At 71.5% G+C, this 922746-nt stretch carries 829 protein-coding genes, 1 tRNA gene, 13 pseudogenes and 2 riboswitches (2 of these 845 only partly in view); of the genes and pseudogenes, 479 read left to right on the plus strand and 364 right to left on the minus strand.

The annotated features are described in order from the left end of the window. A protein-coding gene (locus OG990_RS06015) for an aldehyde dehydrogenase family protein (protein ID WP_406081667.1) crosses the window boundary here: on the plus strand, positions 1–129 show its final stretch. The gene continues 1362 nt to the left of window position 1, outside the view; the window shows 129 of its 1491 coding nt (coding positions 1363–1491); its start codon lies off the left edge, out of view; its stop codon occupies positions 127–129. Position 130: 1 nt separating this feature from the next. Here OG990_RS06015 and OG990_RS06020 read toward each other — a convergent pair whose 3' ends face one another. Continuing rightward, on the minus strand, positions 131–757 hold the full coding sequence (locus tag OG990_RS06020; RefSeq protein ID WP_406079306.1) for a GntR family transcriptional regulator: 627 nt from the start codon (positions 755–757) through the stop codon (positions 131–133). Between the two features lie 97 nt (positions 758–854). Between OG990_RS06020 and OG990_RS06025 the strand changes: the two genes are divergently transcribed. Genes OG990_RS06025 through OG990_RS06040 form a run of 4 tightly spaced genes read left to right on the plus strand, consistent with a single transcriptional unit; the run spans position 855 to position 5023 of the window. After that, complete coding sequence (locus OG990_RS06025) at positions 855–1676, plus strand: enoyl-CoA hydratase-related protein (RefSeq protein ID WP_406079307.1); 822 nt, start codon at positions 855–857, stop codon at positions 1674–1676. Next, a complete protein-coding gene (locus OG990_RS06030) occupies positions 1673–2830 on the plus strand; it encodes a CaiB/BaiF CoA transferase family protein (RefSeq protein ID WP_406079308.1) in 1158 nt (385 codons plus the stop codon). The genes OG990_RS06025 and OG990_RS06030 overlap by 4 nt, the downstream gene beginning before the upstream one ends. Next, entirely contained in the window at positions 2830–3858 is a 1029-nt protein-coding gene (locus tag OG990_RS06035; RefSeq protein WP_406081669.1) for an LLM class F420-dependent oxidoreductase, read from the plus strand. The genes OG990_RS06030 and OG990_RS06035 overlap by 1 nt, the downstream gene beginning before the upstream one ends. A 31-nt stretch (positions 3859–3889) precedes the next feature. Next, a complete protein-coding gene (locus tag OG990_RS06040) occupies positions 3890–5023 on the plus strand; it encodes an acyl-CoA dehydrogenase family protein (protein WP_406081671.1) in 1134 nt (377 codons plus the stop codon). Here OG990_RS06040 and OG990_RS06045 read toward each other — a convergent pair. Both OG990_RS06045 and OG990_RS06050 read right to left on the minus strand, forming a co-directional pair. Beyond that, positions 5009–5758 carry a TetR/AcrR family transcriptional regulator gene (locus OG990_RS06045; RefSeq protein WP_406079309.1) on the minus strand — a complete coding sequence of 250 codons (750 nt, stop codon included), beginning with the start codon at positions 5756–5758 and terminating at the stop codon, positions 5009–5011. The two genes, OG990_RS06040 and OG990_RS06045, sit on opposite strands and share 15 nt — an antisense overlap. A 39-nt stretch (positions 5759–5797) precedes the next feature. Then, positions 5798–6259, minus strand: a complete 462-nt coding sequence (locus OG990_RS06050) for a MerR family transcriptional regulator (protein ID WP_406079310.1) — start codon at positions 6257–6259, stop codon at positions 5798–5800. Here OG990_RS06050 and OG990_RS06055 point away from each other — a divergent pair. After that, positions 6258–6953, plus strand: coding sequence for a methyltransferase domain-containing protein (locus OG990_RS06055; RefSeq protein ID WP_406079311.1), 696 nt, complete (start codon positions 6258–6260; stop codon positions 6951–6953). The genes OG990_RS06050 and OG990_RS06055 overlap by 2 nt on opposite strands. 150 nt (positions 6954–7103) lie before the next feature. Here the strand turns inward: OG990_RS06055 and OG990_RS06060 are convergent, their stop codons facing one another. After that, positions 7104–7478, minus strand: a complete 375-nt coding sequence (locus OG990_RS06060; protein WP_406079312.1) for a dihydrofolate reductase family protein — start codon at positions 7476–7478, stop codon at positions 7104–7106. A 163-nt stretch (positions 7479–7641) separates the two neighbouring features. Between OG990_RS06060 and OG990_RS06065 the strand changes: the two genes are divergently transcribed. Together OG990_RS06065 and OG990_RS06070 are read left to right on the plus strand one after the other, a co-directional pair. Then, complete coding sequence (locus OG990_RS06065; protein ID WP_406079313.1) at positions 7642–8265, plus strand: HIT family protein; 624 nt, start codon at positions 7642–7644, stop codon at positions 8263–8265. A gap of 233 nt (positions 8266–8498) precedes the next feature. Next, complete coding sequence (locus tag OG990_RS06070) at positions 8499–8942, plus strand: OsmC family protein (protein ID WP_406079314.1); 444 nt, start codon at positions 8499–8501, stop codon at positions 8940–8942. A 39-nt stretch (positions 8943–8981) separates the two neighbouring features. Here OG990_RS06070 and OG990_RS06075 read toward each other — a convergent pair whose 3' ends face one another. Both OG990_RS06075 and OG990_RS06080 read right to left on the minus strand, forming a co-directional pair. Next, positions 8982–11540: an FtsX-like permease family protein gene (locus tag OG990_RS06075; protein WP_406079315.1), complete on the minus strand. Its 2559-nt coding sequence runs from the start codon at positions 11538–11540 to the stop codon at positions 8982–8984. Beyond that, on the minus strand, positions 11537–12322 hold the full coding sequence (locus OG990_RS06080) for an ABC transporter ATP-binding protein (protein ID WP_406079316.1): 786 nt from the start codon (positions 12320–12322) through the stop codon (positions 11537–11539). The genes OG990_RS06075 and OG990_RS06080 overlap by 4 nt, the downstream gene beginning before the upstream one ends. Positions 12323–12524: 202 nt before the next feature. On the opposite strand from OG990_RS06080, the gene OG990_RS06085 reads away from it, so the two are divergent. The 4 genes from OG990_RS06085 to OG990_RS06100 all read left to right on the plus strand — a co-directional run bounded on the left by OG990_RS06085 (position 12525) and on the right by OG990_RS06100 (position 17648). Further along, positions 12525–13709 (plus strand): histidine kinase, encoded by a 1185-nt coding sequence (locus OG990_RS06085; protein WP_406079317.1) that lies wholly within the window; start codon positions 12525–12527, stop codon positions 13707–13709. Continuing rightward, complete coding sequence (locus tag OG990_RS06090; protein ID WP_406079318.1) at positions 13700–14359, plus strand: response regulator; 660 nt, start codon at positions 13700–13702, stop codon at positions 14357–14359. The genes OG990_RS06085 and OG990_RS06090 overlap by 10 nt, the downstream gene beginning before the upstream one ends. A 98-nt stretch (positions 14360–14457) precedes the next feature. Beyond that, positions 14458–16497, plus strand: a complete 2040-nt coding sequence (locus OG990_RS06095) for a hypothetical protein (RefSeq protein WP_406079319.1) — start codon at positions 14458–14460, stop codon at positions 16495–16497. A 191-nt stretch (positions 16498–16688) separates the two neighbouring features. Beyond that, complete coding sequence (locus tag OG990_RS06100) at positions 16689–17648, plus strand: TAXI family TRAP transporter solute-binding subunit (RefSeq protein WP_386983258.1); 960 nt, start codon at positions 16689–16691, stop codon at positions 17646–17648. Positions 17649–17674: 26 nt separating this feature from the next. On the opposite strand, the gene OG990_RS06105 is transcribed toward OG990_RS06100, so the two are convergent. Together OG990_RS06105 and OG990_RS06110 are read right to left on the minus strand one after the other, a co-directional pair. Next, the gene (locus tag OG990_RS06105) at positions 17675–19156 is read right to left on the minus strand and encodes an ATP-binding protein (RefSeq protein WP_406079320.1); all 1482 of its coding nucleotides are present in this window, start codon (positions 19154–19156) and stop codon (positions 17675–17677) included. A 6-nt stretch (positions 19157–19162) separates the two neighbouring features. Then, a complete protein-coding gene (locus tag OG990_RS06110) occupies positions 19163–19846 on the minus strand; it encodes a response regulator transcription factor (protein ID WP_386983254.1) in 684 nt (227 codons plus the stop codon). A gap of 145 nt (positions 19847–19991) precedes the next feature. Here OG990_RS06110 and OG990_RS06115 point away from each other — a divergent pair, with 145 nt between their 5' ends. The 7 genes from OG990_RS06115 (at position 19992) to OG990_RS06145 (ending at position 29769) form a co-directional block, all read left to right on the plus strand. Further along, a complete protein-coding gene (locus OG990_RS06115; RefSeq protein ID WP_406079321.1) occupies positions 19992–21014 on the plus strand; it encodes a tripartite tricarboxylate transporter substrate-binding protein in 1023 nt (340 codons plus the stop codon). A 1-nt stretch (position 21015) separates the two neighbouring features. Continuing rightward, the gene (locus tag OG990_RS06120) at positions 21016–21477 is read left to right on the plus strand and encodes a tripartite tricarboxylate transporter TctB family protein (RefSeq protein ID WP_406079322.1); all 462 of its coding nucleotides are present in this window, start codon (positions 21016–21018) and stop codon (positions 21475–21477) included. A 20-nt stretch (positions 21478–21497) separates the two neighbouring features. Next, positions 21498–23003: a tripartite tricarboxylate transporter permease gene (locus tag OG990_RS06125; RefSeq protein WP_406079323.1), complete on the plus strand. Its 1506-nt coding sequence runs from the start codon at positions 21498–21500 to the stop codon at positions 23001–23003. 137 nt (positions 23004–23140) lie between these two features. Further along, positions 23141–24754 (plus strand): FAD-binding oxidoreductase, encoded by a 1614-nt coding sequence (locus OG990_RS06130; protein WP_406079324.1) that lies wholly within the window; start codon positions 23141–23143, stop codon positions 24752–24754. A gap of 264 nt (positions 24755–25018) precedes the next feature. After that, positions 25019–26542 carry a non-reducing end alpha-L-arabinofuranosidase family hydrolase gene (locus OG990_RS06135; RefSeq protein WP_406079325.1) on the plus strand — a complete coding sequence of 508 codons (1524 nt, stop codon included), beginning with the start codon at positions 25019–25021 and terminating at the stop codon, positions 26540–26542. A gap of 290 nt (positions 26543–26832) precedes the next feature. Then, complete coding sequence (locus tag OG990_RS06140; protein WP_406079326.1) at positions 26833–27261, plus strand: hypothetical protein; 429 nt, start codon at positions 26833–26835, stop codon at positions 27259–27261. A gap of 6 nt (positions 27262–27267) precedes the next feature. Further along, positions 27268–29769, plus strand: a complete 2502-nt coding sequence (locus tag OG990_RS06145) for a DUF4132 domain-containing protein (RefSeq protein ID WP_406079327.1) — start codon at positions 27268–27270, stop codon at positions 29767–29769. A 56-nt stretch (positions 29770–29825) separates the two neighbouring features. Here the strand turns inward: OG990_RS06145 and OG990_RS06150 are convergent, their stop codons facing one another. From OG990_RS06150 to OG990_RS06170, 5 genes are read right to left on the minus strand one after another with little or no spacing between them, the layout of a single operon-like run. After that, complete coding sequence (locus tag OG990_RS06150; RefSeq protein WP_386983241.1) at positions 29826–30716, minus strand: hydroxymethylglutaryl-CoA lyase; 891 nt, start codon at positions 30714–30716, stop codon at positions 29826–29828. 5 nt (positions 30717–30721) lie between these two features. Beyond that, complete coding sequence (locus OG990_RS06155) at positions 30722–31348, minus strand: isochorismatase family protein (RefSeq protein WP_406079328.1); 627 nt, start codon at positions 31346–31348, stop codon at positions 30722–30724. Beyond that, positions 31345–33216 carry a hydantoinase B/oxoprolinase family protein gene (locus OG990_RS06160; RefSeq protein ID WP_406079329.1) on the minus strand — a complete coding sequence of 624 codons (1872 nt, stop codon included), beginning with the start codon at positions 33214–33216 and terminating at the stop codon, positions 31345–31347. The genes OG990_RS06155 and OG990_RS06160 overlap by 4 nt, the downstream gene beginning before the upstream one ends. A gap of 2 nt (positions 33217–33218) precedes the next feature. After that, positions 33219–35294 (minus strand): hydantoinase/oxoprolinase family protein, encoded by a 2076-nt coding sequence (locus tag OG990_RS06165; protein ID WP_406079330.1) that lies wholly within the window; start codon positions 35292–35294, stop codon positions 33219–33221. 9 nt (positions 35295–35303) lie between these two features. Continuing rightward, positions 35304–36503, minus strand: coding sequence for a CaiB/BaiF CoA transferase family protein (locus OG990_RS06170; protein WP_406079331.1), 1200 nt, complete (start codon positions 36501–36503; stop codon positions 35304–35306). Between the two features lie 156 nt (positions 36504–36659). Here OG990_RS06170 and OG990_RS06175 point away from each other — a divergent pair, with 156 nt between their 5' ends. Then, positions 36660–37364, plus strand: coding sequence for a GntR family transcriptional regulator (locus tag OG990_RS06175; RefSeq protein WP_406079332.1), 705 nt, complete (start codon positions 36660–36662; stop codon positions 37362–37364). Positions 37365–37440: 76 nt separating this feature from the next. Here the strand turns inward: OG990_RS06175 and OG990_RS06180 are convergent, their stop codons facing one another. From OG990_RS06180 to OG990_RS06190, 3 genes are all read right to left on the minus strand, one after another. Continuing rightward, entirely contained in the window at positions 37441–39288 is a 1848-nt protein-coding gene (locus OG990_RS06180) for a glycoside hydrolase family 15 protein (RefSeq protein WP_328426709.1), read from the minus strand. 474 nt (positions 39289–39762) lie between these two features. After that, positions 39763–40428, minus strand: coding sequence for a DUF4240 domain-containing protein (locus OG990_RS06185; RefSeq protein WP_406081672.1), 666 nt, complete (start codon positions 40426–40428; stop codon positions 39763–39765). An 87-nt stretch (positions 40429–40515) separates the two neighbouring features. Continuing rightward, a complete protein-coding gene (locus OG990_RS06190; protein WP_406081673.1) occupies positions 40516–41037 on the minus strand; it encodes an HAD domain-containing protein in 522 nt (173 codons plus the stop codon). Between the two features lie 152 nt (positions 41038–41189). Between OG990_RS06190 and OG990_RS06195 the strand changes: the two genes are divergently transcribed. Beyond that, positions 41190–42344, plus strand: a complete 1155-nt coding sequence (locus OG990_RS06195) for an IS30 family transposase (protein WP_406078727.1) — start codon at positions 41190–41192, stop codon at positions 42342–42344. 244 nt (positions 42345–42588) lie between these two features. Next, positions 42589–42981, plus strand: coding sequence for a YybH family protein (locus OG990_RS06200; protein ID WP_406079333.1), 393 nt, complete (start codon positions 42589–42591; stop codon positions 42979–42981). Between the two features lie 217 nt (positions 42982–43198). Here the strand turns inward: OG990_RS06200 and OG990_RS06205 are convergent, their stop codons facing one another. The 5 genes from OG990_RS06205 to OG990_RS06225 all read right to left on the minus strand — a co-directional run bounded on the left by OG990_RS06205 (position 43199) and on the right by OG990_RS06225 (position 46402). After that, positions 43199–44050, minus strand: a complete 852-nt coding sequence (locus tag OG990_RS06205) for an SDR family oxidoreductase (RefSeq protein WP_406081674.1) — start codon at positions 44048–44050, stop codon at positions 43199–43201. A 78-nt stretch (positions 44051–44128) separates the two neighbouring features. Beyond that, a complete protein-coding gene (locus OG990_RS06210) occupies positions 44129–45100 on the minus strand; it encodes an NAD(P)-dependent alcohol dehydrogenase (RefSeq protein ID WP_406079334.1) in 972 nt (323 codons plus the stop codon). After that, positions 45097–45330, minus strand: coding sequence for a helix-turn-helix transcriptional regulator (locus OG990_RS06215; protein ID WP_406079335.1), 234 nt, complete (start codon positions 45328–45330; stop codon positions 45097–45099). The genes OG990_RS06210 and OG990_RS06215 overlap by 4 nt, the downstream gene beginning before the upstream one ends. Beyond that, on the minus strand, positions 45324–45752 hold the full coding sequence (locus OG990_RS06220; RefSeq protein WP_406079336.1) for a hypothetical protein: 429 nt from the start codon (positions 45750–45752) through the stop codon (positions 45324–45326). The genes OG990_RS06215 and OG990_RS06220 overlap by 7 nt, the downstream gene beginning before the upstream one ends. Positions 45753–45931: 179 nt before the next feature. Beyond that, a complete protein-coding gene (locus tag OG990_RS06225) occupies positions 45932–46402 on the minus strand; it encodes a PLAT/LH2 domain-containing protein (RefSeq protein ID WP_355613134.1) in 471 nt (156 codons plus the stop codon). Positions 46403–46594: 192 nt separating this feature from the next. Here OG990_RS06225 and OG990_RS06230 point away from each other — a divergent pair, with 192 nt between their 5' ends. The 9 genes from OG990_RS06230 to OG990_RS06270 all read left to right on the plus strand — a co-directional run bounded on the left by OG990_RS06230 (position 46595) and on the right by OG990_RS06270 (position 60330). Continuing rightward, positions 46595–49429, plus strand: a complete 2835-nt coding sequence (locus tag OG990_RS06230) for a BTAD domain-containing putative transcriptional regulator (protein WP_406079337.1) — start codon at positions 46595–46597, stop codon at positions 49427–49429. Positions 49430–49445: 16 nt separating this feature from the next. Further along, entirely contained in the window at positions 49446–50012 is a 567-nt protein-coding gene (locus OG990_RS06235; RefSeq protein WP_406081675.1) for a GDSL-type esterase/lipase family protein, read from the plus strand. A gap of 266 nt (positions 50013–50278) precedes the next feature. Next, entirely contained in the window at positions 50279–52873 is a 2595-nt protein-coding gene (locus tag OG990_RS06240) for a M4 family metallopeptidase (protein ID WP_406079338.1), read from the plus strand. 101 nt (positions 52874–52974) lie between these two features. Beyond that, the gene (locus tag OG990_RS06245) at positions 52975–56793 is read left to right on the plus strand and encodes a carboxypeptidase regulatory-like domain-containing protein (protein ID WP_406079339.1); all 3819 of its coding nucleotides are present in this window, start codon (positions 52975–52977) and stop codon (positions 56791–56793) included. Positions 56794–57052: 259 nt separating this feature from the next. After that, on the plus strand, positions 57053–57499 hold the full coding sequence (locus OG990_RS06250) for a hypothetical protein (protein WP_386983219.1): 447 nt from the start codon (positions 57053–57055) through the stop codon (positions 57497–57499). Positions 57500–57538: 39 nt separating this feature from the next. Next, on the plus strand, positions 57539–57946 hold the full coding sequence (locus OG990_RS06255; RefSeq protein WP_386983217.1) for a hypothetical protein: 408 nt from the start codon (positions 57539–57541) through the stop codon (positions 57944–57946). 150 nt (positions 57947–58096) lie between these two features. Further along, positions 58097–58693: a hypothetical protein gene (locus tag OG990_RS06260; RefSeq protein ID WP_406079340.1), complete on the plus strand. Its 597-nt coding sequence runs from the start codon at positions 58097–58099 to the stop codon at positions 58691–58693. After that, positions 58677–59303 carry an OmpA family protein gene (locus OG990_RS06265; RefSeq protein WP_406079341.1) on the plus strand — a complete coding sequence of 209 codons (627 nt, stop codon included), beginning with the start codon at positions 58677–58679 and terminating at the stop codon, positions 59301–59303. The genes OG990_RS06260 and OG990_RS06265 overlap by 17 nt, the downstream gene beginning before the upstream one ends. A gap of 88 nt (positions 59304–59391) precedes the next feature. Next, on the plus strand, positions 59392–60330 hold the full coding sequence (locus OG990_RS06270; protein WP_406079342.1) for a phosphotransferase family protein: 939 nt from the start codon (positions 59392–59394) through the stop codon (positions 60328–60330). 20 nt (positions 60331–60350) lie between these two features. On the opposite strand, the gene OG990_RS06275 is transcribed toward OG990_RS06270, so the two are convergent. Together OG990_RS06275 and OG990_RS06280 are read right to left on the minus strand one after the other, a co-directional pair. Beyond that, entirely contained in the window at positions 60351–61010 is a 660-nt protein-coding gene (locus OG990_RS06275; protein ID WP_406081676.1) for a DNA alkylation repair protein, read from the minus strand. A gap of 191 nt (positions 61011–61201) precedes the next feature. After that, the gene (locus OG990_RS06280) at positions 61202–61810 is read right to left on the minus strand and encodes a DJ-1/PfpI family protein (RefSeq protein WP_406079343.1); all 609 of its coding nucleotides are present in this window, start codon (positions 61808–61810) and stop codon (positions 61202–61204) included. Between the two features lie 197 nt (positions 61811–62007). On the opposite strand from OG990_RS06280, the gene OG990_RS06285 reads away from it, so the two are divergent. The 5 genes from OG990_RS06285 to OG990_RS06305 all read left to right on the plus strand — a co-directional run bounded on the left by OG990_RS06285 (position 62008) and on the right by OG990_RS06305 (position 67015). Continuing rightward, on the plus strand, positions 62008–63843 hold the full coding sequence (locus tag OG990_RS06285; protein WP_406079344.1) for a glycoside hydrolase family 15 protein: 1836 nt from the start codon (positions 62008–62010) through the stop codon (positions 63841–63843). A gap of 185 nt (positions 63844–64028) precedes the next feature. Continuing rightward, positions 64029–64871: an enoyl-CoA hydratase/isomerase family protein gene (locus OG990_RS06290; protein WP_328418143.1), complete on the plus strand. Its 843-nt coding sequence runs from the start codon at positions 64029–64031 to the stop codon at positions 64869–64871. Between the two features lie 257 nt (positions 64872–65128). Beyond that, positions 65129–65836 (plus strand): alpha/beta hydrolase, encoded by a 708-nt coding sequence (locus tag OG990_RS06295; RefSeq protein ID WP_328418141.1) that lies wholly within the window; start codon positions 65129–65131, stop codon positions 65834–65836. Positions 65837–65912: 76 nt separating this feature from the next. Further along, complete coding sequence (locus OG990_RS06300) at positions 65913–66287, plus strand: metalloregulator ArsR/SmtB family transcription factor (RefSeq protein WP_328418139.1); 375 nt, start codon at positions 65913–65915, stop codon at positions 66285–66287. Continuing rightward, a complete protein-coding gene (locus OG990_RS06305; protein WP_406079345.1) occupies positions 66284–67015 on the plus strand; it encodes a cation diffusion facilitator family transporter in 732 nt (243 codons plus the stop codon). Before OG990_RS06300 ends, OG990_RS06305 begins: the two co-directional genes overlap by 4 nt. Positions 67016–67102: 87 nt before the next feature. Here the strand turns inward: OG990_RS06305 and OG990_RS06310 are convergent, their stop codons facing one another. Beyond that, the gene (locus OG990_RS06310) at positions 67103–67474 is read right to left on the minus strand and encodes a winged helix-turn-helix transcriptional regulator (protein WP_386983199.1); all 372 of its coding nucleotides are present in this window, start codon (positions 67472–67474) and stop codon (positions 67103–67105) included. Positions 67475–67534: 60 nt separating this feature from the next. Here OG990_RS06310 and OG990_RS06315 point away from each other — a divergent pair, with 60 nt between their 5' ends. Continuing rightward, positions 67535–68224 (plus strand): NAD(P)-dependent oxidoreductase, encoded by a 690-nt coding sequence (locus OG990_RS06315; protein ID WP_406079346.1) that lies wholly within the window; start codon positions 67535–67537, stop codon positions 68222–68224. 336 nt (positions 68225–68560) lie between these two features. On the opposite strand, the gene rph is transcribed toward OG990_RS06315, so the two are convergent. Next, the gene (gene rph, locus OG990_RS06320; RefSeq protein ID WP_406079347.1) at positions 68561–71158 is read right to left on the minus strand and encodes a rifamycin-inactivating phosphotransferase; all 2598 of its coding nucleotides are present in this window, start codon (positions 71156–71158) and stop codon (positions 68561–68563) included. A 337-nt stretch (positions 71159–71495) separates the two neighbouring features. On the opposite strand from rph, the gene OG990_RS06325 reads away from it, so the two are divergent. Then, positions 71496–72074, plus strand: coding sequence for an alpha/beta fold hydrolase (locus tag OG990_RS06325; protein WP_406079348.1), 579 nt, complete (start codon positions 71496–71498; stop codon positions 72072–72074). Positions 72075–72224: 150 nt separating this feature from the next. Beyond that, entirely contained in the window at positions 72225–73667 is a 1443-nt protein-coding gene (locus tag OG990_RS06330; protein ID WP_406079349.1) for a hypothetical protein, read from the plus strand. A 133-nt stretch (positions 73668–73800) separates the two neighbouring features. Here OG990_RS06330 and OG990_RS06335 read toward each other — a convergent pair whose 3' ends face one another. Further along, complete coding sequence (locus OG990_RS06335) at positions 73801–75105, minus strand: IS256 family transposase (protein WP_406078623.1); 1305 nt, start codon at positions 75103–75105, stop codon at positions 73801–73803. 608 nt (positions 75106–75713) lie between these two features. Further along, positions 75714–76655 (minus strand): annotated as a pseudogene (locus OG990_RS06340) (helix-turn-helix transcriptional regulator); the annotation flags it as partial. 75 nt (positions 76656–76730) lie between these two features. Between OG990_RS06340 and OG990_RS06345 the strand changes: the two are divergent. Beyond that, complete coding sequence (locus tag OG990_RS06345; RefSeq protein WP_406081678.1) at positions 76731–77864, plus strand: epoxide hydrolase family protein; 1134 nt, start codon at positions 76731–76733, stop codon at positions 77862–77864. A 115-nt stretch (positions 77865–77979) separates the two neighbouring features. Here OG990_RS06345 and OG990_RS06350 read toward each other — a convergent pair whose 3' ends face one another. After that, positions 77980–79161 (minus strand): MFS transporter, encoded by a 1182-nt coding sequence (locus tag OG990_RS06350; RefSeq protein ID WP_406079350.1) that lies wholly within the window; start codon positions 79159–79161, stop codon positions 77980–77982. A 274-nt stretch (positions 79162–79435) separates the two neighbouring features. Between OG990_RS06350 and OG990_RS06355 the strand changes: the two genes are divergently transcribed. The 3 genes from OG990_RS06355 to OG990_RS06365 all read left to right on the plus strand — a co-directional run bounded on the left by OG990_RS06355 (position 79436) and on the right by OG990_RS06365 (position 83492). Continuing rightward, positions 79436–79651, plus strand: a complete 216-nt coding sequence (locus OG990_RS06355; RefSeq protein WP_406079351.1) for a hypothetical protein — start codon at positions 79436–79438, stop codon at positions 79649–79651. 33 nt (positions 79652–79684) lie between these two features. After that, positions 79685–80191: an ArsR/SmtB family transcription factor gene (locus OG990_RS06360; RefSeq protein ID WP_406079352.1), complete on the plus strand. Its 507-nt coding sequence runs from the start codon at positions 79685–79687 to the stop codon at positions 80189–80191. A gap of 145 nt (positions 80192–80336) precedes the next feature. Continuing rightward, entirely contained in the window at positions 80337–83492 is a 3156-nt protein-coding gene (locus tag OG990_RS06365) for a BTAD domain-containing putative transcriptional regulator (RefSeq protein WP_406079353.1), read from the plus strand. A gap of 19 nt (positions 83493–83511) precedes the next feature. On the opposite strand, the gene OG990_RS06370 is transcribed toward OG990_RS06365, so the two are convergent. From OG990_RS06370 to OG990_RS06380, 3 genes are all read right to left on the minus strand, one after another. Next, the gene (locus tag OG990_RS06370; protein ID WP_406079354.1) at positions 83512–84348 is read right to left on the minus strand and encodes a DUF4097 family beta strand repeat-containing protein; all 837 of its coding nucleotides are present in this window, start codon (positions 84346–84348) and stop codon (positions 83512–83514) included. Positions 84349–84534: 186 nt separating this feature from the next. Continuing rightward, entirely contained in the window at positions 84535–85284 is a 750-nt protein-coding gene (locus OG990_RS06375; RefSeq protein WP_406079355.1) for an ABC transporter permease, read from the minus strand. Beyond that, a complete protein-coding gene (locus tag OG990_RS06380; RefSeq protein ID WP_406081679.1) occupies positions 85281–86222 on the minus strand; it encodes an ATP-binding cassette domain-containing protein in 942 nt (313 codons plus the stop codon). Before OG990_RS06380 ends, OG990_RS06375 begins: the two co-directional genes overlap by 4 nt. Positions 86223–86492: 270 nt before the next feature. On the opposite strand from OG990_RS06380, the gene OG990_RS06385 reads away from it, so the two are divergent. Further along, the gene (locus OG990_RS06385) at positions 86493–86831 is read left to right on the plus strand and encodes a hypothetical protein (RefSeq protein WP_406081681.1); all 339 of its coding nucleotides are present in this window, start codon (positions 86493–86495) and stop codon (positions 86829–86831) included. 97 nt (positions 86832–86928) lie between these two features. Here OG990_RS06385 and OG990_RS06390 read toward each other — a convergent pair whose 3' ends face one another. After that, positions 86929–87417 carry a nitroreductase/quinone reductase family protein gene (locus OG990_RS06390; protein WP_406079356.1) on the minus strand — a complete coding sequence of 163 codons (489 nt, stop codon included), beginning with the start codon at positions 87415–87417 and terminating at the stop codon, positions 86929–86931. Positions 87418–87598: 181 nt separating this feature from the next. Between OG990_RS06390 and OG990_RS06395 the strand changes: the two genes are divergently transcribed. From OG990_RS06395 to OG990_RS06410, 4 genes are all read left to right on the plus strand, one after another. Further along, a complete protein-coding gene (locus tag OG990_RS06395; RefSeq protein ID WP_355603835.1) occupies positions 87599–88096 on the plus strand; it encodes a DinB family protein in 498 nt (165 codons plus the stop codon). A 145-nt stretch (positions 88097–88241) separates the two neighbouring features. Further along, the gene (locus OG990_RS06400; RefSeq protein ID WP_386983175.1) at positions 88242–88856 is read left to right on the plus strand and encodes a dihydrofolate reductase family protein; all 615 of its coding nucleotides are present in this window, start codon (positions 88242–88244) and stop codon (positions 88854–88856) included. 371 nt (positions 88857–89227) lie between these two features. Next, a complete protein-coding gene (locus OG990_RS06405; protein WP_386983173.1) occupies positions 89228–89704 on the plus strand; it encodes a hypothetical protein in 477 nt (158 codons plus the stop codon). Positions 89705–89777: 73 nt separating this feature from the next. Further along, on the plus strand, positions 89778–91607 hold the full coding sequence (locus OG990_RS06410) for a glycoside hydrolase family 15 protein (RefSeq protein ID WP_406079357.1): 1830 nt from the start codon (positions 89778–89780) through the stop codon (positions 91605–91607). Positions 91608–91636: 29 nt separating this feature from the next. On the opposite strand, the gene OG990_RS06415 is transcribed toward OG990_RS06410, so the two are convergent. After that, entirely contained in the window at positions 91637–92110 is a 474-nt protein-coding gene (locus OG990_RS06415) for a DUF2231 domain-containing protein (protein WP_406079358.1), read from the minus strand. Positions 92111–92636: 526 nt separating this feature from the next. On the opposite strand from OG990_RS06415, the gene OG990_RS06420 reads away from it, so the two are divergent. The 3 genes from OG990_RS06420 to OG990_RS06430 are packed head-to-tail and all read left to right on the plus strand — an operon-like array spanning position 92637 to position 93801. After that, positions 92637–92984: an ArsR/SmtB family transcription factor gene (locus OG990_RS06420; RefSeq protein WP_406079359.1), complete on the plus strand. Its 348-nt coding sequence runs from the start codon at positions 92637–92639 to the stop codon at positions 92982–92984. Continuing rightward, positions 92981–93448: an SRPBCC domain-containing protein gene (locus OG990_RS06425; protein ID WP_406079360.1), complete on the plus strand. Its 468-nt coding sequence runs from the start codon at positions 92981–92983 to the stop codon at positions 93446–93448. The genes OG990_RS06420 and OG990_RS06425 overlap by 4 nt, the downstream gene beginning before the upstream one ends. Beyond that, on the plus strand, positions 93445–93801 hold the full coding sequence (locus tag OG990_RS06430; RefSeq protein ID WP_328418084.1) for a nuclear transport factor 2 family protein: 357 nt from the start codon (positions 93445–93447) through the stop codon (positions 93799–93801). Before OG990_RS06425 ends, OG990_RS06430 begins: the two co-directional genes overlap by 4 nt. Positions 93802–93820: 19 nt before the next feature. Here the strand turns inward: OG990_RS06430 and OG990_RS06435 are convergent, their stop codons facing one another. Beyond that, positions 93821–94531 (minus strand): DNA alkylation repair protein, encoded by a 711-nt coding sequence (locus OG990_RS06435; protein ID WP_406079361.1) that lies wholly within the window; start codon positions 94529–94531, stop codon positions 93821–93823. Between the two features lie 227 nt (positions 94532–94758). Between OG990_RS06435 and OG990_RS06440 the strand changes: the two genes are divergently transcribed. Next, positions 94759–95823: an N-acetylmuramoyl-L-alanine amidase gene (locus tag OG990_RS06440; RefSeq protein WP_406079362.1), complete on the plus strand. Its 1065-nt coding sequence runs from the start codon at positions 94759–94761 to the stop codon at positions 95821–95823. Between the two features lie 98 nt (positions 95824–95921). Here the strand turns inward: OG990_RS06440 and OG990_RS06445 are convergent, their stop codons facing one another. Then, complete coding sequence (locus OG990_RS06445; RefSeq protein ID WP_406079363.1) at positions 95922–96242, minus strand: hypothetical protein; 321 nt, start codon at positions 96240–96242, stop codon at positions 95922–95924. 17 nt (positions 96243–96259) lie between these two features. On the opposite strand from OG990_RS06445, the gene OG990_RS06450 reads away from it, so the two are divergent. Beyond that, positions 96260–97153 carry a universal stress protein gene (locus tag OG990_RS06450; protein ID WP_328418076.1) on the plus strand — a complete coding sequence of 298 codons (894 nt, stop codon included), beginning with the start codon at positions 96260–96262 and terminating at the stop codon, positions 97151–97153. Positions 97154–97175: 22 nt separating this feature from the next. On the opposite strand, the gene OG990_RS06455 is transcribed toward OG990_RS06450, so the two are convergent. The 5 genes from OG990_RS06455 to OG990_RS06475 form a co-directional block, all read right to left on the minus strand. Continuing rightward, complete coding sequence (locus OG990_RS06455) at positions 97176–99926, minus strand: cation-translocating P-type ATPase (RefSeq protein ID WP_406079364.1); 2751 nt, start codon at positions 99924–99926, stop codon at positions 97176–97178. A gap of 93 nt (positions 99927–100019) precedes the next feature. After that, entirely contained in the window at positions 100020–101030 is a 1011-nt protein-coding gene (locus OG990_RS06460) for an Acg family FMN-binding oxidoreductase (protein ID WP_406079365.1), read from the minus strand. Between the two features lie 140 nt (positions 101031–101170). Further along, positions 101171–102046, minus strand: coding sequence for an alpha/beta fold hydrolase (locus OG990_RS06465; RefSeq protein WP_406079366.1), 876 nt, complete (start codon positions 102044–102046; stop codon positions 101171–101173). A gap of 82 nt (positions 102047–102128) precedes the next feature. Next, positions 102129–102677: a dihydrofolate reductase family protein gene (locus tag OG990_RS06470; RefSeq protein ID WP_328418068.1), complete on the minus strand. Its 549-nt coding sequence runs from the start codon at positions 102675–102677 to the stop codon at positions 102129–102131. A 71-nt stretch (positions 102678–102748) separates the two neighbouring features. Next, positions 102749–103687, minus strand: coding sequence for a helix-turn-helix domain-containing protein (locus tag OG990_RS06475; RefSeq protein ID WP_406079367.1), 939 nt, complete (start codon positions 103685–103687; stop codon positions 102749–102751). A 104-nt stretch (positions 103688–103791) separates the two neighbouring features. Between OG990_RS06475 and OG990_RS06480 the strand changes: the two genes are divergently transcribed. Next, positions 103792–104853 carry a saccharopine dehydrogenase family protein gene (locus tag OG990_RS06480; RefSeq protein ID WP_406079368.1) on the plus strand — a complete coding sequence of 354 codons (1062 nt, stop codon included), beginning with the start codon at positions 103792–103794 and terminating at the stop codon, positions 104851–104853. A gap of 80 nt (positions 104854–104933) precedes the next feature. On the opposite strand, the gene OG990_RS06485 is transcribed toward OG990_RS06480, so the two are convergent. From OG990_RS06485 to OG990_RS06495, 3 genes are all read right to left on the minus strand, one after another. Further along, on the minus strand, positions 104934–106514 hold the full coding sequence (locus OG990_RS06485) for a carboxylesterase/lipase family protein (RefSeq protein ID WP_406079369.1): 1581 nt from the start codon (positions 106512–106514) through the stop codon (positions 104934–104936). 120 nt (positions 106515–106634) lie between these two features. Next, a complete protein-coding gene (locus tag OG990_RS06490) occupies positions 106635–108233 on the minus strand; it encodes a carboxylesterase/lipase family protein (protein ID WP_406079370.1) in 1599 nt (532 codons plus the stop codon). A gap of 367 nt (positions 108234–108600) precedes the next feature. After that, the gene (locus OG990_RS06495) at positions 108601–109830 is read right to left on the minus strand and encodes an ROK family transcriptional regulator (RefSeq protein WP_406079371.1); all 1230 of its coding nucleotides are present in this window, start codon (positions 109828–109830) and stop codon (positions 108601–108603) included. A 372-nt stretch (positions 109831–110202) separates the two neighbouring features. Here OG990_RS06495 and OG990_RS06500 point away from each other — a divergent pair, with 372 nt between their 5' ends. Then, a complete protein-coding gene (locus tag OG990_RS06500) occupies positions 110203–111183 on the plus strand; it encodes a DUF2804 domain-containing protein (protein WP_406079372.1) in 981 nt (326 codons plus the stop codon). Positions 111184–111189: 6 nt separating this feature from the next. Here the strand turns inward: OG990_RS06500 and OG990_RS06505 are convergent, their stop codons facing one another. Continuing rightward, complete coding sequence (locus OG990_RS06505; protein ID WP_406079373.1) at positions 111190–112941, minus strand: glycoside hydrolase family 2 protein; 1752 nt, start codon at positions 112939–112941, stop codon at positions 111190–111192. Next, positions 112938–114281 (minus strand): MFS transporter, encoded by a 1344-nt coding sequence (locus tag OG990_RS06510; protein ID WP_406079374.1) that lies wholly within the window; start codon positions 114279–114281, stop codon positions 112938–112940. Before OG990_RS06510 ends, OG990_RS06505 begins: the two co-directional genes overlap by 4 nt. Positions 114282–114729: 448 nt before the next feature. Here OG990_RS06510 and OG990_RS06515 point away from each other — a divergent pair, with 448 nt between their 5' ends. Beyond that, a complete protein-coding gene (locus OG990_RS06515) occupies positions 114730–115176 on the plus strand; it encodes a DUF6010 family protein (RefSeq protein ID WP_406079375.1) in 447 nt (148 codons plus the stop codon). A gap of 17 nt (positions 115177–115193) precedes the next feature. Further along, a complete protein-coding gene (locus OG990_RS06520) occupies positions 115194–116135 on the plus strand; it encodes a GlxA family transcriptional regulator (RefSeq protein WP_406079376.1) in 942 nt (313 codons plus the stop codon). A gap of 45 nt (positions 116136–116180) precedes the next feature. Here the strand turns inward: OG990_RS06520 and OG990_RS06525 are convergent, their stop codons facing one another. Next, positions 116181–116441 carry a hypothetical protein gene (locus tag OG990_RS06525; protein WP_406079377.1) on the minus strand — a complete coding sequence of 87 codons (261 nt, stop codon included), beginning with the start codon at positions 116439–116441 and terminating at the stop codon, positions 116181–116183. A gap of 194 nt (positions 116442–116635) precedes the next feature. On the opposite strand from OG990_RS06525, the gene OG990_RS06530 reads away from it, so the two are divergent. From OG990_RS06530 to OG990_RS06550, 5 genes are all read left to right on the plus strand, one after another. Next, positions 116636–116938 carry a hypothetical protein gene (locus OG990_RS06530; RefSeq protein ID WP_074311343.1) on the plus strand — a complete coding sequence of 101 codons (303 nt, stop codon included), beginning with the start codon at positions 116636–116638 and terminating at the stop codon, positions 116936–116938. Next, a complete protein-coding gene (locus tag OG990_RS06535) occupies positions 116935–118572 on the plus strand; it encodes an amidase (protein WP_406079378.1) in 1638 nt (545 codons plus the stop codon). The genes OG990_RS06530 and OG990_RS06535 overlap by 4 nt, the downstream gene beginning before the upstream one ends. A gap of 292 nt (positions 118573–118864) precedes the next feature. Continuing rightward, the gene (locus tag OG990_RS06540; RefSeq protein WP_386983124.1) at positions 118865–121426 is read left to right on the plus strand and encodes a M14 family zinc carboxypeptidase; all 2562 of its coding nucleotides are present in this window, start codon (positions 118865–118867) and stop codon (positions 121424–121426) included. A gap of 65 nt (positions 121427–121491) precedes the next feature. After that, positions 121492–121803, plus strand: coding sequence for an NIPSNAP family protein (locus OG990_RS06545; RefSeq protein WP_406079379.1), 312 nt, complete (start codon positions 121492–121494; stop codon positions 121801–121803). 568 nt (positions 121804–122371) lie between these two features. Continuing rightward, positions 122372–123250: a CHRD domain-containing protein gene (locus tag OG990_RS06550; protein WP_355603919.1), complete on the plus strand. Its 879-nt coding sequence runs from the start codon at positions 122372–122374 to the stop codon at positions 123248–123250. A gap of 266 nt (positions 123251–123516) precedes the next feature. Here OG990_RS06550 and OG990_RS06555 read toward each other — a convergent pair whose 3' ends face one another. Further along, positions 123517–124179 carry a TetR/AcrR family transcriptional regulator gene (locus OG990_RS06555; protein ID WP_355603922.1) on the minus strand — a complete coding sequence of 221 codons (663 nt, stop codon included), beginning with the start codon at positions 124177–124179 and terminating at the stop codon, positions 123517–123519. 170 nt (positions 124180–124349) lie between these two features. Here OG990_RS06555 and OG990_RS06560 point away from each other — a divergent pair, with 170 nt between their 5' ends. Next, entirely contained in the window at positions 124350–126512 is a 2163-nt protein-coding gene (locus OG990_RS06560) for an ABC transporter permease (protein ID WP_406079380.1), read from the plus strand. A 21-nt stretch (positions 126513–126533) separates the two neighbouring features. On the opposite strand, the gene OG990_RS06565 is transcribed toward OG990_RS06560, so the two are convergent. Continuing rightward, entirely contained in the window at positions 126534–128063 is a 1530-nt protein-coding gene (locus tag OG990_RS06565; protein WP_406079381.1) for a pyridoxal phosphate-dependent decarboxylase family protein, read from the minus strand. Between the two features lie 61 nt (positions 128064–128124). Between OG990_RS06565 and OG990_RS06570 the strand changes: the two genes are divergently transcribed. Continuing rightward, on the plus strand, positions 128125–128313 hold the full coding sequence (locus OG990_RS06570) for a ribonuclease (RefSeq protein WP_355603931.1): 189 nt from the start codon (positions 128125–128127) through the stop codon (positions 128311–128313). 81 nt (positions 128314–128394) lie between these two features. Here OG990_RS06570 and OG990_RS06575 read toward each other — a convergent pair whose 3' ends face one another. After that, positions 128395–130638, minus strand: a complete 2244-nt coding sequence (locus OG990_RS06575) for a penicillin acylase family protein (RefSeq protein ID WP_406079382.1) — start codon at positions 130636–130638, stop codon at positions 128395–128397. A 285-nt stretch (positions 130639–130923) separates the two neighbouring features. Between OG990_RS06575 and OG990_RS06580 the strand changes: the two genes are divergently transcribed. Continuing rightward, positions 130924–131712, plus strand: a complete 789-nt coding sequence (locus tag OG990_RS06580; RefSeq protein ID WP_328418037.1) for an SGNH/GDSL hydrolase family protein — start codon at positions 130924–130926, stop codon at positions 131710–131712. Between the two features lie 67 nt (positions 131713–131779). On the opposite strand, the gene OG990_RS06585 is transcribed toward OG990_RS06580, so the two are convergent. Then, positions 131780–132298 carry a TetR/AcrR family transcriptional regulator gene (locus OG990_RS06585; RefSeq protein ID WP_406079383.1) on the minus strand — a complete coding sequence of 173 codons (519 nt, stop codon included), beginning with the start codon at positions 132296–132298 and terminating at the stop codon, positions 131780–131782. 27 nt (positions 132299–132325) lie between these two features. On the opposite strand from OG990_RS06585, the gene OG990_RS06590 reads away from it, so the two are divergent. Then, positions 132326–132877, plus strand: coding sequence for a hypothetical protein (locus OG990_RS06590; protein WP_406079384.1), 552 nt, complete (start codon positions 132326–132328; stop codon positions 132875–132877). Here OG990_RS06590 and tnpA (OG990_RS06595) read toward each other — a convergent pair. Next, positions 132831–133247, minus strand: a complete 417-nt coding sequence (gene tnpA, locus OG990_RS06595) for an IS200/IS605 family transposase (protein ID WP_328418031.1) — start codon at positions 133245–133247, stop codon at positions 132831–132833. The two genes, OG990_RS06590 and tnpA (OG990_RS06595), sit on opposite strands and share 47 nt — an antisense overlap. Positions 133248–133269: 22 nt before the next feature. Between tnpA (OG990_RS06595) and OG990_RS06600 the strand changes: the two genes are divergently transcribed. Next, a complete protein-coding gene (locus OG990_RS06600; RefSeq protein WP_406079385.1) occupies positions 133270–134502 on the plus strand; it encodes an RNA-guided endonuclease InsQ/TnpB family protein in 1233 nt (410 codons plus the stop codon). 38 nt (positions 134503–134540) lie between these two features. Next, positions 134541–135047 carry a hypothetical protein gene (locus OG990_RS06605; protein WP_406079386.1) on the plus strand — a complete coding sequence of 169 codons (507 nt, stop codon included), beginning with the start codon at positions 134541–134543 and terminating at the stop codon, positions 135045–135047. 60 nt (positions 135048–135107) lie between these two features. Here the strand turns inward: OG990_RS06605 and OG990_RS06610 are convergent, their stop codons facing one another. After that, positions 135108–136859: an exo-alpha-sialidase gene (locus OG990_RS06610; RefSeq protein ID WP_406079387.1), complete on the minus strand. Its 1752-nt coding sequence runs from the start codon at positions 136857–136859 to the stop codon at positions 135108–135110. Positions 136860–137343: 484 nt separating this feature from the next. Further along, entirely contained in the window at positions 137344–138009 is a 666-nt protein-coding gene (locus OG990_RS06615; RefSeq protein ID WP_406079388.1) for a FadR/GntR family transcriptional regulator, read from the minus strand. Positions 138010–138215: 206 nt separating this feature from the next. Between OG990_RS06615 and OG990_RS06620 the strand changes: the two genes are divergently transcribed. From OG990_RS06620 to OG990_RS06665, 10 genes are all read left to right on the plus strand, one after another. After that, positions 138216–139841, plus strand: a complete 1626-nt coding sequence (locus OG990_RS06620; RefSeq protein WP_406079389.1) for an ABC transporter substrate-binding protein — start codon at positions 138216–138218, stop codon at positions 139839–139841. A 53-nt stretch (positions 139842–139894) separates the two neighbouring features. After that, complete coding sequence (locus OG990_RS06625) at positions 139895–140851, plus strand: ABC transporter permease (RefSeq protein ID WP_355603951.1); 957 nt, start codon at positions 139895–139897, stop codon at positions 140849–140851. Continuing rightward, on the plus strand, positions 140851–142809 hold the full coding sequence (locus tag OG990_RS06630) for a dipeptide/oligopeptide/nickel ABC transporter permease/ATP-binding protein (RefSeq protein ID WP_406079390.1): 1959 nt from the start codon (positions 140851–140853) through the stop codon (positions 142807–142809). The genes OG990_RS06625 and OG990_RS06630 overlap by 1 nt, the downstream gene beginning before the upstream one ends. Beyond that, a complete protein-coding gene (locus OG990_RS06635; protein WP_406079391.1) occupies positions 142806–143882 on the plus strand; it encodes an oligopeptide/dipeptide ABC transporter ATP-binding protein in 1077 nt (358 codons plus the stop codon). The genes OG990_RS06630 and OG990_RS06635 overlap by 4 nt, the downstream gene beginning before the upstream one ends. Further along, positions 143879–144817, plus strand: coding sequence for a dihydrodipicolinate synthase family protein (locus OG990_RS06640; RefSeq protein WP_406079392.1), 939 nt, complete (start codon positions 143879–143881; stop codon positions 144815–144817). The genes OG990_RS06635 and OG990_RS06640 overlap by 4 nt, the downstream gene beginning before the upstream one ends. Before the next feature lie 2 nt (positions 144818–144819). Beyond that, entirely contained in the window at positions 144820–145770 is a 951-nt protein-coding gene (locus tag OG990_RS06645; protein ID WP_406079393.1) for an ROK family protein, read from the plus strand. Next, complete coding sequence (locus OG990_RS06650) at positions 145767–146447, plus strand: N-acetylmannosamine-6-phosphate 2-epimerase (RefSeq protein WP_406079394.1); 681 nt, start codon at positions 145767–145769, stop codon at positions 146445–146447. Before OG990_RS06645 ends, OG990_RS06650 begins: the two co-directional genes overlap by 4 nt. Before the next feature lie 187 nt (positions 146448–146634). Further along, entirely contained in the window at positions 146635–147225 is a 591-nt protein-coding gene (locus OG990_RS06655) for a dihydrofolate reductase family protein (protein WP_406079395.1), read from the plus strand. A gap of 46 nt (positions 147226–147271) precedes the next feature. After that, entirely contained in the window at positions 147272–147784 is a 513-nt protein-coding gene (gene lspA, locus OG990_RS06660; protein ID WP_328418020.1) for a signal peptidase II, read from the plus strand. Positions 147785–147821: 37 nt separating this feature from the next. Next, a complete protein-coding gene (locus OG990_RS06665; protein WP_406079396.1) occupies positions 147822–148535 on the plus strand; it encodes a hypothetical protein in 714 nt (237 codons plus the stop codon). Positions 148536–148604: 69 nt separating this feature from the next. Here the strand turns inward: OG990_RS06665 and OG990_RS06670 are convergent, their stop codons facing one another. Beyond that, positions 148605–149402: an SAM-dependent methyltransferase gene (locus OG990_RS06670; protein WP_406079397.1), complete on the minus strand. Its 798-nt coding sequence runs from the start codon at positions 149400–149402 to the stop codon at positions 148605–148607. Positions 149403–149725: 323 nt separating this feature from the next. On the opposite strand from OG990_RS06670, the gene OG990_RS06675 reads away from it, so the two are divergent. After that, entirely contained in the window at positions 149726–150634 is a 909-nt protein-coding gene (locus tag OG990_RS06675; protein ID WP_406079398.1) for a hypothetical protein, read from the plus strand. Positions 150635–150690: 56 nt separating this feature from the next. Here OG990_RS06675 and OG990_RS06680 read toward each other — a convergent pair whose 3' ends face one another. Continuing rightward, positions 150691–151149: a PPC domain-containing DNA-binding protein gene (locus tag OG990_RS06680; protein WP_328418012.1), complete on the minus strand. Its 459-nt coding sequence runs from the start codon at positions 151147–151149 to the stop codon at positions 150691–150693. A gap of 110 nt (positions 151150–151259) precedes the next feature. Continuing rightward, on the minus strand, positions 151260–152222 hold the full coding sequence (locus OG990_RS06685; protein WP_406079399.1) for a GNAT family N-acetyltransferase: 963 nt from the start codon (positions 152220–152222) through the stop codon (positions 151260–151262). A gap of 308 nt (positions 152223–152530) precedes the next feature. Between OG990_RS06685 and OG990_RS06690 the strand changes: the two genes are divergently transcribed. From OG990_RS06690 to OG990_RS06700, 3 genes are all read left to right on the plus strand, one after another. Then, positions 152531–153574 carry a fatty acid desaturase family protein gene (locus OG990_RS06690; protein ID WP_406079400.1) on the plus strand — a complete coding sequence of 348 codons (1044 nt, stop codon included), beginning with the start codon at positions 152531–152533 and terminating at the stop codon, positions 153572–153574. 63 nt (positions 153575–153637) lie between these two features. Next, on the plus strand, positions 153638–154189 hold the full coding sequence (locus OG990_RS06695; RefSeq protein ID WP_406079401.1) for a YciI family protein: 552 nt from the start codon (positions 153638–153640) through the stop codon (positions 154187–154189). Between the two features lie 46 nt (positions 154190–154235). Next, positions 154236–154829: a TetR/AcrR family transcriptional regulator gene (locus OG990_RS06700; RefSeq protein WP_406079402.1), complete on the plus strand. Its 594-nt coding sequence runs from the start codon at positions 154236–154238 to the stop codon at positions 154827–154829. Here OG990_RS06700 and OG990_RS06705 read toward each other — a convergent pair. The 3 genes from OG990_RS06705 to OG990_RS06715 form a co-directional block, all read right to left on the minus strand. Continuing rightward, complete coding sequence (locus tag OG990_RS06705) at positions 154826–155326, minus strand: GNAT family N-acetyltransferase (RefSeq protein WP_406079403.1); 501 nt, start codon at positions 155324–155326, stop codon at positions 154826–154828. The two genes, OG990_RS06700 and OG990_RS06705, sit on opposite strands and share 4 nt — an antisense overlap. A gap of 63 nt (positions 155327–155389) precedes the next feature. Next, positions 155390–156253: a diacylglycerol/lipid kinase family protein gene (locus tag OG990_RS06710; protein ID WP_406079404.1), complete on the minus strand. Its 864-nt coding sequence runs from the start codon at positions 156251–156253 to the stop codon at positions 155390–155392. Beyond that, the gene (locus tag OG990_RS06715; RefSeq protein WP_406079405.1) at positions 156254–157819 is read right to left on the minus strand and encodes an FAD-binding oxidoreductase; all 1566 of its coding nucleotides are present in this window, start codon (positions 157817–157819) and stop codon (positions 156254–156256) included. It lies immediately after the preceding gene. A gap of 45 nt (positions 157820–157864) precedes the next feature. On the opposite strand from OG990_RS06715, the gene OG990_RS06720 reads away from it, so the two are divergent. The 6 genes from OG990_RS06720 to OG990_RS06745 all read left to right on the plus strand — a co-directional run bounded on the left by OG990_RS06720 (position 157865) and on the right by OG990_RS06745 (position 163664). After that, the gene (locus OG990_RS06720; protein ID WP_406079406.1) at positions 157865–159391 is read left to right on the plus strand and encodes a glycerol-3-phosphate dehydrogenase/oxidase; all 1527 of its coding nucleotides are present in this window, start codon (positions 157865–157867) and stop codon (positions 159389–159391) included. Positions 159392–159491: 100 nt separating this feature from the next. Next, positions 159492–160085, plus strand: a complete 594-nt coding sequence (locus tag OG990_RS06725; protein WP_406079407.1) for an alpha/beta fold hydrolase — start codon at positions 159492–159494, stop codon at positions 160083–160085. 45 nt (positions 160086–160130) lie between these two features. Continuing rightward, a complete protein-coding gene (locus tag OG990_RS06730) occupies positions 160131–161231 on the plus strand; it encodes an RNA-guided endonuclease InsQ/TnpB family protein (RefSeq protein ID WP_406079408.1) in 1101 nt (366 codons plus the stop codon). A gap of 109 nt (positions 161232–161340) precedes the next feature. Next, a complete protein-coding gene (locus OG990_RS06735) occupies positions 161341–161490 on the plus strand; it encodes a hypothetical protein (protein WP_406079409.1) in 150 nt (49 codons plus the stop codon). Positions 161491–161624: 134 nt separating this feature from the next. Further along, entirely contained in the window at positions 161625–162596 is a 972-nt protein-coding gene (locus OG990_RS06740; protein WP_406079410.1) for a pyridoxal-phosphate dependent enzyme, read from the plus strand. Between the two features lie 81 nt (positions 162597–162677). Next, entirely contained in the window at positions 162678–163664 is a 987-nt protein-coding gene (locus OG990_RS06745) for a hypothetical protein (protein WP_406079411.1), read from the plus strand. Between the two features lie 38 nt (positions 163665–163702). Here the strand turns inward: OG990_RS06745 and OG990_RS06750 are convergent, their stop codons facing one another. The 3 genes from OG990_RS06750 to OG990_RS06760 all read right to left on the minus strand — a co-directional run bounded on the left by OG990_RS06750 (position 163703) and on the right by OG990_RS06760 (position 171295). Continuing rightward, the gene (locus OG990_RS06750) at positions 163703–164515 is read right to left on the minus strand and encodes an endonuclease/exonuclease/phosphatase family protein (protein WP_406079412.1); all 813 of its coding nucleotides are present in this window, start codon (positions 164513–164515) and stop codon (positions 163703–163705) included. Between the two features lie 132 nt (positions 164516–164647). Next, positions 164648–170107, minus strand: a complete 5460-nt coding sequence (locus OG990_RS06755) for a carboxyl transferase domain-containing protein (protein ID WP_406079413.1) — start codon at positions 170105–170107, stop codon at positions 164648–164650. A gap of 207 nt (positions 170108–170314) precedes the next feature. Then, complete coding sequence (locus tag OG990_RS06760; protein ID WP_406079414.1) at positions 170315–171295, minus strand: helix-turn-helix transcriptional regulator; 981 nt, start codon at positions 171293–171295, stop codon at positions 170315–170317. 181 nt (positions 171296–171476) lie between these two features. Here OG990_RS06760 and OG990_RS06765 point away from each other — a divergent pair, with 181 nt between their 5' ends. Together OG990_RS06765 and OG990_RS06770 are read left to right on the plus strand one after the other, a co-directional pair. Continuing rightward, positions 171477–172643 (plus strand): winged helix DNA-binding domain-containing protein, encoded by a 1167-nt coding sequence (locus tag OG990_RS06765; protein WP_406079415.1) that lies wholly within the window; start codon positions 171477–171479, stop codon positions 172641–172643. Then, a complete protein-coding gene (locus OG990_RS06770; RefSeq protein WP_328417984.1) occupies positions 172640–173257 on the plus strand; it encodes a TIGR03086 family metal-binding protein in 618 nt (205 codons plus the stop codon). The genes OG990_RS06765 and OG990_RS06770 overlap by 4 nt, the downstream gene beginning before the upstream one ends. 29 nt (positions 173258–173286) lie before the next feature. On the opposite strand, the gene OG990_RS06775 is transcribed toward OG990_RS06770, so the two are convergent. Then, entirely contained in the window at positions 173287–173841 is a 555-nt protein-coding gene (locus OG990_RS06775) for a hypothetical protein (protein ID WP_406079416.1), read from the minus strand. A gap of 67 nt (positions 173842–173908) precedes the next feature. On the opposite strand from OG990_RS06775, the gene OG990_RS06780 reads away from it, so the two are divergent. After that, entirely contained in the window at positions 173909–174067 is a 159-nt protein-coding gene (locus OG990_RS06780) for a hypothetical protein (RefSeq protein ID WP_406079417.1), read from the plus strand. 42 nt (positions 174068–174109) lie between these two features. Here OG990_RS06780 and OG990_RS06785 read toward each other — a convergent pair whose 3' ends face one another. Together OG990_RS06785 and OG990_RS06790 are read right to left on the minus strand one after the other, a co-directional pair. Next, positions 174110–174310 carry a hypothetical protein gene (locus OG990_RS06785; protein WP_355604030.1) on the minus strand — a complete coding sequence of 67 codons (201 nt, stop codon included), beginning with the start codon at positions 174308–174310 and terminating at the stop codon, positions 174110–174112. Positions 174311–174419: 109 nt separating this feature from the next. Next, a complete protein-coding gene (locus tag OG990_RS06790) occupies positions 174420–175532 on the minus strand; it encodes an RNA-guided endonuclease InsQ/TnpB family protein (protein ID WP_406079418.1) in 1113 nt (370 codons plus the stop codon). A 530-nt stretch (positions 175533–176062) separates the two neighbouring features. On the opposite strand from OG990_RS06790, the gene OG990_RS06795 reads away from it, so the two are divergent. Together OG990_RS06795 and OG990_RS06800 are read left to right on the plus strand one after the other, a co-directional pair. Then, on the plus strand, positions 176063–176863 hold the full coding sequence (locus OG990_RS06795; protein ID WP_406079419.1) for a TIGR02452 family protein: 801 nt from the start codon (positions 176063–176065) through the stop codon (positions 176861–176863). A gap of 89 nt (positions 176864–176952) precedes the next feature. After that, on the plus strand, positions 176953–177360 hold the full coding sequence (locus tag OG990_RS06800) for an MmcQ/YjbR family DNA-binding protein (protein ID WP_406079420.1): 408 nt from the start codon (positions 176953–176955) through the stop codon (positions 177358–177360). Positions 177361–177386: 26 nt separating this feature from the next. Here OG990_RS06800 and OG990_RS06805 read toward each other — a convergent pair whose 3' ends face one another. The 4 genes from OG990_RS06805 to OG990_RS06820 form a co-directional block, all read right to left on the minus strand. Further along, positions 177387–177767 (minus strand): YccF domain-containing protein, encoded by a 381-nt coding sequence (locus tag OG990_RS06805; RefSeq protein ID WP_328426699.1) that lies wholly within the window; start codon positions 177765–177767, stop codon positions 177387–177389. A 95-nt stretch (positions 177768–177862) separates the two neighbouring features. Beyond that, complete coding sequence (locus OG990_RS06810) at positions 177863–178171, minus strand: BON domain-containing protein (RefSeq protein WP_406079421.1); 309 nt, start codon at positions 178169–178171, stop codon at positions 177863–177865. 17 nt (positions 178172–178188) lie between these two features. Beyond that, a complete protein-coding gene (locus tag OG990_RS06815) occupies positions 178189–178812 on the minus strand; it encodes an STAS domain-containing protein (protein ID WP_406079422.1) in 624 nt (207 codons plus the stop codon). Continuing rightward, the gene (locus OG990_RS06820) at positions 178809–179195 is read right to left on the minus strand and encodes an STAS domain-containing protein (protein ID WP_406079423.1); all 387 of its coding nucleotides are present in this window, start codon (positions 179193–179195) and stop codon (positions 178809–178811) included. The genes OG990_RS06815 and OG990_RS06820 overlap by 4 nt, the downstream gene beginning before the upstream one ends. 152 nt (positions 179196–179347) lie before the next feature. Between OG990_RS06820 and OG990_RS06825 the strand changes: the two genes are divergently transcribed. The 8 genes from OG990_RS06825 (at position 179348) to OG990_RS06860 (ending at position 184961) form a co-directional block, all read left to right on the plus strand. After that, positions 179348–180034, plus strand: a complete 687-nt coding sequence (locus OG990_RS06825; protein WP_328417970.1) for a response regulator transcription factor — start codon at positions 179348–179350, stop codon at positions 180032–180034. Then, entirely contained in the window at positions 180031–181386 is a 1356-nt protein-coding gene (locus tag OG990_RS06830; RefSeq protein ID WP_328417969.1) for an ATP-binding protein, read from the plus strand. The genes OG990_RS06825 and OG990_RS06830 overlap by 4 nt, the downstream gene beginning before the upstream one ends. Beyond that, positions 181383–181946 carry a GerMN domain-containing protein gene (locus OG990_RS06835; protein WP_328417967.1) on the plus strand — a complete coding sequence of 188 codons (564 nt, stop codon included), beginning with the start codon at positions 181383–181385 and terminating at the stop codon, positions 181944–181946. Before OG990_RS06830 ends, OG990_RS06835 begins: the two co-directional genes overlap by 4 nt. Before the next feature lie 156 nt (positions 181947–182102). Next, positions 182103–182537, plus strand: coding sequence for a YbaB/EbfC family nucleoid-associated protein (locus OG990_RS06840; protein ID WP_406079424.1), 435 nt, complete (start codon positions 182103–182105; stop codon positions 182535–182537). 5 nt (positions 182538–182542) lie between these two features. Beyond that, on the plus strand, positions 182543–182863 hold the full coding sequence (locus OG990_RS06845; RefSeq protein ID WP_328426698.1) for a type VII secretion target: 321 nt from the start codon (positions 182543–182545) through the stop codon (positions 182861–182863). A gap of 10 nt (positions 182864–182873) precedes the next feature. Continuing rightward, the gene (locus OG990_RS06850; RefSeq protein WP_328417963.1) at positions 182874–183575 is read left to right on the plus strand and encodes a hypothetical protein; all 702 of its coding nucleotides are present in this window, start codon (positions 182874–182876) and stop codon (positions 183573–183575) included. Between the two features lie 7 nt (positions 183576–183582). Continuing rightward, a complete protein-coding gene (locus OG990_RS06855; protein WP_328417961.1) occupies positions 183583–184362 on the plus strand; it encodes an EndoU domain-containing protein in 780 nt (259 codons plus the stop codon). Further along, positions 184359–184961, plus strand: coding sequence for a hypothetical protein (locus tag OG990_RS06860; protein ID WP_406079425.1), 603 nt, complete (start codon positions 184359–184361; stop codon positions 184959–184961). The genes OG990_RS06855 and OG990_RS06860 overlap by 4 nt, the downstream gene beginning before the upstream one ends. A 117-nt stretch (positions 184962–185078) precedes the next feature. Here OG990_RS06860 and OG990_RS06865 read toward each other — a convergent pair whose 3' ends face one another. The 3 genes from OG990_RS06865 to OG990_RS06875 form a co-directional block, all read right to left on the minus strand. Further along, positions 185079–186995, minus strand: coding sequence for a glycerophosphodiester phosphodiesterase family protein (locus tag OG990_RS06865; protein ID WP_406079426.1), 1917 nt, complete (start codon positions 186993–186995; stop codon positions 185079–185081). 193 nt (positions 186996–187188) lie between these two features. Continuing rightward, entirely contained in the window at positions 187189–187737 is a 549-nt protein-coding gene (locus OG990_RS06870) for a DUF1062 domain-containing protein (RefSeq protein WP_355604064.1), read from the minus strand. Positions 187738–188010: 273 nt separating this feature from the next. Continuing rightward, positions 188011–189117, minus strand: a complete 1107-nt coding sequence (locus tag OG990_RS06875) for an ROK family protein (RefSeq protein WP_406079427.1) — start codon at positions 189115–189117, stop codon at positions 188011–188013. A gap of 42 nt (positions 189118–189159) precedes the next feature. Here OG990_RS06875 and OG990_RS06880 point away from each other — a divergent pair, with 42 nt between their 5' ends. Continuing rightward, positions 189160–190392 carry an MFS transporter gene (locus OG990_RS06880; protein WP_406079428.1) on the plus strand — a complete coding sequence of 411 codons (1233 nt, stop codon included), beginning with the start codon at positions 189160–189162 and terminating at the stop codon, positions 190390–190392. Between the two features lie 58 nt (positions 190393–190450). After that, positions 190451–191230, plus strand: a complete 780-nt coding sequence (locus tag OG990_RS06885) for an ABC transporter permease (RefSeq protein ID WP_406079429.1) — start codon at positions 190451–190453, stop codon at positions 191228–191230. An 18-nt stretch (positions 191231–191248) separates the two neighbouring features. Here the strand turns inward: OG990_RS06885 and katG are convergent, their stop codons facing one another. The 3 genes from katG to tnpB all read right to left on the minus strand — a co-directional run bounded on the left by katG (position 191249) and on the right by tnpB (position 195766). Continuing rightward, positions 191249–193489, minus strand: coding sequence for a catalase/peroxidase HPI (gene katG / locus OG990_RS06890; RefSeq protein WP_406079430.1), 2241 nt, complete (start codon positions 193487–193489; stop codon positions 191249–191251). Continuing rightward, a complete protein-coding gene (locus tag OG990_RS06895) occupies positions 193425–193895 on the minus strand; it encodes a Fur family transcriptional regulator (RefSeq protein WP_406079431.1) in 471 nt (156 codons plus the stop codon). Before OG990_RS06895 ends, katG begins: the two co-directional genes overlap by 65 nt. A gap of 485 nt (positions 193896–194380) precedes the next feature. Next, on the minus strand, positions 194381–195766 hold the full coding sequence (gene tnpB, locus OG990_RS06900) for an IS607 family element RNA-guided endonuclease TnpB (RefSeq protein ID WP_406079432.1): 1386 nt from the start codon (positions 195764–195766) through the stop codon (positions 194381–194383). Positions 195767–195984: 218 nt separating this feature from the next. Between tnpB and OG990_RS06905 the strand changes: the two are divergent. Both OG990_RS06905 and OG990_RS06910 read left to right on the plus strand, forming a co-directional pair. Continuing rightward, positions 195985–196524, plus strand: a pseudogene (locus tag OG990_RS06905) (ThuA domain-containing protein); the annotation flags it as partial. A gap of 105 nt (positions 196525–196629) precedes the next feature. Continuing rightward, positions 196630–197703, plus strand: a complete 1074-nt coding sequence (locus tag OG990_RS06910) for a hypothetical protein (protein ID WP_406079433.1) — start codon at positions 196630–196632, stop codon at positions 197701–197703. Between the two features lie 46 nt (positions 197704–197749). On the opposite strand, the gene OG990_RS06915 is transcribed toward OG990_RS06910, so the two are convergent. Then, the gene (locus OG990_RS06915; RefSeq protein WP_406079434.1) at positions 197750–198214 is read right to left on the minus strand and encodes a septum formation initiator; all 465 of its coding nucleotides are present in this window, start codon (positions 198212–198214) and stop codon (positions 197750–197752) included. A gap of 102 nt (positions 198215–198316) precedes the next feature. Between OG990_RS06915 and OG990_RS06920 the strand changes: the two genes are divergently transcribed. From OG990_RS06920 to OG990_RS06930, 3 genes are all read left to right on the plus strand, one after another. Next, positions 198317–199012 carry a response regulator transcription factor gene (locus tag OG990_RS06920; protein ID WP_386983018.1) on the plus strand — a complete coding sequence of 232 codons (696 nt, stop codon included), beginning with the start codon at positions 198317–198319 and terminating at the stop codon, positions 199010–199012. After that, positions 199009–200340 (plus strand): ATP-binding protein, encoded by a 1332-nt coding sequence (locus OG990_RS06925; RefSeq protein WP_406079435.1) that lies wholly within the window; start codon positions 199009–199011, stop codon positions 200338–200340. The genes OG990_RS06920 and OG990_RS06925 overlap by 4 nt, the downstream gene beginning before the upstream one ends. Before the next feature lie 74 nt (positions 200341–200414). Next, positions 200415–200936, plus strand: a complete 522-nt coding sequence (locus tag OG990_RS06930; RefSeq protein WP_406079436.1) for a PepSY domain-containing protein — start codon at positions 200415–200417, stop codon at positions 200934–200936. A 61-nt stretch (positions 200937–200997) separates the two neighbouring features. Here the strand turns inward: OG990_RS06930 and OG990_RS06935 are convergent, their stop codons facing one another. Then, positions 200998–202893, minus strand: coding sequence for an ABC transporter ATP-binding protein (locus OG990_RS06935; RefSeq protein ID WP_406079437.1), 1896 nt, complete (start codon positions 202891–202893; stop codon positions 200998–201000). Positions 202894–202991: 98 nt separating this feature from the next. On the opposite strand from OG990_RS06935, the gene OG990_RS06940 reads away from it, so the two are divergent. Continuing rightward, a complete protein-coding gene (locus OG990_RS06940) occupies positions 202992–203543 on the plus strand; it encodes a DUF5872 domain-containing protein (protein ID WP_406079438.1) in 552 nt (183 codons plus the stop codon). A gap of 121 nt (positions 203544–203664) precedes the next feature. Beyond that, on the plus strand, positions 203665–204261 hold the full coding sequence (locus OG990_RS06945; protein ID WP_406079439.1) for a hypothetical protein: 597 nt from the start codon (positions 203665–203667) through the stop codon (positions 204259–204261). 45 nt (positions 204262–204306) lie between these two features. Here the strand turns inward: OG990_RS06945 and OG990_RS06950 are convergent, their stop codons facing one another. Beyond that, on the minus strand, positions 204307–204645 hold the full coding sequence (locus OG990_RS06950) for a DapH/DapD/GlmU-related protein (protein ID WP_386983006.1): 339 nt from the start codon (positions 204643–204645) through the stop codon (positions 204307–204309). Positions 204646–204748: 103 nt separating this feature from the next. Between OG990_RS06950 and OG990_RS06955 the strand changes: the two genes are divergently transcribed. Then, positions 204749–205528 carry a transposase family protein gene (locus tag OG990_RS06955; RefSeq protein ID WP_406079440.1) on the plus strand — a complete coding sequence of 260 codons (780 nt, stop codon included), beginning with the start codon at positions 204749–204751 and terminating at the stop codon, positions 205526–205528. A gap of 39 nt (positions 205529–205567) precedes the next feature. On the opposite strand, the gene OG990_RS06960 is transcribed toward OG990_RS06955, so the two are convergent. From OG990_RS06960 to OG990_RS06970, 3 genes are all read right to left on the minus strand, one after another. Continuing rightward, on the minus strand, positions 205568–206854 hold the full coding sequence (locus OG990_RS06960) for an IS256 family transposase (RefSeq protein ID WP_406078358.1): 1287 nt from the start codon (positions 206852–206854) through the stop codon (positions 205568–205570). Between the two features lie 164 nt (positions 206855–207018). Next, complete coding sequence (locus tag OG990_RS06965; RefSeq protein ID WP_406079441.1) at positions 207019–208005, minus strand: LysR family transcriptional regulator; 987 nt, start codon at positions 208003–208005, stop codon at positions 207019–207021. Between the two features lie 157 nt (positions 208006–208162). After that, positions 208163–208516 carry a VOC family protein gene (locus tag OG990_RS06970; protein ID WP_386983002.1) on the minus strand — a complete coding sequence of 118 codons (354 nt, stop codon included), beginning with the start codon at positions 208514–208516 and terminating at the stop codon, positions 208163–208165. 126 nt (positions 208517–208642) lie between these two features. Between OG990_RS06970 and OG990_RS06975 the strand changes: the two genes are divergently transcribed. Then, the gene (locus tag OG990_RS06975; RefSeq protein WP_386983000.1) at positions 208643–208894 is read left to right on the plus strand and encodes a hypothetical protein; all 252 of its coding nucleotides are present in this window, start codon (positions 208643–208645) and stop codon (positions 208892–208894) included. Positions 208895–208905: 11 nt separating this feature from the next. Here OG990_RS06975 and OG990_RS06980 read toward each other — a convergent pair whose 3' ends face one another. Then, entirely contained in the window at positions 208906–209736 is an 831-nt protein-coding gene (locus OG990_RS06980; protein WP_328417916.1) for a PIG-L family deacetylase, read from the minus strand. A gap of 245 nt (positions 209737–209981) precedes the next feature. Between OG990_RS06980 and OG990_RS06985 the strand changes: the two genes are divergently transcribed. Further along, a complete protein-coding gene (locus OG990_RS06985; protein ID WP_406079442.1) occupies positions 209982–211004 on the plus strand; it encodes a LacI family DNA-binding transcriptional regulator in 1023 nt (340 codons plus the stop codon). 34 nt (positions 211005–211038) lie between these two features. Here OG990_RS06985 and OG990_RS06990 read toward each other — a convergent pair whose 3' ends face one another. Beyond that, positions 211039–211746, minus strand: coding sequence for a vancomycin high temperature exclusion protein (locus OG990_RS06990; protein WP_406079443.1), 708 nt, complete (start codon positions 211744–211746; stop codon positions 211039–211041). A 163-nt stretch (positions 211747–211909) separates the two neighbouring features. Between OG990_RS06990 and OG990_RS06995 the strand changes: the two genes are divergently transcribed. Both OG990_RS06995 and OG990_RS07000 read left to right on the plus strand, forming a co-directional pair. Continuing rightward, on the plus strand, positions 211910–212095 hold the full coding sequence (locus OG990_RS06995) for a hypothetical protein (RefSeq protein ID WP_406079444.1): 186 nt from the start codon (positions 211910–211912) through the stop codon (positions 212093–212095). 260 nt (positions 212096–212355) lie between these two features. Next, positions 212356–214416, plus strand: a complete 2061-nt coding sequence (locus OG990_RS07000) for a cellulose binding domain-containing protein (protein WP_406079445.1) — start codon at positions 212356–212358, stop codon at positions 214414–214416. A gap of 295 nt (positions 214417–214711) precedes the next feature. On the opposite strand, the gene OG990_RS07005 is transcribed toward OG990_RS07000, so the two are convergent. Further along, complete coding sequence (locus OG990_RS07005; RefSeq protein ID WP_406079446.1) at positions 214712–215683, minus strand: DUF559 domain-containing protein; 972 nt, start codon at positions 215681–215683, stop codon at positions 214712–214714. A gap of 319 nt (positions 215684–216002) precedes the next feature. Then, positions 216003–218816, minus strand: a complete 2814-nt coding sequence (locus OG990_RS07010; protein ID WP_406079447.1) for a M14 family zinc carboxypeptidase — start codon at positions 218814–218816, stop codon at positions 216003–216005. A 175-nt stretch (positions 218817–218991) separates the two neighbouring features. Here OG990_RS07010 and OG990_RS07015 point away from each other — a divergent pair, with 175 nt between their 5' ends. Next, on the plus strand, positions 218992–219387 hold the full coding sequence (locus OG990_RS07015; RefSeq protein ID WP_406079448.1) for a hypothetical protein: 396 nt from the start codon (positions 218992–218994) through the stop codon (positions 219385–219387). 83 nt (positions 219388–219470) lie between these two features. On the opposite strand, the gene OG990_RS07020 is transcribed toward OG990_RS07015, so the two are convergent. Beyond that, positions 219471–220814: a glycoside hydrolase family 18 protein gene (locus OG990_RS07020; RefSeq protein ID WP_406079449.1), complete on the minus strand. Its 1344-nt coding sequence runs from the start codon at positions 220812–220814 to the stop codon at positions 219471–219473. 143 nt (positions 220815–220957) lie between these two features. On the opposite strand from OG990_RS07020, the gene OG990_RS07025 reads away from it, so the two are divergent. Beyond that, positions 220958–221842, plus strand: coding sequence for a bile acid:sodium symporter family protein (locus OG990_RS07025; protein ID WP_406079450.1), 885 nt, complete (start codon positions 220958–220960; stop codon positions 221840–221842). A gap of 52 nt (positions 221843–221894) precedes the next feature. On the opposite strand, the gene OG990_RS07030 is transcribed toward OG990_RS07025, so the two are convergent. Then, the gene (locus OG990_RS07030) at positions 221895–222314 is read right to left on the minus strand and encodes a PPOX class F420-dependent oxidoreductase (protein WP_406079451.1); all 420 of its coding nucleotides are present in this window, start codon (positions 222312–222314) and stop codon (positions 221895–221897) included. 342 nt (positions 222315–222656) lie between these two features. Here OG990_RS07030 and OG990_RS07035 point away from each other — a divergent pair, with 342 nt between their 5' ends. Both OG990_RS07035 and OG990_RS07040 read left to right on the plus strand, forming a co-directional pair. Then, positions 222657–223073, plus strand: a complete 417-nt coding sequence (locus OG990_RS07035) for a DUF2267 domain-containing protein (protein ID WP_406079452.1) — start codon at positions 222657–222659, stop codon at positions 223071–223073. Between the two features lie 143 nt (positions 223074–223216). Then, positions 223217–224128 carry a TIGR03619 family F420-dependent LLM class oxidoreductase gene (locus OG990_RS07040; RefSeq protein WP_406079453.1) on the plus strand — a complete coding sequence of 304 codons (912 nt, stop codon included), beginning with the start codon at positions 223217–223219 and terminating at the stop codon, positions 224126–224128. 16 nt (positions 224129–224144) lie between these two features. Here the strand turns inward: OG990_RS07040 and OG990_RS07045 are convergent, their stop codons facing one another. Then, positions 224145–224579, minus strand: a complete 435-nt coding sequence (locus OG990_RS07045; protein WP_406079454.1) for a TIGR03668 family PPOX class F420-dependent oxidoreductase — start codon at positions 224577–224579, stop codon at positions 224145–224147. Positions 224580–224702: 123 nt separating this feature from the next. Here OG990_RS07045 and OG990_RS07050 point away from each other — a divergent pair, with 123 nt between their 5' ends. Then, positions 224703–225152, plus strand: a complete 450-nt coding sequence (locus OG990_RS07050) for a VOC family protein (protein ID WP_406079455.1) — start codon at positions 224703–224705, stop codon at positions 225150–225152. A 256-nt stretch (positions 225153–225408) separates the two neighbouring features. On the opposite strand, the gene OG990_RS07055 is transcribed toward OG990_RS07050, so the two are convergent. After that, the gene (locus OG990_RS07055; RefSeq protein ID WP_406079456.1) at positions 225409–225783 is read right to left on the minus strand and encodes a hypothetical protein; all 375 of its coding nucleotides are present in this window, start codon (positions 225781–225783) and stop codon (positions 225409–225411) included. An 87-nt stretch (positions 225784–225870) separates the two neighbouring features. Between OG990_RS07055 and OG990_RS07060 the strand changes: the two genes are divergently transcribed. After that, complete coding sequence (locus OG990_RS07060; protein WP_328415533.1) at positions 225871–226266, plus strand: nitroreductase family deazaflavin-dependent oxidoreductase; 396 nt, start codon at positions 225871–225873, stop codon at positions 226264–226266. A gap of 20 nt (positions 226267–226286) precedes the next feature. Here the strand turns inward: OG990_RS07060 and OG990_RS07065 are convergent, their stop codons facing one another. Continuing rightward, entirely contained in the window at positions 226287–226517 is a 231-nt protein-coding gene (locus tag OG990_RS07065) for a DUF4326 domain-containing protein (protein WP_406081683.1), read from the minus strand. Here OG990_RS07065 and mmsA point away from each other — a divergent pair. Beyond that, positions 226455–227706, plus strand: a pseudogene (mmsA, locus tag OG990_RS07070) (CoA-acylating methylmalonate-semialdehyde dehydrogenase); the annotation flags it as partial. The gene OG990_RS07065 and the pseudogene mmsA sit on opposite strands and share 63 nt — an antisense overlap. A 77-nt stretch (positions 227707–227783) precedes the next feature. Here the strand turns inward: mmsA and OG990_RS07075 are convergent. Next, positions 227784–228305: a glycosyl hydrolase family 65 protein gene (locus OG990_RS07075; RefSeq protein WP_406079457.1), complete on the minus strand. Its 522-nt coding sequence runs from the start codon at positions 228303–228305 to the stop codon at positions 227784–227786. Beyond that, a complete protein-coding gene (tnpA, locus tag OG990_RS07080) occupies positions 228302–228733 on the minus strand; it encodes an IS200/IS605 family transposase (protein ID WP_406079458.1) in 432 nt (143 codons plus the stop codon). Before tnpA (OG990_RS07080) ends, OG990_RS07075 begins: the two co-directional genes overlap by 4 nt. A 23-nt stretch (positions 228734–228756) precedes the next feature. Between tnpA (OG990_RS07080) and OG990_RS07085 the strand changes: the two genes are divergently transcribed. Beyond that, positions 228757–228954, plus strand: coding sequence for a hypothetical protein (locus tag OG990_RS07085; RefSeq protein ID WP_406079459.1), 198 nt, complete (start codon positions 228757–228759; stop codon positions 228952–228954). Beyond that, positions 228951–230222: an RNA-guided endonuclease InsQ/TnpB family protein gene (locus OG990_RS07090; RefSeq protein ID WP_406079460.1), complete on the plus strand. Its 1272-nt coding sequence runs from the start codon at positions 228951–228953 to the stop codon at positions 230220–230222. The genes OG990_RS07085 and OG990_RS07090 overlap by 4 nt, the downstream gene beginning before the upstream one ends. On the opposite strand, the gene OG990_RS07095 is transcribed toward OG990_RS07090, so the two are convergent. The 5 genes from OG990_RS07095 to ccsA are packed head-to-tail and all read right to left on the minus strand — an operon-like array spanning position 230194 to position 234718. Further along, a complete protein-coding gene (locus tag OG990_RS07095; RefSeq protein WP_406079461.1) occupies positions 230194–231090 on the minus strand; it encodes a cytochrome c-type biogenesis protein CcmH in 897 nt (298 codons plus the stop codon). The genes OG990_RS07090 and OG990_RS07095 overlap by 29 nt on opposite strands. After that, positions 231087–231638 (minus strand): TlpA family protein disulfide reductase, encoded by a 552-nt coding sequence (locus tag OG990_RS07100; protein WP_406079462.1) that lies wholly within the window; start codon positions 231636–231638, stop codon positions 231087–231089. The genes OG990_RS07095 and OG990_RS07100 overlap by 4 nt, the downstream gene beginning before the upstream one ends. Further along, complete coding sequence (locus tag OG990_RS07105) at positions 231638–233569, minus strand: heme lyase CcmF/NrfE family subunit (RefSeq protein WP_406079463.1); 1932 nt, start codon at positions 233567–233569, stop codon at positions 231638–231640. Before OG990_RS07105 ends, OG990_RS07100 begins: the two co-directional genes overlap by 1 nt. Continuing rightward, complete coding sequence (locus OG990_RS07110) at positions 233559–233969, minus strand: cytochrome c maturation protein CcmE (RefSeq protein WP_406079464.1); 411 nt, start codon at positions 233967–233969, stop codon at positions 233559–233561. Before OG990_RS07110 ends, OG990_RS07105 begins: the two co-directional genes overlap by 11 nt. Next, positions 233966–234718, minus strand: coding sequence for a cytochrome c biogenesis protein CcsA (gene ccsA / locus OG990_RS07115; RefSeq protein ID WP_406079465.1), 753 nt, complete (start codon positions 234716–234718; stop codon positions 233966–233968). The genes OG990_RS07110 and ccsA overlap by 4 nt, the downstream gene beginning before the upstream one ends. A gap of 136 nt (positions 234719–234854) precedes the next feature. On the opposite strand from ccsA, the gene coxB reads away from it, so the two are divergent. The 9 genes from coxB to OG990_RS07160 are packed head-to-tail and all read left to right on the plus strand — an operon-like array spanning position 234855 to position 243580. Then, positions 234855–235898: a cytochrome c oxidase subunit II gene (gene coxB, locus OG990_RS07120; protein ID WP_406079466.1), complete on the plus strand. Its 1044-nt coding sequence runs from the start codon at positions 234855–234857 to the stop codon at positions 235896–235898. Between the two features lie 17 nt (positions 235899–235915). Beyond that, positions 235916–237841 (plus strand): cytochrome c oxidase subunit I, encoded by a 1926-nt coding sequence (gene ctaD / locus OG990_RS07125; protein ID WP_406079467.1) that lies wholly within the window; start codon positions 235916–235918, stop codon positions 237839–237841. After that, positions 237838–238464 (plus strand): heme-copper oxidase subunit III, encoded by a 627-nt coding sequence (locus OG990_RS07130; protein ID WP_328415544.1) that lies wholly within the window; start codon positions 237838–237840, stop codon positions 238462–238464. The genes ctaD and OG990_RS07130 overlap by 4 nt, the downstream gene beginning before the upstream one ends. Beyond that, positions 238461–238865 (plus strand): hypothetical protein, encoded by a 405-nt coding sequence (locus tag OG990_RS07135; RefSeq protein ID WP_328415545.1) that lies wholly within the window; start codon positions 238461–238463, stop codon positions 238863–238865. The genes OG990_RS07130 and OG990_RS07135 overlap by 4 nt, the downstream gene beginning before the upstream one ends. Then, complete coding sequence (locus OG990_RS07140; RefSeq protein ID WP_406079468.1) at positions 238853–239767, plus strand: cytochrome c oxidase assembly protein; 915 nt, start codon at positions 238853–238855, stop codon at positions 239765–239767. The genes OG990_RS07135 and OG990_RS07140 overlap by 13 nt, the downstream gene beginning before the upstream one ends. After that, positions 239764–240156, plus strand: a complete 393-nt coding sequence (locus OG990_RS07145; protein WP_208869579.1) for a cytochrome c family protein — start codon at positions 239764–239766, stop codon at positions 240154–240156. The genes OG990_RS07140 and OG990_RS07145 overlap by 4 nt, the downstream gene beginning before the upstream one ends. Positions 240157–240159: 3 nt before the next feature. Continuing rightward, positions 240160–240960: a c-type cytochrome gene (locus OG990_RS07150; protein WP_406079469.1), complete on the plus strand. Its 801-nt coding sequence runs from the start codon at positions 240160–240162 to the stop codon at positions 240958–240960. Then, positions 240957–241820 carry a Rieske (2Fe-2S) protein gene (locus tag OG990_RS07155; protein ID WP_328415551.1) on the plus strand — a complete coding sequence of 288 codons (864 nt, stop codon included), beginning with the start codon at positions 240957–240959 and terminating at the stop codon, positions 241818–241820. The genes OG990_RS07150 and OG990_RS07155 overlap by 4 nt, the downstream gene beginning before the upstream one ends. Further along, the gene (locus OG990_RS07160; RefSeq protein ID WP_406079470.1) at positions 241817–243580 is read left to right on the plus strand and encodes a cytochrome bc complex cytochrome b subunit; all 1764 of its coding nucleotides are present in this window, start codon (positions 241817–241819) and stop codon (positions 243578–243580) included. The genes OG990_RS07155 and OG990_RS07160 overlap by 4 nt, the downstream gene beginning before the upstream one ends. A 257-nt stretch (positions 243581–243837) precedes the next feature. On the opposite strand, the gene OG990_RS07165 is transcribed toward OG990_RS07160, so the two are convergent. From OG990_RS07165 to OG990_RS07185, 5 genes are all read right to left on the minus strand, one after another. After that, positions 243838–244830, minus strand: coding sequence for a TIGR03842 family LLM class F420-dependent oxidoreductase (locus OG990_RS07165; RefSeq protein WP_328415558.1), 993 nt, complete (start codon positions 244828–244830; stop codon positions 243838–243840). 11 nt (positions 244831–244841) lie between these two features. Further along, entirely contained in the window at positions 244842–246245 is a 1404-nt protein-coding gene (hydA, locus tag OG990_RS07170; RefSeq protein ID WP_406079471.1) for a dihydropyrimidinase, read from the minus strand. After that, positions 246242–247084: a nitrilase-related carbon-nitrogen hydrolase gene (locus OG990_RS07175; RefSeq protein WP_355610603.1), complete on the minus strand. Its 843-nt coding sequence runs from the start codon at positions 247082–247084 to the stop codon at positions 246242–246244. The genes hydA and OG990_RS07175 overlap by 4 nt, the downstream gene beginning before the upstream one ends. Continuing rightward, complete coding sequence (locus OG990_RS07180) at positions 247081–248637, minus strand: NCS1 family nucleobase:cation symporter-1 (RefSeq protein WP_406079472.1); 1557 nt, start codon at positions 248635–248637, stop codon at positions 247081–247083. The genes OG990_RS07175 and OG990_RS07180 overlap by 4 nt, the downstream gene beginning before the upstream one ends. Before the next feature lie 241 nt (positions 248638–248878). Then, the gene (locus OG990_RS07185; RefSeq protein ID WP_406079473.1) at positions 248879–250483 is read right to left on the minus strand and encodes a PucR family transcriptional regulator; all 1605 of its coding nucleotides are present in this window, start codon (positions 250481–250483) and stop codon (positions 248879–248881) included. A gap of 124 nt (positions 250484–250607) precedes the next feature. On the opposite strand from OG990_RS07185, the gene OG990_RS07190 reads away from it, so the two are divergent. Beyond that, complete coding sequence (locus OG990_RS07190) at positions 250608–251897, plus strand: aspartate aminotransferase family protein (RefSeq protein WP_406079474.1); 1290 nt, start codon at positions 250608–250610, stop codon at positions 251895–251897. Beyond that, positions 251894–253384, plus strand: a complete 1491-nt coding sequence (locus OG990_RS07195; RefSeq protein WP_406079475.1) for a CoA-acylating methylmalonate-semialdehyde dehydrogenase — start codon at positions 251894–251896, stop codon at positions 253382–253384. The genes OG990_RS07190 and OG990_RS07195 overlap by 4 nt, the downstream gene beginning before the upstream one ends. 47 nt (positions 253385–253431) lie before the next feature. Here OG990_RS07195 and OG990_RS07200 read toward each other — a convergent pair whose 3' ends face one another. After that, positions 253432–253758 carry a DUF4326 domain-containing protein gene (locus OG990_RS07200; RefSeq protein WP_328415571.1) on the minus strand — a complete coding sequence of 109 codons (327 nt, stop codon included), beginning with the start codon at positions 253756–253758 and terminating at the stop codon, positions 253432–253434. 83 nt (positions 253759–253841) lie between these two features. On the opposite strand from OG990_RS07200, the gene OG990_RS07205 reads away from it, so the two are divergent. After that, positions 253842–255032, plus strand: coding sequence for an MFS transporter (locus tag OG990_RS07205; protein WP_406079476.1), 1191 nt, complete (start codon positions 253842–253844; stop codon positions 255030–255032). Between the two features lie 111 nt (positions 255033–255143). Here OG990_RS07205 and OG990_RS07210 read toward each other — a convergent pair whose 3' ends face one another. Continuing rightward, positions 255144–256772 carry an isovaleryl-CoA dehydrogenase gene (locus OG990_RS07210; RefSeq protein WP_406079477.1) on the minus strand — a complete coding sequence of 543 codons (1629 nt, stop codon included), beginning with the start codon at positions 256770–256772 and terminating at the stop codon, positions 255144–255146. Beyond that, the gene (locus OG990_RS07215) at positions 256769–257368 is read right to left on the minus strand and encodes a TetR/AcrR family transcriptional regulator (RefSeq protein ID WP_354967408.1); all 600 of its coding nucleotides are present in this window, start codon (positions 257366–257368) and stop codon (positions 256769–256771) included. Before OG990_RS07215 ends, OG990_RS07210 begins: the two co-directional genes overlap by 4 nt. Positions 257369–257820: 452 nt before the next feature. Here OG990_RS07215 and OG990_RS07220 point away from each other — a divergent pair, with 452 nt between their 5' ends. Both OG990_RS07220 and OG990_RS07225 read left to right on the plus strand, forming a co-directional pair. Next, positions 257821–259812 carry a beta-propeller domain-containing protein gene (locus tag OG990_RS07220; protein ID WP_406079478.1) on the plus strand — a complete coding sequence of 664 codons (1992 nt, stop codon included), beginning with the start codon at positions 257821–257823 and terminating at the stop codon, positions 259810–259812. A gap of 135 nt (positions 259813–259947) precedes the next feature. Continuing rightward, positions 259948–260298 (plus strand): hypothetical protein, encoded by a 351-nt coding sequence (locus OG990_RS07225; RefSeq protein ID WP_406079479.1) that lies wholly within the window; start codon positions 259948–259950, stop codon positions 260296–260298. 101 nt (positions 260299–260399) lie between these two features. Here the strand turns inward: OG990_RS07225 and OG990_RS07230 are convergent, their stop codons facing one another. After that, a complete protein-coding gene (locus OG990_RS07230; protein WP_406079480.1) occupies positions 260400–261401 on the minus strand; it encodes an NAD(P)-dependent oxidoreductase in 1002 nt (333 codons plus the stop codon). Continuing rightward, positions 261344–262081 (minus strand): VOC family protein, encoded by a 738-nt coding sequence (locus tag OG990_RS07235; RefSeq protein WP_406081684.1) that lies wholly within the window; start codon positions 262079–262081, stop codon positions 261344–261346. Before OG990_RS07235 ends, OG990_RS07230 begins: the two co-directional genes overlap by 58 nt. A gap of 190 nt (positions 262082–262271) precedes the next feature. On the opposite strand from OG990_RS07235, the pseudogene OG990_RS07240 reads away from it, so the two are divergent. Beyond that, positions 262272–262340, plus strand: a pseudogene (locus OG990_RS07240) (hypothetical protein); the annotation flags it as partial. Here OG990_RS07240 and OG990_RS07245 read toward each other — a convergent pair. Further along, positions 262320–262517 carry a hypothetical protein gene (locus tag OG990_RS07245; RefSeq protein ID WP_406081995.1) on the minus strand — a complete coding sequence of 66 codons (198 nt, stop codon included), beginning with the start codon at positions 262515–262517 and terminating at the stop codon, positions 262320–262322. The pseudogene OG990_RS07240 and the gene OG990_RS07245 sit on opposite strands and share 21 nt — an antisense overlap. 210 nt (positions 262518–262727) lie before the next feature. Between OG990_RS07245 and OG990_RS07250 the strand changes: the two genes are divergently transcribed. Next, positions 262728–263951, plus strand: coding sequence for an epoxide hydrolase family protein (locus OG990_RS07250; RefSeq protein ID WP_328415584.1), 1224 nt, complete (start codon positions 262728–262730; stop codon positions 263949–263951). Between the two features lie 246 nt (positions 263952–264197). Here OG990_RS07250 and OG990_RS07255 read toward each other — a convergent pair whose 3' ends face one another. After that, entirely contained in the window at positions 264198–264941 is a 744-nt protein-coding gene (locus OG990_RS07255; protein ID WP_406079481.1) for a hypothetical protein, read from the minus strand. A gap of 74 nt (positions 264942–265015) precedes the next feature. Continuing rightward, entirely contained in the window at positions 265016–265627 is a 612-nt protein-coding gene (locus OG990_RS07260; protein ID WP_406079482.1) for a hypothetical protein, read from the minus strand. A 143-nt stretch (positions 265628–265770) separates the two neighbouring features. On the opposite strand from OG990_RS07260, the gene OG990_RS07265 reads away from it, so the two are divergent. Both OG990_RS07265 and OG990_RS07270 read left to right on the plus strand, forming a co-directional pair. Next, complete coding sequence (locus tag OG990_RS07265; protein ID WP_386982893.1) at positions 265771–265932, plus strand: hypothetical protein; 162 nt, start codon at positions 265771–265773, stop codon at positions 265930–265932. Positions 265933–266243: 311 nt separating this feature from the next. Continuing rightward, positions 266244–267137 carry an NAD-dependent epimerase/dehydratase family protein gene (locus OG990_RS07270; RefSeq protein WP_406079483.1) on the plus strand — a complete coding sequence of 298 codons (894 nt, stop codon included), beginning with the start codon at positions 266244–266246 and terminating at the stop codon, positions 267135–267137. Positions 267138–267143: 6 nt separating this feature from the next. On the opposite strand, the gene OG990_RS07275 is transcribed toward OG990_RS07270, so the two are convergent. Beyond that, positions 267144–268241: a glycoside hydrolase family protein gene (locus OG990_RS07275; RefSeq protein ID WP_406079484.1), complete on the minus strand. Its 1098-nt coding sequence runs from the start codon at positions 268239–268241 to the stop codon at positions 267144–267146. 249 nt (positions 268242–268490) lie between these two features. On the opposite strand from OG990_RS07275, the gene OG990_RS07280 reads away from it, so the two are divergent. After that, positions 268491–271247: a family 78 glycoside hydrolase catalytic domain gene (locus tag OG990_RS07280; protein ID WP_406079485.1), complete on the plus strand. Its 2757-nt coding sequence runs from the start codon at positions 268491–268493 to the stop codon at positions 271245–271247. 60 nt (positions 271248–271307) lie between these two features. Beyond that, on the plus strand, positions 271308–275954 hold the full coding sequence (locus OG990_RS07285) for a family 78 glycoside hydrolase catalytic domain (protein WP_406079486.1): 4647 nt from the start codon (positions 271308–271310) through the stop codon (positions 275952–275954). Between the two features lie 70 nt (positions 275955–276024). Here the strand turns inward: OG990_RS07285 and OG990_RS07290 are convergent, their stop codons facing one another. From OG990_RS07290 to OG990_RS07300, 3 genes are all read right to left on the minus strand, one after another. Further along, positions 276025–277056 (minus strand): LacI family DNA-binding transcriptional regulator, encoded by a 1032-nt coding sequence (locus OG990_RS07290; RefSeq protein WP_386982884.1) that lies wholly within the window; start codon positions 277054–277056, stop codon positions 276025–276027. 203 nt (positions 277057–277259) lie between these two features. Further along, a complete protein-coding gene (locus OG990_RS07295; protein WP_406079487.1) occupies positions 277260–278483 on the minus strand; it encodes an RNA polymerase sigma factor in 1224 nt (407 codons plus the stop codon). Positions 278484–278489: 6 nt separating this feature from the next. Beyond that, on the minus strand, positions 278490–278900 hold the full coding sequence (locus OG990_RS07300) for a YciI family protein (protein WP_406081685.1): 411 nt from the start codon (positions 278898–278900) through the stop codon (positions 278490–278492). Positions 278901–279156: 256 nt separating this feature from the next. Here OG990_RS07300 and OG990_RS07305 point away from each other — a divergent pair, with 256 nt between their 5' ends. The 11 genes from OG990_RS07305 to OG990_RS07355 all read left to right on the plus strand — a co-directional run bounded on the left by OG990_RS07305 (position 279157) and on the right by OG990_RS07355 (position 291925). After that, the gene (locus OG990_RS07305) at positions 279157–280680 is read left to right on the plus strand and encodes a sugar ABC transporter ATP-binding protein (RefSeq protein WP_406079488.1); all 1524 of its coding nucleotides are present in this window, start codon (positions 279157–279159) and stop codon (positions 280678–280680) included. Next, positions 280677–281738, plus strand: a complete 1062-nt coding sequence (locus OG990_RS07310; RefSeq protein ID WP_406079489.1) for an ABC transporter permease — start codon at positions 280677–280679, stop codon at positions 281736–281738. The genes OG990_RS07305 and OG990_RS07310 overlap by 4 nt, the downstream gene beginning before the upstream one ends. Further along, complete coding sequence (locus OG990_RS07315; RefSeq protein ID WP_355610671.1) at positions 281728–282783, plus strand: ABC transporter permease; 1056 nt, start codon at positions 281728–281730, stop codon at positions 282781–282783. The genes OG990_RS07310 and OG990_RS07315 overlap by 11 nt, the downstream gene beginning before the upstream one ends. Before the next feature lie 36 nt (positions 282784–282819). Then, positions 282820–283905 carry a rhamnose ABC transporter substrate-binding protein gene (gene rhaS, locus OG990_RS07320; protein WP_355610674.1) on the plus strand — a complete coding sequence of 362 codons (1086 nt, stop codon included), beginning with the start codon at positions 282820–282822 and terminating at the stop codon, positions 283903–283905. A 65-nt stretch (positions 283906–283970) separates the two neighbouring features. Beyond that, complete coding sequence (locus OG990_RS07325) at positions 283971–284372, plus strand: L-rhamnose mutarotase (RefSeq protein WP_406079490.1); 402 nt, start codon at positions 283971–283973, stop codon at positions 284370–284372. After that, entirely contained in the window at positions 284369–285550 is a 1182-nt protein-coding gene (rhaI, locus tag OG990_RS07330; protein WP_406079491.1) for an L-rhamnose isomerase, read from the plus strand. The genes OG990_RS07325 and rhaI overlap by 4 nt, the downstream gene beginning before the upstream one ends. 36 nt (positions 285551–285586) lie before the next feature. Then, positions 285587–287620 (plus strand): bifunctional aldolase/short-chain dehydrogenase, encoded by a 2034-nt coding sequence (locus OG990_RS07335; RefSeq protein WP_406081686.1) that lies wholly within the window; start codon positions 285587–285589, stop codon positions 287618–287620. Positions 287621–287650: 30 nt separating this feature from the next. Continuing rightward, positions 287651–289090, plus strand: coding sequence for a rhamnulokinase family protein (locus OG990_RS07340; protein WP_406079492.1), 1440 nt, complete (start codon positions 287651–287653; stop codon positions 289088–289090). A 2-nt stretch (positions 289091–289092) separates the two neighbouring features. Then, positions 289093–289875, plus strand: a complete 783-nt coding sequence (locus tag OG990_RS07345) for a (Fe-S)-binding protein (protein WP_406079493.1) — start codon at positions 289093–289095, stop codon at positions 289873–289875. A 17-nt stretch (positions 289876–289892) separates the two neighbouring features. Beyond that, positions 289893–291326, plus strand: a complete 1434-nt coding sequence (locus tag OG990_RS07350) for a LutB/LldF family L-lactate oxidation iron-sulfur protein (protein WP_406081687.1) — start codon at positions 289893–289895, stop codon at positions 291324–291326. Continuing rightward, on the plus strand, positions 291323–291925 hold the full coding sequence (locus tag OG990_RS07355; RefSeq protein WP_386982863.1) for a lactate utilization protein C: 603 nt from the start codon (positions 291323–291325) through the stop codon (positions 291923–291925). Before OG990_RS07350 ends, OG990_RS07355 begins: the two co-directional genes overlap by 4 nt. 23 nt (positions 291926–291948) lie before the next feature. Here the strand turns inward: OG990_RS07355 and trxA are convergent, their stop codons facing one another. From trxA to shbA, 5 genes are all read right to left on the minus strand, one after another. Next, complete coding sequence (gene trxA / locus OG990_RS07360; protein WP_386982862.1) at positions 291949–292293, minus strand: thioredoxin; 345 nt, start codon at positions 292291–292293, stop codon at positions 291949–291951. Beyond that, positions 292266–292655, minus strand: coding sequence for a MerR family transcriptional regulator (locus tag OG990_RS07365; protein WP_406079494.1), 390 nt, complete (start codon positions 292653–292655; stop codon positions 292266–292268). The genes trxA and OG990_RS07365 overlap by 28 nt, the downstream gene beginning before the upstream one ends. Positions 292656–292727: 72 nt before the next feature. After that, positions 292728–293933 (minus strand): D-alanyl-D-alanine carboxypeptidase family protein, encoded by a 1206-nt coding sequence (locus OG990_RS07370; protein WP_406079495.1) that lies wholly within the window; start codon positions 293931–293933, stop codon positions 292728–292730. A 278-nt stretch (positions 293934–294211) separates the two neighbouring features. Continuing rightward, positions 294212–295090: a hypothetical protein gene (locus OG990_RS07375; RefSeq protein WP_406079496.1), complete on the minus strand. Its 879-nt coding sequence runs from the start codon at positions 295088–295090 to the stop codon at positions 294212–294214. After that, positions 295087–295665 (minus strand): RNA polymerase sigma factor ShbA, encoded by a 579-nt coding sequence (shbA, locus tag OG990_RS07380; protein WP_355610704.1) that lies wholly within the window; start codon positions 295663–295665, stop codon positions 295087–295089. The genes OG990_RS07375 and shbA overlap by 4 nt, the downstream gene beginning before the upstream one ends. A 165-nt stretch (positions 295666–295830) precedes the next feature. Between shbA and OG990_RS07385 the strand changes: the two genes are divergently transcribed. The 14 genes from OG990_RS07385 to OG990_RS07450 all read left to right on the plus strand — a co-directional run bounded on the left by OG990_RS07385 (position 295831) and on the right by OG990_RS07450 (position 310079). Continuing rightward, the gene (locus tag OG990_RS07385) at positions 295831–296847 is read left to right on the plus strand and encodes an ABC transporter ATP-binding protein (protein WP_406079497.1); all 1017 of its coding nucleotides are present in this window, start codon (positions 295831–295833) and stop codon (positions 296845–296847) included. Next, on the plus strand, positions 296844–297614 hold the full coding sequence (locus OG990_RS07390) for an ABC transporter permease (RefSeq protein WP_363754157.1): 771 nt from the start codon (positions 296844–296846) through the stop codon (positions 297612–297614). The genes OG990_RS07385 and OG990_RS07390 overlap by 4 nt, the downstream gene beginning before the upstream one ends. 10 nt (positions 297615–297624) lie before the next feature. After that, complete coding sequence (locus OG990_RS07395) at positions 297625–298419, plus strand: MlaE family ABC transporter permease (protein WP_386984607.1); 795 nt, start codon at positions 297625–297627, stop codon at positions 298417–298419. A gap of 2 nt (positions 298420–298421) precedes the next feature. Then, positions 298422–299705, plus strand: coding sequence for an MCE family protein (locus tag OG990_RS07400; protein ID WP_406079498.1), 1284 nt, complete (start codon positions 298422–298424; stop codon positions 299703–299705). Next, positions 299702–300733 (plus strand): MCE family protein, encoded by a 1032-nt coding sequence (locus OG990_RS07405; protein WP_406079499.1) that lies wholly within the window; start codon positions 299702–299704, stop codon positions 300731–300733. The genes OG990_RS07400 and OG990_RS07405 overlap by 4 nt, the downstream gene beginning before the upstream one ends. Continuing rightward, the gene (locus OG990_RS07410; protein ID WP_406079500.1) at positions 300730–301713 is read left to right on the plus strand and encodes an MCE family protein; all 984 of its coding nucleotides are present in this window, start codon (positions 300730–300732) and stop codon (positions 301711–301713) included. Before OG990_RS07405 ends, OG990_RS07410 begins: the two co-directional genes overlap by 4 nt. Then, a complete protein-coding gene (locus OG990_RS07415; RefSeq protein ID WP_406079501.1) occupies positions 301713–302963 on the plus strand; it encodes an MCE family protein in 1251 nt (416 codons plus the stop codon). Before OG990_RS07410 ends, OG990_RS07415 begins: the two co-directional genes overlap by 1 nt. Then, positions 302960–304378: an MCE family protein gene (locus tag OG990_RS07420; RefSeq protein WP_406079502.1), complete on the plus strand. Its 1419-nt coding sequence runs from the start codon at positions 302960–302962 to the stop codon at positions 304376–304378. Before OG990_RS07415 ends, OG990_RS07420 begins: the two co-directional genes overlap by 4 nt. Beyond that, positions 304375–305631: an MCE family protein gene (locus OG990_RS07425; RefSeq protein ID WP_406079503.1), complete on the plus strand. Its 1257-nt coding sequence runs from the start codon at positions 304375–304377 to the stop codon at positions 305629–305631. The genes OG990_RS07420 and OG990_RS07425 overlap by 4 nt, the downstream gene beginning before the upstream one ends. Continuing rightward, positions 305628–306416 carry a hypothetical protein gene (locus OG990_RS07430; protein WP_406079504.1) on the plus strand — a complete coding sequence of 263 codons (789 nt, stop codon included), beginning with the start codon at positions 305628–305630 and terminating at the stop codon, positions 306414–306416. Before OG990_RS07425 ends, OG990_RS07430 begins: the two co-directional genes overlap by 4 nt. A 35-nt stretch (positions 306417–306451) precedes the next feature. After that, entirely contained in the window at positions 306452–306958 is a 507-nt protein-coding gene (locus OG990_RS07435) for a hypothetical protein (protein WP_328415643.1), read from the plus strand. Positions 306959–307240: 282 nt separating this feature from the next. Then, positions 307241–308332 (plus strand): PP2C family protein-serine/threonine phosphatase, encoded by a 1092-nt coding sequence (locus OG990_RS07440; RefSeq protein ID WP_406081688.1) that lies wholly within the window; start codon positions 307241–307243, stop codon positions 308330–308332. Positions 308333–308366: 34 nt separating this feature from the next. Continuing rightward, positions 308367–309308, plus strand: coding sequence for an anti-sigma factor RsbA family regulatory protein (locus OG990_RS07445; protein ID WP_406079505.1), 942 nt, complete (start codon positions 308367–308369; stop codon positions 309306–309308). Between the two features lie 165 nt (positions 309309–309473). Then, positions 309474–310079: a hypothetical protein gene (locus OG990_RS07450; RefSeq protein ID WP_406079506.1), complete on the plus strand. Its 606-nt coding sequence runs from the start codon at positions 309474–309476 to the stop codon at positions 310077–310079. Positions 310080–310120: 41 nt separating this feature from the next. On the opposite strand, the gene OG990_RS07455 is transcribed toward OG990_RS07450, so the two are convergent. Beyond that, complete coding sequence (locus OG990_RS07455; RefSeq protein WP_406079507.1) at positions 310121–311083, minus strand: AraC family transcriptional regulator; 963 nt, start codon at positions 311081–311083, stop codon at positions 310121–310123. A gap of 224 nt (positions 311084–311307) precedes the next feature. On the opposite strand from OG990_RS07455, the gene OG990_RS07460 reads away from it, so the two are divergent. The 5 genes and pseudogenes from OG990_RS07460 to OG990_RS07480 all read left to right on the plus strand — a co-directional run bounded on the left by OG990_RS07460 (position 311308) and on the right by OG990_RS07480 (position 316727). Further along, positions 311308–312327 carry a flavin-containing monooxygenase gene (locus tag OG990_RS07460; protein ID WP_406079508.1) on the plus strand — a complete coding sequence of 340 codons (1020 nt, stop codon included), beginning with the start codon at positions 311308–311310 and terminating at the stop codon, positions 312325–312327. Then, on the plus strand, positions 312306–312845 hold the full coding sequence (locus tag OG990_RS07465) for a hypothetical protein (RefSeq protein WP_406079509.1): 540 nt from the start codon (positions 312306–312308) through the stop codon (positions 312843–312845). Before OG990_RS07460 ends, OG990_RS07465 begins: the two co-directional genes overlap by 22 nt. Before the next feature lie 485 nt (positions 312846–313330). Next, positions 313331–314530, plus strand: a pseudogene (locus OG990_RS07470) (low temperature requirement protein A). 186 nt (positions 314531–314716) lie between these two features. Further along, a complete protein-coding gene (locus OG990_RS07475; RefSeq protein ID WP_406079510.1) occupies positions 314717–315667 on the plus strand; it encodes an acetyltransferase in 951 nt (316 codons plus the stop codon). 196 nt (positions 315668–315863) lie between these two features. Next, the gene (locus OG990_RS07480) at positions 315864–316727 is read left to right on the plus strand and encodes an IS5 family transposase (RefSeq protein WP_406081689.1); all 864 of its coding nucleotides are present in this window, start codon (positions 315864–315866) and stop codon (positions 316725–316727) included. Positions 316728–316742: 15 nt separating this feature from the next. Here OG990_RS07480 and OG990_RS07485 read toward each other — a convergent pair whose 3' ends face one another. Then, the gene (locus OG990_RS07485) at positions 316743–317417 is read right to left on the minus strand and encodes a TetR/AcrR family transcriptional regulator C-terminal domain-containing protein (RefSeq protein WP_406079511.1); all 675 of its coding nucleotides are present in this window, start codon (positions 317415–317417) and stop codon (positions 316743–316745) included. 122 nt (positions 317418–317539) lie between these two features. Here OG990_RS07485 and OG990_RS07490 point away from each other — a divergent pair, with 122 nt between their 5' ends. After that, entirely contained in the window at positions 317540–318058 is a 519-nt protein-coding gene (locus OG990_RS07490) for a hypothetical protein (protein ID WP_328415656.1), read from the plus strand. Between the two features lie 18 nt (positions 318059–318076). Here the strand turns inward: OG990_RS07490 and OG990_RS07495 are convergent, their stop codons facing one another. Further along, on the minus strand, positions 318077–319180 hold the full coding sequence (locus tag OG990_RS07495; RefSeq protein ID WP_406079512.1) for an aldo/keto reductase: 1104 nt from the start codon (positions 319178–319180) through the stop codon (positions 318077–318079). Between the two features lie 156 nt (positions 319181–319336). On the opposite strand from OG990_RS07495, the gene OG990_RS07500 reads away from it, so the two are divergent. The 13 genes from OG990_RS07500 to OG990_RS07560 all read left to right on the plus strand — a co-directional run bounded on the left by OG990_RS07500 (position 319337) and on the right by OG990_RS07560 (position 334253). Beyond that, a complete protein-coding gene (locus OG990_RS07500) occupies positions 319337–319942 on the plus strand; it encodes a TetR/AcrR family transcriptional regulator (RefSeq protein WP_406079513.1) in 606 nt (201 codons plus the stop codon). A gap of 83 nt (positions 319943–320025) precedes the next feature. Further along, a complete protein-coding gene (locus OG990_RS07505; RefSeq protein WP_355612688.1) occupies positions 320026–320181 on the plus strand; it encodes a hypothetical protein in 156 nt (51 codons plus the stop codon). A gap of 199 nt (positions 320182–320380) precedes the next feature. Further along, the gene (locus tag OG990_RS07510) at positions 320381–321487 is read left to right on the plus strand and encodes a LacI family DNA-binding transcriptional regulator (protein WP_406079514.1); all 1107 of its coding nucleotides are present in this window, start codon (positions 320381–320383) and stop codon (positions 321485–321487) included. Next, complete coding sequence (locus OG990_RS07515) at positions 321484–322419, plus strand: carbohydrate ABC transporter permease (RefSeq protein ID WP_406079515.1); 936 nt, start codon at positions 321484–321486, stop codon at positions 322417–322419. The genes OG990_RS07510 and OG990_RS07515 overlap by 4 nt, the downstream gene beginning before the upstream one ends. Beyond that, positions 322419–323258: a carbohydrate ABC transporter permease gene (locus OG990_RS07520; RefSeq protein ID WP_386982808.1), complete on the plus strand. Its 840-nt coding sequence runs from the start codon at positions 322419–322421 to the stop codon at positions 323256–323258. Before OG990_RS07515 ends, OG990_RS07520 begins: the two co-directional genes overlap by 1 nt. Before the next feature lie 35 nt (positions 323259–323293). Then, on the plus strand, positions 323294–324586 hold the full coding sequence (locus tag OG990_RS07525; protein WP_406079516.1) for an ABC transporter substrate-binding protein: 1293 nt from the start codon (positions 323294–323296) through the stop codon (positions 324584–324586). A gap of 3 nt (positions 324587–324589) precedes the next feature. Next, on the plus strand, positions 324590–325774 hold the full coding sequence (locus OG990_RS07530; protein ID WP_386982804.1) for an ADP-ribosylglycohydrolase family protein: 1185 nt from the start codon (positions 324590–324592) through the stop codon (positions 325772–325774). Next, entirely contained in the window at positions 325771–327123 is a 1353-nt protein-coding gene (locus OG990_RS07535) for an ADP-ribosylglycohydrolase family protein (RefSeq protein ID WP_406079517.1), read from the plus strand. The genes OG990_RS07530 and OG990_RS07535 overlap by 4 nt, the downstream gene beginning before the upstream one ends. A gap of 31 nt (positions 327124–327154) precedes the next feature. Beyond that, positions 327155–328093, plus strand: coding sequence for a ribokinase (locus tag OG990_RS07540; RefSeq protein ID WP_406079518.1), 939 nt, complete (start codon positions 327155–327157; stop codon positions 328091–328093). Then, positions 328090–330039, plus strand: coding sequence for an SUMF1/EgtB/PvdO family nonheme iron enzyme (locus OG990_RS07545; RefSeq protein WP_406079519.1), 1950 nt, complete (start codon positions 328090–328092; stop codon positions 330037–330039). Before OG990_RS07540 ends, OG990_RS07545 begins: the two co-directional genes overlap by 4 nt. 4 nt (positions 330040–330043) lie before the next feature. Beyond that, positions 330044–332212, plus strand: coding sequence for an alpha/beta hydrolase-fold protein (locus OG990_RS07550; RefSeq protein ID WP_406079520.1), 2169 nt, complete (start codon positions 330044–330046; stop codon positions 332210–332212). After that, complete coding sequence (locus OG990_RS07555; RefSeq protein ID WP_406079521.1) at positions 332209–333432, plus strand: CaiB/BaiF CoA transferase family protein; 1224 nt, start codon at positions 332209–332211, stop codon at positions 333430–333432. Before OG990_RS07550 ends, OG990_RS07555 begins: the two co-directional genes overlap by 4 nt. Further along, the gene (locus tag OG990_RS07560) at positions 333432–334253 is read left to right on the plus strand and encodes an HpcH/HpaI aldolase/citrate lyase family protein (RefSeq protein WP_406079522.1); all 822 of its coding nucleotides are present in this window, start codon (positions 333432–333434) and stop codon (positions 334251–334253) included. The genes OG990_RS07555 and OG990_RS07560 overlap by 1 nt, the downstream gene beginning before the upstream one ends. A 94-nt stretch (positions 334254–334347) precedes the next feature. Here the strand turns inward: OG990_RS07560 and OG990_RS07565 are convergent, their stop codons facing one another. From OG990_RS07565 to OG990_RS07585, 5 genes are all read right to left on the minus strand, one after another. Then, complete coding sequence (locus tag OG990_RS07565) at positions 334348–334971, minus strand: DUF305 domain-containing protein (protein WP_406079523.1); 624 nt, start codon at positions 334969–334971, stop codon at positions 334348–334350. A 70-nt stretch (positions 334972–335041) separates the two neighbouring features. Further along, positions 335042–335935, minus strand: coding sequence for a DUF1996 domain-containing protein (locus OG990_RS07570; protein WP_406079524.1), 894 nt, complete (start codon positions 335933–335935; stop codon positions 335042–335044). 242 nt (positions 335936–336177) lie between these two features. Then, positions 336178–336837, minus strand: a complete 660-nt coding sequence (locus tag OG990_RS07575) for a C39 family peptidase (protein ID WP_406079525.1) — start codon at positions 336835–336837, stop codon at positions 336178–336180. 762 nt (positions 336838–337599) lie between these two features. Then, entirely contained in the window at positions 337600–338061 is a 462-nt protein-coding gene (locus OG990_RS07580) for a hypothetical protein (protein WP_328415687.1), read from the minus strand. A 222-nt stretch (positions 338062–338283) separates the two neighbouring features. Continuing rightward, complete coding sequence (locus OG990_RS07585) at positions 338284–340164, minus strand: Xaa-Pro dipeptidyl-peptidase (protein ID WP_406079526.1); 1881 nt, start codon at positions 340162–340164, stop codon at positions 338284–338286. Positions 340165–340397: 233 nt separating this feature from the next. Between OG990_RS07585 and OG990_RS07590 the strand changes: the two genes are divergently transcribed. Together OG990_RS07590 and OG990_RS07595 are read left to right on the plus strand one after the other, a co-directional pair. Next, on the plus strand, positions 340398–341066 hold the full coding sequence (locus tag OG990_RS07590) for a DUF998 domain-containing protein (protein WP_406079527.1): 669 nt from the start codon (positions 340398–340400) through the stop codon (positions 341064–341066). Between the two features lie 42 nt (positions 341067–341108). Beyond that, positions 341109–341549 carry a DUF1801 domain-containing protein gene (locus tag OG990_RS07595; protein WP_406079528.1) on the plus strand — a complete coding sequence of 147 codons (441 nt, stop codon included), beginning with the start codon at positions 341109–341111 and terminating at the stop codon, positions 341547–341549. Positions 341550–341595: 46 nt separating this feature from the next. Here OG990_RS07595 and OG990_RS07600 read toward each other — a convergent pair whose 3' ends face one another. The 3 genes from OG990_RS07600 to OG990_RS07610 form a co-directional block, all read right to left on the minus strand. Continuing rightward, positions 341596–342096 carry a DUF2231 domain-containing protein gene (locus OG990_RS07600; protein WP_406079529.1) on the minus strand — a complete coding sequence of 167 codons (501 nt, stop codon included), beginning with the start codon at positions 342094–342096 and terminating at the stop codon, positions 341596–341598. 202 nt (positions 342097–342298) lie between these two features. Further along, on the minus strand, positions 342299–342934 hold the full coding sequence (locus tag OG990_RS07605) for a LysE family translocator (RefSeq protein ID WP_406079530.1): 636 nt from the start codon (positions 342932–342934) through the stop codon (positions 342299–342301). A gap of 2 nt (positions 342935–342936) precedes the next feature. Continuing rightward, complete coding sequence (locus OG990_RS07610; RefSeq protein WP_406079531.1) at positions 342937–343683, minus strand: metallophosphoesterase; 747 nt, start codon at positions 343681–343683, stop codon at positions 342937–342939. A 93-nt stretch (positions 343684–343776) separates the two neighbouring features. On the opposite strand from OG990_RS07610, the gene OG990_RS07615 reads away from it, so the two are divergent. Continuing rightward, positions 343777–344382 (plus strand): CGNR zinc finger domain-containing protein, encoded by a 606-nt coding sequence (locus OG990_RS07615; protein ID WP_406079532.1) that lies wholly within the window; start codon positions 343777–343779, stop codon positions 344380–344382. Positions 344383–344391: 9 nt separating this feature from the next. On the opposite strand, the gene OG990_RS07620 is transcribed toward OG990_RS07615, so the two are convergent. Further along, the gene (locus OG990_RS07620; protein WP_406079533.1) at positions 344392–345438 is read right to left on the minus strand and encodes an SEC-C domain-containing protein; all 1047 of its coding nucleotides are present in this window, start codon (positions 345436–345438) and stop codon (positions 344392–344394) included. Positions 345439–345629: 191 nt separating this feature from the next. Here OG990_RS07620 and OG990_RS07625 point away from each other — a divergent pair, with 191 nt between their 5' ends. Further along, positions 345630–347714: a phosphocholine-specific phospholipase C gene (locus OG990_RS07625; protein WP_406079534.1), complete on the plus strand. Its 2085-nt coding sequence runs from the start codon at positions 345630–345632 to the stop codon at positions 347712–347714. 74 nt (positions 347715–347788) lie between these two features. Here OG990_RS07625 and OG990_RS07630 read toward each other — a convergent pair whose 3' ends face one another. The 9 genes from OG990_RS07630 to OG990_RS07670 all read right to left on the minus strand — a co-directional run bounded on the left by OG990_RS07630 (position 347789) and on the right by OG990_RS07670 (position 355431). Next, positions 347789–348079, minus strand: a complete 291-nt coding sequence (locus OG990_RS07630) for a hypothetical protein (protein WP_406079535.1) — start codon at positions 348077–348079, stop codon at positions 347789–347791. Positions 348080–348346: 267 nt separating this feature from the next. Then, positions 348347–349183: an aldo/keto reductase gene (locus OG990_RS07635; protein WP_406079536.1), complete on the minus strand. Its 837-nt coding sequence runs from the start codon at positions 349181–349183 to the stop codon at positions 348347–348349. A 69-nt stretch (positions 349184–349252) separates the two neighbouring features. Beyond that, entirely contained in the window at positions 349253–350002 is a 750-nt protein-coding gene (locus OG990_RS07640; protein ID WP_406079537.1) for a hypothetical protein, read from the minus strand. A 176-nt stretch (positions 350003–350178) separates the two neighbouring features. Further along, positions 350179–350577, minus strand: a complete 399-nt coding sequence (locus OG990_RS07645; RefSeq protein WP_406079538.1) for a DUF4190 domain-containing protein — start codon at positions 350575–350577, stop codon at positions 350179–350181. Positions 350578–350613: 36 nt separating this feature from the next. Beyond that, positions 350614–351018, minus strand: coding sequence for a hypothetical protein (locus OG990_RS07650; RefSeq protein ID WP_406079539.1), 405 nt, complete (start codon positions 351016–351018; stop codon positions 350614–350616). After that, positions 351015–353468, minus strand: a complete 2454-nt coding sequence (locus OG990_RS07655) for an AAA family ATPase (protein WP_406079540.1) — start codon at positions 353466–353468, stop codon at positions 351015–351017. The genes OG990_RS07650 and OG990_RS07655 overlap by 4 nt, the downstream gene beginning before the upstream one ends. Positions 353469–353550: 82 nt before the next feature. Continuing rightward, positions 353551–354021: a hypothetical protein gene (locus tag OG990_RS07660; protein WP_406079541.1), complete on the minus strand. Its 471-nt coding sequence runs from the start codon at positions 354019–354021 to the stop codon at positions 353551–353553. A gap of 302 nt (positions 354022–354323) precedes the next feature. Further along, positions 354324–354824 carry a hypothetical protein gene (locus OG990_RS07665; protein WP_406079542.1) on the minus strand — a complete coding sequence of 167 codons (501 nt, stop codon included), beginning with the start codon at positions 354822–354824 and terminating at the stop codon, positions 354324–354326. Positions 354825–354906: 82 nt separating this feature from the next. Next, positions 354907–355431: a DUF4352 domain-containing protein gene (locus OG990_RS07670; protein WP_406079543.1), complete on the minus strand. Its 525-nt coding sequence runs from the start codon at positions 355429–355431 to the stop codon at positions 354907–354909. 102 nt (positions 355432–355533) lie between these two features. Between OG990_RS07670 and OG990_RS07675 the strand changes: the two genes are divergently transcribed. After that, entirely contained in the window at positions 355534–357438 is a 1905-nt protein-coding gene (locus tag OG990_RS07675) for an N-6 DNA methylase (protein ID WP_406079544.1), read from the plus strand. A 2-nt stretch (positions 357439–357440) separates the two neighbouring features. Here OG990_RS07675 and OG990_RS07680 read toward each other — a convergent pair whose 3' ends face one another. Further along, positions 357441–357842 (minus strand): hypothetical protein, encoded by a 402-nt coding sequence (locus OG990_RS07680; RefSeq protein ID WP_406079545.1) that lies wholly within the window; start codon positions 357840–357842, stop codon positions 357441–357443. Next, positions 357839–358138: a hypothetical protein gene (locus tag OG990_RS07685; protein WP_406079546.1), complete on the minus strand. Its 300-nt coding sequence runs from the start codon at positions 358136–358138 to the stop codon at positions 357839–357841. The genes OG990_RS07680 and OG990_RS07685 overlap by 4 nt, the downstream gene beginning before the upstream one ends. 152 nt (positions 358139–358290) lie before the next feature. Between OG990_RS07685 and OG990_RS07690 the strand changes: the two genes are divergently transcribed. From OG990_RS07690 to OG990_RS07725, 8 genes and pseudogenes are all read left to right on the plus strand, one after another. Continuing rightward, positions 358291–360252 (plus strand): N-6 DNA methylase, encoded by a 1962-nt coding sequence (locus OG990_RS07690; protein WP_406079547.1) that lies wholly within the window; start codon positions 358291–358293, stop codon positions 360250–360252. Continuing rightward, entirely contained in the window at positions 360249–361439 is a 1191-nt protein-coding gene (locus OG990_RS07695; RefSeq protein ID WP_406079548.1) for a restriction endonuclease subunit S, read from the plus strand. The genes OG990_RS07690 and OG990_RS07695 overlap by 4 nt, the downstream gene beginning before the upstream one ends. A 107-nt stretch (positions 361440–361546) precedes the next feature. Continuing rightward, positions 361547–364105, plus strand: a complete 2559-nt coding sequence (locus OG990_RS07700) for an NB-ARC domain-containing protein (protein ID WP_406079549.1) — start codon at positions 361547–361549, stop codon at positions 364103–364105. Between the two features lie 134 nt (positions 364106–364239). Next, positions 364240–367221: a type I restriction endonuclease subunit R gene (locus OG990_RS07705; protein ID WP_406079550.1), complete on the plus strand. Its 2982-nt coding sequence runs from the start codon at positions 364240–364242 to the stop codon at positions 367219–367221. A gap of 153 nt (positions 367222–367374) precedes the next feature. Continuing rightward, entirely contained in the window at positions 367375–368982 is a 1608-nt protein-coding gene (locus tag OG990_RS07710) for a protein kinase domain-containing protein (protein WP_406079551.1), read from the plus strand. Between the two features lie 2 nt (positions 368983–368984). Further along, on the plus strand, positions 368985–370136 hold the full coding sequence (locus OG990_RS07715) for a hypothetical protein (protein WP_406079552.1): 1152 nt from the start codon (positions 368985–368987) through the stop codon (positions 370134–370136). Beyond that, positions 370133–370465, plus strand: a pseudogene (locus OG990_RS07720) (DUF6308 family protein); the annotation flags it as partial. The gene OG990_RS07715 and the pseudogene OG990_RS07720, both read left to right, overlap by 4 nt. Before the next feature lie 32 nt (positions 370466–370497). Then, positions 370498–370884: pseudogene (locus tag OG990_RS07725) on the plus strand (DUF6308 family protein); the annotation flags it as partial. Positions 370885–371084: 200 nt separating this feature from the next. Here OG990_RS07725 and OG990_RS07730 read toward each other — a convergent pair. Further along, entirely contained in the window at positions 371085–371501 is a 417-nt protein-coding gene (locus tag OG990_RS07730; RefSeq protein WP_406079553.1) for a GntR family transcriptional regulator, read from the minus strand. A gap of 242 nt (positions 371502–371743) precedes the next feature. On the opposite strand from OG990_RS07730, the gene OG990_RS07735 reads away from it, so the two are divergent. The 3 genes from OG990_RS07735 (at position 371744) to OG990_RS07745 (ending at position 373327) form a co-directional block, all read left to right on the plus strand. Continuing rightward, positions 371744–372043, plus strand: coding sequence for a DivIVA domain-containing protein (locus tag OG990_RS07735; RefSeq protein WP_406079554.1), 300 nt, complete (start codon positions 371744–371746; stop codon positions 372041–372043). After that, positions 372040–372291, plus strand: a complete 252-nt coding sequence (locus OG990_RS07740) for a hypothetical protein (protein WP_406079555.1) — start codon at positions 372040–372042, stop codon at positions 372289–372291. Before OG990_RS07735 ends, OG990_RS07740 begins: the two co-directional genes overlap by 4 nt. Before the next feature lie 196 nt (positions 372292–372487). Continuing rightward, positions 372488–373327 (plus strand): hypothetical protein, encoded by an 840-nt coding sequence (locus OG990_RS07745; RefSeq protein WP_406079556.1) that lies wholly within the window; start codon positions 372488–372490, stop codon positions 373325–373327. A 530-nt stretch (positions 373328–373857) separates the two neighbouring features. Here OG990_RS07745 and OG990_RS07750 read toward each other — a convergent pair. From OG990_RS07750 to tnpA (OG990_RS07780), 7 genes and pseudogenes are all read right to left on the minus strand, one after another. Further along, positions 373858–376206, minus strand: coding sequence for a WD40/YVTN/BNR-like repeat-containing protein (locus OG990_RS07750; protein ID WP_406079557.1), 2349 nt, complete (start codon positions 376204–376206; stop codon positions 373858–373860). A gap of 242 nt (positions 376207–376448) precedes the next feature. Further along, positions 376449–376916, minus strand: a complete 468-nt coding sequence (locus OG990_RS07755; RefSeq protein WP_406079558.1) for a hypothetical protein — start codon at positions 376914–376916, stop codon at positions 376449–376451. Between the two features lie 18 nt (positions 376917–376934). After that, complete coding sequence (locus tag OG990_RS07760) at positions 376935–377816, minus strand: carbohydrate ABC transporter permease (RefSeq protein ID WP_406079559.1); 882 nt, start codon at positions 377814–377816, stop codon at positions 376935–376937. Further along, positions 377813–378823: an ABC transporter ATP-binding protein gene (locus tag OG990_RS07765; RefSeq protein ID WP_406079560.1), complete on the minus strand. Its 1011-nt coding sequence runs from the start codon at positions 378821–378823 to the stop codon at positions 377813–377815. The genes OG990_RS07760 and OG990_RS07765 overlap by 4 nt, the downstream gene beginning before the upstream one ends. Beyond that, complete coding sequence (locus OG990_RS07770; protein WP_406079561.1) at positions 378816–380117, minus strand: ABC transporter substrate-binding protein; 1302 nt, start codon at positions 380115–380117, stop codon at positions 378816–378818. Before OG990_RS07770 ends, OG990_RS07765 begins: the two co-directional genes overlap by 8 nt. Next, positions 380114–380947: a carbohydrate ABC transporter permease gene (locus OG990_RS07775; protein WP_406079562.1), complete on the minus strand. Its 834-nt coding sequence runs from the start codon at positions 380945–380947 to the stop codon at positions 380114–380116. The genes OG990_RS07770 and OG990_RS07775 overlap by 4 nt, the downstream gene beginning before the upstream one ends. A 314-nt stretch (positions 380948–381261) precedes the next feature. Further along, positions 381262–381641, minus strand: a pseudogene (gene tnpA / locus OG990_RS07780) (IS200/IS605 family transposase); the annotation flags it as partial. Between tnpA (OG990_RS07780) and OG990_RS07785 the strand changes: the two are divergent. After that, entirely contained in the window at positions 381631–382905 is a 1275-nt protein-coding gene (locus tag OG990_RS07785; RefSeq protein WP_406081691.1) for an RNA-guided endonuclease InsQ/TnpB family protein, read from the plus strand. The pseudogene tnpA (OG990_RS07780) and the gene OG990_RS07785 overlap by 11 nt on opposite strands. A gap of 170 nt (positions 382906–383075) precedes the next feature. Here the strand turns inward: OG990_RS07785 and OG990_RS07790 are convergent, their stop codons facing one another. After that, positions 383076–384305 (minus strand): PucR family transcriptional regulator, encoded by a 1230-nt coding sequence (locus tag OG990_RS07790; protein WP_406079563.1) that lies wholly within the window; start codon positions 384303–384305, stop codon positions 383076–383078. A gap of 354 nt (positions 384306–384659) precedes the next feature. Between OG990_RS07790 and OG990_RS07795 the strand changes: the two genes are divergently transcribed. After that, a complete protein-coding gene (locus OG990_RS07795; RefSeq protein ID WP_406079564.1) occupies positions 384660–390668 on the plus strand; it encodes a DUF4011 domain-containing protein in 6009 nt (2002 codons plus the stop codon). A 66-nt stretch (positions 390669–390734) separates the two neighbouring features. Here OG990_RS07795 and OG990_RS07800 read toward each other — a convergent pair whose 3' ends face one another. The 3 genes from OG990_RS07800 to OG990_RS07810 are packed head-to-tail and all read right to left on the minus strand — an operon-like array spanning position 390735 to position 394081. Beyond that, positions 390735–391505: a hypothetical protein gene (locus tag OG990_RS07800; RefSeq protein WP_406079565.1), complete on the minus strand. Its 771-nt coding sequence runs from the start codon at positions 391503–391505 to the stop codon at positions 390735–390737. A 36-nt stretch (positions 391506–391541) separates the two neighbouring features. Beyond that, positions 391542–392876 carry an HEXXH motif domain-containing protein gene (locus tag OG990_RS07805; RefSeq protein WP_406079566.1) on the minus strand — a complete coding sequence of 445 codons (1335 nt, stop codon included), beginning with the start codon at positions 392874–392876 and terminating at the stop codon, positions 391542–391544. Further along, positions 392873–394081, minus strand: a complete 1209-nt coding sequence (locus OG990_RS07810) for an FxsB family cyclophane-forming radical SAM/SPASM peptide maturase (protein ID WP_406079567.1) — start codon at positions 394079–394081, stop codon at positions 392873–392875. The genes OG990_RS07805 and OG990_RS07810 overlap by 4 nt, the downstream gene beginning before the upstream one ends. A 272-nt stretch (positions 394082–394353) precedes the next feature. On the opposite strand from OG990_RS07810, the gene fxsA reads away from it, so the two are divergent. From fxsA to OG990_RS07830, 4 genes are all read left to right on the plus strand, one after another. Continuing rightward, complete coding sequence (gene fxsA, locus OG990_RS07815; protein ID WP_328415758.1) at positions 394354–394536, plus strand: FxSxx-COOH cyclophane-containing RiPP peptide; 183 nt, start codon at positions 394354–394356, stop codon at positions 394534–394536. A gap of 60 nt (positions 394537–394596) precedes the next feature. Continuing rightward, a complete protein-coding gene (gene fxsT / locus OG990_RS07820; protein ID WP_406079568.1) occupies positions 394597–398430 on the plus strand; it encodes an FxSxx-COOH system tetratricopeptide repeat protein in 3834 nt (1277 codons plus the stop codon). Between the two features lie 12 nt (positions 398431–398442). Beyond that, positions 398443–399441 (plus strand): hypothetical protein, encoded by a 999-nt coding sequence (locus OG990_RS07825; protein WP_406079569.1) that lies wholly within the window; start codon positions 398443–398445, stop codon positions 399439–399441. Between the two features lie 100 nt (positions 399442–399541). Next, positions 399542–400723, plus strand: a complete 1182-nt coding sequence (locus tag OG990_RS07830; protein ID WP_406079570.1) for a hypothetical protein — start codon at positions 399542–399544, stop codon at positions 400721–400723. 16 nt (positions 400724–400739) lie between these two features. On the opposite strand, the gene OG990_RS07835 is transcribed toward OG990_RS07830, so the two are convergent. Continuing rightward, positions 400740–402905 (minus strand): AAA family ATPase, encoded by a 2166-nt coding sequence (locus OG990_RS07835; protein WP_406079571.1) that lies wholly within the window; start codon positions 402903–402905, stop codon positions 400740–400742. Positions 402906–403239: 334 nt separating this feature from the next. Between OG990_RS07835 and OG990_RS07840 the strand changes: the two genes are divergently transcribed. Both OG990_RS07840 and OG990_RS07845 read left to right on the plus strand, forming a co-directional pair. Further along, positions 403240–405105: a RyR domain-containing protein gene (locus OG990_RS07840; RefSeq protein ID WP_406079572.1), complete on the plus strand. Its 1866-nt coding sequence runs from the start codon at positions 403240–403242 to the stop codon at positions 405103–405105. Then, complete coding sequence (locus OG990_RS07845; RefSeq protein WP_328415766.1) at positions 405105–405617, plus strand: hypothetical protein; 513 nt, start codon at positions 405105–405107, stop codon at positions 405615–405617. Before OG990_RS07840 ends, OG990_RS07845 begins: the two co-directional genes overlap by 1 nt. Positions 405618–405751: 134 nt before the next feature. Here the strand turns inward: OG990_RS07845 and OG990_RS07850 are convergent, their stop codons facing one another. Further along, complete coding sequence (locus tag OG990_RS07850) at positions 405752–406447, minus strand: NAD(P)-dependent oxidoreductase (protein ID WP_406079573.1); 696 nt, start codon at positions 406445–406447, stop codon at positions 405752–405754. A 66-nt stretch (positions 406448–406513) separates the two neighbouring features. Here OG990_RS07850 and OG990_RS07855 point away from each other — a divergent pair, with 66 nt between their 5' ends. From OG990_RS07855 to OG990_RS07870, 4 genes are all read left to right on the plus strand, one after another. Continuing rightward, positions 406514–407098, plus strand: a complete 585-nt coding sequence (locus tag OG990_RS07855; protein WP_406079574.1) for a TetR family transcriptional regulator — start codon at positions 406514–406516, stop codon at positions 407096–407098. Positions 407099–407251: 153 nt separating this feature from the next. After that, positions 407252–408484: an MFS transporter gene (locus OG990_RS07860; RefSeq protein WP_406079575.1), complete on the plus strand. Its 1233-nt coding sequence runs from the start codon at positions 407252–407254 to the stop codon at positions 408482–408484. A 115-nt stretch (positions 408485–408599) separates the two neighbouring features. Further along, a complete protein-coding gene (locus OG990_RS07865; protein ID WP_406079576.1) occupies positions 408600–408755 on the plus strand; it encodes a hypothetical protein in 156 nt (51 codons plus the stop codon). Next, entirely contained in the window at positions 408752–410542 is a 1791-nt protein-coding gene (locus OG990_RS07870; RefSeq protein WP_406079577.1) for a gamma-glutamyltransferase family protein, read from the plus strand. Before OG990_RS07865 ends, OG990_RS07870 begins: the two co-directional genes overlap by 4 nt. Here OG990_RS07870 and OG990_RS07875 read toward each other — a convergent pair. Further along, positions 410539–411222, minus strand: coding sequence for a GntR family transcriptional regulator (locus tag OG990_RS07875; RefSeq protein WP_406079579.1), 684 nt, complete (start codon positions 411220–411222; stop codon positions 410539–410541). The genes OG990_RS07870 and OG990_RS07875 overlap by 4 nt on opposite strands. Positions 411223–411291: 69 nt before the next feature. On the opposite strand from OG990_RS07875, the gene OG990_RS07880 reads away from it, so the two are divergent. Then, positions 411292–412008 carry a YoaK family protein gene (locus OG990_RS07880; protein ID WP_406079580.1) on the plus strand — a complete coding sequence of 239 codons (717 nt, stop codon included), beginning with the start codon at positions 411292–411294 and terminating at the stop codon, positions 412006–412008. 24 nt (positions 412009–412032) lie between these two features. Here OG990_RS07880 and OG990_RS07885 read toward each other — a convergent pair whose 3' ends face one another. Genes OG990_RS07885 through OG990_RS07900 form a run of 4 tightly spaced genes read right to left on the minus strand, consistent with a single transcriptional unit; the run spans position 412033 to position 415290 of the window. Beyond that, entirely contained in the window at positions 412033–412659 is a 627-nt protein-coding gene (locus OG990_RS07885; RefSeq protein ID WP_406079581.1) for a response regulator, read from the minus strand. Beyond that, positions 412656–413879 (minus strand): sensor histidine kinase, encoded by a 1224-nt coding sequence (locus tag OG990_RS07890; protein ID WP_406079582.1) that lies wholly within the window; start codon positions 413877–413879, stop codon positions 412656–412658. Before OG990_RS07890 ends, OG990_RS07885 begins: the two co-directional genes overlap by 4 nt. A gap of 32 nt (positions 413880–413911) precedes the next feature. Continuing rightward, positions 413912–414364: an ABA4-like family protein gene (locus OG990_RS07895; RefSeq protein ID WP_406079584.1), complete on the minus strand. Its 453-nt coding sequence runs from the start codon at positions 414362–414364 to the stop codon at positions 413912–413914. After that, positions 414361–415290: a hypothetical protein gene (locus OG990_RS07900; protein WP_406079586.1), complete on the minus strand. Its 930-nt coding sequence runs from the start codon at positions 415288–415290 to the stop codon at positions 414361–414363. The genes OG990_RS07895 and OG990_RS07900 overlap by 4 nt, the downstream gene beginning before the upstream one ends. 168 nt (positions 415291–415458) lie before the next feature. Here OG990_RS07900 and OG990_RS07905 point away from each other — a divergent pair, with 168 nt between their 5' ends. Then, positions 415459–416205: a glyoxalase gene (locus OG990_RS07905; RefSeq protein ID WP_406079587.1), complete on the plus strand. Its 747-nt coding sequence runs from the start codon at positions 415459–415461 to the stop codon at positions 416203–416205. Between the two features lie 189 nt (positions 416206–416394). Here the strand turns inward: OG990_RS07905 and OG990_RS07910 are convergent, their stop codons facing one another. Continuing rightward, positions 416395–417507 (minus strand): RNA-guided endonuclease InsQ/TnpB family protein, encoded by a 1113-nt coding sequence (locus OG990_RS07910; protein WP_406079588.1) that lies wholly within the window; start codon positions 417505–417507, stop codon positions 416395–416397. 142 nt (positions 417508–417649) lie between these two features. Here OG990_RS07910 and OG990_RS07915 point away from each other — a divergent pair, with 142 nt between their 5' ends. Further along, positions 417650–418375: a hypothetical protein gene (locus tag OG990_RS07915; protein WP_406079590.1), complete on the plus strand. Its 726-nt coding sequence runs from the start codon at positions 417650–417652 to the stop codon at positions 418373–418375. Positions 418376–418388: 13 nt separating this feature from the next. On the opposite strand, the gene OG990_RS07920 is transcribed toward OG990_RS07915, so the two are convergent. Continuing rightward, positions 418389–419354, minus strand: coding sequence for a helix-turn-helix transcriptional regulator (locus OG990_RS07920; RefSeq protein ID WP_406081692.1), 966 nt, complete (start codon positions 419352–419354; stop codon positions 418389–418391). 73 nt (positions 419355–419427) lie between these two features. Here OG990_RS07920 and OG990_RS07925 point away from each other — a divergent pair, with 73 nt between their 5' ends. Continuing rightward, positions 419428–420570, plus strand: a complete 1143-nt coding sequence (locus OG990_RS07925) for an epoxide hydrolase family protein (RefSeq protein WP_406081693.1) — start codon at positions 419428–419430, stop codon at positions 420568–420570. 255 nt (positions 420571–420825) lie between these two features. On the opposite strand, the gene OG990_RS07930 is transcribed toward OG990_RS07925, so the two are convergent. The 4 genes from OG990_RS07930 to OG990_RS07945 all read right to left on the minus strand — a co-directional run bounded on the left by OG990_RS07930 (position 420826) and on the right by OG990_RS07945 (position 425234). Continuing rightward, positions 420826–422355 carry a TROVE domain-containing protein gene (locus tag OG990_RS07930; protein ID WP_406079591.1) on the minus strand — a complete coding sequence of 510 codons (1530 nt, stop codon included), beginning with the start codon at positions 422353–422355 and terminating at the stop codon, positions 420826–420828. A gap of 552 nt (positions 422356–422907) precedes the next feature. Beyond that, positions 422908–422970 (minus strand) — tRNA-OTHER (locus tag OG990_RS07935). 67 nt (positions 422971–423037) lie between these two features. Next, the gene (locus OG990_RS07940) at positions 423038–424306 is read right to left on the minus strand and encodes an MFS transporter (protein ID WP_406079592.1); all 1269 of its coding nucleotides are present in this window, start codon (positions 424304–424306) and stop codon (positions 423038–423040) included. 61 nt (positions 424307–424367) lie between these two features. After that, positions 424368–425234, minus strand: coding sequence for an aldo/keto reductase (locus OG990_RS07945; RefSeq protein WP_406079593.1), 867 nt, complete (start codon positions 425232–425234; stop codon positions 424368–424370). Between the two features lie 369 nt (positions 425235–425603). On the opposite strand from OG990_RS07945, the gene OG990_RS07950 reads away from it, so the two are divergent. After that, on the plus strand, positions 425604–426560 hold the full coding sequence (locus tag OG990_RS07950; protein ID WP_406079594.1) for a LysR family transcriptional regulator: 957 nt from the start codon (positions 425604–425606) through the stop codon (positions 426558–426560). Here the strand turns inward: OG990_RS07950 and OG990_RS07955 are convergent. Genes OG990_RS07955 through OG990_RS07990 form a run of 8 tightly spaced genes read right to left on the minus strand, consistent with a single transcriptional unit; the run spans position 426485 to position 434716 of the window. Further along, positions 426485–427723 (minus strand): vWA domain-containing protein, encoded by a 1239-nt coding sequence (locus OG990_RS07955; RefSeq protein ID WP_406079595.1) that lies wholly within the window; start codon positions 427721–427723, stop codon positions 426485–426487. The genes OG990_RS07950 and OG990_RS07955 overlap by 76 nt on opposite strands. Continuing rightward, positions 427720–428586: an SRPBCC domain-containing protein gene (locus OG990_RS07960; protein ID WP_406079596.1), complete on the minus strand. Its 867-nt coding sequence runs from the start codon at positions 428584–428586 to the stop codon at positions 427720–427722. The genes OG990_RS07955 and OG990_RS07960 overlap by 4 nt, the downstream gene beginning before the upstream one ends. After that, the gene (locus tag OG990_RS07965) at positions 428583–429452 is read right to left on the minus strand and encodes an AAA family ATPase (RefSeq protein WP_386982652.1); all 870 of its coding nucleotides are present in this window, start codon (positions 429450–429452) and stop codon (positions 428583–428585) included. The genes OG990_RS07960 and OG990_RS07965 overlap by 4 nt, the downstream gene beginning before the upstream one ends. Next, on the minus strand, positions 429449–430024 hold the full coding sequence (locus tag OG990_RS07970; protein ID WP_406079597.1) for an NTP transferase domain-containing protein: 576 nt from the start codon (positions 430022–430024) through the stop codon (positions 429449–429451). Before OG990_RS07970 ends, OG990_RS07965 begins: the two co-directional genes overlap by 4 nt. Positions 430025–430027: 3 nt before the next feature. Continuing rightward, positions 430028–430894: an XdhC family protein gene (locus OG990_RS07975; RefSeq protein ID WP_406079598.1), complete on the minus strand. Its 867-nt coding sequence runs from the start codon at positions 430892–430894 to the stop codon at positions 430028–430030. 11 nt (positions 430895–430905) lie between these two features. Then, positions 430906–433296 (minus strand): aerobic carbon-monoxide dehydrogenase large subunit, encoded by a 2391-nt coding sequence (locus tag OG990_RS07980; RefSeq protein ID WP_406079600.1) that lies wholly within the window; start codon positions 433294–433296, stop codon positions 430906–430908. Further along, positions 433293–433841, minus strand: a complete 549-nt coding sequence (locus OG990_RS07985) for a (2Fe-2S)-binding protein (protein WP_355610400.1) — start codon at positions 433839–433841, stop codon at positions 433293–433295. Before OG990_RS07985 ends, OG990_RS07980 begins: the two co-directional genes overlap by 4 nt. Before the next feature lie 2 nt (positions 433842–433843). After that, the gene (locus tag OG990_RS07990) at positions 433844–434716 is read right to left on the minus strand and encodes an FAD binding domain-containing protein (RefSeq protein WP_386982644.1); all 873 of its coding nucleotides are present in this window, start codon (positions 434714–434716) and stop codon (positions 433844–433846) included. A gap of 118 nt (positions 434717–434834) precedes the next feature. Here OG990_RS07990 and OG990_RS07995 point away from each other — a divergent pair, with 118 nt between their 5' ends. The 4 genes from OG990_RS07995 (at position 434835) to nrfD (ending at position 441437) form a co-directional block, all read left to right on the plus strand. After that, the gene (locus OG990_RS07995) at positions 434835–435908 is read left to right on the plus strand and encodes an XdhC family protein (protein WP_406079602.1); all 1074 of its coding nucleotides are present in this window, start codon (positions 434835–434837) and stop codon (positions 435906–435908) included. Between the two features lie 139 nt (positions 435909–436047). Further along, positions 436048–439323, plus strand: a complete 3276-nt coding sequence (gene fdh, locus OG990_RS08000) for a formate dehydrogenase (RefSeq protein ID WP_406079603.1) — start codon at positions 436048–436050, stop codon at positions 439321–439323. A gap of 3 nt (positions 439324–439326) precedes the next feature. Further along, positions 439327–440370, plus strand: a complete 1044-nt coding sequence (locus OG990_RS08005) for a 4Fe-4S dicluster domain-containing protein (RefSeq protein ID WP_406079605.1) — start codon at positions 439327–439329, stop codon at positions 440368–440370. Then, the gene (gene nrfD, locus OG990_RS08010; protein WP_406079607.1) at positions 440367–441437 is read left to right on the plus strand and encodes an NrfD/PsrC family molybdoenzyme membrane anchor subunit; all 1071 of its coding nucleotides are present in this window, start codon (positions 440367–440369) and stop codon (positions 441435–441437) included. Before OG990_RS08005 ends, nrfD begins: the two co-directional genes overlap by 4 nt. Before the next feature lie 61 nt (positions 441438–441498). On the opposite strand, the gene OG990_RS08015 is transcribed toward nrfD, so the two are convergent. From OG990_RS08015 to OG990_RS08025, 3 genes are all read right to left on the minus strand, one after another. Continuing rightward, positions 441499–443055, minus strand: a complete 1557-nt coding sequence (locus OG990_RS08015; protein ID WP_355613870.1) for an OFA family MFS transporter — start codon at positions 443053–443055, stop codon at positions 441499–441501. Between the two features lie 339 nt (positions 443056–443394). Beyond that, entirely contained in the window at positions 443395–444975 is a 1581-nt protein-coding gene (locus tag OG990_RS08020; protein WP_406079608.1) for an MDR family MFS transporter, read from the minus strand. Between the two features lie 74 nt (positions 444976–445049). Beyond that, positions 445050–445670 carry a TetR family transcriptional regulator gene (locus tag OG990_RS08025; protein ID WP_355613872.1) on the minus strand — a complete coding sequence of 207 codons (621 nt, stop codon included), beginning with the start codon at positions 445668–445670 and terminating at the stop codon, positions 445050–445052. A 137-nt stretch (positions 445671–445807) separates the two neighbouring features. On the opposite strand from OG990_RS08025, the gene OG990_RS08030 reads away from it, so the two are divergent. Then, positions 445808–446587 carry a transposase family protein gene (locus tag OG990_RS08030; RefSeq protein ID WP_406079610.1) on the plus strand — a complete coding sequence of 260 codons (780 nt, stop codon included), beginning with the start codon at positions 445808–445810 and terminating at the stop codon, positions 446585–446587. A gap of 49 nt (positions 446588–446636) precedes the next feature. Here OG990_RS08030 and OG990_RS08035 read toward each other — a convergent pair whose 3' ends face one another. Genes OG990_RS08035 through OG990_RS08055 form a run of 5 tightly spaced genes read right to left on the minus strand, consistent with a single transcriptional unit; the run spans position 446637 to position 450696 of the window. Further along, positions 446637–447464, minus strand: coding sequence for an alpha/beta fold hydrolase (locus tag OG990_RS08035; protein WP_406079611.1), 828 nt, complete (start codon positions 447462–447464; stop codon positions 446637–446639). Beyond that, on the minus strand, positions 447461–448333 hold the full coding sequence (locus OG990_RS08040) for an SDR family oxidoreductase (protein WP_328415832.1): 873 nt from the start codon (positions 448331–448333) through the stop codon (positions 447461–447463). Before OG990_RS08040 ends, OG990_RS08035 begins: the two co-directional genes overlap by 4 nt. Then, on the minus strand, positions 448323–449816 hold the full coding sequence (locus OG990_RS08045) for an NAD(P)/FAD-dependent oxidoreductase (RefSeq protein WP_328415834.1): 1494 nt from the start codon (positions 449814–449816) through the stop codon (positions 448323–448325). Before OG990_RS08045 ends, OG990_RS08040 begins: the two co-directional genes overlap by 11 nt. Beyond that, positions 449816–450115 carry a DUF4873 domain-containing protein gene (locus tag OG990_RS08050; protein ID WP_328415836.1) on the minus strand — a complete coding sequence of 100 codons (300 nt, stop codon included), beginning with the start codon at positions 450113–450115 and terminating at the stop codon, positions 449816–449818. The genes OG990_RS08045 and OG990_RS08050 overlap by 1 nt, the downstream gene beginning before the upstream one ends. Further along, positions 450112–450696 carry a TetR family transcriptional regulator gene (locus OG990_RS08055; protein WP_406079613.1) on the minus strand — a complete coding sequence of 195 codons (585 nt, stop codon included), beginning with the start codon at positions 450694–450696 and terminating at the stop codon, positions 450112–450114. The genes OG990_RS08050 and OG990_RS08055 overlap by 4 nt, the downstream gene beginning before the upstream one ends. A gap of 192 nt (positions 450697–450888) precedes the next feature. Here OG990_RS08055 and OG990_RS08060 point away from each other — a divergent pair, with 192 nt between their 5' ends. Continuing rightward, on the plus strand, positions 450889–451785 hold the full coding sequence (locus OG990_RS08060; RefSeq protein ID WP_328415840.1) for a diiron oxygenase: 897 nt from the start codon (positions 450889–450891) through the stop codon (positions 451783–451785). A gap of 60 nt (positions 451786–451845) precedes the next feature. On the opposite strand, the gene OG990_RS08065 is transcribed toward OG990_RS08060, so the two are convergent. Then, positions 451846–452364, minus strand: coding sequence for a winged helix-turn-helix domain-containing protein (locus tag OG990_RS08065; protein ID WP_328415841.1), 519 nt, complete (start codon positions 452362–452364; stop codon positions 451846–451848). Between the two features lie 349 nt (positions 452365–452713). Between OG990_RS08065 and OG990_RS08070 the strand changes: the two genes are divergently transcribed. Further along, positions 452714–457087 (plus strand): S8 family serine peptidase, encoded by a 4374-nt coding sequence (locus OG990_RS08070; protein WP_406079615.1) that lies wholly within the window; start codon positions 452714–452716, stop codon positions 457085–457087. A gap of 133 nt (positions 457088–457220) precedes the next feature. On the opposite strand, the gene OG990_RS08075 is transcribed toward OG990_RS08070, so the two are convergent. Next, positions 457221–457736 (minus strand): winged helix-turn-helix domain-containing protein, encoded by a 516-nt coding sequence (locus tag OG990_RS08075; protein WP_355613886.1) that lies wholly within the window; start codon positions 457734–457736, stop codon positions 457221–457223. 272 nt (positions 457737–458008) lie between these two features. Here OG990_RS08075 and OG990_RS08080 point away from each other — a divergent pair, with 272 nt between their 5' ends. The 4 genes from OG990_RS08080 (at position 458009) to OG990_RS08095 (ending at position 461739) form a co-directional block, all read left to right on the plus strand. Continuing rightward, on the plus strand, positions 458009–459022 hold the full coding sequence (locus OG990_RS08080; RefSeq protein WP_406079617.1) for a phosphatase PAP2 family protein: 1014 nt from the start codon (positions 458009–458011) through the stop codon (positions 459020–459022). A 61-nt stretch (positions 459023–459083) separates the two neighbouring features. Further along, entirely contained in the window at positions 459084–459779 is a 696-nt protein-coding gene (locus OG990_RS08085) for a response regulator (RefSeq protein ID WP_386982616.1), read from the plus strand. Positions 459780–459853: 74 nt separating this feature from the next. Continuing rightward, positions 459854–461233, plus strand: coding sequence for an ATP-binding protein (locus OG990_RS08090; RefSeq protein WP_406081695.1), 1380 nt, complete (start codon positions 459854–459856; stop codon positions 461231–461233). Next, complete coding sequence (locus tag OG990_RS08095) at positions 461230–461739, plus strand: hypothetical protein (protein WP_328415850.1); 510 nt, start codon at positions 461230–461232, stop codon at positions 461737–461739. The genes OG990_RS08090 and OG990_RS08095 overlap by 4 nt, the downstream gene beginning before the upstream one ends. A 16-nt stretch (positions 461740–461755) precedes the next feature. Here the strand turns inward: OG990_RS08095 and OG990_RS08100 are convergent, their stop codons facing one another. From OG990_RS08100 to OG990_RS08110, 3 genes are read right to left on the minus strand one after another with little or no spacing between them, the layout of a single operon-like run. Next, positions 461756–462778 (minus strand): D-alanine--D-alanine ligase family protein, encoded by a 1023-nt coding sequence (locus tag OG990_RS08100; RefSeq protein ID WP_386982613.1) that lies wholly within the window; start codon positions 462776–462778, stop codon positions 461756–461758. Next, positions 462775–463917, minus strand: a complete 1143-nt coding sequence (alr, locus tag OG990_RS08105; RefSeq protein WP_406079619.1) for an alanine racemase — start codon at positions 463915–463917, stop codon at positions 462775–462777. The genes OG990_RS08100 and alr overlap by 4 nt, the downstream gene beginning before the upstream one ends. Next, positions 463914–465077 carry an acyltransferase family protein gene (locus OG990_RS08110; protein WP_406079621.1) on the minus strand — a complete coding sequence of 388 codons (1164 nt, stop codon included), beginning with the start codon at positions 465075–465077 and terminating at the stop codon, positions 463914–463916. The genes alr and OG990_RS08110 overlap by 4 nt, the downstream gene beginning before the upstream one ends. Before the next feature lie 154 nt (positions 465078–465231). On the opposite strand from OG990_RS08110, the gene OG990_RS08115 reads away from it, so the two are divergent. Continuing rightward, complete coding sequence (locus tag OG990_RS08115) at positions 465232–466107, plus strand: LLM class F420-dependent oxidoreductase (protein ID WP_386982607.1); 876 nt, start codon at positions 465232–465234, stop codon at positions 466105–466107. A gap of 68 nt (positions 466108–466175) precedes the next feature. Here the strand turns inward: OG990_RS08115 and OG990_RS08120 are convergent. Next, positions 466176–468434 (minus strand): annotated as a pseudogene (locus OG990_RS08120) (catalase). Between the two features lie 241 nt (positions 468435–468675). On the opposite strand from OG990_RS08120, the gene OG990_RS08125 reads away from it, so the two are divergent. From OG990_RS08125 to OG990_RS08180, 12 genes are all read left to right on the plus strand, one after another. After that, positions 468676–469542 (plus strand): alpha/beta hydrolase family protein, encoded by an 867-nt coding sequence (locus OG990_RS08125; RefSeq protein WP_406081696.1) that lies wholly within the window; start codon positions 468676–468678, stop codon positions 469540–469542. A gap of 137 nt (positions 469543–469679) precedes the next feature. Next, positions 469680–470465 carry an ABC transporter ATP-binding protein gene (locus tag OG990_RS08130; protein WP_386982606.1) on the plus strand — a complete coding sequence of 262 codons (786 nt, stop codon included), beginning with the start codon at positions 469680–469682 and terminating at the stop codon, positions 470463–470465. Positions 470466–470614: 149 nt separating this feature from the next. Continuing rightward, positions 470615–471337: an ABC transporter ATP-binding protein gene (locus tag OG990_RS08135; protein ID WP_328415862.1), complete on the plus strand. Its 723-nt coding sequence runs from the start codon at positions 470615–470617 to the stop codon at positions 471335–471337. Positions 471338–471368: 31 nt separating this feature from the next. Next, positions 471369–472247, plus strand: a complete 879-nt coding sequence (locus OG990_RS08140) for a branched-chain amino acid ABC transporter permease (protein ID WP_328415864.1) — start codon at positions 471369–471371, stop codon at positions 472245–472247. After that, positions 472244–473368 carry a branched-chain amino acid ABC transporter permease gene (locus OG990_RS08145; RefSeq protein ID WP_406079624.1) on the plus strand — a complete coding sequence of 375 codons (1125 nt, stop codon included), beginning with the start codon at positions 472244–472246 and terminating at the stop codon, positions 473366–473368. The genes OG990_RS08140 and OG990_RS08145 overlap by 4 nt, the downstream gene beginning before the upstream one ends. 83 nt (positions 473369–473451) lie before the next feature. Then, the gene (locus tag OG990_RS08150) at positions 473452–474738 is read left to right on the plus strand and encodes an ABC transporter substrate-binding protein (protein WP_386982602.1); all 1287 of its coding nucleotides are present in this window, start codon (positions 473452–473454) and stop codon (positions 474736–474738) included. Between the two features lie 167 nt (positions 474739–474905). Next, complete coding sequence (locus OG990_RS08155) at positions 474906–475673, plus strand: SDR family oxidoreductase (RefSeq protein WP_406079626.1); 768 nt, start codon at positions 474906–474908, stop codon at positions 475671–475673. Positions 475674–475764: 91 nt separating this feature from the next. Continuing rightward, on the plus strand, positions 475765–476376 hold the full coding sequence (locus tag OG990_RS08160; protein WP_386982598.1) for a TetR/AcrR family transcriptional regulator: 612 nt from the start codon (positions 475765–475767) through the stop codon (positions 476374–476376). Positions 476377–476440: 64 nt separating this feature from the next. Continuing rightward, a complete protein-coding gene (locus OG990_RS08165) occupies positions 476441–479227 on the plus strand; it encodes an AAA family ATPase (RefSeq protein ID WP_406079627.1) in 2787 nt (928 codons plus the stop codon). Between the two features lie 60 nt (positions 479228–479287). Next, positions 479288–480436 (plus strand): acyl-CoA dehydrogenase family protein, encoded by a 1149-nt coding sequence (locus OG990_RS08170; RefSeq protein WP_406079629.1) that lies wholly within the window; start codon positions 479288–479290, stop codon positions 480434–480436. 480 nt (positions 480437–480916) lie between these two features. Next, positions 480917–482215, plus strand: coding sequence for a PHB depolymerase family esterase (locus OG990_RS08175; RefSeq protein WP_406079631.1), 1299 nt, complete (start codon positions 480917–480919; stop codon positions 482213–482215). Between the two features lie 36 nt (positions 482216–482251). After that, entirely contained in the window at positions 482252–483622 is a 1371-nt protein-coding gene (locus OG990_RS08180; RefSeq protein WP_406079633.1) for an endo-1,4-beta-xylanase, read from the plus strand. 111 nt (positions 483623–483733) lie between these two features. On the opposite strand, the gene OG990_RS08185 is transcribed toward OG990_RS08180, so the two are convergent. The 8 genes from OG990_RS08185 to OG990_RS08220 form a co-directional block, all read right to left on the minus strand. Continuing rightward, positions 483734–485176, minus strand: coding sequence for a hypothetical protein (locus tag OG990_RS08185; RefSeq protein ID WP_406079634.1), 1443 nt, complete (start codon positions 485174–485176; stop codon positions 483734–483736). A 20-nt stretch (positions 485177–485196) separates the two neighbouring features. Beyond that, complete coding sequence (locus OG990_RS08190) at positions 485197–485754, minus strand: DUF3558 family protein (protein WP_406079635.1); 558 nt, start codon at positions 485752–485754, stop codon at positions 485197–485199. A gap of 14 nt (positions 485755–485768) precedes the next feature. Then, positions 485769–486035 carry a hypothetical protein gene (locus OG990_RS08195; RefSeq protein ID WP_355612963.1) on the minus strand — a complete coding sequence of 89 codons (267 nt, stop codon included), beginning with the start codon at positions 486033–486035 and terminating at the stop codon, positions 485769–485771. Between the two features lie 46 nt (positions 486036–486081). Further along, positions 486082–488832 carry an AAA family ATPase gene (locus OG990_RS08200; RefSeq protein ID WP_406079637.1) on the minus strand — a complete coding sequence of 917 codons (2751 nt, stop codon included), beginning with the start codon at positions 488830–488832 and terminating at the stop codon, positions 486082–486084. Between the two features lie 65 nt (positions 488833–488897). Beyond that, entirely contained in the window at positions 488898–489053 is a 156-nt protein-coding gene (locus tag OG990_RS08205) for a hypothetical protein (RefSeq protein WP_406079638.1), read from the minus strand. Positions 489054–489126: 73 nt separating this feature from the next. After that, the gene (gene sthA / locus OG990_RS08210) at positions 489127–490530 is read right to left on the minus strand and encodes a Si-specific NAD(P)(+) transhydrogenase (RefSeq protein ID WP_328415887.1); all 1404 of its coding nucleotides are present in this window, start codon (positions 490528–490530) and stop codon (positions 489127–489129) included. Positions 490531–490587: 57 nt separating this feature from the next. Next, entirely contained in the window at positions 490588–491226 is a 639-nt protein-coding gene (locus tag OG990_RS08215; RefSeq protein WP_328415888.1) for a response regulator transcription factor, read from the minus strand. Continuing rightward, complete coding sequence (locus OG990_RS08220) at positions 491223–492425, minus strand: sensor histidine kinase (RefSeq protein WP_406079639.1); 1203 nt, start codon at positions 492423–492425, stop codon at positions 491223–491225. Before OG990_RS08220 ends, OG990_RS08215 begins: the two co-directional genes overlap by 4 nt. 147 nt (positions 492426–492572) lie before the next feature. Here OG990_RS08220 and OG990_RS08225 point away from each other — a divergent pair, with 147 nt between their 5' ends. Continuing rightward, positions 492573–493331, plus strand: a complete 759-nt coding sequence (locus OG990_RS08225; protein ID WP_386982579.1) for an ABC transporter ATP-binding protein — start codon at positions 492573–492575, stop codon at positions 493329–493331. 11 nt (positions 493332–493342) lie between these two features. Then, positions 493343–495868 carry an ABC transporter permease gene (locus OG990_RS08230; protein WP_406079641.1) on the plus strand — a complete coding sequence of 842 codons (2526 nt, stop codon included), beginning with the start codon at positions 493343–493345 and terminating at the stop codon, positions 495866–495868. A gap of 94 nt (positions 495869–495962) precedes the next feature. Here the strand turns inward: OG990_RS08230 and OG990_RS08235 are convergent, their stop codons facing one another. Then, positions 495963–496385, minus strand: coding sequence for a DUF2000 domain-containing protein (locus tag OG990_RS08235; protein WP_328415895.1), 423 nt, complete (start codon positions 496383–496385; stop codon positions 495963–495965). Positions 496386–496435: 50 nt separating this feature from the next. Here OG990_RS08235 and OG990_RS08240 point away from each other — a divergent pair, with 50 nt between their 5' ends. Both OG990_RS08240 and OG990_RS08245 read left to right on the plus strand, forming a co-directional pair. Next, positions 496436–497293, plus strand: a complete 858-nt coding sequence (locus OG990_RS08240) for an AraC family transcriptional regulator (protein ID WP_406079642.1) — start codon at positions 496436–496438, stop codon at positions 497291–497293. A 114-nt stretch (positions 497294–497407) separates the two neighbouring features. Continuing rightward, on the plus strand, positions 497408–498229 hold the full coding sequence (locus OG990_RS08245; protein WP_328415898.1) for an alpha/beta hydrolase: 822 nt from the start codon (positions 497408–497410) through the stop codon (positions 498227–498229). Between the two features lie 16 nt (positions 498230–498245). Here OG990_RS08245 and OG990_RS08250 read toward each other — a convergent pair whose 3' ends face one another. From OG990_RS08250 to OG990_RS08280, 7 genes are all read right to left on the minus strand, one after another. After that, the gene (locus OG990_RS08250; protein WP_328415900.1) at positions 498246–499079 is read right to left on the minus strand and encodes a helix-turn-helix transcriptional regulator; all 834 of its coding nucleotides are present in this window, start codon (positions 499077–499079) and stop codon (positions 498246–498248) included. A gap of 304 nt (positions 499080–499383) precedes the next feature. Further along, on the minus strand, positions 499384–500808 hold the full coding sequence (locus tag OG990_RS08255; RefSeq protein ID WP_406079644.1) for an aldehyde dehydrogenase family protein: 1425 nt from the start codon (positions 500806–500808) through the stop codon (positions 499384–499386). Positions 500809–500892: 84 nt separating this feature from the next. Beyond that, the gene (locus OG990_RS08260) at positions 500893–501858 is read right to left on the minus strand and encodes a zinc-binding alcohol dehydrogenase family protein (RefSeq protein WP_406079645.1); all 966 of its coding nucleotides are present in this window, start codon (positions 501856–501858) and stop codon (positions 500893–500895) included. Further along, positions 501855–502217, minus strand: a complete 363-nt coding sequence (locus OG990_RS08265; RefSeq protein WP_328415906.1) for a hypothetical protein — start codon at positions 502215–502217, stop codon at positions 501855–501857. The genes OG990_RS08260 and OG990_RS08265 overlap by 4 nt, the downstream gene beginning before the upstream one ends. Further along, entirely contained in the window at positions 502214–503080 is an 867-nt protein-coding gene (locus OG990_RS08270) for an extradiol ring-cleavage dioxygenase (RefSeq protein WP_328415908.1), read from the minus strand. Before OG990_RS08270 ends, OG990_RS08265 begins: the two co-directional genes overlap by 4 nt. Positions 503081–503105: 25 nt before the next feature. Continuing rightward, the gene (locus OG990_RS08275; RefSeq protein WP_406079646.1) at positions 503106–503876 is read right to left on the minus strand and encodes a citryl-CoA lyase; all 771 of its coding nucleotides are present in this window, start codon (positions 503874–503876) and stop codon (positions 503106–503108) included. Then, entirely contained in the window at positions 503861–504997 is a 1137-nt protein-coding gene (locus OG990_RS08280; RefSeq protein ID WP_406079647.1) for a CaiB/BaiF CoA transferase family protein, read from the minus strand. The genes OG990_RS08275 and OG990_RS08280 overlap by 16 nt, the downstream gene beginning before the upstream one ends. A 194-nt stretch (positions 504998–505191) precedes the next feature. Between OG990_RS08280 and OG990_RS08285 the strand changes: the two genes are divergently transcribed. The 3 genes from OG990_RS08285 to OG990_RS08295 all read left to right on the plus strand — a co-directional run bounded on the left by OG990_RS08285 (position 505192) and on the right by OG990_RS08295 (position 509308). Then, entirely contained in the window at positions 505192–506628 is a 1437-nt protein-coding gene (locus OG990_RS08285) for an amidohydrolase family protein (protein ID WP_406079648.1), read from the plus strand. 4 nt (positions 506629–506632) lie between these two features. Next, the gene (locus OG990_RS08290) at positions 506633–507436 is read left to right on the plus strand and encodes an IclR family transcriptional regulator C-terminal domain-containing protein (RefSeq protein WP_355612996.1); all 804 of its coding nucleotides are present in this window, start codon (positions 506633–506635) and stop codon (positions 507434–507436) included. A 291-nt stretch (positions 507437–507727) separates the two neighbouring features. Then, complete coding sequence (locus OG990_RS08295; RefSeq protein WP_328415918.1) at positions 507728–509308, plus strand: DHA2 family efflux MFS transporter permease subunit; 1581 nt, start codon at positions 507728–507730, stop codon at positions 509306–509308. 58 nt (positions 509309–509366) lie between these two features. On the opposite strand, the gene OG990_RS08300 is transcribed toward OG990_RS08295, so the two are convergent. Beyond that, a complete protein-coding gene (locus OG990_RS08300) occupies positions 509367–509828 on the minus strand; it encodes a DUF5709 domain-containing protein (protein WP_355613000.1) in 462 nt (153 codons plus the stop codon). 145 nt (positions 509829–509973) lie between these two features. Beyond that, entirely contained in the window at positions 509974–510942 is a 969-nt protein-coding gene (locus tag OG990_RS08305; protein WP_328415922.1) for a YafY family protein, read from the minus strand. A gap of 62 nt (positions 510943–511004) precedes the next feature. Here OG990_RS08305 and OG990_RS08310 point away from each other — a divergent pair, with 62 nt between their 5' ends. Genes OG990_RS08310 through OG990_RS08320 form a run of 3 tightly spaced genes read left to right on the plus strand, consistent with a single transcriptional unit; the run spans position 511005 to position 514055 of the window. Then, positions 511005–512138: an epoxide hydrolase family protein gene (locus OG990_RS08310; protein ID WP_406079649.1), complete on the plus strand. Its 1134-nt coding sequence runs from the start codon at positions 511005–511007 to the stop codon at positions 512136–512138. Beyond that, a complete protein-coding gene (locus OG990_RS08315; protein WP_406079651.1) occupies positions 512135–513292 on the plus strand; it encodes a winged helix DNA-binding domain-containing protein in 1158 nt (385 codons plus the stop codon). Before OG990_RS08310 ends, OG990_RS08315 begins: the two co-directional genes overlap by 4 nt. A 19-nt stretch (positions 513293–513311) precedes the next feature. After that, positions 513312–514055 carry a YqjF family protein gene (locus tag OG990_RS08320; RefSeq protein WP_406079652.1) on the plus strand — a complete coding sequence of 248 codons (744 nt, stop codon included), beginning with the start codon at positions 513312–513314 and terminating at the stop codon, positions 514053–514055. 63 nt (positions 514056–514118) lie between these two features. Here the strand turns inward: OG990_RS08320 and OG990_RS08325 are convergent, their stop codons facing one another. Next, entirely contained in the window at positions 514119–515096 is a 978-nt protein-coding gene (locus tag OG990_RS08325) for an aldo/keto reductase (RefSeq protein WP_328415930.1), read from the minus strand. A 141-nt stretch (positions 515097–515237) separates the two neighbouring features. Between OG990_RS08325 and OG990_RS08330 the strand changes: the two genes are divergently transcribed. Further along, on the plus strand, positions 515238–515600 hold the full coding sequence (locus OG990_RS08330; protein WP_328415932.1) for a metalloregulator ArsR/SmtB family transcription factor: 363 nt from the start codon (positions 515238–515240) through the stop codon (positions 515598–515600). Next, positions 515597–516079 carry an SRPBCC family protein gene (locus OG990_RS08335; protein WP_328415933.1) on the plus strand — a complete coding sequence of 161 codons (483 nt, stop codon included), beginning with the start codon at positions 515597–515599 and terminating at the stop codon, positions 516077–516079. Before OG990_RS08330 ends, OG990_RS08335 begins: the two co-directional genes overlap by 4 nt. Positions 516080–516102: 23 nt before the next feature. Here the strand turns inward: OG990_RS08335 and OG990_RS08340 are convergent, their stop codons facing one another. Next, complete coding sequence (locus OG990_RS08340) at positions 516103–519396, minus strand: BTAD domain-containing putative transcriptional regulator (protein WP_406079654.1); 3294 nt, start codon at positions 519394–519396, stop codon at positions 516103–516105. Positions 519397–519591: 195 nt separating this feature from the next. Here OG990_RS08340 and OG990_RS08345 point away from each other — a divergent pair, with 195 nt between their 5' ends. From OG990_RS08345 to OG990_RS08360, 4 genes are all read left to right on the plus strand, one after another. Beyond that, on the plus strand, positions 519592–520875 hold the full coding sequence (locus OG990_RS08345) for an SGNH/GDSL hydrolase family protein (protein ID WP_406079655.1): 1284 nt from the start codon (positions 519592–519594) through the stop codon (positions 520873–520875). 160 nt (positions 520876–521035) lie between these two features. After that, positions 521036–521638 carry a dihydrofolate reductase family protein gene (locus tag OG990_RS08350; protein ID WP_355613016.1) on the plus strand — a complete coding sequence of 201 codons (603 nt, stop codon included), beginning with the start codon at positions 521036–521038 and terminating at the stop codon, positions 521636–521638. Between the two features lie 106 nt (positions 521639–521744). Further along, complete coding sequence (locus tag OG990_RS08355) at positions 521745–522506, plus strand: maleylpyruvate isomerase family mycothiol-dependent enzyme (protein ID WP_406079656.1); 762 nt, start codon at positions 521745–521747, stop codon at positions 522504–522506. 113 nt (positions 522507–522619) lie between these two features. Beyond that, positions 522620–523483: a hypothetical protein gene (locus OG990_RS08360; protein WP_406079657.1), complete on the plus strand. Its 864-nt coding sequence runs from the start codon at positions 522620–522622 to the stop codon at positions 523481–523483. A 101-nt stretch (positions 523484–523584) separates the two neighbouring features. On the opposite strand, the gene OG990_RS08365 is transcribed toward OG990_RS08360, so the two are convergent. From OG990_RS08365 to OG990_RS08375, 3 genes are read right to left on the minus strand one after another with little or no spacing between them, the layout of a single operon-like run. Beyond that, the gene (locus OG990_RS08365) at positions 523585–524277 is read right to left on the minus strand and encodes a GNAT family N-acetyltransferase (protein ID WP_406079659.1); all 693 of its coding nucleotides are present in this window, start codon (positions 524275–524277) and stop codon (positions 523585–523587) included. Next, entirely contained in the window at positions 524270–524479 is a 210-nt protein-coding gene (locus OG990_RS08370) for a DUF397 domain-containing protein (RefSeq protein ID WP_406079661.1), read from the minus strand. Before OG990_RS08370 ends, OG990_RS08365 begins: the two co-directional genes overlap by 8 nt. Beyond that, positions 524472–525359, minus strand: a complete 888-nt coding sequence (locus OG990_RS08375) for a helix-turn-helix domain-containing protein (RefSeq protein WP_406079663.1) — start codon at positions 525357–525359, stop codon at positions 524472–524474. The genes OG990_RS08370 and OG990_RS08375 overlap by 8 nt, the downstream gene beginning before the upstream one ends. A gap of 170 nt (positions 525360–525529) precedes the next feature. Here OG990_RS08375 and OG990_RS08380 point away from each other — a divergent pair, with 170 nt between their 5' ends. From OG990_RS08380 to OG990_RS08395, 4 genes are all read left to right on the plus strand, one after another. Beyond that, positions 525530–525760: a DivIVA domain-containing protein gene (locus tag OG990_RS08380; RefSeq protein WP_328415948.1), complete on the plus strand. Its 231-nt coding sequence runs from the start codon at positions 525530–525532 to the stop codon at positions 525758–525760. Continuing rightward, the gene (locus tag OG990_RS08385; protein ID WP_355613030.1) at positions 525757–526011 is read left to right on the plus strand and encodes a hypothetical protein; all 255 of its coding nucleotides are present in this window, start codon (positions 525757–525759) and stop codon (positions 526009–526011) included. The genes OG990_RS08380 and OG990_RS08385 overlap by 4 nt, the downstream gene beginning before the upstream one ends. A 94-nt stretch (positions 526012–526105) precedes the next feature. Next, the gene (locus tag OG990_RS08390) at positions 526106–526660 is read left to right on the plus strand and encodes a hypothetical protein (RefSeq protein ID WP_406079665.1); all 555 of its coding nucleotides are present in this window, start codon (positions 526106–526108) and stop codon (positions 526658–526660) included. A gap of 72 nt (positions 526661–526732) precedes the next feature. Then, positions 526733–527287: a dihydrofolate reductase family protein gene (locus OG990_RS08395; protein ID WP_406079666.1), complete on the plus strand. Its 555-nt coding sequence runs from the start codon at positions 526733–526735 to the stop codon at positions 527285–527287. A 7-nt stretch (positions 527288–527294) separates the two neighbouring features. Here OG990_RS08395 and OG990_RS08400 read toward each other — a convergent pair whose 3' ends face one another. Next, on the minus strand, positions 527295–530324 hold the full coding sequence (locus OG990_RS08400; RefSeq protein ID WP_406079668.1) for a BTAD domain-containing putative transcriptional regulator: 3030 nt from the start codon (positions 530322–530324) through the stop codon (positions 527295–527297). A 104-nt stretch (positions 530325–530428) separates the two neighbouring features. Here OG990_RS08400 and OG990_RS08405 point away from each other — a divergent pair, with 104 nt between their 5' ends. Continuing rightward, positions 530429–531184: an alpha/beta fold hydrolase gene (locus OG990_RS08405; protein WP_406079669.1), complete on the plus strand. Its 756-nt coding sequence runs from the start codon at positions 530429–530431 to the stop codon at positions 531182–531184. Between the two features lie 11 nt (positions 531185–531195). Here OG990_RS08405 and OG990_RS08410 read toward each other — a convergent pair whose 3' ends face one another. The 3 genes from OG990_RS08410 to OG990_RS08420 form a co-directional block, all read right to left on the minus strand. Further along, on the minus strand, positions 531196–532698 hold the full coding sequence (locus tag OG990_RS08410; RefSeq protein ID WP_406079671.1) for an RNA-guided endonuclease InsQ/TnpB family protein: 1503 nt from the start codon (positions 532696–532698) through the stop codon (positions 531196–531198). A 115-nt stretch (positions 532699–532813) separates the two neighbouring features. Further along, on the minus strand, positions 532814–533848 hold the full coding sequence (locus OG990_RS08415; protein WP_406079673.1) for an LPXTG cell wall anchor domain-containing protein: 1035 nt from the start codon (positions 533846–533848) through the stop codon (positions 532814–532816). A 225-nt stretch (positions 533849–534073) separates the two neighbouring features. Beyond that, complete coding sequence (locus tag OG990_RS08420) at positions 534074–534385, minus strand: glycosyltransferase family 2 protein (protein WP_406079675.1); 312 nt, start codon at positions 534383–534385, stop codon at positions 534074–534076. Between the two features lie 196 nt (positions 534386–534581). Between OG990_RS08420 and OG990_RS08425 the strand changes: the two genes are divergently transcribed. The 4 genes from OG990_RS08425 to OG990_RS08440 all read left to right on the plus strand — a co-directional run bounded on the left by OG990_RS08425 (position 534582) and on the right by OG990_RS08440 (position 540810). Continuing rightward, positions 534582–536456, plus strand: coding sequence for an adenylyl cyclase (locus tag OG990_RS08425; protein WP_406079677.1), 1875 nt, complete (start codon positions 534582–534584; stop codon positions 536454–536456). A gap of 401 nt (positions 536457–536857) precedes the next feature. Continuing rightward, the gene (locus OG990_RS08430) at positions 536858–537004 is read left to right on the plus strand and encodes a hypothetical protein (RefSeq protein WP_328415962.1); all 147 of its coding nucleotides are present in this window, start codon (positions 536858–536860) and stop codon (positions 537002–537004) included. Continuing rightward, entirely contained in the window at positions 537004–538266 is a 1263-nt protein-coding gene (locus OG990_RS08435) for a YeiH family protein (protein ID WP_406079679.1), read from the plus strand. Before OG990_RS08430 ends, OG990_RS08435 begins: the two co-directional genes overlap by 1 nt. Positions 538267–538425: 159 nt before the next feature. Then, positions 538426–540810, plus strand: a complete 2385-nt coding sequence (locus OG990_RS08440; protein ID WP_406079681.1) for a discoidin domain-containing protein — start codon at positions 538426–538428, stop codon at positions 540808–540810. A 62-nt stretch (positions 540811–540872) separates the two neighbouring features. On the opposite strand, the gene OG990_RS08445 is transcribed toward OG990_RS08440, so the two are convergent. After that, positions 540873–541739 carry a metallophosphoesterase family protein gene (locus OG990_RS08445; RefSeq protein WP_406079682.1) on the minus strand — a complete coding sequence of 289 codons (867 nt, stop codon included), beginning with the start codon at positions 541737–541739 and terminating at the stop codon, positions 540873–540875. A gap of 154 nt (positions 541740–541893) precedes the next feature. On the opposite strand from OG990_RS08445, the gene OG990_RS08450 reads away from it, so the two are divergent. Next, on the plus strand, positions 541894–542745 hold the full coding sequence (locus OG990_RS08450; RefSeq protein ID WP_328415970.1) for an alpha/beta hydrolase: 852 nt from the start codon (positions 541894–541896) through the stop codon (positions 542743–542745). 81 nt (positions 542746–542826) lie between these two features. On the opposite strand, the gene OG990_RS08455 is transcribed toward OG990_RS08450, so the two are convergent. From OG990_RS08455 to OG990_RS08470, 4 genes are all read right to left on the minus strand, one after another. Next, positions 542827–543843 carry a methyltransferase gene (locus OG990_RS08455; protein ID WP_406079684.1) on the minus strand — a complete coding sequence of 339 codons (1017 nt, stop codon included), beginning with the start codon at positions 543841–543843 and terminating at the stop codon, positions 542827–542829. Positions 543844–543968: 125 nt separating this feature from the next. After that, a complete protein-coding gene (locus OG990_RS08460) occupies positions 543969–544373 on the minus strand; it encodes a hypothetical protein (RefSeq protein WP_406079686.1) in 405 nt (134 codons plus the stop codon). A 90-nt stretch (positions 544374–544463) separates the two neighbouring features. Continuing rightward, a complete protein-coding gene (locus tag OG990_RS08465) occupies positions 544464–544640 on the minus strand; it encodes a hypothetical protein (RefSeq protein WP_328415975.1) in 177 nt (58 codons plus the stop codon). Positions 544641–544801: 161 nt separating this feature from the next. Further along, the gene (locus OG990_RS08470) at positions 544802–545836 is read right to left on the minus strand and encodes a LacI family DNA-binding transcriptional regulator (RefSeq protein WP_406079688.1); all 1035 of its coding nucleotides are present in this window, start codon (positions 545834–545836) and stop codon (positions 544802–544804) included. Positions 545837–545968: 132 nt separating this feature from the next. Here OG990_RS08470 and OG990_RS08475 point away from each other — a divergent pair, with 132 nt between their 5' ends. The 9 genes from OG990_RS08475 (at position 545969) to OG990_RS08515 (ending at position 552637) form a co-directional block, all read left to right on the plus strand. Continuing rightward, on the plus strand, positions 545969–546925 hold the full coding sequence (locus OG990_RS08475; RefSeq protein WP_406079689.1) for a hypothetical protein: 957 nt from the start codon (positions 545969–545971) through the stop codon (positions 546923–546925). A gap of 37 nt (positions 546926–546962) precedes the next feature. After that, positions 546963–549065: a PQQ-dependent sugar dehydrogenase gene (locus OG990_RS08480; RefSeq protein ID WP_406079691.1), complete on the plus strand. Its 2103-nt coding sequence runs from the start codon at positions 546963–546965 to the stop codon at positions 549063–549065. A 129-nt stretch (positions 549066–549194) separates the two neighbouring features. Then, positions 549195–549680, plus strand: a complete 486-nt coding sequence (locus tag OG990_RS08485) for a molybdenum cofactor biosysynthesis protein (protein WP_355606856.1) — start codon at positions 549195–549197, stop codon at positions 549678–549680. Between the two features lie 108 nt (positions 549681–549788). Further along, positions 549789–550202: a YbaB/EbfC family DNA-binding protein gene (locus OG990_RS08490; protein WP_406079693.1), complete on the plus strand. Its 414-nt coding sequence runs from the start codon at positions 549789–549791 to the stop codon at positions 550200–550202. Next, a complete protein-coding gene (locus OG990_RS08495; RefSeq protein WP_386982501.1) occupies positions 550199–550528 on the plus strand; it encodes a hypothetical protein in 330 nt (109 codons plus the stop codon). The genes OG990_RS08490 and OG990_RS08495 overlap by 4 nt, the downstream gene beginning before the upstream one ends. Before the next feature lie 4 nt (positions 550529–550532). Beyond that, positions 550533–551027 carry a hypothetical protein gene (locus OG990_RS08500; RefSeq protein WP_328415987.1) on the plus strand — a complete coding sequence of 165 codons (495 nt, stop codon included), beginning with the start codon at positions 550533–550535 and terminating at the stop codon, positions 551025–551027. Further along, entirely contained in the window at positions 551020–551550 is a 531-nt protein-coding gene (locus tag OG990_RS08505; RefSeq protein ID WP_328415989.1) for an endonuclease, read from the plus strand. Before OG990_RS08500 ends, OG990_RS08505 begins: the two co-directional genes overlap by 8 nt. Further along, positions 551547–552104, plus strand: a complete 558-nt coding sequence (locus tag OG990_RS08510) for a hypothetical protein (RefSeq protein ID WP_406079694.1) — start codon at positions 551547–551549, stop codon at positions 552102–552104. Before OG990_RS08505 ends, OG990_RS08510 begins: the two co-directional genes overlap by 4 nt. Next, complete coding sequence (locus OG990_RS08515) at positions 552101–552637, plus strand: SUKH-4 family immunity protein (protein WP_406079695.1); 537 nt, start codon at positions 552101–552103, stop codon at positions 552635–552637. The genes OG990_RS08510 and OG990_RS08515 overlap by 4 nt, the downstream gene beginning before the upstream one ends. A 9-nt stretch (positions 552638–552646) precedes the next feature. Here OG990_RS08515 and OG990_RS08520 read toward each other — a convergent pair whose 3' ends face one another. From OG990_RS08520 to OG990_RS08535, 4 genes are all read right to left on the minus strand, one after another. Beyond that, positions 552647–553051, minus strand: a complete 405-nt coding sequence (locus OG990_RS08520; protein WP_328415995.1) for a nuclear transport factor 2 family protein — start codon at positions 553049–553051, stop codon at positions 552647–552649. A gap of 111 nt (positions 553052–553162) precedes the next feature. Further along, the gene (locus tag OG990_RS08525) at positions 553163–553588 is read right to left on the minus strand and encodes an ATP-binding protein (RefSeq protein WP_406079696.1); all 426 of its coding nucleotides are present in this window, start codon (positions 553586–553588) and stop codon (positions 553163–553165) included. Further along, positions 553588–553755 (minus strand): hypothetical protein, encoded by a 168-nt coding sequence (locus OG990_RS08530; RefSeq protein WP_406079697.1) that lies wholly within the window; start codon positions 553753–553755, stop codon positions 553588–553590. The genes OG990_RS08525 and OG990_RS08530 overlap by 1 nt, the downstream gene beginning before the upstream one ends. Positions 553756–553884: 129 nt before the next feature. After that, entirely contained in the window at positions 553885–554217 is a 333-nt protein-coding gene (locus OG990_RS08535) for a nuclear transport factor 2 family protein (protein WP_328416000.1), read from the minus strand. A 215-nt stretch (positions 554218–554432) separates the two neighbouring features. Between OG990_RS08535 and OG990_RS08540 the strand changes: the two genes are divergently transcribed. Further along, complete coding sequence (locus OG990_RS08540; RefSeq protein WP_328416002.1) at positions 554433–554819, plus strand: DUF2267 domain-containing protein; 387 nt, start codon at positions 554433–554435, stop codon at positions 554817–554819. A gap of 94 nt (positions 554820–554913) precedes the next feature. Here the strand turns inward: OG990_RS08540 and OG990_RS08545 are convergent, their stop codons facing one another. Both OG990_RS08545 and OG990_RS08550 read right to left on the minus strand, forming a co-directional pair. Further along, positions 554914–557310, minus strand: a complete 2397-nt coding sequence (locus OG990_RS08545; RefSeq protein WP_406079699.1) for a ricin-type beta-trefoil lectin domain protein — start codon at positions 557308–557310, stop codon at positions 554914–554916. Between the two features lie 256 nt (positions 557311–557566). Further along, the gene (locus OG990_RS08550) at positions 557567–558430 is read right to left on the minus strand and encodes a copper resistance protein CopC (RefSeq protein WP_406079700.1); all 864 of its coding nucleotides are present in this window, start codon (positions 558428–558430) and stop codon (positions 557567–557569) included. A gap of 103 nt (positions 558431–558533) precedes the next feature. On the opposite strand from OG990_RS08550, the gene OG990_RS08555 reads away from it, so the two are divergent. From OG990_RS08555 to OG990_RS08565, 3 genes are read left to right on the plus strand one after another with little or no spacing between them, the layout of a single operon-like run. Continuing rightward, on the plus strand, positions 558534–559004 hold the full coding sequence (locus OG990_RS08555; protein WP_406079701.1) for a hypothetical protein: 471 nt from the start codon (positions 558534–558536) through the stop codon (positions 559002–559004). 5 nt (positions 559005–559009) lie between these two features. Next, positions 559010–560386: a hypothetical protein gene (locus OG990_RS08560; RefSeq protein ID WP_406079703.1), complete on the plus strand. Its 1377-nt coding sequence runs from the start codon at positions 559010–559012 to the stop codon at positions 560384–560386. 60 nt (positions 560387–560446) lie between these two features. Beyond that, positions 560447–561223: a nucleotidyltransferase domain-containing protein gene (locus tag OG990_RS08565; RefSeq protein WP_406079704.1), complete on the plus strand. Its 777-nt coding sequence runs from the start codon at positions 560447–560449 to the stop codon at positions 561221–561223. A 26-nt stretch (positions 561224–561249) separates the two neighbouring features. Here OG990_RS08565 and OG990_RS08570 read toward each other — a convergent pair whose 3' ends face one another. The 3 genes from OG990_RS08570 to OG990_RS08580 form a co-directional block, all read right to left on the minus strand. After that, positions 561250–562644, minus strand: coding sequence for a dihydrolipoyl dehydrogenase family protein (locus OG990_RS08570; protein WP_406079705.1), 1395 nt, complete (start codon positions 562642–562644; stop codon positions 561250–561252). A gap of 145 nt (positions 562645–562789) precedes the next feature. Beyond that, positions 562790–564430: a hypothetical protein gene (locus tag OG990_RS08575; RefSeq protein ID WP_406079707.1), complete on the minus strand. Its 1641-nt coding sequence runs from the start codon at positions 564428–564430 to the stop codon at positions 562790–562792. A 229-nt stretch (positions 564431–564659) separates the two neighbouring features. Next, entirely contained in the window at positions 564660–566225 is a 1566-nt protein-coding gene (locus OG990_RS08580; RefSeq protein WP_406079708.1) for an FAD-dependent oxidoreductase, read from the minus strand. An 82-nt stretch (positions 566226–566307) separates the two neighbouring features. Here OG990_RS08580 and OG990_RS08585 point away from each other — a divergent pair, with 82 nt between their 5' ends. Continuing rightward, positions 566308–566901 carry a helix-turn-helix domain-containing protein gene (locus OG990_RS08585; protein WP_386982476.1) on the plus strand — a complete coding sequence of 198 codons (594 nt, stop codon included), beginning with the start codon at positions 566308–566310 and terminating at the stop codon, positions 566899–566901. 82 nt (positions 566902–566983) lie between these two features. Here OG990_RS08585 and OG990_RS08590 read toward each other — a convergent pair whose 3' ends face one another. Then, positions 566984–567394: a hypothetical protein gene (locus OG990_RS08590; protein WP_386982473.1), complete on the minus strand. Its 411-nt coding sequence runs from the start codon at positions 567392–567394 to the stop codon at positions 566984–566986. 115 nt (positions 567395–567509) lie between these two features. Continuing rightward, positions 567510–568376, minus strand: coding sequence for an aldo/keto reductase family oxidoreductase (locus OG990_RS08595; protein WP_386982471.1), 867 nt, complete (start codon positions 568374–568376; stop codon positions 567510–567512). A gap of 141 nt (positions 568377–568517) precedes the next feature. Between OG990_RS08595 and OG990_RS08600 the strand changes: the two genes are divergently transcribed. Then, the gene (locus OG990_RS08600; protein WP_328416024.1) at positions 568518–568961 is read left to right on the plus strand and encodes a helix-turn-helix domain-containing protein; all 444 of its coding nucleotides are present in this window, start codon (positions 568518–568520) and stop codon (positions 568959–568961) included. A gap of 26 nt (positions 568962–568987) precedes the next feature. On the opposite strand, the pseudogene OG990_RS08605 reads toward OG990_RS08600, so the two are convergent. Beyond that, positions 568988–570613: pseudogene (locus tag OG990_RS08605) on the minus strand (sulfatase-like hydrolase/transferase); the annotation flags it as partial. Positions 570614–570729: 116 nt separating this feature from the next. Next, positions 570730–571653 carry a CDP-alcohol phosphatidyltransferase family protein gene (locus OG990_RS08610; protein WP_406079710.1) on the minus strand — a complete coding sequence of 308 codons (924 nt, stop codon included), beginning with the start codon at positions 571651–571653 and terminating at the stop codon, positions 570730–570732. A gap of 93 nt (positions 571654–571746) precedes the next feature. On the opposite strand from OG990_RS08610, the gene OG990_RS08615 reads away from it, so the two are divergent. The 7 genes and pseudogenes from OG990_RS08615 to OG990_RS08645 all read left to right on the plus strand — a co-directional run bounded on the left by OG990_RS08615 (position 571747) and on the right by OG990_RS08645 (position 577558). Further along, positions 571747–572727 (plus strand): dehydrogenase, encoded by a 981-nt coding sequence (locus tag OG990_RS08615; protein WP_355607225.1) that lies wholly within the window; start codon positions 571747–571749, stop codon positions 572725–572727. A 2-nt stretch (positions 572728–572729) separates the two neighbouring features. Beyond that, positions 572730–573128: a 6-carboxytetrahydropterin synthase gene (locus tag OG990_RS08620; RefSeq protein WP_328416026.1), complete on the plus strand. Its 399-nt coding sequence runs from the start codon at positions 572730–572732 to the stop codon at positions 573126–573128. Beyond that, the gene (locus OG990_RS08625; protein ID WP_406081697.1) at positions 573128–574210 is read left to right on the plus strand and encodes a glycosyltransferase family 4 protein; all 1083 of its coding nucleotides are present in this window, start codon (positions 573128–573130) and stop codon (positions 574208–574210) included. The genes OG990_RS08620 and OG990_RS08625 overlap by 1 nt, the downstream gene beginning before the upstream one ends. Further along, the gene (locus OG990_RS08630) at positions 574207–575031 is read left to right on the plus strand and encodes a class I SAM-dependent methyltransferase (RefSeq protein ID WP_406079712.1); all 825 of its coding nucleotides are present in this window, start codon (positions 574207–574209) and stop codon (positions 575029–575031) included. The genes OG990_RS08625 and OG990_RS08630 overlap by 4 nt, the downstream gene beginning before the upstream one ends. A gap of 34 nt (positions 575032–575065) precedes the next feature. Then, the gene (locus tag OG990_RS08635; RefSeq protein ID WP_406079713.1) at positions 575066–576034 is read left to right on the plus strand and encodes a lysylphosphatidylglycerol synthase transmembrane domain-containing protein; all 969 of its coding nucleotides are present in this window, start codon (positions 575066–575068) and stop codon (positions 576032–576034) included. 58 nt (positions 576035–576092) lie between these two features. Then, a pseudogene (gene ribA / locus OG990_RS08640) lies at positions 576093–576710 on the plus strand (GTP cyclohydrolase II); the annotation flags it as partial. Between the two features lie 140 nt (positions 576711–576850). After that, the gene (locus tag OG990_RS08645; RefSeq protein ID WP_406079714.1) at positions 576851–577558 is read left to right on the plus strand and encodes a RibD family protein; all 708 of its coding nucleotides are present in this window, start codon (positions 576851–576853) and stop codon (positions 577556–577558) included. On the opposite strand, the gene OG990_RS08650 is transcribed toward OG990_RS08645, so the two are convergent. Both OG990_RS08650 and OG990_RS08655 read right to left on the minus strand, forming a co-directional pair. Beyond that, positions 577525–578019, minus strand: a complete 495-nt coding sequence (locus OG990_RS08650) for a hypothetical protein (RefSeq protein ID WP_406079715.1) — start codon at positions 578017–578019, stop codon at positions 577525–577527. The genes OG990_RS08645 and OG990_RS08650 overlap by 34 nt on opposite strands. Further along, positions 578012–579376 carry a molybdopterin-dependent oxidoreductase gene (locus OG990_RS08655; RefSeq protein ID WP_406079716.1) on the minus strand — a complete coding sequence of 455 codons (1365 nt, stop codon included), beginning with the start codon at positions 579374–579376 and terminating at the stop codon, positions 578012–578014. The genes OG990_RS08650 and OG990_RS08655 overlap by 8 nt, the downstream gene beginning before the upstream one ends. A gap of 243 nt (positions 579377–579619) precedes the next feature. On the opposite strand from OG990_RS08655, the gene OG990_RS08660 reads away from it, so the two are divergent. Beyond that, positions 579620–580684: an NAD-dependent epimerase/dehydratase family protein gene (locus tag OG990_RS08660; RefSeq protein WP_406079717.1), complete on the plus strand. Its 1065-nt coding sequence runs from the start codon at positions 579620–579622 to the stop codon at positions 580682–580684. Positions 580685–580845: 161 nt separating this feature from the next. Here the strand turns inward: OG990_RS08660 and OG990_RS08665 are convergent, their stop codons facing one another. Next, entirely contained in the window at positions 580846–582381 is a 1536-nt protein-coding gene (locus OG990_RS08665; protein WP_406079719.1) for a hypothetical protein, read from the minus strand. Between the two features lie 145 nt (positions 582382–582526). On the opposite strand from OG990_RS08665, the gene OG990_RS08670 reads away from it, so the two are divergent. The 3 genes from OG990_RS08670 to OG990_RS08680 are packed head-to-tail and all read left to right on the plus strand — an operon-like array spanning position 582527 to position 584630. After that, complete coding sequence (locus tag OG990_RS08670; protein ID WP_328416039.1) at positions 582527–583201, plus strand: glycosyltransferase family 2 protein; 675 nt, start codon at positions 582527–582529, stop codon at positions 583199–583201. Then, positions 583198–583878 carry a DUF2064 domain-containing protein gene (locus OG990_RS08675; RefSeq protein ID WP_406079720.1) on the plus strand — a complete coding sequence of 227 codons (681 nt, stop codon included), beginning with the start codon at positions 583198–583200 and terminating at the stop codon, positions 583876–583878. Before OG990_RS08670 ends, OG990_RS08675 begins: the two co-directional genes overlap by 4 nt. Beyond that, on the plus strand, positions 583875–584630 hold the full coding sequence (locus OG990_RS08680) for a class I SAM-dependent methyltransferase (protein ID WP_406079721.1): 756 nt from the start codon (positions 583875–583877) through the stop codon (positions 584628–584630). The genes OG990_RS08675 and OG990_RS08680 overlap by 4 nt, the downstream gene beginning before the upstream one ends. Positions 584631–584657: 27 nt before the next feature. On the opposite strand, the gene OG990_RS08685 is transcribed toward OG990_RS08680, so the two are convergent. Both OG990_RS08685 and OG990_RS08690 read right to left on the minus strand, forming a co-directional pair. Continuing rightward, positions 584658–585671 carry a sensor histidine kinase gene (locus OG990_RS08685; protein WP_406079722.1) on the minus strand — a complete coding sequence of 338 codons (1014 nt, stop codon included), beginning with the start codon at positions 585669–585671 and terminating at the stop codon, positions 584658–584660. Continuing rightward, the gene (locus OG990_RS08690) at positions 585664–586356 is read right to left on the minus strand and encodes a response regulator transcription factor (protein WP_406079724.1); all 693 of its coding nucleotides are present in this window, start codon (positions 586354–586356) and stop codon (positions 585664–585666) included. Before OG990_RS08690 ends, OG990_RS08685 begins: the two co-directional genes overlap by 8 nt. 164 nt (positions 586357–586520) lie before the next feature. On the opposite strand from OG990_RS08690, the gene OG990_RS08695 reads away from it, so the two are divergent. The 4 genes from OG990_RS08695 (at position 586521) to OG990_RS08710 (ending at position 591588) form a co-directional block, all read left to right on the plus strand. Next, complete coding sequence (locus OG990_RS08695; RefSeq protein WP_406079726.1) at positions 586521–587045, plus strand: DinB family protein; 525 nt, start codon at positions 586521–586523, stop codon at positions 587043–587045. A 455-nt stretch (positions 587046–587500) separates the two neighbouring features. Beyond that, entirely contained in the window at positions 587501–588043 is a 543-nt protein-coding gene (locus tag OG990_RS08700) for a GNAT family N-acetyltransferase (RefSeq protein ID WP_406079727.1), read from the plus strand. Positions 588044–588272: 229 nt separating this feature from the next. Next, positions 588273–588569, plus strand: coding sequence for a hypothetical protein (locus tag OG990_RS08705; RefSeq protein ID WP_406079728.1), 297 nt, complete (start codon positions 588273–588275; stop codon positions 588567–588569). 103 nt (positions 588570–588672) lie between these two features. Further along, positions 588673–591588, plus strand: a complete 2916-nt coding sequence (locus tag OG990_RS08710) for an Hsp70 family protein (protein WP_406079730.1) — start codon at positions 588673–588675, stop codon at positions 591586–591588. A gap of 13 nt (positions 591589–591601) precedes the next feature. On the opposite strand, the gene OG990_RS08715 is transcribed toward OG990_RS08710, so the two are convergent. Further along, on the minus strand, positions 591602–592033 hold the full coding sequence (locus OG990_RS08715; protein WP_406079731.1) for a Rieske (2Fe-2S) protein: 432 nt from the start codon (positions 592031–592033) through the stop codon (positions 591602–591604). 175 nt (positions 592034–592208) lie between these two features. Next, positions 592209–592835 (minus strand): hypothetical protein, encoded by a 627-nt coding sequence (locus OG990_RS08720; RefSeq protein WP_406079733.1) that lies wholly within the window; start codon positions 592833–592835, stop codon positions 592209–592211. 221 nt (positions 592836–593056) lie between these two features. On the opposite strand from OG990_RS08720, the gene OG990_RS08725 reads away from it, so the two are divergent. The 8 genes from OG990_RS08725 to OG990_RS08760 all read left to right on the plus strand — a co-directional run bounded on the left by OG990_RS08725 (position 593057) and on the right by OG990_RS08760 (position 601180). Beyond that, complete coding sequence (locus OG990_RS08725) at positions 593057–594358, plus strand: efflux RND transporter periplasmic adaptor subunit (RefSeq protein ID WP_406079735.1); 1302 nt, start codon at positions 593057–593059, stop codon at positions 594356–594358. Positions 594359–594494: 136 nt separating this feature from the next. Beyond that, the gene (locus OG990_RS08730) at positions 594495–595181 is read left to right on the plus strand and encodes a response regulator transcription factor (protein WP_406081698.1); all 687 of its coding nucleotides are present in this window, start codon (positions 594495–594497) and stop codon (positions 595179–595181) included. 5 nt (positions 595182–595186) lie between these two features. Then, positions 595187–596740 (plus strand): sensor histidine kinase, encoded by a 1554-nt coding sequence (locus OG990_RS08735; protein WP_406081700.1) that lies wholly within the window; start codon positions 595187–595189, stop codon positions 596738–596740. A gap of 46 nt (positions 596741–596786) precedes the next feature. Beyond that, a complete protein-coding gene (locus OG990_RS08740) occupies positions 596787–598028 on the plus strand; it encodes an efflux RND transporter periplasmic adaptor subunit (protein WP_406079736.1) in 1242 nt (413 codons plus the stop codon). Continuing rightward, positions 598028–598765 (plus strand): ABC transporter ATP-binding protein, encoded by a 738-nt coding sequence (locus tag OG990_RS08745; RefSeq protein ID WP_406079738.1) that lies wholly within the window; start codon positions 598028–598030, stop codon positions 598763–598765. The genes OG990_RS08740 and OG990_RS08745 overlap by 1 nt, the downstream gene beginning before the upstream one ends. After that, entirely contained in the window at positions 598762–599955 is a 1194-nt protein-coding gene (locus OG990_RS08750) for an ABC transporter permease (protein ID WP_406079739.1), read from the plus strand. The genes OG990_RS08745 and OG990_RS08750 overlap by 4 nt, the downstream gene beginning before the upstream one ends. A 21-nt stretch (positions 599956–599976) precedes the next feature. Beyond that, positions 599977–600540, plus strand: a complete 564-nt coding sequence (locus OG990_RS08755; RefSeq protein ID WP_406079740.1) for a hypothetical protein — start codon at positions 599977–599979, stop codon at positions 600538–600540. Between the two features lie 67 nt (positions 600541–600607). Beyond that, a complete protein-coding gene (locus tag OG990_RS08760) occupies positions 600608–601180 on the plus strand; it encodes a nucleosidase (protein ID WP_406079742.1) in 573 nt (190 codons plus the stop codon). An 18-nt stretch (positions 601181–601198) separates the two neighbouring features. Here the strand turns inward: OG990_RS08760 and OG990_RS08765 are convergent, their stop codons facing one another. Beyond that, positions 601199–602380, minus strand: coding sequence for a low temperature requirement protein A (locus tag OG990_RS08765; RefSeq protein ID WP_406079743.1), 1182 nt, complete (start codon positions 602378–602380; stop codon positions 601199–601201). A 186-nt stretch (positions 602381–602566) separates the two neighbouring features. On the opposite strand from OG990_RS08765, the gene OG990_RS08770 reads away from it, so the two are divergent. The 4 genes from OG990_RS08770 to OG990_RS08785 all read left to right on the plus strand — a co-directional run bounded on the left by OG990_RS08770 (position 602567) and on the right by OG990_RS08785 (position 605910). Next, the gene (locus tag OG990_RS08770) at positions 602567–603433 is read left to right on the plus strand and encodes a S1 family peptidase (RefSeq protein WP_406079745.1); all 867 of its coding nucleotides are present in this window, start codon (positions 602567–602569) and stop codon (positions 603431–603433) included. 87 nt (positions 603434–603520) lie between these two features. Continuing rightward, positions 603521–604549: a sugar kinase gene (locus OG990_RS08775; protein ID WP_406079747.1), complete on the plus strand. Its 1029-nt coding sequence runs from the start codon at positions 603521–603523 to the stop codon at positions 604547–604549. Positions 604550–604552: 3 nt separating this feature from the next. After that, complete coding sequence (locus OG990_RS08780) at positions 604553–605296, plus strand: IclR family transcriptional regulator (RefSeq protein ID WP_328416081.1); 744 nt, start codon at positions 604553–604555, stop codon at positions 605294–605296. Further along, positions 605293–605910 carry a bifunctional 4-hydroxy-2-oxoglutarate aldolase/2-dehydro-3-deoxy-phosphogluconate aldolase gene (locus tag OG990_RS08785; protein WP_406079750.1) on the plus strand — a complete coding sequence of 206 codons (618 nt, stop codon included), beginning with the start codon at positions 605293–605295 and terminating at the stop codon, positions 605908–605910. The genes OG990_RS08780 and OG990_RS08785 overlap by 4 nt, the downstream gene beginning before the upstream one ends. 54 nt (positions 605911–605964) lie before the next feature. On the opposite strand, the gene OG990_RS08790 is transcribed toward OG990_RS08785, so the two are convergent. The 5 genes from OG990_RS08790 to OG990_RS08810 all read right to left on the minus strand — a co-directional run bounded on the left by OG990_RS08790 (position 605965) and on the right by OG990_RS08810 (position 611645). Continuing rightward, positions 605965–606537, minus strand: a complete 573-nt coding sequence (locus tag OG990_RS08790) for a GNAT family N-acetyltransferase (protein ID WP_406079752.1) — start codon at positions 606535–606537, stop codon at positions 605965–605967. Then, a complete protein-coding gene (locus OG990_RS08795) occupies positions 606527–608590 on the minus strand; it encodes a penicillin acylase family protein (protein ID WP_406079754.1) in 2064 nt (687 codons plus the stop codon). The genes OG990_RS08790 and OG990_RS08795 overlap by 11 nt, the downstream gene beginning before the upstream one ends. Before the next feature lie 55 nt (positions 608591–608645). Continuing rightward, the gene (locus tag OG990_RS08800; protein ID WP_328416091.1) at positions 608646–609470 is read right to left on the minus strand and encodes an ABC transporter ATP-binding protein; all 825 of its coding nucleotides are present in this window, start codon (positions 609468–609470) and stop codon (positions 608646–608648) included. Between the two features lie 29 nt (positions 609471–609499). Then, entirely contained in the window at positions 609500–610528 is a 1029-nt protein-coding gene (locus tag OG990_RS08805; RefSeq protein ID WP_355606994.1) for an iron chelate uptake ABC transporter family permease subunit, read from the minus strand. A gap of 76 nt (positions 610529–610604) precedes the next feature. Next, a complete protein-coding gene (locus tag OG990_RS08810; protein WP_406079756.1) occupies positions 610605–611645 on the minus strand; it encodes a FecCD family ABC transporter permease in 1041 nt (346 codons plus the stop codon). 157 nt (positions 611646–611802) lie between these two features. Between OG990_RS08810 and OG990_RS08815 the strand changes: the two genes are divergently transcribed. The 8 genes from OG990_RS08815 (at position 611803) to OG990_RS08850 (ending at position 621147) form a co-directional block, all read left to right on the plus strand. Beyond that, on the plus strand, positions 611803–612834 hold the full coding sequence (locus OG990_RS08815) for an ABC transporter substrate-binding protein (RefSeq protein ID WP_355607000.1): 1032 nt from the start codon (positions 611803–611805) through the stop codon (positions 612832–612834). A gap of 4 nt (positions 612835–612838) precedes the next feature. Next, positions 612839–613696, plus strand: a complete 858-nt coding sequence (locus tag OG990_RS08820) for a siderophore-interacting protein (RefSeq protein WP_406079759.1) — start codon at positions 612839–612841, stop codon at positions 613694–613696. A gap of 97 nt (positions 613697–613793) precedes the next feature. Then, complete coding sequence (locus tag OG990_RS08825) at positions 613794–615344, plus strand: pyridoxal phosphate-dependent decarboxylase family protein (protein WP_406079761.1); 1551 nt, start codon at positions 613794–613796, stop codon at positions 615342–615344. 35 nt (positions 615345–615379) lie between these two features. Next, a complete protein-coding gene (locus OG990_RS08830; protein WP_406079762.1) occupies positions 615380–616669 on the plus strand; it encodes a lysine N(6)-hydroxylase/L-ornithine N(5)-oxygenase family protein in 1290 nt (429 codons plus the stop codon). Further along, positions 616666–617259 (plus strand): GNAT family N-acetyltransferase, encoded by a 594-nt coding sequence (locus tag OG990_RS08835; protein ID WP_406079764.1) that lies wholly within the window; start codon positions 616666–616668, stop codon positions 617257–617259. The genes OG990_RS08830 and OG990_RS08835 overlap by 4 nt, the downstream gene beginning before the upstream one ends. Beyond that, positions 617256–619103, plus strand: a complete 1848-nt coding sequence (locus tag OG990_RS08840; protein ID WP_406079765.1) for an IucA/IucC family protein — start codon at positions 617256–617258, stop codon at positions 619101–619103. Before OG990_RS08835 ends, OG990_RS08840 begins: the two co-directional genes overlap by 4 nt. 335 nt (positions 619104–619438) lie before the next feature. Further along, complete coding sequence (locus OG990_RS08845; RefSeq protein ID WP_406079767.1) at positions 619439–620536, plus strand: LLM class flavin-dependent oxidoreductase; 1098 nt, start codon at positions 619439–619441, stop codon at positions 620534–620536. Then, positions 620533–621147, plus strand: a complete 615-nt coding sequence (locus OG990_RS08850; RefSeq protein ID WP_355607010.1) for an FMN reductase — start codon at positions 620533–620535, stop codon at positions 621145–621147. Before OG990_RS08845 ends, OG990_RS08850 begins: the two co-directional genes overlap by 4 nt. A 9-nt stretch (positions 621148–621156) precedes the next feature. Here OG990_RS08850 and OG990_RS08855 read toward each other — a convergent pair whose 3' ends face one another. Further along, positions 621157–621621 (minus strand): MarR family winged helix-turn-helix transcriptional regulator, encoded by a 465-nt coding sequence (locus OG990_RS08855; RefSeq protein ID WP_328416108.1) that lies wholly within the window; start codon positions 621619–621621, stop codon positions 621157–621159. 137 nt (positions 621622–621758) lie between these two features. Between OG990_RS08855 and OG990_RS08860 the strand changes: the two genes are divergently transcribed. The 3 genes from OG990_RS08860 to OG990_RS08870 all read left to right on the plus strand — a co-directional run bounded on the left by OG990_RS08860 (position 621759) and on the right by OG990_RS08870 (position 623259). Then, entirely contained in the window at positions 621759–622319 is a 561-nt protein-coding gene (locus tag OG990_RS08860; RefSeq protein WP_328416110.1) for an NAD(P)H-dependent oxidoreductase, read from the plus strand. A gap of 137 nt (positions 622320–622456) precedes the next feature. Further along, positions 622457–622780 (plus strand): ArsR/SmtB family transcription factor, encoded by a 324-nt coding sequence (locus OG990_RS08865; RefSeq protein ID WP_406079769.1) that lies wholly within the window; start codon positions 622457–622459, stop codon positions 622778–622780. Beyond that, positions 622777–623259 carry an SRPBCC family protein gene (locus OG990_RS08870; protein ID WP_406079771.1) on the plus strand — a complete coding sequence of 161 codons (483 nt, stop codon included), beginning with the start codon at positions 622777–622779 and terminating at the stop codon, positions 623257–623259. The genes OG990_RS08865 and OG990_RS08870 overlap by 4 nt, the downstream gene beginning before the upstream one ends. A gap of 3 nt (positions 623260–623262) precedes the next feature. Here the strand turns inward: OG990_RS08870 and OG990_RS08875 are convergent, their stop codons facing one another. From OG990_RS08875 to OG990_RS08895, 5 genes are all read right to left on the minus strand, one after another. Beyond that, entirely contained in the window at positions 623263–624180 is a 918-nt protein-coding gene (locus OG990_RS08875; RefSeq protein ID WP_406079773.1) for an RNA polymerase sigma-70 factor, read from the minus strand. Further along, positions 624177–625382, minus strand: a complete 1206-nt coding sequence (locus OG990_RS08880) for an NAD(P)/FAD-dependent oxidoreductase (RefSeq protein WP_406079774.1) — start codon at positions 625380–625382, stop codon at positions 624177–624179. Before OG990_RS08880 ends, OG990_RS08875 begins: the two co-directional genes overlap by 4 nt. A gap of 99 nt (positions 625383–625481) precedes the next feature. Then, entirely contained in the window at positions 625482–626603 is a 1122-nt protein-coding gene (locus tag OG990_RS08885) for a hypothetical protein (RefSeq protein ID WP_406079776.1), read from the minus strand. Positions 626604–626624: 21 nt separating this feature from the next. Continuing rightward, on the minus strand, positions 626625–628613 hold the full coding sequence (locus tag OG990_RS08890) for a zinc ribbon domain-containing protein (protein ID WP_406079778.1): 1989 nt from the start codon (positions 628611–628613) through the stop codon (positions 626625–626627). Next, complete coding sequence (locus OG990_RS08895) at positions 628613–629221, minus strand: IS607 family transposase (protein ID WP_406079779.1); 609 nt, start codon at positions 629219–629221, stop codon at positions 628613–628615. Before OG990_RS08895 ends, OG990_RS08890 begins: the two co-directional genes overlap by 1 nt. 120 nt (positions 629222–629341) lie before the next feature. Between OG990_RS08895 and OG990_RS08900 the strand changes: the two genes are divergently transcribed. Then, positions 629342–630616 carry an MFS transporter gene (locus OG990_RS08900; protein ID WP_328416124.1) on the plus strand — a complete coding sequence of 425 codons (1275 nt, stop codon included), beginning with the start codon at positions 629342–629344 and terminating at the stop codon, positions 630614–630616. A gap of 467 nt (positions 630617–631083) precedes the next feature. Here the strand turns inward: OG990_RS08900 and OG990_RS08905 are convergent, their stop codons facing one another. Both OG990_RS08905 and OG990_RS08910 read right to left on the minus strand, forming a co-directional pair. Further along, the gene (locus OG990_RS08905; protein ID WP_328416126.1) at positions 631084–631569 is read right to left on the minus strand and encodes a GNAT family N-acetyltransferase; all 486 of its coding nucleotides are present in this window, start codon (positions 631567–631569) and stop codon (positions 631084–631086) included. Positions 631570–631608: 39 nt separating this feature from the next. Continuing rightward, positions 631609–632697: a LacI family DNA-binding transcriptional regulator gene (locus OG990_RS08910; RefSeq protein ID WP_386982337.1), complete on the minus strand. Its 1089-nt coding sequence runs from the start codon at positions 632695–632697 to the stop codon at positions 631609–631611. A gap of 172 nt (positions 632698–632869) precedes the next feature. Here OG990_RS08910 and OG990_RS08915 point away from each other — a divergent pair, with 172 nt between their 5' ends. From OG990_RS08915 to OG990_RS08950, 8 genes are all read left to right on the plus strand, one after another. Continuing rightward, positions 632870–633586 carry a cupin domain-containing protein gene (locus OG990_RS08915; protein ID WP_406079782.1) on the plus strand — a complete coding sequence of 239 codons (717 nt, stop codon included), beginning with the start codon at positions 632870–632872 and terminating at the stop codon, positions 633584–633586. A 180-nt stretch (positions 633587–633766) separates the two neighbouring features. Further along, positions 633767–634726, plus strand: coding sequence for an ABC transporter permease (locus tag OG990_RS08920; protein WP_406079783.1), 960 nt, complete (start codon positions 633767–633769; stop codon positions 634724–634726). Between the two features lie 25 nt (positions 634727–634751). Further along, positions 634752–635756: an ABC transporter substrate-binding protein gene (locus tag OG990_RS08925; protein ID WP_355607039.1), complete on the plus strand. Its 1005-nt coding sequence runs from the start codon at positions 634752–634754 to the stop codon at positions 635754–635756. A gap of 43 nt (positions 635757–635799) precedes the next feature. Further along, a complete protein-coding gene (locus OG990_RS08930) occupies positions 635800–636555 on the plus strand; it encodes an ABC transporter ATP-binding protein (protein ID WP_386984587.1) in 756 nt (251 codons plus the stop codon). Between the two features lie 38 nt (positions 636556–636593). Beyond that, positions 636594–637745: a Gfo/Idh/MocA family protein gene (locus tag OG990_RS08935; protein ID WP_406079786.1), complete on the plus strand. Its 1152-nt coding sequence runs from the start codon at positions 636594–636596 to the stop codon at positions 637743–637745. Next, positions 637742–638893 carry a dihydrodipicolinate synthase family protein gene (locus OG990_RS08940; protein WP_406079787.1) on the plus strand — a complete coding sequence of 384 codons (1152 nt, stop codon included), beginning with the start codon at positions 637742–637744 and terminating at the stop codon, positions 638891–638893. The genes OG990_RS08935 and OG990_RS08940 overlap by 4 nt, the downstream gene beginning before the upstream one ends. Next, positions 638890–639693 carry a sugar phosphate isomerase/epimerase family protein gene (locus OG990_RS08945; RefSeq protein ID WP_406079789.1) on the plus strand — a complete coding sequence of 268 codons (804 nt, stop codon included), beginning with the start codon at positions 638890–638892 and terminating at the stop codon, positions 639691–639693. The genes OG990_RS08940 and OG990_RS08945 overlap by 4 nt, the downstream gene beginning before the upstream one ends. After that, positions 639686–640840, plus strand: coding sequence for a hypothetical protein (locus OG990_RS08950; protein ID WP_406079791.1), 1155 nt, complete (start codon positions 639686–639688; stop codon positions 640838–640840). Before OG990_RS08945 ends, OG990_RS08950 begins: the two co-directional genes overlap by 8 nt. A gap of 58 nt (positions 640841–640898) precedes the next feature. Here OG990_RS08950 and OG990_RS08955 read toward each other — a convergent pair whose 3' ends face one another. Continuing rightward, a complete protein-coding gene (locus tag OG990_RS08955; protein WP_406079793.1) occupies positions 640899–641855 on the minus strand; it encodes a DUF4034 domain-containing protein in 957 nt (318 codons plus the stop codon). Between the two features lie 175 nt (positions 641856–642030). Between OG990_RS08955 and OG990_RS08960 the strand changes: the two genes are divergently transcribed. Beyond that, positions 642031–642840: an ABC transporter ATP-binding protein gene (locus OG990_RS08960; protein ID WP_406079795.1), complete on the plus strand. Its 810-nt coding sequence runs from the start codon at positions 642031–642033 to the stop codon at positions 642838–642840. After that, the gene (locus tag OG990_RS08965; protein ID WP_406079797.1) at positions 642825–644744 is read left to right on the plus strand and encodes a hypothetical protein; all 1920 of its coding nucleotides are present in this window, start codon (positions 642825–642827) and stop codon (positions 644742–644744) included. Before OG990_RS08960 ends, OG990_RS08965 begins: the two co-directional genes overlap by 16 nt. Positions 644745–644844: 100 nt before the next feature. Here OG990_RS08965 and OG990_RS08970 read toward each other — a convergent pair whose 3' ends face one another. Together OG990_RS08970 and OG990_RS08975 are read right to left on the minus strand one after the other, a co-directional pair. Continuing rightward, positions 644845–645165 (minus strand): PKD domain-containing protein, encoded by a 321-nt coding sequence (locus OG990_RS08970; protein ID WP_386982314.1) that lies wholly within the window; start codon positions 645163–645165, stop codon positions 644845–644847. Between the two features lie 56 nt (positions 645166–645221). Next, positions 645222–646781, minus strand: coding sequence for an NAD(P)/FAD-dependent oxidoreductase (locus OG990_RS08975; protein WP_406079798.1), 1560 nt, complete (start codon positions 646779–646781; stop codon positions 645222–645224). Positions 646782–646969: 188 nt separating this feature from the next. Between OG990_RS08975 and OG990_RS08980 the strand changes: the two genes are divergently transcribed. The 3 genes from OG990_RS08980 (at position 646970) to OG990_RS08990 (ending at position 649313) form a co-directional block, all read left to right on the plus strand. Beyond that, a complete protein-coding gene (locus OG990_RS08980; RefSeq protein ID WP_386982310.1) occupies positions 646970–648205 on the plus strand; it encodes a hypothetical protein in 1236 nt (411 codons plus the stop codon). A gap of 79 nt (positions 648206–648284) precedes the next feature. Beyond that, on the plus strand, positions 648285–648842 hold the full coding sequence (locus tag OG990_RS08985) for a GNAT family N-acetyltransferase (RefSeq protein WP_406079800.1): 558 nt from the start codon (positions 648285–648287) through the stop codon (positions 648840–648842). A 57-nt stretch (positions 648843–648899) separates the two neighbouring features. Then, on the plus strand, positions 648900–649313 hold the full coding sequence (locus OG990_RS08990) for a type II toxin-antitoxin system Phd/YefM family antitoxin (protein ID WP_406079802.1): 414 nt from the start codon (positions 648900–648902) through the stop codon (positions 649311–649313). Positions 649314–649365: 52 nt separating this feature from the next. On the opposite strand, the gene OG990_RS08995 is transcribed toward OG990_RS08990, so the two are convergent. The 7 genes from OG990_RS08995 to OG990_RS09025 all read right to left on the minus strand — a co-directional run bounded on the left by OG990_RS08995 (position 649366) and on the right by OG990_RS09025 (position 656000). After that, positions 649366–650433: an ABC transporter ATP-binding protein gene (locus OG990_RS08995; RefSeq protein WP_406079803.1), complete on the minus strand. Its 1068-nt coding sequence runs from the start codon at positions 650431–650433 to the stop codon at positions 649366–649368. Further along, entirely contained in the window at positions 650430–651245 is an 816-nt protein-coding gene (locus OG990_RS09000) for an ABC transporter permease (protein WP_386982303.1), read from the minus strand. The genes OG990_RS08995 and OG990_RS09000 overlap by 4 nt, the downstream gene beginning before the upstream one ends. Then, positions 651242–651994: a molybdate ABC transporter substrate-binding protein gene (gene modA, locus OG990_RS09005; protein ID WP_406081702.1), complete on the minus strand. Its 753-nt coding sequence runs from the start codon at positions 651992–651994 to the stop codon at positions 651242–651244. The genes OG990_RS09000 and modA overlap by 4 nt, the downstream gene beginning before the upstream one ends. A 32-nt stretch (positions 651995–652026) precedes the next feature. Further along, entirely contained in the window at positions 652027–652452 is a 426-nt protein-coding gene (locus tag OG990_RS09010) for a MerR family DNA-binding transcriptional regulator (protein ID WP_328416157.1), read from the minus strand. Between the two features lie 263 nt (positions 652453–652715). Beyond that, a complete protein-coding gene (locus OG990_RS09015; protein WP_328416158.1) occupies positions 652716–653108 on the minus strand; it encodes an SCO5389 family protein in 393 nt (130 codons plus the stop codon). A 137-nt stretch (positions 653109–653245) separates the two neighbouring features. Next, entirely contained in the window at positions 653246–653737 is a 492-nt protein-coding gene (gene smpB / locus OG990_RS09020) for an SsrA-binding protein SmpB (protein WP_328416160.1), read from the minus strand. 25 nt (positions 653738–653762) lie between these two features. Beyond that, the gene (locus tag OG990_RS09025; protein WP_406079804.1) at positions 653763–656000 is read right to left on the minus strand and encodes a hypothetical protein; all 2238 of its coding nucleotides are present in this window, start codon (positions 655998–656000) and stop codon (positions 653763–653765) included. Positions 656001–656152: 152 nt separating this feature from the next. Between OG990_RS09025 and OG990_RS09030 the strand changes: the two genes are divergently transcribed. From OG990_RS09030 to OG990_RS09045, 4 genes are all read left to right on the plus strand, one after another. Then, positions 656153–657820, plus strand: a complete 1668-nt coding sequence (locus OG990_RS09030) for an FAD-dependent oxidoreductase (RefSeq protein ID WP_406079806.1) — start codon at positions 656153–656155, stop codon at positions 657818–657820. A 114-nt stretch (positions 657821–657934) separates the two neighbouring features. Then, positions 657935–659374: an ATP-binding protein gene (locus tag OG990_RS09035; RefSeq protein ID WP_406079808.1), complete on the plus strand. Its 1440-nt coding sequence runs from the start codon at positions 657935–657937 to the stop codon at positions 659372–659374. 102 nt (positions 659375–659476) lie between these two features. Beyond that, positions 659477–660109 carry a flavin reductase family protein gene (locus OG990_RS09040; protein ID WP_406079809.1) on the plus strand — a complete coding sequence of 211 codons (633 nt, stop codon included), beginning with the start codon at positions 659477–659479 and terminating at the stop codon, positions 660107–660109. Positions 660110–660257: 148 nt separating this feature from the next. Further along, positions 660258–662186 (plus strand): ABC transporter ATP-binding protein, encoded by a 1929-nt coding sequence (locus OG990_RS09045; protein WP_406081704.1) that lies wholly within the window; start codon positions 660258–660260, stop codon positions 662184–662186. A 149-nt stretch (positions 662187–662335) separates the two neighbouring features. Here the strand turns inward: OG990_RS09045 and OG990_RS09050 are convergent, their stop codons facing one another. The 7 genes from OG990_RS09050 to OG990_RS09080 form a co-directional block, all read right to left on the minus strand. Further along, positions 662336–662851 carry an NUDIX domain-containing protein gene (locus tag OG990_RS09050; protein WP_355607098.1) on the minus strand — a complete coding sequence of 172 codons (516 nt, stop codon included), beginning with the start codon at positions 662849–662851 and terminating at the stop codon, positions 662336–662338. A gap of 64 nt (positions 662852–662915) precedes the next feature. After that, the gene (locus tag OG990_RS09055; RefSeq protein ID WP_328416172.1) at positions 662916–663557 is read right to left on the minus strand and encodes an SRPBCC family protein; all 642 of its coding nucleotides are present in this window, start codon (positions 663555–663557) and stop codon (positions 662916–662918) included. 5 nt (positions 663558–663562) lie between these two features. Beyond that, on the minus strand, positions 663563–663919 hold the full coding sequence (locus OG990_RS09060; protein WP_406079812.1) for an ArsR/SmtB family transcription factor: 357 nt from the start codon (positions 663917–663919) through the stop codon (positions 663563–663565). 28 nt (positions 663920–663947) lie between these two features. After that, positions 663948–666047 carry a molybdopterin cofactor-binding domain-containing protein gene (locus tag OG990_RS09065; RefSeq protein ID WP_406079813.1) on the minus strand — a complete coding sequence of 700 codons (2100 nt, stop codon included), beginning with the start codon at positions 666045–666047 and terminating at the stop codon, positions 663948–663950. Further along, positions 666044–667036 carry an FAD binding domain-containing protein gene (locus OG990_RS09070; protein ID WP_406079815.1) on the minus strand — a complete coding sequence of 331 codons (993 nt, stop codon included), beginning with the start codon at positions 667034–667036 and terminating at the stop codon, positions 666044–666046. Before OG990_RS09070 ends, OG990_RS09065 begins: the two co-directional genes overlap by 4 nt. Beyond that, complete coding sequence (locus tag OG990_RS09075; protein ID WP_406081705.1) at positions 667033–667497, minus strand: 2Fe-2S iron-sulfur cluster-binding protein; 465 nt, start codon at positions 667495–667497, stop codon at positions 667033–667035. Before OG990_RS09075 ends, OG990_RS09070 begins: the two co-directional genes overlap by 4 nt. Before the next feature lie 175 nt (positions 667498–667672). Next, a complete protein-coding gene (locus tag OG990_RS09080; RefSeq protein ID WP_328416180.1) occupies positions 667673–668347 on the minus strand; it encodes a TMEM175 family protein in 675 nt (224 codons plus the stop codon). Between the two features lie 143 nt (positions 668348–668490). Here OG990_RS09080 and OG990_RS09085 point away from each other — a divergent pair, with 143 nt between their 5' ends. Genes OG990_RS09085 through OG990_RS09095 form a run of 3 tightly spaced genes read left to right on the plus strand, consistent with a single transcriptional unit; the run spans position 668491 to position 672292 of the window. Continuing rightward, a complete protein-coding gene (locus tag OG990_RS09085) occupies positions 668491–669114 on the plus strand; it encodes a PadR family transcriptional regulator (protein ID WP_406079817.1) in 624 nt (207 codons plus the stop codon). Continuing rightward, complete coding sequence (locus OG990_RS09090; RefSeq protein WP_328416184.1) at positions 669111–669836, plus strand: ABC transporter ATP-binding protein; 726 nt, start codon at positions 669111–669113, stop codon at positions 669834–669836. Before OG990_RS09085 ends, OG990_RS09090 begins: the two co-directional genes overlap by 4 nt. Further along, entirely contained in the window at positions 669833–672292 is a 2460-nt protein-coding gene (locus tag OG990_RS09095; protein WP_406079819.1) for an FtsX-like permease family protein, read from the plus strand. The genes OG990_RS09090 and OG990_RS09095 overlap by 4 nt, the downstream gene beginning before the upstream one ends. Positions 672293–672356: 64 nt before the next feature. On the opposite strand, the gene OG990_RS09100 is transcribed toward OG990_RS09095, so the two are convergent. The 4 genes from OG990_RS09100 to OG990_RS09115 all read right to left on the minus strand — a co-directional run bounded on the left by OG990_RS09100 (position 672357) and on the right by OG990_RS09115 (position 676956). Beyond that, positions 672357–673733, minus strand: coding sequence for a GH1 family beta-glucosidase (locus OG990_RS09100; protein ID WP_406079821.1), 1377 nt, complete (start codon positions 673731–673733; stop codon positions 672357–672359). Positions 673734–673762: 29 nt separating this feature from the next. Next, positions 673763–674602 (minus strand): carbohydrate ABC transporter permease, encoded by an 840-nt coding sequence (locus OG990_RS09105; RefSeq protein ID WP_328416190.1) that lies wholly within the window; start codon positions 674600–674602, stop codon positions 673763–673765. After that, positions 674595–675587, minus strand: coding sequence for a carbohydrate ABC transporter permease (locus OG990_RS09110; protein ID WP_406079822.1), 993 nt, complete (start codon positions 675585–675587; stop codon positions 674595–674597). Before OG990_RS09110 ends, OG990_RS09105 begins: the two co-directional genes overlap by 8 nt. 70 nt (positions 675588–675657) lie before the next feature. Next, a complete protein-coding gene (locus tag OG990_RS09115; protein WP_328416193.1) occupies positions 675658–676956 on the minus strand; it encodes a sugar ABC transporter substrate-binding protein in 1299 nt (432 codons plus the stop codon). A gap of 233 nt (positions 676957–677189) precedes the next feature. On the opposite strand from OG990_RS09115, the gene OG990_RS09120 reads away from it, so the two are divergent. From OG990_RS09120 to OG990_RS09140, 5 genes are all read left to right on the plus strand, one after another. Then, positions 677190–678389, plus strand: a complete 1200-nt coding sequence (locus OG990_RS09120; protein ID WP_406079824.1) for an ROK family protein — start codon at positions 677190–677192, stop codon at positions 678387–678389. A gap of 204 nt (positions 678390–678593) precedes the next feature. Then, on the plus strand, positions 678594–681227 hold the full coding sequence (locus OG990_RS09125; RefSeq protein ID WP_406079825.1) for a discoidin domain-containing protein: 2634 nt from the start codon (positions 678594–678596) through the stop codon (positions 681225–681227). A gap of 246 nt (positions 681228–681473) precedes the next feature. Further along, positions 681474–681830, plus strand: coding sequence for a YciI family protein (locus OG990_RS09130; protein WP_328416200.1), 357 nt, complete (start codon positions 681474–681476; stop codon positions 681828–681830). 2 nt (positions 681831–681832) lie between these two features. Then, a complete protein-coding gene (locus tag OG990_RS09135) occupies positions 681833–683041 on the plus strand; it encodes an RNA polymerase sigma factor (RefSeq protein WP_406079828.1) in 1209 nt (402 codons plus the stop codon). A gap of 91 nt (positions 683042–683132) precedes the next feature. Continuing rightward, the gene (locus OG990_RS09140; protein ID WP_406079829.1) at positions 683133–684266 is read left to right on the plus strand and encodes a glutamate--cysteine ligase; all 1134 of its coding nucleotides are present in this window, start codon (positions 683133–683135) and stop codon (positions 684264–684266) included. 13 nt (positions 684267–684279) lie between these two features. Here OG990_RS09140 and OG990_RS09145 read toward each other — a convergent pair whose 3' ends face one another. Continuing rightward, positions 684280–686064: an N-acetylglutaminylglutamine amidotransferase gene (locus OG990_RS09145; protein WP_406079830.1), complete on the minus strand. Its 1785-nt coding sequence runs from the start codon at positions 686062–686064 to the stop codon at positions 684280–684282. A 157-nt stretch (positions 686065–686221) separates the two neighbouring features. Further along, a complete protein-coding gene (locus OG990_RS09150; RefSeq protein ID WP_328416208.1) occupies positions 686222–686650 on the minus strand; it encodes a MarR family winged helix-turn-helix transcriptional regulator in 429 nt (142 codons plus the stop codon). A 56-nt stretch (positions 686651–686706) separates the two neighbouring features. Here OG990_RS09150 and OG990_RS09155 point away from each other — a divergent pair, with 56 nt between their 5' ends. Next, positions 686707–688527 carry an ABC transporter ATP-binding protein gene (locus OG990_RS09155; protein ID WP_406079832.1) on the plus strand — a complete coding sequence of 607 codons (1821 nt, stop codon included), beginning with the start codon at positions 686707–686709 and terminating at the stop codon, positions 688525–688527. Between the two features lie 39 nt (positions 688528–688566). Here the strand turns inward: OG990_RS09155 and OG990_RS09160 are convergent, their stop codons facing one another. Then, positions 688567–689337, minus strand: a complete 771-nt coding sequence (locus OG990_RS09160) for a TetR family transcriptional regulator (protein ID WP_406079834.1) — start codon at positions 689335–689337, stop codon at positions 688567–688569. A 108-nt stretch (positions 689338–689445) separates the two neighbouring features. Between OG990_RS09160 and OG990_RS09165 the strand changes: the two genes are divergently transcribed. The 7 genes from OG990_RS09165 to OG990_RS09195 all read left to right on the plus strand — a co-directional run bounded on the left by OG990_RS09165 (position 689446) and on the right by OG990_RS09195 (position 696068). Continuing rightward, entirely contained in the window at positions 689446–690381 is a 936-nt protein-coding gene (locus tag OG990_RS09165) for an ABC transporter ATP-binding protein (RefSeq protein WP_328416211.1), read from the plus strand. Next, positions 690378–692003 (plus strand): ABC transporter permease, encoded by a 1626-nt coding sequence (locus OG990_RS09170; protein ID WP_406079835.1) that lies wholly within the window; start codon positions 690378–690380, stop codon positions 692001–692003. The genes OG990_RS09165 and OG990_RS09170 overlap by 4 nt, the downstream gene beginning before the upstream one ends. Positions 692004–692191: 188 nt before the next feature. Continuing rightward, complete coding sequence (locus OG990_RS09175) at positions 692192–693145, plus strand: endonuclease domain-containing protein (RefSeq protein WP_406079836.1); 954 nt, start codon at positions 692192–692194, stop codon at positions 693143–693145. Between the two features lie 348 nt (positions 693146–693493). Next, positions 693494–693988, plus strand: a complete 495-nt coding sequence (locus tag OG990_RS09180) for a hypothetical protein (protein ID WP_406079838.1) — start codon at positions 693494–693496, stop codon at positions 693986–693988. Further along, positions 693985–694272, plus strand: a complete 288-nt coding sequence (locus tag OG990_RS09185) for a transcriptional regulator (protein WP_355607168.1) — start codon at positions 693985–693987, stop codon at positions 694270–694272. The genes OG990_RS09180 and OG990_RS09185 overlap by 4 nt, the downstream gene beginning before the upstream one ends. Positions 694273–694340: 68 nt before the next feature. Further along, the gene (locus tag OG990_RS09190; protein WP_406079840.1) at positions 694341–694889 is read left to right on the plus strand and encodes a hypothetical protein; all 549 of its coding nucleotides are present in this window, start codon (positions 694341–694343) and stop codon (positions 694887–694889) included. 246 nt (positions 694890–695135) lie between these two features. Further along, positions 695136–696068: an HNH endonuclease gene (locus OG990_RS09195; RefSeq protein ID WP_355607173.1), complete on the plus strand. Its 933-nt coding sequence runs from the start codon at positions 695136–695138 to the stop codon at positions 696066–696068. Positions 696069–696179: 111 nt separating this feature from the next. Here the strand turns inward: OG990_RS09195 and OG990_RS09200 are convergent, their stop codons facing one another. Continuing rightward, the gene (locus OG990_RS09200) at positions 696180–696947 is read right to left on the minus strand and encodes a hypothetical protein (protein WP_406079842.1); all 768 of its coding nucleotides are present in this window, start codon (positions 696945–696947) and stop codon (positions 696180–696182) included. A gap of 307 nt (positions 696948–697254) precedes the next feature. Between OG990_RS09200 and OG990_RS09205 the strand changes: the two genes are divergently transcribed. The 17 genes from OG990_RS09205 to OG990_RS09285 all read left to right on the plus strand — a co-directional run bounded on the left by OG990_RS09205 (position 697255) and on the right by OG990_RS09285 (position 716369). Next, positions 697255–697722, plus strand: coding sequence for a ribonuclease domain-containing protein (locus OG990_RS09205; RefSeq protein ID WP_406079844.1), 468 nt, complete (start codon positions 697255–697257; stop codon positions 697720–697722). Between the two features lie 72 nt (positions 697723–697794). Then, the gene (locus tag OG990_RS09210) at positions 697795–698160 is read left to right on the plus strand and encodes a barstar family protein (RefSeq protein ID WP_406079846.1); all 366 of its coding nucleotides are present in this window, start codon (positions 697795–697797) and stop codon (positions 698158–698160) included. A 769-nt stretch (positions 698161–698929) separates the two neighbouring features. Beyond that, the gene (locus OG990_RS09215) at positions 698930–699871 is read left to right on the plus strand and encodes a hypothetical protein (RefSeq protein ID WP_406079847.1); all 942 of its coding nucleotides are present in this window, start codon (positions 698930–698932) and stop codon (positions 699869–699871) included. A gap of 46 nt (positions 699872–699917) precedes the next feature. Next, complete coding sequence (locus tag OG990_RS09220; RefSeq protein WP_406079848.1) at positions 699918–701087, plus strand: hypothetical protein; 1170 nt, start codon at positions 699918–699920, stop codon at positions 701085–701087. 17 nt (positions 701088–701104) lie between these two features. After that, positions 701105–701533 carry a hypothetical protein gene (locus OG990_RS09225; RefSeq protein WP_355607187.1) on the plus strand — a complete coding sequence of 143 codons (429 nt, stop codon included), beginning with the start codon at positions 701105–701107 and terminating at the stop codon, positions 701531–701533. 42 nt (positions 701534–701575) lie between these two features. Beyond that, on the plus strand, positions 701576–701830 hold the full coding sequence (locus OG990_RS09230) for a hypothetical protein (protein ID WP_406079850.1): 255 nt from the start codon (positions 701576–701578) through the stop codon (positions 701828–701830). 2 nt (positions 701831–701832) lie between these two features. Further along, positions 701833–705042 (plus strand): hypothetical protein, encoded by a 3210-nt coding sequence (locus OG990_RS09235; protein WP_406079852.1) that lies wholly within the window; start codon positions 701833–701835, stop codon positions 705040–705042. Further along, positions 705039–706517, plus strand: a complete 1479-nt coding sequence (locus OG990_RS09240) for a hypothetical protein (protein WP_406079853.1) — start codon at positions 705039–705041, stop codon at positions 706515–706517. Before OG990_RS09235 ends, OG990_RS09240 begins: the two co-directional genes overlap by 4 nt. Before the next feature lie 2 nt (positions 706518–706519). Then, entirely contained in the window at positions 706520–707020 is a 501-nt protein-coding gene (locus tag OG990_RS09245) for a hypothetical protein (RefSeq protein ID WP_406079854.1), read from the plus strand. After that, a complete protein-coding gene (locus tag OG990_RS09250; protein ID WP_406079856.1) occupies positions 707020–707667 on the plus strand; it encodes a hypothetical protein in 648 nt (215 codons plus the stop codon). Before OG990_RS09245 ends, OG990_RS09250 begins: the two co-directional genes overlap by 1 nt. Continuing rightward, complete coding sequence (locus tag OG990_RS09255) at positions 707664–709688, plus strand: hypothetical protein (RefSeq protein WP_406079857.1); 2025 nt, start codon at positions 707664–707666, stop codon at positions 709686–709688. Before OG990_RS09250 ends, OG990_RS09255 begins: the two co-directional genes overlap by 4 nt. Before the next feature lie 10 nt (positions 709689–709698). After that, positions 709699–710022: a hypothetical protein gene (locus OG990_RS09260; protein WP_355607206.1), complete on the plus strand. Its 324-nt coding sequence runs from the start codon at positions 709699–709701 to the stop codon at positions 710020–710022. A gap of 1 nt (position 710023) precedes the next feature. Then, positions 710024–710539 (plus strand): hypothetical protein, encoded by a 516-nt coding sequence (locus tag OG990_RS09265; RefSeq protein WP_406079859.1) that lies wholly within the window; start codon positions 710024–710026, stop codon positions 710537–710539. Then, the gene (locus OG990_RS09270) at positions 710532–711968 is read left to right on the plus strand and encodes a baseplate J/gp47 family protein (RefSeq protein WP_406079860.1); all 1437 of its coding nucleotides are present in this window, start codon (positions 710532–710534) and stop codon (positions 711966–711968) included. The genes OG990_RS09265 and OG990_RS09270 overlap by 8 nt, the downstream gene beginning before the upstream one ends. Positions 711969–711980: 12 nt before the next feature. Continuing rightward, complete coding sequence (locus tag OG990_RS09275) at positions 711981–714326, plus strand: hypothetical protein (protein WP_406079862.1); 2346 nt, start codon at positions 711981–711983, stop codon at positions 714324–714326. A gap of 13 nt (positions 714327–714339) precedes the next feature. After that, the gene (locus tag OG990_RS09280; RefSeq protein WP_355607216.1) at positions 714340–715467 is read left to right on the plus strand and encodes a hypothetical protein; all 1128 of its coding nucleotides are present in this window, start codon (positions 714340–714342) and stop codon (positions 715465–715467) included. 137 nt (positions 715468–715604) lie between these two features. Further along, entirely contained in the window at positions 715605–716369 is a 765-nt protein-coding gene (locus OG990_RS09285; RefSeq protein WP_406079864.1) for a BTAD domain-containing putative transcriptional regulator, read from the plus strand. A 106-nt stretch (positions 716370–716475) separates the two neighbouring features. Here the strand turns inward: OG990_RS09285 and OG990_RS09290 are convergent, their stop codons facing one another. The 7 genes from OG990_RS09290 to OG990_RS09320 form a co-directional block, all read right to left on the minus strand. After that, on the minus strand, positions 716476–717204 hold the full coding sequence (locus OG990_RS09290) for an HD domain-containing protein (protein WP_386982203.1): 729 nt from the start codon (positions 717202–717204) through the stop codon (positions 716476–716478). A 126-nt stretch (positions 717205–717330) separates the two neighbouring features. Further along, entirely contained in the window at positions 717331–718719 is a 1389-nt protein-coding gene (locus tag OG990_RS09295) for a polysaccharide lyase family 1 protein (protein WP_406079866.1), read from the minus strand. A gap of 213 nt (positions 718720–718932) precedes the next feature. Continuing rightward, positions 718933–720111: a Gfo/Idh/MocA family protein gene (locus tag OG990_RS09300; RefSeq protein WP_406079868.1), complete on the minus strand. Its 1179-nt coding sequence runs from the start codon at positions 720109–720111 to the stop codon at positions 718933–718935. Further along, a complete protein-coding gene (locus OG990_RS09305) occupies positions 720108–721601 on the minus strand; it encodes a mannitol dehydrogenase family protein (protein WP_406079870.1) in 1494 nt (497 codons plus the stop codon). The genes OG990_RS09300 and OG990_RS09305 overlap by 4 nt, the downstream gene beginning before the upstream one ends. Beyond that, a complete protein-coding gene (locus tag OG990_RS09310; RefSeq protein WP_406079871.1) occupies positions 721592–722896 on the minus strand; it encodes an enolase C-terminal domain-like protein in 1305 nt (434 codons plus the stop codon). The genes OG990_RS09305 and OG990_RS09310 overlap by 10 nt, the downstream gene beginning before the upstream one ends. Continuing rightward, positions 722893–724329 carry a glucuronate isomerase gene (gene uxaC, locus OG990_RS09315; RefSeq protein ID WP_406079873.1) on the minus strand — a complete coding sequence of 479 codons (1437 nt, stop codon included), beginning with the start codon at positions 724327–724329 and terminating at the stop codon, positions 722893–722895. The genes OG990_RS09310 and uxaC overlap by 4 nt, the downstream gene beginning before the upstream one ends. 25 nt (positions 724330–724354) lie before the next feature. Further along, the gene (locus tag OG990_RS09320) at positions 724355–725683 is read right to left on the minus strand and encodes a Gfo/Idh/MocA family protein (RefSeq protein ID WP_406079874.1); all 1329 of its coding nucleotides are present in this window, start codon (positions 725681–725683) and stop codon (positions 724355–724357) included. A 239-nt stretch (positions 725684–725922) separates the two neighbouring features. On the opposite strand from OG990_RS09320, the gene OG990_RS09325 reads away from it, so the two are divergent. Genes OG990_RS09325 through OG990_RS09350 form a run of 6 tightly spaced genes read left to right on the plus strand, consistent with a single transcriptional unit; the run spans position 725923 to position 731842 of the window. Continuing rightward, the gene (locus OG990_RS09325) at positions 725923–727053 is read left to right on the plus strand and encodes a LacI family DNA-binding transcriptional regulator (RefSeq protein ID WP_355608756.1); all 1131 of its coding nucleotides are present in this window, start codon (positions 725923–725925) and stop codon (positions 727051–727053) included. A gap of 19 nt (positions 727054–727072) precedes the next feature. Then, on the plus strand, positions 727073–728419 hold the full coding sequence (locus OG990_RS09330) for an ABC transporter substrate-binding protein (RefSeq protein WP_386982181.1): 1347 nt from the start codon (positions 727073–727075) through the stop codon (positions 728417–728419). Between the two features lie 31 nt (positions 728420–728450). Next, a complete protein-coding gene (locus OG990_RS09335) occupies positions 728451–729434 on the plus strand; it encodes a carbohydrate ABC transporter permease (RefSeq protein ID WP_406079875.1) in 984 nt (327 codons plus the stop codon). Beyond that, positions 729434–730333: a carbohydrate ABC transporter permease gene (locus tag OG990_RS09340; RefSeq protein ID WP_406081706.1), complete on the plus strand. Its 900-nt coding sequence runs from the start codon at positions 729434–729436 to the stop codon at positions 730331–730333. The genes OG990_RS09335 and OG990_RS09340 overlap by 1 nt, the downstream gene beginning before the upstream one ends. Next, positions 730317–730946: a hypothetical protein gene (locus OG990_RS09345; protein ID WP_406079877.1), complete on the plus strand. Its 630-nt coding sequence runs from the start codon at positions 730317–730319 to the stop codon at positions 730944–730946. Before OG990_RS09340 ends, OG990_RS09345 begins: the two co-directional genes overlap by 17 nt. Beyond that, complete coding sequence (locus OG990_RS09350) at positions 730943–731842, plus strand: PmoA family protein (RefSeq protein ID WP_406079878.1); 900 nt, start codon at positions 730943–730945, stop codon at positions 731840–731842. The genes OG990_RS09345 and OG990_RS09350 overlap by 4 nt, the downstream gene beginning before the upstream one ends. A 49-nt stretch (positions 731843–731891) precedes the next feature. On the opposite strand, the gene OG990_RS09355 is transcribed toward OG990_RS09350, so the two are convergent. From OG990_RS09355 to OG990_RS09440, 18 genes are all read right to left on the minus strand, one after another. After that, positions 731892–734129, minus strand: a complete 2238-nt coding sequence (locus OG990_RS09355; protein ID WP_406079880.1) for a hypothetical protein — start codon at positions 734127–734129, stop codon at positions 731892–731894. A gap of 50 nt (positions 734130–734179) precedes the next feature. After that, positions 734180–734935 (minus strand): hypothetical protein, encoded by a 756-nt coding sequence (locus tag OG990_RS09360; protein ID WP_406079882.1) that lies wholly within the window; start codon positions 734933–734935, stop codon positions 734180–734182. A gap of 19 nt (positions 734936–734954) precedes the next feature. After that, on the minus strand, positions 734955–735416 hold the full coding sequence (locus OG990_RS09365; protein WP_406079884.1) for a hypothetical protein: 462 nt from the start codon (positions 735414–735416) through the stop codon (positions 734955–734957). Continuing rightward, complete coding sequence (locus OG990_RS09370) at positions 735413–736342, minus strand: hypothetical protein (RefSeq protein ID WP_406079885.1); 930 nt, start codon at positions 736340–736342, stop codon at positions 735413–735415. Before OG990_RS09370 ends, OG990_RS09365 begins: the two co-directional genes overlap by 4 nt. Then, entirely contained in the window at positions 736339–736854 is a 516-nt protein-coding gene (locus OG990_RS09375) for a phage tail protein (RefSeq protein WP_406079886.1), read from the minus strand. Before OG990_RS09375 ends, OG990_RS09370 begins: the two co-directional genes overlap by 4 nt. Continuing rightward, on the minus strand, positions 736835–739528 hold the full coding sequence (locus tag OG990_RS09380) for a putative baseplate assembly protein (protein WP_406079888.1): 2694 nt from the start codon (positions 739526–739528) through the stop codon (positions 736835–736837). The genes OG990_RS09375 and OG990_RS09380 overlap by 20 nt, the downstream gene beginning before the upstream one ends. Continuing rightward, on the minus strand, positions 739525–739959 hold the full coding sequence (locus OG990_RS09385; protein ID WP_406079890.1) for a GPW/gp25 family protein: 435 nt from the start codon (positions 739957–739959) through the stop codon (positions 739525–739527). The genes OG990_RS09380 and OG990_RS09385 overlap by 4 nt, the downstream gene beginning before the upstream one ends. Beyond that, positions 739956–740294, minus strand: a complete 339-nt coding sequence (locus OG990_RS09390) for a hypothetical protein (protein ID WP_328416262.1) — start codon at positions 740292–740294, stop codon at positions 739956–739958. The genes OG990_RS09385 and OG990_RS09390 overlap by 4 nt, the downstream gene beginning before the upstream one ends. After that, positions 740294–741904, minus strand: a complete 1611-nt coding sequence (locus OG990_RS09395; RefSeq protein ID WP_406079892.1) for a phage baseplate assembly protein V — start codon at positions 741902–741904, stop codon at positions 740294–740296. Before OG990_RS09395 ends, OG990_RS09390 begins: the two co-directional genes overlap by 1 nt. Next, positions 741901–742848: a hypothetical protein gene (locus OG990_RS09400; RefSeq protein WP_406079893.1), complete on the minus strand. Its 948-nt coding sequence runs from the start codon at positions 742846–742848 to the stop codon at positions 741901–741903. The genes OG990_RS09395 and OG990_RS09400 overlap by 4 nt, the downstream gene beginning before the upstream one ends. Positions 742849–744687: 1839 nt before the next feature. Further along, positions 744688–745170, minus strand: a complete 483-nt coding sequence (locus OG990_RS09405) for a phage tail protein (RefSeq protein ID WP_386982143.1) — start codon at positions 745168–745170, stop codon at positions 744688–744690. Between the two features lies 1 nt (position 745171). Next, positions 745172–746419 (minus strand): phage tail sheath family protein, encoded by a 1248-nt coding sequence (locus OG990_RS09410; protein ID WP_406079895.1) that lies wholly within the window; start codon positions 746417–746419, stop codon positions 745172–745174. Between the two features lie 23 nt (positions 746420–746442). Further along, entirely contained in the window at positions 746443–747141 is a 699-nt protein-coding gene (locus tag OG990_RS09415) for a carboxypeptidase-like regulatory domain-containing protein (RefSeq protein WP_406079896.1), read from the minus strand. Continuing rightward, the gene (locus tag OG990_RS09420) at positions 747138–747746 is read right to left on the minus strand and encodes a glycine zipper family protein (RefSeq protein ID WP_406079898.1); all 609 of its coding nucleotides are present in this window, start codon (positions 747744–747746) and stop codon (positions 747138–747140) included. The genes OG990_RS09415 and OG990_RS09420 overlap by 4 nt, the downstream gene beginning before the upstream one ends. A gap of 11 nt (positions 747747–747757) precedes the next feature. After that, entirely contained in the window at positions 747758–748102 is a 345-nt protein-coding gene (locus tag OG990_RS09425; protein ID WP_328416277.1) for a hypothetical protein, read from the minus strand. A gap of 149 nt (positions 748103–748251) precedes the next feature. After that, the gene (locus tag OG990_RS09430) at positions 748252–749025 is read right to left on the minus strand and encodes an LppM family (lipo)protein (protein WP_406079900.1); all 774 of its coding nucleotides are present in this window, start codon (positions 749023–749025) and stop codon (positions 748252–748254) included. A 162-nt stretch (positions 749026–749187) separates the two neighbouring features. Continuing rightward, positions 749188–749919 (minus strand): hypothetical protein, encoded by a 732-nt coding sequence (locus OG990_RS09435; RefSeq protein WP_328416281.1) that lies wholly within the window; start codon positions 749917–749919, stop codon positions 749188–749190. Beyond that, a complete protein-coding gene (locus tag OG990_RS09440) occupies positions 749901–750479 on the minus strand; it encodes a hypothetical protein (RefSeq protein ID WP_406079902.1) in 579 nt (192 codons plus the stop codon). Before OG990_RS09440 ends, OG990_RS09435 begins: the two co-directional genes overlap by 19 nt. A gap of 83 nt (positions 750480–750562) precedes the next feature. Here OG990_RS09440 and OG990_RS09445 point away from each other — a divergent pair, with 83 nt between their 5' ends. Further along, on the plus strand, positions 750563–750985 hold the full coding sequence (locus OG990_RS09445) for an NUDIX domain-containing protein (protein WP_406079904.1): 423 nt from the start codon (positions 750563–750565) through the stop codon (positions 750983–750985). Here the strand turns inward: OG990_RS09445 and OG990_RS09450 are convergent. Then, a complete protein-coding gene (locus OG990_RS09450) occupies positions 750909–751865 on the minus strand; it encodes an AraC family transcriptional regulator (RefSeq protein ID WP_406079906.1) in 957 nt (318 codons plus the stop codon). The genes OG990_RS09445 and OG990_RS09450 overlap by 77 nt on opposite strands. A 140-nt stretch (positions 751866–752005) precedes the next feature. Here OG990_RS09450 and OG990_RS09455 point away from each other — a divergent pair, with 140 nt between their 5' ends. Then, positions 752006–753130 carry an FUSC family protein gene (locus OG990_RS09455; RefSeq protein WP_328416287.1) on the plus strand — a complete coding sequence of 375 codons (1125 nt, stop codon included), beginning with the start codon at positions 752006–752008 and terminating at the stop codon, positions 753128–753130. Between the two features lie 62 nt (positions 753131–753192). On the opposite strand, the gene OG990_RS09460 is transcribed toward OG990_RS09455, so the two are convergent. Next, positions 753193–753900, minus strand: coding sequence for an alpha/beta hydrolase (locus OG990_RS09460; protein ID WP_406079908.1), 708 nt, complete (start codon positions 753898–753900; stop codon positions 753193–753195). 122 nt (positions 753901–754022) lie between these two features. Beyond that, positions 754023–755012: a LacI family DNA-binding transcriptional regulator gene (locus OG990_RS09465; RefSeq protein ID WP_406079910.1), complete on the minus strand. Its 990-nt coding sequence runs from the start codon at positions 755010–755012 to the stop codon at positions 754023–754025. Positions 755013–755176: 164 nt separating this feature from the next. Here OG990_RS09465 and OG990_RS09470 point away from each other — a divergent pair, with 164 nt between their 5' ends. Beyond that, positions 755177–756415, plus strand: a complete 1239-nt coding sequence (locus tag OG990_RS09470; protein WP_355608815.1) for an MFS transporter — start codon at positions 755177–755179, stop codon at positions 756413–756415. 61 nt (positions 756416–756476) lie between these two features. Here OG990_RS09470 and OG990_RS09475 read toward each other — a convergent pair whose 3' ends face one another. The 5 genes from OG990_RS09475 to OG990_RS09495 form a co-directional block, all read right to left on the minus strand. Next, positions 756477–757142, minus strand: a complete 666-nt coding sequence (locus OG990_RS09475; protein WP_406079911.1) for a hypothetical protein — start codon at positions 757140–757142, stop codon at positions 756477–756479. Between the two features lie 52 nt (positions 757143–757194). After that, a complete protein-coding gene (gene helR / locus OG990_RS09480) occupies positions 757195–759339 on the minus strand; it encodes an RNA polymerase recycling motor ATPase HelR (RefSeq protein ID WP_406081707.1) in 2145 nt (714 codons plus the stop codon). A gap of 601 nt (positions 759340–759940) precedes the next feature. Beyond that, positions 759941–760423 (minus strand): hypothetical protein, encoded by a 483-nt coding sequence (locus OG990_RS09485; protein ID WP_406079912.1) that lies wholly within the window; start codon positions 760421–760423, stop codon positions 759941–759943. A 122-nt stretch (positions 760424–760545) separates the two neighbouring features. Beyond that, a complete protein-coding gene (locus tag OG990_RS09490) occupies positions 760546–761259 on the minus strand; it encodes a hypothetical protein (RefSeq protein ID WP_406079914.1) in 714 nt (237 codons plus the stop codon). Then, positions 761252–761833 (minus strand): RNA polymerase sigma factor, encoded by a 582-nt coding sequence (locus OG990_RS09495; RefSeq protein WP_406079915.1) that lies wholly within the window; start codon positions 761831–761833, stop codon positions 761252–761254. Before OG990_RS09495 ends, OG990_RS09490 begins: the two co-directional genes overlap by 8 nt. Before the next feature lie 120 nt (positions 761834–761953). Between OG990_RS09495 and OG990_RS09500 the strand changes: the two genes are divergently transcribed. The 14 genes and pseudogenes from OG990_RS09500 (at position 761954) to cobA (ending at position 779460) form a co-directional block, all read left to right on the plus strand. Then, on the plus strand, positions 761954–762289 hold the full coding sequence (locus tag OG990_RS09500) for a hypothetical protein (RefSeq protein ID WP_328416301.1): 336 nt from the start codon (positions 761954–761956) through the stop codon (positions 762287–762289). A gap of 514 nt (positions 762290–762803) precedes the next feature. Then, a riboswitch (cobalamin riboswitch) is annotated at positions 762804–762933 on the plus strand. Positions 762934–763017: 84 nt separating this feature from the next. Continuing rightward, on the plus strand, positions 763018–763149 hold the full coding sequence (locus OG990_RS09505) for a hypothetical protein (RefSeq protein ID WP_328416302.1): 132 nt from the start codon (positions 763018–763020) through the stop codon (positions 763147–763149). Between the two features lie 123 nt (positions 763150–763272). Then, complete coding sequence (gene cobN, locus OG990_RS09510) at positions 763273–766941, plus strand: cobaltochelatase subunit CobN (protein ID WP_406079916.1); 3669 nt, start codon at positions 763273–763275, stop codon at positions 766939–766941. Then, positions 766938–769193: a magnesium chelatase subunit D family protein gene (locus tag OG990_RS09515; protein WP_406079918.1), complete on the plus strand. Its 2256-nt coding sequence runs from the start codon at positions 766938–766940 to the stop codon at positions 769191–769193. Before cobN ends, OG990_RS09515 begins: the two co-directional genes overlap by 4 nt. Further along, positions 769193–769804, plus strand: a complete 612-nt coding sequence (cobO, locus tag OG990_RS09520) for a cob(I)yrinic acid a,c-diamide adenosyltransferase (RefSeq protein ID WP_355608835.1) — start codon at positions 769193–769195, stop codon at positions 769802–769804. Before OG990_RS09515 ends, cobO begins: the two co-directional genes overlap by 1 nt. Next, positions 769801–771168: a cobyrinate a,c-diamide synthase gene (locus OG990_RS09525; RefSeq protein ID WP_406079919.1), complete on the plus strand. Its 1368-nt coding sequence runs from the start codon at positions 769801–769803 to the stop codon at positions 771166–771168. Before cobO ends, OG990_RS09525 begins: the two co-directional genes overlap by 4 nt. Then, complete coding sequence (gene cobI / locus OG990_RS09530; protein ID WP_406079920.1) at positions 771165–771953, plus strand: precorrin-2 C(20)-methyltransferase; 789 nt, start codon at positions 771165–771167, stop codon at positions 771951–771953. The genes OG990_RS09525 and cobI overlap by 4 nt, the downstream gene beginning before the upstream one ends. Continuing rightward, positions 771950–772816 carry a precorrin-4 C(11)-methyltransferase gene (cobM, locus tag OG990_RS09535; protein ID WP_406079922.1) on the plus strand — a complete coding sequence of 289 codons (867 nt, stop codon included), beginning with the start codon at positions 771950–771952 and terminating at the stop codon, positions 772814–772816. The genes cobI and cobM overlap by 4 nt, the downstream gene beginning before the upstream one ends. Beyond that, positions 772813–773883: pseudogene (locus OG990_RS09540) on the plus strand (cobalt-precorrin-5B (C(1))-methyltransferase); the annotation flags it as partial. The gene cobM and the pseudogene OG990_RS09540, both read left to right, overlap by 4 nt. Beyond that, positions 773844–775184 carry a precorrin-6y C5,15-methyltransferase (decarboxylating) subunit CbiE gene (gene cbiE / locus OG990_RS09545; protein WP_406081708.1) on the plus strand — a complete coding sequence of 447 codons (1341 nt, stop codon included), beginning with the start codon at positions 773844–773846 and terminating at the stop codon, positions 775182–775184. The pseudogene OG990_RS09540 and the gene cbiE, both read left to right, overlap by 40 nt. Continuing rightward, complete coding sequence (gene cobJ / locus OG990_RS09550) at positions 775172–776929, plus strand: precorrin-3B C(17)-methyltransferase (protein ID WP_406079923.1); 1758 nt, start codon at positions 775172–775174, stop codon at positions 776927–776929. The genes cbiE and cobJ overlap by 13 nt, the downstream gene beginning before the upstream one ends. After that, a complete protein-coding gene (locus OG990_RS09555; protein ID WP_328416320.1) occupies positions 776917–777114 on the plus strand; it encodes a 4Fe-4S binding protein in 198 nt (65 codons plus the stop codon). The genes cobJ and OG990_RS09555 overlap by 13 nt, the downstream gene beginning before the upstream one ends. A gap of 88 nt (positions 777115–777202) precedes the next feature. Next, complete coding sequence (locus OG990_RS09560) at positions 777203–777799, plus strand: precorrin-8X methylmutase (RefSeq protein ID WP_406079925.1); 597 nt, start codon at positions 777203–777205, stop codon at positions 777797–777799. Then, a complete protein-coding gene (gene cobA / locus OG990_RS09565) occupies positions 777796–779460 on the plus strand; it encodes a uroporphyrinogen-III C-methyltransferase (protein ID WP_406079926.1) in 1665 nt (554 codons plus the stop codon). The genes OG990_RS09560 and cobA overlap by 4 nt, the downstream gene beginning before the upstream one ends. 3 nt (positions 779461–779463) lie before the next feature. Here the strand turns inward: cobA and OG990_RS09570 are convergent, their stop codons facing one another. The 6 genes from OG990_RS09570 to OG990_RS09595 form a co-directional block, all read right to left on the minus strand. Beyond that, the gene (locus tag OG990_RS09570) at positions 779464–781620 is read right to left on the minus strand and encodes an FtsX-like permease family protein (RefSeq protein ID WP_406079927.1); all 2157 of its coding nucleotides are present in this window, start codon (positions 781618–781620) and stop codon (positions 779464–779466) included. Then, positions 781617–782297, minus strand: coding sequence for an ABC transporter ATP-binding protein (locus tag OG990_RS09575; protein ID WP_406079928.1), 681 nt, complete (start codon positions 782295–782297; stop codon positions 781617–781619). Before OG990_RS09575 ends, OG990_RS09570 begins: the two co-directional genes overlap by 4 nt. Beyond that, a complete protein-coding gene (locus OG990_RS09580) occupies positions 782294–782818 on the minus strand; it encodes a PadR family transcriptional regulator (RefSeq protein WP_355608859.1) in 525 nt (174 codons plus the stop codon). Before OG990_RS09580 ends, OG990_RS09575 begins: the two co-directional genes overlap by 4 nt. Before the next feature lie 129 nt (positions 782819–782947). Further along, entirely contained in the window at positions 782948–783310 is a 363-nt protein-coding gene (crcB, locus tag OG990_RS09585; RefSeq protein ID WP_406079930.1) for a fluoride efflux transporter CrcB, read from the minus strand. Beyond that, positions 783307–783804, minus strand: coding sequence for a fluoride efflux transporter FluC (locus OG990_RS09590; protein ID WP_406079932.1), 498 nt, complete (start codon positions 783802–783804; stop codon positions 783307–783309). The genes crcB and OG990_RS09590 overlap by 4 nt, the downstream gene beginning before the upstream one ends. A 153-nt stretch (positions 783805–783957) precedes the next feature. Then, entirely contained in the window at positions 783958–784716 is a 759-nt protein-coding gene (locus OG990_RS09595; RefSeq protein ID WP_406079933.1) for a class I SAM-dependent methyltransferase, read from the minus strand. A 336-nt stretch (positions 784717–785052) separates the two neighbouring features. Between OG990_RS09595 and paaK the strand changes: the two genes are divergently transcribed. The 5 genes from paaK to OG990_RS09620 all read left to right on the plus strand — a co-directional run bounded on the left by paaK (position 785053) and on the right by OG990_RS09620 (position 789055). Then, positions 785053–786360: a phenylacetate--CoA ligase PaaK gene (paaK, locus tag OG990_RS09600; protein ID WP_406079934.1), complete on the plus strand. Its 1308-nt coding sequence runs from the start codon at positions 785053–785055 to the stop codon at positions 786358–786360. A 31-nt stretch (positions 786361–786391) separates the two neighbouring features. Beyond that, the gene (gene paaI, locus OG990_RS09605) at positions 786392–786775 is read left to right on the plus strand and encodes a hydroxyphenylacetyl-CoA thioesterase PaaI (protein WP_406081710.1); all 384 of its coding nucleotides are present in this window, start codon (positions 786392–786394) and stop codon (positions 786773–786775) included. Positions 786776–786785: 10 nt separating this feature from the next. Next, positions 786786–787892: a nucleotide disphospho-sugar-binding domain-containing protein gene (locus OG990_RS09610; protein WP_406079935.1), complete on the plus strand. Its 1107-nt coding sequence runs from the start codon at positions 786786–786788 to the stop codon at positions 787890–787892. 55 nt (positions 787893–787947) lie between these two features. Continuing rightward, complete coding sequence (locus tag OG990_RS09615) at positions 787948–788514, plus strand: dienelactone hydrolase family protein (protein ID WP_406079937.1); 567 nt, start codon at positions 787948–787950, stop codon at positions 788512–788514. 91 nt (positions 788515–788605) lie between these two features. Next, positions 788606–789055: a hypothetical protein gene (locus OG990_RS09620; RefSeq protein WP_406079939.1), complete on the plus strand. Its 450-nt coding sequence runs from the start codon at positions 788606–788608 to the stop codon at positions 789053–789055. A gap of 258 nt (positions 789056–789313) precedes the next feature. Here OG990_RS09620 and OG990_RS09625 read toward each other — a convergent pair whose 3' ends face one another. Then, on the minus strand, positions 789314–791776 hold the full coding sequence (locus OG990_RS09625; RefSeq protein WP_406079941.1) for an AAA family ATPase: 2463 nt from the start codon (positions 791774–791776) through the stop codon (positions 789314–789316). 193 nt (positions 791777–791969) lie between these two features. Here OG990_RS09625 and OG990_RS09630 point away from each other — a divergent pair, with 193 nt between their 5' ends. From OG990_RS09630 to OG990_RS09650, 5 genes are all read left to right on the plus strand, one after another. Next, positions 791970–794867, plus strand: coding sequence for an AAA family ATPase (locus OG990_RS09630; RefSeq protein ID WP_406079943.1), 2898 nt, complete (start codon positions 791970–791972; stop codon positions 794865–794867). A gap of 134 nt (positions 794868–795001) precedes the next feature. Then, a complete protein-coding gene (locus OG990_RS09635) occupies positions 795002–795772 on the plus strand; it encodes a DUF5995 family protein (protein WP_328416349.1) in 771 nt (256 codons plus the stop codon). A 375-nt stretch (positions 795773–796147) separates the two neighbouring features. Further along, a complete protein-coding gene (locus OG990_RS09640; RefSeq protein WP_406079945.1) occupies positions 796148–796549 on the plus strand; it encodes a hypothetical protein in 402 nt (133 codons plus the stop codon). Positions 796550–796636: 87 nt separating this feature from the next. Next, complete coding sequence (locus OG990_RS09645; protein WP_406079947.1) at positions 796637–798733, plus strand: amino acid transporter; 2097 nt, start codon at positions 796637–796639, stop codon at positions 798731–798733. Positions 798734–798918: 185 nt separating this feature from the next. Further along, complete coding sequence (locus tag OG990_RS09650; protein WP_406079949.1) at positions 798919–800433, plus strand: hypothetical protein; 1515 nt, start codon at positions 798919–798921, stop codon at positions 800431–800433. Positions 800434–800550: 117 nt separating this feature from the next. Here OG990_RS09650 and OG990_RS09655 read toward each other — a convergent pair whose 3' ends face one another. Further along, on the minus strand, positions 800551–801510 hold the full coding sequence (locus OG990_RS09655; RefSeq protein WP_406079951.1) for a TIGR03557 family F420-dependent LLM class oxidoreductase: 960 nt from the start codon (positions 801508–801510) through the stop codon (positions 800551–800553). 261 nt (positions 801511–801771) lie between these two features. Continuing rightward, positions 801772–801978 carry a hypothetical protein gene (locus OG990_RS09660; protein ID WP_252415601.1) on the minus strand — a complete coding sequence of 69 codons (207 nt, stop codon included), beginning with the start codon at positions 801976–801978 and terminating at the stop codon, positions 801772–801774. Positions 801979–802223: 245 nt separating this feature from the next. Between OG990_RS09660 and OG990_RS09665 the strand changes: the two genes are divergently transcribed. After that, positions 802224–803051, plus strand: a complete 828-nt coding sequence (locus OG990_RS09665) for a hypothetical protein (RefSeq protein ID WP_406079953.1) — start codon at positions 802224–802226, stop codon at positions 803049–803051. Continuing rightward, positions 803048–803806 (plus strand): Asp/Glu racemase, encoded by a 759-nt coding sequence (locus tag OG990_RS09670; RefSeq protein ID WP_406079954.1) that lies wholly within the window; start codon positions 803048–803050, stop codon positions 803804–803806. Before OG990_RS09665 ends, OG990_RS09670 begins: the two co-directional genes overlap by 4 nt. A 25-nt stretch (positions 803807–803831) precedes the next feature. Here OG990_RS09670 and OG990_RS09675 read toward each other — a convergent pair whose 3' ends face one another. The 5 genes from OG990_RS09675 to OG990_RS09695 all read right to left on the minus strand — a co-directional run bounded on the left by OG990_RS09675 (position 803832) and on the right by OG990_RS09695 (position 809058). Beyond that, positions 803832–805025, minus strand: coding sequence for a low temperature requirement protein A (locus tag OG990_RS09675; RefSeq protein WP_406079956.1), 1194 nt, complete (start codon positions 805023–805025; stop codon positions 803832–803834). A gap of 223 nt (positions 805026–805248) precedes the next feature. Then, complete coding sequence (locus OG990_RS09680) at positions 805249–806214, minus strand: hypothetical protein (protein WP_406079957.1); 966 nt, start codon at positions 806212–806214, stop codon at positions 805249–805251. 243 nt (positions 806215–806457) lie between these two features. Beyond that, positions 806458–807807, minus strand: coding sequence for an FAD-dependent oxidoreductase (locus OG990_RS09685; RefSeq protein WP_406079959.1), 1350 nt, complete (start codon positions 807805–807807; stop codon positions 806458–806460). Positions 807808–807820: 13 nt separating this feature from the next. Then, positions 807821–808168 (minus strand): TcmI family type II polyketide cyclase, encoded by a 348-nt coding sequence (locus OG990_RS09690; RefSeq protein ID WP_406079960.1) that lies wholly within the window; start codon positions 808166–808168, stop codon positions 807821–807823. A gap of 95 nt (positions 808169–808263) precedes the next feature. Then, positions 808264–809058 (minus strand): BTAD domain-containing putative transcriptional regulator, encoded by a 795-nt coding sequence (locus OG990_RS09695; protein WP_406079961.1) that lies wholly within the window; start codon positions 809056–809058, stop codon positions 808264–808266. A gap of 446 nt (positions 809059–809504) precedes the next feature. Between OG990_RS09695 and OG990_RS09700 the strand changes: the two genes are divergently transcribed. From OG990_RS09700 to OG990_RS09740, 9 genes are all read left to right on the plus strand, one after another. Further along, a complete protein-coding gene (locus tag OG990_RS09700; RefSeq protein ID WP_406079962.1) occupies positions 809505–809843 on the plus strand; it encodes a TcmI family type II polyketide cyclase in 339 nt (112 codons plus the stop codon). Beyond that, positions 809840–811624: an acetyl-CoA carboxylase carboxyltransferase subunit alpha gene (locus OG990_RS09705; RefSeq protein WP_406079964.1), complete on the plus strand. Its 1785-nt coding sequence runs from the start codon at positions 809840–809842 to the stop codon at positions 811622–811624. The genes OG990_RS09700 and OG990_RS09705 overlap by 4 nt, the downstream gene beginning before the upstream one ends. 110 nt (positions 811625–811734) lie before the next feature. After that, positions 811735–812310, plus strand: coding sequence for an acetyl-CoA carboxylase biotin carboxyl carrier protein (gene accB, locus OG990_RS09710; RefSeq protein WP_406081711.1), 576 nt, complete (start codon positions 811735–811737; stop codon positions 812308–812310). Between the two features lie 20 nt (positions 812311–812330). Next, positions 812331–813773: an acetyl/propionyl/methylcrotonyl-CoA carboxylase subunit alpha gene (locus OG990_RS09715; protein ID WP_406079966.1), complete on the plus strand. Its 1443-nt coding sequence runs from the start codon at positions 812331–812333 to the stop codon at positions 813771–813773. Beyond that, positions 813770–814522 carry an SRPBCC family protein gene (locus tag OG990_RS09720; RefSeq protein WP_355608927.1) on the plus strand — a complete coding sequence of 251 codons (753 nt, stop codon included), beginning with the start codon at positions 813770–813772 and terminating at the stop codon, positions 814520–814522. The genes OG990_RS09715 and OG990_RS09720 overlap by 4 nt, the downstream gene beginning before the upstream one ends. Continuing rightward, on the plus strand, positions 814515–814919 hold the full coding sequence (locus OG990_RS09725; RefSeq protein WP_328416379.1) for a cupin domain-containing protein: 405 nt from the start codon (positions 814515–814517) through the stop codon (positions 814917–814919). The genes OG990_RS09720 and OG990_RS09725 overlap by 8 nt, the downstream gene beginning before the upstream one ends. Before the next feature lie 55 nt (positions 814920–814974). Beyond that, the gene (locus OG990_RS09730) at positions 814975–816252 is read left to right on the plus strand and encodes a beta-ketoacyl-[acyl-carrier-protein] synthase family protein (protein WP_406079967.1); all 1278 of its coding nucleotides are present in this window, start codon (positions 814975–814977) and stop codon (positions 816250–816252) included. Next, positions 816249–817496: a beta-ketoacyl synthase N-terminal-like domain-containing protein gene (locus OG990_RS09735; protein ID WP_406079969.1), complete on the plus strand. Its 1248-nt coding sequence runs from the start codon at positions 816249–816251 to the stop codon at positions 817494–817496. Before OG990_RS09730 ends, OG990_RS09735 begins: the two co-directional genes overlap by 4 nt. After that, positions 817493–817831 (plus strand): antibiotic biosynthesis monooxygenase family protein, encoded by a 339-nt coding sequence (locus OG990_RS09740; RefSeq protein ID WP_328426608.1) that lies wholly within the window; start codon positions 817493–817495, stop codon positions 817829–817831. Before OG990_RS09735 ends, OG990_RS09740 begins: the two co-directional genes overlap by 4 nt. Positions 817832–818156: 325 nt before the next feature. On the opposite strand, the gene OG990_RS09745 is transcribed toward OG990_RS09740, so the two are convergent. Together OG990_RS09745 and OG990_RS09750 are read right to left on the minus strand one after the other, a co-directional pair. After that, on the minus strand, positions 818157–818912 hold the full coding sequence (locus OG990_RS09745; protein ID WP_406079971.1) for an SGNH/GDSL hydrolase family protein: 756 nt from the start codon (positions 818910–818912) through the stop codon (positions 818157–818159). A 43-nt stretch (positions 818913–818955) separates the two neighbouring features. Then, positions 818956–819894: a sialidase family protein gene (locus OG990_RS09750; RefSeq protein ID WP_406079972.1), complete on the minus strand. Its 939-nt coding sequence runs from the start codon at positions 819892–819894 to the stop codon at positions 818956–818958. Positions 819895–820162: 268 nt separating this feature from the next. On the opposite strand from OG990_RS09750, the gene OG990_RS09755 reads away from it, so the two are divergent. Next, complete coding sequence (locus OG990_RS09755; protein ID WP_406079974.1) at positions 820163–820639, plus strand: hypothetical protein; 477 nt, start codon at positions 820163–820165, stop codon at positions 820637–820639. A gap of 112 nt (positions 820640–820751) precedes the next feature. Here the strand turns inward: OG990_RS09755 and OG990_RS09760 are convergent, their stop codons facing one another. The 4 genes from OG990_RS09760 to OG990_RS09775 form a co-directional block, all read right to left on the minus strand. Then, positions 820752–821381, minus strand: a complete 630-nt coding sequence (locus OG990_RS09760) for an HAD family hydrolase (RefSeq protein WP_328416385.1) — start codon at positions 821379–821381, stop codon at positions 820752–820754. A gap of 9 nt (positions 821382–821390) precedes the next feature. After that, a complete protein-coding gene (locus tag OG990_RS09765) occupies positions 821391–821795 on the minus strand; it encodes an MmcQ/YjbR family DNA-binding protein (protein ID WP_328416386.1) in 405 nt (134 codons plus the stop codon). 19 nt (positions 821796–821814) lie between these two features. Further along, a complete protein-coding gene (locus OG990_RS09770) occupies positions 821815–822738 on the minus strand; it encodes an aminoglycoside phosphotransferase family protein (RefSeq protein WP_328416387.1) in 924 nt (307 codons plus the stop codon). 61 nt (positions 822739–822799) lie between these two features. Continuing rightward, complete coding sequence (locus OG990_RS09775) at positions 822800–824014, minus strand: MFS transporter (RefSeq protein ID WP_406079977.1); 1215 nt, start codon at positions 824012–824014, stop codon at positions 822800–822802. A 138-nt stretch (positions 824015–824152) separates the two neighbouring features. Between OG990_RS09775 and OG990_RS09780 the strand changes: the two are divergent. The 5 genes and pseudogenes from OG990_RS09780 to OG990_RS09800 form a co-directional block, all read left to right on the plus strand. Next, positions 824153–825284, plus strand: a pseudogene (locus OG990_RS09780) (cytochrome P450); the annotation flags it as partial. 9 nt (positions 825285–825293) lie between these two features. After that, positions 825294–826280: an alpha/beta hydrolase gene (locus OG990_RS09785; protein WP_406079979.1), complete on the plus strand. Its 987-nt coding sequence runs from the start codon at positions 825294–825296 to the stop codon at positions 826278–826280. Beyond that, positions 826270–827388 (plus strand): alpha-hydroxy acid oxidase, encoded by a 1119-nt coding sequence (locus OG990_RS09790; protein WP_406079981.1) that lies wholly within the window; start codon positions 826270–826272, stop codon positions 827386–827388. The genes OG990_RS09785 and OG990_RS09790 overlap by 11 nt, the downstream gene beginning before the upstream one ends. 3 nt (positions 827389–827391) lie before the next feature. Continuing rightward, positions 827392–828732 (plus strand): PLP-dependent aminotransferase family protein, encoded by a 1341-nt coding sequence (locus OG990_RS09795; protein ID WP_406079983.1) that lies wholly within the window; start codon positions 827392–827394, stop codon positions 828730–828732. A 67-nt stretch (positions 828733–828799) separates the two neighbouring features. Next, the gene (locus tag OG990_RS09800; RefSeq protein ID WP_328416394.1) at positions 828800–829060 is read left to right on the plus strand and encodes a hypothetical protein; all 261 of its coding nucleotides are present in this window, start codon (positions 828800–828802) and stop codon (positions 829058–829060) included. Between the two features lie 145 nt (positions 829061–829205). Here OG990_RS09800 and OG990_RS09805 read toward each other — a convergent pair whose 3' ends face one another. Together OG990_RS09805 and OG990_RS09810 are read right to left on the minus strand one after the other, a co-directional pair. Further along, the gene (locus OG990_RS09805) at positions 829206–830642 is read right to left on the minus strand and encodes a glycine hydroxymethyltransferase (protein ID WP_406079985.1); all 1437 of its coding nucleotides are present in this window, start codon (positions 830640–830642) and stop codon (positions 829206–829208) included. An 18-nt stretch (positions 830643–830660) separates the two neighbouring features. Next, positions 830661–830751: riboswitch (ZMP/ZTP riboswitch) on the minus strand. 61 nt (positions 830752–830812) lie between these two features. Next, positions 830813–831544 (minus strand): histidine phosphatase family protein, encoded by a 732-nt coding sequence (locus OG990_RS09810; RefSeq protein WP_406079987.1) that lies wholly within the window; start codon positions 831542–831544, stop codon positions 830813–830815. 197 nt (positions 831545–831741) lie between these two features. Here OG990_RS09810 and OG990_RS09815 point away from each other — a divergent pair, with 197 nt between their 5' ends. Both OG990_RS09815 and OG990_RS09820 read left to right on the plus strand, forming a co-directional pair. Then, complete coding sequence (locus OG990_RS09815) at positions 831742–832068, plus strand: hypothetical protein (protein ID WP_355608960.1); 327 nt, start codon at positions 831742–831744, stop codon at positions 832066–832068. Between the two features lie 22 nt (positions 832069–832090). After that, positions 832091–833062, plus strand: coding sequence for a DNA primase small subunit domain-containing protein (locus OG990_RS09820; protein ID WP_328416402.1), 972 nt, complete (start codon positions 832091–832093; stop codon positions 833060–833062). 28 nt (positions 833063–833090) lie between these two features. Here the strand turns inward: OG990_RS09820 and OG990_RS09825 are convergent, their stop codons facing one another. Further along, a complete protein-coding gene (locus OG990_RS09825; RefSeq protein WP_406079988.1) occupies positions 833091–835238 on the minus strand; it encodes an acyltransferase family protein in 2148 nt (715 codons plus the stop codon). A 73-nt stretch (positions 835239–835311) separates the two neighbouring features. Beyond that, positions 835312–835818 carry an Lrp/AsnC family transcriptional regulator gene (locus OG990_RS09830; RefSeq protein WP_386981975.1) on the minus strand — a complete coding sequence of 169 codons (507 nt, stop codon included), beginning with the start codon at positions 835816–835818 and terminating at the stop codon, positions 835312–835314. A 106-nt stretch (positions 835819–835924) separates the two neighbouring features. Here OG990_RS09830 and pdhA point away from each other — a divergent pair, with 106 nt between their 5' ends. The 4 genes from pdhA (at position 835925) to OG990_RS09850 (ending at position 841290) form a co-directional block, all read left to right on the plus strand. Beyond that, complete coding sequence (gene pdhA, locus OG990_RS09835) at positions 835925–837091, plus strand: pyruvate dehydrogenase (acetyl-transferring) E1 component subunit alpha (RefSeq protein ID WP_328416406.1); 1167 nt, start codon at positions 835925–835927, stop codon at positions 837089–837091. Then, on the plus strand, positions 837088–838104 hold the full coding sequence (locus OG990_RS09840) for an alpha-ketoacid dehydrogenase subunit beta (RefSeq protein WP_355609006.1): 1017 nt from the start codon (positions 837088–837090) through the stop codon (positions 838102–838104). The genes pdhA and OG990_RS09840 overlap by 4 nt, the downstream gene beginning before the upstream one ends. Continuing rightward, on the plus strand, positions 838101–839477 hold the full coding sequence (locus OG990_RS09845; RefSeq protein WP_406079990.1) for a dihydrolipoamide acetyltransferase family protein: 1377 nt from the start codon (positions 838101–838103) through the stop codon (positions 839475–839477). The genes OG990_RS09840 and OG990_RS09845 overlap by 4 nt, the downstream gene beginning before the upstream one ends. Before the next feature lie 136 nt (positions 839478–839613). Then, positions 839614–841290, plus strand: coding sequence for a right-handed parallel beta-helix repeat-containing protein (locus tag OG990_RS09850; RefSeq protein ID WP_406079992.1), 1677 nt, complete (start codon positions 839614–839616; stop codon positions 841288–841290). A 54-nt stretch (positions 841291–841344) separates the two neighbouring features. Here OG990_RS09850 and OG990_RS09855 read toward each other — a convergent pair whose 3' ends face one another. Both OG990_RS09855 and OG990_RS09860 read right to left on the minus strand, forming a co-directional pair. Continuing rightward, on the minus strand, positions 841345–843453 hold the full coding sequence (locus OG990_RS09855) for a PQQ-dependent sugar dehydrogenase (protein ID WP_406079994.1): 2109 nt from the start codon (positions 843451–843453) through the stop codon (positions 841345–841347). Between the two features lie 25 nt (positions 843454–843478). Then, positions 843479–844435 carry a sugar phosphate isomerase/epimerase family protein gene (locus tag OG990_RS09860; RefSeq protein ID WP_406079995.1) on the minus strand — a complete coding sequence of 319 codons (957 nt, stop codon included), beginning with the start codon at positions 844433–844435 and terminating at the stop codon, positions 843479–843481. Between the two features lie 669 nt (positions 844436–845104). Between OG990_RS09860 and OG990_RS09865 the strand changes: the two genes are divergently transcribed. Continuing rightward, positions 845105–846364, plus strand: a complete 1260-nt coding sequence (locus OG990_RS09865) for an Ig-like domain-containing protein (protein WP_328416416.1) — start codon at positions 845105–845107, stop codon at positions 846362–846364. Positions 846365–846436: 72 nt separating this feature from the next. Here OG990_RS09865 and OG990_RS09870 read toward each other — a convergent pair whose 3' ends face one another. Then, positions 846437–847453 carry an SMP-30/gluconolactonase/LRE family protein gene (locus tag OG990_RS09870; protein WP_386981957.1) on the minus strand — a complete coding sequence of 339 codons (1017 nt, stop codon included), beginning with the start codon at positions 847451–847453 and terminating at the stop codon, positions 846437–846439. A gap of 284 nt (positions 847454–847737) precedes the next feature. On the opposite strand from OG990_RS09870, the gene OG990_RS09875 reads away from it, so the two are divergent. Next, the gene (locus OG990_RS09875; RefSeq protein ID WP_355608986.1) at positions 847738–848124 is read left to right on the plus strand and encodes an STAS domain-containing protein; all 387 of its coding nucleotides are present in this window, start codon (positions 847738–847740) and stop codon (positions 848122–848124) included. A gap of 177 nt (positions 848125–848301) precedes the next feature. Here the strand turns inward: OG990_RS09875 and OG990_RS09880 are convergent, their stop codons facing one another. Beyond that, complete coding sequence (locus tag OG990_RS09880; RefSeq protein ID WP_328416422.1) at positions 848302–848694, minus strand: FKBP-type peptidyl-prolyl cis-trans isomerase; 393 nt, start codon at positions 848692–848694, stop codon at positions 848302–848304. Positions 848695–848942: 248 nt separating this feature from the next. Further along, the gene (locus OG990_RS09885) at positions 848943–849500 is read right to left on the minus strand and encodes a hypothetical protein (RefSeq protein ID WP_328416424.1); all 558 of its coding nucleotides are present in this window, start codon (positions 849498–849500) and stop codon (positions 848943–848945) included. Positions 849501–849691: 191 nt separating this feature from the next. On the opposite strand from OG990_RS09885, the gene OG990_RS09890 reads away from it, so the two are divergent. Both OG990_RS09890 and OG990_RS09895 read left to right on the plus strand, forming a co-directional pair. Continuing rightward, entirely contained in the window at positions 849692–850381 is a 690-nt protein-coding gene (locus OG990_RS09890; RefSeq protein WP_406079998.1) for a CBS domain-containing protein, read from the plus strand. Between the two features lie 153 nt (positions 850382–850534). Next, entirely contained in the window at positions 850535–851479 is a 945-nt protein-coding gene (locus OG990_RS09895) for a TerC family protein (protein WP_406079999.1), read from the plus strand. Between the two features lie 10 nt (positions 851480–851489). Here the strand turns inward: OG990_RS09895 and OG990_RS09900 are convergent, their stop codons facing one another. From OG990_RS09900 to OG990_RS09910, 3 genes are all read right to left on the minus strand, one after another. Then, complete coding sequence (locus OG990_RS09900) at positions 851490–852215, minus strand: helical backbone metal receptor (protein WP_328416430.1); 726 nt, start codon at positions 852213–852215, stop codon at positions 851490–851492. A 66-nt stretch (positions 852216–852281) separates the two neighbouring features. Continuing rightward, positions 852282–852842 carry a hypothetical protein gene (locus tag OG990_RS09905; protein WP_406080001.1) on the minus strand — a complete coding sequence of 187 codons (561 nt, stop codon included), beginning with the start codon at positions 852840–852842 and terminating at the stop codon, positions 852282–852284. After that, positions 852839–853621, minus strand: a complete 783-nt coding sequence (locus tag OG990_RS09910) for an Asp23/Gls24 family envelope stress response protein (RefSeq protein WP_406080002.1) — start codon at positions 853619–853621, stop codon at positions 852839–852841. Before OG990_RS09910 ends, OG990_RS09905 begins: the two co-directional genes overlap by 4 nt. 705 nt (positions 853622–854326) lie before the next feature. Between OG990_RS09910 and OG990_RS09915 the strand changes: the two genes are divergently transcribed. Both OG990_RS09915 and OG990_RS09920 read left to right on the plus strand, forming a co-directional pair. Continuing rightward, entirely contained in the window at positions 854327–855199 is an 873-nt protein-coding gene (locus tag OG990_RS09915) for a DUF2726 domain-containing protein (protein ID WP_406080004.1), read from the plus strand. A 293-nt stretch (positions 855200–855492) separates the two neighbouring features. After that, positions 855493–856743 carry a hypothetical protein gene (locus OG990_RS09920; protein WP_406080005.1) on the plus strand — a complete coding sequence of 417 codons (1251 nt, stop codon included), beginning with the start codon at positions 855493–855495 and terminating at the stop codon, positions 856741–856743. A gap of 176 nt (positions 856744–856919) precedes the next feature. Here OG990_RS09920 and OG990_RS09925 read toward each other — a convergent pair whose 3' ends face one another. Then, the gene (locus OG990_RS09925) at positions 856920–857267 is read right to left on the minus strand and encodes an Lsr2 family protein (RefSeq protein ID WP_328416437.1); all 348 of its coding nucleotides are present in this window, start codon (positions 857265–857267) and stop codon (positions 856920–856922) included. A 158-nt stretch (positions 857268–857425) separates the two neighbouring features. Next, entirely contained in the window at positions 857426–858031 is a 606-nt protein-coding gene (locus OG990_RS09930) for a response regulator (protein ID WP_406080007.1), read from the minus strand. A 13-nt stretch (positions 858032–858044) separates the two neighbouring features. Here OG990_RS09930 and OG990_RS09935 point away from each other — a divergent pair, with 13 nt between their 5' ends. The 3 genes from OG990_RS09935 (at position 858045) to OG990_RS09945 (ending at position 861171) form a co-directional block, all read left to right on the plus strand. After that, entirely contained in the window at positions 858045–858260 is a 216-nt protein-coding gene (locus OG990_RS09935; protein ID WP_406080008.1) for a hypothetical protein, read from the plus strand. Positions 858261–858298: 38 nt separating this feature from the next. Beyond that, positions 858299–860629, plus strand: a complete 2331-nt coding sequence (gene lon / locus OG990_RS09940; protein WP_406080010.1) for an endopeptidase La — start codon at positions 858299–858301, stop codon at positions 860627–860629. Between the two features lie 137 nt (positions 860630–860766). Continuing rightward, positions 860767–861171, plus strand: coding sequence for a DoxX family protein (locus OG990_RS09945; protein ID WP_328416443.1), 405 nt, complete (start codon positions 860767–860769; stop codon positions 861169–861171). A 46-nt stretch (positions 861172–861217) separates the two neighbouring features. On the opposite strand, the gene OG990_RS09950 is transcribed toward OG990_RS09945, so the two are convergent. Further along, positions 861218–862948, minus strand: coding sequence for a DEAD/DEAH box helicase (locus OG990_RS09950; protein WP_406080013.1), 1731 nt, complete (start codon positions 862946–862948; stop codon positions 861218–861220). An 85-nt stretch (positions 862949–863033) separates the two neighbouring features. After that, positions 863034–863942 (minus strand): hypothetical protein, encoded by a 909-nt coding sequence (locus OG990_RS09955; RefSeq protein WP_406080015.1) that lies wholly within the window; start codon positions 863940–863942, stop codon positions 863034–863036. 131 nt (positions 863943–864073) lie between these two features. Here OG990_RS09955 and OG990_RS09960 point away from each other — a divergent pair, with 131 nt between their 5' ends. Together OG990_RS09960 and OG990_RS09965 are read left to right on the plus strand one after the other, a co-directional pair. Then, a complete protein-coding gene (locus OG990_RS09960) occupies positions 864074–865228 on the plus strand; it encodes a sensor histidine kinase (protein WP_406080016.1) in 1155 nt (384 codons plus the stop codon). Next, the gene (locus OG990_RS09965) at positions 865225–865830 is read left to right on the plus strand and encodes a response regulator transcription factor (RefSeq protein WP_328416449.1); all 606 of its coding nucleotides are present in this window, start codon (positions 865225–865227) and stop codon (positions 865828–865830) included. The genes OG990_RS09960 and OG990_RS09965 overlap by 4 nt, the downstream gene beginning before the upstream one ends. Before the next feature lie 100 nt (positions 865831–865930). Here the strand turns inward: OG990_RS09965 and OG990_RS09970 are convergent, their stop codons facing one another. Further along, positions 865931–866869, minus strand: coding sequence for an SMP-30/gluconolactonase/LRE family protein (locus OG990_RS09970; RefSeq protein ID WP_406080017.1), 939 nt, complete (start codon positions 866867–866869; stop codon positions 865931–865933). Between the two features lie 109 nt (positions 866870–866978). Between OG990_RS09970 and OG990_RS09975 the strand changes: the two genes are divergently transcribed. From OG990_RS09975 to OG990_RS09985, 3 genes are read left to right on the plus strand one after another with little or no spacing between them, the layout of a single operon-like run. Next, positions 866979–867446 carry an Lrp/AsnC family transcriptional regulator gene (locus OG990_RS09975; RefSeq protein WP_355611329.1) on the plus strand — a complete coding sequence of 156 codons (468 nt, stop codon included), beginning with the start codon at positions 866979–866981 and terminating at the stop codon, positions 867444–867446. A 9-nt stretch (positions 867447–867455) separates the two neighbouring features. Beyond that, positions 867456–867977, plus strand: a complete 522-nt coding sequence (locus tag OG990_RS09980; RefSeq protein WP_406080018.1) for a 2'-5' RNA ligase family protein — start codon at positions 867456–867458, stop codon at positions 867975–867977. A 31-nt stretch (positions 867978–868008) separates the two neighbouring features. Beyond that, the gene (locus OG990_RS09985; RefSeq protein ID WP_406080019.1) at positions 868009–868410 is read left to right on the plus strand and encodes a hypothetical protein; all 402 of its coding nucleotides are present in this window, start codon (positions 868009–868011) and stop codon (positions 868408–868410) included. Here OG990_RS09985 and OG990_RS09990 read toward each other — a convergent pair. Beyond that, complete coding sequence (locus tag OG990_RS09990) at positions 868371–869270, minus strand: hypothetical protein (protein ID WP_406080020.1); 900 nt, start codon at positions 869268–869270, stop codon at positions 868371–868373. The genes OG990_RS09985 and OG990_RS09990 overlap by 40 nt on opposite strands. Positions 869271–869371: 101 nt before the next feature. Continuing rightward, positions 869372–870064 carry a hypothetical protein gene (locus OG990_RS09995; protein ID WP_406080021.1) on the minus strand — a complete coding sequence of 231 codons (693 nt, stop codon included), beginning with the start codon at positions 870062–870064 and terminating at the stop codon, positions 869372–869374. Positions 870065–870412: 348 nt separating this feature from the next. On the opposite strand from OG990_RS09995, the gene OG990_RS10000 reads away from it, so the two are divergent. Further along, positions 870413–870616, plus strand: a complete 204-nt coding sequence (locus OG990_RS10000) for a hypothetical protein (RefSeq protein ID WP_406080022.1) — start codon at positions 870413–870415, stop codon at positions 870614–870616. Positions 870617–870700: 84 nt separating this feature from the next. On the opposite strand, the gene OG990_RS10005 is transcribed toward OG990_RS10000, so the two are convergent. Continuing rightward, complete coding sequence (locus OG990_RS10005; RefSeq protein WP_406080024.1) at positions 870701–872926, minus strand: family 43 glycosylhydrolase; 2226 nt, start codon at positions 872924–872926, stop codon at positions 870701–870703. Between the two features lie 129 nt (positions 872927–873055). Between OG990_RS10005 and OG990_RS10010 the strand changes: the two genes are divergently transcribed. From OG990_RS10010 to OG990_RS10050, 9 genes are all read left to right on the plus strand, one after another. Beyond that, complete coding sequence (locus OG990_RS10010) at positions 873056–873799, plus strand: ArsR/SmtB family transcription factor (protein ID WP_406080025.1); 744 nt, start codon at positions 873056–873058, stop codon at positions 873797–873799. 222 nt (positions 873800–874021) lie between these two features. Next, positions 874022–874699 (plus strand): hypothetical protein, encoded by a 678-nt coding sequence (locus OG990_RS10015; RefSeq protein ID WP_406076957.1) that lies wholly within the window; start codon positions 874022–874024, stop codon positions 874697–874699. After that, entirely contained in the window at positions 874696–874857 is a 162-nt protein-coding gene (locus OG990_RS10020; RefSeq protein WP_406076958.1) for a hypothetical protein, read from the plus strand. The genes OG990_RS10015 and OG990_RS10020 overlap by 4 nt, the downstream gene beginning before the upstream one ends. Positions 874858–875260: 403 nt before the next feature. After that, positions 875261–876217 carry a cytochrome P450 gene (locus OG990_RS10025; RefSeq protein ID WP_406080026.1) on the plus strand — a complete coding sequence of 319 codons (957 nt, stop codon included), beginning with the start codon at positions 875261–875263 and terminating at the stop codon, positions 876215–876217. Then, positions 876214–877011, plus strand: coding sequence for an isocitrate lyase/phosphoenolpyruvate mutase family protein (locus OG990_RS10030; protein WP_406080028.1), 798 nt, complete (start codon positions 876214–876216; stop codon positions 877009–877011). The genes OG990_RS10025 and OG990_RS10030 overlap by 4 nt, the downstream gene beginning before the upstream one ends. Positions 877012–877189: 178 nt before the next feature. After that, on the plus strand, positions 877190–878158 hold the full coding sequence (locus tag OG990_RS10035; RefSeq protein WP_406080029.1) for a DUF5715 family protein: 969 nt from the start codon (positions 877190–877192) through the stop codon (positions 878156–878158). A gap of 4 nt (positions 878159–878162) precedes the next feature. Then, complete coding sequence (locus OG990_RS10040; protein ID WP_406080030.1) at positions 878163–879752, plus strand: asparagine synthetase B family protein; 1590 nt, start codon at positions 878163–878165, stop codon at positions 879750–879752. 77 nt (positions 879753–879829) lie between these two features. Continuing rightward, positions 879830–880660, plus strand: a complete 831-nt coding sequence (locus OG990_RS10045) for a MerR family transcriptional regulator (protein ID WP_406080032.1) — start codon at positions 879830–879832, stop codon at positions 880658–880660. 69 nt (positions 880661–880729) lie between these two features. Next, a complete protein-coding gene (locus OG990_RS10050) occupies positions 880730–881206 on the plus strand; it encodes a DUF1203 domain-containing protein (RefSeq protein WP_406080034.1) in 477 nt (158 codons plus the stop codon). Between the two features lie 40 nt (positions 881207–881246). Here OG990_RS10050 and OG990_RS10055 read toward each other — a convergent pair whose 3' ends face one another. Continuing rightward, positions 881247–882476, minus strand: a complete 1230-nt coding sequence (locus OG990_RS10055; protein WP_406080036.1) for an SLC13 family permease — start codon at positions 882474–882476, stop codon at positions 881247–881249. A gap of 181 nt (positions 882477–882657) precedes the next feature. Between OG990_RS10055 and OG990_RS10060 the strand changes: the two genes are divergently transcribed. Then, complete coding sequence (locus OG990_RS10060; RefSeq protein WP_406080037.1) at positions 882658–883656, plus strand: carcinine hydrolase/isopenicillin-N N-acyltransferase family protein; 999 nt, start codon at positions 882658–882660, stop codon at positions 883654–883656. A 97-nt stretch (positions 883657–883753) separates the two neighbouring features. On the opposite strand, the gene OG990_RS10065 is transcribed toward OG990_RS10060, so the two are convergent. Then, on the minus strand, positions 883754–885199 hold the full coding sequence (locus OG990_RS10065) for an LVIVD repeat-containing protein (protein WP_406080039.1): 1446 nt from the start codon (positions 885197–885199) through the stop codon (positions 883754–883756). Between the two features lie 138 nt (positions 885200–885337). Here OG990_RS10065 and OG990_RS10070 point away from each other — a divergent pair, with 138 nt between their 5' ends. From OG990_RS10070 to OG990_RS10085, 4 genes are all read left to right on the plus strand, one after another. Beyond that, on the plus strand, positions 885338–886039 hold the full coding sequence (locus OG990_RS10070; RefSeq protein WP_406080041.1) for a DUF305 domain-containing protein: 702 nt from the start codon (positions 885338–885340) through the stop codon (positions 886037–886039). 34 nt (positions 886040–886073) lie between these two features. Further along, a complete protein-coding gene (locus OG990_RS10075) occupies positions 886074–887285 on the plus strand; it encodes a sensor histidine kinase (RefSeq protein ID WP_406080042.1) in 1212 nt (403 codons plus the stop codon). Beyond that, positions 887282–887947, plus strand: a complete 666-nt coding sequence (locus OG990_RS10080; protein ID WP_386981880.1) for a response regulator — start codon at positions 887282–887284, stop codon at positions 887945–887947. The genes OG990_RS10075 and OG990_RS10080 overlap by 4 nt, the downstream gene beginning before the upstream one ends. A 226-nt stretch (positions 887948–888173) precedes the next feature. Then, positions 888174–890654: an ABC transporter permease gene (locus tag OG990_RS10085; protein WP_406080044.1), complete on the plus strand. Its 2481-nt coding sequence runs from the start codon at positions 888174–888176 to the stop codon at positions 890652–890654. Between the two features lie 83 nt (positions 890655–890737). Here the strand turns inward: OG990_RS10085 and OG990_RS10090 are convergent, their stop codons facing one another. Together OG990_RS10090 and OG990_RS10095 are read right to left on the minus strand one after the other, a co-directional pair. Then, positions 890738–892000 carry a nucleotide sugar dehydrogenase gene (locus OG990_RS10090; RefSeq protein ID WP_386981876.1) on the minus strand — a complete coding sequence of 421 codons (1263 nt, stop codon included), beginning with the start codon at positions 891998–892000 and terminating at the stop codon, positions 890738–890740. 119 nt (positions 892001–892119) lie between these two features. Next, entirely contained in the window at positions 892120–893472 is a 1353-nt protein-coding gene (locus OG990_RS10095) for a protein kinase domain-containing protein (RefSeq protein WP_406080045.1), read from the minus strand. Between the two features lie 528 nt (positions 893473–894000). Here OG990_RS10095 and OG990_RS10100 point away from each other — a divergent pair. The 10 genes from OG990_RS10100 to OG990_RS10145 all read left to right on the plus strand — a co-directional run bounded on the left by OG990_RS10100 (position 894001) and on the right by OG990_RS10145 (position 901795). Next, entirely contained in the window at positions 894001–894714 is a 714-nt protein-coding gene (locus tag OG990_RS10100; RefSeq protein ID WP_406080046.1) for an RNA polymerase sigma factor, read from the plus strand. A 16-nt stretch (positions 894715–894730) separates the two neighbouring features. After that, positions 894731–895474 (plus strand): hypothetical protein, encoded by a 744-nt coding sequence (locus OG990_RS10105; RefSeq protein WP_406080048.1) that lies wholly within the window; start codon positions 894731–894733, stop codon positions 895472–895474. Between the two features lie 158 nt (positions 895475–895632). Then, entirely contained in the window at positions 895633–896868 is a 1236-nt protein-coding gene (egtA, locus tag OG990_RS10110; protein ID WP_406080050.1) for an ergothioneine biosynthesis glutamate--cysteine ligase EgtA, read from the plus strand. Positions 896869–896924: 56 nt separating this feature from the next. Then, a complete protein-coding gene (gene egtB / locus OG990_RS10115) occupies positions 896925–898262 on the plus strand; it encodes an ergothioneine biosynthesis protein EgtB (protein ID WP_406080051.1) in 1338 nt (445 codons plus the stop codon). Between the two features lie 40 nt (positions 898263–898302). Then, on the plus strand, positions 898303–899049 hold the full coding sequence (egtC, locus tag OG990_RS10120; protein ID WP_406080053.1) for an ergothioneine biosynthesis protein EgtC: 747 nt from the start codon (positions 898303–898305) through the stop codon (positions 899047–899049). 49 nt (positions 899050–899098) lie between these two features. After that, entirely contained in the window at positions 899099–900064 is a 966-nt protein-coding gene (gene egtD / locus OG990_RS10125; RefSeq protein WP_406080055.1) for an L-histidine N(alpha)-methyltransferase, read from the plus strand. A gap of 215 nt (positions 900065–900279) precedes the next feature. Next, positions 900280–900867, plus strand: a complete 588-nt coding sequence (locus tag OG990_RS10130; RefSeq protein WP_328426614.1) for a TMEM165/GDT1 family protein — start codon at positions 900280–900282, stop codon at positions 900865–900867. Positions 900868–900909: 42 nt separating this feature from the next. Next, positions 900910–901272 (plus strand): DUF1622 domain-containing protein, encoded by a 363-nt coding sequence (locus OG990_RS10135; protein WP_328416508.1) that lies wholly within the window; start codon positions 900910–900912, stop codon positions 901270–901272. Beyond that, positions 901269–901601 (plus strand): hypothetical protein, encoded by a 333-nt coding sequence (locus OG990_RS10140; protein ID WP_406080057.1) that lies wholly within the window; start codon positions 901269–901271, stop codon positions 901599–901601. Before OG990_RS10135 ends, OG990_RS10140 begins: the two co-directional genes overlap by 4 nt. Further along, complete coding sequence (locus OG990_RS10145) at positions 901598–901795, plus strand: hypothetical protein (protein WP_328416511.1); 198 nt, start codon at positions 901598–901600, stop codon at positions 901793–901795. The genes OG990_RS10140 and OG990_RS10145 overlap by 4 nt, the downstream gene beginning before the upstream one ends. A 23-nt stretch (positions 901796–901818) precedes the next feature. Here the strand turns inward: OG990_RS10145 and nhaA are convergent, their stop codons facing one another. Continuing rightward, positions 901819–903189 (minus strand): Na+/H+ antiporter NhaA, encoded by a 1371-nt coding sequence (nhaA, locus tag OG990_RS10150; protein ID WP_406080058.1) that lies wholly within the window; start codon positions 903187–903189, stop codon positions 901819–901821. A 337-nt stretch (positions 903190–903526) separates the two neighbouring features. Between nhaA and OG990_RS10155 the strand changes: the two genes are divergently transcribed. Continuing rightward, on the plus strand, positions 903527–904987 hold the full coding sequence (locus OG990_RS10155; RefSeq protein ID WP_406080059.1) for a polysaccharide biosynthesis tyrosine autokinase: 1461 nt from the start codon (positions 903527–903529) through the stop codon (positions 904985–904987). On the opposite strand, the gene OG990_RS10160 is transcribed toward OG990_RS10155, so the two are convergent. Further along, positions 904968–905522, minus strand: coding sequence for a low molecular weight phosphatase family protein (locus tag OG990_RS10160; RefSeq protein WP_406080061.1), 555 nt, complete (start codon positions 905520–905522; stop codon positions 904968–904970). The two genes, OG990_RS10155 and OG990_RS10160, sit on opposite strands and share 20 nt — an antisense overlap. A gap of 168 nt (positions 905523–905690) precedes the next feature. Between OG990_RS10160 and OG990_RS10165 the strand changes: the two genes are divergently transcribed. From OG990_RS10165 to OG990_RS10180, 4 genes are all read left to right on the plus strand, one after another. Then, the gene (locus tag OG990_RS10165; protein ID WP_386981841.1) at positions 905691–906938 is read left to right on the plus strand and encodes a glycosyltransferase family 4 protein; all 1248 of its coding nucleotides are present in this window, start codon (positions 905691–905693) and stop codon (positions 906936–906938) included. 102 nt (positions 906939–907040) lie between these two features. Further along, a complete protein-coding gene (locus tag OG990_RS10170) occupies positions 907041–908828 on the plus strand; it encodes a DUF4012 domain-containing protein (RefSeq protein ID WP_406080063.1) in 1788 nt (595 codons plus the stop codon). A 13-nt stretch (positions 908829–908841) separates the two neighbouring features. Beyond that, entirely contained in the window at positions 908842–909474 is a 633-nt protein-coding gene (locus OG990_RS10175) for a hypothetical protein (RefSeq protein ID WP_406080065.1), read from the plus strand. Positions 909475–910127: 653 nt separating this feature from the next. After that, positions 910128–910712, plus strand: coding sequence for a hypothetical protein (locus OG990_RS10180; RefSeq protein ID WP_406080066.1), 585 nt, complete (start codon positions 910128–910130; stop codon positions 910710–910712). A gap of 113 nt (positions 910713–910825) precedes the next feature. Here OG990_RS10180 and OG990_RS10185 read toward each other — a convergent pair whose 3' ends face one another. Next, on the minus strand, positions 910826–912268 hold the full coding sequence (locus OG990_RS10185; RefSeq protein WP_406080068.1) for an MFS transporter: 1443 nt from the start codon (positions 912266–912268) through the stop codon (positions 910826–910828). Between the two features lie 85 nt (positions 912269–912353). Continuing rightward, the gene (locus OG990_RS10190; RefSeq protein WP_355611221.1) at positions 912354–912590 is read right to left on the minus strand and encodes a hypothetical protein; all 237 of its coding nucleotides are present in this window, start codon (positions 912588–912590) and stop codon (positions 912354–912356) included. A 156-nt stretch (positions 912591–912746) separates the two neighbouring features. Here OG990_RS10190 and OG990_RS10195 point away from each other — a divergent pair, with 156 nt between their 5' ends. Both OG990_RS10195 and OG990_RS10200 read left to right on the plus strand, forming a co-directional pair. Then, entirely contained in the window at positions 912747–913901 is a 1155-nt protein-coding gene (locus tag OG990_RS10195; RefSeq protein ID WP_406080070.1) for a geranylgeranyl reductase family protein, read from the plus strand. Between the two features lie 183 nt (positions 913902–914084). Beyond that, on the plus strand, positions 914085–914264 hold the full coding sequence (locus OG990_RS10200; protein ID WP_386981820.1) for a hypothetical protein: 180 nt from the start codon (positions 914085–914087) through the stop codon (positions 914262–914264). Between the two features lie 79 nt (positions 914265–914343). Here the strand turns inward: OG990_RS10200 and OG990_RS10205 are convergent, their stop codons facing one another. From OG990_RS10205 to OG990_RS10215, 3 genes are all read right to left on the minus strand, one after another. Further along, positions 914344–916134 carry a bifunctional metallophosphatase/5'-nucleotidase gene (locus OG990_RS10205; protein WP_406080072.1) on the minus strand — a complete coding sequence of 597 codons (1791 nt, stop codon included), beginning with the start codon at positions 916132–916134 and terminating at the stop codon, positions 914344–914346. Positions 916135–916288: 154 nt separating this feature from the next. Beyond that, a complete protein-coding gene (locus OG990_RS10210) occupies positions 916289–916948 on the minus strand; it encodes a nucleotidyl transferase AbiEii/AbiGii toxin family protein (protein WP_406080074.1) in 660 nt (219 codons plus the stop codon). After that, a complete protein-coding gene (locus tag OG990_RS10215; RefSeq protein WP_328426616.1) occupies positions 916945–917286 on the minus strand; it encodes a hypothetical protein in 342 nt (113 codons plus the stop codon). The genes OG990_RS10210 and OG990_RS10215 overlap by 4 nt, the downstream gene beginning before the upstream one ends. Before the next feature lie 1273 nt (positions 917287–918559). Here OG990_RS10215 and OG990_RS10220 point away from each other — a divergent pair. Next, on the plus strand, positions 918560–919117 hold the full coding sequence (locus tag OG990_RS10220; protein WP_328424600.1) for a hypothetical protein: 558 nt from the start codon (positions 918560–918562) through the stop codon (positions 919115–919117). Positions 919118–919536: 419 nt separating this feature from the next. Further along, positions 919537–922746: the 5' portion of a formate dehydrogenase gene (gene fdh / locus OG990_RS10225; RefSeq protein ID WP_406080075.1), read on the plus strand. It continues 63 nt past the right edge of the window; only the first 3210 of its 3273 coding nucleotides appear in the window; its start codon is at positions 919537–919539; its stop codon lies beyond the right edge, outside the window.

Consider the following 922746-nt stretch of genomic DNA (forward strand, 5'->3'; position numbering starts at 1 on the left):
TTCAGCCGGCCACGGTCGGTTACGTGGCAGCGGTTCCGGCCGCCGATCGATCTGATGACCCTGCAGCCGACCGCTTCCGCCATGCGGGCCTCGCTGGCGATGTTCAAGTGGCGTCATGGTCGCCCGTGACTCATCCGCTCCACACCCCCAGAGCATCGAGATGCTTGACCAACCGCTCGGCACCGTCGGTGAAGTGGCGGGCCATGATCGGCCGGACGGCGACCGGGTCGTGGGCCTCGAGCGCGCTGAGCAGGGCCTCGTGATCGGCGATCATGCCCGCCCGCCACTCCGGGTTGGCCGCGTAGAACCGCGACGGGGTGTAGCGCGTAGCGGTCCGCAGCATCCAGGAGAGTTTGCGCGCGTCGGCCAGCCGGTTGATGCTGCGGTGGAACTCGAACTCGAGCTGCTCGACCCGGCTGGTCTGCCTGGCCTGGGCCGCCCGGCGCAGCCGCTCGTGCTGCTGCCGCAGGTCGTTGAGCTGGTCGGGCGTGATGCTGACGGCGACCCGGGCGGCGAGCTCGCCGGCGATGTGGCCCTGGAGGCCGAACACGTCCATGATGTCCTGCCTGGACAGCGGCGCGACCACGTGGCCGCGGCGCGGCTGCAACTCGACCATGTCCTCCGCACGCAGCATCAGCAGGGCCTCGCGCACCGGCGTGATACTCAGCCCGGTCTCCTGGGCGACCTCCTCGAGCCGGATCCGTTCACCGGGGCGCAGCTGGCCGGACATGATCCGGTCGCGCAGCAGGCTCGCCACCGTCTCTGACAGCTGAGGATGAGAAACGTCTTGTGCCTTGCTCCGCTCCGCCACACAGGCAAGAGTATCAAATGTCAAATGTCACAGGGATGTGCCGATGAGCTTGTCCATGCTTGAGGCCGAACCGGCCGGTTGTGGTTTGCGGGCCGCCACCCGCGACGGAGTCCGCACGATCTGGTTCGACCGGCCCGACCAGCGAAACGCGATGACGCTGGACATGTTCCGCGACTACTACGCCGCGTTGCTTGCCGCCGACGTGGATCCGCAGGTACGGGCGATCGTGGTGACCGGCGCCGGCGACTGGTTCTGCGCGGGTGCCGACCCGGAGGCGCTGCAGGCGCTGCTCGACGAGCGTCACCGCGACCGGCTGGTGGACGAGTTCGGCTTCGAACCACATCTGCCGATGACGCTGGGAACGCCGATCGTCGCGGCGGTCAACGGCGGCGCCGCGGGCCTCGGCCTGGTCCACGCGTTGTATGCCGACGTGCGCTTCCTGGCAGCGGAGGCACGCCTGGCCGCCGCGTTCAGCCGGCTCGGCCTCATCGCCGAGAACGGCAGCGCCTGGCTGCTGCCCCGGCTGGTCGGCGTGGGCAACGCGCTGGATCTGCTGGTGTCCGGCCGCAAGATCGACGCGGCGGAGGCGTTCCGGATCGGGCTGGTGCAACGAGTGCTCCCACGCGACGAGGTGCTGGCCGAGGCGCAAGCCTATGCCGCCGATCTTGCCGCCCATTGCTCGCCGGCGTCCATGGCGGTAATCCGACGGCAGGTGTGGTCGGGCCTGGAGACCGGGGCCGCCCAGGCGGCCGCCGACGCCAACCGGCTCATGGCCGCATCCCTCGGCGGCGCCGACTTCGGTGAGGCCCTCGCCAGCCAGGTCCAGGGGCGTGCTCCCCGCTTTGCGGCGCGGGCCGGCGCATGAGCGGCCCGCTGGCCGGGGTCCGGGTCCTGGAGCTCGCTGGGATCGGCCCAGGCCCGTTCGCGGCGATGCTGCTGGCCGACCTGGGGGCCGACGTCGTCCGGGTCGACCGACCGGAGCCGGGCGCGCTGCCGGCCGGCGACCCGAGGCGGGACCTGCTCAACCGGGGCAAGCGGTCGGTCGTCGTTGACCTCAAGCATCCCGACGGGGCCGAGGTGGTCCTCGGACTGGCCGATCGGGCCGCGATCGTGATCGAGGGCTGGCGTCCCGGGGTGGCCGAACGGCTTGGCATCGGGCCGCAGGCCGCGCTGGAGCGCAACCCGGGCCTCATCTACGGACGGATGACCGGATGGGGACAGCAAGGGCCGCTGGCCCACGCCGCCGGTCACGACATCGGCTACATCGCCGTCGCCGGGGCACTGCACCCGATCGGCCGCCCAGGCGGGCCGCCGCAGATCCCGCTCAACCTCGTCGGTGATTTCGGTGGTGGCGCGCTCTACCTCGTCGTCGGCTGCCTGGCGGCGCTGCACGTGGCCCGGACAACCGGCCGCGGGCAGGTCGTCGACGCCGCCATCGTCGACGGCACGGCGCACCTCACCACGATGTTCGCCGGTCTCCTCGCGGGCGGTGCCTGGCAACCCGAGCGTGGCCGCAACCTACTTGACGGCGGGGCACCGTTCTACGACGTCTACCCGACCGCTGATGGCGGGCACATGGCGGTCGGCGCACTGGAACCCCAGTTCTACGCCGAACTGCTGCGGCTGCTCGGGCTGGCCGACGCGGATCTGCCGGCCCAGCACGACGTCGCCGGATGGCCGGTGCTCCGCGCGCGCTTCGCGGAGGTCTTCGCCGACCGCACCCGCGACGAGTGGACCAAGCTTTTCGAGGGTACCGACGCCTGCGTGGCGCCGGTGCTGTCGCTCGCCGAGGCGCAGCGCCATCCGCACCTGGTGGCGCGCGCGACGTTCGAGGAGCACTTCGGCGTTCGGCAGCCCGCAGTGGCGCCCCGCCTGTCGCAGACACCGGGGGTGATCGGCGGCAGCCCGCCGGTGCCGGGAGCGGACACCGAGACCGTGCTCACCGAGTGGAGTCTCGGCGCACACCTACGGCGGTGGCTGGACAACGGCGCCGTCAGCCAGACACAAGGAGCTCGCTGATGCGTATCGCGACACCGCTCGCCTATGCCACGGACCCCAGGAGCGGCGCGGACGCCGTGGCCGCCTGGGAGCATGACGGCCTCGACGTGGTCTGGGTGTCGGAGGCCTATGGCTTCGACGCGCCGACCGTCATGGGCTACCTCGCCGCAAAGACGACCCGGCTGCAGATCGGCTCCGCCATCCTGCCCATCTACTCCCGAACCCCGGCGCTGCTGGCACAGACCGCGGCCGGCCTGGACGCGATCTCGGGCGGCCGCGCCATCCTCGGCCTGGGCGCGTCAGGACCGCAGGTGATCGAGGGATGGCACGGCCTCGCCTACGACCGGCCGCTCGCACGGACCCGCGAGGTGATCCGGATCTGCCGGCAGGTGTGGCGACGCGAGACGCTGGTCCACGACGGCATCTACCGGCTGCCGCTGCCCGCCGGGGAAGGCACCGGCCTCGGCAAACCGCTGAAGATCCTCACCCACCCGGTCCGCGACCGCATTCCGATCTACGTGGCGAGCCTGGGCGACAAGAACGTGCAGATGACCGCTGAGCTCGCCGACGGGTGGCTGCCGTTCCTCTACGACCCTGAGAGCGCGGCCGATGTCTGGGGCGCTGCGTTGGCATCCGGCCGGGGTAAGCGGTCCGACGATCTCGGACCGCTCGAGGTCGTGGCCGGCGGCCCGCTGGCCATCGGCCCGGACGTGACCGGCCTGCGCGACCTCGCCCGGCCGCTGATCGCCCTGTACGTCGGCGGAATGGGCGCCAAGGGCCGCAACTTCTACCACGACCTGCTGTGCCGCTACGGCTACGCCGCCGAGGCGGACCGTATCCAGGACCTCTACTTGGCCGGCCGCAAAGAGGAGGCCGCCGCCGCCGTACCGGCGGAACTGCTGGAGCGCACCAGCCTGATCGGGCCGGAGAGCTACGTGCGAGACCGCGTCCAGGCCTATCGCGACGCCGGCGTCACGATCCTCAACGTCACGCCGCTGGGTTCCGATCCGCGGCGCCTCATCGCCGCAGTAAAGGACATGGCCCAGTAGGGACCTGCGCAACAAGGAGCTGACGTACATGGTGAATCGCACCATCTTCTCCGCCGACCACCTCGCCTTCGCCGAACTGGTGCGCGCCTTCATCGACAAGGAGATCGCACCGCACCACGACCGCTGGGAAGCCGACGGCATCGTCGACCGCGGCGTGTGGCGGGCCGCTGGCGCTGCCGGCCTGCTGGGCTTCTTCGTCGACGAACGGTACGGCGGTGGCGGGGTGACGGACCAGCGCTTCAACGCCGTCCTCACCGAGGAAATGGCCCGGGCGGGCGCGAGCGGCCCGGCGTTCGGCCTGCACAACGACATCATCGGGCCGTATCTCACCGATCTGACCAACGACGAGCAGAAACAGCGATGGCTGCCGGGCTTCTGTTCCGGCGAAATCATCACCGCGATCGCCATGTCCGAACCCGGCGCCGGCAGCGACCTGCAGGGCATCACGACCACCGCGGTGCGCTCCGAGGACAGCTACGTCCTCAACGGGCAGAAGACCTTCATCAGCAACGGCATCCTGGCCGACCTGGTCATCGTCGTGGCCCGCACCGACCCGGCAGCGGGGCACCGGGGGATCAGCCTGCTGGTGGTCGAGCGAGGCATGGCCGGCTTCGAGCGGGGCCGCAACCTCGACAAGATCGGGCAGAAGGCGCAGGACACCGCCGAACTGTTCTTCGCCGACGTCCGGGTGCCCGCGGCCAATCTCCTCGGCGCGGAGGGCCAGGGCTTCGCCTACCTGATGCGCAACCTGCCCTTCGAGCGGCTGTCGATCGCCGTCGCGGCGCTCGCCGGCGCCGAGACGGTGTTCGAGCAGACCGTCGCCTACTGCAAGCAGCGCCAGGCATTCGGCCGACCCATCGGCAGCTTTCAGCACAACCGGTTCGTGCTGGCCGAACTCGCCACCGAACTGCGCCTCGGCCGCGTCTTCGTCGACCAGTGCCTGGTCGAGCCCGCCCTCACGGCGGAGACGGCGGCGATGGCGAAATGGTGGTGCACCGAGCTGCAGCACCGCACCGTCGATCGCTGCCTGCAGTTGCACGGCGGCTACGGCTACATGCGCGAGTATCCGGTGGCCAAGGCGTATCTGGACGCCCGCGTCCAGACGATCTACGGCGGCACCACGGAGATCATGAAAGAGGTGATCGGCCGGTCACTTGGCCTGTGAACCGTACTCCAGCATTGGCACGAGGAACTGCCGGGCCACGGCGCGCAGCTGTTCAGCGTCATCGAGATCGACGACGTGGCTGGGAGTGATCAGGAAGGAGCAGGACAGCCGCGTCATCAGTTCGGCCACCACCTCAACGTCCACCCTGTCGGAGATGTTGCCGGCGCGTTGCTCGCTGCGGAGTTGGCCGGCGACGAACCGTTGCACCGTGGCCAGCGTCCGCCCGCCGTCGCTGATCATTGAGGGGATGAGCACGTCCGGTTCGGCGGCCATCAGCCCTCCGATCAGCGGGTTGCGGCGGAGAGCCTGCAATGCGCTGACGAAGCCCAGCACCACCCGGTCGCCGACGGTCGCGGCCTGCTGGATGTCGATGAGGAACTGGTCGAAGTAGCGACGGAACTCCCGGCGGACCACCTGCTCGACCAGTCTGTCCTTGGTGGCGAACCGGCGGTATGCCGTGATCCGGGAGACGCGGGCCCGACGGGCCACGTCCTCCATGGTGGACCGCCGGATGCCCATACGACAGAACTGCTCGTAGGCGGCATCGAGAACCCGCGTGGTGACCTCGTCATTGTCGTCGGCGCGTTCCAGCGCCTCGCTGAAGGCGCGTTCCAGCAACGACTTCGAGCCGGACGCGGTCCCCAGCGCGGACAGCAGCGGTTCTGCGGTGTGCCCGTCGCGACCTGCCTCGGACGGGCCGGGGGATGATGCGTTCGCGGAAGCGGTCCGGGGCATGGCTGCCTTCTCGTGAGATACGTTGACGCGAGTCTTGCATCACCGTACCAACCGTGAACCCGGAACTTCGAGTGCTGTAACGTCCACCAGCTCCGTGAGGTGGGCGCGGTAGTTCGGGCAGGTGGCGATGTCCTCGTGCGAGCAGTTCAGTCCGGCCTCAAGCAGATCGAGCGCCGACCGCAGCGCCGCCATCCTGTCCTGCAGCGCGCGGTGGTTGCGGCTCAGCACGTCCTTGTGGGTGGCCGGGTCGCGCGCCGCGAGGAACGCCCGGATGTCCGGCAGCGACAGGCCGGCCTCCTTCGCGCGGACGATCGACGCCACTCGGAACAGGTCGTCGCGGGTGTAGCGGCGGCGGCCGCCCTCGACGCGGGCGGGGGAGAGCAGGCCCACCGATTCCCAGTGCCGCAGTACGTGCGCTGGTAGGCCGAAATGGTCGGCCACTTCGCCGATCGTCATCGGTCTTGACTTCATGTCGACATTAAGTCCGACCATGGCGGGCATGTCCAGTCTTCTTGCTGTCCTCGACGCCGTCGAGGGAGAGTCCGCGGCCGTCGAGCTGCGCGCACGTTCCTATGAGTTGCTCGGCGACCTCACCGGCCGAACCGTGGTTGACGCCGGCTGCGGCAGTGGCCGCGCCGTCGCCGAGCTGGCCGAGCGCGGAGCCCACGCGGTCGGCGTCGACCTCGACCCCGAGGTGATCGCTGTGGCTCGGGAGCGCTGGCCGGCCGGTGAGTTCCATGTCGGCGACGCCTACGAGCTGCCGCTCGAGACCGGCTCGGTTACCTACTATCGCGCGGACAAGGTGTTGCACATGCTCGACGACCCAGCGCGAGCCGTGGCCGAGGCCCGCCGGGTGCTCGCACCGGGCGGCCGGGCCGTGCTGCTCGGCCAGGACTGGGACACGATCGCCATCGACTCGGACGAGCCGGAGACCACACGTCGGCTGGTCCACGCCAAGGCGGACTCGCTTCCGTCGCCGCGCGTTGCCCGTAGGTATCGCAACCTGCTGCTCGACGCCGGGTTCACCGACCCGGTCGCTGAGGTGCACACCGCTGTGTTCACCGACGACACCGCGTACGCCCTGCTGCAACGGATCACCGACGAGGAAAGCTGGCTCGCCGAGCAGGCCGAGCGCGCCCGCGCGAACCGGATCTTCGTCGTCGTGCCGATGTTCCTCGTCGCCGCTCAGGGATAGCGCCCAACTTGGATCGAGGCGCGTCGTGGGGGCGCTCGGGTCGGCCTTCGGCCGCCCACATCACCGGCACCGGGGCGGCCCGCGTTGCCGGGGGAGAGGACAGCGCCGCCGGGGATCAGTCGGTGGCCGGCCATATTGTGAGCGCGGTGACTATACGAAGGCCGTGACGCCCTCGTATTCCGCCACCGGGGCGGCGCCGACACACTCGTACTCGAGCAACAGCAGGCCGTTCGCCGTCACCTCGTGGTGAACGAGCCGGAGGCCGACGGGTGCACTCGGGTGGTCGAGCAGCCGCCGCCCGGAACCGGTCACAGTGGGGGCGACGACGAGCCGGAGTTTGTCGACGAGGCCGGCCGACAACAGGGCCTTGCCGAGTCGCGCACTCCCGTGGATCTGGAGTTCCCGTCCCGGCTGAACCTTGAGCTTGCCGACGGTCTGGATCGGGTCGCCGCGGAGCACGGTCGTCGGGTGCCAACTACCCTCCGTGAGGGTGTTCGTCACGACGTACTTCGGTAGTGAGTTCATCCGCTCTGTGAACGGGTCGTCCGGGTCGGTGCTGCTTCCTGTTTCACGAGCAGTGCGCTGCTCCCAGGATGGTTGGCATCCGGCCTCTTCGGCGGGCCCTGGTGCCTGGCAGCCACAAGGGGCTATTGATCACTTGGAATCTTGTCGTACTAGTCTTCGCCGCATGGCCTTGCGACCGGACGAGTTCTATGACCACGCAGTCGCCGTCGCGGACAGCGAACGCCGACTCCCGTTGGCACGCATGACGGGATGGGAGATCAGCCCGTTCGAGCCGGACGGGCTCCGCGTAGCGCCGTTGCGCCCGCCGGTGCTCCCGGAGCCCGCGCGGCACGGCGAGGATCCGTCGGACTGCAACGCCTGCCGCGAACGGGACGAGGGGATCTGGTTCAACGAACACTGGCGGCTGGTCCGGATTCCGGGAGTGGGCGTCCCGCTGGTGCTCATGTTGTATCCGCGCGATCACTACGACATGGCGGATCTACCTGACGAACTGGCCGCCGAGCTGGGGCTGTTGAGCACTCGCATCGTCCGCCACATGCAGGCGCTGCCGCACGTCTCGCGGGCCCACGTCTACCGCATCGGAGATGGTGGCGCCCACCTGCACATCTGGTTCTTCGCTCGGCCCGAGGGGCAGGCCCAGTTGTTCGGGTCGTGGCTGGTCGTCTGGGACGACCTGCTGCCGGAGTATCCAGCGGACGTCGCAGAAGCTGACGCTGAACTCGTGGCAGACGCGTTGGTCGCGTGCCACGGAGGCCACCGGTCGCCCACCATCGAACCGGCCGCCTGACCGGCCTGATCCATGACCCGAATGTCACCGTGACGGCTGTTGCCACCGCCGCCGTACGGAGTTGCCTTGGTCACGTGTTCGGATCTGCCGCCGGAAAGGCGCGGGCGGGCAAGGCCTTGACCACGCGGCAAGAACTTTGCCCTCGAAGCCGACGTCTGATTCCTGTCGGGGATGACGATCGGCCGGCGGGCCGGTGGCTCGGGGACCAGGAGGCCCGGGGTAGTTTCCCTGTCATGAGTGAGGACACCTTCCGCTCGGTGGAGATCGAGCGCACCAGCGTGGGGAACTACGTCGCGCGGAATGTCCGCGGCGGGTCGATGTCGATGGGCACGGGCGAGGACGCCAGCTTTACGCCGGTGGAACTGCTTCTGGCTGCCATCGGTGGCTGCACTGCGGTGGACGTGGACTACATCACCAGCCGCCGCGCCGAGCCGACCCAGTTCTCCGTCGAGGTCAGTGGCGACAAAATCCGGGACGAGGCCGGAGGAAACCGGATGCAGAACCTCAAGGTCGAGTTCACCGTGACGTTCCCGGTGGGCGGGGACGGCGACCGGGCGCGCGAGGCGCTGCCCCGGTCGCTGCAGCAGTCGCACGAACGACTGTGCACGGTCTCCCGTACCGTCGAACTTGGCACTCCCGTCTCGGTCGTCGAGGCTGCCGGATCCACCGGAGACTGAGGTCTTCGGACGTCATCTGGGCTACCAGTGCCGCCGGCGTCACTCGCGAACGCCAATCGCATCGACCGGCTGCGACCGCATGGCGGTCCGGGTCGAGATCATGATGGCGGCCCAGCCGAGCAGCGCGGCGACCGCGACGATTCCCAGGTAGATGAGCGGTGGGATGGACGGAATCAGTGTCCTGGTCAGCCCGAGGCTCGTGCCGATCAACGACGGGATCGCGGCCAGGGTACCGATGAGAACGGCGGCGACGACGATGATCCTCGTCTCGCTGCGCATCATCGCGAACACCTGGCGACGGGTGGCGCCGACCAGTTGGAGCAGGGCGAACTCGCGGAAGCGTGCGGCGGTCGCCATCACCAGGGTGTTCACCACGGCGATGGCGAGGTAGCCGAGCAGGACCGCGTTGAGGATGAGGCCGACCGCCGACTCTCCGGCGGCGGCATCGCGCTGCGCGGCGACGAACGACTCGCGGTTGTTGACCTGAACGGTCGGGAGGTGTTGGACAGCGGATCGCAACGCGTCGCCGAGTGCCCCGACGTCGGTTCCCGTGGCCGCCGCGATCAGCACCGCGAAGTCCAGGCGGTCGGTGGTGTGCTCCAGGACGAGGTCGTGCGGCAGCGTGACGTCACCGAGGCCGAGTCCTCTCTCGTAGAGCGCCACCACCGTGGGTTTGATCGGCGTGCCGTCACCGAGACGGAGGTCGACGGTGTCGCCGAGAGCGGCGCCGAGGGTGCCCGCCGCGATCCGGCTCAACGCCACCGTGTTGCCCCGCACCTCCGCGACATCGCCCTCGAGAACGGCGAGATCCAAAGTCTCGGCGAGCCGGTCGCCGATGATCCCCTGTGCCGAGTAGGTCCTGATCTGAGGGCTGTCTCCCGAGGCGAAGGTCGCCAGCATCCGCGTACGGACGACCGGGGTCACCGCCGAGACGCCGGGCACGTCCCGGAGCACGTCCGCGACCTCGGGCGACACACCGGCGGACGTGGACGTGACGACGTAGTCCGCACGCAGGCCGTCCTCGGCCTGATCCTGCGCGGACGCGCTCGCGGTCGTCCCGCTGAAGAGCTGCCCGGCGGCCAGGATGATGCCCATGATCAGCGGAGTGGTCGCCGCGGCGAGCCGCCGGGAGTTGGCGTGCGCGTTCGCGGTCGCGAGGAACCCGCTGACGCCCGACCTGCGGTTCAGCCAGGGACCCAGCACGGTGACGGCGCCACTGAGCAGCCGCGGCCCCAGCAGCGCGATGGCGAAGATGAGCAGGAACGCCGAGAAGGCCGCGCTTTCAGCGGCCCCTTCACCGGGCAGCACCAGCGGCAGCACGAACGCCATGGCGAGACCGGCGGGGACCAGCAGCAAGCCGACGGTCAACCGGAGCCATCCGAGTTTGGGCGGCTCCAACGCGGCCTCGCCGAGCGCGTCCACCGGCCTGAGCCTGGCCGCGCGCCGTGCGGCTATCCAACCGCCCAGACGGGCACCGACCAGGCACAGCACCACCGCCACGAGTACCGGCAGCGGACTGATCGACAGCTCGAAGTCGTCCGGTATCGCGCCGACCAGGGTGAAGGTTTCGCGGAGGAGGAAGCTCAGCCCGATGCCTGGAATCACCCCGAGCACCGCCCCGAGCGTGCCCACCACCATGGTCTCGGCGGCGATCATGCCAAGCATCTGCTTCGGGGTCGCGCCGATCGCCCTCAACAGCGCCAGCTCCCGCAGCCGCTGCCGAACGGACAAAGCGAGTGTGCTCGCCACGACGATCATGATCACCACAACCATGGTGCCGCCGAACGCCAGGGACAGCTCGCTGATGAACGAACGCGTGCTGCCGATGTCGAGGAACTCGGCCTCGCTGCGGTCACTGCCGGTGTACACGACCACGTCGGAGACCGCCGCCTCGATGGCGCGTGCCAGCTCGTCGGCACTGACGCCGGGTGCGGCCAGCACACCGATCAGGTCCACCCGGTCCGGTTGGCCGGTCAACTCCCGGGCCCGGTCTTCGGTGAAGAACAGTGTGGGCTGCCGGGCGAGATTGCCTCCAGGCAGACCCGCGATGCCGGTCACCCGGTAGATCGACGTGTTGGAGCCGACCGCGAGCCGAACCGACGCGCCGACGGTGACGTTGGCCCGCTCGGCCAGCGCGGAGTCCAGCACCACGTCGTCCGGCCCGGTCGGGGCCTGGCCGGCGGTCGTGGTGAACGGGCCGAGCGCGGCCGACTGCCAGCCATGCCCCAGCGCGGAGGTGCCGGCGAGCACCTCGGCGTCCGCCGTCACGAGGCTGACCGGGACGTTGACGTCGGCGATCGCCGCCCGGACGCCAGGCACTCGCGCGATGTCGCCGACCCGGTCAGCCGGTAGGGTGGCCCGCTCGCCGAACCTGGGATCCACGTCGTCGGTCACCGGCAGTGCCTGCGGGGCGCCCACCACCAGGTCGGCAGCCTGGTAGCGCTCGGTCGGCACGCCCGAGCGCTCGCTGCTCTCCAGCAGGATCCCGCAGGCCGTGATCACCGCCGAGCCGAACAGCACCGCAACGAACGCCGCGACGAACCCGCCCTTCCGTCCCTTGATCGTGCTCCAGGCCAATGCCAGCATTCGGCGGTTCACGCCTCCCCCAGGTGAGTCATCCGCTCGGCGATCTGCTCGGCGGACGGTCGGGGCATCTCGCCGGCCAACCGGCCGTCCGCGAGGAACACCACGGTGTCGGCCTGTGCGGCCGCGACCGGATCGTGCGTCACCATCAGCACGGTCTGCCCCAGGTCGTCGACGATCTTCCTGAGCAGTGCCAGGACCTGGCGCCCGCTGCGGCTGTCCAGCGCGCCCGTCGGCTCGTCGGCGCACACCAGGTCGGGCCGGTTGATGAGCGCCCTGGCGATCGCCACCCGCTGTTGCTGGCCACCGGAGAGCTGGCTCGGGCGGCGGTCGTGATGCTCGGCGAGCCCGACCGCGGCGAGGACGCTCGCCAGTTGCTCGGGATCGACCGGTTTCTCGGCCAACCGGACGGGCAACGTGACGTTGTCCGCCACGGTCAGTGCACCGAGCAGGTTGTACGCCTGGAAGACGAACCCGATCCGGTCCCTGCGCAGCTCGGTCAGCTCTGTCTCCGACCGGCCGGACAACTCCGTGTCACCCAGCACGACCCGGCCCGACGTCGGCTGGTCCAGACCGGCCGCGCAGTTCAGAAACGTGCTCTTGCCGGAGCCGGACGGGCCCATGACGGCGGTGAACGTACCGCGCCGGAATCCGACCGTCACCCCGTCGAGAGCGCGTACCTCGTTCTTCCCCGACCCGTATGTTTTGGACACCGAATCCAACTGCACCGCGTACGTACACGACGTCCTTGCACCCGGCTGTAGCGAGTCGGTCGCGGTGGCCTCGGCCAGTGCCACGCGTCGCCTCGATGGGTTTCTGCTGTTCAACCTCATGCCGTCCGACGCTACGAGTCATGTCGGCGCGAACCGCTACCCCTTACCACCGGATCTGAGGTACAGCTGGCTGTAGTGCCGCGGGCGGCGGCCACAGGGCAGACTTCACGCCGTGTCGGGAACTCGAAGGGACGCTGCCTCGGCGGGTGCGCAGAAAGGGCATCCTGTGACGTCGGGTCGGCGGTGGGTGCAGGTGTGGCGCGGCGGGGTCTACCTGCTGCGATCGCTGGCCTCCGGGATCGCCACGGTGCTCGTGCTGCCGCTGCTGTGCCATCCGCGGTTCGCCCGGCGTTGGGCGGATCGGCACCGTGACCGCGCCGGCCGGCTGCTCGGTACGCCGTCGGCACCGCGTCCCGCCCTGCGCGCGACGGGACGCCGGGCCTGGGCCGATCCGACCACGCGCCGCGACCTGCTCTGGCTGCCAGTTAACGCCATGACCGGGGTGGCGCTCGGCCTGCCCGCGCTGCTGTGCGCGGGCAACGTCCTGCTCGCCACGATCGCGACACCACTCTGGTGGGCTTTCCGGCTGGAGGACCGGCCACGGCTGTTCATCGATATTCCGGTGACCGGCTGGGCGACGGCGCTCACCCTCGGGCCACTGCAGATCCTGCTGCTCGCCGCGCTGGCGTACCTGGTCTTCCCGCCGATCGCTCGCGCGCACGCCCGGATCTGCCTGGGAGTGCTGTCGCACTCGACGGTCGAACAACTCGCCGACCGGGTCGCCGTGTTGACCCGCACCCGGGCGGACGTGCTCGACGCACACGGTGCGGAGCTGCGCCGGATCGAGCGCGACCTGCACGACGGTACCCAGGCCCGGCTGGTGGCCATCGCGATGCGGCTGGCCGTGGCCCGGCAGGCGCTGTCCGACAATCCGCGGGACGAGCAGTTCGTGGAAGGGCTTCTGCGGGACGCACATGAGGGAACCGAAGAGGCGATGACAGAGCTACGCGAGGTGATCCGTACCGTCTATCCGCCGATTCTCGCCGACCGGGGCCTCGACGGCGCTCTGACCGCCGTGACAGCCCGCTGCGGCGTGCCGACCCGACTGGACATCGGTGACCTCGGACGGGTCCCGGCGGCAGTGGAGGCTGTCGTCTACTTCGCCGTCGCCGAGGCACTGACCAACGTCGTCAGGCACAGCCACGCGACCGCGGCCGGCGTCGGGGTCAGCCGCACGGCAGACCGGTTGTCGGTAATGATCACTGACAACGGCATTGGCGGCGCCGACGATCGGCGGGGCACCGGCCTGGCCGGGATCCGTCGTCGGGTGCTCGCGCTCGACGGCACCGTCGACGTCGACAGCCCGGCCGGCGGGCCGACGACCATCACCATGGAGCTGCTGTGCGGGTAGTGATCGCCGAAGACAACGTGCTGCTGTCCACCGGACTGGAGCTGCTGCTCAACCGCGTGGGCTTCCACATCGCCGCCATCGCTGACAATGCGGCGGGCTTCCTCACCGCCGTGCGGGACCATCAACCCGACGTCACCATCGTCGACGTCCGGCTGCCGCCGTCATTTCGCGACGAGGGCATCCGAGCCGCCCTGCAGGCCCGACGAGAACACCCCGGCCTGCCGGTCCTGGTGCTGTCGCAATACGTCGAGCAGCAGTACGCCGCCGAACTACTCTCCACCACCGGCGGCGGCGTCGGCTACCTCCTCAAGGACCGCGTCAGCCGAGTCGACGAATTCGTCGACGCGCTGCGCCGCGTCGCCGCCGGTGGCACCGCCATGGACCCCGAGGTCATCGCGCAACTCGTCCAACGCGCCGGCGACCCGATCGCCGCGCTCACCCCCCGCGAACGCGAGGTAACCGCGTTGATGGCGCAGGGACACGACAACGACACGATCGCTCAGCAGCTTGTCATCACCGACAACGCCGTACACAAGCACATCGGCAACATCTTCGCCAAGCTCGGCCTCGCCGTGACCGACAGCGGTCACCGCCGCGTCCTCGCCGTCCTCACCTACCTCAACGCGGCGGGTGCTCGGTCCTCTCCGTGACCCTCTTGCCGAGATCGTTTCACGAGCGTAGGAAGTACACGACGATCCAACCACCACCGTCGACCCCTGCGTCGAATCACCGTCCTGTGTCGAGGGAGATGCGCGTGACCACACCCAGACGGTTCCGTCTCGCCGTGTCCGTGCTGGTGACCGCAGGCGCCGTCCTGCTCAGCCCGGCCGCCGCCGCGGCACCGCCCGCGACTCCCGCATCGACCGGGCACCGGAGCTGCGACCCGATCGACCCGACGGCCTGCCTGCTGCCGTTCCCGAACGACTACTTCACCGTGCCGGATCGGACCAGCCCCACCGGCAAGCGGGTGCGGATCGCGGCCTCCGCGATGCCCGCCAACGTGCAGGGGACGCCGATCGACCCGACGGAATGGAACCGGCAGGACGGGTTCAGCCCCGGCTCACCGATCCTGGTGCGCGTGCCCGGCCTCGACGCCGCGGCGACCGGGATCGCGCCGGTCACCGACATCGGCCGCTCGCTGGCGCCGGACGCGCCGATCGTGCTGCTCGACGCCCGGACCGGCAAGCGCACGCCGTACTGGGCCGAGCTGGACGCGCACGCCGCCGGCCAGCCGGATCGGCAGCTGCTGATCATCCGGCCGGCGGTGGCGCTGACCGAGGGCACCCGGTACGTCGTCGGCCTGCGCGGCCTGCGCGACGGCAACGGGGCGCTGATCCCGGCGCCGAAGGCGTTCACGTCGTACGTGACCGGTGCCGGCCTCGGCCATCGGGACAGTCGCGTCCCGCAGATGAAGCGGATCATCGCCGACCTGTCCAGGACCGGTGTCAAGCGGCACAGTCTCTACCTCGCCTGGGACTTCACCGTGGCCAGCCGGCACGGTCTGACCGGGCGGATGCTGGCGGTCCGGGACGGCGCGTTCGCCGCCCTCCGCCGGGCCGCACCGTCGTTCACCGTCACCCAGGTGACCGACTATTCGCCCGAGCAGGATCCGCTGATCGCTCGGCAGGTGACCGGCACCATCGGCGTACCGTCCTATCTGACCGGCGACGGCGGGCCCGGCTCCCGGCTGCACTACGGGCCGGCTGGCGGCGGTGGGACGCCGCTGACGCCGAACGCCCTGCCCACGCCGTCCGGTGCGACGGTGGCGGCGGACTTCGTCTGCAACATCCCGCGCAGTGCCTCGGCCGTGAAGCCGGCGCACCTCTCGCTCTACGGCCACGGCCTGCTCGGCAGGCCGACCGAGATCAACGCCGGCAACGTCAAGACGATGTCGAACACGTACGACTTCACCTTCTGCGCGACCAGTTGGATCGGCATGGCCGCCGCCGACGTCCCCTACGTGGCAGGCGCCTTCACCGACCTCAGTGCCTTCCCCGCAGTGGCGGACCGGTTGCAGCAGAGCTACCTGAACTTCCTCTTCCTGGGCCGCGCGATGATCCACCCGGGCGGGTTCGCCGCCCACCCGGCGTTCCGGGACGCCAGCGCACGGCCGCTGATCAACGTGGCCGGCGGGCTGCACTACGACGGCAACAGCCAGGGCGGCATCAACGGCGGCGCGCTCACCGCCATCGCCCAGGACTGGACCCGGTCGGTGCTCGGCGTACCGGCGATGAACTACTCCACGCTGCTGCAACGCAGCGTGGACTTCGCCCCGTTCCAGACCATCATGGACGGCTACTACCCGGACAAGGCCGACCAGCAGCTGATCCTCGCGCTGCTGCAGATGCTGTGGGACCGGTCCGAGGCCAACGGGTACGCCCAGCACATGACCGACCAGCCGTTGCCGGGCACCCCGGCGCACCAGGTGCTGATGCACGTGGCCTTCGGCGACCAGCAGGTGTCGCCAGCCGCGGCGGAGGTCCAGGCGCGCACCATCGGCGCCCGCCTGCACACCCCCGCGCTCGCCGACGGCTGGTCACTGGACGTGCGCCCGTACTGGGGCATCACGCCGATCCGCAGGTACCCGTACACCGGCTCGGCGATCGTGATCTGGAACAGCGGCGCGGCCTACGCGCCACCGCCGACCAACCTCGCCCCGGCCGGGCCGGAGTACGGCGACGATCCGCACGAGTTCCCGCGCGCCCAGGCCGGAGCCCAGAAACAGAAGGCGATGTTCCTACTCACCGGCAAGGTCATCGACGTCTGCGCACGGACGCCCTGCCCGTGACGCGGTAACCGGTCACGCCGGAAGGGCCCGTCGGGAGGCGAGCTGGGGGAGACCCGGCGGGCTGCACCAGTGCGCCGGATTGACGTCGATGAGACCTTGCCGGAGGGCGGCGCAGGGTGACGTGGTAGCGATGCATTGATGACGCCCTGAGGTCATCGGCGACCGACGGTCACCGTCCGTATCATCTCGGCATGGTGCTGAACCTGGAGCCACGGATCAGCCGACGGGCGGTGCTCCTGGCCGCCGGAGGGTTGCTCGTCGGTTGCTCCCCGCAGCCCGAGGCCGACGAGGTCCACCTGCGACTGGCCACCGGGCCGGCGGGTGCGGTATACCGGCGCATCGGCGGTGCGCTGGCCGAACACATCTCCGAGCAGGTGCCGGGTGCCACGGTGACCACCGTGCCGAGCGGGGCGTCCACCGACAACATCCGGATGCTGCGGGCCGGCGAGGCGCACCTCGGGCTGACGAGCCTGGATGCGCTGATCACGACCGACGGCAGCGCGCCCGAGGGGCTCTCGGCGGTATGCCGGCTCTACGACAGTCATCTGCATCTCGTGGTCATGGCCGGTTCAGCGATCGAAGAGTTCCGGGATCTTGAGGGCAAGCGCATATCCCTCGGTGCCCGCAATTCGGGCACCGAGTTCACGTCTCTGCGGGTTCTGGAGCTGGGCCCGGTGAACGCCGACGGTCGGTACCTCAGCCAGGCGGAATCGGCGGCGGCACTGCGCGACGGCAAGATCGACGCGATGTTCTCCCTGACCGGCGTCCCGACACCCGCCATCACGGAGCTGGCGCAGCGGCACCCGATCCGGCTGATCCCGTTGGACGCACAGGCGGACGCGCTCTTCGGGGCGTACCCGGGTCCCTACGCTCCCGCCATGATCCACGCGACGGCCTACGCCGGCGTCCCGGCCACCCGCACCGTCGCCGTACCGAACGTGCTGCTAGCGCGCAACGACCTGCCCGACGACCTGGTCTATGCCATCACCGACACGATCTTCACGCACACCGGCACGATCACCTCCGCCAGTCGCGGTGACGCCGCGGCCGTTCCCGAAGCGTGGCAGATCAACGTACGTACCGGGATCTCCACCGCATCGGTGCCGCTCCATCCGGGCGCGGCGGCCTGGTTCCGCGACCGCAAGCGCTGACCAGAGACAGCGACGCGACCGGGTCCTCAGACCGGCGACGGAGTCGGGGCGCCGGACGACGACGCCACCTGCGGAACGACCGGCAACGCGACCACCGCGGCGAACCCGTGCCCGGACCCGTCTGGACGCGGCAGGCCCTCCTCCAGCCGCAGCTCGCCCCCGGCCGCCCCGACCAGGTCGGCGCAGATCGCCAGTCCCAGGCCGGTTCCGGACACGTTCTGGTGCCGCGGCGACCGCCAGAACCGTCGTAGTGCCTGGGCCCGCTCGGAAACGTCGATCCCCTGCCCGTCGTCGCGGACAGCGACGGTGACCACGCCTCCGGCCGCGGAGCTGTTGCGGTTTCCTTCGCCCACATCAGCGGGAACAACGCGGGCGGTCACCTCCACCGCCTGCGCGCCCGACAGCCGTAACGCGTTGCTGATCAGCTCGTCCAGGATGCTGCCCAGTCCGCCCGGCGGCTCCAGCAGCCGCAGCCCCGGCGGCACGTCGACCGTCAGTGTCTGCCCCGCCGTCGCCGTCAACGCCCGCCACCGGTCCACCCGGGTCGCCAGCACCTCGTCGAGATCCACCGGCGACGCCGTCCGCAGGCTCTCCATCCGCGCGCTGGCCTGCAGCGAGTTCAGCATCCGCTGCATCGCCTTCAGCTCGTCGACGGCGACGTCGTACACCTGCCGCCCGTTGCCCTCCGGCCGCAGGTGCGGCGCGAGGCTCTCCACCGCGAGCCGGAGGCTGGTCAACGGGTTGCGCAACTGGTGCGACGCGTCGGACACAAACGCCCGCTGCCGCTGCGCGGCGTTCTCGACGGCGTCCATCATGGTGTTGAACGACGCCGCCAGCCGCCGCAGCTCGATCGGGCCGGCCTCGGCGTCGGCGCGGATCGTCAGGTCGCCTTCGGAAATCCGCGAGGTCGCCGCGTCCAGCTTCCGCACCGGCCGCAGCACCCACGCCGATACCGGCCAGGCGACGGCCGCCAATGCGATCAACGGCAGCAGCCCGAGCCCGGCGAGCCGGGCCCAGCGTACGAGGATGGTCTCGCGTGTCTTCGACAGGTCGGAGATCGTCACGACGGCGCCGACGACCTCACTGTCCCGACCCACCGGCTCGGCCACAACGAGTGCGGAGTCGTCCCACGGCGCCCATTCCCAGGACGGTTCGGACCGCGCCCCGGCCAGCGCCGCGGTCACGATCCGGGGCAACGTCGGCTCGGTCCGTGCCGCCTCCCGGTACGCATCGGCCGGTCCGAGCAACACATTGCCCGACGTGTCGACCAGCGCGACCGGGATGCCGTAGAGCTCGTGGTAGCGCGTCAGTTCCTGTTGCAGCGCCTCGGTCCGCCCGGTCGACAGCGCGGTCTCGGCCAGCGAGGCGAACCGCCCGACGTCGTTGAGCCGGTTGACGTACGTCTCCTGCATCTCCCGCTCGGCCACAGTGATGCTGAGCGGCACCCCGAGCGCCGCGACGAGCAGCACCGCGAGGGGAACCAGGACGACGAGCAGGCGGCGGTGCACGGCGCGTCAGCCGATCAGCTCCGGCTGGTCGGCCAGGAGCCGATAGCCGACGCCGTGGATCGTGCGGATGACCACGTCCGTCCCCAGCTTGTGCCGTAACGCCGCGATGTGGGTGTCCAGGGTGCGACTCGACGACTCCCACGTCGCGCCCCAGATCTGGTCGAGGATGATGTCGCGGCTGACCACGTTGGGTGCCCGCCGGGCCAGCAGCAGGAGCAGTTCGAACTCCTTGCGGGTCAACGCCACGGGCGTGCCGTCGACGGTGACCTCGCGGGTGCCGACGCCGATCCGCATCGGGCCGAGCAGGAGCGGCTCGTCCGAGTGGCTCAGGGCACGAGCCGCCCGGGTACGCCGCAGGACGGCGTCGATCCGGGCGAGCAACTCGGCGATGCCGAACGGCTTGACGATGTAGTCGTCGGCGCCGGCGCGCAGGCCACGGACCCGCTCGTGCTCCTCGGACCGTGCGGTCACCGCGATGACGGCGGTCTCCGGGTGGTCACGCAGCTTCCGGATCACGTCGAGCCCGTCGCCGTCGGGCAGACCCAGGTCAACGAGGACCACGTCGGCCGGTGCGGCACGCACGGCCTCCGCGGCGGTGGCGATGCGGTGGACCTCGAAGCCCGCCTGGGTCAGGACGGTCACCAGACCCAGCGCCACGCGGTCGTCATCCTCGATGACGGTTATCCGCATACCAGCGGATTGTACGGCCCGGGCCGGCCCTCGTGTCAGCCCGAGAGTTCTTGGGATTTCTCTGACACCATCCGCGTCCCGACCAGTCGAGACTGGGGGCCACTCACTCACCGAGGTATGTGCATGCGCTGATGAGGAGGCCGCTGTGAGAGAGACCAGCAGGTACCGGGCCGCCGCGCGGATGATCGCCGCGATCGGCGTCGTCACGCTCGTTGCCGCCTGTTCCGGCAACGGAGGCGCCAACGGCGGAGGCGACGCCGCAGGCTACCCGGACCAGAACATCACGATCGTCGTGCCGTTCAGTGCGGGCGGCCCGACGGACACGGTCACCCGAATGATCGCCGAGCCGATGGCCGCCAAACTCGGTGGCAAGGTCGTCGTCCAGAACGTCGAGGGCGCGGGCGGTACGGTCGGCGCCGGCGAGGTCGCGCGGGCCGAACCGGACGGCTACACCGTGCTCATGCACCACATCGGCATGTCAACGGCACCCGCCCTGTACAAGGACCTGGGCTACAAGCCGCTCGAGGACTTCGAGATGGTCGGGCTCGTCACCGAGGTGCCGATGACGGTCGTCGCCCGGAAGGACTTTGCGCCCACGACACTCCAGGACCTCGTGACCCACGTGAAGGCGAACGCCAACAAGGTCACGCTGGCCAACGCCGGCATCGGCGCCGCGTCCCACCTGTGCGGCCTACTGTTCCAGACCGCCACTGGTGTGAAGCTCCAAGAGGTCCCGTACCAGGGCACCGGCCCCGCGCTGACCGACCTCGTCGGTGGCCAGGTCGACTTCATGTGTGACCAGACGACCAACACCAGCGGCCAGATCACCGCGGGAAAGGTGAAGGCGTACGCGGTCACCACGCCCGAGCGGGTGAAGAGCCTTCCCGACCTGCCCACCACGGTCGAGGCCGGGCTGCCCCAGCTTCAGGTCAGCGTGTGGCACGGTCTCTACGTCCCGGCCGACACGCCGCAGGAGATCGTCGAGAAGCTGTCCGAGGCGCTGAAGGTGGCACTGGCCGACCAAGGGGTCATCGACCAGATGGCCAAGCTCGGCACCGCGCCGGTCCCGGCCCAGGACGCGACCCCGCAGGCGCACCGGGCCAAGCTTGAGGAGCAGCTCGGCACCTGGGGGAAGATCATCGCGGACGCCGGGGTCAAGGTCTCCTGAGGTGGAGCGCCGTCGGTCGTTCCCGGACGTCCTCGCCGGGGGAGTCTTCGTCCTGATCGGTGGTGCATTCGTGGTGGGGTCGCTCGGCTATGAGCTGGGCACCCCACTGCGGATGGGCCCCGGCGCCTTCCCGCTGCTGGTCGGCGCGACGGTGGCCGTCCTGGGCCTGGCGATCGTCATCAAGGGACTGATCGCCGGCGAGGTGATCTCGTTCGGACCAATCCCGTGGCGCGCGGTCGCCGCCATCGTGCTCGCGGTCGTGTTCTTCGGATTCACCGTCCGGCGCCTCGGATTCGTACCGACGTCGGCGGTGACCGCCCTGCTCACCACGCTGGCCAGCTCACGCGTACGGCTGGTCACGGCCTTGGCCGTGGCCGCCGGGCTGACCGTGGCCAGCACGCTCATCTTCGTCGTCGGACTTCAGCTGCGGATCCCGCTATGGGGCCCTTGGCTGGGGTTCTGACGCGGCATCCGGATTGAGGCATGGAACTTCTCGACAACCTCGCGCTGGGCTTCTCGACCGCCTTCCTGGTCCAGAACGTCCTCTATTGCTTCGTGGGAGTGCTGCTCGGGACCGCGGTCGGCGTGCTGCCCGGCATCGGGCCAACGGCGACGGTGGCGATGCTGCTGCCGATCACGTTCAGCTTCGAGCCGGTGACGGCGTTGATCATGCTGGCTGGTATCTATTACGGCGCACAGTACGGCGGCTCGACGACCGCCATCCTGATCAATTTGCCCGGTGAGTCGTCGGCGGCGGTCACCGCGCTGGACGGGCACGAGATGGCCCGCCAGGGCAGGGCCGGCCCGGCCCTGGCCACCGCTGCGGTCGGGTCCTTCATCGCGGGTACGGTGGCCACCGTCGCGCTGGCCGTGGCGGCCCCACCGCTGGCCAGCGTCGCGTTGAAGTTCGGCCCGGCCGAATACTTCTCGCTCGTGCTGTTCGGCCTGATCGTGTCGATCGCGCTGGCGCGTGGCACGGCGCTCAAGGCGCTGGCGATGATCGCCCTCGGCGTGCTGCTCGGCACGGTCGGCCAGGACATCTACACCGGCACGCCCCGGTTCGTGTTCGACCAGCGCGAGCTGTACGGCGGCATCGACTTCGTGTCGGTCGCCGTCGGCATGTTCGGGGTGGCCGAGATCCTGCGCAACCTGGAGAACGAGCAGACCCGAACGGCGGTCGTCAGCAAGGTGAAGAACCTCTGGCCGACCCGCGAGGACCGGCGCCGGATCGTCGCCCCGATTCTGCGGGGCACCGGTCTCGGCGCCGCGCTCGGCGTCCTGCCCGGCGGTGGCCACGTGCTGGCCTCGTTCACCTCGTACGCCGTCGAGAAGCGGATCTCGAAGCGGCCGCAGGAGTTCGGGCGTGGTGCGATCGAGGGCGTCGCCGGCCCCGAGTCGGCGAACAACGCCGCTGCACAGACGTCGTTCATCCCGCTGCTCACCCTGGGTCTGCCCGCCCACCCGGTGATGGCACTGATGGTCGGCGCGTTCATCGTCCACGGCATCACCCCCGGCCCGAACGTCATCAATGACGAACCAGCGCTGTTCTGGGGCCTGATCGCGTCGATGTGGATCGGCAACGTGCTGCTCCTGCTGCTGAACCTGCCGCTGATCGGCTTGTGGGTGCGCATGCTGCGCATCCCGTACCAGGTGCTGTTCCCGATGATCATCCTGTTCGCCGCGATCGGCACGTACTCCCTGGCCTTCAACGCGTACGACGTCTACTCCATCGCGTTCTTCGGGATCCTGGGCTACATCCTGATCAAGTGTGGCTGCGAGCCGGCGCCACTGCTGCTCGGCTTCGTCCTCGGTCCCTTGCTTGAGGAGAACCTGCGGCGGGCACTCATCATCTCCCGCGGCGACCCGTCGGTCTTCCTGACCCGACCGATCTCCGCAGTGCTCCTGGCCCTGGCCGTGGCAGCGCTCGTCGTCGCCGTCCTCCCGACGATTCGCAAGCGCCGCGAGGTCGTGTTCGCCGAGGAGGAGTAGGAGCAGCGGCGGTGGCAACCGGGCGATCCGGGGCTGAAAGGCGGCGTTGACCAGCACGACAGCATCGACGCGGTGGTGGCCGTCGATGTACGTTACCGGCGAGTCGATCTGGCGATGGTGGACGGCGGGGAGGCCGCATGGCCGGGAAACACCGTTCGTGGTGGGGTTGGGGGAACGTCGAGGACGCAGTGACCGGCGCGGAGGCGACGGCGTTGGCAACCCGGGTGCGTACCCTGCTGCCCGACGTCGACCTGACCGAGCACGTTGCGCCGCCGGTGGACGAACTCGGCCTGCGCCCGCCGCGGGTCAATCCGCCGACGTCACTCGCCAGGATGTGCTCGACGGATCCGGCCGACCGGGCGGCGCACACCCATGGCAAGGCGTTCCGGGACGTCGTCCGCAACCTGCACGGGGATGTCCACGACCCGCCGGACCTGGTGGTGCGGCCGGTGACCGAGCAGGACGTCGTCGACGTGCTGGATTGGTGCGCGGGCCGGGACATCGCGGTAATCCCCTACGGCGGCGGCTCGTCAGTGGTCGGCGGTGTGGAGCCGCGGCTGGGTGACGCGTATCCCGCGGCGGTCAGCCTCGACCTTGGGCGCCTCGACCGGGTGCTGGAGGTGGACCCGACCAGCCGGGCGGCCCGCATCCAGGCCGGAGTGTTCGGCCCGGCGCTGGAGGACCAACTCCGGCGGTACGACCTCACACTGCGGCACTTCCCGCAGTCGTTCGAGTTCTCCACCCTGGGCGGCTGGCTAGCCACCCGCGCCGGCGGTCACTACGCCACCGTCCTCACCCACATCGACGACCTGGTGGAGTCGATGCGGGTGGTCACCCCAGCGGGCACCAGCCAGTCGCGCCGGCTGCCCGGCTCCGGCGCCGGGCCGTCCCCGGACCGTCTGTTCCTCGGCTCCGAAGGCGCGCTCGGCGTCATCACCGAGGCGTGGATGCGGCTGCAGGACCGGCCCCGCTGGCGGGCGGGCGCCTCGGTGCACTTCACCGACTACGACGGGGCCGTCACCGCCACCCGGGCCATCGCCCAGTCCGGTCTGCACCCGAGCAACTGCCGACTGCTCGACCCGGTGGAGGCGCTCCTCAACGCGGGCGCCGCCACCACCGGCGGCGTGCTCGTTCTGGGATTCGAGTCCGCGGACCATCCGGTCACACCATGGCTGGACCGCGCCGTCGAGCTGTGCCGCGACCACGGCGGAACCCTGCCGGAGCCATCCCGCAGCGACGACTCGTCCGGCCCACGGCAGCGGACCGCCGCCGCCGACGCCTGGCGGTCAGCGTTCCTGCGGATGCCGTACCAGCGCGACGCGCTCGCCGCCCGGTCGATGATCGTGGAGACGTTCGAGACCGCCTGCACCTGGGACCGATTCCCCGCCTTGCGCGCGGCCGTGCTCGCCGCGGCCGGCGAGGCGCTGCGCGCCGTCGCCGCGACCGGTGTGGTCACCTGCCGCTTCACGCATGTATACCCGGACGGCCCCGCCCCCTACTTTGGTGTGTACGCCACCGGCCGCTGGGGCGCCACCCTCGCACAGTGGGACCAGGTCAAGCATGCCGTCTCCGACGCGCTGCTCGCCGCCGGCGGGACCATCACCCACCACCACGCCGTCGGCCGCGACCACCGACCGTGGTACGACCGGCAGCGTCCGGACCCGATCGCGCTCGCACTGCTCGCCGCCAAAAGCGCCCTCGACCCGTCCTGGATCCTCAACCCCGGCGTCCTCGTCGATCCCGCCCGCTGACGTCGGCTGCGGTGCGCCACCGGCTGGTGAACCCCGAACATTACGACTTGACGTACGGGATGTTATCGCTCACAGTCGATGGCTAAGGACGACGGCACCTGTGGCTTACCGGGCAAGCCCGCTTCGTCGGCCTCGAATCAGGCGTGCGCCAAGGCCATGCAGACGCCTTGTTAGCGCTGACAATCTCTGCCTGCGCCCGGCCACGCGGCGCGGTGCGCCCATCTTCGGGTATACCGCTCGGCTCTTCGTTATTAGAGGAGGATCATGTCTGCCTTCGATAGATTTCCATCGATAGCTCTGCCACCGCTGCGGCGGCGAGGGCGGTTGCTACGGGTCGTCGCCGCTGGCGCGGCGGCGTTGGTGGCCGGTGTTGCCGCTGCGGCGGTGGTGTCGACACCCGCCGCCGCGGCGACGGTCGACACGAGCGCGTGGTACGTGTTGATCAACCGCAACAGCGGCAAGGCCCTGGACGTGTACAACCTGGCCACAAACGACGGTGCGCGGATCACGCAGTGGGCACGGAACAACGGCAACCAGCAGCAGTGGCAGTTCGTGGACTCCGGCGGTGGCTACTACCGGTTGCGGTCGCGGCTGTCCGGCAAGGTTCTGGACGTTTACAACTTCTCGACCGCCAACGGTGCCAGCATCGTGCAGTGGACCGACGGCAACGGGACCAACCAGCAGTTCCGATTGGCCGACTCCGATGGTGGCTACGTCCGGTTGATCAACCGAAACAGCAACAAGGTGGTGGAGGTTCAGGGCGCCTCGACCGCCGACGGAGGAAACATCGTGCAGTACGACGACTGGAACGGCAGCAACCAGCAGTGGCAACTCGTCCGCGTCGACGGCGGGGGTAACCCCACCACGCCGCCGCCCGGCACGTGCGCTCTGCCGTCGACGTACCGCTGGACATCGACGGGCTCGCTGGCAAACCCGAAGTCGGGGTGGGTCTCGCTCAAGGACTTCACCTACGCCCCCTACAACGGCAGGCACCTTGTCTATGCGACGACGCACGACACCGGAACGAGGTGGGGTTCGATGAACTTCGGCCTCTTCACGAACTGGTCCGAGATGGCCTCGGCCAGCCAGAACACAATGTCCTTCTCCACGGTCGCGCCTACGCTCTTCTACTTCGCCCCGAGGAACATCTGGGTGCTGGCCTATCAGTGGGGCGGGACCGCCTTTTCCTACCGGACGTCGAGTGACCCCACCAATCCGAATGGATGGTCATCGGAGCAGGTGCTCTTCTCGGGAAGCATCTCCGGCTCTGGTACGGGACCCATCGACCAGGCGCTCATCGGGGACAGCACGAACATGTACCTGTTCTTCGCGGGGGACAACGGCAAGATCTACCGGGCCAGCATGCCGATCGGAAATTTCCCTGGCAGTTTCGGCTCGACGTCGACGGTGATCATGAGTGACACCACGAATAACCTGTTCGAAGCCGTTCAGGTCTACAAGCTCCAGGGCCAGAACAGGTACCTCATGCTCGTCGAGGCGATCGGCTCGCAGGGTCGCTACTTCCGCTCGTTCACGGCCACCAGTCTGGGCGGTTCGTGGACGCCGCAGGCCGCGACCGAGAGCAATCCCTTCGCCGGCAAGGCCAACAGTGGCGCCACCTGGACCAACGACATCAGCCACGGCGAACTGATTCGCGGCAACGCCGACCAGACCATGACCGTTGATCCCTGCAATCTGCAGTTGCTCTACCAGGGACGTGCCCCGAACTCCGGCGGCGACTACGGCCTCCTGCCTTACCGGCCGGGTCTACTGACACTGCAGCGCTAATGGCGTGACACAGTCCGCTCAGGTGTTCTTGATATCCGCCGGCCACGGCGTACGCCGAATCGGGTGAACGTTGTCGTGGCTCGCGATCAGGATCGAGTGGAGCTGGAAGGGCGGGCTCGGTGCAAGGCCGAGCCCGCCCAGGGCCTCGCAGAGGGGTGCGGTGCCAAACCGTTCAACCCCATGTACGGAGATCTCCGGCCCGCTGCGGCAGACCATCGCACCGACCCTGGTAGCAGCAGCAGCGCCAGCACGATGCGCCGGTGCTGAGTTGCGGCTGACAGGATGGACACATGTCGGTGTTGCAGGTGAAGGTGCGTGCAGTGGTGTCCGGCTCGGATCGGTCCGGCATGCCGGACGTTCTGGTCGAGCTCGCGAGCGAGCGTGCGACGGTGCGGGAGCTGATCCGCAGGGCGGTTGAGGAGCAGATCCGGTCGTTGGGCGCCGACGCCACGCGTTGCCAGACCGTGCTCGATCGCCAGTATCTTTCCGCGGCGGAGATCCGGGCACAGGCATCCACCGGCATGGTCCGGATGCCCTCACCGCAGCTCGATCCGCCGGACGTCGCCGAGCATGTGGCTCGGGCGTGCCGGGCGTTCGAGCGGAGCGTGTTCGTGTTGTTCGTGGGAGGACGCCAGGTCGAGCGGCTCGACGAGGAGATCGTGCTTCGCCCCGGCGAGCCCGTCGTGTTCCTTCGGCTGACCGCGCTGGTCGGTGGGTGACCCGTGGTGGACGTACCGGAGATGTACGCCGACGAGGTCCGTCGCCAGCGAGACGCCCTGTGGGGGATGGTCGACGAGGCCTCGGCCTTGGCGAAGGATGATGACCTGCCAGGTCTGCGGGCCCACGCCAAGGAGATCCGGCGTGGGTTGGAAGCCGGCAACAGCATTGACCGTACCGGTGGGCATCTGGACTCGAACGTCGGTGACATCTACGCGGCGCTGGACGACATCTACGATGCGGCGTTTCCGGTGCAGAACCCCGACGATCCGGCAGACGTCCTGGAAACGCCGTGGCCGACCGCCAGCCGTACGGCCCTGCTCGCCTCCATCGTGGACCAGGTGGGCTGGCCGAAACCACCGCTTGAGCCCCTGGTCGACCGCGCAATCGCCGCCAACGACGTTCACCTGCTGCGACTGCTGGTCCGCAGTCCGCTGGGCCGCGCGAGTCGGGAGACCGTGGTGAGGGTCCTGGACGCTCTGCAAGAGGTGGGGGCGCTCGATGTCGAGATCATCGAGCAGGCGTTCACCGACGACGAGTACCTGGGCAACGCCATCGTCGGACGCTCCCCGGCGGACAGCGCCGCACGGCCGATGCCCCACGCCTGCACGCCCGCTGTGCGCGACTACTTCGACGAGGTGGCCTGGCGCCTGACCTCGCCACCCGAGCCCGAGTGGGCCGCGCTACCCGAGGTGCTGGTGCCACGAGGCCTGCGGTTCGTGCTTCGGGCCATGGAGCGACCAACGGATCGCCGGATGGCCGTGCGCCTCGGCGCCGCCGAGCTGACCGATGGCGAGCGGACGGCGCTGGTGGAACACCTGCGCGATCGGCCGGCAGAGGAACGGCGGTACGCCTTCGACCTACGGCTGCCGGCGGGTGACGCCGGGGTGCTGCTGCCACTGCTCGGGCTGCCCGGCGCGGAGCCGCTGCTGCGGCTGGTGCAGGCGACCTCCACAACGGAAGCTGTGCGGCAGGACAGGAGCGCCATCCTCGCTGCCGTGCGGCAGGCCGGCGTCGACGGTGCGCGCCGGCTGCTGCGGATCTGCCCGAGCGAGATCGTCTCCGCCGCGCTGGGCTGGAACCGCGCAGCCGTCTCCAAGCGCGTCAAGCACAACGCGCTGGCGGGCATCGCCGCTTTCGGCCTGCTGCCGCTGGCCGACGGGGAGACGGTGCTCGACCGCTACATGGCGTTGCGGGAGGTGGCGAAGCGGGGTCCGAAACTGGGTCCGAACCGCAGGCACAGCCACGCCGCCGCGGTCGCCGTCGCCCTCGACCATCTCGCCCAGGTGACCGCTTTCCCAAACGCTGAGCGCCTCGAGTGGGACTGCGAGGCCCGCATCGCCACTGAGACGCCCGGCGAGTGGCACATCGGCGACTACGCCGTCGCGCTGCGGCTGTCCGATGCCGAGCCGCTCATCACCATCAGCAAGGCAGGCAAGCAGCTGACGTCGGTGCCGGCTGCCGTACGCACCGACCCGCGGTACCCCGAGGTCCGCGAACACCAGGAACGGCTACGCGATCAGGCCCGCCGCATGCGTACCGGGCTGATCGAGCGACTCGTCGCCACCGGCGGCACCCTCGCGCCTGACGAGCTCGCCCGCCTGCGGAGCCTGCCGGCCGGCGCGGTGATGCTCCCCGCGCTGATCTGGCAGGACCAGGTGGGCACGATCGGCTTGCTCGACCAGGTCGACCTCGACGGTCCGGTCACCGTGGTGCATCCGTCGCTGTTGTACGAGCGGGGCCTGCTCGCCCACTGGCAGGCGGAGGTCGTCCGGCACCGGATCCGACAACCCGTGAAACAGGCCTTCCGGGAGCTGTATCTGTTGACTCCGGCCGAACGCGACGCTGTCGACGTGTCGCGACGGTTCGCCGGACACACGGTCGACGGCAAGGTGTCGGGTCAGCTGCTGTCCGGGCGCGGCTGGTCGACTCATGGCCAGTATCAGGAGCACCAGGCAACCCGGCCGGTCACCACCGAGATCACCGCCGCGCTGGTCTGCGACCTGCCCGGCTATTTCGGTGGGGGAGAGGTGGTCGTCGGCGAGTTGCGTTTCCTGGCCGCAGGCTCGGTAGTCCCCCTGGCCGACGTGCCGCCGGTGGCGTTCTCCGAGGTCATGCGGGATCTGGACCTCGTCGTGTCGGTCGCCGGGACCGACCCGGCGGGGTACGCCTCACCGCTACACGGGGCGAGCCGGGCCCAATTGCTCGCCAGCCTGATCGATGATCTCGGGCTGGCCCGGGTGACCGTCGACGGCACGTCGGCCGTGGTCCGTGGCTCCCGGGCCACCTATCGAGTGCACCTCAACAGCGGCAGCATTCATGTCGAGCCCGGTGGCTACCTGTGCGTGGTACCAGCCTCGTTCGGCGGTACGGCCCATCCCAGCCTGTTCCTGCCGTTCGCCGACGAGGACCGGATCACCAGCATCATTCTCAGCAAGGTGCTTCTGCTCAACGAGGACGAGAAGATCACCGACCCGACGATCCTGGCCCAGCTTGGTCCACGGGCCTGACCGCAGGTGACGCTGGACGGTCAGACCCTCGTCGGGCAGGTGCCCTCGGCGCAGGCTCAGGCGGGAAAACCGCCCGCCCGGAGCAGAGCGCCCGGGAGGTGATTGCCGAGCCTCCGTTCCAGCCAGGAGACGGCCGAGGTGACCTCCTCCAGGTCCAGGCCGGTGGGCTGCCCCATCCGGTCGAAGAGGTAGACGAGGTCCTCGGTGGCGACGTTTCCGGTCGCCGCCGGCGCGAACGGGCAACCGCCTGCTCCGCCGATGCTGGCGTCGAGGGTCGTGACGCCTGCCTGGACCGCCGCGACCGCGTTGGCCACGCCGGTGTGCCGAGTGTCGTGCAGGTGCAACCGCAGCGGTGTCCGGGATTCCGTGACCTCCCGGGCGAGGGCCAGCCGATCGGTGACATCGGAGGGTACGGCCACCCCGATGGTGTCGGCGAGAGCCAGCTCATCCGGACCTGCGTCCCGCACCCGGGTGAGCACCTCCCGCAGCCGGCTCAGCGGGACCTCACCTTCGAACGGACATCCGAACGAGGCGCCGATGGTCACCGTCGCGAACACCCCTGCCGCGCGGGCCGCCTGCACCAGCGCCGCCGCCGTGTCACAGGCCTGGGCCGTGGTCATGCCCTGGTTGCGGCCACAGAAGGTGTCCGTGGCCACGACGACGACGTTGATCTCGTCGACGCCCGCGGCCAGAGCTCGGTCCAGGCCGCGGCGGTTCATCACCAGGCCCGCGTACCGGACGCCGTCGTGGCGGGGGAGCGCGGCCATCAGGTCGTCCGCGTCCGCCATCTGCGGAACGCGGGCGGGGTTGACGAAGCTGGTCACCTCCACTCGCCGGGCGCCCGCTCGCACCGCCCGCTCGATGAGCTCGATCTTGTCGGCGGTGGTGAGTAGCGTCGCCTCGTTCTGCAGGCCGTCGCGGGGCGAGACCTCGATAATGTCGATCATTGCTGTCATCGTTCCTCCGACAGGTACGCGACGGCACTGGCCTCGCTGATCACCTCGGCGTATTTGGCCTGCAGGTCGGACAGGCTCGCCTCGTGCGGGCCGGTTGCGCGGTCCGCCACCGCCTCCCGGACCACCAGCGGGACGAGCCCGTGCTGCATCGCGTCCACCGCGGTGGCGCGGACACAACCGCTCGTGCTCACGCCGACCAGCACGACGGTGTCGATGCGCTCCGCCCGCAGGGTGGAAGCCAGCGACGTGCCGAAGAAGGCGCTGGCGTACTGCTTGACCAGCACCAGTTCATCCTCGGCGGGGGAGACCTGCGGCATCAGCTCTCCCATCGCGCCACCGCCGGAGAAGAGCTGCCGAAGGGCGGTGACCTTCCGGACGAACAGGCCTCCGTCGACACCGCCGGGCCCGTATGCGACGCGGGTGTGCAGCACGGGAATCCGGTGGTCGCGGGCCGCGGCGATGACCCGGCCAGCCGACTGCAGGCAGTCCGCTGACGGCAGGCACAGGGGGCTGGCCGGGTCGAAGTAGGCCCGCATCAGGTCGATGACGAGCACGGCGGGACGGGCACCGGGCAGGAGCGCGCCCCCGAATCCGTCGTCGCTGCTGTCCGGCACGGGGCTCATCGGGCGACCGGCGGCCGAGGAGCAGGAAGACCGGTCTCCTCCAGGCACCGGTCCAGGATGGTTTGCATCGGCGGCCCCATGTCGAAGGTGGGCAGTGGGTCCGGGCGTCCGTGGCGCAGCTCGGCCCGTACCTCCTCGGTGGCCGCGACGTCGACGGTGCCGGCCTCGTCGCAGACCACGCCGAAGCGGCGGGCACCCGCAGGGGTGACCAGGCCACGGCGGACCTCGAGGCCGACGAGTTCCGGGTCGCGGGCGAGTGGGTCACCCCAGCCGCCGCCACCCCAGGTGACGAAGTGCAGCACGTCTCCGGGAGCCACGGGCACGTCGTGCACCTTGCTGCCCAGGATCTCGGTGCCGCCGTCGGCGCGTACGAGCCACTTACGGCCGCGGGCACCGGGCTCGCCACCGTTGACCCCCCACGGATAGGTGAGCCAGCGGTCGTCGTGGATCGCGATCGTGCCGGCCTCCAGGAACCGGTAGGCCACGTCGACGCCGTTCCCGCCGCGATGGAGCCCAGCGCCGCCGGTGTCAGCGATGGTCTCCCAGCGTTCGATTCGCAGGGGGTAGTAGGACTCTAGGTACTCGCACGGGATGTTGACAAACGACGGCCACAGCGAGTGGCCGTCCGGGCCGTCCCCCACCGGCCGGCCGGGAATCCCGCCGAATCCGATCGAGTACAGCTGGAACCACTCGCCCTTGCGCTCACCGGGCCCGTAGGTGCCCGAATACATGAAGTGCGGCGATGACGAGAAGCCGGCCGCGTTGAGCAGCCCCGGGTTCGTCTGACCGAGCAGGCCGCCGAACAGGTCGAAGACGCGACCGATGCCGTGGTTCCGCGCGTTGAGGGCGGCGGGGTACTTGGGCTTCCAGAACGAGTCGTCGGGGATCGTGACGTCGACCAGCGGGTAGAAGCCGTCGTTCCAGAGGATCTGCGGGTCGGCCACGGTGATCATGTAGATCCCGAAGAACATCCGGACGAGGTTCTCGTTGATGTAGTAGTTGATCGGACCCTGCGCCTGTGGGCTGCTGCCGGTGAAGTCCAGCAGCACCTTGTCACCGGTACGGGTCAGGCTGAGCTTGAGCTCGTAGGGGCCGTAGCCGAGGCCGTCGTCGCAGATGTAGTCGGTGAACGACAGCGTCTCGCCCTCCTTGAAGACCGCCCCGAGCAGGGTCTTCATCGCCCGGTAGTTGCGGTCCAGGAGTTGGTCGAGCGCGGAGTTGTAGGTGTCCACCCCGAACCGGGCGCACATCTCCTGGACCCGCCGGGAAGCGGTCCGGCACGCCGCGACGATTCCGTTCAGGTCGGCGCGGTTCCAGTCGGGCTTACGCACCTGGTTGAGGATGATCCGCAGGGCGTCCTCGGCGAGCTCGCCCTTCTTGTACAGCTTGAAGGGCGGGATCACCACGCCCTCCTCGAAGATGGTGCGGGCGTCGGTCGGCATCGATGCCGGCGACTTGCCGCCGACGTCGGACATGTGCCCGAACATCGCCGCCCAGCCCACGATCCGGCCCTCGAAGAAGATGGGCAGCACCACGAGCCAGTCGTTCGCGTGGCTGATCGCCGCGCCGCAGGAGTACGGGTCCGACGTCAGCAGGACGTCGCCCTCCTCGATGTCGCCATCGAAGTTCTCCAGGAAGTCGGGGATGGACAGCCCGAACTGTCCCACCATCATCTTGCCTTCGGGGTTGGCGATCAGCGGGAACTCGTCGTGCTGTTCACGGATCCCCGGCGACAGCGCGGTCCGGAAGAGCACCTCGTCCATCTCGTAGCGGGCGTTGCGCAGCCCATTCTCGATCAGGTCGAGGGTGACGACGTCGACATCCACGGAGCGAAGTGGTCCGGTAGCGGTCTCGATGAGGCGTGCCATGGTCAGTTCTCCCTGTGGCTGTCGACGGGGCGGATGAGGAGGCTGCCGCTCGGGTGCACCACCGCCGTGTGTCCGGGCAGCACGAGGGTGGTGGAGTCCATCTCGGTGATGATCGCCGGACCGGGCACGACGTTGCCCGCTCGCAGCAGAGCCCGGTCGTAGCCGCCGGCCTCCACTTCGGCGCCCTCGACCCAGATGCGGTGGTGGGCCCGCAGCGCGGGGCTCGGGTCCGCGTCACCGTGCTCCAGTTCGGGCGCGGCGACCTCGGGCCGAGGACCGTGAGCGGTGGCCCGGACGGTCACCAGTTCGTGTTCGGCATCGAGAACGAAGGAGAACAGTCGCTGGTGATCGGCGTCGAACGCCGACCGCAGGGCCGCGAGCCCACCGCCGGTCCCGTCGAATGTGTCGATGTCGATGGCCACCGGGATCTCGAAACCCTGTCCGTGGTACCGCAGGTCGGCGGAGTAGACGACGCGCTGCTCATCCTCGGGGACGCCCTGCTCGGTGAGCGTGGAGCACGCCTTGCTCGCGAGTTCGGTGAGTATCGCGCGCAGGCGCTCGTCGGTGAGTTCGTTGAGGCGGCGCACCAACGTCCGCACCGACTCGTCGCGCAGGTTGGTCGTCGCGTCGCCGTAGGCGCACAGCACTCCCGGCGACGGCGGGATGATCACCGGCCAGGCCCCGGTCAGTTTGCCGAGCGCGTTGGCATGGAGCGGGCCGGCCCCACCGAAGGCCACCAGCGCGTAGTCGCGCGGGTCGAAGCCCTGCTGCACCGACACCAGCCGCAACGCCCCGAACATGTTCTCGTTGACGATGTCGATGATGCCCGCGGCGGCGGCCTCGACCGACTCCAGCCCGGTGGCGTCAGCGATCGACTTCACCGCGGCTCGTGCCGCCGCACGGTCCAGCCTGATCTCGCCTCCGGCCAGGTCGGTGGGCAGGTAGCCGAGCACCACGTTCGCGTCGGTCACCGTCGGCTGGTCACCGCCCGCCGCGTACGCGGCCGGACCGGGTGCGGCGCCGGCCGACTGCGGCCCTACCCGCAGCGCCTGGGTCAGCGGTGGTACGTGGGCGATGGATCCGCCCCCGGCGCCCACGGTTCGTACGTCGACGGAGGTGGCGCGGACCTTGAGGCTCCCGACGGTGGTCTCCCGACCCACCCGCGGCGTGAGCCCCTGAACAAGCGCGACGTCGGTGGAGGTGCCGCCCATGTCGAAGGTCAGAAAGTCCGGGTAGCCGGCCTGCTCCGCCACCCAGGTCGCGCCGGTCACCCCGCCGGCGGGACCGGACAGCAGCAGGTTGACCGGGTTGTCCGCGGCGACGGCCGCGGAGACCAGACCACCGTCGCTGCGCAGGATGCACAGCCGGCCGTCCACCCCGGACTCGCGCAGTTGCGCTTCGAGGTTCGCCACGTAGCGCGCCACCTGCGGCTGCACGGCCGCGTTCGCCACGGTGGTGATGGTCCGCTCGTACTCGCGAAGCTCCGGCAACACCGAGGTCGACAGCGACACCGGTACGCCCGGAAGCTCCTCGGCGGACAGCTCGGCCACGCGGCGCTCGTGCTGCGGGTTGGCGTAGGAGTTGATCAGGCTGACGCTCAATGCCTCGATGCCCTGCGCGCGTAGCTTGCGCAACTTCGCACGGACGTCAGCCTCGTCGAGTTCGGTCACCACCGCGCCGTCGGCGCCGATCCTGCCGACGACCTCCACGGTGTCCTCCAGGGCCGCCAGCGGCTCCGGCTTCGGCCAGATGATCCAGCCGGCCAGGCCACCCGGCACGAAGGACCGGGCGATCTGGAGCACCTGCCGGAAGCCGTCGGTGGTGACCAGCCCGACCCGGGCGCCCTTGCCCTCGAGAATCGCGTTCGTGGCGACCGTGGTGCCGTGGAACACCTCAGTGATCTCCGACATGGGCACGCCGGCGGCCTCGCAGGCCCGCTCGATGCCACGCAGCACCCCGATGGACTGGTCCTCGGGCGTGGAGGAGGTCTTGGCGCGGTAGGTCTCTCCGGTCGCCTCGTCGATCAGCAGGATGTCGGTGAACGTTCCCCCCACGTCCACGCCGAGTCGGTAGGTCATGGTTCCTCCTCAGATGACGCCGGCAGAACGCAGCGACGCCATCGCGTCGTCGTCGAGCTCCAGCAGGTCGCGATAGATGTCGTCGTTGTGCTCACCGAGCTCGGGGCCGACGTGCCGGACCCGTCCCGGGCTGTCAGAAAGCTTGGGTACGACGTTGTGCATGGCGAACTCCCCCAGACCGGGGTGGGTCAGCCGGACGATCGCCTCGCGCGAGGCGAAGTGTGGGTCCTCGAGCATGTCCCTGGCCCTGAAGATGCGGCCTGCCGGAACGCCATGGGCGTGCAGCCGCTCGAGCAGCTCGTCGGACGCGCACGTCGAGCTCCATTCGGCGATCAGGCCGTCCAGTTGCTCCATCCACCGCCCTCGGGCGCTGTGGGTGGCGTACTTCTCGTCGGTGGCCAGCTCGGCTCGCCCCATCGCCTCGGCGAGCCGGCGGAACACCGTGTCCTGGTTCGCCGCGATCAGCACCATCTCGCCGTCGGCCGTCGGGTAGACGTTGCTCGGGGACACGTTCGGAAGGGTCGTTCCGGTCCGCTCCCGCTGGTAGCCGGCGATCTGGTATTCGGGGATGAGCGACTCCATCATCGCCAGCACGGCCTCGTAGATGGCCGAGTCCACCACCTGGCCTCGACCGGTACGTCCGCGCTGGTGCAGCGCCACCAGGGTGCCCAGGCAGGCGAACGTCGCCGCCAGCGAGTCGCCCAGGGAGACGCCGGCCCGGGCCGGGGGACGGTCGGGGTCGCCGGTCACGTACCGGATTCCGCCCATCGCCTCACCGATCGATCCGTATCCGGCGCGTGACGAGTACGGGCCCGTCTGCCCGAAGCCGGTCACGCGGGTGACGATCAGGCCGGGGTTGATCTCCCACAGCTGTTCCGGGGCCAACCCCCAGCGCTCCAGCGTGCCGGGCCGGAAGTTCTCGATCAGCACGTCCGCCCGCGCGATGAGCCGGCGTACCAGGTCCTGACCCTGCTCGGTCCGCAGGTTCGCGGTCACGGACTTCTTGTTCCGCGCCACCACCGGCCACCAGAGCGACTTGCCGTACGGCTTCTCGCGCCCCCATTGCCGCATGGGGTCACCCTGACCCGGGTCCTCGACCTTGATCACCTCGGCGCCGAAGTCACCCAGGAGCTGACCGCAGAACGGCCCCGCCAGCAGCTGGCCGAGTTCGATCACCCGGATGTCGTCAAGCGGCAGTGGAGTGCTCATGCATCCCTCAATCAGCGTCTCTTTGCATGCAATCGGCAGGTCTGTGACTGTCGTTACAGCATGTTGTGCTGGGAAAGTAGGCTTCTGGTCCTCCGGTGTCAATGCCTGGCGGGTTGATTGCATACAACCAGCCGTGTTGCTACGGTGCCGAGCATCATGAGTGACCACACGCCGCTGCGGGAGGCCGACAACGGCCACGCCGCCGACGATGCCTATCGGCTGATCCGGGAACAGATCCTGTCCGGGCAGCGGTCGGCCGGTGAGTGGCTCCGTGAGGGCGAGCTGGCCGAGTCGATCGGGGTGAGCCGGACGCCCGTCCGGGAGGCGCTCAGACGCCTGACCGCGGAGGGACTGGTCCGCCACGAACGCAACCGCGGCGTGCAGGTCCAGGCATGGAGCATCCACGATCTCGACGAGATCTTCAGCCTGCGGTCCGTGCTCGAGCCGTGGGGCTGCCGACTGGCGGCCACCAGGGGCACCATCGACGTGGACGCGCTAGACGCGCTGGCCCACCGGATGGACGAGGTCGCGCCGGATGGACGGCCGACCGACGTGGACGAGCTCACCGAGCTGAACAACCGGTTCCACCGGATGATCCTCGAGGCGTCCGACAACAGCCGACTGGCCGGCGTCGTCTCCTCGGTAATCCAGATGCCGCTCGTCTGGCGCACCTTCTCCCGGTACACCCCGGACGCGCTGCGCCGTAGCCTGGCTCACCACCACGAACTGGTGGCGGCCCTGGCCGCGCCCGACCCCGACTGGGCGGAGTCGGTCATGCGCAGCCACGTACGCGCGGCGTGGCATTCCATCCGCCTGCGAGACGGCGGCGACCAGGCACCTGACCCGGAACTGCCGAAGTAGGCCAGCACAACCGCAGGTCACCCGCCACTCTGATCAGCCCTCTTGGGAGGCGAGCGCGTCTGGGGCTGAGAATGCTCTACTGGCGGCGCCGGGCGTCGGCCTTGGCGTCGAGCAGGTCGTTCAGCGCCAGCGCCGAGTTGATCAGGGAGAGATGGCTGAACGCCTGCGGGTAGTTGCCGATCTGCTCACCGGTCGCGGCGATCTCCTCGGCGTACAGGCCGAGGTGGTTGCTGAAGGTGAACATCTTCTCGAAGGTGAGCCGGGCGTCGTCCAGGCGGCCGGAGCGGGCCAGCGCCTCGACGTACCAGAACGTGCACATGTTGAAGGTGCCCTCGTGGCCGGGAAGGCCGTCGGGGGAGTGGACCGGGTCGTACCGGTGGACCAGGCTGTCGGAGACCAGCTCCCGCTCGATCGCGTTCAAGGTGGACTGCCAGAGGGGGTCGCTCGGCGTCACGAAGCCGACCGCCGGCATGGAGAGCAGCGCCGCGTCCAGCACGTTCTCGTCGTACGCCTGCACGAAGCTGCCGCGTTCCCGGTTGTATCCGCGGGCCATGACCTGGTTGTAGATCCGGTTGCGTTGCTCGGCCCAGCCGGTGATGTCGCCGGGGCGGCCGGTGCGGGTGGCGAGGCGGATGGCCCGGTCCAGCGCGACCCAGGACATCACCCGGCCGAAGGTGTAGTTGCGGGGGTGGTGGCGGCTCTCCCAGATGCCGGCGTCGGCCTGGTCCCAGTGTTGGCAGAGCCAGTCGACGAGCCGGACGGTGCTCTTCCACACCTGGTGCGAGACGCGGATGCCTTGCTCGTCGGCGAGGTGCATGGCGTAGAGCGCCTCGCCGTGGATGTCGAGTTGGAGCTGGTCGGCGGCGCCGTTGCCGATCCGCACCGGTCGGGAGCCGCGGTAGCCCTCCAGGTGGTCGAGGATCTCCTCGTGCAGATCGGAGGAGCCGTCCACCCGATACATGATCTTCAGCGGGTCCTGGTGGTCACCGGCCTCGCGGATCCGCTCGTCCAGCCAGTTCATGTACCGGCTGACCTCTTCGGTGAAGCCGAGGCCGAGCAGCGCGTGCACCGAGAACGACGTGTCGCGTACCCAGGTGTAGCGGTAGTCCCAGTTGCGGGTGCCGCCGACCAGCTCGGGCAGCGCGGCGGTGGGCGCGGCGATCATCGCGCCGGTCGGCGCGTACGTCATGAGCTTGAGCGTGATGGCCGAGCGCTCGACCATCTCCCGCCACCGCCCGGTGTAGCGGGAGCGCTCGACCCAGCGCCGCCAGTAGTCCCGGGTCCACTCGAACATCCCCTGGACCTCTGCCGGCGCGATGATCCGTGGCTCCGTGCCGGCCGTCTCCAGGACCACCCCGCCGGTGTCACCCTCGTTCAGGGTGCCGTACACGACCAGGTCGTCGTCCTCCAGGCGGATGTCGCCTCCCTGCGACATCAACTGCCGCACCGGGTCAACTGGGTTGAAGGTGAGCACCGCCGACCGGCTGCGGAAGACGTACCCATTGCGGTGGCGCTCCAGTTGGTGCTTCTCCCGGGCGTAGTCGAACCGGGGCCGGCACTCCACCCGAAACCGCATGCTGCCCCGGACCATGTTGACCATGCGGACCAGGCGGTGCGCGTCAACGGCCTGATCGCCGGTGACCGGCATGAAGTCCATCACCTCGGCGACGCCGTCCGCGCTGATGAACCGGGTGATCAGGATCGGAGTGCCAGGCAGGTAGAGCTGCTTGGTGACGTACCGGACATCGTGCGGGGCGATGCGAAAGTAGCCACCCCGCTCGTGGTCCAGCAGCGCGGCGAAGATGCTCGGCGAGTCGAAGCGTGGCGCGCAGAACCAGTCGATCGTCCCGTCGCACGTCACCAGCGCGGCGGTCTGCAGGTCTCCGATGAGCCCGTGATCCTCGATCGCCGGATAGCTCTCCACATCGCCCCCAGGTCTCGACACACCTCCTGCGCAGTAACCTAAGGGAGGAATTGTCAAGTTTGGGCCGATTCGTGGTCAGCCACCCTCTCGCGCGTTCCGGCGCGCCTCGACTCGTCCAGAGGGTGAAGGCCCGCATCCGCTAAGCCGTCCGCGCCCGCAGGCACTGCTTCAACGGGGTGTGTGGATATAACGGAGACCTTTCCGCTGCCAGTCCCTGAAGCGGAGCTCGGTCTGGGACCCGGCCGGCTGGCCGTCCCCGGAAACGATCCCGTCCTTCGGCGCGATGATCAAAAGTACGGTGGCGGCCCCCCGCCGCGCGGCGCTGGCCTAGTTTGATCTTTTAGCTGTTCGACCTGGGCGACACCAATACCCCACGGGACGCGCTGAGATCCATTGCAGCGCGCAGGTCCTGATACCGATCTGTCGCGCAGGTCCCGGAGACCGGACAGCGCCGTGTGACGGCCCGTGCCCGGGCTACTTCGGCGGGAGCCGGTGGGCGAGGAACAGAGCGGCGAGTCTGGGTAGGCGGCGTTGCCACTCTTCTTCGTCGCGAATACCCCAGCGGTTGTCGGCAGGCTGAGGGCTGCTCGTTGGTCGAGCCGTGTCCACCTCCGCAGCGTTGGCGGCGTCCCAGAACGCGTCGGGGTCGCCTGTCCGCCGCTCATACGCCTTCTGCGCTGCGAACAGCAGCCCTTCGGTACCAATCCAAAGGCTTTGCTCGTTCGAGGCGCTGATCTCTTGTACGGCGGGGTGCCCGGCGAGGGAGTCGGGTTCGGTGGCCACTGCCTCGAACGTGCCTCGGCCCAGGCCGACGAGTCCTGCCCGGAAGTCGGCGAACCCGTCGTCGGACAGGAAGCCATGCTCGACAACCCAGCACGCTGCGCAGGTATCCCAATTGTCGACCTGGTCGAGCATGTGGCCGAGCAGCTGGTCGAAGGCGACTATCTCCGCCAGGGGAAGTTGGTTCAGCTCCGCCACAAGCGCCTCAGCGACCGCGCTCGGCTGACCGTCTCTGCGGGCCGATCCGCCGATGGACCTGCCGCCGTTCGTGCCCGCTCCACAGCCTGCCAGAACCCATCCAAGTTCACGACCATCAGTGTCCGCGCCCGCTGTGACAGCGCGCGGCCGGGTGTCACGCAGGTCTTGAGACCGGACACCCTCACCAGAATTGTCGGGCTCCGGTTGATGAGTGACGGATCGATGTCAGATGTTGGGCGACAGTTCCGGCTAGACGATCTTCTGGTCAGACAGGGCCTGTGGGGCAAGCCATCGCTCGATGGCGGCAAAGTCGGAATCGGAAATTCCAACCCGTGGGTCAACACGGTGGAGAAGTGCGTGTCCGGGATGGTTGGCGGCTACCCAGGCTCGGTCAACGTCGTTGATCTCGTCGTCGACCCACACGAAGGGCCGTCCGGCCGCCCAGGCGACCAGGGCCTTGGTCTTCCAGTGCAGCCTTCGGGTCGGTTGCTCCTCGTCCTCCTCCGGCCAGTCGACGACAGGCAGTTCTGGTAAGCCGATTCGCGGTGCCACTTCCTCGTTCGCATCGGCCATCCACGTGGTGGCCCAGACCAGCTCGCACCCGAGCATGCTGAGCCGCTGACCGTGCATCGGATTGAGCCTCGACAGGAGGGGGTTGGATAGCTCGTCCCATTGGCCGGTGGCTTCGGCCCTGGCTGCACGCCCTTCGGAGTGCTGCGGCGGCTCCCCGCCAATCGGGATGAGTGGTCCATCCACGTCGAGGAAGAGCAAGGGACGGTCAGCACCAGCGGTCACCGTCGCACGATAGCGATCCCGGCCCCGCGGCGTGTCACCCATCAAGTGAAGCCACGGTGGGCGGGTTCAACTGGTCAGCGCAACGCGCTCGACGAGTCGACGAGAATGCATCGATTCGATCGAGGGAGATGTTGGTGACCATCCATCTGACGGTGGAGCAACGACAGTTGGCCCGACGGTTGAGCGCCAGGGGCCTGTCGTTGAGGGAGGTCGGCCGCCAGGTCGGCTGCTCGCATGAGATTGTTCGAACCGTCGTGCGCCGCGAGTCGAAACGCCCTGTTCGATCCGACTCTTGGCAGCCGGGGCCCGGGCGGCTCACCCTTGCCGACCGGGAGGAGATCAGTCTTGGCCTTCGTGGCGGCGAGTCTTTTACGGCGATCGCTGCCCGGCTCGGCAAGGCCACCTCCACGGTGTCACGGGAAGTGGCGGGTAACGGTGGCCGGGATGACTACCGTGCCTGGCGGGCTCACCAGCGAGCGCGAGCGCGGGCCCGACGGCCGAAGACGCCGAAGCTGGCCTGTGTGCGGCTGGCCGGGAGGGTCGGTGAGTGGCTGGAGGACTGGTGGTCCCCGGAGGAGATTTCGCGTCGCTTGCCAATCGAGTTCCCCCGCGATCCTCTGATGCGGGTGAGCCACGAAACCATCTATCGGGCGCTGTTCGTGCAGGGCCGCGGTGAGCTACGCCGAGAGCTGGCCCGCTGCCTGCGCACCGGCCGAATCAAGCGCCGTGCCCGCCAGCGGCCTGAGAACACCGGGCGGATCCCGGACATGGTGATGATCAGCGAACGCCCCGCCGAGGCCGACGATCGTGCAGTGCCCGGCCACTGGGAGGGCGATCTGATCCTCGGCAAAGACAGCAAGTCCGCGGTGGGCACCCTGGTCGAGCGAAGCACCAGGTTCCTGCTGTTGCTGCACCTACCCCACGGCCGTACCGCGCACAGCGTCGAGCAGGCGATGCGGAAGGCCATCGCCACCCTGCCCGACGAACTGGTCCGCACCATCACCTGGGATCAGGGCAAGGAGATGTCCCAGCACGCCCAATTCACCGCCGCCACCGGCATCCAGGTCTACTTCTGCGACCCACACAAGCCATGGCAGCGCGGATCCAACGAAAACACCAACGGCCTGCTCCGCCAGTACATGCCCAAAGGAACCGACCTATCGGCCCACACCGCCGACGACCTCGCCCGCTTCGCCCGCAGCCTCAACACCCGCCCCCGCAAGACCCTCGGCTACATGACACCATCCGAAAAGCTCGCCGAGCTCCTTGCGCACACCGGTTGAACCCGCCGTGTAACCCATCATCCGGAGTCGGACAGCCGGCTGCCGGCGAAGTGGCTCAAAATCTCTGTACGTCTTCAAGACGACCCTGAACGGGCCGCACAGGCCGCCGCCTGCGCGCGCTGGCCGCTGCCGCTGTCGCTCTGCGGCCGTCACGCCTGACATTGGCGGCTGGTTGACGAGTGCATGCCCGCAGCTGGCCGGTTCTCGCCGCCTGCCCGCCCCGCCGATGGCAAGGTGGATGTCCATGGACAGGAAGCACGTCGCCGGTTGGCTCGCCGCCTATGAGCAGATTTGGCGGACGCCGGGCACGGACGCGCTGGCAACGATCTTCACCGAGGACGCGAGCTACCAGCAGGGGCCGTACTGGACGCCCGTCGTCGGCCTGCCGGCCATCGCCCGAATGTGGGAAAAGCAGCGCAGAGGTCCCGACGAGGTGTTCCAGATGACCAGCGAGATCGTTGCGGTTGACGGCGACACCGCGGTGTCACGCCAGGAGGTCCGCTACGGCGACCCGGTCGACCAGGAGTACCGCGACCTGTGGATCATGCGATTCGCCGACGACGGACGTTGCCGGTCGTTCGAGGAGTGGCCGTTCTGGCCGGGACAGCAGCCGGCCAACCCTCCGGACGGATCGTGATCCGAGGAATTTGCTACGCCGAGCGACGGCCGGTGTGCTCCACGGCTCGATCATCGAAGGGCTGGCCAGCCAAGGCGCATCGACCCGGTCGTGCACCGTGTAGTTGTCTGGTACGTCCGCAAGGTATTTCGGCGCTGGATTTCGCGCTCTATCCAGTTCGGTACGGGGAACGACGTCGCGGCCTGTCCCTTGGTCCGGCTTCCGGTCGTCTTGTTGGTTACCGGCCTGGGTCAAGGCCAGCAAGTTCTTCGCTGAGCGCCCACAACCTCGCGGCAGCCCGGGCGTCTCTGGCCAGAGCGCTTGGCTCGGCAGGCTTGCACCTGACGAAGTAGCCGCCGGTCACGTCGGCGATCTCCGGCGAACTGGCAAGGTATACCGAGGTCTCGGCACCAGTTGCGGGGCCGGGCTGAATACGCAGGACGAGCCGCACAACCGCGCCGAGCGCACCGGTGACGTCGCGGCCGAGGGCGGTACGCACGAAGCCGGGATGCAGACAGTTTGCGGTGACTCCGGTGCCGGTCAGACGCTTGGCCAACTCGACGGTGAACAAGATGTTCAGCAGTTTCGAGAGGGGATAGGTCTGCGCCTGCCCGGCCTGCGCTCCGCGGGGCAGGTCATCCCACGGGATTGTCCGGGCCTGCTTGTGGGCGGCGGACGAGACCGTGACCACCCGTGCGGGAGCGCTGCGCTCCAACAGCCCACGCACCAGGTTGGTGAGCAGGAACGGCCCCAGATGGTTGGTCGCGAACGTAGTCTCCAACCCATCGGCGGTCAGCTGCCGGCGCATCGAGATCACGCCAGCGTTGTTGACCAGCACATCGAGCCGGTCGTACCGGGCCATGACGTCGTCGGCCAGTCGGCGTACCTGCGCCAGGCTCGACAGGTCCGCGGTCACGGTCTGGATCTGCGCGAGCGGTACGTGCCGGCGGATCTCGTCGCGGGCCGTCTCACCGCGTGCCGCGTCGCGGGCGACAATGATCACGGTAGCGCCGAGCATGGCCAACCGCAGCGCTGTCTCCTTGCCGATCCCGCTGGTCGCGCCGGTCACCAGGCAGGTCTTGCCCGACATCGTCCTCACACGATCTCCACACAGGACATTCAAGAGCAGGACACCGAAAGCATCCACCATCGGCGGGCGGCCGGCGCGCTACACCGTGACGACGACCTTGCCCGCGGGGTGACCCTGGGCGAGGTAACGGATCGCGTCGGGCGCGTCGGCGAGAGCGTAGGTGCAGTCGATGACCGGGGTGACCGAGCCCGACTCGATGAGCGGGGTCAGTTCCTCGAGGTCCTCGTAGCGCTCCCGAGCGGTCACGCCACATACCCGCTGGCCGCCGAACAGCGAGAGCAACGGCGCAGCCATCTGGCGCTGGAAGCCGCCGAGCAGCCAGCCCTTGGCGTGCCCGCCGCCGACGAGGGCGATCGTCCCACGCGGCGTGAGTGCGCGCCGGAGCAACGACAACGGCCGGCTGCCCGCGGTGTCGATGATGATGTCGTACTGCGCACCGCCGCGGTCGATCTCGTGCTGGGTGTAGTCGATGACGTCCTCGGCACCGATGGAACGCACCAACTCGATCTTCGAGGTGCTGCAGACGCCGGTCACGTGTGCCCCGTACACCTTGACAAGCTGGACGGCGAACGACCCGACCCCTCCGGCCGCTCCGGTGACCAGCACCCGTTGCCCGCGCTGCACCCGGGCGTCGCGGACGCTCTGCAGCGCCGTCACCGCGGAGATGGGCGTCGCTGCCGCCTGCACGAAGGTGAGGTTGGCCGGCTTGGGCGCCAGCCGGTGCTGCCGCGCCGTCGCGTACTCGGCGAACGAGCCGCTCCCGCAGGTGCCGAACACCTCGTCGCCGGGACGCAGGCGGGTCACGCCGGCGCCGACCGCCGCCACCACACCTGCGACGGCCCGACCGAGCACCGCTACCTTGGGCCGGCGCAGCCCGACCGCGAGGCGCGCGGCCATGGGTCGGCCGGTCATGAGGATCCACACGCCCGGGTCCACGCCGGCGGCGCGCACCTCGACGAGCACCTCGTCCTCGCCGATCGGGGGCGTGTCGATGTCGCGGAGTTCGAGCACGTCGGCCGGGCCGTACCTGTCGCGGGCGATCGCTTTCATGAGTTCTCCTCGGGGGAGTCGGGGTACTGGAACACTGTGTCGAGCGGTACGCCGAACACCCGGGCGATCCGGAAGGCCATCTCCAGCGAAGGCGAGTAGCGGCCCTGCTCGATGGCGATGAGGGTCTGCCGGGTGACGCCGATGCGCTCGGCGAGTTCGGCCTGGGTCATCTCGCCGTGCGCGAAGCGCAGCGCACGGATGCAGTTGGTGACCTGCGTCGGCTTCACCACTGCGGGAAGCTCCTGCGGTACACGATGACCTTCGTGATGCCGCCGAGGACCGCCGACAGCACGAAGCAGAGGTAGATCACGTTGGCGATCCAGAACCGGTCCCAGTCCGCCATTGCCATGAGCATCGCCGCGACCGCGCCGACGACGACGAACGACTGGCCGACATGGTCGCCGAGCCGCCCGATCTCGCGGTCCCGCACGTCCCTGGCGCGGGACGCGCCTGGAATCACGATGGCCATGCCGATCTCGGCCACGATCGACGCGACGATGGCCGCGCCGACCGTCCACAACAGCGTACTCGCGTACGGCACGTCAGGCAGCGAGCGTCCGTCCGCGCGGCTCGCGATGACGGCCACGTAGGCGGAGTAGCCGAGCACGGCGACGAATAGCCCGATCCACGCGCGTTTCTCGTCGTGCGTCATGATCAGCCCCTTCGGTGTCTAGAATCTTTGACACCAGCAAGGTAGCGAATCTTTGACCTCGTGTCTAGAGAGCTTTACATCAATCTCGGGCAGGAGCACGGCGGCGTCCCCGGCCGTCAGTCGGCCGGGGACACCTTCGTAGCTGAGGTTGCACCGTGATCACTGGATCGGATTCGACCTCACGGGCAGTCGAACCAGCGGGTCTCCTCGCCATCGCCGTAGTAGGCGTTCATCGGGCAGCGGTACCAGGTCCCGGTGGCGTGCGCGTAGATCTGCGCGTACTCCGGGTACCACTCGGAACCATTGCTGCCCTTGTAGACGCCGATGAAATCAGGGCGTCCGATGTCGAACCACGAGAATGGCCCGAAATAGTCGTTGCTGTTGCGCTCGAAGTTGTCGGCCGAGTTGTCGAGGTTGACGTAGCCGGGAGACTCGGCGAGCGTGCCGTACACCTTCATCCGCACGGTGGCGTCGGTGCCGGCCCCGTCGATGTTCGCGGTGTGTACGAAGATCGTGTACTTCTGAACAGCGTTGATGCCGATGCCGCCGGCCTTGGCGGCCGGGGCCGCGCTGGCGGCGGTACCGCCACCCAGCGCCATCATCATCATGACGAGAGCGCCCCCGACCGCGATTGGGATCCGGAATCTCATGCTGACTTCCTCCTGCTGAAAAGTGTGGATGATTTCTGCTGTTGCAGTTGACGAACTCTGACAGCGGTCGCTGTTGCGCGGCTGACGTGGCGCTGAAATGCCGGCACCGTCCGGTGTCCGACTGAGCCGTCCAGAGCGCCTGTCCCGTCGATAACCTGAGCCGAATACAGTGGTTGAGGCGGGGGCGGACCAATGCGAGTCAGGCTTCTCGGACCGGTCGACGTGGCCGAAGGCACCACGGCCGGTTCGGTCTCCGGAATCCGGCGCAAAGGCGTACTCGCGGTGCTTGCCCTGCACCCGGGCGTGATCGTCAGCACCGACCGCCTGATCGACGTGATCTGGGGCGACCAGGCTCCCGCGACCGCGCCGAACAGCCTGCAGAGCCACGTTTCCTACCTACGGCGCATCATCGGCGCCCGGAGCGCGATCGTGGGTCGCTCTCCGGGGTACGTGCTGGATCTGCCGGGCGAGGCCACCGACGTCGAGGTGGCCGAGCGGCTCATCCGCGAAGGCACCCGGTCGACCGACCACGGGCACGCCCGCACGGTGCTGGCCAGCGCCCTTGAGCTGTGGCGGGGTCGATCGTTGGTCGACGTCGCCAGCTTCGACTGGCTGCACGAGCAGGCCGAACGCCTGGAACACCTGCGGCTGGTCGCGGTCCGGGCACTGGTCGACAGCCGACTGGCGCTCGGTGAGCACGCGCAGCTCGTACCGGAGCTGGAGCTTTTGACCCAGGAACATCCCCTCGACGAGCACATCCACGACCAACTCATGGTGGCGCTCTACCGGGCCGGCCGGCAGTCCGACGCACTCGCGACGTACCGGCGGTTGCGCCGCACGCTCCGCGACGACCTGGGCATCGAGCCGAGCCCGGCGTTGCGCAACCGGGAGAGCGCCATCCTGTCGCAGGACCCGGCGCTCGCCTGGTCCGCGCCGGCCGGCGAGGTGGTCGCGGTCGCGGTCCGGGCGTCCGCGCCAGCCCAACTACCCCCGGCGGTACGCGCCTTCGCCGGTCGTCGCGACGAACTGCGCTGGCTCGACGAACGACTCGGCCGGCCGGGTGAGCCCGATCCGCCGTCGATGGTCATCTCGGCCGTCTCCGGCACGCCGGGGGTGGGCAAGACCACGCTGGCCGTGCACTGGGCTCACCAGGTCGCCGACCGCTTTCCGGACGGCCAGCTCTATGTCAACCTGCGCGGCTTCGACGCCGGTGGGGCGGTGCTGGATCCTGCCGACGCGATCCGCGGATTCCTGGACGCTCTCGGCGTACCGGTGGAGTGCATTCCGGCTGGCCTGTCCGCCCAGGCCGCGCTGTACCGCAGCCTGCTGGCCGGCCGGCGGGTCCTCGTCCTGATCGACAACGCCCGCGACGCTGAGCAGGTCCGCCCACTGCTACCCGGCTCGGCCGGCTGCCTTGCCGTGGTGACCAGCCGCAACCAGCTCACCTCCCTGGTCGCCAGCGAGGGCGCCCAGCCGCTCGCTCTCGACCTGCTGCCCGCGGCCGAGGCCCGGGACCTGCTGGCCAGCCGGCTGGGCAGCGACCGGGTGGCCGGCGAGCCGACCGCCGTCGACCAGATCATCGCGAGCTGCGCCCGGCTGCCCCTCGCGCTGGCCGTCGCCACCTCGCGGGCCGCCACCCGCCCCGGCTTCCCGCTGGCGGCACTGGCCAGCGAGCTGCGCGACGCGGCCGACGCGTTGGACGCCTTCGACGGCGGCGACCCGGCCACCGACGTACGCGCCGTCTTCTCCTGGTCCTACCAGGCGCTGAGCCCGGCGGCCGGCAGGGTGTTCCGGCTGCTGGGGTTGCATCCCGGTCCGGACATCGCGGTACCCGCGGCGGCCAGCCTGGCCGGCATTTCGCTGCGCCAGGCACGGATGCTGCTGGCCGAGCTGGCCCGCGCCCACCTGCTCTACGAGCACGCGCCCGGCCGGTACGCGATCCACGATCTGTTACGCGTCTACGCGACCGAGCTGACCCACGACCTCGACAGCGACAGTGAGCGTCAGGTTGCTGTGCGCCGGGTGCTCGACTCCTACCTGCACGTCGCGTATGCCGGTGCCCGGCTACTCCAACCGTTTCGCGATCCGATCGACCTGGAGCCAGCCCGCCGTGGCGTCGCAGCGGTGGCGCCGGTCGATGCCGAGCAGGCGATGGCCTGGTTCATCGCGGAGCACCCGGTGCTACTCAACGCCGTCACTCGCGCGGCCGACGACGGGCTGTACGCGCACGCCTGGCGGCTGGCCTGGACCATGGCCGACTTCTTCGACCGCAAGGGTCACTGGCAGGACTGGGCGGCGACTCACGAGACCGCGCTCACCGCCGCCGACCTGCTGGTCGACCGTCGGGCTGCCGCGAGCGTACGCCGTGGCCTCGGCCGTGCCCGCGCCCAACTGGGCCAGTTCGCCGAGGCGCACGCCCAGCTCCGGCAGGCGGCCCACCTGTACGCCCTACTGGGCGACGTGACCGGCCAGGCGCACGTTGCCCGGAGCATCGCCTGGGTCTGTTCCCGGCAGGGGCGTCATCGGGAGGCGTTGGCCCACGCCCAGCACGCACTCGAGCTGTTCGAAGCCGTCGGCGACCGCGCCCTGCAGGCCCGCGCCCTCAACTCGGTCGGCTGGCAGTACGCCCAGCTCGGCGACCACGGTGCGGCCCTGCACCACTGTCGGCGGGCGCTGCGCCTGGTGCGCGAGGTGGGCGACCGCTTCGGCGAGGCCAACACCTGGGACAGCCTCGGCTACGCCCACCACCACCTCGGCGACTACCAGCAGGCCACCGCCTGTTACCAGCGGGCGGTGGAGCTGTTCCGCGACCTTGGTGACCGCTACTACGAGGCCGACACGCTCACCCACGCGGGGGAGAGCCACCAGGCGGCGGGCGACCCGGAGGCCGCCCGGCTCGCCTGGATGCGGGCGTTGGACATTCTCGGCGCGCTGGGCCATCCCGACGCCGACCGGCTCCGCGCCATCCTCCGCCGCCACCGCACCCACCCCCTCGTACGCTCCACAACCCCGTCACCCTGCGCCTGACCCGCCGATCGTGCAGATGCGATGCCTAGGGTTTCGACCACGGCCGCCGAGGCTGGCGCGGCCCCTCGTGCGCGGGTGGGTCGTCAACCAAGGCATCGCCGGGAACCGCCTCCTGCGCCACGGCGTCGGCGAACACGCGCTGGCGCGTTTCGACCGCGATGTTCTCTCGATACCGGCCCTGACCCACGTCCTGGTGCATCTCGGCATCAACGACCTCGGTCTGCCCGGCATGCTGGGCGAACCTCCCGCCACCGCCGACGCCCTCATCGAAGGCTTCACCGCTCTGGCCGACCGTGCCCACCGGGCCGGCCTGAAGATCCTCGCCGCCACCATCGGTCCCTTCGCGGGCGCCGACCCTGGGATCAGCACGCCGGAGGGCCTTGCCATCCGACGCGACGTGAACGATTGGATCCGTACGACCGGCGCCTTCGACGCCGTCCTCGATGTGGCCCGAGCCGTCGCGAACCCTCATGCCCCCGACTACATCCACCCCGCGCTGGACAGCGGCGACGGCATGCACCTGAACGACAAGGGTGCCGAGGCCATGGCCGACGCTGTCAACCTGGACGACCTCGCGCTCTAGCCTGCTGCCGGCGTAACGGCACATACGCCCGCGAGCGCCGCCGCTCTCGCCCGGGTGCAGTGCCAGCCGCCAGGACAGCTCCACCTGGACACCCCCCGGCCGTTCGGTATGGCCGTCGCACCGCAAGCCGTCTGCAGGCGTTCTGCAAGCGGATGGCGCGATCCTCCGCACGCCTGAAACTCATGAGGGCCGATACATCGGTGGGAGCGTCAGCCATCTCCCTGACGGGGGTTGACGCGGCACCGTGTCCACTGGGGAGGTTCATCGTGCCTGTGTTCGTACGCCGTCTGCGGCCGTGGCTGGTTGCCGGCGGTGACGCTCTGCTCGCCACGGCGCTGACCGTGATCGTTTGCTGGCTGGTGCTGCGGTCGCTGGCCGGCGGCGCGGCCGGGCCGGTCGGCGCCTACCTGGCCGGTGACCTGGCCGGGCTTGCCGCCGCCGTCGCCGCGAGTACGGGCGCGCCGCTGGACTGGAGCATCGGCGCCACGGGTGGCCGGCTGTACCCGATCTCGATGCTGCTGAGCGGTTCGAAGCTGGCGCTGCTGGTGGCCGGGCCGTTGGCCGCGGCGGTGCTGCTGGCCTGGCGGGCCGGCCGCCGCCGGCGGTCACTCGGTCAGGCCGCGCTGGTCGCGGGCGGCTATGCGGCCCTGATCGGGGGGCTGTCCGCCACGGGCGCCGCCACCGCGACGGATCCGCTGGTGCACCTCGCGTCGCCCGCCTGGCTCGCTGCGCTGGCCGCGCTGGCCTGGGCGTCACTCGCCCAGCTGGCTGCGGCCGCGCTGGCGCCACGCGCGGCGAGGCGGCTGGCCACGCCGGCCCGGGCCGGCGTGCTGGCCCTGGTGGTGGTAGCTGCGGGCATGGTGGTCGGGCAGCCCGCTGCGGCGCAGCCGGCGCGGTCCCCGGCCGAGCGGGTGGTGCCATTCGCGGGCGACCCGACGCCGGCGCCTGGCGGCTACCAGCGGGCCGGGGTCGCGGACGCCCTCGCACGTGTGGGGACCGAGCAGGGACAGGCGCCGGTCGTCGCGTTCGAGCCGTGGCGGGGGACGCCGTCGATGCTGAGCCTGTCCAGCCGCCTCGGCGGGGATGTGCCGGGCTGGCTGCGGCGCAACTCGGGCCTGTTCGGCGTGGCCGACGCGAGTGCCCAGCTACGGCCGCTACGCGAGCAGCGGGAGCGCACCGGCGAGCGGCACGTGTGGTTCGAGCAGCACGTGGGCGGGGTGCCGGTCTACGGCTCCCGGGTCGGTGTGCACCTGGACGCCGCCGGGCGCACGGTGGAGTTCCTGACCAACTCGTTGGAGCCGGACCTGGTCGTGGACGGACGCAGCGCCTCGGTCAGCGCGCAGACCGCGACGGCGAACGCCCGCGTCGCGCTGCCGGATGGCTCGCTGGTGGAGCCGGCGAAGCTGTACCTGCTGCCCGCCGCGGCGGACCCGGGCCGCCGTACGCCGACCGTGCTGGCCTGGCACGTGTGGCTGACCGACGTCGGTGAGGGCGTGTCGACGTCGTACTTCGTCGACGCGGCGACCGGGCGGCTGGTGTATGCGCTGCCGCGCTCCGCGCATGCCAAGGACCGGCGCATCTACGACCTGAACAAGCTCTCCGACGACAAGGTGCCGGCGTTCCCGAAGCGCAAGGAGGGCGACGGAGCGAGCGGCATCCAGGACGTGGACGAGGCGTACGTCAACCTCGGCCACACCTACGACTACTACCAGCAGACGTTCAGCCGGGACAGCTTCGACGATTCCGGCGGGCAGCTACGGGCGCTGGTCCGGGTCCGCCAGGACCCGGATGAGCCGATGCGCAACGCGGCGTTCGTGCCGGATGTCATCGACACGATGCTCTTCGGCGAGGAGATGACCAAGCTGGACGTGGTGGCGCACGAGATGACGCACGGGGTCACCTTCGAGACCGCCGACCTGTGGTACATGTACCAGTCCGGGGCTCTCAACGAGAGCTTCTCCGACATCTTCGCCGAGGCCGTGGAGAAGTTCGCGACCGGTAGCAACGACTGGCTGGTCGGCACCGGCATCCCCGGCGGCGCACTGCGCAGCATGGCCGACCCGTCGTTGTACGGCGATCCCGGCCACTATCGCGACTTCGAGCGCAGCTGCCTGGACATGGGTGGGGTGCACACCAACTCGGGCATCCAGAACAAGGCGTTCTACCTGCTGTCGCAGAAGATCGGCATCGACAAAGCCGCGCGGATCGCCTACCGCACCCTGACCACCTACCTGTCGCCGCGGGCCCGGTTCACCGACTCCCGGGTCGGGTTCATCGAGTCCGCCAACAAGCTCTACGGCAAGGGCTCAACCGAGGCCAAAGAGTCGGCCGCGGCGTGGACCGCGGTCGGCGTCGATGGCGTGTACGAGCAGGCCAGACAGGACTGCCTGTGCATCGCCGACACCTCGCTGTCCGGGGTGGGCCCGGAGGGCCTGGAGCCGCAGGGTCCGGGCGTGGACGCGGTGCTCGGCGCGCTGCTGCACGTACGGGACCTGTTCGCCGACGGGCGCACCCCGGCGCTGCGGCACTACGAGGTCGTCTACGCCGACGGTGGCGACCGGGCGATCGCGCTGATGGCCGCCGACGACGACCTGCGCCGGCGCACCGCCCACGCGATGCAGACGCTGCAACCGGTGCTGCAGACCGTCGGCACACCGGACGGCGACGCCACAGTGGTGAGGGCGGAGATGCTCGCCGAGGTGGAGACGTTGCTACGTGACTACGCGGCCGCCGACCGGGCGGCTGGTGGCGGCGCGCTGGCCTCGGTCATCGAGACCGAACTCGGCAAGGCGAACCTCCCGGCGCTGTCCGGGCTGACCGCCAACCAGGCGTTGTCGTACCTCGACACGCACGTCGGCTGATTCCCTCTCCGGCGGTGGCGGGCGCACGCGCGCCCGCCACCGCCCCACGCCCAGACGAGGACTCCATGCATACCTCCCCTTCCGCGCCACGGTCGCGGCCCGTGCGGTGGCTCGCCGCCGCGGTGGCCGTCGTACTGGCAACGACCCTGTTGACCGCTCCCGCTCCTGCGGCTGGTGCCGCGGCCGACAAGCTCCAACCGGCGGCGCGCCAGGCGCTGACCGGCGGGCGCACCGCCGATCTGATCGTCGAGCTGGCCGAGAGCGCCGACCTGAGCGCGGCCCGCGGGCTGCGGACACATGCCCAGCGCACCGCCTACGGGCAGCGGACCCTGTCCACGCTGGCCGAGCGCAGCCAGCGCGGCATCCGGCAGCTGCTCACCCAACGCAAGGTCGACCACCATCCGTTCTGGATCGTCAACGCGGTCCACGTCGAGCACGCCGACGCGAAGCTCGCCGCCGAGCTGGCCGGCCGGCCCGAGGTACGCACCGTACGCACCATGCGCACCTTCCAGCTGCCGGAACCGACCCCGGCGCAGCGAGCCGCGGCGGCCGCAGCCGTCGAGTGGAACATCGACCGCATCAAAGCCCCGCAGGTGTGGTCGCAGTTCGGCGTGCGCGGCGAGGGCATCGTGGTCGCCAGCATCGACAGCGGCGTGCAGTTCGACCACCCCGCGCTGGTCCGCCAGTATCGCGGCAACGTCGGCAACGGCGTGTTCGACCACCGGTTCAACTGGTACGACCCGTACGGTCAGTGCCTCACCGCGCCCTGCGACACCCACGGCCACGGCACGCACACCATGGGCACCATGGTCGGCGACGACGGCGACGGCACCCAGATCGGCGTCGCGCCGGGCGCGCGCTGGGTGGCCGCCCGCGGCTGCGTCGGCGGCGGCTGCACCGAACTGGCCCTGCTGCTGGCCGGCGAATGGGTCATGGCGCCGTTCGACGACACCTTCACCTTCCGTCCCGACCTCGCCCCGCACATCGTCAACAACTCGTGGGGCTCGCCGGTCAGCGACCCGTTCTACAGCCAGGTGGTCAGCCGGTGGATCGACGTCGGCATCATGCCGGTCTTCTCCGCGGGCAACAGCGGCCCCGCCTGCGACACTGTCGGCTCGCCCGCCGACTACACCCAGGCGTACGCGGTGGCCGCGTTCGACGCCGACAACGCCATCGCCGACTTTTCCAGCCGCGGCGCGGCCGCCACGGAGATCAAGCCGGACATCGCCGCGCCCGGCGTCGCCGTGGTGTCCTCGGTGCCGGGCGGACGCTACGAGGCGTACAACGGGACCTCGATGGCGGCGCCGCATGTCTCCGGGGCGGTGGCGCTGCTGTGGTCGGCGGCACCGGAACTGATCGGCAACATCCCCGCGACCCGGGCCCTGCTCGACGGCGGCGCGGTCGACGTCGCCGACACGCAGTGCGGCGGCACAGTGGCCGACAATCCCGTCTGGGGCAAGGGCCGCCTCGACGTGCACGCCGCGGTCGTCGCCGCGCCGCACGGCCCCCGAGGCACGTTGACCGGCGTTGCCCGAGGGCCCGCCGGACCGGTTGTCGGCGCGTCGGTGCGGCTCAACGGGCCCAACCGCACCGAGCGGGTGGCCACCACCGACACCGCCGGCCGCTACACCGTCACCGTGGCGCCCGGCACCTACACCCTGTCGGTCAGAGCGTTCGGGTTCAGCGACGGCGCCATCTCCGCCACCGTGACCGCCAACAGCACCGCGACGACCGACCTGAACCTCGTCGCGCTGGCGCGGCACGCCATCACCGGCGTGGTCCGCGACCCGGGCGGCTTGGGCACCCCCGGTATCGCGGTGAAGTTGCTGGCCACACCGCTGCCTGCGGTAGTCACCGGGCCCGACGGCGCTTACCGCATCGACGGCGTGCCGGTCGGTGGGTACACCCTCACCTTCGGGGCGGGCCGCTGCCTCAGCGCGGGCAGCCGGCAGGTGACGGTGGACGGGGCGGAGACGGTCGACCTGCGCCCGCCCGCCCAGGTGGACGCCTCCGGCTACCAGTGCAACGGCACGACCGCGCCGTTCCCGGCGGGCACCACCACCCTGGCGCTCACCGGCGACGACGAGTCGACGCAGGTGAGCCTGCCCTTCCCGGTGCCGTTCTACGGCCGCAACCAGACCACCATGTGGGTGGCCACCAACGGATTCCTCACCTTCGACCGGGCCACGGACAACTCCATCAACCGGGAGGTGCCCAACCCGTCCACCCCGAACGCGGCGGTCTTCGGGTTCTGGGACGACCTGATCGTCGACGCCCAGGCCGAGGTGCGCACCGCCAGCTACGGTGCCGCACCCGACCGGAGGTTCGTGGTCGAGTGGCGCAACGTGACGTTCTACGAGGACGGGACGCAGCGGGTCACGTTCGCCATCGAGCTCTCGGAGACCGGCGCGGTCACCGTGCACTACCGCGACCTGACCACAGGTGCCGTGGCCCGGGGCGCGGGGGCGAGCGTGGGCGTGGAGAACCAGGCCGGCACCATCGGGCTCGAATACTCCCGCGATGTGGCGGCGCTTCGCCCGAACAGCGCCATCACGTTCCGGGCGGCCGGATCCCTACACGGCACCGTCACCAAGCCGGACGGGTCACCGGCCGCCAACGCGCTGATCTCGGCCGTCACGGGGGACACCTCCGCGGTGACCACCACCGCGGCGGCCGACGGCACGTACGTGCTGCACCTGCCGCTGGGCACGTACACCGTGGACGTCTCGCTGGTCACCTTCGGGATCCACCGCTCCACCATCGTGCTCGACACCAGCGGGGAGCGGATGCGCCACGACGTGCGGCTGTCACTCAACGAGCGCACGGTCAGCGGCGTCATCCGGGACTCACTCGGACAGCCGGTCCGGGGCGCCGAGGTGTGGCTCGCGCACAGCGATCTGCCGACGGTGCGGATGACCACCGCAGCGGACGGGGCGTACCGGTTCACCAACGTCCCCGAGTCCGACGTGGCCACGTACGTCTACGCGAGCGTCAACAGCTGTCAGCGTGACGGGCGGCTCTACCTGCCGACGATCATCGGTGGCGACGCGGTCAACGACATCACGGTGGTCTCCCCGATGGGCGTGATCGACGGCGCCGACGGGTTCGGCCACCAGTGCCTGCTGGGCGCGGTGGAGCCGAGCTTCGCCACCACGACGGTGACGACCAGCGAGTACGGGGCACCGACCGCGGTCCCGCTGCCGTTCCCGTTCCGGCTGTACGGCCAGCAGTTCAGTACGGCATACGTGTCCCGCTACGGCTACCTGACGTTCGAGCCGGCGAGTTACCAGAGCGGCTCCAACAGCACGCTGCCCAGCAACAGCGCGTCCGCCCCGGACGCGGCGGTATACGCCTTCTGGGACAGCCTGGCCATGGACGGCTCGTCCCGGGTCGCCCACGGCACCGCCGGCACCGCGCCGAACCGGCGCTTCATGGTCTCCTGGCAGGACATGCTGCTCGACGGTGAGCGACTCAGCGTCGACGCGGTGTTGCACGAAAACGGCCGCATCGACGTGCAGCATCGGTCCCTGCCCGACACCGCGGACGGGCGCGGCGACGGCGCCACCGTCGGCATCGAGGACGCCGACTCCTCGTACGCACAGGAGTACAGCTACAACGAGGAGTGGCTGCGCTCCGGACAGTCGGTGCGGTTCCTGCCGCCCGGCACCGTCACCGGCGTCGTCACCGATGCCACGACCGGCGCGCCGCTGGCGGGGGCGACGGTGGAGTTCCTGCGGCTGGAGGAGGTCGAGGAGGAGACCGTCACCGATGCCACCGGCACCTTCACGCTGCGGGTGCCCCTGGGCACGTGGGACCTGGCGGTCGACGCCGCCGGTCACTTCCCCGGCACCGCGCAACAACGGCTCGACGCGCCGTACGGCACGGTACGACGTGATGTGACGCTGACGCCGATCGGCTGACGCCGGTGGGGTGGATGCGGGGCGGTCACCGCCCCGCATCCACCGCCGGTCAGCTCCGGTCCGTCGGCACAGTGGAATTGCGTCCTCAGACGGCCGTACGGGGCATCAACTGACGACTTTGCCGGGGCCCAGGATCAGTACGTCTCGAACCGTCGCACTGCAAGGCGGTTGCAAGCGGACTGCATTCGGTGGAGGAAATCATCCAACCTGCGGCTGCCGTGACGGGACGCCGTGCACACCCTTCAAAAAGGAGTACGCAGTGAATCTACGACGCATTGCGACCGCGTTGGTCGCCTTGGTAGCCACCCTGACGGCATCGGCGGTGATCGCCAGTCCGGCCCAGGCGTACTCGGGACCGCACTACTGGATGTACACCAACGACGGCAATCCCGGTGGCCGCGTGGACTTCTGGCCCGACGGGGACATCGTCCAGGTCTGCGACATCCAGGCCGACGGCGCGCACGTCAACGTCGTGCTCCACGACATTTTCACCGGCGCCGGTTACAGCGTCCAGGCGTCCGGCAACGGCAACTGCACCACCCGGCGGGCCAGCCAGGGCGGCTCCTATGACCTCAACGAACGTTCCAGCAGCCGGGGCTGCTACCTGTTCAACATCCGCCTGTGGGACGACATTCACTACGTCTCCGGCAGCGAGGACAAGGCCGCCTGGTGGAACGACAACGCAGCGAAGCGGTCCGACTGCTGAGGAACGTTGGACGAGCACCCGACGACAAGAAGGAGCACGATGGCCAAGCGACAGTGGTCCGTAATGGCAGTCATCGCAAGCGCAACCCTCATGGTGGGCTTGTCCGCGCAGCCGGCCCAGGCCAGCGGATCCGTGTGCACCGTGTGGTACGGCGGCGAGTTCTGCTCGGGCGAAGTCAACTTCGTATCGAGTGACGAGATCCTCAAGGTTCTCGATGTCGAGGCAGATGGCCACGGCGTCAAGGGTTTTCTCCAGCAGTACTACAACTCGAGCTGGCACTGGGTCACCCCGTCCAGCGGTCTCTACAACGGGTACGGCAACGGCTGGACAGCGGTCCACGACTACGACATTCCCGAAGGCAGAGACGTGCGCTACCGGGTCTGTCTCACCGATGGCGCCAGTGGCTCTCCGTATGCCTGCAGCGCCTGGGCCCTCGACAGCGCCTGACCCGTTGTCCGTCGAGGGGCAGGGTGCGTATCGCCTCGGCGCCCATGCCTCTGACGGGCAGCTACATCGCGCTCCACCCGCGGCAGTGACACTTCGTGACCTTGCCGCGGGTGGGGGAGCGGTCGTCGCTCAATACTCAAGGGGACACGAATGAAAGGGACCACCGTGCGAGTGCCCAAGGCGATGACCGCGATCACGCTGGCATTGGCCGCGACGCTGCTGACCACCGGCTGCATGCCCGGGTCGAAGCCGGAACGGGAGCAGGCCGCCGCAGGCGGTGGGGCGCCGGGAAAGCCTGACGAGCGGGCACCGGTGATCGCGACGGTGGAGGCGCAGGTCAGCCACGCGGGCCATGTCGTGCCACTCAAGGTCGAGCTGTTTGGGCCGCGCCGGGACCAAGGGTTCGTGACGGTCAACGTCCGGGTGACGAACCTGACGCCGGAGGGTCAGGGTTCGTCGTTGGGTTGGCAGATCAACGACGCCTTCGCCGGGTCGACCAGAAGCGTCGGCGGCAAGCAGAGCTTCTCCGGCGTCTACCTGCTCGATCGGAAGAACCACAAGCAGTACCTGGTGGCGCGGAACGCCAACGAGGAGTTTCTCGCCTCGGCCAACTTGAACGCGGTGTTCGTGAAGCCGCAGCAGGCGGCCGAACTCTTCGCCACGTTCGGGGCTCCGCCGGCAGACGTGACCGCCCTCGACCTGGCCATCCCGCAGATTCCGGTGTTCGAGAATGTCCCGCTCGGTTAGCCGCCCGCTCGGGCGGGTCACAGTCACGATCGCCGCCGGCCTGCTGCTCCTCTGCCCCACGGCGGCGTGGGCGGCGCCCGGAGCCGCGTTCGACCCGCCGACGATCGCGGTGGGCGGGCCACGGCTGGAAGCCGACGACGGGCAGGTGACCGCTCCGGTGGTCGACGTGGTGGCGCCGGCGGTGGATGTTTTCGTCGTCACCGGCAGCGTCGAGGGTGACAGCACCGAGGCCGAGAGCACCGATCGGGTCGAACTGACCCTCGGCGCGGACGTGCTGTTCGCGTTCGGCAAGGCCGATCTGTCCCCGGCCGCGCACCAGCGGCTGGCACAGATCGCAGACCGGATCCGTCAGCAGGCCAAGGGCGTGGTCCGGATCGACGGACATACGGACGGCATCGGTGACCCGGCCGACAACCAGGAACTGTCGCGGCGGCGTGCCGAGACCGTTCGGGTCGCGCTCGCGGCGCTGCTGGCCGGCGTTCCGGTGACCATGCAGGCCGCCGGTCACGGCGAGAGCGAGCCGATCGCGGTGGAGACCACCCCGGAAGGTAGGGACATACCGGCCGGCCGGGCGAAGAACCGCCGGGTCGAGATCCGCTTCGACAAATAGCGGTGTACGGCGGCTGAGGCGCGTGCGGGGGCGCGAGTCACCGCCCACGACCGGCCCGCCCACGTGCGGGGGTAGAGAATGCGACCTTATGGATTACCCGACCAATGACGAAGTGGTCCGGCTCCTGCGCCGCTGGACGGGCGAGGCGGACCCCCGACTGCTGGGTCGGGGGATGGAAGGGCTTGTCTACGAGATCGACCAGGAGCGGGTCGCCAAGGTCTGGTTCGGCCAGTCGGAGGTGTCGCTGCAGCGCACCCGGGTGTTCTACGACGCGTTGGCCGGGAAGCCCTTCGAGTTCGCGGTCCCGCGGATCCACGAGGTCCATGTGATCGAGGACCGCTGCGTCACGATCGAGCAGCGGCTGGCCGGCACGACCATGACCGACCAACTGGAGGCCGGTCGCATCAGCGTTGACGAGGCCAGGTCGGCGTTCGTCGACGTGCTGGCTCAGTTGGCGGGAAGTGGGCCCCTGCCCGAGGGGCGGGCGCTGTCGGTCATGGATGAGGACGTGTCGCTCTACGACGCGGAGGACGATTTCCCGGATGCGCTCCACGCATTGGTGAAGCGTCGCGTCGCCCGATTCCGGCCGGTGCTCGACCCGGCTGTCGAGGACCTCGACAAGAAGCTCAACGCGCTGCAGGACCGCCTGCGTGATGTCGACAGCGGACGGCGGTCCGTCGTCCATGGCGACATGATCCCGGGCAACATCCTGGTGAACGACGCCGGTGGTCCTACTGCGGTTCTTGACTGGTGTTTCCTCACGACCGAGGGCGACCCGGTGTTCGACGCCTCCGTGGCAGCCTCGATTTTCGACATGTACGGAAAGCACGCCCTGGACACCGAGCTCGGTCTCTACGCGCACATCGAGCAGCGCCTGGGCTACGAGCGGGAGGCGCTCCTGGTCTACCGTGCGGCGTACTCCCTGATCACGGCGAACGCCTACGACGCCCAGGGCAGGGACGGCCACTTCGCCTGGTGTGTCGCGGCCCTGAACCGGCCCGACGTCGTACGAGCGCTCGTGGGCTGAGCGAAGCCGGTTCGCATCTTCTACCTACCGTGCTGTCGGCGCACCATCTCGCTGATCCAGATGGGCGCGAACGGAGAGGTGCAGCCCGGGGAAGTCGGGTAGTCCTTGAGCACCTCCAAGCGCTCACCGATGTCGATTGCACGGGCGCGGTGCTCGGCGTGCTCGATTCCGATCTGAGCCAGGCAGTGGTTCATCGCCCACTGCAGGCGATCCGGGGCGTCTTTCATCTCCGTCTCGACGACGTCGAGCAGTCCTGGGAGGTCGAGGATCTCGGGCTTCTTCGTGACGCGTTCGGTGGTCAGCGCCCAGCCGGCACTCGCGACCACTGGATCCGGATCGGCGGACCAGGCCAGGCGCAGCTCTTCGGAGTGCGGGTTCTTCTTCACCACGTAGTTCACGAGCCAGTCGTGCACCTTGGGTGTGCGCGCCTCGCGCAACATGACGTCCAACTCGTCACGCCCGAACGCCTTCGGGCGGCAGATCAAGATCGCCAGCAGCCTCGCCGCGGTGTCACCCGTCTGCCAGAGCTGGCACGCGAGTTCCTGCTGCGTCTTCAGCCGCTTTGCGAGCGCGCGCAGCTTGCCGAGGTGCACACCGTGATCGTCACCGTGGTTCTCGTTCACCTCGCGTGTCTTCGGGTCCTCGAGCTCGGCCAGCTCGGTCATCACCTCGGCCACCATCGTCTCGGTCAGCGTCGTGTCGGCCACCTCAGCCTCCTGTCCCATCGCGTGCGAGATGCAGCCTACGACGGAAGTCGGCCACCTGTCGGACTCGCCGACTCGACGGCGCCACCGACACGAAATCCCTCCAATGCGCTCAGGAGTCGCCGCTATGACTGCAGGCAGGCCCGGGAAGGCTCATCGCGAGGGCGTCAGCGCAGTGCAACCTCACCTGCGTGGACGGCGCGTACGGCGCGCTCGACAGTCTCCTGATTTTCGCCGACCGGAGCCACGTAATCGAGGACGTCGCGCGCGGCGTCCTCCCCGAGCATTCGGCTGATCACCCAGGTGGCGAGATACTGGGACGCCAGGCAACCGCCCGCCGTGGCGACGTTTCCCTCGGCGTGGAACGGCGCGTCCAGCACGGTGACGTCGCAGGCTTCGACATAGGGCCGGCTCGTCATGTCTGTGCAAGCCGGCATGCCGGCCAGCAACCCGAGCCGGGCGAGCACAAGCGCGCCGGAGCACTGCGCACCGATCAGCTGTCGCGAGGGATCGAGCAGCAGCCTGGAGAGCAGTTGGTCGTCGGCGACCACGTCTCGCGCCTTCACCCCGCTACCGATCAGCACGACGTCGGCTTCGGTCACGAACTCCATCGGGCGCTGTCCGGTCACCTCGACGCCGTTCATCGACGTGACCACCGGCGTCGGCGTCGTAATGAAGGCCTCCAAGCCGCCCTTACGGCACCGGTTGATCAGCGCGGAAGCGATGAAGCTGTCGAGCTCGTTGAACCCGTCGAAGGTCACCACGGCTACCTGCATCACGACTCCCTCAAGGACGGCACCAGATCTGCAATCTCCCTGGCGGGCCTTTCCAGGTCGAGAGCCAATCAGCGGCTGGCGGCATGCCTACCGCGCCCAGTGGCTGTTTGAAGATCATCGGGTACAGTGGTGCGTTATAGGTGCTTCGTCCGGTAGGGAGTAGTCTGGTAATGCTGAGATAATTTGGGGAGGCATGGGTGGATTCGTACCCTGCGTTGGAAGCCCATGGCTTGATCGGTGATCTGCAGACCGCGGCGCTGGTGGCGAAGGACGGGACGCTGGACTGGTTCTGTGCCCCTCGGTTCGACTCGCCGAGCGTGTTCGGCGGCCTGCTCGATCGGCACAAGGGTGGGTACTTCCAGGTGTCGCCAGAGGGCGTCGACTACGTCAGTAAGCAGTTGTACCTGCCCGGCACACCGATCCTGATCACCCGCTTCCTGAGCGCGGACGGCGTGGGTGAGCTGGTGGATTTCATGCCCGTCGCGGGGGATCAGCCCACCGACCGCCACCGCCTGGTGCGGATGCTGCGGGTTGTTCGAGGTGTCATGCGGTTCCGTGTCGACTGCCAACCCCGCTTCAACTACGGGCGGGATCCGCACGAACTCGACGCGTACCCCGCCGGTCACGTTTTCCGCAGCTCTGCGCTCTCCCTCGCCGTGAGCCTCGTTCGATACCCCGAAACCCAGCCCGCCGAGCAGGGAGTCCAGCGTAAGGACGATGGCATCTGGGCTATCGCCACGCTGCGCGAGGGCGAGGCCGGGGGTGCCGTTCTGGAAACAGGAGTGTCGCCTGACCTGCCACGCTTCTACACGCCCGGCGAGGTGCAGGAGTTGCTGGAGCAAACCCGCGACTTCTGGCGGCGTTGGCTGGGCCGTTCCCGCTACACCGGTCGTTGGCGGGAGATGGTCGAGCGGTCGGCGATGACGCTCAAGCTCATGACGTACGCGCCGACCGGCGCGCTCATCGCCGCCCCCACCGCCGGGCTGCCCGAGCAGGTCGGCGGCCAACGCAACTGGGACTACCGCTACACCTGGATCCGCGACGCGTCAATCTCCGTACACACCCTGCTCAAGCTGGGCTTCACCGAGGAGGCGTGGCAGTACATCCACTGGGTCGACGAACGGGTCCGGGAGGCCAGGGACCGGGAGGTGCCGCTGCAGATCATGTACCGCATCGACGGCTCACCCGATCTCTCCGAGGAGGTGCTCGACCACTTCGAGGGTTACCGCGGATCAGCGCCCGTGCGGATCGGCAATGCCGCCGCGAACCAGCTGCAACTCGACATCTACGGCGAGCTACTCAATGGCCTCCACGAAGCCGCCAGCCTTGGTCTGCAGACCTCTCACCAGTTGTGGCTGAACACCGTGCGACTGGTCGACTGGGTCTGCGAGCACTGGGACGAGCCCGAAGACGGGATCTGGGAAACCCGGGGCGGCCGCCAGGACTTCACCTACGGGCGGCTGATGTCCTGGGTCGCCCTCGACCGGGCTGTCCGCCTCGCGCACCGAAGCGGACGACCGGCCGACACCGCCCGGTGGGTGCAAAACCGAAACCAGATCTACCACCAGATCATGGCCCGCGGCTTCCACCCCGGACGCGGTGCCTTCGTGCAGCACTACGCGACCGACGTCCTGGACGCGTCGCTGCTCGCCATGCCCGGCGTCGGACTGGTCTCATCAATGGATCCGATGTGGCAGTCCACGCTGCGGGCGATGGACGCGGATCTCGTGTCCGACAGCCTGGTTTACCGATACGACCCGACCGCCTCGCCCGACGGCCTTCCCGGCCAGGAGAACACCTTCACCATGTGCACCTTCTGGTACGTCCGGGCCCTCGCCGAGTCCGGACGGCTCGACGACGCCACGCTGACCTTCGAAAAGATGCTCACCTACAGCAGTCCTCTCGGCCTCTACTCTGAGGAGATCGCACCCACCGGTGAGCAGACCGGCAACTTCCCGCAGGCGTTCAGCCACCTCTCGTTGATTGGCACGGCGGTGAGCCTCGACCACCTGCTCGACGCCCGCCGCCCCTGAGGAGTCGCGCGGTGCGCCCTGGGGATCTGGTGAAGCGCCACGGCTGGGCGGAGCCAGTCCGTACCATCGACAGCGACCATCGGGCACCGATCCGTCGCATGACGTGAGGCCCCGGCGCTGGTCGCCCCGCGGATCTCACCGCCGCTGCCCGCGGCTTCGGTCTCGCGACGGAGAGGAGCAGGCGGATGAACACCTCGTTCGAGACCCTGCGTACCGAGCTGACCGGCGGCGTCCTGACGGTGACGCTGGACGCGCCGCCGATCAACATGATCGGCCCGGAGTTCGTGCGGGACCTGGTCACTCTGCTTGACCGCCTGACCAGAGCCACAGAGGTACGGGTAGTCGTCTTCGACACCGCCGACCCGGACTTTTTCATCTCCCACGTCGATCTGACCAAGGTCGCCGAGTACACGGCCGAGGCGGCCAAGGCGGGCGGGGGTCCACAGGACGCCTTTCTCGGGATGGTGCTGCGCAAGCTGAGCGAGGTGCCGGTCGTCACGATCGCGAAACTGCGCGGACGGGCTCGGGGAGCGGGCAGCGAGTTCGTGCTCGCCTGCGACATGTGCTTCGCGGCACGGGAGAACGCGCTGCTCGGCCAGCCCGAGTGCGGTTTCGGCGTGGCACCCGGAGCTGGTGGCGTACAACATCTAGCGCGCCGGCTCGGCCGAGGACGGGCCCTCGAGATGATCCTCGGCGCGCAGGACGCGGACGCCGACCTCGCGGAGCGGTATGGGTGGATCAACCGGGCGCTGCCGGACGCCGAGCTCGATGAGTTCGTGGCCACGCTGGCCCGGCGGATCGCGTCCTTTCCCCCGGCGGCGATTCAGGCCACGAAGCGGGCGATCAACGAGCTGACACTGCCACCGGCCGAGGCCGTACGCGCCGACGGCCGCCGGTTCCAGGAGTTGGTCGCCGCCCCGGAGGTGCAGGACCGGTCGAAGGAGTTGTTCGGCCGGGGCTTTCAGACCCGGGGGTCGCTGGAGCTTGATCTCGGCACACGGGTCGCTGATCTGCCGGCCGCCGGGTAAGCGCCGCCGCTGGATGGTGCGCAGCGGTTGGACGCGACCGTGACGTCATCCAGGCATGGAGGCGGGAAAAGCAGGTAAGTACCCGCTGGGCCGAGTTTGGCCGATGCCACAACGGGCGCCTGCTTGGCCGGGGTCCGCCGTTTCGCCCCTCGCTGGGCCCGCCCAGATGCCAGTCAAAAGACTGAATCGGCGGTCATCGGGTCGCCCTACTGTCAACGTCGCGCCGGACGGCGTCGCTCAGCAACAGGAGGAACACAGTGAGTGCAGACTCGACGACGAAGAACGTCGTCCTCGTACACGGCGGCTTCGTGGATGGGTCCGGCTGGCAGGCCGTTTACGACGAGCTCACCAACGACGGCTACAACGTCAGCATTGTGCAGAACCCGACCACCTCGCTTGCGGGCGACGTGGCTGCCACCAACTGGACCCTCGATGAGCAGGACGGGCCTGTCATCCTCGTCGGCCACTCCTTCGGCGGCGTCGTCATCAGCGAGGCGGGAAACCACCCCAAGGTTGCTGCGTTGGTCTACATCGCGGCATTCGCCCCGGACAAGGGGGAATCCGTCAACACTCTGATCGCCAACCCGCCGCCCGGCGCCCCCGTGCCGCCGATCCTGCCTCCCAGGGACGGTCTCCTGATGCTCGACCGGGAGAAGTTCGCCGACTCGTTCGCTGGCGACCTCCCCGCGCAGCAGGCCGCCTTCATGGCTGCCTCGCAGGTGCCGTGGGGCGCGGACGCGCTGGCCGGTCAGGTGACCGAACCCGCCTGGCGCGGCAAGCCGAGCTGGTACCTGGTCGCCACCGAGGACAGGATGATCCCGCCACCCGCGCAGCGGGCAATGAGCGAGCGTGCCGGCTCCACGGTGGTGGAGGTCGCCGGAAGTCACGCGATCTACGTGTCCCAGCCCGGTGCGGTGGCATCGTTGATCAAGGACGCGGCCAGCGGATTGAACAGCGCTGCATAGTCCGCCACGTGCTTATGGCGGCCCGACCCCGAAGGGTCCACCACCCGGCATCGCCTGACTGGGCTATTATCGCGCTATGGCGATGATGGACGACGGGTGTGTGACTGCGGCAGTTGCGGGCGGGATGAGCCCTGCGGTAGCGCTGTTCCGGTCCCTGGCCGATGAGACGCGGCTGCGGATCGTGGCGCGGCTGGCCGCCGGGGAGGCCCGGGTCGTGGACCTGACCGGCGAGCTGGGCCTCGCCCAGTCCACTGTGTCCAAGCATCTCGCCTGCCTGCGTGACTGCGGCCTGGTCGACTACCGCGCCGAGGGCCGGCAGTCGTTCTACGCCCTCACGAGGCCTGAGCTGATGGACCTCCTGCAAGCCGCCGAAGGCGTGCTCGCCGCGACCGGCTCCGCCGTTGCGCTCTGCCCCACCTACGGCACCGACACCCCTGCGGTGACGAGGTGAGTGTCCCGCTCCGCACGGCACCAAGCCCACCTCGGCGCGCTCAGCTCAATCGGCGCAGCCTGCACCTGGCCTACGTCACAGCCGGCTACAACCTGCTCGAAGGCGTCTTCGCCGTCGCCGCTGGCGCGGCGGCGTCCTCGACGGCGCTGCTCGGCTTCGGCCTCGACTCCTTCGTCGAGGTCTCCAGCGCCTTGGTCGTCATCTGGCAGTTCCGCTCCCGCGTCCCCGAAAACCGCGAGCGCCTGGCGTTGCGACTCATCGCCGTGTCGTTCTTCGCCCTGGCCGCCTGGGTCACCGTCGACGCCGCCCGCAGCCTGCTCGGCAGCGAGCGGGCCGAGACGTCGCCGATCGGGATCGGCATCGCCGCCGTCTCCGTCGTCGTCATGCCGCTGCTGGTCTGGGCCAAGCGGCGCACCGGGCGCGAGCTCGGCTCGGCCACCGTCGTCGCCGACTCCATGCAGACCATGCTCTGCACTTATCTGTCCGCGATCGTGCTCGTTGGTCTGCTGGCCAACGCCACCCTCGGCTGGTGGTGGGCCGATCCCATCGCGGCGCTGGTCATCGCCGCCGTCGCCGTCCGCGAAGGCGTCGAGGCGTGGCGCGGCGAGCAGTGCGACGACTGCGCCCTGCCCGCCGTTGGCGGCGAGACCGACGGCGCGGCGAGCTGCGGCTGCGGCCCTGGCTGCACTGATGCCTGCTGCGCCAACCAAGACCGCAGCCTCCGGTAGCCGCGGCGGTTCCGGACCGGCGAACTACAGCTCTCGACTCATGGGAGTTTGCTCCCAGGACGTTCTAGCGTCCTCGCCTCTGACGAATCACGACAAGCGCGAGTCATACGACTTTCGGGCGGCCACCAGCTCGGACCTGTTTTCTCTGGTCCAGGACCGCGCAGCTTCGATAAGAGTCAGCAGGCTCCGACCAAGCGGCGTCAGTGCGTACTCAACGCGCGGCGGGTTTTCATCGTAAGACGTACGGGTGACGGTGCCGTTCCGTTCCATGGCCCGCAGTGTCTCGGTCAGAACCTTCGGCGTGACCGTCCGCAACGGCACCCGGAGTTCACTGAACCGACGCGGCCCATGCTCCAGGCACAGCACCACCATCGCAGTCCATTTGTCACCGATCTGGAACGGCAGCACACTCGACGGGCACGCTGGATCGAACATGTCCGCGTCAAGCTTCAACGTCACCGCTCGAACCTACCCCAGTACCGTTGCAGTAACCGGCCCCCAGCCGACTAGCGTCGCGCCATGACCAGCATCGCGATCTTCGGAGCCGGCGGCCGGGCGGGTCGCGCCGTAGCCGCCGAGGCACACCGCCGCGGACATCACGTCACCTCGATAGTCCGGAACCCCAACAAATACCCCGACATCACCTCCGCGGTACGCGGTGACGTCACCAACCCGCAATCAGTCTCCGCGATCGTGCACGGCCACGACGCCGTCGTCCACGCGGTCAGCCCCGCATCCGGACCAGAGGCGCTCGCCACCCTCGACCTCGATCCGGGCTTCTTCGCCAAGGCCGCTGACGCTCTTCTCTACGGACTGTCCCAAGCCGGCGTACCCCGACTGATCGTGATCGGCCTGTTCGCCAACCTCAAGGATGCGGAAGGTCGGCTCCTGCTCGACGATCCCGCCGTACTACCCGTCGATTTCCGACCCTTCGCCCTTGCCCACACAGCCGGTCTGGACAGACTCCAGGCAGCAGACACAATGGTCGACTGGCTCATGCTCACCCCACCCGCCGCATTGCACATGGACGCCCCACGCACCGGCCGCTACCAGGTCGGCGGGGAGCACGTCCCGGACCAGGAGGTCGCACATCTCTCGTACGCCGACTTGGCCGTAGCGACAATCGACGAGATCGAGGCGCCCCGCCACCATCGCACTCGCGTGTCCATTTTCAGTGACATCCGGCAGTCAGCCCACCGCGACGAATGACCGTCTTACTCACACCTCGAAATCTCTGGAGAAACGGTGTATTGACTCACCAGGCCATGGTCACAGGCCGAACAGGTGCCGTGGCGCCTGATCGCGACTTGCCCACTGAGGTGCCGGTTACGCCGCCGCTGCCACATCTGGTGAACGAACGACATCGAACGTGACGCCGCCCGCCGCCAGGCTGTTCGCCGGCGCCGCCAGGGACCGCGGCGCCTGCTGAGCCTGCCCGACCACCCGGCGGCGGGCGCGCCTACTGGACGGCGCTGTAGTTCGGTGGACCCTGCTTAGCGTTGCTTTGGGCCGGACGCTATGAACAGCCTTCTCGGTCGGTGGCCGTCAAGGCAGGATCTCGATGTACCCGTCGGTTCCGTGCACGCGAATCCGCTGCCTATCCAGGATCAGCTTCGTCGCATGCTCCACACCGACGACGGCGGGCAAGCCGTACTCCCGGGCGACGACCGCGCCGTGGGTCATGAGGCCGCCCACCTCCGTCACCAACCCCTCAATCCCGACGAACAGGGGTGACCAGCTCGGGTCGGTGTGGGCGGTGACCAGAATGTCGCCTGGTTCGAGATCGGCCTCGGCCATGTCCAGGATGACGCGGGCTCGGCCCTCGGCGATCCCGCCGGAAACCGGGAGGCCGACCAGCGCCCCGGTCGGCACGTCGTCGCGTCGGTACGCCCCGGTGATGCCCTCACCTTCCGACGTGAGCACCCGGGGCGGTGTGAGCGCTTGATACGAACTGAACGCGTCCTTGCGGCGGTGGATGAGCTGATCGTCGGCCTGGTTCGTGCGCACGACGTCGTGAAGCTCCTGGAACGTGAGGTAGAAGATGTCTTCCTTCTCGCGAAGCACGTCGGCCTGTACGAGGCGTTCGGCCTCTTCCAACAGGGCCTGCTTGTAGACGAAGTAGCGGCTGACAATGGCGTACTTCGGGTACTCCCGGTAGCCGATGAAGGTCCGGACTCGGTCGATCATCCGCTTGGTCTCTTCGGCTTTCCGCTCCCCGTCCGGCAGGGCCCGCAAGTGCTCCAGGACGTCCTGTTCCTTCTTCTGCGCCTCCTGTCGCCCTTGCTCGAAGCGTCGCTTGCGAGCGCCCGGCTCGAAGTTCCTGATGTTGTCGAGGATGACGGGCACGAGCGTGGTGGGGCGTTCGCTCCAGCGTGGCCTCGTGATGTCGATCTCGCCGGCGCAGCGCATGCCGTACCGGTCGAGGTAGGCCTCGATGGCGTCGCGCGCTTCCTGGCCGCCAGGGAGCTTGGCCAGCTCGTCCAGGAAGCCCTCGTCCTCGACCTCCTGCAGGAAGGCCACCACCTCCGGGTACGGGCGGATGACGTCAGCGACGTCCAGGAGCTCCAGTCCCATCTCCGACGTGACGTTGCCGGGGGCGGACAGCGTGAGGGTGTCGGCCGCGTTCTTCTCGCCCAGCCACTCCTGCAGCTGGTCGTTGAGCCACCAGGTGGACTCCATCCCCGCCATGATCGCCTGCATGCTCAATGGATCACCGAGGACTCGCTTGTGCTCCTGGAAGGCCTCCAGCAGGAAGTCGAACAGTGCCGGTCCGGTCTTCGTCCGGATGTCGCGCCGCAGGGCGGCGATGGATGCCTGGCTGCGCTCGATCAGCTCGGTGACGATGGCCGGTTCGGTCTCGATGGGGGCGGGCGAGCCGCCAGCGGGCGGCCCTGCTGGACCCTGATCGGGGAGCGTCGGGACGAAGTCGCCGCGGTCGAGGACTGTTTCCAGCGCGTCCCTGATCAGCGGATCGCCCCTCCCCACCGCCTCCAGCAGGCCGGCGCGGCTCGCGGGCGAGGCCAGGGCCCGGGTGGCGTCGACGAACAGCCTCCCGCCGGCGCCGTGCATCGGCGCCATGGCCGTCAGCTGCCACATGGAGAGCCCCAGGGGCTTCATGGGGTCGGTCATCATCTGCTGATGACCGACGGAGACGTAGACGTGGTTCTCACCGTCGCCGGTCTCGGGAACGGGGAACAGCGTGGTGATTGGCCGGCTCTGGACGAGCTGGAAGTCATCGTCGACCAGGCACCATTCGATGTCCTGCGGGTGGTCGAAGTGTGCTTCGATCCGCCGCCCGAGCTGCACGAGCCGTACGACCTGTGCATCCGTCAGCGCCGGCTGCTCCTGCTGTTCCGAGCTGATCGCCTGTTCCTGCGTCCCGCCGGTCGGCAGGGCGTGGATGGCAAGCCGCTTGGTGGCGATCGCCTTGTCGATGATCTCACCGTTGCGGACCTTGTAGGCGTCCGCGTTCACCAGCCCGGAGACCAGGGCCTCGCCGAGGCCGAAGCTGGCCTCCACGGTGGCGACCTTCCGGTTGCCCGTGACGGGGTCGGCCGTGAAGAGGACGCCGGCAACCTGCGGGAAGACCATCTGCTGCACGACAACGGCCATGTGGACCGAGCGGTGGTCGATGCCGTTCCGCTGACGGTAGGTCACCGCCCGCTCGGTGAAGAGCGAGGCCCAGCACCGGCTGACGTGCTGGAGGATCGCCGCCGGCCCCATGACGTTCAGGTACGTGTCCTGCTGGCCGGCGAAGGAGGCCGTCGGCAAGTCCTCCGCCGTCGCGCTGGATCGGACGGCGTAGGCAGTTCGCTCACCGAGCTGGGTGAGGGCCCGGGTGATTGCCGCCGCCACATCGTCGGGGAGGACGATCCCTTCGATGGTCCGACGGATCTCCGCGCTGAGCGTGCGGATCGTCTCCCGGTCGCCCGGGTTCAGGCGCGACAATTGGTCGAGCCGATCGTCGATCGACGGCCGTTCGGCCATGATCCGCCGGAAGGCGTCCGTCGTCACGCAAAAGCCGGCCGGCACGCGGCTGCCCTCGATCCGCGACAACGCCCCCAGGTGCGCGCCCTTGCCGCCAACGACCGCGACCTGCGTCTCGTCGATCTCTTGGAGACCCAACACGTACTGCTCGATCATCGCGATACCTCCGAGGCAGCCGTCGTTCGCTGCACTCGACTGACCCCCAATGCCACCAGTGGCTCGACGTCACCGCGCCCCCCGTAGGTCGACAACAACACACGCACGTCGTGCCCCATTTCTTCGTCCGTTCCTGGCTCCGGCCGACGATTCTGCGGCAAGACCCGGGCCTTGCGGCAAGCCCCCCGGTGCGATATACGTTAAAGTGGGATCGCTTCCCTTTGTTGTTGTCCGCTGCAGACTGAAACCGTTCTCGCGAAGCGTTGGCGTGGCGAGCTAGCCAACTCCGCGAGGCCGTCGCTGCTCTTCCCGCAGGCGGTGCCCAAGGAGGATCGTCATGGCGGTGACCCCGCAGATCTTGTTCATTCAGGGTGGCGGCGCCGACGTGCACGACGAATGGGACAACGAGCTGTTCGACAGCTTGAGGCGGGAGTTCGGGGACGGGTACGAGGTTCGCTACCCGCGCATGCCCGACGAGGGCGACCCGAGCTACGCCAAGTGGAGCGCGGCCATCCGGCGGGAGATCGCGGCCCTGGACGACGGGGCGGTCGTCGCCGGCCATTCAGTGGGCGGGACGATCCTCATCAACGCGCTCGCCGAGCGGCCACCGGAGCGGAAGCTCAAGGCGATCGTGCTGATCGCCGCTCCGTTCGTCGGTGCGGGCGGCTGGCCCGGCGGCGAGTTCGAGCCGCCGCACAACCTCGGCGCGAGGCTGCCGCAAGGCGTGCCGGTGCATGTGTTCCATGGACTCCAGGACGAAACTGCTCCACCGTCGCATGCCGACCTCTACACCCGCGTCATCCCGCAGGCACAGCTGCACCTGCTGCCCGGGCGCGATCACCAGCTGGACAGTGACCTGAGCGAGGTGGCGAGGGTGATCAAGCTTGACGACCTCCGACCCGTGGCCCCGCAATAGCGAAGAGTCCAGAGGCCGATAAGCGGGCTTCGGTGCGACCTGCCCGGGCGTAAGGTGCGGCCGGTGATCGGGGATGCCTGGTTGGATCGGTGTTCGTCGCCTTCGCCGTTGCTGCGTGGTCTGGCGAGGAACCCGGCAGCACCGAGCAGCGTGCTGCTCCGACTGGTGGAGACATGGCCGGAGCAGGTGTGCGAGGGGCTACGCCGTCGCCGCGAGCTGCCACCGCCGGTGCGGGACGCGATGCTGCGCCATCCCTCGCCCAGGATCCGCGGAGCGCTGGCCGCCCACCCGGGAGTCAACCCTCTGGTGCGTGCCAAGCTGCTGGCTGACCCGGCGTGGCGGGTGAGAATACGCGCGTTTGGCCGACCCGGACAGGAGCCGCTGCCCGACGACGTGCTGGTCAGGTTGTTGACCGAGCTCGACGGCCGACCCTCCGACATGCCGTTCACGCGGGAGGAGTTGATCGGCGAGTTGCTCGACGCAATGGGGTATGACCGGCGTCTGTTCCGGCTGGCCGCCGCACACCCCCGGCCGGGTGTGCGCCGGTTCGCGGCCGGTTCCCTGTACTGGCTGGACGAGCGGTCGCGCCAGGCGTTGCTGGACGATGAGGCGCCCGAGGTGCGGGCGGCGGCCGAGGCATCCGTCGCGCACCGGCAGCAGGTGATGGAGCCTGCGGATCTGCCGGATCAGCACTGTCACACGTTCTGGTACGTGCTGCAGCGTCCCCTCTCCCGAGCGCTGGTCGATCACGTGCTCGCCAGCGGCGACACGGCTGCGCTGCGAGTGATGGGTGAGAACCCGACGCTCCCGCCGGACGTGGTCGAGACGCTGCTACGCCACCCTGAGCCGTCGGTGCGGCAGGGAGTCACCGGTCGCGTCGACCTGACCGGCGACCAACTCGTCAGGCTCGCCAATGATCCGGTGGTCGAGGTCCGCACTGCGGTCTCCACCCATCCTGGCCTCACCGAGCTACAGCGGGCCGACATCGACATCGACGTGACCACTGTGCGGGACGACGGACACTTCGGCTCCGCGGACGTCCGCTGCCGTTCGATCCCGTATCCCGACGATGCCTCGCCGCAGCTCACTGAGGCGCTGTGCTGGGCCCGTTCGGTTAATCCGCTGCTGCGCCGCCGAGCGGCCCGCAACGCCGAGTTGCCGGTGGAAACGGTCACCATCCTCGCCGACGACTCTGACCTGGGCGTACGGGTCCTGCTCGCCCAGCACCACCCGGCCGCGCCGCCAGCGCTGCTGCTGCGCTGCTTCCTGGAGTACCACTGCTGCGGCCGCGACCGCCTCAGCGAGCTACCGCAGTTTCCCACCGAAGGACTGGCCCGCTTCGCCGACGACCCCGACCCGGCAGTACGGCGGCTCGTTGCCCTCGACCCGCACGCCAATCCCGAACTCGTCGACCGGCTCAGCACCGACCCGGACGCCACCGTGCGGCAGGCGATGGCAACCAGCCCTCGCCTCTCGGCACCGCGGATCGCCGCACTCCTCAATGATCCTGAACTGGCCGAGGCCGCCGCGGCCAACCCGGCCCTGACAGTCGAACAAATGCTGCACATCCTGGACGGGACCACCGCGAGCTAACACCAGACGACCGAGATGTCGGCTAGCCCGGCGTCGAACACACACGCGCGGCGTCCTTCAGTCGCCGGAAAACCCAGCGAAGTGGATTTGCTCGGGTCTGTCAAGAAAACGGTGTAACACGGGTTGTTGAGGACTACTTGCGGGCTGCGGCGAGTCGGCCTTCGAAGGCCATCTCGAAGGCGTTCAACGCTGGCTTCCAGCGCATCGTCCAGCGTTTGCGGCCCTGCCCGGTCGGGTCCAGGCTCATGACCGCGAGGTAGACACATTTGAGCGCGGCGGCCTCGTTCGGGAAGTGTCCGCGGGCGCGGACGGCCCGCCGGATCCGGGCGTTGACGCTCTCGATCGCGTTCGTGGAGCAGACGACGGTACGGATCTCGGCGTCGAAGGCCAGGAACGGCACGAACTCCGCCCAGGCGTTGGTCCACAGCCTGATGATCGCCGGATATCGGCCGCCCCAGGCCTCTGCGAACTCGTCGAAGCGGGCCTGCGCGGCCGCCTCGGTGGGTGCGGTGTAAACCGGCCGCAACGCCTTGGCGATAGCGTCCCAGTGTTGCCGGCCCGCATACCGGAACGAGGCTCTGAGCAGGTGGATGACACACGTCTGGACCACCGCGAGGGGCCAGGTCGCGGCGATCGCGTCGGGTAGTCCCTTCAACCCGTCGCAGACGACCATGCAGGCGTCGTCGACACCGCGGTTCTTCAATTCGGTCAGCACCTGCAGCCAGAATTTGGCGCCCTCCCCGCCGTCACCCGCCCACAGGCCCAGGATGTCGCGGGTCCCATCAACCGTGACCGCCAAGGCGACATAGATGGGCCGGTTGGCGACCTTGCCGTCTCTGATCTTCACGTGCACGGCATCGAGGAAGATCACCGGGTAGACCGGGTCGAGGGGCCTGTTCTGCCACTCGGTCATGCCGTCGATGACCTTGTCGGTGATCGTGGAGATCGTCTGGCGTGACACGTCAGCGCCATACACCTCGGCCAGGTGCGCGGCGATCTCACCGGTCGTCAATCCCTTAGCGGACAACGAGATCACCATGTCCTCGACCCCGGTCAACCGACGCTGCCGCTTCTTGACGATCTGCGGCTCGAAGCTGCCGTCACGATCACGCGGCACGGTGATCTCGACCGGGCCGACCTCGGTCAGGACCGTCTTACCGCGGGCGCCGTTGCGCGAGTTGCCGCCGTTGTTGCCCGCTGGATCGCCCTTGTCATAACCGAGGTGGTCGGAGATCTCACCGTCCAGGGCGGCCTCGATCACCCGCTTCGTGAGCTGCTGCAGCAGACCGCCGTCGCCGGTCAGCTGCAAGCCCGCTGCGCGGGCCTGCTCGACCAGGCGGCCGACCAACTCCGCGTCCACACCGTCCGCCGGCTTACCCACCGGGTTGTTCTTCTTCGCCACCGCGGAAGTATCCACGGCCATCGTCGTTTCGGTCATCAGGTGCCGCTCCTTGATCAGGAGTTACACCGTTCTTCTTACAGACCCATTTGCTCGGGACGTCCGTCGACGTAACTGACGATGTAGATGCCGTGCCATCGTTCGCGTACCGAGTATGGGGCGTCGCTCTTCATCCACTCCATGACCTGGTCCGGCGCGGGCGTCAGGGTCCCGAAGAACCCTTGCATCTGCTCGTCGGTCAACGGAGAGACGGTGAACAGCGCCGGCTCGGCCGACACGCCGTTGGCCATATCGATGATGGAGTGCGTCCCGGAGTCAGGCTGCGCTGCGAACAACGTGTCCGGGTCAGTCGGCTTGGGTCGCTGCTGGGCGGCGCGCCACTCGTCGAGGAGGAATTCGTTGATCCCGCTCTCGTTGTCCGCGGGATTGAGCGTGGCACGAAACTCGTCTGCGGTCAGGGCAAGGAGTGGGTTCGGCTCCTCGCTGTAGTAGGCACCTCGGGCGTACACGTCCTGGCGCAACTGTTCAAGCGCGGCGGCGACGTCCGGCTGGTAGGTGACGCCGTATGACCATCCTGATGCGCCCACGTTCTCCCCAGTTGACCTTGCCGCACGCTTGGCCTGCACATCGTGCCCTACAGGGATGGTGGCGTCGATGAGTCGGGTGGCGAGGTGTCGGATGTGTGCGATCAGTTCGGGTGGTTCGTGGATCTGGAAGGGAAAGCCGGACAGCGCGACGTAGATGGCGATTTCGTCGAGGGAGTTGGATCCGGTGTGTAGTTGGCAGGTGTGCGGGTCGATGGCTTCGATGACGCCGACAGTGGGTGGGAACCGTTCGGCGGCGGTCTCGGCTGGCGCGTGCAGGGTGATCAGGGCCTGGTAACGGTATGGGGCGGTGGATACGCCGCGGGTGAGGTAGCCGGCGAGGTCGACGTCGGGCGCTTGTCGCGGGGTGAATCGCGGGCCTGTCGGGATGCGGGGACGGATCCGGTCGACGCGGTACGTGCGCCAGTCGCGCCGGTCGGTGTCCCAGCCGATCAGGTACCAGCGTCGGCCGGTGTGGACCAGTCGGTGCGGTTCGATGTCGCGTACCGAGCTCGTGCCGTCGTGGCGTTGGTAGTCGAAGCGGAGCCGGTGGTGCTCGCGGCAGGCGGCGGCGACGGCGGTGAGTACGGCTGGGTCCACGGTCGGTCCGCTGGCCGGGACCGTGACGGTGACCGAGTGCAGCAGGTTGACGCGGTGTCGTACGCGCGAGGGCAGGACCTGTTCGAGTTTGGCGAGTGCGCGCAGTGAGCTGTCCTCGATACCGGTCACCGTGCCGCTTGCGGCGGTGCGCAGCCCGATGGCGACGGCGACGGCCTCGTCGTCGTCGAGCAGCAGCGGCGGAAGCTTCGTCCCGGCGCCGAGCCGGTAGCCGGCCGCGCCAGCGATGGCGTGCACTGGATAGCCCAGATCACGCAGTTTCTGGATGTCACGCCGCACAGTCCGTACGTCGACCTCCAGGCGCTGCGCAAGGTCTGCGCCGGTCCAGTCGCGCGGGGTTTGCAGCAGTCCGAGAAGCCGCAGCAGTCGCGCGGAGGTTTCCAACATGCTCAGAAGTTTGTCATGCGCCTAGGGCGGAACCTGTCCTAGCTGGTCCGTAGCGTGGCAGTCATGAGCGAAGAGATCACCCCATTCAAGATCGAGATTTCTCAGGACCGCCTCGACGACCTGCGCCGGCGGCTCGCCGACGCCCGCTGGCCGAGCCAACTGCCGGGCACGAGCTGGGAGGCCGGGGTGCCGCTGGGCTACCTGAAGGATCTGGCCGACTACTGGGGCACCTCTTATGACTGGCGTGCCCATGAGGCGCAGCTGAACGAGTTTCCGCAGTTCACCACTGCCATCGACGGCCAGACCGTGCACTTCCTGCACGTCCGTTCGCCCGAGCCGGGGGCGCTGCCGCTCATCATCACCCATGGTTGGCCCGGCTCGATCGTGGAGTTCATGAAGATCATCGGCCCGCTGACCGATCCCGCCCGGTACGGCGGCGACCCTGCCGACGCTTTCCACGTGGTAGCCCCGTCGCTGCCTGGCTTCGGCTTTTCCAGCCCGCTGTCCGCTCCGGGCTGGGACACCAGCCGGGTAGCCCGGGCCTGGGCCACCCTGATGGAACGCCTCGGTTACCACCGCTACGGCGCCCAGGGCGGGGACACCGGAGCGATTGTGTCCCCCGAGCTCGGCCGTATCGACCCCGACCGGGTGATCGGCGTGCACGTCAACAACCTGGGGACCTTCCCCTCCGGCGATCCGGCTGAGCTGGCCGACCTCACCGAGGCCGATCAGGCCCGACTCGCGCTCATGTCGACGTGGGGCCAGGACATGAGCGGATACGCGATCGTCCAGTCAACCCGTCCGCAGACCATCTCCTACGCCCTCACCGACTCACCGGTCGGGCAGCTCGCCTGGATCGTCGAGAAGTTCAAGGAATGGACCGACCCGAGCGCGAACCTGCCCGAGGACGCCATCGACCGCGACCTGATCCTCACCGATGTCTCGATGTACTGGCTGACCGGCACCGCCGGATCCGCGGCCCACATCTACTACGAAGGGGCCCGCAGTTGGGGCCAGGCCCAGACCCGGTCGCCAGTGCCGACCGGGGTGGCGGTGTTCCCCAACGACATCACCATCCGACCCCTCGCCGAACGCGACCACAACGTGGTGCACTGGGCCGAGTACAGCCGCGGCGGTCACTTCGCCGCCCTGGAAGCACCCGATCTCCTGGTCGACGACATGCGCGAATTCTTCCGCTCGCTCCGCTGACCACAAACGCGTCAGGCTAGAGGTCTTGCTGGCCCGGACCGCCCCCCGGTCCGGGCCAGCAGGAGTACGCCCGATCATGCTGATGAGGACAGTGTGTCCCGTAGACCGTGCGGGCTCAGCCGACGTGGACCGGAACCGTGATCGGGCGGCGTATCGCTGCGGCGAGGGTGGCGCTGATGCACAGCGATGCCAGCGCCATGACAGCCATCGCGGCGCCGACCGGCAGGATCTGCGCTACGGCCCCGGCCATGGTGGTGCCGACCGCCTGCATCGTGAGCATGCCCGCCGAGTGCAGGCCGAGCGCCTGGCCGCGGATGTCGTCGCCGGTCTGAGCGAGCAGGCGTTCCTGCAGCAGCAGACCGGCGCTGTAGCCAGCCGCTCCGAGTGCCGCGGCGGTCAGGGCGACGCCATACGGTAGAGGCAGTGCGAACAGCAGGAACGGGGCCGCCAGCAGGATCTGTAGCGGCGTGATCAGCCGCCGGCGGTGCCGTTGCGGCAGGACCCGGCCGACGAGAACGTCACCGGTCAACATCCCGAACGCGGTTACGACGAACAGCGCGCTGGCCGAAGCGGGCGCGTACGGGACGAACAGCGCCTCGCAACCCACGATGAAGCCGTTGGGCAACCACATCGCGAGGTACGTGGCGCGGCGTGCTGGCGACGCCCACAGTTGGCCGTTGACCTGCCAGGTCCTGCGGATCGACGGGCGGCCTGCGGCGCGCGGCGGGCGGCCGCTGAGCCCGAGCCGGGCCACGGCTGCGGCGAGGAGATTGAGCCCGGCGGCGGCCAGCAGCGCCTGGCGGGGCGACAGCACCACCAGTAGCAGCCCACCCGCGGCGAAGCCGGCGATCTGCGTCACCCCGACCGCCATGTTGAACACCGACCGCCCCAGGAGGTAACGCTCGGCCGGCAGGATCTCATGGAGCAAACCCCAGCGCACGCCGCCGGCGACCGAGTTGACCAGCCCGATGCCGAGGACGACCAGCACCATGCCCCACGCCGGGAGGCCAGGCACCGCCAGGACCGCCGTACCGGCGGCGAAGAGAACCGCGATGCCGGCCGTCGCGGCCCGCGGCGGCAGTCGGTCGGCGGCCGACAGCACGGTGAAAATGCCGATCATCTGGGCGAACGATGAGCCGAACATGCTCAACGCGGACAGCAGCGGCGAGCCGGTCGCCCCGTACACCAGGGTGCCGAGGGCCAGGCCACTAACCGTGCGGGCGGCGATGGTGGCTGAGGCGCTGGCGAACATCGGCGTGAATTCCGGTGTACGAAACAATTCGCGGTACGTACTCATGGCCGGCAGTCTCAGTGGGCGGCTCGGTGAGGCCCTAAAGTTTCCTGTGGAGACGAAACGTGGGGGTGTGGCTGATCGGCTCCGACACGCTCGCGCGGAGCCGGTTCACCCTGTCGCCGCTGGCCGAGACGGTCGGGCGCCTGGTGGTGCTCATCGGACGGCCGGCACCGGCCGGCGAAGGCAGCCAACTGGACGTGGACCGTCTCGCCTACCGCGAGCGCATCGCGGCGGACTCGTTCGCGGCGACGTTCGTGAAGGTGGCGTTCCGGCGGGCATGGCTTCCCGATTTCCTGACGCGCCGCGGCCGGGCGATCGCTCCATCGATGACGAGCTGGGCAGGCTCGCCGCGACCCCGTCCGGCACCTACCTCGACGACCTCGCCGTCGCCCTGCAGGGTCCGGTGCCCGACGCGCTGCGGGTGCCGGACGGCGCGGCCCGAGTGGCCGACCTGCTGTCGTGGATCTGGACCCGCAGTGTCGAACCGGACTAGCCGTGGCGGGCCCGGGCGTTCGAGGCCGACGTCGTGGCCCGAACGCACCAGCTCAGCTCCGGTGGCTGGGCGACCGCGCTGGACGGCATGCGACCGGGAATGCGATGGCTGGGCGACGGGCGGCTGCAGATCAACACGTACGACTACCCGCCGCGCGACATCTCCGGGGCCGAGCTGGTCTTCATTCCCGCCACGACCCGCCGCGGCTGGGTGGCGTCCGACCCGCGGCAACGCCGTTATGCCGTCATCTACCCGTGCTCAGGGCTCCTCGCCCGGCCGCGGACCGGCGCGACGCCCGAGGCGTTGGCAAGGCTGCTGGGACCGGTACGTGCCCGCATCCTCACCGCACTGGGCACGCCGAAGAGCACCACCCAGCTGGTGGCGCTGACCGGGTACGGACTCGGCTCGGTCGGCGGCCACCTGCGGGTGCTGCTGGACGCGAGACTGGTCAGCCGGCGACGATCAGGCCGTTCAGTGCTGTACTACCGCACCGGCACCGGCGACGATCTCGTCCGCGCGCAGTCCCAGTCCGACACCTAGCGGTCAACGCCGCCACCGGCAGTACCGGCTCCGCCTCGCTGGGTCAGGTCGGCAAATGCGGCAGTACCCCCAATGGCACCGGATTCGACCTCCGCCCAGCTCACCGTCGGCGGGGCTGCCAATCGCCCGTGGCAAGATCTGCCAGGTGCAGATCGGGATGCTTGGACCATTCGAGGTTCGTGCGGACGACGGCGTCTTGGCCGACGTGCCGGGTGCCCGGTTGCGTGGTCTGTTGATTGCCCTCGCGCTCGAACCACGACACGTGGTCCCGAAGGCGACTCTCATCGACTGGATCTGGGGTGAGCGGCCGCCCTCCGACGCGACGAATGCCCTGCAACGCTTGGTTTCCCGGCTGCGCAAGGCGCTGCCGGAAGGCTGGATCGAGGGGCAGCCGGACGGCTACCGGTTGACGGTGGAACCCGACGCTGTCGACGCCGTGAAGTTCGAACGCCTCATTACGGCGGGCCAGGTCCAGAATGACGATGATCCGCGGCGGGTACGGCTGCTGCGCGAGGCCCTCGCACTGTGGCGCGGTGCGGCCATGCAGGGCGTCGATTTGCCGGATAGTGCCGCGTTGGACGCGGCGGTCACCCGGCTCGAAGGGCTACGCCTGACAGCCATGGAGGATCGGTTCGATGCCGAGATCCGCCTCGGCCACGGTGTGGAGCTGGTCACGGAGCTGACCGACCTGGTGGCCGCGCATCCGGTGCGAGAACGGCTTGTCGCCGCGCTGATGCGTGCCCTCGTCGCGGCCGGCCGCGACACCGACGCGCTGCTCGTGTACCAGCGCGCGAGAGAGGCACTGGCGGACGCGCTGGGCGTCGACCCCTCTCCGGAGCTGTCCGCATTGCACGTCGCGCTGCTGCGGGGCGGGTTGGGACGACGGCGGGAGGAGAACCGGAAGACCAACTTGCGTGCCGAGCTGACCAGCTTCATCGGCAAGGACGCCGATATCGCCGCGGTCCGCGAACTCCTCGCCGAGCATCGGCTCACCACTCTCATCGGGCCGGGCGGCTCGGGGAAGACCAGGCTGGCCACGGAAACCGCGCGCACGCTGCTCGGCGACCTGCCGGACGGGGTCTGGCTGGTGGAGCTCGCAGCCATCGGCGCGGATGCTGACCTGGCGCAGTCGGCGCTCGCCGGGCTCGGCCTCCGGGATGCTCTGCTCGGCGGGGCACCGAACGTGGAGCCGACGGACCGGCTCATCGCCGCGATCCGCGATCGGGAGGCGCTGCTGATTCTGGACAACTGTGAGCATGTGATCGAGTCGGCGGCGGCGTTCGCCCATCGAGTGCTCGGGGAGTGTCAGCGACTGCGGATCCTGGCGACGAGCAGGGAACCGCTCGGCATCACCGGGGAGGCGCTGTGGCTGGTCGAGCCACTGACCTTGCCGGAGGGGGACGCCAGCCCCGGCGAGATCGAGTCCTCTCCCGCCGTCCAGATGCTGCGGGACCGGGCGGGCGCGGTGCGCACGGATCTCGCGCTCGACGCCCACACGTTGTCGACGATGGTGCGCGTCTGCCGGGCGCTGGACGGGATGCCGCTGGCGATCGAACTGGCCGCGGCCAGGCTGCGCACCATGTCGATCGATCAGCTCGCCCACCGGCTCGACGACCGGTTCCGCCTGCTGACCAGCGGTAGCCGTACCGCGTTGCCGCACCACAGGACGCTGCGCGCGGTGGTCGACTGGAGCTGGGAGTTGCTCACCGACGCCGAACGGATGGTCCTGCGCAGGCTCTCGGTGTTCTCCGGCGGGGCGAGCTTGGAAGCGGCCGAGCGGGTCTGCGCCGGCGATACGGTCGAGCGGGAGCAGGTGCTCGATCTGCTCACCGCGCTGGCCGAGAAATCGCTCCTGGTCGCCGATCGCGACAGCGCACCGCGCTACCGGATGATCGAGACGATCAAGGAGTACGCCGGGCACCGCCTCGCGGAGGCGGGGGAGTCGGACCTGGCGCGCTCTGCGCATCTCGCCTACTTCACGGAACTCACCGAGACCGCGGAGCCGCATCTTCGCCGCGCCGAGCAGGTGCGATGGCTCGCCACGCTCGAGGTCGAGCACGACAACATCGGTTCTGCGATGCGTGGTGCGATCACGGCCGGCGAGGCGCACGCGACGATGCGGCTCGCGGCGAACGCCGGCTGGTACTGGTGGCTCGGCGGGCACCGGGCCGAAGGCATCGAGCTGCTCACCGCGGCGACCGAAACGCCCGGCGAGGTGACCGACGAGATCCGGGCGACGGTGTACGCCCTTGTCGGGCATTTCCTGAGTTCCGGGCGGGGCGACGAACATCAGACGGAGGAGTGGATCCACAAGGCGTACCGGTTCGGCCAGGGCAGTCAGCGCGGCCAGGGCCGACACCCGGCGCTGGCGTTCGTCGCCGCCATGGAACGCATGTTGCAGGCGCCGGACGAGATCTTGCCCGCGTTCGAAGCACTGTTGGACGACGAAGACCCCTGGGTCCGCGCGATGGCCCGGCTCCACCTCGGCAAGATGCGGATCATCCTCGGCCAGGACGGGCGGGATGCGGACGCGCATCTCGAGATGGCGCTCGCCGAGTTCCGGGCAATCGGCGAACGGTTCGGGATTTCCTTCGCCCAGACCGAGCTGGCGGACCGCATCGCCGCGCGCGGCGAGTTCGCCGCTGCCTGCGAGCACTTCGAACAGGCGATCGCGGTCGTCACCGAAGTCGGTGCCATCGAGGATGTCATCCGCATGCGGTCGCGACAGGCTCAGCTGTACTGGCTGCTGGGCGACAAGGAGTCCAGCGCGGCTGCGATTGCCGAGGCGCAACGGCACGCGGCACGGGTCACCTGGCCGGACGCGCTGGCCGAGCTGGCCCTGGCGAAGGCGGAACTCGCCCGTTGGGGCGGCGACGCGGAGGAGGCACACCAGCAACTCGGCGTCGCGACAACCATGCTGGGCGACACTGCGGAGCGTGCGCACATCCGCGCGGTGACACACGATCTGCTCGGCTACCTCGCCGACGACCTCGGCGAGGCCCGCACATACCGCGCAGCGGCCTGCCAGGCCGCGGCCGAGGCGGGGCACGCACCCGTGATCGCGCAGGTCCTCGTCGGGATCGCGGACCTGGCACTGCGCTGTGAACAACACGAGCAGGCCGCGCGGTTGCTCGCGGCGAGCGCCGCCGTGCGCGGGCTGCCGGATCGTTCCCAGCCGGACGTGGCCCGGATCGAGCAGGCCGCGCGGCTCCGCCTCGGCGACACACGGTTCGCTGAGGCGACTCGGGAGGGTACGCAGACGAGTTGGCATCAACTGGTCACGGTCACACTCGCCGCCTGAACGGGGCAGGCGCCCACGGTCAGTTTGCTACGCGTTGAATGCTGATGTCGCCGTGCCGCGTGCGGGCGTGAACCGTGACCTTGTTGTCCGACGTGTCAGGGTTTTCCGGGGACGGAACGGAGTTGCGCACCGACCCTCGCTCGCTGTTGGCGTCCACCCAGGCGGCGGTGCCCTCGCTGATGCCGACCTCGATGTTTCCCGAGCCGTTCAGCAGCTCCGCCTGACCGCGCGTCAACCGGCCGATCCGAATGGCGCCGTCGCCTGTCTTGGCGGTGACGCTGCCGTCGGCGCGGTCGATGTCGAAACCGCCGCTGCCACTGCTGAGATCAAGGTCGGACGATGCGTGGCCGATCCAGATCTGCCCGCCCGAGCTCGAGAGCTTGACGGTGTCCTTGACCTCGCTGATCCGCATTGCGAACGACGCACCGTCGATGGTGGCGCACTCGGCGATGTGGCCGATCGTGACCTCACCGGCCGTGATGTTCGCCCGCAGCGCGTTGATGCGATCGAGGTGGACCCGACCCGATGCCATGTGCAGCTCGCACTCTCCGAACGAGCCGTCGGCGTGCACATCCGAGTACGTCAGGTACGAAACCAGGCTGGAGCCGGCGGGCAGGTCGATCGTGATGGCGACCGAACCGTTCTTGTCTCCGGACGCGGTCGTCTTGACCGATAGCTGACCGCCGGCGAAGTCGACCTTGGTTTTGTTGGCAACCTTGACATCCGACTGGCTCGCCTTGTTGATGGGTTCGACCAGCACTGAGGTGTCGGTCCGCTCGCTCGCGGTGACCCGCACCTGAGCACCGGCGACAACAACGGTGGCGACGATGGGTTCTGGCGTGGCGAAGGTAGGCATGACAACTCTCCTCTTGTCTCATCCTTGGTCCGTGTGGTGGGGGCTGAGCCGCCCCAGCCGGTGAAGCATCGATCCGCACGGCCACGGCGCGCGCTCGTCGCTGGCGAGCGCGCGCCGTATCAGCTGTCGATCACGGCCTTGGAGGTCGGCCCGATCACAGTCCTCGGAAGGTCATCGCCCGGAAGGTCACGCGCGCTTCTTGAACGTGGAGCCTGCCCAGAGGTATCCGATGAGTGCGATGCCGACGCACCAGGCGATGGCGGTGATCGTGGTGCTGGTGGATGGTGTGCCGTTGAGCAACCCGCGGAGGGTTTCGATGATCGACGTGAACGGCTGGTACTCGGCGAACTGCCGGAGGCCCGGCCCCATCTTCTCCGCCGGGACGATCGCGCTGCTGAAGAACGGCAGCATGACCAGTGGCACGGCGGCCAGGCCAGCGGTTTCTGGGGACTTGGCGAACAGTCCGAGGGCGACGGTGAGCCAGCCGGCCGCGAACCCGAGCAGCACGATGATGCCGAGCACGGCGAGCCAGTCGAGGGAAGTCGCCGACGGGTTGAATCCCAGCAGGAAAGCCACCCCGAGGAGGGATCCGATGGCGATCAGGTTGGTCAGCAGGCTGGCGATGACGTGACCGGTCAACACCGCACCACGGGAGACGTCCATGACCTTGAACCGGTTGATGATGCCCTTGGTCATGTCAGAGTTCACCGCCGTGGCGGTGGCCCCCAGCCCGTAACACACGGCCAGCAGCATCAGCCCCGGCGTGGCGTAGTCGATGTAGTCGACACCGACGTTGAAAGCGTCTCCGAACATGTACACGAACATCAACATGAGCACGATCGGCATCAGGACCGCGTTGAACACCGACGTCGGGTTCCGGGCGATGTGCTTGAAGTTGCGACGCAACATGACCATCGAGTGGGATGGGGTGCTCATTTCGCTGCTACCTCCGTGGTGCGGCCGGTCAGGGCGAGGAAAACGTCATCGAGGTCTGGGGTGTGCACGGAGAACGCTTCGGCGTTGATCGTGTTTTCGTCGAGCCTGTCGAGCAGTGCCCGCAGTGACTTGGTTCCGCCGTCGCTGGGCACTCGCAGGGTCAGTGCTTCGTTGTCGCGGGTGGAGTCGGTGAGGACCCGCGCGGCCGTGTCGAGTTCGCCGGCGGTGGTGAACCGGAGTCGGACGTGGCTGCCGGGGACCTGGGCTTTGAGGTCGTCGGGTGTGCCCTGGGCGACCAGGCGGCCCTGGTCGAGGACCGCGATCCGGTCGGCGAGCTGGTCGGCTTCCTCGAGGTACTGGGTGGTGAGGAAAATGGTCACGCCGTCGGTGACCAGCTCGCGGACGATGTCCCACATCGTTCGGCGGCTGCGCGGGTCCAGTCCCGTCGTCGGCTCGTCCAGGAAGATGATGCGGGGCTTGCCGACCAGGGTCATCGCCAGGTCCAGCTTCCGGCGCATACCCCCGGAATAGGTCGACACCGGCTTCAGCGCCGACTCGGCCAGGTCGAAGCGTTCCAGCAGGTCGGTGACGACCCGCCGGCCGGCGGTAGAGCCCAGACGCTTCAGGTCCGCCATCAGCTGCAGGTTTTCCTGCCCCGTCAACAGCTCATCCACCGCCGCGAACTGACCGGTGACCCCGATCGCCGCCCGCACCGCCTTGGTCTCGGTCGCGACATCATGCCCGGCAACCCGAACCGTCCCGGCGTCGGCCTTCATCAACGTGGTCAACACGTTCACCGTCGTGGTCTTACCCGCCCCATTCGGACCGAGCAGGGAAAACACCGTGCCCGCACGCACATCCAGATCGATGCCATCGAGCACCACCTTGTCCCCGAAGGCTTTCCGTAGCCCTGAAACTGCAATCGCAGAACTTGTCATGTGCCCACTGTCGGCAGCCGGCCTGTCACGGTCCTGACACGCCCCTGACACGGCCACTGACATGGCCTGGTCCGAGGGAACGGTTGGTGTCCGCTGCGGCGGTCGGGAGTCCAGCACCTCTGGTGCCGCCTGTGGCAGCATCGGGACGTGTGACATGGCCGTCCGACGAAGTGTCGGTGTTCCGCGCGCTCGATGCCTGTGGGCACCGAGCGCCAGGGCCAGACCCTTCGATGGCAAGAAGGAGGACGCATGGCACGGGGGCCAGTGTTGGTGATCGGTCTCGATCCCGTCAGGATCCCGGGCTGGGACCCTGAGCCGGTCGTAGCGGCGATCGCACGCGGTCAGGCCCGTTTCGTTGATCTCGATATCGAGGCCGACCTGTGCTTGGTGGTGCCCGACGAGACCGCCGAGGGAGCGATCGTCGAGGCGTTGACCCGGAAGGACTACGCCTGCGTGGTGGTTGGGGGCGGCATCCGCAAGCATGAGCCGTTGCTCGAGTTCTTCGAGACGGTGGTCAACCTCGTTCGGCAGCGTGCTCCCGGGGCGGCCATCGCCTTCAACAGCAGCCCCGAGGACACTGCCGACGCCGCACAACGGTGGCTGCGGTAGGCCAGCAGGGCACAGCGTCGGGCCGGCCATCAAGGCCAGTTGTCACCGGGCGCCGGGGGAGACCCCGTCGGATCCGCGTCGTGAACCCGGGCCGCAACTACTCGGTAACGTGCTCGACGGCAGGCCGGGGCTCCAGGAGCACCACAGCGGTCTCGGACGACCGCAGCGCCGCGAAAGCGTCGAGTTTCGTGTCGATTTCGCGCCACCGGGCCCACAGTCGCACCCGCTCCTCGCCTGTCGCGGCGCGCCCACGTACCAGCCGCTGCCCGTCGACCAGGTCGACGGTCGCATCCGGATGCGACTGCAGGTTGAGCCACCAGGCGGGCTCAGCCTCACCCCATCCATTCATCGCCAGCGTGAACAGATTCTGCCCATCCTCCAGGTACGCGACGATGACGCTGCGCTGCTGGCCGGTGCGGCGCCCGGTGGTGGTCAGCCGCACGGTGCCCCAGCGGTTGGCGCGGGGCCGCCAGAGTCCGACCCGGCCGCGAAAGACCCGATACAGGCCCCGGTGAACGTGCCAGGCCAGCCGGATGAACCAGCGTGGCGGAAGCTTCGGCTTTTCCGCTCGATTCTCTACCGACATCACGACCTCCTATGGCGGGCCAGGCTGGTCAGCCTGGCCCGGCGGGTTTGACCACCGCGCCGACGACTATCCGCCATGAACGTGCTTTCCCTCGCCAGGTGCCTAGCGTGGCACCCGCCAGCTTGAATCACCAGAGCCGTTCTAGTTGCTCTTGGTTGGCGGGTCTTGAGATGCTGCGCAGATGTCTTCCTTCCCGCCGACATTCGCCGAAGACGTGATCAATCAGCCGGCGAAGGCCCAGTTCGAGGCGTTTCTCGATGAGCACCGCCGCGTGCTCAATGACTGCTTGGACGGGCTGACCGAGGAGCAGGCGCGCCGATCGTTGGTGCCGTCCCGGACGACGCTGCTGGGCTTGGTAAAGCATGCGACTTTCGTCGAGAAGGTCTGGTTCGACGAAGCCGTCACGTGCCGATCGCGCGCCGAGATCGGCATCCCCGCGACGCCAGACGAGTCGTTCATCCTCGATGACGACGACACCATCGCTACCCTTCGGCGAGCACATGCCGAGGCATGCGAAGCGTCACGCCGTGCGACGTCACCCCTCGGGCTGGACGACACGGTGCATGGCAACCGGCGCGGCCCGCTCCCGCTGCGCTGGGTGTACCTCCACGTGCTGCGCGAGCTCGCTCAGCACGGCGGGCACGCAGACATCCTGCGCGAGCAGCTTCTGAGCGAGTAGCGCGGGCGTCCGCACATGCCGCCGACAGGCGTTCACGAGCTCGACACGCGAACTCTTCGTAGCGGCGGACCGTGGCTGGCCGATGAGTTTGGGATGATGCGCCGGTGTACCCGCCGATACCACCTGACTCGAAGGGATCACCGCGATGGCAAAGGTCATCTCCACGCTGTTCATCTCGGCCGACGGTGTGGCCGAGATCGACCCCGATTGGCACTTTCCGTACTTCGACGAGAACATGGGGCGCGCCGTCGGCGAGGACTATGACACCTCTGACGTGCTGCTCATCGGCCGCGAGACGTACGACAGCTTCGCCGGAGCCTGGCCCGACCGTGAGGCCGCCGGTGGGGAGGATGCACAGTTCGCCAAGCAACTCGGGGACGTACGCAAGGTGGTCGTCTCGCGTCAGCCGCTGGAGTTCTCCTGGCGCAACTCCGAGCTGATCAAGGGCGAACTCCTCGATGCGGTCGCCTCGCTCAAGGCTGATGCCGGCATCAAGGGCATCCTCATCCCTGGGTCGATCTCCGTGGTGCAGCAACTGCTGGCCGCGGGGCTGGTCGACGAGCTGCGCCTGCTGGTGCATCCGGTAGCGGCGCGTAAGGGCCGCAAGCTGTTCGACGAGGGCGATACGGCGTACCACCTGAAGTTGACGGCGACGGAGGCGTTTCCGACGGGCGTGATCCGGGTGATCTACTCGCCGACCGCGGCACCGACCAAGGCCGGCTACGACGAGGTCAAGGACCAGGTACCCGGAGGGAACTAGTCGCCTCCACGAGGAGGATCGCCGCGTCGGCAAGGAAGCCAGCACCGAGGAACTTTCGGATGTTCACGGTCGCTCTGGTGTTCAACAAGGCCGTCCGGCGAACCGCCGGTCCTGCAGGTGCCGTGCGCCTAGGGTAAGACCCGGGCGACCACCGTGGCTGATAGCTGTGCGAAGACATGCGCTACGGACGGCGCCGAACATGACTCTTCCTGTGCTAGCCGGAAGGCGTGCGATGTCCGGGATCAATTCGCGTTGCCGCGTACGGATGGGCGGGGCGGCGCTTGTTCGACCGGTACCGACACGGTCACCTTCACGCGCGGCCGCGCATGTCTGCCAGGCCGGGCCAGCGTTGGCCGCCTGCTCTCGCTGAGATGGACTGGGCTGGATGGGCACTGTTCGGGTTGGTCGCCACCGTGGCGCTCACCGCGACGTCGATCACTGCGCAGATGGCCGGGCTCACCCGTCTCGACCTTCCTCTGGTGCTCGGGACCATCGTCACCGAGGATCCCGACCGGGCCCGGGTCGTCGGGTTCTTCATCCACCTCGCTGCCGGTCAGGGCTTCGCGCTCGGGTACGCGGCCGTGTTCGCCATGCTGCATCGCGCCACCTGGTGGATCGGAGCGCTGCTCGGTGCACTCCACGTCGCGATTGCGCTGACTGTGCTCCTGCCCCTGCTGCCTGGTGTCCATCCGCGCATGGCGTCACATCGGGCCGGCCCGGCCAGCACCGCCGTGCTGGAGCCGCCCGGCCTGTTCGCCCTCAACTATGGCGTTCAGACTCCGACGGTCACGGCACTCGTCCATGTCGTCTACGGGGTGGTCCTCGGGCTACTCCTTCAGGCTCGTTGACCTGCACCGGCAGCGATGAGCATTCCTGGCTGGCGCGCGGCCGCCGCCGGCAGCTCGTCGCTGGAGGTTCCTCATGACTGCCGTCCCCTCGACCCGTCAGTGGCCTCCGGCGCCGATCGGAGACTATGGGCTGCTCAGTGACACCCGCACCGCTGCCCTCGTCGCCAGTGACGGCGGGATTGACTGGCTCTGCGTGCCCCGCTTCGACGGCGATCCCCTGTTCGGCCGGCTGGTCGGTGGCCCGGCGGCGGGGGCCTTTCGGGTCGGGCCGGCCAGACCCGCCACAGTCGTCGAGCGGCGTTACCGGCAGCACACCGCCACGCTGGAGACGACCTGGATGGTGGACGGCTGCCGGCTCACCCTCACCGAGGCCATGGTGGCCGAGCTCGCCGGACGTCTGCTGCCCACGACGATGCTCGTGCGGCGTCTGTCGGCCGAGGGAGGTCCAGTCGACGCCGTTGTGGAGTTCGATCCCCGGCTCGGTGCCCAGCACCGCCGACCCCGGGTCCACCATCGCGGGCGGGATCTCGTGTGTGAGTGGGGGTCGCTCGCGGTGTCGCTGGGCTGCGCACCCGGAGTCACCGTCGAACCGGGTACGCCCACCGCGGTCACCGTCATGCCGGGTCGTCCGGTCACCCTCGTCCTGGCCATCGCCTATCGCGAACCGTTGATCCACGTCGAGCCGGCCGCGGCCTGGGAAATTGTCGTCGCCGACGAGGGCCGTTGGCGGGACTGGGCCGCAGAAATCGACGCGTCGCTGCCGTTCCGGGAGAGCGTCGTACGCAGTCTGCTGACCCTGCGGTTGTTGACCTACTCTCCGTCGCAGGCGCCGGTGGCCGCACCGACGACATCGTTGCCCGAGGATCCGGGCGGGGTGCGCAACTGGGACTACCGCTATGTCTGGCCACGAGACGCCAGCATCAATGTCAACGCGTTCCTCGGCGTCGGCAAACTCCGGGAGGCCAACGGATTCCTCGCGTGGTTGCTGCACGCCAGCCGGCTGCAGCGACCGCGCCTGCCGGCGCTGCTCACCTTGGACGGCCGCCACGTACCGCGAGAGCGGGAGCTGTCCGGCTGGGGTGGCTACCTCGACAGCACGCCGGTACGGGTTGGCAATGCCGCCGCCGAGCAGCACCAGCTCGACGGCTATGGCTGGGTGGTCGACGCCGCGTGGGTGCTCGTGCAGGCCGGGCACCGCCTGAATTCGGAGACGTGGCGGGCGGTGCGCGGCTTTGCCGATCTGGTCGCCCAGCGCTGGCCGGAGCCCGATGCCGGCATCTGGGAGGTGCGCGAGCCCGTCCAGCATGTGCATTCCAAGCTCATGGGCTGGCTCGCTCTCGACCGGGCCCTGCGCATCGCCGCTACTCACCGGCTCTCCGAGCGGCAGCGCCGCCGGTGGCAGGGCGCCCGGGATGCCATCGCCACCGATGTCCGGGCCCGGGCCTTCGACCCGTCGCAGGAAAGCTACGTCGGCAGCTACGGCTCACCGGCACTGGACGCGGCTCTGCTCGTCCTGCCCTTGCTGGGCATGGACGACATTGCGTCGCCACGCATACGCGGCACCATCGACGCCATTCGTGACCGGCTTTCTGCCGGCGGCCCACTTCTCTACCGCTACCCGTCAGGACGCGACGGCCTCCCCGGCTCCGAAGGCGCGTTCCTGCCCTGCTCATTCTGGCTCGTGCAGGCCCTCGCCCACACCGGACGACGCACCGAGGCGGTCGAATTGTTCCAGGAACTGCTCGGACGCGCTAACGCACTCGGCCTCTACGCCGAAGAGTTGGACCCCGCAACCGGCGCTTTCCTCGGCAACTACCCGCAGACGCTGACCCACGCCGCGCTCATCCAGGCCGCACTCGCGATCCGGGATGCCCCGGTTGTTGATCAGGAGACCGTGCGATGACCACGCCCATCCCGCAATCCCGACAGCTTCTAGCGGGCCAGGGAGCTCGGGGCATTGACGCCGGCATCCGCGCTCACCCCGATGCCCAAACGCTCGACGAGTTCGCCACCGAGCCAGGCCGTGACACCGGACAGAACGATTCCGACAAAGCTCAGGACCAGTGCCGCCGCAGGGGGCTCCCAGTTCTCCGCATTCAGCCGCAACAACCAACTGATGCCGAAGAGCAGCACCACGACGACGTTCCCGAGCCCATGAGCGGCCCCGACCCGTTTGGCGCGAGTCCCGGCCGGGATGGCTTTCCAGTCGATCATGCCGAACAGCGCGGCGAGGAGACCGCCGAGCACACCGGCGGCGATGGTGTACGCGGCGGAGATCTGAAAGCCGGTTCGATCCGTGATGAGATACAGGATGTCGAAGATCACCGAGGTGGCCAGTAGCCCCAACGGGAAAACGATCAACATTGGGTGAATGCCGTGTCCCATGACCTTGGCTCGGCTCTCCATCAAAGTCCCCCTCGCCGCGCGGCGCTGATGCCGAGGCAGCCGTTACCCGCTTATCCGGCGTTTACACGTTTGCTCCGCGCGGTGCCTCGTCGGGGCGGGGAGTGGATCTAGCGGTGTTTCCGGCCTGACCCACCAGGCGTTGCGCCTGGTGAGCAGGGTGCCGTGATGACCTCGACACTGAACACCGCCGGCCGCAACTCCCGCCGGGGTTATGGTCGCCGAGGACATGGCCATGTTCCTGATGGCCAACGCTGGCGTCCTCACCGCCACCGCCGACGCCGCACCCGAAACGTCGCGCCGGCTGGTCGCGTACTTCCTCCAGGCATGCGCCGCCACGGCGGCCGAGCCCCTGCCGGCCCCGCCCGGATGTACCGGGCCATGCTCCGCTTCGCCACAGCCAAGCGCTGACGGCTTCGTAGCGGACCGTAGTCGTGGGGCCAGGCCGCCCTGGATTTGGGTGGAGGTCGGCGGTCCATCTTTGAAAAAGATGGCTTGCGCAAACGATCGTTTGCGCTATGGTGAAGCCATGCCCTCCTCGCTCGCGACACCTGGCCCAGACCTCGATTCGGCCTTCGCCGCTCTCGGTGACCCGGTCCGTCGCGCCCTGGTGACTCGCCTCACGCGGGGTGACGCCACGGTGGGAGAGCTGGCTGAACCCTTCGACCTGACCCCACAGGCGATCTCCCACCACGTCGGTGTCCTGCGGCGGTGCGGCCTGGTCGAGCAGCGACGCGAGGGCACCAGACGCCCCTGCCGACTGAGGGCCGATCAGCTGTCGCTGCTCAGCACGTGGATCGACGACCAGCGCCGCGCCTGGGACGACCGGCTCGACGCCCTCGAACAGCACCTCACCGGCGACGGAGCCGTCCGTTGACCGCCAGCGCAGAGCTCCGCGGCGACGAACTGATCGCCAAACGCCACCTCCCGGCGGACCCTGAACGTGTCTGGACCGCCTTCACCTCGCCGGCAAGCATCGCCGCGTTCTGGGGTGGCTCACACGCCACCGTGCCCCCTGAGTCCGTGACCGTCGACCTGCGTCCCGGGGGAGAGTTCGCACTCGACACCCGCGCGCCGGACGGCGCGACCCGCCGGCTCCGGTTCGTCTACGTGAGCATCACCGCACCGCACGAACTCGTGTTCGATGAGCCCGTCACCGGCCTCCGCACGACCGTGACCGTCCGCCCCGCCAACGGCGGCACGGACCTCATCGTCCACCAGCGCAGGCTTCCCCCCGAGCTCCGGATCGCCCAAGCAGCCGACGGGCTCGCCTCGATCCTCGACGCCCTCGCCACACACCTGCAGCACCACGAGGCCACACCAGAGTGGAGAACGCCATGACACCGACGACCCAACGCGACCTCGTCGCCGAGTACTTCGACGGATTCCGGACGAGCGACCACCCGCGAATCCTCGCGACCCTCACCGACGACGTCGAGTGGGTCATCCACGGCCATCGGACCACCCGGGGCAAGGCCGAGTTCGACGGCGAGATCGAGAATCCGGCGTTCACCGGCAGCCCCGAGCTCGACGTCCACCGCGTCCACGAGGACGGCCCAGTCGTCGTCACCACGGGCGAGGGCCGCGGCGCCAGCGTCGAGCACGGGCCGTTCCGGTTCGCCTTCAACGACCTGTTCACATTCCGCGACGGGCTCATCGCCCGTGTCGACTCCTACCTCGTCCCGCTGCCCTGAATCGGCGGGCATCAATCATCTAGGCCGCGCCGGACAGGTACTCCCTGCGTCGCTGCGGTTCAAACTTTTCGATCGCGTAGCGCAGCATGACCCGCGGCATGACTGGGTAGCGTCGGGCCAGGAACTCCTCCTCCGCCGCTCTGTCACGGTTGCCTACCTCGCGCAGCATCCAGCCCACCGCCTTCTGGACGAGGTCGTGTGGGTCGCGCAGGAGCCGTTCACTGAGGCGGAAGGTCCACTGGAAGTCACCGACCTTGATGAAGGCGAAAGTTGCCATGATGGCGATGCGCCGGTCCCACACCAGGCTCGACTCGGCCAACCGGTCCAGGACGCTCCGGTCCTTGTCGATCAGCCAAGGGCCGACGATGTACGGCGCCGATGAGTCCACCAGGTCCCAGTTGTTGATGCGGCCGGTGTTGGCCAGGATGATGCCGAAGATCCGGCCGCGTTCCTCCTCATCTGCCTTGGTGAACTTGCGCACCAGGATGAACAGCGACGTCAGCCGCTCCTCATGCACGCCGCTGCTCAGCAGCTTCGCCGTTTCGGCCAGCGAGAGCTCGCGCCAGTAGCGGGCGGCCACCTTGCGCTGTTCCGGCACGGAGACACCGATGGTCTTGTCGCCCTCGCCATACCCACCCGGGGCCATCTGCAGAAACTGGCTCGATGCCGCCGCTCGACGTGGGTCGGCGAGGCTGGCGAGTTCGTGGCGGACGTCGGCGGTCGTGGCCATGACTGTGCAACCTACCGCGACCGCCGGTGGCTGCGGTGCTGCATCCGAAGAGGACTGCTCGCCGTGCGCTTGAGTGCCCTGCGTCGTCCCACGGTTGGTTGACCGGCGGCGCAGTGGCGGAAACCTCCGACGGTCAGATCGCTAGGCGAAGACATCTTTCATATCCATCGACGGTCCGCTATATTCCGTCCATCGTTGATCTCTTCGGTTCCCCATGAGAGGTGCATATGTTCGATGACGTGGCGCTACGGCGGCGTACCCTGCTGGCGGCCCTCGCCGGTGCTGCGGCCGCCCCCATCTTCGGGGGAGCCGCGCATGCCGCGTTGCCCAAGATCTACATCGACCCCGGCCACGGCGGCACCGACTCTGGGGCGGTCGGCAACGGGTTGCAGGAGAAGGCCCTGACGCTCGACATCTCCCTGCAACTGCGCAGTATCCTGCTGGCCAGCTGGAACGTCGACGTCCGTATGTCCCGGACGACCGACATCACTCGCAGCCTGGCCTACCGCACCGACGACGCCAACGCCTGGGGTGCCAACCTCTTCGTGAGTGTGCACATCAACTCCGGGGGCGGCACCGGCTTCGAGAGCTACCGGTACCCGACGGCGGACGCCGCCACCGTCAATCTGCACAACGCGTTGCACCCGAAGGTGATCGCCGGCATGCGGTCGGTCAGTTCGGTCACCGACCGGGGGCTGAAGACGGCCAACTTCCACGTGCTGCGCGAGACGAACATGCCCGCGGTGCTCACCGAGAATCTCTTCATCGACACCTTGGCCGACGCGAACCTGCTCAAACGGGCCGACTTCATCACCGCCACCGCCCGCGCGCACGCTCAGGGCATCGCCAGCTATCTGGGGCTGGGCAGCACCCCCCCGCCCACCTTCAGCGTCATCGTGGACAACGCCACCGCAGGGCGGTTCACGGCGAGCACCAACTGGGGGACCTCGAGCTACTCCAGCCAGCGCTACGGCGCTGACTACCGCTTCGCCGACCCCACCCCCGCCAGCGACGCCGCCTGGTTCAAGGTCGACATCCCGGCGGCCGGAAACTACCGGATCGAGGTACGGCACCCGGCCGATCCGGGGTACAACAGCTCAACCCCGCACGTCATCGCCACCGCCTCGGGCACCCAGACGGTCAACGTGGACCAGCGCGCCAACGGTGGCGTCTGGCGTTCGCTCGGCACCTTCTCGCTTGCTGCCGGCGACCGCAACCTGGTCGCGGTGAGTCGGTGGACCAGCGCCGCCGGCTACGTCGTGGCCGACGCCGTCCGGGTCACCCGGGTCTAGCGCACCGCGGAGCCACAGGGGGAGTCGGCTGCACGATTCCTTCCGGCGGCCGTGGAGACAGGTCAGATGCTCTGACCGGTCTCCACGGCTTTTCTCCGTCAGGCCCGGCCGCCCTGCGCGAAGTAGTGCTTGTCGGCGAGGTCGATCACCACCCGACTGCCAACGACGTCGGGCGCTGGTCTTCGTTGATCGGCCCCTTGGGCGGCGCCGTGATCGCCACGTCGGACGCGGCGGTCGGTCAGGCTTCGCGGCAGGGCCGCCGGTTGGTAGCGCCAGGGCGAGAGCCGGTGCTGACCTGCGCCGAAGATATGATCAGGTTGTGCCCTTCTGCCGTACTTATCCAGCCGGCCGGCCACCGCAGGCGTCGGTATCGGCATGCGGCGCGCGCTCTCATCCGGGGCGCGGCTTTGTTCGGGCACGTTAGGGAGGTTGTGCGGTGAGTGGCGCGAACGTCAGACGAGTAGTGGTGGGTTACGACGGGTCTCCGGCCGCGAGCTCTGCGATCGAAGCCGGGGGGCTGTTGTTTCCTGGGGCTCACGCATGGATCGCGCATCTGTGGACGCCTCCGTTCGCCAGCGAGGAGTTGCGGCGGCGGCTGTGGACGGGTACCCGCAACATCAATGTGTATGTGCAGGCGGTCGAGCGTGAGGGCGGCCGCGAGGCCGATCGCTTGACATCGATGGGTGTGATGCTGGCCGGGGCCGCGGGCTGGGACGCTGAGCCTCTCGTGTGCCGCAGCTACGGCGGGGAAGGGCTGCAGCTGGCCGAGGCGGCCGACGAGAAGCAGGCCGATGTGCTGCTGATCGGCTCCCGAGGGCTGGGCGGCGCGCGGGCGGTACTCGGCAGCGTGTCGGACATGGCCGTGCACTACAGCCCGCGTCCTGTGCTGGTGGTGCCACACCCGCTGTTGACCGACGAACATGCCGCGCTCGCCGACGGGCCGATCGTGGTCGGCTGGGACTCCTCGGCAAGCGCCGAGGCTGCGCTCACCACCGCCCGGCGGCTCTTCCCCGAACGTGATGTCGTTCTGGTCTCTGTCGAGAGCGACGGCGACAGCGACAGCGAGAAGAGCCCTGCGGTGGCGGCGCCAGGCGATCAGCACGTGACTACCGTCCGTGTGCGCGCCGGAGCTGGGGCCCCCGGGCGGGCCGTTGCCGACGCGCTGGCCGCGGTCGCAGCGGACCGAAAGGCGAGCCTGCTCGTGGTCGGCTCGCGCGGACGTTCGGCCGTGCGCAAGATTCTGCTGGGCAGCGTCGCCATGGCCACCCTGCACCGCGCCCACCGGCCCGTCCTGGTGGTCCCTGAGGTTCCTGCCAACGAAGCTGACTAGGGCACCTGCCCCTAGGGTGCTGTCACGACACGCCAGCCCCGGCGGCCAGGCTCTGCCGGTGCCGACGGCTGCGCGTCAGTGCCTTGACGACTTCACCGGCGATCAGGATCGTTGACCCGACAGCAGCGCAGGCCAGCCACTGGCCTGCGCTGAGGTCGGTCGTGGTGAACAGTCCGTTCAGCACGTCGAGTTCCACGACCAGCACGAGCAGGGCCACCACCACGCCGGTGGCGACGAAGGCAGACCGGTTGCGCAGCGTTTCCCGTGAGAACACGCTGCGGGTGAAGCTGCGGACGTTGAGCAGGTTGAACACCTGGAAGAAGACGAACGTCACGAACGCCATGGTGCCGGCGATCGTGGCGTGCGCCGCCGCCGGGGCGGGCCCGGGCGCCAACTGCAGCACCGCGACCGTTCCCGCAGCCATCACGGCCGCAGCCAGCACGATCCGACCCATTCGCTGCCGGTTGAGGATGTGTTCCCCCGCAGGCCGTGGTGGTCGGCGCATCGCGTCCGGGCTGACCGGGTCGACACCCAACGACATGGCGGGAGGACCGTCCATGACGAGGTTGACGAACAGGATTTGCAGAGCGGTGAAGGGTGCCCCGCCGGCGATGCCGGTCACCGACGCGACGAGGAAGGTGATCACGAATGCGAACGCGGTGGACACCTGAAAACGGGTGAAGTTGACGATGTTGTCGTAGATGCCCCGCCCTCCGTGAACGGCGCGGACGATCGTGGCGAAGTTGTCGTCGGTGAGGATCATGGTGGAGGCTTCCTTGGCCACCTCCGTGCCGGTGACGCCCATCGCCACGCCGATGTCGGCGGCCCGCAACGCGGGGGCGTCGTTGACGCCGTCGCCGGTCATGGCGACCACGCTGCCGGTGTTCTGCAGTGCCTGCACGATCCGGATCTTGTGGGCCGGCGAAACACGGGCGATGACGCCGATGTCGGCCAGGTAGTCGGCGAGGTCGTCGTCGCCGATGCGGTCCAGGTCCCTGCCGGTGACGGCTCTGCCCTGGATGCCGAGATTCTCGGCGATCGCCGCTGCCGTGACGGCGTGGTCGCCGGTGATCATCCGGACTCGGATGCCGGCGTCGCGGCAGGCGGCGATCGCGTCGCGGGCCTCCGGGCGTGGCGGATCGACGATTCCCACCAGCGCGAGCAACACCACACGATCGAGTAGTTTCCGCAGGTCTGCTGCGGCATCGAAGTCCGCCGCCGGCAGGTCCTGCACACCGATCGCGAGTACTCGCAGTCCGCGCCGTGCAAGGTCCGCGTTGGCCTCGCCGTATCGCACCCGCGCGTCGTCGTCGAAGGCGACGACGTGCTCCCCGTCAAGGTGCCGGTCGGCGCGTTCGGCGAGGACGTCCGGCGCGCCCTTGATGAAGGCCCGGACGATTTCCTCTCCGTTCTCGCCGGTCCAGAGGTGGAAGGTGATCATGTATTTCTGATCGGCGTCGAACGGCACCTCGGCGAGTCGGGGACGTTGCGCGCGCAGGCGCGCGACATCGACGTCACCCTTCTCCGCGAGCACCACCAGGGCGCCCTCCGTGGGGTCACCGACCAGCGCATCGTCCCGCAGCACCGCGTCACTGCACAGCGCCATCGCGGTGAGCGCGTCCTTCAGCCCACCCGGCCCGACGCCGCCGTCGGTGGTCTGGATCTGCCCGTCGGTGCGGTAACCCTCACCAGAGACGGTGAACGGCCGGCCCGCGAAGACCATTTCCCGCGCCGTCATCTCGTTCAACGTCAACGTGCCGGTCTTGTCCGTGCAGATCTCCGACGTGCTGCCCAACGTCTCCACCGACGCCAGCCGCTTGATGATCGCTCCGCGGCGGGCGAGACGGCCGGTTCCCATCGCCAGGGTGAACGCCACGACCGCCGGCAGTCCCTCGGGAATGGTCGCCACTGCGAGCGAGACCGCGGTGACGAAAAGCTCGTGGAACTGCTGCCCTCGCGCCAGTCCGAGGCCGAACACGATGGCGATGACGATGCCGGCGGTCACCGCCAATGTGCGACCGAGGGCGTTGATCTGCCGTTGCAGCGGGGTCAGACCGGCCCGGGCCTCGTGCAACAACCCGGCTACCCGACCGATTTCCGTATCCATCCCCGTGGCAGTGACGACTGCCTCGCCACGACCGCGGGTCGCCATTGTGTTCATGAACAACAACGTGACGCGATCACCCAGCGCGGCGTCCGGCCGCACGTCGGCCTCCGCCCTCTTCGTCACGGGTTGCGCCTCGCCGGTCAGGGACGACTCCTGCACCTCCAGCGAAATCGCCTGCAGCAACCGCGCGTCGGCCGGCATCCGGTCGCCCGCCTCGACCACGACCACGTCACCCGGCACCAGCTCTTCGGCGTTGACCCGAAGCAGCCGACCGTCCCGGCGCACGGTCGCCGCCGTCACGAGCATCCGTCTGAGCGCCTCCAGCGATGCCTCCGCCCGAGACTCCTGCACGAACCCGATCGTCGCGTTGAGCAACACCACGACGGCGATCGCCGCCGGTGTCTCCCACTCCCTGCTGACCAGCAGGCTCACCACGGCCGCCACCAGCAGAATCACGATGAGCAGGTCCTGGAACTGCCGGAGGAGAGCCCTCCACCACGGCTCCCTGGGTGCCTCGGCGAGGCGGTTGAGCCCGTACTGACTCCGCCGCCGCTCGACCTCCAGCGCGGTCAACCCGTACGGTGGCTCGACCGCGAAGGCCGTGGCGACGCCGTCTGCTGCGACGGCGTGCCAGGCGACCGGATCGCCCGAGCCGGTCTTGGTCATGCGGCCATCACTACCACTGATCACCCGACCATCCTTTCCGATCAGGTCTGCGGCTGCCCGCATGACAGGACGAGATCGGCGTCACCGTCGGTGCTATGGCAGCTGGCCGGCCACCGCCGAGGTGTCGACGGTCTGCGCGGTCTCCAGCCGCGGGGCGTGCGGCAGGTCCGCGTGCGTCGGGTCGGCCACGCCGAGCCGCATGGCGAGGTACGGGAAGCCCAGGCCGGACAGCATTCGCCGCAGCGTCTGGCGGGTGCCGTCGACCTCCACCACGCCGGAGAGCGGCACCAGGGACACCCCGAGCCGGGTGGCCGTGAGCCAGGCGGCGGAGAGCCCTTCGCCGGCGCGCAGCCAGCTGTCCGGTTCGTCCTCGCTGCCCCAGAGGATCCCGTAGACGGCGGCCTGGTCGTGGCCGGAGCCGACCGGCAGGGTGCCCGCGCGGCCGAAGTCGCGCACCGGGACGGTGGTCTGTGGCGCCTGCTCGGGCAGCACCTCCGGCGGCAGCCCGGTGCCGGCGCCGGCGCGGCTGGTCCAGTACGCCAGCTCCTCGCGCAGCCCAGGGCTGGCCGCCTCGACAGCGGCGGCCTGCTGGGCAGCGCTGGCCAGCTCGAGCTTCTGGGTGTCGTCGAGGACCTGGAGGTTCGCGCCCTCGCGGGTGGCCGCCCGTTCGATCTCACCGAGCATCGCCGGGGGAATCTGCTCGTCACTGACCGGGCGGCGGTCGGTGTGCCGCACCTCAATGGCCTGGACCAGACGCGTGGCGTCCGGGTCGGCGCCGGTGTGGTGGAAGCTGGTGAGCCGGGCCAGCAGGTCGGACTGGGCGGGGTCGGGCAGCCGCTCCACCACCGGTGTCCAGCCCTTGGCGGCCAGCGCCACCCGGGCGTGGTGCAGCGCGGCGCCGCAGCTGATCGCCTGCAGCCGGCCCTCAGGGTCCGTCGCGCTGAGCTGGCGGTCGTGGACCACCCGCAGCTCCAGCGCGTCGGGGAGGACCGTCCAGCGCCACGGCTGGGTGTTGTGCACCGAGGGTGCGTGGCCGGCCATTCCGGCGGCCTCCGCGAGCGCGGTGGTCAGCGGGTGATCGGTAGCCGGCGTCTCGTGGCTCATCGTCAGACCCCTTCGTCTCTTCGAATGATCACCCTACGCAGGCTAGTCAGGGGTGCTGCGGGCGTGTCCGTGCGGACCGACCAGCGATGCGACAGGCGGTCGCCGGTGGCCGTCCCGTTTGCTGCGCAGGCCCGCGACGGTCAGCCGGCGTCCAGCACGTCGCGCAGCCTTGCCGCGAACTCCTCGGGCTTGCCGGCGTAACCGAACTGACCACCGAGGAAGCCTCCGTGGTGGCTCGGGAACACCGTGGCCTCCTGGCCGAGCAACGCCGCAGTGCACAGGGCCGTACGCGCGGTGTACGTTCCCGCCGACTCTTCGCCGACCGCGATCACGATCCGGGTCGGTACTGCGGTGAGCACGCTCGCGTCGGGGCGGTAGTCGCTGATCGCCCACGAGTTCTTCGACAGCAGCGGGTCGTCGCGGGTGCCGTCGTCGTCGGTCGACATGCCGAACATCGCCGGGTCGGGCGTGGGCTGGGCGAAGTAGGCCTCGGTGAACTCGCCCTGCCAGGAAGTCATCGCGATGAAGGCGGCCATCCCTGCGCTGGTGCCCTTCGCCTGGTACGCCTCGTAGAAGGCGGCCCGGGCGCGCTCGGCGGCCGTGGCGTCGGGGAGCACAACGTTGATCGGCGGCTCGTGCGCCACCAGTGTGACGACGTCGCCGGGGTGCGTCGCGACCAGTTCGAGTGCGGTCACCGCACCGCCGCTGCTGGCGAACACGTCAACCGGGCCGGCGCCGAGCGCCTCGATCAGCAGGTGCAGGTCGGCCGCCTGACGCTGCGGGGTGTGGTCGGACCGGCCGTCCGTGCGGATGCTGCGGCCCAGGCCGCGCGGGTCGTAGGTGACGACTGTGCGGTCCGTGAAGTGTTCGGCGAGCGCCTCGAAGCCCTCGGCCGTCATCGGCTGGCCGATCATGAGCAGCGCGGGGGATCCGCCAGACGGGGATAGCGGGCCGCGGACGTCGTAGACCAGGTCGGCGCCGGGTACCGAGAGGGTGTGCGTCTGCGTTTTCGTCATGCTGGTGAGACTACGGCCGGCGGGAACGGATCGGCGTGCTTGTGTGCGGGTCGCAGCGCGGCATTCAAATGGCGCCGCTCGGTCAGTAGACGATGCGGCTGAGGATGCTCAGGTTGTCTGCTTCCAGGACTTCGAGCCGGACGAGAGAGCCGCCGGGGTGATCGAAGAGCCGGACGCCGTCGCCAAGGAGTACCGGTGTGATGTAGACGAGGATCTCGTCGAGCGCGCCGATCTCGATGCATTGGCGGGCGACGTTGGCGCCGAGTACGCTGACCAGCTTTTCCCCGGCGGCCTCTTTGGCCATGGATATGGCCTTGTCGAGATTGTCGACGAACGTAACGCCGGGTTCGGCGATTTCCGGTATGTGGTGGGTGAGCACAATAGACGGCCCGAAGTACTGCCCGTCATAGCCGCCCTCTTTGTCAGTGCCGGCGTTCGGGTCGTCGCCACGGTAGGTGCGGTTCCCGGTGAGTACCGCGCCGACCTGCGCTACGAGAGGGTTTGTGGTTTCAGTTTCGGTTGTGTCGGTGGGGGTGTCGTCGGATTGGCTGCTGAGCCAGGACATGTCGCCGTTTGGGCCGGCGATAAAGCCGTCGAGAGACATGGCGCACTGATACTGCAGCTTGCTCATCTCGTGGCCCACCCGTTGCTGAGTTGGTCGATTGTTCGATCAATGTACCCGCCGTTCGGTGGGCGTGCGGGTCAGGCGCTGCGGAAGGTGCGACGGTAGGCGTCCGGAGGTACACCGACGGTGCGGTTGAAGTGTCGGCGTAGCGTCGTGGCGGTTCCCATACCGGCCGCCTGAGCGATGGCGTCGATGCTGTTGTCGGTGTTCTCCAGCAGTTCCTGGGCCCGGCGGATCCGCTGCGTTGACAGCCAGTGCAGTGGGGTGGTGCCGGTTACCGATTTGAAGTGGCGGGCCAGGTTTCGCGAACTCATGTTCGCCTGGCGAGCCAGGTCCTCCACGGTCAGCGGACGGTTCAGTCGTTCCATCGCCCAGGGAAGAAGGTTGGCGAGGGGATGGTCGTCGCGGGCGGGCACCGGGGTGGTGACGAACTGGGCCTGGCCGCCGGCGCGGTGCGGCGGGACGACCAGGCGGCGGGCGACGGCGTTGGCGACCGTCGAGCCGTGGTCGCGGCGGATCAGGTGCAGGCACAGGTCGATCGCGGCGGCCTTGCCGGCAGAGGCGAGCACGTTGCCGTTGTCGACGTAGAGCACGTCCGGGTCGACCTTCACCCGGGGATAGCGGGCGGCCAGCGCCTCGGTGTGGGCCCAGTGCGTGGTCGCGTGCAGCCCGTCCAGCACCCCGGCTGCGGCCAGCACGAACGCACCGGTACACAGCGAGACCATCCGAGCGCCCGCCTCGTGGGCCGTGCGGACGGCGTCGAGCAGGTCGGAAGGCACGTCCGCGTCGATGTCTTCCACGGCAGGGATGATCACGGTGTCGGCGCGGGCGAGTCGGTCCAACCCGTCGTCAGGGTCGACAAGGAATGTGCCGATCCGGACCGGGCCGGGGCCGCAGACCACGAGGTCGTACCACGGGTCTGCCAGGCCGGAGGGGTCGCGGACGAAGACCTCGCAGGCCATGGCGAGCTCGAAGTGCAGCATCCCCTCGGTGGCGGCGAGCGCGATAGTGGCCATGTCCGAAATTGTACGGGGCATGGCGTTCCAGACACTCGTCCGAGCCGGGCGCTGCTGACAGGCTCTCTTCAGTCGATCTTTCGAAAAGCATGGAGGAACCGCAGATGGGTTCGGGTCAGACCGTGGCGGTATTCGGTGCGTACGGACACACCGGGCGGTTCGTGGTGACGGAGTTGCGCGATCGCGGGTACGTCCCGCTTCTCCTCGGTCGCGACGCGGGCAAGCTCCAGGCGCTGGCGGCGTCGCATCCGGGGCTCGAGTACCGGGTGGCGTCGGTAGACGATCCGGCCTCGCTCGACCAGGCATTGAGGGGTGCGGCCGCGGTCATCAACTGCGCCGGCCCGTTCGCCTCGACGGCGGCGCCGGTGATCGAGGCCGCCCTGCGGACCGGGGTCCCGTACGTGGACGTGGCGGCCGAGATCGAGGCGAACCTCGACACGTTCACGCACTTCACCGACCGCGCTCAGGCCGCGGGCGTCGCGGTGGTCCCGGCGATGGCCTTCTTCGGCGGACTCGGCGATCTGCTGGTCACGACGGCGATGGGCGATTGGGTGGCGGCCGACGAGGCGCACGTCGCGTACGGCCTGAGCAGTTGGCACCCCACGGCCGGGACCCTCGCCTCCGGCACCGTCTCCCGGCAACGGCGCGATGGCCAACGTGTCCGCTACACCGGTGGCCGGCTGGAGTATTACCTCGACGAGCGCGAGCTGCCGATTCTGGAGTGGGACTTCCCCGCTCCGATGGGCACCCGGACGGTCCTCGGTGAGTTCGCGATGGCCGATGTCGTCACCGTCCCCAGCCACCTGTCCATCCCCGAGGTGCGGACGTACATGGCCACCGACGCGGCCAAGGACCTGGCCGCGCGAGACACACCCGCACCGGCTGCGGTCGACGAGCGCGGCCGGTCCGCGCAGACGTTCACCGTGGACGTCATCGTGCGCTCCGGCGACACGCAGCGACGCGTCGTCGCCAGCGGCCAGGACATCTACGCCATCAGCGCACCGCTGGCGGTGGAAGCGGTCCATCGCATTCTCGGCAGTCAGACGAGGGTGAGCGGCGTCGCTTCCGCTGGCGAGATTTTCGACGCGCCCGACTTCCTCCGCGCGCTGTCCGCGTACATCTCGCTCGAACCGCGCCAGGAGTCTCGCGTGCCACAGTTCGCCTGACCGCCCAGCGGCGTGATGCGGGCCCGCCCCCGTTCGGGGCGGGCCCGCACTGTTCTGCTATGGATGCGCGCCGCGCGAGGTCAGCTGAGCCAGAAGCCGCAGTTGTGGTCCGCCGAGAAGGTGTTGATCACGCGGCTCGCTCCGCCGGTGCGCAGCTGCAGCACGTTCTCGGCACCGTAGGTCGGCCACGCCGGGGCACCCCGGTAGTTCGGGTTCCCGTTGTGGGCGAAGGCGCCCCAGTACCGCATCATCTGGTCCGACAGCCGCTCCTGCTGCGCGGTCAGGGGCCGCTCCCCGAGGGTGAAGTCGAACAGGTAGGCGAGCTCGCCGCTGTGTCCGTTGGAGACGTCCTCACCCGGGACGCGGAACCCGTAGAGGGTCGGCGAGGTCGGGTCGTTGAACTCGTAGCGGTAGAGCGGGGTCTTGGTCGAGATCACCTGAGCGGCCCGCTCGGTGAGGCACGCGCGCCCGGCGTCGGTGTGCACCTGGGTGATGGCGTCCCACGGGCTCTTGAACTTGCTCAGCGGGTACAGCTCGAGGACGCTGTCGGCCTTGTCGCCGTACTCGCGCTTGATCGTGTCGACGTAGCCCTGCGCGGTGATTCCGGCGAGGGCGGTCTCGGTGAGACGGTTCTCGGAGCGCGTGGTGCCGGTCATCACCGGCACCTTGTTCCAGGTGCCGTCGGCGAGCGCGTCGGGGAACGACTTGGGGAGCAGCGAGCCGCCCACCTTCGAGTTGCCGAGGTAGTTTGCCTGGTTGGCGATGAGCTTCGCGGGCCACGCCGCGCGCAGGCAGTTCACGACGGTGGCGGCATCGGTGCAACCCACCGACTCGGCGAATCCGACGCCCCGCTGCTCACCGGCCGCGAGCGTGTTCCGGGTGGCCAGGCACTGCTGGCTCTGCACGATCGCCTTGTGGAACAGCCCCTTGGCCGCCGGCATGGCCAGCATGTCGCAGACGGCCTGTCCGCCGGCGGACTGACCGTAGATCGTCACGTTGTTCCGGTCGCCGCCGAAGTTGGCGATGTTGTCGCGGACCCACTGGGCAGACGCCAGCTGGTCCATCCGGCCATAGTTGCCGGAGCCGCCGTTCGTGACCGCGCTGAGTGCGGGGTGGGCCAGGAAACCGAGCGCCCCGAGGCGGTAGTTGACCGAGACGATGATGGTGTCGGTCTTGTCGGCCATCGTTCCGCCGCCGTAGATGACGCCGGTGCCCTGGGTGTGACCTCCGCCGTGGAACCAGACCATGACCGGCAGCTTGGCGTTCTTCGCGACGTTGCGCGGCCGGTAGACGTCCAGGTAGAGGCAGTCCTCGCTGACCGCCTGCTCCTCGCGGATGCCGGTCGGCTCGAACTGCAGGCACGCCGGGGACTGCCGATCGGCCGACCGGATTCCCCGCCACGACTCCGGCGCGGCCGGAGCGGCGAACCGGAGTTCGCGTACCGGAGGCGCCGCGTACGGCAGCCCGAGGAACTGGTCGAACTGGGGCGTCGCGACGCCACGGACGAGCCCGCTCTGGCTCTGCACGACGGGGTCACCGCCGCGTCCGTCGCCCTTGCCGTCCGCCTGAGCGACGGCGCCGACACCCGCGCCGAGCAGCAGCACGGGAGCGACCACGGCCGCCGCCCAGGTGGCCAGGCGACGCTTGGAGAGAGGTCTCACGTAACACTCCATTTCGGTTGGACTGAGGGGTTCCGCGCAGCAGCGGCTCGCCGGCTGCGCTCCTTCCCGGGATCCGCGATGTGGTGCCGAGACACCACATCGCGGACCTCGCTGACGTCGTCAGACAGCGGGACTGACCGCGTCCCACAGGGAGCAGTTGTGCGAGCTGTCGATCTGGGCGTGGGTGGCCCGCTGGGCGCTGGGGGCCGCGAACTGCAGGAGGTCACCCTGCGGGGCGTACCGGGGCCAGATCGGCGCGAACCGCACGTTCGGGTTGCCGTCGCGGGCGAAGCTGCCCCAGTAGCTGATCATCTGGTTGGACAGGTCGACCTGCTCGGTGCTGAAGGGCAGGGCGGTGCCGAGGTAGTCCCAGAGGTAGCCGAGGTCGTTGACGTGGGTGGCACCGAAGGGATAGTCGGTGTTGAGGCGCCAGATCGAGACGAAGGCCGGGCCGTTCTTCTCGGCGAACTCGTAGGCGTACGTCTTGGTGTTCGTCGCCAGCCGGTCGCGCAGCGTCTGGTCCCGGCACGCGCGCTGGTCGCTCTGGATCGCACCCCAGGTGACGGTGGGCGACTTGTAGTTCGCCACCGGGTAGGCGGCACGGATCTGGTCGGCACCGTTCGGGTACGTGGTGGAGATCAGGGTGTTGAGCTGTTCGTTGGTGAGCGGTTTGTCGAGGTAGTCGTAGGCGGCGAAGACACTCTGCTGCGACTCGTCGGAGGTGCCACCGACCAGGACCGGCAGATCGGTCAGCTTGCCGGTCTTCATCAGGTCGATCGGGTCGGTCGGCACGACGCGAGTGCCGGCGACAGCGCCCGACTGACGGACCTTGGCCTGTGCCGCGAGGATCTCGGTGGGGCTCTTCGAGCGAAGGCAGTCGACCTGGCCCGCGCCCGTCGGGCAGCCGAGTTCGGAGCTGAACTGCTCGCCGCTCTGCCGGGCCGCCGGCAACGTCCGCAGAGGGCTGCCGCCTCCGCTCTGGAGGATGGCGCGGTCGAAGAGACCTCGCGCGGAGGGCGAGGCGAGCTGCACGGCCGTGTTGCCGGCGCCCGCGGACTGCCCTGCGACGGTGACGTTGTTGGGGTTGCCGCCGAAGGCCTTGATGTTCTTCTGCACCCAGCGCAGTGCCGCCTGCTGGTCCAGGATCGCGGAGTTGCCGGCCGAGCCGTCGCGGTTGTCCGCCTCAAGAGCCGGATTCACGAGGTAGCCCATGGCGCCGATCCGGTAGTTGATCGTGACGTAGACGACGTCCTCTCGCGTCACGAACTTGTCCGGGTTGGTGTCGCGCCCGGCGCCGGCGGTGTTGCCGCCGCCATGGATCCAGAAGAAGACCGGGAGGTTCTTCTTCGAGGCGTCGCTGGGGCGGTACACGTTGAGGTAGAGGCAGTCCTCGGTCAGCGTGGGCTTGTCATATCCGGGGTCCCATCCGGTGCCCTGCACGCAGGAGGCGCCGAACTGCGTCGCGTCCCTGGTGCCCTTCCACTTGGCGGCCGGCTGCGGCGCCTTCCAGCGGAGGTCGCCGGTCGGCGGCGCGGCGAAGGGGATGCCCTTGAAGGAGGTCACCATGCTCTTGGCCGCACCCTGGACCGCGCCCTTGTCGGTCTGGACGACGGGGGACTGGCCGGGGTAGCTGCTGGCGCCACGCGACGGGCTGGCGAAGTTCGCCACGGCGGGCAGGCCCGCGGTGGCGGTCAGCGCAACGATCGCTGCGGCTGACATCCCCGCCACCCATCGAGCGGTCGGTCGGATTTTCATCGGTGGTCGTACCTCCCTTTTTTGCGGCAGGGGAGGTCCCCGGCTCGCACCGGGTCCGGTGCCGCAGTTGGTCGTGGACGGGGGAGTCCACGTTGAACGGGAGGTGCATCCGGTTGACGGGTGCACCGGCCCGTGAAGGAGGCCAGGCGACGGTTCAGGCGAGTACCGGGCAAGGAGCCGGAGTGGAACGGTCGCGACGCTGGCGCTTCCCCCGGCCGGCCGAGGACGGAGGAAGACTTTGTTGTGGGGCAGAACATATCCTCTGCCAGGGGACTTCGCAACACGTGGGAAACATGAGTGTCGCGGACAAGCTGCAGCCGTAACCTACCCGCTACCAGCCGGCGGTCGCGGCGGGCAGCTGTCCCGCCCGGGCAAGCGCGACCGCGCCGAGCATCTCGGCCCGCTCCCCGAGCGCACCAGGAAGCAGCTGCACGGCCTGGGCCATGACGCTCGGCATGCGGTGGTCGATCGCATCGCGCATGCCGGTGAGAAACGGCTCTGCGGCCGCACCGAGCATTCCGTCCACGATGATCGCTTCCGGGCTGAGCATCACGCAGACGTCGGCGAGCGCCCGTCCGAAGCCCCGACCGAGGTCGGCCAGGATGCGCCGGGTGCCCACCTCGCCTACGGCGGCAAGCCCGCGGATGTCCGCGGCGCTCAACGGTCGCGGATACGTTGAGCGGCCGATCGATTCCATGAAGCCGCCATAGGTTGCCGCGAGGCAGCCGCGACTCCCGCAAAGGCACCATCGTCCGTTGCGGACCACCTGTACGTGCGCCAGTTCCCCAGCCAGCCCGCGCGCACCCCGATGCAGCCGACCACCGAGGATCAGCCCGGCACCGACTCCCTCGACCAGCTTGATGTAGATGAAGTCGTCCAGGCCGCGCCCCGCGCCAGCGGTCGCCTCGCCCAGCGCTGCGAGGTTGGCGTAGTTCTCCGCCATCGCCGGGATGCCGAGTCGTTCGGTGACGGTGGGTACCGGGTCCGACCGAAACCACCCGAAGAGCTTCTCCAGCTCGGGTACGGCCTTGCGGGTTGCGTCGGGCACCTGGCCGAATACCGCCCCCACCCCTTGCTCGAAGGCTGCCGGAACGCCGATGACGGCAAAGCCTGCCTGCTCTGGCGTCGACCCCGTCTCGGCGAACGCCTCCGCGAGCAGGCTGAGCCCTTGGTCGGTCAGGCGTTGCTGGTCGCGATCCCCGTGGATGTCGATCGCCCGGTAGGCGGCAAGGGTGCCATCCCAGCCGACCGCCGCGGCCCGGATCGTGGTGTGGCTGAAGGAGAGGACGGCAACCAGGCCGCCGGGGTCCGCCAACGCAAGTCCACTCGCGGGCCGGCCGCGACCCTGGTGCCGCCGTCCCGCGTCGGCGGTGTGTTCGACCACCATGCCCCGTTGCAGGAGGCGATTGGCAATGCCGGTCACCGTCGTCTTCGGCAGGCCGGTCGTGGCGCTCAACTCCGCACGGCTGAGAACGACTCCGCCCCGTAGGGCGGCGAGGACCAGCCGCTCGTTGCCAGTGGTGCCGTGGCTCGGAATGGCGGGGACATCAGGCGGCGTCACGACGTGACCATACCGTTTTTAAGACGAAAATGGTTCTAATACTTGCCGTTGACCAAGCAACTTGCCGCAGATAGCCTCGATTACGGCTCACTTAGAACGAGATGAGCCAAAAGGTGCTCCGGTCGGCCGAGCCGGACGCCGATCGGCGAACAGGACTGGGACGTGGCCACGTCGCGGACCTGCCAGCCGACCGGCTGTGGGATCGCGGCCAGCTGTGGTGGAACTCTGGCGAGTGCGCAGCTGGCTGCACCCGCAGTCGGGGTTTCCTGAGTGCCGGCGGTCCTTCCTGGACAGGATCGCGACGGACCGTGGCGCGCAGTCTCGGGCCGTGATCGAGTGCTGGGGATGGCGGCGGGGGCTATCCTGCACGTCGTGACGCACGAACGTGAACTGGACTCACCTGTCGATCTGTGCCAGTCGAACGGGCGGCTCAATCCGGCGGCGGTCGGCTGGACCCGCCGTCCCCTGCACACCGCGAACCTGCGCGGCTGGGGCCGTACCAAGCGGTGGGAGTACTGGGGCATCGTCACGCCCCAGCACATCGTCGGGCTGGTCGCCTCGTCGCTCGACTACGCCGGTGTGCACGGCGTCTACGTGCTCGACCGGGACACCGGCGTCGAGACGAAGGCCGACGTGGTGGTGCCGCTGGCGCGCGGGACGGTGCTACCGCCGCAGAGCGGTGTCGGCGAGGCTCGTGCGCGGGGTAACGGGCTGGCGATCCGGATCGCTCAGCGTCCGGACGGCACCACCATCTCGGCGAGCGCCCCTGGCGTACGGCTGGAGGTGGACGTACCGTTGCCGGCCGGTCACGAGTCACTCGGCGTGGTCGTGCCGTGGAGCCGCACCCAGTTCCAGTACACGGTCAAGGACGTCGGCCGCCCTGTTCTCGGCATCCTGGAGCTGCACGGCCAGGCGTACGAGATCGGTGGGCCGGACGCGTTTGCCGTGCTGGACCACGGTCGCGGCAGGTGGCCGTACTCGATCACGTGGAACTGGGCCGCCGGCGCGGCACCGGGACGTGCGATCCAGCTCGGCGGTCAGTGGACCGACGGCACCGGCGTCACCGAGAACGGCCTGTTCGTCGACGGCCGGCTACACAAGATCGGCGACGAGCTGCGTTGGACCTACGACCGGTCGGACTGGCTACGCCCGTGGCGGATCAGCGGGGAACGGGTCGAGGCCGAGTTCCGGCCGTTCCACGAGAAGGTGGCCCGCACCAACCTCGGTGTCGTCGGGAACGAGACGCACCAGTGCTTCGGGCACTTCTCCGGCTGGGCGAAGACGGACGACGGGACGAAGGTGAGTCTCGACGGGCTCGTCGGCTGGGCCGAGGAGGCGCGCAACCGCTGGTAGCTCCGGTCAGAGACGGAGTTGCCGGTTCACCTCGGCCACCAGTTCGGCCGGCAGTTTGAGCAACCGGCGGTCGTAGGTGAGCAGGCCGTTGACCTCGTCCTCGACATCGGACAGTTGGGTGTAGACGGTGGCGCTCAGGCCATCGGCGATCGCCGGCGCGATCTGCTCGGCGTGCAGGCGGCGGAAAGCCGCACCGAGCGACGCCTCGTCGCGGAAACGGCGGTAGCCGAACTCGCGATCGGTCGTGGTGTGCCCGCTGACGGCGAGGCTGTAGCCGCCGTACTCGGACAACACCAGCACCCGGCGGTCACGCCCGCGCCGCGGCACCCGGAAGCGGCGGAAGTAGACGTGCAGGCTGCGCAGGTCTCCGCCGCCCTGGTCGTGCCAACCGCTGGCGTGGTCGACGCTGCGGGTCGGGTCCAGCGCGGCGAGCTCGGCGGCGATCGCGGCCGCGTCGAACTGGCCCCAGCCCTCGTTGAACGGCACCCACACCGCGATGCTGACGACGTTGCGCAGGTGCTCGACGGTGTCGTGCAGCTCGGCGCGGAACTGGTCGCGCCCGGCGTCGTCGTCGCGGGCGAACAACCGCCGGTGACGGTCGTTCAGCCGGAGCGGGCTGACCGCGGGCGCGGTGACCACCAGTGGCCGATAACGGCCACCGCCGTTGACCATGTCCTGCCAGACCAGCATGCCGAGGCGATCGCAGTGGTGGTACCAGCGCGCTGGCTCGATCTTGATGTGCTTGCGGAGCATGGTGAAGCCGAGCCGCTTCATGGTCGCGATGTCGTGGACCATCGCCTCGTCCGACGGAGCCGTGTACCAGCCGTCGGACCAGTAGCCCTGGTCGAGGATGCCGGCGTGGAAGTACGGCGCGCCGTTGAGCAGCAGCCGTGGTGTGCCGTCCGGGCCGGGGCCGACGCCGAACGAGCGCATGCCGACGTAGCCGCGGACCCGGTCGTCGCCCAGGTCCACGATCACACCGTAGAGGTACGGGTCCTCGGGGCTCCACCGTCGCGCCTGGGGGATGGGAACGCGTACCGGCTGTCCGGCAGGTGCCTGCGCCACGCCCACCACATCGTCGCCGGCCAGGATCGTCACCGTCGCGTCGGGCGCGTCCGGGCCGGCGTGGACCGTCACATCGAGGCAGCCCTCGCCGAGCAGCGGGGTCAGGGTGAGCCGCCGTACGTGCAGCGCGGGCACGCACTCGACCCACACGGTCTGCCAGATCCCGGACTGTGGGCTGTACCAGATCCCGCCGCGGCGGAGCCGCTGCTTGCCGCGCGAGTGGTGGTCGGTGTCGGTGCCGTCCCGTACCGCGACGACCAGAGTGTTGTCACCGTCGCGCAGCGCGTCGGTGATGTCGCAGTGGAACGGCAGGTAGCCGCCGGTGTGCCCGCCCACCAGCGTGCCGTTGACGAACACCTCGCAGGTCTGGTCGACGGCTCCGAAGTGCAACAGCACCCGCGCCGACGGATCGGGTCGGAGCCCGTCGGGCAGCCGTAACATCCGGCGGTACCACAGCGTCTGGCCTGGTTGGAGTTGTCGGCCGACGCCCGACAGCGGTGTCTCCGGCGAGAACGGCACGATGATCTCGCCGTCGTACTCGTCCGGTTGCCGGCCGCTGTCGGTGATCGCGTACTGCCAGCGGCCGTTGAGGTTGAGGTAGCTGTCGCGGACCATCTGCGGGCGTGGATACTCCGGCAACGGCCGGTCGGGGTCGAGCGCCTCGCCCCACGGGGTCAGTAGCGGCCGGGTCATGCTCGCGCCGCCGAGCCGTACCGCCGGCGGCGCAGGGTGAGCACCGGTACGAGGATGAGGGCGAGCACCGCCAGCGCGGCCAGGAAGATGTTCGGCGTCGGCACCTGTTTGACCACGCCCAGGTCGGCGTAGGTCTCACCGGCGCCGGTGATGACCGCCGCACCGAGATAGGGCCCGATGAGCATCGGCACCAGGATCGCGAAGATCATGCGCAGGCCCTGCACGTGACCGGCGCGCTCCGGCGGTGAGAAGTCCCGTACCAGCGCCCCGATCGGGGCCAGCACCAGCATGAACCCGGACATCATGAGCAGCCCGGCGGCGATCGCCTGGCCCGTGCCGCGGGCCAGGTACATCGCGAGCAGGCCGGCCGCGTACACGCCGACGGCGGGCAGGAGGAAGCTGACCCGGCCCACCCGGTCGAGGAACCGGCCCACGATGACGCTCACCAGGGATGCGCCGAGCAGCACGACACCGAGCACGAGGGCGTAGCCGTCGATGTCGAGGTAGCGCTGCACGTAGATGATCAGGTACGGCAGGAAGACCTGGGTCGACACACCCCAGATCGACCACGCGGCCAGCGCCAGGTACAGCCCGGGGTTGGCGCGTACGGTCGCCGGGCGCAGCCCGTGCAGCACAGAGCCGAGTAGGCGCTCGCCACGACGGACGGGCACAGGCTCGTCGCGTACCAGGAACCAGGCCAGCACCCCGACCATCGCGATGATCCCACCGACGATCAGGAAGAACGTCCGCCACTGGCCGGCCCGGGTGAGACCGTCGAACCCGCCGAAGACGGCGAGCATGGCCAGCAGCGGCATCACGGCCAGCACGGACTCCACCCGGCCCCGGTTCGCCGGCCGGGTCACGTCCGTCACCCAGGCCTGGAACCCGGCGTCGTTGGCGCCGGAGCCGAGAAACGACATCAGGCAGTCCAGCGCGATCACGGCGATCACGGCCAGCAGCACCGCGTCGGCTGCCGGCGCCAGTGTGGCCACGCCATCCACGGTGAGCAGGCCGAACGCCGCCGTGGTGGCACCCCACACGACGTAGCCCACGGCGATGAAGACCCGGCGGCGGCCGGACCGGTCGGAGATCGCACCGATCAGCAGCGTGGCCATCGTGGCGGCCAGCGCGCTCGCCGCGACCATGGTGGCGATGGCATTGGGGTCGTCGGTGATGGTGTCGTAGACGAACACGTTGAGGTACATGTTCTCGACCGTCCAGGCCAGTTGGCCGACGAAGCCGAGCAGCACCAGCGAGGTCCAGGCCCGCCTGCCGAGCCGCTCGCCGTCGCGGCCCGCGGCGGAGTGCGTCGCGGGGCCGGTCACGGTGGGTACGGACACAGCGCACCCTCCTGACAGGCCGGACCGGCGCGGCCCGAAGGTGAGACGGATTCTACATATGCTGCCTCAATCCTGACGGGGGCTGATCCCCGCCACGGTCAGGCCCAGCAGTCGAGCCGCTTCGGCGGCGGGTCCGGGTGGTGTTCCGTTGCCAGGGCAATGCCGGTGACCAGCGTGCGGACGCGGTGACGGCGCTCAGCCACTCCAGAAGTGCGGCCCGGGTGTCGGCCCTGCTGGTCAGGTCGCGGGCGAGGGCGCACAGGGCCCCGACCCGTTCCCGGAAGACCGCCTCCAGCAACGCGCAACGCCTTCGGCCCACCGCCTGACTCCCGCCTGGCGTGGCCAGAATCCGTCGGGGTGTGGCATTTTCGCCTCTCGCTACCGGGCTTACGCCTCCGTAGGCTGCCTTTCGATACGGCATTCCGGAAAAGGTGACAGGACTGAGATCGTGCTTCGCTATGTCATGCCAGTCGTCATTGGGCTGGTCTACGTCGGGCTCATTTCCTTCGTACCCGAGCCGCACCGACGTCGTCTGAATGCACTCATCGTTACGGGCGCTGGCGCCGCCTACATCAGCGGCGGCGGATTCGGCCTGTGGGAATTGGCCTTCTGCGCCCTGCTGGTGGCGGTGGGCTACGCCGCGCTCAACTCCTACACCCTCATCGGCATCGGGTGGCTTCTGCACACCGCCTGGGACGTCATGCACCACCGCCGTGGCACCCCGCTCATCCCGTCGTTGCACGACTCGTCGTTCGGCTGCGCCATCTGCGATCCCGTCATCGCCCTGTGGTGCTTCGTGGGCGGCCCGTCGATCAAAGACCTCTACCACCGTTTCAGCCGCCGCCGCCCCGCCGATGCGGGCAGACCCGCGCAACCCGTCACCGTGACGCCCTAGCTGGCTAGATTTCGGCCATGCACACCGTGGCAGTGCTCGCTCTCGACAGCGTCGTCCCGTTCGACCTCGCCACCCCGATGGAGGTGTTCCACCGCACCCGTCTGCACGACGGCCGCGCCGCTTACCAGGTCCGGATCTGCGCCGTGACGCCGAAGGTCACCACCGGCGCGTTCAGCGTCGCGGTGCCGTGGGGACTGGACATCCTCGTCGAGGCCGACACCATCATCGTGCCGGGCGTCGCCGACCCCACCGCCGCAGCACCCGCCGAGGCCCTCGACGCGTTGCGGGCCGCCGCAGCCAACAGCACCCGCATCGCGTCGATCTGCGGCGGCGCGTTCACCCTGGCCGCCACCGGCCTGCTCGACGGACTCCGCGCCACCACGCACTGGATCGCCACCGACCAGCTCGCCGCCCAGTACCCGCAGATCCAGGTCGACCCGAACGTCCTCTACGTCGACAATGGCCAGTTCCTGACCTCCGCCGGCGCCGCCGCCGGACTCGACCTGTGCCTGCACATGATCCGGCGCGACTACGGCGCCACCGTGGCAGCCGACGCCGCCCGCCTGTCCGTCATGCCGCTGGAACGCGCTGGCGGGCAAGCCCAGTTCATCGCGCACGAACCGCCCACCCCTGACGGGGTCACCCTGGAGCCGCTGCTGTCCTGGATGCGGAACAACGCAGGACGCGAACTGACCCTCGCCGACATCGCTCAGCACGCCGGCATGAGCACCCGCACCCTGAACCGCCGCTTCCGAGACCAGATCGGCACCACGCCTCTGCAGTGGCTGCACCGCGTGCGCGTCCACCAGGCGCAGCACCTCCTGGAGGCCACGGCCCATCCCGTCGACCGCGTCGCGGCCCAGGTCGGATTCGGCTCCGCCACCGCTTTTCGGGACCGCTTCAAACTCATCACCGGTACCAGCCCGCAGGCCTACCGCCGCGCGTTCCGCAGTACCTGACCGGCGCCGGGCCGGACGACGGGGCAGGGCAGGCGGTGGGTACGGTCAGACTGCCTCCATCGAGATGTCGAAGGCGGCATCGCGGACGTCGGCGACCGGGTGCTCCCGTAGCGAACGGAGCAGGTCCCGCCACGGCTCCGGCCAGCCGAGTGACGTGCCCTCGCGGACCAGCGCCACCGCGAACAGGCCTGTGGTCGCCTCGCCTCGCGCGGTGAGGTTGCGGGTGGTGTCGAACAGCAGGTCCGAGTCGATGGCTGTCCCGGACCACCGTCGCTCTGTCTGCAGACGCTGCGTTGATCTCTGCACGGCGCTCATTGTGACCGGCACAGGGTCGCCCTGACGACCAGTTCCCGACGGGTGCCGGCTGCCACATGATCGGCAAACTCAAATATTGCTCAACTTGTACGCGCGCCCGGCCGCCGCGAGTTGCTACCGGCCTACGGTCAAGGTCACTTCGACCGGGACCCGCGACACCCCCTGTCGCACGACTTGGGAGCATCATGGCACCTACTCCGCCCACGGATGCTGAGCTGAACGTTCTGATCCGTGCCCGGCTCGCCGCCCTCGGCATCGACCTCGACCAACTTCCGCCGGGGACCAGCCCCGACCCGGAGACCGGCTCGCCCGGCCGGGACTCCGTCCTCGCCTCGCTGCGCTCCTTCATGCGGGGCACCGTGGCGACGCTCGCCGCATACCAGTTGCCCGCTCCCGATGGCACCGATCCCGACACCGCGAAGGCGCTGTCGCAGCAGCACGTGCCGGTCCTCTACCCCTCCAACAGCACTGAATGGCGGAAGGCATGACGTCCGAACCGCTCGACCGTACGGTCGACCGCCGCGCGTTTCTGGCCCGCGCCGCGGCTCTGGCCACCGTCTCAGCCGTGGGCGTCAACGTTGGACTGCCCTCGGTCGCGCTGGCGAGCAGCGGCCTGTCCACCAACGCCAAGCCGGGAGCGGGGGGACGGCCGCTGGACCAGCCGAACGCCTACACCAAACCCCGGCCGGCAGCGCTCGCCGATCCGTCCGAGCTCACCATCGCCGAGGCAGCCTGGCTCATCCGCGCCGGCAAACTCACCCCCGAGCACCTGGTCGAGGCGTACCTGGATCGCATCTCCCGGTACGACGGCAGCTACCAGGCGTTCAACCGGGTGCTCGCCGACGCGGCCATTGCGGCCGCGAGAGATGCCGGACGCAGGCCCCGACGCGGTGCGCTGCACGGCATCCCACTGGCCATCAAGGACAACTACTACACGGAAGGGGTCCCCACCACCGCGAACTCGTTCCTCTTCAAGGACTTCGTGCCTCCGTACGACGCGACTGCGGTGGCCCGGCTGAAGGCAAGCGGCGCGATCGTGCTCGGCAAGACTCAGATGGGCCCGCTGGCGACCACCCGTGCCACCACGCCGGCCGGTGTGATCACCACGGTGAACGCCTGGACGCCGACCGACCGCGGCGTCGACCCGGGCGGGTCTTCCACCGGCACCGCCACCGCGGTTGCCGGCCGGATGGCCACCTCGGGCATCGGCACGCAGACCGGCGGCTCGATCACCGCCCCGTCCAACGCGCAGAACCTCACCGGCCTCAAGCCGACCATGGGTCGGGTCTCGGCGGCCGGCATCATTCCGCTCACGTACAGCCGCGACCATCCGGGCCCGTTGGCGCGCGACGCCAAGGACGCTGCGATCATGCTGACTGCGATGGCAGGCGAGGATCCCATGGACCCGCGCAGCCAGGGCCTGCCCCACGTACCCAACCTGATCGACGCGGCGAGCCCGGTCTATCAGGGACGCCGCGTCAAGCTGCGCTGGAAAACCCGGATCGGCGTGCTGCCGGGCTTCGCCAACGGCACCTCGTCCAGTGCGCTGGCCCGTACGGCGTACCTGGCGCAGCTCGCCGCGATCCCGGGCGTCACCCTGGTGGACGTGCAGTTGCCCGCCGAGTGGAGTCAGCTGACCGGCAGCACCTTCAACAACATCCGGTTGCCCGAGCGAGCCGAGCCGTTCATGCCGTACCTGCGCACCGACCTGCGCGGCTTCGGTGTGTCGGTGACCAGTTGGCTGCAAGGAGCGCTGATGGGTGGCAACGAGTTCATCACCGGTCAGCGGGCCAAGCTGCTGCTGATGGACCGGGTGCTCAACGACCTCTTCGACGACTGCGACGTGGTGGTGCAGACCGACCCGGTGCCCTTCGACATCCTGGGCCTGCCGGAGATCGCCTTCCCGATCGGGTTCACCACCGCGGGGCTACCGGTCGGCACCATCCTGGGTGGCCTCCCGTACGCCGAGGACCGGCTGTTGTCCGTGGTGGCCGCCTACCAGGCGGTGACGGACTGGCATCTGCGGCGGCCGGCCGACCCGCCCACCGCCGCCGCGCGGGGCGCAGCTCCCGCCGAAGCGCTCCGCCTGACGGCCGAGGAGGTCGCCGAGCTCAGCCAGTGACGTGCAAAGGGCGGGCATTCAATGCCCGCCCTTTGTGGCCACGCCAACACCGAGGACTGTCCATTAAGTCCTTGGTGGAATTGTCGTGCCTAAACAAAATTGGTCCTGGTCCGATCCGGCACAGTGGTGAGTCTCAAGATTTCCTCAACTGCCATCCTGAGCATTCCGGACCTCGATCGAAACCTGTTGAATCAAGCTATCCGATTGGCGCGGCCGCCCCTACCGGACCCTTTTCCGTCGTGTACGTACTGCGAAGGGGTATCAGGTGAAACGAAGACTGTCTCGGACAACGGTGTCGGTTGCTTGCGCGCTGGCTCTGGTCGGTACGCCGGTGTTGACGTCGGCGACCACCGCTACCGCCTCGAACCGCGTACCGAAGCCGGAGTCGGTGATCGGCTGGGCGCCGTGTGCCGACTACAAGCTCGCCACCTACGAGCAGATCGCCGAGTACTACCGGGCAATCGACAAGGCCAGCGACCGGATGAAGCTGGTCGAGATCGGCAAGACCAGCGAGGGACGGCCGCAGTTGATGGCGATCGTCTCCTCCGAGAAGAATCTCAAGGACGCGAACCTCAAGCGCTACCGGGAAACCTCGGTGCGGCTCTCCCAGGGCGACTCGCTGTCCGAGTCTCAGGCGCGTGACCTGGCGAAGAACGGCAAGGCCATCGCCTGGGTCGACTTCGGCATCCACTCCACCGAGGTGGCCGGCCACCAGACCGCCCCGCAGTTCGCGTTTGACCTGGTGACCAGCGAGACGCCCGAGGCGCGAGCGATCCGGGACAACGTCATCACCCTGTTGGTGCCGAACGTGAACCCGGACGGCGGCACAAAGGTCGCCGAGTGGTACAAGAAGAACCTGGGTGGGCCCTACCAGGATGCCGGCTATCCCGAGCTGTACCAGAAGTACGCCGGACACGACAACAACCGGGACTGGTACATGTTCAACCTGCAGGAGACGCAGAACGTCGGGCGTCAACTGTTCCACGAGTGGATTCCGCAGGTCATGCACAACGTGCACCAGACCGCGGTCTTCCCCGCCCGGATCAGCATCCCGCCGTACGAGGACCCGCTGAACCCGAACATCAACCCCCAGGTGGTCCGGGGCGTCAACCTCGTCGGTGACGCGATGGGGCAGCGGCTGGATCGTGAGGGCAAGGTCGGCGCACTGGCCCGCCAGTCGTACGACATCTGGTGGAACGGCGGCGCGCGGACCGCGCCGTACTACCACAACCAGATCGGCATCCTGACCGAGACCGCGCACGCCTCGGCGACCCCCAGGGTGTACGACCCGGCGACCTTCCCGAAGACCTTCGCGGACGGCACCTCGACGAGCGAGCCGTCGGTCTTCTACCCCAGCCCCTGGAAGGGCGGCGAGTGGCATCTGTCGCAGAGCTGCGACTACATCAAGACGGCCTCCTGGGCGATGCTGCGGGTGGCCAGCGACGACCGCGAGGGCCTGCTCTACGGCGTGGCACAAATGGCCCGGGACGGTGCCCGCAACGGTGCCGGCACCACCTACGTGATCCCCGCGGATCAGGCGGACTTCCCGACCGCCACCAAACTGGTGGACAAGCTGCGCTGGAACAACATCCAGGTCGAGCGTGCGGTGAACTCCTTCACCGTCGGCAAGCGCACCTACCCGGCCGGGAGCTACCTCGTGCGGGAGGCCCAGCCGTACCGGGCAGCCGTGTTGGACCTGCTGAACCCGCAGGTTTACCCGGACCGGCGGCTCTACCCGGGTGGCCCGCTGGAGCCGCCGTACGACATCACCGGCTACACCCTGTCGTTCCAGATGGGCGTCGCCGTCGACAAGCTCGGCCAGGCGGTGCAGGCCAGCACTGTCCGGGTCGACTCGCCGAAGGTACCGGCGGGTGTGGTGGCCGGCGCGCCGAAGTACGCGTACGCCCTCGACCCCCGGGTCAACGACAGCTCCGCCGCCGTGAATTCCCTGCTGGCGGCGGGGGACAAGGTCTTCCTCAGCAGCGCTGAGGTGACCACCCGCAGTGGCAAGCTGCCGGCTGGCACGTTCCTGGTGACGCCCGGTCCGGGCACCGAGGCTCGGGTGACGGCGCTCGCCACCCGGTACGGGCTCAGCATCGCCGCGGTGGATGCGAAGCCGGCCAAGGTGCGGGAGCTCGTCGCGCCTCGGATCGGACTGTACGACGGCTTCAACAACTACGACGAGGGCTGGACCCGGCTGGCCCTGGACCAGTTCGGCTTCGGTTACCAGAAGCTGACGAACGCGTCGGTCCGGGCCGGCGATCTGCGGGCGAAGTTCGACACGATCGTGCTGCCCGACGCCACGTACAACTCGATGCGCAACGGCCGGGCGGCGGGCTCGCTGCCGCCGGAGTACACCGGCGGGATGACCGACGCCGGCGTGGCCAACCTGAAGGCGTTCGTCGAGGCGGGCGGCACGGTGGTCACCCTCAACAAGGCGGCCGAGTTGCCGATCAAGGCGTTCGACGTGCCGGTCAAGGACGTCACCGAGGGGGTGCCGGACACCAGCTACAACATTCCGGGCTCGGTGCTGAACCTCAACGTCGACGCCAGTGACCCGGTCGCCGCCGGGTTCGGATCGACCGCGTCGGCGTTCGTCGCCGACGGGCCGGCGTTCGAGGTCGAGGACGGCGCGCAGGGTGTCACGGTGGCGGCCACCTGGCCGAAGACCAACCTGCTGAAGAGCGGCTTCCTCCTCGGTGAGGACGTCATCGGTGGCAAGGCGGCCGTGGTGACGGCGAAGGTGGGCGACGGGCAGGTCGTGATGATCGGCTTCAAGCCGCAGCACCGGGCTCAGTCGCACGGTACGTACCGGCTGCTGTTCAACGCGATGTACCTGGGGGGTCAGCGCTGACCTGACGTCAGTCGTGGTGGCCGAGCGCGCTCAGCGCTCGGCCACCGCGCGCGTATGGTGAATGCGTGATCACCTGCGTGGTGCACTACACCATCGATCCCGCACAGATCGAAGCATTTGAGCGCTTCGCCCGGGAGTGGATGCGGTTGGTGGCCAAGCACGGTGGTGTGCACCACGGCTACTTCCTGCCGGCCGAGGGCGCGAGCGACCAGGCCGAAGCGTTGTTCAGCTTCGAGAGTCTGGCGGCCTACGAGCGTTACCGCGCACGGTTCGGCGATGACCCGGAGTTCGTCGCGGCTGATCGGATTCGCGACGAGTCGGGTTGTGTCATGCGCTACGAGCGGACCTTCATGCGTCCGCTCCTGCCGTCTGATTGAACGCGCCTTCGGCCGGAGCCGCGGGTCGGCGTGAGGGTCACCGCGCCGTGTCGGCGGCAGGCGAGGATCCCATGGACCCGCGCAGCCAGGGCCTGCCCCACGTACCCAACCTGATCGCCGCGGCGAGCCCGGGCGGGACGGGCGCCGTACGTCTTCGCGGCCGTCGGGCCGGATGAGCACGCCGGAGGGTACCGCCCGCACGGGTGCAGCCGGTCGGGCCCGCTGGTGATGGTCAACGCCAGATCGCCGACGTGGGGGCATCCTCGCGTCGGGATACGGCGACATCGCCGACACCGAGTCGATCAATCGAACCGCCCGGGCGGGCCGCACAGCACCCAGTCCGATCCACACCTCCCGAAGATCCCTGACGGTCGGATCAGGGAAGCTGGCTCATGTTTGCCGCGAACGTGGAACAATTTCACAAAGGGTGCCAATCGAACCGAGCGTGGGACGGTCTCGACGACAACGACCTCCGGCGCACGGCACCTTTGCCTGCCTGAGTCCGGTCACGAGTGGTTCGTCCGCCGGTGATCCCGCGGCTCAGGACTCCACGGAGAAGGGAGCAGCAATGATGGGACGTACCCGACTCTGGGCGGTCGCGATGGCGGCCAGCGCAGCGGTGGCGGTAACCGCCATCGGTACCGCCGCCTTGGGCGACGGCCGGGACGACTCGGGCGACAAGCGGGATTCACACGACTCCCGCGACTCGCGGGACTGGAGCGACTCGCGGGACCGTAAGGAGGTGAACGTCCGGGCCAAGCTCAGCGGCTTCGAGGAAGATCCAAAGCCGATCTCGACGCCCGGCTCCGGCCAGTTCGAAGCCACGATCGACGAGCGGGACAAGAAGATCGAGTTCAAGCTGAGCTACGAGGACCTGAAGGACGTCCAGCAGGCCCACATCCACTTCGGAGGGAGGCACCAGAGCGGCGGCATCGCCGTCTTCCTGTGCTCCAACCTGAAGGACGCGAAGGGCGGCGCGTCGCACGACGTCCAGTCCTGCCCCCAGGCCCCAGCCACCATCAAGGGGACCATCAAGCCCGATGACGTGGTCGGCCCCGCCGACCAGGGCATCGAGCCGGGCGAGTTCGACGAACTCGTCGACGCGATCGAGGCCGGCGTCACCTACGTGAACGTGCACACCAAGAAGTACCCGAACGGCGAAATCCGCGGCCAGATCAAGAGCGACGACAAGCGGGACCAGAACCGGAGCCGCGACAAGGACGAGGACCGGAACTCGTGGTGGAGCAGCGACGAGGACCGGGACTGGAACGAGTTCAAGAAGAACTGGGACCGGGACCACGAGGACCGGGACAAGGGCCACGACGACAAGGGCGACAAGGACCGGGACAAGGGCCACGACGACAAGGGCGACAAGGACCGGGACAAGGGCCACGACGACAAGGGCGACGAGAACCGGGACAAGGGCCACGACCACGGGGACGCTTGACCCAACGACGAGAAGTGACCTGTCGCCTCGCGACGGGGGGAACGCCCAACCCTTGACGGGTTGGGCGTTCCGCCATGCGTCGGCCCACCCGCCGCCACGTCGACCACTGCCGGCGACCTCAGCGGCAGCAGCTGCGTACAGCGGCACCAAGGCGGTCGGGGCCGGTCGAGCAGATCCGGTTCAGTCTGCACGGCGGCTGGCCCGTCGTCCGCTCCTGCCGTCTGGTTGAACGCGCCCTCGGCCGGAGCCGCGGGTCGACGCGGTGGTCACCCCGCGGTGTCGGCGGATGCGGGGTCCTCGGTGAGCGGGTTACTGCTTGTTGCCTGGGTGACGGGGGCGAGCAGCATGCCGGCGATGGCGTCGCAGAGGAAGTCGCCCACTGACGCCCAGCGGGCATCCTGACCGCTGCGTTCGGTGCGGGCCTCGACCTCGGCGGCGGCCGTGGAGACGATCATGGTGATCAGCCCTGCCCGGGCGGCCACGATGTCCGGATCCAGGTGCTCGAGGCGCGCTGCGAGTGACCGGACGATCATTCTCGCGGTGGGCACGGCGTCCGCGGCTTCGATCAGGAGTGGCCTGGTGGCCGGATCGTGCAGGGCCTGACCGAGGAACCGGGCGCGCCAGGTCGGCTGCGGTAGCCCGGCGAGCACCTTCATGGTCGGCATGACCAGGCTGCGGACGTCGCCGAGAACCGAGTCGGAGTGTTCGAACATCGCCCGGCGCGGTTCTTCCAGCGCGGCCGCATGGCGAAGGATCAGCGCGTGCAACAGCCCGTCCCGGCCCCCGAAGTAGTACCGCACCGCGGAATGGTTGGTGTTTCCGGCCGCCTCGGCCACCTTGCGGTCGGAGATCTGCGCGATGCCGGACCCGGCGAATAGGCGCTCCGCCGCGTCGAGCAGTGCGGTACGAGCCGGTTCTGCCTGGGTCATCGCAGCCCTCTCCTCCAGGTGGCGTGGCGGTGTGATCTACATCAAGGTAGCCGTTCCAAGACATTACAAGCCACGTGACTTACTCTTATAAGTCACGTGGCTTACGCGGGGCAAGCCTTCCGTTCCACGTGTGACGCAGACGCCTCCCGCAACCCGCCTGGAGTATCCCCTTGGACAGCTCGACCATTTCTGCTCCCGCCGCCGAGGCTGGCACCGGCCCGCCTGTCGAGGACCGCAAGACCCGGATCGCCCGGTATGTCGCTCTCTTCGTGATGCCGTTCCTCATGGTCACGATGATGTTCGCCACCTACGTGGCCACCATGCACTCCCCGCAGCCGCGCGACATGCCGGTTGCCGTGGTGGGATCGGGCGCGCAGGCTCAGGCAGTCGTCGACGGGCTGAACTCCGCGTCAGGCCAGGCCGTCGACGCACGCCTGGTCCCCTCCGGCAGTGATGCCGTCGAGCTGCTCGAAGAACGTGAGATCGCCGGGGCGATCGAGATCCCGGCCGCCGGTTCCCGCGAGGCGACCGTCTACACCGCGATGGCGGCTGGCGCCTCCCAGGCCACCACCGCCCAGCAACTACTTGCCCCGATCGCCGTGCAGCAGGACTGGACCACCACCACTCAGGACGTGGCCCCGCTGCCCGAGGGCGACCTGGCCGGCATCTCGGTGCTGTTCGCCGCCATGGGCATGATGCTGGCCGGGTACGTCCCCCTGAGCCTGCTGGTGATCGCCACCCCGCACCTGCTGTCGCTGCGGCGGTTCGTGCCGCTGCTGACCGGCTGGGCGGCGGCCACCAGCACGATCATCTGGCTCATCCTCGGGCCGATCGTCGGCGCAGTCGAAGGCCACTATCTGCAGTTCCTCGGCGTCGGGATGCTCACCGTCGGCGCTGTCGGCGCGGCCCAGCTGCTGTTCACCAAGCTGATGGGTCCGCTCGCCGTCCTGGTCGGCATGCTGCTGTACGTCGTGTTCGGCATGCCGTCGTCGAACCTGGCGCTGTCGATCGACGTGATGCCTGGCTTCTTCCAGTTCCTGCACGGCGTCCTTCCCCTGCCGGCCGCCGGGGAAGCGCTGCGCTCGCTGCTCTACTTCGACGGTCGCGGCGCAGGCGGGCACCTGTTGACGCTCGCCATCTGGCTGGTCGCGGGGCTGCTGCTGTCCCTGCTCAAGGAGCGCGTCAGCGGGAAGGCGATTCCGGGCGTGGCACCGGGCGTCCACCCCGGCACGCCGATGCCGGCGCTGGCCGGTGGTCCGAATCGACCGCTGTGGACGCGGTACCTGGCGGTGGCGGCCTTCCCGCTGTCGATCCTGGTGATGGTGGTCGGCCTGATGGGCTTCTCCATGCACAAGCCGCAGGTGCACAGCCTTCCCGTCATCGTGGTCAGCGCCAACGCGCAGCAGGCCGACCAGGTCGCCGCCGGACTCAGGTCGAACCTGGGCGACATCCTCGACGTCGGCGTGGCCACGTCGGTCGACGACGCCACCGACCGGATCCGCTCCCAGGACGTGGTCGCCGCCTACGTCCTGCCTGCGGCGCCCGACGCCGCGGCGACGCTCTACACCTCCTCAGCTGCCGGGGTCAGCCAGCAGAGCGCGGTGCAGGCGATGTTCCAGCAGATCTCCGCCCAGCAGCAGGCCCCGTTGACGACCACCGACGTGACGCCACTCACGGACACCGACACCATGGGCAGCAACAGCCTGTACGTCGGCATGTCGTGGATCATGGCCGGGTTCCTGATGCTGGCCGTACTGCGCGGCGGTGCGCCGGAGCTCAAGCGCCTGCGCCAGTTCCTGCCGCTGCTCGGCGGCTGGGCGATCGGCATGTCCGTGTGGCTGTGGGTGCTCTTCGACGTCATCATCGGCGCGGTCAACGGGCACGCCTGGGAGATGATCGGATTCGGCGCGGCGACCATCCTTGCCGTGTCCCTCGCCACCGCTGTCTTCACACGTACCCTCGGCCTGGCCGCCATCATCCCGGTGATGGTCGTGCTGATGCTGGCGGGCGTGCCGGCGTCCGGCGGCGGACTCTCGGTGTACATGGTGCCCGAGTTGTTCCGGCATCTGCAGGACATCCTGCCGCTGCCGGCCGCGGTCGACACCGCTCGATCCCTGATCTACTTCGACGGCAACGGGGTCGGCCGGAACCTGCTGGTCATCGCGATCTGGGGTGTGATCGGCCTTGCGCTGAACCTCGTGGTCGACCTCTGGCTGCGGCGCCGGGAAAAGTCGACGAAGGCGGCCCCTCCGGCTCACCTCGCGAAGGCACCCGACGTCGATGCTGACCGCCGCGACGTCCGCGATGAGCTGACGGGCACCGCCGCCATCTGACGGCCGCCACGCTGACGCGCGTTACGCCGCGTCCGTCGAGTCTTCAGGGGTCTTCTCGACCACCTGCTCGGCGGCGCGGCGTACGTCGTCGAGCAGGATCTCCATGTCGCGCCGCGTGGTGCGGTAGTTGAGCACGCAGCCGCGCAGCGCGAAGCGGCCGTTGACGGTGGCGTTCGACAGGTACGAGCTGCCGGCCTGCTGGACTGCCAGCATGATCCGTTCGTTGAGGCGGTCGAGTTGCTCCTCTTCGGTGCGCGACCGTGAACCGGCCCGTGCGTTCGACGGCAGGTAGCGGAAGCAGAAGATGGAGAGTTCGACCGGGGCGAGGAGCTCGAAGTCGGCGCTGCCCTCGACGAGTTCGGCCAGGTGCCGGGCACAGTCGAGGTTGCTCTCGATCGCGTCGCCGACAGCTCGCGAACCGGCGTGCGCCAGCGTCATCCAGACCTTGAGTGCCCGGAATCGTCGGGACAGATCGGGGCCGTAGTCCCAGAAGGCGAAGGCCTCGGCCGGTTCGGTCTGCGTGACCCGGGTGTAGTCGGCGTCCAGGCTGAAGGCGGGCCGCGCCGCCTCGGGGTCGCGGTAGATGAGACAGCCGCAGTCCGCGGGCAGGTAGAGCCACTTGTGCGGGTCGAGGGCGATCGAGTCGGCCTCGGACAGGCCGTCGAAGAGCGGACGGGCCGTGGGGGAGAGCCGCGCGAAGCCGCCATAGCAGGCATCGACGTGCATCCACAGCCCGTACTCCCGCGCGACCGCTGCGATGTCGGCGAGCGGGTCGACCGCGCCGGTGACGACGGTGCCGGCGTTCGCCACCACGCAGAGCGGTTCCGCCCCGGCGGCACGGTCCTCCTCGATGGCGCGGACGAGGGCGTCGACGTCCATCCGGAAACGGGCGTCCACCGGGATGTCGCGGACGTTCGCCCGCCCGATGCCGAGCAGCGCGGCGGCCTTGTGGATCGAGTGGTGGGTCTCGGTGGAGGCGTAGACGCGCAGCGGCGCCGGGTGGGCGGCCGCACCGTGGGTGGCGACCGTGTCACCGCAGTGGCGGTGCCGGGCGGCGGCGAGCGCGGTGAAGTTCGCCATCGAACCGCCGCTCATGAACAGGCCTCCGGCACCGGGGTCGCAGCCGAGTGCCTCCTTGATCCAGTCGATGGCCACATGCTCCAGTTCGGCGGGAGCCGGTGCCGACCGCCACGCGGTGAGGTTGGCATTCAGCGCCGACGCGAGGAAGTCGGCCACCGAGGCGACGGCGGTGCCCGGCGCCGAGACGTACCCGAAGAAGCGGGGATGCCCGTTGTGCCGGGTGCCGGGCACAACCACCTCACGGAAGACCCTGAGCAGGTCGGCGAAGTCACGGCCCTCGACGGGCAGGGGCTCGGCGAGCGTCTCCTTCAGCGCGGCGGCGGAGGTGCGCGGGGCGATGGGCAGGTCACGGATCGAGTCGTGGTGGGCGGTGACCCAGTCGACGGATCGGGCCACCATGTCCCGGATCTGCTCCGTGGAGGGGTCCAGGGCCGAGTCGACGCCGCGCCGATCGGGTGGAATCGAGGTCATGGCCCGGAGGATAGTCTGGATCTTGCCGTTTGCTGCTGTGGGTGCAGGGTAACTGGGCGTTGTGACCACACCTGAGCAGAGCCGGCGGCAGCAGGAGGATGCACTCGAAAGCGGCGAGGTGTATCAGGACGCCGAAGGACGCCGAACCAGAGACCCGGGCGCCGGGGCGGCGCACGCCAACAGCGAAGCCGACCGCAACGCCGAGCACCTGAGGCGTGGCGAGGTCGGGCCGGGCATCCCGGAGGAGTAGGCAGCCGGCGCCGAGGCGTGCCCGACCGGATGGCCGGCCTGGGCACGCGACGGCGTCGACGACCTGACTGTGGGCGAGTGATCACCTACCCGGCCGGTAGCTTCGCTCGACATGGCCCCTGAGGTCCTCCGGATAGAAGTAGACGGGCCGGAGGTTGCCGCTCGCGTAGCGTTCGACCTGGTCGTTGAAGTGCGGCGAGTCCGGGTGGCCGCTCGCGCCCCCCGCCGTCACGGCCCAGGCGCGCAGCCTCGGGCCGAACTCCACGACCGCCACGAAGCTGTTGCCGCTGGTGCCGTAGTAGCGCTTCGTTCCCGGGTAGCGCCTCGCCCCGAAGGAGGCGAGCGAGCCCCACTGCGCGGAGGTGAAGGGCACCGGCCTGCTCGGCTTGGCGTCGTCGAACGTCTGGACGATCGCGCCGTCGTTGCGCTGGAAGCGGTTGATCTCGCCCCAGGGCACCTGCCAGTTGCCGAAATCCTGCGTCAGCCGCTGCGTCGCCGCTTCGAGCGCGGTGAGTCGCTGCGCATCGGTGGCGCGCTCGGCCAGGTAGTCCCACATCGACATGCCCGCGTCTCTCGCCGCCTGGGCCAGCGGCGCCCAGAGCGCCTCGCCCCAGAACACGGCCAGCGACGTCGCGGTCGATTGCGCGCTCCAGCGGTAGTCCCAGCCGCGTAGCAGGTCGATCGGGTCGGCGAGCGCCGCCTTCTGCTGGTTGCCCCCGGGCAGCCTGTCCCATGCCGCGATCAGCCCGGGCACGAGTCGGGCGAAGGCGGTGAGGTAGGTGTCGAAGGCGGCAGCGATGAGCGTCTGCGGGGTGAAGTCGTCGCGCGCGGTGAGCACCCGGATCGCCTGCGGTCCACGGGGGTTCTCGCCGGCCTGGTCGAAGTAGCGCGGATAGTCGGCGGCGTCCGGGCTGTCCGGGCCGGCCGCGGTCCAGGGCCAGTTGTTGGCGTTGAACGCCCAGCCGTTCCTCGGGTTCACCGCCTGCGGGAGGCTTCGGAGGCTGTGCAGTCCGCGCCAGTCCGTCGCCGGGTCGCTGCCGTCGACGGGCTTGCGGTAGTCGAAGCGATCGTCGCGGCGCGGCATGAACTGCGGCACCAGGAAGGCGATCTCACCCTTGGAGTCCGCGAAGAGCGTGTTGTTCGAGCTGTTGGCCTTGAGGCCCGCCACCTGGATGAAGTCCGCGAAGTCCCGCGTCTTGGTGCGCAGGAAGCTCTGCTGCAGCGCCTCGACCGGCTTGTTCATCAGCGCGAACGCGATCCACCTGCCGTCCGCCTCCCGGACGATCGGGCCGTGGTGGGTGGCGAAGGTCGTGAAGCTACGCCGAGCCCGCCCGCCATCCGTCGTGCGATACGACAGCGTGATCGTCTTCGTCGTCACCGGCCGCAGCGCGTTGCCGTAGCGGTAGGAGTGTCGGCCGTCCGCCCGGGTCACGATCGTCTCGGCGAACTCGTCGACGTTGTCGACGCCGCTCGACGTGTGCATCCAGCCGGTGTTCGGGTTGAAGCCCTGGTAGATGAAGAACTGGCCCCAGGTGGCCGCGCCATAGGCGTTGAGCCCCTCCCGGCTCGTCACGTGCTGCTCGGAGCGGAAGAAGAAGCTGGTGTGCGGGTTGATCAGCAGCAGGGCGTGACCGTTGCGCGTGTGGCTCGGAGCGATCGCCATGCCGTTCGAGCCGCTGGGCTCGCGGAACAGCAGACCGCGCTCGTCATCGGTCATCGGCACCGTGCGCTTGCTGTAGAAAGCTTCGAGTTGGGTGAGCGGCACCCGCTCGATGTCACCGCCGATGCTGCCCTCGGAGAAGCTCAGCGGCATCCACGGCTCGAACCGCGTGAGCACACGTGGCTGCACCTCGGGGTGTGTCGCTAGGTAGTAGTTCAGCCCGTCGGCCCAGGCCTGCATCAGCTTGCGCAGCCAGGACGGGCTCTGCGCGTAGTCCCTCTTCAGCGCTCCGGGGTCGACGTACAGCCGCTGGCGCAGGTCCTGCCAGATCGCACCCTCACCCTCGGCCTCGGCGAGGCGGCCAAGGCTCACCAGGTAGTTCCTCTCGATCCGGTTGAAGTCGTCCTCGGCCTGGGCGTACATCATTCCGAAGACCGCGTCGGCGTCGGTCCTGCCGACCACGTGCGGGATACCCCAGTCATCGCGGGTGATGGTCACGTGCGCCGCCTGCCGGTGCCAGCGGGCGACGTCGGGCGCGGTCCGCGGGGGAGCGGCGGCGGCGCCGGACGGCAGCCCCGCCGCGACGACCGCGGCGCCCGCTGCCAGTCCGGCTGCTCCGCCCAGTACGCGGCGTCGGCTCAACCTTTCGTTTTGCGGGTGGTTCATGAGGTGGTCCACCTTCCTCGGGGGTCAACGGATCCTGCCGGAGTGCCGATCGGAGCGGTGGCGGGCGCGCCCGATGGGCGCCTCGCAGGGGTGGCCGAGCCGTTCTGGACGACCGGTTCCGCGGGAGTTGCCCGCGACTGTCCACATTGGACCCCTGCGCCCACCGGCGGAAATTGCCGCTACCACGGAACTTGCCGGAAGGATCTTTCCAGCATCAATATTAGGTGATATCAATCTCCCACCGATCCTCCTACACCACCGGAGTGCAACGTGCGGAGATCCCGTTTGGCAACCCTCGTCCTGAGCCTGGTCACGGCTCTGGGCGCCACCCTCGCCCTGGCAGCGCCCGCCCAGGCCGCTCCCAGCGACCACTACGTCGCCCTCGGCGACTCCTACTCCTCCGGGGTCGGTGCCGGCAGCTACACCGCCGAGAGCGGTTCCTGCCAGCGCAGCACCAAGGCGTATCCGGCGCTGTACGCCACCAATGTGCAGCCTGCGTCGTACCGCTCGGTCGCCTGCTCGGGCGCCACCACCACCAGCGTGATCAACACGCAGCTTGGCGCGCTCAGCGCCGCCACGACCCTGGTCAGCGTCACGGTCGGCGGCAACGACGTCGGCTTCGCCAACATCATGACCACCTGCGTGCTCTACGGCACCACCGACTGCGTGGCCGCCGTGCAGGCTGCCGAAGACAAGGCCCGGGCCGACCTGCCCACCCTGCTGCGCAACGTCTACACCGGAATCCGGAACCGAGCGCCCTCGGCCCGGGTGGTGGTCGTCGGCTACCCGGTCTTCTACCAGCTGGGCACGACGTGTGTCGGGCTCAGTGTCACCTCGCGTACGAAGATCAACGAGGGCATCAACCTGGTGGACGACATCATCCGCACTGCCGCCGCAGCCGCCGGGTTCACCTTCGCCGACGTCCGGTCGCAGTTCGTCGGGCACCAGCTGTGCAGCGGCGGCACGAAGTGGTTGCACGCGCTCAACTTCGCCAGCATCGGGATCTCCTACCACCCGACCGCAGCCGGTCAGTCCGGCGGCTACTACCCGGTCTTCCGCTCCAAGGCCGGCTGAGTCCGGATACGCGGTCGGCCAGCAGCGGTATCACCCCGACCAGCCTCCGCGCGGCCGCCGCGCACGTTCAGTGGCGGCCGCGCACGAGCGGTAGGAACACCTCGTCCACGATCTCGACCAGCACCTCGTCGGGCACGGAGGGGATGCCGCGCATCGCGTACTCGGCGCGCAGCAGCATCATCGGCGTCGTCGCCACCCGGTGGTGCACGGCCGCGGCCGGTGCCTCGCCCCGGGCTGCGGCGCGCTCCAGCATCGCCAGCCAGGCGCGGTCCATGGTGTCCGCGCCGGACCGCTCCCGCATGAGGGTGAGCAGCTCGGGGTCGTCGGCGGCGGCGGCGAGCAACCCGCGCAGGATCGTCCCGTACGGCGACGACCACGTCTCGTTCGCCCGCCGCAGCATCTCCAGCGCGTCGCCCCGCAGAGTGCCTGTGTCCGGGTTCGGTAGCACGGCGTCGGACAGGTGGCGGTACGCCGCGATGCCCAGCGCCGCCCGGTGCGGCCACCGGCGGTAGATGGCGTTCTTGTTGGTCCCGGCCCGGGCGGCGACCCGGTCCATGGTCATCCCCGCGTAGCCGGACTCACTCACGCCCACGAGCCATTCGACCCCGAGATCGTGCGGCGCGACCTGCGCGTCATCCGCGACGAGCTGCACTGCGACGCGGTGCGCATCACCGGCGGGGTCCAGGACCGGCTCGAGCTGACCGCGAGGTTCGCCGTCGAGGCCGGGCTCGAGGTGTGGTACAGCCCGTTCACCGACGGCCTCGACCGCGACGGGCTCATGGCGTTCGTGCTCGACGGCGCGGAGCGGGCCGAGCGGCTGCGGCAGATCGGGGCGTCGGTCGTGTACCTCACCGGCTCCGAGATCGCCATGGTCACCGACGGCTTCCTGCCCGGCCGCGACCTGGCCGAGCGCATGGCGCTGTTCACCGAACTGATGCGGATAAGGGAGGCGGTCCCGGCCGCGCGCGCCGCGGTGCGCGACTTCCTCGCCGAGGCGGTGCCCACGGTGCGGGAGCGGTTCGCAGGGCCCGTCGGCTACCGGGTTGCGGGCCAGTGCTCCGCCCTTCAGGGCGGGGGTGGAGACCCGCGCTGGGAGGGCGCTAAGCCCGAGCAGTGCTCTAAACCGGACGGTTCTGCTGCTCGATGTACTGACGTACGACACTGAGAGGTGCCCCGCCGAGAGAGCCTGCGAAGTACGATCCCGACCAGAGCTTGTTGGCCCGGTAGTAGTGCCGCCGCAGGTCGGGAAACTCCTGCCGCATCCGTCGGCTGGACACGCCCTTGAGGGAGTTGACCAGCTTCGCCAGGGCGACTTTGGGTGGAAAGTTCACGAGCAGGTGGACGTGGTTGTTCTCGCCGTTGAATTCGACCAACTCAGTCTCGAAGTTGGCGCACACCGTCCGCACGATCTCCTCCATCCGGGCGAGGTGCCGGTCCGCGAACACTTCGTGCCGGAACTTAGTCACGAAGACCAAATGAGCGTGCAGAGCGAAAACACAGTGTCTGCCAGTGCGAATGCCTTCGATCTGAGCCATAAACCAATCGTACGTTTTGCCTGTGCTGCTCCGTTACGACTACCGCGTCTACCCGACGCCGAGTCAGCAGCATTCGCTGGCTCGGGCGTTCGGGTGCGCGCGGGTAGTGTTCAACGACGGACTGCGCGCGCGGCAGGAAGCCCGCGACGCCGGACGGCGGTACGCCACCGACGCGGAACTGTCCAGGCAGGTCATCACCCTGGCCAAAGCCACACCCGAACGGGCGTGGCTGGCCGAGGTGTCGTCGGTGGTGCTGCAGCAGGCCCTCGCCGACCTGAACACCGCCTACCGCAACTTCTTCGCCTCGGTCACCGGCAAACGCAAAGGTCGGAAGGTCGCTCCGCCGCGGTTCCGGTCCCGCAAGGACAACCGGCAGGCCATCCGGTTCACCAGGAACAGCCGGTTCAAGGTCTGCGCCAATGGCCGGCTGCGGTTGCCGAAGGTCGGTGACCTAAGCGTGCGCTGGTCGCGGGGTTTGCCGGCCGAGCCTACCTCGGTCACGGTGATCCGGGACGCCGCGGGCCGGTACTTCGCCTCGTTCGTCGTGCAGGCCACCGATGAACCACTGCCGCCCGCGGACTCCGAGGTCGGCATCGACCTCGGGTTGACCCACTTCGCCGTCCTTTCCGACGGCACGAAGGTCGCCGCACCGAAGTTCCTGCGCCGCGCGGCCCGCAAGCTCAAGCGGTCGCAGCAGGACCTGTCCCGCAAGCAGCGAGGCAGTCAGAACCGCAAGAAAGCCGTCGTGACAGTCGCCAGGGCACACGCCCGGGTGGCCGACACCCGGCGGGACTGGCAGCACAAACTGTCCACGACGATCATCCGCGACAACCAAGCGGTATACGTCGAGGACCTGTGCGTGACCGGACTCGGCCGAACCAGACTCGCGAAGTCCGTCCACGATGCCGGCTGGGCATCGTTCACGGGAATGTTGGAGTACAAGGCCGTACGGTACGGGCGGACCTTCGCCCGGGTGGACCGGTTCTTCCCGAGCACGAAGATGTGCGCGAACTGCGCCCGGATCAACAACAAGATGACGCTCAATGTCCGATCGTGGACCTGCCCATGCGGCAGCACCCACGACCGGGACGTCAACGCGGCCATCAACATACTCGCGGCGGGACGCGCCGAGAGCCTAAACGCCTGTGGAGCGCAGGTAAGACCGGCACCCGTGCCGGCACCGCGCCGCGAAGCAGGAATCCACCCGGACGCAGCGTGTTCCACGCGCAGCGTGGAGGGAATCTCCGTCCTTTAGGGCCGAGAGATCGTCAAGCCTCGATCCCGCTGGAGGCCGTGAACTGGGCGCCGTTCGACATCATCGCCAGCGACGCCGGGTACCGCGACGCGACCAACGCCGCGGCGGTCCCGCAGACCCTGGCGGCCGCGGTGGGGCAGGGCAAGCCGTACGCCGCCACCGAGTTCGGCTGCTGCACGTTCCGCGGCGCGGCCGACGTCGCGGGCGGGGCGGAGCCGGTGACGTACGACGAGTACGGCCGCGCCGCGAAGCTCACCACGGGGCTGGAGCGCGACGAGGAGGGCCAGGCCCGCTACGTCGTGGACCTGTTGCGCGACTACGAGGCCGGCGGGGTGGAGGCGGCGTTCGTGTACACGTTCGCGAACCGGCACCTGCCGACCACCGACGACCCGGAGCGCGACTTCGACCTGGCCGCGCGCGGGATCGTGCGGGTGCTGCCGGACGGCTCGTGGACGCCGAAGGCCGCCTTCCACGCCCTTGCCGCGTACGGCCGCTCGCGTCTGCAGAGCCGGTCGGCCGCTCAGGGCCGGTCGGCCACCCGGTGACACCAGGACGTGGTCTTCGCTGACACTGCCGGCGAAGACCACGCCGAGAATTCACAACTCTCAGGCCCCCTTGACCCAGTCGAGGCTGAAGCGGGCGAAGTAGATGCCGCCGGTGTTGCCGACCTCGTACAGGTTGCCGATCTGTCCGTTGGCCAGCACGGCCATCGTGGAGTAGCCCGCGCCGCCCGGTTTGATCAGCGCCCGGGCCGGCCAGCTGACGCCGTCGTCGGTGGACAGCCGGACGGTGAGGTCATTGCGCGCGGTCGGGTGGGCGTTGTTGCTGAACAGAGCGGTGCGGGTGCGGATCGGCGCACCGTTCGTGCCCACCTCCGACGGGCGCAGGTAGGACAGTTCGTCGGCGTTGCACAGCGGATCGGTCAGCACGGCACTGGCCGTGGCCGGGCCGAACGTTGCGCCTCCGTTGGTGGACGTCGCGTAGAACCGGCTGCGGGTGCCGTTGTGGCGCATGTTCTGCACGACGGTCCCGGTGTTGCGCTCGATTGCCTTGCTCTCGTTGATGGTCCCACCGGCGGACCCACCGCGTCGCCACGTCACACCGTGATCGTCGCTGTAGATGTTGGCGGCATGGCTGGTGCCCGCCGCGTCCCGGTACGCGATCGGCTGGACCAGGCGGCCGGTGCTGGTGTGGATGCCGTGGCCGGAGGAGAAGAACACCTGCTGCCACGCCGGGTCCTTGACCGCCGGGTTCAGCTCCACGGCGGCGCTCCAGGTGGCGCCGTTGTCCCTGCTCGTGATGTACCGCAGGTGCATGCTGTTGGGGTCATCCGCCGTGTTGACCCCGGAGGAGCCCGACCAGAAGCTGATGCCGGGCCTGGGGGAGTAGGTGAAGAAGCAGTAGACGGTGCCGGTCGCGCGGTCCACCAGCACGCTGGGATCGCCCACCCCCTCGCGGGTGGTGGCGGGGGCGTGGATGACGCGTGGCTGCTCGAAGGTGCGGCCGCCGTCGGTGCTGCGGATCATGGCGATCTGGATGTTGTTGGTGCCGCCGCCCAGGTCGTACGAGCCGTCGACCCGCGCGTCGGCGACGGCGACGACGGTGCCGTTGTTGGTGACGGCCATGCCCGGGATGCGGACCGAGGCCGCGGTGCCGTCGTAGCGACCGTTGGCACCGTTGAGGTTGCGGATGACGGTCTGCGTGGTCAGCAGCGTGGTCGTGTTCATCTGCGGGGTTCCGGCGGCCATGCCGCACGTGGCGGTGCCTCGCTGTGTGCTGTCGAAGCCCGGAGCGGTGACCCGCAGGCTGTACGGGGTGCCGGCGTCGACCGTCCAGTAGTGCAGGAAGTTGCCGCCGGCGGCGACCGTGCGGGTCCACGGTGAGCCGGTGCGTCCGGGCCAGGTGACGGTGAAGTCCCGGGCGGTCGTGGCGCGGTTTTCCAGCGTGAGCTGAAGGCGACTGGCCGTGCAGTCGAAGCTGGTGAACGCGGACATGCCGGTGCCGCAGTGGAATATGCCGGCGGAGGTGTCGTCCAGCCCGGTCGGGGTGGTCGTTCGCAGCGTGTACGCCGTGCCGGCCGTCAGGGTCCAGTACATCTGCGTGCTGCTGTTGGCGGGGACCGTCCTGGTCCACGGCGAGCCGGAGCGCCCGGCCCAGGTGACGGTGAAGGCCTGTGACGTGGTGCTGCGGTTGTCGAGCAGCAGGTTCAGTCGGCCGGTGGTGCAGTCGGCGCTGACTGTCGCGTTCACTCCGGCGGGAGCGGCCTGCGCTGGCGTGGCGGGCAGAACCGCGGCCAGGCCGAGGACGGCGGCCACGACGGCTACCGCTCGGCGCAGTGTTGCGCGGATAGGAGGCATGGAGTTCCTTCCGGGGGACGGGGTGCGGAACGAGGGGTCGAGTCACTCATATGACATCGGATGTCAGACGACGGTAGGGGCCACCGCGAGGATCGTCAATAGATGAGCATGAACATGCGCGGTCGTGGTCACGCGCACGGTCATCCGCTCGACGAACGCCATGAGGACGGCTCTGCCGCCCCGCCGGTGAGGCCGGCAGCTGGCCGGCCTGCCACTGCTGGCCGCTGTGGACCGACTGGCTCCGCAACGGAGCCGCGCACCGGATTCGGCACGGCCGTCCAGCTCACACCACGCGCAGGCGGAGGCGCCGAATCGGGATGGCCGCCAAGCCGGGAACGCGGTGGAATGGCTCACCCTGAGCTCAGGACCGGCTGCTTCTGGCGGCGTCGGCCACCGCTGGCGATGGGTGCGCAGTCACGCCGTCCGCCGTCCGACGGCTAGGGGCGGCGGACGGCAGGGCGATGCTGCTCGGCGATCGGTTGGCTCAGGACTGGACGGAGCGTGCGAGGCTCGCGCGGACGGGCGCGTAGTGGTCGGCGATGGCGGACCGCAAGACCGCCGGATCGCCTCCGGTGATCGCGTCGACGATCGCCCGGTGCCGCTGTACGGTGATCACCCGGTCTTCCGGCTGGGTGCGCAGGGTAGGGGCGACGATGGCCTGTACCTGCCAGAACGCCTCGGTCAGTTGGAGGATCAGGTCGTTGCCCAGGGGCTCCATCAGCTTCAGGTGGAAGGCCCTGTCGACCTCGAGGAAGTCCTTGTCCTGGGCGGCGAGATCCGCCATCTGGTCGGCGAGCGCGGAGAGGTCTGCGAGGTGTTCCGCGTCGAGGACCTTGATGATGTCCGCGGCGAGGCCCTGCTCAAGGGTCTGCCGGACATCCACGACCTGGCCCAGCACCTGGTGGTCTTCCTCGGCGCTCAGCAGGCCGCGGAAAGCCAGACTTTCGACGAGGGCGTTGAGGGACATGTGGCCGACGAACGTGCCGTGGCCGTGTCGCACTTCGACGATGTCGAGAGTGGAGAGGATCTTGACCGCCTCGCGGACGCTGGACCGGCTGGCTCCGATGGCCTCGCACAGTTCCGTCTCGGTGGGGAGGAGGTCTCCCGGCTTGAGGCGATTGCGCAGGATGTACTCCTTGATCCCTGTCACGACCTCCTGTCGACGGGGACCCGGGCGCTCCTGCCCGCGTAGCGGGCTCGCGTCAATCGTCGTCATCTGCCCCTTGCCCTTCCTTTACGGATCTGTCACGCTCAGCCTAGCGGCATCAGACGTCAGACGTCAGACCCCATACCCTCTACCCCCCGCAGCGCTGAGCTGTCACGCGGAGCGCATGCAGAGCCTATGGAGGCATTTACGTGAGCACCACCGACAAGCCGTTGAGGAGGCAACTCGGGGCCCCGCGCCGAGTTCGCTCGCTAGCCATGGCGGCTGGCGCGGCAACCTTGGCGCTAGGGCTGGCAGCGTGCAGCGGTGGCCCCGCCTCGACGAACGCCGTCGGAGGCGGCAAGGGCGGAAAGACGATCGAGGCGACGCTGGCTTTCACCCTCTCCAGCGGCTTCGACCCCGCGAACGCCTCCTCGGCGGTCGCGACGGCGGTCAACCAGCACATTTTCGAAGGTCTCGTCGACCTCGACCCGATCACCCGCGAACCGTACCTGGCTCTCGCGAAGGCCGATCCCGTGGCCAGCGCCGACGGACTCACGTACACGGTGTCCCTGCGGGACGGCGCGAAGTTCTCCGACGGCACCCCCGTCACGGGCGACGACGTCGCCTGGTCCTTCAGCCGGGTCCTGAAGCCGGCCGACCCCGCAGCGCCGCCCCTGATGCAGGGGTTCATCCCGTTCATCGACTCGGTCACCGCCAAGGACGCGACGACGGCCGAGTTCAAGCTGAAGTACCCGTTCGCGCTGTTCGCCGAGCGCATCGCGGTCATCAAGATCGTCCCGAAGGCGAAGACGGCCGACGCGGCCGCGTCGAAGGCCTTCGACACCGCGCCGATCGGCTCCGGCCCCTTCAAGATGGACAGCGCCTCGAAGGAATCCGGCATCAAGCTGAGCAAGAACCCGAACTACAACGGCTCCCGTGGCGCCACGGTGGACGCGATGACGTGGAACACCACCACGGAGGCCTCGGCCCGGGTGTCGGACCTGCAGGGTGGTCGGGTCCAGACCATCGAGTCGGTGCCGTACCTGAACGTCGACTCGATCAAGGAAAAGTACACCGTCGACGTGAAGCAGGCCTTCAACCAGGTCTTCCTCATGTTCAACACGGCGGCGGCCCCGTTCAACGACAAGCGGGTACGCCAGGCCCTGCACTACGCCATCGACAAGGACGCGGTCATCAAGACGGCGCTCAACGGCTACGGCAGCCCGGCGACGAGCTACCTCGACGAGGGCAACAAGGACTACCAGAAGGCCGCCACGGTCTACGACTACAACCCCGACAAGGCCAAGGCCCTGCTCCAGGAGGCCGGCGTCACGAACCTGACGCTCCAGCTCGACACCACGGACAGCTCCGTCGTGAAGGACGTCGCGCCGCTGGTCATCGAGCAGTGGAAGAAGATCGGCGTCAACGCCAGCCTCAACACGGTGCCCTCCGCGGCCATCTACGGCGATGTGGTTCCGAAGGACACCTTCCGGGTGCTGATGGTAACCGGTGACCCCAGCGTCTTCGGCGTCGACACCGATCTGCTGATGCGCTGGTTCTACTCCGGTGAGACCTGGCCGGGGAAGCGTTACCGCTGGAACGAGGCGGACCGCAAGGCCATGGTCGGGCTGCTCGACAAGGCTGCCCAGACCACCGACGAGGCGGCCCGGAAGACCCTGTGGAAGCAGGCCCTCGACATGGCGGCCGAGGAGGCCCCGCTCTACCCGATCCTGCACACCAAGGTCGTCACCGCGTACGACCCCGCCAAGCTCACCGGCTTCTCGGGCGCCGCGACCACCGGCCTGTACTTCCTCGGCGCCAGCCGAAGCGGCTGACCCTGCGCTCTGGGGCCCGGCCCGACCGCGTCCCGCGACGAGAAAGAGAAACCATGCTGACCGTCCTGAGCCTGGTCGCGCGACGACTCCTGACCCTGATCCCCCTGGTGCTGGGCATCACGCTGTTCGTCTTCGTGATCATGCAGTTCTCGCCGATCGACCCCGCGCTGTCGGTCCTCGGCGACCAGGCGACGCCCGCGCAGGTCGCGGCGTTCAAGGCCGCCAACGGCCTCAACGACCCGCTGCCGCTGCGGTATCTCCACTTCCTGGGCGACCTGATCCGAGGCGACCTGGGCATGACCTTTCCGCCATCGGTTCCGGTCGCCGACAAGATCGCCACCGCCCTGCCCCTGACGATCCAGCTGACGGTCATGGGTGTGCTGGGCGCGCTGGTCATCGCGCTCGCCCTCGGCATCCCCGCCGCGCTGTACCGGGACCGCTGGCCCGACCAGGTCATTCGGTTCGTCTCCATGGCCGGGATCGCCACGCCGTCGTTCTGGCTGGCGCTCCTGCTCATCCAGGAGCTCGCGGTCCGGCGCCCGATCTTCCCGACCGGTGGCTACGTCAACCCCGCGGACTCGGTTTCCCTCTGGCTGCAGTCCGTCGCCCTGCCCGCACTCGCGCTGGCCGTACCTGTCGGGTGCTCGCTCGCCAGAATCGTGCGGACGTCGATGGTCGAAGAACTCGACAAGGACTACGTCCGGACGGCGATGGGTGCCGGACTGCCGCCCCGAGTGGTGATCGGACGCAACGTGCTGCGTAACGCGCTCGTCAATCCGCTCACCGCGCTGGGCCTGCGCATCGGCTACCTCATCGGAGGCACGGTCGTGATCGAGGCCATCTTCTCGCTGCCGGGCATGGGCACCCAGATCATGAGCGCGGTGCAGCAGAACGACACCGCCCTCGCCCAGGGGACCGTCCTCACGATCGCCCTCGGTTTCGTCCTCGTGAATCTGGTTGTCGACATCCTCTACGTCTTCGCCAACCCTCGACTGCGCGGAGGCCACTGATGCGTCAGACACTCGTCGCCCGGCTGTCCCGCCCCGGCGTCGCCTTCAAACGGCTCGGCCTCACTGCCCGGCTCGCGCTCGGTTTCGTCCTGCTCATCGTCCTGGTGGGCATCTTCGCCCCGATCCTCGTCCGGCATGACCCCACCCAGACCGGGCTCGGCCCGGCGCTGACCGGCCCGAATGGCGACTTCTGGTTCGGTCTGGACAAGCTCGGGCGGGATGTCTTCTCGCGGCTGGTGGCGGGCACCCGGCGGTCCCTGATCGTCGGCTTCGGCGCGGCAGGCCTCGCCCTGCTGGCCGGCTCGATCCTCGGCGCCCTGGCCGGAACCGGCCGGGCCGCCGTCGACGAGGTGGTGATGCGCTGCCTCGACGTCGTCATGGCCTTCCCCGCCATCGTGCTCTCCGCCCTGCTGATCATCTCCTTCGGCAAGAACAGCCTGCTGGTCCTCGTGATCGCGATCGGCTTCGTCTTCACCCCGTCGGTCGCGCGCATCGTCCGCGCCAACGTGCTGTCGCAGTATCGCGAGGACTATGTGGCGGCTGAACGGATCATCGGCGCCCGTCGACCGCACATCCTCTGGCGACACGTCCTGCGCAACTGCGCCGCGCCCATTCTGGTCTTCGTCACCGTCATGGTCGCCGACTCCATCGTCTTCGAGGCGTCTCTCTCCTTCATCGGTGGTGGGCTGGCCCCGCAGGAGGCGGCCTCCTCCTGGGGCTCGGTGATCGCCTTCGGTAAGGAGATGGTGCAGATCGGTGGATGGTGGGCGACGTTCTTCCCCGGCCTGCTGATCCTGCTGACCGTGCTGGCCCTGAACGTGCTCTCCGAAGGGGTGTCCGACGCCTGGGCAGCCCCGGCGGCACGGCGCGCCACCAACGTGTCGACCGGCGACGCGCTGGAGCAGGCGCAGCCGGGCGTCGGCGAGGTCGTGAGTCTGCCCGGTCTCACGGTGGCGGCGCAGCGGCTCCGCGAGCGGGCCCGTCCCCTCCCGCAGGGCCAGCCCGTCCTTGAGATCAAGAACCTGTCGATCGGTTTCGAGGGGCGCCATCAGGGCGTCGACATCGTCGACGGACTTTCCTTCGACGTCCGTCCCGGCGAGGTCGTCGGCCTGGTGGGGGAGTCGGGCTCGGGCAAGTCCCTGACGGCCCTCGCCGTCATGGGGCTGCTGCCGCAGGGGGCCAGGGTGCGCGGGGAGGTCGCGTTCCAGGGCACCAACCTGCTGTCCCTGAACGCGAAGCGGCGCCGTGCCCTGATGGGGCGCGAGATCGCGATGGTCTACCAGGACGCCCTCTCGGCTCTGAACCCCGCACTGCGCATCGGGACACAACTGGCGCAGATGATCCGGCGCGGTGGCACCCGGTCGGCCGACGAACTGATGCGGCTGGTGGGTCTGGACCCGCAGCGCACGCTCGCGGCCTACCCCCACGAGCTGTCCGGCGGGCAGCGGCAACGAGTGGTGATCGCGATGGCCCTGTCCCGGGATCCGCGCCTCATCATCGCCGACGAGCCGACCACCGCGCTCGACGTCACGATCCAGGCGCAGGTGATGGAGCTGCTGCTGCGACTGCGGGAGCAGTTGGGCTTCGCCCTGATCCTGGTCAGCCACGATCTCGCTCTGGTCAGTGACGTCTCGGACCGCGTCGTCGTCATGTACGGCGGGCAGATCGTCGAGACCGGCGTCACCGCCGACGTGATCGAGGCGCCGGCGCACCACTACGCCCGTGGGCTCCTCGGATCCGTCCTCTCCCTCGAGACCGGCGCGGAGCGGCTCACCCAGATCCGCGGGGTCGTGCCGTCGCCGGCCGACTTCCCACCGGGATGTCGGTTCGCCGATCGCTGCCCCATGGCCACCCAGGTCTGTCGCGACACGGCACCCCGCCTGGAGGGCACTGCCGCCCATGGGTACGCCTGCCACCACCCGGCCGTACCCGTCAGCGAGAAGGAGCTGGCCCGATGAGCGCGACAGCCCCGCGAGAGCCGATCGCCGAGCTGCGCGACGTGCACGTGGTTCACCGCACCCGTGGGGGTGGCATGTTCAACCGTGAGCGGGTGTACGCGCTCACCGGTGCGGACCTGACCATCAGCGCGGGGGAGACCGTCGGCATCGTCGGTGAGTCCGGCTGCGGTAAGTCCACTCTGGCCAAGGTGCTGGTCGGGCTCCAGCGGCCGACGAGCGGCACGGTCTCCTTCGCCGGCAAGGACGTGTGGTCGATGAGCGCCGCGGAACGGCGCCAGCACATCGGCGCCGGCGTCGGCATGATCTTCCAGGACCCCGCCACGTCGCTGAACCGCCGAATGGCGGTACGCGACATCCTGCGCGACCCGCTCGACGTGCACCGCCGAGGCACCAGGGAACAGCGAGAGGAGCGGGTCGCCGAGCTGATGACCCTGGTGGGCCTGCCCCGCTCGGTCGCCGACGTCCTGCCGAGCCAGCTCTCCGGAGGTCAACGCCAGCGGGTGTCCATCGCCCGCGCGCTGGCGCTGGAACCGGGACTGGTCATCGCTGACGAGCCCACCAGCGCCCTCGACGTCTCGGTGCGGGCCCAGATCCTCAATCTGCTGCTGGACCTCAAGGACCGGCTCGGTCTGGCCATGGTCCTGGTCTCCCACGACATCCAGACCGTCAAGAGGATCAGTGACCGCGTCGTCACGATGTACCTCGGCCGGATCGTGGAGCAGGCGCCGGCCGCCCTGCTGCCCGAGGGGGCTCAGCATCCGTACACCCGTGCGCTCTTCTCCGCCACACCGGGTCTGCTCTCGCCCATCGACCCCATCCCACTGGTCGGCCCTGTCCCATCCGCCACCCGACCGCCCAGCGGATGCCCGTTCCGGACCCGCTGCTGGAACGCCACCGACGTGTGCGCCACCGAGATGCCAACGGTCCAGGGCGCGAACGCCGACGGCGGCGACTTCCACGAGTTCCGGTGCTACCACCCCGTTCCTGCCGGAACCAGCAACGCCGAGCTGGTCGAACTCGCCAGCGCGGTGACGGGTCGCAGCACCCCCCTACATGTCGAGGAGACAGCGTGAGCACCTCAGCCCCGCGGTTCGCCGGAGTCGTTCCGCCGACCGTCACCCCCCTGACCGAGGAGGGCGAGGTCGACGTCAGATCCCTCGAACGGCTCGTCGAGCGGCTGCTCGGCGCCGGCGTCGACGGCATCTTCGCGCTCGGCAGCTCGGGCGAGACCGTCTTCCTCACCGACCGGCAACGGGACCAGGCTCTCGAGACCGTCGTGAAGACCGTCGGAGGTGCCGTACCCGTCATCGCCGGCTGCATCGAGCCGACCACCCGCCGGGTCCTCGACCGGGCTGAGGCGTCGACGCGGCTGGGAGCTGACGCGCTGGTCGCGACCGCCCCGTTCTACGCCATCGTCGGCCCCCACGAGATCGAGCGGCACTTCCGGTCGATCGCCGCGGCGGCGGAGCTGCCCCTGCTCGCGTACGACATTCCGGTCTGCGTGCACACCAAGCTCTCCACCGACCTGCTGACCCGTCTGGCGGCGGAAGGGGTCCTCGCCGGTGTCAAGGACTCCAGCGGAGACGATGTCGCCTTCCGCCAGCTGGTGCTGTCGATCGCGGACCAGGCGCCGGACACCGGCTTCAGTCTGCTGACCGGGCACGAGGTGGTCGTCGACGCGATGATGCTGGCCGGCGCCTCCGGCTCAGTCCCCGGGCTGGGCAACGTGGACCCGGCCGGCTACGTGCGACTCCACCAGGCCAGCATCGGCGGCGACTGGGAGGCCGCCCGCCGTCAGCAGGACCGCCTGACTCGACTGTTCCGCATCGTCGACGCGGCCGACCCCGCCACGTCGGCAGGAGCGACCAGGGGTGTCGGCGCGTTCAAGACCGCGCTGGCACTGCTCGGTGTCATCGCCACCAACGCGGTGTCACTTCCCATGCGACCGCTCGACGCGGACGAGACGGCCCGCGTGCGTACCCAGCTGGAACTGGCGGGGCTCCTCTGACCATGACCGAGGCAAGCAAGCCCAGCGCGGTCTCCGTCGAGGCGGTCGCCGCGCTCGACATCGGGGGCACCAAGACGGCGGCCGCCATCGTGACCAGGCAGGGGAAGGTCGTCGACCTTGTCACTGCCGCGACCCCGGGCAGGGCGGGGGCGTCCGCCGTACTCGACACCGCCGCCGGCCTTGTCGGCCAACTGATGGCGAGGTCGGCGGGCACGGCCGTCCGGGCTCTCGGGGTCGGCAGCGCCGGGGTGATCGACAGCCGGACGGGCCGGGTGCTCTCGGCCACCGATGTCCTGACCGGCTGGGCCGGCACGGATCTGCGGGGCACCCTGCACCAGCGGCTGGGGCTGCCCGTCACGGTCATCAACGACGTGCACGCGCACGCCCTCGGTGAGGCGCGCCACGGCATCGCGGCCGGGTGCGAAACGGTGCTCTTCATCGCCGTCGGCACCGGCATCGGCGCCTCGTTCGTCGTCGGCGGCACCGCGCTCGCCGGCGCGCACTCCGCGGCCGGCCACGCCGGTCACCAGTCCTCGCCGTACGCCGGGTCACTGCGCTGCACCTGCGGTGGACAGGGCCACCTGGAGGCGATCGCGTCCGGGCCCGGCCTCGCCACCGAGTACGCGCGGCGTACCGGTCAGTCGGTCGACGACCTGCGGTCCGTGGCCGCACTCGCCGAAGACGGCGACGAGACGGCCAGAGAGATCATCCTGCTGGGCGGGGCCGCTGTCGGCTCGGCCGTCGGCGGGCTGGTCAACATGCTCGACCCCGACGCGGTCGTGGTCGGCGGCGGTGTCACCGGCCTGGGCGAGCTCTGGTGGCAGGCACTTCGTGACGGGGTGAAGCGGGAGACGTTGCCCAGCTTGGACGACGTGCCTGTCCTGGCCTCGGCCCTCGGTTCGCACGCCCCACTTCTCGGTGCCGCCTCGCTGGCCTGGGAGGCCCTGGCATGAACACACTGATCGCGCAGCTCCGCCACCGGCTGGTCGTCTCGTGCCAGGCGTATCCCGGTGAGCCGATGCGCGACCCGGACACCATGCGCCGGGTCGCCCTCGCCGCCGTCCAGGGCGGAGCCGCGGGCATCCGCGCCCAGGGCCTGGCGGACATCGCGGCCATCCGGGACGCGGTCGACCTCCCGCTGATCGGGCTGTGGAAGGACGGGGACGACGACGTCTTCATCACTCCCACGCTCTACCACGCGCTGGCCGTCGCCCGGGCCGGTGCGCACATCGTCGCGCTCGACGGCACCGCGAGACCACGGCCCGACGGCCGGTCCCTCACCGAGACCGTCGCCGCCGTGCACGAGCAGACCGGAGCCATGGTGATGGCCGACTGCTCCACCCTTGACGAGGGAATCGCCGCCGCCGCGGCGGGCGCCGACCTGGTGGGCACCACCCTGGCCGGCTACACGTCGTACACCAGCAAGCAGCCCGGCCCGGCCCTGGATCTGGTCGCCCAGCTCGTCACCGCGATCGACGTGCCGGTGATCGCGGAGGGCCGGATCCACACACCGGCGCAGGCGGCGCAGGCGTTGCGGGCCGGCGCGTGGGCGGTGGTGGTGGGCACTGCGATCACCCACCCCACCACCATCACCGGCTGGTTCGCGTCAGCGATGGCCGACGCCAGGTAGGGCGCGAGGCACGACCTGCTGCGCTGCCAGGCGCGGGGGGAAGGCTTGCCAGGCGTCGGATCCGTCGAAGCGACGCAACAGTTGCGGGCAAGGTGGCTTTTCCCGGTGTTGTCGATCCGGGGGCGGGTCGTTCGTGTAGCTGGTGAGAGGCCGGCGACGGGCCGGCCGCTTACGCGAGGAGAGCATCATGGGCAAGGTCGTCGTGGTCCAGAACGTGACGCTCGACGGGGTCATGCAGGCGCCGGGCGGGGCCGACGAGGACACGCGGGGAGGCTTCCCGTATGGCGGCTGGGCCCGCCCGTATGCCGACCAGGTCATGGCCGAGACGATGGGTAAGGGCATGAGCGAGGGTGGCGGGATGCTCTTCGGCCGCCGCACCTACGAGCAGTTCTACGGCTTCTGGTCGAAGCAGACCGACGGTAACCCGTACACCGAGGTCCTCAACCGGAGGCGCAAGTACGTCGCCTCGCGCGCTCTGGCCGAGCCGCTGCCCTGGGAGAACTCGTCCCTGCTCGAAGGCGACGCGGCCGACGCCGTGGCCACGCTCAAGCGCGACGTCGAGGGCGACCTGATCGTGCTCGGCAGCGGCGAGTTGGTGCGGTCGCTGGCCCGAGCCGGCCTGGTCGACGTCTACACGCTGTCGATCCACCCACTCACGCTCGGCACCGGGATGAAGCTGTTCGCCGAGGGTGAGGACGCGTACGGCACGTTGGAACTGGTCGAGGCTGTACCGACGACAACCGACGTGATCATCGCTACCTACCGCCCCACCGCCTGACGGTCATCGTTGGTGTGCTCTGGAGGCGACCCGTTACTGTTCCGGTGTGTTCCGCGCCGTTGTGATGATCGCTGCCCTGGTGCTCGTCTCAGACCAGGCCACCAAGTACTGGGTCCAGTCCACGCTGTCCGCCGGCCAGACCATCTCCGTCGTCGGTGACCTGCTGCAACTGCGACTGGTCTACAACCCCGGTGCCGCATTCTCCATCGGCTCCGGGTCCACCTGGATCTTCTCGATCACTGCGGCTGCGGCGGTGGTCGGGGTGACGGTCGTGGCGCGGCGGGTCACCTCGCGGCCCTGGGCGGTGGCGTTGGGGTTGGTGCTCGGCGGTGCGGCGACGCATCTGCTGGACCGCCTCTTCCGCGAGCCGGGTTTCGCCCGGGGACACGTTGTGGACTTCATCGACTACGCCGGATTCTTCGTCGGCAATGTCGCTGATATCGCCCTGGTCGTCGGCGTCGGCCTCGTCATGGTGCTCAACCTGCGAGGCATTCCGCTGCGCGAGCCGACCGCTTCCGCCGGGGCCAGCACCACTGACCAGGTGTTGCCCAGTTCCTGAGTCGGCCCAGCGTCTCGGTCGGCCGGGCGGCGTCGCGGTGGCGACGCTCAATGTCCCGCGCATGACCGTCAGTTTTCCGTCCGGCCGTTCCCGAAGCTCGTATCGTGACGATGACCCCGGTCAGTCACGGACGGTGAGGTGCATGGACGACGGCGAACGCGAACAGGCGTTGCTCAGCGCCCTCACCACCGAGCATTTCGTGCTGCAGACCTCGCGCAGCGCGACCATCACCGAGTCGGTGGGCCGGGCGACGATCTTCCTGTCCATGCTCTCTGCCGCGCTGATCGGGCTCGGCTTCGTTGCCAGTAACGCCGCGCTCGTCCGGCCATACCTCGGGGCGGTGCTGCCGACGCTGGTGATCACCGGAATGCTCACATTCCTGCGGCTCGTGCAGAACATGGTGGAGAACGAGCTGGATCTCGCGCGGATCCAACGCATCCGGGCCTACTACCACCGCCGACTGGCCGGCGATCACAAGTTCTTCGCCGACGCGGTGCAGGGCGAGGTCACCACGCAGGCGACCTGGGCGGCGGTTGGCAGCACGCCCGGGCGAGCGCAGTTGCTGCTGACGACGGCGGCGTTGGTCGGTGCCGTGAACGCACTGCTGGCGGGGCTCGTGGTCACGCTGTTGGTCGGACTTGCCGGGTTGTCGTCCGGGCTCGCGATCGGCGTCGGCAGCGTGTTGGCTCTGCTGGCCTTCGCCGCCCAGGTCGTCTACATCAATCGCAGGTCGATCTCCCTGCCTGGGTAGGGAGATCGACCTGACGAGAACCCCGGCCGGTGCGAGACCGGCCCGGGCTCCCGGACCGAAGGTGAACGGTCAGGGCTTGCGGGCCACCGCGCCGTACGCGTCGATTGCCTGTGCGTCGGGCTCGTCCGGCCGCCACAGCGGGATCGGCACCAGGCCGGGCTCCACCATTGTCAGCCCTTCGAAGCAGCTCGCCAGCTCCTGGGGGCTGCGCAGGATGTACGGGACACCCCCGCTCTCGGCCAGCCGCGCAGCGCCGGAGACCACCGCCGGGCTGGTGTCGGTGCCGTCCCACAGCACCAGGTGGCTGCCGGAGGCGGTGGCGTTCATCGTCTGCTGGACGATCGATCGCACGACGTTGATGTCGGGCTCGTAGCCCATCACGCCCATGTACATCACGGCGATGGGCTGGCCGAAGTCCAGCGTCGCCGCCGCCTCGGTGAGAATCTTCTCGGGGTCGTGGTAGTCGGCGGGCACGTAGTTGGTGACGCCCTCGGAGGTCGTGTTGGCCAGCAGCGCCCGGGCGTGCACGAGCACCATCGGGTCGTTGTCCACGTAGACGATCCGCGACTCGGGCGCGACCTCCTGGGCGACCGCGTGGGTGTTCTGCATGGTGGGCAGGCCGGTGCCGATGTCCAGGAACTGGCGGATACCGGCCTCGGCGGCCAGGAATCGTACGGCTCGCACCAGGAACCGGCGAGACTGCTGCGCCATGAGGACGATCTCCGGGTAGACCTCGGCCACACCGTCACCGGCCGCCCGATCGGACTGGAAGTTGTCCTTGCCGCCCATCCAGTAGTTCCAGATCCGTGCCGCGTGCGGCACGTCGGGCTGAAGCTTCGCGGCGAGTTCGGATTCCAGGCTAGCCATGCGAGGCTCCCCTCGAGAAATGTCATCCTGTGTGGATCACTGGCATCGTACCCACGTCCACTGTCGACGTACTGCCCGGCTGGGCCGGTCGGTCGTCGGCACGCCGGTGTCTCGGCCGCCCGACCCGGCATCACCGCCGGGGACATCGCCGCCTTCGGCAGGATGACCCTCAGCGCCGACAGCGACGTAGCCCGAGCGAAGGCGATCAAGGTCATGCTCGGCGGTCTGACCAGCCCACCACCGGCTGACGCACTCTCTCGGCCAGATCGAGGCGCTGGTCAGGCTCGCGTTGCCCCCGGTCAGCCCGTGACATGATTGGACCCATGGCAAAGCAGCAGGACGTCGGCGGGCCCGACCGTCACAACGGGTCAGGTTCCACCGCCTACCGGGAGATCGGTGGTGGCGCCGACGCGCGGCTCGCCCTCGCACAGGACCCCGCAACGCCACAGATGACCCTTTTCGACCTGGCGTCCGACCCGTCGCCCGTGGTCCGTAAGGCGGTCGCGGTCCGGATTGACGCACCCGCGCAGGCACTGCGCCCGCTGACCCGGGACCCCGATCGTGACGTCCGGGAGGCCGTGGCGAGAAACCCCTCGACCTCGATCGCCAATCTCCTGCGACTGGTCAAGGACGCCGACCGGTGGGTCCGCTGGGCGGTCGCCGGCAACCCGGCTTGCGACGAGTCCGTTCGCCGTGTGATGTCAGAGGCACCCGACAAGGAGCTTCGTGGTCTCCTCGCGGAGACGCGGGAGCTGGAGCCCGAGCTGGCCACCAAGCTGATCGACGACGTCTCACCCGAGGTACGGGAACGACTCGCCACCCACAGCCACGATCCGGATGTGATCACCGCTCTGCTGGCCGATCGCACCGTACGCGTACGCAAGGGGGTCGCCCGCAACCCGCGGACCACGGCCGAGCAGCGCCGCGCGCTCGCCCAGGACCCCGTGGTCGACGTCCGTGCCGCGCTGGTCCGTGCGGTCGAGCTGGACGAGGCGGATCTGGAACTCCTGGTTGACGACCGTTCGGTGCAGGTCCGCCTGGCGATGGCGAAGTCCGAGGTCATCCCGGCGCACATCCGGTACGCACTTGAGCGTGATCCCGACGACACGGTGGCCAGTGCGGCACGGGATTTCCGCCCAGGATCGGGCAACTCTTCGGTGGTACGGGCTCCACGCGTCGGTCACCGGCCCTCCGGGACCGCCCCGGGTCGACCGGGCGGCGCCGCGCGCTGAGGCCGGAGGCATGACGCCCCACCGCTGCAACTGCCGCCGCACCGGGCAGTGCGATTTCACGCAGCGGATGGTGGCCCGTAGGTGGTTGCCGGGAGCAGGGCGAGGCCGGTCTCTGGATCAACCTGTTTGGTGAGGCTGGCGCCGACCTCGGTGAGGATGACCTCCAGCGTCGGCCAGACCTCACCCCGCATGAGGTGCCCGCCGACGGTCGTGCCGTCCCGGCGGCCGAGGACGGTGTGCACGTGCAGGGCGATCTTGCCCCGGTCATCCGCGATGTCGCCCAGCAGAGACAGGACCTCGACCTGTTCGTCCACGGGGATGCGGACGTAGTCACGCCTCTCGCGGTCGAAGTAGCCCACCTCGGCCGAGTGGAACCCGCCGACAGCGGTGACCCGCGCGCCGCGGATATCGCTCTGGGTTGCCGCCTGGTGGATGGCGGCCACCGCGTCCTCACCCTTGTCCACAGCGACCACCACGACCCGCCGGCCACCGTCGGCCAGCTCGGTCTTTCTCATGATCGTTCCTCCCGGTCCGATAGCGGGCGGCACCGGGTGACGCATACGGCGTCGGACGGCGCCCGCGTCCCGGTGTCGCGTCACCTGCGATACCCGTTGCCGGCGCACGTTCACGGATCGTGGCGTGATTCCCGCCTCGAGTTCGTCCGCTGAGGTGGTTGTTCTCCCGGCAGCCCTGGCCCATCAAGCTTCTTTTCGAACCAGTGGTGCGCGAAGTGCTCGTTGTTGTACGGCTCGATCTCCTGGTACCCGGCCGCGTGGTACATCGCGATCGCTTCGGTGAGATTTCGATTCGTGTCCAGCCGGACGGTGGTCCAGCCCCGCTCGCCGGCGTACCGCTCCAGGTCGCGCAGTATCCGCCGGCCGATGCCGAGCCCGCGCACGGTGTCTGCCACCCAGACCCGTTTGATCTCGGCGGGTGCGTCGGGGTGGAGTTTGACCGCGCCGCAGCCGACGGGCTCGGAGTTGAGGGTGGCGAGCAGGAACACGCCGGCGGGCGGGATGAGCTCCTCGTCGTGGACGGGGTTGCTGAGTGCCGGATCGAATCCGCCGTCGAACCGCCGGTTGATGTCCCGGGCGTAGGCGCGCACGCACGCCCGGGCGCGTGGGTCACCCGGCGGGCAGGGCTCGATGACCACCATCGACGCGATGAGCAGCCGCTCGACCTGGGCCATCGCCGCGACGAGCCGTTCGCGGTGTGGCTCGGTGAGCGGTGCGAGGATAGCCGAGGCGAACTCGTCGGAGCGCTCGTCGAGCTTGGCCCACTCCGCCTGCCCGGCTCCGGTGAGCGCGGCGACCCGTACCCGTGCGTCGCCGCCGGGCTGGTCGGCCGGTCCGACGGTGACGAGCCCGTCATTTTCCAGGGCACGCAGCAGCCGGCTGAGGTAACCCGAGTCCAGCCCGAGTCGGGCCCGTAGCGCGGCCACCTCGGCCCCGTCGGGGCTGATCTCCCACAGCAGCCGGGCCTGCGCGAGGGGGCGTCCGGAGGCCATGTACTCGTCGTCGAGTGCCCCCACTCGCTGGGTGACCGTCCGGTTGAAACGCCGCACCGCGGCGACGAACTCCGATCTCATATAGCTGACTTTAGTCAGGCATGTAGGGTCGGCGCTAGACAAATGCTCGGCCGGAAGCGGAGGTTGATCTTCGCCGTCGACGCCCGGCCCGCGGTCCCGCGTAATCCGCGTAATCCCTTCCGGCGCAAGCTGTTCAACGGCCTGCTCAACGATCCACGGAGGCGTAATCTGATCCAGCGGGAGCCGGCCGCCAGGCGGCCAAACCCAGCACGCAGCAGAAGAGTCAACAGCTCATGGCCCGCCTGACCGGCTGGTCGAGCCGACGCCGCTGAGAGATCCGGCGGACAGGGACCAGCGGGAGCTGCAAAGTGAGCGACATCAGTCTCGGCGTCGACCGCCAGCGGGGCAGCGACTACGCAGACCTTTCCCGGCAGGTCCGTGCAGCGGGTCTGCTCGATCGGCGGCCAGGCTACTACGCGCTGCGGATCGGCCTCGTCGTCGGCTCATTCGCCGGCTTGTGGGTCCTGTTCGCTCGACTGGGCGAATCGTGGTGGCAGCTCGCAGTGGCAGTAGCCCTCGCGGTGGTCATCGCGCAGGCCGGGTTCATCGGCCACGATGCCGGACACCGGCAGATAGCCCGCTCGCGCCGGGCGAACGACCTGATCGGCATCGTGCACGGCAACCTCCTGACCGGGATCAGCTACGGCTGGTGGGTGGACAAGCACAACCGGCACCACGCCCACCCGAACACCGAAGGCAAGGACCCGGACATCTCCGTGGCGCCGTTGTCGTTCACCACCGACCAGGCCCGGCGACGGCGTGGCCTGGCCGCACTGTTCGTCCGTCACCAGGCGTTTCTCTTCTTCCCGCTGCTCCTGCTGGAGGGCCTGCACCTGCACGCCATCAGCCTCCGCGCCGTCTTCAGCCCACGTCGCCTCGCGCGTCGACCCGCCGAAGCCGGGCTGCTGGCCCTGCACCTGGGCGGCTACCTCGCCGCCGTGTTCCTGGTCCTGAGCCCCGCGCAGGCGGTCGTGTTCATCGTCGTCAACCAGGGCCTGCTGGGCCTCTACCTCGGCTGCTCCTTCGCCCCCAACCACAAGGGCATGCCGATCCTCGGCGCCGACGACAACCTCGACTACCTGCGGCGGCAGGTGCTCACCTCCCGCAACGTCCGTGGCGGGCGGCTCCTCGACGCCGCTCTGGGTGGCTTGAACTACCAGATCGAACATCACCTGTTCCCGAGCATGCCGTGCCCCAACCTGGGCCGCGCCCGGCCATTGATCCAGCGGTTCTGCGCCGAGCACGACATCAGCTACCACGAAACCAGTCTGGGCCGCTCCTGGGCGGAGGGGCTGCGCCATCTGCAGGACGTCGGAAGCCCCGAACCTCGTACCGATGCCGCGGTGCGCTGAGCTGCCACAGCGCCATGGCGGCCCGACACGCATCGCTGTCGGGCACTGGTCAAGACTTGGGGCATGGAGTTCTTCTGTTACCACCGCGACCGGCACGACTCCCTGGCACTGCGCGACGAGCTGCTGGCGGAGCACTGGTCGTACATGGATCGGTACGCGGAAGAGATGATCGCGCGCGGCCCGACCTTCGCCGAAGACGGTGACACGCCCACCGGCAGCGTGCACATCATCGACCTCCCCGATGCTGCCGCTGCCCGCGCGTTCGCCTTCGACGAGCCCAACTACCAGGCGGGCGTGTACCGGGATGTGCTGCTGCGCCGGTGGCGCAACACGCTGGGCCGCACCATGTGGGACTTCTCCGGAGGCCGGACGGGTGGCAGCCGGTACCTGGTGCTCGGGCTCGGAGCGGGGCAGGCCGCCGATCTCGCCGTGCCGCCCGACCGGGACGAGCTGATCGCGTACGGGCCGCTGCTGTCTGACGACGACACCACCTGGCTGGGTACGGCGGCGCTGGTCCGGGTGCCGGACCCGGACAGGGCGCGTGCCGTCCTGACCCCGGGCCGGTACGCCGAGATCGAGGTGCACAACTGGGCGTTCGGCGGGCGGCCGTCATAACGCAAGGATGGCTCTGGACACATCGCCCCTGTGATAGACAATCCGCGTGGTGGAGGTGAGCCAGTCCGGCGAGCGCAGCGTCGACGACACGGTTCTCGACGCTGCCCGTGACTGCGTGCTGGCCTACGGCGTACGTCGCACGACGATGACGGATGTGGCGCGACGCGCCAGCGTGTCGCGGATGACCGTCTACCGGCGCTGGCCGGACGTGCAGTCCCTGATCGGGGACCTGATGAGCCGGGAGTGGCATCAGGTGCTGATGGCCGCCGCGGCCGCCGAGACAGACGGCTCGGGCCGGTCCCGCCTGGTGTCGCGGGTGGTGGCGGTGGCGCGGGAGCTACGGGAACACCCGCTGCTGTGCAAGATCCGTGACGTCGATCCGGAGGTGCTGCTCCCGTACCTTCTCGACCGGCGGGGCAACGGCCAGGACGAGATGCTGCGGTTCCTCACGGCGGCGCTGGTCGCGGGGCACGAGGACGGCTCCGTCCGGCCCGGCAGGCCCGAGGTCATGGCACGCGCGGTCTTCCTGACCACGCAGTCCTTCGTGCTGTCCGTGCGCACGGTCGCGGACGACGTGCCGGTTGCCGAGTTCGACCGGGAGTTGGCGCTGTTGGTCGACGGCTACCTGGAGCCGGGCTAGGGGTTGTCTCGCGGGTCCTGAGGTCCGGTTGGTGCACTGGTGTGACTGGCCAGCATGAGCAGGACGTGCTCGTCTTCTCCGTGACGCACGGTGTCGATCTGCTCGAAGCCGAGCTTCTCCAGCAGGCGGACCGAGCCGGTGTTCGTGCCGACCGGGTCCGCGTAGAGCGGCCGGGTCTTCTCCCGACTCAGGAACAGCCGCAACGCCCTGGTCCCCACACCCCGACCCCAGTACTGGCGGTCGAGCCAGTAGCCGATGAACCGTTGGTCCTGGATCCACCAGGCCACGATGCTGCCGGCCGTGGCACCGTCGACGGTCACCGTCTGCACGAAGACACCGGGATCGCCGAGGACCTTCGTCGCCCAGTGCTTCATGAAGGTCTCCCGGTCGCGTGGGGTGAACCTCGACCGACGGACCGACTCGGGATCGTTTTCCTGTTGGTGGAACGCCTCCAGATCGGCCTCTTCGACATCCCTCAACTGCACCTGGTCACTCATGCCACCCATTCTGGTGCTCACCACCGACATGATCCGGATGCCGAAGCCGCGACCGGACGGGACCTAGCCGGCGATGACGTGCAGTGCCTGCGGGCGGACCTCGACGGTTACCTCGTCGGCGCGACCGACGGGATCACCGTCGCCGTACACGGTCATCGGACGGTCGGCGCGCACGGTGACCGACGTGCCACGGTAGGAGAAGACGTGCCCGCGCCGTACGTGCCGGCCGGTGCGCATCTGCCGCAGCGCTATCGGGAACAGCACCTTCGGGGCGTGGCCGATCACCACGACGTCCAGGGTCCCGTCGTCGGGCTGCGCCGCCGGGGCGACGTGCAGGCCACCGCCGTAGTACCCGCAGTTGGCGATCACCACCGTGTAGGCGTGCCGGTGCTCGGTCCGGCCGTCGACGCTGATCGTGTACCGGGTGCGCGGCCAGCGCAGCAGTGCCCGCAGCCCGGCGGTGGGATACACCAGCGCTGCGGGCAGACGTGACCGGTTGGCCAGTTCGTTGGCCGCCGCGTCGACGCCGACATAGACGCTGCCGACGATGATCTGCCCCGCGACCTGGAGGACGTCGAGGTGCCGTGGTCGTCCGTGCAGCAGCAGGTCCGCGACCGCCTCGGGGGAGTGCGGCAACCCGAGCTGGCGGGCGAAGTCGTTACCGCGACCGGCGGGGATGACGCCGAGCAGACCGCCGGTGTCGGCGACCGCTCCGGCGAGCAGGCCAATGGTGCCGTCGCCCCCGGCGGCGACGACAACCTCACCGCCGTGCAGCGCCGCCGTGGCGCGCTGGCGGGCCTGCTCGGCCGTCTGCGTGTATTCGACCCGGATCCGGGCGCCGGCGCCGCGGAGCAGATGGGCCACCGGCATCAGGCGGGACAGTCCTCGGCGCGCGGTGGGCCCGAGGATCACTGCGAAGGACCGCACCTACGGCACCAGGATGCCGGGATTGAGGATGCCGGCCGGGTCCAGCTGCTGCTTGACCGCCCGGAGCAGGTCGACGGCGACGTCGCCGATCTCGGCGGCGTACCAGGCCCGATGGTCCGCGCCGACACCGTGATGGTGGCTGATCGTGGCACCCGCGGCCACGATCGCGTCGCTGGCCGCAGCCTTCGCCTTCCGCCAGCGGTCGACCGGATCCGGTCCGGGGGAGCAGATCACCGTGAAGTACAGAGACGCGCCGGTCTCGTAGACGTGGGACACGTGTGCCAGCACCAGCGCCCCGTCCGGCAAGGCCGCGAGGATCGCCTGCCGCACCCGGTCGTGCACCTCCGGCAGCACCGACCAGTACGCCGCGGTCTCCAGAGTCTCCGCGAACGCCCCCGCGTCGAGCAGCGCGTCCCGCAGGTACGGGGCGTCGAAGCGGTGCCGCGCCCACTGTTGGCCCGCCTCCTCGCCGAGTGGAACGCCGCCGTGCGCCGCCAGCACGGCGGCGGTCGCTTCGACGGTGGAACGGACATCCGCGCCCTCGTACCCGGCGATCAGCTGGCAGCCGCCGTCGGAGCGGCCGGCGCCGGTCGCCCCGATCATCGTCTCGACCTCGTCGGACAGCCGCAGCACCGTGGGCCGTGGCCCGTCCTGTGCCAGCCGCCGCACGGCATGCAGGCCCTCGGCGAACGATTCGAACCGCCAGCCCTCGTAGTGCGACTCGGCTGGGAGGGGGCGGATCCGGACGGTCACGTCGGTGATGACGCCGAGCGTCCCCTCGCTGCCCAGGAACAGTTGCCGCAGATCGGGACCGGCGGCCGAGGCGGGGGCGCGGCCGGCCCGTACGGTGCCCCGGGGCGTGGCGACGGTCAGCGCCATGACCATGTCGTCGAAGCGGCCGTAGCCGGCCGACGCCTGGCCGGATGACCGGGTGGCGGCGAACCCACCGATCGTGGCGTACTCGTAGGACTGCGGGACGTGGCCGAGGGTGAACCCGTGCTCGGCGAGCAGCTCGGCGGCCCGAGGGGCGCGTAGCCCTGCCTGCAGCGTGGCGGTCCGCGACGTCGGGTCGACGGCGACGACGTTGCTCAGCCGACTCAGGTCGACGGCGACGTGCCGTTCCGCGGACGGCGTCAGCCCGCCCACGACCGAGGTGCCACCACCGAAGGGGACCACGGTTACCCCGAACCGGGAGCAGATGTCGAGGATGGACACCACCTCGGCGTGGTCGGCCGGGCGCAGCACGGCCTGCGGGGCCGTCCGTACCAGGCCCTGTCGATGGCGGAGCAGGTCCGGCGTCGACATGCCCGACGCGTGACGTGCCCGGGCGTCAGGGGTGGTGACCACGTGCCCGGCGCCCAGCGCCTGCCGCAACGCGCCCAGGACCGCGCCGTCCAGCTCGCAGTCCGGCACCGCCACCTCGGCCAGCGGTACGACCGGCGGCGGGGGTGCCAGCTCGAGGACCTGCGCCAACAGCGTCGAAGCGGATTCCGGCAGCACCTGCGCGTTCTTCGTGGTGCCCCAGCGGGCCCATCCGACGGGCGATGCTTCCCCTTCCATATTCATGTGTGACAGAGTGACATTCAATGTCACTACATCGCAAGGAGGCGTGTGAACACCTCGCTGACCGTCTCCCGCCGGGAACGTGACCTCACCGAACTGGTTGCCGGCACGCCCGTCGACGTCCTGGTCGTCGGGCTGGGCGTCACCGGCGCCGGAGTGGCGCTCGACGCCGCGAGCCGTGGGCTGTCCGTGGTCGCCGTCGACGCCCATGACCTGGCCAACGGCACGTCCCGCTGGAGCTCCAAGCTGGTCCACGGTGGCCTGCGATATCTCGCACACGGCCAGGTGGGCATCGCCTACGAGAGTGCCGCCGAGCGCCACCTGCTGCTGACCCGCACTGCGCCGCACCTGACGCGCCCCTTGCCGATGCTGCTACCGGCGACGGCGTACACCAGCCGCTGGCAGGCGCGCGCCGCGGCGGTCGGCCTTCGCGCCGGAGACGTGCTGCGTACCTGCGCCGGAACCTCCCGACGGACCCTTCCGGGAACGCGCAGGCTCGGCTCGGCCGAGGCGGGTGCGATCGCGCCCGCGCTGCGGCCGGCGGGCCTGCGCGGAGCACACCTGTCCTGGGACGGGCAGCTCTGCGACGACGCGCGACTTGTCGTCGGTCTGGCGCGCGCGGCCGCGGCGCGGTCCGCCCGCATCCTGCCCCGCTGCCGGGCGATCAGCCTGCACCGCGAAGGCGCCACCATCGAGGACACCCGCACCGGGACGCGGATGCACGTCGCCGCCCGCGCGGTCATCAACGCCACAGGTGTCTGGGCCAGCAGCCTGACCCCACACGTACGTCTGCGTCCATCGCGAGGAACCCACATCGTCCTGTCCGCCGCCCGCCTGGGCGGACTCTGGGCCGGCCTGACCATCCCGGTCCCCGGTGAGTTCACCCGCTACGTCTTCGCGCTGCCCCAGACCGACGGCCTGGTGTACGCCGGACTGACCGACGAGCCGGTGACCGGCCCCGTCCCCGACGTGCCGCAACCCACCGACGCCGACATCGCCTTCCTGCTCGACGTCCTCAACAGCGTCCTCGACCAGCCCCTCCAACCCGCCGACGTCCTCGGTGCGTACGCCGGGCTACGGCCGCTGCTCGCCAACGCCGACACCCGAACCGCCGACCTCTCCCGCCGACACGCTGTCATCGACGACCCCGACGGAATCATCAGCGTGATCGGCGGCAAGCTCACCACCTACCGCCGGATGGCCGAGGACGCCGTCGACACCGCCGTCCGTCATCGCCGCCTCCGTGCCGGCCCCTGCCGCACCCGCGACCTCCCCCTACCCGGCGCCGCGAGCAGAGCGCAGCTGGCCCGAGTCCCCGCACCACGCCGGCTCGTCCACCGGTACGGCACCGAGGCGGTCGACGTCCTGGCCGAGGCGCCCGCCGAACTCCGCCAGCCGATCAGCCCCGACATCCCGGTCACCGGCGCAGAGCTCCTCTGGGCCACCCGGCACGAACTCGCCCTCACCGTCGACGACCTGCTCGACCGACGCACCCGGATCGGTCTCGTCCCAGCACACCGCGACGCCGCGCTGCCCACCGCGCGAGACGTCCTCGCGCTGGCCGCCGAGGGGTGACCGAACCCGGCTGGTCGTTCCCGCGATCTGCTCAGGGGGCGGGCCGACTGTCGATAGCGTTGTGGTCAGGCACTGAGGAGTCGCGGAGGGGTCCGGGGTCATGTTTGACGGATTCGAGGAGTTCGACATTCCTACGCCTGGGGCGACGATTCATGGACGCCGCGGCGGAAGTGGACCCCCCGTACTTCTGTTGCACGGCATTCCTGAGACGCACCTCATGTGGCATCGCGTAGCGCCGCAGCTGGCCGAGAACTACACCGTGGTCGTCACTGACATGCGGGGCTGGGGCGCCAGCGGCAAACCGCCGAGCAGTGCCGATCATGAGCCCTACAGCATGCGAGCGATCGCTCGCGACCAGATCGACGCCATGCGGAGTCTGGGCTATGAGCAGTTCAGGCTCGTCGGGCACGATCGCGGGGCCCGGTGCGCCTATCGTCTGGCGCTCGATGAGCCAGACGCTGTCACCCGGCTCGCCGTCATGGACGTCATCCCTGGCGGCGACGCGTACGACCGGGCCGACATGAAGTTCAGCCTCTCCTACTGGGTCTGGTCCTTCCTGGCGGCACCGGAGCCGGTGCCCGAGCAGTTCATCGACGCGGCGCCCGCCATCCTCGTCAATTTCATCGGTGTCGCGGCGTGGATACCCCTGCCTTCAGGCGGGGGAGGAAACGCAGCTCCCTCCCCTCAGGGATAGACTTACATGAACTACTGGTAGGAAGTGAGGCATGGGGGTGAGGTGGTGAAGCGTGCGTACAAGTACCGCTTCTATCCGACCCCGCAGCAGGCTGAGCAGTTGAACCGCACCTTCGGGTGCGTGCGAAAGGTCTACAACCTCGCCCTGGATGCGCGCACCCGTGCATGGGCCGTTGACCGGCGGCGCAGCACCTACGTTCAGTCGTCGGCGTGGCTGACGGAGTGGAAGCGCACTGAGGAGCTTTTGTTCCTCAATGAGGTCAGTTCCGTGCCGTTGCAGCAGGCGCTGCGGCATCTGCAAGCCGGGTTCGCGGCGTTTTGGGGTAAGCGGTCGCGGTATCCGCGTTTCAAGTCCAAGCGTAAGTCCCGGGCGTCGGCGGAGTACACCCGCTCGGCGTTCCGCTGGCGTGACGGGCAGCTCACCCTGGCCAAGATGGACGCGCCGCTGACCATCGTGTGGTCCCGGGCCCTGCCCGACGGCGCCGAGCCGTCCACGGTCACGGTGTCCCGCGACGCGGCCGGTCGGTGGTTCGCGTCCCTGCTGGTCGAGGATCCCACCGTGACGCCGCTCCCGCCGGTCGACACGGCGGTGGGGGTGGACGCGGGCATCACCAGTCTGCTCACCCTGTCCACCGGGGAGAAGATCACCAACCCGCGTCATGAGCGCGCTGACCGGCGCAAGTTGGCCAAGGCGCAACGGAACCTGTCCCGTAAGGGCAAGGACTCCGCCAACCGGGCCAAGGCTCGGCTTGCGGTGGCCCGCATCCATGCCCGCATCGCCGACCGGCGGCGGGATCACCTGCACAAGCTGTCGACTCGACTCGTCCGCGAGAATCAAACGGTCGTGATCGAGGATCTCAGTGTGCGCAACATGCTGCGCAACCACAGTCTGGCCCGCGCCATTTCCGACGCGGCGTGGACGCAACTGCGCGGCATGATCGAGTACAAGGCCGCCTGGTATGGGCGGACTGTGATCGCCGTTGACCGCTGGTATCCGAGCACGAAGACCTGTTCGGCGTGCGGGCGGATCAACACCGCGATGACTCTCGGCGTTCGCGCCTGGACGTGTCCCGGCTGTGATGCCGTGCATGACCGGGACGTCAACGCCGCGAAGAACATTCTCGCCGCCGGGCTGGCGGAGAGGTAAAACGCCTGTGGAGGGCCGATAAGACCCGACCCGCGAAAGCGGTGAAGGCACGGCCCCGTGAAACAGGAACCCCCTCGGGCGACCGAGGGAATCCCCGCCCTTCACGGCGGTGGAGGATGTCAAGCTCGACACGTGGCCTGAGGTGAAGGACGCGTTCCTGGCCGAGGTACGCGCCGAATACGTCAAGCAGTTCAGCGATCCCGCCATCGTCCACGCGATCTGCGAGGAGTTCCGCGCGGCCGCGACGTTGGACTACTAGAAGGACGAGGCGGACCGAGGAGACCACACGGCAGCTGCTGGATTTCCTCAAGTAGCGCCGAGGGCGGCCACGCCGGACGGCCGCCCGGCATCCTTCGGCGGCTGTCGACCGGATGGTCCTGCCAAGATGGCAGCATGTCCGAACCCATCGTTCCGCTCACGCTCGGCACGTGGCCCACACCGGTGGAGCCGATGCCCCGACTGGCCGCCGCTCTCGGGCTCGGTCGCGGTGACCTCCTGATCAAGAGGGACGACCTCACCGGCCTCGGCGGCGGCGGCAACAAGATCCGCAAGCTGGAATGGACGGCCGCCGAAGCACTCGCGAATGACGCCGACACGCTCGTCACCACCGGCGGACCACAGAGCAACCATGCCCGGCTCACCGCCGCGACCGCCGCGCGCCTCGGCCTACGCGCCGTGCTGGTGTTCCCGGGTGAACCCGGGGTGGCGCGATCCGGCAACCTCGTTCTCGATGCGTTCCTCGGTTCCGAAATCGTCTTCACCGGGGTGACGGGTCAGCAGGCACTCGCAGACGCCGCCACGCGGGTGTGCGACCGGCTGCGTGCCGAAGGGGCGCGTCCGGCCCTCATCCCGTTCGGCGGGTCCAGCGCGTTGGCGACCCGCGGCTACGCACGGTGCGGCGAGGAGTTGATGTCCCAGGTGCCCGACCTGCGTACCGCCGTGGTGGCCCTCGGCTCGGGCGCCACGATGGCTGGGCTCGTCGCGAGCCTCGGCCCGGACCGCACGCTCGGCGTCGATGTCGGGGCGGTCGACGACTCCCGACAGCGCGTGGCGGCCTTCGTCGCCGCACTCTCGCCGGATGTTCGTGCCGACGACCTGCGCATCGACCGTGACCACATCGGGAGCGGCTACCCGAGCCTCACCGACACGGTCGAGGAGGCGCTGACCCTTGTCGCCCGGCTGGAGGGGATCATCCTCGATCCCACGTACACCGGGCGCGCGATGGCGGCACTCATCGCGGCAACTCGGCGCGGCGAGATCGAACCGGGCAACACGACCGTCTTCATCCACACCGGCGGGGTTCCCGGGCTGTTCGGCCACGCCGACGTTCCGGCGTTCGCCGAGAGCGTCCAAAAGGTCACCTGACCGGGAGGAAACGCCACGGGGCATCCCATCGCCGGGGCCGGTCCCTGACGGCGGGGGCGGCACCGTGGTTGGATGTGCGCCGTGCGGCTGTCTCCCGGATCGGTGTGTTGGTCGGTGATCGCCGGCGCCGCAGTGGTGCATGTCCTTGGCGTGCTGTCGGACGCGTCGGTCCTCGCGGGGCAGGCGACCGGGGTGGCGCTGACCGCTCTCGCGGCGATCGTGCTGCTCGGCGCCGGGCGCGGCCGCCTCGCCGTCGCTGGTGGTATCGGCCTGCTCGCCGTCGACGCCGTGACGTCGGCGGCGGACTCGGGCGGGCCACGGTACCTGTCACCGTTCTACGCGCCGCTGAGCGCGCCGCGCCCGTATTCAGTCGGCGACGATCTCGCGTGGCTGGGTGAGGCGATGTCGGCGCAGGTCACGCAGCATTGGTCGGCACTGCTGGGCATACCGCTGATCTGCGTGGGAACGGTGGTGACGCTGGCCGACCGGCCGCGGACCGACGCACGATGGCTACGGTGGATCGCCTGGGCCGCCGTCGCGGGGGTGGCCGTCATGCTGGTCGCCGACCTGGGCGGAGGGAGACTGGCCCGGCTGTTGGTCACGCTCGGCGTCCAGTTACCAACGATGGTGGTGGTCGCCGCCGGGCTTGCGGTGCTCGTGGTGGCCGCCGGTCGGCAGTGGCGGTTCGGCGTCCCGGCCATGCTGGGCGCGTTGCTGCTGACCGCTGCCGTACTCGCCGCTGACCTGGCGGCCGCGGGGCCGGTCCGGCCGGTCAACCGGCAGGAGCTGGGCTTGTTCAGCCACCAGGCGGTGTTCCTCCAGGCGGGCTTCCGCTCCGATGTGGAGGGCATGACGGCGCTCGACGACCTCTTCTCGCCAGGCCTGGTCACGGAACCGCTGCTGGCGCTCGTGCCAGTCCTCGCGATCGCACTGCTGGTGCTTGCGGCACCCGCCCGGGATGGTGGGCCTAGCCGTGATGAGCCCGCCGCCGGGATGCGAGGCATGCATCCCGGCGACGGGGATGACCGGCGAGGTCACCACGACGGTCCCGGTCAAGAGGACAACTGACCGCAGTCCGTGGCCACCTCGCCGAACTTACGGGGCCGTCACGGCGGGGGGTCTCCGTCGATCGTGAGTGTGGCCAGCAGCCCCGGATGGTCGGTCGCCCCGTGCATGCCCACCGACCGGCCGCAACAGATCCTGACGTCAGTTGTCGCCATGACGTGTTGCAGCGCGCCGTCGTCGATCCGCAGGTAGTCCGGTGGCACGCAGGACCGCACGTCGGGGGAGCCGCCGCGTCGGAGGTTGAGGTCGCCAAGCAGCACGGTGGGCGCGTATCCGGCACTCCTGCGCATCGTCGGTACCACCGTGTCGAGCAGGTGACCGCACTGGGCGAGCGCGACGGTGAAACTCGTGGCGGCCAGGTGTGTGGTGCAGGCATGCAGCACGCCGGCGACATCGACGCAGAGCCAGGCTCGTTCCTCAGGATCCGTGAAATCCTGCGTCGGGTAGATTCCGCTGTGCACCGTGTGCCGCGTGTCCGGCGCCTCAAGGCGAGTCAGTAGTCCGATGCCGTACGGCTGGCCGTTGCGGCAGCGGGTGACGGCGCCGGAAGGGCGGTCTCCGGCGGCCATGAAGGCGGACACGACCGTGTCACCACTGTGGACCTGCGAGAACGTGCGCTCGAGGGTTGTCACGTCGTCCTGGCAGATCTCGTTGAGGGTGACCAGATCGGGCACCTCTACGCTCATGACCGTGGCGGCTTCGGTCACCGATCGGCCCGTGTAGCAGCCGGCGCGGCCGCTGTTGCAGAGGTTCATCTGGAGTACCCGCAGGACCGTGGGTGCCGGGGTGTCGGCCGCCGACGAGCCGGTCACCGACGAACCGGCCGGCACCGTGGCGGCGGCGATCAGGCACAAGATGGCCAGGACTCGGCGGAGACTTCCGTACGAACGATCCCGCCCGGCAGGTGGGGTCGTCCCCGCGCGGGGACGACCCCACCTGATGCTCCGGTGGGTGATCATTGGCGCTCTGCCCGCACCTCCCGCCACCTAGCCCAGACGGGATTCGATGGCATCGATGATGCGTGGTCGCAGGTCGGCGGCGCGGACGACAGCGTCCACCGAGCCGACCTCGACGGCGCGCTGGATGTTGTGCACGCGGTCGAACTCCGTGGCCACCTCGCCGAGCTTCTCCGCCCGGACCGACGAGCGCAGTTCGTCGAGTTCCGCGGTCAACGCGGCGCGCTCGGTGCCAGCCGCAGCGGCGACGCGGGCCTCCAGGTCGCGCACGCGCGGGTCGGCCGCCGTACGTGCGTTGACGTCGGCGGAGAACACCACCGCGGCGGCGGGGGCGCCACCGAGCACCGAGGCGAACGAGCCCTCCAGCGCCAGCACCGTCATGTTGGGGTTCAGCGCCTTGGAGAACACCACGAACGCTCCGCCGTGGTACCGCGAGATCACGCAGAAGACGATGGGCCCGCGGAAGTTCACGATCGCCCGGCCGATCTCGGCGCCGTACTCCAACTGCAGCTTGCGCATCGACTCGGGTGAGCCGTCGAAGCCCGACAGATTCGCCAGCACCACCAGCGGCCGGTTGCCGCTGGCCGCGTTGATCGCCCGCGCGGCCTTCTTCGACGACCGTGGGAACAGCGTGCCCGCGGTGTAGGTGTCCGGGCCGTCGGTGGGCGGGAAGCCGCGCCGCGGCACCGCCCGCGACTCGATGCCGAGCAGGCACACCGGGATGCCACCCAGGTGTACGTCCTGCACGACCGCGGTCTCCGCGTCGGCCATGCCCGCCCAGCGTTCCAGCACCGGGTGGTCCTGGTCGGAGAGCGCCCGCATCACCGTCCGGATGTCGAAGGGCTTCTTGCGGTCCGGGTTGGCCGCCGTGGAGAAGATCTCCCCGACGGTGCTGAAGGTGCTGCCAGCCAGGGTGTGCGGGAAGGCGGAGATGTCGCGGTCCACGGGGTCCGTGCTGGGTGCCCGCCGTGGCGCGTCCTCGCCGGGCGCGACGTACGAGTGGTCGTAGTGCGACATCACCACGTCCCGCGCGGCGGTCAGGTTCGGCGCCCAGTACTGCGCCTGCCCGTTCGGCCCCATCACCCGGTCGTAGCCGCCGATGCCGAAGTTGTCCTCGGCGGACACACCACCGGAGAAGTCGAGCGACTGCTTGCCGGTGAGGACCATCGCCGAGTCCGGCGTCATCACCAGGATGCCCTTGGTGTGCATGAGCATCGTCGCCTCGGCGTTCCAGTACGGCTGCGCGCCGACGTTGATGCCCGCGACAACAATGTTGATCTCACCGCCGGCCTGGGTGAACTCGACGATCCGCTTGAGCGCCGCGGCCACCCAGTCCATGTTCTCCGTGCCCGAGGTCATGGAGATCCGTGCCCCGGCGGACAGAGCCCACCACTCCAGCGGCACCCGCATCTGCTCCGCCAGGTCCAGCGCGGCGATCACGCGGCGGCACTCCGGCTCGGACAGGGCGCCCAGTGACTTCGTCGGGTCACCGAGCAGCACGACCCGGCTGACACCCTGCGGATGCCGCGTGGTCGGCGTGGTGACCACGCCGGCGACGATCGCGGCGCGGTTGCGCCCCTTCGGCCGCTCCACCGGCACCAGCGCGTGGTCGTCGTCGAGGTCGTGCTCCACGAAGTCGCCGAGCAGCCCGGTCAACTCGTACGGGTACACCGTGTTGCGGCTGCTCGCCCGCAGCACCTTCAGCCGGTACTCGTCGAGCGGCTCGACCGGCTCGACCGGCGGCTCGCCGACGGTCAACTCGGCGCCGCCGGTGGCCCCGAAGGAGATCCGTACGGCGATCTTGGTCAGCTCGCCGGTCCGGCGGTCGCGCTGCCGCGCGATGAAGAGGATCTCCTCCAGCCCGGCGCCCGCGGTCGTCGGGCGCACACGCCCGGCGATCATCTCCATCTCCTCGCGGGTGAGCTCGCTCGGCGGCCAGACGTAGACCACGATCCGGTTGGTGTTGAAGCGCGTCTTCGACGGTCGCCGCGACTGGGCGCGGCGGATCGAGTCGAGGCACGCGGCGATGGCAGCCTCGGTCGTCGGCAGCGCGACCAGCCGGCCGTCCTGCTCGCGCAGCTCGGTCAGGTCACGCACCTGCGCGAACGCGACGAGGCGCTCGTCGGACGGGTTCTCCCGGGCCACGCACTGGAAGAGGTAGACCTCCTCGTCCGACGACGGCAGCCGGGTCAGGTCGAACTTGTGCAGCCGCTCCAACTGCATCCGCTGCGCGATGTACGGGTGCAGGCCGCGGATCAGCCGATCCTCGGTCGTCCCCGAGTCGGACGGGCGGAAGGTGAAGTGGTGGTGCATCACGGCGCCACCGCGACCCGCGACGGTGGTGGTGAGCCGGCGGACCTGGGGCGGCAGCGGGTGCGCGGTGATGACCTCGAGCAGCGCGGCGGCCATCGCGTCGAAGTCCTCCGGCTGGTTCTCCCAGCCGAGGTAGATGTCGGCGTCGACGGCATCCTCGTCGCTCGCCAGCCCGGCGAGCCCGCGCAGCGCGCCACCCAGAGCGTCGAAGCTCACCGCGGCGGACACCACGCTTGAGTCCGCGCGCTCGGCGACCACGAACGTGCAGTCCGCGACCTCGCGGGTGCGCACGCTGGTGAGCGTCTTGTTGCCGTAGTACCGCCGGGTCAGCACCTCCAACATGACCGCGTTGTCGAGGTGGTCGCGGACGAGCCGCTGGCCGAGCAGCCGTACCAGTGGCTCGGTGCTGCGTACCATCTTCGCGACGCGTTCGGTGCGGTCCGCCGCGTCCGGGTGCGCGTCCAGGTGACGCAGGTGCCCGCGGACCTCGGCGTAGACGCGGGCGCGGTTGCGGCGCAGCAGCGGCTGGGCGAACCAGGCGAACACCACACCACGGGCGAGGTCGGCGACCGCGGGGAAGCGGACCTGCGTCGCGGCCACCAGCCGCTCCAGCGCGAGGCCGGCCGGCTCGCGCAGCGTCTCGTCCGGCGGGGACTCCCGCAGCCACGCGCGGAGCAGCGTCGCGACGACCGTGGCGTCGGCGGACGCGCGTTGCTGGGCGAGGAAGATCCGGAACACGGCGGCTTCGAGTGCGGGGGAGCGCTCCAGGTCGATGACGCCGTAGTGTCCGAGCGCCTTGCCGAGCCTGGCCTGGAACGAACTCGGCAGACCGGCCCGCTCGATGTCGAGGCTCTGCAGATAGGTGTGGAAGTACTCGCGGGCGCTGTAGACGTGGCCGTCGCCGTCCTCGCCCGTCGGGCGGTTGCGGCTCAGCTCGGTGAGGTCGGCGAACACGGTGACCAGGTCGAGTTCCGCGGCCAGCGGCCGGTGGCCTTCCTCGGTGGCCGCCCGTCGCGCGGTGAGGTAGTCGTCGAGCACCCGCCGGTCGTCGTGCGGATCGACGTCGAAGCCGAGCAGCAGGCCGCGCAGGTCCTCCTGGCCGCGCCGGCTGCGCTGGTACGCCGGAATCTCCTCGGTGGCGGCGGGCAGGTCCAGCTCCACGGAGGCGGCGGCCGGATCGTCCACGGTCTCGGCGGTCTCGTCGGCGAGCGGCTCCAACCGCAGCAGCGGCGCACCTGCCTCCACCTGGCTGCCCACCGAGACGGCGCACTCCTTCAGCCGGGCCTTGAACGGCGCCCGCAGCACCGTCTCCATCTTCATGGCTTCCAGCACCAGCACCGGCGCGCCCGCCTCGACCTCGGCGCCGACCTCCAGCGGCGTGGCGACGACCAGCGCGGGCATGGGGGAGCGGACGACGCCGCCCTCGTCGCGGCTGACCCGGTGCGTCACGCCGTCGACCTCGACCAGGTGGGTCGGCCCGTACGTGCCGGTGAGCAGGCGGTACCGGATGCCGTTGACGACGATCTGGCCGGTGTGCCGGTCGAAGCGGTCGAGTTCGACGTCAGCGGTGCGCACGGCGCCGGCCGCTTCGATGCCGACGCGGAACCGGTGCGCGCCGACCCGCGCCACGCGCATGCGGTAGCCGACGCCGCGCAGCTTGAGGTCCAGAGGCCGGCCGCTCTTGTGCTGTACCTGCGGGCGCCCGCCGGATGCCGTTGACAGCAGCCGCTGCTGCTCGACGCGCTCCTCCTCCTCGTACGTCTCGATGGCGGCGGCCGCCAGCGCGACCGCGGAGTGCCGGTGCGCCACGAGCCGGCCTTCGCCACGGACGCGGTCGATCCAGCCGGTGTCCGCGCTGGCGTCGATCACCTCGGGCTGGTCGAGCAGGTCGAGCACGAAGCTCTTGTTCGTCGCACCGCCCTCGATGATCACCGTGGTGTTCGCCATCGCGCGGCGCAGCCTGCCGAGCGCCTCGTCGCGATCACGGCCGTACGCGATGATCTTCGCGATCATCGAGTCGAAGTCGGCCGGGATGGTGTCACCCTCGCTGACACCGGTGTCGACCCGGATGCCCGGGCCGGCGGGCAGGTCCAGCCGGGCGATACGGCCCGGTGACGGCGCGAAGTCGCGGTCGGGGTCCTCGGCGTTCAGCCGGGCCTCGATGGCGTGCCCGCGCTCCGCCGGCGGCGCGCCGTCGAGCCGACCGCCCGAGGCGACGTGCAGTTGCGCCTTGACCAGGTCGAACCCGGTGGTCAACTCGGTGATCGGGTGCTCGACCTGCAGGCGGGTGTTGACCTCGAGGAACGCGAACAGCTGGTCGCCGGGGTGGTAGAGGAACTCGACGGTGGCCGCACCGCGGTAACCGACCGCCACGGCCAACCGTTCGGCCGACGTCTTGAGCTCGGCCGCCTGCGCCGGGCTCAGCACCGGCGATGCCGACTCCTCGATGACCTTCTGGTTGCGTCGCTGCACCGAGCAGTCGCGGACACCGAGCGCCCAGGCGGTGCCCTGCCCGTCGGCGATCACCTGGACCTCGACGTGCCGGGCACCGGTGACCAGGCGCTCCAGGAACACGATGCCGCTGCCGAACGCCCGCGCCGCCTCCTGGCTGGTGCGGTCGTACGCGTCGGTGAGCTCGGCCTCGTTCCTGACCACGCGGATGCCGCGCCCGCCGCCGCCCGCGGTCGCCTTCAGCATCAGCGGGTAGCCGATCTCGGCCGCCGCCGTCCGAGCGGCATCCAGGGTCTCGACGGCACCGCGGCTCCACGGCGCGACCGGTACGCCGACCTCCTCGGCGATCAGCTTCGAGCCGATCTTGTCGCCGAGCTGGCGCATGGCCTCCGCGCTCGGGCCGACGAACGTGACGCCGATCTTCTCGCACAGCTCCGCGAACGCCGGGTCCTCGGCGACGAAACCCCAGCCGACCCACGCCGCGTCGGCGCCGGTCTCGGTCAGGGCGCGCTCCAGCGCCACCAGATTGAGGTACGGGCGGGCGGACGCCGGACCGAGGTCGTAGGCGATGTCCGCCTCACGCACGAAGGTGGCGGTGCGGTCGACGTCGGTGTACAGGGCGACGGTCTCGATCGGGATGCCGGTTTCCGCAGCCAACTCTCGGACCGCGTGGATGAGCCGCATCGCGGCCTCACCACGGTTGACGATGGCGACACGGTTGAACACCCGAATGACCCCTTTGGTAGATCCATGATCAGCGCACCGCGAGACGACGGCCCCCGGCAGTAAGCACCCTTCCCCCTCCCGGCGGGCAGCGCCATGGTGCAATCACCGAACCAATCGCTCCTCAGTTGTAGGAAACCACCAAAAGTTTTTGGTCGTCGGGTGCCCGGACCCCAGACCGTGGGGGCGAGGGGTGGGGGCGAAGGTGGGTCAGCCGGCTGCGGCGTCGGCGTACCGGCGGGCCAGGTGCGCGAAGGCGTCCTTGAGCTCGGTCGGCCCGACGACCTCGATGTCGGCGTCGAACCTGCCCATGCTGGCGGCCAGGCCGGGCCACGACCACGAGCCCAGGACGAGCCGGCAACGGTCCGGGCCGAGAGCCTCGACGAGCCCGTCGCTGGTGTAGCGGGACACGTCCTCGGCGGGGAGGTCGAGGATCACCTCCCCGCGGCAGGGCCAGCCGCCAGAGCCCTGGAACCTGCTGACGACGAAGGCGGCCACCTCCCCTCCGGGCAGTTCACGCGGGGTGAAGCGGGGGCCCGTGGGGGTGCGCGGCGTGATCCGGTCAGCGCGGAAGGTGCGCCAGTCGTCGCGGTCGAGATCCCAGGCGATGAGGTACCAGCGCCCGCCCCAGGTGACGACGTGGTGAGGCTGCACCCGGCGCGGGGGAGTGTCGGCGCAGTCGTCGCCGGCTCCAACCGGGGAAGCGGGGGCGTAGTCGAAGCGCAGCACTTCGCGGGCTTGGACGGCGGCGCTGAGCGCCACGAGTACGCCGGTGTCGGCCCGGGGGTTCGACCGGATCCCGGGCCGCTCGACGGCGGTGACCTGGAGCGTGTCGATGCGGCGGCGCAGCCGTGCGGGCATGACCTGCCGGACGGTGTTCAGCGCGCGCACCGCGGCTTCCTCGATGCCGGCGCCGGCGGTGGTGGCGATCTGGAGTGCGACGGCGAGGGCGACGGCCTGCTCGTCGTCGAACAGCAGCGGCGGCAGTGCCGTACCTGCGTCGAGCCGGTACCCCCCGTCGGGGCCCTTGGTGGCGTGGATGGGATAGCCGAGCTCGCGCAGGCGATCGACATCGCGGCGCACGGTGCGCGGGCTGACGGCCAGCCGCTCGGCCAGCAACGCCCCGGGCCAGTCCCGACGGGCCTGGAGCAGCGAGAGCAGTGAGAGCAGTCGCGCTGAGGTCTTCGGCATGAGCCCGATGTTGCCATGAGAAGCGGTCACACCCTGTCCGCTTCACCTGCGAGTGTTACGTCAAGCCGACCGGGAGACGCACGCCCGGCCACGCGATCGATCGCCAACGACCATGCGATGAGGAAACGAGTATGTTCACTACGCCGCCGATCGGCCGGCCAGTTCGCCGCGACCTGACCCGATGACCGTTCTCGGCACCCGGGCGCTCAACCGCGCGACACTCGCCCGGCAGTTCCTGCTCGATCGCGCCGACCTACCGGTCCTCGACGCCGTCGCACACCTCGGCGGCCTGCAGGCGCAGGAACCGCAGGAACCGTTCGTCGGGCTCTGGTCGCGGCTGCGCGCGTTCGACCCGGCGGTGCTCTCGGACCTGCTGACCCAGCGACGCGTGGTGCGGACACACCTCATGCGCCGTACCGTCCACCTCCTCACCGCCGACGACACCGTGGCCTGGCGGGCGCGTCACGACGCCATGCTCCGCCAACGGGTGCTCGGGGTCTACCGCGCCGAGCTCGACGGTGTGGACCTCGACGAGCTTGCCGCGGCAGCCCGGGCGGTGATGGCCGACGACGAGCCACGCTCGATGACCGAGATCGCGCGGGCGCTCGCCGAACGCTGGCCGACGCCGGGACCGCGGGCGCTGGGCGAAATGGTGGTCGCCGCCCTCGTCCCGATGGTGCAACTGCCGCCGCGCGGACTGTGGCGCACCCGGGCAGGAGTACGCAACGTCCCGCTCTCCTCCTGGCTGGGCCGGGAAATCGACCCGCCGGCCGTCGAGGGCTCCGATCCGGTCGGCCAGATGCTGGTACGGCGCTATCTGGCCGCGTTCGGCCCCGCAGCCACGGCCGACCTGCGCGCCTGGTGCGGCCTCGCCGGACTGCCGACCGCGGTGTCCGCGATGCGCGAGGAGTTGGTCACCTTCCGTGACGAGCGTGGCCGTCAGTTGATCGACCTCCCCGACGCGCCGCGTCCCGACCCCGACACACCCGCCCCGGTACGGTTCCTGCCGGCGTTCGACAACGCGATACTCGGCTACCACGACCGCAGCCGGGTCGTCGACGACGCTCACCGCGGCCTGTCGGTCGCCGGGGAACGCGCCGTGCTGGTCGACGGCCGGGTCGCCGCGACCTGGAGCGTCGAGGCCGGCACGGTGATCGTCACTCCGTTGGGCCGCCTCTCCCGCGCCGACCGCACCGAGGTCGCCGAGCAGGGTCGGGCGCTGGCGTCGTTCCTGTCGGACCAGGAGAGCAGCCAGGCACAGGTGGCCCCGCCTCCTGGCGATGCGGCGACTTTGTCGGTCCCCTCGGCTAGCGTGCCGGGCAATCAACCGGACGGAGCAACTGGATGAGCGACCTCAACACCTCCCCGGACCTCGAGCCCGCGTCGCGCGCGTTGACCTCGGTGCTGCTCGGGGTGACCGACCATCAGCTCACCCTCCCTACCCCGTGTGCGGGATGGGTCGTGGGTGATCTGCTCGACCACCTCGTCGGGCTCACCATCGCGTTCCGGATCGCTGCGGAGAAGGCGCCCGACGCCGCGCCGGGCGGTCCGGGCAATCCCACCGTGGCCAACCTCGACCCCGAGTGGCGCACGATTCTGCCCGCACAGCTCGATGACCTGGTCGCCGCGTGGCGCGTACCGAGCGCCTGGACGGGCGACACCGCAGCCGGTGGGGTCGTGCTGCCGGCGCAGATCATGGGCGTCGTCGCGCTGAACGAGGTGGTGATTCACGCCTGGGATCTCGCACGAGCGACCGGTCAGACGTACGACGTCGACCCGCAGACCGTCGAGTGGGTCCACGGTCTGGTGTCGCAGCAAGGGAGCAGTGAGGGCACCCCGGGCCTGTTCGGGCCGTCGATCACCCTGCCGGCCGAGGCCGCGCTGCTCGATCGGGTCATCGGGCTCACCGGCCGCGACCCGGCCTGGACCTCCGCTGTGGCGATCGGAGACGCACGAGGCTGACCAGGTGCCTGAGGGCACCGGGCCGGCGCCTATTCGCGCGTGAGCCCGGGCGGGAGGGCGTCTTCGTCCGGCCCGACCGGGCGGGCGCTGACCAGCGGGTTCCGGTGCAGGGCGGTGATCAAGGCGGTAGTCCCGCCGATGTCGGTCCAGGCGTCGTCCCAGAGGGCGGAGACGAGCCAGGAGTGATCCGCGGGGAAGAACAGATCGGGCAGCGGTCCGTCGCCGCGCATGTGCCCGGTCCGCCAGGTGAGAGCTTGTTCGGGGCCGGCTTCGACGAGCACGTACGGCCAGCCCGCGTAAAGGGACACCGTCGGAGCAAAAGGGAAGACGATGTCGTGGGCGCCGGTGTCGAGGTAGCCCAGCCACCAGGGCTGCGCAGGGGTGTTCCGGGTCAGCTCGTCGACCACGGCCCGTTCATGGGCTTCGACGCTGACGCCGTCGGGCGGGTAGAACGTGGCGTAGGCGCGGAACACCGGCGGGATCGCCGTGGTGATCGAGAGGCCGTGGGTGGTCTGGTCAGCGAGCCAGGCGACGTTGTCGGCCGTGCCGATCCGCCAGCTCCGCCCATCTCTGGTGACGTCCATATGCTCAGTCAAGCGTGTCCAGCAAAGCGGGAGACTCCACGTACGGAACGGCCTGTCCGCCCGCGAATTGTTCAGCAATCTGGTCGCCGACGGGTCGATGACCGCGCTCGGGGTGACGGACCCGCGTCGCTGGGGCACTGAGGGCTGGCCCGAGGATGCCTTACCGTACGTCGCGTATGGCCTGGTCGCTGCCGCGACGCTGGAGCGGCTGGACCGGGGTAGCTGACCCGGCCCGGCGGGCTGTGTGGGCGGCCGATTCGGGCCGTGCTCAGCGGCCGTCGACCGCGGAGGCAATCTTGGCCGGGGCGTTCAGGGGTGGAAGCTGATTCTCGCTCAGTCCGTACCGCTGAGCGAGGTACGCGGGGTCCTGCCAGGTGACCAGCGAGCCCGGCTGGCCGTCGTCCCGCACCATGAGTCGCATTGGCAGGTCGATGGCGATCTCGGGACGGGCCTGCTTGACATCCTCCACCGCCGTGAAGGGCGGGGATTCCCTCGGTCACCCGGGGGGGTTCCTGTTTCACCGGGCCGCGCCTTCGCCGCTTGCGCGGGTCGGGTCTTATCGTCCCTCCACAGGCGTTTTACCTCTCCGCCAGCCCGGCGGCGAGAATGTTCTTCGCGGCGTTGACGTCCCGGTCGTGCACGGCATCACAGCCGGGGCACATCCAGGCGCGAACGCCGAGGGTCATCGCGGTGTTGATCCGCCCGCATGCCGAACAGGTTTTCGTGCTCGGATGCCAGCGGTCGACGGCGATCACCTGCCGCCCGTACCAGGCGGCCTTGTACTCGATCATGCTGCGCAGTTGCGTCCACGCCGCATCGGAAATGGCGCGGGCCAGACTGTGGTTGCGCAGCATGTTACGCACACTGAGATCTTCGATCACGACCGTTTGATTCTCACGGACGAGTCGAGTCGACAACTTGTGCAGGTGATCCCGCCGCCGGTCGGCGATGCGGGCGTGAATGCCGGCCACCGCGAGCCGGGCTTTGGCCCGGTTCTTGGTGTCCTTGCCCTTACGGGACAGGTCGCGCTGCGCCTTGGCCAACTTACGTCGGTCAGCACGCTCATGACGCGGGTTGGTGACCTTCTCCCCGGTGGACAAGGTGAGCAGGCTCGTGATGCCCGCGTCCACCCCGACCACCGTGAACAGCGGGGGCAGTGCCTTGACGGTGGGGTCATCGACCAGCAGGGACACGAACCAGCGGCCAGCGGCGTCTCGCGACACGGTGACCGTCGACGGTTCGGCCCCTTCGGGCAGGGGCCGCGACCACACGATGCCCAGCGGCGCGTCCATCTTGGCCAGGGTGAGCTGCCCGTCGCACCAGCGAAACGCCGAGCGGGTGTACTCCGCCGACGCCCGAGACTTCCGCTTGGACTTGAAACGCGGGTACCGCGACCGCTTGCCCCAAAACGCGGCGAACCCGGCTTGCAGGTGCCGCAGCGCCTGCTGCAACGGCACCGAGCTGACCTCATTGAGGAACAAAAGCTCCTCAGTGCGCTTCCACTCAGTCAGCCACGCCGACGACTGCACATAGGTGCTGCGCTGCCGGTCAACCGCCCACGCACGGGTGCGCGCATCCAAGGCGAGGTTGTAGACCTTTCGCACGCAACCGAAGGTGCGGTTGAGCTGATCGGCCTGCTGCGGGGTCGGATAGAAGCGGTACTTGTACGCCCGCTTCACCACCTCACCCATACCTCACGTCCTACCAGTAGTTCATGTAAGTCTATCCCTGAAGGCAGCGGCGTTTCCTCCCCCGCCTGAAGGCAGGGGTATCCACGCCGCGACACCGATGATTACCTGTGTGTCGGGCATATCCAGCCCGGCCTTGCGAGCGGCCGCCGCATGGTCGACCACCACCGCCGCCACCGCAGCGCCCACGCGTTCCGCCTCAGCCCGTAGCGCAGAGATTGTCTCTCCGACATCATGGGCGCTCCGCCTGGTCACCAACCCGTCGTTCACGGCCGACCCCCGCTCACCGTGTCGCTGGGCGAATCCATCTCATCTTGCCCGCAACCGACGCCGGTTCGGGCAGGTTTTGCAGGTCTGAGCAAGGAAGCCGGCGCTGAGGTCGGGTTCGCGCTGGGTGTGTGCAGGACCAGGCTGCGGTCGCCTCCGGTCGTCGGCGGCAGTAGCGGAAACCAGTTGTTGGTGTGGCGCCCGCTGCTTAACCTGCTGGCTGTGCAGGCCCTCCATTCATATTCTCGTTCTCGCCGGGCGTACCGGTGAGCAGTCGCCTCCGCGATATAGCGCGCCAGACCGTGGCGATCGCCGAGTCCGGCCGGTACCGCAACGGCGCCGGCGATGAGGTCGTCATCGACGAGGCGGTGCGCAGTGCGGTCGCCGGCACACGGCACCACCTGCCGGACGACGTGTTCGAGGTGGGCGGCGTCGATGCCGGGGCCGGCGTCGTCGAGGTGACACACGAGTCGACGTTGCAGGCAGCCCGCCGGCTCGGGCCCGCCGCGGTGTGTCTGGTGTTCGCGTCGGCCAAGAATCCGGGCGGCGGGTTTCTCGGTGGGGCGAAGGCGCAGGAGGAGAGCATCGCGCGCTCGTCGGCGCTGTACCCATGCCTGCTTGCCGCACCTGACTTCTATGCGTTCCAACGTGCGCAGCGGGATCTGCGCTACAGCGACCGGGTCATCTACTCCCCACGCGTGCCGGTCTTCCGGAACGACAAGGGTGACCTGCTCGACCAGCCGCATCTCACCTCGTTTCTGACCGCTGCGGCGCCGAACCTGGGTGCGATCATCCGCAACCAGCCCGAGGACGCCGCCGAGGTGCCGGCGGTGCTGTCCCGGCGCGCACGGCGGGTCCTCGAGGTGGCCGCCGCGCACGGGCATCGAACCATCGTGCTGGGCGCGTGGGGGTGCGGGGTGTTCCGCAACGATCCCGCCACAGTGGCGGGCGCCTTCGCCGACGCGCTGCGAACGGTCGACCGGTTCGACCACGTGGTGTTCGCCATCCACGACAAACTGCCGGGCGCACCCGTGTACGACGCCTTCCTCACTCGTTTCGCCGGTTAGCTGCCGCGACCCTCAGCCGGCCGAGGACCGTGTCCGGCGTAGCGGTTAGCCTGTGCCTATGCAGGACGCGGCGCCCTGGAGCAACCTCGATGGCTGACGCTGGCGATGTCCGTCACCTGGCACTGGCACTGCCTCACGTGGTCGAGATCGACAGTGCCGGCTTCGACTTCCGGGTCGCCGACAAGGGGTTCATCTGGTCCTATCCCGAGCGGAGACCAGGTGTCCCTCGCGTCATCCGGACCGACATCGCGGTGTTGTACGTCGGTGACGAAGCGGAGAAGCAGGCCCTGCTCCTCGGCGAGCCCGAGGTCTTCTTCACCACGCCCGCGTACGACGGGTTGCCCCTGGTGATGCTGCGGTTGGAGCGGGTGGATGTCGATCGTCTGACGGAACTCGTCACCGACGCGTGGCGCATGCGTGTGCCGGATTCGCTCGTCGGCGACCTCGATGACGGCGGCGACTCGTTGAGACCGGATCTGAGCAGCGCCGACCAGTAACCGGGGGACTGTTCGAACAGGACCGTTCAAGGTATGTCGACGACCTCGCGGCCGAGGGGCCAGAACGCGGCCGGAACGAGTTTGAAGTTGGCGATGCCGAACGGAATGCCGATGATCGTGACGCAGAGGGCGATGCCCGCGACGATGTGGGACAGCGCGAGCCACCAGCCCGCCAGCACCACCCACAGGATGTTCGCCAGCCCGGAGGCGGCGCCGGCGCCAGGCTTGGGCACCAGAGTGCGGCCGAAGGGCCACAGCGAGTAGACGGCGAGGCGCAGCGACGCGACGCCGAACGGAATGGTGATGACGAGTACGAAGCAGATCAGCGCGGCGAAGCCGTAGCCGACCGCCAGCACGATGCCACCACCGAAGATGAGCCACAGCACGTTCAGTACGAAGCGAATCACCCCTCCAGCATGAGCGATGCTCGCCAACTGTCAGCGCCCGCACCGGGGTCCGCAGCCGTCCAGGCCCACCATCCGTTCCTGATCGGTACCCCGGGTCAGCGGGCCAGTCGCCGTGGGCGCGCCAGCCGCAGTGCGTTGCAGACGTCGAAGACGTCGGCGACCTCCCAGGCGATGTCCCCGGCCACCTGCCGGGTAGCTGGGTCGGTGACGATGCCGGTGAGGATCACCACTCGGTTCTGCACGCTCACGGCGATCTGCTGGCGTCGGGTGGTGCCGTCGCTGCTGATTCGTTGGGCGACCGCCGCGGCGATGCGGGTGTCCTCGTCGGCTGGCCCGCCCTGCCCGGGTGGCGGCGGCTGGACCGGCCGGGCGTGTTCGTCGGGGTACGGCCAGGGCGTGACCATGAGGGAGTGTCCTTTCGTTAACGGGCGGATGACCCGGCTGTCTCAGCAGTCGAGGCCGTGGCGGCGGACACCCCGCGACGGGAGAAGTGAGTGAGGGCTTCGTCGCGGCTCTCGAAGATCAGGAAGGCCCCGTCCAGGCGCATGGTGTGCAGGACGGTGCGGATGAACCGCGACGGTGCGGCGAGGCAGAGCGTGACGCCCCGGTCCCGGGCGTCGCAGTGGGCGCGGACGAGCAGACCGAGACCGGTGGAGTCGATGACGTGCACCCGGGCGAGGTCGACCACGATGTTTCCGCCCACGTCGGCCGCGTGGCGCAGGGCGGTGCGCAGGGTGTCGCCGCTTTCGAGGTCGATGTCGCCGGTGGCGGCGATGACGGTCACATCATCAAGATGGTCGATTCCGAGGATGCCGCCGGGACCGTGGTCGGCGCACGACGCGTGCCCACCGCCGGAGGTTGGCAGGAGGCTGCAGTGCGGGCATTGGTGTGGCCCGGTGGCGAACGGGGAGCCGCTCCAGCCGTGTTCGGCCACCAGGGTCCAGACGACCTCGGCGTCGGGAAGCACGCAGGCGGTGCCCCGGATGGTGTCGCCGCAGGTGTCGCAGATCAGGGTCATCAGGTGGTCGTCCGGGACGACGGTCATTCTGGTGGTCCTTCCTCGGCGTCCGGTTGGTGCCGGGTGGCTCCCGGGACGCCGGGCGGCACCGGTGCGGAATCGGTGACGATCGACAGAACATGGTCCAGGCGGGCGATCCGCAGGATGCGTCCGACCCGTGGGCTCGGGTTGCGGACGGTGAGGACCGCGTCGGCGCGGGCCAGCCGCCGGTGTACGTCGAGTAGCAGGCCGATGGCGGCGGCGTCGATGTGCCAGCAGCCGGACAGATCGACCACGACCTGCGCGGGGTGCAGGGCCAGGAGTCGGTCGAACACGGCGCCCGCCTCCGGCAGGCAGGCCAGGTCGAGTTCGGTGACGCGGACCTCGACCAGCGGCAGCGTGCACGGCGCGGGCGCCAGCGGCGTCGTCATGGCCGTACCCCTTCCCTCATGGTCCTGGTCCGCTACCACCGTGCTTGGCAGCTTTGGCGGTCACTGCGCGGATCTATGACAGTTGCGTGACAAAACCGCCAGCCGACGAGCGCGGTTGGCAGCCTGGTGGGCTGCCCGGGGATGATGCCGGCATGACGGCCGTACTGGTGATCGAGGACGACGACCGCATCCGCCTGGCGCTGCTGCTCGCACTCGAGGACGAGGGCTACGACGCTCTCGGCGCGGCCACGGCCGAGGAAGGCCTGCGTGCCCAGCGCCGCCACCCGGCTGACTACGTCCTGGTCGACCTGATGCTGCCCGGCCTCGACGGCTTCGAGTGCATCCGGCAACTGCGCCGTGACGACGATGTGCCGATCGTGGTGGTCAGCGCCCGCGACGACACCCACGACATCGTCGCCGCCCTCGAGGCCGGAGCCGACGACTACGTCGTCAAGCCCGTAGCGATCAAGGAACTGACCGCTCGACTTCGGGCACTGCGCCGCCGAGCCCGCCCGGTGGTGGCGCCGGCGCCGAATCCCGTGCCGGTGGTCGCCTTCGGAGAGTTGGAGATCAGCCCGGAGGCGGGGGAGGTGCGCTGCGCCGGCCAGCCCGTCACGGTCACCCGCACGGAGTTCCGGCTGCTGTGTGAGCTGGCCGAACACGCCGGCCGGGTGCTGTCCCGCCAGCAATTGCTGCAACGGGTCTGGGGGTACGACAGCGGTGACGAGCGATTGGTCGACGTGCATGTCGGCCGGCTGCGGCAGAAGATCGAGCCCGACCCGGCAAACCCCCGGCACCTGGTGACCCTGCGGGGTCTGGGCTACAAGTTGCAGCGATGAGGCGCCTCGGACTGCGTACCCGGGTCACCGCCGCGTTCGCCGTCGGCGCGCTCCTGCTCGCCGCGTCGATGGCCCTGGTCTCCTACGAGTTGACCCGCCGTTCTCTGATCGACGAGCGGGAACGCACCGCCCTGCGGGCCGCCTACTTCGATGCTGCCGTCGTGCGTGCCGGCCTCGACACCGAGACCCCCGACGTGGTGGCGGTGCTCCGATCGCTGGACACGGGCGGCGCTCGGCGGCCCGTGCTGCACCTCAACGGCGAGTGGTATGCCCGGACCGCCGATCCGGGCACCACCGCCGCCATACCCGGCGACCTGCGACGGGTCGTCACCGCCGGGGAGCCGGCGGTGCAGCGGGTACGCATCGACGGTCAACCCGCCCTGGTGGTCGGGGTGCCCTTGTCCATGTCGGCGGCGTACTTCGAGGTCAACTCCCTGCGCGAGCTGGAGCACACGTTCCAGGTTCTGGCGCTCGCACTGACCACCGTCGCGGTCGTGATCGCCGGATCCGGCGCCGCCCTCGGCTGGTATGCCACTCGGCACGGGTTACGCCCGTTGACGGCGGTCGCCGACGCCGCCGAGAAGATCGCGGCCGGTGACTTCACCGCCCGCCTCGACCCGGCCACCGACCCCGACCTGACCCGTCTCTCCTCGTCGTTCAACCAGATGGTCGACCAACTCGCCCGTCGTATCGAGCGGGATCGCCGCTTCGCCGCCGACGTCAGCCACGAACTGCGCTCACCGTTGCAGACCCTTGCCGCGGCGGCCAGCGTCCTGGCCCGTCGCCGGGAGCACCAGGATGAACGAACGGTCACCGCCGCCGGGCTCGTCGCTGACGAGATCGACCGTTTTCAACGGTTGGTCAACGACCTGATCGACCTGGCCCGCAGCGACCAGCCCGCCCACCGAGCCCCCGTGGACGTGGTGGCGCTCGCCCGAGAAGCCTGCTCCGCGTACGACCTGCACCCCACCCTTGTCCACCTCGCGCCGGATGCGCCCCCGACGTGGCGGGTCGAGCGGCGGCGCATCGCACAGGTGCTGGCGAACCTGCTCGAGAACGCCGTCACCTACGGCGGCGGCCTCGTGGCAGTGCGCCTTGGCCGCGATGGCAGCACCGGCGTCATCGAGGTCGACGACGCTGGCCCGGGCGTGCCCGTCGAGGATCGTGAGGCGATCTTCGACCGTTTCGTTCGAGGGCGGGCCGCCCACACTCGTGGCACCGGCGACGGCACCGGCCTCGGCCTCGCCCTGGTCGCCCAACACGCTGCCGCCCACGCCGGGCACGCCACCGTTGCCGACCGCCCGGGCGGAGGCGCCCGTTTCCGCGTGGACCTGCCGGGAAGCCTGCCATGAAACGTCGTCACCTCGCCCCGTTGGTGCTCGCCACCTTGCTGGCTGGCTGCGGTGTGCCCGCCGAAGACACCCCCCGGAGGGTCCATCCCCCGCCAGGCCCGTTCCCCGCGCCGGTCCCGGCCGCGACCACCGCACCGGCCGGGCGCTTCGACGAGACGCTCTGCCTCGTCCGTGACAATCACATCGTCCCGGTGGTCCGTCGTGTCGACCGCCCATTCACGCCCGAGGAGCAGTTGCGGCACCTACTCGCCGGGCCAACGGCGGGCGAACGCAACGACGACCTCGCCAGCGCGCTGCCGGGAGCAGTCAACGCCGCGGGTGCGACGGTGACCGGCACGCAAGCCCGCATCGTCGTGGTGGGGCCCGGCGCCGACACCGGCCGCAGCGACGAGGTTCTCGCCTTCGGCCAGATCGTCTGCACTCTCACCAGTCGCGACGACGTCAACACCGTTGCCTTCCTGCGCGACGGCAGGCCTCTGGGAGTACCCCGGGCCGATGGCTCCCTGTCCACCGAACCGCTCACCCGCGCCGACTACACCCCACTGATCAACGTACGTTGACCTCGCTGACCGGTACGCCGCAGGCGGACCCCGGCCCGCGGCACCGGCGCGAGTTGAGGAGGGGCGAAAGGCGGGGAGCAGGCCCGGAGCCGGGGTCCCCGCGACGGCGGATGCTTGTTAAACTCCGCCATCGATGATCATGACAGGGGGGCAGCCATGAGGGCCGGCGATCCAGGCGGTGGTGGTGTGCTGGACCCGGACGGCGCGATGGAGCGGATCGCGGCGTGGAAGGGGCGGATCGGCGAGTTGGCGGCCGACACCAAAGCCATGAGCGACCGCTTCCAGCAACTGCGGATCACTGAGGCCGACAGCAACAGGATGGTCGAGGTCACCATCGATTCCGCCGGTGCGTTGGTGGATCTGCACCTGAGCCGACAGATTCAGCGGGTCGAGCCCGACGTCGTCGCCAGGACGATCATGAACACGATTCGTGCGGCCCGGGAGAAGCTGGCCGACCGTTCGCAGGAGATCATCGCGGAGACCGTGGGGACCGAGTCGGCGGCGGCGCGCGAGATCGCCGAGCGGGTCGGGCAACAGTTGCGCCCGGGCCCGGTCGCCGAGAGCGGCGACGACGACCGTAGTTGGCGGTGAGTCTGATGGACGACGGGTTCGCAGTCGAGGCGGAGGAGATCCGCACGCACGCGCACAACATCGAGGCACTGGCGGAGCGCTTCGCGGCGGTGAAGGCCGCCAGCGCGCACATCACCCAGGACGATTCGGCGTACGGGCTGCTGTGCGGCTGGATCTCCGGGGTCCTGGAGGGCAAGCACACTCGGCAGGACGAGCTGTTCGCCGACGTCGAGGAGAATCTGAGGCTGGCCGCTGCGGGCCTGCGCCAGACCGCCGACGGCTACGACGCGGTCGACGACGACAACGCTACCCTGATCAACGGGGTGGGAAGCCAGTTGACCCCGTGAGGACGGCGCGATGACCGACCTGTCGCTGGTCGCTGACGTCACGTCGACTCGGGAGGTCTGGACCGGCGCCTCCCTCGCCGACAGCGTCGAGGGTCTGGTCGACGCGATCAGAAGTGAGGGCTGGGTCGACGACCTGCTGGCGGGTGCCGCGTTCGGGCTCGATGTCGCCGCGAGCGTGATGGATCCGTTCAGTGCGCTGCTGGCCAACGGCCTGGGTTGGGCGATGGAGTACTTCGAGCCGCTGCGGGAGATGCTCGACGAGCTCACCGGAATGCCCGACGTGGTCGCCTCGCACGCCGCCACCTGGAACAACATGGCCGTCGAGCTGCACAGCATGGCCGCCGACCTGCGGTCGCGTCTCGATGCCGACCTGCCCGAGTGGTATGGGCAGGCCGCAATGGCGTACCACGGGTTGATGGACCACAACGTCGAGGCCCTCGGCGGTCTCGGTGCGGTCTCCGCCGCGATGGCGGCGGCGACCGAGGGTGCCGGCAACCTGGTGGCCTTCACCCGCGACATCGTGCGCGACCTCATCGCCGACCTCGTGGCACGCGTGATCGTCTGGGCGGTCGAGGCCATCTTCGTCGTCACGATCCCCGTGGTCGCCGCGCAGATCGTGACGGCCGTCGTGAAGTGGGCCGGCCGCATCCTCATGTACATCGGCGCACTGATCACCAGCCTGACCAACCTCACCCGCCTCCTGAACGGATAAGGCGTCCATGTCGAAGCCCGGAAATCCCGGCAGTGGCGGTCCGGGTGGTGGTGGCCCCGGAGGTGGCGGTGGTGGCTCCGGAAAGCCCCCGAAGAACTACGGCGGCATCAACGCGGGCAAGGGCATCACCAGCGCGCAGCAGGCCACCGCCCATGCGGCGACTCAGGGACACGCGCCCGGCGTCGCCGGCCAGGGTTCCACCAACTCCAATCCGGCGAGGCCCACCCGGCCTCCCGCGCCGACGACGCCGCCGACGGCTGGCGACATCCACCACAGCGACGCCTCGAAGAAACACATCATCGAGGGCGACGGCGGGCGGCAGGGCGGCCATCTCGCGGGCACCGGCTTCTCCAACAAGACGGAGTTCCCGAAGAGCTGGGATGAGGCGAAGATCCTCGACGCCGCGCACAGGGTGACGCAGCAGGGTCCGCCGGCGAAGGGGCCCTACCCGACCAAGGACGCGGACGGCAATCCGGTGTGGGCCTACGACTACGTCGGCGTGGTCGACGGCGTCGAGGTCAAGACGACCGTGCTCGCCGACGGCGAGATCCGCACCGCCTACCCCCCGGACAAGACCAATCCGGGCGTCATCAGCAATCCGGCGGCGCCGAACCCCGCTCCGCAGGGAATCCCGAATGCCGTCCCGCCTCGTTACAGTAATCCCGATGTCGGCGGCAACGGCAGTTGGACGTGGGAGGGCCCGAAGGGGAACAGGATCATCAGGGTGGTCCAGGATGCCCAGGGCAACGTCACGACGACCGATCTCGGCGAGTACAAGAAGAGATGAACACGATGGATGCGAAGACCTACGCGACGGTCACCGAGGTGTGCCGGCGGCTCGCGGGCCGGCTGTCCGACGACATCCTCGGCACCGTGCGCGAGAACTATGCCGCGGGTGAGTTCGACCTGGCCGACAACACGCTCCTGCTCAGCCTCGCCTACTACGGGGTCGGCATCACCCTCGAGGAACAGACGCTGATGCGTTCCTTCGTCGGCGACCCCGACGGCTCCGACCTGGCCGACGTGCCGCTCATCGCCGAGGTGCCTGCACCGCCGTACCGGTTCAGCCCGATCGGCCCCGCGGACGCCCCCGACCCGACTCCGGCCGACACCCTCCTGTCCGCCGATGCCCCGCGCCGACACGGCCGCAGCCTGCACCGCGCCTGGCGGGCCCCGCTCGACGGCGCACCCGACGCGGCGGCGTGGTTGTACGTGTTGCAGGTGGCCGAGGGCACGGATGAGCTTGCGACGTACTCGGGCGTGATGACGCAGCTGTGGATCTCGCTGAAGCAGAAGTGGCCGGTGGAGGTCCTCGTCGGCAACTCGCCGCGGACGCCCTACCAGGAGGCCGCCCTGGCCAGCGCGCCCGCAGTCTGGCGCGCCTGAGGCGCGACACGGTTCACCATCCGCTCGTGACGAGGCCGAGGCGGGGGAGTAGCAGCGGCCCGACGAAAATCCCCGCCGTCGACATCGACGGCGGGGACTCCACAGTGTGGCGACGGGCTACTTCAGGGCGAGGGTCCGAGCGTCGGCGGCGATGACACTGGCCACCTCGGCCGGTACCAGCTTGCCGGCCTGCCGGTCGACGTAGGTGGCCAACTGGGCGTACTGGGCGTGGGCCAGCTTGGTCGTCATCGCGGTGATGGCAGCCGGCTCCGCGCCGGAGGTGAGGATCAGGTAGCCGAGCCCGGCCTGGCTCACCGTCACGGTGAACGTGCTGGTCGCGGTCGCGGTGCCCTCGGGCCCGGTCACCTCGGTGCGGACGGTGTGCCTACCCGCGGTCAGCTTGACCAGGTCGAGCGTGCGCCCGGCGGCCGACTTCCCGCCGTCGACCGTGACGGTGACGGTGTCCGCGTTGGTCGCGGCGACCGCGATCACGGGGGACTGGGCCCGGTCGAGCCGTGCCCCGTCGGCCGGCGACGTGATCTCCACGGTCGGGTCGGCGGAAGGCCGCTGCATGAACGCCGAGTTCCAGCCGACCAGTTCGGATGCGCGGTTGGTGATGACCGCATCGGTGCCGATCCGCTCCAACCGTTGCCACAGGCCGGCGGAGTCCATCGTCCAGGCCATCACTGCCACCCCGGCGGCGTGCAACGGCGCGACGATCTCCGGCTTGGCCAGCAGCGCGTTGCCGTCCGGGTTGTACGCGGTCAGGTGCAGCTCCTTCGAGATCGCCACCGGGTCGGCGTCGAGGCTGCTGCGCAGCAGGCCGAGCGGCAGTTCGGGGGCGAGTTCGTAGGTGTACCGGAGCGCGTCGACCTCGAAGCTCTGGATGAAGACCCGGCCCATCATCTGCTCGTCCCGGATCACCTGGATGATCGTCGCGACCTCGTCCTTCGTGTGCTTGCCCTTGATCTCCACGAGCAGGTTGCCGCCCCGGGTACGCAGGTCGGCGAGCTGCTCGGCCAGGGTGGGCACCCGCTCACCAAGGTAATGCGGGCCGAACCACGAACCGGCGTCGAGCGCCTTGATCTGCGCGGCGGTCAGGTCGCGGATGGCGCCGGTCCCGTCGGTGGTCCGGTCGACCGTGCCGTCGTGCAGGATGAACGGGACGCCGTCCTTGCTCGGCTGGACGTCGTTCTCGATCCAGTCGGCGCCGCCCCTGCGCGCGATCTCCTGCGCGACCAGGGTGTTCTCCGGTGCGGCGGCGGACGCGCCGCGGTGCGCGATCACGGTGAACGGGCTGCCCTCGGGGCGGATGTAGCCGTTCGGGGGCAGTTCGGTGACGATGACGTCGTCGTACGAGACGGTGGCGCCGTTGACGAAGAGCGCCTGAACGCCGTCGGTGGAGCGCTGGAGGCTGTTCGTACGCATCGCCTCTCGCCCGTCGAAGATCCAGCGGGCCTGGTTGCCGTGTACCTCGACGGCGACGCGGACCTCCCGACCGGTGCCGGCGGCGTACGGGGCGGAGGCGGTGTTCGTCACCACCCAGGCGTTGGCCGTGGTCCGCTGGGCGAACTCGAGACCGTTGGCGGCGGTCGTGCCACTGCGCATGGTGGCGATCCACCACGGGGTGGCGCCGTCGGCCGGGATGTCGATGCCGAGCGAGGCCCAGCGGGTGGCGGCGGAGACCGACTCGAAACGCATGGTCGCCTCGAGCCGGAAGTCGTTCAGGTGCCGACCAAAAGTGATCTTGTTGTTCGCGCCCGAGCTGGCGGAGGTTCCGTACAGGCGGCCGTTCTCGACCTTCCAGGCGCCGTCGATCGCCTTCCAACCGGCGGGAAGTGACCCGGAGTTGAAGTTCTCCGAGACGACGACGCTGCCCGGCTCGGCGGTGGCGGGCGAGGAGGTGGCGACGGCCACCGCGACGGCCGCGCCGGTGACGGCGAGCGCGGCGATGACGGCGGCGGCCCGGGTACGTGTCGCGACGAACCTCGTCGCGGCACGGCCGAGCGGCGATGATGCGGGAAGGACAGTCATGCTCGGAACGGTAGGAAGCACACCCGAACTCATGATCGATTGAGCGTGGCCACCGCCGGAACGCTGGGTGTACGGCCCTCCGGCGCGTCCACGAGGGACGGAGCTGCCAGCCACGTGTCGACGCGCGAAGGCCCGCTGCCGCACGGGCCTGTCCGGCGGATATGCCGGACAGGCCCGTGGTCCCGAGGAGGGGTCAGCGCTTGAGCGTGAAGGTGAAGTCGCCGGAGAGCTTGCCGCTCAGCCGGACTGCCGAGACGAGTCTTTCCTCCTTGATCAGTCTCTCGACCTCGGCCCTCGAAAGACCGCACCCTTCAGCGATCAGTCGCACCGGCCGGACAGGGATCCGCGCCGCAAAGCGGACCGAGACGTCGATCACCTCGCGGTCCAGGTGATCCGATCCGCCGGTGTCGAGGCGCCAGGCATTGTCCCAGTCGAGGGCGATGCGATTACGGCGCTGCACGACCGGATCCTGGAGCAGCTCAGCTGCCAGGCCAGGGTCGTTGTCATGCAGCCGGTCCAGCAGCTCAGGTCGTATGGAGCGCACAGTCGACCGCTCCAGGACCGTGAGCTTTGCCGTTGCCCCGCAACCGGTACAGAGCGCGAGGAGCCAGACGTCGATGAGTTTGTGGTTGGCGTTGACGCGAAATTTACCGCTCGCCCGGAAGAGCTCGGACGCGCACGCGTGGCAACGGCGGCGAACGAGCGGCAGGCAGGTGGGCACGACCACCCAGTTTTTGAGCACAGAAGTACACCGGTTTCAGTGAGAAGTCCGCAGCAAAAAGGAGCGCGGCGCACATGCGCGACGCGCGACAAATCAGCGCTCGGGAGGTCTCACAGGGTGTACAACGGCACGTCCTTGCCTAGACGGCTTGGTTGCGCAGCACGGTAATGGCGCACAGCGGCGTTGCACCACTGGTATTTCGAGCGCCTCACCGCCGGCTTGCATCCGGCGGAACATGGACGAAGCCAGAGCCAGATCGCGGCGACGGTGACGGTGCCGTGGAAGACGTGGGCCCTAGGCGTGCGGCTGGAGTTGGGCGAGACCCGGAATGCCGTAGTGCTCGTCGAGGACCTGCATGGCAGCGCCCGCGGCCATCACGTCCGCGCCCAGGCTCGACAGCGTGACGTCCGTGGTGAGCCAGTCCGCGCGTCGCACGTCCGCATGGACGGCCTTCTCGACCGCGGCGAGGTAGACCTCCGCGTGCCGCAGCAGGTCTGCGCCCGCCAGCACCACGTGGGCGAGGTCGAGTGTCTGGAGCAGGTTGACGACGCCGACGGCCAGGACGCGGGCCGCGCGTGGGATGTCGCCAGCCTCGGCGGCGTGGCTGTGGACGATCTCCAGGCATCCGTGCCGCCCGCAGACGCAGAGCGGCCCGTCCAGATCGACGACGGTGTGGCCGAACTCTCCGGCGTTGGTGTGTGCGCCGCGGTGGGCGGCGCCGCCCAGCCAGAAGCCTCCGCCGATGCCTGACTCGATCATGATGAGGGCCGCGTCGCCGAACTTTCCGCCGTGCCGCCATGCCTCCGCCGTGATCCCCGCGGTGACCTCCTTGTCGAGATGCACCGGTAGGCCGAGGTGCGCCTCCGCGATCTCGCGCAGCGGTACGTCGTGCCAGTGCCGCAGGCCGTGCGCGTCCCGGACCAGGCCATTCTCGTGGTCCAGTGGGCCGATCATGCCGATGCCCACGCCGGTCAGCCGGTCACGGAGACTGTCGATGCCGGTGATCGCGTCGATGCCGGACTTCAACGCGTCCAGAAGCTGCGCCGGGGTGAAGTCGCTGGGCAGCGGTCTGACCGCCGAGTGGTGCACGGTGCCGGCAAGGTCGACCAGGACCAGCCGAAGGGTCCGCCGGGCGACGTGGGCGCCGATCGCGTACCGGCTGTCGGGGACCAACTCGTAGACGACCGCGGGCTTGCCGATGCCCGGGCGGCGGACGCCGGCGGAACGGATCAGGCCGTCGGCGACCAGGCGGGCGATGACCTTGGAGACTGCCTGCGGTGTCAGGCCGGTGGCGTTGACGATGGTCGACCGTTCGAACGTGCGCACGGTGCGCCCCACGGCCATGACGAGCGCCTGGTTGTAGCCGCGAAGGAACGTCACGTCGGCAGTGGTGCGAATCATCTCACCACCATATTACGCAACGCTGTTGCTAAATTCTCTCCCATGAACGGATTGAGCAGAGGTCGGCGCCTGGCGGCGGTGGCGGCCCTGGCGCTGGGTGGCGTCGCGGTCGGCTTGACGGAGTTCGTGGCGATGGGCCTGCTGCCCGAGATCGCGCGCGGCCTGCTCCCCGAGCAGTACGCCCAGTCGTCGTCGGGCGCGGTGGCCCGGGGTGGCTGGATGATCACCGCGTACGCGCTCGGCGTGGTCGTGGGCGCTCCCCTGATCGCCGTGCTGAGCGCGCGCGTACCCCGCAAGAAGCTCGTGCTCGGTCTGCTCGTCCTCTTCACCGTCGGCACGATCGCGTCCGCGATCGCCCCGACGTTCGGCCTGGTGCTGGTGGCGCGGTTCGTCGCGGCGCTGCCGCACGGCGCGTACTTCGGAGCGGCCGGCCTGCTCGCGGCGGCCCTGATGGGCCCCGGCAGAGAGGCCCGTGGCTTCGCCACGGTGCTCAGCGGCTTGACCGCGGCCAACGTGGTCGGCGTACCGCTGATCACCCGGCTCGGGCAGGCGGCCGGGTGGCGCACGGCCTATCTGGTGATCGCCGGAGTCTTCCTGCTCACCCTGCTGGCGGTGGTGGCGGTCGTCCCAGAGATCGCCGCCGCGGTGGACGGCTCGCCGGCCGCCGAACTCGGGGCGCTGCGGACCTCGCAGGTCTGGCTGGTCGCGGCAACGGGGGCGGTCGGCTTCGCCGGATTCTTCGCGGTCAACACCTACATCGCCCCGGTCACCACCGACGTTGCCGGCCTCTCGACCACGACGGTGCCGTGGGCGCTGGTGGCGGTGGGTCTCGGCATGACCGTCGGCAATGCCCTGGGCGGCTGGCTCGCCGACCGGGACCTGCGCCGGAGCATGATGGTCGGCTTCATCGCGATGATCGTGAGCATTGCCGCGTTCAGCCTCATGGCGTCGACGCAGGTCGGCCTGTTCGTGGGTGCGTTCCTGGTCGGCGCGACCAGTCTCTTCCTCGGCCCGGTCCTGCAGGCGCGCCTGATCACGGTCGCCCCCGGAGCCCAGCTGATGGGTGCGGCGATGAACCAGTCGGCCATGAACATCGCGAACAGCCTGGGCGCTGCCCTGGGCAGCGTCGCCATCGCCGCCGGGCTCGGCTACCTCGCGCCGGCCCGGGTGGGCGTGGTCCTGGCGGTCCTCGGGCTGGGCCTGGCTGCCGCCAGCTTCGCGGCAGAGCGACGTTCACGGGACCCGAAGCCGGAGCCGGTCGCCGTCGCGAGCTGAACCATGCAACGGACAGCGCGGCATGGTGATCGCCGATCAACGGCGGAAGACTGAACCCATGTCCTCGACGATGCTGGTGGTCGGCCCGAAGCTTGGCGTGGCGCTGGTGGTGTTGACCCTCGTGGCGGCGGTCGTCGTGACGGTGGGGGAGTTGGGTCACGGCCGGCAGGTCATGGTCGCCGCCGTCCGTGCCGCGATCCAGCTGGGCGCCGTGTCGCTGCTGATCGCGGCCATCGTGGCGTCACTGTGGGCCACGGCCGCGTTCGTGGCCCTGATGTGCGCGGTGGCCACGGCCACCTCCGGCCGACGTGTCACGGGCGGCCGGCGGGGTTGGTGGGCCGGTGCGCCGATCGTCGTGGGCAGCATGCTGGTGGTGGTGGGGCTGCTGTTGGCGGGTCTGGTGCCGCTGCGCGGTATCGCGATCATTCCGATCGCGGGAATCCTGATTGGCGGGGCGATGACGGCGACCTCGCTGGCCGGCCGCCGGGCGCTGGACGAGCTGACCAGTCGGCGCGGTGAGGTGGAGGCCGGCCTGGCTCTGGGTCTGCTGCCCCGGGACGCGGTGTTGCTGGTGTGCCGTCCGGCGGCCGGCCAGGCACTGGTGCCGGCACTGGACCAGACCCGGACGGTGGGCCTGGTGACCCTGCCCGGCGCGTTCGTCGGGATGCTGCTCGGCGGGGCGAGCCCGCTCGCCGCCGGGGTGACGCAGCTGGTCGTGCTCGTCGGACTGCTCGCCGTGGAGGCCGTCGCCGTCGTCCTCACCGTCGAACTGGTCGCCCGCGCCCTGCTCCGACCCACCGCGCCAGGGCAGGGGCGAGGGCCCCGGTCTCGCTCGTAGGAGCCGGGGCCCATTCCGTCAGGCGATGTCGTACCGGTCCAGGTTCATGACCTTGGCCCACGCCGCGACGAAGTCCCGGACGAACTTGTCCTGCCCGTCGCCACTGCCGTAGACCTCCGCGATGGCGCGGAGCTGGGAGTTCGCCCCGAAGACGAGGTCGACGGCGGTGGCCGTCCACCTGACCTCGCCCGTGGTGCGATCCCGACCCTCGTAGACGTTCTCGGTCGAGGTGGCTGCCTGCCACTCCGTGCCAATGTCGAGCAGGTTCACGAAGAAGTCGTTCGTCAACGTCTGGGGCCGGTGGGTGAGGACGCCGTGGCCTGTCTGTCCCACGTTGGCGTTCAGGGCCCGCATGCCGCCGATCAGGACCGTCATCTCCGGAGCCGTCAGCGCCAGCAGGTTGGCCCGGTCCAGCAGCAGGGTCTCCGGCGACAGTTTCTGTCCGGCTCGCAGGTAGTTGCGGAAGCCGTCCGCCGTCGGCTCGAGCACGGTGAACGACTCCACGTCGGTCTGCTCCTGGGAGGCGTCCGTGCGCCCCGGTGCGAACGGGACCGTGACGTCGTGCCCGGCGGTCCTGGCGGCCTGCTCGACGGCCGCGCACCCGCCGAGGACGATCAGGTCGGCAAGCGAGACCTTCTTCCCACCGGACTGCGACTTGTTGAATTCCTGCTGGATCCGCTCCAGCGTCTGCAGCACCGTGGCGAGCTGGGCCGGTTCGTTGACCTCCCAGTTCTTCTGCGGCTCCAGGCGGATCCGCGCCCCGTTGGCCCCGCCACGCAGGTCGGTGCCCCGGAAGCTCGCGGCCGACGCCCACGCCGTCTGGGCGAGCTGGGAGATGGTCAGTCCCGATGCGAGGAGCGTGTCCTTGAGGGCCGCGATGTCCCCGTCCCCGATCAGCTCGTGATCGACCGGCGGGACGGGGTCCTGCCACAGTTGCGGCTCCGGGACCCACGGGCCCAGGTAGCGCGAAACCGGTCCCATGTCGCGATGCAACAGCTTGTACCAGGCCCTGGCGAACGCGTCCGCTAGCTGATCCGGGTTCTCCAGGAAGCGCCGGGAGATCTGCTCGTACGTGGGATCGGCGCGCAGCGCGAGGTCCGTCGTCGCCATCATCGGCGCGTACCTGACCGAGGGGTCGTGGGCGGCGGGCACGGCCTGCGCACCGGCGCCGTCCTTCGGACGCCACTGCTTCGCGCCGGCGGGGCTCTCGGTGACCTCCCACTCGAAGCCGAACAGGGTCTCGAAGAAGCTGTTGTCCCAGGTGATCGGGGTGGGTGTCCACGCACCCTCGAGCCCGCTGGTGATCGTGTCCTTGCCCTTGCCGCTGCCGAAGGTGTTCCGCCAGCCGAGGCCGTTGGCCTCGACCGGGCAGCCCTCTGGCTCGGGACCGAGGTACTCGGCGGGGGCGGCGCCGTGGGTCTTGCCGAAGGTGTGCCCCCCGGCGATGAGGGCGACGGTCTCCTCGTCGTTCATCGCCATCCGGCGGAAGGTCTCGCGGATGTCCCGTGCCGAGGCCCGTGGGTCCGGAGTGCCGTTGGGCCCCTCCGGGTTCACGTAGATCAGCCCCATCTGTACGGCGCCGAGACGGCCGGCGAGCTCCCGGTCGCCGCTGTAGCGCTCGTCGCCGAGCCAGGTGTCCTCGGGCCCCCAGAAGATCTCCTCGGGCTCCCAGATGTCGTGGCGCCCGAAGCCGAAGCCGAACGTCTTGAACCCCATCGACTCCAGCGCACAGTTGCCGGTGAAGACCAGGAGGTCGGCCCAGGAGATCTTCCGGCCGTACTTCTGCTTGACCGGCCAGAGCAGTCTGCGCGCCTTGTCGAGGTTCACGTTGTCGGGCCAACTGTTCAGCGGGGCGAAGCGTTGGGCGCCATCGCCACCACCGCCGCGACCGTCCTCGATGCGGTAGGTGCCGGCGGAGTGCCAGCTCATCCGGATGAAGAGCGGCCCGTAGTGGCCGTAGTCGGCCGGCCACCAGTCCTGCGACGTCGTCATCACCTCGATGATGTCCCGCTTCAGTGCGTCGACGTCGAGGGTCTTGAACTCTTCGGCGTAGCTGAAGGACTCGCCCATGGGGTCGGCCCGGGGTGAGTGCTGATGGAGAACCTGCAGGTTCAGCTGATTCGGCCACCAGTCCTGGTTGCTCCTCGGCCGACTCGGCTTCGGAGTCGGGGCGGGGATTGCGGGGTTCTCGCTCTCAGACACGTCGGTCCTTCTCCTGTCGATCTCTCGTTCTGTCACTGGTGGCTGGTGCCGCGACACACGCTGGACAAGCTCCCCGGTAGGTGACCTCGGCCTCGTCGATCGAGAAGCCCTGGTTGTCGGACGCGGTCAGGCAGGGAGTCCCGCCGACCGCGCAGTCGACGTCGGCGATGGCGCCGCACGACCGGCATACGACGTGATGGTGGTTGTCCCCGACCCGCGACTCGTAGCGGGCCACAGAGCCGGAAGGCTGGATGCGCCGCACCAGGCCAGCGGCCGTCAGCGCACGCAGCACGTCGTACACGGCCTGATGGGACACCTCGGGAAGCTCTCTGCGTACGGCACTGAAGATCGAGACCGTGTCGGCGTGCGGACGTGCGTGCACCGCGGTCAGCACCGCCATTCGCGGACGAGTCACGCGGAGCGCGGCCCCGCGCAGCATGAGATCGAAGTCCGAGATGGCCATGGTGCGTATTATGACCCATTATGTTCTTGAATGCATCAAGAATCCGATGCCGCGCGGCGGCCTGCGCGTGGCGGACGGTGGGCCGGAAAACCGTAATCTGATCTCGCCTGCTGGAGTCTGTCCTGAGGTGCGGAGATAGCGCTCTCACGATGGTGGGAGAGTGCTTGACGCGCCCGTGATCCAGCCGCAACGATGCATTTGTATGTCTTGTGCTCGCGGCGGCGAACGGCACGCCGGGCGACCGCAACCATGCTCGGCACCACCACCTGCCCACCACCAGGCGTGATCGGCGCACGCCGTTCCCCGCACCGCGAAAGACCTAGCGTGCGCAGATCCCTGAGATCGTGGCTCGGCGCCGTGCTGAGCGCGATCCTCGTGGTGGGCGGCATAGTCGCCGTGCCACCGACGGCCAGCGCCGCACCGTTCACCGTGCTGGTGTTCAGCAAGACCGCCGGATTCCGACACGGATCCATCACCGTTACCTCTCAGTGCGCTCTGGCGAGCGGTCGAGGGGTAGTCCCGCCTTGCGGTGGGACGGTCCCGGTGTTACCCGCCGTGGCGGTGCCGGGTAGACGTTTCACGGCCACCGGCCCCGCGGGCGGGGTCTTACGGTCGGCTCGGCGTCCGTTTAGCGACTCCCGGCCACTCCGGTCGTCGATGGCCTCGCGCGCGAGGGCGGCGAGGTTGATCGCGGCGTTCAGGTCCCGGTCGAGGGTCAGGCCGCAGGTGGTGCAGGTGTAGGTCCGCTCGGACAGGGCCAGCTTGGTTGTCACCGTGCCGCAGCCGGAGCAGGTCTTGCTGGACGGGAACCAGCGGTCGGCCACGATCAGCCGCCCACCGTTCCATTCGGTCTTGTGGGCCAGGTGTCGACGGAGTTCGGCGAAGCCGGCGTCGGCGATGTGCCGGGCCAGCCGCCGGTTACGCAGCATCCCCGCCACGTGCAGGTCCTCGACCACGATCGTGGCGTGCTCGCGGGCGAGGCGGGTGGTGAGGTGGTGCAGGCCGTCGCGGCGCAGGTTCACGACCCGGGCGTGCGCCCGGGCCAGCCGATGGCTGGCCCGCTCCCACCGGTTCGACGCGTCGCGCCCGACACGCCAGTCCGGGCCGATCCGGCGCGACACCGTACGGGCCAGCCGGCGCATCCGCCGGGTAACCGCGACGAGGTGACGGGGGTTGGGTATCTGCTCGCCGGTGGACAGCACCGCCAGGTGCGTCACCCCGAGATCCACCCCGACGACAGAGTTCGGTCGGGTCGGGGTGCGCGCAGCCCGAACGACCTCGCAGGTGAACGACACATACCAGCGGCCGCCCTCGCGGCGCACCGTCGCCGAGAGGATCCGCGCAGTGCCGGCCTCCAACCGACGCGCCAGCTTGCGGGCCGACTCGTGCACCTTCAACCGACCCAGGCGCGGCAACACGACATGTTTGCGGTCCGGCTCGACGCGGATGCTGCCGGTGGTAAACCGCACCGACGGTGTCGTTCGCCGGCGGGTCTTACGCCGAGGAAACCCCACCTTGTGGCCCTTGCGTATGCCGCAGCGGGAATCCGACCAATTCTTCAAACCACGCGCCAGCGCATCGAGACCGGTGTTGAACGCCTCCTTCGAGTACTCCCGCCACCACGGCGCCACCTCATCCTTCACGGCATTCCACGCCTTACGCAACGCCGGCAACGACCAGCCGATCGACGGGGTCAGATACTCCTCAGCGACACCGTACGACCGCTCCGCCGCCCGCTGACCCATCACCGCCCTGACATGGTCCAGGGCCCAGTTGTGCGCCGTGCGCGCCGCCCCCGCATGCCCCAACACCGCCCGCTCCTGACCAGGAGTCAAGTCCAGCGCAAAGCGGTACGCCTGCAACGTCTTCACACCCCACCACCGGGGTCAGTGACGGCGTCGAAAGCCCGGCGGGCACCGTTCGCGCCAGCGCCACACCAAACCCGCCGCGCGCCGACCGCGTACCGCCGCCGCGCGGGTCACACACGCAACGCCCTGCGACGCCGCCCACTCCTCCACGTTCACCCCAGCAATCTAGAGGCCCGAAAGAGCGCTAGAGGTGACCGACACGGCACCTGCTGGTAACCCCCGGCATCACCGCCATCCAGCAACTCGGCGCCGCCAACGGGTTCACCGTCGAGACCACCGAGGACTCGGCCCAGTTCACCGACGCCAACCTGGACCGGTTCGGCGCGGTGATCTGGCTGTCCACCACCGGCGACGTGCTCAACGCCGCCCAGCAGGCCGCGTTCGAGCGCTACATCCAGGGCGGTGGCGGGTACGTGGGCGTGCACGCCGCCTCCGACACCGAGTACGACTGGCCCTGGTACGGCGGGCTGATCGGGGCGTACTTCGCCTCGCACCCGGCCGACCAGACCGCCACCATCAAGGTCGCCGACCAGGTGCACCCCTCCACCGTGACGCTGTCGCAGCGGTGGAGCAAGCTGGACGAGTGGTACAACTACCGCGCCAACCCGCGGGGCAACGTGCACGTGCTGGCCACCCTGGACGAGAGCACCTACACCGGCGGGAGCATGGGGTCCGACCACCCGATCTCCTGGTGTCAGAACTACTCCGGCGGCCGGTCCTGGTACACCGGCCTCGGCCACACCGACTCGTCGTACACCGATGGGGGCGCGTCGGCTCGCGGATGAGGTCGCCCGCCTGCGACACAACGCTGACGCCGCCAGCGTGCGGCTGCGCCGTGGCGGCCTGCGGATCGAGGGGGGCACGGCGTGAGCAGCGACGACCTGGAGCGTCGATACCGGCGGCTGCTGGCCGTCTATCCGTGGGAGCACCGTCGAGCGTACGAGGACGAGATGCTGGCTGTGCTCGTCGCCGGCGCTCGACCGGGCCAGCGGCGGCCCTCCGCCGGTGACGTGCTGAATCTGGTCGGCGCCGGGCTTCGGGCTCGGCTGCGGGTGGGCGCACGGGGGTTCACCGAGTCGGCTTGGGCGGACGCGGCGGCGGTAACGGGCCTGCTGATCGGGCTTGTCCTGCTCGCTCTTGCCGGGAGATCGCTGCTCGACCAGAGCACCCGGGATCCGAATCTGCCGCCGGGGTTCCGGCCCGGCAGCCCCGACCTGGTCGACTGGCTGCAGGTGGCCGGCTGGGCGGGTGTCTGCGTGGCCGCGCTGGTCGGGTTGCGCTGGATTGCCGCCGCGCTGGCCTGGGCTGGCGTGATCGGCTGGGGCGTGCTGGTCGCCCCGCAGGCCGACGGCAATCCGACGTACGTGGTGGACACCCTGCCGCAGTTCGCGCTCGCCGTGGTGGCGGCCGCCGCGCTGACCGTGCCAGTGCCGCGTTACCGGTTGTTCGCGCTCCTGGGCGTACGCCGGTTGGTGGCACTGCTGCTCGCGCCGGCCGCAATGGTCGCGCTGTTGGAGATCAACCGGGTGACCAGTCCCACGTTCGACCCGGTCGACGGGGCGTCCTACCAGGTCTTCTACGGCATCGAGGCCAGCAGTGAACTGGTCCTCTGGCTCTACGTCGCTGGTCTGGGGGTCGCCGCGCTGACCATGCTTGTCGCGCTGGCCACGCTCGCCCCCGGGGTACGCCGACGGATCGTCGTCATGCTCCTGCCGGTGGCGGCACTCGCCCTGGTGATCGACGGCGCTCTCGCCGGCTGGGCCACCTCCACGATGCACATGGGACACGTCATCCCCCTGGTGCCAGCGCAGTGGGCGATGCTGGTTCTCGTCCCACCGGCGACCTTCCTGGCCGGGGCACTGCTCGTCCGCCGTCGAGAGGAGACGCTGCGCATGGTCGCCCTGGGCAGGGCCGCAGATCGTGAGTGGCCAGCAGGTTAGTAGGCGCGGTGGCCCCAACCTTTCAGGGCGCCGACCTGCGGCGACGTCAGTCGTCGGCGACGGCCACCGGCTCCGAGCCGATGCAGCGCACCTTCAGCTCGTACTCGCCGGCCGACCCCTCGAACTTGACCTCGACATCGTCGTCCGGGCCCCGATCCACGTCGCGGACCCGGTAGCCCTGCGCGGGAGCCCAGGAGACGAGGCGTACCCCGCCGGCGCCGCACTCGGCCACGGCCGTGCCGCCCGCGGTGGCGAACCCCCGGCGGACCCCGGAGCTGGCGGTCGGCGCGGCGCTCGCCGCGCCCGGCGTGGACGGTGAGGCGTCTGTCGTGCTGGCGGGCGCCGGCTCCGGCGAGGCGAGTGCCCGTTCGATCTCCGCCTCGCTGCGCACCCCGCCCGGGGTTCCGGTGATGCTCTCACCCACCAGACGGATCGCGCCCAACCCGATCAGGGTGGCCACGGCGGCGGTGGCCACCCACCCGGTGGCGACGAGGATCGAACGACGGCCCATCCCCTGACTATCCCCGATCCATGGTTGTGGCCGGCACATCCGGACGCTAAGGCAGGGTTAACGCGCGCCCCGGCCCCGGCCGCAGCGGCTAGCCTGCCACCTGTGGCCCGCCTGCTGCTCATCGAGGACGACCTGACGATCCGTACGCCGCTGATCCGGGCATTACGGGAACGCGGGCACGCGGTGGCCGCCGCCTCGACCGCGATGGCCGGGCTCCGCGACGCGCTGGACGACCGGCCCGACCTCGTCGTGCTCGACCTGGGCCTGCCCGATCTGGACGGGCGGGAGCTGCTGCGGATGCTGCGCGCGGTCAGCTCGGTGCCGGTCATCGTGGCCACGGCCCGCGACGACGAGGCCGAGATCGTTCGGGTCCTCGACGCGGGCGCCGATGACTACGTGGTCAAGCCGTTCACCGCGGCACAGCTCGACGCCCGCGTCCGGGCGGTGCTCCGGCGGGGCCCTTCCGGAGCCGATGCGGCGGACCCGTCGCTCGTCGTGGGTGGGCTGCGGATCGACCCGCGCGCCCGGCAGGTCACCCTGGAGGGGGCGGCGGTGGAGTTGACGCCGCGCGAATTCGACCTGCTGCACCATCTCGCCGGTCGGCCGGGTCAGGTGGTCACCAAGCGGGAACTGCTCACCGAGGTGTGGCAGATACCGTACGGCGGCGCCGACAAGACCGTCGACGTGCATCTGTCCTGGCTGCGTCGCAAGCTGGGCGAGAGCGCCGTGCAGCCTCGCTACCTGCACACCGTACGCGGCGTCGGGGTGCGGCTGGAGGCACCGGGGGAGCAGCGGTGAGGGCGCGCCTCGCGCTGCTGGTCGCCGCGGTCAGCGTGCTCACCCTGATCGCGTTCCTGGTGCCGCTGGCACTGCTGGTCCGCACCGTCGCGGAGGACCGCGCCACGGTCCGGGCCACCGCCGACGCGCAGAGCCTGGTGCCGGTGGTCGGCACCGCCGACGCGGCGACCATCCGGCTCACCGTCGAGCAGCTCGCCGCGGAGTCCGGCCGGCCGGTGAGCGTCTTTCTGCCGGACGGCACGGTGCTCGGCGCCCAGATACCCCGTACGCCCGCCGTGGCGCTGGCCGAGCGAGGGCAGAGCCTCACCGGCGAGTCGGCGGCCGGACGGGAGGTGGTCATCGCGGTGCAGGGCAGGGCCGACGGCACCGGGGTGATCCGGACCGTGGTTCCGCGGGACGAGCTGACCAGCGGGGTGACCCGGTCCTGGCTGGTGCTGGCCCTGCTCGGAGTGGTACTGGTGCTGATCGGGCTGGCCGTCGCCGACCGGCTGGCGCGCACCCTGGTCCGGCCGATCAGCGAACTCTCCGCGGTGTCGAACCGTCTGGCGAACGCCGAGCTGGACGCCCGGGTCGTGCCGGCCGGCCCGGCGGAGCTGCGCGAGGTGGCCGGTGCGCTCAACCACCTGGCCGGTCGGATCCAGGTGCTCCTGCTGCAGGAACGTGAGCAGGTTGCCGACCTGTCGCACCGCCTGCGTACACCGTTGACGGCGCTGCGGCTGGAGGCGGAGTCGCTGCGCGACCCGGACGACGTGGCCCGGATCACCGCTGCCGCCGACGGGCTCGAACGGGCGGTCACCGGACTGATCCGGCAGGCCCGGTGGCGCCGCCCACCGGCGGGAGCGGTCACCGCGGACGCCGCGACGATCGTGGGTGACCGGGTGGCGTTCTGGTCGGTGCTGGCCGAGGACACCGGCCGTGCCGTCACCCTCGACCTGGCGCCCGGCCCGCTTCCCGTCGGTGTGCCCCCCGACGACCTGGCAGCGGCCGTGGACGCCCTGCTCGGCAACGTCTTCGCGCACACCCCCGACGGCACGCCCTTCGCCGTCCGGCTGGCCCCGGAGGCCGGGCAGGTGCTGCTCACCATCACCGACGAAGGCCCGGGGATGCCGGCCGGAGCGGTCCGGCGGGGCGCCAGCGCTGCCGGGTCGACCGGCCTCGGCCTGGACATCGCCCGACGCGCCGCGCAGGCCGGCGGCGGACGGCTGGAGCTGCGTACCGGTCCGGGAGGCGGGGCTCAGGTACTGCTCCGGCTCGGACCGCCGCTGCCGCAGCAGCGGCCGACAGACGGCGGGTCCGGGCCGGACGAGAACGGCTTAACCCGGCCTTAGCCTCCGGACAGCGCGGCACTATCCCGATCCAGCCGATCCTCAATGTCGACAACCGAGGAAAGGTGGACACCACGATGAAGCGCAACTCTCTGCTCCTGGCGTCGGTCGGCGGGGCGGCGGTGCTCGCTGTGGCCGGGGTCGCGCTCGGCGTCAGCGCCGCAGACGAATCCCGGCCGGTCGGTGGCACGGCACTCGCCGCCGCCACCGCCGACCCGACGGCCACCGACGCACCGGACGACAGCGCCACCAGCGGTACGCCCGCCGCACCGGGGGCCAGCGGTACGCCGTCGAGCGGCACCCCGTCGGGCGGCAGTTCGCCGGCGGGCGGGGCAGTCAACGAGCAGCGCGCCGGCGAGATCGCGCTCGCCAGGGCCGGCGGCGGCCGAATCGTCGAGATCGAGGCAGAGCAGGAGCACGGCCGCCCGGTCTGGAGCGTCGAGATCGTCGCCGGTGACACCGAGCACGAGGTGGACGTCGACCGGGACAACGGCACGGTGGTCAAGGCCGAGCAGGAGCCGGTCGACGACGACCACGACGACGACGATGACGACAGGTCCGGCGACGACGATGACGACAGGTCCGGCGACGACGACTGACGCCGTGTTGCCGCCGCCCACCACGGGCTCACCGTGGTGGGCGGCGGTACGAAGGCGTTTCTCAGACGGCCGCGACGGGCTCCTCCTGGGCCGCCGGCTCGTCCTGGTCGAACTGGGTGCGGTACAACTCCTGGTACCGGCCACCGGCGGCGAGTAGCTCGCTGTGTCGCCCGCGTTCGACGATGCGTCCGTCCTCGACGACGAGGATCTGGTCGGCCGCGCGGATGGTGGACAGCCGGTGCGCGATGACCACACTGGTCCGGCCGGTCAGGGCCTCGGCGAGGGCTTCCTGTACGGCGGCTTCCGACGTGGAGTCCAGGTGCGCCGTGGCCTCGTCGAGGATGACCACCCGGGGGCGGGCCAGCAGTAGCCGCGCGATGGTGAGCCGTTGCCGTTCGCCGCCCGACAGGCGGTACCCGCGCTCACCGACGACGGTGTCGAGCCCATCCGGAAGTGAGCGGATCAGGGCGTCGAGCCGGGCCCGCCGCAGTACCTCCCACATCTCCTCCTCGGTCGCGTCCGGCCGGGCGAACACCAGGTTGGCGCGGATGCTCTCGTGAAACAGGTGCCCGTCCTGGGTCACCACGCCGAGTGCCGTTCGGACCGACTCGGCCGACAGGTCGCGTACGTCGACGTCGGCGAGCTTCACCGCGCCATCCTCGACGTCGTACAGGCGCGGCACGAGTTGGGCGATCGTCGACTTGCCCGCTCCGGAGGAGCCGACGAGGGCGACCATCTGCCCCGCTTCGGCGCGGAACGACACGCCGTGCAGCACCTCCTCGCCGCCGCGCGTATCGAGCTTCGTCACATCCTCAAGGGACGCCAGCGACACCTTGTCGGCCGACGGGTACCCGAACCGTACCGCGTCGAACTCCACCGCGACCGGTCCGTCAGGGAGCGGCCGGGCGTCGGGCCTGTCGAGGATCAGCGGCTTGAGGTCGAGGATCTCGAACACCCGCTCGAAGCTCACCAGCGCGCTCATCACCTCGACCCGGGCGCTGGCCAGCGACGTCAACGGCGCGTAGAGGCGCGACAGCAGCAGCGCGAGCGCGACCACGGTGCCGGCGTCGAGGCTGCCCCGGAGGGCGTAGAGACCGCCCAGCCCGTAGACCAGGGCCAGCGCCAGCGAGCCGACGACGGTGAGCGCGGTGATGAAGACCCACTGGAGCATGGCGGCGCGGATGCCGATGTCGCGCACCCGTCGCGCCCGCGCCGCGAACTCGGCCGACTCCTCGGCCGGACGCCCGTACAGCTTGACCAGTGTCGCGCCGGGTGCCGAGAAGCGTTCGGTCATCCGGGTGCTCATGGCCGCGTTGTGCTCGGCGGCCTCGCGCTGCAACTGGGCGAGCCGCGAACCCATCCGGCGGGCCGGAAGGACGAAGATGGGCAGCAGTACGAGCGCCAGCAGTGTGATCTGCCAGGAGAAGCTGAGCATCACCGCCAGCGTCAGGAGCAGTGTGACGGCGTTGCCGACCACACCCGACAGGGTGTCGCTGAAGGCCCGCTGCGCGCCGATCACATCGTTGTTCAAACGGCTGACCAGCGCACCGGTACGGGTCCGGGTGAAGAACGCCACCGGCATGCGCTGGACGTGGTCGAAGACGGCTGTCCGCAGCTGGACGATCAGCCCCTCACCGATGCTGGCGGACAGGAACCGCGTCACCAGACCCAGGCCGGCTTCGGCCAGGGCGATCACGGCGATCAGCACCGCCAACCGGATCACGATGCTGCTGTCGGCGCCGTCGACGATCGCGTCCACCACCCGACCGGCGAGGACCGGTGCCGCCACCGTGAGGACCGCCGTCACCACGCTCAACAGCAGGAACCTGATGATCAGGGAACGGTGCGGTCGCGCGAACCGCGCGATGCGCTTCAGGGTGGCCCGGGACAGTGGTCGTTCGTCCTGCGCGTTCATCGCGTGGTGCAGGGACGTCCACGCGGTAACTTCCATGCTCATGCCGTACCTCCGCGAGCAGGTTAGAACCTCGTGTGAGGTTGAGGTCAAGCCCGGCGCGCGGGAGGCATAGGCGGTGCGGTCCCGGGTAGCTGCCGTTCATGGCGCGCTACACGAAGCCCGAACTCAGAGAGCAGATCAAGGAAGAGATCAAGGCTTCCGACAAGGGCGGCAGGCAGGGGCAGTGGTCGGCACGTAAGTCGCAGCTGCTCACGCAGGAGTACAAGAGGCGTGGCGGGGGATTCGAGGGCCCCAAGGACGAGCGGCAGAAGTCTCTGCAGCGGTGGGGAAACGAGAACTGGCAGACCAGACAGGGCGACACCCGAGCACGTCGTGGCGGTACGACGAGTCGGTACCTGCCCAAGCGTGCCTGGGAGCAGCTGTCGGATGACCAGAAGCGCGCGACCGACACCAAGAAGCGCGAGGCGTCGCGATCCGGCAAGCAGTACGTGGCGAACACCGGGCCGGCCAAGCGGGCGCGCAGGGATGCCGCGTCGACCGGACGGCTGTCGGAGCTACCGGTCGTCGAGGCGGCCAAACTCGTCCACGGCCTCGACACTCGACAGCTCAAGGCTGCCCTGCGCAACGAGCACGCCGGCAAGGCTCGCAAGACGCTCATCCAGCGGCTTCAGGCGGAACTCAACCGGCGCTGACCGCCGCTTGTCCGGGTCCCTGTTCAGGGTCGCTCGGTGGAAGACCTGAGACAGAATCAAGGGCCGTACCGGGGCTCTGCCCGGAGGCTGGAGCGGTGTCGGCGGGCAGATGATTCCCGGCATGAGACGCGCTGCATTCTTTGTGATCGCTGGCCCCGTGTGTATCGCCGCCTACGGACTGGTACGACTGTGGGGAAAGTCCGACGAGGTGTACGGCCCGGGGTTCGACTGGCAGGCCGCACATCTGCTCGGCCTCGCGGGCATGGTGTTCTTCGTACCGGCTGTCCTCGCACTCTCCCGCCTGCTGCCGCGCAGCCCTTGGCGAGTCGGGGTGGTCGTCCTGACGCTGGTCGGGCTCGCCGCCACGATGGTGCAGTTCGGCGCCGACATCGTGGAAGGGCTGATGGCCGCGGACCGGGCGGAGATGTCCGCGCTCGCCGCGGACTTCAAGGACATTCCCGGGGTCGAGGTTGCCTTCTACGACGTCGTACCCCAGTTCTTCTTCCTCGGCCTGGTCATCCTCGCGGGCATGCTGGCCGCCAAGCGGCAGCTGCGGTGGTGGAGTGCGCCACTGCTGTTCGTCGGGATCGTCCTGCCGGTAGCCACCCTTGACCTGCTCCCGCTCAGTGGTCTGTGCATGCTCGTGGCGTTGGCGCCGGCGCTACCGACCCTGCGGCAGCAGGTCGAGCAGGCCACGGCGCCCGCCGTCGTCCACTGAGCAGCCCTGGCGGACCCTAGCCGTTGTGTGGCCCCGGAGAGGTCGTCACCACCGTCGGTGCACGGTTGCCTTGTTGCCGGTCACCAGGCTTGCCGGCGGAACGTCATCGGTCACGACCGCGCCAGCGGCGACCACGGCATCACGGCCAATGCTGACGCCAGGAAGGATCGTGGCCCCGGCGCCGATCCACACGTTCTCTGCCACATCGATGGGCGCGCCGCTCAGCCACCCCCGTCGCTCCTCAGGATCGACCGGGTGACCGACAGTGATGAATGTGGCCTTCGGCCCGTTCAGGCGGGAGGTGAGCTCGGTGACCCGCAGGACCCTCTCGGCCATGGCCTGGAACCCGGCGCTGTGGATGCGCATGAGACGGTCGCTGGACACGCCACGATCCTTTCTGGTGTATCGGTGACTGGATAAAACTCACTAAGGGACGTCTCGTAACCCCGACGTTTGTCTGCTGAGGACGGTCATCGAGGATGTCTGGGTGCAGGTGATCACCGCGAGGCACCCGGAGTGGATCTTTCCGTTCACTGGCCTGCAGCCCGCCCAGTTCCGCCGGCTGGTCCGCCTGGTCGCCGAGCGTGGCGGTGACGCGATCGCTGACGGCCGGCCGGGCCGGCAGTGGTCTCTCGACCTGGCGGATCGGGTGTTGCTGGTCGCCGTGTACTGGCGCACGAATCTGACGATGCGGCAGATCGGTCCGTTGTTCGGGGTGTCGCACTCCGCCGCTCACCGGGTCATCGACACCCTCGGCCCGCTGCTGGCCCTGGCCCCGGTTCGCCGGCGCCGGGTCGACCAGATCGCGATCGTCGACGGCACCCTCATCCCGACCCGGGACCACCGCCTGGCCGCCCCGAGCAAGAACTACCGCTACTCGACGAACCTGCAGGTCGCCATCGACGCCCACACCCGCCTCGTGGTGGCCCTCGGCGACCCGCAACCCGGCAACCGCAACGACACCATCGTCTACCGGACCAGCGGCATCGACCAGAAGTTGGCCGGACGGCCGGTCATGGCCGACGGCGCCTACCGCGGCAACCCAGAGGTGATCATCCCGTACCGCAAGCCAACCGACGGCAGCGAGCTGCCCGAGTGGAAGGCCGACCTGAACAAGCAACACCGCACCGTCCGAGCGCAGGTGGAACACGCCCTGGCCAGGATGAAGTGCTTCAAGATCCTCCGCGACTACCGCCGCGCCGCCCACACATTGACCGACGCTGCTTCCGGCATCGCCCATCTCCACAACATCATCCTCGCCGGCTGAACGGGGCTGTCTCGCTAACGGTGTTTCCGGCGATCTTGGTTAGTAGGTTTCAGCGGCTGGGAAGCGGTCGCTGAAGGTGATGGCGAAGGCGTTCAACGCGGGTTTCCAGCGCATCGTCCATCGGGTTCTGCCTGCTCCGGTGGGGTCCAGGGACCGGGTCACCAGGTACAGACACTTCAACGCGGCCAGCTCGTTCGGGAAATGCCCACGGGCTTTGACCGCTCGGCGGTAGCGGGCGTTGAGGGACTCGATCGCGTTGGTCGAGCAGATGACCGTGCGGATTTCGAGGTCGTAGTCGAGGAACGGGATGAACTCGGCCCAGGCGTTGTCCCACAACCGGATCACCGCGGGATACCGCCCGCCCCACTTGTCGGCCAGGTCGTCGAACGCGGCCCGGGCCGCGGTGGCGTTGACCGCGGTGTAGATCGGCTTGATGTCCCGCTTCAACTCGTCCCAGTACCTGCGTGAGGTCAGCCGGAACGTGTTGCGGATCAGATGGATGATGCAGGTCTGCACCACCGTGCGGGGCCACACGTTCGTGACGACCTCCGGCAGGCCTTTCAGGCCGTCGCAGACGAGGAAGAACACGTCCTTCACGCCCCGGTTGCGCAGGTCGGTCAACACGCTCATCCAGAACTTCGCACCCTCACCACCCGTGCCGGCCCACAGCCCGAGGATGTCCTTCTCCCCGTCGAGGGTGACCCCGATCGCGGCGTAGAACGGCCGGTTCGCGACCTGCCCATCGCGGACCTTGACCACGATGGCGTCGATGAACACGGCCGCGTAGATCTCATCCAGGGGCCGGTGCGACCAGTCGGTCATCTCCTCGATCACCTTGTCAGTGATCCGGGAGATGGTCTCCTTGCTGACCGAGGCGCCATAGATCTCGGCGAAGTGCGCGCTGATCTCCCCAGTCGTCAAACCTTTGGCATACAACGACAACACCACCTCGTCGACCCCCGACAGGCGGCGCTGCCGCTTACGGACAATCTGGGGCTCGAACGTGCCAGCCCGATCCCGCGGCACATCGATTGGCACCGGCCCCGATGCGTCGGTCAGCACCGTCTTCGGCCTGGTGCCGTTGCGGATGTTGCCCGCGCCGACGCCGGCCGGATCATGTTTCTCGTAGCCGAGGTGCTCGGTCATCTCCTCGTTCAACGCGGTCTCCAGGACCGTCTTGGTCAACTGCTTCAGCAGCCCATCCGGGCCGGTCAGCGACAGGCCCTGCTCCTTCGCGGCCCGCACCAACTCGGCCGCGGCTTTCGCCTCCGCCGACGGCTCGGGCCGCTTCTTACGTCCAGTCTGGTCGTTCAGTGTCGCGGTCATCACGGCACCCTCCTCACCAGGCACAACGCCCGGCAGGTCAGGCCGGAAACACCTTTAGATCCACAGACCCGGCTGAACCGCCAGCCCGGACGGGGCAACACCTTCAGCGAGTTACGAGACGTCCTTTAGGCGCTGGTGGAGGCTGCTGTCGGCAGCCGGTCGGGTCACCCTTGTCGGGTCTGGGACCTGCGAGCATTTGCGATGTCGCGGTCGCCGCGCCGTGGCGTCGTTGCCCAGGACGGGAGCCAGACCGTCTCAGGGAGCCTTGGCAGGCTTCCGAGGTGGGCGATGATTGCCCGGAGTCCTGGATGTGGGTTCGTTCTGGGCAGGACGAGAGAGAGTGGGTATGCGAGGGTCGGATTCACGATAGGGATGCGGCGTAGGTCGTAGTTCGTCGGCCAGATGTACCGGTCGCGTGCCCCAACGAGGGTGGCCACGTCCGCGGAATCCGCGAGGGTGTCCAGGAGTACTTCGTCTCCAAAGTGCGGGCCTGCCGCATCGATGCGTAGGTCGAATTCGGTGGCGAGCTGATCGTAGAAATCTGCCCATTCGCTTCGGGGCGCGATACCCGGCACCCATATCCGGTGCTTACGCAACTGCAGTGGCGTCAGTCTGCGCGCGGAGGCGAGCGGATGTCTCGGGCCGACGAGAAGCTCCAGCGGAGAGTCGAACGCGTGAATCATTTGCACGTCGGGCGGCAGTGTGTCCGGGGCGGTGACGGTACGGAACGAGGCGTCGATATCGCCCGCTTCGACGGCGGCGACGGCCACGCGTGGGTCGTTGACCCGGAGGGTCACCACGTCGAGGTTGGTTTCGGGATGCGACCGCCAATAGTCGTGCAGAACAACGGCCTGCGCGCTTCGCAGGCCGAGAACGTCGATCCGAAGGGCCCGGAAGCCCGGCCTGACCGCGGTGATGGCGCGCTCGACACCCGCGACGATGCTCCGCGCGTGGGGGAGAAATGCCTGACCATCAAGCGTCAGCTCAACTCCTCGGGCCGTACGTTTGAACAGACGGACTTCCAGCTCGCGTTCCAGGGCGGCGATCCGCTTGGAGACTCCCTGCTGCGTCACGCCCAGCTCATCGGCCGCATGTTGCAACTGTCCGAGCTCGGCCGCCCGGACGAACGATCGCAATGCCTCGGTGTCCACTGGTTCACCTTAGGCGCGCACAACTGATCGTTGTGGCTCGCCGTGGATCGGTTGTTTGATCCCACTCCGGCGTGGCTGATGTGATGCACACATCCAACCGTCGGTTGTCGCGAGGAGCCACGTGCGCGCTACCAGACAGCAGCACGTCTATTCGGTGTCAAACGGTGGCGGCGGTCGGCGCGCCGCCGAAGCCGATCTCATTGCCGTCCGGGTCGCGGAAGGTGGCCTTGCGAACACCGTTGCCGTAGGTCTCGCGCTCGGCCGGCTCCAGGCCGCGTTCGGCGATCTGGGCGAGGCGGGCGTCGAAGTCACTGACGAAGACGGTGTGCATGGCGTGCCCGGCATGCTCGGGCCGTACCTCGATGAACACGTACCGATGGTCGGCCAGTTCCCATACCGCCTCGGTGTCGTTCGGCAGGAACGACGGCGGGGCGCCGAGGAGTTGCTCGTACCAGGCCGCTGCCGTCGTGTAGTCGCGGACGGGTATGCCCGCGAAGAGATCTATCGTCATGCGGTCATGCTAAAAGTCAGGGTCTTCTCGTTCGTGCCGTCGCTGAGGCACGCAGCTCCGGGCCGGGTCGGTCGTGGTGACGGCCGGCCGCTTCCTTGACAGGCTGGCTCGAGATGTGGAGGTGGCATGGTGAGGTCTGGCGGTTCATGGGGCAAGCTGTTCGTCGCGGGTCTGATGGTCCTCTGTTCCGGCATCCGTACCCCCGACATCCTGGCCGAGGGTAGCTGGCGCTCATGGACGGTCGTTCCGGTCCTCGTCGGCGTGCTGTGGTTCTTCCTTCGAGCGTTGCGTGACGTACTCCGTAGGCGTGACCTACGCGGCGAGACGGCAAACGGCGTGGTTGCCACCGAGGTGGGTCATCGAGCGGGCGACGAGTAGCACCTGCCCGGTCAGCGCAGTCCGGCGAAGAGGTCGTCCTCGGGTAGCGGCGCGCCAGTGGTGTCCTGGACGCGGACGAAGGTCTCGACGCCCATCAGTTCGGTGAACCGCTCCCGGCCCAGTTGCAGGAAGAAGATGTTCTCGGTCTGGCTGGCGTGCGCGGCCAACGCGTCGAACTTCTGCGAGCCGTAGCTGCTCGTGTCCACCCAGGTGTCGATCTCGTCGTCAGGCAGGCCGAGCTGCGGCCCCGGCTCGTCCGCTGCGTCCGGATCGGCCCACTCGACGCCGAGTTCCTGCATGATCCGGCCGAACTCCGCGAACATCGTGCGCGGCACGGTGGTCCAGTACACCTTCGCGGGGATGTCCGTCTTCGCGACAGCGGCCATGGTGATCCGGTGGGCCTGGATGTGGTCCGGGTGGCCGTAGAAGCCGTTCTCGTCATAGGTGACGACGACGTCCGGTCGGTACTGCCGGATCAGGTCCGCCAGCCGGTCCGCCGCCTCGTCCACGGGCGTCGTCCAGAATGAGCCCGGCTGGTCGTTGTTCGACCAGCCCATCATCCCCGAATCGGCATAGCCGAGCGTTTCCAGGTGGGTGACCTTCAACGCCGCGCAGCTCACCTCCAGCTCGGCCGAGCGCATCGCCACGACGGCGGCCGGATCGTGCCCCGGGTCGCCGGGCTTGACCCCACCGGGGCCGTCACCGCATCGCCCGTCGGTGCAGGTCACGAGCACTGTCGTGATCCCCTCCGCCGCGTAGCGGGCAAGGATGCCACCGGTGCTCGTCGCCTCGTCGTCGGGGTGGGCGTGTACCGCCATCAGGGTCAGAGATCGCTCAGCCATGCCCTCACCCTACGAGGGCCGTCGCAGTCGCCGTCCGGCGGCTGGAACTTCCGGAAACCTGGGTACCCGCACCGTCGCCAACCCTGCGTACGTCGGCCGGACTTTCGCAATAGGACCCGAGACCTTGACCAGCGTGCAAACGGCTCGTAGCGTCCGGCCATCGATCGGTAATTCCGGCAGGAAGCCGAAAGTTCCGGGAACGACCGAGCCGACCACAGGCTGCCAACCAGACGAAGGGACGGACCGTGGCCTCCGACAACGCCCGAAACGTCACCATCACGATGATCGCGCGGCTGGCCGGCGTCTCCGTGCCCACGGTCTCCCGGGTCGTCAACGGCCGTTCCGACGTCAGCCCGCAGACCCGGGAACGGGTCGAAGAACTGCTCAACCGGTACGGCTACCGCCGCCGTTCGGCGGGCCGCCGGACTGCCGCCGCCCTGATCGATCTGGTCTTCAACGACCTGGACAGCCCTTGGGCTGTGGAGATCATCCGTGGGGTGGAGGACGTCGCGCTGAGCAGCGGCGTCGGCACCGTCGTCTCGGCCATCCACTGGCGCATCTCCTCGGCCAAACAGTGGCTCGACAACATGCGTACCCGCACCTCCTCGGGTGTCATCTTCGTGACCTCGATGGTGAACCCGCCCCTCCAGGCAGAGCTGCGCCGGCTCCGCCTCCCGGTGGTCATCATCGACCCCGCCGGGGTCGATCCGCAGGAGTCACCCACGATCGGCGCCACCAACTGGGCGGGCAGCCTGAGCGCCAACCAGTACCTGCTCGGCCTCGGCCACCGCCGCATCGGTTTCATCGCCGGGCCACCGCACCTGACGTGCAGCCGGGCGCGGCTGGACGGCTACCGGGCCGCCCTCGGCGCAGCCGGAATCCCGGTGGACGACTCCCTCATCCGCGCTGGCAACTTCTACCACGAGGCCGGCTACACGGCCGGTGCGCAGTTGCTGGCCCTGCCCGAGCCGCCCACCGCCATCTTCGCCTCCAGCGACCAGATGGCACTCGGCGTCTACGAGGCCGTCCGCAAACGCGGCCTCCGGGTGCCCGACGACATCAGCGTGGTCGGCTTCGACGACCTGCCGGAGGTCCGGTGGTGCTCCCCACCGCTGACCACCGTCCGTCAACCGCTGGCCGAGATGGGCATGCTGGCCGCACGCACCGTGCTGCGGCTCGCCGGCGGCGAGAAGACCGAGATCCAGCGCCTCGAACTCGCCACCGAACTCGTCCTCCGCGATAGCGCCGCACGACCCCGGCACCCCTGACGGAAGGACTCTCCGCGCAGGTCGGCGTTCGTTCTCAGCCGCTCCGGAGGGCGTCGTCGATGCCGGTCTCTCGGCGGCCGAGGTGGGCCGGGTCCCGACCCGAGACCAGGTCCAGCGCGGCCTTGAGGCAGGCGCCGTGCTCGCGGGAGGAGCTGACCCGCCACGTCTGGGCGTACCGCTTCGCGGTCTCGTCGCCCACGCCGTTGGCGTCGATGCCGAGACGCCTGCACAGCGCCACGGCGCGGGGGAGGTGGAAGGACTGGGTCACGACCGTCGCGCGCGTCACCCCGAAGATCTGCTCCGCCCGGGCGCAGGAGTCGTACGTGTCGAAGCCGGCGTGGTCGAGCACCACCTTCCGCGCCGGCACGCCCCGGTCGACCAGCCAGCGCCGCATCGCGGCGGGTTCGTTGTAGTCGGGGTTCATGTTGTCGCCGGACACCAGGATCGCCCGGACCTTGCCGCCATCGAACAGCCGCCGCGCGATCTCCAAGCGGGCCGCGAGGAACGGAGACGGCGTGCCATCCGCGTCCACCTTGGTGCCCAATACCAGGGCGACCGGCGCGTCCGGTACGTCGGCCTCGCTGTAGAGGTGGCCCTCGGCGTCACCGCGGATCCACGCCACGCTGGCCACCGTGCCGCCGGTCAGCAGCACCGCACCAACCACCAGCGCGAGGAGCGTGTAGCGGACGAACCGCCGACGCTTTCCGTACCACCGCTTGACCGCACCGAATCGTCCCCGCATGCCGCCGGATTATTCCGGTTCCGGTCGCGACGACCGGGACCGGGCGGTCTGGCCGCCCGCAGTCCACGCCTTCCGCCTGGATGCGGGAGGGTGCCACAATGACGGCGGCGCTCAAGCGGTTGTCCGCTGGGCCCGGGGGAGGGCCTTCCGCAGGAAGCGGACGGTGGGCGCGAACCCGGAGGCCGCCATGGACTTTGTTTCCGACGCTACCGCCATCTCCGGCCTGGTCGATCTGCTCGGTGGCGTGCTGCAGTTGACGGCAGCGGTCGTCACTCTGCTGGCCGCCGTCAGTGTCCGGGGGCGCCGCTCAGGTCATGGTGGGCGAGACGATGACGACGCTCGTCCTTGAGACGCAGCGGCGCCGGTGTACGAGGCCGGCGCGTACTCCCTTGAGGTCGTCGAACCGAGCATGAGATTCTTGTGCGTCGATGACATGCCGCGCGCGCGGGGCTGACGTCCGTCCAATGGGCAGCCGGGATCCAGCACGGATTCCGGGGGACGGGTGAAACGAGCGATGGACCAAAGAGCGCCATCCGTCCACGAGTCTGCCCACCGCCGCGCCGCACCCTGACCGGCTGGGCGACCCACCTCCGCGAAGGAACCCAGCCCATGCAGAACCCGAAAGCCCGCGCGTCCCTCCTGGCGAGCCTGCTGCTCGCAGTGGGCGCGCTCTCCGGCATCAACCCACCGACCGCCAGCGCGGCACCCGACCCGGTCGCCGTGACCGTGAACGCCCGCGCGGGGCTGGCGACAGTGCCCGACACCGCACTGGGCGTCAACCACGCCATCTGGGACCAGCACCTCGGCAGCGCCGAGACGTCGGACCTGCTGCGCGGCGCCGGCGTGCAGATGATGCGCTACCCCGGCGGCTCGTACGCCGACATCTACCACTGGAAGGACCACACCGCGCCCGGCGGGTACGTCGCACCGGGGACCGACTTCGACACCTTCATGGCGGCGGTCCGGCGGGCCGGCGCGCAACCGATGATCATCGCGAACTACGGCACCGGCTCGCCGGCAGAGGCCGCCGACTGGGTGCGGTACGCCAACGTGACCAAGGGCTACGGCGCGAAATACTGGACGGTCGGCAACGAGAACTACGGCAACGGCCACTATGGAGCAGCCTGGGAGGCGGACGACCACCCGGACAAGAGCGCGACCCAGTACGCGAGGCTGGTCGTCGAGTACGCCGACGCGATGAAGGCCGTCGACCCGAGCATCAAGGTCGGCGCGGTGCTGACGATGCCGGGCAACTGGCCGGACGGGATCACCGCCGGCAGCGACCCCGGCCCCTGGAACCAGACCGTGCTCTCCCTCGCCGGTCCAAAGATCGACTTCGTGGACGTGCACTGGTACCCGGGTGGCACCGCCGCGGAGTCGCTGGCCCGGACCAGCCACATCCCCGACGCAACCCACCTGCTCCGGGAGCAGCTCACCCGGTACGCCGGCCCGAACGCCGCACGCATCGGCATCAGCTTCACCGAGCTGAACGTCGACGCCGGCCGGACCACCCAGCCGGCGGCGCTCTTCCTGGCCGACGCCTACAGCGCGCTGTTGGAGAACGGGGTCTTCACCGCCCACTGGTGGAACGTGCACAACGGCATCGGCACCGTGTCGGAGGTGGCGGGCCAGACCGACTACGGCGACTTCGGCATGCTCTCCAGCGGCGCCTGCACCGAGGACGGCTCGGTCTGCGAGCCGCCGCTGAACACGGCGTTCGCGCCGTACCACGGGCTGACCATGATGAAGCGCTTCGCCCAGCCCGGCGACCAGTTCGTCCGCGCCGGCACCGACCAGCCGCTGGTCACCGCGCACGCCGTCCGCCGGGGCGACGGTGACCTCGCGGTGCTGCTGGTCAACAAGGACCCGGACACGGCGCATCCGGTCACCATCGGCTACGCGGGGTTCATCCCGTCCGCCGGCGCGCCAACGGTGTCCACCCTCGCCAACGGCGCCACCGGCATCGCCACCGGCCAGTCCGGCTCCGCGACCAGCCGGAAGCTGCCGCCGTACTCACTGACCACACTGGTGCTCCGCCCAGCCGGCTCGACCGCCGGGCGGCCCTCGGCACCGGGTCAGCCCACCGCCAGCGGCGTCACCGACCGGACCGCGACGATCTCCTGGCCGGCGGCCGCACCGGGCGCCAGTCCGATCGCGAAGTACGAGGTGTACCGGCAGAATGGTGCGATCAGCGAGCAACTCGGCGAGACGGCGGCCACCTCGTTCACGGTCGGCAACCTGGTGCCGGGCACCAGGTACACGGTCAACGTGCTGGCCCGCGACACCGCCGGCAGGGTGTCCTGGTCCTCGCCGCCGCTTACCTTCACCACCGGCAGCCCGTCCGCGAGCGCGTGCACCGTCCGCTTCACCACCAACAGCGACTGGGGCAACGGCTACATCGGCGGTGTGGAGATCATCAACAACGGGACGAGCCCGATCAACGGCTGGACGCTCACCTGGACCTGGCCCACCGGCTGGCAGCAGGTGAGCAGCGGCTGGAGCGCCACCTGGGAACAGGTCGGTGCGGCCGTGCGGGTCACCCCGACTGACGACAACCGGCAGATCGCCGCCGGTGGCAGCGTGAGCGCCGGTTTCGTCGGCGCGTACAGCGGCCCGAACGTGTTGCCGACGGCGTTCACCCTCAACGGCACCGTCTGCACCACCGCCTGACGCCGCCAGCGTGGTCCGGCCGGCCCATTCGTAGGGCCGGCCGGACCGTCGTGTTGTGTCGCGGCGTCCACGATGCAGGTACGTCGGCTCGGCGAGCGTCGCCCGGACCGCAGCCCCGACGAGACGCCCGAACCGCCGGCCACCGAGGGCTCCGGACGTCGGCTCTCGTGGCGTTTCGCACTCCTGGCGGGCCAGGCCCCTCCTATCGCACGGTGGACTGCTGGACCAGGTACTCCGCCTCCGCCCGTAGATCTTGGACAGTTTCCGTTACCTGCGAACGGAAACTGTCCAAGATTCACCTTGGTCTTACCCGGCGGGGCGGGGTTGGGGTCCAGCCGGCCGCGACGAGGGCGCGCTGGACCGTCTCGGCGACCTCGTCGGGACGGGCGCGGACCAGCCAGGCCGGGAAGCGCAGGATTCGGTCGCCGCTGGTCCAGACGTCGTTCTGCCGGCGCATGTCGTCTGCCCACTGCCGGGCGTCCATGTGGTGCGCACCGTCGATCTCCACCTGTACCCGCCACTCCTGCCAGTACGCGTCTAGCCAGCGATTCCGTCCTGCCGCGTCGACCCGATGTTCCTGAAGATCCGGAGCGGGCAGCCGATGCCGGCGGCACAGACGCAGGAAGTCGATTTCGGAGAGCGCCTGCGCGCCGCCCACGATGTCGCCAGCCGTCTCTCGGATCAGCCGCCGACGGGGTGCTCGGGGCAGGACGTCGAGCACCGCGTTCAACTCCTCGGGCAGTACCCGGCGCTGCTGGCAGCCTGCGGCCAGCAACCCCTGCGCCTCGTCTACGCCGGCTGCCCAACCCGCCGCGTCGACCAGGGCTCGGGCCGTCGTGGTGCGCGGCGGACGCGCGAGTTGGAGATGGGCTTCCGGCAGCACCGACGTGCGGTGCACCAGGACCGCAGGCATGTCGATCGGGAGTCGACGCAGGGTGGTCCGCGCGGCGCGACGGGCAGCCGGCACCAGCACGTGCAGCGGCTCGCGGCGCAGCCCCCGTACGCCGGCCTCGGCGGCGGCGGTCACACCGGCCAGCACCGCCCCCGTACCGGCGGCCAGGACCGCTACCCACAGCTGCTGGTCACGGCTGAGCCGGCCATTGCCGGTCAACAGAATCCCTCGGCAGATCGACCGCCACCGACCGGAGCGGACACGGCCCCGCACCGTCCCCTCGCTGAGCAGGCGGGTGACCTGCGCGGTAGTCAGCACGCCCGCCTGCTCGAAGGCGAGCCAGTCGAGTACGTCAGCGTCATCGGCGGGCAGCATTCCGGGAACTCTTGCCGCCGGATCGACACCGCGCCACCAGATCTTGGACAGTTTCCGTCACGTGCGAACGGAAACTGTCCAAGATCCGCGCGGAATCGACGGCGCAGCTACGTCGAGGTGGTGTTTGCGTGGAGTGGTCGACTATCGGCCGGTCGCCCAGTGCCGCGCGTCCCGCAGCGCCACGTCGGGCTGGTCTTTGGGCCGGTGTCGTGGCGGGCGTTCGTCGCCCAGGTCGCCGGGCGGCCGTAGCCGATCTCGGAACGCACGAAAGCGCCCGTCCCCAACGCGGGGACGGGCGCTTCGCTGTACAGGTACCGCGTCAGCCCACCACGGACCGCAGCGGCACCTGGGCGTCGTGCAGGGCGCGTACCAGATCACCCAGGAACGGGTGTTCGTCGGCCTGGCGTCCCTCCGGGTTCGGAATCACCAGGTAGGCCGAGCCGTCCGCCTCGGACGCCTGCGCGTCCGTGGTGAAACGCTCGACGATCGCCCGGGTACGCGGCAGGTCCGTGGCCGCTACCTCGATGGTGGTTGGCCGCCACCCGCCGCCCAGCTCCGGCGTCACCGGCGCGGCTGCGGCGCTCGCGCGTGCCGCGTCGACCCCGGGCGAGCGTCGGGCGTCCGGCGCGGTGGTCGCGCCCGCGCCCGCCGGGTAGAGCAGCGCGTTGGCCACCAGGTGCAGACCATTCTCGTTGTACGCCCGGAAGAGCGGGTTGAACGCGAACAGCACCGCCCGACCCGCTCCGGTGGGCTCGTCGACCAGTGCCGCCGTCCCCTTCAGGGTGTCGCCGCCGACGGTGTAGCCGTTGGCCCAGAAGGTGTCACCCGTCGGGTAGCGGAGCACGTTGGTCCCGGTCGTGCTCGGGTTGAGGATCGGGTCGCTGTTGTTGAACTCGAAGTCCTCCGCCGGGCGGCCCAGCGCCACCGGGCTGTCGTGGTCGACGTCGACTCGCAGGTGTGAGCCGAGCACCTGGTAGCCGGCCGGTTTGGGCTTCTCGGTGGTGGAGGTGAGCCCGGCGGCCCGGGCCACCCGGGTGCCCTCGTTGCGCAGCCCGATGTAGGTGTGGCCCTGGGCGATCCAGTCGCGCAGGTTGGCCTGCCCGGTGGCGGTCAGACCGCCGGTGGGGCTGCTGCCGTCCGGCACCAGCAGCACGGTACGTCCGGTGAAGGCCTCGGTGTTGTCGTTGATGTCGGCCGTGGTCACCGGCTTCAGGTCGAGCCCCCACCGCTTGCCGAGCATGTACCGGGCCTCGCCGTGCGAGCCCGACGTGGTGGAGATGCCGGTGCCCTGGAACAGCCCCACGTCCGGCAGGGCGAGCCGTGTCCCGGTGGCCCGCCCACCCGGGGTGAGGGTCACCCCGAGTGATTCGGCCAGCTCGTCGACCTCGCGGCTCAGCTTGCTCGCCGGTAGGGCGACCGCGCTGGTGTTCAGGTCACGCACGAGCGGCACACCACGGCCGAGCAGGGTGAAGGTGAGCTCCGCGGCAGCCGCCGAGTCCAGCGGGTACGTGTACGAGCCCCACGGCCACGCCGGCGCGGTCCGGCCGCCGGAGATTTTCCGGACCAGTTGGGCCTTTGGCTTGACGTTGTCGCCGGTGTAGATCGTGGACACGCCCATCAGCAGCGGGTTGCTCCAGGATGAGACGTCGTAGAAGTAGGGGAAGGGGGTGTACGGGTCCTCGCCCATGATCGCCTGGATCCAGTGCTTCTGCGGCTGGTCCATCGGGATCCAGTACGCGCCCTTGGGCACGGTCACGTTGCTGGCCGACCGGCCGCCGAAGATCCGGGCGGTCGGCACCCGGGTCGGCTTCTGCACCTCGTAGACCTCGACGTCCATCCGGCGCAGCCGCTCGACGAGCTGGCGAACGTCGGCGAGCTGCCGGTCGGGCAGCAGGAAGTACGAACGGATCTTGATGTCGGGTACCGGGAACTGGACCTCGTTGGTGGGCTCGACCACCTCGTTCGGCTCCAGCGTGCCCGCCCTGCCCTGGGCGAGCGCGTCGGTCCAGATGTCGAAGTAGTCGGTCAGCACCTCGTGCTTGTTCGCGGCGGCCCAACCAAGCGTCGCCCACTGGGTGTTGAACTGCTGCTGGACCCGGTCGGCCACCGCCGACGCGCTGCCCTTCTCGTACGTCATGCCGGCCGCACCGAACCCGGTGGTCGGCACGGTGTCGCCGTAGCCCATGAAGAACATGTCGTAGGTCGAGTAGTTGAAGTAACACTCGGTGGCGTCGTCGTCGGCGCAGGCGCCGTTGTAGCCGAAGCCGGCCTTGTTGGCCTCGCCGATCCGGTTGATCCAATCCACCGCCTCGCCAGCGATCTCGTGGTGGATCGGGTCGGCGTTGGGCGGGAAGAAGTACTGGCGGCCACCCATCTCGTGGGCGTCGATGAAGACCTGCGGCGGGTACCGGCGCAGGAGTTCGAGCTTGCCGTCGGTCTCCTGCTGGGTGCGGGCGAACCAGTCCCGGTTCATGTCGAAGCCGAACTCGTTCTGCCGCCGGGTGGCGTCGCGGCCGTCCGGGTTCTGAGTCGGCACGATGATGGTGACCAGGTTGTCGTTGCGCTGGGCGACCGCGCAGGACAGTCCGGCGGCCAGCTCGTACAGCGTCTTGAGCGCGGCGTCGGTGCCGCTCTTCTCGCCGCCGTGCACGTTCGCGGTGACCCAGACGATGGCCGGGCTGTCCTTCGCCGTCCGGGCGGCCGTCCTCGCGCTGGTCCGGCGCGGGTCCCGCAGGTCGCGGACGTCGTCGGCGATCCTTCGCAGCTCCGACGGCCGCACGTTGCGCTCGTTGGACACCACCGCGTACGGCAGCGGCTGGCCGAGCACGCTGGTGGCCATCACGCCGGTGACGACCCGGTCGGAGGCTCCGTCCACGGCCCCCAGGTATCCGCGCACCTCGTCGTTGGTGACGACCCGCTCCTGGCCGACCCCGAGCGGGAAACCGAGCACGGCCTCCGGAGTGGGCACGGTGCTTAGCCGGGCGGTCGGGTCGTTGCTGCAGGGGGAGGGCCGCGCGGCGCTCGCGGCCGTGCCGCTGAGCAGGGGAGTCATGCCGAGTAGGAGCGTGATCGCGGCGGCACTCGCCAGCCGCTTCGGGGGAACCGTCCAGAACGGACTTCTCGATCGGGCCATGTCTCGTGCTTCCCTTCTCGGGAAATGCCTCACAGTGGCCGGAGCCTATGAACCGTCGATAGCCCGGTCAAGGTCTGATCGACTTCGGTGACTGCATGGGATGCCGACACCGGAGCCGGCTGGCAGGATGACGGGGGAACCCGTATTCGTTGTCCTCGCCCGGAAGGAGGAGACAATGCCGGCGTTTCTGGAGACGATCACGCTCTCGGTCCATCCGGATCTTCCGTCCGCCGACTCTCGGCGTTCTCTCGCGTCCTGGTTGCGGTCCGAGGACCGGCTGCGCGAAAAGGTAACGGCGCCGCGCGCCGCAGGTGCCACGACGCCGTCCGACGAGAGGTCGGCGGATGGCACGGACGCGCTGCTGGTGGCCGTCGACAGCGGCGGCGTCGTCATGGTGCTGGTCCAGGCCGTCGCCGGCTGGTTGACCCACCGCCGCGACGACGTGACGGTGAAGCTCACCGGCCCGGACGGATGGTCGGCCGAGCTGGATGTGCGCCGGGCTCGTGACATGGACGAGGTGACCGCGCTGATCGAGGCCGCGGTACACGCGGTGGCACCCGCCCAGCGGTAGGCCGTCGCATGGACCACCGGCCCGCCGCCGGCCGAGGAATCGGTCAGCGACGGGCCGGGGGGACTGCCGCAAGCGGGGTACGGCTACCAGGTCGTCAGCCCGAGGCCGATCGTCTTGGTCAACGTGGCGTTGTCGTCGTCGCCGTCCAAGGACCAGATCATGGCGCCACCCAGTCCGGCCCGCCGGATGTACAGCGTCTTCTGCAGCACGACCGCCGGGTCGTCGTACGTCCAGAGCGTCGTACCGTCGAACAACCAGGCGTGCCCGGCGCGGAGGTCGCGGTGCACGGTGAAGCCGTTGCCGGCCAGGGTCTTGAGCTGCTTGTAGTCCTCGTACCCGGCCTCGAAGGTGGCCGGCGCGGGGCCCGTGGCGGGCTTGAACAGACCGTTGCCGCCCCCGGTGATGCCGGTCCAGCCCCGACCGTAGTACGGGATGCCCAGGACCAGCTTGTCGCGCGGCGCGCCACGGGCGATCCAGCCGTCGATCGCCACCTCGACGGAGAAGTCCGGGTTGTCCGGCGCGCCCGCCGGCACGCGCAGCGCCGACTGCTGGTTGGCCACCGCGTCCCAGCCGCCGTGGAAGTCGTACCCCTGCACCGTGGCGAAGTCCAGGTACTTGAAGATCTTGCGACCCTCGTACCCGGCGTCCATGGTCGCCGGGTTGGCCGGCAGGAACGCGGTCAGCGGGTGGTGCGCGCGGGTCTTGCGGCCGTACGCGTCGAGTTGCCGGCGGAACTCGGCGAGCAGCTTGGTGAAGTTCTCCCGGTCCTCCGGGCGGATGACGTTGCCTGGCTCACCGGCCCAGTTCGGCCACTCCCAGTCGAGGTCGATGCCGTCGAAGACGCCGGCGGCGGCACCCGGGCCACCCGCGCTCCCGTCCCCACCCGGCAGGTTGCCCTTCAGGTAGAGATCGATGCAGGAGGCGACGAACGCCTTGCGGGAGGCGTCGGTACGGGCGGCGTTCGAGAAGTACGTCGACCAGCTCCAACCACCCAGCGAGATCAGCACCTTCAGGCCGGGGTGCTTGGCCTTCAGCTTGGCCAACTGGCCGAAGTTGCCGTTGAGCGCCTGACCCGGGCCGTCGGCGACGCCGTCGACGCTCTCCTCCGCCGGAACGGGACGCTGGTAGTCGGCCCAGGCGTCGCCCTCGCCCGGCCCGCCATCCACAAAGCAGCGTCCGTCTTCGCTGACGTTGCCGAAGGCGTAGTTGACGTGGGTGAGGCGGCTGGCCGCCCCGGAGGTGTCGAGCTTCTTGACCGGGAAGGCCCGGCCGTAGATGCCCCACTGGGTGAAGTAGCCGACCCGGTGGTAACCGGCCCGGTGGTCGGGCTTGTCGCCCGCGCTCGCGGCGGTCGGCGGGGCGGCGGTGACCAGCATGGTCGCCAGGGCAAGGATGGCGGTGAGGCGGCGGTGACGGAATTGTCGCATCGGCACTCCCACGAGGAATGGAGCGGAATTAGTAAAGAGACTTATCTGATCGATGAAGTTAAGCCGATCACGGTCTGAGGTCAAGAGCCACCAGCCGCACGGGGGATTGTGGGGGCGTTACCGGGTGGTAACGATGTCGTGTCATGGACTCAGCCTTGACCCTGATCGGACTGCCCATCGCCCTCGGCATCATCATGCTCGGCCTGGGTCTCGGGCTGACCACTGAGGACTTCCGTCGGGTGGCTCAGCATCCCAGGGCCGCCGTCATCGCGTTGGTGTGCCAGGTGCTGGTGCTACCGGCGCTCTGCTTCGGGCTGGTCGTCGCCTTCGACCTGGCGCCGGAGCTGGCCGTCGGGATGATGCTGCTGGCCGCTTCCCCCGGTGGCACGACGGCCAATCTCTACAGCCACCTCTTTGGCGGGCACGTGGCCCTGAACATCACCCTCACCGCCATCAACTCGATAATCGCGGTGTTCACCCTGCCGATCCTGGTCAACCTGTCGGCGGCGTACTTCCTGCCCGACGGCAGGAGCATCGGCCTGCAGTTCGACAAGGTGCTGCAGGTGTTCGCCATCGTGCTCGTCCCGGTGGCGATCGGCATGCTGATCCGGGCCCGGGTACCCCGCGTGGCCGAGCGCCTGAACCGCCCGGTCCGGATTCTGTCCGTCGTCGTGCTCGTCGCGGTGATCGCCGGTGCTGTGCTCGGCGAGCGCGAGAACATCGCCGACTACTTCGTCTCGGTCGGCCTGGCCGTGCTCGCGTTCAACCTGCTGAGCCTCGCCATCGGGTACGGGGTGCCGCGGCTTGCCGGGGTCGATCGAAGCGCCGCGACGGCGGCCGGGTTCGAGATCGGCATCCACAACAGCACCCTGGCCATCACGATCGCGCTCAGCCCGGCGCTGCTCGACAGCACGCAGATGGCGATCCCGGGGGCCGTCTACGGCATCGTCATGTTCTTCACCGCGGCGGCCTTCGGCTACCTGGTGACCCGAGTCGGCGCCCCGTCCGCCGCCGCCACCACCACCTGATACCGAGGCGTCGCCAGCCCGGCCGGCGGTGCCGCCGGCCGGGCTGTGTTGGTCAGCCGATCTGGTTGTTGTCCTTGAGCGCGCCCCAGCCGTGCCAGCGGTCGATCTCGATCAGGGCGCTGACCCGAGCGCGCTCCCGCCGTGGATACGCGTTCCCCGTGTAGTGCAGGGACAGTCGGTCAATGTCGGCGAGGCCCTCGTCGGGCCGCAGTTCGGCGACGTGCCCGATGATGCTGACGTGGGTGTACCAGCCGGCCTCATCGAGCACGGTGAGCGAGACCCGGGGGTCGTTTCGGACGTGGTCCAGCCGGCGACGGCCCTCGTCCATGTTCACCAGGATCCGGCCGTCCTCCCACAGGTACCAGGTGGCGGCGGACACCGGCTGACCCTCCGCCTGAAGCGTGGTCATGACGGCCGGGTTCGGCTTCCGCAGCATGGCGATCGCGGGCTCGGGCAGCGGTGGCTTGGACATCAAGTCTCCTCGTCGCGTCGGCGTTTACCCCTGCACGTTACGCACCCGCCGATCGCGATCACGCTCGGATGGTTAGGCACATCGCACGGAGTACCTCGTCGAGCGGATGTGCACCCCGCCCGGTAATTCGTACGGTCCCTGCCATGACCGGAAACCAGTCCGGCGTCGCCGTAGCGGGCCTTGGTGATTCGCCCGATGGGGATGAGGCAGGGTCACCCCCTGTCCCAGGAGGCTGTCGAGGTACCAGTTCACTCGGCACCCGAGAGGTGCGAGCGCGGCGCACTGAGGTCAGGGGCTCGTAACTGGCGGTTTGTCGGCGATTGGGTCGGAGAGGAGAATCAGGTGGAATACGAGGATTTCATCAACGCAGTGGCCACGCGGGCGAAGGTGTCGACCGATCAGGCGGTGACACTCACCAGCGCCACGTTGCAGACGTTGGCAGATCGGATCAGCGCCGGCCAGGCTGAGAACCTTGCCTATCAGCTTCCCGATGGGCTTGACGATCAACTGCGCAAACCGCCACCGCACAGAAGGCAGGAACATGCCCAGTCGTTCGGGCTCGAAGAGTTCGTGCGGCGGGTGGCGGACCGTCCGGCCGTCGACCGTGCGCTCGCCGCTGCCGGGGTCGGCGCGGTGCTCACCACGCTCCGTGAGGCTGTTTCCCGTGACCAGTTCGAGGACGCGGTGGCCCAGCTTCCGAAGGAGTTCCAGCAGGTGATCGAACCGGTGGGTGCCGGCGGCGGGCAGCGCCACGGGTAGCAGCACGGACGCCGTGACGGACGACCTTGGCAGTCTGGAATCCGAGCTGCCGAAGGACATCCGGCAGCTGCTCCATCCGGTGGGGCGCAGCGTCGGGGCTTGAACCGAGCCACTTCCTCGCCTGATCTGGGTACGGTGCGCGGGTGGAGGTTGGATTCGCCCCGCCCGTCTCCGGCTCGTGGGCCACACCGGAGCGCATGATCCATGTCGCCCGCCGCGCCGAGCAGCTCGGCTACCACTCGCTCTGGACGTTCCAGCGCCTCCTGGTCCCCGCCGACCTCGGCTGGAGCGAGACCTATCACAGCGTCCAGGACCCGCTGACCACGCTGGCGTTCCTGGCGGCCCACACCACGCGGGTCCGGCTCGGCGTCGCGGTGCTCAACATGCCGTTCATCTCTCCGGTGCTGCTGGCCAAGCAGACCGCGACCCTCGACATCCTCGCCGGCGGACGGCTCGACGTGGGACTCGGCCTCGGTTGGGCGGACGAGGAGTATCAGGCGACGGGGGTGAGCAAGCATCGGCGGGGCCGTCGGGCCGAGGAGTTCCTCGCTGTTCTCCGCGCTCTCTGGCAGAACGACGTCGCCGAGCATCGCGGCGAGTTCTACCAGGTCCCGCCGACGCGCCTGGAGCCGAAGCCCGTGCAGCGGCCACACCCTCCGATTCTGCTCGGCGGCCAGGCGCCAGCCGCGCTGCGCCGGGCCGGCCGGCTCGCCGACGGCTGGGTCAGTGGCAGCCAGGCGGACCTGACGGGCATCGGCGAGGCGGTCGCGACCGTCAAGGCCGCCGCTGTGGAGGCGGGCCGAGATCCGCGCTCGCTGCGATTCGTCTGCCGCGGCGCGGTCCGCGTACGCCCGATGGGCCCGCCCGGGCGCGAGCCGCTCACCGGCACGCTCGGGCAGATCCGGTCGGATCTCGGCAGACTTGCCGAAGCCGGCATCACCGAAGTGTTCGTCGATCTCAACTTCGATCCGGAGATCGGCTCACCCCGCGCCGACGCGCAGGCGTCGCTGCGCCGGGCCGACGAGGTGCTCGACGCCCTCGCTCCGACCCGCTGACACCCCCGGCCGGCGCTCACCCGGCCGGGTCGGCTGCCGCGTCCGCCGCGGACCACGCCGACCAGGCGGTCACCGCTATCGCGATCACCGGCCCGGCTGGGGGCCGCTGGACGTACTGCGGGTACTTGTCGGCCAGCGCGGCGCGGGCCGTGGCCTCCTCCGCGCGGTCCTCCACCAGCCGGCCGAGCCCGTCCAGGCGGACCCACCACAGCCGCGACCAGTCCTCGTCGTACTCGTCGACCAGCAGGCAGGCATGCCCCGTCGCCTGGATGTTCTCCAGCCGGCGTAGCCGCCGGTGGCGCTTGGGCTTCTCGTCCACCGCGTGGTAGACGACGTCGTCGAGCAGGACGAAGCACACGGGCACCAGGTGTGGACGCCCATCCGGTCGGACGGTGGTCAGCCGGGCCACCCTGGCTGACCGGACCCGATGCCGGATTTCGTCGGCGGGCACAGGCCCGACCGTAACAGCCGACACGCGACACGGTGACTCGTTGTGGCTGGGCGTCGTCGAGCCGATGGGTGTGCCGGCGCCGCACGCGGGTACGCCCAGCCGATCGGACCCGGGGGAGGCGTGATGGCGAGCGAGGCGCCCGACTACTTCCAGCCCGAGGCTGGGCTGGTGCTCACGCACCTGCTGATCGTGCGGGATGTGGACCGCTCACGGGAGTTCTACCAGCGTGTGCTGGGAGCGACGGTGGTGCGGGAACGCCAGCCGGCGATCCTGCGGTTCCACAACAGCTACATCGTGATCAACGACGAGGGTGGCCCGACCGACGACAAGCCGGATGTGCAGGCACAGGCGCCGCCGGATTCGCGGACGCTCAGCAGCGCCATGAACATCCGGGTCACCGACGTCCGGGCGGTCTACGAGCAGTGGCGGTCACGGGGTGGGGAGTTCCTGACCGAGCCGAAGGACCATGGCGTCGAGATCCGGTGCTACCTACGTGATCCGGACGGCTACCTGATCGAGCTCGGTCAGGGCACCGGGATCCTCGCCGAGATGGGTCGCGCCGCCTCCGCCTGAGCCTGACGATAGGCGCCGCCGGCACCCCTGGTCACGGCCAGACCAACCATCGTGATCGGGCCCCTGGTGATCAGGGCGGTACCCGGTGCCGAGATGCACGAGCCAGGCGAGGACCCGCTGGCTATGTTTGCAACGCCACATGTGCCGCCAAATGGTATTAATCGGGCTATTGCTGCCGCCGCACTCGGCGAGCCGGTCGGCAGACGACCGACCCGGCCGCTTCAGGAGCGTTCGTAGACGACGGTGCCGTCGGCGATCATGTGGGTGAGGCGGGCGTCGGCGGGTAGTCCCGCGCCGGTAGCGAACAGGTTGCGGTGGAGCCCGGCAGGTCCGCGCGCTTGCCGACCGCGATCGTGTCGGCGTCATGGTTGACGTACGCCGAGTCTGCGGTGAACGCGATGGGTAGCGGCAGCGCCTGTTCCGGCAGGAACGGGGCGTCGAGCTCGGTCACCGCGGCGGCGAGCAGCTCGGCATCGACGTACGTCAGGCCGCAGTTGTCGGTGTGGCCGCCGCGCCCAATCCGGTCTAGGTACGCCTGCCGGGCCGCGAGGTCGTTGAGCCAGACCCGTAGCCGGTTGCGCCCGGCCAAGGGCGCGTGAATGTGGGCGTCCTGGAATCCTGGCAGCACCATGCCGCCCCGGTCGGCGGGTAGCAAAACCAGTGCAGCGATCGAAGTGTCGGCCGACGCTTCGGTCGCGCTCGGGGGAACATGGTGGCCATGGTGTTACCCAGACGGTTGGCGCGGTTCAACCGGGTCGTCACCAACCGCGTGACCGGTCCGCTGGCCGGGCGGCTGCCCGGTTTCGGCGTCATCATCCATCGGGGCCGCCGCTCTGGTCGCGAGTACCGGACTCCGATCAATATCTTCCGGACGTCCGACGGTTACGTCGCCGCGCTGACCTACGGGGTAACCGACTGGGCGAGAAACGTACTGGCGGCCGGCGGCTGTGAGCTGGAGATCCGCGGCCGGCGAGTGCCCCTCACCCGTCCCCGCCTCGTGCACGACCCCACCCGCCGGGACATGCCGCCGGTCGTCCGCCAGCTCGTCGGGGTGATCGGCGTGACCGACTTCCTCTATCTCGACACCGTGCCCGATGCAGACCACGTCCACTAGGCAGATCTCCGCCGGGCTTCCTACCGAAGGCTCGACGTTGGCAGCGAGTCGGCGAGTTCGGCGATAACCTCGGCGTGGCAGCGCTCCGGCACGCACCAGCAGCCGAGCCGGCGTCCGCGCAGGTCGGGGCGTAGGGCGAGGAGGTCGGGTCGGCCGAGCAGGTACGCCCGGTACTTGTCGAGGATCTCGTTTCGGGTGCCGTCAGGGCCGGGGCGGACTACGACCCCGCCACCGGCCAGGTCTCCGGACAGGTCGACTTCGCAACCGCCTCGGTCGTCGGTGAGGCGGTCGCCGCCGCCGACGAGGCGTTCACCCGATGGCGTAGCGCATCCCTCGCTCGGCGGATGAGCGTCATGTTCTCCTTCCGGGAACTGCTCAACGCCCGAAAGTCCGACCTCGCCCAGATCATCACCGCCGAGCATGGCAAGGTGCTCTCCGACGCCGCGGGGGAGATCCAGCGTGCGCTGGAGGCGGTCGAGTTCGCCTGCGGGATCCCGCAACTGCTGAAGGGCGGGTTCAGCGAGAACGCCTCGGCCCAGGTGGACGTGTACTCCATCCGGCAGCCGCTCGGCGTGGTCGGGGTGATCACCCCCTTCGACTTCCCGGCCATGGTCCCGCTGTGGTTCGTGCCGAACGCCATCGAGTGCGGCAACACGGTGGTGCTCAAGCCGAGCGAGAAGGACCCGTCCGCGTCGAACTTCCTGGCGGAGTTGTTCGCGGAGGCCGGGCTGCCGGACGGCGTTCTCAACGTCGTGCACGGCGACAAGGAGGCGGTCGACCGGATTCTCGAACACCCGACGGTCAAGGCCATCTCGTTTGTCGGCTCCACTCCGATCGCCCGCTACGCCTATGAAACGGGCACCCGTAACGGCAAGCGGGTGCAGGCGCTCGGCGGCGCGAAGAGCCAAATGGTCGTGCTGCCCGACGCCGACCTCGACCTCGGCCGCCGACGCCGCCGTCTCGGCCGGCTTCGGCTCGGCCGGCGAGCGCTGCATGGCCATCTCCGTCGTCGTGGCCGTCGACCCGGTCGGTGACGAGCTCGTCGGCAAGATCAGCGAACGGATCGCGGCACTCCACGTCGGCGACGGCCGTCGCCCGGGCTGCGAGATGGGGCCGCTGGTCACCGGCGCTCACCGCGACCGGGTGATGTCATACCTGGACGCTGGTCGGTCCGCGGGGGCGCAGCTGGTGGTCGACGGGCGGAACCACCCGATCGACGGTGAGCAAGCCGGCTTCTGGCTCGGACCGACTCTCTTCGACCATGTCGACAGCGACATGTCTATATACACCGACGAGATCTTCGGACCGGTCCTCTCGGTGCTCCGGCTGCCCAGCTACGGCGCCGCCGTCGAACTCGTCAACGCCAACCGGTACGGCAACGGTACGGCGATCTTCACCAACGACGGTGGCGCAGCTCGCCGGTTCCAGAATGAGGTCGAGCACCGGCCTGAATCAACTGCGCCCGGGGACGGCCATCTCGCCGGCATCGGGCGGCCCGCTGCCCGTGCCAGGTCTCGTCACGATTCCGCCGCATCGGGCGGTGCACTGCCCTGATCCGGTCGACTCGCGGGCTCGGCGCGGCCGTGCAGCGCGACGGCGACGGTCGTACCGGGGCAGAGCATGAAGGACCTGCCCCGGACGGCCACCGGGACGGGCTGCCCCGACCCGGGGGCGGCCGAGATCCGCAACCGCTCGTGGTAGACATGCAGGGAGATCAGCTGGTTTCGGTACCGGATCACGCAGTCGAGCCGGTCGAGCCCTTCGGGCAGCAGCAGGTTGAGCCAAAGCACGTCGCCGCGGGCCTCCAGGCCGGTGTAGCAGCGTTGCAGGATGTCCAGCGTTCCGGCAGTGGCGCCGAGGTGTATGCCGTTCCGCGTCGAGCTGTGCTCCGGATCCGCGAGGTCGGTGCCGAGTGCGGTCAGCAGCATCTCGAAGGATCGGCCGCGATCGGTGCGGGCCAGCACCCATGCGTGCGCGACCCGGCTCAACTGGATTAGCGGGGAATCCTGGCCCTTCAGGGCCGGGAGGAGTCGCGTCATGGACCGGGATGTTTCTGTTCTTTGAGGTAGTCCTTGATCACTTCTAGTGGGGTGCCGCCGCAGGACGCGGCGAAGTACGAAGGGGACCACAGGTGCCCGTGCATGATGTGCCGGTTGATCCGGTCGGTGAACTCCTTGCGTAGGTAGTGCGCCGAGACGGCCTTGAGTCGGTTGACCAGCGTGGAGATCGGCAGCTTGGGCGGGTAGTGCACGAGCAGGTGGACGTGGTCGTCCTCGCCGTTGAACTCGCGCAGCTCGGCGCCCAGGTCGGCGCAGACCTGCCGCATGATCTGTTCGCAGTGGGTGAGCATCGCGTCGTTGAGGACGTCCCGCCGATACTTGGTGACGAAGACAAGATGTACGTGCAGGTTGTAGACAACGCTTCTGCCTCTGCGAATATTCGGGTCCGGGGTCCATCGTGGTGACATAGATAAGATGATATGGTGTGGGCGTGCCGGCGGAACTGGACAAGGTCGTGAAGCCGAGATGGGCGGCCAAGGTCCTCGGCATCGACTACGCGGACCTGCCGAAACTCGACCGCCCTTGGACGAAGAGGGACGTGCGGTCGCTGCGTGACAACAGGCCCGGCTGGCTGACCGAAGCGCGACGCCGCCACGCGGCCAGCGCGGACGACGAAGACGCCTGGTGAAGATTGTCGTGCAGGTCCGGCTGTTCCCGGACGCCGCTCAGCAGGCGGCGTTGCGGGCCACTCTGGACCTGTGCAACGACGCCGCGAACGTCGCCTCCGGGCTGGCGTACCAGCGGCGGGTGTTCGCCAAGCAGTCGTTGCAGCGGCTCACCTACGGCCAACTGAAGGATATGGGCCTGTCGGCCCAGCCCGCCATCCACGTCGCCCGTAAGGTCGCCGGGGCGTACGCCACCCTGAAGGCCAACATCCGGGCGGGGAACCTCGGCCCGGCCGGCTCGAAACGCCGGCAGGCAGCAGAGGGCAAGCCGATCCGGTTCCGCCGGGACGCGGCGCAGCCGTTCGACGACCGTTGCCTGTCCTGGCAACTGGCTGCCCGCACCGTGTCGATCTGGACGGTCGCTGGCCGATCCGGGCCGATCCGCCTCGGCTGCTCCGATGAGCAGCACGCCACCCTGGTCGCGCACCGCCGCGGCGAGTCGGACCTGATCTGCCGCGACGGCAAGTGGTTCCTGTACGCCACCTGCGACATCCCCGACGTACCCATTAAGGAGCCGGACGGGTTCCTCGGCGTCGACCTCGGCATCGCCAACCTCGCCACCGACTCCGACGGCCGCCACCACAGCGGCAAAGCCACAAACCGGGTCCGGCACCGCAACCAGCGCCTGCGCGCGAAACTCCAGGCCATCGGCACCAAGTCCGCCAAGCGGCTGCTGAAGAAACGCCGCCGCAAGGAATCCCGGTTTGCCGCCGACACCAACCACCGCATCGCCAAGAGCATCGTGACCGAGGCCGAACGCACCGGCCGCGGAATCGCTCTGGAAGACCTGGGCGGCATCCGCGACCGGGTACGGCTCCGACGGCCCCAGCGGGTCACGCTGCACTCGTGGGCGTTCCACCAACTCGGCCAGTACATCGCCTACAAGGCGAAGCGGTCCGCAGTGGCGGTCGTGCACGTCGACCCGGCGTACACCTCGCAGGGATGCTCCGCCTGCGGACACGTCGCCAAGGCCAACCGGCCCAACCAATCCACCTTCCACTGCCAGTCGTGCGGCTTCGCTGAGCACGCCGACCGAAACGCAGCCCGCAACATCGCCGCACGCGGTGTTACGCGCTGGGCAGCCGTCAGCCTGCCGAACGCGGCGCGACCTCGTGCCCATCACCACGAGCCGTCACGATCCGCAAGCTCGGCCCTTCAGGGTCGAGAAGCTGACCGTGGATCCATGGGGTTCGGGTGGGGTGTTACGGGCCGGCGGCCAACAGCCGGCTGATCTCTCCGGCGGCCGGATGCTCCGGAGCGATGGTCAGGAAGCGTCGCAGGGTGCGCGCCGCCTCGGCGGACCGGCTGCCGCGCTGCGCAAGCCCGAGCACGAGCAGGCCGTCCGGGGAGTCTGGGGAGCGGGTCAGCACCTCCCGCGCCGACTGCTCCGCGCCGGCGTTGTCGCCGGCCCGCAGCAGCGCGAAGGCGAGCCGCAGCTGGATCGTATCGTCGGGGCGGTCGCGCAGGGCCTCCCGGTACATCCGCGCTGCGGCGTCGTAGCGGGCCTGCCCCTCGAGGTCGCGGGCCAGCTGCACGGCGACCGTCACGGGATCGGCCGGTTCCGGATCCTGGCCCGGCCGGTCCAGGCGGCTGGCGGCCACCGTGACCGACGCGACGAGGCTCACCATTCCCACCGACACCGCGCGCCACGCCCGGCGCGCGGCCCGACGGGTGGGCGCTGCGTGTACCGCCGTGGCCCGAGCGGACGGGGTCGGGCGGGGACGCAGCGTGCGCAGGGCCGCGTAGCCGCCGGCCAGCAAGGTCAGCGCGGGTACGGCCCAGAGCAGCAGCTCCGCCCGGCGGGTCGGCGGGTCGGTCAGCACCTCCGGGCCGTAGCGCTGGACGAACCAGCGGCGGATCTCGTGGCGGTCCCGCCCCTGGGCCAGTTGGTCCGCCACCACCTGCCGCATGGCCGCGGCGATCGGCGACCGGGAGTCCGCCACCGACTCACCCTGGCAGGCCGGGCAGCGTAGACCCACTGCCACGGCGCGTACGGGGTCCTCCCGATCGTTGCCGCCGGTCGACCGGACCAGCCCCGCGCCCGCTGCGGCGATCAGCGCCGTGAGGACGAGTGCCCCGACGGCCGCGCGCCACCTCATCGGGCCAGCAACGGCGCGACCCGCTGCTCAAGCCACTGCCGGGTGACCACACCCTGCTGCCGGTCGACGATTCGGCCGTCCCGGTCCACCACGAACGTTTCCGGCACTGCCCGGACGCCCCAGTCGACCGCCCGGGTGCCCTCCGGGTCTGGCAGCACGGTCAACTCCCGTGCGCCGGTCTCGTCAAGTAGCGCCCGGACCGCCTTGGCGCCGTCCCGGACGTTCAGCCCCACCAGCCGCAGCCCACGGGGCGACCACTGCCGTTCCGTCTCGACCAGTAGCGGCAGCTCGTCGCGGCACGGGCCGCACCAGGAGGCGAACACGTTGACCAGCAGCACGTGGCCACGGGCTTCGGTCAGGTCGAACCGGCCACCATCCAGGGTGGCGCCCGTGAGCGCCGGGGCCGGCGCGGGGGTGACGCCGTTGGCGGCGCCGGCGTCGAGCGGCGTCGACGGTGACCGCAGGCCGAGGGCGACCACGGTGCCAACGGCGACGGTGAGCACCAGCACCAGCGCCGGGCCAGGTCGCAGCAGGCGGCGGGCGGTCATCACCGGGCCCCGGCGGCGACCGGGTCAGGCGATGCCGCGACGACGTCCGGGCGTCGCGGACGGGTGGTGCGGATCGCCGCCAGGAGTCCCCCCGCGGCCGTCAGCGTGCCGCCGGCCCAGAGCAGCCCGACGAGCGGGTTCACCGCGAGCCGTACGGTCGCGCTGCCGCTGTCCGGGGCGACCGCGATCAGGGTGACGTACGTGTCTCGCAGCAGTCCGGTCTGGATCGCCGGCACCGTGACGGCGGTGTCCCGGGTGGGGTTGTAGCGTAGGGCGGGTCGGACCGTTCGTTCCCCGCCGCCTGCCTCGGTGAGCTGGAGCCGCGCCCGTACGGTCATACCCCCGCTGGCGCCGCTGCGGTCCACGCCGACCAGGCGCACGGACACGTCGCCCACTCGCAGCGCCTCCCCAGTGTGGATGGTTCGCTCTGTGTCGCGGCCGTACGCGGAGGATCCCGCGACACCCACCGCGACCAGGGCGATCCCGGCGTGCGCGACCAGTCCGGCAGCCCTGCCCGGTCTCCGGTTCCGGCCGGAGCGCGGCCGCCGGTCGGCCAGCTCTGCGGCCAGGCCGGTGAGCACGAACGCCGCCGCTCCGAACGCGGTGAGCGCGGGCAGGCCGGGCCGGCTGAGCAGCCCCACCACGGCGACGGTGGCGAGCGCCACGGCGCCGGGTAGGGCGAGTCGCCGCAGCGCCTGCGTCCGGTCGCGGACCCGCAGGGCCGGCGTCACGCCCATCATCAGCAGCACCGCGATCGCCAGTGGTACCGCCGTCCGCTGGTAGTAGCCGGGTCCGACCGAGGTGCGCACGCCGCCGAGCGGTTCGGAGAGCAGCGGGAAGATCGTGCCGATCAGCACCACCGCCGCGATCGTCACCAGAAGCACGCCGTTGACCAGGACGGCCGTCGTTCGGGACAGCAGCGGTGTGCTCCTGCGGTGGGCGGGTTCGGGATCGCGCCATCCGGTCAGGACCGTCGACACGACGACCGTCAGCAGCACGAAGCCGAGCAGCATCGGCCCCAACGGTGAGTCGGTGAAGGCGTGCACGCTGGCTACCGCGCCGGACCGGGTAAGGAACGTGCCGAGCAGCACCAGCACGAAGCTCGCGGATGCCAGGGCCAGGTTCCAGCCGGCCCGGCCGGCGGCGCGGCCCAGGGTGGCGTGCAGGAAGGCGGTGGCGGTCAGCCAGGGCAGCAGCGACGCGTTCTCCACCGGGTCCCACGCCCAGTAGCCGCCCCAGCCCAGCACCGCGTACGACCACCAGGCCCCGAGCCCGATGCCGGCGGTCAGCGCCGCCCACGCCGCCAGGGCCCAGGGTCGGGCGGCCCGTACCCAGCCCCGCCCCTGCTGGCCGGCCAGTGGTGCGGCGATCGCGAAGGCGAACGGCACGACCAGGCCGATGTAGCCGGCGTAGAGCAGGGGAGGGTGCACGCCCATCGCCGGGTGCTGCTGCAGCAGCGGGTTCGGCCCCGGGCCGTCGGCGGGTACCGGGTTCACCTCGCGGAACGGGTTCGCGGCGAAGGTGGACAGCGCGAAGAAGAACATGGTCACCGTGCTGACGACCACCATCGCGTAGGCGTGCAGCCGGGGCGGGTGCCGGCGGTGGGCCAGCAGTGCCGCGTACCCGGCGAGGATCAGCAGCCAGAGCAGCAGCGACCCGTCCAGGGCGGACCAGAGGCTCGTCAGCGTGTAGTACAACGGCACCTGGCGTCCGCCGTTCTCCGCCACGAAGCGGACGCTGAAGTCGTGCCGGAGCAGGGCCGCCTCCAGCAGCGCGCAGGCGACGGCGGCGGTTGCCAGGGTCGCGGCGGTCCCGAGGCGGGCCGCTCGGGTGGGCGTGGCGAACAGGGCCACCCGCAGCCAGAGCAGGGCGGTCAGGGTGGCGCAGAGCAGACCGACCGTGAGGCTGGCGGTGCCGAGGTCAGCGAGCATCGACCGACCCAGGCGGGGCGGTGGACGGGCGGTATTCGTTGCCGTGCCGGACCACGACGTGGTCGGAGCGGAACACCCTGTCCGGCGACAGGGTGCCCTCCACGACCGCCCCCTCGCCCTCCCGGAACGTCTCCGGTGGGACGCCGCGCTGCTCGACGGTGATCTCGTGACCGTCCTCGGCGAGGCGGAACACCACGAGGTCGCCGGTGCGCCGCAGCGACCCGGGCACCACGTCGCCGCCGAGGCGTACCCGTTCCGAGGTCGCGTCCGGATCGCCGAGCACCTCGCCCGGAGTGCGGTAATAGGTCAGGGTCTCCCGGAGCGCGCTGGTGACCAGCAGCGCGCCGGCGGCGAGGAGCACGGTGACGACGGCGGTCCGGCCCCCGCGGCGACGGATCATCCGACACGGACCGGGACGCGGTCGGGGGCCGTGTCGGGGGTCAGCCGGCGTTCCAGCTGGACCACCCGGTACAGCAGGACGCAGAGCGCGGCGAGCGTCGCGGCGGCGACGGCGAGCAGCAGGGCGACGCCCATCCTGGGGTCGATGGGCGGGCGCTGCGGGGCGAGCACGGTCGCCTGCTGGTGCAGCGACCGCCACCAGACGACGGAGAAGTGCACCACCGGGACGAGCAGGAAGCTGGCCATCCCGACGACCGCGGCGGGCCGCGCCACCCGGTGGTCGCCTCCGTCTCGCGCGCCGGTCCGCTCTGCCAGCGAGCGGCGCAGGGCCAGGTAGCCGGCGTACGCGAGCAGCAGCAGGACGGTGCTGACCAGCCGGGGGTCCCACGCCCACCAGGCACCCCAGACCAGCTTCCCCCACAGTGACCCGGTGGCGATCGCGACGGCGGTCAGGGCCGCGCCGATCTCGGCGCCCGCCCGCGCGAACCGGTCCCAGCGAAGGTCGCCCCCGATCAGGTACGCGCCGCTGGCGGTCAGCACGACGGCGAACGCGGCGAAGGCAACCCAGGCCGCGGGGACGTGGAGGTACATCAGTCGCTGCGCCTGGCCCTGCACCTCGTCGGGGGGTGCCAGCCATCCGCCGGCCACCGTCGCCGCCGCGGTGAGCCCGCCGGCGAGCCAGGCCATGGTCCGGCGGCCGGCGGCCGCTCTGCCGGTGTCCGCGACAAGGTCCACGGTGGAGGCTCGCATGATCTCCCTGTCCGCGCCCCCGGGGCGCTTGCGGATCGAATTGCGGTATCACCATAAATCGGTCCAGTCGCACTCGTCTGGTTATCAGCCGCAAACAGGGATGAACGGGGTTCGAAAGGGCCTAGTGTCGCTCTCGGTGGACACGACAGCAGGGATGACCATGAGCGCCGCCCGACCCGCCGGGCGGCGCCGGCAACCGCGCCCGCTCCCGGTGCTGACGGCCCTGTGCGGCCTGGCCCTGCTCGCCGGATGCGGTGGTGACCCGCCGTCCGCCCTTAACCCCGCCGGCACGGGCGCCGCCCGGGTCGCCAACCTGTGGTGGCTGCTCTTCTGGATCTCGCTGGCGGTGGTCGCCGAGGTCATGGCGCTGCTGATCTGGGCGCTGGTGTTCCGGCGGGGCAACGTCCGGGTGCGCCACGGGCAGCCGCTCCGCTTCGTCGCGATCGCCGGAGCCGGGCTGCCGTTCGTCATTCTCGTCGCCGTCTACGGGGTGGGGCTGCGGGACCTCGCCGCGCTCGCCGCCGATCCCGACCCCGACGCCCCGACGGTGGAGGTGACCGGCCACAAGTGGTGGTGGGAGGTGCGCTATCCGGGGGCGTCCGGGGCGACCGCGAACGAGATCCACATTCCGGTGGGGGAGCGGGTGAAGGTCCGGCTGCGCACGGACGACGTGCTGCACAGCTTCTGGGTGCCGCAGCTCATGCCGAAGACGGACCTGATCGCCGGTGAGACCCGCGAGACCTGGTTGCGGGCGGAGCGGGCCGGCCGCTACCGCGGCCAGTGCGCCGAGTACTGCGGCACCCAGCACGCCCACATGGCCTTCCTGGTCGTGGCGGAACCCCGCACCGACTTCGACGCGTGGCTGACCCGCCTGAACGCCCCGGCCCGTCAGCCGCGCACGGAGGCCGAGCGCCGCGGCCAGCAGGCGTTCGTGCAGGGCACCTGCGCGGCCTGCCACGCGGTACGGGGCACCGGCGCCCAGGGCCAGGTGGGGCCCGACCTGTCGAACGTGGGCTCCCGATGGAGCCTCGGCGCCGGGGCGGTACCGAATGACGCCGGACACCTCGGCGGCTGGATCGTCAACTCCCAGACGGTCAAGCCCGGCAACGCGATGCCCCCACAGCCGGTCGGCGCGGCCGTGCTGCCCGACCTGATCACGTACCTGCGGTCGCTGGATTAGGTCGGGCAGGGGGAACTATGGCCACGACCAGCACGTCGCCCGGCGTCAGCCGGGTGGACCTGGCCCGGCTGACGGAACACTGGGCGGAGTCGCGCTCGCTACGCGGCTGGTTCAGCACGGTCGACCACAAGAGGATCGGCCGGCGCTACCTGGTCACCGCCGGGGTCTTCTTCGTCCTCGCCGGACTCAGCGCCCTGGCCATGCGCACCCAGCTCGCCCGACCCGAGGCGGGACTGCTGTCGCCCGAGGAGTACAACCAGCTCTTCACCATGCACGGCACGGCGATGATCTTCCTGTTCGCCACACCGATGCTCTTCGGCTTCGGGAACTACCTCGTACCCCTGATGATCGGCGCCCGGGACATGGCGTTCCCGAGACTGAACGCCTTCGGCTACTGGGTCTTCCTGTTCGCCGGCCTGTTCATGTGGGCGAGCCTGCCCTTCGGCGCCGCCCCCAACAGCGGCTGGTTCGCGTACGCGCCGCTGAACTCCGAGCAGCACAACCCCGGCCTGCACATGGACGTCTACGCCCTCGGTCTGCTCTTCCTCGGCATATCCACGACCGCCGCCTCGATCAACTTCATCGTCACCGCGCTCAAGCTGCGCGCACCGGGAATGTCGCTCAACCGGGTACCGCTGTTCGTCTGGGCGATCGTCGCTACCGCGTTCATGGTGATCTTCGCGCTGCCGGCGCTGAACCTCGACAACGCGATGCTGTTCCTCGACCGCCGGTTCGACACCCACTTCTTCGACCCGTCGGCCGGCGGAAACGTCCTGCTCTGGCAGCACCTGTTCTGGATCTTCGGACACCCCGACGTGTACATCATCGTCATGCCGGGGCTGGGCATCGTTTCGGCGGTGCTACCCGCATTCACCCGGCGGGGCGTGGTCGGCTACCCGCTGATCGTGCTGTCCATCGTGGCGATCGCGATCATCTCGTTCGGGGTCTGGGTGCACCACATGTTCGCCACCGGGCTGCCGCAACTGTCGTACAGCTTCTTCAGCGCGGCCAGCACGATCATCACCATTCCGTCCGGGCTGCAGATCTTCGCCTGGCTGGCCACCATGCTGCTCGGCCGGCTGGTCATCCGGGTGCCGCTACTGTTCGTCGTCGGCTTCATCGTGACCTTCGTGCTCGGCGGCGTCACTGGCACGATGTTCGCCCTGACCGCGTTCGACCAGCAGGTCACCGACACCTACTTCGTGGTGGCGCACTTCCACTACGTGCTGATCGGCGGCGCGGTCTTCCCGATGCTCGCCGGCATCTACTACTGGCTGCCCAAGATCACCGGGCGGATGTACCACGAAGGGCTGGGGCGCTGGGCGTTCTGGCTGGTCTTCGCGGGCATGCACGTCACCTTCTTCCCCATGCACCTCTACGGTCTGTTCGGGATGCCCCGCCGGGTCTACACCTACGCCAGCGAGCCGGGCTGGGGCGGATGGAACCTGGTCAGCACCATCGGCTCCTACGTGCTCGCTCTCGGACTGCTGCTCGTGCTCGTCGGCGTGGTGCACGCCGTCCGCCGGGGTCGGCCCGCCCCGCCGGACCCCTGGCGCGCCGACACCCTGGAATGGGCCACCACGTCGCCGCCCGAGCCGTACAACTTCCCCGTCCTGCCTCGGGTGCACAGCCTGCACCCGGTGTGGGACGAACGGACCGCCGAGTCGACCGGCGAGGGGGCGACCGCGGACCGCATCCTCAGCGAGGGACGCAACACACTGCTCACCAGCGAACTGGACGCCCGCGTCGAACGCCCGGTGCCGATGCCGGAGTCAACGCTCAAGCCCCTCGTGCTCGCCGCCGCGTTGCTGGTCCTCTTCGCCGCTCTGCTCGTCGCCTGGTACCCGGTGGCGGCCGTCGCCGCGGTGGTGGTGGCCGCGACGATCGCGGTCTGGCTCTGGCCAGCTGGACCGAGCCGGACGAGCGGGGTGGCGACACCATGACGGATCGGGGCGGGATCATGGCGGCCACCGGCGCCGAGGCGCTGAGCACCGAGCTGCCAGCCGGTCGATCGACCGGCTGGTGGGGCATGGTGATGTTCGTGGCCACCGAGGCCACCCTCTTCGCCTGCCTGCTCGGCAGCTACTTCTACCTCCGCTTCCAGTACGGCCCCCAGTGGCCGCCGGGCGCCATCGGGGCCCCGGAACTGCTCAAGCCGTTGATCATGACCGCCGTGCTGCTGCCCAGCAGTCTGCCCATGGTGTGGGCCGAACGCGGCAGCCGGCACGGCCGGCGGTGGCAGCTGCGGTGCGGCCTGGGCGCCACCATGGTGCTCGGGCTGACCTTCCTGACCCTGCAGGCCATCGAGTACGCCGAGAAGCTCCGGCACTTCACCCTGACCACCGACGTGTACGGGTCGCTGTTCTACCTGATCACCGGTTTCCACGGGCTGCACGTCCTGGTCGGCCTGACCATGATCGGCTGGCTGCTCGCCGCCGCCCTGAGCGGCGCCACCATCGACGCCCACCGGCGCGAGCGGGTCCGCAACACCGCCATCTACTGGCACTTCGTCGACGCGGTGTGGGCCGCCATCCTGTTCACCATCTACCTCTCCCCACGACTATGACCACCACACCACCCGGGCCACGGGCCCGTCTGACCGGCGGGGTGCTGCTCTGGTACGGCGTCCTCGGCGGCGCCGTCGCTTGGGCCGTACACGTGCTCGCCGCCTGGGGCCTCGACGAACTCGCCTGCGCCGCCGGCTCCGACCGCGTCCTCGCCATGCCGCTCGGGCGGGTCGTCGGGCTCGCGGTGATCGTCCCGGCCCTGGTCACCGCGGGCTCACTGGCGGTCGCCGCCCTGGCGTGGCGACGCACCGCCCGCGCGCAGGCCACGGGCACCCAGGACCGGGCATACGGCCGGTCCCGGATGCTCGCCGTGGTGGGCGTCTGGGTCAACCTGCTGTTCCTGACGATCATCGTGCTCGGCGGGGTCGCCGTGCTGGTGCTGCCGCCATGTCAGCTCTGAACGTCCACCAGGCACACGGGCCCGGCCAGAGCCCGCTGGCCGAGAGCCTGCTGGCGATGCTCGTCGTCGTCACGGTCTGCCTGCTGGCAGCCGGCTACGGGCGGGGCGTCCAGGAGCTGTGGTCGCGCCGCGGCGCGGGGCACGTGGTCCCCCGCCGGCGGGTGGCCGCGTTCGGCGCCGGACTGCTGGTGGTGCTCGGCACTGAGCACGGGCCGGCGCACGAGATGGCGGAGTCCTCCTTGGCCGGGCACATGGCTCAGCACATGCTGCTCCTGCTGGTGGCCGGGCCGTTGCTCGCGGCCGGCGCGGCGGGGCTGCCGCTGAGCATGGCCGTGCCGCTCCCGCTGCGCCGGCTGCTCGCCCGCTGCCGGGTGGCGCCGCCGATGCGCCGGCTGCGCCACCCGGGCACGTACGCCCTGCTGGCCGGTGGCGGGCAGACCGTCGTGCTCTGGTTCTGGCACCTGCCCGGGCCGTACGCGGCCGCGGTCGACCGTCCCGCCGTGCACGCCACCGAGCATCTGTGCTTCCTGGCCACGGCCTGGCTGTTCTGGGCGCCGGTGCTCGGCTCGCCACGGCACCGCGCCCCCGCCCCGGTGACGGTGCTGCTGCTGGCCGGCACCATGCTGCCCGCCTCGGCCCTCGGCGCCGTGCTCACCTTCGCCCCGCAACCGATCTATCCGCGGCGGGTGTTCGGCGCCGACCCGCTGGCCGACCAGCAACTCGCCGGCCTGTTGATGTGGGCGCCGATGGACCTGGCCGTGCTGGTCGTGGCGCTGACCGTGTTCCTGGGCTGGCTGCTGCGGATGGACCGCGACCGGCCCGACGGCCTGCGCGGGGGGCCGCCACCCGGAGGGACCCGCCCGATGGCGACCACAGCTGAAGCGGAAGGGATGGTGCCATGATGCTGCCCCGCCGGCTCTGGGCACTCGGTGCGGCCCTCATGATCCTGCCGATGGTCGCGGTTACCGCCTGCGCCTCGACGGCCCCACCGCCACCACCGGAGTCGCGCAACGGACGGCCCGACCGCGGCGCAGAGCTGATCGCCCAGTACGGCTGCGGGTCGTGCCACACCATCCCCGGCATCAACCGCGCCGACGGCCTGGTCGGCCCGCCCCTGACTCGGTTCGGCGCCCGCTCATACATCGCCGGTCAACTGCCCAACAACGCCGACAACCTCCGGCGCTGGATCGCCGATCCCCAGGCCGTGGAGCCCGGGACCGCCATGCCGAACCTCGGTATCAGTGCCATCGACGCCCAGGACATCGCCGCCTACCTCTACACGCTGGACTGACCGATGCGGCACTCACGAGCCGCGGCCCGGCGGCTCACCCTGCATCCCCGCCGGATGCTCGCGGTCGGAGCCGTGCTGGTGCTCGCCGCCGGTCCGGTGGCGCTCGCCCCCGAGCCGACCCCCGGGGCGGCGACCCCGGCCGCGTCCACGCCGTCGTCCAACCCAGCGGACCGGGGCACCGAGCTCTACCTGCAGCAGTGCGCGAGTTGCCACGGTGAGCAGGGGCGGGGCACGCAGCGGGGCCCGTCGCTGATCGGCGTCGGCCCCGCCTCGGTCGACTTCCAGGTCTCCACCGGACGGATGCCCCTGTCGCGGGAGGAGCAGCAGGCCCGGCGCGCGGAACCGGTGTTCTCGGCCGACGACATCCGCGCACTGGTGGGCCACGTCGGCAGCTTCGGCGGGGGTGGTCCGCAGATACCCCGGGTCGCCCCGGGCAACCTGGCCTCCGGTCAGGAGATCTTCGCCGCCAACTGCGCACCCTGCCATGGGGCCACCGGCGCGGGCACCGCGCTGACCGACGGCTGGACCGCCCCGCCGCTGTACGACGCCACAGCGACGCAGGTCGCCGAGGCGGTCCGGGTCGGCCCCGGGCTGATGCCGGTCTTTCCCAGCCAGGTGCTCGACGACCAGCAGGTCAACGACCTCACCGCGTACGTGCAGCGGCTCCGCGGCGAGCGGCTGGACCGGGGCGGCAACCCCCTCGGTCGGCTCGGCCCGCTGGCCGAGGGACTGGTCGCCTGGGTGGCCGTCCTGGGTCTGCTGGTGGCAGCCGCGCGGTGGCTGGGCAGGAGGGCGGGGGAGTGAGCGCGCGGCGTCCCTCGGCGAGCGAGCGGGCGGCCAGTCGCCGGACCGTCGTCGCGTTTCTGGTCAGCGCCGCCGGGGCGGTGGGCTTCGCGGTGACGTACGCGGTGGGCGGCGACACCCGCTGGGAGGGGGTCTGTCTCGCGGTGGCCTTCGCCGGGCTGGCCGTGGGCCTCGCCATCTGGGGCCGGCGGCTCGTGCCGGTCGACGGGTACGTCGAGGAGCACGAGGGCTTCGCGCCGCCTCCGACCGAGCAGGCGATGACCGCCGCAGTGCTCGCCGCGCCGGACAGCCCGGTGCGGCGGCGGGGCCTGCTCGCCGCGCTCGGGCTCGCGCTGAGCGCGCTCGGCGCCGCCGCGCTGTTCCCGCTGCGCTCCCTGCTGCCCTCCGGACGGGCCCACCCGCTCCAGGCACGCAGAGACACCCCATGGGGACCCGGCGTGCGGCTGGTCACCGCGGACGGACGGCCACTGCGGCTGCAGGACGTGCCCGCCGGCACCGCGGTCGGGATCTTTCCCGAGGGCCACCTCGACACCGGGGACGGCCCCGCTTTCGCGGTCCGCCTTGATCCGGAACGCTTCTCCCGCCCGCCCTCCGCCGGTCACGTGAACGGGCTGGTCGTCTACTCGCTGCTCTGCACGCACGCAGGCTGCCCGGTCCGGATCTACCTCAAGGGCACCGGGCAGGTGCTCTGTCCCTGCCATCAGTCCTCCTTCGACCTGCTGGCAGATGCCCGGCCGGTGGCCGGTCCGGCGGCCCGGGCGCTGCCAGGGCTGCCGATCGAGGTCGGACCGGACGGCTTCCTCCGCGCGACCGGTGACTTCACCGTGCCGCCCGGCGCGGGCTTCTGGAGCTCACCATGATCACCGACCGGCTGGCCCGGGCCCTGGACGACCGGCTACGGCTCTCGCCGATCACCCGCCGGGCGCTGGTGAAGGTCTTTCCCGACCACTGGTCGTTCATGCTCGGCGAGATCGCGCTCTACTCGTTCATCGCGCTGATCCTCACCGGCGTCTACCTGACCTTCTTCTTCGACGCCAGCTCCGCCGACCGGGTCTACCGCGGTGCGTACGCCCCGCTGGACGGCGCCACCACCTCCGCGGCGTACGCCTCGACGGTGCGGCTCAGCTGGGACGTCCGGGCCGGCCTGCTGATCCGGCAGACCCACCACTGGGCCGCGCTGGTCTTCGTCGCGGCCATCGTGCTGCACCTGGCGCGGATCTTCTTCACCGGGGCGTTCCGCAAACCCCGTGAGCTCAACTGGCTGATCGGCGTGACCATGCTGACCCTCGCCCTGGCCAACGGCTTCACCGGCTACTCCCTGCCCGACGACCTGCTCTCCGGGCTGGGCCTGCGGATCATCACCTCGGTGGTGGAGTCGATCCCCCTGGTCGGGGCGTGGCTGGTTTCCCTGGCCCTGGGCGGGGAGTTCCCCTCCGACGAGATGATCCCCCGGATGTTCGTCGCCCACGTGCTGCTGGTGCCGGCCGTCCTCGTCGCCCTCGTGTCGCTGCACATGGGCATCCTGGTGCGGCAGAAGCACAGCCAGTTCCCCGGTCCGGGGCGGACCGAGCACAACGTCGTCGGCTCCCGGCTGTGGCCGAGCTACACCCTGCGCACGCTCGCCCTGTTCGCCTGGGTGCTGGCGGTACTGTTCGCCCTCGGCGGCCTGATCCAGATCAACCCGGTCTGGCTCTACGGGCCCTTCGAACCGGCCCAGTCCACCGCGCCGGCCCAGCCCGACTGGTACGTCGCCTGGGGTGATGGGGCCCTGCGGCTGTTCCCGCCGCTGGAGTTCCGCGTCGCCGGGCATCTGGTGCCCGCGCCGTTCTTCCCCGGCGTGGTGCTCGGCGGGTTGACCTTCCTCGTCCTCTACGCGTGGCCGTTCGTCGAACGGCTGCGTACCGGCGATCGCCGGCAGCACCACCTGCTCGACCGGCCCCGCGACCATCCCGTCCGGATGGGCATCGGTGTGGCCGCGCTGACCTTCTACGCGGTACTCACGGTGGCGGCCGGCGACGACATCATCGCCCGCCTGCTGCGGGTACCGATCTACGACCTGCTGTCGGTGTTCCAGGTGCTGGTGCTCGTCCTGCCGATCCTGGCCGGGGCGCTCGCCTTCCTGACCGCGCGGGCGCTGCACCGCGGCGGCGCAGCAGGCGTCGGCGAACTCACCCGCGCGGACCTGCGGCGGGCCGCCCACCGCTCGCCTCACCCGCCCGAGGGCGAGGGTGAACCGGAAACACCCGCCCTGGACAGGCCGGGGGAGCGAATCGAGCTGTGGCCGGAGGGCGACCTGTGGCGTTGGCGTTACCGCGACGAGGCCCGGCACCTCGTCATCGGCGGGAACCGGGCCCTGCGCTCGGAGGAGGAAGCGATCTCGGCCTCCCGGCTCGCGTACCCGGGGGTCGACCGGGTGGTGGTGCCCGGACCGCCGCCGGCGCCACCGCCCGGGCCGATCCGCGCCGCCCTGCGCCGTTGGGGCCGGGCGGCGGCCGTCGGGTCGCTGCTGCTCGCAGCCCTCGTCGAGAAACGGCGGGACCGCCGGGAGCGGGAACGGGTGGACGGCCCGACGCCGCCGGAGCCGGCGGAAGAGGCGCCGACCGGGGATGGGCGGACATGACACACCTGGTGGGGCGCGTGGAGGGAAAGGGCCGATGAAGGCTCCGCCGTCGCCGAGGGTGGCGCGACCGGTGATGTATCACCAACGAGGATCAGGGTCGGGATCATGGCACGGCCCCCTCCATGTCCCCGCACCGCCGTCCCTTCAAGAACGTCCCCAGACCGCTCCGGCGGCCACGTGGACCGCCTCAGCCGGCTTGTTTGAGCTCCACCGATCACGCTCAGGGAACGTGCGAGGCGTACGTCGAGTGGCCCGGATCAGACCTGCGTGATGACGTTCTTGCCGTACGAGGACAGGGTCTTCTCCTTGTCGTCATGCATGAGGTAGAGGGCGAAGTTGTGCACCCCGATCTCCTTGAGCTCCTGCAGCCGGTCGACATGGGCTGACTCGGGGCCGACGAGGCAGAACCGGTCGACGATCTCATCGGGCACGAAGTCGGTGGACGGATTGCCGGCGCGGCCGTGGTGTGCATAGTCGTAGCCCTCGCGCCCCCTGATGTAGTCGGTGAGCGCCTTCGGCACGACCCCGGAATCACCGTAGCGGGCGACCAGGTCGGCCACATGGTTGCCGACCATGCCGCCGAACCAGCGCAGCTGATCCCGTTGGTGCGCGACGTTGGTGCCCACGTAGGCCGGCGCGGCCACGCACATCGTGATCGAGTCGGGATCTCGACCTGCTGCGGTGGCCGCATCGCGTACCGAGCCGATCGTCCAGCGGGCGATGTCGGGATCGGCCGTCTGCAGGATGAAGCCGTCGGCCTGCTCGCCGACCAGCCGCAGCGCTTTCGGGCCGTAGGCGGCCATCCAGATCTCCAGCCTGCCGTCACGCACCCACGGGATGCGCACCGGCGTGCCGTGGTGTTCGACCTCGTTGCCTTCGGCCAGCTCCTTGATCACGTGCATCGCTTCTTTCAGCGTGGCCAGGCTCGCCGGCGGCTGGCCGATGACCCGCCGGGCCGAGTCGCCGCGGCCGATCCCGCACACCGTGCGGTTGCCGAACATGTCGTTGAGCGTGGCGAAGAGCGACGCGGTGACCGACCAGTCGCGGGTGCTCGGGTTGGTCACCATCGGCCCGACGATCAGGTGCTTTGTTGCGGCGAGGACCTGCGAGTAGATGACGAACGGCTCCTGCCACAGCACGCAGGAGTCGAACGTCCACCCGTAGCGAAACCCGTTGTCCTCGGCGGCGGTGAGGCCGGCCACGACGTCGCGCGCCGGCGGGTCGGTCTGGAGTACGACACCGAAGTCCACGGCTCCTCCTTTTAGACCAGGTACTGACTGAGATCGCGCTTCAGGAACCTGCCGTGCCCGGCCGCGCCGTGAAAGGCGTTGTCGTCGACCACGACTCGACCACGGGACAGCACGGTGGAGACCTTTCCGGTCAGCTCCATGCCCTCGTACGCGGAATAGTCCACGTTCATGTGGTGCGTGCTGGCCGAGATGGTCTGCTGGGCCGTCGGGTCGTACACCGTGATGTCCGCGTCGGCGCCCGGCGCGATGACGCCCTTACGCGGGTAGAGCCCGAACATCCTGGCGGGCGTGGTCGAGCTGATCTCCACCCAGCGCGGCAGGGTGATCTCGCCTTTCACGACGCCCTGATAGAGCAGGTCCATCCGGTGCTCGACGCCGGGCATCCCGTTCGGGATCTTGGAGAAGTCTCCCCGGCCCAGCTCCTTCTGGTCCTTGAAGCAGAAGGGGCAGTGGTCGGTGGACACCAGCGACAGGTCGTTGGTGCGCAGGCCCCGCCACAGTTCCGCCTGGTGCTCCTTGGGGCGCAGCGGGGGAGAGGCGACGTATTTCGCGCCCTCGAAGTCGGGCCTGGCCAGATCCTCCAGCGACAGGAACAGGTACTGCGGGCAGGTCTCGGCGAACACGTTCTGCCCGGTGTCACGCGCCTGGGTGACCGCGTCCAGGGCGTGCGCGGCGGAGAGGTGCACGATGTACAGCGGCGCGCCGGTGACCTTGGCCAGCGCGATCGCCCGCGAGGTCGCCTCGCCTTCCAGCTCGGGCGGCCGGGTCAGGCCGTGCTGCACCGGGTCGGTCTGACCGTTGGCCAGCGCCTGCGCGACGAGCTGGTCGATGGCGATGCCGTTCTCCGCGTGCATCATGATCATCGACCCGGTGTCCCGGGCCTTCTGCATCGCCCGCAGAATCTCCCCGTCGGTGGCGTAGAAGACCCCCGGATAGGCCATGAACATCTTGAACGTGTTGACGCCCGCGTCGATGCAGGCCTCCATCTCCTTCAGAGACGTGTCGTTGACGTCTGAGATGATCATGTGGAACCCGTAGTCGATCGCGCAGTTGCCGTCGGCCTTGCTGTGCCACTTGTCCAGCGCGGACAGCACGGATGTGCCCTTGCCCTGTACGGCGAAGTCGACGATGGTCGTCGTGCCGCCCCAGGCTGCGGCGATCGTCCCGGTCTCGAAATTGTCCGCCGAGAACGTGCCGCCGAACGGCATCTCCATGTGGGTGTGGCCGTCGATGCCGCCCGGCACGACGTACTTCCCGGCGGCGTCGATCACGCGCTCGGCACCGGACGCCCACTGCTCGGCCAGACCGGAGTCGGGCGCGGCGAGCGCCGCTATCCGCTCGCCCTCGACCAGCACGTCCGCCGGGTACGCCCCGGTGGCGTTGACGATGGTTCCGTTGCGGATGACGATGCTCACGGCTTCACCAGCGATTCGTACGTGTCGGGACGGCGGTCGCGGTAGAAGGCCCACAGGTCACGGACCTCGGCCAGCTTGTCCATGTCCAGGTCGCGGACGACGACCTCCTCCTCGGTGTCCGATGCCGCGTCGCCGACCAGTTGCCCGCGCGGGTCCACGAAGTACGACTGGCCGTAGAAGTCGTTGTCGCCCAACGGTTCCACGCCGACCCGGTTGATCGCGCCGACGTAGTACTCGTTGGCGACCGCGGCCGCGGGCTGCTCCAGCCGCCACAGGTACTCCGACAGGCCGCGGCTGGTCGCCGACGGGTTGAAAACGATCTTCGCGCCGGCCAGGCCGAGCGCCCGCCAGCCCTCGGGGAAGTGCCGCTCGTAGCAGATGTAGACGCCGATGCGCCCCACGGCGGTGTCGAACACCGGATAGCCGAGGTTCCCCGGCCGGAAGTAGAACTTCTCCCAGAACCCCTTCACTTGCGGAATGTGGTTCTTCCGGTGCTTGCCGAGGTAGGTGCCGTCGGCGTCGATCACGGCGGCGGTGTTGTAGTAGACACCGGGCTGCTCCTGCTCGTACATCGGCACGATCAGCACCACGCCGTGCTGCTCGGCGACCTCGCGCATCAGCGCGGTCGTCGGCCCGTCCGGGATGGCCTCCGTGTACGAGTAGTAGTCCGCGTCCTGGATCTGGCAGAAGTACGGGCCGTAGAACAACTCCTGCAGGCAGACCACCTGTGCGCCCTGCGAGGCGGCGCTGCGGATGGCCTCGACCGCGTTGGCGATCATCGACTCCTTGTCGCCGGTCCACTTCTGCTGCACGAGCCCGGCTCGGATGATGTTGCTCATTTTTCCCCCTTCGCGTGCGCGGTGCGCGGCATCGACAGCGCCAGGTAGACGAGGAACCCGCCGATCAGGCCGACCACCCAGCTGTAGTCGTAGAGCGGCTTGAGGAACGGGATGAGCCCGTCGGACGGGAACGGCCCCTTGCCGGGCGCGGAGTAGGCGCCGCCCACCGCGAGGACCGCGCCGACGACGGTGGCGACGATGGCGGCCCAGTTCCACCCGCCGGCGAACCAGTACCTGCCCTCGGGGCGGTAGAGGGCCGGCAGTTGGAGGCTGGTGCGGTGGCGGATCCAGTACCCGGCGATGAGTACGCCGGCGACTGCGCCGAGCAGGCCGCCGTAGAACCCGAGCCAGACGAAGATGTAGATGTTGGGGTCCTGCACCAGGCGCCACGGCTGGATCAGGATGCCGAGCACGCCGGTGATCAGGCCCCCGGTCCGGAAGCTCACCAGTCGGGGCGCGGCGTTGGAGAAGTCGTACGCCGGGCTGACCGTGTTCGCCGCGACGTTCACCGACAGCGTGGCGACCACGACGGTGAACAGGCCGAGCGCGACGACCAGCGGGTTCTCGAACTTGGCGGCGAGCTGGATGGGGTCCCAGATCGCCTCACCGTAGATCACGGCCGTGCCCGAGGTGATCATGATCGACAGGATGGCGAAGAACGACATCGTGGTCGGCAGGCCGAGGACCTGGCCGTACGCCTGCTGCCGCTGACTGCCGCCGAACCGGGTGAAGTCGGGGATGTTCAGCGACAGCGTCGCCCAGAAGGCGATCATCCCCATCAGTGACGGCGCGAACAGCTTCCAGAAGTCGGCTCCCCAGCCCAGCTTCGACGGCTCGGACAGGATCGGGCCGAGCCCGCCCGCCTCGACCATCACCCAGATCAGCAGGGCGACGGCGACCACGATGACGAACGGTGCGGCCCAGTTCTCGAAGCGCCGCAGGGTGTCCATGCCCCGCCAGATGATCGCCATCTCGATCGCCCAGAACAGGAAGAACGAGGCCCACAGCGTCCACGGGTAGTCCATCACCGTCGCCGCGTCGACCCACCAGGAGCCGAGCAGTTTGCCGGCGATCGCGTAGATCGCCTCGCCGCCGATCCAGGTCTGGATGCCGAACCAGCCGCACGCGATGAAGGCGCGGAGCAGGGCCGGGAGGTTCGCGCCGCGGACTCCGTAGAACGCGCGGGCGAAGACCGGGAACGGGATCCCGTACTTCGTGCCCGCGTGGCTGTTCAACAGCATCGGGATCAGGACGAGCAGATTGCCCAGCGTGATCGTGAGGAACGCCTGCACCCAGTTCATGCCAAGCTGGATGAGCCCGGCGGCGAGCAGGTAGGTGGGGATGTTGTGCGCCATGCCGATCCACAGCGCCGCGAAGTTGTACGTGGTCCAGGTGCGCTTCTCGATGGGCACCGGGGCGAGCTCTTCGTTGAAGTACGGGCTGTCGGCGATCGTGGAGAAATCACGCAGCTCGACTCGGCCATCCGGATGGGTGATCTGTGTGCCCGGCTCGACCGCGGTGGTCTCGGCGGGGGGCAGGGGTTCAACGGCCATCGGTCACCTCCCTGTCACGCTGCCGCAACAGCGGCCGTCCAACCGGCGCGTGCTGCGGGTGGGGGCGGATCAGCACGATCTTTATCTCGGAATGGTGGGCGTCCCGGACCCGCCACGGGCAGCGGCAAAGTGTCCACGCTTGCCATGATCGGGGCACACTCTGTCCACGGGCATGCCCGCACGGAGCTGTCAATCGCCACGGTGTGGATGGATTCGGGCCTTCTGCCGGACCCTTGACCCGTCACGCGTCGTCGAGTTCGTGCACCAGCAGCGCCACGTACAACGACAACATCGACTCCGGGTCCTCCAGCGACACCCCGAGCACCTGCGCGATCCGCGACAGCTGCTGGTAGTAGGCCGTACGTGACAGGTGCGCGGCGCCGGCCGCCGCCGACTTGTTCCCGCCCTGCTCGCAGAAGCAGCGCAGCAGCTCCACGAGCCGGCTGCCCTGGCTGTCATCGCGCGCCAACAGGGGCCCGAGCTCCCGGTGAGCGAAGGCCCGGACACGCTCGTCCTCGCGCAGCAGGTGCAGCAGGCCACGCAGTCGCACGTCGTCCAGCCGGTGGTAGACCTGGGCGCCGGGGGAGCGTAGCGCGGCACCGGCGACGTGTGCGGCCTCGCCAAGACTGCGCCGCACATCGGACACCTGCGACACCGTCGTGCCGACGGCCACCACCACGGCACTGGCCGCCGAGCGGTGAACTTCTCTGGCCAACCGCCGCAGGATCGCATCGACCTCCGCCTGCGCTGGCAACGACAACAACGCGCGCACGCTGGTGTCGTCCACGACGCCCACCAACGCCGGCACACTCACCCGTCGCGCGGCCAACGCGGTGGCCTCCGCGAGGTCCCGCAACACCTCCTGCGTGGCCAGTGCGGGGGCGCGCGGCGTGATGCTCCCCGGTCGGATCGCCACCCCGACCAGTTTCCGCCGCTCCAGCGCAACGCCCAACGCGGCCGCCCGGGTGGTCAGATCAGGAGGAGGCAGGGCCTGGCCGAGCAGTTGCGCGAGCAACATCCGGTGCGTCTGCCGCTCCAGGCTCTCCCGATCCCGCGCCACGAGCCGGTGCACCGCCAGTGCCGACGCGGCCCGCTCCGCGACCACCACGTGACGGTGCGGGGGAGGGGCTGGCGAGAGCAGAACCAGCCGTCCCCAGTCGGCGCCCTGCGCGCCGACCGCGGTGATCAGCCAGCCGGCTTCCTCGTCGTAGGCGGTCCGTTGGGACACCGCCACGGACCGGGATCGCTGCCCCCAGTCGGTCAGCAGCTCGATCGGGTCCTGCCCGGCCGCGTCGTACGCGAGCACGTCGTGCCCCAGCGTCTCCAGGACGACCGGCAGCCCGGAGATCCTCGCGACCTCGCGCAACACCTCGGCTGGCTCCGCGCCGGCGACCGTGAGCGCGGTGAACGTCTCGTGCACCTGCTCAGCCGCCCGCAGCTCGGCGAGCTGCGCGTCCACGATCAACGCGACGACCGCCTCCGTGACGGACACGAACTGGGTCTCCCGCGCCAGCGTGATCAATGGAAGCCTGTGTCGTTCCGCAGCCGCCACCAGCGCGTCCGGCACGTGGTCGCTCCAGCGCCGGACCAACTCCACCACGAGCCCCGCCGCGCCGACCGCGGCCAGGTCGTCCACGTACGCCGTCAGTGCCGTTTCCTCGTCCGGCAGCGCGATGCCGGTGGTCAGCACGAGCTCGCCGCCGCGCAGCAGATGAGCGATGTCGGCGACCTCCGCCGCATGAACCCATCGGACGGGCCGCTGCATGCCGGCGGACCCCGCGACGACGCGTGGCCGACCGCGCCGGATCACGGGCAGCGCCACCGCTTCTGCGACCGTCGGGTACATGCCGCCTCCCCTGCGCGGTTGCACACAACGTAGCGCCATCGATGCCGACCCGTACAGGTTGTCGGTGGCGGCGACCACCGAAGTCTCGGGACACTCGGCTGAGCTACGAGATACGGAGGACGCGATGGCGCATCGGGAGTTGCTGCATCGACACCGGTCCGTGCTGCCGAAGTGGCTTGCCCTCTATTACGAGGAGCCAATTGAGATCGCCAGCGCGCACGGTCGCCGGGTGACCGATCGCGAGGGCCGCACGTACCTCGACTTCTTCGGCGGCATTCTCACCAACTCGGTCGGCTACGACGTGGCCGAGATCAGCGACGCGGTCCGCTCGCAGCTCGACACCGGCGTGCTGCACTCCTCGACGCTGTACCTGATCGAGTCGCAGGTCGAGCTCGCCGAGAAGATCGCGCACCTGTCCGGGATCCCGGACGCGAAGGTGTTCTTCACGAACTCGGGTACGGAGGCCAACGAGACCGCGTTGATGCTCGCCACGCAGTACCGCCGCAGCGGGCAGGTGCTCGCGCTGCGCAACTCGTACCACGGGCGCGCCTTCGCCACCGTCGCGATCACCGGCATCCGCGGCTGGTCGGCCAGTGAGCTCAGCCCGATCAAGGTGAGCTGGGTGCACGGTGGCTACCGGTACCGCAGCCCCTTCAAGGACCTGTCGGACGCCGATTACGTCAAGGCGTGCGTCGCCGACCTGCGCGAGGTGATCGAGACCGCGACCGCCGGCGACGTGGCGTGCATGATCGTCGAGCCGATCCAGGGCGTGGGCGGTTTCGCCTCCCCGCCCGACGGCCTGTTCCGCGAGTTCAAGAAGGTGCTCGACGAGTACGGCATCCTGCTCGTCTCCGACGAGGTCCAGACCGGTTGGGGCCGTACCGGCGAGCACTTCTGGGGCATCCGGGCGCACGACGTCGTGCCGGACGCGATGACCTTCGCCAAAGGACTCGGCAATGGTCTGGCGATCGGCGGTGTCGTCGCGCGCGCGGAACTCATGGACTGCCTGCAGGCCAACTCGATCTCCACCTTCGGTGGCAACCCGATCTCCACCGCGGGGGCCCTTGCCACCCTCAACTACCTCCTCGACCACGACCTGCAGGCGAACGCCGCAAAGCTGGGAAACCGCCTGATCCATGGCCTTCGCTCGGTCGCCGCGACGCATCCGGTGGTCGGCGACGTACGCGGCAAGGGTCTGATGCTCGCCCTCGAGTTCGTCGGCCCGGCCGGCGAACCCAATCCCGCGGCGGCAGCCGCCCTGCTGGAGGAAGCGCGCAGTCGCGGACTGCTGGTCGGCAAGGGCGGCCTGTACGGCAACGTGATCCGGCTGGCGCCGCCGATGACGCTCACCGAGGACGAGGCCGACGAGGCGCTGGGCATCCTCGCTGAGGCAATTGAGGCGGTGTCGGCATGAGGATCACGCACTGGATCGGCGGCAAGGCATGGACCGGCATCGCCCAGCGCACGGGTGACGTGTACGACCCCGCGACGGGTCAGGTCGGCGGGCAGGTCGATTTCGCCAGCGCCTCGGACGTCGACGAGGCGGTCACCGCCGCCCGCGAAGCCTTCTCCCGGTGGCGCAACGCCTCCCTCGCCCAACGCGCGAACGTGATGTTCGCGTTCCGCGAACTGCTCAACGCCCAGAAGTCCGACCTCGCCGAGATCATCACCGCCGAGCACGGCAAGGTGCTCTCCGACGCGGCGGGCGAGATACAGCGTGCGCTGGAGGCGGTGGAGTTCGCCTGCGGCATCCCGCAGTTGCTCAAGGGCGGGTTCAGCGAGAACGCCTCGACCAAGGTGGACGTGTACTCGATCCAGCAGCCGCTCGGCGTGGTCGGGGTGATCTCCCCGTTCAACTTCCCGGCGATGGTGCCGCTGTGGTTCGTGCCCAACGCCATCGCCTGCGGCAACACCGTGGTGCTGAAGCCGAGCGAGAAGGACCCCTCCGCGGCGAACTTCCTGGCGGAGCTCTTCGCCGAGGCCGGGCTACCGGATGGCGTGTTCAACGTCGTGCACGGCGACAAGGAGGCGGTCGACCGGATCCTCGAGCATCCGGAGGTCAAGGCGGTCTCGTTCGTCGGGTCGACGCCGATCGCCCGGTACGTCTACGAAACCGGAACGCGCAACGGCAAGCGGGTGCAGGCGCTCGGCGGCGCGAAGAACCACATGGTCGTGCTGCCCGACGCCGACCTCGACCTCGCCGCGGACGCCGCCGTCTCGGCCGGTTTCGGCTCGGCCGGTGAGCGCTGCATGGCGATCTCCGTCGTCGTGGCGGTGGATCCGGTCGGCGATGAGCTGGTCGGCAAGATCAACGAGCGGATCGCCGGAGTGCATGTCGGCGACGGTCGCCGCCCAGGCTGCGAGATGGGACCTTTGGTCACCGGGGCGCACCGCGACAGGGTGCGGTCATATCTGGACGCCGGCCGGTCCGCGGGCGCGAAGCTGGTGGTCGACGGACGCGGTCAATCGATCGACGGTGACGACGCCGGCTTCTGGCTGGGGCCGACACTCTTCGACCACGTCGACGTGGACATGTCCATCTACACGGACGAGATCTTCGGTCCGGTGCTCTCGGTGGTGCGGGTCCCCAGCTACGACGCGGCGGTCGAAATGGTGAACGCCAACCCGTACGGCAACGGCACCGCCATCTTCACCAACGACGGCGGCGCCGCGCGGCGGTACCAGAATGAAATCGAGGTCGGCATGGTCGGCGTCAACGTGGCGATCCCGGTTCCGGTCTCGTACTACTCGTTCGGAGGTTGGAAGGACTCACTGTTCGGTGACTCGCACGCGTACGGGCCGCACGGCGTGCACTTTTTCACCAGGTCCAAGGTGGTCACCAGCAGGTGGCTCGATCCGTCCCACGGCGGCGTGAACCTCGGCTTCCCACAGAACAGCTGAGCAGCTCGTCGGCAGACCACGTCGATCAGACAGCTCCGCCGGGCCTCCTACCGGAGGCTCGACGCCGGCGGCGAGTCGGCGAGTTCCGCGATCACCTCGGCGTGACAGCGCTCCGGCGCACACCAGCAGCCGAGCCTGCGCCCGCGCACTTCCGCCAGGAGTGCGAGGAGTTCGGGGCTGTCGAGCAGGTACGCGCGGTACTTCTCGACGACCTCGTCCCGGGTGCCGTCCGGGCCGGGGCGGTACGGGCTGGACAACGGGGAGCGGGGGAGCTGCCAGCCGCCGCGATACATGGCGCGCCCGACGTAGACCACGTCGGCGTACGCCGGGTCGTCGCGGTGGCCCTTCAGGTTCACGACTGTGGTTGCCTGCATGGCTCGGCTCCTCGGTTTTCCCCGGCAAACGGTAGTCGGGCGATCCACGCCCGGCCAGCTTGCCGGTAGGCCAGACTGCACGGGTGAGAGTCACCGCGCTCACCATCAGGTGGACGCCGTGGCGGTTCGTGTCCGCCTTCGGTGTTGTCAGCCTGCTGTCGGACGTGGTGTACGAGGGCGCCCGGTCGGTCATCGGCCCCTATCTGGCCACCTTCGGCGCATCCGCGACCGTCGTCGGGCTGGTCACCGGCGCTGGCGAGGCGACCGCCCTGGCCGGGCGGCTGGCCACCGGACCCCTGGCGGACCGGACCCGCGCCTACTGGCCGCTCGTCCTGGTCGGCTATGCCGTGACCATGGTCGCCGTGCCCGCTCTCGGGCTGACCACCGCACTGTGGCTGGCTGCGGCGCTGTTCGTCGCGGAGCGCGCCGGCAAGGCCATCCGCGGCCCGGCGAGGGATGTCATGCTCTCGCACGCCGCTGCGGCAGTCGGCCGCGGCAAGGGCTTCGCCGTCCATGAGGCGCTCGACCAGGCCGGCGGCGTGGCGGGGCCGCTGCTGGTCGCCGCCGTACTGGCCGCGACCGCCCACAACTACCGGCCTGCGTTCCTCGCCTTGGCCGTACCCGCCGTGGCGGCGATGCTCGTGCTGCTGTGGCTACGCGCCGGCGTGCCCGACCCGCGTCGCTTCGAACCGGGCCCTCGACCCGGCGCGCCGCCCGCCCCGCCGGGCGGCCGGCTACCCCGCGTGTTCTGGACCTATCTGGCGTTCACGGCGGTGACCACGGCCGGCTACGCCACCTTCGGGGTGCTCAGCTTCCACCTCGCCACCCGGCACGTCGTACCCGTGGCGGTGGTCCCGGTCGTGTACGCCGCCGCGATGGGCGTCGACGCGCTCGCCGCGCTGGCCTCCGGGTGGCTGTACGACCGGGCCGGCGTCCGGGTACTGGCCGCCGTACCCGTGCTGACCGCCCTGATCCCGCTGGCGGCCTTCACCACCACCCCGGCGACCGCGGTCGCCGGGGTCCTGGCCTGGGGTGCCGTGCTCGGCATTCAGGAATCCACCATGCGTGCGACCATCGCCGACATTGTCCCCGCCGCTCGGCGGGGCACCGCCTACGGCATCTTCGCCGCCGGGTTGGGCGGGGCGACCCTGGTCGGTGGGCTGCTCACCGGTGCCCTCTACGACTACTCGATCACCGCGTTGATCATCACCGTGGCCGGCATCCAGGCCGTCGCCCTGGCCCTGTTCCTTGCCATCGTTCGACCGGCGACCTGACGCTGGGTCCCGAGAGCCGGCGCCGGACGTCCGGCTGACCAGCCGGCACTCCGCCGCGTCTGGTATGGCCGACACCGGTCCGGACGGTGATGGCCACCGGGGAGGTTTCTGTCAGCTCACCTTTGGGGTGGCGCGGGAGATGATCGCGGCGAAGTCGACGCCGCTTGGCAGGGTGCCGTACGCCTGGCCGTGGTCGCCGCCGAGCCGGGACGCGCAGAAGGCGTCGGCGACGGCGGGGTGGCCGTGCCGCACCAGCAGCGAGCCCTGCAGCACCAGGGCGAGCCGCTCGACGACGCGACGCGCCCGCAGTTCGAGGTCGTCGAGGTCGGACAGGTCGGCCTGCACCTGGCGGACCGCGGCGTCGAGCCGTGCGTCGGCGCCGGCAGCGGCGCTCAGCTCGGCCTGGAACGCCTCCGTGACCTGGGGTTCCTTGACGAGAGCACGCAGGACGTCCAGGGCGGCGACGTTGCCGGAGCCCTCCCAGATCGAGTTCAGCGGCGACTCGCGGAACAGCCGCGGCATGCCCGACTCCTCGACGTAGCCGTTGCCGCCCAGGCATTCGAGGGCCTCCGCGGCGTGTGCCGGCCAGCGCTTGCAGACCCAGTACTTGCCGACGGCGAGGGCGAGCCGTTTGAACGCGGTCTCGCTGGCGTCGCCGCGCGCGGATCGGTCGGTCGCTCCGGCGAGGCGCATCATGAGAATGGTGGCGGCCTCGGACTCGACCGCGAGGTCGGCGAGCACGTTGCGCATCAGTGGCTGGTCGATGAGGTACCGGCCGAAGGTCTGCCGGTGGGTGGCGTGGTGGGCGGCGGTGATCAAGCCTTGGCGCATCCCGGCCGCCGCGCCGATGACGCAGTCGAGGCGGGTCAGGTTGACCATGTCGATGATCGTGGGCACGCCACGGCCCTCGTCTCCGACGCGCCAGGCGACCGCCTGCTCGTATTCGACCTCCGCCGAGGCGTTGGACCGGTTGCCGAGCTTGTCCTTCAGGCGCATCAGCCGCATCGGGTTGCGGGTGCCGTCGGGAAGGACACGCGGGACGAGGAAGCAGGTGATTCCGCCCGGTGCCTGGGCGAGGGTGAGGAAGATGTCGCACATCGGCGCCGACGTGAACCACTTGTGCCCGACGAGCCGGTAGGTGCCGTCCGGCTCAGGGCGGGCGGTGGTGGTGTTGGCGCGCACGTCCGAGCCGCCCTGCTTCTCCGTCATCGACATGCCCGCCAGCAGCCCCTGCTTGGCCAGCGGCGGACGCAGCCCGAAGTCGTACGTCGTGGCGGTGAGCAGCGGCTCGTACCGCGCGGCCAGCTCCGGGTTGTGCCGCAGCGCCGGCACTGCTGCGTAGGTCATCGAGATCGGGCAGCCGTGGCCGGAGTCGGGGCGCCACGTGTAGAACTTGGCGGCCCGGGCCACGTGTGCGCCCGGTCGGTCGTCCGCCCACGGTGCGGCGTGCAGGCGGTGCGTGACCGCGGTGCGCATCAGCTCGTGCCAGGCGGGGTGGAACTCGACCTCGTCGATCCGATGGCCGGAGCGGTCGTGGGTGCGTAGGACCGGCGGATGCTCGTTGGCCAGCCGCCCGTACTCGATGGCCTGCTCGGCGCCGCCCAGGCGGCCGAGCTCGTGCAGCTCGGCGGCGGCCCAGCCGGCGCCCTCCCGCTCGAGCCCGTCGAGCAGTGCCGGGTCGTCCGCCGCGTCGTAGCCGGCGAGCGGGGGAACTTGGTTGAAGACCTCGTGTGTCGTCACGGCGATACTCCCAGCGCGCGGTGGATGAAGGCGATCAGGGCGGGGATGGTCTCCGGGCCGGCGACCCCGGCGGCCAGCGGACCGACCATGGCCTCGGCCAGGGCGCCGACCAGCGCGGTCGCGGTCAGCTCCGGATCTTGCGGGGGCAGTTCACCGCTCGCCACACCGGCCGCGACGTACCCGGCGATCAGTTCGGCGTACGCGCGGCGGAAGACGAGCCGCTCGGCGTCGACCGCCGGGTCGACCGGCTCGGCGAGCAGGGCGTACGCCAACCGTGGGGACTGCAGGGCGCGGCCGGAGAACGTCTCGACGACGGCGGCCATCTGCTCGGCGGCGGAGGTCTCCAGCGCTGCGGCGCGCGCGACCGCGTCCACCTCGCGCTGGGAGGCCGTGCGGAACACCTCGGCGAACAGGTCGGCCTTGGTCGGGAAGTGGCGGTAGACGCTGCCGGTCGCCACGCCGGCCCGCTCGGCGACGGCGGCGACCGAGCAGCCGGCGTACCCGTGCTCGGCCATGATTCCCAGTGCCGCGGCGATGATCCGTTCCCGGGAGGCGCTCAGCCGAGCCTTCACCCGCTCGGTGCTTCGGTACGCCACGCAAGGATTGAACCATCATTCAATCCTTGGCGACAAGGTGTCGTGTCGGCCCGGCCGGCCTCGCCGGGCCGTCGCGGTGGTGCGACCGGAAGCGGTAGCCGGGGTGATCCAGGCCCGGCCACCTTGCCGGTGGACCAGACTGCATGGGTGAAAATCACCGCGCTCACAATCAGGTGGACGCCGTGGCCGTTCATGACCGCGTTCAGTGTGGCCGGACGGCTATCTGATCGAGCTCGGTCAGGGCACCGGGATCCTCGCCGAGATGGGTCGCGCCGCCTCCGCCTGAGCGATCGACACCCGCACCCCCGGTCGATTACTCGGCGCGGGGTCTGCATGCTGGGAACCCAGCCCGGGGCAGCCACGTCGTAGGGGGCATGACGGGTAGCAGCGCCCACGTGTCCCATCCAACGGCCGCCATCGGCGCCCCCCGAGTCATGACTCCAGCTCGCGTCATGGGACTGGCCCTGGTCGCCGGCCTGGCGCTGGTCACCGGTTGTACGGCGGAGCCAGTCCCCGCGCCACCACGTGACCAGGGAGTGCCAGCTGGCGGGTTCCGGCTCGTCGCGTTCGACTCCTGCGCGGAGGCGCTGCAGCAGCTCAGGACGGCTGCCAAGGCGTACGTCGGGCCCTGGGGGTTCGGGCCGAACGGGGACATCCGCACCTTCGGCGGCGCGGAGCAGGCCGGGGCGCCCGCCGGAGCGAAGCGGGCGGATGCGGCGTCCGGGGCCAACGCGGCGGCCCCGGGCGACACGGCGGCCGGGGCCGCCGGCCCCGGCTACTCGGGCACCAACACCCACGAGGCCGGGGTCGACGAACCGGACCTGGTCAAGACCGACGGCAAGCGGATCGTCACCGTCAACCAAGGCAAGCTGTACGTGATCGACCCGGTCACCCGCCAGCTGACCGGGGAACTGAAACTGGCACCCGGCGGGTTCGGCGGGGCCGAAGACAGCCTGCTGCTGCAGGGTGACCGGGCGCTGGTGCTGCTCCGTGAGGGGTGGGTTGGAACACCGAAAGACGCCGTCCCCGAGGGAGGCGGGCGCCCCGCCCCGGCAGACGGCGGCGCTGCCCTGATGCCGGACGGCATCGTCGGCCCCTGGCTGATCATGGTCGACCTGTCCGGCGAGCCGAAGGTCATCGGCGAATACCGGATCGACGGCAATCTGGTGGACGCCCGCCAGGTCGGCACGACGGTCCGGGTCGTGGTCCGCTCCGCGCCCCGGCTGAACTTCCCGCGCCGGGAAGGGGCCACCGACGGGCAGCGCGCAGTCGCCAACCGCGAGATCATCGACAACGCCACCGCCGACGACTGGCTGCCCCGGTACGAGGTCACCTCCGGCGGGCGAACCAGCGCCGGACGGGTCGGCTGTGAACGGGTGAGTCGGCCGGCCGCCTACTCCGGCACGTCGCTGGTGACCGTGCTCAGCTTCGACCTCGGTGTGGCCACGCTCGGCGCTGGCGACCCGGTCACCGTGATCGCCGACGGCGACACCGTCTACAGCAACGGACCCCGGCTATACGTCGCCAACGACCAGCGCTGGCGGGTGCTGCCGAGGCTGACCGCGCGGAACGTCGCACCCGATCCCAGGGACGAGACCACCGAGATCTATCAGTTCGACATCTCGGGCGCCGGTGCCCCGCGGTACGTCGCCGCCGCCTCCGTACCGGGCTGGCTCATCAACCAGTACGCCATGTCCGAGTGGGACGGTCACCTGAGAGTGGCCACCACCAGTGGCCGTACCTGGGGCGACAAGCCGAACTCGACGTCCAGCGTGTACGTCCTGCGCGCCGACGGCACGGCGCTGACCCACGTCGGCAAGGTCACCGGACTGGGCAAGGGGGAACGGATATACGCGGTACGGTTCGTCGGCGGCACCGGGTACGTCGTCACCTTCCGGCAGACCGACCCGCTCTACACCGTCGACCTGCGTGACCCGACGGCGCCGAAGGTGAGCGGCGAACTGAAGATCAACGGGTATTCGGCGTACCTGCACCCGGCCGGCGAAGGACGGCTGCTCGGCGTCGGGCAGGAGGCGTCCGACCAGGGCCGTGTCCAGGGCACCCAGCTCTCACTCTTCGACGTCTCCGATCCGGCCAAGCCGACCCGGATCGCCCAGCATCACGTCAAGCAGGGGCACTCCGAGGCGGAGTTCGACCCGCATGCGTTCCTCTACTGGCCGGCCGAACGCCTGATCGTGGTCCCACTGACCGTCCACGGCACAGGCATGCCGAGCAACGTGGCGCTGGCCCTGCGAGCCGGCGACGGCGGGTTCACCGAGGTCGGCGCGGTCGACCACACGCTGGGCACGGGGCGTCTCGAGGGTATGACGACGATCCGCCGGTCACTGGTGGTCGACGGAGTGCTCTGGACCGTCTCCGCCGCTGGCCTCAAGGCGACCAGCCTCTCCACCATGAAGACCCTCGACTGGCTGCGTACGGCGTGAACGGCATGGTGGTGGTGTCCGGGGTGACCCGCCGTGGGTCGGCGTGGCGGTTGCCCGCCGCGCACCGCCCTGGCGTCCGCACCGACCACGAGTGATCGGGCCCGTGGTGATCAGGCGGCGGGTAACGTGAACGCCGTGGAGGATCTCGGCGCGAAGGTCTCGTACCTTGCGCTCGCCGTCGGCACCCGGGTCTACGACGTCGAATCGGCACCCGTCGGCGTGGTCGAGCACGTGCTCGCCGACGAACGGGACGACATCTTCCACGGCGTCATCGTGGCCCCGCCGAAGCCGTACCGGTCCCACCGCTTCGCCCACCGGGAGCAGATCGCCGACCTGTACGAGCGGGGGGTCGTGCTGTCGGTGCCCGGTGCCGAAATGCACGAGCCGGGCGAGGACACGCCGGCCAGAGAGGTCGAGGCCGCGGGTGACGACCCAGTGCAGGTGGGCCTCCGCCGCGCCTGGGAGTGGCTGAGTCGACCACGCTGAACCTGGCGGCCAGTTCACACCAGGTGAACGATGATCGGCCCGTCGAGGCAGGCGAGGAAGAGTTCAACGGTCACCTGACGGGCCTGCCGCACGGCCAGGTCTCAGGCTGATCGGGCAGTGTCGGTGATGTGCGCGATCACGGCCGAGTAGTCCCGGTCGCCAAGGCCGGCCTCCTGGGCTGACGCGACCCACTGCCGCGCGGCCACCGCGACCGGCAGTTCGACGCCTGCCGACTCGGCGGCCGACACGACCAGATCGGCGTCCTTACGGGCGAGTGACAGCGCGAACCGGAGCGGGAATTGACCGGACTCGACTGCTGGTCGTCGCCGATCCGCCTGCGCGCCAACGGGAGTCGCGGACAAGACCTCAAACGCTGTGTCACGCGGCAGTCCAAGGCCATCCGCGAGGGCGAGCGCCTCACCGAGAACAGCGAGCACTCCGAAGAGGGTCGAATTGGCGACCAGCTTGGCCGCAGCGCCGGCACCGAGCGGTCCGACATGCATCGGCGAGCCAAGCGCGCCCAACACCGGCATCCACCGTTGGGCGAGCGGCTCCGGCCCACCGACGAATATCCGCAGCGAACCCGACTCGGCCTCCGAGACGCTGCCCAGCACCGGCGCATCGAGCAGGCCAACACCATCCGGCAGTTGCGCGGCCAACCATCGCACCGCGGACGGCCCGACGGTGGACATCTCAGCGAGCGTCGTCGACGCGGTAGCACCGGCGAGGATGCCCTTCGGGCCCTCGACCACCTCTTGCAGCGCGGCCGGGTCGGACAGCATGGTGATGACCAAATCCGCCCGGCGGGCAGCCTCTGCCGGACTGTCGGCAGCGACCGCGCCACGCGCCACCAGATCGCTGGCCCTCTGCGGCGTGCGGTTCCAGACAACGAGGTCATGGCCGGCATCGAGCAACCGGTGGGCCATCCGGCTACCCATTCCACCCAGACCGATCACAGCGACCGTGGCCATGGCGCCATCCTGCCATTTCGCCCGGGTAATGCCGCACCAAGCGCCGGCTCGTCCACATCCATCATCAGCTCCGGTCAGCTTGGGGTGAGGAGGCAGAACTCGTTGCCTTCCGGGTCGGCGAGGACCTTCCACGGGACATCGTTTTGGCCTAGGTCGATGGCGGTGGCGCCGAGAGTCCGCAGTCTGGTCGCCTCGGCCTCTAGGTCGTCACCTGGATATGGGCGGACGTCGAGATGGACGCGGTTCCACACGGTCTTCACGTCGGGTGTGCGGATGAACTCCAGATATGGGCCAACGCTCTTTGCGGAACGCAGTACCGCGTTGTGGTCGGTCACCTCGTGCAGGGTCCAGTCCATGGCCTTGCCCCAGAAGCGGGCCATGGCTCGCGGATCCGCGCAATCGACCACTACCGCGGCGATCGGTCCGGTGTCTTGGTAGAGCGGTCGGGGGTCCAGCACGCAGAACTCGTTGCCCTCTGGGTCGGCCATGACCGTCCATGGCACGTCGCCCTGGCCTATGTCAGCGGGTGTTGCGCCGAGATCCTTCAGGCGCGTGACCACCTCCGCCTGATGGGCCGCCGAGGTGGTGGCGAGGTCGACGTGCACGCGGTTCTTCACCGTCTTGGGTTCCGGGGAGACGACGAGGTCAAGGCAGACAGCGACGGGGTCGGGGTAGACGAAGCCCTCGGGTTCGAGGTTGGTCACGCCGGGTCCCTCGCTGGAGACTCCCCAGCCGAGCGCCTTCGCCCAGAAACCGCCCAGCGCGGAGTCGTCGCGAGCCTTCATGTTGATCTGAACAAGTCGCGTTGCCATGCCGACGATGCTAGGGCCCGTCGAGTCGGCGGTGGTGCCCGAACTGGAGTGATCGTTCGGCGTGTCGAAGATCGGCATATGGCGAGGTCTCCGAAAGATGGTTCAGCGACCAAGTAAACCTCAAACCGGAGACCTCGTGGACACCCTAGCGGTGACGAGGCGGTTCGACCTGACCGACGTGCAGTGGGCGATGCTGGAGCCGTTGCTGCCGGCGCCGAAACGCCCGGGTCGACCGTCGTCATGGAGTAGGCGGCAGTTGATCAACGGGATCCGGTGGCGGATCCGGGTGGGTGCCCCATGGCGCGACGTGCAGGCCGAACCACCCGGCGGTGTCAGCGTCGAGCCGGCCGACCACGCGCTCGGCCGCTCCCGCGGTGGGTTGACCACGAAGCTGCACCTGGGCTGCGAGCAAGGCCAGAAACGCCTCGCCATCCATGATTGCTCGTATGGCCCCGACACGGGGAGAGGCTCTCTACGCTTGGACGGAGATGTGCCGGCGCGCCTCTGCCGACCTGGCACAGGTCCGGGCTGCGCCTTCACTGAAGATGCCCCTTCCGCAGCAGGAGCCGAGGCATGCCGTTTGTCGCGGCAGGAGGGCAGAAGCCCTGCTCGACCTCCAATGAGCTCGAAACGGAAAGGGGCCCACATGGCTGTCAAGACGGAAGCGCGACCGGACGTAGGGGTCCGGCCGTTCAGGGTGGAGGTCCCCGAGGCGGACCTCAAGGCGCTGCGTGCGCGCATCGCGGCCACGCGGTGGCCCGAAAAGCAGACCGTCGACGATCAATCGCAGGGCGTGCCGCTCGAAACGAGCCAGGCGCTCGCGCGCTACTGGGAGAAGGAGTACGACTGGCGCAAGGTCGAGGCGCGGCTGAACGCCCTGCCGAACTTCATCACCGAGATCGACGGGCTCGACATCCACTTCATCCACGTCCGATCCAAGCACGAGGACGCGCTGCCGCTCATCGTCACGCACGGCTGGCCGGGCTCGGTCATCGAGCAGCTGAAGATCGTCGGTCCGCTCACCGACCCGACGGCGCATGGCGCGGACGCGTCGGACGCCTTCCATCTGGTGATTCCATCGCTGCCCGGCTTCGGTTTCTCGGGCAAGCCGAGCACGCCCGGCTGGGGCCCCGAGCGCATCGCAGGCGCCTGGATCGAGCTGATGAAGCGCCTCGACTACACGCGATTCGTGGCCCAGGGCGGCGACTGGGGTGCGCTCATCACGGATGTCATGGGTCTGCAGGCGCCACCGGAACTGCTCGGCATTCACACCAACATGCCGGGTATCATTCCGCCCGACATCGATACGCTGCTCCAGTCCGACATCACCGGAGCGGGCAACGCGCTGGCCTCGCTGCCGTCGAACCTCTCCGACGAGGAAAAGCGGGCGTGCGAGCAGCTGAACTTCTTCTGGAAGCACTCCGCCTACGCTGCCATGATGGGGACGCGCCCGGAGACACTGACCGGATTCGCGGACTCGCCCATCGCTCTGGCGAGCTACATGATCGACCATGACGCCGCCAGCCTGGAGCTGATCTGCCAGGCCTTCGCCGGACAACCCGTCGGCCTTACGCGGGACGACGTCCTCGACAACATCACGCTCTTCTGGCTGACGAACACGGGAGCTTCCGCGGCTCGGATCTACTGGGAGAACAAGCTCTCCTTCTTCTCCGCCAAGGGCGTCTCCGTCCCGGCTGCCGTGAGCGTCTTCCCCGACGAGATGTATCAGACCCCGAGGAGTTGGGCGGAGCAGGCGTATCCCAATCTCATCCACTTCAACAAGCTCGACAAGGGCGGGCACTTCGCCGCCTGGGAACAGCCGCAACTTCTTTCCGAAGAGCTTCGCGCCGCCTTCCGGTCGCTTCGCTAGCTGACCCTGCACGAACGTCTGCACATGTCCGCACTGGGCGGGGCTCGGCGAGGGACGACTCCCACTCGTCGAGCCGACGGCCCGCCGCGTCCAACGCAGCTTCGTCCGCCCACATGTCGGCCCTCCCCAGGGACATCGGCGCGGCCATCATCGCCGGGAGCGTCGCCACGTTACCAATCGGTGGCGCTCCGTGTCGTTCCCGACCTCACCGGGGCCGAGCTACACGCCGACAACGTCGTGACCCTTCTAGCGGAGGTCCGCGCAGGTCCGCTCGTGCGGCAGCAGCGGCCGGACCACCAGGCGTACCCGGTGTCCCTCGGCCTGCCATCGGGTCTCGCCGCGCGCCGCGCCGGCCTCGGCCAGCAGCGGCGCCAGCGGCGCGCCGTCGACCACGTGGCAGGGCCGCTGGGGTGCGCCGTCCATCGCGGACAGGGGCACGTCCAGCGGCCAGGGCCGTACGTCGGAGTCGTCCTCGGAATCGGCTACCACCAGCACCGCCGCCCGCTGCGGCAGGTACTCGCCGGCGTCGACGCCGGAGGCCGCAGCGGCCTTGGCGAACGCGATCACCTCGCCACGGTCACCGCCCTCGTCGGGCGACGGCTGTGTCACCGTCGTCTCGTACGTACCGCCGGTCGTGGTCAAGCGCACGGTGAGCAGGGCCGCGTCGGTGACGTCCTGCGGATAGTCGCGCTCCGTGAAGAGGCCCGCGTCGTCCGCCCGCCGGAACAGCGCGTCGATCTGTGCCGCCGAGAGCGTCCGGCGATGGCCCGTCAGGAGCGCACCCCGGTCGTCACCTCGGGTCACGGCGGTGCCGTCGCCGTAGAGCGTGAGCGCCGGCAGCGCCCACTGCTCGGCGGCGGGGGCGAAACCGCCGTGCCGGTCGACCTCGGCGATCACGGTGTCCGCGCCGGTCGGTGGCCGGGCTGCCGGTCGGTCACCGCAGGCAGTGAGGAGGAGGACCGCGCAGAGCAGCAGACGTCGGGTCATCACCGTTGGACGCTCCATCTGCCGGTACGGGTTCCGGCGGGCACCCGAGATTGGGTACCCGCCGGAACCTCACCTGATCAGGAACGGGTCAGCGTGTAGGTGCCGTTGCCCGCTCGGTTGACGATGATCACGCCGACGCAGCCGTCGGCTGGTGCCGTGTATGCGAGCGACTCCGGTTGGCCCGTCCCGGCCCCGGTCGCGGCCGCCGCGCTGGCCCGGTCCCGTACGTACGTGGCCGGCGCACCGGCCGTCGAGGACACCACGAACAGTTCGGCGTCCTGGCTCGGGTCGCCCGGCGTGACGGTGAATGTCACCTGCTGGCCGGCGGTGAGGCAGGAGTTCCAGATCGCGGCCACGTCACCCGTGCCCATCTGCCGCTTCGCGGTGTCGACCAGTGTCTGGCCGCTGTCGGCCAGCTCGATTGTGTACGCCCCCGTGCCGGTGACCCGGTGCACCCGCGGGTAGTAGTCGCCGAGCGGGCGCCGCCCGGCCGTGGAGTCGACCGCGACGAAGTCCGTCACGTCGACGCCGAGCAGGCTCTCCTCCAGCCGCTGGGTCTGCGCCCGGTCGTCGAAGAGCGTCACGTCGTCGTCGCCGCCCGTTGGCGGGCGGACCGCGACGACCGACCATGCCTCGTGCCGCGTGTCGTACCGGAAGTTCTGGTCGTTCGGCGGCGTCGTGGCGGTCACCTCGGAACCGTCGGTCAACGCTCGGCGGAACCCGTAGTCGATCGTGTTCTGGAACAGCGATCCGAGCGCCAGGTCGCCGACCTCGTGGCCGTCCTGGCCGCGCGGCGGTCTGCCCGGTGGCCGGTGCCCGGTCGAGTGCCGCGGTGACCGTCACGCAGCGCAGCCACTCTGAGGATGTCGGCGCGCACTGCGCGCCGGTCTTCCCCGAGGCCGGTGACGCCGGTGCGGCGGTGGCTGGTGTTCCGGCAACGGCGACGATGACCAGTGCCGCGGCGGCGTTGGAAAACCAGGCCCTCGTACGATGACGCGGTGACGTGCGGTGGTGCATGTGCCCTCCCCGTGGTGCGGCGTTGCTCCGATGGACGGGTCGCCGACGGGGTGGACATGGTGCCGTTGGACGCCACCGAGCCCGGTTGCCGCACGGCACACAGGTGCCCTGAGCAGTTCGGTCCCGCATCGACGAACTTCGCTAAGCTACCAATGGGTAAAGATCGATGCCATTCGATGTCGGGCAGCTGACAGCCGGATAGTCGGTGTCTGCCGAGCGGTGCCTGTCGTCACCAGGCGGGCTGCACCCGCGTGCGAGGCGTCGCACCACGCCGGAGAAGATGTGGTCATGACCGTTTCCGCACTGCCCAACCGCGTCGTCGTCACCGGTGCCACCGGCAAGCTCGGGCGCGCCGTCGTCGCGCACCTGCGCGCCGTGGGCGTCGACGTGCTGGCGGTCGACCGCGCGGGCGGACGCGACCCCCGTGACGTCGACGGCGAGTTCCTCCTGGTCGACCTCACCGACTACGGGCAGGTGGTGGAGGCGTTCACCGGCGGCGCCGACGAGCACGCCGGCGGCGTCGACGCGATCGTGCACCTGGCGGCGGTCCCGGCGCCCGGGCTCCAGTCCAACGCGACCACCTTCGCGAACAACTCTGCCGCGACGTACAACGTCTTCGCGGCGGCCCGGGCGGCGGGCATCAAGCGGGTGGTGTGGGCGTCGAGTGAGACCGTGCTGGGGCTGCCGTTCGACACCCCGCCGCCGTACGCGCCGGTCGACGAGGAGTACGCGCCGCGACCGGAGTCGACGTACTCGCTGAACAAGGCGCTGGAGGAGGAGATGGCGCGGCACTTCTGCCGCTGGGACCCGGAGCTGGTCATGGTGGGCCTGCGGTTCTCCAACGTGATGGACGTCGAGGACTACGCACCGTTCCCCTCGTTCGACGCGGACCCGCAGCTGCGCCGATGGAACCTGTGGGGCTACATCGACGCCCGCGACGGGGCCCAGGCGGTCGAGCGGGCACTCGCTTACGACCAGCCCGGCGCTGACGTCTTCATCATCGCCAACGCCGACACGGTCATGAGCCGGTCCAGTGCCAGCCTGATGGCCGAGGTCTACCCGGCCGTCGAGGTCCGGAAGGAGTTGGGCGAGCACGAGACCCTGCTCAGCATCGACAAGGCGCGACGGGTGCTGGGTTACGAGCCGCGCCACTCGTGGCGGAACCACGTCAACCCGACGTAGCCCGAGTCAGCGCGCGGACTGGTAGGCGCGGCCGACGGCGGTCGCTGCGCTGCCGGTACGGAAGAGCCCGGTCTGGTCCTTGTCGGTGGCGGGCAGGCCGAACCAGGCGTACCGGTGCAGCCAGGTCAGCCCGCTCAGCATCCGGGTCGCCGCGGTGAGGAACGCGGCCTGCTGTGCCTGGCTCGGGAAGCGGACGCCGTTGGAGAAGTCGATCAGGGCGAACTCGGTGAGCCAGATCGGCAGCCGGTAGCGGTCGTGGACCGCCTGGAGGTACGACTTGAGCTGGTTGACGGCGTTGGCGGTGGTGAAGTCGCCGCCGTACCAGTGCAGCGCGATGAAGTCGACCCGGTAGCCGCGTTCCTTCGCGTCGGACATGAATCGATCCAGCCATTCGCCGGGCCGGTCCCCGCCCCAGGCCACCGCCGGGCTGCCCAGCGGGAGGCCGGTCGCCTCCAGTTGCGGCCACAGCTCCAGCGCCTGTTCGACGCTCATGTTCGCCTGGCCGCCCATGTCCGGCTCGTTGAACCCGAGCAGCTGTCGACCGTTCCGCTTGGCCTGTTGCAGGTTGCTGGCAGTGACGCTCTTCGCCCCCCAGATCATCGGGACGAACTCGCTGCCCTTCGGGGTGGTGACGCCCTGGTGGCCCACGTTCCACGTGTAGTACCAACTGGCCGTCGAGTTGGCCAGTGCCTGGCTGACGCCGTCGAACGTCCAGACGCCGACGCCCTTCTTCTTCGAGGTCACCCCGGGCGCCGCCGGGACGGCCGGGCGCGCGGTCGTCGGCTTCGGCGTCGGGGTGGTCGGGGCCGCCGTCGGGGTCGCAGGGGCGGCGGGGGAGGTGGCGGTGGGTGAGCTGGCCGGCGGGGTCGTCGATGCCCTGGCATCGACCGCCTGCGTCGCGGCCGGGGCGGGTGCGGATCCGGTCGGTTGGACCACGACGAGCACCCCGATCACCAGTACGGCGACCACGGCGGCCACGGAGATCGGCCACAGCACACGCGTCGCGCCGAGCGGGAGGCGGCCGCGCAGCCCGCGTCGACGTTTCGCGTGGGTGCCCCTGGTCACCGCTCCGGTGTCGGCTCCACCCTGACCGGGTCCGTGCATCGTCTCGTCTCCTTCACGTGGTCGTGTCTGGGAGGCGGTGACGGGGAAGCCCGCCAACGCCTCCTTTCAGGAGACCGGCCGGCCGGACCGGGATAACAGTTTCCGGCGCGGCCGGAACCGACCGCAGTGAACATCTTCACTTGGCCACAACGAGCGCGTAGCCTGCCTGAAACGATTCATTGAGCGGAGGCCCGCGTGACTCGTCATATTCTCGGATTTCAGCCAGCGGCTCGACGGCGCCGAACAGCGGTGCTCCTGGCAGCGACGACGGTCGTGGCGGTCGTCCTCACCGGAGCCCCACCTGCGCTGGCATCCCGCGGCCACGCGCCGGGCGCACCGGTCTCGCTGACGGTCGGCGACCGAAGTCGCCCGCTCAACGTCGAGGGCGTCCCGAGGTTCGGCTGGCTGCCCCGGGACGCCGATCCCGGTGAGACGCAGACCGCGTACCGGATCACCGTTACCGCAACCGGCGGCGACCGGGTCTGGGACTCCGGCAAGGTCGCGTCCGACCAGCAGTCCTACGTGGCGTACGCGGGGCCTGCCCTGCGCCCGGGCGCGGCGTACGAGTGGACGGTCCGCACCTGGGACCGCACGGACCGGCAGTCCCCGCCCGCGACCGGCGCCTTCGAGACCGGCATCGCCGACACCCAGTGGGAGGGCGCGAGCTGGATCCGGCGCGTCAGCACCGAGGCCGACGACTACACGCTGGCCCGCACCGAGGTACGCCCCAACGCCAGCCGCGTGGTCCGGGCCCGCGCCTACACGGCCGCCGACCACACCTACGAGCTCTACCTCAACGGCACCCGCGCCGACCGGGGCACCTCCTTCGCCTACCCGGGGGAGGACTACTACCAGGCCGCCGACGTCACCAGGCTGGTGAAAGCCGGCAAGCCGCTCGTGATCGGGGTGCGCTACCACTGGTACGGCAGCGGCCAGGGCCGCCCGACCGGTGCCCGTGGCCTGCTGGTGAAGCTGGTCGTCGAGCACGCCGACGGCACCCGGGAGGTGTACGCCACCGACGGCTCCTGGCGGGTCGCCCGGGACACGCAGTTCGTGGCGAACGCGGAGCGCCGCAACGGCGAGGGTGACCGGGTCGAGCGGCAGGACGCCCGCGCCGAGGTCGCCGGCTGGATGCGGCCCGGCTACGACGACAATGCCGCTGGCTTCACCGCCGCCGAGGTGCTCGGTGCACATCCGACCGCGTCGTCTCCGCACCTGATCGGGCAGGAGACCCGGCTGGTCGAGACCAGCGTCGCGCCGGTCGCGCTGCGCACCGCCGTCGACGGCACGGTGGTCGCCGACTTCGGCGTGGTCATCCCCGCCCGTCCGGTCGTCCGGTTCGACGCCGGCGTGGCCGGGCGCACCGTCGACCTACGGGCCGGCTACACCCTCACCGACACTGGCCGGGTCGCCACGTCCACCCTGGAGTCTCAGGGCACGAACATGAGCTTCCCCTACCTCCAGAAGGACGGGTCGCAGGAGTTCCGGGCCTTCACCCACCTCGGCTTCCGCTACCTGGAGATCCCCGGCGCCGGTGAGGAAATCTCGGCGCGCGACGTCTCCGCCGTCGTGGTGCACACCGACGTCCCCGCCGGTCGGGAGGCGAGCTTCACCAGCTCGAACGCGACCCTCGACGCGGTGTGGACGATGATGAAGCGGTCCGCGATCTACTCCGTGCAGGAGGCGTTCGTCGACACTCCCACCCGGGAGAAGGGCCAGTTCCTCGGCGACGCCGCGAACATCTCGTACGCCACGATGGCCGCCTTCGGCGAGCGCGACGCCACCCAGCAGGCCATCCGCGAGTTCCTCCGCTCGGCCGCCCGCTACTGGACCGCCGAGGCCGACCGTGGCCGCTACAACGCCGTCTACCCCAACGGCGACGGCAAGCGGGACATCCCCGACTACTCGCTGATGTTCGTCGACTGGGTGTGGCGGTACTGGACCGAGACCGGCGACCGGGAGTTGCTGGCCGAGGCGTACCCGGCCATCCGCGACACCGCCGAGTACGTGCTGCGCCACATCCCGGCCACCGGCCCCACCGCCGGCCTGGTCACCGACCTGTCCGGCGGGAGCGGCGCCTACCGCTACGGCATCATCGACTGGCCCGAACCCGGCCGCTTCGGCTACGACATGACGACCGCCGCCCGGACCACCATCAACGCTCAAGGCGTCGACGTGCTGCGGACCACCGCCCGGATGGCCGAGGCCCTCGGTCGGCCCGCCGAGGAGGTGACCGCGTACGACGGGCGGGCCGCCGACCTCACCGACGCGGTCAACACCGCGCTGCGCGCCGCCGACGGCAGTTATGTCGACGGGCTGTCCGCCACCGGCGAGCGCAGCGGCCACGCCGGGCAGCACGCCACGTCGTACGCCATCGCCCATGGGCTGGCCCCTCGGGTCGACCTGCCGGCGCTGGCCGACCACGTCGCGTCGATGGGCATGAAGCAGGGGCCGATGACCGCCCACTGGCTGCTGCGGGCGTTCGCCGACGCCGACCGGCCCGACGCGGTGCTGCGGCTGCTGACCAACCCGGACGACCTGGGCTGGGCGAACATCCTCGCCCAGGGCGGCACCTTCACCTGGGAGGCCTGGACCCTCGATCCCGGCAGCAACTTCAGCCAGTCGCACGGCTGGGGCGCGCAGGCGGTGGTCGACGTGCAGGAGACCCTGCTCGGCGTTCGCACCGCCAGCCCGGGAGCCGCGGTGGTCGACGTCGTCCCGCCCGCCGTCGGGCTCGACCGGGCGAGCGGCACGGTGCCGACCCAGCGCGGCCCGGTCCGTCTCGACTGGCGACGTACCGGCGTGGGCCTCCGCGTCGACCTCGACGTGCCGGTCAACGCCACCGCCCGGGTCGCGCTGCCCGTCACCCCCGGAAAGTCCTACCGGGCCGCTGGTCCGAGCAAGGCCACCTTCGTCGGGATCGAGGACGGTCGCGCCGTCTTCCAGGTGGGCTCCGGCCGGTCCAGCTTCCACCCGGTCGCCGGTCCGGCGGCCCAGCCCCGCTGACTCCCCGTTCGGGGCCGTCCATCGGCCCAGCCACCACACCACAAAAGGATGAGGACTGGAATGATGCGCACGACGCGGCGCCGCGCCGCACTCTCCTCGCTTCTCGTGCTACTGCTCGGCCTGACGCCGATGGTGGTGCCGGGCCCAGCCGCCGCCAAGCCAGCGGCCCCAACGCTGACGGCGACCGGCCTGACCACGGAACGGGCCACCGATCCGATCGGGCTGGACGTGGCGAAGCCCCGCCTCGGCTGGCGGATCGAAGCCACCGCCCGGGGCATGCTCCAGGAGTCGTACCAGGTGCGGGTCGCCACCAGCCCGGGCCGGCTGGGTGACGCCGACGTCTGGGACAGTGGCCGGGTTCGGTCGCGGGAGAGCACCCTCGTCCCGTACGCCGGCCCGCAGCTACGACCACGGACCCGGTACGCCTGGCAGGTCCGGGTCTGGGACGCCGCCGGCCGCGCCTCCGGGTGGAGCGCGCCAGCGTCCTGGGAGACCGGCGTACGGGGTGGCGACGGCTGGCAGGCCGACTGGATCGGAATGCCGTCGCCCACCGAGTCGTGGACCGACTACACGGTGCAGACGACGGTACGGCTGGAACGCGACGCGGCCGGGATCTACCTGCGCGCCAGCGGCCCGGCGAACGCGTACATGTGGCAGTTCTCCAGCACCGGCGGCAGTGCCAAACTGCGCCCGCACGTACGGGTCAACGGCGCCTGGACCCTGCTCAAGGAGGTGCCGCTCGGCGGGGTCGTACCGGCCGACAAGCTCACCGCACCGCACACCCTGCGCATCACCGCATCCGGTGACACCATCACCACCTGGGTCGACGGCACCCAGGTCGACGTCACCCAGAGCACCGCGCACCGGGCGGGTTCGGTCGGCCTGCGTACCAACGGGTTGGAGACCGGCGTGTTCTCCGACTTCTCGGTGACCAGCGGCAGCGAGACCCTCTTCGCGGCGCCGCTCACCGACGGCGCGAACCCGTTCGGCGCGGGCACGGCCACCGAGGGCGGCCTGCGGGTCAGCGGCGACACCGAGGCCATGCTCACCGCGCTGGACGCGAATCCGCTGCTGCGTCGGGGCTTCCGGGTCGACGGCAAGGTCGCCCGAGCCCGGATCTACGCCACCGCGCTCGGTGTCTACCAGTTGTCGCTCAACGGTCAGCGGGTCGGCGACCACGAACTGGCACCCGGCTGGACCGACTACGCCAAGCGGGTGCAGTACCAGACGTACGACGTGACCGGTCAGCTCCGCTCGGGCGACAACGCTCTCGGCGCGCTGCTCGGCGACGGCTGGTACGCCGGCAGCATCGCCTGGTTCGGCAGCGGCATCTACGGCTCCCGGCCGCACCTGAGCGCGCAACTGCTGATCGACTACACCGACGGGCGCAGCGCGACGATCGGCACCGACGGTTCGTGGCGTGCCACGGCCGGGCCGTTCGTGCAGAGCGACCTGATCCACGGTGAGACCTACGACGCGCGGCTGCTGCCGGCCGGCTGGGACCGTCCCGGGTTCGACGACTCCGCCTGGTCGCCCGCCACCGTCGACGACGTCGACGCCACCGACCGGATCGTCGCCCAGGTCGACCCGCCGGTGCGGGTCACCCAGGAGCTGCCGGCCCGGGCGCTGACCCAGCCCACCCCCGGCACCTGGATCTTCGACCTCGGCCAGAACATGGTGGGCAAGGTCCGGCTGAAGGTCGACGGCGCCGCCGGCGCCACGGTCCGCATCCGGCACGCCGAGGTGCTCAACCCGGACGGCACCGCCTACACGGCCAACCTGCGTTCGGCCCGGGCCACCGACCACTACACGCTGCGCGGCGGCGGGGCGGAGGTCTACGAGCCCACGTTCACCTTCCACGGCTTCCGCTACGTCGAGCTGACCGGCTATCCGGGCACCCCCGACCTGTCGTCGGTGACCGGCCTGGTCATGCACACCGACGGGGAGCTCACCAGCGAGTTCGAGACCTCCAACGCCATGGTGAACAAGCTGCACAGCAACATCACCTGGGGACAGCGCGGCAACTTCCTGTCCATCCCCACCGACACTCCGGCCCGGGATGAGCGGCTCGGCTGGACCGGAGACATCAACGTCTTCGCCAACACCGCGACGTTCAACATGGACAGCCTGACGTTCCTCACCAAGTGGTTGCAGGACCTGCGGGACGCACAGTCGGCCAACGGCGCCTACCCCGACGTCGCCCCCCGCGCCTGCTGCGGGGACGGCGCGACCGGATGGGCCGACGCCGGGATCACCGTGCCGTACGCGCTCTGGCAGCGCTACGGCGACACCCGGGTGGTCGAGGACCACTACCCGTCGATGGTGCGGTACGCGTCCTGGCTGGAGAGCACCAGCTCGGGCAACCTACGCACCAACGCCGGCCCGTACCTCGACTGGCTCAACCTCGACGACCCGACGCCCGCCGGTGTCGTCGGCACCGCCTACTACGCCTACAGCATCCGGCTGTTGGCCCAGATGGCCGGCGCCCTCGGCAAGGACGCCGACGCCGCCCGGTACACGGCGTTGTCCAAGGACATCGCGCAGGCGTTCGTCGATGAGTACGTCTCGGCCGACGGCACGGTGCAGGGCGACAGCCAGACCGGGTACGTGCTGGCCATCGGCATGGGCCTCCTGCCGGACCCGGTGCGGGCCAAGGCCGCCGACCGGCTGGTCGCCAACGTGCAACGGCACGACTGGCACCTCTCCACCGGCTTCCTCGGCACTCCAGACCTGCTGCCGGCGCTCAGCGACACCGGGCACCTGGACGTCGCGTACCGGCTGCTGCTCAACGACACCTACCCGTCGTGGGGTTACGAGATCGCCAAGGGCGCGACCACGATCTGGGAGCGCTGGGACTCGATCAAACCCGACGGCAGCTTCGGCGACGTGGGGATGAACTCCTTCAACCACTACGCGTACGGCGCGGTGGGCGACTGGATGTACCGGACCGTGGCCGGCATCGCCCCCGACGCCGGCAACCCCGGGTACTCGCACCTCACCTTCGCCCCCCAGCCGGGTGGCGACCTCACCTCGGCCAAGGCGAGGTACCGCTCGGCGTACGGGTCGATCGGCAGCGACTGGGCCCTCGACGAGCACGGGGACATGCGGCTGCGCCTCACCCTGCCGGCGAACACCACGGCGACGGTACGCCTGCCGGCACCCGGGCGGAACGCCGTCACCGAGGGCGGCCGACCGGCTGAGCGGGCCGACGGTGTGCGGTTCGTCCGGATGGACGGCACGGTCGCCGTCTACGAGATCGGGTCCGGCAGCTACTCCTTCGCCATCGACCGGGTGCTCGGCGACCTGGGCGACGCCAACGACACGGCACGGGAGCTGGTGACACTCACCGACCAGCTCGCCGGTGAGCTGGGTCGACCGGCGGCCGAGTACCTGCGGGGCCGGTTCGGCCGACTGTCCGCCGAGACGACGGCGGCGCGGACGGCGTACCTGGCGGGCAACACCCGTTCCGCCGCCGGGGACGTGCACCGGGCACTGGCGACCGCCGCCGACACAGCCCGGTGGCTGCGGACCCAGGTCGCGGCGGGTCGCCTCGACCAGGCCCACGCCGACCGGTTCACCGGGCTGCTCACCCGGGTCGACCAGCGTCTCTCCGCAGCGTCGTCGAGCCTGATCGGCGCCGTGGTCAAGCTCGACCTGCCGGTGGGGGAGCGGCTGCCCGGCGAGGTCGTACGCGCCACCGTCGCGGTGGCCAACGGCGGGCGGGACCCGCTGACCGGGGTGACCTCCGACCTGCGGGTGCCCGACGGCTGGACGGTGACCCCGGTCGGCAAGCGGGCCACCACGGTCGCGCCGGGCGGCACCGTCAGCCACCGCTACGACCTGCGGATCCCCGCCGGTCAGGCACCGGCGACCTGGTCCGTCGACGGCTCGGCCAGCTACCGCCACCGGGGCGGCACGGCCACCCTGCCCGTCGCGGGAACGATCGTTGTCGCGCCAGCGGTGCAGATCGTGTCGGCGGCCCCGGTCCCGGCCGACGTCACGCCGGGCGCGGCGACGACGGTCGGCACGGTGCTGCGCAACCGGGCCGGCGTGCGGGTGACGGGGCAGCTCGCCGTCACCGCGCCGGACGGCTGGCGGGTGGCCCCGGCCAGCGCCGGGTACGACCTCGCCCCGGGCGCGGAGACCACCGTGTCGACCGTCCTCACCGCGCCGGTGTCGGTGACGCAGGGGCCGGTGGAGGTCACGGTGGCCACCGGCGCCACGGCGGCCGAACGGCGTGCCCTCACGGTTCCGGTCCGGTTCGACAACCCGCCGCCGGGTGCGTACGACCACGTCGACCTCGGCGCCGCGGCGTCCGAGCAGGCGCACCGTCTCGCGGCCTCGACCTACTCGGCCACCAGCAGCGAGGCCGGGCTGACCCGCCGGTACACCGACACGACCCGTCCCGGCGGCTGGTTCGAGTTCGACCTCGCCGTCCGGCCCGGCGAGCCGTTCGTGCTGCGGGCGATCGAGACGTACGACGGGCCGCAGTTGAAGGACTACGAGGTGGTGGTGGACGGGGTGGTGGCGCACACCCGCTCGTGGCAGCGCACGGCGGGCGGGGCTGGCACGGTCAGCTACCAGTTCGTCGTCGACCTGCCGGAGGCCACCGGCGACGGGGCCGTGCGGGTGCGGTTCCGGGACACCGGCGTCGGCTACGACCCGTCGATCGCCGACGTCTGGGCCACGGCCGTCCCGGCGGGCTGACCCAAGCGCGCGTTGACAAGGAGCCGGGCGGGCAACCGCCCGGCTCCTCGTCGTCGAGGAGCGGCCGTCGTCAGCGCCGGGTGCGCCGGGGTTGGTCGCTGGAGCGGCGGACGACCAGCTCCGGCTGGAACACCACGTGCCGGTGCTGGTGCCTGTCGCCGGCCTCGGCCTCCTCCAGCAGCAGCTGCGCGGCGGTACGGCCGAGCTGGTCACGGGGCTGGCGCACCGACGACAGCGGCACCGCGGCCGCGTCGGCGAACTCGATGTCGTCGTACCCGACGATGGCCACGTCGGCCGGCACCCGCAGGCCGCGCGCGGTCAGCTCCTGGAGTACGCCGAGGGCGATCAGGTCGTTGGCGCAGAAGACGGCGGTGGGGCGCTGCCGGGCCGGCAGCGTCAGCAGCTCCTCGGCGGCGCGCCGGCCGGCGGCGACGGTCAGGCTGGTGGTCACCGCCACCCGGAGTTCGGCGTCGCTGCCCCGTTCCTCCAGGGCTGCGGCGGCGCCGGCGTGCCGGTCGGCGACCTGGGCGATGGAGAGCGGGCCGCCGAGGTAGGCGATGCGGTGGTGGCCCTGGTCCAGCAGGTGGTCCATGGCGAGCCGGCCGCCGAGGACGTCGTCGACCGCCACCGAGCACCGGTTCACCCGGCCGGTGCCCCGGTCCACCAGCACCACCGGGATGCCCCGGTCGATGAGCCTGTCCAGGTTGGGTTGGGGGCCGTGGTCGACGGGGGTGATGAGCACACCACGGACCCGCTGCTCCTCCAGCAGCTCCAGGTGGCGGCGCTCGCGGGCGCCGTCCTCGCCGCTGTTGCAGACGACGAGCATGGCGCCGGCTTCCTCGATCACCTGTTCGGCGCCCCGGACCACGTCGGTGAAGAACGGGTTGGCCACGTCCAGCACGACGATGGCGACGGTGCGGCTGTGCCCGGCGCGCAGTTGACGCGCGGAGTCGTTGCGGACGTAGCCGAGGGTGGTGATGGCGTCGAGCACCCGCTGGCGGGTGGCCGGGGCGACCATGTCGGGCCGGTTGAGCACGTTGCTCACCGTGCCGAGAGAGACGCCGGCGTGCCGGGCGACCTCCTTGATGTTCGCCGTTGCCATGGCTCCCTCGACGCTCCGTACGGTGGTCGCGGCCCCACGCCCGGCGCGGGCTTCGCGGTCGCGGCGACCCCCGAACACGTCGCGCGGGACGGCTCGACCGGGTCGCCCCGGCAGTGTATAGCTGCTAAAACGTTTCATCCAGCCGAGCCGCGCCGCCGCGCAGCGGATCGCACGCCTTCATCTCGGCCGCCGATCGTCCGACATCACGTTCCGCGAGCCGATCCGCTGGCAGGACAAGCTCGCGCGCGGGCGGCCTGGCGGACCAGGTGGTCGCGCTCGGCGACGTTCGTGGCCCGGCGGGCCGCCTCTGCGTACGCCGAGGCGGCGGCGGGCAGGTCGCCGTCGAGCTCGTGCAGGTGCCCGCGCACGGCGTGCCACCGGTGCCGCTCGCCGATCACCTCGCGCAGCCGGTCCGTCTCGCGCAGCCCGGCGGCGGCACCGAGGACGTGGCCGACCGCGACCGCGCGGCCGAGTACCGCGGCGGGGTCCTGGCGCACGGGGTCGTCGGTCAGCGCGACGAGGTCGTCGTACCAGGCGAGGATCTGCGGCCAGTCGGTCTCCTCGGCGCTCGCCGCGTCGTCGTGCAGGGCGGCGATCGCGGCCTCGACCTGGTAGCGGCCCGGGCGCCGCTCTTCGGTCTGCATGGCGAGCGCCGACTGCAGGACGCGCACGCCCTCGGCGATCTCGCGCGTGTCCCACCGACCGCGGTCCTGCCGGTCGAGCGTGACGATCCGGCCCTCGGGGTCGAGCCGCGCCGGGAGCCGGGCGTGGTTCAGCAGCATCAGCGCGAGCAGCCCACGCGCCTCGGGCTCCTCCGTGGCCAGGGTGAGCTGACGGGCGAGCCGGATCGCCTCGCCGGCCAGGTCCACCCGGCCCGCGTGGCCGGCGGTGTAGACGAGGTAGAGCACGCGCAGCACGACGGCGAGGTCGCCGGGCTGGTCCAGGCGGCGCCCGCGCAGGGTGCGCTTGGCGCGGCTGATCCGCTGCGCCATCGTCGCCTCGGGGACGTAGAAGGCGTCGGCGATCTCCCGGGTGGTGAGGCCGCCGACGGCGCGCAGGGTCAGCGCCACCTGGGACGTGGGCGCGAGGTCCGGGTGACAGCAGCAGAAGAGCAGGAAGAGGGTGTCGTCGCCCTCCTCCGTGGCGGCCGGCCGCGGCTGCGCGTACGTCGCCTCCTCGCGGCGGTGTCGCGCGGCTGCGCTGCGGTGGGCGTCGACAAGCCGCCGCGTCGCGACCGTGGTAAGCCACGCGCGCGGGTCGCGAGGCGGATGCTCGGGCCAGACCCGGAGCGCCTCCAGCAGCGCCTCCTGGAGCGCGTCCTCGGCGGCGTCGAAGCCCTCGCCCCGGCGGACCAGGCCCGCGAGTACCCGCGGGACGAGGGCACGCAACGCGCCCTCGTCCCGTCGTTGCACCGGTTCGTCGGTCACGCCGGGTCAGTCCTCCGACGGCGTTCCGGACATGACCTCCCGGACGTCGATCCACTCGTACAGCGGCGTGCCGCCGGGACCGGGCTCGGAGGACACGTACGCCGCGAGCTCGACCGCGCGCTCGTGGGACTCGACATCGATCATGTACCAGCCCGCAGCCAGGTCGCTGGTCTCGGGGTGCGGGCCGTCGGTGGTGACGGGCGCCGCGCCCGGACCGCCGTAGCGCACCCAGGTGCGTGCCGGCGTGAGCGCCTGCGCGTCGACGTACTCGCCGTTCTTCTCGAGCAGCTCGCTGACGTGCCGGAGGAAGGCCATGTGCGCCTCCACGTCCTCGGGCGCCCACTGGTCCATCGGGGGCACGGGACGGTGCGGCTCCGGGCCGCCGCGGTAGTGCTTGAGGAGCAGGTACTTCGGCATCGTGGTCTCCTGGTGTCGTGGGCCGCGCCCGTCGAGGCCCTTCATCTGGTGAGCGGAGCCGGCCGGCGCTTCTCGACATCATGCCGCTCGTAAAAAGCGAAGAGCCGACGAACAGTCCCGGTCGGCCGCCGCCGTTGCCGGCGGAGGCACGGCGCATCAGCAACAGGGAAGAAATCACGGCGAAACTCTTGACGCTCTCGAAGGCCGGCCCCTACGGTCCATGCACGACTCATGAAACGATTCAGGAGGGGATCGGATGACCGCCGACGCACCAGGCACGGACAGCGCTCCGCTGCTGGTCCTCGACGGCGTGACGAAGTCCTTCGGGGCCGTCGCCGCGCTGCGCGGAGTGCACCTGGCGCTGCACTCCGGCGAGGCCCACGCCCTGGTCGGCGAGAACGGGGCGGGCAAGTCCACCCTGGTCAAGATTCTGGCCGGCGCGCACGCACCGGACTCCGGCGGGATGACCCTGGACGGGCAACCGCTGCGACTGCGCGGTCCCGCCGACGCCCGGGCCGCCGGCATCGCGGTCATCTACCAGGAGCCGACGCTCTTCCCGGACCTGTCCGTGGCGGAGAACATCTTCATGGGCCGGCAACCGCTGCGCGGCCTACGTCGCATCGACACAGCGGCGATGAACCGCGACGCCGAGCGACTGTTTCAGCGGCTGGGGGTCCGGATCGACCCGACCCGCCCCGCGCGTGGGCTCTCCATCGCCGACCAGCAGCTCGTCGAGATCGCCAAGGCGATCTCGTTCGACGCCCGCGTCCTGGTCATGGACGAGCCCACCGCCGCGCTCTCCGGTGTGGAGGTCGAGCGGCTCTTCGCGGTCGCCCGGTCGCTCTGCGAGGGTGGGGCGGCGGTGCTGTTCATCTCGCACCGGTTCAACGAGGTGTTCGACCTGTGCCACCGCATCACCGTGCTGCGCGACGGCGCCTGGGTCTCCAGCGACCACGCCGCCGACCTGAGCGTCGACGAGGTGGTGCGGCGGATGGTCGGCCGGGACGTCTCCTCGCTCTATCCGAAGCAGGACGCTGAGCTGCGGGACACCCTGCTCGAGGTCAGCGGGCTGACCCGCGCCGGTGTCTTCACCGACGTGTCGTTCTCTGTCCGCGGCGGGGAGATCGTCGCACTCGCCGGGCTGGTCGGCGCGGGGCGCAGCGAGGTCGCCCGCGCCGTCTTCGGCGTCGACCGCTACGACACCGGCGAGGTGCTGGTCGCCGGCCGGGCCGTCCCGGCGGGGAACCCGGGCCGGGCGATTGCCGCCGGCATGGCGCTGGTCCCCGAGGACCGACGGCAGCAGGGCCTGGTCATGGAGCTGTCGGTGGAGCGCAATGCCACCCTGGCCCGCCGCCGGGCACTGAGCCGGCTGGGCCTGCTGCTCGGCGGTGCGGAGCGTGCCGAGGCCCGCCAGTGGACGCGGCGGCTACAGGTGAAGGCCTCCCGGCTCGGCGCGCCCGTGGCGACCCTCTCCGGAGGCAACCAGCAGAAGGTCGTGCTCGCCAAGTGGCTGGCCACCGAACCACGGGTCCTGATCATCGACGAACCCACCCGTGGCATCGACGTCGGCACCAAGTCCGAGGTGCACCGGCTGCTCTCGGAGCTGGCCGGCGAGGGCCTGGCGATCCTCATGATCAGCAGCGAACTGCCCGAGGTGCTCGGCATGGCCGACCGGGTCCTGGTCATGCACGAGGGACGACTGGTCCGCGAGCTGCCCCGGGCCGAGGCGGACGAGACCTCCATCATGTTCGCCGCCACCGGTCAAGGAGCGACCGCATGAGCCTCACCGACGCCGGCGCTCCCGAACGGGCCGCCGGGAGCGCCCCGACCGACCCCGGTCGGCAGCGCCGTGGCCTCACCGAGCGGCTGCTCGCCGTACGCGAGCTGAGCCTGCTGATCGCGCTCGGCGTGCTGGTCCTGGTGACCACCCTGCGCAATGATCGGTTCCTGAGCGGCCAGAGCATCAAGGACCTGCTGCTGGGCTGCGCGATCCTGGTGATCCTGGCGGTCGGCCAGACCCTGGTCATCGTCACCCGCAACGTCGACCTCTCGGTCGGCTCGATCCTGGGTCTGGTCGCCTTCGCCACCGGCTCGCTGTTCCTCTCCGCACCCGGTACGCCGTGGCCCGTGGCGCTCGTCGTGGGTGTCGCGCTGGGCGCGATGTGCGGCGCGGTCAACGGCGGCCTGATCGCGGTGGCCCGGGTGCCCGCCCTGGTGATCACGCTCGGCACCCTCTACGCCTTCCGCGGCGTCGACTACTACTGGGCGTCCGGCCGGCAGATCAACGCCGCCGACATGCCCCCGTCGTTCCTGCGGCTGGGCAACCAGACGGTGCTCGGCGTACCGGTGCTGTTCCTCGTCGCGCTGGTCGTCGTCGTAGCCGTCGGCTTCTACCTGCGCTCCTACCGCAGCGGCCGGGAGCTGTACGCGATCGGCTCCGAACCGGCCGCCGCCCGGCTCTCCGGCATCCCGGTGGGTCGACGGGTGTTCGCCGTGTTCGTCGCCAACGGCGCGCTCGCCGGGCTCGCCGGCGTGCTGTACGCGGCCCGGTTCGGCACCCTCGACGCGGCCGCCGGCACCGGCCTGGAACTCCAGGTCGTCGCCGCCGCCGTGGTCGGCGGGGTGGCGATCTTCGGGGGCAGCGGCAGCGCCTACGGCGCGGCGCTCGGCGCCGTGCTGCTGACCACGATCGGCAGCTCGCTCGCCGTCCTGCGCATCGACCCGTTCTGGCAGCAGGCCGTGGTCGGCGCACTCATCCTCGCCGCCATCGGGCTGGACCGGCTCCTGGCCCTGCGGGTGGCGGCCCGGCTCCGAGGGAGAAGCGCGCATGGCGCATGACAGCCTGTACGCCGCACCGCCCACCGCCGAGGCCGAGCCCGGCGCGGGCCGCCTCGCCAGCCTGCGCGGGCTGCTCGGCTCCTGGGACGCGGTGATCGTCGCCGCCGTCGTGGTGGCCGTGCTGGTCGCCAGCCTGACCGTGGAGAACTTCGCCACCGGCCGCAACGCCCAGTTCCTGCTGCTCGACCTGATGCCGCTGGCGCTCATCGCGCTGCCGATGACCCTGATCGTGATCACCGGCGAGATCGACCTCTCGGTGGCCAGCATGGTCGGCCTGTGCAGCACCCTGATGGGGCAGCTCTGGCTCTCCAGTGGACTGTCCCTGGAGCTGATCTGCGTCCTCGTGGTGCTGCTGGGCGCCGTGCTCGGCGCGGTGAACGGCCTCTTCGTCACCGGCTTCGGCCTGCCGTCGCTGGCGGTGACCATCGGCACGCTCGCCCTCTACCGGGGGCTGTCCTTCGTCGTGCTCGGCGACCAGGCGGTCGCGGACTTCCCGGCCGACTGGACCGCCGCCGTGGTGCGCAACATCCCCGGCACGTCGATCCCGGTCGTGGTGGTGCCGCTGCTGGTGCTCGCCGTGATCTTCGGGGTCGTGCTGCACGCCACCGCGGCCGGTCGCGCGCTCTACGCCATGGGCAACAACGACCAGGCCGCCACCTTCACCGGCGTCTCGGTGGCCCGGACGAAGTTCTGGCTCTTCGTGGTCTCCGGTGCGGTGTGCGGGCTGGTCGGCATCCTCTGGACCCTGCGGTACGCCAGCGCCCGTGGCGACAACGCCACCGGCCTGGAGTTGACCGTGGTGACCGCCGTGCTGCTCGGCGGTGTCTCGATCTTCGGCGGTCGGGGCGCGCTGCTCGGTGTGCTGGCCGGCGTGCTGCTCCTCGGCGTCCTGCGCAACGCGCTGCAACTCGCCGACGTCGACGCCAACGCGCTGACGATCGTCACCGGCAGCCTGCTCATCGCATCCGTCGTGCTGCCCAACGCCGTCGCGGACATCCGCGCCCGGCTGCACCGTCGACGACAGCGGCACCCCGTCGCTTCGTGACGTCCCCCGCGTACCAACCACCCCGGAAGGATGACGATGTCCGCGTACCGCAGAGGCCTCCGTGTCGGGGCCACCAGCCTCACCCTCGCCGCACTGCTGCTCAGCGCCGCAGCCTGTGGCGGCACAACCCGGGACAACTCCAACAACGATGCCGGCGCTGGCAACCAGGCGAGCGGCGCCGCCAATCCCGACGCCGCCATCAAGGAAGGGCTGAAGATCGCCTTCCTGCCGAAGGCGCTGAACAACCCCTACTTCACCGTCTCGGACAACGGCGGCAAGGACGCGGTCACCGAGATCAAGGGCGAGTTCAAGGAGGTCGGCCCCTCCGAGGCCAGCGCCTCGTCCCAGGTCAGCTACATCAACACCCTGTCCCAGCAGGGCATGGACGTGATCGTCACCTCGGCCAACGACCCGAACGCGATCTGCGGGGCGCTCAACCAGGCCAAGGCGGCCGGCGCGAAGATCGTCACCTTCGACTCCGACACCAAGCCGGAGTGCCGCCAGATCTTCGTCAACCAGGTGACCGCCGAGGGCATCGCCGAGAACCAGGTCAAGCTCATCTCGCAGCAGATCGGCGGCGAAGGCGAGATCGCCATCCTCTCCGCCACCGCCAACGCGACCAACCAGAACGCCTGGATCGCGCTCATGAAGGAAGAGCTGAAGAAGCCCGAGTACAGCAAGATCAAGCTGGTCACCGTGGCGTACGGCAACGACGACGACCAGAAGTCCTTCCAGGAGACCCAGGGTCTGCTGCAGTCGTACCCCAACCTCAAGGGCATCATCTCCCCGACCACGGTCGGTGTCGCGGCGGCCGGCCGCTACCTCAGCGGGTCGCAGTACAAGGGCAAGGTCAAGCTGACCGGGCTGGGCACCCCGAACCAGATGCGCCAGTACGTCAAGGACGGCACCGTCGACGCGTTCGCCCTGTGGAGCCCGGCCGACCTCGGTTACCTCGCGGCGTACGCCGGAGCGGCACTGGCCTCCGGCCAGATCACCGGCGCCGAGGGCGACAAGTTCAAGGCCGGCAAGCTCGGCGAGTTCACCGTCGGCAAGGACGGTGTGGTCATCCTCGGCCCGCCCACCGTCTTCGACAAGAGCAACATCGACCAGTTCCAGTTCTGACCGCCCTCCCGGTCGGTGCCGGCGCACGCCGCGCCGCACCGACCGGGGGAGCCGACGGGAGAACCATGCCCCGCGTCTGCTTCACCCTCCAGGTCGACCCGGACCGACTGGACGAATACCGCGCCCGCCACTCGCGGGTCTGGCCGGAGATGCTCACCGCCCTGGCCGAGAGCGGCTGGCACGACTACTCGCTCTTCCTCCGCGAGGACGGCCTGCTCGTGGGCTACCTGGTAACCGACGACTTCGCGGCGGCCCAGGCCGCCATGCAGGAAAGCGACGTCAACGCCCGCTGGCAGGCGGAGATGGCGCCGTACTTCGTCGACCTCGACAACGGCGCCCCCGACCGCGCCATGCGGCCGTTGGACGAGGTCTTCAACCTTGAGGCGCAGCTCGCCGCGAAACCTGACACGCGGCTCGCCACCGAGCCTGAGACGCGGCTCGCCGCGGAGACGGGAGAAACACCATGACGCAGCCCGACGCGCAGACCCTCGACCGGGTCAAGCAAGCCCTGCGCGGCCAGCGCATCGAGACCCCGTCCTGGGCGTACGCCAACTCCGGAACCCGGTTCAAGGTGTTCCCGCAGGAGGGCGTGCCGCGCAATCCGTACGAGAAGATCGCCGACGCTGCGGTCGTGCACCAGCTCACCGGCGTCGCGCCGACGGTGGCCCTGCACATCCCGTGGGACCGCGTCGACGACTACGCCGACCTGGCCGCGTACGCGGGGGACCACGGAGTCAGCCTGGGCGCGATCAACGCCAACGTCTTCCAGGACAACGACTACAAGCTGGGCAGTGTCACCAACCCGGATCCGGGTGTGCGCCGCAAGGCGATCGACCATCTGCTCGAGTGCGTGGACATCATGGACCGCACCGGCTCCCGCGACCTGAAGCTCTGGTTCTCCGACGGCACCAACTACCCGGGCCAGGACGACATTCGGGCCCGGCAGGACCGGCTCGCGACGGCGCTGCGCGAGACCTACGACCGGCTCGGCGACAACCAACGGCTGCTGCTGGAGTACAAGCTGTTCGAGCCGGCCTTCTACGCCACCGACGTGCCGGACTGGGGCACCGCGTACGCGCACTGCCTGGAGCTGGGCCCGAAGGCGCAGGTGGTCATCGACACCGGGCACCACGCGCCGGGCACCAACATCGAGTTCATCGTGGCGATCCTGCTGCGCGCCGGGAAGCTCGGCGCCTTCGACTTCAACTCCCGCTTCTACGCCGACGACGACCTGATGGTCGGTTCCGCGGACCCGTTCCAGCTGTTCCGGATCATGCACGAGATCGTCCGCGGCGACGCGCTGGCGCCGGAGGCCGGCATCGCCTTCATGCTCGACCAGTGCCACAACATCGAGCCGAAGATCCCGGCCATCATCCGCTCGGTGCTCAACGTGCAGGAGGCGACGGCCAAGGCGCTGCTCGTCGACCCGGACGCGCTCGCCGCCGCCCAGCGGACCGGCGACGTGCTCGGCGCCAACGCCGCGCTGATGGACGCGTACAACACCGACGTCCGGCCGCTGCTCGCCGAGCTTCGGACGGACCTGGGCCTGGACCCGGACCCGATGGCCGCGTACGCCCGCTCCGGATACTTCGACAGGATCCGCGCCGAACGCGCCGACGGCCAGCAGGCTGGCTGGGGCGCCTGACCACACCGAAGAACGCAGACTGGGGACGTGAGAACGATGCAATCCGAGGTTCAGGCGCTGATCGCGCGCAGCAACCGGCTCGGTGCCGACCCGACGACGACGAACTACGCCGGGGGCAACACCTCCGCGAAGGGCGAGGACACCGATCCGGTTACCGGCGGCCCCGTCGAGCTGCTCTGGGTCAAGGGCTCCGGCGGTGACCTCGGCACCCTCACCCAGGCCGGTCTGGCCGCGCTGCGGCTGGACCGGCTCCGCGCCCTCGTCGACGTCTATCCCGGCATCGAGCGGGAGGACGAGATGGTCGCCGCCTTCGACTACTGCCTGCACGGTCGGGGCGGGGCGGCGCCGTCCATCGACACCGCGATGCACGGACTGGTCGACGCGGCGCACGTCGATCACCTGCACCCCGACGCCGGCATCGCGATCGCCGCGGCCGCCGACGGGCCGGAGCTGACCAAGGAGATCTTCGGCGACCGGGTGTTGTGGGTCCCGTGGCGGCGGCCCGGCTTCCAACTCGGCCTGGACATCGCCGCCGTGGCGCGGGCCAACCCGCAGGCGATCGGCGTGATCCTCGGCGGGCACGGCATCACCGCGTGGGGCACGACCAGCGACGAGTGCGAGCGCAACTCGCTGGAGATCATCCGGTCCGCGCAGGCGTTCCTCGACCAGCGAGGAAAGGCCGAGCCGCTCGGCCCGGTCATCAGCGGCTACGAACCGCCGCCAACCGACGAACGACGGCGGCGGGCCGCGGCGCTGTTCCCGGTGCTGCGTGGCCTCGCGTCCACCGATCGACCGCAGGTGGGTCACTTCACCGACAGTGACGTGGTGCTCGACTTCGTGGCGCGGGAGAGGCACCCCGCGCTCGCTGCCCTCGGCACCTCCTGCCCGGACCACTTCCTGCGCACCAAGGTCCGCCCGATGGTGCTCGACCTGCCACCCGCCGCGCCGCTCGACGACGTGATCGCCCGTCTCAAGGAGCTGCACGCCTCCTACCGCGACGACTACCGCGCCTACTACGAGCGGCACGCCACCCCGGACAGCCCTCCGATGCGCGGCGCCGACCCGGCCGTCGTCCTGGTGCCGGGTGTGGGCATGTTCAGCTTCGGTGCCAACAAGCAGACCGCCCGGGTCGCCGGGGAGTTCTACGTCAACGCCATCAACGTCATGCGTGGCGCCGAGTCGGTGTCGAGGTACGCGCCGATCGACGAGGCCGAGAAGTTCCGGATCGAGTACTGGGCACTGGAGGAGGCGAAGCTCCAGCGCATGCCGAAGCCGAAGGCCCTCGCCACGCGGATCGCGTTCGTCACCGGCGGCGGCTCCGGCATCGGCCGGGCGATCGCCCACCGGCTCGCCGCCGAGGGCGCCTGCGTCGTGGTCGCCGACCGGGACGCGGGGGCGGCCGCCGCCGTCGCCGCGGAGATCGGCAGCACCGACGTGGCCGTCGCCGTCGCCGCCGACGTCAGCGACGGTGACGCCGTGGCCGCCGCCCTGCGCGAGGCGGTGCTGGCCTTCGGCGGGGTGGACCTGGTCGTGAACAATGCCGGGCTGTCGCTGTCCAAGTCGCTGCTGGAGACGACCGAGGCCGACTGGGACGTCCAGCACGACGTGATGGCAAAGGGCTCCTTCCTCGTCTCCCGGGAGGCCACGCGGGTGCTGCTGGCGCAGGGGATGGGCGGAGACCTCGTCTACATCTCCAGCAAGAACTCCCTGTTCGCCGGGCCGAACAACGTGGCCTACGGTGCGGCCAAGGCCGATCAGGCCCACCAGGTCCGGCTGCTCGCCGCCGAACTCGGCGGCCACGGCATCCGGGTCAACGGCGTCAACCCGGACGGGGTGGTCCGCGGCTCCGGCATCTTCGCCGGTGGTTGGGGTGCCAAGCGGGCCGCCGTCTACGGCGTGCCGGAGGAGAAGCTCGGTGAGTTCTACGCCCAGCGCACGCTGCTCAAGCGGGAGGTGCTGCCCGAGCACGTCGCCAACGCGGTCTTCGTGCTCACCGGCGGGGAGCTGTCGCACACGACGGGGATGCACATCCCGGTGGACGCCGGGGTCGCCGCGGCCTTCCTCCGCTGAGTACGGTTCAGCGGAGATGAGGACGATGTGGTGAGTGCGGCCGCGCACCTCGCCGCCGTGGACGTCGGTGCGTCCAGCGGCCGGGTGATGGTCGCGCGCGTCAGCCCCGGGAAGCTGGAGCTGACCGAGGCGCACCGGTTCCGCAACGAGCCGGTGCGGGTGGCGGGCACCCTGCACTGGGACATCCTGGCGCTCTACCGCGGCGTCCTCGACGGCCTGCACGCCGCCGGTCCGGTCGCCAGCATCGGCATCGACACCTGGGCGGTGGACTACGGGCTGCTCGACGCCACCGGTGCGCTGCTCGGCAATCCGGTGCACTACCGCGACGGGCGTACCGACGGCGTCGGCGACCGGGTGGCGAAGCAGTTGGGGCAGGAACGGCTCTACACCACGACCGGGCTGCAGCACCTGCCGTTCAACACCCTCTACCAACTCGTCGCCGCCGCCAACACGCCGCAACTGGACATGGCGCACCGGCTGCTGCTGGTCCCGGACCTCATCGCGTACTGGCTCACCGGCGAGGTTGGCGCCGAGGTCACCAACGCCTCCACCACCCAGCTGTACGACCTGCGTCGCCGCGCCTGGGCGACCGACCTGATGGCCGACGCGGGGATCCGCAGCGAGCTGTTCCCGCCGCTGCGGGAGCCGGGCACGCGGATCGGCCCGGCCCTGCCCGCACTGGGCCTGCCCGGAGACCCCGCCGTGGTGGCGGTGGGATCACACGACACCGCGTCCGCCGTGGTGGGCGTGCCGGCAGCCGGTGAACACTTCGCCTACATCTCCTGCGGCACCTGGTCGCTGGTCGGGGTCGAGCTCGACGCCCCGGTGCTCAGCGAGCCGAGCCGGCGGGCGAACTTCACCAACGAGTCCGGCGTCGACGGCACGATCCGCTACCTGCGCAACGTGATGGGCCTGTGGCCACTACAGGAGTCGCTGCGCACCTGGGGCACCACCGACCTGGCCGCCCTGCTCCGGCAGGCAGCCCGGGAGCCGGCCTTCCGCTCCGTCGTGGATCCGGACGACCCCACGTTCCTGCCGCCCGGCGACATGCCCACCCGCATCGCCGACGCCTGCCGCCGTACCGGCGAGCCGGTGCCGGTGACCCGGGCGGCCACGGTCCGGTGCATCCTCGACAGCCTCGCGCTGGCGCACCGGCGCGCCGTCCGTCAGGCGCAACTGCTCGCCGGTCGCCACGTCGACGCCGTGCACGTCGTCGGCGGCGGGGCTCGCAACGAACTCCTGTGCCAGCTCACCGCCGACGCCTGCGGCCTGCCGGTGCTCGCCGGGCCGGTCGAGGCCACCGCGCTGGGCAACGTACTCGTGCAGGCCCGCGCTCTCGGCATCGTCGGCGGCGACCTGTCGGCGCTGCGGGCCGTGCTGCGCGAGACCCAGCAGATCGTGCGCTACGAGCCACGAGGCGCCGAGACGACGTGGCGGGCGGCAGCCCAGCGTCTCGGATGGGAGGACTGAGGATGCGAATAGCGCTGTTCGTCACCTGCCTGGCCGACACTATGTTCCCCGAGGCGGCCAAGGCGACGGTGCGGCTCCTGGAACGGCTCGGTCACGAGGTCGTCTTTCCGCAGGACCAGACCTGCTGCGGGCAGATGCACATCAACACCGGCTACCCGGACGACGCGCTGCGGCTGGTACGCCGGCACGTGCGGACCTTCGCCCCGTACGACGTGGTGGTCGCCCCCTCCGGCTCGTGCGTCGGTTCGGTGCGGCACCAGCACGCGATGGTGGCCCGCAGGGCCGGCGACGAGCGGTTGGCCAGTCGAGCCGAGGAGGTCGCCAGCCGCACGTACGAGCTGTCGGAGCTGCTCGTCGACGTGCTCGGGGTGACCGACGTCGGCGCCTTCTATCCGCACCGGGTGACGTACCACCCGACCTGCCACTCGCTGCGGATGATCCGGGTGGGAGAAAAGCCGCTGCGGCTGCTGCGTCAGGTCCGCGGCCTGGACCTGGTGGAGCTGCCGCAGGCCGAGGAGTGCTGCGGCTTCGGCGGCACGTTCGCCGTGAAGAACGCGGACACCTCGACGGCGATGCTGGCCGACAAGATGCGCCACGTGCTGGCCACCCGAGCTGACGTCTGCACCGCCGGGGACGCGTCCTGCCTGATGCACATCGGCGGTGGACTGTCCCGCCTCCGGGCCGGAGTGCGGACCGTGCACCTCGCGGAGATCCTGGCCAGCACCGAGCCCACCGGCAACCCAGTCGAGCAGGCGCAGCGGCAGACCGGCGGGGTGCGGGCGTGACCCGAACCTTCCTCGGTATGCCCGCCACCGCGCCGCGCGGCGTCGGACACCTGCGCGGCGAGGAGCCCTTCCCGGTCGCGGCCCGGCGGAGCCTCACCGACGCCCAACTGCGCCGCAACCTCGGCCACGCCACCGCCACCATCCGCGCCAAGTCGGCAGCGGTCATCGACGAGGTCCCCGACTGGCAGGAACTGCGGGAGGCCGGGCGGGCCATCAAGACCGACACGATGGCCCGGCTGCCCGAGCTGCTCCAACAGTTGGAGGCGGCGGTCACCGCCGCCGGCGGCACCGTGCACTGGGCCGCCGACGCCGTCGAGGCCAACCGGATCGTCACCGACCTGGTCAGGGCCACCGGCAGCGACCGGGTCATGAAGGTCAAGTCGATGGCCACCCAGGAGATCGGCCTCAACGAGGCACTGGAGGCGGCCGGCATCGAACCGGTGGAAACCGACCTCGCCGAGCTGATCGTCCAACTCGGGCGGGACAAGCCCAGCCACATCCTGGTACCCGCGATCCACCGCAACCGCGCGGAGATCCGTGAGATCTTCCTGCGCGAGATGCCCGGCGTCGACCCGGCGCTGACCGACGACCCGGCGATCCTGGCGGCCGCGGCCCGCCGTCACCTGCGTCGTACGTTCCTCAGCACCCGCGTCGCGGTCTCCGGGGCGAACTTCGCGGTGGCCGAGACCGGCACCCTCGCGGTGGTCGAGTCCGAGGGCAACGGCCGCATGTGCCTCACCCTGCCGGACACCCTGATCACCGTGATGGGCATCGAGAAGGTCATCCCGACCTGGGCAGACCTTGAGGTGTTCCTGCAACTGCTGCCCCGGGCCTCCACCGGCGAGCGGATGAACCCGTACACCTCCATGTGGACCGGCGTCATGCCGGACGACGGGCCACAGGACTTTCACCTCGTGCTGCTGGACAACGGCCGCAGCGCGGTTCTCGCCGACGAGGTCGGCCGCCAGGCGCTGCACTGCATCCGATGCTCCGCCTGCCTCAACGTCTGTCCCGTCTACGAGCGCACCGGCGGGCACGCGTACGGCTCCGTCTACCCCGGGCCCATCGGTGCGGTGCTGTCACCGCAGCTGACCGGCGTGGAGGACAACGCCTCCCTGCCCTACGCCTCCTCGCTCTGCGGCGCGTGTTTCGACGCCTGCCCGGTGAAGATCGACATACCGTCGATCCTGGTGCACCTCCGCGCCCAGCACGTGGCGGCCTACCGCAGTGAGCACCGCCTGCCGAGCGCCGAGGCGATCACCATGGCCGCCGCCGCGTACACCATGGACCACCCGGCGATGTACGAGGCCGCGCAGCGCGCCTCGCGGGCCGCCCGTCTCGCCGGCCGGCGAGGCCGCGGCCTGCCCCCGCCGCTGTCCGGCTGGACCATCGGCCGCGACCTGCCGCAGCCGCCGCCGCAGACGTTCCGCGAATGGTGGGCGCAGCGATGACCTCCCGTGAGTTGATCCTCGGCCGCCTCCGTGCGGCTCTCGGCGCGACGCCGACCACCTCCGGCGACGTGCCGCGGGGCTACCGGCCAGCCGGCGGTGCCGTGGACCTCGACGTGCTGGTGCACCGGCTCACCGACTACCGGGCCACCGTGCACCGGTGTGCCGACGGCGAGGTGGCGCAGGCCGTCGACACGATCCTTGGTGGCCGACGCGTCGTCGTCCCGCCCGGGCTGCCCCGGCACTGGTTGCCCGACACCGTCGACGTGCTGACCGACGACAACCTCCCGAGGGAACAGGTCGCGGCGGCCGACGGGGTGGTCACCGCGGCGGCGGTCGCCGTCGCCGAGACCGGGACGGTCATCCTCGACGCGGCCCCCGACCAGGGGCGGCGGGTCATCACACTGCTGCCCGACGTGCACATCTGCGTCCTGCGTACCGATCAGGTCGTCGCGGGTGTCCCGGACGCCCTCGCGCGCCTCGACCCGCACCGCCCGCTCACCTGGATCAGCGGGCCGTCCGCCACCAGCGACATCGAACTCAACCGGGTCGAGGGCGTGCACGGCCCCCGGCACCTGCACGTGGTGCTCGTACCCCGCTGAACCGCACCGGCGGTAGGCCCGCGTTACAACTCGGCCTGTGCGGTCAGGGTCTGTCGCAGGTAGCTCTTCGGCCTCGACCCCACGGTCGATCCGACGACCTCGCCCCGGCGAAACACCAGCAGCGTCGGCAGGGACATGACGCCGTAGTTGCGCGTGGCCGTCGGGTTCTCGTCGGAGTTGAGCTTGGCCACGACCATCCGGTCGCCGAACTCCTGGGCCAGCTCGGCAAGGCTCTTCTCGATCGCCTTGCAGGGCGGGCACCACTCCGCCCAGAAGTCGACCACCACCGGCCGGTCGCTGGCCAGCACCAGTTCGGTGAACGTGTCGTCGGTGACGGTGACTAGCGAGCCAATTTCCGTTTGGGGCATGTTTCCTCCCGGTGCGCGATGGCATGGGTGAGCTGGGTGTGTAGCTGTTGGCGTACGGCGCCGAGCCGGTCGATGACGGCGTCGACCTCGACGAGCTTGCGTCGCAGCACCAGCACCGAGTCCGGGCAGACGTCGCCGGACGTGTTGCCGGCCCGAAGACAGGCGACGAACGGACGGACGTCGTCGAGGCCGAAGCCGACAGCGAGCAGCCCTCGGATCTCACGGACGACCCGTAGCTCCGCCTCGTCGTACACCCGGTAGCCGTTGGCGGAGCGCTGTGCCCGTACCAACCCGTGTGCCTCGTAGTAGCGCAGGGTGCGCGTACTCGTGCCGGCACGCTCAGCCAGTTCGCCGATCAGCATCCGACCTCCTCCACCAGCCCGTCGCAAGCACGCTAAACCTTGTCGCCAGCGTCAAGGCAAGGCGGCGGCTCGCTACCGTCGGGCGGCTTGCTGCCGCGCAGCTCTGCGCCGCCACGGGGCCGCCAGGATCAGGACGGCCAGCAGGACGGCAGTGCCGAGGCTCACCCCGGTGAGCAGCGGGATCGAGGATTCCTCGGCCTGAGCATGGCGCTCGCCCTTGACCGGGACCACTGGGCTGTCGTACTTCTCCTCCTCGGGCGTGACCAGTTGTCCGACGGACGCGTGGGGAGGCAGGGCGAAGCCCCAGTTGAGCAGGGCCGCCGCCTCTCCGAGACTCCCCAGCGGAGCGGTCTCCGCTCCGAGCAGGGTCACCGCCAGCCGTCGACCGTTGCGTTCGGCCACACCGACGTACGTCTGACGAGCCAGGTCGGTGAAGCCCGTTTTCCCCCCGAGCGTCCCGGGATAGCTGCCCAACAGCGTGTTGTCGTGAGTGATGGCGAATGCCGGGTTTCCCGGCTGTGCCGGTATCTGCGCCACCCTCGTTGCGATGTATCGCCGGAAGTCCTCCCTGGCGAAGGTGGCCCGCGCGATCAGCGCGAGGTCGTATGCGCTGGTGTACTGGCCGGGGCCGTCCAGGCCGGAAGGCGTCGCGGCGTGGGTCTGGTTCGCGCGCAGTCGACGTGCTTCGTCGTTCATCGCCTCGACCCCGCCGGGCCTACCCGCGGCACCTCCGCCGACCCGAGCCAGCACGTTGGCCGCGTCGTTTCCCGATTTGAGCAGGAGCCCCAGCCACAGGCTCTCGACGGAGTACCGGCCACCCTCGACGACCCCCATCAGCGAGCTGGCTGGGTCGAGATCGCGCAGATCCGCCCTGGTCACCTCCACCATCTGGGCCGGATCGAGGCGGGGCATCAGGGACGCCGCCAGCAGCAGCTTCTGCACGCTGGCCGGCGTTCGGAGCTCGTGGGGGCCGCACCCACCCAGGACCTCACCACTGTTGAGGTCGGCCACGAGCCATGAGGTGGCGGTCAGTGCCGGCGTCATCGGCGCACCCGCGGGAATGGCCAGCCCTGCCGTCGCCAGCGCCTGCCCGCCGACCGCCCGGTCGGTGGGGTCGACCGGTGGTGGGGACGGTATCGCGGGCGGCGGCGCCGGTGGCTTCACGGCCGGGCATGGCACGGACGGCGCGGCCACCGCCGGTGTTGGTGGCAGTACCGCCACCGCGGGCAGGACCAGGATGGCGCTGAGCGTCACTGCGGTAAACCGATAGCCGGTCACGTTAACGAACGGTAATCGTCAACGAGGCTGGCGCGGTCCGATTGGCGAAAGCGCGTGGGGTGACCTGGGCAAAGACGCCGGCGAAGGCATCGGCCGCAGCGACGGGGCATTGCGTTCGGGCAGGCCGTCTGGGTCGTTACCGTCCGAGATGACGTCGTCTATACGTCTTTTCTGCGAGACGGTATTGGTTGTTCACAAAAGTGCCATCGCTGCTTGTAATGGGCAGCGCTTCGCGCCGTGGGTCTACCGGAGCACGGTGGCCGTCTACGGCGGGGAGGTCAGCCGAGCAGATCGCCGGTCGGCAGTGGCAGCGGCAGTCCGGGTAGCGACGGCAACACCGACGGGAGCGGCACCGACGGCAGCGGCAGTCGTGGCAGCGTCGGGTTGGCGCCGGATGTCGGCGAGTCCGTCGGCGCGGGACGCGGTGGCGCTGGTGCCGTCCCGCCCGGTGTCGCGGCGCCGGAGGGCTCGGGGGCGACGGCCGTCGACGCCGCGGGTGACGGCGTCGGTGCCAGCGGGGACGTCGCGCAGCGGGGCCAGCCGGGGCATCCGTGCGCGGCCAGGTCCCGTAGGACGGCATCGATGTCGGCGCGCAGGCGGGTGGCGTCGGCCGGTTCGGTGATCCTGCCCAGGTCCCGCTGGGCCTGGTCGATCAGCTGTCGGGCCTCGTCGTACCGTCCCGCTGCGACGGCCTCGCGGGCGAGGCCGGTGGTGTGTTCGACGCCGAGCACCTCCGCCCGTTCGGGATGGAGAACCTTGGTCAGCGACCACAGCGGACTGGTCGGCCCGGCGTCGCGGCTGGCGACCCCGAGCCCCGTCGCCAGCATGAGGGCGGTGACCACGGCGGCGGCCAACCCCAGGGCTCGCCGTCCGAGCGGTTGCCACCGGGGCGGGCCGGGGACGGGGCCGGTGGGGGCGCCGGCCCGGAGCTTCCGGACCCGACGGTCGGGAGGTGGCGGGTCGGCGCGGACTGCGCCGTCGACCACGGTGTCCGGCAGGTCGGCGGTGACGTCGGCGCGCCAGGCGGCCAGCATTGCCGTGAGGCCGTCGGTGTCGGCCACCTGCTCGCCGCGGCCGAGCGCGGCGAGGAGCAGGTCGTCATGGTCGATCGCGGCGAGGTCCAACTCCTCGCCACCGTCCGGCCGGGGCTCGCTCATGCCGCCACCTCGTCAAGTCCGTCGCCGGCAAGCGTACGGAGCCGGGCCAGGGCACGGGACTGGGCCACCCGTACGGCCGGCGCCGACATGCCGAGGATCGAGCCGACTTCCTCGGCGGTGAGACCGACCGCCACCCGGAGGGTGATGATCTCCCGTTGGACGTCGGGGAGGCGGTGCAGCAGCACCGAGAGTCGGCGGGCCAGATCGGTGGCGACAGCCTGCTGCTCCGGACCCGGTGTGGTGTCCGCCTGCTCAAGGTGGGTGTCGGGGACGGCGATGGCGGCGCCGCGGACCGCCGCGCGCAGGGCGTCGGCGACCTTGTTCGCGGCGATGGCAAAGACGAACGCGGAGAACGGCCTGCCCTGGTCGCGATAGCGGGGAAGGGCCTTCAACACCGCCAGGCAGACCTCCTGGGCGACGTCGTCGGCGGTGGTGTACGCCCCACCGACGCGGCCCAGCCGGGCCCGGCAGTAGCGGACCAGCCCCGGCCGCACGGTGGTGAGCAGGGCAGCGAGCGCCGCCCGGTCACCGTGGGCGGCCAGGTGGACGAGCTCTGGCTCGATCGCTGTGGTCATGGGGACGCGAGACACCTTCGTTACCGGCCGGTTAACCGCACGCTATCGAGACGTACGCCACTTTGCCTAGTTCACCTTCGGTGTTGGTGGCGTAGCGCAAAGAAGTTGTTGCGCCCGGCCGGATCGCCGCGATGTCTCAGGTAGCGACCCGGGAAGGGAGGGCGGATGGGCGTCGAGGTGGCGGTGCAGGGGCTGACCAAGTCCTTCGGTGGCCAGCCGGTCTGGTCGGACGTCAGCCTGGCCCTGCCGGCCGGCGAGATATCCGTGCTGCTAGGCCCGTCCGGCACCGGCAAGTCGGTGTTCCTCAAGACCCTGGTGGGGCTGCTACGCCCCGACGCCGGGTCGATCTGGATCGAGGGCAAGGACCTGCCCCGGCTCTCGGAGCGGGCGTTGTACGAGGTGCGCAAGCTGTTCGGGGTGCTGTTCCAGGATGGCGCGCTGTTCGGCTCGATGACGATCTACGACAACGTGGCCTTCCCGCTGCGGGAGCACACCCGCAAGTCCGAGTCCCAGATCCGCGAGGTGGTCACCGAGAAGCTCGACATGGTCGGCCTGGTCGGCGCCGAGAAGAAACTGCCGGGGGAGATCTCCGGTGGGATGCGCAAGCGGGCCGGCCTGGCCCGCGCGCTCGTGCTTGACCCCCGCATCGTCCTGTTCGACGAGCCCGACTCCGGATTGGACCCGGTTCGCACCGCGTACCTGAACCAGCTGATCATCGATCTGAACCAGCGGACCGGGGCGACCTTTCTGATCGTCACGCACGACATCAACACCGCGCGCACGGTGCCCGACAACATCGGCCTGATCTACCACGGGCACCTGGCCATGTTCGGGTCGCGGGAGATGCTGCTGTCCAGCACCGAGCCGGTGGTGCGGCAGTTCCTCAACGCCCAGCGGATCGGACCGATCGGCATGGCCGAGGAGAAGGACGCCGAGGAGCTGCGAGCCGAGGCGGACGCCGGCGTGGAACTGCCGCCGCTGCCGCCCATCCCGCTGCAGCTGCCGCCGTCGGACGGACTGCCCCGCGCCGCCGAGCGGCCACCGGGGCAGTGGTGCCGGGAGCACGGCGTCACCCCGCCACCCGGCTCCTTCGCCGGGCTACGCGACGCCGAAGAGCCCACCGTCGCGCTGAACGGACCGCCGGCCGGGGACGGGCGGCAGGGAGCGGGGGTCCCCGGATGAGCGGCCCCGTCACCGCCGTACGGCACACCGGGGAGTTCTTCGCGTTCTGCCTGGACACACTGCGCGGCCTCGGCCGGCGACCGGTGCAGGTCCGCGAGTTCGTCCAGCAGGCCTGGTTCATCAGCTCGGTGTCGATCCTGCCCGCCGCGCTCGTCTCCATCCCCTTTGGCGCGGTCATCGCGTTGCAGCTCGGCTCGCTGGTCCGTCAGCTCGGGGCGCAGTCGTTCACCGGCGCGGCGTCGGTGCTCGCGGTGGTCCGTGAGGCGGGGCCGATCGTCACCGCGCTGATCATCGCCGGCGCGGGTGGCTCGGCGATCTGCGCCGATCTCGGCTCTCGGAAGATCCGCGAGGAGCTCGACGCGATGCAGGTGCTGGGCATCGATCCCATCCACCGCCTCGTGGTGCCCCGGGTGCTCGCCTCGATGCTGGTCGCCGTGCTGCTCAACGGCCTGGTCAGCGTGGTCGGGGTGACGGGTGGCTACCTGTTCAACGTGGTCCTGCAGGGCGGCACACCTGGCGCGTACCTGGCCAGCTTCCAGGCCCTGGGGCAACTGCCCGACCTGCTGGTGGGTGAGGTCAAGGCGCTGCTGTTCGGCGCTGCCGCCGCGCTGGTCGCCTCGTACAAGGGGATGACCGCCAAGGGCGGCCCGAAGGGGGTCGGCGACGCGGTCAACCAGAGCGTGGTGATCACCTTCATGCTGCTGTTCGCGCTGAACTTCATCGTCACGGCCGTGTACTTCCAGGTCGTACCGCAGAAGGGAAGCTGACGTGCTGGTGCTGCGGTACCTCGACAACCTGGGCGGACAGCTCGCCTTCTACCTGCGGGCGTTCGCCTGGGCGCCGCGAACGGTGCGCCGCTACAAGCGTGAGGTGATACGGCTGCTGGCGGAGGTGAGCTTCGGCTCCGGCGCGCTCGCCGTGCTCGGCGGCACCGTCGGTGTCATCTGCTTCCTGACGTTCTTCACCGGCACCGAGGTCGGACTGCAGGGCTACCAGGCGCTCAACCAGCTCGGCAGCAGCGCCTTCACCGGTTTCGTCTCGGCGTACTTCAACACTCGGGAGATCTCCCCGCTGGTCGCGGCGCTGGCCCTGTCGGCCACCGTGGGCTGCGGGTTCACCGCCCAGCTCGGGGCGATGCGGATCTCCGAGGAGGTGGACGCACTCGAGGTGATGGGGGTGCCCTCGCTGCCGTTCCTGGTCACCACCCGCATGATCGCCGGATTCCTCGCGGTCATCCCGCTGTACGTGGTGGGGCTGCTCGCCAGCTACCTGGCCACCCGCACCATCGCCGTGCACTACTACGGCCAGTCGGCCGGCACCTACGACTACTACTTCCACCTGTTCCTGCCACCCGAGGACGTGCTCTGGTCCTTCGGCAAGGTGCTCGTGTTCAGCGTGATCGTGGTGCTGGTGCACTGCTACTACGGCTACACCGCCAGCGGCGGGCCCGCCGGCGTCGGCGTCGCGGTCGGACGGGCCGTCCGGCTCGCCATCGTCGCGGTCAACATCGTCGATTTCTTCCTGTCGCTGGCCATCTGGGGCGCGACCACCACCGTCCGGATCGCGGGGTGAGCATGAGACATCGCATTCTCGGCATCGTCTTCATCGCCGTACTGACCGCGGCGTTGACCGCCTCCGTGCTGCAGTACCGCAAGGCGTTCACCCCCGTCGACTGGGTCACCCTGCAGGCCGGTCGATCCGGACTGCAGCTGAGCCCGGGCGCCGACGTCAAGGTCCGCGGGGTCGTCGTCGGCGAGGTGCGCTCGGTCGGCAGCGAGGGCGTCGGCGCGACCATCCGGCTGGCCCTGGACCCGACCTCGACGCCGCGGATCCCCGCCGACGTCAGCGCGCGGTTGCTGCCCAAGACGCTCTTCGGCGAGCGGTACGTCGAGCTGGTCCCGCCGGTCGGCGGCAACGCCGTACCGATCCGCGACGGCGCCGTCATCACCCAGGACCGCAGCAGCACCGCCGTCGAGCTGGAACGGGTTCTCGACGAGGCGCTGCCGCTGCTGCAGGCGGTGCGGCCCGACCAGCTCGCCGCGACGCTGGGCGCGATCGCCGCCGCACTCGAAGGTCGCGGCGAGCAACTCGGCGCCAACGTCGAGCGGCTCGATGCGTACCTGCGGCAGCTCAACCCGGCGATGCCGACCATCGCCGAGGACGTCCGGAAGCTCGCCGTCGTGCTGGACAGCTACGACGCCGCCCTACCCGATCTGCTGGCCCTGCTGCGGGACGTCACCGTCACCGCCCGTACGGTCACCGACCAGCGCGCACAGCTGGCGGCGTTCCTCGCCGACACCACCGACACCGCCGACGCCACCCGCAGCTTCCTCGACCGGCACGGTGACCAGCTCATCGAGCTCGGCCAGGTGAGTCGCCCGGTGCTGCAACTGCTCGCCACGTACGCCCCCGAGTATCCGTGCCTGATGAGCGGCCTGGTCGCCCTGCAACCCCGCGTCGAGGAGGTCTTCTCCGGCGGGCGGATGCACATCACCCTCGAGGTCACCCGCGACGGCGGCAAGTACGAGAAGGGACGCGACGAGCCCGTCTACGGCGCGCACGGCGGGCCGCAGTGCCGCGGCCTGCCCCAACCAGGGCAGCCGGCGCCCGACGTGCCCGTCAACGACGGTTACGACCGCGGGGGTGCTCGCCCGCGTACCCCGTTGCCCGTCGGCCTGCCGGCGACCGCGCCCGCCGGCGCTTCCCCGGCGATGGGCCGGGCCGCCACCGGCGAGGAGCGCGCATTGGTCAAGCCCCTGGTCGGCGCCGTCACCGGCATCCTGCCCGCGGAGGTTCCCGACATCGCGGTCCTGCTGTGGGGGCCGTTGCTGAGGGGAGGGGTGGTGCACGCGCGATGAGCAACCGGATGATGGTGCCCCTGCTGAAGCTGGTGGTCTTCGCCGCCGTGACCCTGCTGCTGACGGCGCTGCTCGCGCAGACCCTCGGCGCCTTCCCGCCGGGTGGCGTCACCTACCGCGCCCGGTTCACCGACGTCACCGGACTGCTTACCGGAGACGACGTCCGCGTCGCCGGCGTGAAGGTCGGCCGCGTCCGCGGCATCAAGGTGGTCGACGACACCGCCGCCGAGGTGGCCTTCACCGTCACCACCGACGTCCCGGTGGCCACCAGCGTCCGCGCCAAGATTCGCTACCGCAACCTGGTGGGCCAGCGGTACGTGGCGCTGAGCGAGGGCCCGGGGGAGGGGCGACCACTGCGGCCCGACGGCCTGATCCCGCTCGGCCAGACCACCCCGGCGCTGGACCTAACGGTGTTGTTCAGCGGGTTCCGGCCCCTGTTCACGGCGCTCGACCCGGACGACGTCAACAAGCTCGCCTACGAGATCATCCAGGTGCTGCAGGGCGAGGGCGGCACGGTCAGCAGCCTGCTGCAACGCACCGCGTCGCTCACCAACACCCTCGCCGACCGGGACGCCGTCATCGGGCGGGTCATCACCAACCTCAACGGCGTCCTGGGCGCCCTGGCCGAACGGGACCAGAACCTCGACCAGAGCATCAGCCAGCTGCAGCAGTTCGTCTCCGGGCTGTCCGCCGACCGCACGGCCATCGGCGAGTCGCTGGTCAGCATCGGCGAGCTCACGACCGCCACGTCGTCGCTGCTGCGCGATGTCCGACCACCGCTCGCCGCGGACGTGCGCGCCCTGGGCGAACTCTCCGGCACCCTCAACCGCAACGCGGCCGTTATCGACAGCACCCTCGGGCGGATGCCCGAGCGGTACCAGTCCCTGACCCGCGTCGCGTCCTACGGCTCGTGGTTCAACTTCTACCTCTGCGACTTCGACGGCAAGGTGGCGGTGTCGGGCCGGGCACCGCTCGACCTGCCCACCTTCAGCGCCCCGGCCGCCCGATGCGCCGGCGGCAGCCAGTGACACCGTTTCGGGAACGCAACCCCGTGGTCGTCGGCACGCTCGGGCTGGCGCTGATCGTCGCCGTGCTGCTGGGTGCCTTCCAGCTCGACCGGCTGGCCGACCTCACCGGACGCAGGTACCAGGCGGCCTTCCACGACGCCAGCGGCCTCGTCACCGGCAACGAGGTGCGGGTCGCCGGGGTGCGGGTGGGCAAGGTGACCGCCGTGGAACTCGCCCGCGACGGCGCGCCCTACGTGCGGGTCCGGTTCCGGGTGGACGACGACAGCGTCCGGCTCGGCACCGACACCGGCGCCACGATCAGGATCAAGACGGTGCTCGGCCAGAAGTACCTGGCCCTCTCGCCGGCCGGGCCGGGTCGACTGCGCGAGGGCGGGCAGATCCCCCTCGCCCGCACCGCGGCGCCGTTCGACGTGGTGCAGGCGGTCACCGGACTCGCCGACACCCTCGACAAGGTCGACACCGACCAGCTCGCCGCCGCCTTCACCACCCTGTCCGAGACCTTCGCCGACACGCCCGAGAGCGTCAACGCCTCCCTGGTCGGACTCTCCCGGCTCTCCCGGACCGTCGCCGGACGCGACGCCGAACTGCGGGCGCTGCTCGACCGCGCCCGTCAGGTGACCGCCGTGCTCGCCGCTCGGGACGAGGAGTTCCGCAAACTGGTCACCGACGGCGAGGCGCTGCTGAGCGAGGTGAGCCGGCGTCGGGACGCCATCCACAAGCTGCTCGTCGGCACCGACGAGCTCGCCACCCAGTTGTCCGGACTGGTCACCGACAACCGCGCCCAGCTCGCTCCCGCGCTGCGCGAGCTGCGTGAGGTGGTCGCCATCCTGCAGCGCAACCGGGACGACCTGGAGAAGACCATCCAGCGGATGGGGCCGTTCGTCACCGCGTTCGCCAACGTGGTGGGCAACGGCCGCTGGTTCGACTCGTACGTCTCCGGTCTGCTCCAGCCGTACCAGCCCACGACGGGAGGCCGCTGATGCCCGGTCCCATCCAGCGGTGGCGACGACCGATCGCCGTCACCACCGTCCTCCTGGTAGCCGTCGCCGCCGGCGTGGTCGTTCTCCGCGGCGGCACACCCCCGCAGCGGGTGGTCGCCCACTTCACCCGCGCCGTCGGGGTGTACCCCGGATCGGACGTGCGGGTGCTGGGCGTCCGCGTCGGCGAGGTGGTCGCCGTGACCCCGCAGGGCCGCACCGTCCAGGTGACCATGTCCTACGACCCCGGGATCGCCGTTCCCGCCGACGCGCAGGCGCTCATCGTGCCGCCCAGCGTGGTCAGCGACCGCTACGTCCAGCTCACCCCCGCCTACGCTGGCGGAGCCGCGCTCGCCGACGGGGCCGAGATACCGCTGGAGCGGACCGCTGCTCCGATGGAGATCGACGACATCTACCAGGCGCTCGACGACTTCAACCGCACCCTCGGCCCGGAGGGCGCCAACCGCGATGGTGCCCTGTCCGACCTGGTCGCCACCGGACGCGCCAACCTGGAGGGCAACGGCCAGAACCTGCACGAGACCCTCGACGGCCTGTCCCAGGCACTGGCCACCCTCTCCGCCGGGCGGCAGGACCTCTTCGGGTCGGTGGTCAACCTGCAACGCTTCACCACCGCGCTGGCCCGCAGCGACCAGGAGGTGCGCGCCTTCAACCAGCAGTTGGCCGACGTCGCCGAACAACTCGCCGGGGAACGCGACGAACTGGCCGCCGCGCTGCGCAACCTCTCCACCGCGCTGGCCGACGTGACCACGTTCGTGCGGCAGAACCGGGACGCGTTGACCTCCAACGTCGCCGCGCTGGCGGACATCACCGGCATCCTGGTCCGCCAGCAGCAGGCCGTCATCGACATCCTCGACGTCGCCCCGCTCGCCCTTGGCAACCTCAGCCTCGCCTACAACCCGCGATCCGGCACCCTGGACACCCGCGACAACGTAATGGGTCCCTACGACCCTGCTGGCTTCGCCTGCTCACTGATGATGGACCAGCTGCCCGCGGCCCAGGTGCCCGCCAAGTGCATGGCACTCGCGCAGACCCTGCACTCCCGCGGGCTGCCCATGACCGACCAGCTGCGCAAGCTCCTCAAGCTGCCGCCCGGCGCCCCGGCCACCGGCGGGTCCTCACCGGGAAATCCTCCCCTCGATTCCCCCGGTGCGCCGATCCCCGACCAGGCGCCGGGCGGCCCCGGCATCACCAGCGACCCCACCCTCGGCGGCATCCTGCGGGGTTTGTCATGACCGCCCGCACACTGCGGACCCTGGCGTGCGCGATCGTAGTGGCGATGCTGCCGGCCGGATGCGGCCTGCCCGACCTCACCGACCTGCCGCTGCCCGGCGGCGCCCCGAAGGGCGACGGGTACGCCGTCACCGCCGAGTTCAGCGACGTGCTCGACCTTGTGCCGCACGCCGCTGTGAAGGTCGACGACGTGACGGTCGGCAGCGTGGAGAAGATCTCCCTGGCCGGCTGGACCGCCCAGGTAACCCTGCGCATCGGCGCAGAGGTACGGCTGCCGTCCAACGCAACGGCCGCCGTCCGGCAGAGCAGCCTGCTGGGCGAGAAGTACGTTACCGTCGCGCCGCCGCCCACCGGCGCCGCCAGCGGTCGACTCGCCGACGGCGACATCATCCCGCTGTCCCGGACCGCTCGCGGCGCCGAGGTGGAAGAGGTCCTCGCCGCCCTCGGGCTGCTGCTCAACGGGGGCGGTCTGGCGCAACTGAGGACCATCAACCAGGAGCTCGGCACCGCACTCGACGGACGGGAACCCGCGGTCCGGGACGCGCTGCGCCAGCTCGACACGTTCATCGGCGGGCTGGACAAGCAGAAGGCCGATCTGGTCCGCGCCCTCGACGCCCTGGACCGGCTCAGCGGCCGGCTTGACCGGCAGAAGCAGGTGCTCGGCGAGGCCGTGGACTCCCTCGCCCCCGGCCTGACCGTGCTGGCCGGCCAGCGCGCCCAACTGACCCGGGCGCTGACCGCTCTGGACCAGCTGGGCGACGTCGGCACCCAGGTCGTCAACCGGAGCCGCGACGACACCCTGGCCGACGTCCGGGCGCTGCAACCGATCCTGGAGCAGTTGGCACGGGCCGGGGACGACCTGCCGAAGTCGCTGGACTTCATGCTGTCCTACCCGTTCCCACCGAACGTCACCGGCGCGATCGTCGGCGACTTCGTCAACCTCTCCGTCACCGCCGACCTCGACTCGGCGTCGATCCTGGCGAACCTGGTCGCCGCGGCCCCCGCCGCCCCGGCCCGTCCGGCCACGCCGTCACCGGGGGCTAGCCGCGGCGGGGCGCCAGCGGCGGGTGGCCCCGCACCTGCCACCCCGCGACCTCGCGGCGGGTCCCGTCCGCTGCCCGACCTGCCGATCCTGAAGTGCCTGCCCGACCCGCGCAACTTCCCCGCGACCTGGACGCCGCCGAAGGACTGTCTGCTGCCGGAGGGCTGCGTCCTGCTCAAGCCCGGCTCGACGGTGCCCATCGGCGGACTGATCCTGCCGAAGGGCCTCGTACCACCGGGCACGGTCTTTCCCGTCGAGACCGAACTGCCCGCGGGCACGGTCATGTCGGCGCAGTGCGTCCTGCCGTTGACCGGCGCGGTGATCGGACAGATCGGCAGCCTGCCGGACGTCCTGGGAGGGGGGCTGAAGCCATGATCGGACGTACCGCGAAGGTGCAGGTTCTGGCGTTCCTGCTGGTGAGCGTCCTCGGCGTCAGCTACGTCGGCATCCGCTACGTCGGGCTGGGCGACCGGCTGCTCGGCGGAAGCTACGTCGTCCACATGGACCTGGCCCGGGCCGGCGGCATCTTCCCCAACGCCCCGGTCACCTACCGCGGGGTGCCCGTCGGCCGGGTCGCCGCAGTCGCCCTGCGCGGTGACGGGGTCCGCGCCGACCTGCGGTTGCAGCGCGACGTCCGGGTACCGGACGACCTGCGGGCCGTGGTGGCGCAACGCTCCGCCGTCGGCGAGCAGTACGTGGACCTGCGTCCGGAGCGCGACAGCGGGCCGTACCTCGCTGACGGCGCGGTGATCCCGGCCGACCGGACCGGTGTCCCGCTGGCGCCGGAGGTGCTGCTGAGCAACCTCGACGCCCTGGTCCGCTCCGTCGACCCGGAGGATCTCACCGTCCTGATCACCGAACTCGGCACCGCGTTCGAGGGCAACGAGCTGGCCCTGGCCCGGATCCTCGACCACGGGGACGCGCTGCTGACCGAGGCGACCACCCGCCTGCCGGAGACACTCGCGCTGATCAACGACGGACGAACCGTGCTCACCACCCAGGCCGAGTCGGCCGAGGCGCTGCGCCGGTGGGCGGCAGGACTGGCCCAGCTGGCGGCCACCGTCCGCGACGCCGACCCGGACCTGCGGCGGCTGCTCGCCGCCGGGCCTCCCGCCGGGCGGGAACTGGTCGCGTTGCTGCGCGGGCTGGAACCGACGGTCGGCACCCTGCTCGGCAACCTGGTGACCGTCAACGGCATCGCCGCCCGGCGGCTGCCCGGCATCGAGCACCTGCTGGTGGTGTACCCGATCGCCGTCGCCGGTGGTTTCACCGTCACGCCGGGCGACGGCACCGCCCACCTCGGCCTGGTCCTCAACGTCAACGATCCGCCGTCCTGCGTGTACCGCGGCGGCGGAACTACGTGCGGAGCAGGGGATCGCGCGGGCGGCGCCAGCGTGCGCGGCGCCGCCAACGCCCCCCGACCGGGCGGCCGGGAACCAGCCCCCGACCCGGGGCCGTCAGCCGCCGCCCCGCCCGCCGGGACCGGGACCGGCGGGTACGACCCCGCGACCGGCCTGGTGCTCGGCTCGGACGGCCGGCCATTGCAGTTCGGCGGAACCGGGGGTCAGTCCCGGATGGCCGGGGACCAGTCGTGGAAGCAGTTGCTGCTCGCCGGGGTGACCCGGTGACCGGCGCGAAGAAGGAGGTGGCGATGCGGGCCCGCAGGGACCACACGCTGAAAGTCATCAAGGGGGCGAAGGCTGGGGCTCCGGGCCGGGCGTCGCAGCGCCGGATCGTCCCCCGCCAGCTTCCCCGACCGACGGAGCCGATCGAGGACCTGTTGCGGCGGCTCGACCAGGAACCGGTCGAGGACCCGACGGAGTTCGAGGATCCGGTGGGCGGGGACGACCCGGCGAGCGCGGACGGTCCGCTGGAGAAGCCCTCCGGTGAGCGTTCCGAGGGCGAGCCGGCCAGGGCCGTGCCGGCGGGACGGCGACGGATGTCCATCGTCGTGCTCGTGGTACTCCTCGCTGCGGCGCTCACCGCCGCCGGCGTGACCGGGCGCCGGTGGTACGTCGACCGGGCGACGGAGCAGGCCCGGCAGGCGGCCGTCGCGGCAGCCAGACAGGCCAGCGTCAACTTTGTCTCGGTCAGCGCGGCCAGCGTCGACCGGGACATCCAGCGGATCACGACCGGGGCCACCGGCGACTTCCGGGATGAGTTCACCCGGGGGCAGTCGCAGGTGCGCGCTGCGGTCGTGGAGAACAAGGTCGACTCGCGCGGGTCGGTGCTGCGGGCCGGGCTGGTCTCCGGCGACCGCCGCCGGGCGGTCGTGCTGGTGGCCGTCGACGCCACCGTCAAGAACGTCAAGGCACCCGAGGGGCGGCCGTCGCACTACCGGATCCAGCTGGACCTGGTCCGCGACAACGAATCGGGCCGGTGGCTCGTGTCCCGCCTGCAGTTCGTCGGCTGAGAGAGGGAGGACCTGTGGGTACTTTGGTCGAATTCGTGCGACGGCCGCGCGTCCTCTGGCGGCGCCCGGCCCGGATCCGGCTCGTCCCGGCCCTGGCCGTCGCGATCGTGCTCGCGGCCGCCGTCGCCGGTCTCGGCTGGTGGGGCGACCACCGCGCCGGGCAGCGGGATGCGGCCGTACGACAGGCCTTGGCCACCGCGCCCGCCGCCGCCAAGGCGATCTTCTCCTACGACTACCGCACCTTTGACGACAGCGTCGCCAACGGCCGCACCTTCGCGACCGGCCCGTTCGGCAAGGAGTACGAGCAGACCACAGCGGCGTTGAAGCAGACCGCGGCCACGCAGCAGGCGGTCGTTGCGGCGGAGGTGTCCGCGACGGGCGTGGTGACCGCGACCGCCCAACGGGTCGAGCTGCTCGTGTACCTCAACCAGTACCGGCGCAACGTGAACACGGCGGGGGAGAAGGTCGACCAGAACCGGGTGGTGCTCACACTGGTCCCGGTCGACGGGGAATGGAAGGTGGCCAAGGCGGAGGCCATCTGACGCTCACCGCGTGGGCCGACAGCCTCGCGCAGGTCGGGACGGAAACACCAAACAGGCGAAATGCACCTTATAGGTGGTGTCATCGGCGACGGTCTGGACCGATAGAGGAAGTGCTCCTGGCCTGCCCTGGGCTCGGGAAGAGTTAGGCTCCTGCACGTGATTGACGTGCAGGGTAGCGGGAGCGACGAGCGGCTGCGTCGCATCGAGGCGGTAACGGACGCCGCGCTGTCCCAGCTCGACGTCAAGGACCTTCTGGCCGAGCTCCTCGATCGTGTCCGAGAGGTGCTGGGGGTTGAAACCGCGTCCATCCTGCTGCTGGACGTACACGCCCAGCAGTTCGTCTCCACTGCGACGCAGGGGTTGAGGGGAGAGGTCCGGCACGGTGCTCGGGTCCCCGTCGGCCATGGCTTCGCGGGCCGGATCGCTCAGGAGAAGCAGCCCGTCAGACTGGACAACCTCGCCGCGGACGACGACGCGGCCCTGTTCGACCAGGGAGTCCGCTCGCTGTTGGGCGTGCCCATGCTCGCCGGCGGCGACGTGATCGGCGTCATACATGTCGGCTGCCTGCGACCGCACCGATTCACCGACGCCGACGTGCAGTTGCTGCAACTCGCCGCCGACCGGGCAAGCCTTGCCACCCGCGCGCAGGCCAGCGGCCTCGACCGCACCGCGGCCCTCGCGCTGCAACGCAGCCTGTTGCCCACCCACCTACCTGACGCGCCCGGTGTGGATATGGCCGCGCGCTACGTACCCGGTCACGACGTCGGCGTCGGCGGCGACTGGTACGACGTGTTCACCCTGCCCTCCGGCTGGCTGGGCGTCGTCATCGGTGACGTTTCCGGACATGGACTGCGGTCGGCGGTCGTGATGGGGCGCCTCCGCAGCGCGCTGCGCGCCTACGCGCTGGTCTGCGATGACCCCGCGGAGGCGCTGACGCTCCTCGATCGCAAGGTCCACCATTTCGAGACCGGAAACCTCGCCACGGTCCTGTACGCCATGATCTCCCCGGACCGGACCACCATCCAGGTGTCCCTTGCCGGGCACCTGCAACCCATCCTGGCCACGCCAGGGCACCTGGCCGACACGCTGACCATTCCAGTTGATCTTCCGCTGGGTATCGGCCCTCGTCAGCCGGCCCGCCGGTACACCGAGGTCGAGTTCCCTTCCAATGCGGTACTGATCTGCTACACCGACGGGCTCGTCGAACGCCGCGGCGAGGTCATCGACGTGGGCATCGAACGGCTCCGCGCGGCCATCGAACCGGGCACCGCCGAAATGGTCTGCGCCCGCATCATGACCAAACTCGCCGGCGAACAGGCAACCGACGACATCGCCCTGCTCGCCATCCACGCGGCCGACAGAAGTCTCCCTTGAGCGACTCCGGATCACCCACCCCGCAGGCCGCAGCATGAGTCCGTCCGTCGCCACCAGGGCTGGCGGTTTCGCGCACCCCGCCCTCTTCTACGGCGATCACGAGGAGTACCTGGCCGGCACGGTGCCGTTCATCCACGCCGGGCTCGCCGCCGGTGAGCCGGTCATGGTCGCCGTACCGGGGGACAACCTCGACCACATCCGCACCACGCTCGGCAGCGACGCAGACCGGGTCCAGTTGCACGACATGAGCGTGGCCGGGCGCAACCCCGGGCGAATCCTTCCGGGCGTCCTGCTGGCCTTCGCCGCCGCCCACCCCGGCAAGCGGGTACGCATCATCGGTGAGCCCATCTGGGCCGGCCGTACCGCGACGGAATACCCCGCCTGCGCCCAGCACGAGGCCCTCATCAACGCGGCGTTCGCCGGCCGACCGGCCACCATCCTCTGCCCCTACGACACCAGCAGCCTGGCCCGCAGTTGGCTTGACGACGCCTACCGCACCCATCCGACGGTGCAGATGGGCGGTGCGGTGTGGGAGAGCCCGCACTACGCCGACCCAGTCGTGGTGGCCGCTGGGTTCAACCTGCCGCTGCGGGACCCGCCCGCCCACGCGGCCACCATCATCGTCGACCTACCTGCCCTTCCGGCCATCCGCCGGTTGGTGACCGCCGAGGCCATCGCGGCCGGACTGGCCCCGGACCGGGTCTCCGACCTGACCCTGGCGGTCAACGAACTGGCCACGAACACGGTCAGACACACCGCCGCCGGCGGCACCCTCGCGGTGTGGACCGACCGCACGCGACTGATCTGTCAGTTCAGCGACACCGGGCACATCACGAATCCGCTCGCCGGCCGGATTCCGGTGCCGCCGCGGCAGCCCGGCAGCCGAGGGCTCATCCTGGTCAACCAACTCTGCGATCTCGTACGCGTCCACACCAGGCCCGGTGCCACCACGATCCGCCTGCACATGCACCGCTGACGCCCACCGGACGGCAGGGCAGCCCGCGGTTGAGCGCGGCAACCAGAATGGTTGGGTGAGCCTCGACATCGATCACATCTACGTGCCCCCACGGGCTGGTCCACGGTGGCCGTACTGCACGATGGGGTCGAGGGCGGCCCGGAGGCCGTCCGAATGGTTCAGGACATGTACGGGCAGATCCATGCTGAGTGGTTCTTCTGCCAGCTCTGGATGGGGGTGGATCCGAATGACCGCGACGAACTCGTCGGGCCGGGGCACTCACTCGGCGCCCGCATCACCCAGTTGGCACGGGTGCAACTGCAGCTGAGCCGAGGGCTGGCCGAGGTTGGCAACGTGGATCTGATGTACCGGGATCCGATGCGGATCACGGTGGCCACGTTCCTGATCGAGGGCTTGCGGGTGCCCCGGCACCTTCAGGCCGCCCGGCAGCGCCTGGAACTGCTCCGCAGCAACCTGAGCCAGCTCTTCGGGTTGCAGACGGCGCTGTTCCAGCAGCGGCTCCAGTGGCTGTTCTCGATCACCGCGGTTGCCGGCGTCGCCGCGCTGGTGCCGGAGGTGTTGCAGGTCGAGAGCATGCGCTGGCGGATCGTGACGGGTGTCCTGTTCGGCATGCTGGCGGTGTTCTGCTGGCTGCTGATTCGGCTGCTTGGACGCGCCGGCCTGAAAGCGGGCCGTGCGGTCCGCCCGGTCCGGAGGGCCGGCCGGCGTCCGGGCAGGACGCCGCGAGGCCGGCTCGGCTGGGTCCGGCGGCTCCGCCGGCGGACCGGGTGACCCTGGCGCGAGCCGCCGGAGCCCGGGCAGGGCCGCAGTCGTCAGCGACGCAGGGTCGTGGACGGCGCCTCGCCGAAGCGGGCCCGGTAGTCGCTGGCGAAGCGGCCGAGGTGGACGAACCCGTGTTGCAGGGCAGCGGTCGTCACGGACATGCCGCGGTCGCTCGTGCGCAGTGTGCGGTGCACCGCGTCGAGCCGGCAGGCGCGCAGGTAAGCGGTGGGCGTGGTCTGCAACTCGCGTCGGAAGCAGTCCTGCAGCGTTCGTACGCTCACCCGCAGCGCCTCCGCGACATCCCCAACCGTCAGTGCCTCGCCGTGGTGGTCGCTGATCAGGGCGCAGGCCTGGCGGACGAGGCGCCCGGGGGCCGGGTGGCGCGCCGGCTCGGCGAGCAGGTCGGAATAGGTGTGCCGGTGGGCCAGTAGCAGCTTGCCGATGAGCCCCTGCTCGAACCGAGCGGCGACCTGTGGGTGGTCGAGGAGGGACGCGTCCGTCGGCTGCGACAGTTCCGCGGCGAGGAAGTCCACCCCGCGCGCCCACGCCCTCGCGGTCGGCGTGGTCATGGCCATGCCGATGTCGAAGCGGATCGGGCCGTCCACCGGGCGGCCCAGCAGGCGGGCGAGCTCCCGGTCGATGGCGCGCCGGTCGGCGTAGAAGATCCGGTGCGGCGACCCCTCGGACCAGTGCATGTCCGAGGCGTCGTACGGCGACAGGACGGAGGCGACGTCGGGCGTCGAGGTCACCGCATGGCCGGCGTGCCGGACCACCGTGCCACCGCTGTGCGGAATCTGCACGAGGTAGAAGGTCTCCAGCGGGGTGGGCTGGATCCGCACCGCCTGGCCGTAGTCGAGGTCGATGATGCCCACGCCGCCCACCCGGCGGGCCGCCATCCGTAGCCGCACGCTGTGGACGCCCGGCTCGGGAGTGAGCCGGTGTGGACAGAACACGCGACCCACCTCGGCACGCGCGTGCTCGACGTCGCGCGTCCGGACCGTCACGGCATCCATCCGACACCTCCCACGGCGTCCTGATGCGCTGACCCTAGGACGCGACCGGGGTGCGGGGGCGGGAAAGGCGGCGACCCGACAGGGAGCGGTTCGACTGCGCACCGCGGACACACTCCGCGTGCAGCGGATAGCGGCCCGTGCACCGCGCTCGTTAGCGTACGGACACCGCCGGCGCCCCTGCCGCCGCCGTTCCCGCCAGCGGGTCACACCTTCCGGAGGCCGCCATGAGGATTGCCGTCGTCGGCGCTGGATTCGCCGGCCTGAGCGCAGCGAAGGTGCTGCGGCAGAGTGGCTTCGACGTCACCGTGTTCGAGAAGGCGCCCGACGTCGGTGGGGTGTGGAGTCGTACCCGGCGCTACCCCGGCCTCCGCACCCAGAACGACAAGGGCACCTACCACCTCTCCGACCTGCCCATGCCGGCCCACTACCCGCAGTGGCCGACGGGCGAGCAGGTCCAGCAGTACCTCGAAAGCTACGTGGACATGTTCGGGCTCGGCGTCGCCCTGCGGCTCGCCACGGAGGTCGTCTCCGCCGAACTCGTGGACGACGAGACCGGGTGGCTGCTCACGTCGCGACCGGCCGGCGCCCAGGCCCCGATGACCCTGGAGAGGTACGACCACCTCGTCGTCGCCAACGGCATCTTCTCCGAGCCCCTCGTCCCGTCCTTCGAAGGCCGCGCGGACTTCACCGCCGCCGGCGGACGCGTCCTGGCCGCGGGGGAGTTGCACGACCTCGCGGCGGCCCGCGGAAAGAACGTCCTCGTCGTCGGGTACGGCAAGTCGTCCTGCGACGTGGCGGTCCCGCTGAGCGACGTCGCCACCCAGACCCACGTCGTCGCTCGCGAACTGCTCTGGAAGATGCCCAGGAAGCTCGGCGGTGCGCTCAACTACAAGTACCTCCTGCTCACCCGGATGGGCGAGGCGCTGTTCCGGTACCTCAACCTGAAGGGCTTCGAGCGGTTCCTGCACGGTCCGGGAGACGGCCTGCGCCGCACCCTGCTCGACAGCGTCGGGTCGGTCGCGACGAGGCAGCTCAAGCTGCGCGAGCTGGGTCTCGTGCCGAACGGAACCTTTCAGGACATCGCCCGCAGCACCGTCAGCCTCGCCACGGAGGGCGCTTCGAGCGCGTCGCCGACGGCCGGATCACCGTCCATCGGGACCAGACGATCACCGAACTCCTGGTCGACGATGGTCGACCGGCCGCCCGCCTCGGCGACGGCACGATGCTCGCCGCGGACCTGGTGATCTGTGGCACCGGCTTCCGGCAGCACGTCCCGTTCTTCGACGACGCGCTGCACGCCCGGCTGCAGGACGACGCGGGCAACTTCATGCTGTACCGCCAGATCCTGCCGATCGACGTGCCACGCCTGACCTTCGCCGGCTACAACTCCTCGTTCTTCAGCCCGCTCAGCGCGGAGATGGCAGCGGTGTGGACCGCCGCCCACCTGCGGGGAGGGATCACGCTGCCATCCCGGGACCGGATGCGCGCGGAGGTGCACGCGCGCCTGGCGTGGATGGCGGCGCGGACCAGCGGGCGGCACGCCCGGGGCACGAACGTCATTCCGTTCTCGATGCACAACGTCGACGAGGTGCTCGACGAACTCGGGCTCAACCTCGGCCGGCTGACCCGGGCACGTCAGTGGTTGCTGCCCGTCGACCCGCGCTCCTACCGGAGGGTGACGGCACGCATGATCCGGCGTACCGCCGAGGTGGGCGCGACGGGCCGGGTCGAACCGACCCAGGCCCGTCGCGCGGCGCGGTGAGAGCGACAGGGCTACGGACGTACGCAGCCCGGAAGCGGGGGACGCTCGGGCGCTGTCTGGGCCGCACCGACCGTCCATACGCCACGGCCGGGCTCGTACACGCCCGCCGGGATGCGCCGCTTGGACCTAACCACCGTCGTCCTTCTCACCTCGCTCGGGGTGGTCCTTCACCCCGACGTCGTCCAGCACATCCCATCCGCTCGACCCGGACAAGGATCTTCACGCGTTCTGGACAGCCGACGCACCTGTTTTCACACCGCCGATACGCCGCGAACCCAAACAGTCGTGGTATCCGGGCATAACCTCCAGGAGTACGAAAGGTCGGGATAAAATTCGCCGACAGCAATGACGTGGCCGGTCGGCGAGGAGACCCAGGGCGATGGCAGCGGGGCAGGTCACCGGACACCGCTACCAGGCCCGGCGGCTCCTGGCCCACCTCGGCGTGCCGGTGCCGGCAGCCCTGGCCGGCTGAGCGGACGCCCCTCGTGCTGACACGCGCCGGGTTGCGTGGGCTGGGGGACAGCAGCAGCCCGCGCGGGTCGACCGTCCTGGAACTGCTGTTCGACATCGTCTACGTCTTCGCGCTCGCCCGCCTCGCCGGGCGGGTCGCGGACGACCTGACCATCGTCCGGCACTCGCTGCTGTCGGAGGCGGGTCAGACGCTGCTGTTCTTCGCGGCGATGTGGATGATCTGGTCGCTCAACGCCCTGATGTCGAGCACCTATGACCCCCGGCGCGCGGATATCCAGATCCTGCTGCTGGCGACGATGTTCGGCACGCTGGTGCTGGCGGTCTCGTTGCCACAGGCGTTCGGCGAGCGGGGTGCGATCTTCGCCTGCACGTACGTCCTCATCCAGGTCGGCCGCCCGCTCTACCTGGTGCTGGCCTTGCGGGGCCACCCGATGCAGGGCGTCTCGTCCCGGGTGCTGAGCTGGCACGCGGTGTCCGGTGTGCTCTGGATCGCCGGTGGCATCAGCGGAGGGCTCGGCCGCGGCGTCTTCTGGACCCTCGCCCTCGCCATCGAGGTCGGCGGAGCGGCCGCCAACTGGCCCGTCCCCGGGGTGGGCGGGGACCGGCGCAGCACCTAAGCCAAGGTCTCCTACGTTCACCTCGCCGAGCGGTACAACCAGTTCTTCATGATCGCGCTCGCCGAGGTGGTGCTCGAAGCCGGTGCCGCGATCAGCTTCCCGGGCTTCTCGACCGAACGGACGATTACCCTCGTCGCCGCGTTCGTGGCGGTGGTGTCGTTCTGGCGAATCTACTTCTACCACGTGGGGCCGGGCCGGCCCTCGACCGGCAGTCTGGGCGGGGAAGGGCTGCAACTGTCCTGGTGGGCGAGCTTCAGCCTGTTGCTCATCGTCGGTGGCATCATCTGCACCGCGGTTGGCTTCGGGCAGGTCATCGAGGACCCGGACCCGCCGATCGACTGGGCGCTGGTGGTCATCATCTTCGGGGGTCCAGTGCTGTTCCTGATCGGGAGGACCTACCTGGAACGGCCGTCCGAGACCAAGTCGCGTTGCCGGGTGCTGATGGTCGGTGCGCTGGTACTGGCCGTGGCGGCGCCGCCCATGGTGTTCCTTCCGCCAGTCGCGGCGACTGTCAGCGCCGGGCTGATCCTGGCCGGGATCGCCATCTACGACGGGCTGTCCCACAGGAGTGGACCGGAGACCAATCCGGCGTTGTAGCCGTCGCTCGGCCCGACTCCGCCGCCGTGTGCCGGTCTTGCGTGCCGGCGAGCGCGTCGAGTAGGTTTTCGGCACGCCATCGAGCCGGGAGGAGGTCAGAACAATGTCCGATGTTCTGCGCCCCCTCCGCGCCCCGGCGTCCACGCGGATCTGACCCGGGGCGCTCGCTCTCCGGAGGATCAACCCATGACCGATCTGGTCATCCGCCCGCTCGTCGCGGGCGAGGAAAACCTGTTCGACTCCATGCCCGATCCGCTGCCCCAACTGCGCCAGGTCGGCTACGCCGACGGGATCGCCGGCGGCGGTTACCGGCCCGAGAACACCTGGGTCGCCCTTCGCGCCGGCCGGGTGGTCGGCCGGGCGGCCTGGCTCCTCCCGCCGGGTGCCGTCGGTGCGCCCTGGCTGGACCGGTTCGACCTGGACGCCGAGCCGGAGGTGGGTGCCGCGTTGCTGCGCGCCGCCCACGAGGCGCTGGGCGGTCCCGGTTTGTACTACGCCGCCATGCCGGCGCACTGGCGGCGCCGGCCGGAGGTGCTGGCCGTGATGAAGGCGCCGATGGCGGCGGCCCGGCTCGCCGGGCTGGTCGAGCGCGGGGAGCGGCTCAGATGCTCCTGGACGGGCACGCCGCTGCCGGCCACCTCCGGGCGGTACGCCTTCCGCCCGGCCGCCGACCCGACGGAGATCAACGAACTGGTCGCACGAGTCACCGAGCCGGACGTGCTGACCGGCGTGGAGATAGCGCGGGCGGTCGGCGGCGTCGACCTGGCCACCGACCCACTGGCCTGGCTGGGCGGCCCGGCCGGCGACTGGCGGGTCGCGTTGGCCGACGGCGAGCCGGTCGGACTGGTCGGGACGGCCGGGGACGCCTGCTTCCCGCTCATCGCCTACCTCGGTCTGCTCGACGACGCCGTCCGGGCTGAGCTGCTGGCCGAAGCGGTCCGGGTGCTGGCCGCCGGCGGCGCCCGGGAGGTGATCGCCGACGTGGACGCCCACCGGGTGGCGGTGCTGGCGGAGCTGGAACGAACCGGGTTTCGGCAGCTGCGCTCCCGGGTCGCCTTCGCACCGGCAGCCGCCACGCCGTCCGGCTCCGTCGGCACGCCCGGTTCGCTGGTCGCCGCCGACGATCGTCAGGACTGACTGATCGGGGTACGCCCTGGTGCTACCAGGGCGTACCCGCCGACACCAGGGGCCATCACCGGCAACGCGCGTGAACAACCGGCCGGCGAAGTCGGCCCGGCTGCGCCTCGGGTGGCGTGGCCGAACCTGCTCGGCGGCCGGGCTAGGGCGTGTCCTGCCGATCTTGTAGTGGTTGATCGTTGACGATGTGCCGGTGGTGCGTCGTGGTGAGTTGACCGATGAAGCGTGGGCGGTGATCGCGCCGCTGCTGCCGGAGCCGGGCGGTGCGCGGGGGCGGTGGCGCGATCACCGTCAGGTCGTTAACGGGATCTTGTGGAAGCTGCGGACCGGTGCGCCGTGGCGTGACCTGCCCGAACGGTATGGGCCGTGGAAGACCTGCCATGAGCGGCTGCGGCGCTGGACGGCCGACGGGACGTGGGATCGGATCCTCGCGGCGGCACAGGTGCATGACGACGGGACACCGGTGCAGTGGACGATCAGCGTGGACTCGTCGATCGTGCGGGCGCACCAGCATGCCGCTGGCGCCCGCAAAAGGGGCTCCGCAACACGTGCGGCGACGCCTGGTACGCAAGATGGCGAGGCCATCGGCCGATCCCGCGGAGGACTGAGCACGAAGATTCACCTCGCCGTCGACGGACGCGGCAGGCCGCTGTCGATCCTGCTCACTCCCGGCCAGGCCGGCGACAACCCTCAACTGTTGGCGTTGCTGGACGCGATCTGCGTCAACGAGCCCGGACCGGGTCGACCCCGCAAACGTCCCGAGGTGCTGATCGCGGACAAGGGCTACGCGCACGACTCGACCCGCCGAGCGTTGCGTCACCGCGGGATCCGGCACGTCATCCCCGAACGATCCGACCAGGTCGCCCGCCGCGCCGCCAAGGGCAGCAACGGCGGGCGGCCACCAGCCTTCGACAAGGCGATCTACCGCAAGCGCAACGTCGTGGAACGCTGCTTCAACCGGTTCAAGCAATGGCGTGACCTGGCCACCCGCTACGCCAAACGCGCATCTCTCTACCGCGCCAGCCTCGTCCTCATCGCCGCCATCATCTGGCTTCCATGATCGGCAGGACACGCCCTAGGCGGTGAGCTGCCGCTCCAGGCCGTCGAGGAGAGCCTGGAGCCCGAACTCGAAGGCGTCGTCGGGCGCGGCGGCATAGTCGGTCGCCGCTGGGGTCTCCAGGCGGGTACGCAGGCGCGGGTAGCGTATGGCGATCTCCTTGGCCTTGCCCATGGCGTCCTGGAACTGTTCCTCGGCGGTGGTGTCGTCCCGCGTGAGTTTCCGGGTGAGTGAGGCGGTCGCGGCGGCGCCTGCCGCGTTGCCGAGAACGTAGGTGAAAACGGCGGAGGCGGCCTGGTCGGCCTGGGCGCCGGTGAAGCCGGCGGCCTCGTGGACGGCGAGGCTGTGGTCGTCGTGGCGGGCCTTGCCCTCGCCGTAGAGGACATGCGCGGCGAACGCCTGCACCAGCCAGGGGTGTCGGGTGAACATCTCGTACAGGTCGACGGCCATGGCGGTGGTCGCGGCACGCCAGTCGACGGCGTCCAGGTCGGGCAGCTTGAGCTCGCCCCACACCTGGTCGGTGGCGAGCAGGACGAGGTTGTCCTTGTTCTTGACGTGCCAGTACATGGCGGTGGCGGCGGAGTCGAGTCGTTTGCCCAGGGCGCGCATGTTCAGGCCTTCGAGGCCCTCGGCGTCGAGGAGTTCGACGGCGGTGCGGACGATCTGCTCTCGGGTGAGGGTGTCGCGTGCCATGCCCCTCACGGTACGCAGTCGCTTGCACATAGTTCAACCCAGGGCTTGCACAACGTTCAAGTAGCCGGCTACCGTCATCTCCGCCAGTCAGTTGAACTAAGTGCAACTCCAAGGAGAGTCCCATGAACACCCTCGCCGCCGTCATGCAGTTGCTCGTCGCCGCCGCCTTCGTCAGCATCCCGGTGGTCCGTCACCGCTTCGGCCCTGTCGCGAAGGCCGCCGCCGAGGCCGAGCTTCGCCGCCAGAACGTCCGCCCCGAGGTGTTGGCGGAGAACAAGCTCCGGTTCGATGCCAGCGGCCACGAGACGGCGGCCCCGGTGGCCGTTGCCGCGGTGATGACCACCATTGCCGCCCTGCACCTCGCCGGCTCCGACCTGGCCCAGCCGCTGACCTGGATCTTCTCCTCGCTGGTCGTGCTGATGAACGTGGTGATCGTCTACAGCAACCTCACCGCCGTGAAGTCCGTCGAGGCTGCCTTCCGCCGCAACGGCGACCCGGAGTTGACCCGCGTCGAGGTCAAGCCCTTCCTCCAGGCCGCCGAGAACGCCTTCCCTCGCTGGGTGCGCGCCCAGACCTACCTCCGCAACACGGTGGTCTTCGCCGGTTCCGCCGTCGCCCTGGTCGCCGTGTCCCTCGCCTGACAGGCAGGTCGGGTTCCGTCAGGCGGAGGGCTGGGTGGCGCCGTTGAACACCGGCGGCGCGTACCCCGCCGGCTTGTCGCCGATGCCGAGGCCGGGGCTCACCACCCACGACTGGTACTCCGGGGTGAACATCACGTGGGGCATTCCGACGTGCGGCGCGCTGGCCTCCTCGAGCCGACGACGGGCGTCCACCGGGATCTCGAAGTCGAGCGCCGCGAGGTTGCTGTCCAGTTGCTCGGGGCTGCTCGCCCCGATGATCACCGACGCGACGGCGGGCTGGGTGACCGCCCAGTTGATGGCGACCTGGGCCATGCTCCGATCCAGGTCGGCGGCCACGCTCTCCAGTGCCTCGATCACCTGCCAGTCCCGAGGGCTGATCTCCCGACCCGGGGCAGCCGGATTGGTCAACCGACCGGTCCCGCTCAGGCCGTCGCCGGTCCGTCGGTACTTGCCGCTGAGCAGGCCGCCGCCGATCGGGCTCCACGCGGTGAGGCCCATGCCGAGGGACTGGCCCATCGGCACGTACTCCGCCTCGATGTCGCGCGCGACCAGGGAGTACGGGAGTTGCAGCGTCACCATCGGGGTCAGCGCGTGCGCTTCGGCGTAGCTCTGCGCCCGAGCCGCGTACCAGGCCGGTACGTCGGAGAGGCCGGCGTACCGGATCTTGCCGACGCGCACCAGGTCGTCGAAGGTCTGCACGACCTCCTCGACCGGGGTGATCCGGTCCCAGGTGTGCAGCAGGTACAGGTCGATGTAGTCGGTGCCGAGCCGGCGCAGCGAGGCGTCCAGGGCCCGCACGATGTGTTTGCGACCGTTGCCGCTGGCGTTCGGGTCGCTCCGGTCGACGGTGTTGGTGAACTTGCTGGTGAGCACGAGCCGATCCCGGACACCGGCCCGGTCGATCAGGCGGCCGAGGATCCGTTCGCTCTCCCCGGCGGTGTAGAAGTCCGCCGTGTCGATGAAGTTGCCACCCGCCTCCAGGTACCGCCGGAAGATCGGCTCGGCCTCCTCCTCGGTCTTGCCGTACGCGGCGTGGAACCCGTCGACGCCGAAGTTCATCGTGCCCAGAGCCAGACGGCTCACCCGCAGACCGGACCGCCCGAGCAGGTAGTAGTGGTTCATGGTCGCGTCCTTCCGATCGCTTGTCCGGCCCGGAGCGGGCCGCGTGGTCCAGACTCTTGCTCGGCAAAAATGGACCTGCAAGTCCAGAAACCGAGCTACGGTTGGACCGGCAGGTCCAGACGAGAATCGGCGCCGCAGGCGCCATCGGGAGGTCGCATGACTCGCGCGTTGACCCGCAAGGGCGAGGCTACCCGGGCGCGGATCGTCGCCGGGGCGGCCGCCGAGATCCGCGACCGCGGTGTCGACGAGGTACGTCTCGAGGACGTCATGGCCCGTACCGGCACCAGCAAGGGCCAGCTCTTCCACTACTTCCCCGACGGCAAGGATGAGCTGCTGCTCGCGGTGGCCGAGCACGAGGCCGATCAGGTGCTCATCGACCAGGAGCCGATGCTCAGCAACCTGACGTCCTGGCCAGCCTGGCTGGCGTGGCGCGATCGGCTGATCGAGCGCTACCTCGCGCAGGGCGTGAAGTGCCCGCTCAACGGTCTGCTCGGTCAGGCCGGCCGGCGCGCGCCGGGCGCGCAGGCGGTGGTGACCGGGCTCATGTCGCGCTGGCAGAAGGCGATCACCGAGGGCATCCGGCACATGCAGTCGACCGGGGACATCGCCCCTGAGGTGGACGCCGATCGCGCCGCCGCGGCCCTGCTGGCCGGCATCCAGGGCGGCGTACTCCTGTTGCTCTCCACCGGAAGGATCGACCACCTTGAGGCTGCCCTCGACCTGACCATCGACTCCCTCCGGGCAGGTGCCCGCGCCGCCTGATCGTGTCAGGATCTGCTCACCCGGCCGGAAGGGTCGGGGCCGGAGAGGGGCGGTCGCGCATGTCGGTTGGAACGATCGTTGCGATGCTGGGCGGTTCGATCCTGCTCTTCGCCCTGGTGCTGCTGCTGATCATCAGCATGCTGGGGCGTCGTGCGCGGGCTGGGCGACGGGCGGGCCGATACACCTCGCGGCCGGGGAACTCGTCGGACAACAGCTCGTCGAGCATGGGCGGAAGCTGAGGCCGGAGGCGGCCACACCCTGAGCTGATCGCCGGCGGCGAGTTGTCGTGCCGCCGTCGCCGCGGCCCGCTGTCGTCTGGCCGGGCCGGGAGATCACTCCCGCCATCGGGCCGTCGGCCGTTGGAAACGTTTTCGTAACGAGCCCTTGACCTCTCCGCCGCAGGCGGCGCAGACTCCCGGAAACGTTTACAGCTATCGGGTGGAGGTGCCAGACGTGGGTCGTAAACGTTTACAGGAACCGGCTGACGGCCGGCCCACGGTGCACACGGTCGCCGCCCGGGCCGGTGTCTCCATCGCGTCCGCCTCGCGGGTGCTCAACGGGATCGGCGGCAGCCCGGAGACGATCCGCAAGGTACGCGCTGCGGCCGCCGAGGTGGGCTACGTGCCGAACGCGATCGCACGGTCGCTGCAGTCCCAGCGCACCGGCCTGGTCGCGCTCGCCGTCGAGGACATCGGCAACCCGGTCTACGTCGAGATGATGCGCGCCATCGAGGCCGTGGTCGCCTCCTCCGGGCGGCAGCTGCTGGTGCACGCCACCGGCGGGCGGATCGACAACGAGACCGCCCTGCTGCGACGGCTGGCCAACCGCTACGTGGACGGAATGATCGTCTCGCCGATCCGGGTCACCGACGACCACCTGACCGCGCTGGTGGACAGCCCGGTGCCGGTGGTCGTGGTCGGCCAGCTCGGCGCGGACGCCCCGGTGGACAACGTGCGTACCGACTCCCGACACGGTGTGGCGCTGGCCGTGGACCACCTCGTCGCCACCGGCCGGCGCCGGATCGGTTTCGTCAACGGCCCGCTCGACACCGTCCCGGGCATCGCGCGTGACGCCGGCTTCCGGACCGCCCTGCTCCGGCACGGCATCCCGCTCGACGAGGACCTGATCGAGGTCGGCGACTTCCAGTACGCCGCCGGCCGGACCGCCACCGAGCGGCTGCTCGCCCGCACCGACCCGGACGCCCTGTTCTGTGCCAACGACCTGATCGCGGTCGGCGCGTTGCACGCCTTGCTGGCTGCCGGACGCCGGGTGCCGCAGGACGTCGCCCTGGTCGGCATGGACGACACCGAGCTGGCCCGGATGATGTTTCCCCAGCTCTCCAGCGTCTCGCTCGGCTCGGCCGAGCGCGGTCGCCGAGCCGCCGAACTGCTCCTGCAACGCATTGCCGACCCGACCCTGCCGCCGCGGCGCGACCAGGTGCCACCGAGCCTCGCCGTCCGCGCGTCCAGTGGCACGACGCTGCCGACCCCTCGGCCGGCCGGCCCACCGACCACCCACCCGTCCAGCGAAGGGGTGACCTCATGACCACGCTGGCCGAGCAGCCGGACGTCGAGCGGGCCGAGCCGGCCCGTCGGCCGAATCGGTTCCGCTCCGACCGCACCACCATCTACCTGCTGCTGCTGCCGTCGCTGCTGCCGATTCTGGTGCTGTCGGTGTTCCCACTGCTGCGCGGCATCTACCTCGGCTTCACCGACGCCCGGGCCGGGCGCAACGTCGAGGTGAGCTTCACCGGCCTGGCCAACTACCGGGAACTCCTCGGCGACGAGCTGTTCTGGAACTCGTTCAAGATCGGGCTGCTCTGGGCGGTCGGGGTGACCGTGCTCCAGTTCCTGCTCGCCCTCGGGCTGGCCCTGCTGCTCAACCAGCAGCTGCGGTTCCGGGGCGTGGCCCGGGTGCTGGCCGTGGTGCCGTGGGCGATGCCGCCGGTCGTGGTCGGCATCCTCTGGAAGCTCGTCTACCACCCGGACGCCGGACTGATCAACGAGTTCTTCCACCAGATCGGCGCCGACGGGCTGCGGACCAACTGGCTCGGCGACTTCAGTACCGCGCTGCCCGCCGTGATCCTCGTCGGGGTGTGGGCCGGCATGCCGCAGACCACCGTCGTTCTGCTCGCCGGTCTGCAGGGGGTGGGCCGCGAGCTGCACGAGGCGGCGGCAGTGGACGGCGCGAGCACCTGGCATCGGTTCCGGCACGTCACGCTGCCCGCCCTGGCCCCGGTGATCGTGGCGATCACTTCGCTGGACTTCATCTGGAACTTCAACTCGTTCGGCCTGGTCTACGTGCTGACCGCAGGCGGGCCGGGCGGCAAGACGATGCTGCCGATGCTCTTCGCCTACGAGGAGGCGTTCCGCTACGGCAACTACGGCTACGCGGCGGCGCTCGGCAACGTGATGGTCGTGCTCATCATCGCGCTGCTCGCCGTCTATCTCCGCCGCCGGCTGAGGGAGGCGAACTGATGTTCGGAAAACCGAGCCGCACCGGGCGTGTGTTGCAGTACCTGGCGCTCACCGGCTACCTGATCTTCCTCGGCTTCCCGCTGGTCTGGCTGCTCTCGACTGCGTTCAAGCCGCCGCGGGAGCTGGTGCGACTGCACCCGACGTTGATCCCGGACAACCCGACGGTGCAGAACTTCGTCCAGGCCTTCACCGAGCAGGAGCTGGGCCGGGCGGCGCTGAACAGCCTCCAGGTCTCGCTCGCCTCGGCGGTGCTGACCGTGCTGGTCGCCATGCCGGCGTCGTACGCGCTGGCCCGGTTCCGCTCCAAGCTCGGCACCGCGGCGCTGGGCTGGGTGCTGCTGTCCCAGCTCTTCCCGTTCGTGCTGCTGATCATCCCGATCTTCCTGGTGCTGCGGCAGGTCGGCCTGGCCAACACGCACGCCGGGCTGGTGCTGATCTACGTGGTGTGGGCGCTGCCGTTCGCGCTCTGGATGCTGCAGGGCTTCGTCCGCAACATCCCTCGGGAGCTGGAGGAGGCCGCCTCGGTGGACGGTGCGAGCCGGGTGCAGGTCCTGCGCCGGGTGGTCTTCCCGCTGCTCGCCCCGGGCCTGGTCGCGACCGCGCTGTTCTCCTTCATCTCGGCCTGGAACGAGTTCTTCTTCGCGCTGGTGCTGATCAAGACCCCGGAGCTGGCCACCCTGCCGGTCGCGTTGGCCCGGTTCGTCGGCATCGAGGGCACCGCCCGACTCGGGCCGCTGGCCGCCGGCTCACTGCTGGCCACGCTGCCCAGCCTGATCTTCTTCGCGTTCATGCAACGCCGGCTCTCGTCCGGGTCGCTCGCCGGCGCGGTCAAGGGCTGAACCGTCCCCCACCCACCACCAAGGAGGTAACCCCCATGCTCCCTACCCGATTTCGTCGACTCGCCGCGGCCACCGCGGTCGCGGTCGTCGGCCTCGGCGCGCTCACCGCGTGCGGTGACAGCGGCGGCGACGAGGCCACGTCCGGCCCGGCCAAGCTGCGCTTCCTCAGCCTCGCCTGGCAGAAGGAGTCGCTGCAGGTCAACAAGGACCTCGTCGCCAAATGGAACGCCGAGCACCCGGACATCCAGGTCGAGTACGTCCAGGGTGACTGGAACTCGGTGCACGACCAGCTGCTGACCTCCTTCGAGGGCGGCGACGCACCCGACATCGTGCACTACGAGGCGTCCGCGATCGGCGAGTTCAGCAAGCAGGGCTACCTGGCCGACCTCTCCGGGCTGGTCTCCGACGACCTGAAGGGCCAGATCGACCAGGGCGTCTGGGACACGGCCACCGTCGACGGCAAGGTCACCGGCATTCCGTTCCTGCTGGAGTCCCAGGTCGTCATCGCCAACAAGAAGCTGCTCGACGCCGCCGGTGTCGCGGTGCCGCCGGCAGATGGCGGCTGGACCTGGGACGAGTTCCAGGGCAACGCGCAGAAGCTCACCAAGCCCGGCCAGTACGGCGTGGCCTGGGCGCTGAAGTCGCCGACCAACCGGGTGCTGAACCTGGCGCTCAACTACGACGGAAAGTTCTTCTACACCGACGGCGGGCGCACCGAGGTGCGGGTCGGTGACGCGGAGAAGGAGATCCCGAAGCGGATCCACGACATGATCTACACCGCGAAGTCCGCCTCCCCGGAGGCGCTCGGCATGAGCGGCGCGGACACCCTGCCCGGCTTCTTCGGCGGCAAGTACGCCATGCTGCCCGGCTCGGTGTCGCTGCGTCAGCAGATGGTCGAGCAGGCGCCGGCCGGCTTCGAATGGGTCACCCTTCCGCCGGTGAAGGGGCTCTCCGCCAAGCAGGCGGCCAACCCGCAGACGCTGTCCGTCTCCGCGGATTCCAAGCACAAGAAGCAGGCCGCGCAGTTCCTCGAGTACTTCCTGAACCCGACCAACATGGCCGCGCTGGCCAAGGGTGACTGGCTGGTACCGACCGGCAAGCAGGCCAACGAGGAACTGGTCAAGCTCACCGCCGGCAAGCAAGGCTGGGACGTCGCCGCGGACAGCGCCGCGGACCTGACCGTCGCCCCGTTCCAGCAGGCCGACGGCTACCCGGAGTGGAAGACCAAGTACGCCACCCCGGCTCTCCAGCAGTACTTCGCCAACAAGATCACCCTTGATCAGCTCGGTACGCAGCTGGTCGATGGTGGCAAGCAGGTTCTGAGGTAGGACATGTCACTCTTGCTCGACACATCGGTCGGCTGCCTGGTCGGCGCCGCGGTCGGAGACGCCCTTGGCGGCGCCACCGAGACGGCACTGCCGGAGCAGATCCGCGCGCGGTTCGGCGGCTGGGTCGAGGGCATCGTGCCCCCGTACCACGCCGACTGGTCCACCGCGCGACCGCTCGCGCCGTACCACAAGGGCGACGGGCACATCACCGACGACACGTTGATGACCCACGCCCTGGTCCGCGCCTATGCGGCCAAACGGGACCACCTCGATGCGTACGACGTGGTGGAGCTGCTGGTCCCCGATCTGATCGAGCGGGTGGTCTACATCCCCGACCTGGAGCGGGAGGGGGTGACCTTCCACCGGCTCGCGGCCGCCGAGCGGTGGTTGGTCACCCGCCTGCACCACGCTCACGCGGACCCGCGCGAGGCCGGGGTCGGCAACATCGTCAACTGTGGTGCGGCCATGTACATGGCCCCGGTCGGCATCGTCAACGCGGGCGACCCGGCCGGGGCGTACGCCGAGGCGGTGGAGATCGCCGGAGCGCACCAGCACAGCTACGGGCGGGAGGCCGCCGCCGTCTTCGCGGCGGCGGTCGCCGCGGCGGCGACCCCCGGCGCGGGCGTCGAGGACGTCGTCACGGCGGCGCTGGACCTGGCCCGAGACGGCACCCGGGCGGCCATCGACGCGGTCGTCAAGGAGGCCCGCAGCCACCACGACTGGAAGCAGGCGATTCCGGCGTTGCGCGCCGCAGTCGCCCCCTACGACACGGTGGGGGAGGAGTACCGGAGCCCCGGGCTCGGCGCGCGACGGCCCAGTCGGCTGCACGCCATTGAGGAGCTGCCGGTGGCCATCGGCATGCTCGTGGTGGCCGGCGGCGAGTTCCGCCCGGCGGTGCTCGGTGCGGTCAACTACGGCCGGGACGCCGACTCCACCGCCACGATGGCCGCTGCCATCGCCGGGGCGCTCGGCGGCGCCGCGGCGGTGCCGGCGGAGTGGTCCGAGGTGGTCGCCACCGCCTCCCGGACCGACCTGGTGGAGCCGGCCCGGGTTCTCGCGGCGGTGGCCGGCGAGGTCTTCGAGCGGGACCAGGCCCGGTTCACCCGGCGGGCGGAGCGCTTCGCCGGGCTGGCCGGCGGCGCCGGTCGGGCCGTGGCGGACGCATCCGACGGCGAGTCGACCCGGTGAGGATCACCTGGGTTCAGCCGGAGGACCTGCTGCCGCACGAGTTGGCGGCCAGCCGGGACGAGGGGCGCGACGTCGCGGCGCTCGCCCAGCGGTGGGCCGTGGCCGGCGGGGACCTGACCCCGCCGGTCAGCGGGGCGTCGCCGACCCCGGCGTCCCCGGCGCTGCGGGCGCTCGCGGCGGAGCTGCTGGACGCCGCCGACGCGCTGCCCGCCGTCGCCGCCGACGATGAGCCGGATGAGCTGGCCGCACTCCGGGCCGAATGGCCGACGAGTTGGTCGCTGCCGACCGACGTGACGCACGACCGGCTGCACGGCGCGTGGCTCGGCCGGGCGGCCGGCTGCCTGCTCGGCAAGCCGGTGGAGAAGATCCCCCGGGAGGGAATCCGGGAGATCCTCACGGCGACCGACCGGTGGCCGCTGCGCGACTGGTTCACCGCGAAGGGGCTGCCGGCCGAGGTCGCCGCCCGCTGGCCGTGGAACCGGCGCAGCGCACCGACCAGCCTCGCCGAGAACATCGACGGCATGCCCGAGGACGACGACCTGAACTACGCGCTGCTGGCGCTGCGGGTGCTGGAGACGCACGGGCGGGACTTCACCAGCGCCGACGTGGCGCAGGCGTGGCTGGACTGGCTGCCCGCCGGGCGGGTCTTCACCGCCGAGCGGGTGGCGTACCGGAACCTGCTGCTCGGGCTCGCTCCACCAGAGAGCGCCCGTCGGCACAACCCGTTCCGGGAGTGGATCGGTGCGCAGATCCGCACCGACGTGTACGGCTGGGTCAACCCCGGCCGGCCCGACCGGGCCGCGGAGCTGGCCTGGCGGGACGCGACCGTCAGCCACGTCCGGGGCGGGGTGCACGGCGCGATCTGGGCCGCCGCCCTGGCCGCCGCCGCGCCGGTCGCCGCGAGCATGGACGAGGTGCTGGACGCCGCCGAGGCGGTGCTGCCGCCGCGCAGTCGGTTCGCGGCCACGGTCCGCGAGGCGCGCGCTCTCGGCGAGGGGGCCGACGACTGGGAACGCGTGGTCGACGAGCTGTATGTCCGGCACGGCCACCTGCACTGGGTGCACGTACGCAACAATGCCGCGCTGGTGGCCGCCGCGCTGGCGTACGGCCGAGGCGACCTGGAGCGATCCATCACCGCGGTGGTCAGCGGCGGCTGGGACACCGACTCGACCGGCGCGACGGTCGGTGCGGTCACCGGGGCGCTCACCGGGGCGTCCGGGCTGCCGGCGCGGTGGGTCGCCCCGCTGCGCAACCGGCTGACCAGCAGCATCGCCGACTTCGACGGGATCGGCTTCGACGAGCTGGCCGAGCGTACCCAGGCACTGGCCCAGTCGGGGAGCGGGTCGTGAACCAGCACCGGTGGACGGAAAGGAGCCCGGCATGAGCGCTCGCGTGGCGGTGGTGGGCAGCAGCAACCTGGACCTGGTGGTGACCGCGTCGCGGCTGCCCCGCCCCGGTGAGACGGTGCTCGGCGAGAACTTTCGGACCGTGCCCGGCGGCAAGGGCGCCAACCAGGCGGTCGCCGCCGCACGGGCCGGTGCCGCCTGCGACTTCGTGGGCGCGGTCGGCGACGACGAGTTCGGTACGCAGATGCGGGCGAGCCTGGTCGGCGCGGGGGTCGACGTTCGCGGCCTGCGGACCGTCGCCGGTCCCTCCGGCATCGCGCTGATCGCCGTCGACCGGGACGCGGAGAACTTCATCGTGGTCGCGCCCGGCGCCAACGGCACGTTGACCGAGCTGGACGCCGACGACCGGGCGACGGTCGCCGCGGCGGACGTGCTGCTGCTCCAACTGGAGGTGCCGCTGGCCGCCGTGGTCCGTGCGGCCGACTGGGCCCGGGCGGAGGGCACCACCGTGGTGTTGAACGCCGCGCCGGCCGCCGTGCTGCCGACGGAGCTGCTCGACCTGGTCGACGTGCTGGTGGTCAACGAACACGAGGCGGCGGTCGTGGCCGGGGTCTTCTCCGACGACCCGCCGGTGCTGCTCGACGCCCTGCTGGAGCTGGTGCCCCGGGTGGTGCTGACCCTCGGCGCGCGCGGTGCCGCGTACGCCGACCGGCGAGGTCTGCGCCTGACCGTCCCGGCCCCGCGCATCGACGCGGTGGACACCACCGCCGCGGGCGACGCCTTCACCGGCGCGCTCGCCGTGGGCTGGGCCGAGCGCGGCGGCGCCAGCACCGAAGACACCGTCACGGCGAGCCTGCGCTGGGCGTGCGCTGCCGGCGCGGCCTGCGCTCAGCGGCCCGGCGCGTCCACCGCCCTGCCTGAGCGGTCCGCCATCGACGCCCTCTACGACGCGACCTACCGAGGTACCCCGTGAGCTTCAACCCGTATGTCCCGCGCCCGATCGACCGGCCGACCGAGGTGCCGCTCGGCGGGCACGCCGACCTGACCACCCTGGACGAAGCGAAGATCTTCGCCGCGCCGGCCGACCCGGCCGTCTGGCCGGCCTGGCGGGAGCAACTCACCCGCTGGCGGGCCGACGCCCGGGCCCGGATCGGCTACACCGGCACGCACTACGACGAGATCGCCGGCGACTGCTTCAGCGTCTGCCTGACCTGGCTCTGGGACGAGGCGCTCTACGACCACGAGCGCGGCGTCTTCACCGTCGACGACTTCCTCGACGCGGCCGGGCAGGATTTCGGCGGCTTCGACGGGGTGGTGCTCTGGCACGCGTACCCGGTGATCGGCCTGGACGAGCGTAACCAGTTCGACTGGTACCGGGACGTGCCGGAGCTGCCCGAGGTGGTGCGCGCGTTCCAGGAGCGCGGGGTGCGGGTCTTCATCGACTACAACCCGTGGGACACCGGCACCCGCCGCGAGCCGGGCAGCGACGCCGAGGAGGTCGCGGCGCTGGCCGGCAAGCTCGGCGTCGACGGCGTCTTCCTGGACACCCTCAAGGAAGGTGCCGGAGAGCTGCGCGCCGCGCTGGACGCGGTCCGCCCCGGCATGGTCCTCGAAGGCGAGAGTCGGGTCCCGCTGGCCCGGATCGCCGACCACTCGATGTCGTGGGCGCAGTGGTTCGCCGACTCCGAGGTGCCCGGCGTGCTGCGGGCGAAGTGGTTCGAGCGGCGGCACGTGCTGCACTACACCCGCCGTTGGCACCGCGACCACCTCGACGAGTTGCACTCGGCCTGGCTCAACGGCGTCGGGGTGCTGGTGTGGGAGAGCGTCTTCGGCGTCTGGGTCGGCTGGAACGACCGGGACCGGGCCGTGCTGCGGGCGATGCGCCGGGTGCAGGCCAGCCACGCGGCGTGGTTGCGCGCCGAGGACTGGGTCCCGCTCGCCGACCACGCCGGCCAGGGCCAGGTGTACGCGTCCCGCTGGACGCACGAAGACGAGCCCCTGTGGACGGTGGTGAACCGGGGCGCGGACCACGACGGGCCGTGGCTGGTCACCGAGGCCCGGGCCGACCGACGATTCGTCGACCTGGTCACCGGCGCCGAGCTGACCGTCACCGAGACCGCTGACGGCCGGCTGGCGGTGGGCGGTCCGCTGCCGGCCGGCGCGATCGCCGCCGTGGTCGTCACCGACTCCGCCGTGCACCGGCACGAGCCACCCACCGGCGATCCGTCCTTCCCGGCCCGCTCCGCGGTACGCGTCCGGACTCCATGGGCACTCCGGCCACAGTTGCCGCGAGGCATGGCCGCTGTCGAGGCCGGCCGGCGGGAGCTGGTGGTCCGGCACCGGGTGCGGGAGACCGGGCTGTACGGCGAGGCGCCCTACGTCGACGAGTGGAAGCCGCTGCCGCCCCGCCTGCACCACACCGGCACGCTGCGCCGCAGCGTCCGGCTCGGCCGGTTCGCCATCGCCACCCACGAGGTCACCCACGGCGAGTACGCCGAGTTCCTGCGGGCCACCGACTACCGGCCGGTGCGCCCCGAGCGGTTCACCGCGGGGCACGGACCGGCCGACGCCCCGGTGACCGGGGTGGACCTGGCCGACGCCCGGGCGTACGCGGCGTGGGCCGGGCTGCGGCTGCCCACCGAGGACGAGTGGCAGGTGGCCGCCGAGGCAGGGCTGCTCGTCCGCCGGGAGCCGCTGGTGTGGAACCTGACCGAGAGCGAGCACTCCGACGGGCGTACCCGATTCGTCATCCTCAAGGGCGGCGCCGGGTACCGGGCGGACGGCTCCGACTGGTACCTCGACGGCGGCCCGCAGCCGGCGGACGCCTCGGTGAAGCTGCTACTGACCGGCGCCGGGCTCACCCGCTCAGACCAGGTGGGCTTCCGCTGCGCCGCAAACCTTCCGACCCCCAAGGAGTGACCTGATGGGCAGACGCTGGCGGATCGGCGGCGGCGTGGCCGCCGTGCTCCTCGCGCTGGGACTGACCGGCGCGGTACCGGTTGGGGCGAGTGCGGAGCGCCTCCGCGCGGGCACGCTGACCACCGCGTCCGCGCCGTCCCCGGCGTTGGACGGGACCATCGACTACACCGTCTACCTGCCGTACGGGTACGCCAATGCGACCGCCGCCCGCTACCCAGTGCTGTACCTGTTGCACGGGCGGGGCGACACCATGCAGGCGTGGACCCAGGTGAAGGCCGACCTGGACCGGATGATCGCCGACGGCGAGGTGTCGCCGGTGATCGCGGTGCTGCCCGACGCGCCGTGGAGCAGCCGGGGTAACTGGTACGTCGACTCCTCCTACACTGGCGCGGACGACCCGGGCCGGCCGGTGGAGACCGCGCTCACCCGCGACCTGGTGGCGCATGTCGACGCCACCTACCGCACCGCCGCGCACCGCGGCGCCCGCCTGGTCGGCGGCTACTCGATGGGCGGCGCCGGGGCGCTGCGCTACGCCCTCGCCCACCAGGACCTCTTCGCCAACGCGCTGGTGCTCAGCCCGGCGGTCTACCGGCCGCTGCCGCCGGCCGACTCGTCGGCGCGCGAGTTCGGTGCCTTCGGCTCGGGCGCGCAGCGCTTCTCCGACGAGGTCTACCAGCAGCTGAACTACCCCGCCCTGCTGCCCGGCCTGGACCCGGAGTCCCCGGTCCGGATGTACGTCGCGGTCGGCGATGACGAGTGGGCCAACCCCGACCCGGCCGACGCCGCGCACGACCTCGACTACGAGGCGGCCACCCTCTACAACACGGTGCGCCGCGCCGACGGGGTCGCCGCCGAGCTGCGGGTGCTCGACGGGGGGCACGACTGGGATGTCTGGCGACCCGCCTTCGTGGACGGTCTGAAGCACCTCGCCGGCACGCTGAGCGTCACTCCGCCGGCCGGGCTGCCCGGGCCGGTGCACGGCAGCGCGGGCACGGACTGGGCCGGCGGCGTCGCCGCCCACCAGGATGGCACGACCACCATCGGCTACGCCGCCTCCGGCCCGGTCGACGGCCAGCCGTACGCCGGCGGGCTGGACGCGGTGGTGAGCCGGCTCGCCGCCGACGGCACGACCGCGCGGTGGACGACCCAGTTCGGCACCGCCGCGAACGACCGCCTCTACGGGCTGATGCCGCTCGCCGACGGCGGGGTCATCGCCGCCGGCTACACCCGCGGCGACCTGGACGGAAAGCACCCCGGCAACCCGGCCGACGACGCCTTGGTGACCCGGCTGACCGGGTCCGGGCAGCGGGCCTGGCTGACCCAGGCCGGTGACCCGACGAAGGCGGACCGGTTCTACGCCGTCGCGCCAGCGCCGGACGGCGGTGCGTACGTCGCCGGCTACACCAGTGGCTCGTTCGCCGGCGAGACCGGTGCCGGCGACAAGGACGCCGTGCTGGCCCGGATCGGCCCGGACGGGCGCGTCGCCTGGAGCCGGCAGTTCGGTGGGCCAGGCGAGGACAAGGCGTACGCGGTGATGGCCGACGCGCAGGGCGTGTACGTTGCCGGCGGCACCTCGGCCGGCCTGCCGGGCACGACGGCGCTTGGCGGCGCAGACGGCTGGCTGGCCCGGTACGACCCGGCCGGCACCAGCAGCTGGGTGACCTCGGTGGGCGGCGCCGGAGACGACCTGCTCGGCGGCGTCGCGATCAGCTCCACCGGCACGGTGCTGGCCACCGGCTCCACCGGCGGCGAGGCGACCAACGGTGGCAGCGACGTGCTGACCGTCGCGTACACCTCGACCGGTCGGCAAGGCTGGCGGACCGTGACCGGCGGCCACGGGGCCGATGCCGGCGCGGAGGTGGTGCCGCTGCCCGACGGCGCGGTCGCCGTGGTCGGGTTCACCAACAGCACGCTCGGGCTGCCGGTCGGCGGCGCGGACGTGCTGACCGTGCGGCTCGACGCCCGGGGACGCCAACTCGGCGTCGCCCAGTACGGCACGGTCCGGGACGACGCAGCCGACCCGTTCGGCGAGGAGAACGTCTACGCGACCCTCGGCGCCGACGGCCGGCTGCTGGTCAGCGGGCTCACCGCCGGAGCGCCGGTGGGCGGCGGCGCCCTCGGCAACGGCGACGTCTTCCTCGCCGCCCTCGACCCGACGAAGGGAACGCCGTGACCGCCGCGACTGATCCGGGGGCCGGGCGTGCCACCCGTGGCCCGCTCGACGGGGTGAAGGTGGTCGACCTGGCCACCCTCTTCGCCGGGCCGCTCGCGGCCGCGTTCCTCGGCGACTTCGGCGCCGACGTGATCAAGGTGGAGCACCCGGCCAAGCCGGACCCGTCGCGGGGTCACGGCCCGGCCCGGGACGGCGTCGGGCTCTGGTGGAAGGTGCTCGGCCGCAACAAGCGGACCGTCACCCTCAACCTGTCCGACCCGGGCGGCGCCGCGCTGCTGCGCCGGCTGCTCGCCGACGCCGACGTGCTGGTGGAGAACTTCCGTCCGGGCACGCTGGAGCGGTGGGGGCTCGGCCCGGCCGAGCTGCACGCGGTCAATCCCCGGTTGGTGATCACCCGGATCAGTGGTTTCGGGCAGGTCGGCCCGTACGCCCGCCGGCCCGGCTTCGGCACCCTCGCCGAGGCGATGAGCGGCTTCGCCGCGGCCACCGGGGAACCGGACGGCCCACCCACCCTGCCCCCGTTCGGGCTGGCGGACTCGGTGAGCGCGCTGGCCGCCGCGTACGCGGTGATGCTGGCCCTCCGGGCTCGGGACGCCACCGGCGCCGGGCAGGTGGTGGACCTCGCCATCATCGAGCCGATCATGGCGATGCTCGGCCCGCAGATCACCTGGTACGACCAGCTCGGCTACATCCAGCCCCGGCTGGGCAACCGGTCCAACAACAACGCCCCGCGCAACACCTACCGATGCTCGGACGGGCGCTGGGTGGCGGTCTCCACCAGCGCGCAGAGCATCGCCGAGCGGGTGCTGCGGCTGGTCGGCCGACCCGAGCTGATCGACGAGCCGTGGTTCGCCACCGGCAGCGGCCGAGCCGAGCACGCCGACGAGTTGGACGCCGCCGTGAGCGCCTGGGTGGCGAAGCGGGACCGGGACGAGGTGGTGGCCGCGTTCGAGGCGGCGCAGGCGGCGGTCGCGCCGGTCTACGACGTGCGGGACATCCTCGCCGACCCGCAGTACGCGGCGCTGGGCACCGTGCGCAGCGTCCCGGACGAGGAGCTGGGCGAGGTGCGGATGCAGAACGTGCCGTTCCGACTCACCGACACGCCGGGGGAGATCCGGCACGCCGGTCGGCGGCACGGCCAGGACACCGACGAGGTGTTCGGCGCGCTCGGCCTGAGCGCCGACGAATTGGCCGCGCTGCGCGAGCGGGGCGTGCTCTGATGCTGCTCAGCTGGCTCTACGTGCCCGGCGACCGCCCGGACCGGTTCGCCAAGGCGGTCGCCTCGGGTGCCGACGCGGTCATCCTCGACCTTGAGGACGCCGTTGTCGTCGGGCGTAAGGCGTACGCCCGGGACGCGGTCGCCGAGTTCCTCGCCGAGGTGCAGCCGGTTCCGGTGCAGGTCCGGGTCAACGAGCTGACCGGGCCGGACGTCGACGCCGACCTGGCCGCGGTGTCCGGTCGGCCCGGGCTGGCCGGGCTGCGGCTGCCGAAGGTGGAGTCGGCCGCGACGGTGGCGGCGCTCGCCGACCGGGTCGACGTGCCGCTGCACCCGCTGGTCGAGTCGGCGCTCGGGCTGGAGGCGGCGTACCCGATCGCCTCGGCCCACCCCGCGGTGGCCTCGATCGGGCTCGGCGAGGCCGACCTCCGCTCAGACCTCGGGGTGAGCGACGACGACGGGTTGCTCTGGGCGCGCGGTCGGGTGGTGGTCGCGGCCCGCGCCGCCGGACTGGTCCCGCCGGCGATGTCGGTGTACGCGGACGTCGCCGACGTCGCCGGTCTGGCCGCCTCCTGCGCGGTGGGTCGGCGGCTCGGCTTCCTCGGCCGCGCGGCGATCCACCCGCGCCAACTGCCGGTGATCGTCGAGGCGTTCCGGCCGGCCGATCGGGAGGTGGCCCGCGCCGCGGAGCTGCTGGCCGCGGTGGCCGAGGCGCACCGGCGGGACTCGGGGACGGTGGTGCTGCCGGACGGCCGGTTCGCCGACCGGGCGATGGTCGCCGCAGCCCGACGCACCGTGGACCTGGCCGCCCGCTACACCGCCTGAGCGTCGCCGTCGGCGGGCTCGGCGGGCTCGGCGGGCTCGGTTGGCGAGTGTCCGGCGCTGCTCGACGAGATCGTCACCAACCGGGGCTGAGGGGTCAGCGGCTCGGCGCACCGTCCAGCCCGTCGAGCCGCGCGAGTTCGGCGTTGCCGCCCCGGACCACGGCCGCGGCCAGCGCGGTGGTCGCCGGGTGGACTCCACCCTGCTGCTCGGCGGCGGCGATCCGGACCGACTGCGCCAGGTGCGCGCGCAGGTGCTGAGCGAGCAGCCGGTCGAACGGCTTCCCGGCGGCCGACCGCAGCGCGGTCAGCTCCTCAGCGGTGATCATGCCGGGCATGTCGTGCCCGTCGTGCGGGTTGGTCTCCGGCGCACCCGAGTCGGCCAGCAGCCGGCGGGACCGGTCCAGGTCGGCGCGGTGGGACGCCCCGACCTGGGCGGCCAGCCGCCGCCACGCCGGGTCGGTGGTCCGGGCCGGCACCAGGTCGAGTACCGGCTGCAGTCGTTCGGCCATCGCCACCGTCAGCTGGAGCCAGGCGATGTCGGTGCCGCTGAACGGTCCTGCCGTACCCGTGGCTGGCACCGCGCTCGGCGCTGCGACTGCCGGGGGCACGATCGCGGACGGTGCGGTGCTGCCGGCCGGGGCCGGTGACCCGGCAGCGCAGCCGGCGACGAGCAGAACTGCGATGAGCAGAGTGGGCGGTGCGGCGACGAGGGCTCGCATCCGACCTCCTTTCCGCCCGGGTGGGCGGGCCCGGCGTGACCGGGCCCGCCCTCGGGTCGAACGTGTCGGCTCAGATCGGTCGGCCGTCGTGCCCGCACTTGATCACCGGACGGATGCAGTCCTGGACGCGGCGTGCCATCTCCGCCACCGGCCAGGCGTTGAAGAAGTCGCCGTGCATCGTGTAGCCCGCACCGGAGGCCAGCCGGAACCGCGCTGGGTTGCCGTTGACCGGGTACCGCAGCACCTGCCGCAGCTTCGGCACGTGCATCGGGTGCGTAGCCGGGCAGGCCTGATTCACCGGGTACGCCATGTGGCTCTTGTGGTCGGCCGAATCCAGGTCGCGGCCGTTCCAACACTGCGGGAAGTCCAGGTACGACTCCAGCATGGTGCCGGACGGGCAGTTGACGAAGTCCTTCGACGGGGGCACGTGCCCGGCGTGCAGGCACGACCAGCGGGCGATGCTCTCGTTCGGCCCGGTCGCCCGAGCGTTGCCCGCAACGATCCGCAGCCCCTGCGGGATGGGCTGGGTGGCCGCGACGACGTCGGCGCGTACGCCCTCACCCAGGTAGTAGAAAGTGGAGATGGCCGGCTCGACCGGCACGTTGTTGTTGTAGAGCGTCGGCACCCAGTACGACGAGACGTCCGTCCGCGGGTTGCAGGTGGTCGGAGAGTTCACCAGGTCGGGGAGCGTGGTGTGGGCGTTCGTCACCGTGCTGCCGAAGAAGCTGTGCATGTGCGAGGCACCGGGCAGGCCGGGGAAGATGATCGGGTCGTCCGGCAGCCGGTGGCTGTACGTGCAGTCGGCGGGGAACTCGGCTACCCGGATGACGTTGACGCCCGGGGCGGCGTCGGCCCGGTCGGTGGTCGACACGATGTACGTGCCGAGTAGCGCCAGCAGTGCGCCGATCGCCGTGGCGAGGCGCAGCCGGCGGTGGATGCCGGAGAGGGGTGCGGCCCTGTCCATCTCGTGACTCCTGTCGGGGGGACGGGTCAGGGACAGCTCCGGCGCCGCCGCCGAAGACATCGGAGTTTGCCCTTGGCCAGACTTTGGTGGTGGTCTGTTGTGCCCGGGTGCGAGAGAGCGCTCTCCCGTCCCAGCCTCACCCCGACGTCGACACTTGTCAATACATGCCGCAGTTGGTGGGAATGACGACGAAGGGCCGGACCCCTGGTGGGGATCCGGCCCTTCGCGTTGGTTGCTGGGTGTCAGCTGGTGGCGTAGCCGCGGGTGGCGATCCAGTCGGCGAGGTGCTCGACGGTGACCTCGTAGGAGGCCTGGTTCGGATCGGCCGAGTCGGCGATCTTGACGATGTTGCCGTTGTCGCGGTAGCCGACGACGCTGATGTAGTGCCCACCCTCGAAGGAGTGGCTCACGCCGTCGGTGTCGACGCTGGTGCCGGCGATGTTCGCGACCACTGCCCGACCGTCATCGACGGTCTTCACGACGTCGGCGCGCAGCTTGTCGGTCTGCTTGCTGTCAGCGGCGGGGGTGCTGATCTCGACGCTGCGGTAGGCGTCGTTCTTACCGGTTTCCTTGTTCAGCACCGGGGTGATGTCGTTGATGGAGTTGGTGCCGGCCTCGGTGGTGCCCATTTCCTTGGCCATGGCGTCCACGCTGATGTCCTTGCCCTGCACGGACAGGGCGTTGCGGGCGGCGGCGGGACCGCAGTAGTAGAAGTTCGGCTGCGCCTCGTAGCGCACACCCAGCTGACGCTCACCCGACGACTTCCGGTCCGACTGGGTCTGCGTAGCGGGCTTGGCATCCGACGCGGCGTAAGCGGCGGTCACGGGGCCGGCGATGGCGCCGCCGGTGAAGGCGAGTCCAGCAGCGGTCAGAGCGGTCTTACGAATCAGATCGGTACGCATGATGGCGTGCTCCTCTGCATCGGGGGTGCGCGCGGCAGGGGGGTGCCGCGTCAAGGAAGTTCAAGAAGGGGGGAACGGTTCGGCGATCTGGGGGGACCTGCTCGGGGTTCCGGGGATGTAACCGTGCCGGCCGGTCGGGTGTTCCCGGCGGCTGCCGCGCACCGGGCCAGGGGGCCACGGTCGCATCCCCCGGTATAACGACCCGGGCCGGCCCCCGATTCCACGCTGAGGGTGGCCCCGACCACGGGACGGCCCACCCCAAACGGGACGACACCCCCAGCCCGCGGGAAAACGCTGCCTCCCGACGCGCCGAGGCCACACCTTCCCGGAAATGCGCAGACCTAGGAGGCCGCCGCCGTGCGTCGGCCGGGTGCGTGCTTTTGAGCGTGATGACTCTGAGGTATCAAAATGACTCTCAGGTATCACGCTCAACAGTGCGGGTGTCCCCCCGCCGTCGACCCGCCCGACTGTCGGTCTCCCAGCAGGGCTCACCGCCCGCGAGGGACTGGGTGACGGAGGTGAGGTCGCGGGCGTGGCGCGGGCCCGCCGGGCGTGACGCAGGCTGCGGGTGTGGCGGGGGCCGCCGACGTGGTGTGGGGTGCCCGTGTGACGGCGGCCCGTGCGCATGACGCGTTCAGCGGGCGTGAGTGGGGCGCGCGTGTGTGACGGCGGCCTGCGCTTATGACCCGTTCAGCGCGCGTGAGTGGGGCGCGCATAGGACGTGGGCGCGCATGTGACGTGGGGCGGGGTAGGCGTCGAAGCTCAGGTCTTCCGCGCCGTACGCCGGTTGCCGAACGACTCCATGGTGGTCGCCTTCTTGGCCGGAGCCCTGGTGGCGGACGTGGTGCGGGCCCGGGTCGGCGCGGCCTTCTTCGTGGGCGCCTTCTTCGCTGCGGCCCTCGCCGTGGGCGCCTTCTTCGCGGCGGCCCTCGCTGCAGGCGCCTTCTTCGGTGGTGCCTTCTTTGCGGCGGCAGCCTTCGCCGTCGGCCTGCGGCTGGGCGAGGCCGTGGTGGCGGAAACGTCCTTCTTCCGGGCGACGCGGGGCGTGGTCGGCGTGGGCTTCTCGCCAGGCGTCTTGGCCGCGCTCGCGCCGGTGGCCCGCTTCGTGGCAGCGGCGACCTTCTTGGCCGCCACCTTCCGGCTCGGTGGCATCTTCGTCGCTCCGGTGGCCTTGGTGGGCCCGGGTGACCTGCGCGCCGGGACGGTTGTCCTGCGTGGGCTCATCCTCGCTCCTCCTCGGGTCTCGCCGGCATCGCCAGCGCTGCCGGACGACGGACGTGGCGGGTCGCCTGGGCCCGATCGGCGAGGTCTTCCCGCGCCTCCGGCCGCCAAACGCGGGACGGAAGGGCCGCGTTTGGCGGCCCGGACGGGTCAGGGGCGGTCGGAACGCGCAGGTGGGGCAGTCCGACGCGTCGGACTGCCCCACCTGTTCGGGAGAAACTTGTGTCAGAACCCGAGCGCGGACCGGCCCCCGACCACCGGCAGCCGCAGCTCACTGTCGTTCGGCGCGACCCGTAGTTCGGTGCCACCCAGCGGCAGCAGGGTGTACTCCTGATCGCTGGAGAAGACAACCACACCGATGCGGTGGCCCGCCGGGAAGATGTAGTCCTTCGGCTCCAGGGTCCACCGGTAGTCGTACAGCTTGCCCTGTTTCACCGGCTCGGTGCGGGCCGGGCCCTTGCGGTTCTGCGGGTCCATCCAGCCCCGGGTCACCACGGTCGGCGCGGCGGTCGAGCCGGCCGGGCCGTAGTCGACCAGGTACGCGGTGAGGTTCGCGTCCGGCTTGTTGTCGATCGCCATCCGCAGCCGCATTTCCGGGCGCCCGGAGATGCGGACGTTCTGGGTCAGGGTGGGGGAGCGGTAGGCGAGTCGGTTCGGGCTCGCCGTATCGGGATTGGCCACCAGGGTGTCCGGGTGGATGGTCCGGCCCTCGTCGACGAAGCCCTGCTCGATCCTGGCCTTCGGCGCCTTACCCGAGGTGAGCGTGCCCGGGGCGGTGGCGTCGGTGGTGGCGAACGTCAACCCGACCGTACGGGCGGCAGGGTCGGGCCAGTTGGCGTACGTGGTGTAGGCCCGGTCCTCCCGCTGCAGCACGGCGGTCGGTTCGTCCATGATTCCGTTGCGCACGTTCCACAGCCAGAAGTCGAACCAGCGGTTCTCGGTCTGCTTGTAGGTCCACGTCCGACCGTTGGGCAGGGTCACCGACGCGCTGCTGCCCGGGCCGCCGTGCCCGCCCTGGTGCAGCCAGATCTTGCGCGGTACATCGCGCTTGGCCAGTTCGTCCCACCAGCCGGCGAAGTGCTCGGTCTTCACGTTCCAGTCGTTGAGGCCGTGCACGACGAAGACACTCGCCCGCACGTCCCGGGCGTCGAGGTAGTCGCGATCCTGCCAGAACTTCGAGTAGTCGCCGGTGACCCGGTCCTGCTCCTCGGTGATGTCGGCGATCTCGTCGGCGCACTGCCCCTCGGCACGAGCCTGCCCGGCGGTGTACTGGGCCAGGATGTCGGTGTCCTCGCCCTGGAACGTCCCGGGCGCGACGACCAGACCGTTGGCCCGGTAGTAGTCGTACCAGCTGCTGATCGCGGAGACCGGCACGATGGTCTTGAGTCCCTTGACGCCGGTGGTGGCCACCTGGTTGGGCAGCGTGCCGTTGTAGGAGACGCCGGTCATGCCGACCGCGCCGGTGGTCCAGCCGGCGGTGACCGGGGCGCCGTTCGCGTCGTACCCCTTCGCCCGGCCGTTCAGCCAGTCGATGACCGCCTTGGTGCCGAGCGTCTCGGCCTGGTCGCCGCTGGTCGGGCAGCCGTCCGAGTCGCCGGTGCCGACGCTCTGCCCGAGCACCACCGCGTACCCCCGCGGCACGTAGTAGTCGTCCAGCGAGCCGGGCAGGTTGGCCTTCGCCTGCGCCCGCTGCGCCTCCACGTCGGCCGCCCGCAGCCCGGAACGGTTCGTCGAGCCGTTCTGCGGCAGGTCGTCGACCAGCACGCTCGGGTACGGCACGTCGCCCCAGGTGCCCTTGCGGTACGGGCTGTGCTCGAAGATGACCGGCACCTTGAAGCCCTGGGTGGCGGTCTCCCTGGGGCGGGAGATGTCGATCGCCACCCGGTCGGGGCGACCGTCGTGGTCGGTGTCCAGCGGCGTCTGGACGAACACCCGCTCCTCGATCGCGTCGGCGAAGGAGAACACCGGTTGGGTCATGCCGTCGCTGACCACGATGCCGGTCGGCGGGGTCGCCGCAGGCGGGGCGGCCGATGCCGCCGGAGCTGCGGTAATCAGTAGGGCGCCGGACACACCGACGCCGAGTAGTGCCAAGGGGGTTCGACGCACGCGCGTTTCCCTTCGGTGGAGGATCCCGAAGATCCATTCGTGCTCATGCTAAGTCCGGCTGACCTTCCCGTCGATCCCTTCGAGTAGGGATGCGCCCTTTGTTCACAATGGATTACCAGGCTCGCGCCCGTCGTAGATCCGGTGCCCGGTACTTCTTTCGCCGGAGGTGTCGATCCGGCGGGGTCTCGTTCGTCGTGACGGCAGTACGTGACGACGAGACGAGAGGTCCGCACATGACGTCCTTGACCGCTGCCCCCGACGGGTCGGTGTCGGCCCGGCGCCGCCGGACCCGGTACCTCCTCGGGTGCGGCACAGTCGCCGGCATCCTCTTCCCGGCTCTGTCATTCGGGCAGGCCTTCACCCGACCCGGGTTCGACCTGCGTCGGCACGCGCTGAGCTCGCTCACCCTCGGTGACCTCGGTTGGCTGCAGTTCATCGCGTTCGTGGGCACCGGCCTGCTGGCCGTCGCGTTCGCGGTGGGCCTGCGGCGGGCGTTGCGCCCGGGCCGGGCGGCCACGCTGGGGCCGCTGCTGGTCGGTGTGTACGGGGTGGCGATGGTCGGCGGCGGGGTGTTCGTCCCCGATCCCGCGCTCGGCTGGCCGCCGGGCGCCCCGGCGGGGCTTCCCGAGCACGCCAGTACGGGCAGCATCCTGCACACGGTCTGCGGCGCGGCGGCGTTCCTGTCGCTGATCGCGGCCGGTCTGCTGCTCGCCCGGCGGTTCGCGGGGCAGGGGCGACAGGGCTGGGCGGTCTACAGCGCCGCCAGCGGTGTCGTCGCGTTCGTGCTCACCGCCCTGCCGTGGAGCGAGGAGAGCGCGAGCATCCGCTTCGCCGTCGGAGCGGTGATCATCTCGGCTTGGCTCGTGGCCCTCTCCTGGCGAGCGCGCGAGGAGGTGTCCTGACCACGGCGGCGCTTCGTCGTACTCGCGTGGCAGCATCAGCTCATGGCCATATCGAAGCAGCCAGTGACGGTCCCGACCGAGGTCAGCGTCGACGACTTCGTGGCCGCCATCCCCGACGAACGTCAGCGGGCCGACGCGGGGCGGCTCCGCGCGATCATGGGCGAGGTGACCGGCGAGCCGGCGGTGATGTGGGGCCCGAGCATCGTGGGCTTCGGCAGGTACCGCTACACCTACGCCAGCGGGCATTCGGGCGAGGCGCCGCTGGCCGGCTTCTCGCCGCGCAAACAGAATCTTGTCGTCTACCTGGTGGGTGGTTTCGAGGATCGGTACGGCCCGATCCTCGCCCGCCTCGGTCCACACCGCGCCGGAAAGGGATGCCTCTACCTGAAGCGGCTCGACGACGTCGACGGGAGCGCGTTGCGCGAGCTGATCGACCGCACGGCGCGGGTGCACAAGGGCGTCGACCGGGCCAGCCAACGCTGACGCTCCGTGGCTGCGGCCGGCCCGGTCGGCCCTGACCCACGGGGGGTCACTGACCCGTCCAGACCGCCTTCGCGCCGGAGTCGCCGGTGCGGATCACGTAGTACAGCGCGATGCCCGCGGCCACCAGTGACAACACCTGCAACGACAGGGTCAGCGCGCGACCGTGCCGGGCGCCTCCGGTGGCGCTCGCCTCGGCAGTCCGCGGCGGGACGAACCACACCAGTGCCAGCGCCACGACCGCCAGCCCGATGGTGGCGTAGAGCGTGATGTCGCCAAACTGCTGGTGCGCCTCGATCGTCGGGACGAACTCGGGGGTGACCCGGTTGGCGGCCCGCATGCGGTCGAAGAATGCGTCACCGGTGAGCTTCGCCAGGAGCGCGGAGACCGGTGCGGCCAGGGCGAGCAGCCCCAGCACCCAGCGGGTGTGCGGACGGATCGGCGCGACGAGCGCGTAACCGATCGTCAGTAGGGCCAGCAGCGGCACGAACACGACCGCGGCGTGCAGCACGAGAGGGTGGGCGGGAATGCCCATGAACTCCTCGAACATCGGCGTCTCCTCTGACGGTGACGAGCGGGCCTCGATCGTCCAAGCATGGACGCTATCGGTACCGGAAGGGCGTGTCAGCCCCCAAGATTGCCGGCAGCGCCCGTCCGGCCGGCCACCGTGCTGACCGCCGGATGGGTACCGGTCGCTCAGCGGTCACAGCCTAATGCGGCCGCGCCGGCGGCGGCCGGGAACGACGTCGGACTCAGGTCACCGCTGTACGCACACCGAGGCCGAGCAGGATCACACCGGTCAGCCGATCGAGCATGCGTCGCACAGTTGCTGTACGGAGCAGCTGGGCGGCGGCGCCAGAGACGGCGGTCCAGCCGGCGAGCCAGCAGGTGTGCAGCGCGGCGTGTGCCGTGGCGAGGAGCAACATCGGCACCAGCACCGGTCGGCCCGGTTCGAGGAACTGCGGTGCGAGGGTGAGGTAGATGGCGGCGGCCTTGGGGTTCAGGACGTTGCCGAGCAGCCCCTGCAGGTATGGATGGTGGACGTGCCACGGCAGCCTCCGGGCACGAACCGTCGGTGGCCGTCCCGCGCCCGTGGGGCGGCGGGACGCGGACCAGAGCAGCCAGAGCCCGAGCCCGACCAGATAACCGGCGCCGACCAGCTTGACGACCCAGAACGCCTGCGACGAGCGAAGCACCAGCGCGGCCAGGCCGACGGCAGCCAGGGTGGCATGCAGGTAGATCCCGGTGACCGTACCCAGGATCACCCACCACCCCTGCCGGCGCCCGCCGGCGGCGACCCGCGAGACGACCAGGGTCAGGCTCGCTCCCGGCGTGGTGGTGATCGGCGCGACGGCGAGAAGGAAGCCGAGCACCGCGACTTCCTGCATGCTCAGACCACTACCCGGTAGTGGGTGGTGAGCAGGCCGCTGTTGTCGTACACGTGGAATGCGACGCCGGGCGGCTGGGTCTGGGTGGTCAGCGGCCCATCGCCCTCCCAGGGCATCCGGAGGGTGGAGACCACGCCCGGTGCGATCCGCAGCGGGCGGCCGGCGAAGGTGCTCGCGGCGGCGGTGTGGAAGTGCCCGGTCAGCACGGCGACGACCTGCGGGTGGGCGGTGACCAGTTCGGCCAGAGGATCGGCGGGCAGCAGCCGGGTCGGGTCGATGACCGGGTGGTGCAGCACGACCGGCGGGTGATGGAAGGCGATGAACGTCGGCGTTTCGGCCGGCACCGAGCCCAGTTCGTCGGCGAGCCACGCCGTGGTCTCCTCGTCCAGGTGGCCGTCGTCCTCGCCGGGCACGGAGGAGTCGGCGAGGAGGAAAACCGCTCCGGCCACGTCGTAGCGGGCGTTGATCGGGCCGGTGCCGCCGCGGTCGTCACCGAGCAGACCCTTGCGGTACGCGTCGCGCACATCGTGGTTGCCGGGGCAGACCATGACCGGCAGCGGGGATTCGAAGAGCTTCGCGGCAGTCTGGTATTCGGCCACCTCGCCGTGGTCGGCGATGTCCCCGGTGATCAGGATCGCGTCGACCGGTCGCGGCAGGGTGTGCAGGTAGTCCATCACCCGGGCGGTTCGCTCGGCCGATCGGGGATGGCTGTCGAGGTGGGTGTCACTGAGGTGCGCGATCACCAGCACGAGGGCTCTCCTAATGGTTACTACCGTTAAGGGCGTTAGGGAAGCTACTCTGGGCCGCGCCGGCCGCACAAGCCGGATCGGGGAGGAGAGTCCATGTCACCGCACCTCGCGCTCGCCCTGGCCAGCACGATCCGGCACGACGGCAACGGCGGGGTCGCCGACGACCTCGGCGATGTCGCGGGCTTGACCGCCTGGCTCCGTGAGCAGGCCGAGCCACTGCGGGAGTACGTCGGCGGGCTCGACGCCCTCGCCAGCGTGGTCGACGAGCGGATCCGGCTCGACGTGGTGGCGGTGCGGCGCGCCGCACGTACCCTCTTCGCGGTGGCGGTCCGCCCGGGGCCGCCGAGCCGGGCCGACTCCTCCTCGCTGCTCTCCCCGCCGGAGGCGGTCGACCGGCTCAACCAGGCCGCCGCGGCGCTGCCGGTCCGGCCGGTGCTGAGCTGGGCGCAGGAGGGCGCACCGACGCTCACCTGGCAAGGCGAGACGGCTGACGCGGGACTGAGGCTCTCCGCGGGGCTGGCACGCGCCGCCATCGAGTTCCTCGCCAGTCCGGCCCGCGACCTGTTGCGCGCCTGCCCCGCGCCACGCTGCGTCCGCTATTTCGTCAAGGACCACCCGCGCCAGGAGTGGTGCAAGCCCTCCTGCGGTAACCGCGCCCGCGTCGCGCGGCACTACCAGCGCCACACGGCAGCTCGATAGCTGACTCCCTCAGCTACGGGAGCGCGGCAGGCAGTCCTTCTTGTACTTGAGGCCCGAACCGCACCAGCAGGCGTCGTTGCGCTCCGGCGGCCAGGGGATCCGCGCGCTGGGCCGAGCCGACACCTCGGCCGCGTAGCCCGCCCGGATCGCCGCATCGGCCGGGTCGCCGTTGCGTCGAACAGCGAAGGCGTTCAACCCGGCCACGGTCGCGCTGAACACACCCAGCCCGGTCTGACCGGCACTCGTCTGACGCACCAGCTCCTTCTCCAGCCGGGCCCGGTGCGCGTCCCAATCCGGGCCGTACACCTCGGTGAGCGCGGCGTGCTCGGAGAGCAGACGATCGAACTCGGCCCGCGGCCAGAAGAGCAGATCAGACTCGGCGCCCCTGCGCTCCCCGGCCCGGCGGACGAGCTGATTCTCCAGCCGGTCCGCCAGATCGTCCTGCCGGTCGTGCGGCAGGTTGAGGTCCCGGCGTACCCGGTGCCGCTGTTGCAGCAGGAAGAAGAGGACACCCGGTGCTTCCGGCGGGCCGAGATCCACCACCGGGTCGGTTGCGGTGATGGCCTGCGCGGCCGCCCCGGCGGCGGCACGCTCGCCGAGCAGGGTGTCGACCGCCTCGCTCAGCCACGTCTCGGCGGTCGCCGAACGACCACCGGCGTCCAGCGCCGCGCTCAGGTAGGCGGGGGCGTCGGGCTGCACGAGCAGGAGCGGGCGCAGCGCGGTCAGCTCCGCCATCGCCTCGTCGTCCCGACCACCGGTCCGGAACAGGACCCGGGCCCGCAGCGCGCGGGCCAACCCGGCCCGGGGGTCGTCGCCCGACGGGTACGCCGCCAGGGCCTGGTCCGCGTACCGCAGGGCGGCATCCGGTCTGGCCCGGATCTCGGCGATCTCGGCGGCCAGGGTCAGCGCGTCCCCGGCGTCGTCCGGATCCTCCAGCCGGCCCTGCTCCGCCGCCTCGGCGACATCGGCGGCGACACCGAGCGGGTCGGCCGCCCCCAGCGCAGAGCGGCGGAGTTCAGCTAGGTCAGCCTTGGTGAGTACGTCTTTCGTCGGCACGATCTCACCGTACGTCGGAGGGCTTCCGGGATGCCGGCAGATCACCTGTAACGCTGCTCGCACACCGCCACGGCACCCGCCGCCGGTCGTCGAGTGGTCGCAAAACCAACCAACTGCAGCCATCTCCCGTCAACCCGCCGTCGGTAGCGTCCGGTCGCCAGTTTCCCGACCAGACGTACAGAGGGTGAGCTATGGCCACGGTGGATCGGCGCACATTCCTCAAGGCGATGGGAGTCCCCGCGATCGGCGCGGCGCTCCCGTTGGACCTCAGCAAGGCGCTCGCCATCCCGGCGAACAACCGGACCGGCTCGATCGACGACGTCGAGCACGTCATCATCCTGATGCAGGAGAACCGCTCCTTCGACCACTACTTCGGCACCATGCGCGGGGTGCGCGGTTTCGGTGACCCGCATCCGGCGACACTGCCGTCCGGCAGAGACGTGTGGCACCAGCCCGACGGCGCCGACGAGCTGCTGCCGTTCCGGCCCGAGGTGAAGGACCTCGGCCAGACCTTCCTGCCGGACCCTCCGCACGGCTGGAACGACGGGCACGCCGCCTGGAACGACGGCCGGTTCGACCAGTGGGTGCCGAACAAGGGCGTCACGGCGATGACCTACCACACCCGCCAGGACCTGCCCTACCACTACGCGCTCGCCGACGCCTTCACGGTCTGCGACAGCTACCACTGCTCGCTGATGGGGCCGACCGACCCGAACCGCTACCACATGTGGAGCGGCTGGGTCGGCAACGACGGCAAGGGCGGCGGCCCGGTCATCACCAACGCGGAGGCCGGCTACGACTGGTCGACGTACCCGGAGCGGCTGGAGCGCAACGGCATCTCGTGGAAGATCTACCAGGACGTCGGCATCGGCCTCAACGCCGCCGGCTCCTGGGGCTGGACGAACGACCCGTACATCGGCAACTACGGCGACAACTCGCTGCTCTACTTCCACCAGTACCAGAACGCGCAGCCCGGCACGCCGCTGGCGGACCGGGCCAAGACCGGCACCGAGATCAGGACCCAGGGCCGCGACCCGGAGGCGTTGCTGGCCGACTTCCGGGCCGACGTCGAGGCCGGACGACTGCCGCAGGTCTCCTGGATCACCGCACCCGAGGCGTACACCGAGCACCCGAACTGGGAGCCGGCCTACGGCTCGTGGTACATCTCGCAGGTCATCGACATCCTCGCGTCGAACCCTGAGGTGTGGAGCAAGATGGCGCTCTTCATCACGTACGACGAGGAGGGCGGCTTCTTCGACCACGTGGTCCCGCCGACGCCGCCGCAGACCCGCGAGCACGGGCTGTCGACCGTACCGACCACCAACGAGATCTTCCCGGGCGACGCCGACCACCCGGCCGGCCCGTACGGCCTCGGCATCCGGGTGCCGATGATCATCGTTTCGCCGTGGACGCGGGGCGGCTACGTCAACTCGCAGGTGTTCGACCACACCTCACTGATCAAGTTCCTGGAGGCGCGGTTCGGGCACGGCCGCCCGGACCTCATCGAGCAGAACATCACCCCGTGGCGGCGCGCTGTCGTCGGTGACCTGACCACGGCCTTCGACTTCCGGCACCCGAACCGGTCGCAGCACCCCACCCTCCCGGACACCGACGACTTCAAGCCCGACGAGCTGGTCCGGCACCCCGACGAGATGCCGGTCCCGCCAGCGGACCAGCGGCTGCCGAAGCAGGAGCGCGGCGTACGCCCGGCGCGGGCGATCCCGTACACCCTGCACGCCGACGGGCGCGTCAGCGACGGCGCGATCCGCGTCGACTTCCGCAACTCCGGCCGTGCCGCGGCGGTCTTCCAGGTACGCCAGGCCGGCAGCGCGGACGCCCCCCGCAGCTACACCGTCGAGTCGGGCAAGCACCTGACGGACACCTGGGCGGCCACGGCCGGGTACGACCTGTCGGTGCACGGGCCGAACGGGTTCTTCCGGCGGTTCACCGATGGCCCGTCGAGCCGGCACGCCACGAACCTCGACATCGCCCCCTCGTACGACGAGCGGAACGACAAGGTCACCCTCACGCTCAAGAACCGTGGCGCCAAGCGGGTGGAAGTGACGGTCCGGGACGGCTACCGCACCCGTCCGGTCAAGCTGTCGCTGCGGCCCGGCGAGACGGAGCGCGCGACGTGGACGCTCTCGCGCACCCACGGCTGGTACGACCTGACCGTCACCGTCGCAGGTGATGCCGAATTCGCCTACCGCTACGCGGGCCACGTCGAGAACGGCAAGGACAGCATCAGCGACCCCTCCCTCGGCGGGCTCGTCTGAGCGACGTCGCGTGACCCGGGCCGCTGCTGGCCCGGGTCGCGCGACGCCCAGGGGGTCGCGGACGCACCAGCGCGCTACAACTGCAGGAAGCTCTGCACCCCGGCCAGCTTGAGGGCCTCGGTACGTACGTCGGCGCACTGCTCCCTGGTGAGGGTGTCGATCTGGGAACCGTCGGGCACCCCGCCGCGCTGGTCGTACCACCCGCTGAGCCCGGTGGCGAGCCGCGCCATCACCTCGATCTCTCCGGGGGCCTTGCGCAGCGCCGGCAACTCACCGCGCAGGTAGTCACAGAGGGCCGTCGCCGTGACCCCACCCGATTCGGTTCCCGCTCCGGTGGTCACCGACGGTGCCGGCGCGGCGCTCACCTCGGCGCTCGCCTCGGGGGACGACGAGGCGGTGGTGTCGTCGTCGCTGCTGCCCCCGCCCTGCGGTGAGCGTCACGCTCGACAGGACGACCAACGCGAAGAGCCTCACCTTGATCATTCTGGTTCTCCGATCGGTGCCGAGTCGGGCCGGTGGCGATGCATGCGTCGACGCTAAGCCGGATCCGCCAGCGGGGAATCGGGTGATTCCCTATCCACCGGATCGGCCGGCGACACGATCGTGCCCGCCCGTACCCGAGATCGGGCCGCTCAGAACTCCTCGTACACCGCCGGGTCCTGGTCGGCGAGGCGCCCGTCGGGGCGGCCCAGCGCGGAGATGGCCTCGACCTCGTCATCGGTGAGCTTGATGCCGAAGATGTCCAGGTTTTCCAGCTGCCGCTGCGCGGACGCGGCCTTGGGCAGCGGGATCACCTGACGCGCCACGTGCCAGGCGAGGATGATCTGCGCCGGGCTGACGCCGTGGGCGGTCGCCATCTCCGAGATGACGGGGTGCTGCTGCAGGTCGTTGCCACGACCGAGCGGGCTCCAGCCTTGCACGAGGATGCCGTGCTCCCGGTGGTAGTCGATCGCCTCCTGCTGCGGGAAGTACGGATGCACCTCGATCTGGTTGACCACCGGGGCGACACCGGTCTCGGCCACCAGCCGGTCGATGTGCTCGGGCAGGAAGTTGGAGAGGCCGATGTGCCGGACCAGACCACGCTCGCGGGCCTCGATCAGCGCCCGCCATGCCTGCACGTACAGGTCGACCTTGGGGTTGGGCCAGTGGATCAGGTACAGGTCGATCCGGTCGAGGCCGGTGCGGAACACACTCTCCTCGATGGTGGTCAGCGCCTCGTCGAAGTGGTGGTGCCGGCCCGGCAGCTTCGAGGTGACGACCAACTCGTCGCGTACGTCGCCGGCCGACCGGACGGCCCGGCCCACCGCGCCCTCGTTCTCGTAGTTCACCGCGGAGTCGATCAACCGGTAGCCCGCCCGGATCGCCTGAGCCATGGCGTCGACGCCCGCCGAGCCGCTCAGCCGGTACGTGCCGAGCCCGATCGCCGGCAACGTCGTGCCGTCGGCGGCCGTCAGGTGGGGGATTGTCATGGTTGATCTGCCTTTCGTCGACCGTGACTGGACCCTACCGCGCGACGTTTGCGGGGTGCTGCGTGTCAGCTATGGCCACGTCGTCGGGGGTGGACCAAATGCGCGACGACCCGCCCGCACAGCCAGAGTGGCGAGGGCAGCGTTGGCGCCACCACCAATCACAGCGCCGATACCGAACGGTGCCGCTCGGCCGAGAACGATGATTCCCTGCTTGGTCCCGTACTTCGTGATGAAGTGTTTCCCCAAGATCTTGTTGATCTGACGCAGCGTCTCGGCGGGCACCTTGGCGACAACCTGACGTCCCCAGTGTTGCCCCGTACGCTCGGCGACCTTGGTGATGGTGGCGGAGCCGGACCCGCCGAGCATGATTCCCATCACGATCGTTCGTCGGCGCTCGACCTCGTCGATGGGGACTCCGTGGACTTCGGCGATCGAGAGCGCGAAGAGAGCGCTCAGTTCCAGAGATGAGAGGAATTCGCCGGCCGACAGCGCCAGTGCGATGCCCGTGCCGACGCCGGGCGCCGCTGCAGCCCCTCCAACCGCAGCACCCGTCCCGGCCAGGGCGCTGACGTACATCCGCTCCAGATTGCGGATCACCTCTGCTGGTGTCGCCTCTGGATTCCGCTGGCGGGCCCGGGCAATGTTCTTGCGCACCAGTGCGCCCTGGACGTCGATTGCCTTGTCCAGGAGGTCGAGGACTCGCTGCCCACGTTCGGCTGCTTCCGGAACCGGTACGTCGAGGGCGTGACCACGCGCGTCGGGCACGTCGTCGACGGGTATGGGAAGTTCGTTCTCGGATCCCTCGGCTTCAGGCGCCATCCCACATCCTTCATGATCGACAGCGAGAGCATCACAGTAGGTGTCAACGTGGTCACCCCGGCTCATCCGGACTGGTACCTCATCGCGCGTAGTGTCCAGACGCGAGTGGCTGAACAGACCGAGCGCGTGGTGCGAGCGGGTCGGGTCGCCACAGTGACCGGCGGCGGCCGTTGTACTCACGGGGCTGACGTCGGCGTCGGCGTAGCCGCGCCGATCACACCACCGAAGAAGACCATGACCGTGAGCGCGATCATCGGGCCCACGAAGACGTAGCCGAGGATCAGGCCCGTCACGGCCATACCCCGTCCGGACTTCGTCCCGTTCCGAGTCTCGTACAGCCCGACGTGGCCGAGGATGACCGCGAGGACGCAGGGCAGCCCGAAGAGGCACCAGCCACCGAGGACGCCGAGGATGCCGAGGACCATCGACGCGGTAGCGGTGCTGGACGAGGGCGGGGCCTGCACGACCACCTGGGGCAGCAGCGGTTGGTAGTGGATCGGCGGGTAGGGACTGGCGGGAACGGCCGAGATCGGCGGCTGCGGGCGGGTCGGGTCGTATCCAGGCTGGTAGGACAAGGCGGTATCCCTCGTGGTTGGTTGAGTCATCAGGGGTCAGCTCGTGGTGCTGGCGGTCGGCTGGAGTCGCGCGAGCAGGGTGCTCACCTCGGTGTGCAGGCGACGCAGCTCCGCCGCCGTAGGAGCCAGCTCGTAGCAGTGGTGGTGCGTGGCGACGGAGAGCGTCGCCCAGGCGAACGCCACCCGGCGGGCGGTTTCGGTGCCCGGACCGAGCCGGCCACGCAGCATCAACTGCTTCGCGCGGCCCTGCCGGCACGCCGCCACGGTCGGCTTCACCCGCCGCCAGTAGGCGTCGATGCCACCTTCGAGAGCGAGCCGGATCAGGCAGGCGCAGGCCCGCGGCCACCAGCCCGCGGTGACCGCCGTGGCACCGAGCAGACCGGACCCGCGCAGGAGCTGATCGGCCGCCGCCAGGCAGCGCTGTGGCGTCGGCCCGGTCACGACAGCGCCGCCGCGAGGAGGCGGACGTCCGTGACCAGTCCGGGCAGGTCCGCCAGGTACGCCCCGTGCACGCCCTCGCGACATGCCTGGTACGCGTTGACAGCCCGCCGCCCGTGCCGGCGGCCGAGCCAGCCGAGCACGTCGCCGCCCTTCTCGGCGTCATCGAACGCCGCCAGAGCGACGGTGGTGGCGAGCCGTCGGGACGCGTCCTCGATCGCGTTCTCAATGTCGGCGTGCGGAACGCCCCGCGCCACCCGGATCCGCCAGACTGCCCGGTGGCAGGCCGCCTCCACTGCAGAGCGGCACAACTCAGCGACCACGGGCCCGCGTACCTCGGCGGTGATCTCGTCGTTGCGCGCCAGCGCGGACGCGTCGTCCAGGTAGCGCGTCACCGGATCGGAGCCGGGCCGCAGCGTCACCACCGACCGCTCCGCGCGGGTCACCTCCACGATGCGGGCATCACCGAGGCCGAGTCGGGTGACCGCGTCGGGCAGGCGCGTGTCGTGGGTGAAGACCACCACCTGCCGTTGCTCAGCCAACTCGGCGAGCACCCGTGCGAGACCGTCCACCTTCGACGGGTCCATGCTCTGCACGGGGTCGTCCACGACGATGAACCGGAACGGGCTCTCCGGAGCGCAGCTGCGCGGCAGGAAGGTGGCCAGCCCGAGTGCCTGCATCTCACCCTGACTCATCACACCCAGCGCGGTGCCGTTGTCGGCGCCGTCCACACTGACCGGGAACACCACCCGCCGCCGGGTGTTCGCCCCTTCGAGCGTCATCGCACCCAACTCGACGTTGCTCTCCTGCCGCAGCTGAGCCCAGATCCGCTGCGAGTGCCCGGCGAACGGCGCAACCCGCTCGTTGCGGACCTCCGTACCGGTGTCCTTCAGCCAGCCGCGCGCGGCCTTCAACCGGGCCAGAGTGGCCTCCCGCGCCGGCAACCCGCCGGCGGCAGCCACCCACTCGCGTACCTCGGCCGCCGCCGCCCGCCAGCCGGTGTCGCGCTGCCGCAGAAACCCCTCGGCGTACGCGCGGGCCGCGTCCGCCGCCTCCACCACCGCCGGGTACCGCGCGGCCAGGTGGTCGGCCAGGTCGGCCGGCTCCCCGGGTACGCGCCGCAGCGCGGCCACGGCATCGCGCAGCACCCCGACCGATGCCTCCGACCCGGGACCCTCGGGCACCGCGAGGTCGTCGATCAGGTGATGCGTCTGCCGCAGCAGAGCCGTGAGCCGGGTCGCCGCCGTCTGAGCGGCGACGCTGCGCTGCCGGAGGTCGGTCAGCGCCTCCGCGGCGGCGGTACGCCACCCACCGTCGAGGGTGCCGGTGGAGCAGACCGGACACGGCCCGTCGCCCTCGTCCTCGTGGTATTCGAGGGCGAGGCGGAGCAGTTCGGCGCTGCGCAGCGCGGCCCGGGACCGGCCGCCGTCGTAGCGCAGGGCCTCGGCCGCCGCCTCTCGCAGCTGACTGGCCAGCCGGTTCACCTCGTCGAGCAGCGGCGGGGCGAGGGCGGCGAGTTCGCGGCAGAGCAGCACTTCCCGGTCGGCGGTCGCCTCGTCCGGCTCGTCGAGGATCGCCGTCACCGCGGAGAGGTCGACCTGTCCCCGGCCGCGCAGCAGTGCGGCGGTCCGCCGGGCCCGGTCGTCGGCGATCCCGGACAGCGCGTCGACCAGGGCGGTGCGCTGTGCGCGTACCTCCTTGATGGTCGTGTCGTGCGGCCGGGCGGCGCGCAGCAGACGCTGGTCGGCGTCGGTGAGCGCGTCCAGGCCGAGGATCGCGAAGAGCGCGTCGAAGAGCTGGCTCTGCGTGCCGGCGGCGAGTTTGCCCAGCTCGGCGGCGGTGAGGAACGGCCGGTACAGCTCCAGCGGGCGGGCCAGACCCAGCTCGGAGAGGCCGTTGTGTCGACCCCGGGCGCTGGTGACGGTCACCTCGGCGTCGGCCAACTCGGCGCCGATGGGCCAGGCGCGGTTCACCCGGGTTGGCGTGGCCACCCCGTCGACGCGCAGCTCCACGTCAACCCAGCACGGGTCCTGGCTGTGCAGGTTGCGCCACCCCGTACGCCAGACGCTGGTCTTGTCGGCCCACCGGGCGCTGTCACCGGTGAGGGCGAGCTCGACGGCTTCGGCGAAGCTGGACTTGCCGGAGCCGTTGCGCCCCACGACTAGGGTGAGGCCCGGACCGGGGTCGACCTGGAGAGTTCGCTCCCGGCCGACGCCACGGAACCCGGCGACGGTCACCGACTTCAGCCAGATCTGTTCCGCCGACCCGTCTCCGGTGGGGGAGCGCGGGTCGAGTCGGGTGGGGGTGCCGGCGAGCGCGGCGCTCAGGTCGTCCTCGCTGGTCAGCGCGGCGAGGATCAGCTCGGCGGTCTCGGTCGGTACGTCGTCAGCGGCGGCCAGCCGGTCGAAGATCAGCTCGATCAGGGGCGCGGTGGGCTGCGGAGGCTGGGTCATGGTCGTCTCCAGGCGTGTGGTGTCCGCGGGCCGACGACTCGTCGGCCCGCCCGGCGTGAGCGGTGGAATGAGGTGCGCGGTCTCAGCGGGCGGGGCGCCACTCGCCGCAGTTTTCGGAGCTGAAGGCGTAGTCGGAGGAGCGGATGGTCACCTGCACCCGGCGGGCGCTGTTGGTGAAGTAGTTGTCGATGGTGCCGCCGGAGCTGTTCTGCCGCTCCCAGTAGCAGCCGTCGACGTCGGTGGTGACGTACGTGCCGGGCTTGATCTCCTTACCGACGCGGAACGTGCCGGAGCCGAAGAGTCGGCCCTGGGCCGCCAGGTCCACGTCGACCTGCCCGCGTTTCACCGTCTCGCGCCACTTCTTCGCGTACGGGTAGGTGGGGCAGAGCAGGAGGGCTGCGTTGATCTCCGGGATCTGCTCGCTGCTGGCGGCGAAGTCCGCCTCCAGGTACGTGTCCTCAGGGTCGACGGCGGCGCACATCTCGTACAGGGTCGTGATGTTCCCGTCGTCGTACTTGGACGTCTTCAGCGCGGCCTTCTCGGTGTCGGTCACGGGATAGATCTCCGCTTGGGCGTCGCAGGACGTCGGCTTCGCCGCCCACACCTCGCTGAAGTCCGGCCGTGTTCGTCCCCGCAGCCGGTGAGCATCGTGGCCAGCAGCGCGGTGGTGAGCAGGGCGCCGGCGGTGCGGACGGCTCGACGCAGGTGGACGGTCCCCGCCGAGCAGCGGAGGGTGCCGTACGGGTGGGGGATGGCCATGGTCGTCTCCAGGGCGCGGGAGGGCAGCGGTGCGGCGGAGTGCCGGACCGGCGAAGGGCAAGGAGATGCCGGCGGATCTGCGGATTGAGGGAGGTGTCAGTCCGAGAGAGTGATGATCATTTGGAGGCCGTCATCCGGGTGATAGATCCAGGAGGCCTTCATGTCCTCCCACTCGCCGGACTGCCGCCCGTCCAGTGCACGCGTCACTTTGACCTCCGCAACGACGGCATCGGGCACGTGCAGCTCGGTCCAGTAGCAGTGCAACTGCTCCAGCTTGAGGCCGGTTCGCTCCTCACCGACGCTCCGCAGCGTCAGCGACCTACCGTCGTCGCCCAGCATCGCCCAGTCGTCCCGCCCGGCACCGCAGGCTTCTCGGGCGGCTTCCAACGGTGAATCGCGCTGCACCAGGAAGAGAATGCTCGTGGCCGCAGCCAGCAGAATCACCATTGCCGACGCGGCGATCAGATAGCGACGCCTCCGGTGCGGCGCGTTGTTCGCGCTGGAGCCGTCATCCTCAGGGCCGTTGGCCGAGGTGCCAGCGGTCGGGTCTGGAGCCAGGGGGCTCTCGTTCGGATCTGGAGTGGTCGGGTCGGTCATCACCAGGCTCCTCGTGTGAACATGTGGGCTGTGAACAGCCGGGGCGGATCGTTCAGACCCGCCCCGGGGTTGCGGGATGAGGTCAGCCGAGGGAGACGTCGACGCCGCCGGAGAACGGCGAGTCGTGCAGCTCGAGCTTGGTGAGCTTGACGTTCTTCGGGATGTCGAAGACGACGACGCCGCTGACCTGGTTGCCGGGGTTGACGTCGTTGAGGAACGTCTCGGCGTTCTTGTTGGCGTAGATGGCGGCGGCGCCGTCGGCGGAGTACTCGGTGCCGTCGGCCGCGTACGCCTTCTGGCTGCTGCCGTCGAACATCTGCGCTTCCTTGCCGATGTTCTTCACGTTGACCGTGACCAGGCAGAACTGGCCCTGCGCCTTCGCGCCGATCAGGTCAGTGCCGATCTTGGCGACGCCGCACTTGGCGGACTTCACCGTGAACTCGAACTTGCCGTCGCGGGCCGCCTCGCCCACCTTCGCGGTCTTCGCCGGGGCGTCCTCGCCCTTGCCGCCGTCGCTGGAGCTCGTGGACTTGTCGGTGGCACCGGAGCCGCAGCCCAAGGCGATGAGGCCGGTGGCGATCAGAGCGAGAGTGGTGGTCTTGCGCATCGTTGTCCTCCTGATGTGAACGTTGCGGCGTCAATAAGAGCATCGTCCGAGAACGGTGTCAACAGACAATTTCGTGCTTGACAGATGTGCGAGACTTTCGGCGTGCAGGAGAACCCGACCATCACGGCAGCGGAGATCGCCCGGCTCGCCGGGGTCGGCCGCGCTGCGGTCAGCAACTGGCGCAAACGGCACGCCGACTTCCCCGCCCCGGTGGGCGGGACGACGGCGAGCCCCGAGTTCGACCTGATCCAGGTCGAGCAGTGGCTACGCACCCAGGGCAAGCTCCCCGAGCTCGCCACCGCCGACCGGCTCTGGCGGCACCTCGCCGCAGCCAGCGACTCCCCGGCCGCCGGTCTCGCCGCCGTCGGCGCTCTCCTGCTGGCCCGTCAGCGCGGATCCCGAAGCGGCCACTCCGACGCACAGCTCGCACCGCTGCTGCCCGACGTCGACGCCCTCGCCGACGAGCTCGGTCCGCAGGGTGCGTTCGACGAGTTGTGGCAGCGGTTCTCGGCACCGGGGCCCGGCCGCCCCTTCGCCACCCCCGACGACCTCGCCGACCTGATGATCGGGCTCGCCAGCGTCGGCGGCGGCTCAGTCCTCGACCCGGCCGCCGGCTCCGGCGCCATCCTCCGGGCCGCCGTCCGCGCCGGCGGCACCTCGGTGTACGGGCAGGAACTCGACGAGGACCTCGCCAGGCTTGCCGGCCTGTGGCTGGCACTGCACGACGTACCAGGGGAGGTGAGCACCGGTGACTCACTGCGCGCCGACGCCTTCGCCGGCCGCGCCATCGACGCCGTCGTCTGCCACCCACCGTTCGGCGCCACCAACTGGGGCGACGAGGAACTCGGCCACGACCCCCGCTGGATCGTCGGCACCACACCCCGTACCGAACCGGAGCTGGCCTGGGCGCAACACGCCCTGGCCCATTTGCGGGTCGGCGGGCACGCCGTACTGCTGATGCCGCCCACGGTCGCCAGCCGGCGCGCCGGCAAGCGGATCCGCAGCGAGCTACTACGCCGAGGTCACCTGCGCGCCGTCATCGCGCTCCCGCCGGGGGTGGCGGCGCCGCACGGCGTACCGCTGCACCTGTGGGTGCTGCGGCGGGCCGCGGCCGACGCACCGCCACCGGCGCGGACGCTGCTGATCGACGCCGCCGGCGGCGACCTGGCCGACACCGCGCCGCGTGTGCTGGCCGCGTGGCGGGCCTTCGCCGGCGCCCCGGACGGCGACGTCGAGGAAGCCGGCTTCGCCCGCGCGGTCCCGGTCATCGAGCTGCTCGACGAGGATGTCGACCTCACCCCCGCGCGCCGGCAACCGGCCGTCGCGGGCGAGGCTTCGGGAGAGCATCTGGTACGCACCAGAGAACGCCTGGCCGCCATCGTCGGCCATCTACCGGCGCTGATCCCGCAGGTCACACCCGCGCCCGACGGGCCGGACGGCCTCTTCCTCACGGTGGGGGAGCTGGCGAAGACCGGGGCGCTCCAACTGATCGGCCCGGTCCGTGCCGGCACGTCCACACCCGCACCCGACGGGCCGCCGGTGCTCACCGTGCCGGACGTGCTCGCTGGGGTGGAGGCGTCCGGGCGGGTCGACGACCGGTTCGGTCAGGAGATCCCCCTCGCTGTGGGGGACGTGGTGGTGCCGATGATCGCGCGGCAGCTCACCGCGCGGGTGGTCACCGCCGAGGGGGCGCTGTTGGGGCGCAACCTCTACCTGCTGCGACCCAACCCGGCGGCGCTGGATCCGTGGTTCCTGGCCGGGCAGCTGCGGACGTCGACGAACGAGAAGCAGTCGTCGAGTCTGTCGGGGACAATGCGTTTCGACATCCGACGGGCGCAGGTGCGGCGGCTGTCGCTCGACGAACAGCGAGCGCACGGGGACGCGTTCCGGCGCCTCGACGCCTTTGAGTCAGCGATCCGGCAGGCCGCCTCGCTGGGAGCGGAGCTGGCCCAACTCACCGCCGACGGCCTGGCGCGCGGCTCAATCCGGCCGGACGACCCGCGGTGAGGTCAGACCTCGACGATGGGCCAGTCGTCGCCGAGCACCTTTCGCACCTGATCGGCCCGGGACGTGATGAGGCCGGCAGCGCTGCTGATCGCAACGAAGGCCGCGTGGCCGGCTCCGAGGCGGCCGGCCTGCCGGGCCATCCCCCCGACGACCGGACAGTCGTCGGCTCGGTCGACGTGCAGGGCCGGTGTGATGACCCGTACGGCCGGGTTGCGACGCAGCATCGACAGGTACTCGTGCTCGGTGTGGTCGAGCAGGCTGTATGCCTCGACCAGGCAGACCAGGGGCACGGCAACCGTCGCATTGGCATCGGCCGCCTCCACCATCGCTTCACCGACGGCGTCGACACCCTGGGCGTAGGCCATCAGGGCGCCGGTGTCGAGCACGTAGACCGGTGCGCTCACGCCGCACTCGGCCGGTCGAAGTCGGCGCGGACCTCGTCGACCGGACGCTCCAACAGCTCCGCCACACGGGTTATCGCCGCTTCGCGCATCTCTGGTGTTACCTGGCGGGCCGCCAGCCGGCGCGCCGCGCCCTCCGGGTCGTACGGGAACTCGCCGTGCCCGGCCGCCCGCAGAGCGGCGCGCATGTCGTCGGATACCCGACGGCGGCGCAGCGCTTCGGTGACGTACGCGGAAACCTGGCGGGCCGGGAGTGCATCCAGCTGCTCGGCCACGTCATCAGGGACAGAGATCGTCACACGCCGACTCATACTCTCGAGCCTAGCGAAGTATGAATCGCCCGTCAGCGACGACCCGCTGACACTCGGTTGATCATCTCCACCGAGTGGGGGACCCCGACGACGCGGACCAGCAGCAATACTCCTGACTTAAGGCAATCGAAAGGAACCTGGTGAGTACCAAGCACCAAGAGCTCGCGAACTTCATCTGGTCGGTCGCCGACCTGCTCCGCGGCGACTACAAGCAGTCCGAGTACGGCCGGGTGATCCTGCCGCTGACCGTGCTGCGTCGGCTCGATTGCGTGTTGGAGCCGACGAAGGACGCGGTGCTCGCCCGGCACAGGCAGCTCAAGGACATGGGCGTACAGAACATGGACCCGGTGTTGCGTAAGACCGCCGGGCTGTCGTTCTACAACACCAGCGAGATGTCATTCCGCAAGCTGCTCGGCGACCAGGACCACGTCGCGCTCAACCTGCGCGCCTACATCGGCGGCTTCTCGCCGGGTGCGGTCGACGTGTTGGAGAAGTACGGCTTCGACACCCAGATCAGCCGGCTCTCCGAGGCCGGCCTGCTCTACCAGGTGGTCGCCAAGTTCGCCGACATCGACCTGCACCCGGACGTGGTCTCCAACCACCAGATGGGCTACGTCTTCGAGGAGCTGATCCGCCGCTTCTCCGAAATCAGCAACGAGACCGCCGGTGAGCACTTCACCCCGCGCGAGGTCATCAAGCTGATGGTCAACCTGTTGCTCGCCCCCGACGAGGACGACCTGATCACCCCGGGCATCGTCCGCAAGGTCTACGACCCGGCCTGCGGCACCGGCGGCATGCTCAGCGAGGCGCAGGACCACATCCAGGAGCACAACCCGCACGCCACCGTCGAGGTGTACGGGCAGGAGCTCAATGGCGAGACCTACGCGATCTGCCGCTCCGACATGATGCTCAAGGGCGGCGACCCGACAAAGATCGCCTACGGTAACTCCTTCAACCAGGACGGCCACGAAGACGAGCGCTTCGACTACATGCTCGCCAACCCGCCGTTCGGGGTGGAGTGGAAGAAGGTCGAGCCGTTCATCAAGGCCGAGCACGCCCGCGGCCACGCCGGCCGGTTCGGTGCTGGCCTGCCGCGGATCAACGACGGCTCGCTGCTCTTCCTTCAGCACATGATCTCAAAGATGAAGCGCCCCGATGACGGCGGCAGTCGCCTCGCGATCGTCTTCAACGGCTCGCCGCTCTTCACCGGCGCTGCCGGATCGGGGGAGTCGGAGATCCGCCGCTGGGTCCTGGAGAACGACCTCCTGGAAGGCATCGTCGCGCTGCCTGAACAGCTCTTCTACAACACCGGCATTTCCACGTACTTCTGGATCATCACCAACCGCAAGGACCCGGCCCGCCAGCGCAAGGTGGTGCTGCTCGACGGTCGCGACTACTGGACCAAGATGCGCAAGAGCCTCGGCGACAAGCGCAAGATGCTCACCGACGAGCACATCGCCGAGTTGACGCGCGCATACGTGGACGCGCTGTCCATCGCGGATGACCCGGAGCACCCGCAGCACGCCCAGGTGAAGGTTTTCAAGACCACCGACTTCGGCTACCAGCGCATCACCGTCGAGCGCCCGCTACGGCTGCGCTTCGAGGTCACAGAAGAGACAATCGCGTTGCTCGCGGAGGCGCGGGCGGTGCTCAAGTATGCCCATCGTGAGGCGCTCCTGGCGGCGGCGAACTCGCTTCTGAGCACGGCATCGAAGACACGTGCTGAGTTTGCGATGAAGCTGAGCGGGTTGGGGAACCTGCCGACGGCGGTTGAGAAAGCGGTGTGGGAGGCATTCTCGGTCAGCGACCCGGAGGGGGAGGTGCAGAGGGATCGTAAGGGCAGGCCGCTGGCGGACGCCGACCTCCGGGACAACGAGAACGTGCCAATGGGCGAGGAGATCCACGACTACTTCAAGCGCGAGGTGCTGCCGCACGCGCCTGACGCATGGGTCGATGAGATCAAGACCAAGATCGGCTACGAGATCCCTTTCAACCGGCACTTCTACGTCTACCAAGTCCCGAGGCCGCTCGGACAGATCGACGCCGAAATAAAAATGCTGGAGGAGGAAATTCAGGCGCTTCTGGGTCGGGTTACGAGATGAGAATCAAAGACGTAGCCCAGATTAACCAATCAACTCTCCCTGAGACAACGGACCCAGGCTACGAATTCAAGTACGTTGACATTGCTGCTGTCGACGCACTCGGCGGCGTGACGGTCCCAGTAGCTGCGACTACCTTCGGTGAAGCCCCATCGCGAGCGCGGCGCCTTGCGTCACCGGGCGCAACAATCGTGTCGACCGTCCGCACGTACTTGCGAGCTATCGGCCGCGTTCCAAACTTGGAAGACACTCTTGTCTTCTCTACGGGGTTTGCCGTCTTAGAGGCTGGATCGCAAGTCGATCCAGGTTACCTGTCATATCTCTGCCGTTCCGAACCATTTGTTCAATATGTCGTGTCGCGGTCAGTCGGGGTCAGCTATCCCGCGATTAACGCAAGCGATCTAGGTAACTTCAAGATCGAACTTCCGCCCATCGGGCAGCAGCGGCGCATCGCCGACTTCCTCGACGTAGAAACAGAACGGCTCGACCGAGTGCGCGCAGCCAGGGCTCGGATGAAGGAACTCCTCCAACTCAAGCGCGCGCGGGTAATCGAGCACCTCATCGGCCATGATAACGGCGAGCCTGAGCTAGTCCCTCTTAAGTACCTTGTCGAGCGTGTCACGGTGGGGATCGTCATCACTCCGGCCGCTTGGTATGTGGAGGGCGGCGGAGTGCCGGCGCTGCGCGGGATCAACGTCAAGTCGGGAAGAATCGACGCGAAGGATCTTGTACAAATCAGCCCTCAGGGACACCTCCTTCACAGCAAATCTCGACTAAGGACTGGGGATCTAGTCGTAGTACGTACCGGTCAGGCCGGTACAGCTGCCATCGTGACTCCAGAATTCGACGGCGCCAACTGTATTGACCTGGTGATTGTTCGACCTGGACCCCTGATCGTTCCGAGGTTCGCGGAGTATCTACTGAACTCGAGCTATGCCAAGCGGCGGGTGGCGGAGTTTGCAGTGGGCAGCATCCAGTCCCACTTCAATGTGGCTGCTATGAAAGCGATGCCGGTACCTCGGCGGTCGCTGCCGGACCAGCAACGACTCGTCTCCGAGATAGAAGAGGCCATCGAGCCCATCGACAAGTCAATCAGTCGAATAGAGGAACAGGATCGCCTCCTAGGTGAGCGGCGTCAGGCTTTAATTACGGCGGCCGTCGCCGGTCGGATCGACCTAACGACGGCATAGGGACTTTCGGGTGAGTGTCGGTTAGCATCAGCAGAAGGTCGTGTAGCGGGAGGAGGTCTCCCGAGAGCAAATCACCTTCTTTCAGGAGTTTGGTTCGGGAGGTTATCGTGAGTTTCAGTGCCGCTCGACTTACCTGCTTCGCGTTGATCTCGGCTCTCGAGGAGGATCTGCGCCTTGAGATCGAGGGCCTCCACGGAGGGCAAGGAGTTAATGCGATCCTGCCGCCTGCAATTGCTGCCAAGGCCCAAGATAGGCGAGCCAGAGACCACGGGAAGGCTGCGGCCCGATCGGACGTTGCGCTTCTTCCGTACCTTGACTTTGCTGATAGCTACGAGGTGCTCCTTGCGCGAAAAGCTGACTTGGATCCGGCGATTTCGGAGCAGCTAGCGAATTTAGCGCCCGCGCTTGGTCGTATCGCGGCGATCCGAAACAGGGTTGCGCATACACGGCCAATGGAGATAGATGACCTTCCCTCACTGCTTGATGTTGTGGGAAAATTGGTTGACCGGAACGGAAACCACTGGACGGGCTTGGCTGAGACCCGTACACGACTTGGGCGGGATCCTGCTTATGTCCTCGGACTGAGGATTGATCTGCCTATTGATCCAACACGGAGTCCTCAACACAATTTGCCCGTTCCGGATTTCGACGAGACCGGCTTCTTTGGTCGTCAACAGCAACTGACGCGGATTAAGAGAGCCATCAAAGGTGCCTACCCGGTTGTTTCCGTTCTCGGCGAAGGCGGGATTGGGAAGACATCGATCGCGCTAAAGGCTGCCTATGACCTCCTTGATGACGAAGCCGTACAGTTCGACGCTTTCGTTTGGGTCAGTGCTAAGGCGACCGTCCTTACACCTAATGAGATTCGCCGTATCAGCGGCGCTATTAAAGATTCGCTAGGGCTGTTCACCCGGGCAGCGGAGGAACTCGGCGTTCTCGCCCCCGACACTGATCCCGTTGAGGAAGTACTCAGCTATTTGGAGAACTTCCGCATCCTATTAATCCTTGATAACCTTGAGACGGTACTGGATCAACGACTTCGCAACTTTCTGCTAGAGCTCCCGGTCGGGAGCAAAGTGATCATCACAAGTAGAATCGGATTAGGAATCGAGAATCCGGTCAGCTTGGGGGCGTTATCTGAGGACGAGGGCGGCCGCCTTCTTCGGGCTGTTGCGGGGATCCGCGGAGCACGGGTGCTAACGGAGTTGTCCAATGAAAATATTCAGGCTTATGTTAGGAAGATGGGTGGGCATCCGGCCTATCTGAAGTGGTTCGTTGCTGGCGTCCAAGCGGGCAAGAGGCCGGAAGATCTTGTTTCCGATAACGCGCTGCTCCTCGATTTTTGCATGTCAAACGTATACGGCTATCTGAAGGTAGACGCCCAAAGCGTGCTTCGTTGTATGCAGGTGCTGCCAGGAGCCCGCAACCAAGGCGAACTTGCATTCCTGACTGACTTCTCAGCTACTCGGATGCAGGCGGCATTGCTAGATCTCATCACGACCAACTTTGTCCAGATGCGAAGCCAGAGCACGAACGCTTCTGAGGTAGTCGATACAACATATCAGCTGACCGATTTCGGCAAGCAATATCTGGATAGCCGGCACCCTGTTTCCGCGGGGGACAGGGCGAATCTAATTCGGCGGCATCAACAACTCCATAGTGTTGGCGCCGACTTGCGCGCGGAGGGCTCGGCCAGCCCTTATTCGCCAGAAACAGTTGATGTTCGAGGAACTGGCGATTTCAACGTCGCCCGACTGCTCCGTGATGCTCTCCTAGCGGCAGGCCGCGGAAACACGGACGAGGGCTTGTTGAACTGCCGTGAAGCGCAACTTCTTGCTCCTACCTACCATGAGGCGTGGCGGGTGGAGGCCCACATCCAAGTGCTCCGCAGTGATTTCGGCGCGGCGCGGGCCGCTTATGAACGAGCGCATGAGCTAGCTCCCCTGTCGCCCACACTTAACTACTTCTTCGGCAGCTTCCTCCTAGACCAGGGTGACAACCCTGCTCGAGGACTCGATCTGCTGCAAGCTGCAGCGCGTGTAGACACGGCTCACACTGCGATCATTAGTCAGATAGCGTGGGCGCATCTGCGGCTAGAAGACTATGCTTCTGCAATTCAAGTTACTGAGCACGCTCTCTCGACCGGCTCTCCGTACCAACCCGAGTTAGTGCCGGCCGTTATAACCGCTTTCCGGTCCGCAGTTTATTGGGCGAGCGCTGACCGTGATAAGAGGGACCTTGACGGCGCGTTGCATGCGTTGGAGGTTGGAGCGGAACTGGCAAAGACTGCGCCCGTAGGCCTGCTTATAGACGAATCGCGCGATCGTATGGTCCAGCTGGGGATGATAGCCGCAGAAATTGCGAAACTGTCCGATGAAAACTTCGTTGTACGGAAAGCTAAGGAGTTTCAAAGCCAGCTGTACGATAGGCTGAGTGCAGTCGATCAAGGTTGGCTTGACCGGCGGATTGGCGTGGTCAAGTTCGTTATATTGGACAAATACTTTGGCTTTGTCGCCTATGCGGGTCACGACTATTTCTACCACCTTCGAGATCTAGCAGACCCCGCCGAGTGGGAGTATATAGGTGAGGCCACTGCGGTGGCCTTCAAGCCGAATAGAGGTCATCCGAGAGGTTACAGGGCCGAGTGCGTTCGTTGGCTCGGCTAGCTATTTCATGCGGAGCGGGAAGACCGACCGTTGGTTCGAGACTAGCGTGGTGAGGTCCTGTGGCAGTGCAAGATGAGCGATCGTTCGAGGCGGCTGTAGAGGGTGCGTTGTTAGGCGCTGGATGGCTTCGCGGCGTGGTCGATCACTATAGCCGCCCACTCGCCATCGATACCGCCGAGCTCTTCGGCTTCATCTCGGCAAGTCAGCCAGACGAGTGGGCGAAGCTGGTGTCCTATCACGGAAACAATCCGCATGATGCGCAGCGGCACTTCGCCCAGTATCTCGCCAAGCAAATTGACGAGCGCGGCCCGCTCGACGTCCTGCGACGAGGCGTCAAGGACAAGGGCGTCCTGATCCGGCTTGCGTACTTCAAGCCGGCCCACGCCATCACCGATGACGCGCTCAAGGTCTACCGCGCCAACCGTCTCACAGTCACCCGTCAGCTCGCCTACTCGACCAGCAACAGCAACACCCTCGACCTGGTCCTCTTCGTCAACGGCATTCCCCTCGCCACCGCCGAGTTGAAGAACCCGCTCACCGGCCAGACCGTCGAGGACGCCAAGACGCAGTACCGCGAGACCCGCGACCCGAAGGAACTGCTCTTCGCAAGGCGTACCCTCGTGCACTTTGCCGTGGACCCCGACCTGGTCTTCGTCACGACGAAGCTCGCTGGCGACAAAACCCGGTTCCTGCCCTTCAACACCGGCTCCGACGGGCCGGGCGTGTCCGGCGGCGCCGGCAACCCACCCGCCAGCGAAAGCGGTTACCGCAGCTCCTACCTGTGGGAGCAGATCTGGCACCCGGACACCTGGATGGATCTGATCCGCCGGTTCCTGCACACCGACAAGGAGTCCAAGGCGCTGATCTTCCCGCGCTACCACCAGTGGCACGCGGTGACCAACCTGGCAGACCACGCCGCCCGCAACGGATCCGGCCACAACTACCTGGTCATGCACTCGGCCGGGTCGGGCAAGTCCAACACCATCGCCTGGCTGGCGCACCGACTCTCCAGCCTGCACACCGCACCCACCCTCGATGAGGACGCCCGTGCCAAGGGGCTGCGCCCCAACGAGCCGGTCTTCGACAAGGTCATCATCATCACCGACCGGGTGGTGCTGGACCGGCAGTTGCAGGACACCGTCTTCCAGTTCGAGCATGTGCCGGGCGTGGTGCAGCGGATCGACAAGGACTCCGCCCAGCTCGCCGCCGCCCTCCAGGGCGAGACGGCCAAGGTAGTCATCACGACCATGCAGAAGTTCCCCTACATCCTCAATCAGGTGCAGGGGCTCCGCGGTAAGCGGTTCGCGGTCATCGTCGACGAGGCGCATTCGTCGCAGTCCGGTGACTCTGCCGCCGCTCTGAAGAAGGTGCTGCTCAAGCTGGGCAGCGACGACGTGGACGAGTCGGGTGACCTGCTCACCGCGTCGGCGCTGGCCCGGGGCCGGCACGAGACGCTGTCGTATTTCGCGTTCACCGCCACGCCGAAGCCGAAGACCCTCGAGCTGTTCGGCACGCCGCACCCGGTCACGGGCAACCCGCAGCCGTTCCACACGTACTCGATGCGGCAGGCCATCGACGAGGGCTTCATCCTCGATGTGCTGCGCAATTACCTGACCTACAAGTCTTACTGGAAGCTGGCCAACGCCAACCCCGACGACCCTGAGGTCGATCCGAAGAAGGCCGGCGCCCAGCTCGCCCGCTTCGCCAGCCTGCACCCCACGATGCAGGCCCAGAAGGCCGAGATCATCGTCGAGCACTTCCGCAAGCACACCGCGCCGCGCCTGGGTAACCGCGCCAAGGCCATGGTGGTCACCGGATCCCGCGAGGCCGCCGTACGCCTGCACACCGCCATCAAGAAGTACGTCGAGATGCAGGGCTACGTCGGATGCGACTCCCTGGTCGCCTTTTCCGGCGATCTGGAGGTGGACGGCGTTGAGCACACCGAGGCGCGGAGCAACGGCTTCAGCGAGGGCGAGCTGCCTGAGCGGTTCGCCTACACCGCCGCCGACGACAAGCACGCTGGCACGCCCAAGGCGAAGCAGCCGACCGAATATCGGATCCTGGTCGTCGCCGAGAAGTACCAGACCGGCTTCGACCAGCCGCTGCTCACCACGATGTACGTCGACAAGCTGCTCAAGAACGTTGCCGCCGTGCAGACGCTGTCCCGGCTCAACCGCACCCATCCGCTCAAGGCTCAGGGTGACGTCTTCGTCCTCGACTTCGTCAACGAGGCCGGTGACATTGCCGAGCACTTCAAGCCGTACTTCGAGACCGCCGCCACCACGCCTACCGACCCCAACCTGCTCTACACGGCGCAGAACGCGGTGACGGGCTACCCGGTCTTGGTCAACTCAGAGATGCAGGCGTACGCCGACGCCTTGCTCGCCGCCGAGCAGAAGGCAACCAGCGACACCGCGCTTCAGCGGGCTCACGGCGCCCTCTACCGCTTCACTGAGCCGGCCGTCCAGCGCTTCAACGCCCTGGCCGCCGACGACCCGGAGGCCGCGGACACCTTCCGGTCCGCGCTGCGCGACTACACCCGGATGTACGCCTTCCTTAGCCAGGTCGTGCCCTACCACGACGAGGATCTGGAACGGCTTTACCTGTACGGACGGGCGTTGCTCAACCGGTTGCCCCGGCGGCAGGACCCGTCCGTCGACATTGGTGAGGTGGAGCTGACCCACCTGCGGGTCAGCAAGACCGGCGAGCATGACGCGTCGCTGTCGCCCGAAGGCGAGCAGATGCTGCCCGGCTTCCTCGGCGGGGCAGCGGGCCAGCAGCGTGACCTGGAGAAGGTCGTGTTGTCCGAGCTGATCGACGCGTTCAACGACCGATTCGGCATCGGGCTGGGCGAGTCGGACAAGGTCTGGGTCGAGCAGCAAATCGTTGCCCTCGCCGAGGACGGCACCCTTGAGGCCGCCGCGATGGTCAACGACGAGAGCAACTTCGGCGTGGTCTGTGACAAACGGATCGAGGACGTGATCCTGTCCCGCCACGACGACAACGGCAAGCTGATGCAGCGCTACCTGGATGACGAGAGCCTGCGGTCGCAGCTCAACCAGTTCGCACGTCGACAGGCTTACCAGATGATCCGCAGTCGCAAGGGCATCGCCTAACCGGCACACCTGCCAGCGAGGAGGACGCTTGTCGCCGTCCGATCACCGCTTCCACCTCAGGACCAGTTCCAGGGGTAGGGCGACCTGTACGGTGACAAATCCTAGCTACATCGATGACTGCTGTAATCGAACGCGACGCGCAATGGGGGCTTGATGCGGGCGCAGGAGCGTGTCGCTGAACGGTACGAACTGACGTACCCGGTCGGCCACGGCGGTATGGGCGAGGTATGGGCCGGCTTCGACGAGAAGCTCGACCGGCCGGTCGCCATCAAGTTCCTCCGCAAGCTCTCCATTCCGGAGAGCGAGCGGGAGAACGCAGTCGAACGCTTCATCCGGGAAGCGCGAGTCACCGCCCGCCTCGACCATCCGGGCGTGCCCAGCGTCCACGACGTCGGGGTTCAGGGCGACGACATCTACATCGTCATGCAGCTGGTGCCGGGCATGCTCGTCGCTGATCTCATTGCCGAGCGGGGATGGCTCTCCGTGCCGTGGGCGGCGGCGATCGGTGCGCAGATCTGCTCCGTGCTGGCGGCGGCCCACGCCGCCTCGCTGGTGCATCGCGACCTCAAGCCGCAGAACCTCATGCTCACGCCGACCGGCGCGGTCAAGGTCCTCGACTTCGGCGTGGCCGCGCTCCTCGGGCCGGCTGACGTCCCTCGACTGACCGCCACCGGGCACACCCTCGGCACGCCTACGTACATGGCACCCGAACAGGCGTTGAGCAGCACGGTAGGTCCGAGAGCAGACCTGTACGCGCTCGGCTGTGTGCTGTTCGAGCTGCTGACCGGCAATCCGCCTTACCGGTCCGACAATCCGCTCGGCATGCTGCACCGGCACATGAATGACCCGGTGCCCTCCGTTGCAGACCACCGCGGGGGCGTGCCCGAAGAGCTGGTGCGGCTCGTCGCGCAACTACTCGCCAAGGACCCGCAGCACCGTCCGGGATCAGCCACGGAGGTGTATGAGCTACTGGCTCCCCTCGGGGCAGTCGAGCGTGAGCTGGCCGCCGACCTGGCGCTGACGGTCGCGGGCGGTGAACCAGTCGACCCCACGATGCCGTACCGGTACCCGTTCGGGCCACTGCCGCCTCGGGCACCACTGGCACCCACGAGGGTGGACGTTGTGCGGCCCCGCAACGCTCCGGAGGTCGTCGAGGCGCTCTCTATCGATAAGCTGAGTGAGGTCGAGGAGCGGGCCTGGGAGCTGGCCGAGGAGGAGCGGTTCACCCAGGCCGCCGAGCTGCTGGAGACGGCCCTGCGGCCGGTCCGGAAGGGGCACGGCGCCAGGCAGCCGAGGATCCTGGAGCTGCGGCTCTACCTGGCCAACCTGTACGTCCTCGCCGGCGCGTTCCGGCAGGCGCTGCCCGAGTTCCAGCGACTCATTCCGGACCTGGCGACCCGCCCGGCGCCCGACCAGGAGCTGATCTGGCAATGCCGGCAACAGGCGGCGGTGTGTCAGGCGGAGTTGGGCGAGGCGACCACGGCGTTGGACGAGCTGCGTTCGCTGCTCGCCGAGGAGCAGCGGGCGCTGTCACCGGAGTCGCCTGAGCTGTTCCCGCTGCGGCAGCAGGTCGCCATGCTCGCCGCCGGGGTCGGTGACGTGACCGGGGCTCGGCGCCACCTCACGGATCTGCTTCGAGACGTCAGCGCCCTGTATGGGCCGCAGTCGCCAGCGGCGGTGGAAATCGGGACCTTGCTGATGCACCTCGGTCGACTGGGCGAGAACGCGACCGGTGAGACGAACGGGCGGCGTGAGGGATGAGCATGTTCGGTCTGGAAGACGCACTGAAGCAGTGTGTCGAGCGGGTGGCGCGATTCCGCCGTCAACACCAGCGCATCGGTGAGCAGAACACCAAGGCCGGGCTGATTGAACCGGTCATCGGGGCGCTGGGCTGGGACCTGTTCGACCCGGACGAGGTGCACCGGGAGTACCGTCGACGTGGCACCGACAACCCCGTCGACTACGCCCTCCTCCTGCTACGCACGCCGCGGCTGTTCATCGAAGCGAAGGGTCTCGGGGAGAATCTCGATGATCCGCGGTGGGCCAACCAGACCATCAGCTATGCCACGGTTGCCGGCGTCGAATGGGTGGCGTTGACCGACGGCGCGGAGTGGCGGATCTACAACGCCCATGCGCCCGTGCCCATTGAGCACAAGCTGTTCCGTGCGGTCCGCCTCGAGGAGGGCCTCGACGAAGCGGTGGAGCTGTTGTCGCTGCTCAGCAAGGACAACATGCGTGACAACCGTATCGAGGAGCTGTGGAAGGGCTACTTCGTGGATCGCCAGGTCCACGGGGAGTTGCTCGAACTCTTCGGTGACGGTGAGCCGGAGGCGGAGTTGGTGGCGATGCTCGATCGTCGCCTGTCCAGACTTACCCGAGACGAGGTCCGGTCCAGTCTCATCAGGGTCCGTGCCACCTTCGACTTTCCGTCGTCCGCCGCCCCCGCCACCGTCACCCCTGTCGGTCCCGTTCGCGTCGTCGGGCACGCCGAGACGGTGCACATCGTGCGTCCACCGGCCACCCCTACGGTGCCTCAGCAGCTGACGCCGGTCGGCTCCGGCAAGGGGCGTGCGCCCAAGCGGCCGGTGTCCGACGCCGAACGTGCGCTAAAGGTTATTGACCTGATCAGGGCAGGCCGGTTGCGCCCGGGCAGCAAGCTGTACGGGAAGTACCTCGGCAAGCACTACGTCGCCGAGGTACTCGCCGACGGCAGCATCCGCTACGGCGGCCGGACTCTCGGATCCCCGAGCGCGGCTGGGGAGGCGGTGAAGATCGACGTGTACGGGCCGTCGATCACCGCGACCCGGCGGGCCACTGACGGGCTCGACTTCTGGTCGGCAGAGGATGCCCGAGCCGGTGACGTGGTCTCACTCAAGGAGATCCGGCGGCGGGTCGCAACCGAGGTAGAGGCGTGAGACAGCCACTGACCCTCGCCGAGATCCTCGCGGTCCTGGACGAACCGCAGTCTGTCGCCGATCTGCAGCGGTACTTCGGGGTCGCCGGCCAATCGGCGTTCACTGGAGGGCAGTTCGAACGGTTGGGACGCGGCGGAGATCGGGCAGAGACCTGCAACGTCATCACGGCGGAGGACTTGGTCGCGGTCGAGCTACTCAGCGTCAGGGTACCGCCGCGTACCAGCCTCGATCTCTTGCAGGACTCGCTGGGAAGGGCCGTAGCGGCCGAGCTGCGTGAGATACCAACGAATGTTCCGCTAGGACACCCTGACGCGGCTCCTCTCATCGAAAAGAGACGGGGCGTTGACGAGCTGACCGAGCCTGGCGGTTGCTGCGGAACGCGGACGGGATCGGCTGGGTCGTGGCAGGGAAACTGCTCGCCCGCAAGCGGCCTTTGCTCGTACCGGTCTACGACGAGGTCGTCGCATGCGCCTTTCGGACACGTAAGGATTTCTGGCCCTGGCTGCACGGCCGCCTGTCGGAGCAGCAAGTGATGCTCGCCAGCCGCCTTGCCGAACTCCGGACGCAAGCCGGACTGCCGGAAGAGACCATCACCCTGCTCAGGGTCCTCGACGTGGTGATGTGGATGCGTCACCGCGACGAGCACACCGGCTACCGGTGCTTAGGCATTCGAGCTCCTACAAGCGGCCGCGAGCGTTGCGCCCCTGCGGCTGCCGGGGATCGTAACGGCCCTCCAACAACGCGATGAAGCGCTCGGGGTGCTGGATGTAGGTTCCGATGGTGTTCGGACGGTGGTTGCCGGCGGCAAGGAGCGCCTCGTGATATCTGGCGAGTTCCTGCCGAAGCTCGTCAGTCGTCCAGCTTCCGTTCAGAGTGGCCGATAGCAAGGTTGCATGCACTCTCTGATTCGCCGCTCACTCCGGCTGTCTGTGTGATTCTTCCGAGGGCCTAGCCCTCGGTGGGGCGGGTTAGCTCGACCTGGTCGCCGGGCTTGACCTCTACCTCGCCCTTGCCGTGGCGGATCTCCAGTACCGGGACGCCCTCGTCCAGGTGCAGCTCGTTCCGTTCTCGGCCGGTCGGCATCCGAGCGATGACCGACGCGCCAGCCGGCAGTTCTACCCGTTGCCGCTCGGGCGTGCTTCGCACCCGTGTTCCGTGACCGCGAACGGTGCTGACCAGCCCCTCGGACCGCAGGATCGACATCGCCATCCGGACGGCCTCACGGCCGATGCCGTACTCCTGGGTCAGCCGGGCTTCGCTCGGCAGCGATACCCCGGGCGCCAGCTCGCCGGACTCGATCCGCCTCCGCAATAGGTCAGCGACCTGCACGTAGACGGGCGTGTGTGAGCGCGGATCGACGGTCATGCCTGGTAAGCCTTGTCCCCCCGTGGGCCGTACTGGTTGTGCCCCTGTGCCCCTGTCCGTATATTTGTCGAGGCGGCAGAGCCTCAAGGCGGGAGGCGGATCTATAGCCCGGTCGAGTGACGCCGTACAGCAAACCTGCTGCCGTGCCGCTAGTCGAAGCCGCGGTGGCAGGCGGGGTGGGCCCGCGTGAGCGGTGTGAACAAGGCCCACCCCTTCCATCAAGGGAAAGGCAGGTCGAGTAGATGATTGCCCGCAACGAACGACCGGCACGGGAGGTCGGAGCGACGTATCGCTCCTCGACGTACACCAGCCTGCTGCCGTGGCAGGTGCGTGAGCGCCGCTTCGCGCCGACCGGGCTCGGCCGTCGCGGTCTGAACCCCGACGACGTGTATGCCTTCCTCGACCGGGTCGCCGTCGACATGGCCGCCGTCTACGCCGCTCTCGCCGAGAGCCGCCTCGAGACTGTCCGGATCAAAAACGCGCTGCGCCGCTGGCAGACCGACCAGGCCCGTGCCCGCAACGAGCGGGACAACACGAGATGAGCCAGCGGTACGTCATCCACCTGCCCGTGGTTGCCAGCGACCTGTCTGCCGCACAACGCCTGGCCCGGGTCATCGGGCGGTGGATGCTGGTGCTCCCGATGGCTGACCCGGGGGAGACCACCGTCTCCGAAGAGGACCAGCAGTTCCTCCGGCACCGGGTCTTCTGCGACCTGCGGCTACCTGGCGGCCGGCGCTGCCTCCTCCGCGACAGCCACGACGGCCCCTGCGCCCGCCGGCTGCGTAGATGACCGTGCCCGAGAGGGCCGGCAGTTCCTCCGCCACCAGTAGTCGGTGCCCGGTGCTCCGCGGCCGTCACGATGACGACTGCTCGCGCCGCCTGCACCGCTGACACAACCAGATGATCCGTCATCTCAACTGCCCGATGAGCCGAGTGCAGTCGTGATCATCAGGCCGCTAACGTGCGCAGCACGGGAGGTGACGGGGATGGTCGCTCAGCGTTGGGACGCCTGGTTCGAGGAGGAACACCTTGCCCTCCGGCGTTGGCGGTTGCTGCCGTGGCCGAAGGCCTACGTCAGGCGGATACCGCTGGCCGCGATCCTCGATATCGGGTCACTCACCGCAGCCGACCATGCGAAGCGACGCGCGCAACTCACTGTTCAGGACCCGTCGGCACCACACCTGACCGAGGTCATCCCGGTCAGGTTCACGCCGGAGCAGTGGGAATTCGCCGGCTGGTTCGTGGGGGAACGGCAAGCGGTCCCGACCGAGCCGCCGCAACCCGGCGCGGGGACGTCGTCGGGCGCGGCCTCGCCCCGCCCGACTGTCGACGTCCCTGCACAGTGGCGGCGACGAGTGCAGCCGCCGGCCGCACTGAAAGCCCATCTCTCGGCCAAGCCGGCCTCGTCCACGCCGTCGCCCAGACCGGCCACCCCGTCGACAACTCCGGTGATGCGGGCCGGCGATGGCAAGCGGCCGGTGTGGCTGTGGCTTGAGAATGGGGAAATCCACGGGTCCCTCGTTCCGGCGGGCAACGCCTCACCGCGCAATCTGAGCCCAGCCGACGTCGCTCATCTCCTGCTCGCGGACGCGACCAGGGCCATGCCGGCGATTCGTGCGCTGACCGGCATCGCCGACAGCCAGCTAGCTCTGGCTCACCTACAGAGCTGGCGGCGGTCAGACCGGGTCACCGTCAACCTGAGTGCCTCCGACCTGGCCGGGCGGCGGGTGACAGAGGCCCAACAAAAGCCCGGCCGGAGCAACCCGGACGGCAGCGTGCGGACCGTGTCCGGCGGCCTGCCGAGTCTGAACAAGCGCCGGCGCTGAGCACTAGCCACGGAGAAGCCGGCTCGCAACGGGCCGGCTGACCACCGTCAACCCTCGGTCGGAAGGGGTCGCCTGGTGGCGGCCGTACTGACCGCCGCCTCGACCGTGCTGATGATGGGCGCCTGCGGCGGGTCGGACGCCACGGCTACCGGAGGCGGTGACGGCCAGGGCCAGAATGGCTTCGCGGCGTACCAGGAATGTCTGAGCCAGCCCGACCGCGCGGCCGTTTGGAGCCCGAACATGTCCGGCGATCCCGGCCGTGGGGTGGGACCGCCCGAAGGGGTCGTCGACGCTACCTGGCAGAAGGCGCAACAGGCGTGCGAGTCAGTCCGGCCGGGCGGACGCCCGGACGGCTCTGTCGGCCTGGTGGCAGGCAGGGCGGCGCTGGCCGTGACACGGCGTACCGAACCGGTCTGGCCGACCAGCCGAAGGGCTTCGGTGTCGAATGCGTTGCGCCTCAACGGGCAGGCCACCTCCCTTTCCGGGAGGTGGCCTGCGAGCCGCGTCAGACGCGACGATTCACCGGTTGATCAGCCCGCTCGGCAGGAGGCGAGCACGCCGATCACGCCGACACCGGTCTGCTTGAGCGGCAGCTTGGTCGACGCTGCCGGGCAGCGGGGCACGGCGAGGTCGTAGACGCCCCGCCCGAAGGTCGCCGCGGTGAGCTGCCGGCTCCCCTCGTGGTAGCGCAGGTACATCACGGCCGCCTGCGGCAGGTTGGTGCCCAGCGCCGCCCACTCGCCGCCGTTCCACGCCGACATGAACACCCCGACGTCGGTGCCGACCAGCAGCAGGCCGTCGGCGGTCGGGACGACGGAGTTCACTGGCGCGTCCGGCAGACCCCGGCCGATGTTGCTCCAGGTACGGCCGCCGTCGCGGGTCATCATCACGTGCGACCGGTCGCTACCGGACCGGAAGGCGGAGAAGGTGGCGTAGGCGATGTTCTTGTCGGCGGGGTTCACCACCACCCGGGTGACCCAGGTTCCGGGCAGTTGCCCCGGGTCGACCTGCTGCCAGTTCTGCCCGAGGTCGTCGGTCCACCACAGCCTCCCGTCGTCGGTGCCGACGTAGAGCTTGTTGCCGTCGGTGGGCGCGGCGGCGACGGTGGTGATCGTGCCCCACGGGTAGCCGTTCGGGTCGTTGGGGCCGCCGCCGGTGAGGTCCGGGCTGATCGGCGTCCAGGTGCGGCCGTTGTCCGTCGAGCGGTTGAGGATGTTCCCGGCGTAGTACATGACGTTCGGGTCGCTCGGGTCGAACTGCAGGGGCGTCAGCCAGTTGCGCCGCTGCGAGGTCGTCTGGCCGGTGCCGATGTTCTGGCGGGGGGTGCCGCCGGAGTTCTCCGACCGGTAGCAGGAGCCGTACTGGCTGCACCCGAAGACGATGTTCGGGGAATCCGGGTGGATGACCACCTGGAGGCCGTCACCGCAGCCGATGGCGTTCCATGGGCCACCGACGCCGTTGTAGCCGCGGTTGCAGCCGTTGTCCTGCGCGCCACCGACCTTCAGCACCGGATCGGTCTGCGCCACGTCCACCGTGTAGAACTGGGTGTAGGGCTCGTACGTCGCCTTGACCCAGCCGCTCGCGCCGTTCGCCTCGGATCGGTAGAGGCCGCCGTCGTTGCCCAGGTAGACCCGCCCGGGCACCTTCGGGTCCCAGCGCATCGCGTGCTGGTCGGCGTGCACGCCGCTTACCGACGAGAAGCTCTGCGCGCCGTTGGTCGAGCGCATCAGGTTGACCCCGGTGAGGAAGACGTGATCGGAGTTGCCGGGGTCGACGAAGAGCTTGCCGAACCACCAGCTGAACGTGGACTGGGATGCCTGGCCGGCGGTGACCGGGGTCTGCGTCCAGCTGTCGCCGCCGTCGTCGGAGCGGTAGAAGGCGCGGAACGGGCCGAGTGCGGTGCCGACGTACGCGTACAGCCGCTGGGGGTTGTCCGGGGCGACCGCGATGCCCCAGCGGCCCTGGTCGGCGTCGGTGGGCAGGCCGTTGGTCATCCGCGACCAGGTGCGGCCGGCGTCGTCGGAGCGCCAGAGGCTGGAGCCGAGCCCGCCGTAGGTGCGCTGATGTGGTTCGCGCAGGTGGTCCCACATCGCCGCGTACATCCGGCGCGGGTTGCTCGGGTCGATGACGACCTCGGTGGCGCCGGTGGTGGCGTTCGGCGGCGCGAGCACCTGCGTCCAGCTGTTCCCGCCGTTCTCCGAGAGGTAGACGCCGCGCTGACCACCCGGTACGAAGAGGTTGCCGCTGGCGGCGGCGAAGATCCGGTCCTCGTTGCTCGGGTCGATGGCGAAGCGGCCGATGGCGTGGCTGTCCTTCAGGCCGACGTGCCGCCACGTCCTGCCTCGGTCCTTCGAGCGGTAGATGCCGTCGCCGCCGAAGGTGATCGAGCCGCCACCCGGCTGGGCCTCGCCGGTGCCGGCGAAGAGGACGCCGTCGCTGGTCATCGCGACCGCGCCCATGCTCTGCGTCCCGTCGTCCGGCCAGGCCGTCTCGAACGTGGCGCCGGCGTCGTCGGACTTCCAGACGCCGCCGGAGGCGGCGGCGATGAAGATCTGGTCGGGGACCTGCGGGTCGACGGCGATGTCCACGACCCGGCCGCCGATGTTGCTGGGACCGAAGAAGTTCCATTCCCGTTGCGCCAGGTGGCGGTAGAGAAGGCGGGTGCGCAGGTTGAGATCGTGGGCCTCGCCACGAGCCTTCGCGTACTTGGCCACCGAGAGGTCCCGGCTGCCGTCGCTCATCCGCTGGGCGGTCATCCACTCGTCGGGGATTTCCATCGGACCGGTGGGCGAGTTGGTGGCCAGCGACTCCTGGACCGGCCGGGGTGCGGACGAGGCGGTCAGCGCGAGCGCGATGACCAGCCCCAGGCTCGTTGTCATCGCGAGGCCGCGGTACCTTCGGACGAGCGTGAGTCTCATGCAGTCTCCCTGTCCACGCGCCATGGCGACCGGAAAGTGGTCTACAGTGCGCACGCTAGACAGTGGAGTGGGCTACGTCACCCAGCACGTGTTGCGATTCGACCGGTCTGATTAGGACACCTGTCGAGAGCGAGCGGGCCCGATCGCGCCGACGTGCACGGGACGCCCAGTTCGGGTGGGCGTGCACCAGCTCGGTTCGATGGTCAGTTGCTCTGGAACTCGGGTAGGCCGGCCTCTTCCGAGTCCGGCCCGACCACCGCGGTCAGCGTCGTTCCGTCCGCGCAGAGCGCGGTGGCCCGCAGATACGTCCGTCGTTCCTGCGCCCGCATCAGCACCTCGGCCTCGAACACCTCATCCTCGGCGCGCAGCAGGTCGATGTCGCCACGGCTCTCGTAGTGGGCGCGGACGTCCAGCGGGGTCATCCGGATGGTGGCCGCGACTGTGGTCAGGGCGCCCTGCTCGACCACCGAGGTGACCCGCGCGCCTTCCGGCAGGAGCAGGCCGGTGACCTGGCTGTCAACCTCGGCGTCGGCGTCCAGCGGCACCCGGTCGCAGCTGGGCAGGTTCGCGAGCATTCCCGGCCCCCGGTCGGTGGGCTGCCCGGCGTCCGTGCCGCCGCAGGCGACGAGCAGCGGAACCGTGACGACGACGGCGAACATCCGGAGTCTCACCGCAGCAGGATGTCACGCTCAGCGCAGCACCCGCCAGCGTCGCACCATCAGCAGCAGCGCGGTGATGATGACCCCGGTGACCACCATGAGGACGCTCGTGATCATCGCCCCGTAGGCGAAGCCGGAGAACTCGAAGACCTGGTCGAAGATGTAGACCGGCAGGTAGAGGGTGGCGTTGGCGGGCCGGCCGTCGGTGAGGACGTACGCCGGCACGAAGTTGACCTGCAGGGTGAGGATCGTGTCGCGGACGGCGAGCAGCACCAGCACCGGCGCGAGCAGCGGCAGCGTGAGCCGGCGCAGCTGGCCGAACGGGCCGCAGCCCTCCAGCGCTGCCGCCTCGTACAGCCGTCCGTCGAGCATCCGTCGGGCGGCGAGCACGACGATGAATCCCTCACCGATCGGGAACGCGAGCATCAGCGCCACCGCCACCCGTGCGGAGCCGGGCTCGGCGAGCCAGTTCATGCCCGGGTGGCCGAAGAGCCCGAGCAGTTGGTTGAGCGGGCCGTAGAGCGGGTTGAGCACCCACAGGAAGAGCACCGCCAGGGCCACGTCGGGTACGACGGTCGGCAGGTAGATCGCGACCCGGAACCAGCGGCCGCCAGGGCGGGGCGCGGCCAACAGCAGCCCGAGCCCGATGGCGGCCAGCAGCCGCAGCGGTACGGCAAGCGCCAGGTGGATCGCGGAGGCCCGGATGCTGTCGGCGAGGAAGCCGTCGGCGAGCAGGCGGCGCGCGTTGTCCAAGCCGACGAACTGCGGGTCCCGGGTCAGTCCGGTGTGGTCGGTGAACGCGTAGCCGAGGTTGAGCAGTGCGGGCAGCGCGATCAGCAGCGCGACCGCCACCGCGTACGGCGCGAGGAACGCCCACGCGGTCAGCGGCCGGCTGACCCGGCCGGTGCTCACCGGCGTCGCCCGGTGTCGGCGTCGAAGCGGTGGATCCGGCCCGGGTCGGCGCGCAGTCGTACCTGGTCGCCCGGCCATACGCCGGGCCGGGGGCCGGTGCGGACGGTCAGCCGCGTGCCGTCGTCGCAGCGGGTCAGCACGATGGCCTCGCTGCCGAGCGCCTCCACCGCCTCGACGGTCGCCGCCACCGGTCCGTCGGGGTCGAGGCTCAGATCCTCCGGGCGTACGCCGAGGGTCAGGTCGGTGCCGCCGCCCAGCACCCCGCCGCCGCGTACCAGGTTCATCGGCGGGCTGCCCAGGAAGCCGGCCACGAAGGTGTCCGCAGGTTCGTCGTAGACCTGCTGCGGCGGGCCAATCTGGCGGACCCGACCGTGGTCGAGGACGACGACCCGGTCGCCGAGCGTCATCGCCTCGGCCTGGTCGTGGGTGACGTGGATGGTGGTGGTGCCCAGTTCGCGGTGCAGGGTGAGCAGGTCGGCGCGGGTGGCGAAGCGCAGCGGCGCGTCCAGGCTGGCCAGCGGCTCGTCGAGCAGGTAGACGGTCGGCTCGCGCAGCAGCGCGCGGGCGAGGGCGATGCGCTGGCGCTGCCCGCCGGAGGTCTCGTCGGGGTAGCGGTCGAGCAGATCGGCGATGCCGAGCCGGTCGGCCGCCGCCCGGGCGCGCTCGTCGGCCTCCGCGCGCCGGACGCGGCGGACCCGCAGCCCGAACAGCAGGTTGCCGCGGACGGTGAGGTGGGGGTAGAGCGCGTAGTCCTGGAAGACCATTGCCACCGCGCGGCGGTGCGGTGGCACCTGGGCCACGTCCTGCCCGTCGACGACGACCCGGCCATGGTCCGGCCGGTCCAGGCCGGCGATCAGCCGCAGGATCGTCGACTTGCCGGAGCCGGACGGGCCGACCAGGGTGACCATCTCGCCGGCGCGCACCGCCAGGTCGACGCCGTCGAGGGCGACGACCTTCCCGTACGACTTGGTCAGCGATTCGAGTCGGATCACGCCCTGCTCAGCCACCGGCGCCTACCGTGAGCGTAAAGAGCGGCCGGAGCTTCTCCTCCAGTTGTCGCAGCCCCTCCTCGCGTCCGATCCGGCCGTAGAAGACCTCCGCGAGCAGGCCGCCGGCCTCGCGCTCCACTCGCGACCAGGTGCCGGTGCGCGGGGTGGCGCGCAGGTGCGGCTCGGCGTCGAGGTAGACCCGCGACGACCGAGGGGGCTGCTGCGGGTCGAGGAAGTCGGGGGAGTTGGCCACGTCGAGCCGGGACGGCACCGTGCGGCCCGACCCGGCGAGGATCCGCTGGCCCTGCCCGCCCATCGCGAACTCGATGAACCGCCAGGCCTGGTCGTGGTCGGGTAGGCCGGCGCTCATGCAGTAGGCGTCGCTGTGCAGGATCGACGCGGGTACGCCGCCCGGCGCGATCGGCAGCGGCGCCGCGTCCCAGGTGAAGCCGTCGATGGTGCGCAGCGTCGGCACGGCGACCCGGCTGTTGAGGTACATGCCGAGCGTGCCGCGCAGGAACCGGGCCTCACTCGACTCGCTCTGCTCCTCGGCGTCCGGCGGCACGACGTGGTGCTTCAGTTGCAGGTCGAGGAACCAGTCGACGGCGGCGCGGCTGGCCGGGTCGCCGGTGAGGGTCAGGGTGGTCGGCTTGTCCGGGTGGTCGACCAGCTCACCCCGGTTGGACCAGACGAACGGGGCGAGCCGCGGCAGGGACGGCTCCACGCCCACGCCGTACTTCCCGTCGCCGGTCAGGGCCCGCCCGGCGGCCAGGAAGTCGTCCCAGGTCCAGCCGGCCTTCGGCAGTGGCACACCGGCCGCCGCGAACAGGTCGGCGTTGTAGTAGACGACCAGGGAGGACATGTTCTGCGGCAGGCAGGTCAGCGTCTTGCCGTCGAACCGGAAGGCGTCCAGTGCCCGCGGGGAGAAGTCGCTCTCGTTCAGCGCCGCGCTGCGGTCGAGGTACGCCTGCGCTGGTTCGATCGCCTGCTGGGCGGCGAACTGGCCGTAGCGGCGGTAGTTGAGCAGGAACACGTCGGGTGGCTGCCCGCCAGCGAACGAGGTGGTCAGGCGGGCCATCAGATCGTCCTGGGTGGCGACGGGGGAGAGGTTGACGGGCACGTCGGGGTGGGCCTGCTCGAAGGCGGCGACCAGGCTGCGGTAGCCGGCGATCTCCTCAGCGTCGCCGAAGAGCACGACCGTGATCCCTGGCCGGTCGGCCGCGCGGTCGCCGGCGCCGCAGCCGGCCGCGTAGCCGAGCAGCAGCGCGGCGGTGATCAGGGCAACCCATCGTCGAGCGCGGACCGTGCTCATCTACGACCTCCAGATCTCAGTGCCGCCAGCGGATCGTCGTTGAGCAGGATTCGCTGAGCGAGCAGGAACACCACCACGCACGGCGCTGTCGCGACAACGCAGGCGGCCATCAGCAGCGGCCAGTCCGTCGGGTTCAGCAGCCGCAGGAACTGCAGGCCGAGCGGGTATGTGTAGCGGTCACCGCTCTGCAGGTAGAGCAGCGGGTCGATCAGGTTGGACCAGTGCAGCGTGAAGGCGAGCACGCCGACGGCCAGCGTCGCCGGGCGCACCTGCGGCAGCGCCACCCGGCGCCAGATCGTCAACCAACCGGCGCCCTCCAGCCGGGCCGCCCCGAGCTGGGTGTCCGGCACGCCGCCGAAGCTCCACGCGTAGAGCAGCACCAGGAAGGGGCTGCCGGCGAGCAGCGCCGGGGCCAGCAACGGGACGTACGTGTCGACCACGCCGGCCAGCCGGAACAGCTCGAACCGGGTGGCCCACACCGCGGTGACCGGCACCAGGAGCACCGCCAGCAGGCCCAGGACCGCCCGGCGGCGGGCCACCGGCGTCAACAGCCGCAGCCCGAAGCCGGTCAGTGAGGCGACGATGACGGTCAGCGGCACGGCGACCGCGACGACCAGCGCCGAGTTGGCCAGATACCGGAACAGCGGGATCAGCTCCGGCAGCCGGGCGTACGCGGCCACGGTCGGTTCGGGTGGGAGTACCTCGAAGGTGCGGGGCGGGGGCAGGCCGGCGGGTCGTAGTGAGCCGACCACCATGAACCACAGTGGTGCGGCGAAGAGCGCCGCGAACGCCGCCGGCACCAGGAACCGCCCAATGAACCGCGGGATCACGGCTGGGCCCGAGAACTGCACATCCCGCCCTTCCCGTCGCCCGGCAACCGGTGGCGCGCTCGTCTCCGATGCCGCCGATGGGCTCCGCCGGTGACCCTGGGTGACGGTCGGGTCGACCGGCGGAGGTGGTGCGGCGAACCTATGGCCGGGCGGCCGGCGCGTCATCGGGCACCTGTTGGAATCACCCGCAGTCCAGTCCTACGCCTGTCGAGATGCGACAGACGTAGGACCGGACGACGATCACCTCCCGCATCTGTCCGATGACCATCCGTGAATCGGTTTCTAGGGTGCGAGGCAACTGCCGCACCGCCGGCCCGTCGCACGACAGTGAGCGGTGCTCCGCCGACGGAGCCTGCGAAGTACGAACCCGACCAGAGCTTGTTGGCCCGGTAGTAGTGCCGCTGTAGGTCGGGGAACTCTTGGCGCATCCGTCGGCTGGACACGCCCTTGAGGGAGTTGACCAGCTTCGCCAGGGCCGACTGTGGTTGGAACGTTCACGAGCAGGTGGACGTGGTTGTTCTCGCCGTTGAATTCGACCAATTCGGTCTCGAAGTCGACGCACACCGTCCGCACGATCTCCTCCATCCGGGCGAGGTGCGCGTCGGCGAACACTTCGTGCCGGAACTTAGTCACGAAGACCAAATGAGCGGTGCAGAGCGAAAGCACAGTGTCGGCCGGTGCGGATGCCTTCGATCTGTGTCGTAAACCATTGGTACGTTGTGTTTGTGCAGCTCCGTTACAACTACCGCGTCTACCCGACGGCTGCTCAGCAGCATTCGTTGGCGCGGGCGTTCGGGTGCGCGCGGGTGGTGTTCAACGACGGGCTCCGCGCGCGGCAGGAAGCCCGCGACGCCGGACGGCGGTACGTCACCGACGCGGAACTGTCCAGGCAGGTCATCACTGCGGCTAAGGCCACACCTGAACGGGCGTGGCTGGGCGAGGTGTCGTCGGTGGTGCTGCAGCAGGCCCTCGCGGACCTGAACACCGCGTACCGCAACTTTTTCGCCTCGGTCACCGGCAAACGTGAAGGTCGGAAGGTGGCCCCACCCCGGTTCCGGTCGCGTAAGGACAACCGGCAGGCCATCCGGTTCACCAGGAACAGCCGGTTCAAGGTCTGCGCCAATGGTCGACTGCGGTTGCCGAAGGTCGGCGACGTTGAGGTGCGCTGGTCGCGGGATCTGCCGGCCGAGCCCACCTCGGTCACGGTGATCCGGGACGCCGCGGGCCGGTACTTCGCCTCGTTCGTTGTGCAGGCCACCGACGAACCATTGCCGCCCGTGGACTCCGAGGTCGGCATCGACCTGGGGTTGACCCACTTCGCAGTCCTGTCCGATGGCACGAAGGTGGCTGCGCCGACGTTCCTGCGCCGCGCGGCCCGCAAGCTCAAGCGGTTGCAGCAGGACCTGTCGCGCAAGCAGCGGGGCAGTCAGAACCGTAAGAAAGCCGTCGTGACGGTCGCCAGGGCGCACGCCCGGGTGGCCGACACGCGGCGGGACTGGCAGCACAAACTGTCCACGGCGATCATCCGCGATAACCAAGCGGTGTTCGTCGAGGACCTGTGCGTGACCGGTCTCGGCCGAACCAGACTCGCGAAGTCCGTGCACGATGCCGGCTGGGCATCGTTCACGGGAATGTTGGAGTACAAGGCTGTACGGTACGGGCGGACCTTCGCCCGGGTGGACCGGTTCTTTCCATCTACCCGGATGTGCTCCGACTGTGGACGGATCAACGACAAGATGACGCTCAACGTCCGAGCGTGGGACTGCCCGTGCGGCAGCACCCACGACCGGGACGTCAACGCGGCCATCAACATACTCGCGGCGGGACGCGCCGAGAGCCTAAACGCCTGTGGAGCGCAGGTAAGACCGGCACCCGTGCCGGCACCGCGCCGCGAAGCAGGAATCCGCCCGCACGCCGCGTGTTCCACACGCAGCGTGGAGGGAAACTCCGCCCTTTAGGGCGGAGAGATCGTCAAAGCAGCCGGGCGAAGCAGAACCGGGCCGACATCACCGTCCACTTCGACCGCAGCCGGATCGAGCTACCGATCGTCGGTGGCCGGTTGGCGGCCGTGGCCGCAGGCCTGTAACCGGGGACCCGGTGGGCGGGGCGGCGGCCCTGCCCACCGGTGTCACTCCTGCGGCCGGTAGGCGCCGGTCAACCGGCCCAGCTTCAGCGCCAGGTGCAGACAGAGCCGCTCGTTTCCGTTCTTCAGGTCGGTGTCGGCCAGCTCCTCGATACGCTGTAGCCGGTAGTAGAGCGTGGTGCGGTGCAGGCGTAGCTGCTCGGCCGTGGCGTGCGCGTTCCCGGCCAGATCCAGATAGCGCTCCAGGGTCTGCAGCAACACCGGGTTCGGCTGCTCCTGCAGCAACCGTTCAAGCCCGGGGTGCACATCGGCGATGTCCAGGTGCCGACCCTCCATCCGCGACAGCACCCGGTAGATGCCCAGCCCCGCCCACGACACCACCGGGCCGAGCGCCGGCAACCGCACGCCCACCCGGGCCGACTGCAGCGCCTCCCCGTACGACGCGATCGCCTCGGTCAGCCGGGGCCGCGGCTGCCCGACCCCGACCACGACGCGCTCCACCGAGCCGAGCCCGCGGGTCGCCTGCCGCAGGTTGTCGTCGAGCAGCTTCGCGACGACCTCGGGAGAGGGGCGCCCGGCACCCCGCTCGCCGCAGAGCAGCAGCACCCCGTGGTCGTCGCGGACCAGGTGCAGCGCCTCCCGGGTGCCGATCCACCGCCGGGTGGTGACCAGCGCCTGCTCCAGCGCCAGCCGGGCCACCTCGTCGGGCAGCTCGCCGTGCAACGGCACCAGCTGCGCGACAAGCGCGGTGGCCGGCCCGTCCCCGGCGATCAGGCCGGCCTCGCGCAGGGTCCGCACCGACTGGTCCCGGCTGGCCTCGCTGTCGGAGAGCAGGGTCCGCGCCGCCTCGCTCTCCCGTTGGGAGGCCAGCTCACCGAGGAGGTTCTCCCGGTACAGCGCCAGCGACAGCTCGCTCATCAGACCGGTGGCGGTGATGTCCGCGTCGGCCATCGTGCCGTCCGGGTCGATGAACCAGACAAACCCCAGCAGCAGGTCCTGGTGACGGATCGGCACGCAGACCCGCGGCAGCAGGTCGAGCTCTCGCGACGCCTGCGTGCGCACCGCGGTACGGGCGTCCATGATGCCGACGTCCCGGAACCACGCCATCACCTCCGGGGTGGTCTGCCGGCGCAGGATGGACGCCTTGCGCACGTCGTCCATCAACCCGGTGTGCTCGCTGTAGACCACCACCCGCTGACGGCGGTCCTCGATCAGCGCCGGGCGGCCCGCGTACACGGCGAGAGCGTCGACAAGGCGTTGCAGCTCCCCTTGCATGAGATCCTCCCGTCGCCTCTTCACTGCGTCACCGCAGCGGTACCCCGAAGGGGCTGCCCGAGTCTCCCGGCGACACGGTGCCCACCGCGCCACAGAACGATCATGCTGGGCGACGCGGACCTTTACAACCGTCTATCGGGCCGTAGCCGGCGATTCCGGCCGTGGACATACCTGTACGAGCTGCGCATGGGGCCAGCTGCGCCGCGCGTCATCGGTTTGGAGCGGACCTCGGCTGGCTGCCGCCGGCGGCCCGCCGACTGGTCGGTCCGACGCCGCGCACGGCCGGGGCCCTCTCCACCGGTCGGGTGACCGCTAGGCTGACCATTCCTGGCCTCGCCACCTGGAGAAACGCCCATGTCCGACAGCGTCTTCGCGCAGTTCAGCGCCGACGACGACCAGCTCGCCGTCGGGCTGCTCGTGCAGCCGGCGATCAACGCCGCCCTGGTGCACAACCGGGTGCCGTTGGTCCGTCACCTCACGCTCGTCAACCGTGGCGCGGTGCCGCTGAACGACGTGACGCTGACGCTGGAGTTGCTCGGCCCGGACGGTGCGCTGACCGAGCCGTGGACGCGTACGCTGACCGCCCCGTTGCGTCCGGGGGCGAGCACGAGCTGGGACGACTTCCGGGACTTCACGCCCGACCGCGTGCTGCTGTACCGCACCGACGAGGCGTTCCCGGTCGACTACCGCCTCATCGTCGAGGCAGTCGAGGCAGATGACAAGGCGTTGACGCTGGTTGCCCCGTCAAGAGTGTTGGCCCACAACGAGTGGTTCAACAGCCCCGCCCTGTACGACAGCCTCGCGGCCTTCGTGCAGCCGAACACCCGGGCGGTGGAGGCGGTCCTGCGGGCTGCCGCCCAGATCCTGCTCGCGCGGACCCGCTCCGGCTCGCTGCAGGGCTACCAGGAGGGTTCGGAGCGGGCGGCGCTGATCGCCGGTGCCGTGTACGAGGCGCTGCGCCAACTCGAGATCACCTACCAGACCCTGCCGGCGTCCTTCGAGAACACCGGCCAGAAGGTACGGACGACAGCCGCGGTGCTCGACGGCCGGCTCGGCAACTGCCTCGACTTGTCGGTTACCTACGCCGCGTGCCTGGAGGCGGCAGGGCTGCACCCGCTCATCTTCATCAGCGAGGGGCACGCCTTCGGCGGCTTCCTGCTGGAGGAGGAGCGGCTGGGCTCGGCTGCGGTGACCGAGAGCAACCTGCTGATCTCGATGGTGGACTCCGGTCGGGCGGTGCCGGTCGAGCTGACCCGCATCGGGCCGGGCGCGCAGTCGGCGACCTTCACCGAGGCGGTACGGGTCGGGCTCGGCCACTTCCGCGGCGACGGTGATCGCATGCAGGGCGTCGTCGACGTACACCTGGCCCATCGCTCGGGGATCCGCCCGCTGCCGTCAGCCGACGAATTGGTCACCCCGGCGCTGGTCAAGGAATCGACCGCCGACGCAGGGGCATCCCTCGACCTTCCGCCCGGCGTCGCCGCCGCGAAGCTGCGACAGCTCGCCGACGACGGTGACGAGGTGCCGCAGCAGTCCGACGGTTCGCCGGCGCGCGTCCAGCAGTGGAAGAAGTCGCTGCTCGACCTGAGCCTGCGCAACCCGCTGCTCAACCTGCCCAAGCGTGGCCGCGGCCTGGACCTGCACGTGCCGGCGGGTGCCCTGGCCCTGCTCGACGACCTCATCCACGACGGCCGCCAGGTGCAGGTCATCCCGCAGGACGACATCAGCCACGTCCACGAGCTGGCCGGGGCACGCCGGGCACAGGACCTCGACGCCGAAATCCTCACCCGGGAACTGCGCACCGACCGCCGGGTCTACGGCGCGGTCACCGACGCCCGCTACAAGACGGCGATGCGGGCGCTGCAGCGCGAGGCGCGCACGATGGAGCAGGAGACCGGCAGCAACTACCTCTACCTGACCATCGGCACCCTGGTGCACACCAAGACGACCGGGGGAGAGGCGTACGCGCCGCTGTTCCTCCTACCGGTGCGCATCGAGGGCGGCAGCGGCCGTCGCCCCTACGCGATGGTCATCGACGGCACCGAGGTCGCCAGCCCGAACTACTGCCTGATCGAGTGGCTGCGGGTCAAGCACAGCGTCCGGATCCCGGCGTTGGAACAGCCGGTCCTCGACGAGCACGGCATCGACATCGCCAAGACCCTGGCCGCGATCAACACCGGCCTGCTCGACAACCGGCTCAACTACCGCATCGACGAGACCGCCAGCCTCCGGCTGCTGCAGTTCTCCACCTTTCAGATGTGGCGGGACCTCACCGACCACTGGCCCCGGTTCATGGAGAACCCGGTCGTCCGGCACCTGGTCGAGTCGTCCGGCGCCACGTTCGACGACCCGGCTCGCCCCGAGCACGACGTCGATGTCGCTGTCGACGAGGCGGACCTGCACCTGCCCATCCCCGCCGACGGGTCGCAGATGCAGGCCATCGTGCGCGCCGAGCGCGGCCACTCCTTCGTCCTGGAGGGCCCGCCCGGCACCGGCAAGTCTCAGACGATCACCAACATGATCGCCCGGGCGGTCAGCGCCGGCCGGTCGGTGCTGTTCGTCGCCGAGAAGCAGGCCGCGCTGGAGGTGGTGAAGCGCCGCCTCAAGCAGATCGGCCTCGGGCCGTTCGCCCTCGACCTGCACGGGCGCAAGCAGTCCCTCAACGCCATCCGCCAACAGCTGCGCGACGCCCTCGACCAGTACGACCAGGGCGGCGACGGCACCTGGACGGCCGTCGAGACCGCCTACCGGACCCGGCTCGCCCCACTGACCGAGTACCCGGCTCAGGTGCACACCACCAACCCCGTCGGGATGTCGCTCTGGTCGGCCTACGAGCAGGTCCTGGCGTACGGAGACGGCCCGGTCGCCCCCATTCCGGTGGCCTACCTGCACGCACCCGCCGAGGCACGCGCTCGGGTCGAGACAACCCTGCGGGAATTCCCAGCGGCCGCACGCTCGGCGCGGATCCGGGCCGCGCACCCCTGGGCGCTCAGCGGATGCCGCAACCTCGACGGGCTGCACGGCGCCGCCGTCACCGAGATCGCCGCCGAGCTCGAACGTCTCCGTGCCGACCTCGCCACCCACCCGCACCTGGTCGAACTGCTGCGGACGCTGCCCGCCCCGGAGACCGTGAGCGAGCTGCAGGCGGGCGCCTGGCTCGCCGTACGCGGAATGTTGCCGGACCGGCAGACCACCCTGCACGCCAGCGACCGACGGTGGGACGAGGCGATGGCCCGGCTCCAGGCGGACCTGGCGGCCTTCCGGCAGGGCTTCGCCGGCGAGCTCGCCACCTTCCGGCCGGACGTGTTCGCCCGCCCGGAGTTGACCGCCTGGCACGGTGAGGCCCAGGAGGCGGCGAAGAAGCTGCTCGGCAAGCGCAAGCGCCGGCAGGCCATCGTGGATCGGCTGGCGGTGCACCTGGTTGCCGGTGCGACGCTCGACGTCGATCGGGTGGAGGTTGCCACCGGTCGGCTGGTGGCCGCCCAGGCGCAGGCGGTCGCGCTCCACCAGCATGTTGTCGCAGTGGGCGGGCTGCGGCTGCCGCAGTGGCAGCCCACGGACCCCAACGCGCAGGAGCGGCTGACCGAGGCGGTCGAGGCGACCCGGGCCGGCCGGACGCTCCTGGCCCGGCACCCGCAGGCCTGGGAGCTGTTCCACAGCGGGTTCACCGATGTCGGCGCGACCCTTCTCGACCGGTTCGCCTCGCGGTGGCGGGCCTGGCGTGGGGTGTTGCGCTCCAGCGAGCCGGAGCTGAGCCTGTGGGCTGCCGGTTCGCACTGGGTCGACGCCTGGCAGCGCGACGGTGTGGCCTGGCTGCACGAGTTGCAGAGCGAGGAGCTGTTCCCGCTGCGCCGCTGGGCGACCGTCCTGGCCCACGCCGACGTGCTCGCCTCGGCCGGCCTCACCGACTATCGGGACCAGTTGCTGCGTGCCGAGGTGCCCGGGCAGCTCGCTGAGGAGGTCTACCGGCGGGGAGTCGCAACGGCGTCCCTGGCCGAGCGGGTACGAGCCGGCGGCCTGCAGTACTTCGACCCGGAGCTGCACGACGACGAGATCAGCCAGTTCGAGGCGGCCGCCGGTGAGCTGCGGTCCGCGCTGCCGACACAGCTGCCGTCGGTGCTGGTCCGTCGCCGCCCCTTCAGCCCGACCGACCGGCGTGGCCGCTTCGCAGACTTCGCGGCGGAGCTTCGCCGCAAGCGGGGCGGCAGGTCCTTCCGTGAACTGTTCGAGCAGTACCCGGACGCCGTGCTGGCACTGACCCCGTGCGTGCTGGTCAGCCCCGCGTCCGCAGCGAACTTCCTGGCACCGGGGAGCCAACGCTTCGACCTTGTCATCTTCGACGAGGCCTCGCAGATCCGCGTGGCGGAGGCGATCGGCGCGATGGGCCGGGGCAGCGCCGTGGTGGTGGTCGGCGACTCCCGGCAGATGCCGCCGAGCAGCATCATGCAAGCCAGCCACACCGTGGACGAGGTCGACGAGGGCAACGGCCCGGTGCCGGAGGACCTGGAGAGCATCCTCAGCGAGGCCGTCGAGTCAGGACTGCCGCAACGATGGCTGTCCTGGCACTACCGGAGCCACGACGAGTCCCTCATCGCCTTCTCGAACCGCTACTACTACGACAACAAACTCTCCAGCCTCCCGTCGCCCGGTGCCACGAGCACCGCGGGCGTCACCTGGCGGCGCGTCGACGGCCAGTACGACCGGGGCGGATCACGGACCAACGAGGTCGAGGCGAGGGCGATCCTCGCGGACATCACCCGGCGGTTGCACGACCCGACGACCGCCACCCAGTCCGTCGGCGTGGTCACCTTCAACATCCAGCAGCGAGACCTCATCCTCAACCTGCTGGAGGAGAGCGTCGACCCGATCATCCGCGAGCACCTTTCCGGTGCGGTCGCGGAGCCGATCTTCGTCAAGAACCTGGAGAACGTGCAGGGCGACGAGCGGGACGTCGTCCTGTTCTCCCTGGCCTTCTCCACCAACCCGGAGACCGGCCAGCTCCCACTGAACTTCGGCCCGCTCAGCCAAGCAGGGGGCGAGCGGCGGCTCAACGTGGCCATCACCCGCGCCCGCCGCCAGGTCGTCCTGTATTCGTCCTTCGACCCGTCGGACATCGACCTGTCCCGTACGTCCGCTCTGGGCACGCAGCACCTGCGCGCGTACTGCGAGATGGCCGCCGCCGGTGCGGACCGTCTGGGTGACCTGGCCACCGACCGCACCGAGCGGCGCAGTCGGATTCGCGAGGAGGTGGCCGCCGCGCTGCGCGACCGCGGCCACAAGGTCCGCACCTCACACGGCCTCTCCGACTTCACCGTGGACCTCGCCGTCCGCATGCCAGGGGCGCCGCGGTGGCAGGTGGCCATCATGCTCGACGGCCCCGACTGGAGCGCCCGCCCGACGGTGGCGGACCGGGACTCGGCGCCCGCGCTGCTTCGTACGATCATGGGCTGGCCGGAGGTGGTGCGGTTCTGGCTGCCGGCGTGGATCCACGACCGGTCGGCGCTGCTCGACCAGGTCGACGAGGCGGTCACCCGAGCCGAGGCCCCCGCGACAGCCGAACCGGAGCCCGAGCCGGAAGAGGCGCAACACGGCGAGATCGAGCTGCCGCAGCCGCGCGCCGCAACGGACATCGAGCCGTCGCCGCCGCGCCCGGCGCCGGACGCCGAGTTGCCACAGTCGCGCCTCGCCGCGGACGAGGAGCCCCTCCGGGGCGCGTCGTTGGCGCCCGTCACCGGACTCGCCGCCGTGTCCGCACCGCCTTCGGTGACGGTCGCGCCCGCGAGAGCGTCAGGCACCATCACGGCGAGCCCGTTCGTTCCCTACGTCCCGACGCCGCTCGGCGACCAGGCGGACCTCGACCTGCTCGCCACCGATCAGCGGGTACGCAGTCTGATGCGGACCGCGCTCCGCGAGATCATCGAGGCGGAGGGACCTGTCGAGCAGCACCGGCTCGCGCGCCTGGCCCTCGCCCGGTTCGGCTTCCTCCGAACCCGTGAGGACCGCCGCACCGCCGTGCTCGCCCTCGTCGACTCCCGCCGGCTGTACGCGCACCCGACCGTAAGCCGGTACGCCTGGCCCGACGGGGCTGACCCGCAGACGTACCGCGCGTACCGGGTCACCCAGGCCAGCAACGACCGGGCGTTCGAGGAGGTGCCGCCCGAGGAGGTGGCCAACGCCTTCGTGCACGTGCTGCAGCACGCGCCGAGCATGGACGAGGAGCGGCTGCTGCGCGCCGGCCTGGAGCGGCTCGGCTACCGCCGCCGTACCGACAAAATCGACAAGCTGCTCCGGTACGGGCTCCACGTCGCCCTGACCAGTGGCCGCCTCCGCTTCGACCAGGAGGGCCGCCTCACCCTGGCCTGACCGGTGCACAGAGGTTCGTCAGCCCGCTGACGCCCCGACGTCGGCGCGCCCGTGGTGTCAGAACGGTCAGCCGGCACCGTTCGAGCGCTGGATGAGGTGCTGGACCCACTTGTCGAACTTGCCGCTGGCCCCGCCGAGCAGGCCGGTCAGATCCTGCTCGGTGACCATTCCACGGTCGGTCAACGACACGATGAGGCCGCGCAGCCGCCGGTGGTCGTCCGCCTCCGAGGGCTCGACCGGGCCGCCGGTGCCCATGTGCCGCTGCAGGTCCTGGAGGATGTCCATCATCTGCGGCAGCGTCTCGATGATCTGCGACAGGCCGGTTTCGTGCGGGCTCGACGAGCCGCGCAGGTCCTGCAGGGTCAGGGCGACCGACATCGGGGTGACGATGTCGGCGTCCGTGGTTATCGAGTCGATGGCACGGCCGAGCTGTTCCATGGCGGAGTGGACGCTGTCCAGGTCGGTGTGGTCGACCAGGATCGTGCGCATGCCCTGCACGTCGAAGGGGAGTTGCTGGTCCTTCGCCATCAGCTGCACGAACGGCTTACGCAGCGCGTGCCGCACGGCCAACTCGTAGAAGACGTTGGCGTTCTGGTCGGTGAGGTCGGCGATGACCAGGTCGTTCTGGATGATCCGGTCGAGCACCTGCGAGGTGATCAGGCCGGCGCGTTCGATCTCGTCACCCCGGATCGCCTGGAACCCCCGCGCTTCGACCACCGGGCGGATGACGTGCTTGAGGATCTGGTCGCTACGCCGGCGGATCTCGGAGCCCTCCGGGCCGATCGGAGCGATCACGAAACACTCACGGCGGGTGGGTTGCTCGTTACCGTCCCCCATGCGCGACAGCGTAGAGGAGCTCGGCGAGTCTCGCTGTCACGCTGGTCGCGCCCCGGCCCGCTCCCGGTCCCAGCGGGCCCGGTGCGCGGCGAGCAGCTGCCCGGCCTCGGCCGCCGCGTCCGGGGTCACCGGTTCCCGGGCCCAGCGGTCGAGGACCGGTGCCATGCCGTCGACCAGGCATCGGCCGACCGTGGTCAGTCGCGGCTGCGCGGTCAGCACCTGGACGGTCTCCCCGGCGGCCCGGGTCCACCGGGCGAACTCGACCTCGGCGTGGTGCCGGGCGGCCCGGTCATGCTCCACCAGCCGCTGCCGGCGCCAGAAGCCGGCCACCCCCAGGTGGGCGTACGCGCCGTGCAGAAGGCCGTCCAGCGGTCGGGGGTCGGGTCGCCACGGCGCGTAGAACGACTCCTCCGGCCCTGGCTCCACCAGCGGGAACAGGTCCGTCAGCGCGGCCAGCTTCAGGTGCTGGATCTCGTGGGCCAGGGTGACCGCCGTGGAACGGGCATCCGGCGGCAGGGACATCGCCACCGACCCGAAGCCGTGGTGGAACGTGCCGCTGCGGACTCCGGCCCGTGGCGCGGCGAGCGGCACCAGTGCGCAGAGCGCCGCCGCCAGCTCCTCGGCGACCGCCCGATGCTCGTCGGTGAGCAGGCGCCACGCCCCGCGCAACCGGTGCAGCCACCGTCCCGGGTCGGAGACGGGACCGGCGATCGGGTGGGCGCCGACCTCGACCGTCATCGGCACGTGTCGCCACGTCCCGGTGTCCAGCAGCAGTCGCAGCGAAAGCCCGCCGTGGGTGGCGCGCAGCTCGGGGAAGGGCCGCCACCGGTGGTCGGGCACGTGGTCGTACCCGATCTCGATCCGCTCGCCGGCGCAGCGCACCTCCGCGCGCCCGCCGGCGCACCGCACCCGGGCGCGGGTCGCCGTGGGGTCGACCCGCAGGGTGCCGAGGCCGGGCAGGTCCAGCCGGCCCGGCGTGGCCGGGTCGAGCGGCACGTCCAGGTCGGCGTCCGCGCGGGCCCGCACCGCCGCGGCCGCGGCCACCGCCGCGAGCAGACCGGGGTACGCCGCCGCGCGTCCGCCCCGGCGCAGCAGCGACGCGGTGCCGAAGGCCCAGGCGGCCACCGGCGGATGGCCCCACGCCGCCCGGCGCTGGTCCCGGGTCAGCCCACCCACCATCCGGTACGCCGCCTCGACCGCTGCCCGGTCCGGATGGTCCACCCGGTGGGTGAGGACGACCAGAGCCCGGATCAGCATCAGGTTCTTGCTGTGCTGTGCGGCCCTCAGCAGCTCGATGGCGGCCGAGCCGCCCTGCCCCTTGGCGAGGTCGTCGAGGATGGATCGCGGCAGCCGGTGCCCGGCCGGCGTCACCGCGCCGCCCTCCGCAGCGCCGTCACGTCCCGGCGCAGGGTGCGGCGGATGTGGCCGATGAGCCGGTACAGGTCGGCGCAGTACACCGACGGGTTGTCGAAGCCGCTACCGGCGCGCCAGCGGTGCGTGTAGAGGCCGCCGCCGCAGACCCGGTGCAGGTCGCAGGCGCGGCACTCGGCGGAGAGCCCGGCCACCCCGGCCTGCTGCGCCCGGACGCCGGGCTGGTCCAGGGCGGCGTCGAAGGTGTCCCGGTCCACGTGCAGGCCGGTGTGCCCGGCACCGGCGTGGGCGGCGCCGAGGGTGTCGTCCATCTCGATCGCCCCGTCGGTCTCCACCACGGCGACAGCGACCGGGCTGACCCCCACCCCCGCCAGGCGGGAGGAACCACCGAGCAGGAGTTGGATGATCTCGTCGAAGAGGCGGACCCGGGTCTGCTGCCCGCCGTCGGCGTGCCACTCGTCGAAGACGGCGATGAGCCAGTCCGCGTACGGGGCGTGCAGTGGGTCGGGTGGGCGGCCGGCGGGCGGCGCCGACCAGGTGCCGTGGGGCAGCAGGAAGTCCACCACCGGGGGCTGGTGGGCCAGCAGACTGCGATAGGTGGTGAGCGGATCGTTGCGCAGGTCGACGGTGCAGAGCAGCCCGTTGAAAAGCCTCCGATACGACCCGGTGAGCCGGTGCAGCGCGGCCTCGACCCGGTCGTGGCTGCCCTGCCCGTCCGGCCCCCGTCGGTGCCGGTCGTGCGCGGTGCGGTCCCCGTCGAGGCTGACGCTGACCCCGACGTCGAGCCGGTCGAACAGGCGCAGGAAGGAGTCGTCCAACCGGACGCCGTTGGTCTGCACGCTCACCCGAGCCGGCACCGGCGCGGCCCCGCGCCGCAGCAGCTCGACGGCCCGTGCGACGCCGCCCACCCCGGACAGCAGCGGCTCGCCGCCGTGCAGGACGATGCTCACCCCCTCCAGCCCGTGCCGGTGGGCGTGCTCGCCGATCCGCTCCCCGGTGCGCGCCAGCGTCGCCGCCGACATCACCCGGGGTCGGGACCGCCAGCGTTGGTCGGCCATCGTGTAGACGTAGCAGTAGTCGCAGGCCAGATCGCAGCGGCTGTGCAGCTTCACCACGAACTGTCGAAAGGGGACCGGTCGCCTCGGCGGCGCGGAGCGGACCGTCGCGCCGAGCGACGGCTGGTGGCCGCCAACGGGTCCGGGCATCAGACGCTCCGCCGTCCTGTCGGTCGCCGATCCGGCCACCTGACCAGAGTGGAGCATACATCGACATGCGACGTTCCGCGTGCCGCCGCCGACCGGCGGGTGCCGGTGCGGACCCGTCGTACCTGGTCTGACCGCCGTCCGGCTGTCCGCCCGAAGTGCGGCGCACGGTTATCATGAGCACACTCAGCGGATCTGGCCACCGGTCAATGTCTGGCCCGGCGGTGGGGAGCGGACCGGGCGCGACGCGACACGGAGACAGGCGGTGGTCGGGGATGGACACCGGAGAGGACGACTTCCGTTCGGAGCTGATCGACCTCACCGACCTGGACCTCACCGAGTTGGACGCTCTGCCGGTCGGCGTCCTCGTAGCCGCGCTGCGACGGCTCGACCGCCGCGCCGCCGCCCCCGGTGACCAGTACGCAGGCTTCGAGAGCGCCCTCGATGGCGACGACTGACCCCACGGGCGCCGCGGCCGACGCTGGCGACCCGCACCACCGCCCGGGCCGGGGAGAGCCATGAACATCAGCAGGGATGCGACACCGGGTATCGCCACGATCGTCTCGTTCGTGTCGCCCGCCGACGACACCGGCCGCAGCAGCGCGGTGGCCAACGTCGCCTGGATCCTCGCCGGCAACGGCAAGAAGGTGCTCGCCGTCGACTGGTGCCCGAAGACCCCTCGGGTCTACGACTTCCTGCGCCCAGTCCAGGTGGACGCCGTCCCGGCTGCCCGGGAGCTGGGCGACGACCTCGCCGCCGTGCTCACCCCCGCACCGGACGCGCCGCCGGTGCCACCCGCGACGATGATCGCACCGACCGCGCCCGAGCAGGGCACCCTCTACCGGTACGCGGTGTCCGGCTCGACCGCCACGTTCGCCATGGTCGGTCTCGGCGCCACCGCCGCCGGCCCGCCCACCGGCGATGCCGCCCGGCTCCGGCAGCTGCTCCAGCAGGCCGAGTACGACTACGTCCTGATCGACGCCCCGGTCGACCTGACCGAGCCGGGGATCACCCACGGCGCGATGCTCAGCGACGTCGCGGTGGTGTGCATGCCACCTCGCCGGCCGGCGGTGCAGCAGGCCGCCGGGCTCGCCGCGGAGCTGCGGCAGCGGGCCACCGGCGGGATCCGGGTGCTGGCCGCGCCAACCCTGCACGAGGTCCCCGAGCCTTGGCGCGGGGAGTCCCGCGACTTCGTCCGCCAGGCCTTCGCCCGGCTGCTCGAAAAGCCGTCCGACGCCCCCGACCCCGCGGCGGTGGGGATCGTCGAGGTGCCGGGGCGCAACTACGACACCTTCGAGGACGTGTTGTCGGTGCTCGCCGACGAGCCCGACGACGCGGGCAGCCCGCTGGCGGCGTACGAGCGGATCACAGAGTGGATCACCGGGGGTGAGGTCACCCGGGCGGCCCCGGTGCCGGAGCGGATCCGCAAGCGCTACCGGCATGCGGTGCTCCTGGAGCCGGCGGAGAGTCTCGGCGACATCGCCGTGGCGTACGACCCGGTCGACCGGCCGTGGGCGGACTGGATCAGCGGGCAACTGCGCCGCACCGGGGTCCGGCCCCACCTGTGGGCGGTACGCCCCGGCGTGGAGCCCGACTTCGGGCCGAACGCCACCGTGCTGGCGGTCCTCTCGCCGGATCTCGCCGACCGGGCCGGTGCGGAGCTGTCCGGGCTGCGTCCGGAGTCCGCCGACCAGTCGGCGGAGGTGCTCGGCGTGCTGGTGGCCGGCGACGCGTGGCGGGAGCGGTTCGACCCCGAGCGGGTCATCGATCTGCGCGCGGCTGACGCCATCCGGGCGCAGTCGCTGCTGCTGAGCCAGCTCGGCCTGATCGCCTCCGCCCAACCCGCCGGCGACCTGCGCAACGTCGCGCGCTTCCCGGCGGACGCCGACCGGCGACTGCGGTTCAACGTGCCGCCCCGCAACCCGTCCTTCGTCGGCCGGGACGACTACCTGGAACGGGTGCGCGACCACCTCGCCAGCGAGGACCGCCCGTTGACCCTGACCGGCGGCGCGGGGGTCGGCAAGAGCGAGCTGGCCCGGGAGTTCGCGCATCGCTTCGCCTACGACTACGACGTGGTCTGGTGGATCCCCGCCCAGGACCGGGAGACCGTCCAGAACGGGCTCGGCGCGCTCGCCGACGAGATCAACGCGGTGGACAGCACCGGGGCTGCGGAGGCCGCCCTGGAGGCGCTCTCCGCACCTGACGGTGCCTTCCCGCGCTGGCTGCTGATCTACGACAACGCCGACGACGCCGATGTGCTGACCGGCCTGCTGCCGCACGACGGCGCCGGGCACGTCCTGATCACTTCCCGGGACGACGGTTCCTCCGGGCTGCCCTCACCGCTGGAGGTTGCCGCCTTCACCGGCGACGAGAGCGTCGCGATGCTGCGCCGGGTGCTCGGCATCGGCACCGAGGACGCCCGGTCGATCGCGGTGGCGCTGGAGCACCTGCCGCTGGCGCTGCGCCTGGCCACGGCCTGGATGCGGCAGCGCGTCGTACGGTTGGAGCACGGCGGGGTGCCCAGCCTGGAGGCCGTGGGCCAGGGTGTTCGGGAGTTGCTGGCCGCGCTGGAGGGACAGTCCGACGAGGACCTCGGCGAGCAGATCCCCGGGTCGCACACCGCCAGCGTGGCCCGGGTCCTCAGGATCACGCTGGAGGCGCTGCGCGCCACGCCCTTCGGTGAGTTGGCCATCCGGCTGGCCGAGCTCAGCGCCTTCCTCTCGCCGGAGGGCATCGGGCTGCCGCTGCTGCGTTCCACTCCGATGTTGACCCAGCTCGCCGCCGCGTCCGGCACCGACGCCGACGAGTTGCTGATCAACGCCGTCGAGGTGGACCTGGTCCTCACCGTCGGCGCCCGCTTCGCGCTCTATGACGTCGACTGGGGGCACGGTGCGGCACTGCGGATGCACCGCGCCATCCAGGTCCTGCTCCGGGAGGCCATCCCTGAGCCGGAGCGGCGGGAGCGGCACCGGCAGCTCCTGCACGGCCTCGCCGGCTACGCTCCGACCGATCCGGAGGCCGACGACAACCGCTACGCGGCGGTCTTCGACGAGCTGCAACGGCATCTCGTACCGGCCGGGGCGCTGGAGTCCGACGACCGGCGGGTCCGGCACTGGGTCGTCAAGCAGGTGCGCCACCTGTTCCTGTCCAACGACAGCGATGCCTGGCGCTCGGCGCTGCTGTTGGCCTCGGCGGCGTGCGAACGGTGGGACCGCGGTGACGAGACCGACCAGTTGACCATGCGGCTCTTCGTCCAGACCGCGAACCTGTACCGGGCGCTGGGCAACCACCAGGAGGCGCTACGGCTGGACGAGCGGGTGCTCAGCGAGCAGCGCCGCCGCTACGGCCTGCGCCACTTCCATACCCTCATCGCCGGTCGCGGCCGGGGCGGTGACCTGCGCGGCCTGGGCCGCTTCGAGGATGCCCTGGTCGAGGACCAGGCCACCTTCAATGGCTTCCGCCAGACGGTCGGCGACGACCACCCGAACACCCGGATGGCCATGAACAACCTCGGGATCTCCTTCCTGCTCACCGGCGACGCCCCGGAGGCCCTGCGGCTCGCCCGCCTGGAACGGGACCGCCGGATGCTGCTGTTCGGCCCGGAGGACCCGCGGACCTGGCGGGCGTCGTGCCAGGTCGGCACCTGCGAGCGGGAGATCGGCGAGTACGAGCTGTCGCTGGCCACCCTGCGGGAGGCGCTCGCCCGCATCCACGAGCTGCCCACCGGCCGCCTCCTCGACGAACTGCGGGTCAATCGCAGCCTCGCCGTCACCGAGCGCCGACTCGGCCTGACCATCCCGGCCAAGAAACGCAGCACCGAGACGTTCCGCGGCTACGTCGAGCACCTCGGCGAGGACCACCCGCACACCCGGGGCAGCCTGCTCAGCCTGGCGGCCGACTACTACCACGCCGGCGACGCCGGGATCGCCGTCAAGCACGCCATGCGGTGCCTGCGCGGTTACGAGCGGAAGCTGGCGTCGGGGCACCCGTTCACCGCGATCTGCTCAGTCAACCTGGGCCTGTTCCAGCGCGGCTCGAAGGAGTTCGACCAGGCCGTCTGGTACGGCGAGCGCGGCCTGCGCTCGCTGCGGGCGAAGCTCGGTGACGCGCACCCGTGGACGCTGGCGGCGACGACCGGCCAGGCCGGCAACCTGGCCGCCCGTGGGGACCTCGACAGCGCGCTGCCGGTCCAGGAGGAAACATGCGTGACCTCCCTGCAGTATCTCGGCCGTGGCCACCCGGTCACGCGGGACGCCCTCGCCAACCTCGCCGCGATCCAGGCGCTGCGCGACGACGCCCCGAACGCCGCCGCTGCGCTGACCGACACCGACATCGATGTGCCGCAGAGCTGAGGGAGTGACCTGGTGACGGATCCGGAGCTGCACGACGCCCTGGTCGAGGAGACGGCCGAGCAGGACGTCCCGGGTTTCCTCAAGAAGCGGGACCTCTGCCGAGGACTGCTGCTCAGCGGCTGCGGCGTCTACCACGTCGCCTACTACACCACCGGGGTGCTCGACTTCGCGCTGGACCTGTTCGCCCATCCGTCCGCCCCGCCGCCAAGCGACGAGGCCGACCCGTCGCAACGCCGCGAGGTGCACCGCCGGGTCGGCGCCCAACTGGTGTACCGGGTCAGCGAGCTGCACCGCCGGCTGGGGGAGTTGCACACCGGGGCACTGATCCGGACGGTCGTGCAGACCCGGTCCGGTCTCGTCTTCTGCAACTCTGTGGTGGGCAACGAACACGTGGTCGGCTTCGCCGCCGTACCCGGGGCGGACGCCGAGCCGGTGGCCGACCCGAGCCGGGTCGGCGTGGTCGACCGGGCAGCCTCGCAGCTCGCCACCGACCTGCGCCGGCTGCTGCGGCAGCGGTCGCAGAACCCCGGCGGCTGGAACGCGGACACGGACGGGGAACCGACACCTGACCCGGCGCCGGGGGAGGACTTCCCGACCCACGTGACCGGGTCGTCCACGCCCGACGGGGCCCTCACGGCCGCACTGCGCCCCGCGGGCCTGCACTACCTGAGCCACCACCGGATGGGTGAGCACGCGGCGGTCGACATCCTTGAGCACCCCGATCTGGAACCGTTCTTCAACCGGGGCATCACCGTGGCCGATCGGCGGGACCGCTACCAGCGCCTCGCCGGTGACCTGTCGCTGCTGGCCCTGCAGGTGGGTCGGGACCTGCGCCGGGCCGTCGCCGGAGACGTCACCCGGCTGGTCCTCGACGTGGAGATGGGCGCGATCTACTACTACCGGCTCTCCTCGGACGACTACCTGTTCGGCGTCACCCTCGACCAGGACCTGGTCGCCCGCGCGGACGAGGAGATGGCGACGGTGGCCCGACGACTCGCGGTGCCGGCCTGAATTGTCCGGGGGGATCGACGTGGTTCGTGATTGAGGTGGTTCTCCGCCGTCGGTATCGTCACCTCGGATCAATCAGGAGCGACGCGTCGGTTGGATGGCCGTGACCGTACTGGCGAGATCAGCGGCCGTGGTCGCCGCCGCCCTGGCCGGGTTGCTGGTGGCCTGGGCCGGCGACATCGACGGGCTCGAACGCGCCCCCGAGTACCTCCTGCTCGCGTCGGTCCTGCTGGCGGTGGGCCTGGTCGGGAGCACCCGGGACATCAGCCTCGCCGAGGTCCGTGCCCACCTGGGCACCGTGCTGCTGGCCGTCACGGTGGGCGTGGTCGCCAAGGCCGCGCTCATCGCCGGGGTGATGGTGCTGGCCTTCCGCGACCCCGCATTCCTGGTCCTCGGTGTGGCCGTCGCCCAGATCGACCCGCTCGCGGTGGCCGCCATGAGCCGTCCCGACCGCACCTCGGCCCGCGCCCGCTCCATCCTGTCGATCTGGGCGTCCTTCGACGACCCGATCACCGTGCTGCTCACCGTCTACGTCTCCGCGTTCGCCCTGGACCTCAGCGGAGGTGACGGGGGCGCGCTCGCCGGCGCGATCAGCGATCGGCCGCTGGAGCTCCTGGTTGACCTGTTCGCCAACATCGCCTTCGCGGCGGGCGCCTGGCTGCTGTGGCTGCTGCTGCGCGCCGCCGGCCTGCGGGAGGACGGGCCCCGCCCGGTGCGACCTCGGGTCCGGTCGGCGCTCAACTGGCTGGCCGTGGCGCTGCTGGTCGCGCTGGTCCTCTTCGCCGCCTGGCAGTTCCTCATGCTCGGCGTGGCGATCGCCGGGCTCTTCTTCCGACCCCGCCTCGGCCCGGTCGTCGGCCGGTCCACCCAGGCGGCGTACCTGGTCGCCACCTTCCTGCTCGGGCTGTTGCTCGTGCAGGGGGTCGACGTCGTCCCCGGCGTGGTGCTCGGCCTGGCGGCCGTGGCGGCCCAACTGGTGGTGTCGGTGCCGATCACCCGTGGCCTACCCACGTCCGACCGGCGCTACCTCGCCTGGGGGCAGCAGAACGGCATCACCGCGGTGATCCTCGCCCTCGTCCTCGAACGGGACTTCCCCGGCACGGTGGGCATCGTGGCGACGGCCATCGTGGTCATCAACGTCATCCACGCCCTGGCCACCGCGCTGCTCGACCGGCGTCGCCCCGGCGGTCCCGGAATGGTCGCGCCCCGGCCGGACGCCGACCCGACCGGGCCGCCCCGGATGCGTGAGGTCCCACCGGCCCGCACCCTGGAAGCGGACCGTTGAGCCCGACCGGCGACGCTCAGCCGGCCAGCAGCAACTGACGGACCCGACCACCCAGCCCGTCGAAGACCGACCGCGCCTGCGACCAGGTACGCGACCGATCGGCCGGGTCTGCCCCGTCCTCGCCACCCGCGCCGGGCTTGGCCAGCCCGCTCAGGGTGTCCAACTGGAACAGCGGCAGGTACTCGGCGATCCCGTCGTAGGTCTCGCAGAGCAGGTCCAACCGCTCCAGATCCGTCGGCTGAGGATTCGCGCGGTGGCCGGCGTACCACTGCTCGGCCCCTTCCCGGAACGCCTCTATCAACCGGCGGAGGACCACCGACGTACCGACCGCGCGCTGCACGTCCCGGGACCGCAGCAGCGACCGCAGGGCCTGCCCGCCGTCGGCGCCAGCGACGGTCGCCACGCGGTGCGGGGCGAACGCGTCCCGCAGCCGCCGCTCGAAACCGGTGAGCTGGTCCAGTGCCGTGATGGCCTCGACGAAGACCCGGGCAACCCGCCCCGGCAGCGGGTACGTCACCCCCGTCGCCGCGTCGTGCCGCTCCGGTACGACACTCAGCCGTCCCGCCGGGCCGGCCAGGTCCTGGCGCAGCTCGCCCCGGATCTCGTCGAGCTGGTACGACAGCTGCTCGATGGAGCGCTGGGTGTTGCTCTGCTGCCGGTGGATCCGTTCGACCCGCTGCCGTACCGAGGTCAGGGCGTCCGCGCCGATCGCCTGCTCCAGCCGGCGCATCAGGGCCTTGACGCTGCCGGAGAGATCCTCGGCGAACGACTGCGGATCGTGGACGATCGGTTCGACGCTGAACGTGCCGGCGAGGTCCGCGGCGAACTCCGCGGGCAGGTGGCCGACGACGACGAGGACGACCTCGCTGTCCGGGACCGCCGCCCGGATCGCGACGACCCGCCGGTTGAGCTCGTCGACCTCCTCGGACTTGAGGACCGACTCGGTGAGCAGCACGCAACAGCCGGCGTTGCGTTCCTCCAGGGGTATCCAGAAGTCCACCGGGAGGTCGCGCATCGACCCGACCAGATGGTCCCGCTGGTACGACCAGCCGTCCTGAGTGAGCACCCGCCGTACGTCGGCGGCGACGTCCTGCCGGTTGGCCAGGTCAAACTGGACCCGGACCACCTCACGGACCATGACGTGGGTGACCGGCGTACCGGCCTGGGCGGCGCGCTGGAAGAGGTGGTAGCAGAGCCGGATCACCCGCCGGGGCACCCCGTCAGCGAGGTTGGCCAGGTATTCGGTGGTCTCCACGGTGAAGGGTGCGAGCCGCGCCTCACCGAGCGCCCGTAGTTGGGTCTGCCGGATGAAGGTGCGGACGTCCGCACCGCTCAGCGCCGACATCCGCACGATCGGCCCGATCCGCTGCCGCACGTCGGTGCTGAGCAGATGGAGCATGTCGGGCAGCCCGGCGATCACCAGGAAGGCCCCGGCGGAGGTGAACACGCCGAGCAGCCGCTGTAGGCGGGCCATCGTCTCCTGCCCGGGCCGGCCGCCCGCGGTGAGGATCTTGTCCAGCTCGTCGAGGACCAGGACGAAACGTTCGTGCCGCCGGCCGTGCAGCAGGGCCAGCACCCCCATCGCCTCGACGGCGGTGGCCTCCACGTCCGCGCTGGGGGTCACGCCGGCGGCGACCAGCGCCGGCCCCGGCGGGTGACCCGACAACCAGTCCCAGGCGGCCGCCTCGGTGGCCGGGTCGAGCAGCATCGCCAGCGCGGTGCCGAAGGCCGGGTCGGTGGTGACCTCCGCGAGCTCCTCGCGCAGCCGCAGGACGAGCAGATCCGTCGAGGTGGTGCGGCCCGCCGGGTCCGTCCGGTACCGGGTCAGCAGGTCGCGCACCACGTCGCGGGACAGCAGGGTGAGGAACCGCCGGTGCAGTGACAGGAACGTGTCGCCCGGCGCGTCCAGGTAGATCGCCCGCCCGGCGGCTCCGGTGACCCGCCGGGTATGGGCGAGCAACTCGACAGCGAGGTGGGTCTTGCCGGTGCCGTAGTCACCGACGACGGCGACGACGGCACCGTCGCCGGTGCGCAGGTAGTCGTCGAGTTGGGCGGTCGCGTCGCGGATGGCAGCGGTGATCACCGTGCTGCCGCCCGTGCCGTCCTCCGTAACCCGGGCCACGGCGGTCGGTGAGAAGGGATTGACCGGGCCTACCGCCGGTGGACCTCCGAGTGCGTCCATCTCCCTGATCCTCCGGTAGCTCCGGCCTGGGCGCCAGGTGTCGGGGGACCCGAGGCCGACCCGCTCGTGCGCCCCCTCCGGCCCGTCTTGCAATCGTAGCCCTCGGTAGCCACCGGAGGGGACCGGTACGCAGCCGCAGACTGCGGCGCTCACCTGCAAAAAGGGCCGATCAGCCGGGGTGCCGCTGGTCCGGTCGGATCGACTGCGTCGAATACGATTCGGGATGGACCGATCCCGCGTGATCACCGGGAACGGTCCGGGCGGTCGGTGGGCACCCGGCCGCCGGCCGGCGACACTGGTGCGAAGACGGTCCCGCGGACGAGGGAGTTGGTCGATGACGGGTCCGGTCCCCGGTGCGTACCGCCCGGCCGGACGGTCACTGCGGGCGGTCTTCGCGGTGATCGGACTGCTCGCGCTGGTGCTCGGCTTCATCGGCTTCGAGCGGCTGCTGCGGGCCGAGCCGGACACCGGCCACGACCTGTACGACGTGATCTACTACGACCTCCAGCTCTTCGTGCTCGGCGCGGAGCCGCTGCAGGAGCCCGGCCCGTACCCGTGGCAGTTGCAGGTCGCCCGGTTCGCCGCCCCGCTGTTCACCCTCCTCGCGGTCGTGGAGGCCAGCCGGCTGCTGCTGGCGGCCGAGATCCGGCGACTGCGCGCCCGCCGGGCCAGGGGGCACGCCGTTGTCTGCGGCGACTCGCAGTTCGCCCACATGCTCGCCGACCGGCTCTTCAGCGAGGGCGAGCGGGTGGTCGTGGTGCGCGCCGAGCCGTTCGGGCCACTGGAGTACCGCCGGCACCGCTACCTCGGGGTCACCGGCGACCCGACCAGCCCTGAGGTGCTGCGCGGCGCCGGCCTGCCGCACGCCCGCACGGTCTACGCCTGCACGGACGACGACGACCGCAACCATGCCATCGCCAACGCCGCGAGCCGGCTGATCCAGGACCGACGGCAGCCGGCCCGGGTCTACGTGCAGGTCCATGACCCCGAGATGTGCCTGTCGTTGCAGGCCCGACGACTGGGCGCCGCCGGCTCCAGTCGGCTGCGGCTGGACTACTTCCACGTCGACGACGTGGCCGCCCGGGCCCTGTACCGGCACCATCCCCTGCCCACGACGACGGGACGCCCGGTCCGGATCCTCATCGCTGGTCGGGGCAGCTTCCGTCGGGCCGCGCTCGTGGCCACCGCACGGCACTGGCAACTGCGCCAGGCCGAAGCGCCGGCCGGTCGGCCCGTGCCACCCCTGCACGTCGACCTGGTGGCCCCGGACGCGACCGCTGAGCTCGCGCTGGCGACCACCCGCCACCCCTTCCTGCCCACCGCCTGCGAGGTGCGGGCGTACGACCTGGACCTCGACGGTCTGGTCGACTCGGGAATGCTGCGCCGCGGCTACGACCGGCTCTACGTCTGCGCCGTGGACGAGCGCAACGGGCTCCAGTTGGCGCTGGACAACCCCGAACTCTGGCAGCGGGCGGAGAGCACGGTGTTCGTACCCGTGTACCGGCAGGCGGCGCTCGCCGCCGCGTTCCACGGCGACCGCCGGCACGACCTGCTCGACGAGGTGCACGGCCGGCTCCAGCTCTATCCGGTGCTGACCCGGGCCTGTGACGCCGAGTTGATCGCCGAGGACCTCACCGAACGGCTGGCCCGGCAGATCCACGACAAGTACCTCCAGTCGCAGGAGCGCGCCGGGGTGCGCCGGGGCGACACACCCGCCATGGTGGACTGGGCACGGCTTCCCGAGTCGCTACGCCGGGCCAACCGTGCCCACGTGCAGGACATCGCCGCCAAGCTGTTGAGCCTCGGCTGCGTGGTGGCGCCCCGGCACGGCCCCACCGCCGGGGCGGCGGACCCGGACGCCGTCCGGGCCATCGACGACCGGATCGACGAACTGGCCCAACTGGAACACGAACGGTGGTGCCGGGAACGGCGGGGGGAGGGCTGGGTGTACGGCGAGCCGCGGGACGACACCCGCCGCCGGCACCCCGCGCTACGACCGTGGGACGAGCTGCCGTGGGACGTCCAGGAGACGAACCGGGACGAGATCCGGGCGCTGCCGGAGGTGTTGTCCGACGCCGGGTTCGAGATGATCCGGCTGACCCCCGACCCGACCGGCCCGCCGGGGCCGCCCCGCCAGGCCGGTGGCCCGGAAGGCTCCCCGCGCGCGTCGGGCGACGCCTCGGGGGAGAGGATTGTCTGATGACCTTGGACCCTGCGCCGGTCCGGGTGGGGATCACCGGGCACACCAACCTGACCCCCGCCACCGAGCGGCTCGTCTACGACGCACTCCGTACCGAGCTGCGACGGATCAGCGAGCGGCCGGTGCGGGGCGTCACCTGCCTGGCCACCGGCGCCGACCAGATCTTCGCGCGGGCGGTGCTCGCCACCGGAGGCACGTACGAAGTGGTCCTGCCGGCTCCCGACTACCGTGACCGGGCGATTCCCGCAGCCGGCCGCGCCGCCTTCGACGAGCTGCTCGACCAGGCGGCCGAGGTCGTCCACACCGGATGCCGGCACTCCGGCACGGCGGCCTACGTGGCGGCGAACCGGGAGCTGCTCCGCCGGGTGCACCGGGTGGTGGCTGTCTGGGACGGGGAGACCGGCTGCCACGAAGCGGCGACCGACCGGACCGTGGGCTGGGCGCGGCAGCGCCACATCCCGACGACCGTGCTGTGGCCTCCCGGCGCACGGCGGACGTCGACCGCCGGTTGAGGCGGCACGACGGTCCGCAACCAGGACCGCACGGTCGGCGCGCTGGTCCGGCTGGCCGTGCGCGACCAGCACGGCAAGCGGGACGACGGGCCCTCGCAACCGTCGGGCGGCGGGCCAGGACGCGGGCTGGTGCGTCACTTCTTCCTCATGACGGCCTCGCGCCAGATCAGACCCGCGATACTCGGCCGCACCTCGGTGGTGATCACCGCCATCGCCCGCCGGACGAAACGGTCGTCGGTCAACTGCGCCACCATGCTCGCCGCCAGATCCGCACGTGCCGTGAACAGGCCGTCCGCGACGTTCTCGGCCACGTGGTAGCGCGTGGCGGCCGGGTGGTCGAACAGCCCGGACGGCCGGACGATGGTCCAGTCCAGGTCGCTGTCGCGTACGAGCGACTCCATGCGACGCATGTCCTCGTGCGCGGTGCGGCCCACCCTGCGGTTGAACAGCGGATCCAGCACGTTGTTGAAGAAGAACTCGCCGGTCGGTCGCCACGTTGGATCCATGACGCTGGAGCTGACTGTGACAAGGCGCTTCACCCCGTGTCGGTGCATCGCGGCCACGATGTTCGCGTTGCCCCGTGAGTACACGGTGATCGGCCTCGGGGTGAGCGGGACACCCAGGCTGGACAGGACGGCATCGCTGCCGGCGACGGCCCGGTGGACGGCGTCCAGGTCCGCGACGTCGGCGCTGACGACGGCGAGGCCGGCGCGGGGCTGGACGTTGTGCGGGCGGCGGGTGACCGCGACGACCTCGTGGCCGGCGGCCAGGGCCTGCTCGATGATCTGGCGGCCGGTGGGGCCGGTGGCGCCAAAGACGACAGTGCGCATGTGCTCACTCCTCGTTGCGGGGTTGACGACGTTGACCGTGCCACCGGAGAGGCGCATTATTCAATCGTGTTGAATAAAACCCGGGGTCGACCTCGAGGCAACCCCGATACCAAGGCCCGCATCGCCGAGGCCGCGCGCGAGCTGTTCCTGAAGCACGGTTATCCGGGCACGACGGTCCGGGCGATCGCCGCGGCCGCTGACGTCGACTCGGCGCTCATCAGCTACCACTTCGGCTCCAAGCAGGGCCTCTTCAGCCAGTCGCTGAACCTGCTGTGCGTCGAGCCCGCCGCTCTCGACCAGGCCCTGCGGGGTGACCAGGCCGGCCTGGCCGACCGCCTGCTCGACTCGGTCACCGGCCTGTGGGACGCCACCGTGCCAGCCGAGAACCGGATGGCGGTGCAGGACGACGACACAATGCGCGCCCTGCGTGACTACCTGGACGGTGAGCTGCGCCTCCGCATCGCTGAATTTCTCGGCGGGCCCGACGCGACGCAACGCGCCACCGCCGCGGTCGGCGTGCTGGGTGGGCTGATCTTCACGCGGTACCTGAACCCGATCCGTTCGATCGGTGGGCTGTCCCCGGCCGACGTCCGGCGCGTCTTCGGGCCGGCGCTGCGGGCCGCCCTGCACGACCGACCCCGTCGGTCGTGAGCCCGAGCGCACCACCTGATGAGGGCGTTTAGGGCTGTTACCGCACCTCGGCCGAGGGCCGCGGCCATGCTGCACACAGGGACAGCAGCCGCGACGGGAGGGTGCGGGCGGCGCCGGCCCGCAGCAGGGGTTTGAGCCCGGGGGGGACTGGTCATGTCCAACGCCAGCCAGGCCGATGGCGGAACGGCGCGGTCCGGTTCCACGTCAGGCGCCGTACGGGTCGCCTTCGCGTTCTGGATCACGCTCGTGGGAACCACCGTGCCGACCCCGCTCTACCCGCTCTACGAGATGGAGTTCGGTTTCTCGTCGTTGACCGTGACCGTGATCTACGCGGTGTACGCGCTTGGCGTGGTCGTCGGTCTGCTGATCTTCGGCCGCCTCTCGGACCAGATCGGCCGTCGGCCGGTCATCCTCACCGCACTGGTTCTCTCCGTCGCCGCCGACGCCGTGTTCCTGGCCGCCGTGGACCTGGCGATGCTCGTCGTGGGCCGCGTGCTCGCCGGTCTCTCCGCCGCACTGGTCATCGGGGCGGCGACCGCGGCGCTGGCAGAGCTGATCAAGGATCCGCGGCATCCCAGGCGGGCCGCCACCGTGGCGATCTTCGCCAACCTGGGTGGTCTCGCCACCGGCACCCTGCTGGCCGGAATCGTGTCGGACGTGGCGCCCGAGCCGCTCCGGCTGCCCTGGGTCATCGTGCTGGTCCTGGCGGTGGTCGGGATCATCGCGATGATCGGGGTGCCGGAGACGGTGGCGCAGCGTTCCCCGCTGACCCTGCGACCTCAGCGGTTACGCGTACCGCCGAACATCCGCGGCGACTTCGTCCGTTCCGCGACCACCGCCGGCGCGGGCTTCGCCGCACTCGGAGTGCTCACGGCGGTGAGCGGATTGTTTCTCGGCATGGTCCTGCACGAGGAGTCGCACACCCTGGCCGCGCTGGTGGTCTTCCTGGCCTTCGCCGGTGCCGCGTTCGGTCAGCTACTGACCCGTGTTCTGTCCTCACGTACCGCGCTGGCCTGCGCCTGCGCTGGCCTGATCGTGGCGGCCGGCCTGCTCGCGTTCAGCATGTGGATGGCGGTGCTGGTGACCCTGCTGATCGGCTCGACGATCACCGGTGTCGCGGCCGGGGTCGCGGTCGGCGACGGCATCACCACGATCACGATGAAGACCGCGCCGGAAGGCCAGGCCGAAGTGGTGTCGACCTTCTTCGCCATCCTGTTCGCCATGCTCGGCGTGCCGGCGGTCGGTGTCGGCCTGCTGATCCAGGTGACCGGTCTGCGTGCCGCTGCCGAGCTCTTCAGTGCGGTGGTGGCGGTGCTCGCGTTGGTCGTCCTGGTCAGCCTGGTGCGGGATGGCCCGGCCCGCGCCGGGGCGCGTCCCGCCGGCTGAGGCGGGCCCGGGTTTTGTCCACGATGACCGGGCGTTCGAGAGCCCTCCAAGGGTCTTGCGGCGGTCATCGTATACAACATACGCTCCCCGGGATCGCCCACTCGAGGAGCTCCCGATGACGAACCTCACCTTCAGGGAAACGAGCCTGCCCCGCCGCCGTCCGCTCCGGGCCGCCGTGGCCGCGGTCGCTGTCTTCTGCACGGTCATGGTCCAGCCGGACGGCACCGGGCCTGACGTCCGGGCCGCAGATACGAGTGAGGTGTTGTCATGACGTTCACCACCAGACCGACGCTCCAGGGCACCTTCGGCATGGTGTCCTCGACGCACTGGCTCGCCAGCCAGTCCGCCATGGGCATCCTCGAACGCGGCGGGAACGCCTTCGACGCCGCGGTCACCGCCGGGTTCGTGTTGCACGTCGTCGAACCACACCTCAACGGCCCCGGCGGCGAGGTGCCGGCCATCGTGGCGACCGCCCAGGACCCGAACCCGAAGGTGCTGTGCGGGCAGGGGCCGGCGCCGGCCGGTGCCACCATCGCGCACTTCCGGTCCCTCGGGATGGACCTCATCCCCGGATCCGGCCCGCTCGCGGCGGCCGTACCCGGCGCAGTGGACGCCTGGCTCCTCCTGCTGCGCGAGCACGGCACGCTCTCCCTTGAGGAGGTGCTGGAGCCGGCGATCGGCTACGCCGGTGCCGGCCACCCGCTGGTGGGCAGGGTCGGTGACACCGTGGCGGCCGTGCGGTCCCTGTTCGAGGAGCACTGGCCCACCTCCGCGCAGCTCTGGCTGCGCGACGGCAGGCCACCGGCGGCGGGGGAGATGTTTGCCAACCCGGCGTACGCGCGGACCCTGCGACGACTGGTCGAGGCCGGGCAGGCCGCCGGCACCGACCGGGAGGCACAGATCGAGGCCGCTCGTCGGGCCTGGAGTACGGGGTTCGTCGCCGAGGCGATCGAGCAGTTCAGCCGGCAGCCGTTCCAGGACTCCAGCGGAAGTCCCCACGCCGGTCTCGTCACCGGCGCCGACCTGGCCGGCTACTCGGCGACCTGGGAGGAACCGGCCACCCTGGACTGGCACGGCTACTCGGTGGCGAAGACCGGTTTCTGGGGCCAGGGGCCGGTGCTGCTGGAGACGCTGTCCGTCCTCGACGCGCTCGACGACCCCGGCGCGTACGACCCGGCGACCGCGACCGGCATCCACGCCCAGGTCGAGGCGCTCAAGCTCGCCTTTGCCGACCGCGAGGCCTGGTTCGGCGACGGCGGCGACGTGCCCGCCAAGGCGCTGCTCTCCCGGGAGTACGCGCGGGAGCGGGCCGCCCTGATCGGCTCCCGAGCGTCAGCGGAGCTGCGGCCGGGGCGTCCCGACGGGGCGGAACCCCGCCTGCCGGCGCACGTCCGACCGGGTGCCGGGCGTCCGACCGCCCCGACGGATCCCACGACGGGGGAGCCGACGGTGCAGTCGGACGGGGTGACCCGCGGTGACACCTGCCATGTGGACGTGGTCGACCGCTGGGGCAACATGATCTCCGCTACCCCGAGTGGCGGCTGGTTGCAGAGTTCGCCCACCATTCCGGAGCTCGGCTTCCCGCTGGGCAGTCGGCTGCAGATGTTCTGGCTGGAGGAGGGCCTCGCCTCGTCGCTCGCCCCGGGTCGGCGACCGCGTACGACGTTGAGCCCGACCATGGTGCACCGCGACGGGGAGCCGGTACTGGCGTGCGGCACACCCGGCGGGGACCAGCAGGACCAGTGGCAGCTGCCGTTCCTGCTTCGGCATCTCGTCGGCGGCCAGTCCCTGCAGGAGGCCATCGACGCGCCCGCGTGGCACACCGTCAGCCTGCCGGGGTCGTTCTACCCGCGCGACATGGAGCCCGGCGTCCTGGTGGTGGAGGACCGGCTCGACGAGGACACGCTGGCGGCGCTGCGGGCGTACGGGCACGAGGTGCGACTGTCCGACGCGTGGAGCCTCGGCCGGCTCTGCGCCGTGACCCGCGATCCGGACACGGGCGTGCTCGCCGCCGGAGCGAACCCCCGGGGCATGCAGGGCTACGCGTGCGGCCGTTAGTGGGCCGATCCGTATCCGCCTTCGGCGTTCTCGTAGGCGGCCGCGGATGCGGCGTCGAGATGGTCGAGTGCGGCCCGCTCGGCGCGGTCGCCGTCACCTGACTCGATGGCGTCGACCAGCTGGATGTGCTCGGCCCACGAGTGTGGAGCGCGTTCCGCCGCACCCAGCCGGAAGACCCACTGGACATGGAGGTACAGCGACTTGGCGATCGACGACAGCCAGGGGTTTCCGCTGATCTGGAGGATACGCAGGTGCAGAGCGCTGTTCAGCTCGGCGACCCGGGGCAGGTCATGCCGCTCGGTCGCCTCGCGGCCCTGGTCGAGCAGCGCGCGCAGGGCCGCCACGTCGGCCGCGCTCGCCCGCTCGGCCGCCAGCCGGGCGGCCAGTGTCTCCAGGCGCTCGCGGACGGCGAACATGTCCCCGATGGTCCCGCTGCTGGGCGAGGCGACGACTGCCCCACGGCGGGGGAGGATCACCACGAAGCCCTCCGCCTCCGCGACGCGCAACGCCTCGCGGACGGGGTTGCGGGAGACGCCGAAGTCCTCGGCCAACCGGTCCTCGGTCAGCCGCTCTCCGGGGAGGTAGTCGCCGTCGATGATGGCGGTCCGCAGTGCGGCGAGGACCTGGTCGCGTAGCGGTAGGTGTTGAGCGCCGAGCTTGTCCCGCAGGTCTTCAGCCAACCTGATCGCCTTTCCGTGATCTGTCGGGACAAAGTGTATACGAAGAACAATCTATGGAGGTGGCCGACAGTGTCGAGCACAGCGCCCCGCGTCATTCACCCCCGCGCCGCGGCGCAGGACAGCCAGCACCTCCTGCGGCGGCGGCAGGCCCTCGTCGTCGTGCTCACCTTCCTGACCGGAAGTGCCGACGCCATCGGCTTCCTCGCCCTCGGCGGAGCCTTCGCCAGCGTCATGACCGGCAACATGGTCCTCCTCGGACTCTCGGCGGGCCGGGGCGAGGCCGAACTCGCCCTGACCTCCGGCTGCGCCATCGTCAGCTTCATCGTCGGCGTCCTCGCGGGCGCCCGCGTCGTCGGCTCGGCCCGGCCGGACGATCCCGTCTGGCCGCGACGGGTCACCTGGGCGCTCGTCCTGGAGCTCGTGGTGTTCGTCGTGTTCCTCGTCGTCTGGGAGATCAGCCTTCCCACCCACGACGAGCACGTCCATCTCGCGCTCCTGATGCTGTCGGCGGCGGCGCTGGGCGTGCAGAGCAGTGCGATCCAACGGTTCGGCGTACCGGGCCTGTCCTCCACGTATCTGACCGGGACCCTCACGAGTCTGATCGCCGGCGTCGCCGCGCGCAGCCCGTGGCGCAGCCTGCGGCCCAAGGCCCAGGTCCTGCTGGCCCTGATGACCGGTGCCGCGGTCGGTGCCCTGGTCGCCCTGCACCTACCGGTACTGGCGCCGGCGCTGCTGATCGTGCCGCTGGTGCTCGTCATCGCCGTGTCCTCGCGAATGAGGTCATAGCCGTCCACCGAGCGCGAACACGGGTCAGGCCCCGCGGGCGAACAGGGCCAGGCGGACCCGATTGGGACTGTCGGTCTTCGTCATCAGGTTGGTGATGTGCGTCTTGACCGTGGTGACACCGATGTGGAGCCGGTCGGCGATCTCGGTGTTGGACAGGCCCTCGGCGACGAGGTTCAACACGTCCTGTTCGCGGGCGGTCAGTCCCTGCACCGGCCGCGGCGTCTCGGCACGGGCGTGCACCGCGCGCTGGACCAGGCGTTGCAGCACCTCCGGGCTGAACGGGCTGTCACCCACGGCGGCCCGGCGGATGCCGTCCAGCAGCTCGGCGGGGGGTGCGTCCTTGAGCAGAAACCCGCAGGCGCCAGCGGTCAGGGCGGCGTAGAGGTGGTCGTCGTCACCGAACGTGGTCAGCACCAGGACGCGGGTGGCGGGGCGGTCGGCGAGGATGCGGCTGGTCGCGGTGATCCCGTCGACACCGGGCATGCGCAGGTCCATCACGACGACGTCGGGGACGAGTCGCGCGGCGAGCGGGATCGCGTCGCGGCCACTGTCGGCCTCCCCGACCACCTCGATGTCGGGTTGGGCATCGCAGAGCATCCGCAGGCCCGCGCGGATGAGGTGCTGGTCGTCGACCAGCAGGACGCGGATCACGCCGCCTCCGGCGCGGGCGACCCGGCAGGTGCCTCGCGGTCCCGGGGCACCGACACGGCCGACGGTCCGGCGGCGGACGCGGCCGGCACGGCCGGGAGGACGGTACGCACCCGCCACCCCGTGTCGGTCGGGCCCGCCTCCAACTGGCCGCCGAGGACCTCGACGCGTTCGCGCATGCCGGTGATGCCGTGACCGCCACCGGGCGGCACCGCCGGCACCCCGCCGCGCCCATTGTCCGATACCTCCCAGTGCACGGCCCCGTCCCGGACCGCAACCACCAGGCGTGCCAGCGCGGACGTCCCGGCGTGCTTGGCCACGTTGGTCAGCGCCTCCTGGGTCAGGCGTAGCACGGCCAGGCCGCGCACCGCGTCGAGCGAACCGATCGCCGGGTCGAACTCGGCCTCCACGGTGACTCCGGCCTGGCGGGCCCGGTCGACGGTCGCACCGAGCGCCGCTGGCAGCGCCGACGGCTCGATCGCGGTCAGCGCGGCGTCACCGCGTACCCCACCGGGGTTGCGCAGGACCGCGACCAGCCGGCGCAGCTCCGCCAGGGCGGCGGTCCCCGTGCCGTGTACGTCGTCGAACACCTGGCCCACCCGGGGGTCCAGGTCGGTGAGGACGTGCCGGGCCACGCCGACCCGCAGCACCATCGACGCCACGTGGTGCGCGACGACGTCGTGCAGCTCGCGGGCGATGGCGCTCCGCTCGTCGGCACGCGCGGCGCGGCTCTCCGACTCGTGCCGGCGCTGCTCGGCCGCAGCCCGCTCCACGGCCTGCCGGCTGAGCTCCCGGTTGGTCCGGATGACCAGACCGAGCAACAGCGGTACGCCGACCTCCGGGGTCAGCCCGACGAGGCCGGAGGCGACCCGGCCGAGCGGGTCACCGATCGAGTCGGTCAGATCGACCACGGCCAGCAGCGTGGCGGCGAGCCAGATGGTGCGTCCTCGACGCACCCGCATGGTCACTTCCAGCAACGCCCAACTGGCGCCCACCTGGTTGATCGTGAAGTCGTCGATCAACGGGATCGCGATCGCCAGCAGCCCGGCCTGCACCACCAGATTGGCCAGCGGTCGACGGTGCAATACCAGCGCCACGGCGAACGCGACCACCGCGAGGACCCACTGCGTGACCGTCGGCGTCGGCCCGGCCCGGGTGCCGAAGGCCAGGTAGCACACCCCGCTGAGGTCGAGCAGCACCATCCGCACGAGTGTGTTCCGCATGTCGAACAGCCGTCCCGCCCACCCCACGGGGGTCAGCCTAGGGGCTGCGGCGCTGGGGCGACGACCGCCGACCGTGGCCACCTGGCCCGGACCCCGAGGTAGGCGGCCAAGCCGAGCGGCCCGAGCAGGATCGTCAGCACCAGCACCGGAGCCATGACCAGCGCCGGTACCCCCCGTTCCCGGCTGTCCAGCCAGGCCCACCGCCCGACGAACAGATCGAACGCGATCATGTGCGCCCAGCCCACCGCCGCGCCGTCCGAGGTGCCGAGCAGATCCCGCACGCCGTCCAGGGTCGGCGACGTCACGGCCGGCAGCACCTCGCCGAAGGCCGGGATCACCAGCAGGCCGTAGATCACCACGACCGGCAGCACGATCAGCGGCGAGGAGATGATCCGGGCGGTCCACGACCAGCGCGGCAGCAGGATCATCAGCGCCCAGAACGGCGCGGCCACCGCGAACGTCAGGGTGAACAGCGTCGCGGTCATGCGGCCAGCGCCAGTTCCGGGCCGCGCCGACGAGCCACCACCAGGCCGGTGGCGGTCGCGGTCACGACCACCAGGGCCGCGACGGCCGCCAGCGTGAGCGCGTCCGGACGCAGCAGCGGCTGACCGCGCAGGGCCTGCCAAGTCAACAACACCGTGAGCACGCCGTACACCGCGCCCGCCACGACCACCAGCCGTGCCCGGGTGCGCTCGTCCAGCCGCGTGCCAAGGAACCGGCTCAGCAGGATCGCCAGGATCGGCAGCGCCTGGAGGGCGTGCAGCCCCACGAAGTGACCGATCCGCAGATCGCCACCGGTGGTGCTCCAGCCGACCAGTGGCAGCCCCGCCCCGCCGTCCGTGACCCCGACGCTGTGCGCCCCGCTGATCCCCTCGATCCCCGGATCCTGGGCGGGCAGCACCATCGGTACCGCCGCCAGCATGCCCAGCAGGGACAGGCCGAGCCCCCACCCGACCGCGCGGGCGGCGATCCGATCGGGGATCCGCCGTTGCAACACCACGATCCCGATGACGAAGTGTGCGAAGAACAGCACCATGATCGACGCACCCATCACGCCGAACAGGGCGGCGTTCAGCGGGGTCGTGTCGTTGAAGTGGCTGGTCGTACCGCGGATGACCTGCCCGACGATCACCACCATCTCGATCACCGATGTCGCGACGATGACCGTGGCCGCCCACTCGGCGATCCGGCTGCGGCGCGGCAGCAGCGACAGCATCCAGGCGAGGGTCGTGCCGTACACCACGAAGGACACGGCGAACTTGAACGGCTTGAGCCAGATCGGCACTCCGGTGAGGACGCGCGAGTCGACGAGCATCCCGACCGCGGAGACGACGGCGAGCACCGCCATGGCGTAGACGAAAACCATAAGTGGGCGGTGCCAGTGTGCCGCCCGGCGCAGAGCGATAGTCATGCCTGTAGATGCTCCCGACCGAGCCCCGTGGCCGCGTCCGACCGCGAGCCCCGGTTGCGGCCGGAGGTCGGAGCGCCGTCTCCTCCCTGGGTAGGAGACGAAACGAGGTCATGGCCCCTCGTCTCTGCTGGCACAATGGCCGGCCTGTCTACGGGATCGGAAGTGGCCATGACGATCAACGAGGACCGGATCCAGCCCAACGAGACCATCGTGCCACTGCTGCACTGCGTGTCGCCGGAGGCGACCCTGGCGTTCTGGCGTGCGCTCGGGTTCGACGTGCACTACGAACAGACCAAGCCGTACGTCTACCTGGCCTTCGGGTGGAGCGGTATCCACCTGCACTACGATCGCGCGCCGAGCGACCTGGACCCGACGGCGGAGACCAGCGGCGGCTGCCTGGTGATGGTCGACGAGGTCGCGGCGTACCACGCGGCGTTCACCGAGGCGATGCGCCGCACCTACGGCAAGGTGCTCGCCAAGGGACTGCCCAGGATCACCCGTTACCGCGCCGGCGCGTCCCGCTTCGGCATCGTCGACCCGTCGGGCAACACCATCACCTTTATCCAACGGGACGAGCCGGCGGTGGAGTACGGCGGTTCGAAGGAGTTGCAGGGGCTGGCCCGAGTGCTCGACAACGCCCGGATCCTACGGGAGTTCAAGATGGACGACCGGGCGGCGTTCCGGGCACTCAACCCGGGCCTGCGCCGGCACGGCGACGACGCACCGGCGGTCGAACAGGCGTTGGCGCTCGCCGGGCTGATCGAGCTGTCGGTCGCGCTGGATGAGCTGGAGCGTGTGCCCGACTGGGGGAGCCGCCTCCAGGCGCTGACGTTGACCGCGCAAGAGCGTACGGAGGTGGAGAAGGCCGTCGCCGATCCCACCATGCTCGGGCCGTGGTTGCCCGACGCGAGCTGACGTCCGTCGGCGATAGTCGTTTCGGTCGGGCCGTTGCAGGGAACTCTCGGGCCAGACGAGGAGGTGTTGACATACTCCACCGCCCTGAAGGGCGGGGATTCCCTCGGTCGCCCGAGGGGGTTCCTGTTTCACCGGGCCGTGCCTTCACCGCTTTCGCGGGTCGGGTCTTATCGGCCCTCCACAGGCGTTTTACCTCTCCGCCAGCCCGGCGGCGAGAATGTTCCTCGCGGCGTTGACGTCTCGGTCATGCACGACATCACAGCCGGGACACGTCCAGACACGAACGCCGAGAGTCATCGCTGTGTTGATCCGCCCGCATGCCGAGCAGGTCTTCGTGCTCGGATACCAGCGGTCGATGGCGATAACGGTCCGCCCATACCAGGCGGCCTTGTACTCGATCATGCTGCGCAGTTGCGTCCACGCCGCGTCGGAAATGGCGCGGGCCAGACTGTGGTTGCGCAGCATGGTGCGCACACTGAGATCCTCGATCACGACCGTTTGGTTCTCGCGGACGAGTCGAGTCGACAGCTTGTGCAGGTGATCCCGCCGCCGATCGGCGATGCGGGCATGGATGCGGGCCACCGCAAGCCGAGCCTTGGCCCGGTTGGCGGAGTCCTTGCCCTTACGGGACAGGTTCCGTTGCGCCTTGGCCAACTTGCGCCGGTCAGCGCGCTCATGACGCGGGTTGGTGATCTTCTCCCCGGTGGACAGGGTGAGCAGACTGGTGATGCCCGCGTCCACCCCTACCGCCGTGTCGACCGGCGGGAGCGGTGTCACGGTGGGATCCTCGACCAGCAGGGACACGAACCACCGACCGGCCGCGTCACGGGACACCGTGACCGTGGACGGCTCGGCGCCGTCGGGCAGTGCCCGGGACCACACGATGGTCAGCGGCGCGTCCATCTTGGCCAGGGTGAGCTGCCCGTCACGCCAGCGGAACGCCGAGCGGGTGTACTCCGCCGACGCCCGGGACTTACGCTTGGACTTGAAACGCGGATACCGCGACCGCTTGCCCCAAAACGCCGCGAACCCGGCTTGCAGGTGCCGCAGCGCCTGCTGCAACGGCACGGAACTGACCTCATTGAGAAACGTCAGCTCCTCGGTGCGCTTCCACTCCGTCAGCCACGCCGACGACTGCACATAGGTGCTGCGCTGCCGGTCAACGGCCCACGCACGGGTCCGCGCATCCAAGGCCAGGTTGTACACCTTTCGCACACACCCGAAAGTGCGGTTCAACTGCTCAACCTGCTGCGGGGTCGGATAGAAGCGGTACTTGTACGCACGCTTCACCACCTCACCCATGCCTCACATCCTACCAGTAGTTCATGTAAGTCTATCCCTGAGGGGAGCGGCGTTTCCTCCCCCGCCTGAAGGCAGGGGTATCCACGCCGCGACACCGATGATGAGCCACTAAACGTCGATACCGGCCGCCCGAGCGCGAAGGGTGGTTGCGCTGATCCTGCCGTTGCTCGGCACCGTCGCGCTGACCACCGCCTGCACCGTTGGTGAGGACCGGACCGATCCGGCCCCGTCGACCGCGCCACCGTCGACCGCGCCCGCAGCGACAGGCCAGGTGGGCCAACCGTCTCCGAGCGCGAGCACCCGGGCGACCATCCCGATGTCGGCCTTCGGTGAACTGCCACCCGAGCTGCGGAAGTCCCCGCGGCGGGCGACGCCCGTCGCGGACGCCCTGCCGACGCTGTGCGGCAATGAGTTCGGCACCGGAGGCCGACAGGTCACCGCGAGCGCCTCGATGACGCTCACCTACAGAAGGGCCGGGGAACCAGCCAGCAACGTGCCGCAAGGCATGATCCATCAGACCATCTTCACCTTTGACGGCGACGGCGCTTCGGCCTACATGCGACGACTCCTCGGTGCTGTTTCAGCGTGTCCCTCCTACGACCGGGGTGGAAACCCCGTCAAGGTCGAGAGCCGGGCCTTGCCCGGCGTCGGGGACGAGGCGTTGCTGCTGACCCGGAGGTGGGCCGAGGAGAGCCTGAACGGCGAACGCACCGGCCGCGACGCGTCCAGCCAGATCGCCGTGGCACGTGTCGACGGAGCAGTGACCGTGTTTCACGACCAGGGCTGGGAGGGCACCAGCGGCAACGCCGCCATCCTGGACCGGGTCGTGCGCGACGGCGTGCAGACCATCGACGTCTGGCAGCGGTAGCCCGGTCTTTGCGCTACGAGAGAGCCGGGGACTGGATGGCGCGGTGGTACCGGTCGGCAGTCTGCCGGAGATGTTCGGCAAGCTCCGGTGCATCCTCGATACGGAAGTCGACGTCGAGAGCACCGAGGAGAAAGACCATTCCGCGGACGTTCTCGGCGCCGAAATAGAAGCGACACCTGTGCTCATCGATGGGTTCGATTCGTCCGTAGGTTGCGGCGTCCCGAGCTGCGTCCGATGTGGCCGGGGTGTGTAGCTCGACGATGGCCTGGTATGGCCAGATCTGAGCAACTCCGCGCGCGACGTACGCCGCTGCGTCGCCGCCCGGAATTTCGCGGGGCGTGAAGCGTGGCCCGGTGGAGGCCGCAGGTCGCATCCGATCCACCCGGAAGGTGCGCCAGTCGTGGCGCTGGAGATCCCAGGCGACCAGGTACCAGCGCGGGCCCCAGGTGACGAGTTGGTGTGGCTCGGTGATCCGGGCGCTGGCGGTGCCGCCGTGGCCGGAGTAGTCGAACCGCAGAACCTGCCGGTCACGGCACGCCGTGCCGATGGCGGTGAGGACCTCGGTGTCCACCGTTGGCCGCGAGCCGGGAGGGCGGACCATGGACAGTTGCAGGGCGTTGACCTGGTGCTGTAGCCGCGAGGGTAGGACTTGTTCGAGTTTCACGAGGGCACGTAGTGCCGTCTCGCCGATGTCAGACACGCTGCTGGACGCCGCGGTGCGCAGCGCGATGGCGATGGCGACCGCCTCACCGTCATCGAGGAGAAGCGGGGGAAGTTGGGCGCCGGCACCGAGCCGGTAACCGCCAGCGATGCCCTTGCTCGCGTGCACCGGGTAGTCGAGATCGCGCAGCTTGTCGACGTCGCGGCGGACGGTGCGGGTAGTCACTCCGAGCCGGTCGGCGAGGTCCTGGCCGGACCAGTCACGGCGGGTCTGCAGCAGTGTCAGCAGTCGGAGCAGTCGGGCGGAGGTCTCCTTCACCATTTCAGTCTGCCACGACTATAGGACCGAAGCTGTCCGCTAGTGTTGTTAGCGTTTCCGCATGAGCAGAACGATCACTCCATACCGGATCAACGTCCCCCAGTCCGACCTTGATGACCTGCGTGCCCGGCTGTCGGCCGTGCGCTGGCCGAGCGAACTGCCCGGCGTCGGCTGGAGCCGTGGCGTTCCGCTGGACTACCTGAAGGAGTTGGCCGCCTACTGGCGTACCTCCTATGACTGGCGCAAGCACGAGGCCAAGCTGAACGAGATCCCGCAGTTCACCACCGAGATCGACGGGGAAAACGTCCACTTCCTGCATGTTCGCTCGCCCGAACCGGACGCGATGCCGCTGATCCTCACCCATGGCTGGCCGGGCTCGGTCGTGGAGTTCCTGAAAGTCGTCGGTCCGCTGACCGACCCGGCCGCGCACGGCGGCGACCCCGCAGACGCCTTCCACCTCGTCATTCCCTCGATGCCCGGGTTCGGGTTCTCCGGGCCGACCCGGCAGACCGGCTGGAACACCGGGCGAGTAGCTGGGGCCTGGGCCGAGTTGATGAGCACGCTGGGCTACGAGCGCTACGGCGCCCAAGGCGGCGACCTGGGCGCGCTGGTCGCCCCGGAACTGGGCCGGGCCACCGATCGGGTCGTCGGCGTGCACGTCAACGCGGCCACGTTCGGGTTCATCCCGTTCGGGACGGTGTCCGACGAGGAACGGGCCACCCTCACCGACGCGGAGCAGGCCCGGCTGGGACGACTCAAGAACTTCACCGACGACGAGAGCGGCTACTTCAAGATCCAGGCCACTCGGCCGCAGACCCTGGCGTACGGCCTGCACGACTCGCCGGTCGGGCAGCTCGCCTGGATTGTCGAGAAGTTCAAGGAGTGGACCTACCCCGCGACCGACCTGCCCGAGACGGCCGTCGACCGGGACCTGATGCTCACCAACGTGATGCTCTACTGGCTAACGGGCACCGCAGGTTCAGCCGCCCACCTGTACTACGAGAACATGCACTCCAGCACCTGGCACACCAGACCCGCCACCACGCCGACCGGTGTGGCCGTGTTCGCCCAGGACATCGCGATCCGCCGGTACGCCGAGCCCGGCAACAACATCACCCACTGGTCGGAGTTCGACCGTGGTGGCCACTTCGCCGCCATGGAAGCCCCCGACCTCCTGACCGCGGACGTGCGCACGTTCTTCCGCTCGTTCCGTTAGCCGGTGGGCCCGCCACTGACAGCTTGCTCGGCCGTGCTGGCAGCGTTGGTCACCGGTGCCTACTCTCGCAGCCATGGGAGCAATCAAGCCGTGGCACCTGTTCCTCCTCACCCTCTGCTGTCTCCTTCCAACCGCGGCGGCAATCGTCGGTGGAGTCTGGGCAGCGCGTCGACGCGGCACCCGTCGCTGAACGCTCGATGAGGTGAGCGAGAGGCTGATCCGTGCGGCGGGGCACGTCCAGCCCCGCCGCGCGGATCAGAAGGGCCACAGGTCGCGGGATCCGGCCTCGATGAGTGGGATCATCGCGAACGCGGCGTCGGACAGGCCGCCGAAGGTGTGCCGGTTGCCAACGGTTGGCGTGTGCCCGACCCGGTACCCGGCCAGATTCCAGGTGTACACCGGCACCTCAGCGGGCACCGCTGCGGCGACGTCGGTGGCCCCGTGCCAGTGGGCCTGCTCATCGGTGAGGATGACCACCCGGTCGTGCCGGTCGTAGTGCTGCCGTACCGCCTTCTCGGTGTCGGTTCCCATGCCGTAGAAGTAGCCGCCGTCCTTGAACCGGCGCACCGCCGCCAGTACCGACTCACCCACCACCGCCGGGAACACCCGGCTGGCATGGGAGAACGACACCACCGTTGCCGCCTGTGCCCGGGCGGCCAGCGCGAGGCCGAACACCGTGGCGGCGTCCCAGCAGCGCAGTGTGCCGTCCTTGCTGAACGAGCTCTGCATCGAACCGGAGGTGTCGATGAGGACCAGGGTCCGTCCGTCCAGGGCGGGCACGTTCACCAGGGCGTGCTGCAACGCCTTCTCCAGCGGGTACGCCCACCGCAGGCTCGGTGTCGCGTTGTACGCCGACAGGAAGCGCATCGGCAGCACGCGCGAGGCGGAGACCTCCCCCGGGTCGGAGAGCTTGGCCGCCACCGTGTCCGCGACGGCGTCGCTGACTCCGGCCTGGTCGAAGTTGCGCAGGTTACGCAGCAGCGCCAGATAGCCCATGTTCGGGATGATCGACTCCCACGCCGCGGCGTCCATCGCGCTCTGTCGCCAGCCGGCCAGAGCCTCCCACGTCATACCGGCCGCGCCCAGCTCGGCCGGATCGGTGACCTCCCTGCGCTGCGCGACCGGCAACGCCATGAGCGCGTCCCGCGCCGCCAGCATCCGAAGTGACGCCGGCAGCGGGTTGTCCCGCTGGTGCCGCCGATCCAGCGCGTGCCGGAACAGGTCACCCTGCCGCTCGTCCTTCGCGGTGGGGTGGGTCAGGTCGATGACGTCACCGAACCGCACCGGGCTGCCGACGGAGTCGTACTTGAGCAGGCTCCGCTCGGTGTACAGCCGGACCGCCGCGTCGGCGATGCCCCGCTTCACCGGCTTGGGCAACGCCCGGCCGTGGCGACCCAGCCAGTACGCCAGAGCCTCGCCCGGCTCGTCCGCACGCTGCAACGCGGCGTCCACGACCGCCCGCGACCCCGGCATCTCCGCGGCGACCTGGGCGCGGGCACCTTCCAGTGCCGCCACCACGGACGCCGAGCGCATCATCGCGCCGGAGCGCAGCCACGGCACGAAACGGGCGAACCAGCCGGGATCGGTGACGGCGACGGCGGCGACCAGGTCCCGGAAGCGGGCATCCCGGTCGGTGGCGCCCTCGTAGAAGGTGTCCTCTCCGACCATGTTCGACACACCGAGCAGGAACAGCTCGATGCGCGGCTCACGGGTGAAGCCTGGCGCGCCCTCGGCGGTCACCGGCCGGTGTCGGCTCTTGCGCAGCTTGATGTTGAACTTGGCCATGACGTCCCCCACGTCAGTCGGCCGGGAAGGCGCCACCGCACCACACACCCGAGATCAGAATCGGCCACGGACTAGTCCGCCGTTCTGTCCGTTGAACCATCCACCCGAAGGTGTCGGGGGACTCGAACCCCCATCTGCGGAACCCTGAAGTAACCGTTGCCTGCGCACCGGGTGTGTGGTCTGGTCGCGCTTCCCGAGATCGAGGTCGGCGACGGATGGTCCTTCACCGGGTCCGAACCCCTCCAGATGTAACCGTCACCTGCGCACCGGGAAGTGCGGTCACGACCGTAGCGGTGGCGCCGACGCCCGGGCAACGGAGTTTGCGATCTTGTGAGCGGTAGCGAGTGGTCACGCCGCACACCCGAGATCAAAAGTGGACACGGTTTTCGCGGGTTCGAACCGCGGGGCCCTTGCAGGGCCTGCACCATAGAAGTAGCCGTGTCCGTCGCACCGGGCGTGCGGCGTGAGCGCGCCTCCCGAGATCGAAGCGGCGACGGCGACCGGCCCTTGCGGGCCAAGGTGACCTGGGCCGCTGGTCGACGCCACCCGAAGTGGCGGTGGGATTCGAACCCACGTCTCCCCGTTGAGAGCGGAAGTAGCCGTTACCTGCGCACCGGGAGGTGCCCCACGACGGTAGGCCCGCACCCCCGAGCCAGCAAGCCGATTCCGTAGGTCCACGACCCTAGACGGCCGCCGCCGGGTCCGGACGTGTTCGCTCGCCCCACCGGACGACCGTCGGGGCGGCCAGCCCGACCGCGACGAAGATTCCGCCCATCAGCAACCAGCCGGGGGCGCCCCAGGCGACGCAGAGCAGGCCCAGGATGGAGGGGGCGGCGACGTTCGCCAGGCCCGTGCCGAGCACGGAGACTCCGGTGTACTGCCCCTGGGCGTGCGGAGGCGCGAGTCGGAACTGCAACTCGAGCGAGCCCGCCGCGTGCCACAGCTCGCCGACGGTGTGCACGGCGACTCCGAGCGTCATCACCGTGACCGCGAGCCATCCGGGCATCGTCGACGTGGCGGCGATCAGGGCCATCCCGACCAGGAACGCCAACCCGGAACGGCGCATGGCTCGACCTGCCGCTGGACTGGTGTCGATTCCCCGGCTCGCTATGACCTGGAGCGCCGCCACGAGGGCGGTATTTACCAGCACGGCCACCCCGATGAACCAGCGTGGCGCGTCGGTCTGCAAGATGATCCACAACGGCAGCGCGAAGACCAGTACCTGGCCCTGAATTCCCATGATGGCGTCGAGCACGGTGACTGCCATGTAGGGCTTGTCCTTCAGTGCGATCCAGCGCCCGGTCAGGTGGGGCACCGGGATCGGTGGCAGTGAGGGCAGCCGGGTGATGATGGCGGCGCATGCCACGAAACTGATGGCGTTGCCGACGACCAGGGCCAGGTAAGCCGCACGGGTGTCCAGTTGCACCGCGGCGCCGGCGGCGAGAGCACCGCAGCATCCGGCGAGGTTGGCGACCGAACGAAGATAAGCCCGGTACTGGGCCAGGTTTGCGCCGCCGAAGCCACGCACGAGCGGGCCGCGGGACGCCCCGCCGGCTGAGTGGGCGAGCTGGGTCAGACAGATCACGACGACGAACAGCCAGAACGTGTGGACGAAGGCGAGTGCGGCCATGGTGACGGCTCGGATGATCAGAGTCAGCAGATAGATCTCGCGCGGGCCCCGCCGATCGGCCAGGTGCCCGATCGGGATCCCGGCGAGCAGCCCGACGAGGGCCGCGATGCCCATGCCCAGGGCGACCTGCGCGAGGGGGAGCCCGACCGAGCGGGTGAAGAAGAGCACGGCGCTGGCCATGAAGATGCCACTTCCGAGCATGTTGACGAAGGTCGCGAAGGCCAGGACGCGGCGAGGGCCGTGAGCGGGGATGAGTCCTCGGGCAACGAGCCATGATCTGTTCGGCGGCGGGATGGGAATGGACGTCGTCTCTGTCGGCAAATGACGGGCCTCTCGTCGACCATCGTGGGCTCGTTGCAGGGCTGCACCCTCCCGGGCGCCGTTACTCGAGGGTGGCCAACTCGTCCGGCGACAGGCTCAGCGCACCGGCGGCCAGGTTCTCGACCAGGTGATCGGGGTTGCCGGTGCCGGGGATGGCCAGCAGGTGCGGCCCGCGGCTGAGGGTCCACGCGATCCGCACCTGTGCCGGCGTCGCGCCGTGCGTGCGTGCGATGGCCTCCACCGCCGCATTGGCGGCCACGCCGCCGGCCTCACGTTTGTCGCCGGCGATGGCGAAGAACGGCACGAACGCGACACCCTGTTCGCCGCAGGCGCGCACGAACTGGTCGTGGATGCGGCGGGTGTCGACGCCGTACGGGTTTTGCACGCAGACCACCGGGGCGATCGCCTGCGCCTGCGCGAGGTGCTGCGGGCGAATGTTCGCCAGGCCGAGATGCCGGATGAGTCCGGCGTCACGCAGGTCGGCCAGCGCGCCGAAGTGCTCCGCGACGGAGTCCAGCCCGTGCTGGCGCAGGTTCACGACATCGAGATGGTCGCGGCCGAGCTGGCGCAGGTTCTCCTCGACCTGCCCGCGCAGCTGGTCCGGCCGGGCCAGCGGCAGCCATTCCCCCGAGGGGTCGCGGCCCGGCCCGACCTTCGTGGTGATGACCAGGTCATCGGCGTACGGCGACAGTGCCGTGTTGATCAACTCGTTCGCCGACCGGAGCGGAGTGAAGTAGAACGCCGCTGTGTCGATGTGGTTCACGCCGAGCTCGATCGCCCGGCGCAGCACGCCGATGACCCGAGCGCGGTCGCTCGCCGCGCCGCCGTTGCCCGTCAGGCGCATCGCGCCGAATCCGATCCGGTTGACGGTCAGGTCTCCGAGGGAATAGGTGCCGGCGGATCTCGCAGTGATCATGTTGGTGGGCATTGGACGAACCTAGCCACCATTGCTGACCTGGGCAGTCGGTCGTCTGCCCGATACCGGTCGCGCAAGATCACTGTTAGCTTATTCATGGTGGGAAGCAGTCCGACCGGCCAGTGAGGCGACCGCCCGCAGCGACCGGCCATCCACCTTCGACCCCACGATTTACCAGCGTCGGCACACCGTCGAATGCGGTGTCAACAGGCTCAAAAAGCGCGTTCCCGTCGCCGTGGACCAGGCCTGAGACGCTGTGAAGCGCCGCCACTGGTTCGGGTGAACCGATGCTGGCGGAGGGGCAGCTCAGCGGGAGATGATCGTGGTTCGTCTCGATGGAGAGCCGAACCACGCGATCGGGCGGGGAGGTGGGTGACGCCGATGACCCCGACGCAGCTGCGCGCGTATGTCGCCGTGGTCCGGCTGGGGTCCGTCAAGCAGGCCGCCGCGGAGCTTCAGGTCTCCGAGTCGGCCGTGTCACTTCACGTCGCACAGCTACGCAAGGAGTTCGGGGACAAGCTGTTCACCAAGACGGCGGCGGGGCTCGCGTTCACCCCCGGCGGGCTCCGGCTGGCCAGCCGCGCGGCGGAGCTGCTGGGCCTACAGGACCGCACGATGCTTGAGGTGAGCGGCGCGAAGCGCGGCCGGCGGCTGCTGCGGGTGGCCGCGTCCAGCCTGTTCGCCGAGTTCGCCGCGCCGGGGCTGATCGAGCTGTTCGCGAAGCGGGCCGCCGACCTCGATGTCGAGTTGAGCGTGGGCGACCCGGGCGCGTTCAAGTCGCTGCTGCTGACCCGCGCCGCGGACATCGCGATCGGGCCGCAGCCGCCGGTCGTCGATCAGGCGATCGCCTGCCGGCCGATGATGAACTACCGGCTCGTGCTCGTCGCCGGCCCGGACCATCCGCTCGCCGGCGTGCCCGCGTCCCCTGGGCAGTTGCGGGAGCAGACCTGGCTGCTCGGGCCGTCGGCGGCCACCGACCTGGGTGCGGTCCCGGCGATGCTGCGTCGGCTGGCGGTGCCCGACGACCGGCAGCAGATCTTCCAGAGCCACGCGGCGGCGCTGGGCGAGGCAAAGCGGGGCCGGGGCGTCTCACCGGCGCTCGCGTTCACCGTCGCGCCGGACCTCCGCGAGGGTCAACTCAAGCAGGTGGTGGGGCCGCACGCGACTGTTGAGGCGGTGTGGCACTCGCAGGTGCTCGCCAACCCAGGGCCGCTGTCGGCTGCCAACGAGCTGTGGCGGTTCTCGTCGACCCCGCGGGCGATTCAGGCGATGATGCGCGGCGCGGGCGTCAACGTCGGCCACTTCAAGCCGTCGGTGCACGTGACGCTCTGGAGCTGACGGGCGGCGACCAGCAGGTCCTGGAACGTGCCGGCCGGCAGCAGCCGGTCGCAGTAGGGGAGCGCGGCGGCCATGCCCGCCGCCCGAGGAGCGAAGCCGGGGGCGCCGGCACGTGGATTCAACCAGACGATCCGGTACGCGCGGCGGCGCAGCCGGGCCATCACGGCGGCCAACTCGTCGGGCGGGTCGCTGTCCCAGCCATCCGAGCCGATCACCACCACGGCCCCGCGTAAGACGTCGGCGTGATGGGAGGTGAGCAGGGCGCGCAGGTTCGTGGCGATCCGGGTACCGCCGTACCGGTCGGTCACGGCGGCGCTGGCCTGCGCGACGGCCTCGGCGGCCGAGGTGTGTCGCAGCACCACCGTGAGCCGGGTCAGTCTCGTGGCGAACGCGAACACCTCCGCGTCGGCGACCACCGCGAACGCCCGCATCAGGTGCAGATACGCGGTCGCCTGCGCCCGCATCGACTCGCTGACGTCGCAGAGCAGCACGACCCGGCGGGGGCGCCGCACCGGCCGCTCGCGGACGATCTCGACGGGTTCCCATCCGGTGCGCCGAGCACGGGCGATGGTCGGCCGCAGTGCGATTCGCGGTCCGGCCGAGCCGACGGAGTGCCGCCTGGTGCGCCGGGTCGGCCAGTCGGCGACGGCCGCGCGCAGAGCGTCGCCGAGCATCGTGACCTGCGCGGCGTCGAGTTCGTCGAACGGCCGGTCGGCGAGCCCGGCGAGGGCGCTGGGACGCCGCTCGGGCAGCCGCAGCGCGCTGTCGGCTTCCGTCGCCTCGGCGACGGCCGGCGGCAGAGTGGCCCACGGCAGTCCGCCGCCGGGCCCGGTGTCGTCCGTGTCGGCGGGCACCGGCACGTACACGTCGTCGTGACCCTCCGCCGGGGGCGCGGACCGCGAGGGTGGCAGCAGGGGTGGCGGGTCCGCGAAGACCGCCGCGAAGACCCGGTCGAATGCGGCGAGATCGGAGTGCCGCCGGACCAGGCTGATCCGGGCGGTCCAGTACAGCGTGGACATCGAGTCGGGCGGGCTGGCGGCGAGCGCCCGGACGAAGTCGTCGACGTCGGTGAGCCCGGCCGGGACGCCGGCGTGCCGCAGTCGGCCGGCGAGGGCCACGGCGAACGCGGCCCGGTCGATCCCGCGCAGCAGGACCGCGCTCACCGACGCGCGACCAGCCAGGCGATCACCGCGCCGACCGCGACGAGACCCACGATCACCGGTACGAGCCGCTTGGTGATCGAACCCCCGGCGATGCTGAGCAGGTCGAGCGCCTCCGGCTCGGAGGCCGGCGTGGTCCGCGTGCCGGCGGTCGCCGACTCGACGGCCGGCGCGGCCCGGCTGGTGGCGGCCGACCGGTCGGCGGCTGAGGGCTCGGCGACCGACGGCCGGGCGGGGGAAGGCGCTGCGGGGGAGGAGTTGGCGGCCGACGGCGCTACCGGCGACGGCTCGACTGGTGCGGGCGTTACGGCAGCGGTGCCGGGCGTGGTCGCGACCGCCGCGGCGGACGCCGACGCGACGGGCTCGGAGTCGGACCGGGCGGCGGGCACCGGCGCGGTGCCCCCGGCGACCGGCGTCGCCTGCTCCGCCGCCAGCTTGGCCTCCAGGTTGGCGACGAACTGGGCCAGCAGCTTGCCCGACACCTCCTTGATCATGCCGCTGCCGAACTGGGCCAGCTTTCCCGAGATCTTCAGGTCGGCGTCCACGCTGACCAGCGTCCGGTCGCCGTCCGGCCGCAACCGGGCGGTGACCAGCGCCGAGGCGTTCCCGGTCGACCGGGCGTCGCGGCCCTTCGCGTCGATCACCCCGTGGTACGCCGCGTCGTCCTTCTCGACGAACTGTGCCGTGCCCGCGAACTCCGAGATGACCGGCCCGACCTTGACCTTCACCCTGCCCCGGTAGACGTCGCCGTCGACGCCGGTCAGTTGGGCACCCGGCAGGCACGGCGCGATCCCCTCAAGGTCGGTGAGCACCGCCCAGGCCCGCTCGATCGGGACGGTGACCGCGAACTCGTTGGTGATCTTCATGGCTGACTCTCCTGGTAGGCGCCGAGCGCGGCGGCGACCACGGCGCGGTCGTCGGGGGTCTTGGCGATGGTGCCGAGGGTCCGGGGGACGTCGTCGGCGGCCAGGTCTGCGGCGCCCAGCACGGAGAGCGCGGCCACCCAGTCGATGGTCTCCGCCATCCCGGGTGACTTCTCCAACTCCAGGCCGCGTACGCCGCCGATGAACTGGACCGCCGTCTGGACCAGCGGCTCGGTCGCGCCCGGCACGGCCCGGCGGACGATCTCCACGGCCCGGGCCGGCTCGGGAAAGTCGATCCAGTGGTACAGGCAGCGGCGACGCAGCGCGTCATGCAGCTCCCGGCTGCGGTTGGAGGTGAGCACCACGATGGGCGGTGTGCGTGCGGCGAACGTGCCGAGCTCGGGGATCGTGATGCCGGCCTCGCCGAGGAACTCGAACAGCAGCGCCTCGAACTCGTCGTCGGCGCGGTCGATCTCGTCGATCAGCAGGACCGGCGGTACCGGCCCCTGATGGCGTACGGCCCGCAGGATCGGCCGTTCCTGGAGGAACTCGGCGCTGAACAGGTCCGCGTCGGTGAGCCTGGCGTGCTGCGCCTCGGCGAGCCGGATCGCCAGCAGTTGCCGCTGGTAGTTCCACTCGTAGAGCGCCTCACCGGCGGTCAGCCCCTCGTAGCACTGCAGCCGGATCAGCGGCGTCTCCAACGCTCGGGCCAGTGCCTTGGCGGCGGCGGTCTTGCCGACACCCGGCTCGCCCTCCAGCAGCAGTGGCCGGCCGAGCCGCAGCGCCAGGAACAGGGCCATCGCCATGCCGTCGTCGACCAGGTAGTCGACGGCGTCGAGGCGGTGCCGGACGCTCAGCGCGTCCTTCATGCCTCGCCCGCCAGCAGTCGCTCGTAGTCCGCGCAGGTGTCCACGTCGATCGGCACCGGCCCGTCGGCGGGCACCTCGGTCACCGGGTAGCGGCCGGAATGCAGCAGCTTCCAGACGGCCTTGTCGCCGTGCAGGTCGTACAGCTCGGGAAGGACCTCGCGGCCGAAGCGGAACGGATGGCCCAGCCCGTCGGCGTACCGGCACACGGCCAGCGGAGTGGCCGCCGTGGCGACCCGCCGGACGTCGGCGGCGCGTACCCCGGGCTGGTCACCGAGCAGCAGCACGAGCGCGTCGGCGCGCGGGTCCACCGCCCGCGCCGCGCTGCTGACCGATGAGCCGCAGCCGGTGCTGAACGCCGAGTTCTCGACGACCTGACACCCGGTCAGGTCCACCTGGGCGCGGATCCCGCCCGCCGCGCCGCCCAGGGTCACGAGCAGTTGGTCGAAGCCGCACGAGCGGGCCAGCTCCAGGGTCGCGTCGAGCAGCGTGCGCCCCCGGTACGGGAGCAGTTGCTTCGCCTCGCCGAGACGCACCGACGCCCCTGCGGCGAGCACCAGGCCGGTCAGGAACACGGGCTACGCCGCTGTGTAACTCGCGAGGCAGCCGGCGCAGCAGAACCAGAAGTCCTGCCCGTCGACCCGCGCGTGCGGTGTCTCCGACCCGACCAGCACAGTCATCCCGCACACCGGGTCGACGGCCTGCTGCGGCCGGGCCGCCGGCGCACCCGAGGACGGAGCCAGCCCGTCCACCCGGATCGCCCGGACCACCTCACTCATGATGGACAGGGCGATCTCCTGCGGCGTACACGCCCCGATGTCCAGTCCGGCCGGTGAGTGGACGCGGGCCCGTTCGGCGTCGGTCAACTCCAACTCGTCGAGCACGACCGCGCCGCGTCTGCCGCTGGCGACCAGCGCGACGAACCCCACGCCGGCGTCCAGTGCGGCCCGGATCGCCTCCTGCTCGCCCCGGCCGAGCCCAGCCACCACGACCGCCGTGCAGCCGGCGTCCTCATCGGAGGTGACGACGTCGAAGTCGAGGAACGCGGCGAGGGTCGCCACCGCGGCGCTGATCGGAGTGTCGCCGACCACCCGCAGTGCCGGCGGCGGCAGCATCGGCCGGAGGAAGACCTCGATCGCGCCGCCGGAGTGGCACGGGTTGACCACCACCCGCGCCCCCGGCGCCTCGGGGAACGGGGGAGTGCCGTCCGGCATCACCCGCAGCAGCAGCGCGGTGCCGTCGCGCAGGGTGTCGAGCGCAGCCGCCCGCACCGAACTTTCGGCGCACACCCCGCCGACGAAGCCCTCGATCGAGCCGTCCGACCGGATCACGGCGGCGTCGCCCGGCCGCGCCGACGTGGGGTCCTGGGTGCGGACCACGGTGGCGTGCACGAACGGCTCCCGGGAGACGGTCAGCTCCCGGGCGCGCTCCGCGATGGTGGTCATGGTCGCCTCCCTCAGATCGGCGGACGGGCCTGGCCGCGCATCGCGTCCCAGACCCGCGACGGCGTCAGCGGCATGTCGGCGTGCCGTACGCCGAAGGGCTTCAGGGCGTCCACGACGGCGTTGACGATGGCCGGCGGCGAACCCACCGTGGCGGACTCGCCCACACCCTTCGCGCCGATCGGGTGGTGCGGCGACGGGGTGACGGTGAAGCCGGTCTCCCAGTCGGGCACCTCCAGCGACGTCGGGATCAGGTAGTCCATCAGCGACGCGCCGAGGCAGTTGCCGTCCTCGTCGAACGCGATCATCTCCATCAGCGCCATGCCGACCCCGTCGGTCAACCCGCCGTGCACCTGCCCCTCGATGATCATCGGGTTGATCCGGGTGCCGCAGTCGTCGACCGCGATGAACCGCCGCACCGTCACCTGCGCGGTGCCCGGGTCGATGTCCACCACGCAGATGTACGCGCCGTGCGGGTACGTCAGGTTGGACGGGTTGTAGCAGATCTGCGCCTCGAGCCCACCCTCGATGCCCTCGGGCAGGTCACCCGCGCCGTGCGCGCGCAGGGCGATGTCCTGGATCGTGACGGACGTGCCCGGGTCGCCCTTGACGTGGAACGCGCCCTTGTCCCACTCCAGGTCGGCCACCGAGACCTCGAGCATGCCCGAGGCGATGATCCGGGCCTTGTCCCGGACCTTGCGGGCCACCAGGGCCGCCGCCGCACCCGACACGGGCGTCGAACGGCTGCCGTACGTGCCGAGGCCGAACGGGGTGTTGTCCGTGTCGCCGTGCAGCACCTCGATGTCGGCCGGCGGGATCCCGATCTCCTCGGCGACGATCTGCGCGAACGTCGTCTCGTGCCCCTGGCCCTGGGACTGCACGCTGAGCCGTACCACGGCCTTGCCGGTCGGGTGGACGCGCAGCTCGCAGCCGTCCGCCATGCCCAGCCCGAGAATGTCCATGTCCTTGCGAGGGCCGGCGCCGACCGCCTCGGTGAAGAACGCGATGCCGATGCCCATCAGCTCGCCCCGGGCCCGCTTCTCCGCCTGCTCGCGGCGCAACTCGTCGTAGCCGGCCATCTCCATCGCCAGCCGCATCGTCGGCTCGTAGTTGCCCGAGTCGTACACCCAGCCGGTCTTCGTCGTGTACGGGAACTGCTCCGGCTGGATGAAGTTCTTCAGCCGCAGCTCGGCCGGGTCCATGCCCAGCTCGTCGGCGAGGCAGTCGACGATCCGCTCGACCAGGTAGACGGCCTCGGTGATCCGGAACGAGCAGGCGTACGCCACGCCGCCGGGCGCCTTGTTGGTGTAGACCGCCGTCATCTTGCAGTAGGCGGCTTCGATGTCGTAGCTGCCGGTGAAGACCCCGAAGAAGCCGGCCGGGTACTTCACCGGCGCGGCGGTGCCGTTGAAGGCGCCGTGGTCGGCCAGCACGTTGGTGCGGATGCCGAGGATCCGGCCGTCGCGGGTCGCCGCGATCTCACCGCGCATGATGTAGTCGCGGGCGAAGCCGGTGCTGATCAGGTTCTCCGACCGGTCCTCCATCCACTTCACCGGCTTGCCGGTGACGATCGAGGCGACGATCGCGCAGACGTACCCGGGGTAGATCGGCACCTTGTTGCCGAACCCGCCGCCGATGTCCGGCGAGATCACCTGGATCTTGTGCTCGGGGATGCCCGCCACGATGGCGTAGAGGGTGCGGTGCGCGTGCGGCGCCTGGGTGGTCGACCAGAGCCGCAGCTTGCCGTCGACGGCATCGAAGTCGGCGACCGCCCCACACGTCTCCATCGGCGCCGGATGCACCCGGGGATAGACGAGATCCTGCGTCACCACGACGTCCGCGCGCGCGAACACCGCCTCCGTGGCCGCCTCGTCGCCGGTCTCCCAGTCGAAGCAGTGGTTGTTCGTTTTGTCCGCGAGGTCGTCGCGGATCAGCGGGGCACCCGGCTCCAGCGCGCGACGGGCGTCGATCACCGGGTCGAGGATGTCGTACTCGACGTCGATCAGCTCCAGCGCGTCGCGCGCCGCGTACCGGTCCTCGGCGACGACGAACGCGACCTCCTGGCCCTGGAAGCGCACCTTGTCGGTGGCGAGCACGGCCTGTACGTCGTTGGACAGGGTCGGCATCCAGGCTAGGCCCTGCTGCGCCAGCATCGCCCCGATCACCACCGCCTTGACCCCGGGTGACGCCTCGGCGGCGCTCGTGTCGATGCTGATGATCCGGGCGTGCGCCACCGGCGACCGGAGGATCGCGAGGTGCAGCATGCCGGGCAGTTGAACGTCGTCGACGTACCGGCCGCGACCGCGGATGAACCGCGGATCCTCCTTGCGCAGCATCCGGCCGTACCCGACGGGCTTCTGGTCGTTGTCGTGGAAGGTGTCCACGCGCTCGTGCACGGTGGTCATGCGACGGCCTCCGCGGGCTGGCCGGCGTCGGCGATCTCGCCGGCTTCGGTCGATTCGGTGGTCTCGGTGACCCGGGCCGCGGCCTCCGCCTCGGCCACGGCGGCCCACCGGACCGAGCGGACGATCGTGGCGTAACCCGTGCACCGGCAGATCTGACCCGAGATCGCCTCGCGGATCTCCGTCTCGCTCGGGTCCGGGTTCCGGTCGAGCAGCGCCCGCGCGGTCATCATCATCCCCGGCGTGCAGAAGCCGCACTGCAGGCCGTGGCACTGCATGAAGCCCTGCTGGATCGGGTCGAGCTCGGCGCCCTTGGCGAGACCTTCGACGGTGCGCACCTGGTGGCCGCCGGCCATCGCGGCGAGCACCGTGCACGACTTCACCGGCTCGCCGTCCAGCCAGACCACGCAGGTGCCGCAGTTGCTGGTGTCGCAGCCCCAGTGCGTGCCGGTCAGGCCCAGCACGTCCCGCAGGAAGTGCACCAGCAGCAGCCGGGCCTCGATCTCGCGGGTGACCTCGACGTCGTTGACGGTCATCGTGACCTGCATGCTCAGCTCCTCGCCCGTTCGACGGCCCGGCGCAGGGTCCGCCTGGTCAGCTCGGCGGCCAGATGCCGCTTGTAGTCGGCGCTGCCGCGCTGGTCAGTCGCCGGGTCGCAGCTACCCGCAGCGATCGCCCCGGCCTGCTCGAACAGACTCTCCGAGGGCTCCTGGCCGCGCAGCGTCGCGGAGATCTCCGGGATGCCCGTCGTGTTCGGGCCGACTGCCGCGAGCCCGACCCGGGCGTCCACGATCGCGCCGTCGTCGAGCCACACCGCCGCGCCGGCCGACACCACGGCCCAGTCGCCGGCCCGGCGCTCGACCTTCTCGTATGCGCTGCCGCAGCCCGGCCGCACCGGCAGCCGGATCTCGACCAGGATTTCGCCGTCGGCGACGGCCGTCTCGTACGGCCCGACGTGGAACTCCTCCATGGACACGACGCGCTCCGCACCGCCCGGACCACGGATCACGCACCGCGCGTCCAGCGTCGTGCAGACCGCCGAGAGGTCCTCGGACGGGTCGGCCTGGCAGAGCGAGCCGCCCAGCGTGCCCCGGTTGCGTACCACCGGGTCGGCGATCACCCGCTCGGCGTCGGCGAAGATGGGGAACGCCGCGGCCAGTTCGGTGGAGTCGAGCAGCTCCCGATGCCGGGTGAGCGCGCCGATCCGTACCTCGTCCGGGCCTGTCTCGATGTAGCCGAGTTCGGCGTGCAGATCGTTGATGTCGATCAGGTAGTCGAAGTTGGCCAGCCGCAGCTTCATCATCGGCAGCAGGCTGTGCCCGCCGGCGATCAGGCGTGCTGTGCCGCCCAGCCGCTCCAACAGGCTGATTGCATGGTCCACACTGGTGGCTCGCTCGTACTCGAACGGTGCCGGCACCTGCATGTCGCACCTCCGCAGTCCGGGAAAATCTCATCCCGGCGCGGGCCAAAGTCAACGGCGACCTAAGCAACTGCTTAGGTCGCCGTTGACGGTGCCGCCGAGGCTCACGGATCGTGCGGCCATGCGGGACATCGTCGACGGGTTGACGGGCTGGCGCACGGCCGGCGTCGCGTTCGCCGTCGCGACCGTCGTCCGCACCTGGCAGTCGGCGCCCCGGCAGGCCGGCGCGGCGATGGCCGTCTCCGCCCACGGCGAGGTCCTGGGCAGCATCTCCGGAGGCTGCGTCGAGGGGGCCGTCTACGACCTCTGCCTGACCTCCGTCGAGACCGGCGAGGCCCGCACCCAGACCTTCGGTGTCAGCGACGACGACGCGTTCGACGTGGGCCTGACCTGCGGCGGCACCATCCAGATCCTGGTCCAGCCGGACGTCGCCCTGACCGAGCCCGACGAGGTGCTCGCCGCGATCCGCGACGGCCGGCCGGTCGCCACGGCTTCGGTGGAGAACGCGCAACTGGTGATCTGGCCCGACCGGGTCGCGGGCAACCTCGGCGCGGGCGACCTGGACGACGCGGTGGCCCAGCAGGCGGCCGGCATGCTCGCCCTCGGCGCCACCGGCACGGTGCACCTGGGTCGGCAGGGGGAGGAGCGACTCGACGACGTGTCCGTGTTCGTGCAGTCGTACGTGCCCCCACCCCGCATGATCATCTTTGGGGCGATCGACTTCGCCGCCGCGATGGCCCGGATCGGCCGGTTCCTCGGCTACCACGTCACGGTCTGCGACGCCCGCCCGGTGTTCACCACCCGTACGCGCTTCCCGGACGCCGACGACCTCGTCGTCCAATGGCCGCACAGGTACCTGGAGTCGACGTCCGTCGACGACCGTACGGTGCTCTGCGTCCTGACCCACGACCCGAAGTTCGACGTACCGCTGCTTGAGGTCGCCCTGCACACCCCGGCTCGCTACATCGGCGCGATGGGCAGCCGGCGTACGCACGTGGACCGGCTGCGACGGCTGCGCGAGGCCGGGGTGAGCGAGGCCGCGCTGGCCCGGCTCTCCTCGCCCATCGGGCTGGACCTGGGCGCGCGAACGCCGGAGGAGACGGCCGTGGCGATCGCCGCCGAGATCGTCGCCCAGGCCTGGGGCGGCTCGGGTCGCCCCCTGACCGATCTGGAAACCCCGATCCACCATTCCTGATCGACCGCGCGCGATCGGCACGGTGGTCGCCGCACCCTGGCTTACGAGCGGTTGCTGCGGGATCCGCTGCGGGCCGGACGGCTACTCATCTATTGTCAGTCTGTTCATGTTTTATCGCTTTCGTCGGAAAGGTGCAGCGATGGGGGTGCGCCGCTGGGTCGAAAGCTGGCCGCTCTACCGTCAGCTCACCGGCACGGACCCGCTCGGTCGAGGTGCCGCGGCCAAGTCCGCCGGCTCCCTGTCGCTCACCGCCCGCACCGACACGGCCGACTCGGTGGCCAAGTCCGTCTGCCCCTACTGTGCCGTCGGTTGCGGCCAGCGGGTGTTCGTCAAGGACGGGCAGGTCAGTCAGATCGAGGGCGATCCGGACAGTCCGATCTCGCGGGGTCGGCTCTGTCCGAAGGGCGCGGCCAGCAAGAGCCTGGTGACCAGCCCGTTGCGGCAGACGACGGTCCGCTACCGCCGGCCGTACGGCACGGAGTGGGAGGACCTCGATCTCGACACTGCGATGAACATGATCGCCGACCGGGTGTTGGCGGCCCGAGAGGAGACCTGGGAGGACGTCGACGCGCAGGGTCGGCAGCTGAACCGGACGTTGGGTATTTCCAGTCTGGGCGGGGCGACGCTGGACAACGAGGAGAACTACCTCATCAAGAAGTTGTTCACCGCGATGGGTGCGCTCCAGATCGAGAACCAGGCCCGTATTTGACACTCCTCCACCGTTCCCGGTCTGGGGACCAGCTTCGGTCGTGGCGGTGCGACGGATTTCCAGCAGGACATCGCCAACGCTGACGTGATCGTCATCCAGGGTTCGAACATGGCTGAGGCGCACCCGGTGGGCTTTCAGTGGGTGATGGAGGCCAAGCGGCGCGGCGCGAAGGTGTTCCATGTCGATCCGCGGTTCACCCGGACCAGCGCGGTCGCCGACAGCTACCTGCCGATCCGGGCGGGCACCGACATCGCCCTGCTGGGTGGGGTGGTGCGCTACATCCTGGACAACGAACTCGACTTCCGCGAGTACGTGGTCGCCTACACCAACGCCGCGACGATCGTGACCGACGAGTTCCGCGACACCGAGGATCTGCACGGGCTCTTCTCCGGTTTCAAGGAGGAGAACGCCAGCTACGACCAGTCCAGCTGGCGGTACGAGGGGCAGAGGCAGAACGTCCCGACCCGCGACACCGAGACACAGCGGGAGACCGCGGCCGGGCTGGAGCACGAGTCGCACGGCGCACCGGTCAACGGCCAGACCCTGCGGGACGAGACGTTGCAGCATCCGCGGTGCGTCTACCAGATCCTCAAGCGGCACTATGCCCGGTACACCCCGGAGATGGTGGAACGGGTCTGCGGCATTCCGCAGGAGAAGTTCCTGGAACTGGCGCAGGCCTGGACGGCGAATTCCGGCCGGGAACGTACCGGGATGCTGATCTACTCGGTGGGTTGGACGCAGCACAGCGTGGGCGTGCAGTACATCCGCACCGGCGCGATCATCCAACTGTTGCTCGGCAATATCGGCCGCCCGGGCGGTGGGGTCATGGCCCTGCGCGGGCACGCCAGCATCCAGGGCTCCACCGACATCCCGACGCTTTTCAACCTGCTGCCCGGCTACCTTCCGATGCCGCACCACGCCGACCACCCGAGCCTTGACGAGTGGGTCGACAGCATCCGCCACCCCGGCCAGAAAGGCTTCTGGGGTGACGCCCGTGCCTACGGGGTGAACCTGCTCAAGGCGTACTGGGGCGACGCGGCGACGGCCGAGAACGACTACTGCTACGGCTACATGCCCCGGATGACCGGCGACCATGGCACCTACCAACAGGTGCTCAACATGATCGACGGCAAGATCAAGGGGTACTTCCTGCTCGGGCAGAACCCGGCCGTCGGCTCGGCGCACGGCCGCGCCCAGCGCCTCGGCATGGCCAACCTCGACTGGTTGGTGGTCCGTGACCTGTTCATGATCGAAAGTGCCACGTTCTGGCAGCATGCGCCGGAGATCGAGACCGGTGAGATCGTGCCCGAGGAGTGCCGTACCGAGGTGTTCTTCCTGCCCGCCGCCTCGCACGTGGAGAAGGAGGGCACCTTCACCCAGACCCAACGGCTGCTGCAGTGGCGCGAGAAGGCCGTCGAACCCCCGGGCGACGCCCGCTCCGAGCTGTGGTTCTTCTACCACCTCGGCCGCATCATCCGGGAACGACTGGCACAGTCGACGCAGCCCCGCGACCGGGCGCTGCTCGACCTGAACTGGCACTACCCGACGCACGGGCCGAATGCCGAACCGAGCGCCGAATCGGTGCTGTACGAGATCAACGGCTACGAGGTGGCCAGTGGTCGACCGCTGTCGACGTTCACCGAGATGAAGGACGATGGTTCCACCGCCGGTGGCTGCTGGATCTACACCGGCGTCTACGCCGACGGCGTCAACCAGGCCGCCCGCCGCAAGCCCGGCGCGGAGCAGGACTGGGTCGCCGCGGAGTGGGGTTGGGCCTGGCCGGCGAACCGGCGGATCCTCTACAACCGCGCCTCCGCCGACCCGGACGGCAAACCCTGGAGTGAGCGCAAGAAGTACGTCTGGTGGGACCCGCAGAAGGCCGAGTGGACCGGCTACGACGTGCCGGACTTCGAGAAGACCAAACCACCGTCCTACCGGCCGCCCCCGGACTCCTCAGGCGTGGCCGGGATCGCCGGTGACGACCCGTTCGTCCTCCAGGGCGACGGCAAGGGCTGGCTGTACGCGCCCACCGGCGTGCTCGACGGGCCGATGCCCACCCATTACGAGCCGGTCGAGTCACCGGTGCGCAACCCGCTCTACCGCCAGCAGGCCAACCCGACCCGCAAGGTCTACACGCACCCGATCAACACGCTCAACCCGAGCCCCCCGGAGCCGTACAGCGAGGTGTTCCCGTACATCTTCACGGTCAGCCGGCTCACCGAACACCACACCGCCGGCGCGATGAGCCGCACGGTCGGCCCGCTGGCCGAGCTGCAACCGGAGATGTTCGTCGAGGTGTCGCCGGAACTGGCGGTCGAACGAGGGCTCAACCACCTGGGCTGGGCCCACCTGGTCAGCGCCCGCGCGGCCATCGAGGCACGGGTGCTGGTGACCGATCGGCTCACCCCGCTGCGGGTGGACGGCCGGATCATCCATCAGGTCTGGTTGCCGTACCACTTCGGCTTCGAGGGCCTGGTGACCGGCGACTCGGCCAACGACCTGTTCGGCATCAGCCTCGACCCGAACGTCCTGATCCAGGAGAGCAAGGTCGGGACCTGTGACGTTCGGCCCGGTCGACGCCCGAGAGGCCAGGGCCTGCTGGACTTTCTCGTCGACTACCGGCGGCGGTCGGGGGATCTCAGCCCGCACTATCCACCGCAGGTCACGACCGACGCCGCCGACAGCGGCCGCGACCCGGAGGTCTGACCGATGCCCCACGCCAACAGCCTGTACGGACCGCTCGACCCAGCGCCCGACGCCGGCTACGAGGACGCCCCGCCGCGGATGGGGTTCTTCACCGACACCAGCGTCTGCATCGGCTGCAAGGCCTGCGAGGTCGCCTGCAAGGAGTGGAACAACGTCCCCGGCTCCGGCCTGGACCTGCTCGGCATGTCCTACGACAACACCGGGGCGCTGACCGCGAACGCGTGGCGGCACGTCGCGTTCGTCGAACAGTCCCGCCCGCTCGGTTGGGCGACCCCGGCGTTCGAAGACAACCCGGACGGACCGCCGGTCAGCCCGGAAACGGCGGCGGTCGCCGCGCACACCAGCACCGACACCGGGACGGATCCGGGCCTGCCGTCCGGCTCGCCGCCGGCGGCGGCCCGGATGGCCGCCGGGCCGGAGTTCCTCGGGATGCCGGGTACGCAGCCGCCGGGTCGGGGCACCGGCGCGGAGGGGCGCAGCGATTTCCGCTGGTTGATGATGTCGGACGTGTGTAAGCACTGCACGCACGCGGCCTGCCTGGATGTCTGTCCAACGGGTTCGTTGTTCCGGACGGAGTTCGGGACGGTGGTGGTGCAGGAGGACATCTGTAACGGCTGTGGTTACTGCATCTCGGCGTGCCCCTACGGTGTGATTGATCAGCGTAAGGATGATGGTCGGGCGTGGAAGTGCACGTTGTGCTACGACCGGCTGGGTGCGGGGATGACTCCGGCGTGTGCGCAGGCGTGTCCGACGGAGTCGATCCAGTACGGGGCGTTGGATGAGTTGCGGGAGCGGGCTGCCGCGCGGGTCGAGACGTTGCACGAGCGGGGGGTGTCCGAGGCGCGGTTGTACGGGCATGATCCGAACGATGGTGTTGGTGGTGACGGGGCGTTTTTCCTGTTGCTGGATGAGCCCGAGGTGTATGGGCTGCCGCCGGATCCGGTGGTGACCACCCGGGACCTGCCGGCCATGTGGAAGCGCGCCGGCCTGGCGGCGATGACGATGGCGGTCGCCATGGCGGTCGCGTTCCTGGGCAGGCGGCCATGACCGACGCGACACCATCGAACGAGCCGGTCGGCGCCCGGTTCCGCGAGTTCCAGGCCGGCCTCGACCGGCCCGACGGGAAGCGCCAGCCCGGCAGGCGGCGCGGCGACGGCGAGCAGCTCACGGTGCCGCCGGCCGACTTCACCTCCTACTACGGCCGGCCGGTCCTCAAACCGCCGGTGTGGAAGCACGACATCGCCGGCTACCTGTTCACCGGCGGCCTCGCCGCCGGGAGTGCGCTGATCGGAGCGGGCGCCCAACTGACCGGGCGGCCCGGGCTGCGCAAGGTGGGCCGGTGGACTGCCCTCGGCGGCGTCGCCGCCAGCACGTACCTGCTGGTCCACGACCTTGGGCGCCCGGACCGGTTCCACCACATGCTCCGGGTGGCCAAGCTGACCTCACCGATGTCGGTCGGCACCTGGATCCTCGCCGCGTTCGGGCCGTTGGCCGGTGTGGCCGCAGTCGCCGAACTCGCGCCGCTGCTCCCGCAGCACGGTGTGTTCGGCCTCGCCCGCCGGATCGCACCGCCCGTCGGCAACGTCGCCGGTCTGGCCGCCGCGGCCACCGCGCCGGCGCTGGCCACGTACACCGGGGTGCTGCTCGCCGACACCGCCGTACCGTCCTGGCACGACGCCTACCCGTCGCTGCCGTTCGTCTTCGCCGGCAGCGCGCTCGCCGCCGCGTCCGGGGTCGCACTGATCGCGGCACCGGCCGGGGAGACCGCCCCCGTGCGACGACTCGCCCTGGCCGCCGCAGCCATCGAGCTGGGCGGCGGGCGTCAGCTGGAGCGGCAGGGACTGACCGGCGAGCCCTACGCGCACGGACGCAGCGGCCGGACGGTCAAGGCGGGACGCGCTCTGCTCGCCGTGGGCACCGCGGCTGCGCTGCTCAGCCGACGCAACCGGCTCCTGTCGGCGATCTCCGGCGCGGCCCTCGTGGCATCGTCCGTCGCCACCCGGTTCGGCGTCTTCGAGGCGGGACGGGCGTCGGCACGCGATCCGAAGTACACGGTCGTGCCACAACGGGAGCGGCTCGATCAGAACGGCTCGGCTGCGCTCCACCAGCCCTGAGCGCCTTGGCCCGCCGGCGGGCCGCAGCTCGACAACCCTCCCCGCCCGGGTGCGGACGACATCAGCCGGTGAACAGCTTCGCGGCGGTGATGGCGGTCTGGACGATGCCGTATCCGAGTAGCGCCGCGACCAGCAGCCACGACAACCAGAGCCGCCCGGTCTGGGTACCGACGTGCTCGGGCACCGGGGGCCTGCTCTCCGGGCCGAGGGCGACCGGCTCGGTGACGCTGGCGCGCGCCACGGGGGACGTTGGTCCCCGGTCGGGTTCATGGAACCGCGCTGGCACGGAACGGACCAGCAGGTTCGCGATGAACCCGACGGCGAGGATGCCGACCATGGTGAACAGCGCGGGCCGGTACGCCGACGCGGTGAGCGTGCCGGGCTTGCCCTGCGTGTCGAGGATCCCGTTGACGATCAACGGGCCGGCGACGCCCGCGGCCGACCAGGCGGTCAGCAGCCGGCCGTGGATGGCGCCGACCTGGAAGGTGCCGAACAGGTCGCGCAGGTAGGCGGGCATGGTGGCGAAGCCACCGCCGTAGAAGGAGATGATCGCGGCGGCGATCAGCACGAAGACCGCGGTCGCGGAGTGGCCGGCCACGGCGAGCAGTGCGTACAGCACCATGCCGACGCCGAGGTAGACCATGTAGATGGGCTTGCGGCCGATGAGGTCCGACGTCGTCGACCAGACGAATCGCCCGGCCATGTTGAACAGCGACAGCACCCCCACGAAACCGGCCGCCGCGGACACCGAGATGGCGGTGGTCCCGTTGTCCCGGAAGAAGTCCTGGATCATCGGGCTGGCCTGCTCCAGGATGCCGATGCCCGCCGTGACGTTGCAGAACAGCACGATCCACAGCAGCCAGAACGACCGGGTACGTACGGCGTTCGTCGCGGACACGCTCGCCCTCGTCACCAGAGGCCGGGTGGCGACGGTCGCGGGGTCGAACCCGGCGGGCCGCCAGTCCGGCGGAGGAACCCGGACGTTGAACGGGCCGAACATCATGATCACGAAGTAGCCGATGCCGAACGTGACGAAGAGTGCCACGAGGGCATGCCCCGACGCCACAGCAGCAGGGTTGTTCGGGTTGTAGCCGGAGTCGTAGAGGGAGAGCAGTTGGCGCGCGAGCGGGCCGGCGACCAGGGCGCCACCGCCGAACCCCATGATGGCAAGCCCGGTGGCGAGGCCGGGCCGGTCCGGGAACCACTTGATCAGTGTGGAGACGGGCGAGATGTAGCCGATGCCGAGCCCGATGCCGCCGATGACGCCGTATCCGAGGTAGAGCAGCCAGAGCTGATGGGTCGCGATGCCGAGCGCGCCGACCAGGAACCCCACGGCCCAGAAACAGGCGGAGACGAACATCGCCCGGCGCGGTCCGTTCCGCTCCACCCACCTGCCACCCACGGCCGCGGACGAACCCAGCATGACGATGGCGATACTGAAGATCGCCCCGATCGCCGTCTGACTGGTGTCGAAGTGCGCGATGAGGGAGTTCTTGTAGACGCTCGTCGCGTAGACCTGGCCAATGCACACGTGCACGGCCAGTGCCGCGGTCGGGATGAGCCAGCGGCTGTATCCCGGGGGAGCGACAGTGTGCCGAGGATCGAATACCGACAGCATGGTCCGCACCTCCTGCGGCTGAGTAGGCCGGCGGCGGTGCAGAGCTGTCCGAAGCCTCGCAACGTCGTCCTGCCTACTGGGCAGAATCCGCGCATACCCGGATCAGGCCGGGTCGGGAATCTCGCCGGACTCCCGGCAGTTGGCCGAGCGGTGCCGCCACAGTGGCGGCCCGGCGCACGTCCGGCGTCAGCCGTTGGCCGGCTGTACTTCACGTTACGTGGCAACCGGTTCACAGCTTGTCGATACCGAAAAACGCGGCCACGTCACGGGGCGGCCAGCGGTGTGGGCGCAGAACGGGGGCGGGCCAACCGGCCCGCCCCCGTTGTGCTGTCGTACGGCTCAGTGAATCGCGGCCTTTGCGGCCGCCTCCTCCTGGGCGCGTCGTTCGTCCCCGCTGAGGGTGTGCAGCGGCTTCTCCTTGATGAACAGCACGACGACCAGCGCGAGCAGCGCGAACGGCGCGCCGACCAGGAAGAGGTCGGCGGTGGCGATGCCGTACACGTCCTGCACGATGCGCAGCACCGGCTCAGGCAGGGTGGACAGGTCGGGCACCTCAGCGGAGCCGCCGCCGGCCGTCGCCGCCGGGCCGAGCCGCTCGGCCGTCAGCGAGGTCACCCGGCTCGCCAGCACCGCGCCGAGGGCGCTGACCCCGATGGCGCCGCCCATGCTGCGGAAGAACGTCAGCGCCGAGGTGGTGGCGCCGAGTTCGTTGGCCGGCACGTCGTTCTGCGCGGCGAGCACGAGGTTCTGCATGAGCATGCCGACGCCGATGCCCAGCACGGCCATGTAGATCGACAGGACGACGACGCTGGTGTCGGCGTCGATGGTGCCCAGGAGCAGCATCCCGACGGTCATCACCGCGGCGCCGGCCACCAGATAGGCCTTCCACCGGCCGTACTTCGTGATGAGCTGGCCGGCCACCGTCGACGAGACGAGCAGACCGAAGATCATCGGAAGGCTCATCAGGCCCGCGACGGTCGGCGACTTGCCCAGCGAGATCTGGAAGTACTGGGACAGGAAGACGGTGCCGCCGAACATCGCCACACCGACCAGCACGCTGGCGATCGTGGCCAGCGAGACCGTGCGGTTGCGGAAGATGTCCAGCGGGACGATCGGCTCCGCCGCCCGCGACTCGACGGCCACGGCCAGCGCCAGCAGGACCAGACCGCCGATGACCATCAGGGCCGTCCAGCCGGAGACCCAGTCGAACTTGTTCCCGGCCAGGGACGACCAGATCAGCAGTGTGGAGACGCCCGAGGTGATGAGCAGGGCGCCCAGCCAGTCGATCTTGGCCTTGTGGCGGACGACCGGCAGGTGCAGGGTGCGCTGCAGCAGGGCGATGGAGATGATGCTGAACGGGACCCCGATCAGGAAGCACCACCGCCAGCCCAGCCAAGACGTGTCGACGAGCAGGCCACCGATCAGCGGACCGGCGATGGTGCCGACACCGAAGACCGCGCCGAAGATGCCGGCGTAGCGGCCCAGCTCACGCGGCGGGATCATCGCCGCCATGACGATCGTGGCCAGCGCCGTCATGCCGCCGGCGCCAACGCCCTGGACGACACGGCTGAGCAGCAGCACCTCGACGTTCGGCGTGAAGCCCGCGATGAGTGAACCCACCACGAACAGTCCCAGGGAGAGCTGGATCAGCAGCTTCTTGCTGTACAGGTCGGCCATCTTGCCCCACAGCGGCACCGTGGCCGTCATGGCGAGCAGTTCGCTGGTGACGATCCACGTGTAGACCGTCTGACTGCCGTTCAGATCGGCGATGATCCGCGGCAGCGCGTTCGCCACCACCGTGGAGGCGAGGATGGACACGAACATGCCGACCATCAGGCCGGAAAGGGCCTGGAGAACCTCCCGACGCGACATGCGCGTGCCGACATCGGCGGTGTCGGCGGGCGGGGCGGTTGTGGTCATTGACGCTCCCTTGTCGGGTTTGTAGCGGAGTGACTGGCCCCGGAGCTGATGCGGCGGGGCGGGGACTGGTGGGGTCAGGAGGGGTGTGGCGGATCCGGAAGGCCGGCGGCGACGGCGGCGAACGCCTCGTCCACGAAGTCGCGCAGGGGGCGGGTGTCGTCGCTGGCGGCCCAGCGCAGCATCGCGGTGTGGAAGGAGGCACTGGTGACAGCGATGATCAGCGGCGGGAGGCCGTGGTCGGGACCTACGCCGAGGCGGGTGGCGATGACCGTGACCATGGCCCGCTCGGTCGCGATGTTGCCGGCTATCAGCCGCGGCAGCAGCGCGGGGTTCTGGGCGATGACCGCCAGCCGCAGCCTCCACAACTCCCGGTCGGCCTGCATCGTGTCGATCGCCTCGTCGAGGGCGAGCCGGACCGCCTGCAACGCCGGCACCTGCGCGGGGACGGCGGCCAGACGCGCCACAACCGGGGTGCCGTCGAGCGCCGGGTCGTCGGTGAGCGCCTCGTCCTTGCAGGTGAAGTAGTTGAAGAAGGTACGCGAGGAGACGTCGGCGGCCTCGCTGATCTCCTCCACCGTCACGTGCTCCAAGCCGCGTTCGGCGACCAGCCGCAGCGCGGCGGCGGTCAGCGCGGCCCGCGTCAGCCGCTTCTTGCGGTCCCGACGCCCGGTGGCAGCGTGGTCGGTGTCGGTCACGCGAGCGAGGCTAGGAGCCAACTTGCGGAGGCTGCAAGTTTTTAGTCTGTGAAGTGATTTTCCTGACCCGCGCTGCCTAAGGGACGTCTCGTAATCCCGGCGTCTGTCTGCTGAGGACGGTCATCGAGGATGTCTGGGTGCAGGTGATCACCGCGAGGCACCCGGAGTGGATCTTTCCGTTCACTGGACTGCAGCCCGCCCAGTTCCGCCGGCTGGTCCACCTGGTCGCCGAGCGTGGCGGTGACGCGATCGCTGACGGCCGGCCAGGCCGGCAGTGGGCTCTCGACCTGGCCGACCGGGTGCTGCTGGTCGCCGCGTACTGGCGGACGAACCTGACGATGCGCCAGATCGGCCCGTTGTTCGGGGTGTCGCACTCCGCCGCTCACCGGGTCATCGACACCCTCGGCCCGCTGCTGGCCCTGGCCCCGATTCGCCGGCGCCGGGTCGACCAGATCGCGATCGTCGACGGCACCCTCATCCCGACCCGGGACCACCGCCTGGCCGCCCCGAGCAAGAACTACCGCTACTCGACGAACCTGCAGGTCGCCATCGACGCCCACACCCGCCTCGTGGTGGCCCTCGGCGACCCACAACCCGGCAACCGCAACGACACCATCGTCTACCGGACCAGCGGCATCGACCAGAAGCTGGCCGGACGGCCGGTCATGGCCGACGGCGCCTACCGCGGCAACCCAGAGGTGATCATCCCGTACCGCAAGCCAGCCGACGACAGCGAGCTACCCGAGTGGAAGGCAGACCTGAACAGACAGCACCGCACCGTCCGAGCACAGGTGGAACACGCCCTGGCCAGGATGAAGTGCTTCAAGATCCTCCGCGACTACCGCCGCGCCGCCCACACATTGACCGACGCTGCTTCCGGCATCGCCCATCTCCACAACATCATCCTCGCCGGCTGAACCACCAGCCCGGGCGGGGCAACACCTTCGGTGAGTTACGAGACGTCCTTTAGGCGACCACCGACGGGTCCGGTCGCTCGGTGCGGGGCACGGCGCCGGTGGTCTCCAGGATGAGTGCGGCGACCAGGTCCGGGTCGTCGCTCATCGGCACGTGCCCGCAGCGGGGCAGCGTCACCACCCGGGCTGCCGGCAGGCCGGCCCGGGCGCGCTCGGCCTGGTGGACGCCGAAGATGCGGTCGCAGTCGCCCCAGCCGATGGTCACCGGCACCGTCACGTCGGACAGCCGGGGGCAGTCGAAGCGGTAGTGGCGGGCGGCTCGGGCCACGGCGTTGAAGCCGAGCCCTCGCCGCAGGGCGAGCGCGTCGCCCAGCGCGCGGTCGACGTCCAGCAGCGCCGGGCGGGCCATCAGCGGCGCGAAGCACAACGCCCGCAGGTACGCCGAGCGCAGCGCGAGCCGCATGATCGGGGTGGGCAGGTACGAGTTGGCCCGCAAGATCTTGAGGATGGCCAGCGCCCGTCGGCGCTCCGCCGGCGTGAAGAAGCCGGCGGGGGAGAAGGCGGTGGCCGAGGCGACCGCCCCGGTGGCGGCAAGCTCCAGGCCGATCGCCCCACCGAGGCTGTAGCCGGCCACATGCGGACGCTCCAGCCCCCACCCGGTCAGGACCGGCAGGACCGAGGCCACGGTGGCGGCCATGTCGGCGGGCATGCCGGCGCCGGGCACCGGGGAGTTCCCGAAGCCGGGCAGGTCGAGCGCGATCACCTCGTGGTGGGCGGTGAGCCGGTCGAACACCGGCTCCCAGGCCTGGTGGCGGTGACCGATGCCGTGGATGAGCACGAGTGGCTCACCGCTACCCGCGCGACGGAAGTGAACGGTCATGGCTGCCCTCCCACCGACGTCCTGCCGAAGGAACGCCCGAGCTGGCGTACCTCGTCCTCCAACTGGCCGACCATCGTCTGGCCACCGAACCGGGTGATCAACGCGTCCGAGAGGCCGCTCAGCACCATCGGTCGCAGCGCCTGCACCATGGCGAGCGACCGTGGCACGTACACCTTGCGTTTGCGGCGCTCGATGCCGCGCAGCAGGGCGTCGACGCACTGCTCGACGGGTACGACGGTGGACAGCGGCCACGGCAGCCGGCGCAGCGCGGTGCGGAACGATGCCAGGTCGTCACGGATGTCGCGGACCAGGTCGGTGTCGATCCAGATCGGATGTGCGGTGCCGACGGTGACGCCGCGTGGGCGGGTCTCCAGGCGCAGCACGTTGGCGAACTGCTCCACGCCCGCCTTGGACGCGCAGTAGGCGGCCATGCCGGGCATCGCCGTGAAGGCGGCGGCTGACGAGACGATCAGGACGTGGCCACGGGCGGCGGTGACGTGGGGAAGCGCCGCGCTGACCGTGCGGATCGCGCCGCAGAGGTTCACCTCGACGGTACGGACCAACGCGTCGACCGGCCCCACGGCGACGGTACCGAGGTTCGCGATGCCCGCATTCGCCACGACCACGTCGATGCCGCCGAAGCGGTCCACCGTGGAGGCCACCGCGGCGTCCAGCGCCGCCTGGTCGGTGACGTCGCACTCGTACCAGTGCGCATCGAGGTCGGCGCCGAGCTGCTTGAGCAGCTCGCCTTCCAGACCCACGACGGCGACCTGGGCGCCGCGGGCGACGGCCTCGCGGGCCATCTGCGCCCCGATGCCGCGTGCCGCGCCGGTGATGAGCATGGTCTTGCCCGCCAGGTCATACCGCATCGGCGTGCTCCCGTTCCGGATCGTTGGGGGTGTTGCCGGGCGTGGCGATCCGGTAGTCGGCCGGGCGGAACCGGCGCAGCCGCATCCGGAAGCTGGTGGCGAAGCCCGGCCAGATGGTGGTGTTGCGGCCGGTGGCGTCGAGGTACCAGCTCGAACAACCGGTCTGCCAGACGGTGCCGGTCATCTTCCGGTCGATCCGTTCGGTCCAGCGTCGTTGCGCCTCCGCGGTGGGCTCGATGGCCTGGATGCCCTTGGCCCACATGTGCCGCAGGGCCGCGAGCACCAGGTGCAGCTGCGCCTCGATCATCAACACCACGGAGGTGTGCCCGAGCCCGGTGTTCGGGCCGAGCAGGAAGAACAGGTTGGGGAAGCCGGCGATGGTGGTGCCCCGGTACGCGTGCATGCTGGGGGTCCAGGCCTCGCCCAGACTGCGTCCGCCACGGCCGTGGATGCGCCGCACCACAGGGGAGTCGGTGACGTGGAAGCCGGTGCCGAGGATGATGGTGTCCGCCCGGTGGTGTCCGCCGTCGGCGGTAACCAGGCCATCCGGCACGATCCGAGCGATGCCGGCGGTGACCACGTCGACGTTCGGCCGGGTGAGCGACGGCCAGTAGTCGTTGGAGATCAGGACCCGCTTGCAGCCCATCGCGTACCGAGGGGTGAGCTTGTCCCGCAGGTGCGGGTCGGTGACCTGACGCCGCAGCGTACGCAGGGACAGCCGCGAGGCGAGCCGGTTGACCGCCGGGTGCAGGAAGCCCAGGCCCATGGTTTCGCGTACCAGATAGAGCCCTGCCCGGACGGCCCGCTGCGCGCCGGGCACGGTGCGGAACACGGCCTGCTCGACCCGGCTGATCCGGCGCGACAGCCTCGGCATGATCCACGCGGGGGTGCGCTGGAACAGCGTCAGCTTCTCGACCGTCGGCTGGATCTGTGGCACGAGCTGGACCGCCGAGGCGCCGGTGCCGATGACCGCGACGCGGCGGCCGGTCAGGTCGTGGTCGTGTGGCCAACGGGCGGAGTGGAACACCGTACCGGCGAACTCGTCGATCCCGGGCAGGTCGGGGATGGCGGGGTCGCTGAGCGGGCCGGCCGCACAGATCAGGACCCGGGCGGTGTGGTCGCCGCCGGAGGTGCGCAGCAGCCAGCGTTGGCGCTGGTCGTCCCAGCTCGCAACCCGCACCTCGTGGCGCAGCCGCAACTTCGGGCGTATGCCGAAGCGGTCGACGCAGCCGCGCAGGTAGTCCCAGATCTCCGGCTGGCTGGAGAAGGTGTTCGACCAGCGGGGGTTGGGGGCGAAGGAGAAGGAGTAGAGGTGCGACGGGACGTCGCAGGCGCAGCCGGGGTAGCTGTTGTCACGCCAGGTGCCCCCGACGTCGTCACCCCGGTCGAAGACGAGGTAGTCGGTGAAGCCGGCCCGCTGGAGCCGGATGGCGGCGCCCAGACCGCCGAAACCGGCGCCGATAATGGCAACGTCTGATTCCATCACTCCTCCAGAGGCTCGGACACGGCACCCGGTTCGGCCAACGGCGGCCAGGGCGGATCGCCCACGCCGGTGATCCGTACGCCGCCCCACGGGTCGACCTCGGCCAGTCGGGCGGGCCGGACGCGGTCGGCGATGCGTAACTCGACGTCGCGCCGGCCGGAGCGCAGCAGGCGGGCCACCCGTGGCTCGGGCTCGATCCGCCCACCCCAGTGGTAGCGGCCGTCGACCGGCTCCCACCGTCCACTGAGGTGCACCCGGACCGAGGTGCCCTCGACGCCCGCAGGGCCGTGGTAGCTCACGGCACGATCCGCTCGTGGGCGCGGGTGAGCTCGCGCGGCAGGTCGGCGCTGGCCCGTACCCCCTCGATTCCGCTCCACAGCAGAGCGGTCAGGTAATCGGTGAGGGCCGCGCGGCTGATCGGCTGGCCGTGCGTGGTCCACCAGTCGCCGACCGCCTGCACGAAGCCCACCAGGCCGTACGCCCACGGCTCCGCCGGACCGGCGTCCAGGCCCAGCGAACGCAACCGGTCGCCGATCACCCGGGCCAGCCCGGCGGCCACCTGCCGGCTGGTGCCGGCGACCACCTGGTGGATGCCGGGGTCGCCAGACTGGTGCATCAGGAACCGGTAGAGCCTCGGCTCCGACTCGATCACCCCGAGGTACGCGTCGATCGTCGCCTCGACCAGGTCACGTTCCTCGCGGACCTGCGCTACCGCCGGCGCGATGGTGTCGACCACGCGCGCCGCCACCACCTCGCTGACCGCGACCCAGAGCTGCGACTTGTCGGCGAAGTAGCGGTAGAGGACCGGTTTGCTGACGCCTGCGGCGGCGGCCACCTGGTCCATGTCGACCCCCGGCCCGTGCCGCAGCAACGCCTGCACGGCGGCCCCGACCAGCTCCCGCCTTCGTTGCTCACGATGGTCGGCCCAGCGGTCCCGGCGGCCGTTCCCCTTTGCCTTCGGATCGCCGTCAGATGGCGGGGGCGGCGGGTCGGTTGCATTGACATCGGTGAGCGGCGATTGCATGCTACTACTCGTAACAGTTACCGGTCGTCACGTCAATATGGAGGAGCCATGGAGGCCGCACCGACGGAGACCGAGCGCGCGGCGGTCGCCGAACGACTACTCACGTCCTCACTGCGGACCAGCTACGACCCCACTGTCGAGATCGACTGGGATGCCCCGCACACTCCGGGCGCCTACTGGCTCCCGCCGCACCGCAGCAGCCTCTACGGCACGCCGCTGTGGGAGCAGCTCAGCGAGGAGCAGCGCGTCGAGCTCACCAAGCACGAGGTGGCCAGCGCGGCCAGCGCCGGGCTGTGGTTCGAGACGATCCTCATGCAGATGCTGATCCGGGAGTACTACGGCGCCGACCCGACCAGTCCGCAGGCCCAGTACGCGCTGACCGAGGTGGCTGACGAGTGCCGGCACTCCATCATGTTCGGCCGGCTGATCGAGGCGATGGACTGCCCCGTCTACCGGGCGAGCACGGTGGATCACCACCTCGGGCGCTTCCTGAAGGCCACCGCCAGCGGTCCCCGGATGTACGCCGCGATCCTCATCGCGGAGGAGATCCTCGACGCGTTCCAGCGCGAGATCATGGCAGACGAGTCGCTCCAGCCGCTCATCCGGATGGTCTCCCGCATCCACGTGGTCGAGGAGGCGCGACACGTCCGGTTCGCCCGCGAGGAGCTGGCCGGCGCGGTCGCGGCCACCGGCCCGGTGGGCATGGCGTACGCCCGACTGTTGGTCGGTCGGGCCGCCTACACGATCGCCAACCGCCTGGTCCATCCCGACGCGTACGCGGCGGTGGGTATCCCACCGGCGGTCGGCCGGGCCGCTGCCCGCGCCAACCCGCACTGGCGTGCCACCCTGCGCTGGTCGGCGGCGCGGGTGCACGCCAACCTGGCGGGCGTTGGACTGGTGGCCGGGCCAGGGCGTCTGCTGTGGACCCGGGCCGGGCTGATCTGACCCGTCGTCGCCAGGGTGACTCCGGTGAGGCAGCGCGGAACTGCCCACATCAGGCAGCGGTCAGGCCCGGCCGATCCGCGGCTCCTGACGGTCGGTCAGCCGCAACCCGACACCCCGCACCGCCTCGATCGTGGCACCGGTGCCGAGGTCCTGTAGCTTGCGCCGCAGCCGCTTCACCAGGGACTGGACGTCCGCCTTGCGCTCCAGCCCCTCGTCGCGCCAGACCGACCGGTGCAGCTCTTCGTAGCTCCAGACCCGGACCGGCGCGGTCGTCAGGCAGGTCAGCAGGTCGTGCTCCAACCGGGTCAGGTCGATCTCGCGGCCCTCGCAGCGGGCGGTGGATCGGGCCGAGTCGATGACCAGGGCGTCGCTCGCGGCGGCCGGTGCTGGCTCGGGTGGCGTCCCGGCCAGCTGTTGCGGAGCAGCGATCAGCCGGCGCAGCTCGTCGAGGTCGGCCACCAGCAGCAGCGGTGCGATGCCGTCGAGGCGCTCCGCGAGCCGGATGCGCTCGGTCGGCGATGGGGTCACCGCGATCAGCAGCGGGAACGGCTCGTCGGCCGGATCAGCCCCATCCAACATCGCTTCGTCGTCCTCGGCCACAGCACCGCCCGGGATCGATGGGCATACCTGCCCAGTTCTTGTCACGCCCCTGACAATGATTGGCAGGCACGCTGCCCAGCCTGGCAACGGTTAGCGACAAGTTGCTCACGGCAAGTTCTTGATCGTCCTTTCTTCTCGATCATAGTGTCCACTCGGGCAACCGGCGTGACCCGCGCGGTGCATGGGGGGGCATGGAAGGGTTCGTTCACTCGGTCCATCGAGACGAACCTTCTGCACCTTCACATGGCCCATTTCACCCTGGGTCGTTCTGAGGGAGGCAGCACCGATGTTCAGACGTCCACAATGGCGGCGCACAGCCAGATCACTGGTGAGCGCTGGTGCGGCGATGATCCTCGCCGCAACATGCATGGTCAGCATCGGCTCGCCCGCGCAGGCCGCGCCCGGCGGCGGGATGGGCACGGGTACCCCGGTCGGAGACAAGATCCGACCGGAGCTGGCAAAGCAGCTCCAGGCCAAGAGCGAAGGGGACTTCTGGATCCGGTTCAAGGACCGGGCGGACCTGAGCAAGGCCAGCGCCATCAAGGACTGGGCGAAGCGTGGCACGGCGGTTGCGGACGCACTGCGCAAGACCGCCGCCGAGAGCCAGGGCAAGATCCGGGCCGAGCTTGACGGCTCGGGCGCGAAGTACCAGACCTTCTGGGCGACCAACGCCATCAAGGTGAGCAGCGGCTCCCTGGCGATGGTGCAGAAGTTCGCCTCCCACGCAGAGGTCGAGGGCCTGTACGCCCCGGTCGCCTACAAGGTGCCCGAGACCACCAAGGGCACCGACGAGAAGACCGTGAACGCCCTCGAGTGGGGCATCGCGAACATCAACGCCGACGACGTCTGGTCCCAGTACGGCGTCACCGGCGAGGGCATCACCATCGCGAACATCGACACCGGCGTGCAGTTCGACCACCCGGCGTTGGTCAACTCCTATCGCGGCAACAACGGCGACGGCACGTTCGACCACAACTACAACTGGTTCAACGCCGCCGGGACCTGCGCCACCGCACCCTGTGACGGCGATGGCCACGGCACGCACACGATGGGCACCATGGCCGGCTCCGACGGCGCGAACCAGATCGGTGTCGCCCCGGGGGTCAAGTGGATCGCGGCGAACGGTTGCTGCCCCAGCGACGCCGCCCTGATCACGTCCGGTCAGTGGATGCTGGAGCCGGTCGACCTCAACGGCCAGAACCCGGACGCCAGCAAGCGACCGAACGTCATCAACAACTCGTGGGGCAGCCAGAACCCCTCCACCGAGCCCTTCATGGAGGACGTGACGCTGGCCTGGGCCGCGTCGGGGATCTTCGGAGTCTGGTCCAACGGCAACAGCGGGCCGGCATGCCAGACCAGTGGTTCGCCGGGCAGTTCCGTCAGCAACTACTCGACCGGCGCGTACGACATCAACAACAACATCGCCGGTTTCTCCGGCCGGGGTCCCGGGCAGAACGGCGACATCAAGCCCAACATCTCGGCGCCCGGCGTGAACGTCCGGTCGAGCCTTCCGGGCAACGCCTACGGCAGCGCCAGCGGCACCTCCATGGCCGCCCCGCACCTCGCGGGTACGATCGCGCTGCTGTACTCGGCGGCGCCGTCGCTGGTCGGTGACATCGACGCGACTCGTGCGCTGCTCAACGGCGCCGCGATCGACAAGGCCGACGCCCAGTGCGGTGGCACCCCTGCGGACAACAACGTCTACGGCGAGGGCCTGCTGGACGCGCTCGCGCTGCTCAACGCCGCCCCGACCGGCGACACCGGCACCCTGGCCGGCACGGTCACCGACGCGGCCACCGGCGCCCCGATCGCCGGTGCGACCCTGACGCTCACCGGCCCGACCGCGCGCGAGGTGACCACCGGTACCGACGGGAAGTACTCGACCCAACTCCCGGTCGGCGACTACCAGGTCGCCGTGGCGGCGTTCGGGTACGGCAGCACCACGAAGCCGGCGACGGTCACCGATGGCGCCACCACGACGCTCGACGTCGCGCTGACGGCGGTGGCGAGCGTCAACGTCACCGGAGCTGTCACCGACGGCTCCGGACACGGCTGGCCGCTCTACGCGAAGGTCACCGTGCAGGGTGTGTCCGGCGTGTACGACTACACCACGCCGGTGAACGGCCGCTACAGCATCAAGCTGCCGGCCGGGCAGACCTACACGCTGAAGTACGAGTCGCAGTACCCGGGCTACCAGACGGTCACCAAGGAGGTGGTCGTCGCGTCGGGTAACGTCACGGCCAACGTCGCGGTACCGGTGAACACCACCACCTGTACGACGGCGCCCGGATACACCTTCGGCTCCGACGGTGAGTACGAGACCTTCGACGGCACCACGGTGCCGGCCGGCTGGTCCGTTGTGGACAACAAGGGCAACGGCCAGGTCTGGAAGTTCACCGACGACGGCAGCCGCGGCAACCTGACCGGCGGCACCGGCAACTTCGCGATGATCGACAGTGACGCGTACGGCGCGGGCGGGAGCCAGGACACCTCGCTGGTCAGCCCGGTGGTCAACCTGACCGGGGTCACCGCCCCGGTCATCCGGTTCAACCAGGACTTCAACCAACTGGCCAGCGACCGCGGCGATGTCGATCTGAGCATCGACGGCGGGGCCACCTGGACGAACGTGCTCCGGCAGGCGACGGACGTCCGGGGGCCGAAGGTCACCGAGATCCCGATCCCGCAGGCGGCCGGCCAGGCGCAGGTCCAGGTCCGGTTCCACTACTACGACGCCTCGTACGAGTGGTGGTGGGAGGTCGACAACGTACTGATCGGCAGCCAGGTCACCTGCGTGCCGGTCGACGGTGGTCTTGTCGTCGGCAACGTCCGTGACAAGAACGACAACAGCTACATCAACGGTGCCACCGTCACCAGCGACGACCGGCCCGCCGAGAAGGGCGTCACCGTGGCGACCCCGGACGACCCGGGACTGGCCGACGGCTTCTACTGGATCTTCTCGACGCTGACCGACACGCACAAGTTCACCGCTAAGGCCGGCAACTACGTCAGCCAGAGCAAGCAGGTCGACGTCCAGGCAGACTGGGCGACCGCCGCGAACTTCGTGCTGGCGGCCGGCCGGCTGTCGGTGGCACCGACCCAGCTGAGCGCGACGGTCCAGATGCCCAGCGGCAAGGCCAGCAAGACGTTCACGGTGACCAACACCGGCGGCGCGCCGGTCGACGTCGAGTTCAGTGAGCGCGACAACGGGTTCGAACTCCTTCGGGCGGACGGGTCCCGGGTGACCAGGCAGCAGGTGCTCGGTTCCGGCGGCGCGCCGGAGCAGCGGCTCACCGTGCCGACGTCGTTCGCCGCCAAGGCGTCCGGCAAGGCGGCGACGGCGACCTCCGCCGCGGTCAGCCCACAGGCTGCGCCGTGGACGGACATCACCGACTACCCGTCCAACATCATGGACAACCGTGTGGTGAACCTGGACGGCAAGGTCTATTCGATCGGCGGTGGCGACGGCAGCGCCTCCACCACGAAGAACGTCGTCTACGACCCGGTCGCGCAGACCTGGACGCCGGTCGCTGACCTTCCCGGCGCCCGCAACGCCCTGACGGTGGGCGTCGTGGGCGGGAAGATCATCGCCACCGGTGGCTGGGGTGCCTCCGGGCCGGACTCGGCTACCTGGTCGTACGACCCGGCGGCCAACACCTGGACCGAGTTGGCCGACAACCCGGCGCCGCGAGCCGCTGCCGGCCAGGCGGTCGTCGACGGCAAGCTGTACGCGATCGGTGGCTGCACCACGGCCGCCTGTACGCCGATGTCGAACAGTGTCGTCCGGTACGACCCGGCCAGCGACACCTGGGAGACGCTGGCCAACTACCCGAAGTCGGTGGCCTTCGCCTCCTGCGGAGGGATCGACGGCACGGTCTACTGCACCGGTGGCAATGACGGCGCTGCCGCGCAGAAGTCCAGCTACGCCTTCGACCCGGGTGCCAACACCTGGACCGCCATCGCCGATGCGCCGGTCGACAACTGGGCCAGCTCGTTCGCTGTTGCGAGCGGCAAGCTCCTCGTCGTCGGTGGTTCGCAGGGTGGAGCCATCAGCAACGCCGGCTTCGCCTACGACCCGGCCACCAGCTCGTGGTCCAACCTGCCGAACGCCAACACCGCGCGCTACCGCGGTGGCGCGGCGTGCGGCTTCTACAAGATCGGCGGCTCGTCCGGCAACTTCAACGCGGCGCCGGACAGCGAGGTGCTGCCCGGGTTCGAGGGTTGTGCCGAGGCGGCGGCCGATGTCAGCTGGATGACGATCGACAAGTCGGCCGTCACCCTCGCGCCGGGTCAGAAGGTCACGGTCACCGTCGGGATGACGGCGAACGTCGATCAGCCGGGCACCTACTCCGGCTCGGTGGGGATCAAGGAGAACACGCCGTACACGGTGGCACCCGTCGCGGTGACCATGAACGTGACGCCTCCGAAGACCTGGGGCAAGCTGCTGGGCACGGTGACCGGGACCAGCTGCCAGGGTGCGACCTCGCCGATTGCCGGTGCGGTGGTCCAGGTCGACTCGTGGGCGATGTCGTGGACCTTCGCCACCGACGCCCAGGGCAAGTACGCCTACTGGGTGGACCGTCGGAACAACCCGCTCACGATGATCGTCGCCAAGGACGGCTGGAAGCCCCAGACCCGTCAGACGAAGGTCAACACCACCACGCCCACCGTGGAGGACTTCGGGTTGTCTCCCGTTCGGTGCTGACGTCTGAGCGGTAGCACGATCCGGCCCGCCTGGTCACTGACCAGGCGGGCCGGACCAGCTTCGCCGGCGGTGAGCCGGAGCGACACAATCCGGGGGCGCCGCAGCCGCGGCGCCCCCGGATTGCCGGTCGCGATCAGACCGGGGCGAGCCGGAAGCCGACCCCACGCACCGCGTGGATCGTCGCGGCGGCGTTCAGCCGGGCGAGTTTGCGGCGTACCCGTCGGATGACCGAGTGCATGTCGGACCCGCGGCCGAGGTGCCTGTTGCCCCAGACCTCAAGGTGCAGGCGCTCGTACGTCCAGACCTGTCCGGGTGCGTCGACCAGGCAGAGCAGCACGTCGTGCTCCAGCCGGGTCAGGTCGATCTCCTGGTCGCGCCACCGCAGCACCCGGCGGTCGGAATCGACGGCCAGCTCGGGTGGTGGCGGCGAGTGCGTGCTCTGCGCCGCCTCGGCGACCACCGCCTGAGCGGGGGGAGTCGCCGTGGCGACGGGAGGCACCTCGACCACCCCGAGGAACTCCCGTGCCTGCTCGACGCTTGAAACAATCAGGAATGCGTCGCTCCCGCCGAGCAGCCGCGCCAACTGTCGGCGTTCGGCCGGCGAGGACGCGATGCCGATCACCAAGGAGGCGGCCGGAATCCCCTGCATTTCCCCAACCCCTTCCGGTTCCCCAACTCGCTCCGGATGGTTTTTCGCACCGCCGACCGAAAATATCGATCAATCGATGTCCTGACCTTAGTGGTGGCTCGTCTCGGTCGGGTAAAACATAGTTGCATGTAAGCATATGAATGAGCGTTTAGGTGCGGGCAAGCCGTTCGGGGGCGGCTTCGTCGGTTTTGCCGGGAACCCACCGGAAGTTGTGACAGAACGAAGACAATCCGCGGACGGTGCCCGGACCTGGCGAGCGGAGCATGGCCGACATGTCCCTCGGATCGTCGTACCACGTCGGGCGGTCGGCACCGGGCCCGCAGCCGGCGGGACCGCTGCCACCGGTCCGCGCAGCCACGCCCCTCGGCCTGCCTCTGCTCGGTGCGGCCCTGGGTCACCTGGTCGTCCTGGGCCTGATCTGCGTCGTGTTCGTACGGACCTACCCCGGCCAATGGCTGGACGGACTGCTCCTGCCGCGTGCCGAGCGGGGCGGAGGGTACGAGCAGCAGACCGTCCTGGTCGGTCCGTCCAAGACCGTGCTGGCGGCCTTCGGCAGCCCTGTGCTCCTGGCCGTCCTGCTCGGCGCGGTGTTGCTGGTGGGTCTGCTCGGTCGGCGGTTGCTGGCGGGAGTCGTGGGTATCGGCATGGTGCTCACCGCGGTGGTGGTGGCCGGAGCGGTCAAGTCGATGCTTCCCCGTTCGGACTTTCAGATCGAGAGTTCAACCACCCACAACAGCTTTCCCAGCGGTCATGTCGCCGCCGCGACGGCCCTGCTGCTTGCGTTCATGCTGGTCCTGCCCGGGTGGGCCCGACGATGGCTGGCGGTACCGGGCGCGGTGGGCGTCTCGGTGATCGCCTCGGCCACCATGATCGCGGGCTGGCACCGGTTCAGCGACGCGCTCGGCGGTGTTCTGCTGGGCGTGGCGCTGTTCTGCCTGGCCGCGGCGGCGCTGGCGGGCTGGCGCCGGGACGCTGATCCGGGCGGCGTCACCGGCCCGCGCGGTGGGCAGGACAGCGGCACCCTGTGGCGCGGGCTGATCGAGGGGGCGGTGGGGCTGGTCGTGCTGGTCTGGGCGCTTCTGGTGGTCGGACCGGGTCTGGACGCATCGGTGCAGCGGGGGACGCTCGTCGCCATCATCGCGGCGACCGGATTGACGCTGTTGTCGGTGGTGTCGGTGGTGTTCCTGGTGCGGTCGGCGGATTTTGTCGGCCCGATGCATTCGCGGCATCGTGCCCAGCCGGAGCCGGCAGTGAACATTCGGGACGGCGGGACAGCGCAGGGTTGATACCCAACCTCCAGGACATCGACAAAAGGCTAAACCAAATCATGATGCGATACTTGGCGACATGTCCCAGGTCCTGCTGATCGAAGATCACCAGACGGTGCGCGACGGACTGCAGTTGGCGCTCACCCGACAGGGCCACACGGTGGATGCCGTGGCGACCGGTGAGCAGGGGCTGGAACGGTTGCGCGCGGCCTCGTCCGACGTCGTGATCCTCGATCTCATGCTGCCCGGGATGGACGGGTTTGAGGTCTGTCGCCGGATCCGGCAGCTCGGCGACCTGCCGATCATCATGCTGACCGCCCGCAACGACGACATGGATGTGGTGGCGGGCCTGGAGGCCGGCGCCGACGACTACGTGGTCAAGCCGGTGCAGCCCCGGGTGCTTGAGGCGCGCATCCGCGCGGTGCTGCGACGGACCGCTGGCGAGTCGCGACGTAGCGGCGGCGAGCGGTCCGGCCTGGAACAGCACGGTGCCCTGACCATCGACCGGGCGGCGCTGGTGGTCAGCAAGGGCGGGCAGCCGGTCAGCCTCGCCCCGACGGAGCTGCGCCTGCTGCTCGAACTCTCGTACACGCCGGGACAGGTGCTGAGCCGGCAGCAGCTGCTGTCGGCCGTGTGGGAGCACGGATACCTCGGCGACTCGCGGCTGGTGGACGCCTGTGTACAGCGGCTGCGCGCCAAGATCGAGGACGACTCGTCGGTGCCGGTCTTCATCCAGACGGTGCGCGGTTTCGGATACCGGTTCGGGCCGCTGTGAGGCTGTGGCGCTGGGCCGGTGGCCAGGCGTCGGGCCTGCGGGTTCGGCTGCTGCTGGCCTTCGCGTTGCTGGGCATGACCACCACCGCGGTGGTGGCCAGCGGAAGCTACTTCCAGGCCCGGAGGGTGATCCTCCAGCAGGCGCAGGACGCCGCGGTGGTGTCGCTGACCGAACAGCTCACGGAGGTCTACCCGGTACGCCAGCTCCCGCCGTCCCAGGAGGTGCTCGACGCGTTGTCCCAGCGCCTCTCCGACCGGGACGGAGACGTGGTAATCCTCTACCGTGACATGCGGGCGCAGGGCGTGCAGTTCCCCGAGCCGGTCAGCCCGGAGCTGCGGCAGGCGGTCGAGAGTGGCCTCGTCGCCTGGCAACGCGTTTCGCGCGACGGTCAACCCATGCTGCTCATCGGGACCCAGCTGAGGCTCGAGCGACCCGATGGCACTGCCCAGCCGTCCGGGCTGGAGGTCTATGCGCTGCGCAGCCTCGCCCCCGAACAACAGAGCATCGACCGGCTCGCCACCCTGGCGTGGCTGACCGGTGGGCTCTCCCTGGTCCTCGCCGTCCTGCTGGCCCTGCTGGCCGCCCAAGGGGTGCTCCGGCCGGTACGCGAGCTGGGACGGGCGGCGCGCCGGCTCGGCGAGGGCGACCTGACAACCCGGCTGGTGGTTCGGGGCGCCGACGAGCTGGCCGACGTGGCGCGGACCTTCAACGACACGGCGGGGACGCTGGAGCGGCAGGTCGGCGAGCTGCGGCGGATGGAGTCCGACGCCCGGCGCTTCGTGGCCGACGTGTCGCACGAACTCCGTACGCCCCTGGCCGCGATGACGGCGGTCACCGACGTGCTGGACGAGGAGGCCGACCGGCTGCCGGGGGATGCCGGCAAGGCCGCCCGGCTCGTCAGTCAGGAGACGCAGAACCTCACTCGGCTGGTCAACGACCTCATCGAGATCAGCAGGTTCGACTCCGGCACGGCGCGGCTCGCCCTCGACGGCGTCGACGTGGCCGCGGCGGTGAGCGCCACCCTGCGGATCCGGGGCTGGGCCGATCGGGTGCGGGTGGAACTGCCGCCCGGAATCGTCGCCCGGCTGGATCCCCGCCGGTTGGACGTCATCGTCGCCAACCTGGTCGGCAACGCCTTCCGGCACGGGGCCGAGCCGGTCTCCGTGGACCTGCGCGCCGAACCGGACTGGATCACGATCGAGGTCCGCGATCAGGGGCCCGGGCTGGACCAGGAGGTGCTGCCGCACGTCTTCGACCGCTTCTACAAGGCGGACACTGCGCGGACCCGCACCGAGGGCAGCGGTCTGGGCCTCGCCATCGCGTGGGAGAACGCCCGCCTGCACCGGCACGCCGGGCAGCAGGGAAGTCTCGTCGCCGGCAACGGTCCGACCGGTGGCGCGGTGTTCACGCTCCGCCTGCCCCGGGTGGCGGCGGACGCCGGAGGCGTACGGTGACCGGCCGCCGGGCGGCTCGGGCGCTGCTCGCCGGCGGGCTTCTGCTCACGCTGCTCGTGGCGGGCTGCGGGGTCCGGCCCAGCGGCGTCATCACCGGCAGCGCCGCGACGACCGGTCCGTCCGCGGGAGTCAGGCTCTACCTGCTCGCGCACGGGCAACTCGTGTTGGTCATCCGCCCGACCAAGATGGACGCCTCGCCGGAGGAGACGCTCCGGATGTTGGCAGCGGGTCCGGACGACTCCGAGTGGAGACAGGGGCTCACCAGCGAGGTGCCGGTCGGCCTCGTCCCGGCCTCCCTGGTGACGGTGACGGTGACGGGCGACCAACCCGGCCTCACGGTGACGATGGTGGGTGCCGTCATGTCCTTGTCGGGGACCGCGGCCGACCAGATCGTCTGCACCGTGATCGGCACCACGGCGGTCGCCGGTCTGGCCGACAGTTTCGTCCCGGTCACCGTCGCCGGCCCGGATGGCGCCCGCCCGCCCCGGTTCTGTCCGATCAGGTGACCGGGGCGAGGGGCGCTCACACCAGATCGACCGCCCGTGCCGGCCGGGGCAACCCGCCGGAGCCGGACCGGCCCTGGTCGGCCAGCGCGCCGGAGATCAGGATGTCGAGCAGGTCGGCGAACCCGATCCCGGCCTGCTGCCAGATCTGCGGGAACTGCGATGCGGTGGTGAACCCGGGGAAGGTGTTGACCTCGTTCACGATGGGCTCCGCGGACCCCTCGGCGGGCAGGAAGAAGTCGACCCGGAGCAGCCCGCGGCAGTCGAGGGCGTGGAAGGCGCGGATCGCGCGGTCCTGAAGCACCTCGGTGGTGGCCGGGTCGAGCGGTGCGGGGATCTGGAAAACCGCCCCGCCGTCGTACTTGGCGTCGTAGTCGAAGAAGCCCGTGCCGCTCACCCGGATCTCCAGGGGCGGACCGGCCTGCACCCGGCCGTCGGGATGCTGGAGGACGGCCACGTCGATCTCACGTCCGCGCGCCCCCTGCTCGACCAGGACCTTTGGGTCCACCTCCCGGGCCTGCTCCAGCGCAGCGGGAAGTTCCGCCCAGTCGGTCACCCTGACGACGCCCAGGCTGGAGCCGGCCCGCGCGGGCTTCACGAAGACCGGCAAGCCCAGCCGTCGCCGGTCGGCCGGGGACAGTTCCTCGCCGGGACGCAGGGTCACCCCGGGGCTGACCCGCAGGCCCTCCGCGTTGAGGAGCCTCTTGGTGACTCCCTTGTCCATGCCGGCGGCGCTGGCGAAGACGCCGTTGCCGACGTACGGCACGCCGAGCCAGCCCAGCAGCGACGCCACGGTGCCATCCTCGCCGTACGGGCCGTGCAGGGCCGGGAACACCACGTCCTGGGCGCGTAGCACGCGCAGCGCCTGGGGGAGTGGTGTCGGACGGCCGTCGACGTGCCACCCGCCGTCCCGGTCGATGAGCACCTCGGTGACCTGGTACCGGTCGCGGTCCAGCCCGGCGAGGATGCTCGCCGCCGAGCGACGGGACACCTCGTGCTCGCCGCTCTGCCCGCCGTACAGCACTGCCAGTCGGGTTGTCATGAAACGTCCGCCCTTTCGTGGAGGTGGTCGCGGGCCACCCGGGCCCCGATGCCGGTCAAGATCTCGTTTGGGTTGGTGCCGGCCCACCGCGCCCACTCGGCGACCGTCGGTTGGGCGAGGTCGTCCCCTTCGGGGCCGAATACCACGACCGGGTCGCCGATCGCCACGGGAAGGTCGCCCGCGTCGACCACGCACTGGTCCATGGCGATGCGCCCGACGATCGGGCAGCGCCGGCCGCCGAGCCACACCGCGGCGCGGCCCTCGGCGGCCCGGGTGAGGCCGTCGGCGTAGCCGAGCGGCAGCAGGGCCAGCGTGGTCGGCGCCGAGGTCACGTACTCGGGTCCGTAGGAGACACCCGTGCCCGCGGGCACCCGCTTCACGTTGACGACGGTCGTGCGCAGCGTCATCGCGGCGCGGAGCCCGAACTCACCGGGCCCGGTACCGCCGAACGGGTCCACGCCGTACAGGGCGAGCCCGATCCGGCAGAGGTCGAAGCGGGTCCGGGGTGCCGACAGCGCGGCAGCCGAGTTGGCCAGGTGGACCAGGTCGGGGTCGAGGCCGGCGGACCGGGCGACCCGCAACGCCTCCTCGAAGGTCGCCACCTGCCGGGCCAGCCCGGGGCTGCCCGGTACGTCCGCATCGGTCAGATGGGACCACACGCCGCGCACCCGGACTCCGCCCTCCCGCTCGTACTTGCGGGCCCAGGCGACCAGTTCGTGCCAGTCGTCCCCGCGGGCTCCGTTGCGGGACATGCCGGTGTCGGCCTTGAGCTGCACCAGCGCGGGTACGCCGAGCCGGTGGGCCGCGTCGACGACGGCGTGCAGGTGGGTCGTCGTCGACACGCCGACGTCGACGCCGGCGCTGATCAGGCTGGCGAAGTCGTCGTCCGGGCGGTGCAACCAGCTCAGCGTGGGCGCGGTGATGCCGGCGCTGCGCAGGGCCAGCGCCTCGGATGCCGAGGTCACCCCCAGCCAACCCGCGCCGGCGCGCAGCGCGGCACGGGCGACCATCACCGCGCCGTGGCCGAACCCGTCCGCCTTCACCACCGCCATCAACTCGGTGCCGGTGAGCGACGCGATCGTCCGGACATTGCTGGCGATCGCCCCGAGGTCGACCACCGCCTCGGCCAACGCGCTCATCCGGCCGCCTCCAGCCGGCGGAGTACGGTCCGGCGGTCGCCGGGGAGGGCGAACAGCCAGCGCGCGTGCACCGCCAGCAGCCCGCGGTGGATGGCCAGGCTCACGCCGATCACGAGCCCGGTCAGCAGGATCGGGTAGCCGAGCACGATCAGGTCCTGCCCGACGCGGTCCAGCCGGGAGGCCGGTGCGAGCAGCAGCCGGTGCAGCAGGGCCAGGACCGGCATGTGGATGACGTAGATCGGCAACGTGTTGCGGCCGAGCGTGCTGAGTCGGCGGCTGAGGGCGGGCCACCGGCCCAGTTGGGCGGCCGCGGTGACGCCGAAGGCGACCGCCACGACGGAGACCTCCGGCCACACGCCGAACCATCGCTGGGCGCCGGCCGTCGCCATCGCGGCGAGCGCGAGGACGTAGGCACCCGAGGTCAGCGCGAGGCGGCGCCGGGTGGCGGTTGCCGCCCACCACTCGATCTGCGGTCGCAGGTACAGGCCGGCGAGGAAGAAGATCAGGTTCTGGTACAGGCCGACGCGGTTGCCCGGTGTGTCGAGCAGGCCGGCGGCGGCGACGGCGGACAGCGCCGCGGCGGGTACGAGGACCAGCACCCGGGGCGCCCGGCGGGCCACCTTGGCGACCGTGAAGTAGAGCGCCAGGGCGTACAGGTACCAGAGGTTCGAGGGCGTGATCGTGAGCTGTTCCAGCAGACCGAGGGCGGACGTGGCGCGGTCGGTCGGGAAGTCCGGGGCCGCGGCGAAGATCACGGTGTGGATCAGCAGCCAGACGGCGTACAGGTAGAGGAACCCGGCGATCCGGCTGCTGGCGACGACCCGCCAGGGGCGCTGGACGGCGGTCGCCGCGAAGACGCCGGAGATGGTGAAGAACAGCGGCATCCGCAGCGGCAGTAACTGCTCGCCCAGCGTCCCCCACAGGCCCGGCACCGGTACGCCGACGTGCCAGTCGATCTGCAGGTAGTCCTTGACGACGACGTGCCATAGGACGACGAGGATGATGCAGGCGCCCTTCGCGGCGTCGGCCCACTCCGCTCGGCGTGGCCCCGGGGCGGGGCTGGACATGGTCCAGGGCCTCCGGTGGCGGAACCGGGCGCGCGCCACCTCGGGCGCGTACCCGGTGGGCCGGGAGTCGGTGGATGTCGGCTGGGGGATCACTCAGCAGAAGGTGTCAGCCGGATATCCGCGCGTGATCCACGAATTGTCATGAACCGGTAATGGAAATCCCTGGACCTCACCCGCCGTCGGGCCTGCTCGACCCGCGGGTCTGTGGCGTCGACGACCACTAGGCTCGGTTCGGAGGTGTCGAGAAATGAAGCTCGGACTGCACTACTGGACGTACTCGACCCCGGCCGAGCCGGCGGCGATCGCACCGACCCTGGCCGAGGCGGCCACCACCGCCGAACAGGCCGGCGTCGCGTCGTTCACGGTGATGGACCACTTCTTCCAGATGGACGCGGTGGCCCCGGCCGAGGAGCCGATGTTGGAGGCGTACACGACGCTGGGCTTCGTCGCCGCGAAGACCCAGCGGATGACGCTGGGCGTGCTGGTCACCGGCGTGATGTACCGGTATCCGGGGCTGCTCGCCAAGATCGTCAGCACTCTCGACGTGCTCTCCGGCGGTCGGGCCCGGCTCGGCATCGGCGCATCCTGGTACGAGCGGGAGCAGCGCGGCCTCGGCGTGCCCGTGGTGCCGGTCGCCGAGCGCTTCGAGCGGCTGGAGGAGACGCTGCGGATCTGCCTGCAGATGTGGGGTGACGACAACGGGCCGTTCAACGGACAGCACTACCAGCTCGCCGAGACGATCAACTCGCCCCAGCCGTTGAGCCGTCCGCACCCGCCGATCATGATCGGCGGCGGCGGCGAGAAGAAGACGCTGCTCCTGGTGGCCCGGTACGCCGACGCCTGCAACCTGTTCGGCACGGCCGCCGGCGCCGACGAGGTGGCGCGCAAGCTGGAGGTGCTGCGGGGGCACTGCGTCGTCGAGGGCCGTGACTATGACACCGTCGAGAAGACCGTGGTCGCCCACCGGCCACCGTTGGCCGACGTCGACGCGTTCCTCGCCGAGGTTGCCGACTACGCCGCGCTCGGGGTCACCGAGGTGCAGGTCACCCCGGATCGCCACCCGGTGGAGTTCGCCCAGCGGCTCGGCGACGAGGTGCTGCCCCGGCTGGCCGACATCGGCTGATTCCGGCGCGACACCAGGGGCTGTCCTCCACCGAGCGGAGGACAGCCCCTGGTGCGTAGCTGGCCGCGTCAGGCGACCGAGGTGGGGAACCGTTCCCACACCCGGTGCCCGGCCATCAGCCGCTGCACCGCGGTCAGGGCTTCGACGCCGGAGCCCGCCGTGACGACGCCGGGAGTGCCGCTCACCCCCGCCTGCTCCAGCACGGTGACGCCGGCGCCCCAGGCGCCGATCGTCTTGGCGTGCCGCCAGCACTCCTCGACGAGGAGCAGCACGCGGGGATCCACGGCCACCGCCGGCGCCCTACCCGCCTTGTCGCGGGCCGGGATGGCATCCGGTGCGGGTGCCGGCGCTCCGGCCAGCAGGACCGCGTCGAACTCGACCGACCGGCCGGTGGCGAAGGTCCGCTGCATCGGCATGCCGCCCACCATGCCGCCGTGTGGGGCGATCAGCAGCGGCACCATTCCGGCCTCGAACACGGCTGCGCGTACCTGGTCGACGCCGTCGAGGTCGCTGTCGGGGTCGACGACGATCCCGATCGTGCGACCGTCGGTCGGCCACTCCCTGCCGACCTGCGACAGCGCGGGACTGGGCGTGACGTCGGCCAGCGGCACGGTCGGCTCCGGGGCGGGTAGGCCCAGCCCGGTGGCGACCTGCGCGCACAGCACCGGGTCGATGTTCGCGAGGCACTGGAGCTGGCGCTCCTTGATCGCCTGGTGGTAGCACTTGCCGAGCTCGAAGGTGTAGGCCCGGATGATGTGCTCCTTCTCGACCGGCGACATGCTCAGCCAGAACAGGCGTGCCTGGCTGAAGTGGTCGTCGAACGAGGCCGGGTTCGCCCGTACCTTGGGCGCCTCGGCAACCGTCACCGGTACGTCGAGGAAGGCGTGCTCATCGTCGCCGGCGGGGAAGGGATTGCCGCCGTCGAGCGAGTTCGGCCGGTACGGCGCCACCCCCGCGTGCACGGCGTGCTGGTGGAAGCCGTCGCGCAGCATGTCGTTGACCGGGGCGTGTGGCCGGTTGATCGGGATCTGGGAGAAGTTCTGCCCGCCCAACCGGGTGAGCTGTGTGTCGACGTACGAGAAGAGCCGGCCCTGCAGCAGCGGGTCGTTGGTGACGTCGATGCCCGGCGGGAGGTGGCCGAGGTGGAAGGCGACCTGCTCGGTCTCGGCGAAGAAGTTCGTCGGCGTCCGGTTGAGGGTGAGCTTTCCGATGGGCTGCACCGGTGCCAGCTCCTCCGGCACGATCTTCGTCGGGTCCAGCAGGTCGATCTCGGCGAAGGTCTCCTCAGGGGTGTCGGGGAAGACCTGGATGCCCAGCTCCCACTCGGGGAACGCGCCGGCCTCGATCGCGTCGTACAGGTCCCGGCGGTGGAAGTCCGGGTCGATGCCGCTGAGCATCTGCGCCTCCTCCCAGGTCAGGGAGTGCACGCCCAGCTTGGGCTTCCAGTGGAACTTGACCAGCGCCTTCTCGCCGGCCTCGTTGACGAGGCGGAAGGTGTGTACGCCGAAGCCCTCCATGGTCCGGTACGACCGGGGGATGCCGCGGTCGGACATGTTCCAGAGCGTGTGGTGCTGCGCCTCGGTGTGCAGCGAGACGAAGTCCCAGAAGGTGTCATGCGCGCTCTGCGCCTGCGGGATCTCGCGGTCCGGATGCGGCTTCGCGGCGTGGATGATGTCCGGGAACTTGATGGCGTCCTGGATGAAGAAGACCGGCATGTTGTTGGCGACCAGGTCGAAGGTGCCCTCGTCGGTGTAGAACTTCGTGGCGAAGCCACGGGTGTCGCGGACCGTGTCGGCCGAACCACGCGAGCCGAGCACGGTGGAGAACCGCACGAAGACCTCTGTCTCCCGCCCCTTTCTTGAGGAAGCCGGCCCGGGTCACCCGCTCCGCGGTGCCGTAGGCGGTGAAGACGCCGTGCGCTCCCGCGCCGCGCGCGTGCACCACGCGCTCGGGAATGCGCTCGTGGTCGAAATGCGTGATCTTTCACGCAGGTGGTGGTCCTGGAGCAGCGTCGGACCGCGTGATCCGGCCTTGAGTGAGTGGTCGGTGTCGCGGAGCCGAGCCCCCTGCGAGGTGGTGAGGAAGGCACCCTGCTGACCCTTGGCGGTCGTCGGCGCGCCGGTCTCCGCGCCGGTCGGGGTGCGGGTCTGCGGGGCACCCTGCTCCGTCTTCGGCGGCAACGGGTCGCGCGGCGTCGTCGGCTCCTCGACGGGTGGCGGGGCGCTGCCCGGCGCGCCGGGGACATCTGGCGTCAGGGCGTCGGCGATCTTGTCTGAGGCGGTCTTCACGGCGTTCTTGACCGCCTCGGCGGGCTTGCTGGAATCCACTGAACGAACCCCTCCATGGAGCGTCTACGAGCAGGCGATGGCATCCCTACCCCTGGTCAGAGGGCCAAAACACAGCCGATGTCCCCGTCCCGACCCCGGATAGGGCGGACGCCGACCGGCGGGACTGGTGATTTCACCGATGCGTGGGCCGACGCAGCGGCCAAAACTGACGCACGTCGATATCCCTCGACTCTAGGGAGTGCCCGACGTGTCGTCACCAACCACCACCCGTCCCCGTTCCATGGCAGCCCGAGCCGCCCGGCTCGTGCTGGCCGCCACCCTGGTCGCCGGAGGCGTCCTGGCCGGTAGCTCCGGCGCCGCGCAGGCGGCGAGCCCGTACGAGAGGGGCCCCAACCCGACCACCGCGATCCTGGAGGCCAGTCGCGGCCCGTTCGCCACCGCCTCGCAGAACGTGTCCTCGCTGAGCGTCACCGGCTTCGGCGGTGGCGTCATCTACTACCCGACCAGCACCAGCGAGGGCACCTTCGGCGCCATCGCCATCTCGCCCGGCTACACCGCGGCCTGGTCCAGCATCAGCTGGCTCGGCCCCCGGATCGCCTCGCACGGCTTCGTGGTGATCGGCATCGAGACCAACAGCCGGCTGGACCAGCCGGACAGTCGTGGCCGTCAGCTCCTCGCCGCGCTCGACTACCTGGTCGAGCGCAGTTCGGTGCGTACCCGGATCGACGGCAGTCGGCTCGCGGTGGCTGGTCACTCGATGGGCGGCGGCGGCAGCCTGGAGGCCGCGTCGGCGCGGCCGTCGCTGCAGGCCGCGGTGCCGCTCGCACCGTGGAATTTGGACAAGAGCTGGTCCGAGCTTCGGGTGCCCACGCTGATCATCGGTGGGGAGAGCGACAGTGTCGCGCCGGTCTCGTCGCACTCGGAGCCGTTCTACAACAGCATCCCCGCCTCGGCGGAGAAGGCGTACCTGGAGCTGAACGGAGCGAGCCACTTCTTCCCGCAGTCGGTGAACACGCCGACGGCCCGGCAGATGGTGGCCTGGCTCAAGCGGTTCGTCGACGACGACACCCGCTACGAGCAGTTCCTCTGCCCGGGCCCGAGCGGCTCGCAGATCCAGGAGTACCGCAACACCTGCCCCAGTTCCTGATCGCGATCCCGGGGCGGTCGCCGCTGGCGGCCGCCCCGTCCGCCTGCCGATGGCGAGGTATTGAAGGTCTTGACGCGGTACCCGAGAAACGTACACTGCGAGTGTAAATAACACCCGCCACAACAGAGGGATGGGTGATGGAGCGCGGGCTCGCATTGCACCACATCGGCGTACGTTTCGGCGGCCTCACCGCCCTCGACGACGTCTCACTGCGGGTGTCACCCAACCGGGTGGTGGGCGTGATCGGGCCGAACGGCGCCGGCAAGACCACGTTGTTCAACGTGATCTGCGGCTTCGTCACGCCGGAGACGGGTTCGCTCACCCTCGACGACAGACCGTTGCGGCCCCGGCCGCACCGGCTGACCCGGCTCGGCATCGCCCGGACCCTGCAGGGGACCGGCCTCTTCGCCGGGCTCACGGTGCTGGAGAACGTGATGACCGGCGCCTCACACACCGCGCGGGCCGGCTTCGTGTCGGCGCTGCTCGGTCTGCCCAGCAGCGACCGCGACGAGCGGCGGCTGCGCCAGCACGCACTGGACATCCTGGACGATCTGGGGATCGCCAGGCACGCCGACGCCGCGCCGACCACGCTGCCCTTCGCCGTACGCCAGCGGGTCGCTCTGGCTCGCGCGCTCGCCGCCCGGCCCCGGCTGCTCCTGCTCGACGAGCCCGCTGGTGGCCTCGGCGCCGACGACATCACCGAGCTGGCGGAGCTGATCCGGCAGCTTCCCCAGCGGGACGCCGACCCCTGCGCGGTGCTGCTCGTGGAGCACCACATGGACCTGGTGATGGCGGTCTGCGACGAGATCGTGGTGCTCGACTTCGGCCGGGTGATCGCCGCCGGCACGCCGGACGAGATCCGCGACGACCCGGCCGTCACCGACGCCTATCTCGGGGCCGCCATCGACGAGGCCGCGGCATGAGCGCGACGACGAAGGGTGGTGCGGCGTGAGCGCGAGGAGTGAGCCGGGTTTGCGAGCCCCGCAGTCGCAAACGAAGGGCGGTGCGGCGTGAGCGCGAGGAGTGAGCCGGGTTTGCGAGCCCCGCAGTCGCAAACGAAGGGTGGTGCGGCATGAGTGAGCCGGACCTGCTGGTGGTGCGCGGGCTGGTGGCCGGTTACGGTGCCGCGCCCGTGCTGCAGGCCATCGACCTCACCGTCCCGGCCGGCACCATCGCCGCCGTAGTCGGCGCCAACGGCGCCGGCAAGACCACCCTGCTGCGCGCGCTCTCCGGCATGATCCGTCCGGCCGCCGGGCAGGTCCTCCTCGCCGGGGAGGACCTGCGCGGCACACCGGTGGAGCAGCTCGTCCGGCGTGGCATGGCGCATGTGCCGGAGGGGCGGGGCGTGATCAACGAGCTCACCGTCGACGAGAACCTGCGGCTCGGCGGGCTGTGGCGGCGCGACCGGGCCGACGCCGGCCGTGCCCTCGACGAGGTCTACGAGCTCTTCGAGCCGCTGGCCCGACGGCGTCGGCACCTCGGCCACCAGCTCTCCGGTGGCGAGCGGCAGATGCTCGCGCTCGGCCGGGCGCTGGTCGGTCGACCCCGTCTGCTGCTGCTCGACGAGCCGTCGCTCGGGCTGGCGCCGCGAGTGGTCGCCCGGACCATGGCCCTGCTCCGCCAGTTGCGTGACCGCACCGGCCTGACCGTGCTGCTGGTCGAGCAGAACGTCCGCAGCGCACTCGCCGTCGCCGACCAGGGCGTGGTGATGGCCCTCGGCCGGGTGGTGATCGCCGCCCCGGCCGCCAAGCTGCGCGACGACGTCGACCTGCGACACGCCTACCTCGGTTTCTGACCACCACCTCGTCCCCCAGGAGGGAGGACTGTTGGACCGCTTCGTCTTCCTCACCATCGACGGCCTGTCCCGGGGCGCGGTGTACGCCGCGTTCGCGCTCGCCCTGGTGCTCATCTGGCGGGCGGCGCGGGTCGTCAACTTCGCCCAGGGGGCGATGGCCGTCGCGGCCGCGTACGTCGCCTACTCCGTGTCCGCGTCGACCGGCTCCTACTGGCTGGGTTTCCTGGTCGCGATCCTCGCCGGACTGGTGCTCGGCGCACTGGTGGACCGCGCCGTGATGCGCTTCGTCGACCACGCGTCGCCGCTCAACCCGGTGATCGTCGCGCTCGGGCTGGTCCTGCTGATCCAGGCCGTCCTGGGCATGGTGTACGGCAGCGAGTTCCGACCCGCCGACGCGCCGTTCAGCCGCTCCGCCCTCACCGTGGGTGGGGTCGCCGTGCTCTCGCCGTACGACCTGTTCGTCTTCGCGGCGATCGGGGCGGTGGTCGTTGGTCTGGCCTGGCTCTTCGCCCGGACCGCGGTCGGGTTGCGGATGCGCGCGGCGGCCTTCGCCCCCGAGATCTCCCGCCTGCTCGGGGTCAACGTCGGCGGCATGCTGACCCTCGGCTGGGCGCTCGCCTCCGGCGTGGGCGCGTTGGCCGCCATGCTGGTCATCCCCACCGAGCTCGGTCTGCATCCGCACGCGATGGACCTGGTCTTCGTCTCGGCGTTCACCGCGGCGGTGGTCGGCGGGCTGGACAGTCCACCGGGGGCGGTGGTCGGTGGTCTGGTGGTGGGGCTGCTGCTCTCCTATGTCAGCGGTTACGCCGGCAGTGACCTCACGCCGTTGGCGGTGCTGGTCCTGCTGCTGGCGGTGCTGCTGGTCCGCCCCGGCGGGCTGTTCGCCCCGGTCACGGCGAGGCGGGTGTGAGCGCCACCCAGGCGGCCCTGCCGCCACAGCAGAACCTGGCCGGCGCAGGCACTGGCTGCGGCGACCGTCCGGTCGACCGGCGGCGCGGCTCCACCCTTCTGCGCCACCTTGCCTTCGCGCTCGCCGCCGCGCTGCTGCTGCTCGGGGTCAGCTACGCCGTCGAGCCGTTCCGCAACTTCCAGCTCGCCACCGTGGCCGCCTACCTCTGCGCCACCGCCGGGTTGACGGTCCTCACCGGGCTCAACGGCCAGCTCTCGCTCGGGCACGGCGCGTTGATGGCCACCGGCGCGTACACCGTGGCTCTCTGCCAGAACGCGTTCGCCGACCGGGGGATGACCGGTGGCTGGCTGCTGCCGCTCTCGCTCGGCGCGGCGGTGCTTAGCACGGTCGCGGTCGGTGCGGTGGTCGGCGTCGCCGCGGCCCGGCTGCGTGGCCCCTACCTGGCCGGGGTGACCCTCGCCGTGGCTGTCGTCGTGCCGGCCCTGGCCGTCACCTTCGACGGCGTCTTCAACGGCGAGCAGGGGCTGTCGGTGCCGGTGGAGCCGCCGCCGATGTCGCTCGGCCCGTACTTTCCCTACGAGCGGTGGCAGCTCTGGCTCGCCGGTGCGGCCACCCTGCTCGCCCTGCTGCTGCTGGCCAACCTGATCCGCAGCCGGTACGGGCGTACCTTCCGGGCGGTCCGCGACGACGAGGTGGCCGCGCGCCTCGCCGGTATCCACGTGGCCCGTACCCAGGTGCTCGCGTTCGTGGTCAGCGCCGCCACCGCCGGTCTCGGCGGCGCCCTGCTCGCGGTGCTCGCGCAGAGCGTGTCTCCGGGCGCGTTCTCGCTGACCCTGTCGCTCTTCCTCCTGATGGCCGTGGTGATCGGCGGTCTCGGTCGCCTCGCCGGCGCGCTGTGGGGGGCCGTCCTGCTGGTTGCCCTGCCCGATCTCACTCACTCCGCGACCGAGCTGCTCACCCTCTCGCCCGCGGTGGCGCAGCGGCTGGAGGGCAACCTCCCGCTGGCGATCTTCGGAGTCACCCTGATCGTCGTCATGATCGCCGCACCCGGCGGCGTGCAGGGTCTGCTGTCGCGTCTCGGCCGGGCGCTGTTGGCCCGGTGGTCGGCCCGGCGGTCCTGAGCTGTCCCTGTCCGGCCTCGGCCGGGCGCCCCACCACCACACCGTTCGATTGAGAACCGGACCGAGAAAGGTCGGTGTTTCCAATGCGCCGTACGGCACGACGCGGTCTCGCGATCGCCAGCACCATAGCCCTGTTGATCAGCGCCGCCGGTTGCAGCGGCGACGACGGTTCCGGTCCCGGCGGGGGATCGGTGCCGGGCGTCACCGACAGCGAGATCGTCGTCGGCACCCACATGCCGCTCACCGGGCCGGCCTCGGCCGGCTACTCCAAGATCGCCCCGGCGACGAAGGCGTACTTCGACTACGTCAACGCCAACGGCGGCGTGCACGGGCGGAAGATCACCTACAAGGTCATGGACGACGGCTACAACCCGGCGAACACGCAGCAGGTGGTCCGCCAGCTCGTCCTGCAGGACAAGGTCTTCGCCATCCTCAACGGCCTCGGTACGCCGACGCACACCGGCGTGCTCGACTTCCTCAAGAGCAACCGGGTGCCCGACCTCTTCGTCGCCTCCGGTAGCCGCAGCTGGGACCAGCCGGACAAGTATCCCGGCACGTTCGGGTTCAACCCGGACTACACGGTCGAGGGCAAGATCCTCGCCACGTACGCGAAGGCGAACCTGGCCGGCCAGAAGGTCTGCTTCCTGGGTCAGGACGACGACTTCGGCCGGGACAGCCTGGTCGGCGTGGAGAAGGTGCTCGGCGCCACGGCCGTGGCGGTCAAGCAGACGTACGTCACCAGCAACACCAACGTGGCGCCGCAGATCGGCGCGTTCAAGGCGGCCGGTTGCCAGGTCGTCGTGCTCGCCACCGTGCCCGGCTTCACCGCGCTCTCCATCGGTACCGCCGCGCGGCTGGGCTTCAAGCCGCAGTGGCTGGTGTCCAACGTCGGCTCCGATTACCCGACCCTGGCCAAGCAGCTCGGCGCCGCCGCTCCGCTGCTGGAGGGCGTGGTCGGCACCAACTACCTGCCGATGCAGAACGACACCGCGAATCCGTGGATCCAGCTCTTCACGAGGATCAACAAGGAGCACAACGGGGATGCGCCGTTCGACGGCAACACCGTCTACGGCATGTCGGTCGGCTACCTCTTCGTGCAGGTGCTGCTCGCCGCGGGCAAGGACCTCACCCGGGAGAAGGTGCTGGAGGCGGTGCAGAAGGGTGGCTTCCAGGGCCCCGGGCTGGCACCGCTGCGCTTCTCCGCCGACGACCACTCCGGCTACGGCGGGCAGCGGCTGGCCCGGGTGAGCGGGGGAGTGCAGAGCTACTTCGGGCCGACGTACGAGACCGACGAGGAGGACGGACCGGTCAGCGAGTACAGCGCGGCGCCGGTGGCACCACCGGCCAACGGGATACCGACCGTCTCCTGACGACACCCGGCCCCGGCAGTCGACCGGGCGTGGTCGCGCGGCATATCGCCGTGCCCACGCCCGGTCGTACGGCTGCGCCCAGCCAGCCAACCCAGCGTAGTGACCGGCGACACGATCGACCCTCCGGACGTTGACCGACACCGATCGCCGCTTCTACTATCTGCACTGTGAATGCAGATTCAGGCCGGCTTGTCGATCGGGTCGCCATCGTCACCGGTGCCAGTAGGGGAATCGGCCTGGCCATCGCCCAGCGGTTGGTGGCCGAGGGGGCGCGGGTGGGTCTGACCGCCCGCCGTCCGGAGGCGCTGGCCGAGGCGGTCACCGCCCTGGGCGGGCCCGCGTACGCCGTGGCCGTACCCGGGAGGGCTGACGACGCCGAGCACCGGGCCGCCGCGGTTCGGGAGGTCACGGCGGCGTTCGGGCCGGTGGACCTCCTGGTCAATAACACCGGCATCAACCCGGTGCACGGCCCGCTGGTCGGGCTCGACCTGGGGGCGGCGCGCAAGATCCTCGACGTCAACCTGGTCGCCGCGCTCGGCTGGGTGCAGGAGGTCTGCGCCGCCGGCATGACCGACCGGGGTGGCTGCGTGGTCAACGTATCGTCGGTGGCCGGGATCGGCCCGTCGCCCGGCATCGCCTTCTACGGGGTGAGCAAGGCCGCGCTCAACCACCTCACCGCCAGCCTCGCCGTGGAGCTGGGGCCGGCGGTCCGGGTCAACGCCGTCGCTCCCGGCGTGGTGAAGACCCGCTTCGCGGCCGCCCTCTACGAGGGCCGGGAGGACGAGGTCGCCGAGCGGTACCCGCTCGGGCGGCTCGGCCTGCCGCAGGACGTGGCGGGCACGGTCGCCTTCCTGGCCTCTGCCGACGCCGCCTGGATCACCGGACAGACCATCACCTGCGACGGTGGCGTCACGTTGACCGGTCGAGCCGGATGACGGCGCCGGCGGTCGCCCGGGTGCCGCTGATCATCACCTGTCTAGACTCGGCGGTGCGTCGGGGGACGACATGGTGAAGGGGCGGGGGCGAATGGACGCGGTCGAGGTCCCGGTCCGGGTCGACGGGCGGACCGCCCGGGCCGAGCGCACTCGCGCGGCGATCGTCGAGGCGCACCTCGCGCTCATCTCCGAGGGTGACCTCCGGCCGACCGGCGAACGCATCGCCGAGCGAGCCGGCATCTCGTTGCGGACGCTCTGGACCAACTTCAAGGACATGGAGACGCTCTTCGAGGCGAGCGGGGCCGAGGTGCTCCGCCAGCAGGACGCCGCCTACCGGCCGATCTCGTCCGGGCTGCCGCTGGCGAAGCGGGTCGACGCGTACTGCCGGCAACGCGCCCGGCTGCTCCAGCTCATCGCGCCGTCGGCGCGGGCGGCCCAGATGCGCGAGCCGGTCTCCGACCAGTTGCACCGCAACCGGCTCAAGCACATCGACCGGGTCCGGGACGAGGTCGAGGAGCTTTTCGCCACCGAGTTGGCGCAGGCCGGGCGGGGGCGGGGGCAGCTGCTCAACGCGCTGGTGGCGGCGAGCATGTGGCCGGCCTGGTCGATGCTGTGCGACGGCCTGGGGCTGGGCGTGGATCAGGCCCGCGCGGTGATGGCCCGGACGGTGGGCGCCCTGCTGGCCGAGGCGCCGGCCGGCTGATACCGGCTCGGCACGGTATCGCCCACCTCTTTCCATTCGGTTACCGATAGGTGACACTGAATGCATGGTTACTGCATCAAGAGTGCAAATAACCGTGCTGCGCGGCCGGGACGACGAGTGCCGGGCTGTCCGGAACCTGCTCGACGGCGTGACCGACGGCGGTGGTGCTCTGCTGCTGCACGGCGAGCCGGGTTCGGGCCGGACCGCGCTGGTCGGCTACGCCCACCGGTACGCCGAGCGGTGCACCGTGCTCGCCGGGACCGGCCTGGCCGAGGAGGCCGCACTCCCGTACGCGGGCTTGCAGCGCCTGCTCGATCCGGTGCTCGATCGGGCCGCCGCCCTGCCGGAGCAGCAGCGGCACCTGCTGCGGCGGGCGCTGGCCGGAGAGGGCTGTCCGGCTGACCGCCAACTGGCGCTGTCGATGGCCGTGCTCGGGCTGCTCGCCGCTGCCGCCCGGGACCGCCCCCTGCTCGGCACCATGGACGACGTCGACCGGGGCGACCGGCAGACCACCCAGGTGCTGGCCGTCGTGGCCCGCCGGCTGCGGCACCTGCCGGTCGCCGTCCTGCTCACCGCGGACGTCACCGCGACGGTCGACGGGATCCCGGCGCACCTGCTCCGACCGCTGGACGAGCGCGAGAGCGTCGCCGTCCTCACCGACCGGCTGCCCGAGCGGCCCGCCGCGCCGGTCGCGGCCACGCTCGCCGCGGTCGGCGGCGGTAACCCGCAGGCCCTGGTGGACCTCGCCGGCGTGCTCAGTCCCGGGCAGTGGCGGGGGGAGGAGTCGCTGCCCACCGCACCGCCGGCCGAGGGTGCGTTGGGCCGCGCCTATCGGGCCAGGCTGGACCAGTTGCCGGCGGACAGCCGGCGGATGCTGCTACTCGCCGCGCTCAACGAGGACGGCCGGCCGGCCACCCTGATCCGGGCGGCGGAGGCCGCCGGGACCACCGTCGAGGCGCTCGCCCCGGCGGAGGTCGTCGGCCTGGTCCGTGTCGAGCCGACCGGCGTCAACTTCCCCCAGCCGCTGGCTCGCGCGATGGTCGCGGCCAGCGCGCCGCTCGCGGAGCGCCGCGCGGCGCACCGGCTGCTCGCCGACGTGTTCGACGCAGAGGGGCAGCGGCTGCGCTCGGCGATGCACCTCGCCGCCGCGACGGCGGGCACCGACCCGGCCCTGGCCACCGAGCTGGAACAGGCTGCAGCCGGTGGGGAGGGCGGCTGGGCCACCGCCTCGGCGGCGCTGTGCCGGGCCGCCGAGCTCAGCGACGAACCGGCCCGCGCCGCCACCCGCCTGCTGGCCGCGGCCCGGTACGCCTGGGCGGCCGGCCAACCCGGTCAGGCCCGACTGCTGCTCGACCGCCTCCGCGCCGTTTGCGTGGACCCGGTCGTCAGCGGGCACGCCGACCTGCTCCGTGGCGAGCTGGAACTGCGGTGCGACGACGCCTCGGGTGCGTCGGTCACGTTGCTGGCCGCCGCCGGGGCGGTGGCCGGCACCGACCGCGCCCTGGCCCTGGCCGCGCTGGTGCGGGCCGGCGAGGCCGTCTGCTTCGCCGGTGACCAGTACCGGTACGCCGAGGTCGGGCGCCGGGCGCTGGCGTTGCGGCGCCCGAACGAGCCGCCGGGCATCGAGCTGAGGGCATCCCTGGTCGCCGGGGTGGCCGCGACCCTGCGGGGCGACCACGAGCGGGCCGGCCCGGCGCTGCGTCGGGCCGTCGTGCTCGGTGGCCGGTTGACCGGGCCGGCACTGACCCCGACCGCGCTCACCTGCGCGGCAGCCGCCGGCCTGGTGGTGGCCGTGGACGGCGCGGCGCACCGGCTCGCCGAGCGCGCCGTCGGGTTGGCCCGGGACCGGGGCGAGTTGTCCATGCTGCCCCGGGCGCTGGAGCTGCGGGCCATCGCCGAGTACTGGTTGGGTCGGCACGAGGCGGCGGCCGAGACCTCCCGTGCCGGGCTGCGGGTCGCCCGCGCCACCGGGCAGGTCAACTGCGCCAACGTCCACCTGGGCATGCTCGCCGTGCTGGCCGCCATCCGCGCCGACCGGGCCGCCAGCCTGCAACGGATCCGCGAGATCGGCGAGACGCCGACACCGGGCAGCCGGCCGCACGCGCTCGCCGGGTGGGCGCTGGCGGTTCTCGACCTGGTCGACGGCCGGCACGTCGAGGCTGCGGACCGACTGGCGTCGCTGGCCCGGCTCGGCACCGGTCGGGGGCAGGTCCTCGTCCAGGTGATGGCCACCCCGTACCTGGTGGAGGCGGCCGCCCATCTGGCGCACCGACCGGCGGCGACCGCCGCGCTCGCCGTCTTCGACCGTTGGGCCAGCAGCACCGCGAGCCCGTTGCGCCGGGCCCTCTCCGCCCGGTGTCACGCCCTGCTCGCGCCACGGGGCAGCGCCGAGGCCGAGCGGGAGTTCCGGACCGCGTTGCGGTTGCACCCGATGGAGGCCGGCACGTTCGAGCGCGCCCGCACCGAGCTGCTCTTCGGTCAGGAGCTGCGCCGCAGCCGGCGCCCGCGCGACGCCCGCGGGCACCTGCACCAGGCCCGCGAGACGTTCATCCTGCTCGGGGCGAGTTGCTGGGCCGAGCAGGCCACCGCGGAGCTGCGCGCCGCCGGGGAGTCGGTCGGCCCGCCGGACCTACCCGCGGCACGGCTGCTGACCGGTCAGCAACTGCGGATCGCGCAACTGGTCGCCGAGGGGGCCACCAACCGGGAGATCGCCGCCCGGATGTTCCTCTCCACCCGCACGGTCGACCACCACCTGCGCAACGTGTTCCACCGGCTCGGCATCCGTTCCCGCACCGAGCTTGCCCGCGCGTTCGCTGCCGAGCGGCACGCCGGGCTGACCTCGGACCGGTGACCGGCGGTCGGTCGCTGTCCACGCTGGACGCGGAAAACTATCACCGCTAGTTTATCCGTCATGGAGCTCACCCTTTCCGCCGAGCAGGCGGCAGTCCGTCAGCTCGCCGCCGAGTTCGCCGACCGGGAGCTGATGCCGCACGCGGCGGCCTGGGATCGCCGCGAGTCGGTCGATCCGACCGTCGTTGGCATGCTCGGCGACCTGGGCTTTCTGGGGCTGACCATCGCCGAGTCCGACGGCGGTTCCGGGGGCGACCACCTCGCGTACTGCCTCATCCTGGAAGAGCTCGGCCGGGGAGACTCGGCCGTGCGCGGCATCGTGTCGGTCTCACTCGGCCTGGTCGCGAAGTCGATCGCCGCGCACGGGTCGGTCGAGCAGCGGGCCGAGTGGCTGCCCCGGCTCTGCTCCGGCGCCGTTCTCGGTTGCTTCGCGCTGACCGAACCGGACAGCGGCTCGGACGCGGCCGCCCTGCGGACCCGCGCGGTACGCGACGGCACCGACTGGCTGCTCACCGGCACGAAGACGTTCATCACCAATGGCACCACCGCCGACGTGGCGCTGGTCTTCGCCCGCACCGGTGGCCCAGGGCACCGGGGCATCACGGCGTTCCTGGTGCCGACCGGCAGCCCCGGGCTGACCCGGCGGGAGATCCACGGCAAGCTCGGCCTGCGCGGGCAGGCCACCGGGGAGCTGCGCTTCGACGAGGTACGGGTGCCCGACGCGGCCCGCCTCGGCGCGGAGGGCGCCGGGTTCCGCCTGGCGCTGGCCACCCTGGCCAAGGGCCGGATGTCGGTCGCCGCCGGTTGCGTCGGCATCGCCCAGGGTTGCCTCGACGCGGCGGTCGGCTACGCCGGGCAGCGGACCCAGTTCGGCAAGCCGATCGCCGGTCACCAGCTCGTCCAGCAACTGCTCGCCGGCATCGCGGTGGACACCAACGCGGCCCGGCTGCTGGTGTGGCAGGTGGCCGACCTGATCGACCGCGGCCAGCCGTTCGCCACCGAGGCGTCGATGGCCAAGCTCTTCGCGAGCGAGGCCGCCGTCCGGTCGGCCAACAACGCGGTCCAGGTCTTCGGGGGGTACGGCTACATCGACGAGTATCCGGTCGGCAAGTACCTGCGCGACGCCCGGGTCGCCACCCTCTACGAGGGCACCAGCCAGATCCAGCAGCTCCTCATCGGACGCGCGCTCACCGGCGTCAACGCCTTCTAGCCGCCCCCGGCGTGTCGCGTCGGGGTGGCCCGGACACGAAAGAGCGTGATGACTCTGCGGTATTTTAATGCCTCAGAGTCATCACGCTCTGAGCGGTGACATCGACCCGGTGGGTCAGGCGACGATGGTGCCGAGGGCGGGCATGCCGCTGTCCGGATCAGCCCACGCCGGAGCACTGAGCCGAGCCACCGGTTGGGCCATGGAGATCGTCGAACTCGTGGAAGCGGACGATCCGACCGGGAGCGGAGCAACCATCGACTATCGGGAATGTTTCGGTAACACGTCCCCGCCGGTGTCCGGTGAACACGGTCGATGCGCAGGCTGCCGCCCGGTCCGGGCGGCGAAAGGTTTCCGGAAGTCTTGACAATCGAGCATCCTCGATTGAAGCTGACACAGTCACGCGAGCCGCGGTCAGGGTCGGGCGAAGGGCAGTCCTCGATCTACTCCCCTTCCATGCGCCACTCTCCCCAGGAATCGCGAATGAGACTGAAGAGAAGAATGCTTGGCGCCCTCATGGCGACCGTGACGCTGGCCGCTGCCGCGTTGGCGTTCGCCGCGCCAGCCTCGGCGGCCACGTTGACCGAGGTGACAGGCTTCGGCAGCAACCCCACCAACCTGCGGATGCACCTGTACGTCCCGGACCGGGTGGCGTCCCGGCCGGCGATCCTGCTCGCCCTGCACTACTGCACCGGCTCGGGTCCGGCGTACCACTCCGGCACGCAGTACGCGTCCCTCGCGGACCGGTACGGGTTCATCGTGATCTACCCGTCGGTGACCCGCAGCAGCCTCTGCTGGGACGTGTCCTCGCCGCAGGCACTGCGCCGGGGCGGTGGCAGCGACCCGGTCGGGCTCATGTCGATGGTCGACCACGTGCGACAGCGGTACGCCGCCGACCCGGACCGGATCTTCGCCACCGGCACCTCGTCCGGGGCGATGATGACGAACGTCATGCTGGGCGTCTACCCGGACGTGTTCACGGCGGGCGCGTCCTTCGCCGGGGTGCCGTTCGGCTGCTTCGCCACCGGCGGCAGCTCGGAGTGGAACAGCGAGTGCGCGAACGGGCAGCTCATCAGGACCCCGCAGCAGTGGGGGGACCTGGTGCGCGAGGCGTACCCGGGCTACACCGGCCGGCGACCACGGATGCAGATCTGGCACGGCACCAACGATGAGACGCTGCGCTACCCGAACTTCGGCGAGCAGGTCAAGCAGTGGACCAACGTGCACGGGCTGAGCCAGACCCCGACGTACACCGACTCACCGCAGGCCGGCTACAACCGGACCCGGTACGGGAGCAGCGGCGGCACGGCTCCGGTCGAGGCGATCAGCATGCAGGGCGTCTCGCACAACCTGCCGGTCGACGCCGCGCAGGTGCTCCGCTTCTTCGGGCTGGACGGCGCCACCCCGCCGCCGACGACCCCGCCGCCCACGACCCCGCCGCCCACCACTCCGCCCCCGACCGGGGGTGCCTGCCGGATCGGGTACGCGGTCAACGCCTGGAACACCGGACTCACCGCGAGCGTCACCATCACCAACACCGGTGCGGCGCCGGTGAACGGATGGGCGCTGACCTTCACGCTGCCCACCGGTCAGCGGATCACCAACGGCTGGAACGCGCAGTACTCCCCGGCGAGCGGCGCGGTGACCGCCCGCAACGTCTCCTACAACGCCGCCATCGCGCCGAACGCGTCGGTCGACATCGGCTTCCAGGCCACCCACGAGGGCGGCACCGGAAAACCGTCGTCCTTCGCCCTGAACGGCGTCGCCTGTTCGACCTCCTGACCCCCCGACACCACCACCCAGAACTGGAGTTGCACGATGCGAAACCCGCAATGGAAGGCGGCATCACGAGCCGCCATCGCGCTGACCGGGGTGGCTGCCCTCGCCGCCGGCATGGCGATGCTCCTGGCGGCTCCCGCCGCCGCCGGCACCACGCTCGGTGCGTCCGCCGCCGAGCAGGGTCGGTACTTCGGCACGGCGGTGGCCGCGAACAAGCTGAGCGACAGCGCCTACACCACGATCCTGAACCGTGAGTTCAACTCGGTGACGCCCGAGAACGAGATGAAGATCGATGCGACCGAGCCGCAGCAGGGTCAGTTCAGCTACGGCGCTGCCGACCAGATCGTCAACCACGCGCGCAGCCGAGGGATGAGCGTGCGCGGTCACACCCTGGCCTGGCACTCGCAGCAGCCGGGCTGGATGCAGAACATGAGTGGCAGCGCGCTGCGGCAGGCGATGCTCAACCACGTCACCCAGGTGGCGACCCACTTCCGGGGTCAGGTCGTGGCGTGGGACGTGGTGAACGAGGCGTTCGCCGACGGCAGCTCGGGTGCCCGGCGTGACTCCAACCTTCAGCGGACCGGCAACGACTGGATCGAGGCGGCGTTCCGGGCCGCCCGGGCCGCCGATCCCGCCGCGAAGCTCTGCTACAACGACTACAACACCGACGACTGGTCGCATGCCAAGACCCAGGCCGTGTACACGATGGTGCGGGACTTCAAGCAGCGCGGCGTGCCCATCGACTGCGTTGGCCTCCAGTCGCACTTCAACAGCGGCTCGCCGTACCCGAGCAACTACCGCACCACGTTGTCCAGCTTCGCGGCGCTCGGCGTCGACGTGCAGATCACCGAGCTGGACATCGAGGGGGCCTCCGCGGCCACGTACCGCAGTGTCGTTCAGGACTGTCTCGCCGTGCCCCGCTGCAACGGCATCACCGTCTGGGGCATCCGGGACAGCGATTCGTGGCGGGCTTCGCAGAACCCGTTGCTGTTCACCAGCGGCGGCGCCAAGAAGCCGGCGTACGACGCGGTGCTCGCCGGGCTCAACAACGGGACGACCCCGCCGCCGACCACTCCGCCCCCGACCACTCCGCCGCCCACGACCCCGCCCCCGGGGCCTGGTGGCTGCACCGCGACGGTGTCGGTGAACCAGTGGACGGGTGGCTTCGTGGGGACGGTGCGGGTGACCGCCGGATCGTCGGCCCTCAACTCCTGGGCGGTGACGATCACGTTGCCGACGGGCGCGACGGTCACCAACGCCTGGAACGCCAACCGCAGCGGTGACACCGGCACCACGCGCTGGACGAACGTGGCCTACAACGGCCGGGTCGGCGCCGGTCAGTCCACCGAGTTCGGCTTCCAGGCCAATGGCACCGCCGGCAGCCTGACCCCGACCTGCACGGCAGGCTGACGCCACACCGGACGGTGTGGAGGGTGCCCCGAACCCTCCACACCGTCCGACCCGGAACCGGGCACGCCCGGCCCTGGCCGCGGCGCCCCCCACTGCGCTCAGCCAGGGCCGTCAGGCCCGGCAGATCTTGACGTCCGGCTGGATGTCCAGCTTGTTGAACACGTTGTCCACCCGACCGATGCCCGACTTCGCCTCGATCGACCCGGCGTTGATCAGTTCGAGGAAGGCGTTGACCGCCTTCACCAGACCGGCGGGGATGCTGTAGCCGACGCCGTAGTCCAGGAACAGGCCGAGCTGGGTGCTGCGGCACAGCTCGATCGGCGCGCCCAGGGCGGAGCCGACGGTCAGCCCCACCGTGGCGGTCACCGTGGCATACAGGCCGGCGGTGAAGCCGAAGGCGCCCAGACCGGCTCGGAAGGCTGCCTGGTAATGGACGATGATGCCGCTGACTCCGACCGACGGGCCGTAGATGGAGTCGGTGATGCTGTTGCGGACGGTCAGGTTCCAGGGTTTCGTGACGCCGAAGGCGCCGTCGGCGTAGCCGAACCCGAGGGAGCCGCCCAGCGACCATTCGCCAGCCGCCTTGATGTTGCCGTCCTTGGCGCTGAACGCCGTCTGCACCCCGACAAGCTGGTTGGCGGTGATGGAGAACGGGACGCCGAGGATCTCGCCGACCGGCACGCTGAAGTCCAGCGGGATCGGAATGCGTTTGTTGACGTTCCGCCCCGCGTCGGTGGCACCCGCGATCTCGATCCGCAGCCCGGCCATACCGCCGATCTGCAGTTCCGCCCGACGGATCGCGCCACCCCGGATCTCCAGGTGGAACCGGGCCGTCGGGTCCTTCATCAGCAGCGTCACCGTGCCGACGATGCGGATACCGCCGCCGTCGTAGCTGAACCGCGCGCCGACTCCGCTCGCGCAGCAGATCGGGGTGACCGCGAACCCGTCGATCCGCTGCTCACCCGCGCCGGCCGCCGGCCGAATCGCGCTCTGCCGCCCAGTGCCGGCCGCCATCCCGACCACCGGCGTCACCGAGCCGCCGCCCCCGCCGGCCTCGCCGTCGTACTCGGCCCAGAACGGCGTGCCCGCGTCGTACCGGGTCGGATTGTCCAGGGAGACCGGCCGGTCACCGGCGAAGGTGCCGTCGCGGATCACCTGCGTGATGTCCACCGGTCCCAGGGTCACCGCCAGGTCCTCCCCGTCGCGGCGTACATCGAGCACCCGCCCGACCGCCCGACCGGTGAGGAACATGACCCTGCCCCGGGCGAGCCGGTCGGCACCGCTGGCGGCGGGATCGATGCGCCAGGTGAGCGCATCCTCGGAGAGCCCGCGCACCGATCCACCGCCGCCGCCCACGAACACCACGTCGGGTTGATAGGTCACGTCCGGATTGGGCGCGGGCGCCGCACCGTACCGCTGGTCACCGCCGGTGCCACCGGCCGGCGGACCGGGCGGCGTCGGGTCCGCTGCACCCCGATCGCAGGCCGCCGGGAGCAACAGGGTCACCGCGAGCAGCGCCACCATCGCGCGGTGCCGCCGGGATCCGGGTGCCATCACGTCCCCTCCGCCGCGGGTCACAGCCGGCCGGCGGTCGTACGGGCCAGGGTCTCCAGGGCCGCGCGGTACCTGGCTGGGTCATCGGTGCGGACGAGTCGGATGGAGACCCACACCCCGCCCTTGCTGACGAAGACGGTGCCGTCCTCGGCGTACGCCTCGTCGCCCGCACCGCTGATCGGGGTCAGCTCGTGCCCGAGTTCGCGTTCGATGTCGAGGAACTTCTTCGCGCCGGGGCCGACGAACACCTCGACCTGGGCGGTCGGACCGCTGACCGGGCCGGTGTAGGTGCAGGTGTCCCGGTCCGGCGCCGGCTTCTCCAGTGGTTCCTCCAGCGGGGTGCCGGCCAGCTTCTCAGCCTCCTGCTTGGACACCAGGGCGCAGGCGTCGACGGCCGGCGCGGCAGGCGACTCCTCCGCCGGGGCAGCGTCCGACGGGTCGCCGCCGGACGTGGCCGTGACGCTCTGCCCGGCGTCGGCCACCGGGGCGGCCGGACCATCGTCCGCTCCGCCGCAGGCGACCAGCGGGATGAGCAGCAGTGAGCACCACACGGGTGCGATCAGACGGCGCACAGTCATGCTTCCCTCGCTGGTCAGGGGAGTTCCGGATTGGTGGGGGCGGTCCCGGGTGGATGGATCCACCGAGCCGGGATCAGGCGGTCGACCCGCCATGCGGCGGCTGCGGCGGCCGCGGCCACCACCTCCGCGTTGGGGCCTTCGACCAGCGCGATCACGACGTCGTCGGTCGGTAGCCGGACGGCGGCGACCAGCCGACAGTCTGGGGTGCCGAACGCTGGCGCCGCCCCGTCCGTGTCGGGGGAGCGGTCGTACTGCTCCAGTGCGAACAGGTAGCCGGCCATGACCTGAGGCTAGGTCGCAGCCGGTGGCGAGGAATCGGGCGTTTCCCTACGCTTGCGCGTCGGCCCTGCTCATCGCGGCACCCAGCTCGGCGCGGGTGGAGATGCTGAGCTTGCGGTAGATCCGAGCCAGGTTCGCCTCGACGGTCTTCGGGCTGATGAACAGCTCGTCGGCGATGGCCCGGTTGGTCCGCCCGCGCGCCGCGAGCTGGGCCACCCGCTCCTCGGTGGCGGTGAGGTGCCGGGGTGTCGGTGGGCGGCCACCGACGCGAGCCAACTCCGCCCGGGCCCGGTCCGCGAACGCCGCCGCGCCGATCGCGGTGAACTCCGCGAGCGCTCCCTCCAACGCCTGCCGGGCCGGCAGCTTGCGGCGGGACCTGCGGTGCACGATCCCGGCCACGAGCAGGCAGCGGGCGCGGTCCAACGGCAGCACATCCGGTGGTACGGCGTCCCGCGCCACCGTCAGCGCGTCGAGCGCCTCGCCGGGGTCGACGCCGGTGGCGCTGTCCAACAGCGCGCGGGCCCGGGCGGAGCCGAGCGTCGTCCAGGGACGCGGCAGCCGGCGGTGTCGGGCTGTCAGACGCTCCAGCACGGCCGCCGCCCGGTCGAGATCGCCCACCGCGACGCACGCCTCGATCCAGTCCGGCTCGAACCGCATGGCGAGTGGCTCCACCAGACCGTTGGCGTCGATGGTCGCGGCCAGGCTGGTGTACGCGGACGCGGCCTCCTCCATCCGGCCGGCGGAGAGGGCCACGAACCCGGCCAACTGCTGGTGGATCCGTCGGCACCAGTCGTCGTCCAACTCGTCGGCGAGCCGCAGGCCGGACTCGGCCACCCGGGTCGCCTCGGCCAGTCGTCCCCGGTGCGCGTCGAGCAGCCCGGCCAGCCAGGTCTCACCGACGAGGCCGGTGCCGAGCTGGTCACCGAGTTCCCGAGCCGCGGTGATGTGCCGTTCGGCCTCGTCCCACCGCCCGGCCAGCAATTCGGCCTCCCCGAGGTGGGAGAGCAGCTCGTGTTGCAGCGGCTCGTCGCCCCGGGCCTCGGCGCGGCCGAGCATCCGGTGCAGCCGCCGCCGGGCCCGCTCCGCGTCGTCGATCGACTTCCACCAGATCGCGGGCACCGTGCTCGCCAGCCAGGCCGGTTCGTCACCCTCCAAGGTGAGGGCCCGGTCCAACAGGTCGGTACGCGGCGCCTGGCCGAGCCGTACCTCCTGGAAGAAGAGCAGAACCAGGGCGGCGGCGAGCAGGTCGTGGTCGTCGTGGCGTCCGTCCAGCAGCGTGGCGGCGGCCTCGGCGTGCTCCCGGGCCGCTTCCGTCCGGTCGTCGAAGACGGCGAGGTGGGCGTGGATGCGCCCGGCCAGCGCCGAGTCGGGTCGGGCCGCCGCCAGCGCCCGGGTGCCGTTGTCCACCGCCACCCGGGCTGCCTCACCGCCAGACCAGGCGACGACGGCGCGCAGCAGCAGCGACTCCGCCTGGACGTCGCCGTCGAACTCCGACGCGACCGCCTCGGCCGCCTGGCGGGCCGCCGGGAAGTCGCCACTGTCGAATCGGCAGCGGGCCGCCGCGAGTCGCCGGTGGCCCAGGCGTACCCGGTCGTCGGCCGGGGTGAGCTGGCCGGCGCGGTCGTGCAGCTCCGCGGCGAGGTCGGGTGCGCCCCGGCTGTGCCACCGCGCGGCTGCGGCGGCGAGGGTATCCGCGACCACCGGGTCCGGGTCCGTCGCGCAGAGCGCGAGGTGTCGGGCCCGCTCGTCCGGATCGGTGAGCAGGTCGGCGAGCTGCCGGTGCAGCCGGCGGCGGACTCCCGGCGGGATGCCGGCCCGGACGGCGGCCGCGTACACCGGATGGGTGAAGCGCACGCCGGTCGGCGTCACGACGATCAGCCCGGCCTCCTCGGGCGCGTCCAGCGCGGCGGCGGACACCTCCGCCGCCGCCAGGTCGGCCAGGGTGGGTACGGTCAGCAGCGCGGCCAGTCGCACCGCGGCGCGGCTGGCCAGGGGCAGCCCGGCGAGGACGTCCGCGAGCAGGTGGTGCATGGACGCGGCCACCGGCAGGTCGTCACCGGGTGCGGGTTGGCGCGGCAGGCGTTGTACCGCCCGGACCACCTCGATGGCCAGCAGCGGGTTGCCGTCGGCCTCCCGGGCCACTCGGACGAGCATCGGCCGGCTGAGCGTGGCGCCGAGCTGATCGCGCAGGACGTGGTGCAGCGCGCCGACGTCGAGCGGGGGCACCTCGACACGGCCGACCGGGTCGCCGTGGCGGCCCTCGTCGAGCCCGAGGGGTACGTCCTCGGGCGCACCCGGGCCGCGTCGGCGGCTCACCAGGGTGGCCAGGCCGGTCACGCGGCGCAGCGCGTACCGCAACGCGCGTTCGCTGGGCCGGTCCAGCCAGGGCGCGTCGTCCACCGCGACGAGCACCGCCGGGTGGGTCTTCGCCGCCGTCGCGGCTTCCAGCAGCGACCGGGTGGCCGCTCCGACCACCCGCACGTCGACCGCCTCGTGGGCGTCGCCGGAGAGGAGCACCACCTCGGCCGCGACCCGCTGTGGCCGGGGCAGCGCGGCGACCCGGTCGGCGAGCGGGCGGAGCAGGTCGGCCAGGGCCGCGTACGGAAGCTCGGATTCGGCCTCGGTGGGCGCGCAACTCAGCACCAGCCAACCCGCCTGCGCGGCCTGCGCGACCAGCGCCCGCCACAACTCGGTCTTGCCGATGCCGACGGGCCCCTCCAACAGCACCGGCCCGGGTTGGCTCAGCAGCTGCCAGGCACGGTCGAACACCTCGTCCCGCCCGACGATGGCGCGTCGCATGGACGAATTCTGGCAGCCGACCAGGACGGCCGGACATCCCGCCAACGGGTGACCGGGTGCGGCCGTCAGTCGCCGGAGTATCCCCAGAAGTAGATCTCCTCGGGTCGGCCCTGCACGTCGTGCAGGACCGCACAGCGGCCGAACCAGCTCCGCTCGGCCAGATCCTTGATGATTCCCAGATGCTCGCGTGCGACGACGTAGCTCCACCCGGATGCGCCCACGACTGCCTCTTTCTCCCACGCTGCAACAGTGTCGGCACCCTAGCGAAAACCACCGACACGCGTTGGCGATGTGTCAGCCGTCGATGCGGGTGATGTTGCGGATCTTGTTGGACGCGTCCAGGGCGGCCACCTTGTACGCCTCGGCGAGCGTCGGGTAGTTGAACACCGCGTCGACCAGGTAGTCGATCGTGCCGCCGCAGCCGATCACCGCCTGCCCGATATGGACGATCTCGGTGGCGGCGGTACCGAACACGTGCACGCCGAGCAGCCGACCGTCGTCGGGGGAGACGAGCAGTTTCAGCATGCCGTACGAGTCACCCACGATCTGACCACGGGCCAGCTCGCGATAGCGCGCGATACCCACCTCGAACGGCGTCGAGGCGTCGGTGAGCTGTGCCTCGGTCTGCCCGACGAAGCTGATCTCCGGGATCGTGTAGATGCCGATCGGCTGCAGGCCGTGCATCTCCCGGACCGGCTCGCCGCAGGCGTGCTGGGCGGCCAGCCGGCCCTGCTCCATCGAGGTGGACGCGAGCGCCGGGAAGCCGATCACGTCACCGACCGCGTAGATGTTGTCCACCGAGGTGCGGTAGTTGGCGTCGACCGTGATCCGGCCGCGTCTGTCCGCCTGCAGCCCGGCCAACTCCAGCGCCAGGTCGTCGGTCTGGCCCTGCCGGCCGGCCGAGTACATGACGGTGTCCGCGACGATCTTCTTGCCGCTCTTCAGGATGCACAGCGCTGCCGTCTGGTGCTTCTCCACTGCGGCGACCTCCTCGCCGAAGCGGAACGCCACGGACAGGTCGCGCAGGTGGTACTTGAGCGACTCGACGACCTCCTCGTCGCAGAAGTCGAGCATCCGGTCGCGGCGTTCCACCACGGTCACCTTGGTGCCGAGCGCGGCGAACATGGACGCGTACTCCATGCCGATCACGCCGGCACCGACCACGACCATGCTGCGGGGTACGGCCTGGAGGTTGATGACGCCGTCGGAGTCCACAATGGTCCGGTCGTCGAAGTCGACGCTGTCCGGGCGGGCCGGGCGGGTGCCCGCGGCGATGATGATTTTGTCGAAGGTCACCTTGGACTCGCGCCCGGAGCCGCCGTCGACCCAGATCGCGTGGGCGTCGGCGAACCGGCCAGTCCCGGTGATCATCGCGACCCGGTTGCGGGCGAGCTGGTTGCGGATGACGTCGGTCTGCCGGGTGATCACGTGCTGGGTGCGGGCGGCCAGGTCGCTGACCGTGATCTCTTCCTTGACCCGGTAGCTGCTGCCGTAGAGGTCCCGCTGGCTCAGCCCGGTCAGATAGAGCACCGCCTCGCGCAGCGTCTTGGAGGGGACGGTGCCGGTGTTGATGCACACCCCACCGATCATGTCGCGGCGGTCCACGATGCCGACCCGCCTGCCGAGCTTGGCGGCCGCGATCGCAGCCTTCTGACCACTGGGTCCGGAGCCCAGCACCAACAGGTCGTAGTCATACACGAGCGTTAGCGTCGCAAGATGTCGCGGCCCGCGCCAGACCCGGCTTCGGCGGGCCCGCTAGCCGACGAGGCGGCGTTCCCAGGCCCAGGCGGCGATCTCGACGCGGTTGCGGGCCGGGAGCTTCGTCTGCACGCTGGCCAGGTGGGTCTTGACCGTGCCGACGGCGATGAAGAGCTGGGTGGCGATCTCGGCGTTGGTCAGGCCCCGGGCGACGAGTTTCACGACGTCGAGTTCCCGGGGGGACAGGCCGGCGTGGTCCCGCGCCGGAGCGGGCGGGCTGAGGTGTTCCAGCAGCCGTACGGTGATGGACGGGCTGATCAACGCGTCGCCGGACACGGCCGCGCGGACCGCCTCCACGAGCAGCGCCGGGCCGGAGTCCTTGAGCAGGAAGCCGCAGGCGCCGTTGGACAGCGCGGTGTGCACGTACTCGTCGAGGTCGAAGGTCGTGACCACCACGACCCTGACCGGGTCGGTGACGCCGGGCCCGGCGAGCAGCCGCAGCGCTTCGAGGCCGTCGAGGCGGGGCATCCGGATGTCCAGCAGCACCACGTCCGGTCGCAGGCGCCGGGCCAGCTCGACCGCGACGACCCCGTCGGCGGCCTCGCCGACCACCTCCATGTCCGATTGCGCCCCGATGATCATGCCGAAGCCGGTCCGGACCATCGCCTGGTCGTCGGCGATCAGTACCCGGATCACCGGACCACCGCCGGGCGCAGCGGCAGCGCCGCGTCGAGCACCCAACCGCCGGCGACGCCGGGCCCGGCGGTGATCGTGCCGCCTAGGGCACGTACCCGCTCACTGAGGCCGATCAGGCCGAAGCCGTGCCCCCGGGCCGGCGCGGTGCGCGGGGTCGCGCCGTCGTCGGCGACCCGGACCAGCAGCCAGTCCGGGGTACGGCGCACGGACACGTCCACCGACCGGGCGTCCGGGGCGTGCTGGCGAGTGTTGGTCAGCCCCTCCATCACCACCCGGTACGCCGAGGTCGAGACCTCCACCGGCAGCCCGTCCAGCGGCCCGTCGACGTGCAGCCGGGCCGGCGCGTTCGTCGTGCCGTTGTGGCCCTCCAGCAACGGTGCCAGGTCGGCCACGCCGGCCAGTGGGGCCAGCGGCGCGTCCGGCGGGGCGTCCGGATTGCGCAGGACGCCGACCATCCGCCGCATCGAGGCCATCGTCTCGGCGCCGGCGCGCTCGATCTGCTCCAGAGCGACGATCACCCGCTGCGGGTCCTGCTCGGCAATGAACCGGGCTCCCTGCGCCTGCACCACGATGCCGGTCACGTGGTGGGCGATGAAATCGTGCAGGTCGCGGGCGAACTCGGCGCGCTGTTCGGCCCGGACCAGCGCGATCGTCCGTTCCCGTCCGGCGGCGACCACGCGCAGGTAGATCCCGACCGCGGCGGCGCCGACCGCGGCGAGTGCCTGGAGCAGCCCGAAGATCACGTAGACGCTCTCGGCGCCGGCGCGCAGCGGCAGCGCGGCGGCGGCGAGCGCGGCGACCACCGCCGCCCACGGCGCGAGCCGGCGTGAGCCTCGCCGGGCCACCACGAAGACCACCGCCAACAGGCCGGCGGACTCCGCGAGACCCCAGGTGCCGCCGATGGGGCGGGTACCGGCCCCGGTGAGCACGACGACACCGGCGGTGACGGCGAGTGAGGTGGCGCCCAGCAGGAGCGCCGCCAGTGGCAACAGCCGGGAGCCCTGCCGGTGCACGGGCAGCCAGACCAGCGTGGCCGCCATCGCCAGCCCCACCCGCACCAGGAGGAGCAGGGCAAAGGCTGTGCCCATCCCCCGAAGCAGGCCGAACCGCAGGTCGAAGAGGCCGAGCAGGGCCATGGCTGCCAGGCCGGCGAGCTGGCCCAGGCGTATCCACCAATTCGAGAATCCCGGCGCGTTCATCGTGACCCAGCGTAGCCAGGTCGGCGGGTCGGCCGGATCGGCCGAAAGGCAGACCCGGCGCCCGTGATCCCGGACCGCGGGCCGATGCGGCCACCCACCCTCGCGGGCGAGGCTTCCCCGGTCACTGTCGCAGCCACTGGAGGAACCATGACAACGCACGCCCCGCCGGAGACCAGCCACGCCGCCGTCGCCGCGGTCGACCTGGTGAAGGTGTACGGCAGCGGCGACACCGCGGTCCGTGCCCTGGACGGGGTCTCGGTCGGCTTCGGCCGGGCCGAGTTCACCGCGATCATGGGGTCCTCCGGGTCCGGCAAGTCGACGCTGATGCACTGCCTCGCCGGTCTGGACACGGCCACCGCCGGCCGGGTCCTGCTCGGTGGCACGGAGCTCACGGGCCGGTCCGACCGGACGCTGACCCGGGTGCGCCGGGACCGGATCGGGTTCGTCTTCCAGTCGTTCAACCTGCTGCCGCAGCTCACCGCCGCGCAGAACATCACGCTGCCGCTGGATCTCGCCGGCCGGCAGCCCGACGGTGAACTCCTCGCGCACCTGGTCGACGTGCTGGGGCTCGGCCAGCGGCTGGGTCACCGGCCCAGCGAGCTCTCCGGCGGTCAGCAGCAGCGGGTGGCGCTGGCCCGGGCGCTGGTGTCGCGTCCGGAGGTGGTCTTCGCCGACGAGCCGACCGGCAACCTCGACTCCCGCTCCGGCGCGGAGGTGCTCACCATCCTGCGCGACTCGGTACGCGACCTCGGCCAGACGGTCGTCATGGTCACCCACGACCCGATCGCCGCCGCGTACGCCGACCGGGTGGTGCTGCTCGCCGACGGCCGGGTCGCCGGGGAGATCGACAAGCCGGACCAGGGCTCGGTCACCGACGCGCTGCGCGATCTGGCGGCCGGCGCATGAGGGCGACGGCGTTGCGGACCCAGGTGAGCGCGGCGGCACGTCGCCCCGGACGGCTGATCCTGACCGGTCTGGCCATCCTGGTCGCGTCGTTCGTCGTCTTCGGCACCGTGCTGGCCCAGCAGATCACCGAACGGACCACGCTGGACAACCTCAGCGGCACCCCCGCCGCCACCGACCTGGTGGTCGGCGATCCGGAGCAGCCGCCGCCGCCCAGCGTGGCGGCGTTGCAGCGCGTCCGCGCCGTGCCGGGCGTCGCCGAGGCGGTCGGCCGGCTGACCATCGGTGTCTCCCTCGGCGAGGGGTACCTCAACCTGCAGGCCGACCCCGGCACCGGCCCGCTGGCCAGGGTCCGGCTGGTCCAGGGCAGCTACCCGGACAGCCCCGGCGAGATCGCCGTCAGCCCGCGTACCGTCGAGCGGCTGGGGCTCTCGGTCGGCACCGTGACCAGCGGGACGGGCGGTGAGCTGACCACCCCCACCCGGCTCACCGTCACCGGCCTGGTCGAGACCCCCGACGACGGTGGCTTCAACGCGTACGCCCCGGACAGCGTGGTGACCGCGTGGGCCGGTCTGATCCCGCTGGAGCGGATCGATGTGCGGGTGGCCCCCGGCGCGTCGGCGGAGACGGTGCGGGGCCGGATGACCGCGACGCTGCCGGCCGACCTGCCGATCCGCACCGGTGACGAGGTCCGCCAGGCGGAGGCCGATGCGGAGGCCGAGCAGGTCGGGCGACTGTTCGCCCTGGTCGGCATGTTCGTCGCGGTGGCGGTCGTCGCCGCGGCGCTGGTGGTCACCTCGACCTTCCGCATCGTCTTCGCCCAGCGGATGCGGCAACTCGCGCTGTTGCGCGCGGTCGGCGCGAGCCGGGGCGCCCTGGTCGGGGCGCTGATCGCCGAGGGCGCCCTGACCGGGCTGGTCGCCGGAGGCGTCGGGGTCACCGCCGCTCTCGCGGCCGGGCACGCCCTCCCGGCGGTCCTGCGCGCCTCCGGAAAGGCGGTCTCGGCGCCGGGCCTGCCACTGGCCGCCGCGGTCTCGGTGGTGGTCGGCGCCGTCGTCCTCACCGTGCTGGCGGTCCTGGCGCCGGCGTTCTCCGCCGCCCGGGTCTCTCCGCTGGAGGCGCTGCGGGCGGCGAGCATCACCGCCGGCCGCCGCGGCGTCGGGGTGCTGCGCCTGGTGTCCGGGGGGCTACTGGCCACCGGCGCGGCACTGGCGTGCGCCGCGACGGTCAGCCGGTTGCCCGCGCCGGACCAGGAGTCCTACGACCCGATGCCGGGGCTGCTCCTGCTCGTCGGCTCCGGCACGCTGGCGTTCTTCGCGCTGGTGGCCCTCGGGCCGCTGTTGGTGCGCCCGGTGCTGGCCGTGGTGGGTTGGCCGCTGCGCCAGTTCGGGCCGCTCGGGCGGCTGGCGGTCGGCGGAATCGGAGGGACGCCGCGCCGCGCCGCCGCGGTCTCCGTGGTGGTCGCGCTCGGCGTGACCCTGATCTCCGGTGTCGTCATCGGCGGTGCGTCGATGCGGATCCTCGCCGACCGCGAGATGGCGCTCTCCGCTCCGACCGATTTCGAGGTCACCGCCAGCAACGGTGAAGCGCTACCGGCAGCCGTCGTGACGCGGGCCGAGGCGGCACGCGGCGCGTTGGCCCGGGTGGTGCCGTACCGGCGGATCGACGACGTCACGCTGATGAGCGGCGCCGACCGGCTCGGCAGTGCCGAGTCCGGCTACCCGACCATCGACCTCGACCTGCCGGCCCTGCCGAGCACCGAAGACCTGGACGCGGCGCAGGGCACGCTGGCCGACCGTGGCCCCGGCCGGATCGTGCTGGGCAGCTGGGTCGCCCGGGACGCCGGGCTGCGGGCCGGCGACAGCACCACGCTCGCCCTCGCCGGGAAGACGGTCGACGTACGCGTGGCCGCGGTCCTGCCCGACCACGGCCCCCTGCACGCGGGCATCGTCACCGACCGTGCCGACCTCGACCGGCTCGGCGTGCCGCCGGCGTTCAGCGGTCTGCTGGCCGACGCGGCCCGCCCCGGCGAGGACGGCCGTACCGCTGGTGTGCAGGCGCTGCGGCAGGCGATCGGCGGCAGTGACGGGGTTGGCCTCGCGGTGCTCGCCGACGAGCGGGACCGCCACGACGAGGTGCTGACCACCCTGCTCTGGATCGCCGTCGGCCTGGTCAGCCTGACCGTACTGATTGCGGTGGTCGGTGTGGGGTCCACGACCGCGCTCTCGGTGGTGGAGCGGGTACGCGAGTCCGGGCTGCTCCGCGCGGTCGGCCTGTCCCGGCCCGGCCTGCGCGGCATGCTGACCGTCGAGTCCGGTCTCTACGGGGTGATCGGTGCGACGATCGGCCTGCTGCTCGGCATTCCGTACGCCTGGTTGGCGGTGCAGGTCCTCGGGATCAACGCACCGCTGGCCTTGCCGGTGCTGCCGCTGGTCGGGCTCTTCGCGGCGCTGGTCGTGCTGACCGCGCTGGCCGGGGTGCTGCCGGCCCGGCGGGCCTCCCGGGTCAGCCCCGTGGAGGCGTTGGGGATGGACGGCTGAGCACCAGTGGCCCGGTGTCCGCGCTGGACACCGGGCCACTTTCGCGACTCGTCGCTGGCCCGGACCTGTGGCAGGAGGATGCCCGGCGGCCACGTCAGGGGTGCATGCTGGCGCCCTTGAACACCTTGTCCACCACGTTGCGCGGGGCGTGCAGCGCCAACCCGACCAGGTCGAGCTTCTCCCGGCCGACCGCCCGCACGGCGGCGCGGTTGTCCCGGTCGTTGCCGGTGGCGAACAGTTCCTGCGTGAAGATGGCCAGGCGTAGCCCACGGCCGAGCGCGCGCGAGTGCGCGGCGGTCAGCATGGCCCGCTCGCCGGCGAAGACCAGCACCGGCTGGCGGAACATCGGCAGGTAGCTGGTGTCGTCCGCGTCGCGGTACTCCTCGCCGAGCAACTCCGGCTCGGCGTTCGCGATGCCGCTGACCAGGAAGGCGGTGACGTTCAGCCGCTGCCAGCCCGCCAGGTCGTTGCGGAGCAGTACGGCGATCTTGGTGTTGAAGCGGATCGGTTCGGTCATGGACTCGAACCTGCCAGCCTCGGCACCGACTGGTCTTGTACGTTCTTAGCGTGGCCACCCGCCCGGCGGGCTCGCACGTCAGCGCGTGGCGACCCACGGTAGCCGGGGTCGCCGAGGTCTTCCACGCCCACTTCGTGGATCATGCGTACCCGCCGCACACCCACGACGTGTGGACTCTGTTGATCGTCGACGACGGTGCGGTCCGCTTCGACCTCGACCGGCACCGGCACGGCGCGCTGCGGACGTCGGTCACCCTGCTGCCGCCGCACGTGCCGCACGACGGCCGCTCCGCGACGCCGCACGGCTTCCGCAAGCGGGTCCTGTACCTCGACACCTCGGCGCTCGGTGTGGAGTTGGCCGGCCGGGCGGTCGACCGGCCGAACCTGGCCGATCCGCACCTGCGGCACCGGATCCACCACCTGCACCAGGTGCTCGCCGAACGGGGGGACGAGTTCGAGGCCGACAGTCGGCTCGCGCTCATCCTGGAACGGCTCCGCCGGCAGCTCCGCCAGCAGGCTCCGGCCAGCGGCCTGCCCGGCACACGCGGCCTCGCCGACCGACTGCGTGAGCTGCTGGACGCCCGGACCGTCGAGGGCGTCACGCTGCGCGAGGCCGCCGAGCTGCTGCACGCCCACCCAACCCACCTGGTCCGGACGTTCACCCACGTACACGGGCTGCCGCCGCACTCGTACCTGACCGGTCGCCGGGTCGAGCTCGCGCGCCGCCTGCTCCTCGCGGGGCAGCGTCCCGCCGAGGCCGCCGTCGGGGCGGGGTTCTTCGACCAGGCACATCTGACCCGCCACTTCCGGCGTCATCTGGGCGTCAGCCCGGCCCGCTACCCGGCCCCTCCGCGCCGACGTGAACAGCATTCGGGCGATGTGGCCCAGCCCTCCGGCGGCCGCACCTAGCATCGGGGAAGGACGCCCCGGACCGGTAGACGGTGTCCGCAGGCGCGGTGTCGGCACGGGGTGCCGGCCCCAGCCGTCCGTCCGATTCCCGCCCAATGACCAGGAGGCATCGGCATGAGCTATGTCAAGACGAAGGACGGCACCGACATCTACTACAAGGACTGGGGCGAGGGGCCGGTCGTCACCTTCTCCCACGGTTGGCCGCTGAGCGCCGACGCCTGGGACGGGCAGATGCTCTTCCTCGTCCAGAACGGGTTCCGGGTTGTCGCGCACGACCGTCGCGGGCACGGCCGGTCCAGCCAGGCCAGCGCCGGCAACGACATGAACGGGTACGCCGACGACCTGGCCGCGGTCATCGAGGCGCTGGACCTGCGGGACGTCAACCTGGTCGGTCACTCCACCGGCGGTGGTGAGGTGGCTCGCTACATCGGCCGGCACGGGACGGGACGGGTCGCGAAGGCCGTGCTCATCTCGGCCGTACCGCCGATCATGGTGCAGAGTGCGGACAACCCGGAAGGGCTGCCGATCAGCGTCTTCGACGACCTGCGGAGCCAGCTCTTCGCCGACCGGTCGCAGTTCTACCAGGACCTCGCCCAGATGTTCTACGGCGCCAACCGGCCCGGCGCGAAGGTGTCGAAGGGGATCCTCGACCAGTTCTGGCTGTGGAGCATGCAGTCCGGTCTGTGGAACGCGTACCAGAGCATCAAGGCGTTCTCCGAGACCGACTTCCGCGACGACCTGGCGAAGTTCGACATCCCGACGCTGGTGATGCACGGCGAGGACGACCAGATCGTGCCGGTCAAGGACTCGGCGCACAAGACCGCGAAGCTTGTCGCGAACGCCAAGGAGATCTACTACCCGGGCGCCCCGCACGGCATGACGTCCACCCTGCAGGACCAGGTCAACAAGGATCTGCTGGCGTTCCTTCGCGGCTGACCGGGCGGCCGGGGGATCAGGCGTACTGGGAGCCGATGACCGAGAGCAGCCGCAGCTTCTCGTCGCTCTCCGACCCGGGTACGGCGGTGAAGACCAGCAGCGTCTGGGACTGGTCGGGGTCCACCAGGGTCTGGCAGTGCAGCTCCAGCGGCCCCACCTCGGGGTGGACGAAGTGCTTCGGCGGGCAGTAGCCGGCCGGCACCGGGTGCTCCCGCCACAGGTCCGCGAACTCCGGGCTTGCGGCCAGCAGCGCGTCGACGATCGCCGCCGCTCGCGAGCCCCGGCCGTCGCGGGTGTACGCCGCGTGCAGGTGCGCCACGAGGAGTCGGCTCTGCGCCGCGTGGTCCTGCGCCGGGTGCAGCTGTCGGGTCTGTGGATCGGTGAACCAGCGGTGGTGCAGGCTGCGATCCAGCCCGGAGTGCCGGGTCTCGTCGCCGAGCAGGGCGATCGCCGGTGCGGTCTGCGCCAGCGTCTCGCCGAGGTGGTTGACCACCTGGGCGGGAGTGTCGTGGAGCCGGTCGAGGATCCGCATCATCCCTGGGTTGACGTGGTCGGCCCGGACCGTTCGGTGCGGGACGGCGTGCCCGGCGAGCTGGAACAGGTGGTCCCGCTCGGTCAGGGAGAGCCGCAGGCCCCGGGCCAGGGCGGCGAGCATCTGCTCGGAGGGATGTGGGCCCCGCTGCTGCTCCAGCCGGCTGTAGTAGTCGGTGGACATCCCGCTCAACGCGGCCACTTCCTCGCGTCGCAACCCTCCGGTACGTCGGCGCTGGCCCCGGGGCAGTCCCACGTCCTCGGGCTGCAGCGCCTCGCGTCGGGTACGCAGGAAGCTGGCGAGTTGGGCGCGGTCCACGGTGTCTCCGATCGGTGGGTGCCGGCGGGTGGACCGGCACGTTGAGTGCAACAGGCGAGCCCAGGCACGGTGTTCCGCCTCGCCGGGCACGGACACAAGGCCACAAACCGGATTCGCGACCCCTCGCGTCCCATATCCACCCACCGGATCCTTCGCAAGATCGCGCTCGATCCTGGATCCAGGGGTGTGACGGGGCGTACGAGGCCACTACATCCACGATCCAGCACGATCTTCACCGAAGCCCAGGATGCGCGGCGGCGGACGGCCCCGGCCCGACGGCGCGGGCCGGGGACGTCCGGCGCGGTCAACGCTGGATGGACTTGGTCTCCAGGAACTCCTCCAGGCCGAAGCGGCCGAACTCGCGGCCGTTGCCGGACTGCTTGTAGCCGCCGAACGGCGCGAGCGGGTTCCAGTGACCGGCGTTCACGTCGACCTGGCCCACCCGCAGCCGCCGGGCGACCGCCGTCGCGTGCTCGGGCTCGCCGAAGACGCCACTGGTCAGGCCGTACAGCGTGCCGTTGGCGATGGCCACGGCCTCCTCCTCGTCCGCGTACGGGATGATCGTCAGCACCGGGCCGAAGATCTCCTCCTGGGCGATGGCGGAGCGCGGGTCGACGTCGGCGAAGATCGTCGGCTGGACGTAGGCGCCCTTCGCCAGGCCCTCGGGCCGATCCGGGCCACCGAACACCAGCCGGGCGCCATCGGCGATGCCCCGCTCGATGTATCCGACGACCTTCTGCCGGTGGGCCTCGGAGGCCATCGGGCCGATCCGGGTGGCCTCGTCGGTCGGGTCGCCGACGGTGTACTGCTTCGCCGCCGCCACGGCCAGCGCCACGACCTCGTCCTGACGGGAGGCGGGCACCAGCATCCGCGGCCATGCGCCGCAGACCTGGCCACCATTGGTGAACGACATCATCAGGCCCCGGCTGACCGCCTCGGGCAGGTCGGCGTCGTCGAGGATGATGTTCGCGCCCTTGCCGCCCAACTCCAGCGCGACCCGCTTGACGGTCTCCGCGGCCACCGCGGCGATCCGCTTCCCGGCCCGGGTGGAGCCGGTGAAGGAGATCATGTCGATGTCCGGGTGGGCGGAGATGGCCTCGCCGACGATCGGGCCGGTGCCGTACACGACGTTGAACACGCCCGCCGGCACACCCGCCTCGGTCGCCACCTCGGCGAGGATCCGTGCGGTCAGCGGAGCGTTCTCGGACGGCTTGAGGACCACCGTGTTGCCCGCGAGCAGCGCCGGTGCCAGCTTGGAGACGACCTGCTGGAGCGGGAAGTTCCACGGCGTGATCGCACCGACCACGCCGATTGGCTCACGGACGATCAGCGAGGTGCCGATCTCCTCGGTCCAGGCGAAGTCCTCGGCCAGGCCGGCGACGGATTCGATGACCGCGGCCGGGAAGGCGACCTGGGCGGTCCGGGACATGGTGATCGGTGAGCCCATCTCGGTGGTGATCGCCCCGGCGATCTCCTCCTGGCGGGCGGTGAGGCCGGCGCCGAGGCGGCGCAGCACGTCCGCCCGCTGCTGCGGCGTGGTCGCCGCCCAGGCGGGGAAGGCGGCCCGAGCGGCGGCGACGGCGCGGTCGACGTCCGTGGCGGTGCCGGCCGGGGTCTCGGCGACCACGTCGCCGGTCGCCGGGTTCACGACGGGAAGGGTGCCGGCCGAGCCGGCGACGATCTCGCCACCGATCCAGTGACCGGTGACGGTGTAGGTGGCAGGTGTCATGGACCGACCGTGGCACCGGCGCCGAGCCCCAACCAGGTGCGGTTCATCCAGGGATTCACGATCCCTGGCTGGGGCCGGGCCTGGTCAGAGCGCGAGGACGAGGCGGCCGGCCGCCGTGCCGTTGTCCTGCCGGGACCAGGCGTCCGCGACCGAGGCGAACGGCACGGTCTCGTGGTCGACGGTAAGTCGACCGGCGGCCGCGTGCCCGGCCACCACGGCCAGCGACGCCGCCCGCTGCTCGGTCGACAGCGCGTTGTTGGTGTAGCCGATCATCCGCAACGATCCGCTGCGGAGAACGGCGGACTCGATTGGCGCGGTCGCGCCCGCGGCGCTGCCCAGGTTGACCAGGCGGCCAGCCGGGCGCAGCACCCGCAGCGCCGCCGCGGCCGGGACGCCGAAGACCGGATCGAGGACGAGGTCGACCGGACCGTCGGCGGCGTCGCGCAGCCGGTCGGCCAGGGACGCGACGTCGTCGTCCGGGAGCAGCGGGACGGAGACCGCGGCGCCGAGCTCCTCGGCCCGGGACCGCGCCGCGGCGGAACGGGTCACGGCGATCACCCGGCGCGCCCCGGAGAGCAGGGCCAGTTGGACGGCCGCCTGACCGACCACACCGCCGGCGCCGAGCACGATGACCTGTTCGCCGGCCGCGAGGCCGCCGGCGTGGGTCAGGGCTGCGTGTGCGGCGACGGCGGAGAGGCCGAGGGCGGCGAGCAGGGTCAGCGGTACGTCGGGCGGCAGCGCCACCACGTCGGCGGTGGGCACCGCGACCGTGGTCGCCATGCTGCCGTCGACCCCGGGCTTCATCCCGGCCGAGGTGCCGAACCAGACTCCGGTGCCGTCGGCGAGCCGGCCGACACCCTGCACGCCCGGCACGTACGGGGTGGCCGGCGTGCCGAAGTAGCTGGTCCCGCTGGCGCAGAGTACGTCGAGCGGGGTGATCGGCACCGCCTCGACCGTGATCGCCACCTCGCCGTCGGCCGGCACGGGGGCCGGTCGCTCGGCGATCGTCGGTGGCGTGCCGCAGGCGCTGAGCAGGGCCGCGCGGATCACGTCGCGATGTCCGGGTAGGGCAGCGCGAAGTGGGCCAGCCGCGCGCCGTAGGACTTCTGGTACTCCAGCGGCTCGGTGTTGTCCCGCTCGAAGACGGCGATGAAGAGGGTCAGGGTGAGGAACGGATGCGCCCCCAACTCGAACAGCTTCACATGGTCGTGGGTGGCCAGCGCCTCACGCTCGACGTCGTCGAGGCGCAGCCAGGTGCTCGCCTCGCCGCTGTGGGAGTTGAGCACGGTGTTGGCGCACTCGGCCTCCCACCAGGCCACCAGTTCGCGCGGCTCGCTCCGGTAGCGCTCGACCAGCTCTGGATCCCGGTCGACCATGTAGAGGAACTTGTTCAGCAGGTACTTGCTCATGCCGCCGGCGCTCCGTTCGGGTACCAGGTGAAGTACGCCTCCATGGTGTGGAACAGATCGAGGGTGTCGACGTGGTCGGCCTTCGCGCCGGCCCCGGCCACGCCCATCATGAGCATGAAGTCCATGAAGCCGTGGGTGGCGTTGCCGGGTGAGTGCAGGCTGTCCAGGGTGACCTCACGCAGGCACCCGTCGAGGTCGCCATTGGCGATCCACTCGACCGCCCGCTGGTCGAACTCCGGGTCCGGGCCGTGCGGGCCGAACTGCCGGGGCCCACCCAGTTCGAGCGAGAGGTGGCCGGTGCCGATGATGGCCACCCGCAGGTGCGACGGCCACGACTCGACGATCTCCCGGATCGCCGCGCCCAACTGGACGAAGCGCTTCGGCTGCGGCAGGGGCGGCGCGAAGATGTTCGTGTAGATCGGCACGATCGGCAGGTCGGCCTCGGGCCGCAACGTGATGATCGGGCAGGTGATGCTGTGGTCGATCCGCAGCTCGTTGCTGAACGCGAGGTCGAAGCCGGCGTCGAGACCCGCCCGCAGGATGTGCCCGGAGAGGTCCTCCTGGCCCTTGAGCAGCATCCGGGGCAGACCGAACTCGCGCTCCTCGTTGTACCAGTTGGCGTCGTAGCTGGGCGCCTTGCCGACCAGGAACTGCGGCATGTTGTCCAGCCAGAGCTGGTGGAAGTGGTCTGAGCCGACCATCACCAGCACGTCGGGCCTGGCCCGCGTCAACGTCTCACGGAAGGCCAGGATCTTGCTGGTCCACTCGTCGGCGAACGGGGGCCGGTCCTCGCCCGTGGCCGTGCTGGCCCGGTAGTAGAAGGGGTGGTGGGTGGAGGCGATGACCGCGACGACGGTTGCCATGCCACTCCTTTCGCTGGAGCAGGGATCAGGGTTCGTAGACGGCGTTGCGGTCCACGGTGCGGTAGATGTCCATGCCGAGCGGCCGGCGTCGCTCCTCGGCGAGGTGCCCGAGCAGCCCGGCCGCGCGGGCCAGCAGGGCGAAACCGCGCAGCATCTCGACGGGGAGACCGAGGTCGGCGAGCGCCGCGCCGCAGACGCCGGCGCCGTTGAGCGGCAGGGTACGGCCGAGCACCTGCGGGTGCACCCGTCCGATCGCTTCGAACAGCCGGAGGTGAGGGCCGTGCAGGCCCTCCTCGGTGGCGATCCGGATCAGTACGGGGGTGCGCGGGTCCTGCTCCTTGTGCACGGGGTGCCCGAGCCCGGGGACCAGCCGGCGCTCCTGCTTGGCCCGGGTGACGGCGTCGAGTGCCACCGCGTCGTAGTCGGTGACCTCGCCAGCATGCGCGAGCGTGTCGGCGAGGAAGCGTCCACAGTCCTCGGTGACGCCGAGGAAGCGGGAGCCACCGCCGAGCAGGCCCGCGGCGAGTGCGCCCTGCAGCGACTCGGGCGCGGACAGGTAGGTCAGCCGGGCCGCGATCGCCGTCGGGGTGAAGCCGTGGTCGGCGAGCGCCACCAGCACCGCCTCGAACACCCGTACCTCGCCCGGGGTGGGACGGCGGCCGGCGACCAGCCAGTACGCCAGCTCGCCGAAGCCGACCTTGCCCATCAGGTCGCTGGCCAGGTCCTGTCCGAGCAGCGAGATGGTGGTCGGGTCGGACGTGCCGATCCCGGTCGGGAAGCTCAGTTCTTCAGCCACGCGCGGATCTCCTCGCCGTGTTCGTCGAGCCCGGGCGGCGGCAGCTCGTACCGGGCCGGGGTGTCGGAGAAGGTGATGGGGTTGCGGACCCCCGGCACGTCACCGACGGCGACCACCGGGTCCAGCCCCAACTCCTGGGCGAGCGCCACGCCGCCGTCGATGGTGTTGATCGGCGCGCAGGGGACACCCGCGGCGAGCAGGTCCCGGAACCACTCGTCCTTGGTGCGCTTGGCGAGCCGTTCGACGAGCAGGGGCCGCAACTGCTCGCGATTGGCCGTGCGGTCCTGGTTGCGCCCGAAGCGCGGGTCGTCGGGGAGGGTGGGCAGGTCGAGCACCTGGCAGAGCTTGCGGAACTGCCCGTCGTTGCCGGCGATGACGATCAGTTCGCCGTCCGCGGTGGGCAGCGGCTCGTACGGGAAGAGGCTGGGGTGCGCGTTGCCCATCCGGAACGGGACGGTGCCGCCGGCGACGTAGCCGCTGGAGTGGTTGACCAGGCCGGACAGCGCGGAGCTGAGCAGGTTGACCTCGACGTGCTGACCCTGCCCGGTCGCGTCGCGGTGGTGCAGCGCGGCGAGGATGCCGATGCTCGCGTGCAGGCCGGCCATCACGTCGAAGACGGAGATGCCGGCCCGGTACGGCGAGCCGTCCGGGTCACCGGTGAGGCTCATCAGCCCGGAGATCGCCTGCACCATCAGGTCGTAGCCGGGGAAGTCCCTGCCGGCGCCGGTGCCGAACCCGCTGATGCTCGCGTACACGATCTTCTCGTTGCCGGCGGTGACGCTGTCGTAGTCGAGGCCGAACCGGGCGAGGCCGCCGGGCCGGAAGTTCTCGATCATCACGTCGGCGCGGCGGGCCAGTTCCTGTGCGGCCGCCAGGTCGTCCGGGTCCTTGAGGTCGAGGGCGATCGACCGCTTGTTGCGGTTGATGCCGAGGTAGTACGTCGAGACGCCGTCGCGGGTGGGCGGCATCCAGGTGCGGGTGTCGTCGCCACCGGGGCTCTCCACCTTGATCACCTGCGCGCCCAGGTCTGCGAGGAGCATCGTCGCGTACGGCCCGGCGAGGATCCGGGAGAAGTCCGCGACGAGCAGGCCGGCCAGCGGCCCCGTCGAATGCTGCACCATGTTTCCGCCCGTTCTGCGGACACCTGTCCGCCGAAACAGCTTGCGTCACCGCACGGGGCCTGTCAACGGCCGGTTCACCGCGCCGAAACATGCCCTTGACACGAATCGTGACCGGTACCACACTTGCGCCACTCGGGCTGGCCGCACAGCGGACAACGGTCCGGATCCCTCGTACCCGAAAGGAATGGGTGGCGATGAGCGCAACCGACCGGCCGGTGGTCTTCCGCAACGGCCTGGTTCTCACCATGGACGACGCACACACGGTGCTGCCCGGCGCCGACGTGCTGGTCATCGGCGACCGGATCGCGGAGGTCGGCGTCGGCCTCACCGCTCCCGACGACGCCCTGGAGATCGACGCCACCGACGGCATCCTCATGCCCGGAATGGTGGACACCCACCGGCACATGTGGCAGACCGCCATGCGCGGGTATGGCGCCGACTGGACCCTGACGCAGTACTTCGTCTGGTACTACCTGGAGTCCGGCAAGCTGTTCCGGCCCGAGGACGTGTACGCCGGCAACCTGCTCGGCGCCATCGAGGCGATCGACGCGGGCGTCACGACCACCGTCGACTGGTCGCACGGCCTGCAGACACCCGACCATGCCGACGCGGCCGTCGACGCCCTCGAGGCGGTGCCCGGACGGTTCGTGCTCGCCTACGGCAACATCCAGCAGGGCCCGTGGGAGTGGGCCGCCTCGCCGGAGTTCCGCGACTTCCACCGTCGCCGGATCGACGGCGGCAAGCTGGCCGGCTTCCAGATGGCGTTCGACGTCACCGGCGATCCCGCCTTCCCGGAGCGGGCCGCCTTCGAGGCGGCTCGGGAACTGGGCGCCGCGGTGACCACGCACGCCGGTGTGTGGGGCGCCACCAACGACGACGGCATCCGACTGATGCACGAGCACGGCTTCATGAACCCCTCGACCGTCTACGTGCACGCCGCGACGCTCACCCACGACTCGTACAACCGGATCGCCGCCACCGGCGGCTCCGTCTCCGTCTCGACCGAGAGTGAGCAGAGCGCCGGGCAGGGCTACCCGCCCACCTGGCAGCTGCGCCACCACGACATCCCGGTGTCGCTCTCCATGGACACCAGCGTGTGGTGGAGCGGTGATCTCTTCTCGGCGATGCGGAGCACGCTCGGCGCCGACCGGTCCCGGGAGCACCTGGAGGCGCACGCCAAGCAGGACACCATCACCCACTGCCACCTGCGGGCCGAGCAGGTCGTCGAGTGGGCCACCCGGGGCGGTGCCCGCGCCCTCGGCATGGACTCCACGATCGGCGCCCTCACCCCGGGCCGGCAGGCCGACGTCGTCCTGATCAAGAACGACGCCTCGCCGGTGATGTTCCCGATCCTGAACCCGCACGGTCACGTCGTCTTCCAGGCCCAACGCGGCGACGTGCACACCGTGCTGGTGGGCGGTCGGGTGGTCAAGCGCGACGGCCGCCTGGTCGACGTCGACCTCGCCGCCGCGCGGGCCAAGGTGGCCGCGACCATCGATCACCTCCGCGAGACCATGGGGGAGGAGGCGTGGCAGCGGGGCATGAACCCGGACATCCCCGAGACCGCGATCCTGGAGAACCCGTACCAGTACACCGAGTGGGACGCCGGCTCGGCGCAGTGGAAGCATTGAGCGCATGAGTGACAACGGAAGGGGCGCTGGACCCGACTTCATCGAGGCTCTCGCCCGTGGTCTCGACGTCCTGCGCTCCTTCCGTCCCGGTTGCCCGTCGACGACGCTCAGCGAGATCGCCGCCGCCACCGGCCTGGCCCGGCCCACGGTCCGGCGCATCCTCATCACCCTCGAGTCGCTGGGCTACGTCCGCGCGGTCGGCCGTGGCCACGCCCTCACCCCGCGTGTCCTGGAACTGGGGATGGCGTACGTCAACGCGCTGAGCATGTGGGACGTTGCCCGCCCGCACATGGAGAAGCTGGTCGCCCAGACCAACGAGTCGACCTCGATGGCCCAGCTCGACGGCAGCGACATCGTCTACGTCGCACGCGTGGCCGTACCGAAGATCGTCACGCTCGCCGTCACCATCGGCACCCGCTTCCCGGCCCCCGCGACGTCGATGGGCAAGGTGCTGCTCGCGGGCCTGCCGCCGGAGACGCTGGCCGCCGTGCTCGCCGAGCCGACCCGCTCCGGCATCACGCCCCGCTGGCAGCCCTCGCCAAGTGAACTGGACGCCGTGTTGCGCGAGGTCCGGGCGAAGGGCTGGGCCCTTGCCGACCAGGATCTGGCGCCGGGCATCCGGTCCGTCGCCACCGGCGTGCGCGACGGCGACGGCCGGGTCGTCGCCGCGATCAACGTGACCGTGCACGCCGCCGAGACGTCGCTGGAGACGCTGCTCGACGACCACCTGCCGAAGTTGCTGCGCGCGGCGGCCGACATCGGGCACGACTGGGCGCTGACCGCCGCCGTGCCGATGATCACCGCCTGACCGGTCGCCGTCCGGCGCCGCGCCTCCATATCGGGGCCACCCTGGCCCGGCTGCCCTCGCCGGTGGCCGGGCGGTCCGCTCGGTGAGCGACACCCCGACGTCCGGTTCCAGTCGGGGGGCTGATCGGACGCGCCGCCGCTGTGGTCGTAAAACCGGCGGCGAACCGTCGGTGCTGCCGGTTAGTCTGCCTGCGCGCGTCGTCGCCTCGGTGCGTCGCGTCCCGCGCCTGGTCGGCGCGGCACCGCCGCCACCACCCACCATTCGGCGGCTCAACCGACTTCAGGAGAGTTTGTGACACAGCAATCCGTCGCGACATCGGACAAGCTCGACGCCGCGGTGCTCAAGGTGGCCGGCGTCGTGGTCCTCGGCGCGATCATGTCGATCCTCGACGTGACGGTGGTCAGCGTGGCGCTGCCCACCTTCCAGAGCGAGTTCGACGCGTCCTACGCCCGCGTCGCGTGGACGATGACCGCTTACACCCTCGCGTTGGCCACAGTGATCCCGCTCAGCGGGTGGGCGGCCGACCGGTTCGGCACCAAACGCCTCTACATGGTGGCGCTGGCCCTGTTCACGATCGGGTCCGGGCTCTGCGCCACCGCCGACACGATCGGCGAGCTGATCGGCTACCGCGTCCTGCAGGGCCTCGGCGGCGGCATGCTCATGCCGCTGGGCATGACCATCATGACCCGGGCGGCCGGGCCGCACCGGATCGGCCGGTTGATGGCGGTTCTCGGCATCCCGATGCTGCTCGGGCCGATCGGCGGCCCGATCCTCGGTGGCTGGCTGATCGACGCCGCGAGCTGGCACTGGATCTTCCTGATCAACCTGCCGATCGGCGTCGTCGCGCTGATCTACGCGCAGATGGCGCTGCCGAAGGACGCCCCCGAGCCGTCGGAGTCGTTCGACTTCGTCGGCATGCTGATGCTCTCGCCGGGGCTCGCCCTCTTCCTCTACGGCATCTCGTCACTGCCGGAGACGGGCACCTTCGCCGAGACCAAGGTGTGGGCTCCCATGCTGGTCGGCGCCGCGCTGGTGGTGGCGTTCGTGCTCTACTCCTTCAAGCCCCGGCACCCGCTGCTCGACCTGCGGCTGTTCACCAACCGCAACCTGACCATCGCCTCGCTGACGCTGTTCGTCTTCATCATCGCGTTCATGGGCGCCGGCCTGCTGTTCCCGAGCTACTTCCTGCAGGTGCGCGGCGAGACGACGCTGGCGGCCGGTCTGCTGATGGCGCCGCAGGGCATCGGCGCGATGATCACCATGCCGATCGCCGGCACGCTGGCCGACCGGGTGCCCATCGGTCGCACGGTTCCGTTCGCGCTGGCGCTCATCGTCGCCGGGTTCTTCACCTTCACCCAGGTCGACCCGCAGACCTCGTACTGGCTGCTCGGCGGCTCGTTGTTCGTGATGGGCCTGGGCATGGGCGGCACGATGATGCCGATCATGACGTCGGCGCTGCGGACGTTGCAGGCCCACGACGTGGCTCGCGGCTCGACGCTGGTCAACATCCTCCAGCAGATCGGCGGGTCGATCGGCGCCGCGGTGATGTCGGTGATCCTCACCAACGAGCTGAACGGCTCCCGGCCGATCCCCGGGCTGGTGGACCCGAGCGGTGAACCGGTCACCGAGGCCGGGCTGGCCATCGCCTCCCAGCAGCGGCCGGAGCTGCTCCAGCAGATGCCGGTGGACCCGTCGCTCATCGAGCGCGGGCTCGATTTCGCCGCCAAGTCGTTCGCCACCACGTTCTGGGTCGCGTTCGCGCTGGTGCTGCTCACCTTCATCCCGGCTGCCCTGCTGCCGCGCCGGCGCCAGCCCGCGCAGCCGCTCGACGACCAGGGCGAGCTGGCCAAGGCACCCGTCGTCATCCACTGATCGACCCCGCCCGCCGCGCTCAGCGCCCCTCGTGGTGCTGAGCGCGGCGGCGCGGCGCTCAGCGAAGCGGGCCGTCCCCGGGCCCGTCAGGGTCCTCGACCAGGTGGATCGCGGCTTCCTCCGCGCTGGCGGCGCCCGCGTCGATGCCGGCATCCCACGCCACCGACTCGGCCTCCTCGTCCTCGCCAAGGCCCTCGTCGTAGGCGACGAGACGGCCCGCGCGCGCCTCGCGCTCGTACCCCCGGCGGGTCAGCTCGTCCTCGTCGTCGCCGCCCTCGGCGTACGGGTCGAGGTCCGGTTCCTCCTGGGCGAGGTGCTGCTCCAAGGACTCGCCCGCCCGCTCCTCGGCGGGCGTGGTGCCGAACCGGTTCGCGGCCGTCCAGTGGTCCTCGGCGATGATGCCGGTGTCGAGTGGGTCGCTGACGCGGTCGTCGTCCAGGGTGTCGGAGGCGTCCAGGACTCCGTCGTCCTCGGCCACGTTCCACTCCTCGACGGAATCCATCCGCTCGGTCTGGCTCACGGTGGTCTCCTCTTCGTCACGGTGCAGCGATGGGACCAGCCTATGACCGTCCGCCGGCACCGCATCCCGAGGGCCGGCCGGGGACGGCGGGCGGACTCGGGGACGACGCGCGGAACGGATCAGCGTTCCAGCAGCTCCACCACGCCTACCCGGGCTGCGGGCGGGCCGCGCGGGTCGCCCGGCCGCCGATCTCGCGGAGGTACGCGATCAGCTCCGGTGGCTCGTGCACCTCGAACTCGCAGCCCAGGGTCAGCAGGCGCCACGCCAGCCAGTCCAGGGTGTCGGCGTGGCTGCGCAGCCGGCAACTGGCGGCGTCGATCGGCTCCAGGTCGACCGGGGAGCCGCCGAGCGGGCCGGCCATCCGCTCGACCGGTGCGTGCAGGATCACCACCGCCCGGTAGACGGGCGTGAGCTCCAGCAGCTTCTCCGTCACGAACGCCGCGGCGTCGGTGGCCGGCAGCGGGCGGGGCGGGACACGCGTCCGGGTGGTCCGCTGCGCGCTGATCCGGTCGACCCGGAACATCCGCCAGTCGCCCCGGTCGTTGTCGTAGCCCACCAGGTACCAGCGGCGGCCCGCCGACACCAGCTTGTACGGCTCGACCAGCCGCTCGCCGCCGACGCCGTCGCGCCGGCGGTAGGTGAACCGCAGTTGTTCGCGGTTGGTGACGGCGGCGGCCAGCGCGCTCAGGTGCTCGGGGTCGACCGTCGGCCGGCCCCAGGTGAGCAGCGGTTCGGTGGCCGCCCCCAGCGCGCTGACGCGGTGGCGCAGCCGGGACGGCAGCACCTGTTCGAGCTTTGCCAGCGCCCGTACCGAGGCCTCCTCGATGCCGACCACCGCGTGACCGGCGGCGGTACGCAGGCCAACCGCGATCGCCACCGCCTCCTCGTCGTCGAGCAGCAGCGGCGGCATCGCCGTGCCGGCGACCAGGCGGTACCCGCCGATCGCGCCCATCGTGGCCTGCACCGGGTAGCCGAGGTCGCGCAGCCGCTCCACGTCGCGGCGGATGGTGCGCAGGCTGACGCCGAGCCGGGTGGCCAGTTCGCTGCCGGGCCACTCGCGCGGGGTCTGCAACAGCGACAGCAGGCCCAGCAGCCGGGCGGGGGTGTCGGACATGGCTCCAGAATGCCAGCCATGTGTGTCAGAACCTGACCTACATGGGTCGTAGCGTGGCCGGCATGACGCCATTTCGCATCGACATCCCGCAATCGGACCTCGACGACCTGCGCGACCGGCTCTCCCGCACCCGGTGGCCGCGCTCGTTGCCCGGCACCGGTTGGAGCCGGGGGGTGCCGGTGGACTACCTCCGCGAGCTGGCCGAGTACTGGGCGAACGGTTACGACTGGCGGGTGCACGAGGCGCGACTGAACGAGTTCCCGCAACTCGTCACCGAGATCGACGGGCTGGACGTGCACCTGCTGCACGTCCGCTCGCCGGAGCCAGACGCGCTGCCGTTGCTGCTGACGCACGGCTGGCCGAACTCCGTGGTCGAGTTCACCGAGCTGATCGGCCCGCTGACCGACCCGCGTGCCCATGGCGCGGACCCGGCGCAGGCGTTTCACGTGGTCGTGCCGTCGGTGCCCGGCTACGGTTTCTCGCAGGCGCCACCGGACGGGTTCACGGTCGACCGGGTCGCCCGGATGTGGGCCGAGCTGATGACCCGCCTCGGCTACCACCGCTACGGCACCCAGGGCGGCGACCTCGGTGCGTACATCGCGCCGGAGGTGGCGACGGTGGCGCCGGAGCAGGTGGTGGGCGTGCACATCAACGGCGGGTTCGGCTTCCCGACCGCCGCCGACGTACCAGGCATGACCGAGGCGGAACGCGCCGAGTGGGAGCAGATGCAGCAGTGGATGAGCGGCGGCGTGGACCATCACGCGCTGCTGCGGGCCGCGCCACAGACCTTCTCGTACGCCTGGACCGACTCGCCGGTCGGGCTGCTGGCCTGGATGATGCAGAAGTTCAAGGAGTTCACCATGACGGTTCCGACCCCCGAGCAGGCCATCGACCGGGACCACCTGCTCACCAACGTGAGCCTCTACTGGTTCACCGGCACGTCGGGGTCGTCCTCGTGGCCCATGTACGAGCGTCTCACGCTGGCTGACGACGGCGGGTTCGCCTGGCCCAGGGGACAGCAGCGGGTGCCGTCCGGCGTGTACGGCGGCGGGTCCGCGCTGATGCGGCGCCTCGCCGAGCAGGACAACACCATCGTCCACTGGCCGGAGGGCAACCCGGGCAGCCACTTCGTGGCCATGGATGAGCCGTTGGCGCACGCGGCGGACATCCGTGCCTTCTTCGCGGGCCTGCGATGACCGACGTGAGCTGGGCGCAGGTGTGCGCCCGGCGCCTGGAGCGGCACGCGCTCACGGCGGGGTCGACCGAGGCGGGATCCGAGCCGGCCGCGGACGCGGTCGCCGCCGTGGTGTCCGTGATGTGCGGGGCGCATGCCCAGGTCGCCGCCGCCGCCGAGTTGTCCGTCGGGCTACGGGTGCCGGGTGCCACCCGTACCCTGGTGCGCCAGGCAGTGTGGACGGACCGCACCGTGGTCAAGAGCCGCGGGCCGCGCGGGACCGTGCACCTGCTCGCCGCCGCCGACCTGCCGATGTGGACCGGCGCGCTGTCGGCGCTGCCGATCCCAGCGCACGAGAAGAACCTGCTGACCACCGAGCAGACCGCGCAGGTGATCGGGGCCATCGCCGACGCCCTGGCCGAGGCCGAGCTGACCACCGCCGAGTTGACCGAGCAGGTGGTCGCTCGCACCGGTCCCTGGGCCGGCGAGCGGGTGATCGACGCTTTCCAGGACAAGTGGCCCCGGTGGATCGCCGCCATGGGGGCCGCAACCCGGAGCGGGGCTATCTGCTTCGGCCCCAACCGCGCCCGCGCCACCACGTACACCAGCCCGGCCCGCTGGTTGCCCGGGTTCGCCCCGATGGACGGCCCGGCCGCGCTGGCCGACCTCGTCCGGCGCTACCTGTACTCGTACGGGCCGGCCACCCCGGCGCAGTTCGCCCGGTGGCTGGCGGTACCCGCGCCGTGGGCGGTGAAGCTGTTCGAGTCACTGGACCTGGCGGCCGTGACGGTGGCGGGCACGCGGGCGTGGGTGGCGGCCGGTGACACCGACTTCCCGGACGACCGGCCGACCGGGTTGCGGTTGCTGCCCTACTTCGACGCGTACACCGTGGGTTGCCACCCGCGCGAACTGCTCTTCCCAGGGGCGGCCGCCGAGCGGGCACTGGCCCGTGGGCAGGCCGGCAACTTCCCGGTGCTGCTGGTCGACGGCACGGTCGCCGGGGTGTGGCACCACCGTCGTTCCGGCCGCACCATCCAGGTCACGGTCGAGCCGTTGCGGGCGCTCGGCGCCGGCCAACGGGAGGCGTTGGAGGAGCAGGTCGAGCGGGTCGGCCAGATCCTGGAAGGCACTCCGTCGCTGACCATCGGGACGGTGGCTGTCGGTCCGCACGCGTGAGCCAGGGCAGGATGACGGGGTGGACATCGAGCCGGTCGACTGCGAGCCCCAGCAGACGTTCCCCCGGGCCATCCTGCGGCAGCGCTGGGAGGATCTCACCTTCCTGCACTGGCCCGTCGCGCCGGAGCTCGTCGCGCCGCTGCTGCCGGCCGGCACCCGACCGGACACCCTGGACGGTGTCAGCTACGTCGGCCTGATCGGCTTCCGGATGGTCGGGCTGGGCCTCGGCCGGGGCCTGGGGGTGCCGTACTTCGGCACCTTCTGGGAGACCAACGTCCGGCTCTACTCGGTCGACGACACCGGCCGGCGTGCGGTGGTGTTCCGGTCGCTCGACGCGTCCCGGCTGGTCCCGGTGCTGGTCGCCCGGGCGACGCTGCGGCTGCCGTACCTGTGGTCGTCGATGCGCCTGGACCGCGACGGTGACCGGCTCACCTATCGGTGCCGCCGTCGCTGGCCCGGCCCGGCCGGGACGACGAGCCGGATGGCGGTCCGGGTGGGGGAGCGGATCGCCGACCCGACGCCGCTGGAGCACTTCGTCACTGCCCGCTGGGGGCTGCACACCCGGGCGTACGGGCGCACGCTGCACCTGCCGAACTGGCACCCGCGCTGGCCGTTGCACCGGGCCGAGCTGCTGCACCTGGACGACGAACTGGTCACCGCGGCCGGGCTGCCGGCGCCGGCCGGGCCGCCGGTCAGCGTGCTGTATTCCCCCGGCGTCGGGGTGCAGTTCGGCCCGCCGGTCACCGCGCGCCGGCCCGGCTGACCGGGGGCGGGCCGTTGCCCGCTCCCCGGTCCCGCCGGCCGGTCCGTGACGAGGCGTCGAGCCTCAGTAACGGCTGCCTTCGGGCGAGGGCAGGGCGTCGAGGTCGGCCAGGTCCTCGGCGCTGAGCCGCACGTCGCCGGCCGCGCTGTTGTCCACCAGGTACTTCGGGGTCTTGGTGCCGGGGATCGGGATGATGTAGCGGTCCTGGGCGACCACCCACGCGAGGGCGACCTGCGCGGGGCTGACCCCGGCCCGATCGGCGATCTCGCGGACCCGGCCGACGATGGCGAGATTGACGCGCAGCGCGTCCTGCTGGAATCGCGGCAGGCCACGCCGGAAGTCGTCGGTGGGCAGATCGTCGAACGAGGTGAACCGGCCGGCGAGGAAGCCTCGGCCCAGCGGGGAGAACGGCAGGAAGGCGATGCCCTGCTGGGCGCAGTACGGCAGCACCTCGGTCAACGGATCGCGCGTCCACAGCGACAGCTCCGACTGCACCGACGCCACCGGGTGCACCGCCTGGGCCCGCACGATCTGGGCCACCGTCACCTCGGACAGGCCGAGCTGTCGGGCCTTGCCCGCCGCCACGACCTCCGCCATCGCACCCCAGGACTCCTCGATGGGCACGTCGGGGTCGACCCGGTGCAGCTGGTAGAGGTCGACGTGGTCGGTGCCGAGCCGGCGCAGGCTGTCGTCGATCGCCGCGCGGATGTGCTCCGGGCGGCCGTTGTTGCCGATGGTCGGCGAGTTGCCGGGGCCACCGGTGGGGGAGGTGACCACCAGCCCGACCTTGGTGGCCAGGACGGCCCGCTCCCGGTGGCCGCCGGCCAACGCCCGGCCGACCAGCTCTTCGTTGGTGTACGGCCCATATACGTCCGACGTGTCGATCAGGGTGGCGCCCAGGTCCAGCGCCTGTCGGATGACGGAGATCGACGTGTCGTCGTCCCGGGGGCCGGTGATGTCGTACCCGTGGCTCATGCCCATGCACCCGAGACCGATGACGCCGACCTCGGGGCCCGCACTGCCCAGCGTGGTGGTTCGCATGCGCCCTACGCTACGACCGGTTCCGATCTCCTGCGAACTGCCGAGCGGCGGGCCTTGATGGATCTTCGGTGGCCGGCGGCTGGCTGCGGCGTCATCACTTAGGGCTTGACCTAAGTGATGTGCGACGGCATAGTTAGGCACATGGCTAAGCATGTGCGGGAGGGGAGCGGCCCGATCGACGCCGCTCTGGACGGCGTGTTCCACGCGCTGTCCGACCCCACCCGCCGCCAGGTCGTCGAGCGCCTCGGCCAGGGGCCGGCCACGACCAGCGACCTGGCTCGCCCGTTTGACATGGCACTGCCGTCGTTCACCCAGCACCTGAACGTTCTTGAGCGCTCCGGCCTGGTGACGTCGGAAAAGAAGGGCCGGGTGCGCACCTACCGGCTCGCGCCCCAGCCGCTCGAACGCCTCGACACCTGGCTCGCCGTGCAGCGCGCGCGGTGGACCCGGCGGCTCGACCAACTCGATTCGCTTCTCTACGACCTGAAGGAGCAGCAGCAATGACCGTCTACACCGTGAACCCGGAGCTCGACCTCGTCCTGGAGCGGACCGTCGACGTGGCGCCCGAGCTGGTCTGGCGGGCCTGGACCACCCCCGAGCTGCTCATGCAGTGGTTCACGCCGAAGCCCTGGTCGACCATCGCCTGCGAGATCGACCTGCAGCCCGGTGGCAGGTTCGACACCACGATGCGCTCGCCGGAGGGCGAGGAGTACCCGAGCAGCGGCTGCATCCTGGTGGCGGAGGAGGGCAGGACGCTGGTCTTCACCTCCGGCCTCGGCCCCGGTTTCCGCCCGCAGATCTCCGCGGACGGCTTCCCGTTCACCGCGGTCGTCCGGATGGAGCCGGCGGGCGCCGGCACGAGGTACACCGCCATCGCGATCCACGCCGACGCGTCGGCGAAGAAGTCGCACGAGGAGATGGGCTTCCACGAGGGCTGGGGCGCTGCGCTGGACCAGCTGGTCGACCTCATGAAGTCCCACTGATTGGCGCACGCCGCCGCGAAGGCCTAGCGGCGTAGGGCTGCCGGCCCCGACCGGTGCACGAGGTGGCGGATCTCCTCGGGCGACAGCCGCCGCCCCTGCTCGTGGGCGGCGGCGAAGTCGTCGTCACCCAGCCTCGCGCTGGCCGTCGCGGTTGCCCGCTCGACGTCGGCCCGGTCGGCCGGCGTCAACGCCAGTGCCGTCGCCTCACGCGCTGCCGCAGCCGCACCGAGCAGCCGGGCAGCGTCCTGTGGGCGGTCGCCACCGGCACCGGCAGCGGCCAGGCCGACCAGGACCTGCGCCAGGTCCTGGTCGGCACCGAGTTCCCGGGCGACATCGGCGGCACGCAGGTGCCAGGCCGTTGCCGTCGTCAGGTCGCCACGCAGCTCGGCCACGTACCCCAGCTCGACCAGGACCCCGGTCAGGTACAGGGGCCGCCCTGGCCCGTCCTGCTGCCGCTCGGCGGCTTCCAACAGATTCCGCAGGTGGGCCTCCGCGGTGTCGAGGCTGCCCTCCCGCCGCGCCGCGGCGGCGAGACACAGCTCCGCGAACACGATGCCGAGCGGTGAACCCTGCTCGGTGGCCAGCCGCAGCCCACGCCCGCAGAGCTGCCGCGCCACCGGGTAGTCCCCCCGCTGCAGCGCCACCCAGCCGAGCCAACAGAGCTGGCCGGACATCTCGAACCAGAGCCCAAGGTCCTCCGCGACGCGCAGCCCCTCCCGGTACAGCTGGCTCGCCCGCTCGTAGTCGCCGGACATGGCCGCCTGGGCGCCGAGCCACTCCGTGACCTGCAACAGCCCCCACCGATCGCCGAGCCGACGGAACTGCGCCGCGCTCTCCGCCCCGTCCTGCGCCACCGCCGCCCCGTCTCCCCGGATGTGCGCGTGCTTGGTCCGCAGGCTCAGCGTGGCGGCCACCCCCCACTCGTCTCCCAGCAGTCGCACGTCGGCCAGGACGCGGTCGAGCAGGGCACCGGTGTCCGCCACCGCACCGAGGTCGATCTCCGAGTAGGCGAGGAACCACTCGGCCCGGGCTCGGCCGTGCGGGTCGTCGACCTCCTCGTACCGCTGGATGGCCGCGCGGTGGCGCGCCGGCCAGTCCGCCACGTCGCCCGACAGGAGCGAGAAGCCCAGGTGCCAGGCGGTGGCCCGGGCGGCCTGGGCGGCGGTGGCGCCGGCCGGCGGGCAGCCCAGCGCTGCCCCGAGCCAGCGTCTGGCCTCGGCGAACCGGCCCCGCAGGAACCAGTACCAGCTCAGCGCATTGGCCAGTCGCAGCGCGAGGTCGCCGTCATGCTGGCGCACCGCCGCGTCCAGCGCCCCGCGCAGATTGGCGGATTCGGCGTCGAGGCGCCGCAGCCACCGTCGTTGGCCATGGCCGTGCAGCTCGTCGTGCGCCTGCTCGGCCAGGTCGGCGTGGTAGCGGTGGGCCCGTTCGCGGATGTGGCGCAGCTCGCCGGCGGCGTCCATCTGGCCCAGGCCGTAGGCGGCGACGGATTCCAGCAGCCGATAGTGCGGGACGCCGTCGCGTGGCGCGACGACGACCAGCGACTGGTCGACGAGGCGGGCCAGCAGATCCGCGACGCTCGCTGCGGGCACGCCGTCGGGCGCGCAGACAGCTTGCACCGCGTCGATCCGACCGCCATCGGCGTACGCGGCCAGCCGCCGCAACACCATTCGTTCCGGCTCGCTGAGCAGTTGCCAGCTCCAGTCCAGCATCGCCAGCAGCGTCCGTTGCCGAGGCGGTACGCCCCGGTGCCGGGCGCTCAGCAGCCGGAACCTGTCGTCGAGCCCGCCGACCAGGCCGGTTACGCCCAGCCCGCGGACCTGGGTGGCGGCCAGTTCGAGTGCCAGCGGGATCCCGTCCAGCCGACGACACAGCGTGGCGACAGCCACCGCGTTCTGCGCACCGAGCACGAAGCCACGATCCGCCGCAGATGCCCGGGCGACGAAGAGCCGGACCGCACCGGACCGCTCCAGGGCGGCCAGGTCCGTTCCGACGGCGGGATCGGGCACCGGCAGCGGCGGGACGGCCCAGACCACCTCCCCGGCCAGGCCGAGGGGCTCCCGGCTGGTCGCCAGCACGTGCAGCCCCGGTGCCGCCCGCAGCAGCAGGGCGGTCAGCTCCGCGGCCGGGTCCACCAGGTGCTCGCAGTTGTCCAGGACCAGCAGCAGCCGTCGGTCGCTCAGGACACGGGTGAGGCGGTCGACCGACGTGACCGGTGCGCCCGGCTCGGCGGCGTCCCGCACGTCGAGCACGGCCAGCACCAGGTCGGCCAGCGTGTCCAGCGTCTCCGGCGCCTCGGACCGGTCCAGGCCAGCCAGCTCGACGAACGACGCGCCGTCCGGGTATGTCGGCGTCCGGGCGCGGGCGACCTCCACGGCGAGCCGGGTCTTGCCGACCCCGCCAATGCCGGTGAGGGTGACCAGACGGTTGTGCTCCAGCGCCAGCCCCAGCTCGTCGACCGCGTCCTCGCGGCCGATCAGCTCGGTCAGCGCGGCCGGCAGGTTCGTTCGCACCGTGGCGGGCGGCGCCGCCACCGGGATGACCGAGCTGGCCGGTACGGGCGGTGCGGACAGCTCCGGATCGTGGGTGAGGATGGCCCGGTGCAGCGCCCCGACCTCCGGGCCCGGATCCAACCCCAGGTCGTCACGGAGCTGGACGCGCAGCTCCTCGTAGCTGCTCAGCGCCTCGAACTGCCGCCCGGCCCGGTACAGGGCGAGCATGTGGAGCGCGCGTGCGCGTTCCCGCAGTGGCTGCCGGGCCAGCAGGTCGCCGAGTTCACCGGCGGCCACGGCGTGCTCGCCCAGCGCCAGTCGGGCTTCGAGGCAGTCCTCCGTGGCGACGAGCCGTTGCTCCTCCAGGGCGGCGGCCGCGGCCCGGGTGAACGGCTCGTCGTGGAAGTCGGCGAAGGCCGGCCCCCGCCACAGCGCCAGTGCCGTCGAGAACAGCGCGACCCTGGACCGGACATCCTGCTCGCTGCGAGCCTGCGACACGAGCTGGTGGAAGCGGCCAGCGTCCACCTCGTCGCGATCGACCATGATCCGGTAGCCGGGCGGCGGTGATCGCACCAGCTCTCGACCTCCGGACTCGGCGTCCGCCAGCACCCGGCGCAACTGGGAGACCTTGGCGGACAGGGCGCCGGCGGCGTTTGCTGGCGGAGCGTCGCCCCACAGGTAGTCGACGAGCCGATCCGCTGGCACCGGTTGCCCCTCGTGCAGCAGCAACGCGGCGAGCAGGGCCCGGACCTTCAGCCCCGGGACGGCGACCACGGCGCCGCCTGCGGTCCACACCGTCAACGGGCCCAGCACCCCGAACCGCATGGCGGCCAGGATACGGCCTCTGAGCTGCGCCGCGGGTACCGGCGCGCGGCCCATGATCCCCGGCCCCGCTCGCCCTGCGGCAGGTCACCGTAAAGAAACCGTAAAGCCCACCGCGCAGGGTGGACGCACACCGGCCGAGCGCCCCGATCCGGGCACCCGGCCGGATCATCCGCCCACTCCCGAAGGGACATTCCTGTGTCGTCGTCGCCACGCCGCCTCCTCACCGCACTCCTTGCCCTGTTCCTGCTGGTACCCGCCATCCCTGCCGGCGTCGCGACCGCCTCGGAGCCCGCCCAGCGCCACCCCACCGCCGGCTGGTCGGCGGCCTGGTCGGCGGCCCACCACCATCCGGTGCCGGGCAACGACTGGGACGGTCCGAACTGGTCCGTCCCGGGCTTCACCAACCAGTCGGTACGACAGGTGGTCCGGGTCAGCGCCGCCGGTTCCCTGCTACGGATCCGGCTGTCCAACCGGTACGGGAGCCAGCCACTGCGGCTGACCGGTGCCACCGTCGGCCGGCCCACGTCCGGGGCGGCGGTGCAGCTCGGCACGCTGCGTCCGGTCACCTTCGACCGCCGGTTGTCGACCACCCTGGCGGCCGGTACGGAGAAGACGTCCGACCCGGTGCTCCTGCCGGTACGGGCGCTGGAAGCACTGACCGTGACGCTGTACTTCGCCGGACCGACCGGGCCGGCGACCTTCCACCAGAGCGGGCTCACCACCACCTACCGCGCCCCGGGCGACCACCGTTTCGATCCCCACTCCGCTGCCTTCGCCGGTGAGACCAGCCAGTCCTGGTACCACCTTGCCGGAGTCGACGTGGCCGGCTCGCCGCGTACCCGGGGCACGGTGGTGACGTTCGGCGACTCGCAGACCGACGGCTACGGCTCCACTCCCGGCGCGGACAACCGCTACCCGGACCAGTTGGCCGAACGACTGGTCGCCACCGGTCGCCCGCTCGCCGTGGTGAACGCCGGGATCAGCGGGAACAAACTGCTCGCCGACTCGCCCTGTTACGGCGAGCGGGGCGTCAGCCGGTTCCGGCACGACGTGCTCGGGCAGCCCGGCGTACGGACGGCGGTCGTCCTGATCGGCATCAACGACATCGGTGCCGGCGGCTACCCTGACTTCGGCTGCGGCGCCTCGCCGGTGGTGACCGCCGGCCAGCTCGTCGACGGCCATCGGGCACTGATCCAGGCCGCCCGGGCACGCGGGGTCACCGTCATCGGCGTCACGATGCCGCCGCTCAAGAACGCGACGGGCTACGACACCCCGGACAAGGAAGCGCTCCGAGACGAGCTGAACCACTGGATCCGGACCAGTGGCGAGTACGACGCGGTCGTCGACCTCGACCGGATCCTCGCCGACCCGGCCGACCCGGACGCCCTGCGCCCGGCGTACGACCACGGCGACCACCTGCACCTCAACGACACCGGGGCGACCGCTGCCGCCGTCGCCGTCGCCGCGCAGATCCGCTGAGCGCGTGTCACCGGACCGAGGGGACCTGGACGCGCGCTGATCGTCGGTTGGACCTGGGCGGAAAAGAATGTCGGGCGGTGTGTCGAGCACCGGGGTGCCGGCTTCGACCACAGGATGAGGGCCGGGTGCGCCGGGCCGACCGAGACCAAGGAGTGGACCGATGACGAAGGTGACGACCGGGGCGACGATGTCGTTGGACGGCTACATCGCGGACCCGTCCCATGGGGGCTTCGAGTACCTGTTCCAGTGGTACGAGAACGGCGACGTCGAGACGCCGACGGCCACCCCCGAACTGACGTTCCGGACCTCCGCCGTGAGCGCGCGACACATCCGCGATCTCACCGAGCGGACCGGGGCGCTGGTCGTCGGTCGACGGCTCTTCGACATGACCAACGGGTGGGGCGGCCGGCATCCGTTGGACGTGCCCGTCGTGGTCGTCACGCACAGCGTGCCGGACGGTTGGGAACCGGAGAACGACTCGTTCGTCTTCGTCACCGACGGCATCGAGAGCGCCATCGAGCGGGCGAAGACGATCGCCGGCGACAAGGAGGTCGGGGTCAACGGCGGCACGATCGCGACCCAGGTCATCCAAGCCGGCCTGCTCGACGAGGTGCACGTCGACCTCGTCCCGGTCCTGCTCGGTGACGGTATCCCGCTCTTCGCCGACCTGAAGATCGCGCCGCTCCAGCTGGACGGGCCGATCAGCGTCGTCGAAGGCACCGGGGTCACCCACCTGGCGTACCGGGTACGCCCGACGGCCTGACCAACTCGGACGGGCGGCCCGGACCGGGCCGCCCGTCCGCCTGTCCCGCCTGGTCCGGGCGGGTGGTGCCCCCTACGAATCCGTACCGTGTGCTGAACTGTCCGGCATGGAGCCTTCCCGATTCCTCGGCTGCCTCACGGACGACTTCGCCCGGCTGCGCGCCGTCGCCTCCATCGACCCCACCGCGGCGGTGCCCAGTTGCCCCGGTTGGAGTGTCGCCGACCTGACCCACCATGTCGGCGAGGTCTACCTCCACAAGACCCTGGCCATTCGCGAGGGTGCCGAGCCCGAGCCGTGGCCGCCCGCGGACCTTGCGGCCGAGGAGCCGCTGGCGCTGCTCGACCGGGCGTACGCCGGGCTGCTGGCCGAGTTCGCGGCCCACGAGCCGCAGGACCGGGCTGGCTCCTGGTACGCGCCGGGCCAGACCGTCGGGTTCTGGATCCGACGGATGGCGCAGGAGACGGTCATCCACCGCATCGACGCCGAGTTGGGCGTCGGTGCGCCGGTCGCGCCCGTTCCGGACGACCTCGCCGTTGACGGCATCGACGAGCTGCTCAAAGTGTTCGTGGAGTATTCGGTGGCCGAGTGGGCCAGCGCCTTCAGCGAGATCCTGGCCGACTCGCCGGGCTGGACGTACACGGTGCGCACCGACGGTGGGGCGTGGTCGGTGCGCACCGGGCCGGGGCTGCTCCGCGTGACCGACGGCGCGGCCGACGCCGCCGACGTGACCGTGAGCGGCCCGCCCACGGCGCTGCTGCGCTGGCTGTGGGGCCGGGAGTTGGCCGGCGAGCCGAGCGGCGTCACCGTCGATGGCCCACCCGAGGCGATGGCCCCGTTGCGCCGCTGCATCGTGACCGCAACCCAGTGAAGACTCGCTGCCCGGAGTGAAGCCGGGTGTGCCGCCGTCGCCATAGAATCGATGATGTTCACTGTTAGCGGCGAGGGCGTCACGGGTGGCTACCCCGGAGGGCGGTGCGGGAGATGGGACCGGACGAGCGGGAAAGGCTGTTCGAGCGGGCGCGGGAGCACTCGACGCGGCAGGACACCTGGGCGGAAGCGGACCGGCTGTGGATTCAGGTCATCGACGCCTACCGGCAGGCCGTGCAGGGTCCGGGTCGGGTGGACCGGCGCGATCAGCAGCAGTTGGCCCGGGCACTGTGGCGGCGCGGGATGCTGCTGTCCGCGCGTGGTCGGGCCGCCGACGGGATGGCCCCCGGCGGTGAGGCGGTCACGCTCTTCGAGCGGGTGAACGACGTGGTGGCAGCCGAGGGTGGGAACGTGGCCGACCCGCCACGGGACGAGGCGCTCGCGGAGCTGATCACCGCGCTGGTGGACCTGGCGGAGGTCGCGTTCGCCGCCGGGCAGCCCACCACCCGGCTGGAGCTGGTGGAGCGGGCCGTGGCGGTGGGGCTGCTCACCGGCTCCCCGCCGTCCGCAGGGCCGCGCACCAGGGAGGCGATGGGCACGGCCTACCACAACCAGGCGACCTCGTTGCTGCACCGGGCCGTCACGCGGCCTGCCTCGGGCGACAGCATCCGGGAGGCGGCGCTCGCCGCGTCGCGGGCCTGCGAGCTGCGCCAGGGGCTGCTCGACCCGCTGCGCCCGCTCAGTCTCTGGGAGATGGCCAACACCTACGGTGTGTACGCGCAGTGCCTGGCGCTGATCCGCGACTTCGACCGCGCCGAGATGGTGCTGGGGCTCGGCATTCGACTGGTGGAGCTGCTGGGGCCGGCCGGCGAGCAGCCCGCCCTGAAGCTGCGCGTGGCGGCCGAGATGGTGGTCCGGGAAAAGGCGACGTCACAAGGCTCGGCCGGCCCGCGTCGCTGGGGGTGGCGGCGGCGTTGACCCCGGTCCCGCTGGTCGACGGGGAGCGGACCGGCGGGGGTGGTCGTGGTCCGGTGAGCGTGATACCTCAGAGTCATATTCATACCTGTGAGGTATCGCGCTCAATCCCGCACGGCGTCCATGCCGGTCCGTGCGCCGGAAGGGGCGACCGCCGCCGCTGGCCCCGTGTCGTCGGCGAAGTCGATCCGCATCACGACCCGCCGCAGGGTGGGGTGGCTGACCTCCTTGAACCCGGCGTCCTCGAAGATCTGCCGCACCCCCACGTGCGCCTCACCCCAGGTGATCTGCTTGCCCGCCTCGGCGAGCATCGGGTACGCCTCCAGTGACCGGGCACCGCGCTCCCGCGCGAAGTCGACCGCGGCGCGGGCCAGGGGATAGGTGAGGCCGCGACCCCGGAAGCCCTTGCGGACCACCAGGCAGGTCACCGCCCAGACCCCGTCGTCGTCCCTGTCCTCGTCGCGGCCGAGCCAGGGAACCCGCTGGTTGCGCAGCTTCGGGTACGCCGTCCGCGGCTCCACCGCCACCCAGCCCGCCGGGTGGTCATCGAGGTACGCGACCAGTCCACTGGTGGTCGGGGCATCCGGCTCGCCACAGCTCGTCTGCTCCCGGAACGACGCGACGCGCTCCTCCGGGGTGGAGGCCCGCCACAACCAGCCCGGGACCTTGAACCACTGGCACTGGCACCGGCCCGCGTCGGCGCTGCCGAGAATCTCCTGGAGGTCGTCCCACGACGCCTCGTTGGCGGGCACGATTCGGACGTCCCGGTCGGCGATCGGAGCCTGGCGGTCAGCCAATCGAATGCCGTCCCGAGGCGCTGACAGCCACGACGAATGCCACCCACGCGTCCGGGGTGAAGGCGAGCGACGGACCGGCAACGTGCTTGCTGTCGCGCACGGCGACGACGCCGGGGAGGTTGGTGGCGACCTCGACGCAGTTGCCGCCGTTGTCACCGCTGCGAGTGCTCTTGTGCCAGAGGGCGTGAGTCAGGTCAGTCATGCCGCATCTCCCCGATGATCGCCTTGATCATGTCTCTCGATTCTGCCTCGGGGAGTGCCAGCGCCACCAGCCCCTGCCAGGCGTCCTCGTAAGCCCGCAGTTCGTCGGGCTTGTCAAGGTACAGCGCGCCGGTCAGCGACTCGCTGTAGACCACCGACGGCTCGGGCACCGCTCGACCGCCGTTGCCCGCCGGAAAGTCGAGGATCACGAACGACCCAGCGACCGCCCCCGGGTGCGGGCCGGCGGCGAGTGGTACCACCCGCAGCGAGACGTTCGGCAACTCAGATACCTCGATCAGGTGGCCGAGCTGAGCGGTCATCACGCTGTGGCTGGAGACCACGCGGCGGAGGACCGCCTCCGAGAGCACGGCCTCCAGGCGCGGCGGCTGTGGTAGCCGACGTCTGAGCAGCGCCTGTCGTTGCAGCCTGACCGCGACGGCTCGCTCTCGATCCTCGGCGCTGATCCGGCTGCCGGCCTGGTACAGCGCGAGGGCGTAGTTGCGTGCCTGAAGCAACCCGGGGATCAGAGTCTCCCCGTACTCGCGGAGGCGGGACGCGGCGGATTCCAGGCCCACGTACAGCTCGAACCAGCTCGGCACCGCGTCGCCGTAGGCGTGCCACCAACCCTTGGACTTCGTCTCGACGGCGAGCCCGCGCATCGCCTCGGTCATGTCCGGCGAGACCCCGTACAGGTCGCACATCGCCTTGACGTCGAGCACCCGGACCGAGCCGGTGCCGCACTCGATGCGCCAGATCTTCTGTCGGCTGTACTCCAACGCCTCCGCGGCGGCGTCGAGCGTCACCCCGGCCTCGTTGCGGTACTGCCGCAGCAGCCGCCCGAGCTGCCGACGCGGCACGGTCGATCCGATGTCCTCGGCCATCCGCACACTCCCTGATTCCATGTCGCAACGCTGCGTTACGCGTTCTCGCAACACGTACGCGGTGCAGGAAAGAAAGTCAATGCACAACGGGGAAATTGCGGTGTAGGAAGTTGCGTCTTCGCTGCGCACGGTCACAGGATGACCACAGGCGACCAGGAAGGCGGCCCGACGTGAGTATCCGTCACCAACGACCACACTCGACGTACCCCGGCCTGCTGCCGTGGCAGGTGGGCGAGCGCCGCTTCCCGGCCGCCCGGCTCGGACGCCGCGGCCTCGACCCCGCCGAGGTGTACGCCTGGCTCGACCGCGTCGCCGTCGACATGGCCGCGCTGCACGCGGCCCTCGCCGAGAGTCGCCGGGAGGTCGCGCGGCTGCGGCTCGCGCAGGGTCGGCGGCGATGAGCCGGCGGTACGTCGTCCATCTGCCGGTCGTCGCCTCCGACCTGGCCGCCGCGCAGCGCCTGGCCCGGGTCATCGGCCGCTGGCTGACCCCGCTGCCGATGACGGACCCGGGGGAGACCACGGTGTCCGAGGAGGATCAGCAGTTCCTCCGCCACCGCGTCTTCTGCGACCTCCTGCTGCCCGGCGGCCGCCGCCGCTGCCTGCTCCGTGCCGACCATGACGGCCCCTGCTCGCGTCGCTTGCGTCGCTGAGCGCGGTCGCTGACGGGCCGGCCACCGCCGCCTTGGTCAGCCGGCACCCCGCCGTGACCGCGACCACCTCCGGCTCAGGCGTTATCCTGCGCCGGTGGAGGTCATGGCGGAGGGCGAGCGGTTGGCCGCCGACCTGGGCCGCTGGCTGGACGACCTGACCTTCGTCGACCTGGACACCGACGAGGTCACCGCGAGGGTGATCGAGTCGGTGGTGCGGTGGGCCGAGGCCCAGGGCTGGCGGGTCTACCGGCGCGCCCCCAGCGTCCTGCCGTTGCCACCGCCGCTGGAGCAGCGGCACTCCGTCCTCGACGTGGCGTGCGCCCGCCCCGACGGCCCGCCGGTGGTGGTCGAGGTCGACCACACCGACCGGGCCCGTACCTTGCAGAAGCTGCGGGCGGAGGCGGATGCCGGCCGCATCCCGATCTGGGTGCGGTGGGGAGTGGGCCGTTTCACCGTGCCGCCACCGCCGGTGCGGATGGTGACCTGCGAGGTGACCCGGCGCGCCGGGCCGGCCGGACGCGGGCGACTGCACAGCCGCACCGGCGACCGCCCCGCGCCGGCGCACTCGGTCGGTGGCGGCACGGCGGCCGCGCAGGCGTTGCCCATCCCGCTGACCGACCCGGTTACGGACGCGGGTAAGGGCACCTGAAGCGAATCGTAAGCGGGACCCGACAGAGTTCTGGGTGTCACCGAGAGCACCACCGACAACCAGGAGATCCCGATGCGCAAGCTCATCAACTCGACCTACATCACCCTCGACGGCGTCATCGAGAACCCCATGTGGACCTCGCCGTACTTCGAAGAGGAGGCCGCCAGCCTCGCCGGCGAACAGACCAACGCAGCGGACGCGATGCTGATGGGCCGGGCCACCTACGACGGCATGTCCGTCGCCTGGCCGAGCATGGACGAGAACGACCCGACCACCGGCGCCGCGTACTTCAACAACGTCAAGAAGTACGTCGCCTCGACCACCCTGACCAACCCCACCTGGAACAACACGGAGGTGCTCCAGGGCGACCTGGTCGAGGCGGTCACCAAGCTCAAGGCCCAGGAGGGCAAGGACATCATCCAGTACGGCTACGGCTCGGTCACCGCGCAGTTGGTCCGGGCGGGCCTGGTGGACGAGGTCCGGTTCTGGATCCACCCCGTGCTGGAGGGCGGCCCCAGCCTGACGACGCCGCTGACGGACATCAAGGCGTCGTTCGAGCTGGTCGACACCCGGGTGCACAAGAACGGCGTGATCATCGCCTCGTACCGGCCGAAGACGGCCGGCTGACCACCGATCAGAGCTGAGCCCGGGCCTCGCCCGGGCTCAGCTTCGCGCCCTCGGCGACCAGCGCGTCGAAGCGTTCCCGCCCCAGGGCAGCCAGCACGCGGGCTGCCACCCGGTCGGTGTCGTCGCGTTCCGCCGGGGCGGCCGGGGCCTGCGCGGCGAGCCGAGCGGCGGCCGCGGCGCCCAGCAGTCGGGCGGCGACCTCCGGGGAACGCACCGCCGACGCCATCCCCTCCAGGGTGTTGACGGCGTCCCGTGGGGTTGCGATCGCCACGGCGGCCTCGAACGCCTCGATGTGCAGGGCCAGCGCCGCATCCGGGTCGCCGCCCTGCTCGACCGCGTAGCCCAGCTCGACCAGGATCATCGGCAGGTAGAGCGCGGGCTGTGTCTCCGCGCGGCCCTGTTCGACGAGGTGGGTGAGGTGGGCGACGGCCACGTCGAGCTTGCCGTCGCGGCGGGCGGCCATCCCGAGGCTCATCTCCGCGAAGACCAGCGCACTGGGTGAGGCCTGCTCCACCGCGAGCTGGTACGCGCGCTCGGCCAGCTCCCGGCCCTGCGCGTAGTCGCGGGTCTGCACCGCCAGCCAGGCCAACCAGGACAGCTCGCTGCACACCTGCGGCCACAGCGCCAGCTCCTCCGCCCAGCGCAGCCCCTCCCGGTGCAGGGCGGCGGCGCGCTCATGCTCGCCGCGCATGTCGGCCAGCCCACCCACCCACTCGGTCGCCTGGAGCCGGCCCCACCGGTCGCCGATGCTGGCGAACAGCGCGGCGCTGCGGGTCGCGGCGTGCTCCAGTGCTGCCTGGTCACCGTTGGCGTGCGCGATCTTGGCCCGGGAGCTGAGCACCGCGGCCTCGGTCCACGGGTCGGCGACGGCGGTGGGCAGCAGCTCCGATGCCAGGGCCAAATCGCTGTGGTCGATCACCGCGGTGGCCGCAAACCAGGCACCGCGGCCGTCCGGGTCGCCAGCCAGCGCGGCCCGGAGCTCGGCCGGCACGATCGGGTCGCCCTGCAACAGCGCGAAACCGACCCGCCAGGCCGCGGCGCGGGACTCGTGCTCGGGGTCGGGCATCGCCAGCGCCTGCCGCGCCTCGGTGAGCCGGCCACGCAGATACCAGTACCAGCTCAGCGCGATGGCCAGCCGCAGCCCGCCGCCGTGGACCAGCGCCGACCGCAGGTTCGCCGTCTCCGCGTCCAGCAGCGCCAGCCACCGCTGCTGGTCGCCGCCGCGCAGCAGCGGATCGGCGCGTTCGGCCAGCTCCGTGTAGTACGCGGCGTGCCGCGCGCGTACCTCTTCGGCGTCGGTCAGCCGGTCCAGGCAGAAGGCGGCAACCGATTCGAGTAGCCGGTAGCGAGGGCCCACGCCGGAGTCGTCCAGCACCACCAGCGACCGGTCGACCAGCCGGGCCAGCGTGTCCAGATCGGTCCGGCAAACCTGCTCAGCGGCCTCCGGGGTGCAGCCGTCACTGAACACCGCGAGCCGGGCCAGCACCAGCCGGTCGGTCTCGTCCAGCAGGTCCCAGCTCCAGCCGATCACCGCGGTCAACGTCCGTTGCCGCGGCGGCACGTCCCGCTGCTGGGTGGTGAGCAACCGGAACCGGTCGTCGAGCCGCTCCACCACGCCCAACACGCCCAGGGAGCGCACCCGGGTCGCGGCCAACTCCAGCGCCAGCGGCAGCCCGTCGAGGCGGCGGCAGAGCTGGGCCACCGCGGGCGCCGTCCGCCCGTCGAGGCGGAAACCGCGCTGCTGCGCGGCGGCGCGGGCGGCGAACAACCGGGCCGCCGCCGAGCGCCGGACCGCGTCCAGGTCGCCGTCCTCCGGCACGGACAGCGGGGGTACCTCCCAGAGCAGCTCCCCGGTGAGACCGAGCGGCTCCCGGCTGGTGGCCAGCACGCTCACCCCGGGCGCGTCCCGCAGCAGCCGGGCCACCAGCTCGGCGACCGGCTCGATCACGTGCTCGCAGTTGTCCAGCACGAGCAGCAGTTGTCTGTGGCGCAGCGCGGCGGCGAGCCGATCGGCGGCCGACAGGCTCGTGCCGGCGCTCTCGCGGGTGTCCAGCGCGCCGAGCACCTGCTCGGCGACGCGCGGGTCGCCGGCCGGCAGCGGGGCCAACTCGACCAGTTGGACGCCGTCCGGCAGGGACTGCGTGCGGGCCGCCTCGGTGGCCAGCCGCGTCTTGCCGACGCCACCCGGCCCGACCAGCGTGACCAGCCGCTGCCGCGGCAGCAGGGTACGCAGCTCGGCCAGCGCCTCGGCCCGGCCGACCAACTCGTCGAGCTGGGCCGGCAGGCTGTTGCGGATGATCGCGGCCTTCGGCGGCGCGCTCAGACCGGCGTCCTGTTCGAGGATCTTGCGGTGCAGGGCGACCAGCTCCGGCCCTGGGTCGAGGCCCAGCTCGTCGGCGAGCCGGTCGCGCAGGTCGGCGTAGCTGTCCAGCGCCTCGGACTGGCGGCCGGCCGCGTACAGCGCGCGGAGCTGCACCGCCCGCAGGCCCTCTCGCAGCGGGTGCCGGGCGACCAGCTCCGCGAGGTCGGCGGCGGCCAGGTCGTGCTCGCCCCGGGCCAGCCGGGCCTCGGCCAGCCGCTCGTGCACGGCGAGACGCTGCTCGGCCAGCCGGGTGACCTCCGCGCGGACGAACTCCGCGTCGGCCACGTCGGCGTACGCGTCGCCGCGCCACAGCGCGAGGGCCTCGGTCAGCCGGTCGACGTCGGTGCACCGGGTCAGCTCGGCGAACCGGTCGGCGTCCACCCCGCCGGCCCGCAGCAGGTACCCGGGTGACCGGGACTCGACCAGCTCGCGGGCGCCCGGCTCGGCGTCGTTGAGCGCCTTGCGTAGTTGGGACACCCGCACCTGAAGGGCGCCGGTGGGGTTCGCGGGGGCGTCCGCGCCCCACAGGTCGTCGATGAGGCGGTCCGCCGAGACCACCTGGTTGCGGTTGGTCAGCAGGTCGGCCAGCAGCGCCCGTACCTTGGTGCCGGGCACCACCACCGGCTCGCCGGCGTCGGTGGTGACGGCGAGCGGTCCGAGCACCCCGAACTGCACGGCGATCATCCTAGGGCTTGGCTCGACCCACACGCCCGAACCAAGCCCTTGCGCGGTAAGGCGACCTGAAGTTGACCGTAAGCGCTCCGGCGCACCGTGTGGGCATGGACATCCACCACGAAGAGCACGGCAACGGCGAGGGTCGCCCCCTGGTGCTGATCCACGGGGCGCTCTCCGGCATCGGCACCTCGTTCGGCGCGATCCTGCCGATCCTGGCGAAGACCCGGCGGGTGATCGCCGTCGAGTTGCAGGCGCACGGTCGCACACCGGACCTCGATCGTCCGCTGACCGTGGAGCACTTCGCCACCGACGTGGTCGAGCTGCTGGACCGCCTCGGCGTCGGGCGGGCGGACGTGTTCGGCTGGAGCATGGGCGCCGCGGTGGGGCTGCGCCTCGGCACCGATCACGCCGACCGGGTCGGGCGGCTGGTGCTCGCCTCGGTGAGCTTCGACGACGCCGGCCTGCACCCGGGGCTGCTCGACGGAATCCAGGACCTGCAACCGGAGCACCTGCACGGCTCGGAGTTCCACGAGGAGTACCTGCGGAGCGCGCCGGACCCGGCGGGCTGGGCCAACCTGGTCACCAAGATGAAGGTGCTGGACGCGAACCTGCCGCGATGGACCACCGAGCAGATCCGCGCGCTGGCCGCGCCCACGATGATCGTGCTGGCCGACGCGGACATCGTTCAGCCCGAGCATGCGGTGCGGATGTTCCGGCTGCTCGGCGGCGCGGTGCCCGGCGATTTGACCGGCCTGCCGGGGTGCCGGCTGGCCATCCTGCCCGGCACCACCCACACGACGATCCCGCAGCGCGCCGACTGGCTGGCCCCGATGATCGACGAGTTTCTGGACGAGGTCTAGTGCGGTGTCCACTAACGTTCACCGGGTGTTCCGGTGGGATGTTGTGGATCCTCGCCTTGGAGGGCGAGCGACTCCCCACTGGGTGGTGGGGCGGGCCTCCGCAGGCCAACTGATCCTCTCGCCGCCCGGGCTGGGCGGCGGGGGTCACGCCGGGACCGGCCGGCGCCGGGGAGGTTCCGGCCGGCTCGACGGTGCGTGACCACCCCAGGCAGCACAGGAACGGCTGTCGTGGGGGTGGTGGGTCCGCCGCCCGGGGTGCGGGTGGCGATGCTGGCCGCCGCGACGAGATCGCGGTGCCCGGAGAATCGGCAGTGGGGGCAGGACAAGGTGCGCCCACGGGGTTTCGGTATCCGGCGGTGGCAGGTGGGGCAGGTGGAGGAGGTGCCGCGTTCGTCGACGAGCCGCACAGTGATCCCGGCGAGGGTGGCCTTGTCGGTGAGGACCTGAATCAACCGGCCGATCTGCCACTGCCGCAGCCGCAGGTTGTGCCGCCGCCCCGCCGCGATGTCGAGCACCCCGCGGGGGTCGCCGACGTGCAGCACCCCAACCCGCTGACCCACCGCCCAGGACACGACAGTGCGGGCGGCCTCATGCTGGGCTTGGCGGACCCGCCGCCGGTGCCGTCCCTGCACCAGACGGGCCCGGCGGCGATACTGACGCCACCGCCGTGACCCCTTCTGGCCCGGTTTCGGTGCCCGCCGCGCCACCGCCCGGCGGCGGGCTTTGGTGTCGGCGAGGTGCATCCGGTGCTCCGCGCGGACCGCCCGCCCCGACACCAACAACCCGGCACCATCCGGCCCGGCCACCGCGTAGGGGTGGATGATTCCCAGGTCCACCCCGGCCACGCGCCCGGGGTTCGGCTCCTCGCCGGGCGAGTAGACAATCACCGGGACTTCGGCGGTCAGGTCGAGGAACAGCCGACCACCCTCACACAGCACAGTGACCGACCGGACCTGCTCCACCGGGTATGGCAGATCACGGGCCAGCCGCACCCACACCGGCTGCGCGCCTCTCGCGGTCGGGATCCGTACCCTGTGCCCGTCGATGGTGAAGGTGCCGTGATACCAGCGGACCGGCACCAACCCCCGCCGGCGGCGCGGAAACCGGGCCGACTCGTCACCAGCGCTACGGCGTTTCGCTGCCGCGAACCAGGCGTCGGAGAACCGGCGCAACACCGACCGGGCGCCCGTCGTGTCCAGCTCGCCGAACGTGCCCGGCCCCGACGTCGCCAACTCGCGGCACAACTCCTGGTAGCCGGCCAGTGGGGCGTCATGGCGGCGCCGCCGCCACGCGTTGACCTCCAACACGCACGCCCAGACGTCACCAGCCGAACGCAGCAGGCCGAAACACCGCCGTCGCTGCCCCGGCGTCACCCGCAACGCAATACGTGCCGTGCGATGCACCACCGGAGGGGCGGCAGGATCCCGACGGCGAGGCACGAACCGAACCCAACACCACCCGTACGACAATTCCCCGACCGACGCCAACCCGGCGAACGTTAATGGCCACCGCACTAGCTAGGACCAGCACAGTCGGGAAGTCGACTGGTACCGCGAGCTCCTGATTAGCACGTCAGAATGACAAACTCCGGGCACCGCATGCGGTGCCCGGAGTTTGTCGCCCTTCCGATCAGGCCTGGATGCGCACCATGCGGCGCAGCCGGCTGGCCCCGAGCAGGAGACCACCGGCGGCCAGCAGGCCGCCACCCAGGGACAGGATGTTGGTGGTGTTATCGCCGGTGACCGGCAGCTCCTGGTCGTGCTTGCCGTCCTTGCCGTCGTGCCGGTGGTCGAACTTGCCGTCCCGAATGCAGACGGTGACGGTGGCGGGGTCGGAGACGATCTTCTTGTCGTAGAAGGTGCCGGTCGCTCTGGCGGTGTTGACCACCTTGCCGGCCTTGACGTCCGCCCACGTCACCACGTGGGGGTGGACGGCGTGGCAGTCGGTGCTCGTGCCCGGGGCCAGCCAAGTGTTCTTGCAGGCCACCGGACCGGCGGTCTTGTCGTCGACGGCGACGTTCTTGATGGTCTCTGTGCCGGTGTTGGTCACCCGGTAGGTGTAGAAGATCTTGTCACCCTTGGAGGCGAAGCCGTCGTTCTCGCACTTTTTGCGGCAGTCCGACTCGATGCGGGCCTTCTTGTCGATCGACAGGCTGGCCTGCACCCGCTTGGCCTTGGTGGTGACGGTGAATTCGGCCTTGTTGGACGTTACCTTCTCCTTGCGGAACAGCCCGGTCGCTGTGGCGGTGTTGACCACCTTGCCGGCCTTGACGTCCGCCCTGGTGACCGTGTATTTGCCGGTGCAGGTGGCGCTTTCTCCCGGCGCGAGCTCAAGACCATGCTCGATCTCGGTGGCCGACTGTTTGGTGTCCTTGCAGGTGATGCCAGTGACCGTGTCGTCGGTGACGGTGATGTTGGTGATCGGGTAGTGCGTGCCGGTGCTCTGGTTCTTCACCGTGTAGGTGTAGGTGACCTTGTCGCCGGCCTGCAGACCGGTGGCCGGGGTTCCGGTCTTGATCAGCTCCAGCTTCGGATACACCTGCGGTTCCGGCGCGGCAACAGCCGGCGAGCCTGCCGTGAGCAGCAGGGCGCCGGCCAGCAACGCGAAGGCGCCCAGCCGCGTACGAATACCAACCCGTCTGCGCGACGCAGAGGTCTCGCTCATGTAAATCCCCCGTGTTGTGGATCAGTGACAATGGGGGCAACGAGCGCTATTGGAACATGTCACGCCAAGCGGGCGTGAATCCCCCACATGGTGGACGTCGTGGTGAGCTCACTACTTGGTCGCCGTAGCCGTGCAGGGCGGACGCGGATGGCCAGCAGTGGGTCGGTGCGCCGTGGCGAGACGCGCCTGCCTGTTACGGGCCCTGGTCAGCGGTGTACGCGTTGTTCAGCCGGTGGCAGCGCGACCGGACCCGATGTGCTGCCACTGGCCGAGTAGCCGTCGCCGGTTGGCGACCTTGACGTTGCCGGCCACCGCTCCTATCCGCGGGTCGTTGAACGGCTCGATCAGCCGCCGGATCGCATTCGGTTCGAAGACGGTGTCCGCGTCGAGGGTCACGATGATGTCGTGCGAGGCGTACAGGAGCCCGGTGTTGAGGGCGCTGGCCTTGCCGCCGTTGGGCTTGCGGATCACCCGGACGCCGTCGATGCCGGCCCGTTCGCTGTGCACGAGTCGATCCGCGTCAGCGCCTCCCCGCATCGCCACCATCATCGTCCATTCTCACCCGCCCGGGCCGAAGTTCGCGGGCCGGGGTCATAGCGTGCGGCCGATTTACCAGGTAGAAACATGCCAACCCCTTCGTCCCGGTCCAACCTCCGGCCGGAGGGATCAGAGAGCGCTCTCACGCCCCAGCTGTGCCGGGAGCACGCTCCGGCCAGCGGAGAGGACGAACCGCATGACAACCCAGCCCCGACGGGTGCGCCGGCGATCCGGACGCACCCTCATTCTCGCTCTGGTGCTGACCACCGCCGTCACGATGAGCAGCACCGCCGCCAGCGCCGGCCGGCCGACGCAGGGCGCCCCGGATTTCGGACCCAACGTCACGATCTTCGACCCCGGTATGCCGATCAGCGAGATCCAGCAGACCCTCGACGCGGCGCACGCCCGGCAGGTCGACAACGAGATGGGCACCGCGCGGCACGCCTACCTGTTCAAGCCGGGCACGTACGGCACGGCGGAGCAGCCGTTGCAGGCCAAGGTCGGCTACTACACCGAGGTCTCCGGTCTGGGTGCCTCGCCCACCGACGTCAGCGTCAACGGCAAGCTGGAGGTCTACAACCGCTGCCTGGCGGACGGCGGCACCGGCAACTGCCTCGCGCTGGTCAACTTCTGGCGCACCCTGTCCAATCTCTCGCTCACCATCAACGCGGCGGGCCAGGACGGCTGCCGGTCGTCGGCGAACTTCTGGGCGGTGTCCCAGGCGGTGTCGATGCGTCGGCTGAACATCAACGGCGGCGGGCTGTCGCTGATGGACTACTGCACCGCCGGCCCCCAGTTCGCCAGCGGCGGCTTCATCGCCGACTCGCGACTGCCGGCTACCACCAACGGATCCCAGCAGCAGTGGCTGACCCGCAACAGTGAGGTAGCCGGCTGGTCCAACGCGGTGTGGAACCAGGTCTTCGCCGGGGTCGAGGGCGCTCCGGACGACGCCACCTTCCCCGACCCGCCGTACACCACGCTGGAGACCACCCCGCTGAGCCGGGAGAAGCCGTACCTCTTCGTCGACGCCAAGGGCGGCTACAACGTCCGGGTGCCCGCTGCGCAGCGGGACAGCCGGGGCGTCTCCTGGGCCGACGGCCTGACGGCGGGGCGGACCATCGGAATCCGCGACTTCTTCATCGCGAAGCCGTCGGACTCGGTGCGCGTCATCAACAGCCAACTCGCGCGCGGCAAGCACCTGCTGCTCACCCCCGGCACGTACGACATCGCGCGCAGCATCGAGGTCCGACGCCCCAACACGGTGGTGCTCGGCATCGGGCATGCCACGCTCACCGCGGTGAACGGCGCCATTCCGCTGGACGTTGCCGGTGTGCCCGGCGTGGTCGTCGCCGGCGTCACGATCGACGCCGGCAGCGTCGAGTCGCCGGTCCTGCTGCGGGTGGGCCGGCAGCACGGGCACAACGCCAGCAGCGCGGCCAACCCGACCACGCTGTCCGACGTGTACTTCCGGGTCGGCGGCCCGCACATCGGCCGGACGAACACGGCGCTGGAGGTCAACAGCGACAACGTGCTCATCGACCACACGTGGGTGTGGCGCGGTGACCACGGCGTCGAGGGCTTCACCGAGGGCGTCAACGGCGACACGGAGCGCTGGCGCACCAACACCGGCCGCTACGGCGCCGTCATCAACGGCGACCATGTGACCGCCACCGGCCTTTTCGTCGAGCACTTCCAGCGGTACAACACGGTCTGGAACGGCGAGCACGGCACCACGATCCTCTACCAGAACGAGTTGCCGTACGACCCGCCGACGCAGGCCGACTGGATGAACGGCGCAGTCGAGGGCTGGGCCGGCTACAAGGTCGGCGACCGGGTACGCCACCACACCCTGTACGGCGGCGGGGTCTACGTCTTCAACCAGAACAACCCGTCGATCCACACCGAGAACGGCTTCGAGGTCCCGGTCCGGCCGGGCGTGCGGCTGCACCACATCATGACCGTCAACCTCAGCGCCGGAACGATCGACCACGTGGTGAACGGCGTGGGCGACGCGGCCGACATGACCAAGGTCGGCGTGCCGGTCTACCTCGCGCAGTACCCGCTGCCGTAGGGCAGGTCGGGCGTACCGACGGAGGGCCGGAGCCGGTGTGGCTCCGGCCCTCCGCCTGTCCGGCGGGGGTGGGGTCGACGGGTGGATGGAGAAACCACTCCCGTGGGCTTGAATTCCTATCGTCCCGATAGGAAAATGGGTGAATGCCGGTCGGTCCGTTCCTCACCTCCCGTCGGGTCGTGGACCTGATGCGGGTCGCCTCCGAGCTCTGTCCCAGCTCGACGACGACCGACTGAGCGCCGTCGCTGCCCGCACCCTCCGCCCGGCCCCGCTGCCACGTTCGGCGCGCCGACCCGTGTCCGGCGCCACCCGCCCGCTCGTCGAGGCCCTCGCGCGTCCGCGTTCCGCCCCCATCCCGATCCCGTCACGGCCGGATCGGTCCTTCCCCTCGGAGGTATGTCATGAGCACCGATCCGTCACCGTCCACCCCACCAACCGCGGGGGAGTCCCGGCTCGCGTTCAACGAGGACTGGGTGGCGACCATTCTCGGTCTGGTCCTGCTCGGTCTCGTCCTGCTCGGTGCGATCCCCGCCGGGCTGGTGCCCTAATGACCACCGAGGCGACCCGCACGGGCGATGAGCCCCGCACAACCGACGCCACCCACGCGACCGACGCCACCCACACGACCGACGCCACCCGCGCGGCCGAAGTGCCCGCTGACGCGGTCGAGCCCGCCTCGGACAGCGGGCCGCCGTCGACCGTTGACCCCGCCGGCCCCGCCGGTGTGGCGCGCGGCGGCACGTTCTGGGCCTGGACGGCGCTCGGCCTGGTGGTCGTGGTGGGGCTCGCCGCGCTCACCCGCTACCTTGAGCAGAACGTCCCCTCGTGGGCCGAGGGCACCGCCGTCGAGGACATCGGGGCGGCGATCGAGTACCCGGTCTACGCGATCCTGCTCGGCCTGCTCGGCAACGCCGCCGTCACCCTGCTCGGGTGGCGCGACCGGATCGCCGCCGCGTTCCGGACCGAGTTCTTCATCAAGACCGGTCTGGTGCTGCTCGGGGCGTCGATCAACCTGGCCGTCATCGCCAGTGCCGCCGGCCCGGCGATCGCCCAGGCGATCCTGCTGATCAGCGGGGTCTTCCTGTTCACCTGGTGGCTGGCCGGCCGGTTCGGGCTCGACGACAAGCTACGCGCGTTGCTCGCCTCGGCGGTGTCGATCTGCGGGGTCAGCGCGGCGATCGCCGCCGCCGGAGCCGTCCGGGCGCGACGCGAGCAGTTGGCCTACACAGCGAGTCTGGTGATCGTCTTCGCGCTGCCGTCCATCTTCATCCTGCCCTGGCTGGCCGACGTGTTCGGGCTCTCCGACGCGGTGGCCGGCGCCTGGATCGGCGGCAACATCGACACCACCGCAGCGGTCACCGCCGCCGGAGCGCTCGCCGGCGAGGAGGCGCTCCAGATCGCCAGCATCGTCAAGGTCACCCAGAACGCGCTCATGGGCGTGGTCGCCGTCGCCCTCACCGCGTACTTCACGTTGCGGGTGGAGCGTCAGCCCGGCGCGGCCCGACCGGGGCTGGGGGAGTTGTGGCGGCGCTTCCCGAAGTTCGTCCTGGGATTCGTTGCCGCATCGGTCATCGCCACCTGGTACCTCGACGCGGCGGGCGCGGACGGCAAGGCCACCATCGCCATCGTCAACGACCTGCGCGTCTGGTTCCTCATCCTGGCCTTCGTCAGCATCGGCCTGGAGGTCCGGGTCGCGTCGCTGCGGGAGGCCGGCTGGCGGCCTGTCGCGGTGTTCGCCAGTGCCACCGTGTTCAACCTGGCGTTGGCGCTCGGCCTGGCGTCCCTGCTGTTCCGCAACTTCGCGGCCTGAGTCGGCCTCGCCCCGCCGGGATCGCCCGGCGGGGCGAGGTGCCCGTTTCCTTCCGACCCGTTGACCAATATTTTCATCGATCAGTCGAACTCTTGCGAGTCCACTTTCACTACTGCCACGATGACCGTCAATGCCTTCCGTCCCGAAGGAGTGGTCGTCATGGCGGTCTCCCGCCGCAGGTTCGTCACATCGGTGGTGGCGGGGTCCGCCCTCGCCGCCGCCTCCACCACCGAGTTGCTCACCACCCTCGCCAGCCCGGCCCACGCCGCCAGTCCCCCCGGGGACGTGGTCGGCAAGGTGACGGTCGGCTACCAGGGCTGGTTCAGCTGCCCCGGCGACTCGGCGCCCATCGGCGGCTGGTGGCACTGGAGCCGTGACCGGTTCCAGCCGCCCTCGCCTGCCAACACCACGATCGTGTCGTGGCCGGACATGCGCGAGTACACCCGCAGCTACCCGACCGCCTACCCCAACCTCGGCAACGGCTCGCCGGCCACCCTCTTCTCCTCCTACGACCAGCAGACGGTGGACACCCACTTCCGGTGGATGCAGGAGTACGGCTGCGACACCGCCGCCCTGCAGCGGTTCAACCCGATGGGCGACGAGGGGCCGACCCGCGACGCCATGACGCAGAAGGTCCGCTCGGCCGCCGAGCGCTACGGCCGCAAGTTCTACATCATGTACGACGTCACCGACTGGTTGACCATGCAGTCGGAGATCAAGACCGACTGGACGACCAAGATGTCCGCGCACACCGCGTCCAGCGCGTACGCCCGGCAGAACGGCAAGCCGGTCGTCTGCATCTGGGGCTTCGGCTTCAGCGAACCCAGCCGGCCCTTCACCCCGGGGCCCTGCCTGGAGGTCGTCAACTGGTTCAAGGCGCAGGGCTGCTACGTCATCGGTGGCGTGCCCACCTGGTGGCGCCAGGGGATCGAGGACTCCCGCCCCGGCTTCCTCGACGTCTACCACGCGTTCAACATGATCTCGCCTTGGATGGTCTACCGGACCACCACCCTGGAAGGGCTCGACTCGTACTACAACAACGTCAACATCCCCGACATGGCCGACTGCGTGGCGCGCGGCATTGACTACCAGCCCTGCGTGATGCCCGGTGACCTCGCCGGAGGGCATCGCCGCCACGGCGACTTCTACTGGCGGCACATCTACAACATGGTCCGGCTCGGCTCCCAGGGCCTGTACGTGTCCATGTTCGACGAGTACAACGAGGGCAACCAGATCGCCAAGACCTCCGAGACCCAGGCCACCACCCCGGCCGGCGCGAACATCCGGGCCCTGGACGAGGACGGCGTGGCCTGCTCCTCCGACTACTACCTCCGCATCACCGCCGACGGCGGACGGATGCTCAAGGGACAGCTCGCTCTCACCCCCGTACGCCCCACCCAGCCGATGCTCGGTGGCCCGCCGACCGGCGGGAACCTGGCCGCCGGCCGGCCCGCCTCCGCGAGCAGCCAGAACGGTCCGTTCCCGGCGTCGAACGCGGTGGACTCCAATGCCGCCAGCTACTGGGAGAGCGGCAACGGCGGCTTCCCGCACTGGTGGCAGGTCGACCTGGGCGCCAGCCACCAGGTCGGTCGGCTCGTACTGCGGCTGCCCGCCGGCTGGGAGACGCGTACCCAGACCATCACCGTGCTGGGCAGCACCGACGGCGGCTCCTTCGCCACCATCACCCCGGCCGCCGGGTTCATCTTCGACCCGGCGACCGGCAACACCGTCACCCGCACGCTGCCGACCACCACCGCCCGCTATGTCCGGCTCAGCATCGGCGGCAACACCGGCTGGCCGGCCGGGCAACTCGCCCAGGTCGAGGTGTACGCCGCGACCGGCGGGCCGGACACCCCACCGACCGCGCCGAGCGGCCTCACGGTCACCGGGCGGACGGCGACCAGCGTGTCACTGGCCTGGACGGCGTCGACCGACGACACCGGGGTGAGCGGCTACCAGGTACGCCAGGGCGGCACAGTGGTCGCCACCGTCACCGGCACCACGGCGACGGTGAGCGGGCTCAGCCCGTCCACCGGATACAGCTTCACGGTTACCGCGCGGGACACCGCGGGCAACACCTCCGCCCCGTCGAACGCGGTCACGGTCACCACGGACGCCCCGGCCAACGCGGACCTCGCCCGGGGTCGGCCCACCGCGGAGAGCGGCCACACCCAGAGCTACGGATCGGGCAACGTGGTCGACGGCGACCCGAACAGCTACTGGGAGAGCGTCAACAACGCCTTCCCGCAGTGGGTCCAGGTCGACCTGGGCGCGGCGCGCACGGTCGGGCGGGTGGTGCTCAAGCTGCCACCGGCGGCGGCCTGGGCCACCCGGACGCAGACCCTCGCGGTGCAGGGCAGCACCGACGGGGCGAGCTTCGGCACGCTGGTCGCGGCGGCCGGGCGCACCTTCAACCCGGCCACCGGGAACCAGGTGACGCTCACGTTCACCGCCGCGCAGACCCGCTACCTGCGGATCACCGTCACCGGCAACACGGGCTGGCCGGCCGGGCAACTGGCGGCACTGGAGGTCTACACGAGCTGACCGCGAGCGGGGGCGGCCACCGGCGAGGACCGGCGGCCGCCCCCCGGTCGCGATGGTGTGTGTCAGCCCGCCGGTAGCTGCATCCGGCGCAGGTCGTCCGCCGGGTGGATGGTGCGCACCGGGTTCGGCACCGGCCCGCGCCGCCGCCACTCGCGCGGGTAGCCGAGGGAGACCTCCTCGAAACGTACGCCGTCGTGGAACGTCGTCCGGGGAATGTGCAGGTGCCCGTAGACCACGGTGGCCGCGCCGAAGCGCAGGTGCCAGTCTCCGGTACGGACGGTGCCGCACCACTGGGCGAACTGCGGGAACCACAGGACGTCGGTGGGTTCGCGTACCAGCGGATAGTGGTTGACCAGCACGGTCGGCAGGGCCGGGTCGCGCTCGGCCAGCCGGCGCTCGGTCTCGACGACCCGGGCGTCGCACCACGCCTCCCGGCTCGGGTAGGGATCGGGGTGCAGCAGCGCCTCGTCCGTGCACACCACCCCGGCCTCGTACGCCAACGCCAGCGACTGCTCCTTGGTGCTCGCCTCGGGCACCCGGAACGTGTAGTCGTAGAGCACGAAGAGCGGGGCGATCGTGGCCGGGCCGCCGTCGCCGTCCCACACCGGGTACGGGTCCTCCGGGGTGACGACACCCAACCGCCGGCACAGCCGTACCAGCTCGCGGTAGCGCTCCTCGCCGCGCAGCCGCACCGGATCGTCGGGCGGTGTCCACAGCTCGTGGTTGCCCGGCGCCCAGACCACTCTCGCGAACCGACTGCTGAGCAGCCCGAGCGCCCACTCGATGTCGGCGAACCGCTCAGCCACGTCGCCGGCGACGAGCAGCCAGTCGCCGTCGTTGTCCGGGTGCAGCTCCCGTACGAACGAGCGGTTCTCCGGATAGCCGACGTGCAGGTCGCTGACGGCCCGCAGCCGGGGCGGATGACTCACGCCCCGAGGCTAGGCCGGCGCGGCCCGGTCGGGACACCCCTGTCCGGTCCGTGTCGCGCCACACCTGGCGGCGGGCACTCCGGTGGTCGGCATATCCGTCGACCGCCCGGGAAAGCGCTGGTGTCCGACAGCCGAACCGGAGCAGGAGTGAAACATGCCTTTCATCACCGTGGGAACGGAAAATTCCGCACCCATCGACCTGTACTACGAGGATCACGGGTCCGGTAAGCCAGTGGTGCTGATCCACGGCTTCCCGTTCAACGGGGCGACCTGGGAGAAGTCGACCACCGCGCTGCTGAACGCCGGATACCGGACGATCACCTACGATCGGCGCGGTTTCGGCAACTCCGCCCAGCCGGCATTCGGGTACGACTACAACACCTTCGCCGCGGACCTCGACGTGCTGATGACCGAACTGGATCTGCGCGACGCGACCCTGATCGGTCACTCGATGGGCACCGGCGAGGTGATCCGCTACCTGGGCAACTACGGCTCGCAGCGGGTGAGCCGGGCCGTGGTGGTCAGCCCGCTGCAACCAATGCTGGCCAAAGCCAAGGACAATCCGGAAGGCGTTGACCCGAGCCTCTTCAAGGGTTTCCAGCAGGCCATCATCAAGGACCGCTTCGCCTACCTGACCCAGTTCTGCGACGCGTTCTTCAACTACAGCGAGAACAAGGGCAAGCTGGTCAGCGAGGAGGCGTACCGGGCGCACTGGCAGATCGGTGCGATGGCCTCCGCCAAGGGCACCCATGACAGCGTGGACGCCTGGCAGGAGGACTTCCGTCCCGATCTGCCGAAGATCGACGTGCCGCTACTGATCGTGCAGGGCGACAAGGACAACGTGTTGCCCTACCCGGTGACCGGCCAGCGGCTCGCGCCGATGACGCCGACGTCCCAACTCATCACGCTCAAGGGCGCGCCGCACGGTCTCCCGTGGACCAACGCCGACGACGTCAACAAGGCGATCATGGACTTCATGAAGCAGCCGGCGAAGGCTCGCGCCTGACCCGTACCGGTAGCCGATCGGACACCAGTGCCGCGAGGACGCCGCGACACCCGGCCCCGCTGGGCCGGGTGTCGTCGGCGGTCAGCCCCGGCGGGCCACCACGGCGCCGTTGGCGCCGGGGGCGTCGAACGGCACGGTGCGGGCGTCGACGAAGCCGGCGTCAGAGAGCCAGGCGGCGTACTCGGCGCCCGAGTAGTTCCGGCCGCCCTCGGTTTCGACCAGCATGTTCATGCCCATCAGGGCAGCCTCCGGCGGCCCGGTGCGCTCGTCGTTGAGCAGCAGCTCGCAGACGACGATCGCCCCGCCGGGCGGCAGCGCCGCGTGGCACCGGGCCAGCAGCGCCCGGTTCGTCGGCTCGTCCCAGTCGTGCAGGATCATGCTGAGCAGGATGACGTCGTGTCCGCCCGGTAGCGCCGGGTCGGCCAGAAAATCGCCGGCAACCGCGCCGATCCGAGCGGTCAGACCGGCACCCGCGATCCGCTCCTCGGCCCGTACGCAGACGTGTGGCAGGTCCAGCACGGTCGCCCGCAGCTCGGGCAGCCGGCGGCAGAGCTCGATCGGGAACGCGCCGGCGCCGCCGCCCACGTCGAGCAGCCGGCGGTACGGCGAGAAGTCGTACGCCTCGGCCAGGGCACCGGCGGTGGAGCTGGACGTGGAGTACATGGCGTCCCAGAACTGCGCCAGCATCTCCGGGTCGGCGGTGTCGAACATCGACTCCTGGACCTGCGGGTCCCAGGTCAGCGGCCGGTCGGTGCGCAGCGCCTCGCCGATGCGGTGCCAGGGCAGGTAGGTACGCAGGTCCGAGTAGCGGACCTGGGCTCCGAAGTAGTACGGGCGGCCCTCCACCAGGAACTGCTCGGCCAGCTCGGAGTTGCGGTATCCGTCACCGGCCTTCTCCAGCAGCCCGAGTGAGGCGCTCGCGGCCAACAGGAGGTCGGCCGGGCGATCGGCCAACCCGAACTCGGCGGCGGCCTGCTCGACGGTCATCGTCCGGCCGTCGGCGAGTCGGGTGAACAGGCCGAGCTCAACGCCGGCCGCGAGGGTCTTGAAACCCCAGACGCCGGCCACCAGGCTCATGAGGGGAGTCGGAGTGATCATGGTGAATATGAGATCACAGATATCGTCCGTCCACGATGGGCGGACGGCGGTCGATCAGGCCCGGATCAGCGTGACCGGGCGGCGTGTGGACGAGCACCACCACAGCGGGCTGCCGGATGCCTCGGCTAGCGGGTTCGGCCGGCCAGGCGACGGCCGACGCGGCGTGCGCCGAGGCTCACCAGCGTGCTGCCGATCGCCATCCCGACCAGCACCAGGATCGCCCCGACGGCCCACAGTCCGCTGTCGTCGGTCGACGCGGCCTGCCACGACCAGGGCACCGTGAAGGCCACCGTCATCACCGGCGCCACCAGCCACGGACTGAGCCGCCGGACGGCGAGGGCGGCGAGCAGCACGAGGGTCAGCACGCAGCCGATCACCTGCCACGGCGCGTACGGGCCGCTGGACGACCCGGTCTCCGGGTCGACGGTGTACTCGGTGTCCCAGCCCAGCCAGAGCAACCACACCCCGACCGTGGCCGCCGCCAGGAACAGGGCCCCGAGCAGTGCGCGCACACCCCTCATCGCTGTCATCCGGAGATCATCCCCCGCGCGGGCGGTTCGGGAATGAGCACCCGTACCCATCCTGCCAGCGCCGAGCGGGTCACCGGCCGAGGTCGACGCTCAGGGGGTCTTCGGTCCGGTGAGCCGGTAGCCGTCCTCGGTCAGGGTGCGGGTCATGTGCTGTGCGTACCACTGCGGCCAGTCCGGGTCGGTCCGACCCAGCTCCTTCTCGTACTCGCCGTGCGCCTCGGCGGCTCGCTTGAGCGCGTCCAACAGGACCTCCGTCGTCGGGTCCATCGCCGTTTCCTCCCTGCTCGCGAGCTGCTGAAGCCTCACCCTAGGCGGGCGGGGCGGCGGGCGAGCCGGGAACAGCCGGTTCGGGACCGACCGGACCGACGACGGCGGTTGCTCCCGGCCTGGGTCGCGTGCCGCCGAACCTGGCGGACGGTCTGCGCCGGTCAGGTGCCCGGCGCGGGACCGGTGGAGTCGCGGACGACCAGCAGGTGCCCGGTGGCGCGACGCCGGGGACGCGTCGAGCGGGGCTTGAGCGCGAGGGTGAGTGCCGTGCGACCCATCTCGGTCATCGGCAGCCGGATGGTGGTGAGGCTGGGCGCGAGATCGGCCGCCACGGAGACGTCGTCGAAACCGACGACGGACATCCGCTCGGGCACCGGGACGCGGCGCGACCGCAGCGTCGACAGCACCCCGATCGCCATCGCATCGTTGAGCGCGATGATCGCGGTCGTCTCGGGATGCTCGTTCAGGATCTGCTCGGTGGCCGCCCGGCCGCCGCCGCGGGTGAAGTCGCCGTGCACGACGGCGAGGTCGGCCGGGGGCAACCCGCGCTGCCGCAGCGCCGAGGAGACACCGGCGAGCCGGTCGGCGACCGTGGTGAGACCGGCACTGCCCGCGGCGACCGCGATCCGCCGGTGGCCGAGATCCACCAGGTGCTGGGCGAGCGCCCGGCCGCCGGCCTCGTTGTCCGGCAGGACGGCGTCGACGCCGAGCGCGTGCCGCCCGATGGCGGCGACCCGGCCGCCGTGGTCCTGGAACGCCGCCAACTCGGCGCGGGCCTCGGCCTCCACCCGCGGGTCGTCGTACCCTGAGCCGCTGATCAGGATGATGCCGACCCGCTGGGCGATGAGATGGCGGAGCTGTTGCAGCTCGTAGTCGGGGTCCCGACCGGACTGACAGATCTGCACCAACAGCCCCTGCTCGGCGGCGACCTGGATGACCCCGCTGGCGATCTCGGAGAAGTACGGGTCGTCGACCTGGTGGACGATCAACCCCACCGTGGAGCTGGCGCCGCCGGCGAGGGTGCGGGCGTACGGGTTGGCGACGTACCCCAGCTCGCGGGCGACCTGCCGGACCCGGTCGGCCACCTCCGCGCTGACCCCCTCGCGGCCGGCGAGAGCCCGGGAGGCGGTCGCCAGCGAGACGTCGGCGCGGTCCGCCACGTCCACGAGCCGAGGTCGCTGGCCTGCCCTGGGCATTCGCAACTCCCTGGAACATCCATGTCACCTGATCTCTTGCCAGTGACGATTGTCGAAGCCTAGGGTACGTAAGCGCTTACGTAAGCGTTTACGTTAGTCGGCACCGGCGTGCCGCGAAATGAGGTGAACGCGATGTCCAGGGCCAGAAGAGCCGCCGTCGCCACCGTCTCCCTTCTGGCGGTCGGCGTGCTGACCGGCACGGGGGCGCCACCGGCACAGGCGGACCGGAACCATCCGTCCGATGTCCACCCGGCCCTGCGAGCGCACCTGGTCGCCGCGTACGACTTCGACCACCCGGTGCCGGGCGACCCCGCGCTGGAACGCGACCAGGGTCGCTCCGGGACCGAGATCGAGCTGATCAACGGCGGTCCCGCCATGCGGGTGGCCGACCACGCCTACCGGGGCAGCGGCAGGGCGCTGCAGACCCGGCAGGTCGACCCGGCGGTGGCCGGCAACGACGACTGGAAGGCCGGCACCTGGTCGGCCAGCGGGGTGCGGACGCTCCGCGCCTTCAACGCCACCGCCGGCACCACCGTGATGGGCTGGTTCAAGCTGCAGATGGACAGCCCGCTGCCCAACTCCACCACCGCCGACCCGAACGATCGCTTCAACGCCATCGGGCTGGCCGGAGTGTTGACCGGCGACTCCGACGGCCACGGCGTCCGGGCCCTGCTGGAGCTGATCGACGTCAACGGGGAGCTGCGGCTGGTCGCGCTCGGCCGGCGGCTCGACGGCGGCAACTCGCAGACGTTCGCCGCCAGCCAGGACTGGCGGGACCTGCTGCCGGAAGGGGAGTGGGTGCACCTCGCCGCCACCTTCGACTTCGCCCCCGTCGCCCTCGCCCTCTACCGCAACGGCGAACCGGTGGACGGCTTCTACACCCGCACCGACGACCCGTGGCTCGTGTCGGGGCCCGGCCCGCACGTGACCACCGCCTCCGACCCCCGGGGCATCAAGATCGGCGGAAGCTTCCCCCAGGACACGCTGGAGCGCAATCCGTGCGACTGCCGCATGGACGGCCTGATGTTCCTCGACAGCGTGGTCTCCGCGAGCGACGTGCGGAGGCAGTACCGCCACCTGGCCCGCTGACCACCCTCGGCACCGTCCCACCGAGAAGGAGACACGCGTGCTCACCCTCCACGACAGCGCCCGCAGGATCCGCAGACCTGTACTGACGGCCGGCCTCACCGCCCTCGTGCTGGTCCTGTCCACCCTGCTCGCGACGCCCGCCCAGGCCGCCGGGGCGGTCTACGACCCGGTCCCCGAGATGCCGATCCAGTCGCGGCTCGGGCTGGTCCTCAGCGAGTACGCCAGCTTCCCGCAGTCGTACCCCAACCCGGCCCCGACCGATCAGCGGCTCATGCGCACCGCCCGGATCAACACCATCATGGAGGTGCCCGACGGCTCCGGCCGGCGTGCCGTGCCCGACCTGAACGGCAGCCTCTACCTGGTCGAGGGTGGCGTGCCGCACGTCTACCTCGACGTGGCGGCGACGTTCGCGCCGCAGTTCTTCTCCGGCCGTGGCCTGGGCCAGGGCTTCGGGTACGTCGCCTTCCACCCGGAGTTCGGCGCCAACGGCCGGTTCTACACCATCCACACCGAGTCGGCCTCGGCGGCGACCACGCCGCCGGACTACGCCCAGCCCGGCACGATCTACCACGGTGTCATCACCGAGTGGACGGCGACCGACCCGGCCGCCGACACGTTCGCCGGTACCCGGCGGGAGGTGCTGCGCATCGGCTTCGGCGGCCAGGTGCACGGCATCCAGGAGATCAACTTCAATCCCACCGCGAAGCGCCACGACGCCGACTACGGCCTGCTGTACCTCGCGGTCGGCGACGGTGGCCTGGGTGTGCGCAACACCGACCCGCAGAACCTGGGCCTGCCGCACGGCAAGCTGCTGCGGATCGATCCGCGCGGCACCACCTCCGCCAACGGGCGGTACGGCATCCCCGCCACGAACCCGTTCGTCGGCCGGGCCGGCGCGCTCGGTGAGATCTACGCCCTGGGCTTCCGCGACCCGCACCGCTTCAGCTGGGACCGGGCGACCGGCCGGATGTACCTCGGGCACATCGGTGAGCACGCCATCGAGGCGATCTACGAGGTACGCGCCGGCGACAACTTCGGCTGGAGCGAGCGCGAGGGATCCTTCGTCTTCGACAAGACGGCCACGAACCCCTGCGACCGGCTGTTCCCGCTGCCCGCCGACGACGACCAGTACGGGTACACGTACCCGGTCGGCGCGTATGACCACGACCCCGCTGCGGGCTGGAACTGCACCGCCGACGTTGGCGTCGCGGTGGCCGGCGGATTCGTCTACCGGGGTCGCGCCCTGCCCGCGCTGCGCGGGAAGTACGTCTTCGGTGACCTGGTCGACGGCCGGGTGCTCTACACCGAGGCGAACGAGATGCGTCGCGGCCGGGGCCTGGCCCCGATCCACCAGCTTGCCCTGTTCGACACCGCCGGCAGCCCGGTCCGGATGCGGGACCTGTCCGGGCCCGGCGCCCCCGGTGACCCCAACCGCGTCGACCTGCGCTTCGGCACCGACGCCGCCGGTGAGCTCTATGTGGTCGCCAAGGCCAACGGAAAGATCTGGAAGGTCACCGGCACCCGGGTCTTCGCCAGCGGCGACGTCGGGAACACCACCCTGCGCCGCACCGCGGGGGCCTCGAACTGGGCGCCGGTAACCCCGGCGAAGTGGCAGTTCACCCGCGACCAGGTCATCCTCGCCGAGGCCGGAGTCAGCCGGCCCGGGCCGCGCCGGCCGTTCGAGTACGCCGTACTGACCGGCGGTCCGGAGTGGTCGGCGGTCGAGGTCGAGGCGCGGGTACGGCTCGACACGCCGGTGGAGGTCAGCAACCGGGACGTGATCATCGTCTTCGGCTGGCGCTCGGACACCGAGTTCTACTACGCCCACCTCTCCACCGACAACACGATCTATCCGCACAACGGGATCTTCAAGGTCGACAATGCCGACCGGGAGCGCATCGACCACCAGTGGAACGGCCGGTCCCGTGGCGCCAACCCGGCGATCACCGATGCCGACTGGCACCGCGTACGGGTCGTCCACCTGCCGGCCACCGGCGAGATCGCGGTCTACGTCGACGGGCACCGGGACCCGCTGATGACCGCGAAGGACACCACGTTCGGCTCCGGGCGGGTGGGCTTCGGCTCGTTCGACAACGTGGGCCGACTGCGGAACCTGACCGTCACCGGCACTCCGGCCTGACCTCGTCGCGTGGGGACGGCGGCGCCCGTGCCGCCGTCCCCACCGTCACGACCACCGGCCGCGGAGCCGCCGACCGCCGGGTCCGCCGAGCCGGCCCGGAGGGTGCCGTCCGGTTCGTAGAATCCGTCCATGCCGCAGATCGTCGAGTTGCTGGCCTCGCCCGTGCACCGCTTCCTGGGACGGCCCACCGACGGCCCGGCGCCGGCCCCGCCCGGTGAGCTGGTCGACGTGGTCCGGATCCGGGCCGGCCTCGGCATCGTCGGCGACCGGTACTTCGGCCAGCCCGCGCACCGCGACGCCAGCGTGACGGTGATCGCCCGGGAGTCGTTGCCACCCGGCGTCGGCCTGGCGGAGGTCCGGCGCAACGTCCTCACCACCGGCATCGCGGTGGACGAGCTGATCGGCAAGGTGCTGGTCCTGGACTCCGGTGACGGCCCGGTCAGCCTGCGGGTCAACCGGGCAGCCCGGCCGTGCGCGTGGATGGACGTCACGGTCGGCCCGGGGGCGTGGAAAGCGCTGCGCACCACCGGCGGCATCCGCTGCACACCACTCACCGACGGCACCCTGCGCATCGGGCCGGTCGACGTCACCATCGAGCGGGCCCCCGCGTCCTAGTGCCGGCGAGCGTCATCCGTCCATGATGGTGTCCAGGGTCGGCCGGGTCGGGTGAAGCCGTGGTACCCGTCGGTTAGGCTCGGCCCGTTCGGCCTTTGGGGAGGGCACATGGCGGCGGATCCGGTCAGCGGCGACTTCAGCCGCATGTTGGACGCGACGATGCAGGCGCTGGCGGCGGTCAGCGCTCCGGCCGACGGCGTACCGGCCGACCCGCCGGCCGGCGAGGCAGCGGACGGTCAGGTCCGCGCCGAGCTGGGCCCGGACGGTCGGCTGCACTCGCTCTGGGTGGAGCCCCGACTGATGCGGCTCGGTTCGGTGGAGCTGACCGAGCACATCACCACCGCTGTCAACGCGGCGATCGACGCGATGCGGGGTGCCACGGTGCCCCCGCGGGTCGGTGACCTGACGCAGTTGCGGGAGCAGTTGGCGGAGGTCCGGGACACGGCGGTGCCGCGCCTGGGGTCGTTCCTCCAGGCGCTGACCGATGCGCAGGAGCGGATGGTCCGGGGCGGCCCGAAATGAGCGGCGACGGCTTCGAGGTGGAGCCGCAGTCGATGCGCGACGCCGGCGGGACCGTCTCCGATGTCGCCAGCCGGTTCCTCGACGAGTTGGACGGCTTCGAGGCGCGGATGGCCGGTTACGGCGAGCCGTGGGGGGCCGACGACATCGGTTCGCTGATCGGGGTCGCCTACACCGGTGTCGCCGCGTACGTCTTCGACTGCATCGGGATCGCGGCGGAGGAGATCGGCTCGGCCGGCGGCGATCTGACCACCATGGCCGACGCGTACGACCGGGTCGACGAGGACGGCGCGGGCACGATGCGCTCGCTGGCCGGCGGATTGGGGTAGCGGAGTGGGCTTGCAGCTGCCGGGTGAGTTGGTCACCGCGCTGAGCTGGATCGGCTACTCCTGGCCGGAGGGCGACGAGGAGAAGCTCTTCGAGATGGGCCAGGCGTGGATCGACTTCGCCGGCCGGATCGGCGCCACGGCCGGCGAGGCGGACGCGGGCGCGACCCAGGTGTGGTCGCAGAACCTCGGCCCGGCGGTGCAGGCGTTCCAGGGCTGGTGGACCGGTGAGCAGAGTGGGCCGTCGGTGCTTCGGGACGCTGCTCAGGCGGCCGTCATTCTCGGCGCCGGCTTGATCATCTGCGCGGCGATCGTCCTGGCGTTGAAGATCCAGGTGATCGTGCAGCTGGCGATCCTCGCGTTTCAGGTGGCGCAGGCGATCGCGACCGCGGTGGCGACCTTCGGGGCCACGCTGGCCGAGATCCCGATCTTTCAGATGATCACTCGCGAGATCGTCGGTCTGCTGATCGACCAGGTCATCGGGCAGCTTCTCGATGCCTAGCAAGCCGAGGAGTGGTCGCGGCGCGGCCCCGAAGCCGGCCGCCGGCAAGATCGTCAGCGCGGCCGTCAAGAAGCTCGAGAAGCCGAAGGTCCGGGTGACCGGGCCGGATCACAGCCTGCCGACGAAGGTGATCCAGGTCACGCGCAAGGACTTCCACGCCACCTCGCAGTTCCGGCGCAAGATGGCGGCGCTGCAGAAGCTCAGCGACGAGGGCAAGCTCTACAAGGCCACCAACCCGGTCGAGCGGGACAAGAGCATCACCGACGGCTACAAGGAGCGGATCCGGCAGAAGATCTGGGACAAGTACTGGCCACACGACAAGGATCTGGCCAACCGGCTGAGTGAACGGCTCAGCAGCTACCACCCGGACCACGTGTGGGAGCTCCAACTCGGTGGGCCGGACACCGTTGAGAATCTCAAGTTGCTGCATGGTAGAACCAACACGGACATCGGCTCGCAGATCTGGGGGCAGATCCAGAACTTGCCGGACGGCACCCCGATCCGAATAGAGGTGGTGGATTGACCCCCGAGCTGCACCAGCTCATCGAGGAGCTGCGGGCCGACCTGGTTGAGGACCAGCCGGCAAATCTGGGATACGCCCAGTTCGGCGACGGCGCGGCCACCGACGCCCTGCCGGCGGACCTTCCGGCGGGCCTGCGGGACCTCCTGCTGGTGGCCGACGGGCTGCGCGCCGGTCGGATCGAGTTGGCGTCCACATCGACCCTCGCCGGCATCCAGTACCACCTCGACTACGCGCCGGCCTTCTCCTCCATTCCCGAGGACCGGGCGGGGTGGCTGGTGATCGGCACCCACAGCGACGAGCCGATCTTCATGGATCGCGGCACCGGCGCCATCTGGTACTTCACGCCGACCGGCACCGAGTGGTTCATGTCGGACGCCTTCGAGGAGCTCGCCCCCGACCTGGACTCCTTCGTGCACTACTACCTGCTCGGCCCGGGCTACGCCGAGCTGACCCCCGCCGACGACCGATGGTGGGCCTTCCTCGGCCAGCAGGGCCTGCTCGACGAGGACGACGAAGAAGCGGCGGACGACCCCGACGCGGAGCGCGGGCGGTGACGGTCACCCGCGAGGAGTTGGTCGCGCTGTGGGGCGAGCGGGGCGTCATCTACTTCCCGGACCAGCGCTTCGACGCGATCCTGGGCCCGTTGGGGCCGGAGACGTTCCCGCCGTACGGCGCCCTGCCGGTCGAGGTGCCGATCCTGTTCACGGTCGACGTCTCCGCCCCCGACGTGGAGCTCTTCTCCACCCTGCGGATCGAGGTGGGCGACGAGGCGCCGCGCGCGTACGTCGTGCTGGGCAGCTCGCCCGAGGACCCGATGCTGCTGTTCTGCCTGGAGGCGGCGACCGGCGCGGTGGTGCTGCTCGACCTGCAGACGCCGAATCTGGAGACGGTCAACAGCAGCTTCGCCGCGTTCGTGGAGTTCCTGTACCGGCTGGGCCAGCTCATCGTCACCGACCCGGGCGGCCGGGAGCGGGCGGCCCGTGCCGCGCGGATTCGCATCGACCTGCGGGAGGTCGACCCGACGGCGTTCGCCGAGCCGGAATCCTGGTGGAGCCTGGCGTTCGACGAGCTGGAGTCCACGACCTGAGCCGGCGGGTCAGACCGGGCTGATGTGTGCGGCCAGCACCCGCCAGCCGTGTCTGTCGTCGTGGACCCAGGTCCGGGTGTACCGCAGGCGCGCCGCGAACGGCACGCCGTCGTACACCCCGGCCACCCGGCCCAGGAAGAACGTCACCCCGGTCGACCCGACGACGAGCAGGTCCAGTTCCTCCTCGACCAGCTCCTGGACGACCGAGGTCCGGTCCCGGTGCGCGGTCAGGTCGTCCCGCTTGGTGAGCTTGCCGCCGTCCGGGCCGATGGCGATCAGCTGGTCGACGAGCAACTGGTCGAGGGCCGCGACGTCGCCGGCCCGCTGCGCGGCCTGCAGGGTGCGCTCAGCGTCGAACAGTTCCGCCTCGCGTTCGCTGTCCGGCATGGTGCCGTCCTCCTGATCGGGGTCCACCCGGCGCCACCGTCCGGCCGGGCTGTCCGCATTGTGGCAGCCGGTGTGGCCCCAACGGGTGCGGATCGACCCGGCACGCTGGCCGTGCGCGTACTGCCCCGAGCCGCCGGGTCACAGGCCGAGCCGGATGCGGACGACCGTCCCCTCCGGCTCGGCCAGCACGGCGACCTCGTCGCAGACCTGCTCGACGATCGCCAGCCCTCGACCCCGTACCGCGTCGGCCGGCGGCATGTCGCGGCCGAACGCCCGCATCGGCCCCTGGTCGACGACATCGCAGATCAGCTGATCGGCCTCGGCCCAGAGCCGGACCCGGCCGCCGCCGGTCGTGTGCTGCAAGGTGTTGGTGGCCAGCTCACTGACCGCCAACGTCAGCAACTCCACCCGGTGCGGCGGCAGGCCCCGGGCGAGTGCCCCGGTGCAGACGAACGCGCGCAGCGCGTGCAGGTCGGTCGCCGCCTGGTACGCCATGGTGTCCGGGATCCGAGCGGACGCGTACTGCTCGGCGACGTTGCGGGCCTCCCGCCGGTCGGACGGCATCAGCCCACCAGACGCGGGTCGTCGACGGTCGGACGCAGCGGGTTGCCAACGCTGGTGATGTCCAGCGCGCTGGTCAGCTCGTCCCGGACGGCCAGGTCGCACTCACCGTTCAGCGCCACCACGATCCGGCCGGGTGCCGCGGGCGTGCGGGCCTCGAAGTGCGCCATCGGTCAGCAGCACCCTTCCTCGTTGCAACAGCCGTTGTCGGCACATCATGTCATCCGCTGGCCGGCCGGCCGTGTCCTCCGTTTCAGCGGCGATGGAGGGCGGCCGTGCCGAACCGGATCGGGCGGTCACTACGGGCGGATGTTCAGGGCGCCGATCAGACCGTCGCGCAGCGTGAACCGGTATCGCAGCTCGATCGGGCTGCCGGGAAAGCTGCCCGACACCCGGGTGAGCACCAGGTACGAGTCGCCCGCCTGCGGCGTGACCTTCACCGGCTCGGCGGTGTACGAGTACGCGGCCGTCGTCCGCTCCCGCCAGGCGCGGATCGCGGCCCGTCCCTCGTGCAGCCGATCCTCGTCGGCCACGCTCGCGGTGTCCGTGAAGCAGGCGACGAAGGCGTCCAGGTTGCCGTCGTCGACGGCCCGGAAGTACCGGTCGATCACGTCGGGCAGGTCGACCGCCATCTGCTCCTCCTGCGACGCAGGCCGCCGTCGCGCAGCCGCCGAGTTCCCCGTTCGACCTCACCGTACGAGACGCGGCCGGCGCCGCGCGGACCAACCAGGAGAACGCAGGTGGTACGGCAGCGCGCTGCTCTCGCGCAGAGGGACGACGCCTGGCCCGGGTTTGCCGCCGCTGGGCCCGGGTAGCCACCCGTCTCCGGAACGGGAAGGGCGGGGGCATGGCCGAGCTGACGTTCGTCGACAAGGTTGCGGCACGGGCGGGTGTTCCGCCGGAGCAGGCACGCCCGCTGACCGAGGCCGTTCTGCGTACCCTCACCGAGCGGCTCAGCGGTGGGGAGGCGGCCGAGTTGGCCCCCCACCTGGCCCCTGAGCTGAGCCCGCTGCTGGTCAAGGCCGTCGAGCCGCCGGAAGCATTCGGCTACGACGAGTTCATGCGGCGGGTGGCTGACCGTGCCGGGACGGATCGATCCGCCGCCGAGCGGGGCGTCCGGGCCGTACTCCAGACGATGCACCGGGTGGTCGGGCACCGGGAGTTCGAGGACGTGCTGGCCCAACTGCCGGCCGACCTGGGGGCGCTGGCCCAGCCGTTGCCGCAGGGCCCCTGACCGACCGCCGCCACCAACGACCTGCGTCGGCCGTCCGGGGCGCGGCCCGACCGGTTGTCGGTCAGACCACGCCCCCACGACCGGCGGCAGGTGATCAGCCGACGCTGACCACCCACTTCTGGTGGGCGCCGTTCGCCCAGGTGCCGATCTGGATCTGGGTGCCGTTGGCGGTGCCCGCGCCAGCGACCTCCAGCACCTTGCCCGACTGCGGGTTGCGGATCGAGCCGTCGGACTGCCTCTGCCAAACCTGCGCGCCGGTGCCGTTGCAGGTCCAGAGCTGGACCTTCGTGCCGTTGGCGGTGCCGCCGTTGTCCACGTCCAGGCACTTGCCCAGCGCCCGGTAGGTGTCGCCGACCCGGCTCCACGACTGCGCGCCAGTGCCGTTGCAGGTGTAGAGCTGAATCTTCGTGCCGTCCGAGGTGCCGGAGTTGCTGATGTCCAGGCACTTGCCGCCGATACCGGTGATGGGCCCGCTGGTCGGTGGCGGGGTGCTGCCCGGGATGGCGTTGAGCGTGTACCACGCCTCGGTGCTCCAGAGCGACTGGCCGCTGGTGGAGGTGAAGGGGCGCGGCGAGCGCAGATGGACCACCCGGCCGGCCTTGCGACCGTTGACGGCCAGGGTGACCTTCTTCCCGTCCGCCGAGAGGGTGGCCGAGGTGACGGTCAGCGTCTCCTCGTCGATCTTCGGGCCGCCGTAGCTGGCCGTCGGCTGGTACCGCCACTGCTTGACCTTGTAGCGCGCGGCCAGGTCGGCGGCGGTCTCCGCCGAGACCGGCTGGGTGTACTCCAGTTCGAAGCCGGCCTCGGTGGCCCGCATGGCCAGCATCTCGAAGGCGTTGGTGCTGTTCGGGGTGAGCTTCTGCAGGCCGTACGACAGCTTGCCGGTCTGACCCCAGTTGCCGCCCGCGCCGAGCCCGCCGACGTAGATCGCGCCGTCCGGGCCGAGGTTCACCTCGGAGACGCCCGCCTCCAAGCCCTGGGTGAGCCGGAACAGGGCGCCCTGGTACTCGCCGTTGACCTTCTCCACGTAGGCCCTCTGGAGGCCGCCGTAGGTCACGTCGCCGATGACGAACTGGCCGGCGTACCGGCCGCTGGTCAGGTACAGCGGGGTGCTGGGTGAGTTGGCGATCTCGTTCTGCGGCATCCAGAGCACCGGTGCGGTGACCGGGTTGGTGTCGAACGGGCCGGCCGGGTTCATGTAGTGGTTGAAGAACCGACCCTGCTTGATGTGCACCAACTTCGACGAGGGCAGCCAGCCGCCCTGGTTGTCGGTGACGAAGATGCCGCCCTCCGGGCCCCAGCCGATGCCGTGCGGGGTCCGCAACCCTCCGGCGACGTAGCTGACCGCGCCGGTGTCCTTGTTGACCTTGAGGGTGGTGCCGCGGTTCACGGCCGGCTGCGGGTTGGTGGTGGCGCCACCGGAGTTGATCGACACCGAGAGGTTCAGGTAGAAGAACCCGTCCTGGTAGAGCAGGCCGAACGCGAACTCGTGGAAGTTCCCGCCGTACGGCCAGGTGGCGACGGTGTCGAGGCGGTCGGCCACCTCGTCGCCTGTGGTGTCCACCAGCCGGGTCAGCCGCTGCTTCTCCGAGACGTAGACCACCCCGTCGACAACCTTGAGCCCCATCGGTTCCCTGAGGCCCCCGGCGATCTTCTTGGTGGTCACGTTGCCCGGCCCGGTCGCGCCGCCGGTGTTGCCCATGATCCACACCTCGCCGTCCTGGGAGGTGCCGGACTGGTCGCTGCCGCCCCAGGTGGAGATGACCAGTCGACCGTCGGCGAGCCAGTCCATCCCGGTGACCTTCGGCTGGAAGCCGGTGGGCCGCAGGTTGGTCAGCGTGTAGCCGGGGTGCACAGCGGTCAGCGGCAGGCCGTCACCGGGGGAGTCGGTGACCCCCTCGCACTCCTTGCGGCCCGGCGCGGTCACCCGGACCACACCGGCGTCGGTGCTCAGCGCCGAGTTCGGCACGACCACGAAGGACGACGAGCCGGGCGTCTTCCACTCCAGGGTGATCTGCTGCCCGCCGTCGCGCTCGAAATGATCGATGCGCAGCGGGTGCAGCCCGGCGGTGAGGGTGACGGTGCCCTCCTTGGGCGGCGTCGCGCCGTGCAGGCCGTCGTGGTTGATCACCACGGCGTTGTCGATCGACAGCTTGGATCCGTCGTCGCTGCTCAGCCGGAACGTGTAGCTGCCGGCCTGGGTGGTGGTGATGTTGCCGAGCACCTGCGAGGCGAAGTAGTTGTCGAAGCCGAAGTCGGCGGTCGACGTCCAGTTGATCGTGGACATCAGCTTGTCCACGTTCGGGGTCTGCGCGGGCTTGAGCGTGCAGAGTTCGGAGAGCGGAACCTGCACGTCGAAGACGCGCAGCGTGACGCCCGGTTCCTGCTCGGGGGCGGCGTCTGCCGGGTCGGCCCAGAAGCCGGCGGCGAGGACGAGTGCCAGTGCGCCCAGGACAGGACTGCGGAATCGGCGCAGCAGCCGTGTGCCCATCGTTCCTCCAGGAGGGATAGGAGTATCCGACGGCCGGCGCTGATCAGTGGTGGAGGCGGTGGCCGCCGGCCCGGATCCGAAACGTCCTCGACGCCGACGAGTGACGATTCGGAAACACCGGGCTGATGGGTCGAGACATTAAAGGGCTTCGATTGATCTGTCCATGCCTTTGCATCGATACACCAAAAGTTCCCGATGCCTGTGCGAAAGTTCGCGGTGGTAGGCCGGAAATGCCCGGTGCGGCGGGTGCCGAGACCTACCGCCGCCCACGCCGGGCCGGACCACCAGCCCGGTTGCCGGGTCTGCGGGCGGGGGTGCCAGGCTTGCGGGCAACGGTGGCGGGCCGGCGGCTCGGAGTGGCACCGGCGCGGGCGGCGGGTCGGCGACGGGCCGCCACCAGCACGACAACGGCCACCACCACGACGATCAGGGCCGGCACCAGCCACGGCGGCAACCCACCGCCCGACTCTTTCCCCGTGGCGCCGGCCGGCTCGCTCGCCGGGCCGCCGGTCACGCCCGTGTCCGGGCTCGCGCCGACGGCGCCGGGGCTCGCCGACGGGGTGCCGTCGACCAGGGCGAGCAGCGTGGGTGCGGGCCCGTCGGTGGGCGCCGTCCAACCGGCTGGCGCCGCCGTGCCGGAGCCCTGGTAGTCGAACGTGACGCTGCCACGCACCGCTTCACCGTCGGAGGCGACCGACACGTAGCTGGCGGTGTACCGACCCTTCGCCGGCCAGTGCGCCACGGACACCATGGCAGGGAAGCCGGTGTGGTACAGCCGCGGCTCGAAGACCCCGTTGACCATGAAGTACTCCTGGACCGGCTTGTCCAACCGCTTCGGCTCGCCGTACGACCAGCCGTTGTCCACTCGGGACCCGTTCGGCCCGGTGACGGTGAAGTGGGCGTTGGACGCCGGCTTCTCGGTGAAGTACAACGCCACCTGTGCCAACGGCTCGCGGACCACCGTGCCGGTCAGCGGGGTCGAGGTCGCCAACTGGCCGTGCGCGGACGCCGGAGCGGCCGGCAGCAGAAGCGTCACCACCAGGGTCACCACCAGCGTCGCGGCCAGCGCCGCCACGGCGCGGCTCAGGAGGTGACGGGCAGTGACCAGCCTCGATCGCATCCGTTCATCATGGTCATTTCCTCGCCGCCGAACAAGACGTAGAGTTCTCCTCCCCGACGATCAAATCGACAGCCGTCCCCCTCGCGTCGTTCGGAGTCCGCCCGTGTTCGTCCGTGCCCCCGGTTCCCGCATTCCCGCCGTCCTCGCCACCGGTGTCCTCACCGCCCTGCTCGCCACGGGCTGCGGGCAGAGCGACGACCCGTCCGTGGCCGACCCGTCGACGCTGCCGACGGCCGCCGCGCCGACGACCACCACCGCGCCGGCCTTGTCCGACAGCCCGACGCCCAGCGCCACCGCCAGCACGCCGGCGGTGGACCGGCAGATCACCGTGACGATCGCCAAGCGGCGGGTCAACCCGCCGACCGGGCGGATCACCGTGGACAAGGGCCAACTGGTACGGATCACGGTCACCTCGGACGTTGCCGACGAGCTGCACGTGCACGGCTACGAGCTGGGCGCCCGACTGCCGGCCGGCACGCCCGCCTCGGTGGAGTTCCGCGCCGAGAAGACCGGGCTGTTCGAGGTGGAGACGCACGAGACCGAGCTGGTGCTGTTCCAGCTCGTCGTCCGCTGAGCACCATGACCGGCGCCCCAGCGGTGCTGGCGCATGGAGTCGGTGGTCGCCAGGACCTGCCGATCACGCTGCCGCAGCTCGTCATCGCCGCCGCCCTGACCCTGGTCGTCACGTTCCTCGCGCTGGGCCTGCTCTGGCGCGAACCACGGCTCGACCGGGACGCGACCGGCGGCCGACCGGTGCCGCAGCGCCTGGCCCGGCTCGTCGACGCGCCCGCGTTCCGGTGGGCACTGCGCGGTGTGGGCCTGCTCGCCGCCGGCTGGTTCTGCCTGGGCCTGCTGGCCGGGCCGGACACCCCGGACAACCCGACGGCCGGCGCGCTCTACGTGCTGCTCTGGGTCGGGCTGGTGCCCGTGTCGCTGGCGCTCGGCCCGGTGTGGCGGACGGTCAACCCGCTGCGTACCGTGCACCTGCTCGCCGCGCTGGCGGCGCGGCGTGATCCGGCGCGCGGCGTCCGTGAGCTGCCAGCCGGCCTGGGGCTCTGGCCGGCCGCCGTCACCCTGTTCGGGTTCGTCTGGCTGGAGCTGGTCGCACCCGAGAGAGCCACCCTGCCGGTCATCACCGCCTGGCTCGCCGGGTACGCCGTGGTCATGCTGGCCGGGGCGGCGTTGTTCGGTGCGGGCTGGTTCGACCGGGCCGACCCGTTCGAGGTGTACAGCGGGCTGGTCGGCCAACTCGCGCCGGTCGGCCGGGCCGCGGACGGCGTGCTGGTGTGGCGCAACCCGCTCGACGGGATCGCCGGGCTGCGGCCCCGACCCGGGCTGGTCGCCGTGGTGGTCGTACTGCTCGGCTCGACCATGTTCGACAGCCTCTCCAACGCGCCGGCCTGGCTGCGCTTCAGCCAGGAGAACGGCCGGCCGGCGGCGGTCACCGGCAGCGTCGGGCTGATCCTGGTCATCGCCGCCGTCGCCGCCGCGTACCTCGCCGCCACCGTCGCCGCGGCCCGGATCGGCCATGCCGGCGCGGCCCCGGTCGACGGTGCCGGCCCGGTCGACGGTGCCGGCTCGGCTCGTGGCGTGCCGGGCGAGCTTGCCCACTCGATCGTGCCGATCGCGGCGGGCTACCTGGTGGCGCACTACTACTCGCTGCTGATCCTGGAAGGTCAGCGCACCGTCGCGCTGCTCTCCGACCCCCTCGACACCGGCGCCAACTGGCTCGGCACCGCCGACTGGCAGCCGTACACCGCTCTGGTCACCCCCTCCGGCGTGGCCAGCCTCCAGATCACCGTCATCATCCTCGGGCACCTGCTCGGCACGCTGCTCGCCCACGACCGGGCCCTGTACCTCTTCCCCCGTGCCCGAGCGGTGGCCGGTCAGCTCCCGCTGCTGGCGCTGATGGTCGCCTACACCGTCGCCGGGCTGCTGCTGCTCTACGCCGGGTAGGGCCGCCGCCGCCGGGCGACCCGGGTTCGGGGCGGTGCTGGCCACGGGTGAGGATGGGGCGTGGACACGGATCTTCGCCGCTACCTCGACGAGCTGGTCGACGCCGCCCGGGGTGTGCTCGGCGACGACCTGGTGGGCGCCTACGGCGCCGGCTCGGTGGGGCTCGGCGCGTACCAGGCCGGACGCAGCGATGTGGACGTGGCGCTGGTCTGCGCCGGGCCGCTGACCGAGGCCGACAAGCGGGCGCTGGTGGCGCGGCTGCGACACGAGGCGCTGCCCTGCCCGGCACGCGGGCTGGAGTTGGTCGCGTACCAACGGGCGGTGGCCGCCGCCGGCAGCCCGGAGCCCGGCTTCGAGGTCGAGCTGAACACCGGCTCCGGGATGACGTTCCGGTGCACCCTCGACCCGGCGGACCGGCCGGCGACCGATGGCCGGTTCTGGTACGGGCTGGACCGCAGCATCCTGCACCAGAGCGGGCTGCCGCTACTCGGGCCGCCGGCGGGCGAGGTCTTCGCGGACCTCGCCCCGGCCGACCTGCGTCGCCTGCTGATCGAGGCGCTGACCTGGTGGCTGGCCCTGCCGACGCCGCCGAACGACCAGCCGGCGCCCGGCGCGGAGGACGCGGTGCTCGGTGCCTGCCGGTCGTTGGTACGCCACCGCGACGGCGTCTGGCTGTCAAAGGCGGCGGCCGGGCAGCGGCTGATCGACGCCGGAGAGCCGGCCGAGGTGATCCGTCGGGCGGTCGGCGCGCGGCACGGTGGGCCGCCACCCAGCGGCGCCCAGGCGCGCGCCTTCCAGCACCGGGTCCGCGCCGAGATCGCCGGCCAGCCCGACTAGCACCTGGCTGGAGCAGCGCGACTCGCTCAGCGGACCGGGCGGGACTGGAACGACGCGAAGAGCAGGTTGAGGCCCTCAGCCATGGTCGGGTGGGTGATGATCGCATCCCGCAGCGCGGTCCACGGCATCCCGGCGAGCATGGCCAACTGCACCGACGTGATGACCTCACCGGCCTCTGCGCCGAGCAGCGCCGCACCCAGGATCTGGTCGGTGCGGGCGTCGACCACTGCCTTCCACATGCCCTCGGTCTGACGCAACGTACGCGCCCGGGGGATCGCGGCCACCGGCAGATGGGCCACCTGGACCTCGTACCCGGCGCGGCGCGCCTCGCTCTCGGTGAGCCCGACCCGGGCAAGCTCCGGGGTGGTGAAGACGGTGTACGGGATCAACCGACCCGCGGTGCTGCGCTGCTCACCCGCCAGGTTCGCCCGGATGATCCGGTAGTCGTCGAGCGAGGCGTGGGTGAACTGCGGAGTGCCGGCGACGTCCCCGGCCGCCCAGGTCCGCTCGGCGCTGGTGCGCAGGTACTCGTCGACCACCACGAAGCCCCGATCGTTGAGTCGGACGCCGGCGGCATCCAGCCCGAGCTCGTCGGTGACCGGCGCCCGGCCGGCCGCCACGAGCACATCATCCCCGGTGACCAGGCTCCCGTCGTCGAGAGTGACCCGGACCGTGCCGTCGGCGTTGCGGTCGACCCGGGCAACCGTCACGCCGACGCGCACGTCGATGCCGTCGTCGAGGAACACCTGCAGCACCGCGTTGCTGACGTCGGGGTCCTCGCGGCTGAGTAGACGGGGACCACCCTCGATCACCGTCACGGTGCTGCCGAACGACGCGAACATCTGCGCGAACTCCACCCCGACGGTGCCACCGCCGAGCACCACCAGTCGTGGCGGCAGCCGGTCCAGGTGAAGCAAACTGTCGCTGGTCAGCACCCTCGCCTCGGCCATCCCGGGTACGGACGGCAGGTGCGGGCGGGTGCCCGTGTTGACCACCACGTCGGCGCCGCGCAGCAGCCGTTCGCCGCCGTCGGCCAGCGACACCCGCACGGTCCGTTGGCCGACGAACCGGGCCTGACCGATCACCAGGTGCAGACCGGAGTCGAGGAACTGCTGCCGGTTGGCGGCGACCATCCCCTCGACGACGTCCTGCTTGTGCGCCCGCAGGAGGTCCACGTCGACCCGTCCGCCCTCCACCACCAGGCCGAGCGCGGCGGCGCCACGCAGCTGTCGGGCCGCGCGGGCGCTGGTTACCAGCGCCTTGGTCGGGATGCACGCGACGTTGATGCAGCTGCCGCCGATCATGCCGCGTTCGACCAGGGCCACCCGGCGTCCGGACCGAGCGACGTCCATGCTCAGCGTCTTGCCGGCCTTGCCGCCGCCGACGACCAGCAGGTCGAACTCCTCCGGTCGGTCGGTCACGGGGCGCTCCTCTCGCTCGCCGGCCGGGCCGGCGGCCGCCCGTGCGCGACGGCCAACCCAGCCTGCCAGCTCCGCCGAGACCGTCGACCCGGTTCTCGGCAGAATCGCCCCACTCCACCTGCGGCCCGGTCGACCGCCGCCGAGGTCAGTGCCGGGCGGCGCCGTTCTCGCTGATCGGCTGCCCGAAGGGCAGGAACGGCACGGGCGTGGGGTCGCCGTTGCCGCCGGGTCGGCCGAAAGCCGGCTCGGCATCGCCGGTGGACCCTTGCGGGGCGGTCGTCCGGTCGGCGGTCACGGCCGGCTCGTCCATGCTGACCGGTCCGCCGGCCCGCTCGTCGTCGGACTGGTCGGCTTCGGGCTGATCGCCACCGAGCTGCTCAGCACCGGGCTGGTTGTCAGCGAGCCGCTCGTCGATGGGCTGCTCGTCAGCCGGCTGGTCGTCCGCGAGTCGGTCGGCACCGAGTCGGTGGGTGGCGGGTCGGTCGACACCGGGCCGGTCGACGCCGGATCGGGTGCCCACCATCGGGTACTCGGCGGTCTCCGTACCGCCAGCGGCGGCGGCCATCACGGCGGCCGCGGCCAGGTCGGCCACCCGCTTCGCCTCCCGCTGCACCCGGGCGCGGACCTCCTTGGCGTGCCGCTCGGCGGAGTCCCCGGCCCGGCGGGCCTCATCCAGGCGGGTGCTCTCGGCGGTGAGGTCCCGGCGGACCTCGCCCAACCGCTGCTGCATTCGGGACAGCTCGTTCTCCAGCGTCTCGCCCTCCTGGCGGATCTCGGCGAGCTGCTGGCGGGCGGTCTCCAGCTCGTCGTTCAGCTGGGCTGACTCCTCCCGGCGCTCCGCAAGCTCCTGCAGCACGGTGGCGAGCTGCTCCTGGTGGGCGGCGGCCTGCTCGTTGGCGCGATTGCGCAGCTCGGTCACGTGCTGCTGTGCCTCGGCCAGCAGTTCGGCAATCTGCTGCTCGGTCGCGCTGCGCTGCTCGGCCAACTCTCGTTCCGCGGCTGCCTGCTGCTCGGCGACCTCCTGCTCGGCCGCGGTCCGCCGGTCATAGATCTCGCGTTCCACCCCGGACTGCCACTGGGCCAGCTCCTGCTGACTCTTGGACCGGGCCGACTGGATTTCCTGCTGGATCTGGGTACGGGCCGACTTCATCAGCGCGTCGGCGGCGACCCGCGTCTGGTTGAGCTGCTGCGCGCTCTGCTCGGTGATCCGCTTCGCCTCGTGCTGTGCGCGCTCGTGCGCCTCCTCACCGTCGGCGCGTAGCTGCTCCGCACGTTCCCGGATCGCGGTCAGCTCGGCCTCGGCCAGGGTTCGCCGCTCCTCGTGTGCCTGCTCGTGCTCGGCGCGCCGGGCCGCCAGTTCCTCCGACAGGTCCTGACGGGCCTGTGCGGCCCGCTCGCGGGTGTCCATGAGGATCCGCTCCGCCTCGGACCGTAGCTCGTTCGCCCGGTCGGTAGCCGACTCGGTGATTATTCCGGCCTGCTTCTCGGCGAGCGCCATGATCTCCCCGATCATCGGGCCCAGATCCTGGAACGAGGCGCGGTCCACCTGCGCCGGTTGCTCGTGTGCCTCGGCCAGCTCGGCACGCAGCCGCTGCACCTCGGCGGTCAGCTCACGGACCCGGACGGCGGATCGCCCGTGCTCACCGCTCAGCATCTTCAGCTGACCGTCGAGCTGCTCCAGGTGCTTGTCGACCTGCCGTTTGTCGTAGCCGCGCAGGGCGAGCTCGAAGCTCGGCCGAGAGGCCGCGTCGTCGCGTACCGCGAACGGCTCAGCGCCGATGGACATGCACCATCCTCCAGACGATCAGGGCGCCAGGGCCGGCGGTCGAGCACCCCGCGGGCCGTGAGTGTGGCGCAACGCTACCGCCGAGGCCGCGCCGTGAGTAGGCCCGCCCCACCGCCGGCGCCCGAGCCCGCCCTTCCTTGGTCGATCATGGAGTCGTGGTGCCCGGAAGGCCCTGATCCGCCGCTCTTGTCGCCCACCACGACTCCATGATCAACGTGGCTGGGTGGGTTCAGCGCCGCCGGGCGACCAGCACCGCGTCGTGCAGGCTGATCTCCCTGCCGTCCGGGTCGGTGCCGGCGCGGGACCGGGCCTCGGCGGTGAGCACCTCCCACCGGGCCGGATCCAGTGAGACGGCCACGTCCTCGGCGGTGTACATCATGTCCGGCATGTGCATCCGGTGCGCCGACGTCCACAGGTCGGACGGGTGGTGCCCGACGATCAGCAGGATGCCGCCCGGCGCCACGGCCGCGGCCAGCCGGGCGAACAGCTCCCGCCGCTGCGGCGGTGGCAGGTGCATGAACTGCGCGGACACCAGGTCGTACGCCTCCTCGGCGGGCGGCTTGTCGCGCAGGTCGACGTGCGTGAACTCGATGCGGTCGCCGACGCCGGCGGCGTCGGCGTGCTCCGTGGCCCTGCCCAGCGCGGTGGTGGAGATGTCCGCCGCCGTCACCCGCCAGCCGCGCTCGGCCAGCCACACCGCGTCGGCGCCCTCGCCGCTGCCCACGTCCAGCGCCCGTCCCGGGGCCAGGTCGGCGGCCTCGGTGACCAGTTGCGGGTTCGGCCGGCCGCTCCACACCGCCGGCTTGGAGTTGTAACGCTCCTCCCACGCCGGCTCCTCGAAGGTCGTGGCCACCATCTGCCGGTACGCGGTCACCGCGTCGTGGGTCTCCTCGGCGATCAGGTCGGCGTTGATAGCCGCTCCGGCGCCCAGGCCGGCCGCGGCGGCTGCGATCACCTGGCCGCGTACGTCGGCGACGTTGCCGGCCACCCAGACGCCCGGGACGGTCGTCGCCCCGGTGGCGTCGGCGGGGATCTGGCTGCCGATCACGTACCCACCCATCGTCACCTCCTCCGGGGCCAGGCCCAGCCCGACCAGCAACCCGGCGCGGGGGGCGGTCCGGGTCGAGACCACCAGCGCGTCGAGCGGCAGCACCCGGCAGGAGGCGAGCCGGACGCCGGTCAGCGCGTCCCCGGTCACCTCCAGTGCGGCGACCGGGCCCGGCACCACGGCGATGCCTCGGGCGGCCAGCCGCTCGGCCGCCTCCTCGTCCGGCGCCGGGGTGTCGTGCAGCAGGAGCAGTACGTCCGAGCTCCACTGCCGCCACATCTCGGCCTGGTGCACGGCCATCGGACCGGTGGCCAGCACGCCGATCCGCCGGTCCTGAACCTCCCAGCCGTGGCAGTACGGGCAGTGCAGCACGTCGCGACCCCAGCGCTGCGCCAGACCGGGGACGTCGGGCAGCTCGTCGGTCAGCCCGGTGGCCACCAACAGCCGTCGGGCCCGCACCGCGTGCCCGTTGTCGAGGCTGAGGCGGAACCCGTCGTCGTCCCGGACCGCCGTCTCCACCCGCCCGGCCAGGAACTGCCCGCCGTATCCGGCCACCTCGGCGCGCCCGGCCGCGACCAGCTCGGCCGGCGGCGTCCCCTCCCGTGCCAGGTAGTTGTGCACATGGCCGGCCGGCGCGTTGCGCGGCTCGCCGGAGTCGATCACCAGCACCGACCGTCGGGCTCGGCTCAACGCCAGGGCTCCGCTGAGCCCGGCCGCGCCGCCGCCCACCACTACTACGTCGTACATCTCGTCCACCGGTGTTCCCCTTACTTGTCGGCTGCGCCCACCATCCGTCGCCGCCGGCCAGGTGGCAACTATCCTTGCCGTTATGGCAAACGACGACAGCGCGGCGCTGGCCGCCGTCGGCCCACGGCTGCGCGCCCTGCGCAACCAACGGGGTACGACGCTGGCCCAGCTCGCCGAACTGACCGGCATCTCGGTGAGTACCCTGTCCCGGCTGGAATCCGGCAGCCGCCGGCCCACCCTGGAGCTGCTGCTCCCGCTGGCTCGGGCGTACCAGGTGCCCCTGGACGAGCTGGTGGACGCCCCGGCCACTGGCGACCCGCGGGTACGCCCCAAGCCGATCGTCCACCACGGCGTGACGTTCCTGCCGCTGACCCGCCGACCGGGCGGTTTGCAGGCGTTCAAGCAGATCCTCCCGCCGAACACGCCCACCGGGGAGCACACCCAGCAGACCCACGAGGGGTACGAGTGGATCTACGTGCTCTCGGGCCAGCTGCGCCTGCTGCTCGGCGAGCACGATCTGACGTTGACCCCGGGCGAGGTGGCCGAGTTCGACACCCGCATTCCGCACCGGGTGATCAACCCCGGCCCGGGTACCACGGAGGCTCTCAGCCTCTTCGGGCCGCAGGGGGAGCGGCTGCACGTCCGCGCCCGGCCCACCACCTCCGACAAGGGGTAGTCCGGCGCGTCTGTCCGGCTAGCCGTCCGCGTAGTGAGTCAGCGCGTCGTCATCGGCAGAAGCGGACGTTCGGTCAACGACCTCAACGGCGTGCTGTGAGGGGCACGAGGATGAGGACGGCAACGCCGAGTGCGGTGGCGCCGACAGCCCACCACCAGAAGAATCCCGAAAAGGCCGAGGCGATCAGGAGCCCTATGCCGAGGCCAGCCAGCAGGCCGAGTGCGAACAAGGCCCGAGGGGGCAGGGCGAGATGCGGTAGGCGCCGCACCACGAGCACTTCCAGCCAGGTGCCGCCGAACGCCAGTAGTGCTGCGCCGACCACGTCCACGGCGGACAGTCCGTGACCTTCGCTGAGGGGCACGAGGACTCTGCCCTCGTTACTGGCGGGGACGAAGAGAATGAGCACGCCAGCGACGATGAGCAGAGCGGTGATTGCTACCTGCGTGCGCGGCGCACCCCCGACATCTTGCGACATCGCTACAGTCTCGGCCATCCGCCGTGATCTTCGCAGGGGCCGTATCGGTGAACATCGAATGCCGGCGGTACTCGCCGCGCCTTGATCCCGCCCTCCTGGCCCAACCTTGCGCGATCCGCCGGCGGATGTTCCGTTAGCGGCCGATCTTGTCCAGCTCGGCGAGGTCGTCGTCGGAGAGGGAGAGTCCCGCGCCCGCGATGTTCTCGCGCAGGTGTGTCGTGGACGAGGTGCCCGGGATCAGCAGGATGTTCGGCGAGCGCCGCAGCAGCCAGGCCAGGGCGACAGACATCGGTGTTGCCTCCAGCCGGGCGGCCACGGTCGAGAGCGCCGAGGACTGCAGCGGGCTGAAGCCGCCGAGTGGGAAGAACGGCACGTAGGCGATGCCCTGGTCGGCGAGTGCGTCGATCAGCTCGTCGTCCTGGCGGTGCGCGAGGTTGTACATGTTCTGCACGCACACGATCGGCGCGATCGTCTGCGCCTCGGCGACCTGTTCCGGCGTCGCGTTGCTCACTCCGAGGTGCCGGATCAGGCCCTGCCGCTGGAGTTCGACGAGCGTCTCGAACGCTTCGGCGACCGAACCGGGCTGAGGTCCCTCGGCATTGCCGAGTCGGAGGTTGACCAGGTCGAGCACGTCGAGACCGAGGTTCTCCAGATTCTCGAGCACAGACCGGCGCAGGCTCTCCGGGTCACGGGCCGCGGGCCAGCCGCCCTGCTGGTCGCGGTTCGCGCCGACCTTGGTCACGATGTGCAGCGAGTCGGGGTACGGGTGCAGCGCCTCCCGGATCAGCTGGTTGGTGACATGCGGCCCGTAGGCGTCGGCGGTGTCGATGTGGGTGATGCCGAGCTCGACGGCCTCGCGGAGGACGGCGAGTGCGCCGTCGTGGTCGGCCGGCGGTCCCATGACCCAGGGGCCGGCGAGCTGCATGGCGCCGTAGCCGAACCGGGTGACGGTCAGGTCTCCCAGCGTCCAGGTGCCGCCGGGAAGGGAAGTGGAGGCCATGCTCATACCTCTGGCTTTCGCGTCGCGCTGAGCGGTGCTGGTGCATCGCGGATACCTGTTCCACTATCAGGGGGTAACTTCCTGACGGGAAGTAGGCACCTAGAGGTTCGTAACGCACCCAGCAGTGGGAGGAATGGTTCGATGGCGACGACGACAGCGGCCCAGCAGAGGGCACAGGCCAAGGTGGAATATGACGCTTTCGTGGCGCAGTGTCCCAGCCGCAAGCTGCTCGACCGAATCGCGGACAAGTGGGTCACGTTGGTTCTGGCCGCGCTACGCAGCGACGGCTCGCAGCAGTTCGGCGCCGACTGCGCCGGCGAACCCCGCTCGATGCGGTACTCGGAGCTGTCGCGCATGCTGGCCGGCGTCAGCCAGAAGATGCTGACTCAGACGCTGCGCTCCCTTGAACGCGACGGTCTGGTCACCCGCACTGTGGTGCCGACCGTGCCCGTCACGGTCACCTACGAGCTGACCGACCTCGGCCTCTCCCTGCACCAGGTGATGCGCGGCTTGAAGGGCTGGGCCGAAACGCACATGGACGACGTGCTCGCCAACCGCGCGACATACGACAACCAGGTCGCCTGAGCCCAGCAAACACGACGTTTGCGTGGTCAGCGGGGGGCGGCGATCGGCGGCGTCGACGGCCCGAACGTGGTCAGGAACCGGTCCCGGAAAGCGTCCATCGGCCACACCGGAGCCTGCGGGCCGGGTCGCAGGCCGTCCTGCCAGCCCCAGCCCGCCACCCGGTCCAGCACTGCCGGGTCACGGGCGACGATGGTGATCGGGACGTCCCGGCTGGCGCCCTCGCCGGTGACCACCGGGGCGGGCTGGTGGTCGCCGAGGAAGACCAGCACCAGATCGTCGTCCCCGTAGGTCTGCACGTAGGAGATCAACGTCTCCAGCGAGTACCCGATGGACTGCCGGTACCCGGCACGGATCCGGCCGGTGTCCCCATCGGTGTCGCCGCTGTCGTCACCGGCGGCGGCGCCGTGGTAGATCGAGCCGTCGCCCACCTCGTCCCAGCCGATCATCCGGGGCACTGCCGTCCACGGGGAGTGGCTGGAGATCAGCGGGATCTCCGCCATGATCGGTCGGTCGGCGCTGGCGCGGACCTGCCGCTGGAAGAACGACATCGTGTACTGGTCGGGCATCGGGGCGTAGCTGAACTTCGGCCCCCGGTAGCCGAGCGCTTCGGCGTCGTAGTAGCGGTCGTACGCGAAGAAGCTTTTCTCCGGCCACGGCTGGGTGGCCGCCGGCAGCACTCCGACGGTCTGCCAGCCGGCTCGCTGGAATGCGCCGTTGAGCGTGAGCCGATCGCTGGCCAGCAGGCTGCGGTGCCGCTGCTCGTTGTCCGTCCACAGGCCCGACAGCAGCGTGTCGTGCGCCAACCAGCTGCCGCCGCCAAAGGTGGGGGAGGTGAGGAAGCCGCTGCGGGCCTGGTACCCGGCCGCGCGCAGCCGCTCGGTCCCGGCGTCCAGCACAGCGTTGACCTGCGGCGCCAGCTCCGGGTCCTCGACCGCGTCGCGGCCGTAGCTCTCCACGAAGGCGAGGAGGACGTCCTTGCCGCGCAGCCCGGTCAGCAACTGGTCGCCCGGGACGTCGCGGAACGGGTCGGCGGCGATCTGGGCGGTGAAGGCCCCCCGGTCGCGCAGCCGCTCGTCCACCTGCCCGGCGTGCGCGCCGACCAGCGCGGTGCTCCCCGCGTCGGCCACCGGCACGCCCGGGACGACCCGCACCCCGACGACGGCGCAGACCACCCAGGCGACGGTCAGCGCGGCCACCGCCCGGGTCGCCACCCGCTCGTGGCGGGCCAGCAGCGACGCGATCCGGCGCAGCGCCAGCGTCAGCACCAGCAGCAGCGCGCCGACCAGCAGCACGATGCCCACCGCCGCGCCGACCGCGCCGGCCCGGCCGGCCGAGTCCCGGACGAAGCCGAACGCGTCGTCCAGCAGCAGCCAGTCCAGCACCAGGTCGAACGGCCGGTCGAGGGCCGTGCGGAAGCCCAGGTCGGCGAGCTTCACGATGGCCAGCAGGCCGAGCAGCGGCCCGACCACGACCACCACCACCCGCCGGGGCCGCGCCGGCAGCGCCAGCAGCAGCGCGGCGACGAGCAGCCCCTCCAGCGGGATGCGCAGGAAGGCGCCGGGCGTGAGCAGACCCAGCCGGTCCGGGCCGACGAGCACGGCGAACACCAGCAGCACCGCCAGCAGGCTGCCCGCCGCGCCCGCCGTCCGCCGCGCACGGCCGCCTCTCGCGGCCAACACCCCGGGGGTACGCGCCGACGCCTCATCCGCCGTCCGGCGGCGCGGGCGGAACCGGTCAGCCAGCCGGCTCAGCCGGGCGGGAAGGGTCATCACAGCCTCCAGTCGGAGTGGACCGTACCGCCCGAGCCGCCCGCCATCGCGGAAGCGTGCACCGGCAGCAGGGGCGGTACGGCGACCGGGGATGGCACCGCGACCGGCAGCATTGGCGGCAGGACCACGAGGGCGGGCACGGCCCGCGGCGCGCGCACCGGCGGCGCGGTCGGCGCCGGTGCGGCAACCGCCGCCAGTGCGGCAGCCGGTGCCTGCGGGGCCACCGAGCGGGGCGCCGGCCGGCGCCGCCACAGCCAGGCGACGTCCCGGCCGAACGACTCGACCAGCAGCGCCAGCGCCACCACCAGCACCAGCGTGGTCCACGGCTCCGGCAGCACCCCTGCCGCGGCCACCGCCAGCAGCACCCCCTGCGCGGCGGCCACCACCTTGCGCCAGTAGCGCGGCGGCAGCGACCCGCTCAGCCAGGGCAGCACGGCGCTCGCCGCGACGAACGCGTACCGCATCGCGCCGATGGCCAGCACCCAGGCACCGGCGGTCGGCGCGACGTACACGCTGAGCACCAGGATGAGGAACGCGTCGACCTCCATGTCGAAGCGTGCGCCGAGCGCGCTGACCGTGCCGGTGCGCCGCGCCACCAGGCCGTCCACCGCGTCCAGCAGCAGCGCCACCGCGCTCACCGCGACCAGCAACCCCACCGGCGCGGGCCGGCCGAACGAGTCCACCACCAGCGCGGTGACCGCGCCGACCAGGACACCCCGGGTCAGCGTCACCCGGTCGGCCGGGCCCAGCCGCGACGCGCCGGCCCGGTGCAGGCCCCGGCTCAACGCGAGGCAGGTCACCACCGCGTAGCCGGTCCCGACCAGCCAACCCGCGCCGCTCAGACCCACCGTGGCGGCCAGCGCAGCCAGCACGACCAGTTGCGCGCCCAGCCCGATCATCGGACCGCTTCGAACTGTGGGCACCGTACCTCCGTGTTTATGATCGACGACCCCAACAGGGAACACGGAAAACGTGGCCGTTCGGTTCGGCCGGGAGCAAAGGTGAGGTGCGCGACGGTGATCCGCGAGGCGTACGCCTGCTGGGTGCGCGAGCCCGGCGCGGCGGAGATCCGGCCGGTGTCGCTGCCCGCCCCGGGCCCCGACGAGGTGCTGGTCCGGGCGCGCTACTCCGGGGTCAGCCGGGGCACCGAGACGCTGGTCTTCGCCGGTCGAGTGCCCGCCGACCAGTACGCCGCGATGCGCGCACCGTTCCAGGAGGGTGACTTCCCGGGCCCGGTGAAGTACGGCTACCTCAGCGTCGGCGTGGTCGAGCAGGGCCCGCCGGAACTGCTCGGGCGCACGGTCTTCTGCCTGCACCCGCACCAGAGCGCGTACGTCGTGCCGGCCACCGCCGTGGTGCCGGTGCCGGACGGGGTGCCGCCCGCGCGGGCGGTGCTCGCGGGCACGGTGGAGACCGCAGTGAACGCGCTGTGGGACGCCGCGCCGCTGGTCGGCGACCGGGTCACCGTGGTCGGTGCGGGCATGGTGGGCTGCTGCGTCGCCGCGCTGCTCGCCCGGTTCCCCGGCGTGCACGTCGAACTGGTCGACACCGACGCCCGCCGGGCCGGCGTGGCCGGCGCGCTCGGCGTCGAGTTCGCCAGCCCGGCCGACGCCTCCGGTGACCGGGACCTGGTCGTGCACGCCAGCGCCACCGCCGCCGGGCTGCAACGCTCGCTGGACCTGCTCGCACCGGAGGGCACCGTCGTCGAGCTGAGCTGGTACGGCGACCGCCCGGTGCAGGTGTCGCTGGGTGGTGCGTTCCACTCCGGCCGGCTGACCGTGCGCAGCAGCCAGGTCGGCATGGTCGCGCCCGCTCGACGGGGACGGCGCAGCTACACCGACCGGCTGGCGCTCGCCCTGGACCTGCTCGACGACCCCGCCTTCGACGCGCTGATCACCGGCGCGTCCCGGTTCGCGGAGCTGCCCGACGTGCTCGCCCGACTGAGCACGGGCGACCTGCCCGCGCTCTGCCACCTCATCACCTACGACGGGGAGTGACCATGTTCAGCGTGACCGTTCGGGATCACATGATGATCGCCCACAGCTTCCGGGGCGACGTGTTCGGCCCCGCCCAGCGTCTGCACGGGGCGACGTTCGTGGTGGACGCGACGTTCCGCCGGCCCGACCTGGACGCCGACGGCATCGTGGTCGACATCGGCCTGGCCACCGAGCAGTTGCGGGCCGTGCTCGGCGAGCTGACCTACCGCAACCTCGACGACGAGGCCGCGTTCGCCGGGGTGAACACCACCACCGAGGTGTTGGCCCGCACCGTCGCCGACCGGCTGGCCGAGCGGGTGCACGCCGGCGACCTGGGCGCCGGTGCGCGCGAGCTGGCCGGCATCACCGTCACCCTGCACGAGTCGCACGTCGCCTGGGCCAGCTACGAGCGGTCGCTGTGATCGGTGCCGGCCGACCGGCACCGGTCGACCGACCGGACGCGCCCGGCCGCGCGGTGCACGTCGTCCTGCCCGGCGACATCGACGACCCGGCCACGCCCAGCGGCGGCAACGTCTACGACCGGCGGATCTGCGCCGGGCTCGGCGAGCACGGCTGGTCGGTGCACGAGCACCCGGTGCCCGGCGCGTGGCCGCACCCCGACCCGGCCGCCCGGGCGGAGCTGGCCCGGCTGCTCGCCGCCGCGCCGGACGACGCCGTGGTGCTGCTCGACGGCCTGATCGCCTCGACCGTGCCGGACCTGCTCGCCCCGCATGCCCGCCGGCTGCGCCTGGTCGTCCTGGTGCACATGCCGCTGGACGACGAGGCCGAGGCCCGTGCGCTGGCCAGCGCACGGGCCGTCGTCACCACCAGCGAGTGGACCCGCCGCCGCCTGCTGGCCCGCCATCCGCTGCCCGCCGACCGGGTCCGGGCCGCGCCGCCAGGGGTGACGCCGACGTCGCCGGTGCCCCCCGGCTCGGCCACCGGCGACCGGCTGCTCTGCGTGGCCGCGGTCACCCGCCACAAGGGCCACGACGTGCTGGTCGACGCCCTGTCCGTCCTGGCCGCGGTGCCCTGGACGCTGGTCTGCGTCGGCACGCTGACCCGGGAGCCCGAGCTGGTGCACCGGCTGCGCGACCGGCTCGCCGGCGCGGGCCTCACCGACCGGGTCCGGCTGGCCGGCCCGCTGACCGGTGCGGCGCTCGACGACGCGTACGCCGGCGCTGACCTGCTTGTGCTGCCGTCGCGGGGCGAGACGTACGGCATGGTCGTCACCGAGGCGCTGGCGCGCGGCCTGCCGGTGCTGGGCACAGAGGTGGGCGGCCTACCGGAGGCGCTCGGGCGGACCCCCGATGGTGACCTGCCGGGGCTGCTGGTCCCACCGCACGATCCGGCCGCGCTGGCCGGCGCGCTGAGCTGGTGGTTGGGCGACGACGAGTTGCGCGCCCGGCTGCGGCGTGCCGCGCTCGCCCGACGCGACACCCTGACCGACTGGCCGGTGACCACCGCGCGCCTAGCCGCGGTGCTGGAGGAGGTGGCGGAATGACCGTCGAGGAGACCCTGCCGTTCGCCGACTGGCTGCGGCTGCGCGAGCCCCCCGACGCGGCGGCCCGTGCCGAGGACCTGGTGGACGCCCTCCGCCCCCGGCTGACCAGCGACGCCCCGACCCTGATCCACGACCTGGGCAGCGGCACCGGCTCGATGAGCCGCTGGCTGGCGGCCCGCCTGCCAGGGCCGCAGCACTGGGTGCTGCACGACCGGGACGCCGACCTGCTGTCCCGTACCGCCGAAGGCATGGCCGGGGTCACCGCCGCCGATGGAGCACCCGTCACGGTCAGCACCCGGCACGGCGACCTCACCCGGCTGACCGCCACCGACCTGACCGACAGCGCGCTGGTCACCGCGTCCGCGCTGCTGGACATGCTGACCGCCGAGGAGGTCGAGCGGGTGGTGGCCGCCTGCGTCGACGCCGGCTGCCCCACCCTGTTCGCGCTCTCGGTGACCGGGCAGGTCCGGCTCACCCCGGCGGACCCGCTGGACCCGGTGATCGAGGCCGCGTTCAACGACCACCAGCGGCGTACCGTCGACGGCCGGCGGCTGCTCGGTCCGGATGCCGTCGCCGCCACCGCCGCCGCGTTCGCCCGCCGAGGCGTCAACGTCTGGGAGCGGCCCAGCCCGTGGCGGCTCGGCCCGGAGCAGGCCGACCTGGCCGCCGAGTGGTTCCGGGGCTGGCTGGGCGCGGCCTGCGAGCAGCGACCCGAGTTGGCCGGCCCTGCCCAGGCGTACGCCGAACGCCGGCTGGCCGACGCGGCGGCCGGCCGGCTCGGAGTGCTCGTCGAGCACCGGGACCTACTCGCCCAGGGATGAACCACTGACGCCCCGGGTACGTGCACTAGAGCAAATGGACGATCTTCAGGGAGGACCGGCGCCGATGTTCTGGGCCTGGGCACGAGTGGTCGGCGGGGTGGGTCTGCTCGCCGTCCTGCTGTGGCAGGTGGGCAGCGGCCCGTTCCTGGCCGGCGTGCGGCTGATCGACGCGCCAGCGCTGGCCGCGGCACTGCTCATCGGCGTACTCACCACGGTCTGCGCGGCCTGGCGGTGGAGCCTGGTCGCCGGTGGCCTGGGCGTACGGCTCCCGCTGGCCACCGCGGTGGCGCACTGCTACCGGGCGGTGTTCCTCAACGCCACCCTGCCCGGCGGGGTGCTCGGCGACGTACACCGGGCGGTCCGGCACGGCCGGGATGCCGGCGACGTGAGCCGGGGCATCCGCGCGGTGGTCTGGGAACGTGCCGCCGGTCAGGTGGTCCTGGTGGTTGTCGCGCTGGTGGTGCTGGCCGCCTTCCCGTCCCCGGTGCGGCCGTACCTGCCGGCCGCCGCCGCGCTGCTGGCCGTCGTCGGACTGGCCGCCGTGCTGCTGGCACGGGTCCTGCCGCACGCCGGCCGGTCGCGGTGGGCGCGCGGGCTGCGCACCGCCGTGGCGGACGTCCGGGCCGGGCTGCTGGCCCGACGGACCTGGTTCGGCGTGCTGCTCGCCTCCGCCGTGATGGTCGCCGGTCACCTGGCCACCTTCCTGGTGGCGGCGCGCACCGCAGGCTCGGACGCCCCGCTGTCCCGGCTGCTGCCGTTGACCCTGCTCGCCCTGCTCGCCATGGGGCTGCCGCTGAACATCGCCGGCTTCGGCCCGCGCGAGGGGGTGGCCGCGTGGGCGTTCGGCGCGGCCGGGCTCAGCGCGGCCGAGGGAGTCGCCACCGCCACCGTCTACGGTGCACTTGTGCTGGTGGCCAGCCTGCCCGGGGCCGCGGTGCTGCTCGCCCGGCGGGCTCGGGTTCCGGCCGCCGGTCGGGAAGGTCCCTCCGGCGGCGGCTGTTGAGCCGGTTGTGAGACGGTACGCGTCGCCGCGCGACGGTGACGCTGGACAAAGGAGTCCCATGCGCGAAGCACTGCCGGTCGCCACGGTCCGTACGCAGGTCACGGTGCCGCTGGCGTTTCCCGATGGCTACGCCACGACCGCCCGGGTGTTCTCGTTCAAGGGCCTGGTGGACGGCCGGGAACACCTCGCTTTCGGCCTCGGCGACTGGGCCGGCGCGCTGGACCGGCTCGCCACCGACGGTGAGCCGCCACTGGTCCGGCCGCACAGCGAGTGCCTGACCGGCGACGTGTTCGGCAGTCAACGCTGCGACTGCGGGCCGCAGTTGCGCGAGGCGGCACAGCGGATCGCCGAGGCCGGTGGTTTCCTGCTCTACCTGCGGCAGGAGGGCCGCGGCATCGGCCTGTACGCCAAGCTCGACGCGTACGCCCTGCAGGACGCGGGGCTGGACACCTACCAGGCGAACCTCGCGCTCGGTCGGGGCGAGGACGAGCGGGACTACAGCGTGGCCGCGCAGATGCTGGCGACGCTGGGCGTGCCGCGGATCCGGCTGCTCAGCAACAACCCCGACAAGGCCGAGCAGTTGACCCGGCTGGGCGTGGCGGTCGCCGAGCGGGTGCCCACCAGCGTCTTCCTGTCCCCGGCCAACGCCGGCTACCTGGCGGCGAAGGCGGCCAAGGCGGCGGAGACCGAGGCAGCCGAGACCACGGCGGCAGCCGAAACGGGGGCGGCAGCGGAGGCCGGGGCGGCTGAGGCGCTGGTGGCGGAGGGTGCGCCGCCGGCGCCGACGGGCCGTACCCCCGACCGGCCCGTCTCCCGGTGAGCTGCTGGCCGGCGACGGCGCGGCCGTACGTGCTGCTGAGCTGCGCCACCTCGATCGACGGGTACATCGACGACACCTCCGACCAGCGGCTGCTGCTGTCCAACGAGGACGACCTGGACCGGGTCGACGCGGTCCGGGCCAGCTGCGACGCGATCCTGGTCGGCGCCGGCACCGTCCGCCGCGACGATCCCCGGCTGCTGGTCCGCTCGGCCCACCGTCGGGCCGAGCGGGTGGCATGCGGCCGACCCGCCTCACCCACCAAGGTCACCCTGACCGCCCGAGGCGACCTCGACCCGACCGCCAGGTTCTTCACCGCCGGCGACCCGGCCCGGCTCGTCTACTGCGCCACCGGCGTGCTGGAGAAGACCCAGGAGCGGCTCGGCCGGCTGGCCACCGTGGTGGACGCTGGTGAGCCGGTCGACCCCGGATGGCTGCTGACCGACCTGGCTGCCCGGGGCGTGCGGCGGCTGATGGTGGAGGGCGGCGGGACGGTGCACGCGCAGTTCCTCACCGCCGGCCTCGCCGACGAACTGCACCTGGTGGTCGCCCCGTTCTTCGTCGGTGACGACCGGGCGCCCCGGTTTGTCGGCGAGGGCAGTTTCCCCTGGCACGCCGGGCGCCGGGCGCGGCTGGCCGAGGCACGGCAGATCGGCGACGTGGTGCTGCTCCGCTACGCCCTCTCCGACCGCTTCGGCGAAACCTGACGTCGGCCGGCGAGGGCGCGGATGGCGTACGTCAGGGCGCTGAGCAGGAACAGGGCGGCGCTGAGCAGCAGCCAGCGGGCCAGGTAGGGCCGCTGGTCCTGCCCGGTGGCCGCGAGGTGGGTGGACTCGCCGAGCCGCAGGATGCCGGGGGCGAAAACCAGGAACAGCAGGGCGCTCGCGAGCACCGGTGCCCGGACATGGTTGAGCAGCGCCACCCGGCGGTCCGTCCCGGGGCGGACGACGGCCCGCAGCAACCGGTCGGCGGTCGCGTACACCGGAAAGAGCACCAGGTCATGGGCGATGACCGCGCCGAGGAACCAGAGCAGCATCCGGCCGGCCGTCGCCTCCCCGGCCAGCCGCAGCGCCACCCAGCCGGCGAGCACGATGGCGGCCGTCACCACGATCAGATGCCGGGGGCCGGCACCGTAGCCGGTGCGCAGCCGGGCGGCCAGCTCAGTCATCGGCCCGGCTCCGGAAGTCGATCTCGGCGACCCACTTGGTGCAGTGCACCCCAGGCAGGGCCGGGACGATGACCCGGGCCGGGTAGCCGTGGTCGGGGGAGAGGTCGACGCCGTTGACCCGCAGGGCGAGCAGCGAATCCGGATCGAGAACCTGATTGGGCGCGAGGACCGCCTGACGGAACAGTCCTGCCTTCTCCAGTGACGACACCCGCGCGGCGGACGGGTCGGCGTCCCCGACCAGGGCGGCCAGGTCGCGCAGCCGTACGCCGGTCCAGGTCTGCCGGGTCGACCAGCCCTCCACGCAGGCGATCGGCAGCACGGCGGTGTGCTGCGCCATGGCCAGCAGCCCGGGGCGGTCCAGGGTCACCGTCCGGCCGCCGCCGCGCAGGGTCAGTCGCCAGCCGGTGCCGGTCTGTTCGGGGCGTACGCCGGCGGCGGCGACGGTGCGGTTGACCGGAAAGCCGTTCGGTCCGGGGCCGGGCTGTCGGCCCCGGGGGAGCAGCAGCGCGGTGCGGCGCAGCGGGCCGTCCAGGCTCTGCCCGACGGTCAGCGCGGCCAGCAGCAGCGCCCCGCCGCCGACCAGGCCGACCGCGCCGCGCCGACTGACCGTGGCCGCACCGGGCGCTGCGGCGACCAGACCGTCCGGGTCGGGTGGCTCGGGCCGGGTCGCGGTGCGCGGGGTCCGCAGCTCGGCGCCCAGGGGCCGGGACCGCAGCGCGGCCACCAGCCGGGGGAACTTGAGCACCACGTGCGCCACGAACGCGCCCGTGAAGATCCAGCCGCCGAAGTAGTGGGCGGTGTAGAAGTCGAAGCCGAACAGGTACGAGTACTGGATGTTGAGCAGGCCGGTGGCGATCTGGAACAGGATCCCGCCGACCAGCAGCAGCAGGGTGAGCCGTTCCAGCACCTGGGCCAGCGAACGGGCCGGCGGCCAGTCGAACAGCTTCGGAAGCACCGACCAGAGCTTGCCCAGCACCACCGGGATGAGCACGATCCCGAGCGTCACGTGCAGACCCTGGGTGACCCGGAACAGCCAGGACGGCCGGGTCGGCCAGTCGAAGTCGGGCAGCCGCAGCCAGCCCACGTTGCTCGGCAACGCCTGGTCGAAGCGGGGGCCGTAGGCGACGTAGTCGAGCAGCCCCGTGATGATCACCAAGGGCAGCGCTACCAGCAGCACCGACCCGTAGACAGCGGTGAGCCACGGACCGCGCAGCGGACTGCGCCAACTCCGTTCGACCGCGTCCACCCCGGGTGGCCGGTGCCGGTCCAACGACCGCCAGAACCGGCGCGGCGCGCCGTAGCCACCCGCGGCCGGCGCGGGGGTCCGGCCGCTCGGGCCGGATCTGCTGTTGGGCACCGTTGCTCCTTCCTCGCCGAGCCGACACCGACGCCGGCGCGGGCCGTCGGCCGGCGCGTGCCGGACCGCCGGGGGCGGTGGCGGGTGCGCTGCGGGCAGGCTAGACCGCGCCGGTACGGTTCGGGCCGGTTTGCTGTATTACCGAACACTTACCGGTCGCCCGCGCCGCCGAGCTGTTGCGAACTCCTTACGGGTCACCCGAACCGGCCCGCCGGGTACCTCGTCCGTCCTACCGTGACCGGAATGCGGGTACTGGTCACCGGCGCGGCCGGGTTCATCGGGTCGCAGGTCGTCGACCTGCTGGTCGAGCAGGGGCACGAGGTGGTGGCGTTGGACGCGCTGCTGCCCCAGGCGCACGGCGGCGAGCTGCCCGCCTGGTCCCGCCGCCACGAGGTGGTACGCGGCGACGTCCGCGACGGCCCGCTGCTGGACCGACTGCTGTCCGGGGTGGACGCGGTCTGCCACCAGGCGGCGATGGTCGGGCACGGCCTCGACCCGTCGGACGCCCCCGACTACGTTACGCACAACGACTACGGCACGGCGGTGCTGCTCGCGGCGCTGCACCGGGCGGGGATCGGCCGGTTGGTGCTGGCCAGCTCGATGGTGGTCTACGGCGAGGGGCGCTACACCTGTCCCGGCCACGGCACGGTGCGTCCCACGCCCCGGCGGGCCGAGGACGTCGCGGCCGGCCGGTACGACCCGACCTGCCCGCGCTGCGGCCTCGGCCTCGACCCGGTGCTGGTGCCCGAGGACGCACCGCTGGAGCCGCGCAGCACGTACGCGGCGAGCAAGCTCGCCCAGGAGCACCTGGCCGCAGCGTGGGCCCGGCAGACCGGCGGCGTGGTCTGGGCGCTGCGCTACCACAACGTCTACGGTCCCCGGATGCCCCGCGACACCCCGTACGCCGGAGTGGCGTCGATCTTCCGGTCCGCGCTGGCAGCCGGCGAGGCTCCCCGGGTGCTGGAGGACGGCCGGCAGCAGCGCGACTTCGTGCACGTCACCGACGTGGCGAAGGCGAACCTGCTGGCCCTGACCAGTACCGCGCCGCCGGCCACGCTGGTGCCGGTGAACATCTGCTCGGGTGAGCCGCACACCGTGGGGGAGTTGGCGGTCACCCTGGCCGAGGCGATGGGCGGACCTGCCCCGCAGGTGGTCGGTGGCGCCCGGGCGGCCGATGTGCGGCACGTGGTGGCCGACCCGCGCCGGGCCGCCGAACTGCTCGGCTACACCGCCCGGGTCGGCTTCGCCGAGGGGGTTGCCGGCTTCGCCACCGACCCGCTGCGCGAACCGGCCGCCATCGCCGGCTGACCGCGCATCCCCCGCGCACGGCCAGCTTCGCCGAGGCGGTGTGGGCATTAGGCGTGATGACTCTGAGGCATATTGATGCCTCAGAGTCATCACGCTTCAGCGAGGTAGAGCCCCCACGCCAGGGCGCGCGCGTCCCGTCCGGGGTGCCGCCGCGCCCGTGGTCAGGACACCGTCCAGAGCAGGTGGTTGACGGCCAGGGCGGTGGCCGCCTGCCCGGCCAGCCACCAGCGCCGTGAGCCGGCCGGCAGACGGGCGGTGGCCACCAGCAGCCAGACGACGAACGGCAGCCAGATCCGCTCCACCTCGGCCTTGCTCAGCCCGGACAGGTCCGCGCCGAGCACCGCTACCGCGGCGGCCAGCGGCAGGAGCACGGTCGGCCCGACCTCGCGTACCGCCGCTGCCGCCGGCGTGGTCACGCGGCCGGCGGCCCGCCACCCGCTCGCCGCCGCGCCCGGACCGAAGCGCGGGCCGCCCGGTGCCGGCCCGGCCGGCGGCGTGGGGGCGCGGGCCGACAGCGCCCCGCGCTGCGCAGCTCGCCCGGCGAGGCGGCCACGAGCCGGTCGCCCGCGCCGCCACCACTCCGATCGGACGGCCAGCAGCACCCGCCGCAGCGCCGGCCCGAGCACCGGCCCGGCGCTGAGCAGCAGGGCGGCCAGGTTGGCCCACACCCAGTAGCCGTACGGGCGGTCGGCGGCCCAGCCCTGGTAATACCGCTCGACCACCAACCGGTACCCGTCCCACCAGTAGAAATTCGCCGCCATGAAGACCGCCGTCACGGCCACCACCCCGGCGCAGGCGGCGAGCAGCGCACCCATCCGGTGCGTCCGCCGCAGCGCCAGCACGGCCAGGGCGAGCACCCCGACCAGCAGAAACCCGTACGACAGGTGCAGTGCGAAGCCGAGCACCGCGCCGCCGGCCGCTGCGGCGGCCCGGCCACGCACCGCCAGCAGGGCCAGGCCGGCCGCGACCACGGCGGCGAAGATGCCGTCGGCGGAGGCGCCCACCCAGACCGCGCCCGGCATCAGCACCAGGAACGGGAGCACCGCGCGGGCCGCGTCGGCCGCGCCGAGCGCCCGCAGCGTCACCGGCACCGACACCGCCACCGTGGCCCCGACCAGCACGCAGGCCAGCGCGGCGGCGGTACCCCCGCCCAGGCCGACCCGGTCCAGCCAGACGAAGATCAGCAGTGCGCCCGGGGGATGCCCGGCGGTGTGGGTGGACCAGGCGTCCGGCTGGAAGTCCAGGATGCGGCCGGTGAAGCCGGCCAACATCGCCGGGATGTCGGTGACCCGGGGAACCTCGTGCAGGTACTCGGCCTGTGGGGTGAGCCGCCCGGCCAGCCCCGCCGACCAGCCGTCCACCAGGGCCAACGACAGTGTCCAGGCCACCGCCGCCAACCACGCGGCGACCAGCAGGACACCCCACCGGGCGGTGCGGGCCCACCGTGCGCCCCAGCCCACCACCGCGACCGCGACCAGCAGCGCGGCCGGGCTGCCCCAGCCCACATGCGGCCGCCAGGTCGCGTACAGCGGGGCGGCGTCGGCGTACAGCCCGGCGCCGCGCGCGTTGAGCAGCGCCCCCACCAGCACTGCCACCGCGAGCAGCGCCGCCTCCACGCCCAGCACCAGCAGGTCCCCCCGAGAGCGGCGGGTCGTGGCCCGTCCGGGGGCGGTGGCGGGAGCGGCGGTCGAGGTCATGACCACCGGACGGTACGGCGACAGCCCGCCCTCCCGGGGCGGAACCGCCGGCCCGTCACCGGACGGTAAGAATTGCCCTGGTGGTAAGGGTTCGGTAAGCACATTCCGGCCTCCGCCGGCCGGGTGCCGTCCTAGCGTCGGCGGTATGCCGACTCAGATCGACGTGGTGCTGCCCTGCCTGGACGAGGCGGCCGCCCTGCCCGGCGTGCTCACCGCCCTGCCACCCGGCTACCGGGCCATCGTGGTGGACAACGGCTCCCGGGACGGCTCGCCCGAGGTAGCCGCTCGGCACGGCGCCCGGGTGGTCCACGAGCCCCGCCGTGGGTACGGCGCGGCGGTGCACGCCGGCCTGGAAGCCGCCGACGGTGAGCTGATCTGCGTCCTCGACGCCGACGGCTCCTTCGACCCGGCCGAGCTGCCGGCCCTGGTCGCCCCGGTGGCGGCCGGCACGGCGGATCTCAGCGTGGGCCGGCGTCGACCGGTCGGGGCCGGGGTCTGGCCGTGGCACGCCCGGGCCGGTACGGCTCTGGTCGCCGCGCTGCTGCGGCGTCGGGGCGTACCCCTGCGGGACCTCAGCCCGATCCGGGTGGCCCGCCGCGACGAGCTGTTGGCCCTCGGCGTCGCCGACCGGGCCTTCGGCTACCCCCTCGAACTGCTGATCCGGGCCGCCGCCGCCGGCTGGCGGATCCACGAGCTGGACGTGACGTACGCGCCGCGAGCCGCCGGCACCCGATCCAAGGTGTCCGGCTCGGTCCGGGGCACCCTGCGCGCCACCCGCGACTTCGCCGGCGTGCTGCGCACCGTGGACGGCCCCCGGTGACCGTTCTGTTGGTCGTCGCCAAGGCGCCGGTGCCCGGGGCGGTGAAGACCAGGCTCTGCCCGCCGGCCACCGCGCAACAGGCGGCCCAGATCGCCGCCGCCGCGCTGCGCGACACCCTCGACGCCGTTCGGGACACGCCGGGGGTGATCCCGGTGCTGGCCTCTACGGGCAGGCTGACGGACGCGGAGGACGCCGCCGAGCTGACCGCCGCACTGGCCGGCTGGCCGGTGCTGGAGCAGCGGGGCGCCGGGCTCGGCGACCGGCTCAGCAACGCGTACGCCGAGGTGGCGGCGGCCTACCCGGGTCGGCCCGTGCTCCAGATCGGGATGGACACCCCGCAGCTGACCCCGGTCCGGCTGGCCGCCGCGGTACGCCGGCTGCGGGCCGCCGACGCGGTTCTCGGCCGGGCACGCGACGGCGGCTGGTGGTCGCTGGGGTTGCGCGACCCCCGGCACGCGGACGTGTTGCGCGGGGTGCCGATGTCGACGCCCGACACCGGCCACGACACCTGGGCGGCGCTGACCGGGCGAGGGCTGCGGACCGTGCCGCTGCCGGTCCTGCGTGACGTCGACGAGTGGGCCGACGCGCTGGCGGTGGCGGCAGAGGTGCCGGACGGCCGGTTCGCCCGGGAGGTCGCCGCGGTCCAGCTCGCGTTGGTGCCGGGGGACCGTCGATGAACCCGGTCGACACGGCAGTTGACGTCCCGCCCGAGGCGGCACCGTCCCGCCTCGCCGGGTGCGACGGCTCGCCGGGCTGTGACGCCGGGCCCGACGGCTTCGCCGCCGCGTTGGGCGACCGAGCGGCGGGCGGTCGGTGGTTGGTGCACGGCGACGGGGTGCGCAGCCGGCTTCCGGTGCGACGCTGGCACGGCCCGGCCGAGCCGGCCGTGACCGCGGTAGTGGCTCGGTGCGTCGGGCCGACGCTGGATCTCGGCTGTGGGCCGGGCCGGCTCACCGTGGCGCTGGCCCGGGCCGGGCTGGCGGCCGTCGGCGTGGACGTCTCGGCGCACGCGGTGCGGTTGACCCGAGCCCGGGGCGCCGTCGCCCTGCACCGCAACCTGTTCGACCCGCTACCTAGCGAGGGCCGGTGGGCACACGCGGTGCTGATCGATGGCAACATCGGCATCGGTGGAGATCCGGTCGCGCTGCTGCACCGGTGCCGGACGCTGCTCGGGCCCGGCGGCACCGTGCTGGTGGAGCTGGAGCCCCCCGGCGCTGGGTTCTGGCAGGGACACGCCCGGGTGGCCGCCACCTATCCGGCCGGCCGGCTCCGGCTCGGCCCACCGTTCCGCTGGGCCCGGCTCGACGCGCACGTCGTCCACCAGGTCGCCGGGGCCGCCGGGCTGGCCGTGCGGGAGCTTTTCCCCCGGGGCCGGCGCTGGTTCGGTGAGCTGACCGCCGTCCACCCGCGCGTCTCCGACCGCACCTGACCGTACGGGCCGGCCGCTCGACGCAGGTCACGCCGCCGGTAGGCGGACCACGAAGCGGCAGCCGCCGACGACGTTCTGCACGTCCACCCGACCGCCGTGCGCCTCGACCAACCCTCGGACGATCGCCAACCCCAGCCCGCCCGAGCCCTCCCCGCCCGAGCGGGGAGTGCGGGCTGGCTCACCCCGGAACGCCACGTCGAACAGTCGGGGCAGGTCGTCCTCCGGGATGCCGCCGCAGGTGTCGGCGACCGCCAGCCAGGCGGCGTCGCGTTCGCACCCGGCGGCCACCCGGACGGTGCCGTCGCTGGGGGTGTAGTGCACCGCATTAAGCAGCAGGTTGCCCACCACCCGGGCCAACTCGGGCTCGCTCGCCAGTACGGTGGGCCAGCCCGACTCGGCGGCCACCAGTCTGATCCGGCGGGCCTCGGCCAGCGGTGCGGCGCTGGCCAGCGCATCGGAGACCACCTCGCCGAGCGGCACCGCCGACAGCGTCAGCCGCAGCGCCCCGGCGTTGATCCTGGACAGCTCGAACAGGTCGTCCACCAGGCGAGTCATCCGATCGGTCTGCGCGCGGATCCGCCGGTGGTACTCGGCAACCGTCGCCGGGTCGTCGACCACCCGGTCCTCCAACGCCTCCGCCATCGCCCGCAGCCCGGCCAGCGGCGTCCGCAGGTCGTGCGACACCCAGGCGACGAGGTCCCGGCGACCCTTCTCGACCCGACGCTCCCGCTCCCGGGCCTGGTCCGCCCAGACCGCGGCCACGGCCAACCGACGCCCGAAATGCCAGCCGACGGCGAGGCTCACCACCGCCGCAGCGGCAACGGTGAGCAGCACGACCTGGAGGTCGTGCGGGGACAGGAACATCGCCTGGGCGACCACCACCACTCCGGCCACCACGGCGGCCACGGTGACGGTGAGCAGGACGCACACGTGCACGGTGATCGACCGGTCGCGCAGCAGCCGCAGGGTCAGCGCGCCGACCAGGCCGACCCCGAGTGCTGCGGCGAGCGCTGCGCCGAAGATCAGCGCCAGGTCACGCATCGGTCGGCTCGTACCGGTAGCCGACGCCCCAGACCGTGACGATCCGCCGGGGCTCGGCCGGGTCGTCCTCGATCTTCTCCCGCAACCGCCGCACGTGGACGGTCACGGTGGACTGGTCGCCGAAGTTCCAGCCCCACACCCGCTCCAGCAGCTCCGTGCGGCGGAACGCCCGTGCCGGGTGCCGCATCAGGTGTGCCAGCAGGTCGAACTCGCGCAGCGTCAGAGCCAGCTCGCGGCCGTGCAGGCGGGCGACCCGAGGCCCCGTGGCCACCTCCAGGCCCGCGTCGACCAGCGGCTCGGCCGCCGGCCCGGCCGGCTCCCCGGCCCGGCGCAGCACCGAACTGACGCGCAGCACCAACTCGCGTGGGGAGAACGGTTTGCCCAGGTAGTCGTCGGCGCCCAGTTGCAGGCCGAGCACCCGGTCCGCCTCGTCGCCGCGCGCGGTCAGCATGATGATCGGTACGCCGTCCGGCCGCTCCCGCAGCCGCCGGCACACCTGCAACCCGTCCAGCCCGGGCAGCATCAGATCGAGCACCACCAGGTGTGGCGCCCGGTCCTGCACGGCGTCCAGGGCGGCCAGCCCGTCCCCGACGTGGCTGACGTCGTAGCCGGCGTGCTCCAGGTAGCGGCAGACCACGTCGCTGACGGTCCGGTCGTCGTCGACCACGAGCACCCGCTGCGCCACCGGCCACCTCCCCGGCCAGCCTAGCCAGCACCGCTGCGGTCGACGATTCCGCAGATCTTGCGATCCCCTTACGTCCGGCCGACCTTCCCGTCCGGAGCGGGCCCCAGCGGCAAGCTGCTGATTATCCTGTCGACGGGGGTGCTGAGCCGCGACAGGATCGCCAGATGCCCGTACCTCCCCTGACCCTCCTGCGCTGGCAGTTCGACCTGACGTGGTCGCTGTTCGAATACCACTTGGAGCGACTCGAACCCGCGGACTTCCTCTGGGAGCCGGCCACGCTCTGCTGGTCCGTACGGCGTAGTTCTGACGGCAGCTGGACTCCCGACTGGGCCGACACCGAACCCGACCCGATCCCGGTACCGACGATCGGCTGGCTGACGTGGCACATCGGCTGGTGGTGGACCGTAGCCATGGATCACCTTCAGGGGCAACCACCACGGCAGCGTACGGACGTTGAGTGGCCAGGCGCGGGAGAGCCGACTGTCGCCTGGCTGCGGGACCTGCGCACCGAGTGGCTGGGTCTCCTCGACCGCCTCACCGACGCCGACCTCGAAGGCACTGCGCCGTTCCCCTGGCAGGACGACCCCGATCACACGGTCACGCACATGATCGGCTGGGTCAACTCCGAGCTGATGAAGAACGTCGCGGAGATCGGTCAGCTTCGGCTACTGCGTGTGCAGCCCGCTTGACCGTCTGAGCGCCATCGCTGGGCAGTCACCCTGGCCGAGACCTGTGGGCCGTCTTTACGGTGCCGACGGTCGGGCTGCCCCGGGAGATTGCCGTGCGACAGGCGCGATGGCGTCCAAGTGGTACACGTCGTGGGCGATCAGCTCGGCCAGAGCCGATGCCCGGGGCCAACACCGGGCACGAGTTCCGCAGCGCGGGCATCGACCGTAACGCTGCTGGTGCTCGGCGAGGGTTTGCCACCATCCGGCGACCTGCCTCGGGGTGGGCACGCTCACCGGGCGCCGTCCAGGTTCGCGCGGATCGCCGTGCGGACCTGCTGGACGACCTGCCGGTGGACCAGCACAACGCGCTGCTGCGGTCCGTCGCCCTGCAGGTGGCGGACGTGGTGCCCACAGCGGAACGGCGCCGTCCCGTCTACGCGGAGCTCGTGGAGCGGGTCACCGCCTAGCATCCGGGGATGCCCGTCACCTACACCGTCCGCGCCGGGACCGCAGCCGCACCCCTGTTCTCTCCGCTGGTCGAGCTGTACGCGCTCGTCTACGCCGAACCTCCGTACGAAGAGGGGCCGGAGCAGGTGAGCCGGTTCGCGGATGGTCTGCCTGCTGAAGCGACCCGGCCCGGGTTCACCCTCGTTGCGGCAGAGGACGACGGCAGGCTCATCGGGGCGGCGTACGGGTGGACGATGCCCGCCGGTAGGTGGTGGTTGCGCAGCGACCAGGATCCGCCTGCCGACGTGCTGGTCGCGGACAAGCTCGCGGTGATGGAGTGGATCCTCACCCCTGACCGCCGCGGCGATGGTGTCGGTTCCGGGCTGATGGTCCGGCTGCTCGGCGGGCGACCCGAGCGGTACGCCACCCTGGCATCCGATCCGCGAGCTGCCGCGCGCCGCATCTACGAGCGGGCCGGATGGCGGCAGGTCGCCCGGTCGCCGCTGCCGGATGGGACCCCCATGGATCTACTGCTACTCGACCTGCCGGCGGTGCCAGTTCAGGACGACTGACGGCCGTGCCGCCCTGCCGCACAGGGCTGATCGACGAGACCTGATTGATCGCTCGACGATGAGTTGGTTGCCCGTACGCATGCTTCCACCGATCGACGGAACGCCGGCTGGTAATCACACTGGAGGGGTGCGAAGGTCTCTGGGTGATGGCTGGTCAATCGAGCTGATCGGTCCTTGGACGCAGCAGGGTGCCACACAGAGTGCCGCGACCTGGCGCGAGTCGGGTCGGATGGTGCGTGTCTCGCCAGGCGTCCAGTGGCGGTGTGCCGACGGCGCCGACATCATCGCCTCGCTCGACGCCGAGTTGCCACCGGACCCAGTAGGCAAGGTAGGTGAGGGTGGCTGCGACGGGATCGGTCACAGGGCTGCCTGGCTCTACCGCCACAGCGGCGACCCGGCGTTCACCCTCTATGGCTACAACTTCCGCGACGGAACGTACGTGGAGACGGTCTTCGCCAGCGCGGACGCCGCGGACCTCGAGTGGGCGTTCGGTGCTTGGCGTTCGGTGGCCTACTCCACCGATTAGTGGGCTCCGACGTCATCCGCGTGACCGAGTGATCAGGGCGGCCGTGCCGGCTGCGTACGATGCGGGGCTGAGTTCCCCTCGTCGCGGCGGAGGTATCGGGCAGATGGCAGGACAGCACGAGGGCTTCGCTCTCGGCGTCGACCTCGGTACGTCCAACACGGTGGCGGTGCTGCGGTGGCCGGATGGGCGGACGCGTCCGCTGCTGATGGACGGTCAGCCGGTCAGTCCGTCCGGTGTGTACGCCGACCCGGACGGCACGCTGCACGCCGGTTGGGACGCTCGGCGGCTGGCGCAGGCTGACCCGGCCCGGTTCGAGGCGAACCCGAAGCGCCGGGTGGACGCGCCGGGCGTGCTGCTGGGCGACCGCTCGTACCCGCCGGCCGAACTGCTCGCCGCGGTGCTGGCGGCCGTCGCGCGGGCCGCGGTGAACACGGTCGGCTTCCTGCCCCCGGCGGTGGTCACCTGCCCGGCGGCCTGGGATGATACGCGGCGGCAGGTGCTCGGCGACGCGCTGATGCAGGCGGGCTGGCCGCAGGCGGCTGAGCACACCCTCGCCGGGCCGACGCCGCCGGGCACCCGGCTGCTGCGTGAGCCGGTGGCCGCCGCCCGCTACTACACCCAGGTGTTGCACCGGCCGGTGCCGGTCGGCGGCGCGATCGCGGTGTTCGACTTCGGCGGTGGGACGCTCGACGTCGCGGTGCTGCGCAACGAGGGCGCCGACCCGTGGGGTGACTCCGGCTTCAGCGTGGTCGCCGATGGTGGCCTGCCCGACCTCGGCGGCCTGGATCTTGACGCGGCGTTGATGCAGCGGGTCGGCGAGCTGGTCGGCGACCGGCACGCCGCGCAGTGGGCCCGGTTGATCCGGCCGACGGATGTGGCGCAGCGTCGCGACCAGATCCGGCTGTGGGACGAGGTCCGGGGCGCCAAGGAGACGCTGTCCCGGTCCACCGTGGCGCCGGTCGCGGTGCCCGGGGTGGCCGAGGCGGTGCGGCTGACCCGGGCGGACGTCGAGCGCGTGGCCACGCCGCTGCTGCGCCGCGCGGTGGACCGGGCCCGGGAGGTGATCGCCGCCGCCGGGCTCCGCCCCGATCAGCTCTCCGGGCTGTTCCTGGTCGGCGGATCGTCGCGGATCCCGCTGGTGGCCCGGATGCTGCACGCCGAGCTGGGGGTGGCGCCGACGGTGCTGGACCAGCCGGAGTTGCCGGTGGCCGAGGGCGCGCTGACCGATCTGCCGCTGCGCCGAGGGGTGCCCGCGCCGGCGTACGCCGGACCGCCCGTCGCCTCGCCCGCCCCGGTCGGCGTACCCGCTCAGGCTCCGGCGGGCCCGTCGCCGTCGCCGGTGCCGACCTCACCGGCCGGACCGCCGTACGCGCCGACGTCACCCGCCGCCCCACCCGCCCCGACCGTGTCGAACGGGGCAGGTTCCACCGCACCTACCGTGCCAGCCGGGGCAGGTTCCGCCGCGCCGACCGTGCCGGCCGGTGCCGGACCGATCGCACCGACCCTGCCGTCGCAGCCCGGGCCGGGTTCGACCCTGCCGGCCGGGCCGGGCTGGCCCGGGGCGTCGGCCCCGACCGTGCACGGGCCGGCGGGCGTACCGTCCACCCTGGTCGGCGGGTCCGGGGCGCCCCCACCGTCGGCGCTCACCCCGGCCACCGGGACGCGCTGGCGGCGGGCCCGCTGGGTGGTGCTCGGCGCGGGGCTCGCCCTGGCCGGGGTGGCCACCGCGGCGACGCTCTACCTCACCCGCGACCGCTACCCGGACCTGGAGTTCCGGGCGCTAAGCGAGCTGTCCCGGCCGGCGGCCGGCGCCGAGCGGCCGGCCGGCATGTGGACGGCGGTGCTCGGCGACCGGGCCTACCTCGGGTACCCGCTGCCGGACGACCGGCTGGAGGTGGTGGCTGTCGACACGGCCACCGGCGACGAGCTGTGGCGCGAGCCGACCGACGTCACCGCCGACGACTGGGAAGGGCTGGTCGCCGTCCCGGGGGCGGTCGCGGTCCTCGCCGACGCCCCGGGCGACAGCACCCCTCGCGCGCTGGCCATTCTCGACGGTCGCTCAGGCGAACGGCGCTGGTCGCGGATGGTCCGTGGCGACGACGACGTGTACTTCGCCGACGACGTGGCGGTGCTGGTGGACCGGGCCGGCGGCCGGCTGGTCGGCCTGCGGCTGACCAACGGCAACGAGAAGTGGATCCAGGCCAACCCCGGTGACCGGTACGGCGGCAGTCGCACCGTCGTCCGGCCGGTGGGCACCGATCAGGCGGCCGGCGGGCCGGCCTTCCTCGATGGCACGCCCCGCAACCCGTGGACGGGCAAGGGGCGTCGACTGGTGCAGGTCGGGGCGGACCGGTCGGTGCGGCTGCTCGACATGTCCTCCGGCAGTGTGCTGCGCCAGTGGGGCAGCGTGGCCGACCTCGACGACCTGGTCGTGGCGCACGAGGACCGGCTCTACGTGGCCGCCAACGAGGGCGGGTACCAACTGCTGGCGTACGACCTGGGCTCCGACGCGGAGCCGGTGGTGCTCTACCGGGCCGGGAACGACCAGAACCGGCCGAAGGAGCTGGTGGCCTGCGGCGAGCGGCGGGCGTGCCTGCTGGAGGTGCCGAACAGCGACGCCGAGCGCACCGAGGTGGTGGCGGCGACCGAGGGCGAGCAGGCGATCCACTGGTCGGCGCCGGGCGTGACCGACCTGGTCCCACTCGGCACCCGACTGCTCGCCCAGCGGGACAGCCCGGAGTCGACGGTCACCCTCTTCGACGCCGCCGGAAAGCCGGTGCTGCGCGACCGCCGCGGCGTGGCGGCCCGGCTGGACGAGGGCAACCTGCTGGTCTTCGCCAAGGCGCCCAGCACGGTGGCGGACAACCGCGTCCTGGCAGGTGTGTGGGCGAAGTCAGGCGAGGTCGACGAGCTGGGCGAGCTCCAGGAGGTCCGCAGCGCGTCGTGTTCTTGGAACACCCGTGTGATCGCCTGCGGTGCGGACAAGGACTTCGTGCTGTACGGCTTCGCCGACGAGTGACCGCCCGCGATCTTCAGGCGCGGAGGATGTCGGTGCCGTCCACCCGGACGGGGATCTCGGTGAGCCCGCGGGTGGCGGGGCCGCCCAGGCGGGCGCCGTCGGTGGCCGAGAAGGTGGAGTTGTGGGCAGGGCAGGTGATCACCCCGTCGCGGGGAGCGCCGACCCGTACGCCCTGGTGCGGGCAGGTCGTGTCGTACGCCGTGAAGGTGCCGGCCTCGGGCTGGACGACCAGCACGCCGCCGACGATCGTGCCGCCGCCAACCGGCACGTCGCTGGTACGGGTCAGCACGGTGCCGGGCTCGGCGGCCGTCTGACCGGCCGGAGGGTCGCCGGCACCGCAGGCGCTGAGCAGCCCGGCCGCGCCGACCGCACCGGCCCCGGTCAGCAGTGTGCGCCGGCTCAGGCACCAGCGATTGTCGCGGAGGAAATCCTGCCCGTCGTACACCGTCGTCACCTCTCGGTCGGCGGACCGGACCGCCGACGTCGGGGTGCGCCGCCGCGTGGTCGGGATGGCGCATCCGGACGGGTCCGGTGGCTCGCCGGACCAGCCTGCCCCACCTCGCTGGACGCGCGATGCGACCGAGCTGAATGTTGGCTGGGCGCGATCGGCGCGGTGGTGGTCAGGTCCTCGGGGACGGGCTGAGTACCGCGCAGGCGGTCAACGCCTCGCGGGTCTTCGGGTCGCTGTCGTCGAGCTGGTCCGGATCCAGGCCGCGGTCGCTCAGGCACGTGCGGTAGGCGGTGGACCGCCCGTCGCCCGATCCGCCCGGTCGTGCGCCCGGCGCGCCGGACGCGTCCGGGCCGCCGAAGCCGCCCGGCGGGCCGCTGGGCCGCACCGACGCACACGCCTGCTGCGCCTTCTGCCAGGTCTGTTCGTCGACCCCCTCCGGCCGAGCGCCGCCCGGGAAGCCGCGCCCCGCGCCCCGCGACGGGTCGGCGCTGCCCGACGGCCGGGCGGTCGGGAAGCCCGACGGGCGGTCGGTCGGCATGCCTGACGGGCGGGCGGTCGGCATGCCTGACGGGCGGGCGGTGCCGCGCGCGCCGGGAACGCGGGACGGATCCATCGTCGGCAACGCCACGCCGTTGTCCCGCAGGCAGTCCTGGTACGCCGTGAAGGAGCTTCCCACCCCGTTCGCGTCGGTCGACTCGTCGTCCGACCCGCCGCCGCAGGCCGCCAGCAGCAGGACTGCCGAGGCGGTGGCGGTCAGTACGGCCGCCAGCCGACGGCGCCTCTTAGTCAACGGCACGGGTGCTCCTCACGCCTCATCCGGTGGTTGCTCAGCGAACCGGCCGTACCTCGTCGGCGGCTCGGACCTGGCTCGGAGTTCCCTCGGAGCGACCCAGGGGCACCGGCTCCACCGGTTGCCCGCTCTGCGCGGGGCGAGCACCCGAGCCGGTGTCCGGTTCCGAGCCAACTCTGAGGTGGGGTCGAGCCGACCGCGAGGCGCGCTGCGCAAACTGCCCGACCATGGGGATCGGCCTGAAGCGACGCTGGCGTACCCGGCGGACCCGGTGGTGGGCGGCCGGCGCTGCCGGCCTGCTGCTGCTTGGCGCGGCCGGCGTGCGTGCCTGGACCGCGGACGCCGCGGACGCGCCGGCCCGACCGGTGACCGTGGCCGTCGACCGGGGGCCGGTCGCGGTCGAGGTGGCCACCTCGGGCACCGTCCAGCCAGCCACCACCCGCAGCCTCGGCTTCACCATCGCCGGCACGGTGCAGACGGTCAGCGTCCGGCCGGGCAGCGTGGTCAAGGTCGGCCAGCGGCTCGCGGCGGTCGCCGACGCCGACGCTGCCGACGCGGCGGACACCGTCCAGGATGCCGAGACCGACCTGGCCGAGGCGCGGGACGCGCTGACCAAGGCCTGGGACGCGGCCGACGACCCGGCGGCGAGCTGCCAGACCGGCACCGGTTCCGGGGTACGACCGGTGGCCTGGCGCTCGCCGCAGCCCACCGGCACGCCCGAGGCGACGCCGGCCACCGGCACGCCCACCCCCGGCAGCAGCCCAACGCCCCGACCCACCGCGAACTCCGCCGCACCGAGCCGTACGCCCGGGGGTCCCGTGCCGACCGCCGCCGGCGGATCGGGCGCGTCCCGGACGCCGGCCGCCCCTGGGCAGAGCGGCGCGGACTGCGGCGGGGACGCCGGAACCACCGCCCGGGGCACCGACCCGATCCTGACCGCCCAGCGCCGGGTCAACCAGGCCGAGGCCGCCCTCACCGAGGCGCAGGACGCCCTCGACGGCGCCACCATCACCGCGCCGATGGCTGGCACCGTGCTCTCCGTTGCCGGGCCGGTGGGCAGCCAGGTAGGCCGCGGTGCCACCTTCATCACCCTGGCCGACACGTACGCCATGCAGGTGGTGGCGAAGTTCCCGGAGGCCGACGCCGGCGCGCTCGCGGTCGGGCAGAGCGCGACACTGGCCCTGGCCGACCGGCCGGAGCAGACGTTCGCGGCGACCGTGGTGCAGGTCGACCCGGTCGGCACCGCCGACGGCACGATGGTCCGCTACGGCGTGGTGCTGTCCTTCACCACCGCCCCGGAGAACCTGCTGGTCGGGCAGAGCGCCGCCGTGACGGTGCAGACCGGTGCCGTGCCGGACGCGCTGCGCGTGCCATCCACCGCCGTGCACGACGGCGCCGACCGCACCGGCAGCGTGCTGCCAGCCGACGGCGGGCCGGCCCGCACCGTCACCGTCGGGCTGCGCGGCGGCCAGTACACCGAGATAACCTCCGGGATCGCCGCCGGTGAGCTGGTGCTGCGCTCCTGGTGACAGCCGGTGCACAGGTTCAGCACAGCGAACGTCGAGCCCGGTCCGGTACCCAGTCCCAGTGCATACCAACGTCCTCCGGCCGCCCACGGCCAGCCCCGCCCCGACCGCCGAGGGTGAGTCCACAAGCGCCCGCCTCCTGGTGGTCGACGACGAGCCGAACATCTCCACCCTGCTGGCCGCCACACTGCGGCTCGTCGCGTACGACGTGCGGGTGGCGGGATCCGGGCGGGCCGCGCTGGCCGCCGTGGAGGAGTTCGCTCCGGACCTGGTCATCCTCGACGTGATGCTGCCCGACCTGGACGGCTTCGAGGTGGCCCGGCGTCTGCGCGCCGCCGGCCGGCCGGTGCCGGTGCTCTTCCTCACCGCCCGGGACACCGTCGAGGATCGGGTCGCCGGGTTGGTGGCCGGTGCGGACGACTACGTGGCCAAGCCGTTCAGCCTGGAAGAGGTGGTGCTGCGGATCCGGGCGATCCTGCGGCGTACCCGGTCGGAGCTGCCGCCGACCCCGGACACCCGGTTGCTGCGCTACGCCGACCTGGAGTTGGACGACGACGCCCACGAGGTACGCCGGGGCGGGCGGCCGGTCGACCTGTCGCCCACCGAGTTCCGGCTGCTGCGCTACCTGCTGCTCAACGCCGGTCGGGTGGTCAGCAAGGCGCAGATCCTGGACCGGGTCTGGAACTACGACTTCGGCGGCGACGGGCGGATCGTCGAGTCGTACGTCTACTACCTGCGGCGCAAGGTCGACCGGTCCGGTCCACCGCTGATCCACACGGTGCGCGGGGTGGGCTACACGCTGCGGGCGCCGCGCGGCAACGAGTGAGCCGCCTGCCCCGGGTGCGCCCGTGGCCGCACTGGACGCTGCGGTCCCGACTGGTCCTGGTCGTCGGGGCGCTCGCCACGCTGGCCCTGCTCGGGGCGAACGCCGCCGGCCTGCTGCTGCTGCGCAGCTACCTGGTGGACCGGGTCGACGAGCAACTCGCCGTACAGGTCCGCCCGTTCACCGGCGAGCCCCGCCCGGGCACCGGTCCACCCGGTGCCCTGGTCGGACGGATCGCCCGGCTCGGTCCGGACCAGCTCGTCCTGTTCTACCGCGCCGACGGCACCCGCGACGCCGAGCACAGCAGCGCCCCCAGTGCGGCGGCACCGGACCCGGGATCGCTGTCCGAGGTGACCGCCCGCGCCCGCGCCGGCCGGCCGTACACCGTCTCCGGCGACCACGGCGGCGCGGACTGGCGGCTGCTCGCCGTGCCGGCGGGCGGGACCGGCGGGGTCGTGGTGGTCGGCGCCTCCCTGGCCGAGGTGACCCAGACCGCCGACCGGTTGCTGCTCATCGACGTCACGGTCACCGGCGGAGTGCTGCTCGGCCTCGGGCTGCTGGCCGCTTCGGTGGTGCGGCTCGGGCTGCGCCCGCTGACCCGGATGGAGCAGGTCGTCGCCGGCATCACCGGCGGCGACCTGACCCGTCGAGTGGACGACACCGATCCGCACACCGAGCCGGGTCGGCTGGGTGCCGCGGTGAACCTGATGCTGGAACGGATCGGCACCGAGATGAGCGCCCGCGCGGCCTCCGAGCGCCGGCTGCGGCAGTTCGTCGCTGACGCGTCGCACGAGCTGCGGACACCGCTGACCTCGATCCGCGGCTTCGCCGAGCTGTACCGGCGCGGCGGCACCCCACCCGGTCCCGCGCTGGACGAGACGATGGGCCGGATCGAGAGCGAGGCAGCCCGGATGGGCGTGCTGGTGGAGGACCTGCTCCTGCTCGCCCGACTGGACCGGCAGCGCACGCCGACGCTGCGTCCGGTGGATCTGCTGGAGATCGCCGCCGACACCATCCGGGATGCGCACGCCCGTACGCCGGGCCGGCCGGTGCGGCTGAGCACGCTCGCCGAGCACGACCCGACCTTCGAGACGCCGACCGTGCTCGGCGACGAGCACCGGCTGCGCCAGGTCGCCGCGAACCTGGTCGGCAACGCGGTGCAGCACACCGGGCCCGCAGCCCGGGTGACCGTCCGGGTCGGCCGTCTGGTCGCCCCGACGGCCGGGCCGGTGGTCCGCTCGGGGCCGGTGCCCGCGCCGACCGCCGACGGGTTCGCCGTGCTGGAGGTGCACGACGACGGGCCGGGTATCCCCACCGAGCACGCCGGTCGGGTCTTCGAGCGGCTGTACCGGGCCGACCCGAGCCGGGGCCGGGGCAGCGGGGGCGGCTCCGGTCTGGGGTTGTCCATCGCCGCGTCGGTCGTGCACGCGCACGGCGGGTGGATCGAGCTGGACACCGGGACGGGCTCGGGGACGACCTTCCGGGTGCTGTTGCCCGCCGTACCCCGGCAGCCGGCCCCGCCGGGCGACGATCCGGCGGCACCTATTCCGAGCCAGCTCTGAGCTTGCGCCGAAGATCCTCCCAGCCGTGCCGACGAGGCTGACCGGCATGCGAGTGCGCCTGCCGGCCGTCCTGCGCCGGCCCCCCGTCGCGGTCAACGCCGCCCTGGTCCTGCTGCTGGCCGGCGGCGGCTGCTGGGCCTGGCTGTCGGTGCGCGGCGATTCGACGGCGGATGCCAGGCCCACCGGCACCCGGACCGTCAGTGTGTCCAGGGGCACCGTGACCGCCACCGTCACCGCCGACGGCTCGGTGCGCAGCGCCTCGACGGCCAGCGCCAGCTTCGCCACCGCCGGCACCGTCACCGCGATCCCGGTGCGGGTCGGCGACCGGGTGAAGAAGGGCCAACTGCTGGCCACCGTCGACCCGGCAGCCGCGCAACGCGACCTCGACGTGGCGAAGGCGGACCTGACCGCCGCGCGGGACGCCCTGGACCGCGCCGAGGAGGCCGGTTCGGACACCTCGTCGGCGGAGAACTCGGTCACCCAGGCTGAGCTGGCGGTGGACGAGGCGCAGGCCGCCGTGAGCGGCACCCGGCTGACCGCGCCGATGGCCGGCACGGTGGTCGCGGTCAACGGCACCGTGGGCAGCTCCTCCGGAGGGTCAGCAACCGGCGGCGGCTCGACCGGGGGCACCTCCGCCGGGCAGCAGGGCGGCAGCGGGTCGACCGGCGCCACCAGCTCCGGGTCCACCACCTCCAGCGGGTTCGTCGAGCTGGCCGACCTGACGAAGCTGCAGGTCACCGCCGGCTTCGCCGAGGCGGACGCGACCCGGCTCAAGTACGGCCAAGCGGCCACCATCACGTGGAACGCGTTGCAGGGGGCCGAGGCCGGTGGCAAGGTCGTCGCGGTCGATCCGCAGGCCACCACCGCCAACAACGTGGTCACCTACGGGGTCACGGTCAGCGTCGACAAGCTGCCGGCCGGCGCGAAGCCGGGGCAGACCGTGCGGGTCGCCGTGGTCACCGGCACCGCTGCGGACGTCCTGTTGGTCACCTCGGCAGCGGTCAGCGGCACCGGCGACCGGCGCACCGTCACGGTGGTCACTGACACGGGGTCGGAGAGCCGGCGGGTCACCGTGGGGCTCGCCGGCGACCAGGCGTACGAGGTCACCTCGGGGCTGACCGAGGGGGAGCGGGTGGTGCTGCCGGAGGGCAGCAGCACGGGCAGCGCCGCCGGTGGCCTCCCCGGCGGGGGCGGCCTGCCGGGTGGCGGTGGCTTCCCGGGCGGTGGGCTCCCCGGCGGGGGCGGCGTCACCGGCGGCGGTGCTCGGGGCGGGAACGGAACCCGCTGATGACGTCGGGAAACGTGTCACGCCGACCGGTCCTGGACGTCCGGATGCTGACCAAGGTGTACGGCGAGGGCCCGGCCGCGGTGCACGCCCTGCGCGGGGTCTCGCTGGCCGTCACCGCTGGCGACTATGTGGCCATCATGGGCTCCTCCGGCTCCGGCAAGTCGACCCTGATGAACATCCTCGGCTGCCTCGACGTGCCCTCCGGCGGGCAGTACCTGCTGGACGGGGTGGACGTCGGCCGCCTCGCCGACCGTCAGCTCGCCCTGGTCCGCAACCGGCTCATCGGCTTTGTCTTCCAGGCGTTCAACCTGATCCCGCGGACCAGCGCCCTGGCCAACGTCGAGTTGCCACTGGCGTACGCCGGGGTGCGGGCCGGCCAGCGGCGGCAGCGGGCGCTCGCCGCGCTGGACGCCGTGGGACTGGCCGATCGCGCGAACCACCAACCCAACCAGCTCTCCGGTGGCCAGCAGCAGCGGGTCGCGGTGGCCCGGGCGCTGGTCACCGAACCGGCACTGGTGCTGGCCGACGAACCGACCGGCAACCTGGACAGCCAGTCCACCGAGGACATCCTGGCCGTCCTCGACCAACTCAACGCGGCCGGCCGGACCATCGTGCTGATCACCCACGAGCCGGAGGTGGGTGCCCGGGCCGGGCGTCTGATCCGGCTGCTCGACGGGCAGGTCCGCTCGGACGTCCGGCAGGGCGGGCGGCATACGGCGGCGGGGTTTGGCCGATGAACCTCGCCGAGACCGTCCGGTTCGCGCTGCGCGGCGTGGCCGCCAACAAGCTGCGTTCGGCGCTGACCATGTTGGGCATCCTGATCGGCGTCGCCGCGGTGATCCTGCTGGTCGCGGTCGGCAACGGCTCTGCCCAGGCGATCACCGACCGGATCGAGGCGCTGGGCACCAACACGCTGACCGTGACCGGCACCAACCGTGGCGGCAGCGCCGGCGGGCTGACCCTCCAGGTCGCCGACGCGCTCGCCGACCCGGTGCTCGCGCCCGATGTACGGTCGGTCTCCCCGCTGGCCACCACCAGCGCCACCCTGACCTTCGAGGGGGCCGACCACGAGGTGCCGCAGTTCGTCGGCACCCGGCCGAGCTGGTTCACCGCGGCCAACTCGCCGGTGGCCAGCGGCACCGCGTTCAGCGCCGACGACGAAGCGCAGGGCCGCCGGGTGGTGGTGCTCGGTCGGACCGTGGCCGACGAGTTGTTCGCCGGGGTGGACCCGGTGGGCCGGCAGGTGACCGTGGGCGGCGCCCTGTTCACCGTGGTCGGGGTGTTGGCGGAGAAGTCCTCGACCGGCTTCCAGGACGCCAACGACACCGCGATCGCTCCGCTGCGGGCGGTACGCGAGGTGCTCACCGGGTACGGGCCGCTCAGCTCGATGCTGGTGGAGGCGAGCGATCCGGACCGGGTGTCGGCCGCCCAGGGGCAGATCTCCACCGTGCTCGCCCAGCGCCTGCCGGCGTCCACCTCGGGCAGCACCCCGTACCGGATCCAGAATGCCGCGCAGCTGTTGCAGACCCAGTCCGAGACGGCCGAGACGTTCACCGTGCTGCTGGGCGCGGTGGCCGCGATCAGCCTGCTGGTCGGTGGCATCGGCATCACCAACATCATGTTGGTGACGGTGACCGAGCGGACCCGGGAGATCGGCATCCGCAAGGCGCTCGGGGCACGCCGGCGCACCGTGCTCACCCAGTTCCTGGTGGAGGCGACCCTGCTGAGCCTGCTCGGTGGGGCGCTCGGGGTGGCGGCGGCACTGATCGGTGCCCGGTTCACCATCGTCGGCGTCCACCCGGTGGTCGTGCCCAGCTCGGTAGGGCTGGCCCTCGGGGTCTCGGTCGCGATCGGCCTGTTCTTCGGCGGCCTTCCGGCGGCCCGGGCGGCCCGGCTGCGCCCCATCGACGCCCTGCGCTACGAGTAGGCCGACATGCGAGGAACCGACATGGACAGCAGCGACACCGTCATCTTCGACCGGGTGGACGACCACCCGGCGGCCTCGGCGGGCCCCCCGGATCGCGACCTGACCGCCGCGCTCGCCGCAGCGGCGCCGCGCCGCTGGTGGAACCGGGCAACCCCGGCGCTCGGCGCGCTCGTGCTGGTGCTGGCCGGTTTCCTGGGCGGGGTTCACGTGCAGCAACGCTGGGGTGAGTCGTCGAGCACCGCCGGCTCGGGGCGGGCCGGCTTCCCGGGTGGTGTTCCCACCGCCTTCCCGGGCGCCAGCGGGCGTGGCCAGAGCGGCGCCGGGCCGAGCGGCACGGGTGAGACCGGTGGCGCGACCGCACCGGTGACCACCAACGGGAAGGTGAAGCTGGTCGACGGCGGAACGCTCTACCTGGAGACCGCCGACGGCACCGTGGTCACCGTGCGCACCACCGACGACACCGAGGTCCGCACCACCAAGGCCAGCAAGCTGAGCGGCCTCAAGGCCGGGCAGAGCGTCACCGTGCAGGGTGGCCCGGCGACCGACGGCACGGTCACCGCCACCGCGGTCACCGCCGGGGGCTGACCGGCGCTCGCGCCGAGCCCGCCGAACCGGCCGGGTATCCCGCCGGGGCGGCCCGTACGATGCTCCGGTGATTCTTCGGGGTACGGTCCGCGCCGATCGTCCGCTGGTGGTCCTCGCCGTCGAGGAGGAGGCCCGGTACCTGCCGCCGGAGCTGCCGCTGCTGCTCACCGGGATGGGCAAGGTGAACGCCGCCAGCGCGGTGGCGGCGGTACTGGCCGCCGGGCCGCGCCCCGCCCTGCTGCTCAACCTGGGCACGGCGGGCGCGTTGCGCCCCGGCTGGACCGGCATCCACGAGGTCGCCACCGTACTTCAGCACGACCTGGACACCGCCCTGCTGCGCACGCTCACCGGCCAGACCTACGGCGCGCCGCTGCCGCTGGCCACCGAGGGCGCGGTGCTGGCGACCGGCGACACCTTCGTGGCCGACGACGCCGCGCGGGACCGGTTGGCGCAGCGCGCCGACCTGGTCGACATGGAGGGGTACGCGGTCGCCTGGGCCGCCAACCAGGCTGGCGTGCCGTGCCGGCTGGTCAAGCAGGTCAGCGACGAGGCGGGGGAGGGTGCGGCCCGGACGTGGCGGGAGTCGGTGGACGCCTGCGCCCGGGACCTCGCCGACTGGACCGGTCGGCACCTCGACTGATCCGGCCGCCCCGGCGGCTCAGGGTTGCGGTCGCCGCATCCGCAGCCCCGGTCTGGTCACCCGGACGTTGCTTGCCGGGACCAGGGCGGCGCCGGCCAGCCCGAGCGCAACGACCACGGTGACCAGCAGCGGCGGCCAGCCACCGGCCCACGGGAGTGCCAGCAGCGGCAGCAGCAGCCAGACCAGCCGCCGCCAAGGCACGATGGCGGTCACCAGATAGGTGAACAGGATGCGCCCGATCACGAACAGCGCCGGGCCACCGAGGATCAGCACGAGCCACGACGTCAGCGTCGTTCCGGTCGGCCGGTCGGCGACCAGGTCGAAGGAGGCCGCCGTGCAGACCACGCCGCCCAGCATCACCAGATGGGTGTACGGGGCCAGCCGGGCCGCCCGCCTCGCGTCGGCACCGGCCTTCAGCAACTCGCCGGCCCGGAAGACGTAGATCTGCCAGAGCATCAGCATGGTGGCGAAGGCGCAGAGCAGGGCGGCGAGCCGGAAGCGGTCGAGATGCGTCCGGCTGACCTCCAGGATGGGCACCAGGATGATGTCGCCGAGGGCCAGGATGATGAACTGCTGGTACCGCTCGCCCAGGTGCCCGGTGGTCCGCTCGTACTGGTCGAGGGGCACCCGGCCCAGCCCGGGCATCGGGTACCGGACCGCCGCGGAGAGCAGGTCGATCGCTATCGCGACGGTCCAGAGCCTCCAGTTCGGCGATCCGGCCACCGCTCCGGCGATCCAGAAGACGCCGGATACCACGAACCAGAACATGAACCGCGAGGCCCGCTCCATGGCCGCCCGGTGCCGCTGTCGGTGCAACGTGGTGACCAGGACGACGCCGCGCACCACGTGCGTGGTGACGTAGGCGATCGCGAAGACCATCGCGTGCCCGGCGGACAGCATCGGCAGCGCCGCCGCCATCCCCACCGACCCCACCATGGCGACCATCAGGATGGCCTGGATCGGGCGCTGATCCGGGTCGTAGAACTCGGTCGTGGTCGAGGTGACCGACCAGGTCCACCAGATCGCCGCCAGCGTCAGCAGCACCGGCCCGGAGCCGCTCCAGGAGTCGCGTTCGGCGATCAGCTTCGAGACCATGGCGAGGGCGGCCACGAAGACCACGTCGAAGAGGAGTTCCAGCAGCGTGGCCCGGGCCGACCCGTCCGGGCGGCGTACCAGCGCCGCAGTGCCTCCGGTGGTCATGCCCGGCCTCCCGCCGCGTCTCCGAGGATTATCGGCGGCACCGGCGTGGCCCGTCCCCGGATCGGCGATTCCCGCCGACCCGCCCACAGGCTGGTCACCCGCGCGTCCGGCCCGAGGTTGCCATGGCGTCAGCCGCCGGGTGATGCTTGACGGCATCCATATATCTCGATCTCTTCGGAGGTTCGGATGCGCCGCTCCCCGCTCGTCGCCCTCGTCCTGACCGCACTCCTGCTCGTCGCGCCCGGCGCGGCGCAGGCCGCCGTCCCCGACCGGGCCGCCCCCGCCGCGCCCGTCGCCGACCCGGCCGCGCTGGCCGGGGTACGCACGCCCGGCACCGCCTGGGGCTTCGACCCGGCCACCGGCCGGCTGACCATCACCGTCGACGACACCGTGGCGCCCGCCGAGGTGGTGGCACTGCGCACGGTGGCCGACCGGGCCGGCGCGCTGCTGCGCCGGGAGCCCGGAACGCTGCGCACCCTGATCGCCGCCGGACAGGGCATCTACGGCGGTGGCGGCCGCTGCTCGCTCGGCGCGAACGTGCGCAGCGGCAGCACCTACTACGTGATCACCGCCGGCCACTGCACCACTGTCGCCAGTGCCTGGTACGCCGACAGCGCGCAGACCACCGTGCTCGGCACCCGTACCGCCACCAGCTTTCCCAGCAACGACTACGGCCTGATCCGCTACACCGGCCGGATCGCCCATCCCAGCGCGGTCTACACCTACCCCGGCCTGCTGACCATCTACGGCGCCGGCAACGCGTACGTCGGTCAGGCGGTGTGCCGCAGCGGCTCCACCACCGGGCTGCGTTGCGGCACCGTCACCGGCCTCAACCAGACCGTCAACTACGCCAGCGGCGATGTGGTCTACGGCCTGATCCGTACCAACATCTGCGCCGAGCCGGGCGACAGTGGCGGGCCGCTCTACGTGGCGGCCACCGGCACCATCCTCGGCATCCTCTCCGGCGGCAGCGGCAACTGCACCTCCGGCGGCACCACCTACTACCAGCCGATCAATGAGGTGCTCGCCGCGTACGGGCTGACGCTGCCCTGACTCCCGTTGCGCAGAGCGCAACGGGTTGCTCGTCCTGCGCAACGCACATAGGCTCGGCGGCACCCCGAACCCCCGCCGGGAGGACGTGTGCCGACCCCTGACTCCCGACCCGACCACGCGACCGACCCGGCCGGCCTCCCACCGGTCGAGGTGGCCACGGTGGGGGAGACCATGGTGGTGCTCTGCCCCACGCCGGGCGAGCAACTGGAGCACGCCGAGCGGGTCGCCGTGTCGGTCGGCGGCGCGGAGTCCAACGTGGCCGGCTACCTGGCCCGGCTCGGACACCGGGCGACCTGGGTGAGCCGGGTCGGCGACGACCCCTTCGGCCGGGCCGTCGTCCGGCACGTCGCCGCCGCCGGCGTCCGGGTCGACCTGGTGACCGTCGACCCGGCCGCTCCCACCGGGCTGTACGTCAAGGACCCGGGCCCGGCGTCGACCGCCGTGCACTACTACCGGGCCGGCTCGGCCGCGTCCCGGCTGGACCTGGCGGTACTGGCCGACCCTCGGCTGGCCGGCGTCCGGGTGCTGCACCTGTCCGGGATCACCCCGGCGCTCTCCGCCTCCTGCCGAGCCCTGGTCGAGCACGCGGTGACCGACCGGCCGCTGCCGGGCGCGTTGGTCAGCTTCGACGTCAACCACCGGGCCCGGCTCTGGCCGGCCGACCGGGCCGCCCCGGTGCTGCGCGACCTCGCCGACCGCAGCGACCTGGTCTTCGTCGGCCAGGACGAGGCGGACGCCCTGTGGGGCACCGCCGACCCGGCCGCGGTGCGTCGGCTGCTGCCCGGGCCGGAGACGGTCGTGGTCAAGGACGGCGCGGTGGGCGCCACCGCCCTGCCCCGTGACGCCGAGCCGGTCTTCGTCCCGGCTCCCCGGGTGACGGTGGTGGAGCCGGTCGGCGCCGGGGACGCGTTCGCCGCCGGCTACCTGGCCGGGCTGCTGCGCGGCCTCGACCCGGTACGCCGGCTGCGCCTCGGTCACCTGGTCGCGGCTCAGGCGCTGGGCAGCAGCGGCGACAACGCCCCGGTGCCGCCGTGGGCCTGGTTCGACCGGCTGCTCGACGCCCCCGTCGAAGCATGGTCGCCGCTGGACCTGACCGGCGTGCGAGCGGAGGTCTGAGGCGTGTCGCAGAGCGTCGACCGGGCGATGCGGGTGCTGGAGCTGCTGGCCCGTGAGCCCGCCCAGCTCGGTGACGTCGCCGCCCATCTGGGGGTGCACAAGTCCACCGCGCTGCGCCTGCTGCAGACCATGGAGACCGGTGGTTTCGCCCGACGCCGCGACGGCGGCTGGGCTGTCGGGCTGCGGCTGATCGGCCTCGCCCAGCAGGCCCTGGACTCCCTGGACGTGCGCACGGTGGCCCACCCGCACCTGGCGGCGCTCGGCCGAGACTGCGGGCACACCATCCACCTGGCCCAACTGGTCGACGACGAGCTGGTCTACGTGGACAAGATCGAGGCCCGTGGCCAGGTGCGGATGTACTCCCGGATTGGGCGCACCGCGCCGTTGCACGCCAGCGGAGTGGGCAAGGTGGTGCTGGCGTTCTGCCCGGAGCCCCGGCTGACCGGGCTGCTCGACCGCACCGAGCTGCGCGCGTACACCCCGGGCACCATCTGCGACCCGGCGGCGTTGCGCGCGGAGCTGGCGGCCGTCGCCGACCGGGGCTGGGCCGCCGACGACGGCGAGTTCGAGCCACTGATCACCTGCGTGGCGGCCCCGGTGCGGCAGGCCGACGGCGCGGTCACCGCGGCCGTGTCGGTGACCGCGCCGACGGTGGTCGCCACCCTGGCCGACCTGCGACGCCTGCTACCTCGGCTGCTGGCCACCACGCAACAGATCTCCCGCGACCTCGGATGGAGTGGACCATGACCACAGAGGACTTCGAGCACATCTTCGGCGCCGCCCGCGTGATGGCGATCCTGCGCGGCCTGCCGGTGGCGGAGACCGTCCGGCTCGCCGGCCGGGCCTGGGACCTCGGTATCGACGTGGTGGAGGTGCCGGTGGCCACCGCCGACGCGGTGCCGGCGCTGCGCGCCGCCGTCGAGGCGGGCGCTGAGCGCGGCCGGATCGTCGGCGCCGGCACCGTGCTCGGCGTGGAGCAGGTCGCCGCGGCGGCCGACGCCGGGGCGGCGTTCACCGTCGCGCCCGGCCTGGACCTGGCGGTCGCCGACGCCGCCGCCGGACGCGGCCTGCCCCACCTGCCCGGCGTGGCCACCCCGACCGAGGCACAGCAGGCGATGCGACACGGCCTCACCTGGCTCAAGGCGTTCCCCGCGATCTCCCTCGGGCCGGCCTGGTTCCGGGCCGTTGCCGGCCCACTGCCGCACCTACGCTTCGTCGCCACCGGCGGCCTCGACGCCGACAACGCCGGGGCGTTCCTCGCCGCCGGAGTGCGGGTGGTGGCGGTCGGCTCCGCGCTGTCCGACCCGAACCAACTCGACCGCCTGGCCGACCTGGTCGCCCTCGGAGCGCCCACCCGCTGACCCCTCGGTCGGGGTGCCCCGCGCACCCCGGCCGGCGTCTCGATGAGGACGGCGTCAGCCGGTGACCGCCGCCCGGTCCAGGAAGAACAGTCGCGCGCGCTTCTCCGGCAGGTCGATCAGCGGGCCGGGCTGGAACCCGGTGCGCAGCAGCCGGTCGAGGATCTTGTCGTTGCGGGCGTCCGGCTCCATCACGATTCGCAGTCGGGTCGGATCGGCAAGGACGAAGTCCAGGATCGCGCCGAGCAGCGCGCCGGTGAAGCCGCGCTCGACCGTCACCGGTGGCCCGATCAGCAGGTGCATGCCGACGTCGCCGGGGCGCACGTCGTAGCACTCGCCGACCGGGTCGGCCTCGGGCTGGTAGGTCTGCACCAGCGCCGCCGGCACGCCGTCGCGGTGCACGAGGTACGCGTGGTGGGTGGCCAGCGAGTCCAGGTACGCGTAGATCTCGTGCACCCGGTCGCGGCTCGCCTCGCGCATGCCCCAGAACCGGGCCCGTTCCTCGGTGACCCAGCCGTGCAGCAGGTCGACGTCCTCGTCCGGCCGCACCGGCCGGATGGTCACCACCCCGAACCCGGTGACGTCCTGCCGGTAGTGGTGCTGGTCGGCCCTGGTCGCGTCAGTACTCATCTCGCTCCTCGGTGAGCTGGTCCCAGTCGGTGGTCACCGGCAGCAGGTCGCCGGCCAACCACGCGGCGTTCTGGTCGTCGTGGTGCGGGTCGCCGGGCACCCCGCAGGCGCCCAGCGGGACCACCCAGCGACTGTCCTCCCGCCGCGCCAGGTCCCAGACGAAGCGCGCCGCTGGCCCGCGTGCGCACCAGTGGGTGACCCCGGGCACGCTGGAGGTGGCCAGCACGCAGTCGTGGTCGCCGTCCAGCCGGGGACCGGGCCCGGCGTCCGGATCGGGCAGCGCCCGCCACGGCGCCAGCCGGTGCAGGTCTCCCCAGCGCGTCTGTCCGTTCGCCGCACCGGTCGGGCCGGCGACCTCCTCGGCCGCCGCGCCCACCAGCGCCGCCACGTCCAGGCCGGGTAGCCGGGCGGTGCCCAGCAGGTGCTCCAGCGCGTAGCCGACCCGCGGCGTCAGCGCCAACCAGGGTGCGAACACCTCCGGGTACGCCGGCGGCTCGGCCAGCGCGGCCACCGCCGGGTGGGCGGCCAGCCGGCGGACCACGGCCGCCCGCAGGGTGGCGAAGTCCGCGGCGTCGGTGCTGTCGGCGGCCATCCGTCGGTCCCAGTGCAGCAGCCGGTCCCGCAGCGCGGCGGCGGCCGGGCCGAGCGCGGTCACCTCGGCCAGTACGGCCAGCAGCGGGCCGGCCGAGCCGAGGTACGTGTCGGTGTGCACGGCGGCCAGCCGCTCGGGCGTCCAGCCGTCAGCGGCGTCGAGCAACTCGGCGATCCGGCGCGCCCGGTGTGGCGGGGCGAACTCGACCCCGAGCGGCGCCGCCAGCCCTCGCTCGTTGGCCATCACCGCGCGGTCGACCACCTCGGCGCGCGGCAGTGGCGCGTACCAGCCGCGCCAGGCGTGCTCGGCCCGCCAGGCCGGAACCACCCGCCGGCCGTTCTCCGGATGCCGCACCGGCACCGCGCCGGCGACCCGGTGCAGCAGCCCGCCGGCGGTGTCCGCCGCCTGCACCACGTTGACCGGCTCCACCCAGTGCCGCAGCGCCCGGTCCACATCGGCCACAGTCCGGGCGCGCAGCAGCTCCGGCAGCGCCGCGAAGCCGAGCTCGGCGCGGACCCGGGGCGGGTAGCGAAGGCTGATCGCGGTCGGCTCGTCCGGCCCGCCGGCGATCACCGGCCCCCGATCGGTCTCCACCACCTCGACCTCGACCGGGTCCGCCCCGGCCACCTCGATCATCTCGACGTGGACGTGCGCGGGTCGCCAACCGTCCGGGCCGAGCGCCCGCACCTCGTTGCCGTGCCGGCGCAGCTGCTCGGCGTACAGGTCCTGGTAGTCGGCCATGGCGTTGGTGATGGCCCAGGCCACCGCGCCGGTGTGCGCGAAGTGCGCGATGCCCGGCACGCCCGGCATCGCCAGCCCGACCACGTCGTACTCCGGGCAGGCCAGCCGGATCTGCTGGTAGACGCCGGGATCCTCGATGAACCGGTGCGGGTCGCCGGCGAGCAGTGCGGCGCCGGTGCCGGTCCGCCCGGCGGCGAGCAGCCACCCGTTGCTGCCGGCGACGGCCGGGCCGTCGGTGGCGAACAGGTCGACCGCGGCCGGGCCGAGCCGGTGCGCCACGTGCTCGCGCCAGAGCTTGGAGGGGAACCCGGCGAACAGGATGTGGTGGCCCAGCCAGACCGCCAGCGGGGTCCACGGCTGCCACCGGCCGGGAGTCAGCCCGGCGGCGGCGAACTCGAGCGCTCGGGCCGCCCCGGCGGCAAGACCGGCGTTCACCCCGGCCACGTACGCGGCCACCCAGGCGGCGGTGGCCGGGTCGAGCGCGGCGTGGCAGCGGCGGGCGGTGTCGTCGAGCCGGACCTGCCGGGCGAAGCGGTCCCAGCCGAGCGCGTCGACGCCGAGGAAGGCGGCGCTGGTGCCCTGGGCCCGGTGTCGCTCCACCTCGATCTGCCAGGCCCGGTCGTACGCGGTCACCCGGCCCTGCGCCGTCGCCAGGGCGAGCGGGTCGTCGGCCCGCAGGTGCGGCACGCCCCACCGGTCGCGGAAGCGTCCGGCGGTCACGCCGCCGCCATCCGGTACGGGCGGGTGGTCACGCCGGTCACCCGGCGCGCGCGGGTCACGCCGGCTCCGGGGCGGGCGCGGTGGCCCGGCGCCGGGCGGCGGGGATGACCAGCGGGGTGCCCGTCTCGGGGTCGTCGATCACCCGGCAGGGCAGCCCGAAAACCTCGGCCACCAGGTCGGCGGTGACCACCGACGCCGGCTCCCCGGCGGCCACCACCCGCCCGTCGCGCATGGCGATCAGGTGGGTGGCGTAGCGGGCCGCGTGGTTGAGGTCGTGCAGCACCGCGACCAGCGTGCGTCCCTGCTCCTCGTGCAGCCGGGCGCAGAGGTCCAGGATCTCGATCTGGTGGGCGATGTCGAGGTACGTGGTCGGCTCGTCGAGCAGCAGCAGCGGGGTCTGCTGGGCCAGCGCCATGGCGATCCAGACGCGCTGCCGCTGGCCGCCGGAGAGCTCGTCCACCGGCCGGTCGGCGAGGTCGTCGACCCCGGTGGCGGCCATCGACTCCTCGACCACCCGCTCGTCCTCGCGCGACCACTGCCGCAGCAACCCCTGGTGGGGGTAGCGGCCCCGGGCGACCAGCTCGGCGACGCTGATCCCGTCGGGCGCGATCGACGACTGCGGCAGCAGGCCGAGGGTGCGGGCCACCTTCCGGGCGGGCAGGTCGTGGATGTCCCGGCCGTCCAGCAGGACCGTTCCGACGGTCGGGCGCAGCATCCGGGACAGCGCCCGCAGCAGGGTCGACTTGCCGCAGGCGTTCGGGCCGATGATCACGGTGAACGACTGGTCGGGCACCGCCACGGTCAGGTCTTCGGCGATCGTGCGCCGGTCGTAGGCGAGGGTCAGCGCGGTGCCGCCGAGCCGGGAACTGCCGGGGTGCATGGGTGCTCCTTCGAGGGCGTCGCGGGTGTTCACAGCCGACCCGCCCGGCGTTCCATGGCCAGCAGCCAGACCAGGTAGCCGCCGCCGATCACTCCGGTCACCACACCGACCGGAAGCTGGTGCCCGGCGAACGCGCGCTGAGCCAGCAGGTCGGCGCCGACCAACAGCGCCGCGCCGACCGCCATCGACGGCAGCAGGTTCGGGCCGGGCGCCCGCGTCAGCCGCTTCGTCACGTGCGGCGCGACGAGCGCCACGAAGGACACCGGTCCCGCGGCGGCCGCCGCGAACGAGACGAGGAGCACCGCCGCGGCCAGCAGGATCAGGCGTAGCTGGCGTACCGGCACACCGAGGGCGCTGGAAGTGTCGTCGCCCAGCTCCATCATCCGTAGCGCCGGGCCGCAGCCGACGAGCACCAGCGGCCCCAGCACGGCGGTGACGACGAGCAGTGGCCCGGCGTTGGCCCAGCCCCGCCCGTCCAGGCTGCCGGTCAGCCAGAGCACCGCGCGGGCGGCGTCCATCAGCGGCGCCCGGGTCAGCAGGTAGCCGTTGACGCCGGTGAGAATCGCGGCGACGCCGATGCCGACCAGGATCAGCCGGTAGCCGTGCACCCCGCGCCGCCAGGCGAGGGCGTAGATCAACAGGCCGGTGGCGAGCCCGCCGGCCACCGCCGCGCCGGCCAGCGCCAGGCTGCCGCCGCCGAGGACGACCACCACCAGCGCGCCGGTCGACGCGCCCTGGGTGAAGCCGAGCACGTCCGGGCTGCCGAGCGGGTTGCGCACCAGCGACTGGAACACGGTGCCGGCCAGCGCCAGCGCCGCGCCGACCAGCAGCGCGGTGACCAGCCGGGGCAGCCGCAGCTCGTTCACGATGAAGTGCTCCGCCGGGGTGCCGCCGCCGGTGAGCGTACGCAGCACGTCGGCCGGGCCCATCGGGTAGTCGCCGCTGCCCATGGCCACCAGGCCCAGCCCGGCGGCGAGTAGCGCGGCGCCGGCGCCAACGGCCAGCGCGCGGGGGCGGAACCGCAGCGAAAGCCCGCCAGGGGTACGGATGACGGTCACGCCACAGCTCCGCTTCGCTCCGCGGTGGCGCGACGCGCCACGGTGCTGAGCCTGCTGGTTCGCTCGCTGCGCTCGCTCACGGGTGGGCCACCCGCCCGCGCGCGACCAGCCAGAGGAAGAGCGGGCCGCCCAGCACGGCGGTCACCATGCCGACCTGGAGTTCACCCGGTCGGCCCAGCACCCGGCCCAGCACGTCGGCGCCGAGCAGCAGCACCGGGGAGAGCACCGCGCAGTACGGCAGCAGCCAGCGCAGGTCGGGGCCGGTCAGGGCCCGGACCAGGTGCGGCACCAGCAGCCCGACGAAGACGATCGGGCCGCAGGCGGCGGTCGCCGCTCCGCAGAGCAGGGTGACCGCGACGATCACGGCGGCCCGGATCAGCGCGGGTCGGGCACCCAGGGCCCGTGCCGCGTCGTCGCCGAGCGCGAGGGCGTTCAGCGGGCGGGCGGCGCCGAGCGCGACCAGCAGGCCGACCAGGATGAACGGCAGCACCCGGGTCACGGTCGCGGAGTCCGCGCTGGCCAGTGAGCCGACCGTCCAGAACCGCAGCCGCTCCAGCGAGGCGGTGTCCAGCAGCATCACCGCGCTCACGTACGAGTAGAGGGTGGCGTTCAGCGCCGCGCCGGCCAGTGCGAGGCGGGCCGGGGTGGCGCCGCGTCCGCCACCCACGGCGTAGACCAGCGCGGTGACCACGGCCGCGCCGAGCAGCGCGAACCAGACGTACCCGCCGATGGCGGTGACGCCCAGGAAGGCGGCGGCGGTGGCGACGGCGGCGGACGCGCCGGCGTTGATGCCGAGCAGCCCGGGGTCGGCCAGCGGGTTGCGGGTGAGGGCCTGCATCACCGCGCCGGCGACTCCGAGCGCCGCGCCGGCGAGCAGCCCGAGCAGGGTGCGCGGCAGGCGCATCCGGTGCACCACGGCGTACTCGGCGGCGTCGTGGTGCAGCAACCCGGACCAGACGTCGCCGAGCGGCATGGCCTTCGCGCCGACGGCGATGCTGAGCACGAGGACCACGCCGAGCAGCGCCACGGCGCCGACCAGGCCGGCGGCGCGGGCCGCCTGGCGACCGCGCCGCGCCGGCGGTGGTGCGGGGGGTGGGGCCGCCGACCCATCCGGCACGGATCGTGCCGAGCGGATGACGGAGGGTGTGGCGTCCAGTGTGGGCTCCGGGGGTGTGGCGACACGGCGTACCGCTGTTGACAAAGGCCGAGGTTAGGCTAACCTAACCCCGCTGTCCTGGTCGACCCCGGCCATCCCCTGATCGAAAGACGACACCATGCCCGATGCTCTGTCCGCCCGTCGCCTCTCTCGCCGTGGGCTGCTGGCCGCCGGTGGCGCCGCCACGCTGGCCGCCCTGCTCGCCGGCTGCGGCAAGGACGACGACGCAAAGCCCGCTGCCAGCAACGGAAGTGGTCCCTGGTCGTTCACCGACGACCGCAACCAGAAGATCGACGCGGCGGCCCGCCCGGCCCGCGTGGTCGCCTTCACCGGAGTGGCGGCGGCCCTGGTCGACTTCGGTCTCGACAAGCAGATTGTCGGCGTGTTCGGCGAGACCAAGCGCGCCGACGGCACGGCCGACCCGCAGGCCGGTGACCTGAACGTCGAGTCGGTGGAGATCCTCGGCAACGTGTGGGGCGAGTTCAGCCTGGAGAAGTACGCGGCGCTGCGCCCCGAACTGCTGGTCACCCACATGTACGACCCGGACGCCCTCTGGTACGTGCCGGACGAGAGCAAGGCCAAGATCCTGCCGCTGGCACCCAGCGTGGCGATCACCACCGCCCGGGTGCCGATGACCAAGCCGATCGAGCGGTACGCCGCCCTGGCCGAGTCGCTCGGCGCCGACCTGTCGGCCAAGAAGGTCACCGACGCGAAGGCCCGCTTCGACGCCGCCTCCGAGGCGGTTCGCCAGGCGGTCAAGGCCAACCCGGGTATCAAGGTGATGGCATGCTCCGGCAGCCCCGACCTGTTCTACGTCTCCAACCCCAAGGTGAGCACGGACCTGATGTACTTCGCCGAGCTGGGCGTGGACATCGTGATCCCCACCAAGCTCGAAGCCGGCGACTACTTCGAGGCGCTCAGCTGGGAGAACACCGCCAAGTTCCCGGCCGACCTGATCCTGCTGGACAACCGCAGCACCGCCCTGCAGCCCAAGGACCTCGCCGCCAAGCCCACCTGGCAGCAGCTGCCGGCGGTCAAGACCAACCAGGTGACCCCGTGGGACGCGGTGCCCCGCTTCTCGTACGCCGGGTCCGCGCCACTGCTGGAAAACCTCGCCACCGCCATCCGGAACGCGAAGAAGGTCAGCTGACGCCATGAGTACGAGCACCGTCGAGCCTGTCGCCCTCCAGTACCGCTTCTTCGCCGCGCACGTCGTCCGGTCCCGCCGGGTCGGGGCTTCACTGGTACGGGTCACACTCGGCGGTGCGGAGCTGGCCGGGTTCGCCGGCGGCGGCCGGGACCAGAGCGTCTCGCTGTTCCTGCCGCACCCCGGACAGGACGCCCCGGTGGTGCCGATCGAGCTGGGCGACGACTGGTTCGGCGCCTGGCGGGCACTTCCGCCGGACATCCGCGCGGTGATGCGCTCGTACACCATCCGGGAGCACCGCCCGGCCGCCGCCGAGGTGGACATCGATTTCGTCAGCCACGGTGACACCGGCCCCGCCTCGCGCTGGGCCGGTCAGGCCGGGCCCGGTGACCGGTTGCTGATGCTCGGCCCGGCCGTGCGGGACAACCGCAGCGTCTGCTTCCGCCCGCCGGACGACACCGACGTCGTCCTGCTGGCCGCCGACGAGACCGCGCTGCCGGCCGCCGCCGGCATCCTGGCCTGGCTGCCTGCCGGCACCCGGGTCCGCGCCTGGATCGAGGTGCCGGCCGCCGCCGACATCGGTGAGCTGCCCACCGCGGCGGACGCGGAGATCAGGTGGATCGTGCGGGGCAGCACCCCACCCGGCAGCGACCTGCTGGTCACCGCGATCCGCGGCGCCCGGTTGCCCACCGGCACCCCGTACGCCTGGATCGCCGGTGAATCCGGCGCGGTGCGGGCACTGCGCCGGCACCTGGTCGGCGAGCGGGGCATCGACCGCCGACGGGTGACCTTCGCCGGCTACTGGCGACACGGGGCATCCGAGGAAGACCTGCGCGCCGAGGCGCTCGTCGGCGCCACCGCCTGAGCGGCGACCCATCTGAAGGCAGCACGGCCCCCGGCGCGCACGAACGCGCCGGGGGAGGGTTCCGGCTGCCCATCGTCGAGAACGTGGAGGACATCCCGTGACCGTGCCGACGTACCCCGTCAAGACCACCGCACCGCCACCGGCGCCGGCTGCCGCTCCGGCCGCCGCGCGAGCCCAGCTGCTCCACGACGGATCGGTCGAGCAGTACCGGCGGACACTCGCCGCCGGCGTCGACCGGGTCGCCCGCCGGGTGGCCACCGTGGACCAGCCCGGCACCGGGATCACCCCAGCCGAGCTGGCCCCCCTGGTCGACCGCGTCGACCTGGACCGGCCGCTCGGCGACGCCACCGCCGCGCTGGACGAGCTGGAGGACGTCTACCTGCACGACGCCGTCTGGTTCCACCACCCCCGCTACCTCGCCCACCTCAACTGCCCGGTGGCCATCCCGGCGCTGCTCGGCGAGGCGGTGCTCACCGCGGTCAACTCCTCGCTGGACACCTGGGACCAGAGCGCCGGGGCCACCCTCATCGAGCGGCGGTTGATCGACTGGACCGCCAACCGGATCGGCCTCGGCCCGAACGCCGACGGCGTGTTCACCAGCGGGGGCAGCCAGTCCAACCTGCACGCGCTGCTGCTGGCCCGCGAGGAGGCGTGCGCCGCCGCGACCAGCCCGGCGGACCGCGCCGAACTGCTGCCCCGGCTGCGCGTCATCACCTCCGCGGCCGGCCACTTCAGCGTGCAGAAGTCGGCCAAGCTGCTCGGCCTCGCCCCGGACGCGGTGATCGCGGTGTCCACCGACCCGCAGCGGCGGATCCGGCCCGCCGCCGTCCGCGACGAGATCGCCCGGTGCCGGCAGGCCGGGCTGGTGGTGATGGCCGTCGTCGGCACCGCCGGCACCACCGACTTCGGCTCCATCGACCCGCTCGCCGAGCTGGCCGGGATCTGCGCGGCGGCCGGCGTCTGGCTGCACGTGGACGCCGCGTACGGCTGCGGGCTGCTGGTCTCGCCGACCCGCCGGCACCTGCTCGACGGCATCGAGCGGGCCGACTCGGTGACCGTCGACTACCACAAGTCGTTCTTCCAGCCGGTCAGCTCCAGCGCGCTGCTGGTCCGCGACCGGCAGGTGCTGCGGCACGCCACCTACCACGCCGACTACCTCAACCCGGCGCGAATGGTGGAGCAGCGGATCCCCAACCAGGTCGACAAGAGCCTGCAGACCACCCGCCGCTTCGACGCGCTGAAGCTCTGGCTGACCCTGCGGGTGATGGGCCCGGACGCGCTCGGCGCGCTCTTCGACGAGGTGGTCGACCGGGCCGCCGACGCCTGGGAACTGGTCAGCGAGGATCCTCGCTTCGAGGTGGTCACCCGCTCGGCGCTCAGCACGGTGGTCTTCCGCTACCTGCCCACCGGCCAGGGCCGGGAGCTGGCCGACGCGGCCAACCTGCACGCCCGGGAGGCGCTGGCCGCCTCCGGTGCCGCGTTGGTCGCCAGCACCCGGGTGGACGGGCGGCACTTCCTGAAGTTCACCCTGCTCAACCCGGCCACCACGGTCGAGGACGTCGGGCCCGTGCTCGAACTGATCGCGACCCACGCCGGCCGGTACGTGCACGACCGCGCCGCCGCTGACCTGACCTGCCACGTCGGCTGATGCCGGTGTCCCCGAACCCGCGGTTGGAGGGCCGGATGTCCACCCACGACTTCATCGCCATCGGGCTGGGCCCGTACAACCTGGGCCTGGCCTGCCTCACCGCGCCGATCGACGAACTGGACGGCGTGTTCCTGGAGGCCCGGCCGACCCTGGCCTGGCACCCCGGCATGCTGCTGGAATCGGCCCGGTTGCAGACGCCGTTCATCGCCGACCTGGTCAGCCTCGCCGACCCGACCTCGCCGTACTCCTTCCTCAACTACCTCAAGGAGATCGGCCGGCTCTACCCGTTCTACATCCGGGAGAGCTTCTACCCCCTGCGCAGCGAGTACGACGCCTACTGCCGCTGGGCGGCGGCGAAGCTGCCGAACCTGCGTTTCGGCCAGTCGGTGACCACCGTGGAGTACGACGTGGCCGACGAGCGCTACGTGGTGCGGGCCAGCACCGGCGCGGGGGAGACGCTCGAATACCGCGCCCCGCACCTGGTGCTCGGCACCGGCACACCGCCGTACCTGCCCGCAGCCGTCGCCGGGCTGCCCGGCGACGCGGTGCACAACTCGCGCTACCTGGAGCACCGGGACGACCTGCGGGCCAAGCGCAGCATCACCGTGGTGGGCAGCGGGCAGAGCGCCGCGGAGATCTACCACGACCTGCTCGGCGACATCGGCCGGTACGGCTACCAGCTCAACTGGGTCACCCGCTCGCCGCGCTTCTTCCCTCTCGAGTACACCAAGCTCACCCTGGAGATGACCTCACCGGACTACGTGGACTACTTCCACGCGCTGCCCGAGGACACCCGCTACCGGTTGGAGTCGGCGCAGAAGGGCCTGTTCAAGGGGATCAACGCCGACCTGATCAACGGAATCTTCGACCAGCTCTACGCGCTGAGCATCGACGGGCCGGTGAACACCCGGCTGCTCACCAACACCGAGCTGACCAGCGCCGGCTACCACGACGGGGCGTACGCGCTGGGGTTGCGCCAGGTGGAGCAGGAGCGGGACTTCACCCTGCGGACCGAGGGCCTGGTGCTGGCCACCGGCTACCACTACCAGGTGCCGGAGTTCCTGACGCCGGTGCGCGACCGCATCCGCTGGGATTCCCACGGCCGGTTCGACGTGGCCCGCAACTACAGCATCGACCACACCGGTCGGGGCATCTTCCTGCAGAACGCGGGCACCCACACGCACAGCATCACCTCGCCCGACCTGGGCATGGGCCCGTACCGCAACTCCTGGATCATCCGGGAAATGCTCGGCCGGGAGCACTACCCGGTCGAGAAGAGCATCACGTTCCAGGAGTTCGGCGCGCCCGCCGGGATGTCGTCGTGAGCGTCGTCTTCACCCGCGTTGACGATCAGCTCGGCGAGTTCGCGCTGCGGACCCTCGACCTTGACGCCGACGCCGCGCTGCTGCACGCCTGGGTGACCCACCCGAAGGCCGCGTTCTGGCTGATGCAGGACGCGGACCCGGCGCGGGTGGCCGAGGAGTACCGGCGGATCGCCGACCACCCGCACCACGACGCGTACCTCGGCCTGTGGCGCGGGCAACCCGCCTTCCTCGCCGAACGCTACGACCCTGCCCACGTCGAGCTGGTCGGCCTGTACGACGCCCAGCCCGGCGACGTGGGAATGCACTTCCTCTGCGCGCCCACCGGTAGCCCGGCGCACGGCTTCACCCGGGCGGTGATCAGCACCGTGATGGCCTGGCTCTTCGCCGACCCGTCGACCCGACGGGTGCTGGTCGAGCCGGACGTGCGCAACACCGCCGTGCACGCGCTGAACGCCGCCGTCGGCTTCGAGGTCGTCGGCACCATCGCCAAGCCCGAGAAGGACGCGCTGCTCAGCGTCTGCACCCGGGCGCAGTTCCACGCCGCCATGCAGCGCGCCGCCGCCACCCGAGCCGAAGGAGCCCCGGCGTGACCGCTACCGCCGTCCCCACCCAGTCGTCCGCCACCGTCCCGGCCGCCGCCGTTGACCCGGTTGGCCATCTCACCCCGCAGCGCTGGGCCCGGGCCAACCGGCTGCTGGTCCGCAAGGCTCTCTCCGAGTTCACCCACGAACGGCTGCTCACCCCGGAACCCGTGTCGGCCGCCGACGACGACCGGCAGTGGTACGAGATCCGCAGCGACGACGGCACGGTCACCTACCGGTTCGCTGCCCGCGTGCTCGCCCTGGCGCACTGGCAGATAGACCCGGACAGCATCACCCGGCACCGCGACGGCACGTCTCTGCCGCCCGACGCGGTGGACCTGATCGTCGAGCTGCGTGACACCCTCGGGCTCTCCGCACGGGTGCTCCCGGTCTACCTGGAGGAGATCACCTCCACGCTGGCCGGCACCGCGTACAAACTGGCCCAGCCCGCGCCGAGCGCCGCCGAGCTTGCCGGGGCGGACTTCCAGACCATCGAGACGTCGATGACCGAGGGCCACCCCTGCTTCGTGGCCAACAACGGCCGGCTCGGCTTCGGCGTCGACGAGTACCACCGGTACGCCCCGGAGGCCGCCGCGCCGGTCCGGCTCGAGTGGCTGGCCGCGCACCGGGACCACTCGACGTTCAGCAGCGCCGCCGATCTCGACTACGACGCGCTGATCGACGGTGAGCTGGACCCGGAGACCCGGGCACGGTTCGCGGCCACGATGGCCGACCTCGGCCTGGATCTCGCCGACTACCACCTGATCCCGGCGCACCCCTGGCAGTGGTGGAACAAGCTGGCGGTCACCTTCGCCGGTGAGCTGGCCGAGCGCCGGCTGGTGCACCTCGGCCCCGGGCCGGACAGCTACCTGGCCCAGCAGTCCATCCGCACCTTCTTCAACGTCACCGAGCCGAGCCGGCACTATGTCAAGACCGCGCTGTCGGTGCTGAACATGGGCTTCATGCGCGGGCTGTCGGCCGCGTACATGGCGGCCACCCCGGCGATCAACGACTGGCTGGCCGAGCTGATCGCCGGTGACGAGGTGCTGGCCGGCACCGGGCTGACCGTCATCCGGGAGCGGGCCGCGGTGGGCTACCGGCACCGCCAGTACGAGTCGGCCACCGACCGCACCTCCCCGTACCGCAAGATGTTGGCCGCCCTGTGGCGGGAGAGCCCGGTGCCCGGCCTGGCGCCGGGGCGGCGACTGTCCACGATGGCCGCGCTGCTGCACGTGGACACCGACGGCGGCTCGCTGGCGGCGGCGCTGATCGCCCGGTCCGGCCTGGCGCCCGAGGTGTGGCTGCGCCGCTACCTGGACGCCTACCTGACCCCGCTGCTGCACAGCTTCTACGCCCACGACCTGGCCTTCATGCCGCACGGCGAGAACGTCATCCTGGTCCTCGACGAGCAGGACACCGTCGAGCGGGTGATCTTCAAGGACATCGCCGAGGAGATCGCGGTGATGAGCACCGAGGTCGAGCTGCCGGCGGCGGTGGAGCGGATCAGGGTCGAGGTGCCCGATGACACCAAGCTGCTGACCATCTTCACCGACGTGGTGGACTGCTTCCTGCGCCACCTCAACGCGGTGCTGGCCGAGGCCGGCGTACTGGCCGAGGAGGACTTCTGGCGGACCGTCGCCGCCTGCGCCACCGACTATCTGGACCGGGTGCCGCACCTGGCCGAGCGCGCCCGCCGCTACGACCTGTTCGCTCCGGAGTTCACGTTGTCCTGCCTCAACCGGCTCCAACTTCGCGACAACCAGCAGATGATCGACCTGACCGACCCGTCGGCCGCCCTCCAGTTCGTCGGCACCCTGACCAACCCGCTGGCCCCCTACGGCCCGTCCCACTGACCACGCGCTCCGGCCCGGTCGGCGACGCCGACCGGGCCGGAGCGAGACGGACGCGTATCCCCGCGACGCTGTCGCACATGGCCAGGGCGCTCGCCAACGGGTGCAATGGACGCATGACTGATACCGAGGTGACCTCGCGGTCGGCCGCCGCCACCGGCGTCTGGGCGGTGTGAGATGGGCTTCCTGCGTACCGCGAGCCTGTCGGGCTCGGCCGGCAGGCAGGTACGTGACCGCCGCCACAAAACTCCTTGACCAGTCAAGGAATCTGTGCCGCCCGCCCGAGGTTGCTGATGAGCGTCAGGCACGACCGGTGCGAGCGAGGCAGGCGAGTTCGGATGCAGTTCGGAATCTTCGGCGTGGGAGACGTGGCACGCGACCCCGTGAGCGGGCGGATGCCGTCCGAGCACGAACGGATCAAGGCTGTGGTGGAGTACGCGAAGCTGGCCGAAGAGGTCGGGCTGGACGTCTTCGCTATCGGCGAGCACCACAACCCGCCATTCTTCCCGTCCTCGCCCACCACCCTGCTGGGTCACGTCGCGGCCCGGACCGAGAAGATCATTCTGTCCACCTCGACCACGCTGATCACCACCAACGACCCGGTGAAGATCGCCGAGGACTACGCGATGCTCCAGCACCTGGCCGACGGCCGGGTCGACCTGATGATGGGGCGCGGCAACACCGGCCCGGTCTACCCCTGGTTCGGGCAGGACATCCGTAACGGCATCCCGCTCGCGGTCGAGAACTACGGCCTGCTGCGCCGGCTCTGGCGCGAGGAGGTGGTCGACTGGGAGGGGCGGTTCCGCACGCCCCTGCAGTCGTTCACCTCGACCCCGCGCCCGCTGGACGGCGTGCCGCCGTTCGTCTGGCACGGTTCGATCCGCAGCCCGGAGATCGCCGAGCAGGCCGCCTACTACGGCGACGGGTTCCTGCACAACAACCTGCTCTGGCCCAAGGCCCACGTCCAGCGGATGGTCGGGCTCTACCGCCGGCGGTTCGAGCACTACGGGCATGGCCCCGCGGACCAGGCGATCGTCGGCCTGGGCGCGCAGGTGTTCATGCGGAAGAACTCGCAGGACGCGAAGCGGGAGTTCCGTCCGTACTTCGACAACTCCGCGGCGTACGGGCACGGGCCGTCCCTGGAGGAGACAATGAAGCAGACGGCGCTCCTGGTCGGCAGCCCGCAGGAGGTGATCGACCGGACCCTGGCCTTCCGGGAGTACGCCGGCGGCGACTACCAGCGGCAGGTCTTCAACGTCGACGGGATCGGGGTCCCTCGCAGGACCGTGCTGGAGCAGATCGAGATGCTGGGCGAGGTCGTTCAGGTGCTGCGTAAGGAGTTCGCGGTGGGCCGTCCCGCCCACGTCCCGGACGCACCCACCCACGCCTCGCTGAAGGCCGCGGCGCTGGCCGGTGCCGTGGAGGAGGTGCGATGAAGCGCACCATCGCCGTCGTGTCGGCCGGCCTGCGACAGCCGTCGTCGACCCGGATGCTCGCCGACCGGTTGGCCGACGCGGTCCGCCGTGAGCTGGAGCGGCTCGGCGCCGAGGTCGACGTCGAGCTGATCGAGGTACGCGACCACGCGCACGACCTGGTCAACAACCTGCTGGCGGGGTACCCGTCGGAGGACCTTGAGCGGGTGCAGGACACCGTCCGGCGTGCCGACGCGCTGGTCGCGGTGACGCCGACGTTCTCCGCCTCGTACAACGGGATCTTCAAGATGTTCGTCGAGGTCCTCGACGACGCGGCCCTGGTCGACAAGCCGGTGCTGGTCGCCGCCACCGGCGGGACGGGGCGTCATTCGCTGGTGCTGGAGCACGCGTTGCGGCCGCTCTTCAGCTACCTGCACGCGGTCGTGGTGCCCACCGCGGTGTTCGCGGCACCGGAGGACTGGGGGGCCGGCGACGCGGCGCAGGGCTCGCTGGTCCAGCGGATCGACCGGGCGGCCGGCGAGCTGGCCCGCGAGGTGGACCGGCGTGACCCACCAGCTCCCGTCGACCCGTACGCCGACCCGGCGCCGTTCGAGCGGTTGCTCGGCGGCGGGTGAGCGCCTGGCTCAGTCGGCCGTCCCGACCCGTCGGAAGGCGCGGGCCAACTGGGCGAGGTCGAGGCCCTCGAAGTGGTCCAGGAACCGCCGCCGCACGGCGGCCAGGTGGCTCGGCCAGGACTCTTCCAACCGGGCGAAGCCGGCGTCGGTGAGGACGGCGTTCCAGCCGCGGGCATCCTGCTCGCTGCGGACCCGCTCGACCAGGCCGTGCGTCTCCAGCCGAATGATGGTGCGGGTCATCCCGCTGAGCGAGAGCTGACACTCCGCGGCGAGTTCGTTCATCCGCATCTGCCGGCCCGGCGCCTCGGAGAGGACCCGCAGGGCGGTGTACTCGGTCAGCGGCAGCTGACGGTCGCCGGTCATGTCCGCGTCGATCGCCCGGGGCAGGACGAACATCAGCTGGCCCAGGGAACGGACCAGCGCCTCCTCGTCGGGGTTGAGGGGGAGCAGGGGTTCTGCCGAGCTGCCGGACATGCCCCAATCCTAGTTGCTTGACCGAGCAATTGCTCACCCTCGCTGTGACGGTAAGCATAGGACAAGTATTTGCTTGATCAAGCAAGAAGTAGCTAGCTTTCATCCGCCAGGCAAGGACCTTCTGGAAAGGCGCAACCATGACCAGGATCGGGATCATCCTCGGGAGCACCCGCCCGGGGCGTAACGGCGAAGCCGTCGCCCGCTGGGTGCTTGAGGTCGCCAAGCAGCGCTCCGACGCGGAGTTCGAGCTGATCGACCTGCTCGACTACAAGCTGCCGCACCTCGACGAGGCGTACCCGCCGTCGATGGGTCAGTACACCCAGCCGCACACGCTGCGGTGGGCCGAGACCATCGCGTCGTTTGACGGGTTCGTCATGGTCACCCCGGAGTACAACCACTCCACCTCGGGCGCCCTGAAGAACGCCATCGACTTCCTCTACGCCGAGTGGAACAACAAGGCCGTCGGCTTCGTCAGCTACGGCTCGGTCGGCGGCGCGCGGGCCGTCGAGCACCTGCGTCTGATCGCCGGTGAGCTCCAGATGGCCGACGTGCGCTCGCAGGTCGCGCTGTCGCTCTTCACCGACTTCGAGAACTTCAGCGTCTTCAAGCCCAACGAGCACCAGCGGGACGCGCTCGGCGTGACCCTCGACCAGGTCGTGGCCTGGAGCACCGCGCTCGCACCGCTGCGCCAGCGCTGACCACGTTTCGCACCGATCCGGAGCCGGCCGCGGGGATCCTTCCCGCGGCCGGCTCCGTGCGTTCATCCCGTGGTGGGACAGGTCTGCTCGGTCGGTGCTGGTTGACTCGGTGGCCCGTAAGCCGTAGCTTACCGTTCGTGGATACTTACCAAGCTGGCGATGGTTGGGACGCCCTGGGCGACCCCACCAGGCGCGCCATCGTCGCGTGCTTGGCTGAGCGGCCGCAGGCCGTCGGCGAACTCGCCGAAGCGCTGCCGATCAGCCGGCCCGCGGTCTCCCAGCACCTGAAGGTGCTCAAGGACGCCGGGCTGGTCACCGACCGCGCAGCCGGCACCCGCCGGGTCTATCGACTCAACCCGGCGGGCGTCGCCGCCCTGCGCGACCAGCTCGACACGTTCTGGAACCGTGCCCTGGCCAGCTACCAGGAAGTGGTCGAACAACCCACCGAGGAGAAGTCATGACCCCAGCAACAGACACCGTGGTCCGCCGGCAGATCATTGTCGAGGCGCCGATCGAGCGAGCCTTCACCGTGTTCACCCAGCGGTTCGGCGACGTCAAACCGCCGGAGCACAACCTCCTCGGCGCGGCCATCGCCGAGACCGTGTTCGAACCGAAGGTCGGCGGTCACATCTACGACCGGGGCGTCGACGGCACCGAGTGCCGCTGGGCCCGTGTCCTCGCCTACGACCCACCGGACCGGGTCGTGTTCAGCTGGGACATCAGCCCCCAGTGGCAGGTCGAGACCGAGCCGGACAACACCAGCGAGGTCGAGGTCACGTTCGTCGCCGAGTCGCCGCAGCGCACCCGGGTGGAGCTGGAGCACCGTCACCTCGACCGGCACGGACCCGGCTGGCAGTCCGTCAGCGACGGCGTCGCCCACGACGAAGGATGGCCGCTGTACCTGACCCGGTACGCCGCCCTGTTCACCGAGAGCGACTGACGGTCAGGTCGTGATGTCGTGAGCGGTGCCCCCGGCGACGGCGTGGAGCTTGTCGGGGTTGGCGACGTTGTGGATGGCGGCGATGCGGCCGTCAGCGTCGATGTCGAAGGTGACGGTCGCGATCACCCGGCCCGCACCCCGGAACACCATGCCCGGGCCGCCGTTGATCTCGACCACCTCGGCCGTCATGTCGGCAGGCTCGATGCCCTGGTAGCTGACGGTGCCGATGGCCGCGAACCAGGCGGCGACCGTCCGCGCACCCACGATGGGACGCAGGGCCTGGCGGACCTTGCCACCGCCGTCGGTCCACAGCGTGACGTCCGGGGACAGCAACTCCATCAGGGTGTTGATGTCACCACCGGTCGCGGCGGCGATGAACCGCTCGGTGACCCCACGCTGCTGCGACCGGTCCGCCGTGAAGCGTGGCCGCCGGGCACGCACGTGCTCGCGAGCACGATGCGCGGCCTGGCGCACCGCGGCCTCCGAGCGTTCCACCGCCACCGCGATCTCGGCATGGCTGAAGTCGAAGACCTCCTTCAGCACGAACACGGCCCGCTCCAGCGGGCTGAGCGTCTCCAACACCACCAGCATCGCCATCGACACCGACTCGGCATCCGTGACGGTGTCGGCGGTGTCGCCCTCGGTCAGGATCGGCTCGGGCAGCCACGGCCCCACGTAGGTCTCGCGCTGGTGCCGGCTGGAACGCAACCGCTGTAGCGCGAGGTTCGACACGATCCGCGCCAGGTACGCCTTGGGGTCGGCCACCTGGGAGCGATCGGCCGCCGACCACTTGATCCAGGCGTCCTGGACCGCATCCTCAGCGTCCGCCGCGCTGCCGAGGATGCGGTACGCCACCGAGAACAGCAGGTTGCGGTGGTTGTGGAAGACCTGCTGGTCGGGATCCGGGTGCGGAGGGATCACCGCGCGCCCCGCAACCGGGTGAAGCGGCCACCGTGCGGCCAGAACGCGCCCGAGGAGGGCATCTTCTTCATTCGCCGATAGGTCGGCCAGGGTGAGGCGCTCACGGTCTCCTTGTACCAGGTCGCCGTACGGCCGGTCAGGAAGCCCCGACGAGGGCTGTCGTCGGGGTGGGTGAACTGCACCACCGCGTCGTGCCGTCCGAGGCTCACCGGCGTGTGGTAGTAGCCGAAGCGGAACGGCTTCGGCTGCCTGCCGTTGAGCGCACGGACGATCGACACCGCGGCGTGCACACCGGTCGGCATCCCGCTCTGGCAGGTGCCGTGCATGACGCCGTAGCCCTGCCGGATCGCGGCCGCATCGCCGACCGCGTACACGTCGAGGTGCGACACCGACCGCAGCGCGGCGTCGGTCACGACGCGGCCGCGACCGTCGACGGTCAGACCCGCGGCGGCCGCCACCGGCGACACCCGCGTACCGCCCGTCCACAGCACGACGTCGGCGGCAATGGACTCCCCGCCCGCCAGCTCGACCGAGTCGGGCAGCACCTTCGTCACCGCCGTTCCGCTGCGCACCTGGACACCGAGGCGATCGAGCGCGGCCCGCAGGTACGCCTGGGCCTTCACGGTCATGCTGGCGCCGGGTTCCTGCCGGCCCGCCAGTACCACGTTCACCTTCGGGTACCGTTCGGCGATCTCCGCGGCCGACTCGACGCCGGTCAGCCCGCTGCCGGCGACCACCACCGTGCCGCTGGCGAGCCGCGCCAGCCGGTCGGCCAGCAACGCGGCGTCCTGGGCGCCGTTGAGGGTGTACGCGTGGTCGTCGACACCCGGCACCAGCGCCGTGTCGGCCACGCTGCCCAACCCGTACACCAGGGTGTCGTAGTGCAGCACCCGGCTGTCGTCGATCCGCACGGTCTTCGTGTGCACGTCCACCGCCGTCACCCAGCCGCGTACGAACCGCGCGCCCGTGCCCGCCAGGAGCGCCGGGATGTCCATCTCGCCGAGCTGCTGCCCGGTCGCCGTCATGTGCAGCCGCAACCGCTCGGTGAACCGCTCCTGCGCGTTCACCAGGGTCACCTGCACATCGGCGCGCCGCTTGGTGCGGGCCGCGAGCTGGATCGCCGCGGCCATGCCCGCGTAGCCCGCGCCCAGGATCAGGACGCGGTGCGTGCTCGCCGTGCCGGCTCCGTGTGGTGTGTTCATCGTCGTGCCCCTCCGCCGCTCGTGTTGACGACCACGAGATGCGGAGCGCCCGTCCGTCCGTGACATGGGAGCGGTGTGACGCCCGACACATGTCGATCGTCACCTGCGGAGGCGCTTCGAATGGTTCCTTGCCAGCCGCTCAACTCGCCATCGTCCATATTCGTGGACCAGAGCGAGATAGAGGGCAACGGGGGCGACCGGAGTCCAGGCCCGCGTCGGCCACCCGCCATGCAGCCGCTGCAGGACGGACCGGACAGTGAAGGGGACGAACTCCCAGGACTCGATCTCCAACCCACGGTCCTTGCCGCTTCGCTGCAGCCGGCGATCGAGTTGCTCTGAGCTGAGGTCGTGCGCGTACGCCACGAACACCGAATCCCATTGGTGACGCTCGGTGTCGATGGTGAAGCCGAGCAGAGCCAGGCGATACTCATGATCTTCGAGGGACAGTTCCTCACACAGCCCGCGCCGGGCGGCAGCGTGTATCCGAGGCGGAAGACCGCTCGGCGAGTCGAGCCTCGCGCTGAGCCCTTCGTCGGCCGAGACCCCCCAGTGCAGAGGGCGGGACCCGACATCCGGGCCCCTCTGGCAGATCAGAACATGGTTGTCGGTCGTGATGACCAGAACGCTGGTGCCGAGGCTCAGCGACATGAACACGGGCGCCCTGCGGTGCCCGACCGGGTCGATGTACCTGCTCCGCGGCGTCGTGCCGTCCCTGAATCGCCTGTCGAGGTGCTGACTGGCCAGAAAGCTGTAGTAATCCGTCCGTCGCAGGTGGAGGAAGATCTCCACCTCCTCGTCGCGAGCCGTCCGCTCCTCGACCAGTTTCTCGACCGCGAAACAATCACCGTTCCAGTGATGCGGTGACCCAGATGTCTTCCTGGCCTGCTCCTCAGCGGCGATCTCCGACCGCCACGCTGCCAACTCCGCAGGTAGTTCGATGGGCTCGTCACTGACGACGAGATGCACCAGCTCCTCTTTGATGGCCTCGGTGCCATCGCCCGCCACGATCATGCACGGCGACGTGGCGCCGCCAAACTCGAAGCCCGACGCGTTCGGCGTGCGCCGTCTCGACCGTAGAACTCTGCTCCTTCGGCGCACTCCCTGCAGGAGTTTCTTGAGCGGGTCCTCGAAGGCCACTGTCATCAGGAGGCCCAGCGCGGCCCCGATGAGAAGACCGCCGCCGCCCGTGGAGATCCAGGTCAGTGCTCCCTTGAGCGTCACGGTGCGAGCGTCTCTGGTTTCCTATGTGATCCTCAGCGAGGCGGACATCGTGCCGGTGCCGCCGTCCCGGTTGGTGATGGGGGTGGCGTGTACGTGGCGGTGGAAGCCGCGGCCGAGGGTTGCCCTGCGGACCCGGTGTGGGTGTCGCGGGGCGGTGGTGGTGGAAGCCGTGTGCGGCACCTGGCGGACCGGCCCTGGCGGGTTGGTCTCCTGGGGTGTCCGTCCCGCCGGACGCTTGCCGCCAGTCCCCGGTGGGGGTTCTGTCGGGGCGGGAACCTGCCGTCGCGAGGGCAGCAGGCGTGAGGTTTTGGCAGTTGCAGGTCGGGTCTGCTTCGGGGTGGGTGCTGTTTTGCGTCGGTTCCGCACCGGCCTGGTTGTCACGGCTGGGGTTGGTCGACGCGCCCGGCGCCGCACGGGTGTGTCGGTGGCTGTGCGGATCGCGGCCTGGCCGCTACGGTCGCGGCGGGTTTTGCTCTGGTTGGCCAGGCCTCGGGCGGCGATGCGTTGCGCGGCGGCGTGGTCGCGGTCCAGTGACAGGCCACACGAGCAGGTGGCCCACCGGTACCCGGCCACGCACTGGTCCGGTGCCTTGACATGCGTGACCGCAGCACCGCAGCGGGGACAGCCCGACGACGTACCACGCGCCGGCACAGTCACGACTGCGATACCGGCTTTCGCGGCGAGGTGGGCGACGGCGGTGAACACGGCGCCGCGTACCGCACCGGACAGTCGCCGGTTGAGGCTGCGCGACCGGCCACCCGCCTCGAGGGTGGCAAGGTTCTCGACGTAGACGACGGTGGCGCCGGCCGCGGTCGCATGGTCGACGAGCCACCGCGCCGCCGACCAGGCTACCGCGTGGTTGAGGTGCCGGATCCGGGCGCACACCGCCGCATGTTCAGCCTCCAAGCAGGCAAGCTTGCCAGCCAGGGCCGAGTCGGCGGGGGCGTCGGCGGGCCGGCCGTCCCGCAGCCGAGTCAGGTGGTCGGCTTTGGTGCGCAGGCGTTCGCGGTGGCGGCGTAGTCGCACCAGTTTCGCCGACACGCCGGTCGCGTCGAACCGCAACGGACGCCCGTCCACGACGACGGAGCCGCCCTCGAGGTCGGCCACGGTGGCGGTCAGCAGGGTGTTCACCCCCCAGTCGACACCCAGCCCCCGCGTGTGCCCGTCTACCGGCGGCGGCGTGTGCGGGGCCCGCCACGGCAGGTCGACACGAACTCTGCCATCGCGGGGCCGCACCGTCGGAGTACACACCTTCACCCCGGCGGGCACGATCACCGGCAGCACCACGTCGAAGGCATGCCACACCCAGTCACGGTACGAGACCGGACCCGCACATGTCGGAAGCTGCGAGCACACCCGCACCATGCGGTCGTCGACCCGGTCGACGACGACCTGTTGCCGGTCGGCCGCGGCCAGGCTCACCTGCCGCGCCACAACCGGCGGACCCTCCAACTCACACACGTCCGCGGGCAGCCGCCCATGCACGCCAAGGTATCCGGCGATCTGCCGGGTGCGGTTGCGGATCGTCGCGGTATCGCATCCTTCGGGTAGCGCCGCCCGCAACGCCGACCATTCGCCATCGGTCCGGGCGAATGGATCGGCCGGCCACGTCGCCAGCAGCGCGGCAACGACCGCGCGACGGTGACATCCCAGACGCAGAGCCCGGGCGGCTTCCTCCTCGGCGATGCGACGAACCCGGTCCGACACCACCACACCCGCCGCCGCCACCGCACCCCAGCCGAGCCGGCGCAACGCCATCCACCCACTCGCCGGCAGACGCCGCCCATCAACGCCGACCCCACCCGCAAGCACCGCAAGATCCGCATCCGACCAATGCACGGCGATCACCTGATCGGCCATGCCCCGCACCAGGTCCGCCAGCCACCCCACCCGCTCGGCAAACACCCGCCCCGCCACCGGCACCCGCACACCCGGCGCGTCGGGCGTACCGCCGCACACCGCCCGGTACGCCGTGCACGTCGCGGTCGACGTCAGCCAGGAGCCAGCCACTACCCCACGCCCTCACCCGCGGCTGCCAGCAGCCGGCGCTTGGCCTCACGCGACCGAATCCCGTACATCCGGCCAGCGAACGTTGCCACCAGGGACATAAAGTCGTCTAACAGTTCCTCGATCCCACCGGCCGAACCCTTCGAATACAGCACCTCGACGCTCACCCCGTCACGGGCAAGCAGTGCGCTCAACCAGGCGGTGCCGAACCGGGCCAGCCGGTCGCTGTGGGTCACTCTCACCACCGTGAACTCGCCCGCCGCCGCTGCCTTCAACAACCGCATCAGACCCGGCCGGTTCTCCCGCAGCCCAGACGCCCTGTCCCTGAACATCGCCACCACCTCGCCGGCAGCCGTAGCCCTCAGCTCCGCCTCCTGGGCCACCAGCGACGACTCCTGACCCGTCGCACCCGACACCCGCACATACAACGCCTCACGCCGCGGCCGTTCCGCCTCACCACGACCCACGAACACGTCCAGCAACGCAGAGTCGAACCGACGTTCCCGACCCACCCACGTCACCGCCACACGACCCTCATCCGCCCACCGACGCAAAGTCACAGGATGCACACCGATGTACTCCGCAGCCGAACCCAGACGCAGCAACGACATGACCGAGAAAGTAGTACATAGGATCGCTTAGCCAATCAACCAGCAGCGGCACACCCTATCGATGGCACGCGATCGCCTGGCGGTCCGAACGGGGCGACCGCGCGCACTACCCTCGGCGAGATGAGTCGACCTGCCGGCGGTGGCCGGACCCCACTGTGGCGGGATCGCACCTTTGGCACGTACTGGGTCGCGCAGTCGCTCTCCGCGGCCGGCGACTCGTTCGCCTACCTCGCGGTGCCGTTGCTGGTGCTCCAGGCGACCGGGTCGATCACCCAGATGGGCCTGCTCACGGCCGTGGCCGGCGCAGCGTCCGTCGCCGCCGGGATCTTCGGTGGGGTGCTGGTCGACCGGTACGATCGGCGCACCCTGATGATCGTGGCGGATGTGGCCCGGCTGGTGCTCTATGGCCTGGTGCCGCTGGCTTGGCTCGCCGGTCCGCAGGTCTGGTTGCTCTTCGTGGTGCTGCCGATCTGCGAGGCCGCCGGGATGGTGTTCCAGGTCGCCGCGGTGACCGCGGTCCGCAACCTGGTCGACCGGGACCGGATCACCGAGGCCAACGGGCGGTTGCAGGCGACCTACGCGGCGGCGGCCGTGCTCGGGCCGCTGCTCGCCGGCGTGGTGTCGGCCCGGTTCGGCCCGGCGACGGCGATCGCCGTCAACGCGGCGAGCTTCGCTCTCTCCGCTGCCGGCCTCCGGATGATCCGGCTGCGGCCCGCCCAGCCCGACGGCTTCGCTCCGGTAGGCCGGGAGCGGCCGCTGGCCGAGTTCCTGGCCGGGGCGCGGTTCCTGTGGCGCCAGCCGGTGCTGCGGTCGCTGACCGTGCTGCTGTCGGTGTTCATCTTCCTCACCTACGGCTTCACCGACGTGCTCGTCTACCACGTCAAGCACGACCTCGGCGGTTCCGACCGGACCGTCGGCACGGTGCTCGGCCTGGCGGCGCTCGGCACGGTCGTCGGGGCGCTACTGGTGGCGCCGTTGCGCCGCCGACGCGGCTTCGGCGTGACCTGGATCAGCGCGCACTGCGTCTGCGGTCTGGCCCTCGCGGGCGTCGGCCTCGCGACCACCGTGCCGACGGTCACCGTGCTGACCGCGGTCTACCTGTGCTGCCTCAGCGTGGGCGGGATCTGTTCGATGTCGCTTCGTCAGGAGATCACCCCCGACCACCTACTCGGCCGGGTCACCTCGGCCTTCTGGAGCACGCACTACGCCCTCGGGCCGGCCGGCGCAGTCGCGCTGACCTGGGCCGCCGCCCGGTACGGCGTCCCGACGGTCGCCCTCGTCGCGGGGACGGGCTGCCTGCTGGTCGCGGTCGGCGGCCTGTTCAGCCCGATCCGCCGGGCCGGCGCGGAGCCACGTCGGTCGCCCGTCGCCATCCCGGTGGGGGAGGCCGGTTAGCCGCGGCTCCACCCCGGTCGTCCTTCGAGCCGATCGGTCCCGCGCTGCGGCACGAGCCGGATCCCGTCCCGCTGCCCCTGTCCGCCCCGCGCTGCGGCACGAGCCGGATCCCGTCCCGCTGCCCCCGTCCGCCCCGCGCCAACCGCCGGCCGAGCACGTACCCGTCGCGGTCCCAGCTGCGCCCGCTCGTCTACTCCACCCTGGTTGCCTGTCGAGCTGCCCCAGAAATGGGGCAGCAATGCCGTCGCGCGCTGCCTCTGACGGGACCGGCGAGTTCGAGTGACCGCGGGCCGGGTTGGAAGCGACCGCAGGCCGGGGTGGAAGTGACCGCAGGCCGGGGGTGGACCAGCCCGCACCGCCGGCACCGTTGGCCGGGAACCGCCTGCCCCACATCTGGGGCAGCTCGACAGGCACGCAGCAGTGCCACGCACCCGGCGGCGGTTGTTCCGCCGCACCCGCCGGTCCGGTCAGAACTCCTGGTACATGACGTGGAGGCCGACCCGGCCGAGGGCGGGGTGGCGGAACGCGCCCGGCACCGTGCCGACCACGTCGAACCCCTCCCGCCGGTACAGCTCCACCGCCGACCGGTTGCTCTCCACCACGGCGTTGAACTGCATGCCGGCGTACCCCTGCTGGCGGGCCCAGGCCAGCGCGTCGCGGCACAGCGCGGTGCCCACGCCCCGGCCCCGGGCATCGGCGGCGACCATGAAGCTCGCGGTGGACACGTGCGCGCCCGGCCCGGGCCGGTTGGTGCCCATCTTCGCGGTGCCGAGCACCCGCTCGCCGTCCACCGCCACGACGGTCCGCCCCGGCGCCGCCTCGGCCCACATACCGTACGACTGCTCGGCGGTCATCGCGGGATCGTAGGGAAAGGTCTCCTGTGCCCGGATCACCTCCTCGATGATCGGCCACACCTGCGACCAGTCCTGGTCGACGAACTCCCGAATCAGCACCGGGGGAGGTTAAGCCCCGGACGAGCCCCGGACAATTCGTTATTCCGAGGTGCGTCCGGGCGTCCGACCACCCCGCCGAGTGCGTGGCGCCAAGCCTGCGGCGTCCCGCTTGGGCTGTGGGGCCGGGCCCGCGGTGTCCCGCCGGACCAGCTCGGCGGGGAGCACCTCGACGCGGGGCTCCGGCGCCTCGGCGCCGAGCACCAGGGACATCGCGCGGACTCCCATGTCGACCAGCGGCAGCCGTACGGTGGTCAACGCCGGGGTCACGTCCCGGGCGATCGGCATGTCGTCGAAGCCCACCACCGAGACCCGCTGCGGCACCGCCATCGAGCGGGCCCGCAGCGTGGCGAGCGCGCCGATGGCCATCGAGTCGTTGAGCGCCACGATCGCGGTCAGCTCCGGATCGGCGTCGAGCAGCCGGGCGGTGGCCTCGGCGCCACCGTCGCGGTCGAACTCGGCGTACCGGATCCGCCGCTCGGGCAGCTCGCGGCCCTGCTCGGCCAGGGCCTGCCGGAACCCGGCCAGTCGGTCGGTGGTGGTGGTGAGGATGCGCGGGCCGGCCACCACGCCGATGGCCCGGTGCCCAAGGTCGCACAGCTCCCGCCCGGCCAGGTAGCCACCGGCCCGGTTGTCGGGCATCACCGCGTCGCCGGAGTGCTCGTGCCGGCCGATCACCGCGACCCGTCCGCCGGTCGCCTCGTATGCGGCGAGCTTCTCGTTGAGCTGCCGCGTGAACGCGTCGTCGTGGTAGCCGGAGCCGGCCAGGATCAGCGCCGCCACCTGGTGGCCCCGCAGCAGCTCCACGTACTCCAACTCGCGGTCCGGGTCCCGGTAGCTGTTGCAGATCATCAGCAGCCGGCCCCGGTCTGTGGCCACCCGTTGCAGCCCGCGGGTGATCTCGGCGAAGTACGGGTCGGAGACGTCGTGCACGATCACGCCGACCGCGCTGCGGTGCGAGCGGGCCAGCAGTTGGGCGTGTGCGTTCGGGACGTACTGCAACTCGGCGACGGCGGCCAGCACCCGCTCGCGCAACTCGTCGGTGACCGGCTTGCTGCTGCCGTTGATCACGCGGGAGGCGGTGGCGGGCGAGACGCCCGCGCGACGCGCCACGTCAGACAGGGTCGCCATGGCCCGTCCCCTCGATCTGTTGACGGCGTTTCGTCGTGCCGGCTAGCGTCACGGTACCGCAGAGAAAGCCCTTTCCCGCAGGGAGGTCCGGCCGTGTCCGATCGCTTCGCGGTGCTTCCACTCGACGACCTCACCGTGCTGCCGGGGGCGCATGACACCGGCGGGTGCGCCGGTGTCTGACCGGTCGGCGCCGCTGCCCGGCGGGATCGGGGTCTCCCGGCTGCGCGTCTACGACACCGTCGCGCCGGACGGCGTGGTCGGCGGCACCCCGCACGTGCACCTCTGCTGCACCGAGGGGTACGTGGTGACCGGCGGCGAGGGCGCGGTCCAGACCCTCACCGCCGCCGGCTACCAGGAGACCCCGCTGCGGCCGGGGGCGGTGGTCTGGTTCGAGCCGGGCACCGTGCACCGCCTGGTCAACGGCGGTGGGCTGACCATTGTGGTGCTGATGCAGAACAGCGGCCTGCCCGAGGCCGGCGACGCGGTGCTCACATTCCCGCCCGAGGTGGTGGCCGACCCGGCCGCGTACGCCGCCGCAGCGGAGCTGCCGGGCGGGGGAGCGCCGGGTGCCGACGTGAGCGCGGCGTATCGCCGGCGGGATCTGGCGGTGACCGGCTTCCAGGCGCTGCGGAGCGGCGGGCCGCCGGCGCTGACGGCGTTCCATTCCGCTGCTCTGGCGCTGCGCCGGCCGCTGCTGGCGCGGTGGCGAGAGCGGTGGGCGGCCGGCGCGGGCCGGGCCGCCGCCGGCACCGGCGAGCAGCTCGACGCCCTCGATCGGGGAGATCCCGGGCACCTGGGCCAGGCCGGGGTGTACGCGGTGAACGAGCCGATCGAGCAGGGCCGGCTGGGCATGTGCGGATTGCTCGACACCTATCCGGCCACGGCTTGACCGTCCACTAGGGATGGTTGTTGGGCCGGGTGCGTGGCCTCGGCGCAGGTGCGGTGGAAACAGATCGAGGAAAGGCCTTGCCTGCCGTCGAGGGGCCGCCTACGCTCCAGGAAAGCGTTTGCCTGATCTGCCGACCGGCCCGTTCCGCGGCTGTTGTGCCGGGCCCCGAGGAGGTTCCGCGTGACCGAGAACGCTCTGGACACGGCGGGCCGGAAGGCCGCCGCCGCCGCGACGGCGGCCGGTGAATCCGCCACACCGGCGGCCGCCCAGCCGGCCGGCGGCTCCGGATCGTCCATGGTGGCCGGTCCACCACCCGGTGTCGGTGGCCGACCGCCACGACCGACGATCGGCCGGCGGGCGCTGGTCCTCGCCGACTCGCTCTGGCGTCCGGCGCTGGTGCTGGCGGCGTTCTTCGCCGTCTGGTGGTTCGTCGCCGCCCGGGAGTACGTGCCCAACTACCTGGTGCCCACTCCCGTCCAGGTCTGGACCACGATGACCGAGCAGTGGTCCGAGCTGGCCCGGCACACCATGGTCACGCTCTACGAGACGGTGGTCGGGTTCGTGCTGGCCGCAGCGCTGGGGCTGGCCACCGCGGTCGCCATCGCCTACTCGCGCACCCTGGACAAGGCGCTCTACCCGATCGTCCTGTTCGCACAGGTCATTCCGAAGATCGCCATCGCGCCGCTGCTGGTGGTCTGGTTCGGCCTCGGCTTCACCCCGAAGATCATCCTGGCCGTGCTCATCGCGTTCTTCCCGGTGGTCATCTCCGGAGTGGCCGGGCTGCGCTCCACCGACCCGGAGCTGCTCGACCTCGCCGCCACGATGGGTGCCGGGCCGTGGCGCACCTTCCGCAAGATCCGTTTCCCGAACGCGCTGCCACACCTGATGGCCGGCCTCAAGGTGGCGGTCACCCTCGCGGTGGTCGGCGCCGTGGTCGGCGAGTTCGTCGGCGCCAGCGAAGGGCTCGGCTACGTCCTGTTGCTGGCCAACGGCAACCTCGACGCCCCGCTGCTGTTCGCCGACCTGATCCTGATGTCCGCCATCGGCATCGTCCTGTTCGTCCTGGTCGAGATCGCCGAGGCGCTGCTCATTCCCTGGCATGCCAGCCGTCGGGCCGGCGTGCCGCTCACCACCTCCTGACCGACCCCATCACGGAGGAAAACCGATGAAGCGCACCGCCACCACCATCCTGGCCACCGCCGCCCTGCTGCTCGCCGCCACCGGCTGCGGAGGGGACGACTCCTCCGGCACCACCGGCGCCGGCGGCAACAAGGAGGTCACGCTCACCCTCAACTGGGTGCCCTACGGCGAGCACGCCCCGTTCTACTACGGGCTCCAGAAGGGCTACTACGCCGCCGAGGGCATCGAGCTGAAGATCCTCCCGGGCAACGGCTCGGGCAACACCATCAAGCAGGTCGCCCAGAAGCAGACCGACTTCGGCTGGGCGGACAGCCCGGTGCTGCTCAAGTCGGTGGCCACCGGCATGCCGGTCCGTAGCCTCGGCGCGTACCTGGAGAAGGGCCCCTCCTCGGTGGAGTTCTTCGCGGAGGAGAACATCAAGTCCCCGGCCGACCTCAAGGGCAAGACCGTCGGCGGCACCCCCGGCGACGCCCTCTACGCGACCTTCCCGGCCTGGCTGGAGAAGAACGGCCTCAAGCAGAGCGACGTCAAGGTGGTCAACGTGGACGCCGCCGGCAAGATCGCCGCCCTGGCCGAGGGCAAGGTCGACGCCATCATGGGCTTCTTCCACGACCAGGCCCCCACCATCGAGAACCGGACGAGCAAGAAGGTCGACGTGCTGCTCTTCGCCGACTACGGGATGAACCTGCTCGGCACCGGCCTGATCGCCAACACCCAGACCCTGCAGAAGGACCCGGAGTTGGCCCGCAAGTTCGTCCGGGCCACCCAGAAGTCCTGGGCTGACGCTGCTCGGGACCCCGCTGGCGCGGTGAGCGCGATGACCGCCCTGGCCGAGAACGAGCCCCCGGCCGAGGTGCTCACCAAGCAACTCGCCCTCAACCTGCCGCTGATCGGCGCCGACGGCCCGCCCGGGGTGAACACCGAGGCCCAGTGGACCGAGACCATCGACCTGATGGCCCGCTACGCGGAGCTGAAGGACCCGGGCGCGCCCAACGCATACTGGGACGCCTCGTACGCGGCCCAGGGGTGACCCGGTGACCGCCGCGCCGGCACGCACCGGCACCGCCATCGGGATGGCCGGGTTGACCGTCCGGTTCAGCTCCCGGCGGTCGCAGACCACCGCCCTGGACGACGTGTCGCTGGACATCGAACCGGGAGAGTTCGTCACCATCGTCGGTCCGTCCGGCTGCGGCAAGTCCACCCTGCTGAAGATCGTCGCCGGGCTGGTCCGGCCGACCAGCGGCGAGGTGTCGCTGCTGGACCGCCCGGTACGCGGCCCGCAGAAGGAGATCGGCTTCGTCTTCCAGAAGGCCGCGCTGCTGGAGTGGCGCGGCGCGCGGGCCAACATCCTGCTCCAAGCCGAGATGCGCGGCATGGACCGGGCGCAGGCGGCCCGCCGGGCGGACGAGTTGATCGAGATGACCGGCCTGACCGGCTTCGAGAAGGCGCTGCCGCACGAGCTGTCCGGCGGCATGCAGCAGCGGGTGGCGCTCTGCCGAGCGCTGCTGCACTCGCCGCCGGTGCTGCTCATGGACGAGCCGTTCGGTGCCCTGGACGCCCTGACCCGGGAACAGATGAACGCCGAGTTGCACCGGATCTGGCGGGAGACCGGCACGACCGTGGTGCTGGTCACCCACTCCATCGCCGAGGCGGTGTTCCTCGGCACCCGGGTCGTGGTGATGAGCGCCCGCCCCGGCCGGATCATCCGCACCTTCCCGGTCGAGCTGCCGGCGCACCGCGACTACGCGCAGGTGATGTCGGATCCGCGCTTCGACCGGCTCGCCACCGACCTGCGCGGGTTGCTCGGCAGCGCGGCCGCCAACCACTGAACGTGGATCGGCACGACCAGTACGACGGAAGGAACACCATGACCCGCAGGTCGATCGGCATCATCGTCAACGGCGTGACCGGAAGGATGGGCTACCGGCAGCACCTCGTCCGCTCGCTGCTGGCCATCCGCGAGTCCGGCGGCCTGACGTTGGCCGACGGCACGACCATCTGGCCGGAACCGGTCCTGGTCGGGCGCAACGAGACGAAGCTCCGGGAGCTCGCCGAGCGGCACGGGCTGACCGACTGGACCACCGACCTGACCTCGGCGCTGGCCCGCGACGACGTCGAGATCTACTTCGACGCCCAGGTCACCCAGCAGCGGGAGAAGGCGATCCGGCAGGCGATCGAGGCCGGCAAGCACATCTACACGGAGAAGCCCCTCGCTGAGGACACCGCCGTCGCGCTCGACCTGGCCCGGGCCGCGGACGCTGCCGGGGTACGGACCGGGGTGGTGCAGGACAAGCTCTTCCTGCCCGGGCTGCGCAAGCTCAAGCGGCTCATCGACGGCGGCTTCTTCGGCCGGATCCTCTCGGTGCGCGGCGAGTTCGGCTACTGGGTATTCGAGGGCGACTGGCAGCCGGCCCAGCGTCCGTCCTGGAACTACCGGGCCGAGGACGGCGGCGGCATCACGGTGGACATGTTCCCGCACTGGCACTACGTGCTGGAGGAGCTGTTCGGCCGGGTCAATGCCGTCTCCTGCGTGACCGCCACCCACGTGCCCGAGCGCGTCGACGAGGACGGCCGCAGTTACCCGGCCACCGCCGACGACGCCGCGTACGGCATCTTCGAGCTGGACGGCGGGATCATCGCGCAGCTCAACTCGTCCTGGTGCGTGCGGGTGTTCCGCGACGAGCTGGTGGAGTTCCAGGTCGACGGGACCGAGGGCAGCGCGGTGGCCGGGCTGCGCCGCTGCCGGGTGCAGCACCGGGCGGTCACCCCGAAGCCGGTGTGGAACCCGGATCTGCCGGTCACCGAGGACTTCCGGGCCCAGTGGACCGAGGTGCCCGACAACGAGGAGTTCGACAACGGCTTCAAGGTGCAGTGGGAGGGGTTCCTGCGGCACGTCGTGACCGGTGAGCCGTTCCGCTGGGACTTCCTGGCCGGGGCGCGCGGCGTGCAGCTCGCCGAGCTGGGGTTGCGCTCGGCCCGCGACGGTGTCCGCGTCGAGGTGCCGGAGCTCAACCCGTGACGGCCCAGGTGGTGCTGCCCGGGGGACGGCGGTACCGGCTGGCCGGGGGGAGCGGCTTCACCCGCCCGGCGGCAGCGGCGACCAGCCGGATCGCGTACGCCGCCGCGCACGTGGTGGCCGATCCCGGCGCGGAGAACGTGCCAGGCGCGCCGGCGGCGGTGGACTGGGACACCACTCTCGCCTTCCGGCGGCATCTCTGGTCGTACGGGCTGGGGGTCGCCGAGGCGATGGACACCGCCCAGCGGGGGATGGGATTGGACTACCCGGCCACCCGGGAGCTGATCCGCCGCAGCGCCGCCGAGGCCCGCGCGGTGGGCGGGCGGATCGTCGCAGGAGTCGGCACCGACCAGCTGCCGGTCGGCCCGGCCACCCTGGCCGAGGTCACCGCGGCGTACCGGGAGCAGCTCGACGACGTACGCGCGGCCGGCGCCCGGCCGGTGCTGATGTGCAGCCGGCACCTGGCCGCCGCGGCGCGCGGCCCGGAGGACTACCTCCAGGTGTACGACGAGCTGTTGTCCGCCGCCGAGGAGCCGGTGGTGCTGCACTGGCTGGGTCCGATGTTCGACCCGGCGCTGACCGGCTACTGGGGTGCGGTCGATCTGGACCTGGCCGCCGACACGGTCGTTGAGCTGATCAAGGCGCATCAGTCCAAAGTGGACGGCATCAAGGTGTCGCTGCTGGACGCCGGGCGGGAGGTGGCGCTGCGTCGCCGTCTGCCGGCCGGGGTGCGGCTCTACACCGGCGACGACTTCCACTACCCGGAGCTGATCCGGGGCGACGAGGTGGGCCACTCCGACGCGCTGCTCGGGGTGTTCGCGGCCATCGCGCCGGCCGCCGCCGCCGCGCTGGGCGCGCTGGACCGGGGGGACCTGGCGGCGTACGACGAGATCTTCAGGCCGACCGTGCCGCTGGCCCGGCACCTGTTCGCGGCACCGACCTGGCACTACAAGACGGGGATCGTGTTCCTGGCCTGGCTGGCCGGGCACCAGGAGCACTTCACCATGGTCGGCGGCGCGCAGTCCGGCCGGTCCCCGGCGCACCTGGCCACCCTGCTCACCCTGGCCGACGCCGCCGGGTTGCTGCCCGACGCCGAGCTGGCCGCCGCTCGAGCCCGGGCGCTGTTCACCGTCGCCGGAGTGGCGCAATGAGCCTTGCGCGGTTCTCGTTCAATCAGGCCACCGCGCAGCACTGGCCGCTGCCCGAGGTGGTGGCCGGCTGCGTGGCGGCCGGTGTGCCGGGCGTCGGGCTGTGGCGGGAGCCGGTGGCCGAGCACGGGCTGGCCCGCTCGGCGAAGCTGGTCCGCGACGCCGGCCTCACCGTGACCTCGCTGTGCCGGGGTGGTTTCTTCCAGGCCGACGACTGGCGGGCGGAGAACCTGCGGGCCATCGAGGAGGCGGCCACCCTGGGCGCCCCGGAGCTGGTCCTGGTCTCCGGCGGCCTGCCGGCGGGCAGCCGGGACATCGACGGCGCCCGCCGCCGGGTCGCCGAAGCGATCGGGGAGTTGGCCCCGCACGCGGCGGCAGCCGGCGTCCGGCTGGCGATCGAGCCGCTGCACCCGATGTTCGCTGCCGACCGGTGTGTGATCGCCACCCTCGGCCAGGCGCTGGACATCGCCGAGCGGTTCGACCCGGCGGTGGTCGGTGTGGTCGTGGACGCGTACCACGTCTGGTGGGACGACACGGTGTACGCCCAGATCGACCGGGCCGGCGCGCGGATCGCCGCGTTCCAGGTCTGTGACTGGGTGACGCCGCTGCCGGAGGGGGTGCTGCTCGGTCGGGCGCTGCCCGGCGAGGGGTGCATCGAGTTGCGCCGACTGCGCGAGGCGGTGGACGCGGCCGGCTACCTCGGCCCGATCGAGGTGGAGGTCTTCTCCGCGCAGGTGTGGGCGCGGCCGGGCGCGGAGGTGCTGGACGCGGCCATTGCCGGCTACCTGCACCACGTTGTCTGAGGCTCCTGAACGGCGGTGGCCGGCGGCCGTCGGTGGCTGGCTGGGCATCGGCACCGCGCCGGCCACCCTGGTGCTCGGTGCGGCGATGGCCGCCCGGCACGGCGGCACCGTGCCGGTGGCCGGGCTGCTGGTCGGCGGGGTGCTGATGGCGGCCCTGCTCTGGGGGCAGGGCCGGATCGGTCTGCGCCGGCCGCTGGGCGACGGCGGGACGCTGACCGCGGTGCTGCCGGCGTACCTGGGCACCACGTCGCGGCTGCTGTTGGCGGCGGTGCTGGCCGTGTCGATGGTCGGTTGGAACGGGTTCAACGTCGGGCTCGGAGGCGCTTCGCTGGCCGCGTTGACGCACCTGCCTGGCTGGGCCGGACCGGTGCTGCTGGAGGTGGCGGTCCTCGCCGTCTCCTGGGCGCCGGCCCGGCTCGGCAATCGGATCGCAGTGCTCACCACCCTCAGCGCGGTGGTGCTGGTCGTCTGGTGCCTGACCGCGCTGCCACCACCGGGCGCACCGGTCCGCCTCGCCGCCGGCGGGCTCTCCGACGCCGCCGCGCTGATCGGCTACGCGGCGGTCTTCGCGCTGCGCGCGCCGGACTTCAGCGTCGGCCTGGCCCGGCGGCGGGACCTGGCCTGGTGCGTGGGGCTACTGGTCGGGCCGGCGCTGCTCGGGGTGCTCGCCGGCGCCGGCCTGTGGCTGCGGACCGGCTCGGCGGACGTGGTCGCGCTGCTCGCCGCCGGGTCGGGGCTGGCCGCGTACGCCAATCTGTTCGTCGCGGTGGCGGTCTTCGCGGCGGCGCTGACCACGACGTACTCCGGGGCGCTGGCGGTGCGCGGCCTGGCGCCGCGAGTGCCGGCCCGCACGGCGATGCTCGCCATCGCGGTGCTCGGCGGGGTGCTGGCGGTGGCGCGCTTCGACCGCCTCGTGCTGCCCTGGCTGACCCTGCTGGCCGCCGCGCTGCCGGTGCTGGTGGTGCCGATGGCCGTGGAGGCGGCGGCCCGTCGGCGGGGGTGCACCCCACGGACCGTGCCCGGCTGGTGCTGGGTGCCCCCGGCGCTGCTGGCGGTCGCCTGCACGCTCGTCGGGGTGGGCGTCGCCCCGCTGCTCGGGCTGGCTGTCGCCGCGTTGCTCACCCTGGCGTGGCGGCGACGCCGCTGACTCCGGACTGATCTAACCAACGGACGGTTGCGGTAGGCCTCGGCCGCCGCCTGGAACGTCAGCTACGGTTCGCGGTCACATAGTCGCGGGAGGCGGTGAACTTCTCGACGGGGTCGCCGAGGATCTGCCACGGCCACTCGGTGACCAACCCGTCCAGCAGCGCGAATGCATGCCACGCCGCGTCGAACTCGTCGGCCAGTTCGAAGGCCATCGCGAACACCGCCACCCGGGGTGCCCAGCCGGGGCCGGCGGGGATGTAATCCGGGTGGAAGATCGAATTGTCCGCCGCGGCGAGAAGTTCGGCACGGACCTCGTCGGAGACGATGTACTCGTTGCCCTCCTCTCGTTCAGAGGCGTCCCACTTCTCGACGTGGGCGACGGCCACCAGTTCGTGCAGGAGGCTGTTCGGTCCGGCCGCCGTTGCGGCGCCCCGCGCGAAGTCGAACATCTCCTCGTGACTGCCGGACCATTTCGCACACAGGTACTGCAACCGCTGCTCGTGCGCGACCACGTGCCCCGGGTGCAGTCGAGTCACCGCCTCGAAGCGCTGCCGGGCCTCCACCGCCCCAATGCCCAGGCCTCGGGCACTGGTGACCAGCCATGCCCGCGCGGTCACGTTGTCGGGTTCGCGGGTGAGGACCCTCTGCAACAACGTCTCGGCGTAGTGCAACCGCTCATGGAAACCCTTGAACTGGTCAGCAGTGGTGTATTTCGCCCGCTTGCCGCCGCGTGCGTCCCACGCCCAGTACACGGCGTGACAGCCTGCCACCAGCACGGGCAGAGTTGACTCAGGCTCGGCGTCGATCCAGTCGCCGATCCAGTCCTGGATCCCATCGACCCTGCCGACGGCTTCCATGAGGAAGGCCATCTCGTCCGGATCGGCCGCCATGGTGAGCAGTTCCCGGGCGAACTTCCAGTTGCGCTTCTCCAGCGCCCGGATCAGGGCCTTCCGGTGCGGGTCACCAAAGGTCGGGTCCAGGACCGGATCCTTTGACCGCTTCGTGAACGGCCACATGCAACCCAACCCCCATGTCGTACGCCGTACCGGCCGCTGATACTAGATGATCAGATTCGGCCGCGGCGGCCGACCACCGCCCACCGTCCACCGTCAGGGTGCGTCCATTCCGCTGGTACGCCGTCTCGGGCAGACTGATGCCGGTCGTATCAAACAGACATCCACGGGGGCTTCCATGGCAGCAGAGGCCACGCAGGACCCTGTAACGGATCGATCCGACGTGGATGGCAGGCCACCGGCGTTGCGCCTGACCGGTCTGCACAAGGCGTTCGGCGCGAACATCGCGGTCAACCACGTCGATCTGACCGTGCCGCAGGGATCGTTCTTCGGCCTCGTCGGCCCGAACGGCGCCGGCAAGACCACCGCGCTGTCCATGGCGGTCGGCCTGCTGCGCCCCGATGAGGGCAGCTCCGAGGTGTTCGGCGTAGAAGTCTGGAAAGACCCGGTGCAGGCGCGGACGATGATGGGCGTCCTGCCCGACGGGCTGGCGATGCCCGAACGGCTCACCGGCCGGGAGCTGCTCACGTTCATCGGGCAGCTACGCGGGATCGAACCGGCCGTGCTCGCCGAGCGCATTGATGAGCTGCTCGACGTGATGGAGCTCCACGAGGCCGAGACCACCCTCGTGGTGGACTACTCGACCGGCATGCGTAAGAAGATCGGCCTGGCCACCGCGCTGCTGCACGGGCCGCGACTGCTGGTGCTGGACGAGCCGTTCGAGGCGGTCGACCCGGTGTCCGCGGCCGCGCTAAAGGCAATCCTCGTACGGTTCGTCGAGTCGGGCGGCTCGGTGGTGTTGTCCAGCCACGTCATGGCGCTGGTCGAGCAGCTGTGCGACACGGTCGCCGTCATGGCCAAGGGTCGGGTCGTCGCGGACGGGCCGCTGGCCGAGGTCCGCGGTGAGCAGACGCTGGAGCAGACCTTCGTCCGGCTGGTCGGTGGCGACGAGCACGCCGGGAGGGGCCTGTCTTGGCTGGCGTCCTGATCCGGATGAAGCTGGCGATCATCCGGAACTCCATGAGCGGCGGCAAGGCCGCCTGGATGGTCACCGGCGGCATCTTCGGGCTGCTGTTCGCCGCGGCCACGATCTGGCTGACGTTCGTCGACATCGCCGAGCCGGGCGTGCTGGGCGATCTGCTCGCCTGCGTCTGGGTGACGTGGATGCTGGGCTGGGTGGTCGGCCCGTTGTGGGGCGGTTCGGCCGTGCTGCGCGCCGACCATTTCGCGCTGCTTCCGGTGCCGCGCCGCAAACTCGCCGTCGGCCTGCTCGGCGCCGCCTTCGTCGGTATCACCACGGCGGTCACGGCTCTGGCCTTCCTCAGCCTGATCACGTACGCGGCACACCGGGGAGTGGTGCCGGCCCTGATCGCCGTGCCGGCCGCTGCCGGGGAACTCGTGTTCGTGGTGCTGCTGTCGCGCGTCGCGTACGCCCTCTTCGGTTTTGTCGCCACCTCCCGGGTCGGCGCCGCGATCACCGGCGTGCTGTTCGCCGCCATGATCGTCCTGTCTCAGTCCGGCTGGATGGTCATCGTCGCGGTCATCTACTCGGACGTGCTCTCCACCGGCTTCTCGTCCACGTTCTCCACCACGCTGCGCTGGATTCCGTCGAGCTGGGGCGTGGTCGCCGTCGACGCCGCCGACCACGGTGACTGGCTGCTGGTCCTCGGCGCGCTCGCCGGCCTGGCCGTACTCATCGGGCTGCTCCTGCTGATCTGGGCGGCCACCCTCGGCACACCACGCCGCTCCCGGGTCACCATCCGCGGCACCAGCCACGTTCCCGTGCCGACCGGCGGCCCGTTCGCCGGCCCGACCGGCGCGGCCTTCCGCAAGGAGCTGCGCACCTGGTGGCGTGACCCACAGCGGACCACCACGGCCACCGTGCCGATCGTCTGGGCGCTGCTCACCGCGCTGCTGCCCCTCACCTTCGATGCGAAGGCGCTGCTGCCGTGGGCCGGCCCGGCGGTCGCGCTGTTCGCCATCACCTCGGCCTGCAACCTGTACAGCCAGGACGGCACGGCACTCTGGCAGACCATCACGACCGGCACCCAACGTGCGGACGTACGTGGCCGGCAGTGGGCCTACCTGGCTCTGTTCGGCCCGATCTCGATCGCCCTCAGCATCGGCTTCACCATCTGGAGCGGCTACACCTGGGCCTGGCCGTGGGTCGCCGCCACCGTGCCGGCGCTGCTCGGCGGCGGTGCCGGCCTGATCGTCTACGCCTCGGTGGCCGCGATGGTGCCCGGTCCCGACGCCCACAAGCGCCCGGACAACCCGCTCGAACACGCCGACACCACCGGCCAGTCCAATGTGCTGTTCTGGATCGGCCTGATCCCGGTCGCCCCGGCGCTCACCGCCGTGATCCTCGGCGATCGGTTCGACCTGCCCGTGCTGCTGTGGGCCGGCGGACCGATCAGCCTGGCGACCGGCATCGCGCTCGCCTGGTGGCTGGGCTCGGTGGCGGCCCGCCAGCTCAACGCTAAGGGCGCGGACATGCTGCACATCATGCGTACCGGCCGGAACACGGCAGCGGGCCGGGCGGCGGCGTCGGACGGCACCAAGATCGAGATGCCCAGGCGCGACGCGGCGATCTTCGGCCTCTGCTTGGCCGGCGGATCGATCCTGCTGTTCCCTCAGGGCCTGGTGCCGCTCATGTTCATCCTCACCGGCACCGACGTGCAGTCCTGGTTCCTGGCGATGTACCTGCCACGCGGCTGGGGGCTTACGATCGCCGCCGCCAGCATCCTGATCGGCATCTTCCTGTACGCCCAGGCCATCCTGCTCACCTTCCGCAACAAGAACATCCGTGCCCAGCGCGAGGCCGTCGCGGCCCGCGAGCGCGACGAGGCCGCGGGCGGCGACCCGGAACACCACGAACTCGAATCCGTCTGACGGGCGAACCACCCCGGGTGGCTGACCGACGCAAGCCGGTCTGCGCGTACCGACGGTGACCGGCGGGCGGGATGGTTCCCCCGCCCGCCGGTCACCATGGTCAGTTGACCGTGATGGTCAGGTTGGCCGAGCGGGTCTCCCCACTGGTGTAGGTGACCGTCACCCGGGCGGTGAAGGTCCCCTTGCGCGGATAGCCGTGGCCGGTCGACCGCAGCGTCGCACCGTGCGTGACGGCGCTGTTGTCGCCGAAGTCCCACGCGTAGTCGGTGATGCTCTGCCCGGACGGCGCCGTCGCGGTCGCGGTCAGGGTGGTGGTCAGCGGCGCCGTGCCGCTGCCCGGGCTGGCCGCGAGGGCGAGCGTCCCGCCGGGCTCTTTCTTGCTGCCCGAATCACGGTACTGACAGCCAGTGATAACCGTCAATAGTCCTTAAGGTAAGCGTTTTCCTGACCTGATCTCCCCAGGCACCGCCACCGCTGTCAGCCCAGCGGCACCTGCCCCTGCCGCTCGCCGTCCCCGGTGGCGCCGATGCCCCCAGGAACCGTGACCGGGGCAGTGATGATCCGGCTCGGCAGCACCGGCGCGTCCCGGCCCGTGCCCCGCCGCCGGTCGCCGCCGGTGGACTGCTCGTGGTAGTCCTGCTCCACGTTCACCGACCAGACGTCATGCGCGCTGCCGGTGGCGATGTTCTCCGCGGTGAGCATGGCGGTCAGCATCGAGTGGTCCTGGTTGTTGTAGCGGTGCATGCCGTTGCGCCCCACCGGGTGAACGTTCGGCACCGCCTCGGCCAGCCAGGCCCGGATCACGTCCACGTTGTGCTGGTAGCGCTCGTCGTACACCGGGTACGCCTTCGGCATCCGCACCACGTAGCCGGCCTCCACCACGCCGGGCCGGGCCAACCCCAGCCGCTCCAGCTCCGCGGTGGCCAGCGCCACCAGGTCGGCGTCCGGGGTACGCCACATCTCGTCGTCCTCGAAGACGAAGTACTCCAGGCCCAGGCAGGTGCGGCCGTCCTTGACCAGGTACGGCGACCAGGAGCCGAAGTTCTGGATCCGGCCCACCCGCACGCCCTGGTCGTGCACGTAGATCCAGTTGTCCGGGAACGAGAACTCGGCCGGCACCACCAGCGCGACCGTCAGGAAGTCGCGGTAGCGCAGGTCGGCGGCGCAGGCCAGCACCTCCGGCGGCGGCTCCGGGCGCAGCGCCGCCACCAACTCCGAGATCGGCATCGACGAGACCACGTGGTCGGCCGGTGTGGTGCGTTGCCCGCCCGGGCCGTTGACCGTCACGCTGATCGCCCGCCGTCGCCGCGGGTCGCGGTGCACCGCGGTGACCCAGGTGCCGGTCGACACCTCCCCGCCACGGTCGCGCACCTGCTCGGCGCAGCGTTCCCACATCATCCCCGGTCCGTACTTCGGGTACTGGAACTGCTCGATCAGACTGGTCACGTCCGTGCGGTACCGCCGGGGCAGCACCGCGTTGCGGATCGCCTTGGCCAGCGACAAGTTCTTGATCCGCTGCGCGGCCCAGTCCGCCTGCAGCCGGTCCGCCGGCATCCCCCAGACCTTCTCGGTGTACGTCTTGAAGAAGATTGAGTACAGCCGCCAGCCGAACCGGGCCGACACCCAGCCCTCGAAGTGCGACTGGTCCCGCGGCGGGCGCAGCCGGGCACGGGCGTACGAGCCCAGGCAGCGGGCGGCCTCCGGCAGCCCGAGGTTGCGCAGCGCGTTCGCCGCGCTCAGCGGGTAGTTGAACAGCGCGCCCCGGTAGTAGATCCGGCTCATCCGGGGCCGGGTGAGGAAGTCCTCGTCCGGCAGGATCTCGTGCCAGAACGCCTCCACCCGGGGCACCTTGGTGAAGAACCGGTGCCCGCCGATGTCGAAGCGCCACCCGTCGCGCTCCACGGTCCGGCTGATCCCGCCGACCACCTCGTCCGCCTCGAACACCTGTACCGGCAGCCCGTGCCGGAGCAGCTCGTACGCAGCCGTGAGTCCAGCCGGCCCCGCACCGATGACCACCGTGCCGTGCTGCTCGCCCATGCCCCCGCGCTCCCTGCTCACCCGCTGTGGTTGAGGCGCGGCGCGTACCCGTTCTGCGCCGGACTTCACTCTCGCGGCGGCGCGGGTCACGGCGGTTTCCGCTCCGGCGGGGCGCGCGGCGGCGTACAACGGGAGGGGCGACACCCCCGCGGCGGGTGAGTCTGGGGCGGACCGGGGGAGCGGGGCGGATGCGCCGGTGGCGGAGCGGCCGGGGGCGCGCGACGGCGCTGGCCGCCGGCCTGGCCGGGGCGGCCCGGGCCGGGACGCGGCTGGCCCGCCGGGTGCCGTCGCCCTGGCCCTACCTGCTCGGCCTCTTCCTCGGCGCGAAGCTGCTGCTCACCCTGGTCGGATTGCTGGTCCTGCACGCCTGGGACGGCATCCCCGGCGCACCGCCGCCGGACGAGGCGTTGATGTGGGCGGAGCAGCGGGACGTTTCCGGGCACCGGTGGATCTCCTTCTGGTTCGCCTGGGACGCGCTGCTCTACCTGCGGCTGAGCCAGCTGCCGCTGACCGGGCCGTGGGCGGACTTCGGCTTCCCGTTGCTCTACCCGTTCCTGGCCCGGCCGGTCGGCGCGCTGCTCGGCGGCGACAACGCGCTGGCCCTGCTGCTGATCAGCAACGTCGCGTTCCTGCTGGCCCTCTGGTACGGCTACCGGCTGGCCGAGCTGCTGCTCGGCGATCCGGACGCGGCTCGCCGGTTCACCCGGTACCTGGTGCTGCTGCCAACCGCGTTCCTGTTCCAGGCCGCGCTGACCGAGTCGCTCTTCGTCTGCCTCGCGCTGGCCTCGTTCTACTACGCGGAGCGGCGCCGCTGGCTGCTGGTCGGCGTGCTCGGCTACTTCCTGGCGATGAGCCGGTCGGTCGGCCTGCTCGTCGCGCTGCCGCTGGCCCTGGTGCTGCTCCGCCAGCACGACTGGCGGCTCGGCCCGCGCGCCCTGCTCGGATACCTGCGGATCGGCTGGCCGCTGTTGCTGCTGCCCGCCGGCTGGTTCACCTTCATGGCGTTCTGTCGGTGGCGTGGTGGGGACTGGTTCGCCTACCAGCACGCCCAGCAGGAAGGGTGGGGGATCGAGGTGCAGAACCCGGTGCCGGTGCTGTTGGGTGGGTTGGCCGGGGAGACGCGCGACGCCGCCCGGGTCTGGTTCGCCGTGGCCGTGCTGGCCGTGCTGGTCGCGGGGTTCCGCCGCCGGGAGCTGGCCTACCTGGTCTACGGCGTACTCATGGTGCTGGTGCCGCTGTCGATGGGCCCGCCGGTCTACAAGAGCCTGCTGCGCTACCTGCTCGCCGCGTTCCCGGTGGCCCTGGTGCTGACCCGCTGGGCGCGCCGCGCCACCGTCGACGTGTGGCTGACCGCGGCCCTCGCCCTGGTGCAGGGCGCGCTGTTCGTACTCTGGCTCAGCTACTGGACACACATGATCATCTGAGCGGGCCTCCGGCCTGCCGGGCCCACCGGGCCTGTGGGAGCCTGCTACCCGACGTCGGCCCGTACCCCGTGGAGGTTCCATGTTCGCCCTGCCGCTGACCGAGGAGGTCGAGCTGCGCCCGCTCGACCCGTGGCGGGCCGAGGAGTTCCTCGCCCACCTGGACCGGGCCCGGGAACACATCCAGCCCTGGGTGTCGCCGTCGTTCGTCGCCACCGACCTGCCCTCGGCCCGGGCGGTGCTCCAGCGGTACGCCGACCGCTGGGCCACCGACTCCGGTGGCATCTGGGGGCTGTGGTGGCGCGGCACGCTGGTCGGCGGGGTGATGTTCGTGTCGTTCGACGTGGCGCTGGGCGTCTGCGAGGTGGGCTGTTGGGTGGAGCCGGCGGTGCAGGGGCGCGGCATGGTCGCACCGGCGATCCGCCGAATCGTCGACTGGGCCGTACGCGAGCGCGGCATCCAGCGGGTGGAGTGGCGCACCAACGCCGAGAACGCCCGCAGCATCGCGCTCGCCCGCCGGCTCGGCCTGCGCCACGACGGCACTCTCCGCCAGGTGTACCCGCGCCCGAACGGGCGGATCGACCTTGAGGTCTGGTCGGTGCTGGCCGACGAGTGGCTGGCCGGGCCGGCCGCCCGGTAGCCCACCGTCCACTGACGACGGCAGGGTTCTGTCGTACCCGGGCGGCACCATGCATCCATGGCCGTCCCCGCGCTCACCCCGCACCCCGACCCGCCGCGCTCCGTGCCGCTGCGCGAGGCGCGCACCCGGTTCAGTCAGCTTGTCGCGCTGGCCGAGCTGACCGACGCGGTCACCGTCGTCACCCGCGACGGCGATCCCCGTCCGATCGCCGCCATCGTCCCGGCCGCCGCTGCCCGCAGCGGTGCGCAGGCCCGCGCCGACGCCGACCGGCTCGCCACGGTCACCGCCGGCTGGGCCCGTCGGCTCGACGAGCAGCACCGGCGCAGCAGTCAGCGGCACGCAGCCGAGCTGGGTGCCGTCCGCGCGGCGCTGGCCGAGGCGTGGGCTGAGCTGGACCGGCGCGTCATCCCCGGCAGCGACCCGACGCTGGCCCGGCTGCGCGCCGCGCACAACGACCTGCTTGCCGGCTGAGCCGCTGTAGGCCGGCCGCCCGCACGCCGACCCTGCTCGCCGGGGGCCGGGGTCAGCCGTTGGCCGGGTAGGCGTGCGTCTCGGTCGCCTTGACCGCCACCCAGACGCGCTGCCCGGGGATCAGCCGCAGCTGGGCGGCGGCGGCCGGGGTGACGTCCGCGGCCACTCCGATCGGTCCGTCCAGCTGCACCCGCACGTTGTCGCCGTGCCGTTGGACGCCGGCGACGGTGCCCGCCCAGGTGTTGCGCGGGCTGCCCTCCGGCCGGGACGGGTGCAGGGCCACCGCCGCCGGGCGGAACGCGACGAACGCCTCGCCGTCCAGCCGATCGGCGACGGTGAGGGACAGGTCCGGCGCGACCCGTACCCCGTGCCCCTCGGCTCGGCCCCGGTAGAGGTTCAGCCCGACCAGCCGGGCCACGTAGTCCGTGCGGGGGCGGGCGGTCACGCTCGGGCCGTCGCCCTCCTGCACCACCCGCCCACCCTCCACGATGACGAGTCGGTCGGCCAGCGCCAACGCGTCCAGCGGGTCGTGGGTGACCAGCACCGTCGCCCCGGGGTGCGCGGACAGGTGGCGGTGCAGCTCCGCGCGGGTGTCCAACCGGGTGCGGGCGTCCAGCGCGGCGAGTGGCTCGTCCAGGAGCAGCAATGACGGTTCGACGGCCAGTGCCCGGGCCAGCGCCACCCGCTGCGCCTGCCCGCCGGAGAGCTGTCGGGGCCGGCGGTGCGCCTGGCCGGCCAGCCCCACCCGGCCGAGCCAGTCCCGGGCCGTGGCCCGCGCCGCCCGCCGGTCGACGCCGTGCCGGCGCGGGCCGAATGCCACGTTGTCCAGGGCACTCAGGTGCGGAAAGAGCAGGTAGTCCTGGAAGACCACGCCGATCGGCCGACGTTCGGTGGGCACCCAGCCCCGGCTTGCCGGCCGGTCCACGTCGACGCCGTCGAGGGTGACGTGCCCGGCGCTGAGCGGCTGCAGCCCGGCCAGCGCGCGCAGCGCGGTGGTCTTGCCGGCGCCGTTCGGCCCGAGCAACGCGACCACCTCGCCGGGTGCGACCCGCAACGGCACGTCAAGTCGGAAGGCGTCCCGGTCGACGACGAGCCGGGCGTCGAGCAGCGGTGCGGTCATGGGCCGGTGATCCAGCGGTCCCGTAGCGCGGCCAGGATGCCCACCGAGACGATGAGCAGCACCAGGCTGAGCACCATCGCGGATTCCAGGTCGGTCTCCAGGGCCAGGTAGACGGCGAGCGGCATGGTCTGCGTCCGGCCCGGATAGTTGCCGGCGAAGGTGATGGTGGCGCCGAACTCGCCGAGCGCCCGGGCCCAGCAGAGCACCGCGCCGGCGGCCAGCCCCGGTGCCACCAGGGGCAGCGTGACGTGGGTGAAGGTGGTCCACCGGCCGGCGCCCAGCGTCGCGGCGGCCTCCTCGTACCGGTTGTCGGTGGCCCGCAGCGCACCCTCCACGGCGATCACCAGGAACGGCATGGCGACGAACGCCTCGGCCAGCACCACGCCCGCGGTGGTGAAGGGCAGGGTGATGCCGAATGTGGCGTCGAGCCAGCCGCCGAGCAGCCCTCGACGGCCGAAGACCAGCAGCAGCGCCACCCCGCCGACCACCGGTGGCAGCACCAGCGGCACGGTGACCAGGGCGCGGACCAGCCGGCGGCCGGGGAACTCGACCCGGGCCAGCAGCCAGGCCAGCGGCACGCCGAGCAGCAGGCAGAGCACGGTGGCGAGGGTGGCGGTCTGCACCGACAGTCGCAGCGCGGTCAGCGCTCCCGGCTCGGTGAGCCGCTGCGGCAGCGTCGTCCACGGCGCCCGGACGACCAGCCCGGCCAGCGGCAGGACGAGGAAGAGCAGCCCCAACCCGGCGGGGATCAGCAGCGCCGCCGGCACCCGACCCCGCCGACGGGGCGCGGCGGCGTCGAGGACCCGGCTCACGGAGCCTGGAACCCGGCCTCGGCGAGAACCGCCTGCGCTGGTGCCGAGCGGACGTACGCGACGAAGGCCCGCGCGCCGGCCGGGTTCGGTGCCTCCTTCAGCGCCACGATCGGGTAGTCGTTGACCGCCCGCGCCGACTCGGGAAACTCCACGCCGGTCACGTCGGCGGCCGCCGCCCGCGCGTCGCTGCGGTAGACCAGGGCCGCGTCGACCTCGCCGAGCTTCACCTTGGCCAGCGCGCCCTTGACGTCCTGCTCCAGGGTGACCGGCGTCAGCGCGACGCCGGCCGCGTCCAGCGCGGTCCGGGCCGCCGCGCCGCAGGGCACCTGTTCGGCGCAGAGTGCCACCTTCACCCCTGGCCGGATCAGGTCGGCGAGCCCGGTCACCCCCTTCGGGTTGCCCCGGGGCACCGCGATCACCAGTTGATTGCGGGCGAAGGTGCTCGGTGTGCCGTCGGCGTTGCCGGCCTTGGTCACCGTGGTCATGTTCGTCGGCGCGGCCGAGGCGAACACGTCCGCTGGCGCACCCTGGTTGATCTGGTTGGCCAGGGCCGAGCTGCCCGCGAAGTTGAAGGTGACCGAGCTGCCCGGGTTGGCTGTCTCGAAGTCACTGCCGATGCGGGTGAACGACTCGGTCAGCGAGGCGGCGGCGAACACCGTCACCGTGCCGGTGACCCGGCCGTCCGCGGCGCCACCCGGGGCCTCGTCCCCGGCGCAGCCGGAAACCGCCAGCCCGGCCACCGCCACCATGGCCACCAGCGCGGCGCGCACTCCCTGCCTGCTCATCCGCCGGTCCTTCCCCTGGTTGGGGCGGCGGGTGCGGCCCGTTCCACCACCACCGTGGTCGACTTGATCACTGCGACGGCCACCGACCCGACCCGCAGGTCGAGCTCGTCGACCGCTTCCCGGCTCATCAGCGACACGATCCGGAACGGGCCGGCCTGGATGTCGACCTGGGCCATCACGGTGTCCTTGCGGACGTCGACGACGATGCCGCGCAGCCGGTTGCGGGCCGAGGACAGCTCCGCGCCCGCGTCCGGGTCGGCCGCCTGGGCGCGGGCGAAACCGGCCAGGTCGACGCCGTCGATGACCCGGTGGCCGTGCGCGTCCCGCCCGGCGGGCAGTCGCCCGGCGTCCACCCAGCGGCGGATCGTGTCGGCGCTGACGCCGAGCAGGTCGGCCGCCTCGCCGATCCGAAACATCGTCACGGCCACACCCTAGCGCCCGCATCTGCGAGTACGAAAGGGCCTGGAAGGCAGCTTTCACGTACCCCGAGGCCTCTTTCAGGCCGCAGGTGCGGCCGTCGGTGACCGCCCCGGAAGTCGTTCTTCCTGGTGTCCGGATCAGCCCAGTTGCAGGGAGGGTGCTGCCTGCGGCCGCCTCGTCGCGGCACTTTCCCTGTCGTTGCGGATCTCGGGCACGGCCCCACCCGCGCACGGTCGCGGGTGGGGCCGGCTCATCCCGGGGAGGTTCAGCAGTTGCGCAGCTCGGGCGACTGGTTGAGCAGTTGACCGCGCGGTGAGACGAAGCGGCGGTAGGCCGGCCCGTCCACCGTGTCGGGGCGGAAGGCCGCCACGCGGTGGCAGTTCTGGAAGGCGAGGCGAACCCCGAAGTGCCGCTCCAGGCCGGCCCGGATCGCGTCGCTCGCCAACGCCCGGAGCAGTTGCCCCCGGTCGGCGTCGGTCGGGGGCGGGATGGCGTTGTCGGCGCGGTCGGACCCGCTGGACTCCAGTTCGGCGACCACCCGGCTGACGGTGGCCCAGGCGTACGGCAGTGAGTCGCGGACGCAGGCGATGAAGGCGTCGTCATCGACAGGGCCACGTTCGGCGGCGTCGAGCAGGGCGGGCGGGACGGTCAGCGACATGGTTCTCCTCCAAGTCGATAACGAAAGCCGTTGTCGTTAACGGCACGAACTGAGCACACCACGTCCTGCGGACGACGTCAATGATGTCCGCGCGCGGCGTACCGCCGTTTTGCGGTCTCCGGGCGGTCAGGCGGCGGTCAGGCCCGGCGGGGGTGGCCCTTAAGGTGCCGGCCCAGTTCGCGGGCGATCTCCCGGTTGGCGTCCCGCTCGGCCAGCGTCTGCCGCTTGTCGTAGGTGCGCTTGCCCTTGGCCAGGGCCAGCTCGACCTTGGCCCAGCCGTTGTCGAAGTACATCGACAGCGGGACCAGGGTCACCCCGCCCTCGCGGACCTTCTCCAGGATCCGGTCGATCTCGGACCGGCGCAGCAGCAGCTTGCGGTTGCGCCGGGGGGCGTGGTTGGTCCACGTGCCGTAGGCGTACTCGGCGATGTGCAGGCCGTACAGCATGAGCTCGCCGTCGCGCTCGTGGGCGAACGCGTCCACCAGTGACGCCCGCCCCTCGCGCAGCGACTTCACCTCGGTGCCGACCAGCACGATGCCCGCCTCGTACGTCCGGAGCACGGTGTAGTCGTGTCGGGCCTTCTTGTTCGAGGCGATCAGCCGGCGTTCGGGCTGCTGGGACGGAGTCACCCGGCGACGATATCCGGCCGGCGGCTCAGGGGCTCAGCCGCCGGTCCGCGCGCAGCCGCTCAATCAGGTCCCGCTCCGCAGCCACGAACGACTCCTCCGACTCGCACGGCCAGTGGCCCAGGATCGGCGGTGGCACGCTGTCGTACGGCGGCGGCACCACGCCGTGTGGGTCGGCCCGCCGGGTGTCCACCGCCGCCATCGGCCCGGTCAGCGTCTCGTGGTCTCCGGGTCGGTGCCGGGCGAAGATCCAGCCACCGAGCGGGTCGGTGTCCCGCCACAGGTTCCTCCATCGCCAGCCGACGCGCTCGCCGATCTCCCGCAGCACCTGGTCGTTGACGTACGCGGGGAACAGCCGCGCGTACACCCGTTGCAGCGGCGACCCGTAGGTCAGCAGGGCGACCCGGTCGGTGACCCGGGGTGGCAGTTGCAGCACCGTGGCGGCGAGCAGCACCGACCCGTGGCTGTGCCCGGCCAGCAACACCCTCTCGCCCTGCTCGACCAGGTAGGTGATCCGCCGGGTCAGCTCCGGCACGGCCCGCTCGGCGTAGCAGGGCGGAGCGAAGGGGTGCGCGGCCCGGGGCCAGAAGGTGCCGAGATCCCACAGCACGCCCACGTACCGGCGGAACTGCGCCGTCCGGTACGCGAAGATGCCGCCGATCACCAACCCGAGCACGATCGCGGCGATCGCGTAGCTGCCCATCCCGATCAGGAAGTTGACCAGGTCGGCGGGCACCCCGACGTAGCGCTGGATCACGTCGCCGGGATAGAGCTGGAACAGGCCGAGCACGCTGGTGGCCAGGCCGAGCGCGGCCAGCCCCGCGTAGACCATGGAGAGCGGTTCCAGTCGTTCGGTGAACCGGGCCCGGGCCACCGTCCGCTCGACCTGACGCAGCCGCTCCGCCGCCTCCGGCGGCGCGTGCGGGAAGTCGGCGGCCACGATCGCTGTCGCGGCCCGCCACCGCTCGCGCCGGGTCAGCACCGTGACTACGCCGCCGACCAGCAGCGCGGTCAGCACCGCGATGAAAAACCCGAAGATCGCCCACTTGTACGCCAGTGGCGGGCTGGTGGCCAGCCCGTCAGCGGTATCCCCGTCGCGGTCCAGCACGTCCGACACCCGGTAGACCAGCTCGGCGGAGAACGCCACGGCGAGGCCCGCGGCCACCGTGACGAAGACCGGCGCGCCCAGCGCGCGCAGCGGTGAGCTGCCCGGCCGCCCGCCCCGTCGCCACATCACCAGCGCGGCGAGTACGACCAGCAGCGCGGTCTGGCTGGCGAACAGCCAGGCCACGGTGGCGCCGTACCCGGGCAGCTCGTGGCTCTGCGGCCATGGCTTTGGACTTCTGATGGTGTGCACGATCACCAGGATGGTCAGCCCGCAGGCGATCGTGCGCAGCCCGCGGGTGAGCCCGTCGATCCGGGCGGCCGGGCCGGGCCGGTCGATGCTCTGCACCACGGTGAGCAGGACCAGGCAGGCGAGCAGCACCGCCCCGGTGGCGACCAGCAGCAGCACCGTCTCCCACGAGGCACCCTGGCTGGCCCGGGCGGCCAGCAGGCTGCCGTCCAGGGTGGCGAACGCGGCGGCGACGTGCACCGAGCGCAGCCGGCTCACCAGCGGTGCGCCGTCCCACTGGCCGACCGCACTCAACCGGTGCTCGGAGGCCGCGGGCTCCCGGGTCCGAAACGCGTCGAACGAGTGGCCGGGGCGCGCGCCCAGCCACCAGACGAGCCCGACGGCGCCGACCGGCACCAGCGCCAGCACACCCAGGCGTATCCCGGGCGAGCGCCCGCCGAGCCAGGACAGCCAGCTCCGCCCGGTCATGCAGGACGGGGTGCCCATGCAGCGCCAGGCGACCAGGTCCAGCGCCACCCCGACGATGGACAGCACGTAGAGCATGGTGAGGGTGAGCGCGAGCACCCGACACAGCGCGACGATGCCGTGCTTCGAGGCGCGGCCCGCCGGGCGCATCCAGAGCGCCACGTTGCAGAGCATGAACGGCAGCAGGAACACCAGCGACAGCGTCCGCACGGCCGTGCCGGACGGCAGGTCGCTCCACCGGTACGCCTCCAGCGTCACCCCGTCGGTACCGGTGGCGCCCGGATAGCCGGGACGCGTGCGGTAGAACCCGCCGCTGCGGTCCCCGGCGACCTGATGGACGTGCGGCCGGTCCAGCACCTGGTCCGCCCCCGCGCCGGAGACGCCGTGCACCCGCAGCTCCACGATGCGGCCCGACGTCGTCGGTCCGGTCGGCGACGCGTCCGCCATGGGCCCCCCGAGGTGTGCGCGGCAGCTGGGCGGGTGGGTGGTGTGCGGCCACCCGCGCGGCGACCCGGCTTACCCGTCCCGGCCCCGACCAAGCGTGCATCGGTGCCCGGACCGACCCCGGCCGGTGCGGCGTACTCCGGTCAGGTGGTTTCATGGGCGCCATGGCGAACCCGGTGATCCTGACCGTCGACGACGACCCGGTGGTCTCCCGGGCGGTGGCCCGGGACATCCGCCGCCACTACGGCGACCGCTACCGGGTGCTGCGGGCCGCCTCCGGCCCGGAGGCGCTGGACGCGTTGCGGGAGGTCAAACTGCGCGGCGAGCAGGTGGCGCTGCTGCTGGCCGACCACCGGATGCCGGAGATGACCGGCGTCGAGTTCCTGGAGGCCGCGATGGACATCTTCCCGGCCGCCCGCCGGGTGCTGCTCACCGCGTACGCGGACACCGACGCCGCCATCGAGGCGATCAACGTGGTCGACCTGGACCATTACCTGCTCAAGCCCTGGCACCCGCCGGAGGAGAAGCTGTACCCGGTGGTGGACGGCCTGCTGGAGGCGTGGGCGGTCACCCCGGACGCGGCGACCACCGAGATCCGGGTGGTCGGTCACCGCTGGTCGGCGCCGTCGTTCAAGGTCCGCGACTTCCTGGCCCGCAATCTGGTGCCGTACCGCTGGCTGCTGGCCGACGATCCGGAGGGCGCCCGACTGCTCGACGCGGCGGGGGCCACCGAGGCGGACGTGCCGCTGGTGGTGACCGCCGAGGGTAAGGCGCTGGTCGCGCCGAGCGAGGCCGAGTTGGCCGGGCTGGCCGGGCTGACCGTGGTGCCGGCGTCCGACTTCTACGACCTCGTGGTGATCGGCGGCGGCCCGGCCGGTCTGGGCTCGGCCGTGTACGGCGCGTCGGAGGGCCTGCGCACCGTGCTGGTCGAGCGGCGGGCGACCGGCGGGCAGGCTGGCCAGAGCAGCCGGATCGAGAACTACCTGGGCTTCCCGGACGGCGTTTCCGGCGCGCAGCTGACCGACCGGGCCCGGCGACAGGCGGTGAAGTTCGGCGCCGAGCTGCTCAGTGCCCGGGAGGTGGTCGGCCTGACCGAGGCCGGCTCCGCCCGGCTGCTGCGCTTCGGCGACGGCACCGAGATCGCCGCGCACACCGTGGTGCTGGCCACCGGGGTCTCCTACCGGGTGCTCGACGCCCCCGGGCTGGCCGACTTCACCGGCCGGGGGGTCTTCTACGGCTCCACCGCCACCGAGGCGCCGAACTGCGTCGAGCAGGACGTCTACATCGTCGGCGGGGCCAACTCGGCCGGCCAGGCCGCAGTGCACTTCTCCCGGTACGCGGCCAGGGTGCACCTGCTGATCCGGGGCGCTGACCTGACCACCTCGATGTCGCGGTACCTGATCGACCAGTTGGAGCGGATCGACCGGATCACGGTGCACCCGCACACGGCCGTGGTCGGCGGCGCCGGGCAGGACCACCTGCAACGGCTCACCCTCTGCGACACCCGCACCGGGGAGGCCCGCTCGGTCGACACGTCCTGGCTGTTCATCTTCATCGGCGCCGAGCCCCGGACCGACTGGCTGGACGGGGTGCTGGTCCGCGACGGGCGTGGCTTCATCGTCACCGGTCCCGACCTGGTGACCGGTGGTCGGCGGCCGGCCGGCTGGTCGCTGTCGCGCGACCCGTACCACCTGGAGACCAGCCTGCCGGGGGTGTTCGCCGCCGGGGACGTGCGGGCCGAGTCGGTCAAGCGGGTCGCCTCGGCCGTCGGCGAGGGCGCCATGGCCGTGTCGCTCGTGCACCGCTACCTGGAGGCCCAGTGAGCGCGAGGAGTGAGCCGGGCCTGCGAGCCCCGCAGTCGCGAACCAAGGAGGCCCAGTGAGCGCGAGGAGTGAGCCGGGCCTGCGAGCCCCGCAGTCGCGAACCAAGGAGGCCCAGTGAGCACCGAGACCGATCGCCTGACGCCGGCGCAGCTGCGCACCCTGTTCCTGTTCGAGGCACTCGACGATGCGCAGCTCGACTGGCTGGCCGAACACGGCCGGGTCGAGCAGCGTGCCGGCGGCACCCTGGTGTACGGCGAAGGCGAGGCGGCCACCTGCTTCTTCGTGCTGCTGCGCGGCGCGGTGGCGTTGAGCCGGCAGGTGCGCGGCGACGACGTCGAGACCAGCCGGACCGACCAGCGCGGGGTGTACGGCGGGGCCACCCAGGCGTACCTGGGCGACCAGGTCGAGCAGATCTACCGCAACAGCCTGCGGGCGGTGACCGACGCGGAGTTCTTCGTGCTGCCGGCGGAGGACTTCGCGCACGCCCTGCGGTCCTGGTTCCCGATGCCCATGCACCTGCTGGAGGGGCTGTTCTTCGGGATGCGGAACAGCCAGACGATCGTCGGCGAACGGGAGCGGCTGCTGGCGCTCGGCTCACTCTCGGCGGGGCTGACCCATGAGCTGAACAATCCGGCCGCGGCGGCGGTGCGGGCCACCTCGGTGCTGCGCGACCGGGTCGCCGGGATGCGGCACAAGCTCGCGATGATCGCCGACGGCCGGCTGGACGGCCGGGCATTGCACGGGCTGGTCGCGTTGCAGGAGGAGGCGGTGGCCCGGGTGGCCACCGCGCCGAAGCTGACCCCGATGGCCACCGCCGACGCGGAGGACACCCTCACCGAGTGGCTGGAGGAGCGCGGGGTGAGCGGCGCCTGGGACCTGGCGCCGATCCTGGTCGGCGGCGGGCTCGACGCGGCCTGGCTGGGTCGGGTGAAGGAGGCGGTCGGCCCGGCGGACCTGGAGGCGGCGGTGCGCTGGCTCACCTACACCGTCGACACCGAGCTGCTGATGCGCGAGATCGGCGACGCGGTGACCCGGATCTCCGGCCTGGTCGGCGCCGCCAAGCAGTACTCCCAGCTGGACCGCGCGCCGTACCAGGTGGTGGACGTGCACGACCTGCTCGACGCCACGCTGGTGATGTTCAAGGCGAAGATCCCCGCCCAGGTCAAGCTGGTCCGCGAGTACGACCACGGCCTCCCGCCGGTCCCCGCGTACGCCGCCGAGCTGAACCAGGTGTGGACCAACCTGATCGACAACGCGCTGGGCGCGATGGGGGAGAAGGGCGTGCTGACCGTCCGCACCGGACGTGTCGGCGACCTCCTGGCCGTGGAGATCACCGACACCGGCCCCGGCATCCCGCCCGAGGTACGCCCCCGCATCTTCGAGCCCTTCTTCACCACCAAGCCGGTGGGCGCGGGCACCGGCCTGGGGCTGGACATCTCGTACCGGATCGTGGTGCACAAGCACCACGGCGACATCCGGGTGGAGACCGAGCCGGGGCGGACCACCTTCCGGGTGCTGCTACCGGTCACCGAGGCCACGCCGCCGACCCCCTGATCCGCGGAGTTGGCGGGCGTCCATCGCCTTCGCCCGGCGTGGCCGACCTTGAGTGGTCGCTTCGGCGCGGGCCGAACGATGACGGCCGTACGGTCGGCGACCATGACGATCAGCCACACCCCAACCGCCGCCGAGCACCTGACGATCAACCCGAGGATCCTGTACTTCGGCACCCCGGTGGCGCTGCTCAGCACCGAGAACGACGACGGCAGCGCCAACCTGGCACCGATCTCGTCGGCGTGGGCCCTCGGCCAGGTCGTCGTGCTGGGCCTCGGCCGCGAGGGGCAGACCGCGCACAATCTCGCCGCTCGCCCCGACCTGGTGATCAATCTTCCCGCTGCTGACCAGTGGGAGGCTGTCGAGCGGCTGGCGCCGTTGACCGGACGGCACCCGGTGCCGGTGGCCAAGCGGGACCGGTTCCGACACGAGCCGGCGAAGTTCGAGGCCGCCGGCCTGCGGCCGCAGCCGTCGCGCTGCGTCCGGCCGCCCCGGGTGGCCGAGTGCCCGCTGCACCTGGAGGCCCGCGCCACCCGGATCCACGCCGACGCCACTGACACGTTCCTCATCGTCGAGGCCCACGTCCTGGCGGTGCACGCCGACGCCCGCGTCGTCGTGCCGGGCACCGACCATGTCGACCCGGCGGCCTGGCATCCGTTGATCTACAACTTCCGCCACTACTTCGGGCTCGGCGCCGAGCTGGGTCACAGCTTCCGCTCGGAGACGCCGGCCGGCTGACCTGGGTGACTCGGGATCTTCCGGTTGGTGACGACACGCCATTGGCACACCCGTGCGACGCGCCGATTACCTGAAGACATCGAACGGTTGCGGGCAGTAGTGTCGGGCGGCATCCGTGATCCCGCCCGGAGGAGGGTCCGTGGAGTCGATGGCCCGGCAGCGCACCGCTCCCCAGGATGACGATCCGCCCGACACCATGCTGCCGGAGCTGGAGGATCGCGACTGGATGCACCACGCGCAGGAGTTCGCGCACACCAGTTTCTGGGCGGTGGCCCGCCGGCTGCCCCGGCTGGTCCGGGAGGCGGTCGGGCTGGCCTGGGCCACCAACCGCAGGGACACCGTCGCGTCCATCGGGCTCAACGTCGCCGCCGGGGTGATGACCACGTTCGGCCTGCTCGCCACGACCAGTGTGCTGCGCGAGTTGTTCGCCGCGGGTCCCACCCCGGACCGGGTCCGCTCGGCCCTGCCGGCGCTGATCGTGGCCGCTGCGGCGGTGTCGGCGCGCGGCGGTCTCACGATCGCGGCCGGCTGGGCCCAGGCCCGACTGACCCCGCAGATCAACTATCAGGTCGAGCTTCGGCTGTTCGAGGCCACCACGGCGGTGGACCTGGCCGCGTTCGACGACGCCGGCTTCGCCGAGGAGATGGATCGGGCGCGGGACCGGGGGATGGCGGAGGCGGCGTACATCGTCGACCACACCGTCAACCTGGTCACCGGTGTGGTCGGCATGCTCGCCACCGCGGTGGCGGTGACCGTCATCCAGCCGCTGCTGCTGCCCTGCCTGCTGCTCGCGGCGATACCCCAGGCGATCACTGCGGTGCGGATGGCCCGCCGGGAGTACCTGGCGATGCTGGCCCGGATCACCCGACGGCGTCGGATGTGGATGCTGGCCCACCTGATGGCCAACCGGCACACCGCCGCCGAGGTGCGCGCCTACCAGATGCGCGACTTCCTGCTGGCCGAGTATCGCGGGGTGATGGCCGTCGAGACCCGGGCCCAACTGCGCCTGGTCCGCTCACAGACCGGCACCCGGGTGGTCGGCGCCACGGTGGCGGGCCTGGCCACCTTCGGGGTGTACGCGGTCCTCGGCGGCCTGTTGCTGAACGGGATGGTCGCCCTCGCGGCCGCGGCCACCGCACTGCTCGCCCTGCAGTCCGCGCGGACCAGCCTGGGCGTCGCGGTCATCGCCACCAACTCGCTGTACGAGGACGCCCTCTACTACCAGGACTACCGCGACTTCCTCGACCGCGCCCAGACCCGCGTGCCGATCGGCGGCGACCAGGTGGCCGAGGGTGTCGACGCGATCGAGGTGGACGAGGTGAGCCTGCGCTATCCGGACACCGACGCGCCGGCGGTGGACCGGGTCAGCCTGACCGTCCGGCGGGGCGAGGTTATCGCGCTGGTCGGCGAGAACGGCTCCGGCAAGACCACCCTGGCCAAACTGATCGCGGGGCTCTACCGGCCGACCGGCGGGGTGATCCGCTGGGACGGCGTCGACGCCGCTGAGCTCGACCCACGCGCCCTCGGCGCGCAGGTGGCCGTGATGACCCAGGAATGGTGGAAGTTCCCGTTCACCGCCGGGCAGAACATCCGCGTCGGCCGGCACGACCGCCCGCCGGAGCGACCCGGCCCCAGCGTGCAGGAGGCAGCCGGAGCGGCCGCCGCGCACGACATGATCGTCGGCCTGCCGCACGGCTATGACACCCTGCTCGACCGGGAGTTCAAGGATGGGCACGAGCTGTCCGGCGGGCAGTGGCAGCGGCTGGTCGCCGCTCGCGGCCTCTACCGCGACGCCGCCCTGCTGATCTGCGACGAACCGTCGGCTGCGCTGGACGCCCGCGCCGAACACGCCCTGTTCCAGCACCTGCGCCGCCGACCCGACCGAGCGGTCGTCCTGATCACCCACCGGCTGGCCAACGTCCGGCACGCCGACCGGATCTTCGTCATGGACCGGGGTCGACTCGTCCAGCACGGCAACCACGACGAGCTGATGGCGGCCGGCGGTCTATACCGGGAGCTGTTCGAGCTCCAGGCCGCCGGCTACCTCGCCGGCACCGACGACGCACTATCCCGCTGACACCCGCGCCGATCGCGCGGCTGTCGCGCCGACCGAACCGACTCAAGATCGCGCTAGATCCTGGTCGTAGTGGCCTCCAACCGCGCCGATACCACTACAACCAGGATGCAGCGCGATCTTGACCCGGGAGAGGCCGGGGGAGTGGGAGGTCAGGCGCGGCGGTTGGGGGTGAGGAAGTCGGCGAGCACCCGGGTGTGGGTGGAGAACGCCAGCTCGACCGGGTCGGTGAGCACCAGCCACTCGGTGGCCTCCTCGGTCGGCGCCGACGGCGGCAGTTCCTCGATCGGCCGCTCGGGCAGCACTCCGAAGATCATCATGGTGCCGCCGGCCGGTGCCCCGTGCACCGCGAAGAGGCGGGCGTCCTCGGCCGCCGCGACCAGCCCGGTCTCCTCCCGCAGCTCACGGACCAGCGCGTCGGACCACTCCTCGCCGTACTCGATGAAGCCGCCGGGCAGCGCGAGCAGCCCGCGGGCCGGCGCGATGTCCCGGCGGACCACCACCACGCCCAGGCCCTCGGCGGTGCGGACCGGCAGCACCGCCACCGCGACGGGCAGCGGGTTGCGCCAGACGGTCTCGCCGCAGCCCGCGCAGACCCGCGGCCACCCGGCCGTCGCCGGGTAGGCGGCGCCGCAGTAGGAGCAGTGCGAGTACGGCGAACCGATCATGCGGCTGCACGTTACCCGCACCGCCGCAGTCGATCGGAGGACGGCGGCGGCGCGGGGGATGTGCTCAGGCGGTCGGGGCGCCGGTGTAGAAGGCGGTGGTGCGCTCGGCGGCGGCCTTTGCCTCGTCGGCGTCGGTGCCGGCGGCGGTGCTCGCCTCCCCCCACAGTTGGCTGCTCAGCTCCATGAACCGGCGCCCCTCGTCGGAGGCGCTCCACTCGACGCTCTGCTCCGGCGAGACCCCGCTGCCGTCGCCGGCCAAATAGGAGGCGAGGCCGAGCAGGCCCAGGTCCCACCCGACGCCGACGGCACCCGGGCCGAACTGGGCCCACCGGTCCTGGTCGACATGCGCGATGTGGTCCAGCTCGAAGCGGGTCCGCTCGGCGTCCACCGGGGTGAGCCGCACCTCGATCCAGCTCACCTCGTTGCCGTACTCCCAGGTGGCGGTGAAGCGGTGCGGCGGGTCGCAGGTCTCGATGGTGCCGCCCGCGTTGCCCTCGAGCTGGTAGCGCCCGTGCAGCCGCAGGTCGCCGGAGATCGGCAGGAACCAACGCGGAATACGTTCGGCGTTGGTGCAGGCATCCCAGAGATCTTCGAGCGTCGCGTGGTACGTCTGGCTGACCGTGCTCACCCGGGCCTCGCCGGCCTCCAGGGTGCGGCTGCCGACCGTGCGCTGGACGGCGTTGATCTGCTCGGTCGCGTCGATCATCGTGTCTACCTCTCTTCGGGGTCTCCTGGCCCGCGCCGCCGACGCTCGCGTCGGCCCCGGGCCAGCTCGGTGGCGAGTGCCGCCAGGGGCGGGGTCCAGAACCGGCGGAAGTGCTCCAGCCAGCCGTCGACCTCGCGCAGCGGGCGCGGGTCGACCGCGTACAGCCGCCGGGTACCCTCCGGCCGCACGGTGGCGAAGCCGTTGTCCCGCAACACCTTGAGGTGCTGGGACACGGCGGGCTGTGAGATGCCGAACTCGTCACGGATCACCGCGCTGACCGCGCCGGCGGTCTGCTCGCCGGCGGCGAGCAGCTCCAGGATGCGGCGCCGGACCGGATCGCCCAGCACGTCGAAGGCGTGCACGACGACCTTTATATCATTGCCGGCTTATTTAAGCCAAGGGTGATAGACCGATCAGCTTGTCCAGCCGGATCGGCAGGTCGCGTATCCGCACCCCGGTGGCGTGGTGCACGGCGTTGGCGATCGCCGCCGCGGCGCCGACGATGCCGATCTCGCCGATGCCCTTCACCCCGGCCGGGTTCAGCTCGGCATCCTGCTCGTCGATCCAGTGCGCCTCGATCCGCTCCACGTCCGCGCAGCCGGTGATGTGGTAGGTGGCCAGGTCGTGGTTGACCCAGTCGCCGTACCGCTCGTCGAGCAGGCCCTCCTCGTGCAGGGCCATCGAGATCCCCATCGTCATGCCGCCGATGAGCTGGCTGCGCGCGGTCGTCGGGTTGACCACCCGCCCGGGGGCGAACACCCCGAGCAGCCGGTTCACCCGCACCTCGCCGGTGTCCGCGTCCACCCGGACCTCGACGAAGTGCGCCCCGTACGCGTACCGGGGCAGCGCGGGCTGCGCGCCCACCTCGTCGGCGGTGTTCACCTCGGCGGTCACCTCGCCGTCGGCCTGCACCCCCTCGGGGGCGTCCCGCAGCTTCTCGCGTAGCGCGTCACACGCCCGGATCACCGCCCAGCTCCACGAGGCGGTGCCCATCGACCCGCCGGCCACCCCGGCCGCCGGCAGGTCGCTGTCGCCGATCCGGATCTCCACCCGCTCCGGCGGCACCCCCAGCGCGTCCGCCGCCACCTGCCAGAGCGCGGTCCGGGCGCCGGTGCCGATGTCGGTGGCGTCGATCCGCACCAGGAATCCGCCGTCGGAGCGCGCGGTGGCCGCCGCGGCGGCGGCGTGCGACCGGGCCGGATAGCTCGCGCCGGCCACCCCGGTGCCGAGCAGCCAGCGCCCGTCGCGCCGGGCTCGCGGTGTCGGATCCCGGTCGGCCCAGCCGAACCGCTGGGCGCCCTCGCGCAGGCAGGCGACCAGGTTGCGGCCCGTGAACGGCCGTCCCAGCTCGGGATCGACCGCCGGGTCGTTGCGGATCCGCAGCTCCACCGGGTCGATGCCGACGGCAATGGCCAGCTCGTCCATCGCCGATTCCAGCGCGTACGCGCCGGGGCACTCTCCCGGGGCGCGCATCCAGAACGGCGTGGGCACGTCGAGGCGCACCAGCCGGTGCGTGGTGCGTCGGTGCGGTGCGGCGTACATGCTGCGGGTGTAGACGGCGGTCTGTTCGGCGAACTCGCGGAGGGTCGAGGTCTGGCTGATCGCGTCGTGGCAGATCGCGGTGAGCCGTCCGTCGGTGTCGGCGGCGAGCCGGACCCGCTGGATGGTGGGGGTGCGGTAGCCGATCGGGCCGAACAGCTGCTGCCGGGTCAGCGCCAGCCGGACCGGCCGGTCCACGTGCCGGGCCGCCAGCGCGGCCAGCACCACCGCGGCCTTGGCGTACCCCTTGCTGCCGAAGCCGCCGCCGACGTGCTCGGTGATCACCCGGACCGCCTCCCGGGGCATCTCGAACAGCTCGGCCAGGGCGGCCTGTACCGGCGCGGCGCCCTGGTTGGAGTCGTGTACGAGCAACCGTTCGCCATGCCACTGCGCGGTGGTGGCGTGCGGCTCCATCGGGTTGTTGTGGTAGGCCGGCGTCCGGTACGTGGCGTCCACCCGGACCGGAGCGGCCGCGTACCCGGCGTCGAAGTCACCCTCGGCGGTGTCCGTCGGGTAGCTGGGGTTGACGTGGTCCGGCCGGTACAGGCCGGGATGGTCGGCGGTGAGCACGGTGCTGTGTGGCCCGGCGTCGTAGTCGATCCGGACCAGCCGGGCGCCTTCCCGGGCCGCCTCCAGGCTGGTGGCCACCACCACCGCGATCAGTTGCCCCCGGTAGCTCACCACGGGCTCCTGCAACAGCCAGAGGTCCGGCTCGGGCCCGGGCGCGAGCCGTGGCGCGTTGCCGTGATGCAGCACGGCCAGCACGCCGGGCAGCGCGAGCGCCGGCTCGGCGTCGACCCGGGTGATCCGACCCCGGACCACCGCCGCCGGTACCGCCCAGCCGTAGGTGACTCCGTCCACCGGGTACTCCACCGCGTACCGCGCCGTGCCGGTGACCTTCTCCGGACCCTCCATCCGGGGGTACGCCCGACCGACCGCGCCGGCGCTCACGGCGGCGTCCCCTCGGCCAGTTCAGTGAGCGCCCGTACCGTGATGGCCCGGGTCAACGGCAGCTTGAAGCCGTTGTGCCGCAACGGGCGCGCCTCGGCCAGCTCCGCGTCGGCGGCCCGCGCGGCCAGCTCCGGGCTGAACGGCTGACCCCGCAGCTCCTCCTCGGCCCGGTAGGCCCGCCACGGCCGGTGCGCCACCGCCCCGTACGCCAGTCGGACGTCGCGGACCACGTCGCCGTCGAGGTCCAGCGCCGCGGCCACCGAGCCAGCGGCGAAGGCGAACGAGGCTCGGTCCCGCACCTTGAGGTACGTCGAGCGGCGGGCCATCGGCAGCGCCGGCAGCCGGACGGCGGTGATCAACGCACCCCGGGCCAGCGTGGTCTCCCGCTCCGGATGCTCCCCGGGCAGGCGGTGCAGCGCGGCGAGCGGGATGTCGCGGGCGCCGCCGGCGTCGTGCACCTCCACCACCGCGTCCAGCGCGGCCAGCGCGACCGCCAGGTCGGACGGGTGGGTGGCCACGCACTCATCGGACCAGCCCAGCACGGCCAGGTCGCGGTTCTGGCCGTGCCGGGCGGCGCAACCGCTTCCCGGTTCGCGCTTGTTGCACGCCTTGCCGGTGTCCTGGAAGTAGACGCAGCGGGTGTGCTGCAACAGGTTGCCGCCGGTGGTGGCGAGGTTGCGCAACTGCCCGGAGGCTGCGGCGAGCAGGGCGCGGGCCAGCACCGGGTAGTCCCGGCGGACCACCGGGTGGGCGGCGAGGTCGCTGTTGCGTACCGTCGCGCCGATCCGGAGCCCGCCGTCGGGCAGCTCCTCGACCGCGTCCAGCGGCAGCCGGTTCACGTCCACCAGCAGGTCGGGCCGCTGCACACCGAGCTTCATCAGGTCCACCAGGTTGGTCCCGCCGGCCAGGTACGCCGCCTGCGGCTCGGCGGTCAGCACGGCGACCGCCTCGGCCACGTCGGCCGGCCGGTGGTAGCGGAACGGCCTCACGTCGTCACCGCCGTCTCACGGATGGCCGCGACGATGTGCGGGTACGCGGCGCAGCGGCACAGGTTGCCGGCCATCCGCTCGCGGATCTCCGGGTCGGTCAGCTCGGCCGGTGCGGTGAGGTCGTCGGTGACCGCACTGGGCCAGCCCTGGGCGACCTCGTCGAGCATGCCGCGGGCGGAGCAGAGTTGGCCGGGGGTGCAGTAGCCGCACTGGAACGCGTCGTGCGCGACGAAGGCAGCCTGGAGTGGAGACAGCTCGTCCGGCCCGGCCAGTCCCTCCACGGTGACCACGGACCGGCCGTCCAGGGTGACCGCGAGGACCAGGCAGCTCTTCACCCGGCGGCCGTCCAGCAGCACGGTGCAGGAGCCGCACTGGCCGTGGTCGCAGCCCTTCTTCGCCCCGGTCAGGCCGAGCCGCTCGCGCAGGGTGTCCAGCAGCGTGGTGCGGTTGTCCAGGGTCAGCTTCCGTGGCGCGTCGTTGACCTCGAACGTGACCCGGGACGAGTGCCGCTCGTCGGTGGTCGTCTCGCTGTCCGGTCTGCCCTGCACCGGCCCAGACTAGCTTTACTGGTACATATGCGGGCGAATAACCCATGTAGCTGCGTGCGGGAGGTGCTCCGAGTGCCGGACCCGCCGATCACCGCCGTGCTGTTGCCGGCCGCCGGTGCAGCCCCTCGCTGGTGAACGCGTGATACATGACCATGACGATGACGCCGATCAGGCCCAGCAGGGGGTTGACGAACCAGCCGAGCAGGCCGCTGAGCCCATAGAGGACCAGGCCGGTGACCGGTCGCAGCCGCTGCGTCCGCACGTACTCCGGACTGACCTCGCGCTGGAGCAGCGCCGGGTGGCGGCGCAGGTAGCCGAAGAACACCAGCCAGGGGGCCGACATCAGGGCAGCGGCCAGCGCGTACAGGGCGACGGCGGCGCGGCGGTCGGCGGTGTCACCGTGGGTGAACGCGGACGCCAGCACGGCGGTGGGAAACGGGATGATCACCGCGCCGAAGAGAATGCCGAGGTTGATCCAGCTCAGCGCGAGGGTGGTGCCGCGGATCAGCCGGACCAGCGCGTGGTGGTTGAGCCAGAGCACCCCGATATAGATGAAGGACACCACGAAGGCCAGGTAGGACGCTCCCTCGTCGAGCAGCCCCGTCAGCAACTCACCCTCGTGGTATTCCGGCACCCGCAACTCGATGACCAGCAGCGTGATGACGATGGCGAAGACGCCGTCGCTGAACGCGGTCAGCCGGTCCGTCTCGGACATCCGTAGCCCGGCGTCGGGTTGCCCGACCTCGTCGGCTGCTGCGGCCATTCGGGAAGGCTAACCGTCGGCGCGATCCGCCGACGGCGGTTTGTCCGAACGGGAGGACGACTGTGGACGGTGGTCGGACGGGGGAGTGCCGACTCGATAATACTGTGTATTATACCGAGTATGCTAACTGTAGGTGATGGTTCGTGAGCATCCGTCATGCCATGCTGGCGCTGCTCACCGAGGCGCCGAAGTACGGTCTCCAGCTCCGTCAGGAGTTCGAGGCGCGCACCGGCGAGGTCTGGCCACTCAACGTCGGGCAGGTCTACACCACGCTGCAACGCCTGGAGCGCGAGGGCCACGTCGAGACCGACGACGCCGGCCGCGACGGCGCACAGAAGCGCTACCGGCTCACCGCCGACGGCGAACGGGAGCTGCACAGCTGGCTGCGGACGCCACCCCAGGCCGGGCCGCCACCCCGCGACGAGCTCGTGATGAAGGTGCAGGTGGCGATGCGCCTGACCCAGGTGGACGTCGCCGAGATCCTGCAGACCCACCGGCGGCGGATCGTCGAGGAGATGCAGCGCTACACCCACCTCAAGGCCGACGCGGCACCGGAGGACATCGGCCTCGGCCTCGTCGTCGACGCCGAGCTGTTCCGACTGGAAGCGGTCGTCCGCTGGCTGGACGCGGCGGACGCCCGCCTGCGCAGCCACCCGACGCAGCCCGCCGCCAGCGCACCTCCCACGGACCCGTCGCTGGCCGCGGACGACCAGGAGAGTCGCCTGACGCGGCCAGCCCGGGACGACGCGGCAGGAGCCCGGCGATGAGCGTCGTGCTGAGCCTGCGACAGGTGTCCAAGGTGTACGGGGCCGGCGCCGCCGCCGTACACGCCCTGCGTGCGGTCGACCTGGACGTGGTCGCCGGTGAACTGGTCGCGGTCATGGGTCCCAGTGGCTCGGGCAAGAGCACCCTGCTGACCATCGCGGGCACCCTGGAGGAGCCGACGGCCGGTCAGGTGACGGTGTGCGGGTCCGACCTCTCCGCGCTGTCCGCCGACGCCACCGCCCGGCTGCGTCGCCGGTCGCTCGGCTTCGTCTTCCAGGACCTGAACCTGCTCGCCGGCCTCTCCGCCGTCGAGAACGTGGCCCTGCCCCTGGAGCTGGACGGCATGGCCGTACGTCCGGCGCGCGCCGCCGCCCTGCACGTGCTCGACGAGCTGGGGCTGACCGACCGCGCCGGCCACTTTCCCGACGACCTCTCCGGCGGTGAGCGCCAACGGGTCGCCATCGCCCGGGCCGTGGTGGGGGACCGGCGGCTGCTGCTGGCCGACGAGCCGACCGGCGCCCTCGACGCCGCCAACGGCGAAGCCGTCCTGCGGATGCTCCGCTCGGCCTGCAAGCGCGGCATCGCCGGAGTGATGGTCACCCACGACGCCCAGCTCGCGTCCTGGGCCGATCGAGTGATCTTCATTCGGGACGGGCGGGTGGTCGACCAGACCGCACCGTCGGCCGGCCCGGATGCCCTGCTCACCCCGGACCCGACGTCGTGACCGCCGACCCGGGCCGCAGCCGGAGGACCGCCCGGCCCGCTGGCGGCGGACTTCCGGCTCGCCGCGCGGTGATTCGCTGGGCGGTACGGTTGTTCCGCCGCGAGTGGCGGCAGCAACTGCTGGCCATCGCGCTGCTCACCGTCGCGGTCACCGGCACCACCTTCGGCCTGGCGGCGACCTGGAACCTGGCCGCGTCGAGCGACGCCACGTTCGGTCGCGCCGACCAGCTCATCCGGATCCCCGGCGACGATCCGGCCGCGCTGGATGCCCGGGTCACCGCCGCTCGGGCGTGGTTCGGCACGATCGACGTCATCGGGCACCGGCACGTGCCGGTGCCGGGGCTGTTCGACCCGGTCGACGTCCGGGCCCAGGACCCCGCCGGCGCGTACGGCGAGCCGATGCTCGCCCTGCGGCAGGGCCGCTACCCGACCGGGCCCGCCGAGGTGGCAGTGACCGAAGGGGTGGCGCGAGCCCTGCGCGCCGGGCTCGGCACCCGGGTCCAGCTCGGTGAGTCCGACCGCCTGATCGTCGGAGTGGTGGAGAACCCGGCGGACCTGCACGACGAGTTCGCCCTCACCGACTCGGCGCACGCCGACCGACCGCAGTCGGTGACCGTCCTGGTGGCCGGCGACCACGACCGCATGGAGGAGTTCCGGCAGACCATCGACGGTCCGCTGGTGCGCGAGTCCCGGCCGGTGGCCGAGCGCACCGCGCTCACCATCGCCGCGCTGGCGCTGGCCACCGTCGGCCTGCTGCTGGTGTCTCTCGTGGCCGCCGCCGGGTTCGTGGTGCTGGCACAACGCCGGCTGCGTCAGCTCGGCATGCTGGCGGCGATGGGCGCCACCCGCCGACACCTGCGGCTGGTGCTGCTGGTCAACGGCGCGGCGGTTGGGTCAGTCGCCGCGGTCTGCGGCACCGCCGTCGGGGTGGCCGCCTGGCTGGTCACCGCAGGGTTCGTCGAGACCGCCGCCGGGCACCGCATCGGCCGGTTCGACCTGCCCTGGCTCACCATCGGCGCGGGCATGCTGCTGGCCGTCGCGACGGCGACCGCCGCCGCCTGGTGGCCGGCCCGCGCGGTCGCCCGTACCCCGATCATGAGCGCGCTGTCGGCCCGGCCGCCGGTCCCACCGCCAGCGCGGCGGACCGCCGTGGCCGCGGCCGTGCTGCTCGCTGCCGGTCTCACGGCGCTGGTGCTCTCCGACGGGTCGAACCCGCTGCTCATCGGGGTGGGCGCCGTCGGCGTCGCGCTCGGCGTGCTGTTCGTCGGTCCGCTGGCCATCCCGGTTCTGGCGGCGGCCCGGGGAGGTCTGCCGGTGGCGGTCCGGCTGGCCCTGGCGGATCTGGCCCGGTACCGCGTCCGGGCCGGGGCCGCACTCGCCGCGATCAGCCTCGCGGTGGGGCTGTCGGCGGCGATCGTCGTGGGCTCCGCCGCGGCGGAGTACCGCAGCCAGGAGGCGGCCGGGCTGGGCAACCTCGCGGCCAGCCAACTGCTGATCCGGATCGGCCAACCGGATCCGGTCATCCCGGAGCGCACGGCGGCCGAGATCGCCGCTCTCCAGGCCCGGACGGACACCATCGCGACCACCGTGGGTGCGGCCACCGTCATTCCGCTGGACATGGCGGTGGTGGCCGCACACCTCGACCCGGGTCGGGAGGGCGGACCGACCGGCCACCCGGCCGTCGAGATCGGCCCCCCGGCGGCGGCCGGCGAGTCCACGACCTCCCATCCGCTCTACGTCGTCAACCCCGGGCTGCTCCGGCTGAACGGCGTGGCCGGGATGACGGTCGAGCCCGACACCGATGTGCTCAGCACTCGCACCGGCGCGCTGGAGCTGATGAACATTCCCGCCCGCGGCGTGCGTCCGATCGTGCGCACCCTTCCCCGGTCCGGCTACACGGGGCTGCCCGACTCGCTGATCACCTCCTCCGCGCTCGGCCGACACGGCTGGCAACCGGCCCGCGTCGGCTGGTTCCTCGCGGCCGACCGGGCCCTCACCGACGCGCAGTTGGCGACGGCCCAGGACCTGGCCGCCGCTGCCGGGCTCACCATCGAGTCCCGTCGGGAGCAGAGCTCGCTGACCGCGCTGCGGACCGGCGCGACCGGCGCTGGCGTGCTGCTCGCGCTCGGCGTGCTGGCGACGACCGTCGGGCTCATCCGGGGTGAGGCCGCAGCGGACCTGCGGACGCTGACCGCGACCGGGGCACCGAGGCGGGTCCGGCGGACGCTCACCGCCACCACCGCCGGAGCGCTCGCCCTGCTCGGTGCCGTACTGGGCGTGGCCGGTGCCTACCTGGCCCTGGCCGGTGCCCTGCACCGCGACCTCGACCCGCTCGGCGCCGTGCCGGTCGTTCACCTCGTCGCGACCGCCGGTGGGCTGCCGTTGCTCGCCGCGGTCGCCGGCTGGCTGCTCGCCGGCCGGCTGCCGCCGTCGCTGTCCCGCCGGCTCCTGGACTGAGCGCGGAACGCCCTGGGCGCCGCTCGACGCGGCGCCCAGGGTGCCCAGCCTCGCCGACCCCCGTTCAGGCCGCCGGTGTGGCGGTCCCGGTCGCACCGGCGACGCGCTGGTGGGCGCGGATCAGCTCGGCGTAGCGCAGGCCGCTCGCCTTCACCGTCCGGCGCTGGGTGGCGTAGTCCACGTGCACCAACCCGAAGCGCTTGTCATAGCCGTACGCCCACTCGAAGTTGTCCAGCAGCGACCAGACGAAGTAGCCGTCCAGCGGCACGCCCTGGGCCACCGCCGACGCGCACGCCGCCAGGTGCTGCTCCAGGTGGTCGGTGCGCTCCTTGTCCTCCACCGCGCCTTCGGCCGTGACCTCATCCGGCCATGCCGAGCCGCTCTCGGTGACGATGATCCGGCCCGGCCGGTACTCCTCGTTCACCTCGACCAGCAGTCGCTCCAGCCCCGTTGGGTACATCTCCCAGCCCATCGCGGTCTCCACCGAGCCGGGCACCGGCAGTTGCCGGGCGTACGGCGGCGGCCCGGTCGGGTCGTCGGCCACCACCTGGCGGAAGTAGTAGTTCACCCCGAGGAAGTCGGTGGGTGTGGCGATCACCGCCAGATCGTCGCCGCGCACCGGCGGCTCGACTCCGTACGTGGCGATCATGTCGGCGGGGTAGCCCCGCCCGTGGATCGGGTCCAGCCACCAGCGGTTGACGTGCCCGTCGGCGCGCCGGGCCGCCGCGACGTCCTCGGGCCGGTCGGTCGCCGGCTCGATCGGGCTGAGGTTGAGCACCAGCCCCACCGAGGCCGGCCGGGCGGCGTTGGCGCGTACCGCCTGGGTGGCCAGGCCGTGCCCGAGCAGCACGTGGTGTGACGCGTGCACCGCGCGGGTCAGGTCCCGCTCGCCCGGGGCCATCCGCCCCTCCAGGTGCCCGATCCAGGACACGCAGAGCGGCTCGTTGACGGTGTTCCAGTCGGTCACCCGGTCGCCGAGGCGGGCGGCGACCACCGCTGAGTAGTCGGCGAACGCCTCGGCGGTGGAGCGCTGCGGCCAGCCGCCCCGGTCCTGCAGCGCCTGCGGCAGGTCCCAGTGGTAGAGCGTGACGAACGGCCGGATCCCGTCGGCGAGCAGCGTGTCGACCAGCCGGTCGTAGAAGTCCAACCCGGCGGGGTTGACCGCGCCGACGCCGTCGGGCATCACCCGGGGCCAGGCCACCGAGAACCGGTACGCGTCGACGCCGAGTCGGCGCAGCAGCGCCAGGTCCTCCGGCCACCGGTGGTAGTGGTCGCAGGCCACCGCGCCGGTGTCGCCGTTGTCGACGTTGCCGGGGGTCGCCGAGAAGGTGTCCCAGATGGACGGCGCCCGGCCGTCGACGTCGACGGCCCCCTCGATCTGGTACGCCGCCGTGGCGACACCCCAGAGAAAGTCGGGCGGCAGCTTGGACAAATCCGGCACGGGTACGTTCTCCTCTGGGGTTGGATGACTCACTTGACCGCGCCGGCGGTGAGGCCGGCGACGAAGTAGCGCTGGAGGGCGAGGAAGCCGGCGACGACCGGAATGCTGACCACCAGCGAGGCGGCCATCACCTGGTTCCAGTAGACGTTGAACTGGGTGGAGTAGCCCTGCAGGCCGACGGCCAGCGTGCGGCTGCCCTCATCGGTCATCACCGAGGCGAAGAGCACCTCACCCCAGGCGGTCATGAACGCGTACACGGTGACCGCGACCACGCCCGGCACGGCGGCCGGGAGGATGACCTGGAACAGGATGCGCAGCGGCCCGGCCCCGTCGACCTGCGCCGCCTCGTCCAGCCCGCGGGGGATCGAGTCGAAGTAGCCGACCAGCATCCAGATCGAGAACGGCAGCGAGAAGGTCAGGTAGGTGATGATCAGGCCAGTGCGGCTGGCGTACAGCTCGATGCCGGTGGCGTTGCCCAGGTTGACGTAGATGAGGAAGAGCGGCAGCAGGAACAGGATGCCGGGGAACATCTGGGTGGACAGCACCGTCACCGAGAAGACTCCCCGGCCGCGGAACCGGTACCGGCTGACCGCGAACGCGGCGAAGATCGCCACCGCCACCGAGCAGATCGCCGCGATGCTCGACACCACCAGGCTGTTCACCAGGTAGCGGGCCAGCGGCACGGTGCTCCACATGTCGATGAACGGTTGCAGGGTGGGCCGGCTGGGCCACCAGGTGAAGCCGTTCTGCACGTCCTGCAGCGGCTTCGCCGCGGAGGTGACCATCACATAGAGCGGGATGACGACGAAGAGGGTGAGCAGGGTCAGCACGATGCGCCGACCCCAGCGCTCACCGGCGGTCTCACGCATGGTCGTCCCTCCGGCGGTTGGTGATCAGCAGGTACGCGGCCGAGACGACCAGCAGGAACAGCAGCAGCGCCACCGACATCGCCGAGCCGGACCCGAAGTCCCAGGTCTTGAAGGAGCTGCGGTAGATGTGGATGGAGATCAGGTCGGCCTGTTCCGGCGCGGAGCCGCCGAACAGCACGTACGGGGTGTTGAAGTCGTTGAAGGTCCAGAGGAACAGCACCAGCAGCAGCACCAGGTTCACCGGCCGCAGCATGGGCAGGGTGACCGAGCGCAGCCGGCGCCAGAACCCGGCGCCGTCGATGGCGGCGGCCTCGTACAGCTCGCCGGGGACGTTCTGCAGGCCGGCCATCAGGCAGAGGAACGCGAACGGCCAGTTGCGCCAGACCGACACCACGAGCAGCGACCAGAAGCTGTTGTCGCCGATCAACCAGAACGGCCGGTCGTCGAGGAGCCCGAGCTGGTCGACCAGTACGTGGTTGACCAGGCCGGTGTCGCGCTGCAGCAGGAAGCTCCAGGTGATCACGGCGGTGTAGACCGGCAGCGCGTACGGGGTGAGGAACAGCGCCCGCAGGATGGCCCGTCCCCGGAACGGCCGTTGCAGCACCACCGCCGCCGAGATGCCGAGCAGCCAGGCGAACCCGACCGAGAGCAGGCTGTAGACCAGCGTGACCCAGAACGAGTGCAGCAGTTCCTTGCCGGCGGCGCTGTTCACATCGAGCGTCGCCCGGTAGTTCTCCAGCCCGATGAAGGGCGCGGTGGACCAGTTGCGGATGTGGAACTGGGTCAGCTCCAGCAGGCTCATCCAGACCCCGACCACCATCGGGATCACGTGGATGGCGAGTTCCAGCACGACGGCCGGGGCGAGCAGCAGGTACGGCAGGAGCGAGCGGCGGGGGCCGCGGGGCCGGCGGGCCGGCCCCCGGGCGGGCGACCCGGCCCGGGGTTCGCGCTGGTCGGCGTCCGGCGCGGTGGTGCTGGTTGCCATCGGGGTCCTCTCGGAGGCGGTGGCCGTGGCCGGGCTCAGCACCCGACCACGGCCACCGGCGACGCCTCGGTCAGCGCATCTTCTGCTGCGCGTCGGTCAGCTTGGCCTTCACCGATTCCTCGGTGACCGGCTTGCCGCTGGCCGCGTCGGCGAACAGCTCCTTCATCGCGGTGCCGACCAGGGTCTCGAAGGTGCTCTCCTCGGGCACCTGCGGCAGCGGGGCCGCGGTGGTGACCAGGGTCTCCTGGATCGTCTTCTGCTCCACGGCGGTGAACGCCGGGTCGGAGCCCGCGGTCTTCACCGCCGGCAGCGACCCGTACGTGCGGTTGAGGATCGTCTGCTCCTCGTCGCTGGTCATGAACTTCACGAAGCTCAGCGCGCCGTCACGGTTCTTGGTGTGCTTGAAGACCGCCATGTTGATACCGGCGACCATGCTGTTGACCTTCTTGCCGCCGGCCGGCGGGCTGGCCAGGAACGGCACCGGGGCCACCCCGTACGCGTCGGCGGGCATGTTCTGCGTCTTCAGGTTCGAGCCGGCGGACTGCCAGAGCAGCATGGCGGCCTTGCCGTTGGCGAAGTCGGAGACCGACTGGTTCTGCGCGTACTCGGCGTTGCTCGGGTTGGTGATCTTGTCGGCGGCCATGAAGTCGATGTAGCGCTTGATCGCCGAGACGTTCTGCGGGGTGTCGAAGGTCGGCTTGCCGGCCGAGTCGAACCACTCGCCGCCGTACTGCTGGCTGAAGGTGAAGGCGTGGTGGGCGTTCTCCGACGGGTTGGCCCCCTCGATCGCCAGGCCCCACTTGCCACCAGTGCTGAGCTTCTTGCCGTACTCGGCAAGCTGCTCCCAGGTGGTCGGCGGTGCGGTGATGCCGGCGTCGGCGAACGACTTCTTGTTGTAGTACAGGCTGTAGGCCATGCTGTAGAGCGGCACGGCGGCTGGCGGCTTGCCGGGGGCGCCGGCGGCGGCGAGCGCGGCGGGCACGATGCGGTCCTTGCCGCCGACGGCCTGCAGGGTGGCGTCGTCGAACTCGACCAGGGCGCCGGTGGCCTGCAACGAGGCCGACCAGGTGTTGCCGATGTTCACCACGTCCGGGCCCTTGCCGGAGGCGGCGGCGGCGAGCAGCCGGTTGAGCAGGTCCGACCAGGGGACCACCTCGACGTTGACCTTGATGCCGCTCTGCTTCTCGAACTTGTCCAGCTCCGGCTGGAGGATCGTCTTGTCGGCCTCCAGGCTGGCGCCCTGGTTGCTGGCCCAGTAGGTGAGGGTCTTGCCCGATCCGGCGGAGTCGTCGCCGGAGCCGCCGCAGGCGGTCAGCGAGGCCGCGGCCAGTACGGCGGCGGTGAATATCCCGAGGTGTCGTCTCGACACGGTCAGCCCTTCCGGTACGTGGTGGGGGTCCGCCGACCTCCGTCGTCGATAGGGGTGGGCGACGGACGGCCGGCTGCGGACGGGATTTCGGGGTGCGCCGCCGGGGTCCGGTGGCGTTTCCCGGGAGTTACATCACGGCTTAATGAATGTCGTCATTAAAGTTGCTGTCCAGTGGGTCGTCAAGCACGGGCCGGTTACAGTCGCTCGAACGACCGACGGGATCGAGGTGCCGAGTGGAGCTGGCGCGAGCCACCAACCGGAGCGTCCGGCTGCGCAACAGGTCTGCCCTGCTGACGAAGCTCTTCCTCGACGCCCCGCTCACCCGGCAGGACCTGGTGCGCAGCACCGGGCTGAGCCAGCCGGCGGTGAGCAACGTGGTGGCCGACCTGATCGACGAGGGGCTGGTCGCCGAGGCCGGCGCCGCCGAGTCCGACGGGGGCCGACCCAGCATGCTGCTGCGGGTCGCACCCCGGTTCGCCTTCGTCGTCGGGGTGGACGTGGGCGAGACCCGGGTCCGGGTCGAGCTGTTCGACTTCGCGATGACCCTGCTGGCCAGCGTCGAGTACCCGCTCGACCCGGCGCGCACCGAGCCCGACGTGGTGGCCGGGCACGTGCTGGCCGGCATCGACGCGGTGACCGGCCAGGCCCAGGTCGCCACCAGCGACGTGCTCGGCGTCGGGATCGGCGTCTCCGGGGTGGTCGAGCAGGGCACCCAGGCCGTGGTGCACGCCCAGGCCCTGGGCTGGGACCGGGTGCCGCTGGAGCGCCTGATCGGCGCCGGCACCGACCTGCCGCTGCACATCGACAACGGCGCGAAGACCCTCGGCCAGGCGGAGATGTGGTTCGGCGCCGGCCGGGGTGCGCGGCACGCGGTCTTCGCGCTGGTCGGCTCCGGTGTCGGCGCGGCGGTGGTGACCAACGGCGCCACCTACCGGGGCGCGTCCAGCAGCGCGGGGGAGTGGGGGCACACCACCCTGGTGTACGGCGGCCGGGCCTGCCGGTGCGGCGCGCGCGGCTGCCTGGAGGCGTACGTGGGCGCGGAGGCGATCATCGACCGCTACCGGGAGGCACGCCGGGGCCGGCCAGTGCCGGGCGAGGATGAGGAGTCCCAGCTCGCCGCCCTGGTCGACGCCGCCGCGACCTCGGCCACCGCCCGACGGGTGCTGGATGAAACCGCTGGCTACCTCGGCGCCGGGGTGGCCAACCTGATCAACCTGTTCAACCCGGAGCGGGTGGTGCTCGGCGGTTGGGCGGCGATGGCGCTGGGCGACCTGCTGCCGGCCGTCCGGGAGGCCGCCGGCCGGCAGGCGCTGCGCCAGCCGTACGAGCAGGCGTCGATCGAGCTGTGCCGGCTCGGGGTGGACGCCGTGGCGTTGGGTGCCGCCACGCTGCCGATTGCCCGGTTCCTCACCGAGGGTGGCGTACGCCGCTGAGGGGCAATTCGCCCACAACAAACCTTCGGGATAAATAACAGTGTTATAGATCGATGTCTTGACGCCGTCGCAATCGCGCCGCAACACTCCTACGAGAGCGCTCTCCGCCCCGCGGCGTCGCATCGGCGGCACCACCCACGGCACCACGGGCGAGCCCGATCCCACCCGCGCGTCGTCCGTAACCCCCTATCGACAGGCGATGTCATGACATCTCGCGCTACATCCGCACGCCCGCGTCCCCGGCGTGCCGTCCGACACCTGCTCCTCGGGCTCACCGTGGCCCTGGTCGCGGCGCTCACCCCGGCCGGCGTCCCGACACCGGCGCAGGCCGCCCCCACCCTGCTGTCGCAGGGCCGCCCGGCCACCGCCTCGTCCACCGAGAACGCCGGCACCCCGGCCGCCGCCGCCGTCGACGGCAACACCGGCACCCGCTGGGCCAGCGCGTTCAGCGACCCCCAGTGGCTCCAGGTCGACCTGGGTGCCCGGGCCACCCTCAGCCAGGTGACCCTGCAGTGGGAGGGTGCCTACGCCCGCGCCTTCCAGCTCCAGACCTCCGACGACGGGGCCACCTGGACCACCATCTACTCGACCACCACCGGCGCCGGCGGCACGCAGACCCTCGCCGTCACCGGCGCCGGCCGGTACGTGCGGATGTACGGCACCGCCCGGGGTACCGGCTACGGCTACTCGCTCTGGGAGTTCCAGGTCTACGGCGAGACCGGCGGCAGCACGCCCACCTGCGGCAGCACCAACGCCGCGCAGGGTCGCCCGGTTACCGCCTCGTCCACCGAGAACGCCGGCACCCCCGCGTCCGGCGCGGTCGACGGCAACGCCGGCACCCGCTGGGCCAGCGCCGCCAGCGATCCCCAGTGGCTGCGCGTCGACCTCGGCAGCACGCAGTCGATCTGCCGGGTGGTGCTCACCTGGGAGGCCGCGTACGCCCGGGCCTTCCAGCTCCAGACCTCGGCTGACGGCAACACCTGGACCACCATCTACTCGACCACCACCGGCGCCGGCGGCACGCAGACCCTCGCCGTCACCGGCAGCGGTCGCTACCTGCGGATGTACGGCACCGCCCGGGGCACCACCTACGGCTACTCGCTGTGGGAGCTGGCCGTGAACACGACCGGTGGGACCAGCGAGCCGCCGGTCGACCCGACCGACCCGCGCAACCCGAACCTCGGTCCGAACACCTTCGTCTTCGACCCGAGCACCCCGACCGCCACCATCCAGAGTCGACTGAACACGCTCTTCACCCAGCAGGAGACCAACCAGTTCGGCCCGCAGCGCTACGCGGTGCTCTTCAAGCCCGGCACCTACACCGCCGACGTCAACCTCGGTTTCTTCACCCAGGTCGCCGGCCTCGGCATGAGCCCCGACGACGTCAACCTCAACGGGCACGTCCGGGTGGAGGCGGCCTGGTTCGGCGGCAACGCCACCCAGAACTTCTGGCGCGCGGCGGAGAACCTCTCGGTCACCCTGCCGGCCGGGGTGAGCGTCGAGCGTTGGGCGGTGTCCCAGGCCGCGCCGTACCGGCGGATGCACCTGCGCGGCGCGCAGAACCAGATCCAGCTCTGGAACGGCGGCGACGGCTGGTCCAGTGGCGGCCTGATGGCCGACACCCGCGTCGACGGCCTGGTCGTCTCCGGCTCGCAGCAGCAGTGGTACTCGCGCAACAGCGAGTTCGGCAACGGCTGGACCGGCTCGGTGTGGAACATGGTCTTCCAGGGCGTCACCGGCGCACCACCGCCGAGCTTCCCCAACCCGTCGCACACCGTCATCCCGCAGACCCCGCAGGTACGGGAGAAGCCGTTCCTGTACGTCGACGGCACCGGCGAGTACCGGGTCTTCGTGCCGGCACTGCGGAACAACTCCACCGGCACCAGCTGGTACGGCAAGACCCCGGCCGGCTCGTCCATCTCACTGTCGCAGTTCTTCATCGTCCAGCCCGGCACCAGCGCGGCCACCATCAACGCGGCCCTGGCCCAGGGCAAGCACCTGCTCTTCACGCCGGGTGTGCACCACGTCACCGAGCCGATCCAGGTCAACCGGGCCGACACGGTGATCCTCGGCCTCGGCCTGGCCACCATCCAGGCCGACAACGGCAGCGTCGGGATGCGGGTGGCCGACGTGGACGGTGTGAAGGTGGCCGGCATCATGTTCGAGGCCGGCACGACGAACTCGCCGGTGCTGATGGAGGTCGGGCCGACGGGCTCGGCGGCGAGCCACGCCGCGAACCCGACCTCGTTGCACGACGTGTTCTTCCGGATCGGTGGACCGCACGTCGGCAGGGCCACCAACACGCTGACCGTCAACAGTGACAACGTGATCGGTGACCACATGTGGCTGTGGCGGGCCGACCACGCGGCCAGCGGCGTACCCACCGGGTGGACGTTGAACACCGCCGACACCGGGCTCACCGTCAACGGCGACAACGTCACCATGTACGGCCTCTTCGTCGAGCACTACCAGAAGTACCAGACGGTCTGGAACGGCAACGGCGGGCGGACGTACTTCTACCAGAACGAGATGCCGTACGACCCGCCCAACCAGGGCGCCTGGATGAACGGCGCGACCCGGGGGTACGCCGCGTACAAGGTGGCCGACTCCGTCACCAGCCACCAGGCGTGGGGGATGGGCAGCTACTGCTACTTCAACGTGAACCCGGCGGTCATCGCCGACCGGGCCATCGAGGCGCCCACCAACCCGAACGTGCGGTTCACCAACATGGTCACCGTCTCGCTCGGTGGCGTCGGCACCATCAACCGGGTGATCAACAACACCGGCGGCACCGCCAACGCGGCCAACCAGCAGGTGTACCTGACCACCTACCCCTGACCGGGGCACCCGACCGGCCCGGTCGCGCCGTCGACCGGGCCGTGCGGGTCGCACCGTGGGCCGAGCCGGCCCGGTCCCGCCGAGACCGGGCCGGCCCGGTCGCGCCGCACCCCCGCCGACACCGCGCCGTCGCGCCGGCGGGAATCCGGCCGAATCTTTTCCAGCGGTATGTCGATCCGGGCGAGGGGCGTTCGTGTGGAGGATGAGGGGTCGGCGACGGGCCGGCCGCCCCCGCAAGGAGGAACGATGACGCTGTACCTGCTCAGCATCCACCAGCCCCAGGGTGAGCTGCCGCCGGACCCGGAGTTCCTGGCCGGGGTGATGCGTCAGCTCGGCGAGCTGCACGACGAGTTGGTGGGGGCCGGGTCGTGGGTCTTCGGGCAGGGCCTGCACGGCCCGGAGACCGCCACCGTGCTGCGCCCCCGCGACGGCGAGGTGCTGGTCACCGACGGGCCGTTCGTCGAGGGCAAGGAGCACCTGGGCGGCATCACCATCATCGACGTGCCCGACCTGGACGCCGCCCTGGACTGGGGCCGCCGCTACGCGCTGGCCACCACGCTGCCGATCGAGGTACGCCCGTTCCAGGGTGGAGCCGGGGACTGACCGTGCAGAACGTGGAGGCGGTGTTCCGCGCGGAGTACGGCCGCGCGGTCGCCGTCCTGGTCCGCCTCCTCGGCGACATCGACCTCGCCGAGGAGGCCGTCCAGGAGGCCTTCACCATCGCGGTACGGCGGTGGTCGCAGACCGGTCCGCCGCCCAGCCCCGCCGGCTGGATCATCACCACCGCTCGGAACCAGGCCATCGACCGGCTGCGCCGGGAGGCGTCCCGGGCCGACCGGCACGCCCAGGCGGCCCTGTTGTACGCGGCCGACGTACCCGCCGAGGAGGGACCGGTGCGCGATGACCGGCTACGTCTGATCTTCACCTGCTGCCACCCGGCACTCGCACCGGCCTCCCGGGTCGCGCTCACCCTGCGCCTGCTCGGCGGCCTGAGCACCGCCGAGATCGCCCGCGCATTCCTGGTGCCCGAGCCGACCATGGCGCAGCGGCTGGTCCGGGCCAAGTCGAAGATCCGCAACGCCCGGATCCCGTACCGGGTGCCACGCGACGCCGACCTGCCCGACCGGCTGCACGCCGTGCTCGCGGTGCTGTACCTGATCTTCAACGAGGGGTACACGGCCAGCGCCGGGCGGCGACTGGTCCGCGCGGAGCTGTGCGCCGAGGCGATCCGGTTGGCCCGGCTGCTGGCCGAGCTGATGTCGGACGAGCCGGAGGCACTCGGCCTGCTCGCGCTGATGCTGCTCACCGAATCCCGCCGGGACGCGCGGACCACCGCCGCCGGCGAGCTGGTGCCACTGCCCCGACAGGATCGGGGCCGCTGGGACGCCGCGCTGGTCGCCGAGGGGCAGGCGCTGGTCCGCCGCTGTCTGCGCCGCGACCGGCCGGGGCCGTACCAGATCCAGGCCGCGATCGCCGCCGTGCACAGTGCCGCTTCGCGCGCCGCCGACACCGACTGGGGCCAGATCCTCCAGTTGTACGACCAGTTGTCGGCGGTCGCTCCCGGCCCGGTGGTGGCGCTGAACCGGGCGGTCGCGCTCGCCGAGGTGGCCGGACCGGCGGTGGCGCTGGCCGAGGTGGACCGCCTCGACCTGGACGGCTACCACGTGCGGTACGCGGTCCGTGCGGACCTGCTCGCCCGGCTCGACCGGGGCGGGGAGGCCGCCGCCGAGTACCGGACGGCCGCCGCGCTGACGGACAACGCGGCCGAGCGGGCCTTCCTCGCCGGGCGTGCGGCGGCCGTGTCACCGGGCTGACCGTGCGTTTGCCGGCGGGGCGGGCCGGGAAACCGAGGCACCCGCCGGCCGGGGCGTCGAGCCCCGGCCGCAGGAGCAGATGGAGGGCGCCATGACGTACCGTCCGGCGGCCGCCGCAACCGTGCCCGACCTGAGCGCCCTCACGCTCGGCGTGGAGGAGGAGTTCCTGCTGCTCGACCCGGACAGCGGGCGGAACCTGCCGGTGGCCGACCAGGTGCTGGCCGCGCTGCGCGGCTCGGCCCGGGAGCAGAGCCGGCAGGAGTTCCGGCACAGCATGGTCGAGATGGTCACCCCGGTCTGTGCCGACCTCACCGATCTGCGCGCGCACCTGGTGGCACTGCGCCGATCCGCCGTCGAGGCGGCCGCGGCGGCGGGTGCCCGGCTGGTGGCGGTCGGGGCCACCCCGGTGGCCGAGCCGCACCGGACGGTGCCCGACAAAGCGCGCTACCACGCGATGTCGCGCCGGTACGGGCCGGTGGCGCACGACCCGGCCGTCTGCGGCTGCCACGTGCACGTCGGGCTGTCCGATCGCGAACTGGCCGTGCAGGTCTGCAACCACCTGCGGGTGTGGCTGCCGGTGGTGCAGGCGATCACCACCAACTCGCCGCTGCACGACGGGCACGACACCGGCCACGCCAGCTGGCGGTCGATGCAACTGGAGCGCTGGCCCAGCATCGGCCCGACGCCGTACTTCGACTCGCTCGCCGACTACGACCGGACCGTCGACGAGTTGATCGCCGCCGGCATCATGCTCGACGCCGCGATGGTCTACTGGTACGCCCGGCCGTCGTCGGCGTACCCGACAGTGGAGGTGCGGGTGGGCGACGTCTGCCCGGAAGTGGACGACGCCGTGCTGGTCGCCGCGCTGGTCCGGGCACTGGTCGCCGCCCTCGCCGACGACGTACGCGGCGGTGTGCCCGCCCCCCGTACCCGCGACTGCCTGGTCGCCGCGGCGCACTGGCGGGCCGCCCACGACGGCCTCGACGGTGAGCTGATCGACCTGCGCGCCGGTGGGACCAGGCCGGCCTGGGTGCTGGTCGACGAGCTGATGACGATGATTGCCCCGGCCCTGCTGCGGCACGGGGATCTGGGCTATGTGCTGGGGCAGCTGGCCCGGCTGCGCCGCGAGGGCACCGGCGCGACCCGGCAGCGGCGGGTGCTGGAGCGCACCGGAGACCTGCGGGCGGTCATCGATGACCTGGCCGCCCGCACCTCCGCCGGCTGACCCGACCCCCGGCTCAGCGGATGTCGTGCGACTGGAGCCAGAGTTCCAGGAGGCCGAGCTGCCACAGCTTGTTGCTGCCGGCCGCCGCCTCGGCCCGGTCCGGCTCGGCGAGCAGACGCGCCACGTACTCCGACCGGAACAGGCCCCGCTCGCGCGCGGCCGGCGCCTGCAACGCCTCGGCCACCAGCTCGCGCACCGGCCCGTCCACGTTGCGCAGCGCCGGCACCGGAAAGTAGCCCTTGGGCCGGTCGATCACCTCGGCCGGCAGGACCTCCCGGGCGACCTCCTTCAGCACGCCCTTGCCGCCCTGGGCCACCTTGTGCTCGGGCGGGCAGTGCGCGGCCAGGGTGACCAGGTCCTGGTCGAGGAACGGCGTCCGCACCTCAAGGCCCCACGCCATGCTCATGTTGTCCACCCGCTTGACCGGGTCGTCGGGCAGCATCAGGTGGGTGTCCAGGCGCAGCACCGCGTCCAGCGCGCTCTGTGCCCCGGGCGCGGCGAGGTACCCGGCGAGCAGGTCGCGGCTGGCGTCGTGGTCCAGCACGTACGCCGGGCCGACGATCTGGCGCAGCTCGTCGTGGTCGCGGTCGAAGAACGCGGCGGCGAACGTCTCGGCCGCGCCGTGCCGGGGCGCCTCGACGAGCGGCTGGTGGTAGCCGTAGCCGGCGAACACCTCGTCGGCGCCCTGCCCGGACTGTGCCACCTTCACGTGCCGGGCCACCTGCTCGGACAGCAGGTGGAAGGCGACCACGTCGTGGCTGCCCATCGGCTCGGCCATCGCCAGGACGGCGCGTCGCAGGGCGGGCACCAGGTCGTCGTCGGCCAGCCGGATCCGGTGGTGGTCGGTGTCGTACGCGCGGGCCACCAGGTCGGAGTAGTGGAACTCGTCGCCGGACTCGTCGCCGCGGCTGTCGAAGCCGATGCTGAACGTCCGCAGGTGCTGCTGGCCGGCCTCGGCGAGCAGCGCCACGATGAGGCTGGAGTCCAGCCCTCCGGAGAGCAGCACCCCGACCGGCACGTCGGCGACCAGCCGCCGGCGTACCGCCGTGCGCAGCGCGTCTCCGATGGCGGCCCGCCAGTCGGCGGTGTCCATCCCGGCGTCGGCCGGTTCCCGGACGTAGTCCGGACGCCAGTACACCTCCTCCCGGCCGCGCCCGTCCGCCTCGATGACCCGCAGGGTGGCCGGTGGCAGCTTGCGGACGCCGCGCAGCACGGTCCGCGGCCCGGGCACGATGGAGTGCCACGACAGGTAGTGGTGCAGCGCCACCGGGTCGACGCTGGTGTCCACGTCGCCGGCGCGCAGCAGCGCGGGCAGGGTGGAGGCGAACCGGAGCCGGCCGGGGGTCTCGGCGAGGTACAGCGGTTTGATGCCGAGCCGGTCGCGGGCCAGCACCAGCCGCCGCCGGGCACGGTCGACCAGCCCGATCGCGAACATGCCCACCAGGTGGTCGACGAAGCGTTCACCCCAGTGCGCGTACGCCACCAGGATCACCTCGGTGTCGCTGGTGGAGTGGAACGCGTACCCGGCGTTCCGCAGCTCCTCGCGCAGCTCCGGGTAGTTGTAGATGCAGCCGTTGAAGACCAGCGCCAAGCCCAGGTCGTCGCGGACCATCGGCTGTCCGCCCGCGTCGGACAGGTCGATGATGGTCAGCCGGCGATGCCCCAGGGTCACCCAGCCGTCGGTGAACAGCCCCTCGCCGTCCGGGCCGCGCGAACGCATCGCCTCGGTCATCCGGGTGACCGCCGCGGCGTCGGGCTGCCGACCGTCGAACCGTGCCTCCCCGCTGATCCCGCACATCAGGCGGGGCGATGGGTCAGGTGGGACACCAGCGGCACGGCCATCCTCCTGTCGCGTCGCCCGGCCGGTCGGGGCCGGTCCCGTCGACCGGACGGGGCCGCTGGCTACCCGGGCGCGGGGTGGGCAAACCCCGTCACCGCCGAGGCGCCTGCCGTGCTCAGCCGAGCAGGGTACGCAGGATGCGGGCGAACTGGGCGCGGTCGGCGTCGTCCAGGTGGCCGAAGAAGCGATCCGCCTCGGCCCGGCGCGCGGCCCGGATGGCTGCGCTGACCCGGTTGCCCTCGTCGGTGAGCGCGACCAGGGTCGCCCGCCGGTCGGCCGGGTCGGGTCGGCGTTCGACGAGCCCACGGGCCTGGAGGTCGTCGATGACCTCGGTGGCCGAGCGGGGCGCGATGCGCAGGTGCTCGGCGATGCCGCCGGGGCGCAGCTCACCGTGCCGGGCCAGCACCCCGAGCGCCCGGGACTGGCTGGGTGTGACGTCCCACGGCGCCAACGACTCCCGCGCCTGTCGGCGCAGCCGCCCGGCCACCGCCCAGAAGGTCTCCGCCAGGCTCTCGTCGTCGCCGTCCGCCGTGCGCTCCGTCACGGGGAATACGGTAGCAGGGGATGCCGTTGTTCCCTCATGATGAGGTAACCTCAGCAATGTACCCGACGAGAGGCAGTTCCCCCTTGGAACCCACCCCCACCGGCCGCGACCGCGGCCACCGCACCGTCAGCGCCGACGAGAAGGCGCAGGCCCGCCAGGTGTCGTTGCGCCGCATCGGCCGGCTGTTCACCGCCCACCGGCCCGCGCTGGCCACCGTCACCGCGATCATCGTGGCCTCCTCGATCATCGCGATGGCCACCCCGTTCCTGCTGCGTGCCGTCATCGACCGGGCACTGCCGCAGGGCGACGTGACCCTGCTGGTCTGGCTGGTCCTCGGCATGGTCGCGGTGGCCGCCGTGACCGCCGCCCTCGGCGTCGTCCAGACCTGGATCTCCACCCAGGTCGGGCAACAGGTCATGCACCGGCTGCGCACCGACGTCTTCAGCCACCTCCAGCGGCAGTCGCTGGGCTTCTTCACCCGGACCCGCACCGGCGAGGTGCAGTCCCGGATCACCAACGACATCGGTGGCATGCAGTCGGTGGTCACCTCCACCGCCACCGCCGTCGCGTCCAACCTCACCACCGTGATCGCCACCGCGGTCGCGATGGTCGCACTCTCCTGGCAGCTCTCCCTGGTCTCGCTGGTGGTGCTGCCGCCGGCGATCTGGCTGACCCGCCGGGTCGCCCGGATGCGCCGGGAGATCACCGCCCAGCGCCAGCGCGAACTCGCCGACCTCAACGTCACCGTCGAGGAGGGGCTGTCGATCAGCGGCGTGCAACTGGCCAAGACCCTCGGCACCGGGCCCGCGCTGATCGACCGCTTCACCGCCTCGTCGGCCCGCCTGGTCGACCTGGAGCTGCGCAGCGAGCTGGCCGGCCGCTGGCGGATGGCCTCGATGAGCATCATCTTCGCCGCCGTACCGGCGGTCATCTACCTCGCCGCCGGCCTGCCCGGCACCGCCGGCACGCTGAGCATCGGCACCCTGGTCGCCTTCACCGCCCTGCAGGGCGGCCTGTTCCGGCCGCTGATGGGGCTCCTCAACGTGGGCGTCTCACTGACCGCCTCGCTGGCGCTGTTCGCCCGGATCTTCGAATACCTGGACCTGCCGGTCGACGTGGCCGACCCCACCGAACCGGTCCGCCTCGACCCCACCCGGGTACGCGGGCACCTGCGCCTGGAGGACGTCACCTTCGGCTACCCGGGCAGCGACACCGCCGCGCTCGCCGGGATCACCCTGGACGTGCCCGCCGGCACCAGCCTCGCCCTGGTCGGCGAGACCGGTTCCGGCAAGAGCACCCTCGCCGGGCTGGTCAGCCGCCTGCACGACCCGACCGCCGGCCGGGTCACCGTCGACGGCGTCGACCTGCGGGACCTGCGACTGGCCGACCTGGCCGCGATCGTCGGCGTGGTCAGCCAGGAGACCTACCTGCTGCACACCACCGTTCGGGAGAACCTGCGCTACGCCCGGCCGGACGCCACCGACGTGGAGATCGAGGACGCCGCCCGCGCCGCACAGATCCACGACCTGATCGCCGGCCTCCCCGACGCGTACGACACCGTGGTCGGCTCGCGCGGTCACCGGTTCTCCGGTGGCGAGAAGCAGCGGCTGGCCATCGCCCGCACGCTGCTGCGCGACCCGCGCATCCTGGTCCTCGACGAGGCCACCAGCGCGCTGGACACCGAGACCGAACGGGCCGTGCAGCGGGCGTTCGACGTGCTCGCCGAGGGGCGTACCACGATCACCATCGCGCACCGGCTCTCCACCGTCCGCGACGCCGACCAGATCGCGGTGCTCGACCACGGCCGGATCGTCGAGGCCGGCACCCACGACAGCCTGCTGCACCACAACGGCCGCTACGCCACCCTGGCGGCCTGACCGATCGGGAGGCGGTTCACAACCGTCTCGGAACAGTCGCTAAACCGTCTCATTACTGTCGTCCAGGTGTCGGTAGACGGTGGCCCGCGAGACACCCAGAGTGGTGGCGATGGCGTTCACCGAATGCGTTCCCGCCGCGTGCATCCGCCGAGCCGCCTCGACCTGCTCCCGGCCCAGTGCCCGCGGCCGCCCCGGTTGCCGTCGGCGGGGAGTCGCCCCGGCGCCCGGTGCTGCCGCTACCAGGGGTGCGGCGTCCGGGGGTGCGGGCGGCATGGCCAGCAGGCGGCGTACGCCGTCGAGCATGTCGGCGCGCAGCACCTCGTCCGGCACGTCGGTGAAGAAGACGATCGGGTCACTGCACGCGGCGACCGCCTGGACCGCCCGGACCCGTTCGCGGCGTCCAGCGTCCGGCCCGGCGATGAGGTCGTTGGCCCGCATCGCGATCCCCATCAGGCGGTGGTACGTGTCGCCCCGGCCGACCAGCGCGATGTCGTGGAAGAGCATGCCGAGCGGCCGGCGGTGGGCGAGCATGGTGTCCACCCAGCCCTCCAGAACCGTCCACCGGGCCTGCTCGGTCGGCTGCCCCTGCGCGGCGTCGAGCAGCGCCTCCAGGTCGGCCACCAGCGGCTCGACCAGTGCTGCGAGCAGGTGCTCCTTGGCCGGGAAGTGGTACAGGATCGCAGCCTTGGTCAGCCGCAGCCGCTCGCCGATCTGGCGCAGCGAGGTGCGCTGGTAGCCGTGCTCCGCGAAGAGGTCGAGCGCGGCGCGCAGGATCCGGGTGCGGGTGTCGTCCGCGGGATCGGCGGTCATGCCGGCCAGCCTAGCCGGCCCTGACCGGTGGCAGACCTCACCGTTGATTCGACTGACCGACGGTCAGTACAGTGAGGACGGTCGACGCATCCAATGGCAGGAGGGGCGATGCCCGTCATTTCGATCGGCAACCTGGTCAAGACGTTCGGCGGCATCCGGGCACTCGACGGGCTCGACCTGCGGGTCGAGCCGGGGGAGGTGCACGGCTTCCTCGGGCCCAACGGAGCCGGGAAGTCCACCACCATCCGGATCCTGCTCGGGCTGCTCCGCCGCGACTCCGGCGACGCGCGGGTGCTCGGCGCCGACCCGTGGCGCGACGCGGTGCGCCTGCATCGCCGCCTGGCGTACGTGCCGGGCGACGTCAGCCTCTGGCCGAACCTCTCCGGCGGGGAGGCGATCGATCTCCTGGGTGACCTGCGCGGCGGCCTCGACCGGCGTCGCCGTGACGAGTTGCTGCAGCGCTTCGACCTGGACCCGACCCGCGCGTGCCGCACGTACTCCAAGGGCAACCGGCAGAAGGTCGCCATCGTCGCCGCCTTCTCCTCCAACGTGGAGTTGTACGTGCTCGACGAGCCGACCTCCGGCCTCGACCCCCTGATGGAGGCGGTGTTCCAGGACGAGATCCGGCGGATCAAGCAGGCCGGTGCCACCGTGCTGCTCTCCAGCCACGTGCTCGCCGAGGTCGAGGCGCTCTGCGACCGGGTCAGCATCATCCGCGAGGGTCGTACCGTCGAGTCCGGCAGCCTTGCCGAGCTGCGCCACCTCACCCGCACGACGGTGATCGTCGAGACGGCCCGGCCGGTGACCGGCCTGGACGCGCTGCCCGGCGTGCACGGCGTGCACGAGGTCGACGGGCGTACCCACCTGGAGGTCGACCCGGCGCACTTCGACGAGTTGCTCGGCCAGCTCATCCGCTTCGGCGTCCGCGCGCTGACCAGCACCCCACCCACCCTGGAGCAGCTGTTCCTGCGCCACTACGGCGAGGAGCAACCCGCCGCCGACGATCACCAACCGGCCGAAGCCCCGCAGGCCGGTGCCCGATGACCGCCCTCACCGGCACCCGCCAGCTGGCCCGTCTCGTGCTGCGCCGCGACCGGGTCCGCCTCGCGATCTGGGTCCTCGGCACGCCCCTGCTGGGCTACGCCCTCGCCGGCAGCGTCGCCGGTGTCTACCCGGACGAGGCGGCCCGCCACGGCTACGCCGCCACCTCGGCGTCCAGCCTGGTCGCCCGAGCCTTCAACGGCCCCATCGCCGGCGCCGACCTCGGCGCCGTGGTGGTCGCGGAGACGTACGTGACGTTGGCCCTGATCGTCGCCCTGCTGAGCACCTTCACGGTGGCCCGGCACACCCGGCAGAACGAGGAGACCGGCCGGGCGGAGCTGCTCGGCGCTTCCGTGGTCGGCCGGTACGCGCCGCTCACCGCCGCGCTGCTGGTCGTCGTCTCGGCGAACGTGCTGGCCGCGGCCCTGCTCACGCTCGCTCTGGCCGGCGCCGGCCTGCCGCTGGCCGGCTCCGTCGCGGCGGCCGGCGCGGTCGGCGGGGTCGGGGTGGCCTTCACCGGCGTCGCCGCGGTCACCGCGCAACTCTCGGTCACCTCCCGGGGCGCCAACGCGCTCGCCGCTGCCGTCGTCGGGCTCTCCTTCGTGCTGCGTGCCGCCGGCGACGTGCTCGGCGACTCCGGCGCCGACGGCACCCGGGTGGAGAGTGCCTGGCCGTCCTGGCTCTCGCCGCTCGGCTGGGGCAACCAGGTGCGGGCCTTCGCCGGAGAACGTTGGTGGGTGCTCGCCCTGCCCGTCGTACTGCTGCTCGCCGGGGTGGCGCTGGCGTACGCCCTCGCGGAGCGACGGGACCAGGGCGCCGGGCTGGTCGCCCCTCGGCGCGGGCCGGCGACCGCTGCGGCGCGGCTGCTCAGCCCTGCCGGGCTGGCCTGGCGGATGCAGCGCGGCACGCTGCTCGGCTGGGCGGTCGGGGTGGCCGTGCTCGGCCTCTCGATGGGCGTCGCCGCCGACGAGTTCAACGCGATGATCGACCAGAATCCGGCCGCCGCCGAGGCGATCAACGCGATGGGCGGTGGCACCGACCTGGTCGACGCGTATCTGGCCGCGATGCTCGGGCTGTTCGCGTTGACGATCGGGGCGTACGTGGTGCAGGCCATGCTGCGGGTACGCGGCGACGAAGCCGACGGGGTGCTGGAGGCCGCCCTCGCCACCGCGGTGAGCCGTACCCGATGGCTCGGCACCCAGGTGCTCGCCGCGGCGCTCGGCGCGGTCGCCCTGCTGTTGCTCGCCGGCCTGACCACCGGGATCGGCTACGGCCTGGTCACCGGCGACCCGCTCGGCGCGGCCATCGAGTTGGGAGGGGCCGCACTACTGCGGCTGCCGGCTCTGCTCGTGGTGGCCGGAGTGGTGACCGCGCTCTTCGGCCTGCTGCCCCGCCGGTCGGTGGTGCTCTCCTGGACGGCGCTGCTGGTCTTCCTGCTCCTCGGGCAACTCGGCGCGGTGCTGGAGCTGCCGCAGGCCGCGCTCAACCTCTCGCCGTACACCCATGTGCCGTCCGTGCCCGCGGTCGACCTGGCGGTGCTGCCGCTGGTGGTGCTCGCCGGCGTGGCGGCGGCGCTGCTAGCCGTCGGCGTCGCAGCCTTCCGCCACCGCGACGTCCCAAGCTGAGCTGCTTTCGTGATCGTTGGCAGCTGAGCAACTCGACACGCCGACGCCTGCCCTGCTGACCTGCCACCGATCGGTCCGGCTAGCAGAAATCGAGCGGCGGTGGGCGCTGTCCACAGGTTGGTGGGTGTGCACAGGGGCGAGGTGGAGGGGGTTGCGGGGGAGTGGGGTGGGGCGACACGGTCGGTGGCGTGAATCCGGTGCTGCGGGAGTTGGTAGCGCTTGGCGCGGGGCTGGTGACCCGTGAGGCTGCCAGGCAGGTGTTGCCGCGGTGGGCGTTGCAGCAGGCTTGCCGTAGCGGCGATCTGGTGCGGGTGCTGCCCGAGGTGTTCGTAGCGGCGCACCTGGTTGCTGCTCGGCCCGGCACCCCTGCCCTGAGTCGACTCGACCCTGCTCTGGGTGAGCGCGCGGCTCTCGCCTGGGCCGAGGGTTGCGGCGCACTCAGTCACCTCAGCACGCTCAGCGCATGGGGGCTGCGCCAGCAGGCGGTCGGCGAGCTGGTGCATCTGAGCGCACCGGCGGGCTCCGGCCTGCGCACCCGACCCGGTGTGGTGGTGCACCGACGCCAGGGCCTCATCCTCGAACCGCCACAAGTGGTGGCCCGGCGAGGGCTGATGGTGACCCGCGTTGAGCAGGCCCTCGTCGACTCATGGCCGACGTTGCCGCCAACCGAGCGGCGGGCACCGGTGATCCGAGCGGTCAACGATCGGCTGACCAAGCCCGAGCGGCTAGCCATCGCCCTGGGAAATGTGCCGAAGTTGATCGGCCGGGCGGCGCTCCGAACGCTGCTGACCAGGCTCGCCGGCGGCTGCCGCAGCCCGCTGGAGATCTGGGGGCACGAGCACGTCTTCACCGGCCCGGGGATGCCGGCGTTCCGCCGGCAGGTCCCGATACGCGTTGGGCGGCGCACCATGTACCTCGATATGCTCGCCGAGTGTGAGCAGGTCAACATCGAGCTCGACGGCGCCACCACGCACGGCGACCCACGCCAGCGGGAGATTGACCTGCGGCGCGACGCGCTGTTGGCGACCATCGGGATCCTGGTGGTCCGCTTCGCCCACCGCCGGCTGGTTCACGAGGCCGACGCGGTACGCCGCGAAACCTTGGCCATCCTCGCGACCCGTCGGGCGGGCGCGATCGCCTGAGCTGGTGCGACGAGCGCGTGCCGGAAGCGGCACGAGACCAGGTGCGGGTGGAATGCGAGGGCGGTCCCCGGCATCTCACGATCGTCGAGCGGCGGCGGCCGTGGGGTGCGAACACTGGCCCGGAGTGGACGAGTTTCCCCATCGCACGGCTGCGATACACGAAGACCACCGGCGCCTAGGCCCTGGACTACCGGGACCGGGATGTGCGGTTTCACCGCTAAGCCCCTGCCCGGCCGTCCGTCGACGTCAGCATCCTGTTCGACGAGATCGGCCGTGACCCCACCGGCATCTTCTGGGGCTGATGGCTCGGGCGTCCGCACCGGCCAGCGTTGGGCCTATCACTTGCACGTGTGGAAAGTGGTCATTAAGCTTTCCGACGTGGAAAGTATTGATCTGGAGGAACAGCTCAAGGCGGCCGAGCGCGGTGCCGCCGCGCCCTACGTCAGCTATCCGCCCACCCCGTGGTGGTACGCGCCTTCCGTCGGCGCCTGGGCCGCTGCCATGATCGGCACGTTCACCTGGTGGCGCGAGAACGCGGCCCTGTTCCTGGCGTCGCTCGCCGCCCTGATCGCCGTCGAGGCCCTGTTCGTTGTCTGGATGCAGCGTCGGCACGGCGCGCTCCCGATGCCGGGCAAGGGAACGCCGCCCGTCGAGATCGCCGGAGTGTGGCGTGGATACCTGGCTGGCCTGGCGGGGGTCATTCTCCTCGTCGGGCTCGTCTGGTGGCTGGTCGGCGTCCCGGCTGCCGCCGGGGCGGCGTTCGTCCTCGTGACGGTTGGCCTGGCGGTCTACGAGCGCCGTTACGCCGTAGCTGCCGCCACGACCCGGGCACGCCTTCGATGATCGATGGACTGGACCCGATCATCCACGTGCCCAAGCGTCTGGCGGCCATGGCCGTCCTGGCCAACGCCTCCTCGGTCTCGTTTCGGTTTCTGAAGGACCACCTGCAGATCAGCGAGTCGGATCTGTCAAAGCAGATGTCCACACTGGAAGCGGCTGGCTATGTCAGCTCGACAAAAACCGGTCGTGGCCGTGGGGGTAGTACCACCTATCGGATAGCTCCGGCCGGGCAGCGAGCGTACGAGCAGCACTGCGCGGCGTTGAGGGCACTGATCGGCGGCGCGTAGCGCTGGTGTGCACCGGCATGGCACGCCGCGGCTGGTGGGGCTTGCCCGGTGCTGGCAGCCTCTGCGTCGTGGGCACCCTTCTGACGCAGCTTCCGGCACTCCTCGGCGTCCTGGTCGGCGCCCTGGGCACGATCCTCGCCACCTCGCTGGCCGACCGGGCAAGGTGGCGGCGCAGCCAGAGCATCCGGTGGGACGAGCGGCGGCTCGACGCGTACGTCGAGTACGCGCATGCCATCAAGGAGAGTCACGCGGTGGCGCTGCGGATGACGGCCGATCACCGGCCGGGATCGCACAGCCACCCCATCGACCGGGAGGACGGGCTGACCCGGTTGGCCGAGGCGGACGCCAGGCGCACCATCGTCTGGGAGAACCTGCTGCTGCTCGGCGACGAGCCGACGGTCGCCGCCGCCGCTGTCTGGCGGGACGCGGTCTGGCAGGTCGAACGGCTCGCTCGCGGGATCGTCGACCCGCCGCCGGACATCGCCGTCATGCTCACCCGGGTCAACGAAGCCCGTGACGCCTACTACCGGATGGCCCGGCGCAGCCTCGGCGTCCGGGGTGGATCGGTGGAACAGTCGTCGGCCTTGCAGCAGCGCTTCTCGACCGATCGACCGTGACATCCGACGTGACAGCAGGCTGACGTCCTCCGCTCGCCCCTGATCGTCGCCGACCAGCGAACGTGGAGTGGTGCTGGTCCGGATGATCCTGCTCGATCCTCGATGTAGTGGTATCGGGTCGCTGCGAAGGCCACTCGTTCCAGGATCGAGCACGATCTTGCTCCGGCGCCTGTGGCGTCTCGACGCAAGCGCACGTGACCGTTCAGATGGTGGCGTTCAGATCAACTTTCACGCACCCTGTTCGATGTGAAGGCCTTCGTAGGTGTGACGGACGAGAGGTGGTACCGCTTCCTCGCGGAGCGTCCCGAGCTGAATGAGGTCAACTTCTGGCGGCCCTCTGGCGGTGCCTTCCGCGCGCTCACCCCAGGCGAGCCCTTCCTCTTCAAGGCGCACTTTCCACTGAACCGGGTGGTTGGTGGAGGCTTCTTCAGCGGCTTCACCCAGCTTCGAATATCGGAGGCCTGGGAGCTCTTCGGCGAGGCCAATGGTGCTGCGAGCATCGATGAGATGCGTTACAGCGTCGGGCGTTACCGCAAGCAGGCGATTGGTTCCGGAGAGGATCCGACCATCGGCTGCATATTCGTTCGTGACGTCACCTTCTTTCACGATGCGTCGACCGTCGACCCACCGCCAGCATTCGCGTCGAACGTCGTGCAGGGCAAGACTTACAACCTGGCTGATGCCGAGGTGGCGGGATACTTCGATCTGCTGATGCACCGGTTGATCGGGACGTCGGCCGAGGTGGATCTGAACGGGCCCTGGCATCGTCCTGGTCCCGTCTATGGGGATCCCCGATTGGTGCCCCAGCGGCTCGGGCAGCAGTCATTCAAGGCGGTGGTTCTGGGGGCCTACGGCCGGCGCTGCGCCATCACTGGCAACAAAGTTCAGCCTGTGTTACAGGCCGCGCACATCCGTCCGCTTCCGATGGGTGGCGAGCATCGGCTGGACAACGGTCTGCTACTCAAGTCGGACGTGCACATCCTCTTCGATCGAGGTTATCTGGGCGTCGATCCGAAACATCGGCTCATGGTCAGTCCTCGGCTTCGGAGCGAGTTCGGCAATGGCGAGCAGTTCTATGCGAAGGCGGGCGAGCAGATCGCCCTTCCGGAGCGGCGCAGCGATCGGCCGCGTGCCGAATTCCTGGAATGGCACCTCGACACTGTGTACAAAGCGGCTTGATCGCAGTGCCCCTGTTCGCAAATCCTGACCATCCTCGCCGTCCGTCACCCCCGCCCATGGTCATTTTCTGGCGAGTGGTCGTCAGGGTGCCGAACTGCTGAACGCGAGTGATCATGGACTGGGATGGGAGGGCGGCGGGGCGGGGCTGGGGCGGCTTTGCTGGGGTGGGATCGGGGGCGGGGCCGGCGGGTCGGTGGGGTGTTGAGAGTGGTGGTGGAGGAGTTCGCTGATCCAGCGGGCTGCCTCCCTCTGTGCGGTGAGCATGTGTTGGCGGGCGTCGGCGACGTCCTCGTCTTCGGCGTCGACGTGTTCGCCGAGGATCGCGGCCCAGCGCCGGCTCAGCTCCTGGGCGTAGGTAGCTTTTCGCAGCTGCTCGTCGAACTGGTACTCCAGCTTCATCAGCCGGTCGACGTGCGGCTGGAACGTCGGCATGATCCGCTCGTCGAGCCGTACGGTGGCATCGGGTTGGCAGGTGATGACGATGTCGCCCCGCTGGTAGTCCCACGTGGGGTTGTCGGCGAGCGCCCGCTGCAAGGCCAACTCCAGGTCCGCTGCCCGGTGCGGAGGTAGGTCTCGGGCGGCGTCTGCGGCGAGCCGGGTCAGCCGCTGGACCGCGTTCGGCTGGAAGTACTGCACGTACCAGCTCAACACCTCGGACCGGAGGCTCGACGGCGACGACCAGGCGAACGTGGCGCGGATGTAGAACGAGTACACGTAGCCGCGGGCAGGGACCACGATCAGCCGGGGCGCGTCACGCTGTTCGACGAGCGGACCGGACGGAGACGGGTCGGCGCCCAGCCCCACGGGTGCCTCATCCTGGAGCGCCGCGACCAGTCGATCCCAGGTCCGTGCCCACCAACGCCAACTGCGGACACTCACGTCCCGGGTGATGGTCAGCCCGCGGATGCCCCGATGCCTCCACCGATCCGCCGGCCTCGGCCGCCCATCGGGGGTGTCTGTCATGGCACCCCTCCATGGTCACGGATCCGCGTTTCACGCTAACAACCCGTGACCGATATGCCCGCCGCCACGCCGTTGAGAGCCCGCGCCGCCGCGCCGGCGGAGGAGTGGATCGTCCGTGGTTCACCGAACATTGTGGAGTAGTTGGCGCGGCGATCGCTGTTGCGATCAGGGGGCAACGGTGAGACTGGTTCCGATCTGATAGTGATGCGGATCGATGGCTCGGATGGTCTGGAGGCAGCCTGTGTCCACCCTCGTGTCCCCGCTGGCCACGCTCGGCGCGATCCGCCGGCGTAGCACCGCCCTCGCCCTGCTCCTCGCCCTGGTCGCCGCCGCGCTGGTCGGCCCGTCCGTGGTGGCCCCCCAACTGACCGACTCCGCGTCGGCGGCGGTCTACAACTCCTGCACCATCAGCCGCTGCGCGGACGCCCGTACCGCCCGCTCGGGCTGGTCCGCCAAGGGCTTCCCGACCAGCCGCGGCTGGTATTCCTGGAGCGGCGGCAAATCCAACTTCGCCGGCGGCCGGTTCTACAACTACGAGGGTCAACTGCCCACCAACGGCACCTACCACGAGTACGACGTGTACCCGCGCACCCAGGGCGCCTCCCGGGACGCGTACCGGATCGTGGTGAACCGCAGCACCGGGGTCACCTGGTTCTCGCCCAACCACTACACCGACTTCTACCGGCTCTGACCGACCCGGGGCCGGCCGGTCGACCCGGCCGGCCCCGCAGCACCGTCGCCCGGCCACACCAGGAGGCACGTGATGTTCGATCAGGACCGTGGTCGGTTGCCCGATTGGCTGACCGTGTGCCGGGACGGCGCCCCGCAGGTGCCCGGCGCGTCGGTGCTGGCCGGCGCGGCGACTCGGACCAGGCCCGCGCTCTTCGCCGCGTTGGCCGACGCGCTGGCCCTACCGACCTACCTGGGGAGCACCTGGGACGCCCTCGCCGACGTGCTTCGGGACCGGTTGGACGCCGGCCCGCTCACTCTGCTGATCAACGACGCCGGCCAGCTGCTCGCCGACGAGCCGGCCGGTCAGTACGCCCGGCTGCTCGCAGTGCTCGGCAACCTCGCCACCACCGCTCCGCACCCCCTACGCGTCGTCCTGCACGAAGCCTCGCCCTCCTGACAGTTACCCGGACCAGCGCGTGGTCGCCGCTTATTCGGGATTTCCCCCTTCCGGGGCGTCTCCGGTGGAGCCGAACACCGCGGTCACCGCGGGCGTCGAACACCACCGCCGTCACCATGGGCGTCCAACACCGCAGCCGTCACTCTTGGCGCCGGACACCGCCGTCACCGCGCCGAAAACCGCCGCCGTCACCGCTGGCCCCCGGGCACGCCTTCCGGTCGGTCGGGGCTGGGCCCTGCGGGCCGTTTGTCACCCGGGTTTCGACGGTGTCTCACGGAGGGTGACGGCACCCGGGGGGCACATGTCCCGACGAGCGTGATGACTCTGAGGTATCAAAATGACTCTGAGGTATCGCGCTCATCAGCGACATTGCCACCGGCCCGCGCCGCGCCGGTCGCGCCCCGCTGGCCCATGCGGTGCCGGTCCACGCTGCGCTGTCCCCTGCGGTGCTGGCCCATGCCGTGCCTGTCCGCGCCGTGCCGTGCCGGGCCGCGCCGCGCCGTGCCGTGCCGGGCCGCGCCGCGCGCCTTATGACGGAGCCCGGGTGGCTGAAGTCGGGGGCCAGCGACGGGTGGCCACGCCTGAGGGCAGGAGGCCGGGGTCGTCGGCTGAGGGCATCGGATCGCTGTGCGGGTGCTCAGTTCCCGACAGTCGGGGCCGTGTCCGGTCGCGGTGACGGTTGCGGTGACGGTCGGGTGACGGGCCCTTCGCGATCCTCGTGCCGAGCCGGGCAGGGTGCACCGGCGCGAGTAGCGGGGAGGTCGGTGCGGTGGACTTCGTCGACGGAGTGCTGGTGCGGTTGGCCGATCCGGGCACCCGCGCCGCCGTCTTCGACGACGCGTCGCTGGCCCACCTGGTGGAGGCCGCGTACGACACCGAGGCGATGCCGGTCGCGCCCCCGTACTCCGCGGTGTTCGACGAGCTGACCCTCGGCTTCGCCGCCGCTCCGGTCACCCTGGCCGAGGGGGAGTGGCTCGGCTCCGGCGGCACCAGCCGCACCGAACTGCACGTACGGCTGCACGGCCTCGGCGGCTCGGCGCTGCGCATCGACGCGCTCTGGCGGGGCAGCCTGGTGGTGCGCACCAGCGCGGCCCGGGACCGGGTCGAGGACCTCGACGTGGCGGTGCCCGCCTTCGACGTCGACCCGCAGATCATCGCGGACCTGGGTGCGCTGCCGACCGACCCGGCGCAGCTGGAGACCGAGCGCCGTACCCGGCTGGTGACCCGGCTGCGGGCCGGGCTGCACCAGCCTGCCGCGTTCACCGACGCGCACCTGGACCGGCTGCTGGCTGGCGTGGGGGCCGCCAACGCCGGTGACCTGGTGGCGCGGATGCGCGGGCAGGCCGCTGGGGCCACCGTGCAACTGCGCTACGCCGCCCCGTCGGCCGCCCCACCCACCCCGCGTCCGCTGCCGTTCGCCGCCGCCGTGCTGATCCGCGACCAGGGCTTCTCCCTGGCCGACCTGCTCGTCGAGACCCGCCTGGTGCGGGCTCGCGCCGAGGAGTTGGGGCTGGACGTGCCCGCACCGGACGACATTCGGCGGCGGCATCGGGTCGTCGCCGTCTGGGTGGTGCCCATCGAGACGTTCGACGACGACGGCTGGCCCGGTGGCGACACCGGCACCGACGTGCAACGACGGGCCGCCCGGTTCGCCCGGGCCGGCCAGTGGCTCGCCCGCAGTGGCATCGGACTGGCCGCCCTGACGACCTGAGACTCCCGCCCATCGACCGCAGCAGCAACTCCGTCCGGGAGGACCCGTGGCACCGACAGCAGCATTCCCGTTCATCGAGGTCCGGATCGTGCCGCCACCGGCGCCCCTGGCCCAGCGCTCGCCCGGCGTCATCGCCGTGGTCGGCAAGGCCCCGACCACCGCTGACGGTGGCTCGGCCCCGGCGAACACCCCGGTCCGGATCGAGACCCTCGACGACGCGGTCACCAACTTCGCCCGCCGGCAGACCGGCAGCGTGGTCCGCAACGCCCTCTACAACTCGCTGGAGCTGGCCTTTCTGCAGGATCCGCGCCCGGCCAAGGTGTACGGGGTCAAGGTCGCCGGCGACGACTACGCCGCCGCGCTCAGCGGTCTGGAGGCCGCCGACGACGTGACCATGGTGTCGTTGGCCAACGAGTCGAGCGTCGGCAACCCCGCCGGGGCGGGCGCGCCGACGGGGCTGCACGCGCTCAAGGCGCACGTGGAGACGATGTCGGCGGCGGGCCAGCGGCGGCTCGGTTTCGCCATGGTCAACCCGGCCACCGAGAAGGGCCCCACCTACGTCGCCGACATCACCGCTGCGGCGAACCCGCTCAAGAGCAGCACCAGCCGGATGGTGATGATCGCTGCCCGGGGTGCGGACGGCGACGCCGCCACCGCCGCGATGGCGGCCGTGGCCGGGCTGCCGGTACACCACAGCATCGTGCTGAAGAAGATCCGTGGGGTGGCCATGCCGGTGGCCAAGCAGTACAGCCCGGCCGAGATCAAGGGCCTGTCCGAGGCCAACCTCACGCCGATCATCGACCCGACACTGATCACCGGGGAGAGCCTGCACTTTGCCGACGGGCGGCTGTTCACCTCGGACGCGAGCCTGCTGCACGTCGACCTGGTGCGCACGCTCGACCAGATCGAGTTCATGCTCCGCGCCGGCCTGATCGGCCTGGTCGGCGACGCGCGGATCACCAAGCCGGGGATGACCCTGCTGAAGACCCAGGTGGACGGCATCCTCGGCCCGCTCAAGCGGCAGGCGGTGATCGACGACTACCGGATCGAGATCCCGGTGCTGGACATCCTCACCATCCCGGAGGTCGCCCGCACCGCCACCGACACCTCGATCGTCACCGCCGCCCGGGCCGACCGCACCGTCGACCTGGTCGTCACCGTCACGTACGGCCCGGCCGTGAGCCGCCTGCTGGTCACGCTCGTGGCCAAGTTCTGACCCGGAGGAACCAGACCATGGAGTGGAAGACCCGCCTCGCGGTGCAGTACACCAAGGGCACCGAGACGGTGCTGATCAGCCCGATCGACTCGTTCAGCCCGTCGTTCTCGCTCAACGTCGAGCCGCTGCACTCGTGCGAGGTGACCCACATGGGGGCGATCCACGCGCCGGTGTCGATGAACTTCACGATGACCGTCAAGGCCATCGGGGACGTTGCCGGCCGGCTCACCAAGCTGGCGCTCGACGGTGAGCTGTTCGACATCGCGTTGCTGGAGCACACCGGCGACGACTGGGCATTCTCCTCGTTCGTGCTGCAGGACTGCCTGATCACCAGCGCGACGCCGACCACCGCCACCATCTCTGGCGCCCCGGCGGCGACCTTCAGCGGGTTCAGCCTGGCCGCCACGGTCGACCCGAAGGTCGGCGACCCGTCCGTGCTGCCCTAACCCGCCAACGACAGCCCGCCGACGACGAACCGGAGGTAGCAGATGGCGACCGGAGCTGGCCGTGCCGCCCGGGTCACCCGTACCGGGCTGGCCCTGGTGCACGCGGGTGAGCTGGTGCTGCCGGCGGCCGGCAGCGAGGCGGAGGCCGAGCAGGTTGCCGAGGACGATCGCGCGGTCATCGCGTACCACTTCCCGGTGGAGATCGAGGTCGTCGCCGGCGGCGGCGTGGTCGACGCCGACGCGCTCGCCGACCTCGCGCTGGCCCGGCTCGCCGAGCACCTGGACGGGCGGTTCTGACGGTGGCCATCTCGGTGCACGTGCCGGTGCGGATCCGGCTGGACGCCCGGTCGGTGACCGAGCGGCCGGAGGAGGTGACCGCGGCGCTCGCCGCGGCCCTGGCCCGCGCACTGGAACGCTCCCGGCGCGAGGTGGTCGCGCCGCGTGGCGGTTACCTGGAGGTACGCCCCGGAGCGCCGGAGTTCCGCTGGACCGGCGCGGCCGGCGAGCGGGTGTCCCCGGACGACCGGCGGGCCTTCGAGGCCCGGCTGCGCCGGCGCATCGACGAGGTGGTGACCGCCGCGCGGCTCGACCCGGGGTTGCCGGTCGGCGTGGCCGCGCCGCTGAGCCGGCCGCCGACCGAGCTGTTCGATCCGCAGCGGATGCGCCACCTGCTGGCCGTCTACCGGGTGCCGTCCTACGACGACGGTGGCGATGCCGCCGAGGTGCCGGTGGACGGCGACGCGGCGCCGCCGGTGCGCTACGACTGGCACCTACGCCCGGTCACCTACCTCGTCGGCCACTTCGCCGAGCTGGCCCGGGAGGCGGTCCGGCAGCACGGTGGCCTGCCCTCCGGCGCCGCACAGGGCGTCATCGCCCGGGTCACCGACCCGGAAGGGCGGCAGGTGTGGCTGGTCATGGTGACCACCACCCCGCTGTCGTACTTCACCTTCGACCGGTTCGGTGAGACGGTCTTCCGGGCCACCCCGCAGCCGCACTTCGAGATCGAGGCGCGGACGCCCAGCCCGCAGCCGGGCACGGTCGACCGCCGACCGGTCGCCGACCGGGCCGCGCTGGTGGCCATGGTGGACGAGGAGATCGGCGCCGACATCCGGTCCCGGCTGCAGACCGCGCAGCCGCGCGGCGAAACCACCACCGTCGAGGAGTACCGGGCGCAGGTCGAGCGGGCCGTCGAGGTGGAGGTGAACCGGCGGGTCGACGGGATCCTCGGCTCGCTGGGCGGCGCGACACCGACCTGCCTGATCGTCGTCCAGGTGGGCGGCACGTCCCTGCTGCTGGTCGGCACCGAGGCCACCGACACGACGCTGCACTGGACCGGGCGGGCCAACCTGCTGCCGATCAGCGTCGAGCAGCAACCGACAACGCCGGTCGACCCGAACGCGCCGCCCGGCGGCGGCGTCGGCGGCGGTACCGGCCCGGGCGGCGGCACCGGCTCCGGCGCTGGCGGCGGCACGGGCACCGGCGGTGGCACGGGAACCGGGGCGGGCGACGGCACAGGGACCGGCACGGGCGCCGGTGGCGGCACCGGCGACGGAGCCGGCGGTACGCCGCGAGGCGGGTTCGTCTTCGACCCGAGCGCCCCGAGCGCGCCGCCCGGCGCCGGTGCGAGCCGGTTCCCGTTGGTGACCGGCGGACGTGCGGAGATTCCGGCGTGCGGATCGCTCAATGGCGAACCCGAGTTTGACGCGCTCGGCGCGGACGCCGACGAACTGCGCCGGCTGATGGACGACATCGCGTTCCGGCTGCAGATGAACCAACCCTGCCGCTATCCGGCGACCTTCTGCCTGCAGGCCGCCGCGGTGCTGCGCGCGCGAGCCGCCGCGATCGGCGTCATGGTCGGCGCGGCGGAACGGGAGGGGTTCAGCCGCCCGGTCCCGGAGGGCACCGGCCGGCTCGGACCGCTGGACTTCCAGCCGGTCGCCTCGCCCGCCATCCAGTTCCTGCGCCACCTCGCCGGGGTGGTTCCCCGGCTGGACCACCTGGCCCAGCGGATCATGGCCGTCTATCGGAAGCCCGAGCACTGGGCCCGGATCCGCAGCGGCCTGCAGGAGCACCCGGCCGCCTGGAACCTGCACTTCCTGCACGAGTTCACACCGGCGATGAAGGACGCTGTCGGGACGATCTTCGTGATCGGCAACAAAGCCATGCTGGTGCAGTTGCTGCTCACCTCCCGACAGGGCATCCAGGCCCGGATCACCAACTTCGCCCGGTACGCGCCGATCTTCGAGCGGCTGATCGTCTCCCAACTCACCGACTACGTCGAGTTGCAGGGCCTCCGCGACCGGCTGCGTCGACACGAGACGGCCCGGACGCTCCTGACCTACACCAGCACCGGTGGAGAGGCGCTCGCCACCGCCAGCCTGGTCAACCCCTCCACCGCCTGGTACGGCGCGGCGCACTCGCTCTCCGGCGCGTTCCTCGCCGCCGAGGCCGCCCTCACCAGCCCCGGGGCGGCCGGCGAGATCGTCGAGCGGGACGGGGTGGCCCGGATCCGAGACTCGCACGGAGTGCTCTGGACCGTCGCCGACATCGAGCAGGCGCTGGTCATCCAGCGCGGCGAGGCCGAGGGCATCGACCCGCTGGTCAAGCAGATCGCCGATCTGCCCGACGTGCTGGCCCGCTTCGCCGGTGGCCGGTCGGCGATCCGCGACGAGCTGTGGCGGGTGCTGCAGGACATGCGGCGCAACAACGCCGAGATGCTCGGCCGTGCCCGCGAGGACGCCGGGTTCGCGTTCCGCTCCAGCCGGATCAGTGAACACATCCCGTCCGCCACCATCCCCGGTGGCCGGTACGCCCTGCAGGGCATCCACCTCGTCACCCACCAGCAGCTCGGCGAGTTCTTCGGCGGCAACGGGTTCTACGCGCTCGGCGTCGACGACCTGTTCAGCAGCGAACTGGGCCGGCAGGCGCTGTCGGCGTTCGCGCTGACCGTCGGCATCATCGCCCTGTCGGTGCTCTGCCCACCGCTGGGCTTCGCCATCGGCGTGGCTGTCGCCGTGGGCGACGTGGTCCACGCCCACCGGCGGGAACGGCTCTACGGGGCGCTGATCGACCCGGAGCTGGTGCTCACCCGCGCCGAGGTGGAGGTGGAACTCTTCGCCGCGTACCTCGGGCTGGCGCTGTCACTGATCCCGGAGATCGGCACCATCGGCGGCGCGGCCATGCGCGGCAGCCGGGTCGCCCTGCGGTACGGGCTGCGCGCCGGGCTACGGGCCGGCGGCCGGTACGTGGCGCGCCGGGTCGCCCGGCAGGTCATCGAGGCGGCCTCCCGGGACCTGCTGCAGGCGTTCATCACCGAGATCCTCCTCAACGAGGTGTTGGAACGCGTCGTGCAGAAGCTGATGGAGCCGGTGCTGGCGTACGTGGAGCGGGAGGCGATGCTGCGCAGCGCGGTCGGCGGCCCGGAGGGCGCCCGGTTCCTCCTCATGGTGCTCGACTCCCAACCCGGTGGCGCCGCCGCCGGGCCACGCGTCCCGGCGGTGCGGCCGTGACCCCGCCCCGTCGGTTCCGCGCCGGCCGCTTCCTGGACGCCGCCGCGGTGCACGCCGCCGCCGACGCCAACCCACGGCTGCGCCGCTTCATGCGGACCGTGGCCGGGCACGGCGACGCCGGCGAGGTACGCGCCCGGCGGTTACTGGAGCACATCATCCGACACGTCATCGACGACGTGGGTGACCTGCATCTGGGCAACGCGGTGGCCCGACTGGAGCGGATCGCCGTGCTGCGGGAGCGGATCGCCGGCATCCTCGACCACGTGCTCGAGGGCGGGACTCTGCCCGAAGGGGTGCGGGTGGAAGCGCTCGGCGAATCCTTCGACCAGCTCCGCACCGAGATGCGCGAGCTGAGCCGACCCCGCGACGGCATCGTCGGCGACGCGCCGCTGCGGCTGGCCGAGGACGCGGCCGCGTACGCCGACTCGATGCTGCGGGAGTTCGAGGCCGGCGGCGGCGCAGCCGGCCTGCACTCCGAGCCGGCCGCGGCGGTCAACGACGCGTTCCGGGCCATGCCCGCCGACCGGCAGGCCGCCGTGCGCCGCGCCGCCGCACTGGAGCCGCAGGCATTGTGGCGGGCGGTGGCCAGCGAGACCGAGGGTGGCAAGCGCGCCGCCGTCGCCGACCTGGAGACCCGGCTCGGCGGCCGGCTCACCCCCGACGAGCTGAGCCGGCTACGCACTGCCGTGGACGACCTCGGTGTGGCCCGCAACCGAGGCCTGCAGGTCAGCCAGGCTCGGCTCGCCGAGGCCCTCGCGCGGATCGTCGACCCGGAGTTGCGGGCCGTGGTGGCCGGCGGCGACGTCTGGCTCACCCAGCAGCTCGCCCTGCACAACCCGGAGGCCCTGGCCACCCTGTGGCGGCGTTTCCGCGACCGGGGTGGACGCGCCGACGACGGCCCCGGCTTCCGCGCCTACCTGCGACACGACATGGTCACCTACGGCCGGGGCGTGCTCGGCGAGTACACCGCCGCGTTCTCGCTGAGCAGCATCGAGCTGTTCCTCAAGGGGCCGGACGCCAACGTCAAGGTCGCCGGCACCGACCTCGTCGGCATCGGCCACGACGGCTGGGTGTGGCTGGTCGACGACAAGTCACACCGGGCCACCAGCGTCGGCGGGGTCAGCGCGCTCACCGACAACCTGGTCGCCAACCTGCGCCGCGACGCCGCCGACTTCCGCGACGCCATCACCCGGCTGCAACGCGACGACCCGGGCTTCACCCCCGACCCGCGGATCCTCGACGCGATATCCCGGATGGAGGACGCCGCCGCCGAGATCGAGCGGATCAACCGACGCGGCTCGGCGGCCACCCGGCCGGCGCGGATCAGCCGGGCACTGGAGGAGCGTCGGCTGCGGCTGCGGGTGACCAGCGCCGCCGGCGAGGTCCGCGAGATCACCCAGGCGCTGCGCGACCTGGGCCTGGCCGTCGAACCCACCGGCGCACCGGTGCCGCTGCCACCCACCGGAGGTCGTTGAGCATGGCATTCACCAGCAGCTTCATGCGGTACGACACGGTGCCGTCGGCGATCATCAGCGACGGGGTGCTGCCGATCCCGCTCTGGGCGGTCACCGCCATCTCCCTGGCCCAGACCTACCACCTGCCGCCGATCGGCTCCACCGCGCACAAGGCCATCGTGGCCACCCACGACGACACCATCACGCTGACCGGGGTGCTGGTCGGCGCGGAACGCTACGCCTGGAAGTTCGCCCTGGAGACGATGGCCGAGGCGAGCAAGCGCGGCACGGCGCTGGCCGCGTACTCCGGCGGGAAGTTCGGGGGGTTGATCCTGGTCACCTCGATGACCATCCGCACCGACATGCAGGTGCAGTCGCTGACCTTCAACGCCTCGGCCGCCCGCCGCGACGTCCTGGACACCACCATCACCCTCGTCCACGTGCCCCGTCCCAGCCTGCTCGGCAAGCTGCTCGACGTGGCCAGCATCGGAGTCGGCGCGCTCGCCGACGGGTTGGGCAACTGATGCCACCGTTCCCGATCGACCGCTACCTGCTGCCGGAGACGCCGATCGAGGTGCCGGACGGGTTCACCGAGGTCCGGCAGAACCTCACCGCCGGCCTGCCGCACCGCATCGAGCTGGGCGCCGGCGTACACGCGGTGCTGATCCTGCCCACCGGGCTGGCCCGACAGTGGCTGGACACCGAACCCCTCGCGGTGGTCAGCAGCTCCGCCGACGACCTGGCACCCCGGCCCGCGCCGCCGGCCGCGCCCCGGTCGCCGGTGCTGGTCGGACGGGTGCCGCTGCGACTGGTCGTCCGCCAGGGCACTCGGATCCTCGGCTCGGTGCCGCTCGCCGCCGGCCTGCGCCGGGTCTGCCCCGACGCCGGCCCGTCGGCCGCCACCGGGTCCGCCCCGGTCGCCGTGGAACTGGTGGTGCTGTCCTGGCTGCTGCACGCCGGGACGGTACGCGGCTCCGGCGACTACGGCTCGTCGGTGACGCTGGCCTGGCGGCCCGCTGACCGCGCGGTGGACCGGTTCGGGCCGCCGCCGATCAACGAGTTCGTCTGGCGCCGCCGCCCACCGGCGCAGCGGGTCGAATCCGAGCTGGGCCCCGGCAAGCTGCGCTACCGCTACCTGCTCGACAAGAAGCTGCGGAGAGTGCTGCGATGACGCTCACGCCGTTCCAGACCGGCCAGGTGCGCCAGGGCGCGGTCGGCAACGACGCCGGCTGGACCCTGACCTTCCACCGGGAGACCCCGACCGGGCTCAGCCAGGACGCGGCACTGACCCTGTCCAGCGCCGACTACTACGCGGCCATCGACGCCGCGCTGCCCGACGGGTTGGGTCCCGGCGCGTACACGATCACTGTGCAGGGGCTGATCGACGAGCACTTCGCCGCGCTGCGCACCGCCGATGGGCAACCGCCGCTGGTGGCGAAGCTGTACCTGTACTGGCGTGACGCGAACACGTCCGTGGGCGCGTTCTTCACCAATCTGGTCGGCGTCAACGCCGGCCCGTCACCGGCCGAGCTGACCCAGGCGCTGGTCGCCGTGCTGCGGGTGACCAAGGTGCGCCGGCTCACCGGCGAGCGGACGTACGACACCGAGCTGACCCTCGTCGAGCAGGCGTACGCCCGGCTCGGCCAGCGGGTCGCCGAGCGGTTCGAGGCGGCGAACTTCACCGCCGCGATCCGGGCCGTCGCCGAGCGCACCCGGGTCGACGTCACCGGCTGGGCTGCCAACCCGGACGGCACGATGACCCGGGGCGCCACCGAGGCGGCCGGAGACGAGCGGGTCACCTTCGGCGCCGGGCTGCTCTACCGTGCTGCCCTGGACCGGATCGGTGGGGCGTTGCAGCAGTCGCTCAACGCGTACGGGCGGGGAATGCTGCTGATCCGCGACGGCACGGTGCACGTCGGCAAGCGCCCGATCCCGTACCCGGAGGGGGAGCCGAAGCCGCTCACCCTCGCCACGGGCCTGCTGGAGTGCACCGAGAACGGCAGCCAGGACACCGACCCGTACGCGGCCACCGAGGCCGGCGGCACCGCGCCACCGCGCCGGCGGGCGTGGACCCTGACGTGCAAGGGCCGCCCCGACCTGAAGCCGGGTGACCTGGTCCGCTTCGACCCGCCCGCGGTGGACGAGGCGACCACGCTGGGCAGCGTCGGGGCGGCGCTGCTCGGCTCGTTCGCGGCTCCGTTCGCCCCGTCGACCGGCGAGCTGGGCGCCGGGGCGAAGCTGCTTTACCTCAGCGCTGCCCGGCACACCCTGTCGCGTACCGCCGGCTTCGTGACGGTGGTGCAGGGCGTGGAGATCGCGCCCGCGCAGGCCTGGGACACCTGGAGCGACACTTCCGGCGTGGGCACCGCCGACCCGGCCGCGCCGGCCTCCTCGCCCGGGGTGGCCGCCGCCGAGGCGGTACGCCGCGCGGCCCGGGCGGCCCGCGGCGAGTCGCGCGGGCTGGAGATCGGCGAGGTGCGGGCGGCGGCCACCAACGCCAGCGGCGCGGTCGAGCCGCCGGCGCAGACCGAGACGGTCTGGGAGGGGCTCGCCCGCCCCGACGGCCGACCCAACGGCGCCCGCCGGCTGCCGGTACGCCGGGAGCAGCCCGCGCCGCTGCCCGGGGTGACCTACCTGACCCCGTTCGCCTGGGGTGGCTGCGGGCTCATCCTGCCCCGCTACCCGGGCACCCGGGTGGCGCTGGCCTACCGCAACGGCGCCCCCGACGACCCGGTGGAGGTGGGCGCGCTCTGGCCCACCGGGCACGCCCCGGTCTCCCAGCCCGGGGACTGGTGGCTCTCGCTGCCGGTCGGGGTGGCCACCAACAGCCGGTCATCCATCGGCGACACGGTGGTGCCCGCCGACCACGACGGCAAGGTGGCGCACGACCTGACCGACGGCGACGGCAACCGGGTCATCGAGTTGGGTGAGCTGACCGTGCGGGTGGGCCGGGCCCAGTTGCGGGGCCGGGGTCAGCGTCCGGAACGCGCCGACGAGGCGGACAGCATCACCATCGAGCACGCCGCCGGCGGGTCGTCGATCGTGATGAAACAGGACGGCTCGATCACCATCACCGCCACCCAGATCGACCTGGACGCCGGCAACGGCGCGGTGAACATCAGCGGCGGCTCGGTCAGCATCGCCGCCGACGACGTCGACGTCCACGTCAGCAACGCCATGAACGTCCACTGAGGAGAGCGAGATGGCATTCGTGCTCACCACGTCAAGTGACGTGCACTGCCCCAACCAGGGGGCGGTGACCCCGACCGGGCAGACCAAGTTGACCGTCGGTGGTGCCGAAGTGGTGCGGCTGGACGGCATCAGCGGCAAGTCGGTCGCCGGCTGCACCATCGCCACCAGCAACTCCACCAAGCAGTGCAACACGGTGACCTCGGCCACCGGCGCCGCCGGCAAGCTCAAGGTCGGCAACGTCGCCGTGGCGCTGGACTCGCTCAGCGGCGCCACCGACGGCTCCAGCCCGGGCCTGGCCGCCACCGCCGGCCACAGCAAGCTGCGGGCGGTCTGAGATGGACCGGACCGAGCGGGAACGGCAGGCCGCGCAGCGCCGCTACCTCGGCTGGGGCCTCGCCTTCGAACCCACCATGCCCGGGCTGGACCTGGCCCGCGACGTCGTCTTCGACGACGGCCCGAACGGCCGGGTGCTGGCCCTCGTCGCCGGCACCGAGAACGTGGCGCAGAGCCTCGCGGTGGCGTTGACCACGCTGCGCGGCTCGAACGTCTTCGACGCCACCTTCGGCTTCGACGGGCTCAACGCCCTGGCCGAACCGGTCGAGCCGACCCTGATCCGTGAGCAGGTGCGGATCGGCATCATCACCCTGCTCGACCGCGATCCCCGGGTCCGCCGGATCGTCGACGTCAACCTCGACGACGGCCGGCTCGGTGCCGGCGGCACCGGCGATGGCCAGGACGACACCGCCCGGGCCGCGCTGCGCGCCTCCCGCACCCTGCAGGTGCAGGTCCAGTTCGAAACCATCACCGACGACCGGCTCTCGGTGCACCTCGGGGAGCTGCCCAGTGTCTGATCCGACCATCCCGGCCGAGCTGGCCGACGTGCTGGCCGTCGACGCGGCCGCGCTACGAGCCACCGGCTCGGCCGGCTTCGGCATCGTCGAGACCGGCTTCGTACCGAAGTCCTTCGCCCGGCTGCTCGCCGAGAAGCTGGCCACCGCCCGACTGCTCTTCGGCGAGGACGTCGACCTGACCAGCGGTGCGGTGCTGCGCAAGGTCCTCGAACTGGCCGCGCTGGAGGACGCCCGGTTGTGGTCGGCGCTCGGCGCGGTCTACGACAACTCGTACGTGGTGTCGGCGACCGCCGACGCGCTGACCCGCCTCGGCGAGGAGCTCGGCATCCCCCGGCCGTACCTGCAGGCCCGGGGCACGGTGAAGGTGAAGCTGAAGGACGCGCTGCCGACCGGCCGCACCCAGCTGACGCTGCCCCGTGGCGCGCGACTGTCCACCCCCGGTGGGCACCACGTCGCGCTGGACGAGACGGTGGTGCTCTCCGCCGCCGTCGGCGAGCGGGAACCGGCCGTCGCGGCCTTCTACCCCGGTCCCGCGCACAACCTCGACCCCACCCAGGCCAGCCAGAAGATCGACCGGTGGAACCGGGCCGACACGCTGCTGGCCGACCTGGACGACGCCGAGCAGGCCGCCGGCAAGGAGCTGGTGGAGATCACGCACACCGTCGCGCTGACCGGCGGCGAACAGCAGGTCTCCGACGCCCGCTACCGACAGCTGCTGCTGGCCGCACCCCGGTCCATCTGGACGGCCGAGGCGATCGGCCTGGCCGTGGCCACCGTGCCCGGGGTACGCCAGGTGCAGGTCTTCGACGGTCGGGGCGGCCTGGACCTCAACCAGTCCATCTTCGGCAACTTCAACTTCATCGAGCGGGTCTTCAGCACCGAACGCGACCTCGGCAACCCGTACTACGTGACGGTGCTGGTCGCGCCGACCGCCGCGGCCATCTGGGACGGTCCGGACGGGCTGCACGCCGCCGTCGAGTCGGTGATCGAGGACCTGCGCCCGGTGGGCATCTTCGCCTCGGTGGACCGGGCCGACGAGGTGGGCATCGGCGTCGAGGCCGACCTGGTGATCCGCGGCCTGCCGTTGCCCACCGGCTCCCGGGAGACGGTGAACGCCTCCACCGCCGCCACCGAGCTGCGCGCCCGGCTGCACGCCCGGCTGCGTCGCTACGTCGACGAGCTGCCCTTCGGCGAGCCGGTCCGGGCGGCCGAGGTGATCTGGACGCTGATGAACGAGCCGGGCGTGGCGGACGTCCGCGAGCTGCGGCTGGTCCGCTTCCCGGCCGACTCGGCGGTGGTGGTGACCGGCAGCGCGCCCACCGGCGACGGCGTGCAGCGGTTGCCGGTCGGCGACAACGCGGTGCTCGCCGCCAACCAGGTGCCCGTCTACGTCGACCGGGACGACCCCCGGCCGTTCCGGATCGTCTGAGCGGGGGGCGCGATGACCGACATCCGGGTGCCGGTGGACGGGGCCGACCCGTCCGTCGAACGTAACCTCGTCGACCAGTTGGAGGGCCCATACCCGGGCACCGTGCGGCGGGTGGTGGTGCCGATCGCCGCCGCCGGCACCGCCGCGGTGGACTGGACCAGCCGCCACCCGTTGCTCACCTTGGTGCTGCGCCGGGACCTGGTCGAGGAGACCGTCCGGGTGACGGTCACCGTGAACCCGGGAGGCACCGGCGAGCGGGTGCTCCCGCCGGTGGTCTTCGCGCCCTGGTCGGCCGCCGGCGCGTCGGTGCCGGCGTACGCGCCGGACACCGCCGACGAGCCGCTGGTCGCGTCGTTCACCGTCGCCGTGGCGGTCGAGCGGGCCGTCGAGGGCGCCGCCGCCACGGCGGTCACCGGGGCGGCGCGGGCCGCGCTGGTCGAGCTGGCCGTGCTGGAGGGCAACCTGGGCCGGCTGCTCTACCTGATGTCGTACGAGAAGCACCGGCTGCGCCGTGCCGCCCGGGAGGTGCACGCGTACCGGACCCTGGCGCACGCCCGGCGTGACGCGCTGGACCGGATCGGCGCGGACGTCGGGGTGGCCCGCTTCGTCGACGAGCTGGTGCACGAGCCGACCAGCGGCGAGGTGTACGCGCGCCGGCTGGCCCCGCCGGCCCGCGAGCCGGACCCCGCGTACGCCCACCGGCTCGGGCTCTACCGGCGGTTCCTGCTGCCCACCCCGGGTGCGGTGCGTCGACTGCTCAACGGCCCCGGCGCGGACACCGACCCGAACGCCGGGCTCTTCGCCGACCTGCCCGGCGGCGCACGGTTCACCCTGCGCGAGGACGACGACCGGTTCGCGGTGGCGATCCGGTTGGTCGCCGTCGGCGATCCGCAGCACCGGACGAACTTCCTCGCCCAGTTGCGCCGGGACCGGCTGGTGCTGCCCGCGAACACCCCGCCGAACAACACCACGCACGCCGGCCGGGCGCTACCGGCCAGCCGGCTGACCGAGGTCACCGCGCTGCGGGCCAGCCTGCGCCAGTCGTACGCCTTCGACAGCGGGCACGGCATCGCGCCGCCGCTGGCCGCTGCCCTGGACCGGGCGGGGCGGGTCTGTCGGGCGCTCGGCTCGGCGATCGTGTGGCAGGTGACCCGGGCCCAGGACGACGCTGGTGGCAGCCGCTACGAGCTGGGTCTCGGTGTGGACGTGAGCTGGCCGACCCCCGCGCAGGCCACCGATCTGCGCAACCGGGTGCTGGACACCGGCCGGACGCCCACTGCCGACCGGACCGCCGAGGCGCTGATCGCGGCTGCCCGCGCGTACGGCGTGCCCACCGTGGCGGCCGACGGCGAGCTGGCGTGGCTGTGGCGGGTGTGCGGGTTGCCGACCACGCACCGGATCAGCACCACCCGGATGTACCTGTCGCACCTGCCGACCCGAGGGCTGGCGGTGACCGCGCCGCTGAGCGCGACGGTCGGTGTCGACGCGGCGGTCGAGGCGCAGTTCCACGCGCCCGGTGACCCGGGCGGAAACGCACTGCTGCTGGCTGGGCTCGCGAGTGCCGCGTCGGCCTGGACCGGCGCGGGGGAGCCGGCCTGGACGCCGTTGACCGACGCGGTGGCCCGGACCCGGTGGGCGGCCGTGCCGACCCGGCCGGCGGGGCAGCCGATCGACCAGGTGCTGGCCGCCGCCGGTCTGCCGGCGGTGCGGGACCCGGCGCCCGTGGTGGCCGCGCTGAACCGGCTCCCCGACGAGCTGGTGGAGACCATCGAGCTGCCGGCGGCGCTGGCCACCGCGTTGATCGCCGGCCAGCCAGCCGCCGCCGACCGGCTGGCCCGGCTGGTCGGGCTGCTGCGCGATCGGCACCTCGCCGCCGCGCTGCCGCTGGTCGAGACCGGCAACCGGGTGCTGCTGGTGTGCAGTGTGATCGGGCTGCCGCAGGCCGGTCTGAACCTGGCCGAGAGGCGGGCGACCGGCTTCCGCTGGTACACCGTGGGGCTCGGCGGCGGTACGGCGGAGATCAAGGCGGTCGGCGCGCGGACCACGCTGCGGCCCACCCACGCCGGGCTGGTCGCGGTGGTGGCGCTCTCCTATGTGCGCACCGGGCTGACCGACCCGTACGAGTTCCGGGTGGAGCTGCCCGACCGGGTGGCGTTGACCCTGGCGCAGTACGAGCGGCTGATGAACGCACTGACCCGGATCTGCCCACTCGGCGTGGAGATCAACACTTTCGGCATCCGGCGCGACCACGTCGACCTCGACGCCGACGGCGCCGCCGAGCCGCTGCGCCCAGCGGTGGCCCGGACCTTCCGCACCTTCCAGCAGCGCCGGCACCGCGGCGTGTACGACCAGCTCTGAGAGGGACACCACCATGGCGAGCGAGATCAACTACGACGGGGTGACCGTCACCGAGCTGTACGAGGCGTTCACCAAGCACGGCATCCCGGCCTCGGACGCCAGCGTGCTGGTCTCCTCCTGGATCTACGAGAACGTGGGCACCGCGAAGCGGGTGTTCAGCTACGCCGAGTCGTTCCCGGCGGTGGAGCCGGGCTGCGCGCCGCCGCCGTTCGCCCGCACCTTCGCGCACAGCGACTGGGTCGACGGCGAGGACGTCGTGCAGGCCGGGCAGACCCCCGGCGAGCAGGGCTTCAACGAGCGGTTCCACCGCATCGAGCACGACCTGGACCACCTCGGCACCGATCTGGCCAAGGCGTTCTCCTGCATGGCTGCGATGCGGGTGAGCCTGCGCCGGCTGCTCGACGAGATCCGTGCCGAGATCAACCGGCTGCACTCGACGGTGCACGAGAACAAGGTCACCCTCGGCCCGCACGCGATCGAACAGATCCCCAACTACATCAGCACGCTCGACTTCGGCAAGTACATGGGCACCACGATGTTCATGGACAAGAAGGTCAGCATCTGGCAGACCAAGGCCGGCACCATCGTGCTGCCCGCCGTGGAGACCCTCGGCGTGGACGTGGTCGCCGGACCAAAGCTCCGGGGCGCCGCCCATCTCGAGCGGTACGCCGCCGAGCATTCCGACGTTCGGCAGCGCTTCCCGCGCGAGGTGAAGCTCACCGAGTTCATTCGCATCTTCGGCGAGGACGAGGTGGCCGACGGCCGGCTGATCCGCGACGTGCTCAAGGTGCTTCCGGCCGACACCAGCTACCCGAGCGTCGACGCGATGTTCGCCGAGGTGAGCGAGCGGGAGGCGGTGATCGTCCGGACCACGGTCGGCGCCCAGTCGGCGGTGGCCGCGGCGCTCGGCATCGAGACCGAGCTGGAGAACGTCGGGGACGCCGACATCGCGATGCTCACCGGGGTGCCGACCAAGGCCCGGGCGGCGCTGGCCCGCGCCGGGATCAGCACCCTCGGCAAGCTGGCCGACGCGCCGGCCGAGCAGGTGCTCGCCATCATGAAGGAGGCCCAGATCCGGGCCGACGTCGGCGACGCCGCCGAGTGGACCGGGTACGCCCGGACGCTGAACAAGCTGCGCTGAACGGGCGGCACCAACTCCGGCGAACGGCTGATCCGCGCCGCTCGGCGGGTCGGTGTGACGACACAGCGCTGGCGCGTCGACCGTCCACACCCGACCGTGAAACTCCCACGGGGCGATCGGGTGTGAAAGGCGCACGGATGGCTGTCAACGAGGTGACGCACGATTTCCGCTCCGGAGCGCACGACGCCGGAGCGGGGCAGCGGCCCCGGTATGCGCTGCGGCTGCTGGGCGGGTTCGGGCTGGAACGCGACGGGCGCGCGGTGGCCGTGCCGCAGGGCGCCCGCCGGCTGCTGGCCTACCTCGGGGTACGCCAGCGGTGCGCCCGATCCGAGGCCGCCGGTACGCTCTGGCCCGGCTCGCACGAGGAACGTGCCCGGGCCAACCTGCGCACCATGCTCTGGCGGCTGCACCGGATCACCACCGAGCCGCTCGTGGAGGAACAGGATCGGCTGGCCCTGGCCTCCGGGGTGACCAGCGACGTGGCCACCCTGGGCGCGGCGGCCGCCACATTGCTGGCCGGCGGGTCACCGGTGGGTACGGGTCCCGGCGTGCCAGCGTTGGCGACCGGCGAGCTGCTGCCCGGCTGGTACGACGACTGGGTGCTGACCGAACGGGAGCGGCTGCGCCAGACGCAGCTGTACGCGCTGGAGGCCCTCGCCGAGCGGCTCACCGCCCAGGGCCGGTTCAGTGAGGCCGTGCAGGTCGCGTTGACCGCCGTGCAGTTGGAGCCGCTACGGGAGAGCGCCACTCGGACGCTGATCGCCGTGCACCTGGCGGAGCGCAACATCAACGAGGCGATGCGCCGGTTCGAGCTGTTCCGCGCCGACCTGAGCCGGGAGCTGGGGGTGGCGCCGACGCCGTGGCTGGAGCACATGGTGCGGGCCGGCATGGCCGGCGGTTAGCGGGCTCTGTCCTCCCACTTGGCGGAAACCCACCGTAATACGAGAGGCTTCTACGACGATCTGAGATCTTGTCGCGGAACCCGGTCGGGTGATGCCCCCGGCCTGGTCAGTTCGGGTGGACGGGCTGGTCCAGGATCGCGCTGAACCGCTCCTCGGCCAGGTCGAGCTGGCCGAAGATGTGCCGCTTCACCGCCGGCGACAGCGGCGTGTCCGGTCGGGCGATCAGCTCCCGGAAGAGCGGCACCAGCGGCCGGTACTTGCGGGCCGATGAGACGACCTTCGGCCCGACCGTGTGGATCACCCCGACGCCGTTGTCGGTGAAGTCGGAAACCTTGATCACCCGAGCCCACGGCTCCCGGTCCAGGCTGACCGCCAGGTGCTCGCGGTACTGCGCGTTCCGGTCGCGCTGCGGGTCGTACGCCGGGTTGGTGACGGCGGCGACCAGGGTGGCCACCCGCGGCCCGAACCGGCTGGCCAAAGCGGCCAGCGCGGCGCTGGTCGGGTCGGTGCCCACGTCACCGCCGGCCAGGTCGGCCGGGTGGTCCTCGACGGCGTCGTGCAGCAGGCCGGCGACGATCACGTCCACATCGCGTACCTGGTAGTGGTGCATCAACCGGATGGCCACCCGCAGCAGGTGGTTGAGGTACGGCTCGCGGACCCGCCGGTCGTCACGGTGCAGGTCGGCGGCCAGGTCGAGCGCGGCGGTCAGCCGGGCCCGGGCGTGGTCGTCGAACTGCAGGACCTCCAACCGGAAGCGCTCCAGCAGGCCTGGTTCGCCGTGGATCTCGGTGATCGCGTGCATCGGCATGCTGCCCAGGTGCGGCGGGAAGTCCATGCGTCACTTATAGCCGATCTTCACCATGTCGATGGCCCCGTGCGTCGCCGACCCGACCGCACGGGACCGGGCCGAACGCCGTCACGGCGTTCGGCCCGGTCGTGGGAACGATGGTGGGCCGGTTGCTCAGATCGGCAGCCGATCGGCGCCGGCGAGCGGCCCGACCAGGAGCGGAACCAGCGGCGCCGGCAGGACCGGGTCGCGGCGCAGGGTCGGCGTCCAGCCCGCGTCGGCCCCCAGGTCGGGGTCGTGCACCGCGTTGTACGCCGCCAGCAGGTCGACCGGTCGCGCCGGAGCGCCGCCCCGGCGGACCCAGGTGCCCCGCTCGGTGAGCGCGGTGCCGCCCCAGTCGTAGAGCAGGTCGGCCGGGTCGACCGCCGCGTCCAGGGTGAAGAAGTTGTTCTGCGCGTACAGCGCGGACTGCACGCCGACGCCGAGCGCGTACTGGAAGTCGGCGCCGCCGAGCCGGTAGTGGTTGTTGTAGACGTCGACCTGGCCGAAGCGCACCCGGGGCAGCCGTTGCAGGACACCGTCGAAGAGGTTGTGGTGCAGGGTGACCTTCAGCCGTCCCACGTCCGGGCCGACGGTGTTGGACGAGCCGATCAGCATCAGCTTGTCGCGTCCGGTGAAGCGGTTCCAGGACGCGGTGACCAGGCTGGCGGTGTGCGTGACGTCCAGCGACCCGTCGTGCACCTGGTACGGCCGTCCGAAGTAGGTCGGTTGGGCGCTGTCCGGGTTGTCGCCGTCGGTGAAGGTGTTGTGGTCGACCCAGACGTGCTCGCTGCGGCGTACCGAGATCTGGTCGTACTGGCTGTTCCAGTTGCCGGCCTCGCCGTCGGTCGGGGACCAGGCGGGGAAGCAGTCCCGGGCGTCGACGAAGGTCACATTGCGGACGATGACGTTCGGCGCTCGGTCGATCATGAGGGTGAGCCCGGTCAGCCGGGCGCCGGGTAGCCCGATGATGGTGGTGTTGGGGCCGACGTTGATCTGGGTCTGCCGGGTCTGGTTGGCCACCGAGCGCACCCGGGCCTCCTCCAGCGGCCCGGCCGGCGCCACCCGACCCCACACCGCCGGGTCGTACGCGGCCAGGTAGGCGTCCAGCCGGTACGCCGGGTCGGCCAGGTCGCCGCAGCTCAGCGGCGTGCCGTCCGGTCCCTCGAAGCCGTCGACGGCACCGTCCACGTAGATCAGCTTCGGGGTGGCGTCGGTCGCGTTGCTGGCGTTGTCGCCGCCCAGCGCCTCGACCAGGTCGGCCCGGCTGCGGACCACCCGGGTCCGCTCGGGGGTCGCCGCCGATCCGCCGCTGGTCCCGGCGCCCTCGGCCGCCCAGCCGTCCCGCTCGGGCAGCGCCTGCCGACCGAGGTGGCGGGCCGACCAGGAGAGCCGGTCGGCGGCGGCCGGTGAGTCCGGGCCGGTGACAGCGGCGGCCGGTGAGCCCGGGCGGGGCGCGGCGCCGGCCGGTGCGGCGACAAGCAGGAGGGCGATCGCCGTAGCGCCGGTGAGGATTCTGCGCATCGATTCTTCCCGTTCGCTGGTGGTGATTCGGCAGTCACCAGGAACGGTAGGTTCGGTGTTTTATGAGAGTCAATATGGCGTGTGTGCAGGAATGTTGCAGTTGTTCGGCTCGATCGGCATTGCCCCGACCTCACCGGTCGAGGAATCGGGGGATCTGTCCGATGTGGCCCGTAGGAGTCCGGGCGGTGTTTGCACTCCGGTTGCCGTCGCCCCCTAACCCGCCAGCTCCGCGCGGTACACCGGGGTCGCCCACGGCACCGCCAGCTCGCTCGGCAGCGCCCCCCGTTCGGCCGTCCGGCGCAGTACATCGACGATGCCCCGCAGGTGGCGTACCCGATCTCCGCCCTCGCCCACGTCCGCGACCAGGTCGCCGTCGAGCAGCCGGGGCTCCGGCGCGGCCCGCAACGCGTCCAGCAGCGCGGTGAACGGCGCGGTACGGGCCAGCGGGGCGATCAGCGGCACCCCGTCCGGGTCGGCCCGGTGCGCGAGCAGGTTCTCCAGCAGGCCCCGCCGCCCCGGGACCCGGCGGGTCACCACGTCCCCGGGCAGCCGTAGCCGGTCCGTCGGATACTCCAGCACTGCCCGCCCCGTTGTGCCGGTCACCACCACCTCGCCCGCCACGAACTCCTCGGCGGCCAGGGTCACCGCCGCCAGCACCGGCGGACCGGCGCGGAACCGGACCCGCAGCACCGCGGTGTCCTCCACCTCGATCGGCCGGACCCGGTAGCGCTCCACCTCGATCGCCGTCGGCCACGGCGGCGCACCGCCCAGCACCTCGGCGACCGCCAGGCACTGCATCACCGCGTGCGCGAGCGGGTTGGCCAGCGCGCCGTCCAGTACCGGTCGGCCGTCCAGGGTCCGTTTACCGGCCCACGGGGACCGGACGTAGTAGGCGTCCGGCCGTTGCCAGGCGGCGACCGTCGCGATGCCGGTGACCGTGCCCACCCGGCCGGCGGCCAGCGCGTCGGTCAGCGCGGTCAGCGCCGCCGAGCCGAGCGCCTGGAAGCCGACCTGGGCCACCCGGCCGGTGGCCGCCAACGCCCGGGTCAGCTCCTCGTGCTCGGCCAGCGACAGCACCGGCGGCTTCTCCAGCAGCAGGTCCGCGCCAGCGGCCAGGGCGTCCCGGGCGATCGGCAGGTGGGTGTGCGGCGGGGTGCAGATCACCACCACCTCCGGCCGCGCGGCGGCGAGCATCGCCCGGTGGTCGGTGAACACCCCGACTCCGGGCGGCACCGGCGCCGCGGGCTCGTCCTCCACCGGCCGGACGTCGACCAGGGCGACCAGCTTCAGCCGTCCGGCGGCGTGCAGTGGCGCGATCACCCGCCGGTGCCACCGGCCGTGCCCGTTCGCCCCGATCACCGCCACCCGGGTCGGCGGCGTGTGTCCGTTCACCAGGCACCAACCAGCGTCGCCTCGACGCCGTGTCGCTCCAGCGCGGTCAGCCAGGCGGTCACCTCGGCCCGAACCTCGTCGTCCCCGGCCACCTCGGCAGGGATGACCTCGCGCAGCGCGAAGACCGCGTCGACCACGCCGGCCGGGCTCTGCGTGCCGGCGTCCAGCGCGGCCCGGATCGCCCCAGCGAGGGGATCCTGCAACGGCAGCGGCCGGCCGTCGTCGGCCTGGCCCAGCACGAAGCGCAACCAGGCGGCCACCACCAGCGCGCCCCAGCGGGCGGACCTGCCGGACGCACGCAGGTCGGCGATGGTGTGCAGGATCCGTTGCGGCAGCTTCTGTGAGCCGTCCATCGCCACCTGCAGGGTGCGGTGCCGGATCGCCGGGTTGCCGAACCGAGCGAGGACCTGCTCGCCGTAGTCGACCACCCGTACCCCGTCCGGCGGGGTGAAGCTTGCCGCCACATCCTCGGCGATCAGCCGGCGCAGCACATCGGTCAGGTGCGGGATCTCCAGCGCGTCGGCGATCGTCTCCCGCCCGGCCAGCGCGCCCAGGTACGCCGCGGCCGAGTGCACGCCGTTGAGGGTGCGCAGCTTCAACCGCTCCCAGGGACCGGCGTCGTCTGTGAGCACCGCCCCGGCGTGCTCCCAGCCCGGCCGGCCGCCGGGGAAGTCGTCCTCGATCACCCACTGCGCGTACGGCTCGGCGGCCACCGCGGCCAGGTCGGTCACGCCGAGCGCCCGGCGGGCCGCCTCGATCGTCTCCGGGGTGCTGGCCGGCACGATCCGGTCCACCATGGTGCCGGGGCAGGTGACGTTGCCGGTCACCCAGTCGAGCAGCCCGGCGGGTACCCCGGCGGCCCGGCCGACGGCCTGGTCGACCAGGCCGCGTAGCCGCCGGCCGTTGGCCGGCAGGTTGTCGCAGCTGACCAGCGCCACCGGCCCGGCGTCCGCCGCGGCCCGGGCGGCCAGCCCGCGCAGCAGCAGCCCCGGCACGGTGGTCGGGGGCCGGCCGCCGGCCAGGTCCGCGGCGAGCGCCGAATCGGGGCACAACTGGCCGGTCACCGGGTCGAGCTGGTACGCCTTCTCGGTGACGGTCAGCGTCACCACCCGCACCGCCGGATCGGCGAGCAGCGCCACCACGGCGTCCGGGTCGCTGGCCGCGTGCCGTACCCCGCTCAGCGCGCCCACCACCCGGGTGGCGCTACCGGCGGCGGAGAGGGTGCTGACGCTGAACAGGTTGTCCTGCGCGGCGAGCGCCTCGACGAGGGCGGTGCTGCGCGGGGCGACCGCCACGATGCCCCAGTCGCCGCCGGCCGCACCGACCGCGGCCTCGGTGTAGACGGCCTGGTGCGCCCGGTGGAACGCACCGAGCCCGAGGTGGACGATGCCGGCCGGCACGGTGCCCGGCCGGACCAGCGGTTGGGCCTCGGCGGGCAGTCGACGCAGCATGCCCAGGCCGAGTCGGGAGGCGCCGACGGTCACCGCCATGCCGGGCCGTCCGGGAAGCGGAACTCGGCGATCGACGCGGGCTTCATGGTGGCGCTGTAGCCGGGCCGCTCGGGCAGCAGGTAACGGCCGCCCCGGGTACGTACCGGGTCGACGAAGTGCTCGTGCAGGTGGTCGACGTACTCGACCATCCGCCCGTCCAGGCCGGTGCCGACCCGCAGGTAGTCGAAGATCGCCAGATGCTGGACGTACTCGCAGAGGCCGACGCCGCCGGCGTGCGGGCAGACCGGCACCCCGAACTTGGCCGCCAGCAGCAGCTCCGCGAGGACCTCGTTGACGCCGCCGACCCGGCACGCGTCGATCTGCATCACGCCGATCGCCTCGGCTTGGAGCAGTTGCTTGAAGATCACCCGGTTGGCGGCCACCTCACCGGTGGCCACCCGGCACCGCCCGTCGGTCAGCTCGGTGACCGCGCGGGCGATCCGGGCGTGCCCGAGGATGTCGTCGGCGTGCGTCGGCTCCTCGATCCAGTACGGGTCCACCTCGGCCAGCACGGTCATCGCGGTGATCGCTTCGTCGACGTCCCAGACCTGGTTGGCGTCCATCATGAGCAGCGCGTCCGGGCCGATCTCGGCCCGGATGATCCGGGCCCGGCGCAGGTCGTCGGCGAGCGGGCCGCCGACCTTCATCTTCATCGCCCGCCAGCCGTCGTCGTACGCCTGCCGGGTCAGCGCCCGCACCTTGTCATCGGGGTAGCCGAGCCATCCGACCGAGGTGGTGTACGAAGGGAAACCACTTTCCGTGAGCTCCGCGAGCCTGCCATCCCCTCCGATCAATCCCTTGTCCAGGATGGCGGCGGCCTCGTCCGGGGTGAGCGCGTCGGTGATGTGCCGAAAGTCGATGCTGGCGACCAGCTCGTCGGTGGGCAGTTCGGCGAGGAACCGCCACATCGGCTTGCCGGCCAGGGTGGCCCGCAGGTCCCAGACCGCGTTGACCAGTGCGCCGGTCGCCATGTGGATGACGCCCTTCTCGGGGCCCAGCCAGCGCAGCTGCACGTCGGCGCTGAGCGATCGCCAGAACGCCACCGGCTCGGCGGCGATCTCCTCGACCGTGCGTCCCTGCACGTGGTGGGCCAGCGCGCGGACCGCCGCGCAGGTGATCTCGTTGCCCCGGCCGTTGGTGAAGGTGAACCCGGCGCCGGTCGGCCCGGCGTCGGTGCCCAGCTCCACGTATGTCGCCGAGTAGTCGCCCCGGTTGATCGCGTCGGAGCCGTCGCCCCGGGCGGCGGTCGGGAACCGCACGTCGTGCACCTCGACGGAGGTGATGGTGACCGTCACCGCTGTTGTTCCTTCCCAAAGTTGAAGACCCGCTTCGGCAGCCGGTACGCCAGGTCGACGATGGTCTCGGCCGCCTCGTCCATGGGCAGCCGGTGCTCGGCGACCAGCCGGGCCAGGAAGCCGGCGTCCACCCGACGGGCCACGTCGTGGCGGACCGGGATGGAGCAGAACGCCCGGGTGTCGTCGACGAACCCGGTGGTGTTGTAGAAGCCGGCGCTCTCGGTGACCGTCTCCCGGAACCGGCGCAGCACCTCGGGGGAGTCCAGGAACCACCAGGGCGCGCCGAGCAGCAGCGCGGCGTAACCGCCGGCGAGCGGCGCCAGCTCGCGGGTGAAGGTGTCCTCGTCGAGGGTGTAGAGCACCACCCGCAGCCGGGGGTCGTTGCCGTAACGGTCGAGCAGCGGGGCGAGCGCGTGCACGTACTCGGTGGCCTGCGGGATGTCGCCGCCGACGTCGCGGCCGTGCCGGGCGTGCAGCCAGCGGTTGTGGTTGCGCACCGCGCCGGGGTGCAACTGCATGACCAGGCCGTCGTCGAGTGACATCCGGGCGAACTCCACCAGCATGTGCGCCCGGAACGTCTCCGCGTCGGCCGGGCCTGCCTCGCCGCGCCGGCCCCGGTCGTACAGCCGCGCGGCCTCCTCCGGAGCCAGGTCCAGGGTGCGCGCGGTGGGGTGACCGTGGTCGGAGGAGGTCGCCCCGGCGGCGATGAACGCGGCCCGGCGGGCCCGCAGCGCGGCCAGGTAGCCGGTGTACGTGCCGGTGTCCTCGCCGGCCAGCTCGCCCAGTCGCTCCACATTGGTCGACCAGCCCTCGAACTCCATGTCCACCACGTCGTCCGGACGGAAGGTGGTGACCACCCGGCCGCCCGGCCCGCCCCAGCCGTCGGCGGCGAGCTTGGCGTGCTGACCGAGGTCGTCCAGCGGCGACTCGGTGGTGGCCAGCACCTCGATGCCGAACCGTTCGAACAGCGCCCGGGGCCGGAAGTCCGGCTCGGCGAGCCGGGCAGACAGTTCGTCGTAGAGGGTGTCGGCGGTGGCCGGGCTCAGCGGGGTGTGCACCCCGAACACGGTGCGGAACGTCTGCTCCAGCCAGAGCCGCGACGGGGTGCCCCGGAACAGGTGCCAGTGCGCGGCGAAGCGCCGCCAGATGACCCGGCCGTCGGTCTCCACCGGGCTGCCGTCGCGGGTGGGAACGCCCAGCTCCGCTGGGGGTACGCCCTGGCTGAGCAGCATCCGGGTCAGGTAGTGGTCGGGCACGATGAGCAGTTGCGCCGGGTCCGGAAAGGGCTGGTCCTCGGCGAGCAGGGCCGGGTCGACGTGCCCGTGCGGCGAGATGATGGGTTGCTCGGCGGCCAGCGCGTACAGCTCCCGGGCCAGCGCGCGCTGGCCGGGCTCGGGTGGCAGGAGCAGGTCGGTGTGGTCGAACGTCGACACGGGGCTGGGCTCCTCGTCGGGTGGGTCAGCGGGGGGTGAGCAGGTCGGCGACCCGGACCGGCTGGCCGGTCTCGAAGGACCGGTTGGCGGCCAGGCCGGTGAGCAGGGCCAGGGCGCCGTCGTCGGCGGTGGCTGCGCGGTCCAGCGGGTCGGGGTGGCCACCGAAGAGCACGCCGGTCATCCGGGCGTCCGCGCCGCCGTGCCCGTGCCGGGTGCGACCCTCGACCGGGATCTGCCGGGGCGGGGCCCAGAACGGGCGCAGGGTGAGCGTCGCGCCGCCGCCCTCGGCGGGCGCCTCGGTGCCGTGCAGCGCGGCGCCCTTGACCGCACCGGCGGTGCCTCGGTCGACGAAGTCGTTCTCGGTGACCTCCAGCTCCAGCCGGCCCCGGCTGCCGTTGACCATCACCCGGTAGCCCTCCCAGGGGGCGTACGCGGTGAGGTGGTAGGTCATCGTGGCGCCGGTGGAGTAGCGGGCGAGCACCGCCATGTCGTCCTCGATGCTCACTCCCGGGGCGAAGACGTTGCGGTCGCGCTGGTAGCCGTCCTCGGCCTCGCCGTCGAGGTACAGCTCGCGCAGCCGGGGGTGCGCGTCGAGTCGCAGCGCGAACGGGTCGTCGACGGCGGCGGGGGAGCCGTGCGCCCGTTCGTAGTCGCGGGCGTAGCCGTGCCGGCGGCCGGTGTCGCCGTAGAAGAACAGCCGCCCGGCCGCGTACACCTCGACCGGGGTGGCGGCCAGCCACCAGTTGACCAGGTCGAAGTGGTGGCTGGCCTTGTGCACCATCAGCCCGCCGGAGGTGGCCTTGTCCCGGTGCCAGCGGCGGAAGTAGTCGGCGCCGTGCCGCACGTCGAGCAGCCACTCGAAGTGCACCGAGCCGATCTCGCCGACCGCGCCGTCGGCGAGCAGCCGGCGGACCTGCTCGTGCAGGGGGTTGTAGCGGTAGTTGAAGGCTACCGTCACCCGGCCGCCGGTCTCCGTCACGGCGTCCAGGATCCGCCGGCAGCGCGGCGCGTCCACGGTCATCGGCTTCTCGGTGACGACCTCCCGGCCGGCGCGCAGCGCGGCCACCACGTACTCGTCGTGGGTGACGTCGACGCTGGTCACCAGGACGACGTCGATGCGCTCCTTGTCCAGCATCGCCAGGAAGTCGCCGGCCGGGTAGGTGGCCACCGGCCGGTGCCCCAGCTCGGTCAGCCAGCGGTTGTGCGCGTCCATCCTGGCCTGGTTGACGTCGGCGAAGGCGACCAGCTCGGTGGAGTCGGCGTGGTCGAGCACCAGTGCCCGGACGAACATCTCCGCCCGCGCGCCGGCGCCCACGACGGCGTACTGGACCCTGCCGTCGGCACTCGGTGACATTCGGTCGCCTCCCCGGATGATCCTGCAAAGGTTTGCAGTGAAGTAATCATGCGCGATCCGATCGCGTCAACGAGGGCGGCACAATCGGCGGTAAATGTCAGTGTTTGCGGGGCTGTGAGTCGCCAGTGGGAGCGCTGACGCAACAGAACCGTAATCGTCCACCGTTGACACTGGCGCAACCGTTTGCATTAATTGGCCCCACCCACGTGACCGCCGCCACATCGGACGAAGGGGCCGCCGTGCCAGTCACCATCCGGGACGTCGCCCGTGCCTCCGGGGTGCACATCTCCACCGTGTCCCGCACCTTCTCCGCTCCGCACCTGGTCAACCCGGAGACCCGGGTCCGGGTGCTGGCCTGCGCGGAGGACCTGGGCTACCGGCCGAACCGGGCCGCCCGGGCCCTGATCACCGGGCGGACGCACAACATCGGGCTGATCATCGCGGACATCGCGAACCCGTTCTTCCCGCCGCTGATCAAGGCGGCGGAGAGCCAGGCCCGGCACCGCGACTACCACGTCTTCGTGGCCGACACCAACGAGGACCCGACCACCGAGGAGGAGTTGGTCCACGCGCTGGCCAAGCAGGTGGACGGGGTGCTGCTGTGCAGCCCGCGGATGAGCAACAGCCTGATCGAGCAGCTCAGCCGCGAGGTCCCCCTGGTGGTGGTGAACCGCCAGGTGACCGGCCTGCCCTGCGTGCTGATGGACGTCGGGCAGGGCGCCCGGGCGGCGATCGAGCACCTGATCGGCCTGGGCCACACCCGCATCGCGCTCCTCGGCGGGCCACGCAGTTCGTGGACCAACCGGGAGATGCGCCGGGCCGCCGCCACGGCCGCCCGGGCCGGCGGCGCGGAGTTGACCCTGCTCGGCCCGAACGCGCCCACCGAGACCGGCGGGTCCGCCGTCGCCGAGCAGGTGCGCCGCAGCGGGGTGTCGGCCGTGCTCGCCTACAACGACCTGATGGCGATCGGCCTCATCGAGGGGCTGGACGCGCTCGGGGTCCGGGTGCCGCAGGAGGTGAGTGTCGTCGGGGTCGACGACATCGCCCTGAGCCGGCTCACCCGCCCCAAACTGACGACGGTGGCCACACCCACCGCGGCCGCCGGCCGGACGGCCGTCGACATGCTGCTGCAACAGGACACCGAATCACCGCGCGGCGCGCGAGGGCTCGGTGCCGGCACGGCGCTCGGCGTCCGTCGTACCACCGCACAGGTAATGCTCCAGACCGACCTGGTCATCCGCGACTCGACCGGCCCGGGCCCGCAGGCCCGACCGGTACGTCCCCTGGCCGCGCCGCAGAGCCCGGACCCGCATTGCCCTGCGGGCCCGGGCACCCCGACCGCGGCCACCGGTGACGCCGTCGCCTCCTAATGCCGAGGAGTGAGCGCACATGCACCCCGCAACGCCCCCCACCGCCAGCGCGTCCGTCGGGCGCACCCACCGTACCCCGCTGCCCCGGCGGCGGCTGCTGCGCGGCCTGCTCGCCGCGACGGTCGCCGCACCGCTGCTGTTCGGCGCCGCCGCCTGCGGCGGAGACGACGAATCCGCCGATCCCAACGCCCCGGTCAAGCTGTCCATCTTCTGGTGGGGCGGCGACGCCCGGGCCAAGCTGACCGAGGACGCCCTGGCCCTCTACACCAAGAAGCACCCGAACGTGACCTTCGAGAAGACCTGGCAGGCCAACCAGGGCTACTTCGACAAGCTGGCCACGCTCACCGCCGGCGGCAACCCGCCGGACCTGTTCCAGATCGACGACAACTACCTGGCCGAGTACGCGGCCCGCAACACCACGCTCGACCTGACCTCCTACCAGGAGTCCGGCAAGCTGGACACCTCCAAGTTCCCCGAGAGCCTCTGGCAGTACGGCGTGGTCGACGGCAAGCTCGCCGGTCTGGCCGCCGGGGAGAACACCCAGGGTCTGGTCTACAACAAGACGCTGCTGACCAAGAACGGCCTGCCCGAGCCCACCACCGGGATGAGCTGGGAGGCGCACATCGCCTGGGCCGAGGAGGTGTCGAAGAAGACCGGGGTGCCCGGCACGCAGGACCCGAGCGCCGACTACAAGGCGTTCTGGGTGTGGCTGCGCCAGCAGGGCAAGGACCTCTACAAGGGCAAGGAGTTGGGCTTCACCGCCGAGGACGTGACCGGGTGGTTCGACCTGTGGAAGGGCGCCCGCGACCGTAAGGCCACCCCGACCGCCGACGTCATCCACGAGGGCAACTCCAGTGACGTCACCAAGCAGTTGGTGGTCACCGGCAAGTCGGCGACCTCCTGGGTCTGGGCCAATCAGATGCCCGACCTGAAGAAGAACACCAAGGACGAGCTGGGCGTGATCGCCTACCCCGGTGACCCGAGCGCGCAGTGGGCCCGGGCCTCGATGTACTGGTCGGTGTTCAAGGGCAGCAAGAACAAGGACGTCGCGGTCGACGTGATCAACTTCCTGAACAACGACCAGGAGGCGGTCAAGCTGCTCGGCACCGACCGGGGCCTGCCGTCCAATCTGGACCTGCGTCGTGTGGTCAGCGACGACACCACCGACCCGGCGATGAAGCAGTCCATCGCCGTCGAGGCGGAGCTGACCCAGAAGTTCGGCAAGTCTCCGCAGGTGCCGATCAAGGGGCACAGCAAGGTCAAGTCAGAGCTGATCAAGGCCGCCGAGAACGCCCAGTACGGCCGGGCCACCCCCGCCGCGGCAGCCGCCCAGTTCATCGAGGCGTGCAAGTCCGCCATCGCCTGACCGCCCCACCAGGCGAGGAGAGGAGCTGTTCGTGGCGTTGACCACGGCACCCGACCCGACCCGACCTGGCCCCGGATCCGTCCGGGCCCACGCCGAGAGGCGCGGGCCCGGACGCCTCCGGCACAGCGAAGGTCTGGCGGGGTACGTCTTCCTGTCGCCGTGGCTCATCGGCCTGATGGGTGTCACGGCGGTCCCCATGCTGTTGTCGCTCTACCTGAGCTTCACCAACTACGACATCCTCACCCCCTTCTCCGAGGTGGAGTGGGTGGGGTTGGCCAACTACGAACGGATGTTCACCGCCGACCCGTCGTACTGGCACGCGGTGCGGGTGACCTTGACCTTCGCGCTGATCGCCGTGCCGCTGAAGCTGGCCGCGGCGCTCGGCGTGGCGCTGCTGCTCAACCGTGCCTGGCGTGGGGTCGGGTTGTTCCGCGGGCTGTTCTACCTGCCGTCGCTGCTCGGCGGCAGCGTCGCGCTGGCCATCGTCTGGGTCAACATGTTCAACCGTGACGGCGCGTTCAACTCGCTGCTGAGCCTCTTCGGCATCCAGGGCAAGCCGTGGGTCAACGACCCCGACTGGGCCCTGGAGACGCTGATGGTGCTGGCCATCTGGCAGTTCGGCGCGCCGATGGTGATCTTCCTGGCCGGCCTGAAGCAGGTGCCCACCGAGCTGTACGAGGCCGCGTCGGTCGACGGTGCCGGGCGCTTCCGCCAGTTCCGCAACGTCACCCTGCCGATGCTCTCCCCGGTGATCTTCTTCAACCTGGTGCTGGAGACGATCAACGGCTTCCAGGGGTTCACCGCCGCGTTCGTGCTGAGCAACGGCACCGGCGGCCCGGTCGACTCCACCCTGATGTACACGCTGAACCTCTACATCACCGGCTTCACCGACCTCGAGATGGGCTATGCGTCGGCCATGGCCTGGGTGTTCCTGCTCGCCATCGCGGTGATCACCGCGATCTTCTTCAGCACCGGGCGGTTCTGGGTGCACTACTCCGACGGGGAGGACCGGTGATGGTGGCGGTGACCCCGACGGCCGGCGTACCGACCGGGCCGGCGCCGACAGCGCGTCGGCGCACCGGCGGACGGTCTGCACTGCGACTGCTGATCCTGGTGGCGATCGTCGCCGTGGTGCTCTACCCGCTGATCTGGATGCTGGGCACCTCGGTGAAGTCCCAGGAGGAGATTGTCAACAACGTCGGGCTGCTGCCGGAGCGGTTCACCCCGGGCAACTACACCGCCGGGTGGTCCAACTTCGACGTCAGTTTCGGCCGGTTCTTCCTCAACAGCGCGATGGTCAGCCTCCTCACCGTCGTCGGCAACGGGCTCTCCTGCCTGCTGGCCGCGTACGCCTTCGCCCGGCTGCGGTTCCGCCTGCGGGGCATGTGGTTCGCCGTCATGATCGGCACGCTGCTGCTGCCCCAACACGTGCTGATCGTGCCGCAGTACATCCTGTTCCGGACGCTCGGGCTGGTCGGCGGCGAGTGGCCCTACCTGCCGCTGCTCATCCCGCAGTTCCTGGCCACCGAGGCGTTCTTCGTCTTCCTCATGGTGCAGTTCATGCGGGGCGTCCCACGCGAGCTGGACGAGGCGGCCCGGATCGACGGCGCCGGCCCGTTCGGCATCTTCCGGCACATCATCCTGCCGCTGAGCCGTCCCGCGCTGGTCACCACGGCGATCTTCTCGTTCATCTGGACCTGGAACGACTTCTTCCGGCAGTTGGTCTTCCTGTCCCAACTGGAGGACTACACCGTGCCGGTCGCGTTGACCCTGTTCATCGACTCGACCAGCCAGAGCGCGGTCGGGCCGATGTTCGCCATGTCGGTGCTGTCGCTGCTGCCGGTCTTCCTGTTCTTCGTCGCGTTCCAGCGGATGCTCGTCGAGGGGATCAACACCAGTGGTATCAAGGGCTGAGCCGGAGGACACCGGCGTTCGGCGGGACTGGCGCGACGTCGCCCGGGACGCGGCCGACCTGGCGCTGCTCGGCATCCTGCTGGTGCTGGCGGCGGCACCGCTGGTCACCGCCGCCGCAGCGGTCGGCACGGCCAGCGCGGCGGTGCACGACTGGACCCGTACCGGCAGTTGGCCGCCGGCGCGGGCCACCGTGGGCCGGTTCGGTCGCTCGGTGCTGCCCGGCGTGCCGGTCAGCCTGCTGGCGGTCGCCGTGGCCGGGCTGCTCGCCGCCGACCTGACGGCCCTGGCCACCGGCCGGGTGCCGGGCGGCCCGCCCGCGCTGCTGCTGACCGCGCTGGTCACGGCCGGCCTGGCCGGGTGGGCCGGGCTGGTCGGCGTCGAGGTGGGCGGGAACGGGGGCGGGCGGTGGCGGGCGGCGGCCCGGTCCGCCGCCCGCGCCTGCCTCGACCAGCCCGTCCGCTGGGCAGCCCTCAGCGGGGTGACCGCGCTGGCCGGGCTGCTCGGCGTCCTGGTCACGCCGGTGGCGGTGCCGATCCTCGCCGGCTACACGGTGGCAGCCCTGTACGCCGTCGCCGGTCGCCGGTCGCTCCCCGCCCACCCGGAGCTGCCATGACCACCGAGCGCCCGTCCGCCCACAGCGCCACCGACCCCAGCCCGGCCACCATGACCGAGGAGCCGGCGCGGCTGCTGGTCGATGGGACGGAGGTGGCCCGGTACGTGCTCGACCCGGAGCTGGACGTGCGGCACGGTCCCCGGCCGTACCTGCACCCGGTACGCACCCTGGGCGGCACGGTCGTCACCGACGCCCTGCCCGCCGACCACGTGTGGCACCTCGGCGCCTCCCTCGCCGTGCAGGACGTGAACGGCGCCAACCTCTGGGGCGGACGCACCTACGTCCGCGACGTCGGCTACACCTGGCGCGACGACCACGGGGTCATCGCGCACGCCGGTCACGTCGAGCGGGCCTCGGACCGGTACGCGCACGACCTCCAGTGGCGTGACCGTGCCGGCCGGACGCTGCTGACCGAGCGCCGTCGGCTGGCCGCGTCAGCGGTGGCGCCGGACGCCTGGCGGTTCGACCTGGATTCCGCCCTCACCGCCCCGGGCGACCGGGAGGTGCGCCTGGGCAGCCCGGCCACCAACGGTCGGCCTGGTGGGGCCGGCTACGGCGGGTTCTTCTGGCGGGCCGCCGCCGACGGGGACCCGGCCGTGTTCACCGCCGACGCCGAAGGGGAGGAGGCGGTCAACGGCAGTGCGGCGCCGTGGCTCGCGCTGACCGGCGTCGGGCCGGGTGGCGGGGCGTACACCCTGGTCTTCGCCGGTCTCGGGCGCGGCGACCGGTGGTTCGTGCGGACCGCGATGTACCCGGGGGTCTGCGTGGCGTTCGCGTTCGACCGGCCGGCCGTGGTCGTGGCCGGCGAGACCCGGCACGGCCGGTACCGGGTGTGGGTGGCCGACGGGACGCTCGACCGGAACCGGGCTGCGACCTTGGTCGGGGCGGTGCCCTGAGGCCGATGTGCACGCCCGGGGCGCCGACGCCGACCGACCGTGGGCGTGGTCAGCGGGAGCGATCGGTCAGCTCGCGGACCGCCGCCTGATACGCGGCCTGGGTGTGGTACGGCCAGTGCCGCTCGACCGGGGGCGGCACGGTATCCGCCGGGTCGATGGTCAGGCTGCGGGGATCGCGGAGCCGGATGTCGACGTCGTCTGCTGCCGGGTCGGCGCAGGACCGCGGTGCGTCCGAGGCCCCGGGGAAGATCGGCCCGCTGATCGGATCGGTGTCCCGCCACAGGTTCCGCCACCGCCACCCGATCCGCTCGCCCAGGTCGCAGAGCGTCTGCGGCCCCAGGTACGCCGGATAGAGCCGGGCGTAGGTGCGGCGTAGCGGCGAGCCGTAGGTCAGCAGCGAGACCCGGGACAGCACGGACGGCGGTAGTTGCAGGATGGTGGCGGCGGCGAGGACCGAGCCGTGACTGTGCCCGGAGAGGATCACCGGCCCGTGTGCGGCGAGCCCGGTGACCCGTTTCGCCAACTCCGGAACGGTGCGGGCGGCGTAGCTGGGCGGCGCGAACGGGTGGACCGTGCGGGGCCAGAAGGTGCCGAGGTCCCACAGCACCGCCACCACCCGGCGGGTCTGGGAAGACCGGTACGCGCGGAAGCCGAGGACCATGAGGCAGATCACCAGCAGGCTGATCACCCACACACCCGCGTCGGTGACGTAGGCGGCGACCACCGCCGGCGCGCCACCGCGTCCGCCGAGCCGGGCCGCGAGCTGGGTGGGACCGATCCCGATCAGGTCCAGGGCGACGGTGACCAGCCCGAGCGACGCGATCACCAGGAACGCGATGAGCACCGGGCCCAGCTCCTCGGTGAACCGGGACCGGGCGATGGTCTCCCGGACCAGGCGTAGCCGGTTCTGCTCCTGCGCCGGCACGTTCGGGTAGTCCCGCTCCACGACGCGTGCCGCCAGCCGGCGTCGTCGCTGCCGGCTCAGCAGGAGCGTGGCCGAGGCAGCCGCCGCGCCCACCAGCAGCGCGGCGAGCCCGGCGAGTGCGGCCCACCAGTAGGCGACCGGCGGCTCCAGCGGGCCGAGGCTCGACGCGTTGGGCCGGATCGGATCGGGAATGTCGCCGTGGTCGAGGGCGTCGGCGGTCCGGTAGACCAGGGTGGCGGTGAAGGCCGCGCCGACGCTCACCGCCGACGCCGCCATGATCGGGGTGCCGAGCCCGCGCAGGAAGTGGCGGGCGTGGGCGCCGGCAGTGCGCTGGCGGGCGTACGTCACGACGGTGAGCACGACGAGCAGGACGCCCTGGGCCGCGACCACGCCAGCTGCCGCGCCCTCGTACCCGGGCAGCTTGCCGGACCCGGACGGTGCCGCGCCCGCGAGGGCGGCAGAGCCGAGGCACAGCACACTCACCCCCGCGGTGGCGGCCCACACCGATCGCAGTAACCGCCGGGTCCACGCGGTGGTGGCGGGCACGGGCAGGCAGAGCAGGACCACGCAGAACACGAGCAGCCCGACGGCCGCCACGAACTGCACGATGTGCCCGGATACGCCGACGCCGCCCGGCGAGATGCCCGCCAGCAGGCTGACGTTCAGTGTGCCCACGCCGAGCGCCACGTGGACCTGGCGCAGCCAACCGATCGTCCGCTCGTCGTGCCAGAAACCGGCGTCTTCGAGGCCCTCGGTCTGACCGGGGGCGGGCGGTTGCGCGGACGACGGGCCGAAGCCCTCGAACGCCCGCGCGGACCGGACGCCGATCGCCCAGACGACCCGCAGCGCGAGCAGTGGGACGAGCGCGAGCAGAGCCAGCCGGGGTCCGGGCGGCAGCGTGTAGAGCCAGGCCAGATAGGGGCGGCTGGCCCGGCACCCGGGGTAGGGCACGCACTGCCAGCCGATCAGATCCAGCGTGACGCCCACGATCGCCAGCACGAAGGTGGCGGTGAGGGTGCCGGCGAGCAGCCGGCAGAGCACGCCGAGCAACCCCCACCGGTCCTGCCCCGGCGGCCGCAGCCAGATGGCCAGGTTGCCCAGCATGAAGGGCAGCAGCAACAACATCGAGGCCGACCGGACCGCGGCGCCGGCGGTCAGGGATCCCCAGTGGTACGCCTCGACGGTGACTCCGGGGGTGGCCCCACCGGCGACGCCGCTCCCCGGACGGGGTCGGAAGAAGCCCGCGTGGGTGTCCCCGGCGACCCGGACCACGATCGGGTGATCGAGGATCCGTTCCGCGGTCACCCCGGAAACGCCGTGCACGCGCAGCTCCACTGCGTCGCACGCCGGCGTCCCGTCCACGCCGCCAGGATCACAGACGATCCACCGGGGCGGTGCCGATCGCCGAAACGTCAACGGGTGGGCAGCGTGGCGGTCACCCGGACGGCCTTGACGATCGCCGGGATCGAACCGATCAGCAGCACCAGCCCCCAGATGATGGCGATCACCGCGAAGACCAGCGCCGCCACGTCGTCGACGATGCTGACCAGGATCACCGGCACCAGGTTGTGCAGGAACTCCAGCACGACCGTGCACAGCAGGGTGGTGAGGATCAGCAGCACGAGGCCCTTGTTCTGCAGGAAGCGCGGTTGGGCCAGCACCAGCAGCCCGGCCCAGACCAGCTTGAGCAGCAGCACCAGCCCGAGCAGCACCGCCGCCTCGCCGACCGGGAAGAACCCCCACAGGGCCAGATAGGCCAGCGTGCCGAACGGAACGGCCAGGAACAACGACACCATGATCATCAGTTCCACGAACGCCACGATCAGCGCGATCAGCCCGACGATGATCAGGATGATCGAGAAGATCAGGGTGGCGACGCCCTGCACCCGGCCCTGGATCCGTTCGGGCAGCAGCAGGCCCAGGCAGAACAGCCCGGTGCTCCAGACCGCCACCGCGTCGATCAACGCCAGGTAACCGGTGCCCCGGCCGGACGGCTCGCTGACCCCGGACACGTCGTCGAGCTCCACGTCGAGGTCGCCGGCACTGTCGACCAGTGCCGTGCCGGCGTCAGCGCCGCCGAGCAGCAGCCCGGCGCCCAACTCCACCCCGATCGCCAGGACGACGGCGAGCATCGCCAGCAGCAGGAACGGCTTGCGCAGGTCACCCACGGCGGCACCGCCTTCTCGGTCAGGACGTGGCCACGGTGACCGTGCAGCCACCGAGACCGGGACAGGTCACCGCCACCTCGGTCGCTTGGTCGACGGCGACCTTCGCCACCGCGCCCGTGCCGTCCGCCGCCGGCTCGACCTCGTCGCGGATGGTGAGCTCGGCGTCGCCGGGCGCCGGCGCGACGACCGTGAACCGTGCCCCGCTGCGCAGCACCAGGGTGCGCAGCCCGCCCGGGTCGGCGACCCGCAGCACGCAGCTACCGGAGAAGACCAGCAGGCCGGTCTCGTCGGCGCAGTCGGCGCTGACCGTGGCCGGGTCGACGGTGGAGCGCTCGCCGCCCAGCGCGCCCAACCGCTCGACCAGCCCGTGCCGGGCCCCCGGATCACCCTGATCGTCGCGGCCTGCGCCGACCGCGACCACGAACAGCGCCACCAGCAGGACGGCGAGCAGCCCCAGCAGCGCTTTCTGCCGGCCACTCATCGCGCGACGGCCTGCGCCACGAGCTCGGTGAACCGGATCTCGTCGACGCCCGCGAAGTAGCGGTTGGTGCCCTGCGTCTTGCCCACCACCAGCAGGGTGACCCGGTGCGGACCCTTGGTCAGCCGAACCGTGCCGACGTCCAGGAACTCGGTCTTCTGCACTGTCGGGGTGAAGCCGAGGAACGCCCCGCCGATCTGGTTGCCGTCGATGGCGAACACGGTGTTGGCGTAGTCGAGCGAGGTGGTGCGTACCGCAGCGAAGCGCCACGTGCCGTCGGCCGGGATCTGCACCGTCACGGTGACCTGGTCGCCGATGGCCAGCCCCTGGAAGAACAGCTGCTTGTCCCCGGACCAGGTCACCCCGCAGCAGTTGGGTTGCGCCACCACGACCGCCCCGCTGGTCCGCGGTGACTCCACCACCGCGGCGTCCACCAGGCTCTCCGCCTCAAGGGTGACCACCCGTGGCTCGCCGGGGTCCGGCTCGCCGCCGCGGGTCAGCAGCACCACCCCCACGGTCACCACCACCAGCACCAGCGCCGCCGCGGCGGCGATCCACGGCCACGGGGTACGCCGTGGCGGGGCGACCGCCCGTACCTCGTAGGTGACCCGGCCGCTGGAGCGGGAGCTCTCCTCCGGCGCGGTGTTCGCCGAGTACGCGAACCCGGTCATGTCGTAGCGCCGGGGCGGGGTGCCGGCCGGCACGGCGAGCTTGACCAGGAACGAGACCGAGCCCTGCCCGGGCACGACCCGCTGCGGCTCGGTGACGGTGAACCAGGCCCGCTGGGAGCCGTCGCCGGGCGCCACGTCGAACACCACCGTGTCCGGCGCGTTGCCCGGGTTGGAGACGGTGAAGGTCAACTCGCCGCTGTTGCGCGGGTCGAGGGTGAACTGTTCGGCGGCGGCGACGACCGCCCACTCGGTGGTCATGACGACTCCTCTGCGACGACGATCTCGACGGTGGTCGAGGCGGGCTTCTCCGCCTCGACGATTCGGGTGATCACGGCGAGCAGGCCGGCGGCGGCCGCCGGTACCCGCACCACGACGTGAAACGGCTGCTCGGCCGGTTCGTCCAAGGCGAAACCACTCAACCCGGTAGCCACCTCGAGAGCTCTTCGCATCCCGTACGGGGTGCCGCGCCAACGAGCCAGCAGCGCCCCGTTGGCCACCAGGTCGCGCAGCCGGCCCACCGGCAACGGCAGCGGCGCGTCCGGGCGGGGCGAGGCCACGACGTGGTCCATCGCCACCCAGCGGGTCAGCTGGGCGACCAGCCCGTCCGGCGCCCGGTACGGGTCGAACAGGGCGTCCACCTCGGCGAGGATGGCCTCGTCCGGGGCGTGCAGCTCCTCCATGACCTCCAGCAGTGCCCAGAGCACGCTGCCCGGCACGCAGGCCCGCTGGTAGGCGGCGGGCAGCAGCCGTTCAATCGCCGAGCGTCGCATCCTGCCGCACCACCTCGATGTTGTGCTCGCCGGAGCAGAGCAGCCAGGTGTCCGGGACGGTCACCACGTCGGCGGTGGCCTGGTTGGCGCTGGCGGTCCAGTCCACCGCGCTGGCGCTGCGGTACACCCCGCGCTCGCCGCCGGCCAGGATCAGCCGCTCCACCGCCTGGCCACCGGCGCCGGTGGTGGCGCTGCCGCTCACGGCGATCGCGTCCACTGGTACGAACCGGGTCCGGTCGCGCAGCGGCAGCCCGCAGTTGACCATCACCGGTTGCCACTGCGGCTGCGCGGCCAGGGTGTCCAGCCGCAGCACCCCGCCGCTCTGCGTGGCCGCCACAGCGAGGGGGCCGGCGAACGCGAGGTCCCGGCAGGTGCCGCCGATCCAGCCGCCCTGCACGGTCTGCCACTGCACGTCGGACTCGAACAACCGGGTGCGGTGGCAGCCCTGGCCGGGCTTCTTCGGATCCGGCTCACCGGCACCGCTCCACAGCAGCGTGGCCGGGCCGTCGTACTGCACCGCCAGCACCCGGTTGTCCACGTTGGAGAGACCGACGTGGGCGAAGCTGTCCGGCCGGCCGCCGGCGGTCGACAGGTACACCCCGAAGCCCGCCTGCGCGGCCACCGCGACGCCGGGCGCACCCCGCTCCGAGACGAACGCGCGCACCGCGTAGAACCCCCGGTCGGCGTCGGACGGGTCGACCAGGATCTGCAACGGCACCGCGCCGGGCAGCAGCGACACCTCGTACAGGCCGGTGTCGGTGGCCACCAGCAGCGCACCCGCGCCGTCCCGGTCCAGCCAGGCCACGTCGGAGATCCGCGAATCCAGGTCGGTCAGCAGCGACCAGGTCTCGCCCAGGTCGGTGCTCAGGTGCACCCGGGACCCGCCGGAGGCGCGCAGCGTCACCACGGCCACCGAGCCGGGACGTGGCACGATGCCCGGCCGGACCGGCGCAGGCGCGGGCGCCACCCGCAGCACCGTCTCGCCGTCGAACCGGCCCGCCGGCTCCCAGCCCGCGCCGGCGTTGCTGGAGCGGAACAGCACCGCGCCCCGCCCGGCGTACCAGGTGCGAGGTTGGTACTGGTCGACGGCGAGGGCGCGCACCTCCGCGTCGGGCGCCTCGTCGACCACGAACCGGACCGACTCGACGTAGCGCACGCCCGGCTCGGCGTGCTCCAGCAGCCGGTACACGTTGGACGCACGCAGCGGCTCGCCGAACGGCCAGCCGGTCGGGTTGAGCGCGGTGGGCAGCGGGCTGAGCGTCTGGTGCAGCCGGTCGTGGATCCGCCGGCGGACCGCGTCCACGTCCTCCTCCCGCCGGACCACCACCCGAGCCTGCACTGAGACCGCCTTGAACCGGGCCCAGGTCGCCCGGGACCGGATGCCGACCATCCGGCGCTGTTCCAGGTCCGCCTCCACCCGGCGCCGCGCCTCGGGCACCTCGTGCTCGCGCAGCACCGCCACCGGCAACCGGCCACCCGGGCGGGCCGTCGACGGCACGTACGGCACCAGCACCACCTCGACCTCGCCCGGCCGGGCGAAGCTGTACACCGCGGCGCGGGTGAACGCGCGGGCCCGCGCCACCGCGCCGGAGCTGGTGGCCAGCACCTCGAAGTCCCGGGCGGTGACCGCGCGCTGCTGGGCGAAGAACTCGTACGGGCCGCGCAGCAGCACCGACTCCAGCGCCTCCATCTCGCGCCCGCCGGCCGCTGGCGCGGGGTTGTCCACCCGTACGCCGGGTAGCGGGTCGCGCAGGCTGGTCAGGGTGCCCGCGGCCACGTTGCCGGTCGGCCCGCCGCCGGCTCGGTACCAGAGCCGCACCTGCCGCCCGGCCGGCGGTACCGCCGCCACGGTCACCGGCGACCGCGCCGGATCACCCGCCGCGAGATCCGCGGGCGGGGCCGGATCGGTCGGCGTGGGCTCGCCGGGGGTGTCGGGGTGGGCCGGCCCGGCGGGCGGCCGCAGGTCGAGGGCGGGAGCGAAGGTGACCGTGCCGGAGCAGCGGTCCACCAGGTACACCTTGGCCTGCGGGCCGAGCCCGGCGAAGCTGTCCACCGGCCGCCAGATCTCGAAGGTGCGGCCGTCGTGCTCGCGGGCCGCCGCGCCCAGCTCCACCGTGCCGCCCGGCACCTCGACCCCGAGCAGCAGGTCCAGCGCCTCGGCGGTGTGCGCCAGCGGGGCGTGGGCCGCCCGCAGCACCTGGCCCGGCTGGCCGGTGCCGGTGCCGAGCAGCTCCGCCTCGACCGGCTCGCAGTGGTGCATCCGCACGGTCACCGACGCCTCGCCGGCGGGCAGCAGCGCCGGCTCGGTGGTGACGAACACGACCGGCCGGGGATCGGCGCCGCGGGCCGCCGCGACCCGCAGGCCGGCCGGGATCCGCACGGCGCCCCGGTCGGTGCCGCTGCGGGTGAACCGGACGTCGGCCCACGCCGCGGTGGGCGCGTGCCGGGCCACCCCGAGCAGGTTCAGGAACGAGACGTACGCCTTCTCCGGCAGCTGGTTCAGCCGGTAGATCATCACCTCGGTGAGGTGTGCGAACGCCTCCACCAGTGCCATGCCCGGGTCGTGCGCCGACAGGTCGGTCCAGGCCGGGCAGGACTGCCGGATCCGTTCCCGGGCCTCGGTGACCAGGTCGAGGAACGCGCGGTCGTCCAGGTGCGGCACGGGCAGCGTCATGACGGTTCCTCCTGCGCCGGTTCGTCGATCGGGAGCAGGTCCACAGAGAAGACCAACTGTCCGGGCGTCAGGCTGGCCCGGACCCGGTAGTCCAGCCGGATCACCAGCCGCCACGCGTCGTCCGGATCCGGTCCGGCGTCCACGTCGATCACCTCGACCCGGGGCTCCCAGCGGGCGATGGCCTGCCGGACGTAGTGGATGGCCAGCCCGGCGGTGGTGTCGTCGTTGGGCGCGAAGATCAGCCGGTGCAGCCGGGAGCCGTACCCGGGCCGCATCAGTCGCTCGCCCGGCGTGGTCGACAACAGCAGGAACAGCGCCTGGCGTACGCTCTCGTCGTCCTCGGTCATGGCCAGGCCGCCGGCTGCGGTGAGCGCCAACCCACCGGACCGGCCGGCGTCGAAGCCGGCGCCGACGAAGCGGAACGCCCTCACCGGTCCGCCCCCAGGAATCGCTGGCGCGGGTCGCGCACCGTGTGGTGGACCGCGTTGGGCGGCGTGCCGTTGGTGAACCCCTCCAGGTTGTCCAGCACCACCCGGTGCCCGTCGACCCGCAGCCATTCGCTGTAGCCGACGCGCAACGTCTCCGTCGTGGTGCACGGCTTGATGGTCGGTCCGTAGTTCGGGCAGGCGATGATCTTCCGTCCCTCCGGGTCGTCGTCCACCAGCACCGGCACGCCGGTGACGGTCACCCACCGCTGCGACGGCCGGTTCTCGACCCGGCCGTCGTGGTCGCAGGTGATCACCGAGTCGCGGTGGATCCAGCGCATCAGCCGCCTCCTTCGTGGTGTGCGCGGGCGAGCGCACGCGCTTGCTCGGCCGCGGTGGTCGGGTCCTCGGTCGACTCGGCATGCAGGAAGTCCACGCTGCGGGCACGGACCACCATGGCCCGGCCGGGCGCGGAGATCACCAGGTCGGTCGCCGCGTGCAGGGTGGCCAGATCGGGGGTGAGTTCCAGCCAACTACCACCCTCGGTGGCCAGCCGCAGGCTGCGCTGGACGTCGTCGACCACGATCGACTGCCCGCCGGCCGTGCGCAGTGTCCAGCGGCGGGCCCGGCCGTCGTCGATGCCCGCGTCGTACGGCTCGACGGCGCCGAAGAGCGAGCCGAGCACGATGCCCGAGGCCGGTTCGCCGCCGGGCAGCACCACCAGCACGGTGTCGTCCGGATCGGGGAGAGCCACCAGCCCCTTGCCGCGCCCCGCGCCCGGGCAGAGCACGGCGAGCCAACCGACGTCCAGGTCCCCGTACGCCGGCAGGGTCAACCGGACCCGGCCCAGCCCGTCCGGGTCGGTGACGTCGGTGACGGTGCCGAGCGTGACCACCGCGCCGGCCGCTCCAGCCGTTGCGCCGGCTGGGGTTGGCGGGGCTGCCGGTGGCACGGTGGAGAACCGGGTCAGGTGGCCACTGCCGTCCACGGTGTGCACCACCTCGGTCAGCACGTACGCCCCGGCGACCTGGTCCGGTACGCCGCTCAGGTCGATCCGCCGGCCGGGTCGCAGCGCCGGATCGCCCTCGGCCACCCCCTCGGCGGTCACCAGCGCGGCGGCCCGGGTGTCCAGCCGGGCCTGGGCCAGCGCCGCCAACTCGTCGTCGCTGCGGCCGGGCTGGTCGACCGCTGTGCGTACCCCGTCGGCGCCCACGTCGGCCGGGTCCGGCCGGTCGCCCGCCGGCCGACCGCAGCGCGCCTCGTCGGCCTGCTGGCTGATCGGTTCGGCCCGCTGCGGGTGCCAGCCCAACGCGGCGGTCGCGCCGCTGGCCTGGTCCAGGTTGGTGGCGAGCCGCAGGGTGTGCACGTTCGCGCCGAGGGCCAGCTTCACCGGTTCGCCGTACCCGGCGAGGGTGATCAGACGTACCCCGTCGCCGTCGGCGGCCAGGTGCAGCCCGGCCCGGCCGGTCACCTCGCGCAGCAGCTCCAGATCACTGTGCCGGTGCTGGAGCAGCCGCTCCAGCCGCGGCCCGTCGGTCTCCGCCGTCACCGTCAGCCCGACCTCGCCACACAGCTCCCGGGCCAGCTCGGCGGCGGTCACCGAGGTGAAGACCCGCAGCCCCTGTCGCTTGCGCAGCCGGTGCAACGCGTCGTACGCCCGCAGCCGCAGCACCGCGGCGCCGTCCGCGGCGTACTCGACCTCCACGCAGGTCACCTCACCGGTGAACAGCGCGTCGGGATGATCGGCGAGCCGCAGGTCGAGCACCGTGCCGGGGCGTACCGGGGGGTCGAACGCGCCGCCCCCGGCGGTCGTGGCGAGCACCAGCTCTGCCTGGGTGGGTTGGTCGAGCCGGGCGGCCACCCGCAGCGAGCGGACCCGCTGCCGGGCCGCGCCGGCCAGTTCGACGCCGTCGAGGAGGACGGTCAGCGCCCGGGGCGCGACGCTGGTCACGGCGCACCGCCCGGGGTGGTGCCGCCGGGGTTGGTGCTGCCTGGGTTGCCGCCGGTCGGTGTTGGGGTGGTCCTCGTTCCGGTCGCCGCACCCCAGGCCGCCGGGGCGGTGGCAATCGAGGCGCCCACGAACGACGCGCCAGCACCGACCGCGCCGGCCACCGCCCGGGCGACCCCGGCCACCGCACCAACCAGCGTCGCCCCGCTGCCCGCCATCCCGCCGGCCGGGGTGGCACCGGCCGGCGGAACGGCCAGCGTGGTGCCGGCCGGCACCGCCAGCGGATCGGTGATCCGGTTGTGCTCGGCCAGCAACCGCCAGCGCAGCGGCGAGCCGAGCGCGTCGTTGGCCAGCAGATCGAAGCGCACCCCGGAGCGCCCCGGCTCGGCGGCGCCGTCACCGGCGGCGACCACCGCACTGCCCGGGGCGGCGGTCGGGGTGTTCGCCGCAGCCAGCTCCTCGGCGAAGCCGGCCTCCGCCTGGTCGGCCGTCTCGGCCGCCCGGACCAGCTTCAGTCGCAGCCAGGAGCGCCGTGGCGAGCCGGTGCCGGTGAACGCGTCGAACCGCTCCGCCACCGCGATGATCACGCCGGGCACGTTCCAGGTCTTGCCCCAGACCAGCCGGACCAGCGGCGGCCGCAGCCACCCGTGCTCGGCGGTGGAGTTCTCCGCCAACATCCACAGCGGCCGGGTGAGCACCCGTACGTCGCTCGGGCGGACCTGCGCCTCCACGAAGTCGACGTCGAAGAGCAGGTCGAGCACCAGCTCGGTCCGGCCGCCACCGGTGAAGACCAGCGGGTCGTCCGCCAGCCCGGCCCCGGTGAGCTGCCCACCGGCGGCACCCCGATGGCGTACCCCGGCGAGCCGGGTCACCTGCACGGTCTCCGGGTTGAGCAGGCAGTCCACCCGCTCCCCGGAGGAGTCGATGAGGAAGGCGACGCGTTCCATCAGTCGCCCGCCTGTTCCCGATCCAAGCGGCTCAGCTGTGCCGCGTCCAGCGCCTCACCGGGCACTGTCCACAGCGGCCGGTCGTCCGGCAGCGCCGGCCACAGGCCGCTGGCCACCGCCGACCACCCACCGCCGATCAGGCCCGGCCCGGATCCACCCGGCTCCGCCTCGCCGGCCCGTTGTCCGGGCGACGCCGGCTCGTCCGGCAGGGCCGGCCAGGGACCGCGGCCAGCGGCGCGGGCCACGCCGATCGGGCCGGCGCCCGTCTCTGGCCCCGTACCCGCCGGACCCGTCCACCCGGCTGGCCCGTCGCCCTCGCCCAGGTCCCGCCCGCCTGGCACACCACCCGCCGCCGAAACCCCGCCCAGCCGCCCGCCGCCAACCCCGAAGCCGCTCGGGTCACCGCCAGCCCCGAACCCGCTGCGGCCGATCCCGAACCCGTCCTCGTTCGCTTCGAACCCACCCGGTCTCGCCGAGAACCCGCGTCCGCCCGCCGAGGAGCGCCCTCTGTCCCACTCATCCGAGGCGCTCTCAAACGCAGCTGTAGATCTTGGAGGGAAAGTGCCCCCGGGGGGCCCGGAATCTTCCAAGAACCGGCGCGACTCCCGCGAACCGTGCGCGGGGGTGGGTTGGGGGGTGGTCGAGGCCATTCCGGGGTGCTTGGTCCGGCGGTCGACGGGGCTGGTGCCTCGAGGCGAGCCGAGCGGGCCGGGGACCGCCGGGCGGATCATCGGCCGGGATGGCCCAACGGCTTCCCTCTCCCGTCCAGACGCCGCTGACCTGTCGTCGGCCATCCCGCCAACCGCGCCGGACGCGCCAAGCTGCGCCGATCCACCCCGTCCCGACGATGCGCCCCATCCCGCCGACGCACCCGATCCCGCCGACGTAGTCGACCCCGCCGGTGCACCAGGCCCAGCCACCGAGTCGAACCCGCGCCGGACGCGCAGTCGGGCCGGCAACGTCCCATCGAGCGCCGCTCCACCCGCCACGCCGAACGCCATCCCCGTGCCAAACACTCCGGCGGTGCCAGAAGTACCCGCCGCATCGGAGGCGCCGAACGAGCTGCCCCTGCCGAACGTGCCGGCGGCACCGAACGAACCGGCGGTGCCATGCCCAGATCCGCCGAGTCCACCACCTCTGCCGGAGTGCCCGGACCCGCCACCCGCCCGCCACCCGCCCGATCCTCCGAACCGGTTGGCAGCACCTGGCACTCCGAACCGCCCGGCCAGACCGGGTCCGTCCGCCGCGCCGTGCCCTCCGGATCCGTCCGCCGAGCCGGGCTCTCCGAAGCCGCCAGCGTCACGCCTGCCGAATTCACCAGCGGCGGCAGGGCCGTCGGTACCGGCAGGCTCGCCGAAGGTACCGCCAGGGACACCGAGCCCGCCGGCAGCGTCGTACCCCTCGAACCCACCCATACCTGGGATCCCGGTCGGCCCTCCGAACCCACCCTGCGGGTCGGCAGTGGACCGGTGACCAGGCTCGCCCGGTCCCTGGCCGACTGCGGTCGTCCGACCACCGAGGCCCCGGTCCGCTGGTCCGGCACCGTCCTCGCGGCCGGGCCGGCCGTAGCGTCTGTCGCCGGTGTCCGTGTCGGCAGCGTCGGTCGAGGCCCGACCGTCCGGAGGTACGTCGAGGTCCAGGTCCTGCAGCAGACCGGGGGCGTGCGCGGCGACCAGGTCCAGCCAGTGCTGCGGTGGCTCCCCGAAGCGGCGCGGCGCTGCCGTGCGCAGGTCCGACGGCCTGCGCACCGAGTGCTGCCCGGTCGCGACGCTGGGCTCGACCCGTCCGGCGAGGCGTTGCACGGCCCCGGCGGCCGAGCGCAGCCGGCCGGCCAGCCAGCTACGCGGGAGTCGGCGCGGTGGCACCGCCGGTCTCCAACTCCAGGCCCTCGTAGCGCAGCGTCAGCGACGCGATGGCGATCTCGTGACTGAGCGTGTTGAGGTGTGCCCCGCGCCAGCGGGTGGGCCAGGCGCCGATCAGGTTCCAGCGCAGCACCTCGGCGGTGCCCACGGAGTCCAGCAGCACCACGGAGACGTTGCGGCGGTTGAGTGTGCCCTGGGCGGTGGCGTTCACCCAGTCCCACAGCTCCCGGGACGCGGTGAGCCCGAAGTGCAGCGTCACCGGCTCGTACTCCGCCTGGCCGGGCACCATCCGCATCCGGCCCAGGCCGTGCTCCCGGTACGGCTGCCCGGGGATGTTCACCTCCAGCCCACTCATCTCGGTGAAGTGGCCGTTGGTGACGCCGTTGATGAGCAGCCTGAAGTTGTACGCCCGGTACGGGTCGACCGGGGCACCCGGTTGCGGGGTGGCTGTGGTGGGCATGTCAGCCTCCGATCGTCTCGGTCTCGGTGCCGCCGGCCCACTGGCTCAGCTTGAACACCACGAACTCGGCGGGCTTGACGACGGCGATGCCGATGTGGGCGATCACCATGCCGGCGTCACGGACGTCCGACGGGTTGGTCTCCTCGTCGCACTTGACGAAGAAGGCCTCCTCCGGGCTTCGCCCGAGCAGCGCGCCGTCGCGCCACACCCGGGTGAGGAACGCCCCGATGTCACGCCGGATCGAGCGCCAGAGGGTGAAGTCGTTGGGTTCGAAGACCATCCACCGGGTGCCGTTGGCGATGGCCTGCTCGATGGCGATGCTGAGCCGGCGCACGTTGAGGTAGCGCCACTCGCTGGCCTCGGCGGCGAGCGTACGGGCGCCCCAGACGCGGATGCCCTCGCCGGCGAAGTAGCGGATCACGTTGACGCCCTTGGGGTTGAGCACGTCGTGTTCCGGTCGGGTGACCAGGTAGCCCAGGTCGACGGCGCCGCGTACCGGCTCGTTGGCCGGTGCCTTGTGCACGCCGCGCAGGGCGTCGGTGCGGGCCCAGATGCCGGCCAGGTGCCCGCTCGGCGGGGTGAGTTCCAGCTCCCCGCTGATCGGGTCGCGTACGCGTAGCCATGGGTAGTAGAAGGCGCCGAACTCGGACTGCCGGGGCCGGTACGCCGCCCCGTCGTGACCGCCCGAGCCACCGGGACCGCCCGAGCCGCCGGAACCGCTGGCCGCGCCCTCGGCGGGCTTGGGGGGCTTGCCGGAGGACGGCGTGGCGACCCGGGTCAACGCCGAGATGTCGTCGATGTCCGGCGCTGGGTCGCAGATCGCCACCATGGTGCGGGTCCGCTCGGCCATGCTCAGCAGCGCCTCGTGGGCCACCACGTCGTGGAAGCCGGGCGCGGCGATGATGGAGATCTCATCGACCGCTTCCAGTAGTTGCAGGCCACCGCGCCGCTGCCCGGTGCCGGTGATCGCGCCGCCTTCGCCGACGTTGACCACCCAGCAGCGCGCGCCGCCGTTGTCCAGGAAGCCGAAGACCGCCCGCGCCAGCGCGGTGCTCTCCGCCTGCTCGCCGCCGGCGAAGAGCCGGAGGAATTCGGTCCAGTTGTTGACCGGCACCGCCTTGCCCAGTTGGGCGGAGCGGTCCGGGGCGACGCCGACGAACGCGGCGATGCTGGTGCTCTGCGGCCCGATCGGTCGGGCGCCATCGGGGACCTCCTCGACGTAGATGCCGGGGGAGAAGTAGCTGGGCATCGGTCCTCCTGTGCGGGTGGGCGTCAGTGGGTCGGTGGCGCGCAGACGATGACGATCTCGGGTTCGGCGGGGTCGACCTCGGCGGTGAGCACGAGCCCTCGTCCGGTCAGCCGGAGTCGGACCGGGCCCGGTTGCTCGGGGTCGTGCGGGACTCCGACGATCAGGAACCGGCCGTCGGGGTCGGTGCGGGTGGCGGACGCCGTGCCGGGCAGTTCGACCCGCATGGCGGCCAGTGGTTGGTCCTCGGGGCCGACCACCCGGCCGGCGAGCGTGCGCAGCTCCAACTGCCGCAGCCGCAGCGGTTGCAGGACCGGCGGCGCGGCCGGGGTCGGGTGGTCCACCTGCGCCGGCACGTCGATCAGCAGCGCCGGGCGGGGTGCGCTGCCGAACGCCGTCCACAGCTTGGCGTCGCCGGCCTCCAGCACCACCGGATAGCTGCCGTCGCTGGTGGCGGCGGTGAGCACCCGGTCCAGGCCGGGCAGCCCGGCCGGCCCGGCCGCGCAGAGCAGGTAGCGGATCGTGAACCGGTACGGCTCGCGGACCGCGCCGCTGGAGCGGGTCTGCCGGGCCGGGCGCAGCTCCAGCGGCCAGAGGGTGAGCCCGGCGGCATCGCCGTCGGTGCGGGGCGGGCCGATCGGGACGGGTCCCCCCGCCGCGCTGGCCAGCCAGGCGGTCAGCTCGGCGGTGGCCGTCTCGATCGGTCCGCGCCCGTGGTTGGTCATCGCGGCGGCGTCCCCTGGATCCGGTAGGCGATGGCCTCGTTCCAGACGTGGGGGTAGACGCCGATTTCGAAGTAGCGGGTGAACCGGTTGATCGGCGCGTTGGTGTGGTCGTGGTAGAGCAGCCACACCGGCGCGATGGTGAACAGCACGTAGTTCGCCAGCACCAGTGGGATGTAGAGCGGGCCGAGCAGGCGGCCCTGGAAGATGTGCACGTCCTCGTGCCGCTGGATGCCGGAGCTGGAGCCGGCGCAGACGGTGCCGATGGTGGTGGCGTAGCGGGGCGAGACCCCCTCCACCACGCTGACCCGGCCGCTGCCCTGCGAGGTGGGCCGGTCCAGCGAGTGCCCGAAGAGCAGGTGCATGGCCAGGTAGATGGCCCCGACGAACGTGTTCAGCAGACTCCACGTGTGGTCGACGACGAAGAGGAGGATGCCGCGGGCGTCCGATCCGTACACCCCGGCGGAGGCCACCGCCCAGCCGAAGACCGCGCCGACCAGCAGGCCCACGACGGCGCCGATCAGCAGCCCGATCGGGCCGCCGGCCAGGAGGCCGAACAGGGCGCCGAAGCCGACCTGGACTGCCGCGCTGATGATTCCGAAGATCATGATGTCACTCCTCAGACCCAGGAGCGGAGGATGCGGGGCTCGCGGCCTTGCGCGAGCTGGGTCGGCGACGCCTGGGTCGCCTGCCGGTTGCCGGGCGGAATCTGGTTGACGCCGAGCGCGGCGGAGAAGATGACCAGGGCGTTGAAGAACGCGATGATCCACTTCTCACCGCCGGCGTTGTCGGCGAACGCCGCGGTCACGTAGGACAGCAGCAGTGCGATGCCGATGGCGATCCACTTGCGGGCCTTGTCGCCGCTGGGGCCGATCAGCCCGCCGATGACGTTGGTGGCCAGTAGGGTGGCGGCGCTCGCGCCGGCGAGGCTGCCCAGGGCGGCCCAGGTGAAGAGATCGTTCACGGCGATCCCCCTTTTCTGCGATGGTGCGACCGGGATGAGGTGGTGGTGAGGTGAGGTCCGGTGCTCCGGGTGGGAGCACCGGAGCCGGTCGCCGTCGTCGCGGGGCGGCCGGAGCCGGGCGTGGCCGGCGGGGCCGGCCACCGGATGGATCAGCCGGGCCCGGGCGCGCCGGCGGGCGGGCCCGGCGAGGTCGGGCCGGGGGCCGCCGGCGCCGTCGGGCGACGGCGACGCAGCAGGAGTACGCCCACCGCGGCGAGCAGCAGCAGGAGGAGCAGCCCGCCGACGATCAGCAGCCAGGGGAACCCGCCTCCGTCGGCGGCGTCGACCGGCGAGGCCGACGGTCGCGGCGGTGCCTCGGCGACGGCCCGCAGTTCGGTCGGCTTGTCCTGGTTGGAGTCCACCTTCCAGCTGACCGACCGGCCGTTGACGGTGCCATTGGTGTCGATCACCCGGCCGGGAAATGTCACCGAGATCTCGAATGACATCAACTTGAGAAATGCCTGCTGCTGCTGCGGATTCTGTTGGGCTATTGTTCCGCCGTATTTGGCCGGGTCGAGCGGCAACGTGAAGCGGTAGAAATCGCCGTCCCGCACCAGTTTGACGCTCTCGGTGTCGAAGCCCGCGAGCGGCGCCTTGCGGTAATTGATCTGGGTGCCGAAGAGTTTTTCGTCCTGGTAGCCGGTCTCCTCGCCGGGCGGCAGCGCGGGAATGTTCTGTCGCAGCTCCGCGAACGCCGCCGGGATGTTCTTGTTCCGGGAGCTGAGCAGGGATTTCTGGGCGGTCAGCAGGAGCTGCCCGTCGACCGTGTCGTCGGCGTTGACGGTGAGCCCCATGTTGAGCTGCATGCAGCCGCTCAAAACGGCGAGAAGGAGGAGACACACCGCGACGCGGAGTGCCTTACCGCGGTTGACTCTCCTGTTCATGGGCTCAGTGTGTGTGATCGCTATCACCACGAGCAGTCAGCGATCAGTCAGAACGCAGTCGCCGATCTTACCGGTGTGCTGTCGCGTTCGGATGAGGCCGCCGGCAACACAAATGGCTACTCTGGAGTTTTGGGCCCAGTGCAGTTCTTCTGCGCCTCGGCGTCACATCTGGCCGCGGAGGCTGTTGATGATTTTTTCCCCCGTCGCCCGGTCGTCGGGCCGGTTGGTCAGCCACGCCGCCACGTAGAGGGTCTGTGCCGGGGAACCCGGTCCCAGCACGCCGGCCGGGGCCGTCCAGACGTGCTCCATCAGCAGGTGCAGAGTCCGGCGACCCATCCAATCGGGCTTCGTCAGGACGTCGGCGAGCCAGGTGCTGTCGTCAACTGCCCGTACAGGTCGGTCCACGAACGGCGGCCTCAGCCGGGTCCTGGCATCGGGGCCGCACGGCGGCGGGCACGGTGCCAGCAACACGCGCAGGAAGCTCTCCTGGCCGGTGGTGTCGTCGGACCCCGCGGAGCATTCCCACTCGGCTGTCGACGCGGTGCCGACGCCCGGAAGACTGAACGCCAGGCATCGCCACTCGGTGTCCCGGGGCACCAGCACCGTCATCGGTAGCCCCGGCTCGCCGAAGGGAGTCGCCTCGCCCGCGGCGAACTGCGCGCCAGCGACCGAACCGGCGGGAGACGGCAGCGGCCGCGGCGTCGACGGTGGATAGTGGGGTGCCGCCGGCAACGGGGGCATCGAGACCGGCGCGACCGCCCGGTCCACGGAGGCGGCCTGGGCGCGCCCCAGGGGCGCAGCGACGACATTTCCCAGCGCGTAGCCTCCCAGGGATAGGGCGACGACGACGAGCACCAGCACGACGTCCGACTCGGTCAGCACCTTGCGTGGCATCGCGCGGCCACCTCCTGCACCAGACTCCGTACCGCCTCGAACATGGCGTCCCGCGACGCGTACGCCGTGTCCAGCTCTGCGTTGATCGTCACCGTGCCGATCCGAGCGCGGACGATCGTCGACTGCCGCCCGTCGTCGTGCGTGTCGCCGTACTCGTAGGACTCGTCGCCGATTCGGACTGGCGTCGGATGTGTCCGGCAGCGGGTGCAACTCCACAGGTGCACCTCGTCGCGGGCCCGTTGCACCGCGGATTCGCCCTCCCGGCGGGTCGATCGGAGATAACCGAACCAGAGCACCACATCGGCCCGGTCCTCGCCCACACCTACCCGGCCGGACACGACGCACAAGACGTACCCGCGGTTGCCGTGCTCGACCGTCGGCTGCGACGCCGCAGGCACCATCCGGGCGATCGTCTCGGAGCGGGCGAGACCGCAGACGTCGACGGAAGGGGGTCGGCTCGGCACATCGGCGGTCAACGCCTGCCAGCCGAAGAGGCCCAGCCCGACGGTGCCGCCGACGATCAGCGCGTTCCGCAGCCGGTGACCGATCCGCCACTGCATACCTTCGGAGGGTAGAACGCCTCCGGCCTCAGGCCACCGCTCCCGCGCCTACCCGACAGGGCGGTCCGGCTTAGGCTGGTCGGGTGATAGTGGTCGCGTGCGTGCTGCTGGTGGATCCCGACGGGCAGGTGCTGCTGCAACTGCGCGACGGCAACGCGACCTTCCACCCGAACGTGTGGGGGTTGCCCGGCGGCCACGCCGAGGCGGGGGAGATTCCGGAGCAGACCGCCGAGCGGGAGCTGTGGGAGGAGACCGGCCTGCGCGCCGACGGCCCGCTGCGCCCATTCACCGTGCAGTCGCTGCCCGAGCTGGGCCGGGCGAAGCACTACTTCACCGGCAGCACCCGGGCCCGGCAGGAGGACGTGGTGCTCGGTGAGGGCGCCGCGATGCTCTTCGTGCCTGGCGACCGGGTGCTCGACGGCCGCCCCTTCACACCCGGCACCGTCGAGGTGCTGACCCGGTTCCTCGCCTCACCCGAGTACGCCGACGCCAGCACCACCGGCTGAACGGGTCAGTCGGCCGAGGCGCCGATCCGGTGCTGGCTCGGGGTGATGCCGCGAACCCGGCGGACGCGGTGCTCAGCGCGTACGGGCTGGCGTAGCCGACCCGGCGGGCCACCGCGCCCAGTGTGGCGTCCGGCTCGCGCAGCAGGTCAGCCGCGAGTGCCAGCCGCCACCCGGTCAGGTACGCCATCGGCGGCTCGCCGACCAGTTCGGTGAAGCGGCGGGCCAGCACCGCCCGCGAGACGCCCACCTCGGCGGCGAGCGCGGCGACCGTCCACGGTCGAGCCGGGTCGTTCTCCACCAGCCGCAGCGCCGGGCCGACCACTGGATCGCCGGCCGCCCGATACCAGCCGGGCGCCGCGTCCGGGCGGCCGAACCAGGTGCGCAGCGCGCCGATGAGCAGCAGGTCCAGCAGCCGGTCCAGCACGGCCGCCTGGCCGGGCGCGTCCCGGGTCACCTCCTGGGCGAGCAGCGGGACCAGCGGGCTGCGCCACTCCTCGGCGGGCACCACCAGCAGCGGCGGCAGCGCCGTGAGCAGCCGTCGGCTGACCTCGCCGGGCAGGTTGTACGTGCCGGTCAGCAGCACCGTCGACCCGTGCAGGCCGGTGCCCCAGGTGCGTACCCCCAGCGCCATGGACTCGGCCAGCGGCTCTCCGCGCAGGGTGGTGCAGCGCTGACCCGGGTGGATGACCACCTGCGGCGGGCTGGCCGGGTCGTCCGCGACGAGGTGGCCGTCCGGCCCGCGCAGCACCGCCACGTCGCCGGGGCGCAGCGGCGCCGCGGGGGCGTCGTCCGGCACCAGCCAGGCGGCGCCGCGAACCAGGGCCACCACGGTCAGCGGCGCCCGGTCCTCGATCCGCAGCGCGTACGGCGGGTCCAGCACCGAGCGGAGCAGGAAGGCACCCCGGCGCGGGGACCGTCGAGCAGCCCGGTGAGCGGGTCCATCGCGCGATGGTAGACGATCGCGAGGGTCGCTCCGGGTGTGGAGTGGTGCGGCCTGATGACCGGTGGGGGAGGTGGGGGATGGCGCGGTTCAGCGGCCTGCGGGTGGCCGGCGAACGGCTGCGGCACGGGTGGCGGCCGGTGCTGGAGGCGACCCTCGCGGCGACCGTGGCCTGGCTGCTGGCCACTCGGCTGCTCGGGCACCCGCAGCCCTTCTTCGCCCCGGCCGCGGCGCTGATCGTCCTCGGTCAGGCCCGGGGGCAGCGAATCCGGCGTGCCGTCGAGGTCGTCCTCGGGGTGGCTGCCGGGGTGCTGGTCGCGGACCTGGTGGTGCAGGCGCTGGGTCCGGGCAGCACCTGGACCGTGTTCACCGTCATCCTGCTCACGGTCCTGCTCGCGGTGGCCTTCGGCGCCAGCGGCGTGACCCTGGTGCAGGCCGCGGTCTCCGCGCTCTACCTGGTGGTGGTCGCGCCGCCGGACGGGTCGCTGGTGCCGTTCCGCTTCGTCGACGCGTTGATCGGCGGCGTGGTCGCGCTCGCGGTCAGCCTGCTGGTCGACGCCCGGCGTCCGCTGGCCCCGCTGGTCGCCGAGGTGCGGCGCACGTTCGACGAGTTGGCCGGGCTGCTGGGCGGGATTGCCGACGCGCTGGACCGCCGGGACGAGGCCGGCGCGGTCGCCGCGTTGGCCCAGGCCCGTGGCATGGACGTCCGGGTCGACGGGCTGCGCGACGGGGTGCTGGCGGCCGGCGAGGCGCTGCGGCTCAACGTGCGTCGGCACCGGCACATCGGCCGTCTGCGGTCGGTGGACGAGTCGATCCGGCAGATCGACTACGTGGTACGCAACGTACGGGTGCTCGCCCGTGCCGGGGTGACGCTCAGCCGGCTGCCGTCCCCCGCGCCGCCCGAACTGGGTGCCGCGCTGCGGTCGCTGGCCGAGGCGGTCGGGGAGGCCGGCTCGGCGCTCGCCGCCGACCTGGACGGGCAGGACGAGGCCGCCGACCGGCACGCCATCCGGGCGGACGAGTTGGCGCTGGCCGCCGTACACACAGCCGGGCAGCTCTTCGGGTCGGCCCAGACCCTCCCGCTTGCCATGATCATCGGCCAGGTCCGGGCCACGGCCATCGACCTGCTGCGCGGCCTCGGCCCCGACGACGACGCCACCGTCCTCACCCGTGTCGACGAAGCCCTCGGCCTCCCCGCGATCTGACCACCACCTCCTCACCCCGACCACGCCCTCGGCCCGCGCGGTGACGTGTGTCCCGGGGGCGGTCAGGGTGGGGTGGTCAGCCAGTCGGTGGCGGACTGGCGCACGGGGGTGGAGACCTCGTGGCCGCCGGGGAACTCCTCGTAGGTGACGTCGTAGCCGAGGCTGCGCAGGTGCGGGACGAGCCGCCGGCTGCACAGGTCGATCGGCAGGACCCGGTCGTCCACCCCGTGTGAAACGAAGATCCGCGGCCGGCCGTGCGTCACCGGCGGCGCGGCGAAGCCGGGGGAGAAGGCCAGCACCGCGTCGACGAGGTCGCCGTTGGCCAGGCCCAGCGAGAGCGCGTACGAGGCGCCGTCGGAGAAGCCGCCGAGCGTCACCTCACGCACCGGATAGCCGTCGAAGACGGTGGCCAGCAGCCCGTCGATGCGCCGCACGTCCACCCCGAAGCCGCCGGCGATCAGGTCCCAACTGCTCGCCGACGCCTGCGGGGCCACCAGCAGCAGGTGATGCGCGTCCGCGACCGGCAGCAGCAGGTCCAGGCCCTGCCGCGCGGAGCCGCCCGCCCCGTGCAGCAGCACCACCAACCGGTACGCGGTCCCGTCGGTGGCCGGCTCCGGGGCGTACGCCATCGCCAGCGGCCCACCGTGGGCGTCGGTCATCGGCATCAGCCCGGTGGGCGCCGACGCCACCGGCGGGTGGGCACGGGCGGTCAACCGGCCGTGCCGTGGATCGTCCGCCGGCACGCGGTCCGGCGGCGCGGGTTCGGACACGGATCACCGCTCCTCGCTGTCGGCAGGGTGTGCGCCGCGGTTACCCGACCCGCCACGGGTTAACCGCCGGCCATCACCGGCAGCCCGGTCAGGAGCTGCCGCGGGCCGCCAGGTTGACCGGGTCAGGCGCTGTCGCGGGCCACCAGGGCGGACGGGAAGAGGGTCTCCGGCACGGTCCGGCGGCCGTCCAGCACGGCGGTGGCCGCGGCGGCCGCGATCCGGCCCACCGGGTGGCTCGCGGTGGTCAGCGCGGGGGTGGTCATACCGGCCAGCGGGATGTCGTCGAAGCCGGCCACGGCGACGTCGCCGGGCACCCGCACCCCGCTGTCGCGCAGCGCCGCGATAACCCCGAGCGCGGTCTCGTCGCTGATCGCGTAGATCGCGTCGAGGTCCGGCCAGCGCCGCAACGCCTCGTCGGCCGCCGCCCGGCCGCGTGCCGCGGTGAAGTCCCCGGGCAGCACCCGCTCCGGCAGGCCGGCCTCGCGCATCAGCCGGCGGTACGCCACCACCGGGCGCTGTGAGCACGGCAGCCAGCGGGGGCCGGTCACCATGGCGATCCGGCGGCGACCCGTGCCGTACAGGTGACGCAGCACCTCGCTGGCGCCAGCGTCGTTGTCGACGTCGAACGACGGGACGGTGGCTGAGCCGACGCCGATCGAGACCACCCGGCCGTGCAGCGACCGCGGCACGGCGGCCAGCAGCTCCGCGGTGGTGTTGACCAGCACCACGCCGCACACGCTGCGGTCCCCGGCGAGCTGGTCGAGAGGGCTCGGATCGCTCAACGGCAGCCAGTGCAGCGCCACGCCGATACCGGCCGGCGCGCAGACCTGGGCCGCCGAGCCGACCACCCGGTGGACGTACGGGTCGTCCAGCACCGCGGCGCTGGTCCCCGCGACCGCCACCACCAGCCGTACGCCGCCGCCCCGGACCAGCGCCCGGGCGGCCGGGTTGGGCACGTAGCCGAGCCGGTCGACGGCCGCCGCCACCCGGTCCCGGGCTGCCGGCGAGGCGAACCCGGTCCCGGCGATCACCCGCGAGGCTGTGGACCGGGACACCCCGGCGATCCGCGCGACGTCCTCCAGGGTGGCCGGTCGGTGTGCCGCTGCCGTCATCGTCCCCTCCTCCGGTTACCCGTCCGGGCGGACGAACACCTGCCTCGAATCATCCCCCGACCGGAGGCGGAGCCGGTAAGGGGCGGTAGCCGGTTTGTGGTGGTAGCGCTCTCAGGTGTGCGATCGTGCCAGGAGATCACCCCGAGAAAGAGGACCCGCCGCCCGTGACCGCCCCCACCAGCTCATCGGTTTCGCCCGACACCGCCCCGGCACCGTCACGTGCCGTGCGGCTCGCCCGTAACGGCGTCGCCGTCGTCTTCACCCTCAACGGGCTGGCCGTCGGCAGCTGGTTCTCCCGGGTTCCGGCGGTCCGCGAGGCGTTGGACCTCTCCGCCGGCAGGCTCGGGTTGCTCCTGCTGGCGATGAGCGTCGGCGCACTGCTGGCCATGCCCACCTCCGGCCTGCTCGCCCAGCGCTTCGGCGCGGCCCGCACCGTGCGACTGGGCACGGTGCTGGTCGCGGTGGGCGTGACCGTGGCCGGGCTGGGCGCCACGGTGGCCGGTTCGGCCGTCGTCGTCGCGGTGGGGCTGGTCGCCTTCGGCTACGGCTCGGGTGCCTGCGACGTCGCGATGAACGTCGAGGGCGCGGTGGTGGAGCGGCGGTTGGGGCGTACCGTCATGCCCCGCTTCCACGCGGCCTGGAGCCTCGGGTCGGTGGCCGGCGCGGGGCTCGGCGCCGGGGCCGCCCGCTTCGACGTGTCGGTCGGCGCGCACCTCGCCGCCGTGGCGGTGGTGGTGCTGACCGGCACCGTGCTCGGCTCGCGGGCGTTCCTGCCCCGGCCGGTCGTCGACCCGGCCGCCCCGGCGGCGGCCGCCAGCCCGGCCGCCGGCCGCCGCGCACAGCTCGCCGCCTGGCGCGAGCCCCGCACCCTGCTGATCGGGCTGTTCGTGCTGGTGATGGCGTTCACCGAGGGCAGCGCCAACGACTGGCTGGCGGTCGCCTTCGTGGACGGCCGGGACCTGAGCGAGGCGGCCGGCGCGGCGGTCTTCGGCGTCTTCGTCGTCGGCATGACCCTCGGGCGCACCGCGGGCACGATCGCGCTGGACCGGTGGGGTCGGGTGCCGGTGCTCAGCGGCACCATCCTGCTCGCCGTGGTGGGCGCGAGCCTGGCCGTGCTGGCGGGCTCGGGGCCGGTGGCCATCGTCGGCGTCGCGCTCTGGGGACTCGGCGCGTCGCTGGGCTTCCCGGTCGGGATGAGCGCGGCGGCCGACGAGGAGGCGCACGCCGCCGTCCGGGTCAGCGTGGTCGCGGTGATCGGTTACACCGCCTTCCTGGGCGGGCCGCCGTTGCTGGGGTTGCTCGGCGACCGGGTCGGCACCCTGGACGCGCTGCTGGTGGTGCCGCTGCTGCTGGTGCCGACGCTGGCGCTGGTGTCGGTGCTGCGTCCGCCCCGGCGATCATGAAGTTATCGCCCTCGATGCCGGCGTTTCGCGCCGCCAACTTCATGATCACCGGGGTCGAGGGTCAGTCGCGGAGCCAGACTCGGAGGGGTCCTACCGGGACGAAGCCGGCCTTGCGGGCGGCGGCGAGGTCCGGGCCGGATTCGTAGCCGACCAGCGGCAGCCGGGGCAGGGTGGTGAGCACCCCGTGCCAGATCTCGCCGGGGTCGCCGGTACGGGCGAACAGGTTGGAGACGCCGTACACGCCGTCGCCGCTGACCACCGCGCCGCCGACGACCGCACCCCGGTCGTCGTACCGGGCCAGCACCCGTACCCGGGGGTCGGCCAGCAGTGCCGGGCGGAACAGCTCCCCGCCGCCGTGCGCCGCCGCCCAGGCGACCAGCCCCGCGGGCGTCGTGACCCGGGTGAGCGGCGGGCCGGCCGGTGGGTCCGCCGGCGGCCGGTGGATCCACTGCGCGTCGAAGAGCACCCGGAAGCCGTGTCCGGTGAGGTCGAGGTCGGCGAAGCTGTCCTTCACCGACGCCCCGGACCCGGCGTCGATCCGGGCCAGCAGGGCGTCGGCGTCGACGCCCGGGCGCAGGGTGACCGCGTCCGGGTACCAGGGTGGGGAGCGGCGGGGGACCGACCAGGCGTCGGCGTCGATCCGGCCGGTCAACCCGTGAGTGCCGCAGACGACGTCGCACCATTCGGCGTTGTCGCGGGCCGCCGCCTCCCGCACATCCTGGGGCACGCCCCGCAGCCTAAGACCTCCTGACCGGGGCGCCGCCCCCCACTCCCGGACCTCAGGAGTTCGTGAGGATGACCAGTTGCTGGGTCGCGCGGGTCATCGCGACATAGCGGTCAACCGCTCCCTCGACGCCCGCGCCGAACGCCTCCGGGTCGACGAGCACGACCAGGTCGAACTCGAGCCCCTTCGACAGCTCCGGGGTCAGTGACCGGACCCGGGACGTCGGCTCGAAGGTGGGATCGCCGATGACGCAGGCGATGCCCTCGGCGTGCGCGGCGAGCCAGGTGTCGAGGATCGAATCCCGATCAGAGGCAGGTCCGTGTACGACGGGGACGCCGCTGCCGCGGATCGACGTCGGCACGTTGGCGTCCGGGAGCACGGCCCGGATGACCGGCTCGGCTTCCGCCATGACCTCTTCCGGCGTCCGGTAGTTGATGCTCAGCGAGGCCAGGTCTATCCGGTCGAGCCCGACCCGTTCGAGCCGTTCCTGCCAGGACTCCGTGAACCCGTGCCGGGCCTGGGCACGGTCCCCGATGATGGTGAAGCTCCGGGACGGGCAGCGGAGCACCAACATCTGCCACTCCGCGTCGGTCAGCTCCTGGGCCTCGTCCACGACGATGTGCGCGAACGGGCCGGCGAGCAGGTCCGGGTCGGCGCTGGGCAGCGCGGTCTCGTCGACCAGGGCATCCTGGAGATCCAGTTGGCGCAGGCTCGACAGCACACCCTCGCCGTCGTCATAGGCATGGGCCTCGATCAGTTCACCGACGACCGTGGCCATCCGCTCGCGCTCGACGGCGACGATGGCCCCCTGCCGACGCTTACGCACTGACGCCTCCGGGTCGCCGAGCCGCTGCCGTGCCGCGTCCAGGAGCGGCAGGTCGGACACCGTCCAGGCCTGGGCGTCGCCGCGCTGCAGCTTGCGGACCTCGTCGGGGCTGAGCCGGGGAGCGCACTTGCGCAGGTAGGCCGGCACCGACCACAGGTCTCCGACGAGGTCGGCCGCGTCGAGCAGCGGCCAGGCGCGGTTGAAGGCCGTGCGCAACTCCCTGCTCCGCAGCAGCGACCTGCGGACCACGTCATCCGGCTCATCGCCGTCGTACCTGTCCGTCAGGATCGTGAGCAGTTCCTCCCAGACCTCGTCACGCGCCTCGTTGTGCGGGGTGCCGGGCCCCGGCGCCTCGAACGCCTCGGCCCAGTCGTCGGCGCTCAGCCGGATGTCGGCCTCGTCCGTCGTGACCGTCATCGGTGCGGTCGGCGGCTCCTCGTAGAACCTGACGGCCGCGTCGATCGCCTTCACCAGGTCCGCGGACGACTTCAGGCGGGCCACGTCCGGGTCGGTCTCGATGGTTGCCGCGGCACCCTCGGGGACGAGGTCCCGCAGGGTGCAGATCTGCACCTCCTCCTCGCCGAGGCTGGGGAGGACGTCGGCGACGTAGGCCAGATAGGGCTGGTGCGGACCGACGAACAGCACACCGCCTCGGCCGTGACCGAGGCGAGGGTCGGCATAGCGCAGGTAGGCGGTGCGGTGCAGGGCGACGACGGTCTTCCCGGTACCCGGGCCGCCGTCCACGACGAGAGCGCCGCTCGATCCCGCGCGGATGATGGCGTCCTGGTCGGCCTGGATGGTGCTCAGCACATCCCGCATCTGGGTCGACCGGCTGCTGCCCAAGCTGGCGATGAACGCGGACTGGTCGTCGAGCGCGGCGTGCCCCTCAAGCCCGTCGGCGGTGAACACCTCGTCCCAGTAGTCGCTGATCCGGCCGAGGGTCCAGCGAAACCTGCGGCGGCTCGCCAGACCCATCGGGTTGGCGTGGGTGGCTCCGAAGAACGGCTCAGCCGCGGGGGAGCGCCAGTCGAGCAACAGCCGACGACCCTCGTCGTCCGTGAGGCCACGTCGGCCGATGTACACGGGCTCGGTGCTGTCCGCGCTGACCATGCGGCCGATGCACAGGTCCAGACCGAAGCGACCCAGTGCGTGCAGACGCGCCGTCAGCCGGCGCACCTCCATGTCCCGGTCCACCGCCTGCCGGCCTTTGCCGCCGGGCGCCTTGCGCGCCGCGTCGAGGCGGTCGGACAGGTCGGCGAGCAACTGCTCCAGGCGTTCCGCGATGGCCGCGAAGTGCCGCTCGTCGCCCGCGATCAGCGCCGGCTCGGCCTTGGGGGAGAGGTGGTCGGGAAGATCAAACACGCTGGTGGTCAGCGAGGTCACGTCATCAGCTCCGATCTGAGGTCCTGCAGTCGAACGAGTGCGCGGCGGCTCTGCGCACGGATCGCCTCGATGGCCACTCGCGCGAGCACCGTCGAGGCCCGCGGGACGGCCTGCGCGTACGCGTATCGCGCGGCCCGAGGCATGGCCGCGTACGTTGTCCACCGGTGACAGGCCGGTCTGGAGGTTGAGCGCCGCGCCGAACAGCGCGTCACCGGCGGCGGTGTTCTACGCCGCCATCTCCCACCCGCTCAGGCTCGGGTAGCCCTGTCCTGGCGCGTTACGACACCGTGCGGGAAGGCCATGCGCATCTGCCTGAGACCCCGTCCCCGCGCGACCCGCTCGTCGACAACAACACCCGCATTTCGCGACTCCCATTTCCGCAGGTTATGGCCTTGGTCCGGGCAATTCTGTGGCATCACCCGGGTCTTGCCACAAGGCCCCCGGTGCGGTATATGTTGAGAGTGGAAGGGAGTGGGTAGGTACTTCCCTTTCCCTTGATCGTCCGCCAGACGGACACCCCCCGCACACCATCAGGCGATCAGCCAACGGCCTGCCGCCGGGAAACCGATGCGGCGGCAACATCCCACGACGGTCAGGGCAGTCGGTCGGCGTACACCAGGTCCATCGTGTCGGTGTGTCCCGCCCAGCGGAGTTCGAGGTGCCAGCAGCCAGCCCGCGGCATGTCGATGATCGATGGGCCAGGACCGCCGGCGACCTCCCGGGTCACCCTGGTGTCGGTGCCGTCCAGCGTCGCGGTGATCGCCAGCGTGTCGGGCGACGTCGTGTCGGGCGACGTTGTGGCAGCGCGGGAGACCCACAGGATCTTGTTGCTCGACCCGTCCTGCCTGACCTCTGCCAGTGGGTGAGCGAACAGCACCGCCACGATGTCGCCCCTCGCGCCGAAGACGTGCGGGGCCCGGGCGTCCCCGCTGAACCCGGCGTCCGCCCAGTCCGGCAGGGACCCCGTCTCGACCCGCGAGCTGCAGCCTGTGGCCGCGCTCGCCGGGGCCGTGGTGGCCGGAGCGCCGGCCGGCGTGGCTGACTGGCCGGTCGTACACCCCGCAAGCAGGACCACCGACCCCAGCATGAACCTGGCCCAGGAACCCATCTCGCCCCTCCCGGATAAGCGTTGGCGACTCGAATCGCAGCGTCGCACCCTCTAGACACCGGACCGGCCTGCCAGGTTCCCGAACGTCCCTACCTCAACGATCCGGCGATCTCGATCGCCTCGGTCTTGCTGAGGTCGCCCTCAAGCCGATAGCTCACGCCACCGGCCTGCCAGATCAGGGTCGAGGCGGCGAGCCGGGCGGTCTCCACCCGAACCTCTCCCGCCCGGTCCACATAGGCCAGCGTGTGTGGGCCACCGACCCAGACGGCGAAGTCGCGGTTGACCTGGACCCAGTCCGCCGGCCTGCTGGTCTCCTTGTGGAAGGCCAGGTCGAGTCGACCGTCGAAGGCATCGATGCGCAACGTGCCCCCGCCGTAGAGCAGCGTCGCCACCCGGTAGCGGCCTGCGCCGTCGGGATCGGCGACCAGCACCTGCTCGGGCGTGCCCAGCTTCGCCGGCAGGCGAATCGGGAAGCGCACCGCCCGTTGTGCCTCGTCGAGAGTGGTGGTCCGCTGCGCGGGCAACGGCGACGGAGTGCCGGTGGGCAGCTCCGCGGGCGAGGTAGCAACGCTGACTCCGGCGAAGCGCAGCAGCCCCGCGACGGCGTCGGCGAGGGCGCCCCGTCCCGGCGGCAGCACCGCCACCAGCAGGGCGACGAGCGCCGCAACGGCATACGAGCGCCACCGGCGTCGCCGGCGGGCGGGCGCGGTGAGCTGTGCGCGTACGCGCGCGGTCACCTCGGGCGGATCGGGTGTCTCCAGCCAGGCCGACAGGTCGCGCAGCTCCCTTTCGAGGTCACCCATGCCGGACCTCCTCGCGATCGAGCAGGCCGCGGAGCTTCGCCAGAGCCCGGAACGTCCGCGACTTCACCGTGCCCCGGGGCCAGCCCAACGTCGCCACCGTCTCCTCCTCGCTGAGATCGAGGAGGAATCGGCAGACGATCACCTCGCGGTCCCGCACCGGCAGTTGGCGCAGCGCCTGCACCAGCGCGGTGCGGCGCTCCCCGGCCAGGACCGCGTCGACCGCGCCATCTTCGGCGATCTCGGACGCCGGGTTCGCCGCCGCAGCCCGCAGGACGAGCCCGTCCCGCCGGTTGCGCGACCGATGCAGGTTGCGGGTCTCGTTGGCGACGATCGCCAGCAGCCATGATCGGAAGGACGACTCGCCCCGATAACGGGACAGCTTGCGGTATCCCTTCACAAACGCCTCCTGGATGACGTCCTCGGAATCCGAGCCCGCGCCGAGCAGCACCGCCGTCCGGTACGCGGACGCGGTGTGCCGGGCGACCAGGAGGTCGTACGCCTCCAGGTCACCTGCCCGTGCGCGGGTGACGAGCACGTCGTCGTCCAGGGGGACCTCCGGTTGGATCACACTCATGACACCGCCCGCGCGCTCTGGGTTCCACCCGCGGTTCGGCCAGCTCACTCCCACCCGACGTGCAGCGTATTGCCAGGAATCGGTGGTGCACTGGGAGGGCATCGAGGAGAGGGGTGGGTCATGGGCTGGTTCAGTCGACGGGCACGGGGCACCGAAGCGACCCCGACGAAGCTGGACCGGGAGGCGACCCGGGACGACCTCGCGGCGCTGGAGGCGTTCATCGCCAGCCGGCAGGGGGTGGAGTTCTACCTGGAGCCGGAGACGACCGCGACCGACACCACCGTGATGGCGATCGCACACGACGGCGAGTGGATCCGCCGCCGGACGGGCACGCCACGTGCGGCGGGCGCCATCGCCCGCAAGCACGCGGTGCCGTTGTACGAGGCGGCCCGCACCGGCTACCCGGAGCGGATGCGGGTGTGGAGCCGGGCCCACCCGGAGCGCCACGCCCGCTGAGGCCCGCCGCCAGCGGATCATGACCGACGGCGGTCCCGCCGTCCGCTGCTTCGCTGACCTGGGCTGACCGCGTCGACGATCACATTTCCGCCCCCGGCGGGGTCCTGGCAACCTCGGTCCGGACGTTGTTCCGGGCCGGAGTCACTGGTGGGGAGCCGGTGGTCGGCGTTCGGATCCCGGGGTCGGGCCGGATTGATCGTGGCCGTTGACCCACGTCCGCTCTGTTCGAGGCGGGCGGGTGGCGATTCAACGCTCCCGTCAGGGACCCGGGCTGGCCGGATGGTCCGCCCGCCATTGTTCCGTTGCCGGGAACGCAACGATGAACGCGCTGCCGCTATCGCGCCGGGTGCGGCAGGGCAAAGAGCGCGCGGCATTGAAGCGGGGCATTGTGAGGGCGGCGAATCGAGGCGTACCGATCGGCGTATCTCGATCGGTTGGGCCCGGCCGTCGGCGGTGGGGGCAGCGTTGACCGGCGGCGGACGGGTGTGGCAGCATTCGCGCCCTGACGGCAGTGAAGGAAGTCGGTGCGATTCCGACGCGGTCCCGCCACTGTCACCGGGGAGTGATCCCCCCTCGTGCGCCACGACCGTGTGTCTGCGGTTGGAAGGCCGGGGGAGAGCGTCGATCCGGAAGCCAGGATACTTCGGCCGTCGGGACGTACCCCAGGGCGTGGACACCCGAGGAGGACCCGATGACGCATGGCGTCTCTTTCGTTGACGAGCACCGTCATGACCCGCACGGTGGACGCTCCGCCGTACCCGCAGCCGCACCCGGATCCGGCCCCGCCGGCATGCGCCGCGCCGGTCGGGTGGACGGCCGCGCCGGCCACCGGCACCGCTGAGTCGCGCACCCGGCGCTGACCGGCCCCGACGCCCGCGTCGGTGACCCGTCCGCTCGGCCGTCGTACCGGCTGACGCCGCACCCACCCGCTTCGTCCAGGTCGCCCTCATGGGCGACGGGGACGTCACTCTCCGGAGCCTTCCGTGCGCATCCTGCTGCTCTCCACCGCCGACACCGACCTGCTGGCCGCCCGTTCCAGCGATGCCGACTACCGGCTGGCCAACCCCGCGCGGGTCGCCGCCGACGAGGTGCCCGCCCTGCTCGACGGTGCCGACCTCGCCGTCGTACGCCTGCTCGGGGGCCGGCAGGCGTGGCCGGACGGCCTCGCCGCGGTGCTCGCCACCGGCCTGCCGACGGTCGTGCTCGGCGGCGAGGCAGTGCCCGACGCGGAGCTGATGGCCGTCTCCACCGTGCCGTCCGGGGTGGCCACCCAGGCGCTGACGTACCTGGTCGAGGGCGGCCCGGAGAACCTGGGCCAGCTGGCCCGGTTCCTCTCCGACACGGTGCTGCTCACCGGCGAGGGCTTCGCCCCGCCCGCGCCCACCCCGGCGTACGGCGTGCACGGCGAGTACTCAGTCGACCCGGACCGGCCCACCGTGGGGATCGTCTTCTACCGGGCGCACACGCTGGCCGGCAACACCGGCTTCGTCGACGTGCTGGCCGACGCGGTACGGGCGGCCGGCGGCAACCCGCTACCCATCTTCTGCGGCTCACTGCGCGGCCTGACCGCCGGCGCCGGCCCGCTCGGGCTCTTCGCCCGCTGCGACGCGCTGCTCGTCACGATGCTCGCGGCCGGCGGCGCGGTCGCCGCGGACGCCTCCGGTGGCGGCGATGAGGACGCCTGGGACGTCCGCGCGCTGGCCGCCCTGGACGTGCCGGTCATCCAGGCGCTCTGCCTGACCAGCACCCGCGAGCAGTGGGCCGGCAGCGACGCCGGACTGTCCCCGTTGGACGCCGCGATGCAGGTGGCCATCCCCGAGTTCGACGGCCGGATCGTCACCGTGCCGTTCTCGTTCAAGCGGATCGACGCCGACGGGATCTCGGTCTACGCCGCCGACGAGGAGCGGGCCGCGCGAGTGGCCGACATCGCGGTGCGGCACGCCCGGCTGCGGTACGTGCCCAACGCCGACAAGCGGGTCGCCGTGGTGCTCAGCTCGTACCCCACCAAGCACTCCCGGGTCGGTAACGCCGTCGGGCTGGACACCCCGGTCTCGGCGGTCCGGCTGCTCGCCGCGTTCGCCGACGCCGGCTACCACCTCGGCGACGGCCCGGTGCCCGACGACGGAGACGCGCTGATCCACGCCCTGATCGCCGCCGGGGGTCACGACGTGGAGTGGCTCACCCCGGAGCAGTTGGCCGCCGCCGAGGCCCGGGTGCCCGGGCAGACGTACCGGCGCTGGTTCGAAGGGATTCCGGCCGGGCTGCGCGAGCGGATGCGGGAGCACTGGGGCGAGCCACCCGGCGAGCTGTACACCGACGGCGGGGACATCGTGCTCGCCGGGCTGCGCTTCGGCAACGTGGTGCTGCTGATCCAGCCACCGCGCGGCTTCGGGGAGAACCCGATCGCCATCTACCACGACCCGGACCTGCCGCCCAGCCACCACTACCTGGCCGCGTACCGCTGGCTGGCCGCGCCGGTCGCCGACGGCGGCTTCGGCGCGGACGCCGTGGTGCACCTGGGCAAGCACGGCACCCTGGAATGGCTGCCCGGCAAGGGCCTCGGTCTCGCCGCCGACTGCGCGCCCGACGCGGTCCTCGGCGACCTGCCGCTGGTGTACCCGTTCATCGTCAACGACCCCGGCGAGGGCACCCAGGCCAAGCGGCGGGCGCACGCCGTCGTGATCGACCACCTGGTGCCACCGATGGCCCGCGCCGAGACCTACGGCGACCTGGCCAAGTTGGAGCAACTGCTCGACGAGTACGCCACCGTGCAGGCGCTCGACCCGGCCAAGGTGCCCACCGTGCGGGCGCAGATCTGGGACCTGGTGCGCGCCGCCGAGTTGCACCACGACCTGCACGCCGAGGCGATGCCGGCCGCCGACGACTTCGACGACTTCGTGCTGCACCTCGACGGCTACCTCTGCGAGGTCAAGGACGTGCAGATCCGCGACGGGCTGCACATCCTCGCCGCCGCGCCGACCGGCGAACCCCGGGTCAACCTGGTCCTCGCGGTGCTGCGCGCCCCGCAGATCTGGGGCGGCACCCGTGCCCTGCCCGGCCTGCGGCAGGCCCTCGCCAGCGCGTACGGGCTCGACGAGCAGGAACTGCTCGCGACGCCGGGACAGCGGCTGGCCCTGCCCACCGAGCTGACCGACGTGGTGGACGGACCGGCCGGCACTGCCGCCGACGCCGTCGACCTGATCGAGGCGCTGGCCCGACGGCTGGTCGTCGCGATGGAGACCCTCGACTGGCCCACCGGGGCCGTCGACACGGTGGTCGAGGAGGTGACCGGCCGACCGATCCCGGACGTCGCCGCCGTGCTGCACTTCGCCGCAACCGAATTGGTGCCCCGGCTGGACCGGACCACCGACGAGCTGACCAACACCCTCGGCGCGCTCGACGGCCGGTTCGTGCTGCCCGGCCCGTCCGGTTCACCGACCCGGGGTCTGGTCAACGTGCTGCCCACCGGCCGCAACTTCTACTCCGTCGACCCCAAGGCCATTCCCAGCCGCAACGCCTGGGATGTCGGGGTGGCCCTAGCGGACTCGTTGCTGGCCCGGCACCTCGCCGACACCGGGGCGTACCCCCGCTCGGTGGGGTTGACCGTGTGGGGCACCAGCGCCATGCGGACCCAGGGCGACGACATCGCCGAGGTGCTCGCGTTGCTGGGCTGCCGGCCGGTCTGGGACGACCGGTCGCGGCGGGTCACCGGCGTCGAGGTGGTGCCGACCGCCGAGCTGGGCCGGCCCCGAGTCGACGTCACCGTGCGCATCTCCGGCTTCTTCCGCGACGCGTTCCCGCACGTGGTGGCGCTGCTCGACGACGCCGTCCGGCGGGTCGCCGCCCTGGAGGAGCCCGAGGCCGAGAACTACGTCCGGGCGCACGTCGCCGCCGACCTCGCCGAACACGGCGACGAGCGGCGGGCCACCGCGCGCATCTTCGGCTCCAAGCCCGGGGCGTACGGCGCCGGGCTGCTGCCGCTGATCGACGCCCGGACCTGGCGCAGCGACGCCGACCTGGCCGAGGTGTACGCGGTCTGGGGCGGCTACGCCTACGGCCGTGGCCTGGACGGCCGGGAGGCGCGCGCCGACATGGAACGCTCGTTCGCCCGGATCGCGGTGGCGGTGAAGAACCAGGACACCCGCGAGCACGACATCGTCGACTCCGACGACTACTTCCAGTACCACGGCGGGATGGTGGCGATGGTCCGCCACCTCACCGGCGTCTCCCCGCAGGCGTACGTGGGCGACTCGGCGATGCCGCACAACGTGCGCACCCGCACCCTGGGCGAGGAGACCCGGCGGGTGTTCCGAGCCCGGGTGGTCAATCCGAAGTGGATCGCCGCCATGCGCCGGCACGGCTACAAGGGCGCCTTCGAGCTGGCCGCCACCGTGGACTACCTGTTCGGCTACGACGCCACCGCCGGCGTGGTCGACGACTGGATGTACGAGCACCTGGCCGCCGCCTACCTCTTCGACGAGACCACCCGGGAGTTCCTGGAGCGGTCCAACCCGTGGGCGCTGCGCGGCATCACCGAGCGGCTGCTGGAGGCCGCCGACCGGGGGCTGTGGGCCAAACCCGAGCCGGCCACCCTCGACCGGCTCCGCGACACGTACCTGGCCAGCGAGGGTGACCTGGAGGACCGCGCATGACCACCTACCCGTTCAGCGCCGTGCTCGGCATGGCCGACATGCGGCTGGCGCTGCTGCTCAACGCGGTGTCCCCGGCGATCGGCGGGGTGCTGGTCCGCGGCGAGAAGGGCACCGCCAAGTCGACCGCCGTACGCGCCCTCGCCGCGCTGCTGCCCCCCGTACCCCGGGTCGAGGGTTGCCGGTTCGGCTGTGATCCGGCCGAGCCCGACCCGGCCTGCCCGGACGGCCCGCACCCGGCCGGCGCTCCTGCCGAGACCCGTCCGGCCCGCCTGGTGGAGCTGCCGGTCGGCGCCGCCGAGGACCGGGTGGTCGGCTCGCTGGATCTGGAGAAGGCCCTCGGCGAGGGGGTACGCGCCTTCGAACCGGGCCTGCTCGCCGCCGCGCACCGGGGCGTGCTCTACGTCGACGAGGTCAACCTGCTGCACGACCATCTGGTCGACCTGCTGCTGGACGCTGCGGCGATGGGCCGCAGTCACGTCGAGCGGGAAGGTGTCTCGGTCAGCCACGCCGCCCGGTTCCTGCTGGTCGGCACCATGAACCCGGAGGAGGGGGAGCTGCGCCCGCAGCTGCTCGACCGGTTCGGGCTCACCGTCGAGGTCGGCGCCAGCCGGGACCCGGCGATCCGGGTCGAGGTGGTCCGCCGCCGGCTCGCCGCCGACGCCGACCCGACCGGCTTCGCCGCCCGCTGGGCCGACGCCGACACCGAGATCGCCAGCCAGGTGGCCGCCGCCCGCCGTCGGCTTCCCGGGGTACGGCTGCCCGACGCCGCGCTGCGCCAGATCGCCGAGGTGTGCGCCGCGTTCGATGTGGACGGGATGCGTGCCGACATCGTCACGGCCCGTACCGCGCTGGCGCACGCCGCCTGGCACGGCCGGGACCGGGTCACCATCGACGACGTTCGGGTGGCCGCCCGGCTGGCCCTGCCGCACCGGCGCCGCCGCGACCCGTTCGACACCCCCGGGCTGGACGAGAAGCTCCTGGACGAGGCGTTGCAGCGAGCCCAGGACGCGCACCCCGACGACGAACCGGACGATGACGGCCCCGACGACCGGGGGCCGGACGGCGGTGGTGGTCCGCAGGGTGGCGGCGGCCCGGATGGGAGCGGGGGCCCGGACGGCGATGGCGGCCCGAACGGACGTGGCCCCGATGGACGTGGCCCCGACGGAGCAGACCCTGGTCCGGGCCGGGCCGGGCAGACGGCCGCCGGCGACACCGGCCTCGATGGACGGGCCGATCAGGGTTCCGACGGCGGGCGGCCGCAGCGCGCGTCGGACGACGACGGCTGGAGCGGCCCCGACCAGGACAACGGGCCGCGCGGCGACCGGACCGAGGGAGGCGACGGCGTGGCCAGCGGGGCGGCCGACGGCGACCCGGGCCGGGGCGGAGCGCACGCCCCTGCGGGCGGTCAGCCGATGGCCGTACCCCGGGGTGGGTTGAAGGCGCGGCTGCTCACCGCGCCCGGTGTGGGTCACGGGGTGCCCGGCCGACGTTCGCGCGCCCGCACCGGCCGGGGCCGCACCACCGGTGCCCGGGTGCCGGCGGGCCGGGTCGGGGCGCTGCACCTGCCGGCCACGGTCCGCGCCGCCGCGCCGCACCAGGCCGCGCGGGGACGGCTGACCGGCCCGCTGCGGCTGCGCCCGGACGACGTACGCGAGGCGGTCCGGGAGGGACGCGAGGGCAACCTGGTGCTGTTCGTGGTGGACGCCAGCGGCTCGATGGGCGCCCGGCAGCGGATGACCGCCGTCAAGGACGCGGTGCTGGCCCTGCTCACCGACGCGTACCAGCGGCGGGACAAGGTCGCGGTGATCGCCTTCCGGGACGCGGGCGCGCGGACGCTGCTGCCGGCCACCTCGTCGGTGCTGGCCGCGTCGACCCGGCTGGCCGAGCTGCCCACCGGCGGGCGTACGCCGCTGGCCGAGGGGCTGCTTGCCGCCGCCGACCTGCTACGGGTGGAGCGCCTGCGGGACCCGAAGCGGCGTCCCCTGGTCCTGGTCGTCACCGACGGCCGAGCCACCGCCGGCCGCCGCCCGCTGGACCGCGCGGCGGGAGCGGCGGCAGTGCTGGCCGCAACCGGCGCCGCCTGCGTCGTCGTCGACTGCGAATCCGGCCCCGTCCGCCTGAACCTGGCCAACCGCCTGGCACTCCAACTGCACGCCCCCCACCGCCGGCTCGACGACGTCGCCGCCAACCCCCTGCGGCATCCCCAAGCCGCAGTCCGCACCACCAGCACGCCAGACAGGAGTGTCGCCTGATGCCGCAGGGAAAGCCGAGCACGGTGCCCGCCGACGGGTTGACCACCCGGCAGCGACGCCACCGGCCGCTGCTGATGGTCCACACCGGACAGATGAAGGGGAAGTCCACCGCCGCCTTCGGGCTGGCCCTGCGGGCGTGGACCGCCGGCCTGCCGGTCGGGGTGTTCCAGTTCGTCAAGAGCGCCAAGTGGCGGGTGGGGGAGGAGAACGCCTTCCGGGCGCTCGGCGAGGTGCACGACCGTACCGGCCAGGGCGCACCGGTGGCCTGGCACAAGATGGGCGAGGGCTGGTCCTGGATCCAGCGAGGCGCCGACGCCGACCATGCCGCCGACGCCCTGGAGGGCTGGCGGCAGATCCAGCGCGACCTGGCCGCCGAGCGCTACGGGCTGTACGTGCTGGACGAGTTCACCTACCCGATGAAGTGGGGCTGGGTGGACGTCGACGAGGTGGTGGCCACCCTGGCCGACCGGCCCGGCTTCCAGCATGTGGTGATCACCGGCCGGGACGCCGACCCGCGGCTGGTGGCCGCCGCCGACCTGGTGGCCGAGCTGACCAAGGTCAAGCACCCGATGGACGCCGGCCAGAAGGGCCAGAAGGGCATCGAGTGGTGAGCGTCGGAGTCGCCGCCGAGCCGTGGCCGCTGCCCCGGGTGGTGGTCGCCGCGCCGGCCAGCGGTCACGGCAAGACCACCGTGGCCACCGGGCTGCTCGCCGCGCTGCGCCGCCGTGGCCTGACGGTCAGCCCGCACAAGGTCGGCCCGGACTACATCGACCCCGGCTACCACGCGCTCGCCGCCGGGCGGCCCGGCCGCAACCTCGACCCGTTCCTGGTCGGCCCGGAGCTGATCGCCCCGCTGCTGCGCCACGGCGCCACCGTCCCGAGGCCCGCCGACGTGGCCGTGGTGGAGGGCGTGATGGGTCTGCACGACGGCGCTGTCGGTCGCCGCGACTACGCCTCCACCGCGCACGTGGCCCGGCTGATCGAGGCACCCGTCCTGCTGGTGCTGGACACCACCGCGCAGGGCCGCTCCGCCGCCGCGTTGACGCTGGGCATGGCCGCCTTCGACCCGGCCGTACGGATCGGTGGAGTGATCCTCAACCGGGTCGGCCCGCTCCGACACGAGACGCTGCTGCGCGACGCGCTGGCCGAGGTGGGCGTACCGGTGCTCGGGGCGGTCACCCGGGCCGCCGAGGTGGCCGCCCCGGCCCGGCACCTGGGGCTGGTCCCGGTCGCCGAGCGGGCACCCGAGTCCCTCGCGATCGTCACCGCCCTCGCCGAGCTGGTCGAGTCCACCGTGGACCTCGACGCGGTGCTCGCCCTGGCCCGGACCGCCCCGGCACTGACCGCCCCGGCCTGGGACCCGGTCGCCGCCGTCGGCGGGCCGGCCGGCTCGGAGCGACCGCGCGTCGCGCTCGCCGGTGGTCCAGCCTTCACCTTCTCGTACGCGGAGACCGCCGAACTGCTCGCCGCGTCCGGCGCGGACGTCGTCACCGTCGACCCGCTGCGCGATCCGGCGCTGCCCGCCGGCACCCGTGCGGTGGTGGTCGGCGGCGGCTTCCCCGAGGCGTACGCGGAGGCGCTGGCCGGCAACGCCGCGCTCCGCACCGAGCTGGCCGCCTTCGACGGGCCGATCGTGGCCGAGTGCGCCGGGCTGCTCTACCTCGGGCGGTACCTGGACGGCGTACCCATGTGCGGCCGGCTGGACCTGACCGCCCGGATGACCGGCCGGCTCACCCTCGGCTACCGGGAGGCGGTGGCCGCCACCGACTCCCCGGTGGCCCGGGCCGGCGAGCCGGTACGCGGTCACGAGTTCCACCGCACCACCACCGACCCGGTGCACGGCGACCGGCCGGCGTGGCGCTGGGACGGCGCGCAGCATGGCTTCGTCGCCGGCCGGGTGCACGCCTCCTACCTGCACACCCACTGGGCCGGTCACCCCGGCGCCGCCCGCCGCCTGGTCGAGGCGTGCCGGTGACCGCCGCCGTCCGTCCCGCCGCCGCCCACGCAGGCTCGGCCGACGCCACGTTGACCGGGGTCGGTGTCGGACCCGGCGACCCGGAACTGCTCACCGTCAAGGCGGTGCGGGTGCTGCGCGAGGCCGACCGGGTCTTCGTACCCGTGATGGCGGACCGACCCGACCCGGACGCCGCAGCCGGGCGGGCCGAGCGGACCGTGCGGGAGTACGTGGCGGCGGACCGGCTGCGCCGGCTGCCGTTCGCCCTGGACGACCGGGGCGGGGTGACCGCCCGCCGGACGGCGGCCTGGGACGACGCCGCGCACGCCGTGGTCGACGCCATCGACATGGGCGCGCGGTCGCTGGCCTTCGCCACCATCGGCGACCCGAACGTCTACTCCACCTTCGGCTACCTGGCGCAGAGCGTCCGGGCGCTGCGCCCGGCGGTACGGGTGGCGACCGTGCCCGGTGTCACCGCCATGCAGGAGCTGGCCGCGCGCAGTGGCACCCCGCTCTGCGAGGGACGCGAGCCGCTGACCCTGCTGCCGGCAACCGCCGGGCTGGCGCTCTTCGCCGACGCGCTGGCCGGGCCGGGCACCGTGGTCGCCTACAAGGGCTGGCGGCGGCACCCGGAACTGCTCGCCGAGCTGCGCCGACAGGGCCGGCTCGCCGACGCCGTGCTCGGGCGCAGCCTGGGGCTGCCCGATGAACGCATCGGCCCGGTCGACGACCCCGAGCACGACCTGCCGTACCTGTCGACGCTGCTGGTCCCGGCCCGCCGCGAGCACCGAGGAGGAAAGCTGTGACCACCGACGGCAAGGTCTGGTTCGTCGGGGCCGGCCCTGGGGCGGCGGACCTGCTGACCCTGCGGGCCGCCCGGGTGATCGCCGAGGCGGACATCGTGATCTGGGCGGCCAGCCTGGTACACGCCGACGTGCTCGGTCACGCCCGGTCCGGGGCCGAGATCGTCGACTCCTCACAGCTGCCCATCGAGGGGGTGCTCCCGCTCTACCAGCGGGCCGCCGAGGACGGGCTGACCGTGGCCCGGATCCACTCCGGCGACCCGGCGCTGTGGGGCGCGGTGCAGGAGCAGCTGGACGTGTGCAGGGCGCTCGGCCTGGCCGTCGAGATCGTGCCCGGGGTCTCCTCGTTCACCGCCGTCGCGGCGATCGTCGGGCGGGAGCTGACCGTCCCCGAGGTGGCCCAGTCGGTGATCCTCACCCGGCTGGAGGGTGGCAAGACCCCGATGCCGCCCGGCGAGCGGGTCCGCGACTTCGCCCGGCACGGCACCACCATGGCGCTGTTCCTCTCCGCCGCCCGCTCCGGGCAGGTGCAGACCGAGCTGCTGGCCGGCGGCTACCCGGCGGACACCCCGGCTGTGGTGGCGTACCAGGCAACCTGGCCGGACGAGCTGGTGGTGCGCTGCACGGTCGGCACCCTGGAGGCCACGGTCAAGCAGCACCGGCTCTGGAAACACACGCTCTTTCTGGTCGGCCCGGCGTTGGCCGCCGAGGGCACCCGGTCGCACCTGTACCACCCCGGGCACTTCCACACCTTCCGTCGGGCCGAACCGGCCGCCCGCGCCGAACTCCGCCGCCAGGCGGGCGCCCGTACCGGCGGGGCGGTCCAGGATGGCGGCGAGCCGGCCACACCGGGCCACCCACTGTGACGTACGCCGAGCCGCCGCTGCGCGAGCCGGACCTGCCGCGGACCGCGAAGGTCCGGCCCACCGCGCTGCGCACCGGCTGGACCACCGGCGCCTGCGCGACGGCGGCGGCCAAGGCCGCGGTCACCGCGCTGGTCACCGGCGCGGCCCAGCCAGAGGTGGAGATCGGCCTGCCCGCCGGGCGGCGGGTGCGCTTCCCGGTGGCCCGCTGCGAGGTGACCGGCACCCCGCCGGCCCGGGCCGAGGCGGTGGTGGTCAAGGACGCCGGCGACGACCCGGACGTCACCCACGGCGCCGAGCTGACCGCCACTGTGGACTGGGCTGACGCCCCCGGGCTGCTACTGGCCGGCGGCTCCGGCGTCGGCACGGTCACCAAGCCGGGCCTCGGCCTCGCGGTCGGCGGCCCGGCGATCAACGACACCCCACGCCGGATGATCAGCGAGGCGGTGGCCGAGGTGGTCGACCTCACCGAGGTCGGCGTCCGCGTGGTGATCAGCGTGCCGCGCGGCGAGATCATGGCCCGCAAGACCACCAACCGGCGGCTCGGCATCCTCGGCGGCATCTCGATTCTCGGCACCACCGGGATCGTCCGACCCTTCTCCACCGCCTCCTGGCGGGCCAGCGTCGTGCAGGCCGTGCACGTGATGGCCGCGCAGGGCGAGCGGACCGTGGTGCTCTGCACCGGCGGGCGTACCGAGCGGGCCGCCCGCGCGCTGCTGCCCGAGCTGCCCGAGGTGTGCTTCGTCGAGGTCGGCGACTTCACCGGCGCCGCGGTCACCGCCGCCGTGGGCGACGCGATGACCGGGGTGGTCTTCGTCGGCATGGCCGGCAAGCTGGCCAAACTCGCCGCCGGCATCCTGATGACCCACTACACCCGCTCCAAAGTGGACCTCTCGCTGCTCGGCGCGGTGACCGCCGAGGCCGGCGGTGACCCGGCACTGGTCGACGAGGTGACCCAGGCGAACACCGGCCGGCACGCGTACGAGCTGTGGGAGGCCGCCGGGCTGCTCGCCCCGGCCGGCGACCTGCTCTGCCAGCGGGTCGGACAGGTGCTGCGGCGCTTCGCCGGGCCGACGGTCAACGTGGACGTGGCGATGGTCGACTTCGCCGGCGCGCGGGTGGTCGCCTCGTCGGGCCGGTGGGACCGGTGACCCCGGTGACCGTGATCGGTCTGGACGCCGCCGGCGCCCCGCCGCACCCGGCGCTCGCGCCGGCGCTGGCCGCCGCCGCTCTGGTGGTCGGTGCCGCCCGGCACCTGGCGGCGGTGCCCGTACCGCCCGGCGCGGCCACCGTCGCCCTCGGCCCGCTCGCCCCGGCCGTACGGCGGCTGGCCGACGCCGTCGCCGCCGGGGTGCCGGCCGTGGTGCTGGCCAGCGGGGATCCCGGCCTGTTCGGCATCGTCCGGCGGCTGCGCGCGGCCGGGGTGCCGCTGTGGGTGGTGCCGGCGGTGTCCAGTGTGGCCGCCGCGTTCGCCCGCGCCGGACTGCCCTGGGACGGCGCCGCCGTGGTCACCGCGCACGGCCGTGACCCGCGACCGGCGCTGAACGCCTGCCGGGCGCTGCCGCTGGTCGCCGTGCTCACCGCGCCGGGTGCCGGCGCCGCCGAGCTGGGCGCCGGGCTGGCCGGCTGGTCGCGCCGCCTGGTGGTCGCCGAACACCTGGGCACCGACGCCGAACGAATCCGCGAGGTGACCCCCGAGCAGGCCGCTGCCGAGACGTGGTCCGACCCGCACGTGCTGCTCAGCCTCGTCACCACCGCCCCGGCCGACCTCGGCGGGATGCGGTGGGACAACCAGCCCGCCGCCACGCCGGCGGGCGGCTGGGCGCTGCCGGAGACCCGGTACGCCCACCGCGACTCGATGATCACCAAGTCGGAGGTACGCGCCCTCGTCATCGCCCGGCTGCGCCCCCGGTTGGGCCGGCTGGTCTGGGACATCGGCGCGGGCAGCGGTTCGGTGGGCATCGAGTGCGCGCTCCTGGGCGCGGCCGTGCTCGCCGTCGAGCAGGACACCCGGGCCGGCGAGACGATCCGGGCCAACGCGGCCGCGCACGCCGTCGACGTCCGGCTGGTCGTCGGGCGTGCCCCGACGGTGCTGGCCGGCCTGCCCGAGCCCGACGCGGTCTTCGTCGGTGGCGGCGGTGCCGACGTCCTCGCCGCCGTGGCGGCCCGCCGACCCGATCGGGTGGTGCTCACCCTGGCCGCCCTGGACCGGGTCGCGCCGGCCGTCGGCCTGCTGCGCACCGCCGGCTACACGGTCGAGGGCAGTCAGCTCTCCGCCGCCCGCCTCGCCGACCTGCCCGGCGGGTCGATCCGCCTCGCGGCCACCAACCCGGTGGTCGTCCTCACCGGGGAGCGCCCGTGCACAACCTGACCTCGCACACCCGGATCGGGCTGGTCGCGGCCACCGCCGCCGGCCGACGGCACGCCCAGACCGTCGCCGCCGCCTGGCCGCACGCTCGGCTGGTCGAGGGGGAGAGCGTCGCCGACGCGCTGCGGTCCGCGTGGGGGCTGTGCGACGCCGTGGTCGCCTTCCTGGCCACCGGCGCGGTGGTGCGGATCCTCGCCCCGCTGCTCGGCGACAAGCGCACCGACCCGGCCGTGGTGGTCGTCGACGAGGCGGCCCGGCACGCGGTGGCGCTGCTGGGCGGGCACGCCGGTGGCGGCAACGACCTCGCCGAGCAGGTCGGCGCGCTGCTGGACGCCCGGCCGGTGGTCACCACCGCCACCGACGCGGTCGGACTGCCGGGGCTGGACACCCTCGGCTGGCCGGTGCAGGGTGCCGTCGCCGCCGTGTCCCGGGCCATCCTGGACGGCGAGCCGGTCCGGCTGATCGCCGACGCCGCCTGGCCGCTGCCCGCCCTGCCACCGAACGTCCAACCACAGCCCGCCACCGCCGAGAGCGGCGAGGGCGGCACCGCCGACGCGGCGGACGGCGGGTACCGGCTGCTGGTCACCGACCGGGTGGTGCCGCTGGACGAGCGGACCGCGGTGCTGCGCCCCCCGTCACTGGTCGCCGGGGTCGGCGCCAGCCGGGGCGTACCCGCCGCCGAGGTGGCGGAGCTGCTGCACCGGGTGCTGGCCGAGGCCGGCCTCAGCCCGGCCAGCCTGCGCTGCCTGGCCAGCGCCGACGTCAAGGCCGACGAGGCGGGCATCCAGAGCACCGCCGACGCGCTCGGCGTACCCCTGGTGACCTGGCCGGCGGCGCGGCTGGCGGCGGTCGACGTGCCGGACCCCAGCGAGGTGGTCCGCGCCGCCGTCGGCACGCCGAGCGTAGCGGAGGCCGCCGCGCTGCTCGGCACGTCCGGCCGCCCGGGAGACGCCGCGCTGCTGGTGCCGAAGACCGCGACGGCGATGGCCACCGCGGCGGTGGCCCGGCACGCGCCGCGCGGCCGGCTGGCCGTCGTCGGGCTCGGCCCCGGCGCCGCCGACCTGCGCACCCCGCGTGCGGTGGCCGAGCTGCGCCGGGCCGCCGTGGTGGTCGGCCTCGACCAGTACCTCGACCAGGTCCGCGACCTGCTCCGCCCGGGCACCCGCGTTCTGTCCAGCGGGCTCGGCGCGGAGGAGGCACGGGCCCGCGCCGCCGTCGCCGAGGCCGCCGCCGGCCACGCGGTCGCGCTGGTCGGGTCCGGCGACGCCGGGGTGTACGCGATGGCCAGCCCTGCCCAGGAGTACGCCGACGAGCGGATCGACGTGGTCGGCGTCCCCGGGGTGACCGCCGCACTGGCCGCCGGCGCGCTGCTCGGCGCCCCGCTCGGCCACGATCACGCCTACCTGAGCCTGTCGGACCTGCACACCCCATGGGAGGTCATCGAGCGGCGGGTGACCGCGGCGGCCGAGGGTGACTTCGTGACGCTGTTCTACAACCCGCGCAGCCGCCACCGGGACTGGCAGCTCGGTGCGGCGCTCACGATCCTCGGCAAACACCGGCCCCCGGACACGCCGGTCGGGGTGGTGCGCAACGCCAGCCGCCCCGGCGAACGCGTGCACCTGGCCACCCTGGCCACCCTCGACCCGGCCGTGGTCGACATGTACAGCGTCGTGGTCGTCGGCAGCAGCGACACCCGGCTGGTCGCCGGCCGCATGGTCACGCCCCGGGGGTACCGGTGGCGATCGTGACCATCGGCGCGTGCCAGGGCTGCGGCGCCTGCCTGCTCACCTGCCCCACGCACGCGATCCGGCCGGTCGCCGGCGGTCTGACGGTCCGCGCCGACCGCTGCACCGGCTGCCTGGAGTGCCTGGAGATCTGCCCGGTGGACGCGATCCGCGTCGCCGATCCCGACGAACGTGGAGGAGTCCGATGAGTTCGACCGTGGTCAGCACCGCGCCCCCGGTTGGCTGGGGGAACCGGTTCGGTGTCGCCCGGTCGGCTGCCGGTGTGGGGGAGCGGCGGTGAGCCGGGTGGTGCACCCCATCGAGGCGGAGTCGTACCGCATCCTGCGCGACCGGGTCGACCTGTCCCACCTGCCGCCGCTGAGTCGGGCGGTGACCGAGCGGGTGGTGCACGCCAGCGCCGACCTGGCGTACGTCGACGAGCTGGTCTGCGACGAGCCGGCCCTGGAGTCGGGGCTGGCCGCGCTGCGCGCCGGCGTGCCGGTGGTCACCGACGTGGCGATGGTCGCCGCCGGCATCACCCGAGCCGGCCTGGAGCTGGTCTGTCCGGTCGCCGAACCGGCCGCCGCCGAGCTGGGCCGGACGGCCGGGATCACCCGCTCGGCGGCGGCCGTGCGGATCGCACTCGACCGGGTCGGGCCCGGCGCGGTCTGGGTGATCGGCTGCGCGCCCACCGCACTGGTCGAACTGCTCACCCTGGACGCCGCGCCGGCGTTGGTCGTCGGCCTGCCGGTCGGCTTCGTGGGCGCCGCCGAGTCCAAGGCGGCGCTGCGGGCCAGTGGCCTGCCCGGGGTGTCCAACGTGGGGGAGACGGGCGGTTCGGCGGTCGCCGCCGCCGCCCTCAACGCCCTGCTCTACGTCGAGGAGATGCCATGACCGGGTTGGTCATCGTCGGGCACGGCACGCGCAGCGTGGCCGGGGTCGACCAGTTCGCCGCGCTGGTCGAGCGGGTCCGCCGCCGCGGCGTCGTCGGTGACGTGGAGGGCGGCTTCATCGAGCTGTCCCGCCCGCCGCTGACCGACGCGGTCGGCGCGCTCGTCGCGCGCGGGCACCGGGCGTTGGTGGCGCTGCCGCTGGTGCTCACCGCCGCCGGGCACGGCAAGGGTGACATCCCCGCCGCGATGGGACGCGAGCAGGAGCGCCATCCCGGGCTGAGCTACCGCTACGGCCGTCCGCTCGGGCCGCACCCGCTGCTGCACGACGCCCTCGAACAGCGGATCGACGCGGTGCTGGCCGGAGCGGATCGGGCCGGCACGGCGCTGACTGGTGCGGACCGGGCCGACACGTGGGTCGCGCTGATCGGCCGGGGTTCCACCGATCCGGACGCCAACGCCGAGGTGGCCAAGGTGGCCCGGCTGCTCTGGGAGGGGCGCGGCTACGCCGGCGTGGAGCCGGGGTTCATCTCGCTGGCCGAGCCGTCTGTGCCGGGGGTGCTGGACCGGCTGCGTCGGCTCGGCGCGCGGCGGATCGTGGTCGCGCCGTACTTCCTGTTCGCCGGGGTGCTGCCGGACCGGATCGTCGCCCAGTCCGCGGAGTTCGCCGCCGCCCACCCCGAGCTGGACGTGCGGGTCGCCGACCTGATCGGCGACTGCGACGCGCTGGCCGACCTGGTGCTGGAGCGGTACGCCGAGGCGCTGGGCGGGGACATCCGGATGAACTGCGACACCTGCGCGTACCGGGTGCTGATGCCCGGCTTCGCCGACAAGGTGGGCCGCCCGCAGCGACCGCACGACCACCCCGACGACCCGGTCGGCGGCCACCACCACCACGGGCACGGGCACGGTCACGACCAGCACGACCACGGATCGGTCGCGGTGGTCGGCGGCGGGCCGGGACCCGACGACCTGATTACGGTACGCGGCAAGGCTCTCCTCGACGCCGCGGACGTGGTGGTGGTCGACCGCCTGGCCCCGCAGGGGCTGCTCGCCGGGCTGCGTTCCGACGTGCTGGTCGTCGACGCCGCCAAGGTGCCCCGTGGCCCGTCGATGGACCAGGAGGCGATCAACGCGGCCCTGGTGACGCACGCCCGCGCCGGCCGGCGGGTGGTCCGGCTCAAGGGCGGCGACCCGTACGTGTTCGGTCGCGGCCACGAGGAGGTGCAGGCCTGCGCGGCGGCCGGCGTGCCCGTGACCGTCGTCCCCGGGGTGAGCAGCGCGTTCGCCGCGGCGGCGCTGGCCGGTGTGCCGGTGACCCACCGCGGGGTCGCGCACGACGTCACCGTGGTCTCCGGGCACCTGCCGCCCGGGCACCCCGATTCGCTGGTCGACTGGGCGGCGCTGGGCCGGGCCCGCGGCACGCTGGTGCTGCTGATGGCGGTGGACACCATCGCCAAGATCGCCGCCGCGCTGGTCGAGCACGGCCGTGCCCCGGACACGCCGGTGCTCGCCGTGCAGGACGCCGGCCAGCCTGACCAGCGTGCGGTGCCGGCCCGACTCGACGAGATCGGCGCTGTCGCCGCCCGGGAGGGCATCGGCCCGCCCGCCGTCTTCGTCCTCGGCCCGGTGGTCGACGTCGCGACCACCGGGCCGACGGCCTGACGACTACTCGCTGCGGGCGGTCTCCGGTCCGGTGATGCGTTCCAGCAGCGGCAGGGTGGAGGCGATGACGCCGAGGCAGGTGGCCAACCCGACGACGACGATCACGTAGAAGCGCGGCTCGGGCACGATGAGCGTGTAGTCCATCTGGGCCCGAAGGAACAGGTGGGCAGCGAGGAGGCCCATCCCGATGGCCACTGCGGCGACGGCGAGCATCGGTACGGCGCTTTCCAGCGCGACCACCCTGCGCAGGACCTGTACCGGTGCGCCGCTGAGGCGCAGCAGGCTGAACGGGCGCCTGCGCTCGGTGAGACCGCCGATCACACTGACCGCGAGGCTGCAACCGGCGAGCGCGAGGCTGGCGATGATAATGACGTTGGCCAGTTGTTCCCAGCCGCGCAGCGTGTTGGCAAAGCTCGACTCGAAGTCGCCGGGCACGTTCGGTGCCACCCGGAAGGTCGGGAAGGCGGCCTCGAGGACGGTGCGCGAGCGCTCGACGGCGGCGGCGGAACCGTCCGTGCCGACGACGATCGACAGCACCGGCAGCCGCTGGAGATCGCCGAGCGGGACCGACGCGGTCTGCCAGACCCTCGTGGGCGACGCCGATTCCCGGAAGGGGATGAAGCCCATCGCGACCTCGGCGACGCCTGCGCCGTCGGCGCACCGGCCGTACGCGCTCGGGAGGTCGGTGCACGCGATCAGCCCGGGCTCGCTGGCGCTCAGCCTGTCCGGGTTCTCGCGTACCGTGGCCGCGAACCGTACGCCGCTGGTCGAACGCAGTTCGGAAAACAGCGCGTCGGGCACCGATGGTGCCTCCCTGCCGAAGTCCATGGACACGGTGCCCGCCTCGGTCGAGCCGATCGGCGCCGGCCCGCGGTTGGCGACGATCGTGGTGATCACGCCGACGGCCACGCTCGTGACGAAGAGCGCGACCATGATGCCGCTGATCGCCCGGAAGCCGGCCTTCGGGTTGTCGGCGAGGCGTCGCGCGGCGATGAGAGTGGCGGGGCGGCCGGCGTACCGGGCCATGACCCGGGCGCCGACCATCGTCAACCACGGGCCGGCGAGGACCAGGCCGGCCATGATGAGCAGCAGGCCGGGCAGGAACACCGCGGTCTGGCCGTCGGAGGACTCGGGCCGGTAGCCGATGGCGAAGAACAGCACAGCGACGCCGAAGAGGATCGGGATCAGCCGGTACGCACGCGGCGCGCGTGGGGTGACCCGACGGGTGACGCCGAGCGGCGAGATTCGCACGCGGCGCAGCGAGACCTGGGCTGCCACCGCCGCGCCGGCCGGGACGCCGAGCGCCACGAGCAGCACGTCCATCACGCCCAGCGACATGTCGCTGGGAAAGAACGGCATGCCGGTGAACGGGATGTCCGCCATCGGGCCGCGCAACGCGTAGAACAGCACGAAGCCGAGGGCGGTGCCGGCGACAGCCGCGGCGGTCGCCTCCACCGCGGCGACCATCGAGATCTGCTTCGGTGTCGCGCCGACCAGGCGCATCGCGGCGAAGCGCTGCTCCCGACGGGCTGCGCTGAGCCGGGTGGCGGTGCCGATGAAGATCAGCACCGGAAACAGCAGCCCACCGGCGATCACGCCCAGGATGAGGTTCACCGTCGTCTCGGGGATTGCGGGAGTGTCGCCGACGCTGGTGACCTGCCTGGCGAGGGGCAGCCCGGCGACCTCGTCCTGGGTGCCACCCATGATGACGAGCAGGGTGTCCGGCGAGGTCAGTGCGGCCGGGCCGACGGTGCCGAGGTCACGTCCCGGGTAGCGGTCGCCCAGTTGGTCGGCCGGCTGAGCGGCCAGCAGTTCGCGCAACGCGGGCGAGGCGTAGTACTCCCCGGGGCCAGGGGTGGCAGGGATGCCGACCGGAGTGGGCGCACTTTGTCCGCTGGCTGCCACGTCGATCCGGATGATCTGCTTGCCGTGGAAGTAGTCCTCCCGGGTCGACCACCACAGGGGATCGACGTCGCCGCCCGTCGAGGCGCTGGGATACACCGATGCAGACCGGGTGAGCTGCGCGTTGACGGCGTTGACCCCGGCCAGGGTGGTCAGCAGCAGTCCGCTGCCGACCGCGACGGCGGCGGCGATGACGGCCAGGCGGGTGAGCGCCTCGCGGCCGCCGGCCACGGCGAGGCGGAGCCCGAAGCCGATCATGAGGCGATCCGGTCCGGCGCGTTCACGCGCCCGTCGCGGACCATGACCTCACGGTCGGCGTACGCGGCGATCCTGGGCTCGTGGGTGACCAGGATGACCGTGGTGCCCTGCTCGCGGGCGGCGCTGACGAGCAGGTCCATGACCTGCTCGCCGGTGAGCGAGTCGAGCGCGCCGGTCGGCTCGTCGGCGAAGAGCACCTGTGGCTCGGCGACCAGGCCGCGGGCGAGGGCGACGCGTTGCGCCTGCCCACCGGACAGCTCACCCGACCGCCGCTGCTCCAGGCCGTCCAGGCCGAGGCGCTCGAACCAGGTGTGCGCCCTGCGCAGCGCCTGCGTCCGGCGCACGCCGCTGAGCAGCAGCGGCAGGGCGACGTTCTCCACGGCGGTCAGCTCGGGGACGAGCTGGCCGAACTGGAACACGAAGCCGAAGCGGTCCCGGCGCAGGCTGCTGCGCTCGGTCTCGGCCATGGCGTCGACCCGGGCACCGTCGAAGAGGATCTCGCCGGAGTCGGGCACGAGGATGCCGGCCAGGCAGTGCAACAGGGTGGACTTGCCCGAGCCGCTGGGCCCCATGACGGCGAGGATCTCGCCCGCGTCCACGGCGACGCTGGCGCCGCGCAGTGCGGGGGTCTGACCGAAGGAGAACTCCAGGTTGCGTGCTTCGATCACGACGCTCACGGCCGCACCTCCTTCTTCAGGGCGTCCAGTCGGGCGCCGGTCATCTCGATCCACCGGAGGTCCGCCTCCAAGTGGTACAGGCCGTGGTCGGCGAGCAGCGCGTCGACCAGGTTGCCGGTGCGCTTGACCTCGGTGAGCTCGCGCATCCGCCGCAGGTGCGCGCTGCGCTGCGTGTCGAGGTATTCGTCGGCCGGACGATCCAGCATCAGCGCGAGCACGACCTTCGCGAAGAGCACGGTCTGCAGGTGTGGCTCCGGCTCGACCGGCTGGGTCAGCCACTGCTCGACCTCGGTCGCGCCGACGTCGGTGATGATGTAGCGCTTGCGGTCGGGGCCCGAGCCGGGGGCGACGTCGCTGATCACCACCTTCCCGTCCCGGGCCAGGCGGCTGAGGGTGGAGTAGACCTGGCCGAACGGCAGCGGTTTGCCCCGCCCGAAGAAGGCGTCGTAGTCGCGCTTCAGGTCGTAGCCGTGGCTGGGCTCCCGTTCGAGGAGGCCGAGAAGTGTCAGTGGCACGCTCATGCCAGGACAATACACCGGGGGTATACCTCGCGTATATATCCTCGGTATCTTGTGGGCGGCCAGCCGATCAGGGCGTGGGCGCTGACGGGTGTAGGGGTGGGGCGGGGTTTCCCGCGCGTCTCCGCGCGGTCAGCCGGTCAGGGCGCGGGCCAGGGCGTAGCCGGCGGTGACCGCGGCGAGCCCGGCGGCGACGCTGGTCAGCACGTTGGCCAGCGCGAGGAGCCGGTTGCCGGTATGGGCCAGGCGCAGCGTCTCGTAGCTGAAGGTGGAGTAGGTGGTCAGCGCGCCGCAGAACCCGGTGCCGAGCAGCGCGCTGACCGCCGGGCCGGCCGGCAGCCCGACGAGCACGCCGAGCAGCAGCGACCCGACCACATTGACGGTCAGCGTGCCCCAGGGGAACGCCGAGTCGTGCCGGGACTGCACGGCCCGGTCGGTGAGGTAGCGCAGCGGTGCGCCGACGGCCGCGCCCAGGGCGATGAGCAGCACCGTCATCGGCTGACCCGCCGTGCTCGGCGACGCAGCAACCCGGCGGTGGCGGCGTCGCCCAGCCCGACCGCGACCAGTGCCCCGACCACGGTCGCGGCCAGGTAGGCCAGCGCGGTGCCCGGAGAACCCGCGACCAGCGCCTGCTGGATGTCCACCGCGTACGTGGAGAACGTGGTGAACCCGCCGAGCACCCCGACCCCGAGGAACGGGCGGACCAGCGGACGCCCACCGCTGAGGTGCGTGAGTGCCGCCATCAGCACGCCGATCAGCAGGCAGCCGGACAGGTTGACGCCGAACGTCGCCCACGGGAAGTCGGTGGGCGCGTGGGGGGCGGCGTGTTGCAGGCCGGCCCGGGCCAGCGCGCCGAGCACGCCGCCGGCCGCGACCGCAGCGAGAACCGTGGCTGGACGGGTGCTCAGCTCGTCGCGGTCGGCGGGGACGCGAAGGTCGACGTCCGGGTCGGTACGCGGCTCGAATGATCCGGACACGGGCCCTCCCACCAGCACGGGTGTCACTGGCAGGGACCGTTGGCGAGTGGTGTCGCGGTTTCCCCGGCGCGCGCCGGGACGGCGGGCCCCACCGCCGGGGAGCCCGTTGGCTCCGGCGCCAGCATATCGCCGGACGAGCCGCGCGTTCGCGCTCCCGGCCGGCTGTCAGCGAACCGCCCCCACGGCGGCGTCGGGGCCGCCCCGCCACACCGTGCCGACCTCGGTGAACCCGGCCGTGGTGAGCGCGGCCAGGTGCCAGGAGACCGGCGGGTTCCACTCCGGGCTGTGCCCGGTCGGGTAGATGGCGTGCCGCTGGGTGACCAGTGGACCGAGCACCGGGTCGGCTCCGGCCCGCTCCCACCACTCCGACCAGGAGGGGACCGCACCGGCGGCGTACCGGGCGGCGCGCCGGTCCCGCGCCCGGTCGAGCAGCGGCTTGGTCAACTCCGGCAGGGAGTCGTCGGGCATGTGGTCGGCGTTGACGAAGATCCCGCCCGGTCGCAGCATGTCCCGGATCTCGCCGTAGAGCGCACCGAGCCGGTCGGCCGGCAGCCAGTGCAGCGCGGTGGCGGTGAGCACGCCGTCGTACTCCTGATGGGGGAGCGCGGAGCGCCACTCGGGGGCGCCGAGGTCGGCGGTGACGATGGTGGCCCGATCCGTCAGTGAGGCACCGGCGATGGCCAGCAGCGCCGGGTCGAGGTCCACCAGGGTCACCTCGGCGGTGGGGAAGCGCGCCAGCACTCGGAGCGAGATGGTGCCGGTGCCGCCGGCCAGGTCAAGCAGGCGCGGCGGTCGGCCGTCGAGGACCGCGTCGACAGCGTCGAGCATGGCGGTGAACCGGTGTTCCCGGTCCGGCAGGTACGCCTCCTGCTGGCGGTCCCAGCTCTCCTGCCACGCCGACGCATTCGTGATGTAAGGAGTCATGGCGATCAGGCTAGTTACGACTCAAGGTGTCTGTCCAGACCTTGTTGCCAATCACTTGCAATTGCTAGATGATTGCAATGCGATGATCGCAGTGGCGCCGGGTCGGGTCATCCGCCCGCCCCGGCGCCACCTTCGCGAGCGGCGCGGCAGGGGTCGCGCTCGCTGGCGGACGCGTCGGCCCAGGCGGAGGCCACCCCGAGCTGGCGCCCCCGGTCGACGCGCTGCAGCGACTACCAAGCGCCCAGCCCTGCTCCGGGGGCGGCGGTGGTGAGCCCTCCGGGCCGGGCGTACGGTACCGGCAGCCGTGCCGGGACCGTCGCGCGAAGGAGGCAGGCGATGCAGGACCGCACCCCTCGCCCCGAGGAGCTCGAACCGATCGAGCGGGCCGGCGTCGACGAGCTGCGCGCCCTGCAACACGAGCGGCTGCGCTGGTCGTTGCGGCACGCGTACGACAACGTGCCGCACTACCGCCGGGCATTCGACGAGGCCGGCGTGCACCCCGACGACTGCCGGGACCTCGAGGACCTGGCCCGCTTCCCGTTCACCGGCAAGGCGGAGCTGCGGGAGAACTACCCGTTCGGCATGTTCGCCGTACCCCGGGAGCGGGTCGCCCGGCTGCACGCCTCCTCCGGCACCACCGGCCGGCCGACGGTGGTCGGCTACACCCGAGACGACCTGCGGACCTGGGCCCGGCTGATGGCCCGGTCGATCCGCGCCTCCGGCGGCCGCCCCGGCGATCGGGTGCACGTGGCGTACGGCTACGGGCTGTTCACCGGCGGACTCGGCGCGCACTACGGCGCCGAGGAACTGGGCTGCACGGTCATCCCGGTCTCCGGCGGTATGACCGAACGACAGGTCATGCTGATCCGCGACTTCGAACCCGAGGTCATCATGGTCACGCCCAGCTACATGCTGGCCATCGTGGACGAGATGCAGCGCCAGGGCGTCGACCCGCGGGCCACCTCGCTGCGCGTGGGCATCTTCGGCGCGGAACCGTGGACCGAGGACATGCGCCGCGAGATGGAGGACCGGCTGGACATCCACGCGGTCGACATCTACGGGCTCTCCGAGGTGATGGGGCCGGGCGTGGCCACCGAGTGCGTCGAGACCAAGGACGGTCTGCACCTCTGGGAGGACCACTTCTACCCGGAGATCATCGACCCGCTGACCGGCGCGGTGCTGCCCGACGGCGAGCAGGGCGAGCTGGTGCTCACCTCGCTGACCAAGGAGGCGATGCCGGTCGTCCGCTACCGCACCCGGGATCTGACCCGGCTGCTTCCCGGCACCGCCCGCCCGATGCGCCGGATCGAGAAGATCACCGGCCGGACGGACGACATGATGATCGTGCGCGGGGTGAACGTCTTCCCCACCCAGATCGAGGAGCTGATCCTGCGCACCCCGCAGCTGTCGCCGCACTTCCAGTGCGTGCTCGACCGGCAGGGCCGGCTGGACACCCTGACGGTGCGGGTGGAGCGGCGGGCCGGAGTCGGCGTGGACGTCGCCGAGCGGGCCGGCGCGACCCTGGTCGAGCTGGTGAAGAACACCATCGGGGTGAGCGTGGCGGTCGACGTGCTCGCCCCGGACGGCGTGGAGCGCTCGGTGGGCAAGATGCGGCGCATCGTCGACCAGCGGCGGGCAAGCTGAGGTGACCGAACAGCGCAATCCGGCGTACGACATGTTCGACGCCGACGCGGCCTCGCGTGGCCTCGGCATCGAGCTGGTCGAGGCTGGCGACGGTGCGGCGGTGGCCCGGATGCGGGTGACCGAGCAGATGCTCAATGGCCACGCGATCGCCCACGGTGGCTTCGTCTTCCTGCTCGCCGATACCGCCTTCGCGCTGGCCTGCAACAGCCGGGGCCCGGTCACCGTCGCCGCCGGCGGCGAGATCACCTTCGTCCGGCCGGCCGGTGCCGGTGACCTGCTCACCGCCCGTGCCACCGAGCGCACCCGGTACGGCCGCAGCGGCATCTACGACGTCACCGTCACCCGGGACGACGGCGCGGTGGTCGCGGAGTTCCGGGGGCGCAGCCGGACCCCGGCGTCGCTTCCGTCGACATAGGATCCCGGCCATGCGCGTGTTGGTGGTGTCCGCGCCGCTGGTCGGCCACGTCTTCCCGCTGGTGCCGCTCGCCGTGGCGTTGCGTGACGCCGGCCACGACGTGCTGCTGGCCACCGGTGGCGGTGGGCTTGCCGCCGCCGGGGCTGGCCTGTCGGTGCACGACGTCGCGCCGGGCTTCGACTTCGGTCGGATCGCGCTGCGGGTCTTTCCCCGCCATCCGCTGATCGCCCGGGCCGAGCTGGCCGGCACCGCCGGCACCCGGGGCGCCGGCCTGCTCTTCGGCGCGCTCAACGACCAGCTCACCGACCCGGTCGTCGAGCTGGCCACAGAGTGGCGGCCGGACCTGGTGGTGTACGAGCCGTTCGCGGTGGCCGGCGCGGTGGCCGCCGCCCGGCTGGGTGTGCCGGCGGTCCGGCAGGAGAACGCCCTCTTCGACGGACGCGACCTGGTCCAGGCCACCTCAGCCCGGCTCGGCGCCGCGCTGCGCCGGCACGGCCTTAGCGAGCTGCCGCCACCGGCCGCCGCCCTCGCCGTGGCACCGCCGAGCGTGGCGACGCAGGAGGGGTGGCCGATGCGGTACACCTCCTACGTGGGCGGCGGTGAGCTGCCGCCCTGGCTGCGGGAACCTGGTGAACGCCCCCGGATCCTGGTCACCCGCAGCACCCTGACCGGCCCCGGCGACAAGGGGCCGATGCCCGCTGTGGTGGCGGCTGCCGCCCAGGTGGATGCCGAGTTCGTGCTGGTCCGGCCGGACCAGCGGTCGGCCCGTACGCTGCCCGACAACGTCCGGATGGTGGACTGGATCCCGCTCGACGAGGCGTTGCCGGCGAGCGCGGCGCTGGTCCACCACGGCGGGGCGGGCAGCTGCTTCGGCGCCCTCGCCGCCGGCCTGCCGCAGATGGCCACGGTCGGCCCGGGAGACCGCCGGCACAACGCCGAGCTGGTGGCTCGCCGCGGCGCCGGCCTGGCGCTGCGTCCTCGCGACATCACCCCGGAGACGCTGACCCGGCTGTTCACCGACGACCGCCTGCGGACCGCCGCCGGGCAGGTCAGCCGGGAGATCGCCGCCATGCCGCCGACGTCCGACCTGGTGGCCCGGCTGGCCGCGCTGGTCTGACGGCCGGCCCGCGTGGCCGCACCGGATCGACGCCCAGCTGGGGCAGGATGGCCGGATGCGACACGTCGTGCTGTTCCACTCCGTGTACGGGCTGCGGCCCGCCGTGCGCGCCGCCGCGGACCGGCTGCGCGCCGCCGGACACCGGGTCGTCACCCCCGACCTGTACGGCGTTCCGGCCACCGACACCGTCGAGGAGGGCTTCGCGCTGCTCGACAAGATCGGCCAGGACGTGGTGCTCGACCGGGCTCGGGCGGCGCTGCGGGAACTGCCGGCGGAGGCGGTGCTCGCCGGCTTCTCGATGGGTGCCGGCGTGGCCGGGGCGCTGCTGGCCGAGCGTCCGGACAGCGCCGGTCTGCTCCTGCTGCACGGCACCGGCGGGGCGCCGGAGTCGGTCCGGCCCGGCCTGCCGGTGCAACTGCACCTCGCCGACCCGGACCCGTACGACGCGCCGGACGAGGTCGACGAGTGGCAGCGGGCGATGACCGACGCCGGCACCGACCTGACGGTCTTCCGCTATCCAGGCGTGGGGCACCTGTTCACCGACCCGGACGTCGCCGAGTACGCCCCGGACGCCGACGCGGCGACCTGGCCACGGGTGCTGGCTTTCCTCGCCGCCCCCTGAGGGCCGGGCCTGTCCGGGCCCAACGAGGGTCGATGGTTGCGGCACTTTTCTAGCGTGAGGACAGACTCCCGTCCTCGAAGGGCACGTAGCCGTGAATGAGACAGTCCTCAGTGTCGTCGGTCTGGCGCTGGTCGCGGTATCGCTCGGCTTCTCCGCACTGCAGACCCGGGAGGTCGCGAGACAGAGCCGCATCAACAACGGGATCGGGTCGGCCGCCGCCCTCGTGGAGGTCAACAACCTCGTTCGCGCCTGGCACGAACGGCTGCTCCACGACCCGTCGGCACGCCCGTACTTCTTCGACGGTAAGCCCGCCACGGCGGACGACGTGGAGCGGCCGAAGGTGTTGACCCTCGCGGAACTGCTCGGCGACGTACTTGAGTGCAACCTGCAGATGGCCTCGCTCCTGCCCGCCTTCAACTTCGCTCATTCGTGGCACCACTGGCCCGCAGATGTTGCGGCAGAGCCCGGTTCTCGTCGAGGTGGTGGAGCGCTACCCCGACTGGTGGCCGACGCTCCACCTCCTGCTACAGAAGATCCGTGAGTCCAACGGCGAACCACTGACCCACCCGCTCGTCCCCGGGCGCACATCCCGTTGGTCGGTCGCCTCGCTCCGACGTCCACAGAGACGTCTGCCTCAGGCACGCGGAAGCCAAGCGGACGCTCCGACGGTGACCCCCACTGCACCCTCGGCCCCGCAGCAATAGCCTTGCCGCCTGGACCGGCGCCTACCCTGCAACTGCCGTAGGGGTTCGGTAGATCTCCGTACCTCGCCCACCAGCCCACATCCGCCGACGGACCGTCAGGCGGACGCGGCCAGGCCGTCCGGCCAGCGGATCAACGGCGGGCGGGGTACGGCGTGCGCCGCGCCGGGCGGAGCGCCGACGACGGCCAGCGCGCCGTGGCCGGGCAGGGGGCGTCGCCCGGCTGACCCCGGTTCGGTGGGTGCCGCGCGGACCGATGCCGGCGAGGGGTCGGCGCATGCACCGGTCGGCGACGCCGGTGCGGCTACGGGCGGATGACCCCCGGAGAGGGTCGCCACGGGCGCGCCGAGCCGGGAGGCCGCGCGGTTGACGGCGAGCGCAGAGGAACGCGTCGACGGCATGTCGCCCGCCGACGCGACGGCGCGGAGCCGGCGGACGGCCGCCGGACGGCCGATCCCGGAACTCGGCACGGGCGGCGGGGCCGCCGCCGTCGAGGTGGGGAGGTGTCGGCGCAGCGCCGCAGGCTGGACGGACCCGCGCGGCCGCGCCGCGGGCTGGATGGACCCACTCGGCCGCGCCGCGGCCAGCTCAGCGAAGACGGCGTCAAGGCGGCGGGCCTGGGAGCGGACGGCGTCGAGGCGCACGACCTCGGCGCGCGCGGTGGCAGCGCCGACACGCTCGGAACGAACGGCGGCAGACCTGGCGCCGACGACGGGGTCGCCGGCAGGCCGGTCGGCGGCGGGGCTCGCCTCCCGTCGAAGCACGTCCGGGTCGACGGCGTCGAGGTGGCTGGTGTCGAGGTGACTGGCGTCGAGTTGGACAGCGTCGAGGCGGGCGGCGTCGGCGGCCCGGTGGGCGAAGACGGCGCGCAACGCGCGGGGCAGTCGCTCGGCGGCGACCCGGCGCAGCGCGGGCGCCGCGAACGCGTACCCGCTGCTGCGGCGGGGGAACAGCAGCCCGGCGGCGACGAGCGCGCGCAGAACGGGAGCGGACCGTCCGGGAGCCCAGCCGAGCACTTGGTCCAGCGCCGCGCCGGAGACCACGCCGTCGAGCGTGCCGGCGGCCATCAGCACCGCCCGGCGCTCGCCGTCGAGCCGGTCCAGTTCCGCGCCGACGGCCCGGCGCACCGCCTCCGGCAGCGGGAGCGCCGCCGGGTCCGCACCATCCCCGATGGATGCGACGTACGCGGCCGCGTGCCCGGGTCGGCCGCCCACCAGCGGCAGCAGCCGGTCGACCAGGGCCACCGGCTGCCCGGCGCGGGTCAGCAGTTGACGCAGCAGTCGCCCGGACTGCACTGCGGCCAGCGGCCGGATCGCCATCCGCCGGGCGGGGCCGGGCCGGGTGTCGGCCCACTGGGGCTGGTGCAGGGTGACCACGGCCAGCGGCACCCGTCGCGCGGTGGCCGCGGTGAACAGCGCGTGCAGGAAGCGGCTCACCGCGGGCGCGGCCCGGTCCAGGTCGTCCACGGCGACGAACAGCGGCCGGTGGGCGGCCAGGCGCAGCAGGGCGTCCCGGCAGATCGCCGCGCCGGCCAGCGCCGCGGCCGAGCCGTCCGGTGCGGTCAGCAGCCGCTCCAGCGCCGGCACCGCCGCCGCGACCCGGGCCGGCGGGAGCAGCGGCGTCAGGGCGTTGGCCAGCCGGTCGCGGACCATCGCCGGGCCGTCACCGTGGCGGATCCCGGCGAAGTCGCGGAGCAGCTCCGCGACCGGCGCCAGCACCTGGTCGGGGTACGGCTGGCAGGTCGCCACGCACCAGCGCACCGCCACTCCGTCCACCGTGGTCAGCGAACGGGTCAGTTCGTGCAGCAGTCGGCTGCGGCCGCTGCCGGTCGGGCCGACCAGGGACACCCAGCGCGGGTTCTGCTCGCGGACTGCCCGGCTCAGCTGGTCCCGGAGGGTGGCCAGCTCGCGGCGGCGGCCGATCAGCGGGCCGTCGTGCCGGTCGGCGCTGGGTCGTACGGGGCCGACGGCGTGCCAGACCGGCATCGGCGGCACCCGACCGGAGACCGGCACCGGCGCCAGTTGGCGCTGGGCGATCAGGCCGGCGGTGGCCCGGGCGGTGGTCGCGCAGAGCGCGACGGCGCCGGGTGGCGCGTACTCCTGCAGGCGGGCAGCCGTGGTGATCACCGCGCCGCTGGCCACGCCGTGGCCGCCGCTGACGGCGCCGCCCAGGTCGACCACCACCTCGCCGGTGGCCACACCGACCCGCACCCGCAGCTTGATGTCCCCGACCATCTGCCGACGGTCCAGCGCGGCCTGGATCTCCAGTCCGGCGCGGACCGCGCGGTACGCGTCGAAGCCGTCGGAGTGCCGCGCGCCGAAGAGCGCCATCACCGCGTCGCCGACGTACTTCTCGACCACCCCGTGCCAGCGGTGCAGCACACCGCCGACGGTGTCGAAGTAGGCCCGTTGCAGCGCCCGGACGTCCTCCGGGTCCAGCCGGTCGACCAGCGCGGTGGAGCCGACGATGTCGGCGAAGAGCACGGTTACCGTGCGTCTCTCCTCCGGCACCGGCCAGTGTGGGTGGGCGGTCCGCTGCATGTCGACGACGGTCGTGATCATGGGTGTCGCACCGGCCTTTCCCCAGCTGATGGTTGACGACCTTCGGAGATTGGCACTCCTGGGCCGACAGGGGATCGGCAGAACGACGTATGTCGGCCCACCGCAACCTTTAGTCGCAATGTCGACGCGAGGAGTACCACAAGCGGGAGATGGCCGTAGAACGGTTCGGGGGCGTGTGATTAGGCTGCGTGCCATGGCCAGCGATGTGGACACCGCACCGCTCGTGGGCCGAGCCGAGCTGGTGCAGACGGTTCGGACCGCGCTGCTCGGTGACGTCTCGCACGGGCAGACCGCCGCCGTCTTCCTGACCGGTGAGAGTGGCGTGGGTAAGACCCGGCTGCTCGGCGAGATCGGCGCCCGGCTGCGCGACCAGGGCGCACTGGTGCTCACCGGCAGTTGTCTGGACATCGGCGACGCCTCCCCGCTGCACCCGCTGTTGCAGGCATTGCGGCGCTTCGACGCTGATTTGTCCGCCTCGCAGGCCCGCACCTCCTCGGCGGTCCGTGGGCTGTTGCAGATGTTCGCCGACGAGACCGCCGGCCCGGACGGCGCGGGCGCGCTGCTGGAGCGGGTCTCCCGCGGGCTGCACCTGATCGCCGAGGGACGGCCGCTGGTGCTGATCCTGGACGACCTGCAGTGGGTCGACCGGAGCACCCGGCAGCTGCTGCTGTACCTGCTGGCCGGGCTCGGCGACCTCCAGCTCTCGGTACTGGCCGCGGTGCGTGCCGAGTCGTTGCAGGGCGCCCACCCGCTGCGCCGCGTGCTCACCGAGCTACGCCGGTTGCGGACGGTGCGGGTGCTCGACCTGGCCCCACTGGACCGGGCGGGCACCGAACGGCTCGCCGCCGCGGTGATCGGCCGGACCCTGTCCGCCGACGCGTCCGAGCAGGTGTGGCAGCGCAGCGGCGGCAACCCGTTCGTCATCGAGGAGTTGGCCCGCGACCTGCGCGACGGCCGGGACGGGCTGTCCGAGACGCTGCGCGAGATCTTCCTCGCCCGGGTCGACGCGCTGCCCCAGCACGCACACGCGGTGGTGCACGCGGTGGCCACCGGCGTCGAGCCGGTGCAGCACTGGATGCTGGCCCAGGTGCTCCGGCTGCCAGAGGAGGAGCTGATCGAGGCCGCCCGCGCCGCGGTGGCGCACCGGCTGCTGGTCGGCGCCGACGACGGCTACCGGCTGCGGCACCGGCTCGTCGCCGAGGTGCTGGCACACGAGCTGCTACCGGCCGAGCGCTCCGGGCTGCACCGCCGCTACGCCGAGGCGTTGACCGCGGCACCGGGCGAGCTGCACCAGGCCCGGTTGGCGCACCACTGGCGGCTGGCCGGTGAGCCGGCCCGGGCGTTGCTGGCGGCGGTGGCCGCCGCGCAGGAGGCCGAGCGGCTGCACGGCTACGCCGAGGCGCACCGGCACTGGTCGGTCGCGTTGCAGCTGGCCGGTGACCCGGGCTCGCTGGCGGTGGACCGGGTCGAGCTGCTCGGGCACGCCGCCGAGTCGGCCCACCACTGTGGGGAGCACGCTCGGGCGCTGGCCCTGCTGGAGGAGCTGGCCACGGTGCAGGGTGGCGAGCCGACCTGCGCGCTGCACATTCGCCGGGCCCGCTACCTGGCTGCCGCGGGGCGCTCTGCGCTGGCCGAGGAGGAGTACCAGCGGGCGTTGGTGGCGGCGGACTGCTCGCCACGTGACCGGGCCACCGCCGCCGCGCACCTGGCCGAGCTGCTGCTGCACCTGGGCCGGTACGCCGATGCAGGCCAGCGGGCCCGGGAGGCGCTGGAGTTGGCCGCCACGGTGGAGGGTTCCGCCACCGAGGTGGTGCTGGCCAGTGCGGCGCTCGGCTTCAGCGACGCCTATCTGGAGGACCCGGACGCCGGGCTCGCGGTGATGCGCCAGGCCCTCGACACCGCCGAGCGTGCCGGTAAGCCGGAGGATGTGGCCTGCGCGTACCTGCACCTGGCGGAGCTGCTGACCGGGCCGCTGAACATCCTCGAAGAGGGGGTGGTGGTGGCCCGGCGGGGCGCCGAGCGGGTGGCCGAGCTGGGGCTGGGCCGCACCTGGGAGACCCGGCTGCTGGCCATCGCCACCAACGGCCTGTTCCGCGTGGGCCAGTGGGCCGAGGCGGAGAAGGTGGTCGCCGCCGCGCTGCGGCACCGCCCGTCCGGCGCGGACGCCGTGGAGCTGCTGCTGGCCCGGTGCCGGCTCTCGGTGGGCTACGGCGACATCGAGGCGGCCGGCCGGGACCTCGACGCGGTGGCCACCGTGCTTGCCGGCGGAGGTGCGCGGCACGTCATCCCGCTGCTCACCCTGCGCGCCGGGCTGGCCATGTGGGAGGGCCGGCACGACGTGGCGCGGCAGGCGGTGCAGCGCGGCCTGACCGAGAGTCGCTCCGACGACGTGACGATCCTCTCCGCGCTGGTCTGGCACGGCCTGCGCGCGGAGGCGGAGGCGCACGCCAGCCGCACCGTCGCGGTGGACCCGACGGCGGTGCGCCGGCTGCGGGAGACCGCCGAACGGGTGGCCCGCAAGAGCGCGTCCGCGGCCCGACCGGTGCGCTCGGTGGTGGACGGCTTCCTGGCGCTCTGCGCCGCCGAGGTGAGTCGCCTCGACGGCAGCGATCCGGAGCTGTGGGCCAACTCGGTCGCCGAGTGGGACCGTCGCAACCACCCCTACCCGGCGGCGTACTCGCGGCTGCGGCAGGCCGAGGCGCTGCTGGCCCGGCGCAGCCGGGTGGCCACCGCCGGCAAGCTGCTGCGCGAGGCGTACGGGGTGGCGCAGGGGTTGGGTGCGGTGCCGTTGACCTCGGAGATCCGGGAGCTGGCCGGGCGAGCCCGGGTGCCGCTGGAGGAGCGCGAGGCCACCAACGGCACGCCGGGTACGGCGGCCGGGCCGGTCGACGACGAGCTGGCGGCGCTCACCGTGCGGGAGCGCGAGGTGCTCTCCCTGGTCGCCGAGGGGCTGACCAACAAGGAGATCGGGCAGCGGCTGTTCATCAGCGAGCGGACCATCGGCGTGCACGTGTCGCACATCTTCGACAAGCTCCAGGTCCGCACCCGGGTCCAGGCCAGCGCGATCCAGTTGCGCAACCGGCGCGGCTGACCGACCGGTCCGTCAGCCGGCGCCTGTGCGCGCCGGGATACGTCGTTCTACTGATCCGACGGGCGGGTGTCGGCTGAAAGGCTGAGCACCGTCGACGGCGGCACGGGGGTGCTGCGGACCACCATGGAGGAGAGATGACCGAACCGGTCTGGGGGCCCGTGCACCGGGACATCGTCGACCTGCTCGCCGACCACCCCGCGGATGTGCCGGCCGTGGTCGATCACCTCACCAAGCTCCAGGACATGCTGGTGCGGCTGCCTCCGCTGGAGGAGAGTTGCCCGCTGGCCGACTTCAACAAGCTGTACCTGACCATCACCAGCAGCGTGCTGGACGGGCTGTACGACGACCGCTTCGTCGACCCGGCGTTCCTCTCCCGGCTGGACGTCGAGTTCGCGGCGCGGTATTTCGACGCGATGCGACTGTGGACCGACTCCAGCCCGGGCACCCCGAAGGCCTGGTCGTGCCTGTTCGAGCGGATGCGGGGGCCGGATGCGCGCCCGCTGCCCTCGGCGGCCGCCGGGGTCAACGCGCACATCAACTTCGACCTGCCGTTCGCGCTGGTGACCACGTTCGACCACCTGGAGTCGGAGCCGGTCGACGGCAGCGACCAGCACCACGACTACCTCGAGATCAACAACATCTTCGCGGACAAGATCCCCGGCCTGCGCCGGGGTTACCTGGAGCGGTGGCAGCTGCTCATCGACATGCTCAACGGTGACATCGACGACTGGTACCAGGGGGAGCTGGTCGAGTACACCCGCGATGTCGCCTGGCGCAACGCGCAGAAGATCTGGCGGTGCCGGCACGATCCGGAAGCCCGCGAGTGTGAGCGCACGCGGTTGGACGACAACGCCGCGGCGCTCGGTCGGCTGCTGCTCTCGCCCCTGGGGGCGTTCCTGCAGTAGCCGCGACGGGGGGTTCCCGCGCTCCGCCCCAGGGGGTGGGCGGAGCGCGGGGACGCATCCCTCCCGCCAGCTCCACGTGGCCGGTCCGAGAATTCGGTCGGCCCCGAGGGGACAGCCGGTCGACCCGGGGGGTGCCGAACGGCTGACACCGGCGGCCGGCCCGGGGCGGGCCGGCCGCCGGTGGGGGAGAGGCGGCGGGGAGGGACGGCGGGAGATCCGGCGGGACGAGGGGTGTCGCCGGGCAAGTTCCGGGTACGCCCGCGCCATGACCGTCCTGGCCCGGCGCCGGCCCGCCGCCCGACCCCGGCCCGCGCGGCCCGGCCCACTGCGGCCGGGCGGCCCGGTGCCTCGACCCACCATCCGGCCAGGTGCGGGATGACCGGCCCCGTGACGCGGTTCCCGTTCCGCTTCGACCCGGTGTTCCGCCCCGCCCTGGCGCTGCTGGGCGTCCGGCCGGCAACCGCCTGGGTCACCGTCAGCGACCGGGAACTGCTGATCCGGTACGGGCCGTGGCAATTGCGGACCGCTCGGGACAACGTGACCGGCGTCGAGGTGAGCGGCCCGTACCGGTGGTGGCGGGCGATCGGCCCGCACGTGTCGCTGGCCGACCGCGGTGTGAGCTTCGGCAGCACCGCGGCAGGCGGGATCTGCCTGCGCTTCGGCGTACCGGTGCCGGCCCTGGCGCCCGGGGGGTGGCTCCGGCACCCGGCGGCCACGGTGACCGTCACCGACCCGCCCGCCCTGGCGCGGCTGTTCGCCGGCCCGGACCTGCCCTGAGCAGGCCGTCTGCCTGCCCGGTTCCACCGGCCGGGCCACCACGTACCGCCTACGGTCGGATCAGGACCTGCGAGGGTGGGACGGGCGATGGCTGACGAGCACCGGGCGAAACCACGACGCGGCAGCGGACGTCGCCACCCGCCCACCGGGCCGGACCCGGCGCTGCGCGCCGCCCGCGACCCGGCCCGCGCGCACCCGGGCGGCCGGCAGGGCGTCGTGATGCCCGAACGGGTGGCCAGCCCGGTCCGGCCGGCGCCGCCGGCGAGCCCGCTGCACCGGTGGTTCTTTCAGCACCAGGTGCAGCCGCCCGGCCCGGAGGCGACCGAGGCGCAGAGTCGGGCGCACTCCTGGTGGCAGGTGATGTGCCTGACCGGCGTGGACTACTTCTCCACCCTGTCGTACCTGCCGGGCATCGCGGCGGTGGCGGCCGGCGCGCTCTCCCCGCTCGCGACCCTGCTGATCGTCGCCCTCACCCTGTTCGGAATGCTGCCGATGTACCGGCGGGTGGCCCAGGAGAGCCCGCACGGGCAGGGCTCGGTGGCGATGCTGGAGCGGCTGCTGCCGTTCTGGCGGGGCAAGATCTTCGTGCTCGTGCTGCTGGGCTTCGTGGCCACCTCCTGGATCATCACGATCACCCTCTCCTCGGCCGACGCGACCGTGCACCTGCTGGAAAATCCGTTGCTGCCGGACACCCTGCACAGCCCCGTCGTTCCGGTCGTGGTCACGGTGGTGCTGCTGCTCATCCTCGGCGGGGTGTTCCTGCTCGGCTTCCGCGAGGCCGTGGTGGTGGCCATCCCGCTGGTCGCGGTCTTCCTGCTGCTCAACGCGGTGATCGTGGTGGTCGCGGTGTCCCGGATCGTCGCCGACCCGGGCATCGTGTCGGACTGGACCGCCGCGCTGACCGCGGAGGGCGGCGGGTTGGGCAACGTGCTGCTCACCGCCGTGATGGCCTTCCCTTTGCTGGTGCTGGGGCTGTCCGGGTTCGAGACCGGCGTCAGCATGATGCCGCTCGTGGCAGCCGACGGGCCGGACCCGCAGGCCCGGCTGGCTGCCCGGATCCGCAACACCCGCCGGCTGCTCACCACCGCCGCGTTGATCATGTCGGTCTACCTGATCTCGACCACCTTCGTGACCACGGCGCTCATCCCGGCCGAGGAGTTCCGGCCGGGCGGCGCCGCGAACGGCCGGGCGCTGGCCTTCCTGGCGCACCGCTACCTGGGCGAGGTCTTCGGCACCGTCTACGACGTGAGCAGCGTGTTCATCCTCTGGTTCGCCGGCGCCTCGGCGATGGCCGGCCTGATCAACATCGTGCCCCGCTACCTGCCCTCCTACGGCATGGCCCCGGAGTGGGCGCGGGCGGTGCGCCCGGTGGTCATCGTCTACACCCTGGTCAGCGTCGCCATCACGATCGCGTTCCGGGCCGACGTCAACGCCCAGGCCGGGGCGTACGCCACCGGGATCCTGGCGATGATGGTCTCCGGCGCGGTGGCGGTGACCATCTCCGCGGCCCGCCGTCGCCAGCGCTCGGCCGCCGTCGGCTTCACCGTGCTGACCCTGGTGCTGCTGTACGCGCTGCTGGAGAACGTCATCGAGCAGCCGGACGGAATCACCATCTCCGCGCTGTTCATTCTCGGCATCGTCGTGGTCTCGCTGATCTCCCGGGTCACCCGGACCACCGAGCTGCGCGCCGAGCGGATCGAGTTCGACGAGCCGGCCCGCCGGTTCCTCGCCGAGTCGCTGGCCCACGACGGGCAGCTGCACCTGATCGCGAACAAGCGGCAGAGCGGGTCGGTGAAGGAGTACACGATCAAGGAGCGTGCGCAGCGCGGGATGAACCCGGTGCCCGGGGCCGCCGACGTGCTGTTCCTGGAGATCGACGTGGTCGACCCGTCGGAGTTCAGGCACGTGCTGCGGGTGCACGGGGTCGAGGTGGGCGGGTTCCGGGTGCTGCGGGCCAGCAGCCCTGCCGTGCCCAACGCGATCGCCGCGATCCTGCTGGCCCTGCGCGACGCCACCGGGGTCCGGCCGCACGGGCACTTCGAGTGGTCGGAGGGAAGCCCGATCGCGCACCTGCTGCGTTACCTCATCCTTGGCCGGGGAGACACTCCGCCCGTGGTGCGGGAGATCATTCGCCGCACCGAGCCGGACCCGCTGCGCCGGCCCGGTATCCACGTCGGCGGCTGACCGTGGTGACCGTCCCGTACACCGTTTGACGACTTTGAACGTGAATGGCAACACTATTCACGTTCACACCTTCTTGTCCGTATTGCGGACTTATCGTGACCTTTGGTGGCCGGCGGCACGTCGAGCCCCCCGCGCCCGGATCGGCGCGCGGTCACGTTCACCCAGGCAGGAAGGTAGGCACCTTGATGTCCACTTATCGTGGAGGAGATCGCCCGGCCCGACCCAGGCGGCGGTCCCGATGGTTCTTAGCCGGCGGGCTCCTGGCCGGGAGCCTGGTGGTGGGAGCGGCCGACGTCGCCGCCGCCGCCGACCGCGACCTCTCCCTCTCGGGCCTGGGCAGGTTGACCGCTGCCGAGGCGCGGGGTGAAGACGACCGGGAGGCCGCCGACCCGACTGCCCCGGAGCGCGACGGGGGCCGCGGCGGCGAGCTGGGCCAACCGAACACGCCGGGCACCGGCAAGCGCGGCGTCGTGTCGGTGCCGTGCGACGCGGCGAAGCTGGTGGCGGCGCTGGTGGCAGCCAACGCCGAGGGTGGCGCGGAGCTGCGGCTCGCGCCCAAGTGCCGGTACATCCTCACCGACGCGTTCCAGGAGAAGGACCAGTACGACGGTGGGATCCGCGACGCGCGGGAGGCGGCCGACGCCGCGGAGACCCCCGGTGACGCGGACGCGCCGCCGCACAACCCGGCCGACGACACCGCTGGTCTGCCGGTGGTCTACCAGCCCATCACCATTGACGGCGCCGGCGCCACCATCGCCCGCGACGCCCAGGCCCCGGCGTTCCGCTTCTTCACCGTCCGCGACGGTGGCGAGCTGACCCTGCGCGACTTGGAGCTGCACAACGGCCGCTCGGCCATCGAGGGCGGCAGCGTGCACGTGGTGCACGGCGCCACGGCCGTGGTGGAGCGGGTCACCGTCACCCAGAGCACCTCGCTGTCCCCGGAGGGCGGCGGCGGTGGGATCTTCAACGACGGCAACATGGTGGTCACCGACTCCACCTTCATCGGCAACAGCGCCGCCGGCGCCGCGGGCAAGGGCGGGGGCCTGCTCAACGGCGGCGTACTGACGCTGAAGCGCTCCGAGTTCCACCGCAACAGCGCCAACGCCTACGGCGGAGGGCTTGGCAACTACCGGGGCGCGGCCGACGTGGAGAGCACCACCTTCGCGGAGAACAGCGCCGGCCAGGGTGGCGGGCTGGCCAGCTTCTCGGCCCGGACCACGGTCTACGAGACCGAGCTGCTGAACAACACCGCCCAGGTCGGCGGCGGCGCCGCGAACTCCGACGCGGTGCTGGTGATGCGCAAGATGACCATCCGCGGCAACACCTCCACCGTCAACGGCGGTGGCATCTCCACCGTGCAGGGCCTGCTGCCGCTCGACGACAGCGTGGTCGACGGCAACACCACCCACGGCATCGGCGCCGGCATCTACGCCGCCAAGTCGAACCTGCTGGTTCGCGGCAGCGACGTCACCGGTAACGAGGCGGTCGGCGCGACGTCCAAGGGCGGCGGCATCTTTGCCACCGCGGGCTCGGTGGCGATCTACACCAGCAAGGTCACCGGGAACGCGGCCACGGTGAAGCCGAGCGGCATCTTCGCCGAGCACGCCGGGGCCAGGATCGACGACGAGAGCGTGGTCGTCGAGAACGAGCCGACCAACTGCGAGGGCAGCGCGGTACCGATCGCGCACTGCTTCCGCTGAGCGGCGACCCGCGCAGCCATCCGGAGCGCGGCCGGCCGCCCGGACGATCACGGCGATCGTCCGGGCGGCCGGTGTCGTCACGGCTCGCGGCGGCTGTCGTTAACGGCTGGCGGCGACTCAACCCAGCGCGCGCAGCCGACCGGACAGCTCTCCGGCGAAGAAGTCGAGGAAACCATCTGGGTCGGGCCCGGCGTTCTGCAGCACGATGTGGTCGAAGCCCGCCTCGACGTACGACCGGACCTTGTCCACGTGCGGCTCCGGGTCGGGTCCGACGGCGAAGAGCTCGCGGATGTGCTTCTCCTCGACGTACGAGCTGGCCGCGTCGAAGTTGACCGGGTTGGGCAGCTCGCTCATCACCTTCCAGCCGGTGACCATCCACCGGCTGGTCTGCAACACCGCCTGCACCGCCTGCTGCTCGTCGCTGGCCCAGGCCAACGGCGCCTCGGCGTAGCGCGGGCCCGCTCCGCCGGCGCGCCGGTAGTGCTCGACGATCGACGTCTCCGGTTCGGTGGCGAACAGCCCGTCACCAAGCTCGGCGGCGAGCCGGGCCGACGCTTCGCCGCTGGCCGCCACCGCGATCACCGGCGGTGTGTCCGGCAGGTCGAAGAGCCGAGCGTCCTCCAGGTGCAGATGCCGGCCCTCGTACGACTGGTAGCCGCCCTGCCAGAGCAGCCGGATGATCTCCAGCGCCTCGCGCAGCCGTTCGTGCCGGCCCTGCACGCTGGGGAAGCCCTGCCCGACCACATGCTCGTTGAGCCGCTCGCCGGCGCCCACGCCGAGGGTGAACCGCCCGTCGGAGATCAGCGCCATGGTCGCCGCGGCCTGCGCGATGATCGCCGGGTGGTAGCGCACGGTCGGGCAGGTGACGCCGGTGGCCAGGCGCAAGTTGCTGGTCTTCGCCGCGATCGCGCCGAGCACGCTCCAGGTGAACGACGAGTGGCCCTGGACGTCCAGCCAGGGGTGGAAGTGGTCGCTCATCTCCACGAAGTCGAAACCGACCTGCTCCGCCCGGACGGCCTGGCGGATGATCTCCTGCGGCCCGTAGCCCTCCGAGGCCAGCTTGTAGCCGATCTGCATGCCATGCTCCCGATTCGGTCCGGTTCCGCCCGGCGACTGACGCCGGAGCGGTTCCCGGCCTCGGGACCGACAAACGCGGGACGGCCAGCTAGCCAGCCTCCTAGGACGCCTTAGGCGATGTGCGGTGCCTCCGACGGCCACGTGGACCCCGGCTAGGGACGGACGGTCGGCGGAGCCTCCGACGCGCCCGCGTTCCGCTGGAGCATGGTCCGGACAGCGAACGGCCCGCGCCCCGGACGGGCGCGGGCCGGCGTCGGCGTCCTACTTGGACGGCTCGGGCAGCTTGCAGTCGACCTTGGGGTTGGCGCCGATGTAGTTCAGTGGCCCGGCCACGATGGTGACCAGGATGGTGCCGGCCTCGGCGCAGTTGGTGTCGTCACCGCTGTAGTAGCCCCGCTGGCCGCCGGCGATCGCGCCGATGATCAGCCAGATCACGACGATGACTCCGAGTATCGAGGTGCCGCGCATCGCTGCCTCCTGAAGGAATGTGGTGGGTCGAGGTGCAGGCGTTGTACCCAATCCGGTCTCGCGGCTAACGGCCCGCGACACCACCGGGATCGTCCGTCCGGCCGATGGCGTCCGCCGTCGGTACGGCCCGGGCATCGGCCGCCCGCATCGGGTAGTGAGGGCCGGCTATCGGATCGACGACCAACCCGGCCGCCGTACGCGTCGCCGGACGTAGAACTGCCTCACGGCCCCGCCGAGGAGGACTCATGGACGCGCCGACACCGCCCCTGTACATCGACCGCCCCGAGGACGTCGCGGCTGCGGCCCGCGCGTTGGCCGGCGGCGCGGTTGTCGCGGCGGCGTTCGCCAACTTCTACGTCATCGTCACCCGCCCGGACCCGGCCACCGTGCGCCGGGTCAACCTGGCCAAGGGCCGCCCGATCCACCAGGTCGGCAGCATCACCACAGCGGTCGGCCGGATCCCGGCGATGTTCGACTGGTCCCGGATCTCGCCCCGGCTGCCGGTCGGCCGGGTGCGGGCGCTGATGGACGCCCTCTACGGCGCCGGCCCGTTCGGCTTCCGTGGCCCCGCGGCGGACCGGCTGTCCGAGCATCTCACCCAGGTCGACCGAGGGCTGCGCACCACCCAGGTGATCGCGCCCGGGCTGACGTGCCCGTCCAACACCTTCTTCGAGCGGGCGCTCGCCGAGACCGGGTCGGACCACCTCTACATCACCTCGGCGAACCGGTCCCGGCACCTCACCGGCGCGGCGGAGGAACCGGCGCACTGGAAGGCCGGCGGTCTCGCCGCCGACTTCGCCCACCTCGACGACCTGGTGGTACTCGCCCATCGGGACGAGGCGGCGGCCCGCGCCGCCTACCCGGGCTACCTCACCACCTCGGTGACCCTGCTCTCCTTCCACGCACCGGAAGGAGAGCTGGAGGAACCGCCGGTGCTCACCGTGGACCGGCACGGCTCCCTGCACCTGGACGACGTGCGCCGCGCCGCCGCGCCGCTCGGGCTCCAGGTGCGCCTCGGCGGCGCCGCCGGGCAGCGCCTGCAGGTCCGGGGGTACGCCGGGGCGCTGGTGTGAGCGGCTACCGGATCGGCCTGGTGGTGCCCAGCTCGAACACCACCATGGAGACCGAGATCCCGGCGATGCTGCGCCGGCGCGAGACCGTCGACCCGACGGTCCACTTCACCACCCATGCCAGCCGGGTCCGGCTGCAGCAGGTGACGCCCGACGAACTGGCCCGGATGAACCGTTCGGCCCTCCGGTGCGCCGCCGAGCTGGCCGACGCCCGTTGCGACGTGCTCGCGTACGCCTGCCTGGTGGCGGTGATGTGCGAGGGCAGCGGCGCGCACGAGCGTGCCCAGCGGCGGTTGGGCCGCGCGGCAGGCCGGGCCGGTCATGAGATGCCGGTGGTGACCAGCGCGGGCGCGCTGGTCGCCGGGCTGCGTGCGTTGGGCGCCCGCCGGGTGGCGCTGATCGCGCCGTACCTGCCGCCGCTGACCGCGACCGTCGCCGGCTACCTCGCCGCGCACGGTGTGCGGGTGACGGAGGCGGTGAGTCTCAGCGAGCCGGACAACGTCGCGGTGGGTCGGATCCCGGCGCAGCGCCTAATGGAGCTGGCCGACCGCCTGGACGTGACCGACGTGGACGCGGTGGTCCTCTCCGCCTGCGTCCAGCTGCCGTCGCTGGCAGCGATACCGCCGGTGGAGGCCCGCCTCGGCCGCCCGGTGCTCACCGCGGCCACCGCCACCGTGCACCAACTGCTCACCGGCCTGGGCGTCGAGCCGTACGTGCCGGACGCGGGTCGGCTGCTGGCTGGGGCGGCGGCGCGCTGACCGGACTGCCTGGCGACCGGGTGGTTCAGTGCGGTGGGGCGGGGGCCTCCGGCGGCTTGCCGCGGCTGCGCCGAAAGTCCGCGTACGCCACGCCCGCCAGCACCAGCAGGGCACCGAGGGAGGCGAAGACCGGTGGCAGGAAGAGCGCCGCGGGCGCGATGGTCAGCAGCGCCAGCAGGCCGCCGGGGCGGGACAGCGACACCCGGCTGAACACCTCGTACTCGAACGCGGCCCGGCCAGCCAGGAACAGCGCCGGGCCGCCCAGGATCACCGCCAGCCAGGCCGGCGGCGTCCGCTGGGTCGGCTCGTGCAGCACCAGGTGGAATCCGGTGGCCGTGGTCGCCACCCCGGCGACCATCAGCAGGTGGGTGTACGGGGCGGTGAACAGGAACTTGCTCGGCTCCTTGGACGCCTGGATGGCCACCGGCAGCAGCTCGCCGGACTTGTGCACGTAGATCCGCCAGAGCACCAGGGTGGTCAGGAACGCCACCGCGAACGCCCCGATGTTCTCCAACTCGGAGTGTGCCAGGCTGAACATGGTGCCGATGGTCAGGATGGCGTCGCCGAGGGCGATGATGAAGAACTGCTGATAGCGCTCGGAGAGGTGCTCCGCGGTGACGTTGCGCTGCTTCTCCGGCACGACCCCGAGGCCGGGCACCGGGTACGCGAGCCGGAAACCGCCGTAGTCGATGGCGAGCGCGAGGGCCCAGCAGGCGATCCTGGCGTCGTCGCTGACGTACCCGCCGATGATCCAGGGGATCGCCGACACGGCGAACCAGACGAAGATCCGCGCCGCCCGGCGCTGGGTCTGCGGTTCCCTGCGCACGAGGGGCATCAGGAACAGCCCGCGGCCGAGGTGGATCGCCACGTAGGTGGCGGCGAAGACCAGCCCCCGGGCGCCGAACGCCTCCGGGATCGCGGTGGTCATCAGCAGCGCGCCGAACATCACCGCGGTGATCAGCAGCTTGATCTCGTTGCGTTGCGGGTCGTACATGTCGGTGACCAGGGTGGTGATGGCCCAGGTCCACCAGACGGCGGCCAGCAGGATCAGCGCTTCTGCGGCCCGGTGCCAGTCGAGGTCCTCGACCATGCCCCGGGAGATCAGTGCGAGCGCGACCACGTAGACCAGGTCGAAGAAGAGTTCCAGCAGCGTCACCCGGCGTGGGCCCTCCGGGTCGCGCAGCGGAGGGCCGGCCCCGGAGTCCGGCGCGAAGTGCACGGGCTGCTCCTGCGGTGCCGGTCGAATCGGCGGGGCCATCCGCCTGCCTCGACCGACGGTAGCGAGCAGCCGACGACGCTACCTCCCGGTTGTCCGGTCTTCCCTCGACCGAGGGTGATCGACTCGGGCCTCGGCGGTCGACGCGCGGTCGTTCCGCCCGAACGGCCGAGCCCCCGGCCCGCCGCCCCGCAGGACGGCCTCGCCGGGGGCCCGGTTCTCGTCGTCAGCCGCGGGCGTCGCCCGGCAGGACGGCGGCCATCTCGTCACCGGCGCCGGCCAGCACCCGGGCCTGCTGCGGCCAGCTGGCCAGCCCGGGGGCGGCACGCAGGCCGGCAGCCCGGATCAGGTCGCGCAGCGCCGGCTCGTCCAGCTCGCCGAGCTGGCCGTAGGTGCGTACGCCGGCGGCCTGCAACGCGGCCGCCATCTTCGGCCCGACCCCCTGGATCCGGCGGAAGTCGTCCGCCGGGCCCTCCGAGCCGGTGTCCGCACCGTTCGGCGCGGTGGCGGCGATCGGCCGGACCGGCGGCGTGGCCCGCACCGGCTCCGCGTCGACGTCCGCCGGCTCACTGGCCAGCGCCGCCTCCACCGGGGTCGTCTCCACCGGGGTCGTGTCGGCCGGCGTCGTGTCGGCCGGCGTGGCCTCGACCTCGGTCGTGGTGGCCTCGGTCGTGGTGGCCTCGATCGGCGTGGCCTCGGCCTGCGGCGCGTCCGTGGGCATGACGTCATCCGCCGGCTGGCGGGGGGCGATCACGGCCGCCGGGGCGGGCTGCTCCTCGACCGCGACCGGCGCGGGTTCCGGGTCCGCGGCGGGCTCGGGCCGGAGGTCCTCCGCATCGGACCGCTCGGTGGCGGAGAAGGCCGGCGGGGCGTCGGTCAACGCCATGTCGGCCGGGTCGACGGTGCTCGGGGCGCCTGCCGGGGCGGGATCGTCCGGCGTGGTCACCGCGGCCGGTGCGCTGACCGTGTCCACCGGGACCGGTTCGTCGGCGACCGCGGCCGGCGCCGGGTCGACGGTCGCTGCCGGCCGGGCCTCGTCGGTGGTGGCCGCCGGTGCCGGCGTGGCGACCATGGCCAGGCCAGCGACAGGATCTCCGTCCACGATCGACGGACCCTGCCCGCTGACCCGTACGCCCTGCCGACCGCGCAGCAACCATCCAGCGGCCAGGCCCAGCAGCAGTGCCAGTATCACTATCAGCGAGTGTCCGATAGACCACGCCACGGCGAATCTCCCTATCACGTCGTCAGAAAAGTCACGAGAAAAACTCGCCGCAGCTTTGCACATGCGCGTTTACGCCGACAGGGAGGATCGGTCGGGTGCGGTACGGGTGGGACGGTCGCCGCACCGGGTGCCGGATGGGTGACGCAGCGTTGCGCCGGGCACGACGGAATCCGGGCCCGGCGTGGGGACGCCGGACCCGGATCGGCAGGGGGATCAGTCCTGGTCGCCCTCGTAGGTGTGGAAGTCGTCGACGAACCGGCGGCGCAGTCGGGGTACCCGGCTGGTCACCCCGAAGTAGCCACGTGCGCCGAGCAGCGCGAGCCGACCCACCACCGGCCGGTACATCCGGTCGTCGCCGCTGGTGCCGCTGCGGTTCAGCGATTCGGTGACCCGGGCGAAGCCGTACGGGACCATCGCGGCCTCGTAGTCGGCGACCGCCTGCAGCAGCGTCTTGTCGCCGGCGACGGTGCGGGCGAGCTGCTGACAGAGCAGGCGGGCGTCGCGCAGCGCGGTGTTGGCGCCCACCCCACGACCGGGTGTCATGGTGTGGATGGCGTCGCCGAGCAGGGTGACCGTGCTGCTCTTCCAGGGCGGCACCGGCTCGGACGTGGTCACCTTGATCGGTAGGGCGCTGTCCGGCTCACCGCGGGTCAACAGCTCCCGCAGGTGTGGATGCCAGTTCGGGGTGAGGTCCAGGGCGACCCGTACGAGGTCCTCGCCGAGGCGCTGCATGACGTCGGCCGGGAACCGGCGGGCCGCGCTCCAGATGATCAGGTTGATGTTGTCGGTGGTGGTGTCGTGGGTCAGGCCCGGCCATTGGCGCAGCAGGGCGGCGTCGGCGTCGCCGACGCCGGGTTTGATCGCTCGCTCGGCGTCCCACTTGAACTCCATCATGTGCAGGACGCCCATCGTCCCGCCGGCGCCGAAGATCAGTGAGATGCCCTGGCGGACCCGCTCCGGGACGAGGTCGCGGGTGCGCGCGGTCAGCGGGATCCGGGTGGCGATGTTGATGGTGCCGGCGTCGCGGGTGACCGCGTGTGGCAGGTACTGGCGGCGTACCGCCGAGTGCGTGCCGTCCGCGGCCACCAGCAGGTCGCCGGTGGCGCTGGTGCCGTCGGCGAAGTACGCGGTGACCGTGCCGTCGTCGCGCTGCTCGTACCGGACGAAGGTCCGGTCGAAGTGCACGACGTCGTCCAGGCCGGTGAGCAGCACCTGGCGCAGCACCATCCGGGCCACCGAGTGCTCGGTGTGCACCGGGTCGGCGTCCGGCCGCAGCTCGAACGAGGCGGTCTGGCGCAGCCCCTGGGTGACCACGTTGAAGTAGCGCGGTGGCCGGGCGCAGGTGGCCAGGAACGTGGCGAACAGCTCCGGCGGCAGGCATTCCCGCAGCGCCCGGCTACCGGTCGGGCCGATGCCCACCCGGTAGCCGAGCAACCCCTCGGCGCGGTGGCGGTGCCGCTCGTAGACGGCGACGCTGATCCCGGCGCGGCGCAGCCCGTGTGCCAGGCACAGCCCGCCGGTGCCGGCGCCGATGATCAGGACGTGCGGTGCCGGGGTGGACACTTCGCCCGTCCGCTCAGCCGGCCGGGTGCGCCGCGGGCGCCTCGGCCGCGTCCCACCGGTAGAAGCAGCCGGCGATCGCGTCCCGGGGGGAGCGCCAGGTCGGCAGGTACGGCGAGGTGTGCGCGGAGAGCCGCTCGTTGACCTGCTGGAAGAGCGGGTGGTTGCGGGCGGCGGCCAGCGCGTCCGGGTCGACGTCCGAGGTCTCCATCAGGTGTACGTACACGTCGTGCAGGCAGTACAGGGACCGGTGTGTGACACCGGTCAGACCGGGCAGTTCGCTGGCGTCGGACTCGGCGAAGATCTGCGCCACCCGCCCCTCCGCGCCCGGGATGATTCGGCTGACGACCAGTAGACGACTCATGGGACCCCCTTTCCGCCGGTGGCCTCCCCGACCCTCGGGTCGACGGCCACGTGCTCCAAGGTGCCCACCGTGCCGCAGCGACTGTCACGTCACCGTCACGTACGCCGGCCGACCGGTGACGGCCGGCCGGCGGCCTCCCGGCTGGCCTCGCGGATCGGGGCGAGCGTGTCGTCGAGCAGGGCGCTCATCGCGGGGCTCGGCTCCAGGCGCAGCTCCCGGCGCAGCAGGTCGCGGTAGACGTAGAAGGCGTGTACGGCCTCGAAGGCGTTGCCCTCGGCGAGGTGGATGCGGACCACCAGCCGGTGCGGCGTCTCGCGCAGCGGCTCGGCGGCCATCGCCTCCAGCGCGGCCTCCAGCGCGTCACCGTGCCGCCCCGCGACCAGGTGCTGCCCGGCCAACTGCTCCAGCATGTGCAGGCGCAGTTGGCGCAGCCGCTCCCGGTCCAGCAGTACCCAGTCGTCGTACCAGCCGGGCAGCAGATCGTGCCGGCCGGCGGCGAGAGCTCCGGCGGCGGTGCGCGGCTCGTCGCCGTCCCGGACCCGGGCCGCCGTGCCGACCAGTTCGTCCACGTCGAGTCGGACCGCCGGGCCCAGCCGCACGGTGTCACCGGCCACGGTCAGCGGGCAGCAGGGGTCCTGCCGCAGCCGCCAGAGCGCCGTGCGCAGCGACGACAACGCCCGTTCCTCCGACGCGTCGGGCCAGAGCAGCCCGGCGAGCTGGCTGCGGGTGGCGCCGGGGCGCAGCCCGATCAGCGCGATGACCCGTTGCAGCCCGCGCGGCACCACGATCGGCGCCGCGCCAGGCAGCAGCCGGAAACCGCCGAGCAGATGCAGCGAGACGCCGGCCTCGGGAGGGTGTCCGGCGGTCGGCACGGATGGATCAGCGGCCACGGCGGCACCCCCTGCGGAACGCTCGTCCCGACTGTCTCCTGTGTCCCGGATCGGCTGCCCGTGACGCCACTGTCGACCCCAACGGTGGGGCACGACCATGGCTGTCGGGGCGCGGCCCCGCCCGCTCGAGCCGCCGGGCTGACCACGGTGAAGATTATCAATAGGGTCACGGTGAGTCAACGGAAGTGTGGACCTTCTGTCGGTGATCGGCCAACCGTGAGATCGGTTCTGAACTGCTAAAACATCCGCGCGAGTCCTTCGTCGCAGAGCTTCCCGGCGCATAGCTGATACACAGGTTGCGTCAACGCAGCGTCACCAGCCAGCGTCGCAGAACGGCCCGCCACGGTGACGCCGCCGTGACGTGGACTGCCGCATCGTGTCGGGAGTCGTCCAGCGGTCCGGGGCCACCCGCCGCCGGCCCGGACGCCGTGGGGGGAGGCCCAGCCATGGACCGATCGCTGATCGTCGCGAAGGTGGTCCCGACCGCCGAGGAGCGGGTCGCCGAGATCTTCGCCGAGTCGGACGCGACGGAGCTGCCGCGTCTGGTCGGCGTCCGGCACCGATCGCTGTACCGCCTGCACGACCTCTACGTGCACCTGCTCGAGACCGAGCAGCCGGCGCAGGGCGCGGTGGAGGCCGCCCGTGGCCATCCCGAGTTCGTCCGGGTCAGCGACCGGCTGCGGCCGTACGTCTCGCCGTACCTGCCGACCTGGCGGTCGCCGCGCGACGCGATGGCGCGCTGCTTCTACCGGTTCGACGCCGTGGGCGCCGGGCGGCGGTCGTGACCGCCACCGCGCCCCGCGAGGAGCAGCTCTGGTCCCGCTGCACGGGCTGCGCGAGCCTGCTGTACCGCAAACGCCTGCGGCGCAACCTGGACGTCTGCCCGGAGTGCGGCGCGCACGCCCGGCTCGGCGCCCCGGAACGCCTACGCCAGCTCGTGGACCCGGGCTCGCTGCGCCTGCTGCCCGACCGACTGCCGGAAGCGGATCCGATCGACTTCGTCGACGTGCTGCCGTACCCGCACCGGCTCACCGCAGCCCGGGCCAGTACCGGGCTGGCCGAGGCGGTCGTGTGCGCCACCGCCACCATCGGCGGGCACCCGGCCGTGCTGGCGGTGATGGACTTCCGATTTCTCGGTGGGAGCCTGGGATGCGCGGTGGGGGAACTGATAACCCGGGCCGCCGAACGGGCGCTGGACGACCGCAGCCCGCTCATCCTGGTCACCGCCTCCGGCGGGGCACGGATGCAGGAGGGCGCACTGTCGCTGATGCAGATGGCCACGGTCAGCCAGGCCATCGCCGCGCTGCGCGAGGCGGGTCTGCTCACCGTCAGCGTGCTCACCGACCCGACCTACGGCGGGGTGGCGGCGTCGTTCGCCACCAACACCGACCTGGTGCTCGCCGAGAGCGGCGCCCGGATGGGCTTCGCCGGGCCCCGGGTGATCCGCGAGGTCACCGGGCGGGCGTTGCCGGAGGGTTTCCAGACCGCCGACTTCCTGCTGCGGCACGGTCAGATCGACATGGTGGTGCAGCGCCGGTCGCTGCGCGGGCGGTTGACGGCGCTGCTCGCCGCGACCCGTACCGGCCGCCCGGCGCGCCCGCCCGTACCCCGGCAGGAGCCGGCGCCGGGCCATGAGCGCCTGGCCGACGACGGCTCGACGGTGGCGCCCGCGACGATCCCGCCGGTCGGCGAGGGTCGAGGCGCGTCCGCCGGCACACCTACGGCCAGCGCCGACCCGGCGCCGGCGGCACGCGACCCCTGGGACACCGTGCGGGTGGCCCGCAACCCCGGTCGACCCACCACTCTGGACTACCTCGACTCCGTCTTCGACGGGTTCGTGGAGTTGCACGGCGACCGGCTCGGCGGGGACTGCCCGGCGGTCGTCGGCGGCGTGGCCCGGCTGGATGGCCGGCACGTGATGGTGATCGGCCACCAGAAAGGGCACACGACGGCCGAGCTGGTGGCCCGCAACTTCGGCATGGCCAGCCCGGCCGGGCACCGCAAGGCGCTGCGGCTGATGCGCCTCGCCGCCCGGCTCGGCCTACCGGTGGTGACCCTCGTCGACACCCCCGGCGCGGACCCGGGGGTGGGCGCCGAGGAGCAGGGCCAGGCGGCGGCCATCGCGGAGAACATCCTCACCCTGACCGTGCTGCCCACCCCGGTGCTGGCCGTGATCACCGGCGAGGGCGGTAGTGGTGGTGCGCTGGCGCTCGCGGTCGCCGACCGGGTGCTGATGCTCCAGCACGCCGTCTACTCGGTGATCAGCCCGGAGGGCTGCGCCGCCATCCTCTGGCCCGACCGGTCCGCGGCGCCGCAGGCGGCCCGCGCGCTGCGGTTGACCGCGCCCGACCTGCACCGGCTCGGGGTGGTCGACGAGATCGTGCCGGAGCCGGCGGCGGCCGCGCACGACGACCCCGCGGAGACCGCCCGGCGGTTGCGCGCCGCGTTGCTGGCCAATCTGCTGCCACTGCTGGACGTACCGCCCGCGATGCTGGTCCGTCTCCGCCGACAGCGGTTCCGGCGGTTCGGCGCGGCGCGTACCGGTGCCCGGGCGGGTGCCCGGTGACCGCCGGGGACCGGGCGGTGTCGACTGTCCAGGCGCCCGGCGATGACGCGCTGTCCGCCGCCGGGACGCCCGGCGTCGACCGTCGGTCCGCCGGGCACAACGGCGCGTCCCTGCACCCCGAACCGGGCAACGGGCACGGCGGGGTCCGGCTCGACGCCGACCGTCCACCGGACGGCAGCCGGCCCGACGACGCCGGGGCGGGCGGCGAGGAGGTGCTGGCCGGGCTGCGCCGGCAGGCGCGCCAACTGGTCGCCGAGCTGAGCGGGCCGGTGCGCCGGATCCGGCTGCGCAGCGGGCCGGCGGTGCTGGAGGTCGAGTGGCACCCTGGCGATCCGGCGCGGCCGGACGTACCCCCGGCTCCGCCGCCGGTCGAGGCGGCGACCGTGCCGCCGGCCGCGACGGTGCCCGGCCCGCCGGCGGCGGTGATCCGGCCGCCGGTGCCCGGGCGCGCCGCGGTCCGGGCACCCATCGTCGGCACCTTCTACCGGGCGCCGGAGCCCGGCGCGGCGCCGTTCGTCGCCGTGGGTGACCTGGTCCGCCCGGGTCAGCCGATCGCCATCGTCGAGGCGATGAAGCTGATGAACGAGGTGGCCGCCGACCGTGCCGGTCGGGTGGTCGCGATCCTCGTCGAGGACGGCCAGCCGGTGGAGTACGACCAGCCGCTGGTCGAGCTGGATTCGGCCTGATGGCGCGGGTGGGGTGACCGATGTTCGAGACCGTGCTGATCGCCAACCGCGGCGAGATCGCGCTGCGGGTGCTGCGGGCCTGCCGGGAGCTCGGCGTCCGGACGGCGGTGGTCTACTCCGCCGCGGACGCCGACTCGGCGGCGGTCCGCCTCGCCGACCAGGCCGTCCGGATCGGGCCTGCGTCGAGCCGCCGCAGCTATCTCAACGCCGCCGCCATCGTGGAGGCGGCGCGGCAGGTGGGCGCGCAGGCCGTGCACCCCGGCTACGGATTCCTCTCCGAGGACGCCGATTTCGCCGAGATCTGCGCCGACAACGGGCTGATCTTCATCGGCCCGCCGCCAGCGGTGATGGCCGCGCTGGCCGACAAGTCCTCGGCCCGGGCCCTGATGAGCCGGGCAGGCCTGCCGCTGCCGCCGGGCAGTGTCCAGCCGGTGCCGACCGCCGCCGCCGCGGCCGAGCTGGCCGACGCCATCGGCTACCCGGTGATCGTGAAGGCCGCCGCCGGTGGCGGCGGCCGGGGGATGACCGTGGTGCGCACGCCGGGCGAACTGCCCCGGGCGTACACCCGCACCCGGGCCGCCGCGCAGGCCGCCTTCGGCGACGACCGGGTGTACGTCGAGCGGTACCTCACCGAGGCGCGGCACGTGGAGGTGCAGGTGCTCTGCGACGGGCACGGCAACGGGGTGCACCTGGGCACCCGGGACTGCTCGGTGCAGCGCCGGCACCAGAAGCTGGTCGAGGAGGCGCCCGCGCCGGCGCTACCCGCCGGCACCCTCGACACCATCGCGGAGACCGCGTTGCGCGGCGCGCTGGAGGTCGGCTTCGTCGGCGCCGGCACGCTGGAGTTCCTGGTCGACGCGGAGGAACGGTTCCACTTCCTGGAGATCAACTGCCGGATCCAGGTGGAGCACCCGGTCACCGAGATGGTCACCGGGATCGACCTGGTGCACGAGCAGCTGCACATCGCCGCCGGGGTGCCGCTGCGCTGGCGCCAGGAGGAGATCCGGCTGCACGGCGTCGCGGTGGAGTGCCGGGTCAACACCGAGGACCCCGAGCGCGGCTTCGCCCCGACCCCCGGCCGGCTGGAACGGTTCGTGCCGCCCGGCGGCCCGTTCACCCGGGTGGACACCCACGCCAGCGCCGGCTACGTGGTCGGCCCCTGGTACGACTCGCTGCTGGCCAAGGTGGTGGTGTGGGCGCCCGACCGGGAGTTGGCACTCAACCGGCTGGAGCGCGCCCTGGAGGAGTTCGACATCGCCGGGCCGGGCGTGCGAACCACCATCCCGTTCGTCCGGCGGGTGCTCGACGACGCCGCATTCCGCAAGGGCCGGTACACCACCGGCCTGGTCGACCGCCTGCTCGCCGCGTCCGGCCCGGCGCCCGCGCAGCGGCCGGCGGCCACCCCCGCACCGCGCACCGCGCCCGCCGCGGAGCCCGACGTATCCCACAGGAGGACCCGATGACCGTCACCCATGGTCGCCCGTTGACCGCCGAGATCACCGACATCCTGGTGGCGCACTGCGGGCTGGACGCCGACGCCGCGGCCCGGGCGCCCGCCGCGTCGCTGGAGGAGCTGGGCATGGACTCGCTCGCCCTGCTGGAACTCTCCGCCGTCGTCGCCGACCGATGGCAGGTGAGCATCCCCGAGCAGGCCGGCCAGCTGAGCATCCCTGCGGTGGCCGACCTGGTCGCCCGCCGCGCCGACCCGCCCGGGCACACCGAGAACGGCACGCTCATCGACGCGCCGCTGGCACTGGTCTGGGAGATCACCAACGACGTGTCGAACTGGACCGAGCTGTTCACCGAGTACGCCGTGGTGGAGATCCTGCACCGCGACGGGCACACCGTCCGGTTCCGGCTCACCATGCACCCCGACGAGAACGGGGTGGCCTGGAGCTGGGTCAGTGAACGCACGGCCGACCCGGTGAGCCGGCAGGTCCGGGCGCACCGGGTGGAGACCGGGCCGTTCGAGTACATGCGCATCCACTGGCGCTACACCGAGGAGGCCGGCGGCACGCGGATGACCTGGGTGCAGGACTTCGCCATGAAGCCGACCGCGCCGGTCGACAACGCCGCCATGACCGAGCGGATCAACACCAACAGCGTCATCCAACTCACGGTGATCAAGGACCGGGTGGAGCGGATCGCCCGGGAACGCGCCGACCAGGGCCGCCCGGCCGGCAACGAGCCGACGGAGGCCGACGATGAGTGACCTGAGCACCCGGCCGATCGCCGCCCGGGACGTACCCGCCGACCGGCGGCGCGGCGGTGAGCTGCGGGTGCTGCTCGGCCCCCGCACCGTCGGCAGCACCTCCGGCTTCCTCGGGGTGGCCGCGCTCGCGCCGGGGGAGCAGATCGCCGAGCACTACCACCCGTACAGCGAGGAGTTCCTGTATGTGGCGCGCGGTGCGATCACCGTCGACCTGGACGACCAGCCGATGCTGTTGGCCGCCGGCGAGGCGCTGTTCGTGCCGATCAACGTGCGGCACCGGCTGCGCAACACCGGCGTCGAACCGGCCGAGGTGGTCTTCCACCTGGGTCCGCTGGCACCCCGGCCCGAGTTGGGGCACGTCGACACCGAGCTCGTCGAGCAGCGAGGCGGGTCGTGAGCGCGAGGAGTGAGCCGGGGTTGCGAGCCCCGCAGTCGCGAACCGAGGTGGCGTCGTGAGCGGGCGCCGCACGGTGGTGACCGGAATCGGGGTGGTCGCCCCCGGCGGCGCCAGCCGGGACCGCTTCTGGAAGACCATCACCGAGGGGCGGACCGCCACCCGGCGAATCAGCTTCTTCGACCCGTCGGCGTTCCGCTCGCAGATCGCCGCCGAGTGCGACTTCGACCCGATGGCCGCCGGGCTCACCGAGGCCGAGCGGCGCCGGGCCGACCGGTACGTGCAGTTCGCGCTGGCCTGCTCCGCCGAGGCGATCGCCGACGCCGGGCTGGTGCTCACCGACGCCGAGCGGGACCGGGCCGGGGTGGTGCTCGGCACCGCCGTGGGCGGCACGATGGCCCTGGAGCAGGAGTACGTGACGGTCAGCGAGCACGGCCGGCGCTGGCTGGTCGACGCGGCGCGCGGCGGCCCGTACCTCTACCAGGCCCTGGTGCCCAGCAGCCTGGCTGCCGACGTGGCGTGCCGGCACGGGCTGCACGGCCCGGCGCAGGTGGTCTCCACCGGCTGCACCTCCGGCATCGACGCCATCGGCTACGCCCACCAGATGATCGTGGACGGTGAGGCAGACGTGGTGCTGGCCGGCGCGGCCGACTCGCCGATCTCGCCGGTCACCGTCGCCTCGTTCGACGCGATCAAGGCGACCAGCCCGGACAATGACGACCCGGCGCACGCCTCCCGCCCGTTCGACGCCGACCGGCACGGGTTCGTGCTGGCCGAGGGCGCGGCGGTGCTGGTGCTGGAGGAGGCCGGGCACGCCCGGCGGCGGGGCGCGCACGTCTACTGCGAGGTGGCCGGCTACGCCAGCCGCAGCAACGGCTACCACATGACCGGGCTGCGGCCGGACGGGCTGGAGATGGGGCTGGCCGTCACCGACGCGCTCAAGCAGGGACGGATCGCCCCCGACCAGGTCTCCTACATCAGCGCGCACGGCTCGGGCACCCGACAGAACGACCGGCACGAGACGGCCGCGTTCAAGCGGGCGCTGGGCCAGGCCGCGTACCGGGTGCCGATCAGCTCGATCAAGTCGATGGTCGGGCACTCGCTCGGCGCGATCGGGTCGATCGAGATGGCCGCGTGCGCGCTGGCCATCGAGTTCGGCGTGGTGCCGCCGACGGCCAACTGGACCACCCGGGACCCGGAGTGCGACCTGGACTACGTGCCGAACGAGGCGCGGGAGGTCCCGGTGGACGTGGCCCTGTCAGTGGGCAGCGGCTTCGGCGGCTTCCAGTCGGCGATGGTGTTCCGCCGACTGCCCGAGGCGGTGGCGGCCCGGTGACGGCCCGGGCGGTGGTGACCGGCATCGGCGTCGTCGCGCCCAGCGGCGTCGGCGTGGACGCGCACTGGCGGACCGTGCTCGCCGGCACCCGGCGGACCGGGCCGATCACCCTGTTCGACCCGGCCGGCTACCCGACCCGCTTCGGCGGGGAAGTACCCGGTTTCACCGCCGACGGGTACGCCGACAGCCGGCAGTTGGTGCAGACCGACCGGTGGACGCATCTCGGCTTCGCCGCCACCCGGCTGGCGCTGGCCGACGCCGGCCTGCCCGAACGGGCCCCCGACCCGTACGGCTACGCGGTGACCCTGGCCAGTTCGTCCGGCGGAAACCTGTTCGGCCAACGGGAGCTGCAACGGCTCTGGGGCGGTTCGTCGCGCACCGTCGGGGCGTACCAGTCGATCGCCTGGTTCTACGCGGCCAGCGTCGGGCAGCTCTCCATCCACCACCAGTTCAAGGGCCCGAGCGGGGTGCTCGTCGCGGAGGCGGCCGGCGGGCTGGACAGTCTGGCGCACGCCGCCCGCGCGGTACGGCGGGGCACCCCGGTGGTGATCGCCGGGGCCACCGAGTGCCCGCTGAGCCCATACGCGCTGGCCTGTCAACTGCGCTCCGGGCTGCTCAGCGACGTGGCAGACCCGGAGCGGGCGTACCGGCCGTTCGACGCCGAGGCCAGCGGCTACCTGCCGGCCGAGGGTGGTGCGGTGTTCGTGGTGGAGGAGTTGGGGCACGCGCTGTCGCGGGGCGCCCGGATCTACGGCGAGGTCAGCGGCTGGGGCGCCACCCACGACGCCGCGCACACCACGGCGGACAGCGCCGGCGACCCGGCCCAGTACGCCCGGGCGATGCGGCTGGCCCTGGACCGGGCCGGCGTCGCGGCGGCCGGGATCGACGTGGTGCTGCCCGACGCCCTCGGCGTGCCCCGCTACGACCGCAGCGAGGCCGAGGCGCTGCGGGCCGTCTTCGCCGACCGGCCGCCTCCGGTGACCACGCAGAAGTCGTTGACCGGGCGGGCGTACCAGGGCGGCTCGGCGTTGGACGTGGCCACCGCGCTGCTCGCCTTCGCGCACGACACGCTGCCCGCGTCCGCCGGCCCGGACGAGGCGGCCGATGGATGCGAGCTGGACTTCCTGCGCGAGCACCGCCGGCCGCGCAGCCGGCTCGCGCTGGTCTGCGCACGGGGCTTCGACGGGTTCAACAGCGCGCTGGTCCTGCGCGGGGCCGCGCCGGCGAGGCGAGAGACATCATGAGCGAGCAGAGGGCCCGGGTGGTCTTCCTGGTGCGGGTGCCCCAGGCGCGCACCGAGCGGTTCCTCGCCGCGTACGAGGCGGTCCGGCATCTGGTCGCCGGCGGGGTGCCGGGGCATCTCGTCGACCAGGTCTGCCGCTCGTCGACGGACCCGGAGCAGTGGCTGATCACCAGCGAGTGGGCGAGCCTGGCCGACTTCGAGAGTTGGGAACGCAGCCCCGAGCACCGGGACCTGGTGCGCCCGATGCGGGAGTGCTTCACCGACGCCCGCTCGCTGCGCTTCCACATCCACGCCCAGACCCCCACCCCCGTCCTCGCCGAGGCGCCGCCGACCTGATCGCGCCCAATCCCGCACGCGGTGGCCTCGCCCTCGGGCGAGGCCACTGTCACGTGGACGAGCACGATGCGGGTCGCCATCGGCCGTTCGGCGCCGGCCGCGCATCGAATGCACGACGCGTCATCCGTCGGTGACGCTCCGCCGGCATACCCGCCCGATCCTGCCCGCCGAACGGGCTGGGGGCAATCCTGCCAGCCCCCCTTTCTGATCCAGCCATTTGCATCTAGCAATGCCCCGCCGGGGCGTCGTAAGGTTCCCGCAGCACCCCGACAGGCGTACGTGATGGGCATATTTGCCCTCTTTGATGCTGGGCGCCTGGACCACCTCATCGCCGCCTGACGATTGCACTCACCCCTTGACCCCAAGCCGCGGTCGGTGCCAATACCTCATGATCACCCCCGTGTGGGGCGAGGAGGTGGGTGGATAGGCGGCGGAGGGTTTCCGCCGTCGCAATGGCGTCGCTGCGGGCGCTGCCGTGTCGGCCGTCGGTGCTGCAGAGGCTTGGATCGGCGGTTAGCGGGTGGTCGGTCAGGTGTACGTGCAGGGTGCCCAGCCGCTCGGCCAGCCTCGCCGTGTGCGCGGACAGGAGGCGCATCCGTTCCCGGAGGCCGGCACGCAACGGCTCGGGTACCGCCGGGCTGTGCGACACGTCGAACATGCCCACCGTGATGACGTCCGCGCCGACGTCCCGCAGTGCGCTGATCATGGCGGTCAGCTCGGCGTCCACCGCGTCCGCGTCGCACGCCGGGTGGAAGGCGTCGTTGCCGCCGCAGACCACCAGCGCGAGGTCCGGGTCGAAGGCCAGCGCCGCGGCGAGCTGACCGGCCCGGACCTGGTGCGCCCGTAGCCCGCGCCGGCCCAGGTTCCGGTACGCCAGCCCGGGGCGGACGGCGGTCAGCTCGGCGGCGATCCGGTCGGCCCACTGCACGTCCGGGTAGCCCGGCGTCGGCTCGCACATCCCCTCCACGACGCTGTCGCCGAGCGCCACGGACCGCCGCCACGGATGCCCGCGCAGCCGCTCGGCGGCCTCGCCAGGACGAAGGCAGTACGGGTCCGTCGATTCGGTGAGCGTCGATGGCATGCCGGCACGTTAACCGAAGCGGGGCGCCCCGGCCATGGCCCGCTCAGCCGGTCAATCTGATCTCCGCGAGATAGACGCTGGCCTGTCCCTCATGGGAGGAGTAGTAGCTGACCCAGAGCAGGTCGTCGTGCCAGACCAGGCCGGGGTAGCTGGTGTCGCCGCCGGAGGGCAGCGCGACCAGCTCGGTCAGCTCGCCCCGGTCGGGGTCGACGGCGCAGACCGCGGTGCGTACCTCGCCGTCGAGCAGGCGTACCCCGGCCAGCAGCCGCCCGTCGGGCAGTCGGAGCAGCGTCGGCCCGCCCACCTGGACGCCCAGGTCGGTCCAGCGCCAGTCCCGGTACGGCGGCTGGGCCTGGCCGAGCTGCGCGGTGGGGTTGGCCCCGTCACGGCGCAGCAGGCAGAGCGCCGTGCCGTCCGGGTCGACGACCAGCCCCGACTCGTTGGGGTACCCGTCCGCGAACAGCGTCGGCACCCACGGCTGGAGGTCGACGCCGTCCGTGCTGCGGTAGAGCCGGGCGAACCTCGGTTCACGGGTGGCGTAGCCGACGCCGTACATCGTGCCGTCGTGCCAGGCCGCCCGCCACACCCAGACGCCCGGTTCGCCGACCGGGATCGGGTCGCCCCAGGCGTGCCCGTCGACGGAGAGCCAGGTCACCGTCTGGAACGTCTTGGTGGCCTCTCCGGCGGCGGCCGCCGCCAGCAGTTGCAGCCGCCCGTCGGGTCGCGGGACGAAGCGCGGGTCGCGCAGGTCGGTGCCGGCCTGACGGACGACCGCCGCGGAGGTCCACGACCGCCCGTCGGTCGACGTCAGCACCCGGATCACGCCGTCGTCGGAGAGGTGGGTCCGCGCCTCGCGGAAGGCGCAGAACCAGCTCCCGGCGTACCGGACGAGGTCGGTGAACGCGCTGTGCGGCGCGCTGTCGCCGATCCGGTGGACGGCGGTGACCTCGGCAGTGGTGCGGCGGGTGGGTGACGACGTCATGCGCGGCGGCCTCCTGGCGCTGGGGAGCGGGATGTCCCGGGTGCCGGCCAGCGCCCGGTTCCGCTTGGTGGGTGCCGGCCCGTGCGCCCGACCTGTCGCCGGCCGCCCGGGCCCGGGCGCGGTGACGACGGCCGACGCTAGCCGCCCTTGCCGAAGCCCGCGCGGCCACGAGACGAACGCACGACGAACTCCCCGGACGGGCGTGGCCGGGCTGTCGGATTGGTGTCGTCCACGCGGCGGCGTCGGCGCGCTGGGGTGGGGTGGAGGCATGCTCAGTTCGTTTCTCCAGTCCCTGGCGACCATCCTGGTCGAGGAGATCGTCAAGCGGCTCGTTGAGTGGCTCGCGCCGAAGGCGCTGCGGGCCGTGCCGCATCCCGCCTCACCGAACTGCCCGCGCTGCGGCGGGTACGGCGTGGCCCGCTGGGCGCCCGGTGGGGTGCGGGTGGTCTTCCTGCTGTCCCTGCTGGTCTTCACGTGGGGCTTCGCGGGCCTGCTGCTCGGCGTGCCGGTGGTGGTGTTGACAGTGGTCGGTGTGGTGTTGTCGGACGGCTTCGGCGCGCTGCTGCCCGCCCTCCTCGCGCTGCTGGGCCTGCCGTTCTCCGCCACCGTGATGATCGCGGGCGCGTTCGGGCTGGCCTACTACCAGAGCTACCCGCCGAAGTGCAACCGTTGCCATGGCAGCTGGCCGCAGCGCGAGCGCGACGAATACCTGCGGGCGACCCGGCCAGTGTTCACCTGCGCTTGAGGTCAGCGGCTACGGGTGCCCCGGGCCGCCGGGGCGCGGCTGCGCTGCCCACGCTGCGGCACCGAACACGCCACCCCGACCCCGGCCGGCCGCTGACGCGACCGCCGGTCGGTCAGGCGAAGAGCGCGCGGAGGTCGCGGGGGTGGGCCACGGTCAGGTCGGCGGGCGTGTGCGGGTCGTACTGGTGGCCCCAGCGCGCCGCCACCGCCAGCGCACCGGCGTCCCGGGCGGCCCGCAGGTCGAGGGGTGAGTCGCCGACGTAGGCACTCCGCTGCGGCGCGACTCCGAGGCGGCGGCAGGCCAGGACGACCCCGTCGGGGGCCGGCTTCGGCCGGGTCACCTCGTCGCCGCCGATGATGACCCGGAAGTGGCCGGCCAACCCCACCCGCTCCAGCAGGATGCGGGCGGCCCGGTGACTGGCACCGGTGAACAGCCCGAGTGGCGCCCGACCGGCCAGGCCCGCCAGCAGCTCGGGCACACCGTCGTAGCTGGCGACCTGCTCGGCGACAGCGGCCAGCTCCGCGTGGTACCGCTCGACGTCCGTCTCGGTGGCGGGCCGGCCGAGCAGTGCGGTGAGCAGGGCCGACGGCGCGCCGAGCGGGTAACCGGCGATGATCTCCTCGTCGGTGTGCTGCCGCCCGCCGCCAGCGAGGATGGCGGCCCGGTACGCGGCCGGCACCGCGGCGTGTGAGGCGATCAGCGTGCCGTCCATGTCGAAGACGATCGCGTCCACCTGCTCCACCCGCCGAGCCTAGCCGTCGGTTGGCTCCTGCTGGGCTCGGTGGGCGGCGGCGAGGCGTTTCGGGGCGCGGGCGTACCACCCCTCGATGATCACCTCGGTCAGCTCGGGCAGGCCGATCCGGTCGAGCCGGACCAGCACGGCCGGGTAGCCGTCGAAGTGCGGGGTGGTGAGGTAGACCGACGGGTCGTCGGCGAGCAGGGCCTCCTTGACGCCGAGGTCGGGCACCCGTACGCCGAGGACCGGACCGTCGGGCGCGGCCGTGCCGAGGGCGGCGAGGTCTGCCCCGCGCAGTGGTCGTTCCCAGACGAACTGCTTGTCCCGCACCCGCCAGGCGGGCAGCCCGTCGTACGAGGCCCGTTCGGTGGTCTCGGGCAGTGCGAGTGCGATCCGGCGGACGTCCTCCCAGCTGGCCATGTCCACACGGTACGGGGATTCAGGGGGCCACGGCGTGCTCGGCGAGCAGTTGACCGAGCACGTGGCGGGCCTCGGCGGCCTTGGCCGGCTCCGGGTTGTCCAGGGTGATCAGCGCCTTCCACAGCGCCCAACCGCGCCCGCGAGCCCAGGTGGCCTCGTCAACGCCGAGCGCGTCGCGGAAGGCGGCCCGGCTGGCGCCGTACAGCAGTGTCCAGGCGATCACGGTGTCGCAGGCGGGATCGCCGACGCCGCAGCAGCCGAAGTCGATGACGGCGGCGAGCCGGCCGTCGCGGACCAGCAGGTTGCCGGACGCGACGTCGCCGTGGAACCAGACCGGCGGCCCGGCCCAGGTGGCGTCGAGGGCGGCCTGCCAGATGCCGGTGACCGCGTCGACGGGCAACCGGTCGCGGTGCGCCTCGATCGCCGCCCGGGTCTCCGCGTCGTAGGTGGACAGCGGACCGCCCCGCCAGGCGCTGTGCCGGCCGGCCGCCGGCCCGCCGGTGGCGTCGATGCCCCTCAGCGCGCGCAGGAAGCCGGCGAGATCGGTGGCGAACCGGGTCAGGTCGCCGATCCGCTCGACCTGGGCGGTCCGCCCGTCGATCCACCGGTAGACCGACCACGGGTACGCGTAGCCGGCGCCGGCACGGCCGTGGGCCAGCGGGGCGGGCACCTCCAGCGGCAGCAGTGGGCCGAGCACCGGCAGCCAGCGCTGTTCCTTGGCGACCTGGAGGGCGTACCCCTCGCCGCTGGGCAGCCGCACGGTCATCGCGTCGCCCAGGTGGAAGGTGCGGTTGTCCCAGCCGCCGACCTCGACCGAATGGACCGGCAGTTCCGCCCAGTGCGGGAACTGCTCGGCCACCAGGCGGCGGACCAGTGCCACGTCGATCCGGGCCGCCACCGGGTGGTTGGTGTCCGGTACGTCGGGGAGGGGCTGTGTTCTCATCCGTCCGAGCCTGCGGGGGTGGGCCTGGGCCCGCAACCGATTTGCCCGGGGAGTCAGGGGGTCATGGCGGGGTGGGGTGTGCCGGCGTGACCGGGCGGTCCGTGCAGGTCAGCAGCGGGTACGCGGTGACCAGCAGGCACGCCGCCGCCATGACCAGCAGCGCCGGGGTGAGCCCGAGCGCGTCCACCGACCAGCCGCCGAGCAGCGCGCCGACCGGCAGCCCGATGAAGGCCAGCGAACCGGAGATGCCGATCACCCGGGTCTGCAACTCCGGCGGCACCCGCTCGTAGAGCGCCACCCCGAGCAGCGGGTTGACCGCCGCGATGCCGATCCCGGACAGGAAGGTCACCACGAGCACCACCGGTAGCTCGTCGCTGATCGCCAGCGCGACCAGACGGGGTGTGCCGGCGACCAACGCCCCGATCAGGAAGGTCAACCGGCGGGGCAGCCGCGGCCCGAGCGCGGTGAACAGCACGTTGCCCAGCAGCGCCCCCGCCGAGAACGCCGCCAGCACCAGGCCGAGCCCGGTGGGGCCGTGCAGCTCCCGGGCGACCCAGACCGGGATGTAGACCGCCACGCTGGCGTTGGCCACCATGTTCAGCGCCGAGATGACCACGAGCATGCCCAGCAGCGGCCGGTCCCGGCCCAGGTAGCTGAACCCGCCGCGCAGCGCGCGCAGATAGCTCTCCGGCTGGGCGGGTTGCGCCGGGGCGGCCGGTGGACGGACCACGACGCCGATCAGCAGCGCGCAGATCCCGAAGCTGGCCGCGTCGATGAGGATCGCCCCGGTCACCCCGAACCCGGCGATCAGCAGGCCGCTCACGGCGGCGCCGAACAGGGTCACCACCCGGCTCAGCCCGTCATACGCGGAGGTCAGCTGGATCAGCTGCACCCCGGCGGCCTCGGCGGCCGGCCGGAACATCACGTGCTTGACCCGGTCCCCGATGCCGCGCATCGCGCCGGCCACCGCCACCAGCGCCACCAGCGGGGCGAAGCCCAGCCACGGGGTCAGTGCCACGATCAGCATGGCCGCCGCGCTGCCCACGTCGCACATGATCGAGGTGCGGCGCAGGCCGATCCGATCCGCCCACGGCGTGCCCAACGCGTTGGACAGCAGGTACGGCAGCGTCTCGGCGAACGCGACCAGGCCCATCTTGGTCGGGCTGCCGGTGGTGACCAGCACCAGCCACGGGATGGTCACCATCGAGATGCGGGTGCCCAGGTTCGAGATCAGGTCCGCGCCGACCAGGACGACCAGTTGCCGGCGGGGGGTCACGCCCCGACCGCCGCCGCCCGCCGCGCCGCCCCAGGCTGGCCGGGTCCCGGGCGTCGTAGACCAGGGCGTCGGGGCGGGCCAGCCGGATGAACTCGTCGACCTCCCGGCGCGCGGTGACCGGGGCGACCCGCATCGGGCCTGCACCGGCTCGGGCCGATCAGCGCGGTGCCGGCTCGCGCCGAGCACCGCACGGTGGCCGCCGTGGCGGTCGGGTACGACCTGGTCGACGGGCTGCTGCGCGATCCGGAGTGGACCAAGCAGCCGCCGCCGGGCTGGCAGGAGCAGGAGATCCTGCGTACCTTCCAGACCTCGATGATGTTCGTCAACCCGCCCGATCACACCCGGCTGCGGCACGTCTTCTCCCGCACCTTCACGCCGCGCCGGCTGGGCGCGCTGGAACCGGTGATCCTGCGGGTGGTCGACGAGCTGCTGGACCGGATGGCCGACGCCGGGGGTGGCGTCCTCGACTTCGTGGCCGACTTCGCGTACCCCATCCCGGCCCTGGTGATGGCCGAGTTCATCGGCATCCCAACGGCGGACCTGGCCCGGTACCGCGAGTGCGTGGAGCGGATCGACGATTTCCTCGACGTGGCCGGGAAGACCCCGCAGCGGCTGGCCGCGGCGAACACCGCGGCGGAGGAACTGCGGGTCTTCTACCGGGGGCTGCTGGCACACCTCCGTCGGGCGCCCGGGGAGGACCTGATCAGCGGCCTGGTCGAGGCGGTCGACTCCGGTGAGGTGGAGCTGACCGAGGACGAGCTGATCAGCAACCTGATCGTGCTGTTCAACGCCAGCTTCGTCACCACTGTCTACATGTTCAGCAACGGCCTGCCGCTGCTGCTGGCCCACCCGCAGACGGTCGCCGCCCTGCCCGGCGACGAGGAGCTGACCCGGGGCTGCGTCGACGAGGTGCTGCGGCTGGAGAGCCCGGTGCACTTCCTGGCCCGGGCCGCGCCCGCGGACACCGTGCTGGACGGCGTGCCGGTCGCCCGCGACGACAACGTGCTGATCATCATCGGGGCGTCCAACCGGGACCCGGCGCGGTTCCCGGACCCGCACGCCTTCGACCCGACCCGGGCCGCCGTCGCTGGCCTTCGGGGTGGGCCTGCACTTCTGCCTCGGCGCGGCGGTGTCCCGGCTGGAGTGGCGCCTCGCGCTGCCCCGGCTGTTCGCCCGGTTCCCCCGGCTGGCGGTCACCGAGACGCCCACGTACAGCGGTAGCCTCTTCCTGCGCGGCATCGACAAGCTGCTGGTCAGCACCGGCGGATAGGAGACCGGCATGGCCCTGCACCCGGAGGTGGCGGCGTACCGGGCCGCCCGCGCCGCGGCCGGCACCCCACCGTTGTACGCGCAGACCCTGCCCGAGGCGCGTGCCGCGGACCTGGCCGCGATCCGTGCCGGCGGCGGCGTGGTCGAGCCGGTGGCCGAGGTACGCGACGAGCGGATTCCCGGCCCCGCCGGTGAGCTGCCGGTCCGGGTGTACCGGCCGGCCGGGCGAGGACCGCTGCCAACCCTGCTGTACTTCTTTGGCGGCGGGTGGACGCTCGGCAGCATCGACACCGCCGATGGCATCTGCCGGCGGCTGGCCAACGCGGTGCCCTGCCAGGTGGTCACCGTCGGCTACCGGCTGGCCCCGGAGCACCCCTTCCCGGCCGCGGTGCACGACTGTCACGCCGCCACCCGGTGGATCGCCGGGCACGCCGACCGGCTCGGCGTGGACCCGGACCGGCTGGCCGTGGGCGGGGACAGCGCCGGCGGGAACCTGGCCGCCGCGGTCACCCTGCTCTGCCGTGCGGGTGGGCCTCGGCTCGCCGCGCAGCTGCTGGTCTACCCGAACACCGACCAGAGCGGCGATCCGGCCGGCCCGGTCGACGACGATCCGGCGCTGTTCAACCGCCGCTCGGTGGCCTGGTACCGGACGCACTACCTGGCCGACCCGGCGCACGCCCGGGACCCGCTGGCCTCGCCGCTGCTCGCCGACGACCTGTCCGGCCTGCCGCCGGCGCTGGTGGTCACCGCCGAGCTGGACCCGCTCCGCGCCGAGGGGCAGCGCTACGCCGAGCGGCTGAGCGCCGCCGGCGTGCCCGTCGAGCTGGAGCACTACCCGGGCATGATCCACGGTTTCTTCGCCATGCCCGGCGCGTTCGCCGACGGCCGGCGGGCGCAGGAGAGCGCGGCGGCGTTCCTGCGGGAGCGGTTCGGGCTGCCACCCGAGCAGGACGGGCCGGTCACCGCGCCGGCCGGTACGGGGGTGCATGGTGGCTGAGCAGGTGCTGACCGACCTGTCGACCGAGTCGCCGGCGGTGTCGCTCGCCGACTACGCCGAACGGGCCCGCGCGGTGCTGCCGGCGGACGTCTGGGACTACATCGCCGGCGGCAGCGCGGCCGAGGTGACCCTGGCCGCCAACCGGTCCGCGCTGGACCGGGTCGCGGTGCTGCCCCGGATGCTGCGCGGGGTGGGCACGGTCGACCTCGGCGCCCGGCTGCTCGGCCGTCCGTACGCGATGCCGGTCGGGGTGGCGCCGATGGCGTACCAGCGGCTGGTGCACCCGGGCGGAGAGCTGGCCCTCGCCGCGGCGGCCGGGGCGGCGGGGGTGCCCTACCTGGCGAGCACGCTGGGCAGCACGCCGATCGAGCAGGTCGCCGGCGCGGGCGCGGAGGTCTGGTTCCAGCTCTACTGGCTGCGCGAGCGGGCTCTGGTCCGCGACCTGCTGGACCGGGTCGTCGCGGCGGGCTGCCGGGCGCTGGTGGTCACCGTCGACGTGCCGGTGCTCGGCCGGCGTCCGCGGGACCTGCGCAACGCGTTCCGGCTACCGGATGACGTGGTCGCCGCGAACCTGCCCGACGGCCGGGACGCCCTGGCGCACGCCGGTGCCCCGGGGGTGTCCGCGATCGCCGCGCACACCGAGGCGTCGTTCGCGCCGGCGCTGAGCTGGGCGGACCTGGCCTGGCTACGCGAGCAGATCGACCTGCCGCTGGTGGTCAAGGGAGTCCTGGATCCCCGGGACGCGGCCGAGGCGGTGCGGATCGGAGCGGACGCGGTGGTCGTCTCCAACCACGGCGGCCGGCAGTTGGACGGGGCGCCGGCCAGCGTCATCATGCTGCCGGAGGTCGTCGACGCGGTCGGCGACCGGTGCCAGGTGCTGCTGGACAGCGGGATCCGCGGCGGCACCGACGTGCTGCGGGCGCTCGCGTTGGGCGCCGCGGGGGTGCTGGTCGGCCGACCGTTGCTCTGGGCGCTGGCCGCCGGTGGCCAACCCGCCGCGCGGGACGCGTTGGCTCTGCTCGCCGCCGAGCTGCGCGATGCCCTCACCCTGGCCGGTTGCCCTGACCCGGCGGCGGCGGCCGAGCTCCGTACGCTCGCGGTGGGCTGAGCGGTGGCCGTCACCGCACCGGTCGACCTGAGCGTCGCCGACCTGCACCCCGCGCTGGGCGATCCGGCGCTGACCTCGATGAACTTCCTCAACGAGGTGTCCGAGCGCTATCCGGCGGCGGTGTCGCTGGCCGCCGGCCGGCCGTACGAGGAGTTCTTCGACCTGGCGGCGGTGCACCGGCACCTGGACACGTTCCACCGGCACCTCATCGACGAACTGGGCCACCGGCCCGAGCAGGCCCGGCGGCTGCTGCTGCAGTACGGCCGGACCAAGGGCATCGTGCACCACCTGATCGCCCGCAACCTGGCGGTCGACGAGGGGATCGTCATCGACCCGGAGTCGGTCGTGGTGACCGTCGGCTGCCAGGAGGCGATGTTCCTGGTGCTGCGGGCGCTGCGGGCCGGGCCGGCGGACGTGCTGCTCGCGGTCGCCCCGACCTACGTCGGGTTGACCGGCGCCGCCCGGCTGGTGGACCTGCCGGTGTGGCCGGTCGCCGCCGGGCCGGCCGGGGTGGACCTGGCCGACCTGCGGGTCCAGGTGCGCCGGGCGCGGGCGGCGGGGTGCCGGCCGCGCGCCTGCTACCTGATGCCGGACTTCGCCAACCCGTCCGGGGTGAGTATCGACCCGGACGACCGGCGGCGGCTGCTGGCGCTGGCCGCCGAGGAGGACCTGCTGCTGCTGGAGGACAACCCGTACGGGCTGTTCCACCTCGACGACGGCCCGCGTCCACCGACCCTGAAGGCGTTGGACACCGACCGGCGGGTGGTCTACCTCGGCTCGTTCGCCAAGACCGTGCTGCCTGGTGCGCGGGTCGGCTACGTGGTCGCCGACCAGCGGGTGGCCGGAGCGGACGGCCGGGTCGGCCCGCTCGCCGACCAGCTCGCCATGATCAAGAGCATGGTCACGGTGAACACCGCACCGATCGCGCAGGCGGTGATCGGCGGCCGGCTGTTGGAGCACGGGTGCAGCCTGGTGCCCGCCAACACCCGGGAGCGGGCCGCGTACGCCCGCAATCTGCGGCACCTGGTGGCCGGGCTGGCCCGGCGGTTCCCGGACCGGCCGAGCCGGCCGGCGGCGGTGCGGTGGACCGTACCCGCCGGGGGGTTCTTCGTGGTGGTGACCGTGCCGTTCGCGGTCGACGACGCGCTGCTGGACCGGTCGGCGCGCGACTACGGAGTGCTCTGGACGCCGATGGCGCACTTCTACGACAACACCGCCCCGGTGTGCGCGCTGCGGCTGTCGGTCAGTGCGGTGACACCGGAGCAGATCGACCTGGGGCTGGACCGGCTGGCCGCCCTGATCACCGACGAGTTGGCCCGCCGGGCGCCCAGCTCGGTGTGTTGACACACCGCGTTCACCGGATGGCAATGAGCGACGACCCGCCTGCCGCCGTCCTGGGTGGACGGTCATAATGGGCCGCATGGTTGCCTGGGAGTACGCCTTGCTTGTCCGCCGCTATCAGGGACAGGGCCGCAATTTTCACGTCTCGTTCATCTGGTACGGCCCGGACGGGTCACGCAAGGACATCACCGCCTACGGCGACACCGCCATCGCGCACCTCAACCGGGCCGGCCGGGAAGGCTGGGAGCTGGTCTCCGCCGCCGAGGACGTGAACAACGTCCAGGGCAGCACCGAGGTGCACCGCTACCACCTCAAGCGCCCCCTGGCCTGAGGCGCGTCCGCCCGCCGTGCACCCCCAAGCGCGATACCTCTGAGTCATCGATATGACTCAGAGGTATCGCGCTCGGCCGAGCGAGCGCCACCGACGGCGTTACCCACGGTGATCCCGGCGCGCCCGGTGCCGGCCAGTCTGAGCGTCAGGCCAGGTCGATGGCGGGGTAGAGCGGGAACGGGGTCAGCAGGTCGGTGGCCTGGCGGGCGATCTTGTCGGCCAGGGCGGGGTCGAGGGCGTACTTGGCCTTCGAGGGGGTGCCGTCGGCGTTGGCGCCGGCCGTGGTCGCGGTGAGCACGGTGTGCATCAGCTCCGCGGTCTGGTCCATCTCGGCGGTGCCCAACCCCCGGGTGGTCAGCGCCGGGGTGCCGATCCGGATGCCCGAGGTGTACCAGGCCCCGTTCGGGTCCTGCGGGACCGAGTTGCGGTTGGTGACGATGCCCGAATCCAGCAGAGCCTGCTCGGCCTGCCGGCCGGTGAGCCCGTAGCCGGACACGTCGATCAGCACCAGGTGGTTGTCGGTGCCGCCGGTGACGAGCTTCGCGCCCCGGCGCAGCAGCCCTTCCGCGAGGGCCTGCGAGTTGTCCACGATCCGCTGGGCGTAGTCGGCGAAGTCGGGGCGGCGGGCCTCGGCCAGCGCGACCGCCTTGGCGGCCATCACGTGCGGCAGCGGCCCACCGAGCACCATCGGGCAGCCCCGGTCCACCTGGTCGGCCAGCTCCGGCTGGCAGAGCACCATGCCGCCGCGCGGGCCGCGCAGCGACTTGTGGGTGGTGGTGGTGACGATGTGCGCGTGTGGCACCGGGTCGAAGTCGCCGGTGAAGACCTTGCCCGCCACCAGGCCGGCGAAGTGCGCCATGTCGACCATGAACGTGGCGCCGACCGAGTCGGCGATCTCCCGCAGGATCCGGAAGTTCACCTTCCGGGGGTACGCCGAGTAGCCGCCGACCAGGATCAGCGGCTTGAACTCGCGGGCCGCCTCGGCCACCCGGTCGTAGTCGATCAGACCGGTCGCCGGGTCGGTGCCGTAGCTGCGCTGGTCGAACATCTTGCCGGAGATGTTCGGCCGGAAGCCGTGGGTGAGGTGGCCGCCGGCGTCCAGCGACATGCCGAGCATCCGCTGGTTGCCCAACTCGCGGCGCAGCGCGAACCAGTCGGCCTCGGTGAGGTCGTTGACCTGCCGTACCTGCGCCTTCTTCAGCGCGGGGGACTCCACCCGGTCGGCCAGCACCGCCCAGAACGCCACCAGGTTGGCGTCGATGCCCGAGTGCGGCTGCACGTACGCGTGCGCGGCGCCGAACAGCTCACGGGCGTGCTCGGCGGCGAGCGCCTCGACGGTGTCGACGTTCTGGCAGCCGGCGTAGAAGCGACGCCCGACCGTGCCCTCGGCGTACTTGTCGCTGAACCAGTTGCCCATCGCCAGCAGGGTCGCCGGGGAGGCGTAGTTCTCGCTGGCGATGAGCTTGAGAGACTCCCGCTGATCGGTCAGCTCGGCGCCGATGGCGTCAGCCACCCGCGGCTCGACGGCCCGGATCACCTCAAGGGCACTCCGGAATGCGGTGGACTCGGCGTTGCGCGACATGCGACCTCCTACAGGCGTGCGGAAGGCCCAGGCGCTCGGCAAAACGTCCTCGTGACGGGGCCGCTCCCCGATGGTTCTCCATCCCCACGCGCCAGTAACGGCCCGGGCAGATCCTACCGGGTCGGCCCGGAGCAACCCGGCCGACCTCCGCGGTCGGAATCACCTTCACCTCAGACCGGCTCGGCATGGACCTCGTCCTCCCTGGTCGACTCGGCGCCCTGCTGACGCAGGTGGCCGACCTCGTTGAACCCGCCCAGGATCAGCCGGCCCTGCCCGTCGTCGAACCAGTCGGTGATCGAACAGTTGGCGATCACGCACTCCCGGGTCAGCGCCATCAGCTCCGGCTCGGTCAGCCCCTCCACCAGGTAGCGCAGCAGGAAGACCAGCGCGTCGTGGCCGAACAGCAGCACCCGCTTGCCCGCGTGGTCCCGGCGCAGGTCGCCGAGGAGCGTCCGCAGCCGCAGCGCCACATCGGTCCACGACTCTCCGCCGGGCGGCCGGTAGTAGAACTTGCCGACCCGGACCCGCCGCTCGGCCTCGTCCGGAAACCGCCGCTGCATCCCGTGAACGGTCAGGCCGTCGAGGATGCCCAGCTCACGGTCGCGCAGCCGTTCGTCGCGGCTCACCGGCACCTCCGTGCCGTGCAGCGCCAGCTCGGCGGTGGAGACCGCCCGCAGGTACGGCGAGACCACCGCCACGTCCGGGCGCCGGTCCGGGGGCAGCCCGGCGAGCCAGCGGCCGGTGGCCCGGGCCTGCTCCTCGCCAATGAGGGAGAGCGGCACGTCCGCGTCCCGATGGGTGAGCCCGATCAATTCTTCGCCCGACGCCTCGGCCCGGGTCGCCGCCACGTTCGCGGTGCTCTCCCCGTGCCGGATGATCCAGAGCGTCGCCAGTTCCGCCATGTCGGCCCCCTACCCGAGCACCGCCGGGGTAACCGTGCCGGATCGTCGCTGTGCCGGTCCGCCCGCCGGATCCGATCGGCGCTGATGGCTGTTCAGGTGTTGCGTCCGGTTCGGGACAGCGGCCCGACGGTTCGATGGGGAACAATGTCCGACCGGGGGCGGTCGGGCCGCCCCGGGACGAAGGGGTGGGGTCGGCGATGACGGTCGTCCGGGGTCTGCGGGAAGCGCTGCTGCTGTTCGTCATCGCCGCGGTTCTGGTCGCGGTCGCGACGGCGGTCTGGGTCGCGGTCGACGGCGGCGACTTCACCGGCCGACTGGGGATCGCGTTGATGGTGGTGGGCGCGCTGTTCGGGGTTACCGGCGACCTGACGCTGAGCCGCATCGGCATGCTGGGCCCCCGTGCCACGTTCGGGATCGCACCGGAGCGCGAGGAGGCCGGCGGCGGACGGGTGCTCACCGGCGTCGGCATCTTCCTCTTCGTCGGGCTGCCGCTGATCCTGGTCGGCGTCCTGCTGATCACGTGACCGCCGTCGTACCCTCAGGGGCGTGGCCACGGTGGCGGAGGAGATCCAGGTGGGAGAGCGGCTGGTCCGCGTCTCCAGCCCTGACAAGCCGTACTTCCCGGAACGCGGGCTGACCAAGCTGGACGTGGTCCGCTACTTCCTGGCGGTGGGTGACGGCATCCTGCGCGCACTGCGGGACCGGCCCACCATGCTGGAACGCTGGCCGCGCGGCGTCTTCGAGGGCGCGACCATCGCCACCCGGCAGACCAACCGGGGCGACGCGTTCTACCAGAAGCGGCTGCCGGCGGGCGCACCCGAGTGGGTGCGGACCGCGCACATCACCTTCCCCAGCGGCCGCACCGCCGACGAGGTCGCCCCGAGCGAGCTGGCCGTGGTGATCTGGGCGGCCAACCTGGGCACCCTGCGTTTCCACCCGTGGCCGGTCAGCGCCGGCGACGTGGAGCGTCCCGACCAACTGCGCATCGACCTCGACCCGATGCCCGGCGTCGGCTTCGAGCAGGTGGTGCCGGTCGCCCGGGAGGTGCGGGCGTTCCTCGCCGAGCTGGGCCTGACCGGCTACCCGAAGACCACCGGCGGGCGGGGCCTGCACGTCTACCTGTCGATCGAGCCGCGGTGGAGCTTCGGCGACTGCCGCCGGGCGGTGCTCGCGCTGGGCCGGGAGATGCAGCGCCGGCTGCCCGAGCTGGTCACCACGACCTGGTGGCGCGAGCAGCGGGACCGGCCGGTCTTCGTCGACTACAACCAGATGTCGCGGGACCACACGATGGCCTCGGCGTACTCGATCCGGCCGACGCCCAGGGCGCTGGTGTCGGCGCCGCTGGACTGGGCGGAGCTGGAGGACGCCAGGCCGGAGGACTTCGACGTGCTGTCCGTGCCGGCCCGGTTCGCCGAGCGGGGCGACCCGCACGCCGGCCTGGACGGCGACCGGCACTCGCTGGAGCCGCTGCTGGAGCTGGCCGACCGGGAAGGGCTGGAGGCCCCGCCCGAGCGGTGACCGCCCGCCCTCGGGCCTGTCGAACGGCTCAGAGTTCGGCGATCGCGGGCTTGAGCGCGGTGCCCAGTCGCGGTGCGAGGGTGGCCGAGTACGTGGCGGTCAGGTGGTGCGCGTCGCGCCAGACGAGGACGCCTCCGATGACCGGCGCGCAGCGGTTCGCGGGGCAGATCCAGTCGTTCAGGTCGATCAGGTGAACGCCGGTGAGCCCTTTCGCTGCCTCTTCCTGGGCGGGACCACCCCCGAGGCGGAGCGCAGCGGCCCGGGGTGCGGCGCACCTCGTCAGGCGTTTCAGGTTCTCGGACACGCATTCGGCGATGTCCTTCAGGTGGAGCGGGGTGTCCCGCAGCACCACCACCGGAAGCTTTTCCGCGATCAGGCTGCTCCACGTCTTCCGCAGCTCGCGGGCCATCGCGGACTGGCTCCTCGACTCCGGCTCGCCCCGGACCGGGTACACGGAGTGAGTGGTGATCAGGATGTCGGGGCGGTCCGCGCCGAGTAGTTCCGCCCGTACCCTCCTGTTCCACTCGGTGCACGACGCGTAGGGCCGGTCGTCCAGGGAGATCTCGGCCGTCAGGAAGGGGCAGCCGGACTTGGTGTAGGTGGCGAGGCGCCAGTCGTTCGTCTCCGCCGCTCCCCGCAGGGCAGGAATCCAGTGGTCCGCATGGGAGTCGCCGACGAGTGCGACCCTGGTCGTCGAATCCGGTTTCCCGTGGACGCAGGCCTTCGGGGTCGAGGAAACCAGGTCCACATGGCAGCTCGCGTTCTGGAGCGACGCGTCTTGTTTCGCCGCCAGCGGGTCGGGGGTGATCGAGGCGACCTGGTCGACGGGCGCTCCGGCGCGGCTGGTGCGGGGGGAGGAGCCGAGAGCCATGGCGCCCGGCGCGGGCGGCGGTGCCGCCTGGGTGGTGGCTCCGGGCACCTGGCCCATGATGACGGAGGTGGAGGCCGGGCCCGCCGTCGACGGGATGGCCAGCTGGAACAGCAGGCCGGCCAGCGCGGCGGCACAGGTGCAGACGGCACCGACGCGCAGGGCCGCGGGTGGCCGTGCGGTGAGAGTCGGCGACCGACGGACCGGATTCTCGATGAAGTGGTAGGTGAGCGCGGCGGGGATCGCCGAGGCGGCCACCACCGCGAGCGCGGCAACGACGCCGAGCTCACCGAAGTGCGCCTGCGCGGCGATCAGCAGCGGCCAGTGCCACAGATACAGCGAGTACGAGATCCCACCGACGTAGCGCAGCGGTTGCCGGCCCAGCAGGAGTGCGGGCCCGGCGCGGCCGGCCGCCGGGCCGAAGGCGATCACCGCGGCCGTGCCGAGGGTGGGGCCGAGCGCGGCGTACCCCGGGAAGCCGGCCTCCGTGCGGATCAGCACGGCCGACGCGCCGACGACGATCAGTCCGGCCCAGGCCAGGGGAACGGCCACCAGGCGCGGAGACCGGCTCAGCCAGGTCGCCGTGACGGCGATGGCACCGCCGAGGGCCAACTCCCACATCCGGGTCGTGGTGACGTAGTACGCCGACGGATCGGTCGGCGAGACGCGCAGCGCCCAGCCGAACGAGGGGACCGCGATCAACGCCAGCCCGAACAGGTAGAGGCCGTGGCGCCCTCGTGCCCTCCGGCGGGCGACCCAACCGAGGGCGATCAGCAGCAGCGGCCAGACCAGGTAGAACTGCTCCTCCACGGCCAGGGACCAGAAGTGCTGGGCGATGCTCGGGGCGTCGTTGGCGGCGACGTAGTCGAGGGACTGCCCGGCCATGCGCCAGTTCATCGCGTAGCACGCGCTGGCGATGACGTCCCAGGCGGTCGTGGACCAGCGGCCCCGGGGCAGGAAGTAGTAGGTCAGCACCAGAGTCGCGACGAGGACCGTCGCGGCGGCGGGAAGGAGGCGCTTGGCCCGGCGGGCGTAGAAGTCGACCAGTGAGAGCCGTCCACGTTGGTCGAGTTCGGTGAGCAGCAGGCCGGTGATGAGGAAGCCTGAGATCACGAAGAACACGTCCACACCGACGAAGCCACCGGGCAGGTGGTGTATCCCGGCGTGGCCGAGGAGCACCAGCAGCACGGCCACCGCCCGCATGCCCTCGATGTCACCGCGGAAGGACCCCGAGCCGCCCGAGGCCGGCTTCGGCGGTGTCGGCGCGGCGGCCCTGGCCTGTGTCCACATTTCTGCCGGTATAGCCACGCCGGGATAGTACGGGCGGTTAGCCGAAGAACGATGCATCTCGGCATGTCTGTCAATGTCTTCGTGTTATGGCCTACTGCCAGGGGCTCTGCGTCCCGTCGTACTCCTCGAAGACCAGCCAGGATCGCGTCGACAGCACCCCGGCGATGTGCTGCACCCGGTCCAGCACCACGTCCCGCAGGGTGGCGTTGTCCGGCGCGCGGACCAGGGCCAGCACGTCGTGCTCGCCGCTGAGCAGCGCGACGTGCTCGACGTAGCGGACCCGGGCCAGCTCCGCCGACACCTCCCGCCAGGTGTTCTGCTCGATCGTCAACGCGATGTACGCCGACGTGCCCAGCCCGGCCGCCTCGGGCGCCACCTGGGCCCGAAACCCGGTGATCACGCCGTCGCGCACCAGTCGCTCCACCCGGGCGTACGCGTTGGTGCGCGAGATGTGGATCCGCTCGGCCAGGGTGCGCACCGAGGTACGCCCGTCGCGGACCAACTCGTCGAGGATCCGCCGGTCCACCTCGTCCAGGTGCCGGGCCGATCGTCCCGATCCGGTGGTCCGGCCCGACCCGTCTCCGGCCTCCTGGCTCACCGATGCACCATTTGCATGCCAACCGTCCCGCGTTCTACCTGGATCTTGAGTCAATCATCCGACAGGCGGAAGCATAGGCCCACCACACGTCCCAGGAGGTTCCGCCGTGACGACCACTCCCCAGGCGGTCCGCAGGGCATCCCCGCGCACCCGTCGAGCGGCCACCCCGCCCGACCCGGCGCGCTCGCTGCTGCCGGACGCCGAGCCGGTCCGCCTGCTCGACCCCAGCGGCACGCCGCTGCCCACCCGCACCGACTACCCGGAGCCGCCCGCCGAGGTGCTGCGCGAGCTGTACCGGCGGATGGTGCTCGGCCGCCGGTTCGACACCCAGGCGACCGCGCTGACCAAGCAGGGCCGGCTGGCCGTCTACCCGTCCTCCCGCGGCCAGGAGGCCTGCCAGGTCGCCGCCGTGCTCGCGGTCCGCGACACCGACTGGGTCTTCCCCACCTACCGCGAATCGATGGCGCTGGTCGCCCGGGGCATCGACCCGGTCGAGGTGCTCACCCTGCTGCGCGGCGACTGGCACTGCGGCTACAACCCGGCCGCCGTGCGGACCGCGCCGCAGTGCACCCCCCTCGCCACCCAGTGCGTGCACGCCGCCGGATTGGCGCACGGCGAGGCATACCAGGGCCGCGACACCGTGGCGCTGGCCTTCATCGGCGACGGCGCGACCAGCGAGGGCGACTTCCACGAGGGGATCAACTTCGCCGCCGTGTTCAAGGCGCCGGTCGTCTACTTCGTGCAGAACAACCGGTACGCGATCAGCGTCCCGCTGTCCCGGCAGACCGCCGCGCCGTCACTGGCCTACAAGGGCGTCGGCTACGGCGTGCCCAGCGAGCAGGTCGACGGCAACGACCCGGTCGCGGTGCTCGCCGTGCTCACCCGCGCGGTGGAGCACGCCCGCGCCGGCAAGGGGCCGTTCCTGGTCGAGGCGCACACCTACCGGATGGAGCCGCACACCAACGCCGACGACGCCAGCCGCTACCGCGACGGCGCCGAGGTCGACGCCTGGCGCGACCGGGACCCGGTCACCCGCCTGGAGACCTACCTGCGGGCCCGCGGGGTGCTCGACGACGCGGCGGTCGCCGAGGTCGCCGAGCAGGCCGAGGCGTATGCGGCGGACCTGCGGACCCGGATGAACGAGCAGCCGACGGTGGACCCGCTGAGCCTCTTCGACCACGTGTACGCCGAGCCCACCCCCCAACTGGTCGAGCAGCGCGAACAGGTCCGCGCCGAGCTGGCCGCCGCCCGCGACGAGGAGGGTGACGCCTGATGGCCACCACCATGGCGAAGGCGCTCAACGCCGCGCTCGCCGACGCGCTCGCCGCCGACGACCGGGTGGTCGTCTTCGGCGAGGACGTCGGCCAGCTCGGTGGCGTCTTCCGGATCACCGACGGGCTGCAGGCGCGGTTCGGGGAGAAGCGCTGCTTCGACACCCCCCTCGCCGAGGCCGGCATCGTCGGTTTCGCCGTCGGCCTGGCCATGTCCGGGCTGCGGCCGGTGGTCGAGATGCAGTTCGACGCGTTCGCGTACCCGGCGTTCGAGCAGATCGCCTCGCACGTGGCGAAGCTGCGCAACCGGACCCGGGGCGCGCTGAGCGTGCCGATCGTCATCCGGGTGCCGTACGCCGGTGGGATCGGCGGGGTGGAGCACCACTGCGACTCGTCCGAGGCGTACTACGCGCACACCCCCGGGCTGAAGGTGGTCACCCCGGCCACCGTGGACGACGCGTACTCGCTGCTGCGGGAGGCGATCGACGACCCCGACCCGGTGGTCTTCATGGAGCCCAAGAAGCTCTACTTCGCCAGCGCCGAGGCCGAGCTGCCGGCGCGTACCGAGCCGTTCGGCCGGGCCGTCGTCCGTCGTGCCGGGCGCGACGCCACCCTGGTGGCGTACGGGCCGGCCGTGCCGGTCGCGCTGGAGGCCGCCGAGGCCGCCCGGGAGGAGGGCTGGGACCTGGAGGTCGTCGACGTCCGCACGATCGTGCCGTTCGACGACGCCACCATCACCGCCTCGGTCCGGCGCACCGGCCGGTGCGTGGTCATCCAGGAGGCGCCCGGCTTCGCCGGCGTCGGGGCGGAGATCGCCGCCCGGGTGCAGGAGCGCTGCTTCCACGCGCTGCACGCGCCGGTGCTGCGGGTGGCCGGGCTGGACATCCCGTACCCAGCGCCGATGCTGGAGCACACCCACCTGCCCGGAGTGGATCGGGTGCTCGACGCGGTGGCCCGGTTGCAGTGGGACGACCAGCCGGACCCGCGCTGGTCGGTGCAGGGCAGCGCGGCATGACCACGGTCGAGCGGACGCAGGTCTTCCTCCTGCCCGACCTGGGCGAGGGGCTGAGCGAGGCCGAGATCGTCGAGTGGCGGGTCGCCGTGGGCGACGTGGTGACGGTCGACCAGAGCGTGGTCGAGGTGGAGACCGCCAAGGCGGTCGTCGACGTGCCCTGCCCGTACGCCGGCCGGGTGGTCACCCTGCACGGCGCGGCGGGTGAGGTCCGCCCGGTCGGCCAGCCGTTGATCACGATCGCGCCGCTGGACGGCGGCGACGAGCCGGCCGGGCACGCCACCTACCGCGAGGAGGAGCGGGCCGGCTCGGGCAACGTGCTGATCGGGTACGGCACCGGGCACGGCGGGGCGACCCGGCGCCGGCGTCGGCCCCGGCTGGCGCTGGCCCCCGAGCCCACCGAGGCTGTGTCGGCCGGCGTGTCCGTCGCGAGCAGCCCGGCGGGCGGTGCCGACCGGGCCGCCAGCGGTGCCCCGGCCGGCACCACGGCGCCGGCCGTCCTGGTCATCTCGCCGATCGTCCGGCGGCTGGCCCGGGAGCGCGGCGTCGACCTGAGCACGGTGCGCGGCACCGGGCCCGGCGGCGTCATCCGTCGCGCCGACGTGGAGGCGACGCAGGCCGTGCCCGCCGCCCGGCTCGCCGCCGTGCCGGACCCGCACGTCGCGCTGACCCCGGGCGGGGACGGCGACGTGATCGTGCCGCTCACCGGCGTGCGCAAGGTGATCGCCGACAAGCTCTCCCGCAGCCGGCGGGAGATCCCCGAGGTGACCATCTGGGTCGACGTGGACGCCACCGGGCTGCTGGAGACCAGGGCCGCGATCAACGCGGCGACGCCGGACGCGCCGGTGAGCATCCTGGCCCTGCTGGCCCGGATCTGCCTCAGCGGGCTGCGCAGGTTCCCACAGCTCAACGCCCGGGTCGACACCGAGGCCCAGCGGATCGTCCAGTCCGCCGGGGTGCACCTGGGCATCGCCGCGCAGACCGACCGGGGCCTGCTGGTGCCGGTGCTGCGCGACGCCCAGCGGCTCACCACCGCCGAGCTCGCCGCCGAACTGGCGGCCACCACCACGGCGGCGCGGGCGGGCACCCTGGAGCCGGCCCGACTGACCGGTGGCACCTTCACCCTGAACAACTACGGAGTGTTCGGCGTCGACGGCTCCACGCCGATCATCAACCACCCGGAGGCGGCGCTGCTCGGGGTGGGGCGGATCGTGGACAAGCCGTGGGTGGTCGACGGGCAGCTCGCCGTCCGCAAGGTGACCCAGCTCAGCCTGACCTTCGACCATCGGGTCTGCGACGGCGGGGTGGCCGGTGGCTTCCTGCGGCACGTCGCCGACTGCGTGGAACGGCCGGCGCTGCTGATCGCCAACGTCTGACCACCGCATCCTCGACCCCGGCGCCGCACGCGGCGCCGGGGTCGACGCACCTCGGAGGTCCGGCGGACGTTTCCTGCCGTCGCCGCCGGGAAACCGGCGCACCGGAAGGCCACCCTCCCGCTGAGAGGAGCGCCCGGTGCCGCACGTTTCGCCCGTCGCCGTACGGGCCCGTCAGCCGGCCGTCGCCGGTGCGCCGTTCTACTGCGACGCCCGCGACTACGGACTCTGTGGCGACGGGGTGACGAACGACCAGCCGGCGCTCGCCGCCCTGGTGGACCGGCTCGGCGACGGCTACGCCGCCGACGGGCGGGCCCGAGTGATCTACTGCCCGCCGGGCATCTACTCGATCCGGGACGCCGGCACGGTGTGGCGCAGCGGCGTCTCGCTGATCGGTGCCGGCCCCGCCGCCACCCGGTTCCTGCTCAGCAACGTCGGGAACCGCACCGACCCGACCCCGCTGGCGTTCTGGACCACCGTGCAGCACGGCGCCGACCGGGACCGGCACATCGCCGACTGCACCTTCGCCGACTTCGAGATCGACGGGTCCGGGGTGGCGATGGCGGAGTACAACTACCTCGCCAAGGGCCTCGGCCTCCAGTACGTGGTGCGCGGCGTCTTCCGCAACCTTTACATCCACCACACGGCCGCCACCGGGCTCGGCTGCGACTTCCTCCAGGACAGCCTGATCGACGGCGTCGTGGTGGTCGGTTGCGGGCGGCTGGACAACGGCGAGCAGATGGGCGGCGCCGGGATCGGGGTGGGCATCGGCGGTTGGGGCGCGGTGGAACGGCTGACCATCGCCAACTGCACCACCATGGCAAACGGCACCAACGGGATCTTCCTGGAGTTGCAGAAGGACTACTGGTCGCCGCCGCGGGGCTACCGGATCATCGGCTGTCACAGCGAGGGCAACCGGTTCGGCATCTCCGACTGGGGTGCCGATGGGCTGATCGTCTCGGCCTGCACGATGACCGGCAACCTGGAGGCCGGCTTCGACATCTCCGCCGAGGGCACCGCCGGCGTCGCCGGGCGGGGCGGGGTGCTGACCGACTGTGTCATCGACGGCAACGGCTGCGACGGGATCAGCATGGGCAACACCCCCGGGCCGTACACCATCCGGGGTAACCGGATCAGCGGTAACGGTCGGCATGGCTACCACGGGCACGACCTGGGGCACGGCTACCAGGGCCCGGCGATGGACGTGGTGATCGAGAGCAACGAGTTCTGGGGCAACGGCCTCGACGCCGTCCGGGTGGACCGCCCGATGACCGACGCGGTGCTGCTCAACAACCGGCTGCGTAACAACGGACGGCAGTGCGGCGAGGCCGCCACCGGTGGCGGGGAGAGCGTTCGCTACAGCGAGCGGTCGATGGTGGACCGGGCCGCCCACTGGCCACACGACGGTCACCGCGGCAAGGTGCTGCGGGTCGGTAAGCGGGTCGCGATGGTGGCGGCGAACAACGACACCGAGTTGACCCTCGCTCCGGTACGCCCCGGAGCGTTCAGCGGGTGGAGCGGTGACACGCCGAAGCCGGGCACCCCGTACGAGTTGGTTGCCGCGCCGCAGACCCGGGCCGGCATCGCCATCAACGCGCACTTCGACTCTGCCACGGTCCGTGGCAACCGGATCTGGGACAACCACGACGACCAGACCCAGACCCACGGGTTGTGGATCACCGGGCGGGGTAGCTGCGTGGCCTGCCGGGTGGAGGACAACGACCTGGCCGGCAACGGCGCCGGCGGGATGCGGCTCGACACCCCACCGGTCGGTGGGCGCTGGAGTGGTAACCACGACGAGCACGACTGGAGTTGAGCCCTCGCGCGTCGGCGGCGGCGACCCGACCGGGCCGCCGCCGCCGACGGGCGGTCAGCCGGCCAGGCCGGCCACCGGGTCAGGATCCAGCACGACGGTCGCCGTGCCGGTCTGCGGCGGCACACCGGGCTCGGTCGGCGCGTCGGTGTACTCCGCGACGAAGACCGCGGTGAGGTTGTCCGCCCCGCCGTGCCCACCGTCCACGAAGGTGGCGATGGTCCCGGCGCACCCGGTCGCCGAGGAGAGCGGGTGCCCGTGCTCGTCGTGGCCGAGCACGTAGGTGACCTTCACCCGGGAGCAGTCCACCGGCAGGTCGTCGGTGACCTTAACCTGGTACGCGACCGTCTGCCCGAACTGGAAGGGCTGCCCGGCCACCGGGGTGACGAACTCGACGATCGGCGCGCGCGGCCCGACCAGCAGCGGCAAAGTCGCCGCCGCGGAGCGTCCGGTGCGGTCGGTCACCTTCACCGTGGGGGTGTACGAACCGTTCTCCTGGAAGGTCCAGGTCGGGTTCGGGTCGGTGCTGTCCACCGAACCGTCCGCGTTGAAGTCCCACGCGTAGCGCAGCGGGTCACCGTCCGGGTCGGTGGTGCCGGCGCTGGAGAAGGCGACGGTCAGCGGCGCCTGCCCGGCGGTCGGGTCCGCGCTGATCTTCGGGATCGGCGTCCGGTTGCCCCGGACGAAGTCGATCCGGGACAGCTGGGCGTCCGGGTTCTCGGCGAAGTAGCCGTCGCCGTACTCCAGCACGTAGAGCGCGCCGTCCGGCCCGAACTCCATGTCCATCGGGTTGTCCACCACCAGGGAGGGCACCACCGGACGGATGTCCTTCACGTCGCCGTCGGAGTCGAGCCGGAACTCCTTGATGTAGTCCCGGGTCCACTCGTAGAACAGCGGCACCCGGTCGTAGTAGGCCGGCCACCGGGTGCGGGAGGTGCTGGACCCGTCGTAGTCGTACGCCGGGCCGCCCATCGGCCCGATGCCACCGGTGCCCAGCTGGGGGAACTCCCCGGAGGCGGCGGACGGGTACCAGACCTCCGGCTGCTCGACCGGCGGCAGTTGCCGCTTGCCGGTGTTGTGGGGTGAGTCGTTGACCGGGCGCTTGCAGTCGAACTTCGCCCCGGACTCGCCGGTGGCGAAGTCGTAGTCGCGGTAGGCGATCGTCGGCGTCACGCAGTACGGCCAGCCGTAGTTCGCCGGCTTGTCGATCTGCATCCACCGGCCGTGCCCGGCCGGCCCCCGCGCGGGGTTGGACGACGAGGCGTCCGGGGAGTAGTCGGCCAGGTAGACGTTGTCGGTACGCCGGTCGACGGCGAACCGGAACGCGTTGCGCAGCCCCATCGCGTAGATCTCCGGGCGCGTCTTCGCGGTCCCCGGCTTGAACAGGTTGCCAGCCGGCACCGTGTAGCCACCGCCGGGCTTCACCCGGATGCGCAGCAGTTTGCCGCGCAGGTCGTTGGTGTTGGCGGAGGTGCGCTGGGCGTCGAACGCCGGGTTGCGGTCGGCCCGCTCGTCGATCGGAATGAAGCCGTCTGAGAAGAACGGGTTCGTGTCGTCGCCGGTGGACAGGTACAGGTTGCCCTTGCCGTCAAAGTCGATCTGGCCGCCGACGTGGCAGCAGATGCCCCGATCGGTGGGCACGTCGATGATCTGCTGCTCGGTGCTGAGGTTCAGCCGCATCCCGTCCAGCTTGAACCGGGACAGCCGGAGCGCGCCCCGGAACCGCTGCCAGTCCGCCTCGGTGCCGACCATCGGCGCGTCACCCTCGTTGACGTCGGGGGTGGCCGGGTCGTCCACCGGGGTGTTCAGGGGCGGCGAGTAGTAGAGGTAGACCCACTTGTTCTTGGCGAAGTCCGGGTCGATGGCGACCCCCTGCAGCCCTTCCTCGTCGTGCTCGTACACCGGGATGTCGGCGGCCAGGGTGTTCAGCCCGGTGCGCGGGTCGTGGATGCGCACCTCGCCGGTGCGGGAGGTGTGCAGCACCCGCAGGTCGGGCAGGACGGCGAGACTCATCGGCTCGCCCGGGAAGTCGTTCAGTGTCACCTTCTGGAAGCTGCTGTCCGGCGGCGCGGCGGCCGGCGCGGGCGCGGCGGTCGCGGCTGTCGGTGGTGCGGCCAGGCCGGCCGTCACCAGCAGCAGGGCGGACACGAATGCGGTCCTGTTCATCAGGTCGTCCCCCGAGGAGTGGTGGTCAGTACCGGAGTGAGGCGAGATAGTCGAAGCCGACCCGGGCGGTGTCCAGGGCGTCAGCGGGGGCGCGCGGCGGGGTGCCCGCATCGTCGCGTTCCACGATGTACTCCTCGATGCCAGCCTCCCGCTCGTGGGCGAAGATCCGGCCGAAGTCGATGACGCCGTCCCCGAGATCGGCGAAGCCGCCCTCGACGTCGAGGTCCTTGACGTGCACCTGGCGGATCCGGCCGCGGTTGGCCCGGATCACGTCAACCGGGTCGTGTGCCCCGCGCCAGGTCCAGTAGAGGTCGAGTTCGAAGTGGACCAGCCGCGGGTCGGTCTGCCCGGTGAGGATGTCGAAGCCGGTGGAGCCGTCGGTCAGTGGCACGAACTCCAGTTGGTGGTTGTGGTAGCCGAAGTCCAGCCCGGCGCGCTCGGCGAGCCGGCCGGCCTGGTTCAGGTCCCGGGCCAGGGCGCGGTAGACGGCCGGGTCCCGGATCGGCTGCCCGTTGGCGTCTCGACCGAAGTACGGGTGGACGATCTTCTTGCTGCCCACCACGTTCGCGTCGGCGAGGGCACGTTCCCAGGCGCCGGCGTCGAACGGTTGCGGGATGCCGGTGTGCCCGGAGGTGGACCGCAGCCCTGCCGCGTCCAGTGCGGCCCGGAACTGCGCGGCGGTACGCCCGACGAAGCCGGCGTGCTCCACCCGCCGGTAGCCGATCCGGCGCAACGCGGCCAGGGTGCCGGGCAGGTCGGCGGCGAGCTGGTCGCGCACCGTGTAGAGCTGGATGCTGATCCGGTCCACCGGCACCCGGCGTCGGCCGTTGGAGTGCCCGGCCGACGCGGCGGTGGCCGTGCCGGCGAGCAGGCCGGCGGTGCCGAGGGCTGCGGCGGAGACGGTCGCGGCGCGGAGCACACCGCGCCGGCTGACCGGCCCGGAGACCGGTAACGGCTCCGCCTGGGTTGTCTGTTGATCCATGGTGGTGGTCCCTTCCTGACGGCTGGCACGCCGTCGGCGGCAGTCGACCGGCTGCCGCCTCCGGGCGCGCCGAACCGGCCGGATCAGGGATCCGGCGGGGACGTGACGGACGGCGCGCGGGTGCGGCCCGGACCCATCAGGAGCGGAACGCGGCGACCCGGCAGAGGTCGGCGGCAGGCTGATCGACGAATGGGCAACCTTCTATCTGAATCGCGACCCTACCCTTGCCTCCGGACGAAGGCAAAGCTTCGCCCCGATCAGCAGAAGTTTCGCTCCAGACAACAAAAGCCTGCCCTGGCGCTGCGCCACCGCCCTGACCTCCCTCGCTCCCCGTGGGGCAAGCCGCTCCGTGCCGGACCACCCTCCGAGCCGAGACCGCGCCGATTCCTGCCCGGTCATTACGGGGCGAAAGCCGCGCAACTGCGGCAGAAAGTGCAAGCCCGCCGTGGTGAGGGCCGGACGGGACGTTGTGGGGCGGGTGGGTCGGGGTCGGTCGGACCGGTGCGCGGCGCGCAGGGGGGACCTGTCGTGTCTTTGTTTCGACAAGCGGCGCATTGCTGCGGAAAATGCGCCGATAAATGCGACGCCGATTATTTCCGAATGGCATGAGCACGCCAGTCGCGGCGGCGAGAATGTGGCAGAGGGAAGCCGAAAACGGGGGGACTGAACATGACGTTGAGGCGGCGATTGACGCTGTTGGCGGTAACCATCGCAGCCGTACCGCTGGCTGTCGGCGGGTGCACTGCCGACCGGGACCCGTCGGGCAAGGGGCACGCCGCCCCGCCGGAACTCACCGTGACGCCAGGGGACAAGGCCCGCGAGGTGCCGGTCAGCGCCGAGGTGGGCACTGCGGTCAAGGGCGGACGGGTCACCGGCGTCAAGCTCACGGACGACAAGGGCAAGCAGGTCAAGGCGGAGCCGCGGGAGGATGGCTCGGGCTGGGTGCCGAGCACGCCGTTGCAACCGAAGCGGACCTACACCGCCGAGGTGACCGCGACCGGCGACTCGGGTGCCACGACGACCCGCACGTCGACATTCACCACCATGGCCAAATCCACCAAACCGCAGATCACCAGCACCCTCTATTTCGTCGGCAACCGGACGTACGGCACCGCGATGCCGGTAACCGTGGCGTTTGACCCGGGAATTCCGAAAGAGGCCAGGGCGGACGTCCAGCGTCGGTTGTTCGTAAAGACGAATCCGCCCCAGCCGGGTGCCTGGTCGTGGCTGGAGGACGGAAGTCAGGTCTATTACCGGGCACCCGATTTCTGGCGGCCGGGGACCACGATCAGCGTCCGGGCCGGCCTGCAGGGACTGCCGATCGGCAAGGACAAGATCGGCGACGCCGAGCGGACCGCGACCTCCAAGATCGGGAAACAGGTCGCGCTGGAGATCGACAACGACACCAAGCAGATGACCGTGCTGCGCGACGGGAAGCAGGTCCGCCGGATCCCGGTCAGCCTGGGCAAGCCGAGCACGCCGACCTCCAGCGGCAAGATGGTGATCATGGAGAAGCACGAGCGGACCACGTTCGACACCCGCGGTGAGCCGGACGGGGGCTACGTGGTCGACGTCGACGACGCCCAGCGACTCACCTGGGGTGGCGAGTTCATCCACTCGGCCCCCTGGTCGGAGGGCGACCAGGGCAGCACCAACGTCTCGCACGGGTGCACGAACGTCGCCGCCACCGCGGCGGACTGGTTGATGGGTGTGACCCAGGTCGGCGACCTGGTCACCGTGAAGGGCACCGAGGTGGAGTTGCAGGCCGGCAACGGCTGGACGGCGTGGAACGTGAGCTGGGACGAGTTCATCCGGGGCAGCGCCCTGCCGGTGCCGGCCGGGCTGCGGCCCGCACCGGTCGCCCCGGCGCACCCGGGCGCGGTGGCCGGCGGGTCACCCGCACCGGCGCCCTCGGTCAGCGGTCGCTGAGACACCACAGACGGCCTCCGGGGCCGGCCCGCCGACTCGGCAGGTCGGCCCCGGCCGGCTTTCGGCGGGCGCTCAGTCCAGCGGTACCCGGGCCACCCCGGGCCCGATCAGGCTGCCCAACCAGAGCTGGTCGCCGTGCTGGCGTACCCCGGTGATCATCCAGTAGTGCCCGGCCGGGCCGTGCAGCGTACGGAGGATCACGCCCGCGCCGTCGACCAGCGCGACCAGCCCGTAGCGCTTCGGTTGTGGCTGCATCGCGTCGGGCAGCAACGCGGCGATCTGGCGTAGGCGAGGGTGCGGCAGGAGCCGCTCGGCGATCGGGACCCGCGGGCTGGGTAGCGCGATCCAGTACGTCCCGTCACCCACCGCGGAGAGATTGTCCGGATAGGCGGGCAGGTCGGCGAGCACTCGCACCCCGCCGCCCAGCTCGACGCGGAGCAGCCGGTGGGTGGTGGTCTCCACCAGCATCAGCGCCGACTCGTCCGGGGTCAGCGCGATCCCGTTGGGGAAGTACAGCCCGTCGGCCACCACCTCGGTGCGCCCGCTGCCCGGGTGGTGGGCCAGCACCCGGCCGTTGGGGCGGTGCTCCAGCAGGTCCCGCTTCCAGTGCGAGACAGGAAACCGATCGGAGGAGTCGGTGAAGTAGATGGTGCCGTCGCGGGCCACCGTCGCGTTGTTGGCCAGGTGCACCGGCGGTGCCGTCCCGGTCAGCTCGTGTACGGCGCCGTCCGGTGTGACCCGTAGCAACCCGCGGTACGCGTCACATACCACCAGCGCCTCACCGGACGGGTCCAACTCGATGCCGAGCGGTCGGCCGCCGGTCTCCGCCAGCAGCCGGGGTCGGGTGCCGGCCCGCGCGTCGGCCGGCCACCACCAGAGCCGGCCATCCTCGTCGCCGCTGATCACCCGTCCGGTCGGGTCGACCAGTACGTCCTCCGGGCCGACGGCGCCGTCGGGCAACGGCAGCAGGTCGACCTGGTCGAGCCGGCGGTCGATGGCGGCCCACGCTCCGGTGAGCGGGGGAGGGACGGTGGCCGGCTCGCGGACGGGCCGGATGAGCCGGGGCGGCCGGGGCCGGGGGATCAGCATCGTCCCATTCTCCACCGCCGATGCCCGGCCGACCGGGAGCACCGCCGCGGCGCGGCGCGCCGGCCGTCGCCGAGCACGCCTCGGACTCCCGTTGGCCGGCGCGCCCGCCGGGTGGCGTGGGGTGCCTGCAGCCGTGCGTCCCCCGCAGGCCAGCGGGACCAAGGGGGCACCCTGGCCTCCGCCCTTAGGGGGAGGCGGGTGCCCTCCGGGGATGACCCTGGGCGTACCCGGAATCACTCGGTGGAGGGGCGAAACTGTCGGTGGTGGGGGCTAGATTCGTCGGTATGGGAGAGCACAGCGACCGGTTGGACGTGCAGGTCAGCGTGGGTGACCAGGTGGTCCAGGTGCGGGTGGCCGGCGAGGTCGACATCGCCACGGTGGCCGCGTTCCGGTCCGCGCTGTGGTCCGCGCCGGCCCGTCCGGTGCTCCGGCTGGAGATGTCCGAGTTGCGGCTGCTCTCCGCCGCCGGGGTGCGCACCCTGCTCGCCGCGCACCTGCGCGTCCGGGCACGTGGCGGCGAGCTGGTCCTGGTCGATCCGACCCCGGTGGTGGCCCGGGTGCTGCGCGCCACCGGTCTGCACCGGGTGATGCCGGTGTTGGAGCCGGCCCGGGTTGTCGAGGCCGAGCGACGCCGGATGCCCCCGGCCTCGACCCTGGTGCTGGCCGCCTGACCATCGCCGCCGGGCCAGGGCACCGCGCGGCCGTCCGCCCCACCAGACCATGACCACCGGACCGCACCGGACCGTGGCACCGGGACCGCACCGGACCGTGGCCACCCGGCCTTCCTCAGGCCCTGATGGACGGGCCGAGCGGGGCCGCCGGCGTGGGCCGGCGACCCCCACGTTCCGTCAACGCACGTCGAGCAGGTCGACGACGAAGATCAGCGTCTCGCCCGGCTTGATGACGCCGGCCGCGCCGCGGTCGCCGTACCCCAGGTGCGGCGGGATGGTGAGGCGGCGCCGGCCGCCGACGCGCATGCCGATCACGCCCTGGTCCCAGCCGGCGATGACCTGGCCGCCGCCGAGCGGGAACTCGAACGCCTCACCCCGGTTCCAGGACGAGTCGAACTCGCCGCCGGTGGAGTGCGACACGCCCACGTAGTGCACGCTGGCCAGTTGGCCCGGCTCGGCCTGCGGGCCCTCGCCCACGGTGATGTCCTCGATCACGAGGTCGGCCGGCGGCGCACCCTCGATCGGACCCACCTCGGGCTTGCCGGATCGGGCGCCTGCTGCCTGGTTCATGCGGGGATCTCCTGCCGTGCTGGGTGATGTGTCCGGTCACCGTCGATCCTGCCGGATCGCACCCCACCGATGTGCGGCGGACCCGCCACCTGGCCCGAGAGCGTTTTGGCGGAACCCGCTGCCGGCGGGCGGCACCCCCGGCGGAACGGCGCGACCCGCCGGGCGCACGGGGCGGCGGCGGGTCGGGCACACGTGTGTCGGCGGGCGTCACCGGTGGTGACGCCCGCCGAGGGGTGAAGCGGTGTGGGTCACCGCAGCCAGGGCATCCGCTGGACGATCGGCAGCCGTGCCCAGACCCGGCCGAGGCCCCAGGTGTCGCCGGCGTTGACCAGCGCCAGCACCGCCAGCACCGCGGCGTAGATCAGGTGGTCGTCCATGAAGGGGTTGTTCTCCGGAGGCAGGACCGCGGTCCACATCATGACCAGGAGCAGTCCGCCGGCCACGGCGGCGACCCGCATGCCGATACCGAGCAGCAGGGCGACACCGATCCCGGCCAGGCCGATCATGAACAGCCAGTCCGCCCAGGCTGCCCCGGCGATGTTGGCGTAGATGTCCTTGAACGGTCCGGTCACGCCGAAGGTGAGGAACCCCTTGGTGGGGCTGCCCCCGTTGATCCAGGCGTTCTTCGACTCGGTGGCCATCCCGAAGCCGAACAGCTTGTCGATGAACGCCCAGAGGAAGATCCAGCCGAGCGCCATCCGGGTGCCGGCCAGGATGTACCGGACGGCCCTCTCCCGGGTGGTGCCCGCCGCCGGAGCGTTGGTCTCGGCGGTGATCCGCTCGGTCGTCGCGGTCATGGTCTCCACGTCCCTTCTCTGCCTCGCACCGCGCTTCTCGGTGGCATCTCAAGTGGACACCCGTCGCACTGTCGGGCAGCAGGGCCGACGGACCGCAAAGGCCCGGGACCTTGGACCCCCCACGGCGCGGTCCGGCGACCCTGACCGTGACCGTCGGTCGGTCGTAGCGTCCGAGGTGGAGTTACGAAAGGGAGGCCGTGATGAGGACCTGGCAGGTGGGCGACGTGATGACCCGGGAGGTCGTGACCGTGGTGGCGGACACCCCGTACCGGGAGATGGTCGACCTGTTGCTGCGCCGCGGCGTGAGCGCGGTGCCGGTGATCGACGGGTTCCGCCGGGTGCTGGGCGTGGTGTCCGAGGCGGACCTGCTGCACCGCATCGAGCGCGCCGGCGAGCCGGCGCAGCGTCGGATCTTCGAGAGCCGCCGACAGCGCGACGCGCGGGGCAAGAGCGAGGCGTTGCTGGCCCGCGATCTGATGACCGCGCCAGCGGTCACCACGTGCCCGCAGGCGTCGTTGCCGGCCGCCGCCCGGCTGCTGGATCACGAACAGGTCAAGCGGCTGCCGGTGCTGGACGACCTGGGTCGGCTGGTCGGCATCGTCAGCCGCGCCGACCTGCTGCGGGTGCACCTGCGCTCGGACGCCGAGATCCGCGAGGACGTGGTGCAGGAAGTGCTGCGTCGGGTGCTCGCGGTGCGGGACGGTCTGGTCACCGTCGAGGTCCGCCATGGCGAGGTCACCCTGGCGGGCCGGCTGGACCGCCGCTCCGCCGTCGACCTCGCCGGCCGGCTCGCGGCTCAGGTCAGTGGCGTCGTGCAGGTGACCAACTCGATCGGTTACGACGCCGATGACACCGTTCACGATCCGACGCAGGTGATGCCGGTCGCCTGATCATCGCCGCCGGCCCGGCGGCCGGCGCGCCGGCCGCCGGGGCATCGACTTCGCCGGAGCGACTTCGCCGGATCGGCCGCTCGCCTAGGCTCGGGAGCGGCCGGCCGGCGGGGCAGCGCGGCGGTGCACAGTGGTCGACGCGGGGGGCGCCGGGTGGACGAGGCGACGGTCGCGGTGCCGCTGTGGGCCTGGGCGGCGGTCGGCGCGGTGATCGCCGTGATGCTCGCGATCGACGTGCTCATGCACCGGGACAGCCACGTCATCGAGCTGCGCGAGGCGGTGGTCTGGAGTGCTGTCTGGATCAGCGCCGGCCTGCTGTTCGGGCTGGTCGTCTGGTTCGGCCTGGGCGGCGAGCCGGCCAGCGCCTACTTCTCCGGCTATCTGCTGGAGAAGGCGCTCTCGGTGGACAACGTCTTCGTCTTCGCCCTGATCTTCGGCTATTTCCGAGTCCCGCCGGGCTACCAGCACAAGGTGCTGTTCTGGGGCGTGGTGGGCGCGCTCGTGTTCCGGCTGCTGTTCATCCTCGCCGGTGCCGAGCTGCTGGACCGGCTCAGCTGGGCCGCGTTCGTGCTGGGTGCCTTCCTGGTCTGGACCGGCTGGCGGCTGGCCGTGCGCGGGAAGCCGGACGTGGACCCGGAGCGCAACCTGGTGGTCCGGCTGTTCCGGCGGGTGGTACCCACCGACGCCCAGTACCACGGCGACCGGTTCACCACCCGGGTCGCCGGCCGGCGCCAGGCCACCCTGCTGCTGGTGACGCTGGTCGCCATCGAGGCCACCGACGTGGTGTTCGCCATCGACTCGGTGGCGGCGATCCTCGCCATCACCACCAACACCTTCCTGGTCTGGACAGCCACCGCGTTCGCCGTGCTGGGGCTGCGCAGCCTCTACTTCTGCCTCGCCGGCCTGCTGCGGCACTTCGGTTACCTGCGCTACGGGCTGGCCCTGCTGCTGGCCTTCGCGGGCGTCAAGCTGATCCTGGCCGAGACGCCGGTGGGCAAGCTGCCGGTCTGGTTGACCCTCGCGGTGGTGGTGCTGATCCTGGCCGTCTCCATCGCGGCCAGCATCCGGGCCATCCGGCGCGGTCGCGACGTCGCCTGACCCGCCGCGGTCAGCCGGCCAGCACGGGCCGGGACAGCTGGTCGGCCAGCAGTGTGGGCGCCTCGGCCAGCGACGGGCCGTACCAGGTGAGGTGTCGTCCGGAGAGCAGGGCGCACGGTACGCCCGGAAACGCGTCCGGCCCGTCGTCGGCCGTGAACCGGTACGGCTCGTCGGGCAGCACCACCAGCTCCGGCTTGCGCTCACGCAGCTCGGCCAGGCTCGGGCGGGGATAGCGCTCGGGCTGCTGGTCGTACGCGTTGACCACGCCGAGCCGGCGGAGCACGTCGCTGGCGAACGTGTCGTCGGCGAGCACCACCCAGGGTCGACGCCAGACCGGCACCACCGCCCGGCGGGGCGGCGCGAGCCGGGGCGGATCCGCCCATGCCCGCCGGGCCGCCCGCAGCCAGGTCGGCTCCGCCGGCGCACCCAGCTCGGCCAGCAGTTCGGCCAGTTCGGTCAACGCCCCGGAGACGGTACGTGGATAGGTGACCCGCACCGGCACACCGGCCGCCCGCAGCGCCTCCGCGTCGACCCGGCGGTTCTCCTCCACGTTCAGCAGCACCAGGTCCGGCCGCAGTGCCCGGACCCGGTCCAGGTCCGGGTACTTGGTGCCGCCGACCCGGGCGACGTCCAGCCCGGCCGGGTGGCTGCACCAGTCGGTGGCCCCGACCAGCACCCCCGGCAGGGTCAGCGCCACCGCCTCGGTCAGCGACGGCACCAGCGACACCACCCGCACCCCGCACACCTCCGTCCGCCACCCGTCCCGGTAGCGATCATGCCGGGTGGCGCGGCGCAGCGCGGGTCAGGGGCGGCCGGGCTCGATCCGGGCGGTCACGTCGAGGTGTGCCGGTTGGCAGTCGGCGGTCGTTGCGAACCGGCGGACCGCGGCGTGGATGTGCTCGCGTACGCCGGCGGCCCCGGCGTCGGAGGTCATGTCCACCCGGATCCACACGTCGGGGCGCGGTGGTGCGCCGGTGAGCATCACCTGGGCGCGGCGTACACCGGGGTTGCCGGTCAGGTCGCGTTCCAGCGCGTGGGCGAGGACCTCGGCGGCCAGTCGGGTACGGCCGGGCCGGTGCCCGGCGTGGCTCAGTGTGCCCCGCAGTGCCCGGCCGGGCCGGCGCAGTTCCCGGTCCAGCAGGCGCTGCCCGGAGAGGGCGACCAGCACTCCGGCCACCGCCGCGGCCAGGGTGCTCCACGGCGCTGCCAGTCGCCACCGGTCCAGCAGCCCGGCGCCGAGCAGTACCGCACCGGGATCACCGCCGGGCAGCACGCCGAAGCTGACGGCAAGCGCCGCCGCTCCGCTCGCCACCAGCAGCAGCGCGATGATGGTCCACAGCAGTCGGTGTGCGGCGTCGGTCATGCGGGCCGCCCTCCGGGCAGCAACCGGACCTCGATCCGGCCGGTGCGCTGCGCGGCGAGTCGGTGTAGCTCCTGGTGCACCGCGAACTCGACTTCGGCGCGGGTCGCCGGGTCGCCGCTGGCGCGCACCCGGGGGCGCCACTGGTCGCCGTGCCGGCGGACGCGCACGCGGGCCCGGTGGACGCCCGGCACGGCACGCGCCGCGTCGGCCAGCCGGCGCTCCACACAGCGGCGGTGCAGGTACCAGCCGTCCCGCTCGTCGATGCGCAGCCGGACCGGCGTCCAGCGGCGCAACTGGGCGATCAGGATGGACAGCCCGAGCAGCAACGCCGCGCCGGCCATCGCCCGGACCGTCGGGTCGCGCCACTGGGTGTTGGTCAGCGCGTCGTACCCGCCGGTCCGGGGGAACAGCGGCGCCGGGCGATCCAGCGTGACCAGCAGCGCCTGTACGGCCAGCAGCGCGCCGCCGGCGAGCAGGGCGGCGGCCAGTAGCAGCGAGGCGATCCGGTTGGCGGTCCGCATGTCCGCCTCCGGCCGTCTGGCCGGTCGCCCTGTCCCGGCGCCGTCCGCGCCGGGGACGAGCAGGTCGTCCACCGTGACGGTCACCGCGGCCACGGCGAGCCCGGTGCCGGCGGATACCCGGTCGGCGACCGCCCTCCGGACCGCCTCGGCGACGGCGGGCACGCTGTGCCCGTACGAGGTGACCAGGTGCAGGTCGAGGCCCACGGACCGGTCGGCCAGGCGGACGGCGGCCGGGTGTACGCCGGATACGCCCGGCACCCGGCCGGCCGCGTCGACCGCGATCCGCGCGACGTCTGGCGCCCCGACGGCGCCCCGTTCTCGCCGGTTCGCGCCAACGCGCGGGCTGCTCCCGGTGCTTGGATTGCCGCTGGCGCTCCGGGCTGGGCCGGCGGTCGGGGCGGACGGGCGGGTGGCGATGGGTCGCTGGGGGAGTTTGTGGTGTCGCCCAGCTCGATCAGCGCGGGGTCGCCGGAGGATGGTCGGATCACCAGCCCGGCGAGGCCGGCGAGCAGGGCGAGGGCGGTCACTCTGGCGCGGGCGAGCGCCCAGACTGCCATCGGCGAGGCCGCCGAACTGCTGTCGCGACATGCTGACCTCCCGGCCGGCCCGCTACCGGCGACCCCGCTGGATACACCGGGCGGGGACCTCTGGAACACGACGCTCCTGTGATGCCGGTCACAGTGGCGGTCCAGCGCTGGCATCGGCGGGCCGCCGTTGACGCTTCTACAACGTTGCAATGCCTCCTTCGTTCCCAGGAGGGCCTCAATGCGGGTCCCCTCGGTTCCTTGACCGATCCGGCAGAAGCACACCATCGAGGGCCCGGTGATGGGCGCGCCGAGTAGCGGTCGGTGGGCGCGCGGGTCCGGCCGGTTGGGGCGGCGCCGGCCGCACCGCCGAGGCGAGCACCATGATCGACCGCCTAGACTCGGCCCGGCGCGACCGACCGGCGGATGGATCAGGCAGATGACGAGCACCGTCAGCGACGACCTCGGCTGGCTGCGGGCGCTGCCCGCCGACGGTGGGCGGGACACGCTGCTCACCCGCGCCGGCCACCGGGTCCACCCGGCGCGCCGGCTCAGCGAGCTGGTCCAGGGGCGTCCGCCCGGCGTCACCGGCAGCCAGTGGAGCTCGGCCAGCCGGGCCGGCTTCGACTTCGTGATCTGCGCCGCCGACACCGGGCGTCCGATCGTCGCCGTGGAGATCGGCCCGGTCGCTGCGGCCGGCTCGGCACAGCAGCGCGCCGAGCGGCTCAAGGACGCGGTGAGCGCCGCGGTCGGGCTGCCGGTGCTGCGCGTCGGGTCGCCCACGCTGCGGGCGGCCGAGCACGGCCGACGTCTGGTGGAGTACGTGATCGACGCGCGCGACTACGCAGCGGGCGGCGCCGGGGACGAGGCGGCCCCGGTGGGCTTCCGGGACATCCTCGGGCGGCTGCCGGACGGCCGTACCGGCCCGGTCAACGACCTCGGCGCGTTGGCCCGAGCGGCGGCTGTCGAGGCGTACGTGGCCCGGCGGCTCGCCGACCCGATCGTGCGAGGGCTGCACGTGCGCTGGTCGGACGGCCCCGCGCAGGGGTGGAGCTGGGTGCACGTACGCCCCGACGCGTGCCTGGTGGAACGGGTCTCGGTAACCGAGCACCGCTTCTCCTGTGGCATCGACGCGGCCCGGCTTGCCGAGGACCTCGCCACGGTCGCCGTCGGGGAACGGCTACGCGCCGCCGAGATCGGTGGCCCCGATCTGCAACCGCGAGCCGAATTGACCGCGGACATCGTCGCGCTGAGCCAGCGCCGGCACGAACTGGTGGGCGGCTTCGCCTTCGACCACCTCTGCGCCGACTGACCAGCGCCTGCCGCACCTGCTGACCCTTCTGCGCACCGGCTCCGCGTCGGGTCGCGGCAATTTCCTGTGCGCCGGTTGAACCTTCCCGGTCGCCGTCCCGTACTCCTGCGCGAATGAACAGGATCTCCCCATCCGCGTCGACCGGACGCGGGAGACGGTGCGGAAAGGGCATCGTCGGCCATCGACACGTTACCGGGTAGGTCACGGTGGTCGCCGCTGTGGCGTGCCCTCTCACATCCGTCGGTCCGCCGAGGGCAGGAATCCACTACCGGATCGAGAAGGAGAGCAATTCGATGCGCAGGTCCACACGGGCGCGCCGGTCATCCGGCAACGCGCGGAGCAAGCGTCTGCTGGCCGTTGTCGGCACGCTCGTGGTCTTCGGCGGAGTCGTCGCCGTGACCCAGATTTCGTCGGCCCAGGATCGGCGGACGAACAAGCCGCGACCGGCTGCGGGGCAGTGCGTGGAGCCGAGCCCGGGCGCGACCGCGCCGACTGGCGCCGGTTCGACCACCCGGACCTGGCAGAACGGTCGTTGGGTGCGTAACCACTGGGGTGACGGGCAGCAGTCGGTCCCCGAGTGCGAGGACGGCAAGGACGGTACGTCGGGCACCGGCTCGGCCATCGCCTGCCCGGACGTGACGGCGAAGCTGCCGCAGGTGCCGGACCGGTCCCGGGCCGAGGTGGACCGCAACCTCGCGCAGTTGCAGACCCAGATCGCGGAGGCCGACCGCCGGCTGGCCGCCGAGGGCAGCAAGGGTGAGGCGTTCATCCGCAGCTCGATCCTCCAGCCACTGGCCGCCAAGCGACGTGCGGTGCTGGATCGGATCACGACCGCCATCGACCGGGTCGGGCCCCGCCCGCAGGGGCTGGCGCAGCTCGCCGAGTGTCAGGTGCAGCCGACCGGAAACACGGGCGGCAACAATGGTGGGAACACCGGCGGCGGCAATAACGGCGGGAACAACGGTGGCGGCAACAACGGTGGCAACGCCCCCGGTGCCGGGCTCGGCGTGCTGGCCAACGACTGCGACCAGAGTCAGCTCCAGCCGCACGACGGCTTCCAGAACGGCAACCGCTGCGTGAGCACCGAGTTCGGTGAGGTCGGCGCTGCCGCCAACAACCCGTCGCTGCTGATCACCCAGTTCCCCGGTGAGGTCGGCCGCAACCAGGCCTTCACCCTGCGGGTCAGCACCCGCAACCTGATCCGGGACCGCTTCCTCGCGGCTGGTCAGGGCGGGTACTACGTGGAGAGCTCGCTGCTCAACGACCAGGGTCTGGTCCGCGGCCACTTCCACACCGCCTGCCGCATGCTGGACAGCCTGACCACCCCGCCGGAGCCGCAGGAGGTGCCCGCGTTCTTCGTGGCCACCGAGGACGGGCGCGGTAGTGCCCAGCCGGACGAGGTGACCATCCAGATCCCGGGTCTGCCGGAGTCGGGTACCGCGCAGTGCGCGGTCTGGGCCGGCGACGGCTCGCACCGGCTGCCGATGATGGAACGCGCCAACCAGACCCCGGCGTTCGACGCGGTGCGTATCGAGGTCAACTGAGTCTGAGTCGACCTGCGGCGGCCGGTCACCCGGGGCGGACAGCCCGGGGTGACCGGCCGCCGCGCCGTGTCTACCGAGGGGAGTGATGGGGAATGACCCATCGGCCCGAAAGGCGGCCGCGGACAATCTGACGGGGCCACGCCGTTTCCGGCGGGCCCCGTCTGTGTGTCGTCCGGTCAGCGGTTCTTGTACGCCTCAACCACCTCGACCGGGATCCGGCCCCGTTCGGAAATCTTGTAGCCGTTCTTGACGGCCCATTCCCGGATGGCCCGGTTCTGCTCCCGATCCATTCCGGCGCCGCTGGGTCGCCCCGGCCGCCGGACTGCGCGAGCGCCCTCAACCGGGCCCCGCCCGATGCGCCGACCCGCATTGATGTACGGATCCAGCGACTTGCGCAGGACGCCGGCATTCTCGTCGGAGACATCGATCGTGTAGGCCACGCCGTCGAGACTGAACTCGACCGTCCGGTCTGCCTTCCCACCGTCGAGGTCGTCGGTCAGCACCGTGATTACTTTTCTCGCCATTGCCGATTACTCCCTGTGTGTGGCGGGATGTGTCCAAAGTCTGACCCACCACCCGGGGAAACCGCAACAATATGCGCCCTTTTCATTTCGGCGCGTCGCGATTGGTTGGCGAGCAAATCCGCGAACGGACGCCGAATCGGGGCGCTGGCCGCCTTCATTCACCCGAGCAGACCGGCGTGTCCGGCGACGGCGGCGGCCTCCGCCCGGTTGGATACCCGCAGCTTCCGGAGCAGCGTGGCGGTCATCCGTTTCACCGTTCGCTCCGAGACGTGCAGTTCCTCGGCGATGTCGACGGTGCTGCGGCCGGCGGCGATCGCCCGCAGCAGCCGGCGCTCCTCGTCATCCAGGTCGACCGGTGCGGCGCGCGAAGGCCGCAGCACGGCGCGCAGCAGTTCCGCCGGCAGCACCGCCCAGCCATCGAGGATGGCGAGCAGCGGGGGCAGGAGATCCCCCGGTTCGCTGGTCTTCGGTAGGTACCCCTCGGCGCCGGCGCGCAGCGCGTCCAAGGCGGGCGCCGGGTCGGTCGAACCGGACATCGCCACCACCCGCACCCGTGGGGTGGTCCGCCGGATCGCGGCCACCGCCCGGATGCCGCCGGGTGGAGGCATGTGCAGGTCGACCAGGGCCAGGTCGGGCATGCAACGGCTGATCATGGCGGCGGCGGCGGAGGCGTCACCGGTCGAGCCGACCACCTCGGCCCGTTTGTCGGTGGTCAGCGGGAGCAGCAGTTCCAGGCCGCGGACGAAGAGGGGGTGATCGTCCACGACGGCGATTCTGGTGGTCTTCGCGGCGCTGACCGTGCTCGCCGCCGCCGCCGGGCTGCCCGGCCGGATCGTGGTCGCCCTGGCCGCGATCAGCCTCGCCATCCCGCTCGCCGTGGCGATCGCCGGTGGCGGACGGCTGACCCGTGAGCTGCTGCTGCCGGCCCGCCGACCGGAGCCGGACAGTGGCCTGGGTCACACCCCGGAACAAGGGGAACGCTTTGTTACTTGAGTGAGACACGCTCAAGTCAACGCGATAGCAGGTGTTCGATGGCAACTCTTCCGGTACTTCCTCTGACCGATGCCGTGCTGCTGCCCGGCATGGTCATCCCGGTGACCCTCGACCCGACCACTCAGGCCGCGGTCGACGCAGCCCGCGCGACCGGTGACCGCAAGCTGCTCGCCGTGCCCCGCATCGAAGGCGAGTACGGCCCGGTGGGCGCGGTCGCCACCATCGAGAAGGTGGGACGGCTGCCCGACGGTGAGCCGGCCGCCGTCATCCGTGGCCTGTCCCGGGCCCGGATCGGCTCCGGCGTGCCCGGCCCCGGCGCCGCACTCTGGGTCGAGGCGACCGAACTCGACGAACCCGCCCCCGCTGGCCGGGCCCGGGAGCTCGCCCGCGAGTACCGCGCCCTGACGACCTCCGTGCTCCAGCAGCGTGGCGCCTGGCAGGTCATCGACGCGATGGAGCGGATGACCGACCTCTCCGAGCTGGCCGACTCGGCCGGCTATGCGCCCTGGTTGAGCCTGGAGCAGAAGACCGAACTGCTCGCCGCCCCGGACGTCACCGCCCGGCTGGAGCTGCTGGTCGGCTGGGTGAAGGAACACCTGGCCGAGCAGGAGGTCACCGAGCAGATCAACACCGACGTGCGGGAGGGGCTGGAGAAGTCCCAGCGGGAGTTCCTGCTCCGCCAGCAGCTCGCCGCGATCCGCAAGGAGCTGGGTGAGGACGAGCCGGACGGCTCGGCCGACTACCGGTCCCGGGTCGAGGGTGCCGACCTGCCGGAGAAGGTCCGCGAGGCCGCCATGCGGGAGGTCGGCAAGCTGGAGCGGGCCAGTGACGCCTCCCCGGAGGCGGGCTGGATCCGTACCTGGCTGGACACCGTCCTCGAGATGCCGTGGGGCACGCGTACCCAGGACAACACCGACCTCGGCGCGGCCCGGGCGGTGCTCGACGCCGACCACGCCGGCCTGGCCGACGTGAAGGACCGCATCCTGGAGTACCTCGCGGTGCGCAACCGCCGGGCCGAGCGCAACCTCGGCGTGGTCGGCGGTCGCGGCTCCGGCGCGGTGCTCGCCCTCGCCGGCCCGCCCGGGGTCGGCAAGACCAGCCTCGGTGAGTCCGTGGCACGGGCACTCGGGCGCAACTTCGTCCGGGTCTCCCTCGGCGGCGTGCGCGACGAGGCCGAGATCCGCGGCCACCGGCGTACCTACGTCGGCGCGCTGCCCGGTCGGATCGTCCGTGCGCTGCGCGAGGCCGGCTCGATGAACCCGGTCGTGCTCCTCGACGAGGTCGACAAGCTGGCCGCCGGCTACGCCGGTGACCCGGCCGCCGCCCTGCTGGAGGTGCTCGACCCGGCGCAGAACCACACCTTCCGGGACCACTACCTGGAGGTCGACCTCGACCTGTCCGACGTGCTCTTCCTGGCCACCGCCAACGTGGTGGAGTCCATCCCCGGTCCGCTGCTGGACCGGATGGAGCTGGTCACCCTGGACGGGTACACCGAGGACGAGAAGGTCGCCATCGCCCGGGACCACCTGCTGCCCCGGCAGCGGGAGCGGGCCGGGCTGACCGCCGACGAGGTGAGCATCGCCGACGAGGCTCTCGCGCTGATCGCGGGGGAGTACACCCGGGAGGCCGGCGTCCGGCAGCTCGAACGTGGCCTGGCCAAGATCCTGCGCAAGGTGGCGGTGACGCTGGCGACCGACCCGACCCCGGTTCGCGTCGACACCGACAACCTCGCCAGCTACCTGGGTCGACCGAAGTTCACCCCGGAATCGGCCGAGCGCACCGCGGTGCCCGGCGTGGCCACTGGTCTCGCCGTCACGGGCGCCGGCGGGGACGTGCTCTTCATCGAGGCGACCAGCATGGAGGGCGAGCCGGGGCTGACCCTGACCGGCCAACTCGGTGACGTGATGAAGGAGTCGGCACACATCGCCCTCTCCTACCTGCGCTCCAACGGGCGGCGGTTCGGCATCGACCCGAACGTCCTGGCCGGGCGCCGGATCCACGTCCACTTCCCGGCGGGCGCGGTGCCCAAGGACGGCCCGAGCGCCGGCATCACCATGGTGACCGCGCTGGCGTCGCTGGTCACCGGCCGCCCGGTCCGCCCGGAGTTCGGGATGACCGGCGAGGTGACGCTCTCCGGGCGGGTGCTGCCGATCGGCGGGGTGAAGCAGAAGCTGCTCGCTGCGCACCGGGCCGGACTCACCGAGGTGATCATCCCGGCGCGCAACGAGCCGGATCTGGACGACCTGCCGGCCGAGGTGCGCGAGGCGTTGACCGTGCACACCCTGGCCGACGTCGCCGACGTGCTCGCCCTGGCGCTGCGCCCGGCCGAGGTCGACGCGTTGGACGGCTCGGCGCTCGCCGTGGCCTGACGATCCGACCAGGGAGCCCTCGTCGTCTTCGGACGGCGGGGGCTCCCTGCTGTACGAGTCGATCAGCGAACCGTACTGTCCTGCTCGAACCCCTCAACTACCTCTCCGCCACGAGGCGGCCCCCGGGAGGAACCCCCGTGAACGTGGTCCTTTGGATCATCCAGATCCTGCTCGCCGTCGTGTTCGGCGGTGCCGGCCTGGCCAAGCTGACCCAGCCCAAGGAGAAGCTGCGCGACCGGATGGGCTGGGTTGACCCCGTTCCGCCGACCCAGGTCAAGGCACTCGGCGCCGTCGAGCTGCTGGCCGCCATCGGGCTCGTACTGCCCGCCCTCACCGGCATCGCCACCGTGCTCACCCCGCTGGCCGCCGTCGGGCTGGTCATCGTCATGGTCGGCGGCATTCTGGTGCACCTGCGCGGCCTGAAGAGGCAGGACACCGAGGACCGGCGCCGGATGGAGATGCAGGGCGCCGTGACCTGCGCCGTGCTGCTCGTCCTCGCCGCGGTGGTGGCGTGGGGCCGGTTCGGCCCGTACTCCTTCTGATCCTTGCGCCGGCGACCGTCGTACCCGACGGTCGCCGGCGGCGCGCTCAGCGGTGGTCGCCGCCGCGATCCCGGCGCACGGTGGCCTTGCGGCCCTTGATGGTGCTGGAACGCAACCCGGAGATCACCTCGTCGGCCACGCCCTGCGGCACCTCCACCAGCGAGAACCGGTCGGCGATCTCGATCGAGCCGATGTCCCGGCCGCTGATCCCGGTCTCCCCGGTGATCGCGCCGACCAGATCCTGCGGGCGCACCCCGGCGCGCCGGCCCAGGCCGACGAAGACCTGGACGGTGTTACCGCCCACGCGCGGCCGACCGCCACCGCGCCGGTCACCGCCCCGGCCCCCGGCCTCCGGCCGACCCTCGCGGGGGCCGCGCACCGGCACCTGCGGGATCTCCTCCTCGTCGTCCGAGCCCGGCGAGGTCACCTCGTGCGCCAGCTTCACAGCGGCGAGAGCGACCTCCATCAGGTCGAACTCGTCGGTCAGCGTCTCCACGATCACCCGGAACGGGTCCAGGTCGTCCTCCAGCAGGCTCTCCCGCAGCGCCGCCTGGGTCAGCTCCAGTCGGCGGGTGCGCATGTCCGCCACCGTGGGGATCTTGTCGATGGTGATCCGCTGGCCGGTCACCCGCTCGATGGTCTTCAGCATCCGGTGCTCACGCGGCTCGGCGAGGGTGATCGCCACGCCCTCCCGCCCCGCCCGGCCCACCCGACCGATCCGGTGCACGTACGACTCCGGCGCCGACGGCACGTCGTAGTTGACCACGTGGGTGAGCTGCTCGACGTCCAACCCGCGGGCCGCCACGTCGGTGGCCACCAGCAGGTCGGCGGTGCCCGCCCGCAGCCGTCCCATCACCCGGTCCCGCTGCTCCTGGCTCATCCCGCCGTGCAGCGCCTCGGACCGGTAGCCCCGGCCGTTCATCGTCTCGGTCAGCCGGTCGACCTCTTCCCGGCTGCGGCAGAACACGATCGCGGCGGTGGGTGACTCCACGTCCAGCACCCGGCCCAGCGCGGCCGGCTTGTGCGCCCGGGTCACGATGTACGCGCTCTGCCGCACCCGGGGCGCCTCACCGGCCACCGTCTGCTCCCGGCCGATCTCGATCCGGACCGGCTCGCGCAGGTGCTGTCGGGCCATCCCGTCGATCCGCGACGGCATGGTGGCCGAGAAGAGTACGGTCTGGCGCTGCGCGGGGGCGTGCTCCAGGATCGCCTCGATGTCCTCGGCGAAGCCCATGTCGAGCATCTCGTCGGCCTCGTCCAGCACCACCGTGGCCAGCCCGCCCAGCCGCAGGGTGCCCCGGGCGATGTGGTCCAGCGCCCGCCCCGGGGTGGCCACCACCACGTCGACCCCGCTGTCCAGCGCCCGCAACTGCCGCCCGATCGGCTGCCCACCGTAGATCGGCAGCACCCGCGCCCCCAGGTCCTTGCCGTAGCGGTGGAACGCCTCGGAGACCTGCACCGCCAGCTCCCGGGTCGGCACCAGCACCAGCGCCACCGGGTCCCCGCCCTGGCGGTGCGGCGGCATCCGGTTCAGCAGCGGCAGCGCGAACGCCGCCGTCTTGCCGGTGCCGGTGGCCGCCTGACCCAGCAGGTCCCGACCCTCCAGCAGCGGTGGGATCGCCTCCCGCTGGATGGGGGTCGGTTCCTCGTAACCGAGGGCGGCGAGCGCGCCCAGCAGTTCGGCGCGCAGCCCGAGCTCCGTGAAGGCGTTCGCCTCGTCGGTGTCGTCGGGGGTGGTGTCGGTAGGTGCGTCGTGCTGTGCAGGTGCGGAACTCATGCGCCAAGCCTTTCATCACGCCGCCGCCCCCGCTGCGCCGACCGGCCCAACAGCCACCCGACCGCCCATGCCGGCGCGCGGTTGGTCAGCCGCCGGTGGTCAGGATCGCCAGGATCATCACGCCGGCGAGCGTCGCGTCCAGCACCCCGCACCACTCGGCGTAGCCGCGCGGCACCACCCGGCCGGTGCGGTGGTGCACCAGGTCCCACCCGGCATGCGCCAGCCAGCCGAACGCCACCAGCCACGCGCCGGTCCGTCCGCCGGCCGTGACCGCGACCAGCGTCAGGGCGACCCAGCCGGCCAGGCCGGCCAGTTGAGTGGCGAGCACGCCCGGACCGCGCAGCGTGCGGCGGACCACACCGATCAACAGATAGCCGCCGGGCAGCGCCAGCATCGTCCAGGGGCTGAGCACCTGCGGGTCGAACACCATGTCCATGCCCATGAGCAGCGCCAACCCGGTCGGCCAGCGGCGGGCGAGCGCCACCACGGCCGGGTGTCGGCGTACCGGCGCGGGCGCCTCGTGCCGATGCCGCACCGCCACCAGCACCATCGCCGGCACCATCAGCAGATGGCCACCGAGCAGCATCGCGTCGGCGTCCAGCAGGCCGGCCCACATCGGCGCGAACAGCAGCAGGAAGGGGACGTACATGGCGGCGGCCATCTCGCCGACCGCGCTCCATCGGTGCGCCCGGTAACGCATCCACACCGTCATACCCACGGTCATGTTGGTGGCCATCACCAGCGCGGCCACCTCCGGTCGATCCAGCGGTCCGGCCAGCCCCAGTGCGGCACCGGTCAGGTCCCACCACGGGGCGAGCAGCAGCATCCCGGCGACCATCGCGAGCGCCATCTCGGCGAGGTGCCACAGCAGCCGCCGCGAACGGCCGGCCGCCGTCGTGGCCGGCGTCGTGCCCGGCGCTGCCGGCGAGTCGGCCGGCAGCGACCCGTTCGGTGGTACGGCCAGGGTGTCGGAGTGCGTCCGTGTCGTTTCCATGCCGTAGACCCTGCCCGCGTCCCGGCGCGGTGGGCAGGCTCGTCCGTCACCGGAAAACCGTGCGTTTTGCACGGTCCAACCGTGACAACCGCAGGGGTGGACCGGGCGTCGGGCGGTCCTAGGATCGGTGCGTGGCGAGCGAGGCGGTGACTCCCCGGGCGGACCGCCGGCTGCACCGGGCCCGGCAGGCGACGCTGCTGTCGCTGGCCACCGGCGTCTGGGCGACCGCCCTGCTGCCCGCCGTCGGCCTGAGCCGCGAGCCGGACCCGGGCCGCGTCGCGCTCGGCGCGGTCGGCATCCTCGCCTTCGTGGCCACCCAGACCGCCGTGCTGTACGCCGCCGTGACGCCGTGGCTCGACCAGCGCTGGCGGCGTCGCGCCCAGCTGGGCCTGGCCGGGGTGGCGGTGCTGACCGTCCCGCTGGTGGGGCCGGTGGCGGCCGGTGTCTGGCCGACCTGGGCGTGGCTGGGTGCCTCGCTGATCGGGATGGCGCCACTGCTGGTCCGCCTCCCGGCCGGGCTGGCGGTCGCGGCCGGGGTCCTGCTGGTGTCGATGGCCGTGGGGTGGTGGACCGGCGGATCGGTCTGGCACCACCTGGCCGTGACCGGCGGGGTCGGGGTGGGCATCGCCGCGGTCAACGGGTTCCAGGTCTGGTTCTGGGACGTGCTCGTGGAGGCCCGGCAGGGCCAGGCCGCCCAGGCCCGGCTGGCCGCCGCCGAGGAGCGGCTGCGCTTCGCCCGAGACGTGCATGACGTGCTGGGGCACAGCCTCACGGTGATCGCGTTGAAGGCCGAACTCGCCGCGCGGCTCGCCCACGTCGACCCGGAGCGGGCCGGCCGGGAAGCCACCGAGGTGCAGCGCCTCGCCGCGTCCGCGCTGACCGAGGTGCGGGAGACCGTGCACGGCTACCGGGCCGTCGACCTCGGCGAGCAGTTGGCCGCCGTGGTGGGCGTACTGCGTTCCTGCGGGGTGCGCTGCACGGTCGTGCCGCCGCCGGCCGACCTGCCCCAGCGCGCGGCCACCGAGCTGGCGGCGGTGCTGCGCGAGGCGGGGACGAACGTGCTGCGGCACAGCCGGGCCGACTGGTGCCGGATCCACATCCACCGGGAGGACGACGTGGTCAGGATGACGGTGGCCAACGACGGCGCCGACGGGCGGGGCCCGGACGGGCACAGCCACGGCCTGCGCGGGCTGGTCGACCGGCTCGCCGCCGCCGGCGGCGAGCTGCGGGTGCGCCGGGAGGACGCGGTGTTCACGCTCGAGGCCACCGTGCCGGTGGCGTCGTGATCCGCGTCCTGCTCGCCGACGACGAGGATCTGATCCGGGTCGCGGTCGGCGCGCTGCTCGCTCTGGAGCCGGACATCGAGGTGGTGGCCCACGCCGCCGACGGCCCGGCGGCGGTCACCGCGACACTGGCGCACCGCCCCGACGTGGCCGTGGTGGACCTGGAGATGCCTGGCCTGGACGGCATCGGAGTCGCCGCCGAGCTGACCCGCGCCCGCCCCGAATGCGGGGTGGTCGTGCTCACCGGGCACGGCCGTCCGGGGCACCTGCGCCAGGCGTTGACCGCCGGCGCCCGGGGGTTCCTGCCCAAGGGCTCGCCCGGCAGCGCGCTCGCCGACGTGATCCGCCGCGTGCACGCCGGCGGCCGGTACGTCGACCCGTCGCTGGCCGCCGACGCGCTCACCCTGCCCGCGTGCCCCCTGACCCCCCGCGAGCTGGAGACACTGCGGCTGGCCGAGTTCGGCGCCCCGATCGCGGTGATCGCCCGCCGGGTGCACCTGTCCACCGGCACCGTGCGCAACCATCTCTCCGCCGCAGTGCAGAAGCTCGGCGCGTCCGACCGCGCCGAAGCGATACGCACCGCCCGCAACAACGGCTGGCTCTAACCCGCCCCCGCCCCGCCGCCGCGCCGGGTCCGCGCTGATGCGTCCGCTCCGGTGATCATGAAGTTGGCGACGTCGGTGCCGGCGTGTCGTGACGCTAACTTCATGATCGACGCGGGGGTGGACCAGCGGGAGCGGGGTAGCGGGCGCCGTTGAAGGTGACTCGGAGCGCGTACACGGAGTTGCCGGCGGTGATGAACAGGTGGTTCCGTTTCGGGCCGCCGAAGGTGAGGTTGGCGACCGATTCGGGCAGCAGGAGTTTCCCGATGAGGGTGCCGTCGGGGTCGAAGCAGTGCACACCGTCCCAGGCTGCGGCCCACACCCGCCCGGCGTCGTCGACGCGGATGCCGTCGAAGCGGCCGAAATCGCATTCGGCGAAGACCTTCCCGCCGGTCAGGGCGCCGTCGGCGGTGACGTCGAAAACGCGTATGTGGCTGGGTTCCTGTCGGGTGTCGACGATGTAGAGCTGCTGCTCGTCGCCGGAGAAGGCCAGGCCGTTGGGGCGGCAGAAATCGTCGGCAACGATGCGCAGGTCGCCGGTGGCCGGGTCGAGGCGGAACACGTAGCAGCCATCGCCGAACTCGTTGTCGCCCCTGTTGCCCTCGTAATCGGAGTCAATGCCGTAGCTCGGATCGGTGAACCAGATCGTGCCGTCGGCGCGTACCACGACATCGTTGGGGCTGTTGAGCCGCCGACCCTCGTGGCGGTCGGCGAGCACGGTGATCGTGCCGTCGTGCTCGGTGCGGGTGACTCGCCGGTTGCCCTGCTCGCACGTGACGAGCCGGCCCTGGCGGTCCACTGTGTTGCCATTGGCGTAGCCCGAGGCGTGGCGGAAGACGCCGACCGCGCCGGTGCACTCGTCCCAGCGCAACAGCCGGTCGTTGGGGATGTCGCTCCACACCAGGTACCGGCCGGCTGGAAAGTAGGCCGGACCTTCGGTCTTGCGTGCGCCCGTGTACAGCCGTTCGGCGACGAAGTCGCCGTCGAGGTAACGGAACCGCTCGTCGAGCAGGTGGAACTGTGCGGGAACGGTCTCGGTCATCGCCGCGCCTCCTGGATCTCGTGCACCACGTTCGGCCAGATCCTAGTCGCGCCGAACCTGATAAGGTCAACAGGCGCACTGGGCAGATCACATCTCGGGGAGCGGCTTCGTGGTAGATGACATCGACCGAGCGTTGTTGGCGTGCCTGCAGCACGACGCCACCCAGTCCTACGCCGCGCTGGGGAAGGCGGTGGGTCTGTCCGCCGGCTCGGCGCACGAACGGGTGCGCAAGCTGCGCGAACGCGGGGTGATCCGCCGCACCACCATCGACGTCGACCCGGCCGCTGTGGAGCGCGGCGTGTCGGCCTTCGTGATGGTCGACGGCAACACGTGGATGGGTGACACACGGGAAGCGCTCTCGGCCATACCCGGCATCCAGGAGGCGCACATCATCGCCGGCGCGGCCTCGCTGCTGGTGAAGATCCGCACCGCGACCACCGAAGACCTGCAGGCGGCGCTCCGCAGCATCTTCGACATCGGCGGAGTGACCAGCACCCAGACCATCGTCGTGCTCGAGACATTCTTCGAACGTCCGGTGAGCGTCCTCGACGGGAGCACCGAACCGCAGCCGGGCTAGCGTGCGGGGGTGCGTACGGTCGAGTTGATCTGTTCGGTGGAGCTGGACGACGCGGTCCGGACCGCCTGGGACCGGTTGGCCGCGGCCGGACTGCCCAGCCTGGCGCGCAACATCCACCCGACCAACCGGCCGCACCTCACCCTCGCGGCGGTGGACGAGTTCCCGCCCGGCGCCGAGCATCGCCTGGCCGAGCTGTTCGACGCCGCGCTGCCGGTGCCGGTCACGCTCGACCGCGTCGTCGTTCTCGACGGCAGCGCGCCGTTGGTCTGGCTCGTCCGACCCACACGCGCGCTGTCCACGCTGCACGCTGCCGTGTGGGACGTGCTCACCGACGCTGCCGGACATCGTCCGTGGCACGCGCCGGGTGCGTGGGTGCCGCACCTGAGCCTGGCGCTGCGGTTCCGCAACGCGGACCTGCGGCTCGCCCGCGCCGTCGCCGGCGGTCAAAGGCCGACGGGCACGTTCGTCGCGGGCCGCAGTTACGACGGCACGGACCGGTCGGTGACGCCGCTGACCCGCCAGCGACGCTGATCTCCCGCGACCGTCCGGTTCGGATACTGTCGTGGCGCCGTCATCGGAGGAGGTGGTCCGAGTGCGGGACGTCGGCTACTTCAGGGATCTGCCGCACGGCGATTCGGCGGAGATCAGCCTGCGGGACGCTCGCGGCAGTCTCGCCGAACACCTCGTCGCTCCGGTGGTCGGCTATCTCACCGGCGGCTGCACGCTCGCCGCGGCGGCAGGTTACGCGTTCGACGAACTGCACCCGGCGCGGCCCGAGATCGCGCCACTCGCCATCCTCACCGACGGCGAATGGTCGTGGCCGAACGATCTTCCGTACTACGTGGAGACGTATCGGGTGGGTCTACCGGAGGAATTCCTCCGCCACGCAGAGGCTCTCGGTTGGCGTCCTCCGCAGCTGACCGCTCAGCGACTCGCGGAGCTCGCTGGGGAGCCGGACGACTGAGCTGTTCGGTGGCCATCGGCTGCCGGCCGCCGCAGGTCGTCGACCTCGGAGCGCAGCAGGTGGGTCCAGTGCGCAACGGTGGCGTCGTCCGGGACAGGCGCATTCGGGCCTGTGGAGGCTTCGGCCTGCCGGACGCGGCGGACGACTTCAGCCGGCCCGTTCGTGCCGAGCAGTTCCAGTACGCCGGGCCAGTCGGTCAGGCCGTACGGGCTGACGATGCAGCTGGCGCCATTGCTGAGCAGCGCGACGCCGTTCAGGTCGTGAAGGGGGCGGCTGCCGGTCACCGCTTCGTACGCCGCGTGCGGATCATCCTTGGCGATCCAGTAGCCGCCCGGCTGGTTGCGGCGAGCCCGCAGCGCCTCGGCGCAGGAGTCCCGGATGCGGTCGTACTCCGGCGTTCCCCTGGAAAGGCCGTTGAGGGGCGCGGAGCAGATGCGCCTGGCGGTCACCTCACGTTCGTCGGTGATGACCTGCGGGCCGCCGCTGGCCTGGTCGAGGACGAGGAAGGAGTCCGCCAGCAGGAGGTAGTCCAGGCGGTCCTGGTGGGCGCGGACCATCAGAACGGTCGCCTGCGGGCTGCTCGGGTTCGTGATGTCGCAGGTGCCCCGGTGGTCGGCGGCTATCTCGCCGATCGCGGTGGCGAGGGTCGCCGCGAGGTCTCGCCCGTCGGCCCGTGACAGCCGGCCGAGCAGCGCGCCGCCGAGACGGTGCGTGTACCAGGCGACACCGTGGGAGCAGAGCGACTCGGTTCCCGGGATGCCGGCGCCGTCCAGCAGCACCGCGGCATCGGGGACGGCGCCGAAGAAGTCCTCGTTCGGCCGGCCGGTCCTACCGGCGCTGGTCGCCATGCTGACGCGCACTCGTGGGCTCCTCGGTCAGGGACAGCAGAGATGACAATCGGGCATTGCCGCCGCACCCGACTTCTTCGGCCGCTGTCGCTCGGCCTGGTGATCCGCGGGCCTCAGTTGCTGCCCCCACCACCATCGCCGCCCCCGCCATCGCCTCCGCCGCTCAACTCGCCGCCACCACCACCGCCTGCACCACCGGCGTAGCCGTGGCGGCCGTCGTTGAAGGGCAGATCGCCGCGAATGCCGCGTGGCCTGAGCCGCTTGCCCTGCCCTGCGAGGTGTTGCAGGCAGATCAGGTTGGAACCCGGGAAGCACTCGCCACGCCCTCCGCAATCGGTCAGGTAGCGGTTGCCATCTCGGACGTGGAGCTCCTGGTCCACCCGGAACAGCAAGGGAAGGTCGGTTGGGCCACAACCCTCGTCCCGGCGGCCGTAGCCCAGCGTGGCCAGCAGCAGGGGCGCGCGATTGGTATTGACCGTGTCAGCGCTCATCGCAGACCTCGGCTGATGGTGCAGAATGCCCCCGAACGCGGCGTCGCAGAAGGCGGCGTAATCCCGCGCATGCAGGGTCAGATCCTGCCACAGATCGTCGACGACCACCGACGGCATCGATAGCCTTGTACTGGAATGGCGGACGATGAGCCGGAACCACTGTCGGGTCGCGGTTTCGACCAGGCGGATGTCGTCGTCGCTGAGGTGGGGATACTGATTCCGTAGACGCTGACGCCCGCTGGCAGGAAACTGCAGGTCGCCAACAGCGCGAAGTCGGTGAGCGGTGTGGTTGTCTCTGAGCCTCGTCCAGATCATGCGGCTACTTCTATCCGCCCGGGGTGCGAGCGCTAGGGCCCCGACTCGCCGAAGTGGCGTCGCGGCCTCTTCAGAGTACGACAGTAGGCAAGAACGGCATTCGACGCAGAAATAGATCTCTTGGAAGGTGCTGGGCCTGCCGTCCACGCAGGACTTTCCAATTACCCGGATCGACACTCACACCGAGCCTCGCGGGGCTGCCGCAGGCCGAATAGAGCAGGCATCATGGTCGCCATGAACGCTCCGTACCCCGATTGGGTGACCATCGCGGCCTATGAGAACAAACTTGGCTGTCCGCAGCCGATGGCTGCCGTCCGCGCTTGACTGCGTGACCGGGGCATCGACTGGATGCCCTTGGGGTCGGGCGACATCTACTGGGGCCTTGCCTGCGGCATCGGCCCGGGCGGGCACTGGCACGGCTGGGTCGACGTCCGTGTCGAGGCTGCCGCTCTGCGGCGCCTCGGGCTGCATCCCGATCAACCGACCGCGATGGTCACCGGGCCGACCCCGCCCGGCTGGTGGCACGCCGCCGCGGAGCGGCACGCTCGCTGAGGCACCCCGAGTCGCGACGCTCTGCCGGTGCGGAAGGGCCCCCTGGACAACGCCAGCCGTTGACCGGGGACCCTTCCGCACGCCTCAGCGGTAGAAGCGCAGGTAGTCGAATTCGGCAGTGACCGGCGGCTCGGCGCCGCCGTGCGCGACCAGCCCGATCCGGGGAGTGGTGTCGGCCGGGAAGGTCCACACCGCACCCCACGTCCAGGTACGCCCGTCCCGGCTGGACCCGGCCCGGAACTCGTGCTCCCCGGTGACCGGGTCGACGTGGTGCGCCAGCCGCAACCAGGTAGTGGTGGCCGGGGTGCCGACGATGCTGCCGCCGTACACCGGCTGGCCGGCGAAGGGCAGCTCATAGCCGTACTCGACCTGCCGGGTGTTCCAGATCGCCACCTGGGCCAGCCGGGCGAACCGGTCGTCGTCGACGTACGCGACCAGCCCGGCCTGCTGGTAGTTGCGGACCGTCTCCTCGCCCAGATCCAGCGTCACCCGGGTCTCGGCGACGTAGTCGCCGCTGGGCGCGTCGCGCAGCAGCACACCGGCGGTGTTGCCGGTGCCGGTCAGGTCGGCGGCCTGCACCGGCCAGCGCAACGCGCCACCGGAGACGGTCGCCGCCGGGTCCTCGCGTACCCACCGCCAGGCGGCGTCCAGCCCGTCGCTGAACTCGTCGGAGTAGGCCCGCAGCGGCGCTCCGACACGGGGCTCGGGCACCGCCCGCTTCGCCGGCTCGTACAGCCGGGCGACGCTGACGTTGTCGAACTCGGCGGCGCCGCCGGTGGCGGTCAACCCGGGCCGGCCGGCAGTCGGGCGGTCCAGCCGCAGCGACACGACGGCGAGTTGGTCACCGAGCCGGGCCGGGCTCAGCTCGGCGACCAGGTTCCGGCCGCGTACCTCGACGGCCAGGTTGTGCTGGTCGGCTGGGGCGAAACCGGCGGGCAGCGGCGCGGTGGCACGCCGGTCGCCGTCGCGGGCCACCAGCCGGCCGCCGGCCGCGTCCACCCGTACCTCGACCCGGTCGCCGAGGGTGATCCCGGCGGCGGCCGCGCCGGTGAGCCGCAGGTCGGCCTCCGCCCGCACGTCTCCGCCCACGGTGGTACGGCTGGTCAGCGCGCCGCTGCCGGTGAGCCGGCCGTCGGCGACCCGCCACTCGCCGGCGGTACGTCGCCAGCCGGCCAGCCCTGCGGTGTCGAACCGGTCGTCGACCCGGCCGGTGGTCACCGGTGCGGGCCGGGTGCCCTCGGACGGCCCGGCGCCGGCGTTCACCGTCGGCCAGCCGTCGATCCAGTCCAGCCGGTCCAGCAACATCGGGCGTTCGTTGATGCCGAACGGCTCGTCCAGGTACGGGTCGGCCCGGTCGATGGCGTGGTAGACGATCCAGTCCTGGCCGGACAGGTCGGTGAGGAACCCGTTGTGGCCGGTGCCGATCCACCGGTTGCCGTTCTGGGTGAGCACCGGTGTGCCGCCGGCCCGGGAGGCGGTCAGGGCCACGCCGTCCCGGTCGGTGAACGGGCCGCGCGGGGTGCGCGCCCGTCCGACCTGGACGGAGTAGCCGGTGGCCGGGCCGGCGCAGCAGTTCGCGGTGGAGGCGAACAGGTAGTACCAGCCGTCGTGGCGCAGCACGTAGCTGCCCTCGAACTTGTTGTCGACGGCCACCAGGGTCGGCGTGCCGACCGCGGTCAGCCCGTCCGGGCTGAGCTCGGTGACCGAGATGCCGCCGTAGTAGCTGCCGTAGTAGAGATAGCTGCGGCCGTCGACGTCGGTGAACTGGCTCGGGTCGATGGTCCACAGGTAGCCACCGCCGCCGCCGGGGCGCGGGGCGACAACCGGCTGCGTGGCGAAGGTCCACGGCCCGGTCGGGCTGGGGGCGGTGGCCGCGCCGATCGCGTAGTCGCTGCCCTCGGTGGAGACGGTGGTGTCGGTGACCGTCACGTACATGACCCACCGGTCGCCGAGGCGGCGCACGTCCGGTGCCCAGTACGCCGCGCCGGGCGCTGCGTAGGGCGGGCGCTGGTCGGGGCCGAACGCATCTCCGACGTACGTCCAGTCGACCAGGTCGGCCGAGCGGGCCGTGGGCACCCGATGGAACTCGCGCTCACCCTCGCGCAGCGGGTCGGTCGTGCCGTAGGCGTACCAGAAGCCGTCGTCGCCGCGAACGATGACCGGGTCGGCGAAGGTGTCGCCCACGGCGGCGGAGATCGGATTTCGGTAGCGGGACGGGCCGTCGGAGCCGGCAGCGGGAGCGATCGGGGACGCGGCCAGGATCAGGCCGAGCGCGGCGGCGAGCGCGCCGCCGCGGCGGAGGTGTCGCATATGGACCTGCCTCGGGGGAGTGGGCGGTGTGTGCCCTCGTTCTTACAACGATGGATACAACGTTGTAAAGGGCTGGACATCCGCACCCCGGTTGCCCGTGCGGCACCGGGTCGGGGAGATGATGGGGCGATGAGCGCAGTCACCGAGGGCCGGGGAATGGCGGAGTTGGCCGCCCTGTTGGCCGACGGCACCCGGGCCGGCATCTGCCTCGCGCTGCTCGACGGCCGGGCCTGGACGGCTGGCGAACTGGCCCGGCGGGCCGGGGTCGCGCCGTCCACGGCCAGCGACCACCTCACCCGGCTGGTCCGGGGCGGGCTGCTGGTCGAGGAGCGGCAGGGCCGGCACCGCTACCTGCGGCTGGCCGGGCCGTCGGTGGCCCAGCTGATCGAGAACCTGGTCGGGCACGCCCCGGCCCCACCCGCGCCAACCGGGTCGCTCCGCGCCGCCAGCACCGGAGCTGCCCTGGCGTACGCCCGGACCTGCTACGACCACCTCGCCGGGCGGCTCGGCGTGCTGATGTACGACGCGCTGCTGGCCGACGGACGGCTGGACCGGGCCAGCGGACTGACGCTGACCCCCGACGGGTGGGCGTGGGCCGCCGGGCTGGGCGTACCGGTGGACGTGCTGCGCACCGCCCGACGCCCGGTGGTCCGCGACTGCCTGGACTGGACCGAGCGCCGGTCGCACCTGGCCGGGGCGCTCGGCACGGCGCTCTGCCGGCGCTTCACCGAGCTGGGCTGGACCGCCCCGGGCGCAGGCCGCGCGGTCCGCCTCACCGCGACCGGCCGGCCCGCCCTCGCCGCGACCCTGGCCATCCCCGAAGACACCCTCACCCCCACCCCACCCCCGACGCCCACCAGCGGCCGCGCCTGACCCCCCGGCCGCCGCGTCAGAGGAAGCGGTGGACGCAACATCCTGGAGCTTGTCTCATCCTGTTTGGGCTGGTGGGGTGGTGTTGACAGGACGAGTCGTGGGGTCGCGGCGCTGGTCAGGGTGTGGTGATCTTCGCTGATGATCGACTGCCCTCGGGAAGGTTCGATCTGTTCCGGTGTTGCGCGTGGCTCATAGCAGGGCCCTCGGTGAGGGTTGCAGGTCGTGACACACGACAACACGCCCACCGAGGGCCATGCTCTGGTCTACCAGGTCCATCTGCCCTTGTCGACGAAGTCGCTGACCATGATCACTCAAGCGATCCGCCGGTATCGCCGTGGTGTGCGCTCGCGGTGGCGCAAGCTGCCCGATGAGCAGGTCGCCCTCATCGTGCTGGCCGTGCTCCGCCATGATCAGCGTCCCGCCGACCTCGCCGCCGCCTACGGGGTGTCGCATCACAGCGTGCGCCGCTGGGTTCGGCAAACCATCACCACTCTCGCCGCGATGGCGCCCCGCCTGGACCGAGTCCTCACCCACACCGCCCGCACCAGCAGTGAGGACCCGCTGCTGTTCGACGGCACCTGCCTGCCCGTGCACCGCCCGAGCGGCCGCGCCGAACGACGCCTGTGGTGCGGCAAACACAAGGCTCACCACCTACGCGTACTCACCCTCACCGACCACCACGGCCGGCTGCTCTGGATCTCCGCCGCCGCCGGCGCCCGCACCCACGAAGCCACCCAAGCCAAACGCCTACGCCTACCCACCCGGCTACGCCGTCATGACCTCGCCGTCATCTGCGACCGCATCCACACCCGCCTCGACGACCAACCCGAGAACCCCACCGTCATCACCGGACGACGCGGCAACCGCCACCACCCCTCACCCCCGCCCAACACAGCGTGAACACCCTGCTCAGCCGCGAACGCGCGGCCAATGAACACGCCCACGCTCACCTCAAGAACTGGCGCATCCTCACCCGACTACGCCACGGCTGGCGCCCACACGCCACCACCCTGCTACGCGCCCTACTCGTGCTGACCAACACCGAAATCAACCGCTAGACAGATGATCAACACCGAAGATCCACACCCGCACACCAGCACCCCAACCACACCACCACGACCTGTCAACCATCCCTGAGCAGCCCAAACAGGATGAGACAAGCTCCTGGATTTAGTGGCCTCGGCGCGCGCGGAGGCCACCAAATCCAGGATCGAGCACGATCTTGGCGGTACGGCGCGGTTCGGCGCGGCGCCGGGTGGGCGGGCCGGTGCGGCGCGGGCCGGTGCGGCGCGGGCCGGGGCGGCGCGGGCCGGGGCGGCGCGGGCCGGGCATTGTTCGGTGGGGGGCGAACGGTCGGGGCTCTAACGTCGGGCGGTGACTGACACCTGGCCTGTTGTTCCGCCCGCTGCCGGGACGCCGGCTTGTGGGCCGCCCACCTTCGAACCTGACGGCAGTTGGTGGGTGACGCGGCACGCCGACGTCCGGACGGCGCTGACCGACCCGGCCTTCCGTGTGCCGGCCGTCGACACCGGTCCGCCCGGCACCCTCGCCTGGCTGCGCGCCACGGTCAGCCGGTTCAGCCCGCCGGAGCGGCACGCCGAGCGCCGGGCGATCGGGGTGACCGCGCTGGCCGCGCTGGATCCGGACGAGCTGCGGCAGGAGGCGGCCGGGCTGACCGCCGCGGCCCTGGACCGGGCCGGAGACCGCCTCGACGTCATGCGCGAACTGGCCAGGCCGGTGCCGCTGCGGGTGCTGGCCGGCCGGCTCGGCTTCGGCGATCCGGCCGCCGCCGGTACGGCGGTCGAGGCCGTCGCCGCCGCGTACCACCCCGGGGTCGACCCGGCGCTGCTCGGTCGGGCCGACCGGGCGGTGGCGGCGCTGCTCGTGCTCTCGGCGCCGGCCCCGCCGGAGGTACGGGCGAACCTGATCGGCCTGCTGGTCCAGGCGTGCGACGCCACCGCCGGCCTGATCGGCGCCGCCGCCCACCACCTGCTGTCCCCACCCGCCCGCCGGCCGGCCGGTGACCCGGCGGGCTCGGGGACCGCGGCACTGCTGGCCGAGGTACTGCGGCTCGACCCGCCGGTCCGGGCCACCCGTCGGGTCACCACCGCCGGGGTACGGCTGGGCGGGCAGGACCTGCCGCCGGGTAGCGCGGTGCTGCTCCGGTTCGACGCGGCCAACCGCGATCCGCGCGCGTTCGCCGATCCGGAGGCGTTCCGGCCCGACCGGCCCGCCGCTGAGCTGCTGACCTTCGGCGCGGGGGAGCGCGGCTGCCCGGGTGACCGGCACGCCCTGGCCCTCGCCACCGGGGTGCTCGGCGTGCTGCGCCAGCGCTGCCGGCGTACCGAAGCCGACCTGCGCCACGGGCCACATCCGACCCTGCGCGTTCCGACGATCCTGGAGGTGACCGCCCGATGACCGACCGCCGTGCGGCGTTCCGCGCCCTGCACCACGCCGGCCGACCCTTCTTGCTGCCGAACGCCTGGGACCACGCCTCGGCGGCGGCGCTCGCCGCGCGCGGCCATCCGGCGATCGGCACCACCAGCCTCGGGGTCGCAGCGGCAGCCGGGCGACCCGACGGCGTGGCGGCCACCGGCGCGGAGACCCTGGCCCTGGCCCGCCGGCTCGCCCGGCTGCCGGTGCTGCTCACCGTCGACGTGGAGGCCGGGTTCGCCGACGACCCGGCGGCGGTCGCCGGGTACGTGACGGAGCTGGCCGGGCTTGGCGCCGTCGGGATCAACCTGGAGGACGGGCGCGCCGACGGCACCCTGGCCGATCCCGAGTGCATCGCCGACAAGATCGCGGCGGTGAAGGCGGCGGTGCCGGACCTGTTCGTCAACGCCCGTACCGACACCTGGTGGCTCGGGGTGGCCGACCCGCTGCCGCAGACCCTGGCCCGGGCTCGGACCTACCGGGCCGCCGGCGCCGACGGAATCTTCGTGCCCGGCACCGTCGACCTGCCGACCCTGCGGGTGCTCACCGAGCGGATCGACGCGCCGCTGAACGCGCTGTACCAACCGGGCGGGCCGGGACTGGACGAGTTTGGCCGGGCCGGGGTGGCCCGGGTCAGCACCGGCTCCCTGCTGTTCCGGGCCGCGCTGGCCGCCGCGGTCGCGACCGCCGACGCGGCCCGGACCGACGGGTTCGCCGCGGCGCCGGCGCTCCCGTCGTACGTCGAGGTGCAGGGCCTGGTGGCGGCGGACGGCGACTGACGGGCCCGGCCCCGCCCTCGGCGGTGGTTCGTCACCGCGCGACGCGCCTGCCGGCCGTCAACCAGCCCGCTCCCTTCGGGGTGGATAGGAGGATTGTTCGGTCCATTCCGGTCCCGCTGATTACGGTGTGTTTAGGGCGATCCACCGAGAGTCGTGACCGGAGAAAGGGACCCCCGTCATGCGAGTGCCCAGCCGTAGCCCCGGACAGCAGCCCGGCCCGCCCGTATCGCCCACCGCCCCGGCCCGCCGCCGGCCGTCCGGCACCACCCCTCGCCGCCTTCCCGCCACCGACCCGGATCTGGCCGCCTACCGGACGGCCGTCGCGGAACTGCTGGTCGAGGTGGGTGCCCTGGCCGACGCGACCAGCACCCGCGCCCGACAGGTGCTCATCGATGAGCGGCTGCGCGAACCGGCGCTCGCCGCGGTGCTCGACGCCACGCCGCAGGGTCTGATCGGAGCGCGCGAGACGCTGCTGCTGGAGATGGCCCGCTACCAGCCGAACGAGCGCACCTCGGCGCGGGACCTCACCGCGCTGGTCCGGATCTACCTGCTCTCCCGCATCGACGTGCTGTGGTGGCAGGACGCTCCCACCTTCGTCACCGACGACCAGGTCAACGGCAGCAGCGACCTCGTCGACCTGGAATGGCTGCGCCGCCGTGACCTTCTGCGCTTCCGCTATCAGGAGCAGCCCTCCACCGTGCTGGGCCGGGCCGCGCGGGGGCTACGTTGCCGGCTGCGGCCGGATGCCACCCCACGCACCGCCGGGCTGCTGTTCCGGCGGGCCCGGCGGGAGGTGGTGGCGCTGCTCAACGACATCGGACGGGAGTTCGCCGCAGCCGCGCCGCCGGTCACCCCGCCACTCTGGGTGACCAGCCTGGTCCGCAGCACCGAGCACCAGTACCGGCTGCGTCGGCTGGGCTACGCCGCGATGCTGCCCAGTGGGCACTGCCTCGGCTACTCGATGGACGTCGAACTCGCCTGGTACGAGCGCTTCGGCGCGCGGGACACGCTGGCGGAGCTGCTGCTGGCGCGGCAGGAGGCCGGCGAGCTCAACGTGATCGACGAGGGACAGGCCTGGCACCTGTGTCTCGCGCCCACCGCCCGGCGCCGGCTGCGCCGGGCGTACGAGTCCGAGATGGGGGTCTGAGTCGATGTGCGGTATCGCGCTGAGCATCGGCCCCGAAGCCGACCCGACGACCTTCCGGCGGATGCTCGCCGTCCTCGCCTCCCGCGGTGAGGTCACCGAGACCCGGTCCGAGAACGGGCTGCTCGCCGGCACCCGCCGGCTGCGGGTGGTGGACCGGGACCGGGCGGTGCAGCCGTGGACGTCGAACGACGAGCGCTGGCTGCTCTGCTTCAACGGCGAGATCTTCAACCATCGGGAGCTGCGCGCGCAGCTGAGCCGGCTCGGGCAGGTGTTCCGCACCGAGGGTGACACCGAGGTGCTGCTCGCCGCGTTCCAGCAGTGGGGCGAGGCGGCGGTGACCCGGCTGCGCGGCGAGTACGCCTTCGCGGTCGTCGAGCGTGCCACCCGGCGCGCGTACGTGGCCCGCGACCCGCTCGGGGTGAAGCCGCTGTACTGGTCCCGCCGACCCGGCTGCCTGCACCTCGCCTCCGAGGTCAAGGCGTTGGTCGGGCACGGCGTCCCGGTCAACGAGGTGCCACCCGGGCACCACGGCTGGGCGGATTCGGAGGGGCACGTACGGCTGCACCCGTTCGTCGACCTGCTCACCATCGGCGACGGGCTGCCGGTCATCGACGACCCGGACGAGGCCGCCCTGCTCGTCCGTGCCGCGCTGACCGATGCGATCCGGATGCGGGTGGACACCGACCTCACCGTCGGGGTGGTGCTCTCCGGCGGGCTGGACAGCTCGTTGACGCTGCGGCAGGTGCGGGACATGCACCCGGACTGCGTCGCGGTGACCGTCGGCGTCCCGGACAGCCCCGACGTGACGTACGCCCGGCGGCTCGCCGCCGACCTCGTCGTGCCGCACGAGGTGATCGAGCTGCGCCCACGCGACATCCGGCTCGCCCACGTGCGCGAGGCCATCCGGATCTCCGAGCTGACCGAGTACGGCGACATCATCAACGCGGTGATCTCGGTGCCGATCTTCCGGCGACTGCGTGACCTGGGGGTCAAGGTGGTCCTCACCGGCGACGGCTCCGACGAGCTGTTCGGCGGGTACCCGATGTACCACCAGGTCGGGCCGACCGCGTCCCGTCGGCTCTTCCTGCACCGCATCCGCAACCTGTGCCGCACCGAGTTGCAGCGGGTCGACCGGGCCGCCATGGGCCACGGGGTGGAGGCTCGGGTGCCGTTCCTCGACCTCAGCGTGGTGGAGCTGGCGATGCGGCTGCCGCTGGAGCTGAAGCTGCGCGAGGGGCAGGACAAGTGGATCGTCCGGCGGGCTTTCGCCGACGTGCTGCCGGACTACATCCGGCGTCGGCCGAAGAACCCGATGTCGTACTCCTCGGGTTTGCACGAGCGGGTCCGGCTGTACAAGCCGCTCTTCGCCCGGCTGCACCGCTCGTTCGGCTACGACCTGCTGGAGCCGGTCCGTCGCGACTTCGACACCGTGCTGACCCGGTGCGGCAACGACCTGGACCGGGCCATCGCCGACGGGCTGACCCGGCCGGACTACACGGTGCTGGAGCATGCCCGCGATCTGGTCGGGGCGGCGAAGTGGAACGCCGCGCCGGTGGTCCGCCGGCTGGTCGGCCCCCGTCCGGCCCGCCGCTGAGCGGTGCCCCGCCGCACCGCCGGCAGGTACGGGCCGCTTGACTCTGACACGGTGTCAGGGACGAGCGTGGGGGGACCATGTTCACCATCGGAGACTTCGCCAGACTCGGCCGGGTGTCGGTCCGGATGCTGCGCCACTACGACAGCATCGGGCTGCTCCGCCCGGCCAGCGTCGACCCGCACACCGGTTACCGGTTCTACCGCGCGGACCAGCTACGCCGGCTCAACCGGGTGATCGCCCTCAAGGATCTGGGCCTCACCCTCGATCAGGTGCGGGCGATCCTCGACGACGCCGTCGACGTCGCCGAGCTGCGCGGGATGCTGCGGCTGCGCCGCTCCGAGCTGGCGGCCCGCCTGGCGGCGGACACCGCCCGGTTGGCGGCCGTCGAGGCGAGGCTCCGGACGATCGAGTCGGAGGGAACGATGACCACCCAGGACGTCGTACTCAAGGAGATCACGGCGGTCCGCGTCGCGGAGCTGACCGCCGTCGCGCCCAGCTACCAGACCGAGGACATCGGTCCGGTGATCCAGCCGCTCTACCCGGAGCTGTTCCGCCGCCTGGACGCCGCCGGCATCCACCCGGCCGGGCCCGCCATCGCCTGGTACGAGCCGGCCACGGCGGCCGGCGGCGAGGCGGTCGTCGTGCACGCCGGGGTCACCGTCGCGGTCGAGGCGTCAACAGACGGGGAGGTCGCCGTGGTCGACCTGCCCGCGGTGGCCACCGCCGCGACGATCATCCACCACGGCGCGATGGACGACGTCGAACAGAGCATGGAGACGCTCGCCCGGTGGATCGAGGAGAACGGCTACCGCACCGACGGCTTCGCCCGCGAGGTGTACCTGGACTACTGCCAGGACACCCCGGAGAAGGGCGTGACCGAACTCCAGCTCGCCGTGTACCGGGACTGAGCGGGGACCGCCCAGCGCCAGGTCCGATCGCCGCCAGCATCCGCGCCGTCGCCGGGCCAGGCTGGATGGATGACGAACAGCACCACGTTCCACGTCCACGCCCTGCCGGCCGCGGCGCTCGACACCGTCCGCCGCACCGGCTGCGACGCCGCCGACCAACCCGTCGAGGCGCGCCTGGCCGGTGGCGGAGAACCGCTGCGCTGCTGCCTGCGGGATGCCGAGGAGGGGGAGGCGCTGCTGCTCTTCGGCTACCCGCCGCCGGGCGCCGCCGGCCCGTACCGGGAAATCGGCCCGGTCTTCGCGCACGCCACCGCCTGTCCGGGCCCGGACTCCGCGGGCAGCCACCCGCCGGCCTGGCGGGGGCGACCCCAGGTCCTGCGGGCGTACGACCGGCAGGGCCGGATCCACGGCGGTCGGCTGCACGACGGCACGGACCCCGAGGCGGTGATCGCCGAGCTGTTCGCCGACCCGGCGGTGCACCGGCTGCACAGCCGCAACGTGGTGTACGGCTGCTTCATGTTCGCCGTGGAGCGGGCCGCCGGGTGACGCCGGCCGGAGGCGGCGCGATCGGTCGGGCGGTCGGTGCTCAGCTCACCAGCAGCAGCGCGCCGACTGCGGCGAGCGTGCCGGTGACCGCGAGCAGGATGCTGGTCAGCACGAACCGGGTCACCGGCACCGCCACCCCGGCCGCCCGGCACCGCTCGAACCACAGCAGGGTGGCCAGCGACGCCCAGGGGGCGGCCAGTGGGCCGACGTTGGCACCGATCAGCAGGGCCAGCAGACGGGTCTCGTCGCCGATCGGCAGCACCGACTCTCCGGCCAGGTAGGCCGGCAGGTTGTTCACCCCGTTGGCCAGCAGGGCGCCCGTCCCGCCGGCACGCAGCGCCCCGGCGGCACCGCCGTCGGCGCCGAGCAGACCGGCGACCAGGTCGTCCAGCCCGTACCGGCCGAGGGTCTGCACCACCAGGAACAGGCCGGTGACGAAGAGCAGCAGCCGCAACGGCACCAGACCTGGGCGCAGCGTGGCGGGGGAGCGGACGACGAAGCCGAGCAGCACCAGTGCGACCGCGACGGTGGAGGCGACGCCGATCTCCACTCCGGCGACGATGCCGGCGACGAAGAGCAGACAACCGGCCAGCGCGGTGCGGTGCAGCACCGGATCGGCGGGCACGTGGCGGGCCGGCGGAACGAAGCGTCCGCCGGCCGGCCGGTCCCGCCGCCACCAGGCGTACCAGAGCAGCACCATGGTGACCGCCACGGCGGCGAGCTGTGGCAGCGCCATCCGGGCCGCGTACGCCAAGGGGGCCAGACCGACCCGGTCGGCGGCCAGCAGGTTGGTCAGGTTGGACACCGGCAGCAGCAGGCTGGCGGTGTTGGCCAGCCAGACCGTGGTGACCGCGAGCGGGCCGGCCGGGACGCGCAGGCTGCGGGCCAGCGCGAGCAGCACCGGGGTGAGCAGCACAGCGGTGGTGTCGAGGTTGAGCACGAGGGTGGTCAGCGTGGCGAGGCCGCCGCAGAGCAGGAACAGGGCCGCCCAACTGCCCCGGGAGGCGATGGCCAGCCGGCTGGCCAGCACGTCGAAGACCCCGGCCACGGCGGTCAGCTCGGCCAGCACGATCACGGTGCCGAGGAACAGCAGCAGCGGCAGGACCCGGTGCAGGGTGTCGCTGGTCTCGGCACGGGGCAGCAGCCCGCTCACCGCGCAGGCCGCCCCGGCCACCGCGAGGACGACCGCCACCAGATCGAGCGGGTGGGGACGCCAGCGCGCGGTCGGCTCGGGCGGGGCGGGTGGCGCGTCGGCGGCGGCTAGCTTCACGTCGGACCACGTTCGCATGATGTCCGGCCCGCCGCCCGCGCTGGACCCGTCGTGGTGACCAGCCCCACCAGCGCGGGGTCGGCGCCCTTCCGGCCCGTCGGGGTGGCCCGGTGCGGGGAACCCGACAGACCGCACCGGTGCGGTGGACAACCGTCGATCGGTCCCATAGCGTCCAACGGATATGCGGAGGACCCTGCCGGCCGCCACGATGGCCCTACTGCTTGCCCTGACCTCCTGCACCACGGCTGGGCCCAGTGGTGCGCCCAACTCGGTGCCGGACGACATGCCGAACGCCTCGCGACAGGACGCGGCCCAGGCCGAGCGGACCATGGCCAGTCTGCGCCGGGTGGACGACCTACCGCTGTACGAGATGACCTACGTCGGGGCGTACGACCCGACGGCGGGCACCGACGCGACCCCGTCCAGCCCGTTCGGCTGCTCGTTGTTCGTCGCCGCGGGCGACCCGGCCCGACCGTTGTTCGCCCGCAACTTCGACTGGGATGCCAACCCGGCGCTCGTGTTGCGGACCGATCCGCCGGACGGCTACGCGGCCATCTCGCTGGTCGACATCTCCTACCTCGGGGTCGGCGCGGACCCGACCGGTGACCGTCGGCTGCTCGACGCGCCGCTGCTGCCGTTCGACGGGATGAACGAGCGGGGCCTCGCGGTGGGGCTGGCCGCGGACGACGCGGCAACGGTCCGCGCCGACCCGGGCAAGCCCACCGTCGGCTCGGTGCGGATCCTGCGGCTGGTGCTGGACCGGGCTGCCACGGTCGACGAGGCGGTGGCCGTGTTCAGCCGGCACAACCTCGACTTCGACGGCGGCCCGGCGCTGCACTACCTGCTGGCCGACGCGACCGGTGCGTCGGCGGTGATCGAGTTCGTCGACGGTGAGCTGCGGGTGGAGCGGGGCACGGGCGGCTGGCAGGCGCTGACCAACGTGCCGGTCGCCGGAGTCTCCGAGCAGCGGCGCCGCGAGGACCACCGGTACGGGCAGATCGCCGCCGCGCTGAGCCGGGCCGGCGGGGTGCTGGACGCCACCGCCGCGCACCGGGTGCTCGCCTCCGTCCGGCAGGGGCACACCCGCTGGTCGGTGACGTACGGCCTGCGCAGCGGCGAGGTCCGGCTGGTCACCGCCACCGGCGGCGGCGAGCGGCGCTACCAGCTGCCGATGAGCTGATTCGCCGTACCCGCTGGAACGTGGCCGGGCCCGGCCCCCGGAATCGGGGACCGGGCCCGGCGTCGTGCGCGGTGCCTACCAGATCAGTGCTTGGTGCCTACCAGCTCAGGTAGCTGGGCTGGGTCTGCACGTTGAGCTCCTTGTACTTGACCAGCTTCGCCGTCCAGGTGCGCCAGTCGTTCAGCTCCAGGACGTCGAGGCCCTTCACCATGTCGTTGGAGTAGATGTGTCCGTTGTAGTAGTACGCGGACCAGGTGCCACCGCCGACGAACGTGTCGGCCGAGAGCGGACCGCGCTCCCAGAAGGCGATCTCCTTCGGGTTGGCCGAGTCGGTGAAGTCCCAGACCGAGATGCCGCCCTGGTACCACGCCTGGACCATGATGTCCCGCCCGAGCACCGGGATCAGCGAGCCGTTGTGCGCCACGCAGTTCTCGGTGTCCGCGTTGTTGCGGGGGATCTTGTAGTAGCTGCGGAAGTTCATCGTCCGGGCGTCACCGCGACCGGTGATGTCGTAGATGGCGTCCGCGCCACGGTTCGGGCCGATGGCCTCGTTGCAGGTCGCCGCGCCACCGCCACCCAGCTCGTCGGTGAAGATCACCTTGGTGCCGGAGTTGTTGAACGTGGCCGAGTGCCAGAACGCGAAGTTGGTCGTGTCCCGTACTCGGTTGATCACCCGGGGCGCCTCGCGGTTGCGGATGTCCAGCAGGATGCCGTCACCCATGCAGGCGCCGGCGGCCAGGTCCTTCTCCGGGTAGGCGGTGATGTCGTGGCAACCGGTGGTCGCCGAGCCGGTCCCGCTGCCCGGGAAACCGCCATCCGGGAAGAGGTTCGGCGTCGAGACCACGGCCGCGTCGGTGGGCTTCTTCAGCGGCACCTTGATGATGGAGATGGAGTCGTGCGGCGGCTGGCAGTCGGGGAACTCGGCCCGCGGGCTGTACGACGAGACGTACAGGTAGATCGCCTTGCGGTCCTTGCCCGGCACCAGGGTGTGGGTGTGCGAGCCGCAGGCGGTCTCGACGGACTTGATGTAGCGCGGGTTGGCCTTGTCCTTGATGTCGAAGACCTTGATGCCCTCCCACGACTGCTTCTCCGTCGCCGGCAGCCCCGTGCTGTTGCACGAGTCGTCGCTGCGCGGCGAGTCGGTGGAGAGGAAGAGCAGGTCGCCGTGGATGGAGATGTCGTTCTGCGACCCCGGGCAGAGCACGCGGGACTTGACCGTCGGCGCGTTGGGGCGCGAGATGTCGTAGATGACGAAGCCGTTGTAGTTGCCGGCGAAGGCGTACTTGCCCTGGAAGGCGATGTCGCTGTTGGTCGCGTCCAGCGGTGCGACCTTGGGGACGTTGGCGATCTGGCGGAGGTTGGGGCTGCTCACGATCTCGTCGACGCCGGGGATCGTGTTCGCAGCGGCGGCCACCGGGGCCGACTGCGTCACGACCTGCGCGTTGCTTGCCGGGGCGACGAGGACGCTGGCGACGAGGAGGCCGGTGGCGGCGAGGGCCACGATCCGGAGTTGTCGTAACCGTGGCATGTGGAGTCTGATCATCGGCGAGGCCCTTCGCAAGGGGGAGACGATGGTTGGCACATTACCGTCCGACGAAGAGCATCGATGTGACCTGGGTCACAACCTATCGTCTTCCTCAATGGATAACATCGCGATGACCTCGACCCCAGGGAGTGGCCCATGACCAGTCGGCGCGCACGGACCCTGGCGATCGTCACACTGGCGCTCCTGTTGCCGCTGGTGGCGTTCGTCGTTGTCCGCACAGGGGACGACTCCGGGACGCGCGCCGCGCAGCCGGTCTCCGCGCCCACCGCCACCGCGCCGACGGCCAGCCCCGTTCCCACCGACCTGACCGTCATCGCGCCCGGCCGCCCGGGCGAGTCGGCGTCCACCCGCGCGGCCCACGAGGTCCGAGACGCCGGCCCCGCCCCGCACAACTCATTGGACGTCTGGTTCGTACGGATGATGATCCCGCACCACGCGCAGGCCCTGGAGATGGCGCAGCTGGCGCCCGACCGGGCCGCCAACCCGACCATCCGCGCCCTCGCCGACCGGATCCGGGCCAGCCAGGGCCCGGAGATGGGCATGATGCGCGGCTGGCTGCAGACCCGTGGCCTCCCGGCGGAGGCCCCGGGGCACGACCACGGCAGCATGCGCGGAATGCAGTCACTGGAGGCGATGCGGCAACTGGCCGCCGCCCACGGTGCCGACTTCGACCGGCTCTTCGTTCGGATGATGACCGAACACCACGAGGGTGCCATCGAGATGGCCACCAACCTGCTCAAGGTCGGCTCCGACCTGACACTCAGCGAGTTCGCCAACTCGGTCGCCACCGAGCAGACCGTCGAGATCGACCGGATGCGCGAGGTCCTCGCCGGCTGAGCGAGAGGGCTCGGCCATCCGGCACGTACGCTGGGTGACCGTGAGACGCACGATGTTCGGTCGCCCGCTGCGCGGCATCGCCTTCGACGTGGCCGTCGCCGGTGCGGTGGCGCTCCTCGGCCTGGCCGGGGCCGTGAACCAGCCGGGCGGCTGGGCGGCCACCCTGGTCGGCGTGGGGATGGCGGTGGCCCTGCTGTTCCGCCGCTCGTACCCGAGCGCGGTGACCGTGGTGATCGCGGCACTCGCCCTGGTCCAGGTGATCGCACAGTGGGGTCCGCTCGCCTACGACGTCGCCGTCCTGATCGCGCTCTACAGCGTGGTGAAGTACGGCCAGCGGCTGCGCGACGGGGTGCTCGCCGGCGCGGTCGCCGCCGTTGGCGTACTGCTCGCCGCCGCGCAGACGCCGGGCCTCATCAGCTGGTGGGTGACCGCGCTGTGGTACGCGCTGGTCACCGGCGCGGTCTGGCTGGTCGCGCTGAACGTGCGAACCCGCCGCCTCTACGTGCTCAGCCTGGAGGAGCGGGCCAGCACCCTCGAACGCGAACGGGAGGCCGAGTCGCGGGCGGCGGTCGCCGAGGAACGCACCCGGATCGCCCGCGAGCTGCACGACGTGGTGGCGCACAGCATGGCCGTGATGATCGTCCAGGCGGACGGGGCGCGCTTCATGCTTGACCGCGACCCCGAGCAGGCCCGGACGGCGGTGAAGGTGGTCGCGGACACCGGCCGGCAGGCCCTGGAGGAGATGCGCCGGCTGGTCGGCGTCCTGCGGGACGCTGGTCCCTCCGGCGCGGGCGGTTCGGTGGTGGCCGCGGACCCGGAGCACCGCCGGCTGGCCCTGACCGAGCTGCCCGACCTGCTGGCCCGGTTCCGTGACGCCGGGCTGCGCATCCGGCACACCGTCGACGGCGAGCCGCCGGCGCTGCCGCCGGGGCTGGAGCTGACCGTCTACCGGGTCGTGCAGGAGGCGCTGACCAACGCGCTCAAGCACGCCGGCGTCGGTGCCGGCGTCGAGGTGACCCTGACGTACGCCGCCGACGCCGTCGTGGTCCGGGTGCTCGACGACGGTCGCGGCCGGCCCGTGGTCAGCCCGGCGCCGTCCGGCGGTCACGGCCTGCTCGGCATGCGGGAGCGAGTGACGGTGTACGACGGCAGCCTCACCGCCGGTCCTCGGCTGGCCGGGGGCTGGCAGCTCGAGGCCCGGCTACCGCTACCGTCGGACAGCGCAACGGAGGTGATCGCGGCATGACGGTCCGGGTGGTGATCGTGGACGACCAGGCGCTGGTACGCGCCGGGTTCCGGATGGTGCTGGACTCCCAGCCCGACCTGGAGGTGGTCGGAGAGGCCATCGACGGGGCGGATGCGCTGCGCGTGCTCGCCCGCACCGAGGCCGACGTGGTGGTGATGGACATCCGGATGCCGACCATGGACGGGGTCGAAGCGACCCGGCGGCTCTGCGCCGACCGCCCGGCCGGTCCGCCCCGGGTGTTGGTGCTGACCACCTTCGACACCGAGGCGGACGCGTTCGCCGCGCTGCAGGCCGGGGCGAGCGGCTTCCTGCTCAAGAACGTCCCACCGGAGGAGCTGCTGGCCGCGATCCGGGTGGTGGCCGAGGGCGATTCGGTGGTCGCGCCGTCGATCACGCGGCGGCTGCTGGACCGGTTCGCCGGCCAGTTCGGTGCCGGCCCGACCGCCGACCCCCGGCTGGCGCAGCTCACCGAGCGGGAACGCGAGGTGTTGCTGCTGGTCGCGCAGGGGCTGTCCAACGCGGAGATCGCCGCGCGGGTGCACGTGGCCGAGGCGACGGTGAAGACCCACGTCGGGCGGATCCTGGCGAAGCTCCACCTGCGCGACCGGGTTCAGGCGGTGGTGCTGGCGTACGAGAGCGGGCTGGTCACGCCCGGCGGGTGACCCCGCGTACGACCTGAGTCGTACCGGCCGGCGGGCACACCGCGACCCGGGACGCACACAGGTCGAGCGCGCAGGTGGAGATCGACCGACCCGCGCCGGCCATAGCGTCGGAGGGGTCCGATCCGCACCTCCACCGGGGAGCCCACGTGTCCCTCGCACCTTCCACCCACGCCGGCACCGGCGTCGCGGTCACCACCCGTGACCTGGAATGCGGGGCGGTGACGGGATGATCCGCCTGACTCTGCGCTCGCTGCGCGCCGAGGCGCTGCGCATGCTGCTCTCCGCGCTGGCCGTTGTGCTCGGTGTCGCGTTCATCGCCGGCACTCTGATCTTCGTCGACGGGATGCGCGCCGGCGCGTACGACCGGGCCGGCACCTTCGACCGACACACCGACCTCGGCGTCTATCCGACCGGTACGAAACCGCTGCCCACCGACCTGGTCGACCGGGTCCGGGCTCTCGACGGGGTGGCCGCCGCGGCCGGTGAACTGACCAACACCGGCGGCATCGTCGGCGCCGACGGTCGGCCGGTGCTCGGCTTCACCGTGCTCGTCGCCATTCCCACCGAGGACGCCCTGCGCTCGTACGACGTGGTCGCCGGCCGACTGCCCGACCGTGCCGGGGAGGTGGTGCTCGACGCGCCGACGGTGGCCGAGGAGGGCTTCGCCCTGGGCGCCCCGGTCCAGATCGGCGGTACCGGCGGTGCCGCCCGCCCGTACACCCTGGTCGGGACCGTCGACGTGGCGGGCACCACACGTGACGTCGGCGGTCCGTTCATCGGCCTGGTCGGGCCGGACGCGCTCGCGGTCACCGGCGAGCGCGGATATGGCCGGATCATGGTGGCGGCCCGGCCGGGCATCTCCGCCACCGCACTGGCCGACCGGGTACGCGCCGCCGTCGGCGCCGACACCAGCGTGCGGAGCCGCCAGCAGATCCTCGACGACGCCGTCGACGAGGCGGTTCGTGACCTGGACCAGTTCACCATGGTGCTGATGATCTTCGCGGCGGTCGCTGTGGTGGTGGCCGGCTTCGTGATCGCCAACACCTTCGCGATCGTGCTGGCTCAGCGCACCCGGCGGACCGCGCTGCTGCGACTGGTCGGCGCGACCCGGGGGCAGGTCTTCCGGGCCACCCTGCTGGAGTCGGCGGTGATCGGGATGGTCGCCTCCGGTGTCGGGGTGCTGCTCGGGGTGGCGCTCGCCAGCGGAATTCGGCTGCTGACGTCCCGACTGGACGTGCCGGTATCCGGCGGGCTGACCGTCACCGGATCGACCGTACTGACCGGCCTGCTGCTGGGCACCCTGCTCACCGTGGGCGCCGCCCTGCTACCGGCCTGGCGGGGGACCCGGGTCGCGCCGGTGGCCGCACTCACCGACGCCGCGGTGCAGCCCAGCCGGGGCGCTGGTCGGCTCCGGCTGACCCTCGGTGCGGTGGTGCTGGCCGCCGGTGTCGCCGCGCTGGCTGGCGCCGCGAGCGCCGGTCAGGTGCTGCTGGTGGCTGTCGGAGGGGTGCTGGCCTTCTTCGGGATCGTGCTGTTCGGGCCGGTTCTCGTTCCCGCGCTGGTCCGGGCGTTCGGCTGGCCGGCCCGCCGTCTGGTCGGGGTGACCGCCGGGCTGGCCGTGGCCAACGCGGTCCGCAATCCCCGTCGCGTCGCCGCGACCGCCACCGCGCTGGTGATCGGGATCGGGCTGGTGTCGGCGTTCGTGGTCGGCGCACGCAGCACCAAGGACGGCATCGAACGCAGTGTGGACGCCGAGATCGGGACCGACTTCGTGGTCAGTGGAATCGGCTCGAACCTCCCCGCCGCGCTCGCTGGTGAGCTGGTGGCCCGTCCCGAACTGGGTGTGGTGCATGAGCAGCGCAGCACGGTCGCCGCCGACATCGAGATCCGCGCCGCCCATCCGGCGTTGGTCGGCCGGACGCTGAGCGGCGTGCTGGCCGGCGAGGTCGGCCGGCTCGGGCCGGGTCAGGTGCTGGTGCACCGGGAGCTCGCGCAGGCGCGGGGTTGGCAGGTCGGCTCCCCGGTCACCGTCCGGGGGCGCCCGTTCCGGGTGGTCGCGGTGGTCGCCGACGACACGCCCGCCATGGCCGCCAGTGATGCACCCGCCGGGCACGTCATCGAGATGGCCGACGCCGATTTCGCCGCGCTCTTTCCGGATCAGCGGGGCTTCCTGGCCGAGGCGGACCCAGCGGCCGGAGTGAGCGCGGAGCGCGCCCGGGACGCGATCGAGGCGGTGCTGGCCCGCTACCCGACGGTGAACCTGATGGACCAGGGCGCGTACAAGAAGATGCTCACCGGCACCGTGGACATGTTGCTGGCCTTCGTCACCGCGCTGCTCGGCCTGGCCGTGGTGATCGCCCTGTTCGGCGTGGCGAACACGCTGAGCCTGTCGGTGGTGGAGCGCACCCGGGAGAACGCGGTGCTGCGGGCGGTCGGGCTGACCCGGGGCCGGATGCGGGCCATGCTCGCTGTGGAGGCGGTGCTGGTGGCACTGGTCGGCGCGGTGCTCGGAGTCGGGCTGGGCACCGGGGTCAGCGCCGCCGCCATGGCCCTGCTGGCCCGCCTGGGCGGGGACTTCCACGTGGTGCTGCCGCTCGGCCAACTCGGGCTGATTCTCGGCGGCGCGGTGCTGGCTGCCCTGCTCGCCTCGGTGCTGCCGGCCCGCCGGGCGCTGTCCCGGCCGGTCGTCGAGGCGCTCAGCGACTAGGAACCGGGCGGCGACGCGGACGGACAGCCGCCGGCCGGCCCCGCCGTCTTCCCCGGCGGCGGGACCGGCCAGCAGTGCCGGGCCTACAGAAGCTCGACCATCGAGCCGGAGCACCGGTTGCGGGTGTCGAAGACGTAGCGGGCGTGCCGGACCACCAGGTCGTAGTCGAAGCTGTCGTGGTCGGTGACCACCACCACCGCGTCGGCGGCCCGCACCTCCCGCTCGGTCAGCCCGACCACGGTCACCCCGGCGGGGATCTGGTGCGCTTCGGCGTACGGCTCGACCGCGTGGACCTGGGCACCGAGGGCCTGCAAGCGGCGGGCCACGTCGACCGCGGGGGAGTCCCGCATGTCGCCGGTGTTCTTCTTGTACGCCAGCCCGAGCAGCAGCAGCCGGGCACCACTGACCGAGCGGCCGGCCCTGTTCAGCCCTGCCATGATCCGCTGCGTGACGTGCTCGGGCATCTCGTGGTTGACGTCGTTGGCCAGCTCGATGAACCGGAACTGCCGGCCCAGGCGGCGCTTCACCTGCCAGGACAGGTAGCACGGGTCGATCGGCAGGCAGTGCCCGCCGACGCCGGGGCCGGGGCGGAACGGCAGGAAGCCGAACGGCTTGGTCTCGGCGGCGTCGATCGCCTGCCAGACGTCGATGTCCAGGTGGTGCGAGAGCATGGTCAGCTCGTTGATCAGCGCGATGTTGACCTGGCGGAAGGTGTTCTCGATCAGCTTGGTCAGCTCGGCGACCTGGGTCGAGTCGACCGGCACGGTGCGCTCCACGAGCCGCCGGTAGAACCCGTCCACCCGGGCCAGCGACGCCTGATCCACGCCCGAGACCACCTTCGGGGTGTTCTCCAGCCGCCAGGTCGGGTTGCCGGGGTCGATCCGCTCCGGGCTGTAGCCGAGGTGGAAGTCGCCGGGGCTCTGCAGCCCGCTGGCCGATTCCAGCAGCGGACGCAGCAGCTCCTGCGTGGTGCCCGGGTAGGTGGTCGACTCCAGGATCACCGTGCTGCCCGGCCGCACGTACGGGCCGATGCCGACGCCGGCCTGCTCGACGAAGCTCAGGTCGGGGGTCCCGTCGCGCAGTGGGGTGGGGACGGTGATGACGCAGATGTCGAAGCCCTCGGCGTCGGTGTACTCGGTGCTGGGGTGGTACCGCCCACTGCCCAGCGCCCGGCCCAGCCGGTCGGTCGGGATGTCCTCGACGAACGATTCGCCGGACGCGAGCCGCTTCACCCGGTCGGCGTCGACGTCGAGGCCGACGACGTCCAGCCCCGCCTCCACGGCGCGCATGGCCAGCGGCAGTCCGACGTACCCCTGGCCGATCACGACCAGCTTCTCAGCACTCACCCGGGCTCCCGCGGCAGATGGTGGAAATGACCTGCTGAGAGCCTAGAGGGGTCTTCGGTGCCGTAAGTCCGTTTTGGTGATACCGGTGCTGGTGGGGCTGATGAGCGGCAGTGGTCCGCTCAGCTGCCCGGGAGTGCCCCTGGTTCGGCCGTCGGGCTCGTGGTGGGGGTCGGCTCGACCGGCGTCGGGTCGGTCGTCGGGCCGCCCGTCGGGTCGGTCGTCGGGGGCGTGGTGGCGCTCGGCGACGGCGACGACGGGCTCGCCGTCTGGCTGGGCTGTGTGCTCGGCGTCGCGCTCACCGAGGCCGACGGGGTGTTCTGGGGAGCGTGCGGCCGGTCCGGCCGGGCCGGATTCGTGATCTGCTCGTTCGCCGCCGGCAGGTCAACCTGGTCGGTCGGCGCCACGGTCGGCGAGGTGGTGGGCAGCTTGACCGCCGGGGCGTCCGCGTTCTTCGCCGCGCCCAGCGCCGTCACCAGGCCGGTCACGGCCACGAGCACGGTCGCCGCCGCGCCGACCAGCGCGCCCCGTCGACCGCGTCGACCGCCCGCCGGGGCGACCGCCGCGCCGACCGGCACGTCGGTACGGGTGCCCGGCCCGGCGTCGCGCAGCGGGACCGACGCCGCCATCGCGGTGGGCGGCTCCCCACCGGTCACCGCGGTCCGGGCCGCCTCGGCCATCGCCGCGCCGCTGGTGAACCGCTCGAGCGGATCCTTGGCCAGTGCCCGGGACACCAGAGCGCGGACCGCCTCCGGAATCTCGTGCGGCAGCTCCGGCGGCTCGTCGTCCAGGTGCCGGACGGCGACCTGGAGCGGATTGTCGCCGGTGAACGGCGGACCGCCGGTGAGGCAGCAGTACGCGACCGCGCCGAGGGCGTAGATGTCGGTGGCACCGCTGACCGGCCGGCCGGCGGCCTGCTCGGGCGCCATGTAGAGGGCGGTGCCCGGCACCGCGTTGGTGCTGGTGATGCTGGTGACGTTGGTGGAGCGGGCCACCCCGAAGTCCACCAGGACGACGGTGCCGTCCTCGTGAACCAGTAGGTTGCTGGGCTTGACGTCGCGGTGCACGATGCCGCCGCGGTGCGCCGCGTTCAGCGCCCGGGCCGCCTGAGCCACGATCGACATCGTCTCGGTCACGTCGAGTCGGCCGGCCGACTCGATCCGCTTGGACAGCGGCTCGCCGTCGACGAACTCCATGACCAGGTAGTCCGCCCGGCTGCCGTCGGGCAGGTCGTCCTCGCCGCAGTCGTAGACCTGCACGATGCCCGGGTGCCGCAGGGCCGCCATGATCCGCGCCTCGGCCCGGAACCGGGCGATGAAGTCGGGGTCGGAGACCAGCGCCGGCAGCAGGACCTTGACCGCGACCTGCCGGCCGAGGACCAGGTCGGTGCCACGCCAGACGTCGCCCATGCCGCCGGTGGCGACACGTTCGTCCAGGCGGTATCTACCGCTGAGCACGACCTCCGATGACAACACAGCATTACCGTACCCAGAGTGGCGCTGAACGGCGCGCCACGGTTGCTCGGCCGGGCGGTCCATACCGACGGTCCATCCGGTCTGACCTGTGTGGACGTGGTCGGTGTGTGACGAGACAGCGACGCCGTGTGACAAAAGCCGACACACGGCGCCGTACGCTCGCTCACGACGCCGGAGAATCGTCCCGCAGCGCGCGTAGCGTCCGTAGGTCACCGCGCGTTACGGCAACGCGCCGCGCGAGCCGGTTGATAATTGTCACTCTTCCGTGACACGGTGCCAGCTTGTCGCCCCGTTGCTCCCCCTCCTAGCGTTAGCCCGGCTCAGGCCCGCCCGGGACAGCGCGTCGACAACCGACCGTCATGGCGCTGGTCCAGACCACCAGCCCCGGCCACCGCGGACCCGGGCGCGATCAGAATCGGCGGAGGGCGGTGCGGTGCGGGAACTGATCCGGCCGACGGTCCGTGCCGTCCGGAACGCCCCGGCGCAGCGGATCGGGCCGGGATGTCCCGGACGATCCGTGGTCCCCGGATGAGCGGCGAGCTGTCGGACGCGGTCACCGCGGCGCAGGCCGGAGACGAGGACGCTTTCCGCTTCCTCTACCGCAGCCTCCAGCCCGGCCTGCTGCGCTACCTGACCGCCCTGGTCGGCACGGACGCCGAGGACGTCGCATCGGAGACCTGGCTGCAGATATCCCGCGACCTGCCCAACTTCACCGGCGGTGAGTTCCGCGCCTGGACCGTGACCATCGCCCGCAACCGGGCGATGGACCACCTGCGCCGGCTGCGTCGCCGGCCATCGGTGGCGGTTCCGGTGCAGGCGCTCGCCGAGTTGGCCGACGACGCGGACACCGCCGAGCGGGCCGGCGAGACGGTCGGCACCGAGGCCGCCCTGGCACTGATCGCCACCCTTCCTCCCCGGGAGGCCGAGGCGGTTCTCCTGCGGGCCGTGATCGGGCTGGACGCGGAGTCCGCCGGCCGGGTACTGGGCCGCCGGGCCGGTGCCGTCCGGACCGCCGCCCACCGGGGTCTGCGGCGGCTCGCCGCCCTACTGGAACAGCAGGGCCTGGTCGCGGCGTCGCCGGGTGACGAGGGCACGGTGCGGCCGGTGGACGCCGAGGGCACGGTGCCGCCGGTGGACGCCGAGGGCACGGACCCGCCGGTCGGTGTCGAGGCGATGCCGCCGCCTCGTCAACGCGGCGCTCGATCCCGGCGGACGTCGCGCGCCGAGCCGGCGGACGGCTGACGTGAGGGGATTCCGGATGAACCCGTACCGGCGGGCCGACCGTGCCGAGACCGAACGACTGCTCGACGCGACCCGCGCCGGCCAGGCCGCCGACCCGGACGCCGCGTCGGCCCAGGTCCGCGCGACCACCCCCGACCGCACGGCGGCCGACCCGGTGGCACGACTGCTCGCCGCGGCCGCCGGCCCGTCCCGGCCCGGGGAGCTGACCGGCGAGGAGGCCGCACTGGCCGCGTTCCGGGCCGCCCAGGTCAACCCGGCGCCGACCGTGGCCCGCCGGCCACACGGCCGCCGAGCGACCACCGGCGTGGTGGCCTGGATCGGAGCGGTGGCGGCCACCGCCACCGCGGGCGCCGCCTTCGCCGCGGTCCGTCTGGATCGGGCACCGGACCCGGTGCCACCGGCGCCGAGCAGCCCGTCGTCCAGCCCTTCCGACGTCGAGGCGACCGCGTCCGGTGATCGCACCGCCGCGCCCAGCCGGTCGGTGGCGCCGCCGCCCGGCACGCCATCCGCTTCCAGCACCCCGTCGGCTGCTGGCAAACCGCCCGCCGGGCAGCTGCGGGGGTTGTGCCGCGCCTGGCTGGCCAAGAATCCCGACCAGGCGGAGAAGGCGCTGCGTACGCCGGCCTTCCAGAACCTGGTGACCGCCGCCGGCGGCGCTGGCGAGGTCGAGGCGTACTGCCAGCGGCTGGTGCCCGAGGCGGAGCCGACCACGTCGCCGAAGGTCAAGCCGTCATCGACCGGCGAGCCCGCCCAGCGGTGAGCGTCCGACCGGCGGGGCGGTTCGTTCCGCCCTGCACCGGGAAATTCGTCTGTTAGACAGAGGTTGGTGGCGCCGTCGACGCCCCCGACGGTGTCGGTGGGCGGGTTTACGGTGGCACAGTGTCCCGGAGCCGGCACACGGAGAGGGGGCCACGACCGGTGGTGACGTCACCTGAGCTGGACCGCAGCGCCATCCTGCACGAGTCCGCCGCCGCAAACCGACACCTCGCCCGGATCTGCTTCAAGACCGGCCCACCCACCCGCACCGGCGTCGAACTGGAATGGACCGTGCACGACGCCGCCGATCCCGCCCGACCCGTCGACCCGACGCGGCTGCGGGCGGCGCTGGGGCGGCACAGCCCCGTCACGCTGGACGCCACCAGCCCGGCCGAGCCGCTGCGATACGGCGGCACGGTGACCTTGGAGCCGGGCGGCCAGTTGGAGATCTCCACCCCACCCCGCCCCTCGGTCGCCGCGCTGATCCAGGCCACCGAGGCCGACATCGCCCAGGTCACCGACCTGCTGGCCGCCGGCGGGCTGATTCTCGGTCGCAGTGGCATCGACCCGCACCGTCGGCCCCACCCGGTGGTGGACACCCCCCGCTATCGCGCGATGCGCGGCGCCTTCGACCGGCGAGGCCCGGCCGGCCGCACCATGATGTACAGCACCGCCGGCCTGCAGGTCTGCCTCGACGCCGGCGAGCCGGACCAGGTCGCGGCTCGCTGGGCCGCGGCCCACGCGGTCGGCCCGCCCCTGCTCGCCGCGTTCGCCTCCGCCACCCGGCACGCCGGTCGGCGTACCGGCTGGGCGTCCGCCCGGATGGCCGCATGGTTGGCCATCGACCCGGCCCGCACCCGACCCGTCTGGGCGGCCGGCCGCCCAGACGAGGACCCGACCGCCGCCTGGATCCGGTACGTGCTCGCCGCGCCACTGCTCTGCCTGCGTCGGCACGGTTCGGACTGGACCGCGCCGCCCGGCGTGACCTTCGCCGACTGGCTTGACGGCGCGTTGCCCCGCCCGCCTACGACCGACGACCTCGACTACCACGTCAGCACCCTCTTTCCGCCGGTGCGGCCGCGCGGCTACCTGGAGCTGCGCTACCTGGACGCCCAGCCCGGTCGGGACTGGCGACTCCCGCTGGCGGTGCTGACCGCCCTGTTCGCCGATCCGGGCACCGTGCACGCGGCGTACGCGATCGGCGCGCCGGTGGCGCACCGCTGGTCCACGGCGGCCCGGCACGGCCTGGCCGACCCGGCGCTGGCCGTCGCCGCGGCGGCGCTGCTCGACCTGGCCCTGACCACCCTGCCCCGGCTGGACCTGCCGGTCGGCATCCACGACGAGATCCAGCGAGGCGTACGGCGGCGGCTGACCGCCGCGGAAAGGGGAGACCGGTGAGTGCGAGGAGTGAGCCGGGGTTGCGAGCCTCGCAGTCGCGACCGAAAGGTGGCGCGGTGACCGCGAGCACGACGGGACACGCCGACGGGGAGCAACTGCGCGGCCGGATCGCGGCGGAGCTGGCGCGGGCCCGCTCCCGCACTGCGCTGCTGACCGAGGTGGTCGACGACGCCGACCTGATGCGCCAGCACTCGCCGCTGATGTCACCGCTGGTCTGGGACCTGGCCCACGTCGGCAACCAGGAGGAGCTCTGGCTGGTCCGCGACGTCGGGGGCCGAGAGCCGGTCCGGTGCGACATCGACGAGCTGTACGACGCGTTCAAGCAGCCGCGCCGGGACCGTCCCACGCTGCCCCTGCTGCCACCGGCCGAGGCACGCGCCTACCTGGGCACCGTCCGGGACAAGGTGCACGACCTGCTCGACGTGGTGACCTTCAGCGAACGGCCGTTGGTCGCCGACGGGTTCGCCTTCGGCATGATCGTCCAGCACGAGCAGCAGCACGACGAGACGATGCTCGCCACCCACCAACTGCGCTCGGGGCCGGCGGTGCTGCACGCCCCGCCGCCGCCGGAGCCGCCCGCCCGGGTCGGTGGGGAGGTCCTGGTGCCGGCCGGTCCCTTCACCATGGGCACCGATATCGACCCGTGGGCCCTGGACAACGAGCGTCCCGCGCATCGCGTCGACCTGCCCGCGTACGTCATCGACGCCGTCCCGGTGACCAACGGCGAGTACGAGGGGTTCATCGCCGACGGCGGCTACTCCGACCCGCGCTGGTGGAGCGCCGAAGGGTGGGCGCACCGGCTCCAGGAGCAGCTCAGCGCGCCGATGCACTGGCGCCGCGATGGCGACGGCTGGGCGTACCGGCGCTTCGGCCGGTGGGACCGGGTCCGCGCCGACGAGCCGGTGGTGCACGTGTGCTGGTACGAGGCGCAGGCGTACGCGGCGTGGGCCGGCAAGCGGTTACCAACCGAGGCGGAGTGGGAGAAGGCGGCCCGCTGGGATCCGGCGACGGGGCGGTCCCGCCGCTACCCCTGGGGTGACGACGACCCGACCGACACGCACGCCAACCTCGACCAACGCCACCTGCGGCCGGCCCCGGTGGGCGCGTACCCAGCCGGTGCCTCACCGCTGGGCGTGCACCAGCTCATCGGCGACGTCTGGGAGTGGACCTCCACGACGTTCGGCGGGCATCCCGGCTTCGCCGCGTTCCCCTACCGGGAATACTCGGAGGTCTTCTTCGGCGACGACTACCGGGTGCTGCGTGGTGGCTCGTTCGGCACCGACCGGTCGGCCTGCCGGGGCACCTTCCGCAACTGGGACTATCCGATCCGCCGGCAGATCTTCAGCGGTTTCCGCTGCGCCCGCGACGCCAACCCGGACGAGTCGCACCGGTGAGCCACCGCGCGACCGACGGGCCGGCGGGCGGGGTGCGCTGATGTGTCGCCACCTGGCCTACCTGGGGCCGCCGGTCACCCTGGCCGAGTTGCTGTTCGACCCCCCGTACTCACTGGTGCGGCAGTCCTGGGCGCCCCGCGACATGCGCGGCGGCGGCACGATCAACGCTGACGGGTTCGGCGTCGGCTGGTACCCGGGTGACGGCGAGCCGGTGCGCTACCGGCGGGCCCAGCCGATCTGGAGCGACCCGACCATCGCCCAGCTCGCGGCGGTGACCCGCGCCGGCGCGGTCCTCGCCGCGGTCCGCTCGGCCACCGTCGGGATGGCGGTGCTCGACGGCGCTGCCGCGCCGTTCGCCGAGGGGCGATGGCTGTTCAGCCACAACGGGGTGGTGCGCGGCTGGCCGGACGCCGTGGTGCCGCTCGCCGCCGGCCTGCCGGTGCGCGACCTCCTCACCCTGGACGCCGCCACCGACTCGGCGCTGCTCTGGGCGCTGGTCCGGCAGCGCCTGCGCGCCGGCGTCGACCCGGCCGAGGCGGTCGCGCAGACGGTGGCCGACGTCGCCGCTGCGGCCCCCGGGTCGCGGCTCAACCTGCTGCTCACCGACGGGCACCGGGTGGTGGCCAGCGCGGCCGGGCACGCGCTGTCGGTGCGCGCGGCGGCGGGCACCGTGCTGCTCGCCTCGGAGCCGCACGACGACGACCCCGGGTGGCGGCCGGTGCCGGAGGGGCACCTGGTCACCGCCACCGCGAGCGAGGTGCGGGTGAGCCCGCTGCCGACCCGGTGAGTCGCACCGGTCGTGCCCCAACGGTTGACCGAGCAGAGAGGAAATACCGATGACCGCGGAGCCGCTGGAGATCTACCTCGAGGAGCAGGACCTGGAGCGGGGCCTGCGCCAGGACGTTCGGGCCGGGCTGAGCGCCGACGAGAAGTGGCTTCCACCGAAGTGGTTCTACGACGCCCGGGGCAGCGAACTGTTCGAGGCGATCACCCGGCTGCCCGAGTACTACCCGACCCGGGCCGAGCGGGCCGTGCTGGCCGAGCACGCGCCCGACATCGCGGCGCTCACCGGGGCCAAGACCCTCATCGAGCTGGGCTCCGGCTCGTCGGAGAAGACCCGTCTGCTGCTGGACGCCTTCACCCGTCAGGGCGGGTTGGGCACGTTCGTTCCGCTCGACGTGTCGGTCAGTGCGCTGCTGGGGTCCACCGCGCAGATCGCCGCCGACTATCCGGGGCTACGGGTCCGGGGCATCGTCGGGGACTTCACCCGGCAGCTGGACCGGCTGCCCACCGGGGGCCGCCGGCTGGTGGTGTTCCTCGGCGGCACCATCGGCAATCTCCTGCCGGCCGAGCGGGCCGAGTTCCTGGCCGAGATGCGCGCCGCGCTGGAGGTGGGCGACTGGCTGCTGCTCGGCACCGACCTGGTGAAGGACCCGTCGGTGCTCGTGCCCGCGTACGACGACGCGGCCGGGGTGACGGCGGAGTTCAACCGGAACGTGCTGCATGTGATCAACCGGGAGTTGGGCGCCGATTTCGACCCGGAGGCGTTCGACCACGTCGCCCGCTGGGACCCGGACCACGAGTGGATCGAGATGCGGCTGCGGGCGACCCGGCCGTTGCGGGTCCGGGTGCTGGACCTGACCGTGGAGTTCGCCGCGGGGGAGGAGCTGCGCACGGAGGTGTCGGCGAAGTTCCGCCCGGCGGGGATCGCCGCCGAGTTGGCCGCGGCGGGTTTCACCGCGACGGAGTTCTGGACCGACCCGGACGGGCTGTTCGGGGTCACGCTGGCCCAGGCGCGGTGAGGCTGTTCACCCACCCCGGCCAGCCCCACCGATGATCGGTTAGGCTGGTCGCGCGAAGGGGAGTAGCCCCCAATGTCGTGGTCGACATACTGGTGCGTTCCGCACCCGGCCACGCGGCCCCGGTCTCCGGGGCGGGCGAGACCTTCGACTCAGGCTGTCGTGGCCGGGTCGAGGGCGCCTCTTTTCCTCCTCCCGGCGTGAACGGGAAGGACGTCATGGAGGGTTTCTTCGCCGCGCTGGTGATCAGCTTCGGTGTCATCTTCGTCGCCGAGCTGGGGGACAAGAGCCAGCTGATGGCGCTGACCTTCGCCACCCGCTTCCGGACGATGCCGGTGCTGATCGGCATCACCATCGCCACGGCGGTGGTGCACCTGGCATCGGTCGCCATCGGCACAGGGCTCGGCGCTGTGCTGCCCACCGACTGGATCTCCCTGGTGGCCGGCCTGGCGTTCCTCGGCTTCGGCGCGTGGACGCTGCGCGGGGACAAGCTCACCGACGAGGAGAAGCGCAAGGCCGAGAAGACCAACAAGACCGCGATCGTCGCGGTGTCGGTGGCGTTCTTCCTGGCCGAGCTGGGTGACAAGACGATGCTCGCCACGATCACCCTGGCCACCCAGTACGGCTGGTTCGGCACCTGGCTCGGCTCCACCGTCGGCATGGTGGCCGCGGACGCTCTGGCCATCCTGGTCGGCCGGCTGCTCGGCCGCCGGCTGCCGGAGAAGGCCATCAAGTACGGCGCCGCGGTGCTCTTCGCCATTTCCGGCCTCTGGTTGATCCTGGAGGCGGTGAGCGAGCTGACCTAAGCGCCGCCGACTACCCGCCTCGTTGGCGGGTAACGGCTCCGGGTGGAACCGGCGGAACTGCTGCGCCACGGCGATGCGGTGCTGGTCGCCGTGGTGGAGGTCGCCGGTGCCGTAGTGATCTTCGTCGGTGCGGTCTGGGCGGCGGTGCGGTTCGTGGTCGAGGGGCTGCGACACCGCACCGCCGCTGTCTTCACCCCGATCCGGCTCACCCTGGGCCGGTTCCTGACCCTCGGTCTGGAGTTCCAGCTGGCGGCCGACGTGCTGCGGACCGCAGTGTCCCCGTCGTTCGACCAGATCGGCCAGCTGGCCGCGATCGCCACGATCCGGACGGCGCTGAACTACTTCCTGGGCCGGGAGATCCGTCAGGAGCAGCGTCAGGTGGCCGAGGCTGAGCACCGGACATGATCGGCGTGCTGGTCACGGCAGTCACCGCGCTGGCCCTCGTCGCCGGTGTGGTCACCGTGCTGAGCACCGGCGCTGGCCGGGCCGCCATCCGGGTGCTGTTGGACCTGCTGACCGCGGCCGGCGTGCTCCGGCTCGCGGGCGGGCCCGGCTGGACCGACCTGGCCGGCGCGGCGGCGATCATCGCGCTGCGCCAGCTGCTCTGGGCGGCGCTGGGCGCCGCGCCACCGTGGTCGCGTCGACAATCCGGACCGCCCCTCGCCGGGGACGATCACCACCTACCGTTGGCGGTACGAGGCGAAACCGGTGCACGCGGGAGGACGACCACATGAGCAGGCACGACGAACCGAACGAGTACGGCTTCGCCGGCGGTGCCACCGCTCCCGAGCCGCAGCCCGGCGGCAAGCCCGACGAGCAGGATCAGGCCGAGGAGGTGGCGGTGCCCGGCGACGACCTCACCGAACCGGCGGCCGAGGCGCTGTCCGAGGAGACCGAGGAGCGCCGGCCCGTCGAACGCGGCCGCTGACTGGCCGGCGGGGCCGGTCCCGGTCAGCCGTCGCCCTTCCGCTGGTAGACGTCGGGCACGCCGTCGCCGTCGGCGTCCAGCCGCTCGCGCTCCGCCACCCGGCGGTACGCGGCGTTGCGGCGGGCCAGCACCGTGGCGGCCAGTCCGGCGGAGATCACCGAACCGGCCAGCACGGCGGCCTTGACCCGGTCGTCGGCCGTGCTGCCGACGCCGAACGCCAGGTCGCCGATGAGGAGCGACACGGTGAACCCGACGCCGGCCAGCAGGGCGATCCCGAGCAGATCGGACCAGGTGATGTCCTCGTCCAGTTCAGCGCGGGTGAACCGGGCCAGCAGGTAGGTCGACCCGAAGATGCCGATGCTCTTGCCGAGCACCAGGCCGGCGACGATGGCGATCACCACCGGGTCGGTCACCAGGGCGCCCAGGTCGGTGCCGCGCAGGGTGACCCCGGCGGCGAACAGGGCGAAGATCGGCACCGCGAAGCCGGCCGACACGGGTCGCCAGCGGTGCTCCAGGTGCGCGGCGAGTCCACCGGTATCCCCGTTGGCCGGCGGGCGGCCGTCGGTCTGGGCGGCACCCGCCCGACGACGGGTGGCCAGCACCGGCACCGTGAAGCCGAGCAGGACGCCGGCCACCGTGGCGTGCACGCCGGAGGCGTGCACCAGGGCCCAGGCGGCGACCGCGAGTGGGATCAGCGCCCACCACCAACTACGCCCGCGCTGTACCAGCAGCGCGAAGAGTCCGATCGGCGCCAGCGCGGCCACCAGCGGTACGGGATGGAAGTCGGCGGTGTAGAACACCGCGATGATGGTGATCGCGAACAGGTCGTCGACCACGGCGAGGGTGAGAAGGAAGGCACGCAGGCCCTGGGGCAGGTGTGAGCTGACCACCGCGAGCACGGCCAGCGCGAAGGCGATGTCGGTGGCGGTCGGGATCGCCCAGCCGCGCAGACCTTCCCCGCCCGCCGTCAGGACGACCGCTACGTAGATCAGCGCGGGCACCAGCATCCCGCCGAGGGCGGCCACCACCGGCAGCGCGGCACGCCGCGGGTCACGCAGTTCACCGGCGACGAACTCCCGCTTGAGCTCCAGACCCACCACGAAGAAGAAGATGGCCAGCAGCCCGTCCGCGGCCCAGGTGGCCAGGTCCAGGTCGAGATGCCAGCGCGCGCCGCCGGGCCAGGGCTGCCACTGGCCGAGCCGGGTGTACGAGTCGGCCCAGGGGGAGTTCGCCCAGGTCAGCGCCAGTACGGCGCCGAGTAGCAACAGGGCGCCACCGACGGTCTCGGTGCGCAGCACGTCGGCCAGGTGCCGGGCCTCGGGCCACGACGATCGCGAGAAGAGCCGGGCCGCCGCCGGCCGCGACCGGTTGGGGGGCGGGGTGCGGTCGGTCATCTGTGGGGCTCACCTCGGGCTGTCGGGACGGCAGGAATCCACTCGCCGACCAGACTTCCCGGCACACCGTTGCCGACCCTATCCGTGCTCGCCGGTCACGGCGAACGCAGGGGCGATGGAACGCCGCCCGATCGGCCGCCGACTTTTCCCCGATGTCACCGCTGCCGATTGGACGTTTGTCGGGTTGGTCATTCGGGCGCACTCGTCGCCGCTGAAAACACATAACTCCGGACATAAGCCGTATGAGCCGGTTTAATGGTTTCACGAGTTTGCAGACGACCTTGGGGGTTTTCGTGAAGTTCTTTGGCGTAACCGGACCGGCACGGAGGCGCACCTGATGGACCTGCTCCGCCAATTGCGTCACGTGCGTCGGCACTGGTGGGTCGCGCTGCTCACGGTCATGGTGGCCCTGGGCGTGTCGGCGTTCCTGACCGTACGGGCCCAACCCCGGTACGTCGCCTCGGTGACCTTCTTCGTCACCACCCCCAACCAGGGCGTCACCGACGCCTACCAGGGTGGGCTCTTCCTTCAGCAGCGCGTCAAGTCGTACGCCGACCTGCTCAGCAGCGACCGCCTGGCGCAGAGCGTGGTGGCGGAGAACCCGGTCGGGCTCACCGCGGACGAGGTGCAGCGCAGGGTCAGCACCTCCACCGAGGCCGGCACCGTACTGCTGCGCGCGTCGGTCACCGACACCGACCAGACCCGTGCGCTGCGGGTGACGGAGACCCTCGCCAACAAGTTCGTCGAGCTCGTCCAGAAGGTCGAGACACCGCCCGAGGGCAAGGCGCCGATCAAGATCGAGGTGGTCAGCGGCCCCCGGGTCAGCGCCAGCCCCGTCTCGCCGCAGCCGGTGCAGAACCTCACTCTCGGCGGCCTGATCGGCCTGGTGCTCGGCGTCGGACTGGCGATCCTGCGGGGTGTGGCCGACGTCCGGCTGCGCGACGCCGCCGGTCTGCAGCGGGCCACCGGCAGCCCGCTGCTCGGTGAGATCCCGTTCGAGAGCAACGCCCGCTCCGCACCACTGATCATCGGCGACGCCGCAACCTCGGCGCGCGCCGAGGCCGTCCGCAAGCTACGCACCAACCTGCGCTTCGTGGACGTGCACGAGCCGGCCCGGGTCATCGCCGTGACCAGCGCGTTGCAGGGCGAGGGCAAGACCACGCTCTCCTGCAACCTGGCCATCGCGCTGGCCGAGGCGGGCTGGCGGGTGCTGCTGGTCGACGCGGACCTGCGTCGTCCCAAGGTCGACGAGTACCTGGGCATGGACGCCGGGGTCGGTCTCACCGACGTGCTGGTCGGCGACGTCCAGGTGGGCGACGTCGTGCAGCGCTGGGGGGACAAGTCGCTGCTGGTGCTGCCGAGCGGCTCCGCCCCGCCGAACCCGAGCGAACTGCTCGGCTCCAAGGCGATGGCGGACCTGTTGTTGGCGCTGCGCGAGTCGGCGGACATCGTGATCATCGACACCGCGCCGCTGCTCGCGGTGACCGACGGTGTGGTGGTGGCCGTGCAGGCCGACGGTGCCCTCCTGGTCACCCAGCAGGGCCGCACCTCGCGGACCCAGGTGGCCGCAGCGGCCCGCTCGCTGCACTCGGTCTCGGTCCGGCTGCTCGGCTGTGTGCTGAACATGGCCAAGGTGGCCAAGGCCGAGGCGTACCAGTACGAGGCCTACCGGGTGGTCGCCTCCACGGCGACGCCGTCGGTACCGACCGACCGGGCCACGTCCGCCCGGCACGCCGAGAACACCGGGGTCAACGGCGTCACCGACCGCACCCAGGAACTCACCCGGTTGCCCCGATGAGCGCGGCGAGGGGTCGCAGCGAACGTTCGATCTCCTCGGCGCAGCGTCGGAAGTCGGCGGCGGTGCCGCCGATCGGGTCCCGTAGGTCGTCCGCGTCCGGGGCGGCGGGTTGCAGCCGCCCCCGGGCGTGGGCGGCGGCGGCGATCGCGGCCCGTAGCGGGTCGTCGGCCGGCTCGGTGGGCGGCTCGGCCGCCGCGGCCAGCCGGCCGAACTGCCGCAGGGTGAACGTCCGGTGCAGCGCGGCCGGCGCCAGCGCGGTGCAGACCGAGCGCTGGCGCCGGGTCGCGGTCAGCACCAGCGTCGCGTCGGCCAGGTACTCGGGGCGCAGCCCCCGGGTGCGGAAATCCGCCGGGTCCGCGCCGCTCTCGGCCGCGACCTCCATGGCGTACGGGTGCATGGCCAACCCGTCCCTCGCGTCGGTGCCGGCGCTGGCCACGATGACCGGCCGATCGGCGAGCAGCCGGCGGGCCAGGTACTCGGCCATCGGCGATCGGCACAGGTTGGCGTGGCAGACGAACAGCACGCGGTCGGCCATCGGTACCCCTCTCGTCGGTGCGGACGCGGACGGCCACACCGCGAGGGCGGTGCGTCGACGCCGGTGGCCGCGCAGGGAGGGGTTGTCGGCATCGTACGCGGGCCGGGTGCCCGCCGGTCGTGGTGCCGCGCCGACGGACGCCGATCCGCAGCGGATGGCGGTGGCCCGGTGAAGATCGGCATCCTGTCGTACCACTTTCCGCCCGAGCCGGCGTTCATCCCCGGCAGCCTCGCCGAGGAGTTGGCCGCACGCGGGCACGAGGTTCGGGTGCTCACCGGATTCCCGGACTACCCCGGCGGCCACGTCTATCCCGGCTGGCGGCAGCGCTGGCACCACCAGACGCACAGTGAGCGGCTGACTGTCCGGCGGGTGCCCCGGTACTCCGGCCGCCCCGGGGCCGCCGGCGTCCGGATGGCCAGCTACCTGTCCTTCGCCGGCAGCGCGACGCTGGCCGCGCGCCGGTACCTGGGCGACGTGGACGCGCTCTACGTCTTCCAACTGCCGGCCACCACGTTCGCCGCCGCCGGCGTGCTCCGGCTGCTCCGGCGGGTGCCAGCGGTGCTGCACGTGCAGGATGTCTGGGCGCGCGACGGCGCTGACGAGGCGGGCGACGGGCGCTGGGCGGCGCGGATGAGTACGGCGATGACCCGGATCTACCGGTCCGCCGCACGGGTTGCCGTCGCGGCGCCGTCGATGCGGGACCTGGTGGTCGCCGCTGGCGCTGACCCGGCCCGCGTCCGGCTGGTGCTGAACTGGACCGACGAGCGGATCTTCCACCCGGCGACGCCGGGCGCGGCGGCCCGCCAGTTGGTTCGCCGCGACGGTCGGTGCGTGGTGATGCACGCCGGCACCATCGGTGCCCGGCAGGGGCTGGACACGGCGGTACGGGCCGCCGCGGCGCTGGACCGGACGATGGAACTGGTCCTGGTCGGCTCGGGCGCGGACGAGCGGCGGGTGCGGGGGCTCGCCGCCGAGTTGGGCGCGGAGAACGTCCGCTTCATGGAGCGGCGGTCCCCGGTCGACATGCCCGAGCTGTACGCCGCCGCCGACTACCAGCTGGTCATGCTGCGCGACCTGCCAGAGCTGCGCGGCATGGTGCCCGGCAAGTTGCAGGCCGCGCTCTCCTGCGCCGCACCGGTGGTGGCCTCGGCCGGTGGGGACACCGCCGAGCTGGTCGAGCGGGCCCGGGCCGGGCTGTCCTGCCCGCCGGAGGACTGGGCCGCGCTGGCCGACCGGTTCTGGTTGGCCGCCACCATCCCCCCGCCGGCGCGTGCCGAGATGGGACGCCGAGGTCGGGAGGCGTACCTGCGGGAGATGTCGTTGCCGGCCGGGGTGGACCGGATCGAGCGGCTGCTGCACGAGGCAGCGGGTCGGGTCCCTGAGCCCGTCGCCGATCCGCGAGGCAACCTCGCGTAACGGACGATAAACGCCATAACGGTACGAGCTTCGCTGACGCGTGCTAAGAACGTCAGGGGATATCGGACCTTCTGTCCGGTTCCGGGCAGACGGGAGTGTGGTGTGACGGAGGAGAGCGAACGACCGCGCCGGCGGCGAAGCCGGTCACGGCGCCGCCGGCGAGCCCGACTGCGCCGCGCCCTCCTTGGCGCCCTGGTGGTCGGCTCGCTGCTGCTGGCGACCGGCGGGTGGATCGGCTTCCGCGGCTGGCAGGCGCGGGCCCACCTGCTCAACGCCGCCGGCCTGGCCCGGGAGTTGAGCGCCCAGGTGGTCGGCGGGGACACCGACCGCGCCCTGCGGACCCTCGCCGCCCTCCAGGAGCAGTCCGGCGCGGCCCGGGCCGCAACCGCTGACCCGGGCTGGCGACTCGCTCGGCGTACCCCGATCGCCGGCGATGACGTCGACGCCGTCCGGCGGATCGCCGTGGCCATCGACGAGCTGGCCCGACAGGCGTTCCCGACGCTGCTGCGGACGGACCTGACCAGCCTGGTGCCCACCGGGGGTCGGCTGGACCTGGCCCGGCTCACCGCGGTCTCCGGCGAGCTGTCCCGGGTGGACGACGCGGTGCAGCGCACCCGCGGCGACCTGGCCGCGGTGCCCGCCGACCGGCTGGTCAACCAGATCCGGCAGGCGCTGACCGACCTGCGTGGCGAGATCGACCGACTGGCCAGTCTCACCTCGGCCGCCGACCAGGGCGCCCGGCTGCTGCCGCCGCTGCTCGGCGCGAACGGCCCGCGACGGTACCTGCTGGTCTCGCAGAACCCGGCCGAGCTCCGCGCCACCGGCGGCATGTTCGGGGCGTACGCGATGATCGAGGCCGACAAGGGCCAGGTCCGGATGGGCAAGCAGGGCAGCAGCGCTTCCCTGGGCCAGTTCAACCCGCCCCTGAAGCTGCCCGCCGAGACCCGGGCCCTCTGGACCGACCTGCCCGGCATGTATCCCGCCGACGTCAATCTGACCCCGCACTTCCCGACCGCCGCCACGCTCTACCGGGAGATGTTCCGCCGCAAGACCGGCACCACGGTCGACGGTGTGCTCGCCGTCGACCCGGTGGTGCTGTCCTACCTGCTCAAGGCGACCGGCCCGGTGCTGGTGCCCGGTGGCGTCCCGCTGGCCAGCGAGAAGGTCGTGCAGACCCTGCTCAACGAGACCTACCAGCGATTGGACGTCCGGCAGCAGGACGCGTTCTTCGCGGCGTCCTCCGCCGCGGTGTTTGATGCGTTCTTTAGGAAGAATGTCAACCCAAAGATGTTGTTGTCCGCATTCGACCGTGCTATCACGGAACGCCGGATATTGTTCTGGAGTGCCCGACCGGAGGAACAACGGACAATCGGCGACAGCCGGATGGCCGGGACGCTTCCGGAACAGGACACCGTGCCGACGGTCGGCGTGTTCCTCAACGACGGCAGCGGCGCGAAGCTCGGCTACTACCTGCGGCCGACGGCGAACCTGACGGTGGGCGAATGCCAGCCTGACGGCCGCCGCGAGCTCCGGCTGCGGGTGACTCTGCGCTCGACGGCGCCGAAGTCCGGACTCAGTGAGTCGGTCCTCGGCCTCGGCATGGCGGGGGATCCGTACACCATGCGCACGCTGGTGTCGATCTTCAGCCCAGCGGGCGGGAGTGTGCTCGACGCTCGGCTCGACGGCACGGAGATCGCAATGGGCAGCGGTACCGAACGGCGCCGCCAGGTCGCCACGGCCAACGTCGAGGCGAGCCCCGGCGCCGAACGCACGTTGGAGGTCACCCTGTTGACCGCCAAGACCGGCGTCGGACAGGCCGAGCTGTGGCTGACCCCCACCGCCAGCCCTTGGACCACCCAAGTTCATTCCGCAGCAAGCTGTGACCCGTAGGAGGGAACCAATCATGCGGCTATCCCGCATCATCATGGCGCTCATGGTCGGCTTGGCCGTGGTGGCCGTGCCGACCGCGGCGGGGGCGGCACAGCCGCAGCCGCAGCCGCAGCCGACGACGACGGACACGCCTCAACCGCCGCCGTACGTGCCCGCGCCCCCGTCGCTGACCGTCAACCGGCCGACGATCTTCCTGGGCGAGACGGTCGTGCTGACCGGCACCGGCTTCGGTCGGACCGAGACCGTCGAGATCGTCGTGACGGTCACGCCGCTGGCCGCCCCGGCAGCCGGCCAGGCGCCGGCCCGCCGCAGCGACGGCAGCACCGTGGCCATGGCTCCGGTGGCGTACCAGGCGAGCGCGCCGCTGAGCTTCACGGCGTACACCAATGGCCAGGGCCGGTTCACCAAGAGCTACAAGCCGTCCGTGACGGGCCTGCTGACCTTCACCGCCACCGGCCGGGAGTCCGACCGGTCCGCCAGCACCGAGCTGCGGGTGCTGCACAAGAAGCAGCCGCTGCCCGTCACGGGTGACAGCATCGGCACGCCCATGAAGCTCGGCGGTGGCCTTGTCGGCGCCGGCGCGGTCATGCTGCTGCTGACGCTGGCCTGGCGTCGCCGCCAGCGCTTCGGCGGGGCCGCGCACTGATCGGCACCGTGACCGGGCAGTGCCCGGATCTCACCTCAGGCTGGCGCCCGTCGGAGCACTCCGACGGGCGCCAGCCCTTCTGCACCCTGGTGTTCGTGCGCGCGGCGCTCGTTCGACGGCCCCGGTTGTCGACCCTGGCCCGGACCGCGCCGTTGGGCTGATCGACTCGGTGTCGGCGACGTTGCGGTGTGATGGCGTCGGGATGCCCCAATGTCGGGGATACCGAGTCGATCACCGCCACCGCCCGGTCTGACGCCGTGACGCCCGGGTGGTATATCCGGTATAGGGATTCTGTGTCCTGTGACCGGCCGCACCCGTGCGGTGGAATGGGGGCCGGCCCGGGGTCGTTACATACCCTGACGATCGCAGCACCACGGCCCGGCGCCCCGACTCAACGGGTTGGAATGCCAGGCCAAGCCCGGTCGTTACAGATCCCCGAACGACCGCACCAGCACCCCCTCGACAGGGTGCCGACGGACGGGCCAACCCGGAATGACCCCGGCCCGGCGGTCGTTACACATGGACCCGGCGCCACGAGCCCCCCGCCCATGGGCCGCCGAAAGACTTGTTGTTGATAGCGCCGGACGAGGTGCTCGCACCCGCATGCCGACCCCCATCGGCTGGGTGTCTACCCCCGTGAAGGAGCTACCCCCATGAACACGATCATGCGTAAGAGCGTGCTGTCCGTTGCTGGTCTGGCCTTCGCCGGTGGCATCTTCGCCGGCCCGATCGCCCACGTCGCCAACCCCGTCGACGGCAAGCCCGTCGCCGTTGCGGTGCAGGCCGACAAGCCCGATGCGAGCAAGCTGATCCCGCACGGTGTGCAGGGCGAGCAGTCGCGCATCGATTTGAACGACGAGCAGACCGCCAATGCCAAGGCGATCATCGCGGCCACGAAGAAGGCTGGTCTGCCGGAGCGGGCCGCGGTCATCTCGATCGCGACGAGTCTGCAGGAGTCGAAGCTGGAGAACCTCGGCCACCTCGGCGACATGAACGACCACGACTCGCTGGGCCTGTTCCAGCAGCGGCCGAGCTCGGGTTGGGGTACGCCGGAGCAGATCACCGACCCTGAGTACTCGACCACCGCGTTCCTCAAGGGCCTGAAGCAGGTCGACGGGTGGCAGGACATGCCGCTGACCGACGCCGCGCAGACCGTGCAGGTGTCGGCCTACCCGGACGCCTACGCCCAGTGGGAGCAGCAGGCCGCGGACTTCGTCGGCGAGCACTGGAACAGCTGACCCACCGCACAACCCCGTGACACCGACCTGGCCGGCACCCCGAATCTGGGGTGCCGGCCAGCGGCATGTTCACGCCCAGACGTGTCGTCGCTGGCGGCGTACCCCTGGGGTTGTCAGTTCCTGGTGTGGTTGCGAGTGCGCAGGATGTCGATCAGCGCGGCGATCAGCGCGAGCCCGATGATCCCGGCGGCCAGCATGAGTGACTGTTCGAAGGCCATGGTCCAGTTGCCTCGGCTGTCGGCCAGCTCGGAGAAGAACATCGAGCCGACGGCGGCGATGCCGGCCGCAGCACCGATCCGCTGACCGGTCTGGAGCATGCCGGCGCCGCTGCCCGCCTGGTGTACCGGCACCTGGGCGAGGGTGAGCGTCTGGTTGGGGGCGATCACCAGCCCGCTGCCGAGGCCGGCAACGAGCAGCGGGCCGGCGGTGACCCACGGCGCTGGGGCGTCCGGCGCGAGGCGCAGCGCGACGACCGTTCCCGCCAACCCGATCACCACGGCGAGCAGCCCGATGGCGACCAGTGGCCGGCCAAAACGGTTGACGATCCGTCCGCCCAACACGGAGGCCGCGGCTGAGCCCAGGGCGAACGGCGTGATGGCCAGGCCGGCGACGAGCGCGCTGTAGCCGAGGCCGTTCTGCAGGAACAGGGTGAAGATGAAGAAGATCGCGGTGAAGCCACCGAAGTAGACCAGCGCGATGAGCGACCCCAGGGTGTACGACTGGAAGTTGAACAGCCGCAGGTCGAACAGCGGCTCGCGGTGCCGCGCATACCACCGCTCCCAGAGCCCGAAGGCGACCAGCACAGCGAGACCGGCCGGAATGAGTGCCCACTTCCACGGGGTGCGCCACTGCTGCTCCTGGACCAGCGGCAGCAGGATCAGCACCACGCCCACGCCGAGCAGCAGCACGCCGATCGGGTCGAGCCGGCGCCGGTCCGGTTGCCCTTCGGGGCGGCCGGGCAGCAGCCGCCAGCCGAGGATCGCCGCCACGATGCCTACCGGCACGTTGACGAAGAAGACCCACCGCCACCCGTGTTCCTCGCCGCCGATGGCGATGAGCAGTCCGCCGATCAGCGGGCCGACGGCGGTGGAGATACCGATCGTGGCGCCGAGCAGCCCGAACGGGCGGGCCCGTTCCGGCCCCCGGAACAGCTGCTGGATCAGCCCGATCACCTGGGGGTTCACCACGCCGGCGGCGGCGCCCTGGAGCAGTCGGGCGAGGACCAGCCACGTCGGGGAGGTGGCCAGGCCGGCGAGTGCGCTGGTGACGGTGAACAGCACGATGCCGAAGACGAATGCGTTGCGCCGGCCACGGGCGTCACCGAAGCGGCCGGCCGGCACCAGCGCCAGCCCGAAGGTGAGCGCGTACCCCGACAGGACCCACTGCAGGTCGCTCGGGGAGGCGTGCAGCGCGCGGTCGATGGACGGCACCGCGACGTTGACGATGCTCACGTCGAGCAGCGTCATGAATGCGGCGACCAGCCCGACGCCGACGGCCTGCCAGCGTCGCCGGTTCTCCGCCGCGTCGAGGGGCTGCGGCGTCTGGGCCGCACTCATCGGGCTCCCCGTTGACCGTCGATCATGCATTGCTGACCGCTACCCCGGTCGGCGGGGGACGAATCGTCGCGGGTGGTTCCTCGGGTCACGCCATCTGGCGGGCGCAGAACCGTGGACCGAAGTCGAGGCCCGCCATCGGCGAATCCTCGCGGTGCAGCAGGCCCTTCTCGGTGAGCAGATGCAGCGTGGTCTGCAGCTGCTCATCGGTCAGCCCGGACTCCTCGGCGATCAGGTCCGGGTACGGTACCTGCCCGCGCGCCTCGAGGGCGGTGACCGCCTGGTACACCCGTTGCTCGATCTCCGACAGTTGCACCTGCGGCATGATCTCCTCCTTCGCTCGTCCGCCTCTGCGCAGACGGTTGCGCCGCGTCGGATACCCCCTGCGTGACCGAAGATGCCCACCCGATCGGGCGGTCGGCGCGGTCCTCGAACGGTGCCGTGGCGGGGTCGGCGGGCGGGGGTGCCATAGGCTGCATCCGTGATCGTCTGGGATCTCGTCGTCGTCGGCGCCGGCCCCGCCGGGCTCTCCGCGGCACACACCGCCGCCCGCGCCGGCGTCCGCACCCTGGTTGTCGAGCGGGCCGCGCACCCGCGGTACAAGACCTGCGGCGGTGGCCTGATCGGCACCTCGCTGGCAGCCGTGCGGGACCGGATCGAGGTGCCCGCGCACGACCGGGTGGACCGGGTGACGTTCACCCGCGACGGCCGCCGGGAGTTCACCCGCCGCAACGACAGCCCGGTGGTGACGATGGTGCGCCGCGAGGAGTTCGACGACCGGCTCCGCGCGGCGGCGGTCGCCGCAGGCGCGCAGATGCGTGAGCGGGTCGCGGTCCGCGCCATCGAACAGGACCCAGAGGGGGTACGCCTGCGGCTGGCCGACGGTACGACGCTCGCTGCCCGCGCGGTGATCGGCGCGGACGGCTCCTCGGGAGTGACCGCTCGGCACGTGGGGGTCCAGTACCAGCAGGTGGACCTGGGGTTGGAACTGGAGGTGCCGGTGCCGCCCGCCGAGCAGGAGCGCTGGCGGGGGCGACTGCTGCTGGACTGGGGTGCGATGCCGGGCTCCTACGCGTGGGTCTTTCCCAAGGGCGACCGGTTGACCGTCGGCGTGATCGCTGGCCGGGGCGCGGGGGAGGGGACCCGCGACTACCTGCGGCGGTTCGTCGACCGGTTGGGCCTGACCGACCTGCCGGCGGAGCACGACTCCGGTCACCTGACCCGCTGCCGCAGCGAGGATTCGCCGTTGCGGCACGGCCGGGTGCTGGTCGTGGGGGACGCGGCCGGGCTGCTGGAGCCGTGGAGCCGGGAGGGCATCAGCTACGCGCTGCGCTCCGGCGAGCTGGCCGGCGCGGCGGTCGCCGACGGTGACCTGGCCGGGTACGAGCGGGCGGTGGCCGAGCGTCTGGTGCCGTCGATGCGGGCGGGGTACCGGCTGCTCGACCTGTTCACCCGTCGCCCGGAGATGTTCCACGCCCTGTTGGCGACCCCGCCGGGGTGGCGGATGTTCGTCCAGTTCTGTCAGGGCCGGGCGAGCTTCGACGAGATGCTGGGACGTCGGCCGATCCGGGCGGCGCTCGCGGTGCTGGATCGGCTGCCCGGCCCTCGCCGGCCGCGCGCTCCGGCCAGCCCGTGACCTGACGACGTTGACCTGCCGACCCGCGCCGACCTGCCCGCCCTTGCCATTAATCCAGGATCCTAGGATGCCCTAGGCGGTGTGACCGCCCGTACCCGAATGGCGCGCAGATCGCGCCGACCGGACTGGTGGTGGAAAGCGCTCCGAACGCTGGACAATGACGGGGGAGCAGAGGGGGTGCTGATGGCCGAGCAGCCGTTCACCGATGACGAGTACGCGTTCCTGCGCCACGTACGGTTCGGGGAGCTCCCGCCGGCCGTCCGCCCCGACGAGCGGGTGGAGCTGACCGAGAGCGATTCGCGCAGTGACCAGCCCGATCCGTTCGACGACATGGTCCACTGGAACCTGCGCCACGCCGGCTGAGAACGCGAAAACGGGCCGCGAGTGTCACCACCCGCGGCCCGCTGCAATCAGTACCGGTCCGCAAACCGGTACTCCTCGATCAGAAGACCGGCACGCCCTCGCGTACCAGCCGCCAGTTGGGCTGGAAGAAGTCGGCCGGGTCGATCGTCCCCCTGGCCTGCGCCCAGTCGATGAGCAGCTGGCGGATCTCCTGCTGCGCGTTGTAGACCTGGGTCTTCACGATGCCGGGGAAGTTGCCGCCGCCGCTGCGCCGGTAGTTGTTCACCGCCACCACGAACTGCGCGTTGTCCGCGACCGGGGTGTCGGTGCCGGGCAGCACCAGTCGGGTGATCCGCTGGCCCACCGGCTTGGAGATGTCGATGTCGTAGTCCAGGCCGGAGATTACGTCGTAGTTGTAGTCCGGCACCGTCGAGTCGCTGATCTGCTCCAGGTCGACCGGTGCACCCGGCGCGAGGGTGCGGAAGTACTTCGCCGAATACTCCAGGTACGCGCGCACCTCGGCGCCGCTGAGCACGACCGCCTCAAGGGTGTTGTCGAAGACGTACAACCCGGCGACGTCGCGGATCTTCACGTCACCGGCAGGGAAGACCGCCGTGCGGCTGAACGGCGAGGCCTGTGACAGCACCGGGAGGCTGGCGTACGGCGTGCCCGCCAGCGCGGTGGTGACCGTCTCGGCCTGAACGTGGTTGATGAAGTCCAGGATCGGGGTGTCCTTGTACCGCGACTCCACCGTGGACATCCCGACCGTGGCCTGTGCCACGACCTGGTTGACGTACGCCACCGTCTTCTGGTGCTGGCCCCGCACGGCGGCGAGCACCTTCGGGTCCTCCACCACCGTGTTGGTGTTCAACATGGTGGCGGCCTTCTTGGTGATCGTCCACCGGCCGCGCTCACGCGCGAGGGTGAAGTCCATCCGCGTGAGCCGCTGGCCCCACTTCGACGGCTCGGAGAGCAGCACCTGCGCGCCGGTCCGCTCGTTGGTGACGAACTTCTCCACGACCTCGTTGTGGGCGTGACCGAAGAGGATCGCGTCGATCCCCGGCACCTGCTGAGCGATCAGCGCGGTGGGGTTCTCGTTCGGCAACTCCGGGCCGTAGCTGGAGGTGCCGCTGTCGCCGCCATGCGCGGAGATCAGCACGATGTCCGCTCCCCGGGCCCGCATGATCGGTACGTACTTCGCCGCGGTGGCGATCATGTCGTCGAACCGCAGCCTGCCCTCGACGTTGCCCTTGTCCCAGATGGCGCTGCCGGGGTTGGTCAGCCCCAGGATGCCGACCCGGAGCGTCGGCGCGGCGAAACCGAGGGAGACCTTCTTGATGACGTACGGCAGGAAGGCCGGCTTGCCGGTCTTCGCGTTGACCGCGTTGGCGGCCAGCGCCGGGAAGCCGAGCTGGCGGATCCACAGGTCCAGCAGCGGCAGGCCGTAGTTGAACTCGTGGTTGCCCAGGGTCACCGCGTCGTAGTCGATGATGTTCATCGCCCGGGCCATCGGGTGCTTCTCCCCGGTGGTCGTGATCGGCTCCTGCTTGGCGTAGTACGTGGCGAGCGGCGTGCCCTGGATGGTGTCGCCGGCGTCCAGCACCAGCGTCGCCTTGCCGCGCCGCTCCCGGCGGATCTGATTGATGAGGGTGGCCAGCTTCGCCACGCCGATGTCGTTCTGCCGGCTGTCGTCGTACTCGGCGTCGCGGTAGTAGTCCCAGTTGTAGACGTTGCCGTGGGTGTCCGACGTGCCCAGGAGGGTGAGGTCCCAGGTACGTGACCGGGCCGGGCCGGCCGCCTGCGCAGGCGCGGCGGCGATCAGCGGGGCGGTCGCCGCCGCGGCCGCGGCGGCGAGCACCTGGCGACGCGACGGGCCGGAGGGAGAGGTCATGACATGCCTTTCCATGGGGGTGGACGCGCCTCGTGGGCGCCTCGCGCACCATAACCAGCAGCCGTCACTCCCGCCACGCCAGCCCCGCCGGTTTCCACCCGTCTCGGCAGCCATCGTGGGTAGGCGGGCCGAATCCAGGCCACGGTCGACCCGGTCAGCGTGGCCAGGCGCCGAGGCGCTGCCGGACTTGGGCGACGTCGGTGGGGCCCAGGCCGTAGCGCCCGAAACGCGCGTCGGGCAGCCGGTCCAGGTAACGCCCCGCGGCCCGCACGTCCGCCGGATCCAACGCCGGGTCGACCTGCCGGGCCAACTCCAGCAGCTCGGTCACGTCGTAATGCTCCAGGGCCGCCGCCACGTCGATGAAGTCACGAACCTCCCGCCGGTTGACCAGCGCCGCGATCTTGTTGGCCACCAGGTCGCGGACGTCCATCACCGGGCCGAGGTCCATCACCACCGGGCTTTGCTGCCGGTCGAGCCGGGCCAGGCTGAGCCGGATCTGCCGCCCGTCCCGGCTCACCACGAAGTCCTTCATGTCCCGGTCGTACCCGTCGAACAGTTCGCCCAGATCACTGTCCGGGTCGGCGTCAGTGACGATGAACCCGGCTCGCTCCAGCGCCACGCGTACCCCCGCAGAGGCCGCCGCCGCGGCACCTTCCACGTCGGCGAAGAGGTCCACGTCCTCGGTGGGACGGGCGACCAGGCCGTGCGCGGCCCAGGCCACGCCGCCGCCCAGCACAAATCGGTACGGCCCGGCCGCGGCCAGCGCCACCCGGGCTACCTCCCGGTAGAACTCGTGCAGGTGCGGGGAGATCACGCCGCCCGCAGGCCGCGGTGCCGGCTCTCCCACGCCTGGCGTACGCCCCGGGGCAGGTTGAGCAGCCGCCACACCCGCCGCAGCGTCCGCCCATTGATCAGGACGCGCAGGTCTTCGGCGCGGGTGGTCTCCCGCAGCACGTTCTCGTACATCCAGAGAAGCTGGTCGGGGTCGCCGAGGTCGAAGGTGCGCTCGGCGTTCCACATCAGCCGTACCGGCAGCTCCACCACGCCCCGGGTGGGGCCGTGCAGCTCAGCGAGCGTCCGCGCCACCACGGCAGGGCGACCCGGGCGGGCCAGGAAGGCCACGCCGGTCGCGGTGGGGGAGACGGCCTGCATGGTGTCAGGGTAACGCCCGCTGATGCTGGTGTCGCTCACGCCGTTCCCGCCTTCGTCTCTGTTGACGCTGTTGAGTGCGGTATGGCGCGGTTCGGGCGGGCGTCCGGGTCGATGGCCCGCCGTGCCGTTCCGTGGGTGGGGCGGGGTCCCTTCCGTGTCTGTCCCGGTCGCTGGGCGGCCCCAGCCCCAGCCCAACCCTCGTCTTCCGGTCGGTCGCTGTTGTTGGCGTGATACCTGTGAGGCATAAATATGCCTGTGAGGTATCACGGGTGTTGTCGACCCCGGGCCGGGTCGCGAGGTTTCGGGGTGATCGACTCGGTGTCGGCGATGTCGCGGTATCCCGGCGCGGTGTTGCCCCCATGTCGGCGATCTGGAGTTGACCACCGCCAAGCACCCGTCTCGGGTGGTGGTTCTCTCTGGCGTCCTGATGGCCACGATCCCTCTGTGGCGCTCGGTGTCCGCTTACCAGCATCGGGTCCGCGCCGTGGTGCGCTACCTGGGCACCTGACGAGCCCGCCTGCCGGTGCGGCGTGAGGTGATCGACTCGGTGTCGGCGATGTCGCGGTATCCCGCCGCGGTGATGCCCCCATGTCGGCGATCTGGAGTTGACCATGGCCAGCCGGCCCGGGCTGGCGCCGGGGGCGGTGGTCGAGCGCGCGTCGAATGTCCGGCTGACGGCGGGAGCGGTGGCCGATCGCGTCGAATGTCCGGCTGACGCCGGGAGCGGGGCGGTCCGGGTGTGAATGTCCCGGCTGACGCCGGGAGCGGTGGGCGGTCCGGGCGTCGAATGTCCGTTATCGGGGGTCTCTGGGGTGTGACTGGCTGCACCCGTCGGCCGGAATGGGGGCCGGCCCGGGGTCGTTACATACCCTGACGATCGCAGTACCACGGCCCGCCGCCCCAACCCCCGGGGTTGGAATGCCAGGCCAAGCCCGGTCGTTACAGATCCCCGAACGACCGCACCCAGCATCCCGCTCCACCAGGGTGCCGACGGATGGGCCAGGCCGGATGACCTCGGCCCGCCGGTCGTTGCAGATCCCCTGAACGACCGCCCCCGCGCCCCGCTCGACAGGGTGCCGGCGGATGGGCCAGCCCGGAATGATGTCGGCCCCGCGGTCGTTACACACAGACCCGGCGCCACGAGCCCCCCGCTTGTAGGCCGCCGAAAAGACTTTCCCCCTTGTTGTTTGTTAGCGCCGGACGAGGTGCTCGCACCCGTGATGCCGATCCCCCGGTCGGTTTGGGTGTTTACCCCCGTGAAGGAGCTACCCCCATGAACACGATCATGCGTAAGAGTGTGCTGTCCGTTGCTGGTCTGGCCTTCGCCGGTGGTGTGTTCGCCGGTCCGATCGCCGCGCACGCCGCCACCCCCGTCGACACCAAGCCCGCCGCCGTGGCCGTGCAGTCGGTCTCGCCGCAGGGTGAGCAGTCCCGCATCGACCTGAACGGTGAGCAGACCGCCAACGTGAAGGCGATCATCGCGGCGACGAAGAAGGCTGGTCTGCCGGAGCGGGCCGCGGTCATCTCGATCGCGACGAGCCTGCAGGAGTCGAAGCTGGAGAACCTCGGCCACCTCGGCGACATGAACGACCACGACTCGCTGGGCCTGTTCCAGCAGCGGCCGAGCTCGGGTTGGGGTACGCCGGAGCAGATCACCGATCCTGAGTACTCGACCACCGCGTTCCTCAAGGGTTTGAAGCAGGTTGACGGGTGGCAGGACATGCCGCTGACCGACGCCGCGCAGACCGTGCAGGTGTCGGCCTACCCGGACGCCTACGCCCAGTGGGAGAAGCAGGCCACCGACCTGGTCGGCCAGTACTGGAACAGCTGACCCACACCAGCATCACCGCATGAACCGACCGCTGGCCGGCACCCCCAACCCGGGGTGCCGGCCAGCGGCATCTCCACGCCGAGACCTTGGACACGTGTGAACGGAAACTGTCCAAGATCTCGGCGTGGCTGGTCGGGTGTCGCCCAGGGGAACATCGCCGGCCGGAGGCTGGTTGTGGTCAGTGTCGGTGTGACTCAGTGTCCCCGGGCCTCACCTATATTGCCTTCGCGGAACACCGTTCGGCTGGAGCCGCGTCGTGCCACTCGCCGAGAGGCGACCTGCACACCGACACCAACGCCGCCCCCGGCCCACCAGCCGGGGGCGGCGCTGTCTGTTCAGCCGGTGTCCACTCGGTTCGCGAACATGTCTCGGTTGACCTATGTTCATGAGGTCGCTCGCGTGGGAGGGGGTGTCGGGGGATGGGTTTGCGGACCTTCATCGAGGGTTGGCCGGTCTATCGGCAGCTCACCGGCACCGACCCGTTGGGCCGGGGCGCTGCGGCGCAGTCCGCCCGCTCAGCGGAGTTGACCGCCCGCACCGAGGATGCCGACAGCGTGGCCCGCTCGGTCTGCCCGTACTGCGCGGTGGGCTGCGGTCAGCGGGTGTTCGTCAAGGACGGGCAGGTCAGTCAGATCGAGGGCGACCCGGACAGTCCGATCTCGCGGGGTCGGCTCTGTCCGAAGGGCGCGGCCAGCAAGAGCCTGGTGACCAGTCCGTTGCGGCAGACGACCATCCGCTACCGCCGGCCGTACTCGACGCAGTGGGAAGATCTGGAACTCGACACCGCGCTCGACATGATCGCCGACCGGATCCTCGCCGCCCGCGAGCAGACCTGGGAGGACGTCGACAGCGAGGGCCGGCCGCTCAACCGGACGCTGGGTATCTCCAGTCTGGGTGGGGCGACGCTGGACAACGAAGAGAACTACCTCATCAAGAAGTTGTTCACCGCGATGGGGGCGCTCCAGATCGAGAACCAGGCCCGTATTTGACACTCCGCCACTGTCCCCGGTCTGGGGGCCAGCTTCGGTCGTGGCGGTGCGACGGACTTTCAGCAGGACATCGCCAACGCTGACGTGATCGTCATCCAGGGTTCGAACATGGCTGAGGCACATCCGGTGGGTTTCCAGTGGGTGATGGAGGCCAAGCGCCGTGGCGCCAAGGTCTTCCACGTCGATCCGCGGTTCACCCGGACCAGCGCGGTCGCCGACAGCTACCTGCCGATCCGGGCGGGCACCGACATCGCCCTGCTGGGTGGGGTGGTGCGCTACATCCTGGACAACGAACTCGACTTCCGCGAGTACGTGCTCTCGTACACGAACGCGGCGACGATCGTCAGCGAGCAGTTCACCGACACCGAGGACGGCGACGGGTTCTTTTCCGGCTTCGACCCCGAGACCGGCACCTACGTGCAGGACAGTTGGCAGTACGAGGGGCACGAGGGCTCCTCCGGCAGCGGGCACACCGCCCAGGAGCGGGATAGTGCCTCGGGGCTGGCGCACGAGTCGCACGGCGCACCGGTTGGCGGCCAGACCCTGCGGGACGAGACGTTGAAGCATCCGCGGTGCGTGTACCAGATCCTCAAGCGGCACTTCGCCCGCTACACGCCGGAGATGGTGGAACGCGTCTGCGGCATTCCGCAGGAGAAGTTCCTGGAACTGGCGCAGGCCTGGACGGCGAATTCCGGCCGGGAACGTACCGGGATGCTGATCTACTCGGTGGGTTGGACGCAGCACAGCGTGGGCGTGCAGTACATCCGCACCGGCGCGATCATCCAACTGCTACTCGGCAACATGGGCCGCCCCGGTGGTGGGGTCATGGCGCTGCGGGGGCATGCCAGCATCCAGGGCTCCACGGACATTCCGACGCTGTTCAACCTGCTCCCCGGCTACCTGCCGATGCCACACCACGCCGACCACCCGACGTTTGACAAATGGGTCGACAGCATCCGCCACCCCGGGCAGAAGGGCTTCTGGGGTAACGCCGGGTCGTTCGCCGCCAGCCTGCTCAAGGCGTACTGGGGCGATGCGGCGACGCCAGAGAATGACTACTGCTACGGCTATCTGCCCCGGTTGACCGGCGACCACGGGACGTACCAGCAGGTGCTGAACATGATCGATGGGAAGATCAAGGGGTACTTCCTGCTTGGGCAGAACCCGGCCGTCGGCTCGGCGCACGGCCGGGCCCAGCGCCTCGGCATGGCCAACCTCGACTGGCTCGTGGTTCGCGACCTGTTCATGATCGAGAGCGCCACGTTCTGGCAGAACGGCCCCGAGGTGGCCACCGGCGAGATCGTCCCTGAGGAGTGCCGTACGGAGGTGTTCTTCCTGCCCGCCGCCTCGCACGTGGAGAAGGAGGGCACCTTCACCCAGACCCAACGGCTGCTGCAGTGGCGCGAGAAGGCCGTCGAACCCCCGGGCGACGCCCGCTCCGAGCTGTGGTTCTTCTACCACCTCGGCCGCAAGCTGCGGGAGAAGCTGGCCGGCTCGGACCTGCCCCGCGACCGGGCGCTGCTCGACCTCACCTGGGACTACCCCACGCACGGCCCGCACGCGGAGCCGAGCGCCGAGGCCGTGCTGCGGGAAATCAACGGGTACGACGTGGCGACCGGCAGTCCGCTGTCCAGTTTCGGCGAGGCTCGCGCGGACGGCTCCACCGCGATCGGCTGCTGGATCTACACCGGGGTGTACGCCGACGGCGTGAACCAGGCCGCCCGCCGGAAGTCCCGGCACGAGCAGGACTGGGTCGCTGCGGAGTGGGGTTGGGCCTGGCCGGCGAACCGGCGGATCCTCTACAACCGTGCCTCCGCCGACCCGGACGGCAAACCGTGGAGTGAGCGTAAGAAGTACGTCTGGTGGGACCCGGAGAAGGCTGAGTGGACCGGCTACGACGTGCCGGACTTCGAGAAGACCAAACCGCCGTCGTACCGGCCGCCGCCCGGCGCGTCGGGCACGGAGGGCATCGCCGGCGACGACCCGTTCATCATGCAGGGCGATGGAAAGGGCTGGCTGTACGCGCCCAGCGGAGTCCTGGACGGGCCGATGCCCACCCATTACGAGCCGGTCGAGTCACCGGTGCGCAACCCGCTCTACCGCCAGCAGGCCAACCCGACCCGCAAGATGTACGCGCACCCGATCAACTCGGTGAACCCGAGCCCGCCGGAGGCGCACAGCCAGGTGTTCCCGTACGTGTTCACGGTCAGCCGGCTCACCGAACACCACACCGCCGGCGCGATGAGCCGTACGGTTCGCCCGCTGGCCGAGCTGCAGCCGGAGATGTTCGTCGAGGTCTCCCCGCAGCTGGCCGCCGAGGCCAATCTGGCGCATCTCGGCTGGGCACATCTGGTCAGCGCCCGCGCGGTGATCGAGGCGAAGGTGCTGGTGACCGACCGGCTCACCCCGCTACGCGTGGACGGCCAGGTCATCCATCAGGTCTGGTTGCCGTACCACTTCGGCTTCGAGGGCCTGGTGACCGGCGACTCGGCCAACGACCTGTTCGGCATCAGCCTCGACCCCAACGTCCTGATCCAGGAGAGCAAGGTCGGCACCTGCGACGTCCGACCCGGCCGCCGTCCCACCGGGCCAGCGCTGCTCGACCTGGTGGCCGACTACCAGCGGCGGGCCGGAATCGCC

The organism is Micromonospora sp. NBC_00858 (assembly GCF_045207365.1).
Lineage (GTDB): Bacteria > Actinomycetota > Actinomycetes > Mycobacteriales > Micromonosporaceae > Micromonospora.

Excerpts from the sequence above, each read along its gene's own strand:
- OG990_RS06835 (WP_328417967.1), top strand. The coding sequence starts at position 181,383 with ATGAAACGTCGTCACCTCGCCCCGTTGGTGCTCGCCACCTTGCTGGCT.
- OG990_RS08925 (WP_355607039.1), top strand. The coding sequence starts at position 634,752 with ATGAAGCGCACCGCCACCACCATCCTGGCCACCGCCGCCCTGCTGCTC.
- OG990_RS09305 (WP_406079870.1), bottom strand. The coding sequence starts at position 721,601 with ATGGCGGTGACCGTCGGCGCCTCCCGACTCGGCCTGGGCATGCTGCGT.
- OG990_RS08420 (WP_406079675.1), bottom strand. The coding sequence starts at position 534,385 with ATGCGGGGAGGCGCTGACGCGGATCGACTCGTGCACAGCGAACGGGCC.
- OG990_RS06150 (WP_386983241.1), bottom strand. The coding sequence starts at position 30,716 with ATGATCGACATTATCGAGGTCTCGCCCCGCGACGGCCTGCAGAACGAG.
- OG990_RS08235 (WP_328415895.1), bottom strand. The coding sequence starts at position 496,385 with ATGACCGAACCGATCCGCTTCAACACCAAGATCGCCGTACTGCTCCGC.
- OG990_RS08190 (WP_406079635.1), bottom strand. The coding sequence starts at position 485,754 with ATGACTGTGCGCCGTCTGATCGCACCCGTGTGGTGCTCACTGCTGCTC.
- OG990_RS06980 (WP_328417916.1), bottom strand. The coding sequence starts at position 209,736 with ATGGCTGAGCGATCTCTGACCCTGATGGCGGTACACGCCCACCCCGAC.
- OG990_RS06065 (WP_406079313.1), top strand. The coding sequence starts at position 7,642 with ATGGCCTTGCGACCGGACGAGTTCTATGACCACGCAGTCGCCGTCGCG.
- OG990_RS08745 (WP_406079738.1), top strand. The coding sequence starts at position 598,028 with ATGACGTCGGGAAACGTGTCACGCCGACCGGTCCTGGACGTCCGGATG.
- OG990_RS08880 (WP_406079774.1), bottom strand. The coding sequence starts at position 625,382 with ATGAACACACCACACGGAGCCGGCACGGCGAGCACGCACCGCGTCCTG.
- OG990_RS09570 (WP_406079927.1), bottom strand. The coding sequence starts at position 781,620 with ATGATCGGCTTCGGGCTCCGCCTCGCCGTGGCCGGCGGCCGCGAGGCG.
- OG990_RS07075 (WP_406079457.1), bottom strand. The coding sequence starts at position 228,305 with ATGACGCGACTCCTCCCGGCCCTGAAGGGCCAGGATTCCCCGCTAATC.
- OG990_RS06205 (WP_406081674.1), bottom strand. The coding sequence starts at position 44,050 with ATGTCGGGCAAGACCTGCCTGGTGACCGGCGCGACCAGCGGGATCGGC.
- OG990_RS09350 (WP_406079878.1), top strand. The coding sequence starts at position 730,943 with ATGACCACCGAGCGCCCGTCCGCCCACAGCGCCACCGACCCCAGCCCG.
- OG990_RS09955 (WP_406080015.1), bottom strand. The coding sequence starts at position 863,942 with ATGGAAACGACACGGACGCACTCCGACACCCTGGCCGTACCACCGAAC.
- OG990_RS08545 (WP_406079699.1), bottom strand. The coding sequence starts at position 557,310 with ATGGGCACACGGCTGCTGCGCCGATTCCGCAGTCCTGTCCTGGGCGCA.
- OG990_RS09080 (WP_328416180.1), bottom strand. The coding sequence starts at position 668,347 with ATGGCCGCAGCAGCCGACGAGGTCGGGCAACCCGACGCCGGGCTACGG.
- OG990_RS10205 (WP_406080072.1), bottom strand. The coding sequence starts at position 916,134 with ATGACCTCTCCCTCCGGCCCGTCGCGTCGCCAGGTGCTCGCCGCCGCG.
- OG990_RS06195 (WP_406078727.1), top strand. The coding sequence starts at position 41,190 with ATGTTGGTGACCATCCATCTGACGGTGGAGCAACGACAGTTGGCCCGA.
- OG990_RS08165 (WP_406079627.1), top strand. The coding sequence starts at position 476,441 with ATGGTTACTGCATCAAGAGTGCAAATAACCGTGCTGCGCGGCCGGGAC.
- OG990_RS10040 (WP_406080030.1), top strand. The coding sequence starts at position 878,163 with ATGTGCGGTATCGCGCTGAGCATCGGCCCCGAAGCCGACCCGACGACC.
- OG990_RS09415 (WP_406079896.1), bottom strand. The coding sequence starts at position 747,141 with ATGACCAACCACGGGCGCGGACCGATCGAGACGGCCACCGCCGAGCTG.
- OG990_RS09800 (WP_328416394.1), top strand. The coding sequence starts at position 828,800 with ATGGGCCGCATGGTTGCCTGGGAGTACGCCTTGCTTGTCCGCCGCTAT.
- OG990_RS08635 (WP_406079713.1), top strand. The coding sequence starts at position 575,066 with ATGGACGATCTTCAGGGAGGACCGGCGCCGATGTTCTGGGCCTGGGCA.
- OG990_RS08765 (WP_406079743.1), bottom strand. The coding sequence starts at position 602,380 with ATGACCACCGGAGGCACTGCGGCGCTGGTACGCCGCCCGGACGGGTCG.
- OG990_RS06895 (WP_406079431.1), bottom strand. The coding sequence starts at position 193,895 with ATGGCCATCTCGGACTTCGATCTCATGCTGCGCGGGGCCGCGCTCCGC.
- OG990_RS09390 (WP_328416262.1), bottom strand. The coding sequence starts at position 740,294 with ATGCGCTGGATCCACCGCGACTCGGTGATCACCTGCGACCACGACGGC.
- OG990_RS10100 (WP_406080046.1), top strand. The coding sequence starts at position 894,001 with ATGAGCGGCGAGCTGTCGGACGCGGTCACCGCGGCGCAGGCCGGAGAC.
- OG990_RS06315 (WP_406079346.1), top strand. The coding sequence starts at position 67,535 with ATGACCAGCATCGCGATCTTCGGAGCCGGCGGCCGGGCGGGTCGCGCC.
- OG990_RS08850 (WP_355607010.1), top strand. The coding sequence starts at position 620,533 with ATGAAGCGCACCATCGCCGTCGTGTCGGCCGGCCTGCGACAGCCGTCG.
- OG990_RS08360 (WP_406079657.1), top strand. The coding sequence starts at position 522,620 with ATGGGACCGGACGAGCGGGAAAGGCTGTTCGAGCGGGCGCGGGAGCAC.
- OG990_RS06505 (WP_406079373.1), bottom strand. The coding sequence starts at position 112,941 with ATGACCCGGCCGCTACTGACCCCGTGGGGCGAGGCGCTCGACCCCGAC.
- OG990_RS09455 (WP_328416287.1), top strand. The coding sequence starts at position 752,006 with ATGGCGCGGTTCAGCGGCCTGCGGGTGGCCGGCGAACGGCTGCGGCAC.
- OG990_RS06630 (WP_406079390.1), top strand. The coding sequence starts at position 140,851 with ATGCGTCAGACACTCGTCGCCCGGCTGTCCCGCCCCGGCGTCGCCTTC.
- OG990_RS09275 (WP_406079862.1), top strand. The coding sequence starts at position 711,981 with ATGACCGACATCCGGGTGCCGGTGGACGGGGCCGACCCGTCCGTCGAA.
- OG990_RS07605 (WP_406079530.1), bottom strand. The coding sequence starts at position 342,934 with ATGCAGGAAGTCGCGGTGCTCGGCTTCCTTCTCGCCGTCGCGCCGATC.
- OG990_RS07325 (WP_406079490.1), top strand. The coding sequence starts at position 283,971 with ATGCCCCGCGTCTGCTTCACCCTCCAGGTCGACCCGGACCGACTGGAC.
- OG990_RS08075 (WP_355613886.1), bottom strand. The coding sequence starts at position 457,736 with ATGCAGGGGATTCCGGCCGCCTCCTTGGTGATCGGCATCGCGTCCTCG.
- OG990_RS06055 (WP_406079311.1), top strand. The coding sequence starts at position 6,258 with ATGTCCAGTCTTCTTGCTGTCCTCGACGCCGTCGAGGGAGAGTCCGCG.
- OG990_RS06725 (WP_406079407.1), top strand. The coding sequence starts at position 159,492 with ATGTTTGACGGATTCGAGGAGTTCGACATTCCTACGCCTGGGGCGACG.
- OG990_RS09055 (WP_328416172.1), bottom strand. The coding sequence starts at position 663,557 with ATGATCGACGCGACCGAGCAGATCAACGCCGTCCAGCGCACGGTCGGC.
- OG990_RS07745 (WP_406079556.1), top strand. The coding sequence starts at position 372,488 with ATGGTCGCTCAGCGTTGGGACGCCTGGTTCGAGGAGGAACACCTTGCC.
- OG990_RS09505 (WP_328416302.1), top strand. The coding sequence starts at position 763,018 with ATGACCCGCACGGTGGACGCTCCGCCGTACCCGCAGCCGCACCCGGAT.
- OG990_RS08195 (WP_355612963.1), bottom strand. The coding sequence starts at position 486,035 with ATGGCCGGCTACCTGTTCGCACTGGAGCAGTACGACCGCTCCCCCGAC.
- OG990_RS08020 (WP_406079608.1), bottom strand. The coding sequence starts at position 444,975 with ATGACCACAACCGCCCCGCCCGCCGACACCGCCGATGTCGGCACGCGC.
- OG990_RS09110 (WP_406079822.1), bottom strand. The coding sequence starts at position 675,587 with ATGGCAACCAGCACCACCGCGCCGGACGCCGACCAGCGCGAACCCCGG.
- OG990_RS07845 (WP_328415766.1), top strand. The coding sequence starts at position 405,105 with ATGACCTTGGACCCTGCGCCGGTCCGGGTGGGGATCACCGGGCACACC.
- OG990_RS07715 (WP_406079552.1), top strand. The coding sequence starts at position 368,985 with ATGTTCGGTCTGGAAGACGCACTGAAGCAGTGTGTCGAGCGGGTGGCG.
- OG990_RS06865 (WP_406079426.1), bottom strand. The coding sequence starts at position 186,995 with ATGACTGTCCTTCCCGCATCATCGCCGCTCGGCCGTGCCGCGACGAGG.
- OG990_RS07345 (WP_406079493.1), top strand. The coding sequence starts at position 289,093 with ATGCGAATAGCGCTGTTCGTCACCTGCCTGGCCGACACTATGTTCCCC.
- OG990_RS06030 (WP_406079308.1), top strand. The coding sequence starts at position 1,673 with ATGAGCGGCCCGCTGGCCGGGGTCCGGGTCCTGGAGCTCGCTGGGATC.
- OG990_RS06290 (WP_328418143.1), top strand. The coding sequence starts at position 64,029 with ATGAACACCTCGTTCGAGACCCTGCGTACCGAGCTGACCGGCGGCGTC.
- OG990_RS07315 (WP_355610671.1), top strand. The coding sequence starts at position 281,728 with ATGGCGCATGACAGCCTGTACGCCGCACCGCCCACCGCCGAGGCCGAG.
- OG990_RS09260 (WP_355607206.1), top strand. The coding sequence starts at position 709,699 with ATGGCATTCGTGCTCACCACGTCAAGTGACGTGCACTGCCCCAACCAG.
- OG990_RS07190 (WP_406079474.1), top strand. The coding sequence starts at position 250,608 with ATGGCGCATCGGGAGTTGCTGCATCGACACCGGTCCGTGCTGCCGAAG.
- OG990_RS09615 (WP_406079937.1), top strand. The coding sequence starts at position 787,948 with ATGCGACACGTCGTGCTGTTCCACTCCGTGTACGGGCTGCGGCCCGCC.
- OG990_RS06370 (WP_406079354.1), bottom strand. The coding sequence starts at position 84,348 with ATGCCTACCTTCGCCACGCCAGAACCCATCGTCGCCACCGTTGTTGTC.
- OG990_RS06140 (WP_406079326.1), top strand. The coding sequence starts at position 26,833 with ATGTCGGTGTTGCAGGTGAAGGTGCGTGCAGTGGTGTCCGGCTCGGAT.
- OG990_RS10045 (WP_406080032.1), top strand. The coding sequence starts at position 879,830 with ATGTTCACCATCGGAGACTTCGCCAGACTCGGCCGGGTGTCGGTCCGG.
- OG990_RS08490 (WP_406079693.1), top strand. The coding sequence starts at position 549,789 with ATGGCGGCGGATCCGGTCAGCGGCGACTTCAGCCGCATGTTGGACGCG.
- rph (WP_406079347.1), bottom strand. The coding sequence starts at position 71,158 with ATGATCGAGCAGTACGTGTTGGGTCTCCAAGAGATCGACGAGACGCAG.
- OG990_RS09865 (WP_328416416.1), top strand. The coding sequence starts at position 845,105 with ATGACGTTGAGGCGGCGATTGACGCTGTTGGCGGTAACCATCGCAGCC.
- OG990_RS09750 (WP_406079972.1), bottom strand. The coding sequence starts at position 819,894 with ATGACGTCGTCACCCACCCGCCGCACCACTGCCGAGGTCACCGCCGTC.
- fxsT (WP_406079568.1), top strand. The coding sequence starts at position 394,597 with ATGAACATCAGCAGGGATGCGACACCGGGTATCGCCACGATCGTCTCG.
- OG990_RS07615 (WP_406079532.1), top strand. The coding sequence starts at position 343,777 with ATGTCACCGCACCTCGCGCTCGCCCTGGCCAGCACGATCCGGCACGAC.
- OG990_RS06760 (WP_406079414.1), bottom strand. The coding sequence starts at position 171,295 with ATGCCGAAGACCTCAGCGCGACTGCTCTCACTGCTCTCGCTGCTCCAG.
- OG990_RS09785 (WP_406079979.1), top strand. The coding sequence starts at position 825,294 with ATGGCCCTGCACCCGGAGGTGGCGGCGTACCGGGCCGCCCGCGCCGCG.
- OG990_RS08790 (WP_406079752.1), bottom strand. The coding sequence starts at position 606,537 with ATGAGTACTGACGCGACCAGGGCCGACCAGCACCACTACCGGCAGGAC.
- OG990_RS07010 (WP_406079447.1), bottom strand. The coding sequence starts at position 218,816 with ATGGCCCGATCGAGAAGTCCGTTCTGGACGGTTCCCCCGAAGCGGCTG.
- OG990_RS07350 (WP_406081687.1), top strand. The coding sequence starts at position 289,893 with ATGCCCGCCACCGCGCCGCGCGGCGTCGGACACCTGCGCGGCGAGGAG.
- OG990_RS06645 (WP_406079393.1), top strand. The coding sequence starts at position 144,820 with ATGACCGAGGCAAGCAAGCCCAGCGCGGTCTCCGTCGAGGCGGTCGCC.
- OG990_RS07025 (WP_406079450.1), top strand. The coding sequence starts at position 220,958 with ATGGACTCAGCCTTGACCCTGATCGGACTGCCCATCGCCCTCGGCATC.
- OG990_RS08630 (WP_406079712.1), top strand. The coding sequence starts at position 574,207 with ATGACCGTCGAGGAGACCCTGCCGTTCGCCGACTGGCTGCGGCTGCGC.
- OG990_RS07975 (WP_406079598.1), bottom strand. The coding sequence starts at position 430,894 with ATGACCACCATCGCGGAGCGCGCCCGGGAGCTGACCGTCTCCCGGGAG.
- OG990_RS08285 (WP_406079648.1), top strand. The coding sequence starts at position 505,192 with ATGAGCGCAACCGACCGGCCGGTGGTCTTCCGCAACGGCCTGGTTCTC.
- OG990_RS10185 (WP_406080068.1), bottom strand. The coding sequence starts at position 912,268 with ATGAGTGCGGCCCAGACGCCGCAGCCCCTCGACGCGGCGGAGAACCGG.
- OG990_RS08770 (WP_406079745.1), top strand. The coding sequence starts at position 602,567 with ATGCGCCGCTCCCCGCTCGTCGCCCTCGTCCTGACCGCACTCCTGCTC.
- OG990_RS07525 (WP_406079516.1), top strand. The coding sequence starts at position 323,294 with ATGCTCCCTACCCGATTTCGTCGACTCGCCGCGGCCACCGCGGTCGCG.
- OG990_RS09905 (WP_406080001.1), bottom strand. The coding sequence starts at position 852,842 with ATGACCGACGCCGCACACCGACTGCTGTGGACCATCATCGCGCTGCTG.
- OG990_RS08245 (WP_328415898.1), top strand. The coding sequence starts at position 497,408 with ATGAGCTATGTCAAGACGAAGGACGGCACCGACATCTACTACAAGGAC.
- OG990_RS09950 (WP_406080013.1), bottom strand. The coding sequence starts at position 862,948 with ATGAGTTCCGCACCTGCACAGCACGACGCACCTACCGACACCACCCCC.
- OG990_RS07990 (WP_386982644.1), bottom strand. The coding sequence starts at position 434,716 with ATGCAGGTGCCGGCACCGTTCGAGTACGAGCGAGCCACCAGTGTGGAC.
- OG990_RS06800 (WP_406079420.1), top strand. The coding sequence starts at position 176,953 with ATGGCTGACGCTGGCGATGTCCGTCACCTGGCACTGGCACTGCCTCAC.
- OG990_RS08495 (WP_386982501.1), top strand. The coding sequence starts at position 550,199 with ATGAGCGGCGACGGCTTCGAGGTGGAGCCGCAGTCGATGCGCGACGCC.
- OG990_RS06100 (WP_386983258.1), top strand. The coding sequence starts at position 16,689 with ATGGTGCTGAACCTGGAGCCACGGATCAGCCGACGGGCGGTGCTCCTG.
- OG990_RS09430 (WP_406079900.1), bottom strand. The coding sequence starts at position 749,025 with ATGAACAGGAGAGTCAACCGCGGTAAGGCACTCCGCGTCGCGGTGTGT.
- OG990_RS09625 (WP_406079941.1), bottom strand. The coding sequence starts at position 791,776 with ATGATCACGACCGTCGTCGACATGCAGCGGACCGCCCACCCACACTGG.
- cobO (WP_355608835.1), top strand. The coding sequence starts at position 769,193 with ATGCCGCAGGGAAAGCCGAGCACGGTGCCCGCCGACGGGTTGACCACC.
- OG990_RS08060 (WP_328415840.1), top strand. The coding sequence starts at position 450,889 with ATGGAGGCCGCACCGACGGAGACCGAGCGCGCGGCGGTCGCCGAACGA.
- OG990_RS07130 (WP_328415544.1), top strand. The coding sequence starts at position 237,838 with ATGACGGATCGGGGCGGGATCATGGCGGCCACCGGCGCCGAGGCGCTG.
- OG990_RS10220 (WP_328424600.1), top strand. The coding sequence starts at position 918,560 with ATGAACACGATCATGCGTAAGAGTGTGCTGTCCGTTGCTGGTCTGGCC.
- OG990_RS08550 (WP_406079700.1), bottom strand. The coding sequence starts at position 558,430 with ATGCGATCGAGGCTGGTCACTGCCCGTCACCTCCTGAGCCGCGCCGTG.
- OG990_RS06550 (WP_355603919.1), top strand. The coding sequence starts at position 122,372 with ATGATGGGACGTACCCGACTCTGGGCGGTCGCGATGGCGGCCAGCGCA.
- OG990_RS07890 (WP_406079582.1), bottom strand. The coding sequence starts at position 413,879 with ATGCGGAACACACTCGTGCGGATGGTGCTGCTCGACCTCAGCGGGGTG.
- OG990_RS07500 (WP_406079513.1), top strand. The coding sequence starts at position 319,337 with ATGACTCGCGCGTTGACCCGCAAGGGCGAGGCTACCCGGGCGCGGATC.
- rhaI (WP_406079491.1), top strand. The coding sequence starts at position 284,369 with ATGACGCAGCCCGACGCGCAGACCCTCGACCGGGTCAAGCAAGCCCTG.
- OG990_RS09660 (WP_252415601.1), bottom strand. The coding sequence starts at position 801,978 with ATGCGCGGCACCTCGATACTCGGAGTCATCGTCGTGATCTGGCTGATC.
- OG990_RS08280 (WP_406079647.1), bottom strand. The coding sequence starts at position 504,997 with ATGGTGCAGCATTCGACGGGGCCGCTGGCCGGCCTGCTCGTCGCGGAC.
- OG990_RS07020 (WP_406079449.1), bottom strand. The coding sequence starts at position 220,814 with ATGCGACAATTCCGTCACCGCCGCCTCACCGCCATCCTTGCCCTGGCG.
- OG990_RS08670 (WP_328416039.1), top strand. The coding sequence starts at position 582,527 with ATGCCGACTCAGATCGACGTGGTGCTGCCCTGCCTGGACGAGGCGGCC.
- OG990_RS06125 (WP_406079323.1), top strand. The coding sequence starts at position 21,498 with ATGGAACTTCTCGACAACCTCGCGCTGGGCTTCTCGACCGCCTTCCTG.
- OG990_RS08900 (WP_328416124.1), top strand. The coding sequence starts at position 629,342 with ATGAGTCGACCTGCCGGCGGTGGCCGGACCCCACTGTGGCGGGATCGC.
- OG990_RS06775 (WP_406079416.1), bottom strand. The coding sequence starts at position 173,841 with ATGGACGTCACCAGAGATGGGCGGAGCTGGCGGATCGGCACGGCCGAC.
- OG990_RS07270 (WP_406079483.1), top strand. The coding sequence starts at position 266,244 with ATGACCGTTTCCGCACTGCCCAACCGCGTCGTCGTCACCGGTGCCACC.
- OG990_RS06130 (WP_406079324.1), top strand. The coding sequence starts at position 23,141 with ATGGCCGGGAAACACCGTTCGTGGTGGGGTTGGGGGAACGTCGAGGAC.
- paaI (WP_406081710.1), top strand. The coding sequence starts at position 786,392 with ATGTTCGACGCCGACGCGGCCTCGCGTGGCCTCGGCATCGAGCTGGTC.
- OG990_RS06225 (WP_355613134.1), bottom strand. The coding sequence starts at position 46,402 with ATGAGATTCCGGATCCCAATCGCGGTCGGGGGCGCTCTCGTCATGATG.
- OG990_RS06830 (WP_328417969.1), top strand. The coding sequence starts at position 180,031 with ATGAGGCGCCTCGGACTGCGTACCCGGGTCACCGCCGCGTTCGCCGTC.
- OG990_RS07455 (WP_406079507.1), bottom strand. The coding sequence starts at position 311,083 with ATGGATGCCGTGACGGTCCGGACGCGCGACGTCGAGCACGCGCGTGCC.
- rhaS (WP_355610674.1), top strand. The coding sequence starts at position 282,820 with ATGTCCGCGTACCGCAGAGGCCTCCGTGTCGGGGCCACCAGCCTCACC.
- OG990_RS09970 (WP_406080017.1), bottom strand. The coding sequence starts at position 866,869 with ATGACCGAGACCGTTCCCGCACAGTTCCACCTGCTCGACGAGCGGTTC.
- OG990_RS07220 (WP_406079478.1), top strand. The coding sequence starts at position 257,821 with ATGGGACTGGCCCTGGTCGCCGGCCTGGCGCTGGTCACCGGTTGTACG.
- OG990_RS07695 (WP_406079548.1), top strand. The coding sequence starts at position 360,249 with ATGAGAATCAAAGACGTAGCCCAGATTAACCAATCAACTCTCCCTGAG.
- OG990_RS10140 (WP_406080057.1), top strand. The coding sequence starts at position 901,269 with ATGATCGGCGTGCTGGTCACGGCAGTCACCGCGCTGGCCCTCGTCGCC.
- OG990_RS08665 (WP_406079719.1), bottom strand. The coding sequence starts at position 582,381 with ATGACCTCGACCGCCGCTCCCGCCACCGCCCCCGGACGGGCCACGACC.
- OG990_RS08080 (WP_406079617.1), top strand. The coding sequence starts at position 458,009 with ATGTCCCTCGGATCGTCGTACCACGTCGGGCGGTCGGCACCGGGCCCG.
- egtC (WP_406080053.1), top strand. The coding sequence starts at position 898,303 with ATGTGTCGCCACCTGGCCTACCTGGGGCCGCCGGTCACCCTGGCCGAG.
- OG990_RS08200 (WP_406079637.1), bottom strand. The coding sequence starts at position 488,832 with ATGCGACGCGCCATCGTCGGGCGGGACGAGGTGTTCGACCGTGCCTGG.
- OG990_RS10035 (WP_406080029.1), top strand. The coding sequence starts at position 877,190 with ATGCGAGTGCCCAGCCGTAGCCCCGGACAGCAGCCCGGCCCGCCCGTA.
- OG990_RS07595 (WP_406079528.1), top strand. The coding sequence starts at position 341,109 with ATGGCCATATCGAAGCAGCCAGTGACGGTCCCGACCGAGGTCAGCGTC.
- OG990_RS07105 (WP_406079463.1), bottom strand. The coding sequence starts at position 233,569 with ATGCTCGCTGACCTCGGCACCGCCAGCCTCACGGTCGGTCTGCTCTGC.
- OG990_RS06395 (WP_355603835.1), top strand. The coding sequence starts at position 87,599 with ATGTCTTCCTTCCCGCCGACATTCGCCGAAGACGTGATCAATCAGCCG.
- OG990_RS07710 (WP_406079551.1), top strand. The coding sequence starts at position 367,375 with ATGCGGGCGCAGGAGCGTGTCGCTGAACGGTACGAACTGACGTACCCG.
- OG990_RS06520 (WP_406079376.1), top strand. The coding sequence starts at position 115,194 with ATGCACACCGTGGCAGTGCTCGCTCTCGACAGCGTCGTCCCGTTCGAC.
- OG990_RS08955 (WP_406079793.1), bottom strand. The coding sequence starts at position 641,855 with ATGTGGCCGTTCACGAAGCGGTCAAAGGATCCGGTCCTGGACCCGACC.
- OG990_RS09925 (WP_328416437.1), bottom strand. The coding sequence starts at position 857,267 with ATGGCGAGAAAAGTAATCACGGTGCTGACCGACGACCTCGACGGTGGG.
- OG990_RS09160 (WP_406079834.1), bottom strand. The coding sequence starts at position 689,337 with ATGACCGCCGATCCCGCGGACGACACCCGCACCCGGATCCTGCGCGCC.
- OG990_RS08255 (WP_406079644.1), bottom strand. The coding sequence starts at position 500,808 with ATGACACCTGCCACCTACACCGTCACCGGTCACTGGATCGGTGGCGAG.
- OG990_RS06060 (WP_406079312.1), bottom strand. The coding sequence starts at position 7,478 with ATGAACTCACTACCGAAGTACGTCGTGACGAACACCCTCACGGAGGGT.
- OG990_RS08160 (WP_386982598.1), top strand. The coding sequence starts at position 475,765 with ATGGACGCGGTCGAGGTCCCGGTCCGGGTCGACGGGCGGACCGCCCGG.
- OG990_RS08310 (WP_406079649.1), top strand. The coding sequence starts at position 511,005 with ATGACGCCATTTCGCATCGACATCCCGCAATCGGACCTCGACGACCTG.
- OG990_RS08575 (WP_406079707.1), bottom strand. The coding sequence starts at position 564,430 with ATGTCCATCGGCGCTGAGCCGTTCGCGGTACGCGACGACGCGGCCTCT.
- OG990_RS08135 (WP_328415862.1), top strand. The coding sequence starts at position 470,615 with ATGAGTGAGCCGGACCTGCTGGTGGTGCGCGGGCTGGTGGCCGGTTAC.
- OG990_RS06670 (WP_406079397.1), bottom strand. The coding sequence starts at position 149,402 with ATGGCTAGCCTGGAATCCGAACTCGCCGCGAAGCTTCAGCCCGACGTG.
- OG990_RS06875 (WP_406079427.1), bottom strand. The coding sequence starts at position 189,117 with ATGATTCGCACCACTGCCGACGTGACGTTCCTTCGCGGCTACAACCAG.
- OG990_RS09105 (WP_328416190.1), bottom strand. The coding sequence starts at position 674,602 with ATGCGTGAGACCGCCGGTGAGCGCTGGGGTCGGCGCATCGTGCTGACC.
- modA (WP_406081702.1), bottom strand. The coding sequence starts at position 651,994 with ATGGTGGCGGTGGCCGGGCTGGCGGTTTCCGGCTGCGCCGGGGACGAG.
- OG990_RS08065 (WP_328415841.1), bottom strand. The coding sequence starts at position 452,364 with ATGTTGGATGGGGCTGATCCGGCCGACGAGCCGTTCCCGCTGCTGATC.
- OG990_RS07195 (WP_406079475.1), top strand. The coding sequence starts at position 251,894 with ATGAGGATCACGCACTGGATCGGCGGCAAGGCATGGACCGGCATCGCC.
- OG990_RS08315 (WP_406079651.1), top strand. The coding sequence starts at position 512,135 with ATGACCGACGTGAGCTGGGCGCAGGTGTGCGCCCGGCGCCTGGAGCGG.
- OG990_RS09205 (WP_406079844.1), top strand. The coding sequence starts at position 697,255 with ATGGTCTGGAGGCAGCCTGTGTCCACCCTCGTGTCCCCGCTGGCCACG.
- OG990_RS08405 (WP_406079669.1), top strand. The coding sequence starts at position 530,429 with ATGGACATCCACCACGAAGAGCACGGCAACGGCGAGGGTCGCCCCCTG.
- OG990_RS06655 (WP_406079395.1), top strand. The coding sequence starts at position 146,635 with ATGGGCAAGGTCGTCGTGGTCCAGAACGTGACGCTCGACGGGGTCATG.
- OG990_RS06635 (WP_406079391.1), top strand. The coding sequence starts at position 142,806 with ATGAGCGCGACAGCCCCGCGAGAGCCGATCGCCGAGCTGCGCGACGTG.
- OG990_RS10000 (WP_406080022.1), top strand. The coding sequence starts at position 870,413 with ATGCCCTTGGGGTCGGGCGACATCTACTGGGGCCTTGCCTGCGGCATC.
- OG990_RS08660 (WP_406079717.1), top strand. The coding sequence starts at position 579,620 with ATGCGGGTACTGGTCACCGGCGCGGCCGGGTTCATCGGGTCGCAGGTC.
- egtD (WP_406080055.1), top strand. The coding sequence starts at position 899,099 with ATGACCGCGGAGCCGCTGGAGATCTACCTCGAGGAGCAGGACCTGGAG.
- OG990_RS07275 (WP_406079484.1), bottom strand. The coding sequence starts at position 268,241 with ATGCACGGACCCGGTCAGGGTGGAGCCGACACCGGAGCGGTGACCAGG.
- OG990_RS09340 (WP_406081706.1), top strand. The coding sequence starts at position 729,434 with ATGGTGGCGGTGACCCCGACGGCCGGCGTACCGACCGGGCCGGCGCCG.
- OG990_RS07625 (WP_406079534.1), top strand. The coding sequence starts at position 345,630 with ATGGCCACGGTGGATCGGCGCACATTCCTCAAGGCGATGGGAGTCCCC.
- OG990_RS07400 (WP_406079498.1), top strand. The coding sequence starts at position 298,422 with ATGAGACATCGCATTCTCGGCATCGTCTTCATCGCCGTACTGACCGCG.
- OG990_RS07600 (WP_406079529.1), bottom strand. The coding sequence starts at position 342,096 with ATGTTCGAGGAGTTCATGGGCATTCCCGCCCACCCTCTCGTGCTGCAC.
- OG990_RS08830 (WP_406079762.1), top strand. The coding sequence starts at position 615,380 with ATGTCCACCCACGACTTCATCGCCATCGGGCTGGGCCCGTACAACCTG.
- OG990_RS09230 (WP_406079850.1), top strand. The coding sequence starts at position 701,576 with ATGGCGACCGGAGCTGGCCGTGCCGCCCGGGTCACCCGTACCGGGCTG.
- OG990_RS07175 (WP_355610603.1), bottom strand. The coding sequence starts at position 247,084 with ATGAGCAACATCATCCGAGCCGGGCTCGTGCAGCAGAAGTGGACCGGC.
- OG990_RS06990 (WP_406079443.1), bottom strand. The coding sequence starts at position 211,746 with ATGCGGGGACGATTCGGTGCGGTCAAGCGGTGGTACGGAAAGCGTCGG.
- OG990_RS07095 (WP_406079461.1), bottom strand. The coding sequence starts at position 231,090 with ATGAGGTGGCGCGCGGCCGTCGGGGCACTCGTCCTCACGGCGCTGATC.
- OG990_RS08855 (WP_328416108.1), bottom strand. The coding sequence starts at position 621,621 with ATGTCCGGCAGCTCGGCAGAACCCCTGCTCCCCCTCAACCCCGACGAG.
- OG990_RS10145 (WP_328416511.1), top strand. The coding sequence starts at position 901,598 with ATGAGCAGGCACGACGAACCGAACGAGTACGGCTTCGCCGGCGGTGCC.
- OG990_RS07100 (WP_406079462.1), bottom strand. The coding sequence starts at position 231,638 with ATGACCGCCCGCCGCCTGCTGCGACCTGGCCCGGCGCTGGTGCTGGTG.
- OG990_RS07865 (WP_406079576.1), top strand. The coding sequence starts at position 408,600 with ATGACGAACCTCACCTTCAGGGAAACGAGCCTGCCCCGCCGCCGTCCG.
- OG990_RS09890 (WP_406079998.1), top strand. The coding sequence starts at position 849,692 with ATGAGGACCTGGCAGGTGGGCGACGTGATGACCCGGGAGGTCGTGACC.
- OG990_RS07505 (WP_355612688.1), top strand. The coding sequence starts at position 320,026 with ATGCTGGGCGGTTCGATCCTGCTCTTCGCCCTGGTGCTGCTGCTGATC.
- OG990_RS09650 (WP_406079949.1), top strand. The coding sequence starts at position 798,919 with ATGTCCACTTATCGTGGAGGAGATCGCCCGGCCCGACCCAGGCGGCGG.
- OG990_RS07420 (WP_406079502.1), top strand. The coding sequence starts at position 302,960 with ATGACCGCCCGCACACTGCGGACCCTGGCGTGCGCGATCGTAGTGGCG.
- OG990_RS07385 (WP_406079497.1), top strand. The coding sequence starts at position 295,831 with ATGGGCGTCGAGGTGGCGGTGCAGGGGCTGACCAAGTCCTTCGGTGGC.
- OG990_RS07785 (WP_406081691.1), top strand. The coding sequence starts at position 381,631 with ATGCCTTCGATCTGTGTCGTAAACCATTGGTACGTTGTGTTTGTGCAG.
- OG990_RS06825 (WP_328417970.1), top strand. The coding sequence starts at position 179,348 with ATGACGGCCGTACTGGTGATCGAGGACGACGACCGCATCCGCCTGGCG.
- OG990_RS09655 (WP_406079951.1), bottom strand. The coding sequence starts at position 801,510 with ATGCAGATCGGCTACAAGCTGGCCTCGGAGGGCTACGGGCCGCAGGAG.
- OG990_RS07895 (WP_406079584.1), bottom strand. The coding sequence starts at position 414,364 with ATGACCGCGACGCTGTTCACCCTGACGTTCGCGGTGGCCGCGCCGTTC.
- OG990_RS08685 (WP_406079722.1), bottom strand. The coding sequence starts at position 585,671 with ATGCGTGACCTGGCGCTGATCTTCGGCGCAGCGCTCGCCGCAGCACTC.
- OG990_RS10010 (WP_406080025.1), top strand. The coding sequence starts at position 873,056 with ATGAGCGCAGTCACCGAGGGCCGGGGAATGGCGGAGTTGGCCGCCCTG.
- OG990_RS06300 (WP_328418139.1), top strand. The coding sequence starts at position 65,913 with ATGGCGATGATGGACGACGGGTGTGTGACTGCGGCAGTTGCGGGCGGG.
- OG990_RS06210 (WP_406079334.1), bottom strand. The coding sequence starts at position 45,100 with ATGAAAGCGATCGCCCGCGACAGGTACGGCCCGGCCGACGTGCTCGAA.
- OG990_RS06355 (WP_406079351.1), top strand. The coding sequence starts at position 79,436 with ATGGCTTCCCGATTTCCTGACGCGCCGCGGCCGGGCGATCGCTCCATC.
- OG990_RS09810 (WP_406079987.1), bottom strand. The coding sequence starts at position 831,544 with ATGGCGGAACTGGCGACGCTCTGGATCATCCGGCACGGGGAGAGCACC.
- OG990_RS06705 (WP_406079403.1), bottom strand. The coding sequence starts at position 155,326 with ATGAGTGACCAGGTGCAGTTGAGGGATGTCGAAGAGGCCGATCTGGAG.
- OG990_RS08700 (WP_406079727.1), top strand. The coding sequence starts at position 587,501 with ATGCCCGTCACCTACACCGTCCGCGCCGGGACCGCAGCCGCACCCCTG.
- OG990_RS08995 (WP_406079803.1), bottom strand. The coding sequence starts at position 650,433 with ATGACCGCACCGCTGCTCGACGCCCGGCTCGTCGTCGACCGGGACGCC.
- OG990_RS07405 (WP_406079499.1), top strand. The coding sequence starts at position 299,702 with ATGAGCAACCGGATGATGGTGCCCCTGCTGAAGCTGGTGGTCTTCGCC.
- OG990_RS08125 (WP_406081696.1), top strand. The coding sequence starts at position 468,676 with ATGGCAGCCCGAGCCGCCCGGCTCGTGCTGGCCGCCACCCTGGTCGCC.
- OG990_RS08450 (WP_328415970.1), top strand. The coding sequence starts at position 541,894 with ATGCCTTTCATCACCGTGGGAACGGAAAATTCCGCACCCATCGACCTG.
- OG990_RS08990 (WP_406079802.1), top strand. The coding sequence starts at position 648,900 with ATGGCCGTCCCCGCGCTCACCCCGCACCCCGACCCGCCGCGCTCCGTG.
- OG990_RS08505 (WP_328415989.1), top strand. The coding sequence starts at position 551,020 with ATGCCTAGCAAGCCGAGGAGTGGTCGCGGCGCGGCCCCGAAGCCGGCC.
- OG990_RS08170 (WP_406079629.1), top strand. The coding sequence starts at position 479,288 with ATGGAGCTCACCCTTTCCGCCGAGCAGGCGGCAGTCCGTCAGCTCGCC.
- crcB (WP_406079930.1), bottom strand. The coding sequence starts at position 783,310 with ATGACGGTGCTGCTCATCGCCCTGGGCGCGGCCGTCGGCGCACCGCTG.
- ctaD (WP_406079467.1), top strand. The coding sequence starts at position 235,916 with ATGGCCACGACCAGCACGTCGCCCGGCGTCAGCCGGGTGGACCTGGCC.
- OG990_RS07305 (WP_406079488.1), top strand. The coding sequence starts at position 279,157 with ATGACCGCCGACGCACCAGGCACGGACAGCGCTCCGCTGCTGGTCCTC.
- OG990_RS08290 (WP_355612996.1), top strand. The coding sequence starts at position 506,633 with ATGAGTGACAACGGAAGGGGCGCTGGACCCGACTTCATCGAGGCTCTC.
- OG990_RS07730 (WP_406079553.1), bottom strand. The coding sequence starts at position 371,501 with ATGACCGTCGATCCGCGCTCACACACGCCCGTCTACGTGCAGGTCGCT.
- OG990_RS08440 (WP_406079681.1), top strand. The coding sequence starts at position 538,426 with ATGGCGGTCTCCCGCCGCAGGTTCGTCACATCGGTGGTGGCGGGGTCC.
- fxsA (WP_328415758.1), top strand. The coding sequence starts at position 394,354 with ATGGACACCGGAGAGGACGACTTCCGTTCGGAGCTGATCGACCTCACC.
- OG990_RS08395 (WP_406079666.1), top strand. The coding sequence starts at position 526,733 with ATGCGCAAGCTCATCAACTCGACCTACATCACCCTCGACGGCGTCATC.
- OG990_RS08525 (WP_406079696.1), bottom strand. The coding sequence starts at position 553,588 with ATGCCGTCCGACCGGCGGGAGGCCCGCAACGTCGCCGAGCAGTACGCG.
- OG990_RS06480 (WP_406079368.1), top strand. The coding sequence starts at position 103,792 with ATGGGTTCGGGTCAGACCGTGGCGGTATTCGGTGCGTACGGACACACC.
- OG990_RS06155 (WP_406079328.1), bottom strand. The coding sequence starts at position 31,348 with ATGAGCCCCGTGCCGGACAGCAGCGACGACGGATTCGGGGGCGCGCTC.
- OG990_RS10070 (WP_406080041.1), top strand. The coding sequence starts at position 885,338 with ATGACCAGTCGGCGCGCACGGACCCTGGCGATCGTCACACTGGCGCTC.
- OG990_RS07445 (WP_406079505.1), top strand. The coding sequence starts at position 308,367 with ATGAGTCCGTCCGTCGCCACCAGGGCTGGCGGTTTCGCGCACCCCGCC.
- OG990_RS08180 (WP_406079633.1), top strand. The coding sequence starts at position 482,252 with ATGCGAAACCCGCAATGGAAGGCGGCATCACGAGCCGCCATCGCGCTG.
- OG990_RS07000 (WP_406079445.1), top strand. The coding sequence starts at position 212,356 with ATGCAGAACCCGAAAGCCCGCGCGTCCCTCCTGGCGAGCCTGCTGCTC.
- OG990_RS08270 (WP_328415908.1), bottom strand. The coding sequence starts at position 503,080 with ATGGCAACCGTCGTCGCGGTCATCGCCTCCACCCACCACCCCTTCTAC.
- OG990_RS09145 (WP_406079830.1), bottom strand. The coding sequence starts at position 686,064 with ATGTGCGGGATCAGCGGGGAGGCACGGTTCGACGGTCGGCAGCCCGAC.
- OG990_RS06765 (WP_406079415.1), top strand. The coding sequence starts at position 171,477 with ATGACCGTTCTCGGCACCCGGGCGCTCAACCGCGCGACACTCGCCCGG.
- alr (WP_406079619.1), bottom strand. The coding sequence starts at position 463,917 with ATGAGCGCGTTGGCCGAGGCGGTGGTCGACCTCGGGGCGATCGCCAGC.
- OG990_RS08585 (WP_386982476.1), top strand. The coding sequence starts at position 566,308 with ATGGCAAACGACGACAGCGCGGCGCTGGCCGCCGTCGGCCCACGGCTG.
- OG990_RS08475 (WP_406079689.1), top strand. The coding sequence starts at position 545,969 with ATGTCCAGGGCCAGAAGAGCCGCCGTCGCCACCGTCTCCCTTCTGGCG.
- OG990_RS07850 (WP_406079573.1), bottom strand. The coding sequence starts at position 406,447 with ATGCGCACTGTCGTCTTTGGCGCCACCGGCCCCACCGGCCGCCAGATC.
- OG990_RS08265 (WP_328415906.1), bottom strand. The coding sequence starts at position 502,217 with ATGAGCAAGTACCTGCTGAACAAGTTCCTCTACATGGTCGACCGGGAT.
- OG990_RS06175 (WP_406079332.1), top strand. The coding sequence starts at position 36,660 with ATGAGTGACCACACGCCGCTGCGGGAGGCCGACAACGGCCACGCCGCC.
- OG990_RS09880 (WP_328416422.1), bottom strand. The coding sequence starts at position 848,694 with ATGAACCAGGCAGCAGGCGCCCGATCCGGCAAGCCCGAGGTGGGTCCG.
- OG990_RS07145 (WP_208869579.1), top strand. The coding sequence starts at position 239,764 with ATGATGCTGCCCCGCCGGCTCTGGGCACTCGGTGCGGCCCTCATGATC.
- OG990_RS08740 (WP_406079736.1), top strand. The coding sequence starts at position 596,787 with ATGCGAGTGCGCCTGCCGGCCGTCCTGCGCCGGCCCCCCGTCGCGGTC.
- OG990_RS08175 (WP_406079631.1), top strand. The coding sequence starts at position 480,917 with ATGAGACTGAAGAGAAGAATGCTTGGCGCCCTCATGGCGACCGTGACG.
- nhaA (WP_406080058.1), bottom strand. The coding sequence starts at position 903,189 with ATGACCGACCGCACCCCGCCCCCCAACCGGTCGCGGCCGGCGGCGGCC.
- OG990_RS06810 (WP_406079421.1), bottom strand. The coding sequence starts at position 178,171 with ATGGTCACGCCCTGGCCGTACCCCGACGAACACGCCCGGCCGGTCCAG.
- OG990_RS06915 (WP_406079434.1), bottom strand. The coding sequence starts at position 198,214 with ATGGGCCGTCGTTCGATCCTCGTCGCCACCGGGTGGGTGGCCACCGCC.
- OG990_RS10130 (WP_328426614.1), top strand. The coding sequence starts at position 900,280 with ATGGAGGGTTTCTTCGCCGCGCTGGTGATCAGCTTCGGTGTCATCTTC.
- OG990_RS06165 (WP_406079330.1), bottom strand. The coding sequence starts at position 35,294 with ATGACCTACCGACTCGGCGTGGACGTGGGGGGAACGTTCACCGACATC.
- OG990_RS07515 (WP_406079515.1), top strand. The coding sequence starts at position 321,484 with ATGACCACGCTGGCCGAGCAGCCGGACGTCGAGCGGGCCGAGCCGGCC.
- OG990_RS08150 (WP_386982602.1), top strand. The coding sequence starts at position 473,452 with ATGCGCCGTACGGCACGACGCGGTCTCGCGATCGCCAGCACCATAGCC.
- OG990_RS07050 (WP_406079455.1), top strand. The coding sequence starts at position 224,703 with ATGGCGAGCGAGGCGCCCGACTACTTCCAGCCCGAGGCTGGGCTGGTG.
- OG990_RS07485 (WP_406079511.1), bottom strand. The coding sequence starts at position 317,417 with ATGGCACGCGACACCCTCACCCGAGAGCAGATCGTCCGCACCGCCGTC.
- OG990_RS08090 (WP_406081695.1), top strand. The coding sequence starts at position 459,854 with ATGACCACCACCGCGGTGGTGGCCAGCGGAAGCTACTTCCAGGCCCGG.
- OG990_RS09755 (WP_406079974.1), top strand. The coding sequence starts at position 820,163 with ATGCTCAGTTCGTTTCTCCAGTCCCTGGCGACCATCCTGGTCGAGGAG.
- OG990_RS09495 (WP_406079915.1), bottom strand. The coding sequence starts at position 761,833 with ATGAGTGTGATCCAACCGGAGGTCCCCCTGGACGACGACGTGCTCGTC.
- OG990_RS07150 (WP_406079469.1), top strand. The coding sequence starts at position 240,160 with ATGCGGCACTCACGAGCCGCGGCCCGGCGGCTCACCCTGCATCCCCGC.
- OG990_RS06860 (WP_406079425.1), top strand. The coding sequence starts at position 184,359 with ATGAACACGATGGATGCGAAGACCTACGCGACGGTCACCGAGGTGTGC.
- OG990_RS09185 (WP_355607168.1), top strand. The coding sequence starts at position 693,985 with ATGATCGATGGACTGGACCCGATCATCCACGTGCCCAAGCGTCTGGCG.
- OG990_RS07060 (WP_328415533.1), top strand. The coding sequence starts at position 225,871 with ATGGTGTTACCCAGACGGTTGGCGCGGTTCAACCGGGTCGTCACCAAC.
- OG990_RS06625 (WP_355603951.1), top strand. The coding sequence starts at position 139,895 with ATGCTGACCGTCCTGAGCCTGGTCGCGCGACGACTCCTGACCCTGATC.
- OG990_RS09285 (WP_406079864.1), top strand. The coding sequence starts at position 715,605 with ATGGCTGTCAACGAGGTGACGCACGATTTCCGCTCCGGAGCGCACGAC.
- OG990_RS07910 (WP_406079588.1), bottom strand. The coding sequence starts at position 417,507 with ATGGGTGAGGTGGTGAAGCGTGCGTACAAGTACCGCTTCTATCCGACC.
- OG990_RS08595 (WP_386982471.1), bottom strand. The coding sequence starts at position 568,376 with ATGGCCTCCACTTCCCTTCCCGGCGGCACCTGGACGCTGGGAGACCTG.
- OG990_RS09165 (WP_328416211.1), top strand. The coding sequence starts at position 689,446 with ATGCCCGTCATTTCGATCGGCAACCTGGTCAAGACGTTCGGCGGCATC.
- OG990_RS07790 (WP_406079563.1), bottom strand. The coding sequence starts at position 384,305 with ATGCAAGGGGAGCTGCAACGCCTTGTCGACGCTCTCGCCGTGTACGCG.
- OG990_RS06845 (WP_328426698.1), top strand. The coding sequence starts at position 182,543 with ATGGACGACGGGTTCGCAGTCGAGGCGGAGGAGATCCGCACGCACGCG.
- OG990_RS08695 (WP_406079726.1), top strand. The coding sequence starts at position 586,521 with ATGCCCGTACCTCCCCTGACCCTCCTGCGCTGGCAGTTCGACCTGACG.
- OG990_RS09690 (WP_406079960.1), bottom strand. The coding sequence starts at position 808,168 with ATGAGTCGTCTACTGGTCGTCAGCCGAATCATCCCGGGCGCGGAGGGG.
- OG990_RS10175 (WP_406080065.1), top strand. The coding sequence starts at position 908,842 with ATGCGGCTATCCCGCATCATCATGGCGCTCATGGTCGGCTTGGCCGTG.
- OG990_RS09265 (WP_406079859.1), top strand. The coding sequence starts at position 710,024 with ATGGACCGGACCGAGCGGGAACGGCAGGCCGCGCAGCGCCGCTACCTC.
- OG990_RS06280 (WP_406079343.1), bottom strand. The coding sequence starts at position 61,810 with ATGCAGGTAGCCGTGGTGACCTTCGACGGGTTCAACGAGCTCGACAGC.
- OG990_RS07550 (WP_406079520.1), top strand. The coding sequence starts at position 330,044 with ATGGGCAGACGCTGGCGGATCGGCGGCGGCGTGGCCGCCGTGCTCCTC.
- OG990_RS07570 (WP_406079524.1), bottom strand. The coding sequence starts at position 335,935 with ATGGACAGGGCCGCACCCCTCTCCGGCATCCACCGCCGGCTGCGCCTC.
- OG990_RS09875 (WP_355608986.1), top strand. The coding sequence starts at position 847,738 with ATGGGAGAGCACAGCGACCGGTTGGACGTGCAGGTCAGCGTGGGTGAC.
- OG990_RS09320 (WP_406079874.1), bottom strand. The coding sequence starts at position 725,683 with ATGTCACCGAGTGCCGACGGCAGGGTCCAGTACGCCGTCGTGGGCGCC.
- OG990_RS08785 (WP_406079750.1), top strand. The coding sequence starts at position 605,293 with ATGACCACAGAGGACTTCGAGCACATCTTCGGCGCCGCCCGCGTGATG.
- OG990_RS06135 (WP_406079325.1), top strand. The coding sequence starts at position 25,019 with ATGTCTGCCTTCGATAGATTTCCATCGATAGCTCTGCCACCGCTGCGG.
- OG990_RS07185 (WP_406079473.1), bottom strand. The coding sequence starts at position 250,483 with ATGTACCCGACGGTCGCAGAAGCGGTGGCGCTGCCCGTGATCCGGCGC.
- OG990_RS07950 (WP_406079594.1), top strand. The coding sequence starts at position 425,604 with ATGACCCCGACGCAGCTGCGCGCGTATGTCGCCGTGGTCCGGCTGGGG.
- OG990_RS07840 (WP_406079572.1), top strand. The coding sequence starts at position 403,240 with ATGACGGGTCCGGTCCCCGGTGCGTACCGCCCGGCCGGACGGTCACTG.
- OG990_RS07465 (WP_406079509.1), top strand. The coding sequence starts at position 312,306 with ATGCTCGCCGCGGACCTGGTGATCTGTGGCACCGGCTTCCGGCAGCAC.
- OG990_RS08415 (WP_406079673.1), bottom strand. The coding sequence starts at position 533,848 with ATGAGCGAGACCTCTGCGTCGCGCAGACGGGTTGGTATTCGTACGCGG.
- OG990_RS07565 (WP_406079523.1), bottom strand. The coding sequence starts at position 334,971 with ATGCGAGCCCTCGTCGCCGCACCGCCCACTCTGCTCATCGCAGTTCTG.
- OG990_RS06270 (WP_406079342.1), top strand. The coding sequence starts at position 59,392 with ATGGATTACCCGACCAATGACGAAGTGGTCCGGCTCCTGCGCCGCTGG.
- OG990_RS08815 (WP_355607000.1), top strand. The coding sequence starts at position 611,803 with ATGCCCGATGCTCTGTCCGCCCGTCGCCTCTCTCGCCGTGGGCTGCTG.
- OG990_RS06405 (WP_386983173.1), top strand. The coding sequence starts at position 89,228 with ATGGACTGGGCTGGATGGGCACTGTTCGGGTTGGTCGCCACCGTGGCG.
- OG990_RS09025 (WP_406079804.1), bottom strand. The coding sequence starts at position 656,000 with ATGGCGGACGCGTCGCCGACCGGACCGACGACGTCGGGCCGCATCGTG.
- OG990_RS06530 (WP_074311343.1), top strand. The coding sequence starts at position 116,636 with ATGGCACCTACTCCGCCCACGGATGCTGAGCTGAACGTTCTGATCCGT.
- OG990_RS09815 (WP_355608960.1), top strand. The coding sequence starts at position 831,742 with ATGACGGTCGTCCGGGGTCTGCGGGAAGCGCTGCTGCTGTTCGTCATC.
- OG990_RS06465 (WP_406079366.1), bottom strand. The coding sequence starts at position 102,046 with ATGACGAAAACGCAGACGCACACCCTCTCGGTACCCGGCGCCGACCTG.
- OG990_RS08130 (WP_386982606.1), top strand. The coding sequence starts at position 469,680 with ATGGAGCGCGGGCTCGCATTGCACCACATCGGCGTACGTTTCGGCGGC.
- OG990_RS09845 (WP_406079990.1), top strand. The coding sequence starts at position 838,101 with ATGACCACGGTCGAGCGGACGCAGGTCTTCCTCCTGCCCGACCTGGGC.
- OG990_RS07635 (WP_406079536.1), bottom strand. The coding sequence starts at position 349,183 with ATGACAATCCCCCACCTGACGGCCGCCGACGGCACGACGTTGCCGGCG.
- OG990_RS08980 (WP_386982310.1), top strand. The coding sequence starts at position 646,970 with ATGCGCCGGTGGCGGAGCGGCCGGGGGCGCGCGACGGCGCTGGCCGCC.
- OG990_RS08750 (WP_406079739.1), top strand. The coding sequence starts at position 598,762 with ATGAACCTCGCCGAGACCGTCCGGTTCGCGCTGCGCGGCGTGGCCGCC.
- trxA (WP_386982862.1), bottom strand. The coding sequence starts at position 292,293 with ATGCCCCAAACGGAAATTGGCTCGCTAGTCACCGTCACCGACGACACG.
- OG990_RS09125 (WP_406079825.1), top strand. The coding sequence starts at position 678,594 with ATGACATCTCGCGCTACATCCGCACGCCCGCGTCCCCGGCGTGCCGTC.
- OG990_RS06415 (WP_406079358.1), bottom strand. The coding sequence starts at position 92,110 with ATGGAGAGCCGAGCCAAGGTCATGGGACACGGCATTCACCCAATGTTG.
- tnpA (WP_328418031.1), bottom strand. The coding sequence starts at position 133,247 with ATGGCTCAGATCGAAGGCATTCGCACTGGCAGACACTGTGTTTTCGCT.
- OG990_RS08870 (WP_406079771.1), top strand. The coding sequence starts at position 622,777 with ATGACCCCAGCAACAGACACCGTGGTCCGCCGGCAGATCATTGTCGAG.
- OG990_RS06380 (WP_406081679.1), bottom strand. The coding sequence starts at position 86,222 with ATGACAAGTTCTGCGATTGCAGTTTCAGGGCTACGGAAAGCCTTCGGG.
- OG990_RS07575 (WP_406079525.1), bottom strand. The coding sequence starts at position 336,837 with ATGCGTACCGATCTGATTCGTAAGACCGCTCTGACCGCTGCTGGACTC.
- OG990_RS06970 (WP_386983002.1), bottom strand. The coding sequence starts at position 208,516 with ATGACGATAGATCTCTTCGCGGGCATACCCGTCCGCGACTACACGACG.
- OG990_RS07490 (WP_328415656.1), top strand. The coding sequence starts at position 317,540 with ATGAACACCCTCGCCGCCGTCATGCAGTTGCTCGTCGCCGCCGCCTTC.
- OG990_RS08015 (WP_355613870.1), bottom strand. The coding sequence starts at position 443,055 with ATGCTGTCGGTATTCGATCCTCGGCACACTGTCGCTCCCCCGGGATAC.
- OG990_RS09855 (WP_406079994.1), bottom strand. The coding sequence starts at position 843,453 with ATGAACAGGACCGCATTCGTGTCCGCCCTGCTGCTGGTGACGGCCGGC.
- OG990_RS07140 (WP_406079468.1), top strand. The coding sequence starts at position 238,853 with ATGTCAGCTCTGAACGTCCACCAGGCACACGGGCCCGGCCAGAGCCCG.
- OG990_RS10030 (WP_406080028.1), top strand. The coding sequence starts at position 876,214 with ATGACCGACCGCCGTGCGGCGTTCCGCGCCCTGCACCACGCCGGCCGA.
- OG990_RS09245 (WP_406079854.1), top strand. The coding sequence starts at position 706,520 with ATGGCATTCACCAGCAGCTTCATGCGGTACGACACGGTGCCGTCGGCG.
- OG990_RS07235 (WP_406081684.1), bottom strand. The coding sequence starts at position 262,081 with ATGGCAACGCGACTTGTTCAGATCAACATGAAGGCTCGCGACGACTCC.
- OG990_RS06850 (WP_328417963.1), top strand. The coding sequence starts at position 182,874 with ATGACCGACCTGTCGCTGGTCGCTGACGTCACGTCGACTCGGGAGGTC.
- OG990_RS08005 (WP_406079605.1), top strand. The coding sequence starts at position 439,327 with ATGCCCCACGCCAACAGCCTGTACGGACCGCTCGACCCAGCGCCCGAC.
- OG990_RS08340 (WP_406079654.1), bottom strand. The coding sequence starts at position 519,396 with ATGCGGTTCGGGGTGCTGGGCCCGTTGACGGTGTGGACCGCAGGCGGC.
- OG990_RS09720 (WP_355608927.1), top strand. The coding sequence starts at position 813,770 with ATGACCGTCACCCATGGTCGCCCGTTGACCGCCGAGATCACCGACATC.
- OG990_RS08960 (WP_406079795.1), top strand. The coding sequence starts at position 642,031 with ATGGCAGCAGAGGCCACGCAGGACCCTGTAACGGATCGATCCGACGTG.
- OG990_RS08485 (WP_355606856.1), top strand. The coding sequence starts at position 549,195 with ATGCCGCAGATCGTCGAGTTGCTGGCCTCGCCCGTGCACCGCTTCCTG.
- OG990_RS09640 (WP_406079945.1), top strand. The coding sequence starts at position 796,148 with ATGACCGGCCCCGTGACGCGGTTCCCGTTCCGCTTCGACCCGGTGTTC.
- OG990_RS09580 (WP_355608859.1), bottom strand. The coding sequence starts at position 782,818 with ATGAGCGTGCCACTGACACTTCTCGGCCTCCTCGAACGGGAGCCCAGC.
- OG990_RS06535 (WP_406079378.1), top strand. The coding sequence starts at position 116,935 with ATGACGTCCGAACCGCTCGACCGTACGGTCGACCGCCGCGCGTTTCTG.
- OG990_RS07835 (WP_406079571.1), bottom strand. The coding sequence starts at position 402,905 with ATGGACGCACTCGGAGGTCCACCGGCGGTAGGCCCGGTCAATCCCTTC.
- OG990_RS06200 (WP_406079333.1), top strand. The coding sequence starts at position 42,589 with ATGGACAGGAAGCACGTCGCCGGTTGGCTCGCCGCCTATGAGCAGATT.
- OG990_RS06820 (WP_406079423.1), bottom strand. The coding sequence starts at position 179,195 with ATGACGACGCCGCTGGCGCCCGCGCCGTGCACGCTGCCGCTGGTCGAG.
- OG990_RS09765 (WP_328416386.1), bottom strand. The coding sequence starts at position 821,795 with ATGGCCAGCTGGGAGGACGTCCGCCGGATCGCACTCGCACTGCCCGAG.
- OG990_RS09440 (WP_406079902.1), bottom strand. The coding sequence starts at position 750,479 with ATGCAGTGGCGGATCGGTCACCGGCTGCGGAACGCGCTGATCGTCGGC.
- OG990_RS08040 (WP_328415832.1), bottom strand. The coding sequence starts at position 448,333 with ATGCGGTATGACCTGGCGGGCAAGACCATGCTCATCACCGGCGCGGCA.
- OG990_RS08375 (WP_406079663.1), bottom strand. The coding sequence starts at position 525,359 with ATGGCCGAGGACATCGGATCGACCGTGCCGCGTCGGCAGCTCGGGCGG.
- OG990_RS08455 (WP_406079684.1), bottom strand. The coding sequence starts at position 543,843 with ATGATCACTCCGACTCCCCTCATGAGCCTGGTGGCCGGCGTCTGGGGT.
- OG990_RS09700 (WP_406079962.1), top strand. The coding sequence starts at position 809,505 with ATGGACCGATCGCTGATCGTCGCGAAGGTGGTCCCGACCGCCGAGGAG.
- OG990_RS06260 (WP_406079340.1), top strand. The coding sequence starts at position 58,097 with ATGAAAGGGACCACCGTGCGAGTGCCCAAGGCGATGACCGCGATCACG.
- OG990_RS09490 (WP_406079914.1), bottom strand. The coding sequence starts at position 761,259 with ATGGGTGACCTCGAAAGGGAGCTGCGCGACCTGTCGGCCTGGCTGGAG.
- OG990_RS08930 (WP_386984587.1), top strand. The coding sequence starts at position 635,800 with ATGGCCGGGTTGACCGTCCGGTTCAGCTCCCGGCGGTCGCAGACCACC.
- OG990_RS08185 (WP_406079634.1), bottom strand. The coding sequence starts at position 485,176 with ATGGCACCCGGATCCCGGCGGCACCGCGCGATGGTGGCGCTGCTCGCG.
- OG990_RS07355 (WP_386982863.1), top strand. The coding sequence starts at position 291,323 with ATGACCTCCCGTGAGTTGATCCTCGGCCGCCTCCGTGCGGCTCTCGGC.
- OG990_RS06390 (WP_406079356.1), bottom strand. The coding sequence starts at position 87,417 with ATGTCGGTAGAGAATCGAGCGGAAAAGCCGAAGCTTCCGCCACGCTGG.
- OG990_RS09045 (WP_406081704.1), top strand. The coding sequence starts at position 660,258 with ATGGCCCGGCAGCGCACCGCTCCCCAGGATGACGATCCGCCCGACACC.
- OG990_RS06220 (WP_406079336.1), bottom strand. The coding sequence starts at position 45,752 with ATGACGCACGACGAGAAACGCGCGTGGATCGGGCTATTCGTCGCCGTG.
- OG990_RS06685 (WP_406079399.1), bottom strand. The coding sequence starts at position 152,222 with ATGAGATCGGAGTTCGTCGCCGCGGTGCGGCGTTTCAACCGGACGGTC.
- OG990_RS07735 (WP_406079554.1), top strand. The coding sequence starts at position 371,744 with ATGATTGCCCGCAACGAACGACCGGCACGGGAGGTCGGAGCGACGTAT.
- OG990_RS06695 (WP_406079401.1), top strand. The coding sequence starts at position 153,638 with ATGGAGTTCTTCTGTTACCACCGCGACCGGCACGACTCCCTGGCACTG.
- OG990_RS08370 (WP_406079661.1), bottom strand. The coding sequence starts at position 524,479 with ATGACTGACCTGACTCACGCCCTCTGGCACAAGAGCACTCGCAGCGGT.
- OG990_RS09295 (WP_406079866.1), bottom strand. The coding sequence starts at position 718,719 with ATGCGCAGAATCCTCACCGGCGCTACGGCGATCGCCCTCCTGCTTGTC.
- OG990_RS08385 (WP_355613030.1), top strand. The coding sequence starts at position 525,757 with ATGAGCCGGCGGTACGTCGTCCATCTGCCGGTCGTCGCCTCCGACCTG.
- OG990_RS08710 (WP_406079730.1), top strand. The coding sequence starts at position 588,673 with ATGGCAGGACAGCACGAGGGCTTCGCTCTCGGCGTCGACCTCGGTACG.
- OG990_RS09915 (WP_406080004.1), top strand. The coding sequence starts at position 854,327 with ATGACGAGCACCGTCAGCGACGACCTCGGCTGGCTGCGGGCGCTGCCC.
- OG990_RS06070 (WP_406079314.1), top strand. The coding sequence starts at position 8,499 with ATGAGTGAGGACACCTTCCGCTCGGTGGAGATCGAGCGCACCAGCGTG.
- lon (WP_406080010.1), top strand. The coding sequence starts at position 858,299 with ATGGCAACTCTTCCGGTACTTCCTCTGACCGATGCCGTGCTGCTGCCC.
- OG990_RS08115 (WP_386982607.1), top strand. The coding sequence starts at position 465,232 with ATGAAGCTCGGACTGCACTACTGGACGTACTCGACCCCGGCCGAGCCG.
- OG990_RS07335 (WP_406081686.1), top strand. The coding sequence starts at position 285,587 with ATGCAATCCGAGGTTCAGGCGCTGATCGCGCGCAGCAACCGGCTCGGT.
- OG990_RS09435 (WP_328416281.1), bottom strand. The coding sequence starts at position 749,919 with ATGCCACGCAAGGTGCTGACCGAGTCGGACGTCGTGCTGGTGCTCGTC.
- OG990_RS10200 (WP_386981820.1), top strand. The coding sequence starts at position 914,085 with ATGGCCGAGCAGCCGTTCACCGATGACGAGTACGCGTTCCTGCGCCAC.
- OG990_RS06375 (WP_406079355.1), bottom strand. The coding sequence starts at position 85,284 with ATGAGCACCCCATCCCACTCGATGGTCATGTTGCGTCGCAACTTCAAG.
- OG990_RS08085 (WP_386982616.1), top strand. The coding sequence starts at position 459,084 with ATGTCCCAGGTCCTGCTGATCGAAGATCACCAGACGGTGCGCGACGGA.
- OG990_RS07030 (WP_406079451.1), bottom strand. The coding sequence starts at position 222,314 with ATGTCCAAGCCACCGCTGCCCGAGCCCGCGATCGCCATGCTGCGGAAG.
- OG990_RS08305 (WP_328415922.1), bottom strand. The coding sequence starts at position 510,942 with ATGTCCGACACCCCCGCCCGGCTGCTGGGCCTGCTGTCGCTGTTGCAG.
- OG990_RS07770 (WP_406079561.1), bottom strand. The coding sequence starts at position 380,117 with ATGAGCACGGTCCGCGCTCGACGATGGGTTGCCCTGATCACCGCCGCG.
- OG990_RS07960 (WP_406079596.1), bottom strand. The coding sequence starts at position 428,586 with ATGAAGATCACCAACGAGTTCGCGGTCACCGTCCCGATCGAGCGGGCC.
- OG990_RS07310 (WP_406079489.1), top strand. The coding sequence starts at position 280,677 with ATGAGCCTCACCGACGCCGGCGCTCCCGAACGGGCCGCCGGGAGCGCC.
- OG990_RS07245 (WP_406081995.1), bottom strand. The coding sequence starts at position 262,517 with ATGGATGGCGAGGCGTTTCTGGCCTTGCTCGCAGCCCAGGTGCAGCTT.
- OG990_RS07795 (WP_406079564.1), top strand. The coding sequence starts at position 384,660 with ATGTCCGACAGCGTCTTCGCGCAGTTCAGCGCCGACGACGACCAGCTC.
- OG990_RS07415 (WP_406079501.1), top strand. The coding sequence starts at position 301,713 with ATGCCCGGTCCCATCCAGCGGTGGCGACGACCGATCGCCGTCACCACC.
- OG990_RS08600 (WP_328416024.1), top strand. The coding sequence starts at position 568,518 with ATGGCGACGACGACAGCGGCCCAGCAGAGGGCACAGGCCAAGGTGGAA.
- OG990_RS09365 (WP_406079884.1), bottom strand. The coding sequence starts at position 735,416 with ATGAGTGGCCGGCAGAAAGCGCTGCTGGGGCTGCTCGCCGTCCTGCTG.
- OG990_RS09725 (WP_328416379.1), top strand. The coding sequence starts at position 814,515 with ATGAGTGACCTGAGCACCCGGCCGATCGCCGCCCGGGACGTACCCGCC.
- OG990_RS09130 (WP_328416200.1), top strand. The coding sequence starts at position 681,474 with ATGACGCTGTACCTGCTCAGCATCCACCAGCCCCAGGGTGAGCTGCCG.
- OG990_RS07250 (WP_328415584.1), top strand. The coding sequence starts at position 262,728 with ATGGCTGTCAAGACGGAAGCGCGACCGGACGTAGGGGTCCGGCCGTTC.
- OG990_RS09015 (WP_328416158.1), bottom strand. The coding sequence starts at position 653,108 with ATGTCGCTGACCGTCCCGCCCGCCCTGCTCGACGCCGCCGAACGTGGC.
- OG990_RS06935 (WP_406079437.1), bottom strand. The coding sequence starts at position 202,893 with ATGAGCATGGAAGTTACCGCGTGGACGTCCCTGCACCACGCGATGAAC.
- OG990_RS10080 (WP_386981880.1), top strand. The coding sequence starts at position 887,282 with ATGACGGTCCGGGTGGTGATCGTGGACGACCAGGCGCTGGTACGCGCC.
- OG990_RS07665 (WP_406079542.1), bottom strand. The coding sequence starts at position 354,824 with ATGACCGACCCGACCACTCCAGATCCGAACGAGAGCCCCCTGGCTCCA.
- OG990_RS08820 (WP_406079759.1), top strand. The coding sequence starts at position 612,839 with ATGAGTACGAGCACCGTCGAGCCTGTCGCCCTCCAGTACCGCTTCTTC.
- OG990_RS09420 (WP_406079898.1), bottom strand. The coding sequence starts at position 747,746 with ATGATCTTCGGAATCATCAGCGCGGCAGTCCAGGTCGGCTTCGGCGCC.
- OG990_RS06945 (WP_406079439.1), top strand. The coding sequence starts at position 203,665 with ATGAGACGCGCTGCATTCTTTGTGATCGCTGGCCCCGTGTGTATCGCC.
- OG990_RS07180 (WP_406079472.1), bottom strand. The coding sequence starts at position 248,637 with ATGGCCGTTGAACCCCTGCCCCCCGCCGAGACCACCGCGGTCGAGCCG.
- OG990_RS09225 (WP_355607187.1), top strand. The coding sequence starts at position 701,105 with ATGGAGTGGAAGACCCGCCTCGCGGTGCAGTACACCAAGGGCACCGAG.
- OG990_RS08350 (WP_355613016.1), top strand. The coding sequence starts at position 521,036 with ATGACGAAGGTGACGACCGGGGCGACGATGTCGTTGGACGGCTACATC.
- OG990_RS10190 (WP_355611221.1), bottom strand. The coding sequence starts at position 912,590 with ATGCCGCAGGTGCAACTGTCGGAGATCGAGCAACGGGTGTACCAGGCG.
- OG990_RS09745 (WP_406079971.1), bottom strand. The coding sequence starts at position 818,912 with ATGCCATCGACGCTCACCGAATCGACGGACCCGTACTGCCTTCGTCCT.
- OG990_RS08425 (WP_406079677.1), top strand. The coding sequence starts at position 534,582 with ATGACAACCCAGCCCCGACGGGTGCGCCGGCGATCCGGACGCACCCTC.
- OG990_RS06680 (WP_328418012.1), bottom strand. The coding sequence starts at position 151,149 with ATGAGAAAGACCGAGCTGGCCGACGGTGGCCGGCGGGTCGTGGTGGTC.
- OG990_RS08580 (WP_406079708.1), bottom strand. The coding sequence starts at position 566,225 with ATGTACGACGTAGTAGTGGTGGGCGGCGGCGCGGCCGGGCTCAGCGGA.
- OG990_RS06855 (WP_328417961.1), top strand. The coding sequence starts at position 183,583 with ATGTCGAAGCCCGGAAATCCCGGCAGTGGCGGTCCGGGTGGTGGTGGC.
- OG990_RS06460 (WP_406079365.1), bottom strand. The coding sequence starts at position 101,030 with ATGAGCCACGAGACGCCGGCTACCGATCACCCGCTGACCACCGCGCTC.
- OG990_RS07860 (WP_406079575.1), top strand. The coding sequence starts at position 407,252 with ATGTCCAACGCCAGCCAGGCCGATGGCGGAACGGCGCGGTCCGGTTCC.
- OG990_RS09995 (WP_406080021.1), bottom strand. The coding sequence starts at position 870,064 with ATGATCTGGACGAGGCTCAGAGACAACCACACCGCTCACCGACTTCGC.
- OG990_RS06400 (WP_386983175.1), top strand. The coding sequence starts at position 88,242 with ATGGCAAAGGTCATCTCCACGCTGTTCATCTCGGCCGACGGTGTGGCC.
- OG990_RS08470 (WP_406079688.1), bottom strand. The coding sequence starts at position 545,836 with ATGCCCAGGGCAGGCCAGCGACCTCGGCTCGTGGACGTGGCGGACCGC.
- OG990_RS06110 (WP_386983254.1), bottom strand. The coding sequence starts at position 19,846 with ATGCGGATAACCGTCATCGAGGATGACGACCGCGTGGCGCTGGGTCTG.
- OG990_RS09050 (WP_355607098.1), bottom strand. The coding sequence starts at position 662,851 with ATGATCGGTTCGCCGTACTCGCACTGCTCCTACTGCGGCGCCGCCTAC.
- OG990_RS07135 (WP_328415545.1), top strand. The coding sequence starts at position 238,461 with ATGACCACCACACCACCCGGGCCACGGGCCCGTCTGACCGGCGGGGTG.
- OG990_RS08225 (WP_386982579.1), top strand. The coding sequence starts at position 492,573 with ATGACAACGCACGCCCCGCCGGAGACCAGCCACGCCGCCGTCGCCGCG.
- OG990_RS07995 (WP_406079602.1), top strand. The coding sequence starts at position 434,835 with ATGCGGGACATCGTCGACGGGTTGACGGGCTGGCGCACGGCCGGCGTC.
- OG990_RS08975 (WP_406079798.1), bottom strand. The coding sequence starts at position 646,781 with ATGGGCGAGCAGCACGGCACGGTGGTCATCGGTGCGGGGCCGGCTGGA.
- OG990_RS09465 (WP_406079910.1), bottom strand. The coding sequence starts at position 755,012 with ATGACGGCAGCGGCACACCGACCGGCCACCCTGGAGGACGTCGCGCGG.
- OG990_RS07055 (WP_406079456.1), bottom strand. The coding sequence starts at position 225,783 with ATGGTGCTGCCAGGATTCCAGGACGCCCACATTCACGCGCCCTTGGCC.
- OG990_RS09740 (WP_328426608.1), top strand. The coding sequence starts at position 817,493 with ATGAGCGAGCAGAGGGCCCGGGTGGTCTTCCTGGTGCGGGTGCCCCAG.
- OG990_RS07590 (WP_406079527.1), top strand. The coding sequence starts at position 340,398 with ATGACGTCCTTGACCGCTGCCCCCGACGGGTCGGTGTCGGCCCGGCGC.
- OG990_RS06490 (WP_406079370.1), bottom strand. The coding sequence starts at position 108,233 with ATGTCAGCCGCAGCGATCGTTGCGCTGACCGCCACCGCGGGCCTGCCC.
- OG990_RS07475 (WP_406079510.1), top strand. The coding sequence starts at position 314,717 with ATGACCGATCTGGTCATCCGCCCGCTCGTCGCGGGCGAGGAAAACCTG.
- OG990_RS07005 (WP_406079446.1), bottom strand. The coding sequence starts at position 215,683 with ATGCTGCCCGCCGATGACGCTGACGTACTCGACTGGCTCGCCTTCGAG.
- OG990_RS07375 (WP_406079496.1), bottom strand. The coding sequence starts at position 295,090 with ATGAGCGAGCCCCGGCCGGACGGTGGCGAGGAGTTGGACCTCGCCGCG.
- OG990_RS06230 (WP_406079337.1), top strand. The coding sequence starts at position 46,595 with ATGCGAGTCAGGCTTCTCGGACCGGTCGACGTGGCCGAAGGCACCACG.
- OG990_RS07750 (WP_406079557.1), bottom strand. The coding sequence starts at position 376,206 with ATGACAACGAGCCTGGGGCTGGTCATCGCGCTCGCGCTGACCGCCTCG.
- OG990_RS06170 (WP_406079331.1), bottom strand. The coding sequence starts at position 36,503 with ATGAGCACTCCACTGCCGCTTGACGACATCCGGGTGATCGAACTCGGC.
- OG990_RS09370 (WP_406079885.1), bottom strand. The coding sequence starts at position 736,342 with ATGACCACCGAGTGGGCGGTCGTCGCCGCCGCCGAACAGTTCACCCTC.
- OG990_RS10085 (WP_406080044.1), top strand. The coding sequence starts at position 888,174 with ATGATCCGCCTGACTCTGCGCTCGCTGCGCGCCGAGGCGCTGCGCATG.
- OG990_RS06470 (WP_328418068.1), bottom strand. The coding sequence starts at position 102,677 with ATGAGCAAGCTGCAGTATCAGTGCGCCATGTCTCTCGACGGCTTTATC.
- OG990_RS09860 (WP_406079995.1), bottom strand. The coding sequence starts at position 844,435 with ATGGATCAACAGACAACCCAGGCGGAGCCGTTACCGGTCTCCGGGCCG.
- OG990_RS08045 (WP_328415834.1), bottom strand. The coding sequence starts at position 449,816 with ATGGAATCAGACGTTGCCATTATCGGCGCCGGTTTCGGCGGTCTGGGC.
- OG990_RS08910 (WP_386982337.1), bottom strand. The coding sequence starts at position 632,697 with ATGGCGACCCTGTCTGACGTGGCGCGTCGCGCGGGCGTCTCGCCCGCC.
- OG990_RS10160 (WP_406080061.1), bottom strand. The coding sequence starts at position 905,522 with ATGGCCGACCGCGTGCTGTTCGTCTGCCACGCCAACCTGTGCCGATCG.
- paaK (WP_406079934.1), top strand. The coding sequence starts at position 785,053 with ATGCAGGACCGCACCCCTCGCCCCGAGGAGCTCGAACCGATCGAGCGG.
- OG990_RS09870 (WP_386981957.1), bottom strand. The coding sequence starts at position 847,453 with ATGCTGATCCCCCGGCCCCGGCCGCCCCGGCTCATCCGGCCCGTCCGC.
- OG990_RS10060 (WP_406080037.1), top strand. The coding sequence starts at position 882,658 with ATGCGGAGGACCCTGCCGGCCGCCACGATGGCCCTACTGCTTGCCCTG.
- OG990_RS06555 (WP_355603922.1), bottom strand. The coding sequence starts at position 124,179 with ATGACCCAGGCAGAACCGGCTCGTACCGCACTGCTCGACGCGGCGGAG.
- OG990_RS06420 (WP_406079359.1), top strand. The coding sequence starts at position 92,637 with ATGCCCTCCTCGCTCGCGACACCTGGCCCAGACCTCGATTCGGCCTTC.
- OG990_RS06940 (WP_406079438.1), top strand. The coding sequence starts at position 202,992 with ATGGCGCGCTACACGAAGCCCGAACTCAGAGAGCAGATCAAGGAAGAG.
- OG990_RS08535 (WP_328416000.1), bottom strand. The coding sequence starts at position 554,217 with ATGGCGGTCGACCTGCCCGACGTGATCGACCGGTACTTCCGGGCCGTC.
- OG990_RS09405 (WP_386982143.1), bottom strand. The coding sequence starts at position 745,170 with ATGCCCACCACAGCCACCCCGCAACCGGGTGCCCCGGTCGACCCGTAC.
- OG990_RS07160 (WP_406079470.1), top strand. The coding sequence starts at position 241,817 with ATGATCACCGACCGGCTGGCCCGGGCCCTGGACGACCGGCTACGGCTC.
- OG990_RS10155 (WP_406080059.1), top strand. The coding sequence starts at position 903,527 with ATGGACCTGCTCCGCCAATTGCGTCACGTGCGTCGGCACTGGTGGGTC.
- OG990_RS08220 (WP_406079639.1), bottom strand. The coding sequence starts at position 492,425 with ATGAACGCGCCGGGATTCTCGAATTGGTGGATACGCCTGGGCCAGCTC.
- OG990_RS08035 (WP_406079611.1), bottom strand. The coding sequence starts at position 447,464 with ATGACCGTTCACTTCCGTCGCGCGGGTAGCGGTGAGCCACTCGTGCTC.
- OG990_RS06035 (WP_406081669.1), top strand. The coding sequence starts at position 2,830 with ATGCGTATCGCGACACCGCTCGCCTATGCCACGGACCCCAGGAGCGGC.
- OG990_RS06350 (WP_406079350.1), bottom strand. The coding sequence starts at position 79,161 with ATGAGTACGTACCGCGAATTGTTTCGTACACCGGAATTCACGCCGATG.
- OG990_RS07900 (WP_406079586.1), bottom strand. The coding sequence starts at position 415,290 with ATGACTATCGCTCTGCGCCGGGCGGCACACTGGCACCGCCCACTTATG.
- OG990_RS08800 (WP_328416091.1), bottom strand. The coding sequence starts at position 609,470 with ATGCACCCCGGCAGTTCCCGGCTCGGCGGCACCGCGCTGACCCTCGCC.
- OG990_RS06095 (WP_406079319.1), top strand. The coding sequence starts at position 14,458 with ATGCGCGTGACCACACCCAGACGGTTCCGTCTCGCCGTGTCCGTGCTG.
- OG990_RS09515 (WP_406079918.1), top strand. The coding sequence starts at position 766,938 with ATGACCACCTACCCGTTCAGCGCCGTGCTCGGCATGGCCGACATGCGG.
- OG990_RS09290 (WP_386982203.1), bottom strand. The coding sequence starts at position 717,204 with ATGGACTTCCCGCCGCACCTGGGCAGCATGCCGATGCACGCGATCACC.
- OG990_RS08895 (WP_406079779.1), bottom strand. The coding sequence starts at position 629,221 with ATGTCGTTGCTGCGTCTGGGTTCGGCTGCGGAGTACATCGGTGTGCAT.
- OG990_RS10065 (WP_406080039.1), bottom strand. The coding sequence starts at position 885,199 with ATGATCAGACTCCACATGCCACGGTTACGACAACTCCGGATCGTGGCC.
- OG990_RS06815 (WP_406079422.1), bottom strand. The coding sequence starts at position 178,812 with ATGACCGTCGTCCCGGACGACCACCTGATGACCCTGATCTGCGACACC.
- OG990_RS07985 (WP_355610400.1), bottom strand. The coding sequence starts at position 433,841 with ATGCAGGTCACGATGACCGTCAACGACGTCGAGGTCACCCGCGAGATC.
- OG990_RS06410 (WP_406079357.1), top strand. The coding sequence starts at position 89,778 with ATGACTGCCGTCCCCTCGACCCGTCAGTGGCCTCCGGCGCCGATCGGA.
- OG990_RS09255 (WP_406079857.1), top strand. The coding sequence starts at position 707,664 with ATGACGCTCACGCCGTTCCAGACCGGCCAGGTGCGCCAGGGCGCGGTC.
- OG990_RS08355 (WP_406079656.1), top strand. The coding sequence starts at position 521,745 with ATGGAGCCTTCCCGATTCCTCGGCTGCCTCACGGACGACTTCGCCCGG.
- OG990_RS06650 (WP_406079394.1), top strand. The coding sequence starts at position 145,767 with ATGAACACACTGATCGCGCAGCTCCGCCACCGGCTGGTCGTCTCGTGC.
- OG990_RS06275 (WP_406081676.1), bottom strand. The coding sequence starts at position 61,010 with ATGGTGGCCGAGGTGATGACCGAGCTGGCCGAGCTCGAGGACCCGAAG.
- OG990_RS06235 (WP_406081675.1), top strand. The coding sequence starts at position 49,446 with ATGCGATGCCTAGGGTTTCGACCACGGCCGCCGAGGCTGGCGCGGCCC.
- OG990_RS06335 (WP_406078623.1), bottom strand. The coding sequence starts at position 75,105 with ATGACCGAAACGACGATGGCCGTGGATACTTCCGCGGTGGCGAAGAAG.
- OG990_RS08330 (WP_328415932.1), top strand. The coding sequence starts at position 515,238 with ATGGCTAAGCATGTGCGGGAGGGGAGCGGCCCGATCGACGCCGCTCTG.
- OG990_RS07450 (WP_406079506.1), top strand. The coding sequence starts at position 309,474 with ATGTACGGGCAGATCCATGCTGAGTGGTTCTTCTGCCAGCTCTGGATG.
- OG990_RS08755 (WP_406079740.1), top strand. The coding sequence starts at position 599,977 with ATGGACAGCAGCGACACCGTCATCTTCGACCGGGTGGACGACCACCCG.
- OG990_RS06930 (WP_406079436.1), top strand. The coding sequence starts at position 200,415 with ATGAAGCGCAACTCTCTGCTCCTGGCGTCGGTCGGCGGGGCGGCGGTG.
- OG990_RS06050 (WP_406079310.1), bottom strand. The coding sequence starts at position 6,259 with ATGCCCGCCATGGTCGGACTTAATGTCGACATGAAGTCAAGACCGATG.
- OG990_RS06880 (WP_406079428.1), top strand. The coding sequence starts at position 189,160 with ATGAACGGATTGAGCAGAGGTCGGCGCCTGGCGGCGGTGGCGGCCCTG.
- OG990_RS08650 (WP_406079715.1), bottom strand. The coding sequence starts at position 578,019 with ATGACTGAGCTGGCCGCCCGGCTGCGCACCGGCTACGGTGCCGGCCCC.
- OG990_RS08705 (WP_406079728.1), top strand. The coding sequence starts at position 588,273 with ATGGTGCGTGTCTCGCCAGGCGTCCAGTGGCGGTGTGCCGACGGCGCC.
- OG990_RS08860 (WP_328416110.1), top strand. The coding sequence starts at position 621,759 with ATGACCAGGATCGGGATCATCCTCGGGAGCACCCGCCCGGGGCGTAAC.
- OG990_RS06575 (WP_406079382.1), bottom strand. The coding sequence starts at position 130,638 with ATGAACCACCCGCAAAACGAAAGGTTGAGCCGACGCCGCGTACTGGGC.
- OG990_RS07930 (WP_406079591.1), bottom strand. The coding sequence starts at position 422,355 with ATGGCCAAGTTCAACATCAAGCTGCGCAAGAGCCGACACCGGCCGGTG.
- OG990_RS07945 (WP_406079593.1), bottom strand. The coding sequence starts at position 425,234 with ATGCCCACCAACATGATCACTGCGAGATCCGCCGGCACCTATTCCCTC.
- OG990_RS07580 (WP_328415687.1), bottom strand. The coding sequence starts at position 338,061 with ATGAGCCCACGCAGGACAACCGTCCCGGCGCGCAGGTCACCCGGGCCC.
- OG990_RS09770 (WP_328416387.1), bottom strand. The coding sequence starts at position 822,738 with ATGAGAACACAGCCCCTCCCCGACGTACCGGACACCAACCACCCGGTG.
- OG990_RS06440 (WP_406079362.1), top strand. The coding sequence starts at position 94,759 with ATGTTCGATGACGTGGCGCTACGGCGGCGTACCCTGCTGGCGGCCCTC.
- OG990_RS09090 (WP_328416184.1), top strand. The coding sequence starts at position 669,111 with ATGAGCGTCGTGCTGAGCCTGCGACAGGTGTCCAAGGTGTACGGGGCC.
- OG990_RS07285 (WP_406079486.1), top strand. The coding sequence starts at position 271,308 with ATGATGCGCACGACGCGGCGCCGCGCCGCACTCTCCTCGCTTCTCGTG.
- OG990_RS08725 (WP_406079735.1), top strand. The coding sequence starts at position 593,057 with ATGGGGATCGGCCTGAAGCGACGCTGGCGTACCCGGCGGACCCGGTGG.
- OG990_RS09500 (WP_328416301.1), top strand. The coding sequence starts at position 761,954 with ATGGGCTGGTTCAGTCGACGGGCACGGGGCACCGAAGCGACCCCGACG.
- OG990_RS08620 (WP_328416026.1), top strand. The coding sequence starts at position 572,730 with ATGTTCAGCGTGACCGTTCGGGATCACATGATGATCGCCCACAGCTTC.
- OG990_RS06255 (WP_386983217.1), top strand. The coding sequence starts at position 57,539 with ATGGCCAAGCGACAGTGGTCCGTAATGGCAGTCATCGCAAGCGCAACC.
- OG990_RS10180 (WP_406080066.1), top strand. The coding sequence starts at position 910,128 with ATGAACACGATCATGCGTAAGAGCGTGCTGTCCGTTGCTGGTCTGGCC.
- OG990_RS08430 (WP_328415962.1), top strand. The coding sequence starts at position 536,858 with ATGAGCACCGATCCGTCACCGTCCACCCCACCAACCGCGGGGGAGTCC.
- OG990_RS07460 (WP_406079508.1), top strand. The coding sequence starts at position 311,308 with ATGAGGATTGCCGTCGTCGGCGCTGGATTCGCCGGCCTGAGCGCAGCG.
- OG990_RS07640 (WP_406079537.1), bottom strand. The coding sequence starts at position 350,002 with ATGGCGCCTGAAGCCGAGGGATCCGAGAACGAACTTCCCATACCCGTC.
- OG990_RS06715 (WP_406079405.1), bottom strand. The coding sequence starts at position 157,819 with ATGAATATGGAAGGGGAAGCATCGCCCGTCGGATGGGCCCGCTGGGGC.
- ccsA (WP_406079465.1), bottom strand. The coding sequence starts at position 234,718 with ATGCGAGCCTCCACCGTGGACCTTGTCGCGGACACCGGCAGAGCGGCC.
- OG990_RS09410 (WP_406079895.1), bottom strand. The coding sequence starts at position 746,419 with ATGCCCAGCTACTTCTCCCCCGGCATCTACGTCGAGGAGGTCCCCGAT.
- OG990_RS06840 (WP_406079424.1), top strand. The coding sequence starts at position 182,103 with ATGAGGGCCGGCGATCCAGGCGGTGGTGGTGTGCTGGACCCGGACGGC.
- OG990_RS08460 (WP_406079686.1), bottom strand. The coding sequence starts at position 544,373 with ATGACAGCGATGAGGGGTGTGCGCGCACTGCTCGGGGCCCTGTTCCTG.
- OG990_RS08680 (WP_406079721.1), top strand. The coding sequence starts at position 583,875 with ATGAACCCGGTCGACACGGCAGTTGACGTCCCGCCCGAGGCGGCACCG.
- OG990_RS08435 (WP_406079679.1), top strand. The coding sequence starts at position 537,004 with ATGACCACCGAGGCGACCCGCACGGGCGATGAGCCCCGCACAACCGAC.
- tnpA (WP_406079458.1), bottom strand. The coding sequence starts at position 228,733 with ATGTCACCACGATGGACCCCGGACCCGAATATTCGCAGAGGCAGAAGC.
- OG990_RS07390 (WP_363754157.1), top strand. The coding sequence starts at position 296,844 with ATGAGCGGCCCCGTCACCGCCGTACGGCACACCGGGGAGTTCTTCGCG.
- OG990_RS07965 (WP_386982652.1), bottom strand. The coding sequence starts at position 429,452 with ATGAAGGACGCGCTGAGCGTCCGGCACCGCCTCGACGCCGTCGACTAC.
- nrfD (WP_406079607.1), top strand. The coding sequence starts at position 440,367 with ATGACCGACGCGACACCATCGAACGAGCCGGTCGGCGCCCGGTTCCGC.
- OG990_RS08325 (WP_328415930.1), bottom strand. The coding sequence starts at position 515,096 with ATGCGAACCACCACGCTGGGCAGTGCGGGCCCCGAGGTCGGCGTCATC.
- OG990_RS09040 (WP_406079809.1), top strand. The coding sequence starts at position 659,477 with ATGACGATCAGCCACACCCCAACCGCCGCCGAGCACCTGACGATCAAC.
- OG990_RS07530 (WP_386982804.1), top strand. The coding sequence starts at position 324,590 with ATGTCACTCTTGCTCGACACATCGGTCGGCTGCCTGGTCGGCGCCGCG.
- OG990_RS06960 (WP_406078358.1), bottom strand. The coding sequence starts at position 206,854 with ATGACCGCGACACTGAACGACCAGACTGGACGTAAGAAGCGGCCCGAG.
- OG990_RS09630 (WP_406079943.1), top strand. The coding sequence starts at position 791,970 with ATGGCCAGCGATGTGGACACCGCACCGCTCGTGGGCCGAGCCGAGCTG.
- OG990_RS09595 (WP_406079933.1), bottom strand. The coding sequence starts at position 784,716 with ATGACTCCTTACATCACGAATGCGTCGGCGTGGCAGGAGAGCTGGGAC.
- OG990_RS06475 (WP_406079367.1), bottom strand. The coding sequence starts at position 103,687 with ATGGCCACTATCGCGCTCGCCGCCACCGAGGGGATGCTGCACTTCGAG.
- OG990_RS09665 (WP_406079953.1), top strand. The coding sequence starts at position 802,224 with ATGGACGCGCCGACACCGCCCCTGTACATCGACCGCCCCGAGGACGTC.
- OG990_RS06885 (WP_406079429.1), top strand. The coding sequence starts at position 190,451 with ATGTCCTCGACGATGCTGGTGGTCGGCCCGAAGCTTGGCGTGGCGCTG.
- OG990_RS09375 (WP_406079886.1), bottom strand. The coding sequence starts at position 736,854 with ATGCGACGCTCGGCGATTGAACGGCTGCTGCCCGCCGCCTACCAGCGG.
- OG990_RS07870 (WP_406079577.1), top strand. The coding sequence starts at position 408,752 with ATGACGTTCACCACCAGACCGACGCTCCAGGGCACCTTCGGCATGGTG.
- OG990_RS10050 (WP_406080034.1), top strand. The coding sequence starts at position 880,730 with ATGACGAACAGCACCACGTTCCACGTCCACGCCCTGCCGGCCGCGGCG.
- OG990_RS09280 (WP_355607216.1), top strand. The coding sequence starts at position 714,340 with ATGGCGAGCGAGATCAACTACGACGGGGTGACCGTCACCGAGCTGTAC.
- OG990_RS10005 (WP_406080024.1), bottom strand. The coding sequence starts at position 872,926 with ATGCGACACCTCCGCCGCGGCGGCGCGCTCGCCGCCGCGCTCGGCCTG.
- OG990_RS07015 (WP_406079448.1), top strand. The coding sequence starts at position 218,992 with ATGCCGGCGTTTCTGGAGACGATCACGCTCTCGGTCCATCCGGATCTT.
- OG990_RS09715 (WP_406079966.1), top strand. The coding sequence starts at position 812,331 with ATGTTCGAGACCGTGCTGATCGCCAACCGCGGCGAGATCGCGCTGCGG.
- cobA (WP_406079926.1), top strand. The coding sequence starts at position 777,796 with ATGACCGGGTTGGTCATCGTCGGGCACGGCACGCGCAGCGTGGCCGGG.
- OG990_RS09635 (WP_328416349.1), top strand. The coding sequence starts at position 795,002 with ATGACCGAACCGGTCTGGGGGCCCGTGCACCGGGACATCGTCGACCTG.
- OG990_RS07740 (WP_406079555.1), top strand. The coding sequence starts at position 372,040 with ATGAGCCAGCGGTACGTCATCCACCTGCCCGTGGTTGCCAGCGACCTG.
- OG990_RS09170 (WP_406079835.1), top strand. The coding sequence starts at position 690,378 with ATGACCGCCCTCACCGGCACCCGCCAGCTGGCCCGTCTCGTGCTGCGC.
- OG990_RS07905 (WP_406079587.1), top strand. The coding sequence starts at position 415,459 with ATGACGATCAACGAGGACCGGATCCAGCCCAACGAGACCATCGTGCCA.
- OG990_RS09155 (WP_406079832.1), top strand. The coding sequence starts at position 686,707 with ATGTACCCGACGAGAGGCAGTTCCCCCTTGGAACCCACCCCCACCGGC.
- OG990_RS06160 (WP_406079329.1), bottom strand. The coding sequence starts at position 33,216 with ATGGCACGCCTCATCGAGACCGCTACCGGACCACTTCGCTCCGTGGAT.
- OG990_RS07365 (WP_406079494.1), bottom strand. The coding sequence starts at position 292,655 with ATGCTGATCGGCGAACTGGCTGAGCGTGCCGGCACGAGTACGCGCACC.
- OG990_RS08845 (WP_406079767.1), top strand. The coding sequence starts at position 619,439 with ATGCAGTTCGGAATCTTCGGCGTGGGAGACGTGGCACGCGACCCCGTG.
- OG990_RS07655 (WP_406079540.1), bottom strand. The coding sequence starts at position 353,468 with ATGACCCAGCCTCCGCAGCCCACCGCGCCCCTGATCGAGCTGATCTTC.
- OG990_RS06455 (WP_406079364.1), bottom strand. The coding sequence starts at position 99,926 with ATGACCAAGACCGGCTCGGGCGATCCGGTCGCCTGGCACGCCGTCGCA.
- OG990_RS09250 (WP_406079856.1), top strand. The coding sequence starts at position 707,020 with ATGCCACCGTTCCCGATCGACCGCTACCTGCTGCCGGAGACGCCGATC.
- OG990_RS06430 (WP_328418084.1), top strand. The coding sequence starts at position 93,445 with ATGACACCGACGACCCAACGCGACCTCGTCGCCGAGTACTTCGACGGA.
- OG990_RS07670 (WP_406079543.1), bottom strand. The coding sequence starts at position 355,431 with ATGCGCAAGACCACCACTCTCGCTCTGATCGCCACCGGCCTCATCGCC.
- OG990_RS06045 (WP_406079309.1), bottom strand. The coding sequence starts at position 5,758 with ATGCCCCGGACCGCTTCCGCGAACGCATCATCCCCCGGCCCGTCCGAG.
- OG990_RS09645 (WP_406079947.1), top strand. The coding sequence starts at position 796,637 with ATGGCTGACGAGCACCGGGCGAAACCACGACGCGGCAGCGGACGTCGC.
- OG990_RS10215 (WP_328426616.1), bottom strand. The coding sequence starts at position 917,286 with ATGCAGGCCGTCTCCCCCACCGCGACCGGCGTGGCCTTCCTGGCCCGC.
- shbA (WP_355610704.1), bottom strand. The coding sequence starts at position 295,665 with ATGACCACAGCGATCGAGCCAGAGCTCGTCCACCTGGCCGCCCACGGT.
- OG990_RS06325 (WP_406079348.1), top strand. The coding sequence starts at position 71,496 with ATGGCGGTGACCCCGCAGATCTTGTTCATTCAGGGTGGCGGCGCCGAC.
- OG990_RS08935 (WP_406079786.1), top strand. The coding sequence starts at position 636,594 with ATGACCCGCAGGTCGATCGGCATCATCGTCAACGGCGTGACCGGAAGG.
- OG990_RS06790 (WP_406079418.1), bottom strand. The coding sequence starts at position 175,532 with ATGGGTGAGGTGGTGAAGCGGGCGTACAAGTACCGCTTCTATCCGACC.
- OG990_RS08945 (WP_406079789.1), top strand. The coding sequence starts at position 638,890 with ATGAGCCTTGCGCGGTTCTCGTTCAATCAGGCCACCGCGCAGCACTGG.
- OG990_RS08560 (WP_406079703.1), top strand. The coding sequence starts at position 559,010 with ATGACCGGCGCCCCAGCGGTGCTGGCGCATGGAGTCGGTGGTCGCCAG.
- OG990_RS06975 (WP_386983000.1), top strand. The coding sequence starts at position 208,643 with ATGGTGAGGTCTGGCGGTTCATGGGGCAAGCTGTTCGTCGCGGGTCTG.
- OG990_RS06435 (WP_406079361.1), bottom strand. The coding sequence starts at position 94,531 with ATGGCCACGACCGCCGACGTCCGCCACGAACTCGCCAGCCTCGCCGAC.
- OG990_RS06565 (WP_406079381.1), bottom strand. The coding sequence starts at position 128,063 with ATGACCTCGATTCCACCCGATCGGCGCGGCGTCGACTCGGCCCTGGAC.
- OG990_RS07800 (WP_406079565.1), bottom strand. The coding sequence starts at position 391,505 with ATGGGGGACGGTAACGAGCAACCCACCCGCCGTGAGTGTTTCGTGATC.
- OG990_RS07540 (WP_406079518.1), top strand. The coding sequence starts at position 327,155 with ATGAGCGCTCGCGTGGCGGTGGTGGGCAGCAGCAACCTGGACCTGGTG.
- OG990_RS07810 (WP_406079567.1), bottom strand. The coding sequence starts at position 394,081 with ATGCCCGGACCCGTTGGCGGCCACCAGCCGTCGCTCGGCGCGACGGTC.
- OG990_RS07980 (WP_406079600.1), bottom strand. The coding sequence starts at position 433,296 with ATGACCACCGTGCACGAGCGCGTGGACACCTTCCACGACAACGACCAG.
- OG990_RS07425 (WP_406079503.1), top strand. The coding sequence starts at position 304,375 with ATGATCGGACGTACCGCGAAGGTGCAGGTTCTGGCGTTCCTGCTGGTG.
- OG990_RS08100 (WP_386982613.1), bottom strand. The coding sequence starts at position 462,778 with ATGACAACCCGACTGGCAGTGCTGTACGGCGGGCAGAGCGGCGAGCAC.
- OG990_RS08590 (WP_386982473.1), bottom strand. The coding sequence starts at position 567,394 with ATGGCCGAGACTGTAGCGATGTCGCAAGATGTCGGGGGTGCGCCGCGC.
- OG990_RS09610 (WP_406079935.1), top strand. The coding sequence starts at position 786,786 with ATGCGCGTGTTGGTGGTGTCCGCGCCGCTGGTCGGCCACGTCTTCCCG.
- OG990_RS09920 (WP_406080005.1), top strand. The coding sequence starts at position 855,493 with ATGCGCAGGTCCACACGGGCGCGCCGGTCATCCGGCAACGCGCGGAGC.
- OG990_RS07300 (WP_406081685.1), bottom strand. The coding sequence starts at position 278,900 with ATGCCGAAGTACCTGCTCCTCAAGCACTACCGCGGCGGCCCGGAGCCG.
- OG990_RS09400 (WP_406079893.1), bottom strand. The coding sequence starts at position 742,848 with ATGGAACGCGTCGCCTTCCTCATCGACTCCTCCGGGGAGCGGGTGGAC.
- OG990_RS10105 (WP_406080048.1), top strand. The coding sequence starts at position 894,731 with ATGAACCCGTACCGGCGGGCCGACCGTGCCGAGACCGAACGACTGCTC.
- OG990_RS09805 (WP_406079985.1), bottom strand. The coding sequence starts at position 830,642 with ATGTCGCGCAACGCCGAGTCCACCGCATTCCGGAGTGCCCTTGAGGTG.
- OG990_RS09380 (WP_406079888.1), bottom strand. The coding sequence starts at position 739,528 with ATGACGCTGCCCGTGCCGCACCTGGACGACCGCGCGTTCCTCGACCTG.
- OG990_RS07290 (WP_386982884.1), bottom strand. The coding sequence starts at position 277,056 with ATGGCAACGGCGAACATCAAGGAGGTCGCCCGGCACGCCGGCGTCTCT.
- OG990_RS08530 (WP_406079697.1), bottom strand. The coding sequence starts at position 553,755 with ATGGCGCACTTCGAGGCCCGCACGCCCGCGGCACCCGGCCGGATCGTG.
- OG990_RS07560 (WP_406079522.1), top strand. The coding sequence starts at position 333,432 with ATGCTGCTCAGCTGGCTCTACGTGCCCGGCGACCGCCCGGACCGGTTC.
- OG990_RS09140 (WP_406079829.1), top strand. The coding sequence starts at position 683,133 with ATGACGTACCGTCCGGCGGCCGCCGCAACCGTGCCCGACCTGAGCGCC.
- OG990_RS06265 (WP_406079341.1), top strand. The coding sequence starts at position 58,677 with ATGTCCCGCTCGGTTAGCCGCCCGCTCGGGCGGGTCACAGTCACGATC.
- OG990_RS08540 (WP_328416002.1), top strand. The coding sequence starts at position 554,433 with ATGGCCGAGCTGACGTTCGTCGACAAGGTTGCGGCACGGGCGGGTGTT.
- OG990_RS07495 (WP_406079512.1), bottom strand. The coding sequence starts at position 319,180 with ATGAACCACTACTACCTGCTCGGGCGGTCCGGTCTGCGGGTGAGCCGT.
- OG990_RS09210 (WP_406079846.1), top strand. The coding sequence starts at position 697,795 with ATGTTCGATCAGGACCGTGGTCGGTTGCCCGATTGGCTGACCGTGTGC.
- OG990_RS09330 (WP_386982181.1), top strand. The coding sequence starts at position 727,073 with ATGCACCCCGCAACGCCCCCCACCGCCAGCGCGTCCGTCGGGCGCACC.
- OG990_RS06610 (WP_406079387.1), bottom strand. The coding sequence starts at position 136,859 with ATGCCTCCTATCCGCGCAACACTGCGCCGAGCGGTAGCCGTCGTGGCC.
- OG990_RS06675 (WP_406079398.1), top strand. The coding sequence starts at position 149,726 with ATGGCAAAGCAGCAGGACGTCGGCGGGCCCGACCGTCACAACGGGTCA.
- OG990_RS08985 (WP_406079800.1), top strand. The coding sequence starts at position 648,285 with ATGTTCGCCCTGCCGCTGACCGAGGAGGTCGAGCTGCGCCCGCTCGAC.
- OG990_RS07520 (WP_386982808.1), top strand. The coding sequence starts at position 322,419 with ATGTTCGGAAAACCGAGCCGCACCGGGCGTGTGTTGCAGTACCTGGCG.
- OG990_RS06025 (WP_406079307.1), top strand. The coding sequence starts at position 855 with ATGAGCTTGTCCATGCTTGAGGCCGAACCGGCCGGTTGTGGTTTGCGG.
- OG990_RS08335 (WP_328415933.1), top strand. The coding sequence starts at position 515,597 with ATGACCGTCTACACCGTGAACCCGGAGCTCGACCTCGTCCTGGAGCGG.
- OG990_RS08465 (WP_328415975.1), bottom strand. The coding sequence starts at position 544,640 with ATGGACCCGACGACGGAGGTCCTGTTGGACGCGCTCAAGCGAGCCGCC.
- OG990_RS06740 (WP_406079410.1), top strand. The coding sequence starts at position 161,625 with ATGTCCGAACCCATCGTTCCGCTCACGCTCGGCACGTGGCCCACACCG.
- OG990_RS09790 (WP_406079981.1), top strand. The coding sequence starts at position 826,270 with ATGGTGGCTGAGCAGGTGCTGACCGACCTGTCGACCGAGTCGCCGGCG.
- OG990_RS07110 (WP_406079464.1), bottom strand. The coding sequence starts at position 233,969 with ATGATCCGTCGCCGCGGGGGCCGGACCGCCGTCGTCACCGTGCTCCTC.
- OG990_RS06770 (WP_328417984.1), top strand. The coding sequence starts at position 172,640 with ATGAGCGACCTCAACACCTCCCCGGACCTCGAGCCCGCGTCGCGCGCG.
- OG990_RS09030 (WP_406079806.1), top strand. The coding sequence starts at position 656,153 with ATGGGCGCCATGGCGAACCCGGTGATCCTGACCGTCGACGACGACCCG.
- OG990_RS07200 (WP_328415571.1), bottom strand. The coding sequence starts at position 253,758 with ATGCAGGCAACCACAGTCGTGAACCTGAAGGGCCACCGCGACGACCCG.